Below are 922746 nucleotides of genomic sequence, written 5' to 3'. Positions count from 1 at the left end.
TGATCGAAGTTGATTTAGGTATTAACGATACGTTAAGGTAGGTAGAGAGGAACAACATTCACCACATCAATTCTGTGAATGCTCTTCCCTTACTTTATCCACTTCCCCCAAGGCGCCCCTATAAGGAGAAAACAATGGTTGAAAACACATTGAGCGTGAGCGAACAAGTTAAAATTCTGCGTATGGAAAAAGGGATGTCGATTGAGGATCTTGCGGAAAAGTCTGGGATCTCCCAATCCAACCTTGAAAAAATTGAAAGGCAGGAACTCTCACCTTCTTTAGGGGTTATCGTCAGCCTGGCGACCATCCTGCAGGTTTCTGTAGGTGAGTTTTTTGGGGATGCCGGTGAATCGCCATTCTGCATCGTCAGAAGTGACAACCGCACATCAATATCACGGTTCAGCCCATCATACAGTTATGAGGCCTTGGGGCTGCAGAAAAAGAACAGGCAGATGGAGCCTTTTCTCGTCACCCTGCACCCTACAGAAGCCCACAAGGTTGAAGCAAACCAGCATATTGGCGAGGAATTTATCTTTGTACTTGAAGGCAAGGTTGAGGTGAGTCTTCTCGACCATCATGATATTCTCAACAAGGGTGATTCCATCTATTACGATTCCAACGTGCCCCACATTATCAAATGCCATGACGACAAACCTGCCACCCTGCTGGCGGTGATTTACGCCAAAGAGGAGATGATAATCCTGTAGGCTCTTGACTGGATACCACAAGCAGCCATTTGTTCTAACAAACCGGCATAGCGGGCATTCCGAGCATGAGCGGCACGGAGAAGAATACTTATTCGACTCATGCACCACGATTTTCGGCATTGGCCACCACAACTTGTGATTGAGCAACCATGGGGAGGAGGCTGCTGCCGTTGATGACATCTCATTTTTCTTCAACTACATCATCTAATATGTCACCCTGAAAATGTGGTTCTTTCTTCGATACAATAGCTTTTGCCGGGGGTGGTGGTCGAAAGAGATGCCCAGTTATCATACCCTTTGTCGTTCCGAAAGCTGCAACGCTCCATGCCCCAAGTAAGCCAATGTAGTACAGAACACTGGTCCACTCAAACAACGGTAAGCCGGTATGGTTGGCCAACTGCGCAATACCGGTAACACAGGTGCCGACCGGGAATGTAAAGGCCCAGTAGGTAAGGGCAAATCGCATTTGTCTGTAGTGCGCTCGAATGGATAACAGTATTGCCATACAGGTCCAGAGTAAGACAAACCCCAGAACAGGGACGCTGTACAGTACGGCAAACAGTTCAAAGCCGTGAGCTATTTCAGCAGGCACCGCTCCCTTGGCAACGGTGCCGAGTATCCCTGCAGCGGTCATCGACTGCCCAAGAGGCCCCAGGACAATCCAGAGCGTAGGAACCCGGGATGTGCCCGAGGTGCCATGATGTGCCAGGCGACTCCATATCATCGATATAATGATCATAGCAGCGATCAGACTGAGGCCAAACATACAGAAACAGAGATAAAACAGAGTTTCTCTCATCGCCCCTTCCGGGGCATACGGGACAAGCATAGCACCTATGGCAGCCGACACCATGGGAGGAACAACAGGCATCAGCCAGCCACCAAAAGCAGAATCTGGTCGTACCCTGAACTTGGTAAACAAACGATAAGGAATGACAAGAGCCGACCCAAGACCGGTTATGGTGCCAATGAACCAGAGGCCCCAGGCAAGATTCTGGGCGACTGACGGACCCAGAACAGTTCCTCCTACGAGTAACGCTCCCCCGGCAACAGTGAGCATAGCCATGGGTGGTGCCCCATAAAATTGGGCCATCATGGGGTCTCTAAAGTGCTTTTTCCAAACACTATGCCCGGCTACCAGTAGAACGAAGGTCCAGGCCACCAGCCCGATCAGCATGATAAAGGCAAGGCACCAGATTATCAGGGCAAAAAAGTGCAGCTTTTCCGAAAATAGTGGTAACGAGGCTGCGGCATTGGCAATAATACCGGTACCCATAACCGAAGCAAACCAGTTTGGCCCAAGTTCATAATCATTGTCTGCCCCGGTGACGGAATAAAAAAAACGCTTCCACCAAAACCCTTTCGTACTCCTGTTTTTGAGGTCTTTTTTCAATTTGGCACATCCTGTTCCAGGTAAAAGGAGCAAAAAAAAACAACCTGCATTGCATCCAGGTGTATCAGAATAATAATCTACTGTTCATCTTGTTACTTAAAAAAAGAACCTTTTTCTCTCACGACACCTGCAGGTGTCAGGAGAGTAACAAGGTCGGTGGACATCAACCTCACCCCGCATTTTCACATTCTTTTCACATTCATGACATAATACCTGCACATTCATTGGTTATACAAGGTTCACGTGGTTAAATCTTCTACCAAAAGCTCACAGAATTATGGCCCTGAAAACATATCCCATATTATTCATATCACTGGTACTCGCCATTGGCGGCTGTACCATGAAAACAAACATCCCCATTGACCGCTCCCCCGTTCCTCTCCCGGCACAATTCACTACCGAAGGTGTTCGACAGACATCAGAGCTGTGGTGGAAGGAGTTGGATGATCCCACACTGCACAGATTGATTGAGCAGGCTTTTATCGGCAATTTCAGCTTGTCAGCTGCACGGGAACGGCTGGTCCAGGCCCGGGCTGTAGCCCGCAAGGCCGGTGCGGACCGAATAACGACGCTGACCGGACAGGCGAAAGCAGGGGAAAGCTGGACCCGAAACAACGGCTCGACTGCAACGACCGGCAACCTGCTCCTGGGCCTTGCTGCAGATTACGAAATCGACCTTTGGGGGAGACTACAGGCTTCAGAGGATGCCGCAACGCTTGATGCCGAAGGCAAAAGTGAAGATCTCCAGACGGCCGCCCTTTCAGTGGCTGCCCAGATCGCTAACACCTGGTATCAGCTGGCGGCGGGAGAGAGTCAACTCGCACTGCTTCAAAAACAGCAGGATGTCAACGAAATTGGCCTGGAGTTAATCCAGCTACGGTTTACCGCGGGCCAGGTAGGCATTGCAGATGTCCTGCAGCAACAACAGCTCACCGAAACCAAGAACGGCGAACTGGCTCAACAGACCGCATCCTCAAGGGTACTTGAAAACCAGCTGGCCATTCTTACCGGCACGTCTCCCGGAATGTTAGAACTTCAGGAAAAACCACGACTGATAGAACTCCCAGAATTGCCCGTGACCGGTATTCCATCAGCACTATTGCAAAACAGACCGGATATCAGAAGCAGTTACCTGGCACTCCTGTCTGCAGACAGGCAGGTCGCTGTCGCTATTGCTGACAAATACCCCAAACTGAGCATTTCTGGGGATCTCACGACCTCTGGCTCGTCAACCGGTGATCTTTTCGACAATTGGCTCGCCTCCCTCGCCGCCAACCTTGTCGGACCTCTCTTTGACGCTGGAAAACGTGAAGCCGAAGTAGAACGAGTCTCTGCCGCGGCCAGGGAACAACTCGACATTTACAGCCAAACAATAGTGGAAGCCATTGGTGAAGTCGAGAACGCGCTCATCCAGGAAGCTGAGCAGAAAAAATATATCACCAGCCTCGAACTCCAATTACAATTGGCGGAAAAGACCATGGCCAATGTTCGGGACCGCTACAAACAGGGGTTGGAGAACTATCAGCGGGTACTCACCGCCCTGCTTTCCTATCAGAGCCTTGAACGAAACCTGCTCTCTGCCAGGCGCGACCGCATTGGCTACCGTATCGATCTCTATCGAGCCCTTGGCGGTTCCGTACTTTTTTCCTCCGATCAACCTCAGACCAGCCTATCCAGATGAACACGATATATTCCAACCCAAATGTCCCAGGTGAAGTACAGCACAGACCCAACCGGGTACTCAGCTTCTTCATGAATTTCCTGCTACCCCTCGCTGCCCTTGCCTGTGGTATTGCCATTACCTGGTATCTGCTGCAAACCGGACCTGAAGCAAAGCCCAAAAAACGCCCGCCCAGTTCCACGCTGGTTGAAGTCATGACGGTGCAAGCCGCCCCGCAACAGACCTTTATCAACGCCATGGGTGAAATCATTCCGTCGCAAGAGGTAGAAGTCAAACCTAGGGTCAGCGGCGAGGTCCTGGAGGCAAACCCGGAATTCCTGCCTGGTGGACATTTCAGATCCGGTGAGACCATGCTCCGGATTGACCGTACTGATTATGAGCTGGCAGCAGAACAGCTTGCCAGCCAGGCGCTGCAGGCCAAAAGTGATTTGGCCCTGGAGATGGGTAATCAACGAATAGCCTCGAGGGAGCTCACCCTCATGGGCGAGTCTGTCAGCCAGGAGGAAAAAGCGCTGATCCTCAGGGAGCCGCAGCTGGAAAAACTACAGGCGGCCAGCAGATACGCCGAATCGAAATTGGCCAGGGCCAGGCTCGACCTGGAACGGACTGAGATCAAGGCCCCGTTCAACGGCGTAGTAAGCAACCGTGGTGTCGTTACCGGCGCCAGGGTCACTGAGTCAACAGTCCTGGCAACCCTGGTAGGCACCGATGCCTTCTGGTTACGACTTACCCTGCCGGTAAGCCAGCTCGACTGGGTACATATCCCTGAGAATAGAGACGATCAGGGTTCCATCGTGCACATCTACCCTCAATCGGGAAAGAACGATGATACCTACCGTACCGGCGAGGTGATTCGCCTCGATGCCGCCCTCGAAACCCAGGGAAGAATGGCCCGGCTGCTGGTTGAGATAAAGGACCCGCTTTCACTCTCTGAGGAAAACAAGGGCAAACCACGGCTTTTGCTCGGCTCGTATGTAAAAGCTGAGATCGAGGGTATCCCTGTAAACTCAGGTATCAAGCTTAACCGTGCCCACCTTCACGATAACGACACTGTCTGGCTGATGGACGAGGACGGCAGGCTTGAGGTCCGACCGGTCAAAGTCCTGTTTCGCGCTCAGGACCATGTGATCCTCGACGATTCCATCAACAATGGCGAGAAGATTATTACCTCATCCATGTCTTCCCCGGTACCGGGAATCCTGCTTCGTCTCGAAGGAGATACTCCTAAAACGCCAGGCATGAAAGGTATGGCAAAGGGCACCGGAGGTCAAAAGAATGCAGAGTAAAGACAAAGAGGTCCGCGGCCCCATTGCCTGGATGGTCCACAACCGGGTCACGCCCAACCTGCTCATGATCTTTTTCCTGGTTGGCGGAGTATTTATGTCCAGCAAGATCAAGCAGGAGGTATTTCCGGAGTTTGAACTCGACCGAATCAACATTTCCGTTTCCTATCCGGGCTCAAGCCCGGAGGAGATAGAAAAAGGAATAATCCTGGCCATAGAAGACGCCATTGAAGGGATTGAAGGCATAAAGGAGATCTCCTCCACCGCTTCGGAAGGCAGCGCCAGGGTCCTGGCAGAGTTACGGGAAGATGCTGATTCCCAAGCCGTCTACCAGGATATTGAACAGGAGGTAACCCGTATCAACACCTTCCCGGATGATGCCGAGGATCCGACAGTGGCCATCGCCGGCCGCAAACGCCAGGTGCTCCGCCTCAACATCTTCGGGGATGTTTCTGAAAACTCCCTGCGTGAAGTGGTGGAGCAATTACGGGACAGACTACTCCAATCTTCCGGTATCACTCAGGTTGACATCTCCGGAGGCAGGGATTTTGAAGTCTCCGTTGAAATCCCGATGGAAAAACTGCGTATGTACGGACTGACGCTTTCCCAGGTCGCCTCCATTATCAAGAAATCCACCGTCGAGGTACCCGGCGGCAAAATCGAGACAGATGGAGGGGAGATCCTTTTACGGGTAAATAACCGCCTCAACTGGGCAAAGGAGTTCAGCAGGATACCCATCATAACGACCAGCGGAGGCACCGTTGTCTACCTCGAAGACCTTGCCGTGGTTCGGGAAGGCTTTGAGGACTCCAACCGGGAGGCCACCTATGAAAAGCAACGATCCATGACGCTTTACGTCTACCGGGTAGGCAAGCAGACACCGATCTCCGTCTCCGAAGCCACCAGGAAGATGATGGCTGAGCTTGAAACTGATCTGCCCCCAGGCATTGACTGGGCCATTACCAGTGATCGTTCGGATATCTATAAGCAACGACTTGAATTGTTGATGAAAAATGCTTTTATCGGCCTTGCCCTTGTACTCTTGCTTCTTGGCCTGTTTCTCGAAATGAAACTCGCCTTCTGGGTAACCATGGGCATCCCGATATCTTTTCTCGGAGGCTTGCTTTTCCTGCCTTTTTTCGATGTCTCCATCAATATGATTTCGATGTTCGCCTTTATCATCGCACTCGGTATCGTGGTAGACGACGCTATCATCGCTGGTGAGAATATTTATGAATACAGGCAGCGCGGTCTCAGCTTCACCGACGCCGCCATCGCCGGAGCAAAGGACGTCGCCACTCCCATCGCCTTCTCCATTCTCACCAACGTCGTGGCCTTCATGCCAATGATGATGGTACCTGGGGTCATGGGTAAGATATGGAAGGTGATCCCCATCGTCGTTATCACCGTCTTTCTTCTTTCCTGGCTGGAATCCCTGCTTATCCTGCCCGCTCACCTGGCCCACAGCACCAGCGGTTCCAACCCTATACTGCGTAGACTTGGCGTCTACCAACAGGCTTTTGCCAGAAAATTCTCATGGTTTGTGGAAAATGTATACGGCCGTTTCCTGGATCGGGTGCTGCGGCTAAAATACCTTGCAGTGGCCCTGCTGGCAGCTGTGCTGCTGGCCACAGCAGGTTACGTTTTCAGCGGCCGGATCGCAATGATCCTCATGCCGCGGGTGGAATCCGATCGCGCGGTGGTGACTGTTACTCTACCGTACGGCAGCCCATCCAGCCTCGTCCAAAAAGCCCGGGACCAGATCGTTGCAGGGATGGAAAAGGTCCGGGATGAGAATGGAGGTGAACAGCTGGTAGAAGGCATATCGTCACTCATCGACGAAAATGAGGTACAAGTCTACGCCTACCTCACTTCTCCAGACATCCGTCCACTCAGCACCAGGGAAGTGACAAAGATTTGGAGGAAAGCCGTTGGCCCCATCATCGGCGTCCAATCCTCACTTTTTGAGTCAGACAGAGGCGGTCCTGGCTCCGGTGCCGGTCTCTCGGTGGAACTCAGCCATCGAGATATCAAAATACTCGAGCGTGCCAGTACCGAGCTGGCAGAAAAACTCGCTGATTTCCCTAGCGTTAAGGATATCGATGACGGATACACTCCCGGTAAATCGCAATTCAACTTCACCGTCAATGAGCGAGGTCATAGCCTTGGCCTGACGGCAACGGAGGTAGGACGTCAGGTGCGGGACGCTTTCCAGGGTGCTATTGCCTTGCGTCAGCAACGTAATTCCAATGAGATCACCATCCGGGTAAGGTTGCCCGAGGAACAGCGTATCAGCCTCTTCAATGTGGAAAACATGTTGATCACAACCCCGGCCGGTACCTTTGTCCCCCTGGAAGATGTAGCCGTAGTAGAAGCAAGCCGCGCCTACACATCCATCACCCGGCGGGATAGCCGGCGAACCGTCACGGTTCAGGCCAACGTGGATCCAATCGGGGAATCTGGCAAGATCATCGCGGCTCTGGACGCAACAGTCCTGCCAAATCTTACCAAAAAATATCCCGGCCTCAGCGCCGGTTACCAGGGACGCCAGGCGGACCGTAAGGAAAGTGTCGGCAGCCTGATGCAGGGTTTTCTCTTCTCCCTTTGCTGCATCTATTTCCTCCTGGCAATACCCTTCAAGAGTTACAGCCAGCCTATCATTGTCATGCTGGCTATTCCTTTCGGTATGGTTGGAGCAGTATTAGGACACCTCATCATGGGATACAACCTCAGCCTGATGTCGATGATGGGCATTGTCGCCCTGTCCGGTATCGTCGTAAACGACTCGCTGGTACTCGTTGATTATGCGAACAAGCGACGACGTGAAGGCTTTCAACCCCTCCCTGCCGTCCGGGCTGCCGCAATACGACGTTTCAGACCTGTGATATTGACAACACTCACAACCTTCTTTGGTCTGGCACCAATGATTTTCGAAACCTCACGGCAGGCACGATTTATGATTCCCATGGCATTATCGCTTGGTTTCGGCATCCTCTTCGCGACCGTAATAACCCTGATCCTCGTGCCCTGCCTTTATCTGGTCGTTGAAAACAGCAGGGTCTTTTTACGGGAGGCTTCAGGCAAGGCACCGTTACCGGTAGAGATACAGGAACAGCACTAATTTACGGATAACAAGGACAGACCTCGTGTCTGTCCTGCACTGACACCAGTCAGCCCAAAGAGCTGTGGCGAAACGCCTTGTCCGGAATGGATACGGTTATTTTCTGACCGATATGGGGTGGATTCTTCAGATAGCTGGAAAGTTCCTCAAAAAAGAACAGTTTTATCTCCAGGTCAATGCCGATACGAACACGCCCCCGGTCCTGGTTCACCTGGATAACATGGCCGGAAAGCAGGTTGTTTGATGACTCCGCCATGTCACCATTTTCAATTCGCTGCACCCTTTCTGCATCGATGTACAGTCGAAAGGTTTCGGTTTCGCCAGGGAGCAGATCTTCTGGCAAGACCAGAGACACCCGGTCACGAATAAAACAAGTGATACCCTCCGCGCCACGCCTGGTGACCCGGGCGCGGAAAATGTTTTCATTGACGATATCTGAAAGCCGGCCGTGCTCAAGCATCAGTGTCTGGTCGGCCAGGCGGCGTCCCTGGGAAAGATAGTGAGTTGAAAAGATCACAGAGGTGTTTTCTGTCTTTTTGATATGACCGAGGATATTAAGGATAATCTCCTGGTTCTCTTTATCCACATTTGCCCCCGGCTCATCACAGAGCAGCACCTCGGGTCGAACCGCCAGGGCCCTGGCCAATGCTATTCGCTTGGTTTCACCACCAGAAAGCTTATGCGCATCCGCCTTGTAAAAAGAGCTCATCCCTACCAGGTCAAGCATCTCTTCCACCCTTTTTCGACGCTCATCTTTTGGCACCTTGCGGATTCTCAGGCCGTATTCCACATTTTTCCAGACCGGCCCGGTAAAGAGGATGGGATACTGATCCAGCAGGGATACGCGCCGCCGCATGCTCACCAACTGTTTTGCTGAGGATGTCACTTCCTCTCCACAAAACCGCAATACACCTTCTGTCTGTTTGTCGAGAAACGCCAGGAGGTGCAGCAAGGTGGTTTTCCCTGCCCCGTTAGGTCCGATCAGGGTATAGATCTTGCCCTTATCAATAGTCAGTCTGGGAAGGTCGAGAACAGTCTTACCTTGAAAAACCCGCCTGATACCATCAAGTTCATACAGCATCGATGCGTGTCCTTCCCTGAAAGAAATGAAACAGTATGTTAATTATGAAGGCGATAGCCATAAGCGTCATTCCCAGGGCCACCGCCAGTACAAATTCGCCCTTATCGTATTCAAGGGCCATGGCCGTGGTCATGGTACGGGTAAAGCCCTTCGCATTACCACCCAGCATCATAGAGATCCCAACCTCGGCAATCACCCTGCCGAAGGCGGCAATAAGTGCAGCACAGATACCAAAACGAGCCTCTTTGATGATAACCAAGGCCATCTGGAAACTGGTCGCACCCAGCGTGAGAGCGGCTTTCCGATAGCGGGCGTCTATCCTGCTGATTGCCGCGATTATCAGTGATGTCACCAGCGGCGTGACCAGGATAACCTGGCCAATAATGATCGCCTTTTGAGTATAGAGCAGTTCAAGGGGCCCCAGAATACCTCGCCGGGAAATAAAAGAGTAAACCAGCAGACCAATCACAACAGTCGGCAAGGCGAGCAAGGTATTGAGGCAGGTCATAATGAACCTCTTGCCTCGAAAGGTGGAATAAGCAATGGCAAAACCTGCCGGGACTCCAATTGCAGCCGCAAACAAGGTAGAAAAACCACTTACCCTCAGAGACACCCAGACGATCTCCCAAAGCTCGGGATCCCAGGAAATCAACAAAAGGATTGCGGACTGCACACTGTCCCATAATAGTCCCATCTAATTCTCTCACCTCTCTTTGATATCATCTACAGGGTGGAGACCATCCAACCCCAGCAAATTACCGGTTGCTATAGTACTCCCCTTACCTCTCCTCACCAAATAAATAAAGAGGGACATGTTCGCCAGCCCCCTCTCCATCAAAAAAATCGAAAGATATCCTTATTTGATAACATCTGGATAAAACAGCTGCTTCCCAACCAAACGGTAATCTCCGATCAGCTTCTGGCCAGCCTCACCGGTGAGCCAGTTGACAAACTCCATGGCCATATCATACTGGACATGAGCATGTTTCTTCGGATCAACCGGAATTATTCCGTACGGATTGGCAAGAAGCTCGTCTCCCTCACAGAAAACCTCAAGCTCAACAGCAGGGGTTTTACCATATTTGTACTTGATGTAGGTTCCACGGTCAGACATGGTGTACGCCTGCTTTTCATCAGCAAAGGTCATGGCCTTGCCCATTCCCTGGCCAATGGAAAAATACCAGTCTTCTGAATTTTCCGGGCGCTTGATGGTAATGTCCGTTTTCTTGCCTTTTTTGGTGATGGTCAATTTCTGGTCAACCATATTCAAGCCGGTAGCCGCCCAAAGAGACTGCTCCTTGGTATGGGTTCCGCTGTCGTCTCCGCGGGATATAAATACAGCCTTGGCCGAAGCAATCTTATTTAAGGCACCTGCTGCGTCTTTCATGCCTTTAATACCGGCCGGATCATTCGGGCCGCCAACCACGACAAAGTCGTTATGCATGACCGGATACCGTTTGGTGCCAAAACCATCCTCGACGAATTTCATCTCACGCCCCTTGGCGTGAACGAAAATAACATCCACATTGCCGTCTTGCCCATCACGTATTGCGGCCCCTGTTCCTTTTGCAATCACCTTGATCTTGATACCGGTCGCTTTTTCGAATTCCGGCAACAGAATGTCAAGAAGTCCAGAGGACTGGGTGCTGGTAGTGGTGGACATCTTTAATACCTTTTCTGCGCACCAGCCACTGGTACCAACAGCAAACGTCAAAGCAACAGCAGCAACACCCGTCAACAATTTCTTCATTACAGATTTTCCTCCAAAGTAAAATTATCTGGATACAACATCTTCCCGCACAGGGATATATCATATCCATCCATTGAATCCGCCAACAGACGAAACTCTTTTTCATGCAGCAAACTGAGAAAAGCCTGTATGCCTTTCTCAAAAAATCTTTCGCGATTTATTAACAGATCGAATCTCTCCCACCTCAGCGGTAAAAAATCGAGATCAAGCATTCCTGCCACGGATCGTATTCCCGGAGCCGCATCAACCCTGCCGGATAGCACTTCCATACCGGCGTCCAGATGCCGGGCCACCTCATTTTGATAGCCGTTGATCTCTTTCGATGAAATTGGTGACCTGGCAATTTCATAATCAAATAGCAACCGGGTTCCTGTGGTGAGACCACGGTTTACGATGGTAATATCGTCTCGCCCCAGATCCTCTATAGACTGAATGTTTTTCGGGTTGCCCGGTGCCAGCAGAATGCCCTGCTCTCTCTGGCTGAAATTTATGAATACCGGCACCCTGTCCAACTCCTGCTCGGCAAACTCAAAATTGTACCCGGCACTGTCGTCCTGTAGCAGGTGACAGACCCCGATATGGCATAACCCGCGTCGCAGGCTTGTCAGCCCCCCGATGGATCCCTGATTGGAAAAGAAGGCCACCGTGCCCTTCCTCATGGTATGGAACAGTGCAAGTGTCTTGTGAAAGAGCGGGTCGTCACTTCCGGCCAGCAGTAACAGACCGCTGTCGGATGAAAAACCGGCGCTGTCCTTCTTATAATTAAGTATATGCGCGTCCAGCCACTCTTCCACCAGTCGACGGGGGAAGAGCCACTTTCCGGTTATCTTGGTAGCTGGTAAGCCCTTTTCATTAACAAGGCCATAAACCATCTTCTCGTTAACCTTCAGTAGATCGGCGACTTCTCGGGTCGTCAGGAATTCTTTACCGGAAATACTCGTCATTTTCGTAATCTTGATATGAATTAATGCACCACTGCTGCAGAACAATCTGATGATGGTATACCAGAAAATAAAGACTGCACTCTAAAACAGGATAAATAACCATAAATAACCATAAATAACACTTCGGACATCAAATAGACCCGCTACCCATTATTGCTAATTCAAATTATCAGCTGGTATCACTCCCCCAAGTCCGGAATTGTATCGTAACCTAAGTGTCTTCATCACAACTTCCGTAAAATCAGTCACCGCAAAATAACCACCAGTTTTGTTGACGATCAGCTGCAATATTCGCATGGCATGACGAAAATAAAATCGTCTCTAGATACCAAGAACTCCTTCCGGGTTTGACAATATTGCCAGAAAAACAGTATGTTTGGCTGGATAGTTCAGTGGGGCTGTATCGTAAACGATTCAGCTCAAGACAATAGCCACCTGATTTGAAAATTTATTAATGGAATACGACAGGTTACAAAACAGTGGAGCGTTAGGGAACGCAGTCTTCCCTATCAGCAGCCAGGAAATATTAAACGATATCCTACGAATATCTCTTGAACCGTACCTATTTAAGGAATTGCTGGAACGGATCCTCAGTTACCTCGTCAGCAGAAAACAACTCCACTTTGCCGGACGAGCTGCCATTTTCCTGGTCGACCCCGATAACGAAAAACTGGTTCTCAAGGCAAGTATCGGTTTCGAAAAAGAACAGGTTGCAGCATGTAATAATTCAGACCTGAGTAGTTGTCATTGCGGCAAAGCCGTTCACTCCGGAGCCATACATTATTTCAGCCAACCACCTCCGCTCAATAACATCTGCCCGTCTGAAGACAGCTCCAAAAATCATTACTGTTTGCCGATTCTGCGTGAAGGAGTAACGGTTGGTATACTGGCACTTTATACCAATCCGGAGCATGAGCTTTCTGTTGACATGGAGCAGCTTCTTGAATCCATCGGAAACGTACTGGCCACCGTTATCGAAAGCCAGAAGATGGATCAGCAGTTGATTGAACTGGTTAACGACCTGCGTGTCTCCATCATAAACTTACGTGAAGAAAAACTTTTTACGGAGTCAATCATTCAGAGCCTCAGTCATGGTCTACTGGTGGTTGATCTGCAGGGAAATATTCAGAAAAGCAATAACGTCGCCAAACATATTCTCAACCCTTTTACCCGTAACCTTGATGGTATGAACCTCCACACTTTGCTGGGAAGCGATACGGCGGAAAAGGTTACCACCATCACCGACCCCCTGGAAACCCGAATAGAGAAGGATTTCACTCTAAGAACGGTGAACGGCGATGAGAAAGTGTTCAGCTATGCAACATCCTCACGTGAGGATACACGCGGCCATCAGGTAGGCATGATTATCGCGATTAATGACGCCACGGAATTGCGTTATGTTCGTAAAGAGATGGAGAAAATGAACAGGCTCTCCACAGTAGCCGAAATTGCCTCCGCAGTGGCTCATGAGGTGCGAAATCCACTGGCCGGGATTAAAATCATGGCCCAGTCCATTGAAGAGGATGCAGTCGACACCGAACAGCTTGAGTGCTCTCAGCGGATAATCCGCCAAGTCGACCGACTCAACGAACTCCTCACCGAATTTTTCTCCTATGCACGACCGGTTGTACCCCAGAAAAGGCCGACATCTCTCTCGGATATCCTGTCAGAGACCAGACCACTGCTGGGCAACAAACTGGTTAAGAACAACGTCAGCCTTACCGAAATAATAGCCCAGGATCTCCCCGATATCGTAGCCGATCCGAACCAAATGCAGCAGGTTTTTCTCAACCTTATGCTCAACTCTATCGATGCTATCCGTCAGAACGGCTCTATCGAAATACACGCCAACCTGCTTGAAGGGAACAGTCTCAACAATTACAAAAAGAACTTCCCGGGGCACCTCGCCAAGGACCGATACATCATGGTCGAATTCAGTGACAATGGTACCGGCATGAATCCTGAGGTAGTTGAGAAAGTATTTGAACCATTTTTCACCACCAAATCGACGGGAACCGGTCTCGGCCTTTCCATAGTTTATCGTACACTTCATGAAAATGACGCTTCGATAACCGTGCGGTCCATGCCTGGCAACGGCACAACATTCTCCATGTTTTTCGAGGTACATTCCTGATGGGTACTGTCCTGATAGTCGACGACGTTGAAGATTTGCGATTTTCACTGAGCAGAATCGTTAAAAAGCAAGGACATTCCGTACTCACCGCAGCCAGTGGCAGGGAGGCTGTTGAGGCCGTGCGCTCTTCTGTTATTGATCTTATCTTTTTAGATATCGGCCTGCCGGACGGGGATGGCGTCACCCTGATTCCGCAACTGAGAGAGATTGCAAAAGGCGTGGATATTGTCATGCTGACCGGTTTTGACGATGCCAAAACAGCTGTCCAGGCCCTGCGTGAAGGGGCCATCGACTATGTTGTCAAACCATTCGAGACCCTGGAATTCAAGACTATCCTTAAACGTATCATGCAGGCCCGGCTCATGGCCAAGCAGATGCAGATAGATGCCAAAGAGTCCGGAAGCTTCAGTATCATCGGTGCCTGTAAGCCCATGATCAGGGTCAAGGAACAAATCGCCATAGCAGCAGAGGTAGAAGCAGCAGTACTCATAACTGGTGAAACCGGTACAGGCAAGGAACTCGCGGCACGGGCCATACACAGTTCACGGGCCAACCGGAACGGTGTCTTCGTCAAGATCGACTGTGGCACCCTGTCTGCCAACCTTATCGAGGATGAGTTGTTCGGCCACGACAGGGGCGCCTTTACCGATGCCGTTTCCGATAAAAAGGGGCTTGTCGAGGTAGCCAACAACGGCACCCTTTTTCTGGATGAAATCGGCAACCTTCCAGCCTCTCTCCAACCCAAACTGCTCAGACTTATCGAGGAATCAATCTTTCGCAAAGTTGGAGGCGTCAAGGATATCCGCGTAAACGTGCGCATCATCGCTGCCACCAATGCCAATATCGAGCAGGAGATAGATAACGGCAATTTCCGGGAAGACCTCTATTACCGGCTCAACGTCATCCCCATCCAACTCCCGCCACTACGTGAAAGAGGAGACGACATCCTGCTGCTTGCCGACTCCTTTCTACGTGCCCTGGCAACGGATCTTAAAAAAAATGTGAAAGGCATCGCCCCCTCCTCCCGGACCGCAATGCTCTCTTACGATTGGCCCGGCAACATTCGAGAATTGCGTAACCTGGTGGAACGTGAACTGCTTTTTTGCAAAAAGGATTGGCTCACCGTCCACGGCCTGAAACCTGTCGAATCCGTCACTACCAATGACAATTCAGAACTCATGCCACTACGCGAAATGGAATTGCTCTATATCAAAAAGGTTCTGGCCGCAACCAGCAACAATAAATCCAAAACAGCCCGGATACTTGGTATTTCCCGTACCACCCTCAGGGATAAAATCACCTGAAAGCCCCGAAATAGACCGGTCAGTTTTTGATCACCGCCCGGATACTGACCAATTCCATCCTGCAAATCCGCCCATCACACATCTTTAAATATCAACATATATCTCACATATTCAGTCACATAAAACATAACACAACAATAAATAATTTTGGTCCACGCTTTGCAACATAGTAGTGAATAGAAAAATGACGTTCTCCTATTCAGGCTAAACAGTCTGGATAGTTTCCTCTCTTTCCGAAATCCCCTCATAACGGAAAGTGTAACCATGTGAAGAGGTGTTCCATGAAACGAGTTCTTGTTGTCGATGATGAAGCGGACATGCTGTGGATGCTCCAGCGAAATCTCAATAAGGATATGGAAGGGGTGGAAATTCTTGCAGCCGAATCAGGTGAGGAAGCCCTTTCAATCCTCAGTGATAAAGAAATCAATCTTGTCATCAGCGATATTAATATGCCGGGCATGAATGGTCTCGACCTGCTGGTCGAAATCAACAACCGCTATCCTGAGACGGGTGTCATCATCATGACAGCCTACCCTTCCAACACTTATGAAAACCAGGCTATGATGAGCGGCAGCCTCCGCTTTATTGAAAAGCCGTTCGACATCAAGGAACTTCGTAAAATTGTTGAAGAAGCTTTACACTCTGAAGAAGGTTTCCAGGGCACCATCGACGGCGTAGACCTGATGGACATCGTCCAGTTCAACGGATTATCACGAGCCACAGCCGCCCTGAAGGTGGCAACCGATAAAGATGAAGGCATGATTTTCTTCAAAGACGGGGCGGTAGTACATGCGATGTGCGACTCAGAAAGCGGGGAAAGTGCGTTTTTCCGTATCCTCCGCTTCCAGGGAGGGTCATTGCAGAATATTCGGGGGGTCGAGCCTCCCGTGGTAAGTATCAGGAAAAGCCTGGAATCCCTGCTGTTGGAAGTTGCCAACCGCTCGGATGAAATGCCGGAAGACCAAAAGAACCTGCAACAGGATGAGTCCAGTCTTGATGATCTCGATTTTGACCTGTTGGAACAGGCAGACGATTTAGAAGACCAGGATGATACCGACCTGGAAGATGAGGTGAGTCCTGGTTTAGATATTGTAGAAGAAAGCGTTTCCGAGGTTATCGCCAAAGATATAACTGAGGAGAGGGCAGAGGATGCATCAATCACAGCTACAGAGGATCTTGAAATGACGAACATTCAGAAAATTCTTGCAGAATTCACCAACATCGAAGGTGTACACACAGCTTGTCTTGTCGGCCGCGACGGCTTCCTGCTCGACAGTCTCGCCCGTGCCGGTATTGACACCGAGATGATAGGTGCCATTGCTTCCTCAGGTTTCGGTTCCGCCGAATCGATGGGATCGCAGCTCGGGCAAGGTGATCTGAAAATGACCATGCTTGAGTATGATAACGGCCCAGTCATGTTTGCTCCGGTCGGAGCCGAAGCATTTCTGGTGATTGTTGCAGACCAGGACACCAATCTTGGTTGGATCCGTATTGCTATCAAGAAGAATTCCAGCAAAATAGAAGATGTCGCGGGGCTGTAACAAGTTCCGACAAGGCTACGTATATTCTGCTGCAGGTGAGGATGCTTCCCTACCTGCAGCGAATGCGAATCACGCCTCAGACGGTGTAATGCTGTTCCAGAAAATCTGAGAACTGCTCTAGCTGCTTCTCGTAATTCTTGATCAGCATTCGCGCTTTCCCAAGCCAGGTATCCCTGGTAGTCATCAGGAAAATAAAAATCGGCTGGTCCGGCTGGTGCCGGATGATGAAATGATACTGGCTGGTCGTCACCAGGATATCATCAATCTCCTCGTCATCGGCGAGTAAACTGATGGCCTTGGCATTTGACTTGACTATCGATGCCAGATAGGCAGAAGCCGCAGCGGTTTCGATGTCATCTTTATTACTTGCTTCGGCAATGGACATTCCGTCCTCTATAGTAACGACTGCCGCCGCCAGAACTCCCGGGAGTTCCTGTGACATCTGTTCAATGAGCCCCTGTATTTGTTTGATCATAGTCAGTTTGATGGAAAATGAATTATCGGGGAATGAGCCATCCAGCCCCTTGACTTTCTTATATTATAATATGGCACTATACCACTCAATCACAATGAAGTGAATACCATTTAACACTATTTCCAGCTAGGCCCGTACCACATCTGTCCATTCCTCTTGACACCCGAATCCCCACTCGGTATACCAGGCTAAGGGTGACACTAAAAAGGTTCCCCCCTATCATTTCCATTCCATTCTTTAAACAACTGACCCTCGCACCCCTATGAGAGCCGTAATCCAACGAGTAGTGAAAGGCACTGTTATAGTCAATGGTGAAGTAACAGGAAGCATCGGCAAGGGCCTTGTCGTCCTGATCGGAATTCATCCTGGCGACACCCCCAAAGACATTGAGTGGATGGCCGACAAACTGGTTCATCTGAGAATCTTCGAAGACCCCGACGGAAAAATGAATCTTTCCGCTACAGACATCGGGGCAGAGATGCTTATAGTATCGCAATTCACGCTCTATGGTGACTGCCGCAAAGGCAGAAGGCCCGGTTATTCAACAGCCGCACCACCGGCCATTGCCGAACCCGTTTACCTGCAACTTGTAGATGCCGTACGTAAACGCGGAATAGATGTCGGAACCGGGATTTTCCAGGCAATTATGCAGGTGGAACTGATCAACGACGGTCCGGTGACCCTGCTGATTGACTCGGAAAAGAAGTTTTAACTGCGGTTATTTTTTTATTCGTCACCTAAAATAAAGAAGGGATTTCTTTCACGGTGGCAATTAGCCGTAAACACCAACTATCTTCAACAACTGGACTCTGTTATATGACATTTAAAATAGGTGAGACGTATGAGGGTTTCACCCTCAAAAGGCATGAAAAAAACGATGAAATCAAGGCAGATGTCTATCTCTTTCATCATGATCTTCTTGAATGCCCCCTGCTTGCCATTAAAAATGAAGACCCGAACAAGACGTTTTCTATCGCCTTCAACACCGTCCCCACTGATTCCACCGGGGTTGCCCATATCCTGGAACATTCCGTTTTGATGGGTTCTGAAAAATACCCGGTCAAGGATGTGTTCGGCGAGATCAACAAAGGCGGCCTGATGACATTTCTAAACGCCATGACCGGCTCTGATGTCACCTACTATCCGTTTGCCACCCGCAACCTGAAAGAATATTACAACATCATGGGGGTCTACTGCGACGTGGTTTTCAATCCGTTACTGCTGCAGACGACCTTTGAACAGGAGGGATGGCATTACCACCGTGAATCAGAAGAGTCCCCTCTGGAATTTCAGGGAGTGGTCTATAACGAGATGAAAGGCGCGTTCTCCGATCCGGTTCGTCTCATATTCCATCACATCTTCAACGGCCTGATGCCGGAATCCACCTATTCCCACGAATCAGGCGGGGATCCGAAAAACATCCCTGATCTCACCTATGAGGATTTCTGTGCATTCCACAAGGAGCATTATCACCCGTCTAACGGGTTGTTTTATGTGTACGGCAATGCTCCTCTGCTTGACGAGCTGAAATACCTTCAGGACAATTATCTCTCCACTTTCCAGGAAAAAGGGCAACGGTCGTCCATTGTTCCCGGCAACGAGGTGACGAAACCTGTCTTCATCGACGACACATATGGAGTCGATTCCAGGGAGACCAAGGAAAAAACCTTTCTAGCCGTCGGCACCCAGGTGGCAACCGTTGAAAACCGACTGCAGAACGCAGCCTTTCAGGTTATCGCCAATATCCTGTTCAACTCCGATGGCTCGCCGCTGAAAAACAGCATCGTCTCAAGTGGCATGTGCAAGGATTTTGGTGGATTCTACCTCTCATCTTCAAGTTTCAAGACATTCATGATCAGTTATCTGGTTGGAAGTGAAAAGGAGCACCGGGACGATTTCCTGCAACTCTACAGAACCACTCTTACCGACATGGTGGAAAAAGGTCTGGAACACGATCTGGTGCTCTCAGAACTGAACAAGTATGAATTTAACCTGCGTGAAGATGCCAGCAAGTCCCAACGAGGGCTTGACCTGATCAGCAAGGCCATGGCTGCCCAGAAGTACGGCACCGATCCTTTTGTCAACCTGGTGAGTGAGGAGCTGATCAGCAAACTCAGACATAAAGCTCTCAATGAGGGCTACTTCGAGCAACTGATACGTGATTTTCTGCTCGATAATGGATCCACGGTGACAGTAACACTCTCTCCGGACCCGGAGAAACCGGAAGCAACCAGACAATCTGAGCAGCAGCGTCTCGATGACTACAACAACACCTTGAGCAAAGAAGAACAACAACAACTTATTGGCCGCACGCAGGAGTTGATGAAGCAACAACTTGAACCCAACGATGTAGAAACACTCTCTCTCCTGCCGCAACTCTCCCGAAGCGACCTCTCACCGCAGGTCGATTTCTACGAAATCCAGGAGCAGAAGCTTTTTGGCTGCAATGCACTGCTCAACGAGCTGCCGACCAATCATATCTCTTATCTCGACCTCGGCTTCGATATAAGATGCATTCCACCACACCTGCTCCCTTATCTCGACCTTTTCGGCACTATCGCAACAGAAATAGGCACCAAGAAGCACGATTACATGGCTTTTGCAAAAGAGGTGGCGACCTATACAGGAAGTTTCTCGCATAGCCTGAACACCTACACCAAAAAGAACTCTCCTGAGACAATAAAGCCCATATTCTGGCTGCACTTAAAGTGCCTGCCGACCTACCTGGAAAAAGCGCTGTCCCTTGCGGCTGAAGTTCTCTCAGATCTTTCTTTTGAGAACCGCACCCGAATCCGGGAGATTGTCGGTCGCGAATTTGCCTGGGCTGAGCATTCGGCCCAAAGTGAAGGATACAACCTGGCGGTATCACGTGTCTTTTCACACTTGAGCCTTGCTGGCCGCTATAGCGAGATGTTCAGCGGCGTTACATCCTATATGGCTGTCAAGGAGCTGGCACTGAACTATTCGGAAAAAGAAGAACTCTTCCTGAGTTACCTGCAGGAGATTTGCACCACCTTGTTTAACCGTAACAATCTTCTCATGGTGGCGACAGCAGACAGCAGTGAACTCGAGGTACTGTCAAAGGTCGGCCAGTGCCTTCCCGACGCCCTGGCCACGACCCCTGTGAGCATGCACACTCTGCCGAAAACAAACCAGGTGGAGCATGAGGCATTCATTACCTCAGCGGAGGTCGTCTTTGCTGTACAGGGCGGCAACCTGCTGGAAAACAGCTCAAGTTACAATGGCCATTTTGAAGTATTGAAAACCTATCTTTCCCGTGACTACCTATGGAACAGTGTACGGCAAATGGGTGGAGCCTACGGCTGCTTTATCCAGTTCAGCCAGATAACAGGCAACCTGGCCTATATCAGCTACCGAGATCCGCAGGTTCGTAAAACCTACGAGGCGTACAACAACGTTGCCAATGTGGTCGCCACCCTGGACATTCCTGACAAGGTCCTGGAACAGCTGGTCATTGGCACCTATGGTAACTTTGATCCGCACCAGTCTGCTGCAGCCAAAGGTGCAACGGCCCGGAATGAGTACCTGTCTGGCATTACCAAAGAGTTCAAGCAAAAAAGGATCTCTGAAATTCTTTCTACAACAGTCACCGACATGAAGGCATTCGCAGACGATTTTGCCCGCATGACCCCTGGCTGCCACCGGGCAATTATTGGCAACAGGGCCAAAATCGAAAAGGACAAGGACCTTTTTACCCAATTGACCGAATTATAAGGCCAACGGGTAATAGAGCTTCCCGCTTTATTACCCGTTTATTGAGGTCTCCTATCCATAACCAGGAACCTGTCAGAGAATTGCTATTTCACTGCCGGGTACCTCACCGGGCAATAAGTTCGTCCGGGATATCCACCCCCTGCTCACGGTAAAACCGAGCAGCTCCGGGATGCAGCGGAACAGGCAAGCCGTTGATCGCCGCCTCAATTTTCATCGCCCGGGTTATCGGGTGAATGGCATGAAGAAATTCCAGGTTAGCGTACATTGCCTTGACAATACGATACACATCAACATCGGGCACATCACTCCGCACAGCCAGGAAATTAGGCTGGGCAATTGTCCTCACCGCTTCATCCTGGCCGGGATAGGTGTATGGTTCGATAATATATCTAGACCATAATTTATATTTTCGGTTTGCCCTTTCCAGTTGTTCATCACTAAATTCCAGGACCGTCACATCTTTACCAAGCGCACCAATTGCCCTGCTGACTGCTTCGACCGGCGGTCCTCCAGGGATATTCATCGCTTCTATTTCCCCTGACCGGATGGCCTCGGTACTCGCACCATAATCAAGATACTGTAACTCAAAATCGTCTTCGGGGACAAACCCCAGTTCCTGCAGGAGATAGTAGCCGGAGCCGGCGCTGCCGGAATCCCTTGCCCCAAGGGAAAAACGTTTTCGTTTCAAGCCTTCGAGATCATCCATCGTACCGTTCACCAGGTAATCGGATTTCACCACAAAATGCTCAACATTGTGCCAAAGCATTGTTATGGAACGCACATCCCTGCGGGGCTCAGCCAGCCGGAACGGCCCAATACCATTCCATGCCCAATATCCGTATAACCCCTGCAATATAGCAAATTGAACACTGTCATCCCGAAGCAGTTCAAGGTTTTCTGCCGAGCCGGCAGAACTTATGGCATTGAGGGAGAGGCTATGTTCCGGTTCAAGTTTCACCTTGGTGAGCGTAGCCAGGGCGACCCCTACCGGGTAATAGGTGCCCGCGGTATTTGCTGTAGCCATGAGGTAACGCCCGCTATCGCGTTCCCGGGCATAGCCAATCATGCCCGGGAAGACAACACAAAACAGCAGAACAACAGTGCCGTACCGTAGCATTTGCCAATGCTTTCTCCCTGTATCATCCTTCATCATCCGACCCCAGGAAATCCTTTCTTGATAAACCGTGATTGACCATTTTCTGATTCAAGGTTCGACGAGGCAATTGTAACTCATCCATTACCGCACTCATGTTTCCCTGATGCCTACTCAGGGACTGCTCCAGCACACACCTCTCAAAATTTTCTGCCTGCTCGGCAAGAGATACCATTTTTGTGGCTGGGTCCCCGACCGGTTCACGATCCAGCAGATAGGCAATCCTGCTCCCTCCACGACGAGAGGAGAGGACATACCGCTCGGCAATGTTTTTCAACTCCCGTACATTGCCCGGCCACGGATAGGTCATGAGCGCTCCCACATCTTCACTTGTTAATGGCTCGACCATTCGATTATATTTTTTTGCAGCCAGATCCGTAAAATACTCAAAGAGCAGCACGATATCTCTGCCCCTTTTATGTAAAGGGGGTATTGTGATCCGGGCCACATTGAGCCGGTAATACAAGTCCGGCCTCAAACTGCCGTCCCGGCAGGCCTGCTCGGGATCAACATTGGTAGCACTAATAACCCTGATATCAACAGCTATCGGCCTGCTTCCACCAAGCCGTTCAACCTCCTTCTCCTGCAAGACCCGGAGCACCTTGGGTTGCAAGGTCAGTGGCATGTTATTGATCTCATCAAGGAAAACGGTGCCCCCTGAAGCCCTTTCAAACTTCCCTATCCTCTTGCCGGTCGCCCCTGTAAAGGCACCCGCCTCATGGCCAAACAGTTCGCTCTCAAACAATCCTTCGGGAATCGCACCGCAGTTGATAACCACAAACTCACGATTGCTCCTGTCGCTCAACTCGTGCAGGCAGCGAGCGGTAATTTCCTTGCCGGCCCCCGTCTCCCCATATAGAAAAACACTTGCATCGGTAGGGGCAAGATCCATAATCTCCTGTTTGAGAAACTGAATAGAATCGCTTGTCCCTAGAAGACGGGAGTCGATGGAACCCGTTTCCTGCAATCGTTTTCTGAGGCTCCTGTTCTCAAGTACCAGGGCACGCCGCTCACCCGCCCTCCGAATAGTCTCCAGCAGGATATCGGGTTCAAACGGTTTCTCTATAAAATCATAGGCTCCACGGCCCATCGCCGAAACAGCCATGGGAATGTCGCCATGGGCTGTTATGAGAACTACCGGGATCTGGCTGTCAATGTCAAAGACCCTCTTCATCAACTCCAACCCATCCATCCCCGGCATCCGGACATCAGTCACCAGCACACCCTCAAAAGAACGATCGATCTGGTCAAGCACTTCACGCCCGCCGCAAAATGTCCAAACTGAAAAATCATCCAGTTCAAGCCACTGACTCATGGCCAGCCGCATGCTCTCTTGATCATCGACCAGATATACTATACCGCTTCTTTTCTCCATGTCCCTGACTACTCCTGCCCCATATATCTTTGAAACTCAACCCTGAACTCGGCACCACCGGCTGTAAGATTGGCAACCTTTATCTCTCCTCCAAGATCCCGGACTATACCATAACTGATAGACAACCCGAGGCCAAGCCCCTCCCCCTCCTGCTTAGTGGTAAAAAACGGTTCGAAGAGAAAGTCTTTTACCTCCTCCTTGATGCCACAGCCATTGTCGCGGACCCGCAGTATAACCTTATCGTCCTGGGCCTTGACATCTATCCCAAGCTCTTTATCTGAACAATTCCTCAGGGCATCAACACTGTTATTTATGAGATTGACAAACACCTGTTCTATACGCAATTCATTACCGAATACAATCGGTTCCCCTTCTGCGACATCAAACCGGACCGCAACGCGCTCTTCATGAAGCTGCATCTCCATGACCTTTAATACACGCTCGATCAGCACTTTCATGTCAACCGGTTTCCCCCGCCCGCCATCCTTTCTTGAAAAAGTCTTCAACTGACCGGTGAGTAAAGCCATGCGATCAGTAAGACCGGATATAAGATCAAGCGTCTTGTCCGCTTTTTCATACTGCTCCCGGGCAAGGAGTTTTCTGATCGAGGCTGCAAACATACGGATAGCGGTGACCGGCTGATTCAATTCATGGGCTACTGCCGCAGACATCCTGCCAAGCGCAGCCAGCTTGCTCGCCTGCACAAGATCCTGCTGGACTCTTCGCAAATTGTCGGCCGTCTCCTTATGTCCTTCAATCTCCTGCTGTAACAGCACATTGACGGATCGAATTCTCTCGGCTTCCCTCGCCTGCCTGCCCGATATCTTCTTCTGCCTTCGCTCCCTTACGTAGAGCAGCAATAGAAAGAAGATGATGATAACACCACAACCGACCAATACGGAGACAACAACTGCCTTGCGAACAACCCCGTAATTAACCAGATAGTGAAGGCGCCACCCGTATTCCGGCAATTGTCTCGATATCTCAAGAAACCGTTCACCTTGAACTTCGATCAAGGTATCATGAACATTTGTGGTGCGTTGTATGGAAAGAGAATCAAGCGGCAGTTCCAAAAACTGGGTTCGTCTCAGCCTGTTTTTGGTGGTATCGAGCAAAGGTTTGAGCGACCGGTACCGCCACTCCTCTCTGCTTGACAGAATCACAACCCCATGACCGTCACTAACCATGATGGATTCTCCGCCCTCCTTCCAGTCTTCCTGCAGGGGCAGGACATCTACCTTCACGGCCACAGCACCAAGAAACCGGCCCTCCCTGAGAACGGGATAGGAAAGAAAATACCCAGGCTTTTTCGTGCGAAGACCAAAAGTAAAGTAGCCACCCGCCTCACCATCCTTGGCCGAAGCAAAATAAGGCCTGAAGTTGAAATTAAATCCCATCAGGCTTTGTGGGCTTCGCCAGTTGCTGGTTGCCAGCACCGTGCCACCATCATCCATGATAAACAACAGGGAACCTGTAGCATTTTGAAAATCCTCCAGATGAGGATTTACCCGGATGGACGGAACCTGATACTCCAACAGGTCACGGATTCGCTGATCCCTGGAAAGGATGTAAGGGAGGTGGCGGTTTTTTTCCAGATTGTTTTTTAGTGACTGACTGTAGAAGCCGGCACGGGACTCACCCTGCCTGCGTAAATCAGACAACACCAGCTGCCTGACATAAACAGAAATGGCCCAGATCGTGAGAGCGGAAACCACAAGACATAACGCCAGAATAAACACATATCGCTGTCTGTCCGGCAGTGCTCTGCCCGGCGTATTAAAAAAGTTCATCATCACAGGGGTGCCCAGATGGAATTTCACATAAACTTTCCATGAGTAGAGGGTACCATGAAAATCGCCCCCCTTACTGCTAATTCAGTTCCTATAGCAAGCGCCTTGCCACATATAATCCTTTTCCCATCCCTTACGCCCCAAAGAAACAAGCAAGATTATGCCGATACAGAAAACCACACAAGCAATATTTTGCCACTCTTTACATGTCTGCCATGCATCTATAATAAAGAAGATGTTTTTTCAGTATGTTACCTCGTAAGCTTAAAATCAGCTACTGGCCCGGCTTTTGCTTTATTAGAGATGGTTAGTCCTTTATAAACCAGTTGCTGAAGGATTCCACAACTTCAGTCCCAACCAACCTAAAGAGGAGGTATTCCATGAAATCGTTTATTGCCCGAGTCGTCCTGGCTCTTTTTACCCTCACCCTGATCGGCTCGACATCTGCCTCGGCAGCTGAAGAGCGCAGTTACCTGCTGGCGACTGCAAGTACCGGCGGCACCTATTATCCAGTCGGTGTTGCCCTGTCGACACTCACCAAGGTCAAGCTGCAACCCAAACAGAAAATTGGTATGTCTGCCATTAATTCCGCCGGTTCAGGTGAGAATATCAAGCTGCTGAGGGACAACGAGGCACAATTTGCCATTCTTCAGGGCCTCTATGGATACTATGCATGGAACGGCAAAGGACCGCTTGAAAGCGAGGGTCCTCAAAAAGAGTTGCGCTCGGTCACCATGCTCTGGCAGAACGTCGAGCAGTTCACCGTCCTGGCCGACAAGGCACCGACCGGCACTATTGCCGATATCGCAGGCCTGAAAGGCGACCGGCTGGCACTTGGTAAGAAAAACTCAGGAACCCTTGGGTCCAACACCATCCTGCTGAAAAACCTCGGACTGGATGTCGCCAAAGATTTCGACCTGGTCTATGTAGGTTACGGTCCCAGTGCCGACGCCCTGCAGAACGGCCAGATAAGCGGTATGTCTACCCCAGCAGGAACCCCCACCGGTGCAGTGACCAGGGCAATTGCCGCCATGGGTGACAAGGTGAAAGTCCTTGAGTTTACCGATGAGCTTGCCAAGAAAGCGGACGGCGGTCTCGGGCTGTGGACCGAATATATCATCAAGTCGGGCACCTACCCTGGACAGGAAAAAGATATCAAGACCATCGCCCAGCCGAACTTCCTGGCTGTCCGTGCAGATATCGATGAAGAAGCGGTTTACATGATTACCAAGACCATCTATGAAAACCTACCGTTCCTGAATGCCATTCACAAAGCAACGCTGGTCATGAGTGTCGAAAAGGCCATCGCAGGGCTGCCCATGCCACTGCATCCTGGCGCCGCCAAATATTACAAGGAAGCGGGTATCACCATTCCTGACAACCTGATCGCCAAGTAATTCTACAACACCAGAATCATGCCACCGGCTCCGCCCCTATGTTTCAGGGGCGGAGCCATACGAAACAGTCGGAGAACAATAGATGAAATCGGATGAACTCATTAAGATCGGTGAAACATTTACTGACAGGGCTGTATTCTGTATTGGCGTTGTCATCTCCCTGATCCACATCTATTTCAATATCTTTGGTGTTCTCCCTGGCCTGACTCAGAATGCCCTGCATTTTTCTGGGTTTGTACTGCTCGGCGCCTTGCTGTACCCATTTTACGGCACTCTTAAAAAACGAAGTAAAGCAGGCCTGATACGAGATCTGGCAATCGGTATTATTGCCGCCTTCAGTGCCCTCTACATGATCGGCATGGAAGACGCTATTTACAACCGCGGCGTTCACCTGGCCCTGCCGGAATGGATTGCGGGATTCCTGCTGATCCTGGCTGCAATCGAATTCACCCGCCGTACAACCGGCTGGATCATCCCTGTCCTTATTATCCTGGCACTCACCTATGTGGGCTGGTGGGGGCAATATGTTGGCGGCGTTTTCAAGTTCAGCGGATTAACTACTGAGACGATCCTTTTTCGTTCAGTGTATGGCGATGATGGTCTTTTTGGCAATATCGCCCGAATTTCCTCCACCTTTGTGTTCATGTTCATCCTGTTCGGTGCGTTCCTGCTCCGTTCGGGTGCCGGTGATTTTGTTATCAACCTGGCCAAGGCCGTGGCTGGGAGATTTATTGGCGGCCCTGGTCTCGTCGCCGTGCTTGCGTCCGGTTTGACCGGCACCATCTCTGGCTCTGCCGTTGCAAACACGGCCTCAACCGGTGTCATCACCATCCCGCTTATGAAAAAGGCTGGATTTGAACCAAAATTTGCGGCAGGTGTGGAGGCTGCATCCTCAACGGGTGGTCAGCTCATGCCACCGATCATGGGCGCCGGTGCCTTTGTCATGGCCAGTTACACCCAGATTCCCTATACCACCATCGTCCTCTATTCCATCCTGCCAGCTATACTCTATTTTGCCACAGTCGGCTTTTTCGTCAGGATCGAAGCGAAGAAGACCGGAATACAGGTTGCGGAAGGTGAGGAAATGACAGTCATGGAGGTGCTCAAACAAGGCGGCCTGCCATTTCTGCTCCCCGTCTCAATCTTGATCGGCATGCTCATTTACGGCTTCACCCCCACCTATGCAGCCGGTTTTGCAATTCTCTCGGTTATAGTTGCCTCCTGGATGACTCCCAACAAGATGGGACCCATGGCCGTTCTCGAAGCCCTTGCGCTCGGCGCCCGGAACATGACCATGACCGCCATCCTGCTCTGTTCCGTTGGCCTTGTGGTAAATGTGATCGCCACCGCCGGTATCGGCAATACCTTTTCACTGATGATCACCAACTGGTCTGGCGACAACCTGGTCATTGCCATTACACTCATCGCACTGGCTTCACTTGTTCTCGGAATGGGACTGCCGGTGACCGCATCCTATATAGTGCTCGGTACTCTTTCTGCCCCGGCCCTTTATAACCTTATCGCCGACACCCAAATCGTCTCCATCATCGCCGCCGGAGCATTAAGTGAAGAGGCAAAAGCTGTGTTCATGATGGCGGTACCGGACAAGATGGCTCTTCTCGGCCAGGTTATGAGTCCTGCCGATGCCAAGGCCTTATTTGATGCAGTCCCCATTGAGTTGGCCGATACCCTGCGGAGCATGATTCTCGACCCGGCGACTGCGACCTTTGCCCTGCTCTCGGCGCACATGATCATTTTCTGGCTGAGCCAGGACAGTAACGTGACGCCACCGGTGTGTCTCGCTGCCTTTACAGGAGCCGCCATCGCCGGAACCCCTCCCATGGCAACCGGCTTCCACTCCTGGAAAATTGCCAAGGGGCTCTACATCATCCCGCTGCTCTTTGCCTATACCCCTCTCCTGGGCGGATCGTTTACCGAGATCATCACAATCGCCTGTTTTGCTTTACTCGGCCTCTACGGTTTCACCGCAGCAATCCAGGGACACATGGAAAACCGGGTCCACTGGCTGGGCAGGATCGGCCTGCTTGTGTTGGCCTTTTTCCTGCTCAAACCGACCAATTTTTTCATTCATGCAGTTGCAGCAGCAAGCCTTATACTTTTTTTCATCATTAACTTTCGCAAGGTTGAGCCTGCTTGAAGTATCAGGGCAATCAATATGTTTGCAAATTGTCAGTGGTTACCTACGGAGAAAAGGTGCATCCGAATGAACCTCACCCTTTCTTTATGGCACCTCAATCAATCGGTTTTCAACCTTAAACTCCTACTATACAACCTGCCGTCTATATAGAGCGCCAGTGCCTGCACTGCCCGGTCGGATGAACGAAAAACCGCCATACCGCCTGCCATCAATTCATCGACAAGGGGGTCATAAAGTCGACCGCCATCAACCACCCCGATGACGGGTTTATCCAGTCGAGCAACAAGCTTTGGCATAGCGGTGGCGATGCTTGAAGAGTCGTCGAAGCCAAAACGGCCTGATTCGTCACCATCCAGCGTCCGCATCGCAGGAGAGAGCGGGTCGAGGCCGACAACCACCGCGTCCACACCTGGGTCAAGCGCCAGTTCCTCCACCACCCGCACATGCACTTCGTCGTCAGCACCTGGATTAATATCCAGCGGATTCTTGACCTCCACCAATGAATCAAGGCGCTTTTGAGTCATCAGTTCACTAATGGAGCGTTTACAGGAGCTACTAAAGTTGGCCATCCGCATATAGAAATCATCACTCTGGATATTGTCAGCCATGCCGACCGCCTCAAACCCTGCCCCGCTCACAGCAGCAAGACGGTTTCCGGAGATATCCTTTACATGAAGCCGCTGACTGAGCATGAGCAGATCCTCGAATTGCGAGAAGGTCTGGGCAACAATCCCTCCCGCCTGACGCACACAGGACTCGCAAACCATGTAGTCACCGGCCAGCGATGCCGTATGACCGGACGTCGCCGTCTGGCCTTCCGGGGTGCGACCCGCTTTGTAAAAGATCACATCTTTTCCGTTCTGCACTGCCTGACGCACGGCACCGACAAACGCGAGCCCATCAAAATCCTTGAAACCCTCTGCGTAGATGCCGATTACGTCTATTGCCGGATCATCCTTAAGATAACTGAGCACATCCCCCAGGGTCAGGTCATTCTGGTTGCCGATAGAAATCATATAGGCGGGGTCGAGCTCCGGCCGCTTGCTCAGCCGCGTTATCATGAACGCCCCTGACTGGCTGACAAACGCTGCATTCCTCGTTCTCTCTCCCCGCTGACGCGGCAGTTTCTCCTCAGGAATAAAAAGCGTATCGTACCGGCCAGGATGGGAGACAACTCCAAGGCAATTGGCACCAAGGATTACAGGCCCGCCACCATCTTTTTCATGCGCCTTTCGTATTTTCTGCATCAAGGCTGCCGCACGATCTGAGCTCTCCTCGGTTTCGCCCATCCCGCCTGCAATTAACATCACGGATTCGGCTACATCCAGATCGATAACCCGGTCAACAATTTCAACCAACTGACGTGCACCAACTGCCAGGATCAGCAGATCAAACCGCTGATCCGCATCCTGCAGATCCGCAATGCAGCGAACTCCGTCAATATGCTGTTCTCCGGGTCGAATAATAGTTACGTTTTGGGGATTATATCCGTTTGCAACGATGTTGTTCAGGATCATTCTGCCAAAATTCTGACGGTTTGCCGAAACCCCGACGATACCGATCGTACCCGGTTTCAAGAGCTTGCCTATCTTTTGCCACGGTCTTTTCCCAATTATCGAACCCGGTGTGCCAAAACGGCACATACCGTCAAGTGGGACCATGAGGTAATCGGTAAAAGCAAAGGGGTTTATCTCAAGTTCTTCAATAACCCATGGCGCATCAGGGTTCATAGGGGAGTAATAATTGGCCAATTCGATCATCGAGCCAAAACATTCAACGATCTGTTCATCAGTGACAATCCGACGCTGCCCCCTGGTAAGACCTGCCAGTTTTTTATAACAGATCGTACTTTTGAAAAGCCTGAAGAAGGTTTCACCGTCACTTTCAGCTGTTGAGGAGGCGACGATTGCCTGCCCCTTGCGAAATCGCTCCGCATAGAGTTCGGTATCGGTCCCTCCAAGCCCTGCACTGATGACCATGCCGAATTCCCGGGTGTTACGGATACCGACAATCAACTCATTACCGAAAGCCTCCGAATCGGGAGGCATGAACTGGACCATCAGCACACCTTCAATATCTGTGGCTACAGCCTCCCGCAGCTGTTCACCGGACATGCCCCTATACTTGTCCGCGCCATGGGAATTATCCTTTTCAACTGCTGCTGCATAATTATCGGCCACCTCATACATCATCCTCCGCCAGGCCGAACGGATCTTCTCCGGACGTTTTTCAACAATACGGACCCCTTCTACCTCAGTTTTATGGATGATTGTCGATGAGACAACCTTGAGCACAACCTTTTCCCCTTCCATCGACATCAGCACTTCATCCGACGGCCGGCTCCCCTTTGCCAGGAAAACAGTCCGCGGCGGCGTTTCAGCACCGCTTCGGCTGAGCAGTTCATACGTCTCATGTTCAAACAGGAAATCCCTCCCCTGCTTCTCCGCATTGCTGAACAGGGCGCTAATTGCGGTAAAATCTATTGCTGGTTGATACATTGGGGTTGCCATCAAGTCATACCTCTGCCAATATTCATGAACGATCAATTTCGTGTATTTTCCTGTCATTGTAGTATCAGAAGTGGGGAAAGGCAATCCACCCCTCAGCCAATGTCATTTTTTTTGTTGACCATGGATGATGGAAATGACAGCATGCAGAAAATTTTTAAGCAACCGGCAACTTCACGTTAGAGGAAAGTATTTCACCCATGTCACCAGCCACTTCTCACTTGCTCCTTGGCGCCGCCCTGGCTCTCGCCACCGCTATGGTCGTAAGCCTCGCCACCGCAGCTACAAAATATACAGCAGCATATGTCACCATTGAGCAGATTGTTTTTTTCCAGTACCTGTTCTGTGTTATCATCATGCTGCCGCCCCTGCTGCGCCGGGGATTTGATTGTCTCAAAACAGAGCATTTTAAACTTCATATAATGAGAGGATTATCTGGTTGGCTCTGTTTTTATACCTATTACCTCGCACTCGACAAGATCCCCCTGGTGGATGCCAGCCTGCTCAGGAATACAGCCCCTCTCTGTGTTCCCGTACTGTTCCTCATCTGGAAAGGATTCAGGATGCCATTTCTGCGCTGGCTACCGGTTATTATGGGTTTCGTCGGGATCGGCCTGGTCCTTAAACCACAGGGATCGTTGCTCAGCATCTGGCATCTGCTCGGTCTGGCCTCGGGTATAACCTTGGCCGGATCCATCGTCACAACCCGCACCCTCGCTCTCACCGAACCCACATCCCGTATCCTTTTTTACTATTTCTCTTTTTCTTCCCTCTGCGGCTTACCACTGGCAATCAACAACTGGCAACCGGTTCCACTTTTCACCCTGCCGCTGATGGCAGGCATCGGTATATCGATATGGCTGACGATGTGGCTCTATACCAAGGCCTATGGTTTCGCCCGGGCTACAGTAATCTCACCTGTCAGCTACTGCGGGGTTCTGTTTACCGGCCTTCTGGGCTGGGTTTTCTGGGACCAGATTCCTCAACAAACAGCAGTTGCCGGGGCTGTCTTCATCATTGCCGGCGGTATCTGGTCCGTTTACCTGGGCAGGGAACCCGAAATAAAATGATACTTCGAATACAATTACCAACCAAAAGAATGAACAGACATTGCAAATCTGCAATGACCATCGTAAGGTAGGCTATAACAACTACTAACCCACCGATATTCAATAAACAACATGGCATCCTCCTTTATCTTTCACCTGCATCCGAGGACGATTCCAGCGGATACTGCACGTTTCACCCTCAGCTTCGGGCTTGGCGGTATTTGTGCGACACTGGCAGGGCTGCTCTTCCTCACCGGTATCCTGCAGTTAATAAGCTATTCTCCCAGGACAGGTGAAGCGTATCATTCTATCCTGCAGATGTATGCACAGGGAGGGCTGGGGGGATTTATCCGCAATATTCACTACTGGGCCGGCAACCTCCTGGTCATCACCACCGGCCTGCACCTGTTACGGGTTTTCCTGACCGGCGGCCTGACCCAGACAAGGAGATATAACTGGCTTATAGGCCTTTTATTATTGGCGCTCGTACTCTTCTCCAATTTCACAGGTTACCTGCTGCCCTGGGACCAACTGGCCTATTGGGCTGTTACAATTTTCACTTCCATGCTCTCCTATATCCCGTTTTTCGGAGAAAAATTGACACCCCTGCTCCGCGGCGGCGTTGAAGTCGGCCCCGAAACACTGGCGAACTTCTTTGCTATCCACGTTGGGCTCATCCCCGCTCTCTTCATCCCGTTGCTCATCTATCATTTCTGGCTGATACGAAAAGCGGGTGGCTTAATTACCGACCCAAATGGGACAACAAAGAAGAATCGCCTGAAAACCGTACCCCACCTTATCGAAAGAGAGGCTGCAGTCGGACTGACCACGCTTGCCATGGTCCTCATCTTTTCAGCCCTTGTTGATGCTCCTCTGGGAGAGCAGGCCAATCCCTCACAAAGCCCTAATCCGGCCAAGGCTGCCTGGTATTTTATGGGTTTGCAGGAGCTTCTCCTGCACCTGCACCCGGTCTTTGCCATCTGCGTTATCCCGCTGCTGATGTTTGGTGGAATGATGACCCTGCCGTTTTTGAAAAATTCTATCTTGCCTGCTGGAGTATGGTTTGGGGGCAGCCGTGGAAAACTGACAGCCTGCATGGCTTTTATCTCAGGTTTTCTCATAACTGTTTCTCTCCTCATGTTTGATGAACTTATATCAGCCAAAGCAACCCAAACAGACTCCGCAATACTCATGAGGGGTTTTGCACCGCTCATGTTTTATACGCTGCTCGTAGCCTTTTTTTATGGGCTAACCCGTAAAAGAGGGAGCAGCCGGGCCGAAGGAACAATGGGTGTCGTACTCTTTGTTGTATCTTCAACAATAACGCTCACCGTGGCCGGTATCTGGTTTCGAGGCCCAGGCATGACAATGGTCCTGCCCTTCTAATTTTTCGGAAATGTTTGCATGAAAGAAAATACCCCTACACCCACAACTACAGAAATCCCCCGGCGGCACCTCCTTTTCAGCTGGCTCTGGAAATGTGTGGCTGCTATTGGAATACTTGAGCTATCCTGGGTTGTCGGCTCTCTCTTCCACAGACGAAGCAGGAATAGAAAAACAAAAGAAGAGGGGTCTATTATCATCAATGCAGGAATGCTTGACCAATATAAACCGGGAGATGTAAAGGCAGTACCCGAAGGAAAGTTTTACCTCGTATGCCTTGAGGACGGAAGCTTCCTGGCCCTTTCAAGAACCTGCACCCATCTCGGCTGTTCCGTACCATGGCACGAAGAGCAGAAAAAGTTTATTTGCCCCTGTCATGGTTCCACCTTCGACGAACACGGTGTTGTGCTGACCCCGCCTGCCATCCGTCCGCTGGACTACTTCCCGGTGAAAATTGAAAATGGCCTCATCAGGGTGGATATATCGCAGGCCAGACGCAGGGATAGCTTCGACGCTTCCCAGACACAACACAGCTGATATGGATACCTCGCCACCTTCACCGGAAAAACACAGCAACCGTTGGCAGATTGCTGCCCTTGGAGCCGCTCTTCTTATTCTGACCGCCCCATTCATCTACCTGCAAAGACCGGGATACACCGTCCGCATTCCAGAACAGCCTGCAGCCGATTTTATCGGCAGCAACAAGTGCAACTCATGCCACAAGACCCTCTTTGACAAGTGGCAGGAATCACATCACGATCTGGCCATGGACGTAGCCACAGAAAAAACGGTACTGGGAGATTTTGATAACGCAACATTCACCGATCCGCACAACTCGGTCACCAGCCGTTTTTTTAAGCAGGACGGAAAATTCCATGTCGAAACAGAAGGACCGGAAGGTAACTTGCAGGAATTTATTATTACTCACACCTTCGGAGTCTACCCCCTGCAGCAGTATCTGATCCCCTTCCCCGGCGGCAAGCTGCAATGTCTTAACATCGCCTGGGATGCACGCAACGACAAGTGGTACAGGCTGCCTCCATATCAGACCCGGGACACCAATGACTGGCTGCACTGGACCAAAGGGGGACAAACCTGGAACGGCATGTGTGCGGAATGTCATTCGACCCGGCTGCAAAAGCAATTCAACATGGCTGATAATTCCTACACCACCAGCTGGTTCGAGATAGACGTTGGTTGTGAAGCCTGTCACGGACCGGGTTCAGCCCATGCCAGGTGGGCCGAACTGCCCGAGATGGCCCGGCCCTCCGTACCAAACTCCGGTTTGACCGTGGACACCGGCCCAAACCAGAATAACAGACAAATAGCCATCTGCGCTCCCTGCCACTCAAGGAGGTACCAGCTCGGGGATAACGTACACAATGAGGGAAAACTGCTGGATAAACTCGTCCCGGCCTTACTTGAGGAGGGACTCTATTATGCTGATGGCCAGATCCTGGAAGAAGTGTATGTCTACGGTTCCTTCACCCAGTCTAAGATGTATATGCACGATGTACGCTGCAACGACTGCCACGACGTACACAGCCTGAAACTACACAAGGAAGAAAACGACCTTTGTCTGCAATGCCATCAGGCAGAGAGTTATGACACCCCCACCCACCACTTCCACAAGAGGGTGCATGAAGGTAAACCAAGCGATGGCCATCTTTGCGTTAAATGCCACATGCCCGGAACCACCTATATGGGGATTGATTACCGGCCGGACCACTCCATCAGAATTCCGCGCCCGGATCTCAGTCTGGCGCTGCGGGTCCCAAACAGCTGTTCGACCACCGACTGTCATGGCGACAAGGGACTTGACTGGGTCAACGAAAACTACACCAAGTGGTATGGCACAGCCAGAAAGCCCCATTATGGCGAAATCCTTGCCGCTGGCAGAACGGCAGCACCGGAAAGCATGGAGAAGCTGATCCGGCTGGCAGAAGACACTCTTTACCCTCCGATTGTCCGGGCAACAGCCCTGGCCCTGCTGAGCCGCCATCCCCACGAAGCTACCGAGCCGATCTTCACCCGGGCCCTTGAAGATGAAAACGACCTGATCCGTCACACAGCCATCCGCAATCTCAACCATCTTGCTCCCGAAACAAGGACCCAGCTACTCGAGCCCAAACTCTACGACAAGGTAAAAGGGGTCCGTATCGAGGCAGCCTCGGCACTTGCCGCTGTGCCACCGGGCAAACTGCGACCGGAAAATCGTGTGACCTTCCAAAAGGTTCTTGCCGAGTACCGTACAGCAATGGAATATAACAGCGATTTTGCCCCGCAAAGATTTAACCTCGGTAACCTGGAAGCCGCATTGGGGAAAACCGATTCGGCCATTTCTTATTACAGACAGGCTATGAGGATCGACAGCCAGTTCTACCAGGCCAAGGTGAACCTGGCCATGCAGTTGAACCAGAAAGGAGAAAACACCGAGGCCGCAAAACTTCTCCGCCAGGTTGTGAATGAACACCCCAATCTCCATGAAATTTCATATTCCCTGGGATTGCTCCTGGCCGAAATGGGAAACTATCAGGACGCAAGCACATACCTGGGCAAGGCTGCTGACGGTATGCCGGGATATACACGGCCCCGTTATAACCAGGCCCTGGCACTTCTCAAGCTGCAGAAATGGGAAGAGGGAGAACAGGCACTGCTGCAGGCGCTGACTCAGGAGCCGGAAAACCAGGAGTATTTCATGACGCTCGTCAACCTTTACTTAAATTTCAGGATGGTTGACAAAGCCAGGAGTGTGGCAAAAATGATCCTTGAGATGGTGCCTGATCACCAGCAGGCGAGGGAGCTGTTACAACAACTCAAATAGCGGTTGGGGAACCCGCGATCCCGGCCATGACTGCCGTACGCAACTCCCTATCCGAAAGATTGTTATTTTCAATCAGGGTTGCACCAAGATAGTTGACAGTCAACCAGACCAAAAAACTCTCGATGCGCTCTGAGAGTTTTCCATTTTCTGCCATATACCTGTCGAAATAATCCGCCTCTCCCAGAAGTTCCCTTTTTGCGATCCGTTCCCTGCGCAGCCCATCGTCTACATCCAGGACTATAGTATGCAGACCGTGCAGGGAGTTCAGCCGGGCCAGGGTTGATTTGAGGGCCGGAGACATTGTAATCTGCGTTGTTGTGGTATACCGGTGCCCCCAATAAAAAGCGAGGCCCCGAAGACAGTTATGCCCAATAACAACACAGTTCTGACCGGGACTATTAAACCGGGCAAGATCCTTTTTCAGCAAAACATTCATACACCAGGGCATCAGAAAGCTGAACAAGGGGTATAATGTCAGGAAACTCTTTTCCAGAAACAGCTCACTTACGCGTTTTTCTGTGCTTGATTCCTCTGAGGTCCTGCGGCCACTCAGGTATCTTTTTCGCTTTTCCACAGTTCCACCCATACTGTCAATCATTCCTGTGACAACATTGGCAACGTGATCCTTTCCGGAAGCATCGGTCCCCACTATCAGAATGGTGAACGGAGATACAGGAAGTTGAAGGGATGAATTCAAGGAAACCTCTCTACTGCATTAATGCGGATATCTATTCTGCCGGTGCTGGCGGTGTCAGTGGTTCCTTCGGAACATCTACCGGTTCGGGCGTGGTCATCTCATGCACTTTCTCTTTTGCAGCGTCATATCCTTCAGCCGTGGTCTCCTTTGTTTTGTCCCAGATCTTTTTACTGCCCTCTTTTGTTTTGTCCCAGACCTCTCCACTGCCTTCTTTGGTTTTGTCCCAGGCTTCTTCACTCTCTTCCCTGGCCTTATCCCACAACTCAGAACTTTCTTCCCTGGCCTTGTCAAAAGAATCCTTTGACGCTTCTCCTACTGCTCCTGCCGCCTCTTTTATCTCCTGTCCCGCCTTCTTCCACTTCGATTCCTGCTCAGGTTCGACGACCGGGGGGGCCTGTGCCTGTATGACAGTTGTCATTAAGGTGACAAAAGTCAGCACGACAACGATTTTGAAAATATTTCTACTCAAGATTGGAAGAGTATGTTTCATGACTGTCTCCATATCAGTAACTAGCGGTTATAGGTGAATTTGATTCTCGAAATGATAGCAAACACTATAATTCAGGCTTATCCATTTAGCAAAATGATCAGGGAAAAAATTGGATATTCAGGGTATCTTTAGCCCAAATTTCTCATCGAAAGGAATTCATAATGACAATACCAATCAACCAAAAATCAACGACTGATGAAATACGAGAACGTTTTGACAGGGATGTCGAACGGTTCTCAAACCTTGAAACCGGGCAAACGGCAACAATCGATGCGCCTCTGGCCATGGAACTCATCACTCAGGCCGCCTGCAGGGCCACTCCTCGGATTCGTACGGTATTGGATATCGGCTGCGGGGCAGGGAACAACAGTGTCAAACTTGCAGGTTACGCACCTCCTGTCGCCTGCGACCTCATAGACCTGAGCCTGCCAATGCTGGAAACAGCCCAAAGACGCGTATCCGGGGTAACCACGGAGCCGGTTCGGATATTCCAGGGTGATTTCAGGACAATCGATCTCGAAAACGGGCGATACGATGTCATTCTGGCCGCTGCGGTCCTGCACCATCTGCGGGATGACCGGGATTGGGAATCAACATTTCAGAAGATATATAACCTTACCGCACCCGGCGGAAGTGTCTGGATCACCGACCTGGTATTCCACGAGATCGAATCGGTCCACGACATGATGTGGGATCGATACGGCCACTACCTCTGCTCCATCGGCGGCGAGGAGTATCGGGATACGGTCTTTGACTATATTGAGAAAGAGGATTCACCACGGCCGGTCACCTACCAGTTGGATTTATTGCGCAAGGTCGGCTTCACCCAGGTGGAAATCCTGCATAAAAATTCCTGTTTCGCTGCTTTCGGCGGGTGTAAAGGCCCTTGAAGTATCGTCAGCGGATTGGCGGGGCATAGACAATCCCGCCTTTTGACCAGAGCCTGTTAAGTCCACGATCAATTTTCAGCGGGGAGTCCTCACCCAGGTTCCGCTCAAAAACTTCACCATAGTTGCCAACCTGCTTTATTATCCGGTATGCCCAGTCATCGGCAAGCCCTAAGCCCTGGCCTTTGATTCCAACCACGCCAAGCAACCTTTTTATCGCCTCACTATCTGTGCCTCTCATAGACTCAATGTTGGCGGAACTCACCCCCAGCTCCTCTCCATTGATCATGGCAAAGAGCGACCACTTCACGATATTAAACCAGGCATCATCGCCCTGCCGAACAACAGGTCCGAGAGGTTCATTGGCAATAACTTCCGGCAATACGTCTGCCTCCGTCGGCACAGCAAGTTTAGCGGCCAGGCCGTAGAGTTGGGAGCGACCGCTGGTTATCGCATCACACCTGCCGGTCTCGAAACCCTTGATTGCCTGATCCGGAGTATCAAAGAGGAGGGGACGATACTCCATCTTGTTCTGTCTGAAATAATCCGCCAGGTCATGCTCCTTGGTCGTGCCGGACTGTACACAAATGGTAGCACCAGCGAGATCGGTGATGTTTGTTATCCCTCGTTTTCTCAATACCATAAACCCCTGCCCGTCATAGTAACTCACCCCGGCAAAGTTTAGTCCCAACGAAGAATCCCGGGTGAAGGTCCAGGAGGTATTTCGGGAGAGCATGTCCACTTCTCCTGCCAGCAGCGGTGTAAAACGCTCCATAGCAGTGAGTGGAATAAATTTCACCTTTTTCGCATCACCAAGAACGGCAGCGGCCACGGCTCGGCAGATATCGGTGTCAAGGCCGGTCCAGTTCCCCTTGTTATCAGGACTGGAGAAACCGGGCAAACCGGTTGAGACACCGCACTGCAGATACCCTCTCTTCTGAACTTCATCCCGGGTCGCCCCAAAAGCAACACCACTTATACAAAACAAAGCAACCGCAGCAACAAACCAGCTGATTTTCTTCATCTTCCTCTCCGGATTTGACCGTCTTGCCGCAGGTAAACCCAACGAACAATGGCGGAGTAGACAGTACCGATACTCATCGTAATCCATTCATTCCATATTTGTAAGCTGTTGCCAACAAAAAGGTCTGAAAATTAGTCACAACTATTTCCCGGTTTCTGTGGTAAAGGTGTAGTGTTAGATATCAACCAAAATCCTTCAATACCATTCTATGTGAATTTGTGAAAAACACCTCAACACAGACAGGCAGGTATGCGGCCATTGAAACCCTCTGCCGGCTGCAGAAAACCGCCTACCCGGTCAAACCTCTCCTCGAATCAGTGAGTAGTGAAAGCGCCCTGTCTTCCGCAGACAGGGCGCTGACAATGAATCTGGTATATGGTGTGCTGCGTAAACGCCAGTACCTTGACAGTCTGATCGGTCAGCTCAGCCGTCATCCGCTTAAAAAGTTGGATGTGTTTGTCCTCAATGGTCTCCGGGTTGGTCTGTATCAAATTTTCTTCCTTGATCGCATTCCTGAATCCGCCGCGGTCAATGAGACCGTTAACGCCATGAAAGCGGCGCGACTCCCAAAGAGATTACATGGATTTGTAAATGGTATCCTCCGTGAATCGATCCGCCAAAAACAAAAAGGAACCTTACCGTCTCCGGAAGATGAATCGACCGCGTCTCTGCTGAATCATCCCGAATGGATGACCCGGCGCTGGAGTGCCAGGTTTGGCCAACAGGAGATGGAACGTATCTGCAGGGCCAACAACGAGGAGCCGCTTCTTACCCTGCGCGCCAACACCAGCCGTATATCCAGGGAGAATTTGCTCGATCTTTTCCTGCAGGACGGGCTTGATGCCGCGATTGGACATTATGCTCCCGACAGTATCGTGCTGCCATGCTATCAGGGCTCGATCAACAAGCTCCCCGGATACAAAGAAGGATATTTTCAACCCCAGGACGAAGCCGCCCAGCTCGCTGCACTCCTCCTGTCACCATTCCGTGAAAATGGGGTATACCTTGACGGATGTGCTGGCCTGGGTGGTAAAACGAGCCATATCCTTCAACTCACGCAACCGTATTCTGCACGCGTTATCGCCGTTGAACCGGAACCGCGCCGCCAGCGTCTTTTTGAAGACAACATCACCAGGTTATCTGACGACAATCGCCCGGTCCTGCACAAAAAGACTCTACAGGATTACAGCAGAACCTCCCGGATACTCTTTTCCGGTGTATTTATTGATGCCCCCTGCTCCGGAACCGGTGTCACCGGCAGACATCCCGACATCCGCTGGAACAGGAAACCCGAGGATTTTATTAGCTATCAACGCATACAACTCGAAATTTTAAACCATGCGGCCCAACTTGTAGCCGAAAATGGAATTCTGGTATATGCCACCTGCTCACTGGAGCAGGAAGAAAACATGGATGTAGTCACCGCCTTCCTCAAAGAAAATGAAGAGTACAATCTGACTGACTGCAGACCCTTTTTACCTGAGAAGTGTCAAGAACTTATCGCAGATAACTGTTTTTCCCCGCATCCTGACAGCACCATTGACGGATTCTTTGGGGCACGGCTGGTACGTCAACGCCGGTAACGCTTTTTCTTTGCGCTGCATTAATCTCTGTTGTACATATTTAAGCAATTTTCAAGATACACCTTTACGAGACATTAGTTCAAACCTTTACATAGAAGCAGGAGCCAAAATGGCAGAGATAAAATCAACAATGGAACTGGTAATGGAACGGGCGGCCAAAATGGCAGCCAACGCAGCACCGGTTGACAACAATGAAGAGCAGGTAAAAACCGGCATGCGCATAGCGGCCGACTATCTTGACGGGAAACTGCAGGACCTTGTAGCCGAACTCAGCAAGCAGAAACCGGAAGACCAGCTGGCGATTAACAAGGGCGCTGTTGGTATCCTGCTCAGAAATGTTGTTCTTCCCCGAGATGAAATACTGGAAGAACGAAACGGAGTCGCCCTTAAAGGCATAACAGAACTGATCCAGGCTGCCGGCGCCGGCGCCCTCAACACTGTCTGTTCTGAACTCCAGCAAATTCTCCAGCAGTACGGGCAGCACAAGGAACAGGTTGTCGAACAGGTAGAAGAAGCTCTCAAAGGCCAGCTTCAGCAGCAGGCCATGGCCAAAGGTGTGGATCCTGAAAGACTGACCGCATCCATGCACCCACAATATCATGAGGAGATGGGAAAAGTGGAGCAGGACCTTAACGGACAGTATACCCAGGCATTGGATCAGCGCAAAGAGGTCATCCTCCAGCAGTTGGGACTGAACTAAAAAATGAACTACAGCAAACGGATAAAGCGTCTCCAGAAGACACTGCGCCGCAAGAAAATAGACGGCATCCTGATCAGCCAACCGCAGAACAGGCGTTATCTGAGTGGATTTACCGCCTTTGACCACGACATCAGTGAGAGTTCCGGCGTACTGTTTCTTCCCGCCTCCGGCAAGGGATTCCTGCTGACCGATTTTCGTTATGCCCTCCAGGCAGAGCAGGAAGTCAGCCATCTCGATGTGAAAATCTACCAAAGAGGCTTATCGCAGTTTCTTAAAAAATTCCTGCCCAAACAGGGTATTGACGTCATGGGATTTGAATCCCAATACATGTTGCACTCTACGGTCCAATCGCTGGAGAAAATGTTTTCAAAACTCAATATCAAGCTCGCCCCATTGACTGGTATTGTCGAAAAGATGCGCTCGATCAAAGAGCCTAGAGAAATTGAAATTATCCGGAAATCCGTGCGCCTTAATGAAAAGGTTTTCAAGGCCATATTTCCAGCTATCCAACCCGGGAAAAGTGAAATCGAGATCGCCCTGGCACTTGAACAGGAAATGCGAAAACGAGGTGCCGAAAGAGCCAGTTTCGATTCCATTGTCGCATCAGGGGATAACGGGGCCCTGCCCCACGCTGTACCTACGCCCTCGCCTATCCTTAAAAACAGATCGTTAACCATTGACATGGGTTTGGTGCTTGACGGCTATTGCTCTGATATGACAAGGACCTTTGCCGTTGGAAAAGCTGACAAAGAGTATAAAAAGATTCACCGAATCGTACGGCGCGCCCAACTAGCCGGGCTGAAAGCCGTTCGGGCCGGTGTAACGGGGCAGGAGGTTGACAAAGCTGCACGGGAGGTTATCACAGAAGCGGGATACGGCAAGTATTTCAGGCACAGCCTTGGTCATGGAGTCGGCCTTGCTGTCCACGAAGCCCCCTCGCTATCTCCCAGAGGTACTGCAAAACTTAAAGAAGGGATGATCGTCACTATTGAACCGGGAATCTATATACCAGGCTGGGGTGGTGTCCGGCTCGAAGATATGGTCGTCGTCACCAGGAAAGGCTGCGACAACCTCAACAGGGACACAACCTGGCTCGATATCTAATACTGCCACTACATCAAGAAACTACAAATAAAAACATTACACTATGAGACAAATTGTTATAGACGAGCTCTCCCCTATGGAGCGCGACAATATAGACTCCTACTTAAAACGTACCTTGCAGCCAGGCCCCATGATCGGACTCTACTGGATCGTCTTACCGGCGGACCTCTTCTCTGAGGCACAGCAGGGGCACGATAACCATGGCCCATTCTATATGGCTGTTGAAGTTGAACAAACACTGGTCCGCTTCGAGCTGCTTGTTCGGAGCCAGTCAAACCTGCATTGCACCTGTATTGCCTATGCTTCTTCAACCCAGCGCCAGTTCGTCCTCGACCTGATCGATCGTATGATAGAGGAGGAGTTGATAAAAGCCTGACCTGGAACCCAGCTGATAATTGCTATTGCTTTTTCTCCAAGCGGGCGTATATTCCCTCTTTTCAGGAAAACATGAGCAGTATGCAAGGACGGCACGCAGCGGGAAACAAAGCCGCTATACCTTGCATAGCCATTCATATCAGTATATTATGACACGCGACGCGTTGCTGGAGAAACCGAACAGAAGAACATGGAGCCTCAACAGAATTGCAACATGATGGACGAAACTCGTCATCAGGACCCATCCGGCTGAATTGCCCCGAACCTGACCGGCCACGGATACCTTCCATCTAGAGTCTGGCAACCGGCGCGAAACAGTGTTTCTGTCTATTTATTGAACATCTATGAACACCTTTTTGAGCAAGATATCACAACTCGACTCCATACAAGATGTGATTCTTCTCTCCGACCGGGGGACCCCACTCTATCTGTCTGACCCGGCAGGCACCCAGTCAAACAACATACAAGTCCTCCTCTGGCATGAAATCCTTAACGAGCTCTGCAGACCGAAAACACTGGAACTTATTTTCACAAGCGGCAGATATTACCTGAGAAACACTGAGCTCGGTTATGTAATTATTGGCATGAATCATGACCGGAACCTGCCTAAAATCAGAGCAGCTTGCGACAGCACCCTGCACAAGCTGAGAGAACCCAGCCTGCGCAAGAAGATCCTGCTGAAAATGCTGACTGACTGCAACGATCAGCTCAAGCCGAACCTTATTAAGGAGTTGGTTCCGTTTGCAGACGCCGAGGTTGCTGCCACCCTCATAAACCTGCTGCAGCAAGAGCGGAATTTTAACCCGGAAGTGCGGGCGAAATTGCAGCTCTACATCTGCCAGGCACTTGGCCACTGTCAAGCTTATCAGGCAATTAGGCCTCTCAAAACATTTCTGAACGATCATGAATCGATTCCCGGTGCCCCTTTCAATGTGGAGATCCGCGAGGCGGTACGAATCTCAATCCGTCAGTTGCAGAAAGCAGCGCCCAGACCACCCACCACGCCTCCTCCACGTCCGCGACCAGCTACTCCTCAGCCAGCTTCTGTCACACCTCCCTTGACTAATCCGGAAGCACCTCCGACACCTCAATCAACTAAAAGGAAAGAGCCAACAGCTGCGCCAAAAATCGATATTCCCGAGGTGCCAAAGATTATTGCGCTGGTAGATGAGGGCAAGAAAGATCAGGCAATAGCGCTCATCATGCAGCTCATTGAAGAGAGCGCCGCTCAAAAAGATTTCACGACTGCTGACAGTTTGCGCAACTGGCTTATGACGATAGATTCCATGGCCCTCATACAGATCGTACGGGCTGCTGAAATAATTCAGGAAGAGAAAATAGCCAGTATCAACAAGGACCATCTCGAAGTCTGGAAGGTTCTTACCGAACATCTTACCGAGGAAGAGTTTTCGGCCCTATATCACGCCATGACTCTCAAAACTTACCCGGCAGGAGAGATGCTGGCAAAGCAGGGTACATTTATGGCCGCCCTCTTTTTCATCAATAGCGGCAGTGTACAGATCCAGGCCATGCAGCAAAATTCTTCACTCCCCCTAAAGATTAAGGAAGCAGGAGAGATTATCGGCGCAGGGACATTTTTCGAAGCTTCCGTCTGGACCATCAACGCCAAGAGCCTTGGTACTGAAGTTTTTCAATTGTCGCGTAACACATTAGACAATCTCAGGGAAGCTCACCCGTCACTTGAATCAAAACTCTCTCATTTCTGCAATAATTTTGAATCCACAAGTGCGCTGGTACAAAAGATTCGACGCAACCGTCGCCAGCTAGAGAGAAAAAAATTGTCTGGAAGGCTCTCATTCGCCGTACTTGACAAAGCAGGAAACGAAACGGGTATTGTCGCTAAAGGTCACCTTCTCGATATATCCAGGGGAGGCGTTGCCTTTTCCATCCACTCGTCGCAGAAAAAAAACGCAGTCAACCTTTTCGGCAGAAAACTGCGGGTCAGTATCAATGCGGGCATCGCGACCGGACTTTTGATTCGAGCCGGTGTGGTACGAGCTGTACGGGATCAAGACCTGATTGGAAACGAATACTCACTGCACCTTATGTTTACTACCAAACTGACCGGTTCTGAGATGCAACAAGCCTTAAATGCCAATAGCAAATCCGTGTAGCCGAGAATTCTATTTGCGTTTTTGTATTGCCTTTAAGGTCTTATTGACAGGAAACTCCGGCCCGACATCCAGAACTGTTGAAGGACTCTCAGGAATAATCAACTTCCCGGCACCTCTTTCATTCTCCACATATCCTGCCTTAAACGTGCCAAGGTTGGAAAGTTCGCCAACCTTGTTTATTTTTTCAGCGGCAGGATCAAGCTTTTCATCCTTATAGACCGCCTCTATTTCGCCCTCACCGCCAAGCTCATCACGGATAAATGCCCTCAGGTCGGCCATCGGATCATCTTCGGCCAGGTTCTTACCGGTGAGTGCCTGATCCAGGTCTTTCGGCGCATCATCCAGCAGCTCCATAGGCAACCCCAGATCTTCACCATCTACCCCGGCTATTGATCCGGCAACGGGACTCCCCTCCTCGTCTCCGAAAAGAGAGTCATCCAACTCATCTTTTGCAGCCAGGGCACCCATGATGATGGATTGCAACTCACTGTTGATCCTGTTTTCCTGCACCTCGCATTCGTTACGGAAAAATACAGTAACCTCATCCCAGGAGAAAACATGATAGGCCGCATCCATTGCCTTTTTGTCACCGACACGTGCATCAAGCAGCTGACCGTCAAGAAGGTAAAGGATACCTCCCTCGCCGGAAGTATTATCTATCATTCTTATGGTACAGGTTTTTCCTTCCATCTCCATAAGCTGCATGAACATGGTAGGAGAAACATTGTGCATAATTCCTGACTTGGCCTCTTCCTGCAGAATGCTGATAATCTTTTTTCCGAGCTCATCTGCATCAAACGGTTTCTTGAAATAGCCGACGACCCCTTCAGCTTCCGTCAGGTGCCTGGCATTTTCCTCTTTCATCCCGGAGATGATAATAATGGGAATATCGGGGTATCGCTCCCGAACATTACTATGCAGTCCCATACCGTCCATACGCGGCATCATGAGGTCCATACAGATGACCGAAACAGGCGTCTCCGCCAGTTTCTTCAGTGCATCAAAACCGTCGTTGGCCAGGACAATGGAAAACTGGTCACGATACGCACTGAGTCGCTTTTCGATCGCAAGCTGCAATATTTGATCATCATCAACGAAGAGAACCTTTCGGATCATAGCTGCTTTTCAACCTCACAAGACGGACTGTCTGCCCAATAAAAAAAGTGGTGACAACCTTCCAGGCGATCACCAAATGGGCGAATAAAGCTTCGGCAATACATTAATTTTAACACATAAAGCGGGTAGACTTAAAGTAAATTTCCAGTAAACATACTCCCCTCTGAAGTATAATTTATGTAGCCAATATGGTATACTATCTACCAAAAATGATTAATTATTAGTATTATTGAAGCACTTAAGAGATTTTCCGGATTTCCTGCGGTGAAAGGAAAATCACACTACAAATACACAAAGTCTATGAAAAACTGGCTCATTATAACTATCCTGCTCCTGCTGACCGCCTGTGCCACCAGTCCGACAGGCAGATCGCAATTGATGCTGATATCTCCTGAACATGCCATTTCCGCCTCCCGCGAGGCCTATGCCCAGACGCTCCTTCCCCTGCAAAAAGAAGGAAAAATCGATAACGACAACAGAGCCTCACAAAGGGTGCGGGACATTACCGGCAGGATCATCACCCAGGCAATCATTCTCTTCCCGCAGAGCCGGGACTGGGAGTGGTCGGTAAAAGTCATTGATGATCCGGAAACCGTTAATGCCTGGTGCATGGCGGGAGGTAAAATGGCAGTATACACCGGCCTGCTCGAGAAGGTTCAACCCACAGACGATGAACTGGCCCAGGTCATGGGACATGAGATTTCCCACGCACTTGCCAACCACACAGCTGAACGGATGTCCATGGCCATGGCAACACAGATCGGCATGTTGGGCGTGGCTATCGCAGTCGGTGACAGTGACCACGCAGGACTGGCCCTGACCGGCTCTGCCCTGGCTGCGGCACTGGCCATCAACCTGCCCAACAGTCGTTCTTCAGAGTCAGAAGCTGACCTGATGGGTATTGAACTCGCTGCCCGGGCAGGCTACAACCCGCATGCTGCGGCAACACTCTGGCAGAAAATGGAGAAAGCAGGCGGTGGCGGCCCTCCTCAGTTCCTCTCCACCCATCCCTCACCAACAAACCGTCAGGAGACGCTGCAACAGCTTGCAGCGCAGATGATGCCCTATTACCTTGAGAAAACAGAGAGACCTATCTACCCTCTCGACTAAAAAAAGGATACCCATAAAGCTGGCCTGCCGGTTATATAGGAACCATGCACACAATCATCACCAGCCACAAGCAAACTGACTTCGATGGATTGGCCTCCATCATCGCCGCCACCCAACTGTATCCAGACAGTATAGGGGTGGTTCCCAAACAGGTGAGCCGAAATGTAAGCCGCTTTCTCTCAACCCACAAAACGGCCTTCGAACTGATCCTGCCAAACGAGGTCGAACATGACAAAGTGGACAAGCTGGTGGTTGTCGACGCTGGCTCCTGGCACCGACTCGACAGGATGGACAAACTCAAGGAAAAAGAAAACCTGGAAATCCATTTATGGGACCACCACCCGTCCGCAGGGACTATACAGGCTGACTGGTACTGCCAGGAACATATCGGGGCAACGGTTACATTACTGGTAAGGGAATTCAAGAAACAGGGTATCCAGCTTACTCCCCTCACTTCCACGGTTATGCTCATCGGACTTTATGAAGATACGGGACATCTGACCTACCCATCCACAACAGCTGAAGATGCCTACGCCGCTGCCTTTCTCCTGGAACATGGGGCGGACCTTAATGTTGCCACGTTTTTCCTTAACCCGCCATATGAAGAAAAACAAAAAGAAGTACTGTTCGAGATGATGAAGGGAACCGAAAAGGTTGCCGTCAACAATTACCAGGTCGGTTTTAACATCGTGACCCTAGAAGGGAAAACGACCACATTCTCCGGTATTGTTTCCATGTACCGGTCCATCATCAATGTCGATGCAATCTTTGTCATCTTCATCATGAACGGTCGCTCCACCGTTATTGCCCGGAGCGGCGTGGAGAGTATCAACGTCGGCCGCATCATGGGGCAGCTGGGTGGAGGAGGTCATGCGGGTGCGGGATCGGCAACCTTAAAAAGTGACCAAACCAGCCCGGAAGAAATAAAGAAGCAAATAATGGAACTGCTGGAATCGGAACAACGGGAAGGGGTGCACATCGCCGACCTGATGTCTTTTCCGGTTTTCAGTGTGTTACCGGACACCCCCATGCGTGAAGTCCACGCCATTATGGCCGAGAAGAAAATACGCGGTGTACTGGTCATGGAAGAAGAGAACCTGCTCGGGATCGTGGTCCTCTGGGATTTCAAGAAGCTGAAGTACGAAAAACACTGGGAAAGACCGGTCAAGGCCTATATGGCACGAAAGCTGACAACCGTTGCACCCGATGCCATTCCGGCCCAGGTGGCAAAATTGATGCTTGACTCAGACATCGGCCATCTGCCCGTTGTCCAGGACGGTAAGGTTATCGGGATTGTAACCAGAACTGATGTCCTCAACTATTTTTACGATCTGCTACCTGAATAGCGCCCCTTCAGCCCGGGTACTTTATGAAGAACTGACTCTGTCCTGGTTATTATGATATACCTGTCAGTTAGTCAGTGTACTTCCTGTAAAATAGCTGGTTGGCCCGGATGAAGCATCCGGGCCAACCATTGTTTTATCATCAGACGCTGTTATTTCGGAAAACAGATTTTCAACACCTCATCGAAAGATGCCACAAAGTGCGCCTTGATCCCTTCCTTGATGTGCTCAGGTAACATATCAAAATCACCCTCATTTTCAGCGGGCAACAGGACCTGCTTTACATCTGACCGTTTGGCGGCGATAATTTTCTCCTTCACCCCGCCTATGGGCATAACGAGGCCACTGAGCGTAAGCTCTCCGGTCATGGCAGTATCAGCCACAATCGGCACATTCTTGGCAAGGGAGTAGAGCGAGCAGGCCATGGTAATACCCGCCGAAGGACCGTCTTTGGGTGTTGCGCCCGCAGGAACATGGAGATGAATGAAATTGTTCTTAAAAAACTCCCGCGCCTGCTCATCATCTCTAAGGAATGAGCGCAAGTAACTATAAGCAATTTCGGAAGATTCCACCATTACCGCTCCGAGTTGCCCTGTCTGCTTAAAACCAGGATTCCCAGGAACCGGGATAGATTCGATATGGAGTGTCGTCCCACCCATGGAGGTGTAAGCCAGGCCCCGTATCACACCTATCCGAGGTTTTTTAAACGCCTGGCCTTCCGTAAAAACCCGTTTACCCAGCAGGTCGGTCAGCTCACCCTTGGTGATTTTCACCACCTCATCCGGATCGCTTACAATATGCTTGACCGATTTGCGGATAATTTTCTTGATACAATTTTCCAGGCCGCGCACACCGGCCTCACGTGCCCAACCGTCAACAATGGAGGTAAGAACAGGGCGGGAGATCTTCACCTGTCTGGAGGTGAGACCATGCTGTCTGAGCTGTTTCGGTACCAGGTGCCTGGCGGCAATCTCCACTTTTTCCTTGAGTATATAACCGGGCAACTTAATCATTTCCATACGATCGAGCAGTGGTCCAGGTATTGTTTCAAGCTGGTTAGCGGTACATATAAACAGCACTTTTGAGAGATCGAACCGCACATCAAGGTAATGATCAAGAAAATCCTTGTTCTGTTCAGGGTCGAGAACCTCCAGCAGGGCGGAAGCGGGATCGCCCCTGAAACTGGCCCCGATCTTATCGATCTCATCAAGCATGATGAGCGGATTGGAAGTCTTGCAGGTTTTAATGGCCTGGATAAATTTTCCCGGCATAGCACCGATATAGGTCCGGCGATGCCCTTTTATCTCTGCCTCGTCCCGCATTCCACCCAGGGAGAATCGATAAAATTCCCGACCAAGGCTTCTGGCGATAGACTGGCCGATGGAGGTCTTCCCCACCCCAGGAGGACCAGTGAGTAGTATAATCGAGCCACTCAGGTCACCTTTAACGATACCAACGGAAATCAACTCCAGAATTCTGTTCTTAACGTCCTCAAGACCGTAGTGATCATGATTGAGGATTTTCTCCGCCTTGGTCACATTATAATTATCCTTGGACATCACCCCCCATGGCAGGATAGTAAGCCAGTCAAGATAGGCCCGGCTCACATTAAACTCGGCGGATGACGGTCCCAGGAGCCTGAGTTTCTCTATTTCCTCCCGGACCTTCTCCCTCGCCTCATCTGACAGAACCAGTTTCTTTAAGCGGCTTTCATACTTTTCAATTTCCGCCTGGGTGTCATCCTTGGCAAGGCCAAGCTCTTTCTTGATCTCCTCAAGCTGCTGTTTTAAAAAGAATTCCCGTTGCTGCTTGGAGAGCTGTTCTTCAATGCGCTTGGAAATCTTGGCCTTGAGCTTAGAAATCTCCAGCTCCTTCCTAAGGAGCAGCAAGACCATTTCAAGACGCTTTCGGACCTTCTCAGTCTCCAGTACCTCCTGAATTTCCACCCCGGACGAGGTGGTCATTGAGGCGGCGAAATCTGCAAGTGCCCCCGGATCACTCAAGTTGATCCGCTCAATCAATAAAGAAAGCCCTTCCTTAAATAGCGGATTAAGATTGACCAACTCCTTGATAGCGTCGATAATTGCCACAGCATACGCTTTTAATTCGTCACTGTTCTCTACTTTTTGTTCATAGAGATAATTCACATCGGCATAAAAGACCGTATCCTTCCTGTACAGATGCAACACCTCCATTCTCTCCAGGGCCTGGGCCATGAGCTGGAGCGGCTCGCCCGGCTTACCAGGCGGGGTTGCCTGGACCACTCGAACCACCACACCGACATTAAAAAATTCCTCGGGATCTTGTGGTTTTTTTGGCATGGAGTCTTCGGCCGGCTGGGTCAACACCAGCCCGAGATAGAGTGGTGTCGACTCCTCGGTAAGCTTATATATTGCCTCCTGGATCCTGGGATCATCGACAAAGATCGGGCCCATCATCTTTGGAAACATGGGCCTGTCGTGAAGAGGAATTATGAGCAAATTTTCCGGAAGCAGGTCCTGGGAGACGACCAGTGATTTGTTTTCATCATTCTCACTTTTTCCTTCGTCAACGGAATCAATGCCATCGGGTGTTAACAGGGTTGCTTTCTCGGGTTTCTCAGCCATCTATTTCTCCTTTCATCCTTGCCAGGGGGGGGAATTGGTACAGTCAAATCTTCTCTCTTCAATTATAAGTAATACAATTTCATAAAGTTAAAAGTCAAGACAACCTGTTTTTTTCCTGATTGCTGCATATTGAACACCAGCACACCCCGATGTTGTAATATTTCTTGGGTCAATAGCCTTATAATGATTATAATCACCAATATCGGAACTTTGACCTCCAGGGTTTCTCGGCGGATTTGATACTTCAACTCAAAATTCTCAAGAAGCTCCGAATGCTCCTTCACCCAGCTGTTAGAGAGGATGTTCATGAATCGCCAGGATTTTCTTAAAACAGTTACGGCCAACGATAAAGTCTATTCCTACTACGACATACAAGAACTTGAGCGTCGGGGGATAGGCTCCATAGCACGGCTTCCATATTCGATCAGAATACTTGTTGAAAACATGCTCAGGAAATTCGACGGCTCCATTGTCACTGAAGACGACATCACCACAATTTGCAACTGGGCGCCACGCTATGAAACACCGGTTGAGATTCCGTACCATCCGGCCCGGGTCCTGATGCAGGATTTTACCGGTGTACCTGCGGTTGTCGATCTTGCTGCCATGCGCGACGCCGTAAAAGCATTAGGCGGGGACCCATCCAAGGTCAACCCCAGGGTACCGGTGGAGCTCGTTGTCGATCACTCTGTCCAGGTCGACCACTCCCGAACCACCGGCAGCCTTGATTTGAATGTGAGTAAAGAGTACGAGCGAAACAGTGAGCGTTACACGTTACTAAAATGGGCACAAAAAAGTTTCGATAATTTCCGGGTGGTCCCGCCCAACTCCGGCATCTGCCACCAGGTAAACCTTGAACATCTCGGCCGCGTTGTGATTGCTGCCCCGACAGACGATGGTTTTGTCGCCTATCCCGACACTGTAGTCGGACTCGATTCTCATACACCCATGATAAACGCGATTGGCGTCATGGGGTGGGGTGTTGGTGGTATCGAAGCAGAAGCGGTTATGCTGGGCCAGCCATATTATATGTCTATACCTGAGGTTATCGGCGTCCGGCTGACTGGAAGTCTCCGCCCAGGTGTCACTGCCACGGATATGGTACTCACCATTACCGAAATGCTCCGCCACCATAAAGTGGTTGAGAAATTCGTCGAGTTTTTCGGGCCGGGGGTGGCAAGCCTCTCCGTTCCCGACCGTGCTACTATCTCTAACATGACGCCGGAATATGGGGCCACACTTGGTTTCTTCCCGGTTGACGACAAGACGCTTGAATACCTGGAGATAACCGGCCGCTCAGAATACGCACAGCTGACCGAGAAGTACAATAAGGCTAACGGCCTCTTTTATAGCGATAATAGTAACATTGAGTACACTGAAACGCTGGAGCTTGATCTCTCCAGCGTGCACCCCTCCCTCGCAGGCCCCGCCCGACCCCAGGACAGAATAGCCCTTGGCGATATGAAAGAGACTTTTGGTCAACTACTTGAAAACTCACCGGGCCATGGAGGGCGCCGAGAACCGAAACAGGTCAGCATCGAGATAAACAACCGGCACGAATCAATCGGGGACGGCAGTGTTGTCATAGCAGCTATCACCTCCTGTACGAACACCTCAAACCCTCATGTACTGATAGGCGCAGGCCTTATGGCAAAAGCGGCGGTACAAAAAGGATTGCGGGTTCCCTCTTACGTGAAAACATCTTTCGCACCCGGCTCCAGGGTCGTCAGCAGCTACCTTGAGAATGCCGGGCTCATGCCCTATTTTGAGGCTCTTGGTTTTCATATAACAGCCTTTGGCTGCACCACTTGTATAGGAAATAGCGGACCACTCATCCCAGTAATAGAGGAGGCTATCAGCAGCAGCCAGCTCAACGTTGCCGCTGTCCTCTCCGGCAATCGGAATTTTGAAGCCCGCATTCATCAGCGTATCAAATCGAACTTTCTGGCCTCCCCCATGCTGGTTATTGCCTACGCACTTGCAGGCCGGGTCGATCTGGACCTGACCAGTGAACCACTTGGGTTTGACCCCAACGGGCAGGCAGTGTTTCTGCAGGACTTATGGCCTGAAAACGACGAAATTAACCAACTTACTCAATCCTATGTCACACTCGACTGCTTTACCAGTCAGTACAGCCGAATTTTCAGCGGCGATCGCTTCTGGGATGAGCTGAACGCGGCCGAAAGCACGACCTACAACTGGGACGATAGATCTACCTATATAAAGAAACCTCCCTACTTCGATCAATTTACGGATAAACCGCTTGAACTTTCAGATATTCACGAGGCACGAACATTTTTGGTACTTGGTGACAGTGTCACTACCGACCACATCTCACCGGCCGGCGCGATTCCGGAAGATTACCCTGCCGGGAAATACCTGATTGAGCAGGGAGTGCAGAAGGAGCACTTCAACTCCTATGGTTCGCGACGGGGAAATCATGAGGTGATGATGCGAGGCACCTTTGGCAATATCCGCATAAAAAACAGGATGGTGAACCCCAAAGAGGGGAGTTTCACCCTCAAGTACCCGGAAAGTATCGAGATGTATAATTTTGATGCGGCCATGCAATACAAGAAGGAACACGTGCCACTGGTGGTGCTCGGTGGCAAGGAATACGGTACCGGTTCTTCCCGCGACTGGGCGGCCAAAGGCTCCAACCTGCTGGGTGTTCAAGCCGTTATCGCCGAATCATACGAACGTATCCACCGCAACAACCTTGTAGGCATGGGTGTTCTGCCGCTTCTCTTCCAGGAAGGCGATTCCATCGATTCACTCGGCCTCAAGGGAGACGAGACCATTCATATCAGTGGACTGGCGAATCTCAAACCACGTGGCAAACATGAAGTCCGGGCCGTTGCACCGGATGGCAAAGAAACTGTTTTTACCGTACAGTCCAGGCTGGATACGGAAGTGGATGTTACCTACTACCGGCATGGTGGTATACTTCCTTTTGTATTGCGACAGATGCTTGAAGAATAAAAAAAGACCGGCAAACCGTGATTACATAACGGTTTGCCGGCCATATAGAAAGACAGAGGTGAGTTGCAGGAATTGTCAGCTCATCAGCGCAACCAGCTCAGGATGCTCGACAGCAATCAACTCCTTTATCCGAGCCGCATGGGCATGCTCAGGATTACCCTGCACGAAATCAAACGCCTTGATGTAGTTGACGTCGACCAGCCGCTGAATCATCTCTTCCGCATACGAATGATCTGAGGCAACATCCATGATAAACATAATGGCATCAGGCATCAGCCTACCGGCAGCCTCTCTAGAGATTGAATAGATACCCTTGAAAATCGCATCTACCCGCGGATGATCCATACGCTCATGCAATAGCAGGGTCGCAATATTAGCGTCCCGGTCAAACATCGCCTGAATGACCAGGGGTGTACAGGGATGATCCGGATTATTTTCGACAAAATCGTAGGCGTTTGTCAGGTTTTTCGTGGCCAGAGCGGTCGTCAGTTCCTGATGCAGCGGATGGTCGGGGATCCGGTTCAGGATATACGCGATGACATCCGATGTCAGCTCCTTGATATAGTCTTTCTCAAGTTTATTGAACCCTTTGAGTATGGACTCGGAACCCGGATGGTCGGGCATTATCTCCAACACTTTAACAGCACTTGCATAACTCAATCCTTTGAGGGTATTGCTGTTGGTAGAATACATCTCCTCCTTCAGCTTTTCGGCAAGATTTGAGTCGGGATGATTCTCGAGAAAGGCAAAGGCGCGATCAAAATCCCAACCGGAGAGCGCTTCAGGTTGCTGGCGTATTGCCTCATACTCTTCCAGGGCCTTCAGGTTCTCTGTAGGATTCGATGAATCCAGCGCTGCGCCACTGCTGCCCTCTTGCTTTGTTCCCCCACCGGTAAGCTTGCTGAAAATTGACTTAAAAATGGACCCGCCCTGTTGTGATTTGTCTTCTTTCATATCTTCTTGTTGAAAAAGTTGTGTACGAGTTTAGTCTTTCACCAGACCAAAGCTCATCCGGTATACCGGATATGGTGGGGAGGCTGTCACATAGTTCCTGACATAACTATTTCGCTCTTTCCGGCACTAAATAATATCGGGTTGAATATAATGCGGCCCGGGCCTGTCAGCAACAGAAATCAAATAAATACTGGTTTTAAAATTCAATTATTCTGATATACCTGAATCCAAAACACAAAAAGGCCGACAGGAATAGTCCTATCGGCCTCAAATTCTATATCACCCAATGCCAGCTACTTCAATTCTGCACGCCCATCATCAGTAATTGCGTATTTACACCTTACCGGACTCTCTACCAGTCCTTTTTTCTTGAGAGCAGTAATCCGAGAGCTGACAACTTTCGATTCAAGTCCGGTTGTAGTGGCGATATCTTTTGAACCACAGGGCTCACTGGTATTTGCCATAGCTTCAAGGATTTTAAGGTGTTCATCGGTCAGTGGTTTCGGCTTGCAGCTCATTGAATAGTCTCCTATAATCACTTTTTTTTCTTACATTCAGGGCAGATGCCTGCAACTTCAACACGGTATCCGGTAATTGAATACCCCCTGCGGGAATCGTCCGGAATTTCTTCAAATGATTGTCGTTTCATTTCAAGGTTATCTATGCGATGACATACCACGCAATATATATGATCATGATCAACCACGTCATAATCGAATCGCTTCTGCCTGCCGCTGATTTCCAGCTTCGCGATAAGCCCGGCCTCGGACAGGATTTCCAGATTCCTGTACACAGTTGCCAGGCTGATACGGGGCATCGTCTTCTTCACACGCTCATAAAGTTCATCTGCGCTGAGGTGCTGCCTGCTTTTGCGGAGCTCACGAAGAATTATTTCACGCTGATTTGTCATTCTGAGTTGCATGGGTCCACCTGCAATTGATAATTATTATCTATAAGTATCGTTTTGCTGAATTATTGTCAATGCTTTTCCTGTATATGCAATTGGTATTGACATCGGCGATCAAATTTCCATAGTATTCTGCTGAGAGTGGCAGACCCATAACTTCTGGATAATCACTGCTGAAACATGGAAATATTACTGACTGTTGAACATTTACGAAAAGAGTACCGTCAAACAGTTGCGGTACAGGATGTCTCTTTCCAGGTTGAAAGAGGCTCCTGTTTTGGCCTGTTGGGACCAAACGGTGCCGGCAAAACCACAACCATTGAGATCATAGAGGACATTATTCCCCCGACCCGCGGTACCATAACCTTCAAGGGCGCGCCCCGTTCCGTATCCTTCAGGGAGGAGATAGGTATTCAGTTTCAACATACCTCCCTCCTCAACTATCTCTCCGTGGAGGAAACACTGCAGGCATTTGCGAAATTATTCACTTCACCGGTAGATCTCGACCAGCTTATGCTCAGCTGTGACCTGACCAGTCTTCATAAACGTAAAAACACAGAGTTGTCTGGCGGTCAGTTGCAACGGTTGATGCTGGCACTTGCCCTCATCAACGATCCGGAGCTCATTTTTCTCGATGAACCATCTACCGGTCTCGACCCACAGTCCAGGAGAAACATGTGGGCTCTGGTGGATGATATCAAGAGCCGTGAAAAAACGATCATCATGACCACCCACTCTATGGAGGAAGCGCAATACCTGTGTGACCGGATCGCGATTATGGACCGTGGCCTCATCATAGCTGAAGGTTCTCCTGAAGAGCTAATCCGTCACTATTGCCCTGTTGCCACAATTTCACTACCGGCACGCGCCCTGCCGCCCTCAACTCCATCCATACCCTTTATATATAACACCGAAGAGGATACCATCAGGATCAAGACCAAGCATATTGAGGAAGTGGTTCACTTTTTTACCGACAACAACATACCACTCGCCGAAATGACAATACATTCACCGACCATGGAGGATGTATTCCTCCATCTCACCGGCAGGACTCTCAGGGATTGATTATGAACCTGCCATCCTTCAGACGTATATGGGCTATGTTTATTGCCCGAAATTACGAATTTTTCCGTGACAGAGCCGCCTTTGGCTGGAACTTTATGTTTCCCTTCATGCTTATTGTCGGTTTCGGCCTGATGTTCAACGACAGGGAATATCAACAATTCAAGGTAGGTGTCTTCAGTGCGCAGCAGCCAGAACAACAGGCGGAGACCACACTTCCTGACTCGTTTCTGAACGATAAACATATTGTTATCATCCCCGTTGAATCACTTGAAGCAGGTGAAAAAAAACTCCTAAATCATAAGCTGGACCTCCTTGTTGCCGCCACCTCCCCTACTCACGCCTACTGGCTTAACGACTCATCCCCCAACGGTGCGCTGGCCGAAAAAATATTCCTCACCTCATTTCTTGGAGCGGACCTGCCCGCCGAGAAAAAGCTTCTCAACGGCTACCAGGTACGCTACCTCGATTGGCTGTTTCCTGGCATACTTGCCATGAACATGATGTTTTCCGCACTCTGGGGAGTCGGTTACATTGTTGTCCGTTACCGGAAAAACGGAGCACTGAAGAGGTTAAAAGCCACACCACTCACGGCTTTTGAATACCTGAGCGCCCAGATACTCTCACGGATCTTCCTGTTGATGTTTACCCTGATTATCGTCTGGTTTGGGGCCGATCTGATTTTTGATTTCCGGGTAGCCGGTTCCCTGTGGCTCGTTTTTTTCCTTTTTTTCCTTGGTGGCCTGAACCTCTCTGCCATGGGACTCATTCTTGCGGCCCGTGGAACCAGCGAGGAATTTGCCAGCGGCACCCTCAACTTTATATCCTGGCCAATGATGTTCCTCTCAGAGGTCTGGTTCTCACTGGAAGGCAGTCCGGAATGGATCCTTAAAATTTCCCAGCTCTTTCCGTTGACCCACCTGTTGACCGGAATACGAGCCGTCATGAACGATGCGGCAACACTCTATGACGTCCGGCTTGAATGCATACTGCTCACCGTTTCGACAATTCTATTTCTCTTTATCGCATCACGGATATTCTCATGGAATGCATAAACCGATTATATTTTATCAACCTCTATTAAACAATTATGAACCCAGGGACAGACATTATTAAAACCAACTCTGCAAGATTCTCGCGTACGAGGAGAATACTTGGCCAGGACCGATTTGAGAAGCTCTGTAATAGCAGGGTTACCGTTGTCGGTCTCGGCGCTGTCGGTGGCTATGTTGTGGAAGGGCTGGCAAGGGCTGGCATAGGAAATCTGCGCCTGGTTGATTTCGACACAATCCAACCTACCAATATCAACCGCCAGATTTTTGCCCTTGAATCCACTCTCGGCTCGTTAAAAGCGGCCAGCGCACGTAACAGGGTTCTCGATATCAACCCGGCCTGCCATGTCGAGGACCTACCGCTCTTTGCTGCGACGGAAACGCTTGATGAGATCTTTACGCCGCGCCCGGATCTGCTGATCGACGCCATAGACGCCCTTAACCCGAAAGTTCAACTTCTTGCTGAAGCTTACAGAAGACAGATTCCGACGCTCTCTTCAATGGGAGCAGCCCTCAGGACCGATCCGGCCAGGATTCGCTTAGGTGATATTTTCGACTCCACCAACTGCCCATTGGCAAAACATGTCCGTAAACGACTCCGAAGACAGGAAATTGGCCGGGGTATCACCTGTGTGTACTCAACGGAAAAAGTGAACTTCGACTACACCGAACCAAATGAAGAGGTCAAGATTGGGGAAACACCCTTTAGTGATCGGGGCAGGGAACGGAATGTGCTTGGCAGCCTGCCCACACTCACCGGAATTTTCGGACTTACCCTGGCGAACGAGGCAATTCACCGACTGACTGAGTTGTGAAAAGAGTAAAGACCAACTCGCACTCCGGTATAAGTGAAATTACCCCTGAGCCAGTCAAAGTTCCCAACACAATAGAAAAAGATGATACGACTCTTTATCGCACTCGACCTGCCACAGGAAATGAAACCCTTTATTGCCGGAATGGGCGGTTCCATCCCCGGAAGCCGACCGGTGCCAGAGGATCAGCTTCACCTCACCATAAAGTTTATCGGCGACACAGATACAGCACTTCTCCTCGACATAAAGGAGGCACTTCATACTGTTCTATTTCCTGCCTTTAGTATTAAACTGAACGGCGTTGGACACTTCCCGCCCCGAGGTATGCCGAGAGTCCTGTGGGCTGGCATATATCCAAGCACCGAGACAGTAGCTCTCAGAAACAAGATAGAAAAGGCACTCGCAGATATCGGCATCGAGCGAGACCGTCGTAAATTCGCACCGCATTTAACCCTGTGCCGTCTCAAAAACAGTCCACTCAAGCGGGTCACCCGCTTCCTCTCTGACAATGCTCTTTTCAATACACCTGAATTTACGATGAGCGAATTCAAGCTCTACTCCAGTATATTGACCCCAAAGGGTGCTGTTCATACAATTCAGGAGACATTCCCGCTCTCGGAAAAAGCATAAAACCCAATATGCCGGAGAAACCTGTTTTATTAAACAAATGTCATCATCCCGCCAACAACAGTAAGTAAATACACGTTTTATTGCACATAATTATTATAGTTGCTATTCTCTTGCTACGACATAAAAGTTCCCCCCAATCATACAGATCACTTCGCAACGAGAGATAAAATGGACGATAAGTATACAATCAGATATGCAGGCCAGCTGCAGCCCGAAATAGACAAATATGAAGCGATCAAAAGTTTTTCTATCTTGTTCAAGGTATCTGCCGACAAGGCCGAATCATTTCTCTCCTCCCCAACAGCTCAGACAATAAAGTCCGGATTATCCTCCAGAGAGGCTGGTATCTATAAAAAGAAACTGGAAAGCATCGGCCTGCAGGTACAAGTGACAAGAAAGACCGCACCTGTCCCTACCGGTAATGCTCCAGAATCCAATAGCTTGAACTCAGGCATAGTATCCCCACTGACTCAGGAGACCACAAAACCAACGCCCCAAGCGTTTCCTCTCAAGGAAAATGTTCAAACAAAGATTGAAAAGAACGATAATCCATATGCCGCACCAACAGCAGAGCTGCTCGCCGACGAGAATCGAACAACAATACTTGCCTCCCGCGGAAAACGCTTGGGTGCAGTCATAATTGACACCATAATTTCAATAGCGCTCATACTGCCATTGATGTATTTCACCGGTGGATTCGACATCATTACCAGTGGCACAACCAACTACGGATACAATGCCCTTTTAGGTGTGTTTGGTATCGTGTTTTTCTTCCTTATTCATGGCAGGTATCTCGCTCTTTATGGCCAGACCATAGGCAAAAAGATGGTTGGGATTAAAATCACCGACCTTCAGGGAAACCTCCCCTCATTTAAGAGAAATATTCTCGTCAGATATGGATTCACCTCCGTCATAGGCAATATTCCATTTATCGGTGGGTTGGTTTCCATCATCGACGTACTGTTCATCTTCGGTAAGGAAAGAAGGTGCCTTCATGATCGTGTGGCCGGGACAATGGTGCTGGAAGCATAGAACCTGAATCGGTAGCTTCACCAGCAGTCTCCTATTTGCCCAGCCTCCCCGTCGTATACTGGAGGACAACCATTGCAGCCAGAACAATAACAATACCCGGAATGATTGCCGGCGGGGGCATTCCCTTGCCCAGCGCCAAATCCTGCAAAAGAACCAGACAGGGGTAGAGATACGAGTAGGCCATGGCCCGGGTCGGACCGATAAAAAGGATGCAATACTGCGTCAGGAAAAATGTGACGACCGTGGTGAAAAAAGCCAGATATCCAACCCAGCCCCAGATACTAAGCGGAATTGAAGACCAACCGGTTGCCAGAATCTTCCCAGCCCCGAATAGTCCGAGCCAGATAGTCCCTGTCACCAGTATCCAGAAGGTGAGGACCAGCATTGGCTCTCCTCGATAGAGCAACTTTATCAAAGGGGTATAAAGCCCCATGGCAAAACAGCCAGCCAGAAAAATCAGGTCCCCCCTATTCAAATCCACATCCACCAACTGTAACGGATTTCCCCGAAAGATAACCCAGATAGCCCCGGCCATACCAAGAAAGAGTGCCACAGATTGGGCCCGACCGATACGCTCCTTCAACAACACCATGCTATACCCCCAGGAGATAACAGGGACAATAGCAAAAATAACGCTTGTATTCAGGGCTGTTGTGTATCTCAATGATAAAAACATGCACCAGAAAAAAAGGACCAGGCAGCTACTGATAACTGACGAACGAAAAAACAGGGAAGCGGAAAGGTGCAGCTCAAACCTGACCATAACCACAGGCAGGAGCAACAGGGAAGCCATAATAAAACGAATAAAGGTAAGGACCAGCGGGTCAAGTGCATTCGATACTGCTGCACAGACGGTAAATGAAGTCGACACCAGGGTGGCACATATCACCATCAGCAGGTGGATAAAAAAAAGGGAACGAGGTCTTTCAGTCATAAGTCCCTCATTCCCTTTTTATGTATTTTGCTAACAACAGGTGAATTGCTCACCAGTTGTTATGAAGCTGAAAACCGGATTTCCGGTTCCCCATCCTCACCCTTTTTCTTGACGTGGCCGACCGTGGCCATGGCGGTGGCCACCATGGAACTCACATCGGTGATGTTGCCGGGGATAATCATAGTGTTGTTTTCCTTGGCCAGCTTCCCGAACTCATCGATATACTTCTTGGCTACTTCCAGGTTGGCTGCCTCCATCCCCCCTTCCGATGAGAGCGCCTTGGCAACCTTCTGAATACCTTCAGCGGTGGCCTCGGCAACCCGGAGGATCTCCTGGGCGCGACCTTCTGCCTCGTTAATGCGCTTCATCTTTTCACCCTCGGAAAGTGAAATCGCCTCTGACTTGTCACCCTCGGCACGGTTGATCACTGCCTGCTTCTCACCTTCCGAGCGGGCAATGTCAGCACGTTTTTCACGTTCGGCCTTCATCTGCTTTTCCATCGCCTCAAGTACCGTACGGGGCGGCTGAATATCCTTTATCTCATAGCGAAGAACCTTAACACCCCAGTTTCGGGCCGCCTCGTCAAGGGCATCCACAACCTGGCCGTTAAGGGTCTCCCGTGCCTCAAAGGTGGAATCAAGGGTAATCTTACCGATTGCCGAACGCAGGCTGGTCTGAGCCAACTGCGAAGCTGCAAAATGATAATCCTCAATGCCGTAGGCCGACTTCTTGGAATCCATAACCTGGAGATAGAGAATACCATCAACCTCAAGGGTAACGTTATCTGCAGTGATGCAGGTCTGAGCTGCAATATCAATCGGCTCTTCTTTCAGGGACCGTCTATAGGCAACCTTATCCATAAAAGGAATCAGGATATGGAAACCGGCTGAAAGCGTCTTCCGGTATTTACCGAGTCTCTCAACCACAAACTCCTTACGCTGCGGCACGACAACAGCCGTCTTGACCAGGATAACCAGAACCAGGATAAACAAAAACACTAATGCGACAAGATTTTCCACGGTTACACCTCCCTCTATAAAAAACTATTATTGGTTATTGGTAACGGGCTTCACCTTGATTACAAGCCCCTGTTGTTCCACAATTTCGGCAAGATCTCCATCTCTCATGGCACTATCCGCAGTAGCCCGCCAGGTTGTACCCGAATATTTTACTTTCCCTTCGGCCGGTGGAACAATATCCTGTATGATCTCTACGAGGGCTCCCTTTTCTGCAAGAGAATCTTCCTCGTTCTCGTTCGTGGAATCACCACTAAAGGATTTCTTCACCAGTCGTCGTAAGACAAGAAGGGCAACAACTGAGAAGACAGTAAAGATCAGGATCTGGCTGTTAATCCCGATCGGCAACAGCCAACTCAACAATGCCGTGATCCAGGCACCGACACCAAAGAAAAAGAGGACAAAACCGGGTACCACCATCTCCAGAATAAACAGGACAACTCCGGAAAGAAACCAGAACAGTGGCGGGGTCGTGAAATCCATTGTGCATTCCCTTATGTAAACTATTTTATCGTGAAAAGAGCCTCTTAAAGAGGCCAACAACATTTTCTACCAGAGATTTTCTTCCCTGCTTTCTATGTAACGTAAGCGTTCTTTGGGTTTCCAAAGCCCAATCGGCGTCAGGTTGAAATCCGTTGGCCGTTTTGCCGCCTGACCCGGTCAGTAAAGGCAAACAATCGGCGCAGGCTTTTTTCATATCGACAATCTCAAGGCGTTCCCCGGGTTTCCCTTCACTACTACAGTAATCGCAAAACTCGACTATCAAATCATCATCCGGAGCCTGCTCGGGCACCGAATCCGGAAGATCAAAAAGTTCCGCTGTCACTTCCTCTGTGGTCTCGTCTACACAGGCCGGGTCTGCGATATCATCAGGAAGAGTAATTTCGACATCTTCTTCCATGCAACGAAACACCTCGTCACATTTCGGGCAGCGTATTTTCCTTCCACTATAGGAATCATCTGCTGTTCCGAAAACCCCGCAGCACGGACACGCTATCCTCATCGTGTCCCTCTGCCCCGCAGACAGTTTCGCCATACTTTATCGATAACTATCAACCTTCTGTTCATGAACTCCCTCGCTCGCTCGCTCGCTAACTGCCCGGCCCTTTAAAAAACACAAAAATATATGTTGTGCCGTATCAAACATCAAGCCATGTTGTTCAGAGCAAATCAACAATTCTTGACAATCGACCTCACGGACCTATATAGTTCCATTATCTAACAGAACATGCGGGAAACACAACACATTTCTTATCTTCTATGATTCAGGACACTTCGGACCACCCTCAGTCCGGATAGTCACAATAAGGGTATCAATTTATGGAAATCATCCTGATTGCAGCCATGGCAAAAAACCGAATAATCGGTCGGGACAACATCATCCCCTGGCACATCCCGGAAGAACTCCGTTTTTTCAAGGAGACAACCATGGGCTACCCGGTCATCATGGGACGGAAGACATTTGAATCACTTAAAAAGCCGCTCCCAGGAAGACAAAACATCGTCATCAGCCGAAACAGTCAATACCACAGTCCAGGCGCTGACAACGCGAGTTCTTTTGAAGCGGCGTTAGCGCTCTGTCCCAAAAGTACCAAGAAAGCGTTTATTCTCGGCGGCAGCCAGATTTTTGAGATCGCACTGGATAAAGCCGACACGCTTATCCTGACGATTCTGGACCGTGATGTAGATGGCGACTGTTCCTTCCCCGAATTCTCAACCTCCCTTTACAGGGAAACAGATTCCATTCGGTACGAAGGGGGAAGCGAGCCGTTTACTGTTCACTATTACAGCAGGAAGTAATCCTGTCAGGTCAGGATGCCTGGCCGTCGTCAAGGTATTGAGAACTCCCAATCAGGGTTGCGGCAAGCTCGCCATATGAGGGGCAATGGCTTTTCCCAGCCAGTCAATAGTCTCGCCCAGGTTCCGCATATTGTTCAACCCTTCTTCATCCGACTCCACGTCTCCCTTATCCAGCCCTATACCAAAATTCCAGTAGGTTGAGCCGGGCACGATCATCTGGTTCATGAGGTACATGTGATTGATGGTATCATACACATGGGTGGCTCCCCCCCTGCGGACCGCCACGACCGCAGCACCTATCTTGCCTTTAAACAACCGACCGTTGGTAACAGCCACAAAACCCGAACGATCCAGTAGCGCTTTCATCTCAGCACTCACATCGGTGAAATATGTTGGTGACCCCAAAATAAGGGCGTCAGCCTTGAGCATTTTTGCCATGATATCATTAAAAATATCGTTCTTTATGGCACAGCGCTGATTCTGCTTCTCGCGACATTTACCACAGGCCATACAACCCCGGATATTTTTGCCGCCAACCTGAATAAATTCCGTTTCCCAGCCTGCATCATCAAGAGGCTTGAGAGCGTGTTGCAGCAGTATTTCTGTATTGCCCCCTTTTCGGGGACTACCGTTTATGGCCAAAGCGTACATGATTGCTCCTCTTGTGTTTTATTATTGTTAACCTTGCATCCTGCAGACTCATTAAAGATCACACAATATGTTCTGCCAACCTATGAGGCAAGCAAGACAAAGAGAAATCCGCTTTCGCCTTCTGTTTTTTTTCGACGCCTGCTACAATAGCATTATGAAGTAATTCTTTATCAGTTCCATAATTATAATTAACAGGCGAAACGCGCCTGATCTTTTGTAGATGTCGACGTGATCTGTTTTGCAACGGGCAGTAATCTGAGCGGTTTACACACGTGTCGCTACTGTCTTCCAGCCCCAAAACCCCAATAAGGAGGGATGTCATGCCGGAAAGTGTCTACAAAGTCATAGAACTCGTTGGATCTAGCCCTGTATCCTGGGAGGACGCTGCAAAAAACGCAGTGAAGTCAGCAGGTCTCAGTATAAGGGATATGCGAATCGCAGAGATCGGCACCCTTGACATGAAACTTGATGATGAAGATGTTCTTTGCTTTCGTGCCAAGGTGAAAATTTCGTTTAAGATCGTCTCTGAATAAACGACTCTTTTTTCCGGCGGTCACCACCTTTTTACTCGAGACCGCCGGGAACCGAACCCCGCGACCCTGTATGTCAAAGCACGTATATAAAGCCAGCAATGCACGTGAATACTTCACCCGGGAAAGGTGTTATATTACCGAGGTGGCGAACGACCCGGAAAACGAAGCCCTCTCGGTTGCCATAGCCCGCGTCGAACCCGGGATAACTACGGCCTGGCATGTGCTGCGCGATGTCGATGAAAGATATCTGATAATTTCCGGAACCGGACAGGTTGAAATCGGCGAGGATCAACCAGTGCCGATTGCAACCGGCGATGTTGTGTTTATTCCGGCCGGTATTCGACAACGAATAGCTAATCATGGTTCTGACGATCTTACCTTTTATGCGTTGTGCACACCACGATTCACTCCTGACTGCTATATCTCCCTGGAATAACACCAACCGTTTTTGCTCCACACTGGTACTCTCTCAATGAGCGTGGTAGATACATTTACATCCGACAAACCTTTACTGCAGGGATAACAGTTCATTGAAACTCAGTACACAGGCAAAAGGCCTGCTTATTACCACTGCCGGAGTTCTGGCTATTTCCCCGGATACACTGCTGGTGAGACTGCTGGCTATTGACCGCTGGGCGCTTCTGTCCTGCAGGGGATTCATGATCGGTATCGGCCTTACCTTTCTCACCTGGCTCTACTACCGGAGAGAGACACCGCAACAATTCCTGGGTATAGGTAAAAACGGTATGTATATCGCCTGTCTCTTTTCTGTCAGCACGGTCTGCTTTGTCAGCGCCCTCTATTTCACCACGGTAGCCAATACCCTGATAATTGTCAGCGCATCGTCTATGTTTGCAGCATTTTTCAGCAGACTGTTCTTAAAAGAGCATATCTTCCCGAGAAGCTATGTCACCATGATTGTGGTAACACTGGCCATTGTATATATCGTCTCAGACAGTGTTGGTGAAGGCTACCTCGTCGGTGATATGTTCGCCACTATATCCTCCATGGCCATGGCGGGTGCCTTCACTATCACCAGAAAAAGTCGAGCCAGGAATATGGTCCCGGCCACGGCATTGAGCGGCTTTATGGTTGGTATTGTGACTTTTTTCCCCGCTGATTTTCCGGATCCACAGCCACGCACCGTTATCCTGCTGCTGCTGCTCGGGATCGTTCTGGTGGTTGCTTTCGGTCTGGTGACACTTGGCCCCCGATATCTTTCCTCCCCGGAAGTCAGCTTGCTCATGCCCATTGAAACAGTCCTCGGCCCACTCTTCATCTGGCTTGTAATGGGGGAAGAGCCCGGAACCAACGCACTTATTGGCGGGACTGTTGTAATAGGTGCCTTGACTGTTCACTCCCTGCTCAGCCTGAGGGTTCAAGCCAGAAGCATTGAATAAGGATGATTGAGGATGAACTAACGAAAATGCCTGTGCGCTTTATACAGCACCCAGACCAAAATAACGCATCAGGGCAACCAATATCATGCCAGTTGCGACGGTCCCAAAGAATGAACCTGTCCGCCAGGCAACCAGAAAGGTAGGAACTGCCGCCAGCAGGAATACATTTTCAGATGAAATGACCAGAGAGCCATCAGAGCAGATCAGCCCCGGCAGCAACAGGGCTGACAGCACTGTTGCCGGTACAAAACTTAGCCAACGGACGATCCAGGGAGCCAGTTGCCGCCCGGACAGAAGCATCATCGGCACAATTCTGGGAATATAGGTAACAAGCCCCATCCCGCAAATTGTCAGAAAGATTACTTTTTCATCCATTGTTCCACACCCAGTCCAAGTGTTGATGCAATTACAGTCGCGGCAATAACATGCGACTGGCTAAAACCAAGCAAGTAAAGGGTAACCGAAAGCAGACCGGAAACAACCGCCGTCACCAGGTACACCGGCTTAACGAACTGGGGAACGAGCAAAGCAATAAACATAGCCGGCAGGGCGTAGTCTAGTCCGATTGGTCGCACATCTGCGATTTGCCCCCCCAACAGATACCCGATTATTGACCCGAAAACCCATGAGGACTGGGCCGTTACATTAACAGCAAATGTTTCTGCTTTTGGCGGCGACTCTTCTTTCATCCGCATGGTGTGGAGGGCAAATGTTTCATCCGTCAACTCATACCCAAAAAGGGCAAGCTGCCACTTCTTCCAGCCGTGCAACTTTGGCGCCAGTGCAGCGGACATTAACAAATGCCGTAAATTGACCACAAAAGTAGTCACTATCAAGGTAAGCGGTGATGCCCCAGCAGCAAAAAGACCGGCTCCTATCAACTGGGCACTACCGGCAAAAACGATAATGGACATGCCAATACCGGTAAGCGGACCAAGTCCGCTTTTCTCCGCAAGTACTCCATAAGCAAACCCTACGGGTATATACCCAAGGACAATAGGCACAGCCTGGCGCATCCCGTTTACTATCTGAACAATCACCTTCTCTCTCCTTACCAGTGTTCCTGGAAAATCATTGGCACCTTGATCCTGTATTATTTACAATATCATCTCAAATAAAACTGAACAGATACAGTTTCTCGAAAATCAAACCGTTACAGTTCATATAAGATTGTACCAACAGAACGGAAAGGGTAATATGAAAACCCGCCTGTAGCATACCATAACAGATGCAAGCAAAGGAACGGACCACATGAAAGAGCTTTCGTCATCACTGACATTTTTTTACAAATATATTGTTATCCTGATATGGATTGCCGGCTTTGGTTTTGGCACCCGTGAGGTCCTTCTTGCTGGGCCTTCAGACCCAAAGTGGATTCAGTACATGGTAATATGGGTCCTGTTTGCCACATTTATATTTTTCACCACCGGCAACATCAAAAAGGTATCCCTTGGAAAAGAAGGCCTTATCGTATCGAATTTTCTAAAAGAAGTAGAAATCCAGGTTGCGGACATTGAGACGGTCGACGGCTCGACTTATCTCAGCCCCAGGCTGGTATGGTTTACATTAAAAAACAATTCACCATTCGGCAGGAAAATATCTTTTATCCCTGAACGCAGGATGTCACCGGGCATAGGAAAACACCCGCTGGTTGTGGAATTGAATAAATTGTTCGATCTATAAAGAAAAGCAGCAGATTACATCACACCGCTTTTCTTTATGCATATGTGGCCAACACTTTAGCCTTTTCACAAAAGCCTCATCTTTTTTTCCTGGAAGAAATCTGAGAGTTTTTTATTGGTGCCGAACAAATGCTCTCGCATGAGATGACGGGAGAGATCCTTATCCTGAGCCTCGATGGCCTCATAGATTGCAGTGTGTTGGCTAAATACCGTGTTCATGCGCTCTTCACTGCAGATAAACCCATGCAGGACCGGCTCCAGGAATTCCCGGGCAAAATCAAAGATGGATTTCAATGTATGCAGCCGAAGGAAATTATGGGAAGCCCGGGCTATCGCCAGATGAAAGGCAATTTCATCATCCCATGAAAAAACAAGCTTTTCAGCTGAATGATTAAACAGGTGCAGCGCTTTATGCATGGCTGCAAGATCCTCACCGGTCCTGTTTTCGGCTGCCTCCCTTGCTGATGACTGCTCAATGCTCCTGCGCACCTCATAAAGCTCGACGATACGCTTCTGATCAACCTGCATAATCTTCTTCAATGGATTGAGGGCAACCGCCCCATCCATATTTTTTACATAGTTGCCTTTCCGTTTCTTAATCTCGATAAAACCCAAGGTTTCCAGGGTGTTTAAGGCTTCCCGCAAGGATGAGCGCCCAACCCCGAACAGGTCGGTCAGCCGCCTTTCGCTCGGCAGCTTTTCACCGGGCAGGAGCTTGCCCTCGGTAATCAGGTCGATCAGTTGATTGACTATTTTATCTGAGACCTTCTCTACTTTTACTTCTTTAAATACTGCATCCATAAATATTCCAGAGATTCAATGATGGTCAGACCATATTGCATTGCAGGCAGTTCAGCCTATTAATACCTTAGTCCTTTTAATTGGGCTGATAATAGCAGATAAAAAAAGAACAAGAAAGATAAATATGGCGCTTGACAAGCAGGTAAAGATAAAATATATTGTGGTCAGACCAGTAACGTGTAGGACCAATAAATCGCTGTACTGGTTGTCCGACCATATCCGGACAACTCCTCACTTTTGCCGGCCAGAACGTTTATCCGGCAAAGGAATAGTCACAGATGAGAGTCTGCCCTCCACCTGTGATGTCATACCAAGAAGTGGTGTCACCCCGGTTGATGACCGCAACCGATGACGCTTAAAACCGCTTCACCTCCTCCTTGGTCAAAGTAGCCCATTTAGCCTGAACTCCTCCTTCGGCTGCTTTGACCAAGGGTATGACCTCTTTGCCGCCCATGAGCACTTTCTTAACCCTTCTATCTTCGATCCTGATAATGTCGGAGCCGGGGACATCCATACATTCTTGATTAACCACCCTTGCGTGCCCTGTTCGCTGCAGCAACTCTATTGCCGAAATTTCTTCTCCTTGAAAACAGTCAGTGTACCAGCCCCGCATCCTGCCGTCCGAACCAAACAACCTGAGCCCAACCCCTGCAAGAGCACCGATTACCCCCTCCCCGGTTCCTCCATGCTCGGATAAATGAACTCCCAAAAGTTTCGCAAAAATAATTGGATTTGCGTACTCTTCAAAGACTTTTCTCTCTTCTCAGGCACGCAGTATTTCTGCTCACAACTGTAGTAACATCTTCTCATTATAACCAATCCCAGGCACACGCAGCCTGAAATAAGGAGATCTACATGGCACTCGTCCGTGTAAAAGACGGTAAAAGACTGCATGTGAAGAGCGCGCTTATGGGCGAAAGTCTTGTCAGCAAGGAGTTTATTGACAAACTGGATATCGCGCCGCAGGAAAGACTTTATCCTGATGTGGTGGTACTTAAAATAGGCGGCCAGTCGATCTGTGATCGAGGGGCAAAGGCGTTGCCTGCGATCCCAAAAAAGATCCGGACGCTACATTTATCCCGGAAATTGGTGCCCAGGATCTCCTCGACAAGGACCAGGACGACCTGGTCGTCGAGCGGCCCTGCCTGGAAATCCTGCAGAACAGAGAGGTTATAGAAAAACTCCATGTAATAAACGGCATGGTCCCGGGCAATATAACCAAGGCCATTAACGGGGAGCATGTAGGAACCTACATTTATAAGCAGTAGCCTATATTTACCAGTATAAGATCCAATCCAGAAGGGCGTTTTCGAAATAAACGGAATCGCCTTTTTGTATTTTCCGTCTCTCGGTATCACGGACCTGTTGATTCATATTTGACCATCGTCTCTGTAAACAATATAGTCCACAAAACGTTGTTTTTTCTTTCACAGCAAACAATGCCCACTACTTTGATAAAGACACTGCTGCCTGACCGTTATCTGACACCCATCTGCATAGTCCTCCTGCTGCTCTCGACCGTCATTACGGCATGGGCAGCAAAACCATTAAGAGTTGGGGTATATGACAACAAACCTCTCATCTTCACCGCTGATGACGGTAAAGCAGCCGGCCTTTTTATTGACATCCTGCAAGCTCTAGCTACAGAGGAAGGATGGCAACTCGAGTTTGAGCAGGGACATTGGGACTCATTGTTCGAAAAAGTCGCTGCCGGGGAAATAGACCTGCTACCCGTTGTTGCGTTCAGCAGTGAGCGCGCAAAATTCCTGGATTTTAACGACGAGACGGTCATGGCCAACTGGGCCGAGATATACTCTTCCCACGCCAAACATCTCTCCTCTCTCCTCGATCTTGAGGGAAAACGCGTTGCGGTAAAAATGGGAGATATTCATTTTAAGGCACTCAAGGAACTCACCCAGAAATTCAACGTCACCTGCAGGTTCATAGAAACAGACGGCTACCAGACCATCTTTGAAATGCTTGACACAGGGTACCTCGATATAGGCGTGGTCAATAGGATGTTCGGCCGGGCTAATCAAAAAAAATATAAGACCCTGATTTCGCCAATAATCTTCAACCCTATCGAGGTTCGCTACGCTGCACCCAAGGATCGTCACAGGGATCTGCTCACTATTTTAGACACCAAGCTGGTTCAATACAAGAACCACTCGGACTCACCCTATTACAAGGCGCTCGAAAAATGGCTCAGACTTGAGCAGGAAAACACCATTCCCAAGTCCGTACAGTATCTTATTGCAGTCATATTAATTACCCTGTCCCTGCTCTGTGCCATCAGCATGTTTCTCAGAAGCCAGGTTTCCAGACAGACAAAATCATTGGTTAAAGCAAATAGTGAATTACAGCAGGAAATAGAAAAAAACAGGGCAGTAACCGAGGAACTTCAGAAATACGCCAGGGTTGTAGAAACATCGCCTGACGCCATTGCCCTCTTTGACACGAGTCACAAACACCTGCTGGTCAACCGCACCTATCGTGAACTGGTTGGCCAGAGCCGCCAAGAGCTTGAAACCAAAACCCTTCCCGATGTCATCAGCCAGCCTTTTTTCAACATATGTCTGGATGACCATACTGCAGCATGCCTCCAGGGAGAACAATCACACGTAACAGGAATCTATGAACGGCCTGGTGAGACGAAACGACACTGGCATATTCATCTTGCCCCCTATACGACCCTGGACAATAACGTTATAGGGTACACCCTGGATATTCACGACATAACCCAGATGAAAGAACTTGAGGAAAAACTGAAAAACGCCCAGAAGATGGAAGCTATCGGTTTGCTGGCTGGTGGCGTCGCCCATGACCTGAACAATATCCTCTCCGGCCTGGTGAGTTATCCGGACATGCTGCTGGTCGAAAGGCCGGAAACGGATCCGATGTATCGTCCCCTTCAGACAATTAAACAATCAGGTATCCGGGCCGCCGCAATTGTCTCTGACTTACTGACCCTTGCCCGACACAGCGTGGACAACAAAACGACCATCAACCTTAATCACATAATCTCCGAACTGAAAGAAAGCCCCGAATACACCTCACTCCTTAAAGAGAGCAGTACTATAACCGTCCACCTCACCCTGGCCGATGACCTGCTCAACCTCCAAGGGTCGCCCGTCCACCTCTCAAAATGTTTGCTCAACCTTATAACCAATAGCATCGAAGCAATGGCGGATGGCGGTATTCTCAGTGTCGCAACAGAAAACAGGTATATCGAAACGGACTTTCCCGTACCGGGTATGCCAGCCGGAGAGTACGTATTGCTGATTGTCAAGGATACCGGAACAGGCATTTCTGCAGAAGAACTCAACCATATTTTCGAACCATTTTACACCTCAAAGATAATGGGCAGAAGCGGTACAGGCCTTGGCATGACCCTGGTGTGGAACACTGTAAGGGATCATGACGGCCACATTGATATCGATACCAGGCCTGGGCAGGGAACCACTTTTTCTCTCTATTTCCCCGCCTCAAGAAAGGACATCATCCCACAAGTGATCGAGCGGATCAACGATTACCAGGGTGCAGGCGAAACGGTGCTTGTAATTGACGACATGGAGGAGCAGCGTCAGTTTGCAACGGAGATTCTGGAAAAACTGAAGTATTCGGTTTACAGCGCTGAAAGCGGTGAAGAGGCCCTGGCCCTCATGAAGAGGAACCAATACGACATCCTGGTCCTGGACATGATCATGCCGGGTGGCATGAATGGACGGGACACTTTTGAGCAGGCTATACAAATACAACCGAAACAGAAAGCGATTATTGCCAGCGGCTATTCGGAAACCAGGAATATTGTAGATGCCCAGCAGCTGGGTGCCGGGCAATATATCAGAAAACCATATACCGTACTCTCTCTCGCTCGGGCCGTAAAAGAGGAATTAGAAAAAGGCTGAACCCACTGATTTAAACCAGGCCGGGATGCTCGTCAATCTCCTTTTCAACCTTGTCAGGATCCGGGGAATTATACCGGATGATATTCTGCAGATGGACGAGATCCTCGGGATTGATGGATAAGAAGCGAATACTGGCGGAGCTCTCTTCGACCCGAACAATTTCCCCATCCACCTCCACATTCATTCTCCTGTCTGCCGGGTTTAATTCGATCAGCATCCTGCATTTTGACCCGGCCTCAAGTGCTGCTGTAATATCGAGCTGGCATCCTCCCACACTCAGGTTGATAATCTCGCCTACTGTAATTTCCTGATCGGCCAGGATCAGTTTTGCGTTCATGCCAAACACAACACGGCTGAACCGCCGTTTCTCTTCTGTCATGAAATAGTCCTCGTTCATGCCGGTGATTAGTTAACATACAACCTGCTCCCACCGAAAACAGCAGGGAATTCCTGGGTAGATCCCTTATCATACTACGAAACAGGAAATGAACAAAAAAATATCCGTTTTTTCTCCTTACCGGCCAAGCCTGACAAGATAATCAACCACCGCCTCAATTCCGAGACGGAACTGATCCATACTGAACTTCTCATTGGGTCCATGGGCACCATCATCGGACAAACCAAACCCCATAAGGATAACCGGGACTTCAAGAATACTATCAAATAATGCCGCGACCGGGATCGAACCACCCTCCCTCATAAAAACAGGCTTCGTACCATAGACATGTGCCAGGGAGTCAGAAGCCGCCTGGATAAAAGGATTATCGGCCGCGACTGAGATCCCGCGACCACTGTGAAGATTGCGGACCTCCACCCTGTACCCCTTTGGCATATTGGCAACTATCGCCTTTTCAAGCCAGCCGAAAACCTCGCCGGTATCCAAATACGCAGGAAGCCGCATACTGACCTTGGCCAGCGCAGATGCAGGAATAACTGTCTTCGCCCCCTCACCAACAAAGCCGCCACGAATGCCATGGACCTCGAACGTCGGGCGAATCCCAAGCCGCTCTAAAGGTGCGTGCCTGAGATCACCTACAAGACGATCAACACCCATTTCCTTTTTCAGGCACCGCTCTATCCCAAGGGGATCATCATTAAAAAATGTTTTCTCGTCATCGGAGACTTCTTCAGCCACATCCATCAACTCCGGTATATTGATGATCCCATCCTCCCCTTTCAACCGGCTGAAAAGGAGACAAAGCGCATGCAGAGGGTTGGGTGCAACACCACCATAACTTCCGGAATGAAGATCACTGGCAGCTCCGAACACCACCACTTCCCCATACAAGATACCCCTGAGCCCATTAATCAGGGAAGGCTGTCTGGTGCTGACCATATGGGTATCGCATATCAGTACAGCATCTGCTGCAAGCTTGTGCCCGTTTTGACGCACATATTGATCTATACCCGCACCGCCCGACTCCTCTTCACCTTCTAGCAGGATACGGACATTGATCGGCAGGGTCCCGGTGGTAGCAAGGAGTGTTTCCAGGGCGGCAAGCACAAGCATGACTTGCCCCTTATCATCCGAGGCTCCACGACCGTACATATTGTTATCACGGATCTGGGGTTCAAACGGAGGCGACAGCCACTCTTCCAGGGGGTCAGCAGGTTGGACATCATAGTGACCGTAAATAAGCAAGGTAGGTTGTGACGCATCATGCCTATATTCCGCATAGACCATCGGATGTCCCGCTGTTTCGATCAAAGTTGTTTCCTGGAAACCGATCCCAATCAGCTTCTTTTCAACCCATTCAGCCGCAGCCCGGACATCCTCCTTGTGCTCGGGCAGTGCGCTGATACTCGGCACCCTCAACCATTGCTGTAATTCATCTGTAAACCTCTCGAAATTTTTCTCCATGTAGATGGTCGCTTTGCTCATCTTTGTTTTCCTCAATATATGCCAGTTGGGTAGGTACACTCTTATTCGAGGCAGGAATAAACCAGTTTTCGTTCAGAGGCTATGAATTTTCGAGCAATTGTGATTTTTTTGTGTAACATATATGGCACCAACTGCGCTTCCCTGCTGGGTGCGCTCTCAATCGTACACCGTCAGATGACGGGCTCCCTTGCGGCTCATCAGGAGCAGACGGGTATCGTAGCGGTATTTTCCTAAACACCAGGTAACGATTAATTACGGAGTGATTCAAATGATTAAGGTAGGTTTTATCGGATGGCGGGGGATGGTCGGTTCAGTGCTCATGGACCGCATGCGTTCAGAAAACGATTTTGCAAATATACAATCGTTTTTCTTTACTACCTCACAGGTCGGCCAGGACGGCCCAGATGTCGGTTCAGGCCCCCATCCGCTGCTGGACGCCATGGACATCGAGACCCTTACCGACATGGACATCATCCTCAGTTGCCAGGGTGGCGGGTACACCTCCTCCGTATACGACAAGCTTCGCAAAAAATGGAACGGATACTGGATAGATGCCGCCTCTACCCTGCGCATGCAGGATGATGCGATCATTGTACTAGACCCTGTCAACAGAAAGGTGATTGATAAAGGCCTGGAAGAGGGCATCAGGAATTATATCGGCGGGAACTGTACTGTCTCACTCATGATGATGGGCCTCGGTGGACTTTTTGAAAACGACCTCGTCGAATGGCTGAGCACCATGACTTACCAGGCGGCCAGCGGTGCAGGTGCCAAAAATATGCGGGAACTTATCTCCCAGATGGGCGAACTTGAACAGGAAGTAAGCAGCCTGCTCTCCGACCCCGCCTCCGCTATAGGCGAAATCGATAGCCGTATCACCGCTAAATTGAACGATTCTTCTCTTAGCACCGATAACTGGGGAGTACCTCTGGCAGCAAGCCTTATCCCATGGATCGACCGCCCCATGGAAAACGGCCAGACCAGGGAAGAATGGAAGGGCATTGCCGAAACCAATAAAATACTCGGCAGAACGGGAGACAATATCATTCCCATCGACGGTCAATGCGTACGGATAGGTGCTATGCGCTGTCACTCCCAAGCCTATACAATTAAACTCAAAAAGGACATTTCTGTTGCCGAGGCTGAGCAACTCATCGGCAGTCATAACGAATGGGTGAAGATAGTTCCCAACGAGAAAGAGGTGACCATGAGCGAGTTAACACCACAAAAAACATCCGGAACCCTGACCATACCCATTGGCCGGATCCGCAAGATGAATATCGGACCTGAATACCTTACCGCCTTCTCAGTCGGAGACCAGCTGCTCTGGGGTGCCGCCGAACCGGTACGCAGGGTACTGAAAATTATCGCTGACCAGATCTAGCCGGTATTTCTCATAAACGCCCTCGTTAGGCGACAGGGAAAATACTTCATATAAGTATGCACATATGGAGTATATTTATATCCGTGGTTGCCGGGGTCAGGCTTAAGCCTGACCCCATCACCCCATCAAGCCATTGCCCCGACCCTATTTTCATGTTTGCCAGGAAATTATATGTCGAGATAACCACCCGCTGCAATATGCGCTGTGGCATGTGTATTAAACACGTCCCGGAGAGCCGTATCAGCAACGAGGACTTAGACCCTGCAGTCTTTATGCGCCTTATTCCCCATCTTGCCGAAATCGAAGAACTTATCCTTAACGGCATCGGAGAACCCCTGCTCCACCCCAACCTGGTTGAGATGCTTTCTACTGCCAGAAAGCATATGCCGAAAAACAGCAGGAGAGGATTCCAGACCAACGGCATCCTGCTCGATGAGAAGAACAGTAACGAATTGATTGATGCAGGGCTGAACCTGCTCTGCATCTCCGTGGATGGTTCCACCTGTAAAGAATCGGCACCAGGCAAACCTTTTCAGCATCAGGTGTTACCACATTCCCCTGTTAAAATGGTCGATTCAATTCGCAAGAGAAAAGGATGTGCCGACTTCCGACTCGGTGGAGAAGTCGTTCTCACCCGGGAAACCCTCCCCAATCTGCCCGACCTGGTGCGTCAACTCGGTGATGAAGGGGCCGACTTTATCATAGGCTCTCACCTGCTTGCCTTTCAGCCTGAAAATGAGGCATCTACCCTCTTTGACACAAATAGTGATAAGGCGAGAAAGATCTACAACAAGTACAAAAAGTTCTGCACCGATGAAGGGATCGAGTTGAAGCAACTCACGGGAAAAACCTGGATCGCCCCCCGGCACCCCAAAGAGCATCTCCTGAAAAACATTTTTAAACAGATGCTTGGAGAAGCCAGGAAAGACGACACCTGGCTGCATGTCAATCATCTGGAAACGTTCGATGAAACCATCACCCAGGAGGCAGAAACATACTACCGGCGCAGTTATGAGACAGCCGGTGAATATGGTATCGAACTCGACCTGCCCCCCCTCACCGCAACACTTGGCCGTTCCTGCAAATTTATTCGAGATAAGGCGCTTTTTATCAATACCCGCGGTTATGTAATGCCGTGTCACGCCCTCTGGCACGATTACACCTTGCACATGAATGGTCAACCCAAGCACTTTCACGCAAAGAGTTTTGGCAACATCATCGACCGCGAACTTGACGATATCTGTACCGATACAGACCTGGTCGAATTCCGTGCCCATTCAGGCAGCAACGAGTTCCCGTACTGTCATAGCTGCAATCCCGGTCCATGCCCTGACATTACCGGCGAGGCAGGCCCCTTCATTAACGACTGTTTCGGCATCCCCGTCCCCTGCGGGCACTGCCTCTGGTGCTACGACGCTATTCGTTGCCTGTAGCCTGGATCTCTCGGGTGGGGTCAGGCTTAAGCCTGCCCCCAGGTAAACCCGAATTCTGGCTAATTGAGCGATTTCACTTTACACTTTACCCAGGCGGCCTGTACACTTGCACTATGAAAAAAGAACATGAACAACCTCAGGGCGACAGGCTCTTGCAGACCCTTGCAATGCCCGCGGACACCAATCCGGCAGGAGATATCTTTGGCGGCTGGATAATGTCACAGATGGATATCGCCGGCGGTATCCTGGCGCGAGAGATATCGCAATCGCGTATCGTCACGGTGGCCGTCGATTCCATTCATTTCATTAAACCTGTCCAGGTGGGTGATGTCGTCTGCTGCTATGGCCAACTTGAACGTATCGGTACAACATCTATGACGATCCGGCTTGAAGTTTGGGTCCGTCCGGTCATGCACACCCCCAGCGGCAGGAATAACCTGTTCAAGGTTACCGAGGCTGCCTTTACCTATGTTTCCGTTGATAATGACGGAAAGAAGCAACCGATCAATAAGAGCAGTTGTCCACTGCCCCCCTTATCATAAATCCACAGGTTGGCAACCATGCTGCTCAGAAATGTTCGACACCCCCTCTTATCTGTAAATACTTTTACTGCTCGAATAGGAGAATTCTGGTGCCTCTACGGTACCGGCAAGTCCGGTATCAACGAGTTCCTGGAACTTATCACCGGCAGGTTGCAGCCCGAACAGGCTGAGCAAATCGTGCTTCCTGTCGCACCATCCGAAATTTCCTTTGCAGAACAACAAAATATATTTGAGGCTGAAATCGAAAAAGACGATACCGATTTCATGGACCGAATTGACCCCGGCACTCCCGCCAGCGAGTTTCTGCCCCAGACCAGACTCTCTGATCCTCTCATCAGTCAATTCGACATGTACAACCAGCTGCAGAGCGGCTATCGGCAACTCAGCTCCGGACAGGCGCGGAAACTCCTGCTGCTGCGCGCACTACTCGGTGACACTCCAACTATCATCCTCGACTCACCCTACGATGGTCTGGATACAAGCAGCTGTGAAGAACTGAACCACATCTTCTCACAGGTACCAAAAAATAAGTACTGTATCCTGGTATTAGTACGCAACCGGGACGATATCCCGACCTGGTGCAGCCATCTCGCCGTTTTCAAAGAACGAACGATCCGGCTGCAGGGCACCCTGTCAGGCACTCTCGAGCAACTGTCTAAACTTGCTAATGATGAAAGCCGCCTGCTCACCAACGATAAGGTTTGCCACTCTCCTGCCACGAACCTGCCAAAAGAGTTAATTACCTTACAGAACGGTTTTGTCCACTATGGTTCCGATAAAATTTTCAGCGGCCTGAACCTTACCGTCAGGCCAGGCGACCACACCCTGATCACCGGCCCCAACGGTTGCGGCAAATCCTCCCTGCTGCAAATGCTGACCGGCGACAACCCAAAGTGTTATGCCAATGACCTGCACATTTTCGGTATCCGGAGAGGGAGCGGTGAATCGATCTGGGATATCAAGAAACGTATGGGAATCGTCTCGGCGGACCTGCATCGAAATTACCGGGTTCCCGGATCCCTCCTTCAAGTGGTATTGTCCGGTTATTTCGACTCCATCGGCCTCTATGACAAGGTGACACCGCAGCAAAAAAAGAAGGCTTACGAGTGGCTGGCTTCTATTCATCTCGAAAATTTAAAGGATACGCCGTTCAGAAAACTTCCATATGGTGATCAACGTCTCGTTCTGATTGCGCGAGCCCTGATCAAGAATCCCCCCCTCCTCATCCTTGATGAACCGACCCAGGGACTGGATGACACCGCCCGCATGTCGCTACTCGATTACCTGGAACGGATTTCGGGCAATACCTTGAGCACTATTCTCTATGTGTCTCACCGTCAGGATGAATACCGGTCGTTTTTTCAACAACACATCAGGCTTGAGCAATTTGCCGACTCAAAAGGGAGTAAACAATGAAATCATTAATCCATATCTCGGCCTGCGTTCTACTCTTGTCTCTTTTCAACGGATGCTCCAGTGAGGAGAAAAAGGACAAACCAACCGTTCAGGAACAGATGGAGCAGGTCGGTCATAATGCCGCCGAAGAGATCAAGAGCAGTATCAATAAAGCAGAATTAGCAGGTCAATTGCAGGAAGGACACAACAAACAGCTCGAGGAGGCAGCAAAAGAATAGCAATCTGTACCGGTTCAAAAAACATTTTTCTGCATCTGTTCTTTTCCATTAACGGCAGTATTGTACCATGAGATGAAAACAAACAGGGACGCTCCACACTGTCACCGGTTGGCAGCATCTCATATCTCAATACAGGATACAATGTCGTGAAGAATTTCCTCTTTTATTTTGCCACGGTTTTTATCTGGGGCTCCACCTGGATAGGCATCAAACTGCAACTCGGCCAAATCGACCCGGTGGTCAGCGTGGCTTATCGTTTTGCCCTGGCTGCAGCTCTTTTGTTTATCTGGTGCCGGTTCCGTAAGCTGCGAATGCGTTTCACCGGCAACGATCATTTTTTCATCGCTTTACAGGGAACCTTCCTGTTCGGATTCAACTATCTCCTGTTCTACCTGGCCGAACTGCAGATCAATAGCGGGTTGGCAGCGGTTATATTCTCGACCATCCTGTTGATGAACATGATTAACGGCTTTCTCTTTTTACGATCACCACTGGACAGACGGGTCATTATCGGAGGTATTTTGGGACTTCTCGGCATCATCCTTGTCTTCAGGCCGGAGATAACATCACTCTCCTTAAACGATGAGTCGATGCAAGGCATACTGCTCTGTATTGTTGCGACCTACCTTGCTTCTTTGGGTAATATCCTCTCTGCCAGGAACCAGAAACATGGACTGCCGGTGGTGCAGACAAACAGTTACGGCATGGCCTACGGAGCTGCGATCATGCTGTTTATTGCGATCGTCACAGGCAAGGAATTCTCCATCGACACCTCCTTTATCTATATCGGTTCTCTCTTCTATCTGTCGATCTTCGGTTCGATCATCGCCTTTGGCTGTTACCTCACCTTAATAGGCAACATTGGTGCTGACCGTGCGGCCTATGCGACCTTGCTCTTTCCCCTGGTAGCGCTTGGAATTTCTACTATCTGGGAAAACTATCACTGGTCCGGTTCGGCACTCTGCGGGGTGGGACTAATTCTCCTTGGCAACCTGCTGATGCTGCAGCGCAAGAAACAGACCAAAGCTATGGACGAGTCCCTGCCGGAACCATCCCTGGAAACAATTGAACCCGGAACAGTCCAACCACTACGGAGCTGAGTATCATGAAGACAATTGGCCTGCTTGGCGGTATGAGCTGGGAATCTACCGCCCTCTATTACAAACTGATTAACGAAGGTATCCGCAAGGAGCTGGGTGGTCTGCATTCGGCACAAATAGCCATGTACAGTGTGGATTTTCACCCACTGGAGCAGTTGATGGCTGAAGGCAACTGGAAAGAACTGGAAAAACACCTTTGCCAGTACGCGACCCAGATCGAAAAAGGTGGAGCCGACTTCCTGTTGATCTGCACCAACACCATGCACAAACTGGCCGACCAGATCCAGGGTGCCATATCCATCCCATTGCTTCATCTTGCTGATGCAACTGCAGAGAAGGTCAAGTCTGAGAAAAAAAATACAATCGGGCTGCTGGGAACCAAGGTCACCATGACCGAGGATTTTTACAAGGGAAGACTCATTGAACAACACGGTCTGAACGTCGTTACGCCATCAGATGATGACATGGATATTGTCGACCGGATTATTTTTGACGAACTGTGCAAAGGTATTGTGAGTGAGGAATCCAGAATCGAGTATCAACGAATTATTGGAACCCTGCAGGAACAGGGTGCCAAAGGGATAATCTTAGGATGTACAGAGATTTGTATGCTGGTTGGGCCGGGCGATGTGGATATTCAGTTGTTCAACACAACGGATATACATGCCGAAGCAGCTGTTCGGATGGCACTAAAAATATAAGGCGATACAGATGAACCTGTCTCGCCTTATATAGAATTATTTTACGCAAATATCATATGAAGATATTTTATATCTTATGAGAATTATACAATATCACCAGTTGGAGGTATTAACGCATCAAGTTCATCCTGAGTAATATAATCCTCGACAGTTGCGATATCTGGGTCATTAATATTATCATTGTTCCCATCATCTACATCGTCATTTGAATCCGCATCACCAGCAACATCACCTAGACCATCTCCACCGATAAGTGTGTCAACAAGATCATCATCTTCTACGATAACATTGGGGTCTCCAGTATCGCCAAAAAGGATATCATCTCCTATCAGTATATCGTTGCCAGCACCACCATCTAATTCATCTTCACCGTCACCACCTATAAGCTGGTCATTTCCACCACCACCATAGAGTTCATCTCCTCCGGTTCCACCGAAAATAATGTCGTCTCCTTCTCCACCAAAAATAACATCATCCCCTTCCTCGGCTATGATTGAATCATTACCCGAAGTACCAATTATCACATCCGAGTCAGTGCTCCCGGATATTGCCATTCCTGGGTTGTTGGGATCATTTTGATCCTCATAAACCTCTGTTGCATCCAAGTCTCCAACAGAATCAAAAGTTACATTGATTTCTCCAGTTGCTGTGTCACCATCGCTATCAACAACCTCAAATGGTATAGTTATAGTATGATCTGTATCTTCTAAATAAGAATCTACTTCGATCGATGCGATCCTGTAATCAGCTTCAAAATCAAAGTCGACCTCATCTGAAGTGTTTGGGTCGGCGACCGCTAACCGTATTTCGTCAAATGCACTGCCACCTGTGTCATCAGTTGTGAAGGTATATGTTGGTTCAACATTTGAGTTCCCCAGTGCATTCCCCTGCCCATTTCCGGTAAAGAGATCTTCAGAAGGAGTAAAGTTAACGGCACCAACTAGTTGATCATCAAGCCATAGTGTTGCAGAAGCTGTTTCTCCAAACCCCAACATATTAAAAGCAACTGTGACCGAAGTTGCAGGTAAGAGATTAGAACCAGAATCTTGTACTTCCCCGTTAACAACAGTGGCCTCTGACAAAAACTTAAATGACACAGATTGAGATTCCCAAACATGAGTATCATTGTAGTTACCAGCTAAAAACTGCCCGTTCCCTCCTTGATTAGAAATATACCCAACACCTATTCCTTCATTAGAAGTTTTTACGTACACGCTCTCTGAAGGGGTCCTACCGAAAGCCTCGGCCAAAACAAAGACCCCATCGGTATATGTAGTGGAATTACTGACAACGTCAGAATAATCAGCACCAATAATCAGCATTTCTGGTGACTTATCTTCACTTCTGACGATATCATTGTCATTACCAAAAACTCCACCATACTCCTCAACCCCATCAATCGCTCCTGTTTGTGTTACAGTATAACTTCCTGAGTCACTATCAAGAACCACTGTAAATGCAGCTTGCCCAACACCTCCAGGTACTGCAGACCAGTTGCCTTCAGAATTTTTCACCCACTGCAGATCATCACCATTACTCTTAATTGTATAGGATTGTTGAATACTTTGTTCATCTAAAAATGTCGCTGTTACTGCCTCACCAGAATTAAAACCTAAATCTGCTCCCGATAGTCCATCAGCACCTGGCAGAACCCCTAAATCCCCAGTAACACTGTTACCTATCTCATTAGCCAAGAGACTATCTTGAGTAGATCCAATTTTTGGCACATCATTTTCGATATCTATCGTCAACTCCAATGATCCAAGATTGGAGGTAGCAGTATCTCCATCGCCATCTGTCAACAGGACCTCTATATACTCACCCAGTCCTGAAAGGGTCAGGCCCTCACCATCGTCATTGATCCCAGTATGATCCACTGGACCCTGAAGGTTGAAGGTGCCGTACCAGTTGTCACCCTCCTGCTCAACACTAAAACGGAATATTTCCGTCTCGTCTGCGCTATTAAAACCTGTTACTCCTATCAAATCACCAGAAACAACCTTGTACTGAACAGTAGCATCACCTGATTTCAATGCACTGCCATCTGATTTCAGAACTTCTGCACCGTCCACCAAAAAGGCATCTACTATCGAAAATCCTACCGACCCTGAAGAAGCTGGCCCATCGGCACCAAAACTGGCCGAATCAACAAGAGCCGACAAATCAAATCTGTCCTGATCTGTATCACTTCCGTCAGCATCGACCAAACCGGTTGTAAGATCAGTGTCGATATTATTCAGGGAGGCCTCTACACCAACTGTGTTACCAAGCGCATCTTCATCTACTGACAGGCTTGTACCTCCGTTAGCCATGAACGTCACCACTGGGCTGTCATCATTGATATTGACGACAAGTTGTGAGGTAACACTGTCTCCATCTGCATCAGAAAACACGATGTCAAAAAGGTCCTGGACCTGATCGCCACTGCCATGATCAGAGTCACCATCCGTATGGTCTCCCCCGCCAGGGTCATTATCTGGATGTATCGTGGTATTGTCAGTTAATTTATACTCCCAGTCTCCATTATCATAAATAACTAATGTTCCAACCTGACTATGAGTGGTTATTGAAGAATCTCCATTTCCATCCATAACAAGAGGTACAGTCGGGTCAGAACTATTTGGATCATAATAATCAGCACCAGTATTTGTGACATTAATGACGTTTGCATTAACATGTAACTGGCCTGGGCCGTCTGCACCCGAGGCAATTTTGAATCCTCCCGTCCCATCAAATAAATTACCAAAGACTGTCGGTGTATCTGGATCATCATCACTCAAATCAGTTTCATCTACTACTGGTCCAACCTCAACCCGGAGGACAAGGTCATTATAATCACTCCCGCTACCAGGGTTAGGCAAATCTTCTATTCGTATTTCCGCACCTTCAGCAGGTACCTCATTCAAAAAATTACCATTCTCATCCTGAAAGTGTTCAGCTCCATCTGCATTCATTGACGAGTCCATGAAGTATGCCGGAACTTCAACTTGGTTATTGTTGGCTTGGCGTACCAAAATCGACCCATCAATCTGTAACACCCACCCCGTTTCGGCATCATTTTTTACAAATTCCACCACAGAGTTATCGGTAAGAATTGTCTGGGAAAGTGGACCTGCCCCATTTGCCAGCAAGAAGAATTTAGTTCCAGGATCAATCAGTTGATCTAAAGACTGTTCATTTTCACCCTGTGATCCACCGACAAGAGTATTCGTACTTTCAATAATGATTTCTTGAAATACAGGATTGCCACTCTCATCAATAGTATAGGTGCCAACTACGCTGTTATAACCTGCATATTCTGAAACAAAATAAGTAGATGCATTGTAGCTTGATTCCGGCACATCATCCTCGACAGTAACAACAAAACTACCCATCGCTGCTCCTATCGTATCACTCGCTACATCGCCGTCTTGATCCATTGTATTTACAGTGCCCTGTAAAACAGAGGAGAAGTCTATACCGTCTACTCCTACATCGTCATTCAGACTCGTTTTCAGAAACGTACCTTCACTATTGCCGTCTTCAACATGATCCAGCCGGTCATCAAGGTCAAAACTCCAGCTGCCGTCATCGTTCACTGTCAGGGTAAATACCGGCGTCGCACCAGCATCTACCGTTCCGGTAAGTGTATTCCCATCTACTTCGTACTCTACCAATTTACCGTTTGAGTACAGGCTGACCAGTTCTGACGTATCACTAGCCAAACTGGTCATGATCGTAGGGGTACCGGCAGGTTCGTCGGCACCTACAGTAACATCAGCGCTGAACAGGGAATGAAGACTTTCTGCGGCACCAGACACGAATTCATCATCACTGTTACTCTCCTCTGTTGCTGACTTATTGCCTTCCGAACCATCATTATCGCCACGATCAAGAAGAGACATACCGTCCTCTTCAACCGTCGCTTCAACTTTGGCCCCTATAACTGTATCTGCACTTGCTACTGGTACATCATCCTCTACTTTTACGACAAAAGAGCCGGCAGCTGCTCCTATCGTTTCACTCGCTTCGTCACCGTCGTTATCTGATGCAGTTACTGTGCCCTGCAACACCGAACTAAAGTCTATACCGTCTACTCCTACATCGTCATTCAGACTCGTTTTCAGAAGCGTACCTTCACTATTGCCGTCTTCAACATGATCCAGCTGGTCATCAAGGTCAAAACTCCAGCTGCCGTCATCGTTCACTGTCAGGGTAAATACCGGCGTCGCACCAGCATCTACCGTTCCGGTAAGTGTATTCCCATCTACTTCGTACTCTACCAATTTACCGTTTGAGTACAGGCTGACCAGTTCTGACGTATCACTAGCCAAACTGGTCATGATCGTAGGGGTACCGGCAGGTTCGTCGGCACCTACAGTAACATCAGCGCTGAACAGGGAATGAAGACTTTCTGCGGCACCAGACACGAATTCATCATCACTGTTACTCTCCTCTGTTGCTGACTTATTGCCTTCCGAACCATCATTATCGCCACGATCAAGAAGAGACATACCGTCCTCTTCAACCGTCGCTTCAACTTTGGCCCCTATAACTGTATCTGCACTTGCTACTGGTACATCATCCTCTACTTTTACGACAAAAGAGCCGGCAGCTGCTCCTATCGTTTCACTCGCTTCGTCACCGTCGTTATCTGATGCAGTTACTGTGCCCTGCAACACCGAACTAAAGTCTATACCGTCTACTCCTACATCGTCATTCAGACTCGTTTTCAGAAGCGTACCTTCACTATTGCCGTCTTCAACATGATCCAGCTGGTCATCAAGGTCAAAACTCCAGCTGCCGTCATCGTTCACTGTCAGGGTAAATACCGGCGTCGCACCAGCATCTACCGTTCCGGTAAGTGTATTCCCATCTACTTCGTACTCTACCAATTTACCGTTTGAGTACAGGCTGACCAGTTCTGACGTATCACTAGCCAAACTGGTCATGATCGTAGGGGTACCGGCAGGTTCGTCGGCACCTACAGTAACATCAGCGCTGAACAGGGAATGAAGACTTTCTGCGGCACCAGACACGAATTCATCATCACTGTTACTCTCCTCTGTTGCTGACTTATTGCCTTCCGAACCATCATTATCGCCACGATCAAGAAGAGACATACCGTCCTCTTCAACCGTCGCTTCAACTTTGGCCCCTATAACTGTATCTGCACTTGCTACTGGTACATCATCCTCTACTTTTACGACAAAAGAGCCGGCAGCTGCTCCTATCGTTTCACTCGCTTCGTCACCGTCGTTATCTGATGCAGTTACTGTGCCCTGCAACACCGAACTAAAGTCTATACCGTCTACTCCTACATCGTCATTCAGACTCGTTTTCAGAAACGTACCTTCACTATTGCCGTCTTCAACATGATCCAGCCGGTCATCAAGGTCAAAACTCCAGCTGCCGTCATCGTTCACTGTCAGGGTAAATACCGGCGTCGCACCAGCATCTACCGTTCCGGTAAGTGTATTCCCATCTACTTCGTACTCTACCAATTTACCGTTTGAGTACAGGCTGACCAGTTCTGACGTATCACTAGCCAAACTGGTCATGATCGTAGGGGTACCGGCAGGTTCGTCGGCACCTACAGTAACATCAGCGCTGAACAGGGAATGAAGACTTTCTGCGGCACCAGACACGAATTCATCATCACTGTTACTCTCCTCTGTTGCTGACTTATTGCCTTCCGAACCATCATTATCGCCACGATCAAGAAGAGACATACCGTCCTCTTCAACCGTCGCTTCAACTTTGGCCCCTATAACTGTATCTGCACTTGCTACTGGTACATCATCCTCTACTTTTACGACAAAAGAGCCGGCAGCTGCTCCTATCGTTTCACTCGCTTCGTCACCGTCGTTATCTGATGCAGTTACTGTGCCCTGCAACACCGAACTAAAGTCTATACCGTCTACTCCTACATCGTCATTCAGACTCGTTTTCAGAAGCGTACCTTCACTATTGCCGTCTTCAACATGATCCAGCTGGTCATCAAGGTCAAAACTCCAGCTGCCGTCATCGTTCACTGTCAGGGTAAATACCGGCGTCGCACCAGCATCTACCGTTCCGGTAAGTGTATTCCCATCTACTTCGTACTCTACCAATTTACCGTTTGAGTACAGGCTGACCAGTTCTGACGTATCACTAGCCAAACTGGTCATGATCGTAGGGGTACCGGCAGGTTCGTCGGCACCTACAGTAACATCAGCGCTGAACAGGGAATGAAGACTTTCTGCGGCACCAGACACGAATTCATCATCACTGTTACTCTCCTCTGTTGCTGACTTATTGCCTTCCGAACCATCATTATCGCCACGATCAAGAAGAGACATACCGTCCTCTTCAACCGTCGCTTCAACTTTGGCCCCTATAACTGTATCTGCACTTGCTACTGGTACATCATCCTCTACTTTTACGACAAAAGAGCCGGCAGCTGCTCCTATCGTTTCACTCGCTTCGTCACCGTCGTTATCTGATGCAGTTACTGTGCCCTGCAACACCGAACTAAAGTCTATACCGTCTACTCCTACATCGTCATTCAGACTCGTTTTCAGAAGCGTACCTTCACTATTGCCGTCTTCAACATGATCCAGCTGGTCATCAAGGTCAAAACTCCAGCTGCCGTCATCGTTCACTGTCAGGGTAAATACCGGCGTCGCACCAGCATCTACCGTTCCGGTAAGTGTATTCCCATCTACTTCGTACTCTACCAATTTACCGTTTGAGTACAGGCTGACCAGTTCTGACGTATCACTAGCCAAACTGGTCATGATCGTAGGGGTACCGGCAGGTTCGTCGGCACCTACAGTAACATCAGCGCTGAACAGGGAATGAAGACTTTCTGCGGCACCAGACACGAATTCATCATCACTGTTACTCTCCTCTGTTGCTGACTTATTGCCTTCCGAACCATCATTATCGCCACGTTCGAACAGCGACATCCCGTCCTCTTCAACTGTAACTGCAACCTGGGCTCCTGTGACAGTATCAATGCTTACGACCGGCCCATCATCATAAACATCAACACTGAGCCCACCGGTCACTGTCTGCCCCGCATTATCTACAACAGTAAATGAGAACTCGTCTGTAACAACGTCATTGTCTCCTGTTTTACCAGCCTCACTATGATCTGTCGTATTATCCGTCAGCTCATATTCCCACGTACCATCTGCAAAGATGGTAAGATTCCCATACTCACCTTGAACCACAACTGAACCAGACATTCCCGGATCATAATCACCCTCATTGTTGGTCAGCGTACTGGTGAAAGTTACATAATCCAGACCATTTGGTCCGCCGCTTATACCAAGCTGTTCAAGTGTTCCACTCGTCTGGATAGGGTTATCAATTGGGTTTCCGGTACCTTCTTCAAGGCCTCTCTCATCCACTGAAGATTCATAAACTCCTGCTGTGGGTTCACCTGGGAGGCTAGATGTTGGTATCTCAGGAACAACAGGATCAGGATCGGCAGGAGGCGAAAGTTCAGGTGCAGCGACTGCCGCCACTGTTGGCTCTTCCTGGGCATCGACTGTAAATTCTTCAACAATGACAGGTTCGACCTCGACCTCTTGTGCCCGAATGTCCAGGTTCGCAAATTCATTTTGAATCCCAATAGTTTCAGCCCCAGATTCCGGCGTAACCTCACCTGCAGTCAGGTTAAAACGAACCTGCGAGGTACCACCACCTGCATTAGCAACACCGCCTGCAGGGCCCGCTGCCGGTGCCTCAAGTTCTATGGTCGGATCATAATCATCATCGAGGAGCAGGTTCTGAATCTCCTCAGCATCTGCAACTGAATCGAAATTTGCAGCTAAGGCATTTTCCGGCACAACATCACTATCAAGCACCATGTCGGTCATTTTACCGAGAGCAAGAAGGTCAGACTCCCCATCATTGAGGAGAATTGATACGGACCCGTTGAAGCCAGTCTGGATTCTGTCGTTAAGGTAAACGGGATTACTCGGCACAAGAGTCGCTTTCTCCCCGGATGCCCTTTCAACCATAACCGTACCATTGACAATCATTGCAGTTCCTATCGGATTTATATGCGTTCCATTCATCTCATTGGTGCCGATAGTATTCATAATGTTTTTTTCCTTGCCTCGTTTACGCCCTGCGTTTATAAACTGCCAACCGGTTCAACCGGCAGCTTGAAAATTGTCTTACAATGCGCTCCATCCACCTGCCCCCCTACCACAAAGTGGCAGAATGTAAGGGCAATCGCCACATCTGTCAAACATTTAGATTTTCCGTTCTATTCCTTGCAACAAACACCCAAACTTCATCACCAGCTACAGGGTGACACAACAGAAGCCCTAACTGTACATAGTAATATTTCTTAAATACTATAGAAAAACCGACATAACCAGTAAAGGTTTGGTAATTATTGCCACCGGAATTGAGATAACACATGCAATGTTCATACCTTAAATAGAGTATGACTCAATGAACCAATGGTGTTCGAATAATCTTTCGATTCAAAAAAGGGCTAGGCTCAATTAAATAGTACTCTGCTCCTGAAGAAGGCAACTATTGGTCAGGTAACCATAAGCTATCATTAGCATTACTCCAGCTCTCTGTTATGCATTGCTGCTCACACTCCATTACACCTGACAACATTTACAAAAATGTACTATTTATAGTTTGAGATTCCTCACACCTTTAAACTCGGCCCCAAGCTCAAAATCGTAACCACAATTACAAGTTAGTAATTACTTTTTCGTAATTAGCTCCGCCTCTTATTCAATCAATGAATATCAGGTATCTTTCTCAGCAGGCACTGGTAGTCAAACATTTCCATTTTATGCAAATTCGTTTTAGAAATAATGCCTCACCCATTTATTATTACTAAAGGCACATCGTGAGGTTGTATTCAGCCATAGAATGTACCTACCTCTTTTCTGATAATAAGCAAGCTGGAGTAAAAAGTGTTACTATAAAGGGCATAGTTGAAATGGGGCCCTCGACCTATTGATGAACAATAACCTCCCAAGGCCTCAACCTAAGAATATACTGCGATGAACATACACCTCACCTCCCCCCTGGACATGCATCTTCACCTTCGCGAGGACGAGATACTCTCACTCGTCACTCCACTTTCAGCACATTCGTTTTGTGGTGGAGTTATCATGCCGAACCTTATCGACCCGGTGGATACAAAGCGTAAGCTGCTTGCGTACCGGGAGAAAATTATTGATGCCAGTCACAGTGATACATTCACACCGTTCATGACCCTGTTCTTTAAACCATTTTCCAGGGAAGAGCTTGAAAGCGTAAGGGATGACATCATTGGAATAAAACTCTACCCAGCTGGAATTACGACTCAATCGGAGAATGGCGTAACAGATTTCAATGACATCATGGCAACGTTGGAAGCCATGGAAGAGCTGGAGATACCACTGTTGGTACACGGGGAATCCGGTGGATTTGTCATGGACAGGGAAAAGGAGTTTTGTTTTGTTTACAGGGATCTCGCACAACGATTTCCCAAACTCCACATCATCATGGAGCATATCACGACCCGAAATGCTGTTGATTTACTCGAGGAATATGAAAACCTATCAGCGACCATTACTCTTCACCACCTGCTGATAACTCTCGATGACGTTGCAGGTGGGATGCTTGAGCCTGACCTGTTCTGCAAACCTATTGCCAAGACTCCTGACGACCGCGAAGCGTTACGCGAAGTCGTATTTGGAGGTCATCCAAGGATTATGTTCGGATCAGACTCAGCACCCCATCCCCGCCATAAAAAGGAATGTGTAGGATGCGCTGCCGGTATCTTCTCCTCCCCTGTTGCCTTGCCATTGCTGGCCCAGGTTTTTGAGGAGGCAGAGTGCCTTGACAAACTGCAGGGCTTTATCTCGGATATTGCTTGCAGGCGCTACGGACTTGTCCCTCCTGAGAAGAATATTACGCTGACCAGGAAGGCCTGGCGGGTACCCGAGAGATACGGCAGCATCAGACCTTTTTATGCCGGAAAAGAGATACGGTGGTCACTTGTTTAAAACACTTGCCACAAAATATGCTATAAGGTGTTGGAACTTACAACAACAGTATATCATTCACGCCTACACCGAATTCCAAACAGTCTAGACATCTGAACTTTCCGGTATGTGGAAGAGAATTGTTAAACCTTTTGATGTTGTCATCACCATCATGGTCTGTATTGCCATCACTGTAATATCCTTCAGGGTATACACGGTCGACGGCCAACCTGTGGCCGTAAGCATACAGTCCGAATCGGGCCTGAGCATCTATCCACTCAACCAGCCCCAGCGACTGGAGGTAGAGGGGCCCCAAGGTCTTACGGTCGTTGAAATTGTTAATAAACAGGCGCGGGTGGTCTCATCTCCCTGCCGGGATAAATTATGTATTATCAAAGGAGTCCTCAAAAAAAACGGTGACTGGACCGCCTGCATGCCCAACCGGATTTATGTCGGTATTGAGGGAGGAAAAGAGGAGGAACTGGATGAGCTCAGCTACTGAAAGGGACGAGCGTATCTTTATTCTGGCCGCTTTTGCGCTCTTTCTTGCAGGCGTCGAATATATGATACCCAAACCCTTACCGTTTATGCGATTGGGGCTCGCGAACCTGCCGATCCTGATCTCACTTGCACTCTTCAGCCCCCGACAAGTCCTTTTGCTCACCTTGTACAAAGTGATAGGGCAGGGATTGTTACAGGGGACGATATTCTCATATATCTTTCTATTTTCCGCTGCCGGTTCCTTTGCGGGCAGCCTGGCCATGCTTGTGATCTATCAGTTTCTCGGACGATGGACCGGCCTGATTGGCATAAGTGTCTGTGGTGCCTTTGCTGGTAATATGGTACGGCTCTATCTGGCGCGCTACGTCCTCTTCGGTGAGCAGGTCTGGATTATGGCTCCCCCGTTCCTGATCATGGGGTTGTTGAGTTCCCTCGCGCTTGGGGCCTTGGCGGCATTATTTGTTGAAAAATCCAAATGGTGCAGCCCCATACCGGAGCCCGGATCATGAATAAGCTATTGGCAAAAGCCTCTCCCGAAGCCCTGTTTATCCTGGGATTGTTCACCCTACCAGCGTTTCTTTTTCAGGAGAAACTGCCCTATCGGCTCATGGATGGTCTGTTTTTTTTGATTCTGGCACTTTACTCAGGCAAGCGGATACTGCCTTTACCAGCCATGGTGCTGCTGGCTTCGGTGACTGCCGCCGCTCTTTTAGTACCCAGCGGCAAGGTCCTGATAAGCGTCTTTGGTTTCCCCATCACCCTCGGCGCACTGAAAATGGGTTTTTCCCGTGGAATATTGCTTTTAGGCCTGTTCTATCTCTCAAAGTTTACGGTCGTGCAGGGGCTTGTCCTGCCTGGAAAAACCGGAAACGGACTCGCAAAAGTATTTTTCTATTTCGAGCGATTCTCAGAGCATTATTCACAGGTTTCGATCAGGGATCTTCCCGGCAGTCTCGATACTCTTCTGCTTAAGGTTTCAGAAACCAGCAGTGATGACGAGAACATGGCTCAAGCAAAAAGGGAGGGTCGTATACCTCTGATACTGCCTCTTCTCATCTCTATTACGTGCTGGATATTTCTTCTTCTTTGAACCCGCTCATGAGGGGCCTGGCCACAAAGCGGCCCAGCTGGAGTCTGATCCCACCTTTGAAAGGTTCTGTCAACGTCGATCCACCACAGTATAGACGTCGTTAAGCGATGTAAAAACTGTGGAGGCGGTACCGCAGGTTGTTATCTCCCGGTCTTTGGTGATAAACACCGCACCACTGTCTGGAAAGCGATTGAGCAGTGCACACCCCTTATCCATACCGAGTAAAAATAAGGATGTGGAGAGGGCGTCGGCATCTATTCCTGAGGGGGTTGTGATCGAAACCCCCGCAAGGTTATTGGCAATAGGATAGCCAGTGCGGGGATCAAGGAGGTGGTGATATTTCTTTCCGTCCTGCTCCACAAATCGTTCGTAGATACCGGATGTAACCACTGCCCCGCCTTCAACGTCCAGTGTACCCATGGGGATTCCGGTCTGCTCTAGCGGATCCTGAATGCCAAGCTTCCACGGTTTACCATCGTTCTTTTTGCCATAAACAAAGACATTCCCACCCAGGTTTATCAAGGCTCGCTGTACGCCTGCCTTCTGCAGCAGCCTGGCCACCTCGTCTGAAGCATACCCCTTGGCGATCGCACCGAGATCGATGCGCTGCCCGGGGGCGGAAGTTAGTCTGCAATCATTATGAAGCCGGACCTGTCTATAGTCTACTTTGGTAAGAGCATCATGCATCGCTTCGCTAGCTGGGACCGCCGCATGCTCGGTTTCAAAGCCCCATAATTCCGCCACCGGTGCAATGGTGATATCAAACAATCCATCAGACAGCCGCCCATACTCCAGACCCTTCTTCATCACCTGGCAGGTTTCCGTGGTCAATTGCATTCCCTCAGCACCATCACGGCCGATTTTCGTTACTTCACTATCGCTGCGATGCCGACTCATTGCCTTTTCTATTTGGCGGATACGTGCGAACGCAGCATCCAGGTCAGATTCATTTCCGCCAAAGATGCGTATGGTGCATATGGTGCCGAGAACAAACTCCGTCCTGCTCACTTCCCGGCCGCAGCCTGTCAACAAGAGCATGGGGATACAGATCGCAACAACAAAGAGGATGACATGGTTGTTCTTGCCTTTCACTAACGATAAACTCCCTAAAAAAAAGAGGGATGCCCATTTCTGGACATCCCCCTTTATGAAGCGACGCCAAAGAGGCGAAGAGCTTTATCTGTTCATCCAGCCATTTTCAGGCCGGCAGATTGATCTCGTGCAATGACCTGTTTTTCACCGTACGCTTTGACAATATCACGCGGACATTTGGCCATGCAAGCCTCTTCACATGAAGGGCCGTAATCAATACACTTTTTATGGTCAATTTGTACCTTATTATCTTCATATGCAATAGCATCGGCAGGACAAGCCTTTACACACATCTTGCAACCGATACAACCCACCTTACAGACAGACTTGACAACTTTGCCGAGATCCTTGGTGGAGCATGGTACCCAGACCCTTGCCTTCAGGGTCTGTAATTCGATTATAGCTTTAGGGCATGCCTTCACGCACTGCCCGCAACTCACACATTTGTCTGGGTTGATCACCGGGAAGTTCTCCACCATCTCAATGGCATCGAACGGGCAGACATCAGCGCACTCTCCTAGCCCGATACATGCGTATTGGCACTTGGATGGTCCACCGAAACCGAGATTTGCAGCGGTACATGAAGAGAAACCGATATACTCGTGTTTATGGCTCACGCGTCCCTCAACCCTTGAGCAGCGAACAACTGCCATCTGGTCTTCAACCGCGGCCATCTTTTTGCCGGTCAGTTCAGCCACCAGGTTGGCGACCGGTTCCTTCCCGGGAAAACAAAGATTGGGCGGAACATCAGGGTCGGTAACAACCGCAATTGCATACCCCTCACAACCGGGATATCCGCACCCGCCGCACTGGGCCATCGGCAACGATTCGGTCACCTCTTCGATAAGCGGGTTAACCTCTACCGCAAATTTATTTGCTGCAATGGCCAGACCGATGCCGAAAAACAGCCCGATACAGCCAAGCAGGACAACGCCACCTAATGCTATTTTCAGTAATGCCGGATCCATTTCAAACTCTCATATTCATCCGTTAACAGTTTTCGGAATTCCAGGCCCTAGAACAGCTGGAGACCCGAGAAACCAAGAAAAGCCATGGCAAATTGCCCGGCAACGATAAAGGCTATTGGCAGGCCCTTAAACGACGGCGGGATATTTGCAAGCTCAAGACGTTCACTCACAGAACTCATCAGGTACAGGGCCAGAAGAAAACCGCCACCCGCACCAAGCGCAAGCATTATCGTCTCAAAGAAGTTGTAATTCTGACCAGCGAGGATCAGCGGTACCGCGATAACAATACAGTTGGCGATAACCAATACCAGGTATACACCGAACGAATTGAACAGCACCGGATTCACCTTTCGCAGTATGGTATCAACCGCCTGCACCGTGAGCGAGGTGAGACCGATAAAGATAACAATCTGCAGGAACCCAAGGTTAAATGGCACCAGCACATACTGGAACAGGAACCAGCTCATGGTCGCTGAAATCACCATGACAAGGGTAAACACTACGCCCATACCCTTGGCAGTACTCTTTCTCTTCGAGGTACCGAAGAAAACACAAAGCCCCAGATACTTGGTAAATACAAAGTTCTGAATGAGCAGAGCCGAAATCATGATAGACAGCAGATAGCCGATATAAGATTTGGCCACAGTAAATTCAGTGGTTTTCTCGCCGGTCAGCCCGGCAATGGAGACCACATGGGTCTGAACCGTATTCAACGACTCTGCAAATTTGAGCGATACGGATTTCGCGTCCTCTGCCACATCGGCGGCAACGAGCTGTAAACGAATATCCGGATCCGGCTCTTCATAGACGGTATATCTGGTGATATCCCCGGCAACAGCTTTATCAGCCGGGGCGGCAAACTCAACGAGGATCTCATTGGCATCCCCGAAACTCTTGCCGGTAATAAAGTCGGCTGCCTGCAGCCAAACCGGGATCAGGAGTGCTGCCAGCATAATACCGATTATGCGGCCATAACTAGACATTTTCATGCGGTCACCCCTTTTTTGCGCTTATAAACGACCTCGATCCAGTTGAAAAAGGCCATCATCAACCCGACCACAAAGAAACCGGCACTAGGCAGGATGAAGAATAACAACGGTTTATATCCCAGCACATCGTAACCAAGAATCATACCTGAGCCGAATAACTCACGGAAGGCGCCGATAACAACCATACCCACCATAAAACCAAGGCCCATTCCCACAGCATCCCAGAAAGAATCGGTCACCTTTTCCTTACAGGCGAACATCTCAAGACGCATGGTGATAATCGCGAACGCCACGATCAATTTAACGAAGATACCCATCTTGGCATACGCCATCGGCATATAGGCCGCCAGCACCAGGTCAATAACCGTAACCCAGGTAGCAATCGTCAACGTATATGAAGGGATACGAATTCGAGGATGGATATAGTTCTTAAAACAAGAGATGGTCACACTGGAAAATACCTGAACGAAAAAGACCGCGATACCGAGCAAAATGCCGTTCATAACGGTGGTAGAGATACCCACAGCCGGACACATGGAGAGTGCCAGCTTAAAAATCGGGTTCTCACTTAAGATACCGCGACTAAGTAGTTGGAAAACAGACTTATCGTTAGCCACTTTACTTCCTCTACAATTTAGAATGAAACAGCTATCTGCTGCTCTTTAAGGACAACATCCAAGGTGTCGAGCCGGTATGCAAACTTTTTACCAATACCCTTGAGACCATCGGTAACCAGTTTGGAGGAAATGGTCGCACCGGTCAGAGCGTAAATATCCTGCTCCCGGTATTTGTCCATCATCTTCTCGGTTTCCGTTTCACTCAACTCGCCTTCCAGCGCCTTCTCGTATTCAGACGGCAGCGGTTCCTTGACAACATCCAGTCCCTTCAACACCTCAAAAGGCTTATCCTTAAACTGATTCTGGAAATAATCCTGTTCGATTTCCGCTCCCAGACCCGGGTCTTCCTCATGCTCCAGCACCTCAAAGCCCATCAGGGTATAATTCGGATCCATGGCCATCATTACGGCGATCAGCACCTTAAAGCCCTGGAACTTGCCACCCATCAGATAGGCAACTCGTTCATCACCGTCGGTAACGATAATGGTCTGCTCGGCGAAGGTAATATCCTTACCCGGCCCGATGGCAGCGATAATTGCCTGGTCACGATCCTCTTTCTCACGAACCTTGTCTTCCTCAACATCTACAGGTTTCTGCCAGGCCATTTTGCCATTCAAGTCAAGGACAACAAACACAAACGGTGCTTCGGCACTCGCAGCAGTCGGTAGCAGGTAACCGATAAACTGGCTTCCGGCCTCAGCCACGACATAGCGGTAAACCTCGTGCATATGGAGGGATTCTGGTGCCGGATTCTGCTCGCCATATCCGAGCAGGGAATACATCACCCTCTCTTCACGAACATGCTCATTATGTTTTTTGGCATTGTTGGTGATGATAAAGGTCGATCCCATTACCACCGCCGCCAGCAGACAGGAAACGGTGAGGCGAAATGTTATATTTAATATTTCCTTCATTTGTCACCTCCCACAGGCAGGGCGAACCGCTTCGGCTTAAAGAAACCATCAATCACCGTAGCAAGCGGATTCATCAGCAGGATGGCGTAACAGATACCTTCAGGATAACCGCCCTTCAGTCGAATCAGCACCGTCAGTGCGCCAATGCCAACACCATACACAATCTGGCCCGTCCTGGTTGATGGAGAGGTGACATAGTCGGTCGCCATAAAAAAGGCTCCGAGAATAGCGCCACCACTGAGCATTGCCAGCAGCGGATCTCCACTCATCCACCCCTGCTCCCCACCGAAAATCCAGGTCAGAACAGCTATGGACCCGAGGACGGAAACCGGGGTATGCCAGGTTATGTATTTCTTATAGATAAGAAAACATCCGCCCAGCACCAGCAGGAAACCGGAGGTTTCACCGATACAACCGGGACGCCAGCCGAGGAAAAAGGACCCGTAGAGACTGCCCCCGGACCCGAACATTTCTGTAAATGCGGCAAAACCCTGCTCTTTGATTACGGCGAGCGGGGTCGCAGTAGAAACTGCATCCACCCCGCTGAAATAACTAAAGATGGCCATACCCTCGACAGGCGGCAGCCAGGCTGAAGTCATTGCCACAGGAAAAGTGGCCAGTAAGAAGGCCCTTCCCATAAGTGCAGGGTTAAAGATATTGAAGCCGATTCCACCGAAAAGGTGTTTGGCTATATAGATAGCCATCACCGCACCAAGGACCGGCACAAAAACCGAGACTCCGGGTGGAATGATAAACGCCATTAACATACCTGTCAGGACGGCGCTGCCGTCACTGATGGTTACTGGTCGTTTCAATGCTTTCTGGCTCACAACCTCGACTACCACACAGCTGATTACCGATATAGCGGTGATAACAAGGGTCTGGATCCCGAAAATAAACACCGACAATAGCAGCGGCGGCATCAGGCAGGCCACCACGGTCCACATGATTTTAGCAACCGTTTCATTACTCTTCACATGGGGGGATACAGAAACGATCCACTCCGGCTGTGATGGTAATGACTGGCTCTCTGGCACTTGCATGTCCTTGAAGATTCTCCCTAAAACGTATTTATTACTCACATACGGCCGGTCTGAAGCACCTGCCGCATGACCAATTTCTTTCCTATTTTACTGTCTCTTGGCCTTCATCTTGGCCAACCGTACAAACTGCACAAGCGGCCTCTTGGCGGGACAGATATAGGCACAGCTGCCACACTCAAAACACTCGAACACCCCGAACGGTTCGGTATCTTCAGCCCGGTTGGCCTCAACATAGATACCGATCTCCTTGGGTTCCAGTCCCATCGGACAGGCGTCGAGACACCAACCACAACGTATGCACTGGGAATGAGGAGTGGAATCGATCTCATCTTCTGTCAGAAAAAGCACCGAAGATGTTGTCTTGGTAACCGGAACACTGAGGTCGGAGATGGCAAATCCCATCATGGGGCCACCCATGATGATTTTTTTCAACCCCGGTTTCACACCGCCTAAGTACTCGACGATATCCTCGACCCTGGTCCCGACCTTCACCAGCAGGTTGGCAGGTTTGTTGATACCACCTCCGGAAATGGTGACAACTTTTTCGTAAAGAGGCTTTTCATACACAACAGCATCGAAGATGGCACTCGCCGTCGAAACATTCTGTACCACCACACCTACCGCCGATGGTAGCGCCATGGCCGGAACCTTGCGGCCACTGATCGCCTGAATGAGCTGTTTTTCAGAACCTTGCGGATATTTTACCTCAAGTGGCTGCACGGCAATATCACACTCTGCTGAGGAAAAGGATGACGCAACCTTGTCCATCGCCGCAATTGCGTCCGGCTTATTTTGCTCGATGCCGATACGGCACTGCTTCACACCAAGGATTCTCATGATGATAGCGGCACCTTCCACGACGCTCTCAGCATGTTCGAGCATCTGCCTGTGATCGGCAGTAATGTACGGTTCACACTCCGCACCGTTTAAGAGCAGAAGGTCGATCTTGTTATCAGCAGGAGGATTGAGCTTGACATGAGTCGGGAAGCCGGCACCACCGATACCGATAATCCCTGCTTCATGTACTTTAGTAAGCAGGTCCTTCCCTGACATCGAGGTCCAATCCTGTTTGTGCGGCTCCACTGCAGCGGCTTCATGATCCACCGCAATCGTCACAGACGGAGCAGAGACCCGCATGGGATGAGCCGATGTGCCGATCGCTTTTATCTTGCCGGCAGCGGGTGCATGCAACGGTACACCGAGGCCCCTCTTCACCTCACCGATCTGGGCCCCTTCCGTTACCTCGTCCCTCTTATTGACGGTAACTGTACATGGGGCACCGATATGCTGGCCGAGAATAATCTCCAGCTCGTCCGGAACGGGCATTCGCTCAATGGGCAGCGAAGCCGTCTGGTCCTTTTTTTCTGGCGGATGAACACCACCTTTGGGAAACGTTAGTAAAGATTTCATGTTCAATTTATTTAAATAAGGTATCTCCAATACGGGCAAACCACGATCCGACCCGTATCCGTTCCATACTATCCAGGAAACTTTTCGGGTGGGGATCAGGAAATCCCGGCAAACTGCTTCATGAACTGGATTCGCTCATAAGCAGCGGGATTATCGGCATTGTCATAAGCAAGCTTGCCGCGGAAAGCATCCACACTGTCATACGACTTGTTCTCCATCCACTCTTCAAGACCGGTGAGTATCGACTGAATCTGTCCTGCACCGTTTTTATACAAGGTGGAAACGATCTGGACCGCATTGGCCCCGGCCAGCAACTGCTTGATAACCCCCTCGCTGTCATGAACACCTGTGGAGGCAGCAAAATCTTTCTCAACCTTACCGGACAGAAGTGCGATCCAACGTAAGGATTCTGTTATTTCAGTCGGTGTTGAGTAGATATCGGCGGTGGTTATCTCCACCTTGTCAATATTGATATCCGGCCTGTAATACCGGTTAAAAAGAACAAAACCGGCAACACTGTTCTCCGTTGACCAGCTCAACCTTGTCACCAGATTGGCCAGCCCGGCAGAATAGCGACTCATCTTGAGGGCCACGGGAATTGAAACTTTTGCGCACACCTTCTCGAGGATCTCAAAGTAGAGTTTCTCGTTGTGCTCACTCTTTACATCCGGGTTGCTTGGCAACAGTGACACGTTGATTTCCAGGGCATCAGCACCAGCCTTCTGGATAGACTCCGCGAAGGAGACCCACTCACTACCGGATACGCAGTTGATGCTGCCGATAATAGGGATATCGACACTTTTCTTGGTTTCACGGATTAGATTGAGATGATCGTCCAGCGCACTTCCTCTGGTATATTCTTTGATATAGTCAAAGGCATCAGGGTAATCCGTGTGATAGCTGTCCATATTTGCATTAAGCTCGGCCTCGATCTGCTCTTCGAAAAGAGACTTGAGCACAATCGCAGCCGCGCCGTTATCCGCGAATTCCTTGATTTTCTCTACCGAATTGGTGAGCCCGCAACTGCCGACGACAATCGGGTTTTTGAGTCTGAGACCCAAATAGGTTGTGGAAAGATCTTTCATGGTATTTTTCTCTACTTCAGGTTCTGAAATGTAACTGCTTTTCGGTCCTGCCTCATGCAAATCGTAAAGGGGGTTGGTAACAAAAAGCATGGCGAAATGCAAGGATAATAGGCATCTTCACCTTGCCGATTCCGCAATCCGGTATTGCATATTTCGACACAATCAGCCTCGCCAGATTCAAAAAAAATCAATAAAGGCCTGAGTACACCAGACATTTTGTTCCTTCCTGCCTGTAAACCGTTTATGATACACCCCAATGAGAGGTCAAATAAAAAACCAGGTTTCCAAAAAACCACGGCAAATTGGTTCTCTACCTGCTTTTACCTGTTTGGTCAAGGTATGAAAAATAGACCAAAGACCAACTTCCCAGAAGTTGAGGAGCCTAAGACACCGTTAACACAGCAGATAGATCAATCATCACCGCGTGCAAAAAAAACTTTACCAATATGATGAAAAAACAACCACTTGTGCCGCCAGGTGCTCATCCGGTCCATTTTGCACAATACCACACATTTACCTGTTTTCAACCATCTTCTTGTTTTTCCCTTTGTAATGAGATTTCGAACAAGAGGCCTTCAAATAAAAACTAATCAATACACAGTGCGATTCATGCATACTGTGCAAGGATTGACCCGATAATGCTTAATCGACTTTCAGGAAAACCCGTTCCAATGGTGCTTCTCGGTGCTTTTATGATCAGCTTCTCAGCAATCTGGGTAAAAGTATCCGATGTTCCCCCAACGACCTCAGCCTTTTACCGGGTGTTCTTCGGCTTTGTCTTCCTGCTTGCTCCCTGGCTGTATTCACCGACCCGTATACGCCACATTAGCGCCATGCTTCTTCCAGCCATGGCCTGTGGTTTCACCTTTGCCCTTGATCTGCACTTCTGGCATCTCAGTATCAGCTATATTGGTCCCGGACTGGCTACAATTATTGGCAACTTCCAGGTCTTTCTTATGGCTGCATGCGGTTTCCTCTTCTTTAATGAAAGGTTGCTGCTGCGCTTCCTGTTTGCGATGCCGCTGGCATTTTTCGGTCTTTTCCTGGTTATTGGCTTTCACTGGTCTGCTCTGGAAGCAAACTACAGACTCGGAGTTTTTTATGGTTTCCTTACAGCCTTCGCTTATACAGGATTCTTACTTTTGCTCCGCAAAATGCAGCTCAGGAAAGCCCAGGACGACCACTGCTCCCCTCTCCTGCTTATAAGCTTTTTCACAGCGTTCTTTCTCGGCATTTATATGCTGTTTGGCGACATTTCATTTAGCATCCCAACTCTTAAAAGTGCAGCGGCGCTTGTTTCTCTAGGCCTACTCAGCCAAGCCATCGGATGGTTGCTAATTGCAGCCTCAATGCCGAAAATCCCTGCTTCATTCACTGGCCTCATCCTGCTCCTTCAGCCATCCCTTTCATTTGTCTGGGACGTGCTGTTTTTTGCAAGGCCGACAACGGGCCTGCAGTGGGCAGGTACAATCATCACCCTTTGGGCCATTTATCTTGGCTTGACCGGTTCAAGAGGAAACAGCTAGCCTTGGGTTGCCGGATATATTGAAATTATAGACAGAAGATGTATTGTTTTATTTTACCTCTTACCAAGAGGCGAACCATTCAATTGAACAACAACCACCAGGCGGAATCATCATGAAAATATTAAACTATACCGACGCACCATCCACCACCTTCGACAGTGAGCTTGCCAAAGGCGTAACCGGCCGTGTAGTCATTGGCAAAGAAGACGAGGCCCACAACTTCTGCATGCGTGTCTTTACCCTGGAGCCAGGTGGTTTCAGCCCACGCCATGCCCATGAATGGGAGCATGAAATTTTCATTCATTCCGGCAAAGGTCAAGTATTCAAGAACGGAGAGTGGGCACCGGTCACAAGCGGTACTGTGGTTTTTATCCCGGGAAACGAAGAGCACCAGTTTATGAATGCCGGGGCTGAAGATTTCGTTTTCATTTGTCTGATTCCCTCTGGCGTCGCCGAACTGTAACTACCATCCGGGTTGAAAGATTCACTCAGTCAGTACCAACACCTCCCTGTCGCCAAGGTGCTTCCTCGTTTACGGGATGAGCTCCTTGAGAGACATACCGTACTTACCGGGCCGACAGGCTCCGGTAAAACCACGCTGATTCCACCAGCACTTCTTGACGAAATCCCGGCAGCCTGCAGCACCATCCTCCTCTTAGAACCTCGCCGGGTTGCTGCCCGTGCAGCGGCCCGGCGAATCAGCATTATGCTTGACTGCAGCCTGGGTTCACTAGTCGGCTACCGAACACGGTTCGAATCAAAAGTATCGAAGGAAACCAGAATAGAGGTTGTCACCGAAGGAATCCTCATCAGGAGACTGCAACACGATCCCGGCCTTGAAGGTGTCGGCCTTATCATTTTCGACGAATTTCACGAGCGCTCCATTCAGGCCGATCTCGGCCTGGCCCTCTGTCTGGACCTCTGTGAGCTCCGCGACGATCTCCGTTTACTGGTCATGTCGGCAACACTTGAAAGTAAGGAGATTTGCAAGTTGCTCGGCAATGCACCTCATATCTCCGCTTCCGGCAGGAGTTATCCCGTCACCATCCACCATTCCCCGCCTTCCTCAACTCATTCAAATATATCAAGCCAGATGGCCAGACTCATCAGGAACGTCTGGCTGGAAGAACAAGGGGATATTCTTTCCTTTTTCCCTGGTGTGGGTGACATCAACAGGTGCCGCACTCTGCTTGCAGACCAACTTCCTGAAGCCTTGCTTCTCCCGCTGTACGGCGACTTGACCCCAAAAGAGCAGGATAAGGTATTTGAACGTTCGAAAGTGCGGCGGATCATCCTCGCCACCCCTATAGCGGAGACCAGCCTTACCATTGAAAATATAGGCTGTGTAGTAGATAGTGGACTGTACAGGCGGCCCGTCCACGATCCAGGCAGTGGCCTCTCCCGACTTACGACCATGCGAATATCACGGGCATCGGCAGACCAGCGCACCGGCCGGGCTGGCAGGACAGGTCCTGGAGCATGTTACCGCCTCTGGAGTCGGGAGGAAGAAAACGGCCTGCTCCCCCGCACCACACCGGAGATTGTGAACGGCGACCTCTGCTCCCTGACTCTGGAACTTGCACTCTGGGGAGTCACTGACCCAACAACGCTACGCTGGCTCGATCCGCCGCGCGCCCCAGCCTGGAAATCAACACAGTCGTTACTGCAACACCTGTCACTTCTTGACGCCAAAGGCAGGATAACAGACAGAGGACGACACGTTGCCGCATTACCTCTACACCCTCGCCTGGGAGTGTTGCTCCTCGCAGGTAGCGAACAGGGAATGGCACGCACAGCCTGCCTGCTGGCTGCTCTTCTCTCAGAGCGCGATATCATCAAGGGAGAGGCCACAAGTTGTGATCTTGAAATGCGCCTCCGGATGCTTGAAAACATCGAAGACCGAAAGCTGATGTCTTCCGATATCACGGACCGGCAGCAGGTCAGACGGTTACAGCTGCAGGCGACAAAATGGTCTAAGGCCCTGAACCAGCCGTTCGAAAAGAAGATTGCCTACGACCGAATCGGCCATCTCCTAGTGTACGGCTTCCCCGATCGTATCGGCAAATTACGTCCTGGCTCAGGTTTTCGCTATCAGCTTTCATCCGGAAAAGGGGTGGAATTACCGGCAGGCGACCTGCTATGCGGTAGCGAATTACTGGTAGCACCCGCAGTAGATGGCAGAAAGGGTGACGGCCGGATTTTCCTTGCGGCGTCCCTCTCCGGAGATGACCTTTATGAACATCACACCAACCTGCTGAGAGAATCGAAAAACGTTGTATGGAATGAAAAAACAGGGAGAATTGAAGCAACAGCAACCTGGCAGCTTGGTCATATTATCCTGCAAAGCAAGCCACTCAAGAACCCCTCATCTGAAAAGATACTGGCAGGGCTTCTTGTCGGAATCCGGTTGCATGGTATCAGCTGTCTGCCGTTCACCAGGGAAGCCAAAGATATGCAGTCCCGGATCTGTTTTCTTCATCACTGGCGTCCCGATGACTGGCCCGACTGGTCCGATTCGGCACTCCTGGATGACCTCGACTGGCTCACACCCTATTGCAATAATATTCGAACTCTCGCAGGTCTAAAAAGACTTGATTTAAAAACAATCCTGCTTTCCCGGCTCGACTGGCAGCAACAACAGCAGCTGGACATGCTTGCCCCTGCCCACCTGCGAGTACCGAGCGGATCGAAAATCCGACTCTCCTACTCTGCAGGGGAACCACCCGTACTGGCAGTCCGTCTCCAGGAAATGTTCGGGCTTTTGCAAACACCCACCATCTGCAGAGGAGAGATCCCCGTACTGCTCCACCTGCTCTCACCCGCTCGCAGACCATTGCAGGTTACTACTGATCTCAACTCATTCTGGAAAAACAGTTATCGTGAAGTACGCAAGGAACTCGCCGGACGCTACCCTAAGCACTACTGGCCGATAGATCCCTTTCAGGCAAAGGCGACATCCGGAACAAAACCGAAGCGAAAGCGTTGAACACCACGCCGGAATTCCTGGCTACATAGTTCACGCCCTAAAACTAATTGCAACTTACTTCTTGAACTCAACCAGCGGATTCGCATCTTCATCGAAGTTGAGGCCCGGATTGCAAATCATTAACCGTGATTCATCAATAGCGAAGTTCTCAACCAGATACTCCTTCACGACCAGAGAGCGAGCTTCACCAAGCTTGAACAGTTCCTTTCTGATCGCCTCGTTACGAAGAATCTCTTGGTTTTCTTCTCTGTCGCTGCTGACGGATGCCAACTCCGTCAACGCGACCTTGGCACATATCGAATAACCATATTCGGGATCGGAATCACCATTCTTTTCCAGATCTTTTGCGATGATCTTTGCCGCCTTCTGGAGTTGTTTAACATGCTTCTCGGTAAGCTCCCTCTCTCCTTTTTCAAACTCAAGCACCGGCAGATTCGTCTTAAGCAGGCCTGTACCAATTTTTGCCCCGAGATAATACATTGCTCCGGCCGGGCCAAGAGCAGTATAGGCCAGATAAGGTGTAACCGCGATACTGATTGCCTTAGAAATCGGGGTCCAGATGAGGTCAGCTGTACCTATACTTACCTCAGAGAGTTTACCCTGAATCGGTACATCAAGATCAACCACGCCCTCGCTATCCTCGAGCATCGCCAAGGCAAGGTTCAGCGGCACCGGAAGCTGGTTGTCCAGTTCCGACGCCAGTTCCCCCTTCACTCCTTCAGTCACAAGATCTTTCAGCACCAGGTTGTTTTTCATGTCAATATTTCCCTCTGCAATCTCGAGGGTTGAGTGAAAATCGAGTACCCCGGAAGGAAAGAAGGCCCCAATGGCTTCAACCACATAGGGTGAAATGTGCAGCATTGAATAATTCCTGAGTGTCACCTTCTGACGTATCGCAAACTCTTTGGCCAGCGGGGCGCATTCTCCCGTAACCTCCAGTGGGGTATACTTGTCGAACCGGCCCTTCAACACATAACTGAAAGGCTGTTCCGGTTTATTCAAATCAATATCACGCGCCGACAGGGTATCCACATCAAAATTGCTGATAAATGTACGGGCCAGGGTCGTATCACTGAACCTCACCGACGATTGTCCTGTGAGGTCAAAACGGTTAATTTTCACCGGGATCCCAACCGCATCCTGAGCTTGATCTTCCTCCGCCTGCACCACCTCTTCACCGGCCTTCGTTTCTTCAACCGGTTTCTCGCCTTCTTCCTTTTTCTCTCGCAGTATGTCTGCGGTCAGGGAGTCAGCAGTTATACTATCACAAACCAGCCCGTCCTCTTTTGAGTACTCCAGTTTTTCAGCAACAAGCTGCCCCAATTTGGCCATCGGCTCAGCACCGCCCCGGGCGATGAAGCGCCCCCCATCAAGAACGATCCGGTCGATGGAGGCGGACATCTCCTTACTCACTGTGATATTCCCTAATTCAATAGCTTCCAGCCCGACCAGAAGAGCTTCCCCTTCCTTATCCATCACCTGCGGTTTTTCCACGACAAAAGAGGTAGCACTGCCGCTCATCAAATCAGGACTTTGAACCTCCCGAAGTGAGAGGACAGGGATCTCCACCCCGACAGGTACAGAATCAGAAGACAGAATTTTGAGCCCCTCGCTGTCCAGGGAATCAGCGATAATACCGCCCGTCCCATCCCCTTTCAGACCGGCTACAGCCACCTGCTCAAGGTGAAGCATCGGCACCGATTTCTGGCTCACTTCCAGCCCTTTTGCCTCAAACCCGGCCTGCCCAGTAAATGCGGGTTTTTCAGCCAGGGTCAATTCAAATTCCGGCAAAAGGCTGACGGAATCCTGATGTACCTGCAAACCGATCTCGCTCATACTCAAATCGGTACCGACAATATCCATAGCCCCGTTGAGCGCAACAAGCTGACTCTTCTCCGCATTTTTCAACGAATAGCCGATATCTCCTTTCCAGGCAATTTTCTCTTGTGCTACCGACATACCGACCATATCGATACCGATGGTATCGATATGAAAATCTCCGCTATAGGCAACATCGAAAATTTCACCGATACCAATCTTCGTCTCTCCCTTGAGTTCGAGTTCGTGCTGGCTGATATCGATCACATCAGGGAGTCGGTAATATGTCTCTTTGCCCAGCAAGGTGCCATCAGTACGCACAGAAGAGCCCTTTTGCTCGCCCCTTCCCAGGATATATTCAACATCACCATCCCAACTTACCAGATCGTTGCCAACCTCCATCAAACCCTTCTCCATTTCCAGGTTGAAAAATGGGGTTCCCACCGACATTTTCCCGTTAACCTTGACAGACAGGTCACGACTCTCGGTACCGGTATCAACCAGTATTTTTCCATTCCAGGAGGTATTACCGGCACCAGTCTTAAAACCATCGGCCACGTAAGTTGTCGGTTCCAGTTCCAGGCTGGCCTCCGTATCGACGAGTACACCGTCCCCAATGGTTACAACAGTCTTACCTGAAATCAGAATATTTGGGTTATCAATATCCAGAAGAGGCTGTGGCATATCAAACGTCACCTTCTCTGCACGCAGGTCACCATCAACAAGGACCTTCATATCCTGTTGCTTCATAGTAAAGGAGGCGACACCGTCATATCCGAACGTCCCTCCTGTGGCCCAACTTTCCCCGCCGACATCACCGTCATCAAGGGAGAGAGATCCATCGTAATGTACCTCGATGTCTGTTGAGTCCTTCATGGTGAACCGCACCTTTGCATCGAGATTTGCAGCACCATCAAAGGGGTGCAACACCTGACCAAGCATGTCCGCCAGCTCTTTTAGCTGAAAGCCGTTCACCACCACACGCCCCTCAACATCCACATAAGGCGCAACGTGTAATTTTGGCAGATCAATGTCCACCTTCGCACCATTCACCGTCCCTTTCAACCTGAGAAGCCCTTCCTCTGTATCCGGATCCGTATTGAATTTTTCAACAAACGCCTCCTGGATAACCAATTCAAGCTTCAGATCCGGCTGTTTGTAGCTGACCTTCACATTTTTAAGATCAATCGCATTGGCCAAAAGAGTCCAGGGAGCTTTTGCTGAAACTTCTTCTACTATTACGTCTTGTTTTGGTTTTTCTCCTGGTGCCGGGAGAGTGAAAGAGGCAATCCTTAAACTGCCGTCTTCATTTTTCGCAATATCGAGAACGATATCTTCCAAAGTCACCTGCTGCAACATCGCTTCCCGTTTAAGAAGATTCCTCAAACCAAGATTGACATATATTGAAGAATCGGCGAATACGGTTTGACCGCCCTGAACAACTTTAACGCCATCAAGCCCTACCACACCTGAGAACGGCATGAATCTCACCCTTTCGATAGTCACCGAATCAGCCCCGTTCTCCTGTAGCCACTTTTCCAGATACAAACGGATTCCCACCGGCAGAACTGCCAGTGTCACCCCGACAAACAGGACCAAAAACAAAAAAACCCGAACGCTTCGACGCTGCAAGAATTTATTTTTTTTAGGCACGTCTACGGATTTATCTGCATCGACCATACTCAACCTCTCACTATTATCGGTATTTTTGGTATTATGGGACCGGAGTTATGGGAAATAACGCTGACTTACACGGGACAATCCTTTTCATCCTAAATTAAAACGGTAACTGATTGTTATCATACCCTTCACATATGCAAATGCAAATGAGGATTGTAATAAATCATGTTTTTGTCAGGATAATTAAAACATCTCTGCATACCAGCTCTGGCCTGTTCAAAAATTAAGCCCAGTCGGTAATCAGGCAATACTGTTTTGAATTTTCGCTGCATATGGTACAAATCTCAGGTTTGCCCGTTTTCCATCAGGGTTCTCCTAAAATAATTTACCTGCCCCCCTATAACTCAGCCTCTTTATCAGAGAAGGGGCTAACTGAAGATGACTGGTTTCAAGCGTCACTGCAGACTGAAGATCGGAGAGGAATGTGAACACTATCTGGGCCACTGACACCTTGTTTCTCATAATTTTTGCCTTTCTGATCGGAGGAATCGTAAAGGGTATCATCGGCACAGGCCTCCCCACCATTGCCCTGGCACTGATTACCGCGACTATCGGCCTAAAGGAAGGTATGGCGATTATCCTGCTGCCATCCATCCTCACCAATATTCGACAGGGATTTTTTGGTGGTGAACTGAAAATTGTAATGAAGAGAAGCTGGTCCTTCTACCTGGCGACCTTCTTCACTGTCTGGATCGGGGCCGCATTTATCCCACACGTCAATATTTCACTTCTCTCAGGACTACTCGGAATAATCCTGATAATCTATGCGGCAATAGGAATTTTAGCTGCCGGAATACCACAACCGGGAGCGGCAGAATGGTGGATGTCACCTTTCATCGGGGCCATCAACGGCATGTTGACGGGACTGACCGGTTCTTCCGTTATCCCGGGCGTACTTTATTTACAAAGCCTCGGGTTACAGAGGGACACGCTGATTCAAACCATGGGTTTGCTCTTTTTTGTATCCACCACAACACTTGCCCTGGCGCTTCAGAAGAACCACCTATTGACCACCGAGCTCCTTCTTGTTTCCGCAATTGCCTTTATTCCGTCCTTTCTGGGAATGCAAATCGGTATCTCTATCCGGAAACGTATCTCGGAAAACCTATTCAGGCAGTTCTTCTTCAGCTTTATGCTCTTGCTTGGCTTCTACATTATCTGCAGGTCACTGATACTGTTTACCTGAGAGCCTGTTTGTATTTTGACTATGAACCACCCAGCAAGTCTGCTTTCAAACCAGAAGTCACTGGTTTTTCGCCCAACCAGATTGCAAATAGTGCATCTGCAAAAGGTTTGCCTGCGATCGTTCCTTTACCATTACCTTTAATGGTAACAGTAGTTCCTTTACCTGGTAGATAATCAAGGACGACCTCATCGCCTTTTTTCACCGTCTCGAACATGCTGTTAAATTCCTTGATCTGGGGTGCGAGTTCAGAGCGTCTGGCATCATCGAGGTTGCCTTCAAATCCCTCATTCCAGGCCCCGATTAATTTGTCTGCACCCACCTCCTCATAAAGAAAATGCATAACCATCCTTTTCTGACCATCATCACCGATAATGGCCAGGGCATCAGATGACGGGTTTTGCAGATACAATTGAGCGATATAGATTTTGAAAAAAAGTTTCGAGCGGATTCCGGCACCGTTCAATTTCAACTCCACACCTTCCTGCCCCTCTACGCTTTCCGCCACTTCCACCCCGGCGATTTGCCGCGACCAGGCCGTACTGCACAAAACGAACACCAGCATAAAACTAACAACTAATCGAGACATGTGATACCTCCTCCTTGAATATGCACCATTGCACTTTACGTAAAGATCAACTCACATATCTTTTATATACCCGATTCTGCATCCGTGGAAAACATATTATGAAAAATCTTCTGTTTGCCCGAGCGAAGAACCGTGCTTATAAAATGACCAGTCAGGAACATCCCCTCTATAATCTCAGTTGGAAAAACAATGACCGATATACTTCACCGGGTAATAGCAGATTCAGGTAATGTCTTTGGACTGGCCTGCGACACCACTCTCCTCGTCAACGAGGCATGCCGCCGACACGACACCGGTCCGACGGCAGCGGCAGCCCTTGGCAGGGCACTGACAGGTGCCGTCCTGCTCTCTGCCCTTTTAAAAGATGGGCAATCCGTCCAGCTCAAGTTTGAAGGCTGCGGACCTATCAAAAAAATCATCACCGAAGCAGGCTACGATGGCTGGGCCCGTGGCTACGTTGGAAATCCACAGGCCGATGTACCGCTTAAAAACGGCATGGTCAATGTGGCAGCAGCAATCGGCAGGGCCGGTTTTCTGACTGTCACCAAGGATATCGGCCTCAAACAGAAATACCAGGGCACAATACAGCTCTACACCGGTGAGATAGGTGAAGATATTGCTTACTACCTGCTCGAATCCGAGCAGACCCCCTCGATAGTGGCTCTCAGCGTCCAACTCAATAAGGATGGTTCGGTTGGGGCAGCAGGTGGTTACCTGGTGCAGGCACTCCCACCGGTAGATGAAACGATTCTGACCAAGCTTGAAGCACGGGTACAGGACATCCCTTCAATCTCCGACCACCTCCATACAGGTAAAGGTGCGTCGGAAATGCTCGCCACGCTTTTTGCTGATATCCCCCACCACGCCACCGGTACAACAGGTCTCGACTATACATGCAGCTGCAACAGGGAGAAGATGGAGGGAGCGATCATATCCCTTGGTACAGAAAGTCTGCGGGATCTCATCGCGAAAGAAGGAGGTGCTGAGGTCCAGTGTGAGTTCTGCCGGGATTATTACTCATTTTCAAAATCCGAGCTGACTACAATCATAAACAGGCTTGAAAAACATTAAAAAAAAGTGCGGAAACATTTTTTTTTTAAAGGGGGTACTCACTCTGTGATACCCCGGCATGGATATACTCCTTTGCATAAACAGCCGCAAAGGAGGACACACCATGCAAATCATCTCTGGCCTTACCCAAACTCACTGTGCGTATAACGAACGTCGGGCAGCCTCAGCACGTAACCTCGGCAAACGTCTTGCCAAAAGGTTTCTCAGCAAGGATAACCTGACTCAACTGAAAAACGGGGGCATAACCGTGCTGTCAACCCTGGCCGTGGGCTCGCTGTTCCTGGCAGGAACCTATTTCTTTCTGGTGCAACTCGCCGACTACGGCTGGTAATACCTGCAAGGTTGCTTTACTGAAGCAACACCTTGGGATCAAAACCGATAATCATTGATCCCCAGTGGCGCCCATCAACGAAAATAGGTAACGATAAATCATTGAGAACTTCTCCTGTATCGCGTTTATAGGTCTGCAGGAGCATTGGCTTGGTATGTGAGCAGCGGCGCTTCTCAGTTTTATTGTTCTGATAAATCCGCATGTGACGACTGTACAGTAAATCATGTCCAGGATCACCAGTCATTGGTTGGGAGAACTGGGAATGATGGGTCGGCAGGTAGCCGTTTTTATCAATGGCCAGACAATAGATACCACCCTCGATTTTAGCCAGACTCTCATCACTGACCTGTTGCAACCTTCCATTGGCCGGTTCGGTAAAAGCAGTTTCATACTTCTGCGGCTCCGTATTGGGAACCTTACGGTAGTTATTGTCAAAGATATTAACGCCGGCTTTCTTCATTGCCTCAAGCTCCGCCTGCAAATAATCACGGGTCTCGAAAGCCCTGGAGATCATTGAATCAAACGCTCCTTCTCCGGTCCGGAAGGTTGCAACCATCTCCAGCATTTTCTCGGTTACTGTACTCAACTTTTCTACCGATGACTTTGAGACATCCATCTCTTCGGATATCTTACCACTCAGGTTCGTTATCCCCTCAACTTTCTCGGTTACCTGGTCATTGTTGGTGGAGAGCTCCTCGATAGCAGCAGCAATTTTCATCAATTGCTCATTTGCATCCTCAAAATCGTTCATCATCAGGTTAAAGTTTTCTGAAGCTTCAGAAACCGTGGTATTGGTCTCTGAAGCGTACTTACGGATTCCCGTGGTTTCCTCCTGGGTTCTTTCAACAAGGGTAATCATTGAATTGATATTCCCGGTAATCTCCTCAGTAGCCGGTTTAATCCGTTTTGCCAGATCACGCACCTCTTCTGCCACAACTGCAAAGCCCTTCCCATGTTCGGCAGCCCTGGCTGCCTCTATCGTTGCATTAAGGGAAAGCAGGTTGGTCTGTTCGGCGATATCATTGATAATAGAAACAGCCTGGAGGATATGACCTGAACTTTTACCAAGTTCCTCAACTGTTTTGCTGAAAGACTCTACAGAGACATTGATCTGCCTTGTCTTATCGGTAACATCAACAAGTTCCTGGTAGGAACTCTGGGCCATTTTAAGGTTCTCCGAGGTTTTATCCGCGACATACTGGGCCGATTCAGAGACCTCGGCTATCGCACTGTTGGCTTCAATGCTGGCAGTGGATACTATTTCGGAGATATCTCTTTGCTCAGCGGTCTTATCGGCCGTATCTTTCACTGAGGCAGCAACGGCAGCTGCGTCCACGGCAATATCTATCCCAATTTTCCGAAGTTCCCCTACAAGATTACGCATGGAGTCCAGAAAATCGCTGTACTTCTTCCTCACCTGCAGGGTTTCCTCCCTGCCTTCTCGAAGATCCGGTGCAGACAAGTCCATACCGCCCGCTTCAATATCGGCAAAAACAGCACTGATCTCGTCCACAGTCTCAGTCATGTTCTGCTTCAACCCGGAAATAAAGACCAGACCAAGGACAAGGGAAAATAGAACAAAAAATGCCGTCAAGCCAAACATCAGCAGACGTGAGGAAGGCACCACAAACGCCGTCGAAAGTGCGATAAGGCTGAAGATGTTACAGACCAGAAGCAGCCATACCAAGCCGCTAAGTTTGCTGGAATAAGTGGGAAAAAGACGGGAGAGAAAACGGACAGAAAAAGACGATTTTGACATGAGTGACCTCACACAAGAAACTAAACAACCCTCGTCTTTAAGACGAGGGGTTCAAGAGGGGTCGATTGGAAATCGACTGTTGTCGGCATTAACCGGTTCACCCTCATGCTCTTCAATATACTGTTGAATCATCTCATCGGTTATGTTGCCTGAACTCACGGCAAGGTAACCTCGAGCCCATAAATGCCTGCCCCAAAATTGCTTTTTTAGGTGGGTAAATTCGGACAATAGGACCCGCGAGCTGATTCCTTTTAACCATTGAACGATTTTACTTATATTCTGGGTCGGTCGATACCCTATAAACATATGAACATGATCGCTCGCTACTTTGCCAGAGATCACTTCAAGTTCATGTTCATATGCAATTTGCCTGAGGATATCACGAGTGCGCACAGCAACTTCACCCTTCAGTACCTTTTTTCGATACTTGGGGATCCAAATTATGTGCACCTTCAGGTCTGTTTTTGTATGAGATCCAAGTCTGTAACGTCGCATAGCGACAATTTTAATCTTCTCTTCGCCTAAAGGCGAGGGGTTTCAACCATCCCCGACGGGGACACTAATAAGAGAGGTGGGATATAGAATAACAACCCCGGTAACTTCCCCTGGCTGTTAATTCATGTATATACTTCCCACCCACGCTACTCACAAGTAAAAAAACTGCATCAGAAGCAATATGATCATCAGTCCATACAGAAGCAGAACCCCACGCCCCTACCGACGAGCGCCCCCGTCCCCTGCTCTGCTTCGTGCAGATACAATGAAAAAACATAACCATCCTGATACGACCAGGGCAAGTCCAACTATTGAAGCTATCTCCCTCCGCCCTGCCGGGTGAAGGTGGTACGCTGACACCTCGATTCTATAAGGAGTTGTGAAACGACCTTTGATGGAGATCACTGAGGAGTTGAGGCCTTGTACCAGGCCATCGACCTCAAAAAGCTCGTCATTAAAGTTACGCAACAGGACCCTGTCCTTTTCCACCAGCAACAGGGCACGGTCAAAAGCTACCAACTTTCCCGTGCGTTTCTGCTTGTCACGCAGTGTTGCAATAGAGTAATTGTTCGCTGCCAGCATCTCTTCCCTGAAAAGAAACGGCATTCCAAGATAGGCCGCCAAACAAAACACGGCCGCAACCAGTGACAGATATTTCCTGGTCAAACCGGATGAGGGAGAAAGTAGAAACATCCTCCACTTAAGCAGGACATAGGTAAGCCCTAAAGCGGTCAGGCCGATTGTTATAGCCGATTCCGGCCAATAGAAACCGAACGAGATGACTTTCCAGCTAAATGGTGCCGCCAACAAGATCCCGTTTGCCCATTTTATCTGGGTAGCATCAAAAAGCAGGTGCAGCAGGCAGCTGACAGACAGAATCAGATAGACGAAACCGGTACGACGGGTAACCAGGGACAGACCTGCGGAAAAGATGAGACAGAAAAAAAGTGAACTCTGCACACCCGAGTAGAGATAGAGTTCATACCGGTCAAGATCGGGCAGCAGGACATGAACGACTCTCTGCATGATCCAGGGAATATCCGGAATCACACAGCCAAGGTAGATCCACTTCAGATCCGCCTTTTTTGTGAGACTCCGGGTCAATATTCCCTGAATTCCAAGATGGGCAAGGGTGTTCGGCATCTTACCGGTATAACAAATGAAAAAGGCCGGAAAAGGTTATACCCTCTACCGGCCTGTAAAGAGCTCTATACCGTTTATTCCTTCCAATCCGGCCGCAGATACAATTCGGTCAGCTGCTTTCTGCTAACACCGGCAGGTGCTTCGGTGAGCGGACAGGTCGCCTTCTGGGTTTTCGGAAAAGCGATAACGTCGCGGATTGAGCTGGAACCGGTAATCAGCATAAGCAGTCGGTCAAGCCCAAAGGCGAGACCACCATGAGGCGGCGCACCCATCTCAAGTGCCTTCAACAGGAAGCCGAACTTGTCATTGGCCTCCTCTTCCTCTATCCCTAGTGCATGCAGGACCCGGGCCTGGACATCACTTTGATGGATACGGATTGAACCACCACCGATCTCGGTACCGTTTAAGACCAGGTCGTATGCCCGGCTGTATACCGCTCCCGGATCGGATCCGAGCATTTCAAGATCCTCTTCCCTGGGTGCGGTAAACGGGTGATGAAGGGCCTGGAACCGTTTATCTTTCTCATCGTATTCCATTAATGGGAAGTCGGTCACCCAGATAAAATTGAACTGGTCGGACTTCAACAGGTCGAGACGTCTCGCCAGCTCAAGTCTCAGTTCAGACAGGTACTGGAAAACCACCGCCTTCTGGTCAGCACCAAAAAAGAGAACATCGCCTTCCTCTGCTGCCAGTTCTGTATTGATAGCTGCACGCTCTTCATCGGTAAAGAATTTGGCAATTGGCGACTGCCACTCACCTCCCGCCTTCATCTTGACCCAGGCAAGCCCCTTGGCACCAAACTGCACTACATATGCGGTCAGATCGTCGAGATCCTTACGGGAGAAAGTGGCACAACCTTTGGCATTGATTGCCCTAACAGTTCCGCCTCCGTCAGCGATCGACCTGAACACCTTGAAGGAACAGAATTTTGCAATCTCAGTGAGATCAATAAGCTCCAGCCCGAACCGGGTATCAGGCCGGTCAGTACCAAAGCGTGCCATTGCCTCATCGTAGGGCATCCGGTTAAAAGGCGGCTGAAAATCAAGTCCAAGTGTATCCTTGAATAATTTGGCAATCATACCCTCTGTGATCTCGATCACCTTCTCCTCATCTACAAAGGAGAGCTCCATATCGATCTGGGTAAATTCCGGCTGTCGATCAGCGCGCAGATCTTCATCACGAAAGCATTTGACGATCTGGTAATAGCGATCCATACCAGCAATCATCAGTAATTGCTTAAAGAGCTGTGGAGACTGGGGCAATGCATAAAACTTTCCGGCATTTACCCGGCTTGGGACAAGATAGTCCCGGGCACCTTCCGGAGTCGAACGGGTCAGCATCGGGGTTTCCACATCCAGAAAACCTTCATCATTCAAGTATGTGCGGATTGACTGAACCGCCTTATGGCGCATAATGAGGTTGGCTGCCATCTCCGGACGACGCAGATCCAGATAGCGATACTGCAGGCGCAAATTGTCCGACACCTCCACATCTTCATCAAGTGGGAAGGGAGGAGTCTGGCTGGTATTGAGAATTCGCAGTTCATCCACCAGCACCTCAATCTCACCGGTGACAAGTTTCGGGTTAGCCATATCACCAGGTCGTGCGGACACAGTACCCTTCACGGCCAATACCCACTCACTCCTTAACTGGTGCGCCTTGACATGTGTTTCCGGATTAGTATCCGGGTTAAACACCACCTGGGTCAACCCTTCACGATCACGAAGATCGATAAAAATAACCCCGCCATGATCACGCCGGCGCAACACCCAACCCATGAGTGTTACTTCTTCCCCAATATTCTCTTTTCCGAGCACATTACATGAATGTGAGCGAACCATACTTCCCATTGATTCCATAATTACGTCTATATCCAATTAAATTGCCCCATCTGCAAGCTATGGGGAGTATACATTTTACGATCGTGTCCGGGCCTAACAGTTTATGGCCTTTTTCACGGCATCAACATTCAGCTGAAGGGTCTGCTGCTCCTGGGTAGCCATATTGCGTAATATTGCTTCACCACTCTTCAGCTCTTCGTCACCGACAATAACGACAAATCCTGAACCCGCCTTGTTGGCCTGTTTCATCTGGCTCTTCAAGCTGCGCCCTTCATGATCCATGGCCACACGCAAGCCGCCTTTGCGCAATTCATGTACCAATGGGTAGCAGGCAGCTGCGGCTTCTTCACCAAGTCCGGCAACAAAAATATCGAGCTCCTGCTGATTCTGAGCCTCTTTTTTCTTGAGCTGCAGCAATAGGACCAACCGTTCGATTCCGAAAGCAAAGCCGATACCCGGAATCTTTTTGGGTCCGCCCAGTTGTTCGACCAACCCATCGTACCGACCACCGCCACCAACAGCTGACTGCGAGCCGAGGTCATTCGTGATAAACTCAAAAGTAGTACGGCAATAGTAGTCCAGACCACGAACCATAAACTTATTGAGGCTGTATTTTACCCCCAATTGTTCGAGGTTAGACCGCACACCGGTAAAATGTTCATCACATTCAGTGCAAAGATTGTCCAGAATGGAAGGAGCATCTTCCACCTGCTCACGGCAACCGGTTTTTTTGCAATCGAGTACCCGAAGGGGATTGGTGCTATACCGACGTTTACAATCATCACACAGATGATCCATACGCTCATCAAGAAAAGCAATAAGCTTGGCCCTGAAAGTCGGCCTGCATTCAGGACAACCGAGCGAATTCATCTCAAGACGTACTTCAATCCCGATATTTTCGAGCAACATTGCCGCCATGGCCATCACCTCGGCATCGACCCGCGGGTGATGGGCACCCAGTACCTCAGCATTCAACTGGTGAAACTGCCGCAACCGTCCCTTTTGTGGTCGCTCATGTCGAAACATCGGGCCAATGACAAAAAGTTTCTGGACCGGACGGTGTATGTACAGACCATGCTCGATATAGGCACGTATCAGCGAAGCGGTTGCCTCGGGCCTCATGGTTACACCCTTATCGACAAAGGAATACATCTCCTTTTCTACTATGTCAGTGGCTTCACCGATCGAACGGGCAAAAAGCTCGGTCTTTTCCAGGATGGGCATGCGGATTTCACGGAACTGAAACCGGCCAAAGACATCTCTGGCCTCGGTTTCTATCCGCCGCCAGAGCCAAACGTCTTCAGGCAATATATCCTTAAACCCATTAAGGGCCTTGAGTTTCAAATTATTTCTCCGACTATTACACTTACAATGATTATTATGATAACTGACTAGAAAAAAGTATAAAATAAAGCGCAATTTTCAATGTTTGTCAAGCATGAGCAAAATTTGCTGTAATCCCCTTGCAATAGGCCAGCAGGTGCAGAAGCCGCTTGCTGTAACTGCACCATAAACCTGCAATTACAGGCAACTCCATTGCTTGACAAAATATAGCAAGACAGGCATTATCGGATTCTGCATAATTAGTTTCCGGCCCAAAACAATAAAATTTCGGCCAGAAACTACGTAATTACTTTTTGAGGATTTAAGTTTTATGAAACTACCATCACTGAAAATCGGCAACTTTACCGCACCTTTCCCTCTTATCCAGGGTGGCATGTCCATTCGAGTTTCCACCTCGGCGCTGGCGGCACCTGTGGCCTCTTGTGGCGGTATTGGTGTAATCGGCGGCTCTGCCATCCCTGAAGAGGAACTTGAGGCCGACATCAGAAAAGCAAAATCGATGACAGACGGTATCGTTGCCGTCAACATCATGTATGCCATGAAAAACTTCACCAACATGGTGAAATGCTCAATCAAGTCCGGCGTGGACATGATTATTACCGGCGCTGGTTTCTCCAGGGATATTTTCAAGATAGGCAAGGAATACAACGTTCCCATTGTCATGATTGTCTCATCCCCGACCCTGGCCAAGTTATCAGAAAAACTCGGTGCCGCCGCCATTATTGTTGAAGCAAGCGAGGCGGGCGGGCATCTTGGAACGGACAAGCCACTTCGAGAGATCTTCCCTCCCATCCGTGACGTCGTTAAAAAAATCCCGCTCATTGCTGCCGGAGGCATCACAAACGGTTATGAAATGGCAGAAATGATGGACCAATATGGCGCCGACGGCATTCAGATTGCCTCACGTTTTGTCTTAAGCGAAGAATGCGATGTCTCAGACGAATTCAAACAGGCCTACCTCGATGCCGAAAAAGAGGATATCGTGCTCACCTCTTCTCCCGTTGGTATGCCTGGCAGGGCCATCGCCACCCCATTTGTTGCTTCCAAAAATGAAGGAGGCGACTTCAGCACCAAAAAGTGCGCCCATGCCTGCTTAAAAAAATGCGACCATCACTATTGTATAAGTGAGCGACTCATGGCCTCACGAGAGGGCAATGTGGAAGAAGGACTTGTATTTGCTGGAGCCAATACATACAAAATGAAGTCCATTTTACCGGTTGCCGAAATTTTCAAAATGTTCAAGGAGCAGGCCGAATCCGTTTACAAAGAAGGGAAAGGCTTCGCCCAGCCCGCGTAATTTGCCATACTCCATGGATAATCCAGAGGGACAAAGTACAACTTCACCTGATCCCGGTGGACCGACAGGACGGATCATTCCTCCTGAGGAACACCCTATCACCCTGGACATGATCGACCCGGACGCCCTGTTCACCTTGCGTAAGCTGAACAGGGCTGGCTTTGCTGCCTACCTGGTCGGTGGCGGAGTCAGGGACCTCTATCTTGGTAAGAAACCGAAAGATTTTGACATCAGCACAGATGCCCGTCCGGGACAAATCCGTAAACTTTTCCCGAACTCCAACACTATCGGCCGGCGGTTCCGGCTGGTCCAGGTATTCTTTAAGCACGGCAAAGTTGTAGAGGTCTCAACCCTCCGCTCCCTGAGTGAACATGATATGGACGGCCCGGAGGCTGTACTCGCACCCAACAACACCTACGGAACCCTTGATGAAGATGCCCAGCGGCGTGACCTGACGATCAACTCGCTTTTCTACGAAATTGAAAGCCAGACAATTATCGATCACGTAAATGGTGTACAGGATCTCGACGATTCTATTATCCGGGTTGTTGGAGATCCGGATAAGCGTATCAATCGCGACCCCGTTCGGATGATACGTGCTATCCGTCACAGTGCCCGCAACAATTTCACCATAGAGCCTGAGTCGTGGCAGACAATCTGTGAAAGCCACGACAAACTTCTGCTCTGCCCCCCCTCGCGACTTCGTGACGAAACACTTAAAGATATTTACTCCGGTTCTGCTGTTGCCTGGTTCGATCTGGCAGCAGATTCCGGCATTTTCCTGCAGCTTTTCCAACTGTATGAAAAAACCTTTTATGCTGCCAACCCCAATGGCCCTGGGTATCGCGAGCAACTCCGCAATATCTTCTCGGTAATTGACAGGATAAATGTACTGGCCCAGGAAAATGGCGTCTCCAGACAACCCGATTTTTTCATGTTAGCGCTTATCATGATTCCCTGGGCGGAACACCAGTACCAGATTTTTTCGACGAAGCTGAAGGGGCCGGCCCTGTACCAGGTTTCCAAACGCATACGCAGGGACCTCGATGAAAAAATAGGCCAGCAGCTGAACCTTCGCAGATCCTTGCGCCAGGACATAACCGTTCTACTCACCAACCTCTCGCAGCTGATCCATAACCGGCATAATAACAGTTGGCCGAAGTGGCTCCGCAAGAAAAGTTACTTCAAGAAGTGCGTCCTGTTCTATCACTGCTACATCGAAGCCACTGGTGGTCAACCAGTTTCAGACGACGATTTAAACGTGACGCCCAGCACGCCCAACACGCCCACGAGAAAACCCCGGGCCAATTCTTCGAACAAGCGAAACAGGCCCGCTTTTTCTTCAAAATCGAAGAGTGGTGTCTTTGGCTTCAAGAAAAAATGACATTTTTGACCAAAACGCCCAGCCGACAAGCATACCATGCCTCATCTTCTTAGTTGTTCCTAATACCATATAACAGACTGTTCACAATACGTTTTTTTCTCTGTATTCATCATTTCTTAATTCTGCCATAAAAATTACTTAACAGTTGGCTCGCGCATTTCAATTGCAATTGTGTGCGAATACTTCTATGTACTGGACTGATTGCTTCGTAGTCTTATACCCTTTCTTTTCCGTTTTTTTGATGATTCTCATCAAGGCAGACGAATGGTAAGAGAGGTTAAGCTGGTTCATCTTATTTTCCGGCATCTATGCCGGCGCAATCGCGCTTTGCGCAAAATTGTTGTACAGCAATAGGAGGTTGATATGGCAGACACGGTAAACAAAACTCTGGATCCGCGGCTTAATCGACGCGGCTTCCTCAAGGGGTGCACAATGGCAGCAGCAGCTCTGGGGCTGTCCGATGCTATGATCCCGAAAATGGTAGAGGCAGCCGCCTCTGGTGAGCGACCACGAGTTATCTGGTTGCATTTTCAGGAATGTACCGGATGTACTGAGAGTCTTCTTCGCTCATCCCACCCGGATTTGGCTCGCCTGATCCTGGACATCATTTCACTCGATTATCACGAGACGGTTATGGCCGCAGCCGGTCATCAGGCAGAGCACAACCTGCACGACACCGTCAACAATCACCCGTTTATCCTGGTAGTGGAAGGCGCAATCCCGACCAAGGAAAACGGTATTTACTGTCAGATCGCAGGTAAACCTGCAATGGAAATTCTTGCCGAGGTCGCACCAAAGGCTTCTGCTATCATCGCCATCGGCACCTGTGCCACCTTCGGTGGTGTTCAGGCAGCAGCCCCGAACCCAACTGGCGCGGTAGGTGTATGGGATCTGGTTAAAGACAAGCCGATCGTCAATATCCCCGGCTGTCCGCCAAATCCGGTTTCCTTCCTCGGAACCATCCTCCATTACCTCACCTTCAAGAAACTACCGAAGCTGGACAAATTGAATCGTCCGACATTTGCCTATGGTCGCAGAATTCATGATCATTGTGAGCGTCGCGCCCACTTCGACGAAGGTCGCTTTGTCGAGCAGTTCGGTGATGAAGCCCACAAGCAGGGTTACTGTCTCTACAAGGTTGGCTGTAAAGGACCTGAAACCTTCTCAAACTGTCCTGCCGTTCGCTTCAACGACGTCGGCGTATGGCCTGTATCCGTCGGTCACGGTTGTATCGGCTGTACCGAACCCGATTTCTGGGATACCATGACTCCGTTCTACGAGAGATTGCCGAACGTGAAGATTCCTGGTACCGGCATCATCGAAGACGCAGATAATATCGGCAAGAAAGTTCTTGGCGTTACTGCCGCAGCGATTGGTGTACACGCAGCGGTTGGCGTCGGTAAACGTTTGATCAAAGGTAAAGGCGACAGCCACGAATAGTCCGGTTACGGTCAATCCGGTCCATTTCGATTATGTAATTCATACCGGTTCCGTCAGAGAAAGAATCAGAGGCATCCGGTATTTAAAATTTTTTTGGAGGTTTGAATAATGGCTCAGCGAATTACCATTGATCCGGTAACCAGGATCGAGGGTCACTTGAGAATAGATGTAGAGGTTGACGGTGGCGAGGTCACTAAGGCCTGGTCTTCCGGCCAGATGTATCGTGGTCTGGAAAATATCCTCAAAGGTCGTGATCCACGCGATGCGTGGCTTTTTGTCCAGCGTATCTGCGGTGTTTGTACCACCGTACACGCGCTTGCTTCCGTTCGTTCGGTTGAAAACGCACTGGGACTCGAGATTCCCTTAAATGCCCAGCTCGTCAGGAATATGGTCCAGTCCATTCACTGTCTGCATGACCATATCGTTCACTTCTATGCGCTTTCCGCTCTTGACTGGGTAGATGTTGTTTCCGCTCTCGATGCTGACCCGGTTGCGACCGCACGTCTTGCCGACAGTCTTTCTGATTGGCATGGAAACAGCCCGAAACGGTTTGCAGCGGTAAAAGAGAAGGTCAAAGGCCTGGTTGCCAGTGGCCAGCTCGGACCGTTCGCCAACGCCTATTGGGGCCACGCCGCAATGAAATTGCCACCTGAGGCAAACCTGATGGCGGTATCCCATTACCTGGAGGCCTTGGATTATCAGCGTAAGGCAACCCAGGCGCTTGCGATCATCGGCGGTAAAAACCCGCACGTCCAGAACCTGTCTGTCGGTGGTGTAACCACCAACCTCTTCTCTGAAAATGAAACAGCTGTAACCATGGAGCGTCTCTACTATATCAAGCAACTGGTAGAGGAAGTACGCGACTTCATCAAGATGGTATACATGGTAGACGTTGTTGCAGTAGGCGCACTCTACAAAGACTGGCTGCCGTACGGACCTGGTGTTCTGAATTACCTGGCCGCCCCGGATATGTTCCTCGACGCCAAGGCCACCAAGGCAGACCTGCCCGGCGGTACCGTTTTCGACGGAGACCTCTCGACTGTGAAGCCGATAGAGGGACTGAACAATCAGTACTTCAAAGAGAATGTCGAGGAATCGGTTGCCAAGGCATGGTACGAAGGTGACTGGTCCAAGCATCCGTGGGAGGAGTCCACAGATCCGAAGTATACCGAGTTTGAGGATGACGGCAAGTACACCTGGCTCAAAGCCCCTCGCTTCCAGGGCAAGCCTATGCAGGTTGGTCCCCTGGCCCAGATGGTTGTCGGCTATGCCCAGGGTCACGAGCGAACAGTCAAGTCTGTCGACTCTTTCCTCTCAAGCGTCAGCTCTGTTGCTGGTGTTCAGGTCGGTCCTGAGATCCTGCACGGAACCATCGGACGTCACGCGGCCCGGGCAGTACGCGCCGGCATGATGGCCGATCTTTGCCTTGAGCATTGGGACAGGCTGGTTAACAACCTGGCCACCGGAGATTACGAGATCTTCAATGCACCGGTGTTCCCGAAAGGTGAGCAACGTGGTGTTGGTGTCCACGAGGCACCTCGTGGTCTGCTGTCGCACTGGATCGTTATCCAGGATGGTAAGATCAAGAATTACCAGTGTGTCGTGCCTTCCACCTGGAATGCGGGCCCACGTGACGCCGACGGCCAGCTTGGACCATACGAAGCATCCCTGATGGGCAACCCGATTGCTGATCCGGAGAGGCCGCTTGAGGTTCTGCGTACTATCCACTCTTTCGATCCATGTATTGCCTGTGCGGTTCACATGCTTGATCCGGAAGGTAAGGAAATGGTAAAAGTAAAAGCTCTGTAATCACAGTACTTTTATGACAAGAAACCATTCTTTTCCGGATTAAACCGTAGGAGGTTAAGACAATGGCAACATATGTAAAGAAGCAAAGCTGGTCCATACTGTTCCGGCTCTTTCACTGGATGTATGCCCTGTCTATTGTGATGCTGGTTACCACCGGGTTTTATATCAACGGCCCGTGGACCAATACCATGATAGAAGGCAGCGCCAGTTTTCCAATGGCAACAATGCGTTTTATGCACTTTGTCGCCGGCTATGTATTTGCGAGTGCAATTATTATCCGTGCCTTTCTCTACATTTTCGGCAACAAGCAGGAACGTATCTGGGATATCCTGCCGATCACCCCACGTAACATCAAGAATCTGTTCGGCACTATTCTTCGTTATGCCTACATCACAGAAGAACATGAGACCCGTCTCGGCCACAATGTCCTGGCCGGACTGACCTACGTGTTCACTTTTATCATCGCGATCCTCATGATCATCAGCGGTTTCTTCATGCTGTTCCCCGAAGCCCCCTTCTGGGAAGGCTGGGGTCTTGCCCTTTTCGGCAGCCAGCAGATGGGACGCTACATCCATCACCTGTTGATGTGGTGGTTCATGATGTTCGCCATCATTCACGTATATCTCTGTATCTGGAATGACGTGAAGGAACCTGAAGGAATTATCTCCTCTATTTTTACGGGTGACAAATTCCTGCATAAGGAATAGCAGTAAGAAGCATGAAGGATCCAAAAGGGTTCGAAATCCTCATCCGCGGCACTGTCCAGGGTGTAGGGTTTCGGCCCTTTGTCTACAATCTGGCCTCTCGCCTTGAGATAAACGGCACGGTGACGAACACCAGTGACGGGGTTGTTGTACATGCCCACGCTCCAGGCGACAGGCTTTCTGCATTTGTGGAGGCGCTGGAGGCTGAGGCCCCTCCCCTTTCCCGAATCGTCTCACTTGAGCACCATGAAATCAGTGAACCAAGTGACGTCAGCGGTTTTACAATACTTGCAAGCAAAACCGGTGACACAGCCTGTACCGCCATCCCACCAGACATCGCACTCTGCAGTGACTGTCTGGCCGAGATGCTCGACCCAAAAGATCATCGCCACCACTACCCGTTTATAAATTGCACCAACTGCGGACCTCGATTTTCCATTGTGGAATCGATTCCCTATGACCGGCCCAAGACCTCTATGAAGGTCTTTCCCATGTGTGGTGTCTGCGATGAGCAGTATCACGATCCTACCGACAGGAGATTTCACGCCCAGCCCAACGCCTGTGGTGATTGTGGACCTCAATTGAGTTTTCATGACAATAAAGGCCAGCTACTGCCAACCGACTCACCACTCACCGAAACCAGCAAAGCACTGGCAGCCGACAAGATCCTGGCCATCCGCGGCCTGGGTGGATTTCATTTGACGGTAAACGGCTATTCGCATCAGGTTGTGCAAACCTTGCGCCAAAGAAAAGGTCGTCCAGACAAGCCACTTGCGGTCATGATGGCCAACCTGGAAGTTGTTAAACAGCACTGCCACATCAGTGAAGAGGAAAAACAACTCCTTCAATCCACGGCGCAACCAATCGTACTCCTGCACAAGAAAGATACTTTCTCCCTTGCCGACAACCTCGCACCTCAAATTGATGAGCTCGGCGTCATGCTGCCCTATACGCCCTTTCACCACTTGCTCTTTCAACAACCCGGATGCCCGGATGCACTGGTGATGACGTCAGGTAATGTTAGCGGTGCCCCTATTTGCACAGCCAATGACGATGCCATCCAGCGTCTTGGAAAAATCGCCGACAATTTTCTGCTGCATAACCGGGATATCGTAACCCGGATCGATGACTCCGTGGCCCGGGTCACCAACAGCAGGCAACAGATTTATCGCCGAGCCCGGGGCTATGTTCCGGCACCGGTTGAGATCCCCTGGAAACTTCCGCAAGTTATCGGCTGTGGCGGCGGACTCAAGTCCACCTTTTGTCTCGGTCGCGAAAACAGTGCTTTTTTGAGTCAACACATAGGCGACTTGTTCAATCTGGAATCCTATGATTTTTACCTAGAATCAATAGAGCACCTGCAGAACGTTTTTCAGATTGAACCAGAGATCGCCGTTTGCGACCAGCATCCTGATTACCTCAGCAGCCACTATGCTTCTGAACTCGATATCCCGCTCTACCGTGTCCAGCATCATCACGCCCATGCCGTCACAGTCATGGCCGAGCATGGTATCTCAGGCCCCGTGCTTGGCGTTATTATGGACGGAACAGGGTATGGACCCGACAAGACAATCTGGGGCGGTGAGATTCTTCTTGCCGATCTCACCAGCTATAAACGTCTCGCCCACCTTCAGCAGTTGCGCCTGCCCGGTGGAGACGCCGCCGCGGCACAGCCCTGGCGCATGGGGCTTTCGGCACTCTATAGTGCCTTCGATGGTCCCTGCCCGGACGAACTGCTGCCACAATCACTTGACCGGATACCACTTGAAAAAAGGAAGGTCATCCATACCATGCTGGACAATGGTTTCAACACCCCGCTCTCCTCAAGTTGCGGCAGGTTATTCGATGCCGCCGCCTCGATATTAGGAGTACGGCAAGATATCAGTTACGAGGGCCAGGCAGCCATCGAACTGGAATCATTGGCAAGACGGTCGATGACATCGACCTGGCACCACCAGATCGAAGACTTTTGCGGCCGCAGCGAGCCTTTCCAATTGGGCAAAGAGGGCGGAAAAATAGAGATTTGTTCCGCAGAATTTGTTAAACTGCTAGCTGCTGCTGTGCAAACAGGCACATCGCCTGAAGAGGCTGCCATGATGTTCCATTTCATGCTGATCGGCAACCTCGTAGACGTGGTACGACACCTTGCTGAATCCACCGGAGTCAGGCAAGTTGTGCTGGCAGGCGGCTGCATGCAGAATAGCCTGCTGCTGGAGGGGTTATTCCATGCATTACCACCACATAACATTGAAGTATATACCGGGGAAACACTGCCGATTAACGATGGCGGAATCTCCCTCGGTCAGACAATAACAGGAGGTCTGCAACATGTGTCTCGCAATTCCCATGAAGGTTACCAAGGTTGAAGGTGATCCGGACGATTTTACCACCAGCCAGATTGCGACCGTCGACGCCGACGGCATCAGTAAAGAAGTCCGACTCGATATCGTCGACCACTGGCCCAATGTCGGTGACTATGTCATCATCCATGCCGGTTTCGCCATCCACTCCCTGGTCGAAGAAGAAGCAAAGAAAAACCTGGCCTTACTCAAACAGCTCGCAGACACCATGCCTGAGGAACTGCTGAGGACCGATATTATATGAAGCACCTCGACGAATATCGAGACCTTGAGCTGGTCAAACCGCTGGTAGAGGAACTGCAGCAGGTTGTCACTAAACCGCTGAGAGTGATGGAGGTTTGCGGCTCGCATACCATGGCCATTTTTCGCAATGGACTGCGCACTATCCTGCCCAAAGGCATGGAGCTTGTCTCCGGCCCCGGCTGCCCTGTCTGCGTCACCTCTGCTCCGCACATGGACGCCTTTATCGCCATGGCCGACCAGCCTGGTGTACGGGTCGCAATATTCGGGGACCTTTTCAGGGTGCCGGGCTCAAATGGCTCACTGGCCAACGCCAGTTCACGTGGTGCCAAGGTCGATATCGTCTATTCTGCCATGGACGCCCTTGACCTCGCCAAGAGAAACCCGGACGAGCTTGTCGTCTTTCTTGGAGTCGGTTTTGAGACAACAACCCCGACCATTGCCGCAACGATCATGGCGGCCAAGGTGCAGGGTATTGAGAACTTTGTGGTGTTTTCCACCCAGAAAACCATGCCACCGCCGCTGATCGCCCTGCTTGATGATCCTGAACTCAAGATAGACGGGCTGCTCTGCCCGGGTCATGTGTCCTCAATTATCGGGGCCAAGGCGTATGAACCGCTTGCCACGAAATATGGTCTGGCCTGCGTCGTTGCCGGTTTTGAGACTGCCGATCTGGTCAAGGGGTTGATTATGCTGGCCAGACAGGTTGCAAACAACGACATTAAGGTTGAAAATATTTACCCCCGTGTCGTTACCTGGGAAGGAAATGCCCGAGCATGTCAGATGGTTGAAGAGATTTTTGAGCCAGCAGATATGGAATGGCGCGGCTTAGGTGTGATACCCGGCAGTGGTCTGAAAATTCGTGATAAATACAGCCAATTCGACGCCCAGGTTCGACTGGATATCGTCCTTCCGGAAGTGGAAGAGGCCAAGGGCTGCATGTGTGGACAAATTTTAAAAGGCATTGCCACCCCTAATGAATGCCCGCTCTTTAACAAACGTTGTTCTCCTGCCAACCCGATTGGTCCCTGTATGGTTTCAAGCGAAGGAACATGTGCCGCCTACCATAAATACGGTCAGGATGACTAGCCGGGGTCAGGCTTAAGCCTGACCCCACAAACCGCTTAAATATTTTTGATATTTTGTGAAAGTGAGACGTGAGAAATAATGGCTGAAAAAACAATTCTTCTTGACCATGGCAGCGGCGGTCTTGCCAGCCAGGAACTGATCGGCAACCTGTTCCTGAAATATCTGGACAACCCGACACTGCACAGCCTTGAAGACAGTGCAATCATTGAGAACCAGAAAGGAAATCTTGCCTTTACCACTGACTCCTATGTTGTTGATCCGCTCTTTTTCCCAGGCGGTGATATCGGTAAACTCGCCGTTCATGGTACCATAAACGACCTTGCCATGCGTGGTGCCAAACCACTTTGCCTCAGCCTTGGCCTCATTCTCGAGGAAGGCTTGCCGTTTGACGATCTGGAACGTATTATCCAGTCGATCAGTGAGGCTTGCAAGGAAGCCGATGTACCTGTCGTCACCGGTGACACCAAGGTAGTTCCCAAAGGCAAAGGTGACAAGATATTCATCAATACTTCCGGAATCGGTGTGGTCGATACAGATGTGGTGATATCCTCCGCTAAAGCGGAAGAAGGTGACGCCATCCTGCTTTCAGGAACACTTGGAGACCACGGTATTACTATTATGACCCGCAGGGCTGGAGTTGCCCTGGAAGGTGATCTTAAGAGCGACACCCGCTCCCTCCACAGACTGGTAGCCAAGCTTCTCCAAGAAATACCCGGGGCAGTGCATACCCTGCGTGACCCAACCCGTGGAGGTGTGGCCACTTCACTCAATGAGATTGCTGCCAGCAGCGGGCTTTCCATCGAATTGCGTGATGAGGATTTACCCATCCGCCCCTCGGTACGCGCTGCCTGTGAGATGCTTGGGCTGGAACCGATGTATCTGGCCAACGAAGGCAAATGCCTTGCCGTCGTTGCTGCGGATAAAGCGGAACAGGCTCTTGAAATCATGCGCTCGACATCCGAAGGTGCCGAGGCGGTCATCATAGGCAGAGTGACGGCCGGAAAAGCAGGCCGGGTCACAATCAACACCCCCGTTGGTGGATCACGCGTGGTCACCCCGCTTCATGGCGAGCCACTTCCAAGAATTTGTTAAAAAAAACATCATATCATGACAACTGAAAAGAAGAAAATTGGCATCGCCGGTATCGGCAACCTTCTGCTCCGCGATGAAGGGTTCGGAGTACACGTCGTCCAGTACCTGCAAAACAACTATGATTTCCCTGATAACGTTGATATCCAGGATGTAGGGACAGCAGGTATCTACATGGCACCGTTTCTCGAAACCTGCGACCCGGTACTCGTTATCGATGTCGTGGATATTGAGGGTGAGCCAGGTTCATTTCATTTCTACGCCCTCGACGATGTCCGTGCCGGTGCTTTCCAGACCAAAATGTCGCCCCACCAACTCGGCTTGCTTGAGATTCTTGAAGTCTGTAAGTTGCGCGGTGAATCGCCCAACGAGGTCGAATTTTACACCATCATACCCAAGGAACTTACTGAATCGATAGAACTTTCTGATATTGCCGCAAACCGCATGGTTGAGGTCGCCGACATGATCCTGAAGCGACTTACAGATCTTGGGGTCGAAGTGACCAAAAAGGATGTAAACTAGGAGCCCGGATCAGTCATGCATGAAATGTCTCTGGTCCAGGGCTTGATCCAGCAGCTCAACGACCTTGCAATTGAAAACAAGATGACCAAGGTCATCAAGATAACAATGGAGATCGGACCGCTCTCCGGTGTGGTTGTCGATTCCTTCACCTTTGGTTTCGAGGCTCTTTCGCCGCAGGATCCATTACTCAAAGATGCCAAGCTGATCATTGAGGTACCCCCGGTAACCTACAACTGCCCAACCTGCAAACACGAGTTTAAAACAACTGGGGACCGCCCCGATCAGTGTGAAAAATGCCAGGAGGTCTTCCTCGTCCCATCCGGCGGAGATGACCTGATTTTAAAACAGGTCGAGATGGAATAACATTCATCCCGACACGATATAAACGAGGGAACAATTATGTGCGATACATGCGGATGCCCCAGCCCTTCAGACCATCATCACGACCACGACCACGACCACGATCACAGCCACGGCCATAGCCACGATCATGATCATGATCACAGTCATGAAAAAAAGACTGTTGATGTGCACGCCAGCCTTTTTGCGGCAAACGATGCCATGGCCCGTGCCAACCGTGAACATTTCGATGATATTGGTGCAGTGGCACTCAATCTCATATCCAGCCCCGGTTCAGGCAAGACCACCCTACTAGAACACACTATAGAGGCCCTGAAAGGTGAGTTAAAGATTGGTGTCATTGAGGGCGACCCGGAAACCGATCGCGATGCGGAACGCATCCGCGCCAAAGGCGTACCCGTTGTGCAATTGACCACGGGAGGTGCTTGCCACCTCGACGCGGCCATGACCCATCGCGGCTTCCACCAACTGGAAAAAGAGCCGGGGTATGAAGATGTGGATATCCTTTTCATAGAAAACGTAGGCAATCTCGTCTGCCCAGCCACTTTCGATCTTGGTGAACACGAACGTGTGGTACTTGTCTCCGTACCGGAGGGCCCGGACAAACCGGCTAAATACCCCAAGACATTCACCACCGCAGACACCTTCATGATCTCCAAGATTGATCTCTTGCCTTACTTTGATTTCCCTGTTGAAGAGGCTAAAAGAGAAGCGCTTCAGATCAACCCTAAAATGAAGGTTCTTGAGCTTGCCAGTACCACCGGCGAAGGAATGGATAGCTGGTTTGACTATCTCCGTGAACTGGTAAAAAACAAAAAAGCGGCGACAAAGTAAAAGAAGATGTCAACCTACCCTGCCTTAGCGGCCCGATTATAAGCGCCATCCCGGGCCGCGACCTGATTTTTCCATGGCCAGAATTGAATTCAGTCGGTACTATTCTGTGCCAAGACCCTATACGATACTAATACCATACCGCCTCTCCACCGGCGTGCAGACCATCTTCTTTTGATAAAGGTTTTCAGTATGAGCAGCCTCCCTCCTTGTTACGCTATTATTCCAGCTCGTTACCAATCCCATAGATTCCCCGGAAAGCCCCTGGCAGATATCCTTGGAAAACCCATGTTCTATTGGGTCTATGAGAGGGCGGCGAGCTGCCCTTTACTTAAAAAAGTATGCCTGGCGACTGATGACAGGCGCATATATGATGCGGCAGAGAAATGGAATGTCCCGGTGGTGATGACCGACCCTGACCACCCCTCCGGATCAGACAGGATCATGGAGGCTGCAGAAATCCTGGGACTGGAAGACGAGGCTGTGGTAGTAAACATACAGGGTGATGAGCCGGCACTGGACCGCAACATGCCCGGAAAGCTTGTTGAGCCCTTTTCCAACCCGTCTATACAGGTCACCACCCTTGCTCGTATCATCGATGCTCGGCAAGCTGAGAATCCGGACAGGGTCAAGGTGGTCCGTTCATCAGAAGGCAATGCACTCTATTTCTCCCGTTCAAAAATCCCCTATATCCGGGACGCAGACCTTGCCCATACGGATTACCTGCTCCATATCGGACTCTATGCGTACCGGTTAACCGCCCTGCGAACATTTACCAGCCTCCCGCCGAGCCCGCTTGAGAAAATTGAAAAGCTTGAACAGTTGCGGCTTCTCGAAGCAGACATCTCTATACATGTGGTCATGACGGACTACCAGGGATTCGGTGTGGACAGACCCGAGGACCTGGATCTCATCCTCCCCCAGATGCGTGATCTGTAGTCTGGCTCCCCGGCTACCCTTTGGGGCATAGAAGCACATACTCTGAGTGTCTAATAGACTCAAGCGGTACCGTACTCCTGTTTTTCGGCTATAAGTCAGAGTAGACTTTTCTTACAGCCACAACAATTTCTAAGACGGCACCGAGGGCCTTTTCCCGCAGGGTACTGCCGGCTACCTCACCACCAGGACAGGAATCCCGCAAAGTGCCAGGACCCGGTGGGTGACACTGCCCATGACGAGTCCTTCAAGATCACTCATGCCCCGTGATCCCATTACAATAAGGTCACACCCTTCTTCCCGCGCGATCTGACATATCTCGTTACCTACATTACTGGCATGACGAATCACCTCAAAATAGGTAATTTTGTTTTCACCAAGAAACTCACGGAATGGACGAAGGACGATTTCCGCTTCTTCCTTCTGAGCCAGCTCAGCTTCTTCACGCGGTTTCCCTACGATAAACGCAGGAATTGGGCCAGTTACATACACGAGCACAATCTCAGCCGACATCGCTAAAGCAATACCCACCGCTTTTTTCTTGGCAAGCTTTGAGCTGATCGAACCGTCCACAGGAAGAAGAATTTTCTTGAAATATGGCATGGTGCACCTCCATTGGCTGGGGTCGCAATAGCTTGAAAACAGGATACATCACTCGTTTTCAAACGTGTTTATAGTAACGACGGGCAACATTCCCATCGTTTCATAATCGCATTGCACCTGACATCTGGCACCAAAATCGTTAGAAACCGGATGTTGGTTCTCCTTCTATTATATGCCAGGTAGGAAACAAGAGTCAAAAAAGACGGACTACCTGATAATACATCTCATTTCCGGGCTACGATGCAAATGAAACCGGGGAGCAAATTCTATTGTCACCCACAACGAACTGCGTTACCTTTCTTCTGGTGAATATTTATTTGAAAGCATATGTAATTCAGATACCATAGAGGAATGCACCCATGGCACTGATTCAAGCTCCAAATGGTGTAGTAATGATACGCCCCTGGCGTTTTCACTCAAATCCTGAAACCGCCACCGACAACGCCTTTCAAAAAGCAAGCGCCACACCGGATACAAACGTGTCACTCCAGGCCAGGATAGAATTTGATGCAGCCGTCGAAACACTGAAAAAGAAAGGCGTACGTGTTCATGTTTTTGATGATTTTGGTGAGCGGGAGACACCTGATTCAGTTTTTCCGAACAACTGGTTTTCAACCCATCCCGGTGGCCATATCGCCGTCTATTCCATGTATTCCCCCTCCAGGCGCAGGGAGCGTCGCCAGGATGTGATTGAGATGCTCAAATGCGAGTACAGGGTGCAGGATGTGATTGATTATTCGGGACTTGAATGGGATAATCTGTTTCTGGAAGGGACTGGGGCCATGGTGCTGGATCACATTGAACGGGTTGCCTATACGGCAAAATCGAATCGGGCCAGTGATATCATTCTCGAACGATTCTGCTCCAATTTCCAGTTTGAGCCGATGGCCTTTGATACCGCCGATACCCACGGCACACCAATCTACCACACCAATGTGATGATGTGTATCGGTACCGAATTCGCCCTCATCTGCCTGGAAATGATCGTCGATAAAGGCAGGCGAATGGAAATCAGGAAGAGGCTGGAAAACAGCGGTCGCAAAATAGTTGATCTCAGTTTCGAGCAGATCGATAACTTTGCGGGCAACGCCCTTGAGCTGACCGGCAATGATGGCTCCATCCTCGCCATGTCGCAACGGGCCGCCGACGCCCTGACAGATGAGCAGAAAGAAATCATTGGGCAATCGGCACAGATCGTGCCTCTTTCAGTCCCCACCATCGAACTTGCCGGCGGCTCCGTACGGTGTATGCTGGCAGGTATTCACCTGACACCGCGTAAATTATAGGGCCGAACGGCTCCTACATAGGCCAGGGCTTGTCCTTCCCGCCCAAGATATGCATATGGACGTGGAAAACCACCTGGCCTGATTTGGCCCCGTTATTAAAAATAACCCGGTAATTATCCGCCACACCCTGTTCCTTTGCCACCTGGGCACCAATTCGCAAGACCTTGCCCATTACCAGGTCATCAACTTCTTCAACATCTGCCGGCATGGAAATATGTTTCTTGGGAACCACCAGGAAATGAACCGGTGCCTGGGGGGCAATATCCTTGAAAGCAAGTATATCGTCATCTTCATAGAGCTTTTCAGATGGGATTTCACCTGCGATTATCTTACAGAAAATACAATCATCCATAATTGTTGTCCTCCTACCTGGCCATTAAAATGGCATAGTTTCTGTTCTACCTCACCACAAAGGGGTCGTTCTCCATACTTTTAAGAAGAGCTTTCTTTAACAGTCCACTAATAAATCAGATGAGCTCTGTAGCTTATTACATACCATAAAGAAGCATGGCGTACGAGGGTAGTATCTGAAACAGCGACTTGATTAAACTACCGCATTATAGGTAGCAGCTTTCAAATACAAAAACCCAGGAATAAAGGTAAAATTATTCCAAGCTTTAAATAACAGAGAATAAAGTGAGATCCCGACTTACATCAGAAGGAGCTTTCCCTTGACACAAACGGTATTTTCATTTCTGACTTCAAAAAGGCAACCTTCAGTAGTTTTCTCAAGATATACAGTAACATCGGTTACCGTAAGAGGGATCTCGCGTAAAAATTGCACATCTAACCCGCCGAGAGATTTCTGCTCATCAAAATACCGATATAACGCTGTTTGAATATATTGGAGCATAACCGCATTATTGACATGACCATTTATATCATAATCCGATACCCTGGTCGCAATTTGTAAGATAAAATCAGGGCGAGTGATATCAACAAAGTCTACCTTCTCAACGTCAACATCAGTTGCCCGGCTTTCAACGACGCTGTAACGATCTGCATATTCAGGCGGAACCCTGGCAAGTCTGCCATTCTTAATATCCACATACACCCACAGGGAAGAGGCAGCAATAATCGCCTCCCCTTTTTCAAGAATTTCATAATCACGTACCCCTTTAAATCGAACGATACTCCTTGACCAGGTGTACACATCAATATGTTCCTCAAAGCGTGGTAAATCCATAATTTTTACCGCAACACGATTGAGCATCCAGGTCCTGCCGATATCCAGCAGGTCATTTACCTCTATTCCGATTTGGCGAGTGTGCAGGATAGCCATATCCTGAAAAATAGAGAACAGGCTATCCAGTCTCAATAAACCAGTGGCAGAAACCTCTGAAACACCGACAAGTTGACTGCGATGAATTTTCATGCAAAACCGTTCACTGAAGATTTTTAAAACTCATGAAGATACTTCCCATAGAGCAGTTTACAATATGTCAGAACTAAGGCAGGTTCTCTCTGCATATTATTTGCATCGATAGTTTCGGGATTCCACCCAATGGAGCAATTCCCTTAGAGAGATTCAGAAAAATCTGACAGGTATTGTGTACTAGAGCCAGTGGATCCTGATGGATTACAATATCCATTGTTTCTTCAATCAGCATCATTCGCGTATCTTCCCCCAGACCATGACCTATAAAAACAAGAGAATCCCCCTTGCCTGCTTCCAGAAGAGCTGCAGCAACTCCACCCGATGAACCACCGATATTGTAAATACCGACCAGGTTCTGATGTTGTTTCAGAAATGAAAGAGTCAGTTGGTAGTTCTCTTCAAAGTCATCATGGCCCTCACGGGCACCAACAACCCGTAGCCCCGGGTAATTTTCCTGCATATACGCCAGAAAACCCATTTCACGCTCATTGTGAGCCAAATAGCTGAGACTTCCCGCAATCAAGCCGACATCTCCTTCATTCCTGCCACTAAAACGTGCCATAAGATGGGCTGCGGTGCGTCCGACAGCGCGATTATCCAGCCCGACGAATGCAGTTCTTGAACAGTTGCTTACATCAGTGATTATCGTTACAACTGGTGTCCCTCTTTTTGTCACCTCATTGACAGCTTCCCGAACAATCGGGTGTTCCAAACCCATTACAGCAATTCCGTCAGCGCTGGTTGCATGACTACGAATCTCTTTTGCAAGAGCGCCTGCATCAAATCCATGGACAAGTTTACAATCACATCGAACATTACAGGATCTCTGGAGATGATCATCAGTTCGTATAATTTGTTCAAGATGCTTTAGATACGGGTTGGTTCCGGTTGGCAACAGGAATACAACCTTTAATGGTTTTACCCTGCTGTTATCCACCGGCAGCGAATCAAAAAGGTATCCCAGCTCTGTCGCCGCACTCAGTACGCGTTTTGCAGTTGCCTCACGTACCCCTCCTCTGTTGTTGAGAACCCTGTCAACCGTTGCCGTCGAAACCTGAGCGGCCTCGGCTACTTCGACTATCCCGGGGCGCCCTCTTCTCTGTTTTTCAGTGCTGATGACAATACCTCCGAAATCTAGAATAGAATCAATAAACATCAAAATACATCATTTACTAAAATATAAAAACATTTTGACAAATTCAAGTTTTTTAGATATTCATAGAATTGATTGAACAATCAAATACCATCAAAATCAATCATCAAGGAGGCCGTACATGAATCCCAACCAGCACCTTTCTCACCAAAACCGCAGCATGACACAATACCTGTGCAAGCTACCAGTCCTCATTTCTCTGGTCTTTTGCATAACCACGTCCCTGGTTGCAGTATCAAGTCTTTGTGCCAAGACCATAAAACTCCGTTATGGTCACATGAACGCGCCCTCAAGCGTCGCGGGACTACAGGCCGAATGGCTTGCAGAGGCAGTAGCAAAAGAAACCAACGGTGAAGTGGAAATCGTTGTCTACCCTTCCTCCCAGCTTGGTAAACTGCAGGAACTGGCCGAAGCTGTGTCAACCGGAGTAATCGCCCTCTCCCACAACACAGCCGGAGGGTTTGGCTCTCTCTACGCCCCCTTTGCCGCACTTGACACCCCTTACCTGTACAAAGATGTCAATCATCTGATGAAGGTAACTGATATCAACTCACCGGTCATGCAGTCCCTAAACGATGGCCTTGTCAATAATGCTGGCGTACGAGTTCTGTATTGCTACTATTTCGGTACACGGCAGTTAACCGCTAATAAAGAGGTCAAATCACCTGCAGACCTCTCTGGTGTAAAAATCCGTTCTATCCCGTTTCCAATATACACTTCAGCAGTCGAGGGACTCGGCGCAGTTGCCGTTCCTGTTGACTGGTCTGAGGTTCCGACCGCACTCGCAACCGGTGTAGTTTCCGGCCAGGAAAATCCCGTGAACGTTGTTCTCTCCAATAAACTCTATGATGTACAGTCGCACATGATGCTCACTGACCACATCATGGGCGGTCAGGTGATTGTCATCAATGAAATGACCTGGCAGAAACTCAGCCCGGAACAACAAGACGGAATCGCAAAAGCCGCTGCAGAAGTCAGGCAGAAAGCCACCGCAGCAGTCAAGAACAAAGAAGAAACTGAGCTTGGCGAACTGAAGAAACTTGGCATGAAAATAATCGGACCGGAAGAGGGACTGGACAAGGCAGCGTTCCGGGCCAACGTCCAGAAGCTTGTTAATAAAAAGTTCTCTGCCGAATACGGAGAACTCTACAAGCAGATCGACGCAATCAACTAACACTTCAGAGAAAAGAAAAGCCACCAGGATTTCACGGTGGCTTTTCCCTCAAAGGATCGATACTGAGAATATTATGAACAGTCCGGTCAGACCAACATATCTGGAACGCTGTGACCGTATCCTGGCGGGAATGAGCAGAGGCCTCATTATCGGCTCCATGTTCTTCCTGGCGGTAATGACGATCCTGATTGCCCTGCAGGTCGCGAGCAGGAATTTTTTCAGCATAGGCCTTCCCTGGGCAGATGAGCTGGCTCGTTTCACAGGTCTCGGGGTTGTCTTCTTTACCGTCCCGCTGCTGCAATATCGTGGAAGACATATAGCTGTTGATATATTCAGCAGCAAATTAAAAGGGATCGCCTCGGTAGTTCTTCGCTGTATCAATGAGGCTGCGGTACTGGTTTTCTGCATATTGCTCCTGGTCAGTTTTGCACACTTCCTGCAGCGTGCCGCCCATTTTTCTACCCCGGCCATGGGCATGCCGAATTGGTTATTTTACGCACCGGCCCTGATTGGTGTCATCTGCTGCACCCTGGTAACGTCCTTAAGGCTCCTTCGCTTCTGCAGCTGCAAAGGTGTCGGTGCCGATGACCACCACGAGTCAACACCTACCGGAGACAAACAGCCGTGAGTCTACTTTTACTAGTACTTTTCTTTGTCATGTTGGTTATGGGCACCCCCATCGCCGTCTCCATGGGGCTTTCAGCTGCTATTGTCATTATTAGCAATGAACTTCCAGTTTCAGTACTTGCTCAACGATCAGTAAATGCACTTGATTCCACACCGCTGCTTGCTGTTCCTCTTTTCATCCTGGCAGCAAACATCCTGAACGTCTCTGGTGTTACCAGCCACATATTCGAACTTATCCGACTCTTTGTTGGCAGGATAAGGGGAGGTGTTGCACAGGTTACAGTTCTGGTCAGCCTGGTCTTTTCCGGTATATCAGGTGCGGCCCTCGCAGATATCGGCGCACTTGGTAACCTGCAGATCAACATGATGCGCAAACAGGGGTATAAAGACGAATTTGCGGCGGGTATAACCATGGCTGCCGCCACCATCGGCCCTATTTTCCCTCCTAGTATTCCGATTATCATTTTTGCCGCTGCTGCCCAGATATCTGCTGTAAAACTACTGCTAGCAGGTATTATCCCGGCAATCATCATCACCATTCTACTGGTAGGCCAGATAGCTCTTATGGCGAAAATTTATAATCTGCCCAGAGATGAAACCCGTCCCTCCCTGGCCTTGATCCGGCGGCAGTTCATTGTATCCCTGCCGGCACTTTTTGCACCCGTCCTGCTCATCGGCGGCCTTGTCAGCGGTCTTTTCGGTCCTACAGAGGTAGCCGGGGTCACCGTCGTCTATGCCGTAGTCATTGGCAAGTTTTTCTACCGCCAACTAAACTGGAAAGGACTTGTCGATGCTGCCCGGGAAACGGTTGAAGCCACAGCAAGTGTCCTCTTTATCGTCGCTACGGCTGCACTCTTTGCCTGGGTATTGACTATTGACCGGGTTCCCGTTGCTGTCAGCCACTTTCTTCTTGGTGTTTCTGACAATCCTGTCATCCTGTTGCTCATCGTCAACGTCCTGCTGCTCATTGCCGGCATGGTACTTGAATCAATTGCGGCTATTCTTATTATCGCACCAATCGTCACGCCCGCCTTGAGTATGGCTGGTGTCGACCCGATTCAACTCGGAATAGTCTTTGTCCTGAACCTTATGATCGGTCTCTTGACTCCACCAGTCGGCATGAGTCTCTACATGGTCTCTATTATTGCCGACATTCCACTGTTTAAGGTTGTTCGCGGGGTGCTGCCATTCCTTGTATCCCTGCTGCTATCCCTACTGCTGGTCACGTTAGTGCCAATGCTCTCAACGTGGCTGCCAAACCAATTAATGAATTAATACGTTATGAGTAGATTATTAGGAGAAATACGACAATTCGGCTATGTCGTCGATGATATTGAAGCCGCGATGAAATACTGGACCGACGTAATGGGTGTGGGTCCTTGGTATTACAACGAAAAGGTGCCCATTCAAAACTACCGATTCTGTGGTGGACACTACGAAGTCCATAACTCGGTCGCACTTGCTAATTCCGGCCCTGTCCAGGTGGAGCTCATCCAGACCAGAAATGACGTTCCATCAATGTACAGGGAATTCCAGAAAAGCCAAAAAACCGGTTTACAGCACATCGCTTTCTGGACTGAAAAATTTGACGAGGATCTGAACAAAATGCTGAGCCACGGATTCAAGGTCAAGATGAGCGGTGAAGTCGGCACAAACGGCCGGTTTGTATATTTTGACAAGGAATATCATCCGGGTACCGTGATTGAGCTCTCAGAGGTACTCGGCCCCAAAGGCGATCTCTTTACAATGATACGGGAATCTGCAATTGACTGGGATGGCACCGATCCTGTCCGATCATTTCCAAACCTTAGCCAACCTACAACCGACTGATAATCATGGCTACCCAACAAGTAATCGCGACCTACCTCATTGAGACGCCTCTGCCTGTAGAGAAGGTCGCAGCAATAATGGCCGGGGAACAGAGTTGCGGCACCTTTACCCGTGTAGCTGGTGAAACCGACGAATTACGACAGCGTGCTGCTGCTAATGTCCTCAAAATCGAACAACTGGGCCAGGCTGAACTGCCAAGCCTCAACAGTCAATACCTACAGCGTAAAGAGATAACAGGTCCATTCACCAGAGCAAGAGTGACCATAGGTTTTCCACTCGCCAATATCGGTACCAATCTTACTGCTCTCGCAGCTATTGTCGGGGGAAACCTTTTCGATATAGGAGAGGTGACAGGGCTGCGCCTTAAAGATGTGACCGTACCACAAGATCTTCGGCAGCACTTCCCGACTCCCCCTCAAGGGATCAGTGGTACACGTAAGATACTCGGTGCTTATGACAGGCCTGTTTTTGGTACAATTATCAAGCCGAATCTCGGCATGAGCCCGGAACAGACTGCCTCACTGGTGGAAACACTGTGCGAAGCCGGTATCGATTTCATAAAGGACGATGAAGTCTGCGGCAGTCCGGACCATGCCCCCATCGACAAGAGAATTCGGGCAGTGATGACAAGAGTTCGAAACTACCGGGAGCGGACCGGTAATGACGTAATGGTTGCCTTTAACATCAGCGACGATATCGATGGCATGTGTCGGCACGCTGAGCTGGTAAAAGCAGAGGGGGGCAATTGTGTCATGGTAAGCCTGAACTGGTGTGGTCTTGCTGCAGTACAGAGTTTACGGAAATCTACGGACCTGGTAATTCACGGTCACCGCAATGGATATGGCGCCATGAGCCGTCACCCCCTGCTCGGCATCGGCACCCTGGCCTACCAGACCCTTTATCGTCTGACCGGTATTGATCATCTTCACGTTCACGGCATCGGTGGCAAGTTCTGCAACCCGGATAAAGAAGTTGCTGAATCAGGTCGTCACTGCCTGGTTCCTCTTTGCGAAAACAGCGAGGCTGTTGATACCGTGATGCCTGTTTTTTCCTCTGGCCAATGGGCCGGCAATATTGGAGTCACCCACGAAGCCCTGCAAAGCAGTGACTTTATGTTTCTTGCTGGTGGGGGTATCCTCGCTCACCCTGATGGCCCTTCCTCTGGGGTTAAAAGCTTGCAACAGGGATGGGAAGCAGTCCACACGGGCACTCCAATCGAAAAGTTTGCAAGCACCCATACCGAACTCCAGCAGGCTCTCGACTTTTTCGGAAAAAACTGATTCAGGCGTCACTCGCCCAAAATACTTCTAAGACATCATGACCCGTATACCGGACTACATTTTCTGTGGAGATGACTTTACCGGCGCTTCCGATACGCTTGCGACCCTGGCAAGAGGCGGCCTGAACTGCCGCCTCTTTCTAGATGCTCAAACATTGCTCAATTGCCAGGACCTTTCTGAACTTGATGCAGCAGGTATTGCGACCGCAACCAGGTCCATGCCGCCTGCAGATATCATTAACACCCTGCAACCTGTTGGAAAAATCCTTGAACAGCAAAGTAAAAGCGTCTTCCATTATAAGGTCTGCTCTACATTTGACAGCAGCCCGGAAACCGGCAGTATCGGGACAGCAGTCAATACCCTCAAACAGATCAAGCCAGAGAGTAATATTTTTATTTCCGGTGGCCAACCAAGCCTTGGCAGGTATTGTGTTTTCAATAACCTCTTCGCCGCGGCTGCAGACGGTGCTGTATACAGGATAGACCGCCACCCCACAATGGCAAATCACCCGGTCACGCCGATGCAGGAGTCCGACCTTGTCAGACTGCTGAACAGTCAAGGCCTGCCGAATATTTCCGGCATTCACAGGTCACTATATAGCAGCCTTAGCCATGACATCGCACGTCAAACAAACACGTTATGGAATAAAGGGGTTGCTGTACTCTTTGATGTTGAAGAGGATACTGATATCAAAATCCTCGGCTCCGTTCTAGCTTCTAACCGGGATACCGTAACTCTCGCGGTTGGTTCAAGCAGTATAGCTGAGGCATATTTGTCCCAGCGAGAAAGTGGCGATACACCAACAACTACACGCACTCCCTCGCTCCCGAAAAAGCCAGTATTCATCATTGCCGGCAGCCGTTCGCCCGTAACAGCAACCCAGGTTCAAAACAGCAGGGGCTTTCATAAATTGCTGATTGACCCTGAACAAATTGGGCGCGACAGGGTAACGGCTCTCGATAAATATCTATCGGAATGTACTGAGTGTCTCAAAAACAGCTCCCATGTGCTGGCCATCGTCACCAGCAACATGAATCATCATTTGAGCCGGGCCGACATTGCCGGTTTTACCGCTGCATTGACAGCCCGGGTTGCATTTTCAGGCCTGGTCGATCGAATCGGTATCGCAGGAGGGGATACATCAAGCCTTGCCCTGCAGGAGCTTGGTGCAGACAGTCTGTCTTATGAGGCAGATATTGAACCTGGACTCTGCCTATGCCGTCTCCATTCAGCGAAACAACAGAAGATTAACGGGTTGGAGATCATTTTAAAAGGCGGACAAATGGGCTCGCCAGAGCTCTTTAACAAACTTACGGGTCCTCTGTAGTAAAAAAGGAAACGGTTTAGAAAACAAAATCCCTGTTTCTATAAGCAACCCGTTGCATTGTGTCGATCTAATAGATGGTTCTCTAAAGAGGGCCTGTAGATAACGTCCTGCTCTTTTTCCACAAACACATCCTTAGTAACCCTTTATTACAGCCCGAAACCACTTATGCGCCCCTCCCATGCCAGGAACCTTGTGTCTCGTTCTAAGTAATCTCAGAACAATCCCACCATCAGAATTGCTCTACCAACAACTCCTCCCCCTTTCCAAATAACAACGCGGATGTAATCCCTTGAGGACTACATTCGCGAATATTTACTGCCACTCAGGTTACAGGGGCACGCTTACGCCGCAAGCAGCTCTCGATTCACCTTGTCCTCATTATCTGCCAGATGTGAGAGATCACTGGAAACACCTAGATCGCTATTAGCATCAAGGCCCAATCCTCTATTATGGTTGTAGGAATCATACTCTGAACCACCTGTTGCACTGCTCAAGCCAAGTGCAGCTGCAGTATCACCAAGTACATTACTGGCCATGGCGGCTGCAGGGGGTGCGGCAGGTTCATCCTGAACCATGGTATTAATCTGGGCTGCTGATATGCCATAGGCGCCGGACGGCTGGATATAGGCCACCTCGTTTTCTCCACCTTTAAACCAATCCTGAATGGTGACCATATTCTCGGAACTACCGTCGATCTTCACCAATAGGTTGTCACCGGATTTAAAGTAACTTAACCTATCAGAGGTGATATCATCAGTGAAGAGTAAAAAGTCGGTGCCGCCACCTGCGTTGATAATTGTATTATTACCCGAACCTGGCTGATAGGCATACGTGTCATCACCGGCTCCACCGTACATGATGTCATTGCCGGCATCTCCACAAAAGTAATCGTCACCAGCCCCACCTAGCATGGTATCATCACCGGCTCCACCATCGAAATAGTCGTCACCAGCCCCACCAAGTAACCAATCGTTACCATCAAAAGCAAAAAGCTGGTCATCTCCCGCAAAACCATTTAGCTGATCACTTCCAACTGTACCCACCAGCTGTTCAGAAGAAGTGGTACCATCAACTACAGTATCGAAATCGTACTCGGGGGTAATACCAAACATTGCATCAATTTGACCCTTAGAAAACTCTTCTTCGTTTTCTATCTCTATATAATAGATTTTATAGTCGTCCCCTAGAAACCAGTTTTGAATCGTCACTCGATCATCAGGAAACTGGCTCCCTTCCACCAAGAAGGATATGACGAGATCATCACCAATCCTCTCTAAATTTTGCATATCTGGGTACAAACTTTCATCGAGCAGTAGCCTGTCAAGACCACCACCGCTGGTATTTATCGTCTCGTGACCACTATTAGGTCTGTATATGTATAGGTCATTACCACCTCCTCCAATAAGCAGGTCATCTCCTTCACCACCTTGCAGGATATTGGCAGCAGCATTACCTTCGATCACATTATTTAAGTCATTCCCATAACCGTAGGTGACTGCACCACTGAGAGTAAGATTCTCGACATTATCGGATAGATTAGCTGTTGAATTATAGCCTCTTATTTCTGTATCAACACCTTCGTTATAATTCTCATAAATACTATCCGAAGCTGATATGGAGACATACGTATCGTCACCTTCTTTACCCCAATAACTGTTCGCACCTAGACCACCTTCGATCCTGTTGTTACCACTGTTACCGACTATGAAATTATTGAGCTCATTTCCTATCCCAGACAAATCCTCTTCACCAGTCAAGGTCAAATTCTCAAGATTCTCACCAAGGGTGTAGGAAACAGAGCTCTCAACCTCATCAATATCATACTCGTTCCCCTCATCCTCAATAATTGTGTCCTCAAGACTATCTACAACGTACAGATCGCTTCCCAAACCTCCGCGTAACGTGTCATGCCCATCGCCACCTATCAACCTGTCACCATTCGAACTGCCAATAAGCTCATCATCGCCACTACCCCCGTTTAAAATAACACTCCCTTCCGTGATCATGTTAGCGGATAAAGTATTATCCAACGAATTGCCCGTACCTTTTTTTCCATAGCCGGTACCTGTGAGAATCAAGTTTTCTACATTCTCAGAAAGAACTGTATCCACAGAGCTCTCAACCGTGTCAAGGCCCTCACCGACACGTTCAACGACAACATCCGACGTCGAATCAATCAGGTAATGATCATCACCTGTTCCTCCTTCCAAGCGATTTGTACCACTCCCTCCCGAGAGTATATCATTTCCACTTTCTCCAAAAAGTTGATCATCTCCACCATTTCCATTAAGAGTGTCATTTCCAGCACCACCATATACCTCATCAGCTCCGGGAGTGCCGTCAAAAACATCACTATTTGCACCAAGGTGCCATGCTGTTTGGATGGTTTCCAGAAGAGATAAGTGTGAAATAGCCCTCCCGCTATTATCGAGATCGTAAGTAAAGTTGAAATCGACTTGCGCACCGTTACGTAAAAGTATAGCGTCTCCATTACCGTACGCAATTCTCAAATCTGCACCATCAGCATCCAGCGTATACGTATGGAAATCACTATTTATTGTCACATAAGATATTTCCAGGTCAGCAAGCGTAATACCTGCTGGACGACCAAAAAGAATTTCATTCTCTCCTTCATTGTCTTCAATATAATCTATGCCATCACCAGGATTAAATACATAGCGATCATCCCCGGCTTCACCATAGAGGCGGTCTGAACCTCCCATCCCTGCAAAATAGTCGTTGCCACTGCCACCATAATAAATATCGTCACCACTATCAGTGGTTGAGTAAGAATCCTGAAAATAGTCATTGCCACCATACCCATAGATAATGTCATTCCCGCTGAAACCCCATAGGGCGTTATTGTCATTATCACCAATGAGAACGTCTGCATGTGAGCTGCCATTCAAATTCTCAATACCTATGAGAATGTCACCTTCGGCATCACCACCGGACATTTCTCCAGTTAAGAGATTACATGATACACCTGTGACAGACCCTTCATAGCAAGCAGTGTCCGTCCCTGCCCCTCCGATAAGGGTATCAGCCCCTGCTCCTCCGACAAGGTGGTCATTACCTTTTAGACCATTAATGAAATCAACTCCACCTGTACCGTAGAGCCACTCATTCTCATCTGTACCATATTTTACAGATTGGACAGTACCCGAATTGGTTAAGAACTCATCACTATAGCTTGCTTCCGTACCTATTGAATAACCGAACAAGTTAGTACGACCATCTTCAACAATTATTGAATCACCATTTCCATATTCAATCCAGAGATCCTGTCCGTCCTCTCCAACAGTGAATTTCTTATCGGCAATGGTTCCATAGCTGTATCTGATTGTTGATGGATCATCAACCCCCTGAAAAGTGATCGTGTTACTTCCTATGGTATCACTAATGTAGTCAAACCCATCGCCCGGGTTGAACATATACGAATCGTTCCCACCTTCTCCGTACAGTTCATCATCACCACTGCCACCTGTCAACGAGTCATCACCACTGCCACCCAGCAAGAAATCCTTGTCATCGCCTCCGTACAAGGTGTCGTCCCCATCCCCCCCGTAGAGCTGATCAATGCCTGTTTCACCATAGAGTTCATCGTTTTCTCCATCTCCGTGCAAAATATCGTTATCCGCGCCTCCATGAAGCAGATCGAGGCCATCACCTCCCCACAGTGAATCATCACCTTCACCGCCATCTAAGGTATCGTCATCACCCTCGCCAGAAAGGGTATCATCCTGGGAGCCGCCATAGAGATAATCTCCACCTGTTCCGCCAAACAAGGTATCTGTCCCTGATTCTCCATAGAGATAATCTACATCTCCGCCACCAGATAAATGATCGTTCCCTCCCCCACCATACAGGGTATCCTGCCCGCTACCGGATAGATCTCCGTTATCCCCCCAAAGAGAGTCGTTTCCACTCTCGCCATACAATGTATCATTTCCGAGGCCTCCGATAAGATCATCATCATCGTAACCTCCATAGATTTCGTCATTACCATCATCACCATTGAGTGTATCATCATCATTGCCACCGATAATTATGTCATCACCACCCTGGCCTGAGATCTGGTCATTGCCTTTCCCCCCATCAATATAATCATTGCCATCCTGAGAACTCAGTAGGGGTGATTGTGAGTCCCCCCATATATTATCGTTGCCATCTTCACCAAAGATGAAATCATTCCCGGTTTCCCCATGAATTTCATCATTACCCGCACCTGCATAGAGGGTATCTGTTCCCGCGCCTCCAACTAAACGATCAGCACCTTCGCCACCGGATAAATAATCGTCACCTTCATTACCGAGCAGGAAGTCATCACCAGTACCACCCGATAGCCAATCCTGCCCACCATTGCCAACTAGCAGGTCATTGCCTTCATCGCCATACAGAAAAACGGCCTCGTTGTGTAACTGGCCTTGAATAACATGCTCCACATCCCAGAATGGGGAATATCCATCTGGTTGATGTTCGGGGTGGTAATAGATTAACGATATGCTGTTATCAGTATTTGTGGTCAACTCGTACGTCCAACCGTCACCCAACTCAGAGTTACCTGTAAATGTTCCGTATTGAACGCCCCCACCACCTTGAGCGTATAAATACCCGCTGCTCTCACCTATATACAAACCACCAGACTCAAATGAGGTAGAAAAATTCTTTTTATAATCTGCCCAGATAATATCTTTTGTGAAAGGGCCACTTGGAAGACTGACATCAAACCATTCAGCTCCTACCGCCAAAATCACGTCATTTCCTGCACCACCTGACACGGAGGTCCCCTGATTCAGCCAGGTGATAAGATCATCACCCGCACCACCATCAATGGTATCCTGCCCCCCTCCACCTACTATCCAGTCATCACCATCACCTCCATAGAGCATATCATCACCGATATTACCGGCGATCATGTCATTGCCATCATTCCCTTCTATCTCTTTGGCAGTGGTTTCTGCGTCATAGAGGATGTTTGCATCTTCATCGCCTGGAGGAACTATAGAGACTGGTTCATCAGGAAGATCTCTCAAAAGAATCCCAAAAGTGCCAGATGAGAAATTGTCAATCACCACACTTGCACCATAGTTTAACTCTATTGTCAGCGAAGTGCCTTTGGTTGCTGTTAACCCGAGTAAAGTGTGTTGATAACTGCCATCGCTTTGCTCTTGCCATACACCACTCAGTATGCTGCCATTCTTTTCTTGTATGAGTCCATCGTTATCAGGGTCTATGATATGGCTTATGTAGTTTTCCCCCCCGCCAACAATATAAGTGTCGAAATCATCACCACCATACAGCCAGTTTTCTCCCCCACCCCCAAATAGTGTATCGCAACCTTGCTCGCCATATATCTTGTCATTGAAGTTTGAGCCTCTAATGGAATCAAGCCCTTTTCCACCTTCGATTCGATCTATATTCTCGACTTCTGTATAAGTTAAATCAATTGTATCGTTAAGATCTGTACCGGCAATGATATTGGTGCCACCTTTGCCATCTATTTTTTCAATGGAATGATGGTAAACAAGTTCATGAACACGGATGGTGTCATCATCGTCTCCGCCGAGGATTTTATCTTCATCGCCTCCACCACCTATGAATTCATCATAATCCTTGTCTTCACCGAAGACATAGAAGGTATCATTGCCTGAACCACCTGACATTGTATCCTGCCCTTTGCCGCCTACAATGATATCATTGCCAGCACCTCCATATATTGTATCATTGCCATTCCTGCCGTACAAATGATCGCCTCCGCCTTCGCCTTTAAGAATATTGGCTTCATCATTGCCTTTAATTTCGTCGTCCTGGTTGGTGCCGGTGGCGTTTTCGATGACAGCGTTAAAGGCGATGCCTGCATAAAGTGTCACGTTATCACTGGAATCTTTAATTTTAACCTCGCCGCCGTGATCCCCTTCGCTCAGGTCGATTAATGCCGTACCGCTTTGATTTGAGACGTCAATTGTGTCATTGCCGCCAGCGTCCCAGATAGCAAGATAGTGATTATTGGTGTCCCATTGATAGGTGTCATCCCCTGTCATATAGGACATATTCTTGCCATAGAGCTTTTGAATTGCGAGAATGTCGTAAACCATGGGGGTTTCGTTGGGAAGACGACCGCCTTCTGGAATTCCCTCAGGGTAATCCTTGGCCATGATTGAGTATAAAGAATCATTGCCAATATTATCGGAGTCACTGGTATCAAAAGGATGTTCAAGCCCTAAAGCATGACCAATTTCATGGACCAATACACGCCAGTAACGGGGATCGTTTTCTGCGTTTTCAAAGTTGGAAACCCCTTTCTGAGTATTGAACATAATTATGGCTTGGTAATCAGGATCTTCACTCAAATCCTGGGAACTCGGAGCCAATGTCGAGGCACCATACCACTCTGAGTTATAATCTGAATCTGACGCAAAATCTTTAAAGCCAAATGTAATGTCAGCATCATCTTCATCAGAAACCACATTGAACTTAATGCCAGAAATATTTTCCCAGTATTGATAAGCCGCCTTAACTGAATTTTGAGCCGCCGGGGTAAGATCAGCCAAATAAATTTTTATTTCAATAGAGCCGCCAACACTCCCACCTATTTTATGGTGCCATTGCGTCAGCGAATCAGGATCACTCAGACTGCCGCGAATCATTCCATCGATAATATTTTTTTGCTCTTCTGTTGCCACGGTAAGTCTCCTATATGTTAGCCAATAAATTTATTTCTTTTTGAATAACCACTTCTTTTTATCAGGGTGGGTGATGCAGATTATTCTATTTGATTGTTGGGTAAATATGGACGAAATCCCTCTTTCTAAATATGATTGGCTTCCTATCCTCTCTTTGCTAACCACAATTGTCTTCTTGCCTTTACTTACAGCTAAACCAATTTCGATAATATCACTCTCTAAAGCAAAATAACTTGAGGCGCTATCTGCCGACAAGATCAGCTCATCAAATTTGTTGCCTCGATATTTTGTTGCCGTGATATCAATAAGGTTAAAACGTCCGTGTCGGCGCTTACGCTTTTCTTCAAGAACCGCCAGTTCCCGCTGTTCTGTTTTATCACCTGTCTTTACGTCCACCACGACCCTACCAACCCAATAGCCGTCCGGCATCTCCTGAATCCACCTCACATCTAGAAACTCATCGCACATTGGAAGTTCTTGGCGTAATTCCGAAGAAACATCCTTCATTAATCCGATATTATTATTAAAAACAAGTTCCGCTGCTTCTCCGTCTGCCAACAACATTTGCGGGAACAGGAGGCCCAATAGCGCAACAACATTTATCAGGGATATTCTCATTGCGTAATCCTTCCTTGATTTAATTTTTCGTTTTGCTCAAATTCATAGCCAATAAAAACCTGATTTTTCGCCTAAACAGTAGCCTACGACATTGCAGTCCCTTTCAATTCTTCTAGATTTTCTGACATTTCTCACTCCTTTTCCTATTTATTGGAAACCCTAAATCTGTAATCGTAAATTGGTTGGACGTAGAGATCGGTATAGCCATCATCCGACATCTTATATACGGAAAATAGATATAATTCTTTTCGATCCGCAAGTTAGCATAGGCATGATAAGACCCACCCGATACTTGAAACTGAAAAGGCAAAGTTCCTGCCAAGATCTTCTCAGGAACCCCATCCCATGAATATTTTATTATTTTGAAGTTATTTGCTTTCTCTGTGAGCTCCTGACGCCCACCCCAGGCTATGAAATATACTCCGTCTTTCTCTGCTCGAAGGCAGCAATAATCATACGATTTCCTTTTTCTTGGATCTGCAAAATCAATATCAGTCTTTAGCAATTTTCGTCCACTATCATTGATAAAAACAATTTGAGGTTGTAGAGATTTATATTTCTTATCTCCTTCTTCCCAGCTAACTGCTCTCTCACTAAAATGCCCATACCCATCCATCTCAATACAGTCATACCAGTCCTTAACAGCATCCCCTCTGACTCTCGGTATATTCCTCTCACCACCTATCTTCTCTATAAGCTCAGGAACAACCCTTGTCTCTTTAATATCAAAAGGACCATGAATCTCTTTGGTAACAAGTTTCTTTTTCAAGTAAGGATTGGGAGTTGCTTTAAAACTCCCTCTATAAACCGAATTCGTTGGGTTATTATAACCTTCAACTTTTGGACGGCAGCTAAATGATCTATTCTGTCCCCAGCCACGACAATATCCTTCAGAGTTCACACCTGCATAACAATAGGTAAAGCTGTTATAGCGTGACTGATCTTCTCCGGTTTCAAGATCCTGAAATGAAAGTACATTCCAGCTTACTTTGGGGTTTTCACTATCCTCTACATTATAATGGGCAAAACCATATTTACTCTTACGCTCATCGGTCATTATGGCTGCAAAACAGCTTTCAGGATAGATGCCGTAGGAGCGAAGAAAGAGCTTGCTCTTGGCTGAATCATATTGATCACCTATGTATTCTTCATACGCTTCACAGTTCGGGTCACCCCGATGGGCAAGATAGAACCTGAAGTATTTCCCTTTTCCCTGTACTTTTTTCAGGTTAAATTTTCCCCAGGTGTGGTTGCTCTTTACCCAATCACTATCCATTTCAAGAAACTGAAATCGTCTCTTGCCAAGTCGTGCCATCACTTCTTCCGTCCCAAATAGTGGGCTGGCAGACTCTTGATAGTACCCATCCACAGCAATTGGCCCCGGAGAATCCAACCCGCCTCTTGCTTCACAGATTTCCTCAAGCTCTTCTGGCTTCAAGGAAAGCCCAACAAGAGTCTTGATATCAAAGAAGTTATAATAAAAAGTTGCGCCACAAAAGCCTAACAGGAGGCATGCCACAAGAATATATTTGAATCTATTCGTCATATCATCTTTTCTCCCATTAACCATGGTCCCAACACCACCAACATCATATATGGTTGGCAATATCGGGCATTTCACACCCATCCTGATAGATTTCTACGATGCCTCCCATCGAAATCTAAGGCGAGACCCTTACATATATCTTACACCTTGCTATAATTACCATTAAATACAAGTACTAATAGGCCAATCTGGAAGACTTGCCATTGAATCAAGACGAAATAGACTCTGTAACATCAGGTCCTCCAAAAAAATCAAACAAAAAAAACATTGTTAGTATAATCAGCAGGTAAAAAGAAATTTGAAATATTTTTCATCAGAACAGGCGTAACTTTAGCCAAGGGGTGTTCCGAAAGCCAAACACACCACCTGGACGTCAGGCATGTTGCGTCTCACTTTAATCCTCTCTGTACAATCTCATTATGAATTATATTCTATCAATCTCCCTTCACCATCCCCAAACAATCGGTCATACCCATCACCCCCTTCCAGGATGTCATTATCATCTCCTCCAAACAGCTCGTCATCACCGCCGGAACCAATGATATAATCGTTACCACCGCCACCGTGAAGTGCATCACCTGAAACAGGTTCACTGCTATACAGTGGTTTTCCCAGCCAACTTCTGAGCTGTCCCAGAATCAGGTCGTTTTCACTACCACCTTCTATCAAGTCGCCAGCCGAGAAACCAAACAGGAAATCTTGCCCAGCCCCACCCGAAATCTTCATGCCGGGGGCAACCGGGGTCGGGCCACGCTATCTAAATGTATTCACGTCACAAACATTCCAAATATAGCCGTTTTCATCCCCAATACTTCCTTTTTTGGCCTCAATATTGGCAGTATAGACTCCTGCTTCCTCTCGAAGCTGATATTTCCCATCCTTTTCAACCACTTTACGACCTTTTGCGCGTAACCCTAGTTTTTCCTTGATTGTTGCAACAAAAGCTTTACTCCCCACTGCTACGCTTTCACTCCAACCAGCCTCTCTGTAATTATTTCCAGAAGCCAGCAATTCGCTTACCAATCCTGCATGGGCAATTCGAAATGCTTCATAGGTTTTAAACCCGGTTAGTTCTACAAGCTTTTGGTGAGCAATAAGCACACACTTCCTCCGTGGTTTTTGGATCTCATTATAGCCACCAAAAGGCCACTCTGACGGATGAGATACGACACCAGCTCGCACCATATTCAAATCAATATACACAAGGCACCTGAACAAATGATGCTCCGATTCTATGACTGTTGCGTGATAACGATCTTCCCAAAAAGCTCCTTTACGAGTTTTTCTCACATTATATTCTTGCCCAGTTCTGCCAGCTACTAACTTGATCGATTGTGGTATGACGTCTCTTCCCTTCTCGTCAACCACAAGTAAATGTACATGATTTGAAGTAACAGTGTAATTCAGGATGACTAAGCCATAACGCTTTCTCGCCTGATAAAGCCATTGAGTCCATTTCCGGCGATCCATTACCAATTTCAATAGAAATTCGCCTTTGTGACACCTGTGGGTGAGGTGCCATATTTGACCTGGAAGATAATGTCTCTTTGCTCTTGCCATACAAAGTATTAACTATGGTATATTAAATAATCACGTTTTTGGCCTTTTAATTGGCTATATAGGCATAAATTTGGACATAAAACATGCCTACATTAACGCTCTTTCAACATGTTAGCGTGGCCCGACCCCGGTTACCTCGACCTTGAAAGTTGTTACCGAAGATATATCAGAGAAAAGACGGCTCATTGTCATCGCCAAATGCCCGCCTAAAGAATGGCCTACTACCGTATCAGGCTTTGTGCCACCATAAAGAGCACCATTTTCAATGGTCGTAATTATCTTTTCCTCAATCCAAGCGGGTTGGGTGATCTGATTGAGAATGTTCGTTTCTTCTTTATGATAATAGTATTGCTTGACATCACCTTGTTGGGAAGTTAGCCGCAGATACCAGTTGTACATATCAATAGCTTGATTGATAGCAATACCGTCAGCCCCGATATTGGCGATATCCTCTACTATATCTATTTCGCCTTCACCTGAACCATTTAAGAGTTTGGAGCCTTCAGTTCCACATATCGAAATATATCTTTCACCTGCATTCGGGCCGTCCAAACGCTCAAAAACAGTTCCGGAAAATCCTGTATCCGTGTTTGGACATTGAGCTATTACTTTCCAATGGTTGAGGAAGTCGGTTGCTTGGGTAAAACTGAAACCATAAGCCTGTAATGCGGCCAATGGAGAAATGTTAGGATTAGAAAAATCTGCATAAGCAGCTTCAGACAATTCTGCTTTCTGGTAAATATCTTGAATTGAATTCATTTATCTCCTCCAAGTTCGTAAATCATTTCTTTTATATTTCCTTCATCTTGATGGCTAACAGAGATACATTTTTCCGCATTCAACCAAAATTTCCAGCCAGACCATCCAGCTTTTCTTCTCTCTTGAGATGTCGAAAAGTCAACATATTGGGCCAAAACCTGATTTGTATTTATATCTATAAGCTTAGCTTCCAATCGCCATCTATTTAGAATAAAAGGACCATTATGTTTAAATACGTACTTCAATCGATTTGTTACATATTCTGTACTCGTGAAATTGTTCATATCACCTTCATGCTTTGATTGATTCAAAGTAATATTATTCACCAAGCTTTGTTTTTCTAATGTACTGATATTCTCAGCCTTCCATTCATCTACAGTCTTATAAACCCAGAAACCAGCCTGGGAGGAACAGTAATATTTATGTGTAGCAACAGTAGGTAACCAATCCCAGAAGAGGAGGTTATACATTACAAAGGCTGCGCCACCTCCCCAAAGCAACAGATTCCTTTTCCGTTTTTTTGCAAATACGATTGCGCAAACAACAGTTATAACTGAAATAAGAACATATAACACAAGCCCTGGGACTAAGATTAAACCCATTATGTAACCTCAATTATTTATAACGATTAATTATTCAAGCAAATCTCAATAGACTCACACTATGCCTCTGCATATCAAGATAGCATTCTGCTGCAAACTGGCTGAGCAAAAATCTCTTCAATACTTTCAATTCTTCTAAATTTTCGGACATTCTCTACTCCTTATTCCAATTTATTTGGAACCCTGAATCTGTAATCGTAAATTGGTTGTACAGAACCAAAACCGTTTATAAATTCTCCGGCATCAACTGTATATACTGAGAAATAGTAGTACTCTTCATCTATCCGCAGATCTGCATAGAAATGACGAGACCCACCAGACACTTCAAACTCAAAAGGCAAAGTTCCCGCTAAGATCTTCTCTGGAACCCCATCTCATGAATACTTTATTATTTTGAAGTTATTTGCTTTCTCTGTGAGCTCCTGACGTCCACCCCAGGCTATGAAATATACTCCGTCTTTCTCTGCTCGAAGGCAGCAATAATCATACGATTTCCTTTTTCTTGGATCTGCAAAATCAATATCAGTCTTTAGCAATTTTCGTCCACTATCATTGATAAAAACAATTTGAGGTTGTAGAGATTTATATTTCTTATCTCCTTCTTCCCAGCTAACTGATCTCTCACTAAAATACCCATACCCATCCATCTCAATACAGTCATACCAGTCCTTAACAGCATCCCCTCTGACTCTCGGTATATTCCTCTCACCACCTATTTTTTCTCTCAACTCAGGAACAACCCTTGTCTCTTCAATATCAAAAGGACCATGAATCTCTTTGGTAACAAGTTTCTTTTTCAGGTAAGGATTGGGAGTTGCTTTAAAACTCCCTCTATAAATCGAATTCGTAGGGTTATTATAGCCTTCAACTTTTGGACGGCAGCTAAATGATCTATTCTGTCCCCAACCACGGCAATAACCTTCTGAGTCCACACCTGCATAACAATAGGTAAAGCTGTTATAGCTGGACTGCTCCTCTCCGGTTTCCAGATCCTGAAATGAGAGGATATTCCAGGTTACCTTGGGGTTTTCGCTATCTTTTTTGTTATAATGTGCAAAACCATATTTACTTTTCCGCTCATCTGTTTTTATGGCTGCAACACAACTTTCAGGGTAGATACCGTAGGAGCGAAGAAAGAGGTTGCTCTTGGCTGAATCATATTGATCACCTATGTATTCTTCATACGCTTCACAGTTCGGGTCACCCCGATGGGCAAGATAGAACCTGAAGTATTTCCCTTCTCCCTGTACTTTTTTCAGGTTAAATTTTCCCCATGTATGATTGCTCTTTACCCAATCACTATCCATTTCAAGAAATTGGAATCGTCGCTTTCCCAGACGTGCCATGACTTCCTCGGTGCCAAACATTGGGCTGGCCGCCTCGTGGTAATACCCATCCACTGCAATCGGTCCGGGAGAAATGAACCCGCCTCTTGCTTCACAGATTTCCTCAAGCTCTTCTGGCTTCAAGGAAAGCCCAACAAGAGTCTTGATATCAAAGAAGTTGTAATAAAAAGTTGCGCCACAAAAGCCTAACAGGAGGCATGCCACAAGAATATTTTTAAATCTATTCGTCATATCATCTTTTCTCCCATTAACCATGGTCCCAACACCACCAACATCTTATATGGTTGGCAATATCCGCAATTTCACTCCCCTGCTGATAGACTCCTCCGATACCTCCTATCGGAACCTAAGGTAAGACTCTTACATATCTCTTACACTTTTCTATAATTACCATTAAATACAAGTACTAATAGGCCAACCTGGAAGACTTGCCATTGAATCAAATCGTAAATTGACCTGTAAATTCAGACCTTCCAACAAGATTAAATAGAAAAATATTCTTCGTATAATCAACAGCTAAGAAGATGGTTGAGATTTTTCTTCATAAGAAAAGGCATAACTTTTACCAGAAGGTACTCCGAAAGCCTCACCACTGCACTTGTATGCCAGGCGCAGCTTGGCTGGCTTGCAAAATTGTTCTCCCAACAATGAGCTCCTCACCCTTTTCAAATAACAACGCGGATGTAATCCATTGAGGACTACATCCGCGAGTATTTACGACTATCAGGTCAGAAACACGCTTACGCTGCCAGCAACTCTCGATTCACCTTATCCTCATTATCGGCCAAATGTGAGAGATCGCTGGAAACGCCAAGATCGCCATTGGCATCAAGGCCCAGGCCACTATTCTGGTTGTAGGAATCATACTCTGAACCACCTGTTGCACTGCTCAAGCCAAGTGCGGCTGCAGTATCACCAAGTACATTACTGGCCATGGCGGCTGCAGGGGCCGCCACAGGTTCATCCTGAACCATGGTATTGATCTGGGCTGCTGAGATACCATAGGCTCCGGACGGCTGGATATAGGCCACCTCGTTTTTTCCACCTTTAAACCAATCCTGGATGGTGACCATATTCTCGGAGCTACCGTCGATCTTCACCAACAGGTTGTCCCCGGATTTGAAATAGCTTAGCCTATCAGAGGTGATATCATCGGTGAACAGTAACCAGTCGGTTCCACCACCTGCATTGATGATGGTGTCACTGCCCGATCCGGGTCGGTACACATATTTATCGTTACCTGCACCAGCAGACATGATGTCGTTCCCCGCATCACCACCAAGCTGGTCGTTACCTGCACCACCCAACATGGTATCGTTGCCGGCTCCACCATCGAAATAGTCATCACCGTCACCGCCGAGTAACCAATCGTCACCATCAAAGGCAAAGAGCTGGTCATTCCCTCCCAATCCTTTCAGCAGATCCTTACCGTTGGTGCCTATTACCTGTTCTGCTGCTGCGGTCCCGGTGTTGACGGAATCAAAAGTACTTTCGGCTAGCACTTCCAAATCACCTCCTGTTGGAGGATCAGTGGTGGTAAAGAGATCATTAATCTGCGAAGCCGGGATTCCACCCTGGCCTGCAGGTTGGATAAAGTCGAGTTGGTACTCCACTCCCTTAAACCAATCCTTGACAGTTACCTGGGTCAATTCACTTCCATCGATACGGATGATGAGGTTATCTTCCGATTTAAGGTAACTAAGGCGGCCCTGGGTCAGGTCGTCGGTAAAGAGAAGTGAATCGGTGCCGCCACCGAGGTTATCAATGATGTCCGCTCCTGCACCTGGTCTTTATAATCACATCATTCCATAAATCACTGCTGTTTATTAATGGATTATCTCCACTCATATTTTCCATCTCCTATATGGGTCCAATACTTTTCAGTCAGAACATTGTCCATCCCTAGCAACTTGAGCTCCCTTGTAAAAAGAGCTCTCATTGTTCTTCTCCTTCTATCTAATGGAGAAATAGCCGCCCCATTAAACTCCTGCATATCTTCCTTACCAGGCAATCTGTAACCGCAATTTTCTTCTGTGATAAAACTAAGAAATCGTGCTATCGCTGAATCAATCGCAATAAAATAGAACTGCCGTGCCGTACTTTTCTCCTTCATACGTCCAAGCGGAGGCTGAATACCCTCCCGAGTATAGACAAATTCTCTTCGTACTTTCTCAAGATCCTTGAGATAAGACGATTCACATGAAAACTCCCCAGTCCATATGGTGGCCGGGATAGTATTATGTAAAAGGAGGATTACTGCCATTTCGCGCATGGCTTCAACTTTCGGTGTAGATTCTGCAAAAGAGATCATCTCAGGTGTCCTACTCCACTTATCCTTTAACTCATGTAACCATTTGAGAAGTTCCTGGTCACGTTTGATCAAGGCTGGCATTTTGATATAAATTCGACGACTATTCAGACTAATTTTCGTATATGCCAATATCGCGTAATGGGCATAAAAGTGGCCCATGCCTGCATAATTACGGAGGTAAGCTCTATACATCTGCCTGTCACCAAATTCCTTTGTTGCCATTATTTCAAGACAGTACCAAGCCAAATCGGTAAACCGGCTTGGCTTGGGTTGTAATTCGACCTGAAGATCAAGGGCATCTTTCATGCTAAGGTGTTCACCTTCAACTGTCAGAAAGACCTTCTCCGGATAGATTCGGTTTACAGCGTCCCTGCTCGCCGCCCGAATATGCTTTGAATAAGGATATATAAACCATTGTTGAGCCCAGTATGCTTTCTCTGCATCATCTTCAGGCAAATACTGAGTACCAACTTTATAGATAATGTGCTGAACCGACAATAAGGATGGTAAAAGATATAATTTATCTGGATGCCATTTCGTTGCACCGGCCCAACAGGTGTAGTAATTCAAAACTTGGCCTGCCACAAAATACTCCTTGGCAGTAAAATTAGCGTTATCCTCTCCCATCCAATGGCGACGTTGCTGGAAATAAAGGATAGAGTTTAAAAAAAGAATTAGCAGAAAAATTGGCAAATATACTTTGCCTATAACATTGAGGAAGCTCCCCCCCCTTTGGAATACAAACCCTTTTTGTATATTCCCAAAACCAAAGTAGTTGCAACAGGTTGTATAACACCAAGCTACTATCCGGAAACCATCCCGAATCACAACATACAGAATAACAGGTGCCATTGTATACAGAAGCAAAAAAAAACTGATCAGAAATAGAAAACCTATGCTTATTAAGGTGTGTATTGTCATCTCATGTAACCCCTACCGGACGCCCCCTATAACAATCTCATCTTTATCCTTTATGGTTAGATTAATTCCACCTAGTTCATTTAAACCTGAACAGATCAACGTAGTTATACGTCCTGACATATCCCCTGGGAAAAAGCAACTATCAAATCAGCAACTTACAGCAAAGACTCAAATAGAGAAGAATACAAAGATAATATTATCAAGCCCTCTATTACTTTTGGCCTCCTATTGTTTTTTTTGCTATCAAAACAATAAATTAGGGAAAGATCTCAATTTATTTTCGGAAACGAGCCATAACTTTCTCATATTCCCAGCTCGAAATCAATAAAGGCCCATGCAGATGTCAGGCTTTTTGTTTTGGTCTCCCGACTCTGCCAGGCGAAACCATGCGCCCTGTTGTCTTCCTGATCTCCCATTTAAAATGTTCACTGCCCAAGGCATAGTTTCCATTTGTCGCGCTTCTCAGTTCGTCGCCAAATTCACACTCAAGATCGATTCGGATTAATCGCTGGTAGGCTGAGACTTTTTCTGCAAGAGTGGAACCCAGCTGGTCGTATTCCTTGTGGGAGATAATTGTTGCTCAAGTCTCACCCTGACCGTTTATCCCATAACTTGACCATGGATACTCACCAGGATCGGTAGCCAGACCAGCCCGTACCGGATGAGTCTCGATATACCGACAACAGTCTAAAAGATATTTTTGGGGTTCGACAATGCATGATTTATAACGTCCCTCCCAAAGAGTACCACTTCTGTTGTATTTACGATTGAAGAACTGTACATACCTCTGACCAAGACGTTTCATCAATATGCTGATACTGTCTTCATCCTGGGGGGTGGCCAGGAAGTGGACATGATTAGGCATCAGCACATACGCATGGATATTGCTTTTTGAAAGATGACTATACTCCCGGAGCCATTCCAGAAATGCTATATAATCCTCTTTAGCAGAAAAACAGTGTTGTTGGTTGTTTCCTCTCTGAACTATATGCATAGGTATGCCTGGAACAACAATACGTGGTCGTCTCACTATCCCTCCCTACATGCGTATCAACACGTTCTCTTTTATTTGTAATTTTCATTTGATATACCAAGCACCTTTCTCATTCCACTTCCATCCACTTCCCTATCTCATACCGAAACGGGTAGGGAATATCACCATCCTGAACATTCAGATCCGGAAGGCCTCCGGCGTTACTCAGATCGGTAAAATCACACAAAAGAGAGTTTGTTGGTCTCAGTCTCTTCCTGATGGAGACCGGGCCCGCCCAAAAAATATATTGCTCATTATATTCCGCCTCACTGCCTGCTGATTGTGGTGCCATAACGAGATCTCCGCTCAAACTATTGATAGCCATAACCTCTAAAGCCGTTTTAGCTCTTAAGATCTCATTATTGGCGACAAACCAATCAACACGGGTGCGAATGGTACCAAACACATCTACCGTCACATACACATCTACCTCCGCCTCTGAGGGCGGGACAATATTCACCCCACTCAAGAAAAAGTAGGTTTGTAGTAATCCAGAGAGATATTGCAGATCATCCGAGGAAATTTCTTCTGAGTTCTGATAGGCTCCCAGTCCTTTATACTCCACCCCTACCTGCACTTCACTTCCACTGCCTTTTTGTTGTATTTGCTTCTGATCCGGCGATGGAAGCAGGGTTGTGGTCATTGATTTTCCAGAAGTACTCGACAGAGAAGATACGGTGCTTTGATTAGAAGGGATAATGGCGTCCTGAATCGTTTCCGTCAATGTACTCGAGGAATCTTTGGTACTTGATGAAGATGTTGTTGTTTGTGTGTATTGCGGATAGGAATATGATTCAACCACTGGGGGACTATGGATATAGTCGCCCCGAAGTTGTGACACGAATGACAATCTGCCGCCTATAAGGTTACCATTGCCGGTATCACCAATTGCGTTGACAAAAAGGTTCACCTTTTTCCCCTTGATAGCAGAAATATCAATCTGTTTGATGGTAGCACGCGTGGTCGCAGCAACCAGTTCCTGCTCCACAGCAAAGCGCTTCCCGCCGCCATGACCGGGTATACCTGTTAAAGATCCACAGCCTGTCAATGTCATCAAATACGTAAAAATGAGTACATATAATCCCCTGATCATCCTTCCCCCATGAAGTCAACAAATTATGTTATATGGTGATATGAAATTCTTTTTAATTAAGCGCGCCATTACGGCTCACGCAGACTCTCATCGAATGCCCGAATAATCGGATAAAGAAAATACGAGATGACTGAGCGCGTACCAACCTTAATCTCCGCCCGAACCCTCATTCCCGGCATCAACCGAAAACCATCTGGAACATTCCGCAATTCATTTGAAAGCAAGCGAACTCGAGCCCGATAAAATGCACTGGGCGAACTTTCTGCTCCTTCAGCATCTTTAATCTCCTGCTGGCCCCGGAACTCAAAAGAATCCTCGCTGATAACCCGCACCTCACCTGGCAACGTATCATGACGTTGAAATGGAAATGCGTCCAATTTGACCCGAACCGAATCACCGGTACGGATACGCGCGATATCCTTGGGCTGAACATTCACCTCAACCTCGATTGTACTGTTCGCCGGCACGAGGGTGATAAGCGGTTCTGCCTGTTGGATGATTGATCCAACAGATCGCTCCGCCACATGAAGGACAATCCCATCCTGTGGCGCTCTTAAAGAGACTAATTCATGGAGTCTTTCTGCCTTGTGAATCTCCTCGATTATTTTGTCCAGCTCCGTCCGGATCTGGACTTCCTGTTCCATCAACTCGCCGGAACGCTCCTCAACAAATCGCTGCCATTCTGATTTAGCCTGCTTCAACTCATGAGAGATTACTTCTTCTTCCGCCGCCAGACGTTTACTCTCATTGGCGGCCTGATGTCTGTTTTTCTGGGCATCCAGGAGTCGCAGACGGTAATCAGAGCCAGTTTGCGGCAGCTTTGCTGTGGTTCCTTCTACATCTCGCAAGAGTTTAAGTTGTTGGTCCAGGCCTTCACGTTGCACCTTGTTCAAGGTGAGTCGCGATTCAAGACCCGCAACTTTTTCATTATTGAGTTGTTTGTTCCTGTCAAATATAACTTCCCGTTGCTGAAAGAGTTGCTCCTGCAATCGCCCATCATCACCCTCTGCGGGCTTGGCTTTAAAGCTATTGTGCTCAAGCTCTGCCCTGATCCGCCGCACTTGCGTATCAAGTGTGAGACGACGCTTCTCCAATTGGCTCAGATCAGCACTGGCAAATGTAGAATCTAATGTCGCCAGAATCTGTCCTTTCTCAACCAGATCGCCAACCCGTACCTCTATGGAGCGCACCGCAGCAGTATTCAAGGGCTGAACGGTTATAGTCGGGGAGGTAGTTATAAGACTGCCTTCTGTCACCACGATACGGTCAACTTTAAAAATAACAGCTCCGACCACAACGGCAACGAGTGAAAAGAGAATCACATACAAAACCCAACGTATCGCACCCGGAACAGGGCGTTCTTCAATCTCCACCGCATCGGGTTGAAATTCGAGTACATCCTTTTGATTGTCTACTTTCTTTTTTTTCATTCTGTCGCCAGCCACAATCGATTAATTGAGCTCCATCTGCTGCTGCCAGAGGGTCTTGTACAATTCACATGATTCTAATAAATCAGTATGGTTGCCATAACCAACCACCTCACCACCTTGCAAAACGAGGATATTGTCAGCCCCACATATCATCGACAATCGGTGTGAGACCATGAGGACTGTGCGTCCTTTTGCAATTTCGGCCAGATTGTCCCTCACAATCCGTTCACTTTCCGGGTCTAGTGAGCTGGTCGCCTCATCCAGGATCATGATTTCAGGTGATGTCAATAATGCACGTGCTATTGCCAACCGCTGCCGCTGACCACCAGAGAGATTGCTTGCCCCTTCCTCCAGTAAGGTGTCATAGCCTTGTGGGAGGTTGACCACAAATTCATCTGCTCCGGCCAGGATAGCCGCCTCAATAATCTGCTGTCTGGTTGCCCCCGCCTGTCCAGCCCTAATATTGTCTGCTACACTGGCCCTGAAGAGAAAGCTCTCCTGCAATACCACACCAAGGTTGCGACGAAGGTGTGCAGTATCCAGCTCATTGAGGTAGCAATTATTTATCCGTATCGTCCCGGTACTTGGGAAATACGCCTTTTGAAGCATACGGGTAAGAGTGGTTTTTCCCGAACCACTGGGACCGACTATTCCCAAAGTAGTTCCAGCAGGAATAGTAAGGGTAATCTCTTTTAAAACATCGGGAAGATCCGGCCCATATCGAAACCGCACCCTATCCAGGACAATATCACCGCGCAACGACGGTCGGGCGCCGTGACGATCTGCTCCCCACTCTGTTTTTGCATTCATCACAACCCCAAGTTTCTCAACAGAGAGTGCCGCCTCCTGGTATTGATGAATCAACCCGACCAAGCGTACCAGGGGGCTGGTAACACGACCCGCCAACATCTGAAAAGCGATCAACGCGCCCACAGACATCGCCCCACTGAAAACCTGACTGGCCCCAATCCAGATCAGGGTAATGGTCATCAATCGCTCTAAAAACTGTGTCAGGGATTTTGCCGTTATCGAAATCTTGCCAACCCGAAACTGCATACTGATTGCACGGGCGACCTTTTCTTCCCACTGATTGCGTAACAATGGCTCGATAGCCATTGCTTTTACTGTCGGCATACCGTTTATAGTCTCAACAAGCATTGCCTGCCGATTTCCTTCCGCATCATAAAGGGCATTCAGCCGTCTTTTAAAAGGAGAGATCAACAAAAGAATAACTGCTGCAATCATGAGCGTGAAAACAAGAACCAAGCCGGTGAGTTTAAAGCTGTAAAAAAAAAGAAATGGTAGAAAGACAAAAAGTGAGGTTGCTTCCAGCATTGTCAGGAAGACACTACCAGTTAGAAAACCTCTAATATTGGCAGTCTGCTGCATGTGTTTGGTCAACACTCCTGCAGTAACCCTCTCAAAAAAATCGAGAGGGAGATTCAACATATGTCGAAACGTTCTGCCGGTCACACGAAGATCGATTTTGTTCGTGGCGTGAAGCAAGATAAAATCACGGAGAAAATCGAGACAGGCGTTAACTAGAAGCATAAACGTCATGCCAATCCCGAGTACGTGCAGGGTTGTAAAAGCCTGGTTCACCAACACCTTATCAATAACAATCTGGAAGAAAATCGGAGTGATGAGAGCAATGGCATTAATAAAGAGGACCGCCAGGGCAATATCGATAAATGCTACTTTTTGCTTGAGTATCTCCGGGATAAACCATCGTAAGCTAAACGGCTGTGTTTCATCCGTCAGTTTATAGATCCTCTTAAAAACATAAAGGTCTCCACTCCAAAGAGCCTCGAACTCATGTCGACTCAATCTCAGGTGACCTCCGTTGGCGCCCTGCAGTGGATCATAAACCGCAAGTGAGGCCTCCTCTGCAGAAGCTCCTCCTCCGACAGCGCCCACAACCACAACATGCCGCCCACTCTTAAGTTTAGCTATTGCAGGATAAGCCTTACCAAGATCGATGAGTTTTTCCCAATCAAGAAAAAGAAACCGACCCTTCAACCCGGCATCCTTACCCATTCTAAGCAAGGTATCCTTAGGAATCTCCTTTTTCCCTAAATTATAATCGTGACTGAGCCGCTCTTTCGTCAGCTCAAGTTTATGTTCCCTTGCTACGAGGGAAAAACAGATCAGGGCTGTATTCACCTGCTCAAGCCATAATATTCCGCCGGTCCACTTTTCCAGAAAATGAGATGGTGAAACTTCCTCTGCATGTAACTCACCATCATCATCTGCCAATTGAATTGCCACACGTTGAGGCAGTTCCTCAGCACCAGCTATGCTCGTCAATATTCCCAGTTCGCCGGTTTTATACTCTACCAAAACAGGTAATTTTGGTACAACCTCCTTCCAGATATCTCCTTGAGGGCTATTAAATTTTGTCTGAATACCTAGTGAACGACTGGCCTGAATAACTTCCTGCAAAACTTCTTTACGATCTAACGGACCAACTGCCCTTAAATGGTTTTTCAGTTCAGTAGCACTTTCAGCACGGTCAAGCGACCTCAGAAGATATGTGAAGCATGCTAACATTTCTGCCTGACAAGACAGAAGTTTGTCATCAGACAGAGAAATAGGAGTATTCATTTATATCGTCAGGTAAAATTGATCAGTTGCAACGCTTAAACCAGATCGTCATCATAAACCTGGAAAACCTTCTCCAAAATTCAGATAGTACCAACAGGATGTTACTTATCTATTACATAGATAAAACTTTCAACACAATAATGATCAATATTTTTATGTTTTTACATGACATACATGACACATCACTCCATTACATTGTAAGCATGCTGCCTTTACTAGCAAAATCGCATAAGCTTACTTGAACAACAGGAATTCACTGCCAAATATCGAAACTCGACCACATCTCATTCACAGAAATTGAGGACTTAGCCATGGGATTTTTACGGTATCAATCCCGTTAAAGTAGACAATGAATTATTGAAAGGAGAACACGTTATAAAAGGGAAGTAACTTTTCTCGTTACACTGCTGCCAGCAATTGTTCCTAAACTTTTATACATGCAGCAGAGCTTCTGTGTTAATGGTATACACTAGTGGAAGGCTTATATGACATAACTGCAGATCATTTCGATGATATTAGTTTCTCTGTTTTCTTTTTTTGTGAGTTACTAATACCGGCCGACTGGCACTTTTAACCTTGAGATGAGTATGGAAGTAATTCCTGATAAATAGAACGAAACCATATTTTCGCCCCATGCTATTTTTTAGTCATCGGCAAGGGACACTGAACGGCCTGCAAGAAGATGTTGCCTACTCAACACACCTCATCGAGAACCTCACGAACCTTCCTGGACAATGTCTGCAGGTCAAAAGGCTTCTGGATAAACCCGTTGCATCCTTCGCCGATAAGGGATGCCGCCCTGCCGTCCGCGCTGTATCCCGAACTGAGCAGCACCCTGACGTCAGGATCTATCTCCCGTAACCGATGGAAGGTCTCCTCCCCGCTCATACCGGGCATAATCATGTCCAGTACCACCAGACATATCTCGCCCTTGTGCTCTTCGAAGATCCGAAGCGCCTCACCGCCGTTACTTGCGGTGTAAACGGTGTACCCGAGTTGGCTGAGCAACCCTTCCGATACATCAAGCACCATCTGTTCGTCATCGACCAGCAACAGCCTCCCTTCACCGGTGATCAGACGCTCATCTGCTTCCGCTTCCTCTTCAATATGAACCATTCTGGCCGGTAAGTGGATCTGGAAAGAGGCACCTTCCCCCTCTTCCGAAACCACATAGATAGAACCTTTATGATTCTTGATGATACCGTAGGCTGAGGCCAATCCCAGCCCAGTTCCCCGTCCCCGCTCCTTGGTTGAGAAAAACGGTTCGAAGATGTGTTCTTTAACCTCCCTGTTAATCCCGTTGCCCGTATCCGTCACCGTTATCCTCACGTAAGGCCCCCCACGCACAGAGAGGATTTCCCCCTCACTCTCGTCAACAACGACATTTTCCGTTTTTACGGTTATGGTGCCGTTGCCGGACATGGCCTGCCAGGAGTTAATGTAGAGATTAAGGAGGACCTGCTCAATCTGGCTTCGGTCTACCTCCAACGCCCACACATCCGGCTCTAACCGGGTGAGCATTTGCAATTCTTTTCTTGTGCGCCCGAACATCTGCGAGGAATTGCTGATCAACCGGTTGATATCTGTTGGTTTAAGGTCATATGTGCCGGATCTGGCAAACCCCAGCAACTGTTTCGTAAGATTGGAGGCACTCCGAACATATTCCTCAATACCCTCGAGGTGTTCCCGCACGGGCACACTTGATGTTGTATCGGTCAAAGCAAGGGATGCCCGCCCCTGAATGCCCATCAGCAGGTTATTGAAATCGTGCGCGATACCTCCAGCCAGGGTACCTATGGATTCCATTCGCTGGGCATTGCGTATCTGCTCTTCAAGCTGATTTTTCTCACTCATGTCCATCAGCAAACCGCGGATTCCGACAACCTTGCCGTCACGAATAGTCGGTACCGAACGGGCTATCAGGGGGAACTCCTCACCGTTACCGCGCACCCCGATGTATTCCTGAAGCCCGAGTGTCTTCCCATCCATAAATTGTTTGAAGCGCTGATCCAGACGTTCATGCTCTTTTGCCGCGAAAAGACTGTAGAACTTGAAACCCCGCTCCACTTCTCCCTCTTCGATCTGGAATTGCTCCTTACCGCTTTTATTGATAAAGACCAATTCCCTGTCTATATTGACTTCAAAAATTGTTTCCGGCAAAAGCTCCGTAATCTCCCTGAATCGCTCCTCACTCCTTCTCACGGATTCGTCCGCCAGACGGAGTTTTACGAAATTATAGCTGAGAACAACAATGACCAATACAAGACAAAATACTACGATTCCAAACTTTTGGATCAACTCCCTGTTCTGCTCCAGAAAGGATACAGGTAGATTCAGAACCATCGAGTTTTCTGGAACTCTATCTGCATCTATGCCAAATCGTGCCATCACGACGTGATCGAAAATATATTGATTGGGGCTCTCACGTATCACGGGGATATCACCAGGTGCCTCCCCCTTCAGAGTACGCAGGAGAAGACCCGCCGCAGTCTCCCCTTGAGTATAACCGTGTGTCAACCTGCCGCCGATTATTCCATGACCAAGATGAAAATCCCAGAAACTGTACATCGGCCTGTTCGCTGTCATGGTGATACTATCCGCCCCCTCCTCCAGTGAAAATTTCTGTCCTGCAGAATCGGTGGTAAAACTCAGATAGACCAAAACACTGTCTTCCGGCAATTCGGCAGTGACAGATTTCATTTCCTCCATAGTCCTGTTTTCCAGGAATTTAACCTCCAGCCGGCCCTGAAATTGCTTCATGGCATCCAGCAGCGACTTCTTGTTGCTCCTGCCGGTTACCGTATCGTCCACAACACCATACACTGTCTTAATATGCGGTTCGATACGCAGTGCGGCTTCCAGGGTTTCTACGAAGCTCAGGGCCTCTATCACCCCGGTAAACCATGGGTTGCCCTCAATCATTTCAGGCCTGAAACCATTTACCCCGCAAAAGACTATCGGAGTCTCCGGAAATATTTCCTGATGATGCGACAACAGGAACCGAAAGGCGTGATCATCGGAGGAGACGATGCCTGTAAAATCAATATTTTTATATTTATGGCTTAAAAGACGAGCGAGGTTTTCAAGGTGAGTATCATCAAACACCCTTTTGGTGTCCATATACTCATAATGAATTTCAACCGGTTCTTCGCTCCGGCTCATCCCAGCCTCAATGCCCTCTGTAATGGAATCAGTCCAGCCGAGCCCCTTGTGGTAGGAGTGCAATACCAGGACTTTCCTGTTATGTTCGGCAGAAACCGGACTGGCTGCAAGTAAAGCTGCACATACTGCGGTGAGCATGAACAGCCGGAAAATATAATGTTGAAATTCCTTGCCCATTAATGAATACTCCTCCACGGTTTGGAACAGAGAGCTTATATCTCATAAAATCAACCTCTTTTCACACATTTCAATTCTATATCAAGCATGGATATCTTTCCAGAATATAAAATAAAAAGTAGCCGGACGAAGAAGAAAACAGGTCATGGTGGATGAGGGAGTCTACTCCATCTATTGAGCACAGCGAGGACAACCGTCCAACCCGGCCCTGAATTGTTCACAGGCCGGATCGGAAAAAAGAAATTATGGATTCATCTCGTACTGATCCTTCATGCACTGCACATAGGTCTCCCAGATATACTCATGCCGTTTCCTATCGACAACCGGGCGCTTAACCATTCGCTTGCATATTTTCTGTTGCAGAAAAGTCGCACTGCCCTTGGTGTAGAGTTGCAGAGCAAACTTCGAGAAATCCCGGACCATAACCTCGAAAATCTGATCGATCACCTGCTCGTCTATATTGAGCAGTTTTGCGTTTTCGAGAATAAGCTGGCCATAAACCACCAGGGTAAACAGCTCGCCAATATTCAGCAGTAAATCGAAATCCTTGGCCTGTTCTTTATTCGGCTTACCAAAAACGAGCAACATCTTGAGCAACCTGATTTGTTTGCGGAAAACAACCACATTGGGCAGAGTGCTCGACCGATAGACCTGCTGATAATCATGGAAACGGGTTTTACCGAGTCCTTTGGTCGCCCCCTGCCTGAACAGAAAATCGTCGTTAATACCGGTATCCATTATCGGTGGATCATTATATTTGCCAGGTTTGAAAAAGTAGTTCGCCATAAACTTGATGATTAGCGCCATATTCACATGGACCGTTCCCTCAAGTTTTGGTAATGCCCTGATATCCCTGACAGCCATCTCAAAATACATATCTTTTTCAAAACCCTTGGCTGCAATCACGTCCCAGAGAGCATTCATGACTTCTTCTCCCTGGGTGGTCACCTTCATCTTCACCATAGGTGTAAAAAGTAAGTAACGCCGATCTTCAGGACCAGCTGAGCGCATATAGTCGACTGCCCGCCGAGCGAAAAGCTTCATCGCGGCAAGTCGGGCATACGCATCTATAAACAGTTGGCGCACATGGACAAAATCTGTCACATAATGATCAAACAGGTAGCGGCTGGAGGCATGGTTGAGTGCCTCGTAGTAGGCATGGGTACAGATACCAATCGATGCCCAGCCAAGATTGAATTTTCCCACATTAATCGTATTCAGGGCCATATCCCAGGCATCACGACCTTTAGCCAGGATATGTTTCTCTTCGATTGGGTAATCGTTGAGTTTATACTCCGCCACATAGTTCTGCGAGTTGATCACATTCTTGACCAGCTCGTACTGCGGGTGTTGCGATTCAGCAACGAAAAAAACATACTCGCCTGAATCTTCAAACTTGCCAAAGGTCGAAACATAGGCCGCTTCATTAGCATTGCCGATATAGTACTTGCTGCCGTTAGCCACATAAGTGCCGTCGTCCTGGCGCACGAGGTCCATATCGCTGGCATAGATATCGGCACCATGTTCTTTCTCGGAAAGACCGAAAGCAAAAATCTCCCCTTCCTGCAACAGTTCTGCAGTTTTTTGTTTCACCTCTTCGTTGTCGCTCATCCAGATCGGCCCCAGCCCCAGGATGGTGACCTGCCAGGTATACCAGTAACTAAGACCGTAAAAACCCAGTACCTCGTTTATGGCGCAATTCCTGAATGTATCCCAACGACAAGGTCCGTTCCCATATTTTTCCGGTGTCAGGAAGGTGGCGAAGAGGCCTTCATTTTTCGAGAATTCGAGAAAGTCAGCATACCAGACCCGGTCATGATCATCTTCGAGTAATTTTTCTTTTCCCTTGTTCTCAAAAAAGCCAATAGTCTTTTTCACCAGCTCCCGTGACTCTGAATCCAACCTGTCATAGGAAACCGTTTTGGGGTTGAGAAGAAGCTCACGAGTCGCTTCCTGAACGCTTTTCTTACCGGTTGACACAGATGCTGTTTGATCACCACTGTTTAGTAGCATAGCCACCTCCATTTCTGTAATGCCATTTGTTAACAGCTGTTAACTTACGGGGCAAATTTTTTTTGCTCACACCACCGTACTTAAACACATAAACCTGCCAGCAATCGCCTGTACATGCGATCATATCTAGCTTTCATCTCTGCCCTGGAACCGGAAACCTTCTTGGACACATACAACCCGAAAAATCCATTACAGGTTGAGAGTAACTGCAAAGCAACCTCTTCCGGGTCGTCCTGTTTCATGCTGCCATCCTTCATGCACTCCATGACCCGCTCGACCATGAATTTCCGGCTTTGCATCGCATCCCTTTTTAATGCTCCCTTCACCTTATGCTCCACGGTGTGGTCCATGGTTAGAAACAGTATCTCGTAATATTTTGCCTGCTCAACCGCGAAGTTAAAAAACTGAGTGGCTGCAAGATCAAGCCTCTCCATCGGGCTTGTGCCTACGAGCGCACCCTGCAGGTACGAGTCAAAAGTACTGAACCCTTCCCGCAGAACCTGTTGATGCAACGCCTCCTTGTTGGCGAAATGGCGATAGATCGCGGTTGGTGATATATCCGTCCGACTCGCGACCTTGCGCATACTCATGCCCTTATATCCTTCAATCAGGTAAATATCACAAGCTGCAGCGACTATTTTTTCTTTTGTCCCTTCCATGTTAACAGCTGTTAACATGATTCATGTATGATAGCAACACTTTTCCTCAACGGGGTACAACCCTCCCTGGCATCAGGAACCGAATCGATGCGAAGTGCAAAAAAAAAGCCCCCGGATTTTCCGGAGGCTTTTTTTCCTGAACATTACAGTCAGCTCATTCCTGTCCTTCATTCCCCTTCAACAGGTCCGTCAACCCGTTAATATCTCCTCCTTTAAGTCCGATATCAGACAGCAGTGAGTCGACAAGAGGCGCCTGCCCACGGTATTTGAGGGCTGAATTAACCAATTGGTCACTTAAACTCCCTTCTTTTACAGCACCACCTTCACCAGCCGCACCGGCAGACTGACCTGTCAAACCATCAACCTGGATTATCTTGATACCATCAATCTGCTCCATGGGTTTGACACTTTCCCTGATGATAGCCGGGAGCACCTTCATGAGTTCCATCCTGACCTGCATGGAAATCTGCTCAGGTGACAGGGTATTACGAGCGGCGTTCAAGGCTTTTTCACCATCCGCATCAACCTTATATTTCACCTCAGCGGCTTGAGCCTTCATCTTCTCCGCTTCCGCCTCACCACGAGCCTCAATTTGACATTTTTCGGCTTCCGCATTAGCAATGGTCTTGACCGCTTCCGCCTGATCTTCTGCCGCGATTTTTTCAGCTTCAGCTGCAACCTTTATGGCAATAGCGTCTTTTTCAGCCTTCTGTGCTGCCTCGACTAATTCTACGGCCTTGGCCCTCTCCGCTCGCTCAGTTTCCTGGACAGTAATGACTCGCTCTGCCTCTCGTACTGCATTTGCTCGTGCCTTGTCCGCCTCCGCCTCTGAAAGTGATTTTTCTTTCGATTTTTCTGCAATTGCAATGGCCTTGCCCTGATCGGCCAGTTCAATAGTCTTCATCTGCTCGATTTTGGCCGTTTCAATCGCCTTGTTCTTGGAAATATCCTTTTCCTTAACGATCTGCTCTTTGGCGATATTGTCCGTTTCCACGGTCTGATCTGCTGCAATTCTGGATTGCTGCACAAGTTTTTCGGCTTCGATCTTGGCCTGCTCGGCTTGCTGCTGCTTAAGCGCTTTTTCCTGTGCAATCTCAGTTGCCTGATTAGCCCTGCGGATCTCCAGTTCCCTTTCCTGCTGGAGCTCGGCATACTCTTTTTCCTTGGCTATATCGAGCTGCTTACGTTTGGCTTCAAGATTTTTGTTCTCAATAGCCACCTGGGTGTCCATCTCAATATCGTTGCGGATTTTCCTTCGTTCCTCAATTTCATTGGTCAGCTTGGTGAGGCCTTCCGCATCAAAAGCGTTATCCGGATTAAAGTAATCCTTACTCGTCTGGTCCATACCGGTCAGCGATACGGATTCGAGTTCCAGTCCGTTCTTCAACAGGTCTTCAGAAACAGCCGCCTGTACTTTGGTAACAAACTCGACCCGCTGTTCGTGTAATTCCTCCATAGCCATCTCTGCAGCCACTGCACGAAGTGAGTCGACGAACTTACCTTCAACCAGATTTTTCAATTCTTCTGGAGCCATGGTTTTTAAACCGAGCGTCTGGGCGGCGTTGGCAATCGATTCCTCAGTCGGTTTAACCCGCACATAAAACTCTGCGGCCACATCAACACGCATCCTGTCACGGGTAATAAGGGCTTGCTGGTTCTCCCTCTTCACCTCCAGCCGCAAGGTGTTCATGTTGACCGGTATTATCTCGTGGAGAACAGGCAACACGATGGCCCCACCATTCATGATTACCTTTTGGCCCCGAAAACCAGTCCGCACAAAAGAAACCTCCTTGGACGAACGCTTATACAATCTTGCCAGGACAAAACCAAGGGCAAGCAGGGCAACCAGAATTATGCCCACATTAATCATAATGAAAATTAAATTCTCCACAGGTACATCCCCCTTTCGGTAAAATCAGTTCATAAATGAAACCACAACGGGCCGCTGCAATCACCTCTCATCGGTCATTGCGGAACCCGAAGCATCAATAACCTTGTAAATGGCGCCGGCCTGATCGACAATGATCGTTTTTTCTCCCTGCTCAAAGCTCTCCGCCGGGTTATCCGGTTCTACCATGATGTAATGCGTCTGGCCGTGTTTATCGCGAAGCTTTGCCTGTGCCGGTTTTCCCGCCTTAGCCGTGCCCAGAGTCAGAGTTGCAACCATACCCTGGAAACTTTTCTCAGAGACTGCATAGGTTTCGTCCTGCGGCATATATTTGCCAAGCAGACCTCCACAAAAACGTACGGTAGGGGCCGAAGCCGCAAGCGCGATTACCACAGCCACAACGGTCGGCAAACCAAAACCAACAATTTGATGCATAAGGTACTGTACCGCCAGGCCGCTCATACCAAATCCGGTCAAAAAAACAATAAACAGCATGACCACCGGTACTTCGCCTACCCGGAACCAGGCCAGGAGCTGGACCAGAGAGCCAGGTGCGGAACCGCCGTCGACGCCATCAAGGCCATCCATATCCATGTCGACATCGACATCTGCATCAAGTTCAGGCAAAAACGAGTCGACCATCTCCGATAGCCCCATCCCCAGACTGGCCGAAATAATCTCGATAACAGTCATAACCACCATCAAACCGAGGGCGACCGTAAATGGTGTATTGCCTGGAGAAAGGAAATACTCAACCATCAACCGTTACCTCTCTTATTCTTGATGGCTGCCAACCGCTCCTGAACCCTGTTCTTCCGGGCCAGATCCTCAAGTTCATTCATGGCCGCCGCATTAGCCCTGTCGACCGGTGCCCCACTCCCCGACAAACCAGACGTATTTTCAAGGACTCGTTCAAAAGCTGACTCAGCCCGACTCACCTTTGATTCCACACCGCCTCCCGTACCAGCGGGAGTACCATTACTGCTTGTAGAGAATTCTTTACGGCTGGCCTTAAAAAGACGTAACTCCTCTTTCATCTCCCTTTTTTTACCGTGCAGTGCGGCAATATAGCTCTCCAACTCTTTTTCTTCGCTGCTCAGGTCGCTTATCTGGGCTTCGAGTACCGGAATCTGGGCCTCGATATCGAGCTGCTGCGAAATCGCCACTTCTGCAAGGTCATCCCGTTCTTCATTTACCGCAAGATCGATCTTCTCTGCCAGGTCTTCACACTTCTGGTTCACTTGCAAAAGCCTTGAGTTTGCGAGATGTTTATTTGCAATGACCTTACCAAGTTCCGAACGCACCTCCTCTACTGCATCATCAATTTCTCTCAGAGCCTGTTCCATTACCACTTCCGGAGCTGCATTTTCCACTGCATCCATCAAGGCATGAAAGGTGCCTGATATAATCCGTCCGACCCTGCCAGTGATTTTTTCCTTCATGATCTCTCCCTCCTGTTACTTGGAATCCGTAGTAATGATTAGTATCAGCTTTTCCAGATCACCAATGTATTTACGAAAAACATCAGGCGTGTAACTTGTTTCCTGACTTGATAACTCCAGGTGCAGTAACGATTCAAACAGTCTTACAATCCTGTCAACAGCCCCTTTTTCATACTTTTTCAACTCCTCAGGCGACATCTCCTCATCGCCATCTGGTGGTGAAATACAATACGCATAAAACTCCGGCATCCACTCAAGGATACGAGCCAGCAACACAGAATGACGGCCCGTTTTGAACTCTGCATTTCGCAACACCTCACCTGCAGGTCCTAACTGCTCTGTCATCATCCTGTAAGCTCCGGAGAAATCCTGACTATACTCTCTTCGCTGCCGCGCTTCCTGTATAATGGCCCTCAGCTTATCACTTGGGGAATGAGCCCCGTTAATTTCCAGCAGATTTATAAATTCGGCATCTGCCTCGGAGACCCGTGCCCCGATCTGTACTTTTTTCATGTCGCACCTCCACGATTGCCTTTAATTTCATTGTATGCACAAATGTTAACATTTGCAAACATTTTAAAACAAGCGGAAAGACACGTCACACATCATGCAAAACCGGCAAGAAACATAACATATTGATTTTTCAGGTCTTGCACCCTCTAATACCACACAGGTGATCGAAACACAAAAACAATAATCTCAACGGAAAACAATTACAATCAACACATTACAAGACCATCACCGCAATAGGTCTGAAATGAAAATGTATATTGCCAATTGTGCTGACTAGAGATTACAATGCTCCTCCTGTAATTATCTGACATTTCAACAAAGAAGGTGAAATAATGGAATTCGAATTCTTATCCGTAACCTTGATGAACCTGGGCATAAACCTTATCTACACGTTTGTAGCCCTGCTGGTAAGCCTGTTTGCGCTGATCATTGTCGACAAGAGACTACTACCCAACATCAGTATCGAAGAAGAAATGAAAAAAGGCAACATTGCCGTCGCCATATTTTCATCTACCATCCTGCTCTTTGTGGCGATCATCGTTACCTTCGGGTTTAAGGGATGAAGTATTTGCTGGCTGTCCCTATCCTCCTGCTTACCGCAGCCGGTATATATTCACTCCCAACTGAGCAGCAGATAAATGAACCTCTTGCCCTCTACCTCACCCCTGACAGGAAGACGTATGGCAAATCAGCAACGCAAGTAGGAGGAAGCAGCAGCAAGCGGGTTTATGTTATTGAAGCAAGAAAGTGGATCAGCCAAAGATCGGTTAACTCTTTGCTGCAAAGTGCCAAAGGGTTAAACGGGGTTATCTTTTACAACTGGAGGAAGATAAAGGATATCACCGCATCGGCACCGGGCATGGACGACCGGCATCACCTGGTCAACAGCTACCTGGTTGGATACAGCCCCTTTTCGACAAATAATATTTTCATCCCCTGGCAAACACTGGCACAAAAGAAAAAATACCAACTGGACCACGTCTTTTCAAAAGGGAAGGAAGAGGTGTGGCAGAATAGCCGCGAGGCATATACGTTCAACAGAGGGGATTGCGAGGACCACGCCATTGCCTTGGCAGACTGGCTTATCGACATGGGACATGATGCGCGGGTGGTAATTGGCAATTACAAGGGATCGGGACACGCCTGGGTTGTTCTTTTGAAAAAGAACCAAACATTTCTACTTGAAGCAACCAGAAAAAAAAGACTTAAGAGGATGCGGTCGTTCCCGATTGCTAAACTGCAAACAGGATACCAACCGGAATACATGTTCAACCGCACCCAGTTCTGGAAAAACACCGGCTCAGTCAATACAGCCAACTATTCGTCGTCCGCCTGGGTGAAAAAGAGCAAATACCGGCGCAGCTCCTGACAGAACGGTTTCAGGATGAAAACTTCAACTATCCTTGCTCCCGACGTATCTCAGCCAGCATTTCCCTACCACCGCTTTCAAGAATCTCTGTACCACCCTTTATACCAAGTTGCTCTGACTCAGCCACCGTCCCCTGTAATTCCCGGCGGAGCATAGTCTGACCATCAAGGCTGACGAGCCCGACCTGCAAGGTGAGCACATCACCTTCAAGCTTTGCAAGGCCAAAAGCGGGAATTGAGCAACCACCTTCAAGCTGTTTCAGGTAGGCACGCTCTGCAACCAGGCAGGCTTCGCTTTCCGTGTTATTGAGACAGTCCCGGATCTGTTGCCTTTTTTCGGGAGCAAGTGAAGTTGCTGCCTCAATGGCGATACATCCCTGCCCTACGGGCGGAACGAATTCGGTCTCGGAAAAGACCTTGACGATCATATCCTCATATTCCATCCGCTTCACCCCTGCATAGGCGAGCATGAGGGCATCGCAGGCACCGTCCTCCATCTTTTTAATCCTGGTCTGCAGATTGCCGCGCATCTCTACCGCTTCCACATGGGGATAAAAATGGCGAAGCAGTGCGACCCGTCTCACCGAAGAGGTACCTATTTTCAACTTTCGGGTGGTATCATCGACATCAATGGTCTTGTCCCTGCTTACCAGTACATCATTGACCTTCTCCCTTTCGGTAAAGGCAATGAGCTCGAACCCCTCGGGCAGAACAGATTGCATATCCTTTGCACTGTGCACAGCAATATCGGTAGCCCCTGAGGCAAGTTGTTCTTCGAGTTCCTCTGTAAAGACCCCCTTGCTGCCTATCTTGGCAATAGACGTATTGAGCACCTTGTCACCGATAGTCTCCATAGAGCTGATCCGGGTCTGCATGCCAGCCTTTTCCAAAAAGGACGCCACTGTATTTGTCTGCCACATTGCCAGTTTGCTTTTCCGGGTTCCGATATTAATTACAGTCATTTATCGCTTCCTTCCTCTATCTGAAAATATATTTCTCTGATTGTTCTTTTGTCTGGACCACACGGAATGATTACATATAGACTACAAGTACATCATTAATAACCGTCTGCGACAGCCCCGATATTATGCGAATGCTACTCTATAACATACGTTATGCCACAGGTCATCTCAATGGCTACCATTTACCCGTGCCTTTCATGGGTTTTTTTAGAAAATCGGAAGTGAACCTGCAACGAATTATCAATTTTATTCGCTCAATCGATCCGGACATCGTCGCACTGATCGAGGTAGATTCGGGATCTTATCGATGCGGTAATGACTGTCAGGCACGATCGATCGCCGAAAACATGGGATACAACTATGTGGTGGCAACCAAATACAGTGAAAAATCGCTGGCTGTCAAGGTACCGGTCCTTAACCAGCAATCAAACGCCCTGCTCTCGAAGGCAAAAATTCACGACCACACCTTCCACTATTTTGAAGAGGGCGTCAAGCGCCTCATCATCAAGACAGAACTCGATGAGGCAGTTATATTTCTTGTCCATCTTTCCCTGAAATACCGCCATCGCCAACACCAGCTCGAATACCTGCACACACTTGTCAAGAAGACCAAAAAGGAAGTGATTGTAGCTGGTGATTTCAATACCTTTTTCGGCAAACGGGAGATCAAGTTGTTTCTTGCCGCGTCTAACCTCAAAAGCGCCAACGTCACCAATATGCCGTCCCATCCCAGTCACCGTCCGTCTCGTGAAATCGACTTCATCCTGCACAGTCCCCGTATCAGGATCAATAATTTCTATATCCCGGATGTGCGACTTTCCGACCACTCTCCCCTGGTCTGCGATTTCTCTATTAGCCCCAACAACTCATGAAAAACCTACTGTTCATCAAACATATGGCCTAATATCAAGGAGGTAAAAAATATAATCTGTTTTTTTTATCGGGTGGCGGTTTGCACCGCGAGAGACAGCTTACGCTCAAACTCTATTTTCACCCTGCGGGCGTGACTGCTGAAGCCAGCCGGGGAAGTTCTACCGTAAAGCAGCTCCCCTTGTGGAGCTCACTCTCAACACTGACCGCTCCGTGGTGAGCTTCCACCACCGCTTTCACAAAGTTCAACCCCAGCCCGAGCCCCTGCTGGGATCGGCTACGGTCCCCACGATACAACCGCTCCCAGATCCGCGGCTGCTCATTTACGGAAATCCCCATGCCATCGTCGCAAAATGTGACCTCAACAGTATCCTCTCCCCCCTTTGCATTCACCTTCACAAATCCCCCATCCCGGCCATATTTGATCGCATTGTCAAGCAAGTTGGCCCAGACCTGGGAGATTCTGGTACGATCCGCATCGATATATAAATCGCTTTCTGCCTCCAGGGTGACATCAACATTTTTATCCTCCGCCACGTAGCCGTATAGTTCAACCATTTCCGCCAGTGATTCCGCCACATCCACCTTCTGCTGCTCAAGGCGCATGGTACCGGATTCAGCCTCAGCCACACTCATCATTATCTTCAACATGGCGAGTAGCCGCTCCGATTCCTCAAGACAATCCAGCAGAGACTCGCGTAACCTTTCGGGATCGCTGTCCTCCTGAAGACCGAATTCGGCAACGGAACGCAACCTGGTGAGAGGGGTCCGCAGGTCATGGGCCACATTATCCAGAGACGCCTGCATCTCGTCAATCAGTCTCTTGTTGTGCAGGATCAGGGAATTAACCTGCCGGTAAAGCTGTTCTTGCTCAGGACTGTGCCAATCCTCATGCCGGAGTTGGCTCCAACCTTCATCCAGCAGACGCTCAAGCTCCCTGCGCAGGCAAATAAGTGGCATCCCCTGCCTGCCGGCAATCAGGAAAGAAACAATCCAGGCCAGACCCAAAAAGATAATGAACGCACCGATAGATATAGTTCGTATAGTTCGATACAGACCATACGACTCACTACTCTGCCTCCCCGCCTGCACAACAGCCCCCGTACCAATCTCTCTGCTTATAACCGCCCAAAATCCTGCGCCTTCGAGACCCGGCAGGGTCAGCCATGGACCGGAAAAGTGTGAGTCAAGATGAAGAAGTTCATTGAAGTGGTGTGGAGAAACAGGTTCACTGGTCAAAAGCAGCCGGTTATCTTTGTTGCTCAAACGGATGAATGCCAGCCCGTTCAGCCCCTCAATGCGTCTTTGATCGCCCACATCAAACTGTACTCGGGATGAGAGATTTGTCTCCAGATAACCGTCCAGCAAGCGCTCGACTTCGCGCAATTCTTCAGCCGCGAGTCTATCCCGAATCACCCAGTTGAGGAGCACTCCCATAACCAGAAACGGCAGCCATAAAAGGCAGAAATATGGCCAGGCCGTTCTCAGCCTGGCCAATAGTGAGTCAGCCCGAATCCTTGAGGACATAGCCCATCCCCCTCACGGTGTGAATCAATTTGGTGTCAAAGTCCTTGTCAACTTTATTACGAAGGCGAAAAACCAGCACATCAACAACATTGGTCTGGGGATCAAAATTGTACTCATACACTTTTTCCAGGATAGTCGTCTTGGAGAGTACGGTCCCAGGGTTGCGCATCATCAGTTCCAGTAACGCATACTCCTTGGCCGGAAGATCCAGCTTTTTACCGCTCCGGGTTACTATATGTTTGAGGAGGTCCATTTCCAGATCGTATTTTTTCAGCACTGTAGGCTGTATCGATTTCCGGTCCCTCCGGATCAGGGCCTGTATGCGCGCCAGCAGCTCACTCATGGAAAACGGCTTGACCAGATAATCGTCTCCGCCCCGTTGTAACCCCTGGATACGGTCGTCTACAGACTGCTTAGCACTCAGAATAAGAACCGGTGTCTGCACACCTATCTGCCGAAGACGCTCGATAACTTCCAAACCGTCCATTTCCGGAAGCATAATATCCACTATCGCTGCATCATATACACCACGACATCCCAGCTCCAAGCCAGCGGGACCATCATGAGCTGTATCAACAGTAAAATTTTCCGCTTCCAGCGCCCTGCTGATAAAGCCGGCTATTTTGATATCATCTTCAATTACGAGTACTTTCATGATCGAATAAAGAACTTAATCCAATGTAATAACAGAACAATTTCGACCAGTACGTCCGTCTCCTTCACGGCAGGCCCGCCTGTAGGAAAAATAATCCCCTGAACAGCTGGTGCAAATCCCTGAAATTAAAATATTGGCTCGTTTAACTCCACATTCCTGCACCTGGTGCCGGGTTACCTGCCAGAAATCGAAATAGTTTTCTGCTACTATAAACTGCTGAAATTCCGCAGGGAACTCTTTTGGATAATTCACAAACTCCGCACAACATGGACCCAGGGAAGGACTGACTACCACCTTGAGATCGGCGGGATTCGTACCATATTCCTTTTCCATTGTAGATACAGTCTCTGCTGCAATATTCGCCACACTCCCCCGCCAGCCGCTATGCGCCGCCCCAATGACCTGTTTGCCTGGATCATAGAACAGTATCGCCTGACAATCCGCGTTCTGGATAACGAGTCCAACACCCTTCCGGTTTGTTACCAGACTGTCGTACCCATCGACCTGAGTGTCACCTGAAAGAGGAGTATCAAGCGTATATACTTTTTTACCGTGAACCTGCCTGGCCAAAAGCAAGGTATCCAGGCCCAGCTTCTCTTTTACAATTTCCCGGTTTTCCAGAACAGCATGCTCCTCATCTCCACTATCAAACCCGAAATTAAGGGATTCATAAATGCCGCTGCTCACCCCGCCATGCCGGGTAAAAAAACCATAACGACATAATTTGCCAAGAACAACGATATCTGATATAGCAGGCGACGACACCCATCCTTTTTTATGAAAATTCATACCCTTGTACTCTTACAATAATTAAGCAACCTGATGCCCCCCCCCCTGTACCCCAAAAACCTATCCGCAGCACGGGTGATCATGTTCGGTAATTGATGTTCTATAATTTCAATACCATATCATCTCGACACTTGGCGACATGGTATAGGAACCAACCTAAAGAATAAGATATACAACAACTACCCGGCAAGAAAAAAGAAAAAGGGGAGTACTCTAACAGAGCACTCCCCTTTCAGATTGATTCAGCTTATGGAAGTATTAGAAATACGCCTCAAATGTCAGGTATACCTGATCGGCGCTCTCAACCGAATCCGCACCCATCGCCTGGAGGTACATAAGGTCTGTCTGGTCCCCAAGATCGTAAGGATACATATTCCAGTCGTTAGAACCGGCATAGTCGTACTCGTAATGCTGGTAACCCAGCCGTACAAAGGTTTTGGCGTACTTAGAGATAGCTTCACCGGTAGGCAGGTCATAGATCATGTAAATCTCATAAACCTGACCACGTGTTCCCAGCTTGGCCTGGTAAATCTCGTCGTGACCTGGTGACATGGCGACCCAGTACTGGGAGCCGTAGTTAAATTCCGCACCGAATTTCATCCCGGCATCATCGAGGTCATAGCGAACACCGGCGTAGAAAGAGTAACCATTTTCATCATCGGTATTCGGCCCCTCAAGGCCCGCACCCATGGCGGCAAAATTATTGAACATACCATCCGCATCAGGCTGAGTCTGGGAATGCCCTGCTGACAGGAAGTAATTCAAGCCGGCCACCTTGGACTGATACACAACCGAGTTGTGCCAGATATTACCGAGGTTTTTCCTCTCTCCCATACCACTCATCTCACCAAAACCCTGGTCAATGATCGGATCCTGGAAGTTCGGATAGTTAATGACGTTAAATGCCATGAAAGACTGGGCATAGAGAAAACGATCATCTTTCTTCATGATATCCCAGCTGAACCCGGCGAAATCCATATCATCAATGGATCCCATCTCTTCTTCCTGCAAGCCGGCTTCAAAACCCCGGCCATAACAGAAACGGAGCTTACTGGTACCCATAACCTCAGGTCCCCAATTCCAACCGTACCCGAGTGTTAACCCATCAAACGGCCAGTTCATGAACGCCATGGGAGTAGCCAGTCTGTTGTCTTCCCCAAGTCGTAGCTCAGATGGTGAGCCGTCAGTCGTGGGTCTGCGACCAATGGAAAACCACATCGGCAGGCCAGCGATATTGTTCCAGTTAACAAAAGCCCTGTCGACATAGAGCGCACTTGAACCCGCTGGTGTACGGCTCACATTGCCGTCGAACACCGGCCACATTGCGCCCGAGTCATCGTTGAAACCGGACTGGTTACCCCAGGTCTTGTACATAGCGAAGCGACCCTTAAATTCTACATTTTCGGTAGCTTTCACCCGCATGTTCAAGCGGAACCGGTTGGTCCAGAGATAATCATTCTCAAGATCCCTGCCAAACACCGTATCTGCGTTGTAGTAATCAAGACGTGAACGGAAATCTCCGTAGAACTTGATTCGTGCCGCCAGGTCCCATTCGTCGGAACGCTCATCAAGGTCATCCAGTAGATCGCTCTGGGCCTCGTTCATCTCGCCCTGCTCTGCCATTGCGGCCTTCAGATCATCGAGCTGCCTGCTGAGCTCCTCGATTTTCCGCTCCAGGTCCTGCACGTTCGGTCCGCCACTTGCCGCTGCAAAAGATGGCAGCGCGAATAATCCGGCGAGTGCAACAACTGAAAATTTTTTAATCATTGTAATCCCTCCTCTCGATTGGCATTGCTGACCAGCGGGGGGCTCTCTCCGGGTACCCCGATAACTGGTCATGTAAGAGATTAAGAATCTCATTTATTAGTTAATCTCTATACTATTGGCCACAGACTGTCAACATCATATCATCATTTAAGCCAGCTTACAAATAGCAGGAGCATTTTTCCAAAATCCTCTGGCGACAGAAATCAGAATATTATTAGAGTAGATAAAAGCAATCTTGCTGTTTATATTCTAACCTTCACTAACCTCAACGTAACTGAGCATTATGATTCCACCGATTATTCTCACCGCCTTTGGCACAAGCTCAACGGCACGAACCACTTACAACCTGATAGAGTCTGGCGTAAAAGATCAATTTCCGACCCATGATATTTACTGGGGTTTCACTTCCGGAGTCCTGCAGAAAAAGATAAAGGAGAAAACGGGAGAGACAATCAACCACCCACTTGAGATCATCGAAGAACTCCGAAAAGAAAACCACCGAAGGATAATTGTGCAATCACTGCATCTCTTTAGCGGGAGTGATTTTCACACCCTCTTCCAAACCCTTCGAAAAAATCATGACATCTGCACCGTGGGCAATCCGATCCTCACCAGTCCCGACGATTACCTGGCCCTTATGACCATGCTGGCACCGATTGTAAAGAAAGAGGCAGATCAGGCCATCCTGGTTGTCGGGCATGGTACTTCACATCCAACCTGGCCGGTCTATACTGCTCTTGAACACCTACTCCAGACCTGCTTCGGGTCGCGCCTCTTTGTCGGCACGGTTGAACATTATCCTGACACCAGGGGACTTGAAAAGAAGATAAAGGACAGGGGGTTTCAGAAAGTATATATGATCCCGCTTTTTCTGGTTACCGGGCTCCATTACAGACGGGACATGATGGGAGATGGGATCGACTCGTGGAAAACGCGCCTTGAAAAAGAAGGGTTGGAGGTTCGCTGTCTCGATAAGGGGCTTGGTGAGTTACCAGGATTTAGCGATCTCATCTGCAGTCATATCAGGTGCGCCCTGGATTGCCCCCAATGGTCTGAAGTATAATTACCCCTCCCCACCACCGGTAGATACGACGCCCTGTTTGAACTCCTGGCCTGAAAACTTCTTCGCCAGATCGTTGTCCACTACATAGATGCAGATTTCCCTGGCCCCCTGGCTTGAATACCCGTAATTTTTCTGCAGGTTTGTTATCATGAAAATAACATCCTCCTGGATTTTGGGATCATAGGTCTTAAAATTCTCCGTATCATAATCCCGTATCGCCATCCGGAAGTTTTCATTCTGCAGGAAAGGTTCAAGCACCTTCTCTTTTAAGTTATGTACATATCGCTCATACAGATGTGAATAGAGGGCTGTTTCGGTTATGTCATGCTCGTCTCGTAATATTTCCTGGGTAAGGGTGGTTGTAGTATAGGTCTTCTGGACATTTTCACGGAACTGTTTGGCATCCTCTTCCGAAACCAGCAATCTCACCTCCACTCTTCGGAGCATTTCTTCTGATATATCGAGGACATCACCTGTAAACCTGCAGGTTTCCTTTGTGCCAATATCGAAATTGACCCCGAACATGTAATTCTGAATTTCCTTTGAAATCTGCTCTTCATTATAATAATAGAGGCATTCCTTCACTTCCTGCAAAACAGTGTAGTTGTACATGCGCAAAAGGGAGTCGAGGAAGCCCATGGGCAGAAACTTCTTATCCTCTTTGCAGAATTTCCTGAAAAACCGGCCGAGCATCGACATGTCAATCAGCTTTTCCTCATTACCGTAGGTGGTAAAAAATTCATTAAACATCCGGATGGAATCACGGCCCGAAAGGCCCTGCCATCCATCTTTTTCCGATTCGCCGATAATTCTTTTGCGTCTTTTGGCAGTAAAGCTCTCCACATCCTCAGACTCCAGCCATTTGGGGATATGACCGGTAAAGATCTCCATTTTCAACAGTTGCAGGTGCTTATCGCAATACAGGTTGTATTTTGCAGGGTCACCTATCCATTCCAGCATAGCCTCCGATTCGATACGCAGCCTGGTAGCAATAATGACCCTGGCAAAATTATGCAAAACCCTTGGCAGGAAGTTCTCATTGATATGACTGCCGAAAACCTCCCGGTAGATCTCCACCTCCGTTTTCAGGTCGAGAATATATGGAATTTTGATATATTCAATCCTGTCGGAAAAGGCCTGCAGATCAGTCACCACCTTGCGGTCTTCCGGGTTCATCAGGGCAAAAAAGAGCGACTCTACACCCTCTTCAATATCCTCCACCTTGTGAACGCCGTCACTGATAATATTGTGCAGGTCCATCAACCTTTCGGTGTTGTGGGCCTTGATATCCATCAAGGCATAGATCCCATTGTTTGTCCGCGCAAAATTTGAATAAAGGTAGCGCACCTGCTGCATACCCTCAAACAGCTGATTGAGGTATCTCTGGACCACCTCATTATGAACCACATTATGCCTGAGCGGCTTGTCACCTGGATTAAAGACGGAAATCCCCTCACCGAGTCTGCGGGTAATGGCAAAGGGTCTGGCAAAAACACAGTCCATCACCATTCCCGTATTCTGGTATTTTTTCATCAATCCCTGGTAGATGGTGGTACAGATGGTGCACGGCTCGTCCCGGAAGAGCCAGTCATACTGTTTTTCCGCCGACAGTTTCCATTTAAAACTATCGTCGTTGGCAAACAGGTCGTCGAGGAACCGGCGACGCACCTCTTTGGGGATCATCAGCAACGGATTATCATGACTGGGGCAGGGAACCTCAAAATAGTCGAGCTCAGCCCCCTCCTTTTGACCCTTTTTCCCTAATCCCGCCTGAGGCCTGACCTGGCCTTCGCCCTCCAGAAGCTGGGCCAGTTTCTGGGCAATGTCGGAAAGTCCCTGGTTGTCACGGTCAAAACTATCCCGGGGCAATCTCCAGACAACCTCGTAACGGGCCCCCTCCGGGGTATTGGTATATTCTTCAAACTTCCGGAGCAGGTTGTTTAAAAACGTTGACTTACCGCTGCCGTGAGGACCCTCAAAAATATAAATCTTGTTCTGCTGAGCCCCAACTGCGACGGAATCCACATGACGCATCAACCTGTTTGCAAATAACCGGTCGGCAAAAAACGGACGGTCCGAACCTTTGGCAAAAAGCGCGCTGCAATTGTAATGCAAATACTTTATCGATTCAGGATCATCAACATATTCGTCCTCCCCTTCACAGACGAAGGTGTTGATCATGTCCACATACACCTGGTATACGTTACGTATATTCCACTCTGGGTTCTCCAACACCTTACAGAGAAAATCGGAAAAAGAAATCACCGGACGCCTCACCCAGCTGCCCTTGTGATCCTTGAGGTTATTCAACGCATTGGTCAGTTCTTGCATAGTATTAATCCCTGCGTTATTCCACGAGTTCCCGGGAGAGCTTTCTTTCCTTCATGGTGTATCGAAAACGTTTCCACACGAACTGCACTTCATCTTTTTCCGGCTTCACATCACCCATGGCCATACCGTCCGGTTTACTTGGCACCTGTTCAGTGGTGTAAAGACAGACAGGTGCTCCCCACAGGTACTCAAGCCCCATGAGGGCTCCGTCGACAAAATCGCGCACCAGCGGCTTATTTTCAAAAACATGATTGAGAATCAAGGTTCCCGCATCATTGACATGAATCGTCACAGACGGTGGATGATAGAGGGAGTTTGCTACCATTTCTACATAATCCTCCGCCTTACGGCTCTTCACGTAATACTGCCAGGTCATACGCTCCTTATTGAGCTTTTTACCCGCCACAAAAAGCTTGTGCAGATCGACAAAATCCTGATCGATAAAGGAGTGAACAAAGCGGGAGTCGGCAAAATTCTCGCGCACATAGAAGATAAAGTCCCTGCCTTTCATGCTTTTCGTGTCATATTTACGGCGAATGTGGGAGTCGAGCTGGCGCTCAAAATCAAGTGAGAAGCGCCCCTTGTCTGCCTGGTCTTCAAGGTAGGAAAATAGCCGCATGCCAAGTGCATACGGGTTCAGTCCCACCCTCGGCATAGACGTAACCTTGGCATTTACTACACCGAATTCAACCTCGTGCCCTCGGATTCTGTCATCACGCAGGAAAAGTTCCTCGTGCCAATAGCTGGCCCACCCCTCGTTAAGAATCTTGGTGCGTATCTGTGGCTGAAAATAAAGCGAGGTGGAACGGATCACTTCAATCACCGATTTCATCCAGATATTTTCCTTCTGGTTGAGGAACTCGGAGTTTTCAACCAGAAACTGGAGAATATCGAATTTACCACTGTTGTCTTTTTCTTTCTTATGCTTTTCATACAACGTTTCCAGCTCGGTAAATTTGCTCTTGGCATCATCAAGGAATAGTTTTTCCCCTTTTTCAGGATCCTCACGGATGCTTTCGTTATATCTCTCAATCTCCTTTACATAACCGGTGACGGTCTGTTTTTCCTGCTGCTGCAAAAAGACATCGAAATAGAAATCGAGCAGGGTCATTGGCGGAGTGTTTTCCCGGCTGAATTCACTGAGTAAGTTGAAATAGCCGACAAGGTTGTCCACCGCCCGGGAAAACTCGATTATATAATCAACCCAGCGGCCCTTTTCAGAACGCATCTTAGCGATCAATCGCTTATCCGAAAGCGCCTTAGCTGCAAAGTCATATTCCCAGGTATGCCGGAAGTAGAGATTATTCTGGAAGAAATCGATGTGACCAATCACGTGATAAAAGATCATCACGTTCAGCCAGTCGGGATTGTTATCGTTATAAAATGAGATGGGCGGCCTGGTATTGATAACCGTCTCATACGGATTGTTCGGGTAGAGTTCGTAACGACCCTGCTCCTTTAACACCTCCACGTCCTGAACCCAGTAATCGTAAAGGGTTGGAATCATGTTTTTAGGCCCCAACTCAAGCATATCCCGGTTGGTGACAATATACTCCAGGCTCTCATCCTGAAAGGTGAGCCCTACATCACGCGCCCTCTCCTTGCAACCCTCCATTATCTTTTTTGCATGCTGACTGACAAGTTCCATAGGACCTTACCCTATCAACTCCTTAATCCCTTCAATAAGCCGCGTTTCCACGGCATCCCTGTTCAAGACATCCAGCCGCAGGAGGTGACGGTATTCCTCCAGCAGTTTTGATTTCTTCAAGTATATTTCCACCTCGCTCCGACCGGAAATACCGTAGCCGTTCTCCGCAATGGTAATACCTATCCTGCTGGCATACCGGAGCATTTTCTTCAGCTCGGGGATAGCCTTTTCCCCACGTGTATCCCAGTCGTCCCCGTCCGTTCCATGAAAGATGTAGATGTTGTAATCCTTCTCCAGCCCCTCTTCCTCTACGATCTTGTTAATGAGTTCGTAGGCCTTGGAAACCTGAGTGCCACCCGCCACCTTTGAATTGTAATAGACATTAAAGTCCTCAACCTCCTTTGCCTCCGTATCATGGAGGATAAAGCGGGTCTCCACCTGCCTTTCATACTGGTAAATCAGCCATGAATAGATAAGCACATGCTGATTAACCACTAGCTCTGTCGGCTTGCCGCTCATGGAACCGGAATAGTCACGCACAAAAAAAACAACCGCCTGAGACTCGTAATCCTTCTCTTTTGAGAGGATACGGTAGACCCTGTCCCTGGGAGAAATCAAAAGACCTGTACTGTCTATCGGGCTATTGCTACTGATCCTGCCCAGAGCGATATTGGTTTGGATAATTCGGCGCAGTGTCGACTTTTTGTCCAGCACCTGGCCAAATCCACGGTTTTTATCGGTAAGATCATAGGTGTAACGACTGAGTGAACGTTTCTTCCCTTTATCCTGCAGGTTGGGCAGTTTAAACTGCTCGGTCAATACCCTGCCAAGATCATAGGCATTGGCCTCAATCTCATGGGCACCGCCCTCTCCCTGACCAGCTCCGCCCTCGCCACCCTGCTCCTGACGTACCGGCTTCTCACCGATAACCTCACCTTCTTCGCCTTCACCGGAACCGCCTTCACCTCCGCCCTCGCCCTCTTCCTCAGGGCTGGCCAGGTCGTGAACGAGTTTTTCTTCAACAGTGGTAGGTACAACTACAACCTTGTCACCACCGTCGCCTCCCGGCTTTACCATCTTTCCAACCCGGATCTTCCTGGGAAAACCATCTTTTTCCCGCAGACTGTCCCGCTCAAGCAGGTAATCAAGGGAATGAACGGAAGTTATCGGTGTCACTTCCGGTTGGGATCTGTTCTGCAACATCATCAGGTCGTTATAACCGTAGAGGCCAAGAGGGCCGAAGTAATCCGGGATATTATGAACCAACTCGGGATCGCCCATTTTTTCTGCAAGATCCAGCTCCCTGCGGATCATCTCATCCTGTGCGACGGACAACCCCTGCTGCTGGTATTGGCGATAGAGATCATAAAGTGTTTTCATCGAATGGCCCTCTCACCCACATATCCCATTATTAATTTTCATCAACCTGGGTACAAAAATATTCAATGGTTTTCTGGGCGCAGGTAGCGCAATAGTTGAGTTTATTCAACATGGTGTCGATCATACGGTCATACAGTTTCTGGTTCTCCTCATTGGTACGATTAGCAAGCGCCCCTATCAGGCTGCCCGCCCCTGCAATATCGGACTTGAGTCGTACATCCGTCACTGCCTTAACCAATTCCAGGTTATCCATAAAATCATAATTTGGATCGACGGAAATCTTCTGCCCGTACACCTTACGGATAGAAGTCCTGAAAGAATCCTTCTGCTCACGGGTCTTGAGTCCGAGCCGGTCTTCCACCGAATCGATATAACGCTCATCAATTTTAATCGCCTGCAATTCCCCGGTCTGTGGATTCTTATACTTCCACATCTTGTCCACACCAAGATTCTCGGCATCAATACCGATAATCATGTTCACATAATTAAGGACGTCCTTACGAATTGCCAGTGGTTCATCCATATAGGCGTTGAACATCTCGGTCAAGATCCTTTCACGATACAGGCCGCGCGCAATCTTGAGATCATCGAGAAATTTTGCCCTGTCATTAGCATCGGATACATAGTCGAGAATGACACGCTCCAGCGCGAGAAACACATCATAGGCGAACATGCATTTCCCCTCATTGGTATCCGAACTCTCCAGCATCAGCTGCATAGTCCGGCCAAGATTTCTCTGGCCAAGACCTTTCTGACCAAATCTCTTGGTTATATCGTGATCCTGGTTCAGGCTGTCAATCACTTCTGAGAGGGTTTTTAAGCTTTTTTCACCGGCAACTTCCCCGGCAGCAAGCTTCATTGTCTCGATGGGGGTTAGTTTTTCCGAACGCGGCAGACGGGTAAGCACCACCGCCACTGATGCCGCATAATTAAGATTCGGGTCCTGATGCATTTCGTCACCGGTGAGTGTTGTTTTCGACTCATTACCGATGGCATAATTGGTCAACTCCGACTGTAATTTATAATTTGTATTATGCGAAACGTAGCAGATCCGGCACCTGTCAATAATCGGAGCTTCTTCTTTTTCTGCTAGAAACCGATTAAATTCCGAATTATTAGAGGTAGCGATGATAAGTGAATCGATAGGCCACTTATAGCCATCAATTTCAATCGTGCGGTTCTGGATGACACCGAGGTAGACCTGCACCAGATCCTTCTTGTTCTTATAAATCTCATCGCTGAAGTGGATACCGCCCCCCGCGACCCGCGCCAGTGCTCCACGGCGCAGATCGAAACGGAACGGGTTGTTGGTGTCAGTGATATGTAACAATCGCTGAATCGACTCCTCGCCGAGCAGATCGACAGCTGAAGAGGTGATCTTATCCTTAGCAGGATACTTGCCGGTAACCGTACCAAGACTCTCAATAAGAGGTACAGGTGCAATCTCGACAAATTTTAGCATATCCTCAAGTTTACCATCGGTATAGTCGCGGATATCGTTCCAGATATAGGCAGAACATGCCCCAAGGGAACGGTAGTTATCAAACCATTCATCAAGCAGTTTTTCCGAAGCCCGATACCGTCTGGCCAGGAAATTTTTCGACTCAGCCTTTGTTTCCTGGAGGTTCATGGCCAACACCATCGGATCCTCATAGGTCTGAGACTCGATTTTTTTGATATTGCCATACTCACCAAGTTTGTCGAGACCGGTAAACCTGAAGGTATATCGCCTGTTTTTCGGTTCGGTCAGAAAATCTCGGTATAAGCCGCACAGGTACTCGACAAGAAAGGTCTTACCGTTGCCTGGTTCTCCAACCAGAACGTAGGCCATTTCTTTCGATGAACCGCCCTCGGCAGCATCTTTCACAAACGAGACAAACGAGTTTATCTCATCGTACATTCCGACAATATGCTTTTTACCCTCGCGGAAGATGGTGAAATCGAAGGTGGTCTTGCCATTAACCACTACCTTCTCGATATCCCGCCCCAGGATCATCCGGCTTACGCCCTGAAAAGCGTTCTCAAAGACCCGCTCGCCCTTTTTGACGGAGGTAATGTGGTTGTGAAGTGTCGCATTCCGTTGCGCCGGCATGGTGGTCCTCCTTTGCAAGATAGAAGATAGGAGATAATGATGTGCTGTGTTTCTTTATTATCTCCATGGACCATGCTAAAATCAAGGAAAGCCTGAAATAAGGAGAAACAGATCCCGTATACGTGACCGGATAAACAAAATAAAACTCCTTGAACTTGACAGGTGAATTGCTCGTCTTATGTCTGTGCCTGATGAGGAGATCTCTCTTTGTGCAAGCAGATCGCGCTCTTTTTTTTTGAGCATATGAACATATTATTATTGACACCCACCCTGAAAACGGGGAAAGTAATAACCGACAAACCGGTCTCCCCACTGTGGAGGCACCCTAACTATAAAGATTTTTTTCAACCAACAGAAACCATGACAAAAATTATTATTTCGACAGATAAAGCTCCGGCTGCGATCGGGCCCTATTCACAAGCGGTCGCACATGGTGACCTGGTCTTTATTTCCGGACAACTTCCCATAGACCCCACCACCGGGAAGCTGGTTGAAGGCGATATTGGCGATCGAACCCATCAGATAGCGAACAACCTGAAAGCGGTAGCTCAAGAAGCCGGACTGGGGCTCGAAAATATTGTTAAAACAACTATTTTCCTGACAGACCTTGCTGATTTCCAGGCTATGAACTCAGCCTACAATGAACATTTCAGCTCCGAGCCACCGGCACGCTCCACTGTACAGGTGGCCGCCCTGCCCCTTGGTTCCAACATTGAGATCGAAGCCATTCTCTGCAGATAACCTGCAACCTGAAATACCGACATCCCACCCTCGGCAACAGATATATGGAATTCACAGTTAAAGATATCCTTGAAATGGAAGTGGTTCTTGCACTGGGCTGTACTGAACCAGTGGCAGTCGCTCTTGGAACTGCCGCAGCAGCCAGCCTGCTCCCCGGTAAAAATTTTGATTCGGTAGAGGTCTGGGTAGATCCCAATATCTACAAAAATGCTATGGCGGTTACCATTCCGGGCAGCGGAGGAATGGCAGGAATTGATACGGCGGCCGCACTTGGCTGCTACGGCAGCGACCCACAAAGGGGACTGGAGGTGCTTGAATCCCTCAACGATGACGTTCTCGAGAAGGCAAAGGGACTGCTTCAAGAAGGTAAGGTCAAGGTCAACCTGCGGGAAGAACATGGTCTGTACATCATTTCCCGCCTCACCTCTGGCCAGGATGTTGCCGAATCGGTCATCGCCGATTTACACAATAATATCATCAGCCTGACCTTAAACGGTGAGGCAATTACAGATTCCCCCCTGCTACCCCAAAAACCGACAACCTCCGGTAACAGCCTGATGGAGGAGCTCGAAGAGTGGCTTCGCGGGCTCACTCTCGATGAAATTTATGATATGGTTGATCATCTCGATGATGAAGACCTGAAATTCCTCAAAGAGGGTGTTGATCATAACCTGCGCCTTGCTGAGCACGGCTTAAAGTACGGATCCGGATTGGGGATTGGCAAGGCGATCGACCGGCTGGTCAAACAGAAACTGCTGGTCAACGATATGGCCACATCTGCCAGGCGTCTCACTTCGGCTGCTGCTGATGCCAGGATGGGGGGTGCTAAACTTCCCGCCATGAGTTCCGCCGGCAGTGGTAACCATGGATTGACGGCTATCCTGCCCATCTGGGCAATCAAGGACTATGTGGACCACGATGAAGAATCAGTGCTACGCGCCATCGGCCTCAGCCATATCATCACCGCCTATGTAAAGGCTCATACCGGCAGGCTCTCCGCAGTTTGCGGCTGTTCAGTTGCCGCCGGTGCCGGGGCAACCGCCGGAATCACTTATCTGGTGGGAGGTGATGCAAACCACATGGCGGGTGCCATTAAGAATATTGTTGAAGATCTTGCCGGTGTTATCTGCGATGGAGCGAAGGCGGGCTGTGCTCTTAAACTCAACACCGCCGCCGGTGCCGCAGTTCAGGCGGCACTATTTTCCCTCCAAGGCATTAATGTCAAGGACACAGACGGCATCGTCGGCATGTCCACTGAAAACACCGTACAGAATATGGGGACCCTCAGCCATCAGGGTATGGTGGAAACAGACAAAACCATTCTTAAGATCATGCTTGAAAAAGAGCAGGCGAGAAAAAAATAATCCTTTCCTTTTCCGGTCTGCCTCAAACCTGGGCAGACCGGCCTCATCCCGCGACATTGCCGAATTTGCAATTTTCGAAAAATAATTATACTATAAAGAATAATATCAGATTGATATAGAGCATAACAACACCGTGACACTCTCCACTGTTGCCAACCTTATTGCCAGTGTCCTTCTCCAGCTTTATCAGCTTACATCACTACTTTTCAACTCACGGCTACACAGTTGAGTGTCCCAAGAACAAGGGAATAACAGCGAAAAAATGATGGAAGATTATAGCGAGAAGCTTCGTGCCGCAATCAGCTTGAACCCCGAGATCGAGGACATCCTGACCAGTCAGGATGACATTGAGGAAAAACGGCGCAATCTGCGTGAATACCTGGCAAACATCCTTGCTGGCATCTCCGACAACACCGACCTCATACGCCCAATGGAGTGGATTCTGTGTCGTGATGCTGTCTGGGTTTTCCGTTCCATCCTCAATTCCAGGAGTGAAGATCTTTCCGGGTTTTCGGTACTCGGTTATATAGACCAACTCCTTAACGGAGAACACGGTATGCATATCCCGGAGGTCTCAGAAGGTTTCATCGCAGAAATAGAGCACCTCATAAAAGGGGTGAGCGGCCTGGCAGGTATCTACTCGGAAGCCCCCCCGGCCTTTTTAAAACTTGAAGGTCGAGAAGCCGCCGTTGAGAGGTCGACGTATCTCTCTGACATGGCACGGAAATCGTGCAGTCAGATGAAACGATATGCTAATGGTCTTGACGACGAACTAGTGGAAGAGAGAAGCAGAAATAAATACGCATTGCAGGAGTATTTCGGCATCTCCGACCTTGAGTGGAACGACTGGCGATGGCACGTGAAGAATGTCATCCGGGATGCGGACACCTTGCGCAATCTGGTCAACCTCAGTGATGAGGAATACAATTCCATCTGTTTAGCCCGAAAAAACAAGATACCTTTTGGTATCACCCCGTATTATGTCAGCCTCTTTGACCGGGCCAACCGGCAACAACACGACACCGCTATCAGGGCCCAGGTCCTGCCACCTCCCGACTACGTGTCCGCGATGCAGTCGCACAAGCAGAGCAGGGAATGTTCCATGGACTTCATGCTTGAAAACGACACCTCACCCATTGAGGGTATTACCAGGCGCTACCCGAATATAGTGATTCTCAAACCGATCCTGACCTGCCCGCAGATTTGTGTTTACTGCCAACGAAACTGGCAAATCGAGGATGTCTATTCAGAGCATGCGACCCTTGGCAGCGACAAGCTCGATAAGGCCATCCAGTGGATTGAGGATACCCCGGAAATAAACGAGGTTCTTATTACCGGTGGCGATCCCCTGCTCTTTTCTGATGACCAACTTGATGAGCTATTAGCCAAAGTGGCAGCTATCCCCCACATTATCCGTATCCGTATCGGCACACGCACCCCGGTAACCCTGCCCCAGCGGATCACTGATTCGCTGGTGCGGACAATTAACCGCTACAACGTCCCTGGCAAAAGGGAGATGATGATCATTACGCACTTCGAGCATATGACCGAGATAACAACGGACTCAATGGAAGCAGTACAGAAATTCAGACTCTTCGGGATAGCGGTATATAATCAGCTTGTTTACACCTTTTTCAACTCCCGCCGGTTCGAGACTGCCGCGCTGCGTCAGCAGCTTCGGCTCACTGGCGTCACCCCCTATTATACATTCAATACTAAAGGTAAGGACGAAACCGACACCTACCGGGTACCAATTGCCCGTCTGCTCCAGGAGCAACAGGAAGAGGCCCGGCAATTGCCGGGATCGGTGCGTACGGATGAGATTGTTTTCAATGTACCGCGACTTGGAAAAAACTACCTGCGTGCCTCCCAGCATCGTGATGTAATCTCGATTCTGCCGGATGGTCGGAGGTTATACGAGTTCCATCCGTGGGAGAAAAAGCTGGCGCTTATGGATACCTTTATTTATGCCGATGTTTCTATTCACACATACCTGAAACGACTAGAGGAAATCGGGGAAGATATCGAGGAATACAAGACCATCTGGTACTATTACTAAGCTTTTCACGTCCTCCATCTGCCCAATATCATCGTTGCGGCTTCGCTCTTTCATGCTCCATGACCGAGCGTACCTCTGCGGTAAATACACGAGCTGTGCCTTGAACCGGGTAAGGAAAGTGAGTTGTAGAAGGTAATTTACAAACGGTAGAAATGAAACAGCCATTTCCAACACTGAGTTTTGCCAGATACTTCTCAGCTTGCTGGAAATGGCAGTATTCATCGAGCTTTCGGACACGTTTAGGAGGTGTGTCGTATGACTCAAAAGAGGAGAGATTGCATACCTGGGATGCCAGGCTTATCTGTCTCTGCACCCCACCTGTACTTGACGATAAAGCCTGGCAAACCTGGTATGTACTGCAATATGGGGCGATACTTCCGGTACTGCTTTTGTGCCCCACACGCCTAATGAAGCAAACCGTGTGCCAGACCAAAATAAACCTTATTCAACACCTTCCAAAAGACCGGGAAAACCGCCCCAATCCCAAGTAATTGGGACAGTTACGGAGATATTGGAAATCTACATACTTTATCTGTAGCCGAATTTCCCTCTTGCACCAGTAGAATAAACACTCGTTTTGTTCAGAAGTCTGTCTGTTAAAACAGAATCAATCCGTTTTTTCAGACAGGGTCTTCTGAAACAGGCCCTCGGAAGTTGTCCGAGAAGAGACATTTTTTTCTCAGATCAGGCATTTTAGAAAAATAAGCGCAGAGGTATGATTGATATTCCAGGCATTATTTTTATAAAATAACGAAGAGTTGGGAAGAAAGGGTATTCTCGGAATGTCTAGCGCATACACCACTCATAGGCATTCTGAAACATCTTCATCCAGGGCGACACCTTGAATTTCTTCATATCCTCGGGCAGATAATGCGCCTGCCAAGGCAGGAATACCCGCTCCGGATGCGGCATCAACGCCAGATGACGTCCATCCTCTGAGCAGAGGCCAGCCAACCCTTCCGGTGACCCGTTTGGGTTAAACGGATACTTTTCCGTAGCAGTTCCCTCGTCATCAACATAAACCAGCGGGGCCATACCTGAAGCCTTCACCCGCTCCATAACTGATGGGTCTGGGAAGTGGAGCTGCCCCTCCCCATGATCGACATGGATTCCGAATACCAGCTCTTCCATTCCTTCCAGCATCATGGCCTTACTCTTCTGGACCTTGACACTCGTCCAGCGGGACTCAAACCTGCCGGAGTTATTACGGACAAACCGTGGTTGACGTTCTGCCGGGAGATCATCACCGGGCACCCAGCCCAGCAGCCCGAACAGCTGACAGCCGTTGCAGATACCGAGCGTAAAAGTATCCGGTCGGTTGTAGAACTCCTTGAACATCTTTTGCAATCTCTCGTTAAAGAGAATGGTGGCTGCCCAGCCCTTGGCCGATTCCGGAACATCGGCATAGGAAAACCCGCCAACTGCGGCAATACCCCGAAAATCATCGAGCGTAACCGAACCTGCCAGCAAATCGTTCATGCAGACATCCCACGGCTCAAATCCAGCACTGTAAAAGGCGCTGGTCATCTCGCGGTCTGAATTCGAGCCTTCGTCACGAAGAATCGCCACCTTCGGTTTATCGCTGCGTATCAGCCTCTCTGCAGGTGTTTTCTCCGGCTCATAGGGTACATGATAGGAGGGACCGGAACGTGTATAAATGTTTTCCTTCTCCTCATCTGCACAGCCGGGATCGGCCTGCAGACGTTCGAGCTGGTAACTGGTCTCCTCCCACCACGATCGCAGGAGCACCATTGGTTCATCGAGCACACGCTCCCCGCCACACTCAACCCGTACCTGCTTCTCGGTCGTTGTCTCCCCAAGTACGCTACAGGCTACCTCGGCCTTCTCAAGCACGCCCAGAACCGCATCAAGATGTTCAGGTAAACACTCAACCACCATACCCACTTCCTCGGAAAATAATCTTTCCAGGGGAGCCCCCTCCAACTTAATTGAGAGACCACAGTTTCCTGCAAAAACCATTTCAAGCACGGTTGTGATCAAGCCGCCATCACTTCGGTCATGCCCGGCGCTGATAAGCCTCCTGTCAATCAGGTCCTGCACGGCTTCAAAAGCATTCTTGAGCAGCTCAGGACTCTCAAGATCGGGACTTTCATCCCCCAACTGTTTGTAGACCTGGGCCAGCGCGCTGCCGCCCAGCCGATTGGCCCCGGCTGCCGGATCGATATACACAAGTTTTGAGTTGCCGGGATGCTTGATGTCGGGTGTCACCTTGGCGGTGATATCCGGCATGGCGGCGTAAACAGAGATAACCAGCTCTCGCGGAGACTTGACTGTCTCATCCCCCACCATGGTTGCCATTGAGAGGCTGTCCTTACCACCATCAACAGCTATACCCACCGTGATCATCGCATCACGCATGGCCTTTGCCGCGTCATAAATAGCCGCACCCTCACCTGGCAGTTTCGGGGCCCACATCCAGTTGGCAGAACATTTTACCTGCTCAAGACCTTCAATCTTTGCCCAGACCAGATTGGTCAACACTTCACCAACAGCCATCCGCGCACCTGCCGCAGGATCCACCAGCATCTTGATTGACTGCTCACCGACCGCGGTAGCAAGTCCGGTCAGGCCAAAATGCGACTGGGCCACAACCGCCACATCGGCAACTGTCAACTGCAACGGACCACAGCACTGCTGCTGGGCGATAAGCCCGGTTACCGCACGATCAACCTTGTTGGTCAAAAACCTTTTGGAGCCGACGGAAACAAGGCGCAGCACATTAAACAGTGCATCCTTTACGGTCAACCCTTCTGGCAGTGACAACGGCTGTAACGATGACTTCGCGCGTTCATCGATGAAGGTCTTTTGCGGGATCTTGCCCAGCAAGGCCTCCAGGTCGATATCCACCGGGGTGGAGCCGTCCTGTGCATCATGAACCACGAAACGCAGATCACCCGTTACCTCGCCAAGCACTTCACAGTTCACCTTCTCACGGGTGCAGATAGCCTTGAATCGCTCAATATTTTCCGGACGAATCAGCAGGCCGCATCGCTCCTGGTATTCGGCCACATATATTTCCAGGACCGACATGGTGGGATCACCAACCTTAATATTGCGGATCTCGACACGACCTCCGGAATTTTCAACCAGCTCCTTCATCACATTGGCAGGACCACCGGCCCCCTGGTCATGCATCACATCGATCAGGGTCTTATCGCCCATCTCACAACAGGCCCGGATAACCCGGTTCATCTTCTGTTCCATCTCGGCATCGCCGCGCTGCACCGCGTCGAAGTCAAGATCCGAGGCATTTTCCCCCTGCAGCATTGAAGAGGCCGCACCACCGCCAAAACCAACCCGGTATGCCGGCCCACCGACCTGAACAATCAGCATGCCCTTTTCTTCTTTTTCCTTTTCCGAATGGCGATCGTCAATCTGGCCGACTCCGGCCGTGAACATAATCGGTTTTAAAAAGCCCCATCGCTCACCGTTCCCAAGCCGCATATCAAACGAGCGGGTAAATCCCTGGATAACGGGCTCTCCAAACTTATTGCCGTAATCGGATGCGCCGTTACTGGCCTCGATCTCAATCTCCAGCGGTTTTGCCAGGTTCCCCGGAATTGAATAGTCACTCTCCCAGCTAAGCTCATACCCGGGAATATTAAGATTACCTACGCAATAGCCAGCGGTACCTGCCACCACATAGGCCCCCTTTCCGGTACCCAGTACGTCGCGGATACGCCCGCCGGTACCTGTCTCAGCACCTGGAAATGGTGCCACGCCGGTAGGAAAATTGTGGGTTTCAGCAGTCAAAAGGAGGTTATAACTTACACCCACCTCATGAAAGGGACTGGGATTACCCGGCTCAACCGGATGCAGGGTCTTAATGTCATATCCTTTAATAACACTGGAATTATCCTTATAGGCGATAAGCGACCCTTTCGGATTGGCATCGAGGGTATCAACCACCAGGTCAAAGAGGGTCTTGTCCATCTCCTCGCCATCTATCACCTGCTTGCCCTTAAAATAGCCATGACGGGAATGCTCTGAATTGGCGTTATTAAGGTCCATTATCTCGACAATGGTTGGGTTACGACCCTGTTTGGTTACGAAATAATCATAATAGAGATTGCGGTCCCATTCATCCATTGAGATGCCTGGAATTTCAAGCAGGCCGTCCGGCCCCTTCGTCATCAGGTCGATCTCATATACTGACTCCGGGGTAACACCTGTCTCAAAAGTGGTCAGTGGTTCAGGATAGTGGCATTCCGTCATCCTGTCGTGGTTTTCATCAATAAATTCTTGCAGGTCGATACCCTCAGGGACAAGGTAACGGCGGGATCTTTCCACCCGGGTTATCATATCAAGTCCGGTAGCCTGGCATATGGACACCATATTGGAGGACCAGGCCGTGGCAAAATTCATGCGAGGGCCAACCTCAATGACTCTGCCACCTGTAAGTAAAGGTTGGGCAGAAACAGTCTCCTCCAGCAACCCGTCCGCCAGTATCAGACGAAGCCGCCTCAATTCATCAGCGGTAAGCTCCCGGCTCGATTCAACGTTGAAACAGTAGGCCCGTGCCTCATCCAAACGGCGATACAGTTGTGTGATATGCACACCCATAATTACATCCCTTTTCAGTATTCTAAGATCCCGTCACATCGTGTCCCGTCAGGTATGGACTGCCCTGACCTACGTTTTTGATGATCCGGATTAATTGACAGTAACGATGATGAACAAATGAAACTAAGTGGAAGATTGCAGCATAGCAAAAATTAGTAAAAAAAACCCTTGTAAAGTTCACACAACATAGACGCCTCCCCCAATTTCCAACCGCATCAGTTAAAGAATATCCTTGAATTTTTAAACATAGCCGCACATAATCGTCGCCACATTGTTACACTTGTATAAGGTTTTACCAACGTCGCAAAGCGACGTTACGCCACAAAAAAACACTAAACAAGCATTTAATTTCCCTAGGAGAATCCAATGAAGAGCATCATCTATGCAGTACTTATCGCTTCCCTTCTGGCCTGTCCGGCAGCCTTCGCCAAGACATACGGCAAGGGAGTCAACCTGACTGAGGCCACCGCAGTATCCACCATTCTTGATAATCCCGACCAATATCTGGGAAAAAACGTCCGGATCGAAGGTATGATTATTGAGGTGTGTGCCAAGAGAGGGTGCTGGATATACGTGGCCGGAGACCGACCTGATGAGAAAATCCAGGTCAAGGTAACCGACGGCGAAATCGTATTCCCGATGAGTGCTTCAGGCAGGACTGGTGCAATCGAAGGCATTGTGGATGAGGTCAAGATGTCGAAAGAGGAATTGATCGCCTACCAGAAGCACCTGGCCGAAGAAAAAGGAAAACCTTTCGATCCCGCATCCGTCAAAGAAGGCACACGGTTCATCAGACTCATCGGCCTCGGGGCCGAGATCGACGAGTAAGGGGAGCCAACCATGCGCTGGCGCCGCATCAACAATATCATTCATCGCGACCTGGGCTATCTCTGCTTTGGCCTGACCATCATCTATGCTGTTTCGGGCCTTGCCGTCAACCATATTGCAGACTGGAATCCGAATTACCGGATTGAACGACTGCAGACCCAAATTGATCCAGCAGCGGTAAACGATCTTGGAGGCCTTGACCAGGTACAAACCATTCTCGAACTGCTTGATGAAAAGGGACAGCTCAAGAACAGCCACCAGGTCAATGATGAGACCCTGCTGATATTCGTCAAACACAACAATATCAACGTGAACCTGGCAACCGGAATGGTCACGCAAGAAAAAAGTATTCCACGAAAAATTCTCTACGAGATGAATTTTCTGCACATCAACCACGCCAAGAAACTGTGGACATGGTTTGCCGACCTCTATGCGGTAAGCCTGGGTCTTTTGGCCATCACAGGCCTCTTTGTCCTGCGAGGTAAAAAAGGAATAGCAGGAAGGGGAGCATGGCTGACGGGAGCGGGTATCCTTGTCCCAATTTTCTTTCTCTGGTTGTATCTGTAATAATCAGGAACAGCCTCTGCCCCAGACAGAGGCTGTCTTCTTTCATCATTGCATCAATAGCACGACCTGTCAGGACAACTCACCTGCCGAGCAGCATTTTCTCAACTCTTGGTCCCACCTTCTTCCAGTTTACGCAGGGACGGGCAAACCCCCTCGGGTGGGTGAGCGGACAACCGAAAGCTGCATCATCAATATACAACTCACCATACGCCTTGGGACTGTCGGTCCAGCTATCCTGGTCAGGGTTCCGATTAATCCCATAGAGCCGAATTCCGTTTTCCTTTAGAAACTCAACACTGTTTGACAAGTATTCCTGACCTGGCCTGTCCGAGCGCATGGTAAAGAGAATCAACCGCGCCCCATACCGCTGATATCTTTTCAGCCAATCCAGCGCACCGGGTACCGGTTCCCCGATATCGGGATAGCGATGGTCGACAATAGTTCCGTCAAAATCGATACATATATACATCTAAATTACTCCTGTCGGCTCCTGTTCTTTTTACGACACATCGGGTATGGTACACGAAACATTTCTACCATAAAGAACACTCCTGTACCAACTAGACAGTGAAAGAAAACAACCACAAACAAGGTCCTAAACAACCGATGCTGTTCAACCGTATGGAGTTTGCAGGCTCCCTCGGTGATCTCGGGACTCTGCTGCCCATCACCCTCGGCATGGTACTGGTAAACGGGATGTCCGCAGTCGGTACCTTTTTTACCATAGGTCTTTTTTACATCATTGCCGGACTTTATTTCCGGGTCCCGATCGCCGTTCAGCCAATGAAAGCCATCGGAGCCTACGCCATCGGCACAGCCATGACCGCACAGCAGGTCAGTGGCGCGACCTTACTGGTCAGCCTCTTCCTTTTTATTATTGGGATCACCGGTACCATTTCCTGGATCGGCCGAATGATCCCCAAGGCTGTCATCCGTGGAGTTCAGCTCTCAACCGGAATCCTGCTGATGAATCAGGGACTCATGCTCACCCTTGGCCTCTCAAAAGCACAACAGACAGCCGGGCTGCACGAACCTTTTTTTACCGTGCAGCAGATAGGTATGGTGCCGATCTGGACCGGTATAGGCATAACCGGGTTGCTGCTCACCCTGCTGCTTCTCAACAACAAAAAACTTCCCGCGGCCATAGCCGTTGTCGGGTTTGGGATTTTGTGCGGCATACTCCTGGGTGACCATGATTCTTTCAGCACCTTTTCACCTGGTTTTTTCACCCCAGAGCTGTTTCCGGTCGGGCTGCCCGCCTCCACCGACCTGACCATTGCCCTGTTTGTGCTGGTGCTTCCCCAAATCCCCATGACTGTTGGCAATGCAGCTGTGGCCGGTACAGACCTCTCCAGGGAGTACTTTGGTGATGAAGCCGAACGCGTCACTTATAGATCCATGACACTCAGCATGGCATTCGGTTCCGCCCTGGGATTCCTGCTTGGCTCAATCCCGCTCTGTCATGGTGCCGGTGGCCTTGCTGCCCATTACCGTTTCGGGGCACGCACCGGAGGCTCAAACCTCATTATCGGCACCATGTTTATCCTGATGGCTATCTTTTTTGGGTCACATACCATCTCTTTGCTGCAGCTGTTGCCATTCTCGATCCTGGGGGTGCTGCTTCTTTTCTCCGGAGCCCAACTCGGACTGACCGTCCTCGATATGATGAACCGCCAGCATATGTTCGTCATCCTCGTTATGTTGACGATAACCCTTACCATAAATCTGGCTGCAGCTTTTCTCTGCGGACTCGTTCTTGCCGCACTCCTCCGTTCACCGCGATTTCAAATCTAGACAATGGCCGATTACAGGATACCGACTGGGAACATCACCTTTGAACAGTATGTAAAACGCAGCCATTTTATCTGCCATCTTACCCATACCATAAGCCGTGAAGAGGCAATGTCGTTTATCCACAGCATTTCTGCCCACCACCCCACGGCCAACCATAACTGCTGGGCCTTTATTGCCGGACCGCCTGACGACGCCTCCGGCTGGGGCATGAATGACGATGGCGAGCCTAAGGGGTGCGCCGGAAAACCGATGTTCAATGTGCTCAACCACTGCGGCGCTGGTGAAATATGCGCTGTAGTCACCCGCTATTTTGGCGGGATCAAACTTGGTACTGGCGGCATGGCCAGGGCATATAGCTCAACAGTTCAATTGGCCCTTGAAAAGATGGAATTTACGACCAAGGTGCATTGCATCAGCATAGAACTCCTATTTCCATACAACTTGCAGAAAAATGTTGAGCACTTCGTCCAGCTCTATGCTGGCACTATAGTCCACACGGAATACGCAGCAAAAGTCCGTATGGTAGCCAACATTCCCGTGCAACACCTATCGACACTGGAGGCCAGGCTGCTGGAAATTGGCCAGGGTGATAACCTGCTGGTACAGGTATCTAACATTAATGACAAATCTACCTCGTTTTAGGACGGGAACTACCTGAATGACCGGCAGTTCATGATCGCGATGAACCAACCGGCTCATCCTTCATTCCAGATTAAAATATTTAACAACCTTTTCCAGCCGGACATAAGCTCTAAAACATTCCCCCTGCACTCTTCAAACCTCAGTATTTACAACACCATCTACAGCATCACCTCACAATTCACTCTCCTCATCCTGTGACCACTACTTTTCTCGTCAACCGCTGTTTTACATTGCCTGATCAACACTCTTGACTTATATCTTCTATTGACATGCATAGTATTTTAAACAAATGAGCTGATATTTCCAGTACGAGGCCATATTCAGGCCTAATCAGGTTTACGCAGGAGGCATTACAATGGATCTAGATGCGGGGCAACGATTACGGGCGCTAAGGGAGATGTACGGCCTTTCCCAACGTGCTCTGGCCAAGAAAGCCGGGGTAACCAACGGGATTATCTCCATGATCGAGCAAAACCGAAACAGCCCATCGCTGGCCACACTCAAGAAAATTCTCGACGCCATTCCAATCTCTTTTTCCGACTTTTTCACTATCGATTTCGATGAAAAAAACCAGATTGTTTTCAAGGCAGAAGAACTCCTGGAAATAGGTAGCTCAGGCTTTTCCTTCAGACAGGTCGGCAGAGACCTTAAAGAAAAAGCCATGCAGATTATTCACGAACGAATCGAACCTGGGGCCGACAGCGGTGAGGATATGCTGCGTCATGAGTCGGAAGAAGGCGGTGTCGTTATCCGGGGCCTGCTGGAGCTTACGGTCGGGGGGGAAGTGTACACCCTTGGTCCGGGTGACGCCTACTATTTCGATAGCCGCATCCCCCATCGTTTCCGCAATATTGGTGATGAGACAGTAGAGATGGTCAGCTCCTGTTCCCCACCAACACTCTAATTCTCTCGTTTTGCAGGTGATACTTCACTCGGAATTTCATGACTTCCCGCAAAGCGACTCTCCCCTTGCCCGGAGCCCCGAGGCTTTCAATCCATCCCCCCACATCTTAAAGCCAGAGCACTTGTTTAATATATAACACACACAACCACCCCCCCTCTTCTTCCTTCCGCATTCTCCCTCCCCTGTCACCGGGGTAATTTTTTATTGTCTAATTTATTAAACACTGCTACAGTATCTCCAGCTCCATCTTACGTCTAAAAATAAAAACACCTCGCCAGCGGAAAGAGCAAGGCGGGAACATGGCCCAATGGAGGGAAAAATGGAAAAGATTGTCGGACATTTAATAAATGGTCAGCTCGTAGCCGATAACGGAGGTCGCCGACAGGATGTCTACAATCCTGCCACCGGTGAGGTGACCAAACAGGTTGCACTGGCCACAAAAGCCACGGTTGAAGAAGCAATTACAGCTGCGGACAAGGCATTCCCTGCCTGGAGAAACACCTCCCCCGCCAAACGGTCTCAGGTCATGTTCAAGCTGAAAGTGTTGCTGGAAGAACACAGCGAAACTATCTGCAACATGATTACCGACGAACACGGCAAGGTTCACCATGATGCAATGGGAGAGCTTACCCGCGCTATCGAGAATGTGGAGTTCGCCTGCGGCGCTCCCCAATTGCTCAAAGGAGAGCATAGCAAGAATGTTGGAACGTCCATTGACTCCTGGAGTGAATTTCAACCACTTGGTGTCGTCGCCGGGATCACCCCGTTTAATTTTCCGGCCATGGTCCCTTTCTGGATGTGGCCACTGGCTGTCGTTTGCGGGAACACCTTTGTCCTGAAACCTTCCGAGAGAACTCCCACAGCATCACTCTTTATGGCCCAACTCGCTCTCGAAGCCGGACTCCCCGCAGGGGTGCTCAATGTGGTCATGGGAGACAAGGAGGCGGTGGATACCCTGCTCAACGATTCCCGTGTCCAGGCCGTCAGCTTTGTCGGGTCAACCCCAATCGCAGAATATATCTACTCAACTGCCACGGCTAACGGCAAACGCGTTCAGGCGCTGGGCGGAGCAAAAAATCACGCCATTCTCATGCCTGATGCAGATATCGACAACGCGGTCAGTGCCATCATGGGTGCCGCCTACGGTTCCTGTGGTGAACGGTGCATGGCTCTTCCAATAGTAGTGGCAGTGGGAGAGGAAACCGGTGATACCGTAGTAGAAAAAGTCAAAGCCGAGCTGGCAATGATGAAGATCGGGCCTGGTCGCGACAATAACAACGACATGGGCCCCTTGGTCACCAAGGCCCATTTCGAGAAGGTAACAGGATATGTCGACCTGGGCGTGGAAGAAGGTGCCACACTTGTGGTTGATGGCCGCAACATCGCTATTGAAGGCTATGAAAAAGGCTACTTTCTTGGAGGCTGCCTGTTCGACCATGTCACACCGGAGATGAAAATCTATAAAGATGAAATCTTCGGACCGGTGCTTGGCATAGTTCGAGTCACGACCCAGCAGGAGGCAATGGACCTGATCAACGACCATGAATACGGGAATGGTACCTGCATATTCACCAGAGACGGCGAGTCGGCACGCTACTTCACCGATAATATCAAGGTAGGCATGGTCGGGGTGAATGTTCCCCTGCCTGTGCCCGTCTCTTACCAGAGCTTTGGCGGCTGGAAGCGTTCACTCTTCGGCGACCTTTCCATGTACGGGCCAGATGGTATCCGCTTCTGGACCAGGCGCAAAACAATTACCCAGCGCTGGCCATCTTCAAGTATCAGGGAAGGAGCCAAATTCTCTTTCCCCAGTAATAATTGAGATGTCACCCCGAAAATCTCATGGACATAAAGGAAACAAAATGACTACCGATACCGGAGAATTAGTCGCAAAAGATAAAGCCCATTTATGGCACCATATCACCCAGCATGCCATCTTCAAACAGAACGACCCCCTCATAATTACCGAGGGCAAAGGCATGAAGGTGTGGGATATAAACGGCAAGCAATATCTCGATGCACTTTCAGGAGGCGTCTGGAGTGTCAATGTCGGTTATGGCGAGAAACGTATTGTCGATGCTGTCAGTGAACAGATAATGAAGATGTGCTATTTTGCAGGGACGGTCGGCACCGTACCAAGTGTGGAATTAGCAGAAGCTATCGTTCAAAAAATGGATGGCCTAAACCGGGTTTATCTTTCGCCTTCAGGATCCGAAGCCAACGAGAAAGCGTTTAAGATGGTTCGCCAGCGTGCTGCCCTGAAGTTTGAAGGTAAAAAGCATAAGATCCTCTACAGGGATCGGGATTACCACGGAACGACCATCACAGCTCTTAGCGCAGGCGGCCAGGAAGAACGAAAAATGCAATACGGCCCTTATACGCCTGGATTTGTTGAATTTGAACACTGCTGCTGCTACCGCTGTCCATTCGATAAAGAATACGGCTCATGTGAAATCGAGTGCGCCAGGGCGGTAGAAGAGACAATCCTGCGCGAAGGTCCGGATACAGTTGGTGGCGTTATCGTCGAGCCGATAACTGCAGGCGGTGGCATTATTGCCCCGGTCAAAGAATACCTGCCGATGGTACGCCAAATATGCGATAAATATGACGTTTGGCTCATCATAGACGAAGTGGTCTGCGGCCTTGGCAGAACCGGGAAATGGTTTGGCTATCAGCACTATGATATTATCCCCGATATCGTCACAACCGCTAAAGGTCTGGCAAGTTCCTATGCCCCTCTCGCTGCAACAATCACCACTGAGGCAGTGTTCAACGAGTTTATCAACGAACCTTCTGATCCGGCATCTTACTTTCGTGACATCAGCACCTATGGTGGATGCGCGGGATCCGCTGCTGCCGGTGTGGCAAATATCAAGGTCATTGAGGAAGACAACCTGGTAGCAAACAGCAGGGATATTGGTGCGTATTTCCTGACACAGCTGAAAGAAAAACTTGGTTCACATAAAAATGTAGGTGATATCCGCGGTGTGGGCCTCTTTGCCGGTGTCGAACTGGTCGTGGATTGCCAGACCAGAGAGGCGATGCCAGAGGGTAAACTGGTTGAGATCGTCGGTCATTGCATGAAAAACGGTGTAATCATCGGCCGGACAAACCGTAGCCTTCCGAATTTAAATAACACCCTGACCTTTTGCCCTGCACTTATTGCAACTAAAAAAGACATCGATACGATAGTAGATGCGACCATGAACGGACTCATCGCCGTACTTGGCCGGTAATTTTCCACCTTGGCATCCCTGTTCTCGACGAAGGAGAAAGGTTCTCCTGGTTCAGAAAACTTTACAAGCCGCCGGACAGTAAAAACTGTCCGGCGGCTTTTTTTCTGATACGCACACAGGCACGAGGACCTGACCTCCTCCCATGAACTCTTCACCACGATGCCCCCTACCCGGTGACCGTGGAATCTGTAGCCAATCACCTGGCCGCCAGAGTGGCTGAATGCCACCGGTCCGTCATTCCGAAATTTCGTCTATCCTCTTATAAAACTGTTTTTTTCCGATTTGTGATGTGTTTAAGGGGCAGTACACCTGAAAAGCGAAAAAAAGAGTAGTGGAAAATAGAATCAGGGGAGGGGAAATTCTGTTGACACGAGACTGGTATCTGGTGTATCAGATATTTTAAAGAGAGTTCGGATGCACCTGCGGACTGATGCAGGTAATTCTCCCTGACAGGGAATACAAAATATAATGGAGAAGAAAAATGGCTAAAATGAAGATGACCACAGAAGAGGCATTCATAAAAGTTCTTCAGATGCACGGTATTGAGCATGCTTTCGGTATCATTGGATCGGCGATGATGCCTATCTCCGACCTGTTCCCCAAGGCGGGAATTACTTTCTGGGACTGTGCCCACGAAGGAAATGCAGGTATGATGTCTGACGGGTATACCCGTGCGACCGGCAAGATGTCCATGATGATAGCCCAGAACGGCCCCGGCATCACCAACTTCGTCACCCCTGTAAAAACCGCTTATTGGAACCACACACCGCTGCTGCTGGTTACCCCGCAGGCTGCCAACATGGCCATGGGTCAGGGCGGCTTCCAGGAAGTTCCCCAGATGGCAGCATTTGAGGACATGGTTGCCTACCAGGAGGAGGTACGTCATCCCGCACGTATCGCTGAGGTCCTGAACCGTGTCATCATTAAGGCCAAGCGGGCCTCTGCTCCTGCCCAGATCAACGTACCCCGCGACTTCTGGACTCAGGTTATTGAGATAGAGTTGCCGACCATTATCGACTTTGAGCTGCCCGCCGGTGGTTCTGATGCAATCGCCAAGGCGGCCGAGCTTCTTTCCAAGGCAAAATTCCCGGTCATTCTGAACGGTGGCGGTGTCGTTATCGGTGGTGCCATTGAGGATTCCAAGGCACTGGCCGAGCGTCTTGATGCACCGGTAGCCTGTGGTTACCAGCACAACGATTCTTTCCCAGGCAGCCACCCCCTGCACACCGGCACTCTCGGTTATAACGGTTCCAGGGCAGCTATGGAACTCATCTCCAAAGCCGACGTAGTACTCGCACTCGGTACCCGTCTCAATCCATTCTCCACCCTACCGGGCTATGGCATGGATTACTGGCCGGAGAATGCAGACGTTATCCAAGTTGACATCAACCCTGATCGGATCGGCCTGACCAAAAAATTGGCCGTAGGAATTGTCGGTGATGCCAAGAAGGTAGCTCAATCAATTCTTGCACAGCTTTCCGACAGTGCCGGTGATACAGATCGGGAAGAAAGGAAAGCGGTTATTGCCAAAACCAAGGCGGATTGGGCGGCAGACCTGGCCACCATGGATCATGAGAACGACGACCCGGGTACCGACTGGAATGCACGTGCCCAGAAAGCGGATCCGGACAAGATCACCTCCCGGATGGCATGGCGCGCAATCGTCAAGGCCCTGCCTGAAGATGCAATCATCTCCGGTGATATCGGCAACAGCTGCGCCCTGGGTGCCGCCTACCCGACCTTCGAGAAAGGCCGCAAGTACCTCGCTCCTGGCATGTTCGGCCCCTGCGGTTATGGTTTCCCGGCTATCTGCGGTGCTAAAGTCGGTCAGCCGGACGTACCGGTTGTCGGTTTTGCCGGTGATGGAGCTTTCGGTATCTCCATGAACGAAATGGTATCCTGCGGTCGCGACTCCTGGCCTCCTGTCACCATGGTTATTTTCCGCAACTACCATTGGGGTGCAGAAAAACGCAACACCACCCTCTGGTACAACGACAACTTTGTCGGCACCGAGCTGGATCGCAACGTCTCTTATGCCGGCATAGCTCAGGCCTGTGGTGTTGAAGGAGTCCAGGTACGATCCATGGATGAACTGACCGAGACACTCAAATCTGCAGTCAAGGCCCAGATGGAAGATGGCAAGACCACATTCATCGAGGTGCTTACCAACATGGAGCTTGGCGAACCCTTCCGCCGTGATGCCATGAAAAAGCCTGAGGTCGTTGCCGGTATAAGTAAAGATGACATGTGCCCGCAACAAGGGGCATAAATCACCTGATATCTGCAGGGCATCATTTGCTGATGCCCTGCGGACACAAAAAGCTTCCACCGTATTACCATAGTGCCTGCCAATGGCAACGGGCACTGCAATCGAAACGGAATTTGACCAGTCAGCCCCCTACCGGCTATCGCAGGCAATTGACTGGGTTTCATGTCAACCAAGAGGAATAAGGTCATGGCAAACACAAACTGGCTAGAATACGATGCGAATGAAATGGTTAAGGGCGACAAGGATTTTCTGTGGCACCACTTAAAGCCACATAAAGTCTTTGAATCCAGTGAGCAGATGATCATTGTAAAAGGTGAGGGTATTACCGTTACTGACATCCGTGGCCGCGAATATACAGATATGACCTCCGGTGGCGTATGGTCTGTAATGGTCGGGTATGGACGTGAATCTGTTGCCAGGGCAGTCTACGACCAATTGGTTGAGATGCCATATTTTGCAGGTGTCTTTGGTAATGTCCCAGCCATTAAATTTGCGGAGAAACTGCTCGAGAAGTTACCCCGTATGGGCAAGGTCTACTTCTCCAACAGTGGCTCTGAAGCCAACGAGAAAGCGTTCAAAATTGTCCGCCAGGCATCACGTATCGTTCCCGGACGTGAAGGGAAATACAAAATACTCTTTCGCGACCGCGATTACCATGGAACGACCATCGCTGCCATGAGTGCCACCGGCCAGATCCAGCGTAAAAAGGATTTCGGCCCATTCCTTGATGGCTTTGTAGAATTTCCGCACTGCTGCTGCTACCGCTGTCCGTTTGACAAGACGTACCCAGAGTGTAACATTGACTGCGCCCACGCGATAGAAGATGTGATTGCCAAAGAAGGCGCGGATACCGTCGGGGCCGTAATCGTCGAGCCGATCACTGCCGGCGGCGGTATCATCCCTCCCGTTAAGGAATACTACCCTATTGTTCAGGATATTTGCCGGAAGCATGATATCTGGTTGATCATGGACGAAGTCGTCTGCGGATTTGCCCGGACGGGGAAATTCTGGGGCCACGAGCAGTATGACGTCGACCCTGATATCGTCACGATGGCTAAAGGTCTGGCCAGCTCCTACGAACCACTGTCTGCCACAGTTGTCAAACAGGAGATCTACGACCTCTTCATCAACGATCCGAGCGACCCTGAAACACGACTCAACTACTTCCGCGACATCTCTACCTACGGTGGCTGCGCCGGTCCCATGGCCGCGGCCCTGGAATCAACCAGAATCATTGAAGATGAAAAGTTGATGGAGAACAGTGAACAAGTTGGTGCTTATCTCCTGGAAAAACTCACTGAGCTCAAGGAGCTGTCCATCGTCGGTGACGTACGCGGTGTCGGTCTGTTCTGCGGCATAGAATTTGTGCGTAACAAAGAGACAAAAGAGCCGGTATCCGAAGCCGAGATGGCCTCAATCATGGGTAATGTTATGGCAGAAAACGTCATCGTCGGTCGGACGAACTCAAGTTTCGACGGTTTGAACACCGTTATGAATTTCGCACCTTCCCTTATTATCACCAAGGAACAGGTCGACCATGTAGTCGCGAGCGTTCGCAAGGCCCTCGAAAAAGGTATTTAATAACCGGCCCCGGGCACTCCTGGACCGGTACAACGGAATATAGCCGTCGGCCACAGCGGACGACGGCAGCATGAACATTACATTCTACATACCCTCGGAGGTAGAAGATGAAAGTCGGAATTTTAAAGGAAATCAAGGTACTGGAAAATCGCGTATGCATGGTTCCTTCTGGTGTTGCCACCATGATCGCCAACGGCCATGAGGTCGTTGTTGAGAATAATGCAGGCACCGGCGCCGGATTTCCTAATGAAGATTATGTTGCAGCAGGAGCAACCATCGCAGAAACCCCTGCCGATGTTTATGGCACCTGTGACATGGTTATGCATGTCAAAGAGCCGCAGCCTTCCGAATACGATCTCATCCGTGAAGGTCAGATCGTTTTCACCTATCTGCACCTCGCGGCTGACGAGCCGCAGACCAAGGCGCTGATGAAGGCCAAGTCCGTCAACATCGCATATGAAACCATCGAGAAAAAAGACGGATCCCTGCCCCTGCTGGTACCCATGTCTGAGGTTGCCGGTCGTATGGCTGCCCAGGAAGGAGCAAAGTATCTTGAAATGCCTGAGGGCGGACGCGGTATCCTTCTTGGTGGTGTGAAAGGTGTTGCCCCGGCCACCGTTGTCGTTATCGGTGGTGGTGTGGTAGGTCTCAATGCTGCAAAAATGGCCGCAGGACTCGGCGCCAAGGTGTATATGCTCGACACCAACCTTGAAAGATTAGCGTACCTTGACGATGTCATGCCTGCTAATGTCTTCCCGATTATGTCCAACCCGGCTATCCTGAAAGAGTATGTAACCAAGGCCGATCTGGTCATCGGTGCTGTGCTGATCCCTGGTGCCAAGGCTCCCAAGCTGATCTCTCGCGAGATGCTGAAAGAGATGAAAGACGGCTCCGTCATCGTCGATGTTGCTATCGACCAGGGTGGCTGCATTGAAACCGCTAAGGCCACCACCCATGCCGAGCCGACTTTTGTTGTTGATGGTGTTGTCCACTACTGCGTTGCCAATATGCCGGGTGCTGTTGCCCGTACATCTACCGTTGCCCTGACCAACGCAACCCTCCCGTATGCTGTCGAGATCGCGAACAAAGGCTGGAAGAAGGCCATGCAGGAGAATGAAGAGATCAAACTCGGCGCCAATGTTATCGATGGTCAGATAACTTACAAGGCTGTTGCTGAGGCATTTGGCCTCGACTATACTTCGGTTGAAAAGTTCCTCTAACCGAAATGTAACCAAGGGTCAACTCATGCGGTACAGTCTTCGGTAGTGTTGCAGCTGTAGATATAGCCTGCTATTATCTCCAGCCAAAAGCCTCGAAGGCTGCACCGCCTGAACTAAGGATACAACCTGGTTCGTCCGAATTTATCTGATCCACGTCATCCGGGTTATCCCGGTCGCACCACGCAGCCGGGATACCCCATACCAGCACAACTCATTTTAAGGATAGGTCGGATGAGGCCTGAACTTCAATTTTCATCTCTTAGCGAGCAGGTATACAGGTACCTGCGTACGCAGATGAGTGAAGGGAATCTGCTGCCCGGCGCAACGATTAATCTTGGGGCGATTGCCGCACAGCTTGGTATCAGCAAGACACCACTCAGGGACGCCCTTATCCAACTTGAAAGTGATGGTTTTGTGACAATAATTCCCAGACGGGGAGTCAGGGTCAATAAACTGAGCACAGAAGACATCAGGGAAGCCTATGAGGCCGTTGGCCTGGTTGAGTCTTTCATCATAGAAGAGTTTATAGAACACATCACGCCTGGCCATATCCAGCAACTCGAGGAGTTGAACGCAAAAATGATCAACAACCTCACGCGTAAAGACTTCCAGGACCTCTACGATGACAACCTTGAATTTCACAGTGTCTATACCGATCTCTCGACCAACAGTCTCCTCAAGAAATTCATTTCGCAGACGAAACTGCGTCTCGACGATTTTCGACGCCGTAACTATATCAGGCGCTGGGGAGAAAAAAACTGCCATGAGCACACTCTCCTCATAGACTTCCTGAAGAAGAAAGATGGGAGCGGTGCCGCAACTTATCTGCGCGATGTACATTGGTCGTTTGCCGCAGAAAAACCGTTCTTCGAAAGAATTCAGGCAAAGAATCGTTCCTGCTCCTGCTCCTGCTCCTGCTCCTGCGAAAACGATACGAAGATTACAGCCAGAAAGTAATTCCAGCACAGCCCTATCCTCATAATGGTTGTGCATATTACTCTTCGATACCGTCCCAACGTGTTTTGCTGCATTGAATTCCTTGTGGTTCCTAAATTGCGTAGAAAAGACCTGTTAACGACGACTTCACCCCCAAGACCCTTGACACCTTCACCAGGAAGTGTAAACTGCAATGTTTGCATAAACCCTATACAAACATTAATAAATGTCAGGTTATAAAACATCATTATGGTTGGAACACTGGAATATTCTTCACTGAGCGAACATGTATATCTGCATCTGCGGCGGGAGATGAACAATGGGAACCTTACTCCCGGCTCAACGATCAACATCGGCAAAATCGCCGAGGAGCTCGGTATCAGTAAAACGCCCTTGCGTGATGCTCTGATTCACCTGGAATGCGAAGGATTTGTAACCATTCTTCCCCGCCGCGGCGTTCTCGTCAATAAACTCTCTATTGATGATGTGAGAAAGGCATATGATGCCATTGGCCTTATTGAAGCATTTATCATTCGTGAATCAATTGACAAGATCACCTCATCTCATATCGAGCGGCTTGAAGAAATAAACCAAAGAATGAATAACGAGATCCTCTCAGGTGATTTCACCAACCTTTTTGAGAGTAACCTGGAGTTTCATAACACCTATCTGGAGATATCCGACAACGATATGCTCAAGAAGCTCATCCTGCCGATCAAACATCGCCTCTACGATTTCCCCCGTCACAACTTCATTCCCGAGTGGGAATTACGAAACGGTGAAGAACACGCCCAGTTTATTGAGTGTTTGAAAAAGAAAGATGGCAAAGCAGCAGCACATATCCTGCAAGACGTCCACTGGTCGTTTGATTTTCAAAAAGAGTTTATCTACCCTTTTTATAAGGTGAGCTAACAGCTTACAACCTTTCATGTTGCACCCTCACGATAGGCCGGGGACGCCCCCCGGCCTATCGTGTCTGCACCCCTCTTTTACGAACGCATATCCTCTCCGCACCTGCTCCCTCCTCAATTCTCAACTTCTAAACAGTGCATACAAGAACGTAGCGCGTATCCCGAGAGCATGGCTTCGCACATATTTGTAATTTAGTTTCACAAATATGTGCGCATTCCAACCATTTTGATCTATCATTATGGAGTCCGGTCCCTTCCCCGTACAGACGGTTTTATATTTTCCACGGAATATTGATCTTTTGCACCATTCCATTTCAAGTGGTACGGTCATTGCTGTATAAACTATGCGGACGGTTATTCGGGTCCGGGAGGAAGGTGGTCGTCACCGGCGTATACTTCTCGGTTTCGGATGAGCGCTTCCCGAAAGGTTCTCCTCATTACCCGTATCACGAGGAGCCCTGAAAGAGATCCCTGATAACACTACTGGCGCGATAAAACCGTTATTTGTACTAGACCATTGAATATCCGGAATATTTGCTTTTATACTGTTTAAATCCTGTGCTCAAGATTGTTCTTGACACACATTTTGATGTCTGATATATCAGGTATCAGATCGTAGGGTTTAATGAAATCTTAATGCATCGTAAGACACTTGGAGCGAATTCAGCAATGATTATTCTCAAGCTCAACTCTTCTTTTCCCCCACCCACATTCCAAGTGTCTTCTATTCTCAACTTTTGTCTATATTGCTTTTCGTTACGGCATAGAGCACATCCGCTGCAGTTATTCTTTTAGGATCTGTTTCCCATGTATATTTTAAGCACAGGAGATACCATGACGGACGACTTACGAAACATCCCGATCATTACCCCTTTGCTATTTTGATATCAGGTTATTGAGGAACTCCGCTGTCGGAGTCCAAGATGTTATTGAAGCAAGATAATTGATGAAATCTAAAGAGGAGAGACCGTGAGTATTGAGTTATTAACCTTCTTGTATTTCAGTTGCCTGTTTTTCGGGCTTTTTCTAGGGTTACCTGTAGCCCTGGGGTTGGGCGGCACCGCTGTTCTTTTCGCCGCCATCTTCGAACCGCGATCACTCCTCGCGATCCCTAGTGCTTTTTACTATACACCCTGGAACGGTGTACTCGTCACGGTGCCGCTCTTTCTTTTTATGGGAAGCCTCATCCGCTTTTCCGGCATTGCGGAAGCAGCATATGACGCCGTCTACAAACTCATAGGTCATATCGCCGGTGGCCTGGCCATGGGAACAGTCGTGGTTTGTACCATTTTTGCGGCAATCACCGGCATTACTCCTCCCGCCACAATCACCATGGGGCAAATCGCCTACCCTTCAATGCTTAAATACAAGTATGATAAAGCGATTGCCATTGGCTCCATTGGTGCCGGTGGTGCACTGGGAGCATTGATCCCCCCGAGTGTTCCTTTTATCTTTTACGGCCTGCTAGCCAAGGTATCCATAGGCGGGCTCTTTCTCGGCGGGCTTATCCCCGGCCTGATGCTTGCCTCTTTTTACATCATCTACATCGGTATCCGCTGTAAATTTCAACCGCATATCGGACCGGCACTGCCTGCAGAGGAGAGCTTCTCCGTCAGGGAAAAGGTCTTTGCACTCATCGGCATCTGGCCTTTCCTTATCCTGATAGTTCTAGTACTTGGTGCAATCTGGGGCGGTATCGCCACCCCCTCCGAGGCAGCTGCTTTTGGTGCAACCGGCGCGCTGGTTATCAACATCATATACCGCAAACTGACCTGGAAAGTTATGAGGAATTCCCTTGAAACCACGGTTAAACTCACCGGTATGGGTCTCTGGATACTGATCGGCGCCAATATCTATCTTAACATCTTCAACTCCCTCGGTTGCCAGGAGCTTGTAACCTCCCTGGTTCTTGGTATGCCTGGCGGCGAACACGGAATTCTGTTGATGATGATGTTCATTATCCTTCTGCTCGGTACCGTCATGGATGACTGGGCCATTATCATGCTCTGCACCCCACTCTATATTCCGATCATCAACGAGTTGGGTATCGACAAGCTCTGGTTCGGCGTACTTTTCATCGTCAATATTCAGATTGCATATCTGACACCGCCTTTCGGTTTCGTCCTTTTCTGGCTCAAAAGCGTTCTGCCATCCAATGTCAGTATGGGAGACGTTTACAAATCGGTGGGGCCATTTATTCTGCTCCAGCTGCTCGGTTTAGCGCTCATCTTCTTTTTCCCGGAGATTGCAACCTGGCTGCCATCCAAACTGAATTGATGTATCGGTTACGCATAGAAAATCACCAAAACAACGAACTGTTTGAGAGGATATAATGAGAAATTGGGCCATGATAGAAAAAGTGATCGACATGATCGCCGAACTGTTTGGACGGATAGGCTGGATACTCCTTCTATACTGTATGTTTCTTGGGGTGACAGACGTCTTTCTGCGCTATGTTCTTGATTCACCTTCACTGTGGATTTCAACAACTGTACAGGTGGCGATGGTTATGATGGCCTGTGTTGGAGGCGTTTACGCCCTTAATGACAATGCCTTCGTAAAACTTGATCTGTTTTATGCGAACTTTTCCGACAGAAAGAAAGCTATCTGCGACATCATTACTGTCGTGTTTACCTTAATGTTCCTGTTCGTTCTCGTCTGGAAAGGATACCATGCTGCTATGATGTCAGTAAAGATGAATCAGGTTACCCCGACCAGCATACCCATCCCGATTTACCCGTTGAAAATATTTATTCCGATCTCCGGTATCGTCATGCTGCTGGTGGTGTTTAAAAAACTGGTTAACGACATTGTTACGGTAATCACAGGAAAAGCCAAAGGAATTGTCTCGGAATAACATCGCCGATACAGGTTGTAATCGGCCCGGATGAACCGGGCCTCAATATAGTGAAGAAGATTGGAATACCTAGTGGTAATTCCTGTCTTACCCAACACTAACTCAAGATGTATAGGAGGAGACTGTAATGAAGAAGTTTACAAAGGGACTGGCTGCCATAGCTCTTGGTTGCTCCATGCTCGTAACAGGTTCTGCAATTGCCGCCGAAAAATATGGTAAGCCTGACAAGGTAACCAAGTGGGTTTTCCAGCCATGCTTCGATTCTTCTGATGCCGGTTGGGCCAATGGCGTTGTGCCCTGGATCAAGGCCGTTGAAAAGGCTACAGAAGGTACTGTAAAAATTAAGCTTGAGCCTGCTGGCGCCATCACTTCAGGCTCTGAGGCTTTTGGTGCCACAGCAGCAGGTATGATTGACGGTTACGCCGGTTGGGCAACAGTATACGGCGGCGATATGCCTGAAGGTATGCTGGCCTTCGGTATGGCCATGGGTGCCAACAATTACCGTGACGCCTGGGCAGCCATGTTTGGCGATCCCAAGTATAGAATCGGTGACATTGTTCAGAAAGCCGCCAATGAACGTAACCTGCAGTGGGTAGGCTGGACCAGTCAGGGACCCAATGCCATGTTCACCAAGTTCCCGGTTCACAAGATGGAAGATCTTGCAGGTAAGAAGATGAGAGCTGGTGGTCCCCATGCACTGTTCCATGCAGCTATGGGTGGCGCACCAGTTGCCATGGGTGGTGGAGATATCTACACCGCGATCAAGCTTGGAACCATTGATGGAACATACTGGGATACCGGTGGTATTGATGACATGGCCTTCCATGAGGTCATCAAGTATGCGATCATGCCAGGCTGGTGCCCGGCTCAGCATCAGGAGATCTTTATTAACCTGGACCAGTGGAAAGGGCTGAATCAGTGGCAGAGAGACAAGATTAACAGCGTTTTCATGGATACCTATTTCGAGACCTCCAGGCTCCATGCAGTAGGCGTCAAGGAAGCTCTCGACATCCTCAAGAATGCGGGTGGTGAAGTTATTACCATGTCCGAAGAGGAAGTTGCCAGAATGCGCGCTAAGGCCATTGAAGAAGTCTGGCCGAAAGTTGCCGAGAAATCTGAAGGTAATGCCAAGGGCGTTGCTCTCTGGAAAGAGTTCCTTCAGGATATCGGTGAGCTGTAGATCGATAGCTCTTCTCGAATCGATTACTGTGTAATTGTGTAGTACCCTAGCGCGTCTGATTTCCTCATGGGATTGGACGCGCTTTTGCAACTGGATAGCTGTTGAATGTGTATTGTAGATTTAGTTCACCAGGAATAAGTCAGAACCGCACTGCCCGACATATGACCAGGGTTCCACCCGCTATCCTTAATCCCAGGTGAAGATTCAACATAATCACGGAGGTTGGTACTACACAAACATTTCCAGGGAGAATTAAATTCGATAGCAGACTATCCCGCAACTAAAAGGAGTTGACAAACAACACCCCAACTAATATCCTAGTACCCTAATACCCTAGTGTTCTAGTAAGTTAAAAATGAGAACTCATCTTCAAAAACAGACTCCATTCAGACGAACACCATCCGTCTAAATCAACCCAGAGTCACCAGGGTCCTGTTTACTACAGGGCCGATCAAATCACCTAAAGGAGTAGAAAACCATGGGCAATATGAACTTTACCAGAATCAAAAACTTCATTAATGGCGAGTGGGTAGAGGAGAAAGGCGTAGATTATGTTCCTCTTTATAATCCTTCTACCGGTGAAGAGATCGGCGAGGTGCCTCTCTCATCAGAAGAAACCTCCCTGTCAGCTGTCGATTCCTCCTATGCCGCTTATGATGGGTGGAGAAAATTTTCTCTCAGCAAACGGATGGGCTATCTTTTTGCCATGCGCCAGGCCATGGTCGACCACGAAGAGGAACTGGCCGTTTCCATCGCCGTAGACCAGGCCAAGCATATCAGTGAAGCCCGCGGTGAAATACGCAGGGTTATAGAAATTTTTGAGGCTGCCTGCTCCATTCCCAGCCTGATCCAGGGCGAAACCCTCGAAGGTATTGCCAACAATATCAGTGGTCGCGTGGTCAAGCAGTCGCTTGGTGTTTTTGGAGGCGTTGCCCCCTTTAACTTTCCGGCTCTCGTTTTCGGCTGGTTCGTACCTTATGCCATTGGTGTCGGCAACACCTTTATCTACAAACCTTCAACCCAGTCCCCCCTGTTTATGCAGAAGATGGGTGACATCTTTAATGCGATCGGACTGCCCCCGGGAGTTATTAATATCGTACACGGCAACCGCGCCATCCCGGGAACCTGGTATGAAAACCCGAAGATGAGCGGTGTATGCCTCGTCGGTTCAACACCTACCGCCAAAAAAATGGCTCAAGCCTGTGGACAAGGCGGAAAGCGCTCCATGCTCCTGGGTGGTGCCAAAAACTTTCTGGTGGCCATGGAAGATCTCAACTGGGATGTATTTATCGAAAACTTCAAGCATTCCTGTTACGGTTCTGCCGGTCAGCGTTGCCTCGCCGGCTCCATAGTCGCCGCAGTTCCCGAAGTCTACGACGAACTGATCGAGCGGGTATTGAAGGCCTCTGAAGAGATCACTATCGGCGACGCCATGAATCCAGATATTTATATGGGACCCGTCATTTCTGCTAAGGCCAAAGCGAATATAGAAAATTACATTGAGATCGGTATTGAGCAGGGTTCTAAACTACTGCTTGACGGTCGAAACCCTGATCTTCCCGAGGCCAATAAGAACGGCTACTTTGTCGGACCGACGGTATTTGCCGATGTAACCCCATGCCGAAGAATTGCCAAGGAAGAAATTTTCGGACCGGTCGTTTCTATCATGAAGATCCGAGATCTCGACGACGCCCTTCAGTTGATCCGTGAGCAGGAGTTCGGCAATGGTGCCTGCATCTTCACCCAGAACCAGTATTACACCGAGAAATTTATCTCTGAGGCCAATGTCGGCATGGTCGGTGTCAACGTCGGTATCTGTGCACCTCATCCCTACCTGCCTTTCGGTGGTATCAAAGATTCCCACCTCGGAACCGATAAAGTCCAGGGCAAGGACGGCATCGACTTCTTCACCCAAAATAAGGTTGCAACAATACGAGTTACACCACCCGAAGGTGTCAGCGAGGACGGGGCCAGGACAGACGCAGACAAGTCTGTACGGAGCTGTGTAGCCTCATAACCTGGACTGGAGTTAAAACCAAACCGAGCAGAACTCTTTATTAAATAATTTGTTTAATGGGCGGGAGTTGCAATACTTCCGCCTTTATGGTTTCATTTTATGCTCCCGGTGAGCAAAGGTTAAAAAATGCCTCAATTTCAATACGGGTACCTGGTCAAGGCTCCAGGCTACAGCCTGGATAAGAACAAAACACAGCTCGAATCCGATGCGTTCAAGTCTCAAATTGTTGGTGTCGGTTCCATAGAGGAAGCATGCCAGGCGGCTAAGGAATTAGTGGCCTCCGGGGTTACGCTGCTCGAACTCTGCAGCGGTTTTAAAAAGGGTGATGCAAAAAACATCCACGATGCCGTTGAGGGCCGGATCAAGGTTGGCTTTATCGGGGAATTTTTTGATAAGCAATAAGTACGTATTTGCCAATAACGAACAAGGAGAAAGGAATGCTCAGCGGAGCACGATCAGGAAACCAGCTGCTCAGGGTGCAGGTGTATAATTATCTCCAGGAGCAGATGCGTGTCGGCACCCTTGAGCCCGGAGCCGCCATCAGCGTCTCCAAAATGATCAGCGAACTGGGTATCAGCCGAACCCCCTTGCGGGAAGCTTTGCTTATTCTCCAGGAACAGGGTTTTGTGACCATCATGCCCCAGCGCGGGGTTATCATCAATGCTATTACCCTTGATGATGTGAAGGATATCTATGAGATTCTGGGCGGAATCGAGTCACGGGTGCTTCTTTCTGTATTTAACAGAATCGGCGACACTGAGATCACCCGGCTTGAAAAACTTAATGAAGAAATAGCCCTCTCCCTGGCTGCTAAGGATATTGCCAGGCATAACCTGGCCAACGTCCGGTTCCATGATGTGTTTCTCCAACTTTCCGAAAATGAGCGGCTTCTCAAGTATGTGAAGAATCTCAAGATGCAACTCTATGATTTCCCGCGCCGGGATTACGGCAGACAATGGAATGAACAAAACCTGGAGGAGCATAAAGAATTCGTACAACTTATCCGGGCCGGCCACTCTCTGGCCGCAGCGGATTACCTTCGGGATGTCCATTGGGAATTCAAACACCCTGATTCATTCACCATTATACCAAGTTAAAAGAACCCCAATATCTTCTTCCCCATACTGTGTGCAACCGAACTAAAATGAAATAGTCTTCCGGCCTTAGCCACCGGCAGTCTTTTTCATTTTCCTGGTACCACACATCTCGATTTGCTCATCAGTCCAAAAGTAATTTCACCTCAACCCGTCTGTTCAGTTCCCGACCTTCCACTGTATCATTACTCGCTATCGGGAGGTCCGGACCGCGCCCTTCTACCTGTACCTGGGTAGCAGCCACACCTTTTCCGAGAAAATAACTCTTTACCATTTCAGCCCGATAGAGGGACAATCGGTAATTCAGTGCTGCGGCCCCTGTTGAATCGGTATGACCAGTTACCAGTGAAATAAGTCGCGGATTCTTAATCATGTGTTCGATAAAGGCATCAACCTGTACCTGGTCCAATGAGTTAAACTCAATTGAGTTTCCGGCAAACCGGATAGTTAGTGACTCCGGAATGTCTATCGACTCTGCATTTTCCTTTTGCCCCTCCACAACCAACAGAGGTTCCACAGGAGAGACGGCAGGGGTTTGAGTCAATTCGGCCTTCTCTGCATGACGATCATGCAGCTCTTCCCTATCTACTATAGGTTGATTACTCGTACTATATTGTTGTGCAATATCGTTTTCAGCAGGCTGTACAAAAGATGGCAGTTCCACCTGTTCCTGTTCCAATATAATATTCTTTGTACTGGCACCAGCCTTCATCTGTTGATTGTGTTTGCTTTCAACAGACGTAGCATCAACATGCTGTTGTTTATCCGATAGCGTCGGAACCGGCCTTGGATCGACCGAAAATTCCGGTTGTTCAGAAGAATTGTCTCCTGAAAACACTCTATCCATAAAGGGGAAACGCTCAGGGATAAGAATCAGGAGGAGCGCTATCACCAGCATCAATAAAACCACATTGACAAGTTGCAGTGAAAACCTTTTTCCAATACCCCTCTGTGACGATAAAGAATTGGAGTCCCCAGAAGCAACTCGAGTCTCAGGGCCTGTTTGCTTATGAAGATTAGCAGCCTGTGACGGGACATATTGTGGCACCGTCAGCATTTTTACAGATTCTTTGACATCTTTGGCTGAAATTGTCTTTTTCTCAGAGACATATCCGGTCAGAAGGCAATGATCTGAGACAATATTGATCCTCCTTGGCAGCCCCCCGGAATACTCAAAAATCTCCTCGACAGCAGACCGCTGGAATATTTTGTACGTTGCTCCGGATACCAACAACCGGTGGTGAATATACATCCCGGTTTCTTGTAACGTTAAAGGGCCAAGCTGGTAATTCAGTGTCAGACGATTGGAAACAGCCCTGTTCTCCTGTCGGGAAATTACTTCGTTGAATTCATTTTGTCCGACGAAAAATATATTCAGTATCTGGCTATTTGCGACGTTGATATTTGACAGCAACCGGATCTCCTCCAACAGATCCTGGCTCAGCAGCTGGGATTCATCGATTATAAGGAGTACTTTCTTCCCGTGCCGGTGAGCATTGTGCAAAAATTTAGAAAGAAAAATGATAAACTTGCCCTTGGTGGAAAACTCTTTTTTAATGCCGAAGGCAAGCGCAATATAGTTGAAAAAATCAATTGGCTCCAGCCGGGGGTCCGGGACAGAGGCATAGAAGACTTCACTGCTTAGTGAAGCAATGAGAGTGTTTATCAAGGTTGTCTTGCCCGTACCAACATCACCGGTAAGTAGCAAAAATCCTTTATTGTCAAGAATACCGTAACGAAGTGTTGCAAGAGCCTCTTTATGCTTTTCACCAAGCCAGATAAAGGCCGGATCAGAGCTGATCTGAAACGGCATCTTGCTGAGATTATAAAAAGATGTGTACATAATTATGGTTGCCTTATCCCGATCAGTATACCAACTGAAGAGTGCAGAAATACACACCCTTCCACTTTAGAATATATTCCATTTTATAAGATAGGTGCTGAAAGTACCAGTACCCCAAAATAAATAGACACGTAATTATGGAACGCAAGACAAGAAGGAAACACCTGCAAAGAAGACAGACGAGCAGGCAATGGCTATGAGACCTGATCCGGATTTTGCAGCAGATATCCTAACATCGTCTGCCGTCGGGAGGTATCCTGACTACGGACTGCCATCCCCAGTGCCCGACGGGTACCAACAAAGACAGCCAGTTCCCTCGCCCTGGTAAGCCCGGTATAAATGAGATTTCGGTACAGCATCTTGAAATGCTGAGTCAGAACGGGAAGGATTACCACCTTGAATTCACTTCCCTGGGATTTATGGATGGTAATAGCGTAGGCGAGATCGAGTTCGACAATATCGTCTTTTTGATACTGCACCTCCCTGCCGTCGGGAAAGAATGATATCACACAGGTCAGATCGACCGGATTTATATTCAGGATGACACCGATATCACCGTTAAAAACATGTAAATCGTAATTATTGCGACGGTGAATCACCCGGTCCCCGACCCGAAAGATACGTTCCCCCACCTGCAGCTCAGGTTTCTCATGGTGGGGAGGATTTGTCGCCTGCTGGATAACCTTGTTGAGGTTAGCGGTGCCGAGACTCCCCCGGGTCATGGGCGAGAGGATCTGGATTTCACTCTCTTTCCCGTAATACTTTGGGATCCATTCAAGATAGAGGCGCACCACAGTATCCACCGCAGACAAGCCATAATGCAGGGTCGACCAGGGATGTATCTTTTTCAGAACAGCCTTCAACTCATCTGTTGCATTGGCAGCCTTTAGGACCTCTTGCAGATTCACATGCTTAAATTTTTCCGGTACGGAAAATTCAGGTTCATACGCTGAGCGGATGGGTTCCGCGGTTCTGAATTCATACGGTTTCGCCTCGCCGTTCCACTCCTCAAGCTGCGGAATTTGGTAACCGAAAGTCTTTTTCACCCGTCCTACAAACCCTATTTGCTCCTTGGTCGCCTCATCAGAATCGAGAAACAGGCAATCTGAGCCACCCTTCCAGATTGAAGGGTTTTTAAAGGGCGATTTCACCGCCGGAATCTCCCCCTTATTAATCTGGTGTGCAAAACCGATAATATGCGACTCCTTCGCCTGCCGGAACACCTCGGTCAAACGAGAAACAGGTACCACGGCAGAGCCGATCAGATCATGCAGAACATTACCCGGTCCCACCGAAGGCAGTTGATCGGCATCACCAATAAACAGGACCTGGCAGCCTTCCGGTACCGCTTTCAATAAGGAAGCGCTGAGGGAAATATCGAGCATGGAGCATTCGTCGACAATAAGGAAATCCGCCTGAAGTGGCTGCTCTTCATTACGACTGAACTGACCATTCTGCCATTCAAGCAATCGATGGATGGTCTTGGCCTCCCGCCCTATCACCTCACTCATACGCTGCGCGGCACGGCCTGTAGGCGCAGCCAGTAACACCTTTTTGCCAAGGTTTTCCAGCAGGCGGACAATAACCTGGGTGGTGGTGGTCTTGCCACAACCGGGACCGCCCGTCAGCACTGAGAACCGATACAGGGCAACCTGCTGAACAGCCAGGGCCTGCTCTTTGCTTAAACGGATGTTTTTCCCGGTACAGTATCGCTCAACCCACAGACGTATACTCTTCTCATCCACAGCAACGGAGCCGGTGCCACCACCACATCGATTCGCCACCAACAGCTCATCGTAATAGAGTGATTTAGAATAATAACACTCAACTACGCCACCATCTGCCGCCAGAATCCTCCGTACCTTGAGATGATTGTCCTCCTCCATCAGGTTCAGAAGAGATGCCATCCGCTCTTTAAGATCAAGCTGCAGCAATTCCCGGACGTCATTGTTGATCTGTTCAGCGGTCAGGTAACAGTGCCCCTGCTCACGGCCAGCGGAAAGTACGTGCCTGATGGCGGCAATAATTCGCCGGTCACTATCCGGCGCCAGACCTATACTCAGCGCAACCTGATCTGCCGAAAAAAAGCCGATTCCATAAAAATCCACGGCCAAACGATACGGATCCTCCGACACCATGGTAATAGCCTTTTCTCCGTATTTCTTATAGATCCGTACAGCAAAGAGGGTTGAAATATTATGCCCCTGAAGGAAGATCATCACATCGCGGATCAATCTGTGCTCACGCCATGCCTCAGTGATCATTTCCAACTTTTTACTCGCAATACCCTCCACTTCCGTCAACCGTTCAATCTCTTTCTCAAAAACCTTCAGGGTATCCTGCTTAAAATAGGAAACAATCCTCTTCGCCGTTTTGGGGCCAACACCCTTAATCAGGCCTGAACCGAGATACTTCTCAAGGGCTGCGGCAGAAGCCGGTTTTTTCTCAACGGCCTTCACTGCCTTGAACTGTCGGCCAAATTTCGGATGAACCGACCAGGCCCCTTCGAACTCCATAGTTGCACCGGCAAAGACTTTTGTCTGGTGAACCACGACCTGGACTTTCTCGTGTCCGCCTGCAAAGGTCTGGACCTGAAGGACAGACCAGCCGTTCACAGGGTTATGGAATGTCACCCGCTGGACAATTCCCCGTACTTTTTCAACAATATACGCCATTGGAAAGAGCTAAGAAATCATCACAGGGAATTATATTGTTCCCTTACGACGTCATAGCCGTATCGGGCTTCGAGCCTGAGCACAATAAAATGGCCGCGTGCCATGGTCTGGAAATGTTCGATGAAGAGCGTATTGATAACAGCTCCCCCAACCGCCCCAATGAGAGGGATGGACTGGGCGGCTATTTTCTCTGTTACCTGTACGCCAAATCGTGAGGAGATTGAAGTGATGAGTTTTAACAGGGCTGGGGCCGACCCTTCTGAGAGACCTCTTGCGGTAATATGTTTCGCCGCATCGTTGACCGCCTTGGCAAGTGCCGTCCGAACCGCAAAATATCCGGTCTCAACGCCATCATCATTACTGCTTGGGCCACCGAAGGCAAAAACCTCCAGGCAGGCGACCTTGATATCCGGTTCCGTAATCATATGCCCTTCGCTGCGGGCGATATCCGCCATGGAGCGCAGCATGACAGTAGTTGAAAGCGGCAACTCTACGGTGAGGGCGGGTAATCCCCAGAATCCACCCGCAGCCCCCATCCCTGCAGCGACGACCTTGTGCAGCCGGTTTGCCGATTCCTGCTTTGTTCTCTTACCAAGTGTCATAATGGCTGAATTAATCGCAACCTGCAGAGCCTTGTTGGTACTCTTTTCCACCAGCTCGTGCCATCCTTTGGGCAGCAGGTCAAAACCTTTCTCGATGGGAGTGCCGAGAGCATTGGTTATTTTAGCCGCCAACCCAGGATTTTCTAAAAGCGCCTTTGCATACTTAAGATCTTCCAGATCCTGTGAAGTCATTTCCATGCTTTTCCTTTTCAAACCAAATATTTCAACCGTATCCGTAACTATCCTTTTCTGGTTCCGGCAATTTTTTTGAAGGGTTACGGCGTTCTCCACCACTGGTTAGATAGATAGCGGCGCGTCCCGGTAACGGACATTTATTCTCACAGATACCGCAGCCTATACACAACTCGTTAACCACATAGGGCTGCTTGACTTCAACCTCGCGCCCATCCCTGTTGAGCACCCGCCTGTGATGAAAACGTATCGCTTTTTCCCCTGTCGGGCAGTGTTCCTCACATACCATGCAGGGGATACCATCACTATACGGTAAGCAGATTGAACGATCTATCCAGGCGTTGCCGATTTTCCACTGTTGTTTTTGCTGCCGGGTCAGGATTTGCAGGGCACCGGTCGGGCACACCTGACCGCAGAGAGTGCAGTTATATTCACAATATCCTGTTCTCGATACAACTTTTGGGGAAAAAATCCCGTGCAATCCGCCCTCCAGCAGCACCGGTTGCAGTGCGTTGCCAATACACACCTGCATACATTCCCCGCACCGTATACACCGACCGAGAAAATCCTCCTCGGGAAGTGCTCCCGGTGGCCTTATCAATAGGGGATTCTCCACCGCAGCTAAAACATGGGATCGTCGTACACCAGGCAATACGATAGAAGCTGCGCCAATAGTCAACAACTGACGGCGGGTCAAGCCATGCGACGAAGACACTCTATTTTTGCCTAAACCCGGGCTAAAACCAATTCGTTCCTTTGGGCAAATCACGGCACACTGCATGCAGAGGTTGCAGCTTCCCATATCAACAACACGCTCCTTATCAATCGCCCCCATACGACATTGTGAAGAACAGATCCGACACTTCCCACAGGTTGCATCCCCACCGGACAACTTCATTAAACCGTACCGGCTCATCTGAGCCAACAGGGCACCAACCGGGCAGATATTCCGGCAGAAGAATCTTTTCTGAACCTTTTCAAGCCCAAGCACTACAGTAAGTATAAGAAGGGAAAGCCACCCCAACTCAAAGAATTTCTGATCCGCCGGAAGAACCGTCTGTTGTAACAGACCATAGACCGGTTCGGTGACCGCATTAACCACTGGTGGAGCAGAAGAGTAAGTGAAACCGAAGAAGGCCTCTGTCACCGCGTTAAAAGCCGGGTACAAAGCCAACACCAAGCCCCGAACGAGTATCGAAAAAGGATCAAGATACCCTCCGATATGAAAACCGAAAAATGCCAGGGAGAGAAAAAACAGAAGTAAGAAATGGGGAAGTTTCGGATAGAGAGTGGTCCCGCTACGACCAGGCGTCGACCAAATCCTGTCCACGCCATCAAGCAACGTGCCCAGTGGGCAAACCCAGCCGCAAAAACTCCTGCCCAAAAAGAACGTGCCCACCAGCACAACCAGTGAAGGCAGCATTAACAGAAGAAACGTTTTGGCCGCAAGAGCCGTCACCAGGGCCAGGAAAGGATCGATCCGAAACAGGATGTTGACGGCATAATCCAGTGTATCGCTGCCGCTGTAATCTGTTTTCAAAAAGAGGAACAGGAAACAACAGAGAAAGCCCAGCTGACTCAATCGACGAAAAATCTGCAAAACCTGGTATCTGGTCATCCCTGGATTTTCCGGATCATAATCCTGGCCGGATCTATCTCACCTAGTCCAAGGCGGTGTGCAGCAACCGTAGAGTCAATATCATCCGGCTGAAGACCGAACAGGAGCGTCGCATAGGCATCTGCAGCAACAGGGTCACGGGTAGCGATAATCGTATCCGCTACTTTCACATCCTGCACACGCCCACCCTGCGGACCATTTCTCAGCAGCATCCTGGTCGCATCAATGACAGTAAGATCAGCCCGGACCACCGTCGCCAGGTCAGCAAGTTTCTGGCCCAGATCGTGGTGCAGGCTCCCCCTGTTGCCCCCGATCACTCCCATGGAATTTTTAAGGCCGAGTGTCAACCGGCTCAAACTATGATGCTTGGCCACCGGTACATTGATGTAACAATCAGCTTCCAGGGCATCACGGTATATGTCCCAGCGGGTCAGTGACTTGCCTTTTTTTATGTCTACGGGCACAAATTTACGTCTGTCGATATGTTCGAGTCGAACCCTGCGGTCACTTATCTGTTTCAAGGCATTTTGAATGCCGCTGTTTGCATAACAACGTCTTTTCTCGTTACAGGTGTGATCGAAGACTTTCACCTTCTGTGCCCCGCTTTCGAGCGCCATTTCCACCAGTGCCCGCACCACCAGTGGGTGCGAGTTGGCCCCCTGCTCAACCGTGCGGTCCCAGCCAATATTTGGTTTAATCACCACCGTATCACCTGGCGAGACAAACTTCCCCATCCCACCCAGGCCTTCTGTTACCACCTTCATCAGCCTGCTATACTCAGTACCTGTTCCTTCTATCAGCTGTGGCCGGCCGCCATTGGACGTTGCTCCCGCATTACTGATATCAAACATGGGTACACTCGCGGTGAAACCAGCCGTAAAAAGAAAAACGTCTCGAAGAAACTCTCGCCTGTTCATTGAAATCGACTCCTTCTGATGAACAAAGAACACAACATTATATTGCACCAAATCAGATTGTTACCTATTATACAGACATACATACTTTGAAATTCAAAATGAGAGGCCCGGCCATGGATATAAATTATTATTTCACCCTCGCCAAATATCACATTATAGAAAACCCGATTATCGCGCTGATCGTACTCGCCTGCATTGTCCTTTTCGCCATCAAGAAACCGAAAGAAGCTACAAAAACAGGCGTTTTCATCGCCATCGTCATTGCAGGGCTGTATGTAGTCTCCATGCTTGGCGACAGCTCGCTAAAAGGCGTGCAGGGAAAGAAAACCGGTTCCATGAAGGCAGCAGACGCCCTGGAAAATCAATAGCCTTTAGTTTCTATATGACTGCAAAAGCCGATGGGGTGTCAATTCAGACGTCTCTGATACGATTAACCAGACATCCTCCAGGCTTTCACTCCGCCAGCGTCCAACGGCAGAAACGAAACGGTCGAGGCAGAAATCCACATCCATCTTGCCATGGATAGTGCCCAGCAGGTGCACACCGATAGTCCGGATGCGCTTGAGACTTATCCTCCTGCCAATCTGCTCATAGGTACTGTCAATCCAATCCTCCCTGCATATTTGCTCCCTGTCGAGATCGATCACCACGCCATACCAACTTGAATCATTGATAATAAGTGACCCGGGAGTGTGAGGGCGGGCCGTATGTAATTCCGTCATTAGCCTGATCGGGTGAACCTCTCCGTGAGTCATCACCCTGTCCAGGGTCAATATCAGGTGGGTATCCTCCTCAAAGACAACAGCATCAAGATTCAGGGTGCGAAACGTTGCTGTATTGACCAGACGGCAGCTGAACCCGTTCACCCGATACCAGGCGGAACGCCCTCCATGAACTAATGTCAGTTGCGATTTTATCATATTCCAGTAAATATCATTGACATCTACAGCTTACCCCCAAAGATTTACACTGCTCTGGATGAGTGTGCTACAAACCAATTTCGTGTAGAGTATAATTGAATTTGTTTTTGCCGGTACCAGTCGAAAGAATTCCGGTGGCCACATGTATAACGAGATGAAATTATATTATGACACAAATATTCGATTTACGGCAAATAAAAGAAGTATGTGAGAGGATGAGTTTTATAGAAACAATTGAAGACGGTTTCGGAGCCTACTCCAGGGGTGAGGTCATTGTGCCGCCTGTCGGGGAACTCACATTTACAGATCCTCCCGGCGATACCCATATCAAGTATGGATACGCCAGAGAAGATGATTTTTATGTCATTAAGATAGCCTCCGGTTTCTATGAGAATCCGAAACACGGCTTACCCTCCAACTCAGGGTTGATGCTTGTTTTTTCGAAAAACACAGGAGAGCTCCTCTCCATCCTTCTCGATGAAGGATATCTTACCGATGTGCGGACGGCAGTAGCCGGACAGATTGCCGCAAAATACCTCGCCCCGGCTGAAGTAGATGGAATTGGCATATTCGGTACAGGTATCCAGGCGAAAATGCAGGTACAATACCTGAAAGAGATTACCCCCTGCAGGGACCTCATCGCCTGGGGACGTTCAGAAAACAGCAGGCAGCAATACAAAGAGACAATGACAGGCCTTGGTTTTAACGTCACAACTACCGACGACCCTGCCGAAGTCACCGCCCACTGCAATCTCCTGGTGACAGCCACCCCTTCTGAGAGTCCCCTGATCAAGATGGACATGATCCGACCGGGAACACACATAACCGCCATGGGATCAGACTCACCCAATAAGCAGGAGCTCGATGAAAAAATTCTCGGCCAATGCGATCTGGTAGTTGCCGATTCAATTTCGCAATGTCTGGAACGAGGCGAGATCTCTAAGGCCATCAAGGCTGGAATTATCACCAGCGACACCTTAACAGAGCTGGGCCAGATCATTAACGGATCCGCACCTGGACGGACATCAGAGGAACTGATAACCGTGGCAGACCTGACAGGTGTGGCTGTTCAGGACATCAAGATATCAGACGCGGTCTACAGGGAGTTGATTACGAAATGAAATATAAAAGCACCCTCGGAGGAATCGAACCGGTACCATTTGACCAGGCTATTCTGGAAGGATTTGCTGCAGACGGAGGTCTCTTTGTACCCGAGACAATCCCTCGCTTTTCTCCCCGGGAGCTGCAGAATATGGCGACAATGGAGTACCTCGAACTCGCCGAAACCATCCTTAAAAAATTTATCGACCCGGAAATAATCCCGGCAGATGATCTAAGGGAACTGCTCAATAATAGTTTTGCCGGGTTTGAAAGTAATGAGATCATCCCTGTCGTTCGGTTCGGCAGTTCCAACCTCTTTATCCAGGAACTGTTCCACGGACCGACCCTCTCATTCAAGGATATCGCCATGGGTTTCCTGATCAACTGCATGGACTATTTCCTGGCCCGGAAGAACGAAAAGCTCTCACTCATCCTGGCAACCACCGGTGACACCGGACCAGCAGCAGCCTGGGCTGCAGCTGGAAAAGACACCCTGGAGTGCTGGCCGCTCTACCCCAAAGGCATGATCTCGGAAGAACAGGAACGGCAGATGACCACGCTCGAAGCCGACAATGTCCACCCTGTGGGTGTGACGGGGTGCAAAAATGGTGGCGATGATCTCGATGTTGTTGTGGCAAACCTCTTTGGTGACGGGCAGCTCAAAAAGGAGCTGAAACTCTCCAGCGTCAACTCCATCAACTGGTGCCGGGTGATGGTCCAGACTATCCACTATTTCCATGGCTATTTCAAGGTGGCAGAAGACGTTGGCGAAGAAGTTGTCTTTTCAGTACCGGCAGGAGCCTTCGGCAATCTCTGCGCAGGTTTCATCGCCCGCTCAATGGGACTGCCGGTGAAAAAATTCGTGTGCGCCACCAACGACAACGGCACCCTCTACAGGGTGTTTGAAAAAGGCTACCTCTCCCAGGAAGAGCTCATCACAACCTGCTCCTCCGCCATTGATATCCTGGTCCCCTACAATTTCTGGCGCTTTCTCTATTTCAACTGCGCTGGTGATACGGAACTACTCAATGATTTCATAAAAGAATTCAATGAACACGGATTGCTCAGGTTCCCGGCAGACCTCTGGAAACAATTCCGTACCGGCTTTGTTTCCACCACAATTTCGGATGAAGAAACACTGGCAACCATTGCCACGGTTTACGCTCAGGATGCGTACCTGCTCGACCCGCACGGTGCCGTCGCCGTCGCCGCAGCCTGGAACTGTCAGGACTCCTGGAGCCAACAAGACAAGGTTGTCTGTCTGGCCACCGCCCATCCTGCCAAATTCCCCGATGTGATCGGCCAGGTTTTTCATAGAATTCCGGGGTTGAAACTTACCACAACTCATCCATCCATTGAAGCTGCCCGGAATCGTTTCCACCACCTGCGAACCTGCAGTTACGACGTGCTCGAACCCGCTCTTGTACGGGCAATACGAACCAGATTATAGGCTATGGCAAATTACACCACCCTTGACCAGGACACAATCGACAGACTGCTTGCACATTACAATATCGGGGACGTCGAGAAACACTCTTCACTGGCTGGGGGATCGGCCAACTCCAGCATAGTCCTTACAACCAGCAGCGGGCATTATGTTCTCTCTGTTTGCGACGAAAAGGATATTGATGAAATATCCACCCTGACAGCAACCCTCGACCTGCTGAGCCGCCACAGCTTCCCCACAACCAAGCTGGTCAGGACGACTGACGGAAGACCATTCATTGAGTATCAAGGCAAGCCGGTCTACATCAAGCACTTTATTGACGGAGAGGTGAAGGAGCCCCTTCGAACAAAGATGATATTCCAGGTTGGCTCCGCCCTGGCCAGACTGCATTCAATTCCGCCAACAGACTTCCTCCCGGTTTCCTTTTCCTACGGCATAGAATGTTTCCCTGAAGTATATGGACGTAACGATGAATATAGTAAATGGCTTCAACAGAGAACAGATGACCTGCAGGACTGCTGCCGTAAGGAACTTCCATCAGGCCTCATCCATGGTGATTTATTCTACGACAACATCCTGTTCAGGGGCGAAACACTGACCGCCCTGCTCGATTTTGAAGAGGTGTGCAACTACTTCTTTGTCTTTGATCTTGGCATGTGCGCAGCCGGATGCTGTTGCCCCGCCGGAAAATTTTCCCTTCAATCAGTGAGCGGCCTTATTGACGGTTACCAGTCAATAAGGCCGCTCACTGATATGGAAAAGGAACTCTTTCAGTGCCATATTGAATATGGTGCTGTGGCTACCTCCTTCTGGCGGTACCGTCAGTTCAACATCGTAATGCCAACACCGGAGAAAGCAGAAGCACACCTGCAGATGAAGGATCTGGCACAAATGGTACAGGCCATCCCGAAAAACGAATTCTACCAGGCTGTTTTTGGTTGAATACCGTATGAAAGATCACGATTAATCCGATGATTCAGAAAATCCTGTTAAAAGCAGAGGCCTTGATAGCAGCAACCACCCTGCACCCTTCCCGGATACCCAGTTCACGTACCGACTCCGGCACAATCTGGGCGATAAGCACCTGACCTCCGCAATCAAGCTCCACCCGAACCCGATTCCCGGAGGTGAAAATCTGCTTGATGGTACATTTGAGCAGGTTGCGGGCGCTGGTTGCTTCAGGGTGGCGCTTAAAGAGCAAGATCTCCCGTGCATCCAGTTCGAACAGGTTGTCCGCGTCAGTGCCAGGTTCTGTCAAAATCAGGTTCGTCTGCCCCCAGCGATACGCAAAGAGATCGTTTCTCGGCTTCGGCGGGCCAAGACTGATCAGGTTCACATATCCTTTTGCCGGGCCGCTCCATGAGCTTCTGGCGAGTGATTCTGTAGCAATCTTTTGAGCTACTCTGCCTTTATCAATCACCAGAGTCTGGTCGGTCATCATTCGCATCTCCAACATCGAATGACTGATAAAGAGCAGGGGGATCGCAAATTCAGAGAATACCCGATTGAGATACGGGATAATCTTAAACTTGTTACTCTCGTCCAACCCGCTGAGTGGCTCATCCATCAGGATCAGCCTCGGACAGGTAAGTACTGTTCTGGCCAGGGCCACCCGTTGGCGCTCACCGCCAGACAGCGTTGTTACAGCACGTTTTAGCAGCGCGTCTATGCCAAGGATCTCAAACAGGGTTTCCGGTTCTATCCGCCTGTTCTCTATTTTCGTCCGATTATAACCGTACAGGACGTTTCGCCTGACACTCATATGCGGGAAGAGGTGGGCATGCTGGAAAACGACCCCGACTCCCCTCTGTTCCGGTTTCAGGTTTATTTTTCTTTCTTTGTCAAACAGCGGTTCATTATCGAGGAGAATAGAACCGCTGTCAGGTGTGGACAGGCCCGCAAGCAGATTCATCAGGGTTGACTTGCCGCTTCCGGATGGACCGAAAATTCCAGTCCTGGGGGAGGAGAGGGTAAAGGTGGTAGCCAGACGAAAGTCTCCAACCGTTTTTTCCATTTGCACGTCAAGCTGCATATTACACTGACCTCCTGAACCGGCGCGTCGCCGCTTCACTGACAAGCAACACTGCAAAAGAGAGACCGATAGAAACCATACAAAGGGTAAGGGCCATCCGGTCTCCGCCCGGAACGCTGGTATACTCGTAAATGGCCAGTGGTATAGTTTGCGTTACCCCCGGAATGTTACCCGCCAGGATAACTGTGGCCCCGAATTCACCGAGACTCCGGGCGAACATAAGGGTCATGCCAGCCAAAACAGCTCTCAGACTAAGCGGCAGAATGATGGTTAGAAAACTGTCCCACCAGCCCGCACCAAGGGTACGGGAAACCCTGGCATACGCGGGATCGATAGCTTCCATACCGATACGGATTGAACGAACCAGCAACGGAAAACCGACCACGGCCGAGGCAATCACCGCCCCTGTCAGGCTGAACACCACCCGGATATTGAATCCGGCAAGCAATTTACCGATAATGCCATTTGAACCAAATGCCAGAAGCAGCAGGTATCCTACTACGACAGGCGGCAACACCAACGGCAGATTGATGATCCCTTCTACTATTGATTTACCCCGCATCCTGCTGAAAACAAGAAAATAGGCGACACCTATACCCATAGGTGTCGAAATCAGGGTGGCCGAAATCGCGACTTTCAAGGAAAGCCCAATGGCCTCAATATCCTGTGGGGAAAGAGTCAGCATAACGAAACAATATTGTCTTTACTGCGGTAGGGAAAATCCATACTTTGCAATAGTTGGGTACACCTCTGCAGATACTATAAAATCATAGAAACCTTTTGCATCACTGTTCGACATCCCCAACACCGTCATCGCCAAAGGATATGTTACCATATGGTACAGCTCCTGCGGTACTTCAAAAAAGACCTTGGCCTGCCGGGCCAGTAGAGCATCGGTCTTATATACAAATGAACCGTCCGTCTCTCCCCGATCGGCATAAATCAGTGCTTGACGGACATCTTTGGCCATTACCAGTTTGCCGTCTTTCAGCAGATTATCATACAATCCCTTTTTCACCATTGCCTCTTTGGCATATTGTCCCGCCGGGACACTTCCCGGGCTACCGATACCAATTCGCTGTAATGAAGGCAAATCTGCCAGTGAGTTTATTTTCTCTTGAGGTAACCCTGTAAAAACGAGGGTGTTGTGGGCAAATATCTTTTGGGTAGAAGACTCAACCTTTTTCTCTTCTATCAGGAAGTGCATCCACTTTGGATTGGCCGACACGTACAAATCCGCAGGAGCCCCCAGATCTATTTGCTTGGCAAGGCCCCCCGAAGGTCCAAAATTGGAGATGATCTTCACCTCGGGATGACTCTTTTCATACATTGCTGCCAGATCCTTAAACAGTTCCGTCATCGAGGCCGCCACTGAAATACGCAACTCACCCGCTTGTAATGAGGCATAAAAAAAAATGACAATTATCACGGTGACTAGCTGTGTAATATACCGAGATGTATTCATAACTCTATTCTCTCTTCAATCTCTATGAGACTCTTTTATGGAATAGCCAGCAATACACTGGAGGCCTTGATAATGGCTGAAATCTCCATTTTTTCCTCAAGCTCCATACGTCGTACGGACTCACTGGTCACAATTGATGTGACCGTATTCCCCCCCGCAATATCAACTACAATCTCATCGTTGACTGCACCTTGACTAATACGATTAATAGTTCCCCGCAAAATGTTACGGGCAGAAACGGAATCAGGGTCCGCCCCTTTGCTGAGCATAACGGAGGGCGCTTTGACAAGGACATGCACCTCCTTTCCAGGAACCAGCCCAAGTCTCTCAACAGAGTTATGTGTTATGACTGAAACGATGGTATCTTCTCCTTTTAAACGAACGGTCACCACGCTGTTAACAGCGCCTTGCTCAATCCGGCTCACATTGCCCAGCCACACATTTCTGGCGCTGATCTGCATCTCCATCCCCCTTAATGATTGCAGCATCTCAAAGGACTCCCGCGGTGTCTCTTCAAAGAACGTAACCAGTTTTTCCTGTTGCTTCTGAAAAAGTCGGGCTCGTTTCAAAAAAAGTCTTCCGTTATCGGTCAGGACCGTACCACCGCCACCACTACCACCTGTTTTTCTAACCACAAGTGGTTTAGGAGAGAGATTGTTAATCGCCTCTACCCGCTCCCAGGCAGCCTTATAGCTGATACCGACAACTTTTGCCGCCTGGTTAATAGAGCCATTGGTTGCTATCGCTTCCAGCATGGATATGACCGGGTCTGGTTTTCCACCGCTTTTTGCCAACTTCGCCAGCAACACGGCAGATGGTATGGACTCAAGTATTTTCTTCAATCTATCTGACCTCACAACAGTGCGTTATTCGCTATAAGAATAACGTATACGCAAAAAGATATTCCTTGTAAAGCACAAACAATGCCAGACGGAAACCACCACCATAAGTCAATGAAATAAGTATTAATTTCAAAATCACAACCGACTGACCGGCCAACTCGCTCTCTGCTCCCGTGTCGAAACCCAACCATAATTGTAAGATTGTTACATTTTAGCACTCCCAGGTATCTCACGGCCAGGAACCATGTGATGCAGACTTTCTTTGTCCTTTAATTTTGAACATAACAGGCTATAATAAATCGACATTCTTACCAACATGCTCTTTCACCCTTGTCGGGAGGCCTACATGGCTGATATCAGTAAAAAGCTTTACTGGCTGTCGCTCCTTTTCATCGTCTTCTATTCTCCCAGCGCCCATGGTTCCGCACCCACCATTCCCGAGCAGCTACAGCCCTGGGTGCCCTGGGTATTACATGGTCAGGAAGAACGACTCTGCACCTCCTCACGTAACGGTAAAGACAGATTTTGCGTCTGGCCTGAACCGCTGGAACTCAAGCTGCAGTCAACCGGAGGCACATTTAAACAGAAATGGCGGATGAAAAAAGAGGGGTGGATACTACTTCCGGGCCAGGAAAAATACTGGCCACAAAAGGTAAAGATGAACAATAAGGCGGCTTTGCTTGTCAATAAACAGGGGATGCCTGCAATCTATATCGACAAACCTGGAAACTACACCGTCAGAGGCAGTTTTACCTGGCAATCACTCCCGGAGTCGATCCGTATTCCCAGCGGGACGGCTCTCATCAGTCCATTTACCCTGAATGGGGATGAGCACTCAGCCGACATCACGGGTAATACCCTGTGGCTTTCACGCCAATCAGACAACAAGGATCAACAGCAAGATACCATCCATACTCAGGTCTATCGTCTTATCAGGGATACCATCCCGATGATGGTGACCAGTCGTATTGAACTCCAGGTCTCAGGTAAACCACGCGAAATACAAATCGACTGGCAGCTACCGGAGAACCAGATCCCGATTCGCCTTCACAGCAACCTGCCGGTCAAGATCGGGACCGATGGACTCATGCATATGCAGGCCCGGCCCGGGAATTTCACCATTCTGTATGAATCACGCCTCCGCAGAGAGGTAGAGACCCTTCGTTTCGATAAATCCGAGCTGGGACCTGATACAGAATACTGGAGCTTTGAAGCACACAACCAGCTGCGCATGGTCAAGATCAAGGGAGATGCTACAGCCGTCGACCCCAGCCGAACAACCATCCCTGGCGAGTGGCACACCTTTCCGGCGTACCTCATGAAAAAAGGGCAGTCCATGGTTTTTGAAACCATAAAACGAGGTAATCCTGAACCGCCCCCGAACCAGCTCACCCTGCACCGTACACTCTGGCTTGACAGCGACGGCTCAGGGATAACCATCCAGGATGCAATATCAGGCACCGTTCACCGGCAACCAAGACTTGAAATGCAGGAACCGGCAGAACTTGGCCGGATGGTTATCAACGGCCAGGATCAGCTTATCACCCGCCTGTCCGTGGGTGAACCTGCGGGAGTCGAAGTTCGGCAGGGACAGATAAACGGGATGGCGGTCAGCAGGCTTGAAGGCACCATGCTTTTACCAGCTGGCGGCTGGGGACAATCCATCCAGAACCTCTCGGCCCAACTTATCCTGCCTCCCGGCTGGAAGCTGCTTCACGCTACCGGTGTTGACACCGCCAGGACCTGGCTGTCGCGATGGACGTTACTCGACTGCTTTATTGTTCTTATCATCGTCATCTCCACCTTTAAGCTCCTCGGTTTTATACCGGGAACGCTTGCACTGATCGGCCTGACACTCTCCTATCATGATCCCGAGGCACCAGTCTACTTATGGCTGGCCCTCCTTGGTTGCATCGGTATTATCAAGGCTGTTCCGGACTCTCGATTTATAATTCTCTTTAAAAGAGCCAGGGTCGCACTCCTCATCGGCTTAGTCATTATCGTGCTCCCCTACTCCGTTGAACAGTTGCGCATCGGCTTTTTCCCTCAACTTGAAAGAGTCTACCAGCCGTATTCACCTCCCGTGGATCAGCAAAGCGAGATGTCCTACACCACGGTCATGGAAGACGACGCCATTCCCGAAGCTGTCGGCCAGTACGCCGGAAAGGTACTGTCAAAGCGCAGTGTACCTGCTGACATCGAAAACCTGGCCCCAAAGCGGCTGGAACAACAGTATGATACCCAGTCTAAAGTTCAGGCCGGTCCCGGTGTGCCGGATAAAAAATGGCGGGTCATACCTCTCACATGGAACGGTCCGGTGGAGAAAGAGTTGATGCTGGAACTCATCATGATCTCACCAATTATCAACCTGGTACTCACGGTTCTGAAGGTGATGGCCATTTTCCTACTGGCATTTTTTATGTTCGACCGTGAAAAGAAAACAAGTACTCCAGTCCAACCAACATCAAAGGCCCGGGTTACAACTGCTGCTGCCGTCTTTCTGCTGCTCCTGACCACCGCCTCAGTACCCTTCGGATACTGCTCCCAATATCCGGATAGTGAGTTATTGCAAACCCTCCGCACCCGAATGCTGGAGCCTGATAAATGTTTCCCGGACTGTGCAGATCTCGAATCGATGCAGATTGTTCTCAAAGGTTCAAAAATCACACTTACCATTCAAGCGAACAGCATCATTGAATCCGCCGTCCGGCTCCCGCAGGGAGAAGGTATTTTCTGGCGGGGAATCACCCTGGACAAGGTACGTATCCCTGTTCTCGAAAACAATAACAACCTCTGGGTCCCCTTGAATGCCGGACGTCACACCTTGCGGATGACCGGTCTGCTGAACGCGACAGATTTGCAGCTTATGCTGCCAGTTACGCCACATACTGCAACGTTTGACGGCAGTAACGAGTGGTCTGTGGAAGGGCTTGATATCAACAATGTTCCGGGTGGTCAACTCCAGTTTATCAAAAGTGACAATCTGCAAAACTCAGAAGATTTCGAAACCTCAACCCTGCCACCGCTTATGCAGGTCGAACGGATCCTGCATCTCGGCCTGCAATGGCGGGTGGAAACTGTCATCACCCGGCTCTCACCCGTTGGCACCTCCGTTTTTCTGACCGTCCCCCTTCTTGAGGGTGAATCCGTTACCAACCCCGAATATGAGGTGGATGACTATGGTGTGAAGGTTGGTTTTGCCACCAACCAGAAGCAGAAGCGATGGAGCTCTGTCTTTGAAAAAAAATCCCGGATACTTCTGGAAGCCCCTGAAACAACAGAGTGGTATGAAATATGGCGACTTGACGCCAGCCCAATCTGGCACGTGGAAGCAGATGGCTTTGCCCCTATCCATCATCATTCAAAAGGTGGTGCCTGGCGACCTGAATGGCGCCCATGGCCCGGCGAGAAGCTAAGCCTGGATATCACCAGGCCCAAAGGTGTTCCGGGAACCACCAAGACCATCGATTCAAGCCTGCTGCAAATCAGTCCGGGTCTCAGGTCCACCGCCATGCAGCTCGCCTTGACCATCCGCTCCACACGAGGAGACCAGCAGCAGGTCATTATCCCTGAAAACGCAACTATCCAATCAGTAAAAATCAACGGCCGGGAGCAGCCAGTTAAAAATGAGCGTACGGTCATTGTACCGCTTACTCCCGGTAGCCAGCACATTGAAATCACCTGGCAGACCCCGGAAGGCATTTCCACCGTCTTCGAGGTACCCGAAATCGATCTGGGCAGTGAAAGTGTCAATGGTACTATCGAAATCCGCATCGGCAAACGTTGGGTATGGTTTGTCAAAGGCCCGCGGATAGGTCCAGCCATTCTTTTTTACAGCGAGCTGCTTATTATCCTGATCGCCTCAATCATCCTGGGTTATCTCAAAATCACGCCACTCAGGAGCTACCACTGGTTTATCCTCGGTTTCGGCCTCTGCCAGAGTGGCCTTATTCCCTGTCTGGTTATTGTCGGTTGGTTTGTGGCTCTTAAGATCCGTGCAGAGAAAGGGAACCTGCTGAATGGGGCATGGTTTAACCTCGCCCAGGTAGTGCTTGTCGCTCTCACTCTTATCACCATCGGTGCCCTGATTTTCGCCATCAGGAACGGCTTGCTCGGCCATCCGGATATGCTGATTGCCGGTAACAATTCATCTAGCTTCCTGTTGCGCTGGTACCAGGATCGGGTTGTTGAAACTGCCCTGCCGCAACCGATGGTTGTCTCTATCCCAATGTTGGCCTACCGCATCACCATGCTCACCTGGGCACTGTGGCTGGCATTCAACCTGCTGAAATGGGTCAAGTGGGGGTGGCACTGCTTTACAGTCGAGAGTGGTTGGAAACAAACCACCATTGGTCTGAAACGGAAAAAGAAGTCTGAGCCTGCTCAGCAGACAAGCACAATCACAAAAGATGATCGGCCCGAATGAGAAAGGAAGGCAGGGTAGAATTATCCATCCTGCTCCTGGTCGAATACCTCCGGATAGAGTTCCTCGGCACATTGAGGGCATATGGAGTGGCTGAAATCCGCCTCCGAGTGGTGGGATATATATGATTCGACCTGGCTCCAATACCCCTTATCATCTCTAATTTGCTTGCATTTGGAACAAATAGGAATAATACCGCGAAGCAATTTCAATTCAGTAATATCATTTATAACATACAACAGGTATTGGTTGTCATCTATATCAATCGGGCCGGAGTAGACCTCCACCTCACGGATCTCACCTGAGGCCAGGCGGTGCTTGAAGAGGAACTGCTTCCTTTTCTCTTCTTGCGCCCGGACTATCTCAAGTTTCACCGCAGCTTCTGACAAGGTATTAATCTCAGAAATTGTAATCTTGCGTATTTCATCCCGTGTATATCCGTAAAAATCACAAGCTGCCGAATTGGCATCGACAACAGCACCGGAACCAGGATCTATGAGCAACATGATGCTGTGATTTTTCTCAAAAAGAGCCGCATGACGGACTTCGCTTCGTTCTTTTTCCCGCATCTCTTCCTGCAAAACCGTATTCAACTCCTTGAGATTGATCAAGGCTTTTCGGTACCTGTCCTGGAGATAACCAAGCAAGAAACCGAATGTCCCGCCAACCAGCAGGGGAAGCAGGTAGGCCTGGGGCGTGAGAAAAGATCCTGTCCTGGTCAGGATGGCACCCGCCAGGAGTGGGAGGAGCAATGCTCCCAGGAGTGGAAATATAACTTTATATGGCAGATTAGTTATCATCTGCTGTTGCCCCGGTGTCCCTCGTTAACTTGTGTGCAAAAAGGGAGCCGAGAATACTCACCGACTCCATATCCAGGTAAGATTCGATCGTCTGGTCAAACAAAGTGGTACACTCGGATTCGAAATCTTCATCCGCATCGTTGAATCGTAAAAAGAGGGGGATTTTCGGTAAGAGTGTAAACTGCATGGAGACATCGAAAGAGGCGTCATCCGCAACAATCTCTCCTCCCAACCTTTTACCCGCCAACTCCAGTTCAACGAGTTTTCCGGAAAAATATTCAGCAATCCTGGCATTGGTCTGGAGTGAATAGTTCTGCCGTAAAGGTTGCGCATCCTTAAAGGTATGGTAGGCGACCCAACCCGACGGTTCAGGGATTTCATCCGGCAGCATCAGCAGATATTTAAAGAGGACAATACTCTGGGCAAATCCCGCCCTTTTGCCATCACAACTCCTGATCCCCCCTTTTGAAACACGGTAGCCCTCGCCTGACAGCATAATCGTCATTTCACCATCATCAAACGGTATACCGAGTCGCAGGGCTATCCCACCCAGATCCGCGTCAGCCAGCAAGGATAGATAATGCGTGTAGGTTTTCTCAAACACCTCGTTCGGTTGGCCCATAACCTCATTTTTCCCTTCGCAGTTTCCTACATTTACCACAACAAGACAAACCTGGATTAAGGAGTACCGGCTCCAATCCTGGTGCGCGTCATCTTCTTTACTTCATTCTTATCTATGGAGACCCAGAGACCGCCTGAATCTTCAAAGGACACTGTATCTTTTGACATAACCGCGTTATCGGTAAAAATTCTGCTCCCGCTGAACAACTCGATTTCATACCTGTATCGGGGAACTGCTGCCTCTTCTGTTTTTGTCGCAACCGGTGGCTCATTACGTTCCACCTTGTTCAACACCCGCTGCCTATTCAACTCAACCCTTCGTTGAAGCAGGACCTCCCGCTTGGCCTGCTCAATATCAGCCTCATTATATTCACGATGTATCGGTCCTCCATCAGTTTGTTCCCTGTCTACAGCAACAGCCGGTGGCCCAGCTTCTTCATACGCACTGTTACCATTCCCCATTCGCGGAAAATAATCGTGCATAACAGACTGCAGAAACGAAACAGTAAAGTAAGGGTATTTATACGGCCACTGGTGGCCGAGTAGAAATATACAACCCACCAATCCAAGGAAAATAAGGATTAACCCTTTGCGGATAACCAGATGCCGAAAAATCCCTCTTGAATCAGCCGGTTTTCCCGCCGGAATATCACGATTATCGAAGGTGGTAAAATTATCCCTGGGATTCCCTTCATACTCCCAGGCCTTGGGATCTTCTTGCACCATAATACTCGATTTCCATCAGCCATATAACCATTTCACATCTGGACCATCATACGACAATCTCAAGACAGGACACATTGAAATCCCTACGATCAACAATGCCCTGGTCATTATAGAATAATGGACCAACATGCAGCATTACAAGTATAAAAAAATGCCTGTCTACAGGTTTTTACATCTGTTATTGACAAATATCTGAAGTCTGATATATCATACATCTCTATCTTGTCACATAAAGCCCGTTTCCGATAGAAACACAATTGCTCCTATCACAGTGAGGTACACTATGTCATCTTCCAGACTTGTCATGAAGTTTCTCTCCCAACAGGACATGATTGCTGCCGGCGTCACCGATATGGAACGCTGTATCGATACCATGGATGAAGTTTTCACCCTGCTCGGCAAAGGTGATTACGTCATGGGCGGCTCGACCCGTAACTCACATGGCCAGCGTATATGGTTCCCTAAGGAACCGAAATTTGAGGGCATGCCCAAGGGCGGTCCTGACCAGAGGTTCATGTCACTGCCCGGTTATCTGGGGGGGCGCTTTAAGGTCTGCGGGAATAAGTGGTACGGATCGAATGTCAATAACCCTCAAAAACACGGGCTGCCTCGGTCCATCCTTACCATGACCCTGAATGACGCCGAAACCGCAAGTCCCCTGGCGGTCATGGAAGCCAACATCCTGAGCGGCATGCGCACAGGAGCAGTTGTCGGCTTAAGCGCACGTTACCTGGCCCGCGAAGACAGTGAGACTCTGGGTGTTATCGCTGCCGGTCCTATCAGCAAGTTCAGCACCAGCGCAATCGTCAAGGCTGTCCCCTCACTCAAGAAGGTCACGGTATTCGACATTAACAAAGAGGCATCACGCATTTTCTGCGAGGAGATGGGCGAACAGCTCAATATCGATGTCACCATTGTCAACCGCTTCGAAGATGCAGTCATTGGACAGGACATTATCACCTCAGCCATCTCCGGCGACCACACCCCACTTTTCAAGGATGAATGGTTAAAGGAAGGATCCCTCCTCACCCTGCCTGGTCGTGCCAATGTCGAAAAGAATTACCTCAAAGAAGCCTACGTCGTACCCGATGGCTGGGAAATGCAAAAGACCTACAAGATAGAAGGATTGATGCTGCCCGAAGACGAGCGCACCATCCCGCATATCCAACTCCATAGCCTGGTTGACAGCGGTGAGATCAGGGAAAGCGATATAAACGACCTGGGCAAAATCGCCGCTGGCCTGGCCACCATCGATAAGGCCAGCGACAAGCGACGCTATTTTATCTCCAACGGCATGATTCTCCAGGATATCGGCTGGGCCATGGTGATGTATGAAAACGCCGTGGAAAAAGGACTTGGCCAGGATCTCGTGATGTGGGAACAACCGTACCGCGTCTAATTATCAGCAATTACGAATGGAATTGTAATGAGTAACACCAACAGCAAATTTGTCTGGAGTACTCCGTCTGCAAATCAAGAGACGGTCACCGTCACATTCGAGGGTGAGAATTGCACGGTACCTTCAGGAGTTACTGTGGCAGCCGCCCTTCTGGGTCACGACGACAACCATTTCTGCAGATCAGCCGCGGAAAACGATACACGGGCACCCTACTGCCTGATGGGGGTCTGCTTCGAGTGTCTGGTCGAAATCGACGGGCAAAAGAACCGTCAGGCATGTCTGGAACCGGTATACGACGGGATGCGGGTTAAACGGCAGCACAGTCCGGGAAGTAATTGAAACCATGAAAAATAAATATGACACCATAGTAATAGGAGCAGGACCAGCGGGCCTTGCCTGCGGTGCTGAACTTGCAAGAAAAGGGCTTGAGATCGCGGTACTTGATGAGCAAGCCGGACCGGGCGGTCAGATCTACCGCAATATCGGCAACGCCTCTGCCGACCAACACACACTCCTGGGACCGGATTACAGCGAAGGCAGAGATCTTGTCTGTGCCTTTACCGAATCACCAGCGGAGTATTACCCAGGTTCCCGCGTCTGGCAGGCTGATGAAAATGGCGATGTCTGCCTTTCGAGAGGTGGTGCTTCAGGTAAATTACATGCGGATTACCTGGTGATCGCCACCGGTGCCATGGAACGTCCCGTGCCGTTTCCGGGCTGGACCCTGCCAGGTGTCATGACCTGCGGCGGTATGTCCAACCTGTTCAAGGACTCCGGCCTTGTCCCGGCTGAGCCACTGGTAGTCGCGGGAAGCGGCCCGCTTGTCTGGCTTGTTGCCGAGCATCTTTTGGCCCTTGAAGCACCTGTTGCCGCAATCTGCGATACCACACCGATAGCCCAGACTGTGACGGCCATGAAACACATGCCGGCTGCCATGAAACGATTCGGTTACATGATGAAAGGCGTGAAAATGATTGCCGGGGTCCGGAAAAATGCCATGAAAGCCAAGGTACCCGTTTTCATGAACGTCAAGGGGTTGCAGGCTATCGGTGAGGATAAACTGACCGAAGTGCGTTTTACCTGCGGTTCAAGAGAGCTTTCCTACTCCGTCTCCACCCTGCTGGTAAGCGAAGGTATCATCCCCAACACCTCGCTGCTGAGACAAGTCGGATGCGATCATGAATGGAATCCCGTCCAGCGCTTCTGGCACCCTGAAGTAAGCGAAGATGGGTGCACCAACCTGCCAAGGGTTTTTGTTGCCGGTGACGGTGGTTTCGTCCACGGTGCCAAATCAGCCGAATACAAAGGTCGACTGGCAGGGCTTGCCATCGCCCTTGAAATGAACCGGGTAAGCAAACCGGAATATGACAAACAGGCTGCGCCTGTACGGGAAGCCCTGAAAAAGGAACTCTACCCGCGTCCGTTTATCGATGCCATGTATGCCCCGCGCAAAGACCTGTACACAATGGCAGACGACACCATCGTCTGCCGCTGCGAAAGTGTCACCGCCGGCAGGATACGCGATCTCGTCGAGGATGGCCTAACCGACCACAACGAGATAAAGGCCATAATACGCTGTGGCATGGGACCCTGCCAGGGAAGGATGTGCACCTCGGCAGTCAATGAACTCATTGTCAGCGGAGCCAAAATAGCACCGCAAGACGCCCGGCCACACCGGCTGAGACCGCCCATTAAACCGGTCAGCCTGCAGGAACTGGCGAATGCAACACTGGGAGGATCCCATGAAAGCTGATGTACTGATTGCAGGTGGTGGTATCATGGGTTGTGCCACGGCCATTGAGCTTGCCCGGAAAGGTAAACGGGTCATTATCTTTGAAAAAGATATTCCCGGTCGCCACGCCTCCGGCAATAACTCAGGCGGCGTTCGATGCCAGGGCAGGGATGTCCGTGAAATCCCCCATGCTGTTGAATCTCGAAAGATGTGGGATCATCACTCTAAAACCGTGGGTTCCGACTGCGGATTCTTCGTTTCTCCCCGGCTGCGCCTTGCTGAAAACGATGAGGAGATGGAGGTTCTGGTCACGCGTGAGGCGAAGCTGAAAAGCATGGGCTACGACCACGAAGTTGTTGTGGACCGGGAAGAGGTGTTCCGCATGTCCCCATCGGTGGCTGAACACGTGGTAGGTGGGCTCGCCTGCTACACAGACGGCCTTGCCAATCCGATGCTCACTTCAAAAGCGTATGCCGCAACCGCAGAACGGGAGGGAGTGACACTGCTCTGTCATACCCGGATTATTGAAGCCCAAGCCACCTCTTCCGGCTTTAAGGTTAAGACAAGTGCCGGTAAAGTCTATGAAGGAGAATGCCTGATTAACGGTACCGGTGCCTGGGCAGGTAGATTTTCTGAGATGCTGGGCGATCCGCTGCCTGTTTTTGCCGTGGCTCCGACCATGATGGTAACTGACCGCGTGCCTGGGTTAATGAACGGAACTTCCCTGGGCCTCACAGGAAGGCTGCTTGGCCTGATGGCCTACCAGAACGGTACCATAGTTGTCGGCGGCGGTTACCGCTCACCACTCGACCTCGAGAGGGAAAAAATATGGGTTGACCCAATGCAGATGGCCCAAGCCTCCAGGATCATGGTCGAAATCCTTCCAAAACTCCGCGACGCGCAGATGATGCGTTGCTGGACCGCCTTTGAGGGGTGCCTCAAAGACAAGGTACCGGTAGTCGGTGCCTCAACCAAGGTTCCCGGCCTGTTCCATGTCTGCGGTTTTTCCGCCCATGGCTTCCAGCTTGCCCCGATCATGGGCCGGTTGGTCTCCCAGCTGGTGCTCGGCCAGGAACCGGAATTATCGATAGAAGACTACCGACCCGACAGATTCGAAGAAGCCATAACTTAAGGAGTCCGGGGCGGACCTGAGGTCTGCCCCCGGTCTTCAGCTCAATATCCTCCTGCAACCTCATGCAACAATACATATAAGGAAAAAACATGTCTGAAGGAAAAATCGTAAACATTGGAAAATCTGAAGTTATATCCCACAAATCAGCTCCGAAGGTCAACCCAAAATCGGGAGACCCACATGCCAACAACTGGACTTACTTCGAGCACAGCAGCGGTAACTTCAAATCCGGTATCTGGGATTGCACCGCAGGCAGTTGGGAGCATAACCACCCGAAACTTGAATTCTGCTATATTGTTGAAGGCAGTGTCAAGGTTGTGGAAAAAAACGGCCCGACTCATGTATATAATGCGGGCGACTCTTTTGTCGTTCCCAAAGGGACCCCGGTTACCTGGATCGTTGAAGAGTACGCAAAAAAGATTTTTGTATCCGCCGCGCACCTCGAAGGGTTATAACCAATTCTTTACTTTACTCTGGTTGGATATGTCGCATATTCGGTTTGCCGGAAGAGCTACCGGTAAAGGCCAACATCACCGGTGTGCACCTATTGTAACCGGGTGCGCAACAACGGAGCCCCTTCCCGCCCTCCAAGTTGTGCATCCGCCGACTTCTTACAGCCGAATGATAGCCAACAATTCGATATTAAATGAATAAAATAGCTTGAGATGCGATCTGAGACAGATTGGTATACCCTTTGCTAGTAAACAAGCATAGCATCAGCTATTCACATATAGAAGCACCCCACGGATACAGAGACAAGGGAAGGGAGTTGAGGCATTTCCTCCCACCCGGTGAATACTCACTCCCGTCTCTTGCTCTGTTCCATTCTGTCAGCAGGACACCTCTCCCCCCAAATCCCCCTTTTTGTCCCTTGTTTTTTTGCATACGTTCGATACCATTAAACATGTGAAACATGAGCCTATTCATCCTGACAAATTAGAACCTTTACGGTTGATATGATCAGCGACTGCACTCAATCGGTTGACGAAATCTTCAACCGGCTGAACTCATCAAGGGCAGGACTTTCATCACCCGAGGCGGAACGTAGACAGGCAGCGAACGGCCTGAACAGGCTTGCAATTCAACCGCCCACACCCGCCTGGAAAATCCTTCTCAACCAATTTAACAACGCAATTATCTATCTTCTGCTCTTTGCTGTGCTCTTTTCTCTCATTATAGGAGAATACGGCGACTCAACAGTCATTCTGATCATCCTCATAATGAATGGCTGTATTGGTTTTTACCAGGAATTCAAAGCGAATCGATCCCTCGAAGCACTCAAAAACATGATGAAACAAAGCGCCAGGGTCAAGCGCGATGGCGTCATTTCTCTTCTCAACGCGGAGGAGCTTGTTTGTGGGGACATCATCCAGCTGGAAACCGGGGACAAGGTCGCAGCGGACTGCAGACTCATCGAGTCGATGGGGATTTCTGCTGAAGAATCGGTCCTGACCGGCGAAAGCGAACCTGTTCCTAAACAGGTTGAAACGCTGAGCCACCCCGCAATGATCGCCGAACAGACGAACATGCTGTTCTCCTCCACCTCAATTGCTGCCGGCAGAGGCCTTGCCATAGTTACTGCCTGCGGCATGCAGACAGAAATCGGCAGGATCACTGAGCTGGTCGCAGGGGTCGAAAAAGAAATGACCCCGTTGCAGGTGAGACTTGACAGATTCGGCCGGAATCTCAGCATCGCCATCATCATTATATGCGTGCTGGTTTTCTGTCTCTCCGCAGGGAGAAAATGGTTGCTCGCCGGTGGCCTTGCTTCGGACGCCTTCCTTGAATTTGCTTTTATTGCCATCAGCCTGGCTGTTGCCGCGGTACCTACCGCCTTACCAGCAGTGGTGACAATAGCCTTGTCAATCGGCACGGGAAAACTCCTTAAAAAGAATGTCCTGGTACGCCGACTGACCTCCGTCGAGACTCTTGGCTGTTGTGATGTAATCTGTTCTGACAAGACAGGCACCCTGACCAAGAACAGGATGACGGTTAAAACCGCCTGGACCCCAAATCAGGAACTCGACCTCGATGAAGATGATATTCGGGCGAAAGTCAAGAAAAACCCAGACATTTCCCTGCTGCTCAGGATTGCCGGCGTTTGCAACAATAGCACCCTCACCGAACACGGAACCACAACTGGCGGCAATCCCACTGAAACAGCGCTCCTTGAAGCGGCAGAGACAGCAGGTGTTGATTACCAGGCCAAGCGTTTGTCTGAGCTGCCTTTCGACCCGCAGAGAAAATGCATGAGCGTCGTTATTGAAGAGGGCAATGAAACAGTGCTCTACACCAAAGGCGCGCCGGATAACCTACTGAACCGGTGTACCAGGATCGTCTGCAACGGCAGCGTTCAAGTCATGACATCATCTTGCCGGGAGCAGATCAAAGACGCCATTCACAGATTGAGTTCACGTGCAATGAGGACTATGGGCTTTGCCTGCAGGGAACATGAGGGACATAACGGGGACACCGAGACGAACCTGGCATTCGTTGGCCTTCTTGCCATGGCAGACCCTCCTAGAGATGATGTCGCAGAATCAGTCAGGAGAGCAGGGGAGGCCGGGGTCCGGGTAATTATGATAACCGGGGATCATCGGGAAACAGCGATCGCTATCGGAAACCAGATTGGAATTCATGGTAAAGCTGTTACCGGCAGCGAGCTTGACCATATGGATGAGAGCGAACTGGCTCACGCCCTTACAGAAACCGCAATCTTTGCCCGTGTGGTTCCCGAACACAAACAACAAATAGTTCATGCTCTTAAAACACACGGTCATAGAGTGGCCATGACTGGCGACGGGGTCAACGATGCCCCGGCCCTGAAAGGGGCGGATATCGGGATAGCCGTGGGAAGCGGCACCGATGTGGCCCGGGAATCATCGGATTTTGTACTGCTTGACGACTCTTTCACCTCCATCGTCGACGCAGTGGAGGAAGGCAGGGGAATTTATGAGAACATTCAGAAATCGATCATGCTGCTCCTCTCCGGAAATCTGATGGAGGTATTGATTATCTTTCTCGCCGTCCTTCTCGGTTTCAACCTGCCATTGACCGCCCTGCTACTGCTCTGGATTAACCTGATCACCGATGGTGCTCCGGCCCTCGCCTACAGTATCGATCCATACGGGAAAGGCATCATGAAGAGACCCCCATTATCTCCCGAGGAAGGACTTCTGCCACGCCACCGCCTCCGGCTTCTCATCGGCAGTGGAGTATCCGGGGCACTGATAGGCCTTGCCTTGTTTCATTTCTCTGGAGGAAACAGTGGCCAGGGGATGGTTCTCGAACGCGCTCAGACCATGGTCTTCAATTACGTGGTACTTTATGAAATGATTCTGGTCTTCGTTATCCGGGGGAATTATGATGTGCCGCTCTGCACCAATGGTTTGCTGTGGCTGTCCGTCATATTCTCGATCCTGATCCAGGGAGTCATTATGTACACCCCTTTATGCACTGTTTTTCATGTAACTCCGCTGGATATTGTTGCCCTCAGCCAGGTGACTGCGGCCGCTGCCATTTTTTTCTGTGTGGCCTTCATCTTCCGAAATTATGTATCAGGCCGGAAGCAACAACCGGCCTGATACGTTTTGTTATACTGCTATCACAATGGAATCATAGTACTGTTAAGAAACCCTGCTGGTTTTAGACTCTCACGATTTATCTTTTAAAGCCGCATGGGCAGCAGCAAGTCGTGCGATCGGCACCCTGAAGGGAGAGCAGGAGACATAGCTGAGCCCCATCCCATGACAGAGGTCGATGGACTGCGGATCACCGCCATGTTCACCGCAAATCCCACATTCCAGATCCGGCCGGACCTTACGCCCTTTTTTGATACCAATCGCCATGAGTTGGCCGACACCATCCGCATCCAATGTGGCAAAAGGGTTTTCAGGCAGGATACCTTTGTGGACATATTCCACCAGGAAACCGGATTCTGCATCATCACGCGATATTCCATAGGTCGTCTGGGTTAGATCGTTGGTGCCGTAAGAGAAAAATTCTGCATACTCGGCAATCTGGTCGGCAGTCAACGCGGCTCTCGGCAGCTCTATCATTGTACCGAACTTGTACTCAATCTCTATCTGCTGTTCTTCCATTACCAGCCTGGCTTCTTTCTCCAGGCTATCTCTCTGGACCCTCAACTCATTTGCGTGGGCAACCAATGGGATCATGATTTTAGGCAGAACCGTGCATCCTTCCCTTGTCACCTGACAGGCGGCCTCGAATATTGCCCGGACCTGCATCTTGGTCAGATCCGGGATATGGATACCAAGCCGCACTCCGCGCATACCGAGCATGGGATTTTGCTCGCGCAGTTTTTCGGCACGCTCACGAATTCTCTCTTTAACACGTATCTGCCCAAGCAGTTCATCGATCTGTGAGAGCGTTGCCGTATCGCGGATACGTAATTTCATATCTGACAGTTCAAGCATGAGCTCGACAAAATCAGGCAGGAATTCATGGAGCGGCGGATCTATCAACCGGACGATGACCGGCAGTCCATCCATCACCCTGAATAATCCGGCAAAATCTTCGCGTTGGAACTGGAGCAACTCATTCAGCGCGTCCCGCTGATCAACCGCCAGATCGGCCATTATCATCTTCTGGAAAAGAGGCAGCCGTTCTGTTTCAAAAAACATATGCTCTGACCGGCAGAGCCCGATTCCCTGTGCTCCATACTCCCTGGCCCGGGCGGCATCATCCGGATAGTCTGCGTTTGCCCAGACCCCAAGTGTCCTGAACTCATCAGCCCATGACAACAGATCGATTAACCAGGGATCCTTGATGTCCGGGATCATCTTCAACAATTCTCCCAGAAAGACCTCACCGGTATTTCCATCAATGGAGATGACATCCCCTTCCCGAATCAGCTCCTCTCCCACCTGCATCTCGCGGCGAATCAGGTCTATTTCCAGCTCCTGGACACCGACAACCGCCGGCTTACCAAACTGACGCGCTACCAGGGCAGCATGGCTTGTTCTGCCGCCGCGGCTGGTGAGCACACCTTCTGCAGCGAGCATACCGTGTACATCGTCGGGTTTGGTTTCCGGCCGAACCATGATAACCTTCTTACCATCCTCTTTTGACCATGATTCTGCAAGGTCTGCTGTAAACACCACAAACCCACTGGCAGCACCCGGAGAGACATTCAGCCCCCGTGCAACCATACGCCCCTCAGAGCGTGCGAGTTCAAGTGATTGAGGCGCAAACTGCGGATGCAGAAAGAAATCAATCTGCTCCGGGCTTATCCGTGTTACCGCCCCCTGCTTGGTGATAAGACCCTCATTGGCCATGTCCACAGCGATACGGACAGCCGCCTGAGCCGTTCGCTTGCCATCCCGTGTCTGCAACATCCAAAGTTTACCCTTCTCAACGGTAAACTCCATATCCTGCATTTCGTGATAATGCTTCTCCAGCTTATCCGCGATCTGTTCCAGCTCTTTGAATGCTTCCGGAAAACTTTTACTCATCTCCAGAATATCTTCCGTCATCCGGATACCGGCAACAACATCCTCTCCCTGGGCGTTGATCAAGAAATCTCCTTCCAGGCCGGGCTCTCCGTTTGAACCGTGACGCGTCATGGCCACACCGGTAGCGCAATCATCCCCCATATTGCCGAAAACCATGGTCTGCACATTGACGGCTGTCCCGAGATCATGCGCAATATTGGCAGCGTTACGGTAATCTATGGCCCGCTTGCCGTTCCAGCTCTTGAAGACCGCTTCCGTTGCCATGTGGAGTTGCTCCACCGGATCCTGGGGAAAATCCACCTGGGTATGGCTGCGGAATATGGTCTTGAATTTCTGTGTCATCTCCAACCAGTGCTCCGCGCTCAACTGGGTGTCATGCTCCACACCGGCCTTGAGCCTGGCAGCAGAAATAACCTCCTCAAATTTTTCATCAGGTATGCCCATGACAACAGAGCCAAACATCTGGATGAGGCGTCGGTATGCGTCATATACAAAACGCGCATCACCAGTAAGTTCAACCATACCCGCAGCGGTGGTATCGTTCAGACCGATATTGAGGACAGTATCCATCATCCCGGGCATTGAAAATTTTGCACCGGACCGGCAGGATACAAGCAGGGGGCACGTCGCATCACCAAATTTCTTCCCGGTTTTCTGTTCTACACCCTTCAGAGCTTCGAGAACCTGTTCCCACATCTGCCCGGGGAAAACACCGCCTGCATGCAAGTACCCGTTACATGCCTCAGTAGTGACGGTAAATCCCGGAGGTACCGGCACCCCTATACGAATCATCTCGGCCAGATTGGCTCCCTTACCGCCAAACAGGCCCCGGATATCATCCCATTTTCCTCCGACATACCTCTCTGCAGCGTCCAGCTCTTCAAATTTATATACCCACATCTTCTCTGTCATTTCTATGCCCTCATGGTGTAATTGGTATTTCTATCCGGATTGCAACCTGAAGCTTGCCGGCTGCAACTGAGATACAGATAAGTAAAATCACTGTTTGTCTTCTATTTTTTTTATACATGGTCCCCACTTGAAAATAAAGCGGAAACCGAGTTCCTAAAAATTTTCGATTACAGGAAGTGAGGCAGCATGATACAAAAACGCCTCTTTCTGTCTGCTTTTTGGTAACATTTCTCTCACACTCCACTCTTTCTGCCAGTCAGGCTTTTCCAGTCAGTCACATCAGATGCCCGGTACCATTTAAGTCTAGTGCTCATCAAAGAATTCTTCGGGAAAAAACACCGAATCAGTGCAGTGCAAACGCAAAGTAAATAAACTATAGTCTGAAGAAAAGTAACAACAGGGAACAAACAATGAACAAAAGGGGATTACTTATAATACTGGCGATTTCAGCCCTGCTGAACACTGCCGAACTTCATGCAGACTCTATCCGGCACCAACTGGCCCAAAGAGAAGCCAAGATCGAAACCCTCAAACAGCACGGCCTCATTGTTGAACAGCCGGACGGATTTCTGGGAACAGGCTCAAATGATCCAGAGATCACTGAACTGATAAACGAAGAAAATATCGATCGCAGAGCCAACCGGGAGGCCAGAATAGAAGAGATGTGCCGGGAAAAATGGCAGCAGAACTACCGAATGCAGTTCCTGTGCAGGCAGGAAAGGTCAGCAAAGTAAGGTTGGTCTGTGCCTTGAGAAAGGCTACCCCATATCCAGTTTAGTTTCTATTCCATCGATAAAAAACAATTTCCCCTTCAGCGACATATGAAATAGTCATGGCGGGGATATAAAAGAAAGCTCCTCCTTTGTACGACCTTTCTGTTAAAACAGGGAAAAAGAGTCGCCATCGAAAATACGGCCAAAAGTATTCGGCTAAGCGAGTTGCCTTGCCTGCTTAAAAGAAAAGAGAGAGAAAGTCTCTCTCTACAGCACCACAATTTACTGCTCAGGAAATATTCACCTTTTATGCAAGACGCTGGGCAATCGAGGATCTTTTCAACCAGATGAAGAACAACTGGGGCTGGAAAGTAGCATAGCAACAGTCCCGTCAGGTTCTGCATCGCTGGACACAGCTCATGTCTGTGGCATATACTTTGCCTCAGTTGCTGGCAAACTATGGCGACCAGCAACTTCAGGATTGGCTTGATGTGGCACCATGGCGTAGGAAAAGGTCGGTGACAGAAGGCCGCATTCAGTTGGGTCTGCAAATGATTTTCAGCAATGTTCGGGTAAGAGAGTGGTGGAACCCCAAGTACCGAAAATTCGAACCTCCCTTACAATCGGCAAATTAGCCTCACGAAACTGCAAATACAATGGTTCTACAATTTCAATCCAGTTCAGTTTGCTGCATTTGAACTCTATATCCTGAAACAGGTTGGGGCGGAAGCGGATTACTCTGCCAACCAACTCACCCAGGCCAGGTGTTTTTTTGAGGGACTCACCAGAACTGAACAGAAACAATTTGAAAAATCCATCATCGATGTCTTTCCCGGCTGTAAACTTTGGCTTTCAGTTACCGACATCAGACAGATGATTTCCGCGTATGACAAGATTGATACCGCGACCCTCAAGCACAATTACTTTCAGTTTCTGCAAGAGGTAATCCCTGTTGCTGAAGCTGCTGAGGTAAGAATGGCTGTACATCCTGATGACCCGCCTTATCCCATAATGGGATTGCCCCGGATCGTTTCTACAGCACAGGATGTGCAGGATCTCCTGGCGGCGGTGGACAGACCATCAAATGGTTTATGTTTCTGTACCGGCTCTTTCAGCCCACGCCTTGACAATAACCTGCCAGAGATGATCAAAAAATTCGGGAACCGCATTCATTGTGCACACCTTCGCAGTACCCAACGAAATCCTGACGGCAGTTTTTATGAAGCCAACCACCTGGAAGGATCAGTCGACATGTATGAAGTCACCCGTGCCCTGCTGCTTGAAATGCAGCAACGAAAAGCGTCAGGCTGCCTGAACTGGCAGTAACCGTTTCGACCCGACCACGGTCACACGATAATGGATGATCTTGACAAGAAAGCGCCTGAGAATCCGGGATACAGTGCAATCGGGCGCATGCGTGGCCTCGCTGAGCTTCGCGGGTTACAATTGGGAATATCCCGTAGCTTGATGGACTGAAAACCGCGGCTCATGGATTTTCAGATGCTGCCTCTCATGTCTGACTCACAATTTTGTCAAACAATGGCAAGAAGGCCACCTGATTGCAAGTATCCAGTCACACTACATACATCGTAACCAGAACACCGGCTTTCCGGTTTCCTGCCATTACAGGGCTCTGTCATATAATTTTTTCAAATACTCAGCCCTCTGTCGGCGTTTAACCGCCTCCAGTTCTTGAGCCTTTATTTCTTCTCTTTCCTCAAAAATCCCTATGGAGATAAACCAGACGTAGGCACACGCCGTCAAACCTAAAATAATAGCAGTATCAAAATCCATCTTCGTCCTTCGTTCAACAGTCACTTCATCAGGCAGGAACAGAGACAGCACTCAGGGGGACTCCAGCTCTCTTCTCACCATGTCTCAAAAACCTCAAAGGATTTATCCAATATCTATGCCAAAACCCATCAATTCTAAAATCCCGCAATATATCTGGATGATAATCAATATCACTATCTCCTGATGTCTTCCTCCTATTCTCAGATTCCGGTATACCAGACACCTTATTCCGTTTTTCAGGAACGTTGCCCCTCCACCACTCTGTCAATACATGTGTGGCTTCATGGCCTACAGGTGAAAAAAATGCCGCACTGCCTTGCCTTTGCCATAGTGATAGGATAGAAATACAATCAGGCGCAGCCGCTCAAATTAACCTTAATACAGAAACCAGGCTCGGTGAAAAAATGTGTGGGAGACTCGATAACTACCTGCTTTCTTTTTCCAAGTTGAGAGTTGACAGAAATCGTAAATCCTGGCCCAAACATACCAACCATTGCTCTCCTTATAAGCCGTTTTTGCTGCTCTCCGTAATCGACCATATTTCTTCTGGCAGGATCACCACTACCTTCATTGAACCTTCGTTTGAGCTGCTGGAAACCTTTGGACAATACATCTCGCTGCTGCCCGATTTCAACCGGCCGGCCAGCATGTCCTATCCATTTTATCATCTTGACACTTCCGGTTTCTGGGAGCTCGTGCCACAGCCCGGGCAGATACACCAGAAAAGCCTTTCCATAAGCTCAATGAAACGACTGCGAGAGGTATATCTGGGGGCGCGCATCAGTAAGGATCTTTTCATGCTCCTGCAGATGGCCCATTCGCGAGAAAAGCTACAAACAGTTCTCATAGACACCTACTTTTCACCACAATTCCAAAAGACTGTTCACGAACAGTCTTTGATCAATCAAGCTTCCGACACCTACTCTTTCAGCCTCATGGAACACCCGGCAACGGCGGACTTACCAATACCGGCAGAACACTTTGCAAGAGAAAGGGAACAAATTCGCAGCCAGGGATTCAGGAGGGCGGTCATCAACCTCTATCAACACCGATGTGCTCTCTGCGGCATCAAAATGCTGACACCAGAGGGACATACCGTCGTCGACGCCGCCCACATCAAACCATGGTCTGAAAGCAAAAATGACAACCCGACAAACGGTATGGCATTGTGCAAACTCTGCCACTGGTCATTTGACAACGGGCTGATGTCGGTTGACCGACAGTTCAAGGTGCTTGTATCAGTTGCCACTAAAAAGGACCCGAACCTCCCCGGCCACATCCTCACTCTTTCAGAAAGACACATGTTCCGCCCTTCGCAAAGCAGATACTGGCCTTCCCAGGACAACTTCGAATGGCATCGATGGGAAAGATTTCGCTGAATTTATCCCGAAAACCCCTACTGATAAGGTTGCAACACTGTAGAACTGATCATCGCTTACCAATAATATTTTTTACAAGAGATAGAACATGAAGCCCCGAAAGTGCCGATTTTGCGGATCCACAGAAAAAGTAACAAGAATTAAAAACCGATTTCCTGCATGCGTGACCTGTAAACCAGCGATCTACGCGATTATAAACACACCCGACACGGTAGAAAAAGCCTGGCCCCTCTTTCAGGACAGGGCAATCCTGCCACAGGTCCGACGAATTAAGATCCCATGGCAAAATGATATTCCCGACGTGCTTCCGGCAAAACGTTACAAGGCAGAGGACAGAGAAAGCAATCAGTGGTACCTCATCGTATCAGAACATGAGGAGAAGCCGGTGGAACTCTTCATGTCGACGGCAGGAGAAAATGACCACGGACTGCAGGGTCATATCGCAAATCTGACCGCCCTGACACGACTTATCTCACTGATGTTACGACATGTCTTCCTGGGAGAGAGGATCACCATTGAAAAAATTCTCAATCAGCTCCAGAGGAGCTCACGAAAGAAAGACGATCTTCCGGATATGGTATTTGGCGTATTAGGAAAATACAAACTCCCCTGAAAGCCTGAGCAGACTGGGATTTGTTATTAGTGGAGAAGACACGCAATCAGTACTGCTTATCCACGACATCAGACACTCTCATTGCAGACTCATTCATTGAGGAAGCCGGATAGCTACCCTGTTATCAGATATGTCACATTCCGCCTGAATTGCTCTTGAAAGAAGTTTCGCTTTTTTTTCTGTAGAAGACGTCAACGCTCCCCCCCCTGCTCCAGTTATGAGCTGTAAGGTGATGAAATCACCGTCCGAGCTGCTAGACACCTCCACACTGCAGCCCTGCGCTGATATGGTATACATGTCGGTCAGGCAAAGGTAAAGCAGTGCCTCAAAAACCAATGGGCGAGTGGTTAGCTGTATTCCCTCTTCCACCCCGGCCACCACGGTAATTCTGTTTTGCTTAGCTTTTCTACGAGTCAGGGAAATCATGATGTCGAGTGTTTCCTGCACATCAAGAGTAGCAGAAGCGGTGTCATTGCTATGGGCAAACATATTAAATTTACTCATGAGATTGTTCGCCTTAACAATTTGTCCGTTTATACTTGTTGCAATATGGCGGACCTTTTTATTGGGCACAGCCCCTTGATCTCCGACCATGAGCGCCAGGTCATCCAGCAGTCCTGAATTCTCATTGATGACAGCCATGTTGTTTCGTATCTCGTGAGTGATGATCGCTGACACTCCTGCAAATGCCTCCAGGCAAATTTCATACACTCCCAGCAGTTCTTCCTGATTAAGCTTGTTGTTCATAGGACACACCCAGACATTAGATTTTGTTCTACAGTGGTACTCACGATGCCTCACAAGCTGACCGGACCACCTCAATCAGCTTGCCCAGCTCAATCGGTTTCATGAGATAATCGTATGCTCCAAGCTCCATGCCTTCCCTCCCTGCCTCAAAAGATCCATGACCTGTAAGAATGATAACCTTTAAATCCTTATGGTGTTCACGGAGTCTTGCCAGAACCTCAAGCCCATCCATGTCAGGCATCTTCAGGTCCAGCAGCAATACATCCGGCTCTTCATCATCTATCGCCTCAAGTGCGTCATGACCTGAGTTAACCATCCTCACCACGAAATTCCTGATTTCAAGTCGTGCCACGAGTGTTGCTGCGAACTCATGTTCATCATCGGCAATCAACAGATTGATATTTTTGTCATTTTCCTGTGTCATCTATATCCTCATGAGATATGGGAATCGTGATAGTAAAAGCCGTTCCGGTTCCGACCTGGGATCGTACGGTAATGTCACCACCCAGCTTTTTGATGAGGCCGTAGGTGATCGACAGGCCAAGCCCGGTGCCTTTTCCCTGCTCCTTGGTTGTGTAAAACGGCTCAAAAATATTTGAAAGCATTTCTTTCTCTATACCCGGCCCATCATCCTGAATCACAACCCGCACATCCCCGGCAACAGGATAGGCGGTGATGGTAATGGTTCCGTCCTTACCTATTGCATCAATAGCGTTATTTATGATGTTAAGTAAGATTTGCTGGAGCTGCATACCATCGCTGACAATTTCAGGTACGTTGTTCTGCATTTGCAGATCAACCTTTATGCGGTTGTAGACCATTTCGTTTTCAAGAAACTGCAGCACTTCTGATATAGACTGGCGGAGATCGATTGATTCAGTCTGGACATCGGTTCTTCTGGCAAACCCGAGCAGACGGTGGGTGATTGCCTTGCATCTCTCTATATTCCTGTATATTCCCTGTAAAGATTCCAGAATCGCGTCTTTGTATTCAAACTCTCCGGATATGCCGATAAGATCCTCAATGAGCCCGGCTTTCTGGTCGATGATTGCCAGCGGATTGTTTATTTCATGCCCGACACCCGCCGCCAGCCGTCCGATCGAGGCCAGCCTGTCTGTATGTTCTGCTTCCTGCAGCATGACAATATGCATCTCGTCCGTTCTCTGGATCAGACCTGTAAGGTTTCTAACCAGCCAGTAAACAATAAGAATGCCCACAACTATAGAGAGAAGCACCATGATAAACAGCTTGTTCTTGAACTCCCTCCAATCTTTCTGGTGTACATAGTGCCTCTTGAGGATCACCAGGGACCACGGTGTATTATCAATCTTACCTATCGCCTCGAAAATTCCTTCATTATCCTCCGTCAGATTCCTGCGGATTCCGGGTACTACATCCGGACTGAAAGGTGAAAGCGTCTCTCCGTAAAAGATGGAAGGAGTCTGGAGGATACCCTCTTCATCCACCAAAAAAAGATCATCCGCTGCGCTGGTTTTGATTGTGTTGACAAATTTTTGCAGCTTGGCCGCATCAATCGTCGCACGCAGCACCCAGGATTGTCCGGAGCCGGGATCAATGTTACTGACTGCAACAGCAAAATGCGGAGCCTTCCTGAAGCCCATATACACCGGGCTGATAGTCATACCCTGCTCAACAACTTGCCGAAACCAGTCTTCTCTAGAATAATCGGCCCCATGCAGGTCGTACGGCCCATAGTAGGCACGTTGGACACCATCCCTGTCAACTACTCCAAGATCTGCAAAGAATCCGTAATATCGCTGGATATGGATAAGCAGTTTTTCAAGATTATCTTCATTTGTTAGTTCACTGTACGGTCCTCTGTGGGCTGCAAACTGCACAACGGATTTAAGGCGGTCAACCATATGATCGATAGACCTGATCGAACCGTCCAGTTGCCACTCCAGCTGTTCCTTTTCAGAATTCTTCAGCAGATCGTTATAATAATAATACCCCATCCCGGCGACCAACAGCAGCGGGCATATAGCGAGACCAAGCATCCAGGAAAGCAGGACAACCCTGAGGCGCCGGTAGCTCCTGCCAGCCGCTCCAAGATCTGCAGCCTGCTTCAATGAAGCTGGGATTATTTTGTCAAAGATCGTCAGGACTTGTGATTCACTCATAGAGCCCCCTGTTTTTCTTTGCCGGTAAGCAGGATGTCACCTTGTTTCAAGTTTCCCTCCAATGCATTCTCCAGTGCGGTTTGCCAATCAGCGATAATTCCATCGAGAACATTCACCTTCTTCCAGACCAGAAAATTATAATGAAGCTCTTCGATGCCCCCACAGACAACATCGGTGACATTCTCTTCGACGATCATTTGGCAAAGCCCTTCATCCGAGGGACGTTCCATGATGATTGTTTTGGGTTCTTCTAAACACCGCCCTTTTTCGTGACGAGCCACCAACACTTCGGTGGCAAGATCGAACCTTGGGGCAACGTAATCCCCCTGGATGGGTATGAGTAATTTTGGCATCTGTAGTCTCCCCTTAGAGCAACCCGTATTTTTTCATCTTACGCCAAAGTTTCATGCGGCCCCAGCCGAGCTCCTCACCTGTCCGATTGCGATTCCCATTGTTATTTTTTAGCGCCTCAACAATCATTTTACGTTCGATATCGCTCCAACTCTCCCCGCTACCTGAACGTTGTATCGGTTTTTCCACCGCAACCTGTTCGACGTCCTCCACATGACCTACAGGTTCCACTTCTTCTACTCTCTCCATGACCTGCTGTTTTTCAAACATGTAGGGAGGGAGATGCTGCTCGCTAATTTTTTTGCTTTTACAAATATTAACAGCATACTCGACAATATTGCTGAGTTCCCTGATGTTGCCGGGATATTGATATGCGAGCAAATGTTTCATGGCTGCAGGGGTGACTCCCACTATCGTCTTACGCAAGGCCCGGGTAAATTTTTCCAGGAAGTGGTCAAGCAGATAGCGCATATCACTATCCCGCTCCCGCAGAGGAGGCAGGTGGACATGTAACACATTCAACCGGTAAAAAAGGTCTTCCCGAAACTGGTCATTTTTCACCTGGGTTCGGAGTGGGCGGTGCGTTGCTGCAATAATGCGGACATCCACTTCTACGACCTGCTCAGCCCCAACGGGGATGAATCGGTTGTCGTCAAGTACGGATAAGAGCTTCACCTGTAGCGGTAGCGGCATATCACCGATCTCAGTCAGGAACAGAGTGCCGCGGTTCGCCAGTTTGAACATCCCCTGTTTTGTTCGTGAGGCACCGGTGAACGCACCTTTTACATGGCCAAAGAGCTCAGATTCAAGCAGGTCGAGTGGAAGCGCTCCGCAGTTTACCTTGATAAAAGGGAAGCGGCTACGCTCCGACTCGCGATGGATCAGCTCGGCAATCTTGTCTTTTCCCGTTCCTGTCTCACCGGTGATGAGTACAGAGGCGTCTGTATGAGCCAACAGAGGTATCATGTCGAATACTTTCTGCATCTTGGGGCTGTAGCCGATCAGTTCTTCGGAAGTAAAGTCACGAATGGGATGCTTATTTTCCTGGCTTTGAGCGGAAAGATCTTCCGCCACGACCAGCAAGCCGGTTTCCCCGTCGTCACCGGAAAGAGGGGAAATGTGGTACTGGATGGGAATTTTTCTGCGATTGCTGTTTATTATGTCTCCGTGAATGGAGAGGGCGGTTTCCGATTTGAGCACTTCGGAGTAGCGAATTCCACGCGAGTTTCCGTTACTGCTTCGAACGACAAGTTCGCCGTGCAGCCCTTGAACTCTCTCAACAGTATAGCCGGTCATCGCCTCCATTAAAGTGTTCATGGCAACAATCCGAAACATCCTGTCAAGGACCATGGCGGGATAGGGAATACCCTCAAGTAGTGCTGGAAAATGGGGTGTGAATAAATGTCTCATAAATGATTGTCGGGTTTTCCCGTAGGTGTATGATCTCCCTTTCCGCTATAAAATCACCGGTGCACCATCGCAGCCAACGATTCCCCGGAGTATGAGTTACCAGGACTTGCTCTTGAGTATTTTCTCAATCTCCTCCCGGGATTTTTCCTGCATGACCAGAACGTGCTTCTCCCTGGCATCCTGAATTTTTTCCATGAGAACATGAATATCAACTGGTTTTTCTACAAAGTCCTCAGCTCCGAGCTTCATCGCCTCAACGCCGGCCTGGACGGTGCCATGTCCGGTAAGGATTATTATTTCTGTTTCCGGATGATCGGCCTTGATTTTCTTTAAGGTTTCAAGGCCGTCCATGCCGGGCATGGACAGGTCCAGTAGAACCACGTCAAAGTCTTTCTGGTCAACGATTTCTACGGCCTGTTCGCCACCGGTTGCCTGACTTACTTTGAGATTCCGTGCTTCCAGGCGCTCACTTAGAACCGAAAGGAAATCCTCTTCATCGTCAACCAGGAGTACTCTTGTCTTCAATCCGTCTTCCATGAAATTATCCCCTTTTTATGTCTCTCTAGAGTGGAAGCATTCAGGCTACGCCGCCTGAGCACTCCTTGATAAAGCCTTTTCATTTGCTGCCTTAATTGTTTTAGATAACTCTTCTATATCTACAGGTTTATTAAGATAGGCGAAGGCACCCAGTTCCATGCAGTCTTTCATATCCTGATTCGAGCCGTGTCCCGTGAGTATAATAACCTCGACCTCCGGTGCGATCTGTTTTGCCTGTCGAAGAACTTCAACCCCATAAAGACCCGGCATTTTGAGGTCAAGTACCATAACATCCGGTCTATCCTCCTCTATGACACTCAGGGCCTCTTCTCCATTATACACACCATAAGTACCAACGTCTCGGTTGATTAGTCTCTCAGAGACTGTCTGGACAAAATCCTTCTCATCATCGACGAACAATACTCTCGATGGCAGTTCAAATTTCTGGCGGCGGTATATTGAGTCATTATAGTTATACCCTTTTTCGACCACCACGTTTTGTACACCATCGATCTGCTCTACGAGATTTGTGACATCAGTTACCAGCTTATCATATAATAATACGCTTTTCTGGACCTTGAGCTGCACCTCTCCTTCGATAGCCGTGACCTCCAGCCGATGACCGTTTTGCAATAAGATTTGTTCGACTTTTGCAGCAAGCTGCATGTTGGCAACTGCCTGTATCGATTTTTCGGTTCTCAAAACAGAAGTCTTGTGAAAATATTGAGATACAATGTCGGCGAGTTCTTCCGAACTCTTCTCCTCCACCGGTACGACGAGATCGTAAAGGGCGTTGTTATACGCTTCTTTTTGAAAGAGGAAATCCGTAAAGTCATAAGCTTTCACATCGTCAGCATGGATAGCTTTTCTGGCTTCTTTTTCGGTGAGACCGTTTTTCATGGCAGACTCTATGCGACCCTGCTTTGTTCCCACTACAAGGACGTGCAGGACATGAGATACGTCTGCAGGTATCAGCAGGGCCATGAAACCGAAAAAGAGGTGCTGGTCCTGTTGGGACAACTTCTCAGCAAGCATAGACCGAAGCAGGTTGAGCATCTTTTCCCTTTCAAGGGTGAACTGATTAAAAACCGATGTATTTCCGAAAATTGCTTTTTGCAGTTTAGCCTCTGGTACATCGTACCTTTCAGCAGTGTCCCGGATCAGGTCGTTGTCACCATACAACGTAAGTTGAAGTGAAGCGGCTATGCTGCTGGCTACGTTTGGCGATGGGGTAAAGGAACATGGAAACAGTGCAATAGATGACATAGTATACCTCATTCAATATATAACGGTTGAGGAATTCGATGAATTCCGTTTTGTACGTCACTATCATATTTGCATGTCTCGTGCCAGCTGTTGGATTGTCATGATATTCCTTTATTTACAAAGGGATAATTCACAATTCGGCCACTTGGGATACGTACAGATGACGTGTTCATGTGTAACTTTATGTAACGTTTTGTTCCGCCCCCCCCTAATTATTGGCTGATATCCATTCCACGACACACCTGCCCGCCCCTCCTCTCTCACGTGCTCGATCCCCATTTACCGTGCTATAACAGTACATAACAGACCCCTCTGCATCACCTCCAGTAGCTGGATGGCAACTGTAAAGATTAGCTGCAGCCGGGCATCACTGTCACGTTATGTAACATTTAGTAACGATACAGAACTACATGTATCACGCTTCCGCGACAGAAATCTGTCGGAAAATCGAGCAATTCGGATGCACAATTTATTGATATCTTCTTGTAATCACTGCCTATATGACGAATACCCAAACGTCTGGCATGATGGTTGCTTACTGAGAATTCAACAAAAGTGTATCCGTGATAATCGTTGGAAGAGGCAGAGTGAGAACAACCTGACTGGATAGAATAATCGAGGTGAAGTGTGACTGAGGATGAATTAACGCGCGTACTGCTGGTGGACGATGAACATGATTTTCTGCAGACTCTCTCTGAGCGTTTGAAAATGAGAGGGTTACGGGTTGATATCGCCCTCGGCGGAGAGCAGGCGCTGCAAAAACTTTCATCTGAGCTTTTTCAGGTAATCATTGTCGATCTGTCGATGCCCGGCATGGATGGTCTTGAAACCACACAGAGAATTAAGGAAATGAATCCCTCGTTGGAGGTAATCATTCTAACCGGTCACGGGACCGTCCGGAGTGGGGTGGATGCCATGAAAATAGGAGTATCCGACTTTATTGAAAAACCTGTCGAGATTAACAACCTGCTGGAAAAAGTTCGTATTGCCCGTGATCGCTTTGCAAAGTCCCAGTCAGAGAAAACCCGGACAGTACTCACAGGAATAGCAACGAGGCAAGGTTGGTAATCAACCCCCAAAGGAAATACAACGGTGACGGCATGAAACTCGATATATCCATTGTCCGGGAAACATTGATTCCTCTTTCCAGATACCCGCATATCAGTCAGGACGAACCGATCTACAATGCAATAGCATTGTTTTTGGCGCACCAATCAGGAGAAGGGAAGCATTTGAATTTCGAAGACATGCTGGTTACAGACACGGAAGGCCGGCTGGTTGGCCAGCTCAGATTCTCGGCAATACTGGAGAAGTTTTTTCAGCCAGCTTTGCGTCCCTCTGCTTCAAAACATGTGTTCGAAGAGAGCGAACATTTTGTAGAACTAATCGTGGTTATCGATGAATGGTTGAAGGACCAATGCAGAACTCAGGCGTCTGTTTCCGTCCACCGATTTATGGATCAACAACCGCTCGTCGTGAGTGTTTCAGCCCATGTTGTTCATGCACTCGGAATAATGCTCGCCCATCAAAAGAATGTTTTACCGGTAACAGAAAATAACGTGCTCAAGGGAGCGATACGTATCGAGGATATATTCAAAATTCTCGGCAATTGCTGTTTCCCTCCCTCTGGTACAACAGATAGAATTTTGACCGAAGGATACTTATCATGAGTGAAGCAACCGTAACACAATCTCTATCTCCGGTAAGGTCCCCTGATCTACAGCGCATTTTCTTTATGTGCCTGGGGCTTGTTCTTTTTGCGGTGGTCTATTGGTGCCCGCCGCTACCGGACGCTGTCGACCCTCTCGGCAAGCACTTTGAATTGAGCAGGGAAGCAAAAGGCGCTCTTGCCATTTTCGCCCTCGCAGCCACCTGGTGGGTTTTTGAGGTGGTACCCATCGGCGTCACCAGCCTTGCCATCGGCACCCTGCAGGCACTTTTTCTCATCCGAAGCCCCTCCGTAGCTTTCAAGGACTTCATGGACCCGTCCGTCCTCTTCATTTTCGGCTCCATAGTCATTGGCATGGTCTTTACCAAAACCGGCCTGACAAAGCGGCTGGCATATAAGATGCTGGCTATCGTCGGAGAGAAGACGTCCATGATCTACCTGGGCTGCTTCGTCATGACCGCCCTCTTGACACACCTGATGGCCCATACTGCTGTAGCAGCAACCATGTTCCCGTTGCTGATGACGATCCATGCCCTCTACTCCGATAGCGATCAACCGACCAAGTTCGGTAAAGGTTTGTTCATTGGTATGGCTTATGTGGCCGGTGCAGGTTCTATCGTGACCTTGCTCGGTGCCGCCCGAGGAGCTGTCGCCCTTGGCTTCTACAAAGATATTATGAATGTCGATGTCAGTTTCTTTGAGTTGACCTGGTACATGTTTCCAATCGGCTGGTTAATGGTCTTTATTCTCTGGGGTTTCTGCATGTTCTTTTTCAAGCCGGAAAAAAGCGAGATCACAGGTCTCCAGGAGCGCTCTAAAAGGATGTATGTCGAACTCGGCTCATGGAGTCGCAATGAAATAGCTACCATTATTGTGGTGCTGGCAACCATCCTGCTCATTGCCTTGAAGAACTTTATCCCGGCACTTGCCTCCTTGAATAAAACGGGCATCATGCTTTGCTCGACTATCGCTTTCTTTATGTTGAATATCCTCAGTCTGGATGACCTTGAAGAGATCCCGTGGAATATCATCCTGCTTTTTGCGGGTGCCATGTCCATCGGTTTCTGTCTCTGGGAAACCGGCGCCGCCAAATGGCTGGCTGTCAACTGGTTGCAGCTGTTCAAGGACGCTCCGGGCATCGTCTTTGTACTTGGCATGGCCTTTTTCGTGATGATGATGACCAACTTTATCATGAACGTCGCGGCTATCGCAATTTCGCTCCCCGTCGCGCTTGTTATCGCTCCGTACCTTGGCGTGAGTGGAGAGGTTATTCTCTTCTCCTCACTTGTTGTGGCAGGTATGCCATTTTTGCTTCTGGTCGGCGCGGCGCCCAATGCTATTGCCTATAACTCAAAACAATTCACGACCGCTGAATTTGTGAAATACGGTATTCCCGCATCCGCCATCCTGATGCTGGTCACCTGGCTCGCTGTCAGCGTCATCTGGCCGCTGATGGGTATGACCACCAAGATACCGATCTCTTAATGGGAAAAACATCTCCATTGGCGCCAGCGGGGTGCCGATGGAGGAAAACTATAAATAAAACAGGAGTTGTATCATGAAGCGACTGAGCATCATTTGTTTGATCACCACTTTTACTGCACTGCTCGGCCTCGGCACAAACGCTCTTGCCGCTGCCGGTACTGCCAGCACCGGTGAGATTCTCAATCTTACCAGTCATTGGGTCGGTTATCTCGGCATTGTGGTTTTCGTCATAGCATATGCCTTTGTCATGCTCGAAGAAGTCACCCATATGCGAAAATCAAAACCGGTCCTGCTTGCAGCAGGTATCATCTGGGGCCTTATTGGTCTCATATACGCCATGAACGGTATAACCGGCGTTGCTGAAACTGCTATCCGCCATAACATCCTTGAATATGCGGAACTGTTTCTCTTCCTGCTTGTTGCCATGACTTTTATCAACGCCATGGAAGAGCGTTTGGTGTTCGAGGTGTTGCGAGTCAAGCTTGTCGGCGCCGGTTATTCTTTTCGGAAATTATTCTGGATTACCGGCGTCCTGGCATTCTTCATCTCACCTATCGCCGATAACCTGACAACGGCCCTGCTGATGTGTGCCGTCGTCATGGCCATCGGCAAGGAAGACAAGAAGTTCGTCCTGCTCGCCTGTATAAATATTGTGGTTGCCGCAAATGCAGGTGGCGCGTTTAGTCCCTTTGGCGACATCACCACACTGATGGTCTGGCAAAAAGGTATCGTTCAGTTCCAGGAATTCCTGGTCTTGTTTATCCCCTCAGTCGTCAACTGGCTTGTCCCGGCAGCTATTATGCATTTTGCCATCCCGAACCGCCATCCCGACCCGAATATCGAGGACCTGAAACTTAAACGAGGCGCATTTATCATTATCGGTCTGTTTCTCTGGACCATAGCCACAGCAGTCAGCTTCCATAATTTCCTGCACCTGCCACCGATGGTAGGAATGATGGCCGGTCTTTCACTGTTGAAACTGTATGGTTTTTACCTGAACAAAACCCACAAGCCCGATCCGAAAAGCTATGACCCCCAAAAAGCTGAAGAGCGCATCGGCCAGATTGTACCCTTTGACGTCTTCACCAAGGTGGCTCGTGCCGAGTGGGATACCCTGCTCTTTTTCTACGGCATCATTCTCTGCGTTGGCGGCCTTGGCTTTATCGGCTACCTGGGAATGGTCTCGAAAATAATGTATCTCGATCTTGGTCCCACAACTGCAAACATCCTGGTAGGCATACTTTCGGCAATTGTTGATAATATCCCGGTCATGTTTGCCGTTCTGACCATGATGCCCGAGATGTCTCACGGGCAATGGCTTCTCGTGACCCTTACAGCCGGTGTCGGGGGTTCCATGCTCTCAATAGGCTCTGCCGCAGGTGTCGCACTTATGGGTCAGGCCCGAGGGAAATACACCTTCTTTGGCCACCTGAAATGGACCCCGGCCATTGCACTTGGCTATGCGGCAAGCATCTGGGTTCATTTCCTGGTGAACGGAAAGCTCATGTAACCTGCTGTTTTAAACAGACGAACTCCCTCCCGGCGGGGAGGGGTAACTATCCTGGTCCTTGTCCTCCCGGATGCAGGACCCTCCTCGCCGGTATTTCAAACAGCTATTCGAATCAACCTGGAAACGTTTTTAAGTAGGAGTGCAGATGTTAAGAGTTATTCTTTTTGTTGTGACAAACCTGGCCATACTCTTGCTGCTTGGCATCATGATGACCCTTTTCGGCCTCGATTCACGATCTACCGGGGGACTGTTGATAATGGCCGCAGTCTTTGGCATGGGTGGTTCGTTTATCTCGCTTGCCCTCTCAAAATGGATTGCCAAAAAGTCAACGGGAGCCACCCCAATCATCACCCCCAAAGGCCAAACTGAGTTATGGCTCCATGATACTGTCGCCAAACTGGCAAAGGATGCGGGGATAGGAATGCCGGAAATTGCTATTTACCAGGCACCTGAAATGAACGCCTTTGCTACCGGAATGAAAAAGGACAACGCCCTGGTCGCAGTTTCAACAGGCCTCCTTGAAAACATGAACCGAGAGGAAGTGGAGGCGGTGCTGGCTCATGAAATAAGCCATATCGCCTGCGGCGACATGGTCACACTTTCACTCATACAAGGAGTGCTCAACACCTTTGTTATATTTCTCTCCCGTCTTGCAGCCAATGCCATCAATACCTTTATGAGTGACGAGGAAGGCGAGGGTGGCTTGGGTTTTTTCGGATATATCGGTGTGACCATTGTCCTGGAACTATTCCTCGGGCTTTTTGCATCCATGATCGTCATGTGGTTTTCAAGACGACGAGAATTTGTTGCCGACAGGGGAGGGGCTTACCTGACGAGCAACGAAAAAATGATCAATGCCCTGCAGAAACTGCAGGAACACCGGCAGCCATCGATGCTTCCGGAACATGTTGCGGCTTTTGGAATCAGGCCGAAAGAGAATGGCCTGTCCCGCTTTTTTGTAAGTCACCCCCCTATTCCGGCTCGCATTGAAGCACTTCAAAAGCTGCAGCCTCCAGCCTCCTAAGCGAATTCATCGCTGAAACCTCCTATATCTTCAATGATAACAAAAGCAATCTTCACAAATACACGGGCACTCTCTACAGAGTGCCCGCCTGCCACTTTTTTGTGATTTGTATTAATCCACCTGATCATCTGGACACTATTCGTCCGATCAACACGACGACAAACTGGCAATTGATTGGAAGACGTCGTTTTATATAGATTTTTTTTGGTGAAAACAATCCTAAATGAAATAACAGAAGGAGAGAAAATGATGAAATTAATTAGATTAGCTTTTTGCCTGACTTTGGCTTTATCCATATCGGCTTGTGATTGGTTTGATGATGACGACGACGATGTCAGCGGTGGTGCAGGAGAGACACAGTCAGCAGCCCAACCGTCCGTTCAAGCTGCGAGTGTCAGCAGCGAAGACACTATTGAATACACCGACAACTATCACCACTGGAATCCTCGATCCTGGGACGGTCGTGGTTCATCCCTGGTGCTCTGTTCGGATGCACCGAAATACGATTCATGCGAGATTGACGGGAGACCATTAAGGCTTCATGGTAATCGCGATAAAGGGCGCTATATCTGGACCGCTTATTACAAGAAAGGATTAAAGGGGAACATCATCTGCCGGGACGGAGATAGAGTTGACGGCTTTCGCGCATCCAGTTCAAGTAAAATGCAGTTTGGAGATTGCTGACAGGTATCAAGGCTAGATTTGTAACGTTCGAGCCAAAACAATAATGAAAGGGTTATCCTATGCGAACAGGATAACCCTTTCCCTGGTGACACCTAATCCTAAATCCTCATACACCGATGCGCGTTGCTTTACCACTTGTTCTCAACCTGCGCGGGCTAGAGTCGGTCGTTCCTCAACTGGCATGTTTCTATAATAATTTGCAGAACAAGAGATCAGAGCCAGGGATCATACATGTCATGAAACGCAGGCCATCCTGTGTTTCCAGATCATCTTTGTCTGGCAATTTCAGACGAACATCCATTATTGAAGTATCCAGAACCAAAGCAGCTGTACATGGATCAGTCCCTGACATAAAGCCGTAACTCCTGGTTACTGAACTCATTGACTTCAACTCCAGCACAACTCGATTTTGTAACGTGATTCACCACCACTCTGAAATCATACACACCTGCTGTGCCCGATCGAACATTGATGCCCTCTTGTACCAGTTCATACTCTACCGGCTTTCCGGAATGAAGGGGTTCAAGTTGTAGATTATAAAAATCCCCGCCACCAGCTTTTTGCTGAGGTATTGCAACCGGGATATGCAGCCATTCATCTATGCCGACCGCATAATCAGCTGCCGATGCAGCAGACACAGCGGTCAATACACTCACCATAATAATCAGTTGTCGTAAAGTCATGGGCGATCATGGCCGGGCCTGTACGCCCGGCCATCCTTTCAGGAGTCCTGTTTTGCAAGTGCTAATTCAGGGGATGCCGGCCTGATAAACCTGGTTGAAGGATTAAGGCCCTCATGCTTCTCAATGCCGGGGGGGTATTGCTCCGCCTGGGGATTCTTCAAATCCGCAAGATCTATGATCGTCAACGCTTTGGTGGGACAGCCAAGTACACATGCCGGTTTCAGCCCTGCATCTACACGCTCAACGCACATGCTGCACTTTTCCGCCCGCTCGAGAACCTGATTATCTTTTGCCGCGCCATAGGGACACTCATCGATACATGCATGACAATACACACATTTTTCTGCAGTGTGCACGACAATACCGTCCTTTTTCCTCTTCACATGCGCCTGTACGGGGCATACTTCAACACAGACAGGCTTATCGCAGTGGTTGCAGGCAAGCGAGTAGAAGGCCCGCTCCCGATGTGGATAGTGTTCTTCTGAAAGAGGTGTCAGATCACGCCAAACCACTCCCGGCTCCTGATGATACTGATTCTTGCATGCCAGAGCACATGAGTAGCAGCCTATACATTTTTTGGAATTGACCATAAAGGCCAGCTGTTTTTTCATTTTTTTCTCCCTACGCCTTCGCTATATCTGCAAACTGATCATGTATGGCCACACCCGGAGCACCGGTTTTGAAGGAACCCATGTCAGAAGACTCATCATCCACAAGATTCTGTACATTGTAATTTGCCTTCCTAAACCACGCCTCATACATGAGGATGACATCTTCAGCCACGTTATCGGTGAGCTTTGCTTTAACGGTCACGGTTCCGACCTTGTTGAAAACCTTCACCATATCACCGTCGGTGATATTTTTTGCTTTTGCGGCATTGGGATTGATGTAGACAAATGGCTCTCTGTTGAAATCTTCCATGTAGTCGATGTTCACAAACTGCGAGTGCAGCCCGAACTGGGTGTGCGGTGTAAGTACCCTGAACTTGTCATACGCTTTTCTCCTGACCCTGTATTCGGGTAGTTTGGTATGACCATATTCGGCGGCAAGATCTGAGCTGAATTCGTACATTCCTGAAGGTGTCGCGAACTTTCTGTCGTGCCAGGAGGCACTGGAAGGCAGTTTGGCCTTTCTCGGACCGCTGCGAAGATCTTCCCAGCTTTTGATCCCGAAGAGTTTATGGATGCCGTCGTTGAATTCTTTTTCCATCCACTCCCTGGTGTCCATAATTTCCGGGAATGTACAGGAGCCGGCGTCAAGCTCATTCATCTTCTTGGAGAGCATTGCACCAATCTGCAGATCGCTTCTCGCCTCATACTGCTCCGGGATAGCTTTTTCATTGATGCTCAGCCAATAATGCCAATACGAAACGTTGACGGTATACTCCTCAAACAGGGTCGTTGACGGCAGGACGATATCGGCATTCTGCACGGTCTCGTTGAAAAACTGGTCGACCACAACGACCATTTCAAGTTTATCAAAGGCTTTCTGCAGCTTAGGTCTGTCAAAATCCTGCGCGAACGGATTCTTACAGGCAACCCACAACAACCGGATCGGCGGCTCATCAACGGTCAGGATCGACTCGGCCAGTTTATTGATATTTATAGTTCTGTCTGAATAATTGGCAGCGCCTTCCTGCTCTGCCGTAAACTCGCTCTTGATCTTGTCTTTCCCCGTATACCCGACAGATCCCTCGGGTTGCTTCTGGACCATGGCATTGTAGTTAAAACCCCAGGTTTGAAGATGCCCATACCTGACCCCACCGCCCTCTCTACCGATATTGCCGGTCATTGCGGCCAGTGCGTCAATCGCCCGCACATTGGCTCCGCCGTTTATGTGCCTCTGCAGTCCATATCCGGCCCAGATTGTTCCGGGTTCAGCTTTCGCATACTCCTCAGCGATCTGCTTGATAACCTCAACAGGTACACCACTCTGTTCAGCAGCCCATTCAACGGTCACGTTGGTCTTGAGGTAGCTTACAAAGTCGTCAAATCCTTTGCTGTATTTCTCGACAAACTCCCGGTTATACAGATCTTTATCGACGATGTGCCGTGCTAAACCAAGAGCAAGCGCACCATCCTGCGAGGTTTTGACCCGCACATAAAGGTCAGCCTTTGCCGCGGTCTGAGTTAGCAGCGGATCGATAACCACCAGCTTGGCACCTCGTTCCTGCGCCTCGTAAATGAACTTCATGGTGTGCATGGAGTTCCAAGCCGGGTTGCCACCCCAGAGGATAATGTATTTTGCCTTAACAAAATCCTCCGGATCATTACACCACATGTTGCCCATATCAAAATTCTGGGCGTCGATGCCTGCTGGCCAGCATGGTGTGCCGACAAACCGGCTGGTATAACCAAGAGAGCTCATCATGCCCTCGACACCATAATGGGTAATACCGAAGTTACCGCTGTATTTATCCAGCGCCATTCCCAACAGTGACCCGTCCTTCTTTTTTATTTCAAGAATTTTCTTGCCGATCTCAGTCAGGGCTTCATCCCAGCTGATTCGCTTCCAGTTGCCGGTCCCTCTGCCAATCTGTTTCATCGGGTACTTTATTCTGTCAGGGCTATATACCCTGCGAGGGTATGCGTACCCCTTCACACACAGAGCCCCGTCAGTAAAGGTGGACTCCTGTGCACCCTCGATAAACTCCAGCACACCATTACGCACATAGGATTTAATACTGCAGGTGTCGTAACAGTTTCTCGGACATGCGTTACGGAAAGTCTCATACCCACCTTCATAGTGAATACGCTCCCAGGCATGAGCACGAAGAATTCCGGCAGGTACAGATGCCAACACACCAGTCGCAAGCATGCCTTTTAAAAATCCCCGCCTGCTGAAAGGACATATAGCTGACTTTTTTGTTTCATCCGGCTTTTTTTTCATTCCTTCTCCTTGTGTTGCATTATTTTTCCATTCTCACTTTCAACCCACTCTGACAACATCTTCAGCACATCGCTCACAACAACCGAATCGGTGCAGTGCTCCATTGCCCTGGTGGTAAATTCAGGTATCCATAATGAGAGGTGTTCATTGATAAAAGAGTTGAGCGCTGCCTTCGCCTCCGGAACTTCCCGAGCCAAAAACAACAGGTGTCGGCAGGCATCGAGTTCATAGGCCAGACTATCCTCAGGTTCACTGCCGACACTGGCCAGGCTGAGCCCTATGGATGCATAGAAAGTTCGGATTTCATCCGTCACATCACCCTGAATTAATCCTTCACGATCGAGATAGATCGATGCTACGGCAGGTGCCAGCGGAGACATGGGACCAACAAACAACTTATTGAAAGTGAATTCCTCCATGTCCCAGTCGACCTCTTGAAGGTTCCTCTCAATCCCGCTGGCTGCGGTCATGGTCCCATAGGCCTGTTGCAGGTGCTCTTTTTTCCCATAGTGGAAAAAATCTCTGAACGACTCAAGGAGTTTAACGTTATCCATATACTGCCCCCTCTGTTGATTTTCACAAAGGATAAACGGGTATCTAAAGGATGTAAACGGGAGGCATTGGGTATTTATCGGGTAGATCAATATACCCAATGCGCAAGAGGTGGGTTATTGGCGGAAGGTGAGTTGTGATGAAGGACGAGGAAAACAGAAAGCTGGGGTTCAGACTGAAAACTACTTATTCAGATATGCAAAGAGGTTAACATCTTTCCCGCTTAACCCAAGCTTTCTTCTGATATTTTTACGATGCGTCTGTACAGTCTCTATAGAAATAGCCATGCCCTCAGCAATATCCTTGGAGGTGGAGCCGGACTGAATCATCTGACATACCTGCACTTCAGATTTAGTGAGCCGCACGATGTCCTCATTGTTGAGCGCACCAGAGGATCTTGTCAAACCTGCCAACTGGTCCCGGAGGATTTTCATGTACATATCACGCACTTCGACATTTTCTTCGGTGGCCAGTTTCTGCAGAGATGGAATAATACTTGTCGTGACTTTCTGGTTTATCGAAAGCTCAAGATCATCTTTTTCACGATCGATTGCCTTCATGACATTTCGCAAAGTAACATTCATCTCTTCCGCCTTTGACTTTTCCTCAAGCAGATATCTTTCCATGGCTTTTTGCTGGGTGATGTTCCGCACAATAAGATGCAGGAACACCTCGTTTCCAAGGCGGAACTTATTCACCGTGATACTGGCGGGAAATGCGTCACCACTACCGGTTATGCCATTAAACTCACCGTGCCAGACATCATCTTCCTGGATGGAGGCTGCCTGCCGGAGAACGTCTATACTGTCGGGGTGGATAATTTTGACACAGTTCTCTCCCTCCAGCCACGAGCGGGTCAAGCCGAACATATTGGCAGCCTTTTCGTTCGCCTGCACAATTTTAAGAGAAGTATCAACCAACAGGATTCCCTCACCGGCAGAAGTGAACAATGACCGGAAAAGCTGTTCAGACTTCGTGAGCGCCTCTGTCCGCTCCAGAACAAGTTGCTCAAGCTTCGTCCGCTGATCAACTATGGAGGTAATATCACTGAGAATGATGACATAACCGGCGGAAGCAAGAGAAACTTTTTTCAGTGGCACAATGAACATTGAATAGATTTCAGCACCGCCCTTCAGCCGGATTTCATGGTTCCGATCATGGGGATAACGCTCAAGAAATTCTTTCACTCCGTAATCCGGGTGACCAATGTGTGGGAATACAAACGTCCCAAGGGGACCAGTACCGAAATACTCCCTCGCGACACCATTCATCTCAAGTATTGCCCCTGCATCATTTATTACCAGAACGATATCAGACGTTGACTCGAAAATGTTCTCATATTTGTTTTTCTCCAGGGTGAGACTGCGATTCTTTTCAGCCAGTATATCAAGTTTGGTATCGTGTGTACGGCCTTCCCAGTCTGCTACAGCTATAGTTTCGACAGCATCCACAGCCCGCCTTAGCTCAATATATCCTCTCAACTTTTCATCATTCGGCAAATCGGATTGGACGATGATCTCCTCTAGAGCGTGCAACAATGTTTTAAAACAACCAAAAAACATTTCTGCCTTGAGTCCCCGGGCTTGATGCCGTCGACCAGTATTAACGAGAAAATCAGCAAGATCCCTGTTATGTTTTAGAATCGTAGCAAAATTCAGAGAAGATGGATCACGAAGGTGCAAGGCCCGTATCGGTTCGATAAGTCCTTTAAGGCTAAGAATGCAATCCTCTTTTTTGGCCGTCGTATGCTCGAGATACCCCGCCTCTTCCATGTTTACTGTCCATTGAGCAAGGAATGTATCCATTCTATGAAGAATAAAATCCAGCAGGACATCCACTCTATTTTCCCCCTTACGGCCTGGTAGTTGTATCATTTATATGCGTCAATGCATCATTTATTAAGCAATGTAAGCCATCCAATTATTATTACAAATAACACTACTACAATGTCGGCTCTTGAGCAATTGACAGCATGTAAGTTCGACATCACATGGATGCGACATCATTGAAGGGAAATACGGATAACTGAAATTCTAAAAGGTGATCATCCTGTTATTTTCATCGTTTCTTCCCGGATGGAATCAAGCAATTCGCGCTTTATAGACACAAAACCTTCACTGGTTGTCGTTTCATACGAGCGGGGACGTTCAATGACCACTTCCTTCTCAAGCTTAATCCTGCCTGGCCTTGATGACATGACGATAACACGATCTGAGAGCAGGATAGCTTCTTCCACATCGTGGGTGATAAAAAGCACTGTCGTTTTGTGATTCTCCCAAACCCGCAGCAAAAGCTCCTGCATCATTCCCCTGGTTTGAGAGTCGAGGGCCCCGAAAGGTTCATCCATCAACAGGATAGCTGGTTTATAGACAAGAGCACGGGCAATGGCCACCCGCTGCTTCATACCGCCAGAGAGCTCCTTAGGGTAGGCCTTTTCAAAACCGCTGAGTCCCACCTCTTCAATATACTGAGCAACAATATCTTTCTTCTCTTTCGAATCGAGGGGCCGTTTCTTCAGGGCGAAGAGGATATTCTTTTCCACCGTGAGCCATTCAAAAAGGCTGTAGGACTGGAAAACAAACCCTCTGTCAAGGCCCGGCTCCTCAACCACCTCATTCTCAATCTGCACCACTCCGCTTGTTACCGGCATCAACCCGCCAACAATTTTCAACAAGGTGGACTTACCGCAACCTGAAGTCCCGACCACGGTAACGAATTCACTCCGGCTAACTTCAAGGCTGAAATCATCAAGGACAAGAAGCTCCTCCCCCGACTTGGGGAAGGATTTTGTGACATTTTTTATGGAAATCGGTTTCGACATCTCTGTTTCTCTTGTTTAACAATTACCTGCCGCTGGTCCAGGAGAATAAGTACTTGCCGGATATCTTGAAAATATAATCGGTCACCAGACCCAGGAAACCTATAAAAAGGATTCCAAAGATGATCGTATCCGTAGCCAGGTAGCGCTGAGCATCCATTATTCGCCGGCCAAGGCCGTTTTCCGCTGCGACAAGCTCAGCAACAACAAGGTAGGTCCAGGTCCAACCCATGGTCATCCTGAAAGTATCCCAAATACCGGGCATTGAAGCAGGTAACACAATATCTTTTAGAATCTCAAAACGCGAGAGTCCGAGTGTCTGACCTACACGAATAAGATTCAACGGAACTTGCTTGACGTTATCCATTATCATGAGGACCTGTTGAAAAAACGTACCGATAAAAAGGATGAGAAACTTCTGAAAATCCCCTATTCCGGCCCAGAGGATCGTCAACGGAATAAGTGCTACCACGGGCATGTAACGGACGGTATCAATAAACGGCTCGAACAGTCCCTCAAAGAATTTGAAGTTACCCATCATAAAACCGACAGGAACTGCAAAAACTGTGGCAAGTCCCCAGCCCATAACAATCCTGTAAATACTCGAAGATGCATCAAGGTAAAGGATACCCTCCCTTACCTGTCTCACCCCTTCTGCCCATACTGCTGCCGGTGCCGGTAGAAAGAGGGGTCGGACCAGCTCGAAAGCGGTAACCAATTGCCACAACACCAGCAAAAAGAGAATAAAACCAGCTCCAAGGAGAATATAGATGTTCCTTGGAATATCGTTACGCAGTTCGAGTAATTTTCTATTTCGACTCATTGACATCCTTGCATCCAGAATCACAAAAAAATACTCCATCAGGAACTGATGGAGTATTTCATTTCAGGTAAATCACGGTTGGTTACATCCCTGCAACCGGTTCAACAGCCAGCAACTTATCAATCTCTGGCATTTTCACCATATCTTTGGGATTGGTTTCAAGCATGATCTCACTGATCATCGTCATCGCCTGCTGGAACTCACCACCAAGCATCTTCTTGTTTTCGGCAAGATCGTATACCCGCACGCCTTCCATTGCCAGCTTGTACTCGTCCATCGGGCTGTGAACTGCATCGGCAATGATTTTACCACCCTCATCAGGGTTGTTTTTCAGATACGTTACCGCGTCATCCCACACTTTGGCCAAGGCTTTGATTACCTCAGGGTTTTTTTCTATGTACTCACCGGTTGCCATGGCAACATCGCTCACAAGGCCCGGTTTTTCAGCAGAAGTGTAGAGCACATGATAGTCCTGCCCCTGTTTGAGTGCTGCTGAAATGTAAGGTTCGTAGGTGACAGCAATACCTACTCTGCCCGCCACAAGAGCCAGTCCTGCATCTGAAGCTGCCATATTCACCGGTTTGACATCTGCGATTGACATACCGTTTGCCTTCAGGGCGTAGTTGATGAGCAGATCGGATGTCGCTCCTGCTTCATATGCAACTTTCTTTCCCTTGATATCTTTTATGGACTTCACAGACTTGGGTGCCAGAATGGCATCCGCCTCAAACGAGGCATCGAGCACCAGAAAACCTTTGAGATCCACGTCCTTGTTATGGGTTGCAATAAGTGCATTGGTGGCTGCAGCAATGACATCAAGCTTGCCGCTGGCCAGCCCTGCAATCATATCTGCATCCCAGGTAAAATTGACAATCTGTCCATCAAGACCATGTTTCTCAAAATAACCCATCTGCTCAGCAATCCACCAGGGACCGTACCCGAGCCAGGGCTGAACACCAACTTTAACCTTTGGGTTGGCCGCTAAACCTGAGGACACTGCCAGTGACACCGTCATGCATGCAAACAGCACCGCTACTAAAATCTTTTTCATACCCTTCACCTCGACATATAAGTTTCTTAAAAAGGGAGCTCATACCGCTTCCGTCCCCCTGAACAATCTGAAAACACAGGGCATTACAATACCATTTAATAATTTCAGGAGCAACAGGGAGTACGCATTAAATCATTTGGCAAACAAACAAGCCCCCCTCAGAAAACCACCGCGACTATCTGCAATTGCTAGCCAGACCATATTGGTTTGGAGGCACGTGTCACTGTGAGCAAAGGCGCTTAAAGATCGTATATCACCTGAGCACATTAAGGCCTGAACACTGCACTCCAAGGAAAGGAGTCTTGTAAGGCACTGACATCCGGATAACCCAAATACTACCCTGGTTTACAACTTATCTGAAATCTGGAAAAATTCTTAGAAAATCAAAAGGAAGGAAAAACAGCAACATGACCTGGCAAGAAATGTCAAAATGTGGCTAATTGCCTGATCATGTTGCTTGAAACCCAAATTAGAATACTATACCCAAACCTACTGAAACGGCGTGATTTCCATCACTCTTCGTCTCATCAATATCATCCACAGTCAACTCATCAAAAAACCACTCGTAACGGTACTTTACAACAACATACGTTTTTTCAGTGATATAGGATTTAAACCCTATTTGCGGGCCAATAGTACCAGTGGTGTCTTCTTCATTATAGCTTGCGCCAATAAAGGCTCCAACAAACGGTTGAAAGCTATCATTCTCAGAGAGTCCCGTAAAATGATAATTGATAAACGGAATTGTCGATGCTCCCCATGTATCATCAGCATTATCAACAAAAACATACCCAAGTGACTGGATTACGCCAACTTCCCAATTCTGCGAAAGATAGTATCCGTAACTGAGATCAACATTCAACGTGCCTGAGTCTGCTCCCTGAGCATGAAAAAAACCACCACTGAATTGAAGATCGCTATCACCCTTGCTTTGCGCAGCAAATACATTTGCTGATAGAGTCATTACAAAAAACACTAATAAGAAAACACCAGCACCATTCATTTTTTTCATCATTTATATCTCCTCTCAAGAGTAAGTTGTGAATACTGCGATAGCAATATAGGATATAGCAGGACAACTGTGTGTCAATATCCCCTTGCTGCTATCAACGACAATTCGAGAAAAAAACTATCTCTGACCAGTGTTCTTTCAGGAACGCAAAGACGGAATCCAAACAACTCGCCGAGTGAAGGTATATTTCTATCAGAATGGAAGGAAATATTGCTGAAACTGCCTGATCCTGCAAAATTGCCCAAAACCAGACTCAAACATGCCCCCTCAACCGGTCAACCCTGACATCCTAGCAGATTATAAGTCCAAAAACGTTGTCGCTCCGCTTCAACGTTTGCGTTATACTTAAAATATCTAGTTTCTCTTCCCTTGTGGTGGTGACCATTGAAAAATATCCAGGAAAAAGATCATGCCTGAGAATGTACTACTCGCCATTTCAGGAGTCCTCATAACGGCAACATTGTGTCAATGGCTTGCATGGCGTCTCAAGCTACCTGGCATTGTATTTCTGCTCATTGCCGGGATTCTGGCTGGCCCGGTATTTGGTATCCTGGCACCAGAAAAGATTATGGGGTCTTTCTTTTTCCCGTTCGTATCCTTGTCGGTTGCTTTGATCCTTTTTGAGGGAAGCCTGACACTCAGATTTGAAGAAATTCGAGGATTAGAGAAAGTCGTTCAAAGAATGGTCTCTATCGGCATGGTCGTCACCTGGCTCATTACAGCCTTATCTGCACACTATGCAATCAAGTTATCTTGGGAAATCTCGCTTTTGTTTGGTGCCATAGCGGTGGTGAGCGGCCCTACCGTTATTATCCCCATGCTACGAACAATCAGGCCGACATCTTCTATTTCCAATATCCTCCGATGGGAGGGAATTGTGATTGACCCTATTGGTGCAGGTCTTGCCGTATTAGTATATGAGTTCGTAATATCAGGAAGCGGTCAGGAGGCATTTGGTCACACCATATTCTCCTTTGGAAAGATGCTTTTTGTGGGCGGCTCTATTGGGGTGAGTTGCGGCTACCTCTTCGGCCTCATCATCCGAAACAACTGGCTTCCGATTTTTCTGCAAACCCTAGGCACCCTGACCCTGGTCATTGTTTCCTTTATCGCTTCCAATGCACTTCAACCTGAATCCGGACTGGTCACCGTGACGATCATGGGAATCTGGCTTGCAAACATGAAGCATGTTGAAATTCAGGAAATTCTCGACTTTAAAGAGAATATCAGCATGCTATTGATATCTATACTTTTTATAATGCTCTCGGCCCGTCTTGATATTCAGGAACTCATAGGCCTTGGTTGGGGAGTTGTTCTTTTATTTGCTGCCATCCAGTTTCTGGCCCGCCCGTTGAACATCATGATCTCTTCTTTGGGGTCTCAGCTCACCTGGCCTGAACGTCATATGCTTGCGTGGGTTGCTCCTCGTGGAATAGTGGCCGCAGCAATATCTGCCCTGTTTTCTGTACAACTTGAAAAAGCGGGCGTTGCTGATGCACATTTACTCGTCCCCCTCACCTTTTTTATTATTATTGCAACGGTGGTCCTGCAAAGCATGACAGCCCGCCCGATTGCCCAGTGGTTAAAAGTGGCAGAGCCCGAACCCACAGGTTTTCTGATTATCGGAGCGAACAGTGTTGCTCGGGCAATTGCCAGTGCCTTGAAGGAAAACTCTATAAAGGTCCTGCTTGCTGATACGGGCTGGGACAATATATCCAAGGCAAAAATTGATGGATTGCCCACCTATTTTGGCAACCCTATTTCAGAACATGCCAATCGTCATATTGACCTTATCGGCATCGGTAGGGTCCTTTCAATTACTCCCTATGAAAATATCCATGCAGCGGCCATCTTGCATTTCAACCTGGAACTTGGTGATGAGAACGTTTTTACCCTCCAGCCAAAACCACAGACGAACGGTCTGGAGGTGCGAAGATTATCAATGCAAAAACAGGGTCGTATTCTTTTTGGAAAGGAAATAACCTATTCGTATATCGATTCGGTACTGTCACAAAATGGGGAGATCCGCTCGACAACCCTGTCCGAAAAATTTGATTTCGAGACATTTCTGGCTAAACACGGACCGCAAGAGGTTGTTCCCCTTTTCTCGATTGGACCAGATGCAAAAGTTTTTGTTTTTTCAGACAGTCGGCCGATAATCCCCAAACCGGAATGGACCATAGTTTACCTGCTGGCCCAGAGGGATACCATGGAGGAAACAGAAAATGAGCATATCACCAAGGGAAAAAGCGTTCGAGAGATCAGTAGAGAAAACGTTTAACGTGTATAACAGCCTGTTTCTGAACCTGCCATTTCGTAAAATTAAACAGACCGGCATGCTCATTCCCCTTCTGAGTCATGAATGCCGGAGGGGACTAGAAACCGGCAAAGAACCATTGAACATTCTGGATTCCTTTTTTGCGGCTCACTCTGAAATGGTTTCAGAAGAAGAGAAAATTGATTTCTTGCTGAGGGTAATCCAGTATGTAGAAAGACAGATAGTCCTGTATGACAGCGTTGAAGACGCGGCTTTTGCTCAATTGCTCACCTTTGGCAACCACATGTCCCTGAAAAATTGTATCGACATGGCTGTCAGCCGAAACCAGAGAAGTATACTTCTCAAAAAAATCTCTGAATTCAGTGTCCGGATAGTATTTACAGCTCACCCCACCCAATTTTACCCACGTTCCGTCCTCGATATTATTACACGCCTGAGATCACTCATCCGTGAAAACAATCTCCATGAAATTGATCTTTCACTGCAGCAGCTGGGCTTGACGTCTCTGATGAACCCTGAAAAACCGACGCCCCTCGAAGAAGCCAAAAACATCATTTATTTTCTTCGCAGCGTCTACTATGACGCAGTTGGCGAGCTGTATTCCACCATCAGGAAGAATCTCCCGGGTAATGATTTTGACAACCCGGACATTATTCAGCTCGGCTTCTGGCCTGGCGGAGATCGAGACGGCAACCCCTTTGTAACAGCGCAGACAACTGCAGAAGTGGCGGATGAACTCCGTATGACCTTGATGAAATGCTATTATCATGAGATCAAAAACTTAGCGACGAAACTCAGCTTTCGCGGGATAGAAGAGATTGTGACTCATTTGAAATCACAGCTCTATTTAACCATGTTTAACCGGTTAAAGACACTCTCGGCAGCAGAGCTCTTAATCCCGCTGAAGCAGATTCGTAAAATCCTGATTGAAAGTTTCAACAGCCTCTACCTCGATGAACTGGACAGTTTCATTGATAAAGTCAAAATATTCAGAACCCATTTTGCAACACTCGACATACGACAAAACCATGGCGAACACAAAAAGGTCATTGAACTCATCCTGAAAAATTATAACCACATCAAAAGCAGCCTGGATGAGCTCACGAAGGATCAACTGATCTCCATTCTTGTTCATGAAAATATAAATGTTCAAGAAGATCAATTTCAAGACGAGATCACGAAAGATACCATTCGCACCGTAGCAAAGATGAAGTTGATACAGCAGAAAAATGGAGAACTCGGCTGCAATCGATATATCATCAGTAATTCTGAGGACATACTCTCAATCCTCTTTGTCTATGCGTTATTGCGTTGGTGTGGCTGGAAAAACGAGAGCATTCCTGTGGATATCGTACCATTATTTGAATCCATAGCTGGCATGAAGAACGCAGGAGATATCATGCAGCAACTCTTTGATATCCCTGAATACAGAAATCATCTCCAGCAGAGGAAAGACACCCAAACCATCATGCTGGGGTTCTCCGACGGTACAAAGGATGGTGGATATCTCAATGCCAACTGGTCTATTTTCAAAACAAAAGAAAACCTGTCTGCAATGTGTGCTCAAAACCATATCAAGGTTATCTTCTTTGATGGCAGAGGTGGCCCACCCGCCAGAGGTGGCGGAAAATCACACAGATTCTATGCCTCACAAAGTCATCAGATCGCCAATAACGCCATCCAGTTAACCATCCAGGGCCAGACCATTACCAGTCTATACGGCACCCGCTCCCATTTCATCCATAATTGCGAACAAATGCTCACAGCCGGCCTCTCACACGGGTTATCTATAAGACCGACAGTAATTCCTGAAAATTCACGGGAAGTTATAGAGCGATTGGGACGTTTGAGTTATGAAAAATATACGGCTCTCAAACACCACAAGTTGTTTCTTCCCTATCTAGAAAACAGAAGCACCTTAAAATATTATATTGATGCCAATATAGGCAGCAGACCTGCAAAAAGAGGAGATAAAAAGACGCTGGAACTATCCGATCTGCGGGCAATTTCTTTTGTTGGATCGTGGAGCCAGTTACGACAAAATGTTCCCGGGTATTTTGGTATAGGAACAGCCTTAAAACAACTGATGGATGATATTGGCCTGGAGGAATTGCAAAAGTTGTATACAGATGTCTTGTTCTTCAAGACCTTGCTGTTGAACAGTATGATGTCTATGTCCAAATGTTATTTTGCCTTAACCGCTTATACCGAAAAAGATCCGATCTATAGCAAATTCTGGAAAATTCTATTTGAAGAATATCAGTTGTCAAAGAAAATGGTTCTGCTGGTTTCTAACAGCCGATTTTTGATGGAAGAAGAGCCAATATCAAGACGTTCTATCCACATAAGAGAGGACATTGTGCTGCCATTACTGATCATTCAGCAATACGCTTTTCAGAAAATTGAAAAACAGCCAAAAAACACTCAATCCTATGAAAAAATCATTCAAAGATCATTGTACGGCAATATTAATGCCAGCAGGAACTCTGCCTAATGATCACATCCTTAACATAAATAAATCATAAGGTTAAAGATCTTAAAGGATAAACTCGGACTAAGGTAACACTTGGATACCGGTGGCAGAACACTCGGTTTTCATTAAAACATAATATGGAAACAAATGTTCAAAGCGACCTCATGTCGCGAACTACGAGTCTGTACAAAAAGCGAAAGCCAACCGCTCCTGAAGTGTGGAGAAAAACGAGGACTATAGGGGAAATGTGCCCTTACTGAGCATAAAAACATGGTATGAGCTATAAGAACCCGAAGTGCCCCCCAGCAACGCGAGCCACGAGCCACTTCGGGATGAATAAATGGCATCAGTGAAATATGCGGGCTAGACCTCACATTGATTGATGAGTTGAGCGACTGTGCTGAATATGTCTGAAAGCCTTAATATGCCAATGACTTTTTGGCCGTCAACAACAAGCAGAGACTGATGCTGGCCTATGACAAGCTGATGTATAGCCTCATCAAGAGTGGCCTCCCGACTCAGATACTCACCATCCACCGGCTTTGACATGATATCACGAACATGGATGGAGCTGGCTTTTTTGCAAATATCTTTCAGTGGCTTTTGCCAAAGCTGCAGGTCTTTCAAAATGTTGGTAGCAGTCTCTTTACTCACGCCCCAATGCTTGAGATCTGGGAATTGGTCAATATTTTTATAATTTGGCTCAAGACCACGAATAACATCAATCTTGCTGAGTTTTCCTACAACTTCTCCATCTTCGCCCAATACTAGTATAGCTCTATGCATATACTTTGATTGGTCAAATTCAGCCTGCGCCTTTATCAAAGCCTGTATGGCGTCGTATAAGGTGGCATCTTGAGAGACAGTGGCGTACTCGGCAATTGGCACTATTATGTCTTCTATTCGTAATGATTGCATATTTTCCTCCCTTAACTTAACAGCCTGGAAATCTTCTCTAGAATAATTGAAAATTCCTGAGACACAATCCTCTTGCAATACTCTATGTGAAGGACTGTATACTCCTACACATGCAAAGTTAAGGCATGCCCATTGGGTTGTCACGGCAGATGCATGTTGTTTTAAGCACTAGCAAGAAGATGCGTATGCTCCAAGCAGTAGTATTCATGACGTTGATTCTACAGCATCTTTGTCTGGCCTTAATCATTAGCTTCCCATACAAACAGATGACGCTTTATCTATTTATGAAGCGTCCAGGGGTGGCAAACGCGTGGCAAACAAAAAACGGCAAGTTAAAAATATTAACTTGCCGTAATTATTGAAACAATATGGTGGAGGCGGCGGGAGTCGAATTAGACTCCCTATTTATCCATCGAATTGAAGCACAGCAGGCTTTTCCTCTTGATTCAGTGCGTTACAGGTAGTTTTATAGATTTTCAATAAGTTCAATACGTTCAATAAATCCACCCAATATGAATAAATTTTACACCAAATTTACCCCAAGGGTTTTTTTCAGTAAGTAAGCGTGAGTGAGTGTATGGGGGTAGCAAAAACTGTAATTACAATCGGTCAGGTTTCTTGTCACGAAACGTTACACCATCATCCAAGCCAAGAACAAGTGCGTCATTACAGCAAGTTACACTCATCACAAAACATGTTTCCCTGTATCTTCATAAAGTAGAAAGCAGGGTATAGGGTGATTCTGAGGCATAGAACAATAGCAATAAACTACGCAATAACAACGCATTAAGTAACCAATATTCCGTTACCATTACACTCGTCACTGGTCATATCAACCTCACTGTCACGAGTACAAATGTTCCAAATGAAGGCCAACAAACACCGCCCGTATTTCAGCTCTGTCAACTCTGATAGTTTTTCCTGGTCTTAGTCACTAACACCTTCAGCGATGTAGTGGGCCAAGACAAATGAAAGGAATTCTTGCGGTTTATCGGGGTAGTGTTGTTGTAGTGTAAACGACTGGCAATGGAGCGCTGTGTAATTGCCAGTCGGAGCTGAAGCAGTTGTTGGATTATTTTTATGCTTTTAAGGGCGTCCCTTTTGGTTCCCACACTATTGACTATAATCCAAGCAGTTCCTTTACAGCCTCATCATAAGCCTGATACGAATCTAATTCGGCAATATGCTTCCTTACCTTTCTTCGTCTTTGCGCTAAATTGCATCCGGCACTAAAAATCTTCTGTTCAGTAATGCCTGGTTTCTTCTTTTCCCATTCGCAAATGAGAGCTATTGTGGCATCGACTACGGCTATGTGGTCGGGGTGCTCTCTGTCGTAGGGTGGGATAATACTGGGGGCTAACTTATGGACATGTCGCCTCCCGAAACTCCCTATTGGCTGAAAATCAGTAATGAGCATGTCAATGGATTCGCTATTAAGCATCCCCGTCAAATAAATCGCATCATCCTTGTCATTTGTTATGTGCCAGTACAACGTCTGGTCAATTATGAGTTTGTCAATGTCATAATCAGATGTCTTTAGATACGCACTGCATGGGATACCGCCACCAGCCCCATAAACAACAAGGTAGCTTTCTTCGGGAAACATCTGCGCCTGGAGCTTATGTCGCACGGTATCTATGTCAATAAAAAGGTCTGGGAGTGTTTTTGCGCCACCATAAGCTGCCAATATCTCATTAAAAGCAGCTTGGGTCTGAGGGAAAGCAGAAACATTAGTTGCGTCGACAGGTTGCCAGCCACTCGTGGTGTCTTTTATAACAGGCAGAAACACCTTGGTTGATGGAGCAAGGTCAAATGCAGCCAGATGACTGGATAGAAGCACATCAAAGACGTATTCTCCTTCGACAACTCGTGGAGTTATTCTGAAATCCTTGAATTTTTTGGCATCTTTCACTCTATAGTCTGAGCCATCATCTTCAAGTCCATATGGTGCAATATGGTATCTATCGCCTGCTCCAGTTGCTGGGGTAATCTTGTGGAAGTAAGATGTCCGAGGCATGACATCTGCACCTTGGGTAAAGCTAACAGCCATGAACAAATCATTTGTATCGGTAATGGTGTGATTGTCAGTCCAGGCAACCCTGTCTCGCTGAATTACTTTTTTGAATGTCCTTTCTTCCTGCTCAGTCGCAGTGACCATGGCACCGGGAAGCGTGTCGATGACTGCTGCCTCAGCTTTCTTTCCAAAGAGAACGATAGCCTGATTTTTGAAGGTAAATTTCTGGACCCTCCACAATCTTTCGAAGGATAATTGAATAGGCTTCCTTCGGTTCTTGTACTCACCTTTCAGGAACGGACTATGCTGAAGTCCGTTCAAAATGGTGGCTGGTAGTATGCAACCGACTACGGCATCATCTTCCAAGTACCGTTCCACGGCATGAAGGAGAAAAGTTGTGGCAAGTTCCACATGCAAATGTGATGCACCTGGAGGTTTAATGTTGAATTTTTCAGCCCGGTCGCGTAGCGCTTGGCCATAAGGGTTGTCGGCAATTTTACTGAGAGCCAGCCATGGTGGATTTGAAACGAGACCGTTAAACTGACCCGAAACAAGTCCGGGGCGGTAACTGTTGCGGAGAATAAATGCCCATATGCCATTACGTCCGTCCCGATGAAGAGAATCCAATGTTTCTATCAGTTGTTGCAAGAAGGTCAAAAGGGGTGGCCGGTCTTCCTTAGTGATGACGGTTCCGGTTTCATCACAAGCAGAGGTCAGTATTGATTCAAACAAAGCTGCCTTCAAAGAAACTTTTTTCACCTTTGCATTGTTCATGGCAACCGATAAGCTTCTGCTCAACAAAGAATCAAACAAAGACCGATGGTCAGATGAAACCATAAAGCTTGGTAATTCCACGCGATGCTCTGCGAAGTGAAGAATATGGAGACTTTCGGACATTTCTTCGTGGACAACTTTTGAAAGAGGCGTGACTGCAAAAAGGGAATCCGCGTGATAGACTGGAATGGAAATACTGAAAGTACCATCGAAAGGCTCAAGCCAACTTCTTGCTGCCATTAACCAACTTATTTTGGAAAGCATGACCGCCAGCGGGTCTATATCGAAGCCGGTGATTGTTTGAGTAAGTCTGGTTATGGACGTTTCGTCAGGGATAGCGCCTTCTACTTTCAGACGGTTTAAAGTGATTTTTGTCGCTTCAATAATCATTGCTCCAGAACCACAGCTCATATCAATCAACCTGGGTTCTTCACCTTCTGGTAGCATAGATGTCACTTGCTGGACAACCTGCTTGGCCAACCATGCTGGTGTCCATTCTTGTCCAAGCAAAAGTCGCTGAGAACGGCGAGCAAGCTGAGCCATAATTTCACCGAACAAATCTTCTACCGGTGCCGAAGCAAAATCATAAGCTCGTAAGTCGTCCTGAATTGCCTGTGCTATAGGCAGAAGTCCAGCAACATGGGGAGATGAATTTAGCCAGCCGAAGTAGTCATATTCGACAAGGTTTTCCAGACCCCGGCTATGGAAAAAATCGCCCGTAAGGATGGATTCAAGCTGGGGACGGTCACTCAGAAGTGCTTTTTTCTCAATGACGTTTGCACATATGAGTTTTGCGAGGGTGAGGATATACATCTCACGAATGTAGGTTCTTAAGTCAAATGCTCCTATGGAACTCTCGTCTCCAAGATAGGCGACGAAATCCTGCCAGAGTTTTTTTATGAGCCTTGCGTAGGTAGGATTACCAGTAAATGCAGCGACAACGACTTTGCCTAATTTGGAAATGTGCTTGTCGCAGAATGGGCTTCCAAGTCCCATATCCTCCGCCAATGTCTCGGCGTTTAAGGGACGAGAGCCTTCACGACCGAAATGACGAAGGAGAAAACCTATCAGTTTCTTTGCATTCAGTTCATTGGGAACGGTTAAGTCGAGAGAATCAATCTCTTCCAGGGTTACGTGTTCAGCCCCAAGGAGTGTCTCGATTTTTACCCCGTCATTGATTTTGAGGCGATATGCCCGCCAATACACTGTGTCAGAGAGTATTCCAATAATCAAGTCTGGAGAATGTCCTGCATTTACCAAGGAGGCACTGTAATTGGCAACTTGATTATAACCTTCATCAAATTTAGCCTTCGTGAGTAAATCAGGCTCCCATTCAATTGCAGTCAAACCGACAAGATTATCAACAAATCCCCTTTTCTTAATTTCAGTTTCGGAAAACGTGACCATGGCTTCACTTCCACGAACATGATAGCGGACCCACCAGGGGACTTCAGTGAACATCTTACCCAAGTAATGAGCAAGATTCTCTCGAAGGATGCTTTCTTTTGATTTTTTCGACTTAAGGTCGATGGCATCTTTAATGAATTCTTTAACTACGGCATGGTTGACTTGAATTTCCATTATTTCCTCAATCGTCTTTCAAGATAGATTTGGGCGAGATGGCGAAGCTCTACAACTTTTTTCTTTGACTCTTTGGTCCCTGTTAGTCTTGAAACAACCACCTTGTCAATTGCATCCATAACCCCAGTTAGATTGCCATGGTCTTTTTCTGCCAGTTGCTTTCCAAGGTTAGAAAGTTGTGACCAATCACCAGGTTTGAAGTCAGGTACCGGAACCTTCCTTAAATGTGTTGCTTCAACTTTGAGAGCGCCACCACCCATAACTGAAGCGCTCAGTTCCATTACGACCAGAGACCATAAACAGTTGAAGAAAGCGAGTAATGCATATGCATCAACTTTTGGTTTCTTACCCAACCAGATGGTCGAAAAATTTGCGTCGATTATGGATGCTCTTTCCATATTGAGGAAAGTTTTGGGGTTTTCGTTGTTTACTCGAGCAATGAAAAGGTCTGGAGTATGGCGGGGAGTGAAATCAGGCAGCATGTACCAGAACCGGGACTTCCGAATATTGGGAGCTACCGCACTCAATTCATAGACCCGCTTAGGTTCTTCAGTTGTCCCAAAATTGGTTTCATATGCTATCCTAATTAAAGTTGCAAGCTCCGGTGGAGTCTGGTCGTATGAAGCGTCATCGCAATTCGTTAGGTCTTCAGGCAAAGCATGGTTGTGTAAAGTTAAGACGCAGCCTTTCAATGACGAGCTATTCAAAATGTAACCATCAGGCAATTCGGTTTGCTTTCTTAGGACTGGGGCAATACATGAGGGTGGTACTTGGACACGCCGTATTCCAAATAAGGGCGATGGAGCTATAACAGCGTTACCCTCAACAACTTCAAGAAAATCCGCATAAAAGAAGCGGTTTGCACCGGTTCTGAGCCCTTGTCCCACGTGGACACCTATTTCATTGAGGCTGTGAAAATTGTTTACTGAGGTGGCCTTACCGAGCCAGTGGGACAACTCAGAGGGTAAATGAATTCCGTTGTTTTTCCCTGGCATTTCGGATTCACCAAGAATGCTGAGCCATCCCTGAGAAACACAGGCACTTTGGAGGTTGCATGACATATGTGAAAGAGCTGTCCATTGGACTGAAAACCCTGCCCCTATAATGTCAGTATGTTCATCGTACCAGCGGTTAGCCTCTTGCGCGAATCGCACTTCAGCATCGGCTGTTCCAGGAAAGATATTTCCAACAAAGCTGTCACTGCACTTGGTATCTTTCGACAGGCATATATGAACAAACCCTTCATCACTCCAATCAAAAGCTGAATCTCTACGGGTGATTCTTTCAGCGACCAGCAGGTTCGTCTTAACCTGGGCTTTATCGAACCATGTTGAATTGATATCCTCTACGATGTAACGAATCTTAAACCAGCGGAGTAAAATATATTGGATTGGCAAGGCGTATTCACGATTGAGCCACGAATCTGGTACGACAATCGCCAATGTCCCGCCTTTTTTAACAAGCGCGGCACAAAGTATCCAAGATGGCACGGCAAGGTCGGCAAGCCCGGAGTATTTTTGGCAGAGGTGGAGAAACAGTTGTTTATCGTACTTATCAAGATTAGGTAGATGTTTGATGGCTGAGATAAGTGATGAGCGGATTTCAGTGGCGTTCGGCAATTTCAGGGAGGCATCAACACCCTTGGTCATACTCTGATAACGAACGTATGGCGGGTTGGTAATCACCAAATCCCATTTGAGCGTTGGTAACTGAGACAAAAGTGAAAAATCGAAGGCATTACCAAGCAACGGTTTGAGTGACTTTACTCTCTTGGCACAAGCCTCACGGGCAATCGGGTCTATCTCGATTGCACCCTTGACCTTAGGACGTGCTCCTATATCGTGGGAAGCAACCAGCATGTCCCCAATACCAGCCATAGGGTCGAGGACACTTTTCGACTGTTGTGCCTGAGCCAATGCAGCCAGTAGCTTCGCCAGGTGAAGTCCGGTGTAGTATTGCCCTAAACGCTTCTTACGGGTTGCTTTGGTTTCAAATTCCTTCTTGATGGCAGTCACTTCTTGAAACCTTCTTTTTTAATCTTTTTATAAAATTCTCCTGCGCTTAAAGAAACGCAGATACCCATTTCAAGACATCGGGCAGCATAGCGAGAATAGAGCCTTTCCGGTTCACGTTCATGGAGATTGTTTTCAAGACGGGCACGTTCTTTCACTTCAAGGAAAGCCTGCTCCGAGGTTTGAATTTCGGATATTAGATTCCCGTTAGGCGTTTTTGACAGAAGCAACAAGGGGTCTCCCTTGACGGACACAGTAGAAACAATCTGTTTGAAGCTTGCCTGGATTTTATCAAGGACGCTGGTAGCCTCTACGTTCAAACCAGCTGTAGTGTACGCCAAAGAAAGCGCACGCCAGATTGCAGCCTTGGCAGAATGGAAAACAACGGTCGTTTTCCCTTCCTGTTTCATGACCCGGGCAATTTCCTTGAATACGCTTCCCATCAATTGCCCATAAGAGTCGATATCTTTACCTTGTACATTACTGACGATAATTTCATTTGAGCGATTGGTTACATTGCCAAGCCATAACTCGTTTAGCTGGTTAATTTCGGCATAGGGGATAAAGTCGCCAAATGGTGGGTCTGTAAAAACGTAATCAATGCTTTCGGCTGGGATATGGAGTTTTGTACTGCTCGCATTGCAAACTTCAACCTTACTTTGGCTTCCCGATACAAGTTCGAATGCCTTCATAATTGGGCCAGCTTTACGCTTTACCCCCAAGAGGATGTTTTTCTCAACGGGGAGACCACTTACATATAGGACACCACTTTGAGCGCCAGTAAGGACAAAATCATTTTCCCCATTCTTGACGACTACACGTGTCATCAAGGTCGAATGGGTCGAATTATAGCTAAGCACCAGTAGTCGTAAGGCATCTTGAAGATGTTCCGGGAAAAATTCAATGAGATGCCATAAGGTTGTCATCACTAAAAAATTTCGTCTGGTATAAAAATGGTGCAAGTGTGTGATTCCGGTATGGTACCCTGAACGGTACAGGTCTCCCCAGACTATCTTATGTTTTGGAGCATAGGCTGGAATTGGAGAGCGTAATACACGCTCAACTAACGCGATATCTTGTTCGGTTGGTTCTCTTTGCCAGGTCGTTGTGTTGGTCCGACCGTACACTCTTGCCAGCACCCTCTTTTTACTGACTACATTCCGTCCCAGTATCTTATCCCGCCCCTTTTCCGTCTGACGGTCACAATCATTAACCATAACGGTTTTCTTGCAAGACGTGCACTTGAACTGGTCTACAAGATGGAGGGGGGCGCGCCTGACAACGGCATCCCAATAATTAATTTCAGCTCCACATTTCTGACATAGAAGAACATCAGCCCATATAGCATGCCGCATGGTCCCTTTATTGCCTTCCGGGTCTTTAGTTTCATAAACCCAACCGATTTCTTTTTGAGCCATGTCCAATAAATCTTCCGTGGCTTTTTTGAACTCTTTTGGACAAGGAGAATTACACATGGTCTTTGAGACAAATGAGCCAAGGCCACCAAGCTCATAAAGTACTGCTTTACGTGCACCCCATTTGGGGTTTATCCCAATTTCTTGGGCTATCTTTTTCATGGCAGCAGTTGGCTTGTCGCATAACAGAGTAGCCAACCCAGTAGTTCCGCTGCCGGCGAATGTGTCGAGGATAGTAGCACCTGGCTTAGTGTGTGTAGCGATAAATATGGCTATTGCTTCTGGGGATATTTTGGTTGGGTAAGAAAAGGCATTATAAAGCGGGCCAGTCCTGGTTGAAGGCATGGGCTTTTCGTAAAGTATTTTGTAAGAGGAATTCAGCGTAATTTTATCGTTTTTTTTGTTGGTTCTTTCAGATTTCCCGGATTTCATATGAATATTGTTATTCCTTCTATCTACAAGGTAGGAGTGTACAAGTTATTAACGCGCTCTCGTTTCCCTTACCGTCATGAACAAGTTATTATCAAGCTTCCGCATATCATTCCGGGTAAAGACAATTTGACGACGGTTTTTTATATATGATACCCATTTTCTAACTGGTTATAATCCAGTAACGAATTATAGCCGGTAACTGGATACCACAACTGGACCGAAATTCCTACCAAACTGGTCAAAAAAGTTACACTTGGTATTCGCACAAAATTTTTTTCATCTGCATAAAAATGCTATGAAGAGTCAAGATATATTTAACGTATAAAAACAATGGAAGATGACCTGCTTTCCCAAGGTAAATCATAATAGTATAGAATATCATATAGATACAAGTTTATCCCCATAATCACTATGAGTAGGCTATAATTTTAGTAGCGGCGGAAAGATTCTCTCTCAACAACTTATTCTGGTCTGGTGTTATACTGGTAGCTGTGGCTACTATTTGTAAGCGATTTGTGGTATTTTTTGAGCAAAAGGAACGATAACTACCTTATAGTACAATATTTATTACTACTATGCGGTACGGTTTGATTCTGATAGACTCAAAGTAGTGTTGAAGGGGTAGAAAAAATCATTCAATAACCTAAACCTGATTAGCCTTTCATATTTTGGCCTAAGCAGTTTAATATACGATGAATTGAGATAAAAAATGATTGTGAAAACTTTAAAAGGAAACGTTGAAGATGCTGAGATTTTAAATATCTTTGATTCTGAAACAGATGAAGTATCAAAGCAATTTAAAAGATGCTGTTCTGAAGAGAAAATAAGAGTTCTTCTGTTAAAAGGGGAAGACAATAATACTGTTGGTTTCTGCGGTTTTTTTATTTCAAAGCAAGAAGTACCTCCCATGTTTCATTTTATGTTTTCCGTTGAATATGTCTTCATTAAGCCAGAATACAGGAACAATAAATTTTCCTACATGTTTAGACAACAAATCGCCGATAATGTTAAAGTCTTTGTAGCTGAAAATAGGGGTAATGGAGAACACATACTGATATCACGAGCTGATATTATAAGTGTCGAAGGTGTAAAATTCATGGAGCGGATAAACCAAATCCTTAAATCAGTATCAGATAAAAATGGATTCGAATTTATCAATGCCACTCCTTGATAAGAGAATCACGACTCTTGGTTACTTAATTTTGTCCAATCCAAAGTAGAGCAAGAATATCCTCTGGCTGAAGATAGCAAGTGAGCAGCAGTATAGGAAGAGAAGGTTCAAGGTTACAGATTCTCAGCTGGGAGAGCAGCTTAAAACGTCACGGCCTATCATCAGCAAATATAAAGCGCGCCTGAAAGAATTAGGATATCTCAATGTTGATGACGGGAGAAAAGTCCAGAAGTTATCGGTAAAGTACTTCGTTCAGTAATGTTAACCAGGCATACTCTCTACCAGTAGTATCCTTTACATACATTACCAACAGTGCAGTAAGTACCAGCGGCCGAGTAGTTTTCTCTTAGAGGGTAAATATACAGGTGCAAACTGCTAAAACTGCTTATTGGCATAGGTTACAGAAGGTTTTCTTTAGTTTTATCTGTCAACTCCGACTGCAATTATTAAGGCACTGGTGCCATCCAAACATCGCTCTGAAAATTAGCCTGACAGGCGTGGAGATTATTTGTATTGTCACGTCAGACAGATAACCAACTTTCATTTCAATATTATTTTTTAGGTGGACCGGCTCTATGGGCGATGGCGATAGCGAGTTCAAAATATTACATGGTAAAAACAACATCATTTTGGTTGCACCTCACGGTAATATGAAAAAGCCAAGAGACGATGAGTGGACTGCTGAACTCACCACAAAAATGCAAGAAAAACTTGGTTGTTATGCTGTTATCAATGATTTGTACCGAAGACCAAGGTTTAAAGACAAATGTTTCGATTTTGATAAAAAAATATGCAATCTCAATCACATTGACGAATATGAGAAAACGCCATTGTACGAGCAATTTGTAGGGCAATTAAAACAATTCAAAAATGAAATAACCGGCCGTGGTGAGATACCATATATTTTCCATATTCACGGGGCTTCTTCCGCTAAATTCAAGAAGGCCTGTAAAGAAGTCTATCCCAAAAAACCAGAAGATGTATGTATTCTAATTGGTACTGGCAGGGGTGTTTTACCCAAAACAAAAGACGAAAGTTTGACAGCCTCTCCTGAAATAGTCAATCAGCTTATAGACTTTTTTAATGTTGAGAAACTTATCTCCTATTCTACGAATAATGAGGAATATACGGCCAAGAAAGCACACAACTTGAATCAACTTTTTAGAATGCGCTATCCAGATGATAAAGTTGTTTCTTTCCAGCTCGAAATTCGTAAAAAGGACTATAGGGACAATGAAGAAAACGCAAAAATTGCTGCCGTTAAAATAGCAGCTGCCATCGGCAAATTAACCGGGGTGGTTCCCATCATTGAAGGGGAGGTTGTAAAAGCAGAAGAGAAGCTTCCTTTTGACACGCAAAAGGTAAATGAAGCAGTTCAGCATATCTTGGAAACATTTCAGACTGCGGTGGCTATGGCTTTGATTGATGTAGGAAATCACCTCATAGAGACCTTCTTCGGCGGTGATTATGAAAGCGCCAGTAATCCAAGGAATATTAACGTAAACACCTCTATCATGCAAATTCAAAAGCAACTTCGTCATGAGATAGGTAGTCCCTCCCAGTCGTGGGTTTATGATGCCATAAAGGTCAGCGCCTATAGCCGCATGTTCGAAGATGAGAATTTCCAGACGTTTGGAAATTTAAGTATCAGTCAGAGGGTTAAGATTGCTTATTACAAAGGCAGCATGGAAGAAAAGAAGCAAATTGCCCAACTTTCGTATGATAACAAATGGTCAGTCCGGGACTTATCGAAAGAAATTAAGACGCGAGAGTTCGGGAAAAAGCCTGTACAGGAGCAGTTAGTCTATCTGTTGGCTTCACCAAAGGAGTTCATGGAGGCCTGTGAGCAAAATAAGTTCCAAAAAGACCTACAGGGATTAGAGGCCGAGCATCAGAATAAGATTAAGGCGGATGCTGACAAGGAGGCCAAGAAAATAGGTAAGCAGATAGAAAAGCTTGAGCGGTTAAAGAAGCAGTATGAAAAATTGGGGAAATAGACGGTCTTGTCCGTTAGCCATGTACGTAGGACCGGGGGCATCTTTCTGAATAGTAGAAAAATAGCAAGTTATGCAGTTTCAACATAATTACTTGCTATGCTACAAGAAAAATACACTTGACACTTATTCTTAGTCTTGCTAATATCTTGGTTAAGATAAATACTATTTTAATTCAGGAGGTAGCCTCATGGATGCTTTGATAGAGCTTCAAAACGAAAAAAACAATATATTGTCATCTATTTCAAAAGCAGCAAGCGAGGGAAAAACTGACTTGGTATTGGCGGAGAGTGAAAAATTAGAAAAAATTAAGAATCTTATTTCTCGTCATAGTCAAATTATCGCAGAGCTTGAAGGGTTGAGAAACAACAGCTCCCAGATACCTGAACAAAAAACTCGTCGTATTATTGCTAAGCCGGTTGATGAATCGCGGTCAAGGCAAATGCTGACCTCAAGAGAGCTTGGTGAGAAAATTCGTAGTGAATTCTTAAGTCATCGTGAAGCTGAAGGCATCCACCTCCAGTTAATTAAAAATAAGACAATCTTTCGCACTGGGTCTGGAAAGCGTGTGGGAATTGCCGTTGCAACAGAAAGACAACCAAACAGATGGTTCCTGGGGCTCCCAGTTGGAGGTTTCGACCACGCTGTGCTTTTATGCCAACGCGAAAGCGGAGAAGTAATCGACATACCTTTACCAGAGAAATTTTTCGAGAAATACGGCAACGAAATGAGCGAGTCAAAAGGGCAGCTCAAATTTAATGTCGTCAATAAAGGTAGTGGGCTACTTGTGCTGGTTCCAGGCACAGACGGAATAAACGGTAAGTCTTTCGCAAGTGACTATGCGTTTCTTTTGTAAGAGGAACCGTAGTGCTCAACCTTAACTATACTTATTTTATCTTAGAAAGAAATATAAAGAGGTCTTCCTATGAGTTTTCACGGTATAGCTGAGGATTGGCCGGACCAAATATGCCCACATTGCGACAGTTTCGCATATGCAGTAGACGGTGGTGCAGGTCGCTACTGGTGGCGCTGTGAGACTTGCCACTACGAAACAGAGGTGGTTTGGTTTGAAGAGCTCGGTAATTGCTGGCGGCGAATGATTAAGGGGGAAAAGCCACCAAACTATTATGAAGCATCAAACTTAAAAGATGAAGAATGAATTATTCATAAAATCAATAGGATAACAAGATAGTAAACCAGACGGCGCGGAGAAGCGTTGCGTCAGACGCGGCAAAGTTCAGTGGTTGCCGCAGATTACCCTTGACGTTCAGATAGCCACCTCGAAGGTCTGAATATTTTGACAATCTCTTAATTTGACACTGCTACAGTGAAGGGAATCAACTAACCCCTCACAAGAAGAAAGTATTTTGAAACCCAGATTTTTTTTGAGCATCATTGTCCATCCCCTATTGCGCCTACCAGCTAAATACATTTACCCCACCCATACAAACATCTAAACGGCCCACACTACCATCTTTTGCTTAACGAGGCCATATTGTGTCGTGCAGAAGGAAAATAGCCACATAGCTCATTTTAAGGGCTCCGTGGTGACAGAACGAAGTTCGATAGTAGTAATAATAATAGTACTATATCAAAAAGTACATCCAGCTTTTCCTGAACAAGTTCCTTCGCTCTCTTCTTTCTCAGGTATGCGTAGTTTTTTGGTGAGTACTCTGGATAACGACTGCTCTCTGGGTGTTGGTATAATAGTACTACTATTCTATCCGGCATCACTCCAGTAGCCCTGCTACACCTAGCAAACTCAATTCCCATTACTTCTTTGTCCTCCATTTTTATCGTCCGTATCGCCCATACCGTCCAGGACAGTTCGGACGACTTGGACGATATTTTTTCTTCTTTATATTGCTCAGGGTTGGTGGTCGAATGCTTTTTTACACAACCGAGTGTTTAGTCGTCACCCTGAAGGAATTGAGGTAGATATTTCATGTTTTGAGGAATTAAAGCCCCCCCCTTTTTGACGTAGGAGGGTCTCTCTGAATGTCACCATAGTATCAAACTGCAACATTTTATAAAAAGCACAGAGTTTGTTCTCTTTTGTTAAACGTGTGGGTCTATCAACACACCCCCTCCCCCTTCCGATGTAGAGCAGGTTCTTTTGCATCAGTCCATTTCAGCGCCACATTCCATTAAAAGCATAGTGGTACAGCTCTTTTGAAGAGATTTGCGTTTTGTAAATCTCATTTAATCCTATCAAAGGAGATGGTTATGACAAAAGCAAATGGAAATCAATTTTTACCCGAAGAGCTCGTCACTATGCGCCATTTTGACAAAAAGACCAGTCAGTGGAGTGTAACCGACTATCCTAAAGTAGGTGGGCGTTTGAGGCTCGCTCATGAACTCAATGGAAGCTTGGACATCAGTACCGAAATCATTAAGTATGACGGTAACGTGGCTGTGGTCAAGGCTCTATGCTCAACAGACAAGGGTTCATACACCGGTGTCAGTATGGCCAGTGTAGAACGAGATGCCAAGATCGCACCGGCTATTTTGGAATTGGCAGAGACACGAGCTATAGCAAGAGCACTTCGGTTTGCTGGATATGGTGTTGAATATTGTTCAGCTGAGGAGGTATCTCATCTTAATTTTGATAAACCACCTTCCCCCGCGATTGAAAATGACCCGTTCAGGCCTGACCCAGAAGGCACTCTATACTGTCCCTCCAGTCCTGGTAAAATGCATCATTCAGCAGGTGGTGGCAGTACAGGTCACAGTACCAATGGGGGCCGCAGCAATGATACCAATGGTAATGGTGGAAACGGCAATGGCCATGAAAGTAATGGAGGCAATGGAACATCCAGACTCTCTCAAAAACAGCACTCTTTTCTTTTACACCTCGCCGATGATCGAGACATCAGCCGCAAAGAGCTGGATGACATGAGTAGAGAACGCTTTGGTAGTGTCATCAGCTTTTTAAGTAAGGGGGATGCTTCTTCGTTAATCGGAGAGATGACAGCCAATTAATCCAGCACCTAAAATATCCAAATCACGGGGAGTACCGAGCAATCGGCTCCCCTTTGTTATGCCCACAGTCAGGAGGAAAACATGTCACAAGCAATACAAACCCTACGAGACCAGCTTCATATAAGCCATTCACAGCTCTTCACCTATATCAATTGTAGCCTGAAATACTGGTTCAACTATGTCCAGAGGGTTCCAGGGAAACACAGCAGCATCGCCCTTCATTTTGGCAAGGCAATCCATGGGGCTTTAGAGGCCTATTACACAGCACTTCAACAGACTGGCGACATATTGCCCTTATCAGAACTGGAGTCCGTTTTTGCCAGCAAATTTTATCAAAGTATGGAGCTGGTGAACGTTCCTATTCTTTACAAAAAAGATATGCCAGATACGCCGTCAGCAATATTTATGGGCAATAAAATGCTTCAGGCTTTTCATAAGGAAATATCTTTAGACGGTTACACAATAGAGGCCGTGGAGCTACCACTTTCTGCCCCTCTTTACAATCACAATGCAGAGCCCCAGGATATCCAGCTAATCGGTATTATTGACTTGCTGCTACGAGACAATAAAGGAAATCTTGTTGTTGTGGATCACAAAACCAGCAAACAAGCAAAATCCCAATCGTCTGTGGACGAAGATTTACAGACTACAGCCTACAGCTATCTTCTTGCTGCAAATCGTTATGTTTTTCCTCGGGCAGAAGTTCAAGGAAGATTTGACGTCTTGAGGAAACTTAAAACGCCAAAGTTCGAGCAGTATCACACCAGCCGAGGTCCTACTGACCGTAAGAGATTCGCCAAGCTAAGTGCTGCTGTACTTGCTGGGATAGAGAATCGTGTGTTTATCCCGTGTCGGTCCTGGCTCTACACTGATTGTGAATTCAGCGAGTCGTGCCATAACTGGTAATTTTGAAATAATAACAAGTGCAAAGCCGTTGTATCCATATTGATGCAGCGGCTTTGCTGTTTAAGGAGGAACGTCATGTATTGGCAATATATTGATCCTGCTGGAATAAACCCTGAACTGTTTGATTTAACACAGGTTCATACCTGCAAGGTCAAAAAGTATAGTGGTATAGAAGATGTGAGGAATATCAGGCTGAAAGGATGGAATCTTTTCGCCGACCTGTTGGACGAATGCCCAGTTTCAGGCCAGCAGTTAAGTGAATCAACCTGGTTTCTCTATGCAGCCCAGGGAAGAAGTTAATCCCCATTTGTTAAATCAATTTAATACGAGCCCTTTCTGTCAGTTCGATGGAAGGGGCTTTTTTGTTTCAAACTCACACTATAAGGAGATTGTACAATGACTAACGCAATTTTAACAGGAACAAATCACGTAACAGAAGCGGAAGTATTCAATGTGCCGGCAGTACCTTTTACCAAAACATTTCATCCTGTCCATCACGGCGACGTCATCAGGGCCATTCAAGAGGCAATTGATGTAATGGGTATGGAGATTGTGAAGTCAGAATATGTTTTGGCACAAGATGGGCAGAGGATGTTCGGTGTCTACGACCTTTCTCAGGGAACAAATGAACTTTCCTGGAGTATTGGTATTCGTAACAGCATGAATAAAAGCATGTCACTCGGTGTAACAGCAGGAACACGCGTTTTCGTCTGTGATAATCTCTGTTTCAGCGGAGAATTTCTAGCTTTTCGTCGTCATACTTCTGGCTTAGACACTGATGAACTAGCATTCCTGGCCTATCGCTCAATGAGAAAGATGATTCCACTGTTAAAAGGTTTTCAGGCATGGCACGAAAATCTTAAGAATTACCCTTTGACCGAGATTGACTCCAAAATCTTGCTCGTGGAAATAATGACGAACAGTGTTATCCCGCCTAGCAAGTTTTCTGAGTTTAACGGACTCTATGCTAATGTTTATGATGATACCCTATGGGGTTTCCATGAATCTGCAAGTCATATCCATAAAAGCAGCAATCTGCTCTCTCTGCCTCAGAAGAACAAGGTGCTGAACAAAATCATCGACAACTACATTTACTCACTCGATAATACCGGTAGCTCTCCTCTTGGGGATTTTTACCAGCAGCGAGCGTTAATAAGCCGATAATTCCAGCACCATATTCATTCAATTACCCTCTGTAGCTATACGGCTGCAGGGGGTTTTCTATTTTCAGGAGAATAGTTATGTGGACCAAACCTACACAACAGAGTTTAGCTCAGATACCAAAATTGTATGCAACTGAAAATATTCCTGTAAAGGAAAAGCTTATCTACCTTCATTTCTTCCTCTCCAACAGCGACTGGTATGTCTGCGAGTTTGATGGAGCTGACACCTTTTTTGGATACGTCATCCTTAACGGAGATTATCAGGCCGCGGAGTGGGGTTATTTTACTATTCACAAGCTGGACAGGCTCAATGTTCGGGGCCTTGAGATTGATATGGACCTGTACTGGGAAATTCGGCCAGCGTCCCAGATTGATAAAATCTCCCAGGCTCAAGGGTGGAATCAACAGCCAAATCCGTTAAATCAATTTAACACCGCTGTCCTATAATCAGCTATCAATTAATACAATTCTAAAGCCCTCTGGTTTCGCGCCAGGGGGCTTATTCTATTTGGAGGATACCGATATGACAAAAGAACAAAAGAAGGCGTACCGGCCAACACAAGAACTTCGAGAGCTGCTTGGTATATTGAGTCGCAAGAAATTTATTTTAGATTGCGGACACCATGTGACGTTCAATGAAGTGCTTGGCAACAATTTGACTATTTATAATGGCTCAGAGCTTCGGATTATCTGCTCTGAATGTGGATACTGCAGCTGATTGGACGAAAAATCGTGCTACAACAACAATATATGGAGACAAGACAATGTGTGATGACTTTTTTGATGACCCTATTGATGACAATAGCTTCGACACAGACAGTGGCTGCGAAGAGGATTTTGCGGATGAACATGACTTCGATGATACAGAATTGATGGATATGCCTTGCGAATCTCGCAGTTCACCTGAGCAGGAAGAGCAAAGGTGTTTTGACCTTGCAGAAGCGCTCATCTTTGGTTCGATGATCTATGGTAATGCCTATGAAGAAGCCATTGATGAAAAAAGACGAAGGGAGCTGCTCCAATCTAAAGAGAAAAGAAAGGCTTAGCATTAAACAGGGTCGGACCAATTTTGTGGTTTGACCCTGCCCGTTATAATCTGCCGGAAAACTTTAGACCTCAGAATACATTTTTCCACTTCTTCCCATATCGCTGCAAGACCTTGAGCAGTATTTTTGACTCTTTCGCTGGTATTGATAAAAATACTTACCGCATTTGGGACAGATTTGAAAACGTTCGGGTTCAAGGTTCATCTGGCCAATAAGGTTCAGAAATATCGTTAAAGTTACCCCCATTTCGTCAGCTTTTCCTTTCGGTACAGCCAAGCTGTAGTGGAATACCATTCGGTCTTCACTGTCAAAACCAATTGTAGCGATAACCGGATAAACTGAAGTCAATTTCTCTCTTTTCTTGAAAGTTTCAATAGCTCCAAGGCTGGCTTTTTGTATGTTCTCCAGCAAGGTCTGAGCCTGCCTTGTATCGCTTTCTGTAAGGGCACTTGTAACTTTGTGCTGTTGCTCTTCTTCAGCCAGGACTAATCCTCCCCCCATTAATCGGCATGACTCAATGAGTTCAAGCCATCTATATAGAGGTCCAGCGTATTGAGACTTGGTTGAATCTTTTTCTGTAATCTTTGTAGACGCCAGCTCTAAAAATATTTCCAACATAACAAAACCCTCTTTTTGTGCCATAAAACAGTAATATAGACAGATGTAAAATAATTTTCAGCGAATAGATACGGCAAAACTATATAACGGCTATTGACATGTTAGTCGTTATATAGTATAATAAATATAAATTAATTTTTTACAACCTGTTTGTTCGTTATGTGACGCATTAGTACCACATTAACGGTTAAGTACCAAGCAAAAACAATCAAAAGGAGATTGAAATGGACCGAAACTTTATTTTTAGAATTATTAAGGAGTACAAAGTATGGAAGAATTTGATTTTCAGGAATTACGTCGACTCTTCGAGGTTGTCGTCAGGGTGACGAATTACAGCATTTACGAATCAAGATGTATCAAAGCACGAGTAGGAATATTATGCGGGTATCATTTTGGAGCGTCGTGGGAGGCAGAACATAGGTATGAGAAATACAAGCTGCTTCAGCAAACACAGGATTTTGTAATCGAAGAACTGTATCACCAGTGTATGATGAGGAAACATTACCAAAAATACGATAGCACCAAAGCACAGCTAATTACTTGGGTGATGTATTTTGTACATCATTATGTCAGGAATTTACTCAAGCGTTATAAGCCAAGAAATTTTAATGAAAAGAACCGTTCCAGGCTGGATGTTTATGACGGAAAAAATAAAAACTATCGTGTGTCTGAAACTGAGTGTGAAGAGTGGTTTCTCATGCCGGCCAGTCTCGGAACCCCTGAAGAATATTTAATCGCAAAACAATTGTTATCAATAACTCGTGAGCATTTTAGCGAACAGGACATGCTGGTTATATCAGGAAATAGCAGTATTCGTGATGTTGTTGTGGCTAATAATATGAATTATGACCAGTACTACAAACAATTACAACGCCGGCGGGAAAGTTTTAGAGCAGTGATTTCTACTCACGGATATGAGTACTGAGGTTAGCTACAGTAGGTTTACTTCAGTTTGAGTAGTAGCGCTGAAACTACTTTTCCAAACATCAAAGCAGCGATACAGATATAGTCCATAGAATGACACAGTTGGACAATTTATTTTAATACCAGGTGATTAGTCAAAAAAAAGTAACAAAACGCATAGTAGTCAGAAAATAAATATGGATGACCAAGTTAAGAATCCGTTATAGGGCAATATTAGAGCCCATTTCACTCTAAAAATAAAACATCAAAGGTAAATATTCAGTGGTTTTCCCTGGATTATCAACGGTGAATCCGGAGGTAATACAGGTATGTCTTCTGAACATAGCAAAAACAACAAAATCCAGAGTCCCTGGATAACCCAGAAAGAACTTGCTTCCCGATGGCAAGTATCCCAATCCACAATAATCAACTATCGCAACAAGGGCGAATTACTATTTTTCCGCCTTCCAGGCTCAACAAGGGTATTATATCCTTTAGATGAAATCTTGAAATTAGAGGGACAGCATACAACCAAAGAGGTGCAGATAAGACAACAGCAATTAACTGAAATCAAGAGGAAGAAGCCTGTTGTATCAACCAAACCACAAAAGGAATGGAGGGTATAACCATGGCAAAGAAAAGCAAAAACCATCACTTGGAACAACGAGGTGATAATTGGTCCCTTGTGGCGATGGTAAGCGGGAAGAGACTGAAAAAAGCCCTATCCACCTCTGTCACAGAAGCGAGAAGAATGAGAGACCAATATCTCAAGGAAATCGCAGTATATGGTGAAATTCGAAGTATTAAACCAGTTGTTGACGCAGGAAAAGATAAGGTTCTATTTGGAAAAGTCGCTGTAAAGTGGGTCAAAACACGCGACAAATGGATAAAGTCCTCGACCTTAAAAGATTACAAAAGTGCGATGAACACCTATATCTTACCTCACTTCGGCAACACTCCAATATCGGACATAACTTTCATTGACATCGAAGAATTTATGGCAGAGCTTACCTGCACAGCCAAGCGAGTAAATAATGTCTTGGTACCAATGAGGGCTATCATGCGCTTTGCCCAGCGAGCAGAGTTGATAGAAAAAAATCCTATGGACCTTGTCGCTAACCTGAAAACTGACAAGCCTGATATCAGCCCTCTATCCATGGATGAAGTCAATTTATTTTTGAATGTAGTTCATCAATATTATAGAGATTTCTTCACTGTTGCTTTTTTTACAGGGATGAGATTTGGCGAAATGGCTGCTCTCAAATGGGACAATGTGTCTTTCAAGCTGGGAATCATCAAGGTAAAGGAAACCAGGGTAAGAGGTGAAGAAGGACGCCCAAAAACTAATGGTTCCATTAGAGATATCAAGATGGTGCCGCCGGTAATTGATGCCTTAACTAACTTGAGGGCAAAGAAAAAGGGAAATTCCCCCTATGTTTTCGTTAATAAAAACAACAAGCCTCTACTACCTAACTCCATCAACTACCATGTATGGAAACCAGGTTTACGAAAGGCTGGGCTTAAGCCGAGGTCCCTTTATCAAACGAGGCATACTTTTGCGACTTTGATGCTTGATGCTGGCGAGCTGCCAGGGTGGGTTCAAAAAATGATGGGTCACGAAAGTCTCAAGATGATACTGGAAAAATATTACTCGTACATCCAAAATTATCAAAGGGATGACGGTACAGCCTTTATGGAAAATGTTTTTGTTCCAAGAGAGCCAAAACAACTGGTTTAGTAAAATATTTTTACAAATGAAAATTTTACACCATTTTTACCCCGCAACCAAAAACGGGGAAAAAGCCAAGTGGCTAAATCCCCGTATTTACAAGCCTTAACGGCCATCGTTCTGGTGGAGGCGGCGGGAGTCGAACCCGCGTCCGCAAATGCTCCCCTCTCGTATCTACATGCTTAGTTTCCGGCTTAAGTTTCGCATCAAGCTTGCCGCGGAAACGTAGCGGCCTGACACTAGTCTATGAAGTTCTCGCCAGCTGAAGTACAGACACCATCAGCGAAGGCCAGCCCGTTAGGTCGACGCTCCAAACCCAGCCTTACGGGCGAAGGCTGGTGAAGCGGCAGTATGACAGTTATTAAGCTGCTACTGCGTAGTTATAATCGTCTGCGATTATATTTATGTTCTATCGGTTTTACGAGCAGACAGAAGCTCGGCATGCAACGATGAGCTTACACATCCCCGTCGAATCCGTTTCGCCCCCATATTGTAAAAGATCATTCGTAACTATTGCGGCGCATGACGCGCTGCAGCTCGCGGTCACTATCTCTCTGTTTTATAGTGGCCCGCTTATCGTATTGCTTTTTACCACGTGCAAGACCCAGTTCTACTTTTGCCTTGCCACTATCTGTAAAGTAAATCTTCAAGGGGATCAAGGCAAGGCCTTTCTCCTGAAGTTTACCGATAAGTTTTTTTATCTCACGTTTGTGCATCAACAATTTGCGCGCCCGCATCGGTTCATTGGGGTTGTGGGTGGCATAGGAGTACTGAGAGATATGCACGTTGTACATCCTCAATTCCCCGCGATCATCGACCTGCACGTAGCCATCCTTGAGATTAGCCTTCCCGGCCCGAAGTGATTTCACCTCCGGTCCCGAAAGTACCATTCCCGCCTCAAATTTCGTATCGATATGGTAATCGTGAAATGCTTTTTTATTTTGACAAACTATCTTGATGCCCATATCTCTACCGACTCGGGTTTTGTAAAAATCCTTCTTTATTCAGCGGTTACCCGCAGTGCTTCCTCAACAGTGGTGACCCCGGATCGAACCTTGGACCACGCGTCCTCGCGTAATGTAGTCATTCCCTCGCGGATTGCAACCCGTCGCATCTCACTGCCCGCCTCGCCCAGTGCCGTCATCTTCTTCAGCTCATTAGACAGCGGGAATATCTCAAAGATCCCGCAACGTCCCTTATAGCCTGTATTACGGCACTGGCGGCACCCCTCCCCTTTGCTAAGCGTTATTGTGCCAGATTCGGCAACGGGAAAGCCAAGTTTGAGCAGTTCCTTGCTCTCTACCTGGTAATTTGCCTTACAATCGGGACATATTGTCCGCACCAGGCGCTGGGCCATGGCACCCAGCAGGGTCGAAGCAATCATAAACGGTTCCAGACCTAAATCCTGTAACCGAACAATAGATGAAACGGCGTCATTGGTATGAAGCGTTGAGAAAACCAGATGCCCGGTCATCGCTGCCTGTACTGCATGAGCTGCCGTATCGTTATCGCGAATCTCACCGATCATGATAATATCCGGATCCTGTCGCAGGATATTTCTCAGAATTGTGGAGAAGGTTACGCCAATAAGTGGCTGCACGGCGATCTGGTTAAACTCCTCATGCACCATCTCCACCGGATCCTCAACAGTTACGATATTTCTATCTGGAGTAGCGATCTTTTTGAGAGTGGAATAAAGGGTCGTCGATTTACCTGAACCAGTCGGTCCCGTAACCAGTACAATACCGTGGGGGGCCGATATAAACGATTCATATACAGAGAAATCCCGCTGGGAGAATCCAAGATCCGTCACATCCTGAAACACCACATCCGGATCAAGAATACGCATAACAGTTTTTTCGCCAAAGGAGACCGGCACTGTCGAAACCCGAATCTCAACATCTTTCTCCCCTTTTATACCTATCTTGATTCGGCCATCCTGTGGACGCCGCTTTTCTGCGATATCCAGCCGTGCCAGAAACTTGATCCGCGAGGTAATAGCGGAATGAACCGCTTTGGGCAGCTTATAAATAGTATGCAGCGCTCCGTCGATACGAAAACGGATCATAGTAATGGAACGTTTCGGCTCGATGTGGATATCACTCGCACGCTGTTCAAGCGCATAGTTGAAGATATGATTAACAGCAGTCTTGATATGTTGATCAGATGAGGTGATCCCCTTGGCAGAAGAAATCTTAACGTACCGCTCCAGATTGCCGATATCAATCGAAGCATCTGTTCCTGGAGAGAGGGAAAATTGGTCCTCAGCCGCACTGATTGACCTCTGGAACCCAAAGAACTCAGAAATTATGCGGACAATATCCGTCTTCGTGGCAATACAGGCCGACACTTTTACCTGATTCGCCTGTTCTATATCTTCCAGCACAGACTGGCAATCGGGATGATACACGGCCACCTGCAGGTTGCCATCTTTCATTCCAACTGGCAGAATAAGCTGCTTGATGGCAAAGTTGCGCGGGATCGTCTTGGTGACGATTTCCATATCGAGATCAAGCGGATCCAGCTTCCTGAATGGCAGATGATGGGCTTTACTCACCGCCCGCATGATCATCTCTTCATCGAGGATTTCACCTTTACGCCCACCAACATTCATCTGAAAAGAGACGATAATGTCGACCAGATCTGGCCTCATCAACTCTGCCCCTTTTACCTTCTGGGCGATTTTCAACAATTTCTGGCGCTGCTTGCCCTTCTCCAGGGTCACAAACTGACGCTGTTTCGGAGTCAGCATTTTCTGCCGCTCCAGCAGGTCAAGAAGAGCATCACTGTTCAGGTATTTCATACAATTCCTTTCGGCAACTATTATAACGTACTAAAAATTCAGCCTATAGTTCCCTTTTCAGCCCCCTTTGGCAAGCATCTTCAGATGCAACGATCAAAATCAATTCAGATATCTGCATGTTACAGTCCATTGATTATACCATCATAGCCCGTAGCGTCGCCAGGTTCTCAATATCTTCAAGAAGTTTATCACCTTTGGGCGTCTCCAGAGTCATCGGCAGATTGGCGAATCTTGGGTCATTCATAAGGTTTCTAAATCCTTCCAGACCAATCATGCCCTGGCCGATATGCTCATGCCGATCCACCCTGCTGCCGAGTTCTTTTTTTGAATCATTCAGATGAAAAAACTTCACGTTACCAACACCAAGATGTTTATCCAGCTCGCTCATTGTCTGCTCATACGCTTCCGTTGTACGAAGGTCATACCCGGCAGCAAAGATGTGACAGGTATCGACACAAAAACCGATCCTTTCAGGAAATCGCGACGTCCTGCGGATATAATCGAGCTCTTCAAAAGAAGAGCCTAACCCGGTGCCCTGGCCAGCTGTCGTTTCGATCAGAAGCATCACATCATCAAAACCTGGCTCAAGTGCCATGTCCATACCTGCAACAAACCGTTCAAGACCTGTCTCCACACCATCGCCTCCATGAGACCCGGGATGCATTATCACATAAGGCACCCCGAGTAGATGACACCGCTCCAGCTCCATGGTAAGAGCCGCAATCGACTTTGCAAGCAGCTCAGGCTTGGCTGTGGCCAGGTTAATCAGGTATGAGGCGTGGGAGGCAACAACCATATCAGGATGCACATTCCGCGCGGATATGTAATTTTTTCTCTCTTCGTCACCTAAAGGGGCCGGTTTCCACTGCCGCTGGTTCCGGGTGAAAATCTGCAACGACTCCCCACCCACTTTATCTATTCTGTCAAAAGCCTTGTGCAGACCACCTGCCACCGACTCATGCGCACCTAAAAATGCCATTATCGCTCCTCTTGCTCAGCTTGTTCCACTTTCTTCCTCGCCACACCTTCTTCATACGATTCTTCGGCAAATCCCATGGCGCGAGACCTGTACAACCTCAGTTGATCCGGATCAACAAAAGCAGCCTGTCTCTCCGTCTCCAGCGCCTCTTTTACAAACCCGTTTGCCCAATAGGCTGTGGCCAGGGTATCGAGAATATATCCCTTTGGCTGCATTTTTGCGGCCCCTCTGGCAAGCGCTAATGCCCTTATCGGATCACGTAACTCCAGGTCTTCACTTGTGAGTAGCAACCAGGCCAGATTGTTCCTGATCTCGGGATTTGTTGGATCTAAACTATAAGCTTTCTCATAGGCGGTAAGCGCATTTTTTTCATGTTTTTTACCCAGCATGAGATCACCGAGCATGCGCTGCCATATCGCCTTGTCCGGTTCCTGCCCGGCTTTCTGCATAATGACAGCTTCGGCATATTTTTCTTCATAACTCCTGCTCAGCTCATCCACTGGTATTTCCCGCACCAGCATAAAGGCAGCAGCGAGGGCAAATATATATGCCAGCAAGCTGTTTCTCACCTTTCTATCATGACCGGAAATGACCCTCGAATCAACCTCAGCCCGTTCTATACAATTGATCCGCTCACCTATACCGAAATGATGCCAGTTCTTCTGGTCACGGATATTGCCACTCATCCGCGCGATTTTCTCAAATGCCGAGACCAGGGCTCGACCATTGCCGACGACTTTCAGCACATGCAAGTCTGCCTGCCTCTCGAAATTACGGATAAAATAGCCAAATATGAACCGGAAGTAAAACACCATAAATATCAGAAGGGGTACTGAGCCAAGTGCTGCAAAGAGGGTCTCAGGATCAATATTGCCGGTTGTAATCAGATCAATAAAGAAAGCGCGCGACAGCAACAGCAACAGGAAGGGCTCTGCCAGCATGGCGGCAAACAGACTGAACCCACCGATCAACAACACATAGAGCAGAAGATGATATCGCTTCACATGGCCTATCTCGTGGGCCATCACCGATTCAAGTTCTTCCATCGTCATGGTCTCGATGATAGCCGGAGTGAGCAGGATATAACGCAAGCCTGGCACCACTCCCATCACCCCTGCGGTAAGGACCCGGCCCTCAAATAACGGCCAGATATAGAGATCTGCAGAAAACTCCTGTTTCCTGCAGAAACATATCAGGTTTTCTTTCAACTCCCCCTCGGGAAGTGGACTGCACCCCCACAACCTGCGCACCATGGGGGGGAAAAACAACATGACAAAACAGAGAAAAAGAACGAAAAAGAGGATATCCCCCCACTGGGAAGCAAGTGCTTCCTGCAGTGGCACAAAGGGGATCAGCTGCAGCAGATCATAGCAGAGCGAGAGCATAACCCATGGCAGGACAATAGGCAGGTTCGCTTTAAAATTGGACAGAATAAAAGCCTTTGAACTGTACAGCCTGCCGAAAACATGCTGATAGCTGCGCCTGGCACCCTTCCACATCAGTGCAAGATAGAGCAGGAACACTCCAAGCCCGGCAATATTAATTAAGGCTGGCAGGCGTCCACCAATGGAGAGAAACGCCAGATAGTATTTTACATCACAAAGATAAAGAGCTCCTACACCAAAAAAAACGAGGGCCAGTACCGACAGTTTCTTTTCTGAATCAAAATAACCGCCGGAGGTGTAGGAAGAAGGCCGACTATATAAATAACTGCATATCCTCTCAAAGCCGATAACCGATACAACGAACAAGAGAAGCGCAATAACCGGGGAGAACATCGGCGTCTCCGGAATCGTATCGACACTAAATAAAAAGATGGCCACCAAAAACAGCAGCAGGTTGGTATAAATCAAGTTAAAGCCTCGGTTGTCATCAGCCAGGGAGACTGCACTGCACTCCCTGGAACGATATTTCTAAAACGTTAAGATATTTGTACATCAGCACACTGCAAGATAAAGCACATCATAGACCGTTACCATGTCATTGTTGAAATGTGGTCATTTTTTCAATAGAATAAAATCTCAACAGAGGCGGTCCATGTAGGATTATTTTGATACACCTTCCAATTCTTGTTGACATTTTCACCCAATTTATTTTATATACGAGGTTTCATTAGCAGAAGGGCGCATAGCTCAGTTGGCTAGAGCCACCGGCTCATAACCGGTCGGTCGTAGGTTCGAGTCCTACTGCGCCCACCACTGAAATGATAATCGTCGTGATACAAGGCTCATTGAGAATTAAAAGCTTATTGCATACAGGTAAGGGGGGAGAAACACCCACCCTTTTATATCAACGTCGCTTCGGGCAGAAATACCCGGAAAGGGCGGAGTGAGTGAAAAGGTACATCCCACAGGGTTGTACCTTTTTTTTATTTCCCCCGGCTGACTGACTATTTTGCAGATGACCATACTTATAAAGGATATTATTCAAAAACTTGACCTGGAAGCACCTTTCAGATTAGCAGAAGAATGGGACAATATCGGGCTCCTTGTTGGCAGCCCTGAACAAAATGTTAAGTCCATTCTGATCGGCCTGGACCCGACCACCCTGCTGCTGAATGAAGCCATTGCCAAGAATGCGGATACCATCCTCACCCACCATCCGGTCATATTTAAACCCCTCTCCACCATTAACACCTCCCTGCCGGAAGGAAAACTCCTCCAGCAGGCTTTAAGCCACAACATCTCAATCATCGCCTGCCACACGAATCTCGACAGCGCTGCCGCAGGGGTAAGTGACATCCTGGCCGAACGGCTTGGAATAAAGGCACTGCAACCTCTCATTCCGGCCCATGATGACGACCCGCAAACAGGACTCGGTCGAATTGGTCAGCTGGAGACACCGGTTGAGCCACGCCAGTTCCTCGATAAAGTGATGGCGGTCCTGGAACTTCCCACCCTGCAGGTTGCCGGCCCACTGCCGGATAAAGTACAGACCGTTGCCGTCTGTGGCGGAAGCGGATCCGATTTTGCCGCTGCAGCCCTTGCCCGGGATGCTGATGTCTATATCACAGCAGAGATAAAGCATAACATTGCCCGCTGGGCCGAAGAAAACAATTTCTGCATCATCGACGGAACCCACTACGCAACGGAAAAACCAGCCGTCGCATTGCTGGCGGACAAACTGAACGGGATCTGTGCCGATAACGGCTGGCAGATCCGAATCATGGAAAGCGAAACAGAGAACCATCCATTTCACTATATACAGCAAACCGATCTCAGATCATCGTAACACAGACAGGAGAAGCATCTTGAACCCGCATATTGCCCAACTCACCGTACTCCAGGCGATCGACCTGGAAATCGATACCATCGACAACGAAATCAAGACAGAACAAAACGGCCTTGACGAGCGAATCACCGCCCTCGCTGAAAGGGAGCAGCTTATCAATGAGTTAACCGCCAAGATCGATGCCCAGGAAAGCGAAAAACGCGGCCTGGAAGCCGAGGCTGCCGACAAACTCGACCATGTCAAGGAACGCCAGTCCAAGATGATGCAGGTCCAGACCGGACGCGAGCAAACCGCACTCTTGAAGGAGATTGAGGACGGGAAGAAAAGCGTCAAAGAGCTGGAGGAAAAGATTGTCACCATCATGGAACAGGTGGAGGAACTGATCGCCCGGGTCGAGGAAGAAAAAAACATGCTCAAGGGCGAGAAGAAGCTGGTCGAGGAAGAAAAAGAAAAGGTCCGCAACGCAATTGAAGCCATCAACAAAGGCAAAAAAAGCAAAGACACCGAACGCCAGAAGCAGGCTCAACTGGTTGAAGAGCGACTGCTCCAAAAATACGACACACTGCGCTCTCGTCGTAACGGGCTGGCTGTCGCCAATGTATTGCAAGGTGTTTGCCAGGGCTGCTTTATGTCCATTCCGCCGCAGCAGTACAATATGCTGCTGAAGGGCGACAAGATGCTCGACTGCCCTGCTTGCCAGCGTATGCTGTACCACGAGGAACCGGCTGCTGAATAACCCTTTCCTTTTTGGGTAAAGACCACTACCTTATCAATTTGAGAGTGGGTGCATGATCGCTCCGGTTTCGGCCGGAGAGGAAAGTCCGAACTCTGCAGGGCAGGATGGTTCGTAACACGAACTCCGGGCGACCGGGGGAAAGTGCCACAGAAAACAGACCGCCTGAGCAATCAGGTAAGGGTGAAACGGCGAGGTAAGAGCTCACCGCTTCCATGGTGACATGGGAGGCACGGCAAACCCCATCCAGAGCAAGACCAAATAGGGAGATGTTTGAGGGCTGCCCGTCCGAAATCTCCGGGTAGGTTGCAAGAGGTGTTGAGCAATCAACATCCCAGTTAAATGATCATGGCCCCTCGCGGGGTACAGAATTCGGCTTATAGCCCACTCTCTTTTTCACATCACACCTTCTCATGACTGTAGCAGCGATCATTCCCGCAGCCGGAATCGGAAGCCGGATGAAACTCGATCATCCTAAGCAGTATTACAAAATTCACGGCACTCCGATCCTTGCCCACACCGTCAAACCGTTTCTGGATCATCCCGACATCATCGAAGTTGTGGTTGTGGTACCAGCTGAATGGCTCGATCACACCCACGAACTTCTCGAAAGCGCCGGCGTTGACACCAACCGGCTGACAATCATCGCAGGAGGCAAACGACGCCAGGACTCGGTTCAAAACGGTCTCCGTATTCTTGATAGTAAAACCGAAATCGTGCTTGTCCATGACGGCGCCAGACCGTGTATTACCCAGTCTCTCATCAGTCGCTGCATAAAAGGGGTTCAGACCCATGGAGCAGCTATAGTCGCGGTACCTGTCAAAGACACTCTCAAAAAAGGGAACCGTAAGAACCTTATCACCGACACCGTCAACAGGGATAACATCTGGCAGGCCCAGACCCCGCAAGGTGCACAATATTCCTTGTTGTGCAGGGCTTTTGACAAGGCAGAAGGAAAAGATGTCACTGATGAAGCGATGCTGCTTGAGCTCGCCGGTGTTCCCGTCGCCCTGGTGGAAAGTGAAGAAACAAATATCAAGATAACCAGACAGGAGGATCTCGCCCTGGCGGAGAAGATAATGCAACCACTCAAGTCCACCCCATTCCGCATTGGCCATGGCTTTGATGCCCACAGACTGGTAGAGGGGAGAAAGCTCATCCTGGGCGGTATCACTGTCCCGTATCATCTCGGCCTGGCTGGCCATTCAGATGCGGATGTTGTAACCCACGCCCTCTGCGACGGCTTGCTCGGGGCCCTGGGAAAAGGCGATATAGGGAGCCACTTCCCCGATTCAGACAAGACATATAAGGATATTTATTCCATAACTCTGCTTGAAAAAGTAATCGATTTCGTTAAAAACGCCGGGTACAGGGTGGGAAACATCGACCTTACCGTTATCTGTCAGGCCCCAAAACTTGCCCCGCACCTGAACAGTATGAAGAAAATCCTGGCATCTGCGTGCGATACGGGCGAGGAAAACATCAATATCAAAGCGACCACCACCGAAAAGATGGGGTACGCCGGCAGAGGCGAAGGTATAAGCTGTCATAGCGTCGTCCTTCTGCTCACCAACCACTAAAAAAATGAATCAATCTATAAATAGAGAACGGCTTGCGGAAACCTTCACTACACTCTGTGAAATCAGTAGTCCATCCAGAAAAGAAGGGGCGGTTGCACAGCATCTGAAAAAGTGTTTTGCAGAGCTGAGCGCCGATGAAATAATAGAAGACAACTCAGCCGCCCAAACAGGTTCGGAATGCGGTAATCTAATTGTCCGCTTCAATGGCAACAATAAGGCTGAGGGCGTCTTTTTCTCGTGCCATATGGATACGGTCGCACCGGCTGAAAATGTACAGGTGGTCCGCAACGGAGACGTGTTCACCAGCGCAGGCGAGACCGTACTCGGCGGGGATGATAAATCCGGGATTGCTGCAATCATTGAGCTGCTCCACACGATTAAGGAAAATAGCCTGCCCCATGGGCCTATTGAGATAGTGCTGACGACCTGTGAGGAAATAGGACTTCTTGGGGCCAAGGCCCTTGAACACAAACACATTAAGGCCCCCTACGGCTACGCCCTCGACTCCACCGGCATCGACTCTGTCATCATCGGCGCACCCGCCGCCAGCAAATTAAAGATAGAAATTCATGGCCTGGCAGCCCATGCTGGACTTAACCCCGAACAGGGCATCAACTCCATACAGATTGCCTCCGACGCCATCAACCGTCTTAAGCTCGGCCGTATAGACGAAGAAACGACGGCAAATATTGGCATAATAGAGGCTGGCGTTGCCACCAACATCGTGCCCCCCCTGACCACGGTTAAGGGAGAGGTTCGGAGCCACGACATCCAGAAGCTAAAAACCTACACCATGGAAATTGAAAAAGCTTTTCACGATGCCGCTGCTGATTACCACAACCCTTCTGCAGCCGATGGCCGAAAACCGACCGTCACCATCAGTACAGAAGGCGAATATCCAGCCATGAAACTGGAAACAGACAGCCCGGTGTTACAAAGACTCTACAAGGCTGAGAAATCTACCGGCAAAAAGTTGCAATACCTCGTTGCAGGAGGTGGCTCCGATGCTAATATAATTAATGGTTTTGGACTACCCACAGCTATTATTGCCACCGGTATGAACAAGGTACACACCATTGACGAGCAGCTGGATCTAAATGATCTGGCAAGTCTTACGGAACTGCTGATCGGAATTGCCTCCGAGCAGGAATAAAAAAGGTACAGCCACAGACACTGCCGAAAAATACAGGGGTATTTGTTGATTCTTGTTGAATTTCACAGGTAGTTGCTATAAAAATTTGTTCTTTGACGTTAAAGAAACTTAAAGGCGCAAAGAAAGTTCATCTTTGTGCCTTTAAGTGTTTTTACGTTTTCCGCATCGGTCAGATCCCGCCGACCCTTGTGCAGTAGAAAATAATACGGAAACTCCAATGGTAGACAATACGTGCTCAGCCCAGTCCCTTCGCCCCTCTCATGAATGTGGTGTGTGTGGCATTTTCGGTCATGAAGACTCAGCAAAACTCAACTATTTCGGGCTCTACGCTTTGCAGCACAGGGGACAGGAAAGTGCAGGTATCGCAACTTCAGATGGCAAGAGAATAGAGTTTCATAAAAATATGGGGTTGGTTCCCGAAGTCTTCTCTGAGGAAATCCTCAAAGGGTTGCACGGCAAGATGTCTATAGGTCATGTCCGATACTCGACCACCGGCTCATCGAATATTACCAATACCCAGCCGTTGGTTGTCAGCCATAAGGGGCAGACCATCGCCGTTGCCCATAACGGCAACCTCACCAATTCTATAACGCTTCGCAACCACCTTGAAGCCCAGGGCTCCATCTTTCAGACGACCATGGACAGTGAAGTTGTCCTGCATCTTCTCGCCAGGCCCTCACACCTCAGTTTTGAGGAAGCACTGGAAGAAACCTTTCGCTCCATGAAAGGTGCTTACTCCATGCTGCTGATGACCCCGGACAAGATGATAGCGGTACGTGACCCGGATGGTTTCAGGCCGCTTTGCGTCGGTAAGCTTAATAACGGTGGTTATATTGTTGCTTCTGAGACCTGTGCGCTGGACCTGGTGGACGCCGAATACATCAGGGACGTGGAACCGGGCGAATTGCTGATCTTCTTTGATGGAGAGATGCGTTCTATTTTCCCTTGGGCCAAGCAGTCGCCACACCACTGCATCTTCGAGTTAGTGTATTTCGCCCGACCTGATTCAGACATTTTCGGGACTTCCGTCTACTCCGCCCGTAAGCAGATGGGGAAGATCCTGGCTAAAGAAGCAAAAATCGATGCCGATTTCGTTATGCCCTTCCCCGATTCCGGAAATTACTGCGCCATTGGATATTCCCAGGAATCAGGAATTCCCCTGGAGATGGGTGTTATTCGGAATCACTACGTGGGGAGAACGTTTATCCAGCCAACGCAATCCATGCGCGACTTCAATGTCAAGGTGAAGCTGAACCCGGTTCGCGGGTTCTTAAAGGATAAGCGGGTAATAATCGTCGAGGATTCGATCATTCGCGGCACAACGGGTAAAAGCCGTGTAAGGGCTCTGCGGGAAGCTGGAGCCAAGGAAGTCCATATGGTGGTGAGCTGCCCTCCCACCCGACATGCCTGCTTTTACGGGATTGACTTCCCTACTGAATCACAACTTATTGCCTGCAACAAATCAATTGAGGATGTCGCTGAATACCTCGGTCTCGATTCCCTGCACTACCTGAGCCTTGATGGGCTTGTCGAAGCAACTGGTATGGATAAGGATAACTTCTGCCTGGCATGTTTCGACGGTAACTATCCTATAGCCCCGGACAGATCGTTTTGCAAGGATGCACTTGAATAGGTGAGAACCGTTACGGACGGGTTTTCCTGCTCATATCCGGCAAACGACACAGTTCTTACCGCTGTGTTTGGCTTCATACATCGCCTCGTCGGCCCGTTTCTTCATCCGCTCTTCGTCTTCTGCCAACTCCAGGTCTTTGTCCCTCTTGCAGGCTATGATACCAATAGAGAGAGTCGTTGAACCAAAAGAGGACTCCGCATACCTCAGCAGGATGCGCTGCACAATTTCCGTGGCCTGGGTGGCATTGGTTCCCGGTAGTAAAACCGCAAACTCATCTCCCCCCAGCCTGAAACACATATCCACATTGTGGCGCGTGCAATCCTTTAGAATTACGGACAACTCCATTAATACCTTGTCCCCTTCGGAGTGCCCATAGGTGTCGTTATAATCCTTGAAATTATCAATATCGACAATAGCCAGGAACACATCGTATCCCTGCCTGTTGGCCCGATCCACCTCCTCACTGAACCGCTGGTCAAAGGCTCTTCTGTTATAGAGAGAAGTGAGGTCATCACATAAGGACAGTTGTTCGAGACGGTGTATCAGATCGCGCTCACGAAAGGCCCGGGCCAGTTTGGCATCAAGCTCTGCCTGGTCAACGGGTTTTTTTATGAAATCCATGGCACCTGCCTTGATCACCTCTGCATAACTGGCCCGCTCACTAAAACCAGTCGCAACAATTACATCCGTTGCCGGAAATTTTTCATTAATTTCGGCCAGCAGCTGTAACCCGTCCATTTCCGGCATCACAACATCGGTAAATACGAGATCCACACTCGTCGCTTGCAAAATGGATAAAGCCTGCTGGCCGCCATCGGCAATAAGACACGTATATCCGAGAGAAGATATGAGTGCCTTGAGTGTCACCCGGACCATCTCATCATCATCAACGACAAGAATAACACTATGTTTATTTGTATCTTTCATTAATTATGTCATATATAAATAAAGAACATTGCCGAAAGTAATTCAGCCCATATCTCGTCATCACCCTTAAATCGGCAATAACCTAACATTTCATAATAACACTCACAAAATCTGAAAGTCCAGTTACTACGCCCCTTTTATCCTCTCTTTCTTTCAATTATTGTGTCAACATTCGATGATTTTACAAGAAATTATTTGGTAAACTTGCTTTGTTGGGAATGAATAGATAGGATGATTTTATGAAGAACAGCCAGTATATCCGACAGGCTGGAGATGACCCTGTTCATTCTCCAAAAGAAAATCGTGTCGGCGAACACACCAGCAATCGCAAGCTTATAGAAATTTTTGAAGGAGGGGAAGGTCCCGGCTGTGACCCCCTGACCGAAATACGTAATCTTGTCGTCACCATAACCCCAAACCACGACACCGGCTTCCTCGAACAGGTTCATGGCGATATTACTTTGATATTTCAAGGAAAGTACAAAAACTTTCGCCACTCAAGCACCAAATATCACGATCTGAGACATACCCGTAATGTAACTCTGGCAACTATCAGGTTACTGCACGGCCTGTTTATGGAAAAAACCATATTGCCTCCTGAAATTATGGAATTATGCGTTATCTGTGCCTACTTTCATGATACCGGCATGCTCCTCACCGATGAGGATACCGAACAATTCGGTTCTGCCTATCTCAAAAGCCATGAGGTGCGGTCGATATCATTTCTACAAAATTATCTTTACGATAATAACATGTTCGGACATTATATCGATGCGATACCGTCCATCATCAACTGTACAAATCTGACTGTCCACCCGGAGGACCTCGATTTCATTTCCCCCGAACTTCGCCTTACAGGTTGGGTACTGGGTACTGCCGATGTAATGGCCCAAATGGCCGATCGTTACTATCTGGAATCATTGCCGCTGCTCTACCAGGAGCAACTGGATGCAGGGATAGAATTACACAGTTCCTCTCTGGAGCTGATGCGCCGGACAACCCAGTTTTTCCATGAAGTCATTGAGTATCGCCTGCACTCTTCCTTTAACAATATCAGTACCGCCATGCAGACCCACTTCCGAGAATGGTGGGGTCTCGACCGAAATCTTTACATGGAACAGATAGAAAAGAACATCAAATATCTGGAATTTGTCGTCCAAAAGCACGACAGCGGTGAAGGGGGGTTGTACAATTACCTGCGCAGAAAACAGCCTCAGGTGGAGTAGCGCAGGCTATTTCTGACGCGGGTCTTTCCCCGTCTCAAACATCTCAAAAAGATCGTAAAAAGTTCTGGCAACAGCACTGAAATGAGTCACCGAGCCGGAGCTCACATAGGCTTTGGTCAACTCCATCGCCTTTACGAAAGCCTCACTGCTTTCACTTTTCTGTGGTTCTTTCAGGGCCTGAACCATCCTCCGGCCTATTTCATCACTCAATGAACCCCTCCCGTCCCTAAATTTTTTCACCCGAAGCAGTCCGGCTCAGCCATGATAGCAGTGCCGCACCCCGGTCTTTTCCCAACCGTCGAAGACGGCGGCGATACCATTTTGTTCAGCCTTTGTATACAGTCGTTTTAACTCACCGTCAAGATTGTCAACATGGTATGATTCAATAACCATGGAGCGCTTTACCTCTGTAATCTGCCACTTATTCCGTCCCACCCGACGACTTGCCCTGGCCTGACCCCGTTCACTGTTTTCCGCAAAGACAATGACCGTTGCAATCCCACCGGCAAAGGTGTCGCGTTCGGGGTGTTGTACGGACGGTTGCACATCATACTGGAAGAAAAATGGGTAAATCAAAGACATAGTATCTCCACCGGTATTCATCAATTAGAATGGAAACAACCCACACCAACCTGACGGCTCGATATTATCTCACCTAAAATTTTATCATTTCTCCTGGTTACGCCTTTCCACCCAAAAATTCCAGAGCTGTATCATAGATATCGATAAAGCTGTCAAATCCTGAAATTTCAAAGACCTCGCGAACATGATCCTGCATGGAACACGCTGCAAACATCTTGGATGCCGCTTTATAGGTTCGTGCCGTATTGAGGATGACACGTAAGCCGGCGCTCGATATATAATCGAGTTCATCACAGTCAATCAGCAGGTTTCCCTCCGGCTGGCTGAGATATTGTCCCAGATCATCCTCAAAGGCTGGGGAGGTCATGGAATCAAGGCGCCCGGTCGGTTTGATTATGACCGTATCATCTCGTTTATCTACAGTGTATTTCATAGTCTCTCCTGAATAGTTCAACCATCACCAAGACGCTTCCTGATCGAAACTATGTTTTTATCGTTTTCCCGCCTGTACTCAAGGCTATCGGTATAATGTTGGATCAGATGGATGCCGAGCCCCCCCGGGCAACGCTGGGACAGCGGCTTTTGAATATCGACAACCGGGGACCTTGTCGGATCAAACGGTGGTCCGTCATCACTGACCGTAAGGATAAGATCATCTTCGTCTTTTTCAAGTTTCACCTCTATTTCAGATGCACCCTGCGTGCCACCATGCATAATCACATTTGCGCATAACTCCTCAACAATCAAGCCCAGCTCCAGAATTTTCTTATCGCTGCAGCAGAGCCTTTCCTTTAATGCACTAATACCGGCACACAAGGTATCCAGCTCACTTAAACAGGTTTTGAGATGAAATTGCGTGTTCATAATAATGTTATACCATATTCTCTTCCCGGATGACCTTCCTTTGTATACAGCTGATCCGAATCCCACTCCCGAATAAGACGCAAAATCGTCTGAATGAGCAGTGGTGCCACCTCGGGAAACTTCTCTATTATGCTCTGGAACTGGTCCCGGCGCAGGAGCAACACCTCTGTTTTGTCGACCGCCTCTAAAGTATAAAAAGACGGCATCGAACCAAGCAGGGAAAGGCCGCACAGAAAAGCACCTGCTGTAAATCCGGTGACCGTATCGGCGTCTGAGTCTTGAGGAGGCAAAGCCTTTACTTCGCCGGTCATCACATACACGGCCAAACCGGGATCATCCCCTTGCCCGAGCAAGGTATCCCCTGCGGCATAGACCCCCTTCTCGCAAAGAAACGACAACAGCTTTAAAACCCTGCCTGGAAGCCCCTTAAACAATGGCAGCGTCTCCAACAGCTCCAGGCTGTGCTGGTATTCGGCAACCTGCTCTTGCCTATCGTTTTCCGGTAACAAGCTCATACAGTCCCCCTTTCCTGTCCATCAGCTCCTGGTAGGTGCCGAACTCCATCATTTTTCCGCTTTTCATCACCCCTATCTTGTCGAAAGTATCGATATTATCGAGCCTGTGAACAATTGAGATAATGGTACGTTTTCCCTTCCAGCGCTGCTCCATCAAACGCTGTATCCGGGCCTGAGATTTATTGTCCAGCGCCGAGGTAGCCTCATCCATAATGAGAATCGGCGGCTCTTTTAACAAGGCCCTGGCAATGGCCAGTTTCTGACGCTGCCCGCCTGAGAGATTATCGCCCATGCTGCCAACCTCGAACTCCATACCCCGAGCAGCGATTTCCTCCAGGCAGTCCTCTTCAATCAACAGGTGGACTATCGCCTGGTTGATCTTCTCCTGGGCATGCGGCAGATCTGAACGGGCACGACCGAAAAATATATTATTGAGAATAGATTCCCCAAAGATATACTCGGACTCATCATAATCGGTGAAACCACCAGTATAATGTGTATCAAGCCAGACCTGGCACGACCGCCTGGCCTCCAACACCGCCGTTTTCAAGCCTGCATCCAGGGAGCCGGTTTTATGCACTGCCGGTATGAATTTAAGTGCCAGCAGCAGCAGCAGCTGTTTATCCGTATCGGGCAGTCCTTTCATTCCCTTATTTTGCAAACGCACCAGCAGTGCACTGCATTCATCAAGCCGGGCCGCCGGCACCGGACTGAACCTGAAAAAGAACTCATCTTTCCCGATCCCGCGCAGCACATCTATGGTCTGTTGGCACAATTCCACACCCAGTGTCAACAACGGCTGAACCAAATTCTGCTCTTTGAGGTAGACGAGAAACTGCTTATTTTCAAGTAAGGTTTCAACGGTAATAGACCGATCTTCCGCCGCGCCAAACAACAGGTTATCGCCAACAGTAGAATGGTCGAGGTAGCTATCCTCCCGGTAAAATTCCACATAATCAGCCAGCTGTTCACCAAAATTCAGCCGAAAATTCTTGCGTATCCTGATGATCTTTTCTGCCATGACTCTATCATTTATATCGATATGGCTCTCAAGACCGAAGCGCATCACATCCACAAAAAGCCCCGCCTGTTGCAACGAAAGGATGAGTCTGTCCAGGGGTGGCTGTACATACTTCTCACGCGTACTGCTACATTGCTCGAGATCGTGTGACGCCTGTTCGGCATAAACGAGGTTCTCCATGATGGTACCGGTAAAGACAAACGGACTCTGTGTTATATAACCGACATTTGTAACGACATCGGTCTTTGTCATCTCATTAAGATCGTGTCCGTCGATGGTTACGGTCCCCGCATTGTACTGGTACATCTTGGCAAGGCACTGGGCCAGAGTAGATTTTCCACTCCCGGAAAAACCGACCAGAGCCATGTGCTCACCACTCGTCAAGGAAAAATGTACGCCTCTTAGCAACCGCACGCCTTCTCGCGTTTCAAACACCAGGTTTTTCACCTCGATATTACCTACAAGTTTCGGACTCTCTCCCTTGTACTCATTGGGATCAAACTCCGGTTCTGCAGAAAAATGGGTCATGGTCCGACTATAGCGAACCTTGGCATCCTGGTAGATCTGGTAAAAGTCAATCAACTCCTTCCATGGATCGTACAACTTCTCCTGGGCAGATAAAAAAGCGACCATGGCACCCAGCTCCAACTGACCCATCATGACAAGATAACCACCGAAAATGAATACTATAAATGGCCCCAGGCTGACAAAGAAATTATTGGCCGTCTTAATGCCAAAGCGGAGCAGGCTCCAGCGAATCCTTATTTTCCTGAGCGTCTCGGCGAGACTGTCGAACCGGCTGTTCTCCCGCTGGTACGCTCCATGCACCTGAACCTCATGAATACCCGTCACCGACTCGGTAATCTGACTCGACAATCTGCGAGACAAATCCACCCGCTCGGCATTTGCCGTATTCGCCTTTTTCTGGAGGATAGGGAGCAGAAAAACAATAAAGGGATAGATAAGCATGGTCGCCAGGGCAAGGCGGGTATTCAACCATAAAAGGTAACCGCCCAGTGCAAGCAGGGTCAGGATATTGGTAGCGGGCACTGCCAGCGCCATACCGGTAAACGTTCCGGCTGTACTCAACTCGGTCATAAGTGAAGAGACCACCATACCGGGCTGGGTTCTGCGAAAAAAAGACAAAGGCAGGGTCAGGATATGGTGATACAGTTCCCGGCGCATATTCATTATAGCCTGCTCCCCGATAAGGGATTGCAGGTAGTTGATTACCAACTTCAACCCCGAAGCACTAGCCACGGACGCCAGGTAGATAAGACAGTACACCAGGAGATTATCGAATTGTCGCAGCGCGATCGACTCGTTGATAATCCGTTTCTGCATCTCAAGCGGCAAGACACGGGCAACGACCACCAGCAGGATCACCACGCCAAGTACCACCTGCAGCTTGCCATTCCCTGCAAACACCCAGTAGTAAAGCGATCTGCCGGTTACTTTCGATTTTTTTTGATTACTCATCCGGACCGCATTTCCCAATTTTCACAACAACCAATGTAATATCGTCATTTTGCGCCGTATCGCCTCTGAAGCAAACTATTTCATGGTTAATAATTTCGATTATCCTTGCCGGTGTCTTTGCTGCATTTTCACGGATCAGCGCCTGCACCCTCTTCCTGCCGAACCGTTCTCCCTGGCTGTTCTCGGCATCCCAGACGCCGTCGCTGCCAATCAGGATTACCTGCAGCCCACTGCACATCTCCCGACTGTTCTGTTTATAGAGCCATTTGTCATCAACACCCAGCACGAAACCTTTGCCGTGGAGTTCGGAAAACTCATCGGTTTCAACCTGGTAGACGATGGCCGGGTCATGCCCGCAGCGAACCCATTGCAACTGCCGCTCCTTCAGGTCAATGACAAGGTAAAAAAGAGTGACAAAGTTTCCGGACCGGGAGGTATCAAGACACAGCAGCCTGTTGACATCCGTCACCGCTTCAGACGGCTCACCCGGACGCGTCATACGGCACCGTACAAGTGCCCGGACTGTTGTCATGAGAAGCGCCGCGCCAACTCCGTGTCCAACCACATCCCCGACAACCACCCCCATCTTGCCAGAACCGTCCAGATCCTCAAGCAGGTCGTAATAATCGCCGCCCGTCTCATCACAATAAACACTTGCACCGCTAACGGAAACAGGCCCGTCCTGGAAACCTGTCTGCGGCAGAAGATTCTGTTGAATCTCCCGGGCAATCCCCATCGCCTGCTGAAGCTGCATCCGCTCCCGGAGCTGGCTGGTCATTACGTTAAAATTTCTTGTCAACTCACCGACTTCATCAAGGCTTTTCACCTCTAAGGGTTCGCCGAACTTGCCTGCGGCCAGCGCCTCGGCTGCAACTGTCACATCCCTGATAGAATCGGTCGTATTGTTCAAACCCCTTCGAATCAACCAGAGTGCAAACAACAGACCGATTGTACCGGTAAGTAAATAATAAAACCTGAACTGCCGTATGGGTTTAAACACCAGATTACCGGGAGCTACCACGACAACAGTCCAGGGCGCCTCACTGAGCCTGAAAAAACCGCTGATTTCACTTGGCAGCAATCCTTTTCCGAAAACGACTCCTTGTTCGCTCTCCTGAAGCTCATCCAGGGTTCTGCTCTCAAGGTCATTGGCTCCGCCGAATTTTCCAAGCGACTCGCGAACATCCCTTTTTCCAATCAAGGCTGTCCGGGTGAGAACGTTACCGCTGCTATCAACCAGGAACAACTCATAATTCTCATGTGTCTCCGAGATGTTGTCTATCAGCTCGTAAAACGAGATCTTCACCTCCACCCGGCCTAGTGTCTCGTCCTTTTCATCCCGAAACTCGCTAACCAGTGAAACTGTTTCCCCATTCAGTTCCTCATCATACTGCGGAGTGGTTACATCAAGCCGTTCCACCCGATGAAACATCATACGCCCTGCCATCCTGGCGGAATCCGAATTGGAACGTCCACCGGACAACGTTGCCTGGGTCTCCCCAAACCACTCAAATTTCACGTCAACAACACCATCCGAGTTCCTGATCCTGTCCATCAGGAAACGGCTCACCTGCCGGTTCATCTCCTTTCCGGACTCTCCCTGAAAGATAGACAACAACCGCTTCATCCTCAGCAGCCGGCTGTCAATCATAAGCGCAGAACGCTCAAGCCTTGCAATAGCTGTCTGTTGCCATTGATTAAGCAGTACACTGCGGACCAGGATTACATTCACCATCCCCATTATTAAAAGGGTGAGGAAGGTGGGCAGCAGTATGAACAGCAGCGTCCGCTGCTGCAGGCTCCTGGGCTGGATTATCTCCGATATTTTGTTCGCCATTGTCTCAATAGGTGGCAAAGGAATGAAAAAAGATGTGGATTCAGTAGGATTATACGACCCCAGGATAAAATAACAAATGGTATCGCATTATTTTTGATACTGTCCTTCGGCCCGGACAGACAATCATGTAATAGATGGAAGTTACAGGGGTTGTCTCTCTTTTTTCTATGTAGAAAGAAATTGTGGTTACCCCCGTTATACGATAGAGTACTTGCAGTTATTAACAAATTCATCCGGCCTCTTTCGGCTGGGAATAGATAGCGCAGTCAAGGAGGTTTACATGGAAGAACAGATCTATATCCTTACAATGCTGGTGGCCAACAAACCCAGCGTCACCTCGCGGGTTACCGGGCTCTTTTCCGGAAGGGGTTACAATATGGAGTCCATCTGCGGTGCCCCGACCCATGAACCGGAGATATCCCGCATTACCATTAAGACCAAGGCCACACCAGACCAATTTATCGAGATCCAGGCCCAGCTCAACCGTCTTATCGATGTGATCAAATTACGGGATATGACTCACGATGAGAAGTCAGTCAAGAGGGAGATGGCGCTTATCAGCGTCGCCGTTACCCCACAGAATAGAACTGAGCTCATCCAGGTAGCGGACATCTTCAACGCCAAGATCGTCAACGCTGGCAGTGACTCCTACATCGTCGAGGTTACAGGGACAGAAGACAAGGTTAATGCCATTATCGACCTGCTGCGCCCTCTTGGCATCAAGAAGCTGACCAGGTCAGGTGTTTTGGCCCTCTACCGGAACCTTGAAGAATCACACAAGCTGCCAGAATAAAAAATAGTTTCTGACACAATCACCGTTGCAGGAAAAGCATGGAACAGAATCAAATTGCCCGCAGGATGGATTTTATCGCCCCTTTTTACGTGATGGATCTTCTCGCGCGGGCAAAGGAACTTGAAGCAGAAGGTCGCTCGATTATTCACATGGAAGTAGGTGAACCCGATTTTGACACCCCGCAACTCATTATCGATGAAGCGAAAAAAGGACTGGACCTTGGTTTCACAGGTTACACACCCGCTGCCGGTATTCCACCTCTGAGAGAGAAAATAAGGGACCATTACCGCAACACATTTGACGTTGAGGTTAAAGCCTCAAGGATTATGATCACACCAGGTTCTTCCGGTGCCCTGCAGCTGGTAATGGGTGTGCTTGTCAATCCCGGTGAATCAGTCCTGATGACAGATCCCGGATACCCCTGCAACAAACATTTTGTCGCCGCTGTAAACGGTGTAGCCAAACCGTTGCCGGTGGGGCCCGATACCGCTTACCAACTTAGTGCTGAACTGATCGAGAAACATTGGGACGATACGACCAGGGCAGCCATGGTCGCCACGCCCTCCAATCCGACCGGTACCCTGCTGAGCAAGCAAGAGCTTTCAGACATCTACGATGTGGTCAGGGGCAAGGGCGGTATGCTGATTGTGGACGAGATATACCAGGGATTGGTATATGGCCGTAAGCCGTTCTCGGCCCTCAGCGTCACCGACAACATCATTGTCATCAACAGCTTCTCCAAATATTTCACCATGACAGGCTGGCGGCTCGGCTGGCTCGTCGCGCCGGAACATTATATTGAGGCCATCGACCGACTGGCCCAGAATATATTTATCTCAAGTACTGCATCCTCGCAGTTTGCCGCTCTCAAGGCCTTTGATCCCGAGTGCATTGAGGTTCTCGAAAAACGGCGGGAGGAATTTTGCAAACGTCGGGATTTCCTGCTTCCGGCCCTGAGCGAACTCGGCTTCAAATTCCCGGTCGTACCCGAAGGGGCCTTCTACCTGTACGGTGACTGTTCGGAACTGACCGATGACAGTTTTTCATTTGCCTACGACCTATTGGAACAGGAAGGTGTTGCGATTACGCCGGGCAAGGATTTCGGAAGCAACAAGCATGAGCATCATGTTCGATTTGCTTACACCACCGAAATAGACATGATGCAGGAAGCAGTAGCGAGGATTCGCCGCTTTCTCGGCAAGTAATTGATACAATAAAAAGAGACAGAATTATGAATAACGCCGATATATTAGCAAAAAGTCTGGTTGATCTGGGGGTCGATACCATTTTCGGTTTCTCAGGGGCCACCATTTTACCGGTCTTTCACGCCATTGCCGAACATGACATTAAGATTATTGTAGACGCCAATGAGCAGTCCTGCGCTTTTGCCGCCGGAGGATACTCCCGGGCAAGCGAACGGGTGGGAATCGCAGTTGTCACCTCAGGACCCGCCATTACCAATACCCTCACCGCCGTTGCCGACGCCCATGCGGATTCGATCCCTATGCTGGTGTTTGCAGGCCAGGTTGCGCAGACCAGGCTGGGTTCAGATGAGTTCCAGCACATCAATGTAAAATCTGTCTTTGCCGATGCGGCCAAGAAGGTTGTGCTGGTATCAGAACTCCAGAATGTGGAAGAAGTGGTCAAAGATGCCTACTACTATGCCAAATCGGGCAAACCCGGCCCGGTGGTTATCGACTTTCCCTTTGATATCCAGCAGGCAGATGGCGACTACCAGGCCATCGACCCGATCCGGTTTCGTAATAAGTACGATGAGGAAAGGCATCTTGGTGAAAACCAGTGCCGTCAGTTTTACGACCTGCTGAAATCCAAAAAGCGTCCACTCCTATATATTGGGGGTGGCCTTAATTCCGAGGCTGCCAGTAATCGAATAAGGGCATTTAACAGACGTTTTGGCGTCCCATCCATCAATAGTCTTATGGGCAAGGGCGTACTCAACGAGAAGGCTGACTGGGCACTCGGCATGCTCGGCATGTTCGGGGTTCCCAGCGCCAACCTGGCCATCCAGAAGACCGATCTGTTTGTGGCGTTCGGGGTACGTTGGGATGATCGGGTCTCCCAAAAGGTTGGGGAGTCAGGCCTGGAGGCCGATATCGCCTATTTTGATATCAATCCGAAAAAAGTACAGGAGGTTCGTTTTTCACGGGAACCGAAATTCTCCTTTATCGGCAAGGCGGAAGCGGCCCTGGATGATCTCCTCAACTATGCGGAAAAATACGACATTCGCCTCGACATTGGTGAATGGCAGAAATACACCCTGCAGCTCAAGCAGGATTATCCGCTCAATTTCAATCGCCAGGCACCAGCCATCCAGCAGGCTGAAGTGCTGGAGCTCCTCTCGGGATACATCACGGAAAACACCAAGATAACTACAGGCGTAGGCAACCACCAAATGCTCTCCGCCCAGTATCTTATCACCCCTTCTCCCAAATCATTTCTCACCGCAGGCGGTTTCGGCCCCATGGGATTTTCCCTGCCTTCAGCAATCGGGGCCCATCACGCCAACCCGAATACCACGATTATCGCCATCGACGGCGACGGCAGCCTGCTGATGAACCTGGGAGAACTCTTCACCATCGGCAAATACCAACTGCCAATCAAGGTATTGATGCTCAATAACCACGGTGACGGTATGGTCCGCAACATCCAGCACTTTCAGCATAATGGCAATTTTGTTGGGACCAGGAAGGTTACGGACGTGGCCTTTGCCAACGTGGCAGAAGAGATGGGTTTTGTTTTTCACCAGACCGTTCGTGAAAGAAACCAGCTGAAAGAGGCGATGGAAAACCTCCTCAGCGCTTCCGGACCGGCATTCCTTGAGGTGATGTGTGATGTGGATGAGATTCTCTATCCCCGAATACCGGCAGGCCAGGGATATGACGGCATGATCCTTGGCCCCTACATGGACAAATCAGACCCAAAGTAGCGTATTTTGATTTGACCCGGAGAATTCACCGACGATCGGCAATGTGGCATTGGCAGAAGCAGGAGGAGGCATGACCACATTGCCGAATCGGCGCGCTATTTGAAAAACGGCCGCAAGCAAGTAACACGTTTTTCAATTTTGTGTTACTTTAATGTGGAAATAATCTCTCGTCAAGCTAGTTTTCAAAAAAGATGGCTTTTCAGGTAATTATCCGGGACCCCTGTTGAGGCCCCGGTAGAGGAAGTTTTACTTGGAGTAGGCAGTGGAGGTGGTATCGCCGCCCTCACCGGTCCAGTTGGTGTGAAACCATTCACCCCGTGGCTTATCAACCCGTTCATACATATGGGCGCCGAAATAATCCCGTTGAGCCTGGAGCAAGTTGGCGGGCAGTTTTGCAGTGCGAAGACCGTCAAAGTAGTTGAGGGCTGCCGAATGACACGGAAGCGGAATACCGGCGGACATACCAGCCGTCAACACATTCCGCAGACGAGCCTGTCCCTTGGTCACGATATCCTTGAAATAGGGATCGAGCAGCATATTCGCCAACCCAGGCTCACGGGTATAAGCATCAGAAATCCTGTCAAGGAAGACCGAACGAATAATGCACCCGCCCCGCCATATGCGTGCGATTTCCGCCAGGTTCAGATCCCAGCTATACTGGTCCGAGGCTGCCTGCAGCAGCCCGAATCCCTGGGCGTAGGAGATAATCTTTGCGACATACAGCGCTGTCCCCAAATCACTAAGCAGGGCCGCCCTGTCCCCCTCATATACACACTCAGGTCCTGCCAGCTCTCGTGCTGCCGACTCCCTTAGCTCTTTGAGGCTCGACAGACAGCGGGCAAAGACGGATTCACTGATCAGCGAGAGCGGTACACCGTAGTCGAGAGCACCGATAACCGTCCACTTGCCGGTTCCTTTCTGGCCCGCAGCATCGAGGATGTTCTCGAGCAGGGGGGAACCATCCTCATCAAGAAACGCGGTGATGTCCGCTGTGATCTCAATAAGGTAGCTGCTCAGCTCACCCTGATTCCAATCTGCGAAGGTAGAATGAATTTCACCGCTATCCATACCAAGGATATCTTTCATGAAATGGTACGCTTCGCAGATGAGCTGCATATCACCGTATTCAATACCGTTATGAACCATTTTCACAAAGTGTCCGGCCCCACCCGGCCCCATCCAGGCCGTACATGACGAACCGTCATCAACTTTAGCCGCGGCTGCGGTGAAGACAGGCTCCAGGTGTTCCCAAGCGCTGGCGGACCCTCCCGGCATGATAGAGGGACCTTTCAGCGCCCCTTCTTCTCCACCGGAGACACCGGTGCCGATATAGCGTAGTCCTTTACCCTCCAGATAATCCTGTCGTCGCACCGTGTCATGGTAATTGGAGTTACCCCCGTCGATAACGATATCACCCTCGTCAAGAAACGGGAGCAACTGCTCGATAAACTGGTCCACCGGTTCCCCGGCCTTCACCATCATCATGATCTTTCTGGGAGACTCCAGGCTGGCCACAAAATCCTTAACCTCCCGGTACCCTGCGATATCCTTTCCTTTAGCCCGGCCCTCGAGAAACTTTTCTGTCTTCCCATAGGTGCGGTTGTAAACCGCAACAGAAAACCCTTTGGACGCCATATTGAGCACCAGGTTCTCCCCCATGACCGCCAGCCCTGCAATACCAATTGTATATTCCATTTGTTACGCTCTTTTCTTTGTTATAAATTGTGATATTCCCTGAACAATATCTTCAACTGCCGCAGCAGGGGTCGATGCAATGGAGACGATCAGGCCATCTTCAGGCTCTTCCAGCGTCCGCAATTGGCTGGTGAGCAGATCCTTATTCATATACTGGTGTGTTCTTGCCGCTATTCGGTCACGAAGCAGTTCCGGGGAACCCTTGAGATATGCCGACACCACCGATTCCTGGTTCACCCCGAGTGCCACCCGGTACTTATTCTTTAAGGCAGAGCAGGCCAGGATCATATTCTCTTCGCTTCCCACAGCATCATCTATCATGTTCCGCAGGTACTGCAGCCATGGCAGCCGATCATCATCATCGAGAGGTACGCCCGATTTCATCTTTGCCACATTGGCGGGAGGATGAAAATCATCAGCATCCTCGAAACGCCATCCCAGCCGGTCCGAGAGAAGCCTTCCCACCGTTGTTTTTCCGCAACCCATAGGGCCCATAAGTACAATGACCATCACCAGCCTACAGGTTAACAAGCCATAAAGCGATATTGGGATTCAACACCACTAAAGAGAGGGCCAGGAGCTGCATGAGGATAAAGGGCCATACCGAGGCAAAAATATCCATAAGTGTAATTTCGGGTGGTGCTACACTCTTGAGATAAAAGGCGGCAGGCCCGAATGGCGGGCTCAGGAAAGAGACCTGCATATTCATGCAGAAGACCACTCCGAACCAGACCGGGTCGTACCCAAGCCCCGTGACAATGGGCACAAAAATCGGCATGGTCAACAGGGCTATACCAATCCAGTCCATAAACATGCCGAGGAAGATTAGGATTCCCATCATCAACAGAATAATCAACAGCGGGCTGACATCAAGTCCCAGTATCATCCCCTGGACGAAACGATTCCCACCCATTAGATTATAGACGCCGATCAGCGCACTTGCAGAAATACCTATCCAGATAATCATACCGCAGGTACGCATGGTTTGTACAATACTCTCCTGCAGGACGGTAAACTTCAATTCCCTGCGCACTGCAGCAAGCCCCAGTACCGCCGCCACGCCGACACTTGCCGCTTCGGTAACGGAGGCGATACCTCCGTAGATGGAGCCGAGCACAAAGAAAATAATCACACCCGGTGCGGCAATATCCATAAACACTTTGCCGATTGAAACGGAATCGTCGCGCTCGGTATTCGAGGGAGCCAGCTCCGGCTGGAGATAACACCGCACCAGAATATAAATCAGGTAAAAGCTGGCCAGCATGAGGGCCGGCATAACAGCGCCGGTAAAAAGGTCCCCGATGGAGACGTTCGCCGTCAGGCCGTAGATGATCAAGACAATGGAAGGCGGCACCATGGTACCAAGCGATCCTCCGGCACAGACCGTACCTATGGCAAGCTTTTTATCATAACCAAGCCGAAGCATCTGTGGCAGCGCCAGCATACCGAGTAGGACCGTCTCCCCACCTATAATACCGCTCATGGCAGCCAGGAAAACGGCAACGACAAGGGTCTGCACCGCTACCCCACCCCGAATCCGGCCGCCGAAATACTGCATGGCGTTATAGAGATCCTTGGCGATATTAGTCCTATCCAGCAGGGACGCCATCAAGACAAACATGGGAACAGCAATGAGGGTATACTCCCCGACAAAACTATATATTCGACTGGTGAGCAGCGGCAGTACATTGGGACCGAACCAGCCGATAGCAAAGAACATTGCCACAAAACCGGTCAGGTAGGCCAACGGCTTTCCCAGGATCAGCAGGACAATCATCATGCCGAACAGCAGAAAGGTCCCCCATTCGACACCAATTGCAGATAACTCAAACATGTGACGACTCCTCCCGGGTTACTGTTCGCTGTTCTCTTCCGGCAACGGCTCCCGGAGAATCTTGATCTTTATCCACAACTGCTGAATCGCCTGCAGGGTCATCAGGAGGACCACGATAAACAGCACCGTCTTCACCACCGCAGGAGCCGGTGAATTAAAGGCGGAACCTGACCGCTGGAGCCTGAACATACCCGTCGGATCGAACAGGGCTTTCTCGGTCATCACGTACCCTGCCCAGGCCAGCCCTCCGCAAAAAAGCAGACTCATCACCCCGACGATGACGTCAACGATTCTCCCTAACCTCGGTCCCATTGCATCCCGGATCACCGTCACCCGAATATGACGATCCTCCGCCATGCAATAGGAGCCACCCCAGAGCATACCGATCCCGACCAGCATGAGAGTCGTCTCATGCGCCCACGATGTGGGCCTGTTAAACCCGTACCGGAGAATGACCTCGCACACCGAAATCACCACCGCCACAAAATACAGCCAGCCGATAACGTTGCCCAACCTGACGATCCATATATCGAGCCAGGTCATGGGTTGACCAGTCAAAGTCCTTCGAATATCCGTTGTCTGTTCATCCATTCCAGAACCTCTTTACTATCAGCCCCGACCACAAATGTGGCCGGGACTGATAAACCGTTAATTACATCAAGCCCTGAGACTTCATAAATTTTACGAGTGCATCCGCATATTCTTTGGCAATCGGGGATTTCTCGGTCACACTCCCCCACTGTGCCTGAGCAATATTTCTAAACTTGGCACGCTCTTCAAGTGACCAGTCAGATATCTGAATTCCTTCCGCACGGGCCTTGGCGGCAGCTTCAAGATCCTGCATCTCATACTGAAAGAAAACCTCTGTAGCCAGGCGCCAGACTGCTGTTTCCATCATGGTCTGGACGTTTTTCGGCAGACCGTCCCAGATCTCTTTGTTGATGGTCACGACCTGCAGCGGCATGGAATGGAACCCCGGGAATACCGGATATTTTCCGATCTTGTGCATGCCCTGCTTGTGATTGACAGAGAAAAGAGTGTAGTCGGCAGCATCGATCACTCCTTTTTCCAGAGAGGTGTAAACCTCGGAACCAGGCAGGTTGACAGGGGCGGCACCGGCAGCGGCAAACACCTTCTGTACCATGCCTTCCGGAGCCCGCATTTTCAGCCCTTTCAGGTCATCGACACCGTTGAGCGGTTTTGACGAAACAAATGCCTCAACACCTGTAATGACCACACCGATCAGGTGCACATTGTACTTGTCATACAGTTTCTGGAAAATTTCTTTACCGCCGCCATAGTTCAAAAACTTCAGGGCTTCAGATGGATGTCCGAATGCTCCAACAGTGTTGCCGATCAAACCGAATGCCGGGTCATGCCCTGCGAAATAGGACGGATCGGTAAACTCACCCTGCAAAATACCCGCGCTGACCGAATCAAGGGTTTCGTTATACTGGACAACAGAACCCACCGGAGCAACGGAGATCTTCACCTCACCGTCGGTCATTTCAGACATCCACTTGCCATAATTTTCAGCCATCTGATACATGAAAATGCCAGGCTGGTCTGACGATTGGAACGTCCACTCGTACTTTGCCGCATGAACCGGATTACACGCCAGCGCCAGCGCCACTGCCACACTACCAATTACCTTTTTAAACATACTGCCCTCCTCGTTGTTTGGCGTTTCGATCCCCAACCGCTACGGCTCGGGACCTGTTTGACTCACACAAAAACGTCATTCAATTCGCTGTAGTATGTCCTGCCGAAACGGGATATTCAGTTCCTGCAGATCATAGACGGTTTTACCAAGGACACGCTTTGCCTCGCTGCGTGCCAGATCCGGCTTTCTGGCACGAATTGCCTCAAAGAGCCGGGAATGGTTGTCAATAGAGGTGGATACTGATTCGACCTTTTCAAAGGTTAAGCGGATAATCAACTCAACCGAAACCATGCAGAGGTCCCGCAGCCGGGCCAGGAAGATATTGCCTGAGGTATCGAGGATGATATTGTGAAAATCGATATCTCCCTGAATCGACTCGGGACTTCTCATATTTTCTCCCTCTTTCATGCGAGCAAGCGCTTCCGCCATGGCCATGAACTGCTCCATGGTCCCACGTGTCGACGCCAGCGCTGCTGCCTCCGGCTCTATGATCAGGCGGATCTCGACCAGATGCTCAATGATCGAGGTGGCCATATCCGACTCGCGCAACCAGCAAAGCACCTCAGGATCAAGCAGCATCCAGGACGACAGCGGCTGCACCGTCGATCCTTCTCCCTGCTTGGAGGCAATCATTCCTTTTGACACCAGAACGCCAATAGCCTCCCGCACCGCTGTGCGGCTGACGCCAAGTGACTCGCACAGCTCTCCTGTCGAGGGCAGCTGCTCATCGACTCGGAGGGATTGTGAGAGTACCTGATGCAGGAGATATTCAATCACCTGCCAACGGACTTTGGGGTGTTTGACAAAAACCGGGTTTTTATATGTAAATGTCTGTTTGTCTGTCATGGGGCAATCCGCACCTTACCATTCGGCCAGGGAGCCATCGTCATGGCGCCAAACCGGGTTACGCCAGCGATGCCCCTCTTCGGCCATCCGGCTTACTGTTTCTTCATCCACCTCGATTCCCAGCCCGGGACCTTCAGGGATAGATACCATACCATCTTCACACGCAAACACCTTGGGGTCTTTAAGATAGTCGAGCAGGTCGCTGCCCTGGTTATAATGGATACCCAGGCTCTGTTCCTGGATGAAGGCGTTATAACTCACCGCGTCCAATTGCAGGCAGGCCGCCAGTGCTATCGGACCTAATGGACAGTGGGGAGCAAGAGCGACATCATACGCCTCTGCCATAACCGCAATTTTTCGGCACTCGGTTATACCGCCGGCATGGGACAGATCAGGCTGGATAATGTCGGCCGCCCCGGATTCAAGAAGTTTTTTGAAATCATACCGGCTGAACATACGTTCTCCTGTCGCGATAGGAATATTACAATGTCTCCTGATCTCAGCCAGCTCCTCGATATGCTCAGAGAGCACCGGCTCTTCGATGAACATCAGGTTGAATTGTTCCAGCTCACGGCCGATGATCCTGGCCATCGGCTTATGAACACGTCCGTGAAAATCAACCCCGATATCAAAATAGGGGCCGCAACTCTCACGAATTGCCGCCACCCGTGCCACCAGCTCATCGATCTTGCGGTGGCTGTCTACAATCTGCATTTCGTCAGTGCCGTTCATCTTGACCGCCGTAGCACCACTTTGCTGTGCCTTTAACGCTGCCTGGCCAACATCTGACGGACGGTCGCCACCTATCCATTGATAAACCCTGATCCTGTCCCTGCATCGGCCTCCAAGCAGGTCGTGAACAGGGACGTCTAACCGTTTCCCCTTGATATCCCAGAGTGCCTGGTCTATTCCGGCCAGTGCGCTCATCAGTATCGGTCCCCCCCTATAAAAGGCGCCCCGATACAGTTCCTGCCAGATATCCTCTATGCGCGAAGGATCCCTGCCAACCACATAGTCCATCATTTCATGGACTGCTGCTTCCACGGTGTGTGCCTTCCCCTCAATGACCGGTTCACCCCAGCCAACCAGTCCGTCATCCGTCTCGATTTTGAGAAATAACCACCGCGGTGGAACGATAAAGGTTGAGTAGCGTGCTATTTTCATCTTCTCTCCATCTGGTAATTTGCTATCATCCAGGGAGCGGGAAAATACAGGGTGTATTTTTTCTCGCTTTAAAAATATTATTTTTGGGTTATAAAATTATGTGTACACCAGGTTACTCACAGCAGTCAATAAAAAATAAGGATCGTCACAATGACCGAACTCGTAGCAATTGATTGGGGTACATCCTCATTTCGTCTCTATATCCTCGATTCTCATGGAAATATCACAGAGAAGCATGTGACAGATGAAGGTATTATGGCAGTCGAAGGCAGACAGTATGGTCAGGTACTGAAAAGAAATCTGGAAGAAATGAAGATTGGTGGTGATCTGCCGATTATCTGTTCCGGCATGATTACCAGCAAAAATGGCTGGTTTGAGACTGAATATGTTCCCTGTCCCGCAACAGCCGGGGACATAGCGGCAAACCTCGCCTGTTTCGAAACAACAGATTTTGGTCGCATTCATTTTGTGCCCGGTGTCAAGCAACTCGAACCTCAACCGGATATCATGAGGGGAGAAGAAACCCAACTCCTGGGGCTCACTTCCCAGGCAAGGCAGGTTATCATTTTGCCCGGCACCCACTCCAAGTGGGTGACCGTCGAAAATGAAACTATTCTTGAGTTTACAACATTCATGACTGGCGATCTCTATAATGCCCTGACCAGTAACACGATACTCCAGGCCGTTAAAAGAACAGAATGGTCTGAGGAAGATTTCAGGGCCGGTGTGTGGGAAGGTGCGGCTCGGATCAGGTGCGGCAACGGGCTGCTGGCCGGCCTGTTCCAGACTCGGGTCAAATCAATCCTTGAACTGGATGGCAGGGCTGCCAGCGCAAGTTATCTCTCAGGTTTTCTTATCGGCACGGAAATTGGCGAAGCGGGAAAAACTGGCTTTAGCACCTCCGACAACCTGCTCATTGCGGGAGGCGATACATTAACCAGGTACTACAGGACGGCACTCGCCGAGCTTGGGATAAAAAGCAAACCGGCGCCAGCCGACAGCGCTGCTTACGGACTCTTCAGGATTGCCAGGTTGAAAAAACTTATCGGTTAGGGGGGTGTCCGGGAATATCTGGCCATATCGGCTGGTAAAATATCCAAACCAATCCTCAACAACACCATCAAACAGGAACAAGGAACATGAACCTTCTGCAATCGCTCAAAACCTTTCCATTTATTGCAATCACAAGGGGAATAACCCCGGACCAGGCGCCCACTATAACGCAGGTTCTTTACGAAGAAGGCTTTCGCATAATTGAAAATCCACTCAATTCACCGGACCCGATCGAGTCAATCCGGGCAATGAGTGAGACTGTCGGTAGTTCTGCCATGATAGGCGCTGGCACCGTTACCGACCCGAAGCAGGTGGTTTTGGTGAAAGAGGCGGGGGGAAGCATCATCATCTCACCCCACTGTGATCCAGCCATCATCCGTGAAACCAAAAAACAAGGGCTTCTCTCCATGCCCGGTGTTGCAACCCCTACTGAAGCGATGACTGCGTTGCAAAACGGTGCAGACGCCCTCAAACTGTTCCCTGCTGAAATGATTACCCCCCGGATAATAAAGGCGTTCCGTGCCGTACTCCCTCCGGAAACCCTGTTGCTGCCTGTTGGATCTATAACCTCCGACAACTGGCAACCTTATATGAACGCGGGTGCTTCTGGTTTTGGTCTGGGCTCATCCCTTTTTCGCAATGAACTTACGCCGGATCAACTTCGGAAGAACGCTAAGGCGTTCGGCCACAGTTGGGAAAAGTATCCCGCTAACCCCTGAGTGGGAATGGAGTTCCTTACCGACGCCACTCTAAAATTTTTTCAAAAAGTCTCTTTACCAGTGGGGTCAGTTTTTCACGATTATAGGCGTCCCCGCATTGGCGGATCGCTTCTGCGGCAGTCGGGTAGGGGTGGATGACTGAAGCCAGTTGCCCCAACCCCATTTTGCCGCGCATAGCGACAGAGATCTCGCTGATCATATCCCCGGCATGACTGCCGACAATGGTTGCCCCCAGGATGGTACCCTTTCCCCTGGCCACATGGATCTTGACAAACCCCTTGCCTTCACCGTCCACTATCGTGCGGTCAACATCTGAAAACTCACGAGTGAATGTAGAAAACGCTATTTTTTTATCCTTGAGTTCATTTTCATAGTACCCAACATGCGCAATCTCAGGATCGGTATAGGTGCACCATGGCACCAGCAGGTCGGTCACCTTGTCACGCCCAAAAAAGAGCGCATTTTTGATAACCATCCTGGCCATGAAGTCAGCCATATGGGTAAACTGATATTTCGAGGCCACATCTCCCACCGCATAGACGTCGGGATTAGAGGACTGTAGTTTTTCGTTAACCAGCACACCCCTGCGCTCATCGAATTCGACCCCCGCCTGCTCAAGTCCAAGCCCAACGACGGAGGGTTTTCTGCCGGCAGCCACCAACAGTGCATCGAATTCGTACCTTGAATCCCCATCAAGGATAATCAGGAGGCCCCCTTCTGTACTCTCCTCGATCCTGTCAAAAACTGTGTTAAAGACGAACCTGACGCCATCTTTTTGTAAGGAATCGTGTATAATCCCGGCAGCATCCGGGTCCTCACGAGGGAGGATTTTCTCATCGATGGTAAAAACCGTTACTTCCGAACCAAACTGCCGAAATGCCTGGGCAAGCTCCATACCTATAGGGCCCGCACCGATCACCCCAAGCCGTTCAGGCAACTCGGTGAGGTTAAAAACAGAATCATTGGTCAGGTAAGGAACATCTAATAAACCCGGTATATTGGGGACTGCAGCTGTCCCCCCGGTGGCCACCACCGCTTTTTTAAAGTTAAGGGTTTTACCATTGACCTCCACACTGTTTCGGCCGCTAAATCGAGCCCGGCCGATGAACACATCAACACCAAGCTCCCCTGAGAAACGGTGTGCCGAATCGACAGGAGATATCTGTGCCCTGAGCCGGCGCATTCTCTCCATCACAAAACCGAAATCAACAGAAACATCGCCGGTTATTTGCACCCCGTATTGTGCAGCCTTTCGGACAGCAGAGGCAGCCTTTGCAGACTTCAGCAGCGCCTTTGAAGGAACACAACCTACATTAAGGCAATCGCCACCCAGCAAATGGGATTCCACCAGGGCGGTCCGCGCACCAACACCCGCAGCGCCGGCAGCAGAGACCAGTCCCCCCGCCCCGGCACCGATAACAACCAGGTTATACATGTCTTGTGGTTCCGGGTCTGTCCACTCTTTCGGGTGCACATTGTTCAACAGCTTTACGTTATGTTCATCGAGCGGGAAAACACCTCTTTCCTCATGCCCGCTGCCTGCTTCCTTCTTGTTGGCAAATTCAGACGCATTCCTTGCTGGGTCATGAATTTCATCTATCTTTGTGCTGTTCATATATGTCTCCCGACTGTTTCTCAACCCCTGATTCCTGCCTTTACTGTATTCTATCCATCATAAGTCACTCCGCAATGAAGAGGTCGTTCACGGTTCCAGTGCTTCTATGAGAGATGAGAGTCATAGGTGTTGAGATTTATTCCCATAACTTGAGACATTAGCTGTTTTTTTTCGCTACTAACTTCCAATAGTTAGCCTCTGGCAATCCCGCTATTAGTCAGGCATCTTCCTTAAATAATTACATAATTCTTATTATTTTAATTGAATCAGAGAATCGATTGCTGTACAAATACCGTTGTATTCCTTGTATATAAACCCCCACCGCTACTACTACCAGACAGGATTTTACTGAATTTTCATATTTGAGTCAGGATACTATGGGTCTCGCAATTAGATGTAACTACTCGCGCATGAGAGTATTCCTCCTGGTCTCCGTCCTCGTGGGAATCACCCTTTGTATTCTACAAAATCTATATATTTTCAACAGGTTTGACAGTCTCCTCCTGTCTCTTAATCCGGATACATCCTATGATCAACTGCCACTGCTCGTCATGGTACTCATCATCATGTTCCACACCTTTCTTCCAGGTATTATTATCCTTGAGGAGGGTGTGGTTAAGGGTATAGCCTTAACGGTTGTTATCTGGTTTTTTTATGCAGTATTAATACACACCTACGCCACAGGTTTCTCATTTTACATCCCCCTGATTGCCCCAATCCTCGGCTGTGTCATTTCCATAATCAGGGTTCTGGCCTGGGAATACACCTATCTCATGCAGGAAAAAGACGGTATTCGTAAGACTTTTGGCTGCTTTGTTGAACCCAAGGTAGCCGAATTTGTTCTCAGCAACCCGGATATCATCAATCAGGACGGACAGCGCACGACTGCCACAATCATGTTCGCGGATCTTCGAGGTTTTACAAAACTCTGTGAAAACCTTGACCCTGAGCAGGTCATCACCATTCTGCGTGACTGCTTTGGCAAACTCATTTCTATCGCCAAGAATAATGGCGGAACAGTCGACAAGCTGATAGGTGACTGCATGATGGTCGTATGGGGCAACCCGGTGCCCATGGATAACCATGCTGAAAAAGCAGTTGAAGCTGCTATTGAGATGCAGACTATGATGCTGAGCCTGAAACGGAAATGGCAAAACCGCCTGGGTGTAGAAATAGTGATGGGTATCGGGATCGCAACAGACGAAGTGGTCGCCGGTACTCTGGGATCAGAGGATTTCTGCGATTACACCGTATTGGGTACCGGTGTTAACCTCGCTGCCGGACTCGAGGCCACCTGTCCGGGAGATATGATTTATGTTTCAGAGAAGACCTATCAACGGCTCTCTAACTCATTCTCCTTTGTCGAATCAAAAAAAGTGAAAGTGAAGAATAACGGTGGATTTGCCACAGCATACCAGGTATTGCTGTAGGCTTTGACTCCCCCCCCTGCACAGGCCTGTGTCGAAAGGTCGGGCAGCACCCAGTCAGCCATTCCTCAATGGGGAAATTATGAGGGAACGAAGACACCACAACTTCCCGCCCCTCCGACACAGAACCTTTCCTGAATTTCTTCAAAATCGCGGAACTGCCAATATTAGTTTGCGTCAAGGAAGGCGTGATCTTCGGTAACCAGCTCAAGCTCTCCGTTTACCTGTACCCACAGTCGGTTAAATTGATCCGTAAATGTCTTTGCCAACTTCCTGCCTGCCGGTATACCACCCATCGGTTTCGTCACGATAAAGCCCTTCCCCATTTCTTGATACCGTAACGGTTCACTTTCTCGAATTCTTCGCTTTTCCATTGATTTCATAGATATACCACCAATTAATAACAGATAGACATCCTATTCAGGTTAAAAAATCGCCGGTAAAGCGGAACATTCTCCCCCGACCCTCCGGACCAATTCTCAGACCTTTTATTAAGCACTATTCATTCCATCTTTACAGGCAGTTACACATCAACCATCTCACCTTCAGTATACGACGCAAATACGTTTAGTTACTAAACTACTTAACAATTCACACGGTAACTCAAAATCACCAATCACTTGCTTTCCTGGAAAATGCGTGTAAACTTCATTTACACATCGGTGCTTTATTGTCTTATATATCTCATCTATTTTTACATTTACCACCCGATATTACATTGAATTTAACTAAATTTTCAGGGCCACCCTCTACCATGGGTAACCTGTCTACAATATTACCAACATGACGCTACAACCAACACCTCCTCCGTCCTCTACTGACCTTGATTTACTCCGAAAAAGACTGGCTCATGTTACCGGGTTCTGGTCTGAAGACAATTACAAGGCGTCTGTCATCTTTTATACCCGCATCCTGCCTCGCCTCATGGATGTGGAACGGTGCACTATTTTCGTCATGGAGATGGGCAGTAAACGGATTTGTTCAATGTTCGGTACCGGGCTCTCTGAAATGCAGATTGAACCTCCCATGGAAGGTTCCGTGGTCGGCCAAACAATCTCCACGAGAGCAGGTGCAATTATAAACGACCTCAGTGACAAAGGCGGTTTTCACAACTTTACCGCTGAACAGACCGGTTTTACCTGCAGGAATATGATCTGCGCCCCAATCCTCGGCACCACCGACGACAACACCTACGGCGCTGTTCAGCTTCTCAACAAGATCGACGGAGACGACTTCACCAGCCAGGACCTGGAACAGCTTGAAGAAATTGCCCATTTCCTGTCGATATCTATCGAATCAATTGTACTCAACAAGGAAATTCTTCATATCGCCGATACTCTCGACAAGGAAGTCGGCAGACTTGAACAGAACTCTATACGCGGTAAGAAAGTAATCGCCGAGAGCCCCGCGATGCTGGAGGTGCTGGAACTTGTCAATGTGGTCAGCTCCACTCCGATAAATGTTATGCTGCTTGGAGAGAACGGCACGGGCAAGGATCTCATTGCCCGCATGATCCATGAAAAAGGAGAACGTCGGGAGAAGCCGTTTATCCCCGTCAACTGCGCCTGTATTCCCGAAAATTTAGTTGAAAGTGAATTTTTCGGCCACGAAAAAGGAGCCTTTACCGGTGCTGATGCAAGCCGCAAAGGGAGATTTGAAGATTCGAGTGGCGGCACCCTGTTTCTTGATGAAGTCGGTGAAATGGTCCGCACCGTGCAACCAAAATTTCTTCGCGCCATAGAAGAGCAGGAAGGCTCACGACTTGGAAGTTCAAAAACTATCTCCTACGACCTGCGCATCATCAGCGCCACAAACAAAGACCTGGCCGCAGAAGTCAAAAACGGTAATTTTCGCGAAGACCTCTTCTTCCGGCTGTTTTCCGTTGAAATAGTCATTCCGCCTTTACGCAAACGAAAAGAAGATATCCTGCCACTCTCCCTCTATTTCCTGGAGCAGATCAACAGCAGGTTCAACAAGAATGTTTCCGGATTTTCCGCTGAGACCCTGGACCTGTTCGAGCGCTATTCCTGGCCCGGTAATGTACGCCAGCTATTACGCGAAATAGAGCGGTTGGTCGCCCTGACACCTGATAACGAGGTTGTCTCTGTCCAGCAGTGCTCAAAAAGCCTGGTCGATTTTCATAACCGCACCAGAAAAGATGATAGCGACAGCCCATCCCTGTCTATCCCTGAACAGGTCGCACGGCTGGAGAAAGACCTCATAGCCAAAGCACTTATGAAAACCGGTGGTAATAAGTCCCAGGCGGCGCGCCTTCTCAACCTCACCAGGCAGGGACTGGCCCAGAAGATGAAACGGTATAGTATTTAATGACCAATCACCCTGAAAAGTTGCTGATCTTCCAACTTCTCAGTTGTATCCAACGTCATTGAATTTTCCCTTTTCCTTGGTACCCTGCGATCAGATATTTCTTTTTGGAGTCACGGTGAAGGTCCTCGCCTGTTCACGAGTGAGTTGCATCCTGGTATTGACACCCCAGCCAGAACCTTCCAGGATCGTGCTCAGGTCACGGCGCGACAATTTACAATAGGTGGAAATCCCTACAGGAAAGGTAATAAGAAGAGCAGCTGCAGCCACAGCAGTCAGGACCACTCCCAGGCTCAAGCCGGCAAGAGTCTGAGTAATGAATGCAAAAGAAGACCCAAGCGCCGCTGCGGCAATACCACCTCCGGCAAGCCAGCTTCCTGTCGAACCATCCTTTGCTTTTTTCTCTTTTTTGAAATCTCCTCCTTTCAGCACTTTCTCTTCGGTTTTGGTTGAAAACTCCTCAAGCCTTGCGAGTATACTCCTGCCAATGCGGACAAAAGGGTCAGCCATGGCCTCTCCCACACTGATAGGATTTTCAACCAGGTCGACCACCCTGGCATGCATTTCCCGGCCACTGATATCGTTGAATATTCCCCATTTCCCTTTGTGAATATTACCCCGTGTACCGGAAGTGACAGGTACCGCGATCTCATATTCTTTTTTTCCGTCTGCGCCAAATAGATCGAGATACATGACAAAAATGTTGCCCATTTTGGTCGTCTCAATATGCTGCTCATGATCCGTCACCCTCATAGCCAGGGTAAACAGCCTGCCATCCATCACAAGCGTTCCCATCTCGAAAAGGGCTCTGCTTGCCGGGTCATATAGTTGAGGAAAACTCACAAAGCTGTTCGTCAGCGGCAACAATAAACCCTGATACAGTATCAGCCGCTCCAGTTCCACCAGATTCTCGAGAATGATTGATGTCTCAAAACTCCCATCAATCAACTCCTCCATGCTTTTCTTAAAAGCCGGATTCGTCACATACTCCTCGATAATTTGAGACGTGAGACCATCAACCTGCACGTCCGGTTTTTTTGACAGCCAGGAAACATACGGCTCAAAATAATCTTTCAAAGTCCTAAAAGCCTGCCGGTCGATAGTCCGCACGTCCTCTCCCAGCAAAGGGGAAACCACTTTTTCTGTAAACTCAGTAAGGACGGTTCGAAAATAGGGGTTTCCCTCGACAGTCAGATCGAGCACACCATCATCGTTAAGCAATGTAAGCGGAGCATTCTCCAGATAACTTTCCGCCTCACGAATGTCGATCAATTTAAGGGCCACATTGGCTTCCGGGGTTTCAAGAGCCTTTACAAGCAATTCAGGGTTGAGCCTTTTAATATCACAGAGTAGGAAAAACTGGGTCAGCTTCTTAGACAGTTGGTCCAATAACGCCCATGCTTCAGAGGTTTTTTTACCGAGTGGAAGTATTCGACTCGGTTCCCCGGAGCCTATCTTTCCCGCCTCTCTTCGCCATTTGTAGAAGGCGGCACACTGGTCCAGAAAATTGTCCAGCCTGTCACGATTCACACCGGCCTTACCGCATGGGTGCTCAACCCCACCGACGGTATCCAGCACATCCTGGATAAATTTGATTTCCTCGTCGTTTCGAGCCGCCTCAACCAAAACGATCCCCGCCTGATCAAGTCCGCCACTCAGTACTTCTTCTTTTATTTTTCGAACATCATTCAAAGATATTTGGTCACCACCTTTCCCCAAACGGGCCAACACTTTAGAGGCAGAACCGTAGATTTGCTTACCAGGTTCGTCACCCCTCGCAATTCCCTTTAATTTCAGGGTCAGGTTATTCGGCAAAATCTGTTCATGGTCCTGATGGTACTTAAACAGGAAACGTATAGCGTCTTTGATCTCCTCAGGACGAATGCGGCCGTCATCATCCGAATCCAGGAGTTTCAGGAACGTTGTATCACAGTTGATCGTTGACACCGGCCCGGTTACAGCTACCCAATGTGCCTCATCCAGGTCAAGAACGTCCTGCAGTCCTTCACTTCCTGTAATTTGCAGGTGAAAAGCATCCCCAATCTGTAGAAATGACGCCATGATTCCTCCCATAAAGTTAGTTGGATAGCTGGTAATAAGTGTACATCAAATTGTCAGGATATCAAAGAGAAACAAAAAAGGGGGGACCATCACCCAATGATCTCCCCTGCGCTACTCTTTGTTTCCGGCATGAGTGTTACGGCGCGACCGTCGCATACGACTCAAATTCACCGTTCTCGGTAATACGGATAATGACCGCACTCTTGGAAGGATCTCCACTGCTGTTCATGTTGAGGGTTCCGGAAACACCCTCATAGGCTTTTATGGTCGACAGCTGTTTCGAGACATCCTGCCGGGCCACAAACAGGTTTTTATCAATATGATCCAGCTTGGCAGCAGCCGTAAGAAGGAGATTGGCCGCATCGTAACCAAGCGCGGAATAGCCGTCCGGCAGCTGATTGTATTTTGCCTTATATCTCTCTATAAAAGCCTTTGCCTTACCTTCCGCGCCCAAGGCACCGAAATGAGCACTGAAATACAACCCTTTACAGAGATCGCCGCACTGTTCCATCAGGTCGGAAGATTCCCAGGCATCTCCTCCCATCACCGGCTTATCCCAACCTGCAGCCCTGATCTGCTTGAGTATAGAGGGAAGCTCATTTGAGTACTGCGGCAAAAACAATACATCTGCCTCGGAAGCCATGATGTTTTTCATATTTGCCGATACATCAGAATAGTCCGACTCAAAGCCTTCATAGGCAACGACAGCCCCGGCACCGTGCTCTTTCTCAAAGGATTTCTTAAAAAACTCTGCGAGACCTTTGGGGTATGCATTCTCCGAATCAAAAAGCACCGCCGCTCTGGCAGCGTTGAATTCCTTGGTTGCAAACCGGGCCATCACCTCGCCCTGGAAGTCATCGAGAAAACAGGCCCTGAAAACAAACGGCCTGTTGGTGGTTGTTTTTGGATTTGTAGAGGTCGGGGAAATCATCGGCGCCTTAAAGGACTGGGCAATCCCACCCACAGGAATAGCCCTGGAACTTGAATTCGGACCAACAATGCCCAGCACTTTCTCTTTACTGATAAGCTGCAGGGCGCCGCTTACCGCTTTTTCCAGACCGGTATTATTATCGGCATAAACAAACTTGAGCGGGTAACGGGTTCCACCGATTTCCAGCCCCCCTTCTGCGTTGACTTCCTCCTTGAGCAATTCTGCTCCCATTTTGGTACTGATTCCTGCTGCCTCCCGGGCACCGCTTAATGACAGGTTCAAGCCGATAACGATCTCAGTAGACGCCTGCACCGTTGTTATTGCTCCAAACAGAAGCATAACAAGCACAAATAGAGGTTTAAAAAAACTAATTCGAGAATTCATTGTTCATCTCCATCGATAGGGTTCATTACACGACACCATTTCGTAGTGTAATAAGAAATATAGTATCAACCCCTCATTGAGAGGTTCAAAAACCGGGGACAATAAACCTTATCAACAACAGGATCGCAATCGAATTAGTATGGCCTATCAATAACTTACCGTATATTTATCAGCCGTATTATTGAATATTCCCACTCATGGATCGGGAAACACTGAGAAAATCAATCATGGTTAAAAAATGAAGAGAAGTTGAAAAAGAACGGCATAAAAGGTATAAATAGAATTGAAACCCATTTTTCATAAACGAAAAAACGATATCGGAAGAACATTGCGCCAATCCTGCACAAATGGAAACTTTTACATCAATACTTGAAGGACTTTGGAACGGAGTTGTCGTCTCCGGCGTGATTACAATCTGTGTGATCCTGGCCCGAAGCGCATCGGCACTTTTCCTGGTTTGAGCCATGTTCAGCTGACAAGACATCAACGGCGGCACTCAGGTTACCTTTCGGCAGGCAGGCTGCTTCAGCCTTACCGCCTTTTTTTGAGCCACTCTCGAAATTCAGGATACTCCCTGGCGAAATTCGCTTTTACAACCTCCCAGTAGTTAATACCGTCTTGTTGCTCTGAGATCCATTCCGCCATCTCCTGCATCGCCGGAACTTTTAAATATTGAGTCCCTGAAAGCATCAAATCCTTCATATCTGTTTCCGGCCAAGAATCAACAGGGGCTGCATACGGCTCCCCTTCACCGCGCGTAAGCCACTGCCTGTTACAGCCAAAATAGCCGAGAAGCATGGTCACATCCATTTCAGATGGTTCGAGACTGTTTGTCACCCAACCATCATAAGTGTCCTGCTCAACAGACAACTGGAGAAACATCTCCGCTTCTGAAATGGAGTTGATGGCCATCAACCGCAACAACCTGCCACCAAATTCCTGCAAATCCTTTTCCTGCATTTTTCACCACTGGCCTTTATGTCTTTCAATATATCAAACTATCGAAGAAGACGATCAATTCGAATCAAAAACCGTCACTATTTCAGAGACCTTTCACTTTAAATGATGTCATCCCGGATGTAAAGAAGACCTCATCAATGACCAATGACCATATCAGGGCACTGGTACGCCTTCTGAAATTGGCTATCTTTTGCTACAATACAATTAGGTGGTTTCGGACAGAAACCCGGTAACCTTTAATCTCACAGGAGACAGCATGATCCTGCCGAGGCAAAATTCATTTACCACGCCCGTTGTCCTCCGCATAGCACTGCCCGCTCTTTTCACCGTAATCCTCTTTGTAACAGCCATCTTTGTAATCATTCTCCCAACCCTTGAAAATAGTCTGCTGACCCGTAAAAAAGAAATGATCCGCGAACTGACCGAGTCGGCCTGGTCAATTCTCGACACCCACAACGACCTGTACCTGAAAGGAACAATATCCCTTGAACAGGCAAAGACAGAGGCAATCGAGCATGTCAAAATGCTGCGTTACGGACCGGAACGCAAAGATTATTTCTGGATCAACGATATGCATCCGAACATGATCATGCACCCCTATCGCACTGACCTGAACGGTCAGGATATCAGTAATTTTATGGATCCGAACGGCAAAAGACTGTTTGTGGAATTTGTCCGTGTGGTTGAAAAATCCGGTGAAGGTTATGTCGATTACATGTGGCAATGGAAAGATGATGCGGATCGTATCGTACCAAAGATTTCCTTTGTAAAAGGGTACAAGCCATGGGGCTGGATAATCGGCTCGGGACTCTACATCAATGATGTAAAGCAGGAAATCGCCGCAATCAGGGGTAAGCTCTCTACAATTTCCACTATCATTCTGATCATTGTGGTTCTGTCGGCAGCATATATCATCTACCTGACCATCCGGACAGACCGTTTGAGAAAAAGAATATGGGATGAACGAACCGCCCTGCTCAGTGCTCTGGAGATAAGCGAGGAACAGTATCGCTCCATGGTTGAATGCAGCAACGACTGGATATGGGAGATGGACGCTGATGGACGGTACACCTTCACCAGCCCCAGGATCAAGCATATCCTCGGAATCCCGCCTAAGGAATTACTGGGCAAAAGTCTTGTCGACCTCATGGTGACCGGGGAACAGGAACAGGCCGGCAAACTATTCAGGGAAACCCTCAAAGCCATGGAACCTTTTACTTCATTTGAATCGATATGCCGCCACCGGAATGGCCGTTCGGTAGTTATCGAAAACAACGGTGTGCCTTTTTTTGATAAAAACGGCACACTTCTCGGGTTCCGGGGTATAGCCAGGGATATTTCCAGACGTAAACAATCCGAGGAAGAGTTGTGGAAAAGCCACAGCAGACTGTACAAAAACCTGGAAGAAACCGTCAAGTCCCTCGCACTTACAGCAGAAAAGCGTGATCCGTATACAGCCGGTCACCAGCAACGGGTGGAGCGGCTGGCTACAGCCATCGCCAAGGAGCTTGGACTCCCGGAAGGCCAGCTCGAAGGTCTGCACTTTGCCGCCTTACTTCACGATATCGGCAAAATCTCCCTGCCTTCGGAATACCTGGCCAAACCAACAGCACTCACTGCTGATGAGCGAACAATCATCCGTTGTCACACCGAAGCAGGTCACGACATCCTCAAGAATATACACTTCCCTCAACCGGTGGCCGAGATCGTCCTTCAGCATCACGAACTGTTAGACGGCTCCGGGTACCCAAGGGGCTTAAAAGATGAAGAGATATTACTGGAAGCAAAAATCATTACCGTGGCCGATGTGGTGGAAGCCATGTCCTCCCACCGCCCCTACCGTCCGGCACTCGGAATCGAAGCCGCCCTGGATGAAATTCGCAGTGGCCGTGGCACCATATACCATCCGCAAAGTGTCGATGCCTGTCTGTACTTGATAGAGGAAAAGGGCGTGAGGCTGGAGCCGGTTTGATAACGCCAGAAATGAGAATCATTATAAGCTTTCTCTGTATTCCCGGAATGATCACACCCACCCGGGCGTGAACGAGACTTCTCTTTTTCACTCCTTAATGGTTCTGGAGATCTGTTACCTGCAGTAGCAAATGTACCCGATCACGATCAATACCCTGTAAATCAGCGCTCTCCCTTAACCTGTTTAAAAATAGGTGAGAGAGACCGTGCCCAATCCCGCGCGCCGGTAAAGAGAAGATAGACGGCAAGAAAGCTCAAAGGCATAATTTCCAGGTCGGCAGACAGCATGATCAGGAACATCCCTATCGTGAATCGAAAGAGCCATCTCATACTTCAATGGTACTGACCTGGAGAAACATGTCAACCTATTCAATAGAGCTACTTCAATTACAAACAAATTGACACACCGTCACTATTTTTTGATAGACAGCCCAAACGGTGATAGTATTGAGCGGGTTATTGAGGAAACACTGTGTCCCCAATTGTTGTATGTATCAAACAGTCCCCAGCAGAATCTTGATATCCTCAAGCTTCTCTTTCACCCCGATATACCCCTCCTCAATGGCGTGTTCAACACGATCAAAGTTCATCATTTTCAGCTCTCCAAGGCGTGGCTGAATAAGAATGTCCGGCCGGTCTACCGCCATATTAATACGGGTCATTCGCTCCTGCATAATACCGATGGACGTCATGATTGTTTCAACAATATCCGGTGTCGCGGAGGAACTCCGGATCTGCTCGGGACCAATCGTTTTTCTATTCGTATCCGATTCGTCGAAACGCTCATAAAAATGCATCATCTTTTCGATAAGTTGATTGGACATTTTGTATTTTTCCGGCAAGGCTGGTTGTTCCTTCCCACCTCTTATTGTTGTGGTGGTGGGAGTGTTGTGTGAAACGATCCTGCTGTTGAGATCCACAGCTATAACGATGCCCGCCCCCATTGCTCGTGCCAGCCCCACGGGAACAGGATCGACCACACCACCGTCTACCAACCAGCGTCCTTTAATGAATTTTGGTGAAAACAATCCGGGGTAGGACATTGTGGCCCTGAGGGCCTCGACAAGATCTCCCGACTTCAGGACAACCTTCTCCCCTCTTTCAAGATCAGTAGCAACCATTACCAGTGGGATGTCAAGATCTTCGAACGTTCTTTTATCGGTGTGCATGGAGAACAGCTCTCGCACACGCTTTGAACCATTCAAAAGTCCTGACCGGGGGAACACAACATCGAGGTAAGAAAAGATCTTTTTGCCATCCATTCGCAACAGGAATTCCTTGAGACTGCCAAGTTTCCCACTCGCGTATAGCGCTCCGACATAAGCACCAACACTGCAACCGGCTATTAAATCAATTGGGATATTGGCTTCCTCAAATGCTTCAATGGCACCGATATGGGCCCAGCCACGAGAAGCCCCACAACCAAGTACCAGGCCAACAGTTTTAGGGGATGACATCTGTACCTCCCTCTATAAAAGTTGATGCAGCTAGATCGATATCCTTTTCCGGAATAACCCGAATTTCTCAATATAATCACTTCAATTTAAAGCCATTTCCAACTGATATCAATGAAATTAATTAAGAGACAACAGGGTATCATACAAGAACTACAAAGTGGTAGAATCAAGGCCTGTAAAGAGGGCCATACTCAATAACCTGCAAGCAGGGATCGTCCCTTGTATACAAAAGAGCTGGTTATTGTTATGATTTCGATACCGGACTGTGGCCAGGATACCAACAGGTGGTTTCACTTTTTACGTAACCAAACAGCAACAAATCATTATAGAATGTCGCCCCCTCATCTTACCAAAGCTTTTAAGTGGCTCCTCGTCTTTCTCGTCATCGACCTGCTTTGCTCATTTATCTGGTCGGCCTACATAATAAAAAAAACAAAGTCTTTTACGAAATTGACAGACCTCCATGCTGTTGTGATCTTGATGGGTGATTTCACAAATAATTACAAAGGGCTTGGACCGGAGACCCTTAAACGTCTCAATTTCGCCTTATCACTGCACAACGATCTCTCTATAGACAACTACCTGTGTGTTGGCGGTTCGAGACCTACCGAGAATATAGTCGGTGCGGACTTGATGAAGGAATACCTGGTGCAAAAAGGTATCTCCCCCGTACATGTGTATGCCGATGGTAACTCTTTTGATACAAGAGGAAACTGGGCTGATGCGTTACAACTGATAGAACAAAAGAATTGGAAAACCATTGGGGTGATCAGCTCAGCTTTTCATCTCTACAGGTTTAAAGAGTATATTGCCCCAACCAATGAAGAGATACAGGTCTCGTTGATACCATTCCCTTATGATCGGTCTACACCGAAAACAACACTTGCCAACTTATGGATATCAATCCATTACGAGTGGCTGACCTACGCCCTGTATGCGATGCCGGAGCCGGTTTACGACATGATAGTGTCTTTGCTGAGGCCTCAGCAGGTTAGCCCGCAAAATACCTGAACGCCCTTTGGGGTTATCGAAAAATGCCAGCTCTGCCCTTCATTTGCATCTGGGCAGACGTAACAGGTAGAGAGTCACAAGGCCGCCTGTAAGCAGGAGTACTATCCCGATCCAAAAACTTCCCATAAGGCATATACTTATCGTCAGGCCAGCCCAGAGGGTGATAAGAGCTCGACGCAGAACAGTGACAGTGATGGAACGATTTTCAAGATACCTCTGAATGGTGTCACCAAATACCGGATGATCAAGCAGCCACTGCCTGATCCGTGGTGAGGAATTATAACTCAAAATTGTTGCCAGAATCAAAAACGGGGTTGTTGGGATAACCGGCAGAACAGCACCAATAATCCCGAGCACGATGCAAATACACGCTCCGATCTTGAGTAGTGTCCGCCTGAAAGAATCCGAAAAAATTTTCATTGAGGGTATTCCCTGTTTCCACCGTTTTTTAAAGTCACATTGGAATTCTGTATACCCGAAATACTCTCGTTACGAAAGTAAAGGCTGAAGCACGGTTCCACACCTTTCATTGATCCGACCTACCTGGTCGGTTAAACCGTATAGGTTTGCTGGACACCTCTTCTCAAAATTTTAAGAATAACGGATCGTTCTCCCCCCGCATACGATACCTCCCGGATGGCCCGTTGCTCACGCATATTCCGAAGATTACAGGATAGAGGTTTTTATGCTTTTACCAACGCTTCCGAAATATGATTCCTCCCCTATTTTATACCGCCACCTTCTTTTATAGGAGATAAAGTAGTTCGAAAAGTCGCCAACCTGGAGGGTGGTTACATAAAGATATCGTAAAAGGGATATGCTTGAGCCTGCAGCAAGACCTCCATGAGAATTCAGTAAGGCCTGCTGCCGGTACCTTGAGTTTCTACATCATGATGTAAGTAATCACATATTTCCTGTGTAGCTCACAAATGTCGCTGCCAATATCGAATTTCTCTTCACTGTCAGACAAGTCTTCTTATCGCATGCCACGGGACGAGGTTGAAAGACCTTAACCTTCCGGGTCATAATTAAGCCATTCCGGGACATCCTGAAGACCTTTCACTCTACTGATGAACGCTTCGGTCATATTAGGCGGTCTATAATCTGTCTCCCGAATCCGCAATAAAGCCTGTTCATCATGGAGTAGTGAAGCCAAGCACCGTCTACACTTGGATTAGGAAGGAATGGGTCCGCTCATGGTGTCTATTGGACCGGATACTTCTGTTTCGTGGTATATCCAGGGACTGAAAATCTCGAAATATGACTCCTATTTCTTCTTTACAACTTTCTGCATAACATGCCTTGGTAAAAACAATATTTGGCCTTCAAGACTGTGATTTGGAATAATTATCCCTTTTTCATTCATGTCGAAAACCCCTTCAACAGTCCCCTCCCAATCATCATCGCCTAGTTCTGTGACAATAAAATTGACCGAGTAATCGAAACTATCTGAACAATGACAAAGAACAAGATCGCCGACCTCAGGATCCAGATCCTGCCAGTCATCATTAATATGCCATCTGATATCGTTCACTCATTTTACCTTAGCGAAAAAAAGCGTTATTCAGCCCACTGTTGCCTCAACAGCCAGATTCCAGACAAACAATGGAGCAAGGTCCTCATCTGAGGTACTGTTCGTACACCACTTGTTACACCATTGTAGCATTTTGTGATGCAGGAAATCGAGATGAAATCGAAAACTCTCGAAAACGCTCCTCTCCATCTACAAACTCCTTTCATTCAGCAAGCTGATACAAAACGCCCGGGAATCATGAAAATCCGGCTTCGATCCCAAATGTTTCAAGGCCCAATGGCTGGGTGTACCTGAACGATGAAGAAGAATACAACTTATCCCCACCTGCATTAATGACGATACCGGATAGCATTTATCCAGAGCAATACGGCAACGAATGGTGGCACTCTCCCGCTCAACGAAAACCGCCGACTCAATACGGTCGATCGCCGACTCCTCAGCCATCCCGGCCCGGTACTTCGTGAAATGATACACATTCCAGTCACCATTGGGTGCGAGGTTTATTTCATGGTAGTCGTCATGACCAACTGCTTGCACAAAACATTCGAAACAGCTTCCCTTCCACAGTCCGTCTCGACGAGCGGGAGGTGCCTGTGGCAGAGGCATACTGATCGACTCGATATTGCCAGTCAGCCGATAGGTTATGATAAGGCAACCGTTTTGTCGCCGAACAGTGCCGCTCACCCCTTTAATACCCGTAGCTGGAGCGGTAAACGGGATGAGGGTAAATTCGTTGTCCATTAATCCTCCTTTGTTATTCTTCTGATGCACTATTTACACGACAAAATGCTAAACAACCATGAATGTCGTCTATAGCCAGAAGAGAAACCTTGTGGGAGATGACGTCATCGACTTCAATGAAAGTCGCATGATCACCTATGGTGGCCCAGGCCGCCTTTCGTCAAAGGAACAGAAAAATTTGAAATACTCTGCTTTTCAACCACTATCAGAGCTCTTTAAAGTGGCGGAGGTATGCACGGCAGTATTTTTGCCCCTCCGCCCTTCCCTGCAAAACAATCCTGCCTTTTGGAGATTACACGAGCCGGTTGTTCGTCCCTTTTATAACGTGACCAAGGTCTCCGGTATTTCCAGCTCCCTCAACTTTCTGCTCCCACTCCTGCCATGCTCTATATCTCACTCCACATGGCCTCAACAGCAGCATTGCTGACACTAGTCCACTATCTATTGATCAGTTAATGCCATGAGGAAAGCAACCAGGTCATCAATTTCACTCTCGGTCAGCCCGAGTGAACCAATATCCTCTGACAGGTTCTCTGGGACTTCCGGCTCAGGCCAATTCCCGGAATCCCTGCTATTTTTGAAAGAAACGATGTCTCGCAAAGTTGGAAAATAGCCGTTATGCCCATAAGGAGCAGACAGTTCTACATTACGCAGCGTCGGAACCTTAAATTTTCCATTTTGCGCGGATTCTCCTACTGTTACCCCCAGCCCCAAGTCGTCTTCTCCTGGATATATTAACCAGTTTGGGGGGATTCCGATATTACTATACCCATAGTTCGTGAACAGTGGTCCTTTTCCCGGTATCTCATCCTGCACATGACAACTGCTACACTTCTCTAAATAGAGTCGCTCACCATTTCGTTCACGGCCATTCAGCCTATCCTGGTCATATCGTGACGAAAAACGTACCAAGTCCCGTGATCGCTCATATGTTGCAATGTTCCTGGCAATTGTATCAAATGCTGCATCAACATCCTCTAATGAACCTGGTCCGTTGACTTCATAGAATAAAGCGAGATAGTCCGAGTTCCGCACAACATTCACAACTGATTCTTTATCGGGCATATTCATTTCCACAGGATTCAGTGGCGGCCCCTGGGCCTGCTCGGCCAGAGGATCCCCAAGCCGACGGCCGTCTGCGTTGCCATCCCAGAAAAGACCACCTCGCCATTCACCAGAGGTGGAATCATATTCCAGGGGAGGGCTGTAGCCCGCGTAGGCTGCAGAAGGTGCATTCCTCCCTCCAAGGCTGAACCCATTGGCTCCTGTTGAAACAACGGTATTCTCTGGATCTCTTGCATTGGTGGGATCTGCGAATCCCGCAGTTCGGTGATGGCAGGTCTGGCATGATTGGGTTGAATTAAAGGAAAAATCCTGATCCTGATACATTATTTTCCCTAACTGTTCTTCCTGGCTGAGCGCAGCACCAAGTGAATTTTGGGAGATACACAAAATTGGGACCAGCAAGACACCCGTCAGAACATAGCTTTTCATATTGTCACCTGTTTTATAAATTGAACAAAACCATTATCGGTTCAATGAGAACAATCGAATAAAAGGGAAAAGGTGGGAGAAAACCCACCTTTTCCCTCAAGGAGAAAGCCTTCACTGGTTATGAAAGACCTTGTCTATACAACCTCAGGTCGATTAACAGTCTCTTGTTTGTAATTGATCTTGAGTTTGATCTTGAGTTTGATCTTGATCAGGTTCTCCACCGCCATCAAGGTCCCGGTCGTTTTGATTTTGCTCGCCGTTACCGGCAAGAAGGATACTCTCAAACTTCAGGTTGGACACTGCAGAAGTGGTTTGATTCTGCCGCTCCTGTTTCATTTCACGTTCCTGAATAGTCTCCCTTTCCCGAGTTTGAACCTCGTTTTGGTTACATTCCTGTGATTCACCATCTGCTGCCAGAGACCATACGGGGAGGGTAAAGCTTGCCATTAAGCCAATCAGTACAGCTGTGTATACTTTTTTCATTGATTCACCTGTTTGGGTTTTCAAGGTTGACTGCCATACCTTGTTTTTTTGTAATTACAGCATCAACAAACCTTGCCTTACGTATCATGTACCTCCATTGTCCGATTTTTTTACCTTTCCCCATATTTCTGCACCCCGAAAGATGCAATGCCTTATAATTCTGAGAGAATAGCGACAACACGATGATCTATATCTGTGTAAAGAGAGTTTGATTTGCAATATGAAACCAAATTGTCAGCGTCCTGATCATTTTAGGATCATTACCGCAAATTAAACGTTACCTAAACAACGTCGAAAGAGAGAAAAGGTTACAGCTGTCTGATAGTTTTTTTATATTTCATATATTTTTATTCACGATACAAGCAGGGTCGAAGATGCATCAAATGCATGATAGGCTCTAAACTAACAACAGAATCGAGATCGTATAAAAAGTCAGGGTGAAACAGCTGGCAGGCAGACTACTTAACCCTGGAGAGTGGAGAAGATTGCAGCAGACGAGTGATTATCTCACTTAAAATTATAAGAGACAAAATGTACCGGAAACAATACACAGGATTGGGGCGCTGAAGCAATTGTTACAATGGAATGTGGAAATTGTTCAAAATTGGTACTGTTTTTAAGGATGAAGTCCCCGGGAACAGCCCCTTCTACCTGTTAAAATGAGGGTGAGACTCTCGTACTTGGAGAGCGAAGTAAGGCAACGCTTTCAGCTCAAGACGTAAACTCGAGCTTAAAATCCACATTTTTCAAATACTCTGCTTCCTGCTCAAGGCTGGCTCGTTGCAAGGGATGGTTTATCAACTCATACTGGGCAAATTGGAGGGTTAAACTATTCTCATTGGCAACCACTTGTTCCAGAACCGCCGTTTCGTCTTTGCGGGAACGATGGAGCAGAGTGGCGAGACGAAGAAGAATTGCAAGCCTCAAGGCGGTCTTCTGATCCTTTTCCGATAAACCCCTGAAGAATTTTTTTGAAATTTTCTTACGATGGCAACGTACCAGGACACTCATCCGGTCCTGTTCCTCTAAAGAAAACCCCGGAAGATCGGCATGTTCAAGGAGATACGCGCCATGCTTCTGATATCCACTCAATGAAACTGCAAGGCCAATCTCATGAAGACTGCTTGCCCAATGCAGTATTTCGGCGTCTTCCAGTCGCAAATTCCAGGCTTTTTCACAGGCGGTTAAAAGACGGTGCGAAGTTAAACTCACTCGTCGTGCATGTTTCTGACTGATTTGAAATCGTTGCTGCACACTTGAAATTGTTTTCAAACGGGTATCTTCACTCCGAATTCGGCCCAAACGCTCATACAGCAGGCCTTCCCGCAAGGCCCCTTCTGACACCTGCATGGTCTCAATTTTGAGTGCCTCAAAGGTGGCAATGAGGATGGCCAGCCCACCTGCAAAAACAGGTTTCCGATCACTGTCTAAACCGGGAAGATCAAGATTATCCACATCTCCAGCTGCTATCATTCTGCTCCGGATTTCTTTTAAACTCTCCAGGGTGATATTATAGGTCTCGAGCCCAAGCGCTTTCAGGATGCTTCCTGCAGCCCTGATTGTTCCGGATGCCCCTGTAGCAGAGCCCCAGCCAACTTTTCGATAATGGCGTCGTACAGGACGTAATTCCAGGTGAGCGGCAATGCCCGCCTTTTCCCAATTCTTTTTATGAAGCTTTCCATTTCGAAAAAAGTTGCGGCTTATACTCACGCAACCCATCTTGAGGCTTCTTAGATGCCGAGGCTCGAAGCCTTCACCAATAATCAGCTCCGTGCTTCCTCCGCCAATATCCATCACAAACCGTTTCCCCCCCTCATCCACCAGGGAATGAGAGACCCCAAGATAGACCAGGCGAGCCTCCTCCTTTCCTCCAATAATTGAGATCGGGTGGCCCAGAACCTCACTGGCACTTTGTAAAAACTGACGGGAATTTTTTGCCTGACGCAGGGTATTTGTTCCAACGGCCACCACACTGCCCAGAGGTAATTTCTGCACTCGTTCGGCAAAACGATCAAGACAGGAAAGGGCACGTATACGTGCTTCTTCTGACAATCTGCCATTTCTGTCAAGACCGCCTCCCAGGCGCACCATCTCCTTTATCTTATCAAGAATGTGAACGTGACCGTCCTCAATGCGGGCAACTACCAGATGAAAACTATTGGAGCCCAAATCGATAGCTGCCAAATATTGTGGGGATTGTTGTTGATCATTCATAGAAAATAGTGGTCTGTACCTGTTAAACCAATCGGGAGGGAGCGCCCCACCCTACCGCCGGAAGATTCACCTCATCGGTTCGAAATCTCACGACTTCCTGATCGTGTCGAAACAGGGCTGATGTCGGCCACAAAGCCGCAACATGAAGTTGGAGCTCTTGCCAGTGAACCTTTCCTGTAGTCACCAGACACGGTGTAGCTTGCCAAAGTTGTGCAGCTTACCACACAATCAACATATTAACTCAGGCAATTGGAGCCAAGGTGTTCTGTTGAGCTCTTTCTTCCCTGCCTTTTCAAGGATCCTGTAGTATCCTTTCTCTCTGGTTCCTATCCTGGTTTCCATCCTCAAACGTCCCTTCTTTCCAATCTCAGCGTATCGATTCTCATTTTGAACAGAATGCTGAGTTTTAGCATGGAAACTATCTCGTTTTTTCAAGTCTTAACGGTCTCACTAATCTGGCAAACCATACACTTGTTTCGGTGTCAGATACTCAGGAAAACTATCGACAAGAGCCCGACGGGCGATGAAGCACAAATGACACTCATCAACATATTGATCCTCGACTGCAACATTGTATTGATATGCGAGTAAGTCAGGACCACCCTTCAGCAATGGGCCGCATATTGGATGTGCATCTGCATCATATTCAAGCAGTAGAGATGAGAGGGGCTTTTTCCATATATTTCCCATGGCCACTCCCTGGCAGAGATGCACATGACCATAACAATCTATATGGACCCGTGAAGGAGATCGTAAATCTTCATATGGGCACTGGATAAATTCGTGCCTGGATTTTGCGGGAAGACCGGGGGTGAGTTTCTCCACGGCTCTCCCTCTAAACTTTACACCACCACCAATGATCGGCGTTCCCTTTTGCTGATCATGATCTGAACCGGATTCAATAGTAGGCTCCTGAATACTTATTGAAGATGTCGAGATTCCCAGTTTACCCGCAACTTTCAACCCGATTTTGGCAGGATTGTTTTCAGCTTCATAGTGGAATGCATCGTCACTCACGCTCAAATATGATACTCCCAGGTCTGCAAGTGGCTGAAGCCAGATTTCAGCATCTTCTTCTGAGAGCGCACCGTAACAGTTGGTCACTATCCCGACTTTAAACCCATGATTGCGGGCCAGCCTGACTCCTTCTATGAGTGAAGGATAAAAAAGAAACGGTTCTCCCCCTTCAAAAAATATCCACTCCACAGTATCTATTTCTTTTGCTTGCTGAAGTACCGAGCGAACCATCGGCAATGTCATGGTGCCCTGGACGTCCGGCCCAGAGTAGAGAAAGCAATGATCACATTTATGCGTGCACTTATACGTCAAGAGAATATGGATACCCGTAAGCATAGTTGCCCCTTGGCCTGTGTGTTGAAAATCCTGATCCTGAAAATTTGAGTTTCGTATGCTATGTTGCCTCTAAAACGTATTGTCTGATATTATATGGAAAATGGCAATCGTCATCTATAACTCTAAACCTGAACGATCAAGAGAAGTCTGCTATGAAAAAGATTCTGGCAATAAGTGGATCATATAGGGATGGTGGAATAACAGATCAGATCATTGAACGCTTTGAGCATGCTGCGCACAAGGCTGGCATACAAATGGAGATAATTGCACTCAGGGATGTCCCGATAGAGTTTTGCACAAACTGCCGCAACTGCACCCAGGAACCCGGAACGACACCCGGCAAATGCGTCCTTAATGACAATATGGGAGACTTGGTCCAAAAGATTGAAGAAGCTGACGGCTATATTTTCGCATCACCGACAAACATGTATTCAGTGACTGCTCTATTCAGACGCTTCCTCGAGCGGCTAGTGGTTTTTGGATATTGGCCGTGGGACATGAATGCACCTAAATTTCGTAAGGATGGAGGGGTAAGGAAGAAAGCTGTTCTGGTTTCGTCCTGCGCTGCTCCCGGGATTATGGGGCGAATTTTCTATGATACGATGAAACCTTTGAAGAGAGCAGCTAAACTTGTGGGTGCTGACTCTGTTGGCTCTCTCTTTGTCGGGTTAATCAGCAAGGATAAGAGCCCGGTTCTTACTGAACAATACAACCGCAAAATTGATTCATTGGTTAAAAAGCTTGTTGCTTGAAGCTGTATTCAGTTAAGTCATAAACATTTGTAAGCCGCTCTCCTGATACCGGCACAAACGAAACAACCGCCTATAAATCGGGAGAGACTCGACTACTGACCACATATTATTTTGTCATAATATTTCAATTAGTTAGCGAACATTCCAATCTTCACAGATCGGTTTCCAAACCGAAACAGTGGCCTTGGAAGAAATGGCGCTGCAATAACCGCTGTGATTCCCCAAAATATATAAAAATACTTATATGGATGCAGGATCGCGAACGCCAGGAAGTTCACGGCCACATGGAACAGGATGGCGGGGATGACACTTCCGTTAGCTTTATCTACAAATACTGCCATCGGGACAGTCCAGCAGGTTAGTAAATAGACGAAAAGAGGTATTGAATGACCGTACTGTGATGATCCCGGCATCAAAAATAGAGGTACGTGCCAAAACGCCCAAAACACCCCGGTCGCTATGCTGCCTCCAAGGGACCCTAGGATCTCTTGAAACCGGGGCAAAGCAAATCCTCTCCATCCTATCTCTTCACCCAGCCCAATGTATATCAGTAAAAAAGTCATGAATCCTAAAGGCATGGATGGTGAAAACCAATTTTCGGCCATTCTTATGCCGTCAATCCACACTGCAGCAAACCCACACGAAAATGATACCAGTAGAGGTGTCAGCAGACCGAATAGATACCATTTAAAACTGAAACGCCATGCCAATGTATAGCGAAACAGTTGGCGTAGACCACCACTCCCACGAGTAATCAGAGTCACGAAGCCTGCAGCAAACAGGGAGGACGGAACACCGAAGAGAACAAGAATGCCTCCAGGCTCATGAATATCGTAAGAGAACGGAATTTCGAATAACCTTCCAAGGCCAAACAGGAGCCACAAATAGGCGTAAGAGATTATTATAAATAGAATGAGTTGTGATCTTCTGGAGCCAAGATTCATGACTCACCATAGATTAAAGTAACGAATATTCAAATAGTACTGATACGTTGGTAGTATCCACAGTTTATCACAAATCGCTGGGGAGGTCAGAATCATACCGTCACGGAGTTGCCTCCGCTGGATTTAATCTCTCCCCTCAAAAGAGGGCGAAATTTTCAACGCTGCCCCTCTTTTTCTAACCCGGGCCGGACCAAAAACATCTTCTTTTTGAAGCCATGCATCTGCAAGTTCCGGCTTTTCAACAAGCATGGATATCCCTTTGATAAATCCGACAGAAAAAGAGGCAAAACCTTTTTCCTCCATAACATTAATAAAGACACGAGAATACAGCTCCGTATTCCTCCTGTAAAGAGGGAAAGAGGGGATCAGCACGGGGGCTTTTTCATCATATCCTCTTCTGCATGACTCCATTTCCAGTGAATGATGAGCCCGGCAGGCAAACGGACGAACAGCATAAATCAGGCAGCCGTTTGCTTCATCGATAAAAGGACAAGGGAGCTGGTTCAGAGACCAGGTATCTTCATCACAAAGCTCGCCAGCATGGGCCAGCTTTTCAAGACGTGTTGTTAAAGCTATCATCATTTCAGGAGGAACCTGGGCTGAAAATGCCTCGTGAATGACCAGAAGTTCAGGGATTGAAGTCTCTACCATTAGATGACAGCACCAGGAACACCCCGCCCCACAGGCCGCTTCATCCGGCAGAGGCAAAACGGACTTGGCAAATTCATTCATTACCCAGCCCAAAACGGCCTTTGTAATACCAAAGTGATCGAGCGCACCGGCTAGCTGTATAGCTGTATTTTGGCTCTGTATTGCAAGAAGCCTTTGCCCCCGGCGGTGCTGTGCTTCTTTTTGCTTTTGTCGCCTGTCCATGTTTTTCTCATTATCGGCAACCGGTGCAGCTATAATCAAATGTGCAGACACATCAGAACAATTTGATTTGCTGCAAAAGTTGATCAAATCAAAAGTTCATAAATGATTGGATATTAGAGAGATTATTATACGGCCAACCGAACATTTCAATGAAAATATATGTTCCTTATAACCAGCTCATATCTGAATAATGCTCCTCCAATTGCAGTGCAGGGCAAACAGCGGATATTTCTTACCAGAAGTTCATCTCTTCCCTTGAAGAAGCACCAACCCGATTTTTAGTCCACCATTATGTACCTGACGGCGGAGGTCGGAATCGAACCGACACGGGGTCGCCCCCGCTGGATTTTGAGTCCAGTGCTGTTATTAGCATAACATCATGTTTTAATTTAAATTTGAAAAAGTAAAATATCGATTTGTTCCATTTTTGCTCCATTTTTCAAAAAAAGAATTACACTCTCAATTAAAAATCCCTCAAAAGGTCAAATATTTTTTCGACCCCTCTCCTCTCATTTCTGGGTTTACACTATCCAGAGTTGTAAATGTTTTTTCTTCGAAAGATAGATATTGAATCGTTTTTCGTCGAGCAAACACATTTTTGAGAATTACCCAAAATATTTGCCTGGCACCATCCTGAAAAAAAATATTATTATGTAAACCAGTGTCTTGAATGACATTTGCCCAAACACAGCCAAGAAAGCCATTAGAAACCTGACCTAAACTCTACTTGTTTAACCGTTCGGTTAAGTCACACCCCATCTTACACCAATTAACCGTTCGGTTAAAATATATTGACTCTCAGCAAATTTAACTGTACGGTTAAAAAAAGGAGCTCTTCACACCATGTCAAAAATAAAATATCCATATCATGTACGCCTACCAAAATATATTGGCCCGGCAATCAAGGATGCTCGCAAAAAGAAGCAATGGACCCAAAAGGACCTTGCCGACTACACCGCAACGAGCGTGAAGTTTATAAGTAATATCGAGCAGGGCAAAACCACAGCTCAACTTGATAAAGTTTTTGATTTGATACGTACCGTAGGGCTGAGAGTTTACCTAACCGAAGGAGATATCGACAAATGAGTAATCTCACAGTTTACTGGGATCAACAAATCGTCGGTACAATATCAAGACACCCAAAAGGCAAAATCACCTTTCAATACGCTGCCGAGTGGCTCAAAAACAGTGGGCGGCAAATATCACTATCACTGCCATGTCAAGAAGAACGATTTTCCCCTGGAGTCAGCACAGCTTTTTTTGAAAATCTCTTTCCCGAGAGTGACGCACGAACCATTCTAGCCTTCAACCGTCGATTTGACAAAAAAGACACCTTTGCCTTTCTCGAAAATTTTGGAGAAGATTGCGCTGGTGCCCTCTCCATTATTCCTGAGAGTGAAGATATTCTTCCTCATTCCAGCAAGTATCGATGTATAGACGTTGAGCTGCAAAATGCATTGCAGGCCATCGAATCTGATCCTGGTAAACACAAATTATATCCTGAGTTAGCTAACGCCCGCCTATCAATTGCCGGAGCTCAAGACAAATTACCAGTGTATTTTGAGAAGGGAAGTTTTTATCTCCCTGAGAACTCGGCATCGCCTACAACGCATATAATAAAACCTGCCAGTCCTTATTTTCATGATATCCAGAGAAATGAAGCATTCTGTATGGACCTGGCCCGGCAGGTTGGCCTCTCAGTCCCTCACTCTGAATTATACACTTTTGCAGGCTATGAACTGTTTCTTATAGAACGTTATGATCGGTTCCACTCAGAGAACATAGTGAAAAGGGTACATCAGGAAGATTTCTGTCAGGCAATGGGGCTACCGTTTCATAGAAAATATCAGGAACAGGGCGGCCCAGGCTTTTTACACTGCAGAGAACTAGCCGAAGAGCATTTATCAGCCGATATATCAGTGGTAAAACAAAAGCTGACCTCTGTCATGACCTTCAATTTTCTAATAGGCAACAATGATGCGCATGGTAAGAATTTCTCTATTATCCACAAAGATACTATTACGCTCGCCCCGTTCTATGATTTAGTTTCAACGCAGGTTTATCCTAATTTGGATCGCAAACTTGCCATGGCAATAGGTAATACCTACAGGCATGATCGAGTAAACCAAAGTGCTTTTGTCAAATTCAGTAAGGATATGAAACTTCGACCTGAAAAGGTTTTTGAAATTATCACAGCAACTGCTCAAAAAATTGGAAAAATATACGAGAAGGTACTGGCTATGCATGAAAAGCAGTATGGTAAAGCAGTGATTTATTCGGATCTCCATACTGTGCTGCCCACAAATCTTGCTCGGCTACAGGAAATTATGAGGAATTAGCTGTAGCGGCCCGCAATGATAACTGCCCCCTTAACTTCAACGCCTCTCGGACAATTTTAAGCAGCTTTTTTTCATTCTTTCTCATTGTCCACATTTTGCTCAACCTCTTGGGCTTGAACCTCAAGCCCTTTCATTTGTCAATGTATTGTCTCTTTTTCTCTTTTCGTGTTGAGAGAATCATGAAAAGCATCGATCAAACCGGCAAGAAGATCACCATATTTTGTTTCAGATTCGAGAACTTCAATCGTTTTCAGTATTCTGGTGTGGATATTTGATGACCCATCTTCTCCTTTTGCCGGGACCTTAAAATCTATAGCATCGTCACCGTTTGTATTTTTGGGGGTAGGTTCCGCTGTCGTTAAAACATCAAATGTTTGATTTTCAGAATTTGCAGCTGAACTCTCAGCTTGCTCCAATACACGCCGCCCAAGAACAAACACATCTTCATAGGCCATATCGAAATGGCTGGCTATTTTTGACCGTATCTTTTCAGAACCTGATTTCCTGCCTTTGACAATGGCATTGAGATAACCACGATCAATGTCCTGTTGTTTTGAAAGACGGGCCTGTGCCCCTCGACCTTCTTGAGCCAACAAATGTGTAAGAGCTGCTCGAAATTGATTTGAAATTAATTGATCCATAAGTCAACTATAGACCAACTGCTCAACTTTTGAAAGAAAAAAAGCACATTAGGTCTACCTTGGTCTACTTTCTTGTTGACTCACGGTCTATTTTTTATAACATAACTGACCATGAAACCTAACAAAAAGAAAATCACACAGAAAGAAATCGCAAGGTTAGCCGATATCGGACCTGATTTTCTGAGTCATATTATTCGGGGTAGACGTCCCTGCCCGCCCCCTGTCGCTGTGAGGTTGGAAGAAGTAACAGCTATCAGCCGAGTCACATGGGTTTGGGGTTCTCCCGAGGAAATCAGGAAGGCTGTTGAAGGGTACATATATCAAGATCGAGCAGATTATGGATATTGATAGCAGACTTGCAGCAATCGAGGAAACTCAAAATGAAATTCTCAGATTGCTGGCGAAAAGAGCTCCTCCCGAGCCCACTGTCATGACATTGAAACAGGCGGCTGAATATGTAGGTTTTTCTCCTGACCACTTCAGACGGTTAGCTGTTGAGCAGCGTTCAATTCCATTTTCACGACCTTCTGGTCAACAAAAGGGAAAACTCCTTTTTCGAAGGTCTGATCTTGATAATTTTTTGGACACATCTGCCATGAAGGAAAAAACACCAAAGCAACCGGGCCGGAAGAGGAAACCAAAAGATATTCACCTTTGGTAATGCAGAGTGGAACGTGAAGATGATCCAACAACCAAAGGATTGAAGTGTCTTTCACCTGAGCTTCAGGAAGAGTTAAAAACACGAGCAGATTCTTCCCCCCTCCCACTCTGGCCTATACAAACCCGGGGCATCCCGAATATCTGTTTGCGCTCCTCCCTCTTTGGTGTCATCCAGCGTGGTCGTCGGAAAGCTGTCAAAGGAGAGGTCATCGCTGCAGTAAAGGGACTCGATATTCGCTATACCGGCTGGCGCCTCGACCAGGGTGATTTTGATGTACTTATCCATGCTCTTCACCTGGTCTCATTGCAACAAACAACCAGTGAATATGTGCGATTCACCGGAAAGGGCTTTCTTCATGGAATAGGTCGCAGGTCCGGGAAATCAGGCCGTGAATGGCTCAAGGACTGCCTCAGACGGCTCACCGGATCTGCGGTAGAGATCACCCTAGAGGTCAAAAACAGCTATTGGACCGACTCATATACCTATGCAGGTTCACTGGTTGATGAATTTATCTACAACAGCTCCAGCCAGGGTTACTTCCTCAAGATAAATCCCAAGCTTGGCAGACTCTTTAACGCTGGTTGGACTCAGCTGCAGTGGCACCAGCGGCTGAAGTTGAAGACTGACCTCGCCAAATGGCTGCATGGATTCTATGCCAGCCACAAAGAACCCTACCCGATAAAAGTCGCAACGCTAAAACATTTATGCGGGGCGAGCATCGGCAGATTGTCGGATTTTCGCGGAAAGCTGCGACGCGCATTGGATGAGTTGACCAAAGCTGAACTCATCACTTCCTGGAAAATAGATCTCCAGGACAAAGTTCACGTAAAAAAACGGGACACCAACTATCCCGGGACACCTGACAGGGGGGCATAGCGGTCGCAACCAGGGGGCATAGCGGTCGTAAGGAGTGGGCATAGCGGTCGCAACCGGGGGGCATAGCAGTCGTAAGGGTGGGCATAGCAGTCGTAAAGAGGGGGCATAGCGGTCGCACAAAGGGGGCATAGCGGTCGTAATTCCATTTTAAGAAAATCGCGGCAGCGCCTACAAACATTGGGATTGAGGAGAGCAGCCGCAAATGCCTAATCATTTTTAATCTTATATTAATCTTTTAGGGAATGAGAAATGACATGTTCATTACCGACAGATCAACAACTATCCAGACAGGAGACGTGGTCCACAGCACTACGCTGGGTATCGTCGAATAAGAGCCTCATTCGGCAGATTGCCTCGCCCTATATCAAATTCATGGTTGGCGATTACGAAGATCTCTATCAAGAAGCCGCAATTGCCTCCGTAAAGGCTCTGATCACCTCCAAGAAAAAAGAATCTCCAGAACGATTTATCCCGTTTTTCCGAGTCATATTTAAAACAAGTTGCATCAAGTTGGCTTCAGGTATCCAGACCGTCCATTGCCTGGAAGATTATTTGCTTCCCAGTCCAGAGGAGCCCAACGAGGAAACCAGCGAACCTGAAGAAATCGAGATCGAACAGGCTTTACAGGCTGTCAGCAAGCGTCAACGTGAAATCTGCCGCTGGCTGTTACAGCAATCCACCCCTGCCAGCACACCTGATATTGCCAAAGAATTCAATATCAGCCGTCGTCATGCCTGTCGGGTGGTGAGTGAAAGTATCCAGAAAATTGAAGGAACAATTCGATGATTCCTCTTTCTGAATATGCGAAGGAAATCTCAATACCCAAACAAATTCTCAGCTATCTGCAGCGCGAGGGTATCATCAATGACCCTCTCAGCCGAGAAGACCAGCTCTGCCTGCAATTCCTAGAAAAAATTTGGGGTAACAAGGAAATTTTGCGTGCCCAGTTGAGCCGTCTTTCTCTAAAGGCTCGTCACAGTTTTCTAAGGACAGCCGATCTTCCCACAAAATGGGAACGATATGCATCCAGCAGATACTTCAATCTCGCACCTGGTCAAAAACTTGAGATGAGCACACTCATCGAAGAAATCCAGACGACCTTTTGTTTTTTACTCACCAGACAACAAATAAAACGCCTCTACAAAATACGCAACCGCGTTCAGGTGGCAAAATATCGTGAGAAAAAACGTGCCGACAAACAGCCTGATTCGTCTCTTACTTAGCACAAACAAATAAGTAATAAACAGCATTTATTGACACTTACCTTTACCGATTACAACTCATCCACCTCCAATCGGGACAATGTTGGGAAGATAAAATTGGTCACATAGTCGGAAAAAAGAAGACAGAGATGAAGAACAAAACCCAAATCATAATTTTCGCAATGACTGCCCTCCTGTTGCCATCAGTAGCGCTGGAGGCAATGGAGATTCGTCAGGCATTGTACGAGTTCCAGTCGAATACTACTCGGAAGGTCATGTGCGTCACCTTTGTGATCACAGATTCTCCAAGAATGAATAAATTACCGACGCCAAGTTATCGTCTTCCAGAGATTCATTTCGAAATGGGTAGCGCAGCTCTTTCATCCAAGGCTGCACAAACACTCCTTGGCAATATGCAGAGTTATGGAATTGCACATGATACTCCGCTGTTCATCACCGGATATTCCTGTGAACTTGGTTCTGAGCAAGACAACCTCCTGCTCTCTATGCAACGTGCTGTTACGGTGGTCAATTTTCTTAAAAGCCAAGGATTTTCTGTGGTCGCACTACAAGCCAAAGGAGAGGCGGACCCCATAGCCACCAACCCGGAGGAATTATTCAAAAATCGCCGGGTTGAGATCAGGATACAATAGCCGACGCAAGACAGATGGTGTTGGAACGATAAATATTTCTCTAAGAGGAGGAGAACGAATGAACGACAAAATCCTGTCACAAACTGCCAAGGGAAAACAGGGTAGAAATCTTACAACCTTCGCCATTATTGCAACGCTCTGCCTGATATCCAGCAATGCAACCGCCATGACCGTGCCGGCGGCAGGTTCCTTTGCCTATGATCTTTACGATATCGGGGTGAACCAGATCCTGCTTGGACCTATCGGCTTTGTGGCCGGCGTCGCCTGCATGGTGTTTTCGGCAATACTTGCTATCCGGCAAATGATTTTACCTGCAGCAGGTGTCGTTTTAGGTGGAGCATTTCTACTCAAGGCTGACGCTGTTGTCCAGACCATTGGTGCAATAATCAGCTAAAAGCCACGGAATCCAGAGGAGAAAGATCCGTTGAGCGAAAACAATTTTACCCACAGATTCCCCCAGTATCTTTCAAGACCCGTCCAGGTACTCTGGTTCGAGACAGACGAGTTGATCCTCTGTGTATTCACCCTCACATTGGCCCTTCTTTACGGCAAAATTATGTGGCTGGTGTTTCTGATAACCCAATACTTCTACACCCGGACCAAGAGATCACAATCAAGAGGGTTTCTCAGGCATGTCCTCTATATGTTCGGTTTTATTCAGATGAAAAATTATCCCGATTATTTCCAGAGGGAGTTTCATGAATGAAAGCTGAGATCTTCCTGCAGAAAACAAGCAACCTCTTTGCCCAAAACAGGTTGCTCAAGTTCACCATCACCATACTGGCGCTTACCGTCATGTTCAATTCCGCCATGGTCTATCGAGCGGTAAAATATCAACGAGTAGTCCTGATCCCACCGACGATGACCGGGACTGTCGAGTTTATTCAGGGCAAACCCAATGACGCCTATATTTCAGACATAAGCAGGAGAATTGTAAGTCTTGCAGCCACCTACTCACCCCCTACAGCACGGGGCCAGTTTGAGGAACTGCTCGCCTATTTTGCTCCAGAGGCATATCCGCAGGCTTCCAATTCCTGGTATTCCTTGGCCAGCAGAGTCGAAGAATCGCAGGTCAGCTCAGTCTTCTATCTCGAGAAAATCAGTATCACTGAGGGATTCATAGAAGTCTTTGGGAATTTTAAACAGTATGCCGGGGATACATTGCTTGAGAATACCAGCAAAACCTATCTGATCGACTACCGCCTACAAGACGGCAGATTTTACATCGTATCGTTCAAAGAAAAACTGACACAACGGCAGGAGCAAGAACGTGGTTAGAATATTACTCACATCGGCTGTCTTGATTCTAACTGTAGCCGGTGGCTGCCTGGCAAGTGAGGTGATCCAGGCAGAGATCCCAACGGCAGTTAAACTCTCCAACAGGGATATCAATCGTATCGTCTGCCCAGGACCGATGAATGATTTAATTTTCTCTCAGGAAAAGGCCATGACTGGTCATTTTTCCGGCAATAATGGGTTTATCAAATTCAGGATCGAGGATTCTGGATCTGAATATGTATACGCAGATACCCAGAGTGAACTATTTGTGGTCTGCAACAATGCGGTATACACCCTGCTCGTCACACCTGCGGACATCCCCTCTGTAACGCTCCGTCTTGCATCCCCCAACGGCGATACTTTCAAGAAAAACATTAACCACTATCAAAAAATGCCTCTGGAGAAACAGGCACTTCTACTCATCAGAGAGGCCTACCACGGTGAATACCCAGCAAGTTATCGGATAAGCGATTCAACCAGGACGATATCTCTTTCACCCGATCTGGAAATACTGTTATTGCAGGTTGTTGATGTGGATGGCGTTGGACTTCGTTTAAGAAAATATCAGGCAACATCCCTCTCAGAGGGCTCGATTGATGTGAATGAACAGCTTTTCCTCTCCTCATCCATCAGCAATTCAATTCTTGCTGTAGCCGTTGATAATCACACCTTAGAGCCTAACCAGTCCACCATGGTCTTTGTAGTGGATCAGAAGGAGCGGGTGAAATGAGCCTCAAAAAGAGATTCAACGATCTAGGTCCCAAACAAAAGAAGATTGTTATCTGGGCCGGAATCGGTGTCGTTTTTATTATTCTGGTTGCTACCGGGTACAACACTTCCGGTCCTGGTACTTCCAAAGGTTTTTTCGGGCAAAAGAAAACTCGCGAAATCCAGCTTGAACCAGATTTGATCCAAAAAACCATGCTCCGAGAACAAAGACGGCAACTTGAATCTCTTCAGGAAACGGTAGACAAATTAGCTCGGGAGCAGAAAAGAACGGAACAGCAACTTACCGAAAAAACTCTACCGCAAATTCCCTCTGCCGACGAGGTGACTCAACCTACAGTGCTTCCACAACCTCTGCCCAATGAGCAGCCATGGCCTTTGCCACCTGATAGAAGAACCATACCCGCAAACCTGCCGCCACATCCTCAACCTGAGCCAAAGTTGATCGGTGAGATCAGTGTATTGTCGAACTCAACTATTGCTTCCGGAGAGCCAGGCCCTGAGAACGATAAAAAAAAAGGAAGGACAGTCTACCTCCCCCCTTCCTTTATGGAGGCAAAACTATTGACCGGTTTCGATGCTTCTACCTCAGGCAAAGGAACCAACAACCCCGAACCGCTCCTACTCAGAATACAAACTCCGGCAGTTCTTCCAAATGATATCAAGGCCAACCTGGCAGGATGCTTCGTCATTGCTGAAGCAGTCGGAAGGCTCGACAAAGAGCGGGCAGATGTGCGGCTCGTCTCACTTTCATGCCTGAGTAACGAGGGTAAAGCAATTATTGATACCCAGATCAAAGGTTTTGTCACAGACTCAGACAGCAAAGTCGGCTTGTCCGGACGAGTCGTCTCAAGAATGGGCGCAGCCACTGCCAGAACTATCGTGGCCGGCTTCTTTGGCGGCATGGGGGATATGCTCAAATCATCGGCCACAACCCAATCAACCTCAGCTCTTGGAACAACAACGACCATCGATTCCGGTCAAGTAGCAAAATATTCGATTGGTGGTGGTTTGTCAGAGGGAGCGGCAAGTTTGCATGATTTTTACCTGAGTCTTGCCAAGCAGGCAACTCCCGTAATCGAAGTGGGCGCATCAAAGAAAATCACCGTTGTTGTTTCCGAGGGAAAAGAGCTGGAAATCAGGGAGACTCAAGGAGAGACTTTATAAGGGTTAAGATCTCACAACTTTAAGCAAGGGATTATAGTCTTGTCTATCTGCAGCCCAAAGTGCGCTGATATAGTTCGCCCTACACTTCCCAGCCAGCGCAAGATTTTCGCTACTCCATGCAAAACGAGGCTGGAAAAATGGAGCATTCCTCTCGATTATTAATCTGGAATATTCTCGGACGTGCTCTAGTTTGAACGAGTTGTCAGCCCATGGACGATCATCAGTTATAATCTTGCAGGTTGCCTGACAATATTTTCCCAGCTAGAACGGGCTAACCTGAGTCAAAACTCGATGTACCCCGAGTTTGTAGATACAGGAAACATCTACTATTGGAGCTGGCGCGAAGACCACCCACCTTCGTAGTGGCAATGTTAAAGATGGTGGTCCAATACCAAATTTAACGGATTCTTTGGAAGGTTTTCTTTGATATTGCACCATTATTGTACAATTCCCGTTTTCAAACCGGTTCTACCCTAGTAGAAAGATGGTGAAACTGCTAACATTTGGTTTTGTTAAGATTGTTAAGAGTATTCATTTCTCACAAAACAATCTTTGTCAGAATTGGATCACGTCAATTCCAAAACTTTGTCATCATTTCTTCTCTGTCGCTTTCAGAGTACTCGCCATTCTGTAGTGCTTTCCGATACGTATCTGCTACTGCCGTTGCTGCTAACGGGTTCTGAGATTTCGCGTGCAGGTTGTAGAGTTGGCGGGCCAATTCACAATCAAGCGAAATCTGTACAAAGGTATTTTCTAGGAGTTGGCGGGCTTCATCACTGCGGCCTTGTTTTTCTAGAAGTGAAGACCATGTCTTGGCAGCATAAAGATACCTGATTTCTATCTTAGCTGGCAGCGAACCATTCCACTGTAATGCCTTCAAACCCATCTGCCCCAAGAGATGAAATGCGAGATTGAAACTGTTACCAGCCTGCCATAACCTGTCGTTTTGATAATGGTCCTCTGCTTGATCTATGTGTCCCAGGAATTCCAACACATCGATACGGCAATGCCGTAGCCTGATCCTTCCCTGTTCGATGCTGAGGTACTCCTTAGGGTCATGGGGAGACACAAGGGGGGCCATTTTTTTACGAAAATTGGATAGCAGTACTTCAAGGCTTATTCGCTGTTTCTGCTCCACCTTCTCCGGCCAAAGACGCTCAGCGAAAACATTTCTATCAACGGGTGTCCCCTGGCCTTCCGCGATGGAATAGAGCAACTGCCTTTCAAACTCTGAAAGGTCATGAACGCTGAGTTGAACAGTACCACGACCACTAATAGACCAATCACTGAGCATTCGAAGCTCCAACAAAGGGACGAGATTCCCTTTTTTGGTAACGCCAATGTTAAACTGGTCGTACAGTAGTGTGGTTACAAAGTCGCGCTCGATATTGTGGCTGAGAGCCAATTTGAGAACCGGTATAAATGTATCCTGCATTAAGGAAAAGAAATGTCGGTATCCGTTCTTTTTCATGAGCTGGAGACAGCTCTCACTATCTTTAAGAGCCTCAGATTTATCACCATTTTGCAGACGAAGCCAGGAGCGATGGGCAAATGCACCAACCCGCTGAAATTCTTCCCCGATTTGACTCGATAATTGTATCACTTCTTCAAAAAGATTTTCTGCGTCATCTTCCATGCCAAGAAGAGCGTAAGCTTTCCCAAGAATAGTCTTATTCAGAAGAAGAAAAGCATTACCACCGGCTATATCCCTTAATTTAAGCGACTCCCGAATAGCTGCGAGGGACTCTTCTTTTTTCTTCTGTAATGCGAAAGTGATCGCTTGATAGTGCAGAAATTGGCTGCGCATGTGCGGACCGGAAGCGGCATATCCCTTCTGCAAGGCTTCTGAAAGAATACTCTCTGCTGTTTCTTCCCGGTCTTCCGCTAACGCTATATCTGTATCCCAGATGCAGACAAAAGGAGCAAAGGTACTTTGCGAGATTGCATCCGATTCCGATAAGGCAAACAGTTTCTGTTTCAGATAGCGATAATTTGTAAAATCTCCTTCCATTGCGAGTAAATTTATATGCATCATCTGTAGAAAAAGTTTGGTAAGAAAGTTGACTCGCGGATTATTCAGAAGAGGTAATGTAGCTTCAACTTCACCCCGGCACCCAGCCCAGTTCCCCATAAAGCTGAAGCGATACCCTCGAATCACTCTGGACATGCCTGTCAGATTTTCGAGTTGGTTCTTTATACTCATCTCCAACACAAACGTATCGTAGTATTCTACTTTGTCCATATCTGTCTGGAGAAAGCAAAATCCTAAGGCAAGGGAATAAGCAGCCCGTATTTGCAAGGGTAATGGCAAAACTTCAGACTTCTCAATGTACAATTTTTCTAGCTCTTCGACATATCCTGTCATCTTCTTGAAATGCCCATCTATGATAGTGTGGTATTCAATAAGTTGACTGTTTACCAGTAAAATGCCGAGATCGTTTTTCTGCTCGGAAAAAATTCGCTGGGCATTGGTTAAAAAGGGATAAGCTTTAACCGGTTCGGAATCCTGCATACATGCTCCATAGTAGAAACTGAGCCAGGGAAGTTTCACTATGGTCTGTTCATTAAACAAATCGAGAGTCTGACGTAATGTCTCGATTCTATTGCGATGCAGCAGCTCAATTCCGAAGTCTTGCAGAATCCGCTCGCCAAGTGCTATGTCATTGTTTTTCAGTGCGTAATATAATGCACGAAGCGGTTCCTGATGCTCAAGATAGTACTGTGCTGCTTGACTCTGAACTTCCTGCAGTTGATCTTCTGAGAGTTGCTCTATGGCTACAGATATAAGACTCTCTCGAAAGAGATGGTGAAAACTGTAGAGACTGTTATCTCTATCGATACAGCGGAAAAAGAGGTTGTTCAGTTCCATCTTGCTGACAATGTTTTTTGCTTGTTCCTGGTCAAAGAGTCTAGAGAGCAAGGCAAACGGCAGTTCTTCCAGCAGCACCATCTGGAGGATGTTCTGTCTTTCTTCCATTGAAAAATCGGTAAGCGCATCCTTCAAAAAATAGTCAGTGAGATGTTGCCGGTTTCCTGAAAAATCAACCGTAATATTAGTTTTCCCTTCAACTTTTGTTTTCCGTCGCGAGTGCATCGCACATAAAACGATACCTGATACCCATCCTTTCGTCTGATCGTGGAAATGCCTGACCTGTTCTAGCGGAACGGTCAGTTGAAAAACATTGTTGAGCAGACCAACGGTTTCCTCAAGAGAAAAATCAAGCTCATCGTGACTGATTTTGAGAGTCGGGCGGTCAATTTTGTCGATTTTCAGTACATGATTCACAGAGTGACGGGAGAGCAGGATCCATTGCATCCAAGCCGGCGTTTTTCTGATAAGTGTTGTCAGCAGACTGATGCTGCCGGCAGCCTGTTCAATCAAATGAAGATCGTCGAGGACCAGATGGAACCCATAACAATTAACACTGGCTATTTCCTGGGCGAGAATCTCAGCAAATCTATCAATTTCACGATAGTGAATCGTCCCTTGCTCAAGAGCGACGGCTATTTCATTGGAGCAAAATCCTGGGAGCTGCTGATGTAAAAGCGAGAGCAGAACATGCAAAAATGCAATCGGGTCACTGTCTTCCGGGCCTATTTGACACCAACCCATTGGCCATCCACTCTGGTGAATATACTGTTGAGCGAAAACGGTCTTGCCTGATCCTGCCTGGGCTTCAATGACAATCACCTTTTTCCGGTTAGCATGGAGATGCCTGAGATCCTCCAACAGTTGCAGACGTGGTACCAGTTTATTCGGCAGGTGCATCGGTGGAGTGATTTTATAGAGGGGCAGCGGTTGTGTGGTTGTTGAAAATGGTGCGGTCATGATGAGTTAGTAAAAGGGATTACTTATTAGTTTGTCGTTATTTGTGGCACTACACCCAGAAAAATGTAGCTGCCACCTTACAGGAAAATGATACTTATCGCTATTTTAAGTTATTTTTAAGCTCTGTGAGTTAAGGATAATTTCAGGGAGAAAAAAATAGTCACGTACAATAGAGGATATCACAGAATGAATAGACCGCATTTCCTGATAGTTGATGACGATGAAGCAATAAGAAATATTTTTTCAGCCATCTTTGATGACGAAGCACACATTACTACCGCCAGTGATGGTATGGAAGCTTTGAGTCTGATAGGAAACCATAAATATGATGTGGTTATTTGTGACGTGACAATGCCTCGGCTTACCGGACTAGACCTCTATAATGAACTCAAGATGATCAAACCCGAGGTTCTTGAAAAATTCATTTTTTGTACAGGTAATGTTACAAATGAATTTGAATCATTCTGCTCCTTGCACCACACTCTGTTTATCTCCAAGCCTCCAAGTATCTATTCGATCAAAACAGCCGTTAAACAACTGTTGGAAAATACTGTTCAAATGAGTCATTAAGTCTCGCAACTTACATCAATAAATTTTAGCTTTCTCGTTCTGTTATATGTCTATTTTACGGAAACAATTGGACGTCCAAACTCCCGACTAAGAGTCTCTGATTCGATCTTTTCCGTGGGTAACAATTCGATAAGTGGCAAAGACTAACATTGAGAAATTCCCTGTGTAACCGGAATTTTACCTGAGCCTTTTTCAGTCCAAGATAGACATAAACGTAGGGATGCAAAACCTATTGAAAATCACGACTGAAATGATGCCTCCCTGCTCCTGTTCTTGCTAATCCATGCAATATGCCTGATATAAAAAGATCTTCAAACGCCCACAGGCGATCTCTGACGACGACATGCAGCTACCTATAATTCAAGGTCTGAAATACGTTAATACTTCACAACAACTCGATGAGCAATGGCAAGCTTGGTTAAAAGCTGGCCAGATATCCTCATTAAAGACGGCAATTTGCCCGAGATATCAGCAAGTATTAAACAGACTAACCCAAAATATACATGGCGAGAGTGGTTGATTGTGCCCGCCTACCAACAAGCCTTGCAGGGTGACTACACCTTAGTTAGAGAGTTGCAAGAAGTACTTAGCTACCCATATGATGAGCAATCACAAGAAGTAGAGGATAAATACTATCGTCTAAAACCTAGGCCGTTTTTTAACGTTGGTGGCGTGTCGCACTATAGCTGTTCATCTTGATTTTGAATAAAATTCAAAAACTTGGAATCAGGTTTGCCCAGCTGGTCACAGCTAACAAGTCAATGTTGCCGGACTTGCTAACGTGGCTGGTACCCACACTAGTGTTGCCATATCGAAAAGGTCTGAAAATATTACCAGTGACTCTATTTGACCTTCTTCCTAGCCTACCTGCACGGTAAATACCCTAAGTTAAATGGTAATACAGAACTGTTGACCTTTGAAAATTGCAATGTTAAATGCAGGCCTCAGTTCCTGAGAATAACTGCTCTTTGGTTATACGTAAACTTTGCAGTTGCTCCATTTCTGAGCGTTTTCAGAGAAGTAGCCAGGTCTACCCTCACAGGAATAATATAAAGATAGGGGGAGTTCTGGTTTGGGGGATATTTGTCAAGGCAATCCTAATATTCTGAGCTTGCCATTCATACTCCCTTCCTCAACCTATCCATAGTTTGAATTTCTGGTAAAGATAAACAAAAAGGGTTAATTGGATTTTTTTATCACGTATACCGATCAAAAAAGTATACGTTTTCTTAAGCAGCATACGTGATAAAATAACGTTCGTTTTATTGATTTAAAAAGATGGAGATAAAGAAATATATCCATATACTAAATCATCGATTCCGGTAAAAATGTTACCTCCCTTGTTAAGAAGAAGATTCAGAACTAATCCTCATAATTAATCTGTGAAGATAGGTCATACTTTTGGACCAATTGTTAACTTTGGAGTGCAATTATGCTTGCACAAAATAATTCCTGAAAATTTTAAAATGGCTTATAGTCTAATTTAAACGCTAAAAATAAATTGAGAATCATTTATTATTATAAGTAATAGATAATATCTGCAAACAACACCTAAAAAAATACCTTTTCAAGGCAATATCTTTGCAGTTTAAAAAAGGCGTTGCTGTTACTTTTGTATATTTGATTAAACTATGGGCGACCATGGAAAATAACAGAAGATATCAGTAACAATTAGTTTGAGTATATACCGTAACACCTAAATTCTGTAGCTCAGGAATATACAGGTTATATGCATCATCATTTAATGAATTACATCGAATATCTACCCTGTCTCCACTACTGATTCCGGAGATATCTTTAATCATACTAATATCTGATATTTGATTGTATCCCAAGTTCAGGAATCTAATATTTGATAGATTCAATAATGGATACAAGTTTGAAACATTTGTCCCAGTTACTCCTAAAAACACCAGATTATTCATTCCGCTCAAAGGAGATAAATCATAAATGCTATACCCACTAACGGTTAATTGTTGCAGACTGGTTAATTTGTTCAACGGTGCCAAATCACTTATTCCAGTATTTAAACTTAAGTCTAACTCAACAATATTAATCAACTGGGCCAAAGGAGACAGGTCAACAATTTGGTTATAATCCAGATATAAGCGAACCATTCTAAGCATATTGCTTAATGGCGATATATCGGTAATCGAATTATGATCCAGAGAAAGTCTAGTCAAATTAGTTAATTTATATAGTGGTGAGATATCACTAATTTGATTTTCACTCAGTCCTAAATCCCACAAGTTGGTTAAATCTGCTATTGGAGCCAAATCAGAAACGTTGTTTGCAGCAACACCAAGTCTTGTCAAGTTAATAAGCTCACTTAAGGGTGACAAGTCTGATACTTGGTTATCTGATACAGATAATTCAATAAGTTGATCAAGCTCTGCTAAAGGAGCTAAATTTGAGATATTGTTCTCCCCGGCCCATAAAGTACGAAGTTTTGATAAATTGATCAGAGGAGTTAAATCTAAGACCTTATTCTCCCATATGCTTAATTCTTGCAAATCGGTTAACTGAGCAACTGGTGATAAATCTGAAACATTATTTTTGTTAAGATTAAGATCTATTAAGTTAATGCAATACTGTAACCCGGATATATCTGCAATACCACGGTTAAATGCAAACAACTCTGTTATATTTTCCAAATCTGAAACATATATCATTCCAGTCGGTTTCTGAATTTTTTCTCTAATTACTTGCTCTAAGTTGGGATCAGGAAATAAAACACTATCATCACCACAACCTTCATCAATATCACCATCACAATTATTATCTATCCCGTCATAACAAACATCAATAGCACCAGGATAAGTATTAGAATCTGTATCATCACAGTCAACTTCTGCACCACAAACTTCCTCAACAAAGAATCCATCATCATCTGAATCAATGCATACTGGAGCTTCAGATTCGCTATGGCAAGTGTTATTACTCCACCAGTAACCACCTGCAGATTCGCAATCTGGCTCAAATATACAAAAATCAAGATTACCTTGCTCGCAAGGTGATTGTTCTGCTGTTGTAGAGAAATTCAACCAAATTTCCCCACCATAAAATTCACCATTAGAAGTCTCAGCAAAAACAGACCATGTGTAGTTCTGGCCCGGATATAATGTATTTGCTAGTAATAAATATTCTGGGTCTGAGAATTCCTCATATTCATCACGATCCAGTTCACAAGTATTAAAAACTTCTTCATCATCTTCTTTATCATTTAACAAACCACCGCGATCACGAATAACGATACAATATTGGGTCCCGTCAGGAATTATTGAATCTGGCCAAAAAAATAAGTTATCAGAAGATATATTTATTAAATCATTGTTTTCCGGGTATATTTCACCAGGCAGGACGACTTCATCTGGCCCGTCACAAACATTACCTATTCCATCACTATCAGTATCAGTTTGTAACGGATTGTAAACAGGGCAGTTATCGTAATAGTCTGGGATGTAATCATTATCAGTATCAGAACAACCTGTTGGGTTTTCTTTCCAATAGGCTAATGTGATATTATCAACATCTTCTGACGATAAAGAAATATAAGGATACCTAGAATAGGTAGTATTAGTCTTTCCAGCCATTATTGGGGTAAAATCGTTTCTCCATGTATCTTTTAAATTGTCCGGCAAGGAGAATGTATGACCTAGCTCATGTAATGCTACCTCTCTAAAAGGTACTGTGCCGGCAGGAACCATCGTGTCTGAAGTAGCAGAATGATAAGTATATCTTAGGTTAAATGTTATACTTTGCTTAAAAACTCCATCTAGTGGAGCAGCATAAAATGCTACCCCTATATTTGGATTATCTTCCTTGAAAAGGTCCCATAATAGGATTAAATCTGCATTTTCTTTATTATAAGTACGTTCAAAGTGAACAACGTTATTAATTGTTTTCTCCCACTTTCTCATTGCCTCTTCAATCATGCCAATAAACAAGGAGTCGTCAAGGTTTCCTTCACTATCTATAGGGCAGATATAAGAAGGACAAGTTGTTGTATCAAAATAATACCAACTAATTTCACATTGTTTTTCCAACCCTTCCCACCATGAATGGAAACTAAAATGAGATATTTCAACCTCTGACCTATTAGAAATGTTGTCATAACTAGTAGGCCAGTATGTCCATGAGTTTTGAGCTTCATTGTAAGCGTAGCATATTCTATATTGGAATGATTGGTCAGGTGGAGATAATAGTACAACTGGTTTCAAAAGTGATAACCCATGTGGTAAAAGCTCAACCATGAATACAGAATTTGCCTCAGTTGGAACTACAGGAACTTGTTGAGGTATTGAAATGCTAATTACTTGTTTTGTATCAATTGCTCCTTCTGGGATGATGAGCTTGGTTTGATACAAGGGGCTATTTTGATTAGTTACTTCCAGGGTTCCCCCCAAAGATCCTATAAAAGCAGCTGCTTCTGCATCAACTTCTTGGATAATCTCAATAGATATTATGCCACCTGGTTTACCCATTAACTGAACTGCTAATTCATTATCACCTTCAAATAACTCAACTTCTAATTCAACAAATCCAACATTTTGATTAAAGACATCCGGTGTTGCGAGATCAATTCCATTAACTGATATGACTGAACTACTTACCCTTTCAAGGGTATCATCAGTAGCGCCATTACGGATTGTTATAAGAGCTGGACCGGCTAAACCTGGGAATGTTAATGATTCAATAACTGGTTGCCCAGAACTTCTTACAAAAACACCTTCAGAAGCATCTAAACATTTAAGTTCAGCAGAATAGGAACTACCGACAAAGAGTGACAATAAAATTATTAGGATGGCCCAGGTGTGCTTAATCATTTATCCCCCCAGAAAATGATGCGTATTCAATTATTACTAATTTCCTTTCTCACACCATGGCCTAACAACTTCCTCAAGATTTGTAAATAGGTACATCTACGTAATTAATTGCAAAAACACCACCATGTAGCACTTTTTAATTACTAAACAAACCTAGTGTCCACATTGTCTGAATAGACAACTATTCTACATTAAATAGAATCCACTACGCAGATGATGCATATCAGTATTTCTACAAAAAATTCAACAAGTGATCATTTTTTTCGTCAGGACCTATCTACATATGCATTCGAGTGAAGAATATTTGGGAATGAGTTAAAAGATTAACCGTAGACGATTCGTAGACGATTTTCGTGAAACAGGTACAAATTAGACGAAATTAACCGGGTTAAAACGAAATGAGCAAACAAGCGAACACGTTAAAAACATTAAATATCAGGATGTTGCACAGGAACATGAAAACAGGGAAGTTTCCATGGCATTCAAGAGGTCGCAACTGTTGGCCCTAATAACTCCTAGCCACCTATTTTTTAGAATTAAAGAATATGCTGTCAAGCATGCCTGGTATACTTTGTATTGATCACCTTAGCACTGGCAAGGTTACCCCCTTTGCCAGAGGGATGGGTTTACCTTATTCCTGTTAACCCCCAAAGTACACTACTGCCACTTCAGGCAAAGAAACCCGCATATTTGTTGCTCCATTTCTTGTAAACCGAATGCAAGATACTACTTTCTTATCAATATCCTGATCACATTCAAAACCACCCATTTCTAGCCCGAAGATAATTCCAGACTATGATTGTTTTTCTCTCACAGAGTAGTGTTAGGAATCGTGGTTAATAGTGACTATCCTTCAATCGCATATTCGAGATTTGCACTGCCAAAGACTTTTCCTGATACCTTCTTATGGGAACATACCGATCTCATAAGATTCCCCCCTACTATCAACTTTCATATAGCAGCCTTTTCCCTGCGGCAAGTTGCTAGGAATTGCGTTACAGACACTGACTCCGCATCACCATTATTGCACTTAGACCTAGCTTTCTACTGATCCCATCAATTCTTTTCCCGTTATTTCATTCCACATCACAAGTCATCCCCTGAGAAAATAGATAATAGGACAACAGATAATCCTAGGACACCCGTTGGGGTAATAATTCGACTCGTGGAAATGACCTGTGAACATAATTAATCTAATTGTAAGCTGTAGTTCTTTTCTATTTCTAGTCCTCCTGGTCGGATGTGGCCCTGTGCTCAATCCCTACAATGAGGACTTCAAATGTCGCGCAAAGGATGATGCTGGAGAATGTATCGACACACCCACTGCTTACCAAAAAGCCCGGTATCCGAAGACAGAAGCAGCGGTTATCCCAGATCCTGCAGAAACAGCCCAGAAAGAGTTACAAGAAAACCGTTACAAAATAGTCAGCGAGCTTCTTAAAGAAGAAACAAAGCCGCTCCTGCAGCCACCCAAAATACTTCGAGTTCTCTTGCTCCCCTATAAAGGAGAAGACGAAGAGCTGTTCATGAGTCGTTATGTTTATCTCAAAATTGAGGACTCGCAGTGGGTTCTGACTGACCTCGAGGAGCAATAGCCTATGCTTTCCGAGTTCCTGCAGAGAATTCTCCTTGGCCCAAGGGAATATTTAAAACATAGCGATCTGGAAAAGATGACCAACCGATCGCCGTTTTCTTCCTATCTCAATTATCTGGCATATGACCCAGAGCTGGAAATATACCTGAACCAGGATGGAAGCCTTGGCCTGTTGTGGGAGTGCGCCCCGGTGATCTACGCAGGTCCCAAAACCATTACTGCACTTGAAGGGTTGTTTCGTGCAGGTTTACCAAAAGACAGTGTTATTCAGCTTCTCTTTCATGCCGATTCCCATATCGAACCGATCCTTTCCCGCTACCAGGATAACCGAACCAGAGCCGAGACCATTGTCAGCACCAATACCGATGCTGTAGTGTCATTCCTCGTAGAGGGGAAGAAAGGTCTGGAAGCCTGCTCCAATATCCCTGTTCGCAATTTCAGGCTATTTGTCGCTGTCAAGATGCCTGGCGACACTCAGGAGTTCAAAGTCTCTGCAGATTTTGCAAAAAAAGAGAAAACAGCACCTCTACTTGATATTAAACGGCAAATACATGAAACCCTGAAAGCAGCACTTCTCTCACCTCGACATATGCACCCTCAAGCCCTGCTGGAATGGAGTCGCAGGCTGTTCAACAGCTATCCTGATGAGTATCCGGAACAGAACCTCCATACCTACAATCCGATCATCCCCATACGCAAGCAGATCATCAACAGCGATACGGTGATTCGGGAAGAATCAGATCACATGCAGATAGGCAAACATTATTTTTGCTGCACAACTCCCAAAGTGATCCCCATCAGTATCGATCCTCTGCAAACCAATTCACTCTTTGGTGGAATATGGGGCGTTATATCCGATGCCGACCAGATCAAGACCGATTTCCTTTACGGTTTTAATATCGTTTTTGAGGCAGGCCTCGAGATGAAACTGCATGCCAAATGCAACCTGACACTCAACCAGCAGGCCGTTGGTTCTCTTTCTCCTACTCTTCGGCGCAAACAGGAGGAGTATCTGGCCGCGACCGACGACCTCGAACGGGGGGAAAAGTTCGTTAAGATATTACCCATATTCTGGGTATGGAGTGACGACCTCGAACAGGCCAAGGATTCCTGCACCCGGGTCAGGCGATTGTGGGAAAATAACGGCTATGTAATGCAGCAGGACAACATGATCCTCAAAATCCTGTTCCTCTCCTCGCTTCCGTTCGGCCTCTATACCACCGGCAAAAACATTGAAAACCTGGAGCGGGACTTTATCGCCCCTGTGCCATCGATTACCCCGCTTCTCCCCGTTCAAGGCGATTTTGCCGGTTCCGGAGGTGAGCCAAAGCTGATTTTCACCGGCAGGAAAGGCCAGCTGGTGTCTCTTGATTTTTTTGATCCCCATGCCACCAACCAAAACGTCTTTTGCTGTGCCACCTCCGGATCAGGCAAATCGTTCCAGGTCAACTTCATTGCCTTCAACTACTATGCGTGCGGTGCTCTGGTGCGGATCATCGACATCGGCGGTTCATATAAAAAGATCGCCAATATGCTTGGCGCCAAGTATCTCGACTTTGGCCCCAATATCAACATTTGTCTCAATCCCTTTACCCATATACGGGAACCCGACGAAGAGCTGAAAAGTGTCGCCGCAGTCTTTGCGCAGATGGCTTATTCCAACTCTGATCGGGAGAAATGCAACGACACTGAGATGAACCTGATCCGCAACGCGGTGCGCTGGGCCTGGCAGCAAAAGGGGCAAGAGGCTGACGCAGACACAGTCTACGAATTTCTCATGAAGTTCCCCAATGCGCCGGGCTCGGATCTGGATGAAATGGCCGACAACAGCAAGCTTATCGAAGTTGCCAGAAAAATGGCCTTCAATATCCGTGAATTCACCAGCCACGGCTTTCACGGTAAATTCTTCGTCGGGCCAAGCACCTTTGACATCCGTCGGGATGAATTTGTGGTGCTCGAGCTGGAAAACCTGAAGGTTCAACCGGACCTGTATCGGGTCGTGACCCTTCTGATCATCAATGGTGTTACCCAGGATCTCTATCTTTCCGACCGATCCAGGCCGCGACTCATCATCTTTGACGAGGCCTGGCAATTTCTCGACAAGGGTGCCATGATCGCCCCAGTCATCAACGAAGGCTACCGCCGGGCTAGGAAATACAACGGCAGTTTCATGGTCATCACCCAATCCCTGCTCGACCTGGAAAACTTTGGGGAAGTCGGAAACGTCATCAACTCCAATTCGGCGTTTAAAATTTACCTGGAATCGACCGACTTTGACCAGGCCCAAAAGAAAGGGTTGATCGATTATGACAACTTCACCCTCAAGCTGCTGAAAAGCGTCAAATCCAATCCGCCAAAATACTCCGAACTCTTTTTTGACACCCCCTTTGGGGTGGGTGTGGCCCGGCTGGTGGTCAACGATTACGCCTATTTCATCTACACTTCCAAGGCCAGCGAAATAGCAAAAATCGAGCAGATGGTTGCTCATGGCAAAACCTACCATGAAGCAATCCAGGAAATGGTTAACCTGAGGCATCAAGGTGAATTGTAAACTCTCTATTCTCTTCTCTACCATTTACGTTGTTTTTGGTGCTTGGCCCGCTTTTGGGGAGGCCAAGCACCTCGGTGTTGCCGGCAAGTTGTATCAGGTAGTCGAGCCGGATATTGCAACAGAGCTGGAACAACAGGCCGTCGCAAAGAATCATGTTGAGGAGAATGAGCTCCTCGATCGGGTAAGAACATATCAGCCTGAGGATCTTCATCCACTTCCACGGGCAACAGAGGATAGAACCTTTCTGGTTGATATGACCTATACCCTTGACCAGGACTTGGTCGACGGCAACGGCAAGGTGATCTACCCCAGGGGGTTTACCTTCAATCCCCTTGATTATGTCTCATTCCCTGGAGGGTTGCTGGTTATTGACGGTGATGATCCCTCCCAGATCAAATGGTTTAAGCAAACTCCTTATGCCACTAATCATAAGGTTCGGCTGCTGCTCGCTGGTGGCTATGCTTTCCAGCTCACTGAACAGCTCAAACGTTCGGTGTTTTACCTGGTCGACGAAATTGCAGAGCGGTTGCAGCTGGCAGCGGCACCATCCCTGGTCATACAAAAAGACAACATGCTGCAGGTGCATGAATTTTTTGTACCTCAAGAGGGAAATACTGAGGAAAACGATGCGCCAAGATAAATCCATTGTCCTCATCTTTCTGTTGCTCTCGTTCCCATTCTCTACATGGGCAGCGAAGTCGGGTGATTCTTTTAATATAGCCTCAGACGTCCATTGGGAAGAAATCGAGCTGAGATTCGAGGGCATTTGTATCTGCCCCAGACCACCACCCATTTACTATGAAGAAGGAGAAATATGGGAATACTGGGAGCCTTTCCTGGTGGAAGGTACCGTTTCCATGGCCAACTATTCTGCCTATCTGGGGAAACAAACAGGATCATCACTCATAGATGAGCTTGGCGGCAAGAACAAGAGCTCGGATTCAGTGGATATCGCTAATGAATCGACCTTTGCCCAGGGACACGCCTATCTCTTCCCGATGATGTACGGCTTTTGTAAACATAAAGATTACGGCATGTGGTGGAGCGAGTACGATTCCATGTGGCAGAATGACGAACTGTCCGCCATCATCACGCCTGAAGCGGCACTCTATGCCAACAAGGCTATGCAAATGGCCTGCATGGCCGATGCCGCTGCAGTCAACCTTGGTTACCCTCTCGACTTTATGCCCTGGTGTATCGGCAGCAGTGGATCCGCTTACCCGATGACCGGCCATGTGGACAATGACAATATCGTCCAGGCTAACAACGCGGTCGCCTCACGACTGCTCTATAAACTCAACCGGCTTTTCATGATCTGTGATCCCGCGGATAACCTCTGTGGATGCGACTATACGCCTGTCTGGGTCAAGAGCCATTACAAAATGCACGTCGTCAGACCAGACGACCGATCGCCAGCTTATCCAGTGGGCAAAGCTGCTAAATTTTACGACTCCGGCCTAAATGTGCCTTACCAGGGAGCGAAAGGCTCAAACGATGAATTTCTATGGGTGTTCTACAGGAAACAACGATGCTGTACCTGCTGCGACAGCTGATTTTTGCAAGTTTTATCCTTTGCTCATTTCCATGGCCAGGCCATGCCCAGGATTTGACCGAAAGCGATGTGTCTATGATCATGAAAAAGGCCAGAGAGGATGCAGAAAAAATGGCCCTGCCGGTCAACAAATATAGCGAGGAAGGGTTGAAGGAAGCTGAGGAAACGTCTCGACTCTTCCATTCTCCTGAGTTTCAGGAACGTGTCCAATGTGAGCAGCAGCGGTTGGAAAAAGAGGTCTTTGGTCAATATACAGCTCCATGGAAAAGAAAGAGCCAACAGACGGCAGCAGAACAGGCGGGTCCAAAGGGGAGTCTCGCAGCCGGGGAAAAGGTTCTTCTCTTTATCTCAAGCTCGGTACCAGATGAAACCGTTCATGCCTATATCGCAGGTTTAGATAAAGCCGCTGATCCCAAGGTCTTGCTGGTAATGCGTGGGATGGTCGGAGGAATGTCTTCTGCGAGGACCAATAAGGGACAATCGTATTTCAGCAGGATTTTGAAAAAAGAGCTGGATTGCCCTCGAACGGAAACACCGTGTGAGCGGTATGAAGTACCGATCCACTTGCAACCATCGCTGTTCGCGAGATACGGCATCACCAGAGTACCGGCTGTTGTCTACGAACATGAAGGCGACGCTTTCCTTGTCCAGGGAGATGCCGGACTTGATTTTCTCCTGGAACGAATCAACCGGGAAGTGAAAAGCACCGGTATTACCAAGCTGATCAAGAAAATACGGGGCGCACTTTGAGCGAAGAGAACACTACACAACCTGAAAAACCGGCAAGCACCGGCCCTGGTTATCTCGAGGTGATCATTCTAGCCCTGATACTTTCTGCAGCTATGGTGATGGGCTATGACAGAATGTTTGCCCAAAAGATCAGGGTCCTTGACTTGAAAGGATATCTGCGCACCCAAAAGGCACTCCTGGCTGCCGGCGAAATTACCGAACAGCAGTGGACAATGAAGCTGGATGCCGTTGAACAGATTTTGAACAGTGAGGCCGCGAGCCACCCTAATCAGGTCATCGTTTTGAAAGATGTGGTGCTGAGAAATGGAGACGAGATCCGTATCAAATAATTGCTCCCAACAGTTTGAGCTAAAGACCAAAACAAAGATTTTCAGGCTGAACAGCCGGGAAAAAACGCTGGTTGTTGTCGTTCTGGCGGCGCTTCTTGTTGGTTTATGGCTGCCGGAGCGGATCATTGTTTCCACCAGTCCATCGCTGAAGCATCGGATATTTTTCCTCACCAGGGCGAATAGCGAGATCAAACTTGGCGATTACCTGGTGTTCAGACATAAGGATTCAGGTTTTGTCCAGAAAGGGCTGGATCCGGCAAATGACCGTATGATCAAAAAGGTCGGTTGCCGTCCAGGGAATATTCTCTTCACCGATGTTGATAGGAACTCCTTTTGCGGTCAAAAACTGTTGGGAGTAGCGCTGCAGACAGACAGTAAAGGTCGTTCCCTGCCGCTGTTTCAGTTCTCCGGCCCGGTGCCTGAGAACAGCTATTTCATGGTGGGGACAAATCCACGCAGTTTTGATTCCAAATATTTCGGTTTTGTCCATGCTGACGACATTCTCTATAAAGCCTTGCCGATTTGGTGATCTATTCCTGCTCTGGTCGGTGTGTTTGTTGATCGTTGCCGGCAATGCAACAGCTGCCGATCTCGATGCGAAACCCGAACAACAGAACAGATTTTACTCCGATACCAAGCACGGCTGGTTCTGGTACGAAAATCCGCCAGCGGAAGACGTGGAAACGAAAAGGCCACCGGAGTTATCCCTGAACAAGCCCAATAAAGCGCCAAATCTGGACACCTATTCCATCGAAGAGCTGTGGAATATGTACCCGGACGATTTCCAGGAACTCCTGAATGTCCTGCAGAAAAAAGCGGTTCAAACCCCATCCGAGCAACACATTCTGGAGTATTTAACCATGCAGGACATAGCCCGGCGCAAGGCCCTCGCCTACACCAATGCCACCATGTACGTCACCCAGAAATATGGTCAGCTGTTCAATGTGAATCATGTCTATCCAACGGCGGGACCTGGTGTCACCGCCAGAGTCAGCATGCAGCAGGATGAAATATCCCAGACGATAAATCGTGCCGGCAACGATCATGCTTTGTTGTTTTTCGTCAGCCCCGGATGCGGCTTTTGTGAAAAACAGGCAGGAATTCTCAGCTATTTCGTCGACAAATACGGCTGGCAGATCAAAACCGTGGATATCAGCAGGAATATCAATAGCGCGGCACGTTTTAACATCACCATTACCCCAACCCTGCTCCTTATCAAAAAGGGACAGGATAACTACATGACCGTAGCGAGTGGCGTCATCGCAATGTCAGAGTTGGAAAGAAAACTCTACCGAGCCATCCGTTTGCTACAGGGGAACACCCGGGGAGACACTTTCCTGATGTACGACTTTCAAAAAGGCTCAGCGTTTGATCCAACATCAATCTTGAATAAGGGAAAACAGCCATGGAAAAACGCCAAGTAGCCATCCTCGCCGCAACTCTGACAATATCACTTTTACTACATCCCGTTGTTGCATCATCCGCTTGGGTAGACGACTGGCTTGATCAAAAAACAACCACCTCCCCCAATTACCTCTCCGGACAACAGCGAGGTTACTATTCCGGAGGCAGTTTCAACGCCCGGTGGCCAAGCAGTGTCTCCTATCCGGTCACGATTGAAACGCCCCGCATTAAGAGCGGTTGCGGTGGGATCGATGTATTCATGGGTGGTTTCTCCTTCATGAACACTGACTACCTGGTGGATAAGCTCCAGGGTATTCTTTCCGGTGCCGCTGCAGTGGCCTTTGACCTTGGTCTGAAAACACTTTGCGAGCAATGCGCCAATACCATCAAAAACTTTGAGGCTATCTCCGACAAGCTCAACTCCATGCAGCTCGATGAATGCGCGGCGGCAAAGGAACTGGTCGGGGTGGTCATGGATGAAAACGGTTTTCACTCCAGCGAGGTGATGAAGGAAAAACTCGGCACCTCCATCAAGGAAAACAAGCTGAGCCAGGGTGTATCCGAAATGTGGGATATAATCACCACCGAGGATCAAGCCAACAATAACGTTCCGCAGCCGGCGGATGTCTCAAGGGTAACCAGTGGCTGTAACAGCGAAATGACAGCGACCTTCCTCTCGGGTGGATCCCTGCTCGACAATGTCGGTAGCAAAATCAGCCTGCCTGCCGATTACACCAGTCTTATTCGCGGCCTGGTTGGCGACGTCAACCTCGAGGGCTCTGCCAACGCCTACAAGATTGCCTATGAACCACCATGCTCGGAGAATAACCCCGACGATATCAAGGCGTTTACAAGTGGCGAGGTGTTCGCCAAAAATTCAGGTGGAACCTGCAGTCAGATTACTGATACAAACCGTGACTTACGCCAATACGTCCAGAATATTCTGAACTCCATTGCTGATAAAATCGAAAACAAAGGTGTACTCAGCGGGGACGAAGAGACATTTCTGGCCGCAAGCCCCCTATCCGCCCTTCCTATCCTCAAAACCGCCGTGGGCTCAGGCATGAAAGAGGCCGCTGTAGCCGGTCTTGCCGATATCACCGCCAATGCCTACGCCCTGCAGATGCTGTCCGATCTGTACGTGCGGGCCGAGACCATCGCCTGGAAGGCAAGAGAAATGCTCGAGAAACAAGCTGGAGCCGCCAGTGGCCAACCATCGGAGAATTGTGCGGCTGTCATTTTCGCCGAACATGCCGACCAGAATATCTCTCTTATGCAGGCGCGAATCAGACGACTTCAAGATGCTGCCCGGGCAAGTTATGTGGCCTCGGCAAAAGAGATGTCGACAATCATGGATTACCTTGAGCACATGCAGAAGGTTGAACAACAGATAACCGCCGAGATTACCCGTCGCTATGGTAAAGATGTCGCGGCAAGACTGCAGATGTGACGGGCGTATGAAGAGCATCAAACTCCCAATTATCGCACCAGCTGCTATCTGCCTGTTCCTGCTTTCGGCAGGACACGTCTTTGCCCTGGATATGGAATATTATACCTACGGAGGATTCAATCCTATAACCCAGGCCTTCACCAAGATTGCCCTCATTTTCAGCGATTCAGGTTACCAGGGTTTGCTCTTTGTCGTCATGGTGCTTGGTCTTATAGCCGGGGTTAGCGCCTGGCTGGCACGTGCGGCTACTGGAGCGCGGGTCATCCCCTTGGTGTGGGCCGTGCCGGTACTGTTTGGCGCTGTCCTCTATCTGGCTCTCTTTGTGCCCAAGGGCAATATCACTGTTTATGACCCGGTATTGAACAGGTTCCAGACGATTGGACAGGTACCGGATGCAGTGGTCTTTACCGCAGGCTTTCTCAACAAGATCGAAAGAGGAATGGTCGATATCATCGATACCGCCGCCGCTCCCGATGCCCAGTTTAGCTCGACCGCCGGTGGCATTGGGTTCAAGGCTCTGGAGTCGGTCAAGGGATCAGCACCCAAGAACAACTATGCCAGAACCAGCATGATCCGCTACGTCAAGGATTGCGTGACCTTTGAGCTGTTGCGACCAGGCACCACACTATCACTCGATGATCTGCGCAACAACACCTCGGATTTTCTCAGCGACCTGAGCGCAGCGGTCAATCCGGCAGTCTATACAGTTTATTATGATGCTGTTCACCCGGAAGGGACCAACGTCACCTGCAGTGCTGCCTGGAACAGCTTGCAGCCCATTTATGCCAACCCCACCAATTACGATGAGGCCATAAAGAAGGTATGCAGCAAGGCATATTTTGATCCAGCCAATGCAGTTGAATTGAACACCTGCAAAACTCTGCTCACCAGTACCTTGAATTTTACCACCGGCACCGCCACCACCCCGGAAAAGATCATCCAACAACGCCAGATTGCCGAAATCCTCTACAACTTTTATTTTCAGGACGATTACGAGACATCCATGCTCATGGAGAGTAATCGCAAGATCACCTCCACCGGCCTCGGCATCGGCCTCACCATGAACGAATGGATCCCAATTATCCGGGCAGTCATGACCTCCATTGCCATTGGTGTAATACCATTCCTGGTCCTCTTTCTGTTCACCCCTGTTGTCGGTAAGGCAGTGTCGGTGATGTTTGGCTTTTTCGTGTTTCTCACCACCTGGGGGATTACCGATGCCGTGATCCACGGAGCGGCCATGGATTATGCATCCTACGCCTTTGAAGATATGCGCCAGTCCAATCTGGGTGTCTATGCCATGGCTGCATTTCCGACCATCTCCATCAAGTTGTTGTCAATGTTTGGAGTGATTCGCTCAGCGGGTATCATGCTGGCGAGTTTTTTCTCCATGATGCTTATCCGTTTCGGCGGCCATGCTCTGGCCATGCTTGCCGGCAACCTCAGCAGAATAGTGCAATCCGCCGGCGCACAAGCCGGGCAACTGCTCACCCCGGAAGGAACATCTGCAGCCATGAACCAGCAGGTACGTGCCGCCGGATTACTTGCAGGTATGCCGGAGCATCGGTTTTCCAACATGGCAGCGGCACAGGCCTGGAGCACCCACCGCTCGGTTGGTGGATATACGGCTGCCATGAACGCGAAAAACTCCCTGCAGGAATCCGGACAGATCCCCCCGGGGACATCAGACAGTGAAATGGCTACCATGATGGCTTCGGCAAGGGTGAGCGCAGGGACAGGCACAGGCCCTGTCGAAGTTTCAACCGGCCCGGACGGCAGCACCACCAGAACGAAATCAGAAACCGTCAACCCAGATGGCTCCACCACAGTCACTACCACCGGCGCAGGCGGCGAAGGAGTCTCCGTTGACACCATGGCAGAAGGCCGAGCCGCCTACTCGGTCGACAGTTCCGGAACTCATCACACCACTCACGCAGCAGTCAATGGTCTCAATCCCATAACAGTTGCGGCCATGGCCCAACAGCAACAGATTGTGGCTGCTTCCAATAGTCTTGGCAGGAATCAAAATTGGCAACTGGCTATGGATGCAGCGAAAAGAGCTAGTCTTTCCAGCAATGAAGCCAGTGCTTTCACAACTCGGCTTGACAATGCAACTCGAGAGAACTGGAAACGAGCAATGAGCGATAAGTCCAGTTTTGTTCACTCTATGGATGAAACTACACGCGCACAATTCCAAGCCACAGTAGGATCTAGATTTAAGAGAATACTTAGTGGTAATGGTCAAATTGCCGTTGTTGGCAACGATAACGAGGCTGTAAACTTCAACGTTTCTGAAGAAACTGCCAAAGCTTTTGAAAATACTGCTTCACAAGTACGATCCGAATCTCTTCAACAGACACTACAGGATTCAAAAAGCCTCGATTACATGACGAAACTGGCAAAACAGATCGGAGCGACTGAGGCTTTTTCGTACCTAAATGATGCCCGAGATATGAGAAGCGCCACCGAATCATACGGAGCAGATCTTACCACAGCTCTAGTCAGAAATTACGCCACAGAACGCTATGGAGATGAATCGCCCGAAAACATACGGCGAACTATAAGCGACTTCAATCATTTTCTGACCCAGCAGGGAAGTCAGGGCGTGGACAATATGCAAGCCATTGTTACCGGCTTTGTCAGTGGCAATGGCTATGGTTGGGGTAGTACTGCCGATACAGTAGGCAATACCATTGCCGGCACAAGAGATCGCGTCCAAGACCAAGTTTTTAAGCAAGACATTGGAATGGCTGCAAGCGTTGCCGGATCAAAAACCTATGGAATCAAAGATGACACTCTCGCAAAGCCACAATCAGACATTCCAATGGACAATCCCAATGCAGCTTCTGTCACTGATCCAGCCCACGATATTCGCAACAGAAATCGTACTGAAGAATCTGGCCACGGCGGGATTCATACTACTGCAGGAGACCTGATGAAAGACATGGCCGGATTGAACAAAGGTGCACCTCCGAGACCAACTCACGATTTCTACAGGAACCCCTCTTTTTATTACGAAGGCAATCTGGTTGAGCCACGGAAACAAGATGGAGGAATCATTCTGCCTTCCGGCAGGGTCATACATGGCGATGCAGCTTATACTCCACCAACAGACACTGAGGATTTTTGGAAAGGCAGTGTGTTTGAGAAAAATAGATGATTTCAAATCTGAATGAGAAGGCGGGAAAAGAGCCATTTTATTCTTGGTCAGAATGATTTGCAGACCAACTATAATGGTATGAGTTACCGGGTAAATGAGCCAAACTAGGATCATCAGACGCATCAGTACCAGTCAGGCCATTCTGGTCTACTCCATGAAGCCCTTCATTCTGATCAGCTGCCTCTTCATCCTTGAAAAACAATTTTACAAGGACCAAGAGAACCAAACCTACAATTATACTGAGAGTTCCAAGAGTCACGATATTTCTCCTTGCTAGAAGCAAAGCGCATAGGCAAAAGCTTACTTTCAAAAAATATCATTTTCAATCAGGATGTCAAGCCAGCCGTATCTACAACTCTTCTTAAGCAAACAGAAAAATTTTAGCAGAAAAAATGCCCTATTTACCTCTATTTCATTATTGTTGAGACAAATAAATCCTTACATATTGAGCACGTAAGGATTTATTTATCATCAATGCTTAACAATTTTACGACAGCCAGGACCAGCAATCGTGCTTTTTCCACCCGACACTGGCATTACCGATATTTGTGTGCTAATCCTTTCCTTCATAGCTGATACATGGGAAATCACTCCGATCAGCTTGCCGTCCTGCTGGAGTCCGGACAATGTTTCCAATGCGGTCTCCAATGCTTCTTCGTCCAAAGTACCGAAGCCTTCATCAAGGAAAAGAGAATCTACACGAACTTTACGGCTCGCCATTTTGGAAAGCCCCAACGCCAGTGTGAGGCTTACAATGAAGCTCTCCCCACCAGATAGGTTCTTGGTGGACCTGATCTCACCGGCCTGATAATTATCAACAACGTTCAACTCCAGCGGCTGCTGTTCATCACGAATAAGTAAATAACGATCGGTCATTTTTTCAAGTTGGCGGTTGGCATGTGAAGCCATCAGCTCAAAGGTCAGACCCTGAGCAAAGTTGCGATATTTCTTACCGTCCGCAGAACCGATAAGACCATGCAGCTTTTCCCAGCGATGACACTCTTTTTTCTGAGCATCTATTGCGGTCTGCTTTTCTTTTACCCGCTCCTTGGCAGCTGTATTTTCGCCTAGCTTATGTTTAAGACCGGCTATAACATCACGCAGCTCTTTCAGTGACTCTTCATATTCCTTGAATTGTGGTTCCAGTTCATCAAGATTTTTTTCCGTCACATTCTTGGCTATCTCATTGCTCAAGCGTATTTCACGATCTTTTTGTCTGGCTTTAAGGTCTGTTTGACCCTCATCCAGCTCCTTTGCTTTGGCAGACAAAAAATCCCTCTGCTCTGGTGTCAGTTTTGCTTCAAGAAACTGCTTTTCATCTACAAATCCAACCGAAGTGAGTACTAAAGAGAAATCGGTTTCCGCTCTTTGCAATTCGGGCTCTCTCTGCCCAATGCGATTTTTCAGGGTTTCAATATGTGATTTCGCTGTCGATAATTTCTGCTGCAGTTCAGTATTCAGGTTTCTGGCTGTCTTTTCGTTTCCTTCAGCATCTGCAATAGCTTTATTCAAGCGACCTTCTTCATCATCAGGCTTTTTAACTCCATACAATTTCTTCCGTTCATCAACGGCATCAGCATGCTCCTGTTTCAGCCGCTTCAGACCTTCCCGTTTTTCAGTAAAGGCCGTGCTTTGAGTTTCAATGACTGCATCCAGACGCTTTATCTCGCTGTCGATGTTAGCAATCTGTTTTTCGATCTCACTCTTTTTATTGATCTGTTTCTGCCATTCTTTTAGACGGGATTTGAGAGATTCAAGCAGTAATGAAACTTTCGACTCCGGTATTTCTGCTATTCCAAGTGGTTGCAGCTTTTTGGATACGGCCTGCTTCCGTTCCAGAAAGTCGGCACGGAGTTTCTCCAAGCCATCCTTCAGTTCCGCAAGGGCTTTCGCTGCTGCCTTCTTATTGTTATCTGCATTTGTTTCCAGTTTCTCGCTGTCATTTAGATTTTTACGGGCAACAGCTTCAGCAACTTCCAGTTTTTTAATAAGAGCTTCCTGATCATCAGCTTTGGTGATCAATTTAGTTAGCGCCTCAATCTTCTGCTCGATTTCATCGGGCATTGGAACATTGCCCTCGGCAAAAGGATGCTCTTTGGAACCGCAGAGCGGACAAGGTTTTCCATCTTCCAGCTTGGCCCGATGATCTTCAAGCTCCTCAATTTTCCTGAGGTATGCCATTTCACGAAGCAGGGTTTCTTTTTCTGTGCGATATTCCCGCAGCAATTTGTCACCCAGTAATTCGCCTAAGGCATCTTTTCCTTGCTGAAGGCTTTCTGCAGCATTCTTAAGTTCCTGCTTACGTATGACACATTGCTTTGTGGTGTCATCCAGTTTCTTTGCCGCCTTTACCAAGGCCGTATCAGCGTTCTTGAGATCAGTTTCTTTATAAGTGATCTCTTTTTGTCTGGTGAGCAGATTGCCAAACTGTTCTTCAATACCGGCCAAACCGCTGATCAGCCACTCATCCTGTGAGTGTTTTTTGAGATATTCCTCTACAGTCTCTAACGTTTTTTCAGCCTCGGTTCTCTTCTGCTGCTCTTTCATTCGAGCCTGCTTATCGGTATCTATCTTTGCTGCTTCCTTTGCACAGCTTTCAGCAAGTTCAGAAACACCCTTTGCTTGTTCAGCAATTTTCTGATCGAGGGAACGGATTTTCTGGATAAGCGGAGCAGCAACTTTCAGCTCTTCTTTCACTTTGAGAGTAAGCGTCTCAACTGTCTTTAGGGCTTCAGCCTGCGAATTTGCCGAAATTTTCAACTCAGGCAGGGCCACTTCTTCGACTTTCAGGCTAGCTTGATCATCTGATTGCTGCTTGCGAAGGGCTGTGAGCATTGCATGTGGACCATCAATAGAAGCAGCCTTCGTGGCCCGCTCAAGTTTGTTTCGTTCCGGTTTAAATGCTTCAACATTGCTCTGTACCTTAACAGCCTCTTCAGTAAGACTGCTGATTTCCTTTTTCAGTCCTTCAATACTGGTAAGCCATGTAATGGCTTTGCCTGCTTCGGTCGATTTTCCAGCAAGATCCTTCTCCTGTTTCTGCTTTGCTCCAAGCTCCTGCTGAATCTCTATTTCCTGTTCTGGCTCCAGAATCACAATACCGGATGTTTCGGCATTCAACAGGTTCAGTTTTTCCCGCTCGTTACGCTGGCGCTCATGAACACGCCGTGAAATTTCAGAATAAATCTCAGTACCTGTAATCTGCTCGAGAATCTTGGACTTCTGCTCAGCGTCTGCTTTCAGAAAGGTATCAAATCCGCCCTGAGCCAAGAGGATGGAGCGGGTGAAACGGTCAAAGTCCATCCCGGTTTTTTCTTCAATAACGCCGACAACCAGACTCTTTTTAGTTTCGATCGGCTTTCCGGTGATCTCATCTGAAATCTGGTGTTCCTGATCTTGCAGGTTCCCTTCAGCTTTTTTCCGCGCACGGCGCTGCTCCCAGTGACAACGGAACCGGCCAGCCTGTGACTCGAACAACACTTCGGCATAACACTCACCAGTCTGGCGAGACATTATTTCATTTGAACTCTTGGTGATTTTCCCGAGGCGTGGCGTAGCGCCGTACAGGGCGAGACAAATAGCATCAAGAACGGTCGACTTTCCCGCACCGGTAGGACCCGTCAGGGCAAATATGCCATTGGACACATATTCCGGGTCTGCAAAATCAATGAGCCATTCGCCATAAAGAGAGTTGAGGTTTTGAAACCTGAGTTCAAGTATCTTCATATTTTGCCTCTCTAGTCAACGTTGACGTCTTCTTCATTGAGAGACTGAATTATTTCGGCATGTGATGTAGTCAGTTCAATACGGTCTTCCTCCGGGACGTCAAAAGCATCCAAACAGCGTGTAAAAACGTCATTTACATCCAGGTCATCAAGGGTTTCGTCATCTTCAATAGAGTTAATCAATCGCTCCATAACACGCTTGTTTTTTACCCGACGGATTTCCATAGCAGAACCAGTCAATGCCTCATCCAGAATTTCCCGAAGATTACCGACTATGTCACGACCGGTATATTCGATCTCAAGCCACGCCTGACTTTCATCATACTTCAATTGTTCAACCTTAGCGTGAATATCATCCAGCGTGCCGACAATACGAACTAATTCCTGGAAGCAGGGAACCTGAATTTCATGAATTTTTGGGGTATTAGTATTGAATTCAATAAGTATTACCTTCTTGTCTTGCTTTGCTTCTCCGTAACCCATAGGAATGGGAGATCCGCTGTACCGAATATGCGCAGCTCCGCCAACTACCTGCGGAACATGCAAATGACCTAACGCAAGATAATCAATTGATGAGGGGAATACATCTTGCTCCACATGGGCTAAAGAGCCTACATAAAGCTCTCGAACGCCGTCACCCTCAACGGTCTTGCCTCCAGCGGTAAAAAGATGACCCATTGCAACGATAGGCACCTTTTCATGTCCGGCTTTCTCAAGGTCTGCCTTTTTGCTCTCTGCAATAGAGCATACTTTCTCATAGTGGACCTTCACCCCTTCTATCAGCTTGGCGTTTTTATCATCAATGGTCTCACCCGGCTCAACAGTACGAATATCCTTGTCCCTGAGATACGGTACAGCGCATACTATTGCCAGGGGGGCCTGATTGCGGTCTTGAAGAACAATCACTTCATCTTCTGGATTCTCTGTCATTGCTCCAACCACAAAAACATTGAGTGCACGCAGTAGTTCTTTCGGAGCGTTGAGAAATGATGGGGAATCGTGGTTTCCCCCAATGACAACAATATGCTGGCAACAAGAAGCGGAAACCCGGCAAAGAAATCTATAATAGAGCTCTTGAGCTTTGTTACTTGGAGTGCTTGTATCGAAAACATCTCCAGCAATCAGTAATGCATCGACTTCTTTTTTCTGAATAGTTTCACTCAACCAATCAAGGAACGCTGAAAACTCTTCATAACGCTTCCGGCCATAAAGAGAGCGTCCTAGATGCCAGTCAGAGGTATGGAGGATTTTCATGGGTTATTGCCGTGCATACCTATAATGACCTTTTATTTCGGAATTTAAATATCTTCCTTTAGATTCAGCTTGTTTCATTCCTTCGAAAACATGTTCAGGAACGTCATAATAGTCATAGCGACTGCCACTATTAAATTCCACAGTTAATACTTGGGCTTCATAACAAAAACCTGCCACATTTGATGACTCAGGGGTTGAGATCCATTCACTCATTATTCTCTCCTTCATTCAGTAAAGTTTTATGAAAATCATGATTGTATTTTGAGGACTGCGTTCGCCACTGATGAATCATAGGTTTATAGTTTTCCACTTCTTTCTTTTGATTCCAACCTCCTGGTCCCTCAAAACCATCTTCTTCCGATCCGTGTGCGGCAACTTTTGGATCAATACTGTCTGGACGTCTATCATGTGTAGGTGGATCAATTAATGTTCTAATTGGCAAACTTACGGCTTCGCCAACAATAATTGCTTCTCCTGTTCTCAAGATGGGTAACATTTCAAAAAGCCCTTTAAGATTGTCAGATGCCGCTCCAGTAATATGGCCTCTATCGATATTGTTAGCTAATCGCATGGCAATTATAGTACCGCATTGTGACAAAATAGTAGCATCAATCTCCGAAGGTCTCTGGCTGACAACCATCATCCCTACACCATACTTTCGTCCTTCTTTAGCAACTCGTTTGACTGCTAAGGCTGCAGAGCCTGAATTTTCTTTTCCAAGGTACGTATGAGCCTCTTCTAAAATAAGAAGAAGAGGTCTTTCTCTTGCTCCTTCAGGTAAATTTCTACCCCAAAAAACAGCATCATAGATTATCCTTAAAACTGCACCGATAATGTCGTTTAGTATTGATGATGGTATTCCGGACAAATCTAGTATTGTTACTGGACTTTCATTCCCAATCCATCCTTGGATTAATGAGTCCAAATCACTATCAATTTTTCCATCAATATTTGGTTTCCAATTACCTGGGTTGCAAATAAAATTATATCGTGGATCTCTGAGCTTAGACCCTAAGGTTGAGAGCTGTTGTCTAATTCCAATGGGCTCTCTTCCCCATTGAACACGCTCAGGCGCAGGGCCGGTTGTCTTAACTGTTCTGTAAATTGGAGGAATGACCGACATCGCATCACCAATCAAATCATTCCCATGAGAATCTTGAGCATATGCAGGGTCAACTTCATCTGCAGCACCACCTGGGCGGGGAACAATCGTCATGAAATCTTTTTTATACAGCTCATACCATAGCTTATGTAGGCAAAAAGGCGTTGGGCTATCAACAGTAATAGCGTCAGGGTCAATACCATTAATTGGTTGATTTTCTAAAGATTCTCTCTTGAGCTTGATCACCCAATCAGAGATAGTTGCATACTTAGAATTATCTAAGCTTCCGAAAGCAAATTTTGTCATTTCCTCAAAATTAAGCGCCCAGAAAGGAATTTGAAGCTCATTTTCATTCTTGCTCGTATCCGCACCAACTTTAATAACCCTTGCTCGATCACCTAGTGCTTTTGAGTATTCACCATGAATATCTAGTACTAATATTCTTGCTGAGGGGAATTGTGATCTATCCGATATCGAATTCAACAAGCCAGCCACAGTTGTCGACTTTCCACAACCAGTTGATCCAACAATTGATGAATGACGCGTCACCAGTTTATTAATGTCAATATAAGCCGGGATGCTTTCTGCACTTGCGAGATGTCCAATAGATACAAAGTCTATTGGATCTGAAGGGCCGTAGATAGCATGCAGATCCCTCTCCGTAACTATATGAACTTTATCCTCTATCGTTGGATGTTGGGATACGCCTCGTTGAAACTGACCATCCCGCATTCGTTCCCCGATAAGTTGAATCTGAAGCCACCGGTTACCATATGGAGATATTTCCAACTCACTCACAGGAGCAGCGCCTGCACCAACCTGTGATACAAGCCCATACAAATCCGTAAACCCAACTGGTATTCTTACAAAACTGCCCACTTGGCCAATACGATAACACTCACCATCAATAAAACTAATGCCTGTAATCGTTTCATTGGATAATGCTACAGTTACCGTTGTTCCCATTACATCCTGAACAGTGCCTATGAAAGATGGATCAACTTTCATTTTGACCCTCCGACCTGTGACTGCCGGTTTGCTTAAGCAAAAACCGACTGAAGGCACCAAAATCCCCTATTTTGCATTGTGTACTCTCTCCATCTTGTTCAGTTAGATAGTCATATGGGTTTATCGAATCTCCATTTTTCCAAGCCTTCTGTTCACCTGCAAAGAAAGCAGCATTTTTAGCTAATAGATGTAAATTTGTTGTCTTTCGGGCACAATCTAACGCCTCAGGATATTGTTCAATATTGCCATATAGCAAGCCAAAACAAACACTTCTAGGGTTAGCAGACAATCGTTGGGTTATAATTTCATTAAGATGCTGATCAACAAACGAATAACCGTTTGTTACAAGCACTGATTGCCCTGTAGCTAGAAAGGTCGACAATTTATCCTGCATTGCTAAATATGGCATTCTACGGCTCTGAGAATATTTCAAATGAGAAGGGTAAATCATTTGCTTGTTGCCGTTATCACTTTTTGGAATCCCTCTAAATACTTTACCGGTATCGTCTATCCACCAGTTAACAGACCCGTGAAGCTTCCAGAGTCGAACCCAACGAGATGGAAGCTCTTCATGCTCCATGGAATGAAGGTCAAAAAATGCATTTCTTGAACCAACAAATCCGTCAAAAAATGGAATATTTTTGTACTCTAAAGATGACTCTATCAATAGGTCATAGTTAGGTGTGAAGATTTCTACTGGATTTTCCCTTGGTATACCAGAAATCCATGAAGTTAAATTATGATAAGAAGTAATCTCATTAGGAAGTTCTTTGTTTACCTCTTCTGTGATTTTCTCACATATTTCCTTTTCCATTTTAGTGAGATCTTCTTTATTAAGTCCATCAAACTCACTCGCACCGATAGCATCAATTAGTAATCGTATCCGACTTAAAATGTCTTCTATTGTGGGCTCTCTGCCTTCAGATAGAACAATTCCAGTCTTTAGTGTAGTAATTTTATCCTTTTCTAACTTTTCACAAACAGCTTTAGTTAAACCAGCAATATCAGGAATTAGCGGTTGACCTTCGGTATTACGTATTGATAAAGGGCAGCCAGCACCGAGCAAAAAAGCCACTCGATTTTTATCAGACGTTAACCCCTGTCTAAGAATATTAATTCTTCCAGCAATATCATATTGTTCGTCCATCAAGCGCCCCCATTAAGATGTAACTGCACCTGCTCCAACAATCTCCATCAACTTTCCAAAACTATTGACCACATCATATTTCACATTTTCCGGATTGATCTTCCGATTTATCTCATCAAAGAATTTCCGAGCACACTCGATCTTTGTTATTTCAATTTGTCTAAGCTCCATTGTGGACATGGAACCCTTTGTTTCAGCAACAAAGTAGACATGCTTTACTGATCCTTCCTTGAAGGAAATTGCCCAGTCAGGGTTATAGTTTCCAACCGGTGTGGGGATTGAGAATCCTTTTGGTAATTTGGCGTAAACAACTACTTCCGAGCTGGTGTCAAGTTCCTGTACGAAGGTGCGCTCTATTTTCGAGTCAGTGATTACATAATCATAGATATGTCGTTTCAGTGGGTCTCCAGCTTTGCTGAAATCCTGTTTACTCTGACTATCCGTAAAGATGTCTATGTCGTGAGTTTCAGTAATCGCATCGTATGTTAAGTGCTCAATGATAACGGTGGCTTTTTGTTCTTGAATCAGTCGTGAAGCTTCTGAAATAAAATTTTCAGGATTGGTTTTAAATTGGGCAAACACCGGTTTTTCAAGATCTGCCAGGATGCTAGTGACTGTACTTCTGGTCAATTGGACATTTTCAGCTACTTTGCCAATAAGGTCATACTTTACCGCTGAATGGACGGAATGCCCGTTGTATTCAGTAGATGTTTCTCTCACCTCAAAGCTATCACCCGATTTCATTTGGTCATAGCTGATTCCATCTGCCTGTTCTCCCCGTTGAATGGTATATTGCAGCGGACTTACCCTGAGCTGCATATTCAAGGTCTGTATACATTTTTCGACAAGCTCTGAACTGTCAAAATGAACACTATATGCTGCCTTACGATTTATTCTGTTCCACAGCTCCTTGAATTCCTTTTTCTCAAAGTTGGCATTTAAAGGGTTTGTTTTTGCACCGCGATCGTTCTCAATTTCAGGCAACTGTGCATCACTATAGACACTCTGGATGAGCTGAAAGATCTGTTCTTTATATGGTGTTAAATCTTCTGGAAGGTCCGCAAGGTTATCGTTATTAACTGCTTCATGAAACTTTTCAGCAATGTTTCTCTTTCGGTCCACATAGCCGTTTTGAATGAGGTAGAACTCTAACCCTTCTGCCATTTCCTGCGTAACCTCTACAACGCCGGAAGGAGTCTGCAAGATCTTACCTGTAAAATATTTCACATCGGCGACACGTGGTCGTTCAGAAAGGGATTCGCTGATATCCTTTTGAAGTGCGGTAACAAAATCTCGATAACTTTCACTGGCAACAACAGTGAGGATATTGGTCTGGTGCACTGTTGCCGGATCATCCTGCCTGTCACCCAGTTGATTGACAGCAATACGGAGTCCACGCCCAACCTCTTGCCTGCGGGAGATGCTGTTGTCACTGTGTTTCAAGGTACAGATAACAAAGACATTAGGATTATCCCAACCCTCCCGAAGAGCGGAATGGGAGAAAATAAACCTGGTCGGCTCTGCAAAAGAGAGCAAACGCTCTTTGTCTTTTAAAATCAAGTCATAGGCATCTACATCATCAGTTTCGGTTGATTTTTTACCGGTGACTGGATCAACCATCCGTTTGCTTTTTTTATCAATTGAGAAATATCCGTTATGAGTGCGGTCAACAGAGATACCATCCAGATACTTCTTGTAACCTTCATTCATGAACAGATCCTGCTTGAGCCCTCTCAGGATATCCGTGTATTCCTCTTCAAAGATCTTAGCATACTCTCCACCTGCTTCACCAGCATCGGTGTACACGCGGTATTTCGCCACTTCGTCAATGAAAAACAGAGTAAGAACTTTGAGACCCTGCTGGTAAAGCACCTGTTCTTTCTCGAAATGCGCTCTAATTGCCTCGCGGATTTGAATCCGTCGCAAGGTCGTTTCATTTACATCCCCGGTTGCCTCTCCTGCCTGCAACTGATGACCGTTAGTGAACTCGACCGTGTCCGTGATAGCGTTGATATCTGCAATAACAAAACCTTTGTATTGGTCCAGTTCACCCGAGAGGTCATAGAGATTGTCTCCTTTCTTAAGCTTCCGAATGATTCGCTTGATTCCGCTTGATTGCCTGGTCTCAATCTCAATTCGAGCAACAGGCGTCTGTGTGGAAACTTCAATCGATTCAAGATAGAGATAGGCATTGGTGCCGGAAAGACCTTTTACGGAGATACCCCGAACGGCAATCTTCTTTACCAATTTTTGGTTGTATGCATCCAAGGCATCAAGCCTGTGGACCTTGTTATGCTGCGTCTTATGGGTTGCAGAATAGCGCAGGATAAACAATGGATTAAATTCTTTGAGGGAGTCCAGGGTCTTTGCGCCTTCCATCTTTTGCGGTTCATCCAGTATCAAAATGGGCCGATTGGCTTTGATCACATCGATTGGACGGCGGCTCTGGAAGTCATCAAGCTCTTCGTATATACGCCTTGCATCTTTTCCTCGTGCGTTGAATGCCTGGACATTGATCACCATGACATTTATTCCGGCATCAGACGAAAAGCTCTCAAGGTTATGAAGCTGTTTGGAGTTATAGATGAAATACTTGACTTTTTTATGGTAGGTCTCCTGGAAATGCTCCGCCGTAATCTCCAATGATTTATATACACCTTCTCGGATAGCAATACTCGGCACCACAATGATAAACTTGGTCCAGCCGAATTGCTTGTTCATCTCAAAGATGGTTTTGATGTAGCAATAGGTTTTACCGGTCCCGGTTTCCATCTCGACATCAAGGTTCACAGGAGAGACTTTGGTTTTCACCAAGCTCGTTGACTGCGGGAGATTTTGGAGTCGCTGAATCTGCTGGATATTTTCAAGAACCTGTTGTTCGTTCAGGGCAAGGTCACTATTCTTAAAGCCGGATCCTTCAAACATATGTGTAGGCCGATAGCCGCGCGAGTCGGCTTTTGCTACTCCCGGATCAATACGGTAGCTGATACCCGTCATATTGGGTTGGCCTTTAAAACAATCCACCACCGATTCTACAGCACGTGTTTGGTAGGCCTGTTTCTTAAATTTCAGCTTCATTAACAGCCCCCTTTCTTCTTCGTGACTTCGATCTGCTTCAGTTCCTGCTCTACTTCGATGAAATGCTTTTCCACGTCCGTCGGTTCTTCCAGTTGTTTCAGGCGAAACTTCTCGTACTCTTCATGCGCTTTCACCATAGCTGATTCGTGGCTAATTGTTCCTGCATGGGTCAACAGCTCCCGACCAGTCATGGTCAGGAATTGATGAAGGCGCTCGGTCCAATCCTGCATTGTCATGGGGTTACGGTTTAATGCCTGTAATTCCGCCATTTCAAGATATGCAGTCACAATCCGGTTGAGGATGTTCAGTTCATCTTCTGCCAGATAGTTCTTGGCTACTTCCACATCGCGCTTGAGAAGTTTGGAACCGGGATAATTGGTAACGCCCATACGAGGTTGCTCAGCATCCGCCCGTTGATAAATAAGCTCTGCAGCGGTATGTCCGTGTGCAGCCCAGTGCATCTTGTTCTGCACCTGCTTGAAAAACAGTTTGGATGTTTCTGAATTCGGATCGTAATCGATACTAGTGGCATAAATATCCAACACTTTACGCCAAAAAATCTTTTCCGAGCTGCGAATATCCCGGATACGGGCCAGCAACTCTTCAAAATAACGGCCACCCTCCGGTTCTTTTAACCGCTCGTCATCGAGAACAAAGCCTTTGCGTATAAACTCCGTCAGCTTCTGAGTCGCCCAAATTCGGAACCGGGTGGCAACACTACTTTTCACCCGATAGCCGACGGAAATAATCATGTCGAGGTTGTAGAAATCCAGATTACGCTGGACCTGCCGTTTCCCCTCTTGACGAACTGACAAGAATTTCTTGTGAGTTGCCTCTTCTGCCAACTCTCCTTCCTCGTAAATGTTTAAAATATGCTGACTGATGTTTTGCTGGGTTGTTTGGAAAAGCTCCGCCATAAGAGGCTGTGTCAGCCAGACGGTTTCCTCCTGCAGGCGTACATCGAGCTTTACCTGGCCACCCTCGGACTGATAGACAAGAATCTCACCTTTGCCATGGTTTTCGAGGTTGCTCATATGCACTTCACCTCGGTATGGGGCGACATCAGCTTGAAAATCTGCTCAACATTAATTTTCACACTGTCATCTTTAAACCCTGAATCGCGGAACACCACCCGAAGAGGTTGACGCTTAGTGAGTTCCTTGCAGAAATCTTCTGTAATCTGACCGTTCTTAACAAAGCAGGCGGCTAGTGCATTATTATCGACAAAGAACACTTCTCGATTCTCGATGGTCTCTTTGGTAATAGGGAAAGTTAGATCAACACCCCAATCCAACAGAACCTGGAATAGTAAGTCTTCGGAGCTTCGGTCGGCTTTGATGTTATCGGTTAGTAGGCTTAATTGTTTTTGTTCGACTGCATCGGGAGTGTAGTAGATGTCTGCCATATTGCTGGAATCCACTTTGAGAACTCGGAAACCTATGTCTTTATTCCAGCTCTCGTGCCCACCTACCTCGATTGCATTCATTCCAGCCAATCGGATTCGCTCTTTGGAGACCTCTGAAAGAACAATCTGGCGGCCGTTTTTTTTAAGCATTTTCATCGCTGCTTGAGCGGTCTTCTTCGCACTTCCTGTGGCTGATTTCATCGCATCTTCTAGAGATTCTGGCAACTGCACCATTATAAACCGATGGTTTGAGCCAAAAGTTGCATTTGCTTTAAACACTGCCTCTGCAGTACTAGCTGATCCAGCAAAGAAATCCATTATGATAGCGTTACGGTCATTGGGAGTTACATATTCTATTAAACGAGCAAGTTCTTCGTGATCTTTGGGGTTACTAAAGACTTTCGCTCCCATCAATCCGCGAAGGTATTTCACAGCAACCTGGGATTGTTTATAAAAATATGAACCTCGAACCTGCGTTGCAAATTCAACATTATCGTCTACGTCCTCTGTCCCGTTATCATTGTTGTTCTCTTCATCGACGGACTCTTCTGGTATGGGACGAATGTGGGCTTTACGAAAAGGTGGTTCAGTATGATCTTCCCGGAACTCAACCAACCCCAGCTTGATCTGACGCTGCATCTCTTCAGGAGAAGCAAACCTCCACCCTGCTTCTGGTATCGCACAGGGTTGCTTTGTTTTCGGGTGAATGACATGGTACCTGGGCCCATCTCCTCCAGGCCATGAAATGTCACGGTCACGCCATGGACCGTATTTGTCCACACGTTTGTATCGTGCCCACTTTTTTGCAGGGTGACTTTTGGGTAAGTCGGAATACCATTGGCTTAAATCTTTCTCAATAGTGCGATAGTCTTCACCATGAATCTTTTTGAGCCTCAGGAATTCATCCCAAATATCCCTGGCTCCCGGCTTTTCTTCTCGCCAAATCTCACCTCGTTCCCGAAGCAACACAATATTCCGCGCATAGACCAGCATGTACTCATGCCCGACTGAAAAGAACTTCGCATCGTTCTTTCTGCCTTTTTCCCATACGAGCTGTGCAACAAAGTTCTGCTCTCCAAAAACTAAATCACAGACTTTTCGTAGTGATGCCTGTTCCGTATCGTCAATACTGATTAAAATAAGTCCCTCGTCGCACAGGAGATGTCTTGCGACAGAAAGCCTCGGATAGATCATGGAAAGCCAGTCTGAATGGTAGCGCCCTCTGCTTTCTGGATTGCTGACAAGCCTTCCTCCCGTCTCGTCGCGTTCGCCAGCGGCTTTCTCATACTCATCCTTTAGTACGGTAAAATTGTCTTTGTAGATGAAGTCCTTGCCCGTGTTGTATGGCGGGTCTATATAAATCATCTTCACCTTGCTTAGATATGTCTCTTGCAGCAGTTTCAGGGCATCGAGATTATCTCCTTCAATGAACAGATTTTCCGTACTATCAAAATCAACACTCTCTTCACGACAAGGACGAAGAGTTTTGGCGATTGGTGCATTCGCAGTAAGTAGTGCTTCCCGTTTTCCTGGCCAGTTCAGATGATAGCGCTCTTGAGGTCCTTCCACGATATTGGTAGAAAGCTCCTGCTTGAGCTGATCAAAGTCAATCGCCTTTTTCAGGGTCCCATCTTCGCCAATCGATTCGGTTACACATCCTGGAAACAAAGCCGCAAGTTTTGCAATATTCTCTTCGGTAAAATTCGGGCTGTGCATCTTTAACTTTTCCACCTTCTAACCCCTCTATTTCAGACTGAAAATTATCACTCTTTCAAAGTGTTAATTTCTATATTCAATTCATTCAGCGCTCGGTTCATTTCAACACGCCGATTGAACTGTTTTTCTTTTTTCATCCGGTTTTCAAGCTTTTCAGCTTCCCGCTCTTTAACGCGCAAAAGATCAATCCTTGCAACCAGATTATCGAGGGTTTCACCTTCTCGGAATCTGAGCGGACTGATCGCCGTTAAAAAAGCCTGATACAGTGCCCCCATGCTGAGAACAACCGGAAGATTTACTCTTTCAGTTTCATTGTCCATCCAGGTTGATTGAAAGTAACTGCTGACTACCCATTTGTTTTTATCGGCTTCATTTGGTCGCTTATACGCTCCCACATATCTGGTTCTGCCTTTAAACAGCAACTCAAACAGAATAGGTGAAGGAATCGCCTTATCAACAGTCTGTAAAACTTCGTGGGACAAATCTCCGTTTTTTAGCCTGACAGAAAAAATCTGTATTTCCTCTACACCTGCACTTGCAGGAAGGTTTATCGTTGCCGGAGAGAGTTTATAGGACCAGGTGATTTTTTCTACCTGGGCAACAAACAGCTCCTTTACCTTCTTTGTTGGTGTAGCGTATTCGTAGATTTTTCCTTTGGCAACCATTCGTCCGAAGGCCGCTGCTTTGGGGAAGGCGTAAGGGTGAAGGATGACGGATGAACTCATTTATTTGCGTTCCCTTTTTTTAACCTTGGTATTTTTGACACATGTAATAAGTATTGCCGTAAGTTCATCCGCTTCATGCATCAAACCAGAAAGCTGCTTTTCGGTCATGATTTCTGCTTCAAGTAGCAACTCTAACCAGTAGCAACTTTCTTCAAGCTCCTGCAAACCACCTTCTATCTTACTTATAAATTCTGCATCTGATCGCGCCCGGGTTCCTTCTCGATAATGTGCACCTACAGAAGTGCCAGAGCGAAGCAATTGTTTTCCTATCACCTGTGCTTCCGTCGATTTTGGCAGTGCGGTGTAGAGGCGGATGATCCGAAGTGCAAATTCTTTAGTTCTTGATTTCAAATCCTTCATTTCATCCTTCATCCTTCATCCTTCATCCTTACAACGAGGAAGGAAATCAGCTCAAAATCATCAAGCCCTTTTATCGTATCAACCAGTGCACTAGTGCTCCTGCCAGTAAAGAGGCTGTCTATATCCTCGTCTTCTTTGACCTCAATCATTGACCGGATAGCCTGTCCCAGCAGATCTGAATACTGGTCCATTTCGCGGCCATCTCTTGTGACAATATTGAATTTTCTGCATAGCTCCTGGAGAGGTGTTGCGACTCCCTTACAACTGGTTCGCACTAAATCCAAGAGGGATTTGACCTGTGTATGATCAGCAATCACCTGGCCATTATCGCTGATATAAATGAGATAGTATGGATGCAGTCGGTTATGCTGATTGATATTAACGCCGGAGTTTCTGTTGCGCAGTGTAAAGATTACGCCAGGTGTTAACCCTATTTCTTTATTGGCAGGAATAATTGCATGAAGCCCATGGGGAAAATGGCCTAAGTCACCATTAGTTTTGATATAATTCAGCAAATCCATCCTGAAGTCGTTTAGCCCCAGATCGGTGATATTGACACCGGTTTTCATATCTTCAAGCTCTATCACCTCATCCTGGAGTCGTCTGAGCTGTTCTTTCCGATAGCTCACATCGTTTGCCTGAGCTGACAGCACATTGTCATCACCTGTTGCAGTAACATCGGCAATAATCATCCGGTTTTCCACCCGCTCTTTCAAATTGATATATTCATCGAGTGAGATATCGGGCCAGTAATTGACGAGCTGAATGGATTCATTGAGAGAGCCGATTCGATCAATCCGGCCAAAACGCTGAATAATTCGAACAGGGTTCCAGTGAATGTCGTAATTGATGAGATAATCGCAATCCTGCAGGTTCTGGCCTTCTGAGATGCAGTCTGTACCAATAAGCACATCGATTTCACCCTGCTCTTCAGGGAGTATCAACGCTTTTTCTTTGGAGATCGGGGAAAACAGTGTGAGTATTGATTGGAAGTCAAAGCCCTTTTTCAAGGTGGTCTTTGGGGTATCCTTGCCGGTCACTCTGCCTGTGTGTACACCCATTTCAAGGAGGTCACCAGTCAGGTTATCGTAGAGGTAGTTTGCCGTATCTGCAAAAGCAGTAAAAATAACGATTTTTTTGTTCCCATAGTTAATGGGACTGTTGATTTTATCAACAACATGCTTTTTGAGATGCTGCAGTTTGGAGTCGTCGTTCGGCCCCACCTTTTTCATCTCGTTGAGTAGTTCGGTAATGATGGTAAGGTCAGCTTTCAGGTCATATTCCCATGAGGGCAAGTCCATATCTGCCAGACTCACCTGCACCTTCCCACCAATCATAAAGTCTCCCAGTCCGGTCAGATCGTCATCTTCGGCTTCAAGATCGCCAAGGGAGTCTGCCAGATCATGGATGGAAAAATCTGCTCCGGACTGTCTGAACTGCTCTATTTGAGAGAGCATACGCAGGTGGTTCTTTTCCAATGAGCCCAAGGTTAGCCGGAATGACTCCACTGAACTTTCCAGGCGCTTCAATAGATTGGTTGTCATAAGCGACTGCAGGCTCTTCTCACGATCCGCCTGCCGCAACGTTCCTTTGCCACCTTCAACCGCTGTATCATAGAGCTCTTCATATTTCCGCAAGCGGCTTGGGAGAATGTAACTGACCGGGGCATAAACGGATAATTTCAAGAGAGAAAGCTGCTTGTAGATTTCGTTGAAACCTATGACATCTCCGCGCATGGTTAATGGACAACGAAATGAGAGAGGCTTTCTTCTGACCGGGAATTTCCCAATATCGGTTGTGTCGTAAAAGGTTTCAATATGCTTTCTCGACCGTGCAATCGTTACACTGTCGAGGAGCTCAAAGAAATCAAAGTCTAGAGCATTCAGAATTGCCTGAGCTGTTCGTTCTTCAGCTGGCAACTTTGACCACCAGTTAAAAACGGTCTGAGCGTGCCTGAATATTTCTTCAACACTCTTCTCGGTACGTAATTTTGTGCTGAGATTTTGCGATTCTCCTTCATAGGCGAGTGCCAGCTGATTCCGGAGGTCATTGAAACGATTGTTTACGGGTGTCGCTGACAGCATTAAAACCTTCGTTTTCACACCATCCCGTATCACGGTGTTCATCAACTTTTGGTACCTGGTTTCCTTGTCTTTATAAGCGTCATTGTTCCTAAAATTATGCGACTCATCAATAACGACAAGGTCGTAATTTCCCCAGTTAATTTTATTTAGCGGGGTACCGTAGGACTCACCACTCGTTCTCTGCAGATCCGTATGACAGAGAACATCGTAATTCAAACGGTCTTTAACGAAAATATTGGTTTTCAGGTTCCGATTATAGTTGAGCCAGTTGTCAGCCAGTTTCTTTGGGCAGAGAACGAGGACAGAGCGATTACGGAGTTCATAATACTTAATAACGGCAAGTGCTGTGAATGTTTTACCTAGACCGACACTATCGGCAAGGATGCAACCGTTATAGCTTTCAAGTTTATTAATAATACCCGTGGCAGCATCACGTTGAAAGTTGAACAGCTTGTTCCACACTACGCTGTTTTTATAACCTGTGAGATCATTAGGCAGAACATCCTCGTTTAAATCTTCGAGGAATTCGTTGAATATGTTGTACAGCATCAGGAAATAAATTTTTTCCGGCGAATTTTCCTGATAGACCGATTCGATATGGGAACAAATCGTATCAGTTACATCTTTGAGCTTCGTATCATCATCCCAAATCTGGGTAAAGAGGTTTAACCAGGTCTGAGTGGAGGGGGCATCCTCAAACTTGGTTATAAAGTTGGAAACCGCATCCCCTTGCTGATAGCCAAGATCAACCGCTGTAAAGCCATGCAAAGGCATATATGCAGAGTCATTATCTCTTTTGTTGACGCAGGCAAACTGCTGCATAGGTGCTTTGGTAACATTTGAACGAAAGCTTGCTTTACGTCGAATCCAGTCTGCACATTCCCTGGCGATTGCTCTTTGGGTGAGCTTATTTTTCAGTTGAATCTCGAACTCACTGCCATATAGGCTTCTTTCACGTTGTCGTTTGGGAATATGAAACTCCCTTCTTTCACGCGAGACTTTGTCGGTAACCTCATTGGGGACAAAAGCTTGGGCCGTGAAGATAAACTCAAGCGATTCAATTTGCTCGAGCTCTTTTTTCAGTGCTTCATAGGCGTATATAGAAAAACAAGAGGCTGCAATTTTCAGTTTGGCACCCGGCTTGACAGTCTTTTTCAGATCATCTCCCCAAAGGGTATTGATATTGTCCAGAATTTGCATGGTTTCTTGCCGCCTATCTTATTTTAATTCAATACATTCTGCCTATATGTTCAGTTGGTTTCTCCAGACGATTCAGCACTTCCTTTACGTACCCACCCGTCAACTTCATCTTTTTTGAATTTCCATAAGCGACCAACCTTGTGGGCTGGCATACCTTTTTCACTAATCCACTTGTAGACCGTATCTCTTTTGATTCCGAGATATTCGCCAATTTCGTCAACAGATAACCACCTGTCTTCCATCTTCGACTCCATCATTCTCTTGAGAACCGGCCTAACAAGCATGCCTGGATGCTCTACCACAGCGTAACCATGCATGCACTATCCGGCCAGATTAGGTTAAACAGGGTTAAAACTATATAGATTAGCTGAAAGAAACAAGCTAATTCCTGTTTTCGTCGGATTTAACTGAATTTACTTCTATGTAAACAGAGGAGAGATTGCGTGTGCTGATTGGAAGCAGATAAACAGAGCAGGCTGGAGTGCTAGCTGACTTTTGGGTTTCTTTGTTTCTTTCTATACGCTGTTTCTTCCTTTTTTCCTTTCTTTGACTGGTTTATTCGTTTTTTCTTCCCTAATATAGGGCAATTACAATATTTCCATCACGCCATTGTTTACAGTTTCCCGAATTTTCAGGCATTTTCCACCTGCCACTCCAAAAGATGTCGCTTTCTAATCCGTTATTGCAGGTCTTTGTTGGCCGTCAAAATTGTCTGCGATATTCGTAATATTATGAAACCAAAGTAGGGATAAATTGAATTTATTACGCAAAACACATGTTATTCCTATGGGTTTCTCAGTTAATTTTCATATTCTATTCCATATCATATTTTCGATTCTCTGTAAGAAGAGAATAAAAAAAGCCGTCCCCCGAAGGAGACGGCTAGGGTAAATGACGGTTTAAGCCGATACAGTCGAAAGATCCCCCTCGACGTTCTTCAGCTCTGCCATTTTTTCCGTCAGGAACCAAAGAGCCTGGTTCAGTTTGATATTTCGATCAAGTGCTTTGACCGGTCGTGTGGTTGTTCTCCTAAGTCGTCCGTCGCCGCCCCTGCTAATGCCTTTGAGGCCACCACGCATGACATTTTCCTGGATCACGTTGAATGTTGTCCAGAGATCATTACCCTTGTCGTCGTAGCGCCGTTCATCAAGCAATTGATGTGGTTGCACGGGGGCGTGGTCGGGCTCATCATAAATCAGGCTATGCGCTGCCTGGGCAAAAACGCCTCGCTCATCCGGAGTCATCTCGATTACCTTCATCTCGTCAACCCGATCAGCAATGGTTCCGGCTGCGGATGCTATCTCGCCCGCAGAATGGATAAATTTTTCCGAACTAAAACCAATATGTTTATGGCTGAAGTTCGCAAATTCAGAGGCAACCATCAATCCGTTGCCGCAGATCTGCCGCCATACCGATGCTATCAACTTGAAGGCACAGCCACAGTCATGGGAATTGAACAGAACCAGATCAACCCGTTCTCCATCAAACGATAAACCGTTCTTGGCAAAACGGATAAGGTGCCGCTGGTACCCTTCCTTTTCAGCTTTGCGTACTATACTTTGTTCAGCATGGATCGGAATCCATCCTGCATCACGAAGTAAATCCACCGCCGTTAAGGTCGGTACAAATGAATACCTGGACGAAACTCCATCTATGGGAGCAAGAGATCCTGCGGCCGGTGAGAGAGAAATTATCTGGTCATTGGTTAAAGTTTTAAGCGCGTTCATACCTGCCTCCTTGATTTTTTTGTGCATCAATGGGGCAAGCCACTCCCTTGAAGGGACATGTCTGCCCCTTGTTATGGGATGTGAGTTAATTTTCTGGCAAAAGTCCCAGATCTGAAAACGCGGTTACCTCATCACCAACTACCAGGTGGTCGAGGATCCGCACATCTATAACTTTCAGAATACTGGCAAGAGTAGAAGTCAGTGAAATATCCTGGCTGCTTGGCTCACTGCCACCAGATGGGTGATTATGGGCCAGGATGATCGCCTCAGCATTGAGCTGCAGAGCTTCTTTGACTATCTCTCGTGGGTGGACTGTTGTCGCGTTGATTGTACCTGTGAACATCTCTTTGAATGCAAGGACCCGATGCTTGGAATCTAGAAACAAACAGGCAAAAACTTCGCACTGTTTGCCACGGAGCTTGCAGCCAATAACCGCTTTGGCGCATTCTGAAGAGAGAATCAAGGCACCGCGTCGAAATTGGTAGCCCATGAGCTTATTTGCCTCAGTAAGGACCAGTTTTTTCGTTGCAGGATGATATTCACCATCCTGATCTTTTACAAAGAGCATTGGCTTCCTCCTATTTGTCCAGGGAAAGCAATGCCCCATGCCAGGGAATTGATTCCCCTGGTCAGGTGAATGGTTGTTTGTTCAATCCATTAGAATGGGACCTCTTCTGGCAGCGGTGGTTCTTCGCTATTACTGTTTTGTGAAATATTTGCGGCATTCTTACTACCCTGACCACCGAGCATCTCCATTTCTCTGGCGATTATTTCAGTGGTGTAGCGGATAATGCCTTCTTGATCTTTCCATTTCCGTGTACGGAGTTTTCCCTCAATATAGACCTTATCGCCTTTCTTGAGATGTTCACAACATACGACGGCAATACCTCCCCAGGCAACAACGCGGTGCCAATCTGTCTGTTCTTGCTTGTTACCTTCCGAATCTTTCCAGTGCTCGGCTGTAGCAATAGACAAAGTTGTCACCGGTGCAGCACTATTCTTGGTGTATTGCATTTCAGGATCATTGCCTACGTTTCCGATTATCATTGCCTTGTTCATGTTGTTCTCCTTGAGTAATGAATGAGTGAAAATAGTTCTGAAAAAATACCAATCCCCACCATGGGAAAATGATCTCCCAGAACGGGTAGCCTTTTGACTGGGTTACGCTGTTTTGGCCTTTGCTTTTTTTATCTCCAGAAAGGAGAAAGAGCGGTCTTCTTGAAATTCGGCAATGGAGCTGCCATGATCTCTTAAAAACTTATCAAGCCGACTGGTAACGAGATGTTTTCTTGTTCTCGTGGCCTTCCTGATAACGCAACCGCCTGATTTAATTGATCCCCTTTGTTGCACAATGGCAAAAATCTTCTGCTTGCGAGGACCAATTTTCTCTTTGTATTTCTTCTCTTTGATTTGCAGTTGCTGCAGTTCATCTACAACCGCAGCCAGCTGAGGGACTTCATCGGCCTCAAATCTGGGGCAGCTTGTCAAATGATTGCAAAATCCACAAAGGGGACCTGGGTCTGTATCAAGCTCGATCTCTTTATTGCCAAGTATTGCCTGATAATCAGACCAGAGAGATTCAGCCTTTCTGAGTAATCCATTAAAGATGGTTTTCTGTGGGGAGTAGCCGTTGAAAAATTCAACGTCACCATTGGCGAGGTCGAGTGCTATAAACGCACCTCTGATTGTGTAATCAGGGAATTTTTCGGCCAGTGCGCCCATTTGGATGTAGAGCTGAGACTCCCAGGAGCCATACGGATCGTCGGGAATATTACTCGTGCTCTTTGTCTCCAGGACGGATTTTATCTTGTGGGTTTGTGAAGTGAAAACGAAGTCGATATGTGCTTTGACAGGAACGTCGCTGTCTACTACAGCTTCAACTTGTCGCTCGAAATTTGAGTACCCGGCGGCGGCAAAAGCGTTGGCAACAATATCCTCAGCCATGTGCCCCCGCTCAAAACGAAGAAGGGTCGCTAAATCATGCTCGGTTGGATTTATTTTCTCCAGGATCACTTTTCTTGGGCAATATCCGATATCGGATGCACCAAGGTAATTGCTACGATCGCCAAGAGTCTCTTCGGTGTGTTGTTTTGCCAGCTTGCGCAGACTTGTCAGCAGTGTGGTTTTGATATCCATGTGTCATTTTCTCCGTAGGAAAAAAGGAGGACACACGAATCCCAGGAGGGGAAACAATGTCCTCCCTCATTGGGTGAGATGAAAAGATTTAGATGGATAAAGCGTTAGTGCATTATTACCTCTTTGAACCAGTTTTTATCCGACTTATCCCATTTGAAACCCGCAGACTTTAGCAGTTCCTTTTTATCAAACGAGTTGCCAACAGCTATAACAATTCCATCCCTATGCTTATAATCGATTCCAGCGATCTTAGGCAGATCGGATTTGTGAGAATTGTGAGAAGCGTGATTGGCATCGGGCTCTTGCTGTGACGCAACGGGTTGCTCTGGTTGTTGCCTAGGCGATGTGGTAGCAGAACGATTACCAGTGAGATAAACATCACGAAGCAATCCTCTATACGCATCAGTTCCAATAGAAAGCAGAGACAGACATTTTTGAATAGCATCCGTGATTGCCCCTTTATAGGAGTCACCGACATTACCCTTCACGATTTGCATCTGCCCCGTCTGCGATCCTTTGCAGATCCACTCATCATCTTTCACACGGATAAAGAGCCGGACCTCTGCAACTACCTGACTATCAAAGATTTCTTTACTCACAACTTCGTAGCGCCAGTTTTCCGGGAGCAGGATACTATTTACAGCATCAAACACATACTGAGGCTTGTATCCATAGCGAACCTGGCCAATGACTTTGCCATCCTTCATCATTTTGATCTCCTGCACAGCAGCTCGGCCAAAACCGCGTAGCTCTGCATTGATCTTTTCAACCTGTTTTGTAAGATTTTTGCTTTCAGACATTGTTGTTTCCTCCTGTGATGTGAGAGAGACAACATGTCCCCGGTCGGGAGTATGTTTGCTCTCCCGTTGATAGGATTATGGTGAATTACGAACTACATGCCGGGCAACTACAAAAGAGATCACGCACAAGATTCGTCGTGAAATTTACCTGCCGGACATTGAATAGTGTGGAATTAAGAGGCACAGAGATTCTAAAAAGAAATCTGCAATGGAGTGCGCCAGCTTTTGCTGTAATAAAAGAAGTTCGCTTGTGCGATGAAACTGTCTTTTACAGATAGACAAGGCATTCGAGGTGTTCCAAGGACGATCTGTTGAAATGCATCGTGTCTATAAATGCCTACAAACAAAAGCGTCCAGCTATTTCCCCACGAAGAGAGATTACTTGTGCAAAACAAGTGGAATATTGATTATATAGTTACATTCAAGTATAAAAAAATCAAGGGGAAAAGAGATCTAATGCCAATAGATACTTTGCACGAATATTAGACCATTATTTACTAAAACCATTGCACCCCAATTAGTTCTAAGAAAACATTTTAAAATGGACAATGTCATGATCAACCAAAATGTTGTTAAAACTAAGCTCTTGGAAGACGAATCACCAATATTGGAATTTAAGAGAGAATGGTATTGGGATGACACTACTCCTCGAGTTGAAAAAGGTGATAAATGGGGTGAGTTTATTAAGGACCTTATATCATTGGCCAATGGATACTTAGGTTATGTCGGACAGGATAGGTATTTAATAATTGGGTTTGATGAGATTGAATCGAAATTTTACAGCATAGATCAGGAAAAGATCAACATACTGAAAAATCTAGGCAAATTCAAGAAGGAGGTGAAGCAGAAATTAGAAAACTATACTAACCCGACACTCATATCCTTCTGCGTGGAGTTTGTAGAAATTAATGAAACAGAAATTCTAGTTTTCAAAATACCATGTACTCCTTACCTAACTGAAATTAAGTCAGAATTAAAAACAAAGACGAGAACGCTCGATCAGGGGGCAGTTTTAGTCCGAAAAGGGCAAAAGAGTGATTCTGTGAGATTAGCCAATATAAGTGAACTTGCAAAATTACAAGATGAATTTGCATCTTATAAAGAAATCGTCCTTACTCGTAAACCCGAGGCAGAACCAGGTAAGAGAAAAGAACGAACAATTTCAAAAACAATACAACAGTATATTGATAAAAATGGAAGCTATTCTTTAGATATTGACTATCCCAAAAAACATAACGACTGGCAAGAAAATATTATTTTCGAATTATTTAAAATATCAGAACCTTTTGGGGGAGTCAAAGAGTTTTTATACATTCATGAAAGTTCAAGCCAAGGAAAAACCTTCGGATATCTTAAAAGTCATCAACTCGTTTCTAACTTTGATAATTTAATAATTCTGACAGAAAAACCAGATTTAAAAGATATTGAAAAGCGAAAAATAAATATTAAAACCATATTCAAAACCAAACATGTATATTTTATAGACGAGTTTGGTTATGAATTTTTATATAAAGATTGTTTTCTCGACTATGAAAAGTACAACCTTCCTGTTTATGTAGAAAGCCTAATTGACATTCCAGGCTTTGAGAAGAAATCAGCATTCAATGTACTCAATGAGTGGTTGACTCAGAAAGCTGAGCCGTTACTACTAATAAAGGGGTATGGAGGAATTGGGAAAACGACGCTAGTTAAGCAATTTCTAGATCATATATATGACGAAAACCCCAATACCGGAATATTATTTATTGATTCCAACGAAATCATAGATGAACTAGCTAAACGTGTAAATTCACAACACAAAATAGACGATATTTATGATTTCTACCAAGCACAATTAGCAAGTGAGAAAATTAGTAGCGCTAGCTTTAACAAAGAATTACTAAAACTATCAGTAGACAATGGAAGTTTAATAATTGTTTTGGATGGGATAGATGAAGTAATAGCCAGACTTGGGTCAAAATTTGACATTTACTCATTCCTAGATTCAATTTCAAATAGCTACTCAGCTGATCAAGAAAATGCAAAAATTATTATCACCTGTCGGGATCATTTTTGGGACTCTCTTGAAAAGAATTCGCTAATACCTGAAATAAATCTCAAGCCATTTAATGAAGAATTAGCTACGGAATTCTTCATTAAATCGTTTAAAGAAAATTCATCTAAAGTCAATAAAGCTATTCGGTATGCAAAACAATTTGCAACAAGTGAATCCTCAAATGAAGAACCTGATGCTATTTATATCCCATATGTTTTAGACATGATTGCCTACTTGATCAAACAGGAAGGTGAAAATTTGTCTGCAACACCCCACTACAAAAGTGATATTTTATCTGAATCTGTGGAAAATGATTTTATAATTGCCAGTGTGTGCGAAAGGGAAATAAAGAAACTTTATAATTTATCCATAGATGAGCAAATAAAATTTTTCACAAACATTTCAGTCGATTACAATGGAACTATCAGCATATATGATGTTAAGCAAGTCTTGTCCACAACAATTAACTCCCCAATTGATGACCAGTTAATTGAAAAAATCAAAGGACATCCTTTGTTGACCTGTACCTCAAATAATCTTTCTTTTAGATACGATTTTTTCAATTTCTATTTTAAGGTATTGTATGTAGTTCAGTATCTTGCCACACAAGATATTAAATCTATAGATCAATCAGTTATCGATATAGCAGGAAGCTATATTAAATATAACAACAGTTTCACAAAAGCACTTTGCGAAAGAATACCCTACAGTGAAGATCTAGAACTATTCATTATTGAAGCAACTGAAGAACTAAAAAAGTTGATTTCATCTTCGACAGATGGCGCAGATAAATTTCGATTGCAATTATCCATTTCAGCCATGTTTACTTTCATAATTTGTGCATTACAAGCGTCAACTACTCAACATTTTGATTTAGAGACCCGAACCACATTAATGGAGAAGGTATTTGAAGAAAATGGAGTGATTGATGGCTTATGTTTAGTTAACATATTTGGTCATGACAATAATAAGGCTACTTTTAACTTTAAAAGCAAAGTCTTCGCAAATTGCCTTTTTGAACAATTTGATTATTTTTGGGATTGCCCTCTTGATGAAAACACAAGATTTACAAACTCTACCTTTAAGTCACTGGAGCCAAGAAAAGGGAAGAAACCTGTTTTTTTCAAAGATACTTTTGCCAAAAATTGCAATATAATAGGGATTGAACATATTTTAACGACACGATCTGAAGAAATTGAAAACAAATCCTCTGAAATAAAGAATGAATTAGTTAAATTTTTCAGAATATTCTACAACAGAGGTAATTTTTATCCAAAAAAACAAGGACATGTAAGATCAAAGGTATTTACCTCAAAGTTACTACCAATACTGTTAAGTGAAAATGTGGTTATTGATTATAATGATCCTAAAAAACCTACATTTAAGCAGTATAAAATTGCAGCGGATTACCACCCAATTATTAACCATATTGAACAAGGTGGAGCTTGCATTGAGCTTGAAAAAGTCACAAAAATGTTCATTTAGTAATAAAATGAAAAAACACGCTCAGGAAAAAAGTTCATCCAGCCTCTGTGACAAATATCAAAGAGGTTGAGTTGCGACAAACTCTGAATGCATAGTCAAACGCCTTGAGTGACAGGGCTGAGAACAGCTATTTCTCAATCGTTTAAGATGTCATTTCCCCAGATAACCGATATGAAATTTTCTCAACTACATCGAAGAGCAACACTTCTTCTTTCCAAGAAAAAGGCTACCCTCAGCCACTTTTCCTTCGATTCCCATGGTTCCTTTTCACCCAGCTGTAGCGGACGGGATCGATCCTGAGTAGGTGATCGCGCAACTCCTCCTGCTTTGATTTTTCTGCACGCATGAAAATGCTTCGCAGATCATCATCTACAGACTTTTCACTAGCTCCTCGTTCGACAGCTTTTTTATACCAAGCCTGGCCCAGATTGTAGTTGCCGATTTCAATATTCACCGCCCCCAATAACGTGCAAGGACGATAATCCTTTGGAGTCAGCAGGTGTGCTTGTTCTCCAAGGCTGAGCGCATCTTCCAATTTTCTTAGGTCACGTTTTACACCACCGTGTGTTGTACAGAGGGCCGATTTCAACCTTGAATTCTTTAACTTTGTTACGCCAATTGTAGTTAGCATTGAATCAGCTGTTTTCGCTCTTCCACATTTGCGATAGTGACTGCTTGCATTGACAGCGGACCATGGATCTCTATTTTTTTTAAACTCACCAGCATAAAACTCAGCTTCAATCCTGTGGTACTCTAATCTTAATTCAATGGTAAAATATTCTTTACCTTTGGTTGACAGCCAAACGATATCTTCTTCGGATAGCCGAATGCCATTATCAACTCGACGAAGAATGTCCATGACCTTTGGAAAATAGTTTTTCTCGATAAAATATGAGAGATCGTACTTCGCCCTTAACTCATTCTGCTTGGCCTTTGCAATATTCTTTGGATCGTTATCAAAGGCTCGCTTTTTCGCAGCCGCTAATTCTTGCTCCCTTCTCATCCTGGCCTGTAAGGCCTCTCGCTTTCGCTTCTGTTCGGCCTCTTCTCTAAGGGCCTTGATTTCAGCGGCAGAACAGCGTTCATATTTTTCATTTTCAGCTGCTTTCAGATAGTCGGCAAACGAAATTTCTTTTTGAGCATAGCGATATAGTGTGTGGAAACCTTTTTGGCGCAAATACTCTAGAGTGAAATTGGAGAGTAACTGACCAGATTCCAACTGCTCCAGTATCTTGGTCATGCGACTTCCAGGGATTGAGGCACCATGAAGATCCTCAACTTGATATTTGACTGCCACCTCCACAAGAGTGGGCTTTCCTAAGGAAGGTTTTTGATTCTTCATCGCTTATTTTGATTACTTCTATTTGATATCATGCAGTTCTTATCTCTGCTATTTGCGCTATCCATCCTAACACTGTTCCTTTAAATATCAAACAAATCCAACACATCCTTGAAAGTATTGCTTCCGACCTTGCAAACCGTCATCCCTCCCGAAAAAGGGTTATAGAACTTACAAACATAGGTTCCCTCTTCCTCTAGACCAAAAGGATGCAGAGTTCATGCAGGATATCATAGCTTCATTTGCCCAGAAACATAGGATGACTATGACCGAAACCATGACAGAGATTGAACGAACATTTTCATCAATGCTGTCAAAATGGTATGGCCTTGAGGTGATGGTGCATTTCCGGGACGACCTACAGGTGGAGGCCGTTGCGTACAATGAGACAGGCGGTGTCATCAGGCAGCAATTGATTGATGTTACGAAAATGCGAGGTTTGAATACTTTGAAAAAGCACCTTGAAGAGGACTTGGCTAAAGCTGCTCTATTTAAACAGACCAACCGCTACAAATATCATGAGAAAGAACTTCGTTGGGGTGAAATTGCAGCTCGCGATTCGGAGGGCAATTTTCACATAGAAACTGAAATCATTCCCGGTGAAAAGATTCTTGCCATGTGCCCATTAAACCGAATCGGCTTACACGAACGTGACACAAGAAGTTTCTCCATAGGCATGAAACGAGCCTTTCACCTCCGACGAATCGATCCGATTATGCTTAATGGCACCGCCAGACTAAAAATCGTTGTCGATCGGGTATCCAAAACTTTGGTGGAAACTCTGCTGGCGGAGCATCTTGGTGCTTCAGCGGAGAATGTTTCAATACGTTGTACCAAACGATATGTGGGACATAAAAGTTTTGTCCTTACATCCAAGAAGCTACCAAAATCAGTAATTATTGCCGTCACACGTGAACTTCGCGAAAAAATGGAAGTCAGGTTCCTAAAGAATGCCAAATGACCAGAAAGCACAAAAAACAACAGGAACAGTGGACGCATATCGGGACTGGAGTTCACCTTGATCGTCCGGAGACAATAGTAGATTTAGGCTTTCCAGATAATTTCCGCAAAGGGCATTTCTGGTGTTTTGGTACAACCCGAGTTGGAAAAACAAGGTTGATGGAACATATCATCGAGCAGGACATCAGCAAGGGCTATTCAGTGGTAGCAATTGACCCCAAAGGGGATATCGATCTCTTTTCAAAAATCACCCAATTGGCTGATGCTACCGGCCGTCTCCATGACCTGATGTTGATTACTCCAATATTTCCACAATTCAGCGCAATTCTTGATCCACTTTCCTCATATTACATGCCGGAAGAACTGGTCGCCCATATCACAGCAGGAGTTGCAGTTGGTCGGGAGCCATATTTTTTCGGAGTAGCCTACGAAGTGAGCCTGGTGGTGGTGCAGGCACTGATCATGCTGGCCGAAGTGAACGGAGCAGCTCCTTCGTTTAATCTGAACGACATTAAAAATCATATCAGCCACCAGGACTTGGAGCGACTGAAGGAGCAACTTGATTATATCAATACCCCTGAAGCAGAACAGCTATCAAGGGATATGCAGAAAATTCTCTCGACTCCGGCAGACTACTATTCCAAAGTCGCAAGCTCACTCCGTGTGGCCTTAACCGAGTTAACATCTGGAAATGTGGGCCAGATTATCGGCAAAGCTGATGAAAATCGATTCATCAAACGACTGGAACAGGACAAAGGAATCATTTTAGTTGTTCAGCTGGGTTCACTCCTGACCAAAAGAGCGGCCTATACTGCCGGCAAGGTGATCATCTCCATGATCCAAGCTTTTGTAGGTCGGGTCTACTCCAGCGGCAAAAGCGTCACCCCTCCCCTTGTGCTCCATATAGATGAGGCCCAGTCAGTACTCTACAACGGTATAGAGGATCTCTTTGCCAAAGCGGGTGGAGCTGGTGTCTATATCCATGGCTATTGCCAGTCGATTAGTCAGCTCTATGCCGAAGTTGGAGAAGACCGAGCTAACACCATCCTGGATAACTGCAACACCAAACTTTTTATGCGGGTACCGGATGCGAACACAGCGAGCTATGTTTCCAGGCATCTTGGTGAAGAAAAACGATTCTCACCAATTATATCAGTCGGGGGTGGACTCTCGATCCGGGAGACAGAAGAAGTCCGAATCAAGCATACTGAAGTCCTGAACATGGCCACCCGGGAAATTTTTCTGAACACCTATTCCGGCACCTATAAAGGAAAGACGGCAACAGTTCATGACAGTACACTCAAAGTCACTTTTCCGGATCTGGCGAAAGCGACTATGGCGGCAGCAAACCGTGAGAGATGAAGGAGGCAATACAAGCCATCATCGGTTGGCTCAGAGCAATTGGCTGGAATGGTAGTTTTCTAATACTCGCTGTCGTGCTCATTATGACCATTATTGCTGTTTTGGCCTTGAGCAGAAAGAAGGAAACCGTTGTTCAGAACACTATTCATTTACGAGACTTGTCTAAACTATGGACAGAGGAAGACACCAAAGAAATCCATATTTCAGAGCTTTCCCCTTTATGGCGAGACGAGCAGTCTCTCTCTGAGGACAACAAAACCACCCAACTTCGAAATCCCCGGGCAACGGCATTCATGGAAAACAATCTTAATAGTGTTTGGTTTAAAAAGTTTCCGCAGCAAAAGGCTGTTTGCGTTCGGTTATTGTCGTTACTCGATCAGCAAGGTCAGTGCCCTTCAGTGGTTGACATTCGTGGGGATGTAGAAGGAGGATGGGATGAAAACACGTACCAGCTTCTGGCAAGAATAAGCCTGTTGGATCATTCTCTTAACGTCGCCGAAGAAGTTGTCCAGCTTCTCTCTGAAAACAAGGCCTGGCATGTTATCCCCGACACAATGATAGCAGCCCTTGCTCATGACTTGGGCAAACTTGAATCCATACGAGGGTATCTCTATTCCTTGGGAGAACATCCCCTTGCCGCTGGACGCCCACTTGCTGGAATTTCCGAGTTCGAAAATCTTCCGAAGAAAGATGAAATTCTTCAGGCAATAAAACTCCACCATAAGATGCCAAAAGGATTGCTCGGCAAAACACTGAAAAAAGCCGACCAGCAAGCAAGACAAAAGGAACTTGAGAGTACCACCCTACAAAAAGATTTTGCGGATACCAAGGAACACGCACCACCATCAGCTACCACAGTTGATCAAAACACTAAAAACGATGCAGCATGGCAAGCTCAAGCAGACATCTATAACGAAGGACACGATACCAATTCCAGAAAGCCGAAGACTACACCGCAACTGGTTGACATTTCCTCATGGTTCGAGGCTTCACAGTTCTTGGATAATCTGAAACCCTATATAAACAAAATGTTTGGCCGTAGGTTTCTGGCTTTTTCCATGTCTGATGGTCATGTGTATTTTCAGGCCAAAGTGCTCGAAGAGGTAGCACGAAAAATGGCAGAAAAGGCAGGTTGTATGGAAATCGCCACTATGGCACACAAGGACGAATCCATGCGAGGTGTCTTATTCACTATCGTTCATCAGCTCCGAGCCGAGCATGATGTTGTTGACCGGGGGCTAATAAAAGACACCTTTTTCGGAGGATACTTTAATGTGACTCGGAAAATCGGCAAAACTATCAAAGGCTACTACACACCGTTTCATGCTGAATCGTTTGGATCTGTTGCAGAGATGGAACAGGCTAAACCACAGATGCTGCGGGATATCGTTAAAGTCAGTCCCTATCTCGACAGTGATAATTCGGAACACGAAAACTGATGGGCAGGGAATGGGAGAACAAAGGGCCAAATGATACCAATGCCCAGATTATCACGACCGATAGCGGCAGGATTTATAGGCCCAAGAATCTCTTGAATGCCATTTCCGAAGTCCAGCAATTTTTCGTCATCGAAAGCAAAGGGCAGAACATACCGGCTGAATTCCTTACACTTGAACGGACCCTCGATTTTTTCAAGATAGGACTGAAAAGTGGCTTTCACGAAGGGTTTGCCCTTGTGTTGCTCTTTCCGGTATTTCACTTTTATCTATTTCCTTTTGTCTTCAAGCAGTTGGATTGGTTCAGCCACTTCATTTTCGGCAGTATTCCTTACCTTGTGTTGCTGGTGAACACTGGCATGTGCTGTTATATAAGCCGCTATTATGTCGGCAACATCACCAGGAAGGCCATCAATTCCCTGCTCATGGGAAGGGCAATGTCCCTGTTGATCAAGGCTTTCCTCTTATATGTTGTATATCTTGTGCTTTACCGGATAAGCACACCAGAAAATATCTGGAAACTTGCCCAGCAGTTTGGAGCCAGGGCCCAGAACATCTATGCCGGATTCTTTGAGGTTAAACCACATTTACTTCCCGTGGCGACGGAAACTGCAGGCATTATGCTTGTGGCTGCAATTTTCCCGTACGGCTCAGTGTACTTTCTGGATTTATGGCATAGGTACCAAGTCAGAAAGAACAAAAGAACAATTTCAGCCCAACTGTAGGAGGCATACATGGCCGAAAAAAATGACACAAAACCATCCTGGCAGGAAATCCAGGAGAAAAAAATCAATATGGCCAAAGAACGTGGCTCTCGGGTCCTTAAAGTAAACTCCCCTCTTGGTTCAACCATGTTCGATATTCTACGGCAATTTGACATGGCTTATGCGCACTTCAAGGCCAGACTAGGAGAAATGAATGGCATTTCACACGAAGAAGGTGAAGAGCTAATGGCTGAGGGACGAGAAATTGTTATGGCTTTCTCAGACTATACGGCGAGATTAAGCAAAAGAATCCGCTTTCGCTACTACACTCCCCGTGAGATTGATGCATTTATGAAAACTGATGGTGAGGAAAGCCAAGAATAACCTTGCAAGACAAGAGATGCTTTGCTATTTCAATCAACATACTGTTTTTACAGAAATTCTACCAAAACCTAAAGAGAGCATTATGAATAATTTATCTTTTTTAACTTTCAGAGATATTTAGGATATTTCGGTGTGTTGCAGCAATACTAAACATAAGAAATTACTGTATCAATCTTGAGAATTATACCCTACGCCTGCAAACGACATTATCTCATCACGCCAAACAACCTCTTGATCTACTCCACCCTGGAGACAAATCTCAAGTAGTTCTTTTATTTCTTGATTTTCAACCGAAAATGGCCGTTGCCCTTCTTTGGCCACTGCTTTCGTATAGGGATGTGCATTGCCAGTTCTAAATTCTTCAGCCAAATATTTGTATAGCCCGGAAAGCCTTAGGTGAGGCAAGTTTTTTTGTAATTTTAGAAAGATTTGTAGGCCACCTAAATCAAGATCCCCCCAGAAGAAAAGGTTTTTATGTGAAAGAAGGGTCGACAATTGCTCTGGATTGCCTTTTCTGGTCAACCGGATCACACCCTCATGATTTTCCTTGGTTAAATTACCTACCAGCATTTCCCCATATTTAAGGTCTTTTTCGAGGGCAATTCCAAACCCATATGAGCTAATCCAGCTATATTGGAGTTTATCATCGGCTTGAACTGCTGTTTCAAAAGAATGCGGATTTTCCACTATGATTACCGCATCAGGATTCTTGTTGCCGGCGACAGAAATATATCTATATGAAGAGGCGAAAGAATCTAAATTTATACCAAAGGCCCTGGCCTCCGCCTGGATGGTAGATAGTAATTTTGAGGAACCAAGAAAGTATTTTGCACTTACATCATATATGGCTTTACCTGCATATTTTGCTTGATCTGAACGTAATTCTATTAATGCGCAAAATATTGAATACATTTGATCTCGCGAAAAACCTTTGAGCTTTGGCCCAACCGACAACAACGCTATTTTCTCATTATCGGCAAGATCTCCTTTTCCCAAAATATTCACCCAATCTTGTTCGTGATCAGGAAGGTCTTTTTTTGGTACATCAACTGTGATCTTGCCATGAATCTGAAAAGGGCCTTTAGTGAACCTTCCCGACAAGAATTCTTCTTGGAAGAGTTGCTCCAGGGCTAAATTCAAATCGGTTTGGCTATAAGATGTTTTGGTTTTAAGCAGGTTATAAAAAGATTTACTCTGAAAGACGCATTGCTGCTTACCCTTGGCACGTGTAATGGCCGTTTTGAGAATCAATTTTTTCAGAGTTGTGACGATAGCCTTATCATAATACATTGTAAGTACCTGCTTACTTCTTCTTAGCTTGAAAGTTTGCAAAACCGATTTGGCCCATCATTTCTTTTTGTTGATGATCAAAAGCCACCCACCCCTCACTATCATTGCTGCTTGCATCTGTATATGTTCGCCCGATAAATAAATTGGGGAAAACATTAAAATCATGTGTACCAACATAGGTTGGATTGTGGATTAGACCGATGATTTGAAATGCACCTTGAGTGGTTTCTATTGTGCTGAAGGCTTGTTTGATAAGAGATGGTTTTGAAAGAGAAGAAAAAAGACCATCAATAATTAACACATTTGGGGATTCAGCTGCATCGCGGTGTCTTCTTATGCCTTGACCAAACTCTTCGTTTATTTTCCGTCTTTGTGCATAACGAGCCATAACGACATACATTAATAGTGCAAGAGAGGTTTTTTCCCCTTCACTTATACCTTTAAATTTTTCACTTATGTTAAACTCGGTGACGTTTCCACCTCTTATATCTGGGTGTTTGTACTTGATAGTCGGATTAAGAAATATGCTGCGATAGCATTTTTCGCTTATTCTTTCTTTGAGGTTTTTTTGATGTTCGTCGTCTTCTGATTTATTTGAATCACGAAAGGGGTCCTCTTTATCACGTGTGTATCGTTCGTGTGCCGACTTGACCATCTCGATAATATTGTCTATAGAACTTTCTATGTTTTCCCTGGATGCAATTTCGGCCTTTATAAAGTATGCAGCACTGCCCTCTGTCCCTTTTAAAATTCTCTTAAGCGTTTGAAAGTTGGCTATTGCCTTATCTGTAAGTGACGTTAAACTGCCAGCTAATGTGTCACGTAATTTCTTTTCATGCTCTTTTGCTCTGGTAAAGTCCTCGATCTCTTGATTTAAAGTCTTTTCGAAATGATCTGCCAAACTAATGATTTGTTCGGGGGCCTTTTTAATTTCCCTGATGAGTTCTTTCTCACCTTGATTTAAAATTGCGTCCATCCCAGATGCTCTAATTTCTTCATCACACCTTTTTTGAAAAGAAATCTCGCAGTCGCTGACATGATTACGCGCTGAACTTGCTTTGTTGTTGAGGACTTCAAAATTATCTTTTTCCAAAGATCCTGATATCTCTTGAGCCTTACCATGTACAGAGGCGAAATCTATCTGTTCTTCATGAAGGGAGGATTGTAATTCATGTGCTACGCTCATAATATAAGAGAGATCTACAGTATCATTTTCAGTAATTGAACGAATATTTTTAAGAGCTCGTTTATACAAGGCGGTAACACTACTCAAAAACCGATCATATTCTTCTGAGTTTTTGCTATACAGCTTGAACTTACCTTCTAGCTCTCCACGTTTCTTGCCTCGGTCGGTTATTCTTCCGGATAACGTTAATCTTTTTTTCTCAATTTCTTTGAATTGGTTTTGCAAGTCAGTTTCACTATTGATTGCCAAAGTAGCAACATAGGTGGCAGCTCTGTTGAGGTCGTAGTCCTGTTTCCTTCGGATAGTTAGAAGTTTATCCTCACAATCATCAATAGTCTCTTTTAAGGAAGTGTAGGTTTCCAAGCCATCTGGAAGGAATTCTCTCAACGCTTTCAAGTTGTTCTTCTTGGTGTTGTTTTCTTCTTTATATTTGGCAAGATCTTGGCTGTATTTTTCTGCATCCTCGGTAAGTTTTGCGATTTTGTCTTTTAAGTCAGTGATGCTATCGCTAAGAGTATCGTGCCTCTTTTGGAAAAGGACCAGCTTACTGTATAATTCAGCGTATTTTTCTGGTCCTCCTAAGAGCACAAATATTTCTGCATCTTTGACGTATTTCATAACCAAATCGGTATATTTTTCTTGGTACAGCTCTTTTTCTTCTTTTAACGACTCTATTTCCTTTGCAATTCTTTCGATTCTTTGCCCAAATTGGCTGTCTTTGGAGTTTTTGGCGTTCTGGGCCAACGTGACAATAGTGCTGGTAGAGGATATTGCTGTCAGTCTATCCTTGATTTGACCGCTTTCTTGTCTCTTCTCCACCAGTTGTGATTCCACAAAAATCTTTCTTTGTTCTCGCTTCTCTGGATCAAGAATGCACTCAACAAGGTCCGTTTTTTTACCAGCAATGAGGTAAAAAACATCGCCAGCGGCTTTTTTTATCTCAAGGTTTTTGTTTTGGAGGAGTCCTTTTAAACTCTCCTCGTGAAAGACCGGTAATAGAATATCTTCTTTTTTTTTGGTGAAAATATTCAAAACACTTGAGATATTGTCCTCACCCTGAATGACAGGAGCAAAGAGAAAAGACGAAAAAAGTGTCAAAAATTCTTCTGCTCGGTCCGGACTCTCGGTGTGATGCTTAATGAATGAATGTAGTGGTTCATATTGAATGTGGTCGGGTATTAATTTGAGTGCCTTTGAAGCATTCGGCCCGGGTGCGACTTTGTTCTGTTTTAAAAGATCGAGCTCAGCTTCATACTGTGTAATTTCATTTTGAACGATATCTGCCCTGGATGTTAAAAGAGCACGTTCTTTGTCGACCTTTATAAGCCACTCCGCTGGATCGACCTCACCCTCAAGCTTGTAAAACTTTAATTCGAGAGAATATCCACGTTTGGCTTGATCTAAGACAGGTTCTCTTCTGGTGATTTCCTTGATGAAATAACCGCGTTTTTCATGTATCCGTTGCTCAAAACCAATTATTTCTTCATCTGGAAAAGATTCGGTACAAGCGAGATATCCTGGTTGAACTTTTTGGATATTCTCATACTCTTTCTTGACTGTCTGTAATTGAACATCCAGACCTTTGAATTCTATCTCGATTGGTGATAATTCCTTCAGGGCGTTTTTACGATAGACCTTGGTGGTTTGAAACAACTCATCAAGGCGCGCCTCTTCTGCTTCTATAACTTGTAGATGGTCGTCAGGGTGTTCCCTTGGGTATTCTTTGCTGAATTGCTGATATAAGAGATACTGTGAGTGTAGTGGGCGTATTGCCTCATCCGCGTTCTTCTTGTTTTTTTCAAATTCTGCAGCATCACCTTTCAGCTTTACCTTTACCTGTTGCGGATCTTTTAGCTCAAACTCGGTAAATAAGCCAGAGTCTCGCATATCTTCAAAGGCGTTTTTATCTACTTTAAAGGTCTGCAGACGTTCTTCCAGTTCAACCTTCTTGGCCTCTAAATCTTTGAGTTCAGATTTAAGGTCTTTTATTACACCCTCTATTGTTCGTACCTCGGTCTGAGCAAGGTTTGCTCTTTTTCTCAGAGGACTGGTGTCACACCTACTTTTAAATATTGTAAAAGCATTTTGAATGAGATCCTTGAAGAGATCTTTGTCTGCCCGGGTCGCACCCTTTTTGAGATACTCCGGTTCCACACTATCTATGAAATTCAGGACATTTTTCAAAGAATAAAGCTTAGATTGATGTCCTCCATAGCTTTCCGGTAGAGCAAGATCGCAAATGATATCAATATTTTGTGGTCTTTGGTTAGGTTTTAAGTTTTTCCTCTGGAAAGTCTCGTTGATGATCCTTGTCTCTTTACCAATTAGCCCTGCAAGACCTACGTCTTTCAATAGAAAAGGTTCATCTGCATCAGGGACAATCACTATGTTTTTAATCAGATTATTCAGGGTTTCGTTATCTTGGCTGGCAAAAACAGGTAAGCCGGGAAGGGGGGCATCTTCTACCAGGTGTTTTACGGTTGCGGCAACTTCGGCTATTTTGAGATAGGCTTTTTTGTAATTATTTTCCGCTTCGTCAATTTTTTCTTTCAGTATCTTGATTTCATTAAAAACACCAGACACTTTTTTCTGACGGTCAAGTCTCTTTGCTTTCTTTTCCCCTTCAAACTGAGCAGTAATTATGTTCATAGAGTTACTCAGGATGGTGTCATCAAGAAAAATCTCTCCTTTTTCGGTATCACTTGTAGCCTCGCCAATAGTCAATTGTGGTGCAATATGTGAATAGAAGAAGGCTTCGTGATATTTTTCCCCTCTGCTGACTCTGGTTTTATACTAACTTGCGGACTTATCCCCGCCACCATCCTGAAGAAATGAAACCATTTGATTGAGCTGTTGGGCACCCCAATGATCATGTACTCTATCGAGCCATTCATCTTTTGAGGTACCTTGTCGGGCACCGTTTTTCTCACGGATGATTTTTGCGAACTCTTCATTGAACAACAACTCTATTGAACCATCGTTTACGTTGGCAACAGGAACATCTTCGAGAATACCCGGATAACAATAATATTTTAAACTTTGTGATCCGTCTCTGAAACCGCAGACACCGAAAACATACTTCTCACCTGTTATTGTTTGTGAGATCGTGGGCAAAGTCGGTACGGAGGTTTTCATATCTGGTTGAATAAATTCAACTCGGACATGCGTATGTACACCGGAACTATCAGGAGCAAAGACCTTGCGCATGTTGCTTACTAGAGTGCGCTGTCTTGAGAGTAATCCTAAAATTGCTGTGTTGATTGTAGTCTTTCCAGACCCGTTCATTAGAACTATTGCAGTGCTTTGGCCTTTCAAATCAAGGACACAATGCCGATAAGTCGGATTCCAATCACTTCCACCTGATTTATCTAAAAAATTGGATAGTTCAATTCTGTTTATCAGAGACATTATGCTTGTTCCTCCTGGACATCTTGGTTGTCGGATACATAGAGATTTTCATGAACATTTTGCAAAACGCTTGTCTCTTCATTGAACCTGAAACCGAGCCCGGATTCGTAATTTTCATTCAGCTCAATAGCCATTAATAATGTTTGGCAGTAAAAGACCTCATTTCCTTCCTTTTCTTCTGCAAGATAGGAAATATTGCACATGAAATCTAAAAACCGGGTAACTCTCCGGAAAAGCATGCTACCTTCTTCGGCTAATAGGATTTTACTGGCCTCCTTGGATGGATCCTGCCTGACCTCTTCGATGGTGTTTTTGATTTGACTTATGAGAACTTCTTTTGAAAAATTTGCACCTTGATATCCAGACACATTTGTGATGGGCCGAGACCAGTGTGTGTAAAGCAGGGTGAGCATGTTTGACCAAATAAAGAAAAACCAGATCCGTGTAATGATCTTTGATTCATTTTCCTTAAGCGATAGATATTTATAAATATTCTGTATGTCGAGCCACGCCGGAACGTTCTCTTCAGGGTCTCGGATCAAGAAAAAATGCACGGCCCCCGGTGGTAGCCCCGGCATCTGAGAGGCCTCTACTGTAACGATTCGAAATCCTGTCTCAGCTAAAAATTCGTCTATAAAAAGACGGGCATCAGGAGACGCGTGGTATAAGTCATTAGCGGTATTTCGCTCGTTACCCCTAAAAGGAATCCCTTTTGGTGCATGTGTTCTCAACACTCGGTACGACAGCAGGTGATTTATTATTTTGCATTGTTTTCGAATACGATCCTCAGACATAACTATCTCCTAATTGTCGAGAGGTTTTAAAATAAGATCATGATAATGCACCACAAGATCGTCAAACTCACCATCCTGTGCTATTTTGTTGTTCACACAAACAACGAGGTCCTTTTTAAGCTTTTTTGACTCAGAGGAAGTCAAACACATTCCCACTATGGCCATAACATCCTCGATGTTCTGGCATAATCCAGTGTCATCTTCAATTGCGTGGCGTAAAGAAAAGAATCCGTGTTCTTCAATGGATTTTAAAATAGCTGCACTATTTTCCTGCAGGTATTTCTGAAGTCTGCTTAAGATCTCAGCTTTTGCAGAATCATCAAAAGCAGGACGTCTTGTTTTTCTCTTTTGAGGAAGAATAGTTTTTTCCCAAAGATCATTTGTGGGGGAGTTGAGGAAATTTGAAGGGCTCCAAAATCCATAGAGCATCAGGAGTCTTTCCTGGCTCTCTTGAGGGATTTTCCCTTGAGCTATGGCAAGGGAAATCTGATGAAAATCTACTGTTGGTATTATATTTTCCTGTAAAGAATAAAATATTTCGAGAAACAAAGACAAGTTCTTTCTAAACCCCAACAGATTTGTGTTTATTTGTTCGAGTTTTAGAAACAGGAATTGCTCATAGTATTGTTTCTCCGGATTGCGAGTAATAAATGAATAGAGGCTGTCCCCTGTTTTTGGATCACGTAATTGTTGGCCGATCTGACCAGTAATGCGACCTATGTTCTCCAATGTTTCAAGGTACGCGTCACCTTTGGTTTTGTAGTGCTCTCGTAATTCTTGTCGACCAGAAACTTCAAGAAGGCCTATGAGTTCATGGGACTGGTTCATGATACTATTGATCAATTTGTCGGCGTACAGAATATAATTTTCGAAATCTCCTAAACTCAACGCTTTTTCTATCTGTAGCGCTATCTGATCTCCATACAGCAATTCCTCTGCTGTGTAGGAAAGACTTATTGAGGTAATACCAGTGGGTGAAAGTTTACAGCGGAATCCATATTGTTTTTTCTCAATGAGAGGCGTGCTGTTTTTTAGAAGAGCGATGTTGTGGTCATGGAATTTTAATTCAAATTCTTTTGAAAGAAGGTTCACCATGAATTTAACATCTTCAATGGTGAATTCAGAGAAGGAATCGTCCAAATTCTCAAAGAAGGGTTCAATTGAATGATAGGCCATTGGTTGCGCTAAATCTCTGGTGTGCAGATACTCTAGCAACTTTGTGGCAAGTGAGAACCAAAGGCCATTTGTGTTTTGTCTACGATCTTCATAGCCAACCTGGATGTTTCCCAGGCCTGGCGTTTTCGTTAGATCATATGTGTCGGCAAGCCTAATGGTCGACTTTAATAAATTGATCCAATCCATTTGTTTTTAGAATATATAGGGGCTAAGTTCTTCCCTATTCCCTAGGATTATTTGTTGAACTCGCGCCTCTCTTTCTTTATCCCCGATCCCCACTTTCATCAGTTGCAAGAAATAACCTACTAGAGCTCCCCGTGTGGTGTGTTTATACGCCCCATCCACCATTCCATAGTCACCCTCTATTACCCGTGATTGGGAAGCCGACAGACCGGGATGAGGAAGGATTATAATGTCCACCATTTCATTCCATAGCGAATCAGATCTGGCATCTTGATCTGCAATATCTTGTGTCGGTAAGATTGAACGAATTCTCGCGAGAAGAAAATCTCGGTAGTCTTCGTGTTTTTCTGAATATGCTCTTATGTGCCAGCGGAAACCGTTATAAACTAAAGCGTGGGGAGACAAGATCAAATCAGCCTCTACTTCTGTGCTCATCGACTGGTATTGTGCAACCACTTTCAGTCGATCGCAGATAGCTTGGTTTATAATTTGTAATGTTTTGTTTTCATAAGATCTTTCTCCAGGGCACACGATTTCAACCGAAGGGAGAGTATTTAGCAGTACAATTGTCGCATCAGGTCTGCTTGGCGGAACTGACTGGAGCAGCCTAAAAAACTCTTCTGCGGTGCCCTTCAACACCTTTGGCTTGAATCTGTCAGAAGGAATATGAGATTTAATAATTCTGTCATAGACCATGTTGTTCGGAAAAAGTTCATGGTATTTAGAAAAATCCTTTGCAGCTTGGATTTCGCCAATACCAAACAATTCCTTCAAGTCTTTCCTGTTAACTCGGCCTTTCCACAACAAAGCGGCTTCAATTGAAGCCAATCTTTGCCTTATTTCCCATTTCAGATTGCTGTATTTTTTATAATGCATACACAATATATACATATACAATATGTATATGTAAAGAAATATTCATCATCGACTTTAATGTTACATGGAAAATTCGTTCTTCTGTAATGAACAGGTGTTACTGAGAAAATTAACTTATCTCTAAGAGAAAAATATTCTGTTGAGGCAATTTAATACAAAGCGATGATTCTATGGATGGAAAAAACTGAATGAACGATCTATCGACGTAACGGTTGTAATTTCTATGGAACGAATTAATAGACAGCCATGTGAGATGGTCTTTAAGATTAAATTCAAATCGATTTACAAAACTTGTTAGATCAGATCTCTATCTGCTATACGCTGTTGAATCCATTCTTTAACCTCAGATTCTACCCACCCTACTGAACGAGCACCAAGATTTATTTGCTTGGGGAATTTATTTTTCTTGATAAGCTCATAGATATTGGTTTTACATATCCCGGTAACCCTTGTCACCTCTGGCAGTCTAATAATCCTGTAGTTTTCTGTCATGACATTATCTCCTTTGGTGGTTCATCTATTTACTCTTGGCCTCGTCCAAGTTTACCTATTTTGTCAATGGCTTCCAGCTTATGGTCATGGAGCAAATGAGTATAACGTTGCACCATCTGCAAAGTTCTGTGGCCTAAAATATCAGCGAGAGTACGAATATCAACTCCGGCCATGATCAAATGACTGGCAGCGGTATGACGGAGATCGTGCATATGTATATCAGGCAATCCTGCCCGCTTTTTGGCCGCATCAAAGGCTTCCCTAAATTTTATACCTGGCCTCGCTTTGACTCTATCTGTCTGCAACTGTCCCTCATCTAAGAAGACGAGCTTTTCATCTCGCCCCTCAGTGAGTTCTCTTAGGTTAGATAGTTCGGCGACAAGCTCCTTGGTTAAAGGCACCCAGCGGGGATCTTTATTCTTAGTATCAGGTAGGTAAACAACTCTTTTCTTGAAATTAATTTGTCGCCAATACAAACCGGCTGCTTCAGATGCCCGCATCCCAGTGTGTAACAGTGTTAAAATAAAATAGTAGAGACTCTTGTTTCTGGCTTTCCGACAAGCTTCCAGCAGTCTGGAAGCTTCCTCGTCGTTTAAAAAGCGAGTTCTCCCATGAGGCGGAGCAGGCCGCTCAATCCCCGCAACAGGATTTTCAACCGGGATCCCCCATTCCTTTTTGGCCTTGGTGAAGAGATGTGAAAGTAAAGCCAACTCCTGCCGGACAGAATAGGCTGAGACCACTTTCATCCTGCGATCTCGGTATTGGGCAACTATTGGAGTAGAAATGGAACCGAACGGTGTTTCTGTTCCAATTTGCTCCAGCAGCCTAGCCGCAGAAGCCTTTTCCCGCATATGGGTGGTAATCGCCTTATTGCAGGAAATTGTGTCGAGATATTTTTCAACAGCCTGCCCAAAACTGACATTCATCGCCAATCGTGGGTCGTTGTACTTTTTGGCTTTGATGCTATCTTCGGTTTTGGCAGCCCACGCTGAGGCTTCACCTTTCGTATCAAAAGTCCGACTGACCGACGGATATCCCTTAATACGAATGGTTGCAATGAAACTCCAGCCATTCATCTTTTTTCTCTTTGTGACTCTGGCCATATTTTCTGCTCCAAAAATGTTCCATTTTTGTTCCACTAATAGAGAATAAAATAGCATAAAACAGCAAAAGATAGCAAGAGGTGTGGAAAAGCAGGAAAGCACAAAAAAAGGGCTTTACCCCAGTATTACTGAGATAAAGCCCTAAAATCAACTGGTGCCGGAGGTCGGAATCGAACCGACACGGGGTTGCCCCCGCTGGATTTTGAGTCCAGTGCGTCTACCAGTTTCACCACTCCGGCATAGGTGTTGTTTATACTCTCAGATAAAGCCTGAAGTCAAGTACTAAGGGGAGCCTGATGTACATTCTCAACCGATTTCACTTTAATTAACAGCTCAAATATTGAAAAACCCGGTATTTGGCTCAAACTCACGCCATATACGCCGGTTGTTTTCCTGCGGAGATGACCCTTGCAGACGAATCTGCTCGCTCACCGTCCCGCTACAACTCGCAGCGTAATATGTGCTGCATTACGCACTCGGCACGGTGTTGTATACTGTAATGTCACGCATCAGATTCCCGTTGCAACCATCCTGCATCCTTTTCCGATGTCGGTTAGAGCTTCATCCACCATGAGTCACACGAACAGCCTCAGGATATTCACATGAGCAAAGAGGCCTACACGAGCATTTGCTGGAGAGTATTAAAACCTTCTTTCGTTTTACAACTTGTGAGAACAGTCTCCTTGATTCCAGCATGTTGCAGGAATATCTGCGCGCGCTGCGTATTCGCCCCTGGAGCATCCACCTTGGAGATAATGCCGATTACCCTGCGGTTGAACATCGAGGCAAACAAGGGAGGAAACAGGCTGCTTTTGCGAGTGGCATCCTGTACTAAAGCCAAGATGTCGCAGTCGGCAGATGAGGTGATGAGCGCATTGTAGAACCGTCTGTTTTCTAGAAATTCACCCGGTGTATTGATGAACTGGCCACAATACTCCACAGCCATGGCCCGATGCGAGGTATATGCTGTATCGCCGGAGAGTTCACGGATCAAGGTGCTTTTCCCCACAAGGCTTTCACCGATGAGCATCATTTTCTTCATGGAGCTTACTCACTGATATGTAGCGAAAACCAGGTCGTGACGGATTTTATCATGAAATAGCCGGGTTAAACCGGATCCGGGCTACGACCGTGTCATTTCTGCCGTGGAATAATGAAGTATCTTCTTAAAAAAATTGAGTACTTCACGGATGGACGACTCAACGCTGGCAACATCGCCCACAAGCAGTAAAGAGCCGCCGAACCTGTCAAGAAAACCTATCTCTACGTTTGCAGCTTTGGTGGCAACATCGGCTGCTATAATAACTCCTTCATACGGTGTTATGGTGAGAATGCCGATTGCCCCCGCCGATTCGTCATCCAATCCCAGTTTCAGGTATATAGATCGGTCGGGGTTGGCAATAACATGAGCCAGTGTCACCTGTTTTCCCGGAACATATTCCTGAATAATACGCTGTTTTTGTTCTGTGCTGAAATCCGACATATTTAGTTCTCATAAACCTGGGGACATGGGGTGGCGGAACGTGCCCCCAGGTAAAAAGTGATGTTGTAGCGAAAGTTTGTGGCCGACTGCTAAAGCAGGTGTCCCTTGAGCTCTTCGCTGGGTGAAGGCATAACCACATGACTATGGACGGGACCGGCCTCTCCAACACCTTCGATCCCCGCTTCAACAGCAGCTTTTACTGAGCCGACATCGCCTGTCATCGTAACAAACGCCTTGCCACCAAGTCCGGCTGCCATGCGGATTTCGATAAGCTGCACATCCGCCGATTTGGCTGCAGCATCGGCGGCGAGAATACAAGATGCGGTGGTGCAGGTTTCAATAACACCCAGCGCGTTGATCTTTGGCAATATCGAGGTGCCGCTTAGGGCAGGGAACACATCCATATGGACGCTTGGTATTGTAAACCAGTCAACAGCCATGTCACTGGCAAGCGCGCGCCCTACTTCAACAGCACTTTGCACGGCGCCGGTGTCGCCGGTTATCACAACGATATATCGTCCGGGACAGGTGGGACGGGCCATAACAAGCTCTACACTTGCGGCTTTGATCATTTCATCTGCGACATGCATGCCCCAGGCAACACTATTAAGCTCGACGCAGCCGATTGTTCGTACATTCATTGTTGTATCTCCAATATCAAGCGCTGATGGTTACTTTGCCATCTTCAATTGCTTCCACCACGCCACCAATGCTGGCGTGTACCCTTGCCCCCATAGCGCCCTCGGGGATTTCTCCGATCAGGTCACCCTGGCTCACCTTATCTCCAACCGACACGGAGCAAAGAGCGGGCGCGCCGATATGTTGACCAAGCGGCAGCACAACCCTTGTGCAGCTCATTTCACCGCCATAGCCTGCATGACCATTATATTTTGCCAGGTTCAACCGCTGGATCAGTCTGCTGGTCGGGACAGCGCGGGTACTTCTGAATGGGTGGGACTTGAGGGGTGCACCTGATGCCTCCCAGGTGACACCTTCGCTCATCAGCACTTTTTTAATCTGGGCATTGACCTCCCTTGGCGAAACCATCATGGGGCAGGCGAATTTTTCACAAATCCCACATTCAGAGCAGAGCAGTGCTTCGCGGGCGATTGCACTCTCAAGTACCTGGGAATCCAGAACGCGCATCAGTTTATGCGGGTGCAGCGAGTGACCCATAAGGTTTCTTGGGCAAAGATCAGTACACCGGGTACACTGGCAGCAGATGGTGTTGGTGATCCGGCGAATTTTCTCAGGCGCCATGATCTTGCCTGCCACAACAGTGTGGTCAGGAGGCAACACGAGCAGACCGCTGGTGGTTTTCGTGATCGGCTGGTCGGTGTCTGCAAGTACACGACCCATCATCGGTCCGCCGTCAACGACCCTGTACTCAGGTATTGTGGGGCCGCCGGCAAAAGCGAGCACGTCAGAAACCAGTGTACCAACCGGAACCTTCAACACCATGGGATTTTGAATGTCTCCGCTCACGGTGAGATAACGATGGGTAACCGGTTTACCTTCCATGGCGTGGGCTATGTTGTACAGCGACTCAACATTACTGACCACGGCACCGACCTGGAGGGGAATACCACGCTCGGGAACAGTTTTACCCAGAACCTCATGAACCAGTACCTGCTCATCACCGGCCGGATAGAAGTCTTTAAGTTCATAGACGGCAAGACGCCCCGAAGTGTCCTTTGAGACTGCTTGCTGAACAGTGGCCAGGGCCTCTTTATGTTTCCCTTTCAGGCAAATGATGCCCTTGCTGGCTCCGGTGCAGTCGAGTACGGCGTCCAGTCCGCGAATAACCGTGTCAATCTCGGCTTCCATGAGGTATGGGTCACTCATGAGAAGAGGCTCGCAAGAAGCACCGTTAACCAATACGGTATCTACATTGGCAGTCGCTTTTACATGGGTTGGCAGACCGGCGCCGCCGGCTCCGACGACACCTGATTGCTGAATTTTTTCTATAATTTGTTCTCTCATTACATCCTCTTTTCGGATGAAAACTCGTTCACTCACCCGACATGTCGAAGGGAGATGACTTACCAGGCCTTTTGCAATAGTTCGAGAATATCACTATGGGACGGTCTTCTCGGGTTACCCTCAGTGCAGATATCTTCAAGGACGTTATGGGCCATAGCATCAAGGTGGCTTTTGAAATTCTTTTCTTCGATGCGTAATGCACCAACCCTGTGCGGGATTCCCATGGTGTCATTCATGTCGACAACCGCCTGGATGAGGCTTGCGGTTCCTTCTTCAACGGTAGAAGCAGGAAGGGACAACATTTGGGCAATTTCCTGATAACGGATGCCGACGTCAAAGCTGTTGAATCTGATCACATGGGGTAAAATCACCGCATTGGCCAACCCATGGGGCACATGGAAAATGCCACCGAGGCTATGGGCTATTGAGTGGGTGATGCCGAGGCCGCTGTTATTAAAGGCCATTCCGGCCATGCAGGAGCCGAGAAGCATATGCTCCCTGGCTTCCATATCGTCACCGTTTCGGAATGCCCGTAAAAGGTATTCAAACACATAGCGAATGGCGTAGCGCGCATAGATGGAGGTAAAAGCATTAGCTTCCCTCGAGGTATACGCTTCAATGGCATGAGTCAGGACATCCATACCGGTTGCGGCGGTCACGGCGGGGGGAAGCGTACGGGTAAAGCGGGCATCCAGAATGGCTATATCCGGAATCAGGGATTCATCACTGATCGGAATCTTGATTTCCTTTTCCTTGTCGGTGACGACCGAAATATCAGTTACTTCCGAACCGGTACCGCTGGTAGTGGGTATTGCGACCAAGGTCGGCTTGACGACATCATCAGACGCCTTGTGCGCAAAATAGGCTATCGCCTTGGCGGCATCTATGGGTGAGCCGCCGCCGAGGGCGATAATAAGATCCGCTTTGTGTTTTAGAAAGAGCTTGGCGCCAGTGGTCACGGTTTCCAAAGAGGGGTCCGATTCCACATCGGCAAAGACGACATGCGGCACTCCATTGCGGTCGAGATGGCTTTTCACCCGATCGACAAAACCTGTTGTAACCATAAACTGGTCGGTAACTATAAAAGCCTGCCTGGCCGCCAGGTGCTCGAGGGCATCCATGGCATCTTCGCCATAGCAGATCTTTGTCTTTCCGTAAAACTGTGTCACCTGTAACTCCAAAACAAAATAAATTAATCTTCCAGTGAAAATGCCAGGCGTCAACTGCCGGCGAGTGCTCAGTTGAAGTGGTCAGTAAAGGTGGGGCACAGATCGAAAAGTAAAACGATTTGCGCCCCCTGCATCAACTGTTTAGCTTCCATCCGAAAATGCAGCATTTGGGGAGGGAATCAAATAATCAGGAGCGCTTGGGCAGAATAACTTCCACTTCGCTGTGGGGACGTGGAATAACATGAACACTTTTAAGCTCTCCAACCCGTTCCGCAGCAGCTGCGCCAGCGTCGGTGGCTGCTTTTACCGCGCCGACATCACCGCGCACCATGACGGTCACAAGTCCACCGCCTACCTGCTCGCGGCCGACGAGTTCAACGTTTGCGGCTTTAATCATGGCATCAGCTGCCTCAACTGCGCCGACCAGACCTCTGGTTTCAATCATTCCCAGTGCATTCATAATTTTTTCTCCGTAGGATTGTGTTCAAATCAAATCGTTTGCTTCAGTACATCGACGATTTTGCAACTGATATCTTTGAGTTGCCGGGGGTCATCAATGCCATATTCTTCTTTCACCATTGCGGCGACGCCATAAAACAAACGCTCCGTCTCCGCGTCGCCTATTTCAACATCAACATCCGTATCATCAGTACTCGCAGGAGCAACCAGGTCCGCATTGCATAATCGTGCGGGGCAGGAAGGTGCTCCGCACGACGGAAACTCAGGCTTTGGATCACGTTCTATGGTGATTTTTCTTTTGCTGAGTTCATCCCTGGCACCGGGAGTGAGGATCATGGTATTGTCAACGTAGATCCTACCGTTAGCCTGACAGATGTGGGCATCCAGGTTCTTGACTTCTATAAGTTTCTTTTTCATGGGTTATCTCATTCCTCTTACTAGAGACCTTACGACCGCTTTATCAGGCCGTGGTATAACAACTGAATCCACGAGATATTTGCCAAGAGCGACCCTGGCTGTCTCCGCCGCGTCCTCCACGGAGGCAACATCTCCGCTGATCACAAAATATGATTTGCCATTGATGCCCTGTCCGGTCACCAGGCGCAAAAGTTGTATGTCAGAGTGTTTGACAGCGCTGTCTGCGGCGACAATACCGGACGAGACATTGCGGCTTTCAATAACCCCGAGCGCTCCACCTTCATAAGCCGGTTCATCTCTTTGCAGAGCTGCCAACAGCTGGGAAGAGACATTGGATAGAACAAAACTGCCGGTAAGGGAACGACCGGAATCCTGCGCATATTTCACGGAGGTAGATACCGCTTCACGATCTCCACCCAGAAAAACGAGGTACCTGCCTGAGCATATGGTCGATGCGCGGATCAGCTCCACATCCGCTTCTTTCATCATGGCATCGGACAATGCAACACCGGCGGCGATCGTCTTTGCTTCTACAATTCCAAGTGAATCCATGACGTGTTTCCCCGATTTACCCTTCGCTTCCGTCAATTATGCCAACGATGGCGGCATCAACCGGAGAGTCCTCAATGCTCAGGGCTTTACGTGCTGAACTACCTGTGGTGACGAGAACAGGTTCGCCTATGCCCGCTCCAACACAATCAACCGCGACGAAGCTCTCATGTTCAGCGTCGCTGCTGATATCGATGCGGCGAACTATCATGAGTTTGAGGCCGTTAAGGGTCTCTTCTTTACGTGTTGCCCATACATTGCCGATAACTTTGCAAATAATCATTGAGCCAAAATCCTTATAAACACTTCTGAATGTTAACAGTCAGGCTCCGGGCTGTTTCTGCCGCCAGAGGAGTGATCTGTGCCGTGACAGGTACCATCAAAACAGATGCTTCCTGCTCTTTTGCCTCATTGACAACTTTTTCAGTAACGAGATTCGTATGGAGCCTGATGGTATTGGGACGTTTTGGTTGAAATGGTTTGAGACCGAAACTGCAGAGGGATTCCTCATGGGATTCATAAAGTCTGAATAAAGGCCCCGGTGCGGTCTCACTGTAGGCTCTATATTCAAACTCAAGAACTTCGACTTCAGTGCCATGCAGCATCAGGCTGAGGACTTCAGCTGTATATTTTCCGTGAGCCTTTCCGGTTGCCAGGTCAGCCATGTCCGAACAGGAGAGAAGTGGCAGAATGTAACGAAAAACCGTTTGCCCGTTTACGTCCTCGCCAAAAAAGAAGATGTCGGTCTCACCATCAAGACTTTCCTGAAGTGTTTCCACTACTCGATGGTCTCTTTCAGCCAGCACCATACAGCATTTTTTATGCTCCCGGCCTTGCAGCTGTTTCAGGACCTCCCGGGAAATGGTGCGAACCAGTTCGTTAACATCCATGGGATTGCTCCTATACCCCGCAATTCAAGGCAATACCAAGCGGCGTTACCAGGAACGGGTTGGCTGGCTTGTAAACAGGTTTGCCAATCTCTTTTTCCATAACCTGTTCCATGTTTTTCAAGCAGCATGTGCCGCCTACCAGGTGTACTGCAGAAATGTTACGACCTTCGATATGCTTTTTGACAATCGAACCCATCTTCTGAACAACCGGTCTCACGATGGGAAGAATTTCATCGTGCCGACCAGCCTGTTTCTTCAACTCTTCAGCTTCGATAAAGCTGATGCGATGGTTTCCGGCGAGGACCAGCGACACGTGCGTGCCACCGGTTGCTTCATCAGCAACGTACGTGACTTTGCCGTTTTCCAGAACCGAGAGGCCCGTGGTGCCACCGCCGATATCGACAATGACGCCGTTTTCAAGACCAAGCACCGCGTTGGCAGCAGTCGGCTCATCGAGAACACCGGTTACCTCGAGGCCACCACCCTCTACCACGTAGCTGTGGGTGCGGCAGTCCTTATCGCCGGTTCCCGGCGGGACTGCTATCGCCGCATGGGTCAACTCACGCCCCAGTCGCTCTTTGAGTTTGCCAGCCAGCTTGCGAACGATCCGGGTTGCTCCCATATAGTCCACCACCAGGCCATCCTTTATCACCTGGGCAAATTCCATTTCACAGGCAACGGGCTGCTTCTCACTGTTTAATACAACCACGACTATGTAGGCGGTTCCAAGGTCGACCCCGACGTAGAGTTGTTCATCCGGACGAACAGGAATTGTGTTTTCGAGACAGTTCTCGAGCTCACGAATTTTTGTATCTATAGCTGTAAAGTCCACTGTACACTCCACGGGGTCGCGATTATCAACAGCCCTGAATTCTACCGGTAATGGATTTGTCCCAACTTGCGCCGTTGCCTTCGTCCGGGTCGATATGCATAGCCAGCTTGAAATTTTCGTCTACTCGAACCAGGACGTTGTTGAGCGTTACCGGACGGTCACTATCCAGATGGACATTCACCTTGTCTTTGTCCGACAGGCCGAATGTTCGGGCATCAGCCGGAGACATATGGATATGGCGCGAGGCGATAATTACTCCTTCCTCAAGGCCTACGATCCCGCTCTGGGAGGCAAGGATAATTCCAGGTGTATCGGCAGTATCGCCGGATTGACGCACCGGAGCGTTCACACCGAGCAGCCGGGCGTCGGTTTTAGAAATTTCCACCTGTGAGCTGCTTCGGGACGGGCCGAGTACGGCAACATTATCCATAACGCCTTTAGGGCCGATGAGGCGGACGCGCTCTTTACAGAGAAACTGGTTGGGTTGGGAAAGTTCGCGAACCGGGGTCAACGGCCCGCCGAAAAGGGCAAGAGCATCCTCTTCGCTTAGGTGTACATGTCGTGCCGAGAGTTCAACAGGAATTGCTCCGCAGGCTGAATCGTTACCAGGTGTCTCCGTCTTTGTTTCACCGAGCTGTTCAAGGACGTTTTTCAGCACTACTTCCAGAATGGTATTTAAATCTTTCTCGTTCATGTTCGCTTTGCTTTCGAATCAGCAGAGGGGGCAGTACCCGCCCCCTCTAGTAGTTGCATCGATTATGCTTCAGCTTTTGGAAGAATAATCTCAACTTCGCCGTGCGGACGTGGGATAACGTGTACGCTTACCAGCTCGCCAACATTGGAGGCTGCAGCAGCTCCAGCGTCGGTAGCGGCTTTTACGGCACCAACATCACCGCGTACCATAACGGTAACGAGGCCGCCGCCAACCTGAGTCTTACCCACCAGTGTTACGTTTGCAGCCTTAACCATGGCATCAGCTGCTTCAACCGCGCCTACGAGGCCTTTTGTTTCGATCATTCCGAGTGCGTTGGAAGAGGACATGATATTCTCCTTAATTTTTGGGATTTCAGTTACGTCTTGTGATCATAGATCCACGTTCAGGTTGAGACCTAGACCATCTGTTTCAATTGTTCGACGATCATCGCGGTAATGGCGTTGACATCAATGTTTTCAGAATTACTGCTCGCAGGTGCCGCTTCACAGACCATGTTGTTCAGGTCGTAAGCAATTCTTCTGACGTTCATGAGGTTAAGCGGAGTGACATTATCGGAGGTGGAACTTCCGCCAATTGCGCCGCAACCAAGGGTGAATGCCGGAAACAGCGAGGTGGTAATTCCCACTGCACCATGGGTGGAAGGTGTATTTACAAGCATCCGGGAGACCGGTTTTTTCATACCGAATTCACAGATTACTTCTTCATTTCTGGAGTGAATAGCGAGAGAATGGCCCACACCACCGTTTTCGAGGAGTGCGTGACAGATTTCACAGGCTTCTTTCCAGTCTTCGACAACATAGAATCCGATCAATGCGGTAAGCTTTTCTTTTGAGAAAGGATAGTTCGGACCCACACCCTTTTCATCGGAGATCAGCAACCGTACATTTGCCGGTATCGAGATACCTGCAAGCTGTGCGATGTAAGCCGCATCACGACCAACGATATCCGGGTTCATGCTGCCGTTGGCACGCTCCATAATGCGTTTTACTTTCTCCAGCTCCTCACCTTTCAGAAAGTAGCCGCCCTGGGCGATAAGGGTGGCTTTCACCTTGTCGGCGATAACGGACTCAGTAACGATGGCCTGTTCTGACGCGCATACGGTCCCGTTATCAAAGGTTTTACTGGCGAAAATCTTGGTAATGGCGTCTTCGATGTCGGCGCTTCTCTCGATAAAGGCAGGCACGTTACCGGCCCCTACACCAAGGGCGGGCGTACCGGAACTATACGCTGCCTTGACCATGCCCGGACCGCCGGTTGCAAGAATCAGGTCAGCAACCCTCATGAGCTCTTCGCTGCCCTGGATAGTGGGAACGCTCATGGCATTCACCATGTCCTCAGAGGCACCGCAATCGTGCAGGACTTTACGTATCAGTCCGACGGTCTTGCCGATACATTTTTTGGCACTTGGATGGGGGGTGAAAACAATAGCGTTACCGGCCTTCAGGGCGATAATAGCCTTGTAAATCGTTGTAGAGGTGGGGTTTGTGGAAGGAATGATTCCCGCGATAACGCCCATGGGTACAGCGATTTCGATCAGCTTCTGTTCTTTGTCGTTGCCAAGGACACCAATGGTCTTCATGTCCTTGATTGCTTTGTAAAGCTTTTCGCTGGCCAGAATATTCTTTGTTTTCTTGTCTTTGACTATGCCGAATCCGGTTTCTTCAACAGCCAGTTGTGCGAGTTCTTCAGCCTGATCCAGCGCGGCATCGGCAATGGCTTTAACAATGCTGTCAACGCGCTCCTGATCATATTGGGCAAATTCTGTCTGTGCTGTTTTCGCAGCACGAACAAGAGAACGGGCTTCCTGGATTGACAATAAATCCTTGTCTATCATTTGTTAGCTCCTCTATCTGTAACGTTTAGGATAGCTTCAATCAGTTTTTTCTTTGTTGCGGTCCTGATCTCTTCGCTGGTCAAGGGGAGGTCGATCAATGCCGAAGCGATCTGGCGCAACTTGCTGACGGTTGTTTTTTTGAGTTCAGAAATTGTGTAGCGCGGCACATCCTCATCATCAGCCTGAATACTGCGTCCTGCAGCGCTCTGTTTTGTATCCGATGAATCGGTATCCACAGGAGACTCTTCGACCAAAAGGCACTCCGGCTCGGCCGTAGGCTCTTTTGTCGCGATTATCCGGGCAATTTCCTCATAGGGGCGAGCAATAACGTGCCCTGAGACCAGTTCGGCACCTTCGATGCGGCTTATTGCTGAGATTGCTGCATCGACCGAAGCCCTTACCGCCGACACTTCACCCGCGACAGTAATGGTTACCAGCCCGCCGCCGACCGTGTTTTTTTCAACAAGGCAGACGTCAGCGGCCTTTACCATGGCATCGGCTGCCTCGATGGCTGCGAGCAGTCCCTTTGTTTCAATGAATCCAAGTGACATCATAGTGTACCTCTCCCTGGTCGCATAAAACGCATTCAGCGGACTCGTTAATGGCGAACCACTGACACTGGAAAATTGTATTTCTTAATGCTGTCCTCTATGCGCTCCAGATCAGCATCGCTTAATTTGGGATCACCCTTGATGGGATAGTTCCAGTCAAGCTGGTTGTATTTGTTTACGCCCATCTTGTGATATGGGAGCAGATCGACGCCTTTGAAGTTTTTGTGGTCCTGGTAGGGTTTGAGAAATTCTATAAGCTGGATGATTTCCTTTTCACCATCGTTGACACCTTTCAAGAGAGGCATCCGTATTTTCACGTTGCAGCGATTCTCAAGGAGCCACTGCAGGTTGCCAAGAATCATCTCATTGCGAACGCCGGTCAGCTCGTGATGACGCTCGGAATTCATGTGCTTTACATCAAAGAGGAAGAGATCGGTAAACTCCGCTACTTTTTCGATCACCTTGGGGCGGGCATAGCCACAGGTTTCTATTGCGGTATTAATCCCTCGTTGTCTGCAGACCATGAGAAGATTCGCGGCGGCTTCAGGCTGCATGAGAACTTCTCCGCCACCGAGGGTGACCCCGCCACCGGAAGTATCGTAAAATGGCTTATCTTCCTCAATGATCTCGACAAGCTCAGAGATGGTTTTCAACTCACCCATGATTGCCAGGGCGGATTCCGGGCAGGCTGCCTCACATTTACGACAGCCGATACACTCCTTCTCCCGGTCTACCTGGTGGGTGCCACCGGCTGAAATGGTGTGAATTCCAACCGGGCAGACCGATACACAAGCCGCGCAGTTCACGCAGTTGTCACTCTTGAACAATACCTGTGGGCGCTTTAACTGCCCTTCGGGATTCGAGCACCAGTCGCAACGAAGAGGGCATCCTTGGAAGAACACCAGAGTTCTCACTCCGGGGCCATCATACATATTGTATTTCTGTATGTTGAATATGAGCGCTTTTCTTTCCATGAGGATGCAATCTTGTCGGTTGTGGTTCTTTCGTCGTGACGATTTAATATCAATTAGATTTCATGCAGCATTGTTCTGCTGATGATCTCGTCCTGAACATCTTTGCAGAGCTCAACAAAAAAAGCGCTGTAGCCCGCGACGCGTACAACAAGGTCGCGATATTTTTCCGGATGTTTCTGCGCATCGAGAAGCACATCGTTATCAAGGTAGTTGAACTGCATTTCTCCATTACCCAGCATGCAGGCGGTACGGATGAGGGTAATGATGCCATTCTCCCCTTCGGGCGTATCCAACAGGCCGGACATCAGCTTGAAGTTGTGAACCATGCCAATGTTCATGGAGTCGCTGGCCGTTTTTGAGACGGACTTGATGATGGCGGTTGGTCCCTTGAAGTCGGCTCCCTGGGTAGGGCTGATTCCGTCGGAGAGAGGCATCCACGCATCGCGCCCATTGGCGGATGCGCCAAGGAGCTGACCGAATGGGGTATTATTTGAGATGGAAAGAGTTCCGTGGCTGAGTACAGAGTAGAGTGTTTTGAACTTGCGGTGCTCTCGCTCGGTGAAGTTTATAAGGTCATTAACGAGGAGGTCGGCATAATCATCGTCGTTGCCGTACTTCGGCGCGGCGAGACAATCGGCCTTCACCTGCTCGTATCCCTTGAATTCAGCCTTCAGCGCTTCGTTCAGTTCGGCCAGGGTGTACTTCTTGTCATCGTAGACAAGCTTCTTGATGGCTGCCATGGAGTCTGCATGGGTTGCCAGACCGCTCCAGACCACACCTGGGCCAAAGTTGTACATCGCACCGCCTGCTGAAACGTCCTTGCCGGATTCCATGCAACCTTCGTACATCATCGACATAAGAGGTTTAGGTGCCAGGTCCCTGTGGATGCGCTGGGAAATTACCGTCCCCACGCTCGACCATTTGGTGACGTATTTGATGAGCTCCTTGACAGCAGCGTCGAACTTCTCAAAGGTGTCGAAGGACTCCAGGGGCCCCATGTCAGGGCAGACCTGCTTGCCGTACCAGAGGGGTACACCGTGATTGAGCACCATCTCTATACAGATAGGCCACTGGGTGTAGGCGGTGGAGGTCCACTGGTAAAGACGCCCTGACTTCTGCGGCTCTACGCAACCCATGAGGCAATAGTCTCGAGAGTCCTCGATAGAACATCCCTTGGCCAGCATCATCTTGATATGAGCGTCATCGAAGTGGATCGCCGGAAAACCCATACCCGCGCGGATAACATCAACAATTTTCGTTAAGAATTTCTGCGGAGATTTGTTGTGAACACGAACAGACGGCGATGGCTGGTAGACCTTGACGTGACGCACAGCATCCATGAGAAGATAGGTGAGATCATTCGTGGCATCGTTACCCTCACGCGTCACACCGCCCAGGCACATATTGACGAAAGGCTGGTATCCCGCAAAAAACTTGGAAGCGCCCTCACTGGTAATCCACATCATCTCAGACATCTTGACAAGCATACAACCCGCCAGGTCGAAGGCTTCGTACTCGGTCATACGTCCTGCATCAAGATCCGCCTTGAAGAAGGGGTACATGTACTGGTCGACACGGCCAATGGACATACCCGTCTGGTTTTCTTCCACCACCAGGAGGGATTCGATGGTCCAGACAGCCTGAATCGCTTCCCAGAAAGTCTCGGGCTTGTGGGCGGGAACGCGGGCGTTGACAGCAGAGATTTTTTCCAGTTCCGCTTTACGCTGGGGGTTGGTCTCCTTGGCGGCCAGCTCACAAGCGTAATCCGAAAGACGCTTGGCGTAGATCATCACGCCTTCTGCCGTGTCGATGAGGGACTTGTAGAAGTAGATCTTGTCCATGTCATCGGGGTTCTCGTAATCGAGCTTTGCAAGGTTCTCTTCAGCTTCCCTGACGATGTCGAGCATGCCCTTTTTCATCAGGATGACATCGTATCCGGGATTGGAGTCACCGCCACCGTTTGTCGCATGGTAGGAGCAATCGGTAACGTAAGACTCGCCGGAGAGCTCCCACATTCCTGCTTCGCGGTACTGCTGCTCGCAAAACTCGTCCACGGATTGCCCCTCCCAGAAAGGGAACAGCTCTTCGCGCATGATCTTCTTGTCTTCTTCTGAGATGAAGAAGGGGTCCTGTGCCCTGGTGCCGATGGTATCAAGCTCGTCCTTCACCCAGCGCCAGGCAATGTCCGGGGAAAAGGAGCCGGCACGGGGAGCGCCGCATGGAGAACCGACGATGAGTTCATTCTCCTGGATCACGAGGGGAGCCGTCTCGCAGCAGTATTTGAAACACTTGCCGCGAAGGATCGCCTTTGGCAGTCCTGGGTTTTCCCTGGCGATTTTGGTGATGGCGCGGGCACGATGGGTGGTGATGGTGGGAACGTGCGTTAAGAATTTTTCCTTCAGCTTGACGTGACGTTCAGTCGGACCGTCAGGTATACCGTTGGTCCCAGAGGCAACAGATACGCTTGCACTGGTCGGCTTCTTGAAAACTTCAGCAGAAACACCTTCGAAAATCTTCTTCAATGATGCCCGCTCTTCAGCTGTCAGGTTTTTGGTTGCCTCGGCAAGCTTATTTGAAAAATCGTTAAGATCCACTTTGCTTCCTCCATTTAAGAGATACATTTCATCTATCGATCGTCTATCGAGTGGCAGGTTCAGACAAGGCTTTGATCGCCTCTGTCAGGATGTGTTGTAACGCCTGCGCTTTGCTCGAATCACCGACGCTTGAGTACGTGTCGTCCTTCGGGCAGGGTTTTTCACTGGAAACAGGTTCAGCTTCCAAACGGGCCATCCGTCGTACGCCGTATCCAACCTTTCTTTTGTAGATCAGATTCATGGGCGATACGTTATCGGAGGTAATTCCATACCCGGCAGAGCCGCTGCCAAGGGTCATGGCTGGGAATAGATTTGTGGTTGCCCCCATGCCTCCGAATGAAGCCGGGGTGTTGACGAGCAGTCTGCCAACAGGTTTTTTCAGGGCAAACTGTCTGATCACTTCTTCATCACCTGAATGGATCACCAGGGTGTGAGAATTTCTTTCGTGAAGCAGGAGTTCTATACATTTCTCGCAGGCGTGCATCCAGTCTGCTTCCTCATAGAGAGCAAGAACCGGAGAGAGTATTTCTCTACAATACGGGTCGTCCTCGGAAACATATTTCCGTTGGGCGACCAGGACGGATGTGCCTTCAGGAATTGTAAAGTTGGCTCTTTTGGCCAGTACTCCGGCTGACATACCAACCAGCCCCTTTCTTCGTTGTCCTGCGGGGCAGAACAGCAGGTCAGCCAGCCGAAGCGACTCTTCATCAGACATGAAGTAGGCGCCATTGGCCTGCAGAATGTGCCTGACTTCCTCAGCTATGCAGGCGTCAGCGACAATGGATTGTTCGGCAGAGGGGGCGATGCCGTTGTCAAAAGTCTTGCTGGCGACGATATCCCTGACCGCCTGCTCGAGGTTTGCAGTTCGTTCAATAAATGCAGGCCCATTGCCGGTTCCACCGTAGATAACCGGTTTTCCGGTAGCCTGTGCGTCATCGAGCATTGCTGAAACGCCGGTTACCATTATCAGTGAGGTTGACGGATGGTTCATCAATTCCCTGGTACCGCTCTTTGCAACGGGAGCCAGATAGGAAAGGCATCCTATAGGCAGACCGTTCGCTTCAGCTACCTCGATTATTATATCCAGGACAGTGCTTATGCACTTTCTCGCGCCAGGATGAGGGGAGAAGAGAATGGCATTGCCGGACTTGATGGCAAGCAGGGATTTGTAGATGGTTGTAGAAACAGGGCTGGTAACCGGACAAAGAGCTACAATTACCCCGACAGGAACACCAATTTCCATGATCTGTGCCTGCGGGTCCCGGCTGATGATGCCAACACAGCGCATGCCGTGCAGATGATTTCGGAGATTACGGCAGACAAATTGATTTTTAAGGCACTTGTCCTGCCATTTGCCGCTGTCAGTCTCTTCATGGGACAAGAGAGCCAGAGATCTGGCCTCATTTTCTACAGCTTCAGCGACACACGCAACAATCTTATCCAGCTTTTCTTGGGGAAATGCTGCCAGCTTCTTTTGTGCTTCAAAAGCATTTTCTGCCATGATTCTGGCATGCTGTATGGAGAGTAAATCATTATCGACAATCATCTGTTATCCCTTCATCTCCGCTGAGCCGGTTGCCTGTGTTATCCCTAAAACCCCGTCTGGAGGAAAAACCTCTTTCTCCCTACGGAAGAAGATTTTCGATGTCGTAGATTTTGGTGATTTTTCTCAGGTCAGGATGTGGGGTCGGAATAACAAGGGAGCTGTGAATCTCTGCGCCCATCTCTTCAACAGCCTTAACACCTGCTTCAACAGCAGCCTGGCATGCACCAACATCGCCTTCCACCAGAACGGAGATATAACCGGAGGCGACGTTTTCATAGCCTACGAGTTGTACGTCTGCGGCTTTTACCATTGCATCAGCTGCCTCAAGGACAAAGACAATCCCAAAGGTTTCGATAAAACCCATAGCCCTGGGCCTGGCAGTCTCGGCTTCGTCGCTGCTGTCTTCAACAGCATGTACTGAAACCACATCGCCGACAGCGCGGATTGGTCGGGGCATAACGTTTTGAGCCGTCAACTTACCAATTTCCGATGCAGCTGCGGCGCCAGCTTCAACTGAGGCTTTAACGGCAGCAACATCACCTTTAACCATTACTGCTACCAGGGTAGAACCGATGTTTTCATACGAAATCAACTGCACATCGGCAGTTTTAAGCATAGTGTCCGCGCCGCTGATGGCAGGAACCATTCCCAGAGTTTCAATAAGGCCGAGTGCCTCTTCGCCATAATATCTCAATGTGTTCTCCCGGTGTGGGTTACTCAGTAAAACTGCATTGCTTTAGGTCATTTGGTGCCGAAAGAAATGACTTCTTCCTCACACCGCCGTCACTGTACCCCCTGCCCTTAAGGGGAAAGTCAATATACTTTTTTAAAAAACTGGTATAATTCTGTAATAAATTGATTTTACAGAACTTAAAGGGAAACAGGGTTTCAGGATGCTGTATCAGCGGCAAAAATTCCATGAGGTGGCGTTGGAAATGACTTTTCCAATAGGTGAATCTGATTTTTTTGCCTTTTTCCAGCTAATCGATGACTGACGTCAATTGATAGGGAGCGGGACTGGAAATTGAGATGGCTACATCATATACAACTGATATAATTTAATTAAATATCGATTCGAGGAGTTCAATCTCTTCAGGCTGGTTGCTTCAGGTTATGGCACAATATTCAACTTTCCACGGAGAATAAGGGTCTTAGCAATGATTCTCAAACTGGTCTTTTTTTCAAGCCAGATAAAATATAACTAAGCACAAGTAATGATTAACAAATAGGACATTTACCCTGATGATTTACATTTCAAACCGGAAAAAACACCATTGACATTCCCCTTAGGGGGAACGGTTACAATGTCGGCGTCCTTCCCCTGGAGGGTAAGGGGGAAAGATTCCCGTTATGGTAGGTGTCCTTGCAATCCTGTTGGGGCATTGTGTATTAAAGTTACTTTTAGATCATCTTAAAACATGAGGAGACGACAATGACCCGAGCAACAGTAACTGTTAACCCGGCAGCCGTCGCTGCGAAACGAAAACTGGCTTCCAGTTTTCGCCGTCGGGGCATTATGGTTGCCCTATTTTCTGGGTTGGCATACGGCTTTTACACTGCATTTATGACCTTGGGTATGTCCAAAGGAGTGTGGGTTGAGTGGTATGGTGAAAATTCCGGTCTTTCTACTTTTGCCGTATTGTATCTGCTGGGTGCCCTTGGTGCGGCGACCACAGATACCTGTAGCGCGCTCTGGGCTATTGTAATTGCAAATGTACGAGGACGCTTCAGCGATTTTCTCCGCTGTATAAAAACCAAACCCGGCATGGTAATGGTAGCTGCCGCTATTATTGGTGGTCCGCTGGCCAGTACAGCATATGTAGTCGGTCTGCAGATGGCAGGTTCTCTGGTAGTACCTATTGCAGCTCTCTGTCCGGCTATCGGGGCAATCCTTGGCAGAGTCTGGTTCAAGCAGCAATTGACCCCCCGCATGCTGTTGGGTATTGCTATCTGCTTCGCTGCGAGTTTCATGATCGGCAGCACCGGACTCGGTGATAATGTACCGGATAACCTGATGTTAGGTCTTTTCTTCGGCTTCATTGCCGCTTTTGCCTGGGGTGTTGAAGGGTGCGTTTGCGGTTACGGTACGTCCATGATCGATCCTGAAATCGGAATCACCATCCGCCAGGTTACCGCAGGTATCTCCAACCTTTTCATCCTCGTGCCTCTCTTTGCGATTATCGCCAAGGTTGACGCGGTGGGGATGGTTGTCCAGTCTTTCACAGACACCGAGTCCATTCTCTGGTTTGCTCTTGCAGGTCTGAGCGCATATGCGGCATTCATGTACTGGTACAAAGGGAACGCCATGTGCGGCGCAGCCCTCGGCATGTCCTGTAACGGTACCTTCTCTTTCTGGGGACCATTCGTCTGCTGGATCGTTCTTGGAGTCGTATTTAAATTCGAAGGCTGGACGATGCCTCCTATCGCCTGGGCAGCTGCCGTCGTGATGGTTATCGGTATCTTTATTATCGCTGTGAATCCACTGGATTTATTCAAAAAGTCTAATGAGGAGGTAGCCTCAATATGATCCCTCTTAACTACGCTATTCTGAAATTGTTCACCAAAATCAAGGAAGGTTGTGCAGATGATGTCATGGACGCCCTGAAAGGTAACTACGGCACCTTCAAAGCTTTCAAAAAAGATGCAATCATCAACGCGCTGATGACAGCCGAAGCGAATGGTTTGCTTGAAGAATCCCGATTCGATCTTGATTCAAACAATGAGCTGAGAGTGTACTATCGGGCTCATAAAGAAGGCGCTGCGACGATCAATCAGTACATCAAAGATTGACGGAAATACGCACTAAAGAGTATATAGGGGGAGCTGTTTTCCAGGAGAGGACGCTCCCCCCCTCTATATGAGAATGTTTCGCCCGCCCATTGGAGCAGCCTTTTCAGGACAATTGAGATGTAAGGCAATGTAGTAAGTACCCTGCCCTTAGGGAAAGGGCGAAGCAGAATACAGTAAAACCAAGGCAGAGTAGAGCTGAACGATGAAAAATAAGAACCAGTACTTCATCGGTGACATGAGCCGCATGTGCAATATATCCAAGAAGGCACTGCGTTATTATGATCAGATCAACTTAATTCCCTCACACCGGGACGGTTGTAACAACTACCGCTTCTACACGGATGAGTCAGTATTGGCTGTACCGGTCATTAAATACTATAAACAGATGGGGTTTACCCTGGAAGAGATGAAAGAATTCATCGAAGGGAACAACACCAATGTTTTCAAAACCATTCAACACTCTTTTCAAGCCAAGATCGAAGAGCTCGGTAAAAACCAGGAAGAGATACACCGAAAATATGTATCTGTTAAAGATTGGCACGAGCTGATTATTGAAGCAGAAACTGTAATTGACAACGATATTCGTGAAGTGGCCATCAAGTTTATTGAGCCCTCCGACATCCTTTTTCAGGATCAGGTCTTTGAAAACGACCTCAAGTCTTCGATCATTAATCTCCAGTTCACCCGATATGTTGAAGATCTGAAGAATGAAATTACAGGTCCGGTGATTATCAACTATTCCTCTGTCCAAGACAGGATTGACAGGAAAGATCAGGAAATCAAAATTTTGCAGAAGACCATCATGCCGTGTCCTGAAGAGAATCAGTACAGGTTCGGAGGGAAAATGATGCTTTCCTGCTATCACATAGGGTCTCACGATAATCTCCATGAGACATATCTGAAGATCGAAAAATGGGCAAGTGAGAACAGGTATCAGCTCAGCAATGAGTCCTTTGAACGGTACGTAACCGATTACTGGACGACCAGTAATACCTCAAAGTTCGTCACTGAAATATTGATAGAGGCTTCACGCCGCGAAGTTGCCCCTTAAGATAAACAGTGGTGTTATGCATTATTTCTAGCATGCCATGATTTTGAATGATCACCCCTTTGGCGTCCATATCAAAACACCCTCTACAAGTCCCCCTCCAGTCATATTTTTCTTAGTGCTGTGATGATGAAATATCATCGATCTCGATTATTCTCATTTACGACGCCACCATCATGCCGGAACGGTCTCATGGCACCGGTATACAACAGTTGGGTACCGACTCATAACCCGGGGTAACTCTCTCCGCGCCCCTGCACGATAGCGATAAGGACCGGGTACTCGGGTGTGGTGTTGTGGGGGGAAGCTGCAGTCGTTTGCCGGGTAAGAAGAGAAAGATGGGGAAAAAGCCCTCTATTACGCCCCTGCTTCCCCTTTATAGCCTTTGTAATGGGTGAGCACCTTTGAGACATAACGAACCGTCTCGGGTATTTTAGGGATGCCTTTTGCCCTTCTTACAGCACCAGGACCGGCGTTGTATGCCGCAATGGAGAGCACCAGATTACCGTTGAAGATATCCAGCATCCTGCGCAGATAGCGGGTACCGCCATTGATATTTTCTTTAGGATTGAAAGGATCGTGAACCCGCAGTTCACGCGCTGTTTGGGGCATGAGCTGCATGAGCCCCTGGGCGCCCTTCTTGGAAACGGCCCGACTGTTAAAACCGGACTCGGCCAGGATAACGGCCTTAATCAGGTGAGGATCTACGTTGTAGCGATTCCCCGCCGCCCAGATCGCCCGGTCAAAGGCTTTTGGGTCGTAACTGGCTGGTGATTTCCAGCGGTTTCGGCGTTTTTGCGGCCCACTGCCTAAAGCAACACAGCCTCCTGAAGACGGGGCATTGGTGTAGCTTATTTTCCCCCTGCTGTCCTTGCAGGCAAACATCTGGCCCTGGGCCAGGCTGACAAAAAACAGCATGGACACGCAAAGACAAAAGGAGACACTGTAGCGGGCTGCGGGAATACGCATCATATAAAAAAATCGCAAGCAGGCGAAAAGGATGAAACCTTTTCGCCTGTGTGTACCGCATAAATTACTTTGCCCGCTTCTCCCAATCGGCCAGGAACTGCTCCATGCCGATATCGGTAAGCGGATGCTTTGCCAACTGCTCGATAACCTTGAGCGGGATAGTGGCGATGTCGGCACCGATCAGCGCCGAATCCGTCACATGCTGCGGGCTGCGTACGCTGGCAACAATCACTTCACTCTGATACCCGTAGTTGTCATAAACGGTCACGATATCACTGATCAGCTCCATACCCTGAACGCCGATATCATCAAGTCTGCCGACGAAGGGGCTGACATAGGTCGCTCCCGCTTTAGCGGCCAGCAGGGCCTGGGCGGCGGAGAAAACCAGGGTCACATTGGTCTTGATACCTTCGGCGGTCAGCCTTTTAACAGCCTTGATGCCCTCGGTGATCATCGGGATCTTGATAACGATCTTGTCGCTGATCTTGACCAACTCACGTGCCTCGGCAACCATTCCATCTGCTTCCAGGCTCACGACCTCAGCGCTTACCGGACCTTCCACGATCTCGCAGATCTCCTTGATGATCTCTTCAAACGGTTTGTCTTCCTTGGCAATAAGGGAAGGGTTGGTGGTAACACCGTCCACCATACCCATCTCCACACCTTTCTTTATTTCTTCAATATTCGCTGTATCGATGAAAAACTTCATCCCTGTTCTCCTTTTTGATATATATATGTATTACAACATTCCTGACTGCAAAAATAAAAAACCTCATCCCCGTCCTGCCAACTTACGGCCTGTTGCCTTGGCACCAGGGTGTGACAGACAGGGTCTTCTTCCAAAACATCGCTTGTGGGGAACTCCCCATTCGGCTCTTTGGGAGCCTGGCCGCGATTCACCTTCTTCCGGCCACCGAACAGTAACCGGTAACCGATATAGAGCAGTATGGCGATAACTATCAGCCGAAGAGGGCTCATAATGTACCTCTCTGATCGTTACTGTTGAACATCCGCTTCAGTTTCAGGCTGAATCCCAGCTGTTTCTGCTTATCAGCTGTTTACGTTCAAGCCCCTGTTCGATTTTAGCCAGCAGACGCGTCTCCAGCTCACTCACCGGTACATGATACTTGATATCTATAAATTCCGGCGCGATTTCACAAAGAGGCGTCAGCACAAACAACCGGTTGTACAGGTGCGGATGGGGCAGATCCAGATCCGGCTCATCCAGCTCAACTTCACCGTAATAGATAAGGTCAAGGTCTATGGGCCTGTCTTCGTAACCAAACGCCCCCTCTCCCCGCACCCGGCCAAGAGCCGTCTCAACCGCCAGCAATTTTGCCAGCAGCCGGTGAGGGGGATGTGTAGTACGCAATTCGCCAACACAGTTGGTAAACCAATGTTGGCTATGCATGTCGACGGGTGCGGTCATATACGGGTCGGATAAGCGAACACATTCGATGCCCTCCTCCTCTCCCAGGAGAGCCCAGGCCTGGAGGAGTGTCTCCGCGCTATCGCCGAGATTGGAACCAAGACCGATAAATATACGTTGTTGCACAGAACTCATAGTCTTCCGCTTACAGGTCGTCCAGGCCGAGCACGTCGAACATGGAATAGACCCCGTTTTCCCGACCCATTATCCAGGCTGCCGCCGTAACGGCGCCTTTAGCAAAATGATCGCGACTGTGTGCCCGGTGCGTCAACTCGATGCGCTCACCCGGACCGGCAAAATAGACGGTGTGTTCACCAACGATATCAGCCGCGCGAATTGACTGGATACCTATTTCTTCCGGTTTACGCTCGCCGATGATGCCGTTTCGTTCAAAAACACCAACCTCAGAAAGTTTTGTATTCACGCCTTCCGCAGCCAGTTCGCCAAGCCTGATGGCCGTACCGCTCGGAGCATCTTTTTTCTTATTGTGGTGTGCCTCGACAATCTCGATATCGAAATCACTGCCAAGAATGGCCGCAGTCTTCTTGACCAGTTTGAACAGCACGTTAACACAAACAGACATATTGGGGGCCTGGACGCAGGGAAAATTCTCAGCCAACTGTCGCAACTCAGCCAGGTTCTCCCCGGTGAGACCGGTTGTGCCAATCACCATGGCCCTGTTATGTTGAGCTGCTATCCGGGCAAACCCCATGGTCGCCGCGTGAAAGGTAAAGTCGATGATGACATCGCCCTTATCGACCACCGCTTCCAGCCCTTCCTCGATGATCACCCCGTTTTTCTCCCCAAACACCAGCTCTCCGGCATCCCGTCCTATCGCCGGGCTCCCGGTTGCCTCAAAAGCAGCGCTGTATTCGAGTTCCGGGTGAGCGGCAACCATATGGGCAATGCGCTGCCCCATCCTGCCGGCCGCACCCGCAATGATGACCTTAACCATTCAATTTCCCTCCTGTCTGTAATCTATCCCGGTTAGAGCATGCCGATTTCAGCCAGCGCTTCTTTCAGTTTGGCATCTGTCGGCTCATCCACGACCGTAATCGGTAAACGGGGTGTTTCATCCACGATCTTCCCCATAAGCTTCAGCGCCCTCTTGGCCGGTGCCGGGCTGGGGCAGGCAAACATGAGCTTCATGAGCCGAAACAGCCTGTAATGCAGCTCCTTGGAACGCGTAACGTCCCCGGCAAGTGCTGCGTTCATAAGATCGGACATACCCTTCGGATCCACATTGGAGACCACAGATATCACACCCTTGCCACCAACAAAAACTGTCGGCATAGAAGTGAAATCGTCACCGGAAAGCAGGATGAAATCATCCGGGCACAGGCGCAGCACATCGCTAATCTGCTCCAGACTGCCGCACGCTTCCTTGATGCCGATAACATTTTCGAGCTGGGCCAGGCGTGCCGTTGTTTCAGGTTGGATATTGACCACTGTCCGGCCCGGCACATTGTAGAGAAAGGTCGGGATATCCACCGCGTCACACACCGCTTTAAAGTGCTGGTAAATACCTTCCTGGCTCGGCTTGTTGTAATACGGCGCAACAGAAAGCACCGCATCAGCCCCCGACTCCTTGGCGCTTTCGGTAAACTCGATAGCCTCCAGGGTATTGTTGGCACCGGTACCGGCTATAACAGGAACCCGGCCGGCTACGGTCTTCACCGTCAACTCGACAACCCGTTTATGCTCATCAAATCCAAGAGTGGCGGATTCGCCGGTGGTACCGCACGGTACAATACCGTGGATTCCGTTAGCTATCTGGTACTCTATTAGATCTATCAATCCTTTTTCATCAACCTTTCCATCACGAAAGGGGGTAACTAACGCTGTTAACGCTCCGTGAAATCGTTCCATGATCTCCTCCCGGTATCTCGTCCTCTATTACAGCAGAGACTCTGCTGTTAACTGCCCTGAATAAATAACCCTGGTAGCCCCCTGCATATATACTTTCTGCACCGCGCCACCATCTTCAGTCAGGTCAAAAAATATTTCCAATTTGTCACCGCCCGAAGTACGTACCCGGATAGGCGAACTCATTCCTTTCTCCAAAACAGCCATAATGGCCGAGGCCACGCAACCGGTACCGCAAGCCATTGTTTCATCTTCCACTCCACGCTCATAGGTGCGGACCTTCAACTCGTTTTCGCCACAGACGGTAACAAAGTTTGCATTTGCTCCTTGCGGTTGAAACAACTCGTGGAAACGGACCTTGCGCCCCCAGATCTTGACCGGCGCCTCCTCGTTATCAAGAAAGATAACCGCGTGCGGCACACCCGTATTGACGAAGTGCACCTGTCTCTCAATGCCATCCAGATTCAAGGCCTGGTTACGGCGATAGTCGAACGGTTCGGTCATCAGGATAGATACCTCTTCTCCCTCCCCGAGTATCTTGGCCTCGATAATCCCGGCAACGGTTTCAAAGCGCATGGACTTACTGGCCATACCCTTCTCATACGCAAATCGAGCTGTACAGCGTGCACCGTTCCCGCACATTTCGGCAATGGAACCATCCGAATTGTAAAAGCGCCAGCGAAAATCAGCAACGTCGGAGCTTTCCAGCAATATCAAGCCATCCGCCCCAACGGAGAACATTCTACGGCATACTTTTTTAGCAAATTCAGCCTGTTCACTGAGCGGGATAAACATCTCACGATGGTCGATGATAATGAAGTCATTACCCGTTCCGCTCATTTTATCAAATTTAATGGGGAAATGTATTGTCATCTCTTTACACCCTGTCATTTTTTATTCTCCCCCAACAACAAGAAGCCCTCCAGTCAATACGGACTGAAGGGCCACCCTGTTTACTTCACCAAAACCAGCCATATGAGGCAAGTTGCCGGAAAGTCAAATTAAGGCCTGATTTTAGCCTCCCCGGATTTCTTGCTTTCGTTTGGTGGGTTGGCCGTATCAAAAGCGGTGACGCTATAGGAATATGCAGCACCTTCCTTGGCGGTAGCATCCTCAAAGATAGTATACGGAACCTTGACGGTACCCACTTTCTCGTAGCCCTTGCCAGCATCCTTGCGATACACATTATATCCAGCCACGTCATCACCGCGTACACTTTCCCAAATCACCTTCACGCCTCCGGCGGTCTGGATCGCCTTCACAGACGTCGGAACAGACGGTGGCGTCTTATCGAGCACGGAAGCGGTCACGATTTCGCTCATTCCGCCCTCAAAAACATCCTTGCCGATCCGGGTCATGGACTGCACCTTGTACCGGTACTCCGTACCTTTTACAATTTCATCATCAACCCGGCTCGTATCTGAAGATGCCCGGCCCCAGGCGTTAAAATCTTCCTCGCCTGCACTCTTATAGAGTTGATACACGACATCCGCCTTGGCAGGGCTGCCGTCCTTGAGTTTTGTAGCAGGCTGCCAGCTCAAGCGAATATCTTTTCCGGCAGCTACCGCTGTCAGACCTGTCGGCGCAACCACAGGCTGCTGCCAGACAAAGGTTATGATATTTGAATCTGCCCCAGACGCCCACCAGTTATTCCTCGCCTGAACCTTGAAAAAATATTTGTGGTTATCTTTGAGCAGTCCCGCTTTGTAGGTAGCTGTACGCAGCTGCCCTTCCTCCTGTGTCATACCACCGGGAACCTCGATAGGCTCCCCGTAAGGCACAGGACAGGTGGGACAGTAATCATCAACCGCAATCTCGGCCCGATACAGATCGAACGACGAAATCGCGACAATATTGTCGCCGCTGATGGTTTCAACCGGGTACGTCCAGGTCAGTTCCACACCCCCGTCGTCAACGGTATAGCGTAAATCATTTATTGCTTCTGGCACCACGGTATCCGGTGGTACCGGCAAATTCTTATAACCACAACCTCCGGTAAACAGAAGAGCGGTTCCCAGGATCATAGTCCCCGCGAAACATGCTCCGCGTACAGATCTCATTTGGATATCCCCATTTGTTTTTCAGCATTTAGGACGGCCTCTTCAACCCGCTTCAGGCCGGTTCCGCCCGTCGAGATACGGCTATTTACCGAACCTTCGACACTCAGTACCTCAAAAACATCTTTTTCTATAACCGGTGAAAACTGCTGAAGCTCCTCTACCGTCAATTCATACAACTCACAGCCCTTATCCAGGCAGTAAGCTACGGAACGACCGACAATACCATGGGCCTCCCGGAAAGGAACGTCTTTTACCACCAGGTAATCGGCCAGATCCGTCGCGGTAATAAAACCGGTCCTGGTGGCCTCTTCCATTACCTTGGTGTTAAATTGCAGGTTCTCAAGCAGCTCGGCCATGATGGAGAGCGAAGCCGACACGGTATCAACGGTATCGAACACCGGCTCCTTATCTTCCTGCAAATCACGATTATACGTTAAAGGAAGTCCTTTTACCAGCGTAATAAGACTCATTAAACTGCCAACCACCCTGCCGGACTTGCCGCGAATCAGTTCCGGAATATCCGGATTCTTCTTCTGTGGCATGATTGATGAACCGGTACAAAACTTATCGGAGATATCGACAAAGGAGAACTCCTGGCTCGACCAGAGCACAAGCTCTTCCGACAAGCGGGACAGATGAAGCTGGATCATGGTGCAGCAACTGGTAAACTCGATGGCAAAATCCCTGTCACCGGACGTATCCATGGAGTTGGCGGTCACGCCGTCAAAGCCGAGGCTTTCGGCCACCTGCTCCCGGTCGATGGGCAAGCCGGTTCCGGCCATGGCTGCACAGCCGAGCGGAGAGAGGTTCAGACGTTTGCGGCAATCGAGCAGACGCTCCTTATCGCGCCCGAACATTTCAAAATAAGCGAGCATATGGTGGCTGATCTGTACCGGCTGGGCCCGCTGCAAATGCGTATAACCCGGCATGAAGTTGCCAAGGTATTTACGGCCCAGCAGGACAAACGAGCGACGCACATCATCGAGCAGGGCTGCAATGATATCGCACTGGTCGCGAAGATACATCTTAAAATCGAGGGCGATCTGATCGTTACGTGAACGGGCACTGTGCAGCTTGGCCCCTGCCGGTCCGATACGGTCCACCAGTGCCTTCTCGATATTCATGTGGATGTCTTCAAGTTCCCGCTTGAACTCAAAACTGCCCGCCTCAATCTCCTGCTCTATAGCGCTTAGCCCTTCAACAATGAGCGCCAGCTCCTCTGCGTTGAGTATGCCTCTGTCGGCCAGCATAGTGGCATGAGCCTTGGAACCGGCGATATCATACTTGTAAAGCCTGGAATCGTAATGAATGGAGGCGGAAAAAGCCTCGACGGAAGCGGCGGTGCCTTCGGCAAACCGTCCTCCCCAGAGCTTTTCGGAACCACTTTTTTTCTGCTCGCTCATGTTACTTACCCTGCAGGGCCTGGATCCGGAGCCGAAGCCCGTTCAAACGGATAAAGCCGGTAGCATCTCCCTGATCGTAGACATTGTCTTCCTCGAAGGTGGCAAAACTCTCCTGATAAAGGGACTGATCGGATTTACGGCCGACCGGAATGCAGTTCCCTTTGTAGAGTTTCATGCGTACTACACCATTGACGTTTTTCTGTGCTTCATCCATGGTGACCTGCAGCAACTCACGCTCAGGTGAGAACCAGAAGCCGTTGTAAATCAGCTCGGCATACTTGGGCACCAGGGAATCCCTGATTTTCATTACTTCCCGGTCCATGGTGATCGCTTCCAGCGCCAGGTGGGCCTCACGCAGCAGGGTTCCGCCAGGTGTCTCGTAAACACCGCGGGACTTCATGCCGACGAAACGGTTTTCCACCAGATCCAGACGACCGATACCATTTGCGCCGGCTATCTTGTTTAAGCGGGTGAACAGTTCCAGCGGCGGCAAATCTTCGCCATCGAGAGCGACGGGATCGCCGTTCTTAAAAGTCATCTCAAGGTAGGTCGGGGTATCCGGGGCATTCTCAGGAGAGACGGTCATCTGGAACATCGCCTCGTCCGGCTCAGTCCAGGGGTCCTCGAGGATCCCACCCTCATAGCTGATATGCAGCAGGTTCTCGTCACAGCTGTATGGCTTTTCTTTGGTGACCGGTATCGGGATGTTGTGTTTTTCGGCAAACTCCACCAGCCTGGTCCGGGAGGTGAGATCCCAGGTTCGCCAGGGGGCAATAATCTGCAGCTGCGGATCAAGCCCTATATAACCGAGCTCAAACCGGACCTGATCATTGCCCTTGCCGGTGGCACCATGGCTGACCGCATTGGCCCCTTCTTCTTTGGCGATACGGACCTGCTCTTTCGAGATGAGCGGGCGGGCAAGGGAAGTGCCGAGCAGGTACTTTCCCTCGTAGATCGCGTTTCCGCGAAAGGCGGGGAAGATATACTCCTCGACAAACTCTTTTTTGAGATCAGAGATGATTACTTTCTCAGCTCCGGTGGCCATCCCTTTTTTACGAACAGCATCCCAGTCCTCTTCCTGGCCGATATCGGCTGAATAAGCAATAACCGGGCAATCATACTCTTCGGCGAGCCACTTCAGGATTACCGAGGTATCAAGTCCCCCTGAATAGGCAAGTACTATCTTCTTAACATCCATCTTCTAAACCTCAATGCAACCCGCATCAGGCGAGTTGTAACTTTTTATACGTTCAGGCGTTACCCAAGCATCTGTTCGAGAATCGCCTTGTGAATATGCATCTTGTTCTCTGCCTGGTCGAAAACCACGCTCTGCTTCGACTCCAGCACTTCTTCGGTGATTTCCTCTTCCCGGTGCGCCGGCAGGCAGTGCATGACAATGGCATCCGCCGGGGCCTTGCTCATCAGCTCGCCATTCACCTGGTAAGGCCGGAAAATTTCTATCCGGCCTTCCGCCTCATCTTCCTGGCCCATGGAAGCCCAGACATCTGTATTGACGGCATCAGCACCGGCAACCGCTTCAGCAGGATCGCGGGTCACAACAATTGGTTTTTCAGCAATTTTGTCACTGGCAAAGAGTATCTCTGCGTCGGGGTCGTACCCTTCCGGGCAGGCCAGGGTCAGCTTAAAACCAAGTACAGCCGCCGCCTGAATCCAGGAGTTGGCCACATTATTACCATCACCAACCCAGGCGATGTGGAGATCCTCGATGCTGCCCTTCTTCTCGATCACCGTCATCACATCACTGAGCACCTGGCAGGGATGGTGCAAATCCGTCAGGGCGTTGATAACCGAAACATCAGAGTAAGCGGAGAGCTCATCGACCACATTCTGGCCAAAGGTACGCACAACCATGCCGTCCACATAACGGGCCATAACGCGGGCCATATCCTTTAACGGCTCCGAGCGGGCGAGCTGGGTATCTTTTGAGGAGAGAAAAATCACCTGACCACCCAGACCATACATGGCTGATTCAAACGAGACCCTGGTCCTGGTAGACGGTTTTTCGAAAATGAGGCTGACGGTCTTGCCCGCCAACTGCTGATGACGTTTTCCCTCTGCAGATTCCTTTTTCAGGACAATCGCCCGATCAATGAGTCCGAGGAGTTCTTCCTTGGTAAAATCCTGTAATGCTAACAAATGCTTCGGCATGCTTATAACCTCAAGACAACCCGGCAGGCGTTCCCCGCCGGTCGTTCACCTCCCCGCTTTTTCCCAAGACAGTCCATTTACTGGGGAGAAAAGAAGTATCATTACATAAAAACGTAGTGATTTGCAAAGCATTTTCACCGCTTTCCAGCCTCACCCGGTAATGATACTTCGGATTTTAAACCGGCAACCCTGCGAGGGTTTCATCCAGCGCCGCCACAAACCGGTCTATCTCCAGCTCCGTTACCACCAGGGGCGGGACGAACCGAAGCACAGTGCCACCGGCAAAATTCATGAGATAGCCCTTTTCAAACATCGTGTTCACGACACCCGTACCATGTTCGATACCGGCCTCGGTTAACACCAGGCCGAGTATCAGCCCCAGACCACGAACACCGGTTGCAACAGACGGATATTTGTCCGCCAGCCCCTGCAGTTTATCGCCGAAATAACGTCCCTTCTCCCGGACACCTGGGAGAAAGTCATCTTCCAGCATGATTTTCATAACACTGACAGCGGCAGCGGAGGCCACAGGATTGCCGCCAAATGTGGAGGCGTGAGTTCCCGGTACCAGGGCTGCTGCGATTTTTTCTGTGGTCAGCATGGCCCCGATAGGCAGCCCGTTTCCAAGCGCCTTGGCAACGGTCATGATATCCGGTACCAGGCCGAGCTGCTGGTAGGCAAAGAGTGTTCCGGTCCTTCCCATGCCGGTCTGAACCTCGTCAAAGATCAGCAGCAGACCGTACTTATCACAAAGGCCCCGGAGCCCCTGCAGGTACTCCTGCTCCAGTGGACGCACACCCCCCTCACCCTGCAAAGGCTCACACATGATGGCGCAGGTCGACTCCGTAATCATTGCCTCAAGTGCAGCAATATCACCGAAAGGTGCATAGGAAAAACCTGCCGGGAGCGGCTCAAACCCTGCGTGAAACTTGGGTTGCCCCGTAGCTGCCACGGTTGCCAGGGTCCGGCCATGAAAGGATCCGGCCAATGAGATGATGCCATATTTTCCTTCACCACTGGAGATACGGGCCAGCTTGATTGCCGCCTCGTTGACCTCGGCGCCACTGTTAGCCATAAAGACCTTGTCTGCAAAAGAGTTCGCCACCAGCATCTCTGCCAGTTCTGTCTGCGGTTTTGTATAGTAAAGGTTTGAAACATGCACGAGGGTTGAGGCCTGTGTACAGATCGCCTCGGTCACCGCAGGATGACAGTGTCCCAGGGCGCACACAGCGATACCGGAAAGAAAGTCCAGATACTCCCGCCCATCTGTATCTATGAGTTTACACCCCTCACCTTTTTCCATGGCCACCGGGTACCGTGCATAATTGCCGATAAAAACCCTGTTACCCCGTTGTTGCCAATTGTTATTTGTATTTTCCATCAGTATATCTCCGTCCCGACACCTTCCCGGGTAAACATCTCCAGCAGGATGGCATGCTCCATCCTGCCATCGACGATATATGTTTTCTTGACCCCTCTTTCAATCGCATCTTCACAGCAGCGCACCTTGGGAATCATTCCGCCAGCAATGGTCCCTGCCGTGATAAGGGTCTCCAGTTCTTCCTTTGGCAAATTGTTTATCAACTGGCCCGCCTTGTTCTTGACACCTTCCACATCGGTAAGCAGTATCAGTTTTTCAGCTGATAGCGCTCCGGCTATGGCGCCCGCCACAAGATCCGCATTAATATTGAAGGCCTGGCCGTCTTCTCCCACACCCACCGGGGCAATAACCGGAATGAAGTCTCCCTGGTAGAGGTTCTCCAGCACTCCGGCATTAATCTGGGTAACCTGGCCCACTCGGCCCAGGTCGATTAACTCCGGCGGCTTGTCCTGTAGATCCTTTTCTGAAGGGACGGCACTCACTTGCAATTTGCGTGCGCAAACCAGGTCGCCGTCACGACCGGAGAGGCCGACAGCTTTACCACCGCAATGGTTAATCAGCCCCACAATCTCCTTATTGACTTTACCGACCAGCACCATTTCCACCACGTCCATGGTTTCCCCGTCGGTTACGCGCATGCCCTGCACATAACTTGGTTTTATATTAAGACGATCCAGAAAGAGGTTGATCTGCGGGCCACCGCCATGAACGATAACCGGATTGATGCCTATTTGCTTGAGCAACACCACATCAAGGGCAAACTGTCTTTTCAGGTTGGCATCAACCATGGCGTGTCCGCCATATTTAATGACCACTGTTTTATGACGGAACTCCTGCATATATGGTAAGGACTCAACCAGCACCTTTGCCCTTTCAACGCTCTCTTTCATTTTATTCACCTGCACGTTCATCCTTTTTGCCCACTGGAAGGCATGATAAATATAGAAGGTATCCCCTCCCTGACTGAAGACACCGGTGGCGGTAGCAGGTCAACTCCTGCAGCAAAAAAAGAAATGCCGGGAAATATCGGATTCAGACTCAGGGAACACATCAATTGAACTGTAAACCACACATTCTACTTATTTGTTCATTTTTAGTAAAGCATTCTCTCGGGTACTTCAGGCACCCCAAAATGGTCTCAAAAACACGATAATGAGCTACCTGTAACAGAATTTTGCCCTGATTCTCCCCTCAGGGTGCACCCCTTTTATCGGGGTGGATTCATATCTGCCATCTTTTACCTTGCTTCCCTTCTCATATGTTCCTATTTTTGCTCCATGCCCGTGCCCATACAACAATCAGGGCAGCAACCCATAACATGCTGGATTTGTGTGTAAGTTTAAAAGAAACATCTCCAGACAACTGCTATGCTTTACTTTTCACAACCTATAAGCTACCATAGGCTCGTTATTTGCATAAGGCAGTTTTTTTTGTTTAATTGATGGAGATATGCGATGAAGACCACGACATCACCCATTTTCAATTTCCTGATATTGTTTTTAGCTACAGTACTCTTTCTCGGTCAGCCGGTATTCGCTGAAGACGATCCCATAACCGTTGAAGCGGACCACATGTCGTCCACCGAAAAGACCAATTCTGTCCTGTTTACCGGTGACGTGGATGCTCGCCAGGGTGATGTTCGTATACGATCGGATGAGATGACCGTTTACTACTCCCCAAAAGGTAAAGACAGTGATGGTGCGAGTATCAAGCAAAAAGTCGAAAAGATGATAAATCTCGGCAACGTAGAGATCACCAGGGGAAAATGGCTCGGAACCTCTAAGAAGTCGATATACCTTGCCAAGGAGAGACAGTTTATCCTCACCGGGGATGCCAAGGCCTGGGAGAACCAGAACATGATAAGCGGTGAGAAAATCATCTATTATCTTGACGAAGAAAGGTCTGAGGTCATCGGCGGAAGACCTGGTGTTACCATCGGTGACAAGGATAAAGGTACGGCAAAGCCGGGCAGGGTCAACATGACCATTTTGCAGAACTGACAGAAAGAGACGAATCAACACAATGGCATTACTCGAAACGAGAAACATCGTAAAACGGTACGGCAGCCGTACCGTGGTTGACGGTGTCAGCCTGCAGGTCAATACCGGTGTGGTAGTCGGTCTGCTGGGGCCAAACGGGGCCGGTAAAACCACTTCATTTTATTCCATTGCGGGGTTTATCCGCCCCAATGAGGGCAATGTGCTGCTCGAAGGTGAGGTCATTACCAACCTGCCCATCCATAAACGGGCCCTGAAAGGAATTTCCTATCTGGCGCAGGAACCTTCCGTTTTCAAGAAACTGACTGTCGAGGAAAATGTGCGCATCATCCTCGAACCACTCGGTCTCACCAAAAACGAGATTAACAACCGGATAGACGAACTGATGACCACCCTGAATATCGAATACCTGCGCAACAACCTCGGACACGCCCTGTCCGGCGGCGAGCGGCGAAGGGTGGAAATCATGCGATCACTTGCCACCCGCCCGCAGTTTATCCTGCTCGATGAACCCTTTGCCGGCATTGATCCACTGGCGGTGGGTGAATTACAGAAACTTATCTATAGTCTTAAGGATCTTGGTCTCGGAGTGCTCATCTCTGACCATAACGTACGGGAAACACTCCAGGTATGTGACTTTGCCTATATCATGAACGCCGGAAGAATATTAACAAGCGGCGTTGCAGATGATATAATCGAAAGCGAAGTAGCACGTAAGATGTACCTTGGCGAAAACTTCTCCATGTAAAACGATAAATTATGGCACTGGAACTCAGACAACAACTGAAGCTGGCACAGAAACTGGTGATGACACCACAGTTGCGCCAGGCCATAAAGCTGTTGCAACTTAACCGCCTAGAACTCTCCGGCGCCCTCCAGGCTGAGATAGAACAGAATCCGGCCCTGGAAGAAGATCTCTCTGCAGCGGAACGGGCCGAACTCCCCCCGGAATTAAGTGCATCGATTGAGAGTACGGAACCCAAGAAAGAGCAGGATGTTACCGAACAGGTATCGATCGGCGAGACGCTTGATCAGGTAAACTGGGAAGATTACGCTAATAATTTTGATTCCAACTTCTCCTTTGCCCACGAGACACCTGCTGCAGATGCCCCCTCGCAGTTCGATTTCATATCGGAACAACCCGGCCTGCTGGCCTATCTGCAATGGCAGCTCGCCCATCGTGAACTTGATGAAAAAGAAAAACAGATTGCCCTCTATATCGCTGCCAACCTGAACCGGTACGGATTCCTGGTGGTGACCACCGAGGAGATTATCAAGGCAAACGAAAGCGACACGGACGAAGTGGAATATGTTCTTGAAATAATGCAGGAACTCGATCCACCAGGTATCGCGGCACGGGATGTCTCTGAGTCACTTTATCTACAACTTGAACGAATGGGTAAAGAAAACAGTCTGGCAGCCATTATCGTCAGGGATCACCTGTCGCTGCTGGAAGTAAAAAACTACAAGGAGTTGATGCGGGCTACCGGTAAGAAAAAGAATGAAATTATCCGGGCCATCGACTTCATCACCTCCGAGCTGACCCCCTTCCCCGGGCTTCCCTACGCCACCGACACCACCAACTACATTGTGCCGGATGTCTATGTGCATAAGGTGGACGGGGAATACATTATTCGCTTAAACGACGACGACGTTCCCAACCTGAAGCTTTCCTCTGAGTATGTGGAAATGCTGCAGAACAAGGATAAGAAATTACAAAAAGAGTCCCGCAGTTACGTCACCGAAAAGGTCAAGAGTGCGGAGTGGTTTATTCGCTCGCTGTACCAGCGTCAGCGCACCATCTACAAGGTGATGGAATCGATCCTGAAATTCCAGATGGATTTTTTCGAACGCGGTCCTGCCTACCTGAAACCGTTGATCCTGCGTGATGTGGCAGAAGACATCGAGATGCACGAGTCGACTATCAGCCGGGTGACCTCCAATAAATATACCCATACCCCGCAGGGTATTTACGAATTAAAATACTTCTTTTCCACTGCCATCCCAAGGGAAGGTGGCGAAGCACTGGCCTCCGAGTCGATCAAGACCCGGATACGCAAGATGATCCAGGATGAGGATAAAACCAAGCCTCTTAGTGACAGCGCCATCTCCAATAAACTTGCAGAAACCAATATCAAGATCGCCCGCCGGACTGTCGCCAAATATCGTGAACAGATGAAGATACTGCCGGTAAAACATCGCAGGCAGTCAAAATAGGGCAGCACAATGAGCCTGCTTGAACGCGTCTACTCGTTTCACCAGGACATACTCAACAACCGGTATCCCAATGCCACCAACCTGACCGAACAGTTTGAGGTCTCACTCGCTACAGCCCGCAGGGATATTGCCTATCTTCGCGACAGACTGCTGGCCCCGCTTGAATTCGATCAGCTAAAAAACGGTTTTTACTATACCGAACAAGGCTTTTCCCTGCCCTTTACCCAGAGCCCTAAAGTCTTTTTCCTGCTCGGCATGATCCATAAACTTGCCGAAGAGGCTGGTTTAAAAGATCTGGATGAAGTACGGCAACTCGAAGAAAAACTCTCCACCCTGCTCTCTGCCGATTACCAGGATCTAAAAGAAGGACTCTACTGTGAGTGGGTTGAGATCGAATCGATCAATACCGGCATCTTCGGCAAGATTGTAGATGCCCTGTTGAATCACAGGGCAGTATCCCTCCACTACACCTCAGCCTCTTCCGATGCCAGTGTACGAGTGGTTGAGCCGCAACGATTATGCAACTATCAGGGACGATGGTATCTGCTGGCGCAATGCCGTCTGCGGAACGATCTGCGCATGTTTCACCTGGCCAGGATCGGGGAAGCGGAAGTGACGGATGAGAAGATATCACGATTACCGAACCTTAATGAAACATATCTGCAACAATCGTTTGGTATATTCAAGGGTTCGAAGACCTACACAGCAGAAATCCTGTTTACCGGGACAGCCGCCGAACTGGTGAAACACCAGCACTGGCACACCGGCCAGGAGATTGAACCGTGCGATGAGGGAATCATCCTCCGTCTGCCTGTCAGCGATGATCGTGAAATTATGATGAAAATCCTGCAGTACGGCGGTATGGCGCGGGTTTTGGGCCCCGAACGGCTCAAAGAGAGAATCTTACAGGAAATATCGGCAATGACCAGCCAATACACTTAAATACTACTCCCCACTCTCATGAAACAAATACTCAGGCGATTGTGCCCTTCACGAACAAAAGGTTACCTGCTGGCAGCCGGTTGTCTGCTGCTACTCAGCTCCTGCTCCGCCCTGCTTAGCACCACCTTTATCGAACCCACCGTCGCCAACCTGCAGAAACAGGCAGATCTGGAGCTGGTGTGCGAGGGTTCCCCCTCCTACCTGCTGATGATCGACTCCATGATTGCCTCCGATCCAAAAAGCAAGTCGTTGCTTATAGCCGGGTCACAGGCCTATAGCGGCTATATTGGTGCCATGGGGGAGTGTGGCTATCCGAAAGAGCGCATTCAAACAGTATCCAAGAAGGCAAACGAATACGGTGCAGCGCTGCTCGCCCGAACCATCCATCTTCAGAAGGTAACCGGAATAGATCAGCTGGAAGACAGGTTGTCGCAACTTAACCGTTCCGATGTTCCGCCCTTGTTCTGGGGAGCTCTGGCTGTGCTAAACTGGATTCAACAGCAACAGGGAGCGCCTGCGGCAATGGCCGAACTCGTTACGGTGGAAAAGGTCATGGCCAGGCTGCTCGAACTCGACGAGACCTACCAGGCTGGAGCCCCCCACCTCTTTTTCGGTGGTTATTACGCAACCCGTCCCCCGATGTTCGGCGGTGACCCCGATAAAAGCCGGGAACATTTTGAAAAGGCCCTGGCTATATCCGGGCGGCAATTCCTGCTCATCCAGGTCACCTATGCAGAGACACTCGCCCGGCAACTATTCGATAAGAAGTTGCACGACGCTTTACTGAGGGAGGTTCTCGACTTTTCATTACAGTCTGCACCCGAGTACAACCTCAGCAACCAGATCGCCAAAAGAAAAGCTAAACGATTGCTTGAAGATGATTATTTTAGTGAATAACAAACACCAAATAAACATATAATTTCCGGAGAGAATCATGCGGTTTCCCCTATTACTATTAACCATACTTGCCCTTAGCTTTTTTCTGGTAACCGGGCAGGCAACGGCCAAGCCGAAACACACATTCAAGATCGCCAGCTTGGCACCCGATGGTTCCGTCTGGGTTACCAAGTTCAAGGAATTCGCCGACGAGGTGACGGAGAAGACGGGTGGTGAAGTCGGTTTCAGGATCTATCCCGGCGGTGTCATGGGTGACGATGTGTCCATGTACCGCAAGATGAGGGTGGGCCAGTTACACGGAGGCGGTTTCACCATGACCGGTATTGCCACCATTGTTCCGGATTTCCGGGTCATGGCGATTCCTTTCCTGCTGAAATCCTATGAGGAGGTCGATGTTGTCAAGGAAGGTCTGATACCACTCTGGCATAAGGAGTTTGCCGATAAAGGTATGGAAATGGTCGCCCTGACCGAGGTCGGCTTTATCTACACCATGTCCACCAACCCCATAGCCACCACGACTGAATTGCAAAAGTCTACAAGCTGGGTTCCTACAGGTGACCCACTATCCGCCACATTCATGACAAGCATTGGCATAAACCCGGTACAGCTGAGCATTCCCGATGTACTGTCCTCTTTGCAGACAGGTCTTGTAGATACCGTCTACAATTCATTGTACGGCTCCATCGTCATGCAATGGTTCACCAAGGCGCGCTACATAACGGACACTCCGTTTGGTTATGCCTACGGAGTATTCCTGCTCGATAAGAAAAAATTCAATAAACTAACAAAAGAGCAGCAAAATATCCTGCAAACCGCCGCGGACCATCACTTTGCAGACCTGTTGAACGAAACGCGCAAATCAAATATCGAATCGCGCAAGGTACTCCAGGATCACGGTGTCACCTTTGTGGTGGCCGAAGAGAAATCCATGATCGAGCTAGAAAAATACCGAGAAAAAACGATCCCACAAATGGTTGGGGATTCCTTTTCAAAAGAGATCTATGAGGCACTCGATTCGATCCTGCAAAAATACCGTGCAGAAAAAACCTCCTCATAACAACGCTGAGGGGAAATCCCTAATGCAGCGTCTTCTTGCGCTCAGCGACAAGGCGGAAACAACAATGCTCTGCCTGCTCCTGGTCGCGATGATCGGCCTTGCCTGTCTCCAGATCGTGCTGAGAACCTTTTTCTCAAGTGGACTGTTATGGGCCGATCCCCTGCTGCGCTACCTGGTACTATGGAGCGGACTGCTCGGGGCGGTACTGGCCACCTCACGTGGCAAGCATATCGCCCTGGACCTGGCCGGCTACCTTATTCCGGATCGGTTGCTGCCTGTGGTCTCATTCGCAGCAAACCTGTTCTCAGTCGTTGTTGCCGGGATGCTCACCTGGGCCTCCGTGCTCTTTCTGCAAAGCGAGATAGAATTTGGTTCCCCCGGCCTGTTCAACCTGCCGAGCTGGTTATGGAACTCGATTTTCCCCCTGGCATTCGCCCTGATAACTCTTCGTTACCTGGGCCTCTTTACTGGCTCCGGAATCGCACTCCTGCAATCATCATCCCCTTCGAACGGAGCCGGTAACGAATGAACATCATCAAAGGGCTCACACTGGTCCTGGCGCTACTCGGGGCTCCTCTCTTTCTTGTTATCTCGGCTCTTGCGCTGATAGGCTTTTTAAGTGCTGAAATTGATATCTCGGTGGTCATTATCGAGATGACGCGACTGGCGGAGACACCGCTGCTTATCTCCTTACCGCTTTTTATTTTTGCGGGGACCCTGTTGTCGGAGAGCCGTGCGCCCGAACGTATCCTTCAGCTCTCTCGCTTTTTCCTGGGCTGGCTTCCCGGAGGGCTGGCGGTGGTTTCACTTGGCGTCTGTGCCGTCTTTACCGCCTTTACCGGGGCCTCTGGCGTCACCATTTTCGCGCTTGGTGGATTACTGCTTCCGGCGCTTTTGAAAGACGGCTATTCCGACCGCTTCTCCATGGGGCTTATCACCTCGTCGGGCAGCCTGGGCCTGTTGTTTCCTCCCAGCCTGCCAATCATTCTCTACGGTGTTATCTCCGAGACACGTATCGACCACCTCTTCCTGGCCGGAATCCTGCCAGGAGTGGTAATGCTGGTCCTGTTGATGCTCTATTCCGTTCGTCAGGGAGGAAGATCCAGAGCGAAAAGGCAACATGTTTCCTTTCAAGACGGAGTCCGGGCATTAAAAGATGCGGCCTGGGAAATTCCCCTGCCTGTTATTATCCTTGGTGGAATCTACGGCGGCTTCTTTGTTGCCGGGGAGGCGGCCGCCGTTACAAGTCTTTACGTATTGATCGTTGAGGTCTTTATCTACAGGGATGTCGAACTGAAGAAACTGCCGGAGATAATGGTCAAGTCGATGATGCTCTTCGGCGGCATCCTGGTCATTCTCGGAGCCTCAATGGCTTCCACCAACTACCTGATCGACCAGGAAGTGCCGGTGCGGATTTTCGAGTTTATCCGCACCTACATCGACAGCAAATACACCTTCCTGCTACTGCTCAATGTCTTCCTGTTGATTGTCGGCGCGATGCTCGATATTTTTTCAGCACTGGTGCTGATCGTGCCGCTTATCCTGCCTATTGCTGAGGGATACGGTGTCGACCCGATCCACCTGGGCATCATCTTCCTGACCAATCTGCAGATAGGATACTGCACCCCGCCGGTCGGCCTGAACCTGTTTCTTGCATCCTATAAATTTGAACGACCGATTGTGGAACTCTACCGGGCGACACTCCCCTTTCTGGGGTTGCTCTTCATCACCCTCATGATTATTACCTACATCCCCTGGCTCAGCAATGTACTGATAAAGCTTATCGGTTAACTACTCGCCGAGTACCCCAACATAGGGAAGATTGCGGTATTGCTGGGCGAAATCGAGACCGTAACCAACAACAAACTCGTTGGGGATATCCATCCCACAGAAATCAACGGTCACATCGGCGGTGCGGCACTCAGGTTTATTCAGGAAGGTGCAGACCTTGAGTGAGTTCGGGTTCCTGTTGTTCATCATCCGGATCACCTTGCTGAAGGTTTTGCCGGTATCGACAATATCTTCCACCAGCAGGACATCACGTCCCTCAATGGAGGTGTCCAGATCCATAATTATTTTTACGTCGCCGCTACTGATTGTACCGTCGCCGTAACTGGATACGGTCATAAAATCGACGCAGAGCGGCAACTCGATACACCGGACGAGGTCCGCCATGAAGATAAACGATCCCCTCAGTAAACCGACCACCAGTAATTCCTGATCGATACCAGTATAATGTTCAGTAACCTCTTTTCCAAGTCGGCTCACCGTCTGCTGGATCTGCTCTTCGGAAATGAGTTTTTTTGTGATTTTACTGTCAAACATGGTTCCTCCATAACCCTAATTTCAGGCAGTGTCTGGAACACCGCCCATTCATCAGGCCTGTCTACCATGAATAACCTTTTTTGCAACCACCTTTGATACCCTGGTCAAGTGGCTGGTCAGGAGGAAAGCACTGCCCTGGCAAAGACAACATAACGCTGCTCGGTGGAGGGCCGGACACCTTCAAACGGGTAACAGGTGACCATGGTCAGCCAGGGGGTTTCAGGCTGCTCGAGATAGAGGCCGGACCGCTCGTGAACACTGCCTGAGGTAACCCGGAACACGTACACCTTGCCGGTTACAGCCTGCAAACTTATACGATCCCCCGGTACGAGATCCTGTAAAAAAGTGAAGCTTGTGTCACGGTGTCCGGCCAGAATGCAATTGCCGTCCTGGCCGGGTCGTGCCCCGGCGGCCACCCTGCCGGGACCAAAAGCAAGGGCCTCGCCGCTGTCGCCTTCCAGGACTATATGGTCCACTCCCAGTCTGTCGACACGTAACCGGGCAACCGGCCAGCTGTCTGCCCACGGCCATGCTTTAACGGAAGCACCGGTCCGAATGGTCTCCTGCCAGGCATTCTGTAAGAGTTTCTGGGCCAGGACCTCCTTAAGGCGGAGCCACATGCCGTCACAGACCAGGAAAATTCCGGTGGCGAGCGTCAGGTAAACGGTGATTTTCAGGAAAGCCTGTCCCATCTCCGCCCCCTGCAACAATAAGCAAGAAAGGCCAAGCCCATCAGGGCAAACCCCACAATAATGAGCAATGTGGAAGGTGTGGCGGTACGCGCCCCGCCCCCAAACACCGCATCCATCTGGAGGCCACGCGGAACTGGAGTCGGAACAGCATGGGTCTTCGCCAGCTTGTCTGCCGGCCTGCTCACCTCATTGTCCACGGCAACAAGGCTGGTGTAGCGGCTCACCAGACGATGGTGAAGTGCTGTGGCGACAACTTCCTGCCGGATCATTTCCCCATCAGCACCAAGAGCCAGGTTTTCCATCAGGTTGCGGATTTTCTTACGTCCCCAGAGGGCCGCCACCCCGGGTCGAGAACCGGAAGTGGAAATATCCGCCCGGATCTCGACCTCCCGGCCGCCAGCCTTACCGGATATAATGAGAGAGTCCTCCTCCTGACTGCCTCGCAGGGCCAGTATCAGGGGCTCCCCATGATAGAGGTCAGGGACCGGATTCGGATACAGTTCCATGCTGCCGCTGTTCTCTTCTTTTTTTACCCGGATATCAGTAAAGGAAGGATAACGGAGTTTTCGCAACAAAGTATCCATTTTATTTCGGACCTCACCGACATCCCCGATATAGGTGAAGCTGCCCCGCCCCATGGTTGCTGCCCGGGTCATAAAATAATCGTTGGGTGCCGAGCCTATTCCCACCGTGAAAAGCCTCGAGTCACCGAGTCGTTCACGAACAAGCCCCAAAAGAGCCTGCTCATTCCCTACGGCCCCGTCAGTCAGGAACACCACCTGGCGGATAAAAGCAGGGTGTTCCTCCCCGGTCAGGGCCAAACTCAGGGCGCTGTACATCTCGGTGCCACCACCAGCCTGCAAACCAGCTAGATAGGCCTTTGCCTCTCCCAGGTTTGTGGCTGTAGCCATTCTCGAAGAATCGAACATGGCGTGGGCGCTGGAGCTGAAACTGATAATATTGAACCTGTCCTGCGGCCGGAGACCGCCAAGCCCCCTGCCCAACGCCTCCTTCGCCTGAACAATTGATCTCCCGGCCATAGACCCGGAAACATCAAGCACAAACACGACTTCACGCGGACCTTCCTGCACCTGCATCTCGTGCGGCGGCATAAGCATAAGTAACAGATACCGCTCACTCCCCAATTCCTCATGAAACAGCGCTGCAGCCACCTTGCTGTTTTGCGGCACCCACTCGAGAACAAAATCCCGGTCTGCCGCGATACTGCCCTGGGCCGTAAGCCTATAATGATTTTCGCCCTGCTCCTCCTTTTGAACCTGATGATACATACTCTCGAGACGAGCCAGGGGAAACCCTGCTGCAATATCCACAGTCAGGTTCACCGGAGGCTGGCCCGAATTTTCAAATTGTACCTGCCGGGGGGTAATATCCGAAGCATCCGGAACCTGATCTGTATTTCGGGCCCAACCCGAACTGTCAAAAGAGACCTTTCGGGTAACAGCACCTTCATTGGCCGGAAGTACTGTTCCAGGGATATAGCGGGGGGTAATAGCGAGCGGAAAACGCAGGGAAAACACATTTCCCTCAAACCGTGCAACTTGTTGATATTCCATGATCAGAACGATTTTTTCACCCGGCCCGATATTGGCGACCCTGGTGGTAAACATATTAGGCCTGTTCTGGCTGAGAAGGGAGGTCTTCCGCCCCTCACTGGCTGCTTTTTTATATATCGCCTCCGCTTCTTCCTTCTCTTTTATTACACCAGTAATCTCCCGCTCGCCGATCTTCATCTTCAACCGGTCGACCGCCGATTCGTGAGGGAGCGGAAAGACATAGATGCCGTTTACCCAATCGTCACCACGATTGACGAATTCCTGAACCACCTTCACCCTGGCACCGATACCGGTAATGGTGATGTTTACATCCTGCCTAAGCATAACGGCGGGGACCGGCTGTCCTGTTTTATCCGGTAGCAGCAGCTCCCCCCGGGTAAACTCCCCCATGTCCCTGTCGGCCTGTTCCGGGTTGTGCACGGACGCCCGCACCATACCGGCCAGGAGAAGAATAATCAGTATTGCAACGGGGTAGAGCAACAGCATCATGTTGCCCGGATCAAGTGATACCCGTCTTCGCTTTTTTTCCTGAGTATCCGTAACCGGTTTTACTGCGGGTGCTCCTTTCATTTCTATCTCCTGAATTAACTTTGTTACGCCAAATAGGTTTTCTGATGTAAACGAGTAAACACCATGAAAGTGACCATCCACTGAACCGATTGTGACTTCGCAAAGAGAAATAATGACCGATTGTGACTTCAGTCAGGAACCTCTGGCTAAAACAGGACTATTTGGGTAGTCTCAAAAAAGGATTACATGAAAGAAACAGTCCATACACCTTGGACGAACACAATAGAGCAAGATATCGAAATGAGCTACACAATAGCACTGGTGGAAGATGACCAAATGCTCCGGGCCAATTATTCGCAGGCGCTCGAGAGGGAAGGATACAATGTCGTCAGCTATGCCAACCGGCCGGAAGCGGCAATAGCCTTCACGCAAAAACTTCCTGATATGGCCATCCTGGACATTATGTTGCTCGACGAAAAAGAGGGAGGTTTTGAACTATGCCGCCAGTTGCGGCAACTCTCTCCCACTATCCCCATCATCTTCCTGACCGCCAGGGATTCAGATCTTGACCGGGTTTCCGGGCTGAGATTAGGGGCCTGGGATTACCTGACCAAAAACACAACAACGCTTGACTTCCTGCCAGTACGCATATCTTCACTGTTTAAGATGGTTGAATCACTTCAGGGGACTCCGAACATGCAGGAGCAGGTACTCTCAAGTGGGGAACTCAGCATCAACGAAGAACGCAAACAGGTTTTCTGGAAAGAGAAACAGCTCAAGCTGACCTTGACCGAATACTGGCTGCTGCTGGCCCTGGCCCGTAGACCAGGTCATGTTAAATCCCATGAGCAGCTCATGGAGTCGGCCAATGTGGTCGTGACCAACAATGCGATAACCGCCCATATCCGCAGGATTCGGGATAAATTCCTTGAGCTCGATCCGGAATTCGATTCCATCCGTACCGAGTACGGCATGGGATATCGATGGCAGGCATAAGGTAAGAACAAGCAGGGCTAAGGATCATGCGCTTTTCCCTTCGCATCAAACTGACACTCATATCCCTGCTGCTGCTGCTTATTCCACTGATTGGATTCCGCTTCGGAGGTATTATCACCCGCGACCTGGTGGAGAGCCGCAAAGAGACACTGCTCTTTTCAGCCAGGGCCGTGGCCTCCGCCCTGACCGGAAGAACGGGCCTGTTCGACCAGGAGCTTTTCCACTCCCTGAATCGCTCCCGCGATCTCTACCTGTTCAAACTCACCAACCCTATCAGGTTGAACGGCAAGACAGACGACTGGATGCCGCAGATCCTGGAAGCTGAAGAATTCGGCGGAGAACACCTGCTGTCTACAGCTGCTCCGCACCCTTATTCCCCCGAATCCCTCCACTTCAAGCACCTGCTTGGCGTTCGTGGTGACCACATCTATGCCGTATTCCTGGTGGCTGACGACAAGGTGGTCTACCGCCCTCCCGGTTCCCTGGGGGTGACCAGGGCAGACCACCTGCAAATCGGAATCGAGGATAGAAACGGCACCCTGAACAGGTATATCGTTTCCACTGCGAATCCCGGCTGGGTCAACGGCTTCCATATGCCGGAAAACCCCGCGCAGCTGTTACCGGTAGTGCTGGAAAAAAGAATCCAGGGTGTCTGGGCGGAAACAGAGGAAGGGTACATCATAGAACTGCGGATACCCAAAGAGATGATCGGCGATAAATTTGCCTTTGCCATCGCTGATGTAGATGATGATGTCAGCAGGGAAGTAAGCTCGGTCATCGGCACAGCCAACCCAAAAACTCCCGAAAAACTCGGCTGGCTGCTCTCCCCGTCGAGGGCTATTGAAGAGATACTCGAATCACTCGGCCGCCCCCAGTCACGCATCCTCATTGTGGACTCCAACCAGCGTGTCCGTGCCAGCTTTGGCTCCCTCACCCCGGATCCGGATCAAACAGAAGTCGTGGAGTCACAACCTGTTGCCGGCCTGCTCAGTTCCCGACTGTTTCAATTCCTGCAGCCTGTTTACCAGCTCTTTACCATCCCTTTCTCCGATGAGTTCCAGACACCGGTGGCCCTGCCGACAACACTGGATATTACCGGTGTCAAGGAAGCATTGCAGGGCAAGACCAGCACCACCAGCTACCGAATTGCCGAGGGCCAGGTCGAGATCATGGCCGCCATCGCCCCGTTACGGGAGCATGAAAAAATTATTGGTGCAGTGGTGGTCGAAAAAACCACCAACTCAATCCTTGCCTTGCAAAACAGGGTAATTGAGGAGTCATTGACTTTTACCATCCTGGCCTTTGTCTTTGCCGCTCTCTGTCTGCTGTTGTTTGCCTCCCGGCTTTCATCACGTATCCGTCATCTGCGTGACCAGGCGGGGAAAGCGATCAGCGAAACCGGGCAGATTCAGGCCCCTTTCACACCAACCGAAAATCGTGATGAAATTGGTGACTTATCGCGAACACTGGCACTTATGCTCCACCAGCTCAAGGAGCAGATCGATTACCGGGAAACCATGGCCGACAATCTCGAGCACGAGATGCGAACCCCGCTGGCCGGTATCTCCGCTTCACTCAAAAATATAAAAAACGAGCTTGAAAACCCACCGGAACGTATTGACCACTACCTGGAGTGGGCACTCACCGATGCCAAGCGACTTGAGGAACTGCTCAGCGCCATTCGCGATGCCACGAACCTGGGCGACGCCCTCGTCCGTGATACCCATGAAGATTTCAACCTGGCCGAAGCACTTCAGGTCTGGCTGCTGCATAGTTGGCAACAGGCATTCCCCGACGTCCGGTTCGAATACAACCAGCCGGCCGAGCCGTGTACAATACACGGAGACCCCGGTCGTATCAGGCAGTTACTGGATAAACTGATCGAAAACGGAGTGAGCTTTCATTACGAAGACACCCCCATCGAGATTCATCTTTCCCGCCGTGACAAAGAGTTGCACCTCTCCATTATCAACCAGGGCCCCCCCATCCCCCACGATCTTCAGGGACAGATTTTCAATTCCATGGTATCAAAGAGGGAAAGTCATGACTCCAGGCCCCACCTCGGGCTCGGACTCTACATCGCCCGCACGATTACCCTCCATCATCGAGGAACAATAGGGGTAGATAATCTTGGCGATGGGCGAGAAGGTGTAGTCTTCACCCTCACCTTGCCCACCGCCTGAATAGTATTGGATTTAAGAAATCATGAAAACCTACCAATCATATCTTTTTGATGCAGACGGTACCCTGTTCGATACAGCGGAACTGATCTGCGACTGCTTTCAGCATGTTGCCATTCAACATACCGACAAGGCCCTCGACCGATCAGCAATCCTCTCTGGCTACGGACTGCCATTGAAAGGCCAGCTCCTCAAACTCCTGGGAACCGATATCGATATAGAGCGGGTCCTTGATGATTACATGGACTACCAGCTGGAAGTGCTGGAAGAACGCATTGTGCCCTTTCCAGGTGTGGTCAAAACCCTTGAAAAAATAAAAAACGCCGGCAAGCAACTCGCCATTGTCACCTCACGCCGACGATACTCAATGGAAAAAATTCTCGACTACACAGGTACGACTCACCTTTTCGACACCGTGGTCACCCCCGAAGATACCCACCTCCACAAACCGGATGCAGCCCCGACCTTACTCGCTATCGAACAGCTCGGAGCCGAGAAGGCAGGGTGCGTTTTTACAGGTGATGCGGAGTTTGACATCCTGAGTGGGTCCGGTGCCGGTATCGATACAGCTTTTGTCGGTTGGAGCCACCTTGATGTGGCAAGTCTTTCCGTTCAACCAACCTGGACCCTCACCTCCATCAATGATATTGCGGCCCCCCTCCCGTAACCCTCGGTTTCCCCTTAACATTACACCAATGTAATGGAAATGCCCGTCGGAAATGGAGTATTCTTTTCCGACACAATGGTCGTTTATGTCAGGTGTGCGTAGCGACACATAGCCCGGATAGGCGAAACAATCTTTGTACTACCCATTTCCAATTGTTATTAACTGAGGATACGAGATGTTTACCAAAAACCAGAAACCGGAGAATGCACCCCCTGTTCCCGATGCCTCCGTCGATGTTACGATACAGGTTGATGAGACCTACCGTTCGATCCAGCAGGTTGGGGACGAAATTGCAGCCACCTCAACCTGGCTGGCACCGCTCAGGCGTGAAATAGGCAAGATGATTATCGGCCAGGAGCATCTGGTGGAAAGACTGCTGGTGGGTATACTGAGCGGCGGACACCTGTTGCTCGAGGGTCTTCCAGGCCTGGCCAAGACCCGCGCCGTAAAGACCCTGGCCCTTGCCATCCAGAGCGATTTCAACCGGATCCAGTTCACCCCGGACATGCTGCCCGCCGATATCATCGGTACCCAGATCTACAACCCACAGCAAACCTCATTTGAGGTGAAAAAGGGTCCGATCTTCTCTTCACTTATCCTGGCGGATGAGATCAACAGAGCACCCGCCAAGGTGCAGTCGGCTCTGCTGGAGGCAATGCAGGAAAAACAGGTGACCATCGGCGACCACACCTTCGGGCTGCCAGAACTGTTCCTGGTGCTTGCCACGCAGAACCCCATTGAGCAGGAAGGTACATATCCATTGCCGGAAGCCCAGATTGACCGCTTCCTCCTCAAAATCGTGGTCGATTATCCCACCATGAGCCAGGAAAGGCAGATTCTTGACGAGCAGGAATCCACAGAGTCCCCGATAAATGTAATACCGGTGGCACGTCCCGAGGATATTCTCGCTTCCCGGAAGACGGTGCATAAGATCTACATGGACGACAAGATCAAGGATTATATCGTCTCCCTGGTCTTTGCCACCCGTGAACCGCAGAATTTCAAACTGGATTACCAGGATTACATCGAGACAGGTGCCTCGCCAAGGGCAACCATCAACCTGAAGCTGGTAGCCAAGTGTCTGGCCTATCTTGCCGGTCGCGGCTACGTCACCCCCGATGATGTGAAGGATGCAGCACTGGACGTTATGCGTCATCGCATCCGGGTGAGTTACGAGGCGGAAGCCGAAGGGGTCACCAGCGAGGATATCATTCGTAAACTGCTCGACACCGTACCAGTACCGTAACACGCACGCATTATGGACCCGAAAATTACCAGGGAAATACTTAAAAAAGTGCGGCAGGTGGAAGTTCGCACCAACCGGCTGGTGAATGACAGTCTTGCCGGAAGCTACCAGTCCGTCTTTAAAGGCCGGGGCATGAACTTCGACGAGGTTCGGGAGTATGTTCCGGGCGACGATATCCGCGCCATAGACTGGAACGTGACCGCCCGCACCTCGGTGCCCCACATCAAGAAATTTACAGAAGAGCGAGAACTGACCATCATCCTGATGATCGATATCTCCGGCTCCGGCGAGTTTGGCTCAACCGAATCGAGCAAGCGGGAAATCATGGCGGAAGTCGGCTCGGTACTCGCTTTTTCCGCTGTCCGGAATAACGACAAGGTCGGGCTCATCCTTTGCACCGATTTTGTGGAGCTTTATATCCCTCCCCAGAAAGGGCGCTCTCATATTCTCCGCGTAATCAGGGAGATTCTCTTCTTCCAGCCGCAGGGAAACCGTACGGACCTGACCGTCCCGCTCGACTTCGTCAACAGGATACGGAAACGAAAGTGTGTTGTTTTCCTTATCTCCGACTTCTGTCTGCCAAACGGCTTTCACGACGCACTTGCAACACTGATCCCCAAAATGCAGGTGAGCAACCGCAGGCACGACCTGATCTCCCTCTCCGTCACCGATCCCCGGGAAATGGAACTGCCCGATGTGGGCTGGATAACCCTGGAAGATGCAGAAACGGGAGAACAGCTGGAGTTAAATACCTCGGATGAACATATTCGAAATCAGTATGCAGCCGATGCCCGTACTCGTCAGGAACTCCTGCGTAAAGGAATCCGTTCTGTCGGTGTCGACCTGCTTGAATTATCAACGGACAGTTCCTATATCACCCCGCTTATCTCGTTTTTCCAATCACGAATGAGGAGGGCCAGCCGATGACTCAGCAGGCTACAGGTGCACCGCCACCATCTTCTCAAACCGCACCGCTGCAGCTTGTAAAACCTCCGGGGCAGACTGCAGACACAACAACTCCTGCAACGCTTCATGACATTCACCCGCCTGTGGACCTGCCGGAACCGGTTCCGTACATCCTTTACGGCTCCATTGTCCTGGCCCTGCTCGTTGCCCTGGGACTCCTGCTCTTCTGGCTACAGAAAAAGAGAACCAAACCAGCACCAGTTATCCCGCCGGGTATCCTGGCCCGAAGCGAACTCATGGAGGCCCGCAGCCTGATTACCGACTCAACAACCCTGAATTATATGAGCAGGGTATCAGACATCCTGCGCCACTATATCGAGGCTCGTTTCAACTTGAACCCTACCCGTCAAACGACCCGTGAGTTCTTCAATTCCAGGGCCATTACAGAACAGGAATCACCACTCACTCCTTACCGTGGTGAATTAAAACAATGTCTTGAAAGTTGTGATCTCGCCAAATATGCCCATCGCGGTGCCCAGGTTTCACAGCTGCAGCAAATGGAAGAGACCATCCTCGGCTTTATTAATACTACTTCGGCCGAAACAGCAGAAAAGGAGGGTATGTAATGCGCTTTCTCTACCCCCACCTCCTCTGGCTTCTTCTTTTTCTCCCGCTGTTGGCCGTACTCCGAGGCAGACAGGGTAAGGCTGCCGCCCTGCTCTTTTCCTCAACCGGTATGGCCGCCTCACTGGCACGTTCAAGGAAAAACGGCCCCCTGAAAATACAAGCAGCACTCAGGTTGCTGACACTGGCATTGCTCATTGTGGCTGCAGCCCGACCTCAACTGGGTAATACCACCACCGAGGTACAGGCCAGCGGGATAGACATCCTCCTTGCCGTCGATGTTTCAGGCTCTATGGAGGCAATGGATTTCAAGCTGAAAGGGGAGCGGGCAAACCGGCTGGAAGTCGTGAAAAATGTACTTAACAAGTTTATTGATGAACGCCCCAACGACCGCATCGGTCTGGTCGCATTTGGTGCCCGGCCCTACCTGGTCTGTCCGCTCACCCTGGATCACAACTGGCTGCTTAAACGGCTGGAAGCACTTTCCATCGGGATGGTTGAAGATGGTACGGCCATCGGCTCTGCGATCGGCAGCGGCATCAACCGCCTGAAAGACCTTGAATCGAAATCAAGAATTATCATCTTGCTTACCGATGGCTTAAACAACGCAGGCCAGGTGTCACCGTTAATGGCTGCAGAAGCAGCTGAAACCGTTGGTGTAAAGGTATATACCATTGGTGCAGGAACCCGGGGGGAAGCGCCCATGCCCGGCAGGGACATTTTCGGCAGGCAGCGAATGCAAATGGTACGGGTGGATATCGATGAAGAGACACTCTCCCAAGTTGCTGAAAAGACCGGTGCCCAATACTTCAGGGCCACAGATACCAAATCGCTGACTTCCATTTACGATGAGATCAACCGAATGGAGACGACGACCAGAAGTATCAAGAAATTTGAGAATTACCGTGAACTGTTTTCTTTTTTGGCCACAGCTGCCCTGGTCTTTCTGGGGCTTGAGCTCTACTTGAAGAGAAACCAGCTGCCCTAATCCAAAGTTCTCTAGAACAATCATCGTCTGAACGGACGAGGAACCCGGGCGACTACTGCAGGCTCATCGCTGTTGAACCTGTTATTAAACAACCTTTAGAACAATCGAACGCAATGCAGTTTGCCTCCCCCATATGGATAGTTATCGGCCTGGTTGCCTGTACAGGCCTCACTCTGCTGCTCTACCGGCTGGAACGACAAAAGCGTCAAAAACTCGAGATATTTGCGGGAACCCGGCTAGCCGGGAAGTTGACACGAAATGTCTCTTCCCCCCTGCGAAGGGCTAAAGCACTGCTGCTCGTGGCCGCCCTGTTTATGATCTTCCTGGCGCTGGCTCGTCCCCAGTACGGCTTCAGGTGGGTTGAGGTAAAGCGTAAAGGAATCGATATATTATTAGCCCTGGACACCTCCCGCTCCATGATGGCGCGGGACCTCAAGCCAAACAGGCTGGAACGGGCTCGTCTCGGGATACTCGATTTTATTTCCGGGCTTGAAGGCGACCGAATAGGCCTGATGCCTTTTGCCGGAGCCTCCTTTCTCATGACCCCGCTCACCCTCGACTACACAGCCTTTGAGACCTCACTGGTCAGTATCGATACTACGGTTATCCCATATGGGGGAACCAATATTACAAGGCTGATTCAGGAAGCGGAGAGCGTCCTCAACAACGACGCCAACCACAAGATCCTGATATTACTAACAGATGGGGAAAACCTCGAAGGCGATGCTGTAGAGGCCGCTAAAAAAGCGCAGGAAAGCGGCCTGACAATCCACACTGTCGGTATCGGTACACCGGGTGGCGAACTTATTCCCCTGCCCCAAAGTGAAGGATCGGGGTTTGTAAAAGACCAGGAAGGCCGCTATGTAACCAGTCGGCTTGATGAAGAGACCCTCAAAGAGGTGGCCAAGGCAACAGGCGGTATCTATACACCTCTTGGCAACAGTGGTGAGGGGCTGGAAAAGATATACCAGGAGAAACTGGCATTGATTCCCAAGGAAGAACTGGCCGAACGAAAACACCGGGTTCCGCTCGAGAAGTTCGGTTATCCTCTTGCTGCCGCCCTCATCCTTCTTATCATTGAATGGATCGTACCGGAACGAAAGACCTCGCCAACACGGGCACTTAGTGCCATCACCTCGAAAAGTCGCCGGTTGAGAAAGCTTTTTGCCATCTTACTCAGCCTCTCTTTCCTTTCGGCTTCGACGACACTTACCCGAGCCTCAGAAGGAGAAAAAGCATATCAGGAAGGCAATTATATCGCTGCTTCTGAATGGTATACTGAAATGCTTGAGAAAGACCCGGATAATCCGAAGCTGCATTACAATTTCGGTACCAGCGCCTACAAAAACAACATGTACGACGATGCCATCGCCTCTTTTTCCCAGGCCCTGAAAGGAAACGACCTGGAACTTCAGGCCAGGGCATACTACAACAGGGGAAATGCCTATTTCAAAAAAGGTGAATCAACCATGCAGGCCAACCCGAAGGAAACCACGAAACAGTGGGAACAGGCAATCAGTTCCTATGAAGGTGCCCTCGAGCTGAATAGTGGAGATCTTCTGGCAAAAGAAAACCTCCGGTTTGTTCGTAAAAAACTGGAAGAACTGCAACAGCAGATGCAGAATCAGGAAAACAACCAACAGGAGAACGAGCAGAAGCAAAACCCGGACCAGGAACAGGACGAGAATCAGGAAAATAAACAGGGAAGCAAGAGGCAACAGCAACAGGGGACCGAGGAACAAAAGCAACCGAAAGAGAATAACCAATCCCCTGATGAAAACGGTGACGATACAACAGGGCAAGAGAACAACCACGAGCAGGAAGCCGGAGGTCAGCAGCAACACGACAACCCAGACGAGCAGAAACCAGAGCATGGTGCGCAACCGGCCCAACCCCAGAATGAAAACGGCGAAGATTCCGGTGCAGCCGCATCACAACAACAGGCGGCAGAGGCTGAAGAAACAGATCAGATGAGTAAGGAGGAGGCTGAAAACCTGTTGAACCTCATGAAAAGCAACGAAGGGGAACTCAATTTCGTTCCCCGGTTCGAACAACAGCAAAACTCAGGGAGGAACTGGTAATGAAGAAAACAATCCTTCTTCTGGGACCGCTGCTCCTCCTGATCCTTTCACCGCTTCTGTCGTATGCAGAGGTTACCGTCAGTGCAACCCTGTCCCCTATAAGTTTTCCTGTCGACAGGCCGGGAAAACTTGCGATCACCATCAGCGGGACCAAAAAAGCGAGTCTCGATATGCCCCGGATTGATGGTGTCGATTTTGTCTACCGCGGACAATATAGCCAGGACTCGAATATCAACGGTGAAGTCACCCTCTCACTTACCGCCACCTACTCGATTCATCCGACAAAGGCTGGAAAATATACGCTCCCCCCTATCACGATCACAACCGGCTCGAAAACCCTTGCCACAGAACCAATCGAGTTCGAAGTAACCAGCACCGGTTCCTCATCCCCACAGAGCCAGGATGGTGCTCTTTCCGACCAAGGTGGCCAGGCAGGTGCTGACAAACCTTACATGGCTATTGAAAACCTGCAGAATAGCCATTATGTCGGTGAAGTTATCCCCATCAGAGTGCGCGCATTCTTTCCACAGGGCATGCGTATCAGCCAGATCAGTTACCCCCGCCTTATAGGTGAGGGGTGTGTTATCCCGCAACTCAAGGAAGATCCGATCCAGCGCCAGGAAACCGTTAAGGGGGTTCCGTACACCACCCTTACCTGGGAGACCGAGCTCACCCCGGTGAAGGAAGGAGAGCACCCTCTGCACCTTGAAATGGACGCGGTGCAGATTATCCAGCAAAGAAGAACATCCACGTCCATGTTCGGCAGCCAGTCTCCTTTTGGCAATGACCTGTTCGATGACTTCTTCGGTACCGCCCGGAAACAACAGCTCCATGTCACCAGTACCCCACAACTCCTCAAGGCAATGCCGCTGCCTGATGAGGGGCGTCCCGCCGATTTCACCGGTACGGTGGGTACCTTTGAAATTGAAACTGCCGTCAGTCCGCAACAGGCAGAGGTGGGTGAACCACTCAGCATGACAATCATTATTAGGGGTGTCGGTAATATCGACGGTGTCGAGCCACCATCCTTCCCCGCCTCACCAGATTGGAAAGTCTACACCCCCGTCCCCCTTGATGAAGACACCACCGAGGCAACTAAAAGGGGAGAAAAACGTTTCGAGCAGGCGATAGTTGCCAAAAGTGATAAGGTTATCGAACTTCCTGCGCTGCGCTTTAGTTATTTTAACCCCAATACAAAACAATACGAAACGGCACAGTCTGCACCACTGCCCCTCACTATTACGGGGGCCAAACAGTCCCCACCCACCCCTGTCAGCGCCACTGAGGAGCCTGTTGAAAAACAACTGGATACGCCGGCTGCCGATCCGGTCAACGGGTTGGCCCCACTGCACTTCCGGCTGGGTGAACCCGTTGAGAGAATCCGGCCCCTCTTTATGCAGAAGATCTATCTTGCGGGTGTCATATTGCTGATTGTACTGATTGCTGCAGCAGCCCTCCTTCACCGCTCCCGAACAAGCGCTCCCACGCCGGAAGAGTCCGCCAAAAAAAGAATTACCGCGCTCCGTTTGTCCATGACAAAGCTTGAAGAGCTGGCCACCGAAAGTCCGTTGTCGTTCCTGGCGGGGCTCCGTCAACTCATTCGGGATCAACTTGGCGAACTCTGGAACTGTCCTCCTGAGGCCATCACCCGAAATGATATCCAACGTAAACTTGAAAACAGATCACCTGAGCTTCTCAGTATTTTCAATATAACAGAAGATGCGGCGTACGGTGGTACACTGCCGGATAAGGCGACCATGGGTAAGTATCTTCAAACAGTCCGGAATGAGCTGGAGAAACTGATATGAAAACATCACACTTCTTTTCATTTCTCGTCCTTTTACTGCTGATACATCCCTGGCATGTCCAGGCTGAAAATGGAGCAGAACAACTCTTTAATGAGGCGGGCTCTGCCTATAGTAAAGGTGACTATGGAAAAGCGGGTGAACTATATGAAAAGATAACTGAGGTCTATGGATTCAGCCCCAGTGTCCTCTACAACCTGGCAAACAGTTATGCCGCTTCCGACAGGATCGGCAAGGCTATTCTCAACTACGAGCGTGCCGCAAGGCTGGCACCGGGCGACTCGGATATCATCAACAACCTGCAGGTCGTCAAGACCCGGGAAGGTCTCTTTGATCATGAACAGTCCATACAGGACATGTTCATAAGCATGTTAAGCATAAACCAATGGTCCCTGCTTGGTTTCTTTGCCCTGGCTGTTATTGCCGTTGTGATGCTGCTCAGATTACAAAAGCCCGTGTCGCGTATTACGATCACTGCCCTTAACAGCCTCTGCGTATTGATGGTAATTGTATCCGTTTACTGCGTATATGGAAACTACCGGGCATGGGCCGGCTATATCGTGATCACCCCGGATAGCCGGTTGATGATCTCTCCCTTTACCGGTGCCGCCTCGGCTGGCGACATCAAGGCTGGCCGCAAGGTGTATATTCTGGAGAAACACCGCGATTTTATCTACGTGCGGGACGAAGGAGGGCGCAAAGGCTGGCTCCCTGAAAATGTTCTTGAACCGATAATTCCACCTGGCTGATGGTACGGGGCCGACAACACTACATGTTGCCGGTCATATACTGTACCACCGAAACGGCAGCCAGTGTAGCAGTCTCGGCCCGCAATATACGAGAACCGAGAGACACGGAGATAAAGCCAGCCTGCTCCGCCAAAACAGCCTCCTCCCCCGTTAGGCCCCCCTCAGGCCCGAGCAGGATTACGACACGCTCAAGGTTATCCTTCACCTCGATATCATGAAGGGTTCGGGTTTGCTCTTCTTCCCAGAAGAGCAGCTTCAGGGAAGATTCAACCGGCAGACTACTGAACTCCTCAACCACAGCAGCATAATCAGCCGCCCGATCCAGCGCCATCAGGTCAGGTCTCATACACTGTTTACACGCAGCCTCAACGATGCGGTGAAACCGGTCGTGCTTTTTCCCTTCCCTGAGATCATCAAGTTTTCCCTGGCAACGGGAACTGGCAAAAGGAATAAACCTGTTAACACCAAGTTCCGTACATTTCTGCACCACGGTATCCATCTTTTTGCCTTTCAACAGCCCCTGACCGACAATAAGCTGCAGAGAGTCCTCACCTGGGTGGGACAGGGAGATAACTTTCGCAACAACTGATGTCCCGACCTCCGTGAGAACCGCCGAATAGACGGCCCCCTGCCCATCAAGAAGTTCGACCGCATCACCCACCGAGAGCCGCAATACTCTGGAAATATGACGTGATTCACTGGCGGGCAGGGTTATCACATCCCCCCCGCCATATGTTGCTGTGTGTTCAAAGAAAAACCGCCTCATAGTACAATTCTCACCAAGATCCCTCTATTTGCTCTCCAGTATAATTCCATATGGAAACCATCCCCCTCTATCTGCCTTAACTCAAGAAGAAATGACGTTAAACCATAATCTAACGAAAATGCCTTACAAACAATTCGAGTTTGACAAATACTGAATAATACCGTATTTATCCCAAATAATAAATCATCACCCCGTTAGGTAAATCCGCAGAAATTGTCCACAGCACTTGCCCTTTATGCAGAATGAGCGAAGACTACAGGAACGTTTTTTCCTGAACCTGAAAGCCAGGATTTCATACAGTTTTATCAATGAAGCCTCCGACCAGGCTGTTGAGGCTGTTGCTGCCAATATCAGCTCCGGCGGTGCTTTTCTGAAAACAGCGCAACCGCTACCACCATCGAGCAAGGTGCAGGTCGAGTTCCTTATCTCTTTTGATGAACTGAAGAAACTCAAGTTCATCCTGCCAGTGGAAACCCTTAAATCACTAAAAGAGGACCAGGTTTGGGTAAAAACAACAGGGATTGTCATACGCAGTGATGAGCGCGGCGTTGCCATAATTTTCGATCAGAACTACCAGATCAGCCCTCTGCAGCCTGCTGGCGATATCAACCTGGAGCACTCTTCTTTTTAAGACAAAGTGCCGCCCACTCATCCTGTTCCTCCCTCCCTGTCAATTCAAACCCTTCTGCCTCAAAATGGTTGGTAATATTGTCGGCCTGTTTCTCCCTGAGAATACCGGACAACACCAGAACCCCGCCAGCCCTGGTCAAACGACAGAGATCCCCTTTCATCTGCAGAAGGACATCATGGATAATATTAGCTACAACCAGGGAATAAGCACCCTTCACATTTTCAAGAGCTGTTGTTTCGACATCAATTTTATGCTCCAGCTTATTCAAGCGGACATTTGCACCAGCTGCATCAACAGCCACCGGATCATTGTCAATCCCTAAAACATTCCCTGCTCCCCAGAGCGCTGCTGCCATGGCAAGTATTCCAGTGCCCGTCCCCACATCGAGAACAGTTGCCCCGTTTGAGGCATTTCTTCTCAGGTAATCCCTGATAAAAGTCATACACAGGCTGGTGGTGGCATGATGACCTGTACCAAAAGCCATTCCGGGATCCATCTCGATAACCTTTTCATTCCCCACCGGGGTATACTGCTCCCAGGTCGGCTTAATGACCAGCCCTGGAATAATGGCAAAAGGTCGAAAATGAGCCTTCCAGTTCAGGCTCCAATCTTCCTCCTCAAAAAAGGCAACATCCAGTTCCGGGACCGAAACCTCGAATATTGAGGCCAGCTCCCGCAGATGTTTAGAAACCCCGGAGACCAGGTCAGCAACCTCTTCACGGTTATCAGCATCACCCACGATAAAGGCCTGGAGGATATGCTCAGTCATATCATCTTCAATTGAAACTTCTACGGCAGCATCCAAAACGCCTACCAGATAATCCGCGATAGCGTCGGTAAGGTTGAGGTCACAGACGATGGTCAATTTTATGCGCTTTTCTTCTTTATTTATATCCATTCCCATTTAATATTTCCGTATTACTACATGGTGATCAATTATCGACAGGCGGCCGGTAAACGCGGACAGGAATCAACAGAACCTGTTTTGATTGTTTCAAATTTTTCTACAACTCCCTGCTCATCCTTTTTTTGCACAGGAACACCATTAAGGAGGAGAACCAGGCCGGAGATATCCAGTCGACGCAGAAGTGGATTCAACCCTAAAACGGAATCACGTCTTTTTCCATAATCCAGAAGTACATCGAGATCTTCATACTTGTCATCAATCCAATAGTGATCGCGCCCTGCTGTAAAACAACGCCCATATATCCTAACAGAAGGTGGTACAACAGTGCGATGCAGATTTACCAGCCTTCCCCAGAATATCACGACCTCACGAAAGCCTTCGGTGTCCATGAAACCGTTTTTTGTTACAACCTCTGCTGTGCCAAGTTTCAGGACCATTTCCTGTCTGAATCTTTCTTCAGGACTAAAGGCCTTTGCATTGGTCCGTTCATCAACAAGAGGATAGGTGTCACATCTCCCTGTCGACGCATGATACTCAACCAGCTTGAGTTGTTCGTAATCGATAATCAACAGTGAATCCGGACTCTGCACTACTGTTTTATGCTTTCCGACATACGACGTTATTATTTTTCCGCCCGCAGTCGAACTGTCAGTTGATTCAAAAATGAAAACCAAATCGGTCATCTCCCCCCCGCTCACCACCGTTGACACAGCCATGAACAAAACCAAGGCCATAAAGGTAATCACAACATTTATTGTTACTCTCATGGAAGCAACCTGAATCGTTAAGGCTTGCGAATATACGGTGTGTAGTTACTTTATCTGATAGTGGATAACAACACCCAATACCTTATCAGTACGAACCATGATAAACCATCACCTTGTATACGGCACGTTAAACGATTATCTCAACTCAGAAGAGTTAATAGATACCGATGACGAACGATATAGACAAAAATTAAGCCGCATGATGGTGGAAGAGAAAGGGTATGCTCCTGACGAACTGACTCCCAGACGATACATTGAAACCCTCTTCGCCCGCAGCTTTGTTCGTTCCACCATAGAACTGACGGTCACGCTATCCGGCAGGGATTTCATGATACTCAGGTATGGCCCGGGATCTCTGGTCAGCCGGGAACGCGCCGCCATCGCTGCAGCGCGGGTTCTCAATAAGGAGTATCGTATTCCTCTTGCCGTTGTCACCAACGGTGAAGATGCCGAGCTCCTCGATACAACGACTGGCGCAATTCTTCAATACGGGTTACAGGCAATTCCGGAGCGAACCAGAGCCCAAAAATGGCTGTCCGATCTCAAATTCCTCCCTCCCCAGGATCCAGACAAAAGAGAGAGGGAAATGCGGATTCTTAATGCTTTTGATGTTGAAAGATGCTGCCTTTAACCGGGATTTTTCATGAACAATGTGTTGATTGGTTTCTAATCTACGCATTGGCTGGCATTTAAAATCGTGCTGTCCATTTCCCAATGATACACAGAGTGTTCACAAGAAGTTTAGGTCAGGAACCCAAATACTAACTTCCAGTCATTTTTCAATCAAATTGATTAACAATATTCACCTGAATCAAATAAAAAACTAATATAAATAATTCACCGACAGTGCTGACAGAATTATTTACAAAATTTCATGATAAGTGTAACATGGTTGTCTTATGACGGAATCACACGAAGACTCCGTATTTATAGTTGATACACCTTCCACGACTAATTTTTAGAGTACAGGATACCTACATGACTGCACATCAAAATAACTGGACGAAAACGAGCTGGAAAAATGTTACCGCTCACCAACAACCCAACTGGCCGGACGCAAAAGCTGTTGACGAAGTCCTGGGAGATCTTGAAAAACTCCCCCCCCTGGTCTTTGCCGGTGAGATAAGATCATTAAAAAAGCTACTTGCCAAGGCGGTTACCGGTGATGCCTTCCTGCTTCAGGGTGGCGATTGTTCGGAGGATTTTTCCAAGGTTACAGCCCCAACCATCAGAGAGACCCTCAAGGTTTTATTGCAGATGGCTGTTGTCCTCACCTATGCTGGCAGGAAACCCGTTGTAAAGGTCGGACGAATAGCCGGACAGTTTGCCAAACCCCGATCAGCAGACACCGAGACCCGTGACGGTGTGGAGTTACCATCCTACCGTGGAGATATGGTCAACAGGCCGGAGTTCACAGAAGAGGCACGGATACCGGATCCTCAAAACATGATGCGTGGATACAATATGGCGGCGTCGACACTCAACCTGTTACGGGCATTTACCCGTGGAGGTTTCGGCTCACTGCAGCGAGTTCAGGCATGGAACCAGGAATTTGTAGCCCAGTCACCGCTCGGTCGCTCCTACGCCCGCATGGCAAAACAGATTGACCAGGCCATCAAGTTCATGGAAACAATCGGTATTCCGACAGATAATCCCCAGATCAACCAGACACAGTTGTTCACCTCCCATGAGGCATTGCTGCTCGGATATGAAGAGGCACTGACCAGGGTCGACTCCACAACCGGGGACTGGTACAACTGTTCCGCTCATATGCTCTGGATCGGCGAGAGAACCCGACAACTGGATGGCGCCCATGTTGAATTCTTGCGAGGTGTGCTCAACCCGATCGGTATCAAGATAGGGCCAACATACGATATCGACAACATCAAGCAACTAGTCTCGACACTCAATCCGGAAAACGAAGCCGGACGCATCACCCTTATCACCCGACTCGGCCTGAAGAATGTCGAAAAGGTATTACCGCCCCTGCTCAGGGAAATGAAAAGGGAAGGGCTTAATATTGTTTGGAGCTGTGATCCGATGCACGCCAACACCTATACGGCAGAAACCGGACACAAGACCAGAAGCTTTAACGATATTCTTTCCGAAATCACCTGCTTTTTCGAGGCACACTGGTCTGAAGGAACCATTCCCGGCGGCCTTCATATTGAAATGACCGGCGAAAATGTTACCGAGTGTACCGGTGGTGCAAGAAATATTATCGACGAAGAACTGGCCAATAATTATCTCACCACCTGTGATCCGCGCCTTAACGCAGAGCAGAGCCTCGAGGTTGCATTCCAGATCGCAGACATGATTCGCTCCTAGCACAGCCCTGACGAACCCAGGAATCTCTTTCTCTCCACGCGGACCAGTTTATTAACGGGTCCGCGTTTTTTGTTTTCCCTGTTTTTCCATTATTACATTTCAGTAATCTTTCTTGACCCTCTCATCGAACGATATAGTGTTTCACGTGACACACGTGAATTTATGAACAGTTGTGCTTCAATAAACAATTAAAGAGGAGATTACTCATGTTCAAGGAAAAAACACTACCTCCCTATCTTCTTGCCCTGCCCGCCCTGTTATTGGCCGTGCTGCTACTGGCAACTGCAAGCCAGGTGAGAGCTAAATCGTTACTCAACGATAACGGATTTGTTGATATCGTCAAAAAGGCCAACCCCGCTGTTGTACATATCCGGGTTGAACAATCTGTCTCATCAGGTAATTACGGCCAGCAATTTGACGAAATGTTCAATAACCCATTTTTTGAGAGGTTTTTCGGACCCCAGTTCCGCCAGAACCCACAGCGCCAAAAACAGCACAAGCAACAAGGGCAAGGCTCAGGGTTTATCATCAGCAATGATGGTTACATCCTGACCAACAACCACGTCGTGGACAAGGCTGACAAAATCACCGTATTCCTCTCCGACGAACGCGAATTTGAAGCAACCCTGGTCGGCTCAGACCCGCAGTCGGATGTGGCCTTAATCCGTATTGAAGACGGTGGCAACCTGCCGACTCTGCCACTTGGAGATTCAGACGCCCTGGAGGTCGGAGAATGGGTTATCGCCATCGGCAACCCCTTCGGTCTCAGCCAAACAGTAACTGTTGGTGTGGTCAGCGCCAAGGGACGCAGCAGTGTCGGCATCAACGAGTATGAAAACTTTATCCAGACTGATGCCGCCATCAATCCCGGCAACTCTGGTGGACCGCTCCTCAATATCGAAGGTGAGGTTATCGGTATCAACTCTGCTCTCTTCTCAAGAACGGGCGGCTATATGGGCATCGGTTTTGCTATCCCGGTCAACATGGTCAAGTCTATCCAGGATCAGCTGAAATCTAGCGGTAAGGTAACCCGGGGCTGGCTTGGAGTTATTATCCAGGATATCGATAAAGATCTTGCCAAGTCTTTTGGCCTGAAGAAAGCTGAAGGAATTTTGATAAGTGAAGTCCAACCGGGATCACCCGCTGAAGATTCCAGCATCCAGCAAGGTGATGTACTCCTTCGCTTGAATGGTACCGCCTTACAAAATACCGCGGACCTGCGCAATAGAGTAGCCCTGCTGTTGCCGGGTTCCACCGCTGAGCTTGACATCATTCGTGACGGTAAGGAGCGAACAATCAAAGTAAAGATCGGTGAGAGACCGGACAACCTTAACCAGGCTGCAGACTACAGCAACGACAACGATACCCTCAAGAAATTCGGCCTCGGTTTCCAGGAACTGACTCCTGAACTGGCAGAACGGTTTGGGTTCCAGGATAAGCAGGGTGTTGTCGTATCACATGTTGAGCCAGGGAGCCCTGCCTCAGCAGCAGGAATGCGTCCCGGACAACTGGTTGAAGAGGTGAATAAGGAGATTGTGAAAAATATGGACGATCTCAGCAGGGTCATCTCCGCTTCTTCAGACGATAAACGGCTCCTCTTGCGGGTCCGGACAGGATCATACAGCCAGTACGTTGTCCTGGTTGCCGAGTAACGATTCTTCCCCTCCCCAAAACAACAAAAGGCCGGTACATAAACCGGCCTTTTGTTGTCTGTTTTTTAATCCAAGGTTGGGTTACAGGCGAGTCTTGGCTATCTCCTCAAATATTTTCATGATTATCGGAAATCTTTTCAGGTCCTCACCCGATATTCGCCGTATCACCACATTGGTCTCAGCCTTTACAGTCGCTGTTCGTCGCCCCTCGCCGGTAAAGTAGGCAATCTCACCGAAGATCGTTCCCGCCGACAGCACAGCAATATGCTCACCCTTTTCGTTGATGGTCCGCACCTCACCCCAGTCAATAAAATAGACGCCGTCCGGTTTATCATTAATGGTGATGATCTCCTCTCCCTTTTTGCGCCACTCGAGATGAAAACAATTCTCCCAACTGGTATCGACCACCAGGGCATGATAAAACTCCTGGTTCATCGCCTTGAGAAGTTCGCTGGAAAGATGAAAAATGCGTGAACCAAGGGTGGAACGCTTTTTATCGGAAAGCCGCATACCCTTGTCCATAAACCCTTCTTCCGGCATAGGATTTTCACGGATATATTCAAGGATTCTCTCGATAGATTTATCCTCGGTCCCGGTAAGCTCCTTAAACAACTTCTGAACCGCCACCAGTTTCTCCCTCACCTTGGGAAAATCAGGGGCCACCAGCTGTTGGCTGATTCCGGAAAAAAGAGCCATCGCCTTGTTCTTCTGTTCGATAAACTCCTGCAACTGATCTTCGTCTACACCCAATGGAACATTGTGCAGCCCTGGTTTATAAATAGTGAAGACCTGCAGGGGGCGGGCGAAGCTTTTCAATGAGACCTTTCCGATACTCACCAGATACCCGGCTTCCTGATTCTGGTTCATGGCGACATCGTAATCCATCAACAGGGTTGTGCCAAAAAAATCACATAGCTGTTCAAGGCGGGTGGCAACCGACATACTGGCCCCGAACTTGAGATTCCTGTCACCGAACCAGGACTCAATAATGTCTCCAAGAAACAACCCCATCCGGGTAGAAGACCACAACTCGTCCTTGATAGCCCTGGAAAGGGCCAGAGCTGCCTTCAGTGCGCGAACACACACCTCACTGCGCCCTTCCCCTTCACGTTTATCAAAAACGCAAATAGCCCCATCTCCGGCCAGAATTTCCATATCCACCGGTCTGAACTCCGGCACATCCACAATGGCGCGCATGGTGCTGTGATAGTCTATTACAAAATCACGTACCTCTGCAGGCCGCATTCGCGCCGTAGCCGACGAATAACCGACCATATCACTCATCAGGATTACGACTTCCCGTTCCTGATCTTCCGCCCTGTCTGATTTCACAGGGTTTTGATTATCCCACACACTTTACCCCGGTATCAAGAATTTGTTCAGTAAGCGCCTGCTTAATGCAAGCATTTCATTTCCTCTCCTGAAACTGCTCATCTGCCTGAACGTCGTGTTGCAACCTTATTATGTAACCCCAGAGGTGACTGATGACCGATATCGATCATCTGCCTGAGGTAAATAATCAAGTCACGCCCCAAACCAGACCAGAGTACTGAGTTTCAGGATGAAAATTACTTAGGTAGGATACCAATTATGAATGCGGCAACAATTACACCGACAAAAATTATCGCGACATTAAAACATACCGAAGGATCTTCATGATGCTCGTGCTCGTGATGTTCGTCAGACATTTCTACCCCCAAAGATTTATTAGCTTACTCAACCCTTTTTACAGGATGTGGTAGTTCCCTTATCTCAGTTAAACACTATTTCGAGTAGTTCCTGCAAGCTTGATACGCCAATTAGCTCAATATCTGAAGTCTCAGGAAGCCGGTCCTTCCCGCTTTTAGGCAAGATAAACCTTGTAAAACCGAGTCGTTCAGCCTCCCGAACCCGGATATCAAGTTGTCCCACCGCCCGCACTTCACCAGCCAGCCCGACCTCTCCGCATACAACGGTTGTGGAAGGGATAGAGCGTTCAAGGAGGCTGGAGGCGAGGGCGCTTATCACACCAAGATCTAGTGCCGGTTCGTCAATGCGTATGCCACCTGCGATATTTAGAAATATATCATGCCCATAAAGATCCATCCCACCTTTTTTTTCCAACACCGCACAGAGTAGAGACAAACGGTGGGGGTCGGCACCTATGGCGGTCCTCCTCGCTGTACCCAGATTGGTCGGGCTGACCAGTGCCTGAACCTCTACCAGTATCGGGCGAGATCCTTCGACGCTTGGCATAACAACGGATCCCGGCTCATCCAATGGGCGCTCGGCCAGAAAGATCTCAGAAGGATTGGTTACCTGAACCAGCCCTTCCTGCTTCATTTCAAAAACCCCTATCTCGTTGGTTGAACCAAAGCGGTTTTTCACCGTGCGCAGGATTCTGAAGGCGTGGCTCCTGTCTCCTTCAAAATAGAGAACGGTATCAACCATGTGCTCCAGCACCTTTGGTCCCGCGATGGACCCTTCCTTGGTTACGTGACCCACCATGACGATCGGAATATTTTCTCGTTTGGCCGCCTCAATAAGCCTGTATGCAGACTCCCTGACCTGGGAAACGGAGCCAGGTGCAGAGGCTATGTCCGAGCATACGAGGGTTTGGATCGAGTCAACAGCCACAAGAGCCGGTCGCATCTGTACCGCCGTGGCAATGATAGTATCAACCTCGCTCTCTGTGGCAAGGAATTCCCTGGGATGAATGGCGTTAAGCCGTTTTGCCCTCAACTTTATCTGGCGGGACGATTCCTCACCCGACACATAGAGTACATCAAGGTCCCGCGAGGCAACAGCCGCAAGCATATGCAGGATTATGGTGGACTTGCCGATTCCCGGCTCCCCACCTATAAGAGTTACTGAACCCGGTACAATTCCTCCGCCAAGAACCCTGTCGAGTTCGGATATTCCCGTGGCTGTGCGCTCTTCATCCCCATCGGGAGCCTGATCCAGCGGAACCGGTTGTATGGCACCCTTTAAGGACCCTAATGAGACGGAAGGTGCCTCTTCAACCAGGGTGTCCCACTCACCGCAATCCGGGCATTTTCCCAGCCATTTTCTGCTGCGGTAACTGCACTGCTGACACCGGAACAAGGCGTTATGTTTCTGTTTCTTTTTTATATTCATGTGTTAAATCTATATTAAGCAGAAAAAAAAGTCACGGTTCCCCTTTACTGTCAGCGAGAAAGGAATACATTTGCCGTAACCTGTTTTTTTTATTCACTTGAACCTTACCTGTAACATCATTTTTCACTTATCACCATGCAGAACAGATCACTCCCCCACCCTCCCGAGTGGTACACGATCAGCTACTCACTCGGTTTTATGCTTAAACGAAAACGTCTTCTCGGCTGGAGCCTGTTGCTCTTTTTGGCAACGGTCGGGATTACTGCCGCCGGCTTCGACCTCAGTACCGATTATATAGACAGCATTGCCGGTCAATTCCTATCATCCCCTCCCGATTCGTCAACGATATGGGGGATGGTAAAGTATAAGGCATGGACAGCAGGGAAATACCTCTTTCTTATTATAACCCGCATTGTTTCCTTTTATCTCGCCTTCCTGATCGCCTACTGTTTAACCAGCCCAGGTTATGTGTTCCTGTCTATTGCCGCTGAAAAAATCCACGCTGGCAAAGAGTTTATCCCGGATGAGAATATCAGTATTAAATATATCCTGCTCGACCTCTTCGAAGGAATCAAAATCGGACTATTCGGCGTCATCATTACCGTGGTGGCCCTGATGATGAATTTTATCCCGCTTATTGGCCAGGCCGCCGTATTTCTTGTTTATACCTATTACTCAGCACTGATGTTTATTGATTATCCTGCCTCGCGAAAGCACTGGTCACTTGGCCAAAAAATAGGCTGGATTCGCAACCACTCCTCTGATGCCTTCAGGCTTGGCCTAGTCCCTGCAATAATAAGTATGATACCGCTCCTGAACATTTTTCTGCTTTCTTTACTCTTCCCGCTGTTAACCATTCACTCAACCCTCAACTTCTGTGCTATTGAATATGCAGACGCCAACCAGCAGATGAAATCCTAAAAATACAGGTGTGGCATGGGCTTCGAAATTGAAAAAAAATTCCTGATCAAAAACGATAGCTGGAAAATCGGCGCAATCGGTACCGCCTATCGTCAAGGCTACCTGAGTGGTGATAAAGGGCGGACTGTGCGGGTTCGCACCGTTGGATCAACCGGTTTTATTACCATCAAAGGTCCCACTCAAAACGGCAGAAGGCTGGAGTACGAATACGAGATACCAGAAAGCGACGTGCAGGAGATGCTGGAGACACTCTGTCTCAGTCCCATAATTGAAAAGGTTCGATATTTGGTTGATTATAAAGGTTTTACCTGGGAGATCGATGTTTTTTCAGGTGTCAATGAGGGGCTTATAGTGGCAGAAATTGAATTGGAATCCATTCATCAGGATTTTGCTCTGCCCCCCTGGGTTGGCCAGGAAGTCACCGATGACCCCAGGTACTATAATTCCAACCTGTCACGCCACCCATTCCAACTCTGGAAGGACCACAAAGAATAACGGTTTCAAATAAGCTCTGCCAGCACCGAGTTCAGCACCAGTCGCCCTTTCTGGGTGGCCCTAAACCTGGTAGGGGTAAACTCTACGAATCCCGCAGTTAGTAGTGGAATGAGTATTTTTCCATAATATTGCTGCAGGTCTATACCAAAACGTTCTGCGAGTTCCTTCGGAGATATGCCTTCAGTCATGCGCATCCCCATCATGACGGTCTCCCTGAATGATGCCTCAAGACCAAGCTGCTCCCTATAGGCCACAACATCCTTTCGCTTCTCAATTAAATCACAGTACAGTGCTGGGTCCTGTACCCTTTGCTCCCTGAAACCCGCAATAAAAGAGACTGCAGCAGCACCCACCGCAAGATAGTCCTTATTGTGCCAATACGTGACATTATGACGACATTCGTAACCAGGCTGACAATAGTTTGAAATCTCATACCTTTTACTCCCAGCGTGGAGAGTTGCCTCTTGATTGTACTTATCCATGGAGAGAACAGTTTCGTCACCCAGTTCTTCAATATAGCCTTTCTTCTTTCGGTGGTAGAGGGGAGTTCCTTCTTCAAAAGAGAGTTGGTAGAGGGAAAGATGCTTTGGCTGCAATGAGAGCCCGGTTTCCAGATTATACTTCCAGTCATCCAGTGATTGGCCAGGAATTCCATACATCAAATCGATGCTCCAGTTCAAAAAGCCTGCCGCTTTGGCCGAAGCAACGGTAGCTATGGCTTCGCTTGCGGTATGACATCGGCCCAGGAACTGCAACTCACTGTCAATAAAGGACTGGACACCTATGGATAAACGATTGAATCCAGCATTGTATAAGTCACAGAGACGCTGCGTATCCACCGTACCCGGATTTACCTCAACAGAGATCTCCAAGGTATCGTCTAGTCTAAAATTATTTTTACAGGCAGCAAGGATTTTTTCCAGTTGTCCCCCTCCCAGAACTGTCGGGGTTCCTCCACCAAAAAAGATGGTAGACAACCTGACCCTTTCACCATAGTGTTTCGCTTTGTCCTGTAACTCCTTTACAAGACAATTTGTATACCTTTCATGAATTGCCTCAAGTCCACAGTATGAACTGAAAGAGCAATAGTTGCATTTTGACTTGCAAAAAGGAATGTGGATATACAGGGCCGAAATCATTTTAACCGGTCAGGCTTTGCGACAACTGTCGGCACTCGCCTGCAATGTCCTGCATCATACCGGTATCAGCAAAACTGAAAACTCCGCTGCCAATAATGAGATGGTCCAGCAATTGGATCTGAAGCATGGAACAGAGGTGGAATATCTTTTTGGTGAGGTCAACATCAGGTGGCGATGGTGTTAGTGACCCGGAAGGATGATTATGAGCGAGGATTACCGCCGCGGCGTGATGATCCAAACATTTCTTGACCAACTCCCGCGGGTATACCGTATTGACATTCAGTGTTCCTTCCGCCACAGTTTCTGAATCAATAACCGCATGGCTGGAATCAAGGTATATGACATTGAGCACTTCACGTTTTAACCCTCGCATTGAATGCTCTAAGTATTCGCGAACATCTTTTGAAGAGTGAAGATAACGTTTCCCTTCTAAACGCTGTTTAAGGTACCGACCAGCAACAGACTGAACAAAGGTTATGGCAAAGCTGTTTTTAGGTCCCACGCCCTTCACCACCTCCAGGGATGAAACGGGTGTTTCCATGACAGCCGATAAGCTACCGAAAGTTTTAAGTAACTGTCTGGCTGGTTCTTTACAATCAGATCTAGGGGTACCAAAAGAGAGCAGCAGTTCGAGAACCTCTATGTCATTCAGCGACTCCAGTCCTCTATCCAGGAACCGGTCGCGAAGTCGGGCGCGATGTCCTGCACCTTTTTCCTGCCACTGCTTTTTGTCCACCTGCGTTAATCCTTGAAAATAAGATTATTCTGAAAGTGCCTTGGTAAACAATTCATTGGCGAGTTTTGGATTTGCCTTCCCTTTTGTTTGTTTCATGAGTTGTCCGACGAAGTACCCCATCAACTTTGTTTTACCTTCTTTGAACTGCTGCGCCTGCCCTGGATTTGCGGCAACTATTTCTGCCACAATCGCCGACAACTCTCCCTCGTCTGAGACCTGCACAAGATTTTTCTCTTTGACAATAACCGCCGGGTCTTTGCCGGTCTCCATCATCTCCGGGAATACCGTCTTGGCAATTTTTCCACTAATGGTTCCTTTCTCAACCATAACCAACAGCTCTCCGACCTGCTGTGCCGTCGGTTTACACGACTCTATGGATTCACCTTTAAGTTCACGAAGCAGTTCAGTCATGATCCAGTTAGATGCCTTCTTGGTGTTGGCTCCGGTCTTGACCATCGTTTCAAAATAGTCAGCCAGCTCCCTTTCACCTGTTAATATTCCCGCATCGTATTCAGGTAATTCATAGTCATGAACGAATCTTGCCTTTCTTTCATCCGGAAGTTCAGGCAAACATTCCCGAACCCTCTTTATCCATGCTTCGTCAACTTCAACTGACACCAGATCAGGACATGGAAAATACCTGTAATCATGGGCATCCTCCTTACCACGCATCGATTCAGTTCTGTTTGTGTCCGGATTCCAGAGCAAGGTCTCCTGGACAACCTCTTCACCATCAAGCAGGATATCGCGTTGTCTGCGTACCTCGTATTCCAAGGCCTTCTGCACATTCCGGAAAGAGTTCATATTCTTGAGTTCGGTTCTTGTACCTAATTCCTCCTGCCCTAGAGGGCGGAGGGATATGTTGGCGTCACAACGAAAGCTTCCCTCCTGCATATTTCCATCGCAGATATCGAGATACCTTAAAATTGCGTGTATTTTTTTAAGATAGGCATAGGCCTCTTCCGGTGAGCGCATATCCGGTTCCGAGACAATCTCAAGCAGAGGTGTACCCGTCCTGTTCAGATCAACATAGGAATTCGGCTCATGTTCATCATGAATCAGTTTCCCGGCATCCTCTTCCATATGCATACGGGTTATACCGATTTTCTTAACCTCATCATCCACAACTATCTCTACAGATCCATGCTCAACTATAGGCAGATCAAATTGTGAGGTCTGATATCCTTTGGGCAGGTCTGGATAAAAATAGTTTTTTCTCGCAAACTGATTCGATGAACGGATTGTTGAACCAGTCGCAAGACCCATCTTAATTGCATATTCGACTACTTTTTTATTTAGTACAGGCAGCACACCCGGTAGTCCCAAACACACAGGGCAGGTTTGGGTATTGGGCGGCGCACCAAACGAGGTTGAACAACCGCAAAATATTTTAGTTTTCGTTTTCAGCTGCGCGTGAATTTCAAGACCAATAACTGTTTCAAATTGCATGACAATATTCTCTTTTACACTTTACATTCGATTGTATTAGCAGGGACATCAAGTTACATTCTAATTTTCATACTCAACATTGTAAAATGTGTCTGCGGTAAAATCGTAAATGTTCCTCGAAATTGAACAAATTTCCAGACTTTTCAAGGTAACACTTTACCAAATGACATGACCCAGCAGAAGACTGCATAACGAGTTGACCTTTGGTGAAGAAAAACGCCATCTCTGGTCCACACAGAGTCACTCATTTCTACATGCTACAAGTAAGGCGACTTTTTTCACAACATAGACGCAGTATTCATAATACATTTGGCTACCCCTGGGATGAGACCCAACCCCTCACCTTTGCCAACTCATCTCCCCAACCTGGATTAACCCTTCTTTCAAGAAACATCCTGAACAGATCATTGACAATGTTAACAAGTTCTTCGAATAGAAAAACCCGCTCAAGTATCATACCTTCAGCTTCCTCAGGATTACCTTCATCCCCTTCAGACTGTGCTGTTTTAGGAAGTTTGACATTGCGGTATTCCATGAGAGCTGCTGCAAGGGTGAAATTGAACTCATAATCACCTTTAGTGATCTGAATTCTCGCCTGCTCAAGTTTTTTTCCCATCTTCAGGCCAGTACGTGCTTCCTGGAGTTCGGTTTGCAAACCTGAACAAATGAGTTTTTCGTTTGTTTCTCCTTCACCAAATTCGAGTAACATATGTTTTTCAAAAACAACGATAATATCACCGAAATTCTCAATTTCGATACTACCACCACGTTCCTCACTCTTCCACCATAGCCAGGTAAGAAATTCCTGACCAAGAAATCTTTTTTCCTGTATAAGATCGACTAAATCCATTGTATCTTCCGGGTTTAATAATAAAAATATTTAAGGGTTATCACACAAAGATATCTGGATTTACCCTGGCGAGATTCTCGCAAGCTTCATCATTCAACAGGTGTTCACCTACGATATATGGTATTTGTTGACGCAACATTACACCGAATGTTTCATGAAAATAATCTTCAAGAAGCGCATGGGCCTTCTTGTTCGTGGTAAAAAAGAACACGGTTGAGTCAGAAAGGTTCCAGCACAGATCATAAACAACAGGTACCGGAAAAGCCTTTCTCATTAATTCCGTCCGGACCCGCTCCTTGATTTCCACCTTTAGGGATCTGGCAAGTTTCGGAATCTGCTTCTCTTTTTTCACCCGTTCCTCTTCTTTTTGTACAAACTTCTTAAGAATGGCCGGTGAAACCTTTCTCTCATCAACACGTAAACTGAGAACAATATAATCCCCGGCAGCATATGATCCGAATTCAAACTGGGAATCAAACATGTTTAAAACGGATACCCAACCGATCGAATATTCGTCAAATGTTTCATCAATATCCTCAAAAGAGTATGCAACTACCCGTTCAGCAATATAATCCAGGGGCGATTCAGGTAACTCCCCTTCCACACTGAAACGGACAAAACTCGCCGAACCATTTAAAAAACCCATAAAAGTTCCTATCTATATTTATTTGCGGTGGACCGAACGAATCCCGCTTAGTCCTAAAATCATATGCGTGTATCTTGATAAATGAAGGTGGGATATAATTTACGTCCAATCGTAAACCATCAGGAAACCACGTCACATTAGGAATACCAGTAATCAACAAACGATGAAATCTGTTTTATAGCATATTCCCAAAAGTCTCAAAATAATTATGCACTTTGTTGAAAAATTTATGAAGAGTCAGGCATATAGGATAATCATACCTTCGATTTATATCTTGACCTTATCACTCGCGGATGATTAAATCTAAAAAAAGGTAAGTTTTTTTATTGACAAGCCGTCCGCATTTTTGTAAATATCTTCGCCTCAGCGGGTCGTTAACTCAGTCGGTAGAGTATCTGCCTTTTAAGCAGAGAGTCGTTGGTTCGAGCCCAACACGACCCACCAGAAAATATGTCCCCATCGTCTAGTCAGGTCCAGGACACCGGCCTTTCACGCCGGCAACACCGGTTCAAATCCGGTTGGGGACGCCATATATAAAAGGCGCTGCTTAATTTTTAAGTAGCGCCTTTTCTATTTATTCTATATCAATTTTTTTCACTGATATTTCGCGTATTTTTTCTACTTGCCACGGATAACTGTTTCCATCTGATATTCGCCGGAATACATTCCAGTGCCGATCACTTTCAGACTCACCAGGGCAGTCCTCTAGAAAGTGTAAGCCTCTGGATTCTTTACGATATTTAGCAGACTCAACGATAAGATTAGCAATAATTGCAATATTTCGCAGTTCAATCAGCCCAGTAGAAATGTGGTAATTATGGTAATGTGATTCTATCTCTTTTACAATTTCCGATAGCTGCTGTGAGGCAAGTTTGAGTCTTTTTTCATTGCGAACAATGCCAACATAATTCCACATAATCCTGCGAATCAGATCCCAGTTATGGTTTATGAGAATCTCTTCATCAAGAAATACTGCGCCATCATCTACCCAATTATCAATAGACCCATGCTTATAGTTTTTCCATAGTTTTCTGTTTTCGCGACAAAATGTGGCTGATCTATGGGCGTAAACCACTGCTTCAAGCAGAGAATTGCTCGCTAACCGATTCGCGCCATGCAACCCTGTACATGCTGTCTCTCCAAGACAAAACAGATTATCAACGCTGGTTCGCCCCCAATAATCTGTCAAAACACCGCCACACATATAGTGAGCAGCCGGTACAACTGGAATAGGCTTTGACGTTATATCGATACCTAACTCCTTACACTTACTGTAAACCCCTGGAAATCTATTCCTTACAAAGTCACTATCCTTATGAGAAATATCAAGATATACACAATCACATCCTGAAATTTTCATTTCCTTATCAATGGAGCGTGCAACCATATCCCTGGTGGCTAACTCTTTTCTATTGGGGGCGTATTTTTCCATAAATCTTTCTCCACTCGAATTGAGTAGAATTCCGCCCTCACCTCTGACAGCTTCTGTGATAAGGAAATTTTTAGCCTGTGGATGATATAAGCACGTTGGGTGAAATTGAACAAACTCCATATTCGCGACTTCTGCACCAGCACGTAACGCCATAGCGACACCATCACCAGAGGCAATATCTGGATTACTTGTATAGAGATAAACTTTCCCGGCACCCCCGGTACAAAGAACTGTAACCCCTGCCTCATATACTTCTATCTTTTCATCTTTTAAGACATAAGCTCCTACACATTTCTCCTTTTCATTTGATACACTCTTATTTTTATCCAGAATAAGATCTACACAAACACTATTCTCTTCAACAATTACTGAAGGTTTACGCTTGATAGTCTCAAGTAAGGCCTCTTCTATAGCCCTCCCCGTCAGATCAAAAGAATGAGCCACTCTTCTTTTAGAGTGTCCACCCTCTCTACCAAGATTGAGTTTCCCTGGATTGTCTCGTGATTCAACAAAGTTAACTCCAATATCTATAAGGTCTTTTATGCGTTCCGGACCTTCTTCAACAACCGTTTTAACTGTCTCATAAGAACAAAGTCCTGCTCCTGACTTTAGCGTATCTTCAATATGATATGAGAAATCATCATCCTCATCGAGTACAGCAGCTATACCACCCTGGGCAAGATTTGTTGCAGTATCAACATCTTTCTTTTTGGTCACGATACATACCGTCCCAAGGTCTGCTACTCTCAATGCAAACGATAATCCTGCGATACCCGATCCAATTATTAAAAAATCACATTTCATTAATTATTCCTCTGTGGTGGCATATCAATACAATGTCCGCCATAATGAACTGAACCACTATTTATGTATAAGATAGCCCAAAATTGAGACCATCCGTCCAGCGAAACAGCTGTTTAGCTGCCTCCCTATAAATATAACATCTAAATGTTTCACGTGAAACAATTGTTAAACTTTAGGTAAAACAATACCATAGTTAAAAAAAATATACCTGTTTTTCAAATAAACATTGTTCCGGCGGCCTAATTGGGCTAAAAACCATGGAGGAGTTCTTCTTTTTCACTATTTTTGAGGAAAACAAATGCAAAACGGTCAAAAAATCATTGCGGTGGCAAACCAGAAAGGAGGTGTTGGCAAAACAACATCATCTATCAACCTTGCAGCAGCTCTTGCCAAGAAAAGAAAAAAAGTTCTTTTGATTGATTCAGATCCTCAAGGAAATGCGACGAGTGGTGTGGGTGTTAATCCACGCGCATTAAAAAATCATATTTATGCTGTATATTCGGGTAAATCTTCTATCGACAAGGCTATATGTTCAACTTCAGATAAATACCTTGATATATTACCGTCCAATATTGACCTCGTTGCTGCAGAAATAGAATTAGTAAACGCTGTTGATAGAGAGAAATCATTGCAAAAGGCAATACAATCCACCTCCCTTGATTACGAGTATATTCTGATTGATTGTCCCCCCTCCCTCGGCTTACTCACCGTCAATTCTCTTACGGCAGCACACTCCGTCTTGATTCCAATGCAGTGTGAATATTTTGCTATGGAGGGCTTGGCTCAACTCGTAAATACCATACGATCCGTAAAAAAAGCGTATAACAGTACTTTATTTATTGAAGGTTTACTTCTAACAATGTTTGATAAAAGGAATAAACTAACATTTCAAGTTGCTGAGGAGTTATCAAAGCATTTCCCAAAACAGATTTTTAAGACTGTTATTCCGAGAAATGTGCGTTTAAGCGAGTGTCCTAGTCACGGAATGACAATTGTTGACTATGATAAAAAGTCAACAGGAGCCAAAGCATACAAGAAATTAGCGAATGAATTCTTAAGAAACCAAAAGGAGATATGATAGAAATGGCTAAAACTACAGGTCTCGGACAAGGTGTTGGTCTTCTTTTTGGTGATGAGGAGGAAGAAAAATATTTCTTCTGTGATGTTAATAAAATAGAACCTAACAGATTACAACCTCGTACTCATTTCCATGATAATGATTTAGAAGAATTAGCTGACTCCATACGAGAAAATGGGGTTATTCAACCACTAATTGTTCAGTCTGAAAAAAACACTGGTATATATTCACTCATCGCGGGTGAACGTAGATTGCGCGCCTCGAAGTTAGCCGGGCTAGAGGAAGTTCCTGTGGTAGTAATGGATGTTGAGAATGATGATGCTCTACTTGAATTAGCTCTTATTGAAAATATCCAGCGAACAGACCTCAACCCTCTTGAAGAGGCCGAGGCATACAATAACCTCATTAAAAAATTTGGATATACTCAAGAAGAAACAGCTAAACGTGTTGGAAAAAAGAGATCAACAATAACTAACGCTTTGAGATTATTAAACCTTCCTGATTTCATAAAAGATGATATTGTTCAAGGTCAACTTTCTGAAGGTCATGGTAGAGCCTTATTGCGTATTTCTGATGACTTAGTTGCCGTAAAAGAAATACGTGACCTCATTATTCAAAAGAAACTCTCAGTTAGACAGACAGAGAAGCTGGTCAAAAAATCTGCTTCTTCAAAAGCGAGTGTTCGAAAAAGGATAACACCTGTAGGTGATGACATCCCCTCATCCTATTGTAAATCCATGATCAACCAACTTACCAATAAGTTATCTTCAAAGGTGTATATCAATCAGAATGGGTCCCGGGGTAAACTTGAGATAGAATATTATTCCGCTGATGATCTGGAACGCCTTATTTCTGTAATTTTAGCAGAAGATAAAGTTTAATAATTTGAGCTACTTTAACTATTAACTCTAAATAACTGCCGATGAAACTTTCAACAAAACACTTTTTTGCAACAATATTTACTTTGGCCCTTTTAATTTCCATAACATGCTCTTCTGCTTCTGCAAAGATGGTCAGTGTAAAGGGAAATGACATTAATTTGCGAACTGGGCCAGGTAAGGATAACCCTGTTAAATATGAGTTAGGTACTGGATTTCCTTTGAAAATTGTATCGAAGAAGGGTCAATGGATTAAGGTATCTGATTTTGAGGGTGATGTCGGATGGTTACACAAGGATCTTGTGAATTCGAATCCCCATATGATCGTAAAAGCCAATAGAAATTCCAAGAAAAAAATAAATATTCGGAGTGGTCCGTCTACAAAAAATGAAATTGTAGGAAAAGCCTACTATGGTGTTGTTTTTGAAACGCTCAATCAAAAATCAGGGTGGGCTCAGGTAAAACACGAAACGGGTCTTGAAGGTTGGATTAAAAGATCTCTTCTTTGGGGTTTCTAGATTGTAAAGATAGTTTTACACACTCTTACACAATTTAGAGATACTATCCTCTCCTGGTATAAGAAGTCCGGCTAAACTCAGTTATCGTTTTCATTATAAATATACAAATAAAAAAAAGCCTGATTACTATCGCGTAATCAGGCTTTTTATATCCTGGCGGAGAGAGAGGGATTCGAACCCTCGGTGGAGTATTACCCCCACACTCGCTTAGCAGGCGAGCACCATCGGCCAACTCGGTCATCTCTCCTAAGAGGTAATGTGGCGGAGGGAGTAGGATTCGAACCCACGGTACTTTCGTACAACGGTTTTCAAGACCGCCGCCTTAAACCACTCGGCCATCCCTCCGTGCTGTGTCCTTGTACCATTAGATTTCTTCGTTGTCAACAATCTGAATTTGGTAGAAGAAAAACATTTAAAAAATACTCACATTTTTGTAATGTGTATTATATGAATATTTCAATTTGGGAATTTTCAGTTTTCAAGCTTCACATGTAGTACTTACCCACTATCCTATATTTCAAGATGACAATATTCACTTTTTGATCAATTAACAGTCCCTTATACGAAATATTTGGCTATATTTCAATTACATTAAGTAAGCATTTATGCAATAACACCTAAAAATACCTACCCTAAAATGTTGGAAGATAACTACCATATAGAAGTACAATTACAGGATCTGACCTGTCTCTACGAGATTACAAAACGACTCGCTTCATCTATGGATTTGCGTGAATGTCTGGAAAAATCCATGCGGCTCCTGGCAGACATGAAGCAAATGGAAAACGGGACTGTCACTATTGTCAACCCTTTGACCGGAAAGCTCGAAATTGAAGTAGCCTACGGTATTACAGCCGAAGGAAGAAAAAGAGGCAAATATAAGATAGGTGAAGGAATCACTGGCCGGGTCGTGTCCACTGGTGAACCTATTATTGTTCCGCATATTGCAGAGGAACCTCTATTTTTAAACAGGACAAGATCCAGGGGAGACATTAAAGATCAGAAAAGATCGTTTCTCTGTGTACCTATTAAAGACGGTAAACAGGTTATCGGTGCACTGAGTGTAGACCGTATTTACGAGGAAGGAATTGGTGAACAGGCTAATACTGATTTACAGTTCCTTACCGTATTATCGGGTTTAATCGCTCAAACAACTATGCGTATACAATCGGTGAATAGGGAGAAAGAGGAACTCCATACAGAAAACCTTAAATTAAAACGTGAACTATCCCAAAAGAATCGTATCAATGATATCATAGGTAATTCGTCTAAAATGCAGGATGTCTATGAAATGATTCACAGGGTAGTTGATTCAAATGCCACTGTTTTACTGCGTGGCGAATCGGGAACAGGAAAAACCCTTGTGGCAAAAGCCCTTCATTACAATTCCAAAAGAGCTGATAAACCTTTTATTGTAGTAAACTGTTCGGCCTTACCTGAAACGTTGCTTGAGAGTGAACTATTCGGACATGAAAAAGGGTCTTTTACAGGGGCCAACGAGCGAAAAATTGGTCGTTTTGAACAAGCTGAAGGAGGTACTCTTTTTCTCGATGAAATTGGTGAGATAAGTAATTCAGTTCAGGTAAAATTACTCCATGTTGTTCAGGAAAGAAATTTTACCCGATTAGGATCAACTAAAGCTATAGACTGTGATGTGCGGCTTGTTGCTGCAACCAACAGGGATCTTGAAAAAGCAGTTCGGGAAGGGGCATTTCGTGAAGATCTCTACTACAGGTTGAATGTTTTTCCAGTATATATGCCATCTCTACGAGAAAGGCGCACCGATATCCTCCTTATTGCAGAATTTTTTCTTGATAAATTCAGCAAGGAAAATCGAAAAAAGATTAGAAGGATTTCAACTTCTGCTATCGATATGCTTGTTCAGTATCATTGGCCAGGTAATGTACGGGAATTACAGAACTGTATGGAAAGGGCTGTACTTATTTGTGATGAGGATACTATTAAGGGTATTCATCTTCCTCCAACCCTCCAAACTTCTGAACCTGTGAGTGCTGATAATCCACTTTCCCTCACTTCATCGGTTGAAAACTTTGAGAAGGAACTTATTATAGACGGTCTAAAGAAGAACAATGGCAACCAGACAAAAACAGCGAAATTCCTTGATACCAGTTTGCGGATTATAAACTATAAAATTCACCAGTATAATATCGATCCAAAAAAATATAAAATCTAGGTCATTATATAAATAAATTGCGACAGTTTATAATCGTCTTTTCCGGTTGTAACATATCTTTTTCCTCGACTATTCATCTGCATTGAGGTTTTCGTATTGTGAAGTTACTTCTGCATTCCTGTTGTGGGCCCTGTACTGTGTATCCTTACAGGGTGTTACGCCAAAACTATGATATATCAGTATATTTCTTTAATCCGAATATTCATCCATATCAAGAATTTATCCGTCGAAAAGATACTCTTCTCGACTTCTGCAACAAAAATGATTTAGAGATTATAGGCAAACAGGAATATGGATTACGAGAGTATTTACGAAAGGTTGTCGGTGACGAAGACAATAAATGCACACATTGTTATTCGTGGCGTATGGAAGAAACTGCTCTCATGGCCTGCAAATTTGGTTATAACGCATTCACCACCTCTCTTCTCTATTCTAAATATCAGGATCATATACAATTAAAGAGATTTGGTTATACACTTGCCGAAAAGTATAATATCTGTTTTGTCTATGAAGATTTTCGTGTGGGCTGGCAGGAAGGAATTGATGAATCTATTCAACTTGAGATGTATCGTCAACCCTACTGTGGCTGTATCTATAGTGAACAAGAACGGTACGACAAAAAATTTAAAAGAAAAAATTGAGTGAAAAAATGGTATCAATCATCGTCCTCGCAACAGGCAATAAAAACAAGATTAAGGAGTTCAGGGAGATATTAAAGGATTTTCCTGTCGAGTTGAAATCTCTTGCGGACTTCGGTCCCCTTCCTGAAGTAATTGAAGATGGTGAAACCTTTGATGATAACGCCTACAAAAAGGCCCTCCACACGGCAAGGGTTCTAGGCTTACCGGCTATAGCTGATGATTCCGGTTTGATTGTAGATGCCCTGAATGGTCAACCCGGAGTCTATTCAGCCAGGTATGCCGGAGAAAATGCCACTGACGAAGAAAACTGTGCGAAACTTCTCAAGGAAATGGAAGCTATAGATGATCGGTCTGCTCGATTTAAATGTGTAATTTCCATTGCTGTACCTTCTGGCCCTGCACTCACCTATGAATCGAGTTGTGAGGGTACAATTCTACGTGAAAAGAGAGGTCAAAGTGGTTTTGGTTATGATCCCCTTTTCTACTTTGAAGATTTTGGCAAAACCTTTGCCGAATTAACAATGGATGAGAAAAACAAGGTGAGTCACCGCGGTAAAGCTGTTGCGGAGTTAAAGTCGGAGATTCCTCAAATTCTTAAATGGCTGGAACAGAGGATATTGGAGGAAAAACCACCAAAACCTGATCATAATGAATTTATTGACAATGATTGGTCCAAGTAAATTGTAGCATAAATTGATTATTCAATTTTTAGTTCTCTCTTGAGCAGGTCTTCAACAGCTTTTGAACAATCCTTGTTGTTATAGAGGATTTCATAGACCTGCTCAAGAATTGGCATATCTATATTGAGTTTTTGTGCCAGTCCATACACAGATCTGGTTGTTTTTACACCTTCTGCAACCATATCCATTTCTTCAATAATCTGTTCTAATTTAATTCCTTGCCCAAGTTTTAATCCGACACTTCTGTTCCGACTTAAGTCACCTGTACAGGTCAACATTAAATCACCAATACCGCTCAACCCAAAAAAAGTTTCACGATCGGCACCAACTGCAACTCCAAAACGGGTCAATTCAGCTATACCCCGAGTTATAAGTGCTGCCCTGGTGTTCATTCCGTAACCAAGACCATCGCAGATCCCTGCTCCTATTGCGACTATGTTCTTTAAAGCAGCACTTATTTCCAGTCCTATTACGTCCGTCGCGGCATATACCCTGAACGTAGGGGTAACAAAACATTTTTGGAGATATTTTGCGGTATCAATATCACTGCATCCGATGGTGACTGCAGTTGGCAGATTTTGAGCGACTTCTTTGGCAAAAGACGGACCTGATAAAACAGCGGTTCGTATTCGCTTAGCTATCTGTAATTCCTTGTTAATATCATCAATAACCTGACTCATAGTCATGAGAGAACTGATTTCGATTCCTTTAACAGCTGAAACGACACAACATTTCTCCTCAAGTAACGGTGCAACATTTCTATATACTTCACGAAATCCATGAGATGGCACAACCATAGTAACAATATCGCATCCTTTAACAGCATCACCTAGATTCGAAACAGGATGAATATTTTCCGGAAGAATAAATCCGGAGAGGTATTTTTTATTTTCCCTCTCCGATTGAAGCTTTGCTATGTCGCTACGTTTATGGCCCCATAAAGCAACAGTATCATAATTTGATGCCAGGACCAGTGATAGAGCTGTACCCCACGATCCTGCACCAATTACAGCCGTTTTAGATAAGTTCTGCTTCTTCATCGCCATCTTCTGGTTCGTCCTTATCAACGATATCCATTGCGACAACTTTTTCGCCGTTGTCGAGGTTAATGAGCCGTACACCTTGGGTTGACCTGCCAATGACCCTTACAGTTGTAAGATCCATCCTTATCATCTTACCACTGTCGGCTATAAGGATAATTTCCTCATCTTCATGAACCTGCTTAGCAGCTATAATATTACCGTTCCGGTCACTCTGCTTGATCCCGAATATTCCTTTTCCGCCGCGTTTCTGGATTCTGTATTCGCTGACAGGACTTCTTTTTCCATATCCATTTTCAGTGATAATAAGGATAGAATCATCACTTGATACAACGATAGCACTCACCACAGTATCTCCTGAAGAGAGGCGCATACCGGTTACACCGGCAGCTGTTCTACCCATGGTTCTAATATCAGATTCGTGGAAATGGATAGACATTCCTTTTTGGGTAACCATCAGAATAGTGTCATCTCCGTTAAGGATATGGGCGGCAATAATTTCATCACCGTCACGTATAGTTAATGCCTTTTTCCCTTTTCGAAGCGGCCTCTTGAATTCCTGAAGGCTTGTCTTCTTTATCCTTCCCCACTTCGTGACCATCATGATGGTCTTGTCTTTATCCTCATCTTCGAAAGAAGATACAGGCAGAATTGCAGCAACTTTTTCGCCATCAGCCAATTGCAGCAGATTGACGATCGCCTTGCCTCTTGCAGTACGACCGGCTAGTGGTAACTGATAGACCTTTCTCCAGAAAACTTTTCCGTAATTGGTAAAGAAGAGAAAGGTATCAAGGGTCGACGCAACATAGAGGCTGGAAACAAAATCTTCCTCTATATTTTTTACACCTTTTACTCCTTTTCCACCCCTGTGCTGCGAACGATAAAGACTCACTGGATTACGCTTGATATATCCTGTATGAGTAACAGTCACAGCCATATCTTCAGGAGCAATTAAATCTTCTGGCAGTATTTCATCTACGGCTTCTATTATTTCAGTTCTTCTTTCATCTCCGTAGGTCTCTTTAATCTCAAGAAACTCATCCCGGATAATCTTCATAACGAGTGACTCGTCACCTAGAATTTTCCTAAGCCTTTCAATTTCAGCAAGGATATCTTTATATTCCTGAACAATTTTATCCCTTTCAAGACCCGTTAATCTCTGCAGTCGCATATCAAGAATAGTTTGTGCCTGCTTTTCTGAGAGCTCAAAGCGACTAATAAGTCCTGTTTTTGCTTCCTGGGGATTTTTTGATTCTTTGATAAGGGTAACAACTTCATCAATATTTGATATGGCTATATTCAGTCCTTCAAGGATATGCGCCTTATCTTCAGCTTTTCTCAATTCAAAGCTGGTACGTCTATAAACAACAACTTTTCTATGAAGAATGAAATGTTCTAGAATCTGTTTGATATTAAGGACCTCTGGCTTATTATTCACAATAGCCAGAAAAATAATACCGAAAGATTTCTGCATCGGGGTCATCTTGTATAACTGGTTGATGACTACATCTGCATTTTCATCCTTCTTTAACTCCATAACGATACGTAAACCGTGTCTGTCTGATTCATCACGCACTTCCGAGATGGAGTCTATTCGTTTATCTCTTACAAGTTCAGCTATCTTTTCGACGAGATGGGCCTTATTTTGTTGATAAGGAATCTCAGTCACGATTATAGCTTCCCGTTTACCGCTTTTTGATTTTTCAACATGGGTAAGTGCCCTCATAATGACCACTCCCCTGCCCGTCTCATATGCTTCCCGTATACCAGCACGTCCACATATCTGCCCACCTGTCGGAAAGTCAGGACCGGTAATAAGAGACATAATCTCGTGCACAGTAATATTCGGATCATCGATCATTGCAACAAGACCGTTTATGACCTCGGTAATATTATGCGGTGGTATATTGGTAGCCATACCTACAGCGATACCTGAAGATCCGTTTACCAACAGACTCGGTACCTTTGTAGGCATTACTGACGGTTCTGATAAAGAGTTATCGTAGTTGGGAATATAATCAACAGTTTCCTTATCCAGATCCGAGACAATCTCCCTATCGATCCTGGTCATCCGTGCTTCTGTATAACGCATAGCGGCGGGTGAATCACCATCCAGTGATCCAAAGTTACCCTGACCATCAACCAGCGGATAACGCATAGCGAAATCCTGAGCCATCCTTACAATGGTATCGTAGGCAGCTGAATCGCCATGAGGGTGATATTTACCAATTACGTCACCGACGATACGAGCGGATTTTACATACGGACGGTTATAAAAAACACCAAGTTCACGCATTGCAAAAAGAGCACGCCGGTGTACTGGTTTTAAACCATCACGTACATCAGGCAAAGCGCGACCGACGATTACGCTCATTGCATAGTCCAGATACGATTTTTTCAGTTCCTTTTCTATGGAAATTGTCGGGAACTGTTCCTCGTTTATAATATTTTCATTTGTCATATACTTTTCTTACATTTTGCGTACCATAACCACCATAAAAGGTGCGGTACATCTACGGTATCCTGACGATCAACTATTCTATGTCAAACCGGCAGATCTGTTACCTTAAATATCGAGATCCGTAACTTCCAGGGCATGATTCTGAATAAATTCCCGTCTTGGCTCGACTTTATCTCCCATAAGAGTAGTAAAAATGTCATCCGCCTGTTCGGCATCATTAATCGTTACCTGGACAAGTGTTCTGTTTTCAGGATTCATTGTAGTATCCCATAACTGTTCGGGATTCATCTCACCAAGACCCTTATAACGTTGAAGATGGCTTCCCCTGAATGACTCATCCTGAACGGTCTGAACCATCTCATTCCAGTCGGAGACCTTATTCAGACTCTCTTCGTTATTCTTGTTTATACTCTTAATGGTAAAACCGGATTTAAGGTATGGCCTTATGGATTCAAATATGGAAAGAGCCTTCCTGTATTCGTTGATAAGCGGAATCTGCGGCCCTAATGTCATCATTATCTGTACTTTTCCACGTACGGCTATATCTGCCTCATAACAGTCAGGACGCCACCTGCATGAACGGATGTTACCGATAATAAGGTCTTTCTCAGATAACTGGCTGAGCAGATTATGAACAAAGGATTCATCTGAAAACTGGTCGGCAGTGCGGATATTGTTTTCGAGGAGAAAGTACAGCATATCCTCCCAGATATTCATTCTGTTCATAAATGCGACAATACGCTGATAGACGGAAAGTTTCTCAAGAATGGTAATCATATCCGCACCAGTAAGTTCATACTGGCTCTCATCATCGTCAATTATAACAGACATCTTTTCACTGGCCTGACTGAAAAGATGGCTGTTTAAGGTCGATTCATCAAGAAAGTATTTCTCCTTTTTTCCTTTGCCGAGACGATAGAGCGGAGGTTGTCCGATATAGACAAAACCACCCTGTACAAGAGGCAGCATCTGACGATAAAGGAAGGTAAGGAGCAGTGTCCGGATGTGGGCACCGTCAACATCGGCATCTGTCATTATAATGATCTTATGATACCTCAGTTTCTCGATTTCAAACTCTTCATTTCCTATGCCGCAACCAAGGGCAGCAATAAGCTGTTTAATCTCTTCACTGTTGAGAATTCGGTCAAACCTGGCTTTCTCAACATTCATTATTTTTCCGCGTAGTGGCAGGATGGCCTGGATTGATCTGTCCCTCCCCTGTTTCGCAGAACCACCGGCAGAATCACCCTCGACGATAAATATTTCTCTTTTCGCAGGATCCTTTTCCTGGCATTCGGCCAATTTTCCGGCCATCAACAATGATGTTGACCCCTTTTTCCGAGATAAATCGCGAGCTTTCCTGGCTGCGTCCCTGGCTCTGGCGGCATCCACCACCTTTGTCAGTATTTTTTTGGCTATTTGAGGATTTTGCTCAAAAAATATTGTTAGTTGTTCAGTGCAGACAGATTCAACAATAGATTTCACCTCGGAATTACCGAGTTTTGTTTTGGTCTGTCCCTCAAACTGCGGATCGGGAACACGAACTGAAATGACACAGGTCAGACCTTCACGTACATCATCGCCTCCCATCTTCTCCTTGAGGTTTTTAGGAACAACATCGTCATTAGCATACCTGTTGATGCATTTTGTCAATGACGACCTGAATCCGGCAACATGAGTACCACCTTCACGTGTATTGATATTGTTGACAAAACTAAACAAACGTTCCGAATAACCGTCGAAATATTGAAAGGCTATCTCAACTTCAACCTGGTCTTTCTCACCTTTAAGAAACAGTGGTTCCGGGAACACCGGGGTACGCTTTCGGTTGAGGTATTCCACATACGAGACGATACCGCCGGAAGCATGAAACTTATCTTCTTCACCGCTTCTTTCATCTTTGAGGTGAATACGAATATCTTTGTTTAAAAAAGAGAGTTCACGTACCCGGTTTTTGACTGTTTCGTATTCATAAACAGTTGTTTCAGTGAAGATCCCTGAGTCAGGTGTGAAAGTGATGGTCGAACCGGTTTTCTCAGAGGTACCGATTACTTCAAGTTCACTAACCTTATCACCGTACTCATAGGATTGGGTGTAAATATTTCCATTTCGCCTGACAACAGCTGTTGCCTTTGAAGAAAGGGCGTTAACAACAGACACACCTACACCATGCAGACCACCGGAAACCTTATAGGTTGAATGATCAAATTTGCCGCCTGCGTGGAGCGTGGTCATAACCAGCTCAAGAGCAGAAATTTGTTCTGTAGGATGCATGTCAACGGGAATACCTCGACCGTTGTCTTCTACCGTTACAGAGTTGTCTTCGTGAATTGTAATTCTGATTCGGTCACAATAACCGGCAAGGGCCTCGTCAATACTGTTATCGACAACCTCCCAAATAAGGTGATGAAGCCCCACCTCAGAGGTTGAACCAATATACATGGCGGGACGCTTTCGAACAGCCTCCAAACCATCAAGAACCTTAATCTGTTCCGCACCGTAATTGTTATTTTCTTCTGTCACTCTTGTTATCCTTTATGGTAAGCCCTGAGCATCAATTATAATTGCATGGGCATGATAATACTTATAAAACCTTTATCGTCTTCTGATTTGATGAGGCAGGGACTGTTGTTGGAATTTATATAAGCCTGTACTGTTTCGCATTCCATTACCTGCAATGTTTCAAGGAAGTACCTGCAGTTAAAGCCTAGCGTCAAGGGTTCTCCTGTATAGCTGATGGCCTGCTCATCCTTGGCATTTCCCAGATCAGCATTCTGGGAAGTAAGAATCATCTTGTTATTGTCTATCTGTAACTGGATGGTGTGAAATATATCCTCTGTAAAGAGGTTGATCCTTTTTAAGGACTCTAGAAAGGGAATTCTGTTAATTTTAGCACAGTTTTCAAGCTGAACTGCTTCCATTATAGTCTGGTATTGGGGAAATTCACCGTGTTTTAACCGAATAACCATAACCGCGTCACCATCACGGACGATCATCTGTTTTTCTTCAAAGGAAATTTCAATACTATCCCTGGCCTCACAGAATTTTTTCATTTCCTGTATACCTTTTTTCGGGATAAGTGTGACTGCGTTTAGTTGTAATTGATCTATATCGGAAGCGACATCTTTTTCCATGATAGAGAGACGATGACCATCACTTGATATCATTTTGAGATACGATAGACCATCCCTGTGTTCTTTCTCAAAAAGTACAGAGGTCAGTGAATAGATGTTTTCCTGTTCGTTGGCTATGGAAAAAATGACCTTGTCGATCAACTCCAGGAAAATATGTGATTCGAACTGAACGAATGAATCATCTTTGTATTCAGGAAATTCAGGATATTCGACACTGGGCATACCGGCAAGATTGTAGGTACTCAGTCCTGCTGTAATGACAACCCAGCTGTTGTCTTTTTCTTCAATGGTGATGGTGTCTGATCCTGATTCCCTGACTATCTCAAATATCTTTTTGGAAGGAAGGGTAATAGTACCTTCTTCAGCATGAATCTCTGCAGGTATAAAAAGCCGTAATCCTACCTCTAAATCCGTTCCGGTCAGGATGAGACCATTAGACTGCGTTTCAATAAGAACGTTAGACAGGATGGCAAGAGTTCCCTTTTTATTGGTAATGTTCTGGAGGCTGTTAAGACCTTCTAAAAAATCATTTTTCGTTATTGTGCAATGAAAGGACATGGGTGACTCCTTATCTTGATCCTTCTATTATGTTTTTTATATTATTTTTATTAAAGGTGTTAATCTGTGAATAACGTATTTATCTATCTAATTTTCTGTTAAAAAAAATCTACATTTGGCAATGTTCAAAAAGAGCGGTTATTGTTCAAATCCGTTTATCAACAGGGTTATCAACAGGATGTTGGGAAAGTATCCACATTCCGCTGTGAAGATGCTGTTGATAACCCTGTTAACAAGTGTTTATTCTGTTCTGAACGAGTGGAAAATTACATCGTTATAACGGATAGATAATTAAACTGAAAACAACCTTCTAATCTAGTGGAAATAGGTTAAAAATTCAAGGTAGAAATCCCCTTTATACATGGAAAAACAAAAAAAAAGAGATATTGAAAAAGATTTAGACATAATTTTTGCATCAGCATTGAAAGAGGGTGTTTTTCCCGGTGCTGCAGTGGGTTTTTCCATTATTGATAAATACAATGTAACATCCGAAAATTACAGATTTTATGGAAAAACATCAACAGCTGAGGATGCAACCGAGGTGAACAGGTTAACATTCTTTGACCTCGCCTCACTGACAAAACCATTAGTTACTGTGTTGTCTCTTCTCACCCTTATTGAAAAGGAGGTCATACGACTTGGCGATAACCTCGGGAACCTGCTTGATGGGTATGTTGTGCCAAAGGATAAAAAAGGGATACTGTTGCATCAGTTGATGAGTCACTGCTCTGGACTACCGGCTCATGAAACATATTACACAAAGTTGCTGCAGTTGGATCCTGAGAGTCGGAAAGAGAGCCTCATTGGAATGATCCTTGAAGAACCTTTGCAGGGAAAAGGAGTTGATTATATTTATTCAGATCTAGGATTTATACTGCTTGGTCGAATAATTGAAATCCACACAGGTTCGGAGCTGCATGACTATTTCCGCAACACGGTCCTTACCCCTTTACAGCTGAATGATCATTTTGTCTTTCCGGCAAAGGAAGACGGTACTGGTAATACATATGCTGCAACGGAGATTTGTCCCTGGACCAATCGCTTGTTATGCGGTGAGGTCCACGATGATAATTGCAGGACTATGGGGGGAGTGGCGGGACATGCGGGACTTTTTGGCACAGTTGTAGGCACACTCAAACTATCGGAATATTTTTGTTCGCTCTATAGGGGAACTGCAGATTATTCGTTGGTTTCTCAAAAGACGATACGAGAGGTTACACGTCGAAGGAAGGGTACGAACTGGAGTTGTGGTTTCGACACGCCTTCAAAGCTATATTCGAGCAGTGGTAAATATTTTGGAGGAAGAAGTATAGGCCATCTTGGATTTACCGGCACGTCTTTCTGGTGTGATCTGGAGCGAGGTATAAGTATTGTGTTACTAACAAACAGGGTTTGTCCTACGAGGAAAGACGAGAGGATTAAGAGGTATAGGCCAAAAATTCATGATGCAATCATGAAAAAAATACTGATTTAAAAAAAACCCTTCCTGAAAAGAAGAAGGGTTTTTTTAAATCTATGAGGTCAGAGCTGTTACCACCAAGAAATCGTTTGATCCGCCTCAAATATTTTTTCTACTAATGCATCATAATCGGGCTCGTCTGCATAGAGATCGAAACTTTCGGATTCACGGTCCCTGGTTACGATTTCGACAAGCTTTTTTACGGTCTCATCAGGTTCTGATCGGTATACGTTGAGAATTTTCATGTAATTGCTCCTTACCTTTCTATTTGATTCCGTAAGGAATTATGTGAGTCATTTCACGTAGTTGCTCACCGAGCTCTTCAATTGTGATACCGGTGAAACCATTTATTTCAACGTTTGCCGGGACAGTGGACAGAATGTCACCTTCCATGTCGCGTAGCATCTCACAAGATTCAGCGGTAAGTTCGTCAAATTTCTCAAGCTCTACATCCATGACACAACCATAGGCGTACATGTTCTCAACAGCGAGGCCGAGAGCGGAACGTATACCATCAAGAGCGTAATCTTTGTGACGGTACATGAAGCATACTTTATTATATTCCATTTTCCCAAACCTCCTTACAGACTGAGATAGCAGTCAAAGTCTTCAATTATAATTCCGTGCTGTGCCTGGGTTGCCATTTTCTTGGGGTCCAGCCCTTCTGGGACGTCGTCGACTGCGTACCCTTGTTTCTGGTAGCTGTCGACACAAATGGACACGTCATCAGCCAGTTCACATAGTGCCGGGAAATCAGCATGTTTAGATAAAGCGGTGGATTTCCATGTGAAAAAAACTTTCACGTTGGATCCTTTTGCTTTTGCTGCCTTTGTTATTCCCATAACATGGGGCAGGCTATCCGTAGAAGTAACAAATATACCTAGGCTTTTAGCCATGATTTTCTCCTGTTGGAAAGTGAAGGCGGGGTTTTCCTACTTGTTTAAACTTTTGTAAAAAAGGTGTAAAAAAACCCTGGTTACAGGTTCCCACATAACCAGGGCCGTGCTCGATCAACCTTTTTTGATGAAGAAACTGATATAACCGGTTTCTTCTTTCTCTCCAAGGTATTCATGGCCTGCACGATCGCACCAGCCTGGGATGTCATTTCTGGAGCCGGGATCGGTTCCGTCTATTTGCAGAACTTCGCCGCTGGCGAGTTTGCCAATCTCTTTTTTGGTGCGGAGCAGGGGCATCGGGCAGCTGAGGCCTTTTGCGTCAAGCACTGAATTAGCAGTTACGCTTGGATCTACTGTTTTAGAATCACTCATTTTTTTCTCCCGGAAAAATTTATGTTAAGAGTTGGCAAAGCAACAGTCAAGGTGACTTTGCACCGTACTACAAAGTACGCTTATTAATAGAAGATTTTTAACGAAGTTAAAAACATATGTCAAGAACTAAAAAGTATAGTTTAACTATTTGTTTTTATTTGTAAAAAAAACAAACGTATACGACAGGGTGGTATTTGTCTGATAAATGAACCATTATTCATTTTTGTGGTTCTTGACAAAAGATTAGCAGGATTGTAAAGCAGAAAGAATTTACACAAATATAAGGCGATCTATCAAACATCTGCCAGGAGGAATTGTAATGAGTGAAGAATCTGTTTTGTCTGAAAAGGCTAAAGGCCTGTATAAAACACTATGTCAAAGTGAGTGGAATGCAACTGTCACGGGTGTGATTGTCGGTTTTCTCTCTGTGATGATCATGGCCTGGTGGCGTCCCTGGGGGGCTGTCGGTGCGATCAGAAACTGGGGTGACTGGATTATGTATGGAGTTGCCAGCGTCTTCGGATCTGATGCCGGCATTCTGGCGCTGTATGAAGAAGCGCCTCGATCGATCTTTGTCAGTTCAGGTTCGGTTATCGGTCTCGGTTTTGTTCTCGGTGCTTTTATCTCTGCATGTCTCGGCAAGGATTTCGCACTCCGAGTCCCTCCTTACCGTGAATGGGTGAAAGCTGTCATAGCCGGTATCCTGATGGGAATAGGTGCCTCACTTGCAGGAGGTTGTAATGTTGGAGGTTTTTATAATGCCATAGGAAATCTTTCAGCGAGTGGCTTCGCCATGATGTTCGGTCTGGTATTTGGGGTTGTCCTCGGACTGAAGTTGCTTTATGTCGAGATGGAGCATATCAGCTGGGGTGACGGAGGATCAAAAACTTTTTCCATTCCCACGGGAACACTTCCTTTCATCGGCATTGCGGCAATTGTAGCCCTTGTGGCTGGTGCGTATGCCTATGCCGGGAATGAGGACAGTGATTATATTGCCTCGTTGAGTGGTGTCCTGGTTATAGCTGCGGCCTTGGGCTATGCCATGCAACGAGGGCGCTGGTGTATGGTTCAGGGTTTTCGTGAACCACATATGACCGGTGACTGTACCATGGCAAAATCTGTCATGCTTTCCATAATGGTTGTGGCGGTTGGTGCGGCTGTCCTCAAGTACGCGGTTCCCATGCGGGCAGAAGGTGAAGCAGTTTTGGCCACGGCCCATTATGTTCGCGGTACCTTTGGCTGGGGTGGAGTTGTTGGCGGTTTCCTGTTCGGTCTCGGTGCTATGTTTGCCGGAGGTTGTGGTTCAGGTACCCTATGGCGGGTCGGTGAAGGTCAGGTCAAATTGATGATGGTTGTCCCGTTTTTTGCCATCTCAAACTCCATTGTCACCGCATGGTTCAAGGATAATGACTTTGAAGCGGACGGTGTTCTGGGTTCCTATGTGTACCTCCCTGACGTTATGGGATATGGCCCGACTCTGTTGCTTATCGGTGCTTTCCTCGTTGTCTGGTATCTGGTGGTTACCTGGAATGAGGATACCAATAAGCTGATCGTGCCTATGTGATCTTAATGGGTCCATAGAGCTTTTACGAAAAGCGCAGCCTCTTTCTCTAAGGGACTGCGCTTTTTTCATTATCAGGCAGTGAAAGTTGCAAAAAACAGAAGGAAAATGTAATCTTAATTCCAACGTCTATCTATTATTCAGCGGAGAATGACCCTTTCATGGCAGAATGTTCCAAAATACTCATTGCAGATGACGATGCAATGGTGCGGTCTACTGTTTCCAAAATACTGGAAATGTTTGGCCACATGGTGGAAGCGGCTGAAGACGGAAAAGGGGTTTTGCAGCTTGTTGATGACTCATTTGATGTTATCATTCTGGACATCAATATGCCGGATATGGATGGGTTTCAGACTATGGCTGCTTTGAACGAGCTCAACCTGGATATCCCCGTACTCTTTCTTACCGGTGCGGGTTCAATGGATTATGCGGTTAAGGCAATTAATTTAGGGGCTTACGATTTCCTGTCAAAACCTATTGCCGATCTGGATATTTTCAATGTAAAAATCCGCAGGGCCATTGAAAAGAGAATGTATGTCCTGCAGGAACGAAGGTACCGGGCCGCCCTTGAAGACGATGTTCAGAAAAAAGCCAAACAGCTTGAGGAAAAAAACAGGTTGCTGCAGACATACAGTAACAGCCTTGAGCAGGCCACTGTCCAACTGATGTCAAGTCTCCAGAACGCGATGGAGGAAAAGGATTACTATACTGCCGGGCATACTATAAGGGTGACAGAATATGCTCTCATGCTGGGCAGGGCCATGGAGTTGCCGGAAGAAGAGCTCATGGTTCTAAGAAGAGCCGCGCAGTTTCATGATATAGGGAAACTGGTCATTGATCTTTCCTGTATACAGAAACCCGGAAAATTGACAGAGGAAGAGTGGGTCCTGATCAAAAAGCACCCCAGTGTGGGGGCAAATATCATAAAACCACTCGGCTTTATGGAGAGAGAGCATTCGATTATCCGCCACCATCATGAGCGGATGGACGGAAAAGGATACCCGGACGGGTTAACAGGGAAGGAGTTGTGTTCTTTAACCCGCATACTTATTGTGGTTGACAGCTACGACGCCATGACGTCGAGGCGTAATTACCGGCGTAACCTCAGTATGGAGGAAGCCATAGAAGAGTTGTATGCTAACAGCGATACCCAGTTTGATAGAGAAACAGTGGAATACTTCTCCAGATCTATAGTACATTTTACTCCTGCCAAATCAGAGATTAATCCCACCGACCTGGATTCAATCTATTCTATCGATAACTAAAAACACACGTTTCGTGTGGTATTCGTAAAATGTTATGAAAATTACCCAAGAAGAAATATTGCATGTCGCTAATCTTGCGCGATTGAACCTGACTGAAAATGAGCAGGTAACGATGACGGAACAGCTCGACACCATCCTGTCGTATGTTGATAAATTATCCGAGCTCAATACAGAAGGAGTGGAGCCCACAACCCATGCCCACAAGAAGGTAAATGCTTTCAGGGAAGATGTTGTGCACGAATCCTTACCCCGTGAGGAGGCGTTGTCCAATGCGCCTGAAAATAATAATGAGATGTTTAAGGTTCCGAAAATTATTTAAACTTTTTTGAAAAAAAGGTCAATGTGGCCTTTTAAGATAGAGGTAGGTATGCAACCGTACGAAATGACCCTGAAGCAGGCTTTACAGAAGCTGGACGAAGGGGAAATGTCTTCTGTTGATTTGATGAAGAGCTGCCTGGCTCGGGTTGACCAGGTTGAAGCTGATGTAAAGGCGTTTATCCATCTCGATCAAGATTCAGCTTTGGCAAAGGCAGAAGAGGCCGATGCAAAAAGAAAAGCGGGCGGGAAGGGTAAACTTCTTGGCATCCCCCTGGCCTTAAAAGATCTTCTTTGCACGAAAGGTGTGAAAACTACCTGCGGCTCGAAGATTCTGGAGAATTTCGTTCCACCTTACAATGCCACTGTTGTTGAAAAGCTGGAAAATGAAGGTGGAATCGTCATGGGTAAACTGGCCATGGATGAATTCGCCATGGGGTCAACCTCTGAAACCTGTGCTTACGGTGTCCCGGAAAATCCCTGGAAGAAAGGCTATGTTGCCGGCGGCTCGTCCGGTGGTTCGGCTGTAGCTGTGGCAGCCGGGGAATGTTTTGCCACACTCGGCTCTGATACCGGTGGTTCGATACGTCAACCTGCTTCCCTTTGCGGGGTGGTAGGTATAAAACCGACCTATGGCCGGGTATCCCGCTACGGCCTGGTTGCCTTCGCTTCGTCGCTGGACCAGATAGGACCAATCGCCCGTGATGTTACCGATTGTGCCTTGATGCTTGACACTATAAGCGGTTATGATCCCAAAGATTCCACCTCGGTGGAGCTGGAAGGGGCGAGCTTCACTTCCGCCCTGACAGAAGGCGTTAAAGGCTTAAAAATTGGGGTTCCACGGGAGTATTTTGGCGAAGGCCTTGATGACGAGGTACGCAGCACGGTTGAAAACAGTATAAACGTTCTTCGTGAAGGTGGTGCAGAAATCGTAGAGGTCTCTTTACCCTTAACAGAGTATTGTGTTGCTGTTTATTATCTTATAGCACCCGCAGAGGCGAGCTCGAATCTTGCCCGCTATGATGGCGTTGCTTACGGCTACCGTGACCGTGATGCTACAAGCCTCCTTGATATGTATAAGGAAACCCGGTCTGCAGGTTTTGGCCCGGAGGTGAAGCGCCGTATCCTGATCGGCACTTATGCGCTCTCATCCGGTTATTACGATGCCTATTACAAAAAGGCTTCCCAGGTTCGGACACTGATGATTGAGGATTTCAATAAGGCCTTTCAATCATGTGATCTGCTGATTTCTCCTGTGGTTCCTACTCCGGCCTGGCCGATCGGCGAGAATTCAGATGACCCGCTGGCCATGTACCTCTCGGATATACTCACGCTTTCAACAAATCTGGCCGGTATTCCGGGAATGTCGGTTCCGGGCGGGTTCAGTAAGGATGGACTGCCCATCGGTATCCAGCTGCAGGGTCCCCATTTTAGGGAGGATACCCTGATTAAAGTAGCCTACAACATTGAAAAAGAACTGGGTCTGGGACCGAAGGTGACACCTTGAAGTTAAATATTCCTGAAAACATAAAAAAAATCACACCGTACCCTCCCGGGAAACCACTCGATGAACTCGAGAGGGAGTTCGGCATTACGGATTCCATTAAACTTGCCTCAAACGAGAATGCCTGGGGACCATCCCCTAAAGCAATTGAAGCGATAAAAGCAAGCCTGGGAGATCTTCACCGATATCCGGATGGATCCGGGTATTACCTGACACAAGCTATTGCAGCACGTTTTGAGGTACTGCCCGAAGAGGTTGTACTTGGCAACGGATCCAACGAGATCATTGAGTTTCTGGTTAAAGCTTTTGTCAGGGAAGGGGACGAAGTCATTACCAGTCATCCCTCTTTTCTGATGTACCAGAAATTTGTCCAGGTTCGTGCTGGGGTGAACAAGGTTATTCCGTTACAGGATATGCACCATGATCTTAATGCCATTGTCGATGCGGTGACGGATAAGACTCGTCTGATTTTCATTGATAATCCCAATAATCCAACAGGGACATTTATCTCGCCCAAAGAACTCGATTCCTTTTTCAAGAGGATCCCTGAATCGGTTATCGTGGCCCTGGATGAAGCCTATGTTGATTTTATGGAGAAGGAACTCCAGGGGGATATAAGAGAATTAATTGATGATGTTGAGGGACGCTGTCCGGTAGTTTTACTGCGAACATTTTCGAAGGCGTACGGTATCTCGGGCCTGCGTGTAGGTTTCGGGCTGATGTCGGCACCGATAGCAGGATGCCTGCATAAGGTGCGACAACCCTTTAACATTAACAGTCTCGCCCAGATTGGTGCCAAGGCTGCCCTTGAGGATAATGTCTATTTTGACATGGTCATAAATGAAACCCGCAGTGGTATGCGATCCCTGATGGAGGCGGTCGAGAGGTTAGGGTGTACAAGTTATCCATCCCAGACCAATTTCTTTCTCATTGACGTAAAAGGGAATGCCAACGATTTATACACAGCGATGTTGTACAAGGGGGTTATTGTCCGTTCCATGAATGCTTATGGCTTTCCGACCTGTATTCGTATAACAGTTGGTACAAAAGAGGAAAATGAGAGATTTGTAAAGGCCCTGGCGGATTGTCTCAAAGAGTTGAAATATGTCTGATCTGCAGGATATTGTAACCATCGACGGTCCTTCCGGTGTCGGGAAATCAACTATCAGCAGGCGCACTGCCGCAGCACTCGGTTTCACCTACCTGGATACAGGGGCTATGTATCGGGCAGTTGCCTGGTTTCTGGAATCTGAACAGGTGGACGTTACGGATGAAACAGCGGTCCAAAAGAGTCTTGAGTCTCTTGAGATAGAATTACTTCCTGCAGCGGATGAAATGAGCGATGTGGGGGTCAGGGTAGCCGGAAAAGATGTCAGCCGTGAAATCCGGATGCCTGAAATGTCCATGGCCGCTTCACGTGTCTCTGCCCTGAATGTAGTGCGGAAACGGCTCACGGCAATGCAGCAGGAAATTGGACGCAGGGGCAAAATAGTTGCGGAAGGCCGTGATACAGGAACGGTGGTTTTCCCTGATGCTGCCTACAAGTTTTACCTCGATGCTGACCCCGGGGAGCGGGCACGCCGTCGTGTTGCCCAGCTTCGCGAGAAAGGGGAGGTTCAGGATGAAGCGGAGGTGCTGGCCATGATCCTGGAAAGAGATAAGAATGACAGTGAGAGAGAGCTTGCACCCCTTGCCGTTGCAGCAGACGCCGTTGTAATTGATACGACGAAAATATCCATCAATGAAGTCGGCAGGGCTATCCTGGATAGTATCAGGAAAAAAAAGGGGTAAAGAGACGGCTTCTCCCCGCAGAAATAAGCGTTCCGGCGGGGAGAAAAAGGTGCGGATTATTCAAGAACGAAGTCGGCCCGCCTGTTAAACTTATATGCCTCTTCGTTTGTTTCATCGAAAAGCGGCTTTTCTTCACCGTACGATATTGTCCTGATACGGTTTGGGCTGATCCCGAGGTCTATCAGGTATTGCCTTGTGTTCTGCGCCCTTCGCTCTGCCAGGGCGAGGTTATATTCGTTGGTACCGCGTTCATCGGTATTTCCTTCGACAATTACATATGAGTTCGGAACCTGCTTGAGGTATTGCGAGTTGTCGAGCATAGGTTCTACCATGTCGGGACGGACCGAAGCTGAATCAAAGTCGAAATAGATTGGAGAGAGCCCCGGTGAGGTTCGCCCGTGGGCCATTTTGTATTCGTCAGTCTGCGTATCTTCAGCAAGATAACTGCTGCCTGAAGTATCGTCCAGGGTTCCTTCAGCCGGCATATTGTTTTCAGAAAATGCGCCATTTTCGGCTGGTGGATAGGACAATGTGCCGCCCGTGGAGCCTCCGGTTGTAGACTCCGGTGGGACAATACTCTTTTTGGAACAACCGCTGCCCAATAGAATCAGGGAGCTAACCAGTGCGGTGAGTAACAGGTTTTTCCCGGTCCGTGTTTTCATAACATCTCCTGTTGGTCAAAGTCCTTTTTGCCGTTGAAGGCAACTGGGGTATTGGTATCTGTGTCGTGTTTTTGTGCTAATTTGTGAGGGTTGTTCAACATTTTAGTCGGTAAATATCTGAGGTCAAGATCTTTTATCCGTGTTGTTTTTATTATCTATCAGCCCTGATTTCTCATGAGTTAAGGTGGTGCCTGATTCAAAGTTTTTGGCAGCAGATCATAGCCGGCTATCTTTACAGCTGAAATACTGCCGAAAACGGTACCGCATGAGCTGTATTTCAAGACCATTTCTTCCAGGGTACCTTTGGTGAATATTGAGTATGATTGGGTAACGGACAACGCAGCACTACATCTCAAGCAATGGCGGGATTACAATCAAATCGATACAATGTTCAAGAGAAATTCCGGTTGAGCTCTTTTACTTGATGTTGAATCGTTGTTTGAAGTGTTATGCTTGAGAAAACAGACAGGTTCGGGACTCAATATGAGATGAACCCGGCTGAATACACTTGTCCTCTTGTGACTTAAGTGGTATCTCCGATTTTAAGGGAGAAAGGTTTCAATAAACGGGTATATTTGTGGAAACGACAAAGACAAAGGGACAAACATATACCTTTGCCGCTATCTGCGGCAGGGGAGCTGAATCACTGGTGGCGGCAGAGATTGCTGCGTTTGCTGTTTCTGATGTGAGTGAAGGTAAAGGTGTGGTTAACTGGCAGGGTGAGCTTGAAAGTGGATATCGTGCCTGCCTTTTTTCCCGCTTTTCCTCACGTATATTGCTTGAAATAGCGTCTTTTCCGGTAACCGATGAAGAATCCCTCTATAGGGGGGCAGGAAGTATAGACTGGTCACTCCATTTTACTGAGGACTCCACTTTTGCTGTCGATTGCACGGTTGCCCGTGATGCCATGGCCATTCACAGCGGTTTTGCCGCTCTGAGAACAAAGGATGCCATTGTCGACCAGTTCAGGGAGCGGAGAGGAACCCGCCCGTCAGTTAACACAGACCGGCCGGATGTCCGGGTGAATGTGTTGATCATGAAGGAGAAGGGCCTGGTGGCGATAGACCTCTCAGGGGAAAGTCTTCATCGGCGTGGATACCGGGTGAGCGGAAGCAAGGCACCGCTGAAGGAAAGTCTTGCAGCCACTATCTGCAGCTTGGCCGGGCTCAGTGAGGCCGCTGTAATACCGGCTCTCATTGATCCTATGTGCGGTAGCGGAACCCTGCTTATTGAAGCGGCCCTGATGATAGGTGATAGTGCTCCAGGACTTTCCAGGAAGTATTTTGGCTTCATGGGCTGGAAACAGCACGATGCAAGCAAATGGAATCGGGTTGTCGAGGAAGCGCTGGAACGTGAAGAACGCGGAAACAGAAGGGAGTGGCCGGCAATAATCGGATATGATTCAGACCCGGGAAGTGTAAAAGCTGCACGAAAAAATATTACAAGGGCGGGGCTCGATAACAGAATACGAGTTGAGAAGGCGGAGTGCGCCACGCTTACAGCTTCTTATGAAACTGGCCTGATACTCTCCAACCTGCCGTTTGGCGAACGTTTGATGGAACAAGAGGAAGTGGCCAGGTTATACAGTGGCCTGGGGCGCATTCTCAGAGAAAAGTTCAATGGCTGGAAAGTCGGTGTATTTATCTCTAATCCGGAATTGACAGATAGTTTTGGCCTGCAATGGCAGGAACGTTATCGTCTTTTTAATGGAGCATTGCAGTGCCGTTTGCTGACCACTACGGTTGATTCAAAACCCGTTTCCGAGTTCTCATGGAATATCGGTGAAGTTACAGACCTTGATCAGGGTGTGGAGTTTGCCAATCGTCTGAAAAAGAACCTGAAGAAGATTCTGAAGTGGGCGAGGAAGGAAAATGTTCATTGTTTCCGGGTTTATGACAAAGATCTTCCTGACTATAATGTATCCATTGATCTGTATGAAAAATATGTGCATGTACAGGAATATGCGCCACCTGCATCCATTGAGGAAAAGGTGGCCGCTGAGAGATTTCGGCTGGTCCTGAAGATTGTGCGGGAGACCCTTTCTGTCCGCTCCGACCGGGTTTTCATCAAGACCAGGCAGCGGCAGCGGGGAAAAAAGCAGTACCAGAAAAGTGCCGGTTCCGGCAAAATGATAGAGGTTCGGGAAGGGCATTGTCGCTATCTGGTTAATTTCACCGACTACCTGGATACCGGGTTGTTTCTCGATCATCGCCCCGTGCGGTTAAGGGTCCATGAGGAGGCAAAGGAAAAACGGTTCCTGAATCTTTTCGGCTATACCGGAACTGCAACTGTCCAGGCTGCAGCAGGTGGTGCGCTTTCCACAATGACCGTCGATCTCTCTGAGAGGTATCTGCACTGGGCCAGAATGAATCTGTTCCTCAACGGTTATGATACCGTGGCAAACAAAGTTGAGAGAGCGGACTGCCTCGAATGGCTGAAAGATTGCCGTGACAAGTTTGATCTGATTTTCCTAGATCCTCCCACTTTTTCCAACACCAAAAAAGAAAAGAGGGTTTTTGATGTTCAACGGGACCAGATCCGCCTGCTTACCCTCGCAATGCAGCGCCTGGAGCAAGGTGGTTTACTGATATTTTCGACAAATTTTCGTAGATTTAAGCCCGATGAGAAGCTTTTTCAAAAATTTATGGTAAAAGAAATTACGGATTCAACCATTCCTTTCGATTATGCCAGGAATAAAAAGATCCACCGGTGTTGGGAATTCAGACACCTGGTCGATGGGTAAGAGTAAAAAAAAGATGAGGCACTCCAGATGAGTGAGAATATACAGGATAGAGAGAACCAACTGACCGCCAGGATTAAAAAACTGGAGGCAGAACTGGCGCGTTCCGAACAGGCTGGTCAGGTGAAGAGCGAATACCTTGAAAATCTGAGCCATGATATTCGGACGTCGATGAACGGTATTATCGGCATGACCAACCTGGTTCTTGAAACCAGTTTGAATGAGGAGCAGGAACGGTATCTGGACATGGTAAACAGTTCCGTTGACAGCCTGCTGGAGGTGGTTAACGAGGTTCTCGACTATTCAAAAATCGAGACAGGTTTACTACAACTTAACCCTGACAGTTTTGATCTCAGGGAAAGCCTGGATCATGATCTGTATCTCCTTCGCATGGCTGCTGAGCAAAAGTCGATGCAACTGACTTGTGAAATTGATCCGGATGTTCCGGCCAGGCTGTACGGTGATTCCAAAAGGCTGGTCCAGGTGCTGACCAACCTGGTCCACAACGGTATTCGATACAGCTCTTCAGGATCGGTTTCCATTAAGGTGAAAAATGACGGGTACGATAATGAGAACAAAATCCTTCTCTCTTTTTCTGTCCATGACACAGGCGAAGGGATAACACTTGAGACCCAGAAAAAGATATTCAACTGTTTCTGTCAGCAGGAACCCTGTCAGTCCGTATCGAGTGACGGTGCAGGTATCGGTCTGGCTATCTGTGCTCAATTAGTGAAATTGATGGGCGGGGAAATAGGCCTCGCGTCAAGCCCCAGGGGTTCTGTCTTCTGGTTTACAGTGCCATTCAGGGAGGCGGCTGCTCTGGATCTGCCCGATGATGATATTACAGCGGCCCGTCAGGAGGAGTCTGCCTGGTACGCCTTGCAAGGCGCAAAGGTGCTTCTGGCTGAAGATGAGACAATTAACAGGGTGTTGACGGAAACCCTGTTGGCCAAGGCTGGTGTTCAAGTGACCGGTGTTGAAAACGGAGCGCGTGCCGTGGCCGAGGCGGAATCCGGTGACTACCAGATTATCCTGATGGATGTGCAGATGCCAGTGATGGACGGACTGGAAGCGACCCGTCGTATCAGGGCTTTGGAGAAAGGACGGGAGAAACCTGTTGTCATTATAGCCCTGACGGCAATGGCTCTGCAGGGAGACAGGGAGAAATGTCTCCAGGCGGGCATGGACGATTATCTCTCCAAGCCAATTGAAAAAGACCAGTTGATCAAGATGATGACCCAGTACCTCACCCGCACCGCTCTCGTTGTGGATAATGATATCCAAAGCAGGCAACTGCTGGTTCGATCGCTGATCGAGCATGGTTGGGATGTCACCATGGCCGAGACGGGCAGGCTGGCAATGTATGAGGCGTCCCTGAATGCGTTTGACCTTATTTTGCTCGATACCGGGACTCCGCCTCTGGACGGCTTGGAAGCCGTTGAGGTGCTCCGTAAACTTGAGGAATATTCTGCCCGCCAGACGACTATACTTGGAATCGGTTCCGGGAATGAGAGTGAAAGGGAGCGATGCGGCAAGGGGGGCTATGATAGCGTTATCGCCCGCCCGGTTACCGGAGAAACCATAGGCGAGATGCTCTCGCTTATTGAATTATAGAACGTTTCGGACATCTTCCGGATTGAATATATGATTTCATTCTGCAGTTGTAATATATGATTACCTACTCACGTGTTTGTCTTGATACTTTTGGCTATGAGCTGCCCCCCCGTATCGTTACCTCCGACGATATTGAACGACAGTTAAAACCGGTGTATGACCGACTCAAGTTGCCAGGTGGCAGGCTTGAACTCATGAGTGGCATTCAGGAGAGGCGTTTGTGGCATCCGGGTACCAGACCCAGTGAGGCGGCAACACTTGCCGGCAGGAATGTCCTGGAAAAGGGGGCGATAGATCCGTCGGCTGTTGAATGCCTGATCTTTACCTCGGTATCGAGGGATATGATGGAACCGGCAACCGCATCCTTTGTCCATAACGCTCTCGGGCTGCCTGAAAATTGCCTTATTTTCGATATATCCAACGCCTGTCTCGGTTTTCTGGACGGCATGGTGATGCTGGCCAATATGATTGAGCTGGGTCAGGTAAAAAACGGACTTGTTGTTTCAGGTGAAACAGCAGAAGACCTTTTAGAGTCAACCATCCAGGCGTTGCTGGACAATACGGGCCTTAATCGAAAATCGATCAAGCCTGTGTTTGCGTCGCTGACCATCGGCTCCGGCTCCATGGGGCTTTTCATGCGAAGGTGTGAAGTGGGAGAGCAGAAACCACGGCTTATTCATGGAGCCTGGGTCGCCAATACCACCCACTCTGATTTATGTCATGGGAACAAGACCAACGGGGATATGACATTGATGGAGACCGATTCCGAAAAACTCCTGCACGAGGGGGTGGAAACGGCCCGTAAGACATGGTTGAGGTTTTCGGCAAAAGAGGGGTGGGGGGCTGATGATATTGACGGGTTTTTCTGTCACCAGGTGGGAACGGCCCATGCCCGTTTACTTTTCGGAGAGCTTGGCCTTGATTCTCAGAAAAATTTTGAGACCCTGGCGATCCTTGGTAATGTTGGATCGGTATCGGCTCCGATAACCCTGGCCATGGCCCTGGAACAATCTGTTTTTCAGCCGGGACAAAAAGGTGCACTACTGGGGATCGGTAGCGGCATAAACTGTCTTATGCTTGGAATTGAGTGGGGGAATACATGAGTGACACCGTTACATCCGGCCAGGCTGACTTGTTGTTAAGGCTTGCCAGGAAGACAATTCGTGACCATTTGACCATGGACAGTGATGAGGCTTGTGAGCCTCCTGGTGACGATGTTTTCGATGAAGAAGGTGCGACTTTTGTGACGCTGAAGAGAGATGGCCAGTTGCGAGGCTGTATCGGTAATCTTGAGCCATCGGGCACTCTCTGGGAGTCGATACGTCGAAATGCAATAAACGCAGCATTTTACGACAGCAGGTTTTCACCGCTTACCGAGGATGAGCTGGCCGATGTGCATATTGATATCTCGATTCTGTCTCAACCACGTCCGCTATATTATACAGATGCGAACGACCTGCTGGTGAAGTTGTGCCCAGGAAAGGATGGCGTGGTTCTTCGACACCGTGGCAGGGGGGCTACGTTTTTACCCCAGGTCTGGGAGCAGCTTCCCAGTGTGGAGCTGTTTCTTGGTCATCTTTGCCGAAAAGCAGGACTTGCCGATGACTGCTGGCAGACAGAACATCCTGAAATCCTGGTTTACCAGGTACAGAGTTTTGCGGAGGAAAATAAATGAAGGAGCTGGTACTGCCCGATCAGATGGCTCAGCGGGTGCATGATTTATATACACGGATGGAAGCTGAGTACGACAGGGTTGCCTCAGAATTGCATTTCGGCTGTGAAGGGTGCCCGGATAATTGTTGCGATTCCCACTTCCAGCACCACACATATCTGGAGTGGGCCTATTTGTGGAAAGGTTTGCGTGAACTTCCGGTTGAAAAGTTTGAGCAGGTTGAACAGTGGGCTGCCGCTCATGTGCGGGAGTGCAGTAGGGCTGAAAGTCGGGGGGAACGGCCGCAGGTGATGTGCCCGCTTAATGAGGAAGGGCTTTGTATTCTCTATAAACACCGGATGCTGGTATGTCGGACCCATGGGGTGCCGGCGTCGATGCAGCGGCCCGACGGGCAGGTGCTGCGTTTTCCCGGTTGTTTTCGTTGCCAGGAGCTTGTTGAAAAAAGGGGCGAGAGCGAGGAAGATGTCCCGCAGGTCGAGCGAACTCCGCTTCTGCGTGAGTTGGTGATGATGGAGGATGAGTTTCTCAGTCGCCGTCGTCATCTTTATCCCAAGGTGAAGCTGACCATTGCGGAAATGATTATCAAGGGGCCACCAATGGTTCCGTTATCTTTTTGTGAAAGAGGATGTGATGACGAGAACTGTGGGTGATCTGTGGGATGGAATAGGTTCCCTGGAGGAACTGGAATCGGCACAACTTCTTGCCCGGTTATTCATCCGGTATGAAGAACGGTTGGAGAAAGATCCTGAGGACCTCGAGGCCCACCGGTTTTTCGATTATCTTGGTTCCGAACTGACTCTTGTGACCGAATGTAATCTTAATAGAAGATAACGGTAAGATGACTATAAAGGTAGAGCGCAAACAACCGAACTCAAAAATGTGTTTTGTCTGTGGCACCAGCAACGCCTTTGGTTTAAAGAGCCGCTTTTTTGAACTGGAGAACGGTGATCTGATGGCTTGTTTTCAACCCGCCGACGAGCATCAGGGTTATCCCGGCAGGCTCCACGGGGGACTGGCTGCAACGATCCTTGATGAGGCAGTTGGCAGGTCGATCATGATGCGCCATTCGGAGAATATCTGGGGTGTGACTATAGAGTTTTCAATCAAATACAGAAAACCTGTTCCCCTGGACAGTGAGGTCCGGGTTATTTGCCGGATCACGGAAGAGGGGCGGCGAACGTTTAAGGGAACAGGAGAGATCGTTCTGGACGACGGGACTGTTGCTATTCAGGGGAAGGGGAAATACCTGAAAATGGATATCGATAAGATTGCTGATTTTGACCATGAGGGTGACGAGTGGTTTGTTGTCGATGATCCGGATGATCCACAAGAGGTGGAGCTCTAATATACGTTTATTTTTGGAGCAGTATTCCTGCCACCAGCTCAGCCCCGTTTTGGTCAGCGGGAGGTGGGCTTGGTGCAGCCAGAAGCGAAGGCAGCATCTCCAGCCACTCGCCATCTTGCAGTTGTTTTTCAGACAGAACGGTTCCGGCCAGCCTGGTTTTTACAAATTCACTTAATACCGATGTTTCCGCAAAACCCTCCCTGTCTATGCAGAGAATGGAGGTGCCTGACTGAAGACATTCCGCCACTGTTGAGTATCCCGCCTTGCAGACCACCAGGTCTGCTGCTGCTATAAGGTCAGGATGGTACAGAGAGCTGCTGGGTGAGAGGCTGTAGCAATTGTCAGTAACCTGTCCTGTCGTGTCGCTGCCTGCCAATACGAAGAGAATATCAGGGAAACCCGTAAGTCTTTCGAGGTGCTGCAACCTGTAGCCAATACCACCCATGGATATGAGGACAAGCTGGCGATGGTCGGTCTTCAGCTGTTTTTTTATTATTTCGCTGTTCTGTCGTCTTCTGCGGAAGATAGGCGGACAGGGGATGCCGGTCTTCACCTTGCGGCACACCGGCTCGGTCTGGATGTGGGTGTGCGCCCGTGTGAACAATTCCGCCATCTGGTGTCTATGTCTCTCAAGCGACGGGTGTTGTTCATATATCCAGTCCCAGGTGAAGTTTTCAACCAGTATGGAAGGAACTCCTGCCGCTTCGGCCACAGCTATGCCAAGCGGGGAGATATCGCAGAGAACACTGCGGCAATCTTTGACCTGTCCAGCCAGTTCCTCTATCTGGGAGGGAGCAAAAGGGAGGAAGTTATCAAGGGCTCTGCGGGTTGTTTCGACATCGCAATGAAGGGCGTCATGCTGGATGATTCCCACATCAGTCTGAACCGGGTTAATGGTAAAGGTCGTCAGTGATTCGGCAAAGATGTGTGGCGGGACCGTCGTAAATAGTTTTAGTTCGATCTCCGGTTGTTGTTGACGGACAGCTTCAAGCACTGCGGCTGCGCGGGTGGCATGGCCGAAACCGTGTGGAGAAATAAAGGCTGCCAGTGATTGGTTGTTTGTTTTCATGGTCGTGCATGGTACCTTTTTTTCGAAGAGGAGACATGTTTTAATTTTTTCTGACTCCAGGATTTCCTGATTGGAGAAGGTCGCGGGGGGATTCAGGGCTATGTGGATAGGAAAGCTACGGGGAATAACTGTGGGAAGCAATGCCTTGGCTGGTTCCTGATCTCCGGGAGGAGTCTGGTAGATCTACAGGGAGTATGCGAATGTATCAGTTTGAAGCTATTGGCCAGGTCAGCTCCTGTTATAGCGAAAAGTTTGGGGTGCCCCGGCAGCCTGGCCTGGTGAGTGCCGCAACAGCCCGCTTTACACCACATCCTCCTTACAACAGGGAAGAGATGGTCCGTGGACTGGAGGGATATTCCCATATCTGGATTGTCTTCGTCTTCCATGAAGCCGTTTCTGAGGGGTGGAGGCCCATGGTTCGTCCACCGCGCCTTGGCGGGCAGAAGCGAGTCGGTCTTTTTGCCAGCCGATCTCCACACCGACCAAATCCCGTTGGTATGTCTGTTGTCCGTCTTGAAAGAGTGGTTGTTGAAAGTGGTACTTTTTACCTTGATCTTTCAGGTGTCGATCTGCTTGATGGTACACCGGTGCTGGATATTAAACCGTACGTATCTTATTCGGATAGCATAACCCGAGCTGAAGACGGTTTTGCCGGCGAGGCAATGGTTGAGCAGAAGGTTGTAATATCCCCAGAGGTGATGGCATTCTGCAATGATTACCGAAAAAGTACAGGCCGGGATATCGAAGCGTTGATTGTGCAAACCCTGGAAAGTGATCCGCGTCCGGCCAGCCAGCGTACTGTTGGAAGGGAATACGGCGTATTACTGTGGGATGTGAATGTACGGTGGCGGGTTGAGGAGTGGGGCTTTCTGGTCTTGAGCTGCGGGAGAAATGTGGGTCGGGGACTCAGGGGTTGAAGCTTTCCTGGAGAATACAAAGTACCCGCCCGCCGATATCGTAGTGTCCTTTTTCTATATCGTAATCGAGGCTTGAACCGTTCACCTCAAAGGTGTCACCCTTTATTTTGGTCTTCCCTGGGCATTTTACTGTCTGTTGTTTATCATCGTAGTAAAGGAGGTCGGTGTAGAGGCGCTGATTGGTTTCTATCTTGTGGACGATTACGTTTTCCGTCAGTGTCAGCAGTTCTGTCTCGGTGTTAAACCGCCCCTTGCGGGATATGATGTTGGTGATATCACCATCTTTATTATAGATGTCAGAATTCACCTCGGTGAGCAGGTACTCATTTGGGATATCACTGGTTTTGGCCGTGGCCGACCGTATTTTGGAGGTGATGCGTCCATCAGTGCTCTCTAGAATTATGACGTCATCCATTATAAAGTTGTGGGCTTCGCGATCTATATTTCCATACTCTTTATCGTATCCTCCCCTGGGCGTGAGGAAATTGCCGATAGGTATGCGCCAGATCGGAAAGGTGATCATCAACGCCAGGGGGATGAGCCAGATGAAATTACGCTTCTTTATTATCATCGGTTCTGGTATTCAGCGAGGAGGTTATCAAGCACTCCTTTGGCCTGTAGTATGAGGTTGCAGGCATCACGGACGGCACCGTGCCCCCCTCCCCTCGGGGTCACATAGTGAACCTGCTTTTTCACCTCATCGTCACCGTTGGCAGGGGTGATGGCGAGCCCCACCTGGTTGAGTAGTGGCAGGTCGAGCCAGTCGTCTCCCATATAGGCTATCTCAAAAGGTTTACACCCTGTTTTTTTCTGGATTTCCTTAAACGGCTCGCTCTTCTTTCTGCTACCCTGGTAGATGTGGGCCATCTTTAGTTCTGTGGCCCTTCGTTCCACCATGGCGGATTTTCTGGCGGTGATGATGCCGGTTTCTACTGCTGCGTCCCGCAACAGGGTAATGCCGAAACCATCCAGGGTGTTAAACGCTTTACACTCTTCGCCTTTGCTGGTGTAGAGAAGGGTGCCGTCGGTGAGTACCCCGTCAACATCGAGCAGCAGGATCCGGATGTTTTTAGCTTTTTCAAGTACGAGAGGATCAATAGTGTTTACAGGGTCCATGAGTTTTTTTTCCCGAACCCTTTTCCGGTACCCTTCGAGGATCTCACAGTCGGATGGATAGCCGCCGGGGGCTCCGGGGGAGCAGGGGTCAGTCATCTTTATCGGTGTCCATTACTCTGCAGCGGCTTCCCTTATGCGCAGGAGTGTCGTAAGGAGTTTTTCAACATCGCTCAGAGGGATGGAGTTGGGACCGTCGCAGAGAGCGGAGTCCGGATCCGGATGGATTTCCATGAAAAGTCCATCAATACCGGCAGCCATTGCCGCCTTGGTGAGTGGGGTGATAAATTCACGCTGGCCACCTGATGAACCGCCAGCCCCACCAGGTAATTGAACCGAGTGGGTGGCATCAAAGATAACCGGGCAACCGAGTGAGCGCATGACAGGCAGGGAACGCATATCCACCACCAGGTTGTTGTAGCCGAAACTGGCACCCCTTTCAACCAGCATCACGTTTTTACAGCCGGATCCACGCAATTTGCCGACTACATTTTGCATATCCCAGGGAGAGACAAACTGTCCCTTTTTTACGTTGACAGGTTTGCCTGTTGCTGCAGCGGCCGCCAGTAAATCGGTCTGGCGACAGAGGAAGGCTGGGATCTGTAAAAGGTCCAATACTTGACCTGCAGCCTCGGCCTGGTACGGTTCGTGGATATCGGAGACAACGGGGACCTGTAACTCTTCCCGAAGTCGTGCCAGCGTGGCCAGGCCCTCTTGCATACCAGGTCCACGATAGGAGCTGAGCGAGGTCCGGTTGGCTTTGTCAAAAGACGCCTTGAACACATAGTTGATGTCCAGCCGGTCGCAAATCTCCTGCATGGTGGTTGCGACTTTTCTGGCAATTTCTTCCGATTCCAGGGCACACGGACCTCCGAGCAACAGCAGTGGCTGGTTGGTGCCGACACTATACGGTTTCCCTGAAGGGTGGGGAACCGTTACCGATTGAACGTCCATGTACCTTTACCCTTCAAGTTTCTTTTTGAGTGCGGCGCTAATGAAATCCCTGAAAAGCGGATGTGGCTTCATCGGCTTGGACTTGAACTCGGGATGAAACTGGCAACCAAGGAACCACGGATGGTCGGCAATTTCCACCATCTCAACCAGGTTGTTGTCTGGTGAGGTCCCTGAGATAGTCATTCCGTGCTTGGCCAATACTTCTCGATAATCGTTATTGAATTCGAACCGGTGTCGATGTCTCTCGGAGATCTCGTCTTGTTGATACGCCTTGTAGGCATTGGTCTCCTTGACGAGCACACAGGGGTAGGCACCGAGTCGTAACGTACCACCCATATCCGATGTTTCGTCCCTGGTCTGGATCTGGTTGGTGCGGTAATCGAACCATTCCTTTATCAGGTAGATAACCGGATCCTTGGCTTCTGTATCGAACTCCGTGGAGTCTGCACTTTTGACCCCCGCCACATTACGCGAATACTCGACGACAGCCAGCTGCATGCCCAGGCATATCCCAAAAAACGGGATTTTGTTTTTACGGGCGTAGCTGATGGCGTTGATCTTGCCTTCAGCTCCTCTCTTCCCAAAGCCGCCAGGTACCAGGATACCGTCACAACCCTCAAGCTGTGCCGCAACATCCCCCGTTTCCAGCTCCTCGGCATTGACATAGCGCAAATTCACCTTGATGGCGTTTGCCAGGCCGCCGTGAACCAGTGCTTCGTGCAGGCTCTTGTAGGATTCGGTCAGGTCTACGTATTTACCGGTGATGGCGATGGTGACGCTGTTTTTGGGGTTCTTGATATTCTGAACCAGTGCTTCCCAGGGCTTGATGTCCGGTTGGCCTGTCCACATATGCAGCAGCTCAAGGAGCTTTGCATCAAGACCTTCCTTGTGCAGGTTGATAGGCAGCTCGTAAATGGTATCACAGTCAAGTGCAGTGATGACCGCATCCTTTTCCACATTGCAGAACAACCCTATCTTGGCCTTGAGGCTGTCTTCAAGCGGTACTTCTGTCCTGCAGACCAGGATGTCAGGCTGGATACCGTCTGCCCGCAGTTCCCTGACGGAGTGCTGGGTCGGTTTGGTTTTAACCTCGCCGGCCGTTTTGATATAAGGCACCAGGGTCAGGTGGATAAAAAGAGTGTATTCCCGGCCAAGGTCGCCACGCAACTGCCTGATGGCCTCGATAAAGGGCAATCCTTCTATATCACCGACGGTGCCGCCGATCTCGATGATAGCAACATCCACACTGCCGTCGAGCTGGAGCACTGCTTTTTTGATCTCATCAGTGACGTGTGGAATTACCTGGACAGTGCCTCCCAGGTATTCACCACGACGCTCCTTGGTTATGACCGAATAATAAATGCGGCCGGAGGTGTAATTGTTTTTCTGGGCCATGACAGCGTTGGTAAAACGCTCATAGTGACCCATGTCCAGATCCGTTTCCGCCCCGTCGTCGGTAACATACACCTCTCCGTGCTGGAAAGGATTCATGGTACCCGGATCGACATTAATGTATGGGTCGAGTTTTTGAAAGGTAACTGTGAGCCCCCGGCTCTCCAGCAAAGCTCCAAGAGCTGCTGAAGCGAGTCCTTTTCCCAATGAGGAGAGGACGCCTCCGGTGACGAAAATAAACTTGGTCCGTTTGGTATTCTGTGTAGTTTTCATGTACCGCACTATAGCAATGGGGTTATCTTTTTTAAACATAAAAAGTCTACCTGGTTTATGAAAGTCGTAAACGGTTACATTTACCAAAAATGTAACAACTCAATCGAGGTCATCGTTATTCGGGTGTTGTCCCTTGCCCCTTGAGGTTTCCGTGCGTATTTTTGCTTGTAGATGGTTGTATCTACATGGAGGTTTGTATGAAAAGACGCTTGCTTAACCAACTGATTATCTTGTTGGTAATTATAATAATTTCAGGTGATCTCATGGCGCAGGATCGATATGAAACGGCAATTTTCGGCGGTGGTTGCTTCTGGTGCATGGAGCCGCCTTTTGAGCAGCTTGAGGGAGTGGTTGAGGTGGTTGCCGGTTACACCGGTGGTGAGGAAGAAAATCCGAGCTATGAACAGGTCGCCTACGGTCTGACATCGCACCTTGAGGCTGTCAGGGTCCGTTTCGATCCGACGAAAATAACATATGCTGAGCTGGTGGAGACTTTTTGGCGACAGGTAGATCCGACGGACGACGGCGGCCAGTTTGCGGACCGTGGCAACCACTATCGGACGGCGATCTTTTATCATAACAAAGAGCAGAAGCAAATCGCTGAACAGTCCAAGGCGGAGCTTGAGAAAAGTGGCATATTCAGGGAACCGATTGTTACGGCAATTGTTGAGGCAAAGCCATTTTACAAGGCCGAGGAATATCATCAGGACTATTATCTGAAAAATATACTCCATTATGAGTCGTATAAGCAGGGGTCCGGAAGGGCTGCCTTTATTGAAAGGGTCTGGAAGGATACGGCGAAAAAGGAATATAAACGGCCAGATGACGAGGAGCTAAAAAAACTTTTGAGTCCGCTTCAGTATAAAGTGGTCAGGGGTGACGGGACAGAGCCGCCGTTTAAAAATGAATACTGGGATAATAAAAAAGCCGGGATCTACGTCGACATCGTTTCCGGTGAACCTCTTTTTAGTTCCAGGGACAAATTTGATTCCGGTTCGGGCTGGCCGAGTTTTACCAGGGTTATGGAAGAGAGTAATATCGTGGAGAAAGAGGATCGTTCCCTTTTTATGACCCGTGTCGAGGTCCGTAGCGCTGGAGCGGATTCACACCTTGGCCATGTTTTTGACGACGGTCCTCAGCCAACAGGCCTACGGTACTGCATCAACTCGGCTTCGCTGAGGTTTATTCCGGTGGAAGAACTCGAAGCCGAGGGTTATGGGGAATACCTGGACATGTTCGAGGAGTAACCAGATTATTGACCGTTCAAGATGGCCTCGACGGTTTTTCCTTCAACCCGTGCCTTGAAGATTGTCTCGATCAGCGGGGTGACACTGTCGGAATCTTCCGGTGGCAGCAGGAACCCGGGCAATGGTTTGGCCGTCAGGGTGTGGGATCGGGCTTGTTGTATCTTGGTGGCATTTGTGGCGAGTTCCGCGATGGAATGGTAGCGTGAAATATCAAGCATGGCCGGAATGACATCAAGCAGGTTTCCGTAATACTCGCCTTGGCCCAGGTGCTCCACCAGTTGGCTGATCACTGTACAGGCCGTGAGGTATTCGTTTGTTACCAGGGCTGGGCTGGTTCTGGTGCACACATGTTGAGACAGAAAGCAGCGACAGCCGAAAGGGCGGGCTGGGTAAATGGTGCAGAGGTCGTCTTTAAGGAACGGGCAGCTGTCCCGGCTGCCCTCCTGTTCCTGTTCCGACTCCTTGCCAGCAAAGCAATCTGCGGCGAATTCGTTAATGGTCTGTAGAGGTCTGGAGGGTGTTGTCGTAGCGGAGAGGCCTCTTAAGGCTGTTTGTTCCAGTTTATTCCCAACCAGATAGTCTAGAATCAGCTCCGCCTCGGCTGCCGTGACGTTGACGTTTTGGGTGCAACAGGTTGAACACCCTTTGGTGCAGGCCTGCGGTTGTTTGGAGGACCAGTTGGAAAAAGAGGTGTAGATGATTTTCAGGATCTCTTGTTTTATGTTCATGGGGGTAAGCCCGGCTGAAGGCCGGTTCCGTAGAAGGTTAATCGTCTGTACTGTCGACCGAGCTGTCTGTTTCATTGGTATCCGTATCCGGGAGTATAAAACCGGTGCCGCAGCACTCATCACACTCATCCCAGCTTATGACAAAACGGCTGACTCCGCCGAAGGATCCCAGCTGGCCGCTTCCTCCGCAGCTCGGGCAGGGAGTCTGTTCTGTTTTTGCCGGTTGCTGTTTATCTGACATGAGGGGTAAAATCCTTTTTTGGTACAAAAGAGCTTATGATGGTTGCCTCACTATGGTAACGGTTGTACAATATTTTTGCACCACTGATGAGTATCATCTTTTTGTTTTTCGGGTTTTCTGTCTGACACCTCTCAGTAATAACATATAAAAATAAAGGAGATTTCAATGATTTCTGTGAAATACCTGCGGGCTGTCGCCTCTCTTCCCGTGGCCGGTCTTGCTGTCGCTTTATTGATAGTCGGCTGTTCATCCACCTATTACGGGGCCATGGAAAAGGTAGGCGTACATAAGCGAGATATCATGGTTGACAGGGTTGAAGGTGCCAGGGATGCTCAGGCCGAAGCACAGGAACAGTTCAAGTCGGCCCTGGACCAGTTTGATTCTGTGGTGAAATTACAGGAAACCGACCTGAAAAAGGCCTATGACAAGCTCAACAGCGAATACGAGGCAAGTAAAGAGGTCGCCGACAAGGTTACTTCCCGGATAGACAAGGTGGAAAGTGTTGCCGATGCACTGTTCGACGAGTGGAAGGACGAACTCGAAGAGTATCAGTCGGCAGACTTGCGCAGGTCGAGTAAGGAAAAGCTGCAGCAGACCCGCTACCGGTACAAGGAGATGCTGGCCTCCATGCACCAGGCGGAGAAGAGCATGGAACCTGTTCTCCGGATATTTCATGACAACGTTTTGTTCTTAAAACACAATCTCAATGCGCAGGCCATCGGTTCCCTGCAGGGGGAGTTCAAAAACCTGAAAGGAGAGATTGATGAACTGATTTCCAAGATGAACCAGGCCATTGAAGACTCGAACAGGTTTATAGCTGATATCCAGTAAGGATCGATAAGACCTGGGAGGGGTATTATGCGTTGGAAGTCCGGCAGGCGAAGCTCGAATGTGGAGGACAGACGTGGTGTAAAAATGAGTGGCAGGAAAACGGCGGGCGGCGGTATAGGTTTGCTGGTGATTGTCCTGGTCGGCATGTATTTCGGGGTCGATCCTGCGGTGATTCTTAATATGGTCGGTAACGCTCCTGTATCCACACCACAAAATGAGTATACGCCCACGGCAGCAGAAAACGAATTGGCTGACTTTGTCTCCGTGGTGCTGGCGGATACAGAGGATACCTGGGATGTGTTGTTGCAGAAAGAAGGGGCCAGTTATGCCGAGCCCAAACTGGTCCTGTTTTCAGGGGCGGTGCAGTCGGCCTGTGGATTTGCCCAAGCAGTCATGGGGCCTTTCTATTGTCCGGCTGACCAGAAAGTATATATTGACCTCAGTTTTTACCAGGACCTCAAGAATAAACTTGATGCTCCTGGCGATTTTGCCCAGGCCTATGTTATTGCTCACGAGGTTGGGCATCATGTCCAGAATCTGGCCGGTATTTCAGGCAAAGTTCATGAGGCAAGGGGCAAGGTCTCCCCGGCTGATCACAACAGGCTGACTGTCAGGTTGGAACTGCAGGCTGATTGTTATAGTGGCGTCTGGGCCAATCATGCCAACCGGGTCAGGAATATCCTGGAACCCGGTGATATTGATGAGGCGCTCAATGCGGCATCCATGATTGGGGACGACCGTTTGCAGAAAAAATCAAAAGGGTATATTACTCCCGATTCATTTACTCACGGTACCTCTGCCCAGCGTTCCAGATGGTTCAGGAAGGGATTGCAGAGTGGTGATATGCACGTCTGCAACACCTTTCAGGGGGGGTACGATTCCTTGTGAGAGGCCCGTAACCCGAGCAGGGCTGCGCCCATGGCGTTGCCCACCTCTCCGTTTGGGGGAAACGAGACTGAAGTGCCCAGTCGTTGGGCTACCCCTTCCAGCAGAAAGGGGGCTGCGGCCCCAATACCGATAAGCGGAATCTTCAGGGAAAAGTTCAGGCCGAGAACCGGGTGAGCGTTGCGCTCGGAAAGAAAGCCGGTAAGGCTGTTGCCCCAGTAATGTTGGATAACATAATCCAGAATCAGGGTTTCGATCTGTTCCTCGGTCTGTTTGAGTACCTTCCTGCTGAAAGATTCTGCATCCATTCCTGCAAGGGCTCCGAGTCGTGTGGCCCCTGCCCGGCTGTTTTTGCTTGTCCCGATGTTTATTTTACCAAGAACATGCAGGGCATCGGTGGGTGTAAAACCACATTCGTAGATTCGCTGCTCTCGAGTGAGTCTCTCCAGCTCTTTTTCCAGGGTGACACCGCCGATGCCTGTTTCCTTGCGTAGTCGTGCCGGAGTTACCCCGTTATGTCGACAGATAAATGATTCGACATCTTGCTGTTCTGAGGAATCAGTGAGGTAACCGACAAGAAGTTTTGATTCTTCATTAGCGCCAAGCCAGTCGGCAACGGGGGGGATGTCACTGCACATGGCGAGGGGTACCACCCTGGCCGGGCCAATCTGTAGTTTGTTATCGGCTGTTACCACGGTGTGGCTGTCTCCTCCAATGCCCCCTGTTACCATGTCGACAGCTTCAACATGGGTATGCCAAAGTCCGATACGGCACCCTTCCTGAGCCAACAACGGTTTCCCCTCTTGCAACATGGCAATATCCGTTGTGGTGCCGCCAATATCAATAACTAGTCCGTCTGCTGTTGTGTAGCTGCTGCCGAAGTGGGCGGTACAAGCAGGCCCGCTGGCCACTGTCGAGCCTGCATGGAGAACGGCTTTTCGAGCTTCTGTTGTGGTGCCGTTACCGCCGACAACCAGCATGGGACAGGTCAGCTCCAGCTCGTCCATGGCCTGTTTCACACCATTTATATACTGATCCATGATGGGCATGAGCTTGGCGTGTAACCCGGCGGTGGCTGCCCGCTCCTTCATTCCTGCCGCACTAGAGGCCCGGTGTGAGCAGAAGACTGGTTTAGGGTCAAGCATGGAGATGGCTTTTTCCGCAACCAGCTCGTGGGCCGGGTTTTTGATTGACATGGCGGAGCAGACCCCGTAGGCGTCGACCTCGTTTTTCAGGTTAGAGACGATTTCCACAAGATACTCGAGGTCGAGCGGTTGTTCCTCCTCACCGATGATGGTGTGGCCGCCCTTGATGTAGACGACGGCTTTTACCGGCAGTTTAAAATGGCGTACATAACCTATAACGAGAAGTGCCACGCGGGCACCCTTGTTTTCAACTATAGAATTGGTGGCAAGTGTTGAGGAAATAACGAGAGAGTCGACCTGCTCAGGCTGGATGCCGGACTCTTCAAGCAAGCTTCGCAGGGTATCTGCCGTACCAATTGAGAGCTGTCGGTGGGTGGTTGGTCTCTTGACTGAACGAACGAGCTCAGCTGTTTCTGTGTTAACCAGGACGGCATCGGTATAGGTGCCGCCGGTATCGATGCCGATGATGTATTTTTTCATAGTAACACCATGATGCTGAGAAGGTTGATTCGTTTATTTCTGCCGCCGTTTCATATACAGCAATCAACGGCGAAAGAACAGTGGAAAAACGCCTTGTTCTCGGTAATCGACGTCTCTTTTCCATCTTGTGGAGTCTGATGGGGTCGTGTATGGTGGCGGATAAAGTCTCTACTATAATCTTATAAACATAAATATAATCTGAGTTATGAGTTTTTTAGATGTTACCGGAAAACGGTTTGTTGTATTCGGCTTGGCTAATAAAAAATCCGTAGCCTGTGCTATAGCCAGAACCCTTGTCGAGGAAGGGGGGGAGGTGATTCATGTGGTTCGCAGCCCCGAACGTGAGAAAAATGCGAAGAAGCTTTTTCCGGATTCGAAGGTGTTTATCTGTGATGTGGAGGATGAGGAGAATATCGTTCGTGTCAGGGATGAAATACAGGCCGAACTCGAAGAACGTGGAGACAACGTAAAACTTGACGGTATTGTCCACTCCATCGCCTTTGCCAACTACTCAGAAGGGCTCAAGCCGTTTCATGAGACTCTGAAGCATGACTTCCTTCAGGCGGTTAATATCTCTTGCTTTTCGTTTGTGAGTATTGCCAACCACTTCAAGGATCTTCTTGCAGAAGAGGCTTCCGTTGTTACCATCTCCATTTCCACAACCCGGATGGCGGCAGAGAACTATGGCTATATGGCACCGATCAAGGCTGCGCTCAACTCTTCACTCTGTTTTCTGGCAAAAAGTTTTTCCGATTTTTCCTCGGTACGTTTTAATGCAGTTGCCCCAGGGCTCCTGAAAACGTCAGCTTCGGCAGGGATACCAGGATATGTGGATTCCTATCTTTATGCCGAAAAGGCGATTCCACGTAAAAAGGCCCTGACCACGAAAGAGGCGGCCGATACCGCCGCGTTTCTGCTGTCCCCCCGCTCTTCAGGTATTAATGCCCAGACCATCATTGTCGATGCGGGCATGGAAATCAATTACTTCGATAAGGAAATAATTAAGGGCACCGTGGGCTAGGAACCTGTCCGAGAATTGCTTTTACTCAAACTCTTCGGAATTTCCAAAAATAATGATCGCAATATCGGCCACATGGTTGTGCTTGTATTTCTAAAATCTTTCGATCTGAAAAAAAAAGTCTATTCTCGGACACTCTCCTGGGTCCCTTTTACTTTTTGACCAGGTGGTAACAGGGCGTGTACTCTTTGTCGCTCGGTATCTTCATGCGTTGCTGAAGCACGAAGGCGCGAAGCAGTTCGTCCAGGGGCTGCATGATTTCCTTGTCACCGTGTAACTCGAACAGCCCGTTTTCCTCAATAGCCAGGATACCTTCCTTTTTGACATTTCCGCTCACAATGCCAGAGAACGCCTTGCGCAGGTCTGCGGCCAGTTCATGGGCGGGGCGGTTCTTTTCGAGCTGCAATTCCTTCATGTTTTCATGGGTCGGGTAAAAGGGTTTCTGCAGATTACTGTCAATTGAAAGACTCCAGTTATAGAAAAAGGTTTCGCCGTTATCCTTCCGATAGGTGCAAACCTTCTCTACTCCCCTTTCAATATGACGGGCAACCGCCACCGGATCATCTATGATTACGGTGTACTTTTGTTGTGCCTGTTTGCCCAGCGTGACTCCCACGAATTCATCTATCTGTTTAAAGTAGTCGGCGGACTCTGCCGGCCCGGTGAGGACGAAGGGGTAGGGGAGGTGGTCGTTGGCCGGATTCAGCAGGGCACCTATCAGGTACAGAATTTCTTCAGCGGTTCCGACACCGCCGGGAAAAACGATAATGGCATGGCCGCTGCGAACAAAGGCTTCCAGCCGTTTTTCGATATCCGGCATAATGACCAGGCCGTTGACAATCGGGTTGGGTGATTCTGCCGCGACAATGCCAGGTTCGGTAATACCGAGGTACTGGCCGTCATAGATGCGCTGTTTGGCATGACCGATGGTGGCTCCTTTCATGGGACCTTTCATGGCGCCAGGACCGCAACCTGTGCAGATATCCATACCGCGCAGCCCGATCTGGTGACCGACCTCTTTGGTATAGTCGTATTCGTGTCGGGGGATGGAGTGGCCGCCCCAGCAGACAACCAGGCCGTTTTTATTGTCTCGCTTGAAAATCCGGGCATTCCTCAGTATGTAAAAGACAGCATTGGTGATTCCCGTTGGGGTATCGACGGAAATGTTAGGATTGCTGATGATCTCTTCTTCAACATAGACGATATCCCGGAGTACCGAGAAGAGGTGTTCCTTTATACCTTGGATGAGTTTTCCGTCGACAAAGGCGTTTGCGGGTGCGTTATGCAGCTCAAGCTCAATCCCGCCGTTTTCCCGTCGGACATGGATATTAAAATCACTGTACAGTTCATGAACTATTTTACTGTCATCAAGGGTCTCACCGCAGTTGAGCACTGCGAGAGAACAGCTGCGGAAGAGCGATTGAACGTCCCCAATACTTGCTTCAAGAAGCCTGCGTGCCTCCATCTGGGAGAGAAGGTCGAGATAACCTTCCGGGGAAACAGTTGTAAATGGTATTGTTTCGGGCATATTTTTATCCTTTAGCGGCAATATATATTTCTAAATTTGAATATGATTTACTAACAAACACAGCATGATAGTGCAAGGAGAAGAGAGCCCCGAACTCATGAGAATTTCGGGTCAGAAGGGAAAGAACTGCCGTAACTCTTCGCTGCCCAGTATATTTGCTTTTTTTATAATGCCCGAAGAGTAATGCCCTGTTTTGCACAACGTTGCAAAGTCGTGGTGTGAGCGGGCGTATGGAACAGCTCCGGCAAGGGCAAGTATCCGCGGAACAAGGAGGGCATTGATAAATGGAATATTCTTCCTGATGCAGTAACGGATAGCCTGCAGATCATCAATAATGATAAACGAGGCGGTCCCGGAGAGCGCATGGTGAAGTGTTTTCAGTTCTCCTGCTCCCATTGTTGTGTGGGCTTTCAGGTCTGGGTGAAGTGGTTTGGTGATGTGCGGCAGCACGATGATTTCTTTATCCCGGATTCTCCGGTAACATTCATCGGCTCCCGGTTTGTTGTTTTGGGTGACTTCACGGAACACTTCACTGGCTATAACCGGACGATAGTGAGAACAGAGTGCCGGGAGCAGGTGTGCTTTATAGAGCAGGATGAGGGAAGAGGAGTCAACAAGAACTTCGATGAGTTTTTGGGAGAGTGTTGAATCATTCACCCGCTAAGACTTCCCGTATGGCCGGAGCGAGCTTGTTTATCTCTACAGGCTTCATGATGAACCGTTTAATCCCTATCTTCAGGGCCTCGTCTTCCGTGATTTTATCGGTAAAGCCGGTATTAAGGATAATGGGAATATCGGGTCGGACAGACAGAAGCTCACCGGCAAGCGTGTCTCCTGACATAATCGGCATGGTCATATCGGAAATTACCAGATCGAAATCATCAGGACTCTTTGAGAAGGTATGAAGGGCCTCCAGGGCGCTGGTAAAGCCGGTGACCTCGTACCCCAGTTTCTGGAGCAGGTCGTGCATCATATTGACCAGCATGGTTTCATCATCCACCAGCAGGATTCGCTCACTTCCCCCTGGCAGTTCGTCAGCGAGGATTGTGTGGTGTGATGCAACAACATCGGCCACAGGTAGGTAGACACTGAAGTCACACCCTTTCCCGGGTTCTGACCAGACGGTAATAAACCCATGGCAGTCACGGACGATACCGTGCACAACAGACAATCCCAGACCGGTTCCTTCTTCTTTCGGGCGTGTGGTGAAAAACGGATCAAATATCTTGGTAAGATCCTCCGGTGGAATACCCACACCGGTATCCTTTACTGACAGCTTAATGTGGTTGCCTGTTGTATAACCGAGGTTTCGGGAGATAAACTCCTGGTCCAGATACTCCTCGTCGAGTGATACCGTTAGAGTGCCCCCGTCTTTCATGGCTTTTCCTGCATTGGTACAGAGGTTCATTAGGACCTGGTGGATCTTGGTGGTTTCACCCAAAACCTGAGCATTGGAGTTTAAGTGCTGCTGTATACTTATGGAGGTGGGTAAGGAGGCCCGTAAAAGTTTGAGAGCCTCGACAACCACCTGGGAGACCTGGACTGGTTCTTTTTCATCTATTGATTTCCGGGCAAAGGTGAGGATCTGCTGGACCAGTTCTTTGGCACGGTTTCCCGCTTTATGCATCTCGCCGAGGTATTTCTTTATCTTTGTGCCCGGAATGGCTTCAAGCGAGGCCAGTTCGCAATAGCCGATGATGGCAGACAGGATATTGTTGAAATCGTGGGCGATACCTCCGGCAAGGGTACCTATTGCCTCAAGTTTTTGTGATTGGGCGAGTCGCTGTTCAATTCGCTTTCGTCCGCTCAGGTCCCTGATGGCGGCCATTCGAACATCCCTTTCTTCATATTCCATTTCCCTGACCCGTATTTCTACGGGAAATTTTTCTCCGTTTTTACGGATAGCGACTGTTTCATAGGGATCCAGGATGCCCTGTTCAATCCGTTTGACAACGTCTCCAACAGATTCAGGGGGGAGTATAATGGGAAGGATCTGTTTATTGTCCAGTTCTCCCTTTTGGTAGCCGAATAGCGAATAAAACGGATCGTTGCCATGGAAGAACATCCCTTTGCTGTGAACGATAATAGCCTCCCAGGTAGCATTGGCCAACTGCCTGAAGCGGATTTCGCTCTCCTGCAACGCCTTTTCCGCGCGTTTTCGCCTGCCTATATTAAGGATGAGGCCGATGATGGTGAGAAGCAACGCGCATATAAAGAACAGTACTGTCAAGACCTCGGTTTTATATTCCTGGTAAAAAGAAAAGGGGCGATTGATGATAACGGAGTTCCCCGGTAGCAGTTTTTCATCGATCCCAAATCTGGAAAGCTGTTTATAATCGAAAACATACCTGTTGCTTCCCTGGAGTATTACCGGAATTGAATCGGCATCTTCTCCGGACAGAATCTTTTTACCGATTTCAGCCATGGTTTTTCCCTGATAATAACCGCTGATAACATGGCCACCCACAATGCCGCTGCCGATATTGAATTCGAGAAGGCAGTATACTGGAACCTTACTCACTTTGGAGAGTATTTCACCGGTCCGTTCATAGGTGTAGTACAGGCCGTCCCTGTCTGCAAAAAAGACACCGAGTAGTATCAGGGCCGTTGGGCCAAGACGTGATATCTCGTCCTGCAGTTCCTTAATCGAGAGATTACCTGAGTGGCGAATGCGTATCGTGTCGGAGAGTCCCTGAAGATCTTCATCGATATCTTTAGCCCAGGCCCGTCCAGTTTTAAGGTAATCGTTGATGATAAATAATTCGGTTGTCTCTGGGTGGATTTTGAGGGCGAGTTCTACCGTCTGGCGGGCAGAAAAAAGTTCGGCAACACCGGTAAAATCCTGAAGCCCGGCTAACTGGTTCTGCTCAAAATCGTTAACACCACAAAAAGAAACCGGTACTCCGGGAAAGAGGGTTTTTCTGTGGGTACGGATAAAATCGTAGGCGTTGTTATCGGAGAGGAGGATGAGTGAAAACGATGTTTTCTGGTATTTAACCTGCAGATAATTTCGGAACGATTCAAAATACTCGGCTGAAAAGAATACCTTGGTGTCCATGTTCTCGATGTGCAGGGTGAGGTTGTTTTGTTCGGGGTGAAGAATATCTTCGACACCTTGGACAATATTTTCTACCCAGGACATTTTCTGGTTATAGGAGTTGAGCAGGAGGACATTACGGTTTTTGTCGAGGGATTCTGCTCCGGCGGCTATGTTCAATGGAGCAAGCAGACCGGACCATTGCAGTACCACGATTATCGTTGTAATACAAAACAATCTCATGCTCACCCTTGACGGAGAGTTCTTGATTATACAAGCAAGAAAAAACGAATAGTGTGAATATCCTTAGAGCAGGATAACAAAAAAAGACGTAAATAACAAAAGAATGTCACGAACAGCAGCAGGGAGCTTCGTTGTCAGGATTTCCTGACAGAAAAGGAATGAATAGTGTAAGCTCCTTTAACTTTTCCCGGATCGAGCCGGATTCGGTTTATTGCCTGGAAAGCAGGCAGGCGAAGGTAGAGACTGTTTTTTCCTTTTTTTAGCAGAGTCGCTACAGACCTGCTTTCGTGAAACGAACTCTGGTCGTGGTCATTGTAAAAAATCTGTAATAGAGTGTCCCCGGGGCTGTCAATTTCCAGATGCATAACAATCCCTTGGTGCGTTCCGCTGCCGCCAGGGAGAGAAATATCAAACTGAGGATCATTGGTCGTGGCGGTAAATGATCCCGGTGGTCTGCCTCTGGCTATTTCAATGTTATGTGAAATCAAATTGTTGTCAGAGAAGTCGCTGCCACTCAGGCCGATGAGATAAGTTCTGGATTCATTGAATCGTTTTTGGCTCACATATGCTGTCACATCGGGATGTGGCTTAAGGGTTTTCGGGAGGTTTCGGGCGGCGTGGAGGTCTATTACAAGATCCGGGTTTTGCTCCTTGATAAATGGTACGATATCCCTGAAATCACTTTTAGTAAAAAAGTACGTCTTTCCGAATTGGTTGGCAAAAAATCGACTTGGGTGGTTTCCGAACGAATCCTGGATGATGAACACAGTAAGATCCTTGTCATGACATTCAGCGAGATACACCTTGCGGGAGTTTGCTGATTTTTTATAATCGCTGCCAGCCTCGGGCCACTCTATTGGTCGGGGGCCGGAACCTGTGCACTCTTTTCTTATGCGCACATCATCAGCTTGTTCAGCGAATTCCTTTTCGAGGTGAAGGAGTTGAGCCAGGTCGCCGGGATAGGTGTGTTTGAAGGAGGTGAGATCCTTTTTCAATAGTGATTCCCGGTCTGGAAACCATTGTTGAATGGCGTTGATTATATGGCGGTATCCCAGGTATGCCCCGGTAAAATTCCAGTGGGTATCTGTTTTGTAATAAAGTTGTTGCTGTTCTTTCGCTTCGAGGAAGAGGGGAAGCAGGGAAAGAGATTCTGCTGCGTCGACTCTGCTGCCGAGTCGGTTAAACAGTTTTTCATACACTGTTTCCCCTGCAAGTCCGGCGTAGATCGCAGGGAGATATTCCGGATATACCTGGATTTTGTTGGGGACAGGAACAAAAAGGTAGCGGACTCCTCTATCGTTGAACCATTGTTGGCGGTCGACTAACTCCTCTACATAGTCAATGATCGTGGACTCATTGGTAATGCGCTGACCCAGGAAATCCGAGAGAACTCCAGAGGCGGCCATATAGAGCCAGCCCTCCCTGCCCAGGATTACGTTTTTGTTCGGTGAGGTCCTGAAAAGTTTTGTAAATGTTGAATTATAGATGGATATATAGAAATCCCTCAGGCCGAAATGATCGTTGAAATAGGTTTCAAATTCGTCCGGAAACTGCTCAATCGAATCAAGGGATTTCCCTACGGTAGGGAATTGGGCCAGTTTTCTTTTTTCAACCGCCGAGATTTCTTTTGGTGGTTGATAAAGCATCATGATTCCGGGCATCATCAGGAAGGTGATAAAAACGGCCACCAGAACCATTGAGAAGAGTGTTGACTGTTTCATGCCTGGTCGTATCCGCTAAAAACGAAAGTAGATAAAGGGATTATATGCCCCGGTTGCAAGGTTAGTGGTCGCAGCAGCCAAGAGCACTACTGTTACGGTGAACCTGGTCGAAGAACAAAGGAGCTTGGGGGGACGAAACACCGGTGTCTTTTTTAAAATAAACCCAACGTCATTTGGTGAAAAGAGGGAGAAAAAGATGGAGGTGAATGAAATGAAGACAAAGTGAGGTGTCAGCAGCAGAAGTACCTTGGCTGGGACTCCCTGCCCATTTGCCTGCCCAGCCAGGGCTGCAAGATAAGTACCAGCGCTGCCAAGGTCTTCCGTCCTGAAAAAAACCCAGCAGATCATAACAACTGCAAGCACGTACCCGTGTTGAACAGGTTTTGAAGTTGTCTTCAGCCATCGACCGAAGCCGCTTCTCTCTACGGAGAGAAAAGTGCCGTGTGCCATACCCCAGACAACAAAATTCCAGCTTGCTCCGTGCCAAAGCCCACAAAGAAGAAAAACGGTGCAGAGGTTGCGTGCAGTCTTAAAACATCCTGTCCTGTTGCCGCCTAAAGGGATGTAGAGATAGTCCCTAAACCAGGTGGAGAGGGAGATATGCCATCGTGTCCAGAATTCCCTGAGCGATCGTGCACGATAGGGGAGGTTGAAGTTTTCCGGAAAGGTGAACCCGAGCATTCTGCCGAGACCTATGGCCATATCCGAGTAGCCTGAAAAGTCAAAATATATCTGTAAGGTATAACTGGTAATACCCAACCAGGCAACCGGGGTGGAAAGCGTGGCGTCGGGCAGGTTGAATACGGTATCGGCCATTGCACCCAAAGGATTGGCAAGAAGTACCTTTTTACTCAGCCCTATAGTGAATCGTTCTATTCCCTGGGCAAAAAGTATGGTGTTTATTGTCCGCTTATACAGCTGTTCGGCGATGTGACCATAACGGACAATGGGGCCTGCGATTAATTGCGGAAAGAGAGCTATGTAGAGGCCGAGGTTCACCACTCCAGTTTGTGGTCGTGATGTGTGTCGATAAACATCAACTAGATAGGATATGGCCTGGAAGGTGAAAAATGAGATCCCTATGGGGAGATGTATCTCCGGTGTACTCTGCGCTGTTGGCAAAAGAAGGAACGGGGGGAAGTCGCTTAACGAGCTGTATACAAAACTGAAGTATTTAAAAAAGAACAGAGGGGCCAGGTTGATGCTGACCCCGAATGCAACAATGGCTTTTTTTCGGTTCGTGTCCGCACTGTCAAGCCAGAGCCCAAGACCGTAGTTGATACCGATTGAAACAAGCATCAACAGGACATAGACTCCTTCACCCCAACCATAAAAAAAGAGGCTGGCAAGCAGGAGAAAGGCATTTCGAACCCGGGTCGGCAGGATACAATTACCGATCAGTACAAGCGGCAGGAAAAGAAACAGGAAGACGAGTGAGCTGAAAACCATTATTGGACTGTTAATTACTTCATTTTAGCCATGTTTCAAGGTCATTATATGTGGCAGAACGGTTCCACGGTAACCTTCTGTACCTCAATACAGTTTACAGGGCATGCTTCCAGGCAACGATTACACCGTATACAGGCAGAAGGGTTGATACGATAGGAGAACTGGTTATCAGGTGAAAAACTGTTCTCCGGGAAGAGATAACCCTTGATTCGTTGTTGTTCATCTACCTGAAGGGCTTTAACCTTCAAAATACAGTCGTCCAGGGGCTTGGCTTCACAGCACAGATCACAGAAAATACAGCGTGATGTGTCAATTTCATACTTGTAATAACAGACATAACAGCGCTGGGCTTCCCGAACGGCAGTTTGATTATCATAGCCAAGCTCGACCTCGGCGAGCAGGGTGCGGTCCGGGCCGTTAAGTGACGGCATTTCCTGGCGGACAATATCATTGCAGGAAACATCCCGTTTTTGGGTGCGGCCAGGCGAGACCCGAATGCCCTGCTCAATACGTCTGGATCCCATAAAATACATGTCGACAGCCAATGCACACTCTTTACCACTTGCAATCGCATTTATTACCGTTGTTGAGCCTTGCCCCTGGTCACCTGCGACAAAGAGTTTCATGTTGGGAATGGCAGGGAATAAGGTCGTGTCAATTTTGGTGTTTTTTGAGTTGGTGATTTTACCTATGGAGTCTTCAAGCCAAGCCCAGTCAGGTCCCTGGCCGGTTGCAAGCAGCAGGGTGTCTGCCTGCACCTCAAACTCTGAATCGGGAATCTCTGTAATCCCTGATTTTGTTCCATCCTGTTCATCTGTGCGGCGGTTGCGAATGAAACGGACCGCAGTGAGATGCTCATTGTCGGTTTTAAGCAGGATTGGAGAGGCCAGCAATTCAACAGCTATGCCTTCTTCGCCGAGGGCTTCAAATTCCCCGGGCGTCAGGGTCATATCCTGCTGGCGTCTTCGATAATAGATTGTGACAGACTCTGCACCGTCACGAACGGCAGCCCGGGCACAATCCACTGCGGTAAAACCGCCCCCTACGACTATAACATGCCTGCCAACGATGTTCTTTCTGCCTTCTATAACCCCCCGCAGAAAATCAGATCCGTGAAGTACCCCCTTACTATCCAGTCCATTTAACTCCGGTGTGTGCGGGCGCGTACACCCACCGGCAATTATCACGGCATCATTGCCGGTATACAACTCGGCTAAGGAGATATCGTCACCGATTTTGGTTCGACACTGAATAGCAACGCCCTGTTGACGGATCTGGTCAATTTCCCGGGCGACTATTTTTCCGGGCAGTCGAAACGGGGGGATGTTCTGCGTCAGCATCCCGCCAGGGATATGGTACTGCTCATAGACGGTAACTGAATGTCCGAACAGACAGAGGTCACGAGCTGCAGCCAGTCCAGACGGGCCAGAGCCAATTACTGCAACTTTTTTATCAGTGGAAGGGAAGATTCGTGGCAGCACCTGAGAGGGGGATGCTTCGTTGAAGTCTGCAGCTGAGCGTTTGGAAAAACAGATGGCAACCGGCTCGCCATTACCTTCAAAGCCATGGCGGCAGGCCTGCTCACAGGGACGGGTACAGATGCGTCCCAGGATAGCTGGGAAGACGTTATCCCGCAGGTTCAAACGATAGGCTTCGGAAAAATTGCCGGCGGCAATCGCTTCGAGATAGCCGGGTATATCTGTCCTGGCCGGGCAGGCGTGGCGACAAGGGACACTTTTGTCAAGCCAGTGATAATCTTTAGGGGCTTTAATAATCCCGTAATCGCAGCTTAAGTCTTGGTCAAGGCTATGTGGTTCCATGTTGACTCTCTATACTTCAGGGTATAATGTGACGTGATTATTGATACAGGTTACTCAAATTTTTCCGACAATGAAACATCAAGCTGCCCGGATGAAAACGATACCTATGAACTCTCCCCCTGACAACAACCGATATCGCAATGTTGATGGCATTCTCAAAGTAGTGGAAGACAAACTTTGCCACCGCTGCGGCGCTTGCATCGGTTTATGCCCTGTGTCCACTTTTGGCATCGACCGCAATGGGTATCCGATGCAAATCGATGATTGTATCGAGTGTAATATTTGCGTACAGTCCTGTTCGGGACTGGGCGTTGATTACAACACCATCGGCGAGAGGATGTACGGCCAGGAGTATACCTACGGAGATATGATGGGGCCCGTTATCGGTGCCTGTGTGGCCCATGCTGTCGACGAAACAATTCGAAACAACGCGGCGAGCGGTGGTGTGGTGACGCAACTCTTTGACTACCTGCTGGAAAGCGGTCAGATCAAAGGGGCTATAGTGGTAGTTGAAGACCCGGAAAATCCGGCAATGGGGAAAGGAATCGTCGCCCGCACCCGCGAGGAACTGCTTCAGTCCCAGCAGTCACGTTATACAACGTCCCCTCATTTGCATATCCTTAATACGATTCATGAGGAAGAGGGGCCTTTTGCCCTGGTGGCACTGCCATGTCAGATACACTCCCTGCGCAAACGACAGATGGTCGATCCCCGCTGGACAAAAAAAATACCTATCATCATAGGGCTGTTATGCCACTATAGCCTGCCCATGAGTTCCACCGAAGAGGCCGCCGCCTTACTGGCCCCTCCGGGAACATCTCTTGCGCATACCAGATACCGTCAACGAGATGAACGGGGCTGGCCGTTTAACACCCTTGAGATGACCTTTTCTGATGGCAGCGTCTGGCGTTCCCCCTACGGTCCGGCCCAGACATTTAACGTTATATCAAGGATCTCTCCTTTGGGACGATGTCTACAGTGCCTGGATGCGGCTGCTGAGTTCAGTGACATCTCGATATGCGATCCATGGATTCGTGATGAACGCGGTAACTGGAAATACGAAGAGCCTGAAGGGTTTTCAGGTGTGCTGATTCGGACGAAGCAGGGGGCTGCTGTGGTTGAGAAAGCTGTGGCTGCGGGGAGGTTGTCTGCCAAAGCCATCCCTCCCGAGGAAATAAGAAGCGGACAACAGCAGATGATGGTGGAGAAAAAGCTCCGCACCGCTTTTCGAATTGATGTCCGCAGAAAGCTCAAGATGGCTGTACCTTCTTATCCGATGGAGTTTGCTCCCCACCAGAGAAAGGTTATTGTTCATGAAGTGTTATTCTGGTTTATGCGACTGATTCCTGCCTTTAAACCCATCCGGGGATTTTTTCTGCAGTTGGGGTTTTCACGTGTGGGGCGTTATCTCATCGATCGTCGAATGAAGAGACGTGAACGGCGGGCTGCTGCCGGGAAGCCGGCAGTATAAACGGACCCTATGGGGGCTCTCGCCTCGCCACCAAAAGGGGGCGTCTGGTTCAGCAGATCTCCTGCTGCAGCTGGATTTCCATCAGGAATTGCTCAAGGCAGTCATAAACCATGTTGAGGCTTTTGATCTCGATATGTTCATTTTCTGTATGCTGGGACATGTTGCCCTGAGCCCCCCAGATGGCACCCGGAATACCATTAATGGAAAAGAATTTTGCATCGGATGCCCCATGTTCGAATCCCACCCCGGCACCTCCGGAGTGTTTGACCAGGAGATCAAGATAGGGAGAGGGGCCACTGTCGAAAACCGGGTCCAATGCGTCCAGTATGACTTCAGATGTCGTGCAGGCCTTGATTTCTTCTACCAGCTTTTCCGGATCGTCATTCTCTGTATAGCGGATGTTAAGGGTTGCTGTTGCCTGTTCCGGGATGATATTGGTGGAGCCGTTGCCGGCATGACAGTTGGCCAGGACCATGGTCCGGTGCCAGTGATCGTCTGTTTGCCGGGTGAACAGTTGTTGTATGCGGTGATAGTCCCCGATGAGGACATCAAAGGCACTTTTACCAAGCCAGGGCCGTGCTGCGTGGGCGGCTTTTCCCCTGGCCTCAAGGTGAAGAGCAATTACGCCTTTTTCCTTCGTGACGATGTGACCGGGGTTGCCACCATCGAGCGCGATAAAATACTCCGTATCCAGGTTGTTTACTATCTTGCCGGCCCCGTTTGTCCCCCCTACTTCTTCATCCCCGGTGAGAAGAAGCCCGAAACAGATATCATCCTGAGAGTACCCATCACGCTCCAGCCTTCGTAAATGCTCACGAAACAGGACAAGGGAGAGCGCCACCGCATATTTATCGTCGATACTACCCCGGCCATAGAGCCGACCGTCCTGTTCATACGGATTGAATTGAGAGGTGTTGTCAACCTCTACGACATCAAAGTGGCTCATCAGCAGAACCCTTGTCTTGCTTTTTTGTGGCATAACGAGCAAGGAAGGAGTGCTGTTGTGCACTTCAAGTTTATGCTTGATACCTTGTTTTTGCAGCCATGAAGCGATAAATGCACTGCATCGATGAATCTCATCAGGGCGTGACTCTGTAGATGGAATACGAATGAGATCTATCAGCAGGTTCAGGATCTCTTGTTGAATATTGGGGGCAATCACATGGTTCTCCGGGAGAAAACAAATATATCATTATCAATGAATGTTTCGGCTGCTGGAGAAACACTCATGATAAATATGGCTGAGATGTTTTCATAACCTAAATGTAAAACAATTCACACCGAAGAATGATTCTCTGGCTGGAAAATAACGGACAACGTTCTCAAGTTCTTTGCTTGTTTGCGTAAAAATTGTCTACCTCCCTCGTTTTTTAGGGGAGGGGCTGTGCACGTTTTCAGGAAAGTCTTATTGCTGAAAGGGATAAATGACTTTTCTGTCCCGTTTCATGTCGACAACAGTCCGGCCGTTAGCCATGGCCTCATCAAGACCTTAAGAAAGTGCGAAAAAATAAAAGACAACCAAGGGGGGACGTCAATATTTAAAGAGGTGACTTCTACCGCATTTGATCTTGGGGGAGGCATCCACCTATACCTGTCTGCTGCCACGTAATCTGTAACATATGGCCAGATAATTTATATGTTCAATGCATTTCTAATATCGGCGGCTTTATGTGTCATATTTTGTAAGCGTTGGACTCTAGTTGTAGTGTAAAACGCATCCTTGCATAGGTCATACTGCAGTTCATCTATCGGTGATAACGTCGTGCCTCATGGGGGAAGATTAATCGGTAGAAATTATTTTTACTATGCGATAAGGTTATTACAAAAGATACGCGGAAAATTCTTAACTTGAGCTCAAAAAAAAGAAACTGTTACGGTATTTCCCGATTGAAAGGCAATGGGAGAAACTCACGATGCTGGAGGATGTGATTGGTTCCAGGTGAGTTATTGCTTTTGTTTTGGCTGGTAAAATTATATGGATCGGCCTCGGTTTAGCGGTTCCATAATGGGGTGGGACGCTTGTTTGTCTTGTCTGAATCTAATTCTATCTACTCACTGTGTATCTATCTTCCCGTGGCGGGGAGAGTTCTGTAACATCAAGAAAATATGTCACCATAGCAGTACACTAAAAAGAGGCAAGATGTTGAAATCGATATATATGGGAGTTGTCACTTTCCTGTGTTTGTTGCTCTCTTCCTGTGCCACCTTCAGGTACAATGTGAATGGTGATCAGGTAACCTTGTACCTCAAGAAACCGCATGCAAAAGGTGTTGTACTGTTCAGTTCGCTCAATGGGTTTGTTGAGGGGTTTGAGCTCGAACGCCAGGAAAAGGTCTGGCAGTTGACCTTGCCTGCGGATAGGCCTTTTCGATATTTTTATAAGGTTGATGGGGTGGTATTTCTCCCAGCTTGTCCGATGAGGGAAAGAGACGATTTTGGTTCAGAAAATTGTGTTTTTACGAGGGATATGTGACAAATTTCACGTTATGCGCGATTTTCCAGGGCCAGTAATACGCCTCACTCATATTTGATATGCTGCATGTCATATGATATTATTAATCAGGAGGGTTTCCGAAAATGCCTTTTTGGCCAAAATTTCTATTCTCGGACAACCTCCCCGGATGTGTCGATCTGGTTAATTGGTAATGTTTCATTAGTATACTTCATACTTTTGTTGTTTTCTTCATGCTGCTACATGAACATCTTACTTTAAGATAGAGTTGCTTTTCGGAATTTCTTTTTGGGGCCATTCGGGTGTTATGTATTCATCAAGCACACCCTGTTTGCTTTGGCGATCATACCTAAAAGGGGGGGAAATCATGGAAAGAACCGGCAAAGAACTGATTACAATAAATCTGGCACTCATTACTTTTATAGGATTCACCACATTATCACAGGCTGCCATATCTGGGAGCAAGCATGATTTCAGTAATCGGCCGTGGGCAGAAGGACAAATCTGTCTTCCCTGCCACGCACCACACAACGGGATAGATGTCGCCAATGCTCCCCTCTGGAATCATGAAATTTCCACGGCAACATATACTCTTTACAGTAGTCCGACGCTTGATGCAGTACCAGGACAACCTACAGGGATTTCCAAACTCTGTCTTTCATGTCATGACGGAACTGTGGCCGTAGATTCTTTTGGCGGGCAAACAGGATCCTATTACCTGGGGCCCAACAGGCCGGAAAATGTGGGGACAGATTTAAGTGATGATCACCCTATTTCATTTGTCTATGATACTGCTTTGGCTCAGGCCGATGGCGGATTATATGATCCAACAGTCCAACTCTCCGGCATACCCGGTGCTACAGGCACAATCTCGCAGGACATGCTGTTTGCCAATAAGTTGGAGTGTGCTTCCTGTCATGACGTTCATAATACCTACAATAACATGAAGCTGCTGATCAAATCCAACGCTGGTTCAGGACTCTGCCTAACTTGTCATAACAACTAATACCCGTTACAACGGGTCGAAAGTGTACCTGAAAATGATTACAGGACACTCCGTACCAGAGTTAGATACATGGTAGGTGGCTGATAGTATGCAACAGGACAATGAAAAAAGTTGCAGCGAAATACATAGTTGCAGGATGGTCTCCACACGATTGGTTAGGGGCATTTCTCAGCATGACGACACAACGGGTGTATTTTAAGCACCTCTTCAGGAATAAGGGGACAAATGAAAAAGTTTCTCTTGTTTATAGTTCCGTTTCTTTTCTTAATCGGTTGTGCATCACCGGAAAAGCCTAACAACTCTCTGGTCTTTTATCCTTCACCTCCACTACAGCCACGGCTCCAATATCTCCTTTCGATCAGCAGTGAGGATGATATCAGAGACCCTGGAAATGATTTCATGGATTTTCTCATTGGTGACATCAAATCCGAGAAAAGGATACGCAAACCTTATGATATCTGTTCTACCCCTGGAAAAATTTATGTCCTGGATCGGGGGTATAAAAAACTGCTGGTTATTGACCTGGAAAAGAGAACGTTTAGCCATCTTGAAGCGCAGGGGTTAGGAGAACTTGGCGAACCATCAGGTATCTGGGTATCGAATGACGATACTAAATATATAGCGGATATGAAGAGACGGCAGGTCGTGGTCTTTGATGAAAACAATAACTTTCTGAGATCTTATGGAAATAACGGAATGTTTGATAAACCGGTGGATGTCGCGGTTTACAGGGGGACTCTTCTTGTTTGTGACATGAACAAAAATCAGATTCTTGTTCTGGATAAAGAGACTGGCCGGCTACAAAAAACGCTTGGTACAATGGGGAGAGATTCTGGAAACTTCTATAAGCCGACCCACATAAATATTGACCAGGCCGGCAATATCTACGTCAACGATGCCTTCAATTACAGGATTCAAAAATTCGATCAGAATGGCCAATTTATAAAATCTTTCGGATTTCATGGGGATATTGTGGGGGCTTTTGCCAGGCCCAAAGGGGTGGATGTCGACAGGAATGGACATATGTATGTTGTCGATTCTGCGTACGAAAATACGCAGATATTTGATGTTGAATCTGGCCGACTGCTACTTTATTTCGGAGGGAGCGGGATGGCACCAGGCAGCATGTTTCTACCAGCTTCGGTACATATTGATTATGCAAACGCGCAATACTATAAAAACTTTGCGGACAAGGATTTTGTCCTGGAATACGTTGTTTATGTGGGCAACATGTTTGGATCGAACAAACTTAACGTCTATGGTTTTGGACATTGGACCGGACCGCCGTTGTCAGGCTGGAACTAAGCTGTGGATCATCAAAAGAGCGCGATGAAACCACTGGCAAGGTTTTTTCTTTTCGTCACAATAATCCTTGCAGCGAGTTGTAGCGAGCAAACAAGGTATAAGGCACTCACGTTTTTCTTTACCGGGGTCCCTTCTCCCGCAGATGAAAGGAGGGCACAGGGAAGAGTTCATGAGGAAACAAGAGCTATGAAAGGGTTTGATAGGTCGATAGTGTCTTCACATAGCTATTTCACCTCAAAAAAATGTGGTCGATGTCATCTGACTTCTTTATCACAATCATTCAGCAGGGCTGCACAAAGGGGAATGCCGACAGTGAGTCTGAGGGGTGAAAGAACTGCTGAAAACCCTCGATTGCCATTGAAAAAAATATGTGTGAGTTGCCATGTGAACAGATCGGACATTTTTGCTTCAGCGAACAACCTGTGGCTGCATGCCCCTGTCACCAAAGGTAACTGTATTTTTTGCCACTTTCCACACCAGAGCAGGTATCCTGCACTGCTGATAGATAAAGCGGAAAATCTCTGTATTATGTGCCACTCAGAAGGTTTGATAAAACTGACGAACAAACACAGGGAGTTAAAAGATTGTCTTAAGTGCCACACTCCCCACCTGGGAAAAGATAAGCTTCTCTTAATCAAAGACTACAAAGAAGTCAGAATGTTGCCCGAGCCCACTTCTGACTTTTCCATCAAGGAATAAGGGTTCGGCAAATAATTTTTGGAAAAATAATCGTGCCATTCTCTGGTGGGTACTTTTTTAACCGGCAAATCGACTTAAACCACAAACGGCAATAAATACGAATGATTTGATAAACTGCATGGCTCGTTTATTAACACTGATCCTTCTCATTGTTGAAACAACACTCCTGGCAAAACCTGTTTCTTCAGAGCTCGCCTCCAGCCAGCAAAGAGGAGATGTTGCGATGAAACCAATCAAGCCGCTCGTTAAAAAGACCAAGAAAGTTGCAGGTGTGCCACCTGTAATCGATTTGAGATATTTCTACCTTGAAAGACCAAAGCTCGGATTGAAATTCAAATATGAATTGAACAATGAGCACATAATGAACATGGGGGGGGACAGTGAAGATACTGTCGGTGAATTTCGCGAAGGGGGCTGGGTTTCGACCAAGGGGTGGGTTTATCATCCGGTATTTCTGGATTTTGTTCTGGATCTTGAGCCTGAGTGGAATCAATCATCCGACAATACAGAATATAATGAAATGAGTTCGGATAGGAGCTTTCTCAACCAATATGCCCTGGATGCTGACCTCCTCCCGTTAAAGCCCTATACCGTACATTTTTTTGGGAGGAAATACCAAAACTCCTTCAGAAACACATTCAGCCAAAGGGCGGTTGTCGATACCGATACCTATGGCAGTCGTTTGGATTTGAAATACAAGATCCTGCCAACCAGCCTGAGTTATTCAAATACGAAAGTGGAGCGCCGGGGGGCATTGTTTTCCTCGCAAGATCATAATCATTATGACCTGGCAATGAACCATCGGAGAAAAAACAGTATCACCCGGCTGAATGCCAATTATAGAGATATTCAGCAAACCAATGAGGGGGAGTCTACCGGGATAGCAACGTCTAATAATTATTTGACAAACACCTATTTTTTCCAAAGTGATCAGTCAAAAAAGCTGATGTCTGACCTGGTCTATAATTGGATGCAAAACTCGGATCAGGATGATTCCGTCACGTTCACCACCTCGGATCTGAGGTGGACTGAAGAGTTACACTGGACTCATAGGAAAAATCTGTGGACTAATTACAAATTTCTTAACCAGAAACAACAAACCGATGAATCCGATATTGATACTCAATCTCTGGCAGTTTCACTGCAGCATCTCCTATACGAAAACCTCACAACTACCGTTGATGGGAAAGCCGGGCGTTTCAATTACTCTGGCGATATGACTGATGTGTACACAGGAAGATTGAATTTTGATTACAGCCGAAATATTCCGTGGGGTACGCTCAACTCAACATTGGGTTTTGACTTGGTTGCTACGGACAGGGATTCAACTGAAAGCTGGATATGGGCTATCAATGAATCCCATACGGCAACAACTGCCGATGTGATTTTCACACAACAGGAAAACGTTGACCCGGATTCTATCAGGGTCACAGATAAGTCCGGCACTATTGTCTATATCCAGGGCCAGGATTACACCGTGGAAGTAACAGGAAAACTGGTACGAATTCGACCGACACTGGTCGGAAATATCACAGAAGGTCAAGAATTACTCGTAAGTTATCGCTACAGAAGTATCAGCGGCTATGATGACCTTGTCTTTGGTCGCTGGGCCGGCATTAATATTTTCCTCTGGTCGACTCTTCGGCTGTCTTATGATTATAACCGCCGAACACAAGATATAATATCCGGCACAGAACCAGAGAGTCCTGTAGATGACACGTTTCACAGAGCACAGGCCCGGGTGATTTGGAAATGGACCGATACGACCGTATCATATGATGTTTATGAGACGACTTTAAGCTCGGCAAGAAAATCATGGCGGGTAAATGAGCAATTGAGGTTCCAACCTGCAAGGGGGGTTGTGCTCGAGTTTTCAGGCTATATTGGTAACACAATATTCACATATTCCGATGATAGAGAGGAATTCTACCGGGCAGCGACTTCGATCAGCTGGCACCCTGTTTATTGGTGCAGAACTGGTTTTGAGGCCTACCAGTATGAAATTTCGGGAGGTGTACAGGACGCCTCAAATGCGGGTGCCCTGGCCTCCATTGACCTGTATTACGGGCAGTGGACCTGTAATCTCAGCTACAGGTATCTGGACCATACTGATGAGATGCGCGATTTTGATCGCGCAAGGCAAAGCATTCTGTTGAAGATTAGCCGGACAATCTGGTGAGTATAATGGCTTTGGTGATGAGATCGAAAGTAACAGGGAGGTGGTAAATGAAAAACAAGAAATTGTTTTTACTCATATTGGTTGCTTTGACTACTCTTTCATATGGTTACACTCGATCTCAGGATTCAGCGAAACGAAAGCAACCTGCCAAATTTCAACATACACCATATGCAGAGAAAGCGTGCAAACGCTGTCATGCTTCGGAGATACCAAATGGTAAAGACCTTGTCACCGAAGTCCCCGGTTTATGTCATAATTGCCACGAGAAATTCCTGGGAGATTTTGCTCATAGTCCCACTAGCTTGGGCGAATGCCTTCTGTGTCATAATGCCCATGAGTCAGAGCATCGATCTCTATTGAGCGAAAAAGAACCGGAGCTCTGCTATTTGTGTCATGATCAACTTGAGCGGAAAATGACCAATGAACAAAATTCAACACATTCTCCAGCAGTTGATGGTTGCTCTGTATGCCACAATCCACATACATCCGATGTAAGCAGCAAACTACTGAAAAAACAAGTGAGGCTTCTCTGCACGGAATGTCATCTCGAGGAAGGTATTACCCTGCCTGTTGCTATTGATGCTGTAGGCTATCAACATAAACCGGTTGTTACAGAGAGAAGTTGTTTACATTGCCATGCCCCTCATGCCACGTTTTTTGAAAACCACCTTCGGGCGGAGCCGCTGGACCTTTGTTTTAATTGCCATAACAAAGAGATTATTACCTCTGATGGTGTTTCATTGGCTAACATCGAGGAGTTATTAAAGAGTAATAAAATACATCATGGACCGATCAAGGAAAAAAATTGTTCCGGCTGTCACAGTCCGCACGGCAGTGATTTTTATAGAATCCTACTGGATGAATACCCAAAGGACTTTTACACCGATATTTATGATGAAAACAATTACAAACTCTGCTTTACCTGCCATGAATCAACCTTATTGCAGGACAGGGAAACAACAACATTAACCAACTTCCGTGATGGGCATATCAACCTCCACTATCTTCATGTTAACAAGCCGGAGAAAGGCAGAACGTGCAGGGCGTGTCATGAGGTACATGCCAGTAATCACTTCAATCATATCAGGGATTCGGTTCCCTTCGGTAAGATTAAGTGGCCTTTACAGTTAAAATACAGGGAGCAATATACTGACATTAATAGCGGTAAACCGTGTACTCCCTCAAACTCATCATGTATCAAATCGGGTGGCTCCTGTGTCGCTTGTCACGACAGAAAATTTTATAACAATATCAAGGAAGAGTAATTTCTCTGAAGGTAGAACTGGATTATGCGCGGTGAACAAATCGATACGACAAACATGCTATCCAACCAGAAAGGAAGCTGAGTCATGAAAAAACTTATTGTTATTGTCCTTACTTTGATTTCCGGAATGGCTTCGGCTGAAGTCAGGGCTCTGCGAAATATTGGTATCGGAGACACCTACCTGCCGTTTTGCGGGCAGCAGCTGAAGGGAGAGCAGGTTTGTTCGAGCAAATATGAAGACAATATACTGGTTGTTTCCTTTGTAAAGATGGGACAAAAAAATTCGAGGAAAGTACTGCTGGAGATGCAGGAGCTGTATACCCTCTACAAGATGAAGAATGTGTCTTTAATTGGTATTGTATCGGGTGAAACTGATGTACCCGCACTTGTTGCATACGCTGAAAAGAACAAGTTAACCTTGCCCTTACTGGTAGATGAAGACAGAGATCTGTATGGTAGCTTTGGTGTTGTTGCCTATCCGACAATAGCTGTTTTTGGTAGAAATCAAAAGTTACAATATGTATTCGGTTCAAACATCATTAATATCAAGAAACGGGTAGAGGGCTGCGTAAAGTATCTGTTAGGAGATATTAATATAACTGAACTTGAGAGGATCCTGCATCCGGTAGTTGAGAAGGGTGATCCCCAAAATGCAACTCTGGAAAGGTATTACAATTTCTCTAAAAATTTATACAAGAAACAACACTATTCTCAGGCAAAGAAAATAGTGACCTTCTCTCTTAATAATTTTCCTGATCATGCTTTGTCCTACTGCTTATACGGAGATATTCTCATTCAGGAAAAAAATTATCAACTTGCTTTAAAACAATTTGAACATGCGCTGGAGCTTGATCCTCATCTTGAAGAGGCAAAAGCCGGAAGACAGATTTGCTTAGATAAACTTGAAAATTGAATGCTGTAGCGCAATAAGTTTAGAGGGCAGCAAATATGAAAATTTTAGCCAACAAAAAATATACTTTTAATAACAGTTAATTTTGCTGGATGTTGATAGAAAAGAAGTTGATTATTAATACTGAATAATCAACAGTATAGTCATCCTTGGGGTAGTGAAATACGGTATTTCCTCTCGGTGTTATCTTGAAAAATACAGTGTTGTCATTTGCCCACCATTTTTCCACAATTGTAGTACAAAAAAAATATCCTGTGCAGAGAGGCTGCAGCACCAGAATGATTGGTCAGCAGCTTACTTCAGCCAAGGTGGTGGCAGCAGGTAGCTCTTTGTTACAAGGTGTTTTTTTCTCGCGCATTGCTAATTAGTAATACCAAGTCAAAGCGAAGTAAATGAGTTCATTTTTTTCAATCATTAAACAGGGGGCCTCTTTAGAAATCGAACAAGATATTGTGTAGATGGATCCTGATGGGCTGGAATAGTCCTTTTCCGTCGGGGGGGGGGGAGGTCAAATCTTAACCATCTCTATGTGATGGAGGACTTGATTATGAGAACATGGAAAATGACTCATCATTACACAAACAATTTTGTTACCTGTTTTTTACTCGGAATAATGGTGATCGCCTTGGCTCTCATGGTGGCACCGGTTTATGCGGGAGGGGGGAATTCCGGCCATCATGGGAATTCCGCCATGAAGGGCGGGAAAGGAGGTAGTGCCGGGAAGAAAGGCCCGTCAACCTCCGTTGAGACTGTCAGCGCAAGCCCTGCCTCCGAAGTTAATGTGGCCAGTGTCGGAGATGAGAGTGCAGACGAAGGGCATGGAGGGAAAAGCGATAATAGTGGCCAGGGAGGCAAAGGCAAAGGCAAAGATAAAGATAGTTCAGATAGCAATGATGTGGCTGCCAGCTCAAGTAGTTCAAGTTCTGAGGCCAAAGGGCGTGGTAACTCTGGTGGGGGCAAAGGTGGTGGTCATGGGTCGGATGGCAACGGCAAAAAAAATAGTGATTCATGGAGTAGCGGTGGGAACCACTCCGATGTCGCTAAAGACAGTACAACCGAAGACGATGATTCCGATCGACCTGATTGGGCTGGCAAAGATGGTGATCACAGCTTGAAGCCGGGTGGCGGCAACAGCGGGGGTGACACGAAAAAAGGTGGCGATTATGGCGATTTATTTGTCATGAGCCGCGACGATGACGGAACACTGCTCGAGTACCATGCTGATGGAACCCTCTGTGAGGATGGTGACGGTGATTGTTATCCGGCAGCCTTGTTGTTTGATGAAGAGGGCAACCTGATAGAAGATGTTGTGTTTGTGCTTTCCCCTGATGCAGAGGCGCCAGACAATGTTGAAGAGGTTGAGTTGGGACGGCTTAATATATCACGGGCCCCGAACAAGGTGTTGGAACATGCCCTTGCTGAAGCACTTTCAAAACTTGATCCGGATATGGATGGTTATCTCATTGATTCAACAAACTGGCAGACCCTGACAGATACGGCTGGTCGTCTGTTGAGTCCTGAGACCATGTTGGCTATTGACTCTCCGTTAGAGAACCTGGCCTTGTTCCAGGCACTGTTAGATGGGTATGATCCACTCTCAGAGGCAACAGGTGTAACTATCGAGTCAGGAGGTTCTTCAATTACCGTGGACTATGACATCCTTGCTCAGATAGCCGCTGCTGCTCTTGCAGCGGCATCGGATAAACATGATACCATGGGTATTGATGAAGTAAGCTACCTGAGCAAGTTTCTGGAAGTGGAGGAGAAACTTAACTCGTTGGTTGAAGATATCGATGATTGGTATACGCCGGACACAATATATAACGTTGAAATGTCTGTACTGGCAACTGATGATACAACGACACCACCAGCCACGGAGTGGGTTGAGGTGAATCTGCTCGATCCGGAACTGGATCTGTTTCATGATATACCGGATATTGTAGAAGATGGAAACGGCATAGATGTCTTTACCCAAGCTGTTGACGACGCACTACAAGTAATAGAATTTATACACGACAATGTTGTCTTGTAAGGGTTCTGCAAACATCTAAAAGAGAGCAACCTCCAGGTTGCTCTCTTTTTTATTGTGCAGACTGTGAGGTAGGTTACTGCGCCTGATATTTGAAAAAAGGGGGGGGAGGATTTATGACTGAAATTATCACTGCAGGGCAAGCTGCAAGTAATGCGATTGGGTCATGTAAGCTACTCTTTGGAACTGTGAGGGCTGTATCTGCTGACGGGCAGCTAAGAACGCTGTCCCTTAAAAGTCCGGTGTATTTATATGATCGTATAATGACCGGCAGTGATGGGATGGTCTCAATTCTCTTTAACGATGCGGTCAACACCAGACTTGACCTGGGGCGAAGGTCTGATGTTTTTCTTGATGAGGATGTGTTCGCACCAATTGAGCAGGGAGAAGTAGCTGACACCATGGTGGAGGTGGAACAGCTTCAGGAAGCGTTGCTGGCAGGAGGTGCTGATCCAACGATTGACTTACAACCACCTGCAGCGGGTCCGGCTGCCGCAGGTATTGCCAATGATGGTGGAGGGATAAACCTGGCACGATTCGAGCTGGTTACTCAAGAGGTGTTTCCCTGGTCAGGAGCGGAGACTACCGGTTCTTCTCAAGTGGTCTTCAGTGAGTTTGATCCCACAGTTCTGTCGGCTGATCCGGTTGACACCGTAATCGCCCCAGAAAGTACCGCGTCCTATCAGGAAGAAGGGGTGTCGCTTGTCACGAGGGCTATAGCTCTGACTGGGGATACCGGTGGAGAGACGAGTCCAGTACCAGCAGTCGGTCCTCAGGACGCAATCCTTGTTGATGAGGGAGGAAACAGCCTCGTTGCCGACCTGAGGGTAAGTTTTGATAACGACCAACTGGAACTGGTGTCTCTGAATCCCCTTAATGCATCTGGTCAGTTTGTTGAGGATGGTGAACAGATTTTTGAGAATGGTGCCCCGCTGCTGGTGGGCGGTAACCCTGTATTCTGGGAAATGGGTGAGAATGGTGCCTGGAATGCGATGATCAGGCAGCCGGCTGATGATGACAACGGGTCTGGAGATAGCGGGGACCATGACGATCATGATGATCATGAGAAAGTAACTGAAATGACGTTGGGTGAAGAATCGAGCAATCCGGTTTGGGTCAAGGGATATGATGAACATGATGGTGATACGGTGCCTGGATGGTTGCACGCTAATGGTCAGGGAATGGGGGTTGGAAATCCGTTTATCAATATGGATGCCAATGGAAGCGAAGTGATCACCTTTTCTTTTTCGGAGACTGGTGCTGACTCTCAAGTACATACTATTCAATTGGGGATAGATCATCTAAGTGGTGAACATGGGAATAAACCTGCAGAAGGGGCGGAGTGGAGAGCCATTACAACTTCAGGGGAAGTTGTTTCGGGTGTTTTTGACGGTGAGGGACAAGGATCAGGTGGTGAAGATCAGGTCCTTACCATTGAGCTTTACGCTAGTGACGACACCCCCCTCTATATAGAACGGTTGGAAATGGCGTATCATGACCCGACCGGAGAGGAGGGGGCAGAAGAGGTGTGTGGTCAGGGGTATCGTATCAGCAGCATTAAAGGTTTTGATTCCGATCAAGGTGAACTTTTCTCACATATGTTGAAAAAAAGTGAAGGGAGTTCCTCGGATCATGACCATGATGATGGTGACGATCATGATAGCCATGGCAGTGATACGGAGGTAAGCCAGGAGCCTGACCAGGGTGCTGAACAGTCGTACACCTACACCTTGTTATTTACCGTTTTCCCGGAAATGGATCCTTCGAAAACGATGTATACGGGAAACTACGTTGTAGAGCAGAATACGGCATTTCATGATAATGGATTTAACTTTTCACTCACTGGCGGAGAGGGGGGAAAGCTGGAAGAAAAGGTGATGAGCGAGGGGGAGATGACACTTGTGGTTACCGGGACGGACCATGATGTCAAAGGTGCCTCTGTCGTGAAGGGAAACGGGCAGGGGTTGGGAGTCGGCAACCCTTTTGTGAACATGGACAGCGAAGGAAGTGAATATCTGCATTTTGCTTTTTATGATGAGGACGGCGACTATTGCGACATGCTCGAAGTAACTCTCGGTATGGACCATTTAAGTGGGCAGACAGGAGGGCACCTGCCGGAGTATGCTAAATGGGAGGCATTTGTCGTTGATGAAAATGGTGAGAAAGTACTGGTCGGGAGTGATCTTTTCGAGGGGGAAGGCCAGGGGTCAGGATGGAAAGCCGATCAGGAATTAACCATCAAAATGCTGAACGATGATGGTACGCCGATATATTTTAACGCTTTGGATTTATCACTTGCTGAAGAATCAGACCTGCCCGCAGATATTGAACTAACGCATGGACATTCTGCAACAACAGGGGATACCGGGACTGATACTGAACTGGCTGCCAGTCATGATCATGACGATGGTACTGAGCATGGTGACGATGGCGGTACTGGTGGAGACGAAGGCCATGACGACGGTGATGATGGTGCATGCGGACAAGGCTTTCGGGTCAGCTCGATCGAAGGTGTGTTCGATCCCGGGGACCATACCTTCGAATTTGCCGCTGTTGTTGAAGATGGAGGTGTAAATTCTGCGACGGTGACTTTTGATGTAACATTCGATGGTGATGGTTATGTAATCGGTGGAAACGAAGATGAGGTCATTGCCGGCTCCAGTGGAGATGATTATCTCAACGGTGGTGGCGGAGATGATATTATAACCGGTGGCAATGGCGACGACATCCTCTTAGGTAGTGCGGGGAGTGATGAACTGAGAGGTGACGGTGGAGAGGACGTTCTTGATGGTGGAACCGGTGCGGACTTGATCTCTGGTGACGACCCTGGGAATCCTGACAATATGGGAGATATATTTAACAACGGCGAGATGATGGGTGGCGAAGTTGTTGATTATGACCTGTCAGAAGGGGATCTCGCGGTAGAAGATCCACTCGATACTATTGTTCCCTTGCTGGCCACGGTTTAGGAACCTGTCCGAGAATGCTCTTTCTCCCCGGTTCTTCGTTATTTGCAGAAAATTTATGCTCGCAATATCAATGATATGGCTGTGCTAAATTTTCTGCAATTGCCTCAATCTGAGCCCAAATGGTAATTCTCCGACATGCTCCTGGAGCCGGCTATCTTGGGTTGTTTACTCAAGTTGACAGCAAGATACTTTGTTTTTCATCGCTCACCTCGCTGTGATAATTCTTTGAGCTTGATTCGTGATCTGTGAACCTTAATCTTCACGTTTGCTTCAGACATTTTAGTAATTTTCGCGATGTCATTATATGTTAGGTTGCTTCCCACGACCAGTGACAGAATGTACGCTTCTTCCTTATCGAGTTGCAGTATGGCCTTCAGGACATGTCGTGATTCCTCACGTATAAAAGGGTATTCCTCATGTCCAGTATCGTGAGAATGCAAATTCTCGTCAAATTCAAACTCTGAGCGCTGTTTACGGGACTGATCCACCAGGAGGTTACGACAGATGGTAAAAAGAAGTGTCGGTATTGGTTCTGCTTTGCCATAGTGTTCAATGTATTTTACAAAAGATTCCTGCATGATATCTTTAGATAGCTGATAATCCCCGGTTCGCCCCAACAGATATCCAAAGAGCCGTTCTTTCTGGCTCATATAAAAATCATTAAAGTGCTTCATTTTTTTCGTACACGACCTGCTTACTGTTTAACTATTTAGTTCCCGTCCTACAACTACCCTTCTGCTCAATATCAGCGTTCCGGCTTAATTATTTATCCTCCGAATATCGTGCATATGCGTGCGGTAAATAATTAAGCCACGCCTCGATATTGAACAGAATGCTGAGTTGTAGGATGGGAACTATTTAGTTCCCATCCTACAACTGCCCTTTGGGTCGATATCTTCGTTATGCTCAAAATGTTATCCTCCGGTAAGTGAGAAACGAGACGCCGAGATGCCAATTATATGCCTGTGGTACAGACTTTTGGTGGGAATTCGATGTTAAAATGTGTTCATTGTTTTTTTGTCGCTATTTTCTGTAACCTTTCAGGTAATTCTTCGTATATATAGCAAAGGGTTCCTTCCATGGTTGGAATTCCTTTTATAGCGGAATTCGGGGGAACCAATCTCGCGAGAGTAAGAAAGAAAGTTCTCCCCCAACTTCCTCTCAAGCCGAACTGTCTCTCCCCCCCGGACAGTTCGGCGTACTTTTGCCAGCCAAATTACAGTAAAGCATTCCCCATCCCGCTCCACCGATGCTGACCACCTGTCTCGGCCATCACCGGCTGCCAGCAAAGCTGTCGAAAAAAATAGAGAATCAGTCATTTATTAAATAAACTTCATCTCTGTCGATCAGTTCATATTGAACCTTATGGTGTTCGTATTCCTCGAAAAAGGTTTGGATCACCCCGGTCTGATCCTCCTTTACCAGGTCTTCAAGGTCATGTACCATTCGATAGGAAAGGGTCTGATCCTTGAGTTCAGCTTCAATACGGAAGGAAGCACTTTCGATTTTTCCCAGGTCTGGTACGACAAAGATGACCGTATCCTGTCCGTTGCCAAAATTGTCATCACTGACGACCTTGCCATACGGCTTGATCAACTTGGGCACCGTCGTTGTAGAAGCTCCCTTTGGTAACAGTCTGTTATCTTTTTTAAAGTGTGAGGATCGAAGCAGTGTATACGTCACATTACTCACGGGTTCATTATCTTTTCCAGTCTCCCACCGCCCCATAATCCCTTCGTAAACCTGGACGTCGTCCTCGGAATCAATGACCTCATGATGTTCTTCAAATGCTGCCGGATCCATATCTGCATCGACCCCATAGATACTCCCGTCATCTAGGACATCACCCGAGCTGAAATACAGGTCCCCGAGGTCATCATATACAGCGAAGTGTATAAAAACCCTTCGTACTGGAATACCCGTCGGCATTTTATGGCCTGTCTTGTTGGTGACCATTACCTCTACCTGTAAGTCATCCACCTTATTATTTGGGTCATAAGCTATCCACTGCAGATTCCGGATCTCTATATCTCCTGCTTCAGCGAGATAATCTTTTCCATCCAATACGGCTTGCTCCAGCCCGGAGAATTCAAGCCCCTGATCTTCTGCAATAGAAGCAATCATCTCCAGCATCATTGTATTTTCGGTAAGAAAGGTGTGGGCGTAAACATTCTCTCTTGCCGTGACCTTGGCCGGAAGACCTGATAGCCGGGCGGTATTGGATCGATCCATGTGACAGTCACGGCATTGCTGGAATGACTCCCCCTCTACGGCGTAAGAACTTGCCGTCCACTCCAGGTAGGGAGTCTGCTCCGGGAACGTACCTGTTGCTATATCGCCATTTTCCAATACATAAGGAGTATATAGATCATGACACACGGAGCAGAATTGCGAACTGCTTGTATGCTCACTATATGTGGGGTAAAAACCTCCTGCCATATCCATCATAACACTGTAATCCGGCTCAAACGGACCAAAGGCAACCCTTGCTTCACTTATAGAATAGTCGCCGGAATCTCCCACTCCCTCAAGTATTTGATGACAGAGGGTGCAACTTATACCGTCCATGGCCATCGGGTAATATTCATTCTCAGGGTCAGTCAGTCCTCCATCTCCAAACAGGTGAAAACTGCTCCCGTCGGTTATTATCTGTTCACTCGCCATCGGTGCGTGGCAGCGAATGCATTTTTCTTCAATAATATGTGAATATTCTGGAAACCGTAAAAGTTCACTTTGTACCTTGGCCCTCCAGAAAGGGTCAAAGAAGCTGAACCGCATCATTGTGGTATCCCATTTCTTCACAAATGAGATGTCTACACCTTCATCATCAACAATGTTGTCATGACATCTTGCGCAGGATGAGGAATCTGCAAAATGCTCCGTTTCAAATGTAACCTGCCCATTTTTGTAGTTATGCCCAAATCCAGCAGAAGATGGTGGGGCAGCAACAAGACAGCACCCCAAAGCCCCTAAAAGAAGTTCTCCAGATCGTAACAACCCTCGATAACGTCCAATCATAATTCACTCCTGTAAGGCAACTCTGATTTTGCCGGAGTCTCCCTCTGTTCATCTGAACAGATTTCCCCCACTACGGCTCCCTTCCTCTCAAAAATGATATATGGACTTTACGGAATTTTTCTTCTGAAGACCTCCTCTTAGTTATGAGAGTGCTACCAAACAGGAACTCAGGCCGATAGGCCTGACCAGCACTTCAGTTTCAGGTTTGACGAAATAACGATATGTTACATTATATTCTTTCAAACCGGCTCGATTCAATACCACGTTGTAGGATGAATCGCACTTAACCCGGAGTTCTCATCAGTTCAGGGAGCATTGTTGCAATAATGTACACTCCATCACTGCCATCCTCAGCGTTGCATCATGCAAATATATATCAGGAGGTGAGGATAGGGTCCGATAGTAATGATATGCCTGCGGCACCAATTCGTAATCATAATTTCAGAATAAAAGTGATTGAACCATGAACGTTGTAACCTTCCCGTCTGCACATCGTTTATTATGTATAGGATGTTGTATCGAATATGGTTGACGTGGTAATTGCCTTGTGTCAGCGAGAGGTGAAAAATGATCAATGGTAAAAAGAAAGAAACACCCCCAGAAAGCAAGACCGGAATACAGAATTTTTTTGATCGGATTGCTGATTTTGACACAATTGCAGATTGCCTTGGTTTGGACAGAAGCTATTTTTATAATTCGCTTGTTCCTGATTCAGAATTTTTTATCAGTAACACCCTGGACCTCCCGATATCTCTCTGGGCGCATGATGAGAATCATACTGTTGTTTATGGCAATAAGCTCTTCATGGAAAAATTCGGAAATCGTTGTAGCCAAAAGTGTCATGATTGCCTGATGTCTGAGGGGCAGCAGTGCGACTGCTGCCAGACCCGGAACATAACCGACCATCAGACATTGAAAAAATGTCATCTGTGCAAGAGAAACGGAAACGGATATGACATAAATGTTTGTCATACGTCGATGAAAAACAGATATGGGAAGAGAATATTTCTCAAGGCAGGCTTTCATGTTGATGATGCAAAGGCCGTCTTTGACGGCTTCTATGCCAGGCCCAACCGGAAGACATCTAAGCAACTCATTCTCACTATATGTTCAGGGTGCAACAAAATAAAAGTTCCGGAGAATGAATGGATCCATATTGATGAACATATTTTAAGTCTATTTGACGGTAGGCTCAGTCATGGGATATGCCCCGAGTGTATCGATATGCTTTACCCGGACCTGAAAATCTCTTTGAAGGCGCCAAGTCAACAAACAGAAGCTTGAGTATCTAGCTGGCAGAAATATATGATGAAAGAAAAATATCATCTCTTCTATTCAAAATATAGGGATAAGCTTTTCAGTTATTTACTTTATAAAAGCGGAGATCCGCAGCTTGCAGAAGACATCATGCAGGATAGTTTTACCCGCCACTTACAATATTATGGTCCCCAGAATATCACCTCACCATCCCTGCTTTTTAAAATTGCCAGGAATGCTCTTGTGGATCAGCAAAGATACCAAAACAAGTTCAACACGACAGGTTTTGTGGAGCCTGAAACAGTGACGAGTGGAGAAACTTCACTCATTACCAAACAGGAGTCGTCAAAGATTTTTGAAGCATTGGAACAACTCCCTGAGCAGGAAAGGAAAATACTCGCAATGGCTGTAAAGGGTGTTCCTTATAAGGAAATAGCAGTTCAAGTGGATTCAAGTGTGGCAAATATTAAGGTCAGAATTCACAGAACGCGGAAAAGATTACAGCAAATGCTTATGGAAGAGGAGAAATGATGGAACACTACATAAGTCAATATATAGATAATGAATTGTCACTGGATGAAAAAATTTACTTTCTTGAGCGTTTCCATAAAGACCCGTCTTTCAGGAATGAAACCTTTTCTCTTCTTAGCCTGGAAAAAATAATACGAGTCGAATTACAGTCTGCGGAACAGGAAACTTTATCGTATCCTGTGAAAAAGAGAACCTGGACCCGTTCTTTAGGTTATGCCCTGGCAGCATCCATCGTTATCTCATTTTCATTTTTATTTGGCAATCAATTGATTACGCAGCACGAGACTGCCGTGCATACCGCCCCTGGTGCAGTCACGAATTACCGATTCATAATTCATCAGGAGGAAACTGCACAAGTTGAAATAGTCGGAAGTTTTACAAATTGGACAAGGGTTCCACTTGCCTCTGATGGTTCCAATGGATACTGGGAAATTACTCTTCCGGTGGAACAAGGGGAGCACCGTTATTCGTTTATCATAAACGGTACTTCATTAATACCTGACCCAACTATTGCGGCACAGGAACCCGATGATTTTGGGACAATCAACTCCATTATTGACGTTTAGCCATGTGTATCATAAACCGGTTGTTGCGGGGCGTTTGTTCATCGGATGATATTACTTTTTTCTGCCGAAAGTGTAACCCTTCACCCACTTCTTCGTTAGATAAGCAACTGATAACCAGTCATCACAGGAGAAAGCTATCATGAAAAAACAGACTCTCATTGTCATATCGATTCTGTTGACCACGCCGGTTCTATCATTTGCTGCAAACGCCTCCCAGAGTAAATTGCAGTTTGTTTCCCAAGAACAGGTGATGGAAATGTACCAGGCGCGGCTTGATCCGGAAGGTACTCCGCAACTGCTGAAGGCAATGCAGCAGAACCAGTTTCGCAAGCAGAATATGGTTCTGATCCAGACAATGTTGAGGGATGCATACAGGAAAAATCTTCCAACCGAGCCGCTGATGAATAAGGTCCAGGAAGGCATTGCCAAGAACATTGGAGATGAAGCTATTGTCCAGGCTGTTGAAAGAATACGAAATAGATATGAATATGCATACTCTCAGGCGGAAACATTTGATTGGGATGCGCAACAAGTAGATCGTTTTGGCGGACTTCTGGCTCGAACATACACCGCCGGTCTCAGTGAAAAGCAATGCGAGCAGATTATGGCTGAGCTGAGAAACAGGATACGGACGAGGTCCATGAGTCAGGATCAATCTCTGCAGCTGGCTGTTGCAACAATGACAACTGCTCGTGTTATGGCCCACAGGAGAGTGAGATCCACTACAATTGCAGACCTGTTAACAAATGCATTGCGAAATTCATATCAGGTACGCGATATGAATGCTTTGCAGGCATCATTTACCAACCAGGTGAGGCACGGTTCTGCTGAAATCATTGCACAACAATTTTATAATGACATAACGACTGGGGTAGAAGTACAGCAACTTGGCCGTCGTTCGAGTAAAGTTGAGGGTCTTGACAACTCTGGAAATGGTGGTATTTCAAGTGGAAGAGGAAGTGCTGGTCGTTCATCGGATTCTGTTGGGTCCAGTGACGGCAAGAATGGTGGCCGCTCTGGTGGTTCCGGAGGAAGCAGCAATTCGGGCAGTTCCTCAGGCAACTCAGGTACTTCAAATGGTGGATCGGGTAACTCCGGCAGTTCAGACAGTGGGTCAGGGAATTCCGGTAGTGGAGGAAACGGCCCTGGTGGCACTAGTAGTGCTGGTGGCACTAGTAGTGCTGGTGGCACTGGTAGTGCTGGTGGCACTGGTAGTGCTGGTGGCACTGGTAGTGCTGGTGGCACTGGTAGTGCTGGGGGTACTGGTAGTGCTGGGGGTACTGGTAGTGCTGGGGGTACTGGTAGTGCTGGGGGTACTAGTGGCACTGGTAAAGGGTCTGGCAGGTAAGGACCATTGGTCCATATCAGTGATTGCCAATACATGGCCAGGTAAAACAGGGTAGTCGATTCTTCAACCGAGCAGCTCTCTTGATTGATGGAAGGCGGGAGTGGTTGGTAACAGTAGTGGTTCCAACTTGATCTGACAGGTATCAGCTTGGGCCAGGTGCCTGTCAGGTCAAAATTTGTTCAGACCTTAATCCTCCCACAAATGGTTTCTCCCTCTTGAAGAGTTGCAATCGGCGCTTTTCCACAACAGATGTTACCTTGATGGGTTCTCTCTCACCCATGACCATTGCTTTGTGGGTGCTTCATAAATCTTATCCGTAATAATTTCCAGAAGTGATAGCTGATACTCTCCAAAGAAATTCAGCCTCTTCCACTGGGGAAGAGGCTGGTTCTGAGCGTAATGGAAGTGGCGGGTGGCTTGAAAAGATGGAAGTTTTCAAGTTGTGACGAGTAAGAAACAGATGGGGGCCTCAACCAGAAACAGCTTTCGAGAGATGGAAGCCAAGGAACTACTCTTCGAGCGAAATTATTGTTAGAACATCATTGCCGTTCTCGGCAGGTTCAATTGTCACCGTAACAACTCCAACCAGCTGATCAACATAGGTGAATAATCCATCATCGACAAGATTGATCAATGTTGTCATATCATCTGTAACTATTACCAGGTCAGCACTTGAGCTTGCGTTGTCACCTCCCATATCATCAAAGATCAGTTCTGCATGTGGAGTTTCGGAGATCATTTCATCGACAAGGAGAAATATATCCTCATTAATTTCTTCAAGTGGATGATGGGCTAACGCAATACTTGTTGACATCAACAGGCTGCAGGCAAGTAGTCCGATACATTTTTTCATGGGGTTCCTCCTGGGTGGATAGATTTGAAAACCTGATGTGACTTAAAACTACATGTATATAAACGTATCAGGCCCAACAAGGTTACGTCCCTCCTGGGAGGCAGTCAGAGAAGGCCCTTTCTCCCCAGCTCTTCGTTATTTCATAAAAATAATGCTCGGAATAGTATACCTATGCCTGCGCTTATTTTTATAAAATGCCTCAATCTGAGAAAAAAAGTCTATTCTCGGACAACCTCCAAGGAACGTGTCGGAGAAAACCCTTTTGCTGATATCTTCGTTATGCTCAAACTTTATTTTCGGAGGTGAGCATAGACTCCGATATCAAATAGAAGCCTATGGCTTGGGTCCAACGAAAAGACCGATTTTTTCATATTATCTGTATCAGGACGACAAATATGGTGAGTAGTATCAGGGAACCCCAGTCAATCATGGAGGCTCTCAGGGTCGGGCCGGTCCTCTCCTCATTATAGCATCTTGAGGCCATCGCGATGGCTAGTTGGTCACCATTTTGGAATATGCGGTGCAGAACCGGTATGGAAAGTTTTACTAACCTGTAGACAGGGTTTCTTCTCAACTCAACGCATCGCGATTTTTGTGCATCGTGGGTCTCCTGCACCTGAAGCATAATAATCGGTATAAACCGAATCAGAAGACTGAGCATGACGGATACCCGTTTTTCCGGGATAAACGGTACCCTGACGAAATAGAACTCGACTGCCGCCTTTATCTCAGCAGAGGTCGAGCTGGCAATAAATCCCAGGCTTATCAAAACCACGAGTGTCAAACGCCAGCAGACCTGTGCACCAAGCAAAAGACCTTGCTTGCTCGGCCCGACGCTATGGAAGGCAAAAAGCTGTTCCCCGCCGGTTGTCAGGCTTCGGGCAATAAAGATAAAGAGTAGAAAGAATGGGAAAACCTTCAGCTCTCTGGGAACCGAAGTAATATTCACCTGTGCCGCCAGAAGTGTCGACACAATAATCAGCGTTGCCAGCGTCAACCCAGGGAACCCCGTATTCAGGGTACCCAGGCTGAGCATCACCATAAAGAGTAATTTGAATCGAGGATCAAGGCGATGGAGCAGTGAGGTGCCCGGCCTATAAGAAAAGACCGTCACCCGAGCCATGACTGGAGCTGGTAGCCCATTCTCGAGGCGCAGGGTTGCCGTACGCCGAGAGTTTCAAGTTCCTTGAAGAGATGGTGCGGTATGTCATCGCGGACCACGCGCCCCTCCTGCATTATCACCAGGCGATCAGCATGGTAAATGACTTTTTCCAGATCGTGGGTGATAAGCAGTATGGTATGTCCCTGCTCGTGAAGGGAGACGATGTGGCGAAGCACTGTGAGAACACCGGGATAATCAAGGTTTGAAAAAGGTTCATCAAATACCAGTATTGCCGGTTCCATCGCCAGGATTCCGGCAATGGTAAGCCGACGTTTCTGTCCGCCCGATAATAAGTGGGGACGATCGTCAGCACGATGGGCTAACCCGACTGATTTCATGGCGGCCGTGACCCGCTTATGTACCTCATCTCGATCAAGCCCCAGGTTCTCTGGGCCAAAGGCTATCTCTTCAAACACCGTCTCACCGACAATCTGGCTGTCGGTGTCCTGGAATACCATGCCGACCTTTTGCCGGGCCGCAAGCAGATCGTCTTCCACCGGGACGCCCTCAATGCGTACTTCTCCTTCCCGGGGCAGGAGAAGGCCATTGAGGTGACGAAGAAGGGTGGTTTTGCCAGAGCCGTTGCTGCCGGCTATGACCACAAAACTTCCACTCGTTACAGTCAGGTTAATGTTGTTCAGGCCCTTTGTCCCGTCGCTGAAGATATGGGTCAGGTTGTCAATCTCTATGATGGTTGCCATTGCAGCATTTATTTCAGTCGATTTTTAGAGATCACGGGGTGCAGAGCCTTGGAAATGAAGAGGGCTGCAACAATTTTCACAGCATCTCCAATGAGAAAAGGAAGCATGCCGACGGCCATTGTTTTAGCTAACGTCATGCCTGTAGCTATCTTAAGCCAACTGACGCCAAAAAGGTAAACAAGAGCCGCACCGGCAATAAGGGCTGCAGCTCGAAACACCAGTGAGCCGGTTTTATCAGCAACAAAACCGATAACAAAGGCTGCGGGAATATAACCTATCAAATAACCACCGGTGGGCCCAAAGAAGTGTCCCAAACCTGCACCACCTCCAGAGAATACCGGAAGCCCGCAGATCCCCGCCAGAAGGTAAAGTCCGATACTTGCAAGCCCCCATTTGCGGCCAAGCAGTAATGCTGCCAGCATGACAAATAGATTCTGCAGCACGATAGGTACCGGCCCCACGGGTACGGCAATAAATGCTCCCACCGCGATAAGGGCGGCCATCAGTGAACTGTACACTGTCATTTGGAGTTGGGAGGAAATGTTCAGATCATTTGTTTTTTCTGCAGAGGCACTCATATGCTGCTCCTTCAAATTTGATATTTTTGCAGATGCTAGAGGTGAAAACAGTCGCCATAAATAACCTTCTCAACGGTGCCATCCTGGAGCTCCAGAAGAAGTGCCCCGCTTTCGTCAATATCAACAGCTTTGCCCTCAGTCGTGCCCTTTGTTGTCACGATTTTCACCTGCCGTCCAATGGTCATGGTATATTGTTTCCATTGCTGTACAGCGCTCTCAAGATTGTCATTCGCAAGCTTTGCTGCCAACCTGTCAAGAAAGTTAATAAGCAGGCTGCGCCGGTGAATGGGGTGGCCCAACTCCCTGGCGATGGAGGTGGCAGTCGGCTCATCTTGGGCCGGGTCATTATTCACATTGAGGCCGATACCGATATTTACAAAAGTCACCATCTCCTCTTCGGCTTCCATCTCCGATAGCATTCCTGAAAGCTTGCGGTCATTGAGTAATATATCGTTTGGCCATTTCACCATCGCTTTGAGTCCGGTCTCTTCCCTGATGGTTTCTGCCAGAACAGAGGAGGTAATAAAATTTACCAGAAAACCAGAGACCGCCGGAATCGGTGGTCTCAGTATCAAGGTAAAATAGAGGCCTCCCTGTTTCGAAAACCACTTTCGCTGCATTCTGCCCCGTCCTTTTTTCTGGGACTGGGCGATAACAACAGATTGGTCGGGGCTGCCTTTTCGTGCCAGCTTCCTGGCCGCATCCATGGTTGAAGGGAGGCTGTCGTAATAGTGAACAAGTGCTTCTCTCCCAGGGAATTCCCAGGAGTACAAAAAGTCGTTATCATCAGACAGGCTATATCCTTTCGAACTTGTGCTGATTTCGTAGCCCAGTTCCTGGAGTGTCTTTATATGTTTCCAAATGGTCACACGACTTACACCTAATTGGCTGCTGAGCTCTTCACCTGATATGATGTTTCCAGTCTGCTTGAGGATTTGTAGTATTTTGGTTTTCATCAGTTGTACGCTTTGGCAGTTTTTAAGCCGTGATTTGTTTGTTAACTGGGTGTTGGACAAGGGTTAACGAAAATCGGGTAATTGTCAATTCATTCTTTCAAAAAAGTGAGAATGGAAAAGCTCTCCTGGAGAAAGAGAAGGTTGTACGATCCAGTCCATTGAGAGAAAAATGTCGGTTATTCCTGGCCGTGCATGGCCAATACCTGTGTGAGGATAGCCGCCACATAGAAACCTGGAAAGCTTCCGGTGTGGCCTGTTTGGAGGGAGTTTACCAACCGGCTGGTAACAGTGGGATACCGTCGTTAATTTCTTGCGATTTTTTACGATCCTCTGCTATTTTCTTTTTCAGGTCTTCCAGATTTTTCATTTTTCTTTCCTTAAAGACAGCTTGAATGGATCGGTCTGATCCCGTATCCTTTATCAGGGTAAGATTTCCCTTGGCATCGGTGATGTAGACGGCCAGAAGGTCTTTTCTGTCTGCACCTCTTTTGATCTCATCAACATAGTTGTCAAGGACCCCCCCTTTTTGTTTCTCTACCGCTTCATCCGGATCCTCGATATAGACAAGCACCATGTGACTCTCCCCTGTTCTTTTTATCTTAACATAGGCGAGCCGTAAATATTTTCCTGAAATTCCAAAATGATTGAGGGTAATCCACTTGGCGATAGCTATATCCTCACAGTCTCCCCCGAAGGTGGCAAGCGTCTCGATCGGGGAGGCCCAGTAATCGGCCTGTTTCCAGTGTTGGGAATCTGCTATCCAGGGGAGGTTATTAAGGGTTCTGTTGACCAGTTCCAGTTTTTCCATGACAGGCAGTTCCTGGTTTTCAAGAGCAAGATTGTGGAGGTAGCGAAGCCTTTTTGCCGCCTGTTGACCGTATTCCTTTTCAGCATGGATAAATACCTTTTCAGACCAGGGTCGGTATTCCGCATAAAGGGTAGCAGTGATGAAAAACGAGAAGAGCAGTGACAGAAACAGAAAGGGCAGCAGTCGCATGGCGGTACCTCCTTAATTGTCGTTGTCGGGAAATGAAACGATTGTACAGGATATAGTAGATCGGCGACACAATCCTGTCAAATGTGTGTATCGTTCAGGGAAGTTTTGAAAATTGGTTTGCACTCAGGTTGCCGAGTCGATAGGATGGAGTGGTGATAACAAACCGTACACACTAAACAGTTCATCGTCCCTTTAAGAAAAAGGGCAGAGCTACCCATCATGATAAAAAAGAATCTCATCTCCGGAGCCGTTTTCGTATCAACACTTCTCCTTGTTTCGGCCGGTGCGGATGCGCGCCCTCGGGCGACCGTCAAGCAGCAGTCTATCCGTGCTGAAAATGGATTGGTGGCAGTTTGTCGGTTTTGTTGAAGGCGGTCGGGTTGCCAATGATTACGGGGATCTTTTCAGTGACTGGAAGGTCGATGGCGGTCTTGGACTACGGGCGTATATGGCTGGCGGGGTCGTGAGACTTGATGTGGCGGCCTCGGATGAGGAAGCTTCTATGTGGGTTATGTTCGGTCATCCTTTCTAGACCGTATTTCTCATGAGTATTGTGTCAATTCAAGATTTCATGAGATCTTGCAGTTTGTTAAAGCAATATTCGTATATGATTGAATTTACCAAATGTTCATTATAAATCCGGGCTAAATCAGGCCTGCTCCTGATACAGTATCATTAGGACTTATGGCCATTTGGGTCGTGTTGGGGAGGAGTTGTTTACCCATCATCCAGCAGATCCCGAACCTTCCTTGTAAGGATATCCGTCTTGAAGGGTTTCCGTATAAAATCGGTACCCTTCTGGCTGATATCATAGCGGCTGAGGGTGTCATCGGAATAACCGGACATAAACAGGACCTTCATCTTCGGATGCTGTTTCAGCAGTTTTTCGGCAAGTTCTTTACCGTTGATATTGGGCATGATTATATCGGTTAACAACAGGTCTACCGACAGGTTGTTCTGAGAGATGATCCGAAGCGCATCTTCGCCGTCGGCTCCGCAGAAAACCTTGTATCCTTTGGCTAACAAAATTGTCTGTGTTAGAGCCCGTACATTCTGTTCATCTTCGGCGATGAAAATCGTTTCGTTCCCGCCGTCGACATCCGTCGTTTTGCTTTCAGTAAGAATATCATCGGTTACATTCATCTTTCCTGGCAGGTAAATCTCGAAGGTTGTACCTGGTGTTTCGTCCGCTCTGAGTTCAATGGTACCACCGTTCTGCTGGATGATGCCTAAAACAGTTGAGAGGCCCAGGCCGGTTCCCTTATTCTTTTCCTTGGTGGAAAAGAATGGTTCAAAGACCCTGTCACGAATTTCCTTTTGAATACCGGTTCCCGAATCATAAACCGTAAGTCTAATGTAGTCACCGGCGGGAAGGTTAAAAGGAGTTTGATTGTTTGTGGCTTGTTCTTCCAGGCGTATATTTTCCGTCGCCAATCGAAAAGTTCCTCCCTGAGGCATGGCGTCTCGGGAGTTGACAGCCATATTCATCACCACTTGTTCAACCTGGGTTGGGTCTATCTCCACGTGATGGATATCCGGGTCGAGATCAAGCTCAACGTCTATATGCTCTCCCAGGATAGGACGGAGCAGGTTTACAATGTCGGACAACAGACTATTAAAGTCAACAATCCGGGGTTGAATCACCTGTTTTTTACTAAAAGCCATGAGTTGATTGGTCAGGACCGCAGCGCTCTTACCAGCCTGAAGTATTTTTTTTGCGAATTCCTCACGCTGACTGGATTCCGTGTTGGGCAGAAGAGTTAACAGTTCGGCATATCCATTTATCACACTGAGATGATTGTTGAAATCGTGGGCTATCCCGGCAACAAGGGTGCCTACTGTTTCTATGCGCTGTGCGTGCTGAAGTTGCGCCTCCAGCCTCTGCCGTTGGTTCTCCTCCTCTCTGCGTTGGGAGATATCGTGACCCACACCGATAATGCCGATCACCTCACCGTTGATATTGTTTAAGGGTATTTTACTGGTAAGAAACCACCTGAGTGTGCCGTCGCCTATCCGTACCGTCTCTTCCAGATCGTAAAGAGGTTTGTTGTTCTTTAATATCTGTTGTTCATCGTTGTGGTATTTTTTCGCATACTCCCGGTGGTAATAATCAAAATCGGTCTTTCCGATAAGGTCCCGGTGGTGATTGGCCCCCATGATCTTTGCAACACGGCTGTTGGCAACGAGGAATCTGCCGGATTTATCTTTCACATATATGGCGTCGGGAAGGTTGTCGATCAATGTTCGCAGCAGGTTCCTTTCCTCAGCCAGATCGATTTCAGCCTGTTTTCTGTCGGTGATGTCCCAGAAGATACCCACGGTTCCGATAACCTTGTCCTGCTCTTCGGCATCGAATAAAGGGGCTTTGACTACCTGAACATATCCTCTTTTTCCCCCGATTGACTGCCATGCTTCTTCGATGGTAACCGGTTGCCGGGATTCCATAATCTTGCGGTCATCCTGGCGGTACTTTTCAGCCATCTCGCCGGGGTGGATTTCAAAATCGTTTTTGCCGATTATTTCAGAATGCTCCAGATTCACACTGCCGCAATATTGCCTGTTTGCGAAGATGAAACGGCCTTCTGTATCCTTGGCGTACACATTTAACGGCAAGGAGTGGATCAGTGATGTGAGCAGGGGAGTGTCGGGTGTATAGTCTTCAGAATCAAGTGTATGGGCAAGCTGCTTGAATATCTGTGCGGAAGGTTTATCAGGATTGTCGGGGCACATCGTGAGAGTTATCTATTCGGCTCAGTTAAGTCTATCTATACAACAGGTCCTACGCATCGGTTCCTGCCTTTATCCTTGGCACGATACAGTGCTTCATCAGCCCGCTGCAGTGTGGCTTCACCGTCTTCATCCTCTATATAACCACTGATCCCAAAACTTGCTGTAATTTTCCTGTCTACGGTAAAGGTGTGCTGCTCAATGAGCTGTCGTAGTTTGTCGGCCATGTTGAGAGCATGATCAGGCGTTATACCGGGAGTAAGGATAATGAATTCCTCGCCGCCCCAGCGGGCAAAGGTATCTGTTCGTCGAATGTTGGACTCAATTAATTTGGCAAAGTCCTTGAGGACAGCATCACCAGCCAGATGACCATATTGATCGTTAACGTATTTGAAGTGATCGATATCAAATATCATGATGCAAAATTTACTTTGGTACCGGTTTGCGATATCAATCTCCTCTGCCAGTTTTTCGTTAAAATAACTTCGGTTGTATATATTGGTGAGCGTATCTGTTCGATTCTGCTTTTCAAGAGTCGTATTAAGATCCTTAAGTTTGCGGAGGTTTTCCTGCTGCTCGCGCCTGTATCGGTTAAATATGGCCTGCAGTTGGGTCGAGAAGTGATAGGCGACAATAAGGGCAATGGTGACCGCCCCAAGGAAGAAGATGATGAGAATGATTATATCGTTTTTTACCTTTGCCTGTAACTTTGCCTTCTGGTCGGCAATTGTTGTTTCGAGTCGGTCAAAATAGATACCGCGGGCAACGATCCAGTCCCATTTTGGATAATGTTTAAAATAGGAGAGTTTCCGGCCATACCCGCCGGTCGGCTTTTTATAGGAATAGACAACATAGGCCTCCCCCTTTTTCCGGATGCCTTTCATGAATTCCTTCCGAAACTGTTTCCCGTCATGATCCCGATAGTCGTCCGAGATTTTTTTGCCAATAAGATCAGGACGGTTGTTATTGACCAGGATGGTGGCAAAGTCTTTTCCACCTTGAATATTGTGTAGTTTATAGACAAAAAAATAATCAGGATTCTCGGTGGTAAGGTTATCCTTCAGCTCTTCTGTGATTGTCTGTTTGGAAAGTTGCTGCAGCTCATCGAGGTATTCCCCGCTGCCAATTATCCAGTTAAGTTCTCTGACGTGGGTGACGTAGGAAATTTTGGGGTAGAGAATATCCGATTCGTAATTTGGTTTGTACCATCTGTAACCATACAAACCGTTGCCTTTTTCTATGGCAATAGTAATGAGATTCTCGACCACTTTTTCACTATTGAGCATTGCAAACTTCAGGTTAGAACCTTCGAGGTCAGGATTGGCGGGGTAAAGAATGGCTTTACCTGTTGGTTCAAGGATAAAGCAGTACCCGTGTTTCTCGTTAACACGTATGGGCCGGAGTGCCTCCCGGATGATGGTTTCAATTTCCTTATCGCTCTTTTTTCCTTTCAGGGTTTTGTGCAGGTTTATGGCAATACGGCTTGCCTCCTCAACCTTCATTTTGAGATTCTCTTCAAGATATGTTTCGAGGTTGATGTTGCGCTCGGTGATATGTTTGATAAGACCGTTGACATCAACTTTCAGCTGGGCCTTCTGTTCTGCTATGAACTCTTTTTCGAGGACCTCCTGTTCCTGCTGCAGGTTTTTGATCTTTCGAACAATAAAGAGTGCACCGGTCGAAAATGTCAGCAATGTGACAATAATGATGGCATAGAGGAAACTTATCCGCGCAATATTATGTTCACTGACCAGGGCCATAGTGTAAAAGGGTGATGTGATTGATGGGAGAAAGAATATGTACTGCTAGAATATCACTAACAATCGTTTCCTACAAGTAGGGGCTGAGGAGGTTAGAAATTTAGTTCCGATACGTTTGTTTTGCATTCTTTAGCCGCTCGGAAACGTGAATATTTTTCCATGCGCTTGCGACCTGGGTGTAAAGATCGGACCCCTGTCAGTTAGTTTCCATCCTAAAACTGCCCTGTTGGTCAATATCTTCGTGTCAACGCATGTCTTCCCCGGGCATGAGTCGCTTGACCACTCGCTCCTGCCCTATCGCCGCTCTGTTCATTTCCTTTTGCAGCAGCTGACTTGTCTGTAATGTGTCTGAGTCGGTTGGGATTTGATGCATGGCATATATGCCTGGAGAGAACCACTGATTCCTGAAAAAAGCAGAAGGGTGGGCGCTGTGGATGAGATGATGGTCGACCGGAATAAATATACTTCCGGTCGACCTGTAGGCAATGGGAACGAGATTGCATGTATAATTGCAGTCACCTCGTGTCCTGACGCTCTCCTGGATTGAGTTTTCTGGTTTGCTGATTTTGTTACTTATTCGGTTCACGTAGCGATGCTGCAATTCTTAATTCGCGTTTTGCACCAAGCCAGAATCCAGGTAGTCTATTACAACATCTGGAACATTACATGATGCTTAGTGGGTTCCACCTGGTTTCTGCAGTGTTTCCATAACCTGATCCAGGCTGAAACTGGCTGCTTTCTGACGTGGGGGATAATCCTGAAATGTTTTCAGAAATTGACCAACATATGTCTGAGCAGGAACTAACAGGTATGCCCTGTCGAGAAGCCAGTCAAAATAGGTGTTGGATGTGATCTGAGATCTTTCATAAGGATCACGGCGCAGATTAAAAATAAGAGGAATACGTAATGGTACAAATGGTTCAATCCATGCCTGGAGTGTGGCTTCAGCCCGTTGTTCCATAAAGATCAGTTTCCAGTCCTCATACCTGAGAGCGGTAAGGTCGCCGTCGTCAGAAAAGTAGAAAATTTCCTTTCGTGGTCCACTCTCCACTTCACCTGTCAGGGTAGGGAGAAAATTGTAACCATCAAGGTGTACTTTGAAGTTCTTTCCTGCCGCCTGGTGTCCCTGAAGTAACTTATCCTTTATTTTTGGTTCACCGGCAGCCGCGAGGAATGTTGGCAACCAGTCCATGTGATGCATGATTTCGTTGGATATTGTGTCAGGTTTGATATGGCCGGGCCATTTGACCATGGCGGGCACACGCCAGCCGCCTTCCCAGTTGGTGTTCTTTTCACCTCGGAAGGGGGTGGAAGCTGCATCTGGCCAGGTGTTGTAATGAGGGCCGTTATCGGTGGAATAGAAGACGATAGTGTTGTCGGCGATACCGAGATCATCGATTTTTTTGAGGATCTCACCTACATGCATGTCGTGTTCAACCATGCCGTCGCTATACTCATCCTGGCCGGATATTCCGCGATGTTCCGCTTTAACATGGGTGCGGAAATGCATACGGGTACCGTTCCACCAGAGGAAAAAGGGCTTCTTGGCCGCAGATTGGCGATCCATGAAGTCGAGTGCAGCGGCGACAGTTTCGTCATCGACTGTTTCCATCCTTTTTTTTGTGAGTGGGCCGGTGTCTTCAATTTTCCCATCGGCGGAAGATTTAACAACGCCACGCGGACCGAATTTTTTCCTGAACTCGGGATTCTTCGGGTAGTCTTCGTTTTCAGGTTCTTCCTCTGCATTAAGATGGTACAGGTTACCGAGGAATTCATCGAAACCGTGGTTGGTAGGGAGGTGCTCGTCCCGGTCACCCAGGTGGTTCTTGCCAAATTGGCCGGTAGCGTAACCCAGTGGTTTGAGAAGTTCTGCAATTGTCGGGTCTTCGGCCATGAGACCTTCTTTGGCCCCTGGCAGCCCGACTTTACTGAGGCCTGTACGGAATACAGACTGGCCGGTGATAAATGATGATCGACCGGCAGTACAACTCTGCTCGCCGTAATAATCGGTAAACATCACGCCTTCCTTGGCAATACGATCAATATTGGGCGTCTTGTAGCCCATCATGCCGCGGGAATAGGCCGAGATGTTGGTCTGGCCGATATCATCGCCCCATATGACGACAATGTTCGGTTGCTGGGATGCGAACACAGAAGAGTGTGCAGCAAGGCTTATGCCGAGACAAAGAGCAGAACCTGCAACAATACTCTTAAGGGTCCATCTGGAAGTAATATCCATAATGTTCTCCTGAAGATGGTGGGTTGTACTGCGTTGAAATTGAGGTATGACTTGTCAGAGGGAGCAAATAAATAAGTTCGCCCGAAGGTTAGGCAAAGTTTATGTAATAGAATAGTGAAAGTAAAGGGGCGAAGAACAAAAAAATATATATATTTGAACAATACGGTAATGATACCTGTGATTTGATTACCATGAAAATCGCAAGATGAGAAAAAAGTGATGAGGGGGGCTCTATGTTCATAAGCGTTCTCGATCTGTTTAAAATCGGCATCGGTCCTTCCAGTTCGCATACCATGGGACCCATGGTTGCTGCCGCCATGTTCAGGGAATTGGTAGTTGCTTTGGTGGACGAGGAAGGATGTGATTCCATCCTGCAGATCCGCTGTACCCTGAAGGGTTCACTGTCTTATACAGGAGAAGGGCATGCAACAGATAAGGCGATTCTTCTGGGCCTGCACGGTTACTCACCTCTTGATCTGGTTAGCCGGGATATTCCCGGGTTGGTTGGCAGGCTGCTTATGGAAAAATCCATTAAAGGGTATGCATCTGTAAGGTTTGTTGCAGAGCATGATATTATCTTTGATCGCGGGCCTGCACTTCCGGAACACCCGAATGGCATGGTGTTTGATGCTGTTGATAATACTGGGCGCTCTGTATTGTCACGGACCTGGTTTTCTGTCGGTGGCGGTTTTTTGTCTACACCGGAAGAGATGGCATTGTCGACGATGACCGATCGTGTAGAGATGAACTCCTTCCCCTTTCCATTCGAATCCTCGAAAAGTATGTTGAAGATGGCCGAGGAGAGTACTGTTTCCATCGCCGGGATGAAACGGCAAAACGAGTTGAAGGCGCTTTCAGCCAAAGAACTTGATGAACGGCTGGATGAGTTGTGGTTTGCCATGAAAAGTTGCCTGGAGAATGGTCTTCAGACAAAAGGGGTTTTGGCGGGAGGGCTGGGGGTGGAACGTCGGGCCGGCAGGTTGTTGGCCCGGTTGGAATCCAGTACATGCCCGGACACGAATGAACTGTTATGTGCCTATGCGTTTGCGGTTTCCGAAGAGAACAGCAGTGGGCATATGGTTGTAACCGCTCCCACCAATGGTGCTGCAGGTGTGATACCGGCTGTACTCTATTATGCGGTAAAACATTTGGGGATTAACAGGGAACAGGTGCGGGAGTTCCTGTTGACGGCAGGGGCGGTCGGTGGCCTGATAAAACATCGCGGGTCCATCTCCGGGGCGGAAGTTGGTTGTCAGGGCGAGATCGGTTCAGCTTCGGCTATGGCAGCGGCCGGGTTGTGCGCCATACGCGGGGGTACACCCCGCCAGGTGGAACATGCTGCCGAGATGGCCCTGGAGCATCATCTGGGAATGACCTGTGATCCGGTCAGCGGCCTGGTGCAGGTGCCCTGTATCGAAAGAAACGGCTTTGGCGCGGTCAAGGCATTTACCGCCGCCAGTCTTGCCCTGCTTGAAGATGGGGAACATTTTATATCTCTTGACAGTTGTATTGCGGCCATGAAACAGACAGGCCTGGAGATGTCGGAAAAATACAAAGAAACATCGCTTGGTGGTCTTGCTGCGAATTATATAGAGTGTTGAATCAAAAAAACAGAAACGGACCGGAACTACCCTGCCGGAGTCATGTATCGGGAACATGCCGTTAAAGCTGGAATAAACATTGAGGTCGTACGGGACCTGACGATGGTTACTGGAGCAATGTCTGGTTGAAAAAGCTGTGGTGTGGGGTCTATTGGAGTGGTGGTCCCCATGTTCAGTGCTGACTTGTCAGCTACAAACGATAAGATTGGTCACCGTAAACTGGCAGCTTACTGGGAAATGGATGGCTTCCGGGCGCCTGAACGGTGGTGGTTCAAGTCGTGAGACATAATCAATAAATTGCGGTGTTACAGTCCAGGCTGTTAGGTGGCCTGGACTGAAGTGAACAGCAATTCGTCTTTAGCCCAAATATTTCATGAAAAACTTGCCGGCGCCGATATATGTCTCATGTTTTCTTATAGTTAAGATGTAGATGGGTGTTTTAATTGCTGTTACACTTTGTACCTGAGCAGAAATAACTGGCTCCTGTAGTTTTTCACCCTTCGGGCGAACCGATATGGCCCGCTATCCTTCGTTGCAACAGGGAGTTGCCTACTCAAGTAGTGCAAATCCCTGTGCACCTTGACTAGCAGGCCATCTCGGTTCGTGAAATATCCGGGTTAGATACCCATGAAGAGTTGAAGGTGTCGCTCTTTTCAGGTGTAATTATCGGGCAGCAGCAGCCTCCACAAATGCCTCAAACAGTTTGAGGAAATGGGCATGGCGGGCGGTCAGGTCTTCCGGGTGCCACTGGATGCCGACGGCAAACGGGTGGTGCAGGTGCTCAATCGCTTCAACGATCATATCCTGCGAGGTTGCGGTAGCCTTGAAGGTATCGGCAATTTTTTTGACCGCCTGGTGATGAAACGAGTTGACCATCAGCTGGTCGGCATCGAAAATATTTTGTATCCTGGAGCCGGATGCCAGCGTGATCTTATGATACAATTCATCAACCGGCATCTGTTTGGGCAGGTGACCGAGACTATCCTCCAACTGGGTAAAGATATCCTGGTAAAGAGACCCCCCGGCGGCAACATTCATAAGCTGCATACCGCGGCAGACCCCAAGTATTGGTAACTCCTGCTCAACAGCTTGTGCAAAGAGGTGGCATTCGCATTCGTCTCGTTCCGGGCAGATGCAGTCCAGTTCCTTTACCGGATTTTCGCCGTACAGTTGCGGATTCACACCTTCGTCCCCGCCGGTAATCAGCAGACCGTCGATGACGCGCAGATACCCTTCAAGTACCGCGGCATCGTGTATCATTGGCAACAGCAGGGGGATTCCCCCGGCTTTAGTTATTGAGATCGAATAATTGCTGCTGACAGCGGTATAGGATTTCTGGGGCTGTTTGAGTACGAATGTGGTGATTCCGATGATCGGTCTCATAACGTCTGTCCTTCACTATTCAGGTTATTTTTCAAAAGAGAAAAAGTCCCATCCTTATTGATGATAATATCGTTCATCATTAAAAATCTTCTGTTGTTGTTCGAGTATCTCAAGAACCCGGTCTTTCTCACGATATATAACCAGGGATGAGACCAGATTGACCCAGAACAGGGGGCCGGTAAGCGAGTTGCCAAAAAAACGGGCGTTAGTCGCGCAGGAAAAGGCAATCTCTGCGTATTTGCTGATCGGGCAGCGCGGCGAATCTGTTATGAGAACGAGGGTAATTTTTCTTTCTGAAAGATTTTTTACCGCCTCGATTACTTCCCTGTTATAGGGAGGGATCTCAAAAACGAGGACGAGATCGTTTTTTCTCAACAATGAGGTTTCTTCAATCAGTGTTCCGTGTCGCCTGCTGATCGGGGTACAGCGAATTCCCATCAGTTTCATGCGAAGAGCGAAAATCTCGGCTATGGTTGTGGAGACGCCCCAGCTCAGGGTGTAAATATTTCTGCCGGAGACCAGCAGATCCGAGATCCGACTCAAGTCCGTTTCGTCAAGAACATCAAAAGTTGTTGTGATATTTGCCTGCTCCTGGCGGCAGATCTCTTCAATATCAAAATCCTCACCCTCAGAAATCACCTTTTTCATCTTGCACACTGGCGAGCTATCGAGAAGCACTTCCTGCTGTAGTGCCTTCTTAAACTCAGAATAGCCGTTAAAACCGCACGATTTGGCAAAACGCATCAGGGTTGTTTTAGAGATTTCGAGCCGGGTGGCGATATCTCCAATTGAGTAGAGTGCAAAATTCTTTACATCGCTGCTCATCAGGTTAAAAATGCGCTTTTCGTTGGCGGTAAAATCCTGGTATCGTGAGGCGATGGCTTCGACAAGGTTCATACGACTGCCTCCTCACCCAGATCAAGTGATTGCCAGTGATGACAGGCTACCTTGTGGTCCTGCCCTGCTTTTTCCAGTTTCGGCCGCTCTTTTTCACAACGGCCCGTCTTGTATCTGCAACGGGTCTGGAATTTACAGCCGGATGGGGCATTGATCGGGGAGGGGATCTCACCTTCAAGCTCAATACGAAACGGCTTATGCCCTGGAGTCTGGGCCGGGATTGAGGAGATAAGGGCCTGGGTGTATGGGTGCCTGGCGCCGTGTCGGAGTGCACTGCTGGGGAATATCTCCACAATATTTCCGAGGTACATAACAGCAATAGTGTGGGAGATATGTTTGACCACCGACAGGTCGTGGGTGATGAACAGGTAGGAGACGTTAAGCTCCTGCTGCAAACGTTTCATCAGGTTCAGGGCCTTAGCCTGCACCGATACATCCAGGGCTGATACCGGTTCGTCAGCGATGACGATGGATGGTTCTGTGGCAAGCGCCCGGGCGATGCCGATCCTCTGACGTTGACCTCCGGAAAACTCATGAGGGTAGCGCTGGTAGTGCTCTTTCCTGAGACCGGTAATCTCCATGTAATCGAGCACCAGTTGTTCCACATCTTCGTCGGGCCGGTGAAAACGAACGGCCTCGCCGATAATGTTGCCGACCGTCATCTTGGGATCAAGGGAAGAAAATGGATCCTGGAAGATCATCTGCATCTTTTTGCGTAGCCGTTTTCGCTCACTTCTCGGGACAGTGAGAATGTCCTGTCCATGGCAGAACACTTCACCGCTGTGAGCCTCTACCAGCCGTACCAGAGCCTTGGCCACTGTGGTTTTTCCGCAGCCGGACTCACCAACCAGGCCCAACGTCTGTCCTCGAAAAAGGTCAAAGGAGATATCGTCCACCGCCTTGACGTAACCAACTGTCTTTTTGAAGACCCCCTTTTTGACCGGGAAGTAGACCTTGAGGTTTTTGACCGAGAGGACCTTTTCTTTACTCATTATTTTCCGGGTCTCCCTGATAGAGCCAGCAACAGGTGTAATGGCCGTTCCCGAAACTGTACCGGGGCGGTTCTTCGGATTGGCAAATTTCAAGACGACGTTGACAACGGGGCTGAAAGTTACACCCTCTGGGCAGGTTGAGCGGATCAGGGACATTCCCCTCGATGATCGCCAGCATGTTCACATCTTCTTCTATATCAAGTACAGAGTTCCGGAGCCCTTCGAGGTATGGATGTTTGGGATTGAAAAAGATATCGTGGCTGGTGCCGTATTCAACCACCTGGCCGCAGTACATGACCGCAACCTTGTCTGCGGTTTCGGCAACCACTCCCATGTCGTGGGTAATGAGGATGACCCCCATACCGATCTTCTCCTGCAGTTCTTTTATCAGTTTAAGGATCTGGGCCTGGATGGTGACATCCAGGGCGCTGGTCGGTTCGTCAGCAATAAGCAGTTCCGGTCTGCAGGCGAGTGCAATGGCTATCATCACCCGTTGGCGCATGCCGCCGCTCAATTGATGCGGATATTCATTAACCCGGGCGCAGGCATCAGCAATACCGACCAGTTCCAGGAGTTGTACAGCTTGAGCCAGGGCCTCTTTTTTATTCTTCCCCTGATGCAGGGTGAGACTTTCACCGATTTGTCGGCCGACTGTCATCACCGGGTTGAGCGAGGTCATCGGCTCCTGGAAAATCATGGCGATGGAGTTGCCGCGGATGTCGTTCATCTCCTGATCAGTGAGAGTTGTCAGGTTCCGCCCCTTGAAATTGATTTCGCCGGAGACGATCTTACCCGGAGGGGTAGGGATGAGGTTTAAGATCGACATCGCTGTTACAGATTTTCCGGAGCCGGATTCGCCAACCACGGCCAGGGTTTCTCCCTTGTTCACCGTATAATTGACGCCGTCGCAACCACGCACGATACCATCATCGGTGTAGAACCAGGTATGCAGATCCTTTATTTCCAGAAGTGTTGTCTGCTGTTTTTTCATCTCATTCTCCCAGGCGGCTGTCCAGCGCATCCCGCAGGCCGTCGCCGAAAAGGTTGAAGGAGAGTACGATCAACAGAATGGTGAGGCCGGGTACCACCGACATCAGGATGTTTTCGTGCAGGAATTGCTGACCGTTGGAGAGCATACCGCCGAGGCTGGCCATGGGCGGTTGAACCCCTAAACCGAGAAAGGAAAGCCCTGCAATTACCAGGATTGTTTCACCGATAGAGAGGCTGGCCAGAACCAGTATTGGTGAGATACAGTTGGGGATGATATGCCGGACTATAATGGAGCTGTCAGAGAGACCAATGACCCTGGCGGCTGAGATGTAATCCGCCTCTTTGACGCTCATCACGGAGCCCCGGATAATGCGGGCAAAAGCCATGAGGTTGGAGAGGCTGACGATCAGAATGAGTTTGGTGATCCCGGTGCCGAGCGCTGCCATGATGGCAATAGCCAGCAGGATAAAGGGAATGGAGTTCCACACTTCGAGCAGCCGCATGATAATGTTATCCGTTTTGCCACCGTAATACCCGGCCAGCAACCCAAGAAAAGTTCCGATGATAGTGTTGAGCACCACGGCAATGACCCCGATGCCAAGTGCCACCCGAATACCATAAAGATTGCGCGAGAAGATATCCCGGCCAAGGTCGTCAGTTCCCAGCCAGTGGCTGGTTGAGATCGGTTGTGAAAGCGCCCCCCAGTCCGTCTCCAATGGATCGTGCGGTGACAGGAACGGTGCCAGGATTGCCAGGTAAATGAGGATGATAAGCACCACCATTCCAAGCATGGCGTTCTTGTTTCGTGACAGTCTCTGCCACATAAGCTGTCGTGAGCTTTTGGTCTTGCGTTCCTGGTGCAGTATGTTGCTTTTGTGTATGGAAAAGGCCATTGCCAGGAGACCGACAGTGATGGTCGCGAACAGGCAGTATGAGATCAGATCTTTTTTCGCCTCGCCAATGAAACCAATCAGGAGGATCAGCGACAGGAGAAAGAAGTAGAAGGTCTTTACACGTAACATTTTGCCAGGCCTCCTTCTTTACTCGAATCGTATTTGCGGGTTGATCACCGCGTAAAAGAGGTCGACCAGCAGGTTGACCATAACGTAGATGATCGAGAGGATCAGTACAGCCCCGAAGACCAGGGGTTCGTCACGACGGAAAATGGCGTTGACCGCCAGTCGGCCAACGCCGGGCCAGGCGAAGACTGTTTCCGTGAGTACAGCACCGGCGAAGAGCCGGGCGACCTGGTTGCCTATATTGGTGGTGACCGGCATCAGTGCATTACGGAAGGCGTGAACCATTATGACGCTTCGTTCCCTGACCCCCTTGGCCCTGGCGGTACGGATGTAGTCCTCCCGGATAACGTCAAGCATGGCAGATCGAGTAATACGTGTTGTTGAGGCCATGAGTGTAAAAGAGAGCACCATGGCTGGCATAATAATATGGCGAATTCCTTCAACAGTAAAGATAGAACCTCCGTAACCGGAGGCGGGCAGCATTCTCAATTGGACAGCAAAGAAATAGATGAGAAGGATACCCGAGAAAAAGACAGGGATGGAGATACCGAACAGGGCAATCATCATGGAACCGTAATCAAAAAACGAATTCCTCTTCACCGCAGAGATGATTCCTGCGGGAAGGGAGACTGCCACCGCAAGGAACAGTGCCGTAAGTCCAAGCTCAAGGGTTGGCACCATTTTCTGCATGACCACCGTGATGACGTTTTCCCGGTAATAGATAGAGTTGAGTTCACCTGTGAAAAAGTTCTGCATCATTTTCACATATTGCACCACAAACGGTTTATCCAGGGCGTACTTCTCCCTGGTGAGCTGAAGGGCTTCCTCGGTTGCCCTGTCACCGAGCAACACCATCGCAGGATCACCCGGAGTGAGCTTTAAGATGGCGAAGATCATCATGGATATGGCGATGAGGATGGGAATCAGCAGGAGCAGTCGTCGAATGGTATAGGCGAGCATATCAGCTAACTATCTCGTTCCCGTCCTAAAACTGCCCTTTGGGTCAATATCTTCGTTATGCTCAAAATTTTATCCTTGGAATATCAATTATATGCCTGAAGTAAAATTTTCCACATCCCTCGATCTGGACCAGATAAGCGTAGACTTCGAAGCGCCTAGTTTTAGGATAGAAACTATCTGAAAAAAAACAGGGCGGCTGACATGTATCCGTCTGCCGCCCCAGGTATGGTTGAATTAGTCGACACTCACGTTACGCTTTTCTGTTACCAGGTGGAAGTAATCCTGCGGGGAAGGTCTGAAGTCCTTCACGTTTTTTCCGACAATGGCGGTAACGCTCTTGAAAACCAGCGGAATGTGGATGTAGTCATCTGCAAGAGCTGTTCGCATAACGGTCTGGTACTGTTTGCCACGCTCCTCGGTATCCACCAGGGTACGACCGAGTTCCAGGGCCTTGTCAATTTCCGGCTTTGAATACTTGGAAAAGTTCATGGAAGAACCTGTATGGAAAATTTTGTAGGTCCAGCGATCCGGATCGGGAACAGAACCCCAGCCCATAACGTAAAGGCCGAGATCGTTGCTTTTTAAGATTGGGAACAGGGTGCCCCATTCCAGGGATTCCACCTTGGCTTTGATATTGTATTTACGCAGTTCGGTGGCAACGGCGGTGGCGATTTTTACCCGGAACGGATTCTGGGAAGTATAAATGGAGAACTCGAAACCGTCCTCGATGATTCCGTCTTTTTTCAGCTCGTCAAACAGTGCCTTGGCTTTTGCCGGATCGTGGCCAAGAGCCTTCGACTTCATGTATTCGCGGTCTTCCGGGAAAACACCGGTGGGAATCCAGGAGTAGGAGCGCTCGCCCACACCTTTCCAGATCCCCTTGATGGCCGGGTCAAACGGTACTGCGTGGTACACCGCTTTCCTGAAACGAACATCGGAGAACGGAGCCTTGTTAAAAGCAAAGCCGAGATAGGAGTTGGAGAGGCCGGGGATGGTCATAACGGTGACCCGGTCTGAGGATTCCAGCCGTTTTACATCTTGCGGCAGTAACTGGTGGGCGATGTCGATACCGCCTGATTCAATTTCGGCAGCCATAACCTCAGGCTTAGGGATGGGCCGGAAAACAACCTTGTCGACTTTCGGTTCGCCGAGGAAATAGTCGCTGTTTTTCTCGAGTACGATGCGCTCATCCGGTAGCCACTCAACGAATTTGAAGGCACCGGTGCCAACAGGATGCTTGTCAAACTCATCCATACCAATTTCTGATACCAGTTCCTCCGGGATAATGCCCGCGGTATGATTGCCCAATGCGAGCATAAGCGGTGCGTATGGATCTTTTAAGTGCAGCTTGATGGTTACATCGTCAACGACCTCGATTGACTTGATCGGGGTAAAAAACTCTTTTGACGGGGAGGCATTATCCGGGTTCATGATTGCCTCCAGGGTGTATTTTACATCCTTTGCAGTCATGTCCATGCCGTTATGAAACGTGATACCTTTACGCAGATGAAATGTGTAGAGCTTGCCATCCGGGGTGATTTCCCACGATTCGGCCAATGCCGGTGCCGGGGTGGAAGCACTTTCCTTAAAGGAAATCAGGGTGTCGAAGATGTTACCGGCGAGTGCCTCTCCGAACAAGCCGGGAATCAGTACCGGATTAAGTTTGGCCGGTTCCTTGGCAATACCTATGGTAAGTGTCGAGTCAGCAAGGCTGTTCTGGACAGCTCCGCAGGCCATCACTGCACAGAGTGACAGCGAGACTAAAAGCTTCTTCATGTTCTCTCCTCCTTTAGCTAGGTTGACAATAGTTACTATATGATCAAAAAAAATAACCTTGGTTACATTGTATAGCGTAGGAGTTGGAAAAAAGCGACGAAATTTTCGATATAAATTGGAGTGAAGACGAGCGGAGTTCTGACTGCAGAGGAGGCAGAGGTGACTCACCGGTTATCAGAATATAACCGGTGAGTCACGGCACGAAATCCTGTAATCAGTTGGGGTGGGTGCTGGCCAGGGACTGGTGAATATCGTGAAAGGCATCTGAAAGCTCTTTCTTGAGCTCTTGTAAGCTACAGATTGTTCCTTCTATTTCCAGCCAGAGAACCGTTTGCAAGTCCCCCCTGATAAGGGATGCACAGGACAGGAAATCCGGTCTTGTACACCTTCGGAGCGACGATTCATTGCCAAATGCTATCCATTGCGGATTGTTTACTTGCACCTGTGTAAGGAACTCTTCCCAGGCAAGGTCTGCCGGGATGTCAAGGTTCAGACGCAGGTAGACTTGGTCGTCCCGGGTTTTCTCGAAATAAAACCTGTTATCCGGGAGTATTTCATTAGAAGAGGTGACGGGGCCCGTCAAGGTGGCAAGCTCCTGCATGCTCTTTGGGAAAAACGGGGCTAGCATGTGTGCTTCTGAGGGAGCGGTAGCCAGTGATACTGCAACATATGTTACCCCGGAAAGGAGCATGGCGGCGATAACACCGTGCCCCATGAGGATCGGATGGATGGTCTCCAGGTAAGGGGGGGCACCGGCAGTGGTCATAAATTTATCGATACCGACGAGAGCACACTGGCTAAAGAAGCCGATGATCATGGACCAGCTGGCACCGGGTCCTGTGCCCCGCTTCCAGTACATCCCCCCCATGAGGGCAAAGAAATAGGAGGCACTGGCAATAAACGTGGCGATATGGATAGCATCAATGATGGAGTCAATAAAAAACGAGCCAAGGGTGGCAAAGCCGATGATCAGTAAAACGCTGACCCGGTTGATGGCAAGCATCTGGCCCATGGTGGCGGAAGGGTTGATGTAGCGTTGGTAGAGGTCGCGGGAGATGCATGAGCCTCCTGAAACGGCGAATGTATCAGCGCAGGACATGGCAGCGGCTGCCAGGGCTACACCGCAGATAGCCGTAACGATAACAGGGAAGTTGCTGTCCAGGATAAACTGGAGCAGGGCTGGTTCCGCTTTGGCCATCCCCATAGGAAATCCCATTTTACTGATTTCAGGGTAAAGAGTGTTGAGACCAAGTGCAATAAGGGCGCATCCCCCGAAAACAAGCGTAACAAGGACGGCACCTATGAGGAAGCCATTTCTGGCGACCCGGTCTGATCGTGCCGCCCATACTTTCTGCCATGGATCCTGCTCGGTTATCCAGCCGGGAAGGATGGCGAGACAGAAGATGAGGACCATGGGTAAACCTACGGAAAGTGGGTTCCACCAGTTCCCAGAGTTTGATCCGGCCAGTTCCATGACGGGAACGGAAGAAACATCGGCTGCCCCGGACAGGACGAGGGCTGCCATCACTAGCACAAAAGCGGAGAGGCAAAGAAATTGAATCGTATCCGTTGCGATGACGGCGGACAATCCACCGAGTGTTACATATACGGCGACAGAAAGGCCGACAATGAGAGCGGCCTGCACACTGCCTATCCCGTAAAATACCTGCAGTACCAGGCCGAATCCCTTGATATCGGCGACGGCAAAAAGAATCATCACCACGATGATGATGAGGGCGACAGGTCCCCTGAGGGAGGTGCCATACCGCATCTCAAGGAGTTCCGGTTGCGTCATGGCAGGAACGGAACGGATTTTCCTGACCAGGACGCTGATGATGATGAGTGCCAGAATGTTGGGGGCGACAAAACCCCATATAGAGCCTGTTCCGAGCAGCATGAAAAAACCGGTGACGGCGAGGAGTGCCCCTGCCGTGAGCCAGGAAGCTGCGGCCGAAAAGCCGATGGAGAGGGCACCGGCCCGTTTTCCTGCGAGCAGAAATTCGCGTAGTGATTTCTGACGTTTGGTGAAATAGATGCCGGTAATAATGAGAAACGCGATGTATCCGGCCAATAGGATGAGAAAAATCTGGTAACCGTCCATAAATCCTCCTGACGACGCATTTTCCTGGAGTCGTCCGTCATGGGCGTGGCGGCACAAAAAAACCCGATGCCGACACAGGTCAGCTCGGGGATTTACCGTCTCTCCGAGAGGATTAAGGCTTGACTGACAGATATTCTGGCTCGTGGATCAATCTACTCACCGCGTCTTCCCGTGCCGTTTCGTTGGTTCCACGACGTCACAGTGACTTCTGAACGGTTTTCGTCCCCACTTACAGCGGCGGGTCCGCCCCGGAATTACACCGGGTTCCCTGCAGGGTGCGTTCGCACCCCGGATCCGGTAACCGGATCATCAGTAAGCGTCTGTATTACTACTGGTTCAACTATTATCTTGTCGAGGATTCCTTGTCAAGGATCAACTCCCTGCTCAGCAATTCCACAAGTTTCTCTGTCTGTTCCCGTACCAGTCCCCTGCACTCTTCCATCTGTTTTTCTTCGCCAAAACGATCCCGCAGGGTGCCGCAGCTACACGTCGCGTGTCTTTCCTGGAAGTCAATGACCATGATTTTGCCTAAATCCGCAGGAATATCCCAACTATCACCTCCTTGCTGGCGTCCGTGAAAGTGACCGATTGCAATCATGCAGCCGGAAAGGACTCCACAGGTCTGCGTGAAGCTCTTGCCAAATCCGCCGCCAAATGCGGTTGCATGGCTGATGGCTCCCTGAATATCGGTTTCTCCGAAGGCCTCCAAGACAGGCCGCGACGACGGCCTCGGTATAGTGGTAATGGTGGCCGAAGTATTCTGCAGCTCTTTCTCCGGCTTCAGGCGCGTTGATGACAGGTTTCATCGTCTATTTCCTCCAAACAAAAGAAGCCGAAACCCCACGAGGCTTCGGCTTCTTTAAAAAACATGTGCAGGCTTCTTATTTACAGCAGGGCCAGCAGGACACCTGCGGCTACAGCAGAGCCGATAACGCCGGAGACATTCGCTCCCATGGCATGCATGATCAGATGGTTTTGAGGATTTGCCTCAAGACCGACCTTGTTGACAACCCTGGCCGCCATAGGCACAGCGGAAACGCCGGCGGCGCCAATAAGCGGATTGATCGGGTTTTTAGAAAGCTTGTTCATGAGTTTTGCAATCAGGACACCGGTAGCGGTTCCGATGGCAAATGCGATCATACCAAGCATCAGGATGCCGAGGGTTTCCAGGTTGAGGAACTTATCGGCAGACAATTTGGAACCGACACCTAGGCCGAGGAAGATGGTGACGGTGTACATCAGCGCATTCTTGATAGTATCTGACAACCGGTCCACAACCCCGCACTCCTTGGCAAGGTTACCGAGCATGAACATACCGATAAGCGGTGCGGCAGAAGGCAACAACAGGGTACATATACCGAGAACGAGCAGCGGCAGGATGATCTTTTCAAGCCGAGAGACATGGCGCAGCTGCACCATTTTGATTTCCCGCTCTTCCTTGCTGGTCAGTAACTTCATAATCGGCGGCTGGATGATTGGCACCAGTGCCATGTAGGAATAGGCGGCGATGGCGATGGATCCAAGCAGTCGTGGTGATAACTGACTGGATAGAAAGATCGCCGTCGGCCCGTCGGCACCACCAATGATACCGATAGATGCCGCATCTCTCAGGGAAAAATTAATCCCAGGAACCATGTCGGTAAGGAAAAGGGCTCCGAGCAGGGTGGTAAAAATACCGAACTGGGCCGCTCCACCGAGCAGGATGGTTTTGGGGTTGGCAATCATCGGACCAAAATCGGTCAGCGCGCCAACACCCATGAAGATGATCAGCGGGAATATTCCCGTCATGATGCCCACTTCATAAATGTAATAGAGAATGCCGCCCGGTTCGGCTATACCCGCGAGTGGAATATTGGCGAGAATGGCACCGTAGCCGATGGGGATCAGCAGGAGTGGTTCGAACTGCTTGAAAATTCCAAGAAAAAGCAGGACGAGGCCGACACATATCATCAGGATACGGCCGATGCCTACTGTCCAGTCCTTTGTCAGCTGGCCATCGATGAACCCATAAATACCTGTGGTCTTAAAGAGGTTACCGGCGAGTGCTGAAATGGACGGAAGCTTCGTCGATGTTTCTGATATAACCATATCGGCTACAACAGGTGAAGAACTCATGGTACCGATATGACTGTTTTCTTTTATTTTTTGATACGGTTTAATGACGACTTCCGTTATTTGGCCTGAAACACCGGCCTTTAAGTGAATAACGGTGCCGTCTTCTTTTTTCAGGGTGGCTATCTGATCACCGCTGTAGACAAAATCTCCGGCTTTGATATCAAGCCGGACGACCTTGGCGTCAGCAGGAGACACGATGTCCACCGTCGTATCCGCGGCCAGCCCGTATCCCGCCCCGAAGAGCGTAGCGAGCAGCGCGGAGAGTATGAGAAATCTGATCTTCATTGTGCTTTCCCAGAATAAAACGACTTCATTGAAGGTTCCCGGTCTCAACCGGGAACCTGAAAACTACGGACACGTGCCTGGATTAACCGATGGTAATCAGCGGCTCACCGGTCTGAACGGTATCGCCCACAGCAACTTGCAGGGCGATGACCTTGCCGTCACAGGGTGACTTGACTTCAGATTCCATCTTCATCGCTTCCATGACCAGCAGCGGTTGGTCCTTCTTTACGGCAGAACCGACATCGACAAGGACCTTCAGGATATTCCCGGGTGTCGGAGCTTCAACTTCTGTTCCTTCCACGGCTTCGGCAGGTGCTGCTGCAACAGGAGCAGCCTGGATACCGCCGGCATCGTTAACCGAAACGTTATAAGGCTTGTTGTTGACAGTGATGGTGTAGTTGCGTGGTCCGATTGAGGCAGGTGCGGCAACAGGTGCTGCGGCCTTGGCCGCCTTTTTTTCTTCAGGTTTCTCGTCGGTTATTTTGCGTACATTGACGATTGCCTTGCCGAGCAGGAAGTCGAGTCCCTTTGACTCACAACTGGCGATAATGAAGAGGTTTTCGTCGTTAACTTCCAGGTTATTCTCCTCAAGAATTTTCTGGGCCTTAGGGAGACCAGGCTCAAGGATATCCAGCGGATCATCAGTGAAAACAGGTTTTCCAAGTTGTTCGGAAGCGAGTTTGACGATTTCTGGATCTGCGGGAACCGGGGTGCGTCCAAAATACCCGAGAACCATGTTACCGTAGCTCGGATTGATTTTCTTCCACTTACCCTGAGTGACGTTGAGGTAGGCCTGCTGGAAGTAGAACTGGGAAACGGGGGTAACGGAGGTTCCAAAACCACCGCGGGCAACAACTTCAGACATCTCTTTGATAACATCACTGTAGAGATGCAGGGTGCCTGTGTCGCGCATCATCATGGTATTTGCGGTGAGTGCTCCACCCGGCATCGGTGACAGGGTGACATTCGGGCTGACCATTTTTGCTTCAGGCGGGAAGAAGTAATCCTTCATTGCTTCTTCAAATGCCTCGATGGCGACCAGCACTTTCTCATAGCCGATATCAAGGGTGTACTCGGTGCCTTTCAGGGCGTGGATCATGGACAGGATATCCGGCTGGCAGGTACCGCCGGAAACCGGGGTCTTTGCCAGGTCAATACCGTCAGCACCACCTTCGATGGCCGCCATGTTCTGGGAGATACCAAGTCCGGCGGTGTCATGGGTATGGAACCAGAGGATGGTGTCGTCAGAGACGATTTTTCTAGCTGCTTTCAAGGTTTCATAGACTTTTCTCGGGTTGGAGGTACCGGAGGCATCTTTGAAACAGATTGAATGAAACGGGATATCCGCGGCCAGGATCTGCTTAAGGCGATCGATATAGAACTCAGGATCATGGGCGCCTGAACAGCCGGGGGGAAGTTCCATCATGGAGACAACAATCTGGTGGTTCAAGCCGTGATGGGCAATACGCTCACCGGAGTATTCCAGGTTCCGGACATCATTTAAGGCATCAAAGTTTCGAATTGTGGTCATGCCGTGTTTTTTGAACATCTTGGCATGGAGGTCGATAACGTCCCTCGGGCACTGGCTTAGTGCAACAACATTGATACCGCGGGCAAGTGTCTGCAGGGCTACGTCCGGGCCAACCTCGGCACGGAAGCGGTCCATCATATCGAATGCGGATTCACCGCAATAAAAGAAAAGGCTCTGGAAACGCGCGCCGCCCCCGGCCTCAATATTATCAATTCCGGCATCAACGGATGCCTTTACCGCCGGAAGAAAGTCGTCAGTTAATACCCTGGCTCCGAATACAGACTGAAAACCATCCCGGAAGGATGTATCCATAAATTTTATAACTTTCTTGCCCACTTTGTTCTCCTCGCTTAAAGTTTAAAATTGCTGCAACAACCTGGTACAACGATACTATTTATGTCGCCCACTCTCTCATGTGTCCACTTCTGATCACGAGATAATGACTAGCTTATTGCAAAACGCTCCGCCTCATAGGCGGCAACTGCTGCCGCAATAGCTGCAATGTCATCGTCCAGATTTTCCTGGGAGAGTTTTTCCTTCTTGCTTCTGGCAAGAAGTTCTCTTTCAAGCCTGATAGCCTCAAGCTCTCTGTCTGTGGCTCCTTTTGTGAGGCGAGAGACGAGCTGAATGAGGATAATCATCAAGATGAGAAACAGGACGACGGTCGTCATACCGACGAACATCAGTTTAATACCTTCTAAAATCATACAGTGATCTACCTCCTTAAAAAATTTGCGTGTATCGCACCACGAAAAGGACTGAATGGGTATTCAGCCTGGTATTAAAAAAAAACCACAAGTTCCCTATATACACTAAGTGGTTTTGGTGCACAAAGTAATAACAATAATTAAAAGAATCAGAATTTCTTATATGAAGAATGATGAGTTGTCAAGGGCTTGAAGCAGGAGAGAAAAATAAACCCGGTTTCAACGGAGGGATAAAAGACTTTCCCCTTTGCCGTGACAGGTGCAAAGGGGAGTAATGTTTTGTTATACCTGGTAAATGGCGTACTCTGTTTTTTCGCCTAACAGCCTGTCTATTTCGTTCTGTATGGTGATTCTCTGGTCATTTTTGACCCAGGAATCCCAGTCTTCCTGCGAGCGCCAGGTGCTGATAACCAGGCATTCATTATCGTGATCGACCCGTTTTAATGTTTCTCCATAGATGTATCCGGGTTGGCTCAGGGTCAGAGCCCGCAGTTTTTTCAGCAGCACTGTCAGCTCAAGAATGTTATCAGCGGCAACTTTTCGTTTGATGAAGATTTTGACCGTCATGAGTGTGATCTCCTGTGTCTGACGTTACAGTCATACCCGTTCTTAGGCACACCAATTCGGGCATAACGAGTGAAGCCGGATCCCTGACGACAGGGGTGAACCCGGCGCACATATGGAAAATTCCGGGAGAGAGGACGGTGATGTGTCACCTCTCTTTGTAGAGTATAATTTCACGTGGAAATTGTAAAGGCGGATTGTGGATTTTGGTACCGGGAGAAGCACTGTAACCTCCCGGTATGTGTAGGGGAAGGGGCTTATTGGCTCAGAAGTTCAGCCGTCTCAAGTATCCTGATGAATTCAGCGCGATATCCCTGCCGATCATTTCCGCGGCTGTCGCGGGCCATATCGATGAGGGCGGGGTAGGTGAGGTTACCCCTGAACTCAGAATCTTTCAGCAAAAGACCAAATCCGGCCACAGCGGCAGAGAAACGGAAATCGTCACTTGTTTGGGCTAAGGTAACTTCGTTGTTCATTCCGTTTGCTACCATCAGCAGGGAAGAACTACTGGCTGTTGGCTTGTATCGAAGTTTGACATGAAGCAGTTCACCCATGTGTTCTGAGACGGTGGCAGCCTGTCGGCCATATTTCAGGTTGTCGACTACGGGGATATCCACACCATTCGGGGGAATGATTTCATACAGTGCGGTGACCGAATGGCCGAGCCCGATTTCACCTGCATCTTTCTTGTCATCACGGAAATCTTCATCTGCCAGTACCCTGTTTTCATAACCGATCAAACGGTAAGCGCCGACCAGGGCCGGGTTGAACTCGACCTGAATCTTCACATCGCTCGCCAGGGTGAAGAGAGTTCCGGCACCTTCTTTGATAAGTACTTTTTTTGCTTCCAGCAGTGAATCGATGTAGGCGTAATTGCCATTACCTTTATCCGCCAGTATTTCCATGGTGTCGTCATGATAGTTCCCCATGCCAAAACCGAGCACGGTCAGGAAGACACCCGCTTGTCGTTTGTCCGTTATGAGTTTTTCCAACTCTCCGCGGGTGGTGACCCCCACATTGAAATCCCCGTCCGAGGCCAGGATTACCCGGTTGTTTCCCTCCGGCATAAAGCCCTGTTCGGCAAGTTTATACGCTGTATGGATACCGCTGGAAGCGTGAGTTGAGCCACCGGCTCCCAGGTTTTGAATCGCTTTTATGATTTCATCACGACGGCTGCCCGGTGTTGATTGCAGGACAACCCTGTCACTTCCGGCGTAGACAACGATGCCGATCCGGTCGGTATCCCGCATCTTGTCTACCAGCATGAGTATGGACTTTTTCAACAGGGGAAGTTTGTTCTCCTGATTCATGGACCCGGATACATCGATTAAAAATACTAAATTAGAGGGGGGCAGGGATTGGGCCGGGATTTTCTTTGCCTGCACACCAATTTTGACTAAACGGTGTGCCATATTCCATGGACAGGGGCCCGGTTCGATGGAAATTGAAAAAGGGTCTTTCTGTGGTTCCGGATAGTCGTACTGGAAGTAATTGATCATCTCCTCTATTCGGACACTGCCCACAGGAGGCAGGTTACCCTGGTTGATAAACCGGCGGATGTTGGCATACGAAGCGGTATCTACATCAATAGAGAACGTGGAGAGAGGATCGTTACGACTGTTGATGAACCGGTTTTCGTTCACGGGAGTATACGATTCAGTGTTCAGGTTCTGATGGGAGGGGGGGCTGATGAACCCGATTTCCTGGCTGGCCGCGGGGACGGGTGTCATTCGTCGACCCTCCATGCCTAGCTTGACCTTTCGAGCGGCAAGCGGAGGTTGATGCATCTTTATGGCAGCATCGTTCGGGGAAAGGGCTGAAACCAGTGATTCGTTTTCGGCAGATACCATGTCGGCTTCCTCAAGCTTGGGTGGTATACTTTTTTGCCCTTTGGCTTCCACTCGAGCCTGACCGTTCGCTGAAAGGCGCTGATCTTCTTTTGTTTCCTTTACGGATGTGCAACCGAACATGAGGGCAAAGGAAAGTGTCAGGGCCAGTGTTGGGAGTTGTCTGTTTTGTTTCATGGATGTCTCCTTTTAATGAAATATCGATCGAGATGATTGATCACCGTTGTTATTGATACTGACGGAACCTTTTGCTGGATGTGTTGCGGGAAATTGCAAAAAATTCATTTTTCAGGGCGAAAGTGGTATAACAGTCTGAACAATGGCCATTTTCTGTAATATGGTGAGGGATGTGAAAGACTGGAATGAGAAGGTAGTCGCCCAGTGGGATATGATAAACAGGCTGTCGGAAAAACGTTTTGGCAAAAGGGTGATCGCCGAAGAGGCCGCGCTCTTTGTCATGGATGGCCTGCTTGCCGACGATGGGCGCCGGGTTCGTGCCTTCCGGGGGAGTTCTTTTCCGGCTTTTCTTGCCTCTGTTACCCATCGCTTACTCGAGGATTTTGCAAGGAAAAGGTTTGGGCGCAGGCGTCCTCCCAAGTGGCTCGCAACTCTTGGTGGGACCTGGCTTCGTCTCTATAAGCTCCTCTGCCTGGAACGTCTTGATATCACGGCGGCGGTGGCAACCGTCGAACAATCTTCAACGTGGCGAGGGCAGGGGGATGCTGAGCAAGCTGCCTGGCTGATAAAACAGGAAGTGGTTGATTGCGGAGCTCATCAGGGCCTTGAAATCCAAGGGGATGAGAAACTTGTCGGTGAGGCGACTGCATCTTCACGCAGGGAGCAGCAGGAACGTTTTGAAGGAGATGAAAGAGAAGAGATTTTTCGCCTTTTGTTTGTTGCCCTGACCGACCTCGATGAGCATGTTGTGGAGAACAACCTGGCCCGGCTGGGAGAGGTGCGGGTTGTTCTGGCAAATGAAGAGAAACTGATGTTGAAATTATGCTACCAGGATGATGTAAGCATTACCAATGCCGGTAAAATGCTGGGGTACAACAGACATCAAGCCCATGGGCGTATGCGTCGTCTTCTTGCACGTATTCGTTCTGCCTTCGAAGAGGCGGGAATTGATAAGGAACTCATGGAATTAATGAAATAGTTTCCATCCTGAAACTACCCTTTTGTATATTGTCATCGTCGTGTTTCAGACTTTTATCCTTGGAATATCGATTATATGCCTTCGGTAAAAACCTGATGAACGCCTCGATCTTAACCAAAGAGGTACGTTTTTAAATGGAAACAAAAAGAACCGGGTGTGGACGAAATCAACCAGAATTTCTCACCGGTTCGGGCTAATGTCCGTCAGAGATAGAAAACGGTTGTTGTATAATTTCCAAACCGGGATGAACTATGGCAAAAAGTGAAAAACTGAACCAAAAAAAGCAAAGTGACCTCCTGACCGCCCACATGGGATTGGCTGCAGAACAGGAAAAACAGGAAAGAGAGAAAAGCGAAGGATGCCTGAGCTCAGAACAGCTGGCAGATGTGGCAGCAAATATGTGCACGCCGGAACAGCGTGAGAAGGCAATGGAGCATTTTTCATCCTGCCAGGTCTGTTATGATGAGTGGGTCTCAATATGCTTCAGTCTCATGTCGGTAGAGACCGGTTCATCCGGCAAAACCCCCTTGGTTACGGTTCGGAATTTGGGATATCTCGGTTCGGCCCTGGCCATAGCTGCGAGTGTGATGCTCTATATAAACATCAGCCGTGATATCCCGATGCAGGAAATGGTCCCCCGGCCCCCGGTACAGGATAAGAGCCCGGTGCAGACAGTGCCGCCGGCTGAAAAGGCCAAAGCGAAGGCGCTTCATCGTCCTCCTGAGGCGGCGCCTGCCCCCTCTGTCGTCGGGGAAAGCAATGTCCCTGGGAAGATGGAGAGGCGCGCTGTCCAGTCGCAGAGCAGGGAGTTTACAGACAGTGTCCCCGAATCCGAGGTAATGGCCGACCAGTCGTTTGCAGAAGAAGGGGCAGCTGAGGAGTTGAACAGCGGGCTTCAGGGTGACAATCATGCAGAAGCCGTATCGAAATGGCTTATCGTCGTCGAATATGGGTGCAAAACCGGTAATTCCGGCGCCCCATTCTGGCAAACACTCTATGATGACGGGCAGACCTTGTTGGCGGGAGCAGATACAAGCCAGGCCGCTCTTCTGGAGCGGGTAATAGAGCTGTTGCCCAACTCAGAGGAGACTTCCCGGGTTAAAGAGCAGTGCGGCCCAATCCTGTCGATACTTGCGGAACAGGGCAAGACGCAGTAAAAGGGATGGAAATCATTCAAGACAGCCTAAAGAGAGAACGTATGAGCACAAAAAAAATCCCCTTAAATGAGCGTATTATCGTCGCCCTGGATGTGGAAGATCCGGTCCTTGCCAAGGAAATGGTGCAGAAGTGTGAGTCCCATGTAACCTTTTACAAGGTGGGGCTGCAGCTCTTTATGGCAGACTGGTTCAATATTGTCGACTGGATTGTTGATCGTGGTCACAAGGTGATGCTGGATCTGAAATTTTTCGATATTCCGGAGACGGTGAAGCTGGCTGTCGAGCAGGTGAACAGCAGAGGCGTCACCTATGCAACCATCCACGGCAACGACCCGATTATCCGGGCGGCGGTGGAAGCACGCGGCGACATGCAGCTTCTGGCAGTAACCGTATTGACAAGTTTTGGTGAGGAAGATCTGCGGGCTATGGGAATGACCCAGTCGGTGGAAGATCTTGTTGCTTTCAGGGCCAGAAGAGCCCTGGAGCTTGGTTGTGACGGTGTGGTCTCATCCGGTCTTGAAGCAGGGAAGATACGCAGTGATCTTGGTGATAAACTGCTGATTGTCACCCCGGGAATCAGGCCCGGAGCGAATATTGAAACTTTAGCTGATGACCAGAAGCGTATCGTCACCGCAGGCAGCGCTATCGGTGATGGTGCAAATCACGTGGTGGTCGGCAGACCGATTACCAAGGCTGATGATCCGGTGCGGGTTATAGAAATGATGCAGGAAGAGATCACCTCGATCGCTTGATGGGCGTTATTAGATTATGCCAACTTTTCCTGCAACGAGACCTGTATGAACTACCGCTCGATAGCCAATGTTTTCGGAGTACTGTTGATCGTTACCGGCAGTTCCATGGTGTTACCGATTCTCTGTTCGCTCTACTATGGCGGAGATGATCTCGTTGACCTGTTGGTTTCCGCCCTGGTTGTTGTGCTGGTTGGTGTCGTATTTAAACGGATTTACAGGAAGAACTACGATTTCAGCATGAAGGATGGGCTGTTTCTGGCTTTTTTCGGCTGGGTCGTTATATCCGCTGTTTCCACCCTCCCTTTCATACTGCATGGTTCCATACCCTCGTTTACCGACGCCTTTTTCGAGATGATGTCGGGGTATACGACGACCGGTGCTACTATCCTGACTGATATCGAGTCGGTACCCCACGGCCTGCTGTTCTGGCGAAGCCAGACCCATCTTCTCGGCGGGATGGGCTTTTTGACCCTGACCCTGATTTTTTTACCCCACGGCATGGGTGGGGTGCGAATTTTCAGGGCGGAATCAAGTCCCGGCCAGGTGATAACCAGGGAGAAGTTCAAGGCCCGCAACAAGGACACCATGCTCTGGCTCTGGTCCATTTATATTGTCCTGAACCTGCTGCAGACCGTGCTACTCATGACCGGCGGTATGACCCTGTTCGATGCACTCTGCCATGCCTTTGGTACGGTTTCCACCTCCGGCTATTCGACCATGAATGCCAGTGTCGGTGCCTTTGATTCCGCTTTCATCGACTGGGTAACTATTGTGTTCATGTTCCTTGGCGGTGTTACCTTTGTGCTCTTTTACCAACTGGCGATGCTCGATGTAAAAAGCGTCCTCCAAAATACAGAGTTTCGCTGGTATGTGAGCTTTACTCTTGTCTTCACTCTGTCGGTCAGTCTTGTCCTTTATACTAATAGGACTTATGATGGATTTTGGGATTCTCTTCGCTACGGGACATTCCAGGTGGTGTCGCTCCTGACCACCACCGGCTTTACCACCGCCGATTACGAACTTTGGCCCCAGGCTGCGCTCATGTTCCTCTTTGCCGTCTGTTTTATTGGGGCCTGTGCGGGCTCGACTACCAGTGGCATAAAGGTGGTGCATTATGTGCTGATCTGCAAGTACATGTATGAATCAATCCGTAAAATTTTTATCCAGCCGATGACCGTGTATACCGTCAGACTGAACGGCAAGCCGGTGGAAGCCGGAGTGGTTGATCTTGCGGTATGCTACTTTATTGTCAATATCTTTCTAATACTTGTCGGTGGGTGTGTCGTTGTTCTTTTCGATCCGGTGGATTACGTCACTGCGATTAGTTCGATTATAGCAACCTTGATGAATATCGGGCCCGGATTCGGGGCAATAGGGCCAAGTGAGAATTACGCTTTTTTCTCCGATACCACCAAATGGTTTCTTTCCTGGAATATGCTGGTCGGGAGGCTTGAGATGTTTTCTGCTCTGGTGATTTTCTTTCCGGTTTTCTGGAAGAGATAACCGGGTTTTACCTGCGGAGGGACAGCATCAATCGAGCCGTTTGGTGAATCGAAAGGTGCTGATAATCAGGAAAACCAGGGCAAAACAGGCCAGATACAGTAAATCCCCGACTGCTCCGTTCAGTTGTTCTCCCCGTAGTATTACTCCCCTGATTATTCGTAGAAAATGTGTGAGTGGCAGTACTTCGGCCAGTTTCTGTGCGACGTCCGGCATGGCCACAAAAGGGAACATGAAGCCGGACAGCAGGATGGAGGGCAATAATATGAAAAATGACATCTGCATGGCCGCCAGCTGGTTGTTGACGAAGGTGGAGATCATCAGGCCAAGTGTCAGGTTGGCCAGGATGAATACCAGGCAGGCCGAATAAACCGGAAGCAGCTTCCCGCCGATAGGAACATTAAAGAGCAGGGATCCAAGAAGAAGGATGACCGAAACCTGAATCAGGCCGATGCCGATATAGGGGGTTATCTTCCCCACCATGAGCTCAATATTGCGGATCGGGGTGGTGATGAGCAGCTCTATATTCCCGCGCTCACGCTCGCGGACGATAGCAATGGACGTAAACATGATCATGGTCATGGTCAGGATCACACCCAATAATCCGGGTACGGTAAACAGGGCTGCACGACTCTGCGGATTGTACAGGAGCCGGACTGAAAGAGTCGGAACACTGTCCCGGTTGGCTACCGCTCCACCGGGAATGAAGGGGAAATTGCCGAGTTGGCGTACCGCCCCGGCCAGAGTCGTGTCAGAGCCATCCACCAGCAGCTGGCCCGTTGAACGGTCACCTTCGTAATAGCGGCGTTCCGCATCGGGCGGGATGAATAGCCCGGCACCCACCGAGCCATCCTGAATAAGCGCTTCGAGCTGTTGCGGGGTGTCAACTCCATGAATGAAATCGACCACCTGGGTTGCCTGCAGATCGGCGATCAGTTGACGGGAGAATGAGTTGTTTGTTTGATCCGCGACAGCAGCAGGAACGTGGCGGACATCGGTGTTAATGGTATAGCCGAACAAGACTAACTGCAGCAACGGGATCATCACCACCATGCCAAAGGTCAACCGGTCGTGGACCAAGTGGATCACCTCTTTCTGGCACACGGCCAGGACGCGAACCAGCGAGGCAACAGGCGGAAAGCTAGCCATGGTTGGCACCATTTTCACGGGTCATCATGACAAAGACATCCTCAATGGAAGGCGTGACCGTCTCAATTTTTTTGTCACCAATCGCGGCCAGGCTATTGGCGAGCTTGGCCGGTCCGTCTGCCACATCTTCTGCGAGAATGATCCTTAGTGAGATACCGATCTGGGTGATGGCCAGTACCTCAGGACTTTCTGCCAACAACTTCCTGATGGTGCGAACATCAGGACCCTTGACGGAGAGTAAACGTCCGCCGAGTACTTTTTTTAACTCGGCCGGGCTGCCGTCCGCCACTTTCCTGCCCTCGTTGATAATGGCCAGGTTGTGACACCGTTCCGCTTCGTCCATCAGGTGGGTAGTGACGAGGATGGTCGTTCCCGCCTCACACATTACAAAGAGTTCGTCCCAGAAATCCCGCCTGGTGTTGGGGTCGACCTCGGAGGTCGGTTCATCAAGCAGCAGCAATCTGGGTTGATGAATAACTGCGGTGGCGAGGGCAAGTCTTCGTTTCTGGCCGCCAGATAAGTCTCCTGCCCGCCGATCGATAAATGACGAGAGTTTGAACTTCTCCAGTAAATCCAGCATCCGTTTTTTTCTTTCCCGGCGGCCAACTCCCATGATTTTGGCCATGAACTGCATGTTCTGGCGGACGCTTAGGTCGGAATAGAGGGAAAACTTCTGGGTCATGTATCCCACCTGACGACGAATCTGCTCAGTCTGTTCGGGTATTTTCATTCCCAGCACCTCGATTTCTCCCGCTGTGGGCTGGAGCAGACCACACATCATGCGGATGGCCGTGGTCTTGCCGCTGCCGTTCGGGCCGATAAAACCGTACACCGTCTGTTTGGGGATATTCATGTCAACGCAATCAACCGCCGTGAAACGGCCGAAGGTCTTGGTCAGGCCGGAGACCCGGATCGCTGTATTCACAAACCCTCCAACACGAGCTGAACCGGGGTGCCCGCCGTAAGATGCAGGGTGTCATTGCCAATCAGGTCCAGCTCTGCAACATAGGCAAGTCGCGACCTGTCTCTCTCCGTCAGGGCATAGTAGGGAGTAAACGAGGCCTCGGAAGATATCGACCTCAGCCTGCAGGGCAGGGTCTTATCGAGACCATCGACTTTCAGGCGGTACTCCCGGTCCACTTGCATCGCAGACCTGTATGGCTCCGGGATATAGACCCTCGCCCACGGTCCCTCACCGGTAAGCAAGGTGCAGACCACAGATCCGGCAGGGGGTCTGTCGCCCTTGTTAAACGGCAGGCTTTCCACTAATCCGTCTCGGGTCGCCAGTACAGTATAATCGGCTTCGAGCAGTTCAAGGTGCGCCAGCCCCGCTTCAAGTGCTGTAAACTCAGCCCGGGCCTGCTGGATTTTCTCGAACCGCGTTCCTGTTGTCAGCTCATTGAGTTGCTGCGAGTATTCCCTGACCTTTTCCCTGGCGTTTATGAAGTTGCTTCGTGCGATATCGAGATGTTCCCTGCTGGCAATATCGGTTTTATAAAGCTGCTGCTGCCGCTGGTATATCTTCTCACGGTTCTCAAGCGTCGCCTGTGCCGCGACGAGACGCGCTTCGGCTTCAGCGATGGTCTGGGATCTGGGACCGCTCTCTAACTCTATTAGGTACCATCTGGCCTTATCAAGGCGAGCTTTATGCTCAAGGCACTGTTGGTGAATTTTTCGATTATCCAGGACGAGAATGGGAGTATCTTTTTCTACCTGTTGACCTTCATCGACAAAGATATCGACAATGAGCTCTGAGGCAATAGCCCTGCTGTTCACCCGGTCCCACTCCAGGGTGCCGAGTGCTTTTTCCGGTTCCTCCTGGCATCCGAAGAGAAGCATGACCAGCAATAACGGGAAGAGATATGATGTATAATTGCGCAACATGAGCACCTTTTTTAGAGGGAAACCATGACCTTCCCTCTCATGCTACCGCGATCAACGATGAAAGGCAAAGAAGAAAACAACGCGGATTAAGCTGTTTATATGGTGAAGATGGGGAAGGGAGGCGAGTTGGGCGATGAAACGAAAAAATCTGTAGAGATAATTGACACACAAGATGGCTCAGTTACCCAGTATGGTAACGATTTTTTCGGCAATTTTCTCGTATCCTTCATTGTTACAGTGGGTTGGGTCAGCATAGAGGGTGTCCAGTCCGTCTATGAAATCCGCATATAATTTCACCCTGGTACAGAAAGGGTAATCAGCGGCGATCGAGTCGAGGATACCGTTGTATCGTTGTATTTCCCCGTTTCTCTCCAGTTGCTTATTGGGAACGGTATCTATCAATACCACCTTGCGCGGGGAGGCAAGTTCGACCATCGACCGAATATTGTGCTCATATTCTTCAGCGGGCACAACATTGACTTCACCGATTATTTTATTAAGCCCCTGATTCCGACATATCTTCTTGTATTTTTTGGTAAGTGCACGGAGGTTTTTCCTGATGAAATTGTCAGGATAATAGAGGACGTAGGGCGAGTATTTGAAGGTTTTATAGGAGTCGACCAGGCCGAATTGAATAAGAACGCAGTCGGCTTTGACAACTTCCTCTTTCAGGAGGTGTATTCCCTCGCGGCTGGTTGCCATCGTGTGACCACGGTTAACGATCTCCGCCCCCAGCCTTTCAGCGACTTTTTCAGGGTATCCTCTTTTTTCACATCTGCCGGCACCTAAAGTATTACAGTCGCCGATCGCTACTATTTTCTGCATTACTGTCCATCAGTTGTTGCCGAACAACGTTCGGTGATTGAAAAATCCCGCCTGACGTATTCAATACGTCGTTGCAGGCAGGATTGTAACAGGCTAAGCTGGAAACAACACTATTCATTTTGGGCCACTTCAATTACCGGGTCAGAGACTCCACAACTACCCGGCCAACCGGATGGGTTCGCCATGCCCCACTTAGCTAAAGGTCGATATCCGCTGCATATAACGATATCCACCCTTTTCATCACCCTGATATTTCTTTTTGGAACAGTCCTGGGTATCTACAACTACACCAAGACCTCTGATATCCTCCTTTCGACCACCCAGCAGATATTTGACCAGTTAGGGAAGGAGTTCAGTTTGAAGAACCGTTTGTCCAGGAGACCGGTGGCGCAGGCTGTCACCATGCTGGCAAATTCAGGTATAGAGAATGCCGGAACCCTTGAAGAACGGTTACAGTTTTTACCACAGTTTTCTGCTGGATTACGAGGTGTTGAAGAGATGACGGCCTTGCAGGTAGGGTACGGCCGGGGCGATTTTTTTATTGTCCGTGCTCTGGTAAGTGAGCATATGCGCAAGCAGTTCAGCGCCCCTGCTGATTCAGCTTTTGTGGTCGATAATATTGTACGAAGCAGGTATGGCACGGCATCGCTCACCAGGATCTGGTATTCGGAATCACTGACAGAGATAAAAAGGGCATTACCGCAACCATCCAGGTACGACCCGCGAGTCAGGCCATGGTACAAAGCGTCTCTAAAAACCGATCGCGTGGTAGGGGTGGAGCCATACTTGTTCTGGTTTACCAGCCAGGTTGGGGTGACATTATCCTATAAAAAGCCACTTTCGAATATCGTGGTTGCAGGAGATATCACCCTGGAAAATTTTTCTAAAAGACTTTCCGCGTCCAAGGTGACTGATCATTCGGAACTGGTCCTGCTGCATAAGAGCGGTAAGGTCATTGCCTACCGTGACACCTCCAAGCTGGTCGTCCAGCAGGATTCAACCTCATTTCGATTAGCAGAATTAGGTGATCTTGACAATCAGCTTCTCACCCACGTCAGGGAAAGATTTGGGCTTGAAACCCAGATTATGGACTTTGCCTTTGGTGGAGAAGAGTGGCTCGGGGGGGTGAGAAAGCTTGATCAAGCTGACTCAGACGCCTACTATCTTCTTATGGTTGCGCCTAAAAAGGAGTTGCTGGCGCAGGCGATGAGTATTCAGCAACGGGCTATAGGGATTTCCATCTTCATGATTCTGCTGACCATACCGCTGATCTGGCTGGCTGCCCGGCTTATTGCCACCCCTTTACGCACCCTGGCCGGGGAGGTTGATCAGATCAATCGTTTTGATTTCTCAAAACCGATACATAATCGGTCAATGATTGCTGAGGTGGATGAGCTGGCCATTGCCATGAGCATGATGAAGGAGACCATTGAGAAATTCCTGACACTGATTAAATCCCTGACACATGAGCAGGATTTTGATGAGATGCTCCGACTCATCACCGAGGAAACCATGCTGGTTTCCCGTGGAGATGGGGCCGCGATCTTCCTGGTGGATGACAAAGACGGCCGACTCTCTCCGGTTGTATGCCTGCAACGAGACTGCTACGAGAAGGATGTGTCCAGGTTACCACTTTTTGCCCCTGAAGAACGGGTCCAGTTTTTTGCTCGACTTCAGGATGGGAAAACAAGCTTTTTGACAGAGGCATCAGAAGACAGGAAACTCTTTGAACAATTTCGTGCAGGGGTGGGTGGCACACTTGGTAGTGTGGCTATTTTTCCTTTGCAGAACAGGAATAAGGAGGGCATAGGCTTATTGTGTCTCTTTTTTGATGAAGTTGATAACTTCAGGGGAAAGGAACAACAGGCACGGCGGGCGTTTCTGCAAACTTTTGCCGGTTTGGCTGCGGTCAGCCTCGAAGGAAAGAAGATGCTGAAAATGCAGAAACAGCTGTTGGAATCCTTTGTAACTCTTCTGGCCGGGGCCATTGATTCGAAATCCCACTATACCGGAGGACATTGCCAGAGGGTTCCGGTCCTCACCAAGATGCTTGCCCAAAAAGCATGTGAAGCAGATAAAGGGCCATTCAGGGATTTTTGCCTTGATGATGAGCAGTGGGAGGCCCTTCATATCGCCAGCTGGCTGCATGATTGCGGTAAGGTGACCACGCCGGACTATGTGGTTGATAAATCAACTAAACTTGAAACAATTTATGACCGGATCCATGAAGTACGTATGCGTTTTGAAGTACTGTACCGGGATGCCCATATTCGTTATTTGAAGGAGCTCGCAGAAAATGGTGGAGATGAACTCCTGCTGCACAGGAAACTAGACGATAAGCTGGTACAGCTCAGAACCGATTTTGCCCTTATTGCCGAATGCAATATTGGTGGGGAAGTTATGGCGCCAGGGAAGGCCGAGAGGTTGGAGGCAATAGCTGCCACCACCTGGCAGAGGCATTTTGATGATCGCATCGGTATTTCCTGGGAGGAGAAGCAGCGTAAGAACAGAAGCAGACTGCCACAATTGCCGGTAACAGAGTCTCTGCTGGCGGATAAGGAGGAGCACCTGGTAGAAAGAGACCGTAAACGCAGTGCTGAATATGATGCTGAATACGGTTTTACCCTTTCCGAGCCGGAATATCTTTATAACAGGGGCGAGCTGTATAGCCTGAAGGTTGCACGGGGAACCCTCACCGATGAGGAGAGGTACCGGATCAATGAACACATTGTCCAGACCATCGTAATGCTCAATGAACTGCCCTATCCCAAACATTTGCAGATGGTACCTGAGATTGCAGGCGGGCACCATGAAAAGATGGACGGAACCGGCTATCCCCGTGGACTCTCGGGAAAGGAGATGTCACTCCAGGCGAAGATGATGGTTATTGCTGATGTTTTTGAGGCTCTTACTGCTTCTGACAGACCCTATAAAGAGCCGAAAAAATTGAGCGAGGTCGTACGGATCATGGAGATCATGGTGGATAACAATCATATTGACCCTGGGCTGTTCAGGCTGTTTCTCACCAGTGGGACATATCGGCAATATGCTGAACAGTACTTGCACCCCGATCAGGTGGATGAGGTGGATCTCACCGGTTATGTCGGTGATATGTCTTTATCCTGAAGAGGAGGTACGATTGGTTATTCGGAGGGTGAGCACAAAAGGTATGCCCGCAAGGCCGATGAGGCCGCAGAGCAGGTAGGTCTGTTCCAGGCCGATCAAATCCGCCGAAAAACCGACCAGCACCACCACGGCGGAGCGGGCAATGAAACTGATCATCATAAAAATGCCGTTTGCTGTGGAGGATCCGTCGCTGTTGTATTCCTGGATCATGGCCAACATGACCGGGGTAGTGGAGAGTAATGAGAAACCGGTAAGCAGGAGCAGTACGAATTGTGTGGCACCGGAGGCCTGGGTAAACAGCAGGAGCGAAATGGGGGCAACAACCAGGCAAAAGGAGAGCAGTCGTTTCCTGCCGAACCGGTCACTGAGGTTGCCGACGGTAAGGATGCCGACAACACCGGCGGCCTCAAAAAGAGAGAGGGCAATACCTGCCAGCCATAGATCACCGCTTTTCTCGATAATATAGAGTGGCAAAAAGGCGCTCAGGCAGGCGTGCATGAAGCCGCGAACGACCACAATGGCGGAGAGCGGTCCCAGCAGGGGCCACATATCCTTGACCGTTCCACGCAGGGAGCTTTTTTCTTTGGGCCGGGTAATTGTCGGCATGTCCCGGAAGGCAAAAAACATAAGCACGGAGGCAATAATACCGACAATCATGACCGGGTAGTAGTTCTCAAAGCCGAGCAGGGAAACCGCCGCGATAATTGAGATCGGCCCAAGTGTTCTGGCCAGTTCACCACCTGTCATATAAAAACTCATCCCCCTGCCGGTTTTATCACCGGAAACGCGATATACCAGAACAGGCGCCGGGACATGGAACAGGGATACGCTTATACCGGTAAAAAACAACAGGATCAGCAGGACCCCGTAACTGGGGGCAAGTCCCAGCAGCGACATGGGCACGGCGGTGAGCATGGGGGCCAGAATAATAAAAAACCTGATGCCCCGCCGGTCAGCCAGCTTGCCGATATACGGGTTCGCCAGGGCTGGAATCTGCATGATGGTGGAGAGAAATCCGGCCTGGGTGAAAGAGAGTCCGAACTTCTCAATTATAAATGGCAGCAGAGGTGCCAGAAAGCTGGAATAGATGTCGTGAATAAAGTGACAAAAAGAAAGGAGGAGAACTTTACCGGTCTGAAAGGGTGGGTGTACTTTTGTCATTTGCACCATTTACACCAAAGTTGTTTTGAATGCCCGTGAAATAATGGTGGTAGATTATTCTCTTTCTTGATGCAAAAAATGATGAATATTTACGAACAAACGAAATTCCTATATATTGCGGCAAATCGTAATGATTTTTTCTTTGGTATAATTATTTTGGAGGTTGAGTGTGAAAAATTTCCGCCGAATTGTCGGCCTCGTAGTGCTTGTTTTTTTACTGCCAATGCATGCGCAGTCCATTGATGTGATACACGAAATTCGCATTGGGGTCCTGGCCCATGATGTGGACAACTTGTGGAGTGGGTTCAGCCGTGAAGAGGGAACCGATTACAATGGTGAGCTGATTTTTACACCGGAATATTCACTGCTGGGCGGAAAGCTCCGCCCGAACCTCGGTTTTTCCATAAATGACGGTGATGATACCAGTAAAGTCTACGCTGGCGGGTTACTCGAATATACCTGGCGAAACGGTATCTTTTTTGACACAGGTCTCGGGTTGGCCATCCATGATGGTGAGACGGATGATGAAGGCCGGAAGGATAAAAAGGAGCTTGGCTCTCCAATTCTTTTCCGTGTAACCTTTGAACTGGGAGTGACTGTTGCCGATCATCACCGGTTGTCGGTGATGTTCGATCATATCTCCAATGCATATATTTTCGACCCGAACGAAGGCCTCGATACACTCGGTATCAGATATGGATATCTTTTTTAAAGGGACAAGATGAATCTATTACGACGCTATCTTATTCCTTTTTACTGTCTTGCCATGGTTCTGCTTACGTTCCAGCCGGCATTCGCGTTGTTATCAAAGGATACGACGGTTGATGATTTTTTAGAAAAGAATAAACCCTATTTAGGTGACTTTGCCGGGATGGTGGAGCGCAGGGTCATCCGGATGCTGATGCCGTACTCCAAGACGTTTTTCTTTTTTGATGGTGCACAACCCAAAGGGCTCAGTTACGAGGGGGCGATGGGTTTTAACAATTATCTCAACAAGAAATTGAAGTCGCGTCATGTGGAGGTAAACGTAGTGATTATTCCCACCCCGAGGGAAAAGCTGTTTTCAAGTCTCACTCTTGGGCTAGGGGATATTGCGGTGGGTAACCTGACCATTACTGATGAACGTCTGGAGCAGGTTGATTTCAGCGACCCTTTCCTGACCGGTGTCAGTGAAATCCTGGTGACGCCAAAAAGTACTGCCAAAATGGAGAGCGCTCTTGCACTGACAGGTATGGAAGTTCATGTACGCAAGTCAAGCAGTTATTATACAAGCCTTGAGAATCTGAATGAAGTGTTTGGCTCCACCGGCAAGGAGCGTGTGAGCATTCTGGCGGCAGATGAGCACCTTGAGGATGAGGATCTGATGGAAATGGTCAATGCAGAGCTTCTGCCCGCCATTATCGTGGATAAGCACAAGGCCCAGTTCTGGGCGAAGATATTGCCAAATATCCGATTGCATTCCAAGGTGGAAGTTGCCAGCGGCGGTCGTATCGGCTGGGCCGTCCGGAAGGATTGTCCGAAGTTGAAAAAGATCATCAATGAATATGTCCAACAGAACAAGAAGGGAACACTTACCGGCAACGTCGTCTTTAACCGCTATTTGAAGGAAACGAAGTATATCAGCAATGCGGCTCATGGGGAGAATATTAAGCGGTTCAACAAGGTGATTGATCTTTTTGCCAAGTATGGTGATACCTACGATTTCGATTACCTGATGCTGACGGCACTTGCTTACCAGGAATCGAGGCTCAACCAGAAACTCAAAAGCAATGCCGGTGCGGTAGGTGTAATGCAGATATTGCCGTCTACAGCAAAGGATAAGAACGTTGGGATACCCGATATACATAAACTTGAATCCAATATTCATGCGGGAACAAAATATCTGCGATATGTTGCGGACAGGTATTTTCCGGAATCTACTGGTATAGATTCGATGAACAGGGCGCTTTTCAGTTTTGCCTCTTATAATGCCGGTCCGGCCAAGGTTGCCAAATTGAGGAAAGAGGCGGAAGAAAAAGGTTTAAACCCCAATCTCTGGTTCAATAATGTGGAGCTTATTGCGGCCAAGAGGATTGGCCGTGAAACGGTCCAGTATGTGAGTAATATCTTTAAATACTACATTGCCTACAAACTTCAGCATGAGAAGTTGTTGAAACAGCAGTGATTTTTTCGAGCGCAGGGAAGTGCAGATTGTTACCAACGGATAAGGATACGAGGAAATGAAACCTGAAGCTGTCCACAAGATAGTATTACTCAGCATGGTTATTCTGATTTCAGTTATTTTCATGACCATGATACATCAGTTTCTGATGCCGTTGTTTATGGCGGGTCTGATCTCAGCTTTGGCTAGCCCAGCCCATCGCTGGGTGACCCGGCGGCTGAATGGGCGTGAAAACCTCGCCTCCCTGTTGGTTATTTTCGGGATTGTTTTCCTCATACTCGGACCACTCTCAATACTGATCGGAATTATTGTCGCCCAGGCAATTTCCGTCAGCCAGTCGGTCACACCCTGGATTCAGTCCTTTATTGCCGAACCATCGGTGTTGACCCAGTACCTTGAAAAGATTCCTTATTATGAAGAGGTCCTTCCCTATCGCGACGTTATCCTGGAAAAAGCAGGCCAGTTTGTCGGGGCCTTGACAAAATTTCTTGTAGAATCCCTGCAGTCCGTTGCGGGGTTGACCATCAGTGCCATTTTCGGGACGGTGATAATGCTCTACATCATGTTTTATTTCCTGACCATGGGAGGTGTGTTGCTGGAGAAAATTCTCTATTTTCTGCCTCTTAAGGATAAGGATGAGCAAGTGTTGCTGCGTCGTTTCACCTCCGTGACCCGGGCAACTATCAAGGGGACCATCATTATCGGCATTATGCAGGGTTCCATTTGTGGAGTCGCCTTTGCCCTGGCGGGCATTGATGGACCCGTCTTCTGGGGAAGTGTCATGGCTGTTACCTCGGTAATCCCCGCGTTTGGTACCGCTATCATCTGGGGGCCTGCCCTTATCATACTGGCACTCATGGGTAATATCAAGGGCGTCATTATTCTTGCGGTGATTTGCGGCGCTATCTCCGGCAACCTGGATAATGTGGTCAGGCCGAGACTGGTTGGCAAAGATACGGAGATGCACGACCTGTTTGTTCTTTTCGGAACATTGGGCGGTATCACCATGTTCGGTCTGCTGGGGATTATTATTGGGCCGATCATTGCGGCTCTTTTTATCTCCATATGGGAAATATACGGAAGTGTTTTCAAGGAGTATCTTCCGGATGTGGGTCCCGCCCTGGAAGCGGTGAGGCCGAAAGAGGATGAAGAGCAATAAAAGCAGCAGGTGCAGATCGCTATGGTACGAAGGTTGGTTTATGTGATTGTCGGCTTGATTTTGGGAGCTCCTATGGTCGTGATGGGAGCTGAAGGATTTTCCGCCTGGTTTGTGGATGTGGGTCAGGGTGGTGCGACGCTATTACACCAGCCGGGTAAGTGTGCCATGCTGGTCGATGCCGGTCCTATCGGCAGCGGAACACGTCTGAACAAGCTGTTTGAAAGGGAAGGGGTCAAAAGGCTTGATTACGTTATTATCACCCATCCTCACAAGGACCATTATGGTGGTTTGAAATCGATAGCCAGAAAGATGCCGATCCGCGAGTTTTCAGATAATGGTGATGTGAACATTGAGGAGCGAGGGTTTGAGGATTACAGCCAGTTGCAGTATGACCTGCCTTATTCTGTAATCGGTGCGGGTGATTCCTGGATGTGCGGCGACCTGGCGGTTGATGTGCTTCATCCGGCAGCGGATTATGACAGCGGCAAGGATTATAACAGCCGGTCATTGGCCTTGAATGTCAGCTATCGAGGATTCAGTCTGCTGTTGATGGGGGACCTGGCCGGGCCGGGAGAGAAACAGATGCTTCGGGAAAGCCCTGTTCCTCTTGCCTCGGTTATTCAACTGGCACATCACGGTGCCGAGGATTCCACCTCGCCTGAGTTGTTGAAACGGGTTCGGCCAACGATCGCGGTTATCAGTGTCGGCCAAAACGATATCGGGGCACCTTCTCCCGAGGTTCTTGGCCGCCTGGCCGAGAATAAGGTGCGCGCCTTCAGAACCGATATCGAAGGGACTATACGGTTGCTGGTGGCGGAGAACGGAAATTTCCGGGTGACTCATTAAGTCGATATCATAATATCAGTTGGTTAGCTGCTGAAGTCAGCGAATCCATTTATATATGGCAGCTGATTATAGGTATCTTTAATTCTATCACTATTTTGCAGCAGTGCCTCCAGGCTGTCCCAGCTTCCCTTGAGAAGCGCAGTGCGGGATGAATCGGTTATGGTCAGAGGGTGTGTTTCCCCCCCTAACGTGACAGATGCCTCTTCCAGGTCTAGATCCAGAATAGTTTCCGGTTTACTTTCCACTATCTGCATAAGTCGCTGAACTGTTTCCGGGTTGGTTGTAAAGACCGGAATACCGAGATTGGTGCAGTTACCTGCAAATATCTCGGCAAATGATTCACCGATAATGGCCTTGATGCCAAAGCGTTTAATTGCCTGGGGGGCGTGCTCCCGTGAGGAACCGCAACCAAAATTACCGTTTACAAGCAACACGGAACCACCCCCAAATTTTGGATTATTCAGTGGATGATCAAGAGGCTGTCCCCGCTCGTCAAACCTTTCGTCCCAAAAGAGTTGTTCTCCAAGTGCTTCAAATGTTACGCAGCGTAAGAATCGAGCCGGGATAATACGGTCAGTATCGATATCGTTACCAGGTAACGGGACAGCTCGGCCGGAAACGGCTTTAATCTGTGATGAGTTGTTCATTTTCCCCCTCCGGGCAAGAGATTCCGAACATCGGTAACCTTGCCTTTGACTGCAGCAGCAGCGACCATAGCAGGGCTCATGAGCAGGGTGCGGCCTTTGGGGGCACCCTGTCTGCCGATAAAATTCCGGTTTGAGCTGCTGGCACAGAGCTGCCTGTCACGCAGTTTGTCCGGGTTCATGGCAAGGCACATGGAGCAGCCGGCTTCCCGCCATTCGCATCCCGATGTCGTAAATATTCTATCCAGCCCTTCTTCTTCGGCCTGTTGTTTCACTTTTTTAGAACCGGGAACCACCAGTGCACGTACATGGTCTGCAACTTTCCTCCCCTGTAAGATTGATGCAGCTGTTCTTAAATCGGAGATCCTGCCATTGGTGCAGGAACCGATAAAAGCCACGTCAATCTTTTGTCCGGTTAAAGGCTGTCCTTCTTCAAAACCCATATGCTTATACGCCTTGGCTGTTATCTCCCGCTCGTTTTCATGGACGGTGTCTCGTGTTGGCAGGGGTGAATTTATTTCAACGCCCTGGCCGGGAGTTATGCCCCAAGTAACCATAGGTCCCATGGTTGAAATATCCAGTTCAAACTGGTCATCATATTTTGCATCCGGGTCGGAAGCCATCGATTGCCAGTAGCGTACGGCCCTGTCGAAGTCCTCACCGTCAGGGGCGAATGGTTTCCCGCGCAGGTAGTTGAAGGTGGTTTCATCGGGGTTGATGTAGCCAACCCGTGCGCCCCCCTCAATGGACATGTTGCAGATTGTCATTCGCTCCTCCATGGAGAGAGCCTCTATGGCCGGCCCGCAGAATTCGTACGCGTAGCCGATGCCGCCCATGACACCGAGCTCTGTAATAATACGGAGGATTATATCCTTGGCATAGACGCCTGGCTGGCGTTCACCACTAATGAATATTTTTTTCACCTTGAGACGATCCAGCCCCAGGGTCTGGGTAGCGAGTACATCCCGTACCTGCGACGTGCCGATACCAAGGGCGATGGCTCCAAATGCGCCGTGGGTCGAGGTGTGCGAGTCCCCACATGCGATGGTCATACCCGGTTGAGTGAGACCGTTTTCGGGGCCGATGATATGGACAATGCCTTGTGAGTCGGAATCGAGGTTGAAGAATCGGATACCAAAATCCTGGCAGTTCTTTTCGAGCGCTACCATCATCTCTTCTGCGAGACTATCCTTAAAGGGCCTGATGTACTGGTTTTCAGTGGGCACGATGTGATCGACTGTCGCCAAGGTCCTGTCCGGGTATTTGACGTTTAGGCCCCGTTCACGGAGCGCTGCAAATGCCTGGGGTGAAGTGACTTCATGGACCAGATGCTGACCGATAAAGAGCTGGTCACGTGTCGGAGAGAGCTGGCTGACAGTATGCCGATCCCACACCTTGTTAAACAGGTTTTTTCCCATGATTTTTCCTCATGTCTGTGATTGAGACGTGTTTTGTCAACAACGTCGTAATACGATAACCACCAAACGGTGAAACGGAACGAGATAGTCTCATTTTCCCATATGTCTCTATGAGTTCCTGGTGAAACGTAGGATAAGTCTTACCTGTCACGTCATTTTTGACATACCATAGGGAAAGTTTCACCTGACCGGCTAATGGAGTTCAGACAGCTATCTCTGGTGGGGAAAACGGAGTTGGGCTTGTCACCGTGTCCCAAAAGGTAAAATACGGGTTCAAATTTTGGAAGAGATTAGAGACGGAGATTATGCGAATACTTTTACTCGAAGATGCCAGGTCGACACGGGCTGAAGTTACTGATGTGAGCACTGCTATTGCTGAAGGAACCGATGCTGTGATGCTTTCCCAGGAGACAGCCACTGGTAATAACCCGGTGAATGTGGCACGCACCATGGCATCTATAATATTTGAGGCGGAGCATTGTGGAAGGCTCGATAGCGAGCGGTACCGCCAGCTCCTCGAAGAGGAACAGGGCAACCCGGTTCTTACCGCAGCTGCAGGGTTCCGTTCAACAAAGGCTACCCTGCTGCTTGACCCTGAGGAGACACTCTACCCCGTTCTTTCCAGATAGAGCCGGCAGGTACCGACTATCCTGATCACCCGGCATTGCCAGGTGGCCAGGCATGCAAGCCTTTAAAAGAATGTTACACCTATTATCATTCCCGAGGAGCTGCATCGGGATGAGGTGGTTTTCCAGGCCATCAAGTTGGCTATTCGTATAGGCTGTGTTCGTCATGGGGATCTTTTGGCCGTGGTTGAAGGATCTCGGGTAACACCAAGCGGCATAGAGCAGGATGGGGCCTTGCAACTGGTCCGGGTTCCCATGAGTGAGGCCTGATTTTCTTATAGGATCATCATCATGATTACACAAAGCCCACTTCATGGGTTATGGATTCAGACGAGTTCTACCCGATATGAGACTTGTAAAAAACGTATGATTCAGGGTATTAAGAGTCTTCTGTTTGCAGTATTGGTCCCCCAAGGTGCTGATTGTGAGAAAAAAATAGTAAGGAGGAGAAGAAATGAAAAAGTGGAGCGTAGTATTTTCTCTGTTTTTCCTGTTTTGCCTGGCCGGGAAACTGCAGGCGGCAGAACATCGGATTGGCGGCGGGATAAATTACTGGACGTCAGTGGATGACATCGATTTTGATGATGTCGATGATGACGGTTTTAGCTATCTGGCCAGTTACCAGTACTGGCCGGGTTTGATTGGTCTTGAGGTGGACTTGGAAATCCTGCCGGATAAGTATGGCGAGACGGCGTTTGCCCCCCAGGCCTTTGTGCTGGTCGGCAGGTCAATTTATGCAGGGGCAGGTATCGGTTGGGAGTATCGGGACAGCGACCTGGCGGATGAACCGTTTTTTGCCTTTCGGGCAGGTTTAAATCTTGAGCTGTTGCCGGGGATTTACGGTGACTTCTACGGTCTCTATCGTTTTAATGATTCAGCCGAGCTTGATAACGAGACCACCGATATCGATTCTGATACCATTTTTCTGGGAGCTGCGATCCGGATAGCGCTGTAGGTCGGAGCGTTCATAATGAATACAAAAGGGTCAGACCTTAGGTCTGACCCCATTTGAGGATTAATTAAACAGGAATGGGGTGTGTAACCTCCTGTTCATTGGGTATCTGCTTTTCGTCTACTACCTTTGCCGGAGTATCTTCATGGATACGGTAAAACGTGCAGTAAAGTACCGGCACCACGATTAATGTGAGAAGTGTGGCAAAGGTGAGCCCACCCATGATAGTAACGGCCATGGCATTGAAGAAGGCATCCCAGAGGAGCGGGATCATACCCAATACTGTGGTAAAGGCGGCCATGGCAACCGGGCGTACACGACTGACCGCAGAGTCGATCACTGCCACATATGGACGTTTACCCTTTCGCAACTCAATATTTATCTGGTCGAGCAGCACGATTTCGTTTTTCATCAACATCCCTGAGAGACTTAAGAAACCGAGAAGGGCCATAAATCCAAAGGGCATATCGAAGATCAGTAACCCTGCCGCTACACCGATAAGGGCCAGCGGCAGTCCTAAAAAGATGATGACAGGGTGACGCAAGGTGTTGAACAGCATAACCGAAATCAAAAACATGATGGAGAAGGCCAGGGGTACCTTGGCCATCAGTTTCCTGTTCGCATCAGTGGAGTTTTCATACTCTCCACCCCACTCAAGATGATAGCCGGTTGGCAGCTCAATAGACTCGATGGGGCCTCTCAATTCGTTGAAGAGAGCGTTGGCTGTACCGGTGAGATGCTCACATGCTACAGTAATGGTGCGTTGACGGTTGAGTCGTCGTATGACCGGATCTTCCCAGGTGGTTGAGACACCGTCTGCCACCTGTTCCAGGGGGATAGAAGTACCTGCCGCACTGCTCCAGACCATTATATTGTTCAGATTATCAATTGATACGCGCTGTTCTTGAGGTGGGCGGATGATTATGGGCAGTAAATCCTCACCTTCGCGATACAGTCCGGCGACCGAACCTGAAAAGGTGGTGCCGATGGACTGGGCGATCTCCGGTCTGAACACACCTATTTCACGTGATCGGGTTCCGGCCATGGAGACTGAGGCAACTTTCACCTTTTCTCCCCAGTCGGTATTAACTGAGTCAGTATTCTTATGTTCCCACATGATTCGTTTGGCCTGGTCGGCAAGTTCCCGGAGAACAACAGTATCCGGACCACTAAACCGTGCTTCGACAGCCTTCCCGCCCGGACCAAGCTTGAATTTTTCCACCTTGGTAACGGCTCCGGGTTGGTACCCTGCGAGATAGGCCCTTACTTTGGGAATAATGGTATCTATGTCTCTGTAATCTTTAACAGTGACAAGAAGTTGACCGTAGCCGCTATTAGGCATTTCCGGGTTGTAGGTGAGGATGAACCGGAGGGCACCACCACCAGCAAAGGTTGTTATGTCGGTGACGCCTTCCAGTTTACCGATCTCTTGTGCCGTAACTGAAAGTTGCCTGTTGGTGTGGTCTATATGGGTTCCTTCCGGAAACGTGAGGTTGACCAGGAACTGGGGGCGGGTGGAACCGGGAAAAAAGTTCTGTTTGACAAAGCCAAAGCCATAGATGGCCCCGCCCAGCATGCCTATTACAACCAGCAGTGTCAGCCAGCGAAACCGGATGCAGCCTGAGAGAAAAACACGGTAGCCCAGGAAAAAGAAGTTGTCGTATGGATCCTGCCCAGCTTCCCCTTTCTGTCCTGAAAGAAAAACAACACAGAGGTACGGTACTATCGTGACGGCAATAACCCAGCTTAGCCCTAACGAAAGAGCTATCACTTTGAAAAGACTACCGAGGAATTCACCTGTCACGTCCTTGGAGAGCGAGATCGCCGCAAAAGCGAGAATGGCGATCACAGTTGCACCGAGCAGCGGCCACTGGGTTTCTCTCACTGCCTCGTGGGCTGCCTGGTTTGGTGACTGGCCCCGGCGAGTCTTGATGATATAGCCTTCTGTCACGACGATGGCGTTGTCGACCAGCATCCCCAGGGCGATAATGAGGGCACCGAGTGAGATGCGTTGCAGGTTGACGCCCAGTACCTTCATGCAGATAAAGGTCGCCAGGATGGTGATGAGCAGGACGATACCTATGATCACCCCTTCCCGCAGCCCCATAAACAATACCAGCAGCAGGATGACGATGGCTACAGCCTCAAGCAGATTGATAACAAAACCGTCTACGGCAGTACGTACAGTATCAGCCTGGAAAGAGATAGTGTGAAGCTCGATACCTACAGGCAAACGTGGGTCCAGCTCTGCCAAACGTTCTTTTACGGATTCCCCCATGGTCACCACGTTACCGCCGGAAACGGTAGAAATACCGATTCCTACGGCCTGTACCCCGTTTCGCTGAAGTATTTGCTGGGGTGGATCGATATAACCCTTACTGATGGTGGCGACATCCTTTAGACGAATCATGTTTGTCCCTGACGGACCCTGGATGAGCTGTTCCCCCATATCGTCGATGGACATGTAATCGCCGGTAACCCGCAGCCGGACATGTTCCGAGCCGACTTTTACCCTGCCTGTTTCAGTGACCGAGTTCTGCTGGCTGATGGTGTTGAGTATTGCTGTTATCGGCAGCCCGAGTCGGGAGAGCTTGGTCCGGTCGAACTCGACATAAACGACTTCCTGCTGAAAACCCCAGAAATCGATACGCCCGACATCTTCGCAGAGCAGGAGTTCCCGTCGTAAATCCTCGGCAGTTTTCTGGAGCTCGCGCTGGGAATAGCCATCTCCGGTTAGCGCCAGGAAGATACCGTACACATCACCAAAATCGTCATTGATGATGGGGGCAATGGATCCGGGGGGCAGGGAGGGTGTGGCCTCGCCGATCTTCCGACGCAATTCGTCCCACACCTGGGGCAGGGTATCCTTGTTGTAGAGATCCTTCATCTCTGCGAAGATGATGGACAAGCCGTCACGGGAGATAGAGCGGACTTCATGAAGTTGCTTAAGCTGTTGGACCGCTGTCTCGAGGGGTTCAGTGATCTCCTGTTCGACTTCCTCTGCGGTGGCCCCGGGATATTGGGTGAATATCACCGCTTCCTTGATGGTGAATTCAGGGTCTTCCAGCCGGCCTAGCCGCTCGTATGAGAGCAGTCCGCCGATGGTGATCATGACGATCAACACCATGGTGACGATGCGGTTCTGCAGACAATATGTTACAAAATTCATCCGTCCAGCCCCTCCGCACCTTTTTTCATCGGCCTGACACTCATGTTTTCCGTGAGGGTGTGTACCCCGGCGGTGGCAATACGGGTTCCTGGCTCAAGTCCTTTAACAACGGTAATACCCTGCTGTGATAATTCCCCGATAGTAATCCTTTGCTTGAGAGGTTTTCCACCTTCTTCAGGGATGATCCAGGTGTAACTTGCTCCATCCGGGCCGGTAAAAACAGCTTCTGCGGGAATGATGGCCATGATACCGTGAGGCTCACCTGTGATCTTTGTTTGCAGGGAGGTTCGTACCGTTGCTGTCATGCCTGGATAGATCTTAAGATCTGTTGGACGTTCCAGCCTCACAGCTACATCATAGGTTCGGGTGACCGGATCTGTCTGGACACTGTACTCCTTGATTTGCCCGGGAAACCAGCGTCGTGTATCGGCATCGAAGTTGACCCAGATATCAATGAAATCTTCGATAGCACCGTGAGCCATCAGCCTCTCCGGAATTTGGATCACGACCTCTATCTCGGAAATATCCTGGATCGCCAGGATGGATGCCTGTTTCTTGATATGCTCATTGTTTTCAGCAAACCGCTTGGAAATGACGGCATCGTAGGGTGCAGTGATAACCGTATCGTCCAAACCTTTTTTCCTGATATTCATCTCGGCGAGTGCGACTTCGTAGGCGGTTTTTGAGGTGTCGTACTCCGACTGGGAAATTACGCTTCGTTTTTGCAGGGTTTCGGTTCGTTTGAAATCCGCTTCAGCCCGCAGATAGTTTGCTTTTGCTGCGTCGAAACTGTTCTTGAAATCACGTTGGTCAATGCGGGCGAGGACATCCCCTTTTTTTACCGGCAGACCTTCCCTTCCATTCAGTTCGACCAGTAGGCCGTCCACGGAAAAACCAATATTGGCACTTCGTTTAGCTTGAACCGTGCCGGGAAACAGCCTGGTTTTTCGTAAGGAATATTCATCTGCGAGAGTGGTTGGGATCGGTCGTTGGGATGATAAAGCTATTGGTGCCGGTCCCTCTGCATTGATTTTTCCTGAGACGGAGGTGTACCAGCCGAAACTTCCTGTACAGCAGGCAATAACGGTTCCTATGAGTACATATCGTCGTACTTTCATTCTATGCTCCATTATGGTTCTGAAGATTATTCCTGCAGATCGGCCGGAAGGGGGAGACCTGCCTCAAGTATCATTGCCCGGGCGAGTTTGGTGGCAGTGGTCTGGAAGAACGCGTCGTCAAGAGGTAGGTTGGGGCGGGTCATCTGAATCGCTTGGTGTGCAACCTTGTAAAATATGAGCGGCCCGTAAAGGAGGTCTGACCAGGCGGCGGCTTCTTCATCGGTGGCCCCGGGATTTATTTGCTGGTAGAAGTTCATGGAGCTTTCCACATCGGGTTTGAAACTCTCTTCAACCAAACGTTCCATGGCTGTGGTCGGGTTAACGATTTCCCGCAATATGATTTTTGTTTCCCATTCAGGGCGTCCGGCCCTGTGAAAATGGTGAAAACTGCGAAAGACCTGGGTCCTGATTATCTCGGCTTGTCCGGCTGGGGTTGCCATGAGGCCCGGATTTTCATTCAGGATGACGGCAAACGATATTGTCTCGGAGCGTTGGAGGGAGGTTATACACGCTTCGCTGTATAGATTCTCTTTGGTCCCGAAATGATAGTGGATGGCGCTGAGTTTTACGCCCGCTTTATCCGCGATCATCCGGGTGGAAACCGCTTCAAATCCGCTATCTGCAAACAGTTCGCCCGCGCTTTCGATAAGTAAATCTTTGGTTTTAGGTGTATTTTTCAAAATCTATTCCCCATGTATTAGGATCATGTCAACTGACTGACCGCAATAATAGGTCGAATGACCTATCAGGTCAAGGGGATTTTTGGGTGGATATTCTCATTCATGCGTATGTATTGGAGTCACAATCCTGAACAGGTTTGATAAAATGATATGGGAGAGCGGTAAGCTCTCCCATATCCTGCGGGCTATTCCTGTATATGTGAAGAAAGGGGGAGGGAGGGCAGGAATAGCTGTTGTGTCGCATGAACTACTAAGTAGGTCGAACGACCGTTAATGTCAATATTGTTTGTCTTCATTTTCAATTGCAGGTGTCTCATCTTGATGAATGTATATTGAGGTAGTGGGAAAGGTCGCGTGATCCCCATTTCTTGTGGAGAAGAATCTTGCAGCCTTTAAATAATCTGATAATTTACCCTCATGCGAACTTCCAACAGACAATTGCCGCTCTATGTGCAGATAGCAGAAGGGCTGGCGGACCGGATTGAGGCTGGAGAGCTTGAGGCAGGTGAGCGTTTAACCGCCGAAAGGGAACTCAGCAGGACACTCGGGGTGACCAGGGTCACCCTACGCCAGGCTTTGCAGCTTTTGGAAGCGGAGGGTCTCATCGAGAGGAGACGGGGCTCTGGTAACTATGTCGCGGAGCCCAAAATTGAACGCTCGGCAACTCGATTGAATCCATTTACCCAAGGTATGGAAAAATCGGGATATACTACCGGTGCAGAAGTCGTCTTACTCGAGCGAAGGGAGGCCAAGGTCTCTATTGCCAAACGGCTGAATATTCCTGTTTCGAGTGAGCTTCATTATTTTCATCGGATCCGGAGTCTGAACAGGCAACCGATTATGGTCGAGAAGTTCTATTTCCCTGTGAGTTATTTTCCAGGTCTTGATGAGGTGAACCTCAATGACAGGTCCGCTTATGAAGCCCTGCGCACACATTTTGGTATTGAAATTGTACGAGCACAACAATCCCTTGAGGCGGTAGCTGCTTCAGAGTATGAAGCAGAACTGCTAAAAATTGCAGTCGGAGCGCCATTGCTGCTCGAACGAAGAGTCGGATTTGACCAGGATATGCGGCCGGTTGAATACGCAAAGGATCTCTACCGGGGCGATCGCTTCAAATTTCTTCTTGATACCTCTCTTGGGGGTGAGGGGTGACTCGCTGTCGACATTGACCTTGGTATTTGTATATCATTCCTGTTTATCCCATTATTGCCAAAGCTCCTTCAGGTACAGACCGTTTTGGGCAAGATGTCCGTAACGAAAGATTAACGTAATCTCCCCTGATCCTGCCTTGCATTGGGCAGTCGTATCGTCTATCTTCCAATTGTGGCATATTGGTATATACCAATATGTCAATATTTGAGTGCACTGTTTATCACCATTGTCGAAAAAGAGTCAGGATACTTAAGGAGTGAGCAATGAGAATGGAGTTTACATATAACAGAACTTACAGGGGCAAGGTTCGTCTGGTGGTATTCGATTGGGCGGGAACCATGGTGGATTATGGTTGTCAGGCCCCAATTGCCGCTTTTGTCGCCGGATTCAAGGCGAAGGGCGTAAATGTAAGCATGGGGGCGGCACGTATTCCGATGGGCATGGAAAAACGTGAACATATCAAGACTGTTGCGGCCATGGACGAGGTGGCTCGTTTATGGCAGGAAGTACACGGGAGGGCTGTTCGTGAGCAGGACATCGATACAATGTATGATGAGTTTGCCGCCCTGCTCCTGGCAAGCATTGAGGCTAAAAGTAATCTTCTACCGGAGGTAATAGAAGCGGTAGCCGAGCTGCGAAAGCGAAACATCAAAATCGGAGCCAGTACTGGCTATTTTACCGAGGCAGCGGATATCGTGGTGAAGAAAGCTGCGTCACAGGGATATGCACCTGATTTTACCATCTGTGCTTCCGACGTGCCGGCAGGCAGACCCGAACCCTGGATGATTTTTCGGGTAATGGAGGCACTGGGCATCTATCCGCCAGAGGCAGTGGTTAATGTGGGGGACACCCCGATTGATATTGAGTCGGCACTCAACGCCGGGGTCTGGTCGGTGGGGGTGGCGGCGACCGGGAATCAGATGGGGGTGACCGAAGCAGAGATAAAAACACTTCCGGAAGAAGAGTATATGAGTCGGTTGCAAAAGGCGAGAAACAGTCTGGCCGCCGTCGGAGCCCATTACGTTATCGATACTATGGCAGACCTACCGTCAGTAATCGATTCGGTAGAGGCAGCATTGTCTGCAGGAGCAAGGCCCTGAGGTTTTCCCGAATTCAGCCTGCACCGGAAACTTTTGTCTTTATTCGGTAGCAGATCTATAAAAAGGAACGGGTCAGACCTAAGGTCTGACCCGGAAGGAAAGCTCAGCTGATCTTTTCCAGGCTCTTGGCCAAGGAAGAGAGGCCGGAGCCGCGCATCATGAAATAGGGTTTGTTGCTCTGTTTGCAATGGCGTTTGACACTGAGGCAGGCGTCATGGCTTACGCAATCTACGGGACATAGTACGGCATCTGCTTTTCCAATCATATTGGGTAACCGTGACTTGGCTATTTCTTTGCCGCCATCATGGTGCATAAAAGAGCCGCCCGCCTGTTCTATCATCTTTCTATAATGCTGAACAAGTTTGTGCATTCCCCCTACATAAAGGATTTTCTTGCCGCAGAGATCGGGGCCGGGACAGTTCTGTGTATTCTTATCTTCGCAGGTATCGCAATCGCTTCCAGCTGAGGCAAAGAGAGCCTGCTGGAGCCGTTTTATCTCTGTCTTTTGGGATGCGTTCTTATTTTGGAGGTCGGTACATTGCCTTTCAAGATCTCGATTGAGTTGGTCCGCATAGTCTATAATCTCTTCTGCTTCGCTGAGTTGATTCCGCAGGTTGATCAGTTCCTGATTGAGTTGTTCAACCTGCTGCCGACAGTTGTTGTCACTCTCTTTTATTGGTCTATGTTCTCTCATTTTATCTGACTCCGGTAAGAAATCGTGTTGTAAGGAAATCCAACATTATCAAGATGGTCTAACATTTATATAATGACCATGGTCCAGGCAGTCAAGTTTATGGAGTATGTTTTTTAGAGGCTCCTAACTCTGATTGGGAGAGATGTATGGTGTGCGGGATATGAACTCATGCCGGTAAAAAGAGCTTTTGCGCTTTATATGCGCCTGTCACCTCAGGAAGTGAAAGGAAGGATGAGCCCAAAGCAGGCCAGGACGCAACCCGAGAGTTTTTCAATATAGAAAATAGCACCTCCCAACCGGGCGCGGATCGCCGGACGCCCTATGAAAAGTACCACCCCACAATCCCAGAAAAAAACAATACTTACCATCCATAAGGCATAGAAACAGCGGGTTAAAAATCCAGTAGTCTCAGCAACCATAACGGTAAAGAGTGAGAGATAGAATATGGCGTTTTTGGGATTGAGAATGGCTGAACCGAATCCCAGCATAAACTGGCGGCCCATATGGTGTGTCCGGAGATGATTATTACCGGTAATGTTTTCCAGTGATTGTTTTGGGGCGCGAAGGAGTATGATACCTATAAAAACAAGGTAAGCTGCCCCGGCGTATCGTAAAAATGCCATCAGCAGTCCGAACTCTTTTATCACTTCAATACCGGTCACGGCGAAAAGAAGGTACAGCCCATTGGCAGTTGCTATGCCCCCGGATATTGCGAATCCGTAACGGAGTGGCAATCGCAACGCTGCCTGTATAAGCAGGAAAAAATCTGGCCCGGGGCTCAGAAGGGCCAGAAAATGGGCGGACGCGATGAGTAGAAATTCCATATCATTCTCCTTTGTTTGGTCTGAATAGGGAGAATGATAGACACAAAGTGTATCTGGTTATTGTACATAATTGACACCTCCTTTCACTTTACAAAATTCAGTCGGTACATTCGGGGAGTGGTGGCTGTTATCGCCTTGAAGTGACGATGGAGATGACTCTGGTCGAAAAAACCAGTCAAAAAGGCCGTTTCGGTAATGTCTTTCCCTTGTCTCAATAGTTCTTTAGCATGGTCGATTCGGCAATTCATGCGATAGGCATGAGGGGTGATTCCGGTGGCGTTTTTGAAACTGCGAAGAAGCGTATAGGGGTTGGCCCCAAGTTTTTGTGCCAGGGAGTTGAGCGGCAGGTCCTTCTGCAGGTCTTTTTGTAAGAGGTCGCGTAATAGCTCTGTATCTTCAGCACTTTTGCATAGCGGTGCTCCAGGATTACAAGCGATGGTAAAGACTTCACTGGCCAGTTCAAACAACATTTGTTCCTTTTCCTGAAGATAGACCTGAGGAGCCATAATTTTTTCCATGGTCCGACAGTAGGTATGAAACAATTGCCAATCGTCAATCCGTATCGCATCCGCCGGGATAAACAGGTCATTGTCCCACAAAGATTGTTGCACTCGGGCACACCAGTTGATGTCAAGATAGAGCATGAAGTAGCTGCGCCCTTCTTTGGTGACCGGGTTGCAGGAGTGCAGGGTCTCAGGATTGATTACCGCGAGCGAACCGGGCTTTAAAGAGGCTTGGCGTTTTTCAACAGTGTACAGCACCTCACCTGTATCGATTCCGCCGATGGAGAAGGTCCTGTGCATATGAGACTTGAAGGGGGCAGTACTCCCTGCCGAATACCGGGCTTCTGCAAATGGTAGATCGTCACTCTTAAAAAAGTTTTCTTTTTTCATTTTCCTGTTATTTAAAAACCATACCACTGATACTGAAACAATACTTTGGGCAGCTAAAAGAAGCAATGATCGGTTCCTGCAGCGATGAGTTATAACCGGAAAATTGACCCATAAACTTTACGGGACAGGAAACCTGAATTAACGTGAAACAACCGGGGCAGAAGGCGGCGTCGGAAATCCAATATGGTAATAATACCTGAGAGGTTCTTATGAAGGTTGTAAAGCTTGATGAAACTGCAGAATTTACACCAGGGGCGATGAAACGGTTTTTACTGGTTGATAATTCAGAGTATTTTAAGATAATTAACTTTAATCTCGATTCCGGGGTTACATTTCCAGTTCACTCGCACGACCTTGATGGCGAATTGTCTATACAGGTGTTGGAAGGGGAAGGTTACTTCTTGGGGGAGGAAGAGGCAAAAATACCCGCCAGGGAAGGTGATATCCTCATCTCGGAGATACGTGAGCCACACGGGGTGAAGGCTGTTACAAAAATGAGGATTATCGTCACCATCGCCCCTCCTATCTGAGAAGAGGAACCGGGGAGTGAAGAACCTTATATGATTGTAGACATTCCGTATAGAGGCGGATCAGGAATAAACAAAAAAAGAGAAGGATTGATACATGGAGAAAACCCGGATTCCGATGTATAAGGATGGACCGCCACAGAATCAGGTGAGCCCCGAGCCGTTTGTTGCAAAGCTTATAACGACCTCTGCTTTTCAAAGCTTTTTCAATACTATTTCAAACGGAGGTTTTCTCCTTTTTGCTGCGGCTTGTGTTGCTTTTATCTGGTCGAATGTGAGTCCGCAAGGTTATTTACATTTCTGGCACCAGGAGTTTGCAATTCATATCGGTTCTGCGGTTTTTTCTCATTCTCTTGCTCATTGGGTCAATGATGCCTTGATGACCTTTTTCTTTTTTACAGTCGGGTTGGAAATCAAGAGGGAGATGCTGGTCGGGGGGCTGTCGGATATACGTAAGGCGATATTGCCGGTGGCGGCGGCTGTTGGTGGTATGGTTGTTCCTGCCATTGTGTACTGGTTGTTTACCAGCGGAGGGGAGGGAACTTCCGGGTGGGGGATACCCATGGCGACCGATATCGCTTTTTCCCTGGCTGTGCTCTCCACCCTGGGTAAACGCGTTCCTTTTGGAATCCGGATATTCCTCACCGCCTTTGCTATTGCCGATGATCTGGGGGCAATCATGGTTATCGCCCTTTTTTATACCCCGCAGATTCATCTCACCTATCTGGCCGGGGCCTCAGCCGTTTGTCTGCTCCTCTTTCTGTTAAACAGGTTCTGGGTGCGTACTCCGCTGGCGTATGTGGCGGTCGGTCTTCTTCTCTGGGTTTTGATCGCCCATTCCGGTCTGCATGCCACTATCACCGGGGTTATTGTGGCGATGTTTATCCCTGCTAAAGGTAAATTCAATACGGATGTTTTCATGCGACTGGTCCGTGAGCGGTTGGAGGACATCCGCTGTAAGGGGGAGGCGTGTGGTTATACAATCATGGAAAACAGGAAACATCTTGATGCGGTACACGGCATTCACCAGGCGTGTCTGAAGCTGGAAACTCCTCTGCAAAGGATGGAGCACGGCATGGAGCCCTGGATTGCCTATCTTGTCTTGCCGCTTTTCGCTCTGGCAAACGGCGGGGTGGTGCTTGGTGACCTCGACCTTCAGGTGGCACTGCTGCATCCGGTGACCATTGGTGTTGCCGTTGGGCTCGGGCTTGGTAAGCCTGTCGGAATAGTTCTGTTTACCTGGCTTGCCACCAAAATCATGCGGGTGGATCTGATTGATGGAGTCAGCTGGTCGATGATAACCGGTGCCGGCTTTCTGGGGGGCATCGGTTTTACCATGTCCCTCTTTATTGCAGCACTTTCTTTCGACCAGCCGGTCTTTCAGGAATACGCCAAGATCGGCATTATCGCCGGTTCCATCTTCGGTGGCATAGCCGGCTATGTCCTGTTACGTACTGCGGTATCCCGCTGACTTAGGTGAGCATTGTGTAAATTCATTCATATATGGATATTGCTTCTAAAAGCTGTAAAATATAATTAAATAATGAATTTACACAATGCCTATGAGATATGCGGGTTAGCGAAAAGAGGAAGCCTCAACCGCCTGCCGCAAATCGTTGTAACACTTCTCGTCCATGCAGGTGAACATGATCATGGCCAGTCTGCCATGAACGATTGCAATATACTGGACGGCGGTCATGACCGGTTTTTTTGAGTTCGGATCGAGCAGGTTGATGGTGATGTTCTGGAATGGCTGTTTACCGAGGGTGATTATGTCTTCGCCGCTGTTAAAGAGTACTTCATTCTCATTTGCTATCTCTCTAAACTGGGTCACCGTATCCTTGAACAGCTCGTTCTTGAGATCCAGTATGGTCATTGATGTCAGTTCCTGGCCTTCATCTTCTATTAATACATAGCTCAGGTTATTTTCCTGGTCGTCGGTGATGGTAAGTTTTTCTTCCGGCGATTCCGGGGCGACTCTCTTCCAGCCAATTGGAATGGTAAAATCCCAGACCGGTATACTTACCATTGATGGTGGTGGCAGGGCTGGGGGAGCTGGGATAACCGGTCCTTTCCCATCAGGGTTGCTGAATCGTGAAGCATCAATGGCATCAAAGAGTTCTTGGCAGATGTCATCGGTACAGGAAATTCCGATGGTCACAGCCTTGTCGGCCATGGGGGCGACAAGGGTCATTGATTTCAAGGCAGGACGATTTGGAGCCTGCAGAACCCATAGTAATGAATCGAATACCTGGCCGTCGATAACAACCTGTTCCCTCTTGGATGTCCTTTGAGCCCCAGCCTTCTGGGCAGTGTAGAGCATAGAGGCCGAGATGGCCTCAAAATTTTTTTCCCTGAATTCCTCAAAAATAATGGAGTTCCTGATGTCATGCTCCTCAACCTGGAAGGCCACGTATGTCATGGGATTTTTCTGCAGACTCCAGCCTCTGCCGGGTTTGCCGGAAATGGATCCTGTGTCCTCCTTTTGAACTTCAATGTTCCACTCCCCCGGGAGGTGAAGCTGCCAACCGAAAATCGGGTCTGTAAAGGTGGTGGCTCTGCTTTGCGGGGGAGTTAAAAAAATCATTACCGTAAAGGCGAGTAACAGGACGAGTCGTTTGATAGAGGAATGCATGCTGATCTCCGTCTGAAGGTGTGAGAAACACATAATATATACAGAATGCTTCAGAATACTGTATCATTCAATCCCGACTTAAACAAAATCATATGAAAGAGTTTTTAATTATTTCCCGGCTTATTTTGAAAAATCGTACTGTTTAACCTACAATGATTTTTAGTGATAGGTGTTGTGACTTGGTCGAAATTCTGCTGTTGAGCCCCGAGAGGGAGGGGGGCACCTGTTGGTCATTTACCCCTGTTACTCTGAATATTGTATTTTTCTCAGAATGTTGAGGTCCATTGTCGCTTTGAGGGGGAAAGGTTTTTAATGAAAATACGCACTAAAATAACCCTTTACCTTGCCCCCTTTATCCTTGTAACCCTTATTGCCATCTTCCTGCTTAATTATCATGTGGTTCGAAGTAAACTAGGTGAAAACGCAAACTTAGAGCTTGTAAAGATAGAAGAGAATGTATACCGCTCGACGGTTGCGTTGCTCGATTCTGCCATTTCCAATTATCTTCGTGGGATAACCGATAAGAATCTGAACTATGTGGAGAGGCAGTATTATGCGGTTCTGGCAGGAACACAGAGCAAGGAAAAAGCGGTTGACAAGATACAGGAATATTTCAACCATCAGCTCATCGGTATGAGCGGTTATATGGCGGCGGTGAAGGAGCAGAGTGACAACATCTATCTCGACCTTCACCCATTCCTGGCTGGGGAGGACTGCACCATAACAGAAGGATGCCAGGCCTGGGCGGAGACCCGAAATGGCTATACCGAGTATGATTGGAAGAACCCGAATGATGATACATTTCGAAAAAAGGCTGCCTATGTTCGTGAATTTCCACCCTGGAACTGGATAATTGGCGCATCTTCCTATCGTGACGAGTTTCTTAAGCTCGTTAACATTGATGACCTTCGCAACCTTATCCAGCCGATACAAATTAATAAAAGTGGGTATTTTATTGTTTTCAGTGATGAAGGTGAGGTGCTTATCCATCCGGAACTGGAGCATTTAGACGAGAAAAACCTGATAAACAGCGAAGGCCGGAATGTTGTTGATTTACTGATAGAGGGGGCCGGGAAATACATTACCTATAAGTGGAAAAATCCATCCGAAAAAAAAGAACGACTCAAATATGCGTTTGGCCAGAAGCTTGAAGGATACAACTGGTACCTGATTGCCACGGGTTATGTGAGTGAAATATATGAGCCGATTAAATATTTTCGTGAGTTGACAATTTTTCTGGTGCTGGTTGCCGGTTGTGCCCTGGCGGCCATTATCTTTCGTGTGAGTAGGGATATTTCGTTTCCCCTGTACAGGATGGAAGAAGGTATTAACAGTTTTTATGCACGAAAGGAGCCTTTTCACTGGAAAGAGAAGAACATCAGTGAGATAGATGTTCTTGGCAGCGCCTTTGCCCGTATGACCCAGGAGCTGAACCACTCGGTGCAGGATCTGGAAGAAAAAAATCGTGAACTGGCTGAGTCGGAAGAGGCCAAGGAGGGGGCCCGGCATTTTCTTGATTCAATTATCAATTCGATGCCGTCAGTGATCATCGGGGTTGATCCAAGTTTTGTGGTGACGGAGTGGAACCGCCAGGCCGAGAAGGTTACAGGGTTTGCACGGGATGAGGCGAAGGGGACTTTGCTGTACGATCTTTGCGATTGGCTGGATCCCTATCGGGAAGCGCTGGAAGAAAACCTGGTAGCCAATGAGGTGAAGGTGTTCCCCCTGACCAGGATTGATGAACGTGGAGCAACGGTGTACTCCGAGCTGACCGTCTATCCCCTGGTGGTTTCCGGCTATGAAGGGGCCGTCCTGCGCATGGATGAAGTGACCGATCGAGTGGAGATGGAACAACGACTCCGGCAGAGCCAGAAGATGGATGCGGTTGGACAGTTGGCAGGCGGGGTTGCCCATGATTTCAACAATATGCTCTCGGGCATCATTGGCTCAGCGGAACTGCTCAGCATCAAGGTCGGACCCGAGGAGCAGAAACTGGTCAGGATCATTACAGAGGCCTCTGGCCGTGCCGGGGAGTTGATCCAGAAACTCCTGGCATTCTCCAGGAAGGCCGGAATGGATTTTGGGCCCGTTGATATGCATGAGATTATTGAGAGTACAGTGGAGATATTGGAGAGAAGCCTTGATAAAAAGATCTCCATACAAAAAAGGCTTCTGGCAGAGACAGTAACGGTCATGGGGGAGTGGACCCAGCTTCAGAATAGCCTTCTTAATATCGGCATCAATGCAGGGCATGCCATGGAAAACGGAGGAGGAGAGCTGAATTTTACTACCTCAACAGTTGTTCTTGATTCTGTCTATTGTGAAATGTCACCTTTTGCTCTACAGCCGGGCAGATTTTTGCAGGTCCTCATTCGTGATACCGGTTGTGGCATCAGCAATGATAACCTCAAGCGGATATTCGAGCCTTTTTTTACCACAAGAGACCAGGACAAGGGGACCGGGCTCGGCCTGGCTGCGGTGTATGGAGCAATGCAACAACACCATGGTGCAGTTTCTGTTTACAGCGAGCTGAATGAGGGAACGGAGTTCAGCATGTTACTGCCTCTCGCAGAGGGAGAAACAGCAGTATCGGCCAAAGAGCAGAAACTGGTACCCGGAACCGGCTGTATCCTGATTGTCGATGATGAACCTGTTGTCAGAATCACTGCCCGGCTGATGCTGGAGAAGATCGGTTACAGGGTGCTTGAAGCGGAACACGGCCTGGAAGGGGTAAAAGTATACCAGCGGCATAAGCGAGAGGTGGACGTAGTGTTGCTTGATATGGTTATGCCGGTTATGGATGGCACAAGTTGTTTTTACAAACTGCAGGAGGTCAACCCTGATGTTCGGGTGGTTATCTCTTCCGGTTTTACGCGTGATGCGGATCTTGGCGGGTTGAGAGAGAAAGGGTTGAAAGGTTTTGTCCGAAAACCATTTAACATGGCAGAACTGAGCGAAGTCCTGGCGGAAGTACTCAATCTGCAGCCAGGCAAGGCTATCTCGTAAAGAGTTTTCTCACATCTTTTAAATATTGGGAAGGGCAGACAACTATCACCCTTTCATTTTTCTGGATGTGGGTGTCTCCCACGGCAATGGTCCAGCTGTTGTTGCGGTAGACACTGCCGATGATGAGCTTGTCATGGTAGTACGGGTCAAGTTTGGAGAGCGGTCTCCTGGTTATTGCGGACTTGGGATTTGCCACAAGCTCGACCACTTCTGCATCGAATCCGTATAGGTGGGCCACAGAGAAGAGCTCATTGCGACGAATGAATTTAAGGATTTCATTGCCAGCCATCACCTTCTTGTTCAGGACAATGTTGGAACCGGTCGTAGCGGCAAGCACCAGGTAATCTTCCTTGGTAACCAGCGAGATGGTCCGGACGTCCGCTGTCTGATCGTTTTCCTGCTGCCTGAGCATGAGGTTTTTTACCAGCAGGCAGCTCATGATGTTGGTTTCGTTCTCACCGGTGGTGGCAATGAAGGTGTCAATATTGAACAGCCCTGCAGCGTTAAGCACATCGCCGTCGGAGCCGTCCCCGCAAAGGACCTCGGTATGGGCGAGCTGGGTGGTAAGCAGTTCGGCCCGGGCCTCATCGTTTTCAACGATGGTTACTTTTACCTCTTTCTCCAGGAGTTCGGCAACTCGCAGGCCGACCCTGCCCCCTCCAAGAATCATTACCTTTTGCTGGCGGCGATGTATGACCTGGCAAAGCTCCATGAGCTGTGACAGATCCCTGTCGGCAGCCATGATAAATACCTGGTCGTGGGGTTGCAGGGTGTAACTGCCCCCCGGGATGGCAGTGGAGATGCCACGGGCAACGGCGACTACGCGGAAAGGGAACTCGTTGAACTCCCGGGCAATATCTTTTAATGCCTTGTCGGCAAAGGGGGAGCCGGGGCCGATCTCTGTCGCCAGCAGCTTGAGATCACCGCCGGCGATATCGATGATCTCGTTCCCCGCGTTCAGTTTTATCAGCCGGACAATCTCTTCTGCGGCAAGATCTTCCGGGTTGATCAGCAGGTCAATTTTCAGGTCGTCGGAGGAGAGAACAGACTCCTCATGGCCAAAATCACGGCTGCGTACCCGTATGATCTTCTTCTGGATACCTAAACGGTCGCCGATAATCGAAGCCAGCATGTTCATGGCATCGTTGTCCGTAACTGCGATCAGGTACTCTACCTTCCCGGCGACAGCTTCCTGCCAGCGGCTGATATCCATGGCGCTTCCCTTGACCAGTTTGGCGTCGATCTGGCCATCCGCTCTGGAGAGCACTTTGGCATCAGGTTCGATTATGGTGATGGCATACTCTTCATGGGCAAGCCTCTTGGCAAGATAGTAGCCGACGCCGCCCAACCCCAGTATGAGGATCCGTTCAGGAGATGACTTCTTTTTTTTGTTAATGATGGCCATGTGCTGTCCTCGTCATATTTTATGACATGCAGGGAAACGATATTCGGTTTTCATACAGGATAGGTAGCCTGTTGTCAATACGGGCAAATTGGTACAATGATTGCAAGCTTTAAGTGAGAGTATCTTTGAATCATTTAATTGAGGAGGTAATTATGGACATGAGTATCGGTAATATGGCCGCAAGGGAAACATCCCTGAACAAGGCCAGTGTCGGTCAGGATATTCTCCTGAAAACTCTTGAAAAATCAGAGGAAGCCCAGCAGAGGAACGAGGCGGCGACACCCCGTCCTGTGGAGCGGCTGGAGGCGGACAAGCAAGGACGAATAGATATTTATGCATAAATGGCGTTAATTACGGATCTGTAATTGGCGTTTCACATTAGTCACAATTTTTTGTAATTGATGGTTGCTCAATAGGTATCTTGAGGTGTGGGGCCGATATCCTTTGCCTGAGTGCCCTGAACCAATGAGTTGGCCGCAACAGGTCTCCTTCTATTTTTCCTCCAGGCGCCACTTCTCTTTCAGGCACTGTATAGATGCGTGATTGGTAAGGTCGAGATGAATCGGGGTGACCGAGGCATATCCATCATGGATCGCCTTGACATCCGTATCCCTCCTCTCATCCCTTACCGGAGTCCCTCCGCCTATCCAATAACGGGGCCTCCCCCATGGGTCGCTTGTTTCCTTGATCGCATTTTCCCATAGCCTCTGACCCTGTCTGGTCACTTTTATCCCCTTGCAATCCTGTCCTGATGGGACGTTGAGGTTGATAAGGGTCTTGTGGGGTAATTCGTTTTCCATGATTGTTACTGCAAGTTGACACGAGAGGGTCTGGGCCGCGGTATAATCAAGTGGCGCATCACCTGCAACGGAAACGGCCATGGACGGAACACCGTACATGGTTCCTTCCATGGCAGCGGAGACGGTGCCGGAGTAGGAAATGTCGTCACCCAGGTTGGGACCGGTGTTGATGCCGGAGAGCAGCAGATCCGGTTTGGCACCAAGAATCTGGCCCAGGGCCAGTATCACGCAGTCCGTTGGAGTGCCGTCCACGGTGTAGATATCCTCATCTATCCTGTTGAGACGCAGCGGCCTGGTCATGGTGAGGGCATGGGAGACTGCAGAGTTGTCCCTGTCCGGAGCGACTACGATGGTTCTGCCAAGATCCCGAACACTTTCTGCCAGTGCTTCAAGGCCCGGGCTGTGAATACCGTCATCGTTGGTGATCACAATTGTACGCATATTATTTCTCCAGGGAACTGCTTCTGTTCCATTATTAATGAAATTTTGTTACTGCTGTATCCCAGAATGTTTCCACCACGGGGTTCTGCCTATTCTTCTCGAGTGTACAGATACCGACGGCAAAAGGTTTCAATTCCGGTTGAACCTGTAAAATGGTTACCTGATCTTGCAATAAACTCTGGTCGAGGACCAGCTTGGGGACAACGCCGATGCCGCACCCCATTCCGACCATGGCGATAATCGCCTCGTTTCCTGCCACCTGGGAATAGATATTCGGGCTTATGTTTTTATCAAGAAACCAACGGTCTACCCTCTCCCTGCTCAGTCCCCTTTCCGGCACAATAATCGGACTGCGTCGCCAGTCAATGTTTCCATTCCGGTAGGCTATCGAGTGGTTTTCGCCGGTTGGACCGATGAAGATGAGTGGTGTCGAGACAAGCTCAAGAAAGTCGTGTCCTGCAGGGAGGTTGTCCGGGAGGGCAGCCACCGCGATATCCGCTTCAGAACTGTGCAACTTGTTGAGTGCAATGGCGGCATCGCCTGTCTCCAGGTGTAATTGGACATCAGGGTGCGAGGTTCTGAATGTTGTGAGTAATGCCGGCAAAATGGAGAGTATGGCAGTAACCGAGCAGTAGACCGTCAGTTCGCCCTGCAGAGTGTTGTCTCCCCGTAAACGGTCCTGCAACCGATACCAGCTGAATATTGCCTCTTCAGCATATTCCTTGAAGATTTCTCCGGCAGGAGTAAGGCTGACCGATCTCCTGCTGCGATAGAAAAGTTCGTGGCCCAGCTCATTCTCCAGCCTTTGCATGGCACGGGTGAGACCGGAGGGCGTGATGTTGCATGCCTGGCTGGTTTTGCCAAAATGGAGGGTTCCCGTGAGATGACGAAACAGTTTTAATTCCCTTATGTTCATATTTTTGCGAAATATTAAGCTGATAAGAAAATGAAAGAAAAACAGTGGGAACGTGTAACATGCTGATATGTCATTTAATAATATGTGAATATATCAGTTTAACCATTTTGTTGCGGAACAGGCAACACTGTATCACGGATAATTCACTTGACGCAACATGTCTTTCTCAATATATCAGGTCCAGATGTCTTTACAGGCGAGGAGTTATACCCGATACAGAACAAAAAATCAGGGAGATAGATATGGGTGAGAATTATTTCAATACGTTGCCGCTGCGCAGGCAACTGGAAGAGCTGTCACAATGCCGTTTCATGGATCCGTCAGAGTTCGATGGTGTAGAAGCGTTGAAAGGTAAAAAAGTTGTCATTGTCGGCTGTGGTGCCCAGGGCTTGAATCAGGGGCTCAATCTGCGTGACAGCGGTCTGGACGTTGCATATGCACTTCGTGAAAGTGCCATAACCGATAAAAGGCAGTCGTGGAAGAATGCTTCCGAGAATGCGTTTGAGGTGGGGACTTACGAGGAAAAGATCCCTACAGCAGATCTGGTCATCAACCTGACCCCGGATAAGCAGCATACCGGGGTTGTCTCTGCGGTCATGCCGCTTATGAAACAAGGGGCCTGCCTCTCCTATTCCCACGGTTTCAATATCGTGGAGGAGGGAATGCAGATTCGGGACGACATAACGGTCATTATGGTCGCTCCTAAAGGGCCCGGTACTGAGGTGCGGGAAGAATATAAGCGTGGATTTGGTATCCCGACCCTTATCGCCGTACATGGCGAAAACGATCCAAACGGCGAAGGCTGGGATCTGGCCAAGGCATATTGTTGCGCCACTGGTGGTGATCGCGCCGGTGTTCTCCAGTCCTCTTTTATTGCTGAGGTAAAGTCTGACCTGATGGGTGAGCAGACTATCCTGTGCGGTATCCTGCAGGTTGGTTCGCTGCTGATGTTCGATAAAATGGTCGAAAAAGGGATCGACAGTGGATACGCTTCTAAGTTTATCCAGTATGGCTGGGAGGTTGTGACCGAGGCGCTGAAGCACGGTGGTATTACCAATATGCTGGATCGTCTGTCCAATCCGGCCAAGATCAAGGCCTGCCAGCTGGCCGATGAGCTGAAAGTGATATTGCTGCCTCTTTTTGAAAAACACATGGACGATATCATGTCCGGTCATTTTTCCACAACCATGATGGCGGACTGGGCCAATGATGATGCTGATCTGTTGGGCTGGCGCAAAGAGTCGCAGGAGTCCGCTTTTGAGCAGGCTGAAAACAGCGACCAGGAGATTTCTGAGCAGGAATATTTCGATAAAGGCATCCTGATGATCGCTTTTGTGAAAGCCGGTGTGGAGATGGCCTTTGACGTGATGGTCTCTGCCGGTATCAAGGAAGAGTCTGCATACTATGAGTCACTGCATGAGACCCCCCTTATCGCGAATACCATTGCTCGTAAGAAGCTATACGAGATGAACGTTGTTATTTCCGATACTGCAGAATACGGTAATTACCTCTTTGCCAATGCAGCCAAACCGATGCTCACCGATTTTATGAAGGGAATCGATGTGGACGTAATTGGTAAGGGTCTTGAGGTCACAGATAACGGTGTGGATAATATCGAACTTATCCGGGTCAATGAGGCTATTCGGTATACAACCGTTGAAGCGGTCGGTGAAGAGCTGCGTATGCACATGGGAGCGATGAAACCGATTGTCTAAGGTGTATATGAATCGGTATCCATTTAAAAATATTTAGTTTTTTTATTCCTGTTGTAAAAACCCCGGCGGACTTGGTTCTGCTGGGGTTTTTTTGTTTGCAGCCATGGCGGGTGAGGAGGGATAGAGCTTTTGAGCGTTGTAATTGTTGGGAAAATGTAAGGCTGGACGGATAAGGTGCGGAATAATCAACAGCATGAACGGGTGAGATACCTGACATCTGTTGAACATCCGTTTGTGGTGTTGAACGTTACACTGGGCGGGTGATGTTTTCATGGCCAGGAAAACAGTAATTGAAGATCACATTCTTATTAAATCCATGAAGTATCAAAAAGGAGTTTTCCATGAAGAATATCTGCCTGACCCTGGCAATCGTTTTTTCCCTTTTTATCTCGATTCCATCTTTATCTGTCGACAGTTATGCGGCGAAGTCAGCGACAAGTGCAACAGAAACGGTCGCAAAACAAGCGGTTAAAGTCGACATTAACGATGCGGATGTAAAACTACTCAGTACCATTCCCGGTATCGGCCCGAAAACAGCGGAAGCAATCGTTGCCTACAGGAAGGCCAACGGTTCATTTGCTTCGATCGATGATTTGGTTAAGGTGAAAGGAATAGGGGAAAAGAAACTGGCGAAGATGAAACCGTTTCTAAAGAGTTAGCAAGAGAGACAAGCAACCAGAATTTCGCTGGAAATTCTGGTTGCTTTTATGTTTTTACTTCTCTTCAACCGGGAATTTGGAGCGTTGCCAATCCCGCCAGCCACCTTTTAGGGCATGTACGTTTGTATATCCCTTGGCTACGAGCTTTTGTGCCAAACTGGCACTTGTTGCTTCGTTGGGTCAGGCGCAGTAAAGGACGATCTTCTTGTCCTTGTCATAGCTGTCCGCCCAGTTGGAGAATTCATTCCCTGATGCCCGGATTGCGCCGGGGATCTTGAACTCGCTTGTACTCCAATCCCTCCCAGCCCTTACATCGAGAACGATTACATTTTCGGAACCTAATTCCGCCTTGAGTTCTTCCTTGCTTATCAGGCCGACGGAACTGGCAAATACACTGCCGGTAAACAGAAAGAATAGTATTAATGATAATCCGGTGATTCGTCTCATGTGGAACCTCCATTACGTTTTTTTTGGTTGTGGATGGGAACGATCTCAACGACCGGTGTCTTGGTAAGCCAATAGGCAGAGACCAACCCGATACCACCAATGGTGATGGCGAGCAGGGCTAGAATCGTTTCCCTCTGGGGGTCTGCTGCTAGTATCACAACAGCGGCAACTGCTATTATAAAACTGGTGATTAATCCTGTGACGGGTGAACTGTTATGGACTTCGTTCAGGATACGACTGGCTGCAAAACATTGGAGACCGGTAAGGACGAGCCATAGCAAAAGGGCGGCCCGGATAAAGGCCTCCAGTTTGTCGTCTCCTGCCAGACCGCTCATCATCAGCCCGCCTATAAGAATGGTAAAAACAACTATATAAATCCTGCGCCTCAAATTCCCGGGAGGATGGCCCGGTAACAGGCGGCGACCCGCCAATGCTGCAAAACCTTCGCTGGTGAGATGGAAGAGCATATTGACCAGCCCACAGGTGGAACTGATGATGAGGGTGCCCATCAGGAATCTACCTGGCTGGCCGAGTATGTTACGTGCGGCAATAAGATGGGGTATGGTTGAATCCTGCAGGCGGTCTGCAGGTACATGCTGGAGTGAGACCATGGACCAGAACAGGAACAGCAGAAGTGCAAGGAACAAGCCTGCAAAAGCAGGGACTCGGGAATTCTGGTAGCCGGAGGGCGCGATGTAATCAACTCCCAGGAAAAGCAACAGGCAGCCGACGAGTCCTGCTCCGGAAAATTGAAAACCGGTATCGACCGACAGAGGAGCCTGATCCGGAGAACTCGAAAGGCCGGCAAGAGTAAGGATTACCAGGCAGAGAACGGCTGTTCCTATGAACAGGGGCTGTGCGGCCCTGGCAACATTTTTACCAAGCAGGTGCAATCCGGCTATCAGGGCCAGCAGGATAAAACTGAAACCGAAATTGGGAAACCAGTAGACGAATATCTCATTAAAGGCAAAGCCGGCAGAAACCAGTAATCCGGTCGGCAACAAGAGCATGAGTAATGTTCGGGAAGCAAGCGTCAGGGTCATGGCAGGTAGTCGGCCAGCCCCCTGAACCAGCACCCCAACGTTGTCACCGGTTCCGTTGTTTCGTAGCAGGGGGTGGTGGATAACAGAGGCGGCTATGCCGGTGAGCAGGGCACAAAAGGCCATGGACAAAAGAAAAAGGGTCCTGTTCTGGGCGATGCCGTTGCCGAGTTTGACAAGGACATCTGCAGACAACATCCAGCCAAGTACCAGGCCGGTCATTATTATATTCTGCTTTAATGTCATATCGCTCCCTGTCTTGGTGTTGTATGATTATGAGAGTTGAGACAACTGCATACTATTCCCCAAAAATATATCTGATCTGTGAAATAGGATAAGTGGTATGGTGACAGTTTCAAGTTATCAACTATAACAATCTTATGGCCTTCTTATTCCTTGACATTCATTTTCATGCTATGGATGCTTGTAAAAACTGGAAAATTGTGGTTCGCACCCTGAACTCTCACTCCATTTTAAAAGATAATTGATGATAAAGACAAATCCTCGCGGCAGATTGCTGGTGGCCCTGGCAGTTATTCTGGCCATAGCTTTTATCGGCAGCTCTGTTCTTAACTACCGACTTACCAGGAACGCGGTGCATCAAGAAATCCTGCAGACCGATCTGCCGCTGACCATGGACAACATCTATTCAGAATTGTCTGCAGAGCTGGTGCGACCGATCCTTGTGGCCTCGAGTATGGCTCTCGATACTTTTCTCAAGGACTGGGTGATGGATGGCGAGCAGGATATTGCCAAGGTACAGAAGTACCTTCTGGAAATAAGTGAAAAGTATGACTTTTTCTCAGCATTTTTCATCTCTTCCCTGACCTCAAACTATTATCATTTTAAAGGTTTGCACAAGCAGATCACTCCCATTGATGAACATGATGTCTGGTATTATCGATTTCTTGCTTCCGGTAAGGAGTACGACCTTGATGTAGATAGTGATGAGGCGGCTGATAACACCCTGACGATATTTGTAAATTACCGGGTGGTTGATAATGAGGGGCGGTTGCTGGGAGTGACGGGAGTTGGGGTAAAGGTGGAGAGTCTTTCCAGGCTGGTGGGCAGTTATCAGGAAACGTTCAATCGTAAAGTGTATCTTGCGGACGCCGACGGTGTTATCCAGGTGCACGAGGACAGGGCCTTGATTGATTCTATGAAGATTGCGGAGATGGAAGGGCTTGGTGAGTTCGCTGAGGATATCGTGTCACGGTCCGCCGGGTATGAGAACTCTGAATATGAAATTGACGGTGACAGGATTTTGCTCAATGTCCGTTACATTGAAAAGATGGATTGGTATCTTTTTGTTGAGCATAATGAAACCGCATCGCTTAAAACCGCTCGGATGAATTTTCTTCGTTCAATAGGTATCGGTTTGTGTGCCACGATATTTATAATTCTGCTGACCCTGGCTACCTTGAATTATTATCAGCGAAGAGTCGACGAACTCATTGATACAGATGAGTTGACCGGTCTGGCCAACAGGCGAAAGCTTGAAAAACAGTTTATGCGAGAGGTGTATCATCATTCAAGGGACGGCAGGTGTTTTTGCCTTCTTCTTATTGACCTGGACGGCTTTAAGGAGGTCAATGATGTACTGGGCCACGTGGAAGGGGATTGTGTCTTGAGAACAATAGCTACCGAGATTAAGGAAGTGATAAGGCCGACCGACACCTTTGCCCGTTGGGGTGGAGATGAATTTGCCCTCCTGGTGGCCTCCGGAGTTGAGGATGCATTTCAAATGTCGGAACGCATCCTCGCTTGTGTGGCGAATATTGACTGGCCGGAGAAGGCAGGCGATAATGATCCGCGATTTCGGGTGACCGCATCATGCGGTCTCGCTGAATTCAGGGGCCAGGAAGAGTTGGATGCACTGCTTCAGCGAGCGGATAAAGCCCTCTACAAGTGTAAGGAGCGAGGGGGGAATTGCACAGTTGCAGGGTAAAAGAGTCCTGCTCCCGCCTGAATCCGCAATCAGGCGGGAAGGGTAGTGGCTGGGTGCATCATTTATAAGGATTCATGGTAAGGGTTGGACAGTGAACGCGTTTCAGGACCCGTTCTGCAACGCTGCCGAGAAGGATTTTTTCCAGCCCCTTGGCGCCATGGGTGCCGATGATGACCAACCCCGCTTTTTCGTCGGCTGCAAATCGTACGATGGTCTCAACGATTTCCCCTTTCATGACTGTACCACTTATTTTTTTGTACGCCTTCCTGCTGTCCTCTATCAGGTTGTTCATGGTTTCTTCCGCCCGCTGTACCCGTTCGTTGTTCAAGGTCTCAAGCGATGGACTACCGAGCATCATGTCACCTGGTGAATAGAATTCTGTGACGTGGATGAGGCTGATGTGTGCGTCGATTTTCCCTCCCATGTAAATGGCAAAATCAACAACTTTCTTGGTGTGTTTTTCCAGGTCTACCGGGACCACAATCTTAGTGATATCTTCCATGGAGTTCCTCCTTCATCTTTTGGAAACCCTGAATAGTAATCGCACAGTCCTGATAGTCTGCCCCTTCTAGGTTTCCTGGTGTGGATCGGTTGCAGTACGCCGCGAACGTAAGACAGTATGCCGTAAATCCCTGTAGTAGTTCCCTCCGTATATTCATTATATCATCTGCGCCTTAGCTTATTGAAGGAAAATGTCTCCTTGTTTTTTATGTGCAAATATCCTTGAAATGGGTACAATTGCCTGGTTGTTACCCGAGCCGAACCTGTTGAAAGCCAAGTCACTATTAAGTCACTATTTATTCATGCTGTAATATCTAGCTATGCTGCAACAATCATACAAAAAATACGAGCCTGTTCCCTGGGCAATCAGCTTTGTTATTCTACTTTCTTTCCTTGGTGTTATCGGGACAGCGGTCCAGGCAGGACTGATCGTCTTGAGTGGTGACATCCTTTGTCTCAACGATGGGTGCGAGATTGTCGAAAGCCTGACCAGGGTGCCGCCTCTTGTCTTCAATCTTGCCGGCTGTTTATATTTTCTTATCCTGCTCTGCTGTTTTTATAATGGCAGGAACGGATCGAAGTTCTGGTTAAAAAGCGGCAGGTTGCTACTCACGGCCGGGTTGGCCGCTGAGGGTGTGCTGGTCTCATTCCAGCACTACATTGCCCAGGTTTTTTGTTCCTATTGCTTGATTATCCTTGGCACAATAGTGCTTTTAAATCTCTTTGTCGGACTTCGTCAGCTTTTTGTCGGCCTGGTTATGTTTGCCTCCGTGGTACTGGCTTTTTCAGCCCTGGAATTTACCCCCGCCACTCAAGCTGACAAGACGGATCTTACTGATGGGACATATGCCCGCCTGCACCGGGAGACAGCTGATGATAGGCTTTTCCTGTTTTTTTCTGCCACCTGCCCCCATTGTGAAGATGTCATTGCGACCATTGACGAGAGTTTTACCTGTTCCGTAAATTTCAACCCGGTCAGCGAGGTTGAGTCGATTGGCGTAGCTGGTTCGGTATTGTCCGGTAGTTACTCTCCCGAGATAAATAAGAGCTTTCTGAAAAATCTGGGGATAAGTGAGATACCGGTCCTGATGGTCAAGAGTGAGAATGAGGTGGCGGTGCGTAAAGGGAAGAGCACGATTCTCTCATACCTTGAGGATAACTGTTACCCAAAAGCCGGAGAAAATCTTTCTGCACCAGTCCCGTCCGATTATGGGCAGAATGAGATGAGTGTTCAGACCACATCTGATGTTTCTTCCTACTACTCCCAACCGGAACCGGTCCAGGATGAAAGTTGCGGAGTGGAGGTCGACTGTGACCCCTTAGAACAGGGAGAGGACGCGCAGCAGTAATTTTTTATCGTACCACCCGGTATCCTCACCAATCAGACGCCCGGTATTTCTGCCGGGCTTTTTTTGTTTGCCCCTCCCCAAAAAATAATTAGGCGTAAAGGTGCTGGACTACGTCGCATTGGTGCCTCCGGAAGACAGCATGGATCGTCATATTTTCATTTACAGAGGGATGTTGTCATGCATATTGTTCGTATCCCCGTCCAATAATTGTGTTCCGATTCTGATTGGACCACATATCCCTGTTCTTGCTCTGCTTCTGCTGACAAGATCTGTCATTATCTGAAAACAGAAGTGTCTCATTTGTATTTTTTTGTAAAAACATTGGGATATCGAGGCCCTTTCTGCATTTGTGGTTATGAGGGAGAGGCGGTATCTTGCAGTGAAAACAAATTAACAACGTTTCGCGAAAGTGGCAAGTTGACCCTGACCCAAATGAGCCCTCATTCAGTGTAATAGTTTATCACATTGAAAATACATGATTAAAAGCATGTTGATTTGTGTTGTGCTATCTGGTAATAATGTTACATTGAATGGTCTATTGTTTAGACAGAACTGTCTCCCGGGCTCTTCCTCAATGGTTGTCCTGTTGGAGGCAAATGTGTGTCGGCTGTCAAGTCGACCGCAAATTTACAGTTTCCAGGAAGAGAGTGAACATGACATTGAAGATGAATGCAGGGGCTCTTTCACCGGAGTCGATCAGGAAGCTGAATGAGCTGAGTGGGGAAAACGTCAAAGTCTGTATGCAGTGCGCTACCTGCACCGGTATGTGCCCTATGGCTGCAGAAATGGAGTTTAGCCCCCGCAAGGTTATGCATTTGGCGCAGTTCGGGTTGCAGAGCAAACTTGAGGATATCAACACCTACTGGAAGTGTGCGTCGTGCCATGCGTGCACGGTCAAGTGCCCCAGGGGTATCGATATCGCCAAGGTGATGGAAGCCTTACGGCAGTTGTCACTGCGTACCGGGAAAAATCATATTGAGCCTTCGGAAATGTCAGCCGAAACAATTGCGGAACTGCCGCAGATCGCTTTGGTTGCCGGATTTAGAAAATTGACCAGCTAGGGAGAGCAATGAAGATTAGTTATTATCCAGGATGCACCCTTAAAACCAAAGCCAGGAATCTGGATAAGGCGGCGATTGCCTCTTTGGAGACGCTGGGTGTCGAGGTTGAGGAGATTGACCGCTGGAACTGTTGCGGAGCTGTTTATTCACTTACGGCCGATGACCTGATTCATCAGGTGGGGCCGGTACGCAACCTTATCAGGGCAAAAGAAAAAGGAGCTGATAAGCTCGTGACCCTCTGTGCCATGTGTTACAACACCCTGGCCAGGGCGAATCAATTGATGCGCGAAGATGAGGAAAAACGCGATACCATCAATCGGTTTATGGATGACGAAATTGATTATGCGGGCGAGGTCGAGGTTGTGCACTACCTCACCTTTCTTGCCGAGCAGGTGGGGTGGGATAAAATAAAGGAAGCGGTGAAGCAACCGCTCAGCGACCTGCAGGTAGGTACCTATTACGGGTGTACACTGCAGCGGCCTGCCGATGTTGGAATTGAGCCTTTCGGCAGTTTTGAGCTGATGACGAAGCTGTTCGAAGCCCTGGGGGCGGAGGTTGTACCCTTTACGGCTGCGGACAAGTGCTGCGGCTCGTACCAGGTGCTCGGGGTGGCCCCGGGTGAGAACCAGGCTGCCGCAACTGTTTTAAACAGTGCCTCCGAGAGTGGGATAGAGGCATTGGCTACCAGTTGCCCATTATGTGAGTATAACCTTGGTAAGCAGCAAAAGCAGATGATGGAGAAGGGCGCTATCGAAAAGACCGTGCCTACCTACTACTTCACCCAGTTACTGGCGGTGGCCCTCGGTCTTGAACAGGAGGTTTGTCACTTTGAGCTAAATGACAGCCAGAGTCTGGAATTACTGCAAGAGAAAAAATGTCTGGTCGCTGCCTAAGGTTTGGCAAGGCGAGCATAGATCTTATGAGTGAATGGAGATAAACCATGTGTGAAACAAGTGCAACAACACCCAAAGTAGCTACAGGGGACCGGGCAATCTTACCGGAGGGCGCCAAGACCATCCCTATTTATGTCATGGGCAAGCAGTATGAGGTGCCGGAGACGCTGACCATCATGAAGGCGATGGAGTTTGCGGGTTTTCGTTTCCTGCGCGGTGCCGGTTGTCGCGGTGGTATCTGTGGTGCCTGTCCTACAGTGTACCGGATGGCGGGCGACTATAAACTGCATTTCGGGCTTGCCTGCCAGACGGTGGTTGAGCCGGATATGTATCTTGCCCAGATCCCGTTTTTCCCGGCCAACCGTGCCGATTACAGTCTAGAGGAAATGAACGGCCTGGCGGATGCGATTCATGCCTTGTACCCTGAGCTGTTCCGCTGTGTCGCCTGTAATCTCTGTTCCAAGGCATGTCCCATGGATGTCGATGTCCTCGGCTATATCTCTGCCCTCAAACAGGGAGATATTGAAAAAGCAGCGCGAATGTCCTTTGACTGTATCCAGTGCGGACTCTGCGCCAGCAGGTGTATGGGTGAAATACCTCAATATCATATCGCCCAGTTGGCCCGCAGGGTGTTTGCCCGATTTATCCAGCCGCAGGCCGAACACCTGAAAAACAGGGTCGGTGAAATCGAAGGCGGAAAGTATGATCCGATGCTCGATAAAATGAGCGGAATGTCGAAGGAAGATCTTGAAAAGAGGTATGTCGAGAGGGAGCGCGAGCCGGATATGGCAGAGGCGGGAACCTGGATGCCTCAGGATACAAGCCATTTATAATGCGGGCATAACTAATCCAGGAGATTATCATGGGATATACACCGGAATTACAGGAACTGATAAAAAGAGTTGAGGCAACCCGCCCCGAGCGTGTCGCGATGGCCAAGAGAGGCGAGCATTATCCTGCCCTCTCAATGGCAGAGAGAGATGTGGTATTAGGGAAGCATCATCCGGATTACCAGGAGGACGCCAAGCTGAAAGTAAAGGTCGGACCTAATAAGGGCGACGTTTTTCAGGAAGGTGTAGCACGATTACTTGAGTCGAAATCTATTGTGCGTCCTGGACTGGTTGATCTGAAGAAGATTGATCATGAGACTGATGTACTGGTCATCGGCGGCGGCGGCGCAGGTACCTCTGCGGCCATTATGGCAGCAGATGGGGGCTGTGATGTAATAGTCGCAAATAAGCTGCGCCACGGCGACTCCAACACTATCATGGCGGAAGGCGGCATCCAGGCGGCGACCCAGGAGTGTGATTCTCCTTATTATCATTTTCTCGACACGATTGGTGGTGGCCATTTCACCAACCAGCGTGACCTGGTCGCAGCGTTAGCCAAGGATGCACCTCTTTCCATTGCCTGGCTTGAGAGCCTGGGCATGATGTTTAACAAGTATGAAGATGGTCGGACCGTTGTTCGTCACTGTGGTGGATCATCACGCAAGAGGCTGCAGTCATCCGGCGATATGACCGGTGCAGAGATCATGCGGGTGGTACGGGATGAGGCCAGGAACCGGGCGGATAAAATCACGGTGCTTGAGTTCAGTCCGGCGATTGAGTTATTGCTCGATAGTGACGGTAAATGTGCCGGTGCCATATTGTTCAATATGGAAACCAAGGAATTTTCCGTGGTCAAGGCCAAGGCTGTGGTCATGGCCACTGGTGGTTTCGGCCGTCTTCACGTAAAAGGGTTTGCTACGACAAATCATTACGGTGCAACCATGGACGGTGTTGTGATGGCATATCGCGCAGGTATTGGCAATAAGTCACTGCACTCCACCCAGTATCATCCGACAGGTGTTGCGTATCCGGAGCAAAACGTTGGCCTGTTGATTACCGAAAAGGTACGTGGCCTTGGTGCCCACGTCTTAAATGTTGACGGTGAGCAGTTCTGCTTCCCGCTTGAGCCGCGTGATGTTGAATCTGCAGAGTTGATCCAGGAGGCGATGGAAAAGGGCAAGGGCATCATGACCCCTACCGGGCGTGTTGGTCTCTGGCTCGATTCCCCGATGATTGAGGAGCTGCACGGGCCAGGTTCTGTTCGTAAAGAACTGCCCGCCAAGTTTATTCAGTTTGAGCGTCACGGAATCGATATCAGCAAGCAACCGATGCTTGTTTACCCGACACTCCATTACCAGAACGGTGGTATCAACGTTAATGGTGATTCAGAAACTGAACTGGCCGGATTGTACGGTGCCGGTGAGGTTATCGGTGGTGTCCATGGTGAGAACCGGCTGATGGGCAACAGCCTGCAGGACATCATAACTTTTGGCCGAAGGGCCGGTATTGGGGCTGCAAAATATGTTAACGGTGGCGTCGAGGTGAAGGATTTGAGTCTCGACCACGTGGTGAAGTTCGAGAAAGAACTGGAAGAGGCCGGGATTGAAAATCCGGCTGTCGCCCCGATCATTCTGCCGGACTATTCAACAGACGAGGTTGCGAAAAAACGCTGGCCGGAAGCATTGACTGAAGGTACCCCTGGCGTCTAACTTGAAGGTGAAGGACCAAAAAGTAGTACTGTTGTAGCTGTAAACTCCTCTCTGAAAACCGCCATACTGAAAAGGTATGGCGGTTTTTGTCTTACATCGGGAATTATATGCCGTCTGCCAGCACGGAACCAGGGCCGGCCAGGGGCCGGAAGCTTTTCTTACTGGCCTGGCAGAACGGGCAGGACCAGTCATCCGGCAGGTCTTTAAATGCGGTTCCTGGCGGTGTGTCGGTTTTGGGTTCCCCCTTATCCGGGTCGTAAATATATCCGCAATTACTGATCTGGCACTGATACATGTCCTTGGGCAGGGCCATCTGGATTCCTCCTGATAGGTGTGTATGGCAGAAACTGCTGTAAGTAGCGTACCTTTACCCTAGTACCCGTTCAATCATATATCGGCTGAGAGAAGACAGGGAACCGGAAGGTCGCTGGCAATTTTCTTAATTTATCACGTTCTTTCACTCTATTTCAATGGGTTTTCGAAATCCGGATGATGCAGGCGTGATGTTTTTATGTGGCAAGGACGATATCTTGTCTGAAAAAACGGAGCGATTTTGGCTCTGGCGGCTCATGTGTATATCTGGTCATTCATGAGATCAATATCATGCGAGGTTGATATATATTGCACACATTGTATGGAGGGACATGGATTTGCAGAGGATTATAATGTAGCAAATGGCATCCCCTCCATGAATGTCATGGTTAATTGTAGACGAATATCGTGATAATTTCGGCGGAACCTGACTAGGTATAGCGGTGTGATTGTCAATCTGTCTGATTTTTCAGACGTTGTTTTGCTGGATTCAGTTATCAGATAGAAAAGAACTATGAATTGTCAATACAGTATGATAGAGCCTTTTGCAAGAATCTATAGAAGGGGGTGTTTTTCCTGAATGTAAGAACATGATGAATGATTTTCAGGCAGGGTTAATCCGGTTTTACAGATTTGGAAGGACTTTGAGTCGTGAGTCATAAGGAAGAAGTACAGACAAATGAAAGGATAGGAATACCATTCGGTAAAGAATATTATATAAAATATAGAAATAACTATATAAAATGTAAATTTGGTGAGTCATCTGGCTCTTTGCCGGGAAGAAAAAGAAATCTGGCATGGCGGTTGCTATAATGAAAACGTACGGTGCAAAGAAGTACAAGCAGTAGGCATCGTATGACTGTAAATACCAGGTTTGCCAGGCTGTAACCGTCAAGTACAGGTGGGGTGCAGAGACAGGTTTAGCCTGGCATGCCAGGTATTTACTATCATCTCTTCAGGTCGCAACTGATTATGACGACCGGGTTTAGCTAGGATTGAAGTGCTGGTCCAAAGGGTGAACCATGAGGTGAACAGGTCAACAAGCACATGATATTCCGACGCTGTGAACAGCATATCTGGCATGTTCCTCGTCGGAATAGCATTCTGTACTTTTCTGATTTTCTCTCCTTTTTTACATTTCCTGCAGGATTTTCTTAACGATGTTTCCGTCCACGCTTGAACCGAAATGGGTCATGATAGGGCGCATTGCCTGCATCTTGTTATTAAACTCAGAGAAATCGATATTGCCGGCTATCCAGGCCCGGATATCCTCTTCACTCGCCTGGGCAGGCAAATACCCTTCAAGCACCGTAATATACCCCGTATCACTTTCACCTGAGGCGGCGAGCAGTTCTTTTTCCGATTTTATGAGTTTCTTGATGATTTGTATAACCTGTTCATCACTCAACTCTTTTTCAGGTTGACGCTGAAATTCCCCTATTAAAATACGGATGGCACCGGTTTTTACGGAATCCTTTGCTTTCATGGCGTCTTTCAAGCCGCCCTGGATCGTATTTTGTAAACTCATATATATTCTCCTTGTAAAATAGTTTCCGGGTGTTAACAATGAAGGTATTCCTTCTGTCAGGCAGGAGCCTGACAGAACCGTATAGACTGTTCAGGATGCTAATCGTCTAACGGGTTTGGATGGTACAACAAAATAATGCTACAATTTACCTGTTGCTCTCCCCATGGTCAATTAAAAGACCGGAGTGGGTAAATTTGAAAAATGGCCATATTTTTTTGTTCTACCGAAATGTAGCGGTTCCTAATTTTATTCAGAACTTTTAATATATTGTATACAATGATAAGGATGAGGCCCTGAAATAGCCAAGGGGGCTTAATTTTTTCGAGTTGTTGACTGGTTCTTATTTTGAACCAGATCGGCTGTTCGGTCTTGCCAGAAGATCGAATTAGGTATAAATAAACACCTGGAACAAGAGGAGTCTTGTAGCTGCTGTGCGATAATAATCTATTTATATCACAGCAAAAAAAAATCAATTTAATGGAGGAATTCGATGAAAAGAGTCCATGCGTTGTTGGTAGCATTGTGTTGCTTTGCGATCTTGGGTTCGACCGCTGCTTTTGGCGGAACCACCCTTCGTGTTGCTTCCATGGGTGAACCTGCATCACTTGATCCACATAAGGTGAGCGGTACCTGGGAGAATTACATTGTCGGAGATATGTTTCTCGGTCTGACGACTGAGGATCCAAAGTCCAAAGCTGTTCCAGGTGTTGCGGAATCATGGACCGTCTCAGAAGATGGTAAGACGTATACCTTCAAGCTGCGCAAATCAATGTGGTCTGACGGCACTCCGCTGACCGCCAATGATTTTGTTTTCTCCATGCAGCGTATCCTGCTGCCTGAGACCGCAGCAGAATATGCCTCCCTGCTGTATATTATCGAAGGAGCGGAAGCAATTAATACCGGTAAAGCGGAAGCTTCGACTCTGGCTGTAAAAGCTATCGACGATTATACCCTCGAGATCAAATTGACCGGACCTGCTCCGTATTTTCTTGAACTGCTGACCCATTACACCGCTTATCCCGTTCCCAAACATGTTATCGAGGCAAAAGGCAAGGAATGGACCAAGCCGGCGAATATGGTTGTGAACGGTCCATACAAACTTGTTGAATGGCTGCCGAACACCCACGTGAAGCTGACCAAAAACGACAAGTGGTGGGGCGCTGCCGATCTGAAGATCGACGATATCACCTTTTACACCCAGGAAGACCGTGCAGCGGTACAAAAGCGTTTTCGTGCGGGTGAGATTGATGTCGCGATGGACTTTGCCTCCGATCAGATCGAGTGGCTGAAAAAGAACCTGCCGGATGAGACCCGTATTGCTCCTTACATGGGATGCTACTATTATCCGATTAATTCCGCCAAAGAGCCATTTACCGATGTTCGCATAAGAAAAGCTCTTTCCATGGCTGTCAATCGTGAAGCTATCGTCGACAAGGTGCTGAAGACCGGTGAGCTTGCAGCGTACTCCTTCGTACCCCCGGGAGTTGCCTACTATGACAACCCGGCAGAAGTTGAGTGGAAAGACACTCCGTATGGCGAGCGTGTGAAGATGGCCAAGGCCCTGCTTAAAGAAGCCGGATATGACGAGAAGAACCCTCTGGAGCTGACGCTCAGGTACAACACCTCTGAAAATCACAAGCGTATCGCCGTTGCCGTAGCTTCAATGTGGAAGCAGATTGGCGTGAAAACCGAACTGTTCAATTCAGAAGTAAAGGTTCACTACGCTGACCTCAAGCAAGGTGATTTCCAGGTGGCCCGTGCCGGTTGGATTGCCGACTATAATGATGCCCAGAACTTCCTGTACCTGCTTGAAACCCGGACCGGAGCGAACAACTATGGCCGGTATTCCAATCCGGAGTATGACAGCCTGATGAAGCAGGCTGAGGTTACCGCCGATCTTGTTAAGCGTGGTGAGTTGATGCGTAAGGCCGAGGCTATGGCTATGGCTGATCAGCCGGTAATCCCTATCTATCACTATGTATCAAAGAACCTCGTCAGCAAGAAAGTTGTCGGATTTGAAGATAACCCGAAAGACATTCATCGCTGGCGTTATGTTTCCCTGAAGTAGTTTTGTATAATCCATCACAGGAGCCCTGGCGGCTCCTGTGATGTTTTTGTCTTTTGAATCCGGACAACTTCAGGAGAATCAGATGTTTGCTTACGCTGTTCGTCGTCTGGGAAGTGCTATTCCCACACTCTTCATTATCATTACCATTGCCTTTTTCATGATGCGCATGGCTCCGGGCGGTCCGTTTGACCGCGAGCGACAGTTGCCGCCGGAGATCGAGGCCAATATCCTGAAAGCCTATAATCTCGACAAGCCGATCCACGAGCAGTATATCGACTACATGAAGAATATCCTGCAAGGGGATTTCGGCCCATCGTACAAATACCTCGATTTTACCGTCAACGACCTCATCAAGGCAGGATTCCCGGTGAGCCTTCGTCTCGGAATGGCAGCAATTTTTCTCGCTATTGTGTTCGGGGTAACTACCGGGACTATCGCCGCACTGAACCAGAATTCCACTTTCGATTATTGTGTGATGGGCATGGCCATGACGGGGATTGTGATCCCTAACTTTGTCATGGCGCCGCTTCTGGCATTGGTGTTTGGGGTGTATCTCTCCTGGCTGCCGGTGGCCGGATGGGGGGGGGGAGCCCTGCAATATTCCATATTGCCGGTTGTTACCCTGGCCCTGCCGCAGATAGCCTATGTCGCCCGCTTGACCCGTGGTTCCATGGTGGAGACCATGCACTCCAATCATATCCGGACTGCTCGTGCGAAAGGGTTGACCGAACAAATTGTAGTAGTCCGGCACGCTTTAAAGGGTGGCTTACTACCAGTCGTCTCCTATCTTGGTCCTGCGACGGCGGCAGTTATTACAGGCTCGGTGGTTATCGAATCGATCTTTGATGTACCCGGAATCGGGAGATACTTTGTAAACGGTGCACTCAATCGAGACTATCCGGTAGTGATGGGGGTTGTGATCTTCTATGCGGTTCTCATCATTTGCCTGAATTTGATCGTTGACCTGATATACGGGTTCCTCGATCCGAGAGTGAAGGTTGAATAGTGGGAACGAAATCATACATACAAGACGGGCTTAACGGGCTTGAGTCGGCAGAAGTGGTGAAGGGGCGGTCCCTGTGGCAGGACGCACGGCGGCGACTTTTTCATAATAAAGCGGCAGTAGTCTCCATGATACTGCTCTCCATTATCGTGGTTCTGGCGATTGTTGCACCCCTGCTCTCACCATGGGCCTATGATGAACCGGACTGGGGGTACGATTTTCCCGGTCCGCCCAATATGGAGCTCAAACACTGGTTTGGCACTGACGGAAACGGGCGGGATTTGTTTGTCCGGACCCTGTATGGGGCACGCATCTCGCTTATGGTCGGGGTCCTTGCCACCACAGTCAGTCTTCTTATCGGCGTGACCTACGGCGCGACTTCCGGTTTTCTCGGCGGACGGACGGATAACGTGATGATGCGGATAGTGGATATTCTTTACTCCCTGCCGTTTATGTTTTTTGTGATATTGCTGATGGTCTTTTTTGGCCGGAATATCTTTCTTATTTTTGTGGCGCTCGGTGCCGTCGAGTGGCTTACCATGGCCCGGATAGTGAGGGGCCAGACCCTGTCGGTGAAGAAGAAGGACTTTATTGAAGCGGCCCATGCAGTGGGTGTATCGAACTGGAAAATTATTCTCCGCCACATTATCCCCAATGTGCTGGGTCCGGTCATCGTCTATATGACACTGACTATTCCCATGGTAATCCTGACAGAGAGTTTTCTCTCGTTCCTCGGACTGGGTGTCCAGGAGCCGTTGACCAGCTGGGGGGTTTTGATATCAGAAGGAGCGAAGCAGATGGAGTCAGCCCCGTGGCTGCTGATCTTTCCTGCGACCTTCCTGGCCTTGACCCTTTTCTGTTTTAACTTCATCGGTGACGGTCTGCGCGATGCCCTGGACCCGAAGGATAGATAATTATGCTGCTTGATGTACAGAATCTAACCACACGATTTCACACCCATGACGGCGAGGTCTGCGCCGTTAATGACGTGAGTTTCTCGGTCCAGGCCGGAGAATGTCTCGGTATTGTCGGTGAGTCCGGATCCGGTAAGACCCAGGTCTTCATGTCGCTTATGGGGTTGCTGGCTAAAAATGGTACGACTGAAGGCAAAGTGTATTTTGAAGGGGAGCAGATCCTTGGCCTCAGCCCAAAAGATCTCAACCGGCTCCGTGGCGTCGAGTTCTCGATGATTTTCCAGGACCCGATGACATCGCTCAACCCGTATCTCAGGATCTCCAAGCAGATGACCGAGGTGCTGGTGGAACATCGTGGCATGAGTGAGGAAAAGGCTGCTGTGACCTCTATCGAGATGCTGGATCTGGTGGGTATCCCGGAATCAAAAAAACGGTTTCGCATGTATCCCCATGAATTTTCAGGTGGTATGCGTCAGCGTGTCATGATTGCCATGGCGCTTCTCTGCCAGCCAAAACTGCTGATCGCCGATGAACCAACTACCGCCCTTGATGTAACCGTGCAGGCCCAGATTCTCGAACTCCTCGCCCGGCTGGGCCGTGAACTGAATATGGCCACTGTCATGATCACCCATGATCTGGGGGTTATTGCAGGTTTAAGCGACCGGGTAGTGGTAATGTACGGGGGCAGGATCGTCGAGCAGGCTACGGTCAGCGAGGTCTTCCATGATCCCCAGCATCCGTATACGAAAGGTCTGCTGAGCTCCATGCCGAGGCTTGATGAGGAGAGAGAGGGGACCCTGTATACCATCCCGGGTCAGCCACCCGATCTGCAGGATTTGCCGGATGGATGCAGCTATGCCCCGCGTTGTACTTATGCGATGGACAAATGCAACCTGGAGCGACCGCCTCTGGAGGATATTGAAGGAGATCGTAAGAAGGCCTGTTTCCTGGAGAAAATGGTATGAGCATGAGCGTGAATACAACAGAGAATCCGATTCTTTCGGTCAACGGTCTCAAGGTCTATTTCCCCATTGATTCAGGCAAGCTGTTTGTTCCCCCGACGCCGTTAAAAGCGGTTGATGACGTGAGCTTTTCCATCTACAGCGGGGAAACCCTCGGGATAGTTGGCGAGTCGGGTTGTGGGAAATCGACGCTGGGGCGGGGTGTGCTTCAACTGCTTGACTTATCCGGAGGTCAGGTCGTCTGGCAGGGGGACCATATTGAGGGGCTGGGCCCGAAAGAGATGATCTCGTATCGCAAGGAGCTGCAGATTATCTTTCAGGATCCGTTGGCGAGTCTCAACCCGCGTATGACCATCGGTGATATTATTGCCGAGCCGCTCACCGTCCACTATCCGGAGTTAGGCAATGGTGAGAAAAAAGAGCGTGTCGCGGAGATGATGGAGCAGGTGGGCCTGTTGCCACTTATGATCAACCGGTATCCCCATGAGTTTTCGGGAGGGCAGTGTCAGCGTATTGGTGTCGCCCGGGCCATGATTCTGAAACCAAAACTCATTGTCTGTGACGAACCGGTTTCAGCCCTTGACGTTTCCATCCAGGCCCAGATAATCAACCTGATTCAGGAGCTGCAAAAAACCTTCGGGTTGTCACTGATCTTTATCAGCCATGATCTTTCCATAGTACGGCATATCAGTCACCGTATTATGGTCCTTTATCTTGGGAACGTCATGGAGATTGCGGATAAGAAAAACCTCTATGCAGCCCCAAAGCATCCGTATACCAGGGCGTTGATATCCGCTGTGCCAATTCCTGACCCGGATAAGGAAAAAAACAAGCAGAGGATCGTGTTGGAAGGCGATCTGCCCTCACCGCTGGCCCCTCCCTCTGGTTGTGTTTTCCGTACCCGCTGCCCGCTGGCCCAGCCATTATGCGCGAAGCAGAAACCAGCTCTTACGGAGGTCGCAGCCAATCACCAGGTTGCCTGTCACTTCTGGGAGCAGCAATAATGCAGAATTTAATTCAGTACCGAAAAACAAAATACCCGTTTCACAGTCAGAATGAAGCGGGAATTTTGTTCCTTGCTGCCTATTCAGACGGAACTCCGTTTTCCAGCCACTGTCCTTGTTTTTAAACCCGTCATTAAGGCGCAGTAATGGTGTCTTGGCACCACGATTGGTGGCAGTAAAATTCTATCTGTCGTAGTATCCTCAGGAGGAGCACAATACTGAAACAAAGATATATTAGGGACAACATATCATTGAAGGATATTGTCATAAATGAGGAGATGCTGTTTACGGCAAGAGGCGATATAAATCGGAGGTCCGTTACCGGCTGCTTTATCTATCTTTTACTTTGGTTTGCCAATATTATCCCGAACAAACTCTATGTCAGCTCCCCTGAAATATGCCTGTGGTTCACGGTCGTTTTTATTCTCCTGAGTGCTGGCAGGGTCCTTCTGATGATCTCTTTCGAAACGATTTACCGGAAGAGTGCATTAAGCTGGAAGTTGCTCTTCTATCCCATTATCTGGTTGCCCGCAATATGCTGGGGCGCTCTCTGTTCCCTGTCAATGATTCTCCCCGAACTTGAGCCGTTTTCACTGGTTATCATCATTTGTACTGCAGGTCTTGCCGGTGGCGGTGTAACCGCGCTGTTGGCCAGCCGGGTCTTAACCATCGGACTGATCAGCTGCCTTTTACTGCCCGGTATGGTCACCGCTTTTCTATTTGCCGGGGACAATTTGTCACTGGGTCTTGTTTTTGGTATTTATTGGCTTGGTATGTATTCAATCACCCGGATTCAGCATCGGGAGTACTGGCGGGCCCTAAAATATTCTTTTATGATAAAGAGGTATAATACAGAGTTGGAGCGGTTGAATGCCCTGGATGGGCTGACCGGCCTCAAGAACAGGAGTTTTTTCGACAGTTCCCTGAAGAAGGAGATAAAGGCGGCTACCCGTGTCCAGGCAAGTATTTCGCTGTTATTAATCGATATCGATCATTTTAAGGTGATCAACGATCGGCATGGTCACCTGGTGGGTGATGAATGTTTACGGAGACTGTCGCTGGTATTGCAAAGTGAAGTGCAGCGGGAGACAGATATCGTTGCCCGGTATGGTGGAGAGGAGTTCGCAATTATCCTGCCCGGCAATGATTTGGAACATGCACTCTTCGTGGCCGAGAGGATACGGGCACGCGCAGAGGACATAGACCAGTATCATGGAGATATGAAAATCTCGTTTACGGTGAGTGTCGGGGTGGCAAGCTGTACGCCTTATCCTGGCTATAAGGAAGTACAGCTTATCGAGAAGGCCGACAGTGCCTTGTACAAGGCGAAGAACAGGGGCAGGAATAGTGTTTGTTCATAACTGTTCCCACCTTCTTTTTTTGTGGGCATGACCTGTCAGCCGACGGCCACCTCCGCACTTCTGGTATGGCAGAGTAGATTGGTGACAGCATTATATACATCGCGCAGGTAGACGACCCCCACGACTTTCCCTTCAGTACCGATTACCGGTAATCTCCTTCGTTGCTCCACCAGCATCAGGTCTGCACAACGCAAAATAGTTTCGTTATAGGATATGACCCGGACATCTTCGGTCATGATCTTTCCCACCGTCATTGAATCCAGCTTTTCTGTCCGATCAAGGCGGAGGCCGACCCAGGTTTTTTCATCTGTAATTTCATGCAAGTACATGAAAGAAGGGATAACAACTCGTAATATATCTCTCGTTGAGAGGATCCCAACCAATCTCATCTCGTTATCGAGTACAACAATGCCGTTTACGGCTAATCCGTGTCCGCGTTTTGTGTGCTGCATGGTTCGGATCGCCTCAAGGATCGACATTTCCGGTGTGAGCCAGTTGGTCAGCGGTTCCATTATGTCCTTAACTTTCATAATGCCTCCAGAGGTTCGCTTTACACTGCCGGTGGGAAGGTGATAATAGAGTGCATATTATCCATTTTAGGATGTTCTAATAGTACCATACAAAATCCGTTTTTATCAAATATATTTATGATAAAAATAACGAACACAGATGGCTGTCCCTGTAATCTGTGGTGCTCCCGGTAACCCTGAAGGATTCCTTAAAAAGGCCAGATGATCGGGATGAGTATCATTCCTGTGACAACCACGAAAATATTCAAGGGGATACCAAGTTTGAGATAATCCTTGAACCTGTATCCGCCCGGTCCGTACACCATGAGATTGGTCTGATAACCTACCGGAGTGGCAAAACAGGCACTCGCCCCAATAGAGATGCCGATAATAAATGGTTTGGGATCTACATGTATGCCGAGGGCTGTGGAGATGGCTATGGGCAGAAGCAGGACGGCCGTGGCGTTATTGGAAAGTATCTGGGTTGAAATGCTGGTGAGCAGGATAATCCCTCCCAGCACCAGAGTCGGAGACATGCCTTCGAACAGTTTCAGGAAGGCCTCAGCATACAGCTGGCTGGTGCCGCTTTTCTGCATGGCCGTACCGAGAGCAATGGTGCCTGCGATCAATAAAAGGACATCGCCCTGCAGTGACTTGTAGGCATCTCGCATCTGCAGGCAACCCGTAACAATCATCAGGAAGGCGGCGGTCAGGGCGCAGGTCATAATATCGGCAAGGCCAAGTGTTGCGGTCCCTACCATGCCGATAAAGTTGACTATCGACCAGATGGCCTTTCGTTTATGAATTATCTCTTCGTAGACATCTTCAATGACAATGCAGTCCTTGCCGGCCCGAATGGATTCCAGTTTTGATTCCGAACACCATATAAGGATGATATCCCCGGTCTGGAGCCGTACATCGTGAATCTGTCGTTCGCTGAGATGGAGATGACTTCGTTTAACGGCAATAACATGCACGTCCTCATCGGTTGCCAGGTCGGTGTTGTAAAGTTTTCTACCGCGCAGGGTGGAGTGTGGGGAGATAATGAGTTCAACGACAATGGGGGCATCTTTCTGGGCACCGAGAACCAACCCTTTTTCAGAACTGGGTAGTTCAACACCTTCTTTATGAAGGATAGCAACGAGATCATTGAGTGATCCCTTGGCCAGAAGTATATCCCCACCCTGGAGGGCAACTTCCTCCCGGCCGGGGTAATGAATCTGGGTACCGGTAATGACTTCGAGGACCTGCAGGGTGGGATAACGGCTGTTGAAGATGTCTCCAGAGCTGTGGCCAACCAGTGGTGAGTCTGTTTGGATCTGGAGTTCCGCCAAGTATTCCCTGTGTTCACTGTCCTGGAGGTGGCAGACCGGATTGGCAAGATCCGGCAAGACCTTGGGGGCAGCAATGAGGAGGAAGATAATGCCGATAACGGCAATGGGCACACCAATAATGGAGAGTTCAAACATCGACAGGGCCCCATAGCCGGAATCGTAACTCAAGTCGCTGATGATGATGTTTGTCGAGGTCCCGATCAGGGTGCAGGTGCCTGCCAGAATCGAGGCGTAGGATACTGGGATGAGAAACTTTGAAGGGCTGAGACCGTACTCACAACACATCGCCATGACCACGGGAATAAAGAGGATAACCACCGGGGTGTTGTTGATAAAGGCGGAAGCAACAGCCACGGAAATGAGCACAATTGTCAGGGCTACTGAAAAATTGCCACCAGCCATCCGGATAACCTGCCTGCCCAGGAACTCGACACCACCCGTACGCATCATGCCCTTACTGACCACGAACATGGCCCCGACGGTAATGACAGCCGGGTTGGCAAATCCACCGACTGCTTCTCTAGGGGAGAGGATGCCGCTGACTACCAGCAGTACCATGATGCCGATGGCCGTGAGGTCGACGGAAATTTTTTCAGTGATCAGCAGGTAAAGCGTTGCCAGCAGGATAAGCGTGATGATCCAGGTTTCCATAATAATAAAACCGTTGGGGGCTATGGTGAATTCGTGAAATAGAACAATTTCTATAAAGTAAGTACGGCAGGTGGGATTGGGTAGGGGAGGGAGGACGCGATAGCAGGGAATCCTGCTATCGCGGTGAAACGAGTGTGTCGTGATTGACTACTCACCCTCTTTTTCAAAGAGGTGCAGTCTGTTCGTTATTTTAAAGTAAGTCCGGCATCGCTGGCTGCATCAGCGATATGATCGACGAAGAGAGCGGCGAAATTATTATTAAGACCCAATCCTTTCAATACCGGCTGGACATCATAACCCTCCTTGTTCAGGATCGATTTCCAGGAGTCTTCTTCAGGACCTGCCATATCGTTGGTGGCATGGTCACCGGCAACGATCATAAACGGTTTGAGCATTACCTTCCTGGTCTTTGAGTACTTGAGATGGCTCATAAAATCATCCAAGGACGGTGAACCTTCAACAACGCCAATAAAGGTTGCTACATCCGGATACATTTCGCGCATTTTTTTCTGTGTTTCCGTATAAATTCCGGTTGACCAGTGCTCATTGCCATGGCCCATGTAGACCAGCATGGAGCCGCTTTTCCTGGCTGCTTCTGCATCTCCGGCAAGGGTCCTGCACACGGCTGCAACGTCTTCATGGTAGGAGTATGTGTCACCAGGCATGCCGAGTGCCGGGCGGCCCATAACCAGGGTGTCGATCGGCTTCCATCTATCTTTCATGGTGCGGATGGAGGCCAGTCCATTGACATACTGCTGGAGATCGTGGGATTGCTCCATAAAAAACATATGGGTTGGTTGGACGACGATATTGGTATAGCCGTCTTCAAGCAGGTCGCCGACAGTGGCAATAAAGTTTTTTATATAAAGGATTTCTTCCGGGATTCCCTGGTCCAGCCATTTTTGTGGTTCTGCCTGGCGTTTTTTCCATATGGAGCGGATGATATTGGAAGTAAAGGTGATGCGAACTTCTGTTTCCGGGTAGGCTTTTCTCACGGTATCGGAAATGTTGGTGATGGCTGATACGGCTTTCGGTACAGTCGTTCCGAAGCTTGCCAGGAGAATGGCGTTCTTGCCACTACCCGGTTTGCCCATGGTGCCTGAAGCAGAGGCAACAGTTACAGCCATACAAAGAGAAAGGACAATCACATACGAAAGGGTGTGCAACAGCTTAGTCATAATTTTTTTCTCCTCAAAAGGTATAGCTGGTCCGGCATAAAAAAATCCCCGACCATTAATAGAAAATGATCCGGGATGCCCTGTTATCTCGTATCTATAATGGGGGCCCTTGTCCAGAGGGAGATCCCCGACTTTTCTCCAGGCAGGTCTTCTGACTTCCGGATAATCCTACTGACTGCGCCTTCCCAACCACTCAATGAAGCAAGAGAGATATGTCAGTGACTTGTTGCAGCTTTCGTCCCCGGTTACAGCGATGGGCTCGTCCCCGATTCTCACAGGGTTCCCTTATGACCCGCGATGCATAGATGCAGTGCAACATGGGTACAGCCTTGATACAGGCACCTGAATTCATAACAGACAGACAACTATATCGATAGCGATAAGTCAAGAAAATATCATAAAAACGGTGTGCTACAAAGTACCACCGGTTTTCTCTCAGGCAATTCGATTACGTGGTTTAGGGCCTGCTACCTGCCAAGGATAGTATCGATTGAGTTACCGCTAACTCTCTCAAAATGTTGTTTTACGGTTAACGGGCACGTTCCTTGGACCAACTTGTCGGCCAGCCAGATGAGTTCTGCCTCCGACAGCTTTCCAGCCAGGCTGATACAATCCTGATGGTTGCCTATACATGGGACAAGGCCTGTGAGGCCTAGGCGACCGACGATCTCTCCCCCTGCCTGTTCATGGTTTGGCTGCCCTTTGCCAATATCATGCAACAGACCGGCGTTGTGCAACAGGTCCGGGTTCAGCTGAAGATCATTTGCTGACAGGGCTTCTCCAAGTTTGAGGGCGATCTCGGCAACCGCTTTTCCATGGGCCAGGCCTTTGGCTGGGAGAGTGGTGCGGGCAAGTATCGCCACCTCTTCGCGGCTGCCGATGCTCATGGAGGTGTGAAATTGTCTGAGAACAGTATAATCTTCCTCTGTATCCATATCCATCAGGACCGTTCGGTCCCATACCGGTATGTCGCGGCTGGGAAAACTCCGCAACAGTTTTTTTAAGCCGCCGTCACCATTGTAAGCAAGGATAGCCGGGATGTGGTGCGCGGGAATAAGCGGCGGGTGGCCGCGCCTGTCGTTGAATCGGGGATACAGTACAGCCGAGCCATCAAAAGAGGTGTGCAGTATGTCGATGGTCGCGGGACGAATAAGCGGGATATCCACCGGCAGCAGGAAAAAACCGTCCAGATCCCTATGCAGGTTTTTTACCCCCCTGCAAATTGAGCTGTACATGCCGCTGTCAAAGTTCGGGTTGAAAACAGAGACTGCTGATGTACCGAGGGCTGCTTCAACCTCATGAGCCAGGTGGCCGGTGACAACGATGGTCTGCTCCGGAGTACTGTTTTTGAAGAGGTCGACACACCGCCTGACAACTGTCCTGCCAGCTATCTGCAGTAACGGTTTGAACTCGACCATCCGTGAGGAGTAGCCTGCTGCCAGGATTATTACCCCGGTTCTCATGTGTTGAGGCCCGCACGGACCTGTATCAATTCGGCAACGATGGAGATCCCTATCTCTTCAGGGGTATCTGCACCGATGGAGATCCCTATGGGGCTGTGAACCCGCTGCAGATCGGCTTCGGTAAAACCGGACTGAAGCAGGGAATCGTAGACGGCCTTCCGTTTTTTACTGGAGCCGATCATGCCGATATAGCCAGCCTCCGTTTGCAGGCTCTGGGCGAGAACATCCCTGTCATGCATATGGCCCCGGGTGACGATAACTACATAATCGCCAGGTCCCATGTCAGTGATGCAATTGTCGAAATTCTCCAGGACGCGCACTTCCCTGGCTTCCGGGTAACGCGAACTGTTGGCAAATTCCTCACGGTCGTCCATGACAACCACTTCGAACCCTGTGAAAGCAGCCATCCGGGCGGTTGCCAGCGCCACATGACCGGCTCCCACCAAGTGTACCACACCCGGATGAGCCAGGGGCTCGATAAAATAATCATGGGTGTTCTCGTTCAGCAGGTATGGCTCTCTCCTGCTTTTTTCAGGTACGGTTGCAAGGATACTCTCCGGGATGAGTGATGATTCTTGCTCCTCCCCGAAAATTGCCATGCTGGGAACCGCGCCCCCATGAGGGATTGCGGTAATGAGAACAGGTCTGGTGGCCCGCAGATACATCTCCTGTAATTTTGTGAGCATCGACAGTTGCTCGGGCTCGATCCTCTGCAGCAGGACAGTGGCGGCGCCTCCGCAGACCATGCCGACGTCGGCAGCGTCGCTTGCGGTCATGGAGAATTCCTTCAACCTGAATGATTTTTCAGTTTCAAAAAGCTCCCTGGCTACCTTGTGACATTGACCTTCCAAAGCTCCGCCGCCCACAGTGCCATGGAGCGTTCCGTCCTTTGTAACCAGCATTCGTGCGCCGGAAGATCTGGGTACGGAGCCGGAACTGCGTATTATTGCCCCAATAACAACCGGTTCATTTTTTTGAAGATGTTGAGTAAGTGTATCAAGAATAAATCGCATCGTTTGTCCTATTACTTTCGTCTATCGCTTATTGCTCGCTTCAGGGTGTGATCGGTACCACACGTTTCAACTTCATGTATCTCACCTCGCCGCAGCTTATTTACACTCACCGCCACCTGGAGAATTGGATGACAAAGCAAAAGCGAGCTGATAAGCGGTTTAAATGCCCTGAAACCGGAGTGTGCTGAGTAGAGAATATCGAGTTTGTCTCCATTGTCTGACGATCCAGGGATGGTCCTGTAATCGAGAAGGACCGGTTGGGTTTAGAGCAAATCGTCCAGTTCATTACTGCAAAGTAAACCGCCTGATGATAACTGGCAAGATTGCATCCTGCCGGTTATGGAATTCAGTCTGGCGGTGATTGCACCAGAGGCATAGGATGAGTGGTAAAGTATGCTCCTGTAGCCCTGTCACTTATCTGGTAACTCGTACACGTTAGCCATGAAAGGATGGGCAATGTTAAGCAGATTTTCACGGGCAAGGAACGACTCGCCAAGAGTCTCTCCATCTTTGAACCTGTGATGCTTTTCCTGATAATGACAAGGCCTGACGATTTCTGACAATGAAGGTACGTTAGAAGGATGCTGTAGTGGAATAATTCTAAAAGGAATCAGCCGGTGCCAATGAGAGGGAAAGCCGGGGCACCGGCTGTGAGCGAGAGGAGGGACGGCGGTGAGATTTTGGATGTGCCTCCAACTTGAACAGATACGCGTAGACTACGAGTTTTCTGAATTTTCAAGGACCTTGAAGGCACGAGTAATCTATTGAAAGTCCCAGAACGTATCAATTTCCTTGCCGGTGAAGTCAAAGACGACATTATGCGGCGGGAGGGGTTCGTTATAAAAGAACTCCGGCAACCTGTCGTCAAGGTTGGTGAAGCCCGCCTTGAGGTTGAAGGTATGTTCTGTTTCCAGGATATGTTTGCCCAGATTGGTTACATCATCTGCGGTCAGCTCAATCCCGAACCGGGCGTTGAGCATGTCAATTACAGCCGGTAAACATTCTTCGTTATCCAGAGCCGCAAAAGCGATGAACAGGCACATGCCGGTTGAATCTATGGCAGCGGTTGCGATCTGGAGGTTTCTGGACAGTTCGACCTGGCCTTCCTTGGTGAGTGGATCGACAGAGCCGCCCACACCGAGGATGTTGGTGGCGATGGTGTAGCCCATGGTGTGATCTGCACCCTGGGTGGAGGTGGCGTAGGTGATGCCGATACCTTTTATGGCACGCGGATCATACGCCGGAATGCCCTGACCCTTGACGACCGGGACGCGGGTCATGCCGTATGCTTTTCCAACAGACTCGGCACCATTGCCGATGATGCGACCGAGACCGGTTCCGTTGGTGACTTCTTCACGGAGTATCCGGCATGCCTCTGCGCCGTCACCGAATGCCAAAACGCCTGCCTCCATGGCAACCGCCATGGCCACGGAGGTCTCGATACTGTCGATACCGATGTCATCCATGATGGCATCCGCTTCAGCGATGTGATCGAGGTTCTCAACACAGCAGTCGGCGCCCATGGCCCAGATTGACTCGTACTCGAATCCTGAAGTCAGTTTGTTGCCCTTGAGGTCATTATAAATCTGGGAGCACTGGATAACACACCCGGCATGGCAGTTATGCTTTGGTTTACCGCCGCGCTCTTCGATCAGGTCGAACATGGTTTCACCGGAAATCTTATCGTGACCTTCAAACTGGCCCTGGGTGAAGTTTCTCGTCGGCAGTCCGCCGGATTCATTAATAACGTTCACCAGGACATTGGTGCCGTACTGGGCGAGGCTTTGGGTAACAGGGTGGTCGACCAGGGATTTGGCAAAGGTTCTGTTCGCGGCCTTGAACTTCTCAGGATCGGCGATTTCGACCTTGCCGTCACCGGGGTCGACAGTGATGAATTTAACTTTTTTGGAGCCCATGACGGCTCCCAGACCGCCTCGTCCGCCGGAACGGATATTGCCGTCCGGATCCTTGACGGAAATATTGGCACCTGACAGCTTCATTTCACCGGCCTGACCAATGGTGATGATTCCGAACTTGGGGTCCACACGGTCTGTGAGGGTTTTTATGATCTCGAAATTCCCTTTACCGATGAGCTCGCTTTCCTCATTGAGGGTGGCCCCGGCGCTGGATAATGAAATACTGTACCACTTGTCTTCTTTCGGCAGGCCTTCAACAATAAGGGCCTTACAACCGCAACGGGCAAACAACTGTGCTGCAGTACCACCTGCATTGGCTTCCTTGATGGTTCCTGTAAGGGGGCTTTTGGCACCCATTGACAGACGACCGGAATTGGCGGCTACGGTACCGCTGAGGAGCCCGGGTGCAAAGACAAGTTTATTATTGGGTCCAAGCGGATGGCATGTCGGCTCGACTTCGGCGGCGACAATAGTTGAAGTGAGACCTCGCCCACCATGTCCTGCCCAGGCTTCAGGGACAGTTTCCACACTGGTTGTAAGGTCCGTCATGTTCACACGAAAAATCTTATCTGTCATTACTCTCACCTCGGGCTTGTTATACAGGTACATCTGCAAATGAAAAATTAAGTGAACAGTTATCCTGCTTACTGGTCACATATGATGTGCTGGGAAATTATGTTGAGTGCGCGGAACCCGCCCGGAAGGCAATATGAGCAGGTCCCGCGGGAGGAGAACTTACAGAGCCGCTTTATAAATGGCAGCTACATCAAGATCAGATGGAACTCGTGGGTTGGTCAGCCCGCAGGCATCTTTTTGGGCATTGCCGGTCATGGTTTCGATATCTTCTTCTTTCACTTCCTTGCCGTAACGCTTGCCGAGTTCGATAAGGCCGGATGGGATACCGATATCGGAAGAGAGCTTACGGATTGCTTCCAGGGCCAGGTCGGCTGCATCGCGCGTTGAGAGTCCCATGGTGTCTTCACCCATCAGCTGTGCGATCTTGGCAAATCGTTCCATTTTGGCGATCAGGTTAAATTCGGAGACATGGGGCAGCAGGATGGCGTTGCACTCGCCGTGGGGCAGGTCGTAGAAGCCGCCAAGCTGGTGGGCCATGGCATGGACGTGACCGAGGCTGGCGTTATTGAAAGCCATTCCGGCCAGGTACTGGGCGTAACACATTCCCTCGCGGGCATTGATGTCGTTGCCGTTGGCAACAGCCGGGCGCAGGTGAGAGGCGATAAGCTCAATTGCTTTCTCCGCTGCTGAGTCAGTCATGGGGGTAGCGATGGTCGAGACATACGCCTCCACCGCGTGGGTGAGGGCGTCCATGCCGGTGGCGGCGGTCAGTGCAGGAGGCATTCCCATCATCAGCATTGGATCGTCAATGGCGATATTGGGGGTGCAGCGCCAGTCGACGATAGCCATCTTCACCTTTCTTGAGGTATCGGTGATGATGCAGAAACGGGTCATCTCAGAGGCGGTTCCGGCGGTAGTGTTCACTGCAACATAGGGAGGCATTGATTTGGTGGATTTATCCACACCCTCGAAGTCCTGGATCTTACCTTCGTTGGCAACAACAAGGCCGACCCCCTTGCCACAGTCATGTGAGGAGCCGCCTCCAAGGGTGATCAGGCTGTCACAGCCGTTATTTCTGTAAACATCCACACCGTCGTGAACGTTGGTGTCGGTGGGGTTGGGAATGGTTTCGTCAAATACCACATATTCCATTTTTGCAGCGTCCAGCAGATCAGTGATCTCCTTGGTTATTCCCGCTGCGGTGATGCCCTTGTCGGTGACGATGAGTGGTTTGGTTCCGCCGAGAGCTGCAATTTTTCCAGGTATCTCTTTCGCTGCTCCGATGCCTATCAGGGTAACACTGGGGATAAAGTAACCGTATACCTCTTCACGAATTGCCATAACACACCTCGATTTTATGTTTATTGGGAAAGGACCGGCTAGTAAGCAGGGAGGCTTCAGTAGTCGGCACATTCATACAAACGACAGTGCCAATCTAGCAAGAGGTATGCCTGTTTTGTAAATCTAATAAAATCAGTAGCATAGGGTTTGAAGGTGTCACCGGTCTCAGGGAAGGTTGACCCGGGCACATCCTGGAAAGGTCCTTGCCGGGGAAAATAACATAGAGATAAAACGTCTGGAGCTGCAGAGAATACAGGGTAAAAAATCACCCCGGGTCAAAATGACCCGGGGTGATGGGGGAATGGGTACTTTTGTCTTCCTGTTCAGGCCGATGGTTCCAAATACTTGTTCATTTTTCGATAGAGTGTTTTCCGGCTTATGCCCAATGCCTCGGCGGTCTTTTGCCGGTTGCCGTTATGAAAGTCGAGGATCTTGAGGATATGTTTCTTCTCGATTGCCTCAAGGGTCAGGTTGTCACCATCCGTGTCGTTATCGTCAACCATCTCTGCCGGCAGACATCTTTCGGTGATGAGATTGTTCTCAGAGAGGATGATGGATCGTTCGATCACGTTTCGCAACTCACGGACATTGCCGGGCCAGCCGTAATTCATGATACAGTTCATGGCCCCGGTGGCGATGCGGTATTCACCGCTATCGGGTGCCAGCTTGGCGAGGAAGTAATCGACCAGCAGGGGCAGGTCCTCTTTACGCTCACAGAGCGGGGGGATTTCTATGCGGAAGGCATTGATCCGGTGAAGGAAGGCCTCGTTAAAATTCCCATCCCGGACTTCCCGGGCAAGGTCACGGTTGGTGGCAAAAAGAAAGCGGATATTGACGACCCTTTCATCCTTTTCCCCAACCCTCCGAAATGTCTGGGTCTCCAGAACCCGGAGCAGCGAGGCCTGGACACCCGCTGGAAGCTCACCTATCTCGTCAAGGAAAAGAGTGGAATCATGAGCATAGGTTAACAACCCTTCACTGGACTCCTCGGCCCCAGTGAAGGCGCCTTTCCTGTGTCCGAAGAGTTCGCTTCGGGCCAGCTCCTTCTGCAGGGAGGCGCAGTTCTTGATCACGATCTGTTTCTCTGCCCGCAGTGACCGCTGGTGAATCATCCTGGCAACCACGTCTTTTCCGGCACCTGATTCGCCGGTGATCAGTACCGGTATGGAAGCTGGGGCGACTTTCTCGATCAGGAACCGGATATCCCGGATTGCCCTGGAGTTGCCGATCAGCCGGGCGGGGAGTTGATCGGAGGAGTTGTTGCGGAGAATCGTGTTTTCCCGGGCCAGGACAACGCGCTGGTGGGCTTTTTCAACCACCATTTCCATCTGGTCGAGATTAAACGGTTTACGGATGAAGTCGTAGGCTCCCAGCTTCATCGCCTCGACTGCGCTGTCTACGTCCCCGTGACCGGTGATCATGACCACCTCGGTATGGGGAACCAGTTCCTTGATCTCGATCAGCAGCTCCAGCCCCTTGACGTCGGGCAACCGCAGGTCCAGCAGGATGACGTCAAACCAGTAGTTGATCGCCATGGTCATGGCGTCCGCCCCGTTTTCAGCAACCAGTACGTGTCTTTCAGGCGTTGCCAGTTCTTTGGAGAGGAGTCTGCGGATCGGTTCTTCGTCATCGACCACCAGCACCTTGTACTTCTCTTCAGTCATCGTTTCCCTCTCCCGGCAGGGTGACCTTGAAAGAGGCTCCCTTGCCTGCATCGCTGCAGACAAATATTTCCCCATGATGATTCTGGACGATGGAATAACACATCGATAAACCAATACCGATGCCCTGGCCCACCTGCTTGGTAGAAAAGAACGGCTCAAACAGTTTGTCCTGGATATCCCACGGGATGCCGCAACCTGTATCTTCAACGATCAGCTCGACGGTGCCGCGCTGACCGGTACGGGTGGTGATATCGATGCGTCCGCCTTCACCGGTGGCGTCGAAGGCGTTGGTTATCAGGTTGATGATCACTTGCTTGAGCTGGGATTCGTCGCCGAGGATGACGGGCAGGTCCTGGCCCAGGTCGGTCTCAACGGTGACCCCGTGCCGGTCTTTGAAATGATGTTTGAGGATAAAGAGGGTGTCATTGACGCACTTGTTCATGTCTACGGTACTCAGGCGGGAGCCGACAGGGCGGCTGAAGGTGAGCAGGGTCCGGACGATATCGCGGCAGCGCAGGCACTCGCTCATGATGGTGGCGGTGTATTCCCGGAAATCGTCCGCCAGTTCCTTGTCGACAGCCTGCTCGAGTTTGCCCAGCTTGCGCTGCAACCCCTCGGCAAAGCCGCTGATGGCAGCCAGCGGGTTATTGATTTCATGGGCGACACCGGCTGCGAGGGTGCCGACGGTGGCCATTTTCTCTGCCTGGTAGAATTTATCCTGGTACTCCTTTTCCAGGGTGACATCGCGTTTAAAGAGCAACGCCTGACGCTCACCGGTCGGATCGCTTTTCAACGGCGAGGCGATAATCTCAAAATGCTTTATGCCATTGCCAACCCGGTAAGAGGACCTCTCTTTAACCACCTGCCTGTTATCAAGAGCTTTTCTGACCGGGCAGTCCGGGCACGGGCTCTTGCGTTTTCTAAGCAGCTCGTAACAGTGCAGCGTGGTCGGGTCGACATCGGGGTAGCGCTTGTTCACCACATGGTTGACTCGTAATATTCTCAAGTCGTCTGAGAGAACGAGCATCAGGTCGGTAATTCCATCCAGGACGGCCTGCATCTCTTGCCGCTTTTTTTCCAGCTTGAGGTTGGTTGTTTTGAGCTGCTCGACTTTTTGCTGCAGATCCTGATAAAAACCGAGCTTGCAATGTTCTATGCCGATCAGGTCTTCCAGGGTCGGAGCGCTCATTACCAGACCTCCATACAAATATTATGAAGCTCGTTCCAGGTAGCCGGTTGCGGGTTGGTGAGGTTGCAGGCATCGTTGACCGCTACCTTGCAGATCGGCTCCAGATACTGTTTCTGTTTTTCGCTCAATTCCTGGTGCAGTTTGGTGTGGACGCCAAGAGTTGCAAAGAAATTTTCAAGTTTCATAATGCCTGCCAGGGCTGTCTCCTCATTGTTACCCTGGCTTTTTTTAAGGATCACCTTGCCGATATGAGCCATCTTTTCGGGAGCCAGACGGGCGTTATGGCGCATGACAGCTGTAAGTAATATTGGGTGGACCACCCCGTGGGGCATATCGAAATAACCGCCGAGGGAGTGGGCCAGGGCATGTTCGGCCCCAAGGCTTGCGTTGCTGAAGGCCATCGAGGCAGAAACGGAAGCGACACTGAGCTGTTCCAGGGCATCCAGCGATCGGGTCTTGATAGCGCTGGGCAGGCTTTCCAGGATGATGTCAATCGCCTTTAACGAATGCATCTCGGTAAAAGGGGAGGAAATGGTCGACATGTAGGATTCGATGGCGTGGGCCAGGGCATCGACGGCGGAGTGGATGATGAGGGTTTCACTCTTGGTCCTCAGTATCAGCGGATCGACAATGGAAATGTTGGGGACGAGAGTGCGGGTAATGATGGACATCTTGACCCCTCTCTGGACATCGGTGATGATGCAGAATTGTGAGATATCCGAACCGCTGCCAGCGGTGGTTGTAATAAGAACCATCGGCGGCAGGGGTCGGTTGACGCGGTTGGCTCCCTCGTAATCCTGGATGCGGCCGCCATTGGAAGCCAGGATGGCGATCCCCTTGGCGGTATCGAGGGCGCTGCCGCCGCCGATGGCGATGATCACATCCGTGCCGTTCTTCCGGTAGAGCTCGGCACCCAGTTCCACCTCTGAATCCCGCGGATTAGAAGTCACTCCAGGGTAGTAGACCCACTCAATTCCTTCACTTTTAAGGATATCTGTGAGTTTATCGACCCAGCCAGCCTCCTCGATACCGGAATCACTGACCAGGAAAACTTTTTTTGCACCCAGCCGCAGGGCGCACTGCCCCGCATGGTTGATGCTGCCGCGGCCGAAGATGACTTCCGGGATGGCAAATTTGGTTACGTCCATGGATACCTCAAGGTTGAAGGGCTCAAGTGGGGAAGGGTGCCGTGTGTCGAATAAACTATGCTACATCCGGGAACCATCGTCCACAATAATTTCTGCAACCGGAGGGCGCCGGGGTTTAGACCTCAGGTCTGACCCCTCATAAGGGAGAGGGCGGCTCAGGGAGAAAAATAATCAGTTCTGTCCTTCATGATACGAGTGGGTCAGCAAATCTTCCAGGGTAACAATCTCGAGGGCGGAGTGGTGGGTGGCCATCAGGATTACAGGTGGGGCCATGCCGTGGTCGAGCGCCTCTTTCCAGCGCGGGGCGCAAAGGCACCAGCGGTCGCCGGGTTTTAAACCCGGAAAGTCAAACATCGGCATGGGGGTAGACAAATCGTTGCCCACCGCTTTTGAAAACATCAAAAATTCCGCAGTGACACGGACACAAATGACGTGCCTGCCGACATCCCCTACGATTTCCAGGCAGCTCCCTTCCCGGGTATAACCGGTAAGCGGATTGGTGTTGCAGGTTTCAAGGGGTGTACCGAGCACGTTGATACTCATCTGTTCCTCCGGGGTGCTGGAGAAGGGCCGCCGCCCGAATGAGTTCGTGCGGCGGTTTCCGTTTGGGCTGTTATTTACTGAGCTCTTCTGATGTCTGGATATAATTGTATTCGGAGATGGTTGTCCAGGCGCGTGCCTTTTTCATGTAGGCACGTTGTGATTCCAGGACCTCCTTGAATCCTGCATCCTTTGTTGCATATTCGTCATACAGTTCGTCGGCCGCCTTTTTCATCGCCTGTAATACCGGCTTCGGAAAGGTTTTGACCTCGATGTTCGGGTATTCTGTTTTCATCTGGGCCCACGCTTCAGCGCTGCCGGCAAAGTTGTCCGAGTACATATCGGCGGTTGCAGCCTTCATGGCGGTGACCAGCATGGCCTGGTATTCCGGCGGTAATTTTTCGTACTCTCTCTTGTTGATCAGGAACTGCAGCTCGGTGGCAGGCTCGTGCCAGCCGGTGTAATAGTAGGGTGCGATCTTGTGGAATCCCATCTTGATATCCATGGCGGGTCCGACCCACTCAAGGGCGTCGATGGTGCCGCGATCAAGAGACGTGTAGAGCTCACCCGGAGGAATATTGGTGACATTGACGCCGAGCTTGGCAAACACCTCACCGGCAAGACCCGGGATACGCATCTTCAGTCCCTTGAGATCATCCAGTGAGTTGATTTCTTTCTGGAACCAGCCACCCATCTGGACGCCTGTATTACCCCCCGGAAAGCTCAGCACATTAAACTTGTCGTAGGTTTTTTGCATCAGCTCCATGCCGCCGCCGTGGTAAAACCAGGCATTTTGCTCATCCACGTTCATACCGAACGGGACGGTGCAGAAAAATACGGTGGAGATGTCCTTGCCTTTCCAGTAATAAGAGGCTGTGTGGCCCATCTCATACTGGCCGCCTTTGGTCATGTCGAGAATCCCAAGAGCCGCCTTGTGTTTTTCGGCGCCCTCTACCCGGATGATGAAATTACCGCCGCTCATTTCTTCAACCATCTTGGCGAAGTTGAAGACAGCGGTGGAGAATGGGGCAAGGGTGGAAGACCAGGTCATGGCCAGCTTCCAACGGACTTTTTTCTGGGCCATGGCCGGTGTGGCGATAATGAGCAGAATGGATAAAGCGATCAACATCCGAAAAACACGTTTCATTGCAACCTCCTCTGGTAGAGTAGCTTTGGTGGTAAAGCCCCGTGGGGCTCGTGATATCACAAAAAAGCTGGGTCTCTGGTGAGAGCCCGGTTTTATGATCGGAAATGAAAGTTTTTCAGTCGTACTGTACATCCTGACGAACGGTCGCCTCCCGCAGTATAGATCAGATGATGAGACTTTTCCAGTAAAGCTTGATGTCTGTACTTATACTCTTTTGTGTCATAAAAACAGGTAAGAATAAAATGTTATGGTCAGACCAGTAGTGGTAATGGGTCGTACCAATTGGTGGCGGGTTATTCATCTAAAATAAAGGAACAATGAATACTTCATAAATATATGATATAAATATCAATGTATAGAATTCTTGTCTGCTGGTGACGGGGGTGACATTGCATATACAGGCACAGCTGTGGTTTGAATAAAAACCTCATTTCATGCTCTGGTTTGGTGAAAAGACTTGTTTCTCCGTATCTTCTCGGCTATTATGCCTGCCACCTTCAAAAAAAATTGAAACCCTGCCCACTTCTGAGCGCATTGTGTGCCGGAAGTGCCTCCCACCAGGGCACTGTTGGGCGGGAGACTATAAACCTGTCGGTGGGCCAAATGTCTGTCACTGCATTCGCCGGCAGATGTGTGAATTTTCAGAGCCTGAAAGGCACAAGCAGAAAAGAGGAACAAAGTGAAAGTATTGGTAATTAACTCAGGAAGCTCTTCAATCAAGTTTCAGCTTCTTGACATGGCGGATGAGTCGGTCCTGGCTTCTGGACTGGTGGAAAGGATTGGCGAACCGGAGGGTTTGATTAAATGTGAGCTGCGGCCGGATACGGATGGTGAAGAGGTCATCAAGATCCAGGAGAAGGTGCCCGATCATGAGCATGGAATGCGTAAGGCGGTGGAACTGCTCTCTGATAAGGACAAAGGTGTTATTACCGATCGTGCCGATATCGGTGCTGTTGGCCACAGGGTCGTTCATGGCGGGGAGGAGTTCCACCAGCCGACCCTGATCACGGACGAGGTTTTGGCAGCCATTCTGAAAACTGTGCCGCTCGCCCCCCTGCATAATCCGGCCAATCTTGACGGTATCATGGTCGCTCGTGAGCTGTTCCCGGAAGCACCGCAGGTCGCCGTCTTCGATACCGCCTTCCATCAGTCGATTCCTCCCCATGCCTACCATTACGCTCTGCCCTATGAGATGTACGAAAAGCATCGCGTGCGCCGGTATGGCTTTCACGGCACTTCTCATATGTTTGTAGCACGTGAGTGTGCACGTCTTATGGGCAAGAAGCCTGAAGAGCTGAATATCATCACCGTACATCTTGGAAACGGCTGCTCGATGACCGCCGTTAAAAACGGCAAATCCATCGATACCACCCTGGGACTGACCCCGCTTGAGGGGCTGGTCATGGGGACCCGTTCAGGCGATGTCGATCCGGCTATTTATGCGTTCCTGGCTCGCAACTGTGACATGGATATTGACGCCATCGACAATATGCTGAACAAGGAGTCGGGTCTGAAAGGGCTTTGCGGCCTCAACGATATGCGTGATATCCACGAAGCCATTGAGAAAGGTGACGAGAAGGCAAAGCTTGCCCTTGATGTCCAGACGTACCGGAACCGGAAGTATATCGGAGCCTATATGGCGGCACTTGGCAGGGTGGACGCTATTGTTTTCACCGCCGGTATCGGTGAAAATGATGATATCGTCCGTGAGAAATCAGTTGAAGGACTGGAAGCTTTCGGTATCGTGATCGATAAAGAAGTGAATGCGCAGCGGGTCAAGAAACCTCTGCTGTTGAGCTCCAAGGATTCCGCCGTGCAGATCTGGGGCATCCCAACCAACGAGGAGCTGGCGATCGCCCGCCAGGCGGTTGAGATTGTCTGATACCCTGCTCAAGCAGTAACATGATTTTAAGCCCCGGTGGAATTGTTCCCCCGGGGCTTTTTTTTTTAACGACAACGCGGCCCGATCGGCTCAGGGGAGGGGGGCAGTTTTCACGGGACCTCATCAGCCCTTCCAGGTGAGATACTTTGCCGACGTCCGGGCTGCAGAGACCTGGGGAGAGAAACCCCGGGCCCTGCTTCCGGGGAGAGAGGAGTATCTTGTATACGTTATCTTTTTGTTGCTGAATCTGTCCTTTTGGGTAATGTGACATTTCGTTCTTCTTGTTGCGGGTTTCCCTGAAATTCCCTCTTTACCCAGGTAGTTATTACAGTGGACCGGCAGCAGTACAATTGTTGGAATTAAATCTACTTACCACTAGGTGCGCCTTGGAAACTCAGGTTCTTTCCCAAGGTGCCGGCTAGAGAAATGGAGGATGTTATGTGGAAGAAAATAGAGGCAGCACCGGCCGATTCGATTCTTGGATTGACCGAGGCATTTAAAAACGATACGAATCCGGGAAAGGTGAATCTCGGTGTAGGCGTCTATAAGGACGACGCAGGCAATACCCCTGTTCTCAAGTGTGTCAAGACGGCAGAGAAAGTGTTGTTGGAAAAGGAGAGCACCAAGAGTTACCTGCCCATCTCCGGTGATCCGGCTTATGGGCGCTGTGTCCAGGATCTTCTCTTTGGCGAAGGCAGTGAGGTCGTCGGTTCCGGTCGTGCCGCTACGGTCCACGCACCGGGTGGCACGGGAGCCTTGCGGGTTGGCGCCGAATTACTGAAAAAGTTTACGGCGGGAGCCAAGGTGTGGATAAGCACCCCTACCTGGGCGAACCACAAGGGCATTTTCAGTGCTGCTGGGTTTGAACTGGCCGATTACGGCTATTATGACAAAAATACCATGAGCCTTGATTTCCCTGCCATGGTGGCCAGCCTGGAGAACGTTGGTGCCGGGGATATCGTGTTGTTGCACGCCTGCTGCCATAATCCGAGCGGCGTGGACTTAAACGAGGAACAATGGAGGAAGGTAGCAGAGATGGCGAAAGAGGGCGGCTGGATTCCGTTTCTTGATTTTGCCTACCAGGGTTTCGGTGCCGGTGTCGACGAAGACCGGTACAGTGTGGAGCAGTTCGCGGCTGCAGGTATCGATTACTATATCGCCAGTTCTTTTTCCAAGAATTTCGGTCTCTATAACGAGCGGACCGGTGCCCTGACCATCGTCAGCCCCTCCAAGGAAGAGTCACTGGTTGCCATGAGTCATCTCAAGGCCACGGTACGGGTTATTTATTCAAATCCTCCTGCCCATGGCGGGTTGGTGGTTTCCACCATCCTTAGTGATGAGCAGTTGAAACAGCAGTGGCTCGGTGAACTTGATGATATGCGAAAGCGTATTGTTGACATGCGCAGCGCGCTGGTGGATGGTCTGGCTGCACGCGGGGTGGATCGCGACTTCTCCTTTATCAAGGACCAGCGCGGCATGTTCTCGTTCAGTGGCTTAAACGATGACATCGTTCAGTGGCTCAAAGAAAACAAGGCAATTTATGTGGTTGGGGGCGGCAGGATTAACCTGGCGGGTCTCACCACCGCCAATATTGATTATGTCTGCGACTCCATCGCGGAGGGCTTGAAGAAATAATTCAAGGTGTCCTGAGGCCTGTTTATGATCGATCCGTGCTGGCAGGCTACCGGCTGGTATCTGCTGGTGCTGATCCCTCTCGTGGTATGTATGAAACTCCTGTCCCTATGGCTGAATTGGCCTGGGGGCAGGAGGGATTTGTTGAGTTTTTTCTTCGCTCCATCTCTTTGTTTTTCCAGCTGGCATAATCGCAGGCAGGTCTGTCGAAAGGATTTTTTTGTACTTGCTGCGAAGAGTTTTTTCTTTTGCCTTCTCCTTGGGTTCATTTTCTTTTTCGAGTTGCGAATCCCCCCTGATCTTCCTCCGTGGCTGCAGGGGTATCTGGCCGTGATCCCCTTCTGGCTGATGCTGGAAATGGTCCAGGCCCTGTTGCAGGTTCTCTGGATGCCTGCCGGTCGATTGGTGCCGCCTGTAAATGTGCATCCCATATTTTCGGCATCCGTGTCGGAGTTTTGGGGGCGTCGCTGGAACAGGCTGTTTGGCGACTGGCTCTATGAAATCTGTTTCAAGCCGTTTTTCAGGGCTCCCGTTATGGGGTTGCTCCTCGCTTTTGTTATTTCCGGCCTGCTCCATGAACTGCTGGTGAGTCTACCCTACCTGGTGGTATACGGAAAAAGCCTGTTCGGCCTGATGCTCGTCTATTTCGTCATTCAGTTTCTGGCAATTCTCATTGAGCGGAAATGGCTGGCAGCCTCTCCTGTTGCAGGGCGGATTTACTGCTGGCTTGTTGTTCTCGGCCCGGCTCCCATGGTGCTGAACAGCGGGACGTTGAGGATCTTTCAGATGGTCGGTTCCTGTTGAGAGGTGGTTGGGGGGAAACTGGGCAGTGCAGGAACGGGGGAGGCTGCAGTTTCTTCATCGCGAGCTAGCTACAGGCGGTATTGAGTCCAGGGGCATTGAGAGCATAAATATGGACCCCTCACCGGGAGTTGACAGTATCTCTATTTGGCCATTCAGCAGTCCCAGTCTCTCTTTCAGGGAGTAGAGGCCAAAGCCGGGCTCAATGGAGCTGGTGTGAAAGCCACATCCTTCATCGGCTACTTCAAGTATCAACCTGTTCGTCTCCTGTCGAAGAATGACCTGTCCGTTTTCGGTACCGCTGTGCTTGATGATGTTGATAATCAGCTCCCGGACAGCCCGGTAGAGTGTAACTTTTTGTTGATGATTCGGTTGCAGGGGCGCAGGCAGCAGGTTGGTGAACAGCAGCTGCATATTGTGACGGCTGTTCACGTCATCCACCAGCCATTCGAGCGCAGCTTCCAGGCCGAAGTCATAGAGTACGGGCGGGCTTATCTGGAAAGTGAGGGAGCGAAGATCGTTAAGGGCCAGTTCCAGATGGTCCTGTATTTCAATTAGTTCCGGGTTAAGCAGGTTTTTTTGTTTGGCCTTTTTCACCTTGGACAGGCTCAGGGCCAGAAGCTGGGTGACGCTGTCATGAAGATCTTCGGCAATAGCTTTTCTCTCCCGCTCCTCGGTTGCCACCAGCTCAAGAGACATTTGCTGCAGCTGCTGTTCAATGTTTGTCCGTTCTTCCTCGATCAGTTTTTGCTGGAGGGAGAGCAGGTGCTCGGTGCGTTCCCTGATGATCTCGTCCCGGTTGAGGATCTGCTGGGTATGGTCGGCTTCCACCTCTTCGGCCCGAATGGTCAGCTCCCTGATCCAGGGAATGGATGACAGCGTGCCCTTGGCGAGACGGGTCAGGAGCGGTTGGTCCTGATAACGGATGGTGAAATCCCATATCGCCCCACCAGTGGCTGTACCGGGGTCGATACAGTGCAGGTCGACGCTGACCTCCGTGGCACCGGCAAGTTTTGCATAGGAACAAAAACAACCGGCATTCCATTGCATGGTGAAGTCACAGATGTCGATATCGGGGTTATGGGTGATACGGATGACCACCAACCCAGGGCCTTGTTTTCGGATCTGGTATTTTTTGGTTCGATTGAATTTTGCTGCTTCCTGGGATACACGCTGGGCCACTCGTTGCACACCAAGCAGCGGGATGCCGATAGCGGTCCTGATGAGCGGCTGACTCCTGAACATGGTGCTGCCGATTTTAAAACCCAGTCTGGGGTCGGGAATGACCTGCTGGATCTGCTCGTGAAGTGCCTTGATGAATCGGTGTGAGAACCAGTATCGTTCCTGACGAAGATGGCTCAGGGTTACTTGCTCTACTACTCCGCTTGCAAGGTTTTCGATACAACAGGGGAACTGGTTTGCGATAGTGTCAATCGCAGCGGCGAGGTCCAGTGAGGGATGGTGGTTCTCCAGGTATTGGACCAGCCAGTATGTGTTCAGGCCCGAGACCTGTTTCGGCATAACCGCTTGTACGTGAGGAGACTCCATGCCATTGACCAGTTTTCATCTGTTTTCTTTGGTTTGTGGGTGTTGTAACCGTCAGATACCATATTCAATTTTTGGCCCATGGGCAAGTGTAGTCCCCAACCTGTCAGGAAAAATTGATTATATGGAACCGTGCTTGCCATTCAAAGGGGAAAAGCTGTATGGTTAAAAGGATACGATACGGAATGAACAGGTAGAAGCCATCTTCTGATGACCCTTGTTCCTCAGTAATCTGTCCGGGTCAGGCCAACTCGTTTCAACGGGCCGCCATCAACCCGTCCATGGGGGCTTCACTGCAGCCATCCGGGCTGCAGAGACCCGTGAAACGACTAGTCCTGCCCCTCCTGCAAAGCAGCGGCTGAGCTTTTGGGGGAATCAGATAAAGTATGATCAGGTAACGAGTATGACAGTTCCCAGGATGCCGGGTGTAGGCAGGAAAAAGGCTAAACTGAAAGACGCCATTTTTATTATCACCCAGGAAAAGACCTGCCCCCTCTATAATGTGGGTGAGGAGATTAAGGTGGCCAATGGTTCCATCTCGATCTCGTCCTACAAACCGGTCTGCTTATATCTCAGCAAAAAATCCATTGAAATAGCCTCAACCCCGGAAGGGTTTGGTGGTGGAATCAGCCCGATCCGCAGCAAGAGGGCGCGGTTTGACTGCGGCGGTTGCGGTGACAGCAACCTGATTCACTTCGAGTACAAGCAAGAGAAGGATTTCGCTACCCTGCAGATGAAGATGCTGAGCGAAGCGGAGGCGCAGCGCCGCAGACAGCATCTGGAACGTTATTTCGGTATGCTGCGTACCATGGAGGTTTTTGAGTCACTTGATGACGATGCCCTGCGCGACCTGACCCTGATGCTGGAGTTCAAGACCATCCCGGTGGACAAGGTGGTGGTTAAGAAGGGCGAGCCGGGCAATCACCTCAATATTATCTTAAAAGGAAAGCTGGGACTGCTTGCTGATGACGGCACCCGGATCGCCGAGATGGGGTCCGGTGAGATTTTTGGTGAGATGAGTCTGTTGACCGGTGATCCGGTCTCCAACTCCATCCACACCCTTGATCCGACCCAGATCGCCATGCTCAGCCTGAAGAATTTCAAGTATGTGATTGTCAAGTATCCGGTGCTCCAGCTCTTCCTCTTTAAGATGCTGGTCGCCCGGGCTCAGGCCATGGCACTGAAAGAAGGGAATATCTCATCCGGTATGACCGGTGAGCTTGAGGAGATTGCCGCAGTCGACCTCTTCCAGCTCATCAACTCCTCCCAGAAAACCGGCACCATCACCTTAAGTCTCGCGCGCGGACAGGCCCATATCTACTTCTTTGAAGGCCAGATTGTTTTTGCCCGTTACCTGCAAATGAAGGGGAAGGAGGCGGTGTACGCGCTGCTGAATGCCAATAAAGGGTTTTTTAGTTATGCTAAAGGGATTCCTCATCAGCTTGATGGGCGACCGCCTTTGGGTGATTTTATGGGGATGCTGATGGAAGGGTTGCAGCGGATTGATGAGGTAGATGGGGATATGGGAGAGGATTAGCTTTTCACCAGTCCAGGTAGTACCGGCTTCCACAGTGTTTTGCCAATGAGCATAGCTTACTATGGCTCATTGACAAAAACTTCGAATCCGGTACCACCTGAACTGGTGAACAATCCGGACTTGGGAGCTAAAGTTGGTAATAAAAAAGCCGGGCAATTGCCCGGCTTTTTTATTGCAATGTAATTTGGTGTTACTTTTTCTTGCGTCTGCTGATTCCAGCGAGACCGGCAAGACCGGTTCCGAAAAGGAGCATGGTTGCGGGTTCTGGTACAGGATTTCTAGCCCCGACAGTTATAGAATCTTCACCAGTTGTGAGTTCATCAATACTTCCATAGTTACCAATATGGACGCCTGCATAGAGGTCACTTCCAAAAGCTGTGAAGGTGAACAATGAAATATCCAAGGCTGTTCCAGTATGATATAAAGTGCCTTTCCAAGGATCCCACTCACCTACATCATCATTGAGGTCAAAGCCATCTGCATTCTGTATTTTAAGCTTATCTTCATCTACGCTAACGACAGAGGCAGTGGCCTGGCCCTGTGTTTTAACATTAGTCAGCATAAAGGCGCCTGTAGGTGCGGGAAAATAACTGTCATCATAATTTAAAGCTATTTCTAGTACTTTGTAGAACGTGTTAGGGTTAGCAGGAACAGCAGATATTGGATCTACTAAATCGACAAAAATCTCAATAGCGTTATAAGAAGTGCTGTCCACTTCAATAGTAGTATCAGTCAATGTCATTGTACCAAATAAGCTACTGTCTTGGCACTCTTTGTTAGAATCAATATAACAATTTAGATCCCAGCTAATACTGGCAGCTGTTGCCATAGATCCTAAAGGTAATATAAAACTTACCAACCCAACCACAATTCCCAGCAAACTACCCTTCTTTATATTTCCCATTTTTCCCTCCCCTAAACGAGGTTCCCCCCCCTTGGTACTTCTTTTTTGGGAAACCGCTTAGTGAATCCGAGTTTTATAGTTTATCCCCGATTGTGCTATTCTATTGCGGTTGGGGTCCAAAAACAATAGGTAGAAATACCTAGTAGAGGCAGAAATGTTGGGGAGAAATTGGGTCTTCAAAAATTATTTAGGAATTATTCCTTACTATTTCAAGCTGCTCCAGACGATTGTGCAAATTTGTGTCAGGAAGAAAAAAAATTCTTTTTGAATTATTTTTTCAGGTGCCCGGGAAAGCAGCGTACCCATATTCCTGCTAGGTAGGGAATTGACGGGAAACAGGAGCATTATAGTCTTGATTATCCGGAATGTTTCCATTAGCATAGCGCATTTTGTCGTATATATGATTCGTTGATATATTGAGGGAATTCAGTTGAGGGAGAGAAGAATGCGTTGGGTAGGAAATGTAGTTGCCGGAGGATTGTATTGTTGTCCCATTATACTTGTTGGGCCTTCCATGAGTCAGGCTGCCGGTTTTTCCAATTTTACCCTCGGGGCGGGGCCCATGGGAATGGGGAACGCGGCAGTTGCCCATGCCGAAGGAATTACCTCGATCCATTACAACCCGGCACTTCAGCTTGAGTTTGATGGAGTCGTCACGGAACTGGGGTTGACGGTGGTTTCTCCGGAAAAGACGCTTGATTCCAGCGTTACCATGCAGAGCTATGAATCTGAAGATAATCATTACACTCCGGCTCATTTTGCTGCGGGGTATCGACTGTCGGAGAAGATCTCCTTGGGTTTGACACTGAATAACCCATTCGGGCTCGGTTCCGAGTTTCCTGACGATACGGTATTTAGGTATGCGACCACCGAATCGGAACTTACCACCTGGGACCTGAATCCATCCATCGCCTGGCGAGCCCACGACAAGGTCGATATCGCCGCGGGTGTCCGTGGCGTCCGGGCTGACACCACGCTTGAACGGATGATACTCCTGGACAGTTTCGGGCTCTCAGACGGCAGGCAACACTTTGAGGCGGATGGTACTGGCTATGGCTGGAATGCAGGCGTTACCATACGACCCGTCGATAACTGGTCCATCGGGCTCTCCTACCGGAGCGAGGTGGAGATCGATTTTTCCGGCACCCTCAGCTTTGATCTTCCTGTTGCGGGGAGTCCTCTGCAGATGGTTTTCCCGACCACTTCCGCCGAATCCGATTTCACCCTGCCAGCCCAGTTTTTTGGAGGTGTTGCCTATCAGCCGTCAAAGAAGTGGGTATTTGAGGCGGCTGTCCGCTGGGAGGAGTATTCCAGCTATGATGCCCAGACGGTGACGACGGCACAGCCGGTGGCCGGGATGACGGAACAGACCATCCCCAAGAACTGGAAAGATGTTTGGGGCTACATGCTCGGAGCAAGCTACCAGGCCGACTCCGGTTACCGTTTCTCGGTAGGTTATCTCTACGAGGAGAAACCGGTCCCGGAAGAGACGTTTGAGCCGGGTGCCAGCGGGCTTGATAAGCATACCGTGACCGTCGGGCTTGGCAAGCAGTTCGACCGGTTGAGCTGCCGGGTAAGCCTTGCCTACGATTTCTACCAGGACAGGGATATCGAGAATTCTACCTACATCATGAACGGTACGCATAGCCAGGAGAATTATTCACTGGCCTTTACCTTCGGCTGGACCTTCTGATGGGCTTGTAAAAAGCTCGATCTTCTTCGTTGCAGGTCTGACAGGCCGATTCCGCATACCTTTTGTATTGCGGAATCGGCCTGTCAGACCTGCGACTCGGATACCGAACTTTTTACAAAGCCCACCTCTTTTGACAAATAGACAGGTATTTTGAAAAGATAAAAGGTTGTTGGGGTTGAAATTGAAAGATAGGATGTTCGGCAATGGAAGGGGCAAAAATCAGTAACAGCATGAGCCATCCCATGCCCCGGCAGGTGTCGAGCCTGAACACCGCCTGGCTGATCCAGTGCGTCCGAAGCCGTTTTCCGGAGGTGGATCTTGGCAAAATTGTCCTAACGGCCTACTCTCGCGGGCCTTTCTATATTGAGAATCTCTCAAGCGGGAAGATCGAACCGGTGGATGTACGTCATCTGGAATCACCAGACTACTGGTTTTCCAACCTCTATATGATCTCGCTCTATGATGCCATCACCGAGTTCGTGCCAGACCCCGATTTTGCCTACAACTGCGGGCGTACCTTCTACCAGTCGCAGTCGCTGTTGAAGACCGCCGTGGGTGTGCCTCTGATCGGTCCTTACCGGCTTATCAGGCGAATCGTCAGCGAAAACGACAAGTACAACAGGACCAAGCAGGCGGTTATCCGTAAGCTGGAGAAGGGCCACGTGGTTTTGCGCTTGATCCATATTCCCAACGTGATCATGAACGATTTCGGCATGCAGTGGCATTTAGGCGCTTTTGAGTCCTATGCCCGGTTGGCGGGTGTGACCGATGTGCAGGGGACGGTGAGCTGCATCGAAAAGGGGCCTGCGCGCTATGGAGAACCGGGCCGGGCCATCTATGATTTTTCCTTTACCTTCAAGGATCCTGGATTTATCAGTCGTATAGCGAACCGGCTGATTTATGCCATTCCCGCGGTAAAAAAACTGATCCATAATGCCGAACTGGTGCAGTCGGAGCATAACGAGCAGATTGTCAACCGGGACAGGATCATCCGGGAGAAGACCGAGAAGCTGGTCTCGATCCAGGCCAAGCTGATGGAAGCGGAGCGGCAGACTATCGAGCAGCGATTACAGCATCTCTCAACAGAACTGATCACCACGGAGGAGCGGGAGCGGCGTTCTATTGCCGAAGATCTGCATGACAGCGTGACCCAGCTGTTGGCCCTTAGTGTTTCGGGTCTCAGGAAGCGCAACAGGCTGCAGTCAGGTGATGGCGAACTGCAGCGTATTCAGCAATACCTGCAGAAGGCGCTCGGGGAGACCCGGTCACTCACCTTTCAGATCAGTCCCCCGGTTCTCTATGATTTCGGGCTGGAGGCGGCGGTTGAGTGGCTGGTGAACGATATCTCCGCCCGTAACACCATGGAGATCGATTATATTAATCTGCTGGACCAGCCGCTGGTACTCAGCGATCACCGGAAGATCACCCTCTATAGGGCGGTGCGGGAAGCGCTTATCAACTGTATCAAACATGCCGAGGCGGATTACGGATCAGTGGTCCTGAACTATGAGGACGGCAGGTCCAGGATAGAGATTGAAGATAACGGAGTTGGTTTTGATCCGGATACTATGCAAAAAGGTTTTGGACTCTCTTCCCTGGCTGATCGGCTGGGGAGTATTGATGCTTCATTGGAGTTACATTCTGCCCCGGGAAATGGGAGCAGGATTGTGATACTCCTCCCTCAATAGAACAGCTCCTCTCATAGAGTAACAGGATGGGGTCAGGACAAGATAAATGAGTCCGGCCTGTAGCGTGATCTGACCAGCTACTGTTGGATAATTGAAAACCCCGGTGAGCGAAGAAACGTGGGTGAAGCAGCTTAAAAGGCACGATATTGAGTGACCCAACAAGGAGGGGGAGTTATAGTGAGCTGGTAGTTCAAGCCTTTTGAGAAAACGATCATAATTGTTTCTACTTCTTCCCTGCAGCAAATGGAGGTCACCATGAGTTACGAACACCTGCTTGTCGATATTGATGAGAAGTTTGTCGGAACCATCACCCTGAACCGGCCGGACCAGTTAAACACCTTCAATTACGGTATGGCCGGTGAGCTTCATCAGGCGCTGTTGGCCATGGATGAAGATGCGGGTGTTCGTGTCATTCTGTTGAAAGGCTCAGGCAAGGCGTTCTGCGCCGGGATCGATGTGAATGAGCTTGAAGGCAAGTCCGCCATGGAATACCGGTCTTGGGTCCGGCATATGACCCAGCCGTTGATCTGCATCTCGCAATTGCAGAAACCGGTGATCGCTTCCCTCCAGGGCGTGGCAGCCGCGAACGGTATGGGACTTGCCGCCTCCTCCGATCTTGTCATCGCCGCAGAAAATGCCAAAATGGGTCTTACCGCCATTAATGTGGGTCTCAACTGTGTCGGCCCGGTCATCCCGGTGGCCCGTATCGTCGGCAGAAAAAAGGCGATGGAACTTTTATTATTTGGCAACCTCATCAAGGCTCCCGAAGCAATGGCATTGGGTTTGATAAACAGGACTGTGCCAAAGGAAGACCTTGAAGAAGAGGCCCTTGCCTGGGCCCGCGACCTGGCAACACGAAGCCCGATTGCTGTCCAGATGGCCAAGTCAGCCTTCTATGCCGCCGAAGACATGGATTACCTGAAACAATTCGAATATATGGGCGAGATATTTGCCAGATTATGCACCACAGAAGATGCCAGGGAAGGAGTTGCAGCGTTCTTTGAAAGAAGAAATCCCGAATGGAAACTGCGTTAAAAATGGTGATAAAAATAATTTGAAGTTCAGGTTTTGGTCCAGCGGAGGACTACCCATTTTACAGGACGCCATAAACCCGTCCATGGGGGCTTCGCTGCAGCCGTCCGGGCTTGCAGAGACCCGTAAAAGGGGTAGCCCTCCACTTCCTGAGGATGAAAGGTAAGCTAATAATCAGGTTGTCCCAGAAGTTAGATAAACAATACTATCAGCCTACCAAAAGTTTTGTAGTGCTCCAGATGTTTACAGGCAAGAAGCCCGGCAATACTAACCTGCATATTTCATGAGGGACCAGATTTACCCTCAGGTCACACTTTTGGACGTTTTTTCACGCCTTCATTAGTCCGGGGCTTCCGGTAATGGCCATTTCTTTATCCAATGGACACACCTCCCCTTTCCCCCGTTATTTATCAACGCGCCGGGGCAGCGCTCCGCACCGGTTATCCCGGTGCGAACCGAGCAACAATTTTTGCAAAGAGACTCTGATAAGAATAACTGCTGCTCAAAAGAATTTGAACCCGCCTGGTATTGCGTATAACTACAGCACCTATCTTCAACAACTTTAACCGGATGGTACTTACCTGGCTGCGAGCCAACTTCGTGGTCCTGAGGCAGAGACGGCGAATGCTTTCCAGAAGCACATAAGCAACACTGGAAAGCAGTAGACGAAACTGATTCGGCCACCAGCCCTGACAACTGGTCCGATCCGCAAACAGTCCAAGCTGTTACTCCTTTATCCGGTTTTCCATATCGCCTCGGGCGCAATAGATAGTGTCGTATAGCTCCTGCTCCGGACCCGGCAAGTTGGTTACAACATAGCGAGGATTAGCTCCCCTCCAGCTATGTTCGGCTTTAATAATAACTTTACGAGATCTGTCCCATGTTGCAGCAGCATATTCTATTGAATCGAATAAACGCTATTTTTCGCCGGTCTCTTCATACATTGCTGCAGCTGATTCATGAAGAGTTTGAGACGTTTGGTTAAGGCGCTTATTCTTTGCTATTCCTACGATATAATTAACATCGTTCTTGTCACACCAGCACAGCATCCGCCATCGGCAAAACCCACTATCCCCTCGAAAAATTATTCGAACATGCGGCCAACTGTGTCGAAAGCGCTTAACCAGCAGAGATAAAATGGCCCATGCGTGTTTGGCTCCATCAATTTTACTTGGTCGCAGGTAACTTACAAGAAGCTGATCACCGCAAAAAACATATAATGGCAGGAAACAATAGTGATCGTAATACCCATGAAAAAACGACCTTCCTGTTGACAGTGAGCAGCATCGTCTGTTGCATCAAAATCGAGAATCAATTCGTCAGGTGGTTGGTAAAATGATGAAATGAACTGCTCGACCAGGACCTTGTGAATGGCAACTGCCTCGTCTCGTCCCATGTTATTTTCAAAACGGCATAATGTGGAGGGACTTGCCAGAGCACTATCTTTTCCGAGTACTGTCTGTATCAGGGGGCCTTTGCGTAACGAACTATGATCATTAAGATCTTCATAGCCTAAGCAGATGCCATATACACGTTGTCGAAGAAGGCTGAGTTGATCATGCTGAACTTTCTTTTTGTCTCGGTTATCCTCAAGCACTCTTGCGACACTGGAGGTCAAGTTTAATTGACGATCCATTTCACGTAACACAACAGAACCTCCATCACTTGTTATGTCTCCACCAGAAAAACTTGCTTGAACAAGACGACGTTTACAGCTTGAGAAGGGGATTGGAACTGTGTTACAGTTTATCACGGCGAAACCTCCCTTTATTTTCTTTTTAGGCAATTGAATTATAAAGGATTTTTGAGGTTTCGCCTTCTTTTTTCATGAAATATGCGGGCTAACCCCTTATAAGGCTTGCACATAATTCGATATACGAGCAGTAAACAGCTGAGCCTGAAAGGTTTCAGCCTGCCCTTCGGTGGATATCTTTTAGAGTAGATGGTGAGTAACAGGCAACTTCAAATTCTGAATTTAGTCGCCCCCAGCTGGCGGTGGTGTGAGTTCGCCAAGACCGGGAATGTTCGCACTTTGAACTCCTGACGGTTGTACTTCACTTGCTTGAGGTTGACTATTGGCAGAACCAGCCTGCTGCTTGACATCCCTGAATAAAGGATCATCAAATGACTTGGCAGCACCAGCCTGCTGCTTGACATCCCTGAATAAAGGATCATCAAATGACTTGGTAGCACCAGCCTGCTGCTTGCCATCCTTGAATACAGGATCTTCGAATGACTTGGCAGCACCAGCCTGCTGCTTGACATCCCTGAATAAAGGATCATCAAATGACTTGGCAGCACCAGCCTGCTGCTTGACATCCCTGAATAAAGGATCATCAAATGACTTGGTAGCACCAGCCTGCTGCTTGACATCCTTGAATACAGGATCTTCGAATGACTTGGCAGCACCAGCCTGCTGCTTGACATCCCTGAATAAAGGATCATCAAATGACTTGGTTGCATCAGCCTGCTGCTTGACATCCCTGAATAAAGGATCATCAAATGACTTGGCAGCATCAGCCTGCTGCTTGACATCCTTGAATAAAGGATCATCAAATGACTTGGTTGCATCAGCCTGCTGCTTGACATCCCTGAATAAAGGATCATCAAATGACTTGGGAGCACCAGCCTGCTGCTTGACATCCTTGAATAAAGGATCTTCGAATGACTTGGTAGCACCAGCCTGCTGCTTGACATCCCTGAATAAAGGATCTTCAAATGACTTGGCAGCACCAGCCTGCTGCTTGACATCCTTGAATAAAGGATCTTCGAATGACTTGGCAGCACCAGCCTGCTGCTTGACATCCCTGAATAAAGGATCATCAAATGACTTGGTAGCACCAGCCTGCTGCTTGACATCCCTGAATAAAGGATCATCAAATGACTTGGTAGCACCAGCCTGCTGCTTGACATCCTTCTTTTTAAAGATGTTGTCCATCTTTTTAACGTGTGTTTGTTCCGACAGGTTTATTTTACCCGTTACCTCCCTTGGTACTGCTTTCCCAGGTTGAACCTGCGCTGACTTTGGCAGGGTATCTTGACCCGTTATTGGTCTTGGTAGAGTACCCTGACCTGCTGTTGCTTTGGGCACTGCCGTTGGTGCTGTTTTTTTCCCCTGCGGTTTAGTGATAGCAGGTTGAGACTTAGGGCTATTGGAGGCGGCTGGTTTGGGCTTTACAGCCGGCATCGCTGCTGGCTGTTGTTTGATTGATGGTTTAACGGGGGCTTTCTTTGATGTCTTGGGGAGGCTAACTGCCGGTTTTGGCTTACTAGTGACTGGCGACTTTTGCTTGATTGATGGTTTAACAGGGGCTTTCTTTGATGTCTTGGGGCTAACTGCCGATTGTGGCTTACTAGTGACTGGCGACTGTTGCTTGATAACAATTTGCTGCGCTTTTACCGGTTGTTTTTGTATATTTGTGGCCGCTTGAAGGGGCAACGAGTTGCAGAAAATACATGTAAGGCTCAGTGCGCAAACACTGTTAATAATTTTTCTTCTACACATAGTTCTCCCCTTTGTTGAATCTGAACAAGTTAGCTAAAAAAATAACGATATCGATACATGTATTTAATTAAATTCCGTCGGGTCCAAGGGTAAGATTGGGTCCAAATTTGGTTCCTTTGGCTGGTAAGGTCCTGTAGTAGGCTGTGATACGACAGGTGGACTTGATGATGGAGCCGAAGGTGGTGCGGAACCTGCGGGTGAACTTGATGATGTTGTCGATGACTGGGGTGATGATGTTGTCGATGGCTGGGGTGGTGAAGTCTGCGCACCTGAAGAAACAGTAGTATTTGACTCAGGTGCAGGCACCATCGATGGGCTTGGCTTTTTGCCGTTGGATGTAATGGTGACGTTTTGTACTTCAGTCTGATTCGACAGGGCATTCCCGGTTACCAATTTGTCGTAGCTCGGCAAACCGGATTTGTGCAAAGACTGCTGCCTTAAATAATCAAGTGTCACTATGCGGATCAGGTTGATCTTCCAGGGGTGGTTGAGGATACCTATTTGTCGGTCAAGCTTTGCCTCTTCAAGAGGGGACTGTGCATACGCAACATTGGATAGGAAAGCAACATAGAGGAAAACAGAGATGAGGCCAGTCGTATAAACAATTTTAGAACGTAGCATCAGTGATCTCTCAAAAAGACTGTTAAAAAGCTGTAGTTAGGGTTAATCCGACAACATTTCTTCTGTAATCGGTATACTCCTCGTCTGAATCGGCAGTACCATAAGTGTAGTTAAGATTAAGCATCATGCACTCCCATATATCTTTTTCTAAAGAAAAAGAGAATGCCCAGATATCATCCAATCGTCCATCTGGGAAGTAATCTGGATAGTCTTCCTGACTGTAATTAACCACTCCGATAATGCGAATGTCAAAGGGCAGGTTTTTCGTGACAGAAAAGCTAAGATCGTTACTGCGAAGAACATTCTGGTCACCTTCGCTGTGAATTTTCCGATAGGTGTAGTTGAGGCCTAAAACGAGACTGTTGTCGAACAGGTATAAGTAATTCATGATACCTGCCCGATACTCTTCCCCGTCCTGGGAATACCACTCCGGATACGGGCTATCATTTTCGTATCGTCTGTTGTCCCAGGCAGTTAGGAACTTTGAATAGACACGTTTGTGCCATTGATAACCAAAGCTTAGCTGTAATCCTGCCACATTGCTGTATTTAGTCCAGTCAACACGCGTATCAGTGTAGCTGCTGTCAAATCTTAGACTGTAGAACTTATCAAAAAGGGTTCCGTTATGTTCGACGAACAATGAAAGATTGTTGCTGAAAAGGTCATAGTAACTGAGTTCCGAACGTAAGATCTCAGTGCCATAGAGGCTGTAGCCGATACCAACAGTGAATGGCCAGGGATCAATTTTCTGATCTGGCAGACGCAATTCGCCATAAAATGAGTAGGTGATCCGCATAGAGTCAGTCGGACCCTCGTCGGAAGAGTTTTTTGCACGCAGAGTGATATTGTCATCATACTCGCTGCTTAATGCCCCGTATACTGACCATCTTCGAATATCTTGAACCGCCGCTGTTGATTGTTCTAACTCTTTTAGTTGTGGCAGAATCTCAGCGGCCATTTTTCCATAATCCGTTTCGGGATAGTCGGAAACTATCATCTGGAGAATGTCCATTGCCTCAGGGACACTACCTCGGTAGGCCAGTGCCTGGCCCAGATAGTATTTACAAGCTATACTTTCAGGGTCCAACGTTGTTGCATGCCTTAAAACCTGCACAGCGGCATCATGTTGACCGGTCTCAAGCAGACAGACTCCCTTGACTCGGAGCAGGAGCACATTATCTGGGCTCTTTTGGAGTAAATCCTGGACCTCCAGGTAAGCACCGGCATAATCTCCCGTCTCAATCAGCTTGCTGGCCTTGTACCAGTATGGCTGATCCTGTGCTGCAGCAAATAATGGTTGATGAAAGAGGAAATACACACAAAGGACGAGAAATATTCGATGCATGGCAATGGTATAATTTATTTTATTCAAGTTTGAGTTCAGGTTATAAAACCAGACTGGTAGGAACCCATTGAGAATGCATAGATAGGTCGCCCTGAAGCTTGATTTTTTTTAACTAATTTACACATGAATCAACTTTTAATACCAACATCAAAATACCTAACAATATAAGGAGACATTGTCAATTTATACCTGACAAACGTATCCGCTCGACTCAGTTGTCATGAGTATCCGGTTACATCATCCTTCTCCAGTTGAAGTTTCCGTGATGTTATACTTTCAATTTCTGGAGAAAGAGTGGAATGTGTCAGTTCTCCAAAAGAGAAGTGGAATGAAAAGGGGGGCTAGCCCGAAGGGTGAAAAAGTCCTCGAAATCTCTGGGTACAAAGTGTACCCAGAAGTTGCACAAGAAGTATTTCATTAACATCTCGATATGTCTTCACAATCGAAACGTGGCTAGAGTTTTTCATGAAATATTCGGGCTTAAAAGTATGCCGGGCTTCTTGATCGTGAACAGATGGGGTGCTACAGAACTTTTTCTTACATATTGCGCCTATACTGTCCGCCAGCCTCATAGAGTGCATTGGTGATTTGTCCCAGGCTGCAATGTTTCACTGTATCAATAAGCTCTTCAAAGATATTACCGCCGCTAAGCGCGACCTTCTTCAGCTTCTTCAACGCCTCTTCCGACGTTTCACGGTGTTTCTCATGGAAAGCAGCCAGCCGTTTCAGCTGATCCTGTTTCACATCATCAGTGGCCCGGGCCAGTTCAAGGGTGGCGTTGGCTTCGTCGGAGTTAACTTCGGGGTTGCGGAAGGTGTTGACGCCGATGATCGGATACTCGCCGGAGTGTTTAAGGTGCTCGTAGTAGAGAGACTCTTCCTGGATTTTCGAGCGTTGGTAGCCGGTTTCCATGGCGCCCAGTACCCCGCCCCGGTCGCTGATTCGGTCGAATTCGGAGAGAACCGCTTCTTCCACCAGGTCGGTGAGATCATCGACGATGAAACTGCCCTGAAGCGGGTTCTCGTTCTTGGCCAGTCCCCATTCCCGGTTGATAATCAGTTGGATAGCCAGCGCCCGCCGCACGGATTCAGAACTCGGGGTGGTGATAGCCTCATCATAGGCGTTGGTATGCAGGCTGTTGCAGTTGTCATAGATGGCGCAGAGCGCCTGCAGGGTGGTGCGGATATCGTTGAACTGGATCTCCTGGCAGTGCAGGGAGCGACCCGAGGTCTGGATATGGTACTTCAGTTTCTGTGAACGCTCAGATGCACCGTACTTCTCTCTCATGGCGACTGACCAGATTCGTCTCGCCACTCGGCCTATCACAGTGTATTCCGGATCCATACCGTTGGAGAAGAAAAAGGAGAGATTCGGGGCGATCTTGTCGATATCCATGCCGCGCGCCAGGTAGTACTCAACATACGTAAAACCGTTAGAGAGGGTGAGTGCCAGCTGGGTAATGGGGTTGGCACCCGCCTCGGCGATATGGTAGCCGGAGACGGAAACGGAGTAGAAGTTGCGGACCGCATTTTCTATGAAAAACTCCTGGATATCACCCATCATCTTGAGGGCGAACTCGATGGAGAAAATGCAGGTGTTCTGGCCCTGGTCTTCTTTTAAAATATCCGCCTGGACGGTGCCCCGGACATTGGCAAGAACCACCTTGCGGATTTTCTCCCGCTCTTCTGCAGTTGCCGCCCTGTTCTCATCCTGCTCGAACTTTTCCACCTGCTGGTCGATGGCGGTGTTCATGAACATGGCCAGGATAATCGGTGCCGGCCCGTTGATGGTCATGGAAACAGAGGTGGTGGGGGAACAGAGATCGAACCCGTCGTAGAGCAGTTTCACATCGTCCAGGGTGCAGATAGAGACCCCGGAGGTCCCCACCTTGCCGTAGATGTCCGGTCGAACCGCAGGATCCCAGCCATACAGGGTGACGGAGTCAAAAGCGGTGGACAGCCGTTTGGCCTCGTAGTTGCCGGAGAGCAGCTTGAACCGCTGGTTGGTCTGTCCCGGACCGCCTTCACCGGCAAACATCCTGGTTGGATCCTCTCCCTCACGTTTAAGCGGAAAGACACCACCGGTAAAGGGGAAGAAACCAGGCAGGTTCTCCCGCCTCAGCCAGCTGTAAGTGTCGCCCGGATCGTTCAGCCGGGGCAAGGCAATTTTTGGAATTTTTGAGTGAGAGAGTGATTCCGTATAAAGCGGTACCCGGATCTCACGTCCACGAACATGGTAGACAAGTTCATCACCGGAATAGGCTACCTTGCATTTCTCCCATCTTGCCAGGGTTTCTTCGGTGTCTTTTCCTACTGCGGCAGCACATTCTGCCGCTTTTTGCTTGAGTGTATCAAGAAGTTCCGGACTATTTTCACCAAGCAGACTGGCTGATTTTTCCAGATGCCACTTGTTGCGCACTGCCTGAGCCTGCTTTTCGGTCTCCTCATGGTAGTTACGAACGGTATCTGAAATCTCGGAAAGGTAGCGGATGCGCTTGCCTGGGATAACGATTGTCTTGGAGGTGGGGGTTTTATTCTCCGGCCTCGGCAGTTTGGGGGCAAAGGCCGTACCGGCTTTGTCATTTAAGCTGTCGATGAGTCCGTGGTACAGGGCGGTTACACCGTCATCATTGAATTTTGAGGCGATGGTTCCGTAAACCGAAAAATCCTCAGGTTTTTTATCCCACTCCTTACGGTTGCGCATAACCTGCTTGCGTACGTCACGGATCGCATCATCACTGCCTTTTTTCTCAAACTTGTTGATGACAATGATATCCGCGTAGTCCAGCATATCGATTTTTTCAAGCTGGGATGGTGCACCATATTCACTGGTCATTACATACATGGAGATATCAGCGAGATCGGTTATTCGCGAGTCGCCCTGGCCTATTCCGGCGGTTTCGGCGATTATCAGGTCGAACCCGGCAGCTTTGGCGATGGCGATCGCCTCAGGTAATGATTCAGAGACTTCGTTGGCTGAATCACGGGTAGCAAGGCTGCGCATATATGCATGAGTTGAACCGGTGATGGAATTCATGCGGATCCGGTCGCCGAGCAAAGCGCCACCGGTTTTACGGCGGGAGGGATCACAGCAGATAACGGCGATATTGATATCTTCAAGGTCGTTTAAAAACCTCAGCAGCAGTTCGTCGGTAAGCGAGCTCTTGCCTGCACCACCCGTACCTGTTATGCCGATCACGGGCGGGTTGTTTTTCTTTGCCATTGGTTCCACTATGGCCATAAGCTCGGCAAGGTTGCTCGTGTCCGTCCCCTTCAACTGCTGGGCAACGGTGATGAAACGGGCAATCTCCTTTTTATCCGAATAATGTAGTTTTTTCGGCTGCAGGTCGGTGAGGGTTACGGTGGGGAAATCCATACAGGAGATCATGTGGTTGATCATCCCCTGCAGCCCCATGGAGGCTCCGTCTTCAGGTGAGTAGATCTTGGTGACTCCGTACTCCTCGAGCTCCCTGATCTCGTCGGCAACGATAACACCGCCTCCGCCGCCGAAAACCTTGATGTGTTCTGCCTCGCGTTCTTTTAAGAGGTCGATCATATACTTGAACGCCTCCATATGTCCGCCCTGGTAGCTGGACATGGCAATGCCCTGGGCATCTTCTTCTATGGCTGTATCGACCAGTTCCTGGACGGAACGGTTATGCGCCAGATGAATGACCTCGACGCCGGAATCCTGAAGAATCCTCCGCATAATGTTGGTGGAGGCATCGTGACCGTCGAAGAGGGATGTGGCGGTAATTATCCTGACACTGTTTTTTGGGGTGTAGACTTCAACGTTCGCGTTCATATGTATACCTCAAGCCAGTTATGATTGACGATGTGGATTTTTCAACCGTCGACCGGTTAACACTTCACGCGAAAAAACAGTATCCAAAAGGGGCGAAGTTACCTGTTGGCCAGGAAACTCATGATGAAATCGGTCTGTTGTTCTGTGTATTTTTCAATGGTGAAGTGTTTTGCGAAATACCATCTCCTGAATGCCCAGGTGTGTCCGGTAACGGAGATATTATGACCTATCAGGTTGATGGTATCGTCGTCCAGTTCTGGTAATGTTCCTGTTTTCTTGATCTGGTGCATCGCCTCGATAAAGAGGTTGGTGATGCCCAGCTCTGCTTCCAATACTATTTTCTGCCACTTCGGTGAGAGGAAGTGGGTTACCTGGTACATCAACAGCACGTGGTCGCTCATCCTGTCACAGACCAGGAAATACTCCCGGATAACCTCAGCAAGGGCCTCCGCTCCGCTCAACGGTCTCGCCAGTGCTTCTTTTACGGCCGCTTCAACCTCGGAATGGATTGCCATACAGACTAGATAGAGTACATCTTCCTTGGTGGAGATGTAGTCGTACATGGTGCCGATGGACAAACCGGTCGCCTTGGCGAGAAGTCTTGTTGTTGTTTTATGGTAGCCGTGTTCGATAAAGAGTTTAACAGCGGCATCGACAATTTGTCGACGTCGCTCTTTCACCAGTTCCTGGTTCTTTATCTGCGTGACGACTTTTTTTGCATCTCTGTCTTTTGTTCTCATGTATATCGTTTCGTTGTATGCGTTTCTCTCTGTTTCTGGAGACTGTGATTGCGTTCAAGAAATGCTGTAACCAGCAAATCACCCAACTCGATGGGGTCCGGCAGGATGGGGTCAGGCTTAAGCCTGGCCCCGGCCAACTGGCTCTACGTAATCAACAGCTTTACCTGATAAACTATACAATAATGAAGAAGAACAAAAGTAAAACATTGTGCAGGGTTGTCCTGCGCGACCGGGAACAGGGGTGCTACAATGTGCTATCCTGCTCCCGGAACTTGATTTATCCACCCAGGATCTTCTGGGTCAGCTCCGGCAGGAACTGTTTTACATCGGCCACGACCAGTACATCTGCAACCTCACCGATGGGAGCGTCCTTGTCGGTATTGACGGCGACAACGAATTCCGATTTCTTCATCCCGGCCAGATGCTGGATGGCACCTGATATGCCGCAGGCCACATAGAGTTTGGGTGAAACAGTCTGGCCGGTTGTACCAACCTGCCGTGCGTGCTCGACCCATTCCGCATCGACCACCGGACGGGAGGCGCCGTATTCCCCACCCAGCGCCTTGGCAAGATCGGCCACGATCCCGACATTGTCGGCTCCGCCGATACCACGACCGGCGCTGACGATCACCTCCGCCTTGCCCAGGTCAACGCCGCCTTCCTCGGCCTGCTCATATCCTTCGAAGACGATGACGCCTGTACTGTCCGTATCGACCGGTACGACAGTTGGCTTGGTATCAAGTTCTTCACCCAGACCAAAAGCTCCGGCCTGCAGGGTCAGTACGATCAGCTCCGACTTCGCCTGAACCTTCCGGCGCAGTTTGGAGTTGCAGGCGGGCAGGACCGGTGCTCCGTCTTCAAATCCCGCCACCTCAGAAAACTGGGCGGCACCGAGGCTGTAGGCAACACGAGGGGCGAGGTCCCAGCCGTAGGAGGAATGGCTGAAGACGATCATATCCGGCTTCTCCTTTTCGACCACATCCAGGATGAGTTGCTTGTGAACCACGGGATTGTACTCGCCGTATTTTTCACTGTCGGCAAGATAGAGGGTGCCATCGAAATCGGGGAGATCCGTAGTGGTCCCGGCCATGAACATGACGCTGTCGGCACCTGCCACTTTACAGAAAGCGATCAATTCGGCGCTGCTTGCCAGTGATTTTCCTTCGCGGGTTTCCGCTATGAGTAATGCTTTCATTGTCACCACCTTATCCGGCAAGTATGCCGGTCTTTTCCTTAAGTATTGCCACCAGCTTGTCGGCCAGCTCTGCTACATCACCTTCCAGTACCAGGCCACCGCCTTTTTTCTCCGGCAGTCCCATGGAACTGGTTTCAGCCTTGGGCTCAACTTTCAGCAGGTCAGCCACCGGAATGGAGAGCAGCTCTTTTTTCTTCGCCTTCATGATATTGGGAAGGGTGGGATAACGAGGGGTATTGAGGCCGAGCTGGCAGGTGAAAAGTGCAGGTGAGGTAACGGAAACGACAGCTTTTACGCCTCCCTCAAGCTCTCTTTTGACCTGGATTTTACCGTTATCGAAGGCAAAGTCGACAATGGTGGTGACGGATGGCAGTCCGAGCATCTCGGCAACAAGCACCCCGACCTGACCGCTGCCTCGATCCTGAGACTGCATACCGGTAAAAATAATGTCGAATTCCTTGTCTTTTGCATATTCGGCGATGATGCCGGCAATCTCATATGGGTCCTTGGAGGTGAAATCCGGATCGTCGATGTGGGCACCACGGTCACACCCCATGGCCAGGGCCTTTTTCATGGTTTCCTTCACCTTATCGGAGCCGATGCAGAGTACCGTGGCGTCCCCCCCTGTCTGCTCTTTAAGCTGGACGGCTTGTTCGACGCCATATTCGTCGTATTCGTTCATTCTCCAGGCCAGTTCGCTGGTGTCGTACCAGGTCCCGGCGCCGTCGATCTTGAATTTCGATTCCATATCCGGAACCTGTTTAATGCAAACCAGAATTTTCATTGTTGTTCTCTCGCTCTTTTGTTTACTGCAATGATCGCAAACCGGGGTCAGGCTTAAGCCTGACCCCCATCAAATCAGGTGATGACCAGTACCTTCCGGGGCCAGGCTTAAGCCTGGCCCCATCGAGCTGGGTGATGGCTACCGGCACAAGTTGGTGCCGATAACCAATCGCTGTATCTCGCTGGTTCCTTCATAAATTTCGGTGATCTTGGCGTCGCGCATCATCCGCTCCACCGGGAACTCACGGGTATACCCGTAGCCCCCCAGCACCTGGACCGCCTGGGTGGTAACCTTCATCGCCGTCTCGCTGGCCACCAGTTTGGCCATGGCCGACGCCTGGGTGTAGGATTGATTGTTGCTCGCCTTGTATGCTGCCTGGTAAACAAGCAGCCGGGCAGCCTCAACCAGGCAGGCCATATCGGCCAACTGGAACATGATACCCTGGAAACTTGCGATAGGGCGGTCGAACTGTTTGCGTTCCTTGGCGTAATTGACCGCCTGTTCCAGCGCCCCCTGGGCGATACCGAGAGCCTGTGAGGCGATGCCAATGCGACCGCCGTCAAGTGTCTTCATGGCTACTTTGAATCCCTCACCCTCCTTGCCGAGCAAATTACCGGCGGGAATCCGGCAGTTCTCGAAGACCAGCTCCATGGTAGGTGAGGAGCGGATACCGAGTTTTTCTTCTTTTTTGCCGAAGGTAAACCCCGGGGTGTCCTTTTCAACGATAAAGGCGCTGATACCGTGATGTTTCCTGGCGTCCTTGTCGGTGCGGGCCATGACCACATATACTTCGGCATAACCGGCGTTGGTGATGAAAATCTTGGTACCGTTGAGTACCCATTCGTCTCCGTCGAGGACGGCGGTTGTCTTGGTACCACCCGCATCCGAGCCGGCAGACGGTTCGGTAAGACCGAATCCACCCATCTTTTCGCCTTTGGCCATGGGAACCAGGAATTTTTGTTTCTGTTCCTCATTGCCGAAGAGATAAATCGGGTTGGTTGCTAACGAGAGATGAGCCGAGAGAGTGACACCGGTGGAGGCGCAGACCCGTGAGAGTTCTTCAACGGCGATAGCGTAGCTGATGTAATCCGCTCCTGCACCGCCGTATTCCTCGGGGAATACAATGCCGGTAAGGCCGAGCTCTGCGAGTTTATCAAACATCAGGGTGCGATCAAAACGCTCCTCCTCATCCCTCTCTTTCGCTGAGGGCGCAATCTCGTTTTCGGCAAAATCACGAACCATATCCCTGATGAGGCTTTGTTCTTCGGTCAGTTCGAATTGCATAATGTCAACTCCGGTTTATTGGGGGTGAAGAAATCCTGCACCCGGCGGAGGAGTGTTCCAGTGGACGGGGAAGACAGGGCCGCATTGCATTGCGGACCGGGTGCAGGACCGTTGTACTTTTCTTATTATACTCTTTCACAGATCGAGCGGTTTGTGAAAGAGTATGGTCAGATTACTATTTTTTTGAACTCAGCTCCGGGAAATCCCAGTAAAAGAATTCTTTTCTATCGCCGGCCTTTGCCTCGCCTTTACGATCTGTCTCGTTATCCCGCAGTTCGACACGCCGGATCTTGCCGGAAAGGGTTTTGGGCAGCTCCGGCACGAACTCGATGATGCGCGGGATCTTGAACTTGGCCAGGATGTCGATGGTGTGTTGAAATAGTTCGAGTGCCAGTTCTTTACTCGGCTCATATCCTTCTTTTAAGATAACAAAGGCTTTGACCAGCTGGTGCCGTTTCGGATCGGGAACACCGACAACAGCGGATTCACCGACAGATTCATGTTCGATAAGGGCGCTTTCCACCTCGAACGGACCGATACGGAAATCGGAGGACTTGATGACATCGTCGCTTCTGCCGACAAACCACCAGTAACCGTCCGCGTCGATGGAGGCGCGATCACCCGTGTAGTAGAAGTTGTCGATAAAGACGCCTGCCATTTTCTCCGGGTTACCGATATACTCGGTGAAGAGTCCAAGACTTCTCCAGCGGTCGGTGCGGACCACGATATGACCTACCTCGTCCGGTTCTGTAATCTCGTTACCTTCGTCGTCGGCCAGGGTCACATCATACATGAACGACGGGCGTCCGAAAGAACCACTGCGCATCTTGCCGGCCATCCACGGCGGATTGCCGATCATGGCGGTGGATTCAGTCTGGCCGTAAAAGTCGCGGATTTCTGTTCCTGTTAGCTCCTTCCATTTGGAGATGACCTCCGGGTTCAACGGTTCCCCGGCACCAATGGACTGGCGCAGATTGGAGAGGTCATATTTGGAGATGTCCATGTTGATAAACAGTCTCCAGGCGGTAGGCGGTGCACAGAAAGTAGATACTTTGTGTTTGGCGGCGGCGGTCAGATATTTGTCGCCATCGAGAGCGGTGAAGTTAAAGCCGGCCACGGTGGCACCGACATTAAGCGGTGCGAAAAAGCTCGACCAGGCCCATTTGGCCCAGCCAGGAGCACTCAGGTTGTGATGAACGTCGTCGGGACGGATACCGACCATGACAGCGGTGGAAAGATGGCCGAGTGGGTAGGAGGTGGCGGTATGGCCGACACGCTTTGGCAGGCCGGTGGTGCCGGAGGTGAAGAAGCAGAACAGCAGGTCTTTGGAACCTGTCTTGGCTGCCGGAACCAGGGTAGGTTCGTCATTAAGCTGCTTATAGCTGACCCAACCTTCTTTTTCACCGAGAACAATTTTGATTTTCGGGGTATGTCCTGTCTGTTTCAGGGCTTCGTCCATATCGTCGGTAAAGGTTTCCGCTGCCAGTATACAGTCAGGCGGGTACGTTTCAAAACGGAATTTCAGTTCGCGAACCGTCATGGTGGTTGCGGTCGGGACGGTGATGATACCGCCTTTGACACAGGCGTAACTGGCAAACCAGGTCTCGGGCACGATGGGAGTCATCATGTACATGTTGCCGCCCATCTTGACCCCGGCCTTATTGATCTTGCTCAGGCACTGGTTTCCCCGGTCGGCAAACTCTTTGTAAGTGAAGGACTGGCTGTCCTCGGTATGGATATCGGCCCAGATCAGGGCGGTATGGTCCGGACGCTCTTTGACGTGCAGGCCCTCGAAAATTTCCTCTGCCCAGTTAAAGGTCTCGGGAAGTTCCATCTTGTTCAATTTGTCAAAAAAAGCCTTGGCTGCAGCCTCTTTCTGGTCATTGTCATCCATCAAGTTGAGATCCATTACTTCCTTGTACAGACTTTCCATACCCATAATGACTCCTTGCATTTCGTAAAAATTAAAAGATGAATACCAGGGCCAGGTGCTCTGCACGTTCAATTCCGATTGTATGACAGAACATATTCAAGGCCTTTTTCCTTGTGACAAACTACAATGAATAACTATTAGTACCGAGCGCTCGGTCGTTTTTTTAAGTAGAAAACAAATCTCTATAATTGTCAAAGCAAATTTTACATTTTTGTACGATAGATCAACCTATTATTTCTATCTCCCAGCTGTCTTCGCCCTTGTCGGGAAAAGTAGGATGCAAAGAGAAAATGATTGACAAAAAACTGGATGTACGTAAACATCACAGTATGGGAGAGCGAGCGCTTGGTCGCCTCTCGTTTTGCATGATTAAACAATGAGATTTGCTTCAGGGCAAGCTTTTTTTTAAAGTGATTGGTACAAAGGTGTAAGTTGCGGACCACAATATAACAAAAAAGGTTGTATTTGTTGAAGATTCAACTTTATGAGGAATGCTATGAAACAGGCTGTAATCGTCAGTGCGGTACGTACACCGTTTGGAAGCTTCGGTGGGTCATTGTCCAAAATCGGAGCAACAGATCTGGGTGCCCATGTCATCAGGGAGGCGGTCAAACGGGCGGGAATCTCAGCTGAGGACGTCGATGAATGCATAATGGGCATGGTACTGCCCTGTGGATATGGTCAGAATCCAGGAAAACAGGCCGCGATGAAAGCCGGGCTGCCGGATCTGGTGGAGGCGATAACGGTCAATAAGGTGTGTGGTTCGTCGTTAAAATCGGTGATGCTTGCTGCCCAGGCTATCCAGTGTGGTGATGCCGATGTGGTCGTAGCGGGAGGTATGGAAAACATGTCCATGGCCCCTTACTACATGGAAAAGGCCCGTTGGGGACATCGTATGGGGCCAGGCAAGATCGAAGATCACATGGTGCATGATGGTTTATGGGATGTGGTAAACGATTTCCATATGGGAATGTCCAATGAATTGATCTGTGAAAACTGGAAAGTGAACAGGGAAGATCAGGATCGTTTTGCGGCTGAGTCCTATGTGAAAGCGATTGCTGCGGTAGAGAGTGGCAGGTTTGACGAGCAGATTGCGCCGGTACCCCTGCCCCAGCGAAAAGGCGATCCGAAGATGTTTGCCCGGGACGAGTGTCCGCAAGCCACCGATTATGAGACCCTATCGAAAATGCGTCCGGCGTTTAAAAAAGATGGTGTGGGAACCGCCGGAAATGCTTCTATTATTAGTGACGGTGCTGCGGCCCAGGTCCTTATGAGCAAAGAGAAGGCAGAGGAACTTGGCTGTGAGATCCTGGTTGAGATCGGAGCTCAGGCGTCCCACGGCATTGAGCTCCAGTATGTACTTATGGCACCCATCTATGCCATTCCCAAGGTGTTGAAGAAAGAGGGAATTACCATTGCTGATGTCGAGTTGTTTGAAATCAATGAAGCGTTTAGCGGAACCTCAGTTGCTATAAACAGGGTGCTCGAGCTCGATACCACCAAGGTTAATGTCAACGGCGGCAGTGTTGCCATCGGTCATCCCATCGGGGCCAGCGGGGGCCGGTTATTAACCGACCTGATTTACGAGATGAGAAGACGTGATGTCAGAACGGGAGTGGCCTCACTGTGCCTGGGTGGTGGTGAAGCGGTAGCACTGGTTGTGAAACGATAAGAGTAAGTTGTAGAGTATCTGATCAATCCTGATGTTCAGTCATTTACCCGGGGAGGCCTGCCCCTCCTGATGGCTGACATTGAGATTTATGAAATATTTCAATTATACAGGGGACAAAATGAACGTTCAAACATTCGGTGTTATCGGATCCGGTCAGATGGGGAATGGTATTGCCCAGGTAGCGGCAACAAGCGGGCTGGATGTCGTTATGAGTGATATCAAGATTGAGTTCGCCGAAAAGGGGCTCGCTGCGATCACCAAAAACCTTGGCAGGATGGTTGAAAAGGGCAAGATCGAGGCAGATCAGCGCGATATGATCCTCTCTCGTATAAAAATAACTGCTGATCTAGGGGGGATGTCCGAGGTCGATTACGTGGTAGAGGCGGCAACCGAGCGTGAGGATCTCAAATTTAAGATTTTTGAAGATCTTGATTCGATTTGCCCTGATCATGTAATCCTGGGAACAAATACCTCCTCGATTCCGATCGGCAGGATAGCAGCCCGCACCCAGCGACCTGACAAGGTGATCGGCATGCACTTTATGAACCCCGTGCCGGTGATGAAACTGGTGGAAGTTATCAAGGGGCTGGCCACTTCGGAAGAGACCTTTACCGTTACCTGGGATCTATGCGAGAAGTTTGGTAAGACACCTGCAGAGGCCAATGATTTCCCTGGATTTATTGCCAACAGAATTCTCATGCCCATGATCAATGAGGCTATCTTCTGCCTCTACCAGAGTGTGGGTAAACCGGAGGATATCGACACGGTAATGAAGCTTGGCATGAATCATCCCATGGGGCCGCTGGCACTGGCAGACCTTATTGGTCTCGATACCTGTCTTGCTATTATGGAGACCCTCTATGATGGTTTCAAGGATTCCAAATACCGTCCCTGCCCGTTGCTCAGGAAGTATGTCGAGGCCGGTTGGCTGGGCAGGAAGAGTGGGAAGGGATTTTACGATTACAGCTAACAATTGACAGCCGGAGAAAAGATAATGAATGGGAGAAGACAGACCACACCGGATCTGGAATTGCAGGACCGAATAGGCAAATTGCAACAACGGCTTCAGGCAAAGGAGGTCCAGGGGGCCCTGATAATCCAGAAGACCGATCTGTTCTATTTCTCCGGTACCTCCCAGCAGGGGTGGCTGTATGTCCCGGCGGAGGGGAAACCGCTGCTCATGGTGTTCAAGGAGCATGAGCGGGCGGTGGCTGAATCCGCGCTGGAGGATGTCATCTCGTTGGTAAGCCCCAAGAAAATCCCTGAGCGTCTTCAGGAGCGCGGATACATGCTGCCTTCCGTACTCGGTATGGAGCTTGATGTGCTCCCGGCAAACATCTATTTTCAGTTCGAGACGATCTTCGAACACGCGAAGATAGTGGATATCTCACTGGAGATCAGGCTTGTACGGGCGATCAAGTCGGAATATGAGATCGATATCCTGCGCCGGGCCTGTGCACTATCGGATAAAGTAGCTGCCCATGTTCCGAGCCTGTTGGAACCGGGTAAAACTGAGGTACAACTTGCGGGGGAGATTGAGGGTTATGCACGGAGCCTTGGTCACCAGGGGATAGTCCGGATGCGGCTTTTTGGTTCCGAGCTTTTTTATGGACACCTGATGTCAGGCCCTTCTGCGGCGGTGCCAAGCTATCTCGCCTCGCCCACGGGCGGGGACGGTGTCAGCTCGATGATCGGACAGGGGGCAGGCTTTAAGGAAATTGCCCCAAACGAAACGATTCTTGTCGATTATGTCTTTGCCCTGGATGGGTATATCTCGGACCATACCCGGATATTTGCCATGGGGCAGTTACCGGATGAGCTGGTGCGGGCCCACGAGGCGATGCTGGAGATCCAGGAGAAGGTAAAACAACTGGCTGTACCCGGGGCCATCACCGGTGAGTTATATGAAAAAATGATCTCCATGGCGGATGAGAAAGGGCTTGGTGAGCAGTTCATGGGGGCAGGCAAACGTAAAATCCGTTTTACCGGCCATGGGGTCGGGCTCGAGCTTGACGAATTTCCCTTTATCGCCAAGGGCCAGAAGTTGCCACTTGAGGCGGGAATGACCATTGCGCTGGAACCGAAAACAATTTTTCCGGGTCTGGGAGTCGTTGGCATAGAAAATACCCACCTGGTAACCACTGATGGTCTGGAGCAGCTGACCCGGTTTGACGAGCAAATTTATTATGTATAATCAAGATGTAACAGAGGGAGGGCTCCATGTTTGATCAGGCACAAGACGTTAACGAGCTGGACCATAAACAGACGGCTGCGTATATCGTCGATCTCTTTCACCGCAATATCGTCCACCATACCCTCTGGTATACCGAGGTCCGCCATCAGATGGGGGAGGAGAAGGCGTTGAAGATCCTCAACAGCGCTGCCCGCACCTCTGCCAGGATCCAGATGAAACACCTGTCCTCTCTTTTTGGATTTGAAATGGACGACGGTATTCCGTCGCCCCTGCTTGATCTGGAACCTGCAAAATTGCAGGAGCTGCGAACCAGAATGGCCAAAAACTGGCTGGTGAGCGACGGAGTCTGGTTCCAGACCATCGAGTTTGCGGAAGGAATGAACGAGGCAAAGAGGTGTAACGATTCCTGTTGGGCCCATTTCTCGCCGTTTGAAGCGGCCTCCATCAAGGAACAGTTGGGGCTTGTTGAACAACCTGGCCTGGAAGGATTGAAGCGGGCTCTTGGCTTCAGGCTTTATGCGAATATTAACAAACAGTCGATCCATGACGAGACGGAGAGTGCCTTTGTGTTCCGTATGGACGACTGCCGGGTACAAAGCGCCAGAAAGCGCAAAGGTTTGGATGATTATCCCTGTAAATCGGCGGGTCTGGTTGAATACAGCTATTTTGCAAGGGCGATTGACGCACGCATCACAACGGAGTGTATCGGTTGCCCGCCCGATCCGCATCCGGATGACTGGTTCTGTAGTTGGCGTTTTTCAATTAAAGAATAAACCTGAGGAGAAGCTCAATGGATCTACAAAATATACGTTTTGAAAAGGAAGGGGCAGTTGCCACAATCACCATTGATCGTCCCAAGGCGTTGAATGCACTGAACTACGATACTCTGCAGGAACTTCTCTACTGTTTCAGGCAACTGGCACGTGACAGGGAGACCGGGGTGGTCATTATCACCGGCGGTGGTGAGAAATCCTTTGTGGCCGGTGCTGATATTTCCCACATGGTGAATTTGGAGGGCCTGGAAGGAACGGAATTCGCCAGGCTGGGTCATGAGGCCATGGCCGCGGTTGAAAGTGCGCCCCAGCCGGTTATTGCCGCAGTCAATGGTTTTGCTCTGGGTGGCGGCTGTGAGCTGGCGATCTCCTGTGATATCCGGGTGGCATCCGAGAACGCCAAATTCGGTCAACCTGAGGTGAATCTCGGGGTTATTCCTGGTTTTGGCGGAACCCAGAGACTTCCGCGGCTGGTCGGTAAGGGGTTGGCCTGTGAGCTTCTCTTTACCGGTGACATGATTGATGCTGCTGAGGCACTTCGTATCGGTCTGGTAAACAAGGTGGTGCCGCAGGCTGAGTTGATGGATGTCTGCCGGGAGATGGCGAAAAAAATCACCTCGAAGGGGCCTGTCGCTATCCGCTTGTGCAAAGAGACAGTCAACAACGGCAGCCAGATGGATCTGGGACGGGCAAACCATTATGAGGCCATCCAGTTCGGTCAATGCTTTGCCAGTGCAGACCAGAAAGAAGGTATGCAGGCCTTCCTTGAAAAGAGGAAGGCAGAGTTTACGGGTAAATAGTCACAGGGGACAGGTATGGATTTTGAATTAACAGAAGAACAGCGATTGATACAGGAAATGACCCGTGATTTTGCCGCAGCAGAATTGGAACCGGTGGCGGCGGAGCTGGACAAGGGTGGTAATGATACTTTATTTCATGAAAATATCCGAAAGCTTGCCGAACTTGGTCTGATGGGGTTGAACATCAAGGACGAATATGGCGGTTCGGAAGCGGGTGTTATCGCTTTCAGTGTGGCCATGACTGAGATTTCGCGCGCCTGTGCGTCCACTGCAGTGACAGTTTCCGTCAACAATATGGTGAACGAGGTTATCCAGGCGCTTGGCACCGAAGAGCAAAAGAAGAAATATATCTCTAAGATCTGCAGCGGCGAATACCTGGCGGGCGCCTTCGGACTTACAGAACCGGGGGCCGGGTCTGATCCCGCGTCCATGACCACGACAGCCGTTCGTGACGGAGACGACTGGGTGCTTAATGGTTCCAAACTTTTTATAACCAGCGGTAACTGTGCCGGGGTCTTTGTGGTGTGGGCGGTGACCGATCCGAAAGCACCCAGGGGCAAGGGGATCAGCCTCTTTCTGGTGGAGGCCGAGGCCAAAGGTCTGGTGGTGGGCAAAAAGGAAGAAAAGATGGGGCAGAACGCCTCCGCCACCAACGAAATCATCTTCCAGAATTGCCGGATTCCCGGTGATGCCCTGATGGGCGAGCTCAACGACGGATTTCGGGTAGCGGTAACCGAGCTAGCGGGAGGCCGTATCGGTATTGGTTCACTGGCGTTGGGGCTGGGGCTGGCTGCCATGGATACAGCAACGAAATATTCGCTGGAGCGGAAGCAGTTCGGGACACCGATCAGTAATTTTCAAGCCATTCAATGGAAGATTGCCGATATGTATACCGCACTTGAGGCCAGCAGGTTGTTGCTCTTAAATGCCTCGTTTAAAAAAGAACAGGGCCGTAGTTTTGCCAAGGAGGCCTCTATGGCCAAGGTGTTTGCTTCGGAGACGGCTAATAAGGCCTGCTACGAGGCGATGCAGATTCTTGGGGGGTATGGCTACACAACGGAGTACCCGATCGAGCGCTATACCCGTGATGCCCGGATTACGACCATATATGAAGGTACGAGTGAAATTCAGAGGGTGATTATTTCGCGGGAGATCTTGCGGGAATTCAGTTGATTAGAACAAGCAGGAGTCTCCACAATCATGGACGAGTCGCACTATCTGGTTCCCACGGCGACACTTGATTTTGATCATCCCGAGGTGATGTCGTTTATAGAGGAGCACACTTCGGATGGCAGTCATGCCCGGGATAACAGTGTTGCCCTTTATTATGCGGTACGGGATCTTTTTCGGTATGATCCGTACCGCATTGAGCTCACGGTGCCCGGCATCCGGGCCAGCGCTACCCTCGAGAAGGGGTACGGCTGGTGTGTCTCAAAGGCGGTTCTTCTTGCTGCCTGCTGCCGCGGAGCGGGAATTCCCGCTCGTCTGGGCTTCGGGGATGTGCGCAATCATCTGTCAACCAGCCGTATGCGTGAGTGGATGCAGACGGATATTTTCTACTGGCACGGTTTTACCGAGATCCTGCTTGAAGGGCGATGGCTGAAGGCTACGCCGGCTTTCAACCTCGCCCTGTGCAAACGGTTCCGGATTTCACCACTGGAATTTAACGGCGTGGCCGATTCAATTTTTCACCCCTTTGATGAGGATGGTAATCGGCATATGGAGTACGTGAACGGGCGCGGTCACTTCGCCGATCTGCCGCTTGAACAGATCAGGAAGACGTTCGCCAGCAAGTACAAAAAGCTAATCGGCCATGAGAGCAGTAATTTTGAAAACGATGTGAATCAGGAAAATTCCTTCAAGGTTTCCAGCACGTAATCAATATCTGCTTTGGTGTGGGCGGAGTTTATCTGAAATCGGATCGATTCATCCCCTTTGGGAACCACGGGGAAGGTCAGGCCGACTACCAGTATGCCCGCCTCAAACAGGTCGTTGACCAGTTGTCTCGTTTTTGTTGTATCCCTTACCATGAGAGGGACGACAGGGTGAGGACCGGGTATTGATTCCAATCCGAGAGTATCAAGTCCCTCCCTGAACTGTGCCGTCCTCTCTTTTAAGTTTGCCAGCAGCAGTAATCCCTCGTCGCTGTCACAGATGTCAAGCGCCGTTGTTGCTGCGGCACAGTCAGCGACACTTAACGGGTTGGTATAAATATAGGTGTCCGCCTTTTGCCTGACCGCCTCGATAACGGTTGTACTGGCAGCGATAAAACCACCGTTTACGCCAAACGCCTTACCGAACGTACCGACGACGATGTCGGGCCAGGCTGAGCAGTACTCCGGGGTCCCCCGACCTGTGTCCCCGTAGGCACCGATGCCGTGGGAGTCGTCCACCACCGTGATAACACCATCCGGAAATCTTTGTGTATAGCGGTCGGCTATGGCCTGTATTTTGTCGATAGGTGCATAATCGCCGCGCATGGAAAAGATACCGTCGAACACAACAATCACCCGCTCAATATCATCGGCCACTTCAGTAAAACAGCGGTGAAGGTCGTCCATGTCGTTGTGTTTAAAGATCGATTTGTTACCACTTGGCACCCCGGCAATACGCATGGCGCGGATGATCGAGTTATGGTTGAGCTGATCACCGATCCAGTGGGTCTGTTTGTTGCCGATGGCAAGGGCCAGGCCGCAGTTTGAGGTGTAGGCGGAGTTAAAGATCTTAGAGGCCGGTTTGGCCACAAATTGTGCTATCCGGTGTTCTAAAGCGATGTGGTACGAGTAGGTTCCGTCGATGAAACGGACGGCACCTGGGCCGACACCGCAACTATGCGTTGCCTCATCGGCAGCTTTGATAAGGGCCGGGTGGTTGGACAATGAGAGGTAGGAGTTGGAATTGAGTCGGATGAATTCCTTGTCTTGCCCTTTGAGTCGATAACGGGGACCGTGTTTGCCTGAGGCGGGTAGATAGTCGGTGATGACCCGTTCCGGCAGCTTTGTTCTGCCTTCCTCGCTTAAGTTTTCAAGTTCTGCCTGAAGTGCTTTGTCAAGATGTTGCAGTGCCATGTGTTACTCCTTTTCCTCCCAGTTTAAAACAACCTTACCTGACTTCCCGGATCGCATGACCTCGAATCCTTTTTCATAATCGCTGTAATGAAAACGATGGGTGATAAGCTTGGTAATATCAAGCCCGGTCTGGATCATCGAGGTCATTTTATACCAGGTCTCAAACATCTCCCGGCCATAGATACCTTTCAAGTGAAGGCCGTTAAAAATCACCTTGCTCCAGTTGATGGCCGTGTTGTCAGGAAGAATTCCGAGCAGGGCGATTTTACCTCCGTGGCACATATTATCAAGCATCGAGTTGAGGGCTGCGGGGCTGCCGGACATCTCCATGCCCACATCGAAGCCTTCGCGCATCTCAAGCTCCATCTGTACACGCTGCAGATCATCTTCTATCACATTCACGACCCTGGTGGCACCGGCTTTCCGGGCCAGATCAAGGCGGTAGGGGTTGATGTCGGTAACAACGATATGCCGGGCCCCGGCGTGTTTGGTAATGGCCGCTGCCATACAGCCGATGGGGCCGGCACCGGTGATGAGGACATCTTCTCCGAGGACGTCGAAGGAAAGGGCGGTATGGACGGCGTTGCCGAGAGGATCAAAACAGGTGAGGATATCGAGGGGGATTTTGGGGTCGCAATACCAGACGTTGGTGACCGGAATGGAGAGGTACTCGGCGTATGCCCCTGTCCTGTTGACGCCCACGCCGCTGGTGCGGGAGCAGAGATGACGGCGGCCTGCGAGACAATTCCGGCAGTGACCGCAAACCAGATGGCCTTCGCCGGAGACCAGGTCGCCTTTATGGAAGTCGTGAACGTTATCACCCACCTCCGCAATGCGGCCCACGAATTCGTGGCCGATGACCATGGGGACAGGGATGGTTTTCTGTGCCCACTCGTCCCAGTTGTAGATATGCACATCGGTGCCGCAGATTGCGGTTCTGAGTATCTTTATGAGGACTTCGTTTTTACCTGGAACCGGGATATCCACATCTTCCAGCCACAACCCCTGCTCCTTCTTCGACTTTACCAGTGCTTTCATGGTTGCCATGGTATTGTATCCTCCGGATGATCGGTTTTGTCCAGACGCCTTCACTTAACTCTACCATAATACCTTGAAAAGAAGGATGTAATTATGTGGAATTCAGGAGGGACTGCTAGCTGGCTAGTATTCCGTTTCTGCTGGTGCTCTTCGGCAGTGATGGGGAATTGTCATGTTAGATTCGCTGCTGTTTGACCTTGCCTGACTGAAAGAGGTATCATGGAGTAAGCTCTAAAAAGAGTATAAACTATCATGGGAGGTATCTATGGCACTTAATGACAACGACACCATAGTTACATCAGGGATGCAGAAGTATATTGATGCCAACAACGCTTATCTGGCCGGTCGCGCCGACTATATTAACACCCAGATAAGGAAATGGAAATTCGATACCATTGCTGTTCACGGTCTCTATTCTGTCCGGGATGCAATCGACGATTACCAGGGAGCTATAATCGAACCGGCCTTTATGTCCACCTCACAGGCCTATAGGGATTCGGATGAGATGGCGGCAGCGCTCGCTTACAAAATTCCGACCTGGTGTTATTCGCGCATCGCCAACCCCTCGACCTACTATTATGAATGGACGCTGGCTTTGCTGGAGGGATATGGATTTGCCGGGGAGACATCCTGCTGTTCAACTTCTTCCGGAATGTCAGCCATTATGTCTGCTGTGCAACCTTTTCTACAGGTGACTGGTAAAACGCCAGGAGCGATTAATTTTGTGGCTACCGCCCAGTGTTACGGAGGTACCTTTCAGCAGTTTACGGTTCGCTTTATGCAGGAGCGGAATATCGAATGCCGCTGGGTGCTCAATGCCGAAAACCTTGACGAATGGGCCCAAAAGATCGATGGCAACACCCGCTTCCTCTATGGGGAACTGCCGAGCAATCCCCAACTTGGCTTTTTTGATATTGAGAAGGTGGCGGATCTGGCGCACAGCCACAACATACCGTTGATTTGTGATTCGACCATCGCTACACCGGCGCTGCTTCGTCCTATTTGCCATGGGGCCGACATTGTTGTCCAGTCGGTTACAAAAAGTCTGTCCAGTTCCGGATTCGGTATCTGCGGGGCGATTATCGCCCGGAAAAACCTCACCTCGAACCTGGCAGTAGAAGGTCTGAAAGAGGATTTCGGGCTGTATGTCAAGTTCCTGCAAAACAGGGATCTTGGTCCGAATCTTCACCCGATGCAGGCCGTGCTTGCCTTAAATGATATGCGAACCGTTCGCTCGAAAATGGACCTGATGAGCCGGAATACCATGCAGGTTGCCAGGTTCCTTGGTGAACATCCGGAGGTTGAATCTGTCCAGTATCTTGGTTTGCCGGATCATCCGCTTCATGATCTTGCAAGCCGCTATATGTGGCTTGTGGATGCGGAACAGGATGAACTCTACGGAAAACCGGTGAACCGGTATGGGCATCTGCTCTCTTTTTGTGTTGCCGGCGGTGCAGAGAGGGCACGCCTCTTTTTTGATAACCTGCAGCGAATCTGGCGGGCCACGGATCTGGGGAGAATAAAATCGGTGGCGACTATCCCTGCAATATCGACTCACCAGCAGCAGGGTGAGGAAGGACGGGCCATGGCGGGTATCCCGACTCATATGGTTCGACTCTGCGTGGGGGCAGAACATCCGGATGATATTATTGCAGATCTGGACCAGGCTCTGGGGAAGGCGAAAAAAGGTGTATCCGTTTAATCGTTCATCGTTTTAAATGATCGAAAGGTATATACTCCCTCTTGTCTGGTGGGTAAAAGATGTCTATGTTCACCAGCTGCTATCGCAGATAAAGAGGAAAACATTGAACCCACCAGCATTGAAGAGGATCGTCACCCCATGCCGAAGAAAACAAAAATTGTAGCTACCGTCTCGAACCTGAATTGCTCTGTTGCCTTTATCGAACGGTTGTACAATGCGGGAGTCAATGTTGTGCGACTCAATACCGCTCATATGAGTCATGAAGATGCACTTGAGGTTGTCGATAATGTCCGACAGGTCTCTGACAAGATAGGGATTCTCCTGGATACAAAAGGTCCGGAAATCCGTACCTGTGATTCAGAATGTCCCCTGAAGGTGAAGTTTGGTGACGTCATCAGCATAAAAGGCGGTCCCGGTGAACTCTCCCATGATGATATAATTTGTGTTTCCCATAAGGATTTTGTGCACGATGTTCCGGTGGGAAGTTCCATCTTAATAGATGATGGTGACATCGCTCTTGGAGTGGTCGAGAAGAATGAAGATCATTTAAGCTGTACTGTGGAAAACGATGGGGTGATAAAGGCCCGCAAGAGTATCAATATTCCTGCAGTACATGTCAAGTTGCCGGCACTTAGTGAAAAAGATAAAGGTTTTATCCGTTTTGCTGCTGAGAATAATCTCGATTTTATCGCCCACTCCTTCGTCCGGAACAAAAAGGATGTGATAGCCGTCCAGGAAATTCTTGATGAAACGCAGTCGAGCATAAAGATCATTGCCAAGATCGAGAACTTCGAAGGCGTTGAGAATATCGACGAGATCCTGGATCATGCTTATGGGGTGATGATTGCCCGCGGCGACCTGGCTGTGGAGATTCCTACCGAGAGAATTCCGCTGATTCAGAAGAAAATCATCAGTACCTGTATCGAGCGGCGGCGGCCTGTGATTGTGGCAACCCAGATGCTGCATTCCATGATCGATTCGCCTCGGCCTACACGGGCGGAAGTGTCCGATGTGGCAAATGCCTGCCTTGATCACGCGGATGCCCTGATGCTCTCCGGTGAAACGGCAAACGGCAAATATCCGGAAATGGCGGTTCGGACCATGGCCAAGATCATTGCCGAGGTGGAAGAAAAGAGCACCACTTTTATCAACGTTCCGTACACCGATGAAAATAAGGTGACCGCCTATTTGGCAAAGGCTGCTGTGAAGGCTGCCCTGCGCTTGAATACCAGAGCGATTATCGCCGATTCGGTGACTGGTAAATCAATCCGGGCACTTGCGGCATATCGCGGAGGAAACGTGATCTACGCCCAGATTTACGATAAGCGGGTTATGCGGCAACTTTCTCTTTCGTATGGGGTGTACGCTGATTATATGCCGCTTGACAGCAATTTAAACGAGCCATTGAAGCAGACGATTTGTCGCCTGGTGGATGAAAAGCAGTTTAAGGATGAAGATCTGATTATTTTACTTGCGGGGAGCTTTGGAGCCGATCATGGCGCCTCGTACATTGAGGTAAGCAGTGCCTTGAACCTGAAGAAGAAGTGTGTGTTCAGCGCTTGAGGACAACTACCTGATCCAACCGAGAAGGAGAGGACATGAGTGAACCAGGAGCATTAGCAGGAGTGAAGGTGCTGGATCTTTCGCGCCTGCTTCCCGGACCGTACTGTTCAATGATTCTGGCCGACCACGGGGCAGAGGTGATCGCCATTGAGGACAGCAGGTTTCGGGCTGATGGACTCTATTTCAATGAGGTGAACAGAAACAAGCGGCACATGTCGCTTAACCTCAAGAGTGATAAGGGACGGGAGATTTTTGACCGGCTTGCTGCCGAGGCGGACGTTATCCTTGAAGGGTTCCGGCCGGGAGTGGTGAAACGGCTGGGAGTGGATTATGAAACGGTTCGTGACCACAACCCCGGTATCATCTACTGTTCAATCTCCGGCTATGGCCAGACGGGTCCGAAAGTAAGCGAGGTTGGTCACGATGTCAACTACCTCAGTACAGCGGGAGTGCTTGACCTTATTGGGCAGCAAAATGAGCCGCCGTCCATTCCTGCCGTCCAGGTTGCCGATATTGCGGGGGGAGCAATGCAGGCGGTTATTGGCATCCTTTTGGCGTTGCACGCCCGGGGAAGAAGTGGAGTGGGGCAGTATATAGATATCTCTATGACGGACGGTATTCTCGGTCTGTTGACCCTGCCCATGTTTTTCAACAGGGCCCAGGGAGAGCAGCCGCAGCGTTCATCCACGACCCTGTCACATAAATTCGCCTGTTACAATACATACAGGACAATGGATGACAGGTACATTGCTGTGGGAGCCGTCGAGAACCGTTTCTGGAAGGTGCTCTGTGAAACAGTTGGTGGTCCAGAGTACGTCTCCCTGCAATATGATCTGGAGAGGAGGTTGGAGGTGATCGACTGGCTGCAGGCAGTTTTCGCCGGGAAAACACTGGCCGAATGGGACAACATTCTGTCCGGACTCGATACGTGCTGTACGCCGGTCGCCACTTTTGAAGATGTCCTGCAGTCGCCTCTTTTTGCAGAGCGTGAGATGGTTTGCGACTACCAGCAAGCGGATGGTAGCACTGCCAGGGCTTTTGGTATTCCTGTTAAGCTTTCGAAAACTCCGGGTTCCCTGAGAACTGCACCGGCCAGCTTTGGTGAACATACCAAAGAGATACTCCGGGAACTGGGTTATACACAAGAGCAGGTTCGGGAGTTCGGGGAAAAAAGTATTATCTGACGATGAGGGGCGGTCGGCGTTCTGCAGATGAACCGGCTCACCTGCTAATTATTCCAGATGAGGACATGTTATGAGCTGCGATTTTATAAAATTTACAAGGGTAGTAGTGACAACTGCAACCGTGGTATTCTTGACTGTCGGGCAGGGATATAGTGCAGATTATCAATCCATGACTACTGAGGAATTGAGCGATATCCGGGGTTCACTGTATAACGCGTCCCAGGATGAGAGGGATGCATTTCATGCAGAGTGGAATAAACGGTTGGACTCAATGAGTGCTGAAGAAAGGGCACAGTTTGCAGCCTCAGGACCCGGTCGTGGAAAAGGCCTCCAGGACGGCTCCGGTGCCGGTCGGCAGGGGGGCGCTGGTGAAGGACTGGGAAAAGGGAACGGCAATAGGGGTGGTGACGGTACAGGAAATGGCGGCGGTCGTGGTAACGGCGGTGGCCAAGGCGGTAATGGCGGTGGCAAAGGTGGGGGGAAAGGCCGGAAGTAGTCGTCAATTATGGGGAAAATAAAAAACCGGGACCGAATTATCGGCCCCGGTTCTATTTAGTGAACTTTCTCTTCTATGCTTCCACTTCCTTATGAATATAGAACGGCCATTTGTGGAAAAACCATTCATTCCATAACAGTGGGATAATCCACCAGAAATTCCAGATGAGCGACTCACCGTGAGCAAACCTGTGTCCCAGGTCTGTCATGTGGTGGTTGCCAAGACCCCAGTGGCCGAAGTTCATGAAGTAAAAAATATAGTAGCTGATGGCGGCAAAGAACAGGACGCCTATGGTCCTGATCAGAAATGCGGCCCAGCTGTCTTTATCCAGCCCGAAGACGGCATCGTCAAAATAGTGATGCCAGATAAGGAACGGGATAAGGGTAAACCCTGCTATTTCCGCAGAGTGAATCCAGAAAAACTTATTATATGTTGCAGGGTCAGCCTCCTTGAGGTGATGCAGGACTTCCTCAGGTATCCATAAGGGGATGATTGCCTTACAGAGGTACATCAGCGCAAAGGCACCGACAAAGGAGAGGATTACGGAGACAAGGCCTTTCCAGGGTTGAGGGAGGGACATGGCACTCCATGGTTTCATTCTCCAAACGTTGGCAGTCATGAACAGGATGACAATGGCCCACTCCCACCAGCCGAAGACCCAGTGAACATGGGATGTCCCGCCAATTGAAGACCACCAGGCCGGGGCCAGGGCTGCTTCCTTGAAGATAGAACCAAAAAACGGGACAATGAGAAAACTGTAGCAGACCAGGGTGAGCAGGCTGCCCCAGGCAAACTCAGCAAATCCGGTTTCCGGGTTTTTCAGGCCGCTCGGCTGTATCGGCCACTTCCCGAAAAAGATGGTGGAAACAGAATAGGTGTAAAAGCCGATCAGCACAAAGCCAACGACCGCAACCTGGGCAAAAACTGGTTTTTGTCCAGCGGCTTCCATTCCGTAATAGCTGAGGAAATTGAAACCGGCACCGAGGATTCTGTAGAATATTACATCAATGGTAAACCAGACGATAACCAGGTTTACAATAGTGAGAATCAGACCACGGGCCGGGGGGGCAATTTTCTGAAATGGCCAGTCTCCCAGCAGCATATGCTGCCAGATACCGACAAGGATCATAACTGCAAGGTACATGACAAAGGGATAGGGGAACCAGCCGACAGGCCCCCGGGGATCACTGAGTAGAAACCACAATACCCAGGCTACCATGGTAAAAAAGGTTAGAGAGATAATTCCGGTGAGAGGTTGTCCCCATCTCGGTTGTAATTCACCAGCTGACATACGCTCCTCCTGCAGGTTAAGTGGGTTAGGGTGTTTGTCGAAACAAACACCTGTATAACTTCGAAACAAGAGCTTTTTGCCGGGAAACAAATACAACTGCCAACAAGATCGAGCGCTCGGTCGTATAGAGGATGCATGGTTGTGAGCGAGCGCTCGTTCCCTTTGGATGATTTAAAATATCTGAAGGGGAGTGTCAATAACATTTATGTCAAAAATGACAAAAAGTTACCTTTTTGAAACCGGAAAGGATAAAGGGGTGGGGAGCAACGTTTGAAGAAGATGAGAAAACGATGCCCCATCGAAATGAAATGATAGGGCATATCAGTTGGTTATTCGTCGTGATCGATTTTTAATATCTTGCCGCCGGGCTTGAGCGCGTCTCCTTTCTTGGCGGAAATGGCGGTGACAATTCCTGCCATTTCTGCAAGGATCGGAGTCTGCATTTTCATTGCCTCCATAATGGCGACTCGGTCACCGACAAGAATTTCCTGGCCTTCATCCACGGATATCTCGACGATTTTGCCGTTGAAAGGTGAGCGTACATCTCCCATCTTGGCCAGGTCCAGGATCTCCTCTTTGGTCAGTGCCAGTTCTTCTCCGGGCTGGCCTGCAACTTTCTCGGGCTTAAACGGAAATGTCGCCTGATGATGGTCCACGGTCAGGTAGACGTTGGTTTCACCGGTATCGGTAACCGGGGACGGGCCTATTTCAATCATATGCTCCTTGCCTACATGATCCCTGAAAGCAAGTTTTTCACCAATCTCAAAACCACCTCTTTTAAAGAAAATTGAGGGTGGCAATACATATGTCTGACCAAATTCATCCTGGAACTTGAAGAATTCGACGGCGTCGTTGGGATGTTGCAGGTAGAGAACCAGTTGTTCGTTAGTTGGTTCGATGCCAATGAGTTCGGCTAATGCGAATCGTTCATGGGCGAGATCAATGTCTTCAATTTCCTCCTGCCCGCCTTCTTCTTCAAGAACTTGCTGCCAGTTTTCTCCAAACGCCTTTTCGTATATCCAGTCATCCGGTCTGTAAAAAGGAAACGGACCGTACTTACCGAGGAGCAGGTTGCGGAGATCACCCGATGGGTTGGCGTAGCGTTCTCCATCGAGCACATTGGAGACGGCTGTGGTCCAGAGAATTTGTGATCCTGGCGTCACTGACCAGTAATTACCGAGTTCCTTTTGAACCCTAGGGAGCTCTTTGTGGAGGATATCGGGCATACGGTCGAGGAATCCTCCCTTGACCGCTTGTTCCAGGCTTGACCCCATTGCGCCGCCGGGGAGTTTGTGAATCTGTACAGTGGGTTGAAAACCTTTGATCTGTGATTCAAATTGTTCGTAAAATCGCCGTTCGTCGCTAATCGCTTCAGAGGTCTCAATGATGGCTTCTTCATCGAGGTTTTCTGGCTCATACCCGAACTCCCGCAATGTCTGGACCACGGTGAGAATCGGTGGCGGACCATAAAAACCGCTGAATGCGGAGTCTGCTGCATCGATAATGGAGGCACCGCTACGTACCGCCTCAACAATGCGGCCGACATCATTGCCGTCGGTGTTATGGCCGTGATAATGGATAGGGATATCGGGATATTTCTGTTTAAGGCTGTCAACCAGGGTGCCTATCCTGGCGGGGGAGCCGAGCCCGCCATGGTTCTTTATGCAGAGGGTGATGTCAGTGCCGGTGATGTCCAGAATCTGTCCCGCCTTTTTGACGTAATATTCATCGGTATGTTCCGGTCCGGTGGAAAAGCAGATACATGGTTCGTTGAGTCTTCCGGCGTGGGCGACCTCTTCGAAAACGGCGATCATGTTCGGAACATGATTGAGAAAGTCGAAAGTTCTCCACACATCGACGTATTTGGCAAACTGCCTGACAGTAAAGCGGATAACGTTTTGAGGATAAGGACGATAGCCGAACAGGTTGACACCTCGGCAGAGGGTCTGGAACATGGTGTTTGGCATCATCTCCCTCAGTTTCCTGAGTTTGAAGAATGGGTCGACCTGTTTACGCAGCATGTCCACGTGGATAGAGGCACCACCGGTGATTTCGAGTGAGAAATAGCCGGCTCGATCGCGGCTTTCGGCGGCTTTCAGGTCGGTATCCAGCAGTATCCGGTTCTTGAAGTCTGATTGGGATTGGTCCCGCGCCGTGTTGGTAATATAGTACCCTTTGCTGTTTCTGAGAGTATCGGCGATGTCTTTCGGGTGAGTTCCCGGAGTGATTGTAGTCATAACAGTCCTGTCGCTGTGTTTTGGTAGCTGCTCGTTACTAATCTCGGTTACTGGGCGTAGGGGTTTTCACCGCGGTGGTGAATTTCTGCGATCAGTCTGGCCAGCTTCCCTACTTCGCTGGCATCATCGTCATAATGGAAGATGAACGGGTGGGAATCGATGTAGGAGGTGTCGAAATCCCCGCTGACAAAATCTTTTTCGTTGGCGATGTTGAGATAAAACGGGATGGTGGTCTTGGGGCCTCGAATAGCGAAATTTTGCAGGCAGCGTTTGAGGCGTCCCACTGTTTCGTCCCAGGTAAATCCATGAACCGTGAGTTTTACCAGCAGCGAGTCATAGACTTCGGGAATGATGTATCCCTGGTAGACAAAACCGTCCAGACGAACACCGAAGCCACCAGTGGATCGGTAAACAGAAACCTGCTTGCCACCTTCCGGCATGAAATCGTTTTTCGGGTCTTCCGCATTGATCCTTACCTCGATGGCGTGGCCGCGGAGCCGCACGTCCTCCTGGGTAAAGGAGAGTTTTTTACCGAAGGCGATATTGATCTGATTGCGGACGATGTCTATGCCGGTGATCATCTCGGTGACAGTGTGTTCCACCTGCACCCGGGTATTGATCTCCATGAAGTAGTAGTTGTAGTCCTTATCAATTAAAAACTCGACCGTACCCGCGTTGAGATAATTGGCGGCCTTGGCGGCTTTTACAGCAGTCTCGCAGATTTCATCGAGCAGCGGCTTGTTGTCAATCATGGAAGGAGCGATCTCGATCAGCTTCTGGTTCCTGCGCTGTATGGAACAGTCCCTTGTGCCAAGATGCACATAGTTATCGTGACTGTCCGCGAGTATCTGGACCTCCACATGTTTGGGGTTGATGACAACTTTTTCGAGATATACCGAATCGTCGTTAAAAGCCGCGAGGGATTCGGCCCGGGCAACGGGAATTTGCTGCACCATTTCGTTGTCGTTCTCGATTCTGCGGATCCCCCTGCCCCCGCCGCCCGAAGTGGCCTTTAGCATGATCGGGTAGCCGTAGGTGGCGGCAAAATCCAGTGCTTCGGAGATCCCTTTTTTGCCCTGCTTCAGGTTTTGGGTACCGGGAACCATCGGGATACCGGCATCAGCCATAATCTTTCGTGCTACCACTTTATTACCGAGATCCGAGATGATCTGCGAACCTGGGCCGATAAAGATGATATCCGCCTGTTCACAAGCCTTGGCAAAAAATGGGTTCTCCGCCAGGAATCCGTAGCCTGGGTGGATGGCGCAGGCCCTGGATTTCCTGGCTGCGGTAATAATTTTTTCGATATTGAGATAATCCGAACGGGGGCCGTCCCCGAGCAGGATTGCCTCATCGGCGATTCGAATGTGACGAGACATTTCGTCCGGTGATTCATATATGGCAATCGCTTCGTAGCCGAGTTCCTGGATGGCTCGTATCAATCGGATGGCAATTTCGCCGCGGTTGGCAACAAGTATTCTTTTCTTCAATGACGTCCTCGCTTGTGGTTATCTTTCGTGTTTTGAGGAGAGTTTAACAACGGCGCACTGTGAAAATCCTTACACCTGGAACTGGTAATGTTTTGTGAGTAGGGGAAAAGTGGAGGCGACGTGCCCCTATTTAAGAGAAAAGTATAATCAGTTTGAATGAACAGATCAATCAATAAATCTGAGGAGCGAGGGATTTCTTCTCTCAACGGAGCGGTTGAATTTATTCCTGAGTAATGAATTGAAGCATTTCCAGGCGGGCCAGTTCAAACTGTTCGACTAATTGTCTGTGCAGTGACTTGAGGTTTTCTTTCGTCCCATGGAAACACTCCTCCTCCATTCTCCTGGAGATGGCATAAAACCTGTTCACATCAACATTTGCAGAGGCACCCATAAGTTTATGGGCGAGATAGCCGGCGTCTTTCGTGTTGTTATCCTCGAGCAGCTGACCGAGGGTCTCAAGCTGAGGTGGGGTTTCATCGAGAAAGAGTCGAATTATGTGCTCTGCCAGTTGGGTGTCGCCCATGAGTCTTCCCAGCATAGTAGCATAGTCAAATTGTTGCGGTTTAGTATCCGCCGCTTCGTCGCTATACTCTGCTTCATTGGCAATTGGCGGTGCATTACTGAGCCATTTATCGAGGATTCTCTTAAGTTCCTGAGGATTAACAGGTTTGGTCAGATAATCGTTCATACCTTTTTCCAGGCACATCTCCCTGTCACCCTTGATGGCATGAGCGGTGAGGGCGACAATAGGAAGAGTGTTTGCGTTGCATGCAAAGGTTTTCGAGCGAATTTTTTCCGTTGTTGTCAAGCCGTCCATCATCGGCATTGAAAGGTCCATGAGGATAAGTTGGAATTGTTTCTGTTCTAATTTTTTGAGTACTTCGATCCCGTTTTGCACCATTTCGATCTGTGAGAATCCGAGTTTACCCAGAATTCCGGCCATGACCTGTTGGTTGATCGGGTTGTCTTCGGCTATCAGGAGTGGTGCGGGATTTTCAACACACTCTTCTATTGTTTTTTTACCGGCAGGTAAGGCTGGAGGAGTACCTGATTCGTTAGAAGGGAGAGACACCCTTGCTGTATTGGTGAAAGTGGCTGCTTCTCCAGAACTGGCATCATGTTTTTGAAAACGGGCGGTAAAGCTGAACTCCGATCCGACTCCTTCACTGCTGTCAACACCAATGGTGCCCCCCATCAACTCACACAACTGTTTGGAAATGGTGAGGCCGAGTCCTGTACCGCCGTATTTCCTGGTTGTGGAATTGTCGAGCTGGCTGAAGTTTGTAAAAAGGAGTTCCATTTTTTCATCCGATATACCTATTCCGGTATCGGTGACGGTAAAACGAAGCAGGATATCCTCTTCCCGGTCTTCTTCCACATGGACTTTTACACAAACCACACCTTCCTCCGTAAATTTAAGCGCATTTGACACCAGGTTGAGGAGGATCTGCTTGAGACGATCAGGGTCTCCAACCATATGTTCAGGGATCTGCGGGGAAGGGCTAATAAGCAGCTCAACTTTGTCAGTAGTAAATCTGGAAAGAGCGATATCACGAATACTTTTAAGAAGTTCTGAAAGCCTGAACGGTATGAGTGAGAGTTCAAGTTTCCCAGCTTCAATTTTCGACAAATCGAGGATATCGTTAATGATAGCTAACAGGAATTCCCCGCTTTTCCGGAGGGTTCCGACATAGTGTTGCTGGGTTTCATCCAGCTGTGTGTCAAACAGGAGGGAGGTCATACCAATAACGCCATTGAGGGGAGTGCGTATCTCGTGGCTCATATTGGCGAGAAAAGCACTTTTGGCCTTGCTGGCGGATTCGGCCTTGGCGATCAGCAGCTCCCGTTCCTTATCGGCCAGTTTTCTCTGGGTTATGTCGTAGCCTATACCGATAAGCCCGACTATCTTGTTGTTCTCATCCCTGAGTGGAAGTTTGGTGGTGTAGAGCCACTTCATTTCCCCTGTTTTCATGGATGGGATATGTTCTTCCTGTTCTATGAGTTCAACCTTTTGACCTATCAATGCCTTTTCAGACAGGGCAAACTGTTCGGCATTTTCCTGCGGGTAGAAATCGTAATCGGTTTTGCCTTTCAATTCTTCTTCCGAAGAAACACCCATCATCTCAATCGTGGCCTGGTTCGCGATGATGAACCGGCTCCTGGTATCTTTTACGTAAATCAGGGCGGGTGTATGTTTGATGACGGTGCGCAGGAAATCCCACTGCTTGGTTTTGGCCCTGTTGATCTTTTCGACCCGTTCTTTTGCCTGCGTCAATTCGCGGGTACGTGCCTTAACCAGTTTTTCAAGATGTTCCCGATGATCAGAAAGCTCACGCTCGGCCTGTTTGCGCTTACTGATATCACGGGTGATGGAGGTATAATACGTTCTGTCGTTTAAGATGAATGAGGTAGCGTTAATCTCGACAGGTATCCGTTTTCCATCCTTGGTGAGGTGGGTGAACTCGAAAACGTGCTTGTTATTTTCCCGGAGTAACGTGATAAGTTCCCTGCTTTCGTCCTCGTTTTGCAACTCGGGAGGGGTCAACTCCAGCGGGCTCATCTGCAAAAATTCTTCCCGGCTGTAACCATACCTGCTGCAGGCTGCTTCATTGACATCCAGGTAGTTCGTGAGTTGTCCATTTTCGTCAAGCCCATGAAGGAATATCGCATCGTCGGCGGAATTGACAAGATGGCGATATTTGGCTTCGCTATCTGCAATTGCCCGTTCGGTTCGAATCTTTTCGGTAATGTCTTCTGCGGTCCCGACGATGCCCATTACCGCACCGGAGACGTCATAGAGGGGCCTTTTACTGACTTTGAGGATGTCTTCTTTTCTTCCTTCCCTCTGTTCCTCATACAGGTATTCGATTACCGTGGGTTCGGATTCGATAATATGTTTATCCAGCTGGCGGGAAAGGTGTACCTCCTTTTGGGAGAAGCCTAGATCAAGATCATTCTTGCCTATAATCTGGTGTGGAGATTCAAGGTTGGCATTCTTGGCAAAAGCCTGATTGCAGCCAAGATAGTTGGACTGGTGATCTTTCCAGAAGACAAGCTGTGGCAGGTTGTCGATTACTGTCCGCAGGATAACCCTTGCCGAGAATTCCCGTTCCCTTATATCTTTCTGCTCCGTAATATCAAGCAGCAGTCCCTGGAATCCGGTTATCCTTCCTCGGTCTCCCCGAACAACCAGGATCCGGGCATCGACCCAGATGAAGGAACCATCTTTTCGTACAACCCGATATTCCAGGCCAAACTCACGGCGCTTGAGTGTAAAGGCTTTATGAAGCGACTGCTTCATGACTTCGGCTTGTTCATCAGGGTGCACGATATCCAGGATTTTGACTTTCCCGGAGTGAAAATCATCAGGCGAGTAGCCGAGAGTGCTGATATTGTCGGAAACGAAATCGACAGGCCACCCCGGCGACATTTTCCATGAGAAGGCAATGGCGGGGCTGCTATTGATTATATCTTTAAGAGAAGATGCTTCGCTCCTGATGCGCTGAAGTTCCTGGAGCAACTCTTCCCTGCTGCTGTTTTTCCGGATAGGCGTCATATAAGGTGGTGGGGTTGGAAACAGTCATCTGGAAAATCATCTGGTGTATTGTAGATATATAGAAAAATACTTGGTTTCAATGAGAAAATCAACTGTTTACCCAGGCTTGTCACAGCGTACCCGTTGCCCTATGCAAAGGAAGTGGTTTATGTTGCCGTGAGGTATCTCCTTCTGGTCATTGGATTGAATTTATCTGAGATATGTGAGATTAAATAAATTTACGGGATGTTAGGTGTTGTCATATACTGTTTCCCCAATCGTCTGTTTCTGTTTTTTCGTAGCTGATTGCAACGCATGAAAAATGTACTGTTATATTGTTTTTTGTTTTTCTATCTGCCTGGATTTGGCGATCTCAATGCGGCGTATCCGCCTGATCCTGCAACAGACCTTGAGTGGCCCTATTCATCTGAAAACAGTGTGATGTCGATTCAGGCCAGATTCAATAATGGTCGTACGGCGGAAAATTTCCAGCTTGGTACAAATATACCTATGATGCAGTTGCCATCACAGGAGGTGTGGGACTTAATGGGGGCGGACAGCAAAGTTCTGTGGCTTATTAACCGGGAGAGGATCGATCGCGGCCTTTTACCCCTGCATGGCATTGAGCAAAGGGTCACCGCAATTTCCCGTTCTTACGCCAATTATCTTATGGCCAATAACGTTTTCGGTCACTCAGAGAATGGACAAGATCCCTGGTCAAGAATGAGCACTGAACCGGTAATAAATACGTGTCACGATTTTCTTGGCATCGGAGAAAACCTGTCCGTCTTTATACGACCAGGACTGAAAACCGTCGTCATGGTTGGCGTTAACGTCGTAACAGTTTTTGACGGTGTTGGAGTCAAAGGTCGTGTAATTTCCAGGGCCCCGCAATCCATCGCCGGAGAAGTTTTCTATTACATTGCTCTGTACCAGGGAGTGGGAGGCGGTTACGGAGATCCCGAAGTTGACATTTCTGACCCGATTGTTACGAATAATTATATTAGTGCCGTCTGCAGCTATTCCGCTTGCAGCCAGCTGGTTCCAGTCTTCGAGGGACCAGCCGCTTACGTCCGGTACGGACTGCAGGGAGCATTCCTCGATGGTAATATCCCGGATGGGTCCATGGTATCCGTGGGAGTCGAGATTAATCATAGTGATAGGCTCATAGACGGTGGCGTAGGACGGGCTTACTGAAAGTCCCCTGAGGTGCCAGTTGGCACCGGCCCGGATCAGGATCGAACCGAATCTGGGGGTGGCCCCGTCCATTGCCGCGAGAGTGATGGTTTGCGTGTTATAATAGCCGGTAATGTTTACGCTCTCGTAATTGCCATCGAAGAGCCAAATGGTATCTCCACCCTTGATTGGGGCACCTTCATTTCTGACCACTAATTGATTGCTGCCATCATAGGGCAGGGAAGACCATTTCATCGATTCGACCCTGTTGGAATCGATCACCTCCTGGAGGGACTTCCATGGTTGAGCAAGACTGCCGTCACCATCCGGGCTGCCGGATACCGGGTCGATATAAAAATCCGCACTGTAGAGCAAAGGCACAGCGGTCTGCAAAAGAAGAAAGAGCGCGGCCGTGGTTATGGAAATTCGATGCACAATGTGTTGCATATGTGGTAACCTCCTGATTATTTATCGTAATATAGTTGTGTGATTGTGGCAATGACAGAGTTGCCAGATGTTTTAAGAGCATCCAATAACAGAGATCGGGGAAGTCAATATGTACTGGAAAATCTATCTGCTCGTGTTGACAGTATGTGTCTTCATGTTTGGTGAAAAATCTCTGGCAACTGATTTTCATATCGGTCCCGGCCAATCACATGAGGCAATTGGTGATGTTGCCTGGGAGTCTCTGGAGGCCGGAGACCGGGTTTATATCCACTGGCGCAGTGAGCCGTATTACGAGAAATGGGTGATAGGCGTGAGTGGCACTGCTGAATCCCCGATCCTGGTGAGCGGAGTGGCCGGCCCACAGGGACAATTGCCGGTTATCGATGGCCGGAATGCCACAACCCGTCAGGCTTTGAGCTATTGGAATGAGAACAGGGGGCTCTTGAAAATCGGAGGGTCTTCGACTCCCGGGGTGGAGATACCCTCGCATATCATCATTGAAAATCTCGATTTGAGGTCCGCCCGTCCTCCTTATACATTCACTGATGATAGCGGACAGCCAGGTAGCTACGTGAATAATGCCGCGTCTTTTTATGTGGAGATTGGTCAGCATTTGACTATCCGAAATTGTATTCTCCACGATTCCGGTAACGGTATTTTCATCGGAGTTAATGAGGGGAGGACGCAGGATATCCTGATCGAAGGGAACTATATCTATGACAATGGTATTGAAGGGAGATATTACGAACACAACACCTACACTTCAGCCATCGGTATTACCTACCAGTATAATTATATGGGTGGATTGCGGAGTGGTGCCGATGGTAACAATCTAAAGGACCGTTCTGCCGGACTTGTTGTTCGTTATAACTGGATAGAGAATGGCAATCGGCAGCTCGACCTGGTGGATGGAGAGGATTCCGAAGTTGTGGTTAACGATCCCTCCTACCGCACGACACATGTATATGGAAATATCCTCAAAGAAGCGGAAGACGAGGGCAACCGTCAGATGATCCATTACGGGGGAGATAGCGGAACACTGGCCGATTATCGAAAGGGTACTCTCTACCTGTACAATAACACGATTATCTCAACCCGGAGCGACAGGAACACCCTGCTCCGTCTTTCCACCAATGACGAATCGGCCCAGGTTTTCAACAACATTATCTACACCCCGGAACCCGCCTCCAGCCTCTCCCTGCTCGATAGCAGCGGGCATCTGACATTGCGAAACAACTGGCTGAAGCCCGGCTGGTATAATTCTTATGACGGGGGCTATTCCGGCACTGTAGATGATGATGGATCCAATATAGAAGGAAGCGATCCGGGTTTTGTCGATTACGGGGCTCAGGATTATCATCTTTCAGCTGCTTCAGTGGTACTGGACCAGGGCTTGCCGTTACTGCCGGAGTTGGTAAATAATTATCGATTGTTTTTTCAATATGTAAAACAAAGACAATCTGAGCCACGAGCCGATGACGGATCACTCGATATCGGTGCGTTTGAGAGAGTGCACGATGTAACCGGTGATATCAACGGGAGCGGAGCTGTCGATCTTGGTGATGTGGTCTTATCTCTTCGAATACTTGCCGGGGATCAGGATCAGGTTACTCTCAATGCGGGTACGGACGTGGGTGGAGATGGCAAGATAACCATTGAAGAGGCCCTGTTCTGTCTGCGTTCCCTGGCAAAAATGCCATAGGAGAAAAGAGGTGATACGGGTTATCGGCAGGAAAAATATGTAAATGAAAATTCTGTTTTCCCGTAAGGTATGATAAATTTCAGTCTGGAATGGAAAAAGATAGTTTCTCATTAAATATCCCCCACCGATATGCAAGCTGATACAGCCCAACTTCCCGATATCCTGGCAGGTCCTGTCCTGCGCCGCCTGACCTCCCGTCATCTTGTTCTCTGGCTGACGACAAGCCGACCACTCGAGATGTCGTTGCACCTCTATCGCCATAGTGACGGACAATGCCTCTTCTCAGGCAAGACAGAGGCTTTTTCTCCTCAGCCAGTGCGGGTAGGGGAGTCTGCCTACATCTCCCTTATCGACTACCGGGGGGAGATACCCCAGGATGAATTACTGGAATATGACCTGATCGTTCATAACGGTCAGGAAGAAAAATCGTTGACTGATTATTTCCCCAATATCGTCTATCCCGGCCAGAAGAGGCCTGTCTTTGTCTGTAAATCAAGACTCGATCATATTTTTCACGGTTCCTGCCGCAAGCCCCATTATCCCTCAAAGGATGCCCTGCTTCGGGTTGACGGGGAGCTTGCATCCACAGTGACAAAACCGGAAGAGAGGCCGGCCTTATTAATGATGGGGGGCGACCAGATTTATGCCGATGATGTCGGTGGTCCCATGCTGGTGGCCATACACCGGGTCGGCCGGCTTCTCGGCCTGTATCCGGAAGATTTGCAAGGGGCCGTGGTGAAAAACAGCGAGGAAATGCTGGCCAGCGAATTCTGTTATTACCGGCGTGAGGATCTCCTGCCCCACACCAGTGAAACCAAGACCCTGCGTGATCGGTTTTTCGGGGGCGTCAGAAAACCTATTTTTACCGCTGCTTCTGCCCATAATCACCTGGTGAGCTTAGCGGAAATGATCGGCATGTACCTGCTTATCTGGTCGCCTGTGTTGTGGCATTTCATTGACTGGGATGAACTTCCTGCTCCCGAGACCCATAAACGGACATACTCTTCGGAATTACCGCATGTGAGGCGGTTCTCCGGCGGTCTTGCCGGGGTTCAGAGGCTTCTTGCCCATGTCTCCACCTATATGATCTTTGATGATCACGATATCACAGACGACTGGAACCTGACCCGGGGCTGGGAGGAGGTGGCTTATACCCATCCCTTCTCACGCCGGATTATCGGCAATGCCCTGATCGGCTATTTCCTGTTTCAGGGCTGGGCCAATAATCCTTCTCAATTTGAGGACGATTTTCTTGCGAAAGTACATAGCTGTTTTCAGGAACCGCGCAGCAACAGGCAGGATGAGTTGATCGACTATCTACTCAATTTCGAGGGGTGGTATTATTCCCTGCCTACGCAACCGAAGATGGTGGTGCTCGATACCCGCACCAGCCGCTGGCGCTCTGAGTCGAGTTTGACCAAGCCGTCCGGGCTCATGGACTGGGAGAGCTTATCGAATATGCAGCAGGAAATGATGGACGAACCCGCTGTACTGGTTGTCTCCCCCGCTCCGATATTCGGGGTGAAGTTGATTGAGGTCGTCCAGAGGATCATAACATTTTTTGGACACCCGCTGGTTGTTGATGCCGAAAACTGGATGGCCCATCCCGGTTCGGCCAACGTGATCCTGAACATCTTCAGGCATCGGAAGACACCGAAGAATTTTGTCATCCTGTCAGGTGATGTCCACTATTCCTTTGCCTACGATATAAAACTTAAATATAGTACCAACAGCCCGAATATATGGCAGATTACCTGCAGTGGCTTTAAAAATGAGTTTCCACATGGTCTGCTTGCCTGGTTTGACCGGCTCAATCGCTGGCTGTATGCGGCGCACTCGCCTCTTAACTGGTTTACCAAGAGACGCCGGATGCGCATTCGTCCCAGGAGACCGGATAACAGCGATCATAAGCAGTTGGTGAACGAGAGCAGTGTCGGCAGGGTTCGCCTTAATGACGATGGAGAACCGACAGCTATCAGCGTGCTTCCTGCTTCAGGCGGTGAAGTTCGATTCCTGCCTGGAAAACGGCTGGAATAGGGAACTTATCCCGAAAGGAGAATATCGTATGAAACAATTCAGTGTGTTGATCCTGTTGGTTGCACTTACCCTTTTTTCAGGTTGTAGTGGTGAAAAACGACCGTTCACAGCGGAATTTAAGGGTAAAGACAATGTGGATATTACCTAGTTCCCATTCTGAAACTCAGCATTTTGTTCAATATCGAGGCGTGGCTTAATTATTTACCGCACGCATATGTAGGATATTCGGAGGATAAATAATTTAGCCGGAACGCTGATATTGGGCAGAAGGGTAGTTTTAAGGCGGGAACTACCTATAAGGGCAAGAAATATACTCTCAACAGGTTCGTCCCTGTTACCAATGTACCATTTGAATACAGCTTTGAAAGTGATGGTGACCTTGATATTGAGATAGAAGGGAAAAGTTATGAAGTGGATAACCCCTATGATATCGATAAAGAGAAGAAAACGGTCAAAAAAGAGGTCAAGAAAAAAACCAAGGATGTAAAAAAGAAAACGACCTCCAGCAAGAAGAGTACTTCAACGAAAACAACCAAAAAATAGGGCACCTGAAAGGCGGTAACGTATAATATGAAGAGACGTGTTAAAAGGGTGATAGATGTCGTTCAGAAGGAAAATCTGCTGACACTGTTCCTGGTTATATTGGTTATCGTTATGATAAGCAGTGTTGCCATAACCTACTTTGAACCGGATGTGTCTTTTGTTTCCGGGATCTGGTGGTCTATCGTGACGCTGACAACAGTTGGTTATGGTGATATTTCCCCCTCCACTGCAGGAGGTCGTGTGGTGGCCGCGATTATCATGTTTTTTGGCATTGGTATCCTGGGTATGCTGAGCGCAAACCTCGCAACGATAATGATTCAGAACAGAATACGGGAGAACAGGGGTATGGCAACGACGAATCTTGAAAAACATGTAATCCTGTGTGAATGGAATCATCGCAGCCGTGCTGTTCTAAAGGAGATGCGGGCCGACCCCAGGACGGAAAACACCCAGGTAGTCCTTATTGCCGATATCGAACAAAAACCAATCGACGACCAGCTCCTGGTGTTTATCCGCGGTGCAGTCAATGAAGAGAGTCTTATTAAGGCCAATCTTGCAAAAGCGCTGACTGTGGTGGTGCTCGGCGACGATACTCTTGAACCCACTTCCAGGGATGCCAAGGTCGTGCTGACAACCCTGACGATAGAAACAATCAACCCGAATGCCTATACGGTGGTCGAGGTGGTCAATAAGGAAAATGAACAGCATTGTCGGCGAGCTAATGCCGATGAGATTATTGTCGGCAGTGAGCTGAGCAGTCATCTGCTGGCGACCGCAGCCACCGACCATGGTATGTCGACTATAGTTTCAGAACTTATCAGTGCACGGTACGGCAACGATCTTTTTTCGGTATTCCTGCCTGCTGGTTATACCGGCAAGCCGTATCTTGATGTCATGGTTGAGGTCAAAAAGGAATACGGGGCCACAGCCCTTGGCATCCAGAAGGGGCGGGGCGGTGAATTACTGACTAATCCTGAACAGGATTACGTGATCTGTGAAGGCGATTACCTGGTGCTTATGGCCCGGGAGAGGCCGAGGCTGAGCTGACCGGGACTGTTCGGAACCTGATCACAGCAGCAATATTGAAAATGAGGCTGATACCGAGGAAGATCTGTGTCAGCATTGTTTGTTTGAGGGCCGGTATACCTGCAACTCTTTCTCCAACCTCGTTAATTGTGCACTCCGCACTGCTGGCATGGCCCATTCCGTCTGACATCTCTATGCGCCACATTCCTGGCGTATCCGGTGAAAAAGCGAACCTGCCGTTTTTATCTGTTCTGCTGTTTTGAAACTCTACCTTTTTATCTGCCGGGGACCAGACGATCACCTCTGCATAGGAAACGGGTTTTCCATCGGAGTAGGAAAATGTTACTACTATTGTTGTGGTGTCCTGTTCCATGCGATAACCGAGGCCATGGGCCTCACTTTTTGAAATCGTAAGCACGGTAAAGATCAGGAGGAGGAGTAAGAAGCGACTGGAATGGTTCATGAGATGCTCCGTGAGTATGGTTTTACGTCTTCATTTCTCATCTGTTCATGCAGGGTAAAGTGTGTGTGATGGGGTCAGGCTTAAGCCTGACCCCGGTTCCCGGATAATGGTAGAATTCAGTGCTAACCGTTGATGCCGAAAAGTAAAACCGCCCTGATGACTTCCGTGTCGTAGTCCGGGGTAGGTTCGGTGATCTCATGCTCTACCCGGACCATCCATACACCGGGTTGGGTGAGTTTGACAGCAACCTGTCCATCGTCGCCGGAGTTGCTGTAGTAGGCATAGGTGTTTGTGTGGGAACTAAAGCCGTCGTAGGTGGCGTATACTTCAGTCGCCAGCGGTTTGCCGTCATAAAGGACCTGCAGTTTCATCTCTTTACCGACGCTGGTTGTTTGGGGGTCGTCAAGGGGCACGATCTCCAGTTTATGCCCAACGGGTTTGCTATAGTTGGAATCACTTTTTCCGTTGGAGATGATCGCCTTGGCAAACTTTTCATACTTGCCACTTGAGAGAACGCCCTTCAGGTTTTTCTTGCTCTCCTGTTTCCAGCCCTTGGTGGTCTTGGACCAGATTATGCCGTTGCGGTGACCGCAAAGAATGTGGGTTCCTTCCGCCTGGATTGCTACATTTCCATTCAGTGTTTTTTCGGTCTCGTTACCGACCAGAGGGATGTCCTGCCTGCCGTTGGGTGAGAGGGCATACGCCTCAACCTCCTGCAACGGTTCCATTTCCACGCTTTCCATAAATACATGGGAAGAAAGTACGTTAAAGGGGATGGTCTGGCCATGGGTTCCGGAGAGGCTGACCGGTTTAATGATAAACTCATGGGCCTGCACTGTCTGAATAGTGATTAGAAGGGCTGCAGCAGTGATCCCGGCAATTCGGGAGAGATGTCGTGTCATCATAATTTTGCTCCTTATGTTGATATTGGTTATGAACGTCACATGTAAAGCTCATCCAGACTTTTGCGGCCACAAAAGTATTACTAAAACAAAAAACGTGTTACCTGTGTGCCAAAAGAAAACCTGCTGTGCGGTTATGTGCAAGGCAGGCTAAAGCAGTAACACGAAAAAAATAAACGTAACAACAATAAAGCCTGAATGTCTATTAGTCAACACGTTTCTTTGTTAAAACAACTAGTAGTGCTACTCTGTCGCAGGTGAATTATGGAAGAGGATTTGTCAGGAAGCATTTTGCCGGAGGACCAACATCACTCCTTCAATGCCGATCAGACCGTTATCATTGAGGTCACTGAAAAAATACGACTCATATCATGCATCACCGTTGTTTGCAGGAAGTTAGCGAGAGTTACAGAGCTGCGTGACAGCAGAGCAGAATGAAGGTGGTCATACCATCAGATGTTACAGATTTTGCACAATGGCTGGGCAGTTTCCGTAACTGGAATACCGTCTATGCCTCCATCTTTGGCTAGAGAGCTTGTAAAGCCAGCATTAATGTAACTGGCATGGTTTATGCTCTAACAGGAGGAGCAGGCACCTTCCGGAAGTGGTCTTATAACAATGTAAATTGAATGTGTTTTCGTGAAGAAAAATGATCTGACATAAACTAAGGAGAACATAATGAAAAGAATCGCCCTTGCACTATCCGTCCTCGCCCTGTTCTGTTTCGCTACCGGCGCGATGGCCGTTGACCAAGCAGCAATTTCTAAAAATGTTGATGAAATTGTGGCGGGAATCGAGTCCGGTACAGATGCCACGTCCTTTAAGGCGGATTCTGTTGAGCCATACGCCTTTATTATGCAGGAAGATGGTCAGATGCTTGCGCACCCCTCTTTAACCGGGAAAAGTTTGAAAGAGGTGGCCGGGCCTGTATACGAGGCACTACTGCAGGCAACCCCGGAAGGCGTATGGGTTGAATATGAGTGGAAAGGAAAAATGAAGCACACCTATGCCAGGAAAACCTCCTCAAACCTGATTGTTGGCAGCGGCTATTAATTAGAGACCAACTTAAGTATGTGTCTCACCCACTTACTTACCTCACACTCTCATCTCTCACATTGCACCTTTGCAGGGTGAGTAGGTGGCGTGGGACGGAATATCGATTCCAGATAAATCCGCTGATTTATCTGGAATCGATTCGTTCTATGTTGGCCTTATGACAGGTGGCTATCCCGCTGATTCCACAAGCTGTTCGGCAGAATATTCATTGATTCAATCCATTCTTTTCCCTTCCCTGCCATCTGCTCACAGTACTTCAGAGAATAGCGTGTGATAAGAGTGAAAATGGTGAGTGGGCAGAAAAGGATTGGTGAATGAATAAGCTCAAGGATAGGGATAATATCGCTGCAAATCCACAGCTTGAGAGCCTCCTTATTAGATAGATGAAGGGTCAGGGTGAACAGCCTGGTTTTGGAAATCACACTCCAACCTACTTGGGCTCAAGTGCAGATATCGGTATCGAATCTTCGCATACTGGTGTTTCAAAGGATGTTCAGGTCGGACAATTATCGGAAAAGTGTGGTAGAAGTTGCTCTCTTGTGCTGTTTGAAGATTCCTAAGGCAGAAGTGAGAGCCCCGGAAGGGTGACCGGGGCTTTGTCTCATCATATAGATAGGTTGTCGGGGTGGTAGCCGGAATGATTCTGTTTCAGCTGGTTATGGTGTAACAGTCTCTGCCGGCAAAATTACATTCAGTTCCAATACCTCGCAATCATCTTCCTTATCGAGTTTAACCTTCACCGCTCCGTCCGGAACCTGGATGTATTTGCGGACTACCAGAAGAAGTTCCTCCTTCATCATCGGCAGGTAGTCTGGTCCGTTACGGGTCATCCTTTCCTGGGCGACGATGATCTGCAATCTGTCCTTGGCGGTGGAGGCGGATGTTTTCCTGTTGTTTCGAAAGAAGTCTAAGAATCTCATGTGTTAGCTCCTGAAAATTCGAAGTTTCTGGAAAAATCCTTTTTTCTCGACTTCCAGGAAGCGATGCGTCAACTCCTCTCCCAGTAATCGTCCTACCGCATCGTCATATGCCTGTCCGGCCTTGCTCTCGGAGTCAAGGATTACAGGATTACCAGCATTGGAAGCCTGCAAGACAGATTGAGACTCTGGGACTACTCCCAGCAGCGGAATCGCGAGTATATCAGTGACATCGTCGACGCTCAGCATTTCTCCTTTTTCAACCCTGGATGGTTCGTACCGGGTTAACAGCAGGTGTTCTTTCACCGGTTCACGGTTATGGACAGCTCGCGCCGTTTTGCTGGCCAACAGGCCAAGGATGCGGTCGGAATCACGTACTGAGGAGACTTCTGGATTGGTGACGATCACCGCTTCATCAGCGAAGTACATTGCCATGAAAGCACCCTTTTCAATACCGGCCGGTGAGTCGCAGATGATGTAATCAAAACTCTCGGAGAGTTCGTTGATCACCCTCTCAACTCCATCAATATCAAGGGTGTCTTTGTCCTGGGTTTGTGAGGCAGGCAGGATGTAAAGATTGTCGACTCTTTTATCCCTGATGAGTGATTGGTTGAGATTCGATTCCTGGCGGATGACGTTGATGAAGTCATAAACCACCCTGCGTTCGCAGCCCATAATGAGATCGAGATTACGGAGACCGACGTCAAAGTCGATGACCACAGTTTTATAACCGCGCAAGGCCAATCCTGTTCCGATAGCTGCGCTGGTAGTGGTTTTACCCACACCGCCCTTGCCTGATGTTACTACTATAATTTTTGCCATTGTTTACCTCTTGGCTTGATATATGAAAGGCACTGCCTGTTAGGGGATAAGTGGATTGATATTCAGACTTTCCTGCTGAAGTGATATCTGTACTGCTGTATTGCGTCTGTTTTCAGGTATATCTTCATGGATTGTATAATAGCCGGCAATTGCGACCAGATCTGCCTGCAGGTCGTGACAGAATATTCTGGCTTCCTGCCAGCCAGTTACGCCTGCCAGGGCGCGACCGCGTAAATTGCCGTACACATGGATGTGGCCGTCAGCCATGATTTCGGCCCCTGTGTTGACAGAGGACAAGACAATCAGATCGCCGCCTTGGGCATAAATCCGTTGTCCGGATCGCACAGTTTGGTGCACTATCATGGTTGGCTGGTACGATTGTCCCGAGGTTTGTTCTGAAGAACCTTGTAGTGGCCGGGGCGTTGTTGGCTGTGATTCCGGTGTCGATCGCATTGGTTTTTTGGAGGGCCAGACTGCTATTCCCCTGATCCTGGCACTATTTTCCAGGGATTCAGGTGCTCCGGTTATGCCAACGGGAACAAACTGGTGGGAGGTAACCATCCTGTAAAGGTCATCCAGCCAGTCACCATCAATGTCTTCCGGGAAGTCCTTAAAGTCGAACAATACTGGGGCGCTTCGGAAGAAATCCGGTCCCTGTTTAGCCTTTTCTTGAAGCTGTCCATTGATCGTGACCAGGTTACTTTCGTAGATCTCAAGAACCAGAAGGCTAACTGTTTTGACTTTCAATGCCGCTGCCACTTCTTCTGTGGGGGCTTCAGGCGTGATAGGGCTCATGGAAAACAACGGATGGTTAAACCTCAGTGTTGATTGTTGCTGTTGTTGCGATTCAGGAAAGCCACTATTTGTACAGCTATTTTGCCCTGAATTCAAGTTAATTACCAACTTCATCCTTGACTGAAAATATGCTAAAGATCCTGTTGGAATAGCTGAAATTACTGGCTATGGTGCGGGAGTGCCACCAATTTCCCGTAACAGAAAAATGGCTTCCTCCAGGCCGATACGGTTGTTGTCGTTGATGTCTCCGTCTGTTGTTATCTGGTTCATCGATTGGTCTGTGAGCGTTTTCAGCACAAGCATCAGATCGTAAAGATCAATCGTCTTATCGCCATTCATGTCTCCCCTGGTATCTTCAACTGAGAGTTGCAGCATGGAAACGGAATATTTGGGAAAGGTGTGGTTTACCAAGCCTCCCTCCGGCGCCTGGAGTGCGAGAGGCGGCGCATTGGAAAAATCGACGTTCGGTTCGCTGACTCCATTGTAGACTATGGTTGTGGTGCTGAGGCTGTCTGCACCTGCATAGTCGAGAAGGGCGCTTTGTATGCGGTTGCCATTCACCGAGATGGTTGCATCGATGGGGTTTCCTGTCTTGTTGACAGCCATGAGGCTCAGGGTTGTGTTGTCGATACCGCTCACGAGTGTTTCCCAGGGGTCCAATTGAAAGGAATTGCTCCAGCTTCCACCGGGGAAACGTACCAGCGTAGTCCAGGATTGGTCGGCACGTATGATGAAGCCAGGGTCGGCCGCGTGGCTCCTGTTTATCCAAGTGGGGAGATTGGTGCTTAGTAAATTATGGGTTCTGGTGTGGCCTGCAAGAGAAGGATTAATGGTAACAGAAACCTGGGGCTCCGTAAATGTCAGGGGAGTAAACAGCAGGAGAATAAAGAGGGAGGCAAAACGTTTCAATATTCATTATCAACCTTATGCACATGCTTAATGATGCAGAACTCAAGAATAGAATTGTGATGTGTTAAGATAGTTTACTTTGAGGTGATAATTTTACGAGGTCCATTGCAGTCCTTACGGTGCTCTGGAGTGGGATTTCGGGTTTTCTGGTTGACAAAAAGTGTCTACGGGAGTGACAAGTACAGATTGATTATTTTACTTTCGAGGTAATTTGCAGCCCGTACGCTTCGAGTATGGATTTTACCTCAAGGATACTTTTCTCATCCGGGATGAGATGCTGTATCCGGAGTGAAAGGCCTGTTTTGTGGCGGACAGTTTGATGTTGGATGTCATCAAGAGAGAGGAGCTGAATTGCATTCCTATTGCCCAGCTCGGTTAAAAAAGCTCCCGTTGCCTTGATATTTTCTTCACTATCGTTCACGTTTTTTATGAGAAGCAGCCTGATTTGCACGCCAGCTCCGGTTGCTGACAGCTCCCTGAGGTTATGCAGGGGCAGCTCGTTTGGTTGTCCCGTCATTTGCTGGTGTACATCAGAATCCATATGCCTGATGGTGTAGAGGAACATGTCTGTGCGTTTGGCAACCTGCAGCAAGACGCTGGTTGGTACAGAGCCGGAAGTGCTGACAACACGGTGAAGAGGGAACTTGCCGCACTCGTCCAGAAGGTGGATAAGTGTGTCCGGCTGTAATAGCGGTTCTCCGCCTGTGAACAGGACCTGGCTTGCTGTTTGGCTATGGAGCGGGAGCTGCGTCTCAATCTGTTCCATTACCTGTTTGCAGCTCTGTCTTTCACCCACCGTACTAAATACAAGTGATGGGCAGATTTCTACACAATTCAGGCACAGATTACAGCTGTTTGTTTTCCTGTACAGGCTGTTCTCGTTAAGGCTTATGGCCTCTTGGGGGCAGCCGTATACACATTCGCGGCAGGCGATGCAGTTTTCTCTGTTACATACGATTTCAAGGTCGGGAGAAATGAATTCAGGATGTAAACACCAAGGGCATTGCAGGGAACAGCCTTTGAAGTAAATGACTGTGCCGGTTTCCCCATGATTGATGCTGACAAGCATAGATTCTTTGAGTCGATCCATTTTAGTGGTTAGTTGGTCGACCCTCAGGGCGGTGACCAGAGGGTGAAAGCGAATGGGAATGATTCACAATATCTCTATTGACAATGGAAGACCTGTACATAGTTTTCAAAAAATAATAACATTCAATTTCTCTTCAATGTGAATGTTGTTTCAAGAGCGACTTGAACGAGTACTTTCCTATTTCAAGGACTTCTCAAGTACGTACAATTTTGGGATGGTAAACCAGCCAAGAGGTGAAACGATGTCAAAATTATCAATAATTGAGGGAATTGGGAAGAAGTATAGTGAGAAACTGGAAGCTGCAGGGATTACCTCAACGGAGCAATTGCTGGCCGAAGCAGGAACAAAGAAAGGTAGAAAGTCCATAGCGGCGAAAGCCGATGTCAGTGAAAAAATGCTGCTGAGCTGGGTAAATAGAGCCGATCTGTTCCGGATTAAGGGTATTGGCACGCAGTATGCCGACCTGCTTGAATCGGCGGGAGTTGATTCCGTGCCGGAACTGGCCCAGCGAACACCTGAAAATCTCCTTATGAAATTGCAGGAAATAAACGATAAAAAGAAACTTGTCCGTGCCATGCCGTATCTCAAGCAGGTGCAGAAGTGGGTCGTCAGGGCAAAGGATTTGCCGCGAGCCGTTACTCACTGAAATAAAGACCTTTTCAGGAGGGGGATTCACTTGTCGTTGGCTTGTAACTGCGGTACTATCCGCTCATCAGATAATTAAATTGTGCCCTTACTAAAAACGACAAAGTGATATGAAGAAATATACTCGAGTGTTAACCATTGCAGGCTCAGACAGCGGAGGTGGAGCGGGTATTCAGGCTGATTTGAAGGCTTTTTCCGCTTGCGGCTGTTATGGCATGTCGGCGGTGACAGCTATAACAGCTCAAAATACTGTAGGTGTAACGGATATTCATCCAATCCCGGTGGTCACAATTCAGGCCCAGATACGTGCTGTTATAGGCGATATCGGGGTAGATGCGGTGAAGATTGGAATGCTGCATTCTACAGAGGTTATCCGTGGCGTGGCAGAGGTTCTGAATACGCACGACATTCGTAAGGTGGTGCTGGATCCGGTGATGGTTGCAACAAGCGGCGACCGGTTGATAGAAAGAGATGCTGTCTCTTCCTTAAAGGAAGATCTTTTCCCGCAGGTGTATGTTATAACACCCAATATACCTGAGGCGGAGTTGCTCCTGGATACAAAAATTGAAAGCCGGCAGGCCTTTGAGGAGGCCGCCTACGAGTTATCCCGAAACCATAATGTGTCCGTGTTATTGAAAGCCGGACATTTTTCCGGGAAGACCCTCGAAGACATCCTTGTACTTGCCGGCGACGGTGGAGTGCACAGGTATGCCAATAGCCGTATTGCTACCACCAACACCCATGGTACCGGTTGCACCCTCTCTTCTGCGCTGGCTTCTTATATTGGCAAAGGGTATGATTTGCCCGAGGCAGTTGGCTTAGCCGAAAAGTACCTGCATAAGGCCATTGAGGCGGGTGCTGCTTTTGAACTGGGCAAGGGGCATGGCCCGGTACATCATTTTCACGAGTATTGGCCTAAAGAGAAGTAGGTAGTTTTCAACCAAAACTCAGCATTCCGGAGTCTGCGCCGAGAGGTAGTTTCAGGATGGAAACCAAGTAGTTTTGGGATGGCAAATAAGTAGATCACTGTAGACCCTCAAGGAGATATCATGCACACCGTTATTGTACTGGGAAGCCCAAGGAAAAAAGGAAACAGTGAGGTTCTTGTTCGGGCTATTGCAAAAGGACTGGAGTCTACCGGAGGGAGTGTAGAGTATATTCGGTTGAACTCGCTTTCCCTGCGCCCCTGCCAGGGATGTGGCGGTTGCGATAAGACCGGGGCGTGCGTGATAAAAGATGACATGACCGATATCTATAGCCAGGTAGACAGGGCAGACAGGCTCATCGTCACGACTCCTATCTATTTCTATACGGTGTCGGCGCAGTTGAAGATTTTTATGGACCGGATGCAGGCATTCTGGGCAAGGAAGTATAACCTGAAGGTGAAGTACCGCGAAGGAGAAGGGCGTAAAGGATACCTGGTGGCAACAGCGGCCACAACAGGGGAGCGAATCTTTGAATGTGCCGAGCTGCCGGTGCGATATGCCCTCGATGCCATGGGCTTTGACTATGGTCAACCGCTGCTGGTGAAAGGGGTTGACGCCAGGGGGGAAGTGATCAAGGCAGAGGAGCCGCTTCAAAAAGCAATAGTGTTTGGAGAGCAGATAGGAGCGGGGCGCTTATAGCTTGCAGGGCGGTCTGTTCTTTTTTGGCCACCCTTTAGCAGAGGACACGCTCCAGTGTGGTCAGCAGCTCCCAGCCATCAACCGGTTTGGTGATGTATTCGTCCATTCCCGCGGCCAGGAACGTCTCCCTGTCTCCTTTCATGGCGTGGGCGGTTACCGCAATTATGGGTGGTACGGTATCATTCGGTAGTTTTCTTTCCCGGATGGCTTTGGCTGTTTCCAGGCCGTCCATTTCCGGCATCTGTATATCCATCAGGATACAGTCAAAAGGTTTTTCTGCAAGGACCTCAAGGGCTTGCTTGCCGTTTTCTGCAAGGGCGACCTTGTGGCCCATATTTTTCAGCATGGCGGAAATGACCATGCCGTTGATTTTTTCATCCTCAACGACAAGAATATTGGCGGACTGCACGTTATTGCAGTCATGGTGAGTAGTGGCTTCCCTGCTATGACCGCCCTGTCGGCAGCTCTCACTCTGGATGGTGAACTCGACCACTGTGCCGTATCCCGAACGACTTCTGAGTGCCACCTCTCCGTCCATCAGTGTGACCAGTTGTTTGACGATGGATAGGCCCAGGCCGGTACCTGTATATCTTCTCTGGAAAGAACCGTCTGCCTGGACAAATGGTTCAAAAAGATACTGTTTCCTGTTCTCGGGTATGCCAATTCCCGTATCTTCAATGATAAAGGTGAGTAATGTCCTGCCGTTTTGTGTTGGGCCGGATTCAATACGAAGCGATATTCGTCCTTTTTCGGTAAATTTCACAGAGTTACCGAGAAGGTTGACAAGTATCTGCTGCAATCTGAATTTATCCGCCATGATGTAATTGGGAACGCGCTTGGGCAGGATCAGGTTCATCACCGTGTGCTCACTGTCGACGAGTGTTTCAAAAGATTGCATGACCCCCTCGAGGAAGGAGCGGAGATGAAATTTCTCCTTGGAGAGCTCAATTTTCCCGGCCTCAATTTTCGAAAAATCGAGAATGTCACTGATGAGCCGGAGGAGGCTGGAGCCGGATTGCAAGGCGGTGTTGACGTGTTTTTTCTGGTTTGGGTCGAGGCTGGAGTTTTTCAGGAGCTGCAGCATGCCGAGTATGCCGTTCATGGGCGTACGGATCTCATGGCTCATATTGGCGAGGAATTCCGACTTCGCCCTGCTTGCGGATAAGGCGTCGTCCTTAGCCTTTTGGAGCTCTTTCTGGCTCTCGACCCTGCTGGTCGCATCACGGGTTACACCGATTATACCTAGGAATTCATCGTTATCGTCAGTGATAAGTGAGGTGATGGTCTCTACCCAGATGCGGGATCCGTCCTTTTGACGGATTTGAAACTCCCAGAACTGCTGGTCGTCGTAAGTCTGGCCAAGGTGCTGGACTTTTTTGTAATGCATGCGGAACCGATGGTACGCTTCCAGGCTTTTCGGGGGGAAGTGACTTTTGAGTTCCGACTTCGTAAATTCTTCGGGTGAATATCCGACCAGGTCGATGAGTGACGGTGATAAGTAGTTGAATCGAAATTTCGTGTCCATGGTCCAGATTACATCACGAACGTTCTCTGCCAATAACCGGTACCGTTCATCACTGGCCTTCTTTTCGGCAAGGGTCTTCGCCTCCTGGGTGATATCCCGACCGACGCCGACGGTTCCTATGAGGGTTCCGTTGTAATCGAGCAGGGGGGCCTTGTACACATCGAGCATAAGGTATTCATCACGTACCCGTCCTTTTTCCATGAACTGGCCCGGTTTGCCGGATTCGATAACGATCCTGTCGGAATCTGCACAGATTTCGCCAAAGGTGTAGGTGTATCCGTTATTTCTTTCTCTTTCGGTGAAGAACTGATGATTCTTGCCGATTGGGTCGATATCTTCACTTTTGAGTAGTTTCTGCCGGTTGGCTTTATTGGAAAAAATATAGCGACCTTCCAGATCCTTGGCCCAGATAAGATCGGGTACGGCATCCGTCAGCAGGTGCAACAAGTTGTATAATTCGTGGTAGCGTACCTCACTCTGTTTGAGCTTTTTTGCGGCGTTTCTGGTCTCGGTAATATCCTGGAAAATACTCGAGATGGCCTTTTGGCCGTTAAATGTCGTTATGTTTCCGGATAGTCGAACCATCCGGATGGCACCTTCCTGGGTCTTGAGTTCGATTTCAAGATTGGTGACTTTTCCGTTTTTCTGGAGTTGCTCGATATAGAGGCCGCGCTGTTCGGGTTTGTGCCAGTAATCAACAGCTTGTTGTCCTACGACCTGTTGGTGATCGACCTTGAAAAACTCGGCTGCTGCACTGTTGATGTAAAGAACAGTCTTTTTTACAGGGTCAGTGACAACCACCGGCAGCATGGCGCTATCCACCAGTTGAAAAAAGGTGTTGTCGTCATTTTGGGTCTGAGATCGAAGTGCCTGCTGAGAGTGGTTGTGCATCGTTTGTGTATGATGGCTGGGGTGATTTATTTTTGGTAAGTGCCGATATCTTTTTTCAGGTCCCGTTTTGCCAGGGTTGCGGATAGATATTTATCACATAATCTGTTTACAGGCGGTTTTTCAGTATTGTGCACAGTTCATCTTTACTGAACTGCACCGGATTGTATTTATTCCCTGTTCGGGCGGCGATGGTTTCGAGATTGCCTTTATCTAGCCCATAGTTGCCAAGACGGTCTATCCCGCACTGGTCGGTAAACTCTGCCAGGTTTTGAATAAATGCATCCTGGTACTCTTCGTCCGTGAGCCCTTCTTGGCGATTTACTGCGCGCCCCAGTCGGGTATATTTGTCCAGGGCAATCTCGTTGTGGTGGCTGTATCGTAATTTTTGCAGGGTTGCCTTGTTTGTTTCGGCCATGAGTGTGCCGCAGACTACTCCGTGGGGGATGGCGCAATATCCACCGATTGTTGAAGCGAAGCCGTGGATGGTGCCGAGCCCTGCATTGGCCAGTACGATACCGGAGAGGTAGGTCCCATAAGACATAGCCGAGCGTGCCTCGATATCTTCAGGGTTCGCGATAACAGCAGGCAGCGCCGTGGAGACCCGCTGGATACCGTCCAGTGCAAGAGCATCCGTATAGGGGTTGCCGTTGGTTGAGAGGTAGGCCTCCACAAGTTGGGTGTAACAATCCATTCCGCAGGCTGTGGTTATGGCAGGAGGGCAGGAGAGCGTGAGCTCTGGATCAACAACTGCGATATCAGGAACATAGTTGTCATGACGCAGAGATTTCTTGAAACCGTTTGGGCCGGTTCTGGTTATGACTGCATTGCTTGTCGCTTCACTGCCGGTTCCGGAAGTTGTCGGTATTGCAATATACGGGATTTTATGTCCACGTGGGGATTGGGTGCCGACACCTTCAAGGAAGAGTTCCACCGGTTGTTGTTCTTCAAGCATGGCAGAAATCGCCTTGCCGGCGTCGATTACAGAGCCGCCACCGATACCGATAACAACATCAATCGTTTTTTCTGTATAACGGCTCACGAAGGAGTTTATGTCCTCTGGTGATGGTTCGTTCTCGATATGGGCAAGTTCAGTGGAGAAGCCATCTTTTTGAAGGGTAGAGCTGGTCTCTTGCCAAATGGTGGTGGTGGTAAAGGATTTCTTCCCGGTCACAAAGAGCAGGTTTGTGCCAAAAGTGCGGGCAAGCGAGGGCAGCGATCTTATGGTGCCGGGGCCGAAATATAGTTTCGGTGTCTGTTTTATAGAAAATGTATTGACCATCTGCTCCACCTGTTGCGGAATCCGCAGAGAAAGGGAATAGTACCCGGCCAGAATAATGAATGGGAGATGAGAAGGCAAAGGAAAAAGTTAATAATGCCTAGGGGTATAGTGGTGGTTTAAAAAAAATACCGCTTGACTCTCCTGCCAGAATCGGATATCAGGGAAACTCAGAGTAAAAAAACAGATAACAAAAACCGTTACGAATATGACCCGTCTGACCAACACCACAAGCGCAGTTTCTAATCTCGTCCTGGCTCTTATTATTGTCAGTGTGGTGGTCGTGGTGTGCGTGAAGGGCTCAGCGCCGTAACGGGATTAGAAAGAAGCAAATTCAAAACCCCCGTCGGCGCAAGCCGGCGGGGGTTTTTTTTTGCCCTGTCGAAAAGCCCGACACAATCGAGGAGAGTAAAAATGGAAACCATGAGAGGTGCAGAGCTGACAATCCGGTTGCTGGAACGTCAGGGAATCAGAACCATAGCAGGCATACCGGGAGGGGCAAATTTGCCTCTTTATGACGCCCTGTTTAAAAGTACGACAATTAAACATGTATTGACGCGACACGAGCAGGGGGCAGGGTTCCTGGCCCAGGGCATTGCGCGGTCAACCGGGGAGGCCGCAGTCTGTTTTGCCACCTCAGGTCCCGGTGCGACCAATGTGCTGACGGCAATAGCGGATGCCTATCTCGACTCGATTCCTGTGGTTTGTATAACGGGACAGGTGCCGCTGTCGATGATCGGGACTGATGCATTCCAGGAAGTCGACACCTACGGAATGACCATTCCGATCACCAAGCATAATTATCTGGTGCGGTCGGTGGAAGAGCTGTTGCAGGTGATTCCGCATGCCTTCCGGTTGGCACTTTCAGGTCGTCCGGGCCCAGTTGTTGTGGATATCCCGAAAGATATCCAGATGGCGGAGATCGAAATCGCTGAATGGCCTGATCCAGGTTGCCGCGATATCCCGGTCCAGGCTGAAGGGCCCGCTCTTGAGGTCGCGGCAGGTATGATTAATGCGGCCAAGAGACCAATACTCTGCCTTGGTGGCGGTATCATCCATGGCAATGCTACGAGATGCGCCCGGATGTTTGTTGAAAAGGGAAATATTCCAACAACAATGACCCTTATGGGGTTAGGTACCCTGCCTTCAGACAACCCTCTCTCGCTTGGAATGCTTGGTATGCATGCCGCCCGCTCGACGAATATGATTCTAGAAGAGTGCGACCTGTTTATCTCGGCAGGTGCACGATTTGATGACCGGGCTACGGGGAAGCTGATGGAATTTTGTCCGGATGCTAACGTTATCCATATGGATATTGACCCGAGCGAGGTGAGTAAGTTGCGTGCAGCCAATGTCGGTCTGGTGGGAGATGTTCGCCTCTCGCTTGAGGCTCTTTTACCCCTTATCGAGGAAAAAGGGAGGGAGAGCTGGCTCTATCGGGTAGCGAGCCTGAAAAGAAGATATCCGATGGCGGATACGGTTGAGCTCATCCCTGAAAAACCATACGGTCTTATTCTGAAAACAGCTGAGATGGTACAGGATTGTGCACTCGTCGCCACCGATGTCGGTAAGCATCAGATGTGGACGGCCCAGGTCTACCCGTTTGATAAACCACGCCAACTGCTGACCTCAGGTGGATTGGGTACCATGGGATTCGGATTGCCGGCTGCGATCGGGGCATCTCTTGCCAATCCTGGCAAGCGTGTTCTCTGTTTTACGGGGGACGGTAGCCTGCAGATGAATATTCAGGAGCTTGCAACTGCGGTTGAGCAGCAGGTTAATGTCACCATTATTATCATGAACAATAATTCCCTGGGGTTGGTGCGCCAGCAACAGCACCTGTTCTATTCTGCGAATCATTTTGCCTCTGATTTTCAGATAGATATAGATTTTGCTGTTATCGCCCGTGGCTTCGGTATGCGCTCGTATAATGTCGGTGCCGATGGCAGCCTTGTCGATATCCTGGTAACAGCCCTTAATGAGCCGGGGCCATGCCTGGTGAATGTGCCCATCGGCAGAGAGGAGGAGGTCTACCCCATGGTTCCTCCGGGAGCGGCAAACATAGAGATGATAGGAGGAGTCAATGCCAAACAACCCGCTTAATGCAATTATTATACTTGAACTGGTGGTGAACAACCATCCGGGAGTGATGTCTCACGTATGCAGCCTTTTTTCCCGGCGGGCATATAACCTCGAAGCAATCGCCTGCGTACCCATCGGTGACGGAGATACCAGTAAAATCTGGTTACAGGTGGATGAACTTGAGAGGCTGGACCAGGTGATCAAGCAGATCCAAAAATTGCCGGATGTGCTGGAGGTCAAGCGACACGACGGGGAGCATAAAGTTTTTTCAGGTCTTCATGACTATGTCTGATATCGCTGTTGCCCCTGAAGCCAGGGTCAGACCTGAGGTCCGGTCCTCCCTGTGGGAGGGTCCGGACTCGACCAGGCTGCGTTATCGGTATGCCAGGTTTTTTTAAGGATTTCTGTTGGGTTTTTGTCAGACTCCTTGTATATAATTAGGTTACGGTGCCTTTTCTGATCTGTGTGTTTAGAAAGAGGAGTATACGTTATGGCTGAAGGAACAGTGAAGTGGTTTAATGATTCTAAAGGTTTTGGTTTTATTGAGCGAGAGGGGGAACAGGATATCTTTGTCCACTATTCTGCAATAGTGGAAGAAGGGTTTAAATCTCTCAAGGAAGGCCAAAAGGTCAGCTTTGATGTCGTTCAGGGCCCGAAGGGACTTGCGGCTGATAAGGTGATGAAAGCATAGCCGGTACCAATATCCAACCTGGATCAGAAGAGGAAGCGCCCGGGGAATTGAAATTATTCTCCGGGCGCTTTTTTATGGCGACCCCATGAGTCTCGACCTGAAATCATATCTGCAAAATATCCTGACCGAGGAGGAGCTGCATCAACTTGTACGCTCCTATGATGTGGTGGGTGATATCGCGATTATCATAATTCCCGAGCCCCTTTTACCTAGAGAGGGGTTGATTGGTCAGGCGATTCTTGACAACAATAAACGGATAAAGGTTGTGGCCCGGCGGGATGGCAACTATTCCGGAGAGTTTCGAACTATACCACTCAAAATTATCGCCGGGGAAAACCGCAGGGAGACGGTTCATCGGGAGTACGGGGTGCAACTGCTGCTCAATCCGGAAGAAGTTTATTATTCGGTGCGCAGCGGGGCTGAACGGTATCGTATCGCCCGACTTGTGTGCCCTGGTGAAAATGTGCTGGTCTTGTTTGCCGGTGTGGGCCCCTATCCGCTGGTGATATCAAAGAACAGTCAGGCCGCAACGGTTACAGGAGTAGAAAAGAATCCACGGGCTGTTCATTATGGTAGGAAAAGCCTCCGTCTGAACAGGTCGATTAACAACGTGACATTTCTTGAAGGGGATGTGCTCGAGATATTGCCGACAATAACACAAAAGTTTGACCGGTTGTTGATGGTGCTGCCGCATGGTGGTGATGCTTATCTTGATGCAGCCCTGCAGGTTTTAAAAACCGATGGCTGGCTCCATTTTTACTCCATGCGGGAACGGGGCGACTTTCATGGGGCCACCGAAACGGTTCAGGCGTGCTGCAGGAGGTTGGGGCTTGTATTCTCTTACTCACAGACGGTGAAATGCGGCCACTGCGGTCCCCGTCAGTACCGGATATGCACAGAAGGGCGTGTTGCTCTCGGGGAATCTCGTTGAGTTTTAATTAGGTGTCTGTTATGAGTGAGGAAATTTATTCCACTTCCATTCCGTCCGGTGATCGGACGTGAGTTTTCCGGGAGTGATAAGGGTGCCTTGGAAAATGCGCAATTTTGCAAGGTGGCCATAATACGTACCGGGAGTTGAAACTATGCATCTGACTTTTCATGGGGCGACGAGGGAAGTAACAGGCTCTTTTCATACGATTACCACCGATCATGACAGAATCGTACTCGATTGCGGTCTGTTCCAGGGGCGGCGTAAAGAGGCGGAGACCAAAAACCGGGTTTTACCGATTGATCCGCAAGTTATAACGAATATTATACTTTCTCACGCACATCTGGACCATTCGGGCCGTATCCCTATGGTGACAAAGGAAGGTTTCAACGGCCGCATATTTTGTACCCGGGCGACGGCTCAGGCATGTGAGTATTTGTTGCGCGACTCAGCCAAGATCCAGGAAGGTGATGCCTCGTACCTTAATTACAAAACGGCACGGAATTTCCTGGCCAAACTAAAGAGCGGAGGCAGCCAGAAGAAGCTGTCAAACGGCGACATGGCTGATATCAAGAGGCTGCTGAAAGCCGGCAACCATCGTCTGAATAGCGAGAAAATTACCGAATTGCTCGAAGAACATCAGCTGCAAACCATTGATCCCCTCTATTCCATGCTTGAAGCCGAGGAGTCCCTCTCCTACTTCAATGGGGTTCCGTATAATCACACGGCTACTATCGGTCGGGACCTGACCTGTACCTTTTATGATGCGGGTCATATACTGGGTTCTGCCATGGCTGTTGTTCGGAAAGAAGTTAACGGGCAATCAAAAAATGTCATGTTTACCGGTGATATCGGGAGGTTTGATAAGCCGATCATCCAGGACCCGACCTTGGAGTTCGCAGATGAGCATCGCGAGATCGACCTGTTAATCATGGAGTCGACCTATGGCGACAGGTTGCATGACCCTGTCAAGGATATGAAGCCGATGTTGCAGAAAGTGCTGACTGAGACTTTTGATCGTGGTGGTTCTGTTATGATTCCCGCCTTTGCCTATGGCAGGACCCAGGAGATCATCTACTATTTGCATGAATTGTATCTCGCAGGCGATGTACCACGGGTTCCAGTATATGTGGATAGCCCACTGGCAACCAATATTACCCATGTATTCGGTGAGCATCCGGAAACTTACGATGAGGATACCCACCAGACATTTCTGGAAAACGGCCTCAATCCGTTCCACTTCGAACATCTGAAATTTGTGCAGACCGTGGAAGAGTCGATGGCTCTTAACCGCGATACCAGAAGTCATATTGTCCTGGCGGGGTCCGGAATGTGTGAGGGGGGACGTATCCTTCACCATCTCCGTCACAAGATCCATGACGAACGGAATACTCTTCTTATCGTCGGATATATGGGCAGGAACACCTTTGGTCGACTTATCCAGGACAAGGCTGCTGCCTATGAAGAGGCGGGTCGTCAGGGGCAGGCCCCTGCCGTACGGTTCTATAATAAGGAATATCCGCTCAAGGCGAAGGTTGTCACGCTTGGTGGATTCAGTGCCCATGGTGATAAGAATGAACTGACCAGGGTTCTGAAAGAATCCAATCTCGACGTGAAAAGGATTGCCCTGGTGCATGGTGAAGAAGATCAGTCAATAGCTTTCAAGTCTCATCTTGAGCAGCAGGGATTTGAGGTGACCGTTCCTTATCAAGGGCAGACTATTTATGTACCGTAATAATATCTCATGGTTTTTTTGTAAGTCCAGGTCATAGTTTCATCTTTGCGGGATCCGGGGTCAGGCCTCAGGTCTGACCCCGGATCCTGATTCTCTGGCTTATAGAGGCCGGTGAGGCTTGTCTCAGGTCTGTTTTTGGGTACCATAAGCCCGATAAGTCTGAAAAAAAAGACAGATGAGGCAGTTGGTCGCTGCCGTGCATCCATTTTTTCCTTCATATTGTTGTTGCATTCCCTGGATCCTGACTTAATTTATTTTATGGATTTTGCTGGAAACTACGGTTTCACTATAGAAATCTCCCGTGCTGCCCTGTGGTGGTAGCTTAACAGCAGGTTCCGTTGTTTTGGTCTCTTTATTTTTTGTGAAATCTGGGGAGAAATTTGTTGCCAAGTGGTAATCAGATCCCTGTTTTTGTAGTCTGGTTTTTAAGACAATGGCTATTCTTCAAGCGCGGATACGTTTTTGCGGTAACACGCAAAAAAGGTAAAATAATAAGAAATAAAAGGTCTTTACGTCATACGTAAATAGTAGCAAGGGTATTCTCAACAGGGCAATGGTCTGCTGAGTAATCCGGTATTCAGGACAGACCTCCCGCTTTTTAGAAACCTGGTTTTTTCTATTTTCATATATATCATCGATTTCACGATGATATCATTTTTTTTGAATAGTGGCACGAATAGTGTAACAGTATTTGATGTTGGTGAGTGGCAGCGGTCACTGCTACTTCACCTTCTTCACAAGAACAGTTCAAGTGGATGTGACTGTTCATATGAATGGTGTATCCGGGGTAGACCGGATATGCATTTTATTCAAATTGTCAGGAGGAGTTTCTTCATGAAAAAGCTTTTTGCAAGTGCACTTACAGCGTGCTTGGCAGTTGGTCTCACCGTAGGTAATGCAGACGCAGCAAAACGTGAGAAGTTCGGTGTTGACCCACGTCACAAGGAAGCCAAGCGGGTAAAATTCAAGCCTTCCACCGATACAATCAAATGGAAGATGGTTATGCCTTGGTCCAAAGGTCTTCTGTTCTACGATGTCGCGGTTCACTTTGCTGACAGCGTACGTCTTGCTTCCGCCGGACGTCTGGACATTAAGCCGTTCTCCGCTGGCGAGCTGGTACCGGCAATGCAGTCTTTCGACGCTGTGTCCAAGGGTTCTGCCCAGGTAGGTCATGACTGGCCGGGATACTGGAAAGGTAAGAACGAGGCGTTCGTAGCATTTGCTTCTGTTCCTTTTGGACTTGACGGTGAGGGGTACAACATCTGGTTGCAGGAAAAAGGCGGTACCGAGTTGATGCAGAAGATATACGGTCAATTTGGTCTGTTCGCACTGCCCGGTGGCCAGCTTGGTCAGGAGATGGGTCTGTTCTCCAACAAGCGTGCGACCAAGATGGAAGACTTCAAAGGTATGCGTCTGCGTACTCCGGGTTGGTATATGGATATCATGAATAACCTGGGCGCTTCCGTTTCTCCTCTGCCTGGTGGCGAAGTATACCTGGCACTCGAGCGTGGTGTTATTGATGCAGCTGAGTTCTCTTCACCGGCAATCAACTACCCGATGGGTTTTGACGAGATCACCAAATACGCAATCCAGCCAGGTGTTCATCAGCCCGGTATCCAGTGCGCCCTGTTCTTCAATCAGGAAGCATATGATGCACTGCCGGATGACCTGAAGTGGATCATTAAGATCGCCGCTGCTGAGACCCAGGCTTGGTCCTACAACTGGATTAACTCCCTGAACGCCCAAGCAATTAATAAGTTTGCTGAGAAAATCGAGATCGTTCAGATGGACAAAGAGACCCTCATCGGATTCCGTAAAGTTGCCAAAGAATACATTGACTCTGTTAAGGCCAAGTATCCGGATGTCAAAGAAGTCATGGATAGCCAGGAAGCCTTCATCGAGGAGTTTTCTGTATGGCGTAAAGCACGCAGTGGTGCTACCCCGTGGCCGTATGAGACCTACATCTCAGGACAGATTACTGAGTAAGGCTCATATTAGTCCTGGCGTAGTAGGGTGATTTACCGTCTGCTTGGAGTCAGGGACATGACCCTCTTCGAATCGGAGAGGGTCATCTGATTTGGGGTTAATCCGGATAACCCGGATACAATCGGTTAACCGATAAAACGAAAGGAATTGAGTGATGCTCTCAAAAATATCCAGAGGCATTGATACGTTTACCACCAAACAGGGTGATTTCACTTCAATGCTCATTATACCTCTCTTGCTCGTTGTTTTGTGGGAGGTGCTCATGCGGTACGGATTCAATACACCGACAAGTTGGGGTTTTGAAATGACGGCGTTTCTGTACGGTATGCACTATATGTTCGGTATCTCCTATACTGATGTTAAAAACGCCCATGTGAGGGTCGATATCTTTACCTCGCTGGCATCAAAGAAAGTACAGGCTGTTATCAGTGCCCTGACGACGCTTATCATGTTTCTGCCGGTGATGATCTTTATGACTATCTGGTCTTCCAAGTTTGCCATGTACTCTATACAGGGGCTGGAGAGGAACTCCACCAGCTGGGCTCCTTCGATCTGGCCATACAAGATCATTATGGCGGTCTGTTTTGGCTTCTTGTTGCTGCAGGGTATTTCCAATCTTCTTAAGGACCTGCAGATAATATTTTCTAAAGAGGAACAGTAATCATGAGCCCTGAAATACTCACAGTGGCCATGTTTGCCACTCTTATACTTGCGATTACCCTGGGTCACCCGCTGGCATATACCCTGGCGGCGGTTGCGACTCTCTTCGGCCTGATAGATAATGGCTGGGACGTTGCCGGGCTGTTTGACATGTTCGCCAACAACACCTGGGGTTTGATGAACAATTATGTTCTCGTTGCAATTCCGCTGTTTATTCTGATGGCCCAGCTATTGGATCGATCGAAGGTGGCGGATGAACTATTTGAAACACTGTACGTGGTCCTTGGCGGGCTGAAAGGTGGTCTTGGTCTCGCTGTTGTTGTTGTCTGTACCGTATTTGCCGCTACCACCGGTATCATCGGTGCCTCCGTTGTTGCCATGGGTCTTCTGGCCACACCGGCCCTGATGAAGAAGGGATACCAGAAAGAGATGTCCGCCGGTATTATCTGTGCGGCAGGAACGCTGGGTATCCTCATTCCGCCAAGTATTATGATGGTCGTATACGGTGGTCTGACCGGCCTGAAAGAGACCTCGGTTGGTAACCTTTTTGCCGGTGCCATTTTCCCGGGACTGCTGCTTGCCGGTCTCTACTTCGCCTACATCCTGGTCCGTTGTACTATTAACCCGCAGCTTGGTCCGCCAATCTCGAAAGAAGAGGCCTCCAAGTGGAATGCGATGCAGAAGATGGTGCTGACGCTGAAGTCACTGATTCCGCCGATGGCCCTGATCCTGGCCGTTATGGGAACCATTCTGGCCGGTGTTGCGACCCCGACAGAGGCTGCTGCCCTTGGTGCTTTCGGTGCCCTGATTCTGGCAATTTTCAACCGGAAGTTCAACTGGGAGGTAATGAGGGACTCTGCTCGTGCAACCTTGAGCACCACTGCCATGGTTATGATGTTATTTATTGGTGGTAAGTTCTTTAGTACCGTCTTCCTGTCCATGGGTGGTGGTGACGTTGTTGCCGATGTGCTGGTTGGTTCCGGTATGAACAGGTGGGCCGTTCTTATTATTATGATGGCAATCGTCTTCCTGATGGGTATGTTTATTGACTGGGCCGCGATCCTGCTGGTAACCGTACCTATCTTTATGCCAATCGCCATGGAGCTGGAGTTTGATCCGCTGTGGTTCTCGATTCTTCTTTGTGTGAACCTGCAGACCTCATTTCTTACGCCACCTTTTGGCTATGCACTCTTCTATTTCAAGGGTGTTGCGCCGGAGGGGTATACCATGGGGCATATTTACAAGGGTATCATGCCTTTCGTCCTGCTGCAGATTGCAGGCCTTGCCATTCTTGCGTTCTTCCCGGGCCTGATTACCTGGCTGCCTTCTGTTTTCTTCGGAGGATAGTCGTTTACCGACCAGGTAGGTAACCTCGATTGATAAAAGGCCGTTAGCGCTTCCTGCGCTAACGGCCTTTTTGTTTTCTAAATAGGGGTCAGACTTACGTCTGACCCCGGCGGGTGAAGTCTGACCACGGATTCGGTGTCCACCTTGTTAAAAACGAGTAATGATTGTGGTTAAAAGGAAATAGAATGTGTATCATTGAAGAGACATGTAGAAAAAATGATACACTATTGAGCGAGGTTGGAACGAATGGTTCAAGAGCACAACAAATCCGAGCTGCAGACTTTACAGCTCATATTCGAGAATATTCACGATGGTGTCTGTGTTACCGACAACAAAGGGTTTATAACGCACTTTAACCGGCCATATGGACGGTTCCTCGGCGTCGATCCGGATGAGCAGATAGGCAGGCATGTAACCGATGTCGTTGAAAACACCAGGATGCATATTGTGGCTGAGACCGGCGTGGCAGAAATAAATGACAGCCAGTCAATCAAGGGACAGAATATGCTTGTCCAAAGGATTCCTATTAAGGAAAATGGCCAGGTAATTGCTGTTTTTGGACAAGTAATATTTAAAAATATTAAGGACATGGCCTCTCTTGTCAAAAAGCTCTCACAGCTTGAGTCCCAGGTGAAATTGTACCAGAAGGAACTCGATACCTTGCGTTCTGCCAAGTACTCCTTTGAGTCGATAATCGGCAACAGTGAGGTTATGGAGAACCTGAAAAAGGAGGCATTCAAGGCGGCAGCTACGAACCTTTCCGTTCTTATTTCAGGAGAGTCCGGGACAGGCAAGGAGCTCTTTGCCCAGTCGATTCATAATGGAAGTTATCGCAAGTGCCGACCATTCATTCGACTCAACTGCGCAGCGATTCCGAAAGATTTGTTGGAATCGGAACTGTTCGGATATGAGAAAGGTGCTTTCACCGGGGCAAAGACGACAGGAAAGCCGGGTAAGTTTGAACTGGCCCATACAGGTTCTTTGTTTCTTGACGAAATAGGAGATCTTCCCCTTGAAATGCAACCGAAACTCCTTCGGGCACTGGAGGAAAAGGAGTTTGAGCGGGTTGGTGGCAACAAGATGATTCATTCAGATTTCAGGTTGATAGCCGCCTCTAACCTGAACCTGGAAGGAATGGTTGAGCGTGGAGAGTTTCGTGCTGATCTTTACTATCGCTTAAATGTCGTTCCTCTGCATATTCCACCTCTCAGGGAGCGGGGCGATGATGTGGTGCTTCTTGCCGAGCATCTTCTGGCGGGAGCCGCAGAAGGGGTTCAGTTTGGTGTGCCGACTATTTCTGAGTCTGCAAAAATTCTGTTGAAGAGTCATAACTGGCCTGGCAATGTGCGTGAACTGGATAATGTAATTGAGAGAACAAGCGCTACCTTCAGTGGGGATGAGATTACCGTTTCCGACCTCCCGCTATATCTGCATAAATACCAGGCAGAGACCAGCAGGGTCAGGGAGCAGTCATTGCTCAAGGAGGTGGTGGCGAAGGCAGAGAAGAGTGCGATCAGGGATGCCCTGCAGGTCACCGAGTATAACAAGGCGAAGGCTGCCGAAATGCTTGGCATCCACCGAACGCTTCTCTATAAAAAAATAAGGAAATACAACATCTCCCTCATGCCGGAAGTATGATGGGGTCAGGCTTAAGCCTGACCCCGGCAACCTATTAGTTCGGGAGGTTTTGCAGACCCATGGCGTAGTTTTTAAAAATCCGGCTATCCATCGATTTGAGATTGTCGCTGATGATGGGGGTGAAATCCATGTGCGCCAGGATGTCACGCTCAAGGTCAATGCCCGGTGCTATCTCAATCAGTTCAAGTCCTCCAGGAGTGAGGGTAAAAACACATCGTTCGGTTATGTAAAGGACGACTTTCTCTCTTTTTGCCGCATATTCACCGCTGAAGGTGACGTGTTCCACCGTGCCCTCGACAAACTTTTTGGCCTTTCCTTCCTGGAGGATAGCGATCCCTTTTTCTGCGATATCTACTTTCAGGCCACCGGCGGTAAAGGTGCCGGTGAATACAACCTTTCGTGCGTTCTGGCTGATATTGATAAAACCACCTGCACCGGCCAGCCTGGGACCGAACTTTGAGACGTTTACATTACCGGTCATGTCGGCCTGGGCCATGCCGAGAAAGGCTAAATCGAGGCCGCCGCCATCGTAGAAATCAAACTGGTATGGTTGGTCGATGAGCGCTTCGGTGTTAACGGCAGCACCAAAACTGAGGCCTCCGACTGGGATGCCGCCTATGACACCCGGCTCGGCGGTCAGGACAATCTGGTCCAGCATGCCCTCTTCGGCAACGACCTGTGCAACCCCTTCGGGCATACCGATACCGAGGTTGACGATATGGCCTTCCTCCAGCTCGAAAGCGGCCCTTCTGGCAATGATCTTTCGCGGGCTCATTTCCATGGGCGGCAGGGACTGCAGAGGAACCTTGATCTCGCTGCTGTAGGCCGGGTTATACTGCTCTGCAAAGGTTTGCCAATGGTTTTCAGGTTCTGAGACAACGACATAATCGACAAATATACCTGGGATCTGAACCTGGCGGGGATCGAGCGAACCTCTTTCTGCAATACGCTCGACCTGGACTATTATCTTGCCTCCTGAGTTTCTGGCGGCCATGGCGATGGCAAGTACCTCCTGGGTAAGCGCCTCTTTTTCCATGGTTACATTGCCGAAGGTGTCCGCGGTGGTGCCACGCAGGAGGGCAATATTGACAGGGTGGGTTTTATAGGCGAGATACTCCTCACCGTCAAAGGAGATCAGTTCTACAATGTCTTCTGTGGTCTTGGCGTTGATTTTGCCGCCACCGTTACGTGGATCGACAAAGGTGCCAAGGCCAACCGCACTGATAGTTCTCGGTTTACCGGCAGCTGTATCCCGGAACATGGTAGAGATAATACCCTGGGGCAGGTTGTAGGCGATGATCTTATTATTAACCGCCATCTGTTGCAGGGTGGGCACTAATCCCCAGTGACCGCCGATAACCCTGGTTACCATGCCATCGTGGCCAAGATAATTCAGGCCGCGGCCCTTCCCATCCCCCTGGCCTGCGGCGTAGATGAGCGTCAGATCACAGGGATTCCTGGTTTCCAGGAATCGTTGCTCGAGGGCAATGGTGAGGTGTTCGGCAAAGCCGATACCGACAAAGCCGCTGGTGGCGATGGTGTCACCGTTTTTGATAACGGATACCGCCTCGGAGGCAGATACAATTTTATTTTTTTTGTTTTTTTGTGCTGTTGTCATTGTTTGGCCTGGGTATAGTGAAAAAAAATTACTCCTGCATGTGTTTTAGCAAGAAATGTGCCGTACTCTATGAGGGAGGGGTCAGGCTTAAGCCTGACCCCGGCTATTGTATGGCATGGGGCTTGCTTAGGAAGTAGTTCGGTATCAAGGAATCTACTTTCAAGTAAGAAGATTATCATACACGGAGGAATCTATGTTAACTGTAAAAGACTCTGTTGCCGTAATTACAGGCGGGAGTGGTGGAATCGGGAAAACATTGGCGGAATACTGGCTTGAACAAGGCGGTAAGGTTGTTATTGCCGATGTGCAGGAAGAAGCACTTCAAAAGACCAAGGAGGAGCTGGAGTCGATCAGCCCTGACGTTGCGTTAATGAAATGCGATGTTACAAACGAGCAGGATAATACCCACCTTGCTGAGTTTGCCATAGAGCGGTTCGGTGCTATTAATCTTGTTGCACCTTTTGCCGGCATCACCGGAGATGGGCTTTTTCTGAAAACGGATAAAGAGACGGGGAAGGTGGTCGGCAAGATGTCGCTTGAAAAATTCCAGAAGGTTATAGATATCAACCTGACCGGTGTATTCCTGACGGTTCGTGAGTGCGTAGAGCAGATGATAAATAACGGTGATAAGGGGCTTATCTGTCTTGTCTCTTCTACCGGTTCACTGGGGACTGCGGGACAGATTAACTATTCATCCACCAAGGCCGCCATGTCGGTTATGCCGAAGGTGTTGACCGCAGAGTTTTTCCGGCGCAATATTGCGGATAAAATTCGTTGTATGGCTGTGGCTCCCGGTTATGTGGGCACCGCCATGGTCAAGAACATGGATGAACGTGTTATCGACAAGATAGTTGAGCAGGTGCCCATCGGCAGGCTGGTGGAACCTGAAGAGGTTGTCTCCCTGGTGGCAGAGTTGTATAAAAATGAGGCGATGGCCGGTGAAACTGTTTTTATTCACGGTGGTTTGAGGCTTGGCTCAAAAGGGTAACCCGACAAGAAATCCGGGATAATCGTTAAAATCTTGTAGTTTCACATGAGAGTGTCTTCAACGAATGGAGGAAGCTGATATGCAGGATGTTGTAATAGTCGGTGGTAAACGAACCGCAATAGGCGCCTATGGCGGTACCTTAAAAGATACGCCGGTGGTTGATCTGGGTGCCGTGGTGATGAAACAGACCCTGAAAGATGCAGGGCTTCGCCCGGTGACAAGCAAAGAGTGTATCAATTTTGGTGCAGACCCTATAAAGAATGAGGGAACCACCGAGTTGGAGCTGCAATACGACGATTACGACGGCTCGTTGACGCCCATTGAGATTGACCAGGTCTACATGGGTAATGTTCTGGCTGCCGGTCAGGGCCAGAATGTGGCCCGGCAGGCCATGATCCGGGCAGGAATCCCAAAGGAAACCAGTGCCACGACTATCAACAAACTGTGTGCGTCCGGTATGGAGTCCGTAGTTCACGCGGCTCAGGCTATTCGTTGTGGTGATGCTGAGGTGATCATGGCGGGCGGTATGGAATCGATGAGCCGTGTTCCATATGGGCTGGCAACTTCACGTTGGGGACAGCGGATGGGTGACGGTCAGATGACAGACCTGATGGTGTATGACGGTCTGTTTGAGATTTTTTACGGCTACCATATGGGTATGACCGCCGAAAATATTGCAGAGAAATATGGAATCAGCCGCCAGGAGCAGGATGAGATAGGCGCCCTTAGTCATCAGCGGGCACGGGCAGCAATTGAGGAGGGTTTGTTCACAAACGAGATTGTGCCGGTAACGATCCCCCAGCGTAAAGGTGATCCGCTGGTGTATACGATTGATGAGCGGCCCATGGACACCAGCGCTGAGAAGATGAGTAAGCTGCGACCTGCTTTCAAGAAAGATGGTTCTGTCACCGCCGGAAACGCCTCAGGTCTAAACGATGCAGCAGCTTCGCTGCTCGTAATGTCGGCGGAGAAGGCCGCACAGTTGGGGCTGAAACCGTTGGCAAAAATCAAGGCGTATTCAACCGCCGGTCTTGATCCTGCATATATGGGTCTTGGCCCGATTCCTGCGGTACGTAAGATCCTGGCAAAACACGACATGACTATTTCTGATTTTGGCGCTATCGAATTAAACGAGGCCTTTGCCGTACAGGCCGCAGCGTGTATGCGTGAACTTGGTTGCGATATTGAGAAAACGAATACGCTTGGTAGTGGTATATCTCTCGGTCATCCGATCGGTTGCACCGGAACCAGAATCCTGGTGACCCTTATGCAACGGATGAAACGTGACAATATAGACCTTGGTCTTGCCTCGCTCTGTATTGGCGGCGGCCAGGGTATGGCGATGGTGCTTGAGAATATTCCCTCCTGAAATACAGTTCAATTTGCAGGTGGGTCGGTGGGTGGGGTCAGGCTTAAGCCTGACCCCGTTTTCGAAGCCTGACCCCGTTATTGATCCCGTATAGGGTGCAGGGGAAGAGTGAAAATCTTTTCCCCTTTTTGTTTTTGTAAAATTGGACATCTGTGTCATTGCTTTTCTTCTTTCCATCATGAACAATGCATGTGTATTGTTTACTTCCAGATATTATTTGACCTCATGAGGAGATAATGATGAAGAAAATAGCACTTGTTGCTTATACCGGTGAGTTGATGTGTTTTTCCCATGTGATGCTTTATGCTCAGGATTTTGCGGAAAAGGGATATGAGGTTTCAATTGTCATTGAAGGTGCAGCAACCAAATTGATCGGAGAGCTGGTAAAGTCGGAGACACCCTTTGCCCCGTTATATGCAAAGATCCGGGAAAAGGGGTTGATCGGGTGTATCTGTAAGGCCTGTTCCGTCAAGATGGGGAGTTATGATGAGGCGGTACGACAGGGGTTGAAGATGGGTGATGACATGCAGGGGCACCCCTCCCTTGAAAGTTATGTACAGGACGGGTACCGGATAATGACTTTTTAAGAAGGTCTTTTCAAAGAAGCGACTTCATAAAAGGAGAATAATGTGAAAGAACCGATGGCCTATTTTGGCAAACTGCGTTGTGAAGAAGTGAAAGAGAATCTGGAGAAAAACAATTTTGAGGTTTACTTTGTAGAGGACAGGACAGAGGCGGCGACGCTTGTTCTCGAAAAGTTGATTCCCCAGAGTGGCGCTAAAAGTGTCTCCTACGGTGGTTCAACCACCATGAAGGAGACCGGTTTACTCGAATCCCTGCAACAGGTTGATGGGATTGATCTACTGCGTCCCGATGAGAGGGATATCTCAAACGAGGAAAAGCTTGAGAGACGGCGGCAGGGGCTGCTGGTGGACCTGTATATCACCGGAACCAATGCGGTGACAGAAGACGGCTGGCTGGTGAATCTGGACATGATCGGTAACAGGGTGGGAGCGATCACCTTCGGGCCGAAGCAGGTTATCATTCTGGTTGGTCGCAACAAGATTGTCGAGGATCTTGACGCTGCCATGTTCCGCATTAAAGATTATGCGGCACCTGTTAATGCCATGCGGCTTGACTGCAAGACGCCTTGTGTAAAGACAGGGCACTGTGAGGATTGTAAAAGCCCTGGTCGTATCTGCAATAGCTGGACGATTACGGAAAAATCGTTCCCGAAGGGAAGGATTAAGGTGATTCTTATCAATGAAGATATGGGTTTCTGAGAAATTTTGAAAAGCTCTACTTCTCCCAAGATAGGGTCAGACCTGAGTTCTGACCCTAAAAGCCATCCTCTTGAACTGCTGTCTCCGGCAAAAGACCTCGAATGCGGCATGGCAGCCATCAACCATGGTGCTGATGCCGTTTATATTGGTGCTCCCCGTTTTGGTGCCAGGGCCGCCGCGGGTAACAGTCTGCAGGATATTGAAAAGCTTATCCGCCATGCGCACCTTTTCAGGGCCCGGGTGTATATCGCTCTCAATACGCTGTTTACGGATTCCGAGCTTGAATCTGCTGTCAAGCTCGCCTGGCAGCTTTACGATATCGGTAGTGATGCCCTGATTATCCAGGATATGGGGCTGCTTGAGTGTGACCTGCCGCCGATTCCGCTCCATGCATCCACCCAAACGAATAACCGGACTGCTGAAAAGGTGCGGTTTCTTGAAGATGTCGGGTTTCAGCAAGTGGTCCTGGCACGGGAGCTAAGTCTTACGCAAGTAAGACGGATTCGACAGAAGACGACGTTGCCTCTTGAGTGTTTTGTCCACGGCGCACTTTGTGTCTCGTATAGTGGGCAATGTTATATCAGCGAGCGGGTGAGCGGTCGCAGTGGCAACAGGGGTGAGTGTGCCCAGTTCTGCAGGCACAGGTATACCCTGCGGGACGGGGACGGTGAGGTTATTGTCGCCGATAAATACCTGCTATCGATAAAGGATCTCAACCTGTCGAAACATCTAGGGGATCTTGTTGAGGCTGGTATCAGTTCGTTTAAGATTGAGGGACGGTTGAAGGAGAGCGGGTACGTAAAGAATGTTACGGCTTATTACCGCCAGGCTCTGGACAAGATACTTGACGAGAAGCCTGGTCTTGCACGATCTTCATCCGGCAGGTGTCACTATTCTTTTACCCCGGATCCATCAAGGTCGTTTAACCGGGGAGCATGCAATTATTTCCTGACCGGTAAGAGACCCCGGATTGGTTCTGTTGACAGCCCGAAATCGCTGGGTGAGAAGATAGGGACTGTCGTGAGTCGCTCTGACACGTCTTTTACCCTGAAAACGGATACTGCTCTTCATAATGGGGATGGTCTCTGCTATTTCGATGACCGGGACGAGATGGTCGGTCTGCTGGCAAACAGGGTAGAGCAAAATGTTGTTCATCATCGGGCAAAGCGATCTCCTGCAGTGGGCACAACCATATTCCGGAATCTTGATGTTCTCTTCAGTAAGCTTTTGCAGCAGAGCGACCTCTGCAGGTCTATTTCACTTTCATTACAGATAAGGGATACTGTTAAGGGGTACCAGGTCCGGGTGGTTGATGAAGATGGCTGCATTTCGGAAACTGTGGTCGATATTGAGAAGGCTGTGGCCAAACGACCGGGAGGCCTGGCCACACGTTTTGAAAAACAGTTCAGGAAGAGCGGTGGAACTGTTTACGATATTACAAATGTGGATGTGCAGATTGATGAAACTGTTCATGTCGCGGCAGCGGCAATAAACGGGCTGCGCAGGGAAGCACTTCTTAGTCATACAGAGGTGAGGATGGCGGGTTATTGCCGACAGGAGTCTGCTTTGGTACCAAATGGTGTCAACTGGATTTCTGACCGGGTTACCTTTCTCGATAATATTACCAATGCAAAGGCACAAGCGTTCTATCGTCGACATGGTGTGACAGAGTTTGATCTCTCTGAGGAGAGTTGCCGAGAAGGTAAGGATGGGGCGCTGATGCGAACGAGGTATTGCATCCGGGCACAGCTTGGTAGGTGTAAAAAATCAGGCGAGGCAGAAGGGGAGCTGGCAGAACCTTTCACCCTTACCGATAATACAGGCGTATATATTCTGGACTTCAACTGTGAAGCCTGTGAAATGGTGGTCCGAAAGTCGAAGTAGAGGATGGACTGATTATCAACCAGCCACCAGCCCCTTGTTGGTGTTGAGAAGCAGTTCCTGTACATTCAGGTCCGCCGCATATGGGGCGCTGAGGTCAACCAGGTATTGATCACCTATGGGAATGCTTTCGCCACCTTGGTCTTGGGTGATTTTGATTCGAGGCCTGCCGATTCTATGACCTGTGGCTATGACCACTCCTTTCCTGCCATCTGAGAGCAGTACGTTATTGCCGGGAGGGAAAATCCCGACGGTACTTATAAACGATGCCAGCAGGTTTGGATGGAAACAGTTCTTGTCTTTCAGCATGATGCAAAACGCCAGGTACGGGGTAACCGAAGGTTTATAGGGACGAGCGGCTGTCAGGGCCTCAAAGGTATCGCAGATCTGCAGCAGTGAGGTGAGTGGGTGGCGCGTCGCCCAGGGCGGCTGTTGCGGATAGCCTTTTCCGTCATGACGGATATGGTGACCCCAGGCTGCGGCGATATCGAGCGGGGTGGTGTTTTGGTGACCAAGCAGGATTTCAGCCCCGAGCTGGGCGTGGGCGGTCATTTCTGAAAATTCTTCGACATTTAATTTCCCCGGTTTAAAAAGTATCTCGTCGGGAATCATGCTTTTACCGATATCGTGCAACAGTCCGGCTGTGGCGATGGAGAGCAGGAGTTCCTCGTTCCAGCCGTGGGAGTTGGCAAAAAAGACCGCCAAGGCCGCTACTCGTACAGAGTGGCCGACAGTGTAGCTGTCGTAATCGGGATAATGTACGTGCTGCATGAGGTCGGAAAAATGAGTCCGGGTGAAATGCAGCATGTATTCAGAAACCGAGCGGGTATTGTCGATATCAATGTCGCCCCCTTCGGCGACCTCCCCATGGGCCTGGGCCACGGTATCGAACAACGCCTGATAGATGAGGGTGGGCGACTGGAAGAAGCTGGCAGAATCCTGCCCCTGCCAGACGGCCTGCTCATCTTTTATCATGGGGCCTGAAGGCGCAATATACTGCTGAGCGATTTCGATGGTGGTGATGTTTCGTTCTACCAGCAGCTCACGTGCTTTTAGTATTGATTCCAGCGGCTTTTGCAGCTCAGTGGTGAGGTCGAGGAAAAGACCGAACTCCTGTTCAGTCGTCTCTCTTGAAATGGAAAAACCTCCACAGCGTAGTTTTTCTGTAAAAAGGACAAGCTGTTTTCCGACTATGCTGGGGCCGACAAGATTTTTGCCTTCAAATACAATATTGCCTTCATTTACGCCAATAAACAGTTTATCCATATTGGCTATTTCGCAAAAATCCCGCATCTGGCTCATGAATTCGCTGGCTAGTGACTGGACTTTCGGGTGTCCCTCAAAATAGAGTTTGCGGGTTGAAATGGCTCGGCAGAGATTAATCAGCAGGTCGTTGAGTTTTTCATACATGGTTAGCGCCTCCCGGATCCCTTGAGAGCCTGTTCCGCAGCCTTGCGGCATGGAGTGGGCCACTCGGGTATGAACAGGAGTTTTTTGCCGCTGGAAATTTTTTCGAGCAGTGTCCGGGATTCGGCTGAAATTGCCGTACCAAGCGCCTCTATTGTGGTGGGAATCCAGGCTTCATCTCTTCTTTCCTGGGGGAGAAGTGTGAGAGACGTAGTGATAAGCTGGCTGACAATGGTTCGTATGGTCTGTTCACCGTCTTTTTTCAAGTGCTGATACAGGTAGGCATGAAGAAACAGGACGTGTTCTTCATTCACCATGTCCAGCAGGGGAACCATCGCACGAACTATCTGGTCTTTGGAGTTTTTCTTGATACCGCTTATGACCCTTTCCCCGATGTACAATTTGAGGTCTGTCTTTAAAAGAAAACCAAAAAGCGGGTAACAGGGAGGGGTGACTGCGTAAAATATATCCCCGGCAATATTCCGGTCCTGGAAGGATTCAAGGTTTTGTAGTTGCGGGAGGTATTTCTGCATGGTCTCTAAGGGGAGACTTGCAGCGAACTGGCAGAGTTTGTGATACGTCTGGGTGTTGTCCCTGGAACCTGTCACCAGGAGTTCATTCACCACATAGGGCCAGAGCGTCCTGCGTTCATCCGGATGGCATTGCCTGACAGTCTGGAAGAAGAGATGAAGGGTGCTGCCCCTGGTTTTGCGCAAGGGGTCGAGCAATTGGTTGATGATGGTTTGTATTTTTGGGGTGCTGCCGCCTTCAACGATATTTTTTAAGCCGTTGCTGAGAATCTCCCAGGTCTTATCACCGATGCTGCCACCTGTCAGCAACTCCCTGAACAGCTGCTGCATACGGATCTGGGTCTGCATGGGCTGGTCGTAGGCGGCGAGCTGCATCAGGATAGACAGGGTTTCGTTGGAGCTTGGAGCTTCCGGAATAGTGTTCAGGATGGAGTCGGTATAACCGTGATTATCACTGTATTGCTGGAGTTCTTCAACGGTTAGCTCTGGAGTCTCGGAGAAAACCCGGCTGGGAGCCTGGCTGACGTATTCTGATCTATTTTCTTTTTTCTCCTGGGGATTTTTGATGATAGAGATCAGGAGGTTGATGGTTTGACGGGACTTCTTGTCATTTGTTGAGGACTCCAGCTTTTTGAGAATTGCCGCCAGTGCATTGATATTTGCATGGGTTGAGAGTTTTCGTTTACCCTCGCCTATTACCCCTTCACGATCTTTAACCGAGCGTGCCAGCAACAGGGCAACGTCATCCCAGGATGCGTGGGGCAGGTCGCTGAGCTCGACACTACCGTCTGGGAGTTTTTGCGGCAGTGATTCGAGCAGTGCCCGGCAATTGGCAATCTGTTCTGAATTGAGACCGTATTTGTTAAGTGATTCTATGAAGGTGTTGAGGTTGTCGTTGGGGTCGTCTGAGGTCTTGGCAGAATCGAGGCCGGTATTGCGGACCAAGTATTCCTTCTGTACAACTTTGGTGGAGTGTGGGAGCTCGGAAACTTCTATTTGAACAAACTGTTTGGCACTGGCGGATCGTGCTTTATAGAAAAGGATTTTCCGGACAAAGGCATGAACCTCGGAAACAGATATTTCCCTGTCGATGGTGAGTGAGGCGATATCGAGGGTTGTCAGCATGGTCTTGAATTCATCAACAAACGGGAGGCGTGGGTCAAATTTGATACCTTCCATCACCAGTTCATTGTCGATAATTTCAATAGTGACATTGAGATCGTCACCGGCGATAACGGTCAATAATTCCATGAACCGGCTTGTTGCCTGATCCAGGATAGTATGACCCGCTGGATAGTATATTGCAATCTTGAACAGCCGCTGCAATGATTTCATGAACTCATCGAGCGTTCGGGAATCGGTTGTGACTGAGGTGGGTTTTTCTTTCTCCATGGATATCCGGGGGGCTGTGGTCGAATCAATTGCGAATAATACCGTATCTCAGACTCCTGATGATAATGTATATTATGGAACTCTGTCAATTTTATTACACCTCCAGGATCTGGACCTGGTCCAGACCGGGGTCAGGCTTAAGCCTGACCCCACACCGGCACCCTTCTCCCGAGTAGTCCTGATCAAATGATGAGGGCCCAGTCAATTCAGGGTCATTTTTTTGTCAGAAGTACTACATGGTCGTTGATAATAATTGCCAAAGCTACTATTCTTGAGGGCTGTTACTAAATCGTAATGAAACGGAGCTGTTTCAAGCCAGAACCGTGGAGCGGCTGTTGATTCGTCTTTAATTCATGTAAGGTGAAAATGAGAGTAGTCGTCAGTGTCCTTATCGCCCTTTTGGTTCTGGCCCTCCTACCCGCCTATTTTTTGACCACGAGCAAGGTCAGGGACCGGGAACAGTTCGAAAGTCATGCCGCTATTATTGCCGATGATGTGTGGGCGTTCAATCAGCAGAGTGCCGACACCTACCTTCGCCTTGCCCTGCAAAAAGATTACTATAAATCCCTCAAGGTACTTGAGCCGCAGGGACGAATATTTGCCGACCTTGAGAATGAAAAACTCCAGGGAATTGACAGCTTTTTCCTGACCTTCCGCCTTATCTTTATCCGGCAAATGCAGACCGACATCAAGTATAACGGCAGGGTTATCGGTCAACTCAACGGTGAGCAGTATGTCCGTATTGTTTATCCCCTGATTAATACTGTGGTCGGTTTTCTGTTTGTTCTATTGGCCGGGAATTTTGTTTTTCGCCTCTTCCAGAACAGGCGGCAATTGGAGATCCAGGTCGAGGAGGGTGCAAGGAACCTGCTGGAAAGTGAGCGACGGTTTCAGGATTTGGTGAATCTCCTGCCTGAAATGGTCTGGGAGACGGATCGCCATGGAAACGTGTCGTATGCAAACCAGATGGCGCATATCCGGCTGGGCATGTCTGAGGAGGCCGGTGGGCATGAAAGTTGGCTTGATTTCATAGCTGATAAACAAAAAGCGGCAGCGGCCAGGTATTTTGAGAATATGATCCAGGGGGATTCCCCGGGGCTGAGTGAGTTTAACGCCTGTGGCGCAGATGGCAGGGAGTTTCCGCTTTTGATACGATCGGCTCCCATTATGCAGGATGATGTTGTTAACGGTGCTCGTTGTGTGGGTATAGATATCAGCGAGAGGCATGATCTGGAGGAGCAACTTCGCAGAGCCCAGCGGATGAAAGCTATCGGTCTGATGGCAGGAGGTGTTGCTCACGATTTGAATAATATCCTGTCCGGTATCGTGACCTATCCCGAGCTTATCATGCTGGATCTTGATCAGAACAGCCCGCTTCGGCCGGCGATAGAAACTATCCGCAAATCGGGCCTGGCAGCTGCCGATGTGGTTTCTGACTTGTTGACCGTTGCCCGAGGCGCTGCGGCTGCCCGTGAAACAGAAGATATGAACGAGCTGGTTACGGGATACCTGGAATCCCCTGAATACCGGCAACTGAAGTCATTGCATGGTGGGGTAAAAGTGTCGCTTGACCTGTACAGAACATCGTTGCATTTGTCCTGTTCTTCTATCCATATCAGAAAGTGTTTGATGAATTTGGTGACCAACGGGGTTGAGGCTATCGAAGGTATTGGGGAGGTCGGGATCGAGACAACGATCAGGGAGTTGACTTCGGAGCAGGCCACCATGTACTCCCTGGAGGCGGGTAAATATGTCTGTCTTATTGTCTCTGATACCGGGCCGGGTATTGATCCTGCCGATCTGGATCATATCTTTGAGCCTTTTTATACCAAAAAAGTGATGGGAAGAAGCGGTACCGGGTTGGGTTTGACGGTGGTCTGGAATACGGTCAGCGAACATAAAGGGGTTGTACGGGTGGAGAGCGACAAGCAGGGGACCAGGTTTGAGTTATTGTTTCCTGAAGCCTTGCCGGATACTCAGTCGGTATCTTCTGAAAAGGTTGATTGGCAAGAGTTTAAGGGTAAGGGCGAGCGGATACTTATTGTCGATGATGAGCCGCAGCAACGTGAAATTGCTGCCCGGTTATTGACGTCGCTTGATTATTCTGTGGAGATTGTTCACTCCGGTGAAGAGGCGGTGGAGTTTATGAGTCAGGAGCGGGCCGACCTGATGTTACTGGATATGCTGATGGAACCGGGAATGAGCGGGCGCGAGACATACGAGCAGGTTATTCGGATGCATCCCGGACAGAAAGCGTTGATAGTAAGTGGGTTTTCCGAAAGCGAAGATGTTAAGGAGGTGCTGGCTATGGGCGCGGGCGGATTTGTCCATAAACCGTATACGATTGCTAAATTGGGGCAATCAGTCTACCAGGAATTAAATGGGGTACACTGATTGTTGATGTTGATTTAAGGGGCGGAGTTATTGGGAGAGGAGAATGAAAAAACGTATGATGTTGTTGTGTGTGCTGTCTGTTTGTCTTGCTTTACTTGTTCCTGCCATCTCTTTTGGCAAGGATACTGTCTCCTGGATGGAGGCTGTGGCACCTCCTTTTTTTATCCATGAAGGAGAACTGGCAGGGCAGGGGTATGAAGATGTGGTGACGGATATTATTACCGAACAGCTGCCACAATATGATCACGAGCGGATCATCGCCAATATCACGAGGCATTACCAGGAATTTAAGGACGGCAGGAGGGCCTGTAACGTGGGGCTTTTCAAAACCCCGGAGAGGGAGGAGTTTCTTTATTATTCTATCCCCTCATTTTTTACACTGCCTGCAGTGATCATAATTAACAAGGATAAATACCGGCAGTTTGGGAGCAAAAAGACGGTCAAGCTTGAAGACCTCTTGAAGAAGAACCTGATTATTGGCAGATCATTGAACAGATCGTACGGAAAGCCTGTCGACAATGTCCTTGATACCTATGGAAACAAGAAGAACATCTTCCAATACGAAGGTGCGGAACTTTCCCTGAATTTTTTTGAGATGCTCAAATTCGATCGACTGGACGCTCTGATCGGCCTGCCGGAAGAGGCAATGTATCAGGCGGAACGCCTCGGCATCCGTGATCAGATCATGACGCTCACCATCGAGGAGAACCAGACCAGCTACGATGCCTGGCTCAGCTATGTTGCCTGCTCGAAAAATGACTGGGGGGCGAACGTGATCAAGGAGATCAACTCCATCCTGCTCGAACAACGCCCGACCGAGAGGTACCGAAAATCGTATGAGCGCTGGCTGGATGAAGGGAGCGTAGAGGGGTATAGGGAGTTGTATGATGAGGTTTTTTTGAGAGCTATTGATTGAAACTGCTTCCAGGATTTTGTCTTTTTTCGACTTCAATATAAACTACTGCGGGTTTAGATTTCTCTATGATATCAGAGAAAACAATCGAGGTAGATTGGAGGTAATCACGAGCTCGTTCAAGCTCACTTGCTGTTGCGACCTGGAGCCCAAGAACCAGAAAGAAAGTGATAAATAGTGTGGTGCTACGTGTGACGGCCATTACGTCCTGCTGTTTATATTATAAGAAATGGAGGTTACTGCTGTTGCAGAGCGTGTATAGCTTCTTGTACCCCTATTCTTCCATCCCCGTCAATGTCTTCGTAGATGTTTGTTGATTGCGCGGAAGGCATTCCGGCACTGATTTGCAGGGCCTTTACCGTGTCTTCTAGGTCGATAGTGCCATCATTATCCACATCGGCCGAATGTTGGGTTGCCACAAAACCTGCTACAGCTGGTGCCGAGTAGTTAATAGAAAGAGTATTGTTGGCACTATTGCTGGCGTTTTCGTCAACACCACAGGCTATTTGAGCATCAGTTGGGCCGCAGACGACCTGCTCCGGATTAGAGAAGCGGTTTATTTCGGGGCTGATATAACTCATGATGGTTCCGAAACTCCCACTTATCCCATAACCGTAAGCGTATGGGTAGGCCGGGCTGGCCGATCCGGCGTTGGCACGATCATGTGTTGTACCGAGGTTATGGCCAAGTTCGTGGGTGGCGGTAAGGTCTGTGCAATAATAGTTGCCGTCACTCCCATCGCTCACCGCAGAGTAGCCGTAACCAGCGTAACCTGTAAAGTCACCGTTATTTCCTGTAACCCAGGTGAGGCCACACCCTCCATGGGAATCTTTTTGGTACGATCGTAATATCATTACCAGGTCTGCACCATGATTGGTCCTGAGTGTTGCTGTATCTTCAAACGGGGCAGTACCGTTGGTTATTGCTGTAAGGGCTGCATCATTTGAAAGTGAATCCGCAAAAGCAACCTGCTGGCTATGCACCAATCGTACTGCGGCATTAATATTACTTCTCTGGTAGGCCTCGTTGGTAAGAGTGACCAGGTAGTTGAGCCTGGTCTGGAGGAGATCGCCAGGGTAGTCCTGAACCATACCGGCTGAGTAGAGTATCATCAGGTCAATTGTTGTACTGCTTGTTATTTGTTCACCCAGTCCGACCGCAGGAGGTTCTGGTACGGCGGTGGTGTCTGTTGCGGCCTGACTTTCGGGTCTTTGCTGGGGGCGCGGAGGGATCGCAGTGTCATTGATTTTTGGAACAATAACATTGCCCGGTGCATAGAGGTCTATCAATCTGGCCTGTCCGTTTTCGACTGTGAGTTGATACGTTGTTTCCGGTGTCTGAATTCTGCCGAATGAACCGGATTTGCCAGTAACAAGGGTCATGGAGCAGGTATCGCACCCTTCGATAATAGCCGTCAGGTTGGTATTTCCTTTGCTGCTGGAAGAGTGATTGATAACCTTAAATTCATATGTTTCCCCTGTGGGGGAGTGAAAGGGGATGCGTTCGCCTTGTTGAGTTGATTGGATGTTTTGCAAAAATGGCAATGTTTTTTCTACTTGCTGAGCTATTGACTCCGTACTTGCTACCGACGGAACCGCGGTAGGTGCAGGTTTGCCTGGTGCAGCGGCTTGTGATTGAGCGGGGCTATCTTTCTTACTATCTTGTTCTGGTTGCTCTACACTACAGCCGCTAAATAATGTGAGAAGAATGAGGAGGAAAGCAGTCTGGCGCATGTTTGATATTGGAGAACTGTTTTATGTTTCAACTTGTTAGGGGATAATGTGGTGATTATTAATAAGTCTACCTAAATTTTAAAAATAAAGCATGTGGTAAAATTGGCAACGGCGATTCATTGGGTATTACTCATGGCAGTCATCGTGACAACTCATAACGCTTGAAAGGATTGAATAAATATATTAAGAGGCTCAGTTTGGCATATTTAGTGGAACCAACAATAATACAAGTAATCTGGCCCAAAGGAAGGGGCACATGATATGAACTTTTTGATATACGGCGCAGGTGCACTAGGGCAGGCATTAGGGTGTATGCTTGCAACAGCTGGGCATAATGTTGACCTCTTGCTGAGAGAGAGATTCATCAATCCTATCCGGGAAAGCGGTTTAAAGGTGTCCGGAATTTTTGGGGAGTACGTTGCACCCATGGAAAATATTCACTTATTTTCCGGAGTGAACGAGTTGCAAAGCTCCTATGATTTTGCCCTGATTACGACCAAGTCCTATGATACCCCAACCGCAGTGCGAGATATCGCTTCATTAGGTAATGAAGTTTCTTTCGTGGTTTCTCTGCAGAACGGTTGTGGTAACCTGGAAAAACTTGAAGCGGGATTCGGGCCGGAAAAAAGTCTTGGGGCACGGGTGTTGACTGGTTTTGAGATTATCGCTCCAGGCGTTATTGATATAACTGTCTCAGCGGACGGTTTTCATATCGGCGGGATTCGTCGTGGGTCGATACCTGACGCGGCCAGAAAGCTTGCTGAAATAATTACTGCTGCAGGGCATCCATCAGAGGTGGTGGAAGATATTCACCAGTCGTTATTCGCCAAGTTGCTCTACAACTGTACCCTGAATCCCCTTGGGGCCATACTCGGTGTACATTATGGTGTTCTCGCGGAGAATGAAGAGACCCGTAAGATCATGGACGCCGTAATCGAGGAAACGTTTGAAGTTATTAAGGCAGTTGGGGGTAGAACACCATGGCAACAAGCCGAAGAGTATAAACAGTTTTTTTATACCGAGCTTATCCCGGCAACATATAACCACCGTTCCTCCATGCTGCAGGATATCGAGAATAATAAACCTACCGAGGTTGAATCTCTGATCGGTTATGTGAGCAGCAAGGGGCGCTTGTTGAATGTGCCGACACCGGCATGTGATCTGCTCTCGAATTTGATCCGATTTAAAGAAAATCAGTAATTTTCACATGTACTGAGCAGTAGAGTGTACCTTGTAAGAGGTGCGTGCACTGCTCAGGATTCATGTACAAGGGGGAAATTAATGAAAGATCACTTATACATCCTGTGGGTAAACGATAACCCCGTTACTGCCGAGAAAATGGTTTTCATGTACGGGATTAACTCCCTACTTCAAGGTTGGTGGCGTGAAGTAACGATTATCATCTGGGGAGCAACGCCGCAGCTCGTGTGTGAGAATGAGATAGTACAGGAGAAGATCAGGGAAGCGCAGGAGGCCGGTGTTCATCTCACGGCCTGTAAAGCATGCGCAGATCAGCTTGGTGTTGCCGGGCAGCTTGAAGAGATGGGTATTGAAGTCATCTACTGGGGGGAGCCGCTCACCAGACTTCTCAAAAATGATGAGAAACTGCTTACTGTCTAGCCACCCAGTATAAGGCTATACTTCCAGAAGTTTCTGGTACTCCCAATAGGTCTCGTCATTAAAACAGGCGAAAATGACTTTTCGAAGTGTTTCCGTATCGGCCAGGGCTTTAGACGTTTCCCGAACCGCAATTTTGCAGGCCTCTGCAACAGGGAAGCCATATGCCCCGCAGCTGATGGCAGGGAACGCCAGGGATGAAAGCTGATATTTCTCTGCCAGTTCGAAACAGTTATGATAACAGGAGGCAAGCAGTTCCGGTTCCTTCTGTCCGCCGCCGTACCAGATCGGTCCTACTGTATGGATAATATGCTTGGCCGGGAGCTGATACCCCTTGGTTATTTTAGCTTCTCCTGTCGGGCATCCGTTCAGGGTTTTGCATTCAGCAAGGAGGAGTGGGCCTGCAGCCCGGTGGATTGCACCATCCACGCCACCACCGCCTAGCAGCGAATTGTTCGCAGCGTTGATGATTGCATCAACGTCCAGTCTGGTTATATCACCTTTTATTACGCTCATTTTCTGCATATTGTTCTCCCTTGTGAAAAACATGGCAGGTTGTCATCAGACGCGTCTGTTCATATAATAATTGTTTGTTTATCCTAAACAGAATAGGATAATTGTATCGTAACTCCTCGCAGGACAGCAAATTTCTCGCTAGCATAATTGCGTGGCATCGATCAACCTGGTTTACGTCTGACCAACAGGCAGCACCAGCTTGCTTGCGAAGATCTTCGTCCTCCTGCAATCAGTTACAAATAGAATTTTTTGTTCAACCACGTCGCTTACATTATAAAATTTTACAAATCTGATTAAATACATATTATGACATCTTCAAGTACTTCACAACGTTATACTTTTTACGAAGAGCTTGCCAACTCCATCACCCACGGAGTTGGGCTCCTCTTTGCTGTATCCGCCTTGGGAGTTCTCACAGCTTTTTCCAGCGTGTTCGGCACAGTCTGGCATATTGTCAGCTGTTCGGTCTACAGCGCCACCATGATCCTTATGTATGCCGCTTCCACATTATACCACAGCATCCCCTGGCCGAAAGCAAAGAGGGTGTTGCGGATTCTCGATCACTCTGCGATATTTCTACTTATTGCAGGAACCTATACGCCCTTTACCCTGGTCAGCCTGAATGGGCCCTGGGGATGGTCCCTGTTCGGAGTCATCTGGGGGCTGGCTGTGCTCGGTATCCTTTGCGAGATATTTCTGCTGCGCAAGTATCGGTTTCTTGCCGTGTGTATCTACGTGGCCATGGGCTGGACCATTGTAGTCGCCACCAAACCGTTACTCTCTGCAGTACCGATGACGGGACTTGTCCTGTTGCTAATTGGTGGACTTTTTTATACAGTAGGTATCATTTTTTATGTCAGTCGGAAGATGCCTTTTCACCATGCGGTCTGGCATCTCTTTGTACTGGCAGGAACCGTCTTTCAGTTTTTTGCCATTTTACTTTACGTGATCCCGGTTTTTAGTTGATGAACGAATCGGCAAACATCCAGGGACAAGGGCAGGACAACCGCGCGGTCGAGCGTTCGGCAATGTTTGTGGCCACGCTCACTTCCTTTATGGGGCCGTTCCTGATTTCTTCGGTGAATGTCGCCCTGCCAGCCATCCAGAAAGAATTAGGGCTGAATGCTGTTCAACTCAGTTGGATTGCTACCGCCTACCTGCTAGCCGTGGCCGTGGGGCTTGTCCCGGCTGGAAAAGTTGCCGATATCCATGGTCGCAAGAAGATATTTGCCACCGGTCTTGGGGTGTACGTTATCGGGGCGGGCCTCTCAGTTTTTGCGTGGTCGGCGTTCACCCTTATTTTCTCAAGGGTGGTGCAGGGGCTCGGTGCCGCCATGTTTGTTACCACCGGTATGGCGATTATTACCTCCATCTTTCCGCCGCAAAAACGTGGCAGGGTTATCGGCTGGTATGTGGCGGCCGTTTATGTAGGGCTTTCGGTCGGACCTTTTGTCGGGGGAGTACTGACTCAATATCTCGGCTGGCGTTCAATCTTTATTGTAACGCTTCCCATGGGAGTCGGCTCGCTGCTGCTTACCCTGTATGTCCTCAAGGGTGAGTGGAGGGGGGAACCGGGCCAGCAACTTGACCTGGTCGGCTGTTTTCTTTACACAGCTTCGATTCTCTCCCTGGTTTACGGGGCATCCCGGTTGCCGGATGGTATCGGTATAGTGCTTACCCCTCTTGGTTTTTTGTTGCTGGCGGTTTTCGTGATGCACCAGAAACGAGCCCGTTTCCCGGTGTTTGAAGTAAAGCTGTTTGCAGAAAATAAGCGGTTTGCTTTCTCCAGTTTTGCGGCTCTGCTGAACTATTCCGCCACTTTTTCGGTGACCTTCCTGCTCAGTCTTTACCTCCAGTATATTAAGGGAATGACGCCGCAGGCAGCAGGCACGATCCTCATGGCCCAGCCGGTTGTCATGGCTCTTTTCTCTCCTGCTGCGGGGAGGCTTGCCGACCGGATTGAACCTCGCTATCTTGCCACCGCTGGAATGGCGATTACCGTACTTGGGGTTTTCCTGTTCCGTATGCTGGATAGTCATTCAACAGTATCGGTCATTGTGGCAAACCTCATTCTCCTGGGTTTCGGATTTGCACTTTTCAGTACTCCCAACATGAGTGCGATTATGGGTGCTGTAGAAAAACGGTATTACGGTCAGGCATCAGGTGTGGTCGCTACCATGAGGCTGCTCGGGCAGATGGCCAGCATGGCTGTGGCCATGGTCGTGTTGACCCTGCTGGTCGGCAGGCAACAGATCGAACCCGCAAACTACAACCGTTTTCTGGATGCCATCCACCTTGTGTTTACTATTTCGGCGCTGTCCTGTCTCATCGGTGTTTATTTTTCCTGGTTCAGGGGTGGCGAAAAAGTGTCCGTTACCGGTCAGGATTCCTCTCCACCGTAATGTATTCCTACTTCCTGTTGTTTGGTGCGTCATTTCTGGCGGCGACGGTTATGCCTTTTTCTTCTGAGGTCATACTGTACGCAATGATGCAGGGCGACTTCGACAGCCAGTTGCTCCTGTTGTCAGCTGCTACTGGCAACACCCTTGGTGCGGCTGTTAACTGGGGGCTTGGACGTTACCTTCTGCACTATCAGGATCGGCCCTGGTTCTACTTCAAGCAGGAGCAGGTCGATAAAATGCAGCATTGGTTCCAGCGTTATGGTGTATGGTCCCTGCTTTTTGCCTGGTTGCCGTTGGGAGGTGATGTGTTGACCTTTATCGCCGGGATCATGAAGGTCAATTTCTGGCTTTTTCTCCTGTTGGTCGCGATTGGTAAGACATCGCGCTATGTAATGATTATTTTGCTTGCATAATGTGTCAGAGTACCTTTACAAGGCGAAATAAACTTCTTACGAGATCATCAATAGTAACGAAGTACTGAGAGTAGAAAGAGAGGGTTGCAAGCTTATGAAAAGAACAGGGCCGGCAGTTGTGATCATGGTGATCCTCCTGTTGTTCATGACCGGCTGCGGTACCGTCCGCGTGAGTCAGGATTATCGCCCGGGAAGTGATTTCGCAAGCTTTAAGAGCTTCAGCTGGCAGCAGGTGGAGGTGCCCCATTCAGAAGATGCAAGGGAAACCAATCCATTATTGCATGAGAGATTTCACGCGGCTATTGACAGGGAGCTTGTCTCCAGGGGGATTGTGCCCGGCCAGCCGGGTGATCTGCTTGTCAGCTATGGTTATACGATACAAACCCGGTTTGAGCAGGTTCCGCTTGATACGCATGTTGGTTTCGGTTATGGCCGTTATTCGCGTTATGGCGTGGTCGGTTTTGATTCCGGAACATCATTCGAGCAGTATGATGTGGGAACGTTGGTCATTGATTTAACAGAATCCGGAACAGGTCGGCTTCTCTGGCGTGGAACAGGGGTTGAAAGACTGCCGGACTATCCGACACCGGAGAAGAACATCGCTCTGGTAAATAAACTGGTTGGTGCAATTCTGGGCCAATTTCCACCAACCCCTTAAGCGAGCATTTGCAACCCTCAGGATTGTTTGCTAATGTGACAATCCCACCTGTAACGAAAATACTACATCTTATATAAGGAGAGTCGAATGTCTTTGACAACAGAGAGTGCCACTGTCGGTTTTATCGGTATCGGGGTAATGGGTAAGAGCATGGCCCGGCACCTGATGGATGGTGGATACAAGGTGCACGTCTATACGCGCACAGCAGAAAAAGCCGCCGAACTGGTGAGCCAGGGCGCCCTATGGGAAGACTCCGTATCCAGCCTGGCCGCAAAATGTAATGTGGTATTCACGATTGTCGGTTTTCCTCCGGATGTGGAGGAGGTGTATCTCGGCGAAGGTGGCTTGTTAAAAAATATGCAGAGCGGTGGGTATGTCGTTGATATGACAACCTCACGGCCTGATCTTGCTGCCCGGATTTTTGATGAGGCCCAGAAGGCAGGTATCTCCGCACTCGATGCTCCTGTTTCCGGTGGGGATGTCGGTGCCCGGGAGGCACGTCTCTCCATCATGGTCGGTGGTGAAAAAGAGGTTTTCGACAAGGTACTGCCACTGTTTGAATTGATGGGCAAGAATATCGTTTATCAGGGCAAGGCCGGTGCGGGTCAGCATACCAAGATGTGCAACCAGATCGCTATTGCCGCTGGTATGATGGGGGTTTGCGAGTCACTTGCCTATGCGAAAAAAGCTGGTCTCGATCCGGTGACCGTGCTGAAATCGATTGAAAGCGGTGCGGCGGGCAGCTGGTCGCTTTCCAACCTGGCCCCGCGTATAATCAAGGATGATTTTGCTCCCGGTTTTTTTGTGAAGCATTTCATCAAGGATATGACTATTGCGATTGAATCCGCTGATGCCATGAGTCTTGAAGTGCCGGGGTTGAAACTCGCCCGCCAGCTTTATGAAAAAGTTGCAGCAGAAGGCGGGAGTGAGAGCGGTACCCAGGCCTTGTTCAAGTTGTATACATGATGTGAGGATGATGAAAGAAGCCGAAGTGACCATGCAAAAAGTGTTTGTGGGACCGGATAATAAAGTGGTGCTTAGCTGTCCTGCTTGTGCAAAAAGTAAAAGTGTCGATGTGACAAAATACTTTTCCTCAGACGGCCCGGTTAACCTCACTTATCGCTTCAAATGTGAGAAGTGTGACTGTGGACATAGGGATTGTGAGACATGTGTCAGGGAGAAATGTTCCCTGGGTCATAGAAATACCGTTCGGCTGGAACGGCGCAAACATGTTCGCAAGGAGACCCGCCTGAACGGGACGTTTCAAACTGGTAAGGCCCGCCCTAAGGAAGTCGTTGTGCTTGATATATCCCGCCATGGGGCACGGTTTGAATTGTCCCCTTTACTTGATTTGTTACCTGGTTCGCCGGGGCTTCTCGATTTTCGGCTCGACGACCAGAAGGCAACACCTGTCCTCAAAGAGGGTAAGGTGTTGCGTGTTTCGAACAATCAGGCCGTTTTCCTGTTTAAGGAGGTCGAATCCTATTCTGCCGCAGATAAGGCCATCGGGTTCTACCTCTTGAAATGAGCCGTTTCCTTCCTCACTCTTCCTGATACGGGAGCCAGGCAACACCAACGGCTCCCGGTCCTGTGTGGGCCCCCACGGTGGGACCGAAATATGTCGTATAATGCTCTTGATTTGGGAAGGCCTCCTGCACCAGATTCCTGACCGTGGTGGCCTTTTCCGGTGCGCCCGCGTGGCAGATGCCAATACGGACCGGTTGAGATGTTCCGCCCAGATCATTCTTCATGTACTCAATAAGTTTCCCCTGGGCCCTTTTTCCGCCGAACGATTTGCTTTTGGCATCCACGCCACCGCCTGCCATACCGAGAATCGGCTTGAATCCCAGTAATTTTCCAAATAGAGCGGAACCCCGGCCAATCCTACCACCACGGACCAGGTGGTCGAGATTGTCGACCATAAAAAACACCTTCACATCGTTGATTCGCTGGTTGATAAGATCCTTGATCTTATCCAGTGGCCAACCCGCCTCAATTTTATCTGCCGCTTCAAGCACCAGCAGCGTTGCCCCCATGGAGACAAGACGGCTGTCAATGAGCTCGATCTGCATTTTCTTGTTTACTTGCGGATGTGCCATGCGCTGTTTGAGATAGGTGTTGTAATTATTCATTTTCGTCTGGCTGGCCACATCAAAGGTGTTGCTCATCTTCCGTGAGATAAAAATACCAAGAATATCTCTTTGGCCGATATGCCCGTTGAAAATTTCGTGAAAAGTTTCGGGGGCAGGAGGTGAAGTGACGGGCAATGCCCCTTTCTTCGCCATCATGGAGTAAAACCTGGGCGGAGTGATGCTCACACCATCCTGGTATTCCTGACCATTGACACTGACTGTGAGCGGTACAATGGTGATATTTCTCTTTCGTGCCATATCTTCAGGGATGTCAGAAGCACTATCTGTTATGAGTTGGATGGGTGTTTGCCCGACGTTCAGGTCTTGACTCATGTCGCAAGCTCCTTTCAGTTTGAATCCGATGTGATGGGAACGTTTCTAGGGAAATGCTAATTCCAGATAAGTACATTATAATAGATAGTTGTGCAATATCTAGTTTACGTAAACGTATATGTTGTTGAGTTGATTGCACTTATTTTTATGCGTTATATACATTTTAATTATATGTGAAGTCGTTTTGCGCCATCCAGCATCTTATGATCAATTCAGGTTACTCGTAATTAGTGTGTTTGCTGAGCCTCCTGCTTGGTCGACGGGCTCATGTGGCGCCGACGGCGAGAGTTGTTATGGTTAACTTGCTTTTTGGTCCCCCTCTAGCTCTGTTGTTTATCACGACGATTTATAGTGTGCTGTATCAGGTGGAGAAGACGAGGTAATCTTTTAGTAAACTATGAATTTTGTGGTTTGTTGTTCATCTGAAATGCAGGTACTATCGATGCTATAGTGTTTTAAGGACTAAGATCATTATTGAAACGGAGAAGCAATAATATGTCAGCTACTGTGTCAGCAAAAAAAGACGAATCCCGATCATTCAGTATTGCCTTTAAGACTGCCACTTGGTGTGGAGTACTGATCCTCATTCTTCTTGGACTCAATACCGGTGTTTCATACGTGCTCGAAGATCGGCTGGTCAAAACGATTTTTGACCAGTACAGCCAGGAGGTAGAGTCTATCATCGACAATCAGGGCAAGGTGCGACAGGATGAACTGAAACAGATGGTTAATAACACTATTGAGATGCTCGCCGGGTCTGTTTCGACCCTGCTCTATGATTTCGATACGGCCTCTGTTGAGCGTATGCTGATTGGCTACATGCGGTTACCCGCCATTGCGGCGGTGGAAGTCCTCGATGATGTTGATGAGCCATTTGCTGCCGTATGGCGGGAAGGCGAAGTGCAAAATGGCGACGCCCTCCCAAAAGATTTACAATTAAACCGCGATCTTTCTGTGAGTGCGGAGAGTTTTGTCAAGAAAGAGAAAGTTGGCACGGTAACCATCTTTTATAGCGATCAGGTCGTCGTTGAGGCAATGGCGAAGGATAAGGAGGAGAATAGGGCCAGTATTCAGGCCTTTGAAGAGCGAGTCGATCAATCGATGCAGACGGCAATGGGGACGCAGGTAGGAATCGCCGTGCTGGTTGTAGCCCTTCTTATTGCCGCTATTATCATAATTCTGAACCTATTGGCTATCAGACCCTTAAAAGCGTTGACGGCTATGGTTACCGATCTGGTCGAGGGAGAGGGTGATCTTACCAAAAGGCTTGATCTGCGAAGCCGGGACGAACTGGGAATATTGGCCAATGTTTTTAATCGTTTTATTGAGCGTATGCAGAAACTTGTTAAGGATATATCAGATAATGCAAGGGTGCTGAACACGTCTTCTACGGATATGTCCAATGTCGCCACCTCGGTTTCTTCCGGGGCGGGTCAAATGTCTGAGAAATCAAGGCGCACCTCTGAGGCGGCAAACCAACTCAGTGATCAGATGAATTCTGTTGCTGCAGCCAGTGAGGAGGCGGCCACCAATGTCAATATGGTTGCTGCAGCCACTGAAGAGATGACCTCCACGGTTAATGAAATTGCCCAGAATTCTGAACAGGCCAGGGTCGTAACCGGTGAGGCGGTACAGAAAGCGAAAGTGGCCTCATCCCAGGTTGATGAACTGGGGAGTGCCGCCCAGGAAATCAGTCAGGTTACAGAAGTTATCACTGAAATCTCGGAGCAGACCAACCTGTTGGCCCTAAATGCCACAATCGAGGCCGCCCGTGCCGGTGAAGCTGGCAAGGGTTTTGCCGTTGTCGCTAACGAGATCAAGGAGTTGGCGAAACAGACGGCTGATGCGACCCAGGATATTAATACCAGGATCCAGGGAATGCAGAAAACAACTGACACCACGGTCCAGGAAATCGAGCAAATCACTGCGGTTATACATACCGTAAATGATATTGTTGCAACGATCGCCACTGCCGTTGAGGAACAGGCGGTGACTACCCAGGAGATCTCCAGCAACGTCACCCAGGCGGCCCAGGGTATTGCCGAGGTGAATGAAAGGGTGGCCGATAATTCAACAGTTGCCGGCGAAATTGCCAACTCTATAATGGAGGTGGATGGTGTTGCTGATGATATGAGCAACGAGTCTGCAAAAGTGAATGGCAGTGCCGCCGAGTTACTCGACCTCTCAAGACAATTGAACGAGATGGTCGGAAAATTCAGGATTTAATACGGGCGATTTTTTATCTATTATTTCTATTAAGCCTTGCAGAAAGCGCGAATACCTGGTAAGTTTTCGCGTTTTTTATGTGCGTGTCGGACCAGTATTTGATGATGTAATGGGTTTTGTTGAGAGCTGGGGTGACACTTGACGGCGGAGAAAGAAGCAGAAGGATCTGCTGATATCGCATACGCGATCGCCGATTATTTCCCAAGTTGATGATGTTACCCTCTTCATTCTCCAGGGATGAACTCTACAAAACACAGGATTATCATGTCTAAAGACTATCTGTCTGTTATGCCCGAGGACTTTTCCGATTTCGGGTTGTCTCAACCAATATTGAAAGCAATTGACCAGTCCGGCTATACAGAGCCGACCCCTATCCAGACCCAGATGATCCCTTCTGTTATGGAAGGACGTGATGTTATCGGGCAGGCCCAGACCGGCACGGGTAAAACAGCAGCTTTTGCCCTGCCGCTTTTGAATGGCCTCCGACAGAAGAAAAAAGCAAGTCCCCAGATTCTGGTGTTGGCCCCGACCAGGGAGCTAGCCCTGCAGGTTGCCGATTCCTTCAAAAAATACGGGACCTATATAAATAATCTGAAAGTCCTGGCTATTTACGGCGGTGAAGAATACAGCGGCCAGCTGCGTCAGCTGAGTAAAGGTGTAAACATTGTAGTGGGGACGCCTGGCAGAGTAATGGATCATATCCGTAGGGGCAGTCTCAAGCTCGATACGATACAATCTTTTATCCTGGATGAAGCTGACGAGATGCTCAAGATGGGTTTTCTCGAAGATGTGGAATGGATACTGGAGCAGGCACCGCAACAGAAACAGATCGCACTGTTCTCCGCAACCATGCCTTCATCTATTAGAAGGATTGCCGCAACCCACCTGCATGATCCGGTGGAGATTACTATCCGCAGCAAGACTGCCACCGCTTCGACCATTAACCAGAAATTTCTTATCACCAATGGCATGAACGCCAAGAAGGAAGCCCTGGGTAGAATACTGGAAGTGTCTGAAACGGATGGTGTTCTGACTTTTGTTCGAACCAAGATGCAGACTGTCGAATTGGCTGAGTTTCTAACCGAGCTCGGTTATCAGGCAGCACCGCTGAATGGGGATATCCCCCAGAACCAGCGTTTACGCACGGTTGAGCAACTGAAATCCGGCAAGATAGATATCCTGGTAGCAACCGATGTGGCGGCACGGGGGCTTGATGTCGAGCGGGTCAGTCATGTCATCAATTTCGATATTCCTTTTGACACCGAGTCCTATATTCATCGTATTGGCAGGACCGGCAGGGCCGGACGGACCGGAGAGGCCATACTGCTTCTTGCACCGCGGGAAAAGTCGATGCTCAAGTCTATCGAAAGGGCTTCACGCCGCAAGATAGAGATGATGCATATGCCGTCAGTTAACGAGGTGAATAAAAAGCGGATAGAGGCTTATAAAAGCCGGATAACCAAGACCCTTACTGAGGATTGTTCGTTTTTTGACGACCTCATTCGTGATTACTGCAGTGAGACAGAGGCGTCTGTGGAGCAGGTCGCAGCGGCACTTGCAAAACTCGTCCAGGGAAACAGTCCTATGCTGCTTGAAGAAAAGAAGTATGAGCGGCGTGAGAAGAGAGAGAGGAAACAACCGGTTGGTGGGCGCAACAACCGCAGGAGTTCCGGTCGATCCGATGAAGGAATGGAACGGTACCGCATTGCCGTTGGTGAATCACACGGGGTCAAACCGGGTAATATAGTTGGTGCCATCGCCAATGAAGTGGATATGGACAGTGAGTATATTGGCAGGATCTCAATATATGACGAGTACAGCACGGTTGATCTCCCTGCGGGAATGCCGCGTCAGCTCATGAAGGTGCTGCATAACGCCCGGATCAACGGCAGGATGATGAAACTCAGCCGTGAAGGTGAGAAAAGCTCCGGCAGTGAGAGGTTCGGTAACCGTAAAAACGGTGGTAAGCCGAGACGGTCTAATCCGAAGACGAGCCGTAAACCACGAACCGCTTCCGCTGTTTAATGTGACTGAATTCGGTAGGTTAGTCCGGGGTCAGGCTTAAGTCTGACCCCGCGTGCCTAGTGCCACTTTCTGCAATCAGGGGCTCAGTAGCTTCAGCCCCAGCGGTTCCTCTACCAGGCGTTTGGCAGAGCAGTCCACCAGCTCAAACAGTACAACCTCCATCACATGCCAGACCTTTACTCCCTCCCGGATGCAGCCGGTAACGGTGTGTTCCTTTCTACCGCAGCTCATATGCATATGCAGAAGTGGTACGCCTTTGTCGTCCCGAAACAGAGTTCCGGTACCGGTTATCTCATGGGCATGCTCAAGCTGTAATTTCATTGGCTGAAGCGGTAAACCCCGATCTTCTCTGGGGCCAACCACGAGACGGCTGCCATCATCGGCACCGCCAACGACTGTGAGTGAGGCTGCATTGATATCATGATCGATCGCAAATTGTTCCAGTACTTCATGGACGATTTCTCCATCTTCCAGCCGAATGACGAAAACCCTGCCCTGTTTCGCTTCTGAATATTTCATTGTCCTTCCTTTTTAGAGTATATCCGGGATTGTTTACTCGTTCTGGATCAGCTTCCGGTTAAACACTTTGAGAGCATCTTGTCCTGGTCAGAAACCACCCATTTATATTTCTGATTAAAAAGAGTGTCGCTCTGGTAAAAGTCCTTGTTCTTTAATCGAGCCAGGTATTTTGAGTACTGTGACGGCCCCCCATTATACATGGCGTAAACCAGCCCCGCCATCTGTGGCTGAGTCAATGTCCTGGTCTTTTTGGGGTCGCGCAACCCGTATTTTGTGAGATAGAGAGCGGCAATTTTACATCCGGCCCTGCTGTTGTAGTTGATATCCCAACGCAACCGTTCCCTGTTGTAGATACCCCTCCAGACTCTTTCATTCACCTGCATCAGGCCAACTGAACTCTGGTTGTAGGAGAGCAGGTACATGAGTTTGTTGTCCCTGATCACAAACTGCCTGTAACAGCTTTCCTGCCATGCAAGGGCGGGAATCAACTGTTTAAACATGGTCTTCTGCTGGCGGGGTATTGTTTTGGCGATGGTTTGTTTCAGGGCTTTTTGGATGACAGAATCGACACGGCCAATATATCTATCGATATTTTTTTTCGGTACCTGCCACTTCAGGATCTCCTGAAAAGTAGGGAGTTCGGCTGCCATAGCCGTAGTCGGGCTGAAGAGTTCAAAAATAGATTCCAGAAAGGTTGAAGAATTTGAAAGAGGTGCCTTGATATTTCCTGTTTGAGGATTGGTTTGAAATAGTTTTTGTAATTCCGGATCTGTTTTCTGGGGGTACTGCAAGAGTGACGAATCAGCTTGTAACATCTGCATAAGCCGAATCAGGCCATTACGACTGATCTCGAGACCGAAGGTCGGGCCGAGCTTATCAAATACCAGGAGAGCATCCGAGGAAGATACGAAGGCCAGGTAGCCGAGGAGTTGGGAGTTGCTTTTTTTATCGTAGAGGTGGTTCCTGAAAATGGGAGAGAGTTGCTGCCAGGCCTCGACGAACTGTTCGCGGACAAAATCATGGGTAATGGTTTTGTCCGCAAGATCCTCAACAAACCGATGCCTGGTTTGAAGAAGGACATCGACAAGAATCTGGCGCTCATCTGCATTCAACAGCTCCCTGGCCAGGAGAGTGACGACATGCGTCAGCATGGAGTCCCAGTTCTCCCAGAGTACCACCAGATGTTCAAGGTCTGCGCCAGCCAGGTATTGAGGTTCTGCCTGACTCTCCGGATCAAAAACCTTCTCCACTTCGGCCAGGATATCCACCCGGATGTGATCCGGCCGGATGTCTATCGTGCCGGGCTGCATGGAGTCGAGCATCTTTTCGGTGTCGTGGGCAACCTGGTGCGGAAACAGTGGGAGCAGGAAGTTTTTAAGGTCCTCGACAGGGACTTTCAGGTCAACGGATAACGAATCGAGATAGGCTATGACCCTTGGTTCAATAAAGTTCCACAGTATCTGGCTGATTTGTTCCGGCCTTCGGTTTGCGCCCAGAAGTTCAGTTCTGTTGGTGGTAAACCTGAGTTGCCAGGTTTCACCGGTGATGTACGGCTGTTGGTATAAAACAAGAAAGCCCTGCCAGCTCAGAGAGCCGAAGCAGCTACCGCTGAGCGGTGTTCCCGCCTGGGCGGTGATTTTCATCTCCAGCCGGACAAGACCGCTCGCCTCGGAAATAACGGGTTCCGAAAGGGCAAGATAGATACAGCCATTGCCCTCGTTGACCAAAGTGGTGCGAGCACCCGGCTCCGGGAAGGCACTGTTGGTGACGAGTCTCTGCAGCAGTGGATATTCGAGGGTTATCGGCAGTTGTACTGTCTGGCCCATGGCGGGCAGGACGCTACCCGAAACGACGAGGACGATAAAAAATAACAGTAGTCTGTATTTGGTGTGATGGTGCACAGCATCCTCCCTTTATCCATAGTGCGGATTTTTTCATGAACTGATGAAAAATTCGGGGTGTACCTTTCCCTTCATGAAATCTTATACCAGAAAACAGGAAAAAGGGCAGAACCTGATGGGGTCAACCTGTAGTTTCGGAATAGACCCGCATGAAATTATCACCGAGAACCTTCATGATGTCTTCATCACTATAGCCGTGTCGGATCAACTGTTCGGTGAATTCTTCAAGATGTCCGTGATCGCTGATCAGATCGGTTGCTTCGACATTGTCCGGCATACTGAGGTGGTTAGGGAAACCACAGCAGATGTCAAAGCCGATACCTACGTGATCTATACCGACAAGGTTTGCGATATGATCCACGTGGTTGACAAAATCATCCATGGTGGCCTTTTTCGCATCATCATGGACAAAAGCATCGACTGAGTTCATACCGATCACACCTCCCTTCGCGGCGAGAGATTTGATCTGGTCGTCGGTGAGGTTGCGCATGGTTCGGGCAAGTGCCCGGCAGTTGGAGTGGGATGCTATCAGAGGTTTTTGCGCTACGTTCATCACATCGAGGAAGCCCTCATCGTTGAGATGGCTGACGTCGATAAACATGCCAAGTCTTTCTGCCTGTTCAATCAGGTCAATGCCAAAAGGGGTCAAACCGCCTTTTTGTCCCTCTCGCTGGGAAGCAAAAAACGCGCCGTCGCCCACCGCATTTCGTCTGCTCCAGACAAGCCCCAGGCCTCTTACGCCGAGTTCATAGAAAATCCGTAACAGGCCTGGATCGTTCTGGAGTGGATCGGCTCCCTCCAAGGAGAGGAAAAGGGCAATTTCCCCATCCTCTTTTGCCTGACGTGCTTCTTTACATGTCCGGCAAATACGGAACAGCCCCGGAGATTCATCTATTTCGGCATGGAGGTGGCTGATCTGGTCGAGCGCCTTTCGCAACCCCATCTCCGGCAGGAAATAGTTATGGACAAAGATGGCTGAGACGATAAGGTCGAAGCTGCCAGCCCTGAATTGATTGAGGAACGTTTTTTCAATTACCTTCTTATCACCGCGTTCCCGCATGTTGGCAACTTCATAGCAAAGATCAAAATGAGCATCAACTGTGAAGGCCTGGTGATGAAGTTGGGTAATTCGTTGTTGGAGTGTCATAATCAAGAAGCTCTAAAAGGTGAAGAGGAAGAAACGAAGAACCTCAAAATAGTCATTGGAGCTAAAGCTTACGGCTCTCGCCTCGGAGAGTTTAGCACCCGGGTAAAACGAAGCCTTGTAGGCATCTTTATGGTTGTTATAGTTCAGGGTTACATCAAAATGATCGGGCAGTTGGGCTGCACCGGGAATATCAGTAAGTGCCTTTTGTGCTCCTTCCTCAATGCTTTTGAGGGCTTGTTTCGGGTGCAGGTTGACGGTTGAATCCCCGGCTCCAGATTTCACGGCCACGGCTGTCATGTCCGGGGCATACTCCCTCGCGTGGTAGCAGATTTCCTGATCTCCGGAGACAAAAATCACCGGGACTTTCTCCAGGAGGGAGATGTAATAATTAATAAGGAACTCCGAAGCAAGTTTGCCGTTGATCACCACCGAGCTGTTGTGGATGTTGTTCATGGTATGTGATAAAGGGTTGCCCTCACCACCGGCATAACTGTGATAGCCAATCATCAGCGAGGCATCAAACGTTCTGTCCAGGCCCTGCATCATGCAGTAGGGATGATGGGACCAGCCACGAATAAGCGTGACATCCTCGGGTAGCTCGTCGGCAATGATATTGCGCCCGGAATCGTGGGCATCACGTACCACGATGTCGGTTGCGCCAGCTTTTTTTGCACCCATGCAGGCAGCAACGGTTTCCGCTGTCATCTGTCTGCGGCCGGCTTCATAATCATCATTGCCCTTGGTTACCTCGCTCCAGCTGGTTGTGCCGCAGATGCCTTCCATGTCGACGCTAATGTATACTTTCATTTTCCTCTTCTATGGATTTCTCAAATGTGAAGAATTATGAAACTGCCCTTTTGGCCAATATCTTCATTATGCTCAAAATTTCATCCTCCGGTAAGTGAGGAACGAGACTCCGAGAGAGCAATTATATGCCTGTGGTAAAATATTCCACAGGCCTCAATCTGGACCAGATAAGCGTAGACTTCGAAATACCCGGTCTTAGAATGGAAACTAGGTATATGAGCTGATACCAAGCCCCGGTAAATCAGGGAATTCAATACGGCATCCCCTGTAGGTAATGCCGCCCCTGGCAGGGTTTACACTGCAGAACAGGGGTGCGTCCAGGTCGAATTTGTCAATGTTCCGCCTGGAGGCGGCCAGATGGGCGGCTGCCGCCACACTTACGCTGCACTCCATCATTGAGCCAATCAAACACGGGATGCCGGCTGTGTCGGCAATTGCGGCAATTTTTATGGCGTTGTAGATGCCACCGCATTTCATCAGCTTTATATTCATGCCGTCAACCGCCTTCATGGTAACAAGGCGGAGGGCATCACGGGGTGAGAACATGCTCTCGTCTGCATAGACTGGAAAAGAACAGTTCTCCCGAACAAATCTGAGTCCTTCAAGATCATGGGCTGCACAGGGTTGTTCCATGAGTTCAACCTGAATGTTTTCCCTTTCCAGCATGCGTCCGACCTGCACCGCCTGTTTGGGAGTCCAGCCCTGGTTGGCGTCGATGCGTATGCAGATAGTATCTCCTACGGAGTCACGAATACTTTTCAACCGGGCCAAATCCGTTTCAACATCTCCCCCGACCTTTATCTTCAGGGTGGAGAAGCCCTGCTTGACCCGCTCCCCGCTCTTGGCTGCCATGGCAGCAGGATCATCCAGACTGATGGTGATATCGGTATCAACTTCCCGCACCGGTCCACCCAGGAATCTATAAAGTGGAATATTCAGGGACTTGGCGAGAAGATCATGGATTGCTATATCTACCGCTGCCTTGGCCGACATGCAACCAATTATGCAGTCGTTTAATGTATTGAAAAGGGCTTCGTATGCGGTGATATCCATCCCTCGCAGATGGTCACGGAGGTGATCGACACCACCGGTTATGGAGGCCACCGTTTCCCCGGTAATCACCGTAGCCGGGGCTGCACTGCCAAAACCGGTAAGGCCACTGTCGCTGTGTACCTCAACCAGTACGTTTTCCATGCTGGTGACGGTGCGAAGGGCCGTCCTGAAGGGGGTGCTGAGGGGGATCGATACCGTCCTGCTTGTAATGTCAGTGAGTTTCATGGGGAATGGTGTTTAGAAATCCTCGAATTGATCAATGGCGGAGCGGTTGTACCCCTTGCTTGCCACCAGCAGCTGACGGGTATAATTCTCTTTCAGCTCCCCTGTCTGCAGCTGGTTCCTGTTAATTATTTCCACGGTCTCACCGTGATTCATGACTGAGATTGTGTCGCACATATGGGAAACAACGGCCAGGTCGTGGCTTACCAGGACATAGGTGAGATTACGTTCCTGACGGATATCCTGAAGGAGATTCAACACTTCGGCCTGGATGGAAACATCGAGGGCAGAGGTGGGTTCGTCAAGCAGGATGATCTCCGGTTCCAGGATCAGGGCCCGGGCCACCGCCACCCGCTGCCGCTGGCCACCCGAGAGCTGGTGAGGGTAACGAAACCGGAACTGCGGACCAAGTCCTACTTCTCTTAAGACCTTTTCAACCCTCCGGTTGGCGTCACCGATCTTGTGGATGGCAATTGGCTCTTTCAAGGTGCGGTCGATAGTGTGCCTCGGGTGGAGTGAGGCGTATGGGTCCTGGAAGACCATCTGGACCTTCCGGTAAAATGACATATGCCGTTTATGTTGGACCGCGGTATTTTCTATATCGATGGAACCGTGCCAGTTGGTCAGAAGGCCAGAGATGCAATTAAGTACCGTCGATTTCCCGGAACCGGATTCCCCGACCAGGCCGAAACTCTCCCCTTTAGCAACGGAGAAGGAGACATCTTTGACCGCGTGGTTCTTGTCTGCGCCGTGGCCGAAAATGACGTTGAGGTTTTGTACCTGTAACATAATATTATACTCCGACTGGCGGAATACTGACGGCATCAAGCCACGCCTCGTCGCGTTGGAGGATCGGAAGGGGAGCCCTGTCGCCGTCTATCTTCGGCAGGCAGCTCAGCAGACCCCGGGTGTACGGGTGAGTTGAGTTATGGAGTTCAGCCGCCTCGACCACTTCCATGATCTGTCCGCCATACATGATAATAATCTTGTCGCAGAAGGAGGAAACAAGTTCGAGGTCATGTGAGATAAATACAAGGCCCATGCCCCGTTGACTGACCAAGTCGTCGAGTATCGCCAGCACCTGCAACTGCACCGTTACATCTAGAGCTGAGGTCGGTTCATCGGCAATAAGCAGGCTCGGTTCGGGGATCAGCATCATGGCGATCATGATGCGCTGGCCCATGCCACCTGATACTTCATGGGGAAAGAGACGGTAGACCTGTTCCGGGTTACGGATCCGGACCGCTTCCAGCATTCTCAATGTCTTCTCTCTCGCCTCCTTTTTCGGAACCTTATGGTGGATAGTATAGGCCTCCCTGATTTGCCTGCCAACAGTGCGGACCGGATTGAGGGAATATTTTGGGTCCTGCATGACCATGGAAATACCCAGGCCGCGGATGTGGCGCATCTCCTTTTCGCTCAAAGAGAGGAGGTTTTGTCCCTGGTAGCTGATTTCGTCCGCTTTCACCTGTGCATAAGGTGGCAGGAGCTGAAGTACCGCCCTGCCGGTAACTGATTTGCCGGAACCGGATTCGCCAACGATACCGATTTTTTCCCGGCCCATGGAAAAACTGACGTTTCGCACGGCCTGTACCTCTCCCTTAGGTGAGGGAAAGGTGACTGAGAGATTGTTGATGGTAAGCAGTGTCTTTTCCATAACTGTTAACTGTCGCTTTTGGGGTCGAGGACTTCCCGCAGGCCGTCACCCAGCAGGTTGAAGGCCAGGCTGACCACAAAAATGGCCGTGCCCGGCATGGTGATCAGCCACCACTGGTCGAGGATAAAGGCGCGTCCGGCAGAAGTCATGGCGCCCCATTCCGGTGAGGGTGGCTGGGCGCCGAGTCCCAAAAAGCCGAGCCCTGCTGCTGTTAAGATAATGCCTGCCATGTCGAGGGTGACCCGGACGATCAGTGAAGACATGCAGAGCGGCATGATATGTTTGGTTATAATGCGGATCGGTCCTGCTCCCTGCAGCCTGATTGCGCGGATAAAATCGGAGTTCCTGACGGTGATGGTCTCGGCCCGGGCGATTCGCGCGTAGGGTGGCCAGGAGGTTATTGCAATGGCGATAATGGCGTTCTCAATTCCAGGCCCTAGCGCAGCCACAAAAGCAAGCGCCAGAATAAGCTTGGGGAAGGCGAGGAAAATATCGGTGATACGCATCAGCACGGTGTCGATGGCACCTCCGAAATATCCTGCGGCTGTCCCGACCAGGATACCTACAGGGGCGGCAATAACAGCTACCAGAAGGATGACGTAAAGTGTAAGCCGTGATCCCCAGACAATTCTGGAAAAGATATCCCTGCCCATTTCATCGGTGCCGAACCAATGATCACCGGAGAGCGGTTGCAGTCTGTTGGCCAGGTCTGTGATCACTGGGTCGAATGGAGCAATCTGTGGGGCAAAGAGAGCTGTCAGGATGAGCGCAACAATAATGATGAGGCCGATAACGGCCAGTTTGTTTCGGAAAAACTCAAGAAGACCCAGATAAAACCTGCCGGACGCTGCCTGGAAAGCAGAGTCCGGGGTGTCTGTCAGCAGCCATGCCTTGGTCCTGGTAAATTTTGGTGGTTGTTGTGTCATAAATAAAGAAAGTTTTCCATATGTTCAGCCATTATCCGCACGAGGGGTCAGGCTTAAGCCTGACCCCGGTTTCGGTATGAAGTTTATCTCGCCCTGGGGTCCATGACCTTATAAAGGAAATCGGACAGAAGGTTGACACCCAGAAATATGGAACCGACCACGATGGTCGATCCAAGCACGGCGTTCATGTCTGCGTTGAGCAGGGAGTTCGTGAGATAAAGACCGAGCCCGGGCCATGAAAAGACCGTCTCGGTCAGAACAGAACCTTCCAACAGGCCGCCAAAACTGAGAGCGACCACAGTGATTAGCGGGATGGCGCAGTTGCCAAGCGCATGGCCCCATATTACTTTCCATTCGGCTACTCCCTTGACCCGCGCCGTAAGTACGTATTCCTGGCGTAACTGCTCGATCATGAAAGATCGTGTCATTCTAGAGAGATACGCCATAGAGTAATAGCCGAGCAAAAGCGCAGGCAGGATGACGTGCCATATCGCATTTCTCATGATCTCCCATTCTTTTGCGATTATGCAGTCAATAATCATGATACCGGTTACCGGATCGACAATGTCTTCATAAAAGACGTCAACCCTGCCGGGACCGGGGAGCCAGTCGAGGCGGGCGTAAAAGACCATGAGAGCCATGAGGCCGAGCCAGAAAATAGGCAGGGAGTAGCCGAGCAAGCCGATCACCCTGGTTATATGGTCCAGGAAACTGTCCCGGTTTACAGCTGAAAAGACACCCAGCGGTATACCGACCAGAACGCCGAAAATAGTTGCCGTAACCGCCAGCTCAATGGTGGCGGGGAATACACGAAGAATATCCTCGGTCACCGGTTTGGCGGTAAGGACGGAGGTCCCGAGATCACCCTGCAGGACGTTACTGATGTAAATCAGGAACTGTTGCCAGAGAGGCAGATGCAATCCCATGGCGATACGGGCTTTTTCATAAACCTCCGGTGATGCCTTGTCACCGACCACTGCCAGGACAGGGTCGATGGGAACCACGCGGCCAATGAGAAAAGTGATGAGGAGCAGTCCGAAAAAAGTGATGGCAACGACAGTCAACACCCGGAGTGTCTGACGAATAGCTTTCAGCAGGCGGCGTTTCGTAAGCTTTTGCAGCATAATGCCTTGAGATACTGAGAGTCCGCCCCGACTGGTCGGGGCAGAGCATTTAAAAACGGGTTGCGGACCGGGTTAATCAGTCCGCAACAAGACTAATCAAGTTCTTATTTAGTGGTGAACTGGTAGAAGTTGCTGTCAAAGCTCGGTCCGAGAACGAAGCCGTCCACATTGGCCCTCTTGCCAAGGATCTCGATATCCTGGAACATGATGACAAACGGGGAGACCTGCTGGTGCTCACGCTGGAGTTCGAGATACATTTCGGCTCGTTTTTTGGTGTCTTTTTCCAGCACGGCAGCGTCCGCCTTTTGGGTCATTTCCGGGATATCCCAGGCGTTACGCCATGCGAGAGGCTTGGACTTGGCATCGTCGGCGTTGTTCGGGTTGCGGGCAAAGGTGTCGGCATTTGTGTGCGGATCCATATAGTCCGGTCCCCAGCGTCCGATATAGATGTCGTGGTTACGGGCACGGTACTTGGTCAGTGTCTGCTTGCCTTCACCCGGGATGATTTCGAGCTTGATGCCCGCCTGGGCAAATGTCGCCTGGATGGCCAGGGCCATAGAGGTGGTCGGCTCAGTGTTCCGGGTATCCATAGTTACGGTGAAACCGTTTTCAAGTCCGGCTTCTTTCAGCAATGCCTTTGCTTTTTCCACGTCTAATGTAAACGGGGTCTCTTCCAATGCGCCGAGGAAGCCCTTGGGCAGGAAGGCCTGATGGACGGTGGCCGCGCCATCGAGAATGGTGGATTCCATACCTTTGTAGTCGATAAGGTACTTCAACGCCTGGCGAACCTGCGGTTTCTGCAGGTATTCATTTTTCTGGTTCAGACCGAGATACCAGACTGCGCCTTTTGCTTTTTTGCGAATTTTTATATCATTATTTCCTGCAAGGCCCTTGATGTCATCCGGACCGAGGTCACGGGCGATATCGACATCACCTTTTTCCAGCAGCAGACGCTGGGTTGATGACTCGGAAATGTGCCGGGTGATGATACGCTTGAGCTTGGCTTTTTCTCCCCAATAATTGTCATTACGCTCGTAAATGAGGGTCTCGGATGGCTTCCAGTTCTTCAGCTTGAAAGGCCCGGATCCGGCATATCCGGTCTTGAGCCAGCCGTAGCCCATATCGCCGTCTTTCTCATGAGACTGTACTTCCTTCATATCCACGACTGATCCAGCTGTGGAGGTGAGACAGTAAAGGAAGAATGTGGGGGCGTATGGCTTGTCGATGGTGATGGCAACCGTATAATCGTCTATCTTCTTGATGGTGTCCTTGACGTTGTCAGGGGTGAAACCGAACTGGGTCAGGATAAAGGCCGGGGATTTGTCCAGCAGCACTACACGCTGCAGGGAGTAGACTACATCGTCCGCAGTAAGCTTATTGCCGGAAGCGAAGGTGATGTCTTTTCTGATCTTGAAGGTGAAGACCAGGCCGTTGTCCGAGATGGTCCAGCTTTCTGCAATTCCGCCATAGATGTCGCTGACGTTATCAACGTCGTAATTGATCAGCCGGTCGTAGGCGTTGGCTGCATACTCGGCTCCCGAGAACTCAAAGATCTCGGCAGGATCAAGGGTGATAATGTCGTCGATCTGTGACGCCATGACCAGGGTGTCTTTCGGGGTGCCTGCCTGGGCAAGCTGGACCGCAAAAAACATGAGGGCAAACGCAAACAGGAACAGCTTTTTCATGTTTGTCTCCTTTGGGTGGTGGGTTGATGGTTCCAAATTCAAGATGACCTGCTTTCACGATCCCTCCTCACAAGTTAAAGGAGGGTACGGCCAAACTGCAAACTGCGTTCCATGTAAACCGGGTTTCCGTTATTGAACCCAACTCCCTGTTTGTCTGTGCTTGTACTGTGACTTCAGGGACTTCAGGTTTTTACGGAAAAGTAAAACTGTCCTTGTATTAATACATATTTGTGAGAAATGGGAAGTATTAAATGGTGAATCGTGAATCGATTTTCGGATGGCTCGCCCTTATAACTGAAACTGTTCCGATCAGAATTTATAGACCAGGTAGAGCCGGGTGTCGGTCAGATCCTCACCGCCCACACTCTCATCCGCGTCAACAATGGCGTGCCGGAGCCTGACACTGCAGTGCTCGAACCAGCCGCCGAACGTATATTGAAGATCGAAGTTGAACTCGTCGATATCTGCTGAAGCGTTTGCTCCGGTATCCGGGGTGTCGAAAGAGCCGTAAAAAATATAGGCGGAAAGCCCCGGTGCCCCAAATGCTTTAAACGAGTAGGAAAGTTTGGCCGCATAGATTTTTTCTTCAGCCCTGGACAGGTTGTTGACGTGCATAATGGCAATTTTATGGCCGCCGAATGGGGCTGCGATTGCGTCGTCACCGTTTTCGCCATAATAGAGGGATAGTTTGGCGTCGAAACCGCTCAGTGAGATTTCGCCACCGCCTTGGTAGGTGTCTAAAGCGCCGGCCAGGGCTTCACCGGCATCACTCTGGTCCAGATAGCGGATGTTGGCATCGAAGGTCAAATCGTTGCCAAATGTGGCACTGTAGTCGGCCCGCAGGTATAGATTATTGAGTGTTTCGTTGTAGTAATAATCCCAGACCTGCAGTTTTAGATTATCCATTGCATTCCAGACGGCACCACCACCGATCATGCCCTCATCGTTTGCCTCGTTACCTGAGAGACCGGCTGTGATGGATTGCCAATCCTCGGAGGTCCAGTCGAGCCAGTCCTGAATGTAGAATCCCTGCAGCTCAAGATTTTTAAGGGAGTTATTTTGAAGCGTCAGCCCCCGGTATTTCTTTGGTGTCATTCTGATGTCATATCCCTCAACCCACGGGGTGTTAAGGGGCTGGGCACCGAAAGTGACGATCGTGCCCCAATGACTGTAACGGAGAAAGTACTCATCAAGCTCCGTATAGCTTTCATCATCTTCGGGTGTATCACCAATGGCCAACAAACCCCGGTACACTTCGTCGTCATCAAGCAGGTCTCCCTGACTGGTCTTGACACCGATACCGGCAGAAAAGCCGTAAAGGGGGGCGGTTTCAAAGCCAAGGTTCCCACCGATGGCCAGGGTTGACCAGTCAGGTGTGTCTGTATCGAAATCGTGCTGGTAATAGAGAGTTTTAATTGTAGCCTTCAGCGTGCCCTTGGTGATTATATCGGTAAGACTTGCCGGATTCTGGGCCGGTCCATCAGCAAGAACCTTCCCGCAGACCGTGCACAGGAAAAGTACAGCTGTAGCCATTATTGTTTTGGTTTTCATTGGGGACTCCTTTGTTTAAAGAGTTGCTATGAGTACCAAAATGATATTTTGAAGGGACCTGACCCAAATCGACACAAGGTTGCTGAGAAGTTCTGGTTACACCTTGAAGCGGATATTGAGGATGTCGCCGTCTACCACGATATAATCCTTACCCTGCAAATACATCTTGCCAAGTTTTTTCAGCTCAGCCTCACTCCCGTGCTCGATAAGTTCATCGTACTTCATGACTTCGGCCCGGATAAAGCCACGTTGCAGGTCCGAGTGGATGGCACCGGCGGCAACGGGTGCAGGAGAGTTCAGCCGGACCAGCCATTGGTGCACCTCTTCCGGGCCGACCGTGAAAAAGGATATGCGGCCAAGAGCTCTCAGGCAAAGTTTAGTGAGCACCTCCAGGGCAGGCTCTTCAATACCAAGATCGTGCATGAATTCTTCTTTCTCTTCATCACTGTCGAGCTGGGCTATTTCCGACTCTACCTGAGCGGAGACCAGCATCGCCTCGACTTTTTCCTTGCTGCACATTGCCTCGACTCCTTCAAGGATCGAGTTATCGGCAAGTTGATCCTCGGCAACGTTAAAAGCCAGAATCAGCTCTTTGGTGGTAATAAACGGGTAACTCCGGATCATTAGATCTTCGTCGTCATCAAGTTCCATCAGCCGCAGGGGGCTTTCTTCTTCAAGGTGGGCGAGCATCCTTTGCAACAGGGCGAGTTCCTTGACCTGTTTGTCATCCCTGATTTTCTTGAGCTGGATCTCAAGCCGTTCGATTCTTTTTTCGACAAAGATCTGGTCGTGCATCAACAGTTCAGAGTTGACCATTTCCGCATCCCTCAGCGGATCAACCGAACCGGATTCATGATAAATCGCGTCATCCTCAAAGGCTCGAATAACGTGACAGATTGCGTCCACGTCGCTGATGTCCTTGAAAATATCGCCCTTGGATATAGTCTCCTTTTCAATCTTCGGCAACAGGACGAGGTCGAGCCGGGCCCGGGTCTCTTTAACCGGATTGTACATGGCGACCAGCCTGTCAAATCGTTGGTCCCGGATGTCCGCAGTGCCAGGTACTGGCTTGGGGCTGCCTCCCTGTTCCCGCAGTTCTGTCCCCGTCAGTGTCTGGAAAAGTGTCTTTTTACCCGCTTGCGGCAGGCCGATTATACCGATTTTCATAAGTTCCTCAGTATGATGGATGTCACTGTTATTGATGGTGGAGTGTGATCCTTTTTATGAAACTGTTTTCGTTATACCACACAGATAGTCAGGTTGGATAGAGTGTAACGGTATTGACGACATGAAATTATTTTCTTTTGCGCATTTATTTTTACTAAACCGATAAATGTATTTGACGTATGGGACAGCTGCATTTAGAACTAAGGGTGTTGTCGTTTCCAAGCTGTAATCTCGTTTATGATGTACTTAACGATTAATCGTAAAAGGAGGTTTTATTCATGAAGGCAACTATTACCAAGCAATGCATGGGCGACCGCCACTGTAACAATCTTTGTCCCGAGGTCTTTGAGTATGACGAAGACCAGCTTCTCTCCATAGTTAAATTCGATGAAATCCCCGCTCACCTGGAGGACATTGTTCGCCAGGCCGCCGCTGAGTGTGGTGCCGATGCCATTGAGATCGAAGAATAGACGATCATGGGCCGCTTTATAGAAAGTCGGACCGCAAAAAACCTGTTGATATCCTACTCTGCCGAAGCGCAGGCGCGTACCCGTTATAACTTTTTTGCCCGCCGGGCGGAAGAGGAAGGTTTTATCCAGATTGCCCGGCTCTTTGACCAGACAGCCGAGCAGGAGTACGAACATGCGCTGAGGTTTTTCAAGTTTTTCAATGGCGGTGAATTGGAGATTGCCTGGCCCTTTCCGGCCGGGGTGATTGAGGATACCCGTTCAAATCTTCTTTCTTCAGCGGCACTTGAGCTTCACGTGTCTGAGGTGATGTACAAGGGGTTCTCGAAGATAGCTGTGGAGGAGGGTTTCCAACGGGCCGCCGATACCTTTGATGCCATTATTGTCGCCGAGGAACATCACGAGAAGATGTTTTTGGAATTGGCAGAGAATATTGAAACCGGACGTGTCTTCTCACGGCAAAAGGAAAACGTCTGGAGATGTCTTGGTTGCGGCTATATCCACCATGGTGATGAGGCTCCTGATAAATGTCCGGCATGTGTCAAACCGCAGGGCTATTTTGAGCTTCTGGCCCATAACTGGTAGCAGGTTTTACTCTACGGGGGAGTTCTCCCCCGTAGCTTTTCCGAATTCGCTATAGCAAAAAGAGCATCCCTACACCGATTAAGCCTAACAGCAGGCCTCCCCATACCGCAGCAGGTTGGCTGTAACCGCGACGGACTGCGATGATAGTACCGATCAGCGGACAGGTTGCAAAAAGAGTCTGGGCGATTCCTGCACTGGTGTACTTTACCGATAACTGCTGAAGCCATATGGCAATGAAGGTACCGAAAAACATGGCGGTGAACAGCTTTGAAAATAGTTTCTCCTGCAGAAGCACCCTGCAGGCGGCTGAAATGCTGGTGGTGTGATATTTACTGGCGATACCGAGGTGCGTAGTAATCTGTGTCCAAAGGAGCAGGATGAACAACCCTGCACTGAGCCGTACAAGTCCGCTGGCCAGGGGCTCAATGTCCTCACCATCCAGTGCCATCCGGGAAAGAACGATTCCTGTGGCCTGTGCACAAGAGGCGAGAAGACCAAAAACGATACCGCTTTTGCTGTTCTGGTACTGTTTGGCTCCGCTGCTGAAGCGGATAACGACGATTACACCGAGGGTGGTGAGCATGATTCCGAACCAGGAAGCTACAGGGAGGTACTCTTCATAGAGGACCAGGGCCAGCAGGGCGGTTAACAGAGGTGCCGTCGACTCAAGCATCAGCCCTTTTTGCGGGCCGATTCGTTTTATACAGGCAAAATAGGCGCTGTCGCCAAAGGCGATACCAACAATACCGCTTAGACAAAGCAGCAACCAGCCGTAGCCGGAGATGGAGGTGAGCGTCGCTGGCGAGAGGCTGGGGATAGTAAACAAACTGCCTGAGAACAACACAATCCCCATGAGCAGGATGGCCAGTCCGCCCTTGACAAGGTTGAGATGGATTGCCGATATATGCCTGCCTATATCGGCAAAGGCCGTTGAGGCAACCGCCCAGAAAAGTGCTGCAATAAGGGCGGCTATTTCACCCATTATCTAAACCTGATCTTCGATAAATTCCTGTACAGTTTTTGAGAGTTGCAAGGCAGCTGCAAATTGATCAAGCCATTGCCGCTCTTCCGGGGTGTCGATCTCGATGGTTCCTACCGCCAGCATGTACATCATCTTGGCAGTTGCCGGATCGGTGATGTTCGCTGTCAGCTCATCTATACTTTTGGGGCTGTGCATTTCCGCCAGCAGAAACATTTTTTCTTCCTGGCTGAATTGCTCATCTTTCAGTCTGCCGATAACCGCTTTTTCCTCTTCAGCATCAAGTTGTCCGTCTGCATGGGCGGCGGCCACCATTACCTGGAGTAAGCGTACGGCCAGCTTCTCGGTCTGTTCGGGGGTGGCTTCAGGAATCTGGGGAGGGGGCGGCTGAGCCGGTTCGCTTGGTTGGGCCTGGGACGTGGCAGTAGAAGATGGTGGAGGTGGCGGAGGTGGTATTGCCGGGCCCTGGGCTATGCCAGGATTAACTGGTGGCACACCCTGCGGCGAGGATGGATAATGACCACCTGTGTGGGGAGCCTTTTTTTTGTCCTTCAATATCTCATAGGCACCGATACCAAGACCTATGGCTGTCATCAGACCAGCCCCGGAGGTGAGATGGCTGACCATGGAACTGCTTTTCTTCTTTTTCTTTTTCTTCTTTTTCATACCATGGCTACTTGATCCCATGACTTCCTGAACGACTTTGCCAAGCAATTTTTCTGCGTTAATCATAGTTTTCGGGTATCGTGGAGGGTGAGTGATAATGTTATGGTGCGTCTTTTCTCAAGTACCTAAGTATACTACAGATGGTTGAAACAATCACGTAACAAGGGTGTTGCCATAAAATAATGAAATCTCTTCCTGCAGCTACCTATCGCTGGATAATCGTTTTGGCCGGAATGCTCGGATTAATGGGGGCACTCGGCCTGGGCCGGTTCTCTTTAGGCATGATGCTGCCGTCCATGGGTGAGGGGCTTGGCCTCACCTACGGACAGATGGGGATTATTTCCACCGCCAATTTTTGTGGGTATCTCATCGCGGTTATCGGTTGCGGCAGTCTGAACAGTCGCCTTGGTCCCCGGCTTCTCATTTTTTTCGGGTTGTCCATGATAGGCGGTTCCATGATTTTGATCGGCATGATGGATAGTTTTCTACCCATTTTGGTACTTTACAGCCTGACGGGGGTTGGCTCGGCCCTTGCCAATATTCCGATCATGTCCTTGATGGCGATCTGGTTTGAACCGGAGATTCGTGGTCGGGCAGCCGGTCTGTGTGTAGCGGGCAACGGACTGGGAATTCTTGCGTCGGGAAGGTTGGTACCGGTTATGAATATGTCGGAAAGGGGGTGGCAGGCAAGCTGGCTTGTACTGGGAGGTGTGGTTGCTATGATTGGTTGTATTTGTTTTGTACTGATACGAAACAGACCCGTTGATGGCGGTTCTTGGGGAACAAAGGGTGGAGGCCCGGCGGCTCCAAAAGACAGAAAACCCGCTCCAAAGAGCATGATTTACCTAACTGCGATGATCTATTTCCTGTTCGGCTTTACCTACGTTATATACATCACTTTTTTTGTTACCTCACTGGTTCAGGAGAGGGGCTTTACCGAGCAGGCTGCCGGAATACTCTGGGCCTGGGGAGGCTTGCTATCTATCATTTCCGGGCCCCTGTTTGGCTATTTTTCAGATAAGGTCGGAAGGAAACAGGCCTTGATGGTTGTTTTTTCCATCCAGGCGCTTGCTTATCTCTCTGCCGCTCTAACCGGTTATAGTAGTTCTGTCTATTTTTCGGTTTTCTTTTTCTCCCTTGTCGCTTTCAGTGTTCCGACCATTGTCGCTGCTCTGGTAGGGGATCTTGCGGGTCCGCAAAAGACGGCCTCAGTGTTTGGTTTTGTAACTTTTGTCTTTGGTCTCGGGCAGATTGCAGGTCCAGCCGTGGCCGGTACCATTGCCCAATACTCTTCCGGTTTCGGCCCGGCTTTTATTTTGGCCTCAATTCTGACAGTTGTCGGTGTTATCTTGAGCGGATGTCTTAAAAATTCTGTTAACGTGGTAAGAAAGTCGGGATAAGCTTCATCCTTTGATGATGAAAAGAGTTGAAGAGAGCTCCGGGCTAAACGGCTTTTCCTACTTTGTCATGTGCTGTGAGAATTCGATGGACAGCTTTACCGATGCGTGTAACGGTATAAGGTTTTTCCACGTATTCCGAAATGCCAAGTACGCGCGCCTCTTGTACCGGGTCTGAATTAGAATACCCACTGGCAATGATCGCTTTTTGCCCCGGCCTGAATTCAAGAATGTGTTTATAAGTCTCCAGGCCGTTAATCCCAGGCTCCATTAACATATCGAGAATAACCAGATCGACGTAATTGGCCTTGAGGTAACGAATCGCTTCCTCTCCCCCGTTGGCGGATGTTTCTTTATAACCGAGATGGGTAAGGATCTCCGTGGCGATCTGCCGTTGCTGGCGACTATCGTCCACCACCAGGATGGATTGGCCGTTGCCACGATATTGTTTTCCGGGTTGGGTAATGACTTCACTGACGGGTGATTGAGGGGGCCTTGAAGCCGGGAAAAAGAGAGAAAAACTCGTCCCTTCACCAACCGTGCTCTCGACAGTGATATATCCGCGATGATCTTCAACGGATCCCCAGACCACAGCCATGCCGAGCCCGGTCCCGCTTTTACCCATAACCTTGCGCGAATAGAATGGTTCATATATTCGGTCCAGGTATTGTTTTTCAATACCGATACCGGTGTCGGCAACAGTGAGGCAGATATAGTTCCCTGCCTGCCAGTTTTCAAAACCGGGGGGTCTGCGACTGAGATATTTATGTTCAAGAGTGATATCGACCGTGCCGGGTTCCTGTATCGCTTCCACACTGTTTGCCACAAGGTTCATCACTGTTTTGGACAGATGAACAGGAGATCCAACCATGGTGTACTCATTATCCGATTGGCTGAAATTGATGGTGACTCCCGGGTGGTTATTGAGAAGCTCCCGGTATTCGGGGCTTTCCATATAGCTTGTAATAATGGCACCCAGTTCAATATTGTCTTCCACCTTGACACCCCTTCTGGCCAGGGGCAGAAGATCCTGGACAATAGCCGCAGCCTTTTTGCCGGAGGAACGGATGGTCTTTATAGGTTTTCGCAGGGGTGAATCTTCCTCGAGCTGCATGAGTAAAAGATCCGGATAGGAAACCACTCCTGATAGGATGTTGTTGAGGTCATGGGCGACACCGTCTGCAAGGGTGCCAATTGCCTCCATTTTCTGGGCGTGAGCCAGCTTTTGCTGGACTTCCTGACGTTCACCTATTTCGTGGAGCAGATCTTCAATGGAGAGGTTCTTTAAGTAATGCAATGTTTCCTGTTCTGACAGGGATTGTCAGGATGCAGTTGTGGCAAAAATTAAACAGCAGGCTACAGAGAAGAGTGTCTTATGACGCAGTTCTATCATGTCGTTCTGGAGGTATTGTCTTGGGGGTGTGCTGCGGCCATTTCAGAGTGATAGCTTTGTTGCCTGGGCCCATACTTCGCATGGCTTCAGCGACACAATTCCTTTATGAAATACTTGTAAAAGGTGGGGCTCCAGAGAATAAAATATTATGAGAATTATTACCACACAATTCTCAGTCAATTCTATCAAGAGGTTCTGGCTTCAGCTGATGTAGGGAAAAAGGAGGGAGGGCCATCCCCGGCCCGAGTTCTCAGGCCGGGGACTTTAAGTTACTACTTGCTGTCTGCAGGACCGGGGGCGCAGAGGGCGCCCGCGTCGTTGGCGAGAGTGCCGCAGTTGCCGCAGATGAACGTTGGCTTCTCTTGCAGTTTCTCGATCTTCTCCGTCAAGCCGGCAAGCCGTAGCTCACACATGTGAAACTTGTGATTTGCCGGATTGGTGCAGAGGTTGTCTACCTTGGGCAGTCTGTCACTCATGATTTGTTTCTCCTATCCTTCTTTTGCTTCAATAGCTTCTGCGAGTAATTCTACGGTGTGGGCGCAGCGGATATTCGGGTTGGCCTTGCCCATGGCCCCTTTAAGCATAATCATGCAGCCTGGGCAGTCCATGGCCACGGTTTTGCAGTTAACGTTTTTAATCGCCTCGACCTTGTCGTGGGTGATTTGTTTGGATATCTGCGGGTGGCTCAAAAAAGAGTAGGTGCCGCCAAAACCACAGCAGCGGTCGCTGTTTTTCATCTCTTGCACAGCGTATCCTGTGGCACCGAGCAGAGCTCTCGGTTCCTGCCAGACATTATTGCCGCGCTTCAGATGACAGGAGTCATGATACGTGATCGTACCCTGTGAGTTGAAATCGGCGAACTTTTCGGATGCGCCAAGGACATTCTCTAAAAAGGCGGCGGCGTCCATGGTCTTGTCGCTAAGCGCCAGGGCCTTGGCGGACCAGTCCGGGTGGTCCGCCAGGCGTTCTACAAAATCACGCTTTACGCCCATGGTGCAGGTCGGACAGATGCAGAGGATGTAATCCACTTTGGCCTTGGTGAAGGCATCTACATTCTGCTTAGCCAGTTCAACACCAGTGTCGGTATCGCCGGAATAGAGGGCGGGGATGCCACAGCAGTTCTGCTCCTGTGGGAAGATGACTTCTACGTCGAGGGCATTCAGTACCTTGATGAGGCTGGTACCTACTTCAGGATAGACGAAATCAGCACCGCAGCCGACAAAGAAACCTACCTTATATTTTGGTTTATCGACACGCTGGGTAATGGTCTTGAACTGGTCCCTGAATGATTTTTCAGCTACGGATGGGAGGTCACGCCACTGGGTGAAATCCCTGTCCATGAAATGCATGGGCAGATGGCGGATAACTCTTTTTTCGGAGCCTGCAGGATCTTTATGGGTGACGGGATGCTGGAGTTTGGATGCGGCCCGGACCATGGAGTGGAAAAGGCTCCGGTTTTTCATGACCGCCTTGAAAGCCACATTTTTGATCATGCCCATACCGTACTCCTTGGTTACCTGGGTACGGAGATGAAGGATTATTTCTTCCAGATCTATGCCGGAAGGGCAGACTGCAGTACAGGAGCGGCAGCCGATACAGGCCCTGGTGATCTCCTTGGCTTTATCCAGCCCCTCGTAAAAAGCGGTCAGGATGATGCCGATGGCGGAAATATAAATGGAGCCGAAGACATGACCGCCCACCGTCTGGTAAACCGGACAGACGTTGGCGCAGGCACCACACTGGATACAGCGCAGTGCGTCCTGGCAGGCTTTGGACTCGTAAAGTGCCTCACGGCCACCGTCGATAAGGACGATATGTTGTTCTTTGGTCTCTCCATCCACCGGAACGGTTCCCCGGATCCAGGTGATGTAGGAGGTGAGTAGCTGGCCGGTGGCGTTACGCGGCAGCAGCCGGGTGATCTTGATGGCGTCTTCCATGTTGCGTACCAGCTTGTGGATGCCGCCAAAGACAACGTGAACTTTCGGCATTGTGGCGCAGAGACGGGCGTTGCCCTCGTTGGTGACCAGGCCGATGCCGCCGGTGTTGGCTACCAGGAAGTTGGCGCCTGTAAGGCCGATGTCTGCATCGAAATATTCCTGGCGGAGCCTTTTCCGGGCCACATCCACCAGGGTTTTGATCTCCGGTGAAATCGTTTCACCGACCTCTTTACCAAACAGTTCAGCAACTTCTTCCTTGAACATATGGATGGCGGGCATAACCATGTGGCTCGGACGCTGACCTGCAAGTTGCACGATCCACTCACCAAGATCCGTCTCGGAAGCTTGTATCCCCTCTGCTTCCATCGCCTTGTTAAAGTGTGCCTCTTCTGAAACCATGGATTTTGATTTAGCAATTCGTTTGGCATTCTTCTTCTTTGCCAGGTTGATTACATAGTCGTTTGCTTCCTTGGTGTCCTTGGCAATAAAGACCGTTGAGCCGGCTGCTTCCGCGTTCTTGATGAATTCGGCAAGAAGTTCTTTTCGGCGAATGCGGACATCGTCTTTTATCGACGCCAGGTCCTGCCGCATCGCTTCAAAATCCAATCCCCGGTAGGCATTTTCACGGGCGATGAGGTAGTTGTCACCGAAAAGGTGCAACGCCTCGCTGAGTTTCTGGTTGTTTAAGGCTTTTTCTATACTTTTTTTGTAGGTATCGTTGGTTGCCATTTGAGCTCTCCGTATCTGGTGTTTTCCCTGTGGTTATATTTCCATTAGGTCGCTGGATATATCTGCTACCACGAGGATATGCAGCTCTCTTGGTCCATGACACCCTATGGTCAGGACACGTTCAATGTCGGCCGTGCGGCTGGGTCCGGTGATGTAGGCCACAAAGCGTGGTTCGGAACCGACATGGAGTGCGGACATTGGTTTGACCGCCGCCAGGTTATCTTCCAGGATGGTCTCCGGGTCGATAAATACAAAGTGTTTTTCAGGAAGTGTTGTTGCAAGGCGAATGTCTTCCATGGTCGATTCCAGGACAACAGTGCCGGTGTCTGCCATACCGAAATTGCAAAAGGTAACTCCTGCCGCCGGGATCTGGCCTGCTTCACGAAAAGGGCCGGACCAGACATCGACTCCGGCTAGCTTTAATATTTCCTTAATCCCGTGTTTTTCGCTGAGTTGGGTGTCGGGAACAAGAGTTGTCCCTTTCGATTTCTCAGCGATGTAGGCGGCAGCCTCGGTGGGCGAATTGAATTGTGTTACTTCCGAGCCTACGCGGCGCGCTGCTTCCATGAATTGGGAAAGGCGTTCGTTGGTGGGCATATACAGACTCCATCACGTTTAATTTCTCTTCTTCATTCTTCCCGGACAGGGAAGAAGCTGTTGTGGATTTTTCGGCTCCTGCACATTGTATGGTAGCACAGCATGCGTTGAAGCTGAAATGAATCCCGTATTTCCGCTTTTTTTCACCGTCCGGCCCCTTGTGGGTGTCACTGTAACGGGAAAGATGCATAATCAGTTTAGCATTTTCCGTACCAGGTAATGTGGGGTGATGGAATAAGTATTTATTTCAATATATTGAGCTTGTTACTGGCGAGGGCGTGATGAATATGCGGAGGAACAGTGGTCTTTTTGGTGCCCTCTAGTCCGGAAAAACAGACTGGAGGGCTTTTGTCAGACCACTAGGTGGTCGTTCTGGTCTAAAGTGACAGGCCATATTTTTTGAGAAGGGAGTAGAAGTGGGATCTGGACAGTTCGGATTTTTGTAGTATAGCTGAGATTTCCCCATTACATTGCCTAATAAGTTCGCTAAGATATATCTTTTCTGTCATGCCCTTGAATTCTTTGAGTGGGGGCAGTGGTCTGTCAAAAATATCTTCGAAGATTTCCTGTCCGATTTTTCGGACACCATCGTTGGTTGGAAACTGGTCGTCAGCAGTCACCTCCGATCCGGTCATCTCCTTTATCTGTGCTTTTGCCACCTGAATTCGCAAATCCCGCGATAGATGCACATTATAGAGAGTGTTTTCTTCGTCTGCATTGACCATGGCCCGCTCAAGGATATTAAAGAGCTCTCGCACATTACCTGGCCATCCATAGCTGAGCAGGGTCGTAAGGAAGTCATCCGCGAGCTTTTTCGGTGCCATGCCGTATTCGTCATGGAGTCTCTGCATTCTCCAGAGGATGAGGGGTTTTATGTCCTCCGCCCTTTTGCGCAGTGGTGGTAACCGGATGTGCATGGTGTTGATTCTAAAGAGCAGGTCACTGCGGAACTTGCCTTCTTCCACCATCATGTCGAGGTCGCGGTTGGTCGCTGCAATCAGACGGAAATTAGAGGTCTCTTCATGAGCCGCGCCGACGGGCCTGAAGTGCCTTTCCTGCAGGACCCGTAAAAAAACCTTCTGCAGGGAAAGGGGCATTTCACCAACCTCATCGAGGAACAGGGTGCCGCCATCTGCCAACTTGACCAGGCCCGGCTGGTCATTCTGGGCACCGGTAAAAGAGCCTTTGCGATGGCCGAACAGGGTTGATTCGACCAGTGACTCGGTGAGCGAAGCACAGTCGATGACCACAAAATTTTGTTCAGAGCGCCTGCTGTTTTGATGAATAGTGCGGGCGAAGAGCTCTTTACCGGTTCCCGTTTCCCCTGTTATCAGGATATTGGAGTCCGCTTTTGCCGCTTTGGCGGTGAGCTGCAGACTGGTCTTGATACCAGGACTGATGCCGACTACAGAGCTGAGATCGAGTTGCTGCTCCTGGGTTCGCAGGTTTTTTTCCTTGCGGTATTTTAAGGCCCTGTTCAGGGTCAGGGTTATTTCACGAACCGATGACGGCTTGAGGATGTAATCCCAAACACCGCCTTTAATAGCAAGCTCTGCACCGTCAGGGTCTCCCTTGCCGGTAAGGATAATAACCTCCGGCGGGTTGGGGATAGCCATGATCTCGGGTAGGATGTCGAGTCCGTTGCCGTCCGGCAGGTGGACATCGAGGAATACCACTTCGTACTCCTTGTGTTTTATGTAATCCAAACCGTTACGCAAACTATGGGCCATATCGCATGAGTGAGACTGCCTGGTAATAAGGCTCTCAATAGTTTCACACGCTTCTATATCGTCATCAATGATGAGCATTCTGTTCATATGTTACTCCTTATCATTCCTGCTCCCGAGCGCCATCCTCAGGTCGTGTCTGTCGTATGGTTTCATCAATACCTTGATTATATTGGGATGGGGGCCGGCGGCGGCAATTGCATCTTCACGGCCGGAAACAAGGATCACCGGCAGTTCGGGCAGCGATTCTGCCAGGTCGGTGCCGGTCATAGACGGCATGTCATAATCGGTAATAATGATGTCTATTGTCTGCCGGTTACTCTGGACAACGTTGACCGCGGAACGGGGATCCCTGATTGCTTCAACCTTGTGCCCCATATCCTGCAGGATTCTTGGTACACTGTATAGCTGGTCTTCCTCATCTTCCACAAAAAGTATGGAGAGGTGGCCCGTGGGAGGCGCAATAGAGGGTTGGTCGCTCACTATTGCATCGCTTGTTGTTCTGGGTAGGAAAATCTCAAAAACTGTACCGTTGTCTGGCATGGACTGGACCCGAAGCCCACCCCTGTGCCCCTTGACTATACCGTGGACAACTGCCAGGCCGAGACCGGTTCCTTCAGTGATATCCTTGGTGGAGAAGAAAGGGTCGAATATCTTATCAATAATGTCCGGGTCGATACCGTGCCCGGTATCCCCTATAACAATTTTAACATACTCGCCGGCCTCGCAATTGATTTCCCCGCCCTGTTCGGTATTCAGGTGAATTTCGGAGAGGATGAGTTTCAGCTCACCGCCTTTTTCACGCAGGGCATGGAAGGCATTGGTGCAGAGGTTGAGGATAACCTGGTGGATCTGGGTGGGATCACAGTCGACGGTCATGTTTTCCTTTTCCACATCAACAATCATCTTGATATTGGCCGGGAGCGACGCGTCTATAAGGCTGAGTACCTCGTTAATTATCTGGGAGATATCCGTGGGTCGGAACCCCTCACTGGTAGGACGGCTGAATGAGAGGATTTGTTTGACCACCCTGCCGCCTCGCCGGGCCGCTTTTAACACCCGCTGCAGATCCTTTTCGGTCTGCGACCCAGGCGGGACATCTCCCATGGCCAATTCGGTTGAGTTAATGATGGAGGTGAGAATGTTGTTGAAATCGTGGGCGATACCACCTGCAAGCGTGCCGATGGCCTCCATTTTCTGACTCTGGATCAGTTGCTTTTCCAGGTTTTGTTCCTTGGTAATATTTTCGGCGGTGCTGAGAATACCTACGATTTTACCTGTCTGGTCGAGCAGGGGGACCTTGTTCACTTCCAGCCAGCTCGGTTCACCTGCCTGGTCGATCAGCTTTCTCCGTATTTTGCGAAAGGCCCTGCGCTGCTCGACAACGGCATTATCTGTTTCTGTGGACCATTTGCTGTAACGTTCATCCGAAATGATGTCGATGGACTTTTGGGAGTGCATCAATTCCGGCGACTGGACGCCAAAAAATTCGGTGAAAGAGCGGTTCGCGCCCAAATATTTCCCATCCAACCCTTTCCATGAAACCAGTTGCGGGATGGTGTCCATCAGGGTTTCCAGAAAGGAGAGTTGTTCCAGCGCCCTCCTCTCCACCTTTCTGCGCTCGGACATCGTGACCAACAGTGAGAGCAGGGCTGTCAGCAGCAGCAGGAAGCTAACCATGATTGTCCAGAAAAGCTCTTTTGACAGCTCGTAAAATATTGTCGGGCTGTTTATGATTATGGCATTTTCAGGGAGCAGGGTCTGGTCAATGCCAAGTTTTTTCATGACATTGTAATCAAACATATACACCCCGGACGGCTCAAGCTCCAGAGGGATGTCGTTGGCCTTTTCCTCACCCAGGATACGCAAAGCCATTTTGGCTGCCTGACTCCCATGCTCATAACCCGAGATCATCCGGCCGCCAACAGCGCCGTGCCCAAGCAGGAACTCCCAGGCTGTATAAAGGGGAACGGACGAGTGTTCATAGACGGCTTCCATTATCTCTTCGGTGGTATAGAACTTGCCTTTTACCGTTTGGTACCAAGGGATGAAGAACAGAAAGGAGTCTTCAGGCAGGTTCTCAACCCGTTTTAAACTCTCTGTTAGCGACAGGCTTGACCAGTGTTCCACCTCCAGGTTGAAACTGGAATTGGAGAGTTTCCTGGTTATCTGGTTGGCTATGGCGCGACCGGCGGTGGAGTCATCGCCAAAGACGATCATCCGTTTCTTTTCCGGGTGAAGTCTTTTGACGATACGGAGAGTCTGGATAAGGTCAAAGTTCTCTATTATACCTGTTATGTTCGGCTGGGTCAGGTCAACGGTTTCGACCCCGTTTATGCCGCAGAATACGACAGGGACACCGAAAAACAGTTCATCTCTGTATTCCTGCATAAAATTGAGGGCATCGTTGTCGGAGATGATGATGGTATCGAACTGCTCATCCTTGAATTTCTCTTTATACAGTGTGTAGAGTCGTTGTTTAATGTAATCGTAATTGTACTTCTTGGCGTCCATATACTCGACCTGCAGATCGATCTTGAAAGGACTGTTTTGAAGGACGGAACGTATCCCTTCCAGTTGCTTGTCAGACCAACGGTACCCGTCGTGGTAGGAGTTGAGATACAGGATATTTCGCTTCTCCTTTTCTGCGGACACATGAGTGGGCAGGAGGAAAACGAGCAGTAGAAGCAGGGCTGTTTTTACGCTGTGCATAGAGAGAATCGGGAAAGTTGTTTATATACAGGATTTGCAGATGAGAGCATATCAGATCTGACCTGAAGTTGGTACAACGTTTCATCAGGTTGCCCTATTTACAGGCCTGTGCAGATATAAAAAGGAAGGTTTGAGGTGGAAGAGGCAGGAGGTAATATAATCCTCCTGCCGGATACTGCGGTTCAAGAAAGAGTAGCCTGGTTGCGAGAAATGTCTGTTAACGACTCAGTTCCAGGCGGTCCAGGTCTGTATAATCGTTGACCCAGTCAAAGAGTCTGATACTGTTGGCGGATGCCGCTCCGCTATGGGTTGTCCAGATCTCGCCGGTGTTGTTGTCTTTCACTTTGATATCGCCGCTGCTGCTGATCTTGCCTGAAAAACTGCGGGCATAGGAGTAAGGTGAGCTGGTGCTTATGGAGATATTCTTGCCATCCTGGGAGACAGAAGCGGAAACGGAGACGTTTTCATTCCCTTCATTGACGAGGTTTACAAATCCGTTCCAGCTGCCGTTAAGGTCGGGTCCGGTGTACGGAGTGTCAGGCTCGTCTTCTTCAATTTCTTCGTCATCGTCGTCATCATCTTGGGTCTGGTCCTCGTCGTTACTGCTCGAGCTGGTGGCTTGTGTCTCCTCAATCACTGGTTCGGTGGCAGTACTGCTGTCACCACCACCGCCACCGGAGCCGAGTGCAACTGCCCCCAGGCCAATAGCAACTGCGCCGCCGACCAGAAGCCATGTTTTGGTACTGCTGCTTTCTGCTGATTCTTCAGGCGTTGGTGCAGAGAAGGCCTCATCCGTGGTCGGCGTGTCTGCACTGTTTTGAGGAGGCGACGCTGTTTGCGCAAAAGCTGTTTGCAGAGATAATGATGATGCCATCACAACGATGATGACAAGCCGCAGATAATAGCGAAGAGATAGTCTGGATTTCATTCTTGATTAACCGATACTCCGAATAATTATACCGGAAGCGGTTAGCCAGTATTTCTCATCTGTCGAGGTTGCTGCACATGTCAGGAAAGTTCGGCGATACAGATTGGCACGTTGTCGGGTGATTGTCCCGGCGATGGGCAACAGGTTTTTTCAGGCCGTGTACCACTGGGCATGTGCAGTAAGATCGGCGGCTTTTGTGGACCTGGTTCAATAAGGAATGGCCGGAGATTAACCTGCTGGGTCACGGCGGTCACGACAATTGACACCATGGCCATGAGAAATCCGGTTATGACGCTTACCGGTGGATTGTACTGCATTCCCACGAGCCGACATGTACTGCAAAAAGGATCCTATCTCTTTAGGTCAACCGAGGCAAATTATTTTTACATTATGGCGAAAAAAAGTTCAATTTTTTGAACGCACAGAGGGGAGGGCAGTACCAGAATTCCTGCGAATCTCGTGGAGTTTTTCACACAGGAGTCCATATCCGCGCTGGAGCTCATGGTTGTCGCGGATGTGTTTTGCAGCCTGTTTGCCCAAGCGGAGGCGGAGGGGTTTGTTTGTTATCAATATTTTGATATTACGAGTGAAGTCGCCTGGCAGTTCAGCGGGAGAGAGCAGCCCCGTCTGGTCGTGCACGACCGCTTCGCCGCCTCCCCAATTGCTATAGGCTATGATCGGTAAGCCGCAGGACTGGGCTTCAAGGTACACCATTCCGAGTGATTCTTCTATTCCGGGAAAGGCAAAAATGTCTGCTGCGGAATAAAGACGGAACATCTCCTCCCGTGGCATTTTGCCGCAAAAGATAACCTGACCCGGCAGGATTTTTTTCGCTGCGGCCTCTATTTCATTTTTACAATGACCATCGCCTGCTATAACAAGTCTGAATCGTATACCATCCTTTGCAAGTTCCCCACAGCTCTCCAGAACTTTTAGAATCCCTGCTGTTTTCACACCCGGCCGGAACATCGCTGCGGTGAGAATGACAGGATCGTCGCTGACTCCCCACTGTTTACGTTGTTTTTTTCGGGACTGTTCACAAAAGCTGAATTGACCACTATGGATGCCGGGAGCTATATAACAGATACGGTTTTCAGGAAGAATCCGTAACAGGTTTTTTTCATCTCGTTTCTTGTTGGTGAAAATGAGATCGGATCTCAGGAGAGACCATCTGTTCAGATAGAAACCTGCAATTGTATTTATTTTTTTTCGTCTCTTGGTGGAATAGATTCCCTGGAAGATGATATAAGGTATGTTAAGTCGTCGCGCACAATGAGGGCCAAGTAAGTCCGGTGCTTTGTAATAACTGTGATAGGTGAGCCACAGGTCTGGCTTGAAACTGCTGTTGATATTGGACAGCCTGTGCCGTTCCCGGAGGAGTTGCGGCCAGGAGTGAGGGCGGTAGTATAACCAGCGGCAACGCAGGGAGCTGATAAGTCGGCAATCGAAACCGTGTTGGTTTAAGTGGTCGTGGATTTCCGTACCGGTCACCAGGTCGCCGGACGGATTCGGGTGGCCCAGCGGTTTGAAAGGCATATAATAGGCTATTTTCTGCATACCGTAGAAAAACAGATATCACCTGATTCTGCATTGAAAAAGTGTCTTTATTATGAGAGTTGAATTACCACGTCTGGATGTCCTGTTGTATGCTCATGATGGTCGTGGCCTGGGGCATGCAGGGAGAAGTATCGCCATCGGTATGGCCATAAGGCGTTGCTACCCTGGGTTGCGTGTCCTGTTTGTTTCCGGCTGTACACTGGCGGGGGAGCTTATCGGCAATACCTCACTGGATTGGCTGAAACTGCCGGCTTATAAAACCGAGGTGGTGGCTGGACGTTCACGAGGTGTCGACGGAAACAGCGGCTTTTCTGATCATGACCTCGGACTGTTTCGTGGGTTGCAACTGCGCGACCTGATTCGCTTATACCGTCCACGAATGGTGGTTTGCGATCACAGCCCCCAGGGGAAACACAAGGAGATGATTCCGGCCCTGGAGGCGACATCGGCAGAAGACACCAGGTGGGTGCTCGGGGTTCGCGGAGTGGTGGGCGGGGTTCCTCAGGCGTCTTCAGGGTTGGCCCGGGAGTTGTTTGCAAAACATTACCACGGTCTGCTCTGGTATGGGGATTCTGAAGTCCTTGGTACCGATAACCTGGAAGAGTTAGGAAGCTTCTATGGTATGCAACCTCTGGAATGCGGGTATGTTTCACGATTGGGGGAGGTGTGTCTGAGAACAGGGGCTGGCCGGCAGGACCGGAAACGGTACTGTTGCACGGTGAGCATACCGTGGCTTGGAGAACAGTCCTTCCCTTTTGTCTCGGAGTTGGCTAAAGCCCTTGCTGATATAGGACCGGATTATGGGCTCTGGAGACTGTTTATCGACTTTGGTGAAGCATCAGCAGGGGACAGGGTGCAGAATTTGTTTCTGCCACTCTCCCACTGTCGCGTTGAACCCCCTTCAGGGCATGCCTATGTGGAGGCGTTGCTGAATTCCGAAACTGCACTCATCTATGGTGGCTATAACAGTCTGGCCGATGTGTTGCGGTGTGCTATTCCGGCACTGGTGGTGCTGCGGGAAATGAAAGATAATGAGCAACAGATCCATGTGCAGCGATTGTTGACGCATTCAGGGCAATTGCGTACCATTTCAGAGTCTGATGCAAGGTCGGAGCAGATCCGATCTTTGTTTTTTGAAATATTGCATTCCTCGTTCGTTGAAGAATCCAAAGTGAATATGAATGGTGCGAAAAACAGCGCTGATTATATTGCTGCTCTATTAGGCAGCACAAAATAATTTGTAAAAAAAACCGAAATACCTTGGAACGGGGAGGACAGTATGGAGGGCCGTGTTCTTGATTATGTTGCGCTGGGGATGCTTATATTTGTATGTATCACAATTGTTTATGGGATTATTTATGTTCATGACATACCGTATGAAATAGCAAAGAAGAGGAAGCATCTGCACATGAATGCACTTCATACGGCTGGCTGGGTAAGTCTCTTCTTGATGCATGCGATCTGGCCGTTTTTGTGGATCTGGGCAACTTTATACAAGCCTGGGTACGGTTGGGGCATAAGTCAACCGTCCAGAAAGGACGGGACATCTTTAAAAGATAAGGTGTCAGAGGAGTTGCAAAATCGTTTGGTCAGTCTGGAGTAGGAGCTGATCAGGCAGCAAAACGAAAACACCAGGACTGTGTCCAAACTCACCGAGCGCATTGCGCAGCTTGAGGGGATGAACCTGAAGGGGGGTGAGGAATAATACGGAACTATTACTAATACTCACCTCTCTCTCAATTGGACTGGGCCTGAACAACATTACCGAAGCAGCAACCAACCTGGCAGCCGGACTGTTTGCACCGCTCTAGACCGGCGGTGCCATCGAGGCAGAAGTGGCAAGTGCCACCGCGGAACAGAACCAGGCAATTGCGGCCTACGCCCAGACAGCTCTACAGGCGTTTAAGGAGGTGGAGACGGCACTCGCTAATGAAGAACACCTGATGAAACGGGAAGAATATCTGCAGACGGTGGTGTCCGAGAATCTCAAGGCCTATGAGCTGATGAAAGTGCAATACGATATTGGCAAGATCGAGTATCTCGATGTCGTAACCGTTCAGAATAAATGGATTCAAGCCAGGATTGCCTTGATTAACACCTCTGCCCAACGCTTGCTCAACAGGGTGCAGCTGCATCTGGCCCTTGGTGGCAGCTTTGAATAAAGATCCCCTGGTCGAGATATTTCATCAGTTTAGGCGTTCATGGCGGGCCTTGCCCTTACCCTGGAGGTAAAGGAGAGGTCCACCCGGAGTCCATCAATGATTGCTGTTGTTGTCCGCACCCGGCCGGGACTGGGCCGGTGACGGCTCCGGAGGCGGGATGACAATCTGATGAGTCTCTGATTCATTGAACCAGGCTGTTACCCAGTAGTTACGTGTATATATCATGCCGATCCGTTTGTTGTCCTTCGACAGGATCTCCTTACCCTTAAACTCATTGTCAAGTCTGAGGTTGCGTATTGTAAACTCACCCTGCCAGAATTCCTTCATCTTGATGGTTGGAAAGATCCGTGTCCAGAAGTCACTCTGCAACGTATAGTTTTTGTCCAGAGCCAGAAAGGCTATCGGGCTCAATTCCCGACCGTAATAATAGTATTCGTATTGCTCTGGCAGAGGCCAGCCGGTAAAGAGTTGCTCTGCTTCCATTGAATCGTTGATATTGGCCATATTTCGGCTGACGCAGCCGTTTTGGCTGAGGAGAAGAGTTAGTGCAAGTATAAGAGTGAGAACAATGCGGTTTTTCATAATATGCACCTGAAGGTAGTGGGTTGATGAGTCTTGCAGGTATGGCATGATATAAAATCCTGTACTATGTCAGAATTTGAGGTATCATGACGGCAGTTCACGATGGGCTGGGGAGATACCTGACTCTTCCCGATTCGTTTTCGTGCCTATTCTTCTATTATCAATATGGAAAGGAAAATGAAAAGGATAATTCCAATACTTTGTTTTCTTATTGTTTTGTGTGCTGCAGGTTGTTCAACAGTCACCGTTACCGATGAAGCGGTCGGATCACTTGACTTACAACAACTGAAAAAATACAGTTGGCTGGCACCGCAGGATAAGGTTGCTCACGTTCGGGCCGTAAAACCAGAGGTGGAGAAACTGATCGTTGCTTCTGTGGAAAGATATCTGGCGGGGAAGGGGTTGGAGCGCACTGCGACAGAGGATGCCGATTTTTTTATAGCCTGGTTTGGCAAAGTGGATGAAAAGGTTTCCCGCACATCAGTTGCACATTTCTACCGTCCATACGGATATGGCGCTCTGGCGGCGCAGCATCCCGTGATGGTTGAAGAGGGGGCACCTGCGCAAAACTGGCAGGAGGGGACCTTGATATTGGATATAATTGACGCTGACAGTAAAGCCGTTGTCTGGCGGGGGAGCGCGACAGACACCATCAGGGGGGATATGTCAGCCGATGAGGTTGTTGTTTACATAAACCGGTCTGTAAAAGGATTGCTCGACCGGTTTTTTTCTCGCTGATAATAGTGGTGCTGCCAGAGTGTGGGGTTATCTTTTTCCCCACACGATCCACCCCTCTTTTTTCAGTTTTTCCACGCACTCTTCATTGTCCTTAAAGTGCTTGTCCAGGCCGATAACCCCCACGTCACAGTTCTTGAATTCCATTGTTTCCGGATTCTGCATAATGTAAACACGGGGTTCTCCCTTCAGGGAGGCGCAGGAACTGAGAAGGGCTATGGCTGTAAGAAGTAACAAGCTGTTTCGTTTCATGGTAATTTTTCCCTTGTGATGATAGTCAGTCACCTTCAAATTCACAGAAGGCGTGGACTTTCAGACCGCTGTCACGTAGTTTTTTACTGCCGCCGATATCCGGCAGATCGATGATGGCTGCAGCCTCGACAATTTCCACCTTGAGTCGTTGCAACAGGTTGGCAGCAGCAAGCATGGTTCCCCCGGTGGCAATGAGGTCGTCAATCAAGATGATCCTGGCTCCTTTGTGTAGCCAGTCGGTTTGAATTTCCACCTCCGCTTGACCATATTCAAGACTGTAAGCCTCTGAGATTGTTTCGCCGGGCAGTTTACCTTTTTTTCGAACCGGGACGAAACCCGCGTTTAATTCATAAGCCAGCGGGGCACCAATTATAAAGCCACGGGCGTCGATACCCACCACCGCGTCAATGCGCGTGGAAAAATAACGATGGACAAAGAGATCGATGGTTTTGCGAAAGACGAACCTGTCCTCAAGCAGAGAGCTGATATCCCTGAAAATGACCCCTTTCTTGGGCCAGTCGGGAATGGAGCGGATATGATTCGTAAGATCAAAAGGTGTGTCATGCATGGTGTGCCCGTAATAGCTTGATAATACAACGTAATTTATTTTTACAAAAAATGATAGGATCTCATTATCTATAGAGTAGTTACTGAAACCTGTTATCTTACCAGTAAAAAATTGATGTGCAACTCATTCCACAAAGTCGGGGATGAGGATGCGGCAAAGTCGATTACGCTGGTTTTTCCTGAAAATATTTGCCAATGTACCGAGGATACACTAGGATAGATTTTGACGGCGGTTTTAGCCAATCCGGTATCATACCGGAATGAAACCGCCATGTAGTCCAAAGTATTCAGCCACTCTACCATACATAAGGAGGCGTTACATGAACGTGTTTGAGTTTGCCATGCAGATGGAGAAAGACGGGGAAAATTTTTACCGAGAGATTGCAGAAAAAAGCAGCGATCCCGGCCTCAAAAGAATATTCAATACCCTCGCTGATGAAGAGGTCATTCACTACCAGACCTTTAAGAAACTCTTTGAAAAGAGTGGTGCTAAAGCTGTAGAGAGTAATATACTGGATAAAGCAAAAAATATTTTCAGTGAAATGAAGGATGCAGGTGGCTTTGATATCTCTGCTGAAACAATGCAGACCGAAGCTTATAAAAAGGCGATGGAAGCTGAAAAAGATGCGTATACCTTTTATGAGTCCAAGGCAAACGAAGTAGAAGATGAGAATGAGAAGCAGATACTGCTGACTTTTGCCCGGGAGGAGCGCCGTCATTACCGGCTGCTGGAAAATGTACTCGAATTCATCTCACGGCCGGAATCATGGCTTGAGGACGCGGAGTTTTCCAATATGGAGGAATACTGATATCGCATACCGTATGCGTATATATATGGAGTAAAAGAAAAAAACCGTTGCCCTGAAAAGGGCAGCGGTTTTTTTGTGCCTGATTGTGATTACCAGGAGACGTTACTGTTGATTCTTTTCTGCCTGGGCCTGTACCGCGGTAATGGCAACAGTGTTGACGATATCGGGTACCAGGCAACCACGGCTCAGATCGTTGACCGGTTTTCTTAATCCCTGCAGGATAGGGCCAATGGCTACGGCATTGGCTGAACGCTGGACCGCCTTGTAGGTGTTATTGCCTGTATTGAGGTCGGGGAATACAAAAACGGTGGCCTTGCCGGCCACTTTGCTCTCCGGCATCTTGGTCTTGGCAACCGAAGGGTCGACCGCAGCATCGTACTGGATAGGACCTTCAATCTCAAGTCCTGGGAAGACAGATTTGGCACGCTCTTGCGCGATTTCAGTGGCCCTGCGAACCTTTTCAACCTGTTCTCCCTTTCCGGAACTCCCGGAAGAGTAGGAGAGCATGGCGACCAGGGGATCGATGCCAAAAATGGCTGCTGTTTGTGCCGAGGAGATGGCGATTTCGGCCAGTTGTTCCGCTGTGGGGTTGGGGTTGACAGCACAGTCACCGTAGACGAGGACCCTGTCATTGAGACACATCAGGAAGACACCCGACACGATCGAGCACTCCGGTTTGGTTTTAATGAACTGGAAGGCGGGACGAATAGTGTCGGCAGTGGTGTGAATGGCACCTGAGACCATGCCGTCTGCATCACCCTTATAGATCATCATTGAACCGAAATAGTTCAGGTCCTTCATGATGTCACGGGAATTGTCAAGCGTAATACCCTTGTTCTTCCTGAGTTCATAATAGGTTTCGGCATAGTCTGCGAAAAGAGACGATTTTTCCGGCTCGATAATGGATGCGCTATCCAGGTGCAGCCCCAGACTACTGATTCTCTCCTTGATCTTGTCTTCTTTGCCAAGCAATGTGATATCAACGACTTCGCGGCGCAGCAGTACTTCCGCAGCCTGGAGAATCCGGTCTGTCTCACCTTCCGGCAGGACGATATGCTGCCTGTCTGCTTTGGCGCGTTGCAGAAGCTGTGACTCAAACATCTTGGGCGTGACGATGGTGGTGCGGGTCTTGATGATTTTATCGCTCAGCTCACCCATGTTGATGTGGCGCTCAAAGACTGCCAGTGCCTGGGTGATTTTCCGGGTGTTGTCCGGGGTGATTGCGGCATGGATATTTTCAACCCGGATGGCTGCCTCATAGGTGTTCTCGCTGACGGCGATGATCGGTACGGTATCCTGGAAACCCTCGATAACGGTCTGGACTGCACGTTCAGGAACCAGCCCGCCTGTCAGCATCAGGCCCGAAATGTTGGGCATGGACATGGAGTGGACAGCAGCCAGACTTGCCAGGATCACATCGGATCGGTCGCCGGGGGTGATGATAAGGGTTCCATACTCAATCCTCTCCAGCAGATTGCGAAGCTGCATGGCGGCAATGGTGAAGCTGCGCACATGGCGGGTAAGGTTCTCCTCACCATACAGGATCTCAGCGTTGAGCAGTCGCGCCACTTCTCCCACAGAGGGATTACCGAGGTTTTCATCATTGGGGATGACATAGGTCAGCTGGTTCTTGCTGATGCCCTCCTGCTGAAACCGGTTGATGACTGCGTCCTCATAACTGCGATCTACCCGGCTGGCGATAACGGCTACCGGGTCGCAGCTGCGCTCCTCAAGTGATTCAAGGTATACCTTGGTGGACCGGATGAGTTCATCGGGGGTCTTCATTTTGCCGCTGACCACCAAAACAACTGGACAGCCAAGGTTGTTGGCAATGTCGACGTTGATATCAAAATCAAAGGATGCGGTGGCACCTTCGAGTTCGATTCCTTCGCAGAGGACAAAGTCGACATTTGCAGCCAAGCTGTTGTATTTGGCCAGAATGCCGTCGAGCAGTTCCGCCTGTTTGCCGAGGGAGATCAGCTGGCTCGCTTCGGTTACTGTGTAGGCGTACATCTCTTCGTAATCGGAACAGAGATGGTACTGGCTCTTGATCAGGTTGATGGTGTTGTCCCGCTCTCCCTGGTGGTGGTCAGACTGGACCAGCGGTTTAAAAAAACCTACTTTCTTAATGTTTCGGGTGAGTAGTTCCATTAACCCGAGACTGACGACTGATTTGCCGCTGCGTGGCTCAGTTGCGGTCACATACAGTTTATTTGCCATTATGTCCTCTACTGCCTTCTACTGGGATGTGAAGAGGTCTTTCAACACTCTTCGGCATCAATTAGTCATTTCGGTGGGGAACCTTACAACTGTGTATATAAAAAACCGGATATAAGTAATACTGAACAGCAAGAATAGAATTGGTAATACCAATGTGGATGATGATCTACCTTGATGTGGTTTCCGGGCTTTTAAAAATAACACGAGTTAGCCGGAGTTAGACGAGTTTGCGTAATATTGTTTAATAATTACAGTCTGATATTTCCTTTGGCATCTGTTTTTGATGAGTGCCCTCTCGTGCGTTCTGTAAAATGCTGCTATGGGCAACAATATAGCTTACTAAATTCGGCATGAAATTTCCAGCTTTGATGTATGAAATGTGTGATTTTTCATTACTCCGGAAAATTCAGGCATGACGTTGGTGAGTAATTGCTGAGGTTTGGTATCTAAATCGAACCAATAGCGAGGGGATGATTCGTAAGGAGAAAAAGAGTTGTTCTATGGTTTTCCCAGGAATGAAGGGAAGAGGAAAAGGGCGACAGAAAATATTGAGGAGGCTTGGCAGCGTTTTCTTTTCTGTCGCCCTTAGAGGAGCTTTTTTATAGTACCTCAGTTGAATCGTCCTCCGTTATGTTCAGACGATTCTGGACGGGATTGATCAACCACATCCTCCGCCGTTTCCAAGGCATTCGCCGGAAGCGCATGATTTACGTCGTCCCTTGAGCCTACCCTTGTGGCCGTCTGAAAAGACCGTTTCAAGAGCCTCTTCAATAAACCCGGCGGCTTCGACTGGTTCGACTCCTGCTTTCATCAGGATATCGAGGGGAGTGTCGCCGATGCCGCTGATGAGGACCGCGCGGCAATCACGAAGAATCCGGGCCAGCTTATGCCACCTTTTGATCCCCCCGCCGGCTGAAGGTGCATCCCGTTCGGTGATTTTTCTGTAGGTGCCGTTTTTTTCTTCACCCCAGATCTGGAAAGAGCGGGCTTCACCAAGATGCTGGTTAACCAGAACCCCTTCCTGGGTGGCCACCGCGATATAGGGGCGGGCTACCGTTTTGGGAATTTTTGCGGTAGAACAGTCACTGAGACAACCTCGGAATTCTTCGGTTCGGTCGTCACCAAGCAGTCCCACGGCATCGGCCCTGCACCTGGTGCAATGACGCATCTGCGGCAGGTATTTTTCAGCTGTTTTTCTCAACTCTTCCATCTGTTCCTTCGGAGGCTGTTCCAGATGGCCGAATGGGGTGTTTACATTGGGAAACAGGGCCATGCAGTTAAATAGGTCGGCACCCAGCTCCTTCATGCTCCGGGCGACCTCTTCTACGTGGTGGTCGTTGATACCAGGAATGACGATGCAGTTGATCTTGACTGTTATGCCATGTTCTTTAAGCTTTTTTACGGCAGCGAGCTGTCGGCTTAGAAGAAGTTCAGCCCCTTTCAGACCCCGGTAAATCACCTTGTTGTCGCTGACCCAGCCATAAATCTTACTTCCGATTTCAGCATCTACAGCACAGACGGTGACGGTGACGTGACTGACCTCCAGCTCTGCCAGTTCCGGGATGTAGGGCCCGACTCCCATGCCGTTTGTTGAGACACAGAGAATTGTGTCCGGGTGGTTTTTACGGATTCTTCGCAGGGTTCCCATCGTCTCCGGCCCGTTGGCAAACGGGTCTCCGGGGCCTGCGATTCCGGCAACACTGATGCGTGGTTCTTTTTCCAGCACCTTATCCATGTACAATTCCGCTTGCGGTGGACTGAGTATAGTGGATGTGACGCCCGGCCTGGATTCGTTGACGCAATCGTATTTTCTGTCACAGAAATTGCATTTGATATTGCACTTGGGGGCAACCGGCAGGTGAACCCGTCCGAATTTTCCCTTGGCTTCAGGGTTAAAGCAGGGGTGACGATGAAAATCCTTTATGTCGATATTTTCCATTGTTGCGCCTTAAGGTAAAAATTTATAATTACATGTAGGTATATCCGACATCCGATGCGTCCTGTTTGCAGGCGATCATGGTGTTGGTGATGGTGTCAAACAGGGCTTGTGCTCCGTGATACCCAATATGCAACAACCGTTGTCCACCTACCCTGTCATGAATGGGGAAACCAACCCGGATGAGGGGGATGTCTTTTTCCCTGGCAAAGGTGTATCCTTTGGAATGGCCGATAAGCAGGTCGATTTCGAGCTCTTCGGCCCGCTCCTGGATGTTAAAGAAATCAACATTCTCGTATACTTCGGGCATTTCGCAGTTCATTCCTTCCAATACGGTCTCGATCGATTTTTTGAATTTGCCGCTTTTACCTCCGGAGGCACAAAGGATAGGTGCAACACCTATCTCGGAGAGCAGGGAGGTAAGCCCTACGACCAGGTCTTCCTCGCCGTAGATGACCGCCCGCTTGCCGAAAATGTATTTGTGGCCGTCGACCATGGCATCAATTAATCGGCCCCTCGCATTGCTGTATTTTTCGGGGATTTCACCGTTGCCCGCCGCAGCCAGGGTATCCATGAACCTGTCTGTTTCACGGATACCGATAGGCATGCCAAGCCTGGTGAGAGGGACACCGTGCATATCGCGTAAGCTGGTTCCTGCAGAGGCCTCCGGTAAGGTATGGCCGCACTCTATAGAGAGTGCGGCATCGCCCATATTTCGTATGGCTTCAAGTGGTGTTCCCCCTTTGGGAATCAGCGGGTATTCGTTCAGCGCTTCTCCATCAAGGGTATCGGAGATATCTGGAAGGACGGTTGCCTGTATGCCGAAATCCGCTATCATTTCCTTAAGGTAACGCAAATCTTCGGCAGAGAGAAAACCGGGCAGGATGTTGAGGCATTCGCTTCTGGTTCCGCTGCTGATGCTGAGCTGTTCCACTACGCCTTTAATGGCAGTGTGAAAACCTTCCATGTGGGTACCTGAATAGCTCGGGGTGGAAACAGAGATAATAAGCGGAGCATCATCACCTTGATTGAACTCCTTTTCATATTCGCTCACAATCATTCGTACATCGTCACCAATGGTTTCGGTTAAGCAGGTTGTGGCGACTCCGATCAGTTGCGGTTTGTATTTGGCTGTAACGTTTTTCAGCCCGAGCTTGAGATTGGCAGACCCACCGTACACTGCATGCTTCTCTCCAAGTGAAGAGGAGGCGATGTCTATCGGTTCGTTAAAGTGGCTGATGATATAACGACGCATGTAGGTCGCGCACCCCTGGGAGCCATGCAGAAAGGGAACAGCGCCTTCAATCCCGCGAAAAGCCAGGGAGGCCCCGAGAGGTTCGCATAGTTTGCAGGCATTGGTCGTTGACACGTAGTTGGGCATCTTTGGCATCTTGCTCATGGTGTTTCCTCCTCGGCTCTTCTGGGGACAAACTGCCATACCGGGCTCATGACCGATCCGTACACTTCTTCTGCAAAATTGAGCATGCCCGTAAAGCCTGCCAGCATCTCTTTGCGTTCGTGGTTATGGTCGCAGAAGGCGACACCGAGTTTATAGGCTATGGGGCGTTCCTTGACGCCTCCGACAAAGAGGTCAACGTCCTTTTCTCTCATAAAGGCAGAGAGCTCGAGCGGGTTGGCGTCGTCGATAATGATGGTGCCCTCATCGGTGATTTCCTGGAGTTCTTCGTAATCTTCCTTGGTGCCTGTCTGTGAGCCTACCATTACGACATCCATACCGATCAGCCGGAAAGCCTTGACCAGTGAAAATGCCTTGAAGGCTCCACCTACGTATATGGCGGCTTTCTTGCCCTTGAGTGCCTCTTTATATTTCTGCAGCTTGGGCAGCAAGTTCTCAAGCTCTTCCTTGACCACCTGGCGAGCTTTTTCCAGCATGGTGTCATCTTCAAAATAACGGGCTACTTCATAGAGGGATTCAGCCATGTCTTCCACCCCGAAATAGGAAACGCGGATGGAGGGGATATCGAATTTTTCCTCCATCATATTGGCGAGATCCTGGGTTGCCCCGGAGCACTGGACGACGTTTAAGGCTGCTCCATGAGAACGTTGGATGTCGGCGACACGACCGTCCCCGGTAATGTTGGCAACGACCTCGACGCCGATGCGGTTGAAGTATTCCCGGATCAGCCAGATCTCACCCGCCAGATTGAAATCGCCGAGAATGTTGATGGAGTGTTTTGAGATGTTGGTGATATCGCCGGTACCGACCAGCTTCGACATGGCGTTGCAGGCGGCTTGGTAACCTGCCCTCTTGTTGCCTTTGAATCCTTCCGACATAACCGGCAGAACCGGAATCCCCTTCTCTTTTGCCACTTTCTTGCAGACCGCCTCCAGGTCGTCGCCAATAAGTCCGACGATGCAGGTAGAGTAGACAAAAGCAGCATTGGGGTTGTGTCTGTCGATAAGCTCGATGAGTGCCTTGTGCAGCTTCTTTTCTCCTCCGAAAATAACATCGATTTCCTGCAGATCGGTGGAGAAGGAGAGCCTGTGCAGTTCAGGTCCGGAGGAAAGGGCTCCCCGGATATCCCAGGTATAGACGGCACAGCCAATGGGGCCGTGAACAAGATGAATAGCGTCCGCAATCGGATAGAGGACCACCCGGGATCCACAGAAAACACAAGCCCTCTGGCTGACGGCCCCGGCCAGACTGTCCTTGTTGCATTCGATTTCAAAAGGTTTGTTCCCTTTACGGTGAATCTGGGGTTGCCTCTCTTTAAATATATGTGCAGTTTCCATTATTGACTCTGATAGTTGGGAACCGGTACAAGCCGGTTGAGAGATACAGGTTGACTCCTGTATCGCAACCATCGTGCCAATAGGGCACATGTAATAAAAAATTACGGTGAATCAGCTAAATAACTGTTTATTTCCCGAGATGAGAGGGGGTGGGGGCAGATACTTGCAGGTGTTGGAAGGATGCGTTTATGTTGATTTGCTACAAAAATGTAGAGGCAGGAAGGGCGGGGCAGAAGGGATCTGCCCCGTAATTATATCAGAGATACGGAATCCAGCGGTGGATACTTTCCTGAAGAAGTTTATTGTTGGCATTGGCAGTAATAAATTCATTGGCCGCCTTGAGCAGTTCCGGTTTGTTTTTGTTAACCGCCCAGGCAAGGTATTCTTCCGTTGCCATCTGTAAGACAGGGGTGAGTTGAGCCTTGTCATAGGTAGCTGCATAATGGCAGAGGATCGGGGCATCATGGACAAGCACGTCAATGTCGCCGGCGGCAAGGGCTTCGACACCATTCAGCGAGGTGGAAAAGCGGGTCAGGTCTGGTCGGTTGATGGTCTTGGTGATGAAGAGGTCGCCGGTGGTACCCTCGACCGTGCCTATTTTCGGGCTTCTTCCCATCAGGCTGTAAATGCCGTTGCTGTAACGTCTGGCCTCTGAACTTCGAGCCAGCAGAATTTGGCCTGATCGCATATAAGGTTTGGTGAACGCGACCCGGTACTGCCGTTTTTGGGTAATGGTCATGCCACTCATGATGATGTCGGTTGTCCCTTTTTCCAGGGCCGGGATCTGTTTGTCCCAGTCGAGTTCGATAAAGACGACCTCCCTGTTGAGGAATTTTCCCAATTGGCGACTGAGTTCAATCTCCAGCCCCTGGAGTTCACCGTTTTTTGTTTTAAAGGCGAATGGAGGGGCGTTGGTTGAGACGCCTACCCGAAGTTGCATGGGTTTGGAGGCACCTTTGTTAAGACTGGGTTGATGGCTGGTGCAGCCTGCAAGATGGAGGGTAGTGGCTGCCAGCAGGACAAAAAGGATCAGGCGATAGTGGATAGTCATGATGAGTTGGTGGTAATGTGTTGGGGTGAGAAATGACACTATGTTATGAAAGATTCTTGATCTTATCAGGAACCATGTTGTAATAAAAGGATTTTTGTTTTCCGGTAAAACCCAATAGGTGTGACCGGACAGGAGCATATCACGATACCGATGAACAGCATTGACAAGAAAAGAATACTGCTGGTCCATCCTTTGGGGTACAGCAGTGAGCAGGCTGCACGGGATGTTTCGAGACTGGCCAATGTCATGCCTCCTCTCGGTCTTGCCTCGATTTCTGCGTATCTGCTCGAAAATGGGTTTGATAACGATATTGTCGACTGTTATGCACATCCTGACTCAGATGGAATGATACGAGAGTATTTGTCTCGTTTTATGCCGGGTTATATCGGTTTTTCATGCACCACCTCTACTTTTCTCGACGGTATACGCCTGGCGGAGATGGCAAAGAAGGTGGTTCCGGGCATCCGGACCATCTTCGGCGGTGTACATATGTCCGCCTTACAAAAAGAGTTGCTCGTGGCTTATCCCGTCATTGACTTCGGTGTGGTGGGCGAGGGTGAACAAACACTTCTGGAACTCCTTTCAGCCCAGGAGGGGGCGTGCACCGATGTTGAAGGACTTGTACTGCGTAACGCAGATGGCGATCCTGTTTACACGGGTCGCAGGAAAAATCTCCTGGATCTTAATGAGTTGCCGTTTCCTGCGTATCACAAACTCGTGGGCTATCCGGAGGTTTATTCCCTGCCGATATTTAATTATCCGACGGTTCCAAACGGCAGTTGTCTTTCCAGCAGGGGGTGCCCTTATGCCTGCAGTTACTGTGACCGTTCTGTTTTTAACCGTACATTTCGCTATAACTCTGCCGACTATCTCTATCGTCATATGGCCTACCTGAAAGACACCTACAATCTCAAGCACCTTAATTTTTATGACGATCAGTTTACTTTCAACCGCCAACGTGTCGTCGATTTTTGCAGCATGATTGAAGAAAAACCGCTTGGCATGACCTTCAACTGTGCAGCTCGGGCCGAACATTTGGATGCAGAGTTACTTTATCTGATGAAAAAAGCCGGTTGCTGGATGATCAGCCTCGGTATCGAGACAGGAGATGAACAACTTCTCGCCCGTCATCGCCAGAACCCGGATCTGGCGATGATGCGTGACAAGATAGAGTTGATCAAAAAGGCGGGAATCCGGGTCAAAGGCTTATTAATGATGGGACTTCCTGGTGAGACAGAGGAGAGCATTGAAAAAAGCCGTAATTATGTTTACTCGCTACCCATTGATGACTTTAACCTGGCCAAGTTTACCCCCTTTCCGGGTTCCCCGATATATGAGCAGATACGGAACGGGGAAGATGTTTCGGGTGATTTTGATGAGGATTGGGAAAAAATGGACTGCATGCAGTTCAGGTTCGTACCGCAAGGGATGACGCAGGATCGTTTGGATGAGCTCTTTATTGATTTTTACAAAAAGCACTTCCAGCGTCCCAGTGTTCTCTGGGGCTATGTGACCATGCTCTGGAAATCACCGGATAGCTGGTACAGGTTTATGAAAAGTCTCACCGGGTTTCTGCGGTATGCCCGTGCAGGTTCCCGGATTCATGAGGATTCCGGATCAAAAAAACGAACCGACCTGAAATAGGACACCATTTATTCCCCGGTTATCATCATCAAGGCCGCCGTTTGAGATGTGGTAGGCGTGGAGTGTCCCAAATAGAGTGGTGGCCGGATTGATTTGCCATTCGCAACCAATTCCGGCTTGGGGGTTGAAGTTGACACGTAGCCCCTGCCCCTCGACCTGGAAATCGGTATAAACAATCCCGACGCCACCTTCTATATACGGTCGGATTGTTCGTGTTTCGAGTGCCTGCAGGTAATAGAGTGCATAGAAGTTAAAGGAAGCCAGCAGTCGTGTACCGGACCAGTCTGCGCCACCTAAATTGCTCTCGAGCTTAAACTTGAGGGGGGCAGGCGCCTGGTGGCCCCAGATCGATTCATAATCGTACAGGGCAGATAAACTCAGCTGCAGGAAACTAAATGTCGGCTCCGGATCATAGCTGGAGCCTGCCGAGAGGGCGATCCCTTTTTTTTCGGGAGAGGAGAGTGAAAACGCATAAATGGTGCCGGCCTGACAAAAGAACAGAAAGGCGCAGACGGAGATGGCAATTGCCCTGGAGGTGAAAGACATCATCGGTATTATGTTGTATTTATTGAAATTGGTTCAACAATTCCTGGTCGGAATATTATGCAAGTGATTTATTTTCCTAAAAATAGTAACATATTGTTCATGTTGTGTAAATGGAAGGACAGAAGGAGTGCAGGTCGTGAAAGTTGATGTGGTCGTGGTTGGCAGCGGAATTACCGGATTGACCGCAGGTGCGTTGCTTGCAGGACGCGGCAAACGGGTTGCGATCCTGGAAAAACAGAAATATTTCGGGGGGGCGATTCGCCAGTTCAGGCGAAAACAAATCGCCTATGATGTCGGATTTCATTACACCGGTTGCTTGGGAGAAGGGGATATTCTTGATCTTCTCTGGCGTGCGTGCGACGTGCGAGATCGGATCAGTGTTGAGCGAGTCCCGGAACATGTCTATGACCGTTTTGAATTTAACGGGTATGAGGGATGCGTTCGCGGATATTTCAATTACGACCAGCTGGAGGGTGAACTCGCAGCGCGATTCCCGTCTGAAAGGCAAGGGTTGCAAACTTATTTCCAGACAATACAGGCAATTTGTTCTCAGGTCCCTTTTTATAATACCGAATTATCGCTGACCCCATTTTTACGGGGATATAAATCACGCCCTCAGTCGCTTGTACGATTTCTGAACCAGAATATCAGGGATGAGCGGTTGCGGGGGGTACTTGGTGCTCCCGCTTTTTTATATGGTGTACCGATTGCGCAGTGCGCGCTCGAAAAACACGCCCTTGTCGCCCATGGTTACTACGATGGTGCGTATACACTGGCTGGCGGCGGGCAAGCCGTTGTTGATGCATTCACCGAGTCTCTTGGCCTGCTCGGTACAGAGATGATATATGATTGTGAGGCAACATCCATTCATTTGGAGAATGGACGTGTTGCCGGTGTGGATACCGCGGATGGAGAACGGATTCATTGCGAAGATGTGATCTTTACGGGTCACCCGGCAAAACTTTTGCCCCTGGTGCCGCCGTCTGCTTTCCGGCCGGCTTACCGTTCAAGGCTCCAGGGACTGAAAAACAGCCTGTCGATGTTCGCCCTTTTTGGGCGTTCGGAACAGGCTCTCGAAGACCATGGCGATGGGCTCAACTATTACTTGCTTCCAGGCGAAGGAGAGGTGTTGCCGGAAGAGGCGAACACACCCCATAAACAGCGGCCGATGATGCTGACGGCAACGTCCAGGCCGTCCGGCGAAACCTTGCGGTCCAAATCAAATGGCATTATATTGTTGCGGCTTGGTTACTGGCAGGATGTTGAACATTTTGACAGTGGCCACTCTGGTAAGCGACGAAAAGGTTATGAGTCGTTTAAGCAGGAAGTTGCAGCCGAGATGATCGAGACTGCTGAACAGAGATGGGGTGATCTCACCGGCCGGATAGAACAGATAGCTGTGGGAACACCACTTACCTTCAGGGATGAATTGGCCGCACCGGGTGGATGCGCCTACGGAGCCATGCATTGTCTTAACCAGTTCAACCCTGAGGTGCGAACCCGGGTTCCCGGTCTTTATCTCTGTGGCCAATCGACCCTCATGACGGGTGTGGTCGGTGCCTCTATCTCCGGACTCGTTGGCGCCGGGGAAATTTTAGGTCTGGAACCTTTTTGGGAGAGTTTGCGCACGTGCAATTAAACAGGGTTGTTATCACGGGCCGGGGTGCTGTATCCCCCTTTGGCCTTGGTGTAGCACCGCTTATAGAAAATATCTGGGCAGGGGAATCAGCCGTATGTCATATGGAAGAATGGCAATCTATCCAGGGCTTAAAAAGTCGGGTGGCTGCACCTGTCCCCCCCCTTGATTATAAATCCCTCCTGCCTCGCAACGTCCGACGTTCCATGGGAAAGATGGCGATCTATGCAACCCTGGCAACGCGCGAAGCAATTGAGGATTCTGGTGTTGACGAACCGCTCCTGACTTCCGGGGAGACCGGTGTGGCTATCGGTTCGACAACTGGCAGCCCCGTTGCCTATGAGGACTTTTACGGTAAATACCTGCCGCACAGGGTGCTGGAAGAGATAAAATCGGGTGAGTTCTTCAAGATGATGGGGCATACATGTGTCGCCAATGTCTGTCTGGCTCTTGGTATACGCGGCGAACAGTGGGCGCCGGTCAGCGCCTGTACCTCTTCATCCCAGTCTATAGGTCTTGGCTATCTGCTGGTAAAAACCGGACGGCAGCAGGTCATGTTGTGCGGAGGTGCCGAAGAAGTGCACGCCTCGGTTACCGGGGTTTTCGATTTACTGCGAGCGGCTTCCTGTAATAATGATAATCCCCGGCAGGCGTGTCGACCGTTTGACAGGGACCGGGATGGTGTTGTCTGCGGCGGTGGCTCCGGTATCCTGGTGTTAGAAAGTTATGAACATGCGATTGCCAGGGGAGCCAGGATATATGGGGAGGTTGTCGGTTTCGGTAACGTGAATGATTCAAGCCATATCGCCAACCCGGACAAGGATTCCATGGCCCGGGCTATGGCCAAGGCGATGGAAGAGGGCGGGTTGAACGGGGCTGACATCGATTATGTAAACGCTCATGCTACAGGCACCGAACTTGGTGATATCGCTGAAGCGACCGCAATAGCTCAAGTTGTGGACAGCCAGACGCCGGTTTCGTCCCTTAAGGGGCATCTTGGCCATACCCTTGGTGCGGCAGGGGCGCTGGAGATGATCGGTGTGCTGGAGATGATGCAGCGACAGCAGATCATTCCCACCGGCAACCTTGAAAATATAGATGCCCGTTGTGGTCAGGCGTGTCTTGTAACTGAGCGGCGGGATGCACCTGTAACAACTGTATTAAAAAATAATTTTGCACTGGGCGGGGTTAATACCTCACTTGCGATCAAGAGAATAGTATGATGATGACTGATGAGGAGTTGTGCCGGAAGACGATAGAAGTCCTGGCCGAAGAGTTTGAGCTCGAGCAGGCAGACATGGTTCCGGAGGCAACACTCTACGACGATTTGGGGTTGGATAGCCTCGATGCCGTGGATATGGTTGTGGTTCTTGAGAAGACATTCAAGATGAAACTGACCGACGAAGAGGCTCTCCGTTCAATACGGAGCATCGATGATCTCCTGCAATTTCTCATCAGATTGAAAAATGAGCAGAATGCAACGTAGGTGATTTTTGCTGAAGCTGGTCTGGAACGTATATTTCTGGTTGGTGTTCATCCCGTTTACTCTGGCCGGTCTGGTCATTCTTCCCTTTCTTCTGCTGGCAGATATGGTTGTAGCGGGTCGCTCTGCAGCCTCGGCACTGCGGCGGGCCATTCGTCTCTATGGTTGGGTTCTTACCAGGGTTGTTCCCTTTATGGCTCCGGTTGAGGTCACATACGAAGGAACGGGGCTGCTGCCGCCGGTATCCATTTTTGTCGCCAACCACAACTCTGCCATCGATCCGTATCTGTTTGGAGCCATACCTGTAGAGAACGGTTTTGTTACCACCTGGCCGTTTAAGATACCTGTTTACGGATTTTTTATGAGACTTGCGGGTTATGTTGATGCAAGTGAAGGTTGGGAGGACGTGCTGCAGCAGTGCAAGAAACTTCTCGAGGCGGGGAGTTCGGTTACTATCTGGCCAGAGGGTCATCGTTCCCGGGATCAGAGTCTGCGGCGATTCAGGAATGGTGCTTTCTCCCTTGCCGCGGAGACCGGTTACCCTGTGGTTCCGGTGTGTATAGTTGGCGCCGGTGCTGTTCTGCCCCCCGGTTCCAGACTGATGACGCCAGGACGGGTGAAACTTGTCGTGCTGGATCCTTTCTACGTGGAAAAAGGGGCCGAACGTACTGAGTCAGTAAGGAAATTGCGGCTTCGGATTCGGTCGAAGATGGAGCAGGTATTGCGCAAGAACGGACATTTTGTCTCAGGCTGTGGTAATGGCACTGACGTCGCTGAATGAGGATAGCGGGAATGTATGACCTTCAAAAAGCAAAAGCTCTCAGGATGGCTGATCGATCCGAGCGGGAAAAGGTTCAGCTTGAACTCCTCCGGCAGCATCTTCGGCGGGCAATGGGGATACCTTATTACCTGAAAAACCTTACTGTTGCCGGAGTGGAAATTGATAGGCTGCAGTCACTGGAGGATCTTGCCGGGTTACCCTTGACCTCACGACAGGATATCGACAGCAATCCTGAGCAATTCGGCCTTCGGGATGAAGAAGCATGCCGTGATATAGCCCTGACGTCCGGTACTACTGGTGATGCCGTTATTGTCCCCTACACAGAAAACGACTTGAAACGGCTCGCCTTTAATGAGGCAATGGCCTATATGGGCGCTGGCGTACAAAAAGAAGATCGGGTACTGCTCACCGTCACTCTGGATCGCTGTTTTATCGCCGGACTCGCCTACTACAGTGGGGCTGTAAAGCTTGGTGCTGCTGCCATTCGCAGCGGCCCCGGCCAGCCGGAACGCCAGTGGCAGTATATAAATGATTTAAAACCCCGCGTTATCGTCGGCGTCCCGACCTTCCTGTACGAACTGGGGTGCTGGGGGCAGAATAATAATATCGATGTGGGGGCCTGCTCAATACAAACAATCGTTACCATCGGTGAACCGGCACGGCAACCGGATCACCGGCCGACACCGATGGGAGCGCAACTCAGTGAACTCTGGCAGGCGAATCTCTCGTCCTCCTATGGTGCGACCGAGTTTGAAACGGCGTTCTGTGAATGTACTGAAGGGGTTGGCGGGCATGTGCATCCTGAATTGATGCTGGTAGAGATCATCGATGAGAAGGGAAATGTCCTCAAGGAAGGACAGCCCGGTGAGGTCGTGGTGACGCCGCTCGGGGTCGAGGGTTTTCCCTTGATCCGTTTCAGGACAGGAGATGTGGCCCGGCTGCATACCTCTCCATGTCGCTGCGGTTGGACCACAGATCGGCTGGGAGGTATTGAAGGGAGGCTGGCCCAGCGATTGAAATACAGGGGGACGACCCTGTATCCTGAAGCGATCTTCAATGTCATCCAGTGTAACAGCAATGTCGTCTGTGGGTATGTGGAGGTGCGCAAAGCAGCAGATGGTTCTGATGATATCACCGTGGTGGCGGCCGCCGATTCCAAAGTGAGTGGTGAGGCCCTGGCTGACAGCCTCCAGGCCCGCTTGCGTGTGCGGCCGGTGGTGGTGGTACGGACGGTGGCCGAGGTGAAGAAGGTTATGAGTGATGACGGCGGTCGGAAACCGAAGAAGTTTTTTGATCTGAGATGATGTGAGGGTGTGATGATTTGCAGGAGAGATCAGCTGGGGATGGAATTTTCCCCGGAAGAAATTGAAGAATGCAGGAAAAACAACGGCTTGCTGTCCATGGAGCTGGAGCTGACGCATGCCTGTGATCTGCGTTGTATATACTGCTATGCCTCCTCCGGTGAACCGCTGGATAATGAGCTGAGCCTGGAAGAAATAAAATCCGTCATTACCCGGGCTGCAGAACTCGGCGCCCAAAAGATTATCGTTCTCGGTGGTGGTGAACCGCTTCGCTATCCACATCTTTTTGAAGTTATCGAATATATCAGGGAACATGATCTTGTGGTCGACCTGTTTACCAACGGTCAGACTCTTGACAGGAAAACTGCCCAGAAGCTTTACGACCTGCAGACAGGTGTTGTGCTGAAAATGAACAGCAGGAAGAAAGATGTGCAGGATAGGTTGGCAGGTCGGGCCGGGGCCACAGAAGCTATTGCAAATGCTTTGCAGGCCTTGCAGGATTGCGGCTATCCCGATGAGCATCATTCCCTGGGGATTGAGACAGTTATCTGTCGGCCGAATTATAATGAATTGCCGGATCTCTGGCGTTGGGCGCGGCAACAGGGCATTGCTCCCTATTTCGAGACCATGACCATGCAGGGGCGCGCCTCAGAACACCGGGACCTTGAGGTGAACCCGGAAGATGTGAAGAGGCTGTTTGAGAAACTCTCCCGTATAGACCGGGAAGAATTCGGTTGTGATTGGCAGCCCCATCCGCCTCTTGTGGGTTCCCAGTGCGCCCGGCATGAATATTCGTGTACCATCACCTCCACCGGCGAGGTGCAACCATGTCCGGGAGTGGATGTGTCGGGAGGCTCGATCAGGCAGGAAGAGCTGGCGGATATCCTGAAAAACAGCAAGGTGTTCCGAGAGTTGCGGAATATACGTACCCGTATCAAGGGGCATTGCGCAACGTGTGAGATTTCAGTAGCCTGTTACGGTTGTCGTGGGCACGCCTACCAGGTCACTGGCGACTATCTGGCGGAAGATCCACTCTGCTGGCTTAAGCATCCCGAGAATAAAAACTGAGCTGCAATTTATGTCCATTCAATCAGCGTATACCCCTCTTTCAGAATCGGAAATCGAAAGATTTATTAGCGATGTACCCGGTGCTGAAACTGCGGAGCTTCTTGGCTCAATTCCCGGTCGATGGGGACGGATGCCCCGACTCAGCCGGCTGGTTCTTGTCGAGACAGGCCGGATCTTGCGTTGTGAAAAAAATGGCATAAGTGGCGAAAGCGAAAGGTTATGCGATGCGGGGAAAAATGTCGGCCTCGTAGGCGCTACGCGCAGGGGGTCTCTTCATACCGATTTGGCATTTCGGCAAACCATGGCATCTGGTCCTGGTCTGGCAAGCCCCGCCCTGTTTGGCTACACCTTGCCAAATACACCGCTGGCGGAAGCGGCTGTTGTCTTTGGTCTTACCGGGCCGGTCTATGCACTTTTTGATGAAAACGGTACCCTGTTGAACCGGGCGGAAAAAGAGGCAGCTGCTCTTCTCGAGCATATGGCCTCCCTTGATTTTATGTTGGCCTGTGCCTTTGATCACTATCCGGAAAAAAACGGACGGGAAAAGATATCTGTAACCTTAACTGTATTAAATAGAGATGGCGACTGTAACCCTTGTGTACCCGAAATGGCAGAAAATTCCTGAACAGACGGAATTTCACCTTCCCCCCCATGGACCTGTCTGTGTGGCGGCATCCATTCCGGATGAATATGAAGTAAAGTTTATTGATGAAAATGTCGATGAACTCGATTTTTCGCTCCAACCCGATGTGGTGTTGCTGTCCATGATGCTGACCTGCCAGCTCCCCCGGGGGAGGCAAATTGCCGATACGTTTCGTGAGCTTGGGGTGCCGGTTGTGGCGGGTGGCATCGCGACCATGCTCCATGCCGAAGAGGTTGGCGGGTTTGTTGACTCAATCTTCCTGGGAGAGACGGAGGGTGGCAGACTGGCCGGAGTGCTGAAAGATGTGAAAGATGGCCGTTTAGCCCCGAAATACGACTATTTTCACGATTTTCCGCCAATCGAGTCGGTTGGCCCAGCCCGCAGATCGATCCTGAACCGGGATCGTTATGTGTACCGAGGAGTACGGATGGTTGATCTAGTCCACGCCTCCCGTGGGTGTCGTTTCAACTGCTTTCCATGCGCTACAGCCTACCTTGGTGGGCGGAAGTTCCGTCCGAGGCCTATTGAGAAAGTGGTTGAGGAGATACAGGGTATCGACAATAACCGTCTGTTCCTTGTTGACAACTCCCTGGCCCAGGACAAAACCTGGGTGATGGAACTGTTTGAGGCTCTTATCCCCTTGAAGAAAAAGTGGATATCCCATCCTATTCTTGACGATGAGGAGGTCATCGCCAAGGCGGCCGAGGCGGGTTGCTGGTATGTCTATCAGGCGGTGTTCGATACCTCGGATGTTATCCGCAACAGGGTCAAGCGCCTGAAGGACCATGGAATCGGTGTTGAGGCTGCAGTGTTGTTGGGCACCGATAACCAGGATGCGGATTATATAAAACGGCTGGTTGATTTTCTGCTTGAAATTGATGTGGATATGTCGGAGTTCTCCATTCTTACTCCTTTTCCGCACACACCGGTGACTGCCACTTATGAAAAAGAGGACCGAATACTGCATCGGGACTGGGGCAAATACACCACAGCCGAGGTTGTATATCGTCCAAAACTGATGACTCCTGAAACGTTGCAGGAGATGTACAGCTATGCCTGGGAACATTTTTATAAGGACATGCCACAGTCTCTCAGGATGGCCAGGCTGTTTACTGAGCTGGTCAGGAAAGAGATGGCGGACGGGACCTATGAATCACCTTCACTGAGTAAAGAGAGAACATGGCGGACTGCCTGATTATCTCCGCCAATCAGGTGGTTACCCCGTATCCTGTCTATCCTCTTGGGGCCGCTTATGTGACTGAGGCGTTGCAACGTAACGGGCACGCTGCCCGCCATTTTGATTTGCTTGCCGATGGTGGTCTTGCGGCTCTTGAAGAACTCCTGATAACCAGCAGTTTTGATCTTATCGGTATTTCCATACGGAATCTGGACACGGTGGATAGTGCGGATCCTGCAGAGTTCCTCGATGATATAAAGGTTGTTGCCCGATCGATTCGTACCCACTCAAATGCTCCTCTTGTGCTTGGGGGGCCCGCTTTTTCAATTATACCGGAACCCTTGATGACATTGCTGGAGGCGGATTACGGGGTAGTGGGGGAAGGGGAGGACGCATTGGTCCGGTTGGCGTCTGCTGTTGAGAACGGCTCACCGCCTTCCACCAAAATCATCAGTTCAAATGCTGTGGTTGAACAAATCGGTGCTGCCGGCATAACCGAAAGCACCGCCCGATACTATCTTGATCATGGGGGCATGCTCAATGTCCAGACCAAGCGCGGCTGTGCCGGCCTTTGCAGCTATTGCTCCTATCCGGCAATTGAGGGGCGCAGAATACGTTATCGTGATCCGGTGGAGGTGGTGGATGAGGTGGAGAGCCTTGTGTCGCGTCATGATGCCCGCTACCTGTTTTTTGCAGACAGTGTTTTCAATGATCCGGCAAAACGGTACCTGAGGGTAGCGGAGGAGCTTCTCCGCAGGGATCTTGCACTTCAGTGGTGTGCTTTTTTTCGTCCGACGGATATAACGACCGAAGAGCTTCGCTTGCTGAAACGTTCGGGGCTTGCCGCCATGGAGCTCGGAACGGATGCTGTCTGCGATGAGACACTGGCAGGGTTGCGGAAAGGATTCGGCTTTGATGATGTGGTGCAGGTTCATGACAGGATTCTGGCTGAAGATATTCCATGTGCTCATTTTGTCATGTTTGGGGGGCCTGGGGAAAACAGGAGTACCCTGGCCAGGGGCTTGGCAAATATTGAAAGACTGGAAGGTAGTGTGGTGTTTGCCTTTATTGGCATCCGGATACTTCCGGGTACGCCAATATATCATCGCGCTGTGACCGACGGGATAGTAGAACCCGGTGAGGTGTTGCTGCGGCCCAAATTCTACTATTCGCCGCAGATCTCCCAACATGAAATCAAGACAGAGCTCGTTGCAGCATTTGAGAAGAGGCAGGAGTGGGTCTATCCGTGCCACGAGTTCAATGACCGTATCAATATTTTGCACCGGATGGGGCGTGTCGGCCCGCTTTGGGACCTGCTGCTTACCAGGAGGAAACGATGAGTGAGCAGAAGCTGGCCGTTCTCCTGGTTATTCCGCTGTATAATCATGGTGCCACGGTCGTTGAGGTGGTTGACAGGAGCCTTGCTACCGGCCTTGATGTGCTGGTCGTTGATGACGGCAGCAGCGACAGAGGCTTGGACAGGCTGGCCGGTTATCAAATCTCAAGAATTCAGTTCAGGGAAAACAAGGGGAAGGGAACGGCGATATTGGCAGCGTTTACGTTTGCTGCAGATAATGGCTATGATGCTGTCCTGACCATCGATGCAGATGGGCAGCACAACCCACTTGAGGCTCCGCTTCTGGTTGATGAGGCAGAAGCGGGTTGCTGGCCTGCCATCATAATCGGTTCCCGCAGGATGGTCCAGGAGACGGTGCCGGGTTCAAGCCGCTTCGGCAGGAACTTCTCAAATTTCTGGGTCCGGCTCGAATGCGGACGCGACTTGTCAGATACGCAGAGTGGTATGCGTCTCTATCCCGTGAAGCAGATGTGTGGACTCAAGCTGACCCGCAGCCGCTATGATTTCGAGATTGAAGTGCTGGTGAAGGCGGTCTGGGGTGGAGTGGATGTTCGTTCGGTTGACGTCTCTGTTCATTATCCGCCTGCTGCCGAACGGGTCAGCCATTTCCATAAGTTTATAGATAATGTGCGTCTCTCCCTTTTGCATACGGGTTTGATCTCCCGGCGGTTGCTGCCTTTGCCACACCACAAGGTTGTCGACGGACCACCACGGGAGGAAAGAGTGTTCGTTCAGGGAAATCCCCTGAAAACCCTGAAAAACCTCTGCCTGGAGAGCAGTTCGCCATTTTGGCTGGCTGTAGCGGTCTGGTTTGGCATTTTTCTCGGCGCTCTGCCGCTGATTGCCTGCCATACTGTGGTTATCATTTATGTTACCTATCGGTTTCGGCTGAACAAGGTGGCGGCTGTTGCCGCCAGCCAATTCTGCATGCCGCCGGTGGTCCCGGCTCTCTGTATCGAAGCGGGGTATTTTATTCTTCACGGGAGTTTTTTGCTGGATTTGTCCTGGGACAGGTGGGTGCTGGAGATCCACTATCGATTATGGGAGTGGTTTGTCGGCTCACTGCTGGTCGGCCCCGTGCTGGGGCTGTTGGGCGCCCTGCCGGTTTACTGGTTTGCCAGGAACATGCGGACGAGAGCAGAACGCCGGATTTCTTCTGGCAGTGCGAATGTTGTTGAGGACGAGGGAGAATATCGGTGTTGAGGAGACTGGAAAAACTGGGACACTGGTTTTTTTACGTGGCGATGAAGTTTTTTGGTCACACAGGAGGACGTATTCTCCTTTTTCCGGTGGTCTCCTGCTATGTGGTTTTCAGTCGCAAAATTCATGCAATTGTGAGATATTATCTTTCCCGGCGATTCCCGGAAGCAGGCTGGCTGCGGTATTGGTACTACACCCTCAAGACTGTTCTATCCTTTGGCAATGTCCTGGTTGACCGTGGCTGGCTGGGGCTGTATGGTGATGCGGACTTTACAGGTGAGCTGTACGGTCGGACTACCATCAACGAGTTCATTTCACAAGGTAAGGGTGTTGTCCTGCTGACGGCCCATGTGGGGAACTGGCAGAGTGCTTTATCACATCTCGGCGATCTGCCGGTAAAAGTTAATGCCCTTATGCAGTATGACCGGGAAGCGGCGGCACAACACTACTTTGATCTAGGCCGCAGGGAGCGATCCTTTGAAATAATTGATGCGGATTCTTCCTTTGGCGGCATGATCGAGGCCGCTGCAGCTCTGCAGCGCGGGGAAGTGGTGACAATCATGGGTGACAGGTATATCAAGGGACCTTATTCGGAGGTTGAATTTTTCGGAGAAAAAGTCCGGTTGCCCAACTCAGCGTATGCCTTGGCGGCAACGGTGGGAGCACCCGTGGTTGTTCTGCTGGCGGCTAAAACGGGAGCCAGGAGCCATCAATTGAAGGTGTGGGATTCCTTTCATCCCGAATACAGGAGCAGGGAGGAAAGGGACGATATGCTTCGCAGCTGTACGCGGCGGTATATAAAAGCGGTTGAGGACTACCTGATGGTACACCCTTTTCAGTGGTATAATTTTTATAATTTCTGGGGTCAGTAGCGAATCCCTGGCAGGTATGGTGGAATATGGAACAGATAAAAGAGAAAATTAAGGAAATCCTGATTCAGGATCTGAAAATCCAGGGTGTGCAACCTGAAGATATCATTGACGGAGACCCGCTCTTTGGTGAAGGGCTTGGTCTTGATTCACTGGATGCCGTTGAGTTGGTGGTGTTAATCCAAAAACATTTCGGGGTCCAGATTGCGGATATGGATGAGGGGCGTAAGGCTTTTGAATCTGTAGATGCGTTGGCTAATTATATTCTGGAAAGGAAGAAGTAGAGAAGAGCAAAGGAGGCGTAATTATGGGAAGGGTATTTGCGGTCGCTTTAGCGATCCTGTTTATGTCTGTTGCTTTGGCATCTGCGGCAGATGTGAAAAAGAAATTCACGCTTGAAAGTGCAAAAGCGAATAGTGATGTGCAGGACGTGTTGAACGGTGATATCACAATATACTGGGGAACACAGGCGCACCCACAGGTTGAAAAAGAGCTCGGTGTTTATAAGACGAGCAAGCGGACCAACGGTTTCATGAAGGCAGAAGAAGAGGCGTGCTCTCACGCCCTTGCATCCGCCTTGATTGTTTTTCAGGAGAGAGCTCGGAAGGAAGGGGGGAACGCGGTTATCGGTTTGCAGTCGAACATCAAGAATCAGGCGGAATCCAGTGAGACGGAGTACAGCTGCCTTATTGGTTCCATGATGGTGAATGTGGCTTTAAAAGGCAAAGTTGTCAAATTAAAGAAGTAGACTGAGATAAAATGGCAGGTCAAGTCCCCTCTGTTGCCGTAACCGGTTACGGTTGTATCGCTGCCTTGGGTAATAATTGCGAGACACTTTTGGATAACCTTCGAGACGGGGTGGTGAACAATACCCAGCTGTCTTCGGAATTTTTTCCTGAGCCGTTTAGTGCGCCCTGTTTTCAGGCCCAGATTGGAAATGCCGGTTATCGATTGCAGGCATTATCGGCACGGTTAACCGGTTTACAGCTGAATAGGACCCTGCAGCTGGCTTTCACTGCTATCGATGAGGCTCTGTGGAAGGCCGGTTTGTCGATTGATGAATTGGCCGGAAAACGTGTCGGAGTTGCCCTGGGTACAACAGTAGGATGTACATTTCATAACGAGCCGTATTATATCGATTGGAAAAAGGGGCTTGATCCGGATAAGGGGCCGCTGGCTACCTATTTTCGCTCCAACCTGGCGGAGTGTGTACAGGGGGGACTCGGTTTGGATGGCCCGCGGGCGGTGATAACCAATGCCTGTGCCTCAGGAGCCGATGCGATAGGTCTGGCCAGAAGTTGGCTGGAAAAGGGACTGTGCGATATCGCCCTGGCCGGTGGGGTGGATGAACTATCCCGCATTGCCTGTCACGGTTTCAAGAGCCTGATGCTGGTTTCTGAGGAGAGTTGCCGCCCTTTTGACAAAGACCGGAAAGGTCTGAATCTCGGTGAGGGTGCCGGAATCATTGTGCTTGAGAGATACGACTCGGCAATTGCAGCCAGGCGGTCTGTCCATGGCTGGATCAGGGGTTATGGTATTGCGGGGGATGGCTATCATCCCACAGCACCGCATCCTGAAGGGCGGGGATTACAGCGGGCGACCCACTTGGCGCTTGCCGATAGTGGTGTCACCGTAGCAGATATTTCGATGATAAATGCCCACGGAACGGGTACGCCGACAAATGACAAGGCTGAGACCACGGCAATCAGCAACGCTGGCTTTAAGATCGATTCTGTGCCTGTGGTTTCAACGAAGGGAGCTACAGGCCACACCTTGGGGGCGGCGGGAGCCATTGAAGCGGTATTGACACTGCTGAGTCTCAACCGGGGCGAGCTTTATGGAAGTCCTGGCTGTGTTACTCCTGATCCCGACTTTCCGCTTACCCCTCTGAGGCAAGGGGAGAGGGTGAAGCTCACGGGAAGGATAGGTATAAGCCAATCACTTGCTTTTGGCGGATCGAACGCGGTATTGGTGATTGAGGGAGGTCACTGATGAGTGTTCTGATTACCGGAAGCTTTGTTGCCGATTCAAGTAGTATTGAAATTCCGGAGCCATTATTTCGCCAGTTGCGTAGAGCCGATGAGTTTATTCGCCTGGGTGTTGTCGCAGCGTATAATGTTCTGCAACAAAATGGTGGCCTCCGGGCAGATGGTGAGCGAACCGGTCTGTTTCTGGGCACAGCATTCGGGCCTATGCAGACCAATTTCGATGTTCTTGATCAGGTTGTTGAAAATGAGCCGGTTTCTCCCACGCTTTTTTCCCACTCCGTCTTTAATGCGGCGGCCGGATATATAGCCTCCGTCCTTGGAATCCACGGCTGCGCCATTACACTTACCGATTTTGGTTTTCCTTTTTTCAGCGCACTTGAACAGGGAATGGTGGCGATAGAGAGCGGGCATCTTGATTCCTGTCTCATCCTCCAGGTTGAGACCTACAGCGATCTCCTACTGGATGCGAAAAAGGCAATGGTGCCTGCCGGGGAGGAATGGTTCCCCGGTGCTGTCTGCTGGTTGCTTGAGAAGGAAGACATTGGCGCAGGTCTGTTGCTTGAAAAGCTCGAGATAGCCTCAAGGACTGTCAATGGAAAAGCGATCCTGCAGTTGCAGGAGCAGGTGCAGCTTGATGGCAAGCCAGTGGCCGTAATGCCGGGATATTTAGGTGCAGCATCATGTCTCGGCCGGGAACTGGATACAACGAACCCGTTGCTGATCTCCGTTATTGAAATCGAATCGGAATATGGAACAGTTGCCATGGACATACGAGGGGTATGATTGATGGGTGAAAGGAAAATTGTCTTCATAACTGGGGCCAGTCGCGGTATCGGGGCAGCTATTGCCCTGAATCTGGCCCAGGCGGGTTATGATATATGGCTTAATTACCGGAGTTCGAAGGAGCTGGCCTACAAGGTAAAAGAGCAGATAGAGGCGTTCGGTTGTACCTGTACTCTTTTGCCTTTTGATGTGGCCGATGAACAGGCAGCAACCGAAATGCTGGAACCCCTGCTGCAGCAGGAGGTCCCCTTCGGATTGGTTCATAATGCCGGTGTCACCCGTGATACACTGCTGCCGATGATGAAGCGCGAAGAGTGGGATACGGTTATTGATGTACACCTGAATAGCTTCTATATTCTCGGCAAACTCATCTCACGCCATATGCTGTCGAGAAGGGAGGGCCGGATTGTCACATTGGCTTCACTTTCCGGGGAGACAGGTCAGGCGGGCCAGGTAAATTATGCCGCTGCCAAGGCGGGGCTGATCGGTGCCTCAAAGGCCTTGGCCCGGGAGCTGGGAAAACGGAATATTTTGGTTAATGTTGTCTCTCCAGGCCTTATTGAGACAGAGATGATTCAGAAGCTTCCACTTGATAAGATACTGCCGCTTATTCCCCTGGGCCGGGTTGGCCAGGTCGAGGAGGTCGCCGGCGTGGTGAGATTTCTCCTGAGCGAGGATGCCAGCTACATGACCGGACAGGTGCTCAGTGTGAACGGTGGCATGCACATGTGAGGGGTTTCTGTAAAGTTCGTGTAATGAAAAAACAAATTCTAAAAAGGGTCTTTGATGTCCATGAAAGATCACTGTCAACTCCCACATGAAGCATTATCTCTCGTACCCCACCGGCCGCCGATGCTGTTCGTCGGGGAATTGTTGGAGCGTTCGGGCAATATAGCAGTAGGGTCGGCCACTATGCCTGAGTCGGGAATCTGTACCGATGTGGAGTACGATTTCCCGGAATACTTTGTGGAAGTGGTGGCTCAGACCGTAGCCATGGCCAACGGTTATGATGCCAAAAAAAATGGGCAGGAGATGAACGACGGGCTGTTTGTCGGTATCGATTCGTTTCGTTTGTTCGGAACGGTTGCACCAGGTGCCAGGCTTCGGGTAGTAACGGAGAAAACCTTCGAGTTCGGAGCGGTGAAAATTATTCATGGGGATCTGTTCTGTGAAGAACAGCTGGTGGCGCAAGGTGACATTAAGGTGTGGGAAGATCTGGGTGAGTAAGAAAAGAGGAATTACCTTCGTTATTCTGGTGATGTTGGCTGTCAGCTTTTGCTGTCCGTTATCCATCGGGTTCGGAGCATCAAATCCGGAGACTGCCGGAACAGGCGAGTTAGAGTCGTTTCTCACAACCCTTCGTGAAAATGCTGATCAGGTCAGGTCATTCCAGTCTGCCCTCACCCAGGAGAAACAGCTGGCCATGTTTGACAGGCCTGTACTGTTTAAGGGTAAGTTGAGCCTGGTGCGGCCGGACAGGCTTCGCTGGGAGTTTACTGAGCCTGTACCTTCTGCTCTGGTTTTCAATGGAGAAACGGGCTTACGATGTAGCCACGGTGTTGAACCGGTGAAATTTACACTCTCAGAAGATCCTGTCATGAAGGTTGTTTCCGAACAACTCTGGCTCTGGCTTGGCGGAGATTACAGCTCGCTGAAAGATCGCTATAAGCTTAAAAAAATGGGGCCGTCGACGCTTCAGGTTACACCGCTTGAGGAAGCCGACGGTGAATTCCTCACGTCTGTCCGCATAACGTTTGATCCAGAAACCCTGCAACCGCAGCAGGTAGAAATTTTGGAGACGGGCGGTGACCTGACACGGTTGCTGTTTGATGCTCCTGTCATGAACAGTCCTTTGCCTCCTGCAATTTTCGAGAGCTGTGGTCTCGATGAGTAAGCGTGAGGGAATCCTTCGCTGGGCAGTTGTCCTTTGTATCGTTTTTATCGGCGGGCTGTTCAGCCTCCATCTCTCCATCAATGATGATGCGCTCGATCTTTTGCCGGATGGGGCGGTTCGCGGGGATTTGCAGCTGCTCCAGGAGATCGGCCTTGTTGATCGCTTGTTTATTACCCTGAGGGCAGATGAACAGCACTACGAAACTCCCTCCGATGCCCGCCCCTTTTTGCAGGAGAGCGCTCGACAGCTGGGAGAGGCCCTCAGTGCAAACAGCATGTTCGAAAATGTCCTGTCCCGATTGCCGACCGGTTTTGAACGGGATTTCATAAGCCGCCTTCTGCCCGTTCTTCCGGTATTGCTCGAAGATGAAGACCTTGATAGCATAAAGACGTTAACGAGTGAAGGAGAGGTGCGTCGCCAGCTGTATGAAAACTATCTCCTGCTCAACAGCCCTGCAGGTATCGCGGTCAAGAAACAGATTGGACAGGATCCCCTTGGGTTTCTTGGTCTTCTTTTTGACAAACTCACCTATCTGCAGGCAGAGTTTTCTGTTGTTCCGGATCATGGTTTCCTGCAGTCCAGGGACGGTATGAGTATACTCGTGCTCGCCAAATCTCGCTCTCCCCTCACCGATTCAGGTAATAGTGGGACTCTTCAAGCCGAACTGGAGAAAATCTACGGAGATGTCCTGCAACCTGGAATTGTAGCTGAAATTATCGGTACTCTGCCCCATACCCTGGCCAACAGTAATGCTATAAAACGCGATTTGCGTATCTTGTTGCCGGTGGCGTCAGTGTTGTTGATTCTATTGCTCGCGGTGACATTACGTGATATTCGTGCAATTGTTGTATTTGGTGTGCCATTTTTGGGTGCGCTGCCTGCAATTGCAGTAACAGCAGCTCTTTATGGTGAAATTAGCGGATTGGCGCTCGGTTTTGGTATCGTGATTCTCGGTATATCCGTTGACTTTTCGGTTCACCTTTTTGTAGCCCTCACCAGGGAGGATGGATCACGAAGCGCCATCATGAATGATGTGCGCCGTCCGATCATTTTTGCAACACTGACAACTGCATCGGTATTGATCGTGCTGTTCTTTTCAGATGTCTCGTCTCACCGGCAGATGGCCACTCTTGCCCTGGCAGGGGTTTTGTTTGGGGTGGTGTTCGCCTGGTTGTTGATCCCGACTGTAATTTCGGGAAAGAATGCCAGAGGGGGGCAAAAGAAAAAACTCCCGGTGTCCATGACTGTAGCTCTGTCACATCCAATCGGGCGGACTGCGGTGTGGGGTGGTTGGTTCATCTTGTTGGTGTTAGGTGTCTGGTCATGGCCGCAGCTTCGTTATAACGGTGATCTACGGGTGTTGGATGCACCAGACGAAGACGTGGTTACGATGGAACGCCATTTCAGCGAGGCCTGGGGTGACAAAGGTGAACAGGCGTTTGTAGTGACAACCGGTGAAGATCTGGATGGGGCCCTGTCTGAGGCTGGCGATCTTTTTATGTTTTTGCGTGACAGAGGGGCCACGCAGGTACAATCGCCTGTTCCCCTGCTGCCCGATAAACAAACTCAAGAGAAACGAATACAGGCATGGGAGGAGCAGTGGGAGAAGGTGCGTCCACAGTTTGACACTATATTTCAGGAGGTTGCAGAGGGACAGGGGTTCTCACCTCGAGCTTTCCGTCCGTTTTTTTCATGGCTGGATCAGGAACCCCTATCGGTAGCTCCGGGTTACTTTCAAGGCACCATGTTTGATCCGATGCTGCAGTCAATGATACATCATGTGAGTAGGTTAGAGGGTGGAACCTTACAGGATCGTTATCTTGTGGTAACAACGGTCGGTATTGATGATAGCTTATTGCCGGTACTCCTCGGTTATGCAGATAAGCACCCGTCGGTGTCGGTTCTGGCCAACAGGAAATGGCGGGCTGAAGTAGAATCATTGCTCAAAAAAGATATCCTGTTGCTCTCTTGCCTGGCGGGCGCTCTCGTTATTCTCCTTGTTGCCTTGCAGTTTCGAAATCCTGCCAGTGTTGGTGCGGTTTTAGCACCTGTTGTTTCTGCTCTGGCCGCCATGTCCCTCTTTTGCAAACTGACGGGAAGCGAACTGAACATGATGCATCTCATCATGGGTATTATGGTGATTGGGTTGAGTGTTGATTACGGTATTTTTATTGTTTGTTCACGTTTCGGCCAGGTGTCGGCGAGTGCATCTTTTGCGGTGTCGGTCTGTGCCGCAAGTTCCCTGATCGGTTTCGGTGTGCTGTCCTTCGCCTCGCATCCCGCACTTTATTCACTTGGTCTTACGGTTCTGGTGGGTATAGGGACAGCCTGGCCGGTGGCGCTTTTGGTGAGCCCGTTGATTGTTGGTGAGCGGCCTGGAGGAGCATAATGTTTCGGTTGATGGTGATGATAGTGATGCTTGGTATTCTTTCCGGCTGCGCCGGGATTCAGATTGCATCAGAGACCTCTCGAACGTCGTCAGGTGAAAACATACATCTTTTTGCCGGTATTCGTATCGAACGGTGGGGCAAACTAAGGTTTTCAGGTATCCTTGCAGTGGCAAGCAAGGAGGAACGTCTGGTTTTCGCTCTTCTGGACGGCACCGGTGTGACCCTGCTGGAAGGACCGTTGCCAGGAGAAGGGGAGCAGCCGGAACTGTCGGGTGTTTTGCGGGACTCGGACCTCGCTTACTATTTAGCCATCGCTTTCTCGCGCATTTTCCTGCAGGAGCCGCCGAATGAACCATGCAGCAGGATCTTCCTGCAGAGTTTATGCCTTGATACAGAGGGAGGACGACGTATGGCTAAAAGATTCAAGGTGGGGCCATTTACCAGGTGGTCCGTTACGTACTCTGATGCCGGGACTACTGAAGAGATTGTCTACAGTGAACCGTGGGCTGGGGTGCGAATCACTATTAATGAGAAGGCCATGTGAGACAGGACGGGGATGGAGAAGGGAACAGTATCAATCTATCGGGCGCTGCGGGAATCGTGCCGCTCATTTACGAGCCGGGAAGAGTCCGGCACTATACATCTTAAAGCCTCATTTCATTTTGATGAGGATTTTCCCGGGTTTCAAGGTCACTTTCCTGGGAAACCGGTGTTGCCGGCTGTGGTTCAGTTGGCTGCCATACGGTGCGTTACAGAATTGTCGCTTGAGTTAAAACTGACCCCCTCCGGTTATGATCGGGTCAAGTTCAGGGGTGTCGTTCTTCCTGGGGGCCCTACCGAAGTATGTATTGAGCTGAGGCCGGAAGGGGATGGCTGGTGTGCCGGTTTTACTATAGAAAACAGTAACGGGGAGAGTGTTTCCAGCGGTACGTGTAACTTTGGTATCTCTGTTAAAGGATAAGCCTATGCGGTTAAAAGAAAAGTATTTTCCGGTTGATGAATCGGCTCCTGCACCTCTTGTTGCCTCGTGTATGAGAAGGGTTCGGTTTGAGGAGGTTGATGGGCTGGGGATGGTCTGGCATGGCAGGTACCCGAGCTATCTTGAAGATGGACGTATTGCTTTTGGTGATGCATTTGGATTGACATATCAAAGTTTTATGGTCCATAACACGGTGGCGCCGATTGTAAAAATGCATCTCGATTACCGGAGTGTTCTTCGTTTTGATGAACAGATAACCGTTGAAACGAAACTTCATTGGTCTGATGCGGCACGGTTGAATTTTACCTACACGTTGTTCAAGAAGAATGGGGAAGTGGCAGCTTCGGGGTATACCGTGCAGATGATGACTGAACCGGATGGCACCGTACTGCTGGTTCTGCCGGACTGGCTCGAAACTTTCCGCAGGAAGTGGAAAGAAGGCGGGTTTGAAAAAAAATGAGAAAGGTACTTGTCACAGCGGGGGATATTTGCACACCGCTGGGTGATCTGGCTTCCACCTGGTCCGGGTTGGTTGAAGGCCAACAGGGTGTTTCTCTCCGTTCATTCGGAAGTGTTGTAGAGCCGTTGCCGCTTGCAGTGATAGACAAGCTTACCGGTTTGTTTGGCAGTCATGAGCGTCAGGAATCGTTGTTTGACCTCTTGTGTGACAATTTGCCTGATATTCCACAAAATACCAGGCTTTATTGTGCAACGACCAAAGCTGCGGCAGATGAGTTGGCTCTCCATGGTCCAGATGAAACGGGTCAACCATGGCAGGTAGCAAAGTATCTTGCCGAGAGGTTGGGGTTGACCCGGGATGGCATAACCGTGAGTGCGGCCTGTGTCTCCAGTCTTATTGCCATGATCCGGGGGGCGATGGATATCCGTTCCGGCAGGTGTGATCATGTCCTGGTTATCGGTTTTGATCTCCTTTCAGATTTTGTGGTAACGGGATTTTCAAGTCTCAAAGCCCTTTCTCCTAAGGGTGCACGACCATTTGACCGTAACAGGGACGGCCTCACCCTTGGTGACGGTGGTGGTTGGGTGTTGCTATCCTCAGGCGATTCAATTGCTGGTGGCGGGAAGGGAATGGCTGAGGTCGCTGCCTGGTCCATATCCTGTGATGCGACCCATATAACGGCTCCCAGCCGGGATGGTGTTGGCTTGCTTTCGGTATTCCGAGAGATCATGGCTCAGCACAATGGCCCCGTCGGGGGTATTAATGCCCATGGAACCGCCACTTTTTATAACGATGCGATGGAACTGCTGGTTTTCCGGAAGATGCTGGCAAAAGGAACACCAGTATGTTCAGTAAAAGGTAGTCTTGGCCACAGCCTCGGTGCAGCCGGGCTTGTGGAGGCCATGCTCAGTGTGCAAAGTCTTGTTGAGGGCTTGTTGCCACCTACGGTGGGCTTGTGTGAACCGGAGGAGACTGATTGCCTGCTCTCCGGAAATCGTACCTTGCCACTCATGGCGCCATCAATCATCAGTTGTAACTCCGGTTTTGGGGGAATCAATGCCGGATTATTGCTGACTCCACTGGATGGTTCCTGACTGAACTCTTCCCCGTTGTGCGCGGAGCTATAATTCTGACTTCTCTTGAAAAAATGCTTCAATGCAATATAGTTGCATTATCGACAATGAGTCAGTTCACTATCTTCAAGGGGATAAAATGAGACGCACAGTTCAGTGGTTATTCCTGTTGTTTCTAATTATTTTAAGTAATTCCACGGTATCGGCAAAAGAACGGGATACCGTTTTTGTTTCCATCCTGCCGCAAAAATTCTTTGTGCAACAAATTAGCGGAGAGTCGTTGCAGGTTGAGGTCATGGTGAAACCTGGGGCCAGCCCTGCCACTTACGAACCAAAACCTTCCCAGATGCGAAAGCTCTCAAAAAGTTCGCTCTATTTCAGTGTTGGTGTACCGTTTGAAAACGTGTGGCTGGAGCGACTTACTGACGTCAATCCGGAAATGACTATCATCCATACGGATAAAGGTATCCACAAATTGACCATGGCTGCGCATCATCATGAGGAAGACGGGCACGAGGAAGACGGTCATGAGGAAGAAGCTAGAGAGCCAACTACGGGTCTGGACCCGCATATCTGGTTATCCCCTGTGCTGGTAAAGAAACAGGCAAAGATTATCGGTGAAAGTCTGATCGCCCGTTTTCCTGAACGGGAAGTGCATTTCCGTAAAAACCTGGCCCTGTTCCTGTCCCGGGTCGATGAGCTGCATGGTGATCTGCAGGAAATATTACGAGATAAAAAGGGTACAAGGTTTATGGTGTTTCATCCGTCCTGGGGGTACTGGGCTCATGAGTACGGTTTGGAGCAGGTGGCAGTCGAAATGGAGGGGAAAAATCCGAAACCGGCGCAACTTCAAGAGTTGATCGAGCAGGCCAGGGAGGAAAACATACATGTGATTTTCGCCCAGCCGCAGTTTTCGGTAAAGAGTGCCAAGGTGATAGCACGTGAATTAAAGGGTACGGTCATAACCATCGATCCGCTTGCTGAGAACTGGTTTGAAAACATGCGCCATGTTGCCGATATCTTCAAAAAGACGGTTCAGTGAGGAAGAATGGAAACCAATAAACCCATCGTTGAGATCAGGGAACTCTGTTATTCGGCCGGTGGGCAGGATATCCTGCACGATATCAATCTCTCTATCAATGAGGGCGATTTTATCTCCATTATCGGTCCCAACGGGGGAGGCAAGACGACCCTGCTCAAGATTATCCTTGGCTTGTTAAAGCCGGGGAGGGGATCTATCACTATCAATAACAGTCGGCCCCGGACCCATAATACTCCTATTGGCTATGTCCCCCAGCACGTGAATCATAACTTGAGTTTTCCGGCGACGGCACTGGATGTGGTGCTCATGGGCCACTATGATCCGCGAAGACGATTTTATATGGGAAATAAGGCAGAGAGGAGGAAGGGCGCTCAGGCGATTATGGAGAGACTGGGGATCGGTGCGTTTGCCAATCGTAAGATCGTAGCCCTCTCCGGTGGCCAGAGACAACGGGTTTTGATCGCCCGCGCGCTCATCTCCCGACCCGAGTTGCTTGTCCTCGACGAGCCAACTGCTTCCATCGACACCAAGGGGCAGACAGAGTTTTACGAGATGCTCAAAGAGCTGAATAAGGATCTGACTATCCTGATGGTCAGTCATGATTTAATGGTCATCGCCTCGTATGTGAAATCTATAATTTGTCTCAATCGGACCATGCATTATCACCAGGCATTTGCTACTTCGGGCGAGGTGCTTGATGCTTTTCATTCCTGTACGGTTGAAGAAATCTGTCCGGTAGAGGTTGTTGCCCAGGGGAAACTGGATACCAAAACAGGGGAGGTCTCCGGATGATTGAAGCCTTGCAGTTCGAGTTCATGCGCAATGCCCTCACAGCCGGGCTGCTCGCAGCCATTATATGCGGTGTGATAGGTACCATGATTGTCGTGAACCGCCTTGTTTTTCTGTCTGGTGGTGTGGCTCACAGCGCCTATGGAGGTATCGGGCTGGCTTTTTTCCTGGGCTGGCCCTATCTGCTGGGGGCAACGCTCTTCGCCTTTGGTTCTGCGATGGTGATGGCGGCAGTCTCCATGCGGTCGAAACATCGGGCAGACACCATCATTGGTGTTATGTGGGCGGTGGGGATGGCCACGGGTGTCCTTCTGCTTGATATGACGCCTGGCTACAATGTTGATCTTATGAGCTATCTGTTCGGTTCTATCCTGAGTGTGCCTACTTCTGATCTCATTTATATGGCTGTGCTTGGAGTGGCCCTCATCTGTTTTATCGGCTGGTATTATAACGACCTGCTTATTATGTCCTATGATGAGGAGTTTGCCCAGGTAAGGGGGGTTCGGGTTAAAAGGCTTTATTTCATGTTGATCGGGGCTGTGGCCGTGTCTATCGTGATAATCGTGCAGGTGGTCGGACTTATCCTGGTGATCGCCCTGCTGACTATTCCCCCCTACATCGCGGAGCGATATACCAAATCGCTCTTCCAGATGATGGTTGTTTCCTGCGTGCTCGGTATGCTTTTTATCTTTGGTGGTCTCTTTGGTGCCTACACCTATGACCTCACCTCGGGAGCCGTCATCATTTTTGTTGCAGGGCTCTGTTTTTTCCTGTCAATGGGTTTTGACAAACTCATGCAGATGCGGGAGCGGTGGTTGTGGCTGAAGGCACATGAGGAGTAGGATGCGTTATGTGTGACCAGTGTGATTATAGCAAATTGTTAGATGATGTTGGGTTGGATGCTACACCAAACAGGCTGCATGTTCTGGAGGTGATCGGCTCAAATAATTACCCGCTCACGGCGGCTGAGGTTTTTGCGACCATTGACCGAAGCCATTCGATTAACAGGGTGACAGTATACCGGATTCTCGATCTTCTGGTGGAGAAGAAGATACTTGAGCAGATCAGCAGCGGTGGTCGAGCCGCCCATTTCGGCTTAGCTCCGAATGAACACCATATGCCACATCCACACTTCTACTGTACCAATTGCGGGATGATGGAGTGTTTGAGCCCGGACAGCCTGGCCGTTCGTTCAGGAAATTTTTTGAAGTATTTTTCCGGCACAGTGAGCAGGATTGAGGTCCGGGTGGAAGGACTCTGTAGAAGCTGTGTAAAGCAATAAGATAATTTTACTGTGTCAGGGATGGGGTGTTTCTTTTCTGGCATTGCAGTAAAGAAAATTTGAAGAGAGAGTCCCCTCTCACTATAATTACCCTACGACGATAAAAATTTGACGAAGGATACGTTTGATACCCAGGAAGCTACTACATATTTATCTCTTTTTCTCTATTATTACTGCAGCCTTGACCGTTTACGCGGGGGCAGCTGGCGAGAAGATTGTTCGCATAGGGGTGCTGGCTTTCAGGACCCCGGAAAAGACGATGGAACGGTGGCGACCTACTGCCGACAGTTTGACCCTGGCGATTCCCGGTTATAAATTTGTTATTCTTCCCATGAAGTATCCGGAGATAAACCCGGCGGTTGAGAATAAAACTATCGATTTTGTGTTGACCAACACCGGGCACTATGTGGAACTGGAGGCCAATCAGGGCATTGCCCGCATGGTGACACTTGTTAAATCTATTGATGGGCTGACGACCAAAAAGTTCGGAGGGGTTCTGTTTACCCGGGCGGATCGGGATGATATTAATACGATCGAGGACCTGAAGAACAAAAACTTCCTTGCTGTCACGAGGAGTTCTCTCGGGGGATTCCTGGTCGCCTGGGAGGAATTTCTGAAGCACGATCTGGACCCGTTTGCTGATTTTGGCAGTCTGACCTTTAACGGATTACCCCAGGATGATATCGTTTTCAAGGTGCTGAATAAGGAGGCGGATGCGGGAACCGTTCGCACCAGTGTGCTTGAACAGATGGAGCAGGAAGGGCAGATCAGGCTGGCGGATTTCAAGATCATCAATCCTTTATCAACAAGAGGCTTCCCCTATATTCATTCAACGGCACTCTATCCTGAATGGCCGTTTTCCAGCCTCTCTCACGTGGACGATGAGTTGGTGGAGAAAGTGACGGTAGCCCTGCTGAGTTTGAAAAAAGATAATCCGGCAGCGATTGCCGGGAATTACGACCGTTGGGTTCCGCCGCTCGATTACCAGTCGGTGCATACCCTCTTTACAGCATTGAATATCGGACCGTACGAGAAGTTCAACACCATTACTGTAAAAGATATCCTCGATCAATATCTGCTGGAGACTTCGATCATCCTGGGTTTTTTGTTATTGATCATGCTTTTTGTGGTGAAAATAGTTCATCTCAACCGGTCACTGAAAACTGCCTTATCGGAAGTGAGGACCCTGCAGGGGATGATACCTATTTGTTCATCATGTAAAAAGATCAGGGATGACCAGGGTGACTGGAACAAAATCGAATCCTATGTCAGTAAACATGCTGATGCCCGGTTCAGTCACGGCTATTGCCCTGCCTGTTACCAGAAGGAACTGGAAAAGATGAAGCAGTGGGCGGACGAGAACGCCGAATCAGAAGAAACCTCTTAGCCAGACCATCTCTATTTGCCTGATATCCGACACGCCCCTAGTATGTTCTGGCAAGATAAGTCCGTATCACCTGCTCAGCTGTTTTTTCTACCAGCTCCGCCCCATTATCCATCGCCTCCTGCAGGGACAGTGGCCCTGAGCAGATTGAAAACACGGAGATAATGCCGGTTTCATAGAGCTCATGGATCTTTTCGCCGATACTTCCGCAGATGGCAATGCAGGGGATTCCATAACGGTTGGCCAGCCGTGCCACTCCGGCTGGCGCTTTATCGAACCTGGTTTGAAAATCAATCTGGCCTTCACCGGTAATAACCAGGTCTGCTCCCTGGATTTTCTTTTCCAGTTCAACGAGATCAAGCACCAGGTCGATGCCTTTCTCAAGACGGGCTGACAAAAAACAATGCAGACCTGCACCCAGTCCCCCTGCGGCACCTGCTCCCGGTACATCCCGAATATCCATGCCCATTTCTCGTTTAATGACGTCGGCCAGGTTTGAAAGTCCTTCATCAAGTTCCAGTACCTGTTCTGCAGATGCCCCTTTTTGAGGGGAATAAACATGGGATGCACCGTTTTCCCCGGTCAGGGGGTTGGTAACGTCGCAGACACCGTCGAATACAACTTGTGCCAACCGTTGGTCGATATCGCTGGTATCTATGGAAACGATGTGTTGAAGCGATTTGCCAATCGGAGGGAGTGCATTACCAGCTTCGTCCAGGAATCGGTATCCAAGTGAGGTAGCCATGCCGATCCCCCCGTCGCAGGTAGCACTGCCGCCTAAGCCGACAATGATCCTCTGCGCTCCCTTATCGAGTGCTGCCAGTATCAGTTCCCCGGTCCCGAAGGTGGTGGTAAGGGTCGGGTCCCTCTTCGCTTCAGGTAAAATGGCCAGGCCGCTTGCACTGGCCATTTCGATGACCGCGACCCTGTTCTCCCTGACCCAGCCAAAAGAGGAGGTGATCTCCTGCATGTCCGGACCTTTAACGGTGACATCACATACCTCACCACCCAGGGCGTCTGTGGCAATTTCCAGGAGTCCGTCGCCTCCGTCCGCCACCGGCACTTGTATAACTTCGCAATCAGGGAAGCCTCGCAGTACCCCCCTGCTGATGGCCTCGGCGGCTTCATGTGCGGACAAGCTTCCTTTAAATGCATTTGGGGCAGCGACGATACGCATAGTATTACTTCCTCTTTCCTTTCAAGTTTTTCTGGCTCATTAACAAATGCCCTCATTTTACAAGTACACTGGCATTGATTATATTCCGGGCCAAGAACAGTCGCACGCCTTTTATCAATCGGGGCTGTCCTATGGGTGGGAGCGGTGTAAGTTTTTAAGGTAGAAGCCTTTACGAGGTTGCGTTTCCGCTCATAGCTTCCTACATTATGGACATCTATATAGAGTCAAAGACGTACAAGTTTCAAGAGACCAGGCAGGTAATTATGAACATCCAGCAGAACGTTGACCATTCATCATCGCTTCAACCGTTGTCCTCACTCACTCCGGACTGTGACGGAACAAACAAACAGGCTTCGGGTGAGGCACCTTGTTGAGGCCCGAAGCAGGAACCCCGGGCGGGGCTCCATGAGAAGGCTGGCTATTCTATCGATGCCTATGTAGAGGATTTTATATCCACTCCGGTGGGGCCGGTCCCCCGGGTTGCGACATCGCCGACCGCCCGGGACTGGTGGGGACGGGTTCTCACAAGAATCGGAGTTACCAGAAATAACTATCGCATTAATCCGGGCCTTTATGCGGTCGGGAGTCCCGGTCCCCTGTCTCCGGTGTTGGTAACGGCCAATTATAAACTTTCTTTTGATGCTCTGCGGTTTGAACTGTCCGGGGTCAGTGCCTGGATACTGGTTGCGGATACCAGGGGCATAAACGTCTGGTGTGCAGCTGGCAAGGGAACATTTTCCACTGATGAAATGGTTTCCCTGGTGAAGTGGGCCCGGCTTGACCAGGTCATAACACACGATACCCTGATTGTGCCGCAACTTGGTGCTGTTGGGGTTTCCGCTCCCCGGGTGAAAAAGGAGTGCGGCTTCCGGGTTCGGTTTGGTCCGGTCAGGGCCCGGGATATCCCAGCATTCCTGGGCGGAGACGATGTTGCAACGGAATCTATGCGGTCCGTGACCTTTACACTTGGTGAACGGGCGGAACTTATTCCCGTTGAAGTGTACCTGCAACTGAAGACAATAGCCGTGACATTGGGAGTTGGTTTCCTGCTAGCCGGTCTGGGCCCGCATTTTTTTGCCATCGATGTGACCTGGCATCGAACAGTACAGCTCTTCTGGTCGACCCTGTTCGGTATCTTTTGTGGTTCCGCTCTTGTGCCGCTATTGTTACCCTGGATTCCCGGTCGTCAGTTCTGGATAAAAGGACTTTGGCCACCACTTATGCTCGGAGTCATAATCCTCGTCTCAGGGGGGTGGATTTTTTCGCTTAATCATGCAGCTCTCCTCCTCTGGTCTGTGGTTATAAGTTCATATCAGGCCATGAATTTTACCGGATGCACCCCTTTCACTTCGCCATCGGGTGTAGAGTTTGAGATGCGCAGGGGGATTCCAGTACAAGGGGTTGGTGGTGGCCTGGCGATTCTGCTCTGGCTGGTTTCACCCTTTATAGGGTAGAGGGTTTGTAACTATGATAAATTTCAGATACATTGATAATACAGCGACCTTGAAGCTTGATGTAGGACGTTGTATCGGTTGCGGAAACTGCCTGACCGTGTGTCCCCATCGAATATTTGAGCTGGTCGACAAGAAAGCAGTTATTCAAGATCTTGATGCTTGTATGGAGTGCGGTGCCTGCTCGGTAAATTGTCCTGTGGAGGCGATCAGTGTCAAACCGGGAGTGGGTTGCGCCGAGGCCTATATAAACTTGTGGGTTGAGCGACTGACGGGACGCAAGGGGGGAGGTTCCTGCTGTTGAACCCGCCCCGTTCCCCTTGGAAATGCAGGAAAATTATGGAGAGTTTATCGTGTTGACAGGTTTCCTGCTTGTTTCATGTGTACTGGTTGTCTTGTTTTTCTTCGGGCCGAGGGTGAAAATCGATACTGTAATCAGACCGATGGAGTTGCCTGTCGACCTTGATAGGTATCTTGCAGAATCGGAAGCACGTTTCAGCGATATTCGGGTCGGAGCGGAAAAAACAATTATCTGGGCCGGGGAAAAAGGGGAAAAAACAGCTCTGTCGGTTGTGTACCTGCACGGTTTTGCCGCGTGTCGGCAGGAAGCGGCCCCCTTAGCCGAGATTGTGGCCCAGGAGCTTGGCGCGAACCTTTTCTATACCCGTTTTACCGGCCACGGGCGCAGTAGCGAGGCGATGGTGGATGGTTCGGTCAACAACTGGTTGAACGATGCCTGGGAGGCGGTGGAGATCGGTCGTAAAATCGGTGAGCAAGTCGTGGTGATTGGCCTCTCTACAGGCGGTACGATGGCTACGTGGCTGGCAACAGAAAGTATTGCCGAGCATGTGTGTGCATTCATCCTGCTATCCCCTAATCTCAGTCTGGTCGATCGGAGAACAGAGCTTCTCACGCTGCCATGGGGCAGGCAGATTGCTGAACTTGTAATGGGGCCTGAATATAGCTGGGAGCCGCATAACGAAGAATATGAAAAATTCTGGACCAACCGTTTCCCGACCCAGGCCTTACTGCCCTTGCAGGGCATGGTGCGTATCGCTCGCTCGTTGGATTTGGGGACAATCCGCACGCCGCTCCTGGTTATTTACTCACCTGCGGATGAGGTCGTCTGCCCGGTGACCATTGAGAAGAGATTTGGCAGTATCGGCTCAGAGAAAAAAAAGCTGATCCCCTATTATGAGTCGGGTTCCCCCAGCCATCATGTCCTGGCCGGTGACATCCTTGCGCCGGGCTCAACGCGGCCGATAGCGGATATGATTGTTGATTTTATTAAGAACTGAACAGCTCCTGTGAACGTTCTTCCCTCAACCCTGTAGTATCCGGGGTAGCTGAGGATGGAAACCATTTCGAATGGTCGATGACCTGATAATCCAACCCCTCGATGTAATTATCTTTGTTCTGGCAGGTGTATGATGCATCCGGGTGACTGTCGCAACGTGTTATTTTCATTGGTCAAAGCTGGTCAATAGGATATCCTGTGACTGGTGCCAGGATTTACATTCTGACATCTGGGGGAAAGATACACGAGTGTTGTTTTCTGTGCCGATGACGCGGCATTTTCATAAATTCAATCAACTGGAGGAAAACGATGACTGATAATGTGGTAATTACCGTTTCCTGTGGGACCGATAACCCGAACAGGGCAACAAGGGCTATCCATTTGGCAACTGTAGCGCATAAAGAAGGGAAAAACGTTACCCTTTTTCTTCTTGATGAAGCGGTCTACCTGGCCAAGGAAGGGTTGATCGATAATCTCAAGGCTGCTACAGGTGATGTGGCCGACGACCTTATGACCTACCTGCAGGCACATGGGGTGGACATCCTGGCATGCACCCCATGTGCTAAAAGCCGGCGGATATCCGAAGAGGACTTAATCGATGGAGCACGAATGGGTACGGCAGTTGAGCTTATCCAGCGTTCCTGTGAGGCGGTGGTGATCAGTCTGTAGATACGTAACTCTGGATAACAGCAGGTCCATCGTATCCACGGTATCCGCGTAAGCTGTACAAGGTATGAGCCAGGTGATGACTATAAAAAGTAGACATTGAATTACAGAGTGTTTTTTGGGCTCTGGCATTACTTCCTCCCTGGGGGGATGTAACAGTAATATTCAGTTGTGTTGTGCGGTATATGGGCGGCCGTTCAGATAAACCCATGCCGGAGTGATAGAATTTTGTGCAGGCATAACGTAATAATATCCTGCTCTATCTTTGCGTGAAAGAGGCGTAATGTCAAGCTGGGTGAGGTAGAGGCACTATTCTGCGTTATTGTCATCCCTGCTGCTGTTTGACATTGCTCCTGCCCAAAATGTGATTCATTCTATCGAAATTGATGGTACCTGCCTAAGACTGGATGTGTAGGTTCCATTGTTTTCAGACAGGGGCGTCTAAACCCTTTGGGCCGGTATTGTTTCCATATTCCTTGATTTTGCTGTGTTTTTAGGAGGCTGTGCAAGACGTATCGATCATAATGGCAGGATTGACAGCGGCTATCATTTGTGTAACTATGGGAATCATTCTCCAGGTTCCACTGATGTGGATGAAAAGGGAACCCGGTGCGATTCCGGGACGGACCCGCCGCTGTAATCCTGCTCTATTTATTTTGGAGAACCCTTTCAATATCTTGCGCCACTGCTGATGAAGCGGGAAGGCCGTTAAAGGGGTCGGAAAGTCAGAAGACCTGTCTGGAGGTATACTGAATGCAAGGATCCCCGTGGATAAGGGATGTTTGTGTCGATACGTGGAATTACAGGGAATCCCCGGATCATTGTATGTGGTCCGGGGATTTTTCATGGTATCGATTCTTCCTGATAGTCGAAAATGGTGAATTATGCAGCCCCATGAGATTGAGCGTTTGAGCTTTGAGATAATTGATGCGGAGGCGGGAGATCACGATTTTCCTGCCGACCAATGGCCAGTGGTACGACGGATGATTCATACCTCTGCCGATTTTGATTATATTCATTCCGTCCGTTTTTCAGAAAATGCCCATACGATAGGTGTCGAGGCCCTGAAAGCTGGAAAGAATGTGGTGGTCGATACCAATATGGTGAAATCCGGCATCAGGAGAAAGCTGGTTGAGGGATTTGGGGGTCGTGTCGAATGCCTGATGACCGAGCCACGGGTTGCAGAGATTGCAGAAGAGAGGGGGACAACACGGGCAAAAGCCGCGGTGGACGCGGCACTGGACGTTATGGACGGTGGTATCTATGTGGTGGGCAATGCCCCGACAGCACTGCTCAGGTTGCTGGAGTTGATGGATCAGGGCAAAGCAAGACCGGCCCTTGTCGTCGGATTACCGGTTGGCTTTGTTAAGGCGGCCGAATCAAAAGAGCTACTCTGTTCGTCCCCTTATTCCTATATTTCAAATGTAGGTCGAAAAGGTGGTTCCAACATCGCGGCAAGCGTGGTTAATGCATTGATAGTTCTGGCCACGGGGCGTGAGGCTTATGAATAATAGCGGCACATTATATGGGATTGGGGTGGGCCCCGGGGATCCCGACCTGATCACCGTTAAGGCGGTGAAAATACTCGGCCAAGTGGATGCAATTTTTACCGCTTCCGCCACCACAAATGACTTCAGCCTGGCGCTTGACATTGCCAGACCTCATTTGCCTGATAATCTTGAAGTGCACCATCTGTCTTTTCCCATGACAAAGGATGAGGTTGTCACTGATAGGGCCTGGAGGAAAAACGCCGACACCATTGCCGGGGAGGTGTCAAAGGGGAAAGATGTTGCCTTTCTTACCTTGGGAGATCCGCTTACCTACTCGACCTTCGGGTATATCTTGCAGAAAATGCAGGAATTCCATCCCGGGATAGCTGTTGAGACCATTCCGGGTATCACCTCGTACCAGGCGGCAGCTGCGCGGATCAACAGGCCGCTTGTTGAGGCGGAGGAATCCCTTTTGCTTACCTCTGGTGCTTTTGGCGGTGCTCATGTGCGAAAGGTTGGTGATACTGTGGAGAATGTGGTCCTTCTCAAGGCGTATAAAAATGTACCCGATATTATCGAGGCCCTGGATGATGCCGACATGCTTGAGAATAGTGTGGCTGTTTCAAAATGCGGCAGGGAAGACGAGTCGATTACAAGGGAAATAAGACTCCTGGCAGAGAGAGAGCCTGATTACTGGACCCTCGTCATTGCTAAAAAAGAGAAGTTGGATACATAAGCACCGTGGTAAAAGATTCAGCCTCCGCAAAAAAAATGACTCCCGGTCGCTACGGAAAAAAACGTCGGCGACCGTATCGCGCCTTGTTTTTTTCCCTGACAATCACCGTGTTGCTGTTGCTTTACGCCCTGGTGGCCGTTGACGGGATGGATCAGGAAAATGTCGTGTCTTCCTTACTGTTTCCTCTTGGGCGACTGCTGCTGTTCATTTTTCTTGGTTTGATTTTTGGCCAGATCATCGAGTCGACCGGGTGGACGAAAAAGCTCGCCGTTGTTGCCGGACCTATGTTCCGTTATGGCAACCTGGGGATGCGCTGCAGCGCCGCTTTTACCGCGGCCTTTGTTTCCGGTGTTGCTTCCAACGCCATGCTGCTCGGTTACTATAAAGACGAGCTGATAAGTCGCCGACAGCTCTACCTGGCAAACTTCATTAACCAGTTACCCGCCTACTTTCTCCATCTGCCTACTACTTTTTTTATTGTTGTGCCCCTGACGGGACGGGCTGGACTTGTCTATTTCGGACTCACCCTGGCGGCAACCCTGTTGAGAACCCTGTTGTTTGTACTTTACGGCCATTTTGTGCTTCCCCGTGATGTCGCTATTTCCGGGGTGGAAGATTTGGGTGGAAGAGAAGGAAAAGCCAGGCTATCCGTTGTAAAATCAATACGGAAGAAGATCCCGGGCCGCATCACTACGATTGTTGTCTGGGTCCTGCCTATTTACACTATTGTTTTTCTGCTCAATCAGCTGGGTATTTTTACCAAGGCAAACCTTTTTCTGAATAATTATTTTGTGACCGGGTTTGTGCCGATCGAAGCCCTGTCTGTGGTCATTTTGAGCTTTGCGGCGGAATTTACTTCTGGTTTTGCGGCGGCCGGGGCCATGCTTGACGCGGGTGTCATCACTGTCAAGCAGACGGTGATTGCGCTTATTGTCGGCAATATCATGGCCTTCCCTCTTCGGGCTCTGCGTCACCAGCTGCCCCGTTATATCGGTATATTCTCTCCCAGGATGGGTACGCAGATACTACTGCTGGGCCAGGGCTTCCGGATTGTCAGCCTGGCTGTGGTGACGGTCTTCTACTATTATTTTTGTTAGCAGAGGAGACAGGCCTTACCCATCCTGTTCCTCTTGCAGCAGCCTTTTTTTTCTCTCAAGACCCCATCTGTAGCCGCTCAGTTTTCCGGTTTTCGAGATAACCCTATGGCAGGGTATAGCTACCGCAAGCTTGTTGTCGACCACGGCCTGCCATCTGCTTTTATCACTTTTGAATGAGGTGATATGTGTCATTGATTTCCTCATCGTCTGCAGAAGATAAAGCGTATTGTGGTGATGTTAATTGTCACCACTCTTCCATGTTTTTTTCTCTTATGGATACACTATACAGGCTGGCGAAAAGTGAAATACTCTGATTCTTGCGGTGTAATTCGAAAAAAAAACCCCTGGAACCTGTAACGGTTGCAGGGGGGAAAGAGCTGGTGCAGTATCCTGAGATGGCTGGAATTATTTCTTGGCTCCTGACACAATCTCAACCATCATTTCATATACTTCAAGCGGGCTGGCGCCGTTTGCCTCGGCGACTTGTTTGAGAGTCTGGTCCGGTTCAGCCTGTACTTCCATTTGAGCGAGTCCGTGCAGGATCTGCTCGAGATTGAGGTCATATTCCGTACAGATATCGCCAACCTTACGTTTTCCCCAGCCGGATTTCGGGGCATTCAGGAAGGCTGTGGCTCCTTCAGTGGCACCTTCAAGCTCAGGTTGCTGGGAAGCGGGTTTGATGACGAGGTAAACCTGTTGAGGCGATTTGTTGTTTTGTTTGGCTATTTCCTTAATCGTCTGCTTTTCATCGGTAAAACTCATGTTGGCAGCTTTAAGCAATTCCATGCTTTTTTTCAGATCAAGCCCTTCCTTTTTGGTAAACATCTTGAGTGAAGAGGTTTCTGCATGACCGTAAGGAGGCTCTCCGTATTTTTTGGAGGCGTCTAACTTAAAACCATCGGAGATATTGAGAATTGTGCTCATCGGCGGGATGTGCATATAGGTGCCGACTACAAAAATAACGGTGAGTGCCAAGGCAACATTAAAGGCTCCGGTGAACACCTTTACCTCTCGCGCCTTGTTCTTCATGTAGGCAACAATTGGATTCCAGTTGTAGTAGATGTGCAGGATACCGGCAAAAGCAAACAGGAAGCCGACAGTGGTGTGCTGTTCGCCCCAGTCTGTTTTGGAGAGTCCCATAAATGTCCAGTCGGCCCAATAGGCGACCCTGCCTTCTGGCACGACATACAGAACCACCGAGTTAATGACCAGGACGACCAATGACAGCAGTAATGTCATTGAAGTTATTTTTCTCATGTTCATAATTTCCCCTCATAGATGTTGGAATAATGGTGTAGTAACGTATCTCGACAAAGATTATCAATAAACATACCAGGAGCGTTAGTAAATAATTAAATAATTATTTTCAGTCTAATAGCCTATTATTGCAAGGAAAAATAAATTAACCTGGTAAATAGGTGACAAAGTGTGGAAGGGGGGAGCGAACGGGATATGGGTACTTTTTACCCAGTGAAGGAAGCTGCCCTGCATACATAATATGCAGGGCAGCTTGAGAGGGGCATTTGCGACTCCGGACTTCCTTGTTCATTGGCGAGTCCTGCCTGCCCATTTACACCGATTGGGCGCAGAAAAAGACGAATTTGAAAGCGTTATGCAGCCAAGCTCTCCTTCAATTGCCTGTAATCGGTCTTGCCCGTTCCCAGTATCGGGATTGCGTCCACCTGAATCATCCGGCGAATGCTATGAAGGCCTGAAAGGCCGGCCTTTTTCAGGGTTTCGTTAGCAGTACTGCGGGCAAGTGATCTGGTTGTAAAGAGCACGATTTCCGGATGGCTCTCATCCTGAGTAGCCTCAACGGCCAGGGGAATGGTCCCGTCATTTTGCAGGTTGAGTTCTGTCAGTAGGACGTTCTCGATGGCGGGCAGAGAAATCATCTCGCCACCGATTTTGATAAATCGTTTCTTCCTGCCGCAAAAGACAAGGTGGTCGTCATCTTCCTGTCTCACGTAATCTCCGGTATTGTACCAGTTTGCATTTTCAAATGGACAAAATCCTTTTTCCGGAATGCTGTTCAGGTAGCCGTCAAAAATATTAGGCCCGCGAACAAGCAGTAACCCTTGTTTCCCTTTTTGTACCCTGGCGGTTAGCTTTTCGTTGACGATTGCATACTCAATGGACGGCAAGACCTTGCCGATTGTTCCGGGGCGTGAGTTGCCGGGTACGTTGATTGAAACCAGTGGTGAGCATTCTGTGATACCGTACCCTTCACACAATTCTGCCTTGGGGTTGATTTTTTGCAAACTATTCCGGACCTGTTCCGAACACTTCTCCGCCCCGGTGAAAACCGTTTGCAGGCTGTGCAATTGATCCTCACCTGCAGCCCGGAGGATACCGTTTAGAAAGGTTGGGGTTGAGATCAGCATGGTCGTCTTGTACCTCTCTATGATGTCTGCCAGCTGAGCAGGTTCCGTTGGGTTGGGATAAAATACGGTTTTAAGGCCCATGCAAAGCGGCATGATGATGGTTCCGGCAAGCCCCAGGGAATGAAATGGTGGCAAGATGCCCAGGAGCCTGTTGTCTCCGGAAATGTCGAGCAGGTGAGAAAAGTCCCGTAAATTTGAAATTATGTTGGCATGGCTTAATGGTACCGGTTTGGGTTTTGATTCCGAGCCGCTGGTAAAGAGGATAGCGGCCGTTTCCGGGATGTGTATCGTTTCAAGTTGTGAGATACAGAAATAAGACTTGAACAGGGCCACTATCTTGTCCCATTTGGTTATGTTTGGTATGAGCGTATCAAGATGCAGCCAACGTACCGGCAGGCTGGTTAATTCCACATCCTGCTGGTCTTCAATTTTCGAACAGAGCCGGCTTGCTGAGATAATGGCCGTGACACCGGTATCCTCAATACCATAACGCATATTTGCTATACCCGCTGTCCAGTTGAAGAGGACAGGGGTCTTGCCGCTGAAGAGAGTTGCCAGGTAGACAATGGCACTTGTTGTGGAGGCAGGCAGCATGATGCCGACCCGTTTGCCTTCTATTTTCTCAATATGAGGTTTGAGGGCAAATATAGAGGTGAGCAGCTGACGGTATGATTTCGTACCAGTAAGAGTGTCTGCCATAATAGGACTGGTCGGTGCCTTGCGGGCCTGTCTGAGGAACGCCTCTGTGACAGTTGTACTGTCTCCCATGGTGAGGGGTGTATCGCTTGGTTCAAACCATTTTTTCGGGATCTTTTGCTGAGTCGCTTTTTCTTTTTTGCTGCAGAATGTACCTGTTGCGGCAAGCAGGCAGTCGTTAACTGTTTCCACTGCTTCAAGGTCGGGGATGGATACCCCGTATTCTTTTTCAAGCCACCCCCCCAGTTCCATGATCGTTAATGAGTCAAGACCCAGATCCCCGGCCAGGCTGTGGTGTGGTTGCGCTTTGGCACCGGCCATCTCGGTAATTCGGTCGATGACCTCGTTTTTCAGGGTCGGGGGAATGTCAGGAGTGCTGATTGAGAGAACTGTTCTCTCAGGTTCCGGCAGGACTGAGGGTTTTCTGCCCTGCCACCAGTAGTAGGGCACATGAGTGTTGGGTTGTGAAGTCTCGTTGTACCAGGATTCAAGATGTCTGTTGATGACTTTTCGGTTGTCCATAGCCGGTACATTCACGTCCTCATGAAAATCAATTTTGACAGTTCGTCTGGGCCCGAAAAAGACTCCGTTTGCCAGCAGGCTGGTGAGGTAGAGCCTGATACGTGCAAAGGCCGTGGGCGTGGTGCCCTTGGCAAAACCAAAACTGCTGCCCCAGAGACCGGTAGTGCGAACCATGACAACCCGCAGACCGGAGACACGCTTGACAATATGTTCAACGCCTGAGTTGGAGCCAAGGTCTTCCTTGTTGCTGCGGTACAGTCTGCCCGCTGGATAAAACAGGATGTTATCGCCTTTCTGTAATTGCTCCACGATCTCATCTATAGCGGCGTAGACCCTCTGTTTGGCCGATTTACCGCTCTTTTTCACATCGGGGATGGTGATCGGGCGGACCGGTGCTGTCAGGGTGCGAATAATCGGATGGCTGATCTGGTCAATATTGGAGAGTGGTCGTGGAGAAAAAGGACCTATGAGTCGGGACATAACGATAACGGGATCGATCAGAGCCGGATGGTTGGGGAGAAAGAGGATCTTTTCATTTCCCTTCCGGACGATTTCTTCAAGGCCGTTTATCTCAACTCTATATCTCAGTGACAGGATTCTCCTGAGCAGCCATCCCAGAAGAGGGCCACTGCTGTTTTGTTGCGAGAGTATCAGTCGTAATACCAGGGTGAAAAGAATGGTGCCCCCGCCCAGGTATGCCATAAAGGTGGAAGGCTGAATATACGGTTCTATTACATTGTAAAGAAGTCCTGAAAGCAGGATGGCGCAGAAGGAACTGAAGCCGGCAGCAGCGATGACCTTGCCCTTATCTTTCTTATCCGGTCGGACCTGCAGGATCGAGGTGATGGGGATGAGGAACAGGCCTCCTCCGATCCCTCCGCTGAACAGGGTTATCGCCAGCCAGCCGGTTTGCATGGTAGCTCCGATGAGGGGGGCACAGCCGACGAGTAACAGGGAGGCTCCCATGATGCCGCCGGAAAGGACAAGGTGGCTGGACCACTTTTCAATCGCAACAAGCTTAGCGGCTAAAAAGGAACCGGCGCAGATGCCGACCATAAGAGTCACAGGCAGCAGGCTGGTGGTGGATTGGGATAGGTTAAATTGCTGCAGACCCAGTGCGTTGATAACCAGGACGGTGGTGGAGGCGACAAAATAGAACCAGGTGTCCGCCACAATTGCCAGCAGCAGCTGGCGGTCGCGGGAAATCTCAGCAAGATCCTTGAGGGAGTGAAGTGGGCCAAGCCAGGGGAACGGTTTTCCTTTACTTTTGACAGATGAATGTTTGATGCCAAAACTTGCTATAAAACCGAGGGAGGCAACAAGGACTGTAACGGCAGCCACCAGTGTTGTCCCTGAGGGCATGGATGAGAAATTGAATCGGGCCTGATCCAGACAGAGGCCAGCGGTGGCTATGCCAGCCAGTATGGCAAGCGTAGTCACCAGTTTCAGCACGGCATTCATTTTAGGTACCGATTCTGCTGGGTACATCTCGGGGATGGAGCCGTTAAGCGCCGGTCCGAAAAAGGTAGATTGAAAACCCATGAGAAAAACCATGCCGAGAATACATGGCCAGCTTCCCAGCAGCAGTCCTGCACCTCCAACGACCATGGCCCCGATTTCCAGAGCCTTTGAGAGAACAATCATTTGCTTCTTGGAAAACCTGTCGGCACACCACCCTCCTGGAGCGGCAAACAGGATAAAAGGCAGGGAAAAGAGCACAGCTGCCCAGCCCTGAAGGTGGTTCAGGCCAGCGGCTACGGCAAGCAACATGGCCGCCTGCTTGAAATAATTGTCATTGAATACACCCAGGCAGTAGGTTGTTGCCATGGATGCGAATGTTTTCTTGCTTGTTGTTTTGCGGGTGGTCCTGTTCATTCTGCTTCTCCTTTGTGGGTTTGTTGTAAAACTTGGAGTAGTAATTACAGGAACTGTGCCAGATATGTTTAATTGTATAACTCTATGTAATAACTGTGTTAGAGCGTATATTATGAGCTGTTTCTGAAATAGCCTTGCGGTGTCTGTGCATAAAATGTATGGACTGTGAGCTCTAGATGTATAGGCGGGTGAAGGTGCGTTGAGCCTGAATGAGGATCCCTGTGAGCAGGCCACCGAATACGCCGCCCAGGTGGGCGTGGACAATGGGGATGCCGCCAAGGTATCCTGCGTGACTGTCTGCAAAGAGAATCTGGCCGGAGTACACTTCACATAATGATTTACCAAGACTCACCAGGCAGAACAACAGCCCCAGCCAACGTTCGGAACTCCATCCTGATTGTTGACCTCTGTCTGTTGGGAACAACCATAACCAGCCGACCAGGAACATGAAGCCGTGAGCAATGCCGGAGAGGCCGCAATAGCCGGTTGTGGCAATCTGTGGTGATTGGGCGATGGAATAGAGCAGGCTGGTGATTCCGCAGATCGGTACGGCGGCAATTTTTTGCCAGATAGCTGCCCTGGCGGCACGGTAAAGCAGGATCATGCAGAGTCCATCAAGCAGCAGGTGGTACCAGCTGGCGTGAACGAGAGGGTGGGTGAGCAGCCGATACCATTCGCCGGTGAGAACGTTGTCAGTGTAATAGAGGAAGGTGGAGGGGGCAACGCCCCGCAGCAGGTGCATGTTGCAGACTGCTGCGAGGAGCGCGATGGTTGTGTACAGCAGATGAGTCGGCTGTATCTTTTTTCTGATTGATTGCAACATTTTCTTCTGTTTTCCTGGCTATTTCTTTTCCCGGCGTCGCGCGAGAAATAGTCCTCCGGCGATAACGATGAGCATAACCGGTCCGGCAGGTCCCACCCCGATTCCCGGGGAGCTGTTTCCCTTGAACATCGAGTTTTCGGGGGTGGAATCGACGCGGTAATTCTTGACTGGCTGTTGTGCTCTCTGTTGTTGGGCAGTTCTTTCCCTGGCGATACGGTCACGGTTTCGTCGCTCGATGTTGAGACCTTCAAACTCCGCCTCGCTCAGTACGATCATGGAGGTGTAATCGGTGACCAGGCTATATTCTGTTCCCAGATTGATTATCTGCTCTTTTCGATCTCTGTTTTCTCCGTTGGTGTCAATTTCATCAACTATTTCCTGGATGGATGCAAGGGCCCATAGTCGCTCAATTTCAGGATTTTCGGTGTTGCTGTCAGGAAGGACGGTTGATGTTCTCCACTGTTTGTTTTCGCCTGAAATTTTCGCTTTGAAGGTGACCTCGAGCTGTTCCGGTTGGGTGTACCTGCCGAACATGACCAGCTGGTCACCCCGATAGAGAGAACCGATATCAGTGGGGGTCACCTGTTTGATGCCACCACCTTTGAAGGAGACTTCCGCATCGTGGAGAGCCTGGAAGAACATCTTGTTTTTAGCCTGGAGGATGCGGCCGTAGATGTCATCCCTGGTGGAAATATCCATGGCGAACCCGCCGGATGCTTTGGTGATTTTGTCAAGTAGCGGGGTGTTAGCGCTGTTGCCTATAATAAAGGTGAATAACCTCAGGTCTCGCTGGTTGACGAGCTGCAGGAATTCTTGGTGGGTGGTTGCGCCGATGTTGGCGACACCGTCTGTAACCAGCACGACAGCGGTGGTTCTTTCCCTGTCACTTCTGCTCAGTCCTTTTGATAAGCCGGCTTCAAGATTCGTGCCGCCGCCTGCCTGAATGGTCTTGATCCTGGCGATGACTTCATTCACGTTATCGGGTGTTGCCTCAATAAAACCGTTGGTGAAATCTGTTGCGCTGTTGTTAAAAGTAATGATCCGGAACCTGTCGGCGGGATGCATCTTGGTTATCGCCTTGGCCACTCCGTTTGCCAGGGTCTCTATTTTCTGACCAGACATGGAACCTGAGGTGTCCAGGACAAATACCCAGTCGGTTCCTTCGGTGATCTCGGTAAGTGAGGCGCCGGGAGTGATGACGAGCATGAAGGTGCCCGATTGTGCACCTTCCTCTTTGTAGGGGATCAGCTCAACCCTGGCAGGAACGGTGTCATCCAGCCGGTAGTATATGACAACATCTTCGGAGAGTGTTGCGCCTTCCCGATTTTCCAGCTGAGCAGTGAATAGATTGGTCGTACCCTGTACGTCGTCTCCCTGGCCCTGCTGGATCTGTGCCTGCTGCATATATCCCGGCATCCGCACATCCTTAATCGGTTGGGCTGACTTGAGGGTCAGGTTGAAGCTGAATTTTTCCTGCACCGAGGAGTCAACGGACCAGAAGGCTATTCTTTCATCGTCAACGCCTCCCTCGGCAAGTGGATAAACATACCGACCGACGTTGAGGTCTATCTCCAGGGGTTGGTAATAGACCAGGCGTACGCGGGTGTCGTCCTGTGCTTTTACGGGAGAGACAGAAATAGTAAATGTCTTGTATTCATCTTTCTCAGTGAGGGCCGTACTGTTTCCCTTGGCTTGCTGGTCTTCGTATACCTGTTTTGCCTGTTTCTTTTCCAGCACCTCGCCTGTTACCTCGACTCCATTTATCCAGAGACTGAGCTCTGAAAGGCTTGCCTGTCTGGGCAGGGGAAAGGTGTATACGGCTTCTAGGTCACTGGCTCCGGAATTGGTGAAAACCTGGTCAACCTCAGTCCTGGCAAAACCGTTATTGATGGTCACGTTGACATCATGACTTTTGATCGAAATATCAGAATTCTGACCGTTTTTAGGTTTGAGGAGCCCTGCTGCCTGGGTGGATTTGCCGAAAAGGGTCAGGATCAGCAGGACAGCGAGTGCCGTAACAATGCCTGTGAAAAGTGAACATCTGTTGTTTGAATTCATTTTTATCTCCTTTGTTGATGATGGACAGCTTTCAGGATCTGTATCGCATGAAGTGTGCCAGACGTGTGAGTGTCGTTTAACTACCTGAAAATAAGTTATAAAATATTGGATAAGAAGAAGGGTCTAACAAGGAGACATGTTTCCTTGACATTCAGTGTATGGTCTCTGTACATTAAATGTATTGGAGGTGAATGGATGGAATCGACAGAGAGAGAGTTTTTTCGGACAATCCGTGAGGCGATCTTCTCCAACCCGTTCGGGGAGCGACGGATAGCACTGGACCGTATGGCAGCGGGTATGACGAAAGGTGCATCGGTGGAGGAGCTGCTGGCCCGCCTTGTTGAAAAAGTGGGGGGAATGGTCGCTGGCGTGGAGTCAAGACCGTCGCAGCCCCTTTCCTCGGAAGAAGTTGAACTGCTCAACTATGGAAAATTGTTCCATACCTTCCACCTGTTCTGTGATGATTATGATGCACATATTCAGGAGCAGGTGAAAAAAGGTGACGAGTGTATCCCTATAACGTTTGGGCGGGATATATTGAGCCGTCTTGATGAACAGGGATTCGGGGCGGAGGATTCAAAGAGGTACCTGGCGCTCTTTTTCCAAATGCGCCGGGCATTCTATTTCATCCGCATGATCGCCGGAGAGAGTAAATGTGTGATGGATCTCCGGCGAGCCCTGTGGAACAACGTGTTTACAGGCGATATCCTGTTATATGACCGCTACCTGCAGGGACGGATGGAGGATTTTTCCACCATGATCCTGGGGGAGACAGGGACCGGGAAGGGTATGGCCGCCGGGGCTATCGGGCGTTCCGGTTTTATCCCTTATAATGCGAGAAAGAACCGTTTCACCGAGAGTTTCGCCAAGGCGTTCATCTCAATCAATCTCTCACAGTATCCCGACCAGTTGATCGAATCTGAGTTATTCGGTCATAAAAAAGGTGCTTTTACCGGAGCTGTGGAGGCACATCTGGGTGTTTTTTCACGATGCAGTCCCTGCGGGGCAATTTTTCTCGATGAAATAGGTGATGTGGAGGTGCCGATACAGATCAAGCTGTTGCAGGTCTTACAGGCCCGTTTTTTCTCTCCTGTGGGAAGTCACAGGCGGGAAAAATTTCAGGGGCGGGTCATAGCCGCGACCAACAAGGACCTGAATAAGCTGAGGGAGGAAGGGGCCTTCCGCGATGACTTCTATTATCGTCTCTGTTCCGATCTCATCGAAATTCCACCGCTTAGGACACGGATAGGCCAGAACCCGGAAGAGTTGCGTGTTTTGCTGGGTGTGGTGCTGCAAAGGATTGTCGGCGGGCATGCCGGTGAACTGGTGGATCCGATTCATGAACAGATAGTACTTCAACAACCGGAAAACTACGGATGGCCCGGCAATATAAGGGAGCTTGAACAATGTGTCCGGAGAATGCTGCTCAGTAAGAAGTATGACTGGAAGCAGACCGGTGTCGACAACAGTAACGAGTTGGTGCGGGCTGTCAATGAAGGGAGATATACCGCCAGTCAACTGCTGTCCAGGTATTGCAGGTTACTGTATGAGCAAAATGGGACGTATGAGGGCGTTGCCCGAATTATGGATCTGGATAGAAGAACGGTGAAGAAATATGTGCAGTCGGCAGAAGAGTTGTGATATGGGGCGTGAAAAGCCTGTGGGAGAGTGGCTGGTAATTGTCGTGTTACTTGTGATGTGCGTGAGCGGATCAGTGATGGCCGGAGAACTGAAACAGGATAAATTTCCTTTTATTGAAACACTACAGGAGATGTTTGAGGATAATCCGGGGAAAAGTGGTGTCTACGTCCTGGAAAAGGGTGAAGAGTCGTTGCTTGCTCGGGGATGGATGGCGGAGCAGGCCGAAAAAACCATTGAGGTGCAGTACTTTATCTGGTCCACAGACAATATAGGCATTCTGGCCGCAGAGGCACTGTTGCTGGCGGCAGAACGTGGCGTGAAGGTACGGGTTATTGTCGATGACCTGCTGATCGATGCCCCGGATGAAACCATGCTGGGGTTGGCCGCGCATCCGAACATCCATGTCAGGATATATAATCCGAAACATTCCGTAGGTGTCTCTTTATGGCAGCGTCTGGTTAATCTTGTCCGGGAGTTTCGTTCGGCAAACCAGCGTATGCATGACAAGACTTTTGTGGTTGATGGTATTGCCGCTGTCACCGGCGGTCGCAATATGGCGGATGAGTATTTCGATTATAACCATACCTATAACTTTCGGGATCGGGATGTTTTGGTGCTGGGCCCTGCGGCAGCCGAGGTGAAGGCGAGTTTCGAAAGGTTCTGGCAATGGGAACTAACGGTTAATGTGGAGGAGTTGCTCGAGGACGAGGGAAAGGATTCGGATCGAAAAGACTGGACCGGTTTCTATGAGGATCTTCACCGGTATGCGCAGAACCCCGAAAACTATGAACGGGAAGTGGCAGAGTCCCTCCAGATGATTCCAAGGTTTTTCCCGGGGTTGAGAAAATCCCTGGTATGGGACGATGTAGAGTTTATTTCGGATATGCCGGGTAAAAACTCCTCAGAAGGTTTAGGCGGAGGTGGCAAAGCCTCCAGAAGGCTGGTTGAAATCCTTGCCTCGGCTTCTAAAAAGGTGACCATACAGTCTCCGTACCTTGTTGTCCCGGAGGGTGGGATCGACCTGTTTCATGAACTGGAGCAAAAGGGCGTGCAGGTCCGGGTTAATACCAACTCACTGGCATCCACCGATAACCTTCAGGCATTCAGCGGATACAGTAAACAGCGGGAGGCAATTATCGGGGCCGGTGTTGAGATTTTTGAATACCGCCCGACGCCGCAGATCCAGAAAGAGTTGATAGAGAGGTATGAGCGAATCGCCGAGGAGTTGCCTGTTTTTGCCATACATGCCAAGACCATGGTTGTAGACAGCGAATACCTTTTTATCGGTACCTTCAATTTTGATCCGCGTTCTCTCAACCTCAATACCGAGGTGGGGGTGTTGATCCACAATCGACAACTTGCAGCCCAGGTGGAACAGTCGATTGAGCGGGATATGGCTGCGGAAAACAGTTGGAATGCGGAACATGACGATCCCGATCAGTTTGCCCCGTGGCTCAAAAGGTTTAAGGTTTTTTTCTGGAAATTGCTGCCTCTTGAACCCATTTTGTAAAGAGTAACTCACCTGACGTTCAGCAGCTGGCGTGGCAGTGCAATCTTTCATCTAACCGAGGATGGGACCGGACATTTTTTATCCTTGTTTTTTAAAAAAAGAGTTTTGAAAAAGAATCAGCGTCTTGGTCTGGCAAATGAACCAATATGTAAGTTAGGTGAAAAATGTTCCTTGTTTTAGTGAGCTAAACTATATAGAGTGTGGCGATTTTATCTCAAATAATAATGAAGTATAACCGTTTGGATGCCTTGGCAAAAAGACATACGGTTCTATTGACAACAACCAACTTGGAGCTGCTCATGAAGAGAAGTACAAAAATGCCGTTTTGGAGTGGAGGTGTTATATTTGCTATTTTGTTGTTATCTGGAACAATTTGCGCGGCAGATGTTGTTAAAATTGGTCTTAATCTTGCCCTGAGCGGGGGGCGGGAAGCATCAGGGCTGGCGATCAAGGCCGGTGCAGAGATGGTGAGGGATGAAATCAATGGCGCTGGCGGAATTACTATAGGTGACAAGAAATATACCATTGAATACGTCATTACAGATAACCGGTCTAATGTCCAGCAGGGTGTCAATAATGCCCTTAAACTGATAACCAAGGATAATGTCCTTGCGATCCTCGGTCCCAGTGACAGTTCAAGAGCCATTCCGGCCGGTGGTATTGCCGATGCTTTTAAAACCCCGATGGTTTCACCCATGTCCACCAACCCGAAGACGACCCTGAACCGGCCGTTTGTGTTCCGGACCTGTTTTCTCGACCCATTCCAGGGAGAGGCGATGGCAACTTTTGTTACAGAAGAGCTGGGTGTGGATAAGGCAGCTGTGCTCTTCAATATTGCAGATGCCTACCCGAAAGGACTTGCTGAGTACTTCAAGGCTTCTTTCGAAAAGAAGAACGGGGAGGGTTCGGTGGTTGCCTATGAGGATTTTCTCACCAATGAAGTCGATCTGTCTGCGCATCTCAAACGAATTGTCGCCTCCGGCGCTGAAGTCCTCTTTGTACCGCAATATGATAATGAGATCCCCAGAATCGTCAAACAGGCCAAGGCAGCCGGTTGGAATAAGGTTATCCTCGGTGGGGATGCATGGGAAACCAGTGGCTTGATGGAGCAATGCGGCGATATGTGCAAAGGGTTCTACTTTACCTCCCATTTTGCAGCCATTGGCGCCAAAGGGAAGGCTGAAGCGTTCGTTGGCCGATATCAGCAGAAGATGAATGCCCTGCCGACCGGTGACGGGGCAACGGGTTATGATGCAATGAGCCTGATTGTAACAGCAATATCCTCTCTCGATAGCCTCAGTTCCAATATGACCAAGGCCCGGTCAGATGTGAAGGATAAGATGGCTTCCGTTCGCGGCTTTGAAGGTGTTTCCGGGGTGCTTGATATGACCACCGGCGGCGACCCTGCGAAAAGTGCTGTTGTTATCCGTATTAACGATGCGGGGGAGTTCGAATCCCATAAAATAATCAATCCCTGATCGTCCGGCTGCCGAATGCGCCCCCGAGAGAACAACTTCGGGGGCACATTCTGTTATTTTCTATGGGGTCAGGTCTAGAAAAAATGTCTGTTGAGAAGGCTAGCGAGAATCAGTAAACAGAATATTACTGGTTTTCGTTTTTTCTTTCATTCTGTGGCCGAGGTGTATTATGCTGAACTCCCAGATAATTAGGGAAAACATGGATGTTGGCATACCAGATTTTAATCCGGTTGTATAACCAGTTCCCATCCTAAAACTGCCCTTTTGGTTCATATCTTCGTTATGCTCAAAATTTTATCCTCCGGTAAGTGAGGAACGAGATTCCGAGATATCAATTATATGGCTGTGGTACAATTTTTCACATGCCTCGATCTGGACCAGATAAGCGTAGACTTCGAAACACCTCGTTTTAGGATGGAAACTAACTACCTGAAAAAGAACCCATAGTGTCGGGAGGCTGAAAATGAAACGAGTATTATCCTGTCTGGTTGTTCCGTGTATGGTTGTACTCCTTGCTGCAACGGGCGTATTGGCAAAGGAAAAGGTTACCGTGGCCGCACTTACCTTTGTCTCGTCATCACCATTGTTTATCGCCTATGAAAAGGGATATTTTGCAGAGCAGGGGCTTGATGTGGAATTCAAGTTTTTCCGGGCGGCCCAGCCTGTGGCCGTGGCTATCGCCTCGCGGGATGCGGATTTCGGTGTAACGGCCTTTACCGCCGGGTTTTATAATCTGGCGGCTAAAGGGGCGCTCAAGGTGATCGGGGCCCAGCTTCATGAGGTAAAAGGGTACCCGGGATCTGCCATCCTGGCCTCTAACAAGGCATATGAGGCCGGTCTGACTTCGGTGGACAAATTATCAGGACACAGCTTTGCTATGTCGCAGGTCGGATCATCCTTTCATTATATGATTGGCAGGGTTGCCGAGGGTGCAGGATTCGAGCTTGATTCGATGACCTTGAAACCACTCCAGTCTGTGGGGAATATGATTGCTGCTCTCAAATCAGGGCAGGTTGATTCCATGATTATTGTCCCGCATATCGCAAAACCCCTCAGCAAGGGTGGAGGGGCAAAGATCATCGGCTGGGTAGCCGATTACGCTCCTTATCAGGTTGGCGGGCTGTTTACGTCAACCGGTAATGTCACTGAAAAGCGTGAGGTGGTCAAGAAGTTTGTGGCTGCCTACCAGAAAGGTATCGCTGACTACCGGGCGGCACTGATTGATGGAGATACCAATCAGCAGGAAATCCTGACGATGATTCACAAATACGTTTATAAGGACCAGGAAGCAGCAAAGGCGCTGCCGAAGATTAAAAACGGGGCGATGTACATCGAAAAAGACGGACGACTGGATGTAGCTGATGTGTACAAGCAAGTTGCCTGGTATCAGGAGCGCGGTTTGGTGGATAGTTCAGCTGATCCAGGAGCCATTGTAGATAACAGCTTTATCGAACCACTGACAATGCCGGAATAATAGAGGGTAACGATAATTCTCCATGGAACTGGAACTTTCGAATATTACCCATCGCTATGGAGATGTCACAGCGATCGAGGGAGTTGATCTGACCGTTCGGGAGCGGGAGGTTGTCGCTCTTATCGGGCCTTCCGGCTGCGGGAAGTCAACTTTGCTCTCTATTGCGGGGGGACTTCTGGCACCGAGTGAGGGGGCGGTCTATCAGCAAGGGGATGTCCCGGAGGGTTGCCTGAATCCGCTCACCTATGTGTTCCAGGATTTTGCCTTGCTCCCATGGAGGAGTGTCGAGGGAAATATCAGGCTGGTACTTGCCGATCATAAACTACCCACTCGGGAGAGGGAAGAGCGGATAACACAGGTTCTGGAGCAGACCGGACTTGCTGACTTTCGAGGGGCGTATCCGCGGCAGCTGTCCGGTGGGATGTGCCAGCGTGTCGGGATAGCAAGAGCGTTGGCAGTTAAACCCGCTGTTTTACTCATGGATGAACCCCTGTCCGCTCTCGATGCCCAGACACGAGCCCTTTTGTTGGAGGAATTTGTCGATCTCTTTGCCCGGCTCAGTATTTCATCGCTCTATGTGACGCATAACCTTGATGAAGCGGTGCGTCTGGCGGATCGTGTGGTGGCGCTCAGCAGGAGACCGGGAATGGTCCGTGAAGTCGTAGATATCCCCATACCCGTTGCTGAGCGTAAGGATGGTGACCCGGTTTTGACTGCCTGCCGTGAGCAGCTCTGGCAGTTGATCAGAAACGAGGCGATAGCCGCTGATCAGGAGTTGACAGATGGTTCTTGATAAACAGGTTGTTGCCTATCGCGCCGGAGGATTCAGGCCACGTTTGATTTTCAGTTTCGCCGCTATGAGTTTTGTCGGTATTGTCGTCGCACTTGAGGTTCTGTGCCGAACCGGCGTAATCGGTGCATTGTCCTTTCCTGCCCCCAGTGATATCGGCAGAGCCTTAATGGAACTCTATAGCTCCGGCCAGCTCAAGAACCATCTTGGCGCTTCACTTTCGCGGCTTGCTGTGGGGTGGAGCCTTGGTGTCTCAAGTGGTGTTGTTGTCGGTTTTGCAATTGGTATTACAACGGTTGCGAGATCCATGGGAATTCCGTGGGTTGCTGCAGTTTCTGCTATTCCGAAAATTGCCTTGTTACCGCTTTTCATTATCTGGTTCGGTATCGGGGAAGGTTCCAAATACGCGACCATCGCTTTCGGTACCTTTTTCCCCACCGTGATTAACACCTTTGGAGGGGTGGATAATATCCAGAAAAACCTGGTGCGGATGGGCCAGAGTTTTAACCTGAAGAAATCGACAATTATCCTGAGTATCATTTTGCCAGGTACGCTTCCGTCAATTCTTTCAGCTTTTAGAATATCGTCATCTATTGGGATTATCCTGCTGGTGGCAGCGGAGATGGTCAGTGCCCAATATGGAATCGGTGCTTATATCATCGAGCAACAGAATCTGTTTCAACTTGATCGTCTGATGGCGGGTGTGGTGGTGCTGATGGTCATCGGCTTAACCATACACGGGGCAATAGGCCTTTTGGAAAAGTGGCTGCTGCGCTGGAGGTAGATGATCATGGGATTCAGCCTTGACAATGTGGTGCCCTGGGGGCGCTCGTATGACGAATATGTGGGCATGTTTTCCCTTACGACGGATGATTTAGCGGGGCGAATTCTCGGCTGTGGTGATGGGCCCGCTTCCTTTAACTGTACTTTGAGCAGGCGAGGTGGTTCGGTACTTTCGATTGATCCGTTGTACTCTTTTTCCACCGGTGAAATCCGGCATAGGATAGAGGTGACCTTTCATGAAGTGATGAAGCAGGTGCGCGAAAACCAAGATGAGTTTTTATGGACTTCCATCGGATCACCGGAAGTACTTGCCACCACCCGTATGTCGGCAATGAACGATTTCCTGGCCGATTATGATAAGGGCTGTGACGAAAAGAGGTATGTCCACGGGGAGCTGCCGAGCCTGCCATTTGATGATAACCAGTTCGACTTGGCTCTTTCTTCCCACTTTCTGTTTCTGTACAGTGAACAACTCAACCTGGAATTTCACCTGGCCTCTATAAGGGAGCTATGCCGGGTTGCGGCAGACGTTCGATTGTTTCCGCTGCTGGAGTTAGGGGCAAAACGATCCCGCCATCTCGATATCCTGACGTCCCGCTTGAGGAAAGAGGGCTATGGACTCGAGATTAATAGTGTTGACTATGAGTTCCAACGGGGTGGAAACAAGATGATGAAGATCACATCCAGTCCGTTAAAGCGCTAAAACTTGTACCGGATTTTTTATCTGCTCTGTCTGTTTTTGATATGCCTAACCCGAACTGAGGGGAATCTCGGGCTAATTTACCTGGATCAAGGGTTTTGATATGGAAACATGTTGGCGTTGCCGGGTGGTCTGCTGTCTCGGGAGCTTGGCAGGGTGTAGTCGAGACTTACTACAAAATCCAGTTGTCCGAAGAGCTTATCATTACACCAGACCTGCAGTTAGTGGTCGGCGATGATGTTGGTGGCGAGAACCGGTTACATTTTCTCGCAGGAATCAAGCTTGGCCTTCCTTTTTGAAAAACAATTTCCTACCATTTAGATTTTCTGAAGCCTATAATACCGACAGAACCGTCCAGGGAATGAGAGGTAAAATGGCAACGAAGGGAAACAGTTCCCGCCAAGGGGGGCTGGAAACAATACTTATCAGGTTCGTTCCTGCCTGGGAGAATCGTCCAGACTCAGAACATGAACAAGCCGTCATTCGATTGCTGGTTGGTTTTGTTGCTGCAGCCTATATTCTGTTTGCCGTTTTTTCAAAGGATGGTGAGCACCCTTATCTTATCATAGCGATTATCTTCCTGTTTTTTGCAGTTGCTGTAAGTATTGTTGTTTCAATTATCCGGAATCCGGGAGTTCATCCTCCTCGCAGGATTTACGGGATTATTACTGATAATGTTTCGGCAACCGCCGCCCTCTTTCTGAATGGGGATTTAACTGCCCCGATCTTCGTGGTGTACCTTTGGGTTACTTTTGGCAATGGGTTTCGATTTGGTAAGCGATATCTCCTGTTATCCATGACCTTAAGTATTTTCGGCTTCGGTTCTGTTTTGTTGTTGTCGGATACATGGTCGGCAGGTACCTCTGTCAATCTGGGCCTGATGGTGGGTTTGATAGCGTTGCCGTTGTATGTCGCTTCACTTCTCAGCAACCTGGAGCGTGCTCTGGTCAATGCCCAGGCGGCCAGTAAGGCAAAATCAGATTTTCTGGCTACGATGAGCCATGAAATCAGGACACCCCTTAATGGCCTGATCGGTATACTGAGCCTGCTGGATAGGACAGAGCTGAGGGAAAAACAGCAATATTATGTGGATCTGATGAAAAACAGCTCGGAATGGCTGTTGAGTGTCATTTCCGACGGCCTTGATTTTACCAAAATTGAGGCGGATGAGCTGGTTATTGAGGCTGGACCGGTTGATCTCAGTTCCACAATCCTTTCAATCTGCAAAGTGTACAGGGCAGTGGCCAGTAAAAAGGGTATCCAACTACGGGAGGACCTCTCCGGGCTTGCAACTCCATATATTGAATGTGATCAGAACCGGCTTACCCAGGTGCTGAATAATCTGTTGAGTAATGCTTGTAAATTTACGAAGGAGGGCGAAGTTGTCGTCGAGGTGGCGTCATCAGCTTTGGCAGAAGGAAGGGCTCGATTGTCATGTGTTGTGAGGGACAGTGGTGTTGGGATTGCCGCCGGGAATCTTGAGAGTATCTTTGCCCCCTTTAAACAGATTAAAGGGGAGGATGCCGATCTTCGTGGCGGTACCGGGCTTGGTCTTGCTATTTCCAGTCGACTCATCAGGCTTATGGGTGGAGATATAAGGGTGGAGAGTGCTGTAAATGTCGGCACCACTTTTTCTTTCTATCTTGATGTTCCTATTGCCTCGGAAAGTGATATTAGAGGACAGAAGGAGCAGCTGGGAAACGTTTTCTGGCAAAGGCCTCCCCTTATTTTACTTGTTGAGGATAACGCAATAAACAGGGAGGTTGCAACGACGTACCTGCGCCAGCTTGGGTGTGAGGTGCTGGAAGCAAAGAATGGCCTTGAGGCCGTAGCCTGTGTGAAAGAAAATGTTTTTGACCTGGTATTCATGGATTGCCAGATGCCGGTAAAGGATGGCTATCAGGCAAGCAGGGAAATCCGCTTGCTGGAAGATACCGGAAAAGAGAGGAAAAACGTAATTATTGCCCTTACTGCCCATATCACGAACAGGGATAGGGAGAAATGCTTCGAGGCGGGTATGGATGATTATATGGGTAAACCCTATACCATGGGGAGCTTACAGCAGGTTTTGTCGAAGTGGCTGGCACCGATAATGATCACCAGAGAGGCACCGGCATCCCCAGCTGGGATTCTCAGAACTGAAGCGGTAATTGAAGTTGGTGGAGGAGTAACAAGCCTATCGAGTCGGCAGGTTATCCATGACCTGAGAAATGCCCTTGGAGGTATAATTGGTGGAGTGGAGCTTGCGTTGCTCGCCACGGAGGACCCGGTAAAATGCGAGCATCATCTGCGCACCGCCCTTAAGGGGGCACAGCAGGCCATTAAAATCTCGACCGAATTGTCAGGTCGATATGATAAGACGGTAGATTATGGGAAATAGATGTGCGACTGATCTTTTTATAATCGTTTATTAATACAGCCTCTGAATAAGTCCACCTGGGTCGTCCAGGGAGGTTCTATTCTTCTGGGTTACCGGTTGCCCAGGCTTTTTCCAGTTCCTCAAAACTGCTTTTTTCATCAAATGACATCAGCTCCGCCAGGTCGTTGTTGTGTTTGCGATACATGGAAATGTAATTCTCTTCATCTTCACGATGGTAGGCATATAATTCCGGCATGGAGTCCTCGTCTTTTTTACTGAATAAACGCATCAGCTTATAGGCTTCATAGGGATCGGTTCCCAGTAATTTCAAGGATTCCTGACCCAAAGAAAGTGCGCTGCCAAAGGTTTCCCTGCGGATATTTGTTACCCCAAGATCCATGAGCTGATATGCTGCAGACCTGTCGGCGGCGTTGGCAGCAATTTTGAGGTTTGGATAATGTTTGCGGACCAGTTCGACGAGTTCCAGCGCCTTGTCGGTGTTGCCAATGGTTATGACCAGCAGTTCCGCTTCTGCGGCACCGGCAGCTTCCAGCAGATCGAGTCTGGTGACATCTCCGTAATAAACCTCGAAGCCAAATTTCCTCAGTACGTCAACGTTGGCCGCATCATGATCCAGTATGACAGGTTTTATGCCGGCGGTAATAAGGAACCTGCCGAGGTCGGTTCCCAGCCGTCCAAATCCGGCCAGGATCACCCTGTGATCACTCCGGTTGATGGTGTCGGCATCCCTTTTATTGAGATCGTCCTGACGGAGACGGCTGACGATGACCTTTTCATAGAGGAGAAAGAGCAGGGGCGCGAGAAACATGGAAATGGCCACGGCTGAAATAAGAGGTGCCAGGATAGCTGCAGGTAAAACGCCGTTGCTGCCGGCAAACTGGAACAGCACGAAGGCAAACTCTCCCCCCTGGGCCAGGGCCAGGGAGAACAGCCAGCGCTCACGCACCTCCATTTTAAAAAGCAGACCAATTGAAAAAAGGATAAGCCACTTGATAAACAGGAGCCCAAGGACAAGGCCTGAGATAAGAGCTATCTGGTCACCAATCAGGGTGAAATTGAGGCTGGCACCGATAGAGATGAAAAAGATGCCGAGCAATAGTCCTTTGAATGGTTCTATATCGCTCTCCAGTTCATGCCGGTATTCACTGTCGGCAAGGACTACACCGGCAAGAAAAGTGCCAAGAGCTGGGGAGAGACCAACTGCTGTCATGAGTAAGGATATACCGACGACAAGAGCCAGCGCGGCAGCTACAAATATTTCCCGGACCCGGGTGGCGGCAATGGTCCGAAACAGTGGTCTCGAGCCAAAGCGGCCGAGCAGGTAAATGGAAACAATAGCGAGCAGTGTTATTAACAAACGTTGATAACCGGGAAGTTGGGTAATATCAAAAAGTGCGGATCCGTGGTGGTCTCCCCCATGTGGAGCTGCTATCGCCAACAGGGGTAACAGGGCCAGCATGGGAATAACGGCCAGGTCCTGAAACAGCAGTACGGAAAAAATTGACCGGCCGGGGGCACTGTTCATCAGTCCTTTTTCCCGAAGTGTTTGGAGAGCAATAGCCGTTGAGGAGAGGGCCAGAATCATGCCAACTGCCACTGCTTGCTGCCATGGCAGGTAGGCAAGGCCGACCGCAGCAAGGGCCAGGCTGGAAACTACTACTTGCGCACCGCCCATCCCAAGTATGGGGACACGCATCTGCCAGAGAAGAGATGGTTTGAGTTCAAGCCCAACCAAAAAGAGCATCATGACAACCCCAAACTCAGTAAAATGCATTACCTCTTCAATTTCATTTATAAGGGAGAGACCAAAAGGACCAATGACTATCCCGGCTATCAGGTAACCGAGAACGGAACCAAGCCCGCATTTCTTGGCGAGGGGGACCGCAAAGGCTGCGGCAGCCAGAAAAATAAAGAACTGCAGGAGGAAGTGTTCCATTATCCAACCCTCCTGATACAATTGTTCAGATCACTGTTGAGGTAGGATCCCAGCTGTATTTTTTCCAGGTCCAGCATCTCGTCCCGTATCGCTATAAGGGCTTGACGGTATTCCTCCGCATGTCTATTGACCTTCTCCGGGGAGAGTCCCCGGTGAATACCGAGGATGGCGAATGGGGGCAGCCAATGCATGCCGCAGAGGTTGGCGGTAGCCCTGAAAGGTGAGGTGAGCTCGGTGATAGTGAACATATTCAACCCTTCTGGTTTGTAGGTTGAGTCGGAGCCGCCGGCAGTCAATACCTGAAAGAAATACTTTCCCTGGAGAGCTTGCCCCTTTGAGCCATAGGCCCAGTCATGTTCAAGCACCAGGTCACACCATTCCTTTAATAAAGAAGGTGTGGAATACCAATAAAAAGGGTGCTGGAAGATGATAACGTCGTGCGACTGGCATAATTGCTGTTCGTGCTGCACATCGATCAGGAAATCCGGATAGCTGGAGTACAGATCATGGAGTGTGACATTGTCCAGGTTTTCCACAGCGCTCCTGAGGGATGCGTTGATTTTCGAACGGGTAAAAGCCGGGTGGGCAAAAAGGATCAGTATCTTTTTCATTGAGCCTCGGAATTGCACTTCTACTTTTTAATGGAGTTACTCTTTTAAATGCGTTGTTCGTTGCTTATGACGCATACCTGGGCAAACTGCCTGTGTCCTTCAGGGGAGCCGTGAAAACCGAATCCGCTCTGCTTTGCTCCGACCCACGGTGAGTCTCCCTCACCACCCACTCCCTGATTGATACCGATCATGCCGGCCTCCAGTCGCCTTGCAACGTAATCGGCACCTTGGCTGCCGAATACGACGGCGCCTAAACCGTAAGGGCTGTCGTTGGCCCGTACTATGGCCTCTTCAATTTCTGTAAACCTGCTCATGCAAACTAGCGGGCCAAATGTCTCTTCCTGCTCGATTTTCATTTTCGGCGTCATGCCGCCCAGAACGGTTGGCGAAATATATGGTGGTTCCTGCCGCGTCGTTCCGAGCAATAATTCTGCTCCTTTATCGACGGCATCGAGGATATGTTCGACGACCCGGCGATGCTGCTTCTCATTAATGAGCGGACCGTAATTAACGCCTTCCATGTCCCAGGTGCCAACCCTGTACTGTCCCGCAAGGGAAACAACCATCTCCTCAAATCTGTCGGCAACAGCCGAGTCGACGTAAATCCGTTCCGTGGCGGTGCACATCTGGCCGCTGTTTTCAAAGCTGGATGCGACGGCGAATCGTGCGGCAGCTGGTAGGTCGGCGTCTGCCATGACAATCATCGGGTCGTTGCCGCCAAGCTCCATGACCAGCCGTGTGAGTTGTGTCGATGCCCGCTCCATGATTTTCTTACCCACGGCAAGTGAGCCGGTAAACGCAACCAGCTGGATATCGCTTTCCACAAGTTGTCGTCCTTGCTCGCCGTCACCGTGGATGATCTGGAGCAGATTGTCCGGCAACTGTTTGCTGATAATGTCATGAAATGCCTGGGCGATAAGCGGGGTCTCTTCGGAAGGCTTCCAGATGACCGAATTCCCAGCAACAAGAGCCGGTACCATCAGATTGTTAGCCATGGCCAGAGGGTAATTCCATGGCGATATCACACCGACAACACCAAGTGGCCTGTACTCCAGGAGCGTCCTTCCCTGTCTGCCCGGCTGCAGGGCTTTACCAGCCGATTCGGCTATCCAGGGACCACCGAAAATTGTGCCCTGTACCTCACCCGTGGAGCGGCGGATGTCCTTCCCCATCTCCTGGCTGAGTAGTTGTGCTAATCCGGGTATCGATGTTTCAACTGCTGACCAGGCGGTTTTGATAATCCGAATGCGTTCGTCAAGTGGTTCAGCTGCCCATTTTTTCTGGGCCTTCTTACTGCTCTTGGTGATGTTGGCGATTGTATCACTATGGGTGACAACAACTTCACCCAATTTTTCACCATTACTCGGGTTTCTGGATTCGAGAGATGATACCATGATTTTTCCTCAATGCAGGTAGCCTTTTAAGGCATACTAAATAAAGCGTTGCATAATTGAATCGATCACCTGGTCCATATTCTCAGGAGTCGCCCCGACCTCATCACAGATCTGTTGCGCATAACCGCGCTGGACAGGATCATTTAAATCGTCGATAGTGTTCATGCGGTGGGTCCTTCTGCCTATGCTGAACAACATTTGCTCTTTTGGTTCGAGGGCCAGGAATGCACGGATAGGCTGCATCATCTTCTCCTTATCTCCGGGGAGTTTGCCATCTACTTCCTGGAAAAGGTTCAGCACATGATCGCTCTTCACATAACTGGTAATACCATCAAGATGTTCAAGGAACATCAACAGTTCAGCTGCCGTGTCGACTTCGCCCATTTTGGTAAAATTACCTGCCTTGAACTGCTCGGTCAGTGGTGCAGTCGGGGGGAGTGCCAGCGTGCGGAGTCGAATAAAATCCGGGTTGATCTGGTTCAGGGCATCTGCTGATTCCCTGGCGTTCTCTTCGCTCAGTTCCTTGCCGCCGAGTCCCGGCATGATGTATTCAGAAAGCTGGATGCCCGCTTTTTTTACCTTTTGACCCGCCAGAACCTGTGTCGCCTTATCGCTGCCCTTCTTTACCTTTTTGAGGACCGTGTCCGAGCCGGATTCCATGCCGATATGTATCCTGTTCAGACCTGCGTCGGCCATTTCCTGCAAATGGTCATCACTGATACGGGCAATGGTGTGAGATCTGGCATAGGAAGTGACCCGCTGAACGTCGGGGAATGATTGCCTTAAGTGACGCAGGATATGGATGATGTTTTTCGGTTTGATAATGAGGCTGTTACCATCCTGGATGAAAATGGATTTCATGCCGCCGGAGATAAAATTATAGGCAGCGTGAAAAGCCCGCAAATCGTCTGGTCCCCCTTCAGCGGCGAGTTTTTTTAGCTCTCTGCGTGAAAGCTGAGTACCACTTTCTGCTGCCTCAAGAATGGCATCGGTGTAAAACCGTACTGCGTCAATATCTTGAATAATGTGCTCTACGGGACGCAGGGAAAATTTTTCGCCCTTGTAGATCGGGCAGAAGGTACATCGATTCCAGGGGCAATTACGAGTAATCCTGATAAGCAGGCTCTCTGCCTCACTTGGTGGTCGGATGGGGCCCTGTTCAAACCCTCTATACTGTTCAGCGTGCTTCATGTTTTTATCCCTACTGGTAGGTAGATTGTGCTGGTAAATGAAATTATGCGGCAAAGGCCTCAATCATCGTTTGTGCCGATTTCTTGAACCACAGCTCGCCACCATGACAGCGGGCAACAATCTGCGCCCCGATAAGAAATGAGATGTACCCGTATGCTGCTTCTTCTTCGCTGCCTGAGAAGGTGAGAGACCCTTCTTCCTTTCCCTGCCGGAAGACATGGCTGATGGTGGTCACCGTTCTTTGAATAGACTTTTCCAAAATTCTGCATGAATGTTCCTGCAGGGTGTTTCGGTCAGTACTCATCGAACCGATAAGGCACACTTTATTACTGGTTAATCCCTTGAGGAATAGCCCGGCAAGATTGTGTAGTTTTTCTGGGGCGGTTCCACTTCCCTCGACAATGGAGGTGTAGTTCTGGTCATAGGATAACCTGCATCTTTCAAGCAGTTCATCCACCAGATCGTCTTTTTTGGGAAAGTGGTGATGGATGCTGGCCTTCCGGATACCCACCGCTTCGCTGATGTGCTGATAACTCATGGCATTTAACCCGACCCGCTGTATCAGGTCCTCTGCCACGTCAAGTATTTTGGTACGTGTATCACTCATAGTGTCAACCTACTAGAAGGTAGGGTGGAGGTCAAGTTTTATACGACGATGGAATCATCGATTGTGATCAAAGCTGTTTCCCTCGTTGATGTGTATGACCTGGTGTCGTTGACCAGTGTGCCTGTATTGTTATCGAATTTCAGCTGAGGAGCAGTGGCACGGCTATCGCCACACCAGCCCAGAACAGAACCTTGGCGATACTGCGGATAGTGCTTGGCATAAGACCCTCCAGCTTCTGTTGACAGTCGCCGCCCGGGTGTGTCGTGTCTTCAGGAAGAACAAGATAGGCCAGCTCATTTTTTGCTCTTTTCAACAGAGTGCGGATAGAGTTTGGCGAATAGAAATCGAGGAAATACCCAAATTGTACCTGTTGTCTTGATTCCAGCATAACCTTCTCCTGTTGACGTTGATTGACTCTCTGATGTTGTAATTATAGAGGAGGTGCGTTAATAATAATAATTATATAAAATCAGCCATAGCTAAAGTTATACTAATGCTACAGAATCTCGATCGTCTCAAAGTTTTCTATTACGTCTTTGCCCGGAAGAGTGTGGTTGCTGCGGCCAACGCCCTGCATGTCAGTCAATCCGCAGTCAGCCAGTCCATCCAGAAACTGGAAAAAGAGATGAACAGTGCCCTGTTTACCAGGTTGCATAAGCAGCTGGTCCCGACCGCTGCAGGGGAGAGGCTGTATGAAATAGTCCAGCCCTTTATGGCAGACCTGGATGGGTTCTTAAAAGAGCAGGAGATCGCCAAGGGATATCCTGTTGGTGAACTTCGGATTGGTGCACCTCCTGAATTCGGCAAGGCCTATTTGCCTTCCATCGTTGCAGATTTCAGGTCACACTATCCAGCCGTAACGTTCACACTGCAATTCGGCACACCGGAGTTGCTGTTGCCCCAGGTGAAGAAAGGGAAGCTTGATTTTGCCCTGGTGGATCTCTTTTTAACAAAAAGTACTCACATCGGCAGTCTCGACATGTATCATTTTGACCCTGTTGTCGAGGAGGAAGTGATACTTGCCTGTTCGAAGAACTATTATGAAAATTCGTTGCAGGAGGATCTCTCTTTCAGCTCTCTCTCACAACAGAATTTCATCAGTTACAGAAAGGATCTGCAGACAATCAGGCAGTGGTTCAAACACCATTTTTCCAAATTGAACACCCGGGTTCATGACGTACTGACAGTGGATAGCCACGAAGCTGTTATCTCTGCTATCAAACATGATGTCGGTATGGGGGTTGTTGCGTCTCATCTGGTGAAGGATGAACTGTACAAGAAGCAAATTGTTCACATCAAGGTTTCAGGATCGGAGATCATGAACTCAATATCCCTTGTCCATCTGCAGGAAAAAATACCTACTTTTACCGAGAAGTCCTTTGAAAAATACCTGGTTGATAAAATCAGGGAGATGATCTCCGAGGGGTATGCGGGTATCAAGGTTTTGGGTACGTGAGTTTCGCAACACCTTGAGAGTGTATGGTTGCATATGTCAATTAAGTTCTTTTGTAATCCCAACCTATGGTGTGTTATCATTGGAGTGTAATATTGAACCATTTGAGTCTATTGGGAATTGCTTTACCTGAAGATCTGTAACCAACTTGTCGGAGGTCTGGGAATGCCAGAAAAGCCGTCATATGATGCGCTTGTGCAACGTGTTCATGAACTGGAGATGAATACCGCCCGGCATGAACGTGTCGAGGCAATTGCCAGGGCCCTGTTTGAGCTGTCGTTTCAGGTAAATCTCGCCCCGGATCTGGACGGTTTGTTTGCCAAAATTCACGAAGTCCTCTCAACGGTTGTCGACACCACGAATTTTTATATAGCACTGTATGACCAGGAGCAGGACCGTATCCATTTCCCGTACCATGTTGACATGGTCGACGATACCTATCCACCGGTGATTGGGATCACGAAGATATCATCGCTCACTGCTGAGGTCATCAGGAGTGGGAATCCCCTGATGATTACCAAGGAAGACATCCAGAAAATGTGGGAGGACGAAAGTCTTGCTGCACCCTTATGTACACCTTCGGAGATCTGGCTTGGTGTGCCGCTCAAGACACGAAAAAAACTGATCGGTGTCATGGCGGTGCAGAGTTACGAAAATCGTGATTGTTACGATCAGACCGATATGGAAATCATGGTTTCAGCAGGTTCGCAGGTTGCCTTGGCGATTGAACATTTTGTTGCTGTTGAATCGCTGAAGCAGAGTGAAAATCGCTATCGGGGCCTGATAGACCTGGCAGTGGAAGGAATACTGCTTGGCTCTGGCGAGGGGGTGATCACCGAGGCGAATAAATATGTTTGTGAAATACTTGGTCTGAGAAGAGAGGAGGTTGTTGGCAGACATATAAGCCAATTGCCTTTTACACCTGAAAGTGTTGAGCGTTTCCCGTTGCGGTTCGATTTGCTGCAGCAGGGGAAAAAGGTTGTAACCGAGAGGGCGATTCAGCGGCCCGATGGTTCTGAGGTCCAGGTGGAAATGAGATCCAAGATGATGCCTGACGGAACCTACCAGTCTATTTTCAGTGATATCTCGGAGCGCAAAAGGGTTGAGCAGGAGTTGCGGGAGAGTGAAGAGAGGTTTCGCGCCCTGCACGATGCCTCATTTGGGGGTATCGCTATCCATGATCAAGGGACAATCCTCGACTGCAACCAGGGCCTGGCGGATATGACCGGTTATTCTCTGGATGAACTGATTGGTTTCAATGGCTTTGAACTCATTGCTCCTGAGTATCTTGATACGGTCATTGAAAATATAAGGAATAGTAATACCCAACCGTATGTGGCCGAGGGGGTGCGTAAAGATGGTACACGCTACCCCCTGTCGATCAGGGGAAGTGTGATCCCTTATAGGGGACAAGATGCACGGGTCACAGAGTTTCGGGATATTACCGAGCAAAGAAGGGCAGAGAATGAAAAGAAGCAACTCGAAGAACAGTTATATCAGGCCCAGAAGATGGAAACCATCGGCCAGTTGGCCGGCGGGGTAGCGCACGACTTTAATAATATGCTTGGGGTAATTATAGGCCATTCGGAGATGGCGCTTGGTAAGCTCGAGACGGATGCTCCAGTGGTTTCAGACCTCAAGCAGATACGAAAGGCCGCCGATCGTTCGGCGGATATCACCCGGCAACTGCTTGCATTTGCCAGAAAACAGGCCGTGTCCCCCAAAGTGCTTGATCTCAACAGGACCATTGAAGGCATGCTGCAGATGCTGCGACGGTTGATTGGCGAACATATTGAATTGCAATGGCTGCCGGGGGAAGAACTCTGGCCTGTAAATATGGATACCTCCCAACTGGACCAGATACTTGTCAACCTCTGTGTGAATAGCAGGGACGCAATTGAGGGGATGGGCACCTTGAGCGTGAAAACAAGCAACTGTATCCTGGAGGCGGGTCGGTATGTTGGGGAACCTGTCCTTACCACTGGCGAGTATGTCTGCATAGAGGTGACCGATGACGGCTGCGGTATGGATAACAGTACACTGGAACATGTATTCGAGCCCTTTTTTACCACCAAAGGTGTTGGTAAAGGCACCGGTCTCGGGCTTGCCACAGTGTATGGTGCTGTGAAACAAAATGATGGTATTGTCAACGTTGCCAGTGAAGCGGAGAAAGGCACAACTTTTGAGATTTACCTGCCGAGGCATCTGGGCGATGACTTCCAGATTGCGGGTGGCGGAAATGCGGGGATATCCCTGCATGGCACCGAGACAATTCTTTTGGTTGAAGATGAAATCGCCATCCTGGAGATGACCCGTAAGATGCTTGAGCAGTTAGGGTATGAAGTGATACCGGCACATTCGCCGTTTGAGGCGCTCACTGTCAGCAATAGAGAGAATCTCCAAATTGATATGGTGATAACGGATGTTATAATGCCGGAGTTGAATGGCAGAGACCTGGTTCGCCGGCTAATAGAAAAGAGTTCCCTTCTTAAAGTTCTTTATATGTCTGGTTATACAGCGGATATTATCTCCAGACAGGGGACACTGGAAGAGGGCATGCATTTTATCCAGAAACCATTCTCCCTCGGGGAGCTTGGAGAAAAGGTCCGGCAGGTGCTTGATGGCTCGCCCTGATATTTCCATACTGAGGTGTGGCTCACACCGAGCTTGCAGGCTGCTTGAGCGTTATTCCAGCCACAACTTTTAAGCAGGACAAGAGTCTCTCGATAAATCCCATACGGGCTATTCTTATGCCGAAGTTCATCCATGTCTTCTCAAAAGAAAATAAGACGCAGGTGCGCTACCTGAGCCACAGTTCTGATTATATTACGGAGTGTGTTCCCGGAGATGCCACATTTCCAGAATCACTTGCACAGACATTCTCTACGATCCGTACGATGATAGATGAGGCAAAATAAAAATAGAGTGTCGGAGAGCGGTACTTAAGGAGAACACCATGTGGAAAGCACTTATCAAAATTAATAAGAATCTCGTCTACGCAATTCCCGCCTTGATGATTGCCGGGTTGGTTTTTGGCAACCTCATCGATCAGTCGACTGTCTCCGGTATGAAGACGCTGATTGTCCCCTTTACCTTCCTCATGGTCTATCCCATGATGGTGACCCTGAACATCAAGCATCTTAAACAGGGGCTGCAACTAAAAATTCAGGGCAGTGCCGTGCTTATAAATTTTGCCATAATTCCTTTTGTGGCCTACTTTCTCGGCAGACTGTTCTTTGCAGATCAACCATACATGGCACTGGGGCTTTTTCTCGCATCCCTGCTTCCGACCAGCGGTATGACCATCTCCTGGACCGGTTTTGCCAAAGGAAATATGGGTGCGGCCATCAATATGACGGTGATCGGTCTTACCCTTGGTTCGTTGGCTACGCCGTTTTATGTGAGCTGGTTGCTTGGGGAAACTGTTGAGGTCAATTTTTTCAAGGTGATGCAGCAGATCTTCTTTATTGTCTTTCTCCCCATGGGGCTTGGTTTTGCAACCAGGCAGACACTGCTGAAAAAATATGATATGAAGGAGTTTAAGGAGCGTATTGCCCCTCGTTTTCCGGCCATGTCAACCATTGGGGTACTTGGTATTGTTTTTGTCGCGATGTCATTAAAAGCCAGGACGATTATGGCGGATCCCGGGCAGCTGCTCATGATCTTTATCCCTCTGCTTCTTCTCTATCTTTTTAATTTCACCCTCTCCACCATGGCGGGCAGAAGCTTTTTTAACAGGGGCGACGGTATTGCACTTGTTTACGGAACGGCTATGCGAAATCTCTCCATTGCCCTGGCAATTGCCATCAATGCCTTTGGTGAAGCGGGCACCGATGCTGCCCTGGTTATCGCCCTTGCCTATATTATTCAGGTGCAGTCTGCTGCCTGGTATGTTCGCTTTACCGATAGCCTGTTTGGGCCACGTCCCCACCCTGAAGGTGCCTGAATTAAATACTGCTGGTGAAAGCTAAAGGCTTATCGTACTCCTTACCTCATCACCAGCAGTTATCCGGGCAATCTTTATTCTTTCCTCATATCTCAGGTACCACATTCAATGTCAGCAAAAGCATAAAAGGTTTCCCTTCATCATGAGGGACCCGGGGACATTGCCGGATGTGGCTTGTTAGCTCATCTCGACCAGATACTTCCAGTAACGCCGCGGCATGAATTGTCTTTGTAGATCCAGGTTTTTTCTGTCTGTATTGGCGATAGCGGTATGGAATGATTTCCAGAGCTCCTGATAGTGAAGCTCGTCTGCGTTGAGCCTGGCTTCAGGAACCTCACCGTACTGTTGTACATGAGCGGTGAAGTCTTCGTCAATATCAATTGCCTGCAATAAATCCCCATCCCAGTAGAGGGCCTGATCGCGACGGATATCATGGAGTATCCAGCGTATATTTCCCAGCCGTTGCCTGAAGTGAAGGGCACAGTGGCCGATTATATTGCAGTCTGGCTCAAATGGGGCATACTGCAGGCCGTCTTCGAGTATTCGAAAGCGAATGAGACCTGTAAACCTGTGCGCCTCAGAACTGACCTTCTGTGAGAGTTTATCAAGGTACCTGATCGAATCATGGGTGTAGAGTTGTGTTGTTTTAGCGCCACGAACCAGGCACTCCTGAACCATCCGGTAAAGATGAATGCCCACTTCATGGTCACCGCTTAAAAAACCATTCATTGCAAAACGGGCAGCGTTCCCGTTGAGCTTTTTCAGGTATTCAAAGAGACGTGATGCCTGTCGGCTATCTGTCTGAAGGTGGATGAGGGTATCGAAAAGTTGTGGTGAGAATCCCTGTTTACCATAAATGCCCGAAACGACTTTTTTTGATTTTACAGCTGTCGCGACAGCATGCAGCAGTCCTTCAAAAGAACCGTCATGAAGATAAGTAATTGATTCCATATTAGAAGAGTGGTAGCTGACGACTGCCTTGCAGAAGTTTTCTGGAGCGTGGCGGCTCTGCCTTGCACATGGCATTTACCAGGTGGTGGTGGGAAAGGGACGGATCACCGAGGTATTTGCCATTGATGGTAATAAAGAATCTGGCCCGTTTCAGCACCATACCGATTTTTTTGAGATCCTGTTCCCGAATGGTTGCGATCCTGCGGGTTCTGATAATACGTTGGGCAGAGGTGACCCCTACACCGGGAATGCGAAGTAACTCCTCATAGCTGGCTTTATTGATATCGATTGGAAATAAATCAAAATTACGCAATGCCCATGCCGCCTTGGGATCGAGTCGTTCATCAAGATGAGGGAAGGCCGGGGAGAGGATCTCATGGGATTGGAATTTATAAAATCTGAGCAACCAGTCTGCCTGATAGAGGCGGTGTTCACGGATAAGCGGAGGTGCGGTGGCCAGGGCCGGGAGAAGAGGCTCTTCATTGATTGCAATATAGGCCGAATAGTAGACCCTTTTTAAGCTCATCTTTCGATAAAGACTTTCTGTCAGGTTGAGGATATGAAAATCACTCTCAGCGGATGCGCCGATTATCATCTGGGTGGTTTGACCTCCGGGGCAGAAACTGGGAGCCTTTCTGCTTCGTTGTCGTTCAAGCTGAAAACCTGTGAAGTCCTCACCAATCTTTTTCATCGGGGCAAGTATTCCCCGTTTTGATTTCTGCGGAGCAAGACGCTTGAGTGACGCTTCCGAGGGTAATTCAATATTTACACTCATCCGGTCAGCCAGGAAACCAGCCTGCTGGATCAGGTCGTCAGCGGCACCGGGGATAACCTTGAGATGAATGTACCCGTTGAATTTATGGTTATGGCGTAAAAGTCGGCACACCTCAACCATATCCGCCATGGTCTGATCCGGGGATGCATATACCGCAGAGCTTAAAAACAGACCTTCAATATAGTTGCGCAGATAAAAGTTGATGGTGAGATCAGCTACCTCTTCCGAGGTGAAGGTGGCACGTTCCACCGCGTTGGATCGACGATTCAGGCAATAGCTGCAATCATAGAGGCACTCATTTGACATCAATATCTTGAGCAGGGAGACACATCTGCCATCTGCAGCCCAGCTATGGCAGATGCCGCTTACCGCAGTGTTGCCGACTCCATCTGCCGCTGCACTTCTGCTGCTTCCACTTGAAGAGCATGACGCATCATACTTGGCGGCATCTGCCAGAATCTTGAGTTTTTCTGATATTTTCATTTGATCAAAAGCCGTATGCCATACAAGAAGCTGGTTAAGACCCAGAGCGACACATTGCTCATGAGGCACTCGGGTGAGGCGTTGCCGGAAATTATTTCTCCACAGTACCATAGAAGGGGTGTCACAGGGTGAGTACCCTATGGTTTTTAATTGTATTCGATTTGAATTTCGACAGCCGGATTTTCCTGGTCGGCTTTGTCGCGGGAGGTTATCGGGCAAGTGGTGCGCACATTCTTATGCAAATGGAAAAGACCTTTAGACCGGTTTTTTCTCCAGGTGAGAAGGTACCGGTCTCGAAGTATTCGGCAGTAGTGTATCATAATAACGAGCATAGTGTCACTCTGTTGCAGAAAACTGTAAGTACACTCCTGGACAGTTGACCTTGACCAAGCTCCCCTATGCGTGATTAAGTTAAATATCCGTAAAACTAGACTGGTTTTCGGTTGGTAACTCGATTAACTATTACACATATCTACAAGTTGCAGCAGAGAGCAATACTGGAGAGAATTATCAAAACTGAAACTTTGATTCACTACCTGAAGGCAGCTTCGGAATCAGCCAAAGGAATAACGTTTATTCAAAGCGGAAATGAAGAAGAATTTATTTCCTATGAAACATTGCTGCACCGGGCGACCATGTTCCTGGCGAATTTACATGACGCTGGTGTCCGTCCCGGTGATCAATTTATTCTGCAGGTGGAAGATAACCAGACGTTTTTGACCCTTTTCTGGGCATGTCTTCTGGGGAATATTGTTCCGGTCCCCCTTACCCTGGCACGGACAGATGAATATCGCCTTAAACTCCTTAAAGTGCTGCATGTGTTGGGTAGTCCCCATGCGGCATTTGACAAAGAGGTTTATCGACAGTTTGTGACCTATCTTGTTGAACATGGGCAAGAAACGATAGTGACTCAGTTGAGGCAACAACATATTTTTCCTGAAGACTTCATCGATATATCCTCTACTTCCCCTCTGCTTATCCCTGAACAGGGAGACACTGCCTATATCCAGTTTTCTTCCGGGTCCACCGGAGATCCCAAAGGTATTGTGCTGTCCCATGGCAATCTGGTCAACAACTGCCGGGCCTT

At 48.7% G+C, this 922746-nt stretch carries 789 protein-coding genes, 6 tRNA genes, 2 other RNA genes, 8 pseudogenes and 3 riboswitches (1 of these 808 only partly in view); of the genes and pseudogenes, 400 read left to right on the top strand and 405 right to left on the bottom strand.

All coding sequences use genetic code 11. From position 1 onward, the window contains the following. The first annotated feature begins 134 nt into the window (after positions 1-134). Complete coding sequence (locus tag GA520_RS26210; RefSeq protein ID WP_163336351.1) at positions 135-707, top strand: helix-turn-helix domain-containing protein; 573 nt, start codon at positions 135-137, stop codon at positions 705-707. Between the two features lie 181 nt (positions 708-888). Here the strand turns inward: GA520_RS26210 and GA520_RS26205 are convergent, their stop codons facing one another. Then, positions 889-2100 (bottom strand): TDT family transporter, encoded by a 1212-nt coding sequence (locus GA520_RS26205; protein WP_205749195.1) that lies wholly within the window; start codon positions 2098-2100, stop codon positions 889-891. A 96-nt stretch (positions 2101-2196) separates the two neighbouring features. Beyond that, positions 2197-2280, bottom strand: coding sequence for a hypothetical protein (locus tag GA520_RS27365; RefSeq protein ID WP_370362819.1), 84 nt, complete (start codon positions 2278-2280; stop codon positions 2197-2199). A gap of 97 nt (positions 2281-2377) precedes the next feature. Between GA520_RS27365 and GA520_RS26200 the strand changes: the two genes are divergently transcribed. Genes GA520_RS26200 through GA520_RS26190 form a run of 3 tightly spaced genes read left to right on the top strand, consistent with a single transcriptional unit; the run spans position 2378 to position 8185 of the window. Then, positions 2378-3781, top strand: coding sequence for an efflux transporter outer membrane subunit (locus GA520_RS26200; protein ID WP_163336349.1), 1404 nt, complete (start codon positions 2378-2380; stop codon positions 3779-3781). Then, positions 3778-5067 (top strand): efflux RND transporter periplasmic adaptor subunit, encoded by a 1290-nt coding sequence (locus tag GA520_RS26195; RefSeq protein ID WP_163336348.1) that lies wholly within the window; start codon positions 3778-3780, stop codon positions 5065-5067. Before GA520_RS26200 ends, GA520_RS26195 begins: the two co-directional genes overlap by 4 nt. Continuing rightward, positions 5057-8185, top strand: coding sequence for an efflux RND transporter permease subunit (locus GA520_RS26190; protein ID WP_163336347.1), 3129 nt, complete (start codon positions 5057-5059; stop codon positions 8183-8185). Before GA520_RS26195 ends, GA520_RS26190 begins: the two co-directional genes overlap by 11 nt. A 49-nt stretch (positions 8186-8234) precedes the next feature. On the opposite strand, the gene GA520_RS26185 is transcribed toward GA520_RS26190, so the two are convergent. The 4 genes from GA520_RS26185 to GA520_RS26170 form a co-directional block, all read right to left on the bottom strand. After that, complete coding sequence (locus GA520_RS26185; RefSeq protein WP_163336346.1) at positions 8235-9266, bottom strand: ABC transporter ATP-binding protein; 1032 nt, start codon at positions 9264-9266, stop codon at positions 8235-8237. Further along, positions 9256-9960 (bottom strand): ABC transporter permease, encoded by a 705-nt coding sequence (locus tag GA520_RS26180; protein ID WP_163336345.1) that lies wholly within the window; start codon positions 9958-9960, stop codon positions 9256-9258. Before GA520_RS26180 ends, GA520_RS26185 begins: the two co-directional genes overlap by 11 nt. Positions 9961-10122: 162 nt before the next feature. Beyond that, positions 10123-11016, bottom strand: a complete 894-nt coding sequence (locus tag GA520_RS26175) for an extracellular solute-binding protein (RefSeq protein WP_163336344.1) — start codon at positions 11014-11016, stop codon at positions 10123-10125. Further along, complete coding sequence (locus tag GA520_RS26170) at positions 11016-11960, bottom strand: helix-turn-helix transcriptional regulator (protein WP_163336343.1); 945 nt, start codon at positions 11958-11960, stop codon at positions 11016-11018. The genes GA520_RS26175 and GA520_RS26170 overlap by 1 nt, the downstream gene beginning before the upstream one ends. A 454-nt stretch (positions 11961-12414) precedes the next feature. On the opposite strand from GA520_RS26170, the gene GA520_RS26165 reads away from it, so the two are divergent. The 3 genes from GA520_RS26165 to GA520_RS26155 all read left to right on the top strand — a co-directional run bounded on the left by GA520_RS26165 (position 12415) and on the right by GA520_RS26155 (position 16939). Further along, the gene (locus GA520_RS26165) at positions 12415-14094 is read left to right on the top strand and encodes an ATP-binding protein (protein ID WP_163336342.1); all 1680 of its coding nucleotides are present in this window, start codon (positions 12415-12417) and stop codon (positions 14092-14094) included. Next, positions 14094-15398: a sigma-54 dependent transcriptional regulator gene (locus GA520_RS26160; protein ID WP_163336341.1), complete on the top strand. Its 1305-nt coding sequence runs from the start codon at positions 14094-14096 to the stop codon at positions 15396-15398. The genes GA520_RS26165 and GA520_RS26160 overlap by 1 nt, the downstream gene beginning before the upstream one ends. A gap of 281 nt (positions 15399-15679) precedes the next feature. Beyond that, complete coding sequence (locus tag GA520_RS26155) at positions 15680-16939, top strand: response regulator (protein WP_163336340.1); 1260 nt, start codon at positions 15680-15682, stop codon at positions 16937-16939. A 76-nt stretch (positions 16940-17015) separates the two neighbouring features. Here GA520_RS26155 and GA520_RS26150 read toward each other — a convergent pair whose 3' ends face one another. Further along, positions 17016-17414, bottom strand: a complete 399-nt coding sequence (locus GA520_RS26150) for a hypothetical protein (protein WP_163336339.1) — start codon at positions 17412-17414, stop codon at positions 17016-17018. Positions 17415-17676: 262 nt separating this feature from the next. Between GA520_RS26150 and dtd the strand changes: the two genes are divergently transcribed. Next, a complete protein-coding gene (gene dtd / locus GA520_RS26145) occupies positions 17677-18126 on the top strand; it encodes a D-aminoacyl-tRNA deacylase (RefSeq protein WP_163336338.1) in 450 nt (149 codons plus the stop codon). Between the two features lie 104 nt (positions 18127-18230). Further along, complete coding sequence (locus GA520_RS26140; protein ID WP_163336337.1) at positions 18231-21149, top strand: insulinase family protein; 2919 nt, start codon at positions 18231-18233, stop codon at positions 21147-21149. 103 nt (positions 21150-21252) lie between these two features. Here the strand turns inward: GA520_RS26140 and GA520_RS26135 are convergent, their stop codons facing one another. The 3 genes from GA520_RS26135 to GA520_RS26125 are packed head-to-tail and all read right to left on the bottom strand — an operon-like array spanning position 21253 to position 25497. Beyond that, entirely contained in the window at positions 21253-22266 is a 1014-nt protein-coding gene (locus GA520_RS26135; RefSeq protein ID WP_163336336.1) for a TAXI family TRAP transporter solute-binding subunit, read from the bottom strand. A 22-nt stretch (positions 22267-22288) separates the two neighbouring features. Further along, on the bottom strand, positions 22289-23677 hold the full coding sequence (locus GA520_RS26130) for a sigma-54 dependent transcriptional regulator (protein WP_163336335.1): 1389 nt from the start codon (positions 23675-23677) through the stop codon (positions 22289-22291). An 8-nt stretch (positions 23678-23685) separates the two neighbouring features. Then, positions 23686-25497, bottom strand: a complete 1812-nt coding sequence (locus GA520_RS26125; protein WP_163336334.1) for an ATP-binding protein — start codon at positions 25495-25497, stop codon at positions 23686-23688. A gap of 350 nt (positions 25498-25847) precedes the next feature. Here GA520_RS26125 and GA520_RS26120 point away from each other — a divergent pair, with 350 nt between their 5' ends. Both GA520_RS26120 and GA520_RS26115 read left to right on the top strand, forming a co-directional pair. Further along, positions 25848-26864, top strand: coding sequence for a TAXI family TRAP transporter solute-binding subunit (locus tag GA520_RS26120; protein WP_163336333.1), 1017 nt, complete (start codon positions 25848-25850; stop codon positions 26862-26864). 82 nt (positions 26865-26946) lie between these two features. Continuing rightward, positions 26947-29022, top strand: coding sequence for a TRAP transporter fused permease subunit (locus tag GA520_RS26115; RefSeq protein ID WP_163336332.1), 2076 nt, complete (start codon positions 26947-26949; stop codon positions 29020-29022). 98 nt (positions 29023-29120) lie between these two features. Here GA520_RS26115 and GA520_RS26110 read toward each other — a convergent pair whose 3' ends face one another. Further along, positions 29121-31532: an acetate--CoA ligase family protein gene (locus tag GA520_RS26110; protein ID WP_240910050.1), complete on the bottom strand. Its 2412-nt coding sequence runs from the start codon at positions 31530-31532 to the stop codon at positions 29121-29123. 197 nt (positions 31533-31729) lie between these two features. Here GA520_RS26110 and GA520_RS26105 point away from each other — a divergent pair, with 197 nt between their 5' ends. The 4 genes from GA520_RS26105 (at position 31730) to GA520_RS26090 (ending at position 36785) form a co-directional block, all read left to right on the top strand. Continuing rightward, on the top strand, positions 31730-32599 hold the full coding sequence (locus tag GA520_RS26105; protein ID WP_163336331.1) for a DMT family transporter: 870 nt from the start codon (positions 31730-31732) through the stop codon (positions 32597-32599). 111 nt (positions 32600-32710) lie between these two features. Then, on the top strand, positions 32711-33964 hold the full coding sequence (locus GA520_RS26100; protein ID WP_163336330.1) for a cytochrome b N-terminal domain-containing protein: 1254 nt from the start codon (positions 32711-32713) through the stop codon (positions 33962-33964). Positions 33965-33982: 18 nt separating this feature from the next. Further along, positions 33983-34498, top strand: a complete 516-nt coding sequence (locus tag GA520_RS26095; RefSeq protein ID WP_163336329.1) for a ubiquinol-cytochrome c reductase iron-sulfur subunit — start codon at positions 33983-33985, stop codon at positions 34496-34498. 1 nt (position 34499) lies between these two features. Further along, on the top strand, positions 34500-36785 hold the full coding sequence (locus GA520_RS26090) for a tetratricopeptide repeat protein (protein ID WP_163336328.1): 2286 nt from the start codon (positions 34500-34502) through the stop codon (positions 36783-36785). Here the strand turns inward: GA520_RS26090 and GA520_RS26085 are convergent. Both GA520_RS26085 and GA520_RS26080 read right to left on the bottom strand, forming a co-directional pair. Continuing rightward, positions 36778-37482 carry a hypothetical protein gene (locus tag GA520_RS26085; RefSeq protein ID WP_163336327.1) on the bottom strand — a complete coding sequence of 235 codons (705 nt, stop codon included), beginning with the start codon at positions 37480-37482 and terminating at the stop codon, positions 36778-36780. The genes GA520_RS26090 and GA520_RS26085 overlap by 8 nt on opposite strands. Before the next feature lie 31 nt (positions 37483-37513). Further along, a complete protein-coding gene (locus GA520_RS26080; RefSeq protein ID WP_163336326.1) occupies positions 37514-37972 on the bottom strand; it encodes a hypothetical protein in 459 nt (152 codons plus the stop codon). A 161-nt stretch (positions 37973-38133) separates the two neighbouring features. Between GA520_RS26080 and GA520_RS26075 the strand changes: the two genes are divergently transcribed. After that, the gene (locus tag GA520_RS26075) at positions 38134-38862 is read left to right on the top strand and encodes a trans-aconitate 2-methyltransferase (protein WP_163336325.1); all 729 of its coding nucleotides are present in this window, start codon (positions 38134-38136) and stop codon (positions 38860-38862) included. A 7-nt stretch (positions 38863-38869) separates the two neighbouring features. Here GA520_RS26075 and GA520_RS26070 read toward each other — a convergent pair whose 3' ends face one another. Then, complete coding sequence (locus GA520_RS26070; protein WP_163336324.1) at positions 38870-39883, bottom strand: amino acid ABC transporter substrate-binding protein; 1014 nt, start codon at positions 39881-39883, stop codon at positions 38870-38872. A gap of 218 nt (positions 39884-40101) precedes the next feature. On the opposite strand from GA520_RS26070, the gene rsmB reads away from it, so the two are divergent. The 5 genes from rsmB to GA520_RS26045 all read left to right on the top strand — a co-directional run bounded on the left by rsmB (position 40102) and on the right by GA520_RS26045 (position 45780). Beyond that, positions 40102-41466, top strand: a complete 1365-nt coding sequence (gene rsmB / locus GA520_RS26065) for a 16S rRNA (cytosine(967)-C(5))-methyltransferase RsmB (protein ID WP_163336323.1) — start codon at positions 40102-40104, stop codon at positions 41464-41466. 109 nt (positions 41467-41575) lie between these two features. Further along, entirely contained in the window at positions 41576-42166 is a 591-nt protein-coding gene (locus GA520_RS26060) for a hypothetical protein (protein WP_163336322.1), read from the top strand. A 3-nt stretch (positions 42167-42169) separates the two neighbouring features. Continuing rightward, positions 42170-43270, top strand: coding sequence for a Xaa-Pro peptidase family protein (locus tag GA520_RS26055; protein WP_163336321.1), 1101 nt, complete (start codon positions 42170-42172; stop codon positions 43268-43270). Positions 43271-43313: 43 nt separating this feature from the next. Further along, complete coding sequence (locus GA520_RS26050) at positions 43314-43646, top strand: hypothetical protein (protein ID WP_163336320.1); 333 nt, start codon at positions 43314-43316, stop codon at positions 43644-43646. 355 nt (positions 43647-44001) lie between these two features. After that, complete coding sequence (locus GA520_RS26045) at positions 44002-45780, top strand: cyclic nucleotide-binding domain-containing protein (RefSeq protein WP_163336319.1); 1779 nt, start codon at positions 44002-44004, stop codon at positions 45778-45780. Positions 45781-45789: 9 nt separating this feature from the next. Here GA520_RS26045 and GA520_RS26040 read toward each other — a convergent pair whose 3' ends face one another. After that, positions 45790-46896 (bottom strand): response regulator, encoded by a 1107-nt coding sequence (locus GA520_RS26040; RefSeq protein ID WP_163336318.1) that lies wholly within the window; start codon positions 46894-46896, stop codon positions 45790-45792. A 264-nt stretch (positions 46897-47160) separates the two neighbouring features. Here GA520_RS26040 and GA520_RS26035 point away from each other — a divergent pair, with 264 nt between their 5' ends. Beyond that, the gene (locus GA520_RS26035) at positions 47161-48006 is read left to right on the top strand and encodes a M48 family metallopeptidase (protein ID WP_240910049.1); all 846 of its coding nucleotides are present in this window, start codon (positions 47161-47163) and stop codon (positions 48004-48006) included. 44 nt (positions 48007-48050) lie between these two features. Further along, positions 48051-49352 (top strand): CBS domain-containing protein, encoded by a 1302-nt coding sequence (locus tag GA520_RS26030; RefSeq protein WP_163336317.1) that lies wholly within the window; start codon positions 48051-48053, stop codon positions 49350-49352. A gap of 149 nt (positions 49353-49501) precedes the next feature. Here the strand turns inward: GA520_RS26030 and lon are convergent, their stop codons facing one another. Next, on the bottom strand, positions 49502-51955 hold the full coding sequence (gene lon / locus GA520_RS26025; protein ID WP_163336316.1) for an endopeptidase La: 2454 nt from the start codon (positions 51953-51955) through the stop codon (positions 49502-49504). A gap of 306 nt (positions 51956-52261) precedes the next feature. On the opposite strand from lon, the gene acnA reads away from it, so the two are divergent. Beyond that, positions 52262-54937 (top strand): aconitate hydratase AcnA, encoded by a 2676-nt coding sequence (gene acnA, locus GA520_RS26020; RefSeq protein ID WP_163336315.1) that lies wholly within the window; start codon positions 52262-52264, stop codon positions 54935-54937. A 75-nt stretch (positions 54938-55012) separates the two neighbouring features. Here acnA and GA520_RS26015 read toward each other — a convergent pair whose 3' ends face one another. From GA520_RS26015 to GA520_RS26005, 3 genes are all read right to left on the bottom strand, one after another. After that, on the bottom strand, positions 55013-55891 hold the full coding sequence (locus GA520_RS26015; RefSeq protein WP_163336314.1) for a hypothetical protein: 879 nt from the start codon (positions 55889-55891) through the stop codon (positions 55013-55015). 293 nt (positions 55892-56184) lie between these two features. Continuing rightward, positions 56185-56409 (bottom strand): winged helix-turn-helix transcriptional regulator, encoded by a 225-nt coding sequence (locus GA520_RS26010; protein ID WP_240910048.1) that lies wholly within the window; start codon positions 56407-56409, stop codon positions 56185-56187. 17 nt (positions 56410-56426) lie between these two features. Further along, a complete protein-coding gene (locus tag GA520_RS26005) occupies positions 56427-56813 on the bottom strand; it encodes a Fur family transcriptional regulator (protein WP_240910047.1) in 387 nt (128 codons plus the stop codon). A 165-nt stretch (positions 56814-56978) separates the two neighbouring features. Here GA520_RS26005 and GA520_RS26000 point away from each other — a divergent pair, with 165 nt between their 5' ends. From GA520_RS26000 to GA520_RS25980, 5 genes are all read left to right on the top strand, one after another. Then, the gene (locus tag GA520_RS26000; RefSeq protein WP_163336313.1) at positions 56979-57863 is read left to right on the top strand and encodes an ABC transporter ATP-binding protein; all 885 of its coding nucleotides are present in this window, start codon (positions 56979-56981) and stop codon (positions 57861-57863) included. Positions 57864-57865: 2 nt separating this feature from the next. Next, positions 57866-58915 (top strand): ABC transporter permease, encoded by a 1050-nt coding sequence (locus tag GA520_RS25995; protein ID WP_163336312.1) that lies wholly within the window; start codon positions 57866-57868, stop codon positions 58913-58915. A gap of 35 nt (positions 58916-58950) precedes the next feature. Then, entirely contained in the window at positions 58951-59727 is a 777-nt protein-coding gene (locus GA520_RS25990; RefSeq protein WP_163336311.1) for a ThiF family adenylyltransferase, read from the top strand. 81 nt (positions 59728-59808) lie between these two features. Further along, positions 59809-60354: an RNA 2',3'-cyclic phosphodiesterase gene (gene thpR / locus GA520_RS25985; protein ID WP_163336310.1), complete on the top strand. Its 546-nt coding sequence runs from the start codon at positions 59809-59811 to the stop codon at positions 60352-60354. 168 nt (positions 60355-60522) lie between these two features. Then, complete coding sequence (locus GA520_RS25980; protein WP_163336309.1) at positions 60523-61386, top strand: RDD family protein; 864 nt, start codon at positions 60523-60525, stop codon at positions 61384-61386. Positions 61387-61417: 31 nt separating this feature from the next. On the opposite strand, the gene GA520_RS25975 is transcribed toward GA520_RS25980, so the two are convergent. From GA520_RS25975 to GA520_RS25960, 4 genes are read right to left on the bottom strand one after another with little or no spacing between them, the layout of a single operon-like run. Continuing rightward, positions 61418-62320, bottom strand: coding sequence for a DMT family transporter (locus GA520_RS25975; protein ID WP_163336308.1), 903 nt, complete (start codon positions 62318-62320; stop codon positions 61418-61420). Between the two features lie 59 nt (positions 62321-62379). Then, on the bottom strand, positions 62380-63339 hold the full coding sequence (locus GA520_RS25970) for an SPFH domain-containing protein (protein WP_163336307.1): 960 nt from the start codon (positions 63337-63339) through the stop codon (positions 62380-62382). Between the two features lie 27 nt (positions 63340-63366). Beyond that, on the bottom strand, positions 63367-63819 hold the full coding sequence (locus GA520_RS25965; RefSeq protein WP_163336306.1) for an NfeD family protein: 453 nt from the start codon (positions 63817-63819) through the stop codon (positions 63367-63369). 25 nt (positions 63820-63844) lie between these two features. Next, positions 63845-64372 (bottom strand): hypothetical protein, encoded by a 528-nt coding sequence (locus tag GA520_RS25960; protein WP_163336305.1) that lies wholly within the window; start codon positions 64370-64372, stop codon positions 63845-63847. Between the two features lie 284 nt (positions 64373-64656). Between GA520_RS25960 and GA520_RS25955 the strand changes: the two genes are divergently transcribed. Beyond that, the gene (locus GA520_RS25955; protein WP_163336304.1) at positions 64657-65136 is read left to right on the top strand and encodes a dihydrofolate reductase; all 480 of its coding nucleotides are present in this window, start codon (positions 64657-64659) and stop codon (positions 65134-65136) included. A gap of 51 nt (positions 65137-65187) precedes the next feature. On the opposite strand, the gene GA520_RS25950 is transcribed toward GA520_RS25955, so the two are convergent. Next, positions 65188-65787, bottom strand: coding sequence for a flavodoxin family protein (locus tag GA520_RS25950; protein WP_163336303.1), 600 nt, complete (start codon positions 65785-65787; stop codon positions 65188-65190). A gap of 320 nt (positions 65788-66107) precedes the next feature. Between GA520_RS25950 and GA520_RS25945 the strand changes: the two genes are divergently transcribed. The 3 genes from GA520_RS25945 to GA520_RS25935 all read left to right on the top strand — a co-directional run bounded on the left by GA520_RS25945 (position 66108) and on the right by GA520_RS25935 (position 67720). Further along, positions 66108-66320 (top strand): dodecin family protein, encoded by a 213-nt coding sequence (locus tag GA520_RS25945; RefSeq protein WP_163336302.1) that lies wholly within the window; start codon positions 66108-66110, stop codon positions 66318-66320. 70 nt (positions 66321-66390) lie between these two features. Next, complete coding sequence (locus GA520_RS25940; protein WP_163336301.1) at positions 66391-66756, top strand: cupin domain-containing protein; 366 nt, start codon at positions 66391-66393, stop codon at positions 66754-66756. A gap of 94 nt (positions 66757-66850) precedes the next feature. After that, positions 66851-67720 (top strand): DMT family transporter, encoded by an 870-nt coding sequence (locus tag GA520_RS25935; RefSeq protein ID WP_163336300.1) that lies wholly within the window; start codon positions 66851-66853, stop codon positions 67718-67720. Between the two features lie 39 nt (positions 67721-67759). Here the strand turns inward: GA520_RS25935 and GA520_RS25930 are convergent, their stop codons facing one another. Then, on the bottom strand, positions 67760-68095 hold the full coding sequence (locus tag GA520_RS25930) for an AzlD domain-containing protein (RefSeq protein ID WP_163336299.1): 336 nt from the start codon (positions 68093-68095) through the stop codon (positions 67760-67762). Next, the gene (locus GA520_RS25925) at positions 68080-68760 is read right to left on the bottom strand and encodes an AzlC family ABC transporter permease (RefSeq protein WP_240910046.1); all 681 of its coding nucleotides are present in this window, start codon (positions 68758-68760) and stop codon (positions 68080-68082) included. The genes GA520_RS25930 and GA520_RS25925 overlap by 16 nt, the downstream gene beginning before the upstream one ends. A 211-nt stretch (positions 68761-68971) precedes the next feature. Here GA520_RS25925 and GA520_RS25920 point away from each other — a divergent pair, with 211 nt between their 5' ends. Continuing rightward, a complete protein-coding gene (locus GA520_RS25920; protein WP_163336298.1) occupies positions 68972-69403 on the top strand; it encodes a hypothetical protein in 432 nt (143 codons plus the stop codon). Between the two features lie 65 nt (positions 69404-69468). Here GA520_RS25920 and GA520_RS25915 read toward each other — a convergent pair whose 3' ends face one another. From GA520_RS25915 to GA520_RS25905, 3 genes are all read right to left on the bottom strand, one after another. Beyond that, the gene (locus GA520_RS25915; protein WP_163336297.1) at positions 69469-70203 is read right to left on the bottom strand and encodes a FadR/GntR family transcriptional regulator; all 735 of its coding nucleotides are present in this window, start codon (positions 70201-70203) and stop codon (positions 69469-69471) included. A 355-nt stretch (positions 70204-70558) separates the two neighbouring features. After that, positions 70559-70912, bottom strand: a complete 354-nt coding sequence (locus GA520_RS25910; protein ID WP_163335613.1) for a hypothetical protein — start codon at positions 70910-70912, stop codon at positions 70559-70561. Positions 70913-71177: 265 nt separating this feature from the next. Continuing rightward, positions 71178-71444 (bottom strand): hypothetical protein, encoded by a 267-nt coding sequence (locus GA520_RS25905; RefSeq protein WP_163336296.1) that lies wholly within the window; start codon positions 71442-71444, stop codon positions 71178-71180. A 198-nt stretch (positions 71445-71642) separates the two neighbouring features. Between GA520_RS25905 and GA520_RS25900 the strand changes: the two genes are divergently transcribed. Further along, positions 71643-74111 carry a transporter substrate-binding domain-containing protein gene (locus tag GA520_RS25900; protein WP_163336295.1) on the top strand — a complete coding sequence of 823 codons (2469 nt, stop codon included), beginning with the start codon at positions 71643-71645 and terminating at the stop codon, positions 74109-74111. A gap of 10 nt (positions 74112-74121) precedes the next feature. Here GA520_RS25900 and GA520_RS25895 read toward each other — a convergent pair whose 3' ends face one another. Together GA520_RS25895 and GA520_RS25890 are read right to left on the bottom strand one after the other, a co-directional pair. Next, positions 74122-74490 (bottom strand): PilZ domain-containing protein, encoded by a 369-nt coding sequence (locus GA520_RS25895; RefSeq protein WP_163336294.1) that lies wholly within the window; start codon positions 74488-74490, stop codon positions 74122-74124. 135 nt (positions 74491-74625) lie between these two features. Then, on the bottom strand, positions 74626-75993 hold the full coding sequence (locus GA520_RS25890; protein WP_163336293.1) for a dipeptidase: 1368 nt from the start codon (positions 75991-75993) through the stop codon (positions 74626-74628). 268 nt (positions 75994-76261) lie between these two features. On the opposite strand from GA520_RS25890, the gene asd reads away from it, so the two are divergent. The 7 genes from asd to GA520_RS25855 all read left to right on the top strand — a co-directional run bounded on the left by asd (position 76262) and on the right by GA520_RS25855 (position 82787). Beyond that, the gene (gene asd / locus GA520_RS25885; protein WP_163336292.1) at positions 76262-77377 is read left to right on the top strand and encodes an aspartate-semialdehyde dehydrogenase; all 1116 of its coding nucleotides are present in this window, start codon (positions 76262-76264) and stop codon (positions 77375-77377) included. Positions 77378-77433: 56 nt separating this feature from the next. Continuing rightward, the gene (locus tag GA520_RS25880) at positions 77434-78810 is read left to right on the top strand and encodes a radical SAM/SPASM family putative metalloenzyme maturase (protein ID WP_163336291.1); all 1377 of its coding nucleotides are present in this window, start codon (positions 77434-77436) and stop codon (positions 78808-78810) included. Positions 78811-78923: 113 nt separating this feature from the next. Continuing rightward, on the top strand, positions 78924-79352 hold the full coding sequence (gene yciA, locus GA520_RS25875) for an acyl-CoA thioester hydrolase YciA (protein WP_163336290.1): 429 nt from the start codon (positions 78924-78926) through the stop codon (positions 79350-79352). An 18-nt stretch (positions 79353-79370) separates the two neighbouring features. After that, on the top strand, positions 79371-80768 hold the full coding sequence (locus GA520_RS25870; protein WP_163336289.1) for an ATP-binding cassette domain-containing protein: 1398 nt from the start codon (positions 79371-79373) through the stop codon (positions 80766-80768). After that, entirely contained in the window at positions 80765-80986 is a 222-nt protein-coding gene (locus GA520_RS25865) for a hypothetical protein (protein WP_163336288.1), read from the top strand. Before GA520_RS25870 ends, GA520_RS25865 begins: the two co-directional genes overlap by 4 nt. Before the next feature lie 146 nt (positions 80987-81132). Continuing rightward, complete coding sequence (locus GA520_RS25860) at positions 81133-82086, top strand: DMT family transporter (protein ID WP_163336287.1); 954 nt, start codon at positions 81133-81135, stop codon at positions 82084-82086. Between the two features lie 5 nt (positions 82087-82091). After that, on the top strand, positions 82092-82787 hold the full coding sequence (locus GA520_RS25855) for an aspartate/glutamate racemase family protein (protein WP_163336286.1): 696 nt from the start codon (positions 82092-82094) through the stop codon (positions 82785-82787). Positions 82788-82870: 83 nt separating this feature from the next. Here GA520_RS25855 and GA520_RS25850 read toward each other — a convergent pair whose 3' ends face one another. Then, positions 82871-90859: a retention module-containing protein gene (locus GA520_RS25850; RefSeq protein WP_304511273.1), complete on the bottom strand. Its 7989-nt coding sequence runs from the start codon at positions 90857-90859 to the stop codon at positions 82871-82873. Between the two features lie 933 nt (positions 90860-91792). On the opposite strand from GA520_RS25850, the gene pyrC reads away from it, so the two are divergent. The 4 genes from pyrC to GA520_RS25830 all read left to right on the top strand — a co-directional run bounded on the left by pyrC (position 91793) and on the right by GA520_RS25830 (position 94352). After that, entirely contained in the window at positions 91793-92782 is a 990-nt protein-coding gene (pyrC, locus tag GA520_RS25845) for a dihydroorotase (protein ID WP_163336284.1), read from the top strand. A 106-nt stretch (positions 92783-92888) separates the two neighbouring features. Continuing rightward, on the top strand, positions 92889-93263 hold the full coding sequence (locus GA520_RS25840; protein ID WP_163336283.1) for a NusG domain II-containing protein: 375 nt from the start codon (positions 92889-92891) through the stop codon (positions 93261-93263). Continuing rightward, positions 93247-93771: a Gx transporter family protein gene (locus GA520_RS25835; protein ID WP_163336282.1), complete on the top strand. Its 525-nt coding sequence runs from the start codon at positions 93247-93249 to the stop codon at positions 93769-93771. Before GA520_RS25840 ends, GA520_RS25835 begins: the two co-directional genes overlap by 17 nt. Next, the gene (locus tag GA520_RS25830; RefSeq protein WP_163336281.1) at positions 93768-94352 is read left to right on the top strand and encodes a hypothetical protein; all 585 of its coding nucleotides are present in this window, start codon (positions 93768-93770) and stop codon (positions 94350-94352) included. The genes GA520_RS25835 and GA520_RS25830 overlap by 4 nt, the downstream gene beginning before the upstream one ends. Positions 94353-94421: 69 nt before the next feature. On the opposite strand, the gene GA520_RS25825 is transcribed toward GA520_RS25830, so the two are convergent. The 8 genes from GA520_RS25825 to GA520_RS25790 all read right to left on the bottom strand — a co-directional run bounded on the left by GA520_RS25825 (position 94422) and on the right by GA520_RS25790 (position 102560). Beyond that, complete coding sequence (locus GA520_RS25825) at positions 94422-95444, bottom strand: FAD:protein FMN transferase (protein ID WP_163336280.1); 1023 nt, start codon at positions 95442-95444, stop codon at positions 94422-94424. Between the two features lie 92 nt (positions 95445-95536). Then, positions 95537-96412, bottom strand: a complete 876-nt coding sequence (rnfB, locus tag GA520_RS25820; protein ID WP_163336279.1) for an RnfABCDGE type electron transport complex subunit B — start codon at positions 96410-96412, stop codon at positions 95537-95539. A 47-nt stretch (positions 96413-96459) separates the two neighbouring features. Then, positions 96460-97401 (bottom strand): electron transport complex protein RnfA, encoded by a 942-nt coding sequence (locus GA520_RS25815; protein ID WP_163336278.1) that lies wholly within the window; start codon positions 97399-97401, stop codon positions 96460-96462. Beyond that, a complete protein-coding gene (gene rsxE, locus GA520_RS25810) occupies positions 97398-98018 on the bottom strand; it encodes an electron transport complex subunit RsxE (RefSeq protein ID WP_163336277.1) in 621 nt (206 codons plus the stop codon). Before rsxE ends, GA520_RS25815 begins: the two co-directional genes overlap by 4 nt. A gap of 17 nt (positions 98019-98035) precedes the next feature. After that, on the bottom strand, positions 98036-98932 hold the full coding sequence (locus tag GA520_RS25805; protein ID WP_163336276.1) for an FMN-binding protein: 897 nt from the start codon (positions 98930-98932) through the stop codon (positions 98036-98038). Further along, on the bottom strand, positions 98929-99975 hold the full coding sequence (locus GA520_RS25800; RefSeq protein WP_163336275.1) for an RnfABCDGE type electron transport complex subunit D: 1047 nt from the start codon (positions 99973-99975) through the stop codon (positions 98929-98931). Before GA520_RS25800 ends, GA520_RS25805 begins: the two co-directional genes overlap by 4 nt. An 87-nt stretch (positions 99976-100062) precedes the next feature. Continuing rightward, positions 100063-101385 carry an electron transport complex subunit RsxC gene (gene rsxC, locus GA520_RS25795; protein WP_163336274.1) on the bottom strand — a complete coding sequence of 441 codons (1323 nt, stop codon included), beginning with the start codon at positions 101383-101385 and terminating at the stop codon, positions 100063-100065. Between the two features lie 95 nt (positions 101386-101480). Beyond that, complete coding sequence (locus tag GA520_RS25790) at positions 101481-102560, bottom strand: dihydroorotate dehydrogenase-like protein (protein ID WP_240910045.1); 1080 nt, start codon at positions 102558-102560, stop codon at positions 101481-101483. A gap of 548 nt (positions 102561-103108) precedes the next feature. Here GA520_RS25790 and GA520_RS25785 point away from each other — a divergent pair. The 3 genes from GA520_RS25785 to hrpB all read left to right on the top strand — a co-directional run bounded on the left by GA520_RS25785 (position 103109) and on the right by hrpB (position 106982). Beyond that, on the top strand, positions 103109-103996 hold the full coding sequence (locus GA520_RS25785) for a DMT family transporter (RefSeq protein ID WP_163336273.1): 888 nt from the start codon (positions 103109-103111) through the stop codon (positions 103994-103996). A gap of 112 nt (positions 103997-104108) precedes the next feature. Next, positions 104109-104459: a cupin domain-containing protein gene (locus GA520_RS25780; protein WP_163336272.1), complete on the top strand. Its 351-nt coding sequence runs from the start codon at positions 104109-104111 to the stop codon at positions 104457-104459. 12 nt (positions 104460-104471) lie between these two features. Continuing rightward, positions 104472-106982, top strand: a complete 2511-nt coding sequence (gene hrpB, locus GA520_RS25775; protein ID WP_163336271.1) for an ATP-dependent helicase HrpB — start codon at positions 104472-104474, stop codon at positions 106980-106982. A gap of 54 nt (positions 106983-107036) precedes the next feature. On the opposite strand, the gene GA520_RS25770 is transcribed toward hrpB, so the two are convergent. Then, positions 107037-110480, bottom strand: coding sequence for a DUF748 domain-containing protein (locus tag GA520_RS25770; protein WP_163336270.1), 3444 nt, complete (start codon positions 110478-110480; stop codon positions 107037-107039). A gap of 424 nt (positions 110481-110904) precedes the next feature. Here GA520_RS25770 and GA520_RS25765 point away from each other — a divergent pair, with 424 nt between their 5' ends. Continuing rightward, positions 110905-111666 (top strand): sulfite exporter TauE/SafE family protein, encoded by a 762-nt coding sequence (locus GA520_RS25765; RefSeq protein WP_163336269.1) that lies wholly within the window; start codon positions 110905-110907, stop codon positions 111664-111666. Positions 111667-111685: 19 nt separating this feature from the next. Here GA520_RS25765 and GA520_RS25760 read toward each other — a convergent pair whose 3' ends face one another. After that, positions 111686-112252 (bottom strand): chalcone isomerase family protein, encoded by a 567-nt coding sequence (locus GA520_RS25760; RefSeq protein ID WP_163336268.1) that lies wholly within the window; start codon positions 112250-112252, stop codon positions 111686-111688. A 189-nt stretch (positions 112253-112441) separates the two neighbouring features. On the opposite strand from GA520_RS25760, the gene hslO reads away from it, so the two are divergent. Together hslO and GA520_RS25750 are read left to right on the top strand one after the other, a co-directional pair. After that, complete coding sequence (gene hslO / locus GA520_RS25755) at positions 112442-113323, top strand: Hsp33 family molecular chaperone HslO (protein ID WP_163336267.1); 882 nt, start codon at positions 112442-112444, stop codon at positions 113321-113323. Between the two features lie 103 nt (positions 113324-113426). Further along, complete coding sequence (locus GA520_RS25750; protein ID WP_163336266.1) at positions 113427-113654, top strand: hypothetical protein; 228 nt, start codon at positions 113427-113429, stop codon at positions 113652-113654. A gap of 16 nt (positions 113655-113670) precedes the next feature. On the opposite strand, the gene GA520_RS25745 is transcribed toward GA520_RS25750, so the two are convergent. From GA520_RS25745 to hisS, 5 genes are all read right to left on the bottom strand, one after another. Next, entirely contained in the window at positions 113671-115413 is a 1743-nt protein-coding gene (locus tag GA520_RS25745) for a methyl-accepting chemotaxis protein (RefSeq protein WP_163336265.1), read from the bottom strand. 51 nt (positions 115414-115464) lie between these two features. Further along, positions 115465-115908: an IS200/IS605 family transposase gene (gene tnpA, locus GA520_RS25740; protein WP_163336264.1), complete on the bottom strand. Its 444-nt coding sequence runs from the start codon at positions 115906-115908 to the stop codon at positions 115465-115467. Positions 115909-116127: 219 nt separating this feature from the next. Next, the gene (locus GA520_RS25735; RefSeq protein WP_163336263.1) at positions 116128-117051 is read right to left on the bottom strand and encodes a hypothetical protein; all 924 of its coding nucleotides are present in this window, start codon (positions 117049-117051) and stop codon (positions 116128-116130) included. A gap of 74 nt (positions 117052-117125) precedes the next feature. After that, a complete protein-coding gene (gene aspS / locus GA520_RS25730) occupies positions 117126-118910 on the bottom strand; it encodes an aspartate--tRNA ligase (RefSeq protein WP_163336262.1) in 1785 nt (594 codons plus the stop codon). A 75-nt stretch (positions 118911-118985) separates the two neighbouring features. Continuing rightward, complete coding sequence (gene hisS, locus GA520_RS25725; protein ID WP_163336261.1) at positions 118986-120236, bottom strand: histidine--tRNA ligase; 1251 nt, start codon at positions 120234-120236, stop codon at positions 118986-118988. A gap of 310 nt (positions 120237-120546) precedes the next feature. Between hisS and GA520_RS25720 the strand changes: the two genes are divergently transcribed. The 13 genes from GA520_RS25720 to kdsB all read left to right on the top strand — a co-directional run bounded on the left by GA520_RS25720 (position 120547) and on the right by kdsB (position 134300). Further along, positions 120547-121533, top strand: a complete 987-nt coding sequence (locus GA520_RS25720; protein WP_163336260.1) for a nitronate monooxygenase family protein — start codon at positions 120547-120549, stop codon at positions 121531-121533. A 13-nt stretch (positions 121534-121546) separates the two neighbouring features. Then, positions 121547-122917 carry a polya polymerase gene (locus GA520_RS25715; RefSeq protein WP_163336259.1) on the top strand — a complete coding sequence of 457 codons (1371 nt, stop codon included), beginning with the start codon at positions 121547-121549 and terminating at the stop codon, positions 122915-122917. Between the two features lie 363 nt (positions 122918-123280). Next, a complete protein-coding gene (locus GA520_RS25710) occupies positions 123281-124357 on the top strand; it encodes a hydrogenase small subunit (RefSeq protein WP_163336258.1) in 1077 nt (358 codons plus the stop codon). 108 nt (positions 124358-124465) lie between these two features. After that, positions 124466-126166 carry a nickel-dependent hydrogenase large subunit gene (locus tag GA520_RS25705; RefSeq protein WP_163336257.1) on the top strand — a complete coding sequence of 567 codons (1701 nt, stop codon included), beginning with the start codon at positions 124466-124468 and terminating at the stop codon, positions 126164-126166. Positions 126167-126228: 62 nt separating this feature from the next. Further along, positions 126229-126873 carry a Ni/Fe-hydrogenase, b-type cytochrome subunit gene (cybH, locus tag GA520_RS25700; protein ID WP_163336256.1) on the top strand — a complete coding sequence of 215 codons (645 nt, stop codon included), beginning with the start codon at positions 126229-126231 and terminating at the stop codon, positions 126871-126873. A gap of 11 nt (positions 126874-126884) precedes the next feature. Then, positions 126885-129236, top strand: coding sequence for a carbamoyltransferase HypF (gene hypF, locus GA520_RS25695; RefSeq protein WP_163336255.1), 2352 nt, complete (start codon positions 126885-126887; stop codon positions 129234-129236). Next, positions 129199-129474 carry a HypC/HybG/HupF family hydrogenase formation chaperone gene (locus GA520_RS25690; RefSeq protein WP_163336254.1) on the top strand — a complete coding sequence of 92 codons (276 nt, stop codon included), beginning with the start codon at positions 129199-129201 and terminating at the stop codon, positions 129472-129474. Before hypF ends, GA520_RS25690 begins: the two co-directional genes overlap by 38 nt. Next, the gene (hypD, locus tag GA520_RS25685; RefSeq protein ID WP_163336253.1) at positions 129471-130559 is read left to right on the top strand and encodes a hydrogenase formation protein HypD; all 1089 of its coding nucleotides are present in this window, start codon (positions 129471-129473) and stop codon (positions 130557-130559) included. Before GA520_RS25690 ends, hypD begins: the two co-directional genes overlap by 4 nt. A gap of 78 nt (positions 130560-130637) precedes the next feature. Beyond that, a complete protein-coding gene (hypE, locus tag GA520_RS25680) occupies positions 130638-131651 on the top strand; it encodes a hydrogenase expression/formation protein HypE (RefSeq protein ID WP_163336252.1) in 1014 nt (337 codons plus the stop codon). Between the two features lie 15 nt (positions 131652-131666). Next, entirely contained in the window at positions 131667-132170 is a 504-nt protein-coding gene (locus GA520_RS25675; protein ID WP_163336251.1) for a HyaD/HybD family hydrogenase maturation endopeptidase, read from the top strand. A 15-nt stretch (positions 132171-132185) separates the two neighbouring features. Continuing rightward, positions 132186-132533 carry a hydrogenase maturation nickel metallochaperone HypA gene (locus GA520_RS25670; RefSeq protein WP_163336250.1) on the top strand — a complete coding sequence of 116 codons (348 nt, stop codon included), beginning with the start codon at positions 132186-132188 and terminating at the stop codon, positions 132531-132533. Between the two features lie 36 nt (positions 132534-132569). After that, positions 132570-133364: a hydrogenase nickel incorporation protein HypB gene (hypB, locus tag GA520_RS25665; RefSeq protein WP_163336249.1), complete on the top strand. Its 795-nt coding sequence runs from the start codon at positions 132570-132572 to the stop codon at positions 133362-133364. Positions 133365-133553: 189 nt separating this feature from the next. After that, the gene (gene kdsB, locus GA520_RS25660; RefSeq protein ID WP_163336248.1) at positions 133554-134300 is read left to right on the top strand and encodes a 3-deoxy-manno-octulosonate cytidylyltransferase; all 747 of its coding nucleotides are present in this window, start codon (positions 133554-133556) and stop codon (positions 134298-134300) included. Positions 134301-134471: 171 nt separating this feature from the next. Here the strand turns inward: kdsB and GA520_RS25655 are convergent, their stop codons facing one another. Continuing rightward, complete coding sequence (locus GA520_RS25655) at positions 134472-134900, bottom strand: universal stress protein (protein ID WP_163336247.1); 429 nt, start codon at positions 134898-134900, stop codon at positions 134472-134474. A 359-nt stretch (positions 134901-135259) separates the two neighbouring features. Between GA520_RS25655 and ctlX the strand changes: the two genes are divergently transcribed. Further along, entirely contained in the window at positions 135260-136186 is a 927-nt protein-coding gene (ctlX, locus tag GA520_RS25650) for a citrulline utilization hydrolase CtlX (RefSeq protein ID WP_163336246.1), read from the top strand. A gap of 13 nt (positions 136187-136199) precedes the next feature. On the opposite strand, the gene GA520_RS25645 is transcribed toward ctlX, so the two are convergent. From GA520_RS25645 to GA520_RS25635, 3 genes are all read right to left on the bottom strand, one after another. Further along, on the bottom strand, positions 136200-136541 hold the full coding sequence (locus GA520_RS25645) for a histidine triad nucleotide-binding protein (RefSeq protein WP_163336528.1): 342 nt from the start codon (positions 136539-136541) through the stop codon (positions 136200-136202). A gap of 294 nt (positions 136542-136835) precedes the next feature. Continuing rightward, entirely contained in the window at positions 136836-137561 is a 726-nt protein-coding gene (locus tag GA520_RS25640) for an acyl-[acyl-carrier-protein] thioesterase (RefSeq protein WP_163336245.1), read from the bottom strand. A gap of 73 nt (positions 137562-137634) precedes the next feature. Continuing rightward, the gene (locus GA520_RS25635; RefSeq protein ID WP_163336244.1) at positions 137635-138720 is read right to left on the bottom strand and encodes a LacI family DNA-binding transcriptional regulator; all 1086 of its coding nucleotides are present in this window, start codon (positions 138718-138720) and stop codon (positions 137635-137637) included. Between the two features lie 118 nt (positions 138721-138838). Here GA520_RS25635 and GA520_RS25630 point away from each other — a divergent pair, with 118 nt between their 5' ends. The 6 genes from GA520_RS25630 to GA520_RS25605 all read left to right on the top strand — a co-directional run bounded on the left by GA520_RS25630 (position 138839) and on the right by GA520_RS25605 (position 144955). Then, positions 138839-139891: a TRAP transporter substrate-binding protein gene (locus tag GA520_RS25630; protein WP_205749194.1), complete on the top strand. Its 1053-nt coding sequence runs from the start codon at positions 138839-138841 to the stop codon at positions 139889-139891. A 73-nt stretch (positions 139892-139964) separates the two neighbouring features. Next, positions 139965-140519: a TRAP transporter small permease gene (locus tag GA520_RS25625; RefSeq protein ID WP_205749193.1), complete on the top strand. Its 555-nt coding sequence runs from the start codon at positions 139965-139967 to the stop codon at positions 140517-140519. Beyond that, positions 140516-141793, top strand: a complete 1278-nt coding sequence (locus tag GA520_RS25620; protein WP_163336243.1) for a TRAP transporter large permease — start codon at positions 140516-140518, stop codon at positions 141791-141793. The genes GA520_RS25625 and GA520_RS25620 overlap by 4 nt, the downstream gene beginning before the upstream one ends. A gap of 6 nt (positions 141794-141799) precedes the next feature. Then, complete coding sequence (locus GA520_RS25615) at positions 141800-142348, top strand: VOC family protein (protein ID WP_163336242.1); 549 nt, start codon at positions 141800-141802, stop codon at positions 142346-142348. Between the two features lie 5 nt (positions 142349-142353). Further along, positions 142354-143628 (top strand): ribulose-bisphosphate carboxylase large subunit family protein, encoded by a 1275-nt coding sequence (locus GA520_RS25610; RefSeq protein ID WP_163336241.1) that lies wholly within the window; start codon positions 142354-142356, stop codon positions 143626-143628. A 37-nt stretch (positions 143629-143665) separates the two neighbouring features. Further along, the gene (locus tag GA520_RS25605; RefSeq protein WP_163336240.1) at positions 143666-144955 is read left to right on the top strand and encodes a four-carbon acid sugar kinase family protein; all 1290 of its coding nucleotides are present in this window, start codon (positions 143666-143668) and stop codon (positions 144953-144955) included. A 341-nt stretch (positions 144956-145296) separates the two neighbouring features. On the opposite strand, the gene GA520_RS25600 is transcribed toward GA520_RS25605, so the two are convergent. The 21 genes from GA520_RS25600 to GA520_RS25500 all read right to left on the bottom strand — a co-directional run bounded on the left by GA520_RS25600 (position 145297) and on the right by GA520_RS25500 (position 177318). Then, positions 145297-151641 (bottom strand): matrixin family metalloprotease, encoded by a 6345-nt coding sequence (locus GA520_RS25600; RefSeq protein WP_163336239.1) that lies wholly within the window; start codon positions 151639-151641, stop codon positions 145297-145299. 30 nt (positions 151642-151671) lie between these two features. Next, positions 151672-152259 (bottom strand): hypothetical protein, encoded by a 588-nt coding sequence (locus tag GA520_RS25595; protein ID WP_163336238.1) that lies wholly within the window; start codon positions 152257-152259, stop codon positions 151672-151674. Positions 152260-152371: 112 nt separating this feature from the next. Then, on the bottom strand, positions 152372-153805 hold the full coding sequence (locus tag GA520_RS25590) for a hypothetical protein (RefSeq protein ID WP_163336237.1): 1434 nt from the start codon (positions 153803-153805) through the stop codon (positions 152372-152374). 417 nt (positions 153806-154222) lie between these two features. After that, on the bottom strand, positions 154223-154531 hold the full coding sequence (locus GA520_RS25585; protein ID WP_163336522.1) for a calcium-binding protein: 309 nt from the start codon (positions 154529-154531) through the stop codon (positions 154223-154225). Between the two features lie 27 nt (positions 154532-154558). Continuing rightward, on the bottom strand, positions 154559-155365 hold the full coding sequence (locus tag GA520_RS25580) for a transposase (RefSeq protein ID WP_163336236.1): 807 nt from the start codon (positions 155363-155365) through the stop codon (positions 154559-154561). A 111-nt stretch (positions 155366-155476) separates the two neighbouring features. Then, on the bottom strand, positions 155477-156124 hold the full coding sequence (locus tag GA520_RS25575; RefSeq protein ID WP_163336235.1) for a hypothetical protein: 648 nt from the start codon (positions 156122-156124) through the stop codon (positions 155477-155479). Then, a complete protein-coding gene (locus GA520_RS25570) occupies positions 156121-156726 on the bottom strand; it encodes a hypothetical protein (protein ID WP_163336234.1) in 606 nt (201 codons plus the stop codon). The genes GA520_RS25575 and GA520_RS25570 overlap by 4 nt, the downstream gene beginning before the upstream one ends. A 374-nt stretch (positions 156727-157100) precedes the next feature. Then, positions 157101-158303: a hypothetical protein gene (locus GA520_RS25565; protein ID WP_163336233.1), complete on the bottom strand. Its 1203-nt coding sequence runs from the start codon at positions 158301-158303 to the stop codon at positions 157101-157103. Between the two features lie 509 nt (positions 158304-158812). Beyond that, positions 158813-159721, bottom strand: a complete 909-nt coding sequence (locus tag GA520_RS25560) for a calcium-binding protein (protein ID WP_163336232.1) — start codon at positions 159719-159721, stop codon at positions 158813-158815. Positions 159722-159906: 185 nt separating this feature from the next. After that, positions 159907-160968 carry a hypothetical protein gene (locus GA520_RS25555; RefSeq protein ID WP_163336231.1) on the bottom strand — a complete coding sequence of 354 codons (1062 nt, stop codon included), beginning with the start codon at positions 160966-160968 and terminating at the stop codon, positions 159907-159909. A gap of 916 nt (positions 160969-161884) precedes the next feature. Continuing rightward, positions 161885-162334 carry a transposase gene (locus tag GA520_RS25550; protein WP_205749192.1) on the bottom strand — a complete coding sequence of 150 codons (450 nt, stop codon included), beginning with the start codon at positions 162332-162334 and terminating at the stop codon, positions 161885-161887. Positions 162335-162407: 73 nt separating this feature from the next. Further along, positions 162408-163430 (bottom strand): adhesin, encoded by a 1023-nt coding sequence (locus tag GA520_RS25545; protein ID WP_163336230.1) that lies wholly within the window; start codon positions 163428-163430, stop codon positions 162408-162410. Between the two features lie 68 nt (positions 163431-163498). Beyond that, the gene (locus tag GA520_RS25540; RefSeq protein ID WP_163336229.1) at positions 163499-164860 is read right to left on the bottom strand and encodes an HlyD family type I secretion periplasmic adaptor subunit; all 1362 of its coding nucleotides are present in this window, start codon (positions 164858-164860) and stop codon (positions 163499-163501) included. Positions 164861-164881: 21 nt separating this feature from the next. Then, a complete protein-coding gene (locus tag GA520_RS25535) occupies positions 164882-167410 on the bottom strand; it encodes a peptidase domain-containing ABC transporter (RefSeq protein WP_163336228.1) in 2529 nt (842 codons plus the stop codon). 747 nt (positions 167411-168157) lie between these two features. Further along, positions 168158-170803, bottom strand: coding sequence for an ATP-binding protein (locus GA520_RS25530; RefSeq protein WP_163336227.1), 2646 nt, complete (start codon positions 170801-170803; stop codon positions 168158-168160). Between the two features lie 243 nt (positions 170804-171046). Further along, the gene (locus tag GA520_RS25525; RefSeq protein ID WP_163336226.1) at positions 171047-172816 is read right to left on the bottom strand and encodes an acyl-CoA dehydrogenase; all 1770 of its coding nucleotides are present in this window, start codon (positions 172814-172816) and stop codon (positions 171047-171049) included. 80 nt (positions 172817-172896) lie between these two features. After that, on the bottom strand, positions 172897-173475 hold the full coding sequence (locus GA520_RS25520; RefSeq protein ID WP_163336225.1) for a TetR/AcrR family transcriptional regulator: 579 nt from the start codon (positions 173473-173475) through the stop codon (positions 172897-172899). Positions 173476-173629: 154 nt separating this feature from the next. Further along, positions 173630-175345: a flotillin family protein gene (locus GA520_RS25515; RefSeq protein ID WP_163336520.1), complete on the bottom strand. Its 1716-nt coding sequence runs from the start codon at positions 175343-175345 to the stop codon at positions 173630-173632. Between the two features lie 81 nt (positions 175346-175426). Continuing rightward, on the bottom strand, positions 175427-176122 hold the full coding sequence (locus tag GA520_RS25510) for a YqiJ family protein (protein ID WP_163336224.1): 696 nt from the start codon (positions 176120-176122) through the stop codon (positions 175427-175429). Next, a complete protein-coding gene (locus tag GA520_RS25505; RefSeq protein ID WP_163336223.1) occupies positions 176122-176805 on the bottom strand; it encodes a PspA/IM30 family protein in 684 nt (227 codons plus the stop codon). Before GA520_RS25505 ends, GA520_RS25510 begins: the two co-directional genes overlap by 1 nt. Before the next feature lie 15 nt (positions 176806-176820). Further along, positions 176821-177318, bottom strand: coding sequence for a hypothetical protein (locus GA520_RS25500; RefSeq protein WP_163336222.1), 498 nt, complete (start codon positions 177316-177318; stop codon positions 176821-176823). 332 nt (positions 177319-177650) lie between these two features. On the opposite strand from GA520_RS25500, the gene GA520_RS25495 reads away from it, so the two are divergent. Both GA520_RS25495 and GA520_RS25490 read left to right on the top strand, forming a co-directional pair. Beyond that, positions 177651-177881, top strand: a complete 231-nt coding sequence (locus GA520_RS25495; protein WP_163336221.1) for a DUF350 domain-containing protein — start codon at positions 177651-177653, stop codon at positions 177879-177881. After that, positions 177878-178687, top strand: a complete 810-nt coding sequence (locus GA520_RS25490; protein ID WP_163336220.1) for a transglutaminase domain-containing protein — start codon at positions 177878-177880, stop codon at positions 178685-178687. The genes GA520_RS25495 and GA520_RS25490 overlap by 4 nt, the downstream gene beginning before the upstream one ends. Before the next feature lie 28 nt (positions 178688-178715). Here the strand turns inward: GA520_RS25490 and hemC are convergent, their stop codons facing one another. Beyond that, entirely contained in the window at positions 178716-179648 is a 933-nt protein-coding gene (hemC, locus tag GA520_RS25485; RefSeq protein WP_163336219.1) for a hydroxymethylbilane synthase, read from the bottom strand. A 131-nt stretch (positions 179649-179779) separates the two neighbouring features. On the opposite strand from hemC, the gene GA520_RS25480 reads away from it, so the two are divergent. Beyond that, positions 179780-180520 carry an endonuclease/exonuclease/phosphatase family protein gene (locus GA520_RS25480; protein ID WP_240910042.1) on the top strand — a complete coding sequence of 247 codons (741 nt, stop codon included), beginning with the start codon at positions 179780-179782 and terminating at the stop codon, positions 180518-180520. Positions 180521-180638: 118 nt separating this feature from the next. Here the strand turns inward: GA520_RS25480 and GA520_RS25475 are convergent, their stop codons facing one another. The 4 genes from GA520_RS25475 to GA520_RS25460 all read right to left on the bottom strand — a co-directional run bounded on the left by GA520_RS25475 (position 180639) and on the right by GA520_RS25460 (position 185256). Next, a complete protein-coding gene (locus tag GA520_RS25475; RefSeq protein ID WP_163336217.1) occupies positions 180639-182045 on the bottom strand; it encodes a cell wall metabolism sensor histidine kinase WalK in 1407 nt (468 codons plus the stop codon). Then, on the bottom strand, positions 182023-182700 hold the full coding sequence (locus tag GA520_RS25470) for a response regulator transcription factor (RefSeq protein WP_163336216.1): 678 nt from the start codon (positions 182698-182700) through the stop codon (positions 182023-182025). Before GA520_RS25470 ends, GA520_RS25475 begins: the two co-directional genes overlap by 23 nt. A 15-nt stretch (positions 182701-182715) precedes the next feature. After that, positions 182716-183489 (bottom strand): peptidoglycan editing factor PgeF, encoded by a 774-nt coding sequence (pgeF, locus tag GA520_RS25465; protein WP_163336215.1) that lies wholly within the window; start codon positions 183487-183489, stop codon positions 182716-182718. 258 nt (positions 183490-183747) lie between these two features. Next, positions 183748-185256, bottom strand: coding sequence for a DUF3373 family protein (locus GA520_RS25460; protein ID WP_163336214.1), 1509 nt, complete (start codon positions 185254-185256; stop codon positions 183748-183750). A gap of 283 nt (positions 185257-185539) precedes the next feature. Between GA520_RS25460 and GA520_RS25455 the strand changes: the two genes are divergently transcribed. Then, positions 185540-186319 (top strand): sirohydrochlorin cobaltochelatase, encoded by a 780-nt coding sequence (locus GA520_RS25455; RefSeq protein ID WP_163336213.1) that lies wholly within the window; start codon positions 185540-185542, stop codon positions 186317-186319. Here the strand turns inward: GA520_RS25455 and GA520_RS25450 are convergent, their stop codons facing one another. Genes GA520_RS25450 through GA520_RS25435 form a run of 4 tightly spaced genes read right to left on the bottom strand, consistent with a single transcriptional unit; the run spans position 186320 to position 193770 of the window. Then, positions 186320-188650, bottom strand: coding sequence for a serine protein kinase PrkA (locus GA520_RS25450; protein ID WP_163336212.1), 2331 nt, complete (start codon positions 188648-188650; stop codon positions 186320-186322). It lies immediately after the preceding gene. 16 nt (positions 188651-188666) lie between these two features. Then, a complete protein-coding gene (locus GA520_RS25445) occupies positions 188667-190298 on the bottom strand; it encodes a SpoVR family protein (RefSeq protein ID WP_163336211.1) in 1632 nt (543 codons plus the stop codon). 6 nt (positions 190299-190304) lie between these two features. After that, the gene (locus tag GA520_RS25440; protein ID WP_163336210.1) at positions 190305-191678 is read right to left on the bottom strand and encodes a DUF444 family protein; all 1374 of its coding nucleotides are present in this window, start codon (positions 191676-191678) and stop codon (positions 190305-190307) included. Between the two features lie 31 nt (positions 191679-191709). Then, complete coding sequence (locus tag GA520_RS25435; RefSeq protein ID WP_163336209.1) at positions 191710-193770, bottom strand: serine protein kinase PrkA; 2061 nt, start codon at positions 193768-193770, stop codon at positions 191710-191712. 360 nt (positions 193771-194130) lie between these two features. Here GA520_RS25435 and GA520_RS25430 point away from each other — a divergent pair, with 360 nt between their 5' ends. The 3 genes from GA520_RS25430 (at position 194131) to GA520_RS25420 (ending at position 197934) form a co-directional block, all read left to right on the top strand. Next, on the top strand, positions 194131-194511 hold the full coding sequence (locus GA520_RS25430) for a RidA family protein (protein WP_163336208.1): 381 nt from the start codon (positions 194131-194133) through the stop codon (positions 194509-194511). A 44-nt stretch (positions 194512-194555) separates the two neighbouring features. Next, positions 194556-195875: a serine dehydratase subunit alpha family protein gene (locus tag GA520_RS25425; RefSeq protein ID WP_163336207.1), complete on the top strand. Its 1320-nt coding sequence runs from the start codon at positions 194556-194558 to the stop codon at positions 195873-195875. Positions 195876-196137: 262 nt separating this feature from the next. Then, positions 196138-197934 carry a KamA family radical SAM protein gene (locus tag GA520_RS25420; protein ID WP_240910041.1) on the top strand — a complete coding sequence of 599 codons (1797 nt, stop codon included), beginning with the start codon at positions 196138-196140 and terminating at the stop codon, positions 197932-197934. Between the two features lie 28 nt (positions 197935-197962). Here GA520_RS25420 and GA520_RS25415 read toward each other — a convergent pair whose 3' ends face one another. Together GA520_RS25415 and purL are read right to left on the bottom strand one after the other, a co-directional pair. Then, positions 197963-198247, bottom strand: a complete 285-nt coding sequence (locus GA520_RS25415) for a hypothetical protein (protein WP_163336206.1) — start codon at positions 198245-198247, stop codon at positions 197963-197965. A gap of 473 nt (positions 198248-198720) precedes the next feature. After that, positions 198721-202518 (bottom strand): phosphoribosylformylglycinamidine synthase, encoded by a 3798-nt coding sequence (gene purL, locus GA520_RS25410; RefSeq protein WP_163336205.1) that lies wholly within the window; start codon positions 202516-202518, stop codon positions 198721-198723. A gap of 366 nt (positions 202519-202884) precedes the next feature. Between purL and GA520_RS25405 the strand changes: the two genes are divergently transcribed. Both GA520_RS25405 and GA520_RS25400 read left to right on the top strand, forming a co-directional pair. Beyond that, complete coding sequence (locus GA520_RS25405) at positions 202885-203346, top strand: DUF4920 domain-containing protein (protein WP_163336204.1); 462 nt, start codon at positions 202885-202887, stop codon at positions 203344-203346. A gap of 12 nt (positions 203347-203358) precedes the next feature. After that, positions 203359-203913, top strand: a complete 555-nt coding sequence (locus tag GA520_RS25400) for a PepSY-associated TM helix domain-containing protein (protein WP_163336203.1) — start codon at positions 203359-203361, stop codon at positions 203911-203913. 79 nt (positions 203914-203992) lie between these two features. Here GA520_RS25400 and GA520_RS25395 read toward each other — a convergent pair whose 3' ends face one another. Beyond that, the gene (locus GA520_RS25395) at positions 203993-204382 is read right to left on the bottom strand and encodes a hypothetical protein (RefSeq protein ID WP_163336202.1); all 390 of its coding nucleotides are present in this window, start codon (positions 204380-204382) and stop codon (positions 203993-203995) included. 98 nt (positions 204383-204480) lie between these two features. Between GA520_RS25395 and GA520_RS25390 the strand changes: the two genes are divergently transcribed. The 16 genes from GA520_RS25390 (at position 204481) to GA520_RS25315 (ending at position 224557) form a co-directional block, all read left to right on the top strand. Further along, a complete protein-coding gene (locus tag GA520_RS25390; protein WP_240910040.1) occupies positions 204481-205707 on the top strand; it encodes a putative sulfate/molybdate transporter in 1227 nt (408 codons plus the stop codon). Positions 205708-205710: 3 nt separating this feature from the next. Continuing rightward, the gene (locus tag GA520_RS25385) at positions 205711-206349 is read left to right on the top strand and encodes a YigZ family protein (protein WP_163336201.1); all 639 of its coding nucleotides are present in this window, start codon (positions 205711-205713) and stop codon (positions 206347-206349) included. Between the two features lie 355 nt (positions 206350-206704). Beyond that, positions 206705-207253, top strand: a complete 549-nt coding sequence (locus GA520_RS25380; RefSeq protein ID WP_163336200.1) for a cupin domain-containing protein — start codon at positions 206705-206707, stop codon at positions 207251-207253. Positions 207254-207572: 319 nt separating this feature from the next. Next, complete coding sequence (locus tag GA520_RS25375; RefSeq protein ID WP_163336199.1) at positions 207573-209075, top strand: CoA-acylating methylmalonate-semialdehyde dehydrogenase; 1503 nt, start codon at positions 207573-207575, stop codon at positions 209073-209075. A 40-nt stretch (positions 209076-209115) separates the two neighbouring features. After that, the gene (locus GA520_RS25370) at positions 209116-210489 is read left to right on the top strand and encodes an aspartate aminotransferase family protein (RefSeq protein ID WP_163336198.1); all 1374 of its coding nucleotides are present in this window, start codon (positions 209116-209118) and stop codon (positions 210487-210489) included. A 490-nt stretch (positions 210490-210979) separates the two neighbouring features. After that, entirely contained in the window at positions 210980-212758 is a 1779-nt protein-coding gene (gene xsc, locus GA520_RS25365) for a sulfoacetaldehyde acetyltransferase (RefSeq protein ID WP_163336514.1), read from the top strand. A gap of 186 nt (positions 212759-212944) precedes the next feature. Then, positions 212945-214339: an aspartate aminotransferase family protein gene (locus tag GA520_RS25360; protein WP_163336197.1), complete on the top strand. Its 1395-nt coding sequence runs from the start codon at positions 212945-212947 to the stop codon at positions 214337-214339. A 107-nt stretch (positions 214340-214446) separates the two neighbouring features. Beyond that, entirely contained in the window at positions 214447-215559 is a 1113-nt protein-coding gene (gene ald, locus GA520_RS25355) for an alanine dehydrogenase (protein WP_163336196.1), read from the top strand. Positions 215560-215790: 231 nt separating this feature from the next. Further along, a complete protein-coding gene (locus GA520_RS25350; RefSeq protein WP_163336195.1) occupies positions 215791-216516 on the top strand; it encodes a GntR family transcriptional regulator in 726 nt (241 codons plus the stop codon). Positions 216517-216744: 228 nt separating this feature from the next. Next, complete coding sequence (locus tag GA520_RS25345) at positions 216745-217407, top strand: GntR family transcriptional regulator (protein ID WP_163336194.1); 663 nt, start codon at positions 216745-216747, stop codon at positions 217405-217407. 968 nt (positions 217408-218375) lie between these two features. After that, positions 218376-219683 carry a TRAP transporter large permease subunit gene (locus GA520_RS25340; RefSeq protein ID WP_163336193.1) on the top strand — a complete coding sequence of 436 codons (1308 nt, stop codon included), beginning with the start codon at positions 218376-218378 and terminating at the stop codon, positions 219681-219683. Positions 219684-219738: 55 nt separating this feature from the next. Then, positions 219739-220263: a TRAP transporter small permease subunit gene (locus GA520_RS25335; RefSeq protein WP_163336192.1), complete on the top strand. Its 525-nt coding sequence runs from the start codon at positions 219739-219741 to the stop codon at positions 220261-220263. A 127-nt stretch (positions 220264-220390) separates the two neighbouring features. Further along, positions 220391-221443: a TRAP transporter substrate-binding protein gene (locus GA520_RS25330; protein WP_163336191.1), complete on the top strand. Its 1053-nt coding sequence runs from the start codon at positions 220391-220393 to the stop codon at positions 221441-221443. A gap of 478 nt (positions 221444-221921) precedes the next feature. Then, a complete protein-coding gene (locus tag GA520_RS25325) occupies positions 221922-223460 on the top strand; it encodes an aldehyde dehydrogenase family protein (protein ID WP_240910039.1) in 1539 nt (512 codons plus the stop codon). Positions 223461-223586: 126 nt separating this feature from the next. Beyond that, entirely contained in the window at positions 223587-223862 is a 276-nt protein-coding gene (locus GA520_RS25320) for a DUF6506 family protein (RefSeq protein WP_205749189.1), read from the top strand. A 35-nt stretch (positions 223863-223897) separates the two neighbouring features. After that, a complete protein-coding gene (locus GA520_RS25315; RefSeq protein WP_163336190.1) occupies positions 223898-224557 on the top strand; it encodes a GntR family transcriptional regulator in 660 nt (219 codons plus the stop codon). 121 nt (positions 224558-224678) lie between these two features. On the opposite strand, the gene GA520_RS25310 is transcribed toward GA520_RS25315, so the two are convergent. From GA520_RS25310 to GA520_RS25290, 5 genes are all read right to left on the bottom strand, one after another. Next, on the bottom strand, positions 224679-226397 hold the full coding sequence (locus tag GA520_RS25310; protein ID WP_163336189.1) for an AAA family ATPase: 1719 nt from the start codon (positions 226395-226397) through the stop codon (positions 224679-224681). A 194-nt stretch (positions 226398-226591) separates the two neighbouring features. Then, the gene (locus tag GA520_RS25305) at positions 226592-229072 is read right to left on the bottom strand and encodes an AAA family ATPase (protein ID WP_163336188.1); all 2481 of its coding nucleotides are present in this window, start codon (positions 229070-229072) and stop codon (positions 226592-226594) included. A gap of 20 nt (positions 229073-229092) precedes the next feature. Next, positions 229093-229872 (bottom strand): EcsC family protein, encoded by a 780-nt coding sequence (locus GA520_RS25300; protein ID WP_163336187.1) that lies wholly within the window; start codon positions 229870-229872, stop codon positions 229093-229095. 25 nt (positions 229873-229897) lie between these two features. Continuing rightward, entirely contained in the window at positions 229898-231484 is a 1587-nt protein-coding gene (locus GA520_RS25295) for a 4Fe-4S binding protein (protein WP_163336186.1), read from the bottom strand. After that, positions 231481-232401 carry a DUF362 domain-containing protein gene (locus GA520_RS25290; protein ID WP_163336185.1) on the bottom strand — a complete coding sequence of 307 codons (921 nt, stop codon included), beginning with the start codon at positions 232399-232401 and terminating at the stop codon, positions 231481-231483. Before GA520_RS25290 ends, GA520_RS25295 begins: the two co-directional genes overlap by 4 nt. A 113-nt stretch (positions 232402-232514) precedes the next feature. On the opposite strand from GA520_RS25290, the gene GA520_RS25285 reads away from it, so the two are divergent. Further along, positions 232515-232769, top strand: a complete 255-nt coding sequence (locus tag GA520_RS25285; protein ID WP_163336184.1) for a hypothetical protein — start codon at positions 232515-232517, stop codon at positions 232767-232769. A 3-nt stretch (positions 232770-232772) separates the two neighbouring features. Here GA520_RS25285 and GA520_RS25280 read toward each other — a convergent pair whose 3' ends face one another. Further along, on the bottom strand, positions 232773-233321 hold the full coding sequence (locus GA520_RS25280) for a hypothetical protein (RefSeq protein WP_163336183.1): 549 nt from the start codon (positions 233319-233321) through the stop codon (positions 232773-232775). 167 nt (positions 233322-233488) lie between these two features. On the opposite strand from GA520_RS25280, the gene GA520_RS25275 reads away from it, so the two are divergent. Genes GA520_RS25275 through GA520_RS25265 form a run of 3 tightly spaced genes read left to right on the top strand, consistent with a single transcriptional unit; the run spans position 233489 to position 236811 of the window. Beyond that, complete coding sequence (locus GA520_RS25275) at positions 233489-234442, top strand: ornithine cyclodeaminase family protein (protein ID WP_163336182.1); 954 nt, start codon at positions 233489-233491, stop codon at positions 234440-234442. After that, the gene (thrC, locus tag GA520_RS25270) at positions 234439-235872 is read left to right on the top strand and encodes a threonine synthase (RefSeq protein WP_163336181.1); all 1434 of its coding nucleotides are present in this window, start codon (positions 234439-234441) and stop codon (positions 235870-235872) included. Before GA520_RS25275 ends, thrC begins: the two co-directional genes overlap by 4 nt. A gap of 3 nt (positions 235873-235875) precedes the next feature. Beyond that, entirely contained in the window at positions 235876-236811 is a 936-nt protein-coding gene (locus GA520_RS25265; RefSeq protein ID WP_163336180.1) for a homoserine kinase, read from the top strand. A 34-nt stretch (positions 236812-236845) separates the two neighbouring features. On the opposite strand, the gene modC is transcribed toward GA520_RS25265, so the two are convergent. Genes modC through GA520_RS25245 form a run of 4 tightly spaced genes read right to left on the bottom strand, consistent with a single transcriptional unit; the run spans position 236846 to position 240208 of the window. Beyond that, a complete protein-coding gene (gene modC, locus GA520_RS25260; protein ID WP_163336179.1) occupies positions 236846-237901 on the bottom strand; it encodes a molybdenum ABC transporter ATP-binding protein in 1056 nt (351 codons plus the stop codon). A gap of 1 nt (position 237902) precedes the next feature. Continuing rightward, positions 237903-238586: a molybdate ABC transporter permease subunit gene (gene modB, locus GA520_RS25255; protein WP_163336178.1), complete on the bottom strand. Its 684-nt coding sequence runs from the start codon at positions 238584-238586 to the stop codon at positions 237903-237905. An 18-nt stretch (positions 238587-238604) separates the two neighbouring features. Next, entirely contained in the window at positions 238605-239366 is a 762-nt protein-coding gene (modA, locus tag GA520_RS25250; protein ID WP_163336177.1) for a molybdate ABC transporter substrate-binding protein, read from the bottom strand. A gap of 35 nt (positions 239367-239401) precedes the next feature. Next, positions 239402-240208 (bottom strand): TOBE domain-containing protein, encoded by an 807-nt coding sequence (locus GA520_RS25245; RefSeq protein WP_240910038.1) that lies wholly within the window; start codon positions 240206-240208, stop codon positions 239402-239404. Between the two features lie 346 nt (positions 240209-240554). On the opposite strand from GA520_RS25245, the gene GA520_RS25240 reads away from it, so the two are divergent. Beyond that, positions 240555-244634, top strand: coding sequence for a hypothetical protein (locus GA520_RS25240; protein ID WP_163336176.1), 4080 nt, complete (start codon positions 240555-240557; stop codon positions 244632-244634). A gap of 20 nt (positions 244635-244654) precedes the next feature. On the opposite strand, the gene GA520_RS25235 is transcribed toward GA520_RS25240, so the two are convergent. Genes GA520_RS25235 through GA520_RS25225 form a run of 3 tightly spaced genes read right to left on the bottom strand, consistent with a single transcriptional unit; the run spans position 244655 to position 246778 of the window. After that, entirely contained in the window at positions 244655-245431 is a 777-nt protein-coding gene (locus tag GA520_RS25235; protein WP_163336175.1) for a PAS domain S-box protein, read from the bottom strand. Further along, complete coding sequence (locus tag GA520_RS25230; RefSeq protein WP_163336174.1) at positions 245421-246053, bottom strand: DUF3786 domain-containing protein; 633 nt, start codon at positions 246051-246053, stop codon at positions 245421-245423. Before GA520_RS25230 ends, GA520_RS25235 begins: the two co-directional genes overlap by 11 nt. 56 nt (positions 246054-246109) lie before the next feature. After that, a complete protein-coding gene (locus GA520_RS25225) occupies positions 246110-246778 on the bottom strand; it encodes a hypothetical protein (RefSeq protein WP_163336173.1) in 669 nt (222 codons plus the stop codon). A gap of 283 nt (positions 246779-247061) precedes the next feature. Between GA520_RS25225 and GA520_RS25220 the strand changes: the two genes are divergently transcribed. The 6 genes from GA520_RS25220 (at position 247062) to GA520_RS25195 (ending at position 254625) form a co-directional block, all read left to right on the top strand. Further along, the gene (locus GA520_RS25220) at positions 247062-248177 is read left to right on the top strand and encodes a tyramine oxidase subunit B (protein ID WP_163336172.1); all 1116 of its coding nucleotides are present in this window, start codon (positions 247062-247064) and stop codon (positions 248175-248177) included. 27 nt (positions 248178-248204) lie between these two features. After that, positions 248205-248516 carry a (2Fe-2S)-binding protein gene (locus tag GA520_RS25215; RefSeq protein WP_163336171.1) on the top strand — a complete coding sequence of 104 codons (312 nt, stop codon included), beginning with the start codon at positions 248205-248207 and terminating at the stop codon, positions 248514-248516. A 4-nt stretch (positions 248517-248520) separates the two neighbouring features. After that, positions 248521-249930 carry an NAD(P)/FAD-dependent oxidoreductase gene (locus GA520_RS25210; protein WP_163336170.1) on the top strand — a complete coding sequence of 470 codons (1410 nt, stop codon included), beginning with the start codon at positions 248521-248523 and terminating at the stop codon, positions 249928-249930. Then, positions 249920-251041: an FAD-binding oxidoreductase gene (locus GA520_RS25205; protein WP_163336169.1), complete on the top strand. Its 1122-nt coding sequence runs from the start codon at positions 249920-249922 to the stop codon at positions 251039-251041. The genes GA520_RS25210 and GA520_RS25205 overlap by 11 nt, the downstream gene beginning before the upstream one ends. Before the next feature lie 89 nt (positions 251042-251130). Continuing rightward, entirely contained in the window at positions 251131-251496 is a 366-nt protein-coding gene (locus GA520_RS25200; protein ID WP_163336168.1) for a cupin domain-containing protein, read from the top strand. A 501-nt stretch (positions 251497-251997) separates the two neighbouring features. Then, positions 251998-254625, top strand: a complete 2628-nt coding sequence (locus GA520_RS25195; protein ID WP_163336167.1) for a cation-translocating P-type ATPase — start codon at positions 251998-252000, stop codon at positions 254623-254625. Positions 254626-254694: 69 nt separating this feature from the next. On the opposite strand, the gene ppdK is transcribed toward GA520_RS25195, so the two are convergent. Then, complete coding sequence (gene ppdK / locus GA520_RS25190; protein ID WP_163336166.1) at positions 254695-257427, bottom strand: pyruvate, phosphate dikinase; 2733 nt, start codon at positions 257425-257427, stop codon at positions 254695-254697. Between the two features lie 410 nt (positions 257428-257837). Between ppdK and GA520_RS25185 the strand changes: the two genes are divergently transcribed. From GA520_RS25185 to uxuA, 4 genes and pseudogenes are all read left to right on the top strand, one after another. Further along, positions 257838-258161 (top strand): DUF1318 domain-containing protein, encoded by a 324-nt coding sequence (locus GA520_RS25185; protein ID WP_163336165.1) that lies wholly within the window; start codon positions 257838-257840, stop codon positions 258159-258161. Between the two features lie 275 nt (positions 258162-258436). Beyond that, on the top strand, positions 258437-258520 hold the full coding sequence (locus GA520_RS27360; RefSeq protein WP_370362818.1) for a hypothetical protein: 84 nt from the start codon (positions 258437-258439) through the stop codon (positions 258518-258520). 39 nt (positions 258521-258559) lie between these two features. After that, on the top strand, positions 258560-258775 hold the full coding sequence (locus GA520_RS25180; protein WP_163336164.1) for a hypothetical protein: 216 nt from the start codon (positions 258560-258562) through the stop codon (positions 258773-258775). Continuing rightward, positions 258771-259616 (top strand): annotated as a pseudogene (gene uxuA / locus GA520_RS25175) (mannonate dehydratase). The gene GA520_RS25180 and the pseudogene uxuA overlap by 5 nt, the downstream one beginning before the upstream one ends. Before the next feature lie 147 nt (positions 259617-259763). On the opposite strand, the gene GA520_RS25170 reads toward uxuA, so the two are convergent. Further along, positions 259764-259934, bottom strand: coding sequence for a hypothetical protein (locus GA520_RS25170; protein ID WP_163336162.1), 171 nt, complete (start codon positions 259932-259934; stop codon positions 259764-259766). Positions 259935-260338: 404 nt separating this feature from the next. Here GA520_RS25170 and GA520_RS25165 point away from each other — a divergent pair, with 404 nt between their 5' ends. Continuing rightward, positions 260339-261313, top strand: a complete 975-nt coding sequence (locus GA520_RS25165) for an HNH endonuclease (RefSeq protein ID WP_163336161.1) — start codon at positions 260339-260341, stop codon at positions 261311-261313. An 88-nt stretch (positions 261314-261401) separates the two neighbouring features. Further along, complete coding sequence (locus GA520_RS25160; RefSeq protein ID WP_163336160.1) at positions 261402-261926, top strand: hypothetical protein; 525 nt, start codon at positions 261402-261404, stop codon at positions 261924-261926. A gap of 93 nt (positions 261927-262019) precedes the next feature. On the opposite strand, the gene GA520_RS25155 is transcribed toward GA520_RS25160, so the two are convergent. The 7 genes from GA520_RS25155 to GA520_RS25125 all read right to left on the bottom strand — a co-directional run bounded on the left by GA520_RS25155 (position 262020) and on the right by GA520_RS25125 (position 268378). Continuing rightward, positions 262020-262673 (bottom strand): hypothetical protein, encoded by a 654-nt coding sequence (locus GA520_RS25155; RefSeq protein WP_163336159.1) that lies wholly within the window; start codon positions 262671-262673, stop codon positions 262020-262022. A gap of 40 nt (positions 262674-262713) precedes the next feature. Next, positions 262714-263097, bottom strand: coding sequence for a response regulator (locus tag GA520_RS25150; protein WP_163336158.1), 384 nt, complete (start codon positions 263095-263097; stop codon positions 262714-262716). Beyond that, the gene (locus GA520_RS25145) at positions 263081-264814 is read right to left on the bottom strand and encodes a PAS domain-containing sensor histidine kinase (protein WP_163336157.1); all 1734 of its coding nucleotides are present in this window, start codon (positions 264812-264814) and stop codon (positions 263081-263083) included. Before GA520_RS25145 ends, GA520_RS25150 begins: the two co-directional genes overlap by 17 nt. Then, positions 264811-265167 carry a hypothetical protein gene (locus GA520_RS25140; protein ID WP_163336156.1) on the bottom strand — a complete coding sequence of 119 codons (357 nt, stop codon included), beginning with the start codon at positions 265165-265167 and terminating at the stop codon, positions 264811-264813. The genes GA520_RS25145 and GA520_RS25140 overlap by 4 nt, the downstream gene beginning before the upstream one ends. Before the next feature lie 13 nt (positions 265168-265180). After that, complete coding sequence (locus tag GA520_RS25135) at positions 265181-266575, bottom strand: sigma-54-dependent Fis family transcriptional regulator (protein ID WP_163336155.1); 1395 nt, start codon at positions 266573-266575, stop codon at positions 265181-265183. A 96-nt stretch (positions 266576-266671) separates the two neighbouring features. Then, a complete protein-coding gene (locus tag GA520_RS25130; protein ID WP_163336154.1) occupies positions 266672-267112 on the bottom strand; it encodes a sigma-54 dependent transcriptional regulator in 441 nt (146 codons plus the stop codon). Between the two features lie 45 nt (positions 267113-267157). Beyond that, complete coding sequence (locus GA520_RS25125; RefSeq protein WP_163336153.1) at positions 267158-268378, bottom strand: response regulator; 1221 nt, start codon at positions 268376-268378, stop codon at positions 267158-267160. Positions 268379-269005: 627 nt separating this feature from the next. Here GA520_RS25125 and GA520_RS25120 point away from each other — a divergent pair. From GA520_RS25120 to GA520_RS25095, 6 genes are all read left to right on the top strand, one after another. Next, a complete protein-coding gene (locus GA520_RS25120; RefSeq protein ID WP_163336152.1) occupies positions 269006-269446 on the top strand; it encodes a response regulator in 441 nt (146 codons plus the stop codon). A 32-nt stretch (positions 269447-269478) separates the two neighbouring features. Beyond that, entirely contained in the window at positions 269479-270048 is a 570-nt protein-coding gene (locus GA520_RS25115; protein ID WP_163336151.1) for a CBS domain-containing protein, read from the top strand. Continuing rightward, positions 270045-271532: an SLC13 family permease gene (locus GA520_RS25110; RefSeq protein ID WP_163336150.1), complete on the top strand. Its 1488-nt coding sequence runs from the start codon at positions 270045-270047 to the stop codon at positions 271530-271532. Before GA520_RS25115 ends, GA520_RS25110 begins: the two co-directional genes overlap by 4 nt. A gap of 73 nt (positions 271533-271605) precedes the next feature. Beyond that, a complete protein-coding gene (gene nhaD, locus GA520_RS25105; protein ID WP_163336149.1) occupies positions 271606-273042 on the top strand; it encodes a sodium:proton antiporter NhaD in 1437 nt (478 codons plus the stop codon). Between the two features lie 145 nt (positions 273043-273187). After that, positions 273188-274066, top strand: a complete 879-nt coding sequence (gene htpX, locus GA520_RS25100) for a protease HtpX (protein ID WP_163336148.1) — start codon at positions 273188-273190, stop codon at positions 274064-274066. Between the two features lie 246 nt (positions 274067-274312). Beyond that, positions 274313-274750: a hypothetical protein gene (locus GA520_RS25095; protein WP_163336147.1), complete on the top strand. Its 438-nt coding sequence runs from the start codon at positions 274313-274315 to the stop codon at positions 274748-274750. Positions 274751-275088: 338 nt separating this feature from the next. Here the strand turns inward: GA520_RS25095 and GA520_RS25090 are convergent, their stop codons facing one another. The 9 genes from GA520_RS25090 to GA520_RS25050 form a co-directional block, all read right to left on the bottom strand. Beyond that, positions 275089-275433: a hypothetical protein gene (locus GA520_RS25090; RefSeq protein ID WP_163336146.1), complete on the bottom strand. Its 345-nt coding sequence runs from the start codon at positions 275431-275433 to the stop codon at positions 275089-275091. A 38-nt stretch (positions 275434-275471) separates the two neighbouring features. Then, the gene (locus tag GA520_RS25085) at positions 275472-276044 is read right to left on the bottom strand and encodes a 4Fe-4S dicluster domain-containing protein (protein ID WP_163336145.1); all 573 of its coding nucleotides are present in this window, start codon (positions 276042-276044) and stop codon (positions 275472-275474) included. A 10-nt stretch (positions 276045-276054) separates the two neighbouring features. Beyond that, the gene (locus GA520_RS25080; protein WP_163336144.1) at positions 276055-278322 is read right to left on the bottom strand and encodes a molybdopterin-dependent oxidoreductase; all 2268 of its coding nucleotides are present in this window, start codon (positions 278320-278322) and stop codon (positions 276055-276057) included. Beyond that, positions 278319-278876, bottom strand: coding sequence for a molecular chaperone (locus tag GA520_RS25075; protein WP_163336143.1), 558 nt, complete (start codon positions 278874-278876; stop codon positions 278319-278321). Before GA520_RS25075 ends, GA520_RS25080 begins: the two co-directional genes overlap by 4 nt. Before the next feature lie 180 nt (positions 278877-279056). Further along, complete coding sequence (locus GA520_RS25070) at positions 279057-280748, bottom strand: PAS domain S-box protein (protein ID WP_163336142.1); 1692 nt, start codon at positions 280746-280748, stop codon at positions 279057-279059. A gap of 170 nt (positions 280749-280918) precedes the next feature. After that, positions 280919-281695, bottom strand: coding sequence for an ABC transporter ATP-binding protein (locus GA520_RS25065; RefSeq protein WP_163336141.1), 777 nt, complete (start codon positions 281693-281695; stop codon positions 280919-280921). A 22-nt stretch (positions 281696-281717) separates the two neighbouring features. Beyond that, a complete protein-coding gene (locus GA520_RS25060; protein WP_205749188.1) occupies positions 281718-282515 on the bottom strand; it encodes an ABC transporter permease in 798 nt (265 codons plus the stop codon). Positions 282516-282597: 82 nt separating this feature from the next. After that, complete coding sequence (locus GA520_RS25055; protein ID WP_163336139.1) at positions 282598-283566, bottom strand: ABC transporter substrate-binding protein; 969 nt, start codon at positions 283564-283566, stop codon at positions 282598-282600. Between the two features lie 469 nt (positions 283567-284035). Next, a complete protein-coding gene (locus GA520_RS25050; RefSeq protein ID WP_163336138.1) occupies positions 284036-284581 on the bottom strand; it encodes a hypothetical protein in 546 nt (181 codons plus the stop codon). Positions 284582-284987: 406 nt separating this feature from the next. Here GA520_RS25050 and GA520_RS25045 point away from each other — a divergent pair, with 406 nt between their 5' ends. Together GA520_RS25045 and GA520_RS25040 are read left to right on the top strand one after the other, a co-directional pair. Continuing rightward, positions 284988-286859: a sodium:proton antiporter gene (locus tag GA520_RS25045; protein WP_163336137.1), complete on the top strand. Its 1872-nt coding sequence runs from the start codon at positions 284988-284990 to the stop codon at positions 286857-286859. Beyond that, positions 286804-289350 (top strand): phosphoenolpyruvate carboxylase, encoded by a 2547-nt coding sequence (locus tag GA520_RS25040; protein WP_163336136.1) that lies wholly within the window; start codon positions 286804-286806, stop codon positions 289348-289350. The genes GA520_RS25045 and GA520_RS25040 overlap by 56 nt, the downstream gene beginning before the upstream one ends. A gap of 342 nt (positions 289351-289692) precedes the next feature. Here the strand turns inward: GA520_RS25040 and GA520_RS25035 are convergent, their stop codons facing one another. From GA520_RS25035 to GA520_RS25020, 4 genes are all read right to left on the bottom strand, one after another. Further along, positions 289693-290247: an HPP family protein gene (locus tag GA520_RS25035; protein ID WP_163336135.1), complete on the bottom strand. Its 555-nt coding sequence runs from the start codon at positions 290245-290247 to the stop codon at positions 289693-289695. Positions 290248-291367: 1120 nt separating this feature from the next. Then, a complete protein-coding gene (locus tag GA520_RS25030; protein WP_163336134.1) occupies positions 291368-294616 on the bottom strand; it encodes a hypothetical protein in 3249 nt (1082 codons plus the stop codon). Then, complete coding sequence (locus GA520_RS25025; RefSeq protein ID WP_163336133.1) at positions 294616-296631, bottom strand: N-6 DNA methylase; 2016 nt, start codon at positions 296629-296631, stop codon at positions 294616-294618. Before GA520_RS25025 ends, GA520_RS25030 begins: the two co-directional genes overlap by 1 nt. Continuing rightward, positions 296628-298475, bottom strand: coding sequence for a DNA methyltransferase (locus GA520_RS25020; RefSeq protein ID WP_163336132.1), 1848 nt, complete (start codon positions 298473-298475; stop codon positions 296628-296630). The genes GA520_RS25025 and GA520_RS25020 overlap by 4 nt, the downstream gene beginning before the upstream one ends. Positions 298476-299184: 709 nt before the next feature. On the opposite strand from GA520_RS25020, the gene GA520_RS25015 reads away from it, so the two are divergent. From GA520_RS25015 to GA520_RS25000, 4 genes are all read left to right on the top strand, one after another. Beyond that, positions 299185-299646, top strand: a complete 462-nt coding sequence (locus GA520_RS25015; RefSeq protein WP_163336131.1) for a hypothetical protein — start codon at positions 299185-299187, stop codon at positions 299644-299646. A gap of 575 nt (positions 299647-300221) precedes the next feature. Beyond that, on the top strand, positions 300222-301643 hold the full coding sequence (locus GA520_RS25010) for a hypothetical protein (protein ID WP_163336130.1): 1422 nt from the start codon (positions 300222-300224) through the stop codon (positions 301641-301643). Between the two features lie 187 nt (positions 301644-301830). After that, positions 301831-302496: a hypothetical protein gene (locus GA520_RS25005; RefSeq protein ID WP_163336129.1), complete on the top strand. Its 666-nt coding sequence runs from the start codon at positions 301831-301833 to the stop codon at positions 302494-302496. Positions 302497-302565: 69 nt separating this feature from the next. Next, positions 302566-302799 carry a hypothetical protein gene (locus GA520_RS25000; RefSeq protein WP_163336128.1) on the top strand — a complete coding sequence of 78 codons (234 nt, stop codon included), beginning with the start codon at positions 302566-302568 and terminating at the stop codon, positions 302797-302799. A 374-nt stretch (positions 302800-303173) separates the two neighbouring features. Here GA520_RS25000 and GA520_RS24995 read toward each other — a convergent pair whose 3' ends face one another. Further along, entirely contained in the window at positions 303174-303431 is a 258-nt protein-coding gene (locus GA520_RS24995; protein ID WP_163336127.1) for a hypothetical protein, read from the bottom strand. 435 nt (positions 303432-303866) lie between these two features. Here GA520_RS24995 and GA520_RS24990 point away from each other — a divergent pair, with 435 nt between their 5' ends. The 7 genes from GA520_RS24990 (at position 303867) to GA520_RS24960 (ending at position 307737) form a co-directional block, all read left to right on the top strand. Beyond that, positions 303867-304622: a hypothetical protein gene (locus GA520_RS24990; RefSeq protein ID WP_163336126.1), complete on the top strand. Its 756-nt coding sequence runs from the start codon at positions 303867-303869 to the stop codon at positions 304620-304622. Positions 304623-304703: 81 nt separating this feature from the next. Further along, positions 304704-305528, top strand: a complete 825-nt coding sequence (locus GA520_RS24985; RefSeq protein WP_163336125.1) for a PD-(D/E)XK nuclease family protein — start codon at positions 304704-304706, stop codon at positions 305526-305528. 75 nt (positions 305529-305603) lie between these two features. Continuing rightward, complete coding sequence (locus GA520_RS24980) at positions 305604-305828, top strand: hypothetical protein (RefSeq protein WP_163336124.1); 225 nt, start codon at positions 305604-305606, stop codon at positions 305826-305828. A 96-nt stretch (positions 305829-305924) separates the two neighbouring features. Next, positions 305925-306692 carry a hypothetical protein gene (locus tag GA520_RS24975; RefSeq protein WP_163336123.1) on the top strand — a complete coding sequence of 256 codons (768 nt, stop codon included), beginning with the start codon at positions 305925-305927 and terminating at the stop codon, positions 306690-306692. 77 nt (positions 306693-306769) lie between these two features. Then, positions 306770-307138 (top strand): DUF2958 domain-containing protein, encoded by a 369-nt coding sequence (locus GA520_RS24970; protein ID WP_163336122.1) that lies wholly within the window; start codon positions 306770-306772, stop codon positions 307136-307138. 76 nt (positions 307139-307214) lie between these two features. Beyond that, positions 307215-307409, top strand: coding sequence for a hypothetical protein (locus GA520_RS24965; RefSeq protein WP_163336121.1), 195 nt, complete (start codon positions 307215-307217; stop codon positions 307407-307409). A gap of 46 nt (positions 307410-307455) precedes the next feature. Next, positions 307456-307737 (top strand): hypothetical protein, encoded by a 282-nt coding sequence (locus GA520_RS24960; RefSeq protein ID WP_163336120.1) that lies wholly within the window; start codon positions 307456-307458, stop codon positions 307735-307737. 63 nt (positions 307738-307800) lie between these two features. Here GA520_RS24960 and GA520_RS24955 read toward each other — a convergent pair whose 3' ends face one another. Continuing rightward, the gene (locus GA520_RS24955) at positions 307801-308355 is read right to left on the bottom strand and encodes a hypothetical protein (RefSeq protein WP_163336119.1); all 555 of its coding nucleotides are present in this window, start codon (positions 308353-308355) and stop codon (positions 307801-307803) included. Positions 308356-308623: 268 nt separating this feature from the next. Here GA520_RS24955 and GA520_RS24950 point away from each other — a divergent pair, with 268 nt between their 5' ends. The 3 genes from GA520_RS24950 to GA520_RS24940 all read left to right on the top strand — a co-directional run bounded on the left by GA520_RS24950 (position 308624) and on the right by GA520_RS24940 (position 310996). Beyond that, positions 308624-309280 (top strand): hypothetical protein, encoded by a 657-nt coding sequence (locus GA520_RS24950; RefSeq protein ID WP_163336118.1) that lies wholly within the window; start codon positions 308624-308626, stop codon positions 309278-309280. Positions 309281-309587: 307 nt separating this feature from the next. Next, positions 309588-309884 (top strand): hypothetical protein, encoded by a 297-nt coding sequence (locus GA520_RS24945; protein WP_304511271.1) that lies wholly within the window; start codon positions 309588-309590, stop codon positions 309882-309884. A gap of 2 nt (positions 309885-309886) precedes the next feature. Next, entirely contained in the window at positions 309887-310996 is a 1110-nt protein-coding gene (locus tag GA520_RS24940) for a site-specific integrase (protein ID WP_163336117.1), read from the top strand. Positions 310997-311108: 112 nt separating this feature from the next. On the opposite strand, the gene ssrA is transcribed toward GA520_RS24940, so the two are convergent. From ssrA to GA520_RS24915, 5 genes are all read right to left on the bottom strand, one after another. Further along, positions 311109-311474: a transfer-messenger RNA gene (gene ssrA / locus GA520_RS24935) on the bottom strand. A gap of 13 nt (positions 311475-311487) precedes the next feature. Then, positions 311488-311952 (bottom strand): SsrA-binding protein SmpB, encoded by a 465-nt coding sequence (smpB, locus tag GA520_RS24930; protein WP_163336116.1) that lies wholly within the window; start codon positions 311950-311952, stop codon positions 311488-311490. A 35-nt stretch (positions 311953-311987) separates the two neighbouring features. Further along, positions 311988-313790, bottom strand: coding sequence for a GspE/PulE family protein (locus GA520_RS24925; protein ID WP_163336115.1), 1803 nt, complete (start codon positions 313788-313790; stop codon positions 311988-311990). A gap of 133 nt (positions 313791-313923) precedes the next feature. Continuing rightward, positions 313924-314769: a deoxyribonuclease IV gene (locus GA520_RS24920; RefSeq protein ID WP_163336114.1), complete on the bottom strand. Its 846-nt coding sequence runs from the start codon at positions 314767-314769 to the stop codon at positions 313924-313926. Continuing rightward, positions 314769-316622: a M48 family metallopeptidase gene (locus tag GA520_RS24915; protein ID WP_163336113.1), complete on the bottom strand. Its 1854-nt coding sequence runs from the start codon at positions 316620-316622 to the stop codon at positions 314769-314771. Before GA520_RS24915 ends, GA520_RS24920 begins: the two co-directional genes overlap by 1 nt. A 268-nt stretch (positions 316623-316890) precedes the next feature. Here GA520_RS24915 and GA520_RS24910 point away from each other — a divergent pair. The 7 genes from GA520_RS24910 (at position 316891) to purF (ending at position 323099) form a co-directional block, all read left to right on the top strand. Continuing rightward, a tRNA-Ile gene (locus GA520_RS24910) sits at positions 316891-316967 on the top strand. A 202-nt stretch (positions 316968-317169) separates the two neighbouring features. Then, complete coding sequence (locus tag GA520_RS24905) at positions 317170-318000, top strand: Nif3-like dinuclear metal center hexameric protein (protein WP_163336112.1); 831 nt, start codon at positions 317170-317172, stop codon at positions 317998-318000. 19 nt (positions 318001-318019) lie between these two features. Continuing rightward, complete coding sequence (locus GA520_RS24900; RefSeq protein WP_163336111.1) at positions 318020-318736, top strand: zinc ribbon domain-containing protein; 717 nt, start codon at positions 318020-318022, stop codon at positions 318734-318736. 40 nt (positions 318737-318776) lie between these two features. Continuing rightward, an RNA gene (gene rnpB / locus GA520_RS24895) (RNase P RNA component class A) lies at positions 318777-319129 on the top strand. Positions 319130-319146: 17 nt separating this feature from the next. Beyond that, positions 319147-320313, top strand: coding sequence for a 2-C-methyl-D-erythritol 4-phosphate cytidylyltransferase (gene ispD, locus GA520_RS24890; protein ID WP_163336110.1), 1167 nt, complete (start codon positions 319147-319149; stop codon positions 320311-320313). A gap of 4 nt (positions 320314-320317) precedes the next feature. Next, positions 320318-321466, top strand: a complete 1149-nt coding sequence (locus tag GA520_RS24885; protein WP_163336109.1) for a M20/M25/M40 family metallo-hydrolase — start codon at positions 320318-320320, stop codon at positions 321464-321466. 217 nt (positions 321467-321683) lie between these two features. Next, positions 321684-323099: an amidophosphoribosyltransferase gene (gene purF, locus GA520_RS24880; protein ID WP_163336108.1), complete on the top strand. Its 1416-nt coding sequence runs from the start codon at positions 321684-321686 to the stop codon at positions 323097-323099. 30 nt (positions 323100-323129) lie between these two features. Here purF and GA520_RS24875 read toward each other — a convergent pair whose 3' ends face one another. Continuing rightward, positions 323130-324026 carry a diguanylate cyclase gene (locus tag GA520_RS24875; RefSeq protein WP_163336107.1) on the bottom strand — a complete coding sequence of 299 codons (897 nt, stop codon included), beginning with the start codon at positions 324024-324026 and terminating at the stop codon, positions 323130-323132. Positions 324027-324265: 239 nt separating this feature from the next. Between GA520_RS24875 and GA520_RS24870 the strand changes: the two genes are divergently transcribed. Further along, complete coding sequence (locus GA520_RS24870; RefSeq protein ID WP_163336106.1) at positions 324266-325252, top strand: HD domain-containing protein; 987 nt, start codon at positions 324266-324268, stop codon at positions 325250-325252. Positions 325253-325258: 6 nt separating this feature from the next. Here the strand turns inward: GA520_RS24870 and GA520_RS24865 are convergent, their stop codons facing one another. The 7 genes from GA520_RS24865 to GA520_RS24835 form a co-directional block, all read right to left on the bottom strand. Beyond that, positions 325259-325462, bottom strand: coding sequence for a hypothetical protein (locus tag GA520_RS24865; protein WP_163336105.1), 204 nt, complete (start codon positions 325460-325462; stop codon positions 325259-325261). A gap of 45 nt (positions 325463-325507) precedes the next feature. Continuing rightward, entirely contained in the window at positions 325508-325834 is a 327-nt protein-coding gene (locus tag GA520_RS24860; protein WP_163336104.1) for a hypothetical protein, read from the bottom strand. 97 nt (positions 325835-325931) lie between these two features. Continuing rightward, on the bottom strand, positions 325932-326267 hold the full coding sequence (locus GA520_RS24855) for an STAS domain-containing protein (RefSeq protein WP_163336103.1): 336 nt from the start codon (positions 326265-326267) through the stop codon (positions 325932-325934). 17 nt (positions 326268-326284) lie between these two features. Further along, entirely contained in the window at positions 326285-326698 is a 414-nt protein-coding gene (locus GA520_RS24850; RefSeq protein WP_163336102.1) for an ATP-binding protein, read from the bottom strand. After that, complete coding sequence (locus tag GA520_RS24845) at positions 326695-327213, bottom strand: Crp/Fnr family transcriptional regulator (RefSeq protein WP_163336101.1); 519 nt, start codon at positions 327211-327213, stop codon at positions 326695-326697. Before GA520_RS24845 ends, GA520_RS24850 begins: the two co-directional genes overlap by 4 nt. After that, complete coding sequence (locus tag GA520_RS24840) at positions 327188-329713, bottom strand: ABC transporter ATP-binding protein/permease (protein ID WP_163336100.1); 2526 nt, start codon at positions 329711-329713, stop codon at positions 327188-327190. The genes GA520_RS24845 and GA520_RS24840 overlap by 26 nt, the downstream gene beginning before the upstream one ends. Continuing rightward, positions 329706-331550, bottom strand: a complete 1845-nt coding sequence (locus GA520_RS24835; protein WP_163336099.1) for a PP2C family protein-serine/threonine phosphatase — start codon at positions 331548-331550, stop codon at positions 329706-329708. Before GA520_RS24835 ends, GA520_RS24840 begins: the two co-directional genes overlap by 8 nt. Positions 331551-331830: 280 nt before the next feature. On the opposite strand from GA520_RS24835, the gene ilvN (GA520_RS24830) reads away from it, so the two are divergent. From ilvN (GA520_RS24830) to GA520_RS24820, 3 genes are read left to right on the top strand one after another with little or no spacing between them, the layout of a single operon-like run. Continuing rightward, positions 331831-332343 carry an acetolactate synthase small subunit gene (ilvN, locus tag GA520_RS24830; protein ID WP_163336098.1) on the top strand — a complete coding sequence of 171 codons (513 nt, stop codon included), beginning with the start codon at positions 331831-331833 and terminating at the stop codon, positions 332341-332343. 38 nt (positions 332344-332381) lie between these two features. Next, positions 332382-333548 carry a pyridoxal phosphate-dependent aminotransferase gene (locus tag GA520_RS24825; RefSeq protein WP_163336097.1) on the top strand — a complete coding sequence of 389 codons (1167 nt, stop codon included), beginning with the start codon at positions 332382-332384 and terminating at the stop codon, positions 333546-333548. Positions 333549-333574: 26 nt separating this feature from the next. After that, complete coding sequence (locus GA520_RS24820; RefSeq protein WP_163336096.1) at positions 333575-335290, top strand: thiamine pyrophosphate-binding protein; 1716 nt, start codon at positions 333575-333577, stop codon at positions 335288-335290. Positions 335291-335536: 246 nt separating this feature from the next. On the opposite strand, the gene gnd is transcribed toward GA520_RS24820, so the two are convergent. The 7 genes from gnd to dgoD all read right to left on the bottom strand — a co-directional run bounded on the left by gnd (position 335537) and on the right by dgoD (position 342492). Next, a complete protein-coding gene (gene gnd / locus GA520_RS24815) occupies positions 335537-336985 on the bottom strand; it encodes a decarboxylating NADP(+)-dependent phosphogluconate dehydrogenase (protein ID WP_163336095.1) in 1449 nt (482 codons plus the stop codon). Positions 336986-336988: 3 nt separating this feature from the next. Continuing rightward, the gene (locus tag GA520_RS24810; protein WP_163336094.1) at positions 336989-337495 is read right to left on the bottom strand and encodes a gluconokinase; all 507 of its coding nucleotides are present in this window, start codon (positions 337493-337495) and stop codon (positions 336989-336991) included. A gap of 7 nt (positions 337496-337502) precedes the next feature. Beyond that, positions 337503-338819, bottom strand: coding sequence for a TRAP transporter large permease subunit (locus GA520_RS24805; protein ID WP_163336093.1), 1317 nt, complete (start codon positions 338817-338819; stop codon positions 337503-337505). A gap of 18 nt (positions 338820-338837) precedes the next feature. Beyond that, positions 338838-339410, bottom strand: a complete 573-nt coding sequence (locus GA520_RS24800) for a TRAP transporter small permease subunit (RefSeq protein WP_163336092.1) — start codon at positions 339408-339410, stop codon at positions 338838-338840. Positions 339411-339471: 61 nt separating this feature from the next. Beyond that, entirely contained in the window at positions 339472-340482 is a 1011-nt protein-coding gene (locus GA520_RS24795) for a TRAP transporter substrate-binding protein (protein ID WP_163336091.1), read from the bottom strand. Between the two features lie 75 nt (positions 340483-340557). Further along, positions 340558-341328 carry a FadR/GntR family transcriptional regulator gene (locus GA520_RS24790; RefSeq protein WP_163336090.1) on the bottom strand — a complete coding sequence of 257 codons (771 nt, stop codon included), beginning with the start codon at positions 341326-341328 and terminating at the stop codon, positions 340558-340560. 15 nt (positions 341329-341343) lie between these two features. Continuing rightward, positions 341344-342492, bottom strand: a complete 1149-nt coding sequence (gene dgoD / locus GA520_RS24785) for a galactonate dehydratase (RefSeq protein ID WP_163336089.1) — start codon at positions 342490-342492, stop codon at positions 341344-341346. Between the two features lie 150 nt (positions 342493-342642). Between dgoD and GA520_RS24780 the strand changes: the two genes are divergently transcribed. Together GA520_RS24780 and GA520_RS24775 are read left to right on the top strand one after the other, a co-directional pair. Then, positions 342643-343545, top strand: coding sequence for a 2-dehydro-3-deoxygalactonokinase (locus GA520_RS24780; protein ID WP_163336088.1), 903 nt, complete (start codon positions 342643-342645; stop codon positions 343543-343545). Positions 343546-343631: 86 nt separating this feature from the next. Beyond that, positions 343632-344264, top strand: a complete 633-nt coding sequence (locus GA520_RS24775) for a 2-dehydro-3-deoxy-6-phosphogalactonate aldolase (protein ID WP_163336087.1) — start codon at positions 343632-343634, stop codon at positions 344262-344264. Positions 344265-344280: 16 nt separating this feature from the next. Here GA520_RS24775 and GA520_RS24770 read toward each other — a convergent pair whose 3' ends face one another. Further along, positions 344281-345879, bottom strand: coding sequence for a mercuric reductase (locus GA520_RS24770; protein WP_163336086.1), 1599 nt, complete (start codon positions 345877-345879; stop codon positions 344281-344283). A 410-nt stretch (positions 345880-346289) separates the two neighbouring features. On the opposite strand from GA520_RS24770, the gene GA520_RS24765 reads away from it, so the two are divergent. After that, the gene (locus GA520_RS24765) at positions 346290-347309 is read left to right on the top strand and encodes an adenylate/guanylate cyclase domain-containing protein (RefSeq protein ID WP_304511270.1); all 1020 of its coding nucleotides are present in this window, start codon (positions 346290-346292) and stop codon (positions 347307-347309) included. A gap of 164 nt (positions 347310-347473) precedes the next feature. Here GA520_RS24765 and GA520_RS24760 read toward each other — a convergent pair whose 3' ends face one another. After that, entirely contained in the window at positions 347474-347689 is a 216-nt protein-coding gene (locus GA520_RS24760; RefSeq protein WP_163336084.1) for a hypothetical protein, read from the bottom strand. A 400-nt stretch (positions 347690-348089) separates the two neighbouring features. Between GA520_RS24760 and GA520_RS24755 the strand changes: the two genes are divergently transcribed. After that, a complete protein-coding gene (locus tag GA520_RS24755; protein WP_163336083.1) occupies positions 348090-349634 on the top strand; it encodes a sigma-54-dependent Fis family transcriptional regulator in 1545 nt (514 codons plus the stop codon). A 90-nt stretch (positions 349635-349724) separates the two neighbouring features. Here GA520_RS24755 and GA520_RS24750 read toward each other — a convergent pair whose 3' ends face one another. The 3 genes from GA520_RS24750 to GA520_RS24740 form a co-directional block, all read right to left on the bottom strand. Continuing rightward, positions 349725-351692, bottom strand: coding sequence for a hypothetical protein (locus tag GA520_RS24750; protein WP_163336082.1), 1968 nt, complete (start codon positions 351690-351692; stop codon positions 349725-349727). A 136-nt stretch (positions 351693-351828) separates the two neighbouring features. Further along, positions 351829-353007 (bottom strand): ABC transporter substrate-binding protein, encoded by a 1179-nt coding sequence (locus GA520_RS24745; protein ID WP_163336081.1) that lies wholly within the window; start codon positions 353005-353007, stop codon positions 351829-351831. A 531-nt stretch (positions 353008-353538) separates the two neighbouring features. Further along, positions 353539-353967 carry a hypothetical protein gene (locus tag GA520_RS24740; RefSeq protein ID WP_163336080.1) on the bottom strand — a complete coding sequence of 143 codons (429 nt, stop codon included), beginning with the start codon at positions 353965-353967 and terminating at the stop codon, positions 353539-353541. Positions 353968-354223: 256 nt separating this feature from the next. On the opposite strand from GA520_RS24740, the gene GA520_RS24735 reads away from it, so the two are divergent. Continuing rightward, a complete protein-coding gene (locus GA520_RS24735; RefSeq protein ID WP_163336079.1) occupies positions 354224-355939 on the top strand; it encodes an HD domain-containing phosphohydrolase in 1716 nt (571 codons plus the stop codon). Between the two features lie 161 nt (positions 355940-356100). Here the strand turns inward: GA520_RS24735 and GA520_RS24730 are convergent, their stop codons facing one another. Next, entirely contained in the window at positions 356101-356268 is a 168-nt protein-coding gene (locus tag GA520_RS24730; RefSeq protein ID WP_163336078.1) for a hypothetical protein, read from the bottom strand. A 164-nt stretch (positions 356269-356432) separates the two neighbouring features. Then, positions 356433-357395 carry a patatin-like phospholipase family protein gene (locus GA520_RS24725; RefSeq protein ID WP_163336077.1) on the bottom strand — a complete coding sequence of 321 codons (963 nt, stop codon included), beginning with the start codon at positions 357393-357395 and terminating at the stop codon, positions 356433-356435. A gap of 246 nt (positions 357396-357641) precedes the next feature. Here GA520_RS24725 and GA520_RS24720 point away from each other — a divergent pair, with 246 nt between their 5' ends. Continuing rightward, the gene (locus tag GA520_RS24720; protein ID WP_163336076.1) at positions 357642-358406 is read left to right on the top strand and encodes a YdcF family protein; all 765 of its coding nucleotides are present in this window, start codon (positions 357642-357644) and stop codon (positions 358404-358406) included. A 39-nt stretch (positions 358407-358445) separates the two neighbouring features. On the opposite strand, the gene GA520_RS24715 is transcribed toward GA520_RS24720, so the two are convergent. The 7 genes from GA520_RS24715 to GA520_RS24685 all read right to left on the bottom strand — a co-directional run bounded on the left by GA520_RS24715 (position 358446) and on the right by GA520_RS24685 (position 366225). Then, positions 358446-358826, bottom strand: coding sequence for a YbaN family protein (locus GA520_RS24715; RefSeq protein WP_163336075.1), 381 nt, complete (start codon positions 358824-358826; stop codon positions 358446-358448). A gap of 847 nt (positions 358827-359673) precedes the next feature. After that, complete coding sequence (locus tag GA520_RS24710; protein ID WP_163336074.1) at positions 359674-359940, bottom strand: hypothetical protein; 267 nt, start codon at positions 359938-359940, stop codon at positions 359674-359676. Positions 359941-360129: 189 nt separating this feature from the next. Next, on the bottom strand, positions 360130-360681 hold the full coding sequence (locus GA520_RS24705; RefSeq protein ID WP_163336073.1) for a DOMON-like domain-containing protein: 552 nt from the start codon (positions 360679-360681) through the stop codon (positions 360130-360132). 441 nt (positions 360682-361122) lie between these two features. Then, entirely contained in the window at positions 361123-362175 is a 1053-nt protein-coding gene (locus tag GA520_RS24700; protein ID WP_163336072.1) for a cytochrome-c peroxidase, read from the bottom strand. A gap of 153 nt (positions 362176-362328) precedes the next feature. After that, on the bottom strand, positions 362329-362658 hold the full coding sequence (locus GA520_RS24695; protein WP_304511269.1) for a hypothetical protein: 330 nt from the start codon (positions 362656-362658) through the stop codon (positions 362329-362331). Positions 362659-363369: 711 nt separating this feature from the next. Beyond that, entirely contained in the window at positions 363370-364872 is a 1503-nt protein-coding gene (gene ppx / locus GA520_RS24690) for an exopolyphosphatase (RefSeq protein WP_163336070.1), read from the bottom strand. Positions 364873-365322: 450 nt separating this feature from the next. Next, positions 365323-366225 carry a radical SAM protein gene (locus GA520_RS24685; RefSeq protein ID WP_163336069.1) on the bottom strand — a complete coding sequence of 301 codons (903 nt, stop codon included), beginning with the start codon at positions 366223-366225 and terminating at the stop codon, positions 365323-365325. Between the two features lie 152 nt (positions 366226-366377). On the opposite strand from GA520_RS24685, the gene GA520_RS24680 reads away from it, so the two are divergent. Further along, the gene (locus GA520_RS24680; protein WP_163336068.1) at positions 366378-366977 is read left to right on the top strand and encodes a flavodoxin family protein; all 600 of its coding nucleotides are present in this window, start codon (positions 366378-366380) and stop codon (positions 366975-366977) included. Between the two features lie 128 nt (positions 366978-367105). Here GA520_RS24680 and GA520_RS24675 read toward each other — a convergent pair whose 3' ends face one another. Then, positions 367106-367921, bottom strand: a complete 816-nt coding sequence (locus GA520_RS24675; RefSeq protein ID WP_163336067.1) for a CPBP family intramembrane glutamic endopeptidase — start codon at positions 367919-367921, stop codon at positions 367106-367108. Between the two features lie 123 nt (positions 367922-368044). Continuing rightward, positions 368045-368794, bottom strand: coding sequence for a YkgJ family cysteine cluster protein (locus GA520_RS24670; RefSeq protein WP_163336066.1), 750 nt, complete (start codon positions 368792-368794; stop codon positions 368045-368047). A gap of 843 nt (positions 368795-369637) precedes the next feature. On the opposite strand from GA520_RS24670, the gene GA520_RS24665 reads away from it, so the two are divergent. From GA520_RS24665 to GA520_RS24655, 3 genes and pseudogenes are all read left to right on the top strand, one after another. Beyond that, positions 369638-369880 (top strand): helix-turn-helix domain-containing protein, encoded by a 243-nt coding sequence (locus tag GA520_RS24665; RefSeq protein WP_015402924.1) that lies wholly within the window; start codon positions 369638-369640, stop codon positions 369878-369880. After that, positions 369877-370119, top strand: a pseudogene (locus GA520_RS24660) (HipA N-terminal domain-containing protein); the annotation flags it as partial. The gene GA520_RS24665 and the pseudogene GA520_RS24660, both read left to right, overlap by 4 nt. A 132-nt stretch (positions 370120-370251) precedes the next feature. After that, complete coding sequence (locus tag GA520_RS24655) at positions 370252-371133, top strand: HipA domain-containing protein (RefSeq protein WP_304511349.1); 882 nt, start codon at positions 370252-370254, stop codon at positions 371131-371133. A gap of 137 nt (positions 371134-371270) precedes the next feature. Here GA520_RS24655 and GA520_RS24650 read toward each other — a convergent pair whose 3' ends face one another. Beyond that, positions 371271-371774 (bottom strand): hypothetical protein, encoded by a 504-nt coding sequence (locus GA520_RS24650; protein ID WP_163336064.1) that lies wholly within the window; start codon positions 371772-371774, stop codon positions 371271-371273. Between the two features lie 111 nt (positions 371775-371885). Between GA520_RS24650 and GA520_RS27355 the strand changes: the two genes are divergently transcribed. The 11 genes from GA520_RS27355 to GA520_RS24600 all read left to right on the top strand — a co-directional run bounded on the left by GA520_RS27355 (position 371886) and on the right by GA520_RS24600 (position 378337). Continuing rightward, the gene (locus GA520_RS27355) at positions 371886-372122 is read left to right on the top strand and encodes a helix-turn-helix transcriptional regulator (protein ID WP_163336063.1); all 237 of its coding nucleotides are present in this window, start codon (positions 371886-371888) and stop codon (positions 372120-372122) included. Beyond that, positions 372079-372435, top strand: coding sequence for a helix-turn-helix domain-containing protein (locus GA520_RS24645; protein WP_240910037.1), 357 nt, complete (start codon positions 372079-372081; stop codon positions 372433-372435). Before GA520_RS27355 ends, GA520_RS24645 begins: the two co-directional genes overlap by 44 nt. Positions 372436-372441: 6 nt before the next feature. Further along, on the top strand, positions 372442-373311 hold the full coding sequence (trfA, locus tag GA520_RS24640) for a plasmid replication initiator TrfA (protein WP_163336061.1): 870 nt from the start codon (positions 372442-372444) through the stop codon (positions 373309-373311). Between the two features lie 249 nt (positions 373312-373560). Further along, entirely contained in the window at positions 373561-374097 is a 537-nt protein-coding gene (locus tag GA520_RS24635) for a sigma-70 family RNA polymerase sigma factor (RefSeq protein ID WP_163336060.1), read from the top strand. Next, the gene (locus GA520_RS24630; RefSeq protein ID WP_163336059.1) at positions 374094-374534 is read left to right on the top strand and encodes a hypothetical protein; all 441 of its coding nucleotides are present in this window, start codon (positions 374094-374096) and stop codon (positions 374532-374534) included. The genes GA520_RS24635 and GA520_RS24630 overlap by 4 nt, the downstream gene beginning before the upstream one ends. Positions 374535-374662: 128 nt before the next feature. After that, a complete protein-coding gene (locus GA520_RS24625) occupies positions 374663-375166 on the top strand; it encodes an OmpA family protein (RefSeq protein WP_163336058.1) in 504 nt (167 codons plus the stop codon). A gap of 58 nt (positions 375167-375224) precedes the next feature. Next, entirely contained in the window at positions 375225-375560 is a 336-nt protein-coding gene (locus GA520_RS24620) for a hypothetical protein (RefSeq protein WP_205749187.1), read from the top strand. Positions 375561-375590: 30 nt separating this feature from the next. Next, positions 375591-375872 (top strand): type IV conjugative transfer system protein TraL, encoded by a 282-nt coding sequence (locus GA520_RS24615; RefSeq protein WP_163336057.1) that lies wholly within the window; start codon positions 375591-375593, stop codon positions 375870-375872. After that, positions 375869-376444 (top strand): type IV conjugative transfer system protein TraE, encoded by a 576-nt coding sequence (locus GA520_RS24610; RefSeq protein ID WP_163336056.1) that lies wholly within the window; start codon positions 375869-375871, stop codon positions 376442-376444. Before GA520_RS24615 ends, GA520_RS24610 begins: the two co-directional genes overlap by 4 nt. Then, a complete protein-coding gene (locus tag GA520_RS24605) occupies positions 376437-377174 on the top strand; it encodes a type-F conjugative transfer system secretin TraK (protein WP_163336055.1) in 738 nt (245 codons plus the stop codon). Before GA520_RS24610 ends, GA520_RS24605 begins: the two co-directional genes overlap by 8 nt. Next, the gene (locus GA520_RS24600; RefSeq protein WP_205749186.1) at positions 377171-378337 is read left to right on the top strand and encodes a TraB/VirB10 family protein; all 1167 of its coding nucleotides are present in this window, start codon (positions 377171-377173) and stop codon (positions 378335-378337) included. Before GA520_RS24605 ends, GA520_RS24600 begins: the two co-directional genes overlap by 4 nt. A 571-nt stretch (positions 378338-378908) precedes the next feature. Here GA520_RS24600 and GA520_RS24595 read toward each other — a convergent pair. Next, positions 378909-382166, bottom strand: a complete 3258-nt coding sequence (locus GA520_RS24595) for a hypothetical protein (RefSeq protein WP_163336054.1) — start codon at positions 382164-382166, stop codon at positions 378909-378911. Positions 382167-382352: 186 nt separating this feature from the next. Here GA520_RS24595 and GA520_RS24590 point away from each other — a divergent pair, with 186 nt between their 5' ends. After that, positions 382353-382736: a response regulator gene (locus tag GA520_RS24590; protein WP_163336053.1), complete on the top strand. Its 384-nt coding sequence runs from the start codon at positions 382353-382355 to the stop codon at positions 382734-382736. A gap of 373 nt (positions 382737-383109) precedes the next feature. Beyond that, positions 383110-383435, top strand: a pseudogene (locus tag GA520_RS24585) (hypothetical protein); the annotation flags it as partial. A 962-nt stretch (positions 383436-384397) separates the two neighbouring features. Here the strand turns inward: GA520_RS24585 and GA520_RS24580 are convergent. Further along, positions 384398-387562, bottom strand: coding sequence for a leucine-rich repeat domain-containing protein (locus tag GA520_RS24580; RefSeq protein ID WP_163336052.1), 3165 nt, complete (start codon positions 387560-387562; stop codon positions 384398-384400). Positions 387563-388812: 1250 nt separating this feature from the next. On the opposite strand from GA520_RS24580, the gene GA520_RS24575 reads away from it, so the two are divergent. From GA520_RS24575 to GA520_RS24530, 10 genes are read left to right on the top strand one after another with little or no spacing between them, the layout of a single operon-like run. Continuing rightward, positions 388813-389157 (top strand): TraV family lipoprotein, encoded by a 345-nt coding sequence (locus tag GA520_RS24575; protein WP_304511268.1) that lies wholly within the window; start codon positions 388813-388815, stop codon positions 389155-389157. Positions 389158-389160: 3 nt separating this feature from the next. Further along, positions 389161-391707, top strand: coding sequence for a TraC family protein (locus GA520_RS24570; RefSeq protein ID WP_163336050.1), 2547 nt, complete (start codon positions 389161-389163; stop codon positions 391705-391707). Beyond that, on the top strand, positions 391697-392347 hold the full coding sequence (locus tag GA520_RS24565) for a hypothetical protein (protein ID WP_163336049.1): 651 nt from the start codon (positions 391697-391699) through the stop codon (positions 392345-392347). The genes GA520_RS24570 and GA520_RS24565 overlap by 11 nt, the downstream gene beginning before the upstream one ends. Then, positions 392334-393260, top strand: a complete 927-nt coding sequence (locus tag GA520_RS24560) for a TraU family protein (RefSeq protein ID WP_163336048.1) — start codon at positions 392334-392336, stop codon at positions 393258-393260. The genes GA520_RS24565 and GA520_RS24560 overlap by 14 nt, the downstream gene beginning before the upstream one ends. Continuing rightward, positions 393236-394009: a TrbC family F-type conjugative pilus assembly protein gene (locus GA520_RS24555; protein WP_163336047.1), complete on the top strand. Its 774-nt coding sequence runs from the start codon at positions 393236-393238 to the stop codon at positions 394007-394009. Before GA520_RS24560 ends, GA520_RS24555 begins: the two co-directional genes overlap by 25 nt. Further along, complete coding sequence (locus GA520_RS24550) at positions 394006-394338, top strand: hypothetical protein (protein ID WP_163336046.1); 333 nt, start codon at positions 394006-394008, stop codon at positions 394336-394338. Before GA520_RS24555 ends, GA520_RS24550 begins: the two co-directional genes overlap by 4 nt. After that, positions 394313-394867 carry a S26 family signal peptidase gene (locus GA520_RS24545; RefSeq protein WP_163336045.1) on the top strand — a complete coding sequence of 185 codons (555 nt, stop codon included), beginning with the start codon at positions 394313-394315 and terminating at the stop codon, positions 394865-394867. The genes GA520_RS24550 and GA520_RS24545 overlap by 26 nt, the downstream gene beginning before the upstream one ends. Beyond that, the gene (locus GA520_RS24540; RefSeq protein WP_163336044.1) at positions 394827-395762 is read left to right on the top strand and encodes a conjugal transfer protein TraF; all 936 of its coding nucleotides are present in this window, start codon (positions 394827-394829) and stop codon (positions 395760-395762) included. The genes GA520_RS24545 and GA520_RS24540 overlap by 41 nt, the downstream gene beginning before the upstream one ends. Beyond that, a complete protein-coding gene (locus GA520_RS24535) occupies positions 395744-397192 on the top strand; it encodes a conjugal transfer protein TraH (protein ID WP_163336043.1) in 1449 nt (482 codons plus the stop codon). Before GA520_RS24540 ends, GA520_RS24535 begins: the two co-directional genes overlap by 19 nt. A gap of 7 nt (positions 397193-397199) precedes the next feature. Beyond that, positions 397200-400352, top strand: a complete 3153-nt coding sequence (locus tag GA520_RS24530; RefSeq protein WP_163336042.1) for a conjugal transfer protein TraG N-terminal domain-containing protein — start codon at positions 397200-397202, stop codon at positions 400350-400352. Between the two features lie 37 nt (positions 400353-400389). Here GA520_RS24530 and GA520_RS24525 read toward each other — a convergent pair whose 3' ends face one another. The 18 genes from GA520_RS24525 to GA520_RS24440 all read right to left on the bottom strand — a co-directional run bounded on the left by GA520_RS24525 (position 400390) and on the right by GA520_RS24440 (position 423819). Continuing rightward, complete coding sequence (locus GA520_RS24525) at positions 400390-400611, bottom strand: hypothetical protein (RefSeq protein ID WP_163336041.1); 222 nt, start codon at positions 400609-400611, stop codon at positions 400390-400392. 212 nt (positions 400612-400823) lie between these two features. Further along, positions 400824-404078 (bottom strand): AAA family ATPase, encoded by a 3255-nt coding sequence (locus GA520_RS24520; RefSeq protein ID WP_163336040.1) that lies wholly within the window; start codon positions 404076-404078, stop codon positions 400824-400826. 11 nt (positions 404079-404089) lie between these two features. Continuing rightward, positions 404090-405331 carry an exonuclease SbcCD subunit D C-terminal domain-containing protein gene (locus GA520_RS24515; RefSeq protein WP_163336039.1) on the bottom strand — a complete coding sequence of 414 codons (1242 nt, stop codon included), beginning with the start codon at positions 405329-405331 and terminating at the stop codon, positions 404090-404092. A gap of 3 nt (positions 405332-405334) precedes the next feature. Next, entirely contained in the window at positions 405335-405544 is a 210-nt protein-coding gene (locus GA520_RS24510) for a KTSC domain-containing protein (RefSeq protein ID WP_163336038.1), read from the bottom strand. After that, entirely contained in the window at positions 405537-407441 is a 1905-nt protein-coding gene (locus tag GA520_RS24505) for an ATP-binding protein (protein ID WP_163336037.1), read from the bottom strand. The genes GA520_RS24510 and GA520_RS24505 overlap by 8 nt, the downstream gene beginning before the upstream one ends. Further along, positions 407431-408588: an SIR2 family protein gene (locus GA520_RS24500; RefSeq protein WP_163336036.1), complete on the bottom strand. Its 1158-nt coding sequence runs from the start codon at positions 408586-408588 to the stop codon at positions 407431-407433. Before GA520_RS24500 ends, GA520_RS24505 begins: the two co-directional genes overlap by 11 nt. A gap of 12 nt (positions 408589-408600) precedes the next feature. Further along, entirely contained in the window at positions 408601-411666 is a 3066-nt protein-coding gene (locus GA520_RS24495; protein WP_163336035.1) for a type III restriction-modification system endonuclease, read from the bottom strand. Next, entirely contained in the window at positions 411666-412700 is a 1035-nt protein-coding gene (locus GA520_RS24490) for a virulence RhuM family protein (RefSeq protein WP_163336034.1), read from the bottom strand. Before GA520_RS24490 ends, GA520_RS24495 begins: the two co-directional genes overlap by 1 nt. Continuing rightward, on the bottom strand, positions 412697-414802 hold the full coding sequence (locus GA520_RS24485; RefSeq protein WP_163336033.1) for a site-specific DNA-methyltransferase: 2106 nt from the start codon (positions 414800-414802) through the stop codon (positions 412697-412699). The genes GA520_RS24490 and GA520_RS24485 overlap by 4 nt, the downstream gene beginning before the upstream one ends. Positions 414803-414834: 32 nt before the next feature. Beyond that, entirely contained in the window at positions 414835-415512 is a 678-nt protein-coding gene (locus GA520_RS24480) for a DUF4391 domain-containing protein (RefSeq protein ID WP_163336032.1), read from the bottom strand. Next, the gene (locus tag GA520_RS24475; protein ID WP_205749185.1) at positions 415513-415884 is read right to left on the bottom strand and encodes a four helix bundle protein; all 372 of its coding nucleotides are present in this window, start codon (positions 415882-415884) and stop codon (positions 415513-415515) included. It lies immediately after the preceding gene. Then, entirely contained in the window at positions 415881-419156 is a 3276-nt protein-coding gene (locus GA520_RS24470) for a helicase-related protein (protein ID WP_163336031.1), read from the bottom strand. Before GA520_RS24470 ends, GA520_RS24475 begins: the two co-directional genes overlap by 4 nt. Before the next feature lie 50 nt (positions 419157-419206). Then, complete coding sequence (locus tag GA520_RS24465) at positions 419207-419398, bottom strand: helix-turn-helix domain-containing protein (RefSeq protein WP_163336501.1); 192 nt, start codon at positions 419396-419398, stop codon at positions 419207-419209. A 657-nt stretch (positions 419399-420055) separates the two neighbouring features. After that, positions 420056-420883 carry a DUF932 domain-containing protein gene (locus GA520_RS24460; RefSeq protein WP_163336030.1) on the bottom strand — a complete coding sequence of 276 codons (828 nt, stop codon included), beginning with the start codon at positions 420881-420883 and terminating at the stop codon, positions 420056-420058. Positions 420884-420968: 85 nt separating this feature from the next. Beyond that, positions 420969-421451 carry a JAB domain-containing protein gene (locus GA520_RS24455; protein ID WP_163336029.1) on the bottom strand — a complete coding sequence of 161 codons (483 nt, stop codon included), beginning with the start codon at positions 421449-421451 and terminating at the stop codon, positions 420969-420971. A gap of 89 nt (positions 421452-421540) precedes the next feature. Further along, positions 421541-421942: a single-stranded DNA-binding protein gene (locus GA520_RS24450; RefSeq protein WP_163336028.1), complete on the bottom strand. Its 402-nt coding sequence runs from the start codon at positions 421940-421942 to the stop codon at positions 421541-421543. 102 nt (positions 421943-422044) lie between these two features. Beyond that, positions 422045-423019, bottom strand: coding sequence for a hypothetical protein (locus tag GA520_RS24445; RefSeq protein ID WP_163336027.1), 975 nt, complete (start codon positions 423017-423019; stop codon positions 422045-422047). Between the two features lie 104 nt (positions 423020-423123). Then, positions 423124-423819 (bottom strand): hypothetical protein, encoded by a 696-nt coding sequence (locus GA520_RS24440; protein ID WP_163336026.1) that lies wholly within the window; start codon positions 423817-423819, stop codon positions 423124-423126. Between the two features lie 553 nt (positions 423820-424372). Here GA520_RS24440 and GA520_RS24435 point away from each other — a divergent pair. Continuing rightward, positions 424373-427339 carry an NACHT domain-containing NTPase gene (locus GA520_RS24435; RefSeq protein ID WP_163336025.1) on the top strand — a complete coding sequence of 989 codons (2967 nt, stop codon included), beginning with the start codon at positions 424373-424375 and terminating at the stop codon, positions 427337-427339. Between the two features lie 232 nt (positions 427340-427571). Here GA520_RS24435 and GA520_RS24430 read toward each other — a convergent pair whose 3' ends face one another. After that, the gene (locus GA520_RS24430) at positions 427572-428681 is read right to left on the bottom strand and encodes a hypothetical protein (protein ID WP_163336024.1); all 1110 of its coding nucleotides are present in this window, start codon (positions 428679-428681) and stop codon (positions 427572-427574) included. A 217-nt stretch (positions 428682-428898) separates the two neighbouring features. Here GA520_RS24430 and GA520_RS24425 point away from each other — a divergent pair, with 217 nt between their 5' ends. Genes GA520_RS24425 through GA520_RS24405 form a run of 5 tightly spaced genes read left to right on the top strand, consistent with a single transcriptional unit; the run spans position 428899 to position 433524 of the window. Then, positions 428899-429639 (top strand): hypothetical protein, encoded by a 741-nt coding sequence (locus GA520_RS24425; RefSeq protein WP_163336023.1) that lies wholly within the window; start codon positions 428899-428901, stop codon positions 429637-429639. After that, positions 429636-431000: a type IV secretory system conjugative DNA transfer family protein gene (locus GA520_RS24420; RefSeq protein WP_163336022.1), complete on the top strand. Its 1365-nt coding sequence runs from the start codon at positions 429636-429638 to the stop codon at positions 430998-431000. The genes GA520_RS24425 and GA520_RS24420 overlap by 4 nt, the downstream gene beginning before the upstream one ends. Next, positions 430997-432439 (top strand): HD domain-containing protein, encoded by a 1443-nt coding sequence (locus GA520_RS24415; protein WP_240910035.1) that lies wholly within the window; start codon positions 430997-430999, stop codon positions 432437-432439. The genes GA520_RS24420 and GA520_RS24415 overlap by 4 nt, the downstream gene beginning before the upstream one ends. Further along, the gene (locus GA520_RS24410) at positions 432439-433161 is read left to right on the top strand and encodes a hypothetical protein (RefSeq protein WP_163336021.1); all 723 of its coding nucleotides are present in this window, start codon (positions 432439-432441) and stop codon (positions 433159-433161) included. Before GA520_RS24415 ends, GA520_RS24410 begins: the two co-directional genes overlap by 1 nt. A 9-nt stretch (positions 433162-433170) precedes the next feature. Then, on the top strand, positions 433171-433524 hold the full coding sequence (locus GA520_RS24405) for a recombinase (protein WP_163336020.1): 354 nt from the start codon (positions 433171-433173) through the stop codon (positions 433522-433524). 168 nt (positions 433525-433692) lie between these two features. On the opposite strand, the gene GA520_RS24400 is transcribed toward GA520_RS24405, so the two are convergent. From GA520_RS24400 to GA520_RS27345, 29 genes and pseudogenes are all read right to left on the bottom strand, one after another. Continuing rightward, positions 433693-434814: a Wadjet anti-phage system protein JetD domain-containing protein gene (locus tag GA520_RS24400; protein ID WP_163336019.1), complete on the bottom strand. Its 1122-nt coding sequence runs from the start codon at positions 434812-434814 to the stop codon at positions 433693-433695. 13 nt (positions 434815-434827) lie between these two features. Then, positions 434828-438724 carry a hypothetical protein gene (locus tag GA520_RS24395; protein WP_163336018.1) on the bottom strand — a complete coding sequence of 1299 codons (3897 nt, stop codon included), beginning with the start codon at positions 438722-438724 and terminating at the stop codon, positions 434828-434830. A gap of 69 nt (positions 438725-438793) precedes the next feature. Continuing rightward, entirely contained in the window at positions 438794-439408 is a 615-nt protein-coding gene (locus tag GA520_RS24390; protein ID WP_163336017.1) for a hypothetical protein, read from the bottom strand. Further along, positions 439408-440202: a hypothetical protein gene (locus tag GA520_RS24385; RefSeq protein WP_304511266.1), complete on the bottom strand. Its 795-nt coding sequence runs from the start codon at positions 440200-440202 to the stop codon at positions 439408-439410. The genes GA520_RS24390 and GA520_RS24385 overlap by 1 nt, the downstream gene beginning before the upstream one ends. 9 nt (positions 440203-440211) lie before the next feature. Next, positions 440212-441564, bottom strand: a complete 1353-nt coding sequence (locus GA520_RS24380; RefSeq protein WP_163336015.1) for a hypothetical protein — start codon at positions 441562-441564, stop codon at positions 440212-440214. 6 nt (positions 441565-441570) lie between these two features. Continuing rightward, positions 441571-442437, bottom strand: coding sequence for a WYL domain-containing protein (locus GA520_RS24375; RefSeq protein ID WP_163336014.1), 867 nt, complete (start codon positions 442435-442437; stop codon positions 441571-441573). 294 nt (positions 442438-442731) lie between these two features. Then, entirely contained in the window at positions 442732-442929 is a 198-nt protein-coding gene (locus tag GA520_RS24370; RefSeq protein ID WP_163336013.1) for an AlpA family transcriptional regulator, read from the bottom strand. A gap of 29 nt (positions 442930-442958) precedes the next feature. After that, on the bottom strand, positions 442959-444032 hold the full coding sequence (locus GA520_RS24365) for a site-specific integrase (protein ID WP_163336012.1): 1074 nt from the start codon (positions 444030-444032) through the stop codon (positions 442959-442961). Positions 444033-444184: 152 nt separating this feature from the next. Continuing rightward, a tRNA-Leu gene (locus GA520_RS24360) sits at positions 444185-444271 on the bottom strand. Between the two features lie 377 nt (positions 444272-444648). After that, complete coding sequence (locus tag GA520_RS24355; protein WP_163336011.1) at positions 444649-445074, bottom strand: EutP/PduV family microcompartment system protein; 426 nt, start codon at positions 445072-445074, stop codon at positions 444649-444651. An 81-nt stretch (positions 445075-445155) separates the two neighbouring features. Next, positions 445156-445515, bottom strand: coding sequence for a BMC domain-containing protein (locus GA520_RS24350; RefSeq protein WP_163336010.1), 360 nt, complete (start codon positions 445513-445515; stop codon positions 445156-445158). An 89-nt stretch (positions 445516-445604) separates the two neighbouring features. Next, positions 445605-446156, bottom strand: a complete 552-nt coding sequence (locus tag GA520_RS24345; protein ID WP_163336009.1) for a BMC domain-containing protein — start codon at positions 446154-446156, stop codon at positions 445605-445607. A gap of 16 nt (positions 446157-446172) precedes the next feature. After that, complete coding sequence (locus GA520_RS24340) at positions 446173-447498, bottom strand: 4Fe-4S dicluster domain-containing protein (protein ID WP_163336008.1); 1326 nt, start codon at positions 447496-447498, stop codon at positions 446173-446175. A gap of 59 nt (positions 447499-447557) precedes the next feature. Further along, a complete protein-coding gene (locus GA520_RS24335; protein WP_163336007.1) occupies positions 447558-448667 on the bottom strand; it encodes a 1-propanol dehydrogenase PduQ in 1110 nt (369 codons plus the stop codon). Between the two features lie 187 nt (positions 448668-448854). Beyond that, the gene (eutM, locus tag GA520_RS24330; RefSeq protein WP_163336006.1) at positions 448855-449127 is read right to left on the bottom strand and encodes an ethanolamine utilization microcompartment protein EutM; all 273 of its coding nucleotides are present in this window, start codon (positions 449125-449127) and stop codon (positions 448855-448857) included. Positions 449128-449156: 29 nt separating this feature from the next. Beyond that, positions 449157-449543: a hypothetical protein gene (locus tag GA520_RS24325; protein ID WP_163336005.1), complete on the bottom strand. Its 387-nt coding sequence runs from the start codon at positions 449541-449543 to the stop codon at positions 449157-449159. Between the two features lie 3 nt (positions 449544-449546). After that, positions 449547-450095, bottom strand: a complete 549-nt coding sequence (locus tag GA520_RS24320) for a BMC domain-containing protein (RefSeq protein ID WP_163336004.1) — start codon at positions 450093-450095, stop codon at positions 449547-449549. A gap of 16 nt (positions 450096-450111) precedes the next feature. Next, a complete protein-coding gene (locus GA520_RS24315; protein WP_163336003.1) occupies positions 450112-450375 on the bottom strand; it encodes a EutN/CcmL family microcompartment protein in 264 nt (87 codons plus the stop codon). Positions 450376-450388: 13 nt separating this feature from the next. Then, positions 450389-450982 (bottom strand): hypothetical protein, encoded by a 594-nt coding sequence (locus GA520_RS24310; protein WP_163336002.1) that lies wholly within the window; start codon positions 450980-450982, stop codon positions 450389-450391. Positions 450983-450992: 10 nt separating this feature from the next. Next, positions 450993-451814, bottom strand: coding sequence for an ethanolamine utilization protein EutJ (gene eutJ, locus GA520_RS24305; RefSeq protein ID WP_163336001.1), 822 nt, complete (start codon positions 451812-451814; stop codon positions 450993-450995). 25 nt (positions 451815-451839) lie between these two features. Further along, the gene (locus tag GA520_RS24300) at positions 451840-452508 is read right to left on the bottom strand and encodes a phosphate propanoyltransferase (protein WP_163336000.1); all 669 of its coding nucleotides are present in this window, start codon (positions 452506-452508) and stop codon (positions 451840-451842) included. 62 nt (positions 452509-452570) lie between these two features. Continuing rightward, a complete protein-coding gene (gene eutM / locus GA520_RS24295; protein ID WP_163335999.1) occupies positions 452571-452855 on the bottom strand; it encodes an ethanolamine utilization microcompartment protein EutM in 285 nt (94 codons plus the stop codon). 68 nt (positions 452856-452923) lie between these two features. Further along, positions 452924-454363 carry an acetaldehyde dehydrogenase (acetylating) gene (locus GA520_RS24290; protein WP_163335998.1) on the bottom strand — a complete coding sequence of 480 codons (1440 nt, stop codon included), beginning with the start codon at positions 454361-454363 and terminating at the stop codon, positions 452924-452926. Continuing rightward, positions 454360-454917 carry a BMC domain-containing protein gene (locus GA520_RS24285; RefSeq protein ID WP_163335997.1) on the bottom strand — a complete coding sequence of 186 codons (558 nt, stop codon included), beginning with the start codon at positions 454915-454917 and terminating at the stop codon, positions 454360-454362. The genes GA520_RS24290 and GA520_RS24285 overlap by 4 nt, the downstream gene beginning before the upstream one ends. A 44-nt stretch (positions 454918-454961) precedes the next feature. Further along, a complete protein-coding gene (gene cutD / locus GA520_RS24280) occupies positions 454962-455888 on the bottom strand; it encodes a choline TMA-lyase-activating enzyme (RefSeq protein ID WP_163335996.1) in 927 nt (308 codons plus the stop codon). A gap of 53 nt (positions 455889-455941) precedes the next feature. After that, on the bottom strand, positions 455942-458482 hold the full coding sequence (gene cutC / locus GA520_RS24275) for a choline trimethylamine-lyase (protein ID WP_163335995.1): 2541 nt from the start codon (positions 458480-458482) through the stop codon (positions 455942-455944). 43 nt (positions 458483-458525) lie between these two features. Further along, the gene (locus GA520_RS24270) at positions 458526-460028 is read right to left on the bottom strand and encodes an aldehyde dehydrogenase family protein (RefSeq protein ID WP_163335994.1); all 1503 of its coding nucleotides are present in this window, start codon (positions 460026-460028) and stop codon (positions 458526-458528) included. A gap of 79 nt (positions 460029-460107) precedes the next feature. Continuing rightward, positions 460108-460335: pseudogene (locus tag GA520_RS27350) on the bottom strand (BMC domain-containing protein); the annotation flags it as partial. Positions 460336-460431: 96 nt separating this feature from the next. After that, positions 460432-460722 (bottom strand): annotated as a pseudogene (locus GA520_RS27345) (BMC domain-containing protein); the annotation flags it as partial. A 738-nt stretch (positions 460723-461460) separates the two neighbouring features. Here GA520_RS27345 and GA520_RS24260 point away from each other — a divergent pair. The 3 genes from GA520_RS24260 to GA520_RS24250 all read left to right on the top strand — a co-directional run bounded on the left by GA520_RS24260 (position 461461) and on the right by GA520_RS24250 (position 463869). Beyond that, positions 461461-462555, top strand: coding sequence for a hypothetical protein (locus GA520_RS24260; protein WP_163335992.1), 1095 nt, complete (start codon positions 461461-461463; stop codon positions 462553-462555). Next, positions 462552-462818: a hypothetical protein gene (locus GA520_RS24255; RefSeq protein WP_163335991.1), complete on the top strand. Its 267-nt coding sequence runs from the start codon at positions 462552-462554 to the stop codon at positions 462816-462818. The genes GA520_RS24260 and GA520_RS24255 overlap by 4 nt, the downstream gene beginning before the upstream one ends. Positions 462819-463020: 202 nt before the next feature. After that, complete coding sequence (locus GA520_RS24250; protein WP_163335990.1) at positions 463021-463869, top strand: MerR family transcriptional regulator; 849 nt, start codon at positions 463021-463023, stop codon at positions 463867-463869. A 354-nt stretch (positions 463870-464223) separates the two neighbouring features. Here the strand turns inward: GA520_RS24250 and GA520_RS24245 are convergent, their stop codons facing one another. The 13 genes from GA520_RS24245 to argB all read right to left on the bottom strand — a co-directional run bounded on the left by GA520_RS24245 (position 464224) and on the right by argB (position 476033). After that, complete coding sequence (locus GA520_RS24245) at positions 464224-464838, bottom strand: transglycosylase SLT domain-containing protein (RefSeq protein WP_240910034.1); 615 nt, start codon at positions 464836-464838, stop codon at positions 464224-464226. Positions 464839-464899: 61 nt separating this feature from the next. Then, entirely contained in the window at positions 464900-465544 is a 645-nt protein-coding gene (gene fsa, locus GA520_RS24240; protein ID WP_163335989.1) for a fructose-6-phosphate aldolase, read from the bottom strand. Next, on the bottom strand, positions 465541-465813 hold the full coding sequence (locus tag GA520_RS24235; protein ID WP_163335988.1) for a TRASH domain protein: 273 nt from the start codon (positions 465811-465813) through the stop codon (positions 465541-465543). The genes fsa and GA520_RS24235 overlap by 4 nt, the downstream gene beginning before the upstream one ends. Before the next feature lie 43 nt (positions 465814-465856). After that, positions 465857-466399: a 2-amino-4-hydroxy-6-hydroxymethyldihydropteridine diphosphokinase gene (gene folK, locus GA520_RS24230; RefSeq protein WP_163335987.1), complete on the bottom strand. Its 543-nt coding sequence runs from the start codon at positions 466397-466399 to the stop codon at positions 465857-465859. 10 nt (positions 466400-466409) lie between these two features. Continuing rightward, entirely contained in the window at positions 466410-467219 is an 810-nt protein-coding gene (gene dapB / locus GA520_RS24225; protein ID WP_163335986.1) for a 4-hydroxy-tetrahydrodipicolinate reductase, read from the bottom strand. 32 nt (positions 467220-467251) lie between these two features. Continuing rightward, complete coding sequence (gene dapA, locus GA520_RS24220; RefSeq protein WP_163335985.1) at positions 467252-468133, bottom strand: 4-hydroxy-tetrahydrodipicolinate synthase; 882 nt, start codon at positions 468131-468133, stop codon at positions 467252-467254. Between the two features lie 27 nt (positions 468134-468160). Next, entirely contained in the window at positions 468161-469021 is an 861-nt protein-coding gene (gene dapF, locus GA520_RS24215; RefSeq protein WP_240910033.1) for a diaminopimelate epimerase, read from the bottom strand. Between the two features lie 110 nt (positions 469022-469131). Continuing rightward, complete coding sequence (locus GA520_RS24210; RefSeq protein WP_163335984.1) at positions 469132-470190, bottom strand: fibronectin type III domain-containing protein; 1059 nt, start codon at positions 470188-470190, stop codon at positions 469132-469134. After that, positions 470187-471593, bottom strand: coding sequence for an argininosuccinate lyase (gene argH, locus GA520_RS24205; protein ID WP_163335983.1), 1407 nt, complete (start codon positions 471591-471593; stop codon positions 470187-470189). Before argH ends, GA520_RS24210 begins: the two co-directional genes overlap by 4 nt. Position 471594: 1 nt before the next feature. Continuing rightward, positions 471595-472791 carry an argininosuccinate synthase gene (locus GA520_RS24200; protein ID WP_163335982.1) on the bottom strand — a complete coding sequence of 399 codons (1197 nt, stop codon included), beginning with the start codon at positions 472789-472791 and terminating at the stop codon, positions 471595-471597. A gap of 59 nt (positions 472792-472850) precedes the next feature. Beyond that, positions 472851-473762, bottom strand: coding sequence for an ornithine carbamoyltransferase (gene argF / locus GA520_RS24195; RefSeq protein ID WP_163335981.1), 912 nt, complete (start codon positions 473760-473762; stop codon positions 472851-472853). 175 nt (positions 473763-473937) lie between these two features. Further along, on the bottom strand, positions 473938-475143 hold the full coding sequence (locus GA520_RS24190) for an aspartate aminotransferase family protein (RefSeq protein ID WP_163335980.1): 1206 nt from the start codon (positions 475141-475143) through the stop codon (positions 473938-473940). Next, entirely contained in the window at positions 475143-476033 is an 891-nt protein-coding gene (gene argB, locus GA520_RS24185; RefSeq protein ID WP_163335979.1) for an acetylglutamate kinase, read from the bottom strand. Before argB ends, GA520_RS24190 begins: the two co-directional genes overlap by 1 nt. Before the next feature lie 42 nt (positions 476034-476075). Here argB and GA520_RS24180 point away from each other — a divergent pair, with 42 nt between their 5' ends. The 9 genes from GA520_RS24180 (at position 476076) to GA520_RS24140 (ending at position 484044) form a co-directional block, all read left to right on the top strand. After that, a complete protein-coding gene (locus tag GA520_RS24180; RefSeq protein WP_255494305.1) occupies positions 476076-476201 on the top strand; it encodes a hypothetical protein in 126 nt (41 codons plus the stop codon). 396 nt (positions 476202-476597) lie between these two features. After that, positions 476598-477143 (top strand): lipopolysaccharide transport periplasmic protein LptA, encoded by a 546-nt coding sequence (gene lptA / locus GA520_RS24175; protein ID WP_163335978.1) that lies wholly within the window; start codon positions 476598-476600, stop codon positions 477141-477143. Between the two features lie 22 nt (positions 477144-477165). Next, complete coding sequence (gene lptB / locus GA520_RS24170) at positions 477166-477888, top strand: LPS export ABC transporter ATP-binding protein (protein ID WP_163335977.1); 723 nt, start codon at positions 477166-477168, stop codon at positions 477886-477888. A gap of 11 nt (positions 477889-477899) precedes the next feature. Continuing rightward, positions 477900-479357 carry an RNA polymerase factor sigma-54 gene (rpoN, locus tag GA520_RS24165; RefSeq protein ID WP_163335976.1) on the top strand — a complete coding sequence of 486 codons (1458 nt, stop codon included), beginning with the start codon at positions 477900-477902 and terminating at the stop codon, positions 479355-479357. A 9-nt stretch (positions 479358-479366) separates the two neighbouring features. Then, positions 479367-480299 (top strand): YafY family protein, encoded by a 933-nt coding sequence (locus GA520_RS24160; RefSeq protein WP_163335975.1) that lies wholly within the window; start codon positions 479367-479369, stop codon positions 480297-480299. An 18-nt stretch (positions 480300-480317) separates the two neighbouring features. Further along, complete coding sequence (locus GA520_RS24155) at positions 480318-481196, top strand: TRAP transporter TatT component family protein (RefSeq protein ID WP_163335974.1); 879 nt, start codon at positions 480318-480320, stop codon at positions 481194-481196. Positions 481197-481233: 37 nt separating this feature from the next. Beyond that, on the top strand, positions 481234-482253 hold the full coding sequence (dctP, locus tag GA520_RS24150) for a TRAP transporter substrate-binding protein DctP (protein WP_163335973.1): 1020 nt from the start codon (positions 481234-481236) through the stop codon (positions 482251-482253). Positions 482254-482275: 22 nt separating this feature from the next. After that, a complete protein-coding gene (locus tag GA520_RS24145; RefSeq protein ID WP_163335972.1) occupies positions 482276-482782 on the top strand; it encodes a TRAP transporter small permease in 507 nt (168 codons plus the stop codon). Further along, the gene (locus tag GA520_RS24140) at positions 482779-484044 is read left to right on the top strand and encodes a TRAP transporter large permease (RefSeq protein ID WP_163335971.1); all 1266 of its coding nucleotides are present in this window, start codon (positions 482779-482781) and stop codon (positions 484042-484044) included. The genes GA520_RS24145 and GA520_RS24140 overlap by 4 nt, the downstream gene beginning before the upstream one ends. On the opposite strand, the gene hpt is transcribed toward GA520_RS24140, so the two are convergent. The 3 genes from hpt to GA520_RS24125 form a co-directional block, all read right to left on the bottom strand. Beyond that, positions 484045-484578 (bottom strand): hypoxanthine phosphoribosyltransferase, encoded by a 534-nt coding sequence (gene hpt / locus GA520_RS24135; protein ID WP_163335970.1) that lies wholly within the window; start codon positions 484576-484578, stop codon positions 484045-484047. 116 nt (positions 484579-484694) lie between these two features. Then, positions 484695-485270, bottom strand: coding sequence for a class GN sortase (locus tag GA520_RS24130; RefSeq protein WP_163335969.1), 576 nt, complete (start codon positions 485268-485270; stop codon positions 484695-484697). Continuing rightward, on the bottom strand, positions 485252-487414 hold the full coding sequence (locus GA520_RS24125; RefSeq protein ID WP_163335968.1) for a marine proteobacterial sortase target protein: 2163 nt from the start codon (positions 487412-487414) through the stop codon (positions 485252-485254). The genes GA520_RS24130 and GA520_RS24125 overlap by 19 nt, the downstream gene beginning before the upstream one ends. Positions 487415-487654: 240 nt before the next feature. Between GA520_RS24125 and GA520_RS24120 the strand changes: the two genes are divergently transcribed. The 10 genes from GA520_RS24120 to GA520_RS24075 all read left to right on the top strand — a co-directional run bounded on the left by GA520_RS24120 (position 487655) and on the right by GA520_RS24075 (position 499596). Beyond that, positions 487655-488350 carry a response regulator gene (locus tag GA520_RS24120; protein ID WP_163335967.1) on the top strand — a complete coding sequence of 232 codons (696 nt, stop codon included), beginning with the start codon at positions 487655-487657 and terminating at the stop codon, positions 488348-488350. Positions 488351-488376: 26 nt separating this feature from the next. Beyond that, a complete protein-coding gene (locus GA520_RS24115; RefSeq protein ID WP_163335966.1) occupies positions 488377-490533 on the top strand; it encodes an ATP-binding protein in 2157 nt (718 codons plus the stop codon). 22 nt (positions 490534-490555) lie between these two features. Further along, on the top strand, positions 490556-491197 hold the full coding sequence (locus GA520_RS24110) for an HAD family hydrolase (protein ID WP_163335965.1): 642 nt from the start codon (positions 490556-490558) through the stop codon (positions 491195-491197). A 175-nt stretch (positions 491198-491372) separates the two neighbouring features. Next, on the top strand, positions 491373-492443 hold the full coding sequence (locus tag GA520_RS24105; RefSeq protein ID WP_163335964.1) for a MoxR family ATPase: 1071 nt from the start codon (positions 491373-491375) through the stop codon (positions 492441-492443). A 12-nt stretch (positions 492444-492455) separates the two neighbouring features. Further along, entirely contained in the window at positions 492456-493370 is a 915-nt protein-coding gene (locus tag GA520_RS24100) for a DUF58 domain-containing protein (protein ID WP_163335963.1), read from the top strand. Then, complete coding sequence (locus GA520_RS24095) at positions 493367-493975, top strand: hypothetical protein (protein WP_163335962.1); 609 nt, start codon at positions 493367-493369, stop codon at positions 493973-493975. Before GA520_RS24100 ends, GA520_RS24095 begins: the two co-directional genes overlap by 4 nt. After that, positions 493975-494961, top strand: a complete 987-nt coding sequence (locus tag GA520_RS24090) for a VWA domain-containing protein (protein ID WP_163335961.1) — start codon at positions 493975-493977, stop codon at positions 494959-494961. Before GA520_RS24095 ends, GA520_RS24090 begins: the two co-directional genes overlap by 1 nt. A gap of 113 nt (positions 494962-495074) precedes the next feature. Next, complete coding sequence (locus GA520_RS24085; RefSeq protein WP_163335960.1) at positions 495075-497042, top strand: VWA domain-containing protein; 1968 nt, start codon at positions 495075-495077, stop codon at positions 497040-497042. Continuing rightward, the gene (locus GA520_RS24080; protein ID WP_163335959.1) at positions 497042-498850 is read left to right on the top strand and encodes a BatD family protein; all 1809 of its coding nucleotides are present in this window, start codon (positions 497042-497044) and stop codon (positions 498848-498850) included. The genes GA520_RS24085 and GA520_RS24080 overlap by 1 nt, the downstream gene beginning before the upstream one ends. Next, complete coding sequence (locus GA520_RS24075) at positions 498847-499596, top strand: tetratricopeptide repeat protein (protein WP_163335958.1); 750 nt, start codon at positions 498847-498849, stop codon at positions 499594-499596. Before GA520_RS24080 ends, GA520_RS24075 begins: the two co-directional genes overlap by 4 nt. 19 nt (positions 499597-499615) lie before the next feature. Here the strand turns inward: GA520_RS24075 and GA520_RS24070 are convergent, their stop codons facing one another. Then, the gene (locus GA520_RS24070; RefSeq protein WP_163335957.1) at positions 499616-500362 is read right to left on the bottom strand and encodes a 16S rRNA (uracil(1498)-N(3))-methyltransferase; all 747 of its coding nucleotides are present in this window, start codon (positions 500360-500362) and stop codon (positions 499616-499618) included. A gap of 235 nt (positions 500363-500597) precedes the next feature. Here GA520_RS24070 and GA520_RS24065 point away from each other — a divergent pair, with 235 nt between their 5' ends. Further along, entirely contained in the window at positions 500598-500993 is a 396-nt protein-coding gene (locus GA520_RS24065; RefSeq protein WP_163335956.1) for a PilZ domain-containing protein, read from the top strand. Here the strand turns inward: GA520_RS24065 and prmA are convergent. Continuing rightward, entirely contained in the window at positions 500968-501897 is a 930-nt protein-coding gene (gene prmA, locus GA520_RS24060; RefSeq protein WP_163335955.1) for a 50S ribosomal protein L11 methyltransferase, read from the bottom strand. The two genes, GA520_RS24065 and prmA, sit on opposite strands and share 26 nt — an antisense overlap. 32 nt (positions 501898-501929) lie before the next feature. Further along, a complete protein-coding gene (locus tag GA520_RS24055; RefSeq protein WP_163335954.1) occupies positions 501930-502667 on the bottom strand; it encodes a hypothetical protein in 738 nt (245 codons plus the stop codon). A 97-nt stretch (positions 502668-502764) separates the two neighbouring features. Between GA520_RS24055 and GA520_RS24050 the strand changes: the two genes are divergently transcribed. The 3 genes from GA520_RS24050 to GA520_RS24040 all read left to right on the top strand — a co-directional run bounded on the left by GA520_RS24050 (position 502765) and on the right by GA520_RS24040 (position 506647). Beyond that, the gene (locus GA520_RS24050; RefSeq protein ID WP_163335953.1) at positions 502765-503298 is read left to right on the top strand and encodes a type I restriction enzyme HsdR N-terminal domain-containing protein; all 534 of its coding nucleotides are present in this window, start codon (positions 502765-502767) and stop codon (positions 503296-503298) included. A gap of 347 nt (positions 503299-503645) precedes the next feature. Continuing rightward, on the top strand, positions 503646-504995 hold the full coding sequence (locus GA520_RS24045) for a class II 3-deoxy-7-phosphoheptulonate synthase (protein ID WP_163335952.1): 1350 nt from the start codon (positions 503646-503648) through the stop codon (positions 504993-504995). A 206-nt stretch (positions 504996-505201) separates the two neighbouring features. Continuing rightward, on the top strand, positions 505202-506647 hold the full coding sequence (locus GA520_RS24040; protein WP_163335951.1) for a DegQ family serine endoprotease: 1446 nt from the start codon (positions 505202-505204) through the stop codon (positions 506645-506647). 81 nt (positions 506648-506728) lie between these two features. Here the strand turns inward: GA520_RS24040 and GA520_RS24035 are convergent, their stop codons facing one another. Beyond that, positions 506729-508000 carry a cyclic nucleotide-binding domain-containing protein gene (locus GA520_RS24035; RefSeq protein ID WP_163335950.1) on the bottom strand — a complete coding sequence of 424 codons (1272 nt, stop codon included), beginning with the start codon at positions 507998-508000 and terminating at the stop codon, positions 506729-506731. Between the two features lie 399 nt (positions 508001-508399). Continuing rightward, positions 508400-509764 (bottom strand): DNA repair protein RadA, encoded by a 1365-nt coding sequence (gene radA, locus GA520_RS24030; protein ID WP_163335949.1) that lies wholly within the window; start codon positions 509762-509764, stop codon positions 508400-508402. Between the two features lie 135 nt (positions 509765-509899). On the opposite strand from radA, the gene GA520_RS24025 reads away from it, so the two are divergent. Continuing rightward, positions 509900-510685 (top strand): EI24 domain-containing protein, encoded by a 786-nt coding sequence (locus tag GA520_RS24025; protein WP_163335948.1) that lies wholly within the window; start codon positions 509900-509902, stop codon positions 510683-510685. A gap of 15 nt (positions 510686-510700) precedes the next feature. Next, entirely contained in the window at positions 510701-511180 is a 480-nt protein-coding gene (locus GA520_RS24020; protein ID WP_163335947.1) for a CYTH domain-containing protein, read from the top strand. 5 nt (positions 511181-511185) lie between these two features. Here GA520_RS24020 and hemW read toward each other — a convergent pair whose 3' ends face one another. The 5 genes from hemW to rdgC all read right to left on the bottom strand — a co-directional run bounded on the left by hemW (position 511186) and on the right by rdgC (position 516000). Continuing rightward, positions 511186-512319, bottom strand: coding sequence for a radical SAM family heme chaperone HemW (gene hemW / locus GA520_RS24015; protein WP_163335946.1), 1134 nt, complete (start codon positions 512317-512319; stop codon positions 511186-511188). A gap of 1 nt (position 512320) precedes the next feature. Beyond that, a complete protein-coding gene (gene radC, locus GA520_RS24010) occupies positions 512321-513055 on the bottom strand; it encodes a DNA repair protein RadC (protein WP_163335945.1) in 735 nt (244 codons plus the stop codon). A gap of 24 nt (positions 513056-513079) precedes the next feature. Further along, positions 513080-514504 carry an Asp-tRNA(Asn)/Glu-tRNA(Gln) amidotransferase subunit GatB gene (gene gatB / locus GA520_RS24005; RefSeq protein WP_163335944.1) on the bottom strand — a complete coding sequence of 475 codons (1425 nt, stop codon included), beginning with the start codon at positions 514502-514504 and terminating at the stop codon, positions 513080-513082. Between the two features lie 313 nt (positions 514505-514817). Then, on the bottom strand, positions 514818-515354 hold the full coding sequence (locus GA520_RS24000; RefSeq protein WP_163335943.1) for a hypothetical protein: 537 nt from the start codon (positions 515352-515354) through the stop codon (positions 514818-514820). A gap of 40 nt (positions 515355-515394) precedes the next feature. Then, entirely contained in the window at positions 515395-516000 is a 606-nt protein-coding gene (rdgC, locus tag GA520_RS23995; protein ID WP_163335942.1) for a recombination-associated protein RdgC, read from the bottom strand. Positions 516001-516368: 368 nt separating this feature from the next. Between rdgC and GA520_RS23990 the strand changes: the two genes are divergently transcribed. Continuing rightward, positions 516369-516444, top strand: a tRNA-Lys gene (locus GA520_RS23990). An 8-nt stretch (positions 516445-516452) separates the two neighbouring features. Then, positions 516453-516530, top strand: a tRNA-Glu gene (locus tag GA520_RS23985). A gap of 44 nt (positions 516531-516574) precedes the next feature. Here the strand turns inward: GA520_RS23985 and nadB are convergent. After that, positions 516575-518236, bottom strand: a complete 1662-nt coding sequence (gene nadB, locus GA520_RS23980) for an L-aspartate oxidase (RefSeq protein WP_163335941.1) — start codon at positions 518234-518236, stop codon at positions 516575-516577. A gap of 298 nt (positions 518237-518534) precedes the next feature. On the opposite strand from nadB, the gene GA520_RS23975 reads away from it, so the two are divergent. From GA520_RS23975 to GA520_RS23965, 3 genes are read left to right on the top strand one after another with little or no spacing between them, the layout of a single operon-like run. Further along, a complete protein-coding gene (locus GA520_RS23975) occupies positions 518535-519314 on the top strand; it encodes a ParA family protein (RefSeq protein ID WP_163335940.1) in 780 nt (259 codons plus the stop codon). Beyond that, a complete protein-coding gene (locus tag GA520_RS23970) occupies positions 519311-520195 on the top strand; it encodes a ParB/RepB/Spo0J family partition protein (RefSeq protein WP_240910032.1) in 885 nt (294 codons plus the stop codon). Before GA520_RS23975 ends, GA520_RS23970 begins: the two co-directional genes overlap by 4 nt. A 41-nt stretch (positions 520196-520236) precedes the next feature. Further along, on the top strand, positions 520237-520710 hold the full coding sequence (locus GA520_RS23965; RefSeq protein ID WP_163335939.1) for an SH3 domain-containing protein: 474 nt from the start codon (positions 520237-520239) through the stop codon (positions 520708-520710). 154 nt (positions 520711-520864) lie between these two features. On the opposite strand, the gene GA520_RS23960 is transcribed toward GA520_RS23965, so the two are convergent. Further along, positions 520865-520957: transfer RNA gene (locus tag GA520_RS23960), tRNA-Ser, on the bottom strand. Between the two features lie 12 nt (positions 520958-520969). Further along, a tRNA-Ser gene (locus GA520_RS23955) sits at positions 520970-521055 on the bottom strand. A gap of 292 nt (positions 521056-521347) precedes the next feature. Here GA520_RS23955 and GA520_RS23950 point away from each other — a divergent pair. From GA520_RS23950 to GA520_RS23940, 3 genes are all read left to right on the top strand, one after another. Beyond that, positions 521348-522904, top strand: coding sequence for a sigma-54-dependent Fis family transcriptional regulator (locus GA520_RS23950; protein ID WP_163335938.1), 1557 nt, complete (start codon positions 521348-521350; stop codon positions 522902-522904). 152 nt (positions 522905-523056) lie between these two features. Then, positions 523057-523545 carry an epoxyqueuosine reductase QueH gene (locus tag GA520_RS23945; protein WP_240910031.1) on the top strand — a complete coding sequence of 163 codons (489 nt, stop codon included), beginning with the start codon at positions 523057-523059 and terminating at the stop codon, positions 523543-523545. Positions 523546-523553: 8 nt separating this feature from the next. Next, a complete protein-coding gene (locus GA520_RS23940) occupies positions 523554-524225 on the top strand; it encodes an XTP/dITP diphosphatase (RefSeq protein ID WP_163335936.1) in 672 nt (223 codons plus the stop codon). Between the two features lie 17 nt (positions 524226-524242). Here the strand turns inward: GA520_RS23940 and GA520_RS23935 are convergent, their stop codons facing one another. The 4 genes from GA520_RS23935 to dnaN form a co-directional block, all read right to left on the bottom strand. Beyond that, positions 524243-525265: an NAD(P)H-dependent glycerol-3-phosphate dehydrogenase gene (locus tag GA520_RS23935; protein ID WP_163335935.1), complete on the bottom strand. Its 1023-nt coding sequence runs from the start codon at positions 525263-525265 to the stop codon at positions 524243-524245. After that, positions 525243-527726, bottom strand: coding sequence for a DNA gyrase subunit A (gyrA, locus tag GA520_RS23930; RefSeq protein WP_205749184.1), 2484 nt, complete (start codon positions 527724-527726; stop codon positions 525243-525245). The genes GA520_RS23935 and gyrA overlap by 23 nt, the downstream gene beginning before the upstream one ends. 105 nt (positions 527727-527831) lie before the next feature. Continuing rightward, on the bottom strand, positions 527832-530249 hold the full coding sequence (gene gyrB / locus GA520_RS23925; protein ID WP_163335934.1) for a DNA topoisomerase (ATP-hydrolyzing) subunit B: 2418 nt from the start codon (positions 530247-530249) through the stop codon (positions 527832-527834). Between the two features lie 35 nt (positions 530250-530284). Continuing rightward, positions 530285-531418, bottom strand: coding sequence for a DNA polymerase III subunit beta (gene dnaN, locus GA520_RS23920; RefSeq protein WP_163335933.1), 1134 nt, complete (start codon positions 531416-531418; stop codon positions 530285-530287). Between the two features lie 361 nt (positions 531419-531779). Between dnaN and GA520_RS23915 the strand changes: the two genes are divergently transcribed. Next, positions 531780-532892, top strand: coding sequence for a serine hydrolase (locus GA520_RS23915; protein WP_163335932.1), 1113 nt, complete (start codon positions 531780-531782; stop codon positions 532890-532892). A gap of 56 nt (positions 532893-532948) precedes the next feature. Here the strand turns inward: GA520_RS23915 and GA520_RS23910 are convergent, their stop codons facing one another. The 4 genes from GA520_RS23910 to GA520_RS23895 form a co-directional block, all read right to left on the bottom strand. Then, the gene (locus GA520_RS23910) at positions 532949-533122 is read right to left on the bottom strand and encodes a hypothetical protein (RefSeq protein WP_167528802.1); all 174 of its coding nucleotides are present in this window, start codon (positions 533120-533122) and stop codon (positions 532949-532951) included. 19 nt (positions 533123-533141) lie between these two features. After that, entirely contained in the window at positions 533142-533444 is a 303-nt protein-coding gene (locus tag GA520_RS23905; protein ID WP_163335931.1) for a hypothetical protein, read from the bottom strand. A 14-nt stretch (positions 533445-533458) separates the two neighbouring features. Continuing rightward, complete coding sequence (locus GA520_RS23900) at positions 533459-533773, bottom strand: peroxiredoxin (protein WP_163335930.1); 315 nt, start codon at positions 533771-533773, stop codon at positions 533459-533461. A 114-nt stretch (positions 533774-533887) separates the two neighbouring features. Next, positions 533888-534145: a sulfurtransferase TusA family protein gene (locus GA520_RS23895; protein WP_163335929.1), complete on the bottom strand. Its 258-nt coding sequence runs from the start codon at positions 534143-534145 to the stop codon at positions 533888-533890. 319 nt (positions 534146-534464) lie between these two features. Between GA520_RS23895 and GA520_RS23890 the strand changes: the two genes are divergently transcribed. From GA520_RS23890 to cmk, 6 genes are all read left to right on the top strand, one after another. Then, a complete protein-coding gene (locus tag GA520_RS23890; protein ID WP_163335928.1) occupies positions 534465-535709 on the top strand; it encodes a YeeE/YedE thiosulfate transporter family protein in 1245 nt (414 codons plus the stop codon). A gap of 158 nt (positions 535710-535867) precedes the next feature. Further along, positions 535868-536971 (top strand): HD domain-containing phosphohydrolase, encoded by a 1104-nt coding sequence (locus tag GA520_RS23885; protein WP_163335927.1) that lies wholly within the window; start codon positions 535868-535870, stop codon positions 536969-536971. A gap of 34 nt (positions 536972-537005) precedes the next feature. Then, positions 537006-537290: an Asp-tRNA(Asn)/Glu-tRNA(Gln) amidotransferase subunit GatC gene (gene gatC / locus GA520_RS23880; RefSeq protein WP_163335926.1), complete on the top strand. Its 285-nt coding sequence runs from the start codon at positions 537006-537008 to the stop codon at positions 537288-537290. A 48-nt stretch (positions 537291-537338) separates the two neighbouring features. After that, entirely contained in the window at positions 537339-538793 is a 1455-nt protein-coding gene (gatA, locus tag GA520_RS23875; protein WP_163335925.1) for an Asp-tRNA(Asn)/Glu-tRNA(Gln) amidotransferase subunit GatA, read from the top strand. Next, positions 538790-539902 (top strand): histidinol-phosphate transaminase, encoded by a 1113-nt coding sequence (gene hisC / locus GA520_RS23870; RefSeq protein WP_163335924.1) that lies wholly within the window; start codon positions 538790-538792, stop codon positions 539900-539902. Before gatA ends, hisC begins: the two co-directional genes overlap by 4 nt. Beyond that, positions 539895-540581: a (d)CMP kinase gene (gene cmk, locus GA520_RS23865; RefSeq protein WP_163335923.1), complete on the top strand. Its 687-nt coding sequence runs from the start codon at positions 539895-539897 to the stop codon at positions 540579-540581. Before hisC ends, cmk begins: the two co-directional genes overlap by 8 nt. 56 nt (positions 540582-540637) lie before the next feature. Here cmk and GA520_RS23860 read toward each other — a convergent pair whose 3' ends face one another. Next, positions 540638-541243, bottom strand: coding sequence for an OmpA family protein (locus GA520_RS23860; protein ID WP_163335922.1), 606 nt, complete (start codon positions 541241-541243; stop codon positions 540638-540640). Positions 541244-541820: 577 nt separating this feature from the next. Here GA520_RS23860 and rlmKL point away from each other — a divergent pair. Genes rlmKL through GA520_RS23825 form a run of 7 tightly spaced genes read left to right on the top strand, consistent with a single transcriptional unit; the run spans position 541821 to position 548614 of the window. After that, entirely contained in the window at positions 541821-543986 is a 2166-nt protein-coding gene (gene rlmKL / locus GA520_RS23855; RefSeq protein ID WP_240910030.1) for a bifunctional 23S rRNA (guanine(2069)-N(7))-methyltransferase RlmK/23S rRNA (guanine(2445)-N(2))-methyltransferase RlmL, read from the top strand. A gap of 27 nt (positions 543987-544013) precedes the next feature. After that, positions 544014-545597: a response regulator gene (locus GA520_RS23850; protein WP_163335921.1), complete on the top strand. Its 1584-nt coding sequence runs from the start codon at positions 544014-544016 to the stop codon at positions 545595-545597. Positions 545598-545653: 56 nt separating this feature from the next. Further along, positions 545654-546700: a 3-oxoacyl-ACP synthase III gene (locus GA520_RS23845; protein ID WP_163335920.1), complete on the top strand. Its 1047-nt coding sequence runs from the start codon at positions 545654-545656 to the stop codon at positions 546698-546700. Continuing rightward, entirely contained in the window at positions 546697-547272 is a 576-nt protein-coding gene (gene amrA / locus GA520_RS23840) for an AmmeMemoRadiSam system protein A (RefSeq protein ID WP_163335919.1), read from the top strand. Before GA520_RS23845 ends, amrA begins: the two co-directional genes overlap by 4 nt. Further along, the gene (locus GA520_RS23835; RefSeq protein ID WP_163335918.1) at positions 547269-547919 is read left to right on the top strand and encodes a hypothetical protein; all 651 of its coding nucleotides are present in this window, start codon (positions 547269-547271) and stop codon (positions 547917-547919) included. The genes amrA and GA520_RS23835 overlap by 4 nt, the downstream gene beginning before the upstream one ends. Beyond that, on the top strand, positions 547900-548100 hold the full coding sequence (locus tag GA520_RS23830) for a hypothetical protein (protein ID WP_163335917.1): 201 nt from the start codon (positions 547900-547902) through the stop codon (positions 548098-548100). The genes GA520_RS23835 and GA520_RS23830 overlap by 20 nt, the downstream gene beginning before the upstream one ends. 7 nt (positions 548101-548107) lie before the next feature. Further along, positions 548108-548614 carry a PaaI family thioesterase gene (locus GA520_RS23825; protein WP_163335916.1) on the top strand — a complete coding sequence of 169 codons (507 nt, stop codon included), beginning with the start codon at positions 548108-548110 and terminating at the stop codon, positions 548612-548614. Between the two features lie 7 nt (positions 548615-548621). Here GA520_RS23825 and GA520_RS23820 read toward each other — a convergent pair whose 3' ends face one another. Continuing rightward, a complete protein-coding gene (locus GA520_RS23820) occupies positions 548622-549683 on the bottom strand; it encodes a glycosyltransferase (protein WP_163335915.1) in 1062 nt (353 codons plus the stop codon). A gap of 200 nt (positions 549684-549883) precedes the next feature. Between GA520_RS23820 and tsaA the strand changes: the two genes are divergently transcribed. Next, positions 549884-550600, top strand: coding sequence for a tRNA (N6-threonylcarbamoyladenosine(37)-N6)-methyltransferase TrmO (tsaA, locus tag GA520_RS23815; RefSeq protein ID WP_163335914.1), 717 nt, complete (start codon positions 549884-549886; stop codon positions 550598-550600). Here tsaA and lptC read toward each other — a convergent pair. The 4 genes from lptC to GA520_RS23795 are packed head-to-tail and all read right to left on the bottom strand — an operon-like array spanning position 550590 to position 554332. Continuing rightward, positions 550590-551171 carry an LPS export ABC transporter periplasmic protein LptC gene (lptC, locus tag GA520_RS23810; RefSeq protein ID WP_163335913.1) on the bottom strand — a complete coding sequence of 194 codons (582 nt, stop codon included), beginning with the start codon at positions 551169-551171 and terminating at the stop codon, positions 550590-550592. The genes tsaA and lptC overlap by 11 nt on opposite strands. Further along, positions 551168-551812, bottom strand: coding sequence for an HAD family hydrolase (locus GA520_RS23805; RefSeq protein WP_163335912.1), 645 nt, complete (start codon positions 551810-551812; stop codon positions 551168-551170). The genes lptC and GA520_RS23805 overlap by 4 nt, the downstream gene beginning before the upstream one ends. Positions 551813-551827: 15 nt before the next feature. Further along, positions 551828-552667, bottom strand: a complete 840-nt coding sequence (gene kdsA, locus GA520_RS23800) for a 3-deoxy-8-phosphooctulonate synthase (protein ID WP_163335911.1) — start codon at positions 552665-552667, stop codon at positions 551828-551830. A 6-nt stretch (positions 552668-552673) separates the two neighbouring features. Further along, entirely contained in the window at positions 552674-554332 is a 1659-nt protein-coding gene (locus tag GA520_RS23795; protein ID WP_163335910.1) for a CTP synthase, read from the bottom strand. Positions 554333-554529: 197 nt separating this feature from the next. Here GA520_RS23795 and msrB point away from each other — a divergent pair, with 197 nt between their 5' ends. Further along, entirely contained in the window at positions 554530-555579 is a 1050-nt protein-coding gene (gene msrB, locus GA520_RS23790) for a peptide-methionine (R)-S-oxide reductase MsrB (RefSeq protein WP_163335909.1), read from the top strand. Positions 555580-555584: 5 nt separating this feature from the next. Here the strand turns inward: msrB and GA520_RS23785 are convergent, their stop codons facing one another. After that, complete coding sequence (locus GA520_RS23785) at positions 555585-556382, bottom strand: YkgJ family cysteine cluster protein (protein WP_163335908.1); 798 nt, start codon at positions 556380-556382, stop codon at positions 555585-555587. Further along, the gene (locus GA520_RS23780) at positions 556345-556548 is read right to left on the bottom strand and encodes a hypothetical protein (RefSeq protein ID WP_163335907.1); all 204 of its coding nucleotides are present in this window, start codon (positions 556546-556548) and stop codon (positions 556345-556347) included. The genes GA520_RS23785 and GA520_RS23780 overlap by 38 nt, the downstream gene beginning before the upstream one ends. A 165-nt stretch (positions 556549-556713) precedes the next feature. On the opposite strand from GA520_RS23780, the gene GA520_RS23775 reads away from it, so the two are divergent. Together GA520_RS23775 and GA520_RS23770 are read left to right on the top strand one after the other, a co-directional pair. After that, positions 556714-557379 (top strand): DUF2959 domain-containing protein, encoded by a 666-nt coding sequence (locus tag GA520_RS23775; RefSeq protein ID WP_240910029.1) that lies wholly within the window; start codon positions 556714-556716, stop codon positions 557377-557379. A 27-nt stretch (positions 557380-557406) separates the two neighbouring features. After that, on the top strand, positions 557407-558267 hold the full coding sequence (locus tag GA520_RS23770; RefSeq protein ID WP_163335906.1) for a neutral zinc metallopeptidase: 861 nt from the start codon (positions 557407-557409) through the stop codon (positions 558265-558267). Here the strand turns inward: GA520_RS23770 and GA520_RS23765 are convergent. After that, positions 558243-559889 carry a hydantoinase/oxoprolinase N-terminal domain-containing protein gene (locus tag GA520_RS23765; RefSeq protein ID WP_163335905.1) on the bottom strand — a complete coding sequence of 549 codons (1647 nt, stop codon included), beginning with the start codon at positions 559887-559889 and terminating at the stop codon, positions 558243-558245. The two genes, GA520_RS23770 and GA520_RS23765, sit on opposite strands and share 25 nt — an antisense overlap. A 205-nt stretch (positions 559890-560094) precedes the next feature. On the opposite strand from GA520_RS23765, the gene GA520_RS23760 reads away from it, so the two are divergent. After that, a complete protein-coding gene (locus GA520_RS23760) occupies positions 560095-560910 on the top strand; it encodes an enoyl-ACP reductase (protein WP_163335904.1) in 816 nt (271 codons plus the stop codon). Between the two features lie 148 nt (positions 560911-561058). Here the strand turns inward: GA520_RS23760 and ppnN are convergent, their stop codons facing one another. From ppnN to GA520_RS23730, 6 genes are all read right to left on the bottom strand, one after another. Further along, positions 561059-562435: a nucleotide 5'-monophosphate nucleosidase PpnN gene (gene ppnN, locus GA520_RS23755; protein ID WP_163335903.1), complete on the bottom strand. Its 1377-nt coding sequence runs from the start codon at positions 562433-562435 to the stop codon at positions 561059-561061. A 111-nt stretch (positions 562436-562546) separates the two neighbouring features. Continuing rightward, complete coding sequence (locus GA520_RS23750) at positions 562547-563092, bottom strand: hypothetical protein (RefSeq protein ID WP_163335902.1); 546 nt, start codon at positions 563090-563092, stop codon at positions 562547-562549. Next, on the bottom strand, positions 563085-565715 hold the full coding sequence (locus GA520_RS23745) for an ATP-binding protein (protein ID WP_163335901.1): 2631 nt from the start codon (positions 565713-565715) through the stop codon (positions 563085-563087). The genes GA520_RS23750 and GA520_RS23745 overlap by 8 nt, the downstream gene beginning before the upstream one ends. Positions 565716-565849: 134 nt before the next feature. Beyond that, the gene (locus GA520_RS23740; RefSeq protein WP_163335900.1) at positions 565850-567436 is read right to left on the bottom strand and encodes a hypothetical protein; all 1587 of its coding nucleotides are present in this window, start codon (positions 567434-567436) and stop codon (positions 565850-565852) included. A 15-nt stretch (positions 567437-567451) separates the two neighbouring features. Next, on the bottom strand, positions 567452-568885 hold the full coding sequence (locus tag GA520_RS23735) for an MBOAT family protein (RefSeq protein ID WP_163335899.1): 1434 nt from the start codon (positions 568883-568885) through the stop codon (positions 567452-567454). A gap of 44 nt (positions 568886-568929) precedes the next feature. Continuing rightward, positions 568930-570705 carry an FAD-dependent oxidoreductase gene (locus GA520_RS23730; RefSeq protein ID WP_163335898.1) on the bottom strand — a complete coding sequence of 592 codons (1776 nt, stop codon included), beginning with the start codon at positions 570703-570705 and terminating at the stop codon, positions 568930-568932. 91 nt (positions 570706-570796) lie between these two features. On the opposite strand from GA520_RS23730, the gene GA520_RS23725 reads away from it, so the two are divergent. After that, positions 570797-572176, top strand: coding sequence for a coenzyme F420 hydrogenase/dehydrogenase beta subunit N-terminal domain-containing protein (locus tag GA520_RS23725; RefSeq protein ID WP_163335897.1), 1380 nt, complete (start codon positions 570797-570799; stop codon positions 572174-572176). A 49-nt stretch (positions 572177-572225) separates the two neighbouring features. Here the strand turns inward: GA520_RS23725 and GA520_RS23720 are convergent, their stop codons facing one another. Beyond that, positions 572226-573338, bottom strand: coding sequence for a M20 family metallopeptidase (locus GA520_RS23720; protein WP_163335896.1), 1113 nt, complete (start codon positions 573336-573338; stop codon positions 572226-572228). 978 nt (positions 573339-574316) lie between these two features. On the opposite strand from GA520_RS23720, the gene GA520_RS23715 reads away from it, so the two are divergent. From GA520_RS23715 to GA520_RS23680, 10 genes and pseudogenes are all read left to right on the top strand, one after another. Then, positions 574317-574649 (top strand): hypothetical protein, encoded by a 333-nt coding sequence (locus GA520_RS23715; RefSeq protein ID WP_163335894.1) that lies wholly within the window; start codon positions 574317-574319, stop codon positions 574647-574649. Between the two features lie 346 nt (positions 574650-574995). Then, positions 574996-575634 (top strand): cytochrome c3 family protein, encoded by a 639-nt coding sequence (locus GA520_RS23710; RefSeq protein ID WP_163335893.1) that lies wholly within the window; start codon positions 574996-574998, stop codon positions 575632-575634. A gap of 225 nt (positions 575635-575859) precedes the next feature. After that, complete coding sequence (locus GA520_RS23705) at positions 575860-576939, top strand: 6-bladed beta-propeller (protein ID WP_163335892.1); 1080 nt, start codon at positions 575860-575862, stop codon at positions 576937-576939. 24 nt (positions 576940-576963) lie between these two features. Further along, complete coding sequence (locus GA520_RS27340; RefSeq protein ID WP_370362731.1) at positions 576964-577638, top strand: cytochrome c3 family protein; 675 nt, start codon at positions 576964-576966, stop codon at positions 577636-577638. Positions 577639-577756: 118 nt separating this feature from the next. Continuing rightward, a complete protein-coding gene (locus GA520_RS23700) occupies positions 577757-579817 on the top strand; it encodes a hypothetical protein (RefSeq protein WP_163335890.1) in 2061 nt (686 codons plus the stop codon). Between the two features lie 47 nt (positions 579818-579864). Continuing rightward, a pseudogene (locus GA520_RS27335) lies at positions 579865-580167 on the top strand (cytochrome c3 family protein); the annotation flags it as partial. A 63-nt stretch (positions 580168-580230) separates the two neighbouring features. After that, positions 580231-581082 carry a cytochrome c3 family protein gene (locus GA520_RS23695; protein ID WP_240910028.1) on the top strand — a complete coding sequence of 284 codons (852 nt, stop codon included), beginning with the start codon at positions 580231-580233 and terminating at the stop codon, positions 581080-581082. Between the two features lie 84 nt (positions 581083-581166). After that, positions 581167-581994, top strand: a complete 828-nt coding sequence (locus GA520_RS23690) for a peroxiredoxin (protein ID WP_163335888.1) — start codon at positions 581167-581169, stop codon at positions 581992-581994. 544 nt (positions 581995-582538) lie between these two features. Continuing rightward, entirely contained in the window at positions 582539-584023 is a 1485-nt protein-coding gene (locus tag GA520_RS23685; RefSeq protein ID WP_163335887.1) for a hypothetical protein, read from the top strand. Positions 584024-584136: 113 nt separating this feature from the next. Then, positions 584137-586989, top strand: coding sequence for a retention module-containing protein (locus GA520_RS23680; RefSeq protein WP_163335886.1), 2853 nt, complete (start codon positions 584137-584139; stop codon positions 586987-586989). A gap of 197 nt (positions 586990-587186) precedes the next feature. On the opposite strand, the gene GA520_RS23675 is transcribed toward GA520_RS23680, so the two are convergent. The 3 genes from GA520_RS23675 to GA520_RS23665 all read right to left on the bottom strand — a co-directional run bounded on the left by GA520_RS23675 (position 587187) and on the right by GA520_RS23665 (position 591099). Then, entirely contained in the window at positions 587187-587639 is a 453-nt protein-coding gene (locus GA520_RS23675; RefSeq protein ID WP_163335885.1) for an RNA polymerase sigma factor, read from the bottom strand. Between the two features lie 661 nt (positions 587640-588300). Beyond that, positions 588301-590007, bottom strand: coding sequence for a hypothetical protein (locus GA520_RS23670; RefSeq protein WP_163335884.1), 1707 nt, complete (start codon positions 590005-590007; stop codon positions 588301-588303). Positions 590008-590718: 711 nt separating this feature from the next. After that, the gene (locus GA520_RS23665; protein WP_163335883.1) at positions 590719-591099 is read right to left on the bottom strand and encodes a hypothetical protein; all 381 of its coding nucleotides are present in this window, start codon (positions 591097-591099) and stop codon (positions 590719-590721) included. A 213-nt stretch (positions 591100-591312) separates the two neighbouring features. On the opposite strand from GA520_RS23665, the gene GA520_RS23660 reads away from it, so the two are divergent. The 3 genes from GA520_RS23660 to GA520_RS23650 all read left to right on the top strand — a co-directional run bounded on the left by GA520_RS23660 (position 591313) and on the right by GA520_RS23650 (position 593709). Continuing rightward, positions 591313-591795, top strand: a complete 483-nt coding sequence (locus GA520_RS23660; protein WP_163335882.1) for an RNA polymerase sigma factor — start codon at positions 591313-591315, stop codon at positions 591793-591795. Next, positions 591792-592361, top strand: coding sequence for a glycogen-binding domain-containing protein (locus GA520_RS23655; RefSeq protein ID WP_163335881.1), 570 nt, complete (start codon positions 591792-591794; stop codon positions 592359-592361). Before GA520_RS23660 ends, GA520_RS23655 begins: the two co-directional genes overlap by 4 nt. 139 nt (positions 592362-592500) lie before the next feature. Then, a complete protein-coding gene (locus GA520_RS23650; protein WP_163335880.1) occupies positions 592501-593709 on the top strand; it encodes a hypothetical protein in 1209 nt (402 codons plus the stop codon). A gap of 508 nt (positions 593710-594217) precedes the next feature. Here the strand turns inward: GA520_RS23650 and GA520_RS23645 are convergent. The 6 genes from GA520_RS23645 to GA520_RS23620 form a co-directional block, all read right to left on the bottom strand. Beyond that, entirely contained in the window at positions 594218-594562 is a 345-nt protein-coding gene (locus GA520_RS23645; RefSeq protein ID WP_163335879.1) for a hypothetical protein, read from the bottom strand. 367 nt (positions 594563-594929) lie between these two features. Beyond that, positions 594930-595685, bottom strand: coding sequence for an energy-coupling factor transporter transmembrane protein EcfT (locus GA520_RS23640; protein ID WP_163335878.1), 756 nt, complete (start codon positions 595683-595685; stop codon positions 594930-594932). Then, positions 595673-596425 carry an energy-coupling factor ABC transporter ATP-binding protein gene (locus GA520_RS23635; RefSeq protein WP_163335877.1) on the bottom strand — a complete coding sequence of 251 codons (753 nt, stop codon included), beginning with the start codon at positions 596423-596425 and terminating at the stop codon, positions 595673-595675. The genes GA520_RS23640 and GA520_RS23635 overlap by 13 nt, the downstream gene beginning before the upstream one ends. A gap of 8 nt (positions 596426-596433) precedes the next feature. Next, positions 596434-597003 (bottom strand): biotin transporter BioY, encoded by a 570-nt coding sequence (locus GA520_RS23630; protein WP_163335876.1) that lies wholly within the window; start codon positions 597001-597003, stop codon positions 596434-596436. 35 nt (positions 597004-597038) lie between these two features. Then, entirely contained in the window at positions 597039-597959 is a 921-nt protein-coding gene (locus GA520_RS23625; RefSeq protein WP_163335875.1) for a biotin--[acetyl-CoA-carboxylase] ligase, read from the bottom strand. A gap of 268 nt (positions 597960-598227) precedes the next feature. Then, entirely contained in the window at positions 598228-598956 is a 729-nt protein-coding gene (locus GA520_RS23620; protein ID WP_163335874.1) for a transglutaminase-like cysteine peptidase, read from the bottom strand. Positions 598957-599284: 328 nt separating this feature from the next. Between GA520_RS23620 and GA520_RS23615 the strand changes: the two genes are divergently transcribed. Next, positions 599285-599488, top strand: a complete 204-nt coding sequence (locus GA520_RS23615; protein WP_163335873.1) for a hypothetical protein — start codon at positions 599285-599287, stop codon at positions 599486-599488. A 185-nt stretch (positions 599489-599673) separates the two neighbouring features. Here GA520_RS23615 and GA520_RS23610 read toward each other — a convergent pair whose 3' ends face one another. The 4 genes from GA520_RS23610 to GA520_RS23595 form a co-directional block, all read right to left on the bottom strand. Beyond that, positions 599674-601686: a PAS domain-containing sensor histidine kinase gene (locus GA520_RS23610; protein WP_163335872.1), complete on the bottom strand. Its 2013-nt coding sequence runs from the start codon at positions 601684-601686 to the stop codon at positions 599674-599676. Between the two features lie 35 nt (positions 601687-601721). Next, positions 601722-603443, bottom strand: a complete 1722-nt coding sequence (locus GA520_RS23605; RefSeq protein ID WP_163335871.1) for a cache domain-containing protein — start codon at positions 603441-603443, stop codon at positions 601722-601724. A gap of 244 nt (positions 603444-603687) precedes the next feature. Further along, on the bottom strand, positions 603688-604029 hold the full coding sequence (locus tag GA520_RS23600) for a hypothetical protein (RefSeq protein ID WP_163335870.1): 342 nt from the start codon (positions 604027-604029) through the stop codon (positions 603688-603690). An 87-nt stretch (positions 604030-604116) separates the two neighbouring features. Further along, on the bottom strand, positions 604117-605676 hold the full coding sequence (locus tag GA520_RS23595; RefSeq protein ID WP_163336486.1) for an arylsulfatase: 1560 nt from the start codon (positions 605674-605676) through the stop codon (positions 604117-604119). A 239-nt stretch (positions 605677-605915) separates the two neighbouring features. Here GA520_RS23595 and GA520_RS23590 point away from each other — a divergent pair, with 239 nt between their 5' ends. Next, positions 605916-607283, top strand: coding sequence for an L-serine ammonia-lyase (locus GA520_RS23590; protein ID WP_163335869.1), 1368 nt, complete (start codon positions 605916-605918; stop codon positions 607281-607283). A gap of 663 nt (positions 607284-607946) precedes the next feature. Here the strand turns inward: GA520_RS23590 and GA520_RS23585 are convergent. The 14 genes from GA520_RS23585 to GA520_RS23520 form a co-directional block, all read right to left on the bottom strand. Next, a complete protein-coding gene (locus GA520_RS23585) occupies positions 607947-608666 on the bottom strand; it encodes a gamma-glutamyl-gamma-aminobutyrate hydrolase family protein (protein WP_163335868.1) in 720 nt (239 codons plus the stop codon). A 54-nt stretch (positions 608667-608720) separates the two neighbouring features. Continuing rightward, positions 608721-609563, bottom strand: a complete 843-nt coding sequence (locus GA520_RS23580; RefSeq protein WP_163335867.1) for a MurR/RpiR family transcriptional regulator — start codon at positions 609561-609563, stop codon at positions 608721-608723. Then, positions 609560-610555 carry an ABC transporter ATP-binding protein gene (locus tag GA520_RS23575; RefSeq protein ID WP_163335866.1) on the bottom strand — a complete coding sequence of 332 codons (996 nt, stop codon included), beginning with the start codon at positions 610553-610555 and terminating at the stop codon, positions 609560-609562. Before GA520_RS23575 ends, GA520_RS23580 begins: the two co-directional genes overlap by 4 nt. Then, positions 610548-611546: an ABC transporter ATP-binding protein gene (locus GA520_RS23570; protein ID WP_163335865.1), complete on the bottom strand. Its 999-nt coding sequence runs from the start codon at positions 611544-611546 to the stop codon at positions 610548-610550. The genes GA520_RS23575 and GA520_RS23570 overlap by 8 nt, the downstream gene beginning before the upstream one ends. 1 nt (position 611547) lies before the next feature. Beyond that, positions 611548-612567: an ABC transporter permease gene (locus tag GA520_RS23565; RefSeq protein WP_163335864.1), complete on the bottom strand. Its 1020-nt coding sequence runs from the start codon at positions 612565-612567 to the stop codon at positions 611548-611550. An 18-nt stretch (positions 612568-612585) separates the two neighbouring features. Then, positions 612586-613524 carry an ABC transporter permease gene (locus GA520_RS23560; RefSeq protein WP_163335863.1) on the bottom strand — a complete coding sequence of 313 codons (939 nt, stop codon included), beginning with the start codon at positions 613522-613524 and terminating at the stop codon, positions 612586-612588. 234 nt (positions 613525-613758) lie between these two features. Beyond that, entirely contained in the window at positions 613759-615300 is a 1542-nt protein-coding gene (locus GA520_RS23555) for an ABC transporter substrate-binding protein (RefSeq protein WP_163335862.1), read from the bottom strand. Between the two features lie 214 nt (positions 615301-615514). Beyond that, positions 615515-617401, bottom strand: coding sequence for a sodium:solute symporter (locus GA520_RS23550; RefSeq protein WP_163335861.1), 1887 nt, complete (start codon positions 617399-617401; stop codon positions 615515-615517). A 107-nt stretch (positions 617402-617508) separates the two neighbouring features. Further along, a riboswitch (cobalamin riboswitch) is annotated at positions 617509-617730 on the bottom strand. 14 nt (positions 617731-617744) lie between these two features. Continuing rightward, the gene (locus tag GA520_RS23545; RefSeq protein WP_163335860.1) at positions 617745-618110 is read right to left on the bottom strand and encodes a C-GCAxxG-C-C family protein; all 366 of its coding nucleotides are present in this window, start codon (positions 618108-618110) and stop codon (positions 617745-617747) included. Positions 618111-618286: 176 nt separating this feature from the next. Next, positions 618287-619489 carry a sodium ion-translocating decarboxylase subunit beta gene (locus tag GA520_RS23540; RefSeq protein WP_370362817.1) on the bottom strand — a complete coding sequence of 401 codons (1203 nt, stop codon included), beginning with the start codon at positions 619487-619489 and terminating at the stop codon, positions 618287-618289. 394 nt (positions 619490-619883) lie between these two features. Further along, positions 619884-621668, bottom strand: a complete 1785-nt coding sequence (locus GA520_RS23535; RefSeq protein ID WP_205749182.1) for a biotin/lipoyl-containing protein — start codon at positions 621666-621668, stop codon at positions 619884-619886. Between the two features lie 107 nt (positions 621669-621775). Next, a complete protein-coding gene (locus tag GA520_RS23530) occupies positions 621776-622039 on the bottom strand; it encodes an OadG family transporter subunit (RefSeq protein ID WP_163335858.1) in 264 nt (87 codons plus the stop codon). A gap of 282 nt (positions 622040-622321) precedes the next feature. Further along, positions 622322-622606, bottom strand: a complete 285-nt coding sequence (locus GA520_RS23525; protein ID WP_163335857.1) for an antibiotic biosynthesis monooxygenase — start codon at positions 622604-622606, stop codon at positions 622322-622324. Positions 622607-622860: 254 nt separating this feature from the next. After that, on the bottom strand, positions 622861-624627 hold the full coding sequence (locus GA520_RS23520; protein WP_240910027.1) for a VWA domain-containing protein: 1767 nt from the start codon (positions 624625-624627) through the stop codon (positions 622861-622863). Between the two features lie 172 nt (positions 624628-624799). On the opposite strand from GA520_RS23520, the gene GA520_RS23515 reads away from it, so the two are divergent. From GA520_RS23515 to GA520_RS23500, 4 genes are all read left to right on the top strand, one after another. Further along, positions 624800-625606, top strand: coding sequence for a hypothetical protein (locus GA520_RS23515; protein WP_163335856.1), 807 nt, complete (start codon positions 624800-624802; stop codon positions 625604-625606). A 251-nt stretch (positions 625607-625857) separates the two neighbouring features. Further along, positions 625858-626763 carry a hypothetical protein gene (locus tag GA520_RS23510; RefSeq protein ID WP_163335855.1) on the top strand — a complete coding sequence of 302 codons (906 nt, stop codon included), beginning with the start codon at positions 625858-625860 and terminating at the stop codon, positions 626761-626763. A 41-nt stretch (positions 626764-626804) separates the two neighbouring features. Then, positions 626805-627515 carry an orotidine-5'-phosphate decarboxylase gene (pyrF, locus tag GA520_RS23505; RefSeq protein WP_163335854.1) on the top strand — a complete coding sequence of 237 codons (711 nt, stop codon included), beginning with the start codon at positions 626805-626807 and terminating at the stop codon, positions 627513-627515. A gap of 45 nt (positions 627516-627560) precedes the next feature. Beyond that, on the top strand, positions 627561-629018 hold the full coding sequence (locus GA520_RS23500) for a TrkH family potassium uptake protein (RefSeq protein ID WP_163335853.1): 1458 nt from the start codon (positions 627561-627563) through the stop codon (positions 629016-629018). Positions 629019-629045: 27 nt separating this feature from the next. Here the strand turns inward: GA520_RS23500 and GA520_RS23495 are convergent, their stop codons facing one another. The 4 genes from GA520_RS23495 to GA520_RS23480 all read right to left on the bottom strand — a co-directional run bounded on the left by GA520_RS23495 (position 629046) and on the right by GA520_RS23480 (position 632873). Further along, positions 629046-630164: an ABC transporter permease gene (locus GA520_RS23495; RefSeq protein ID WP_163335852.1), complete on the bottom strand. Its 1119-nt coding sequence runs from the start codon at positions 630162-630164 to the stop codon at positions 629046-629048. Next, positions 630157-631077: an ABC transporter ATP-binding protein gene (locus GA520_RS23490; RefSeq protein ID WP_163336481.1), complete on the bottom strand. Its 921-nt coding sequence runs from the start codon at positions 631075-631077 to the stop codon at positions 630157-630159. The genes GA520_RS23495 and GA520_RS23490 overlap by 8 nt, the downstream gene beginning before the upstream one ends. Positions 631078-631085: 8 nt before the next feature. Further along, a complete protein-coding gene (locus tag GA520_RS23485; protein ID WP_163335851.1) occupies positions 631086-632048 on the bottom strand; it encodes an HlyD family secretion protein in 963 nt (320 codons plus the stop codon). 177 nt (positions 632049-632225) lie between these two features. Then, positions 632226-632873, bottom strand: a complete 648-nt coding sequence (locus tag GA520_RS23480) for an SGNH/GDSL hydrolase family protein (protein ID WP_163335850.1) — start codon at positions 632871-632873, stop codon at positions 632226-632228. A gap of 33 nt (positions 632874-632906) precedes the next feature. Between GA520_RS23480 and GA520_RS23475 the strand changes: the two genes are divergently transcribed. Continuing rightward, the gene (locus GA520_RS23475) at positions 632907-635999 is read left to right on the top strand and encodes an HD domain-containing phosphohydrolase (RefSeq protein WP_163335849.1); all 3093 of its coding nucleotides are present in this window, start codon (positions 632907-632909) and stop codon (positions 635997-635999) included. On the opposite strand, the gene GA520_RS23470 is transcribed toward GA520_RS23475, so the two are convergent. Beyond that, complete coding sequence (locus tag GA520_RS23470; RefSeq protein ID WP_240910026.1) at positions 635991-637160, bottom strand: MFS transporter; 1170 nt, start codon at positions 637158-637160, stop codon at positions 635991-635993. The two genes, GA520_RS23475 and GA520_RS23470, sit on opposite strands and share 9 nt — an antisense overlap. A 169-nt stretch (positions 637161-637329) precedes the next feature. Between GA520_RS23470 and GA520_RS23465 the strand changes: the two genes are divergently transcribed. From GA520_RS23465 to GA520_RS23450, 4 genes are read left to right on the top strand one after another with little or no spacing between them, the layout of a single operon-like run. Further along, positions 637330-637872: an acyloxyacyl hydrolase gene (locus tag GA520_RS23465; protein ID WP_205749180.1), complete on the top strand. Its 543-nt coding sequence runs from the start codon at positions 637330-637332 to the stop codon at positions 637870-637872. A gap of 9 nt (positions 637873-637881) precedes the next feature. Beyond that, the gene (locus GA520_RS23460; protein ID WP_163335848.1) at positions 637882-639324 is read left to right on the top strand and encodes a lytic transglycosylase F; all 1443 of its coding nucleotides are present in this window, start codon (positions 637882-637884) and stop codon (positions 639322-639324) included. A gap of 55 nt (positions 639325-639379) precedes the next feature. Then, a complete protein-coding gene (locus GA520_RS23455) occupies positions 639380-640480 on the top strand; it encodes an AI-2E family transporter (RefSeq protein ID WP_163335847.1) in 1101 nt (366 codons plus the stop codon). A gap of 21 nt (positions 640481-640501) precedes the next feature. Further along, entirely contained in the window at positions 640502-641326 is an 825-nt protein-coding gene (locus tag GA520_RS23450; RefSeq protein ID WP_163335846.1) for a ComEC/Rec2 family competence protein, read from the top strand. 23 nt (positions 641327-641349) lie between these two features. Here GA520_RS23450 and leuD read toward each other — a convergent pair whose 3' ends face one another. Together leuD and leuC are read right to left on the bottom strand one after the other, a co-directional pair. Continuing rightward, positions 641350-641973: a 3-isopropylmalate dehydratase small subunit gene (gene leuD / locus GA520_RS23445; protein WP_163335845.1), complete on the bottom strand. Its 624-nt coding sequence runs from the start codon at positions 641971-641973 to the stop codon at positions 641350-641352. Then, positions 641970-643388 carry a 3-isopropylmalate dehydratase large subunit gene (leuC, locus tag GA520_RS23440; RefSeq protein ID WP_163335844.1) on the bottom strand — a complete coding sequence of 473 codons (1419 nt, stop codon included), beginning with the start codon at positions 643386-643388 and terminating at the stop codon, positions 641970-641972. The genes leuD and leuC overlap by 4 nt, the downstream gene beginning before the upstream one ends. Positions 643389-643693: 305 nt before the next feature. Here leuC and GA520_RS23435 point away from each other — a divergent pair, with 305 nt between their 5' ends. From GA520_RS23435 to GA520_RS23425, 3 genes are all read left to right on the top strand, one after another. Then, positions 643694-644017, top strand: a complete 324-nt coding sequence (locus tag GA520_RS23435; protein ID WP_163335843.1) for a pyruvate kinase — start codon at positions 643694-643696, stop codon at positions 644015-644017. 114 nt (positions 644018-644131) lie between these two features. Continuing rightward, complete coding sequence (locus tag GA520_RS23430; protein WP_163335842.1) at positions 644132-644284, top strand: hypothetical protein; 153 nt, start codon at positions 644132-644134, stop codon at positions 644282-644284. Positions 644285-644468: 184 nt separating this feature from the next. Then, on the top strand, positions 644469-644969 hold the full coding sequence (locus tag GA520_RS23425) for a hypothetical protein (RefSeq protein ID WP_240910025.1): 501 nt from the start codon (positions 644469-644471) through the stop codon (positions 644967-644969). A gap of 64 nt (positions 644970-645033) precedes the next feature. On the opposite strand, the gene GA520_RS23420 is transcribed toward GA520_RS23425, so the two are convergent. The 3 genes from GA520_RS23420 to GA520_RS23410 are packed head-to-tail and all read right to left on the bottom strand — an operon-like array spanning position 645034 to position 649933. Further along, positions 645034-648135, bottom strand: a complete 3102-nt coding sequence (locus tag GA520_RS23420) for an efflux RND transporter permease subunit (protein WP_163335841.1) — start codon at positions 648133-648135, stop codon at positions 645034-645036. Further along, on the bottom strand, positions 648132-649253 hold the full coding sequence (locus GA520_RS23415) for an efflux RND transporter periplasmic adaptor subunit (RefSeq protein WP_163335840.1): 1122 nt from the start codon (positions 649251-649253) through the stop codon (positions 648132-648134). Before GA520_RS23415 ends, GA520_RS23420 begins: the two co-directional genes overlap by 4 nt. 26 nt (positions 649254-649279) lie before the next feature. Further along, on the bottom strand, positions 649280-649933 hold the full coding sequence (locus GA520_RS23410) for a TetR/AcrR family transcriptional regulator (protein ID WP_163335839.1): 654 nt from the start codon (positions 649931-649933) through the stop codon (positions 649280-649282). A gap of 417 nt (positions 649934-650350) precedes the next feature. Between GA520_RS23410 and GA520_RS23405 the strand changes: the two genes are divergently transcribed. After that, complete coding sequence (locus GA520_RS23405) at positions 650351-651088, top strand: GntR family transcriptional regulator (protein ID WP_163335838.1); 738 nt, start codon at positions 650351-650353, stop codon at positions 651086-651088. A 263-nt stretch (positions 651089-651351) separates the two neighbouring features. Next, the gene (phnX, locus tag GA520_RS23400; protein ID WP_163335837.1) at positions 651352-652188 is read left to right on the top strand and encodes a phosphonoacetaldehyde hydrolase; all 837 of its coding nucleotides are present in this window, start codon (positions 651352-651354) and stop codon (positions 652186-652188) included. 103 nt (positions 652189-652291) lie between these two features. Here phnX and GA520_RS23395 read toward each other — a convergent pair whose 3' ends face one another. The 3 genes from GA520_RS23395 to GA520_RS23385 form a co-directional block, all read right to left on the bottom strand. Beyond that, positions 652292-652882, bottom strand: coding sequence for a DUF2325 domain-containing protein (locus GA520_RS23395; RefSeq protein WP_163335836.1), 591 nt, complete (start codon positions 652880-652882; stop codon positions 652292-652294). Between the two features lie 212 nt (positions 652883-653094). Then, a complete protein-coding gene (locus GA520_RS23390) occupies positions 653095-653706 on the bottom strand; it encodes a LysE family translocator (RefSeq protein ID WP_163335835.1) in 612 nt (203 codons plus the stop codon). Positions 653707-653789: 83 nt separating this feature from the next. After that, positions 653790-654599 (bottom strand): helix-turn-helix transcriptional regulator, encoded by an 810-nt coding sequence (locus GA520_RS23385; RefSeq protein WP_163335834.1) that lies wholly within the window; start codon positions 654597-654599, stop codon positions 653790-653792. A 209-nt stretch (positions 654600-654808) separates the two neighbouring features. Here GA520_RS23385 and GA520_RS23380 point away from each other — a divergent pair, with 209 nt between their 5' ends. Further along, the gene (locus GA520_RS23380) at positions 654809-655129 is read left to right on the top strand and encodes a cupin (RefSeq protein WP_163335833.1); all 321 of its coding nucleotides are present in this window, start codon (positions 654809-654811) and stop codon (positions 655127-655129) included. A 94-nt stretch (positions 655130-655223) separates the two neighbouring features. Continuing rightward, the gene (gene nhaA, locus GA520_RS23375; RefSeq protein ID WP_163335832.1) at positions 655224-656597 is read left to right on the top strand and encodes a Na+/H+ antiporter NhaA; all 1374 of its coding nucleotides are present in this window, start codon (positions 655224-655226) and stop codon (positions 656595-656597) included. A 105-nt stretch (positions 656598-656702) separates the two neighbouring features. On the opposite strand, the gene GA520_RS23370 is transcribed toward nhaA, so the two are convergent. Continuing rightward, entirely contained in the window at positions 656703-657761 is a 1059-nt protein-coding gene (locus GA520_RS23370) for a hypothetical protein (RefSeq protein ID WP_163335831.1), read from the bottom strand. Between the two features lie 312 nt (positions 657762-658073). Here GA520_RS23370 and GA520_RS23365 point away from each other — a divergent pair, with 312 nt between their 5' ends. Further along, positions 658074-660767: a cache domain-containing protein gene (locus GA520_RS23365; protein ID WP_163335830.1), complete on the top strand. Its 2694-nt coding sequence runs from the start codon at positions 658074-658076 to the stop codon at positions 660765-660767. Here the strand turns inward: GA520_RS23365 and trkA are convergent. After that, positions 660757-662172: a Trk system potassium transporter TrkA gene (trkA, locus tag GA520_RS23360; protein ID WP_240910024.1), complete on the bottom strand. Its 1416-nt coding sequence runs from the start codon at positions 662170-662172 to the stop codon at positions 660757-660759. The two genes, GA520_RS23365 and trkA, sit on opposite strands and share 11 nt — an antisense overlap. A 152-nt stretch (positions 662173-662324) precedes the next feature. On the opposite strand from trkA, the gene GA520_RS23355 reads away from it, so the two are divergent. Continuing rightward, on the top strand, positions 662325-662513 hold the full coding sequence (locus GA520_RS23355; protein ID WP_163335829.1) for a hypothetical protein: 189 nt from the start codon (positions 662325-662327) through the stop codon (positions 662511-662513). A 150-nt stretch (positions 662514-662663) separates the two neighbouring features. Here the strand turns inward: GA520_RS23355 and surE are convergent, their stop codons facing one another. After that, positions 662664-663413 (bottom strand): 5'/3'-nucleotidase SurE, encoded by a 750-nt coding sequence (gene surE, locus GA520_RS23350; RefSeq protein ID WP_163335828.1) that lies wholly within the window; start codon positions 663411-663413, stop codon positions 662664-662666. 34 nt (positions 663414-663447) lie between these two features. After that, positions 663448-664329: an HTH-type transcriptional activator IlvY gene (gene ilvY, locus GA520_RS23345; protein WP_163335827.1), complete on the bottom strand. Its 882-nt coding sequence runs from the start codon at positions 664327-664329 to the stop codon at positions 663448-663450. Positions 664330-664571: 242 nt separating this feature from the next. Here ilvY and ilvC point away from each other — a divergent pair, with 242 nt between their 5' ends. Then, positions 664572-666044, top strand: coding sequence for a ketol-acid reductoisomerase (gene ilvC / locus GA520_RS23340; RefSeq protein ID WP_163335826.1), 1473 nt, complete (start codon positions 664572-664574; stop codon positions 666042-666044). Positions 666045-666385: 341 nt separating this feature from the next. Next, the gene (locus tag GA520_RS23335; protein WP_163335825.1) at positions 666386-666703 is read left to right on the top strand and encodes a helix-hairpin-helix domain-containing protein; all 318 of its coding nucleotides are present in this window, start codon (positions 666386-666388) and stop codon (positions 666701-666703) included. Between the two features lie 54 nt (positions 666704-666757). On the opposite strand, the gene GA520_RS23330 is transcribed toward GA520_RS23335, so the two are convergent. Both GA520_RS23330 and GA520_RS23325 read right to left on the bottom strand, forming a co-directional pair. Then, positions 666758-667150, bottom strand: a complete 393-nt coding sequence (locus GA520_RS23330) for a rhodanese-related (seleno)protein (RefSeq protein WP_263577238.1) — start codon at positions 667148-667150, stop codon at positions 666758-666760. Beyond that, positions 667147-668436 (bottom strand): hypothetical protein, encoded by a 1290-nt coding sequence (locus GA520_RS23325; protein WP_163335823.1) that lies wholly within the window; start codon positions 668434-668436, stop codon positions 667147-667149. The genes GA520_RS23330 and GA520_RS23325 overlap by 4 nt, the downstream gene beginning before the upstream one ends. Before the next feature lie 241 nt (positions 668437-668677). Here GA520_RS23325 and GA520_RS23320 point away from each other — a divergent pair, with 241 nt between their 5' ends. After that, entirely contained in the window at positions 668678-670138 is a 1461-nt protein-coding gene (locus GA520_RS23320) for a diguanylate cyclase (RefSeq protein ID WP_163335822.1), read from the top strand. A gap of 58 nt (positions 670139-670196) precedes the next feature. On the opposite strand, the gene GA520_RS23315 is transcribed toward GA520_RS23320, so the two are convergent. After that, the gene (locus GA520_RS23315; protein WP_163335821.1) at positions 670197-670640 is read right to left on the bottom strand and encodes a universal stress protein; all 444 of its coding nucleotides are present in this window, start codon (positions 670638-670640) and stop codon (positions 670197-670199) included. A gap of 319 nt (positions 670641-670959) precedes the next feature. Between GA520_RS23315 and GA520_RS23310 the strand changes: the two genes are divergently transcribed. The 5 genes from GA520_RS23310 to GA520_RS23290 all read left to right on the top strand — a co-directional run bounded on the left by GA520_RS23310 (position 670960) and on the right by GA520_RS23290 (position 676481). After that, positions 670960-671988, top strand: coding sequence for a hypothetical protein (locus tag GA520_RS23310; RefSeq protein WP_163335820.1), 1029 nt, complete (start codon positions 670960-670962; stop codon positions 671986-671988). A 653-nt stretch (positions 671989-672641) separates the two neighbouring features. Then, positions 672642-673049, top strand: coding sequence for a 4Fe-4S dicluster domain-containing protein (locus tag GA520_RS23305; protein ID WP_163335819.1), 408 nt, complete (start codon positions 672642-672644; stop codon positions 673047-673049). Positions 673050-673057: 8 nt separating this feature from the next. Then, the gene (locus GA520_RS23300; RefSeq protein WP_163335818.1) at positions 673058-673942 is read left to right on the top strand and encodes a CoB--CoM heterodisulfide reductase iron-sulfur subunit B family protein; all 885 of its coding nucleotides are present in this window, start codon (positions 673058-673060) and stop codon (positions 673940-673942) included. Between the two features lie 47 nt (positions 673943-673989). Further along, on the top strand, positions 673990-674775 hold the full coding sequence (locus GA520_RS23295) for a 2Fe-2S iron-sulfur cluster binding domain-containing protein (protein WP_163335817.1): 786 nt from the start codon (positions 673990-673992) through the stop codon (positions 674773-674775). Between the two features lie 29 nt (positions 674776-674804). After that, entirely contained in the window at positions 674805-676481 is a 1677-nt protein-coding gene (locus tag GA520_RS23290; protein ID WP_163335816.1) for an FAD-binding protein, read from the top strand. A gap of 103 nt (positions 676482-676584) precedes the next feature. Here GA520_RS23290 and GA520_RS23285 read toward each other — a convergent pair whose 3' ends face one another. Both GA520_RS23285 and GA520_RS23280 read right to left on the bottom strand, forming a co-directional pair. After that, positions 676585-676794, bottom strand: a complete 210-nt coding sequence (locus GA520_RS23285) for a rubredoxin (protein WP_163335815.1) — start codon at positions 676792-676794, stop codon at positions 676585-676587. 1131 nt (positions 676795-677925) lie between these two features. After that, complete coding sequence (locus tag GA520_RS23280) at positions 677926-678321, bottom strand: GatB/YqeY domain-containing protein (RefSeq protein ID WP_163335814.1); 396 nt, start codon at positions 678319-678321, stop codon at positions 677926-677928. 490 nt (positions 678322-678811) lie between these two features. Between GA520_RS23280 and GA520_RS23275 the strand changes: the two genes are divergently transcribed. From GA520_RS23275 to GA520_RS23250, 6 genes are all read left to right on the top strand, one after another. Then, the gene (locus tag GA520_RS23275) at positions 678812-680389 is read left to right on the top strand and encodes a peptide ABC transporter substrate-binding protein (protein WP_163335813.1); all 1578 of its coding nucleotides are present in this window, start codon (positions 678812-678814) and stop codon (positions 680387-680389) included. Between the two features lie 82 nt (positions 680390-680471). Next, entirely contained in the window at positions 680472-681395 is a 924-nt protein-coding gene (gene oppB, locus GA520_RS23270) for an oligopeptide ABC transporter permease OppB (RefSeq protein WP_163335812.1), read from the top strand. Beyond that, complete coding sequence (gene oppC, locus GA520_RS23265) at positions 681392-682306, top strand: oligopeptide ABC transporter permease OppC (RefSeq protein ID WP_370362816.1); 915 nt, start codon at positions 681392-681394, stop codon at positions 682304-682306. Before oppB ends, oppC begins: the two co-directional genes overlap by 4 nt. 2 nt (positions 682307-682308) lie before the next feature. After that, a complete protein-coding gene (locus GA520_RS23260) occupies positions 682309-683271 on the top strand; it encodes an ABC transporter ATP-binding protein (RefSeq protein WP_163335810.1) in 963 nt (320 codons plus the stop codon). Next, positions 683268-684272 (top strand): ABC transporter ATP-binding protein, encoded by a 1005-nt coding sequence (locus GA520_RS23255; RefSeq protein ID WP_304511265.1) that lies wholly within the window; start codon positions 683268-683270, stop codon positions 684270-684272. Before GA520_RS23260 ends, GA520_RS23255 begins: the two co-directional genes overlap by 4 nt. A 251-nt stretch (positions 684273-684523) precedes the next feature. Continuing rightward, positions 684524-685633: a GGDEF domain-containing protein gene (locus GA520_RS23250; protein ID WP_163335809.1), complete on the top strand. Its 1110-nt coding sequence runs from the start codon at positions 684524-684526 to the stop codon at positions 685631-685633. Positions 685634-685668: 35 nt separating this feature from the next. Here GA520_RS23250 and GA520_RS23245 read toward each other — a convergent pair whose 3' ends face one another. From GA520_RS23245 to GA520_RS23190, 12 genes are all read right to left on the bottom strand, one after another. After that, positions 685669-686163 carry an HPP family protein gene (locus GA520_RS23245; RefSeq protein WP_163335808.1) on the bottom strand — a complete coding sequence of 165 codons (495 nt, stop codon included), beginning with the start codon at positions 686161-686163 and terminating at the stop codon, positions 685669-685671. Positions 686164-686351: 188 nt separating this feature from the next. Further along, positions 686352-688127 (bottom strand): SLC13 family permease, encoded by a 1776-nt coding sequence (locus GA520_RS23240; RefSeq protein WP_163335807.1) that lies wholly within the window; start codon positions 688125-688127, stop codon positions 686352-686354. 185 nt (positions 688128-688312) lie between these two features. Continuing rightward, positions 688313-689305, bottom strand: coding sequence for a sirohydrochlorin cobaltochelatase (locus tag GA520_RS23235; RefSeq protein ID WP_163335806.1), 993 nt, complete (start codon positions 689303-689305; stop codon positions 688313-688315). A gap of 123 nt (positions 689306-689428) precedes the next feature. Then, a riboswitch (cobalamin riboswitch) is annotated at positions 689429-689666 on the bottom strand. Between the two features lie 106 nt (positions 689667-689772). Further along, complete coding sequence (locus GA520_RS23230) at positions 689773-690768, bottom strand: DVU_1551 family NTP transferase (RefSeq protein ID WP_163335805.1); 996 nt, start codon at positions 690766-690768, stop codon at positions 689773-689775. Further along, positions 690765-691781 (bottom strand): XdhC family aldehyde oxidoreductase maturation factor, encoded by a 1017-nt coding sequence (locus GA520_RS23225; protein ID WP_163335804.1) that lies wholly within the window; start codon positions 691779-691781, stop codon positions 690765-690767. The genes GA520_RS23230 and GA520_RS23225 overlap by 4 nt, the downstream gene beginning before the upstream one ends. Positions 691782-692542: 761 nt before the next feature. Beyond that, positions 692543-694273: an aldehyde ferredoxin oxidoreductase family protein gene (locus tag GA520_RS23220; RefSeq protein WP_163335803.1), complete on the bottom strand. Its 1731-nt coding sequence runs from the start codon at positions 694271-694273 to the stop codon at positions 692543-692545. A 159-nt stretch (positions 694274-694432) separates the two neighbouring features. After that, a complete protein-coding gene (locus tag GA520_RS23215) occupies positions 694433-695614 on the bottom strand; it encodes an iron-containing alcohol dehydrogenase (RefSeq protein WP_163335802.1) in 1182 nt (393 codons plus the stop codon). Between the two features lie 323 nt (positions 695615-695937). After that, positions 695938-697278: a sigma-54 dependent transcriptional regulator gene (locus GA520_RS23210; RefSeq protein ID WP_163335801.1), complete on the bottom strand. Its 1341-nt coding sequence runs from the start codon at positions 697276-697278 to the stop codon at positions 695938-695940. After that, a complete protein-coding gene (locus tag GA520_RS23205) occupies positions 697271-698467 on the bottom strand; it encodes an ATP-binding protein (protein ID WP_163335800.1) in 1197 nt (398 codons plus the stop codon). The genes GA520_RS23210 and GA520_RS23205 overlap by 8 nt, the downstream gene beginning before the upstream one ends. Next, positions 698467-699615, bottom strand: a complete 1149-nt coding sequence (locus GA520_RS23200) for an iron-containing alcohol dehydrogenase (protein WP_163335799.1) — start codon at positions 699613-699615, stop codon at positions 698467-698469. Before GA520_RS23200 ends, GA520_RS23205 begins: the two co-directional genes overlap by 1 nt. A gap of 171 nt (positions 699616-699786) precedes the next feature. Continuing rightward, positions 699787-700158: a DUF2237 family protein gene (locus tag GA520_RS23195; RefSeq protein WP_163335798.1), complete on the bottom strand. Its 372-nt coding sequence runs from the start codon at positions 700156-700158 to the stop codon at positions 699787-699789. Between the two features lie 70 nt (positions 700159-700228). Beyond that, positions 700229-701302 (bottom strand): TRAP transporter substrate-binding protein, encoded by a 1074-nt coding sequence (locus GA520_RS23190; protein WP_163335797.1) that lies wholly within the window; start codon positions 701300-701302, stop codon positions 700229-700231. A gap of 679 nt (positions 701303-701981) precedes the next feature. Between GA520_RS23190 and GA520_RS23185 the strand changes: the two genes are divergently transcribed. The 3 genes from GA520_RS23185 to GA520_RS23175 all read left to right on the top strand — a co-directional run bounded on the left by GA520_RS23185 (position 701982) and on the right by GA520_RS23175 (position 705620). After that, positions 701982-703184 (top strand): acetate kinase, encoded by a 1203-nt coding sequence (locus GA520_RS23185; protein ID WP_163335796.1) that lies wholly within the window; start codon positions 701982-701984, stop codon positions 703182-703184. A 438-nt stretch (positions 703185-703622) separates the two neighbouring features. Then, positions 703623-704819 carry an amino acid aminotransferase gene (locus GA520_RS23180; RefSeq protein ID WP_163335795.1) on the top strand — a complete coding sequence of 399 codons (1197 nt, stop codon included), beginning with the start codon at positions 703623-703625 and terminating at the stop codon, positions 704817-704819. 141 nt (positions 704820-704960) lie between these two features. Next, positions 704961-705620, top strand: coding sequence for an MBOAT family protein (locus tag GA520_RS23175; protein WP_163335794.1), 660 nt, complete (start codon positions 704961-704963; stop codon positions 705618-705620). Between the two features lie 54 nt (positions 705621-705674). Here GA520_RS23175 and GA520_RS23170 read toward each other — a convergent pair whose 3' ends face one another. Then, positions 705675-707165 carry a sensor histidine kinase gene (locus tag GA520_RS23170; protein WP_163335793.1) on the bottom strand — a complete coding sequence of 497 codons (1491 nt, stop codon included), beginning with the start codon at positions 707163-707165 and terminating at the stop codon, positions 705675-705677. Positions 707166-707565: 400 nt separating this feature from the next. On the opposite strand from GA520_RS23170, the gene GA520_RS23165 reads away from it, so the two are divergent. Further along, complete coding sequence (locus GA520_RS23165) at positions 707566-708699, top strand: DUF4388 domain-containing protein (RefSeq protein ID WP_240910023.1); 1134 nt, start codon at positions 707566-707568, stop codon at positions 708697-708699. A gap of 190 nt (positions 708700-708889) precedes the next feature. On the opposite strand, the gene GA520_RS23160 is transcribed toward GA520_RS23165, so the two are convergent. After that, positions 708890-709603 carry a PEP-CTERM sorting domain-containing protein gene (locus tag GA520_RS23160; RefSeq protein ID WP_205749179.1) on the bottom strand — a complete coding sequence of 238 codons (714 nt, stop codon included), beginning with the start codon at positions 709601-709603 and terminating at the stop codon, positions 708890-708892. A gap of 445 nt (positions 709604-710048) precedes the next feature. Here GA520_RS23160 and GA520_RS23155 point away from each other — a divergent pair, with 445 nt between their 5' ends. The 3 genes from GA520_RS23155 to GA520_RS23145 all read left to right on the top strand — a co-directional run bounded on the left by GA520_RS23155 (position 710049) and on the right by GA520_RS23145 (position 714019). Further along, complete coding sequence (locus GA520_RS23155; RefSeq protein WP_163335792.1) at positions 710049-711296, top strand: OmpP1/FadL family transporter; 1248 nt, start codon at positions 710049-710051, stop codon at positions 711294-711296. Positions 711297-711499: 203 nt separating this feature from the next. After that, positions 711500-712984: a sensor histidine kinase gene (locus tag GA520_RS23150; RefSeq protein ID WP_163335791.1), complete on the top strand. Its 1485-nt coding sequence runs from the start codon at positions 711500-711502 to the stop codon at positions 712982-712984. Between the two features lie 255 nt (positions 712985-713239). Continuing rightward, positions 713240-714019 carry an enoyl-CoA hydratase/isomerase family protein gene (locus tag GA520_RS23145; RefSeq protein WP_163335790.1) on the top strand — a complete coding sequence of 260 codons (780 nt, stop codon included), beginning with the start codon at positions 713240-713242 and terminating at the stop codon, positions 714017-714019. Between the two features lie 437 nt (positions 714020-714456). Here GA520_RS23145 and GA520_RS23140 read toward each other — a convergent pair. The 10 genes and pseudogenes from GA520_RS23140 to GA520_RS23095 all read right to left on the bottom strand — a co-directional run bounded on the left by GA520_RS23140 (position 714457) and on the right by GA520_RS23095 (position 729233). Beyond that, a pseudogene (locus GA520_RS23140) lies at positions 714457-715769 on the bottom strand (IS1380 family transposase). Positions 715770-715991: 222 nt separating this feature from the next. Next, positions 715992-717521: a hypothetical protein gene (locus GA520_RS23135; protein WP_163335789.1), complete on the bottom strand. Its 1530-nt coding sequence runs from the start codon at positions 717519-717521 to the stop codon at positions 715992-715994. Positions 717522-717584: 63 nt separating this feature from the next. Further along, complete coding sequence (locus tag GA520_RS23130; protein ID WP_163335788.1) at positions 717585-718142, bottom strand: hypothetical protein; 558 nt, start codon at positions 718140-718142, stop codon at positions 717585-717587. Positions 718143-718164: 22 nt separating this feature from the next. Next, positions 718165-719514, bottom strand: coding sequence for a tetratricopeptide repeat protein (locus GA520_RS23125; protein WP_163335787.1), 1350 nt, complete (start codon positions 719512-719514; stop codon positions 718165-718167). Between the two features lie 510 nt (positions 719515-720024). Beyond that, positions 720025-723291, bottom strand: a complete 3267-nt coding sequence (gene icmF, locus GA520_RS23120) for a fused isobutyryl-CoA mutase/GTPase IcmF (RefSeq protein ID WP_163335786.1) — start codon at positions 723289-723291, stop codon at positions 720025-720027. A 98-nt stretch (positions 723292-723389) separates the two neighbouring features. Next, positions 723390-724031, bottom strand: a complete 642-nt coding sequence (locus GA520_RS23115) for a TetR/AcrR family transcriptional regulator (RefSeq protein ID WP_163335785.1) — start codon at positions 724029-724031, stop codon at positions 723390-723392. 277 nt (positions 724032-724308) lie between these two features. Then, on the bottom strand, positions 724309-725226 hold the full coding sequence (locus GA520_RS23110; protein WP_163335784.1) for an electron transfer flavoprotein subunit alpha/FixB family protein: 918 nt from the start codon (positions 725224-725226) through the stop codon (positions 724309-724311). A 10-nt stretch (positions 725227-725236) separates the two neighbouring features. Then, on the bottom strand, positions 725237-726010 hold the full coding sequence (locus GA520_RS23105; protein WP_163335783.1) for an electron transfer flavoprotein subunit beta/FixA family protein: 774 nt from the start codon (positions 726008-726010) through the stop codon (positions 725237-725239). Positions 726011-726148: 138 nt separating this feature from the next. Continuing rightward, complete coding sequence (locus GA520_RS23100) at positions 726149-727294, bottom strand: acyl-CoA dehydrogenase (RefSeq protein ID WP_163335782.1); 1146 nt, start codon at positions 727292-727294, stop codon at positions 726149-726151. 175 nt (positions 727295-727469) lie between these two features. Next, positions 727470-729233, bottom strand: a complete 1764-nt coding sequence (locus GA520_RS23095; RefSeq protein ID WP_163335781.1) for an acyl-CoA synthetase — start codon at positions 729231-729233, stop codon at positions 727470-727472. A gap of 490 nt (positions 729234-729723) precedes the next feature. Between GA520_RS23095 and GA520_RS23090 the strand changes: the two genes are divergently transcribed. The 7 genes from GA520_RS23090 (at position 729724) to GA520_RS23060 (ending at position 736544) form a co-directional block, all read left to right on the top strand. Then, positions 729724-730899: an acetyl-CoA C-acetyltransferase gene (locus GA520_RS23090; protein WP_163335780.1), complete on the top strand. Its 1176-nt coding sequence runs from the start codon at positions 729724-729726 to the stop codon at positions 730897-730899. 118 nt (positions 730900-731017) lie between these two features. Next, positions 731018-731869: a 3-hydroxybutyryl-CoA dehydrogenase gene (locus GA520_RS23085; protein ID WP_163335779.1), complete on the top strand. Its 852-nt coding sequence runs from the start codon at positions 731018-731020 to the stop codon at positions 731867-731869. A 24-nt stretch (positions 731870-731893) separates the two neighbouring features. Next, positions 731894-733093 carry a Xaa-Pro peptidase family protein gene (locus GA520_RS23080; protein ID WP_163335778.1) on the top strand — a complete coding sequence of 400 codons (1200 nt, stop codon included), beginning with the start codon at positions 731894-731896 and terminating at the stop codon, positions 733091-733093. Positions 733094-733119: 26 nt separating this feature from the next. Beyond that, on the top strand, positions 733120-733866 hold the full coding sequence (locus GA520_RS23075; RefSeq protein ID WP_163335777.1) for a DUF6125 family protein: 747 nt from the start codon (positions 733120-733122) through the stop codon (positions 733864-733866). 17 nt (positions 733867-733883) lie between these two features. After that, positions 733884-734666: an enoyl-CoA hydratase-related protein gene (locus tag GA520_RS23070; RefSeq protein ID WP_163335776.1), complete on the top strand. Its 783-nt coding sequence runs from the start codon at positions 733884-733886 to the stop codon at positions 734664-734666. A gap of 15 nt (positions 734667-734681) precedes the next feature. Continuing rightward, positions 734682-735839, top strand: coding sequence for an acyl-CoA dehydrogenase family protein (locus tag GA520_RS23065; protein WP_163335775.1), 1158 nt, complete (start codon positions 734682-734684; stop codon positions 735837-735839). 27 nt (positions 735840-735866) lie between these two features. Next, positions 735867-736544, top strand: coding sequence for a transglutaminase family protein (locus GA520_RS23060; protein ID WP_163335774.1), 678 nt, complete (start codon positions 735867-735869; stop codon positions 736542-736544). On the opposite strand, the gene GA520_RS23055 is transcribed toward GA520_RS23060, so the two are convergent. Beyond that, complete coding sequence (locus GA520_RS23055) at positions 736511-737734, bottom strand: aminotransferase class I/II-fold pyridoxal phosphate-dependent enzyme (protein WP_163335773.1); 1224 nt, start codon at positions 737732-737734, stop codon at positions 736511-736513. The two genes, GA520_RS23060 and GA520_RS23055, sit on opposite strands and share 34 nt — an antisense overlap. Before the next feature lie 3 nt (positions 737735-737737). Then, positions 737738-738772 carry an L-threonine 3-dehydrogenase gene (tdh, locus tag GA520_RS23050; RefSeq protein WP_163336465.1) on the bottom strand — a complete coding sequence of 345 codons (1035 nt, stop codon included), beginning with the start codon at positions 738770-738772 and terminating at the stop codon, positions 737738-737740. A 265-nt stretch (positions 738773-739037) separates the two neighbouring features. Between tdh and GA520_RS23045 the strand changes: the two genes are divergently transcribed. The 4 genes from GA520_RS23045 to GA520_RS23030 all read left to right on the top strand — a co-directional run bounded on the left by GA520_RS23045 (position 739038) and on the right by GA520_RS23030 (position 743717). Then, positions 739038-740474 (top strand): PLP-dependent transferase, encoded by a 1437-nt coding sequence (locus GA520_RS23045; RefSeq protein WP_163335772.1) that lies wholly within the window; start codon positions 739038-739040, stop codon positions 740472-740474. A 138-nt stretch (positions 740475-740612) separates the two neighbouring features. Continuing rightward, positions 740613-742037, top strand: coding sequence for a pyruvate kinase (pyk, locus tag GA520_RS23040; protein WP_163335771.1), 1425 nt, complete (start codon positions 740613-740615; stop codon positions 742035-742037). Between the two features lie 35 nt (positions 742038-742072). Further along, entirely contained in the window at positions 742073-743221 is a 1149-nt protein-coding gene (locus GA520_RS23035) for a CaiB/BaiF CoA-transferase family protein (protein WP_163335770.1), read from the top strand. Positions 743222-743291: 70 nt separating this feature from the next. Next, positions 743292-743717 (top strand): hypothetical protein, encoded by a 426-nt coding sequence (locus GA520_RS23030; RefSeq protein WP_163335769.1) that lies wholly within the window; start codon positions 743292-743294, stop codon positions 743715-743717. A gap of 73 nt (positions 743718-743790) precedes the next feature. Here GA520_RS23030 and GA520_RS23025 read toward each other — a convergent pair whose 3' ends face one another. From GA520_RS23025 to GA520_RS23005, 5 genes are all read right to left on the bottom strand, one after another. Further along, positions 743791-745008 carry a hypothetical protein gene (locus tag GA520_RS23025; RefSeq protein WP_163335768.1) on the bottom strand — a complete coding sequence of 406 codons (1218 nt, stop codon included), beginning with the start codon at positions 745006-745008 and terminating at the stop codon, positions 743791-743793. Between the two features lie 329 nt (positions 745009-745337). Next, on the bottom strand, positions 745338-747245 hold the full coding sequence (locus GA520_RS23020; RefSeq protein WP_163335767.1) for a biotin/lipoyl-containing protein: 1908 nt from the start codon (positions 747243-747245) through the stop codon (positions 745338-745340). 47 nt (positions 747246-747292) lie between these two features. Continuing rightward, the gene (locus GA520_RS23015) at positions 747293-748735 is read right to left on the bottom strand and encodes an acetyl/propionyl/methylcrotonyl-CoA carboxylase subunit alpha (RefSeq protein ID WP_163335766.1); all 1443 of its coding nucleotides are present in this window, start codon (positions 748733-748735) and stop codon (positions 747293-747295) included. A gap of 220 nt (positions 748736-748955) precedes the next feature. After that, positions 748956-752291 (bottom strand): PAS domain S-box protein, encoded by a 3336-nt coding sequence (locus tag GA520_RS23010; RefSeq protein ID WP_163335765.1) that lies wholly within the window; start codon positions 752289-752291, stop codon positions 748956-748958. A 696-nt stretch (positions 752292-752987) separates the two neighbouring features. Further along, positions 752988-753893 carry a hypothetical protein gene (locus GA520_RS23005; RefSeq protein WP_163335764.1) on the bottom strand — a complete coding sequence of 302 codons (906 nt, stop codon included), beginning with the start codon at positions 753891-753893 and terminating at the stop codon, positions 752988-752990. Between the two features lie 109 nt (positions 753894-754002). Between GA520_RS23005 and GA520_RS23000 the strand changes: the two genes are divergently transcribed. The 4 genes from GA520_RS23000 (at position 754003) to GA520_RS22985 (ending at position 759222) form a co-directional block, all read left to right on the top strand. After that, positions 754003-755595: a hypothetical protein gene (locus GA520_RS23000; RefSeq protein ID WP_205749178.1), complete on the top strand. Its 1593-nt coding sequence runs from the start codon at positions 754003-754005 to the stop codon at positions 755593-755595. Between the two features lie 129 nt (positions 755596-755724). Beyond that, complete coding sequence (locus tag GA520_RS22995) at positions 755725-757632, top strand: alkaline phosphatase D family protein (RefSeq protein ID WP_163335763.1); 1908 nt, start codon at positions 755725-755727, stop codon at positions 757630-757632. Between the two features lie 411 nt (positions 757633-758043). Beyond that, the gene (locus GA520_RS22990) at positions 758044-758175 is read left to right on the top strand and encodes a hypothetical protein (RefSeq protein ID WP_255494289.1); all 132 of its coding nucleotides are present in this window, start codon (positions 758044-758046) and stop codon (positions 758173-758175) included. Positions 758176-758202: 27 nt separating this feature from the next. Beyond that, on the top strand, positions 758203-759222 hold the full coding sequence (locus GA520_RS22985) for a TrkA family potassium uptake protein (RefSeq protein WP_163335762.1): 1020 nt from the start codon (positions 758203-758205) through the stop codon (positions 759220-759222). Here the strand turns inward: GA520_RS22985 and GA520_RS22980 are convergent. Beyond that, positions 759191-759664 (bottom strand): DUF4198 domain-containing protein, encoded by a 474-nt coding sequence (locus GA520_RS22980; protein ID WP_163335761.1) that lies wholly within the window; start codon positions 759662-759664, stop codon positions 759191-759193. The two genes, GA520_RS22985 and GA520_RS22980, sit on opposite strands and share 32 nt — an antisense overlap. A gap of 122 nt (positions 759665-759786) precedes the next feature. Continuing rightward, a complete protein-coding gene (locus tag GA520_RS22975) occupies positions 759787-760569 on the bottom strand; it encodes a DUF4198 domain-containing protein (RefSeq protein ID WP_205749177.1) in 783 nt (260 codons plus the stop codon). A gap of 261 nt (positions 760570-760830) precedes the next feature. Between GA520_RS22975 and GA520_RS22970 the strand changes: the two genes are divergently transcribed. Beyond that, the gene (locus GA520_RS22970) at positions 760831-761004 is read left to right on the top strand and encodes a hypothetical protein (protein ID WP_163335760.1); all 174 of its coding nucleotides are present in this window, start codon (positions 760831-760833) and stop codon (positions 761002-761004) included. Between the two features lie 240 nt (positions 761005-761244). Further along, positions 761245-761619, top strand: a complete 375-nt coding sequence (locus GA520_RS22965; RefSeq protein WP_163335759.1) for a hypothetical protein — start codon at positions 761245-761247, stop codon at positions 761617-761619. A 158-nt stretch (positions 761620-761777) separates the two neighbouring features. Here GA520_RS22965 and GA520_RS22960 read toward each other — a convergent pair whose 3' ends face one another. The 6 genes from GA520_RS22960 to GA520_RS22935 all read right to left on the bottom strand — a co-directional run bounded on the left by GA520_RS22960 (position 761778) and on the right by GA520_RS22935 (position 766134). Further along, positions 761778-762044, bottom strand: coding sequence for a hypothetical protein (locus tag GA520_RS22960; protein WP_163335758.1), 267 nt, complete (start codon positions 762042-762044; stop codon positions 761778-761780). Positions 762045-762278: 234 nt separating this feature from the next. After that, positions 762279-762542 (bottom strand): cell division topological specificity factor MinE, encoded by a 264-nt coding sequence (gene minE / locus GA520_RS22955; protein WP_163335757.1) that lies wholly within the window; start codon positions 762540-762542, stop codon positions 762279-762281. A 3-nt stretch (positions 762543-762545) separates the two neighbouring features. Next, entirely contained in the window at positions 762546-763361 is an 816-nt protein-coding gene (gene minD, locus GA520_RS22950; protein WP_163335756.1) for a septum site-determining protein MinD, read from the bottom strand. Between the two features lie 39 nt (positions 763362-763400). Beyond that, positions 763401-764156, bottom strand: a complete 756-nt coding sequence (gene minC, locus GA520_RS22945) for a septum site-determining protein MinC (RefSeq protein WP_163335755.1) — start codon at positions 764154-764156, stop codon at positions 763401-763403. A 165-nt stretch (positions 764157-764321) separates the two neighbouring features. Next, positions 764322-765065, bottom strand: coding sequence for a hypothetical protein (locus GA520_RS22940; RefSeq protein WP_163335754.1), 744 nt, complete (start codon positions 765063-765065; stop codon positions 764322-764324). A 190-nt stretch (positions 765066-765255) separates the two neighbouring features. Further along, positions 765256-766134, bottom strand: a complete 879-nt coding sequence (locus GA520_RS22935) for a glycyl-radical enzyme activating protein (RefSeq protein WP_240910052.1) — start codon at positions 766132-766134, stop codon at positions 765256-765258. Positions 766135-766396: 262 nt separating this feature from the next. Here GA520_RS22935 and GA520_RS22930 point away from each other — a divergent pair, with 262 nt between their 5' ends. The 3 genes from GA520_RS22930 to GA520_RS22920 all read left to right on the top strand — a co-directional run bounded on the left by GA520_RS22930 (position 766397) and on the right by GA520_RS22920 (position 768425). After that, positions 766397-766801, top strand: a complete 405-nt coding sequence (locus GA520_RS22930) for a DUF4332 domain-containing protein (RefSeq protein WP_163335752.1) — start codon at positions 766397-766399, stop codon at positions 766799-766801. 109 nt (positions 766802-766910) lie between these two features. Further along, positions 766911-767729, top strand: coding sequence for a bifunctional hydroxymethylpyrimidine kinase/phosphomethylpyrimidine kinase (gene thiD / locus GA520_RS22925; protein ID WP_163335751.1), 819 nt, complete (start codon positions 766911-766913; stop codon positions 767727-767729). Positions 767730-767849: 120 nt separating this feature from the next. After that, positions 767850-768425: a flavodoxin family protein gene (locus GA520_RS22920; protein ID WP_163335750.1), complete on the top strand. Its 576-nt coding sequence runs from the start codon at positions 767850-767852 to the stop codon at positions 768423-768425. Positions 768426-768459: 34 nt separating this feature from the next. Here GA520_RS22920 and GA520_RS22915 read toward each other — a convergent pair whose 3' ends face one another. Both GA520_RS22915 and GA520_RS22910 read right to left on the bottom strand, forming a co-directional pair. Then, on the bottom strand, positions 768460-770841 hold the full coding sequence (locus tag GA520_RS22915) for a PAS domain S-box protein (RefSeq protein ID WP_163335749.1): 2382 nt from the start codon (positions 770839-770841) through the stop codon (positions 768460-768462). Between the two features lie 106 nt (positions 770842-770947). Beyond that, positions 770948-772120: an iron-containing alcohol dehydrogenase gene (locus tag GA520_RS22910; RefSeq protein ID WP_163335748.1), complete on the bottom strand. Its 1173-nt coding sequence runs from the start codon at positions 772118-772120 to the stop codon at positions 770948-770950. Positions 772121-772531: 411 nt separating this feature from the next. On the opposite strand from GA520_RS22910, the gene ilvB reads away from it, so the two are divergent. From ilvB to GA520_RS22865, 9 genes are all read left to right on the top strand, one after another. Beyond that, positions 772532-774220, top strand: coding sequence for an acetolactate synthase large subunit (ilvB, locus tag GA520_RS22905; RefSeq protein WP_163335747.1), 1689 nt, complete (start codon positions 772532-772534; stop codon positions 774218-774220). After that, positions 774201-774491 (top strand): acetolactate synthase small subunit, encoded by a 291-nt coding sequence (gene ilvN / locus GA520_RS22900; RefSeq protein WP_163335746.1) that lies wholly within the window; start codon positions 774201-774203, stop codon positions 774489-774491. The genes ilvB and ilvN (GA520_RS22900) overlap by 20 nt, the downstream gene beginning before the upstream one ends. 198 nt (positions 774492-774689) lie before the next feature. Beyond that, positions 774690-774890 carry a cold-shock protein gene (locus GA520_RS22895; RefSeq protein ID WP_163335745.1) on the top strand — a complete coding sequence of 67 codons (201 nt, stop codon included), beginning with the start codon at positions 774690-774692 and terminating at the stop codon, positions 774888-774890. An 85-nt stretch (positions 774891-774975) separates the two neighbouring features. Next, the gene (locus GA520_RS22890) at positions 774976-775821 is read left to right on the top strand and encodes a class I SAM-dependent methyltransferase family protein (protein WP_163335744.1); all 846 of its coding nucleotides are present in this window, start codon (positions 774976-774978) and stop codon (positions 775819-775821) included. A 151-nt stretch (positions 775822-775972) separates the two neighbouring features. Next, on the top strand, positions 775973-777553 hold the full coding sequence (locus tag GA520_RS22885; protein ID WP_163335743.1) for an MBL fold metallo-hydrolase RNA specificity domain-containing protein: 1581 nt from the start codon (positions 775973-775975) through the stop codon (positions 777551-777553). Positions 777554-778387: 834 nt separating this feature from the next. Then, on the top strand, positions 778388-779539 hold the full coding sequence (locus GA520_RS22880) for a TRAP transporter substrate-binding protein (RefSeq protein WP_163335742.1): 1152 nt from the start codon (positions 778388-778390) through the stop codon (positions 779537-779539). Positions 779540-779693: 154 nt separating this feature from the next. Continuing rightward, on the top strand, positions 779694-780200 hold the full coding sequence (locus tag GA520_RS22875; protein WP_163335741.1) for a TRAP transporter small permease subunit: 507 nt from the start codon (positions 779694-779696) through the stop codon (positions 780198-780200). A gap of 2 nt (positions 780201-780202) precedes the next feature. Next, on the top strand, positions 780203-781546 hold the full coding sequence (locus tag GA520_RS22870; RefSeq protein ID WP_163335740.1) for a TRAP transporter large permease subunit: 1344 nt from the start codon (positions 780203-780205) through the stop codon (positions 781544-781546). Positions 781547-781792: 246 nt separating this feature from the next. Next, a complete protein-coding gene (locus tag GA520_RS22865) occupies positions 781793-783184 on the top strand; it encodes a sigma-54-dependent Fis family transcriptional regulator (protein WP_163335739.1) in 1392 nt (463 codons plus the stop codon). 46 nt (positions 783185-783230) lie between these two features. On the opposite strand, the pseudogene GA520_RS22860 reads toward GA520_RS22865, so the two are convergent. Continuing rightward, positions 783231-784802: pseudogene (locus tag GA520_RS22860) on the bottom strand (acyl CoA:acetate/3-ketoacid CoA transferase); the annotation flags it as partial. A 193-nt stretch (positions 784803-784995) separates the two neighbouring features. Between GA520_RS22860 and GA520_RS22855 the strand changes: the two are divergent. The 5 genes from GA520_RS22855 to GA520_RS22835 all read left to right on the top strand — a co-directional run bounded on the left by GA520_RS22855 (position 784996) and on the right by GA520_RS22835 (position 790326). Then, on the top strand, positions 784996-785790 hold the full coding sequence (locus GA520_RS22855; protein WP_163335737.1) for an SDR family NAD(P)-dependent oxidoreductase: 795 nt from the start codon (positions 784996-784998) through the stop codon (positions 785788-785790). 79 nt (positions 785791-785869) lie between these two features. After that, positions 785870-787159 (top strand): acetyl-CoA C-acetyltransferase, encoded by a 1290-nt coding sequence (locus GA520_RS22850; RefSeq protein WP_163335736.1) that lies wholly within the window; start codon positions 785870-785872, stop codon positions 787157-787159. 236 nt (positions 787160-787395) lie between these two features. Beyond that, on the top strand, positions 787396-787746 hold the full coding sequence (locus GA520_RS22845; RefSeq protein WP_163335735.1) for a DsrE family protein: 351 nt from the start codon (positions 787396-787398) through the stop codon (positions 787744-787746). A gap of 42 nt (positions 787747-787788) precedes the next feature. After that, complete coding sequence (locus tag GA520_RS22840; protein WP_205749176.1) at positions 787789-788442, top strand: lactate utilization protein; 654 nt, start codon at positions 787789-787791, stop codon at positions 788440-788442. Between the two features lie 108 nt (positions 788443-788550). Next, positions 788551-790326 carry a U32 family peptidase gene (locus GA520_RS22835; RefSeq protein WP_370362815.1) on the top strand — a complete coding sequence of 592 codons (1776 nt, stop codon included), beginning with the start codon at positions 788551-788553 and terminating at the stop codon, positions 790324-790326. 15 nt (positions 790327-790341) lie between these two features. On the opposite strand, the gene GA520_RS22830 is transcribed toward GA520_RS22835, so the two are convergent. Together GA520_RS22830 and GA520_RS22825 are read right to left on the bottom strand one after the other, a co-directional pair. Further along, positions 790342-791733, bottom strand: a complete 1392-nt coding sequence (locus GA520_RS22830) for an HD-GYP domain-containing protein (protein ID WP_163335733.1) — start codon at positions 791731-791733, stop codon at positions 790342-790344. Positions 791734-791735: 2 nt separating this feature from the next. Continuing rightward, entirely contained in the window at positions 791736-793652 is a 1917-nt protein-coding gene (locus GA520_RS22825; RefSeq protein ID WP_163335732.1) for a hypothetical protein, read from the bottom strand. A 366-nt stretch (positions 793653-794018) separates the two neighbouring features. On the opposite strand from GA520_RS22825, the gene GA520_RS22820 reads away from it, so the two are divergent. Together GA520_RS22820 and GA520_RS22815 are read left to right on the top strand one after the other, a co-directional pair. Further along, entirely contained in the window at positions 794019-796046 is a 2028-nt protein-coding gene (locus GA520_RS22820; RefSeq protein ID WP_163335731.1) for a response regulator, read from the top strand. Between the two features lie 43 nt (positions 796047-796089). Then, positions 796090-796962, top strand: a complete 873-nt coding sequence (locus GA520_RS22815) for a TIGR02285 family protein (protein ID WP_163335730.1) — start codon at positions 796090-796092, stop codon at positions 796960-796962. Here the strand turns inward: GA520_RS22815 and GA520_RS22810 are convergent. Together GA520_RS22810 and GA520_RS22805 are read right to left on the bottom strand one after the other, a co-directional pair. Next, positions 796952-797161: a hypothetical protein gene (locus GA520_RS22810; protein WP_163335729.1), complete on the bottom strand. Its 210-nt coding sequence runs from the start codon at positions 797159-797161 to the stop codon at positions 796952-796954. The two genes, GA520_RS22815 and GA520_RS22810, sit on opposite strands and share 11 nt — an antisense overlap. Before the next feature lie 34 nt (positions 797162-797195). Beyond that, positions 797196-798692 carry a reprolysin-like metallopeptidase gene (locus GA520_RS22805; RefSeq protein WP_163335728.1) on the bottom strand — a complete coding sequence of 499 codons (1497 nt, stop codon included), beginning with the start codon at positions 798690-798692 and terminating at the stop codon, positions 797196-797198. Between the two features lie 261 nt (positions 798693-798953). On the opposite strand from GA520_RS22805, the gene GA520_RS22800 reads away from it, so the two are divergent. Both GA520_RS22800 and GA520_RS22795 read left to right on the top strand, forming a co-directional pair. Beyond that, positions 798954-799892, top strand: coding sequence for a ketopantoate reductase family protein (locus GA520_RS22800; protein WP_163335727.1), 939 nt, complete (start codon positions 798954-798956; stop codon positions 799890-799892). 81 nt (positions 799893-799973) lie between these two features. Then, complete coding sequence (locus GA520_RS22795; protein WP_163335726.1) at positions 799974-800312, top strand: DsrE family protein; 339 nt, start codon at positions 799974-799976, stop codon at positions 800310-800312. A 15-nt stretch (positions 800313-800327) separates the two neighbouring features. On the opposite strand, the gene GA520_RS22790 is transcribed toward GA520_RS22795, so the two are convergent. Further along, positions 800328-800834, bottom strand: coding sequence for an O-acetyl-ADP-ribose deacetylase (locus GA520_RS22790; RefSeq protein ID WP_163335725.1), 507 nt, complete (start codon positions 800832-800834; stop codon positions 800328-800330). Positions 800835-801131: 297 nt separating this feature from the next. On the opposite strand from GA520_RS22790, the gene GA520_RS22785 reads away from it, so the two are divergent. The 6 genes from GA520_RS22785 to GA520_RS22760 all read left to right on the top strand — a co-directional run bounded on the left by GA520_RS22785 (position 801132) and on the right by GA520_RS22760 (position 805826). Beyond that, a complete protein-coding gene (locus GA520_RS22785; protein WP_163335724.1) occupies positions 801132-801791 on the top strand; it encodes a hemolysin III family protein in 660 nt (219 codons plus the stop codon). Continuing rightward, on the top strand, positions 801791-803227 hold the full coding sequence (locus tag GA520_RS22780; RefSeq protein WP_163335723.1) for an MFS transporter: 1437 nt from the start codon (positions 801791-801793) through the stop codon (positions 803225-803227). The genes GA520_RS22785 and GA520_RS22780 overlap by 1 nt, the downstream gene beginning before the upstream one ends. Continuing rightward, a complete protein-coding gene (locus GA520_RS22775) occupies positions 803227-803640 on the top strand; it encodes a YqaA family protein (RefSeq protein WP_163335722.1) in 414 nt (137 codons plus the stop codon). The genes GA520_RS22780 and GA520_RS22775 overlap by 1 nt, the downstream gene beginning before the upstream one ends. A gap of 94 nt (positions 803641-803734) precedes the next feature. Continuing rightward, positions 803735-804298, top strand: coding sequence for a DUF4136 domain-containing protein (locus GA520_RS22770; RefSeq protein ID WP_163335721.1), 564 nt, complete (start codon positions 803735-803737; stop codon positions 804296-804298). A gap of 87 nt (positions 804299-804385) precedes the next feature. Next, positions 804386-805264, top strand: a complete 879-nt coding sequence (locus GA520_RS22765; protein ID WP_163335720.1) for an NAD(P)-dependent oxidoreductase — start codon at positions 804386-804388, stop codon at positions 805262-805264. A 7-nt stretch (positions 805265-805271) separates the two neighbouring features. Further along, positions 805272-805826, top strand: coding sequence for a PilZ domain-containing protein (locus tag GA520_RS22760; RefSeq protein WP_163335719.1), 555 nt, complete (start codon positions 805272-805274; stop codon positions 805824-805826). Between the two features lie 13 nt (positions 805827-805839). On the opposite strand, the gene GA520_RS22755 is transcribed toward GA520_RS22760, so the two are convergent. Further along, the gene (locus GA520_RS22755; protein ID WP_163335718.1) at positions 805840-806763 is read right to left on the bottom strand and encodes a DegV family protein; all 924 of its coding nucleotides are present in this window, start codon (positions 806761-806763) and stop codon (positions 805840-805842) included. Positions 806764-807258: 495 nt separating this feature from the next. Between GA520_RS22755 and GA520_RS22750 the strand changes: the two genes are divergently transcribed. Together GA520_RS22750 and GA520_RS22745 are read left to right on the top strand one after the other, a co-directional pair. Beyond that, positions 807259-808989, top strand: a complete 1731-nt coding sequence (locus GA520_RS22750) for a methyl-accepting chemotaxis protein (protein ID WP_163335717.1) — start codon at positions 807259-807261, stop codon at positions 808987-808989. A gap of 264 nt (positions 808990-809253) precedes the next feature. Next, positions 809254-811014 (top strand): DEAD/DEAH box helicase, encoded by a 1761-nt coding sequence (locus GA520_RS22745; RefSeq protein ID WP_240910021.1) that lies wholly within the window; start codon positions 809254-809256, stop codon positions 811012-811014. Between the two features lie 75 nt (positions 811015-811089). On the opposite strand, the gene GA520_RS22740 is transcribed toward GA520_RS22745, so the two are convergent. The 12 genes from GA520_RS22740 to GA520_RS22685 all read right to left on the bottom strand — a co-directional run bounded on the left by GA520_RS22740 (position 811090) and on the right by GA520_RS22685 (position 824773). Further along, entirely contained in the window at positions 811090-811533 is a 444-nt protein-coding gene (locus GA520_RS22740; protein ID WP_163335716.1) for a PPC domain-containing DNA-binding protein, read from the bottom strand. 47 nt (positions 811534-811580) lie between these two features. Then, a complete protein-coding gene (locus GA520_RS22735) occupies positions 811581-813434 on the bottom strand; it encodes a lytic transglycosylase domain-containing protein (RefSeq protein ID WP_163335715.1) in 1854 nt (617 codons plus the stop codon). 121 nt (positions 813435-813555) lie between these two features. After that, complete coding sequence (locus GA520_RS22730; RefSeq protein ID WP_163335714.1) at positions 813556-814581, bottom strand: dipeptidase; 1026 nt, start codon at positions 814579-814581, stop codon at positions 813556-813558. A 12-nt stretch (positions 814582-814593) separates the two neighbouring features. Further along, positions 814594-815388: a M55 family metallopeptidase gene (locus GA520_RS22725; protein WP_163335713.1), complete on the bottom strand. Its 795-nt coding sequence runs from the start codon at positions 815386-815388 to the stop codon at positions 814594-814596. A gap of 207 nt (positions 815389-815595) precedes the next feature. After that, on the bottom strand, positions 815596-816666 hold the full coding sequence (locus GA520_RS22720) for a dipeptide epimerase (RefSeq protein WP_163335712.1): 1071 nt from the start codon (positions 816664-816666) through the stop codon (positions 815596-815598). Between the two features lie 12 nt (positions 816667-816678). Beyond that, positions 816679-817452 (bottom strand): ABC transporter ATP-binding protein, encoded by a 774-nt coding sequence (locus GA520_RS22715; RefSeq protein WP_163335711.1) that lies wholly within the window; start codon positions 817450-817452, stop codon positions 816679-816681. Positions 817453-817456: 4 nt separating this feature from the next. After that, positions 817457-818320, bottom strand: a complete 864-nt coding sequence (locus tag GA520_RS22710; protein WP_163335710.1) for an ABC transporter ATP-binding protein — start codon at positions 818318-818320, stop codon at positions 817457-817459. A 5-nt stretch (positions 818321-818325) separates the two neighbouring features. Further along, positions 818326-819246, bottom strand: coding sequence for a nickel transporter permease (gene nikC / locus GA520_RS22705; RefSeq protein ID WP_163335709.1), 921 nt, complete (start codon positions 819244-819246; stop codon positions 818326-818328). Positions 819247-819329: 83 nt separating this feature from the next. Next, positions 819330-820370, bottom strand: coding sequence for an ABC transporter permease (locus GA520_RS22700; RefSeq protein ID WP_205749175.1), 1041 nt, complete (start codon positions 820368-820370; stop codon positions 819330-819332). Positions 820371-820474: 104 nt separating this feature from the next. After that, a complete protein-coding gene (locus GA520_RS22695; RefSeq protein ID WP_163335708.1) occupies positions 820475-822055 on the bottom strand; it encodes an ABC transporter substrate-binding protein in 1581 nt (526 codons plus the stop codon). A 309-nt stretch (positions 822056-822364) separates the two neighbouring features. Next, positions 822365-823606, bottom strand: coding sequence for an OprD family outer membrane porin (locus tag GA520_RS22690; RefSeq protein ID WP_163335707.1), 1242 nt, complete (start codon positions 823604-823606; stop codon positions 822365-822367). 96 nt (positions 823607-823702) lie between these two features. Beyond that, positions 823703-824773: a DUF933 domain-containing protein gene (locus GA520_RS22685; RefSeq protein WP_163335706.1), complete on the bottom strand. Its 1071-nt coding sequence runs from the start codon at positions 824771-824773 to the stop codon at positions 823703-823705. A 278-nt stretch (positions 824774-825051) separates the two neighbouring features. Between GA520_RS22685 and GA520_RS22680 the strand changes: the two genes are divergently transcribed. Then, positions 825052-825243 (top strand): ferredoxin, encoded by a 192-nt coding sequence (locus GA520_RS22680; RefSeq protein ID WP_163335705.1) that lies wholly within the window; start codon positions 825052-825054, stop codon positions 825241-825243. A gap of 6 nt (positions 825244-825249) precedes the next feature. Continuing rightward, on the top strand, positions 825250-825825 hold the full coding sequence (gene rbr, locus GA520_RS22675; RefSeq protein ID WP_163335704.1) for a rubrerythrin: 576 nt from the start codon (positions 825250-825252) through the stop codon (positions 825823-825825). Positions 825826-825874: 49 nt separating this feature from the next. Here rbr and GA520_RS22670 read toward each other — a convergent pair whose 3' ends face one another. Beyond that, positions 825875-826807, bottom strand: a complete 933-nt coding sequence (locus GA520_RS22670) for an EamA family transporter (RefSeq protein WP_163335703.1) — start codon at positions 826805-826807, stop codon at positions 825875-825877. 3 nt (positions 826808-826810) lie between these two features. Further along, the gene (locus GA520_RS22665) at positions 826811-827536 is read right to left on the bottom strand and encodes a DUF533 domain-containing protein (protein ID WP_163335702.1); all 726 of its coding nucleotides are present in this window, start codon (positions 827534-827536) and stop codon (positions 826811-826813) included. Between the two features lie 116 nt (positions 827537-827652). On the opposite strand from GA520_RS22665, the gene GA520_RS22660 reads away from it, so the two are divergent. Further along, on the top strand, positions 827653-828870 hold the full coding sequence (locus GA520_RS22660) for an MFS transporter (RefSeq protein WP_163335701.1): 1218 nt from the start codon (positions 827653-827655) through the stop codon (positions 828868-828870). Positions 828871-828913: 43 nt separating this feature from the next. Here the strand turns inward: GA520_RS22660 and GA520_RS22655 are convergent, their stop codons facing one another. From GA520_RS22655 to GA520_RS22615, 9 genes are all read right to left on the bottom strand, one after another. Further along, positions 828914-830164: an ATP-binding protein gene (locus GA520_RS22655; protein WP_163335700.1), complete on the bottom strand. Its 1251-nt coding sequence runs from the start codon at positions 830162-830164 to the stop codon at positions 828914-828916. Positions 830165-830532: 368 nt separating this feature from the next. After that, on the bottom strand, positions 830533-830736 hold the full coding sequence (locus GA520_RS22650) for a hypothetical protein (RefSeq protein ID WP_163335699.1): 204 nt from the start codon (positions 830734-830736) through the stop codon (positions 830533-830535). Positions 830737-830748: 12 nt separating this feature from the next. Then, positions 830749-832926, bottom strand: a complete 2178-nt coding sequence (ldhH, locus tag GA520_RS22645; RefSeq protein ID WP_163335698.1) for an L-lactate dehydrogenase (quinone) large subunit LdhH — start codon at positions 832924-832926, stop codon at positions 830749-830751. 33 nt (positions 832927-832959) lie between these two features. Then, positions 832960-833523, bottom strand: coding sequence for a lactate utilization protein (locus tag GA520_RS22640; RefSeq protein ID WP_163335697.1), 564 nt, complete (start codon positions 833521-833523; stop codon positions 832960-832962). 377 nt (positions 833524-833900) lie between these two features. After that, positions 833901-835340, bottom strand: a complete 1440-nt coding sequence (locus GA520_RS22635; RefSeq protein ID WP_163335696.1) for a sigma-54 dependent transcriptional regulator — start codon at positions 835338-835340, stop codon at positions 833901-833903. Between the two features lie 3 nt (positions 835341-835343). Beyond that, positions 835344-837962, bottom strand: coding sequence for an ABC transporter substrate binding protein (locus tag GA520_RS22630; RefSeq protein WP_163335695.1), 2619 nt, complete (start codon positions 837960-837962; stop codon positions 835344-835346). A gap of 217 nt (positions 837963-838179) precedes the next feature. Then, complete coding sequence (locus GA520_RS22625) at positions 838180-838890, bottom strand: hypothetical protein (protein ID WP_163335694.1); 711 nt, start codon at positions 838888-838890, stop codon at positions 838180-838182. 80 nt (positions 838891-838970) lie between these two features. Further along, the gene (locus tag GA520_RS22620; protein ID WP_163335693.1) at positions 838971-839207 is read right to left on the bottom strand and encodes a hypothetical protein; all 237 of its coding nucleotides are present in this window, start codon (positions 839205-839207) and stop codon (positions 838971-838973) included. An 88-nt stretch (positions 839208-839295) separates the two neighbouring features. Then, entirely contained in the window at positions 839296-840426 is a 1131-nt protein-coding gene (locus GA520_RS22615; protein WP_205749174.1) for a glycosyltransferase family 4 protein, read from the bottom strand. Positions 840427-840499: 73 nt separating this feature from the next. On the opposite strand from GA520_RS22615, the gene GA520_RS22610 reads away from it, so the two are divergent. From GA520_RS22610 to GA520_RS22600, 3 genes are all read left to right on the top strand, one after another. Then, the gene (locus GA520_RS22610) at positions 840500-841684 is read left to right on the top strand and encodes a hypothetical protein (protein ID WP_163335691.1); all 1185 of its coding nucleotides are present in this window, start codon (positions 840500-840502) and stop codon (positions 841682-841684) included. 42 nt (positions 841685-841726) lie between these two features. After that, positions 841727-842050, top strand: a complete 324-nt coding sequence (locus GA520_RS22605; protein WP_163335690.1) for a DUF3302 domain-containing protein — start codon at positions 841727-841729, stop codon at positions 842048-842050. A gap of 232 nt (positions 842051-842282) precedes the next feature. Continuing rightward, complete coding sequence (locus GA520_RS22600) at positions 842283-842609, top strand: TolC family protein (protein WP_163335689.1); 327 nt, start codon at positions 842283-842285, stop codon at positions 842607-842609. Positions 842610-842702: 93 nt separating this feature from the next. On the opposite strand, the gene GA520_RS22595 is transcribed toward GA520_RS22600, so the two are convergent. After that, a complete protein-coding gene (locus GA520_RS22595) occupies positions 842703-843191 on the bottom strand; it encodes a hypothetical protein (protein ID WP_163335688.1) in 489 nt (162 codons plus the stop codon). 177 nt (positions 843192-843368) lie between these two features. Between GA520_RS22595 and GA520_RS22590 the strand changes: the two genes are divergently transcribed. Next, the gene (locus GA520_RS22590; protein ID WP_163335687.1) at positions 843369-843929 is read left to right on the top strand and encodes a DUF4136 domain-containing protein; all 561 of its coding nucleotides are present in this window, start codon (positions 843369-843371) and stop codon (positions 843927-843929) included. Between the two features lie 27 nt (positions 843930-843956). Here the strand turns inward: GA520_RS22590 and GA520_RS22585 are convergent, their stop codons facing one another. Together GA520_RS22585 and GA520_RS22580 are read right to left on the bottom strand one after the other, a co-directional pair. Next, positions 843957-844178: a hypothetical protein gene (locus tag GA520_RS22585; RefSeq protein ID WP_163335686.1), complete on the bottom strand. Its 222-nt coding sequence runs from the start codon at positions 844176-844178 to the stop codon at positions 843957-843959. A gap of 25 nt (positions 844179-844203) precedes the next feature. Further along, entirely contained in the window at positions 844204-844746 is a 543-nt protein-coding gene (locus GA520_RS22580) for an adenine phosphoribosyltransferase (protein ID WP_163335685.1), read from the bottom strand. Between the two features lie 319 nt (positions 844747-845065). Between GA520_RS22580 and GA520_RS22575 the strand changes: the two genes are divergently transcribed. After that, positions 845066-845554, top strand: a complete 489-nt coding sequence (locus GA520_RS22575; RefSeq protein WP_163335684.1) for a ferritin family protein — start codon at positions 845066-845068, stop codon at positions 845552-845554. A gap of 102 nt (positions 845555-845656) precedes the next feature. On the opposite strand, the gene pta is transcribed toward GA520_RS22575, so the two are convergent. The 5 genes from pta to GA520_RS22550 all read right to left on the bottom strand — a co-directional run bounded on the left by pta (position 845657) and on the right by GA520_RS22550 (position 853554). Then, positions 845657-847774 (bottom strand): phosphate acetyltransferase, encoded by a 2118-nt coding sequence (gene pta, locus GA520_RS22570; protein ID WP_163335683.1) that lies wholly within the window; start codon positions 847772-847774, stop codon positions 845657-845659. A 658-nt stretch (positions 847775-848432) separates the two neighbouring features. After that, positions 848433-849713 carry a radical SAM protein gene (locus tag GA520_RS22565; RefSeq protein ID WP_163335682.1) on the bottom strand — a complete coding sequence of 427 codons (1281 nt, stop codon included), beginning with the start codon at positions 849711-849713 and terminating at the stop codon, positions 848433-848435. A gap of 28 nt (positions 849714-849741) precedes the next feature. Continuing rightward, complete coding sequence (locus GA520_RS22560) at positions 849742-851109, bottom strand: nitrogenase component 1 (protein WP_163335681.1); 1368 nt, start codon at positions 851107-851109, stop codon at positions 849742-849744. Continuing rightward, the gene (gene nifE, locus GA520_RS22555) at positions 851106-852464 is read right to left on the bottom strand and encodes a nitrogenase iron-molybdenum cofactor biosynthesis protein NifE (protein ID WP_163335680.1); all 1359 of its coding nucleotides are present in this window, start codon (positions 852462-852464) and stop codon (positions 851106-851108) included. Before nifE ends, GA520_RS22560 begins: the two co-directional genes overlap by 4 nt. A 256-nt stretch (positions 852465-852720) precedes the next feature. Further along, on the bottom strand, positions 852721-853554 hold the full coding sequence (locus tag GA520_RS22550; RefSeq protein ID WP_163335679.1) for an ABC transporter substrate-binding protein: 834 nt from the start codon (positions 853552-853554) through the stop codon (positions 852721-852723). Positions 853555-853665: 111 nt separating this feature from the next. Between GA520_RS22550 and GA520_RS22545 the strand changes: the two genes are divergently transcribed. Continuing rightward, positions 853666-855159 (top strand): B12-binding domain-containing radical SAM protein, encoded by a 1494-nt coding sequence (locus GA520_RS22545; RefSeq protein WP_163335678.1) that lies wholly within the window; start codon positions 853666-853668, stop codon positions 855157-855159. Here GA520_RS22545 and GA520_RS22540 read toward each other — a convergent pair. Next, complete coding sequence (locus tag GA520_RS22540; RefSeq protein WP_163335677.1) at positions 855133-855708, bottom strand: acyloxyacyl hydrolase; 576 nt, start codon at positions 855706-855708, stop codon at positions 855133-855135. The two genes, GA520_RS22545 and GA520_RS22540, sit on opposite strands and share 27 nt — an antisense overlap. A 133-nt stretch (positions 855709-855841) precedes the next feature. Here GA520_RS22540 and GA520_RS22535 point away from each other — a divergent pair, with 133 nt between their 5' ends. The 28 genes from GA520_RS22535 to GA520_RS22400 all read left to right on the top strand — a co-directional run bounded on the left by GA520_RS22535 (position 855842) and on the right by GA520_RS22400 (position 881287). Next, complete coding sequence (locus GA520_RS22535) at positions 855842-857344, top strand: NAD(P)/FAD-dependent oxidoreductase (RefSeq protein WP_163335676.1); 1503 nt, start codon at positions 855842-855844, stop codon at positions 857342-857344. Next, positions 857335-858564: a beta-ketoacyl synthase gene (locus GA520_RS22530; protein ID WP_163335675.1), complete on the top strand. Its 1230-nt coding sequence runs from the start codon at positions 857335-857337 to the stop codon at positions 858562-858564. The genes GA520_RS22535 and GA520_RS22530 overlap by 10 nt, the downstream gene beginning before the upstream one ends. Beyond that, the gene (locus GA520_RS22525; protein WP_163336456.1) at positions 858564-858827 is read left to right on the top strand and encodes an acyl carrier protein; all 264 of its coding nucleotides are present in this window, start codon (positions 858564-858566) and stop codon (positions 858825-858827) included. The genes GA520_RS22530 and GA520_RS22525 overlap by 1 nt, the downstream gene beginning before the upstream one ends. Positions 858828-858834: 7 nt before the next feature. Further along, complete coding sequence (locus GA520_RS22520; RefSeq protein ID WP_163335674.1) at positions 858835-859605, top strand: lysophospholipid acyltransferase family protein; 771 nt, start codon at positions 858835-858837, stop codon at positions 859603-859605. A gap of 11 nt (positions 859606-859616) precedes the next feature. Further along, entirely contained in the window at positions 859617-860909 is a 1293-nt protein-coding gene (locus tag GA520_RS22515; RefSeq protein ID WP_240910019.1) for a phenylacetate--CoA ligase family protein, read from the top strand. Positions 860910-860948: 39 nt separating this feature from the next. Further along, positions 860949-861974 carry a radical SAM/SPASM domain-containing protein gene (locus GA520_RS22510; protein WP_240910018.1) on the top strand — a complete coding sequence of 342 codons (1026 nt, stop codon included), beginning with the start codon at positions 860949-860951 and terminating at the stop codon, positions 861972-861974. A gap of 10 nt (positions 861975-861984) precedes the next feature. Continuing rightward, positions 861985-862599: a hypothetical protein gene (locus GA520_RS22505; RefSeq protein ID WP_163335671.1), complete on the top strand. Its 615-nt coding sequence runs from the start codon at positions 861985-861987 to the stop codon at positions 862597-862599. Beyond that, positions 862553-863812 carry a radical SAM protein gene (locus GA520_RS22500; RefSeq protein ID WP_163335670.1) on the top strand — a complete coding sequence of 420 codons (1260 nt, stop codon included), beginning with the start codon at positions 862553-862555 and terminating at the stop codon, positions 863810-863812. The genes GA520_RS22505 and GA520_RS22500 overlap by 47 nt, the downstream gene beginning before the upstream one ends. Continuing rightward, positions 863797-865134 (top strand): lipid biosynthesis B12-binding/radical SAM protein, encoded by a 1338-nt coding sequence (locus GA520_RS22495; protein WP_163335669.1) that lies wholly within the window; start codon positions 863797-863799, stop codon positions 865132-865134. The genes GA520_RS22500 and GA520_RS22495 overlap by 16 nt, the downstream gene beginning before the upstream one ends. Next, positions 865131-866354, top strand: a complete 1224-nt coding sequence (locus tag GA520_RS22490) for a DUF2062 domain-containing protein (protein ID WP_163335668.1) — start codon at positions 865131-865133, stop codon at positions 866352-866354. The genes GA520_RS22495 and GA520_RS22490 overlap by 4 nt, the downstream gene beginning before the upstream one ends. Next, positions 866348-867223, top strand: a complete 876-nt coding sequence (locus tag GA520_RS22485) for a lysophospholipid acyltransferase family protein (RefSeq protein ID WP_240910017.1) — start codon at positions 866348-866350, stop codon at positions 867221-867223. The genes GA520_RS22490 and GA520_RS22485 overlap by 7 nt, the downstream gene beginning before the upstream one ends. Positions 867224-867249: 26 nt before the next feature. Beyond that, positions 867250-867504: a phosphopantetheine-binding protein gene (locus GA520_RS22480; RefSeq protein WP_163335667.1), complete on the top strand. Its 255-nt coding sequence runs from the start codon at positions 867250-867252 to the stop codon at positions 867502-867504. A 23-nt stretch (positions 867505-867527) separates the two neighbouring features. Further along, positions 867528-867968 (top strand): excinuclease ABC subunit A, encoded by a 441-nt coding sequence (locus tag GA520_RS22475; protein ID WP_163335666.1) that lies wholly within the window; start codon positions 867528-867530, stop codon positions 867966-867968. Between the two features lie 11 nt (positions 867969-867979). Then, the gene (locus tag GA520_RS22470; protein ID WP_163335665.1) at positions 867980-869212 is read left to right on the top strand and encodes a beta-ketoacyl-[acyl-carrier-protein] synthase family protein; all 1233 of its coding nucleotides are present in this window, start codon (positions 867980-867982) and stop codon (positions 869210-869212) included. After that, positions 869212-869991 carry a beta-ketoacyl synthase N-terminal-like domain-containing protein gene (locus GA520_RS22465; RefSeq protein WP_163335664.1) on the top strand — a complete coding sequence of 260 codons (780 nt, stop codon included), beginning with the start codon at positions 869212-869214 and terminating at the stop codon, positions 869989-869991. Before GA520_RS22470 ends, GA520_RS22465 begins: the two co-directional genes overlap by 1 nt. A gap of 3 nt (positions 869992-869994) precedes the next feature. Further along, positions 869995-870723 (top strand): 3-oxoacyl-ACP reductase FabG, encoded by a 729-nt coding sequence (gene fabG, locus GA520_RS22460; RefSeq protein ID WP_163335663.1) that lies wholly within the window; start codon positions 869995-869997, stop codon positions 870721-870723. A gap of 54 nt (positions 870724-870777) precedes the next feature. Then, positions 870778-871218: an ACP dehydratase gene (locus GA520_RS22455; RefSeq protein WP_163335662.1), complete on the top strand. Its 441-nt coding sequence runs from the start codon at positions 870778-870780 to the stop codon at positions 871216-871218. Next, positions 871211-871885 (top strand): outer-membrane lipoprotein carrier protein LolA, encoded by a 675-nt coding sequence (locus tag GA520_RS22450; RefSeq protein WP_163335661.1) that lies wholly within the window; start codon positions 871211-871213, stop codon positions 871883-871885. The genes GA520_RS22455 and GA520_RS22450 overlap by 8 nt, the downstream gene beginning before the upstream one ends. Further along, positions 871878-874274, top strand: a complete 2397-nt coding sequence (locus GA520_RS22445) for an MMPL family transporter (protein ID WP_163335660.1) — start codon at positions 871878-871880, stop codon at positions 874272-874274. Before GA520_RS22450 ends, GA520_RS22445 begins: the two co-directional genes overlap by 8 nt. Beyond that, positions 874274-874819, top strand: a complete 546-nt coding sequence (locus tag GA520_RS22440) for a hypothetical protein (RefSeq protein ID WP_163335659.1) — start codon at positions 874274-874276, stop codon at positions 874817-874819. The genes GA520_RS22445 and GA520_RS22440 overlap by 1 nt, the downstream gene beginning before the upstream one ends. A 12-nt stretch (positions 874820-874831) precedes the next feature. Next, positions 874832-875236: a beta-hydroxyacyl-ACP dehydratase gene (locus GA520_RS22435; RefSeq protein WP_163335658.1), complete on the top strand. Its 405-nt coding sequence runs from the start codon at positions 874832-874834 to the stop codon at positions 875234-875236. Positions 875237-875240: 4 nt separating this feature from the next. Continuing rightward, positions 875241-875714, top strand: coding sequence for a thioesterase family protein (locus GA520_RS22430; RefSeq protein ID WP_163335657.1), 474 nt, complete (start codon positions 875241-875243; stop codon positions 875712-875714). Next, positions 875711-876808, top strand: a complete 1098-nt coding sequence (locus tag GA520_RS22425; RefSeq protein WP_163335656.1) for a beta-ketoacyl synthase N-terminal-like domain-containing protein — start codon at positions 875711-875713, stop codon at positions 876806-876808. The genes GA520_RS22430 and GA520_RS22425 overlap by 4 nt, the downstream gene beginning before the upstream one ends. Before the next feature lie 118 nt (positions 876809-876926). After that, the gene (locus tag GA520_RS22420) at positions 876927-877829 is read left to right on the top strand and encodes a metal ABC transporter solute-binding protein, Zn/Mn family (RefSeq protein ID WP_163335655.1); all 903 of its coding nucleotides are present in this window, start codon (positions 876927-876929) and stop codon (positions 877827-877829) included. 6 nt (positions 877830-877835) lie between these two features. Continuing rightward, on the top strand, positions 877836-878621 hold the full coding sequence (locus GA520_RS22415) for a metal ABC transporter ATP-binding protein (RefSeq protein WP_163335654.1): 786 nt from the start codon (positions 877836-877838) through the stop codon (positions 878619-878621). Continuing rightward, positions 878618-879460, top strand: coding sequence for a metal ABC transporter permease (locus tag GA520_RS22410; RefSeq protein WP_163335653.1), 843 nt, complete (start codon positions 878618-878620; stop codon positions 879458-879460). Before GA520_RS22415 ends, GA520_RS22410 begins: the two co-directional genes overlap by 4 nt. 8 nt (positions 879461-879468) lie before the next feature. Next, complete coding sequence (locus GA520_RS22405; RefSeq protein ID WP_163335652.1) at positions 879469-879900, top strand: Fur family transcriptional regulator; 432 nt, start codon at positions 879469-879471, stop codon at positions 879898-879900. A 124-nt stretch (positions 879901-880024) separates the two neighbouring features. Next, positions 880025-881287, top strand: a complete 1263-nt coding sequence (locus GA520_RS22400) for a phosphate/phosphite/phosphonate ABC transporter substrate-binding protein (protein WP_163335651.1) — start codon at positions 880025-880027, stop codon at positions 881285-881287. Between the two features lie 37 nt (positions 881288-881324). On the opposite strand, the gene GA520_RS22395 is transcribed toward GA520_RS22400, so the two are convergent. Continuing rightward, positions 881325-882461: a glycerate kinase gene (locus GA520_RS22395; protein ID WP_163335650.1), complete on the bottom strand. Its 1137-nt coding sequence runs from the start codon at positions 882459-882461 to the stop codon at positions 881325-881327. A gap of 263 nt (positions 882462-882724) precedes the next feature. On the opposite strand from GA520_RS22395, the gene hgcA reads away from it, so the two are divergent. The 3 genes from hgcA to GA520_RS22380 are packed head-to-tail and all read left to right on the top strand — an operon-like array spanning position 882725 to position 885210. Next, the gene (gene hgcA / locus GA520_RS22390) at positions 882725-883915 is read left to right on the top strand and encodes a mercury methylation corrinoid protein HgcA (protein WP_316244670.1); all 1191 of its coding nucleotides are present in this window, start codon (positions 882725-882727) and stop codon (positions 883913-883915) included. Between the two features lie 13 nt (positions 883916-883928). Continuing rightward, on the top strand, positions 883929-884216 hold the full coding sequence (hgcB, locus tag GA520_RS22385) for a mercury methylation ferredoxin HgcB (RefSeq protein WP_163335649.1): 288 nt from the start codon (positions 883929-883931) through the stop codon (positions 884214-884216). A 49-nt stretch (positions 884217-884265) separates the two neighbouring features. After that, positions 884266-885210 carry a carboxylesterase gene (locus GA520_RS22380; RefSeq protein WP_163335648.1) on the top strand — a complete coding sequence of 315 codons (945 nt, stop codon included), beginning with the start codon at positions 884266-884268 and terminating at the stop codon, positions 885208-885210. On the opposite strand, the gene GA520_RS22375 is transcribed toward GA520_RS22380, so the two are convergent. Continuing rightward, positions 885200-885379: a hypothetical protein gene (locus tag GA520_RS22375; protein WP_163335647.1), complete on the bottom strand. Its 180-nt coding sequence runs from the start codon at positions 885377-885379 to the stop codon at positions 885200-885202. The two genes, GA520_RS22380 and GA520_RS22375, sit on opposite strands and share 11 nt — an antisense overlap. A 139-nt stretch (positions 885380-885518) precedes the next feature. On the opposite strand from GA520_RS22375, the gene GA520_RS22370 reads away from it, so the two are divergent. The 4 genes from GA520_RS22370 (at position 885519) to GA520_RS22355 (ending at position 889198) form a co-directional block, all read left to right on the top strand. Continuing rightward, complete coding sequence (locus GA520_RS22370; protein WP_163335646.1) at positions 885519-885878, top strand: DsrE family protein; 360 nt, start codon at positions 885519-885521, stop codon at positions 885876-885878. Positions 885879-886434: 556 nt separating this feature from the next. Beyond that, positions 886435-886632: riboswitch (cobalamin riboswitch) on the top strand. A gap of 127 nt (positions 886633-886759) precedes the next feature. Further along, complete coding sequence (locus GA520_RS22365; RefSeq protein WP_163335645.1) at positions 886760-887386, top strand: precorrin-8X methylmutase; 627 nt, start codon at positions 886760-886762, stop codon at positions 887384-887386. Next, positions 887379-888101 carry a precorrin-2 C(20)-methyltransferase gene (gene cobI, locus GA520_RS22360; protein WP_163335644.1) on the top strand — a complete coding sequence of 241 codons (723 nt, stop codon included), beginning with the start codon at positions 887379-887381 and terminating at the stop codon, positions 888099-888101. Before GA520_RS22365 ends, cobI begins: the two co-directional genes overlap by 8 nt. Positions 888102-888106: 5 nt before the next feature. Next, on the top strand, positions 888107-889198 hold the full coding sequence (locus GA520_RS22355) for a nucleoside recognition protein (RefSeq protein WP_240910015.1): 1092 nt from the start codon (positions 888107-888109) through the stop codon (positions 889196-889198). 15 nt (positions 889199-889213) lie between these two features. Here GA520_RS22355 and GA520_RS22350 read toward each other — a convergent pair whose 3' ends face one another. The 5 genes from GA520_RS22350 to GA520_RS22330 form a co-directional block, all read right to left on the bottom strand. Next, on the bottom strand, positions 889214-889390 hold the full coding sequence (locus GA520_RS22350; protein ID WP_240910014.1) for an MGMT family protein: 177 nt from the start codon (positions 889388-889390) through the stop codon (positions 889214-889216). Between the two features lie 213 nt (positions 889391-889603). After that, positions 889604-890461, bottom strand: coding sequence for a DUF4405 domain-containing protein (locus tag GA520_RS22345; protein WP_163335642.1), 858 nt, complete (start codon positions 890459-890461; stop codon positions 889604-889606). 347 nt (positions 890462-890808) lie between these two features. Next, positions 890809-894675 carry an MFS transporter gene (locus tag GA520_RS22340; protein ID WP_163335641.1) on the bottom strand — a complete coding sequence of 1289 codons (3867 nt, stop codon included), beginning with the start codon at positions 894673-894675 and terminating at the stop codon, positions 890809-890811. A gap of 172 nt (positions 894676-894847) precedes the next feature. Then, positions 894848-895498, bottom strand: a complete 651-nt coding sequence (locus GA520_RS22335; RefSeq protein WP_163335640.1) for a rhomboid family intramembrane serine protease — start codon at positions 895496-895498, stop codon at positions 894848-894850. 18 nt (positions 895499-895516) lie between these two features. Continuing rightward, complete coding sequence (locus GA520_RS22330; protein WP_163335639.1) at positions 895517-897556, bottom strand: VIT domain-containing protein; 2040 nt, start codon at positions 897554-897556, stop codon at positions 895517-895519. A gap of 195 nt (positions 897557-897751) precedes the next feature. On the opposite strand from GA520_RS22330, the gene GA520_RS22325 reads away from it, so the two are divergent. The 9 genes from GA520_RS22325 to GA520_RS22285 all read left to right on the top strand — a co-directional run bounded on the left by GA520_RS22325 (position 897752) and on the right by GA520_RS22285 (position 908312). Further along, complete coding sequence (locus tag GA520_RS22325; RefSeq protein WP_205749173.1) at positions 897752-899197, top strand: sigma-54 dependent transcriptional regulator; 1446 nt, start codon at positions 897752-897754, stop codon at positions 899195-899197. Position 899198: 1 nt separating this feature from the next. After that, the gene (locus GA520_RS22320; protein ID WP_205749172.1) at positions 899199-900707 is read left to right on the top strand and encodes a phosphatidylserine/phosphatidylglycerophosphate/cardiolipin synthase family protein; all 1509 of its coding nucleotides are present in this window, start codon (positions 899199-899201) and stop codon (positions 900705-900707) included. A 299-nt stretch (positions 900708-901006) separates the two neighbouring features. Then, positions 901007-902185 (top strand): ABC transporter substrate-binding protein, encoded by a 1179-nt coding sequence (locus tag GA520_RS22315; RefSeq protein ID WP_163335637.1) that lies wholly within the window; start codon positions 901007-901009, stop codon positions 902183-902185. A 463-nt stretch (positions 902186-902648) separates the two neighbouring features. Next, on the top strand, positions 902649-903659 hold the full coding sequence (locus GA520_RS22310; RefSeq protein ID WP_163335636.1) for an ABC transporter substrate-binding protein: 1011 nt from the start codon (positions 902649-902651) through the stop codon (positions 903657-903659). Positions 903660-903681: 22 nt separating this feature from the next. Further along, entirely contained in the window at positions 903682-904452 is a 771-nt protein-coding gene (locus GA520_RS22305) for an ABC transporter ATP-binding protein (RefSeq protein ID WP_163335635.1), read from the top strand. Further along, complete coding sequence (locus tag GA520_RS22300; protein ID WP_163335634.1) at positions 904442-905233, top strand: ABC transporter permease; 792 nt, start codon at positions 904442-904444, stop codon at positions 905231-905233. The genes GA520_RS22305 and GA520_RS22300 overlap by 11 nt, the downstream gene beginning before the upstream one ends. Before the next feature lie 6 nt (positions 905234-905239). Continuing rightward, the gene (locus tag GA520_RS22295; RefSeq protein WP_163335633.1) at positions 905240-905935 is read left to right on the top strand and encodes a class I SAM-dependent methyltransferase; all 696 of its coding nucleotides are present in this window, start codon (positions 905240-905242) and stop codon (positions 905933-905935) included. A gap of 95 nt (positions 905936-906030) precedes the next feature. Further along, positions 906031-906231, top strand: a complete 201-nt coding sequence (locus GA520_RS22290; RefSeq protein ID WP_163335632.1) for a carbohydrate porin — start codon at positions 906031-906033, stop codon at positions 906229-906231. Between the two features lie 74 nt (positions 906232-906305). Next, positions 906306-908312 (top strand): ATP-binding protein, encoded by a 2007-nt coding sequence (locus GA520_RS22285; protein WP_163335631.1) that lies wholly within the window; start codon positions 906306-906308, stop codon positions 908310-908312. Between the two features lie 76 nt (positions 908313-908388). On the opposite strand, the gene GA520_RS22280 is transcribed toward GA520_RS22285, so the two are convergent. From GA520_RS22280 to GA520_RS22255, 6 genes are all read right to left on the bottom strand, one after another. Next, a complete protein-coding gene (locus GA520_RS22280; protein ID WP_163335630.1) occupies positions 908389-910248 on the bottom strand; it encodes a monovalent cation:proton antiporter-2 (CPA2) family protein in 1860 nt (619 codons plus the stop codon). After that, on the bottom strand, positions 910248-910859 hold the full coding sequence (locus GA520_RS22275; protein WP_163335629.1) for an NAD(P)H-dependent oxidoreductase: 612 nt from the start codon (positions 910857-910859) through the stop codon (positions 910248-910250). Before GA520_RS22275 ends, GA520_RS22280 begins: the two co-directional genes overlap by 1 nt. A 44-nt stretch (positions 910860-910903) precedes the next feature. Beyond that, complete coding sequence (locus GA520_RS22270) at positions 910904-912253, bottom strand: aldehyde dehydrogenase (RefSeq protein WP_163335628.1); 1350 nt, start codon at positions 912251-912253, stop codon at positions 910904-910906. A 36-nt stretch (positions 912254-912289) separates the two neighbouring features. Then, positions 912290-913444 (bottom strand): radical SAM protein, encoded by a 1155-nt coding sequence (locus GA520_RS22265; protein WP_163335627.1) that lies wholly within the window; start codon positions 913442-913444, stop codon positions 912290-912292. A 43-nt stretch (positions 913445-913487) separates the two neighbouring features. Continuing rightward, positions 913488-914051, bottom strand: a complete 564-nt coding sequence (locus tag GA520_RS22260; RefSeq protein ID WP_163335626.1) for a TetR/AcrR family transcriptional regulator — start codon at positions 914049-914051, stop codon at positions 913488-913490. Positions 914052-914190: 139 nt separating this feature from the next. Continuing rightward, a complete protein-coding gene (locus tag GA520_RS22255) occupies positions 914191-914439 on the bottom strand; it encodes a hypothetical protein (RefSeq protein ID WP_163335625.1) in 249 nt (82 codons plus the stop codon). Positions 914440-914544: 105 nt separating this feature from the next. Between GA520_RS22255 and GA520_RS22250 the strand changes: the two genes are divergently transcribed. From GA520_RS22250 to GA520_RS22235, 4 genes are all read left to right on the top strand, one after another. Further along, positions 914545-915507 carry a LysR family transcriptional regulator gene (locus GA520_RS22250; RefSeq protein ID WP_163335624.1) on the top strand — a complete coding sequence of 321 codons (963 nt, stop codon included), beginning with the start codon at positions 914545-914547 and terminating at the stop codon, positions 915505-915507. A gap of 162 nt (positions 915508-915669) precedes the next feature. Beyond that, on the top strand, positions 915670-918138 hold the full coding sequence (locus GA520_RS22245; RefSeq protein ID WP_163335623.1) for a PAS domain S-box protein: 2469 nt from the start codon (positions 915670-915672) through the stop codon (positions 918136-918138). A 44-nt stretch (positions 918139-918182) separates the two neighbouring features. After that, the gene (locus GA520_RS22240; protein ID WP_163335622.1) at positions 918183-918422 is read left to right on the top strand and encodes a hypothetical protein; all 240 of its coding nucleotides are present in this window, start codon (positions 918183-918185) and stop codon (positions 918420-918422) included. 38 nt (positions 918423-918460) lie between these two features. Then, positions 918461-919450, top strand: a complete 990-nt coding sequence (locus tag GA520_RS22235) for an arsenic resistance protein (RefSeq protein WP_163335621.1) — start codon at positions 918461-918463, stop codon at positions 919448-919450. 177 nt (positions 919451-919627) lie between these two features. Here GA520_RS22235 and GA520_RS22230 read toward each other — a convergent pair whose 3' ends face one another. Together GA520_RS22230 and GA520_RS22225 are read right to left on the bottom strand one after the other, a co-directional pair. Then, positions 919628-920401, bottom strand: a complete 774-nt coding sequence (locus tag GA520_RS22230) for a TIGR03915 family putative DNA repair protein (protein WP_163335620.1) — start codon at positions 920399-920401, stop codon at positions 919628-919630. A gap of 1 nt (position 920402) precedes the next feature. Then, positions 920403-921659, bottom strand: a complete 1257-nt coding sequence (locus tag GA520_RS22225) for a putative DNA modification/repair radical SAM protein (protein WP_163335619.1) — start codon at positions 921657-921659, stop codon at positions 920403-920405. A gap of 443 nt (positions 921660-922102) precedes the next feature. Between GA520_RS22225 and GA520_RS22220 the strand changes: the two genes are divergently transcribed. Further along, positions 922103-922746 carry the start of an AMP-binding protein gene (locus tag GA520_RS22220; protein ID WP_163335618.1) on the top strand. 1528 nt of this gene lie beyond the right edge of the window, so 644 of the gene's 2172 nt are visible here — the first part of the coding sequence; its start codon is at positions 922103-922105; its stop codon lies beyond the right edge, outside the window.

The organism is Desulfopila sp. IMCC35008, assembly GCF_010646885.2.
Taxonomy (GTDB): domain Bacteria; phylum Desulfobacterota; class Desulfobulbia; order Desulfobulbales; family Desulfocapsaceae; genus Desulfopila.
This window is presented reverse-complemented; position numbering and strand designations above follow the sequence as displayed.

Bases quoted from the DNA above. Each gene is read 5' to 3' on its own strand.
- GA520_RS22850 (WP_163335736.1), top strand. From the start codon at position 785,870: ATGCAGGATGTTGTAATAGTCGGTGGTAAACGAACCGCAATAGGCGCC.
- GA520_RS25570 (WP_163336234.1), bottom strand. From the start codon at position 156,726: ATGGGTTTAATCTTAGTCCCAGGGCTTGTGTTATATGTTCTTATTTCA.
- GA520_RS24025 (WP_163335948.1), top strand. From the start codon at position 509,900: ATGCAGAACAGATCACTCCCCCACCCTCCCGAGTGGTACACGATCAGC.
- GA520_RS24480 (WP_163336032.1), bottom strand. From the start codon at position 415,512: ATGAGTTCATCCGTCATCCTTCACCCTTACGCCTTCCCCAAAGCAGCG.
- GA520_RS23020 (WP_163335767.1), bottom strand. From the start codon at position 747,245: ATGACTACAATCACTCCGGGAACTCACCCGAAAGACATCGCCGATACT.
- GA520_RS23200 (WP_163335799.1), bottom strand. From the start codon at position 699,615: ATGGACGTAACCAAATTTGCCATCCCGGAAGTCATCTTCGGCCGCGGC.
- GA520_RS24675 (WP_163336067.1), bottom strand. From the start codon at position 367,921: ATGAATCTTGGCTCCAGAAGATCACAACTCATTCTATTTATAATAATC.
- GA520_RS22640 (WP_163335697.1), bottom strand. From the start codon at position 833,523: ATGCCCACCAACGAACGCCTTTCCCAATTCATGGAAGCAGCGCGCCGC.
- GA520_RS24860 (WP_163336104.1), bottom strand. From the start codon at position 325,834: ATGTCTTTGATTTACCCATTTTTCTTCCAGTATGATGTGCAACCGTCC.
- gatA (WP_163335925.1), top strand. From the start codon at position 537,339: ATGCAACCGTACGAAATGACCCTGAAGCAGGCTTTACAGAAGCTGGAC.
- GA520_RS24070 (WP_163335957.1), bottom strand. From the start codon at position 500,362: ATGAGGCGGTTTTTCTTTGAACACACAGCAACATATGGCGGGGGGGAT.
- GA520_RS22480 (WP_163335667.1), top strand. From the start codon at position 867,250: ATGGAACAGATAAAAGAGAAAATTAAGGAAATCCTGATTCAGGATCTG.
- GA520_RS26200 (WP_163336349.1), top strand. From the start codon at position 2,378: ATGGCCCTGAAAACATATCCCATATTATTCATATCACTGGTACTCGCC.
- nhaD (WP_163336149.1), top strand. From the start codon at position 271,606: ATGAAGCGACTGAGCATCATTTGTTTGATCACCACTTTTACTGCACTG.
- GA520_RS25610 (WP_163336241.1), top strand. From the start codon at position 142,354: ATGGCTACCCAACAAGTAATCGCGACCTACCTCATTGAGACGCCTCTG.
- GA520_RS22865 (WP_163335739.1), top strand. From the start codon at position 781,793: ATGGTTCAAGAGCACAACAAATCCGAGCTGCAGACTTTACAGCTCATA.
- GA520_RS25640 (WP_163336245.1), bottom strand. From the start codon at position 137,561: ATGAAAATTCATCGCAGTCAACTTGTCGGTGTTTCAGAGGTTTCTGCC.
- GA520_RS22815 (WP_163335730.1), top strand. From the start codon at position 796,090: ATGAAAAAACGTATGATGTTGTTGTGTGTGCTGTCTGTTTGTCTTGCT.
- cutD (WP_163335996.1), bottom strand. From the start codon at position 455,888: ATGGAAAGAAAAGCGCTCATATTCAACATACAGAAATACAATATGTAT.
- GA520_RS25170 (WP_163336162.1), bottom strand. From the start codon at position 259,934: ATGGATTTTGATACTGCTATTATTTTAGGTTTGACGGCGTGTGCCTAC.
- nadB (WP_163335941.1), bottom strand. From the start codon at position 518,236: ATGAAATGTGATTTTTTAATAATTGGATCGGGTATCGCAGGATTATCG.
- GA520_RS25310 (WP_163336189.1), bottom strand. From the start codon at position 226,397: ATGTACACATCTTTTTATAATCTCAGCAAGATGCCGTTTCAGATCAGC.
- oppB (WP_163335812.1), top strand. From the start codon at position 680,472: ATGTTTGCTTACGCTGTTCGTCGTCTGGGAAGTGCTATTCCCACACTC.
- GA520_RS22770 (WP_163335721.1), top strand. From the start codon at position 803,735: ATGAAAAGAACAGGGCCGGCAGTTGTGATCATGGTGATCCTCCTGTTG.
- GA520_RS25300 (WP_163336187.1), bottom strand. From the start codon at position 229,872: ATGGAAATGACTTCACAGGATCTGGAAGATCTTAAGTATGCAAAGGCG.
- prmA (WP_163335955.1), bottom strand. From the start codon at position 501,897: ATGGGAATGGATATAAATAAAGAAGAAAAGCGCATAAAATTGACCATC.
- GA520_RS24775 (WP_163336087.1), top strand. From the start codon at position 343,632: ATGAACCTTCTGCAATCGCTCAAAACCTTTCCATTTATTGCAATCACA.
- GA520_RS26015 (WP_163336314.1), bottom strand. From the start codon at position 55,891: ATGAAAGAAGACAAATCACAACAGGGCGGGTCCATTTTTAAGTCAATT.
- GA520_RS22345 (WP_163335642.1), bottom strand. From the start codon at position 890,461: ATGAACATGAGAAAAATAACTTCAATGACATTACTGCTGTCATTGGTC.
- GA520_RS23480 (WP_163335850.1), bottom strand. From the start codon at position 632,873: ATGCAGAAAATAGTAGCGATCGGCGACTGTAATACTTTAGGTGCCGGC.
- GA520_RS26155 (WP_163336340.1), top strand. From the start codon at position 15,680: ATGAAACGAGTTCTTGTTGTCGATGATGAAGCGGACATGCTGTGGATG.
- GA520_RS26195 (WP_163336348.1), top strand. From the start codon at position 3,778: ATGAACACGATATATTCCAACCCAAATGTCCCAGGTGAAGTACAGCAC.
- gatC (WP_163335926.1), top strand. From the start codon at position 537,006: ATGAAAATTACCCAAGAAGAAATATTGCATGTCGCTAATCTTGCGCGA.
- GA520_RS24955 (WP_163336119.1), bottom strand. From the start codon at position 308,355: ATGTTGGAAATATTTTTAGAGCTGGCGTCTACAAAGATTACAGAAAAA.
- GA520_RS23635 (WP_163335877.1), bottom strand. From the start codon at position 596,425: ATGGCAACCATCATAGAGATTGACAACCTGACCCATATCTTCAGCGAC.
- GA520_RS24670 (WP_163336066.1), bottom strand. From the start codon at position 368,794: ATGGACAGGCGACAAAAGCAAAAAGAAGCACAGCACCGCCGGGGGCAA.
- GA520_RS22835 (WP_370362815.1), top strand. From the start codon at position 788,551: ATGGCAGCCATCAACCATGGTGCTGATGCCGTTTATATTGGTGCTCCC.
- GA520_RS25515 (WP_163336520.1), bottom strand. From the start codon at position 175,345: ATGATTAATGTGGGCATAATTCTGGTTGCCCTGCTTGCCCTTGGTTTT.
- thpR (WP_163336310.1), top strand. From the start codon at position 59,809: ATGATACGACTCTTTATCGCACTCGACCTGCCACAGGAAATGAAACCC.
- GA520_RS23065 (WP_163335775.1), top strand. From the start codon at position 734,682: ATGGATTTTGAATTAACAGAAGAACAGCGATTGATACAGGAAATGACC.
- GA520_RS23105 (WP_163335783.1), bottom strand. From the start codon at position 726,010: ATGAAAATTCTGGTTTGCATTAAACAGGTTCCGGATATGGAATCGAAA.
- GA520_RS24980 (WP_163336124.1), top strand. From the start codon at position 305,604: ATGTATTGGCAATATATTGATCCTGCTGGAATAAACCCTGAACTGTTT.
- GA520_RS25095 (WP_163336147.1), top strand. From the start codon at position 274,313: ATGATGAAATTAATTAGATTAGCTTTTTGCCTGACTTTGGCTTTATCC.
- GA520_RS25735 (WP_163336263.1), bottom strand. From the start codon at position 117,051: ATGCCGAACACCCTTGCCCATCTTGGAATTCAGGGAATATTGACCCGG.
- GA520_RS22295 (WP_163335633.1), top strand. From the start codon at position 905,240: ATGGGATTCAGCCTTGACAATGTGGTGCCCTGGGGGCGCTCGTATGAC.
- GA520_RS23975 (WP_163335940.1), top strand. From the start codon at position 518,535: ATGCAAAACGGTCAAAAAATCATTGCGGTGGCAAACCAGAAAGGAGGT.
- GA520_RS24475 (WP_205749185.1), bottom strand. From the start codon at position 415,884: ATGAAGGATGAAATGAAGGATTTGAAATCAAGAACTAAAGAATTTGCA.
- GA520_RS23630 (WP_163335876.1), bottom strand. From the start codon at position 597,003: ATGAGTGCCTCTGCAGAAAAAACAAATGATCTGAACATTTCCTCCCAA.
- GA520_RS23115 (WP_163335785.1), bottom strand. From the start codon at position 724,031: ATGAGAACAAAAGACAGAGATGCAAAAAAAGTCGTCACGCAGATAAAG.
- GA520_RS25460 (WP_163336214.1), bottom strand. From the start codon at position 185,256: ATGATTAAAAAATTTTCAGTTGTTGCACTCGCCGGATTATTCGCGCTG.
- GA520_RS23150 (WP_163335791.1), top strand. From the start codon at position 711,500: ATGGAAGGGGCAAAAATCAGTAACAGCATGAGCCATCCCATGCCCCGG.
- GA520_RS26110 (WP_240910050.1), bottom strand. From the start codon at position 31,532: ATGGCAACCCCAATGTATCAACCAGCAATAGATTTTACCGCAATTAGC.
- GA520_RS22440 (WP_163335659.1), top strand. From the start codon at position 874,274: ATGTTTCGGTTGATGGTGATGATAGTGATGCTTGGTATTCTTTCCGGC.
- GA520_RS25745 (WP_163336265.1), bottom strand. From the start codon at position 115,413: ATGTCAAAATCGTCTTTTTCTGTCCGTTTTCTCTCCCGTCTTTTTCCC.
- GA520_RS23940 (WP_163335936.1), top strand. From the start codon at position 523,554: ATGGTATCAATCATCGTCCTCGCAACAGGCAATAAAAACAAGATTAAG.
- GA520_RS24100 (WP_163335963.1), top strand. From the start codon at position 492,456: ATGGACCCGAAAATTACCAGGGAAATACTTAAAAAAGTGCGGCAGGTG.
- modB (WP_163336178.1), bottom strand. From the start codon at position 238,586: ATGCTGACTCTTTCCCCACAGGATATTGAGGCCATTGGGCTTTCCTTG.
- GA520_RS24345 (WP_163336009.1), bottom strand. From the start codon at position 446,156: ATGAATGTACGAACAATCGGCTGCGTCGAGCTTAATAGTGTTGCCTGG.
- GA520_RS25230 (WP_163336174.1), bottom strand. From the start codon at position 246,053: ATGGGCCAACCGAACGAGGTGTTTGAGAAAACCTACACGCATTATCTA.
- GA520_RS25540 (WP_163336229.1), bottom strand. From the start codon at position 164,860: ATGAAAAAAAAGAAAGTAGACAATCAAAAGGATGTACTCGAATTTCAA.
- leuC (WP_163335844.1), bottom strand. From the start codon at position 643,388: ATGGGAAAAAACCTGTTTAACAAGGTGTGGGATCGGCATACTGTCAGC.
- GA520_RS22615 (WP_205749174.1), bottom strand. From the start codon at position 840,426: ATGCCTTTCAAACCGCTGGGCCACCCGAATCCGTCCGGCGACCTGGTG.
- GA520_RS23380 (WP_163335833.1), top strand. From the start codon at position 654,809: ATGAAGGTTGTAAAGCTTGATGAAACTGCAGAATTTACACCAGGGGCG.
- GA520_RS24715 (WP_163336075.1), bottom strand. From the start codon at position 358,826: ATGAAAATTTTTTCGGATTCTTTCAGGCGGACACTACTCAAGATCGGA.
- GA520_RS23335 (WP_163335825.1), top strand. From the start codon at position 666,386: ATGAAGAATATCTGCCTGACCCTGGCAATCGTTTTTTCCCTTTTTATC.
- GA520_RS25055 (WP_163336139.1), bottom strand. From the start codon at position 283,566: ATGAAAAAGATTTTAGTAGCGGTGCTGTTTGCATGCATGACGGTGTCA.
- GA520_RS25005 (WP_163336129.1), top strand. From the start codon at position 301,831: ATGGATGCTTTGATAGAGCTTCAAAACGAAAAAAACAATATATTGTCA.
- GA520_RS22755 (WP_163335718.1), bottom strand. From the start codon at position 806,763: ATGAGTCAAGACCTGAACGTCGGGCAAACACCCATCCAACTCATAACA.
- cmk (WP_163335923.1), top strand. From the start codon at position 539,895: ATGTCTGATCTGCAGGATATTGTAACCATCGACGGTCCTTCCGGTGTC.
- GA520_RS24095 (WP_163335962.1), top strand. From the start codon at position 493,367: ATGACTCAGCAGGCTACAGGTGCACCGCCACCATCTTCTCAAACCGCA.
- GA520_RS24750 (WP_163336082.1), bottom strand. From the start codon at position 351,692: ATGGCGTCATTTCTACAGATTGGGGATGCTTTTCACCTGCAAATTACA.
- GA520_RS25160 (WP_163336160.1), top strand. From the start codon at position 261,402: ATGAAGCCCCGAAAGTGCCGATTTTGCGGATCCACAGAAAAAGTAACA.
- msrB (WP_163335909.1), top strand. From the start codon at position 554,530: ATGAAAAGACGCTTGCTTAACCAACTGATTATCTTGTTGGTAATTATA.
- GA520_RS22700 (WP_205749175.1), bottom strand. From the start codon at position 820,370: ATGCTGCAAAAGCTTACGAAACGCCGCCTGCTGAAAGCTATTCGTCAG.
- GA520_RS23530 (WP_163335858.1), bottom strand. From the start codon at position 622,039: ATGATTTTAGAAGGTATTAAACTGATGTTCGTCGGTATGACGACCGTC.
- GA520_RS25510 (WP_163336224.1), bottom strand. From the start codon at position 176,122: ATGGTTGAGTATTTCCTTTCTCCAGGCAATACACCATTTACGGTCGCC.
- GA520_RS22330 (WP_163335639.1), bottom strand. From the start codon at position 897,556: ATGAATTCAAACAACAGATGTTCACTTTTCACAGGCATTGTTACGGCA.
- GA520_RS22515 (WP_240910019.1), top strand. From the start codon at position 859,617: ATGTATGACCTTCAAAAAGCAAAAGCTCTCAGGATGGCTGATCGATCC.
- GA520_RS23705 (WP_163335892.1), top strand. From the start codon at position 575,860: ATGAAAAAGTTTCTCTTGTTTATAGTTCCGTTTCTTTTCTTAATCGGT.
- GA520_RS23000 (WP_205749178.1), top strand. From the start codon at position 754,003: ATGTACTGGAAAATCTATCTGCTCGTGTTGACAGTATGTGTCTTCATG.
- GA520_RS25855 (WP_163336286.1), top strand. From the start codon at position 82,092: ATGAAGACAATTGGCCTGCTTGGCGGTATGAGCTGGGAATCTACCGCC.
- dnaN (WP_163335933.1), bottom strand. From the start codon at position 531,418: ATGTCCTTTCATTGCACAATAACGAAAAATGATTTTTTAGAAGGTCTT.
- GA520_RS23045 (WP_163335772.1), top strand. From the start codon at position 739,038: ATGGCACTTAATGACAACGACACCATAGTTACATCAGGGATGCAGAAG.
- GA520_RS25400 (WP_163336203.1), top strand. From the start codon at position 203,359: ATGCGCTGGCGCCGCATCAACAATATCATTCATCGCGACCTGGGCTAT.
- GA520_RS25395 (WP_163336202.1), bottom strand. From the start codon at position 204,382: ATGTATATATGTATCGATTTTGACGGAACTATTGTCGACCATCGCTAT.
- GA520_RS25635 (WP_163336244.1), bottom strand. From the start codon at position 138,720: ATGTTTATTGATTCTATTCTAGATTTCGGAGGTATTGTCATCAGCACT.
- GA520_RS24130 (WP_163335969.1), bottom strand. From the start codon at position 485,270: ATGGGACAGGCTTTCCTGAAAATCACCGTTTACCTGACGCTCGCCACC.
- GA520_RS23025 (WP_163335768.1), bottom strand. From the start codon at position 745,008: ATGTCAGCTGGTGAATTACAACCGAGATGGGGACAACCTCTCACCGGA.
- GA520_RS26010 (WP_240910048.1), bottom strand. From the start codon at position 56,409: ATGAGCTGCAAGCCGAAACCACTGACCGATGAACACCTTAAAATCCTT.
- GA520_RS22375 (WP_163335647.1), bottom strand. From the start codon at position 885,379: ATGAAAATAACACGTTGCGACAGTCACCCGGATGCATCATACACCTGC.
- argB (WP_163335979.1), bottom strand. From the start codon at position 476,033: ATGAAAGAGAGCGTTGAAAGGGCAAAGGTGCTGGTTGAGTCCTTACCA.
- GA520_RS25965 (WP_163336306.1), bottom strand. From the start codon at position 63,819: ATGGATTTCACGACCCCGCCACTGTTCTGGTTTCTTTCCGGAGTTGTC.
- GA520_RS26170 (WP_163336343.1), bottom strand. From the start codon at position 11,960: ATGACGAGTATTTCCGGTAAAGAATTCCTGACGACCCGAGAAGTCGCC.
- GA520_RS23180 (WP_163335795.1), top strand. From the start codon at position 703,623: ATGTGGAAGAAAATAGAGGCAGCACCGGCCGATTCGATTCTTGGATTG.
- hemW (WP_163335946.1), bottom strand. From the start codon at position 512,319: ATGATTTCGGCCCTGTATATCCACATTCCTTTTTGCAAGTCAAAATGC.
- GA520_RS24875 (WP_163336107.1), bottom strand. From the start codon at position 324,026: ATGAAAGATACAAATAAACATAGTGTTATTCTTGTCGTTGATGATGAT.
- GA520_RS24110 (WP_163335965.1), top strand. From the start codon at position 490,556: ATGAAAACCTACCAATCATATCTTTTTGATGCAGACGGTACCCTGTTC.
- hpt (WP_163335970.1), bottom strand. From the start codon at position 484,578: ATGTTTGACAGTAAAATCACAAAAAAACTCATTTCCGAAGAGCAGATC.
- GA520_RS25865 (WP_163336288.1), top strand. From the start codon at position 80,765: ATGAAATCATTAATCCATATCTCGGCCTGCGTTCTACTCTTGTCTCTT.
- GA520_RS25225 (WP_163336173.1), bottom strand. From the start codon at position 246,778: ATGGTGCAAGAAGATCCCAAGGCCTGGGAGTATGAAGGGAATCCCAGG.
- GA520_RS25530 (WP_163336227.1), bottom strand. From the start codon at position 170,803: ATGGGCAAGGAATTTCAACATTATATTTTCCGGCTGTTCATGCTCACC.
- hslO (WP_163336267.1), top strand. From the start codon at position 112,442: ATGACCGATATACTTCACCGGGTAATAGCAGATTCAGGTAATGTCTTT.
- GA520_RS24315 (WP_163336003.1), bottom strand. From the start codon at position 450,375: ATGATTATTTGCAAAGTTATCGGCAATGTATGGGCAACACGTAAAGAA.
- GA520_RS24355 (WP_163336011.1), bottom strand. From the start codon at position 445,074: ATGAAGAAAATGATGCTCATCGGTGAAAGCCTTGTGGGGAAAAGCACC.
- GA520_RS22715 (WP_163335711.1), bottom strand. From the start codon at position 817,452: ATGTTACAGGTACAAAACCTCAACGTCATTTTCGGCCACGGCGCAGAC.
- GA520_RS25345 (WP_163336194.1), top strand. From the start codon at position 216,745: ATGGTTGGAACACTGGAATATTCTTCACTGAGCGAACATGTATATCTG.
- GA520_RS24800 (WP_163336092.1), bottom strand. From the start codon at position 339,410: ATGGATGAACAGACAACGGATATTCGAAGGACTTTGACTGGTCAACCC.
- GA520_RS23030 (WP_163335769.1), top strand. From the start codon at position 743,292: ATGAGCTGCGATTTTATAAAATTTACAAGGGTAGTAGTGACAACTGCA.
- GA520_RS25630 (WP_205749194.1), top strand. From the start codon at position 138,839: ATGAATCCCAACCAGCACCTTTCTCACCAAAACCGCAGCATGACACAA.
- GA520_RS23760 (WP_163335904.1), top strand. From the start codon at position 560,095: ATGAGTTTTTTAGATGTTACCGGAAAACGGTTTGTTGTATTCGGCTTG.
- GA520_RS25500 (WP_163336222.1), bottom strand. From the start codon at position 177,318: ATGAAAAAAGTACAGATCGGGGCACGGGTCTCCGAGGCAGATGCCGAA.
- GA520_RS23690 (WP_163335888.1), top strand. From the start codon at position 581,167: ATGAAAAAACTTATTGTTATTGTCCTTACTTTGATTTCCGGAATGGCT.
- GA520_RS23555 (WP_163335862.1), bottom strand. From the start codon at position 615,300: ATGAAGAAGCTTTTAGTCTCGCTGTCACTCTGTGCAGTGATGGCCTGC.
- GA520_RS25980 (WP_163336309.1), top strand. From the start codon at position 60,523: ATGGACGATAAGTATACAATCAGATATGCAGGCCAGCTGCAGCCCGAA.
- amrA (WP_163335919.1), top strand. From the start codon at position 546,697: ATGAGTGACACCGTTACATCCGGCCAGGCTGACTTGTTGTTAAGGCTT.
- GA520_RS24835 (WP_163336099.1), bottom strand. From the start codon at position 331,550: ATGGCGAACAAAATATCGGAGATAATCCAGCCCAGGAGCCTGCAGCAG.
- GA520_RS24855 (WP_163336103.1), bottom strand. From the start codon at position 326,267: ATGAAATACACTGTAGATAAACGAGATGATACGGTCATAATCAAACCG.
- GA520_RS24300 (WP_163336000.1), bottom strand. From the start codon at position 452,508: ATGAACGAGAAAGATTTAAATACCATTCTGGAAGTAGTGCTGAAAAAC.
- GA520_RS22980 (WP_163335761.1), bottom strand. From the start codon at position 759,664: ATGAACCATTCCAGTCGCTTCTTACTCCTCCTCCTGATCTTTACCGTG.
- GA520_RS25145 (WP_163336157.1), bottom strand. From the start codon at position 264,814: ATGAGTGAATCACAAGTCCTGACGATCTTTGACAAAATAATCCCAGCT.
- GA520_RS25010 (WP_163336130.1), top strand. From the start codon at position 300,222: ATGGGCGATGGCGATAGCGAGTTCAAAATATTACATGGTAAAAACAAC.
- GA520_RS24120 (WP_163335967.1), top strand. From the start codon at position 487,655: ATGAGCTACACAATAGCACTGGTGGAAGATGACCAAATGCTCCGGGCC.
- GA520_RS25430 (WP_163336208.1), top strand. From the start codon at position 194,131: ATGACAAAAATTATTATTTCGACAGATAAAGCTCCGGCTGCGATCGGG.
- GA520_RS23620 (WP_163335874.1), bottom strand. From the start codon at position 598,956: ATGCGACTGCTGCCCTTTCTGTTTCTGTCACTGCTCTTCTCGTTTTTC.
- GA520_RS25785 (WP_163336273.1), top strand. From the start codon at position 103,109: ATGCTTAATCGACTTTCAGGAAAACCCGTTCCAATGGTGCTTCTCGGT.
- GA520_RS23560 (WP_163335863.1), bottom strand. From the start codon at position 613,524: ATGCTCGCCTATACCATTCGACGACTGCTCCTGCTGATTCCCATCCTC.
- GA520_RS22605 (WP_163335690.1), top strand. From the start codon at position 841,727: ATGGAGGGCCGTGTTCTTGATTATGTTGCGCTGGGGATGCTTATATTT.
- GA520_RS26055 (WP_163336321.1), top strand. From the start codon at position 42,170: ATGAACTACAGCAAACGGATAAAGCGTCTCCAGAAGACACTGCGCCGC.
- GA520_RS23075 (WP_163335777.1), top strand. From the start codon at position 733,120: ATGTTTGATCAGGCACAAGACGTTAACGAGCTGGACCATAAACAGACG.
- GA520_RS23890 (WP_163335928.1), top strand. From the start codon at position 534,465: ATGAGTGAAGAATCTGTTTTGTCTGAAAAGGCTAAAGGCCTGTATAAA.
- GA520_RS25945 (WP_163336302.1), top strand. From the start codon at position 66,108: ATGCCGGAAAGTGTCTACAAAGTCATAGAACTCGTTGGATCTAGCCCT.
- GA520_RS25575 (WP_163336235.1), bottom strand. From the start codon at position 156,124: ATGAATTCAATTCAAGATATTTACCAGAAAGCAGAATTGTCTGAAGCT.
- GA520_RS22870 (WP_163335740.1), top strand. From the start codon at position 780,203: ATGAGCCCTGAAATACTCACAGTGGCCATGTTTGCCACTCTTATACTT.
- GA520_RS25020 (WP_163336132.1), bottom strand. From the start codon at position 298,475: ATGAAATCCGGGAAATCTGAAAGAACCAACAAAAAAAACGATAAAATT.
- GA520_RS24260 (WP_163335992.1), top strand. From the start codon at position 461,461: ATGACCCGAGCAACAGTAACTGTTAACCCGGCAGCCGTCGCTGCGAAA.
- GA520_RS22995 (WP_163335763.1), top strand. From the start codon at position 755,725: ATGCAAGCTGATACAGCCCAACTTCCCGATATCCTGGCAGGTCCTGTC.
- GA520_RS26080 (WP_163336326.1), bottom strand. From the start codon at position 37,972: ATGAAACATACTCTTCCAATCTTGAGTAGAAATATTTTCAAAATCGTT.
- GA520_RS23785 (WP_163335908.1), bottom strand. From the start codon at position 556,382: ATGAAACAGACAGCTCGGTCGACAGTACAGACGATTAACCTTCTACGG.
- GA520_RS23450 (WP_163335846.1), top strand. From the start codon at position 640,502: ATGGTACGAAGGTTGGTTTATGTGATTGTCGGCTTGATTTTGGGAGCT.
- GA520_RS23715 (WP_163335894.1), top strand. From the start codon at position 574,317: ATGTTGAAATCGATATATATGGGAGTTGTCACTTTCCTGTGTTTGTTG.
- GA520_RS24590 (WP_163336053.1), top strand. From the start codon at position 382,353: ATGAATAGACCGCATTTCCTGATAGTTGATGACGATGAAGCAATAAGA.
- purL (WP_163336205.1), bottom strand. From the start codon at position 202,518: ATGGGTGTGCATATCACACAACTGTATCGCCGTTTGGATGAGGCACGG.
- GA520_RS24610 (WP_163336056.1), top strand. From the start codon at position 375,869: ATGAAAGCTGAGATCTTCCTGCAGAAAACAAGCAACCTCTTTGCCCAA.
- GA520_RS25215 (WP_163336171.1), top strand. From the start codon at position 248,205: ATGAGTAACACCAACAGCAAATTTGTCTGGAGTACTCCGTCTGCAAAT.
- GA520_RS22845 (WP_163335735.1), top strand. From the start codon at position 787,396: ATGATGAAGAAAATAGCACTTGTTGCTTATACCGGTGAGTTGATGTGT.
- GA520_RS24055 (WP_163335954.1), bottom strand. From the start codon at position 502,667: ATGAGAGTAACAATAAATGTTGTGATTACCTTTATGGCCTTGGTTTTG.
- ispD (WP_163336110.1), top strand. From the start codon at position 319,147: ATGACTGTAGCAGCGATCATTCCCGCAGCCGGAATCGGAAGCCGGATG.
- GA520_RS22575 (WP_163335684.1), top strand. From the start codon at position 845,066: ATGAACGTGTTTGAGTTTGCCATGCAGATGGAGAAAGACGGGGAAAAT.
- cybH (WP_163336256.1), top strand. From the start codon at position 126,229: ATGGCAACATATGTAAAGAAGCAAAGCTGGTCCATACTGTTCCGGCTC.
- GA520_RS25470 (WP_163336216.1), bottom strand. From the start codon at position 182,700: ATGAAAGTACTCGTAATTGAAGATGATATCAAAATAGCCGGCTTTATC.
- ilvN (WP_163335746.1), top strand. From the start codon at position 774,201: ATGCCAAACAACCCGCTTAATGCAATTATTATACTTGAACTGGTGGTG.
- dtd (WP_163336338.1), top strand. From the start codon at position 17,677: ATGAGAGCCGTAATCCAACGAGTAGTGAAAGGCACTGTTATAGTCAAT.
- folK (WP_163335987.1), bottom strand. From the start codon at position 466,399: ATGAGTTCTGTGCAACAACGTATATTTATCGGTCTTGGTTCCAATCTC.
- gnd (WP_163336095.1), bottom strand. From the start codon at position 336,985: ATGGAATATACAATTGGTATTGCAGGGCTGGCGGTCATGGGGGAGAAC.
- GA520_RS25605 (WP_163336240.1), top strand. From the start codon at position 143,666: ATGACCCGTATACCGGACTACATTTTCTGTGGAGATGACTTTACCGGC.
- GA520_RS25435 (WP_163336209.1), bottom strand. From the start codon at position 193,770: ATGCCGGCGCAACGGAATGCGACACTTCACAACCACATTACCTCCGTC.
- GA520_RS25115 (WP_163336151.1), top strand. From the start codon at position 269,479: ATGAAACTCGATATATCCATTGTCCGGGAAACATTGATTCCTCTTTCC.
- GA520_RS23770 (WP_163335906.1), top strand. From the start codon at position 557,407: ATGCGTTGGAAGTCCGGCAGGCGAAGCTCGAATGTGGAGGACAGACGT.
- argF (WP_163335981.1), bottom strand. From the start codon at position 473,762: ATGCCGAAGCATTTGTTAGCATTACAGGATTTTACCAAGGAAGAACTC.
- GA520_RS25770 (WP_163336270.1), bottom strand. From the start codon at position 110,480: ATGGTCGATGCAGATAAATCCGTAGACGTGCCTAAAAAAAATAAATTC.
- GA520_RS24820 (WP_163336096.1), top strand. From the start codon at position 333,575: ATGAATAACGCCGATATATTAGCAAAAAGTCTGGTTGATCTGGGGGTC.
- GA520_RS22695 (WP_163335708.1), bottom strand. From the start codon at position 822,055: ATGAAAAAGCTGTTCCTGTTTGCGTTTGCCCTCATGTTTTTTGCGGTC.
- GA520_RS24780 (WP_163336088.1), top strand. From the start codon at position 342,643: ATGACCGAACTCGTAGCAATTGATTGGGGTACATCCTCATTTCGTCTC.
- GA520_RS22665 (WP_163335702.1), bottom strand. From the start codon at position 827,536: ATGATTAACGCAGAAAAATTGCTTGGCAAAGTCGTTCAGGAAGTCATG.
- GA520_RS24940 (WP_163336117.1), top strand. From the start codon at position 309,887: ATGGCAAAGAAAAGCAAAAACCATCACTTGGAACAACGAGGTGATAAT.
- GA520_RS22930 (WP_163335752.1), top strand. From the start codon at position 766,397: ATGTCAAAATTATCAATAATTGAGGGAATTGGGAAGAAGTATAGTGAG.
- GA520_RS23805 (WP_163335912.1), bottom strand. From the start codon at position 551,812: ATGACTGACCCCTGCTCCCCCGGAGCCCCCGGCGGCTATCCATCCGAC.
- GA520_RS24535 (WP_163336043.1), top strand. From the start codon at position 395,744: ATGGAAAAACGCCAAGTAGCCATCCTCGCCGCAACTCTGACAATATCA.
- GA520_RS24950 (WP_163336118.1), top strand. From the start codon at position 308,624: ATGGAAGAATTTGATTTTCAGGAATTACGTCGACTCTTCGAGGTTGTC.
- GA520_RS23100 (WP_163335782.1), bottom strand. From the start codon at position 727,294: ATGCAATTCGAACTGACCGAAGAACAAAGCCTCATCAGGGATATGGTT.
- GA520_RS23385 (WP_163335834.1), bottom strand. From the start codon at position 654,599: ATGAAAAAAGAAAACTTTTTTAAGAGTGACGATCTACCATTTGCAGAA.
- GA520_RS23510 (WP_163335855.1), top strand. From the start codon at position 625,858: ATGGCAAAAAGTGAAAAACTGAACCAAAAAAAGCAAAGTGACCTCCTG.
- asd (WP_163336292.1), top strand. From the start codon at position 76,262: ATGATTAAGGTAGGTTTTATCGGATGGCGGGGGATGGTCGGTTCAGTG.
- GA520_RS23365 (WP_163335830.1), top strand. From the start codon at position 658,074: ATGAAAATACGCACTAAAATAACCCTTTACCTTGCCCCCTTTATCCTT.
- GA520_RS25210 (WP_163336170.1), top strand. From the start codon at position 248,521: ATGAAAAATAAATATGACACCATAGTAATAGGAGCAGGACCAGCGGGC.
- eutM (WP_163335999.1), bottom strand. From the start codon at position 452,855: ATGTCCTCTTCCAACGCACTCGGAATGATCGAAACAAAAGGCCTCGTA.
- GA520_RS22880 (WP_163335742.1), top strand. From the start codon at position 778,388: ATGAAAAAGCTTTTTGCAAGTGCACTTACAGCGTGCTTGGCAGTTGGT.
- GA520_RS25520 (WP_163336225.1), bottom strand. From the start codon at position 173,475: ATGGAAGGGACAAAAGAAAAAATAGTCGCTGCAGCTTGTGATATTTAC.
- GA520_RS22500 (WP_163335670.1), top strand. From the start codon at position 862,553: ATGGCGACTGTAACCCTTGTGTACCCGAAATGGCAGAAAATTCCTGAA.
- GA520_RS26075 (WP_163336325.1), top strand. From the start codon at position 38,134: ATGACAATACCAATCAACCAAAAATCAACGACTGATGAAATACGAGAA.
- GA520_RS23470 (WP_240910026.1), bottom strand. From the start codon at position 637,160: ATGACAAAAGTACACCCACCCTTTCAGACCGGTAAAGTTCTCCTCCTT.
- GA520_RS26000 (WP_163336313.1), top strand. From the start codon at position 56,979: ATGGAAATATTACTGACTGTTGAACATTTACGAAAAGAGTACCGTCAA.
- GA520_RS23775 (WP_240910029.1), top strand. From the start codon at position 556,714: ATGATTTCTGTGAAATACCTGCGGGCTGTCGCCTCTCTTCCCGTGGCC.
- GA520_RS25015 (WP_163336131.1), top strand. From the start codon at position 299,185: ATGATTGTGAAAACTTTAAAAGGAAACGTTGAAGATGCTGAGATTTTA.
- GA520_RS22620 (WP_163335693.1), bottom strand. From the start codon at position 839,207: ATGCAGTACAATCCACCGGTAAGCGTCATAACCGGATTTCTCATGGCC.
- yciA (WP_163336290.1), top strand. From the start codon at position 78,924: ATGAAAAAAGAACATGAACAACCTCAGGGCGACAGGCTCTTGCAGACC.
- modA (WP_163336177.1), bottom strand. From the start codon at position 239,366: ATGAATACATCTCGGTATATTACACAGCTAGTCACCGTGATAATTGTC.
- GA520_RS25000 (WP_163336128.1), top strand. From the start codon at position 302,566: ATGAGTTTTCACGGTATAGCTGAGGATTGGCCGGACCAAATATGCCCA.
- pta (WP_163335683.1), bottom strand. From the start codon at position 847,774: ATGGCAAATAAACTGTATGTGACCGCAACTGAGCCACGCAGCGGCAAA.
- GA520_RS24870 (WP_163336106.1), top strand. From the start codon at position 324,266: ATGAAGAACAGCCAGTATATCCGACAGGCTGGAGATGACCCTGTTCAT.
- GA520_RS22410 (WP_163335653.1), top strand. From the start codon at position 878,618: ATGATTGAAGCCTTGCAGTTCGAGTTCATGCGCAATGCCCTCACAGCC.
- GA520_RS22270 (WP_163335628.1), bottom strand. From the start codon at position 912,253: ATGGTATCATCTCTCGAATCCAGAAACCCGAGTAATGGTGAAAAATTG.
- GA520_RS22825 (WP_163335732.1), bottom strand. From the start codon at position 793,652: ATGGAGAAAGAAAAACCCACCTCAGTCACAACCGATTCCCGAACGCTC.
- GA520_RS25335 (WP_163336192.1), top strand. From the start codon at position 219,739: ATGAGAAATTGGGCCATGATAGAAAAAGTGATCGACATGATCGCCGAA.
- GA520_RS25290 (WP_163336185.1), bottom strand. From the start codon at position 232,401: ATGAACAGGCGAGAGTTTCTTCGAGACGTTTTTCTTTTTACGGCTGGT.
- GA520_RS24650 (WP_163336064.1), bottom strand. From the start codon at position 371,774: ATGGATCAATTAATTTCAAATCAATTTCGAGCAGCTCTTACACATTTG.
- GA520_RS26095 (WP_163336329.1), top strand. From the start codon at position 33,983: ATGAAAGAAAATACCCCTACACCCACAACTACAGAAATCCCCCGGCGG.
- GA520_RS24385 (WP_304511266.1), bottom strand. From the start codon at position 440,202: ATGTCTGAGGATCGTATTCGAAAACAATGCAAAATAATAAATCACCTG.
- GA520_RS26120 (WP_163336333.1), top strand. From the start codon at position 25,848: ATGAAATCGTTTATTGCCCGAGTCGTCCTGGCTCTTTTTACCCTCACC.
- GA520_RS22465 (WP_163335664.1), top strand. From the start codon at position 869,212: ATGAGTGTTCTGATTACCGGAAGCTTTGTTGCCGATTCAAGTAGTATT.
- GA520_RS22750 (WP_163335717.1), top strand. From the start codon at position 807,259: ATGTCAGCTACTGTGTCAGCAAAAAAAGACGAATCCCGATCATTCAGT.
- GA520_RS24695 (WP_304511269.1), bottom strand. From the start codon at position 362,658: ATGAAAAAAGTATACACAGCTGTACTGATTGGCTTAATGGCAAGCTTT.
- GA520_RS26030 (WP_163336317.1), top strand. From the start codon at position 48,051: ATGCACACAATCATCACCAGCCACAAGCAAACTGACTTCGATGGATTG.
- GA520_RS23845 (WP_163335920.1), top strand. From the start codon at position 545,654: ATGATTACCTACTCACGTGTTTGTCTTGATACTTTTGGCTATGAGCTG.
- GA520_RS24990 (WP_163336126.1), top strand. From the start codon at position 303,867: ATGACAAAAGCAAATGGAAATCAATTTTTACCCGAAGAGCTCGTCACT.
- phnX (WP_163335837.1), top strand. From the start codon at position 651,352: ATGAGAATGGAGTTTACATATAACAGAACTTACAGGGGCAAGGTTCGT.
- GA520_RS23055 (WP_163335773.1), bottom strand. From the start codon at position 737,734: ATGGCACTGCAACATCTTGACAAAGCACTTCAGGCAGAACTTGAAAAC.
- GA520_RS24570 (WP_163336050.1), top strand. From the start codon at position 389,161: ATGCTTTCCGAGTTCCTGCAGAGAATTCTCCTTGGCCCAAGGGAATAT.
- GA520_RS23235 (WP_163335806.1), bottom strand. From the start codon at position 689,305: ATGACTAAGCTGTTGCACACCCTTTCGTATGTGATTGTCCTTTCTCTT.
- GA520_RS24045 (WP_163335952.1), top strand. From the start codon at position 503,646: ATGACTGCACATCAAAATAACTGGACGAAAACGAGCTGGAAAAATGTT.
- GA520_RS23610 (WP_163335872.1), bottom strand. From the start codon at position 601,686: ATGTGCCCCGACAATCCTGATAAACCTTCCGCACAGATATTCAAGCAG.
- GA520_RS23295 (WP_163335817.1), top strand. From the start codon at position 673,990: ATGTGTGAAACAAGTGCAACAACACCCAAAGTAGCTACAGGGGACCGG.
- GA520_RS22985 (WP_163335762.1), top strand. From the start codon at position 758,203: ATGAAGAGACGTGTTAAAAGGGTGATAGATGTCGTTCAGAAGGAAAAT.
- GA520_RS25040 (WP_163336136.1), top strand. From the start codon at position 286,804: ATGAGCATATCACCAAGGGAAAAAGCGTTCGAGAGATCAGTAGAGAAA.
- GA520_RS24460 (WP_163336030.1), bottom strand. From the start codon at position 420,883: ATGAACGCGCTTAAAACTTTAACCAATGACCAGATAATTTCTCTCTCA.
- GA520_RS25060 (WP_205749188.1), bottom strand. From the start codon at position 282,515: ATGAGTCGAAATAGAAAATTACTCGAACTGCGTAACGATATTCCAAGG.
- thiD (WP_163335751.1), top strand. From the start codon at position 766,911: ATGAAGAAATATACTCGAGTGTTAACCATTGCAGGCTCAGACAGCGGA.
- GA520_RS24350 (WP_163336010.1), bottom strand. From the start codon at position 445,515: ATGTCGGATTTCAGCACAGAACAAAAACAGCGTATTATTCAGGAATAT.
- GA520_RS23680 (WP_163335886.1), top strand. From the start codon at position 584,137: ATGACTGAAATTATCACTGCAGGGCAAGCTGCAAGTAATGCGATTGGG.
- hypD (WP_163336253.1), top strand. From the start codon at position 129,471: ATGAAGCACCTCGACGAATATCGAGACCTTGAGCTGGTCAAACCGCTG.
- GA520_RS24580 (WP_163336052.1), bottom strand. From the start codon at position 387,562: ATGATTAAGCACACCTGGGCCATCCTAATAATTTTATTGTCACTCTTT.
- GA520_RS25850 (WP_304511273.1), bottom strand. From the start codon at position 90,859: ATGAATACTATCGGCACCAATGAGATGAATGGAACGCATATAAATCCG.
- GA520_RS23240 (WP_163335807.1), bottom strand. From the start codon at position 688,127: ATGGAAACCTGGATCATCACGCTTATCCTGCTGGCAACGCTTTACCTG.
- GA520_RS25420 (WP_240910041.1), top strand. From the start codon at position 196,138: ATGATGGAAGATTATAGCGAGAAGCTTCGTGCCGCAATCAGCTTGAAC.
- GA520_RS25790 (WP_240910045.1), bottom strand. From the start codon at position 102,560: ATGCTTTTTGTTACCAACCCCCTTTACGATTTGCATGAGGCAGGACCG.
- GA520_RS23670 (WP_163335884.1), bottom strand. From the start codon at position 590,007: ATGATTGGACGTTATCGAGGGTTGTTACGATCTGGAGAACTTCTTTTA.
- GA520_RS24510 (WP_163336038.1), bottom strand. From the start codon at position 405,544: ATGAGTGAATGGATCTCAACCCCTGAGTCATCAAATGTGGCAGGTTTT.
- hypB (WP_163336249.1), top strand. From the start codon at position 132,570: ATGTGCGATACATGCGGATGCCCCAGCCCTTCAGACCATCATCACGAC.
- GA520_RS24665 (WP_015402924.1), top strand. From the start codon at position 369,638: ATGTCAAAAATAAAATATCCATATCATGTACGCCTACCAAAATATATT.
- eutM (WP_163336006.1), bottom strand. From the start codon at position 449,127: ATGAATGCACTGGGAATGATTGAAACCAGAGGTCTGGTCGGCGCAGTT.
- GA520_RS22710 (WP_163335710.1), bottom strand. From the start codon at position 818,320: ATGGAAAAGACACTGCTTACCATCAACAATCTCTCAGTCACCTTTCCC.
- GA520_RS22510 (WP_240910018.1), top strand. From the start codon at position 860,949: ATGGAATTTTCCCCGGAAGAAATTGAAGAATGCAGGAAAAACAACGGC.
- GA520_RS24925 (WP_163336115.1), bottom strand. From the start codon at position 313,790: ATGAAATACCTGAACAGTGATGCTCTTCTTGACCTGCTGGAGCGGCAG.
- GA520_RS23110 (WP_163335784.1), bottom strand. From the start codon at position 725,226: ATGAAAGCATTACTCATAGCGGAAACCCGCGAAGGAAAATCACTGGCA.
- ald (WP_163336196.1), top strand. From the start codon at position 214,447: ATGAAAGTCGGAATTTTAAAGGAAATCAAGGTACTGGAAAATCGCGTA.
- rnfB (WP_163336279.1), bottom strand. From the start codon at position 96,412: ATGGATCCGGCATTACTGAAAATAGCATTAGGTGGCGTTGTCCTGCTT.
- hemC (WP_163336219.1), bottom strand. From the start codon at position 179,648: ATGACTGTAATTAATATCGGAACCCGGAAAAGCAAACTGGCAATGTGG.
- icmF (WP_163335786.1), bottom strand. From the start codon at position 723,291: ATGAACGCGAACGTTGAAGTCTACACCCCAAAAAACAGTGTCAGGATA.
- GA520_RS26135 (WP_163336336.1), bottom strand. From the start codon at position 22,266: ATGCTACGGTACGGCACTGTTGTTCTGCTGTTTTGTGTTGTCTTCCCG.
- GA520_RS22685 (WP_163335706.1), bottom strand. From the start codon at position 824,773: ATGAAAATCGGTATAATCGGCCTGCCGCAAGCGGGTAAAAAGACACTT.
- GA520_RS26040 (WP_163336318.1), bottom strand. From the start codon at position 46,896: ATGATCCGAAAGGTTCTCTTCGTTGATGATGATCAAATATTGCAGCTT.
- GA520_RS24270 (WP_163335994.1), bottom strand. From the start codon at position 460,028: ATGATTGTCGATAATGATTTACTCTCCATACAGCATGCCAGAATCATG.
- GA520_RS25320 (WP_205749189.1), top strand. From the start codon at position 223,587: ATGCCTCAATTTCAATACGGGTACCTGGTCAAGGCTCCAGGCTACAGC.
- GA520_RS25915 (WP_163336297.1), bottom strand. From the start codon at position 70,203: ATGGATGCAGTATTTAAAGAAGTAAAAGTAGAGAAGGTCTCAGATAAA.
- GA520_RS24545 (WP_163336045.1), top strand. From the start codon at position 394,313: ATGGAGACGAGATCCGTATCAAATAATTGCTCCCAACAGTTTGAGCTA.
- GA520_RS25180 (WP_163336164.1), top strand. From the start codon at position 258,560: ATGTCTGTGGCATATACTTTGCCTCAGTTGCTGGCAAACTATGGCGAC.
- GA520_RS24850 (WP_163336102.1), bottom strand. From the start codon at position 326,698: ATGAACACGCAATTTCATCTCAAAACCTGTTTAAGTGAGCTGGATACC.
- GA520_RS22285 (WP_163335631.1), top strand. From the start codon at position 906,306: ATGGCAACGAAGGGAAACAGTTCCCGCCAAGGGGGGCTGGAAACAATA.
- GA520_RS25625 (WP_205749193.1), top strand. From the start codon at position 139,965: ATGAACAGTCCGGTCAGACCAACATATCTGGAACGCTGTGACCGTATC.
- GA520_RS24765 (WP_304511270.1), top strand. From the start codon at position 346,290: ATGAGAGTATTCCTCCTGGTCTCCGTCCTCGTGGGAATCACCCTTTGT.
- GA520_RS22425 (WP_163335656.1), top strand. From the start codon at position 875,711: ATGAGAAAGGTACTTGTCACAGCGGGGGATATTTGCACACCGCTGGGT.
- dgoD (WP_163336089.1), bottom strand. From the start codon at position 342,492: ATGAAAATAGCACGCTACTCAACCTTTATCGTTCCACCGCGGTGGTTA.
- GA520_RS22890 (WP_163335744.1), top strand. From the start codon at position 774,976: ATGAGTCTCGACCTGAAATCATATCTGCAAAATATCCTGACCGAGGAG.
- GA520_RS23035 (WP_163335770.1), top strand. From the start codon at position 742,073: ATGAGTGAACCAGGAGCATTAGCAGGAGTGAAGGTGCTGGATCTTTCG.
- argH (WP_163335983.1), bottom strand. From the start codon at position 471,593: ATGAGCGAGCAGAAAAAAAGTGGTTCCGAAAAGCTCTGGGGAGGACGG.
- GA520_RS22775 (WP_163335722.1), top strand. From the start codon at position 803,227: ATGTATTCCTACTTCCTGTTGTTTGGTGCGTCATTTCTGGCGGCGACG.
- GA520_RS22340 (WP_163335641.1), bottom strand. From the start codon at position 894,675: ATGAACAGGACCACCCGCAAAACAACAAGCAAGAAAACATTCGCATCC.
- dctP (WP_163335973.1), top strand. From the start codon at position 481,234: ATGCGGTTTCCCCTATTACTATTAACCATACTTGCCCTTAGCTTTTTT.
- GA520_RS26165 (WP_163336342.1), top strand. From the start codon at position 12,415: ATGGAATACGACAGGTTACAAAACAGTGGAGCGTTAGGGAACGCAGTC.
- GA520_RS23165 (WP_240910023.1), top strand. From the start codon at position 707,566: ATGACAGTTCCCAGGATGCCGGGTGTAGGCAGGAAAAAGGCTAAACTG.
- GA520_RS23835 (WP_163335918.1), top strand. From the start codon at position 547,269: ATGAAGGAGCTGGTACTGCCCGATCAGATGGCTCAGCGGGTGCATGAT.
- GA520_RS24440 (WP_163336026.1), bottom strand. From the start codon at position 423,819: ATGTCTGAAAGCAAAAATCTTACAAAACAGGTTGAAAAGATCAATGCA.
- GA520_RS23910 (WP_167528802.1), bottom strand. From the start codon at position 533,122: ATGAAAATTCTCAACGTATACCGATCAGAACCTGATGAGACCGTAAAA.
- GA520_RS22760 (WP_163335719.1), top strand. From the start codon at position 805,272: ATGATGAAAGAAGCCGAAGTGACCATGCAAAAAGTGTTTGTGGGACCG.
- GA520_RS23080 (WP_163335778.1), top strand. From the start codon at position 731,894: ATGAATGGGAGAAGACAGACCACACCGGATCTGGAATTGCAGGACCGA.
- GA520_RS24495 (WP_163336035.1), bottom strand. From the start codon at position 411,666: ATGAAGCTGAAATTTAAGAAACAGGCCTACCAAACACGTGCTGTAGAA.
- GA520_RS23900 (WP_163335930.1), bottom strand. From the start codon at position 533,773: ATGGCTAAAAGCCTAGGTATATTTGTTACTTCTACGGATAGCCTGCCC.
- GA520_RS23765 (WP_163335905.1), bottom strand. From the start codon at position 559,889: ATGAAAAAATACATCATCGGCATCGATACCGGCGGCACCTATACCGAT.
- acnA (WP_163336315.1), top strand. From the start codon at position 52,262: ATGAATCGCCAGGATTTTCTTAAAACAGTTACGGCCAACGATAAAGTC.
- GA520_RS27355 (WP_163336063.1), top strand. From the start codon at position 371,886: ATGAAACCTAACAAAAAGAAAATCACACAGAAAGAAATCGCAAGGTTA.
- GA520_RS24805 (WP_163336093.1), bottom strand. From the start codon at position 338,819: ATGTTTGAGTTATCTGCAATTGGTGTCGAATGGGGGACCTTTCTGCTG.
- GA520_RS24595 (WP_163336054.1), bottom strand. From the start codon at position 382,166: ATGACCGCACCATTTTCAACAACCACACAACCGCTGCCCCTCTATAAA.
- GA520_RS25505 (WP_163336223.1), bottom strand. From the start codon at position 176,805: ATGAAGGAAAAAATCACTGGCAGGGTCGGACGGATTATATCAGGCACC.
- GA520_RS22310 (WP_163335636.1), top strand. From the start codon at position 902,649: ATGAAACGAGTATTATCCTGTCTGGTTGTTCCGTGTATGGTTGTACTC.
- GA520_RS25580 (WP_163336236.1), bottom strand. From the start codon at position 155,365: ATGGCAAGAGCAAAGAGACATTATCTTCCAGGTCAAATATGGCACCTC.
- GA520_RS24635 (WP_163336060.1), top strand. From the start codon at position 373,561: ATGACATGTTCATTACCGACAGATCAACAACTATCCAGACAGGAGACG.
- GA520_RS26210 (WP_163336351.1), top strand. From the start codon at position 135: ATGGTTGAAAACACATTGAGCGTGAGCGAACAAGTTAAAATTCTGCGT.
- GA520_RS24455 (WP_163336029.1), bottom strand. From the start codon at position 421,451: ATGCTCTTTGTAAAAGATCAGGATGGTGAATATCATCCTGCAACGAAA.
- ppnN (WP_163335903.1), bottom strand. From the start codon at position 562,435: ATGCCCGAAACAATACCATTTACAACTGTTTCCCCGGAAGGTTATCTC.
- GA520_RS22830 (WP_163335733.1), bottom strand. From the start codon at position 791,733: ATGTATGAAAAACTCAACGACCTGCTGATTAATCTCTGCCGAGCCATT.
- GA520_RS24490 (WP_163336034.1), bottom strand. From the start codon at position 412,700: ATGAGCAACCTCGAAAACCATGGCAAAGGTGAGATTCTTGTCTATCAG.
- GA520_RS25130 (WP_163336154.1), bottom strand. From the start codon at position 267,112: ATGGAAGACGGATTGAAGACAAGAGTACTCCTGGTTGACGATGAAGAG.
- ppx (WP_163336070.1), bottom strand. From the start codon at position 364,872: ATGAATGATCAACAACAATCCCCACAATATTTGGCAGCTATCGATTTG.
- GA520_RS25265 (WP_163336180.1), top strand. From the start codon at position 235,876: ATGGCAAATTACACCACCCTTGACCAGGACACAATCGACAGACTGCTT.
- GA520_RS25715 (WP_163336259.1), top strand. From the start codon at position 121,547: ATGGATAATCCAGAGGGACAAAGTACAACTTCACCTGATCCCGGTGGA.
- GA520_RS24390 (WP_163336017.1), bottom strand. From the start codon at position 439,408: ATGTCTCTGATAAACAGAATTGAACTATCCAATTTTTTAGATAAATCA.
- tnpA (WP_163336264.1), bottom strand. From the start codon at position 115,908: ATGCGACGTTACAGACTTGGATCTCATACAAAAACAGACCTGAAGGTG.
- GA520_RS25140 (WP_163336156.1), bottom strand. From the start codon at position 265,167: ATGCCAAAATTACTCATACCCATCCAGGGGGATTACGTTGCCCCAAGG.
- GA520_RS25750 (WP_163336266.1), top strand. From the start codon at position 113,427: ATGCAAATCATCTCTGGCCTTACCCAAACTCACTGTGCGTATAACGAA.
- GA520_RS22765 (WP_163335720.1), top strand. From the start codon at position 804,386: ATGTCTTTGACAACAGAGAGTGCCACTGTCGGTTTTATCGGTATCGGG.
- rpoN (WP_163335976.1), top strand. From the start codon at position 477,900: ATGGCACTGGAACTCAGACAACAACTGAAGCTGGCACAGAAACTGGTG.
- GA520_RS23820 (WP_163335915.1), bottom strand. From the start codon at position 549,683: ATGAAAACAAACAACCAATCACTGGCAGCCTTTATTTCTCCACACGGT.
- GA520_RS25675 (WP_163336251.1), top strand. From the start codon at position 131,667: ATGACAACTGAAAAGAAGAAAATTGGCATCGCCGGTATCGGCAACCTT.
- GA520_RS24435 (WP_163336025.1), top strand. From the start codon at position 424,373: ATGATCAACCAAAATGTTGTTAAAACTAAGCTCTTGGAAGACGAATCA.
- GA520_RS22730 (WP_163335714.1), bottom strand. From the start codon at position 814,581: ATGACACTCCAACAACGAATTACCCAACTTCATCACCAGGCCTTCACA.
- GA520_RS23060 (WP_163335774.1), top strand. From the start codon at position 735,867: ATGGACGAGTCGCACTATCTGGTTCCCACGGCGACACTTGATTTTGAT.
- GA520_RS23310 (WP_163335820.1), top strand. From the start codon at position 670,960: ATGCTGCAACAATCATACAAAAAATACGAGCCTGTTCCCTGGGCAATC.
- GA520_RS23155 (WP_163335792.1), top strand. From the start codon at position 710,049: ATGCGTTGGGTAGGAAATGTAGTTGCCGGAGGATTGTATTGTTGTCCC.
- thrC (WP_163336181.1), top strand. From the start codon at position 234,439: ATGAAATATAAAAGCACCCTCGGAGGAATCGAACCGGTACCATTTGAC.
- minC (WP_163335755.1), bottom strand. From the start codon at position 764,156: ATGAGCCCTATCACGCCTGAAGCCCCCACAGAAGAAGTGGCAGCGGCA.
- GA520_RS23085 (WP_163335779.1), top strand. From the start codon at position 731,018: ATGAACGTTCAAACATTCGGTGTTATCGGATCCGGTCAGATGGGGAAT.
- GA520_RS24210 (WP_163335984.1), bottom strand. From the start codon at position 470,190: ATGAGATCTGTACGCGGAGCATGTTTCGCGGGGACTATGATCCTGGGA.
- dapB (WP_163335986.1), bottom strand. From the start codon at position 467,219: ATGGTTAAGGTCATCATTGCGGGTGCGGCCGGCAGGATGGGGCAGCGC.
- GA520_RS25080 (WP_163336144.1), bottom strand. From the start codon at position 278,322: ATGAAAAAAAAGCCGGATGAAACAAAAAAGTCAGCTATATGTCCTTTC.
- GA520_RS23170 (WP_163335793.1), bottom strand. From the start codon at position 707,165: ATGGAGTCTCCTCACGTACAAGCGGTTATGCCGAAACAGGTCTCGGGC.
- GA520_RS22725 (WP_163335713.1), bottom strand. From the start codon at position 815,388: ATGAAAGTATACATTAGCGTCGACATGGAAGGCATCTGCGGCACAACC.
- GA520_RS24790 (WP_163336090.1), bottom strand. From the start codon at position 341,328: ATGACAGACAAACAGACATTTACATATAAAAACCCGGTTTTTGTCAAA.
- GA520_RS23965 (WP_163335939.1), top strand. From the start codon at position 520,237: ATGAAACTTTCAACAAAACACTTTTTTGCAACAATATTTACTTTGGCC.
- GA520_RS22445 (WP_163335660.1), top strand. From the start codon at position 871,878: ATGAGTAAGCGTGAGGGAATCCTTCGCTGGGCAGTTGTCCTTTGTATC.
- GA520_RS24370 (WP_163336013.1), bottom strand. From the start codon at position 442,929: ATGACAGAAAACTACAGGATTATTAGACTGCCAGAGGTGACAAGGGTT.
- GA520_RS22250 (WP_163335624.1), top strand. From the start codon at position 914,545: ATGCTACAGAATCTCGATCGTCTCAAAGTTTTCTATTACGTCTTTGCC.
- GA520_RS24405 (WP_163336020.1), top strand. From the start codon at position 433,171: ATGGCCGAAAAAAATGACACAAAACCATCCTGGCAGGAAATCCAGGAG.
- GA520_RS23205 (WP_163335800.1), bottom strand. From the start codon at position 698,467: ATGAGCGCTCCGACCCTGGAAGACCTGATCGGCATAGAACATTGCAAG.
- GA520_RS24720 (WP_163336076.1), top strand. From the start codon at position 357,642: ATGATTTCGATACCGGACTGTGGCCAGGATACCAACAGGTGGTTTCAC.
- GA520_RS22585 (WP_163335686.1), bottom strand. From the start codon at position 844,178: ATGAAACGAAACAGCTTGTTACTTCTTACAGCCATAGCCCTTCTCAGT.
- GA520_RS25805 (WP_163336276.1), bottom strand. From the start codon at position 98,932: ATGAAGGAAATATTAAATATAACATTTCGCCTCACCGTTTCCTGTCTG.
- GA520_RS25545 (WP_163336230.1), bottom strand. From the start codon at position 163,430: ATGATCAGGGGATTATATGTACTCATTTTTACGTATTTGATGACATTG.
- GA520_RS23950 (WP_163335938.1), top strand. From the start codon at position 521,348: ATGTTGGAAGATAACTACCATATAGAAGTACAATTACAGGATCTGACC.
- GA520_RS25480 (WP_240910042.1), top strand. From the start codon at position 179,780: ATGCTACTCTATAACATACGTTATGCCACAGGTCATCTCAATGGCTAC.
- GA520_RS26150 (WP_163336339.1), bottom strand. From the start codon at position 17,414: ATGATCAAACAAATACAGGGGCTCATTGAACAGATGTCACAGGAACTC.
- GA520_RS23275 (WP_163335813.1), top strand. From the start codon at position 678,812: ATGAAAAGAGTCCATGCGTTGTTGGTAGCATTGTGTTGCTTTGCGATC.
- GA520_RS23195 (WP_163335798.1), bottom strand. From the start codon at position 700,158: ATGAGTATCAACGTGCTCGGTACACCCCTTGAAACCTGCAACACCAAT.
- GA520_RS26140 (WP_163336337.1), top strand. From the start codon at position 18,231: ATGACATTTAAAATAGGTGAGACGTATGAGGGTTTCACCCTCAAAAGG.
- GA520_RS25295 (WP_163336186.1), bottom strand. From the start codon at position 231,484: ATGACCAGATACCAGGTTTTGCAGATTTTTCGTCGATTGAGTCAGCTG.
- GA520_RS22235 (WP_163335621.1), top strand. From the start codon at position 918,461: ATGTGGAAAGCACTTATCAAAATTAATAAGAATCTCGTCTACGCAATT.
- GA520_RS25330 (WP_163336191.1), top strand. From the start codon at position 220,391: ATGAAGAAGTTTACAAAGGGACTGGCTGCCATAGCTCTTGGTTGCTCC.
- GA520_RS23300 (WP_163335818.1), top strand. From the start codon at position 673,058: ATGAAGATTAGTTATTATCCAGGATGCACCCTTAAAACCAAAGCCAGG.
- GA520_RS23915 (WP_163335932.1), top strand. From the start codon at position 531,780: ATGGAAAAACAAAAAAAAAGAGATATTGAAAAAGATTTAGACATAATT.
- GA520_RS22300 (WP_163335634.1), top strand. From the start codon at position 904,442: ATGGTTCTTGATAAACAGGTTGTTGCCTATCGCGCCGGAGGATTCAGG.
- GA520_RS24625 (WP_163336058.1), top strand. From the start codon at position 374,663: ATGAAGAACAAAACCCAAATCATAATTTTCGCAATGACTGCCCTCCTG.
- GA520_RS22395 (WP_163335650.1), bottom strand. From the start codon at position 882,461: ATGCGTATCGTCGCTGCCCCAAATGCATTTAAAGGAAGCTTGTCCGCA.
- minD (WP_163335756.1), bottom strand. From the start codon at position 763,361: ATGGCAAAAATTATAGTAGTAACATCAGGCAAGGGCGGTGTGGGTAAA.
- ilvB (WP_163335747.1), top strand. From the start codon at position 772,532: ATGGAAACCATGAGAGGTGCAGAGCTGACAATCCGGTTGCTGGAACGT.
- GA520_RS23230 (WP_163335805.1), bottom strand. From the start codon at position 690,768: ATGAGAACCGGGGTAATAATCCTGGCAGCAGGCTACTCCTCACGGATG.
- GA520_RS23355 (WP_163335829.1), top strand. From the start codon at position 662,325: ATGGACATGAGTATCGGTAATATGGCCGCAAGGGAAACATCCCTGAAC.
- GA520_RS25235 (WP_163336175.1), bottom strand. From the start codon at position 245,431: ATGATAACTAATCTGCCATATAAAGTTATATTTCCACTCCTGGGAGCA.
- GA520_RS24975 (WP_163336123.1), top strand. From the start codon at position 305,925: ATGACTAACGCAATTTTAACAGGAACAAATCACGTAACAGAAGCGGAA.
- GA520_RS25200 (WP_163336168.1), top strand. From the start codon at position 251,131: ATGTCTGAAGGAAAAATCGTAAACATTGGAAAATCTGAAGTTATATCC.
- GA520_RS24905 (WP_163336112.1), top strand. From the start codon at position 317,170: ATGACCATACTTATAAAGGATATTATTCAAAAACTTGACCTGGAAGCA.
- GA520_RS24320 (WP_163336004.1), bottom strand. From the start codon at position 450,095: ATGGATTCACTTGGAATTGTAGAAGCAAAGACGATCGCCGCCGGTGTT.
- GA520_RS25070 (WP_163336142.1), bottom strand. From the start codon at position 280,748: ATGATACAACTACCAGGCCGTAAGGGGGAAAATAGAGTGGATGTCCTG.
- GA520_RS24555 (WP_163336047.1), top strand. From the start codon at position 393,236: ATGCTGTACCTGCTGCGACAGCTGATTTTTGCAAGTTTTATCCTTTGC.
- hypF (WP_163336255.1), top strand. From the start codon at position 126,885: ATGAAGGATCCAAAAGGGTTCGAAATCCTCATCCGCGGCACTGTCCAG.
- GA520_RS22405 (WP_163335652.1), top strand. From the start codon at position 879,469: ATGTGTGACCAGTGTGATTATAGCAAATTGTTAGATGATGTTGGGTTG.
- GA520_RS25285 (WP_163336184.1), top strand. From the start codon at position 232,515: ATGGATATAAATTATTATTTCACCCTCGCCAAATATCACATTATAGAA.
- GA520_RS23675 (WP_163335885.1), bottom strand. From the start codon at position 587,639: ATGAGCCAGAAAGAACGGCTCTTTGGATATCTGTTGGGGCGAACCGGG.
- GA520_RS25125 (WP_163336153.1), bottom strand. From the start codon at position 268,378: ATGTCATCTATTGCACTGTTTCCATGTTCCTTTACCCCATCGCCAAAC.
- GA520_RS22470 (WP_163335665.1), top strand. From the start codon at position 867,980: ATGGCAGGTCAAGTCCCCTCTGTTGCCGTAACCGGTTACGGTTGTATC.
- GA520_RS24620 (WP_205749187.1), top strand. From the start codon at position 375,225: ATGAACGACAAAATCCTGTCACAAACTGCCAAGGGAAAACAGGGTAGA.
- GA520_RS23685 (WP_163335887.1), top strand. From the start codon at position 582,539: ATGAGAACATGGAAAATGACTCATCATTACACAAACAATTTTGTTACC.
- GA520_RS22910 (WP_163335748.1), bottom strand. From the start codon at position 772,120: ATGGTCAATACATTTTCTATAAAACAGACACCGAAACTATATTTCGGC.
- GA520_RS25045 (WP_163336137.1), top strand. From the start codon at position 284,988: ATGCCTGAGAATGTACTACTCGCCATTTCAGGAGTCCTCATAACGGCA.
- tdh (WP_163336465.1), bottom strand. From the start codon at position 738,772: ATGAAAGCACTGGTAAAGTCGAAGAAGGAGCAGGGGTTGTGGCTGGAA.
- GA520_RS23260 (WP_163335810.1), top strand. From the start codon at position 682,309: ATGCTGCTTGATGTACAGAATCTAACCACACGATTTCACACCCATGAC.
- GA520_RS25275 (WP_163336182.1), top strand. From the start codon at position 233,489: ATGACACAAATATTCGATTTACGGCAAATAAAAGAAGTATGTGAGAGG.
- GA520_RS23415 (WP_163335840.1), bottom strand. From the start codon at position 649,253: ATGAAAGTACGACGATATGTACTCATAGGAACCGTTATTGCCTGCTGT.
- GA520_RS25960 (WP_163336305.1), bottom strand. From the start codon at position 64,372: ATGGCGAAACTGTCTGCGGGGCAGAGGGACACGATGAGGATAGCGTGT.
- GA520_RS25950 (WP_163336303.1), bottom strand. From the start codon at position 65,787: ATGTACGCTTTGGCCATAAACGGTAGTCCCCGAAAAGGGGGCAATACA.
- GA520_RS24985 (WP_163336125.1), top strand. From the start codon at position 304,704: ATGTCACAAGCAATACAAACCCTACGAGACCAGCTTCATATAAGCCAT.
- dapF (WP_240910033.1), bottom strand. From the start codon at position 469,021: ATGACAGGGTGTAAAGAGATGACAATACATTTCCCCATTAAATTTGAT.
- GA520_RS22635 (WP_163335696.1), bottom strand. From the start codon at position 835,340: ATGAACAGAATGCTCATCATTGATGACGATATAGAAGCGTGTGAAACT.
- rbr (WP_163335704.1), top strand. From the start codon at position 825,250: ATGGGCCGCTTTATAGAAAGTCGGACCGCAAAAAACCTGTTGATATCC.
- GA520_RS23885 (WP_163335927.1), top strand. From the start codon at position 535,868: ATGGCAGAATGTTCCAAAATACTCATTGCAGATGACGATGCAATGGTG.
- pgeF (WP_163336215.1), bottom strand. From the start codon at position 183,489: ATGAATTTTCATAAAAAAGGATGGGTGTCGTCGCCTGCTATATCAGAT.
- GA520_RS23460 (WP_163335848.1), top strand. From the start codon at position 637,882: ATGAATCTATTACGACGCTATCTTATTCCTTTTTACTGTCTTGCCATG.
- GA520_RS22590 (WP_163335687.1), top strand. From the start codon at position 843,369: ATGAAAAGGATAATTCCAATACTTTGTTTTCTTATTGTTTTGTGTGCT.
- GA520_RS23070 (WP_163335776.1), top strand. From the start codon at position 733,884: ATGGATCTACAAAATATACGTTTTGAAAAGGAAGGGGCAGTTGCCACA.
- GA520_RS24075 (WP_163335958.1), top strand. From the start codon at position 498,847: ATGAAAACATCACACTTCTTTTCATTTCTCGTCCTTTTACTGCTGATA.
- GA520_RS25085 (WP_163336145.1), bottom strand. From the start codon at position 276,044: ATGAAAAAACAGCTGGCCTTTATGGTCAATTCCAAAAAATGTATAGGC.
- GA520_RS25670 (WP_163336250.1), top strand. From the start codon at position 132,186: ATGCATGAAATGTCTCTGGTCCAGGGCTTGATCCAGCAGCTCAACGAC.
- GA520_RS25655 (WP_163336247.1), bottom strand. From the start codon at position 134,900: ATGCCATATTTCAAGAAAATTCTTCTTCCTGTGGACGGTTCGATCAGC.
- GA520_RS24040 (WP_163335951.1), top strand. From the start codon at position 505,202: ATGTTCAAGGAAAAAACACTACCTCCCTATCTTCTTGCCCTGCCCGCC.
- GA520_RS23095 (WP_163335781.1), bottom strand. From the start codon at position 729,233: ATGGGTATGGAAAGTCTGTACAAGGAAGTAATGGATCTCAACTTGATG.
- GA520_RS23575 (WP_163335866.1), bottom strand. From the start codon at position 610,555: ATGAGTAAAGAAAAGGTCCTCTCGGTCAAAAACCTCAAGGTCTACTTC.
- GA520_RS26185 (WP_163336346.1), bottom strand. From the start codon at position 9,266: ATGCTGTATGAACTTGATGGTATCAGGCGGGTTTTTCAAGGTAAGACT.
- GA520_RS24375 (WP_163336014.1), bottom strand. From the start codon at position 442,437: ATGCATTATAAAAAATACAGCAATCTGAAATGGGAAATAAGGCAAAGA.
- GA520_RS22225 (WP_163335619.1), bottom strand. From the start codon at position 921,659: ATGAAAATATCAGAAAAACTCAAGATTCTGGCAGATGCCGCCAAGTAT.
- GA520_RS26005 (WP_240910047.1), bottom strand. From the start codon at position 56,813: ATGCAACTCAGAATGACAAATCAGCGTGAAATAATTCTTCGTGAGCTC.
- nhaA (WP_163335832.1), top strand. From the start codon at position 655,224: ATGGAGAAAACCCGGATTCCGATGTATAAGGATGGACCGCCACAGAAT.
- GA520_RS23860 (WP_163335922.1), bottom strand. From the start codon at position 541,243: ATGAAAACACGGACCGGGAAAAACCTGTTACTCACCGCACTGGTTAGC.
- GA520_RS25350 (WP_163336195.1), top strand. From the start codon at position 215,791: ATGAGGCCTGAACTTCAATTTTCATCTCTTAGCGAGCAGGTATACAGG.
- GA520_RS22260 (WP_163335626.1), bottom strand. From the start codon at position 914,051: ATGAGTGATACACGTACCAAAATACTTGACGTGGCAGAGGACCTGATA.
- GA520_RS24705 (WP_163336073.1), bottom strand. From the start codon at position 360,681: ATGGACAACGAATTTACCCTCATCCCGTTTACCGCTCCAGCTACGGGT.
- GA520_RS25440 (WP_163336210.1), bottom strand. From the start codon at position 191,678: ATGAAAACACTTTATGATCTCTATCGCCAATACCAGCAGCAGGGGTTG.
- GA520_RS24020 (WP_163335947.1), top strand. From the start codon at position 510,701: ATGGGCTTCGAAATTGAAAAAAAATTCCTGATCAAAAACGATAGCTGG.
- GA520_RS24340 (WP_163336008.1), bottom strand. From the start codon at position 447,498: ATGAGAGAACAAATTATAGAAAAAATTCAGCAATCAGGTGTCGTCGGA.
- GA520_RS22625 (WP_163335694.1), bottom strand. From the start codon at position 838,890: ATGAAATCCAGACTATCTCTTCGCTATTATCTGCGGCTTGTCATCATC.
- GA520_RS22595 (WP_163335688.1), bottom strand. From the start codon at position 843,191: ATGAAAAACCGCATTGTTCTCACTCTTATACTTGCACTAACTCTTCTC.
- GA520_RS23830 (WP_163335917.1), top strand. From the start codon at position 547,900: ATGACGAGAACTGTGGGTGATCTGTGGGATGGAATAGGTTCCCTGGAG.
- GA520_RS22785 (WP_163335724.1), top strand. From the start codon at position 801,132: ATGACATCTTCAAGTACTTCACAACGTTATACTTTTTACGAAGAGCTT.
- GA520_RS25195 (WP_163336167.1), top strand. From the start codon at position 251,998: ATGATCAGCGACTGCACTCAATCGGTTGACGAAATCTTCAACCGGCTG.
- GA520_RS23580 (WP_163335867.1), bottom strand. From the start codon at position 609,563: ATGAACCTTGTCGAAGCCATCGCCTCACGATACCAGGATTTTACCGCC.
- fsa (WP_163335989.1), bottom strand. From the start codon at position 465,544: ATGAAGTTTTTCATCGATACAGCGAATATTGAAGAAATAAAGAAAGGT.
- GA520_RS22560 (WP_163335681.1), bottom strand. From the start codon at position 851,109: ATGAGCAAGATGCCAAAGATGCCCAACTACGTGTCAACGACCAATGCC.
- GA520_RS24000 (WP_163335943.1), bottom strand. From the start codon at position 515,354: ATGGATTTAGTCGATCTTATACAGGAAAAAAGATTTCTTGGTCAGGAA.
- GA520_RS23565 (WP_163335864.1), bottom strand. From the start codon at position 612,567: ATGTTACGTGTAAAGACCTTCTACTTCTTTCTCCTGTCGCTGATCCTC.
- trkA (WP_240910024.1), bottom strand. From the start codon at position 662,172: ATGGCCATCATTAACAAAAAAAAGAAGTCATCTCCTGAACGGATCCTC.
- GA520_RS23825 (WP_163335916.1), top strand. From the start codon at position 548,108: ATGACTATAAAGGTAGAGCGCAAACAACCGAACTCAAAAATGTGTTTT.
- GA520_RS24430 (WP_163336024.1), bottom strand. From the start codon at position 428,681: ATGAAGAATCAAAAACCTTCCTTAGGAAAGCCCACTCTTGTGGAGGTG.
- GA520_RS22435 (WP_163335658.1), top strand. From the start codon at position 874,832: ATGGAGAAGGGAACAGTATCAATCTATCGGGCGCTGCGGGAATCGTGC.
- GA520_RS25595 (WP_163336238.1), bottom strand. From the start codon at position 152,259: ATGAGAATATCCCTGATAAATGTTGTTGCGCTATTGGGCCTCCTGTTC.
- ldhH (WP_163335698.1), bottom strand. From the start codon at position 832,926: ATGGCAACCAACGATACCTACAAAAAAAGTATAGAAAAAGCCTTAAAC.
- GA520_RS24755 (WP_163336083.1), top strand. From the start codon at position 348,090: ATGACGCTACAACCAACACCTCCTCCGTCCTCTACTGACCTTGATTTA.
- lptA (WP_163335978.1), top strand. From the start codon at position 476,598: ATGAAGACCACGACATCACCCATTTTCAATTTCCTGATATTGTTTTTA.
- GA520_RS24725 (WP_163336077.1), bottom strand. From the start codon at position 357,395: ATGTCATCCCCTAAAACTGTTGGCCTGGTACTTGGTTGTGGGGCTTCT.
- GA520_RS24235 (WP_163335988.1), bottom strand. From the start codon at position 465,813: ATGAGCCCTCTTCGGCTGATAGTTATCGCCATACTGCTCTATATCGGT.
- GA520_RS24105 (WP_163335964.1), top strand. From the start codon at position 491,373: ATGTTTACCAAAAACCAGAAACCGGAGAATGCACCCCCTGTTCCCGAT.
- GA520_RS25360 (WP_163336197.1), top strand. From the start codon at position 212,945: ATGGCAAACACAAACTGGCTAGAATACGATGCGAATGAAATGGTTAAG.
- GA520_RS24310 (WP_163336002.1), bottom strand. From the start codon at position 450,982: ATGGATGTTAACGAACTGGTTCGCACCATTTCCCGGGAGGTCCTGAAA.
- GA520_RS24560 (WP_163336048.1), top strand. From the start codon at position 392,334: ATGCGCCAAGATAAATCCATTGTCCTCATCTTTCTGTTGCTCTCGTTC.
- GA520_RS23905 (WP_163335931.1), bottom strand. From the start codon at position 533,444: ATGGAATATAATAAAGTATGCTTCATGTACCGTCACAAAGATTACGCT.
- GA520_RS23700 (WP_163335890.1), top strand. From the start codon at position 577,757: ATGGCTCGTTTATTAACACTGATCCTTCTCATTGTTGAAACAACACTC.
- GA520_RS23895 (WP_163335929.1), bottom strand. From the start codon at position 534,145: ATGAGTGATTCTAAAACAGTAGATCCAAGCGTAACTGCTAATTCAGTG.
- GA520_RS23590 (WP_163335869.1), top strand. From the start codon at position 605,916: ATGTTCATAAGCGTTCTCGATCTGTTTAAAATCGGCATCGGTCCTTCC.
- GA520_RS25840 (WP_163336283.1), top strand. From the start codon at position 92,889: ATGTGGAAGAGAATTGTTAAACCTTTTGATGTTGTCATCACCATCATG.
- GA520_RS22800 (WP_163335727.1), top strand. From the start codon at position 798,954: ATGAACTTTTTGATATACGGCGCAGGTGCACTAGGGCAGGCATTAGGG.
- GA520_RS24250 (WP_163335990.1), top strand. From the start codon at position 463,021: ATGAAAAATAAGAACCAGTACTTCATCGGTGACATGAGCCGCATGTGC.
- GA520_RS24770 (WP_163336086.1), bottom strand. From the start codon at position 345,879: ATGAACAGCACAAAGATAGATGAAATTCATGACCCAGCAAGGAATGCG.
- GA520_RS25780 (WP_163336272.1), top strand. From the start codon at position 104,109: ATGAAAATATTAAACTATACCGACGCACCATCCACCACCTTCGACAGT.
- GA520_RS22370 (WP_163335646.1), top strand. From the start codon at position 885,519: ATGACTGATAATGTGGTAATTACCGTTTCCTGTGGGACCGATAACCCG.
- GA520_RS25880 (WP_163336291.1), top strand. From the start codon at position 77,434: ATGCACATATGGAGTATATTTATATCCGTGGTTGCCGGGGTCAGGCTT.
- GA520_RS24500 (WP_163336036.1), bottom strand. From the start codon at position 408,588: ATGGACGAACAATATGATATTGCTGGAAGAATTAATATTCTTAGACAG.
- GA520_RS22875 (WP_163335741.1), top strand. From the start codon at position 779,694: ATGCTCTCAAAAATATCCAGAGGCATTGATACGTTTACCACCAAACAG.
- rdgC (WP_163335942.1), bottom strand. From the start codon at position 516,000: ATGGGTTTTTTAAATGGTTCGGCGAGTTTTGTCCGTTTCAGTGTGGAA.
- GA520_RS22430 (WP_163335657.1), top strand. From the start codon at position 875,241: ATGCGGTTAAAAGAAAAGTATTTTCCGGTTGATGAATCGGCTCCTGCA.
- GA520_RS24885 (WP_163336109.1), top strand. From the start codon at position 320,318: ATGAATCAATCTATAAATAGAGAACGGCTTGCGGAAACCTTCACTACA.
- GA520_RS24845 (WP_163336101.1), bottom strand. From the start codon at position 327,213: ATGAGCTTGTTACCGGAAAACGATAGGCAAGAGCAGGTTGCCGAATAC.
- GA520_RS23625 (WP_163335875.1), bottom strand. From the start codon at position 597,959: ATGAAAACCAAAATACTACAAATCCTCAAGCAGACTGGAAACATCATA.
- GA520_RS26070 (WP_163336324.1), bottom strand. From the start codon at position 39,883: ATGAAGAAAATCAGCTGGTTTGTTGCTGCGGTTGCTTTGTTTTGTATA.
- GA520_RS25135 (WP_163336155.1), bottom strand. From the start codon at position 266,575: ATGAGACATTTATTCACACCCCATTTTCCAGCACTACTTGAGGGTATT.
- GA520_RS23190 (WP_163335797.1), bottom strand. From the start codon at position 701,302: ATGAAACGTGTTTTTCGGATGTTGATCGCTTTATCCATTCTGCTCATT.
- GA520_RS24515 (WP_163336039.1), bottom strand. From the start codon at position 405,331: ATGAAAATCCTCCATACCTCTGACTGGCATCTAGGACGCTCTCTTTAT.
- GA520_RS25815 (WP_163336278.1), bottom strand. From the start codon at position 97,401: ATGAAAATGTCTAGTTATGGCCGCATAATCGGTATTATGCTGGCAGCA.
- GA520_RS26175 (WP_163336344.1), bottom strand. From the start codon at position 11,016: ATGAAGAAATTGTTGACGGGTGTTGCTGCTGTTGCTTTGACGTTTGCT.
- GA520_RS23010 (WP_163335765.1), bottom strand. From the start codon at position 752,291: ATGACGCCTATCCGGAAAAACAGCAGCAGGGAAGAGTTGCTCCAGGAA.
- GA520_RS23850 (WP_163335921.1), top strand. From the start codon at position 544,014: ATGAGTGAGAATATACAGGATAGAGAGAACCAACTGACCGCCAGGATT.
- GA520_RS24685 (WP_163336069.1), bottom strand. From the start codon at position 366,225: ATGCTTACGGGTATCCATATTCTCTTGACGTATAAGTGCACGCATAAA.
- pyk (WP_163335771.1), top strand. From the start codon at position 740,613: ATGCCGAAGAAAACAAAAATTGTAGCTACCGTCTCGAACCTGAATTGC.
- GA520_RS25800 (WP_163336275.1), bottom strand. From the start codon at position 99,975: ATGCAAGTGCCAGAGAGCCAGTCATTACCATCACAGCCGGAGTGGATC.
- GA520_RS24410 (WP_163336021.1), top strand. From the start codon at position 432,439: ATGGGCAGGGAATGGGAGAACAAAGGGCCAAATGATACCAATGCCCAG.
- GA520_RS22795 (WP_163335726.1), top strand. From the start codon at position 799,974: ATGAAAGATCACTTATACATCCTGTGGGTAAACGATAACCCCGTTACT.
- GA520_RS24520 (WP_163336040.1), bottom strand. From the start codon at position 404,078: ATGAAGATACTTGAACTCAGGTTTCAAAACCTCAACTCTCTTTATGGC.
- GA520_RS25835 (WP_163336282.1), top strand. From the start codon at position 93,247: ATGAGCTCAGCTACTGAAAGGGACGAGCGTATCTTTATTCTGGCCGCT.
- GA520_RS22790 (WP_163335725.1), bottom strand. From the start codon at position 800,834: ATGCAGAAAATGAGCGTAATAAAAGGTGATATAACCAGACTGGACGTT.
- GA520_RS26105 (WP_163336331.1), top strand. From the start codon at position 31,730: ATGTCACCAGCCACTTCTCACTTGCTCCTTGGCGCCGCCCTGGCTCTC.
- GA520_RS25525 (WP_163336226.1), bottom strand. From the start codon at position 172,816: ATGCTACTAAACAGTGGTGATCAAACAGCATCTGTGTCAACCGGTAAG.
- GA520_RS24090 (WP_163335961.1), top strand. From the start codon at position 493,975: ATGCGCTTTCTCTACCCCCACCTCCTCTGGCTTCTTCTTTTTCTCCCG.
- GA520_RS25990 (WP_163336311.1), top strand. From the start codon at position 58,951: ATGAACCCAGGGACAGACATTATTAAAACCAACTCTGCAAGATTCTCG.
- GA520_RS25305 (WP_163336188.1), bottom strand. From the start codon at position 229,072: ATGGCGTATATTGTTGAAAAAGTACGGGGAATTGTCCAGCGGGTGACA.
- GA520_RS24825 (WP_163336097.1), top strand. From the start codon at position 332,382: ATGGAACAGAATCAAATTGCCCGCAGGATGGATTTTATCGCCCCTTTT.
- GA520_RS25920 (WP_163336298.1), top strand. From the start codon at position 68,972: ATGAAAGAGCTTTCGTCATCACTGACATTTTTTTACAAATATATTGTT.
- GA520_RS25705 (WP_163336257.1), top strand. From the start codon at position 124,466: ATGGCTCAGCGAATTACCATTGATCCGGTAACCAGGATCGAGGGTCAC.
- GA520_RS22325 (WP_205749173.1), top strand. From the start codon at position 897,752: ATGGAATCGACAGAGAGAGAGTTTTTTCGGACAATCCGTGAGGCGATC.
- lptC (WP_163335913.1), bottom strand. From the start codon at position 551,171: ATGATAATAAAGAAGCGTAATTTCATCTGGCTCATCCCCCTGGCGTTG.
- GA520_RS25690 (WP_163336254.1), top strand. From the start codon at position 129,199: ATGTGTCTCGCAATTCCCATGAAGGTTACCAAGGTTGAAGGTGATCCG.
- GA520_RS22740 (WP_163335716.1), bottom strand. From the start codon at position 811,533: ATGAAATATTCAGAAGCGAAACAGGGCAGGGTTTTCGTCATTCGGCTG.
- GA520_RS23370 (WP_163335831.1), bottom strand. From the start codon at position 657,761: ATGCATTCCTCTATCAAACGACTCGTCCTGTTACTCGCCTTTACGGTA.
- nikC (WP_163335709.1), bottom strand. From the start codon at position 819,246: ATGACACAACAACCACCAAAATTTACCAGGACCAAGGCATGGCTGCTG.
- GA520_RS24140 (WP_163335971.1), top strand. From the start codon at position 482,779: ATGAACATCATCAAAGGGCTCACACTGGTCCTGGCGCTACTCGGGGCT.
- GA520_RS26100 (WP_163336330.1), top strand. From the start codon at position 32,711: ATGGCATCCTCCTTTATCTTTCACCTGCATCCGAGGACGATTCCAGCG.
- GA520_RS22805 (WP_163335728.1), bottom strand. From the start codon at position 798,692: ATGCGCCAGACTGCTTTCCTCCTCATTCTTCTCACATTATTTAGCGGC.
- htpX (WP_163336148.1), top strand. From the start codon at position 273,188: ATGTTAAGAGTTATTCTTTTTGTTGTGACAAACCTGGCCATACTCTTG.
- GA520_RS24365 (WP_163336012.1), bottom strand. From the start codon at position 444,032: ATGGCCAGAGTCACAAAGAGAAAAAAGATGAATGGCTGGAGTTTCATT.
- GA520_RS24155 (WP_163335974.1), top strand. From the start codon at position 480,318: ATGAAACAAATACTCAGGCGATTGTGCCCTTCACGAACAAAAGGTTAC.
- GA520_RS24995 (WP_163336127.1), bottom strand. From the start codon at position 303,431: ATGGAGGACAAAGAAGTAATGGGAATTGAGTTTGCTAGGTGTAGCAGG.
- GA520_RS23795 (WP_163335910.1), bottom strand. From the start codon at position 554,332: ATGAAAACTACACAGAATACCAAACGGACCAAGTTTATTTTCGTCACC.
- GA520_RS25900 (WP_163336295.1), top strand. From the start codon at position 71,643: ATGCCCACTACTTTGATAAAGACACTGCTGCCTGACCGTTATCTGACA.
- GA520_RS24505 (WP_163336037.1), bottom strand. From the start codon at position 407,441: ATGAAAGTTGATCCATCTTTCATAGGCACTGTTCAGGATGTAATGGGA.
- GA520_RS25995 (WP_163336312.1), top strand. From the start codon at position 57,866: ATGAACCTGCCATCCTTCAGACGTATATGGGCTATGTTTATTGCCCGA.
- GA520_RS22525 (WP_163336456.1), top strand. From the start codon at position 858,564: ATGATGACTGATGAGGAGTTGTGCCGGAAGACGATAGAAGTCCTGGCC.
- GA520_RS24740 (WP_163336080.1), bottom strand. From the start codon at position 353,967: ATGCAGGAAAAGGATTTGCAGGAATTTGGTGGCAGGTTGTTGCGGTTG.
- GA520_RS25240 (WP_163336176.1), top strand. From the start codon at position 240,555: ATGGCTGATATCAGTAAAAAGCTTTACTGGCTGTCGCTCCTTTTCATC.
- GA520_RS22820 (WP_163335731.1), top strand. From the start codon at position 794,019: ATGAGAGTAGTCGTCAGTGTCCTTATCGCCCTTTTGGTTCTGGCCCTC.
- GA520_RS26190 (WP_163336347.1), top strand. From the start codon at position 5,057: ATGCAGAGTAAAGACAAAGAGGTCCGCGGCCCCATTGCCTGGATGGTC.
- GA520_RS23455 (WP_163335847.1), top strand. From the start codon at position 639,380: ATGAAACCTGAAGCTGTCCACAAGATAGTATTACTCAGCATGGTTATT.
- GA520_RS23005 (WP_163335764.1), bottom strand. From the start codon at position 753,893: ATGCAACACATTGTGCATCGAATTTCCATAACCACGGCCGCGCTCTTT.
- GA520_RS23395 (WP_163335836.1), bottom strand. From the start codon at position 652,882: ATGAGAGAACATAGACCAATAAAAGAGAGTGACAACAACTGTCGGCAG.
- GA520_RS24960 (WP_163336120.1), top strand. From the start codon at position 307,456: ATGTGTGATGACTTTTTTGATGACCCTATTGATGACAATAGCTTCGAC.
- ctlX (WP_163336246.1), top strand. From the start codon at position 135,260: ATGGCACTGATTCAAGCTCCAAATGGTGTAGTAATGATACGCCCCTGG.
- GA520_RS23320 (WP_163335822.1), top strand. From the start codon at position 668,678: ATGATAAAGACAAATCCTCGCGGCAGATTGCTGGTGGCCCTGGCAGTT.
- GA520_RS24420 (WP_163336022.1), top strand. From the start codon at position 429,636: ATGACCAGAAAGCACAAAAAACAACAGGAACAGTGGACGCATATCGGG.
- GA520_RS24050 (WP_163335953.1), top strand. From the start codon at position 502,765: ATGATAAACCATCACCTTGTATACGGCACGTTAAACGATTATCTCAAC.
- GA520_RS22495 (WP_163335669.1), top strand. From the start codon at position 863,797: ATGGCGGACTGCCTGATTATCTCCGCCAATCAGGTGGTTACCCCGTAT.
- GA520_RS24415 (WP_240910035.1), top strand. From the start codon at position 430,997: ATGAAGGAGGCAATACAAGCCATCATCGGTTGGCTCAGAGCAATTGGC.
- GA520_RS22420 (WP_163335655.1), top strand. From the start codon at position 876,927: ATGAGACGCACAGTTCAGTGGTTATTCCTGTTGTTTCTAATTATTTTA.
- GA520_RS22965 (WP_163335759.1), top strand. From the start codon at position 761,245: ATGAAAAGAATCGCCCTTGCACTATCCGTCCTCGCCCTGTTCTGTTTC.
- lptB (WP_163335977.1), top strand. From the start codon at position 477,166: ATGGCATTACTCGAAACGAGAAACATCGTAAAACGGTACGGCAGCCGT.
- GA520_RS23090 (WP_163335780.1), top strand. From the start codon at position 729,724: ATGAAACAGGCTGTAATCGTCAGTGCGGTACGTACACCGTTTGGAAGC.
- GA520_RS24325 (WP_163336005.1), bottom strand. From the start codon at position 449,543: ATGAAAAAGAAACTTATAGAAGTCAAGAACCTGGATGCCCACATCTGT.
- GA520_RS23225 (WP_163335804.1), bottom strand. From the start codon at position 691,781: ATGCGATTTATTCTTGATACACTTACTCAACATCTTCAAAAAAATGAA.
- GA520_RS24470 (WP_163336031.1), bottom strand. From the start codon at position 419,156: ATGCAAATTCTGGACAATATCAATACCCTTTGGGGAGATGATCTGAAA.
- GA520_RS22720 (WP_163335712.1), bottom strand. From the start codon at position 816,666: ATGAAACTCACTGACATTACAAGCAGGACGGTATCGATCCCCCTCAGC.
- GA520_RS23725 (WP_163335897.1), top strand. From the start codon at position 570,797: ATGAAAACGATACCTATGAACTCTCCCCCTGACAACAACCGATATCGC.
- GA520_RS22305 (WP_163335635.1), top strand. From the start codon at position 903,682: ATGGAACTGGAACTTTCGAATATTACCCATCGCTATGGAGATGTCACA.
- GA520_RS22505 (WP_163335671.1), top strand. From the start codon at position 861,985: ATGTCCATTCAATCAGCGTATACCCCTCTTTCAGAATCGGAAATCGAA.
- GA520_RS23245 (WP_163335808.1), bottom strand. From the start codon at position 686,163: ATGAAAGTTAAGGACATAATGGAACCGCTGACCAACTGGCTCACACCG.
- GA520_RS22780 (WP_163335723.1), top strand. From the start codon at position 801,791: ATGAACGAATCGGCAAACATCCAGGGACAAGGGCAGGACAACCGCGCG.
- GA520_RS23315 (WP_163335821.1), bottom strand. From the start codon at position 670,640: ATGGAAGATATCACTAAGATTGTGGTCCCGGTAGACCTGGAAAAACAC.
- GA520_RS23220 (WP_163335803.1), bottom strand. From the start codon at position 694,273: ATGACAGATAAGATTTTTCGTGTGAACATGACGGACCTTACAACCAGT.
- GA520_RS23550 (WP_163335861.1), bottom strand. From the start codon at position 617,401: ATGGACGGTTACCAGATTTTTCTCATCCTATTGGCCGGATACATCGCG.
- GA520_RS23485 (WP_163335851.1), bottom strand. From the start codon at position 632,048: ATGTTGCGCAATTATACATCATATCTCTTCCCGTTATTGCTGGTCATG.
- GA520_RS23495 (WP_163335852.1), bottom strand. From the start codon at position 630,164: ATGGCTAGCTTTCCGCCTGTTGCCTCGCTGGTTCGCGTCCTGGCCGTG.
- GA520_RS24145 (WP_163335972.1), top strand. From the start codon at position 482,276: ATGCAGCGTCTTCTTGCGCTCAGCGACAAGGCGGAAACAACAATGCTC.
- GA520_RS23540 (WP_370362817.1), bottom strand. From the start codon at position 619,489: ATGGTTATATCAGAAACATCGACGAAGCTTCCGTCCATTTCAGCACTC.
- GA520_RS22335 (WP_163335640.1), bottom strand. From the start codon at position 895,498: ATGTTGCAATCAATCAGAAAAAAGATACAGCCGACTCATCTGCTGTAC.
- GA520_RS24680 (WP_163336068.1), top strand. From the start codon at position 366,378: ATGAAAAAGATTCTGGCAATAAGTGGATCATATAGGGATGGTGGAATA.
- GA520_RS22230 (WP_163335620.1), bottom strand. From the start codon at position 920,401: ATGGAATCAATTACTTATCTTCATGACGGTTCTTTTGAAGGACTGCTG.
- GA520_RS23650 (WP_163335880.1), top strand. From the start codon at position 592,501: ATGAAAAAACAGACTCTCATTGTCATATCGATTCTGTTGACCACGCCG.
- xsc (WP_163336514.1), top strand. From the start codon at position 210,980: ATGAAGATGACCACAGAAGAGGCATTCATAAAAGTTCTTCAGATGCAC.
- aspS (WP_163336262.1), bottom strand. From the start codon at position 118,910: ATGGAATCAATGGGAAGTATGGTTCGCTCACATTCATGTAATGTGCTC.
- GA520_RS23280 (WP_163335814.1), bottom strand. From the start codon at position 678,321: ATGAGTTTACAAAATACGATCCAGGGCGGCTTGAAAGACGCCATGAAA.
- GA520_RS22245 (WP_163335623.1), top strand. From the start codon at position 915,670: ATGCCAGAAAAGCCGTCATATGATGCGCTTGTGCAACGTGTTCATGAA.
- GA520_RS24630 (WP_163336059.1), top strand. From the start codon at position 374,094: ATGATTCCTCTTTCTGAATATGCGAAGGAAATCTCAATACCCAAACAA.
- GA520_RS25955 (WP_163336304.1), top strand. From the start codon at position 64,657: ATGGAAATCATCCTGATTGCAGCCATGGCAAAAAACCGAATAATCGGT.
- ilvY (WP_163335827.1), bottom strand. From the start codon at position 664,329: ATGAACATAAGGGAATTAAAACTGTTTCGTCATCTCACGGGAACCCTC.
- GA520_RS25185 (WP_163336165.1), top strand. From the start codon at position 257,838: ATGAACAAAAGGGGATTACTTATAATACTGGCGATTTCAGCCCTGCTG.
- GA520_RS25585 (WP_163336522.1), bottom strand. From the start codon at position 154,531: ATGAAGATTTCGGGTGGGGCTGGGCAAGATTTCCTGTTTGGTTTCTCG.
- GA520_RS24425 (WP_163336023.1), top strand. From the start codon at position 428,899: ATGCAGGATATCATAGCTTCATTTGCCCAGAAACATAGGATGACTATG.
- GA520_RS23525 (WP_163335857.1), bottom strand. From the start codon at position 622,606: ATGACGGTCAAAATCTTCATCAAACGAAAAGTTGCCGCTGATAACATT.
- GA520_RS24115 (WP_163335966.1), top strand. From the start codon at position 488,377: ATGCGCTTTTCCCTTCGCATCAAACTGACACTCATATCCCTGCTGCTG.
- modC (WP_163336179.1), bottom strand. From the start codon at position 237,901: ATGCAGCTTGACGTGCAAATGGAAAAAACGGTTGGAGACTTTCGTCTG.
- GA520_RS26115 (WP_163336332.1), top strand. From the start codon at position 26,947: ATGAAATCGGATGAACTCATTAAGATCGGTGAAACATTTACTGACAGG.
- GA520_RS22810 (WP_163335729.1), bottom strand. From the start codon at position 797,161: ATGGCCGTCACACGTAGCACCACACTATTTATCACTTTCTTTCTGGTT.
- GA520_RS22660 (WP_163335701.1), top strand. From the start codon at position 827,653: ATGAAATCTCTTCCTGCAGCTACCTATCGCTGGATAATCGTTTTGGCC.
- GA520_RS24065 (WP_163335956.1), top strand. From the start codon at position 500,598: ATGCAGAATGAGCGAAGACTACAGGAACGTTTTTTCCTGAACCTGAAA.
- GA520_RS23780 (WP_163335907.1), bottom strand. From the start codon at position 556,548: ATGTCAGATAAACAGCAACCGGCAAAAACAGAACAGACTCCCTGCCCG.
- GA520_RS24945 (WP_304511271.1), top strand. From the start codon at position 309,588: ATGTCTTCTGAACATAGCAAAAACAACAAAATCCAGAGTCCCTGGATA.
- minE (WP_163335757.1), bottom strand. From the start codon at position 762,542: ATGAGATTCTTAGACTTCTTTCGAAACAACAGGAAAACATCCGCCTCC.
- GA520_RS23390 (WP_163335835.1), bottom strand. From the start codon at position 653,706: ATGGAATTTCTACTCATCGCGTCCGCCCATTTTCTGGCCCTTCTGAGC.
- GA520_RS22255 (WP_163335625.1), bottom strand. From the start codon at position 914,439: ATGCTGGAATCAAGACAACAGGTACAATTTGGGTATTTCCTCGATTTC.
- GA520_RS22915 (WP_163335749.1), bottom strand. From the start codon at position 770,841: ATGCACAACCACTCTCAGCAGGCACTTCGATCTCAGACCCAAAATGAC.
- ilvC (WP_163335826.1), top strand. From the start codon at position 664,572: ATGGGTGAGAATTATTTCAATACGTTGCCGCTGCGCAGGCAACTGGAA.
- GA520_RS25455 (WP_163336213.1), top strand. From the start codon at position 185,540: ATGATTCCACCGATTATTCTCACCGCCTTTGGCACAAGCTCAACGGCA.
- GA520_RS23420 (WP_163335841.1), bottom strand. From the start codon at position 648,135: ATGAATTTTGTAACATATTGTCTGCAGAACCGCATCGTCACCATGGTG.
- GA520_RS23500 (WP_163335853.1), top strand. From the start codon at position 627,561: ATGAACTACCGCTCGATAGCCAATGTTTTCGGAGTACTGTTGATCGTT.
- GA520_RS23520 (WP_240910027.1), bottom strand. From the start codon at position 624,627: ATGAAACAAAACAGACAACTCCCAACACTGGCCCTGACACTTTCCTTT.
- GA520_RS22475 (WP_163335666.1), top strand. From the start codon at position 867,528: ATGGGAAGGGTATTTGCGGTCGCTTTAGCGATCCTGTTTATGTCTGTT.
- GA520_RS25710 (WP_163336258.1), top strand. From the start codon at position 123,281: ATGGCAGACACGGTAAACAAAACTCTGGATCCGCGGCTTAATCGACGC.
- dapA (WP_163335985.1), bottom strand. From the start codon at position 468,133: ATGGAACGATTTCACGGAGCGTTAACAGCGTTAGTTACCCCCTTTCGT.
- GA520_RS25425 (WP_163336207.1), top strand. From the start codon at position 194,556: ATGGAATTCACAGTTAAAGATATCCTTGAAATGGAAGTGGTTCTTGCA.
- GA520_RS22350 (WP_240910014.1), bottom strand. From the start codon at position 889,390: ATGACACATATCACCTCATTCAAAAGTGATAAAAGCAGATGGCAGGCC.
- GA520_RS23425 (WP_240910025.1), top strand. From the start codon at position 644,469: ATGAAAAAGTGGAGCGTAGTATTTTCTCTGTTTTTCCTGTTTTGCCTG.
- GA520_RS23570 (WP_163335865.1), bottom strand. From the start codon at position 611,546: ATGAAAAAACAGCAGACAACACTTCTGGAAATAAAGGATCTGCATACC.
- GA520_RS22610 (WP_163335691.1), top strand. From the start codon at position 840,500: ATGAGAGTTGAATTACCACGTCTGGATGTCCTGTTGTATGCTCATGAT.
- GA520_RS24290 (WP_163335998.1), bottom strand. From the start codon at position 454,363: ATGATAGACAAGGATTTATTGTCAATCCAGGAAGCCCGTTCTCTTGTT.
- GA520_RS27340 (WP_370362731.1), top strand. From the start codon at position 576,964: ATGAAACCACTGGCAAGGTTTTTTCTTTTCGTCACAATAATCCTTGCA.
- GA520_RS24255 (WP_163335991.1), top strand. From the start codon at position 462,552: ATGATCCCTCTTAACTACGCTATTCTGAAATTGTTCACCAAAATCAAG.
- GA520_RS22565 (WP_163335682.1), bottom strand. From the start codon at position 849,713: ATGGAAAATATCGACATAAAGGATTTTCATCGTCACCCCTGCTTTAAC.
- rsxC (WP_163336274.1), bottom strand. From the start codon at position 101,385: ATGAAATCTTTACTAACGTTTCCCAAAGGTGGTGTTCATCCGCCAGAA.
- GA520_RS23325 (WP_163335823.1), bottom strand. From the start codon at position 668,436: ATGACATTAAAGCAGAATATAATAATGACCGGCCTGGTACTTGGCTGG.
- GA520_RS23695 (WP_240910028.1), top strand. From the start codon at position 580,231: ATGACCAATGAACAAAATTCAACACATTCTCCAGCAGTTGATGGTTGC.
- GA520_RS22975 (WP_205749177.1), bottom strand. From the start codon at position 760,569: ATGATGACACGACATCTCTCCCGAATTGCCGGGATCACTGCTGCAGCC.
- GA520_RS25325 (WP_240910039.1), top strand. From the start codon at position 221,922: ATGGGCAATATGAACTTTACCAGAATCAAAAACTTCATTAATGGCGAG.
- GA520_RS24190 (WP_163335980.1), bottom strand. From the start codon at position 475,143: ATGGAAAATACAAATAACAATTGGCAACAACGGGGTAACAGGGTTTTT.
- GA520_RS24600 (WP_205749186.1), top strand. From the start codon at position 377,171: ATGAGCCTCAAAAAGAGATTCAACGATCTAGGTCCCAAACAAAAGAAG.
- GA520_RS23285 (WP_163335815.1), bottom strand. From the start codon at position 676,794: ATGGCCCTGCCCAAGGACATGTATCAGTGCCAGATCAGTAATTGCGGA.
- gatB (WP_163335944.1), bottom strand. From the start codon at position 514,504: ATGCAATTTGAAACAGTTATTGGTCTTGAAATTCACGCGCAGCTGAAA.
- GA520_RS27365 (WP_370362819.1), bottom strand. From the start codon at position 2,280: ATGCGGGGTGAGGTTGATGTCCACCGACCTTGTTACTCTCCTGACACC.
- GA520_RS24085 (WP_163335960.1), top strand. From the start codon at position 495,075: ATGCAGTTTGCCTCCCCCATATGGATAGTTATCGGCCTGGTTGCCTGT.
- pyrC (WP_163336284.1), top strand. From the start codon at position 91,793: ATGAACATACACCTCACCTCCCCCCTGGACATGCATCTTCACCTTCGC.
- GA520_RS25155 (WP_163336159.1), bottom strand. From the start codon at position 262,673: ATGAACAACAAGCTTAATCAGGAAGAACTGCTGGGAGTGTATGAAATT.
- GA520_RS24530 (WP_163336042.1), top strand. From the start codon at position 397,200: ATGAAGAGCATCAAACTCCCAATTATCGCACCAGCTGCTATCTGCCTG.
- GA520_RS24840 (WP_163336100.1), bottom strand. From the start codon at position 329,713: ATGAGTAATCAAAAAAAATCGAAAGTAACCGGCAGATCGCTTTACTAC.
- GA520_RS25035 (WP_163336135.1), bottom strand. From the start codon at position 290,247: ATGCAATCATTACGAATAGAAGACATAATAGTGCCAATTGCCGAGTAC.
- GA520_RS26050 (WP_163336320.1), top strand. From the start codon at position 43,314: ATGAGACAAATTGTTATAGACGAGCTCTCCCCTATGGAGCGCGACAAT.
- GA520_RS23145 (WP_163335790.1), top strand. From the start codon at position 713,240: ATGAGTTACGAACACCTGCTTGTCGATATTGATGAGAAGTTTGTCGGA.
- GA520_RS24760 (WP_163336084.1), bottom strand. From the start codon at position 347,689: ATGAAATCAATGGAAAAGCGAAGAATTCGAGAAAGTGAACCGTTACGG.
- GA520_RS22540 (WP_163335677.1), bottom strand. From the start codon at position 855,708: ATGATGTCTTTCACCTCCAGGGCAATTGCCATCTCCGTCTGCGCCTTT.
- GA520_RS25205 (WP_163336169.1), top strand. From the start codon at position 249,920: ATGAAAGCTGATGTACTGATTGCAGGTGGTGGTATCATGGGTTGTGCC.
- GA520_RS25565 (WP_163336233.1), bottom strand. From the start codon at position 158,303: ATGACGAATAGATTTAAAAATATTCTTGTGGCATGCCTCCTGTTAGGC.
- GA520_RS22745 (WP_240910021.1), top strand. From the start codon at position 809,254: ATGTCTAAAGACTATCTGTCTGTTATGCCCGAGGACTTTTCCGATTTC.
- GA520_RS23290 (WP_163335816.1), top strand. From the start codon at position 674,805: ATGGGATATACACCGGAATTACAGGAACTGATAAAAAGAGTTGAGGCA.
- leuD (WP_163335845.1), bottom strand. From the start codon at position 641,973: ATGAACAACTCATCACAGATTAAAGCCGTTTCCGGCCGAGCTGTCCCG.
- GA520_RS25315 (WP_163336190.1), top strand. From the start codon at position 223,898: ATGCTCAGCGGAGCACGATCAGGAAACCAGCTGCTCAGGGTGCAGGTG.
- GA520_RS26180 (WP_163336345.1), bottom strand. From the start codon at position 9,960: ATGGGACTATTATGGGACAGTGTGCAGTCCGCAATCCTTTTGTTGATT.
- GA520_RS25895 (WP_163336294.1), bottom strand. From the start codon at position 74,490: ATGACAGAAGAGAAACGGCGGTTCAGCCGTGTTGTGTTTGGCATGAAC.
- GA520_RS25495 (WP_163336221.1), top strand. From the start codon at position 177,651: ATGGAATTCGAATTCTTATCCGTAACCTTGATGAACCTGGGCATAAAC.
- GA520_RS26060 (WP_163336322.1), top strand. From the start codon at position 41,576: ATGGCAGAGATAAAATCAACAATGGAACTGGTAATGGAACGGGCGGCC.
- GA520_RS25535 (WP_163336228.1), bottom strand. From the start codon at position 167,410: ATGTTAGCATGCTTCACATATCTTCTGAGGTCGCTTGACCGTGCTGAA.
- GA520_RS25150 (WP_163336158.1), bottom strand. From the start codon at position 263,097: ATGACACAGGAAAATGACAAAAATATCAATCTGTTGATTGCCGATGAT.
- GA520_RS25165 (WP_163336161.1), top strand. From the start codon at position 260,339: ATGTGTGGGAGACTCGATAACTACCTGCTTTCTTTTTCCAAGTTGAGA.
- GA520_RS25385 (WP_163336201.1), top strand. From the start codon at position 205,711: ATGGCCGATTACAGGATACCGACTGGGAACATCACCTTTGAACAGTAT.
- hgcB (WP_163335649.1), top strand. From the start codon at position 883,929: ATGATAAATTTCAGATACATTGATAATACAGCGACCTTGAAGCTTGAT.
- GA520_RS22490 (WP_163335668.1), top strand. From the start codon at position 865,131: ATGAGTGAGCAGAAGCTGGCCGTTCTCCTGGTTATTCCGCTGTATAAT.
- GA520_RS26130 (WP_163336335.1), bottom strand. From the start codon at position 23,677: ATGGAGAAAAGAAGCGGTATAGTATATCTGGTCGATGATCAAGAGAGC.
- GA520_RS24445 (WP_163336027.1), bottom strand. From the start codon at position 423,019: ATGGATATCAAAACCACACTGCTGACAAGTCTGCGCAAGCTGGCAAAA.
- GA520_RS22680 (WP_163335705.1), top strand. From the start codon at position 825,052: ATGAAGGCAACTATTACCAAGCAATGCATGGGCGACCGCCACTGTAAC.
- GA520_RS23935 (WP_163335935.1), bottom strand. From the start codon at position 525,265: ATGAAGAAGCAGAACTTATCTAAAACGGCTGTAATTGGTGCAGGATCG.
- GA520_RS23210 (WP_163335801.1), bottom strand. From the start codon at position 697,278: ATGACTGAAGAGAAGTACAAGGTGCTGGTGGTCGATGACGAAGAACCG.
- lon (WP_163336316.1), bottom strand. From the start codon at position 51,955: ATGGCTGAGAAACCCGAGAAAGCAACCCTGTTAACACCCGATGGCATT.
- GA520_RS23710 (WP_163335893.1), top strand. From the start codon at position 574,996: ATGGAAAGAACCGGCAAAGAACTGATTACAATAAATCTGGCACTCATT.
- cobI (WP_163335644.1), top strand. From the start codon at position 887,379: ATGAATAATAGCGGCACATTATATGGGATTGGGGTGGGCCCCGGGGAT.
- GA520_RS24380 (WP_163336015.1), bottom strand. From the start codon at position 441,564: ATGGATTGGATCAATTTATTAAAGTCGACCATTAGGCTTGCCGACACA.
- GA520_RS25370 (WP_163336198.1), top strand. From the start codon at position 209,116: ATGACTACCGATACCGGAGAATTAGTCGCAAAAGATAAAGCCCATTTA.
- GA520_RS24465 (WP_163336501.1), bottom strand. From the start codon at position 419,398: ATGGAAGACAGGTGGTTATCTGTTGACGAAATTGGCGAATATCTCGGA.
- ppdK (WP_163336166.1), bottom strand. From the start codon at position 257,427: ATGACAGAGAAGATGTGGGTATATAAATTTGAAGAGCTGGACGCTGCA.
- nifE (WP_163335680.1), bottom strand. From the start codon at position 852,464: ATGGAAACTGCACATATATTTAAAGAGAGGCAACCCCAGATTCACCGT.
- GA520_RS23160 (WP_205749179.1), bottom strand. From the start codon at position 709,603: ATGGGAAATATAAAGAAGGGTAGTTTGCTGGGAATTGTGGTTGGGTTG.
- GA520_RS26090 (WP_163336328.1), top strand. From the start codon at position 34,500: ATGGATACCTCGCCACCTTCACCGGAAAAACACAGCAACCGTTGGCAG.
- GA520_RS24540 (WP_163336044.1), top strand. From the start codon at position 394,827: ATGCTGACGACATTCTCTATAAAGCCTTGCCGATTTGGTGATCTATTC.
- GA520_RS23605 (WP_163335871.1), bottom strand. From the start codon at position 603,443: ATGGCCCTGGTCAGTGAACATAATATTGCGCGGATAAGTTTCCTCTAT.
- ilvN (WP_163336098.1), top strand. From the start codon at position 331,831: ATGGAAGAACAGATCTATATCCTTACAATGCTGGTGGCCAACAAACCC.
- GA520_RS24180 (WP_255494305.1), top strand. From the start codon at position 476,076: ATGATAAATATAGAAGGTATCCCCTCCCTGACTGAAGACACCGGTGGC.
- GA520_RS23745 (WP_163335901.1), bottom strand. From the start codon at position 565,715: ATGAGATTGTTTTGTATTACAACGATAATCGTGGTACTGCAATGGTCC.
- GA520_RS24160 (WP_163335975.1), top strand. From the start codon at position 479,367: ATGAGCCTGCTTGAACGCGTCTACTCGTTTCACCAGGACATACTCAAC.
- GA520_RS22455 (WP_163335662.1), top strand. From the start codon at position 870,778: ATGTCCATGAAAGATCACTGTCAACTCCCACATGAAGCATTATCTCTC.
- GA520_RS25090 (WP_163336146.1), bottom strand. From the start codon at position 275,433: ATGACTTTACGACAACTGATTATTATGGTGAGTGTATTGACCGCTGTG.
- GA520_RS22690 (WP_163335707.1), bottom strand. From the start codon at position 823,606: ATGAAAACCAAAACAATAATGGCTACAGCTGTACTTTTCCTGTGCACG.
- GA520_RS25930 (WP_163336299.1), bottom strand. From the start codon at position 68,095: ATGGATGAAAAAGTAATCTTTCTGACAATTTGCGGGATGGGGCTTGTT.
- GA520_RS24700 (WP_163336072.1), bottom strand. From the start codon at position 362,175: ATGAAAAGCTATGTTCTGACGGGTGTCTTGCTGGTCCCAATTTTGTGT.
- GA520_RS23435 (WP_163335843.1), top strand. From the start codon at position 643,694: ATGCGAATACTTTTACTCGAAGATGCCAGGTCGACACGGGCTGAAGTT.
- GA520_RS24450 (WP_163336028.1), bottom strand. From the start codon at position 421,942: ATGAACAAGGCAATGATAATCGGAAACGTAGGCAATGATCCTGAAATG.
- surE (WP_163335828.1), bottom strand. From the start codon at position 663,413: ATGCGTACAATTGTGATCACCAACGATGACGGTATTCACAGCCCGGGC.
- GA520_RS23740 (WP_163335900.1), bottom strand. From the start codon at position 567,436: ATGAAACAGTCAACACTCTTCTCAATGGTTCTGGTGGCCGTTTTTATC.
- GA520_RS22935 (WP_240910052.1), bottom strand. From the start codon at position 766,134: ATGCTTGTCAGCATCAATCATGGGGAAACCGGCACAGTCATTTACTTC.
- GA520_RS23305 (WP_163335819.1), top strand. From the start codon at position 672,642: ATGACATTGAAGATGAATGCAGGGGCTCTTTCACCGGAGTCGATCAGG.
- purF (WP_163336108.1), top strand. From the start codon at position 321,684: ATGGTAGACAATACGTGCTCAGCCCAGTCCCTTCGCCCCTCTCATGAA.
- GA520_RS23730 (WP_163335898.1), bottom strand. From the start codon at position 570,705: ATGGAACCACATAGCCTTGACCAAGACTTAAGCTGCGATTACGGGATT.
- fabG (WP_163335663.1), top strand. From the start codon at position 869,995: ATGGGTGAAAGGAAAATTGTCTTCATAACTGGGGCCAGTCGCGGTATC.
- GA520_RS25220 (WP_163336172.1), top strand. From the start codon at position 247,062: ATGTCATCTTCCAGACTTGTCATGAAGTTTCTCTCCCAACAGGACATG.
- GA520_RS22545 (WP_163335678.1), top strand. From the start codon at position 853,666: ATGAACAGCATTGACAAGAAAAGAATACTGCTGGTCCATCCTTTGGGG.
- kdsB (WP_163336248.1), top strand. From the start codon at position 133,554: ATGAGCAGCCTCCCTCCTTGTTACGCTATTATTCCAGCTCGTTACCAA.
- gyrA (WP_205749184.1), bottom strand. From the start codon at position 527,726: ATGACAAATGAAAATATTATAAACGAGGAACAGTTCCCGACAATTTCC.
- GA520_RS24125 (WP_163335968.1), bottom strand. From the start codon at position 487,414: ATGAAAGGAGCACCCGCAGTAAAACCGGTTACGGATACTCAGGAAAAA.
- GA520_RS22650 (WP_163335699.1), bottom strand. From the start codon at position 830,736: ATGAGTGACAGACTGCCCAAGGTAGACAACCTCTGCACCAATCCGGCA.
- GA520_RS25475 (WP_163336217.1), bottom strand. From the start codon at position 182,045: ATGTCCTCAAGGATTCGGGCTGACTCACTATTGGCCAGGCTGAGAACG.
- radA (WP_163335949.1), bottom strand. From the start codon at position 509,764: ATGAATATAAAAAAGAAACAGAAACATAACGCCTTGTTCCGGTGTCAG.
- GA520_RS25050 (WP_163336138.1), bottom strand. From the start codon at position 284,581: ATGATGAAAAAAATGAATGGTGCTGGTGTTTTCTTATTAGTGTTTTTT.
- kdsA (WP_163335911.1), bottom strand. From the start codon at position 552,667: ATGGACGTTCAATCGGTAACGGTTCCCCACCCTTCAGGGAAACCGTAT.
- GA520_RS25065 (WP_163336141.1), bottom strand. From the start codon at position 281,695: ATGTCGAAACCGATTTCCATAAAAAATGTCACAAAATCCTTCCCCAAG.
- GA520_RS24965 (WP_163336121.1), top strand. From the start codon at position 307,215: ATGACAAAAGAACAAAAGAAGGCGTACCGGCCAACACAAGAACTTCGA.
- GA520_RS25375 (WP_163336199.1), top strand. From the start codon at position 207,573: ATGGAAAAGATTGTCGGACATTTAATAAATGGTCAGCTCGTAGCCGAT.
- GA520_RS25075 (WP_163336143.1), bottom strand. From the start codon at position 278,876: ATGGATAACGTTAAACTCCTTGAGTCGTTCAGAGATTTTTTCCACTAT.
- GA520_RS23640 (WP_163335878.1), bottom strand. From the start codon at position 595,685: ATGGCTCGGGTGACGGTCTTTTCTTATAGGCCGGGCACCTCACTGCTC.
- GA520_RS22920 (WP_163335750.1), top strand. From the start codon at position 767,850: ATGCACACCGTTATTGTACTGGGAAGCCCAAGGAAAAAAGGAAACAGT.
- GA520_RS24810 (WP_163336094.1), bottom strand. From the start codon at position 337,495: ATGGTCATTGTACTTATGGGCCCTATGGGTTGCGGAAAAACAACGGTG.
- GA520_RS24745 (WP_163336081.1), bottom strand. From the start codon at position 353,007: ATGAATTCTCGAATTAGTTTTTTTAAACCTCTATTTGTGCTTGTTATG.
- GA520_RS24285 (WP_163335997.1), bottom strand. From the start codon at position 454,917: ATGATGTCACTTGGATTCATTGAAACAAAGGGACTGCTCGCAGCCATC.
- GA520_RS22855 (WP_163335737.1), top strand. From the start codon at position 784,996: ATGTTAACTGTAAAAGACTCTGTTGCCGTAATTACAGGCGGGAGTGGT.
- GA520_RS23645 (WP_163335879.1), bottom strand. From the start codon at position 594,562: ATGAAAAAATGTATCGGACTACTTGCCTGCAGCCTGTTGATGTCAACA.
- GA520_RS24735 (WP_163336079.1), top strand. From the start codon at position 354,224: ATGATCCTGCCGAGGCAAAATTCATTTACCACGCCCGTTGTCCTCCGC.
- GA520_RS25870 (WP_163336289.1), top strand. From the start codon at position 79,371: ATGCTGCTCAGAAATGTTCGACACCCCCTCTTATCTGTAAATACTTTT.
- GA520_RS25445 (WP_163336211.1), bottom strand. From the start codon at position 190,298: ATGGAACTTGTCAGTCAGCATGCAAAAAAGATAATGGAGGGTTGCAAG.
- GA520_RS25905 (WP_163336296.1), bottom strand. From the start codon at position 71,444: ATGCTCCCCGTTAATGGCCTTGGTTATATTGCCCGGGACCATGCCGTT.
- GA520_RS24795 (WP_163336091.1), bottom strand. From the start codon at position 340,482: ATGTTTAAAAAGGTAATTGGTAGTGTGGCAGTGGCGCTGGCGCTGGCG.
- GA520_RS23660 (WP_163335882.1), top strand. From the start codon at position 591,313: ATGATGAAAGAAAAATATCATCTCTTCTATTCAAAATATAGGGATAAG.
- GA520_RS24920 (WP_163336114.1), bottom strand. From the start codon at position 314,769: ATGGCATTTTTAGGTGCGCATGAGTCGGTGGCAGGTGGTCTGCACAAG.
- GA520_RS26160 (WP_163336341.1), top strand. From the start codon at position 14,094: ATGGGTACTGTCCTGATAGTCGACGACGTTGAAGATTTGCGATTTTCA.
- GA520_RS24970 (WP_163336122.1), top strand. From the start codon at position 306,770: ATGTGGACCAAACCTACACAACAGAGTTTAGCTCAGATACCAAAATTG.
- GA520_RS25030 (WP_163336134.1), bottom strand. From the start codon at position 294,616: ATGGAAATTCAAGTCAACCATGCCGTAGTTAAAGAATTCATTAAAGAT.
- tsaA (WP_163335914.1), top strand. From the start codon at position 549,884: ATGTATCAGTTTGAAGCTATTGGCCAGGTCAGCTCCTGTTATAGCGAA.
- GA520_RS22320 (WP_205749172.1), top strand. From the start codon at position 899,199: ATGGGGCGTGAAAAGCCTGTGGGAGAGTGGCTGGTAATTGTCGTGTTA.
- GA520_RS24730 (WP_163336078.1), bottom strand. From the start codon at position 356,268: ATGAGATGGCTCTTTCGATTCACGATAGGGATGTTCCTGATCATGCTG.
- GA520_RS22970 (WP_163335760.1), top strand. From the start codon at position 760,831: ATGGAAGAGGATTTGTCAGGAAGCATTTTGCCGGAGGACCAACATCAC.
- GA520_RS25110 (WP_163336150.1), top strand. From the start codon at position 270,045: ATGAGTGAAGCAACCGTAACACAATCTCTATCTCCGGTAAGGTCCCCT.
- GA520_RS22885 (WP_163335743.1), top strand. From the start codon at position 775,973: ATGCATCTGACTTTTCATGGGGCGACGAGGGAAGTAACAGGCTCTTTT.
- GA520_RS24400 (WP_163336019.1), bottom strand. From the start codon at position 434,814: ATGTATTATGATAAGGCTATCGTCACAACTCTGAAAAAATTGATTCTC.
- GA520_RS24080 (WP_163335959.1), top strand. From the start codon at position 497,042: ATGAAGAAAACAATCCTTCTTCTGGGACCGCTGCTCCTCCTGATCCTT.
- GA520_RS25280 (WP_163336183.1), bottom strand. From the start codon at position 233,321: ATGATAAAATCGCAACTGACATTAGTTCATGGAGGGCGTTCCGCCTGG.
- GA520_RS25940 (WP_163336301.1), top strand. From the start codon at position 66,391: ATGTCAAAGCACGTATATAAAGCCAGCAATGCACGTGAATACTTCACC.
- GA520_RS22580 (WP_163335685.1), bottom strand. From the start codon at position 844,746: ATGCATGACACACCTTTTGATCTTACGAATCATATCCGCTCCATTCCC.
- GA520_RS22315 (WP_163335637.1), top strand. From the start codon at position 901,007: ATGAAGAGAAGTACAAAAATGCCGTTTTGGAGTGGAGGTGTTATATTT.
- GA520_RS22415 (WP_163335654.1), top strand. From the start codon at position 877,836: ATGGAAACCAATAAACCCATCGTTGAGATCAGGGAACTCTGTTATTCG.
- GA520_RS25615 (WP_163336242.1), top strand. From the start codon at position 141,800: ATGAGTAGATTATTAGGAGAAATACGACAATTCGGCTATGTCGTCGAT.
- smpB (WP_163336116.1), bottom strand. From the start codon at position 311,952: ATGGGCATCAAGATAGTTTGTCAAAATAAAAAAGCATTTCACGATTAC.
- GA520_RS23655 (WP_163335881.1), top strand. From the start codon at position 591,792: ATGATGGAACACTACATAAGTCAATATATAGATAATGAATTGTCACTG.
- GA520_RS25380 (WP_163336200.1), top strand. From the start codon at position 206,705: ATGGATCTAGATGCGGGGCAACGATTACGGGCGCTAAGGGAGATGTAC.
- GA520_RS23585 (WP_163335868.1), bottom strand. From the start codon at position 608,666: ATGAGACCGATCATCGGAATCACCACATTCGTACTCAAACAGCCCCAG.
- GA520_RS24245 (WP_240910034.1), bottom strand. From the start codon at position 464,838: ATGATGCGTATTCCCGCAGCCCGCTACAGTGTCTCCTTTTGTCTTTGC.
- GA520_RS23735 (WP_163335899.1), bottom strand. From the start codon at position 568,885: ATGGTTTTCAGCTCACTCGTCTTCCTGTTTCTTTTCCTGCCGCTTGTA.
- GA520_RS25760 (WP_163336268.1), bottom strand. From the start codon at position 112,252: ATGTCTCGATTAGTTGTTAGTTTTATGCTGGTGTTCGTTTTGTGCAGT.
- GA520_RS25890 (WP_163336293.1), bottom strand. From the start codon at position 75,993: ATGAGCAAAGCGACCATCTACATGGAGAAAAATTTCGAGAGGTTTACA.
- GA520_RS23405 (WP_163335838.1), top strand. From the start codon at position 650,351: ATGCGAACTTCCAACAGACAATTGCCGCTCTATGTGCAGATAGCAGAA.
- GA520_RS25975 (WP_163336308.1), bottom strand. From the start codon at position 62,320: ATGACTGAAAGACCTCGTTCCCTTTTTTTTATCCACCTGCTGATGGTG.
- GA520_RS22365 (WP_163335645.1), top strand. From the start codon at position 886,760: ATGCAGCCCCATGAGATTGAGCGTTTGAGCTTTGAGATAATTGATGCG.
- GA520_RS25830 (WP_163336281.1), top strand. From the start codon at position 93,768: ATGAATAAGCTATTGGCAAAAGCCTCTCCCGAAGCCCTGTTTATCCTG.
- GA520_RS22630 (WP_163335695.1), bottom strand. From the start codon at position 837,962: ATGCACAGCGTAAAAACAGCCCTGCTTCTACTGCTCGTTTTCCTCCTG.
- GA520_RS25450 (WP_163336212.1), bottom strand. From the start codon at position 188,650: ATGCAAGAACTGACCAATGCGTTGAATAACCTCAAGGATCACAAGGGC.
- GA520_RS23255 (WP_304511265.1), top strand. From the start codon at position 683,268: ATGAGCATGAGCGTGAATACAACAGAGAATCCGATTCTTTCGGTCAAC.
- GA520_RS24200 (WP_163335982.1), bottom strand. From the start codon at position 472,791: ATGGATGTTAAGAAGATAGTACTTGCCTATTCAGGGGGACTTGATACC.
- GA520_RS23215 (WP_163335802.1), bottom strand. From the start codon at position 695,614: ATGGCAATTCGTGAAGAGGTATACGGTTACTTTATCCCCAGTGTTACC.
- GA520_RS22280 (WP_163335630.1), bottom strand. From the start codon at position 910,248: ATGGAACACTTCCTCCTGCAGTTCTTTATTTTTCTGGCTGCCGCAGCC.
- GA520_RS25490 (WP_163336220.1), top strand. From the start codon at position 177,878: ATGAAGTATTTGCTGGCTGTCCCTATCCTCCTGCTTACCGCAGCCGGT.
- GA520_RS22895 (WP_163335745.1), top strand. From the start codon at position 774,690: ATGGCTGAAGGAACAGTGAAGTGGTTTAATGATTCTAAAGGTTTTGGT.
- GA520_RS23135 (WP_163335789.1), bottom strand. From the start codon at position 717,521: ATGTGTAGAAGAAAAATTATTAACAGTGTTTGCGCACTGAGCCTTACA.
- GA520_RS22670 (WP_163335703.1), bottom strand. From the start codon at position 826,807: ATGGGTGAAATAGCCGCCCTTATTGCAGCACTTTTCTGGGCGGTTGCC.
- GA520_RS23970 (WP_240910032.1), top strand. From the start codon at position 519,311: ATGATAGAAATGGCTAAAACTACAGGTCTCGGACAAGGTGTTGGTCTT.
- hypE (WP_163336252.1), top strand. From the start codon at position 130,638: ATGGCTGAAAAAACAATTCTTCTTGACCATGGCAGCGGCGGTCTTGCC.
- GA520_RS25590 (WP_163336237.1), bottom strand. From the start codon at position 153,805: ATGACGAATAGATTCAAATATATTCTTGTGGCATGCCTCCTGTTAGGC.
- pyrF (WP_163335854.1), top strand. From the start codon at position 626,805: ATGAGCACAAAAAAAATCCCCTTAAATGAGCGTATTATCGTCGCCCTG.
- GA520_RS23130 (WP_163335788.1), bottom strand. From the start codon at position 718,142: ATGCTACGTTCTAAAATTGTTTATACGACTGGCCTCATCTCTGTTTTC.
- GA520_RS22265 (WP_163335627.1), bottom strand. From the start codon at position 913,444: ATGAAGCACGCTGAACAGTATAGAGGGTTTGAACAGGGCCCCATCCGA.
- GA520_RS22275 (WP_163335629.1), bottom strand. From the start codon at position 910,859: ATGAAAAAGATACTGATCCTTTTTGCCCACCCGGCTTTTACCCGTTCG.
- GA520_RS25720 (WP_163336260.1), top strand. From the start codon at position 120,547: ATGAAACTACCATCACTGAAAATCGGCAACTTTACCGCACCTTTCCCT.
- GA520_RS25405 (WP_163336204.1), top strand. From the start codon at position 202,885: ATGAAGAGCATCATCTATGCAGTACTTATCGCTTCCCTTCTGGCCTGT.